Genomic DNA, 870,154 nt, shown 5'->3' with positions numbered 1-870,154 from the left:
GCGCGTACACTCTGCTGCCCAGCCGTGGTCTGGCGGCAGTAAAGACCGGATCCCTGCAATCATCGGTCGGACGTCCCTTCCTTCCTCCTGGCCCGTTCTGGGCACCTTGTCTCCCTTCTTCTTCTTCTTCTTCTTCTTCTGTACGGCTTACTCGTGTCTGCTTCGGCTTGCCCCTCGGCAAGAGGACTGATTCGCAAGGCAGTTGCATACTTGTGGTGGGGAAGTACGGGGAGGCGTAGTTCAGCATTTAATGCTCGGCTGTTTCTTGCCCAGTAAGCGGGAAAGAGTCAAATTCTGAAGCAAGCCAAGCGTTTTAGATTAATTGCATAAGCGCACTTTTCTTTACCTGAGTAGGGTATGGGTGGGTGTGCAGGTGGGCGTGTACCTCGCTTTTTGTAGCGTGCTGAGTAGTCCTTGAGTCGATAGTGAAGGGTGTTGTCATTATAAGAATCGCTTATCTTGTGAGCGGTGGGCTGATAGTAGATGAAGTGTGATTGTGGGCGCGGTATATATCCATGATCCATTATTTTTTCGTACTGATCATGTCTATTATTTTGCCCCGTGATGACAGCCGCTGTGGCTGGTATAAGTTGCTGACAGTCAGTCGCCCCAGTCGCCAAATTCACGGCACACAGGCGGCAGATGTGGTGATTGTGGGTGCTGGCTTTGTGGGTTTGGCAGCTGCTCGTGCCTATGCCTTGTTAAAGCCTCAGCATCGGGTCGTATTGCTGGAAGCATTGAAGGTTGGGCAAGGGGCTTCGGGCCGGAATTCAGGATTCCTGATTGATCTGCCCCATAAGCGTGACCTGGAGTTTGGTAGCCTGGAGCGCAAGAAAAAGATTTACAGACTTAATCTGGAGGCGATTGAGGACTTGCGATCGGCTGTACAGCAACATCAGATCCACTGTGATTGGGAAGAGGCTGGAAAGTATCAGGTTGCGGTCGGGCAGCGTGGCATTTCATTTCTGAACGATTACGCCAGCTTGCTGGATGATTTTGATTACCCTTACCAGCGTATTGAGGGGCAGTCGCTTGCCCGAGTGCTGGGCTCGACCTACTACAGCCAAGCTATCTATACAGAGCGTTCGGTGCTTGTACAGCCTGCGGCTTTAGTCAATGGGCTGGCCGAGCATTTGCCGGCAAATGTGGAGCTCTATGAAGAGCACCCTGTGCTGGAGTTCAAACAGCACAATGGTCAATATCATATCCATACCCAAGATGCGGTGTTCCAGAGTCCCAAGGTGATTCTGGCAACGAATATCTTTACCCAGGAGTTTGGTTACTTGCGCTCTCGCATGTTGCCGACCATGACGTATGCCAGCATGACCCGAGCCCTGAGCCTGCAGGAAATGCAATTGTTTCGGGAGCAGCATTCTTGGGGGGCCACGCCTGCCGATCATGGTGGGACAACTCTGCGTTTGACTCGTGACCGACGCTTGGTGATCCGCAATAGTTACCAGTTTGTCCCCAAGTACCATGACGACCTCCAGAGCCGACGTGCCATACGGGACAGCCATCTGCAAGGTCTGCAGGCGCGCTATCCATCACTGGAAAACTTGACGCTGGACTATACCTGGGGCGGAGCTTGCGCCTTGTCGCGTAATTACCAGCCTTTCTTTGGCCAATTGGATAGCAATCTTTATTTTTCGGGTGTCCACCAAAGCGTGGGGGCCACTCGGGGATCTATTACCGGCAAGTTATTGGCGCAATTGGCCTTGGGTGAGCACTCCGAGAGCCTGTCGGACATGCTGGAGATCAGCCAGAAACCCGCTATCAACCCCCCTGAACCTTTCTTGAGTATCGGCGTTAACGCACGCATGGTCTTGGCCAGGCGTGCGTCTGCCAGTGAGCTATAAGCTCTGCCACTAACAATAACGAGGAGCATATTGAATGACTATTTGGAGTTTAACCATCGATTTTGGCATTGCCAGCGGTTTGATCCTGCTGTGCAAACTGATCCGGGCCAATGTCACCCTGGTACAAAAGCTGTTTATGCCGGTCGCCCTGATTGCTGGCTTGTTGGGCCTGGCGCTGGGACCACAGGGGGCTGATATTTTGCCGTTCTCCGGTTCGTTCAACGCTTACGGCGGGATGTTGATCGCTGTTATTTTTGCTGGCGTTGGGCTCTCTACCCGTTTTCCTGCACCGTCATTGCTGGTGTCACGATCCGGACAGTTATGGGCGTTCAATCAGATGGCAACGGCATCGCAGTGGTTGCTGGGGTTGGTGGCAGGAGCTTTGCTGTTTACCTACTTCTGGCCGGATCTATCCCCTGCCTTCGGGCTGATCATGCCTGCTGGTTTCATGGGGGGCCATGGAACTGCTGTGGCGATGGGGAACTCGTTTGCCGAGTTGGGCTGGGCAGATGCCACAACCTTGGCTTTGACCTCGGCAACGGTAGGGGTGTTTGCCGCTATTTTGATTGGTCTGGCGATTATCCGCTATGGCGCCCGCAAAGGTCTGATCAGTGGTTTGACCCCATTTGAACAAATGGAGAAGCATCATCGCAAGGGCTTGATTGAGGCGGCAGACCGTGTGGCTATTGGCAAAGAGACAGTGTCGGCTTCCTCGATTGATGCCTTGTCCTTGCATATTGCACTGATATTGCTGATTACCGCCGGTGCATACTATTTGAGTTCTTACCTGTCTGGTTTGAATGACTTTATTTCCGTGCCGACTTTTGCCTGCGCGTTTTTACTTGGAACGGTCAGCCGATCCTTGCTGGATCGACTGGGCTTGCTTCAGCATTTTGACGTCAAGCTATTTAATCATGTCTCCAGTACGGCAACGGACTATCTGATCGTCTTTGGGATTGCGTCGATCAAGATTACTGTGCTGTTGAGCTATGCTGTTCCCCTGTTGGCACTGATGATCATCGGTTTGCTATTGTGCCTGTTCATGGTGTTTTATGTGGCACCTCGCATGCTCGACGAACGTTGGTTCGAGAAAGGTGTGTTTTCGTGGGGCTGGATGACGGGCACGGTGGCGATTGCCATTTTGCTCTTACGCATTGCCGACCCGGATCGTAAAACGTCGATTCTGGACGATTACGCCATTGCGTATGTGCCCGGCGCTGTATTCGACATTATTTTGATCTCGTTCATGCCTGGACTGATTTTGCAGGGTTTCATTTATGAAACAATGGCTGCCTTGGTCGCTTATATGATCGTAGTGGGCGTGATCGGTCGAATGCTCAAGGGGCGTGCCTTGCGCTTGAAGGCGGCCTGACACCCGCAGTTCATTTCACAGGTCTATGGAAAAAATAGGATTTGAATTAAGACAGATCCAGGCTTTGGTGGCAGTGGGAAAAACGCGAAGTTTTTCCGCTGCCGCACAACAATTGCAGCTTAGCCAAGCGGCGGTCTCGCAGAATATAGCCAAGCTTGAGGAGAGCTATGGCGTGTTGTTGGTGCAGCGTCAGAACCGCCCGGTCAGACTGACGCAGGCTGGTAAAAAACTGCTCGAACTGGGCCAGTCCTGGTTATTGCAAGCGGTTCATATGCAGAATTTTCTGCAGTTCAGCCATTCCTCTCAGGTCAAGCATCTGCGTATCGGTATCATCGATTCAATTACCTCGGTTCTGGCACCGTTCATTGTCGAGAACTTCTCTGATCGTGCTCAAACACTGCATGTGCAATCGGGGGTGATCAGCAGTCTGGATTCCAGTTTCAATGCGGGCGAGCTGGACTTGTTGGTAAGCACGCACGTGGCCTCGGGTACGCCCGCCTGTCGCGCGTCTTTGTTGGTGCAAGACCCGTATGTGCTGATTGCCCCCAGTATTCACGCCCGCCTCACCTTTAATGAGATGGTTCAGCAACTGAGCTATATCGGCTATGACAGGCGCTCCCAGATTGGTCGTCGAATAGAATCCATTTTTCAAAAGCACGACATCACGGTCAACAATACGCTCTATGTTGACTCTTTTGATACGCTCTCCAAGCTGGTCGCCTCCGGGGTTGGTTGGGGCTTGATTTCGGCCTTTAGTCTGCAAGGGATTACCGCCTTGTCTCCCCATCTGATTGTGCGCAATGTGTTTGACGGACGCTACTCCCGCAACATTTATCTGCTGAGTAATAGTGCCCTGGCTCAAGACTTTGTTGAACATACGCGGGTAATGTTTCAGGAGTTCCTGAAAGAGACCGTCCGAAGAGGTATTCAGCAGCATTTCCCGTTGATTACGTTTTGAGCCTTGCCGGTATCAGGTGGCGTGTCAACGTGGCCTGAGCAGGCGGTGGATAAGGAGGCGCTTTTTTTACCTGCTTTGGAGTTTGCACCGTAAAATACAACAAAATAGTTTAGAGCTAAAGGAGTTGTGGTGAGTGCAGAGACAACAGTAGATGCGATTGTGGTTGGGGCAGGGCACAATGGCCTGGCGGCGGCTGTGGAGTTAGCCAGCCGTGGTTGGAAGGTTCAAGTTGTGGAAGCCAAAAGTTCGGCTGGCGGTGCGGTCAGCACTCAAGAGCTGACCTTGCCGGGCTTCAAGCATGACGTATGTGCCATGAACCTGTCCTCTTTTGCCGGCTCTGCGTTTTTCCAGCGTCATAAGGATGCTTTGGGCCGCCATGGTCTGGCTTTCGTCCCCGCAGAGCATTGCTTTGCCAGTGTGTTCCGGGATCAAAGCTATTTGGGTGTCAGCACGAATCTGGAAACGACCTTGGCGCGCATTCGTGCGGTTTCTGAAAAAGACGCTCAGGCCTGGCAAGCCATGCTGGAGGACTTTCAGCGTAAAGCTCCTCATTTGTTTGCGGTGCTGGGTAGCCCTATGCCTTCCATGGGCCTGTTCAAAAGCGCGTGGAAGAGCTGGCGTGAGCTGGGCAAGGATGGCGTGGCCGAGCTGATGCAATTGCTGCTGGCGACGCCTCGTGACTTTCTGGACCGCCATTTCGAGAGCGACTCATTGAAAGCCATGATGGCAGCCTGGGGGCTGCATGTGGATTTCACACCAGACACTGCCGGTGGTGCCTTGTTCCCTTACCTTGAATCCATGGCTAATCAAGCTTTCGGTATGGTGATCGGGCAGGGCGGTGCCGATACGATTATTCGTGCCATGACGGGTTTGTTGCAGGAGTTGGGCGGGGAGCTGCTATTGAATGCCCCCGTGCAAACGATTGAGCAGGAAAACGGTCGAGCCAGTGGTGTCGTTCTGGCCGATGGTCGTCGCTTGAAAGCGCGCAAGGCCGTGATTGCGAATCTGAATCCTCAACTCGTCTTTGGTCGTCTGGTGCAGTCCGCTGCGGTTCCCAAAGATTATCAGAAGAAAGTCGATGCCTTCCGCCCCGGTTTGGGCACCATGATGATTCATTTGGCGCTGGATGGCTTGCCTGATTGGAAAGCCGGTGCCGAGCTGCAGCGTTTCTCCTACGTGCATCTGGCGCCCGATATGGCCATGATGAGCCGTGTCTACGCTGAAGCCGCCGCAGGCTTGTTGCCTGCCGAGCCTGTGCTGGTGGTTGGGCAGGGTACGGCCCTGGATCCTTCCCGCGCCCCGGCGGGGAAACATACTTTGTGGATTCAAGTGCGTGTGCTACCTGCTCAGGTCAAAGGCGATGCTGCTGCTCAGATTGCGGCCGGCGACTGGTCACAGCTGAAAGAGGCGTATGCAGAGCGGGTTCTGGATTTGCTCGAAAGCTATGCGCCCGGTTTGCGCAGCAAGATTCTGGGCCGCCACATCATGTCGCCCCAGGATCTGGAGCAGTTCAATGCGAACTTGATTGGTGGTGATAACCTCTCGGGTAGCCACCACCTGGATCAGAACTTTTTCTTTCGCCCAGTGGCCGGTTACTCCAAATACAAGACGCCGATCAAGGATCTGTACTTATGCGGTGCCTCGACCTGGCCGGGTGCAGGGACAGGGGCTGGATCAGGCTATATGCTGGCCAATCTGCTGGCGAAGTAAGCCCACACAACCTAGAGGCCATTCAGACGCTGCCGAGCATGCTCCAGGCGTAACTGTTTGGCCTCCATCTCCTGAAGCTGTCGCCGAATTCCATCAATATGTTCTTTGGCTGCGCGTCGGGCCAAGTCCGCTTGACCTTGCGTGACGGCATTACATAAACGGGCATGCTGTCTGTCCAGCCTGCGTTTGGAATCATGATCGGGGTACAGGTGCTGCACGGACACGCGTACCGTGGACAACATCAAGTCGTTGAACAGGCTGATCATGTGTACCAGCACCGGATTATGCGAGGCCTCACAGATAGCGGCATGAAAAGCGTGGTCGGCACGAGCAACCTGTTCAGGAGCCGCATCCTGCATTTGCAGATCTTCCAGTTCCTGAAAGCGCCGTCTTATCATGATGTGATCCGCTTCTGTCCCTCTGGAGGCAGCTAACTGGGCGGCCTCGCTTTCCAATAACTCACGCACTTCCAGCAAGTCATACAGTGTGCGCCCTTGCGCTTGCAGCAGATGCTCCAGCGGTTTGCTGACAGTGGAGTCAATCAGGTTGGCAACGAAGGACCCTTTGCCATGTCGGGTTTCAATCAAGCCGCGCACGCGCAGGATTTGTAGTCCTTCCCGCAGGGCAGAGCGGGACACTGCTAGCCGTTGCGTCAGTTGCCGCTCGGACGGCAGAACTTGTCCCGGTTTCAGGACGCCATCCATAATAAATGTTTCGATGCGTTGGGCGACCAGCTCGGCGGTGACTTCTAAACGCTTGGGTTCCTGCATGTTCATTCGTGGTCAGACCAGTTGTATGCGTGTGAAAATGATAACAAGCTGATTATCTATCTGTCTGATTTTTAAGTGTAAAGATAAACCCTAATACGCGCTTAGGGTAAAAACTGGTCGGACCAGTAGTCTGGTGGCTGGACAAGCCCGCCAGCATCAAAGACCATCCGTTTCAGGAGACTTTAAAAGACAGGAGGCGTCATGAGCTTGCGCTACGACGAAAAACTGGACGGAGTGCTGCCCCGCGTGGACAAAATGCAGCTGCTTAGCCGTTTGCGTGATGATATTCCCGACCTGGATGTGCTGCACACGGATGAGCAGTTGCACCCTTATGAGTGTGATGGGCTCAGTGTGTATCGCGCCAAACCCTTGCTGGTGGTGTTGCCTCGTAATGTGGAGCAGGTACAGGCCGTAATGCGTTTGGCCCATGAAGTCGGCGTGCCGGTGGTGGCCCGTGGTGCGGGTACCGGTTTGTCGGGCGGTGCCATGCCTTTGGAGCAGGGCATTTTGCTGGTGATGGCACGCTTGAACCAGATTCTGGATTTGGATCCCGTAGCCGGGATTGCCCGTGTTCAGCCAGGCGTGCGTAATATTGCGATCTCTCAGGCGGCCCAACCCTTTGGTTTGTATTACGCGCCGGATCCATCTTCGCAGATTGCCTGTTCGATTGGTGGCAACGTAGCGGAAAATGCGGGTGGTGTGCATTGCCTGAAATATGGCCTGACCGTACATAATATTTTGCGCCTGGAAGTCATTACCGTCACAGGCGAACGCTTGATTCTAGGCTCCGAAGCCCTGGATTCGCCCGGCTTTGATCTGATGGCTTTGTTCACCGGTTCCGAAGGCATGTTGGGCGTCGTTACGGAAATTACGGTCAAGTTGCTGGCGCGTCCGCCCTGTACGGTGGTGCTGCTGGCCAGTTTTGACGAAGTGGAAAAAGCGGCCGATGCCGTGGCGCAGATTATTGCCCAGGGCATTGTGCCGGCAGGGCTGGAGATGATGGATCAAATGTCCATCCGTGCGGCCGAGGACTTTATTCACGCAGGTTATCCCGTTGATGCACAAGCGATTTTGCTTTGCGAGATTGATGGCGCTTTGGAAGATGTGCAGGACGATGTGGCCCGTGTCGAGCAGGTGTTGTTCCAGGCCGGTGCGCAAGAGGTGCGAGTGGCTCGGGACGAACAGGAGCGGCAGCGTTTCTGGGCTGGTCGTAAAAATGCTTTTCCCGCCGTAGGCCGGATCTCACCCGACTATTACTGTATGGATGGCACCATTCCGCGTCGTCAGTTGGCCTATGTCCTGAAGAAAACCGCCGAGCTTTCCGAAGAGTACGGCCTGCGTGTCGCCAACGTATTTCATGCTGGCGATGGCAATATGCACCCCCTGATTTTGTTCGATGCCAATGAGCCCGGCGAACTGGAACGCGCGGAAGCCTTGGGTGGCAAGATTCTGGAATTGTGTGTGGAAGTCGGCGGCACAATTACTGGCGAGCACGGCGTAGGTCGAGAAAAAATCAATCAGATGTGTGTGCAGTTCAACGACGACGAGCTGCAGTTTTTCCATGCGATCAAAGCTGCTTTTGATCCCAAAACCATGCTGAATCCCGGCAAGAACATTCCTACCCTGCATCGCTGTGCCGAAATGGGTGGCATGCATATCCATCACGGGCAACTGCCTTTCCCAGAGTTGGAGCGATTCTGATGAGTACCGTAGAACACAAGAATCAGGATCGCAGCGCTGAATTGCTGGAGCAGGTTCAGCAAGCCCTGGCCACGAAAACCCCGTTGCGTCTGCAAGGCGGCAACACCAAAGCCTTTTTGGGCAAAGCCGTGCAGGGACAAGCGTTGAGTCTGGCAGGCCATGAAGGTGTGGTCGATTACGACCCGGCGGAGCTGGTGGTCACGGTGCGCGCCGGGACGTCCTTGCAAGCATTGGAAAAAGTCCTGAACGAGCAAGGCCAATGCCTACCTTTTGAGCCGCCTCTGTTTGATGGCCGAGCCACGGTTGGCGGAGCCACCGCCTGTGGTTTGTCGGGACCGCGCCGACCCTGGGTAGGTTCACTACGGGACTATGTGCTGGGCTGTCGTTTGATCAGTGGCATGGGCACACATATGCGTTTTGGTGGCCAGGTCATGAAGAACGTTGCCGGGTATGACGTGTCGCGTTTGATGGTTGGTGCGCAAGGCGCCTTGGGTGTGATTACGGAAGTGTCCTTCAAGGTCCTGCCGCGTCCACGTAGTCGCGCCAGTCTGGTGCTGGATGTCGCTCAGCAAGACATGGCGGGTTTATTGCGTGGCTGGCGTGACCAAAGTCGCCCCATTACGGGTGCAGCATGGCAGGACGGACGTTTGCATTTGCGTCTGGAAGGGGGGGACAGTTCGGTGCAGTTGGCCCAGGAGCAAATCGGCGGGGAGGCCTTGGACTTGTCCTATTGGGATGATTTGTGCGAACAGCGCCTGGAGTTTTTCAGGCAGCCCGGCACCTTGTGGCGAATTGCTTTGCCAGTGGATGCACCCGTACAAACATGGCCCGGCCAGATTCTGGTGGACTGGGGTGGGACACAACTGTGGCTGAAATCCGATGCCCCTGCCGAGCAGATTCATGAGCAGGCTCAAACCATGAAAGGGCATGCCCGTTGCTGGTCTGGATCAGGCGCCGGGCAGGATATCTTGCCCGAGTCCTTGTTGATATGGCATCAGCGCTTGAAGCAACAACTGGACCCTGTTGGGATTTTTAACCCTGGTCGTCTCTTTCCTTCGCTGGAGTCCACATGCAAACACAATTGACATCATGGGCTCAACAACTGCCGCAAGCCGAGCAAGCCCAGGCCATTTTGCGCTCCTGTGTGCATTGCGGGTTCTGTAATGCCACCTGTCCGACTTATCTGGATCAAGGCAATGAGTTGGACGGTCCCCGTGGCCGTATTTACCTGATCAAGATGTTCCTGGAAGGCAAGGTGACCTCGGAGCTGACTCAGCACCACCTGGATCGCTGCCTGAGTTGCCGTAACTGTGAAACCACCTGTCCTTCGGGGGTGAAGTATCACAACTTGCTCGATATTGGCCGGGCTGCGTTGGAGCCCAAAGTCAAGCGTCCTTTGAAGGATCGCGCCATGCGAGTCGCCTTGACGCAGATTCTGCCAGAACCTGGTCGCGTCGGTGCCTTGTTGGGGGTCGCGCGAACCATGCGTCCCTTGCTGCCATCTTCTTTACAGGAAAAAATCCCGCCCAAGCAAAATGCGGATTTAACGCGCCCTGCACAGCGACATAGCAAACGCGTCCTGATGCTGGAAGGCTGTGTGCAACCTGCCATGGCACCGTCTATTAACGCCGCGACGGCCAGAGTGCTGGACCGCTTGGGCATCAGCGTCACGCCTATCGCTCAGGCAGCTTGCTGTGGCGCATCGTCCTTTCACTTGGGCGCGCAAGAGCAGGGCTTGGAGCAGGCCCGTCGAAATATCGATGCCTGGTGGCCGCAGATCGAACAGGGGGCGGTGGCGATCGTGCAGACCGCCAGTGGCTGCGGGGCCTTTGTGAAAGAGTATGTGGATCTGTTCAGGAATGATCCTGCCTACGCCGAGCGCGCTCGCCGCGTCAGTGAGCTGGCCAAAGATCTGGTCGAAGTGCTGGAGGAGCAGCCTTTGGAGGAATGCCTGAACACGCAAACCCGCCCACGTCTGGCTTTTCATTGCCCTTGTACTTTGCAGCACGCGCAGAAACTGGGGGGGCGAGTCGAGGCGGTGCTGACTCGTCTGGGTTTTGATCTGGGTGCGGTGCCTGATAGCCATTTATGCTGCGGCTCAGCCGGTACGTATTCACTGACTCAACCTGAAATTGCCGGACGCCTGCGGGACCGCAAGATGGATGCGCTGGAGAGCAGCAAACCTGACCTGATTGTTACGGCCAATATGGCTTGCGGGAATCATTTGAATGGAGCGGGCCGCACGCCGGTCAAGCATTGGATTGAGCTGGTGGATCAATACTTGAGTGCATAGTTGCAGGAATCAGGGTTGTCCGAGTCGTTGAGTGTTTGTCTGCTGCGCTTTGATGAGCTTAAAAGAACGACCCAGAGCAGCCGCATCGTTTGCGTGTGAGTATCGAGGCAGGCAGGGGCAAAGTAGGGGGTTTTGCCATCCTGCCTGCTGTGCAATAAAGCCCCTTGATGATGTGCTTGCCGCTGTTGGGCCGGCAGTCTGTGTTGCGGGAAGGGGCGGTGCGGGCTTAGGCGGTCAGTTGTTTTTCGAGCTGGTCCAGTGTTTCATAGCAGGCCAGCACTGAGGCCACGCTGGAGTTGGGCTCGCGATTTTCCAGAATGGCCGCGATAAACTCCCGGTCTTGCAGTTCAATACCATCCATGGAGACATCCACCTGCGAGACGTCGATCACCTCGTCCTTGCCGGTGGTCAGATCGTCGTAGCGGGCCAGATAGGTTCCCTTGTCGCAGATGTAGCGAAAGAAGGTGCCAAAAGGCCCATCATTGTTGAACGATAGCGATAGCGTGCACAGTGCCCCGCTTTCTGTCAGCAACTGGATGGACATGTCCATGGCAATGCCAAGCTCAGGATGAATAGGGCCTTGGATGGCATTGGCCTTGATGACTTTGGAGCCAGTCTGGTATTGAAAAAGATCGACGGTGTGCGCGGCATGATGCCAGAGCAGATGGTCTGTCCAGGAACGCGGCTTGCCCAAAGCATTGGTGTTGCTGCGGCGGAAAAAATAGGTCTGTACATCCATTTGCTGAATGTTCAATTCACCCGCCTGTATCTTTTGATGAATCCACTGATGGCTGGGGTTGAAGCGGCGCGTGTGGCCAACCATGGCCACTAGGCCTTTTTCCTGTTGTACTTGCAGCACTTCCTGGGCGCCGGCCAGGGTGTCCGCCAAGGGAATTTCAACCTGTACGTGTTTGCCCGCTTTCAGGCAGGCCAGTGTTTGTTCGGCGTGCATTTGAGTCGGGGTACACAAGATGACGGCATCGACTTCCTTGCTGGCCAGCGCCTCGTTCAGATCGCCCGAGGCGTGGGGGACCCCGTACTTTTGCGCCACTTCCTGGGCCTTGGCCTGGGTGCTGGACACGATATAGGTGACCTGGGCTTCGGGGATACGGGCCAGGCCGTCCAGGTGCTTGATGCCGAAGGCGCCAGCGCCTACCAGTGCAATATTGACTTTCTTCATTTCTATTTCCTTTCGTTCAGAGCGTGGGGCCAGGCCCGCTCACGCTGTCTCTTTGTTTTCCAGGATCAGGTGTCCTACCGCGGTATTGGAGGCGGGCACATGGTAGAAGCGGTGGCGCACATCGACGTGTGGATTCATGGCGCCACGCGCGACCAGCCACATCACCAGCTCAATGCCTTCCGAGCCTGCCTCACGCACATAGTCGATATGGGGCACGCGAGCCAGGGCATCGGGGTCGGCAATCAGGCGATCCAGAAATTCGTTGTCCCATTGCGCGTTGATCAGTCCGGCGCGCGGGCCTTGCAACTGGTGGCTCATGCCGCCTGTGCCCCAGATCTGGACATTCAGATCTTCGTCATACGAGGCGACTGCGCGACCGATTGCCCGGCCCAAATCCAGACAACGCTGGCCGGAGGGGGCCGGATACTGAACCACATTGACGTGCAAGGGGATCACGGGGCAGGGCCATTGTTCGACCTGACCGAACATCAGCGACAGCGGAACGGTCAGGCCATGGTCCACTTCCATTTTGTTGCACAGCGTCAGGTCGAAATCGTCCTGAATGACCGAGTGGGCAATGTGGGCCGCCAGTTCGGGATGCCCTTGTACCGTGGGAACCGGGCGTTTGCCCCAGCCCTCGTCACTGGGTTCAAAAGAGGCGCCTGTGCCCAGGGCAAACGTGGGGATCAGGTCCAGGCTGAAGTTGTTGGCGTGGTCGTTGTAGACCAGGATGATGACATCCGGCTTGTTTTCCTGCTCCCATTGCTTGGAGAATTCGTAGCCGTCGAACACTTTTTTCCAGTAGGGCTCGGTGTGCTTGCCCAGGTCCAGCGCGGCACCGATAGCGGGAACGTGCGAGGTATAAACAGAGTGTTTGATCTTTGCCATGATAGGTTCCGGTTATTTTTCTTGTTCGTGTAAGTAGCGGTTGCCTTCGGGGGAGCGGCCACCCTTGAGCATCATTTCCCGATAGTCCTGTTCGCTCATCCCGGTCATGCTGCCCGCCATTTGTTGGAAGGACAGGCCATCGGTAGCGCCGATCTTGGCCAGAAAGTAGATGTTGCCGCCCAGTTGCATGCAGCGATTCAGGTCACGGCTAAGTACAGCCTGTTTTTGCTCTGCACTCATGGGCCATTCATCCAGATAGGCGGACTCGTCCGCTTTAAAGCGGGCCCGGTTTTCTGCTTTCATCAGTGACATGCAAAACTGGTTCAGGTGGTAGCCCTTACGCGATTGTTCCGAGTCAAAAATAATCGTGCCCGGTATATCCTGGTACGGTTTGTCCAGTGCCATCGTTATCTCCTCAAATTCATGTCAACTCTTCTGGCCAATACAGGCGCATCGGGTTGTCCACTAGTAGTAATTGTTGCTCTGCGGGACTGGGCGCAATTTGCGCCACGTAGTCAACCAGCAAACCGTCATCGGGCATATGGTCTTTCAGGTTGGGGTGGGGCCAGTCAGTGCCGAACAAAACGCGGTCGGGGAACTGCTGCATCAATCGGCGGGCAAATGGCACGACATCCTGATACGCATGCTGCTCGCCATGTAGGGCGGCAGGCCCGCTTTTGCTCAGACGTTCGGGACACGAGAGCTTGGACCAAATGTTCGGGTGTTCGGCCATCAAGCGTACGAACAGGTCGAACTCGGCACTCTCAGCCCCTTTGCTGACATCCGGACGGCCCATGTGGTCAACGACCACTGTGGTCGGTAGACCGGTGAAAAAATCCCATAGTTCTGGCAAATCCTGTGCCTCGAAGTACACCACCACATGCCAGCCCAAAGGCGCTATTTTATGGGCAACGCTCAGCAGTTCTTCTTTCGGCGTGAAATCGACCAGACGTTTGACAAAATTGAAACGCACACCGCGCACGCCAGCCTGGTGCATGGCGTCCAACTGCTGTTGCGTGACATCCGAGCCCAGGGTGACAACGCCACGGGCCTTGCCGTGTGAGGCTTGCAAGGCATCGAGCAGGGCGCGGTTGTCCTTGCCGTGACAGGTGGCTTGCACAATGACGTTGCGGGCAAAGCCCAGGTGGTCGCGCAAGGCAAACAACTGCTGTTTGCTGGCATCGCAGGGAGTGTATTTGCGCTCGGGGGCGAAGGGGAATTGCTCAGCGGGACCAAACACATGGCAGTGGGCATCAACCGCGCCAGCCGGCAACTGGAGCCGGGGTTTGGAGGGGGCGGCGTACCAGTCTAGCCAGCCGGGAGTCTTCTCGAAATGGCTCATCATCCTTCCTTCAGTCGATATAGCGGAGCCCGGCCTTCTCCAGGGGCTCGCGCATTTTGTACATATCCAGGCCCAGGACACCGCTGGCCAGCTTGGCGCGTTTTTCCCCCTCGAAGCTTTCTCGTTTTTGGGCAGCGGCCAGCGTGACGGCGGCCTGGGCGGCGGGTACGCACACCACGCCATCATCATCAGCCACGATGACATCGCCGGGCGTGACCCACATGCCGGCACACACGACTGGAATATTGACCGAACCCAAGGTGGCCTTGATGGTGCCCTTGGAGGAGATGGCTTTGCTCCAGACGGGAAAGTTCATTGCCTGCAAGGTGTTGATATCGCGCACTCCGGCGTCAATGATCAAGGCGCGCGCTCCACGGGCCTGGAAACTGGTGGCTAGCAGGTCGCCAAAATAGCCGTCGCTACACTCCGAGGTCACCGCAGCGACCACGATATCGCCGGGCTGTATCTGCTCGGCGACGACGTGCATCATCCAGTTGTCGCCCGGTTGCAGCAGCACCGTGACGGCGGTCCCCGAGACTTGCTGGCCGGGGTAAATCGGGCGCATATAAGGTTTGAGCAGACCGACACGGCCCATAGCTTCGTGGACAGTGGCCGAGCCCAGGGCTGCCAGTGCATCGGCGGCCTGGCGGTCGGCACGTTGAATGTTGCGGTACACGACACCCAGTTCGTACATGGTTGTTTCCTTGGTGAATGGTTGCAGGTGGCTTACAAGCCTTTTTTCTTCAGGGCAGCGTCCAGGCGCGGGAACACGCGGCGGGCGTTGCCTTCGTAGATCTGGTGGCGTTCTTGTTCGTTCAGCTTGAGCGTGGCTTCGATATAGCGTTTGGTGTCGTCGTAGTAGTGGCCGGTCGTGGGGTCAATGCCGCGCACCGCGCCAATCATTTCGCTGGCGAACAGGATGTTCTTGACAGGGATAACCTCGGTCAGCAGGTCGATGCCCGGCTGGTGGTACACGCAGGTGTCAAAGAAGATGTTGTTGAGCAGGTGCTCGTCCAGCAGGGGCTTTTTCAGCTCCTGTGCCAGACCACGGAAACGGCCCCAGTGATAGGGCACAGCGCCGCCACCATGAGGGATAAGGAACTTGAGCGTGGGAAAGTCCTTGAACAGATCGCTGGTCAGGCATTGCATGAAGGCCGTGGTGTCTGCGTTCAGATAATGGGCGCCGGTGGTGTGAAAGCAGGCATTGCAACTGGTCGAGACGTGGATCATGGCAGGGATGTCGTACTCCACCATTTTTTCGTAAATGGGGTACCAGGAGCGGTCGGACAGCGGCGGGGCCGTCCAGTGACCACCGGACGGGTCAGGGTTCAGGTTGATGCCGACGTTGCCATACTCTTCTACACACTTGACCAGTTCGGGAATGCAGGTTTTGGGGTCCACGCCCGGCGATTGCGGGAGCATGGCAGCCGGGATGAAATGGTCTGGAAACAGTTCGCTGACGCGATAGCACAGTTCGTTGCAAATGGCGGCCCAGGTGCTGGAGGTCTCGAAGTTGCCGATATGGTGGGCCATGAAACTGGCACGGGGACTGAAGATGGTCAGGTCCGAGCCGCGTTGTTTCATCAGCTTGAGCTGGTTGTTCTCGATGGTCTCGCGGATCTCGTCATCGCTGATCTTCAGATCACTGGCGCGGGGCGTTTGACTGGGGTCTTTCAGGCCGGCGATCTGCAAGTCGCGCCAGGCCCCCAGTGCGGCGGGGGCCGTGGTGTAGTGCCCGTGTACGTCGATGATCATGGAAGGGTCTCCTGCGTCTTGATGCTTAAGGGGTTAATGAGAGGGGGTAACCGTGCCGCCTTGCGGCTGCGCACGGCTGTATTGCTTGATGAGGAGGGCGGCCATGGCGATGACGCCTGGGATGGCCACAACGGTAAAGATCTGGCTGAAATCCAGGTCGCGCGCCGTCAGCTCGGCCACCAGGAAAGAACCGGCAATGCCGCCAAAACGGCCGATGCCCAGCATCCAGGCCACGCCCGTGGCGCGTCCCCGAGTGGGGTAGTAGGCGGCTGCCAGCGCAGGCATGGAGGACTGTGCGGTATTCATGAGCGTGCCGGCCAGAAAGACGACCACGACCAGGCCGCCCAGATGTCCGGCCATCTGGCCTATCCACCAGATGGATACAGCGGTCAATGCGTAGCCCAGAGCGATGATGCGGTTGGCGTTGAAGCGATCCATCAACCAGCCAGAGAGCACCGCACCTACACCACCCAAGGAGAATAGGGCGGCGACCAGGGTGCTGGTCTGGGAGCTAAGCCCGGCTTCTTTGAACAGCACGGGCATCCAGTTCATCAAGGCGTAGAAAATGACCAGCCCCATGAAGTAGGCCAGCCAGAGCATGAGTGATCCCAAGCGGTACTGACGCGATAACACGATAGCGATGCCACTGTTGGCGGCAGGCTGGGGGCTGGTCTCGCTCAGGGTAAAGCGTTGGACGCCGTCCACGGCCTTGCCGGCAATGGGGGCCAGTGCTCGGCGGATGCGGTCGGCGGAGTCATTTCGGGCGACCATGTGGCGCACGGACTCGGGCAGCTTCGGGATCAGCACGATCAGTAGCAGCAGGGGGGCAATGCCACCCAGTATCAATACACTGCGCCAGCCAAACTGGGGAATCATCCAGGAGGCCAGAAAGCCGCCCAGGGCGGCACCCAGAGGAAAGCCGCAGAACATGGCATTGGTCAGGGTGGCACGGCGGGCATCGGGGCAGTATTCGCTCATCAAGGTGACGGCGTTGGGCATGGCCGCTCCCAGGCCCAAACCGGTCACAAAGCGCAGAGCGGCCAATGTCCAGATGTCTGGGGAGAAACCGGAGGCCAGGCAGGCGAGGGCAAAAACCGCTACCGAGCTGACCAGCACCGTCTTTCTGCCCAGCCGATCAGCCAGTGGCCCGGACAGCAAGGCTCCCGTTGCCAGTCCGAACAGAGCAGCGCTGAGTACGGGGGCCAGAGCAGGCTTGCTGACACCCCATTCGGCGATCAACGAGGGGGCGATATAGCCGATGGCAGCCGTATCAAAACCATCGAGCAGCACAATCAGAAAGCACAAACTGAAGATGAGCCATTGAAAGCCAGAAAAGGGGGACTCGTTGAGCAAGGTTTGCACATCAAGGCTGGGTTGGTCTGTGTTGTTGGCTAGGGATGTCATGGTTTGTCTCGTCCAATATCATTGTTTTTCGGTGGGCACCGTATGCGCAGGCGCAGCCCACCCCCTGCCACCCCAGTGGCGCAAGCCCTGCGGTGTTCTTTTTTTGTTTGAAATGCGTTTAGTTCGAGTGCGGGACCAGAACGTCGCCGCGCATCAGTGCTCTTGCGGTACGCAGCAATGCTGCCTTGGTCACAATCTCGGGGTTTTCGGGGTCGCTATCGAGCGTGACGCTGAATTCGCCAGTGGGATGTTCGACCGATAGCGTGACTGGACCTTGAGCTTGCTCGAAGCGGGCGATCCCCTCGCAAACCGTGCCGGGCAGTTTGATGGCCGTACCCACTGTCACGGCAGCCAGCACGCCAATGGCCTCATGGCATACATGGGGGATGAAACTACGGGTGGTCACAGCGCCGCCGTGTTCAGGCGGGGCGATCAGTGTCATCTTCGGGTAATTCTTGGTCGAGACATCGCCCAGTCCCATGCGTTCGGATATCTGCAGGCGCAACGCTTCTACGCGTTGCTTCAGTTGCGTATTGGCGTTGAGCTCAGCCACGCTTTCCAGACCGCTTACGCCCACATCGGTCGCCTTGAAAATCACTAGCGGCATACCGTTGTCAATGCAGGTGACATCCAGGGTGAACGGGGGCAAGCCGTCCGCATGAACGGTGATGGTGTCTTTGGGTTTGCCCGTGGGCAGCAGGCCCGAGCAAACCGAGCCTGCCGTATCCAGAAAATTGATGGCAATCGGGGCGCTGGTGCCCGGTACACCGTTAATCGCGGCATCGCCGTCGTAGCTGATGACGCCTTCGGGGGTTTGCACCTGAATTTCGCTGACCATGCCGGTATTGAGCGTCAGGACTTTGACCGTGGTGGTGGGGCCTTGCGCCTGGATCAGACCTTTTTCCAAGGCAAAGGGGACGACCGCCGCCAGCATATTGCCGCAATTGGGCTTGGTGTCCACCAGATCGGAGTCGGGCTGCAGTTGGGCAAACAAAAAGCTCAAATCAGCTTGGCCGGTGCTGCAGATGTCCACGATCCCCACTTTGCTGGTCAAGGCGTGGGCGCCACCGATGCCATCGATCTGACGACGGTCGGGTGAGCCCATCAGCCTGAGCAAGAGTCGATCTCGTTCCTGGATATCGTCGGGCAGATCTTTGGCGTAGAAGAATGGACCTTTGGATGTACCCCCCCGCATCAGGATACAAGGAATGCTATATTGGCTGGCCATAGGTGGTGCTCCATAGGTCACTGAAAAAACAGGCAAACTGCGAGGCACATTGACTGTGTTCCCATTCGCTCTTGCTATGCGTACCTATTTTAGTAAGCCCGATAAAAGATAAAAGAACGAAACCCGACTAGTAGATATGTCAAAAAAACATAGCGAAGACAAGCGCCCTATGGAATACGTGATCGATCTCAAGCAATTGAGCTACTTCACGCATGTGGCCGAACTGGGCAGCTATACCCGAGCTGCAGAATTTACCAATGTGGCTCAGCCAGTCCTGAGCCGGCAGATTCGCAAGTTGGAAATTGATTTGCGGCAGAATTTGCTGATTCGTCACGGGCGCGGTGTCATGTTGACCGACGCCGGCAAGATCTTGCTCAAGCACAGCCGCTTGATTTTGCGCCAGTTGGAGCAGGCGCAGGAGGATCTGAGTCTGTCTGAGGGCAAGCTGACGGGGCACATGTATTTAGGTTTGCCGCCAACGGTGGCGCGCACCATTTCTTTGGATGTCGTGCAGGCGTTCAAGGAACAGTTACCCGATGCACACCTGACGATTATCGAGTCCCTGACGGTGAATCTGGAGGAGCAAATTCATCTGGATCGGGTCAATATGGGATTGCTGTATAACCCTTCTTCCTCGCCAACACTGGAGACGCAGCTTCTGGCCGAGGAACAGTTGCACCTGATCTGCGGTGTGGACAGCCCTTATGCGCAGGGACGCAGCCGTATAGCGCTTAAAGATCTGGCCGATATTCCGCTGATCATGCCCAGCCTGTCCAACAGTTTTCGGATGTTGGTGGAAAAAGAGATGCAAAAGCTCAATCTGAAGCCGCAGATTGAGTTTGAGATCAACAGTGTGGGGGTGATCATTCAATTGTTGGCCAAAGGCATGGGGGCTGCCATTTTGTCCCGCTCGGTGTTGGAGTTCATCCCGCAAAGTGGCTTACTGACGGCTATTCCAATCGAGCAGCCGGCCTTGGTTAATCGTTTGTACCTGGCCTATTCCTCCAAACGTTTGCCCACCAAACTCCAGGTTAAAGTGCGGCAGATCCTGATTGATATTTGCCAGCGACATTTCCCTGGTCGGGATGATTAAGCGCCTTGCTTTTGGGTCATGTTATGCCCATCCATGGCATGCAGGCGTCGAAAAATGAATGCGGAGCTCAGGGTAATGAGCCCGACAATGACAAACGTGAACTGGAAGGCTGTGGTGGCCGTTTGTACGGATGAGGCGCCAAACAGGGCTTGTCCGTAGCGCAGGAGCATGGCACCGATGGCGGTTCCCAAACCCATGGCCAGTTGCTGATTTACCGCCATCAGGCTATTGCCGCTGCTTTTTTGATAGGGACGCAATCTGGCCATGGTCAGGGTGTTGACGGCGCTGAACTGAATCGAGTTGGCGGCTCCCAAAAGCAGTAAGTGCAGACTGATCCACACGGTACTGGTTTGCGCATCAATAAAAGCCAGCGCCGTAATCAGCAGGCCGATCAGGATGGTATTGCTGAGCAAAATGGACCGATAGCCAAATCGGTTCAGCAATGGGTGCAAAAAGGGTTTGGCTGCCATGGCGGAAATGGCCATGGGCAACAGCAAGAAAGCGGATTGTACGGGGCTGTAGGCAAAGCTGATCTGAAACAGCATGGGCAGCAAAAAGGGCAATGCTGCCATGCCGATCCGGCTAAGCAGATTGCTGCTCAAACCAATCCGATAGGTACGTACAGACAGCAGATGGCCTGGATACAAGGCGTTTTGTTTGTGCGTGCTATGGCGCTTGTAGCCTAGCAAAAGAAAAAAACCGGCCAGTATTAACACCCCTGACAAAGCGGGGCTGGCGATGTGGCCCGCCAATTCAAAGCCCAGCGTCAGCAGGCAGGCGCTGCCAATGAACAGCAGCAAGCCGTGCAGATCCAGTTTTCCCGGCTTTTCGGTGTAGTTAGGCATCCACTTGCTGGCAAAAAACAGGGACAGCAGGGCAAAGGGCAGATTGATCAGGAAAATCCAGTGCCAACTGGCATATTGCACCAGATAGCCGCCTACCAGCGGCCCCAGTATGGGCCCCAGCAGAGCGGGCATGACGGCATAGTTCAGTACACGCAATAACTCGGCATTGCGAAATGATTTCATCAATACCAGTCGCGCCACTGGGGTCAGCAAGGCTCCGCCCATGCCCTGAATCACACGGGAGACCAGCAGCATGGACAACTGCGAGGACAGGGCACACAACAGCGATCCCAGGCCAAACAGAAACATGGCGGCCATGAAGATTCGTCGGGTGCCAAAACGGTCGCTCAGGTGTGCGCTGATGGGGATGCATACTGCCACAGTCAGGACGTAGCTGACGATGACCGACTGCATGTGCAGGGCTGAGGTGTTCAGGTCGCGGGCCATGCTGGGCAGCGCCGTGTTGAGTACGGTGACGTCCAGCATTTGCATGAAGATTGCCAACGCCAACAGCGCGGGCAACATGGTTTTTTGAAAAGGAGCAAGCGGTGCGGGGGCAGGGTGAGGCATGACAACAGGGCGCAGGGTCGGCCCGGGACCGATCCTGCGCCCGGGCCTGCAGGCCAGATTTATAAAGGATACTGGCGGGGGGTCGTCTGGACGGTAATCCAGCGCAGTTCGGTGAACTCATTGATGGCGGATTTGCTGCCAAAGCGGCCATAACCGCTGGCTTTCATGCCGCCAAACGGGGCTTGGGCCTCATCATGGACGGTGGGGCCATTGATGTGGCAAATACCGCTTTGGATCTGTTTGGCAATACTCAGGCCACGGTTCACATTCTGGGTGAATACCGCTGCCGCCAAGCCATATTCGCTATCGTTGGCCAAGCGGATTGCCTCGCTTTCCTCGTGATAGCGGGTCATGGTGACGACCGGGCCAAAGGATTCCGTGGCATAGAGCTGCATGTCGGGGGTGACGTCATTGACGATCAGCGGATGCATCAGGGCGCCCTCGATGTTCAGGGGGAGCGGCAAGGTGGCACCTTTGGCAACGGCGTCCTCTACCAGGGCTTTGATGCGCTGGGCAGACTGGGCACTTTCCAGATAGGCAAAGCGCGTGTCTGCCTGATCGGGTGAGCCAACTGGAATGGTCTTGATCTTGGCGACCAGTTTTTCCAGAAAGGACGAGGCAATCGACTCATGCACAATCAAACGCTCGGTTGACATGCAGATCTGGCCCTGGTTGAAGTAGGCGCCAAAGGCTACGCCGGCAACGGCCTGCTCCAGGTCGGCGTCTTCGCACACAATAACCGGTGCCTTGCCACCCAGTTCCAGCAGAACGGGTTTGAGGTATTTGGCGGCGGTGGCGGCGATGATCTTGCCGACCTTGGTGGAGCCGGTGAAGTTGATGCGTTTGACGGCCGGGTGGGCAATGAGCTGCTCGACGACAGCAGGCGCATCTTCGGGAGCGTGGGTAATGACGTTGATCACGCCGGCTCCGACGCCCGCGTCATTGAGCACTTGTCCCAGCAGAACATGGGTGGCCGGACACTGTTCGGAGGCTTTCAGGATGACGGTGTTGCCGCAGGCCAGGGGCATGGCCATGGCACGGGTGGCCAGAATCACGGGTGCATTCCAGGGAGCGATACTCACGACCACGCCGCAGGGAACGCGATAGGCCATGGACAGGCTGCCGGGCAGATCCGAGGGGATGATGGAGCCGTCAATCTGCGTGGTCATGGCAGCGGCTTCACGCAAGATGTTGGCCGACAAATGTACGTTGAAACCATACCAGGAGTCGGTCGAGCCTGTTTCCTGACGGACCGTGGCGATGAACTCGGCTGCGCGCTCGTCCATGAGGTCCGCCGCTTTGAGCAGGCGCAGGCGGCGCTCGGTGGGGCCCAGGGCTGACCAGTGCACAAAGGCTTGCTCGGCGGCCTGCAGCGCGGCTTGTACATCATCGGGCTGGGCGGCCGCCGCGACGGTCGCGGTTTGGCCGGTAACGGGATTCTGACGCGTAAATGTCTGTTGACCACTGGCCTCACGAAGTTGGCCATTGATCAGTAGTTGACTGGTGTTCATTATGTCTCCTGCAATGCTGCGGATAGATAGGCAAAGTTAAAACGGGTTGTTCAGGTCAATGCCGGATTTGCCCGGTGCCAGGATATTGTTCGGATCCAGGGCGCGCTTGATCGCGTGTTCGACCTGGCGTTTCACCGTTCCGTATGATTGGGCGACCCGCTCCTGAAAGCGTGTATTGACCCGATACACGGCATACCCTTCTTTCTCGAACTCATCGAGCAGTTCATTAAAGCAGGCATCGGCCCGTGCCGTCTCTTGTGGATTGTTGCGATCGTAAAGCACATCGATGACATGGTGCATGTCTCGCCAGCCCACAATGAACTCACCGACGTAATCGAGCCCGTGCTTGTTCAAAATGGTCTTGGCCAGTGTTTTTTGCTTGTCGCATTCGCTGCCACGGGCCTGGCTGACGGGGGCGAACCACATGGAGCCACCGCCTCCGCGCCAGTTGTACAAGCCAAACTCCTGCAAATTGGGCACGCCCGACATCAGTTCGGCGCGGTATTTGAAGGGTTGTGTATCGCCCGCCTCTTCCTGGGTCACCAACGTGCCTTTACCCATTTTCTTGACTGCTTCCTGGACAATTTTCCAGTTCACATCCACTTGCTCTTGTGTACCGTACAGGGCGGCGTAGACGTTCCAGGCTCCCAGGTTCTTGTCTTTCTGGATTTGCTTCAGAACGCTGTCCGGGGTGGCGCCCGGTTCACTCAGGTAGTCGCTGCGCCGCGTATTGCAGGTAGCGGCTTCCCACAGAATATTGGCAATAACCACCGAGTTGGGGATGACCTGGGCAATGCGCAAGGGGCGAATCATCTCCACGATATCGGCAATATCGGCCTCTTGCTCGAACTTGATTTCAAAGGGTTTATAGACGGGAGGTTTGGGCATGAGCCAAAACCCCATTTTGGTGCAGATGCCGTAATTGGCCTGGGTAAACATCCCGTCCAGAGTGGGACCGTATCCCCATTTGAAAACCTGCCAGGCCTTGTCGCCCGGAACACTGCCCATGCCGGTACGCAATACCTGACCGTCGGCCAGCACCAGCTCCATGCCGCATTGCATCATGAAGTGTTCGCCGTACGGGGTATAGCCCACGCCACGATCCATCGTATTGCCCAACGGGCCGGCAATGGCCGAGGGCGCAGAAAAGGACAGCATGAGAGGAATATTGTTGTCCTCCAGATAGTCGTAGAGCTGCTGATACGTCACCCCGGGTTCGACCAAAGCGGTGCACAGATCAGGGTCCACATGGAGGATCTTGTTCATTTTTTTCAGATCCAGCACCACCTGGCCCCGTTGTCCGGGCGCGGCCGAGCCATAACCGAAGTTGCGCCCAGTGGAAATGGTCCAGATAGGGATCTTGTATTCGTTGCAGATCTTGACGATCTGCTGTACCTGCTCCACGGTGGTGGCCGACAGCACCGCCGAGGGCGTATGCGCCTCTTCGGAGACCGACATCATGATTTTGGTGTAGGGCTGAATCTGTGCCGACTCCAGCAGGACATTTTCCTTGCCCAACAAGGTCTGGAACTGGGTCAGCGCCTGTTGAAACTGGGACTGATCTACCCCTTTGGGTAGCACCATTTGTTTGTTGTTTTGCACGACCCCCTCCTTAAATTTCGAGCATGAACGACACGTGATGGCCGTTTACGTAGTGTGTGTTTTGAATGGCAGATTGTATGGGTGCGGCCCCGGCCAAGGCAGCGCCCAGACCTTGGCTGTCCCGGGTGCTGAGCTGTGCGTGGTGGGCCTGCCAATGCAGACGGCCCTGAGCGCTGCGCAGCAGATCGATCACAATGGTGGCGCTGGCGTCATCGACCAGCCCCAGGATTTTTTTAGGTCCTGTCTGCTCTAGCAGGGTTTGCCATTGGCGCAGAAAGGACAAGTCGGTGCTGGTGTACAGCACCTGGGGGGCTGACGCGGGCTGGTACGCCTGTACGCCGCTGAGAAATGCCGACGCGCATTGGCCCGGCGTAAGAATGACATGCAGGGGGGGCGCTTGCTGTACACGGTTTGCCCAGGCAGTGGCGGACGAACACAGGCTGCCCAGGGCCGATCCTGTCAGTACCATGCCTTTGAGAACCTGACGACGTTGACTGTTCATGCCAGGCTCCTTATTTGCTGGTCGCGCTGGCGGACACCCGGGCCGGGGAGGTAGACAGATACTGACCTAGCTCCTTGAGGGTGGCATCGCTGATATGGGTCTGCGGAAAGGCAGGCATGGCTCTTAGGCCGCTGCGCACAATAATGGCAAAGAACTCGGGCGGAAGCTGCCGGCCTTTCAGTTCCGGGCCGATTCCTGCTTCGTGACAGTAAATACAGGTTTTTTCGTAGGTTTTCTGCCCCAGTGTCTTTGCTTGTTCGGCGGCAGCGCCTGTCGACAAACACAAGCTTCCCAGGCCCGCCAATGTCAGCAAGCGAGCCGTTCTGAGAGCGTGGCAAGTGAAGCCTTGTATTGCTGGCCTGTGGTAAGCCATATCCGTCTCCTGGTTACGATTGATTTTGATGTTTTTTGTTAGTAGGGAAGACCAACGTAGTTCTCGGCAAGCAGGCGGGCGCCGTGCTCGGAGTTCATCAGTTGGTTAAATTCTGCTGCCTGAAGTTTGTGATCCCAGTGATTCATGTCCGGGAAGGTGTGCATCATCCGCGTCATGTACCAGGAGAACCGCTCCGCGCCCCAGATGCGTTTCAGACAACGATCCGAGTAGCTCTCTATTTTGTCGCGACACTGGTTCTGGTAGAAGTCCAGCAGCGCCTCCGAGAGGTACAAGACATCACTGGCGGCCAGATTCAGGCCTTTGGCGCCGGTGGGAGGAACAATATGGGCCGCATCACCTGCCAGGAACAGGTTGTGATGGCGCATGGGTTCGGTCACGAAGCTGCGTAAAGGGGCAATGCTTTTTTCAATGCTGGGGCCGGTGACCAGGTTGGCAGAACGTTCAGGCCCCAGACGAGTGCGTAGTTCGTCCCAGAAACGCTCATCGGACCAGTCTTCTACCTTGTCGCTCAAGGGCACCTGAAGATAGTAGCGGCTGCGTGTTTTGGAGCGTTGGCTGCACAGTACAAAGCCGCGCTCATGCTTTACATAGATCAGTTCGTCCGAGACCGGTGGGGTGTCTGCCATCAGGCCCAACCAGCCAAAGGGATACACACACTCGTAGGTTTTCAGGATATCGGCCGGAATGGCGGGACGCGATACGCCATGAAAGCCATCACAACCGACGATGAAGTCACAGTCCAGACGGTGTGTCTGCCCTTCGTGCTTATAGGTGACATAAGGGTGGCTGCTTTCTACTTCATGCAAGGCCACCTCTTGGGCTTCATAGACGGTTGTTGCGCCGATCTTTTCACGTGCCTGCATCAAGTCGCGGGTGACTTCGGTCTGGCCATAGACCACGACATGGCGATTGACCAGTTTTTCAAAATCGACTCGAAACGAGGTGTCGCCAAACACCAGTTCACAGCCATTGTGTACTAGACCGTTCTTTTTCAGATTATCGGTGACACCGGCCTGCTCCAGGGCATCGACGGTGACGCTTTCCAGCACGCCGGCCCGAATGCGGCCCAGAACGTAGTCTCCCGTTTGACGTTCAAGAATGATGTTGTCGATACCGTTTCGGGACAGAATCTGTCCCAGCAGCAAACCGGACGGGCCCGCTCCGATAATAGCTACTTGAGTTCGCATTTTTTTCTCCACCAAGATGTTGCTGTGTTACTCGCTGTTTGGCGTATTGTCGTGAAAAAATCAGCAGGCAAATACATCGAATATGTACTAGCAGCTATGCGTTTTTATGCGAACAGTACTGTTTGAGTAGCCGAATCAATTTTAGGTGTTCTGTCTTCGAGTTGGGCGTGTGTCTATTCCTTTTGCACGGTGAGCGGATGAGCTTAAGACCCTGTCTGCCTGGGCCAGCACACGGTATGTTCGATACTTTGGCATGGTGCGGCGCAGCCGTGGTGAGAGCCGCAGGGCCCGGCCTTATATCGCTGGCTGGCCTGATGCTTGCCGATAAGCCATGACGTTTCGTTCCTGAAAATAGCGTGCGGACGGTACGCCTGAGGCTAGGTTTCTAACGCAGTTCACGCACTTTGCAACGAGTCTTTCCTAGCTCGTCCTTTCGGCAAGAGGTCGCAGCGGTGCCCTCAGCATCAAAATAAATCCCCATGTCTTCTTTCTTGTTGTCGGGCGGGCCGAAGCGATTGGCCGGGTTCCTGTTCTGTTCAAGCTGAGGCAGGCGGTTGCGCTCCAGTTGCTGCTCGCGAGCCGCCTGGCGTGCTTTTTCCTCATTGTTCAGTGCCTTTTGGAAGTTTCTGCTGAACTCCGAGTCCTGGGCTGGAGCTCTGGGCGTGCTTGGCGAAGGACTCGCTTGGCCTGGCATGGCGGAAGTCGAGCGCAGTTTTTTAAGATCTTCAGTGGTGACGGAAAAGTCGGTAGAAGCCGCGTGGCTGGCAACGGCAAGGAGACTGAGCAAGCCAATTGCAATGGGATTCAGGTATTTGCGCATCAGAATGTACTCGACGTGAATGAGGTTTGATTATCTATCGCTTGATAGACATTTCATGTTTTTTTGTTGGCATTCGATGCAAAGGGTTTGCCAGAGCACAAACGGCAACAGGGTGAACCAGGCGTCCGCAGCTCAGCCAGATAGCGCCAAGCTTTGCCAAGAGGGCGATAGAACAGAATAATGTCACGCACACACGCGGTCGGACGTTTAATGTGGTTTTCGGAAATAGGCTTGGGAAAACGCATTTGGCACCGTGGCGACGTAACATGTGCTGTGTATCCAGACAAGGCCTTAGGGAGGAGAGGAAATGAGCGGGCAGAAACAAGATCGCAGTGCGTTTTTTTCAGTACGAACAGTCGCTATATCGCTCGTACTCTGTATGGGAGGTGCAGCGGCTCATGCTGCGTCAGTCTCGTTTTCCCATAAGGACTGGGACCTGAGCTGCGATAACACGCTAACTTGCCGTGCTGCCGGTTACGCTGCTGATGGTGAAGAGTCCGGTTCAACGGTTTTATTGACTCGTAAAGCGGGCAGTGGAGAGCCGGTGGCCAATAGAGTCATGCTTGCCCACTATAGTGATGCCCAGTGGCAAAAAGGCTCAGCACCAGAACTTGTTATTGCGGGCCGTAAAGCAGGTCCACTGAGTTTTGCGAGTGACGAGGCATGGCAAATGAACGAGGCACAGTTAGCCCTGTTTTTGACAGCCTTGCAAAAAGATCAGGCAATCTCCTTTCGTGAGAATGGCAGCACCTATGCGTTCTCGGGAGCCGGTTCAAGTGCGGTCTTGTTGAAAATGGACGATGTTCAAGGGCGGGTAAATACCCCAGGCGCTATTTTGCGTAAAGGAAAAGGCAGTGAGTCTTCGGTAAAGGCGCCTATTGCTGCGCCAGTTATCAACCGTGCCCCGGTAGTGGATAAAAGCCTGCGCCCGATGACAGCGCAAGAGGACGCCTTGATCAGGCCTGTGCTTTTGAAGGTGCTAGCCGCTGACCAAGAGCCATCCTGCAGCGCAGACATACTGTCCGAGCCATGGGAAATTGCACGACTGAATCAGCAGTTCTCCCTGGTTGGCGCGCCTTGCTGGCTAGCGGCTTACAACGCTGGGGCAGCCTATTTTGTGATCGATAACACTATGCAGTCTGCTCCGGTATTAGTCAGTACCAGTGCCACTGACTACGATAATGGAACCATTTCGTCCAGCATGAAGGGCCGTGGGTTGGGCGATTGCTGGAGTTATGAAGCATCGGTCTGGGATGGAGCCGAGTTTGTTGCAAGTGAACGCGGCGACACGGGGCGCTGCGCACTGATTCGAGCGGGGGGCGCTTGGGTTATTCCGGAGTATCTCAGCCAAGTTGTTGGGCCGTGAGGCTGTACAAAAGCCATTGATGCGGCCTTTGGAGATTGATAAGCCCCGGTTTTGGAGTCTGGGGTTTATTTTTTTTTGTGCTCAGTCTGGCGATGGTGTGTTGGCAAGTTGAAAGATGCCAACGGCTTCTGGGCTGGACCGCGATGGTCGCCCGCCTGTTTTGTCATGCGCCTATTTTCGTGGGGCCTGTCGTGGGGCTTTTTGGGGGCCGTCTATGTGGAATAGTTGAAGCTAGGCGATCAAATGCTTCTGCGCTGAGAAAGCTAAACCATTGATTTGATGACTATTGATTATTTTATTTCAATGGTTTTAGATTAGCTGGTGCCGATGAAAGGAATCGAACCCTCGACCTTCTCATTACGAATGAGCTGCTCTACCGACTGAGCTACATCGGCTAACCTAAGACAGTAAGTATATCCTGTTTTTTTTGAGTTTGTAAATTCTGCGCGCGCATTTGCGGCGTAGCGTGCTATGTTGGGCGTTTTCAGCCTGTTAAGGGGACGGTGATGCTGGGGATCAAGATCAGTTTGGTGGTAGCGGCTTTCTTGCCTTGGTTGGCAGCGATTTGTGCTAAAGCCGGTGCGGCGGGTTTTACGAATCACGAACCTCGTCCGTGGCTGGCCAGTTTGTCGGGCTGGCGCTCTCGGGCCAATGCGGCGCAGGCCAATGCGTTTGAGGCACTGCCGTTCTTTTATGCGGCGGTGTTGTTGGCCTTGTGGTCGGGGGCGGATGCCTTGCGCGTGCAAAACCTGATGATGGTCTGGATCGCGCTGCGTGTGTTGTATCTGCTGATGTACATCATGGACAAGGCCAGCTTGCGTTCGCTGGTGTGGTTCCTGGCCGTGGCGGTCAATATCTGGATTTTGTTTTTGCCAGTGGTCGTGGTGTAAATCTGCTGCAAAGGTAAAGGGGCTGGTTCCGCCTGAGAAGGTAGAACCAGCCCCTTTTTTATACATCCAGACAACACGTTATCTCATCTGATAAACCGGCCAGAGCAGCGGATGTCTTGGGCTGGGTGCTTGGGGCTTAGTTACTGTGATTTTCCTGTTCTTCAGCTTCAACGCGGGCGCTGACCGCCGAGGGGAACAGATCCCAGCAGGCAATGAACATGGCGGCGATCAGCGGGCCGATCACAAAGCCGTTCAGGCCGAAAATCGACAAACCGCCCAGGGTGGAGATCAGAATCACGTAGTCCGGGATTTTGGTGTCTTTACCCACCAACAAGGGGCGCAGCAGGTTATCGACCAGGCCAATGACCAAAATACCGAAGGCCGTCAGGATAATGCCGGGGACGTAGTGACCCGCGACAAAGAAGTAGATGGCAACGGGAGCCCAGATCAGCGAGGCACCTACAGCGGGCAACAAGGACAGGACGGCCATCAGGACACCCCAGAACAAGGCGCCCTGAATGTCCAGGAACCAGAACATGATCCCGCCCAGCGCCCCTTGAGTGGCAGCTACAGCAATATTGCCTTTGACGGTGGCACGCACCACGGTGGTGAATTTGCGAAACAGATGGGTTTTCTGGTTCTCGCTCAAGGGAATCAGTTGGCGGTAGTGACGACCCAGCTCCACGCCATCGCGCAGCAGGAAAAACAGCATGTACAGCATGATGCCCAGGCTGACCAGGAACTGGAAGGTGTTCTGGCCTACGTTCAGGGCTTGTTTGGTCAGGAACTGGCCACCTTGTACGGCGAACTGGGAAAACTTCTCTTGCAGGGATGCGGTGTCATGCAGGCCGAAACGGGCGGCAAAGTCATGCACACTTGGAGGCAGGGCATTGAGGATCTTTTGCAAATAGGCACCAGGGTTCAATTGGCCGCTATTCATCAACTCGTACAGAGAGGCGATTTGTTGAACCAATGACATGGAGATCAGGATGACCGGAATAATGACGATCAACACAATAACCAGCAAACTGATCAGGGCAGACAGCGAACGCCGGCCTTTTGTTTTAGCCAGCAGCTTGCGTTGCAAAGGAATAAACAAAATAGCCAGAACGGCACCCCAGAATATGGCGCCGTAAAAGGGAAGAAGTATCCATACAAAGGCAGCGGAGACCGCGGCCAGTAAAAGCAAAAAAGTACGGAATTGTAAATTTGGCCGGGTGGACATGGAGTTTTTCCATTAGCGTGAATTTGAGCCGATTGTAAGGGGGAATCCTGACGACGGGAGTGAATCTTGGTATCTGTTTGCAGGGTTCTGGTCAGTCTTGGAACAAAGGCTCTTTCATATTCTTGTTATATGAGTCTTGCCACGCAGGAGGGCTGCAACAGCTGCTTTAGGTATGAATCGTCAGGTGGGAGCATGTCTGCCTGCGGGTAGCGGCGTCACCTTGGTGGAACCGGAGCTGTCTGGCTCACAGTTCCGTTTGGCGGGCCAGATTCAAGTAATAGCTGCTGCGCCAGACATGCTGGCTGCTGCGTTCGAACCAGCGGTGGGTATCGGTGATACGCAGGGTACGGGAGGCGTCGTCATGGCCTTGCGGAGCGGCCAGAAGCTGGCCGCGAATGGTGCTCAAGCGTTCAGTCAGGGCATGGGCCTTGACTTGTATCTGCTCGAGCCAATCGGCAGGGGCTTGCCCGTGCAGGCTTGCCTGGGCCAGGGTATTGAGTTCGGTGGCCAGGGTTTGGGCTTGCTGATAGCGACTATCGTGCAGATCGCCGTTGGGAGGGTTTTGCAAACGGCTGCGCAGGCGATGCATGTGGTCAATGGTGTGCAAGAGGGCACTGATGCGGGTGGCCACGGCAGGATCATCCGCTGCGCTGGGGATACGCAGTACAAATTCGTAGGCTTGATCCAGCACGGTTTCGATTTGTTGTAAGTCGGCGGTAGCGGTGTTGGGGCGGCTCATGTTCAGGGTGTGCTGATACAGGTTCAGTAGACGCTGCGCCAGCTCCTCCAAGGTGCGTTGGGTGGTTTCCAGAGCAAGAGCCGGTACTTGTAGCAAGCTGTCGTCCAGGTGGTGCTGGGGACGGGCCGAGCGATCTGGCACCAGTCTTTGCACCCAACGGGCAAATTGTTGCGTAAAGGGCAGGCACAAGGCGGCGCCGATGCTGATGAACAAGCTGTGAAATGCGGCCAATCCGACTGCGCCGGGCGGGATGTTGATATAGGAACCGGTGGCGTGCATGGCCTTGAGAAACACAGGAAGGATCAGCAGCCCCAATAGACCGGCAATGACGTTGAACAGGATGTAGGCGATGGCCGTGCGCTTGGCGTAGATAGTGCCACCGATGGCGACCAATATTCCGGTCAGGGTGGTGCCGATGGAGGCGCCTACGACAACGGCGGCGGCCTGGTCAAAGCTGACGGCCCCGGCATCCAGAGCGGTCAAGGTCATGGCAATAGCGGCTGTCGACGATTGCAGCACGGCAGTCAGGGCCAGGCCGGTCAACATGATCAGAAAATGAGCACCATAGCCCTGCGTAGGCAGATGAGCCAGGCTGAAACTGGCGGCCAGCCCTTGCATGCCGTCTTGCAACATGCTCAGTCCCAGAAACAGGATGCCAAAACCCGCCAGCGCACGGCCAAGTTCTTTGTAGCGACCGGGGGCCAGCAGTTTGAGCAGGGCACCCAAACCAAGGAGTGGCAGGGTGTAAAAGCCCAGATCCACTTTTAGTCCCAGGCCGGAGACGATCCAGCCGGTCGCGGTATTACCCAGACTGGCACCGATGACCACGCCAATGGCTTGTGTAAACGAGATCAGTCCTGCACTAACAAAGCCGATCAGGGTGACGGTGGTGGCGGTAGAGGATTGTGCCAGGGCGGTAATCAGCGCGCCTGAGGCAAAGGCCTTGATAGGTCTGCCGGTAAACGCCAGCAGAATCTGCTTGAGAGAGCCGCCTGCAAAAGCCACCAGCCCTTCGGACAGCAGCATCATGCCAATCAGGAACAGACCAAGCCCCCCTAAAAAGGGGAAAAGAGTATCAAGCATATAAAAGTGCGAACAGCGAAATAATCGGCAGGTTCTGGCGAGAAAAGCCGGAACACAATGTTGGATGGTGCATTATCGCCAGTTACGCTGTCTGTGGAGTGAAATTCTTGAGTGTTGCACACAGGATGCTGGTGCAAGCGTATGGTGCAAATGCAGCGATCATTCTCTTTTTGTGTAGAAAAGCGCTGGGATCCCTATTGTAAAAGAGAGGGCAATGTGGATTCTTGTAAAAGCGTGAAGCTGGCCGCAGGGGCCATGCTGCTGAGGGTTTGAAGGTTAGTCAGGCGCAGGCGGTTTAAATGTGGCATTCCGATACGGTATTTGCGAATCAGGGGATGGGCGCTGCGAACGCTACGTTTGATTCCCTAATGGAGCCTGTTCAGGCGCCGAGCAAGAAAAACAATAAGCTGGTGGCTGAAGATGTTGGCAGTTCCAGTGCCGATTGTTATGCCACTGCGTATTGGCATAACGAAATCGCTTGTGATCAGAATTTGCGAGTGGAGGTGACGGGGGCGACGGCGGTGATGAATGGCGAGCGTGTTGATTTGCTGGCCAAGGACCGGCTGGATGTGCAGAACTTTGTTCCATAGAGATCGGCATCACGCCCGCAGGAGCAACGTAGGCGATCCAAGATCGTGATCTGGCCGGCAAAGCCTCTTGCGTAATCAAGAGGCTTTTTCATGGCAGCAGACGTAGAAAAGCCCAGCGACTTGCGTCGCTGGGCTTTGGTATTTTTGGCTCCCCGACCAGGGCTCGAACCTGGGACCTGCGGATTAACAGTCCGTCGCTCTACCGACTGAGCTATCGGGGACCAGCAAAGAAAATAATTATAGGGTAAAGCTATCGAGCTTGTAAAGAGTTATTTTATAAGAAATGTATTTTCATATACGCAAAACTGGATGCAGATTTGGCAATAGGCGTAATTCCTGATTTTTCCCTTGAAAACATACCGTCTGGTCAATAAGGTCCATCGCTCTGTTTTGTAGCAAATGGTTGCAAGCCGGTTGTTTACTGGCTTTGCGCCTGCTTTGCCTGTTTTTTGCTGAATTCTCTGTAGGTGAAAAACTAGGGAAAATGCGTATGAAACCTAGAAAACACGCTGCATTCAATTTGTTGACATCAATATTGTTTATGTCTGAAATATAAATGCTTGCAGTATATGTGCTTCAACTATCAAGCCCCTTTCTTTCCCGTTTCAGGGTTGATCTGTTGAGCCGTTTTGCTTCAAGAAACAGGAGGGGTGCGGGAATTTGACGCTGGTAAATCAGCGTTTAGGCGGTAGGTCTCAGCACTGGATCAAGAGTCGGACAAGACAAGAAATCCGGCATTCAGACGTTTACAGAGAACAGAGAACATGAAAAAAACTATCTTGGCAGCCTTGTTGATGCCCGTATTGGCGGCTCCCGCCTACGCAGCATCGAACGTGACCTTGTACGGCGTGGTGGACACCGGCCTGGGCTACGAGCAGTGGAAAGGAAGTGATTTGAACGGTGGCGCCGTCAAACAAAGCCGTTTTGGTCTGTATGACCAGGGTTGGATGGGTAATCGTTGGGGCCTGAAGGGCAGTGAAGATCTGGGCGGCGGTCTGAAAGCCAACTTTGTGCTGGAAAGCGGCTTTGATTTGAGCACTGGCAATATGCGCCAAGGCCGTTTGTTTGGCCGTCAAGCGACGATCGGTTTGAGTGGGGATTCCTGGGGGCGTGTGGACCTGGGCCGTCAAACCACGGTTACTTCCTTGTACGTTGCCGGTGTGGCCAGCCCCTTTGGTGGTAACGGCTACCAGTACGGTGTTGGCGCCGCATTCAACGCCGCCAATACGGTTCGTTATGACAATATGGTCGCCTACCAAAGCCCCGAATTTTCCGGCTTTCAGTTTGGTGCGGGCTACTCCTTCAACACCAATGGCACCCAAAAGTGGGATCGCAGCGGTTTGACGGGCAATGCCATCAACAGCGATGACGCGAATGTCAAAGCCTTTAGCGTCGCCATGCGCTATAGCGATGGTCCGTTGAAAGCCGCCTTGAGTTTCGACCAGGCCCGTTATGGTTCGGCGCGTGAGCAAGGTGGCAACCTGGTTGCGGCTGAAAGCGGCAATGTCAGCGCCTGGAGTCTGGCCGCCAGCTACCAATTCAGTTTTGCTACGGTGCATGCTGCCTTTGGTCAAAGCCGCAACGGCTACATCGGTGGCTCGCTACAAACAGAACAGTTTGGCCCTGGTCTGCGCAAAGACCTGAAGGTCAATTCCTATGCCTTGGGTGTGACCGTTCCTACCGGGAAGGCCGGTTCGGTTCTGGCTTCCTGGACCATGGCTGACCCTCGTTCGACGCCACGCAGCACGGATGATGCCAAGACTCAACACGTGTTCAGTGCTGGCTACCTGCACAATCTGTCCAAGCGCACCAACCTGTACGCCATTGGTTCCTATGCTCGCAATATCGGTTACTACAACGATCTGAAGAGCACGGTTGCTACGGTCGGTATTACGCACCGTTTCTGATCTTTCTGACTGATTCTGCCAGTCCCGGGTCGACGTAGTGCGTTAGCAGCGGCGGCATCGTCCCGGGCAGGGGCTAGGTCAGGGGAAAAGAGCCACAGCGGGGCTGCATCAACATGCAGTCCCGCTGTCCTTTATAAGTGGGTGGATTTTGTTTGTCCAAATGTTAATAACGCCGCTTCTTCGTGATGGGATGGACGCGTTTTTCAGGGACAAAAAAAATCAGCCCAAAGCAAATGCGATGGGCTGATTTCGATGGTTTTCTTGGCTCCCCGACCAGGGCTCGAACCTGGGACCTGCGGATTAACAGTCCGTCGCTCTACCGACTGAGCTATCGGGGATCAGAGAAAAAGAATATAGCATGTATTTTTAGAAATGTGCAAGCCTTTGTGGGCGGGAGCGATAAAATTGTTTGCACATTGATGCTGTTTTCAGGATGGCTAGGCGAGGTCTTGGCCTTGATTGAACCCCGTTGTTCGATATCGCTTCAGGCACACCCTTCTGTTTTTGGTGCGCTGTAGGGGCTGCTTCGTCATTGTGGAGAATGCGAGCAGGGACAACATGGCCGCAGTGCAAGGCAAAGGGTAGAATCGACATCTTATTGTCCTTACTGACTCTTTTTTCGCCGGGGCCAATAGCTCTTGCGCTAACCATGTCGCCCTGCAAAGTGATGAATCCCCATGCAAGTTAGTCAAAGCCCCAGTGCGCAACGCAGCTCCTTTTTAATTGGGCTGGCGCTGTCGGGGGGCGGTTCTATTCTTTTCTCCGCCAAGGCGGTGGTTGCCAAGCTGACCTACCAATACGATGTCAACGCCCTGACCGTTATTGGTTTTCGCATGTTGTTGTCCTTGCCTTTCTTTTTGGCCATCGCTCTATGGCAGGTAAAAAAGGTACGTCAGGGCAAGCTGGCCGCACTGACTGGCCGCCAGAAACTGGAGCTGGTGGTGCTGGGCTTTCTGGGTTATTACCTGGCCAGTTTGCTGGATTTCATTGGCCTTGAATATATTTCGGCAGGATTGGAGCGGCTGATTCTGTTTTTGTCGCCTACCTTTGTGCTGCTGTTCTCCGCCGTTTTTCTGAAACGACGGATTTTGCCTAAGCAGTGGCTGGCTCTGGCGCTGGCTTATCTGGGGGTAGGGCTGGTCTTTATACAGGATTTGAGCCTGACAGGCGATGATGTGTTGCTGGGCGCGCTCTGTGTACTGGGCTCGGCCATTTCCTATGCCATTTACTTGATTGGCTCAGGCGAATTGCTCAAAGCGATTGGCTCTACACGGCTGGTGGCTTATGCCATGTCTTTCTCGGCGGTCTATACCCTGATCCACTTTTTTGCCGTGCTTGGCTGGCAGGGTTTGGTGCAGCCCGCTCCCGTTTATGGTCTGTCCATGATCCACGCCGTCTTTAATACGGTCTTGCCAACTTTTATGACGATGTGGGCGGTGGAACGTATTGGCGCGCCCATGAGTGCTCAAATGGGTTTGATTGGCCCGGTCTCGGTCTTGTTTCTGGCGAACTGGTTCCTGAATGAGCCCATTACGCTCATGCAATTGCTGGGTACGGCCTTTGTGCTTAGCGGCGCGATGGTCTTGAGCCGCCGCTAAGTCCCTGCACAGGCTGGCTTACTTGCCGTTGTTTGCCAGCCGTTTTTCGATTTCGTCGCGATGTACGTCGTAGGTGGTAAAGCCGGCCAGATTTGCGGGCATATTCAGTTTGTCACGGTGGATCAGCGTCTGGCGAATATCATCCAGGCCACTGCGCCAGTGTTCGCGCATGGTCATGCGGCCAAACTGGTAGTCCTTGTAGTGCTGTTCGTAGGGCTGGTTGCGATAAATCAGGTGCACCACGTTGTAGCGTTTGTTGCTGGCCAGCTCTTCGGCCAGACGGCAAGGCAGCAGTTCTTTGCGTTGCTCTTCGGGGATCAACGGCAACAGCTCTGACAGGATATGACGCATGTACTGCGAATGACGCATGTCCTCGGTCACCATACGCGTACGGCTGGAGTAGCGGATTTCGTTCAGGCGGTCGCTGACTTCGCCCATATTATTGGGCACCGGGCCACGCGCACTCCACAAATCCACTTGAAAAACCAGGGTGTCGCGGCGGGGGGACTGATCCAGCACGTAAGACAGCGGCGTATTGGAGACCAGGCCACCGTCCCAGTAATACTGCCCATCAATTTCCACAGGGGCGAAAGCTGGGGGCAGAGCGCCCGAGGCCATGAAGTGCTCGGCCCGCAGCGTGGTGCGATGGTTATCAAAGTACACAAAGTTACCCGTGCCCACATTGACCGCGCCGACCGAAATGCGCTGACGTTTGTCGTTGATGCGATCAAAGTCACACAAGCGCTCCAGCGTGTCTTTCAGTGCGCTGGTGTCGTAATAGCTGGCTCCCTCGGGAACGCCTGGTGTGGCTTGCATGGGAGGGGGAAAGCGGGGGCGAAAAAAGCCGCGCTGTCCCAAGACCAGGGCATTGCTGGCATTGAAGGCGCTGATGGCCTCGCGCATCACATCGTTAATGCCAAACAGGGCGCGCTCCAGGCAGGCCGGGCTAGACCAGCCATAGTAGGGCTCACAAATGGTGTTCCAGAACTCTCGTAAGCGCTCTACCTGCCGCTCGGGGGGATTGCCCGCAATAATCGCGGTGTTCAGGGCCCCAATAGAGATGCCGGACAAACAGTCGGGCTCGATTCCTGCTTCCAGCAAACCTTCATACACACCGGCTTGGTAGGCCCCCAAGGCGCCACCACCTTGCAACACCAGGGCGACGGTTTCGTAGGGTGGCAAGTAAGAGGGACGGGCAAAAGCGGGGACGTCTTGCGCTTGTGGCGTAGGAACAGTATTCATGGCATCACTCGGTTCAAGAGGTGGGCAGGAGAGCGGGACTTATGATCCCTTCTATTTATGCTGCACTGCAGCAAGGATACCATTGCCGCCGGTCTTCACCCTTTCAAGAATGCAAACTTGCGTCAATTTTCCGTGCCTGACGAGCCCGGTTCCGGGCTGTGCAGATGTTGCGCAAAGGCGCTTAAAACCTGGCTGCGGTAGCGTTCCTTGTGTAGCACCAGAGATAGACGACGCTTTAAGTCCAGAAAGGGCGTATCCAGAATACGTAGTCGCTGATTGGCAACAGCATCCTGGGTGGCCGCTTGTGGCAGGCAGGCCAGACCTAGCCCGGCGATGACGGCCTGTTTAATGGCTTCCACCTGGCCCAGCTCCATCAGCACATGCCCGCCAGGCAGCACATTCAGGGCTTGTTCGGTCAGCGCACGGGAGGCCGAGCCACGTTCGCGCATGATCCAGCTCATGCCCGCAAAGTCCTGTTTTTTCAAAGTGGTTTTGGTGGCCAGTGGGTGGTCGGGGGCGGCGCAGACCACCAGCGCATCGTCGCGCCAGATCCAGGCTTCCAATTGCGGATGGTTGACCGGACCCTCCACGCAAGCGATGTCGCAGCTGTGCTCGAGCAACTGGTTGATGATGTTGGCCGTGTTGTCCACCGACACATGCAGGGACACGCGCGGATGCTGGCGTACAAATGGCCCCACCAGATCCCCGATCAGGTAGTTACCGACCGTATTGCTGGCCCCAATGCGAATTTCGCCACGCAGCTCGCGCTCGTCCTGCTGGCTTTGCATCTCCCGCAGACGCTCCAGGATTTCGCGCGCGTGCGGCAGCAATTGCTTGCCACGACTGGTCAACTGCATGCGCCCTGGTGTGCGTTCAAACAAGGGGCAATCCAGCTGCTTTTCCAGTTCGGCCAAGGCCATGCTGGCGGCGGGTTGGGACAAGTGAATGTTGGCCGCGCAAGCGCGCACCGTGCCCAAAGTGGCAATGCCGACAAACACTTCCAGTTGTCTGATGCTGATCGCATTCATGATAAATAAAATTGATACTTACGATAAGTAATAATGAATTTTTTAATACTCGGGGTCAACCTAAAATTACTTTTACTTATTACATACCTGGAATGACGAGATGAGCAGTGTGACCGATTTACCCGCAGGAAGCACAGCCCTGAAAGCGCAGGGCAAATCGGGTTTCTCTCTGAAGCCGTCGCGTTGGTGGGGTTTTTTACTGGCGGTGGCTGTGGGGGTTACCGCCATGGGCCTGGGAAAATTGTGGCCTTTGATTGGCGGTCCTGTCTTTGCCATTGTGCTGGGAATGGTAGTGCGTAACAGCATGGGCGTGGCTCCGGTGTTTCAACCTGGTTTGCGTTTTTCGTCCAAAGTGCTGTTGCAGTGGTCGATTATTGGCCTGGGTTTTGGCCTGAGCCTGCCGCAAGTGATGCGTACCGGCATGGATTCACTGGCCGTCACCTTGGTGACGCTGACGGTGGCGTTTGTGACAGCATTACTGCTGGGCCGTGCCTTGGGAATTCCGTCCAAGCTGCGTACCTTGATCGGGGTGGGGACGGCGATTTGTGGCGGTTCGGCGATTGCGGCGGTGACACCGATTCTTAAACCCGAAGAGCATGAAACGGCTCTGGCGATCTCGACCATTTTTATCTTCAATATTGTGGCGGTGCTGATTTTCCCCTTGGCCGGTCACATGATGAATATGTCCGACGCCGGTTTTGGGGTATGGGCGGGCACGGCCATCAACGATACGTCCTCGGTGGTGGCGGCAGGGTATAGCTACAGCCGTCAGGCTGGTGACCACGCCACGATCGTGAAATTGACGCGTGCCACCCTGATTATTCCTATCTGCCTGATTCTGGCTGGCCTGGAAATGTGGCGTTCGCGTCAGGCGGGTCGGGATTTTGACCTGATGCGGGTGTTTCCTTGGTTCATTGTCTGGTTCATGGTGGCCTCGGCAATGCGCTCGCTCGGGTGGGTGCCGGTGGAGTGGTTGGAACCGCTGCGTTTCCTGGCTGAATTCCTGATGGTGCTGGCCCTGGCTGCGATTGGCTTGTGCTCGGATTTAAAGGTGATGGCACGAGCCGGCGCGCGACCTGCCTTGCTGGGCCTGGGAGTCTGGATTGCAGTTGCCGTCAGCAGCTTGTTGGTTCAGCGCTGGATAGGTGTCTGGTAAGGCGGGGCAGTAAAAAGCCCCTGGCAGTGGGGATAATCCTCCACTGCCAGGGGTTTTTTTATGTGCTGCTTGTGTGCTTAAACGAACCAGGAAGCCGGGCTGCGGTTCAGCGCCACGCCCACGATATAGGCAAAGATGGCAATCGCGATCAGTGCGGCCACACCTCGGCTAAAGGGGGTTTTACCGCGTTTGATGGCATAGCTGCCTACCACGATATAAACCACCAACAGCACAATTTTGGTTATCAGCCAGGGTTGGTTGGCCGCGGCGCCCAACATGCCGGCCAGTGCTAGACCACAGACCAGCAAGACGGTATCGATCACATGTGGGGCAATGCGCACAAAGCGATTCTGCAAACAGGATGAGCCGGAGACTGACCAGAAGGCCCGAATAATAAAAAACAAGATGCTCAGCCCGGCGGCTGTCATGTGCAAGTGTTTGAGGGCCATGTAAGTCATGCCTGGTATTTCCTTCTGAAGTTCGGGTTGCAGAAAAAGGCAGTATACGCAGGCTGGGACTTAAAAGTTTTTTTGCGCCCGGGCCTGTGTCTGCCTGGGCGCAAAGTACAGCCGTATTCAGAGTTGATTGACGGGCAGCTTCAGATAGACCTGACCATTGCTTTCTGGCTTGGGGAAGTGGCCTGCCCGGATATTGACTTGGATGGATGGCAGGATCAGGCGCGGCATGCCCAGGGTTTTATCGCGTGCTGTGCGGCGCTCGCAAAATTGCTCCACGCTGATGCCATCGTGTACATGGATGTTGCCCTCTTTTTGTTCTTGAACCGTGCATTGACATTGAGGTTCCCGCCCTTCAGGCGGATAGTCGTGACACATGAACAAGACCGTCTCTGCGGGCAAGGCCAGCAGGCCCTGGATGGATTCATACAGATGGCTGGCGCTGCCCCCCGGAAAGTCGCAACGGGCGGTGCCGACATCGGGCAAAAACAAGGTGTCGCCCACAAAGACGCCCAGCCCCTGAACGTGATAGGCCATATCGGCTGGCGTGTGGCCGGGTACGTGCAGGGCTTGCACCTGAATCGCACCAATCTGGAACTGTTCCTGATCCTTGAACAGCGTATCAAAGGGCGTGCCATTGGCCTGAATTTCGGCCTCTATATTAAAGATGCGGCTGAACGTGGACTGCACTTGCTTGATGTGCTCACCAATGGCGATTTTGCCGCCCACTTGTTCTTGCAACCAGACTGCAGCAGACAGATGGTCGGCATGGGCGTGAGTTTCCAGGATCCATTGCACGTCCAGCTGCTGCTGGCGCACAAAATCCACGACCTTTTGAGCCGAGACAGTGCTGCTGCGGCCAGAGGCGGCGTCATAGTCCAGCACCGAGTCGATGATGGCGCATTCGCGTTGGCCTGCGGCATAGACCACGTAGGTGAACGTGGAGGTGTCTGTGTGAAAGAAGCTGGCGACCTGGGCTTGTAGCATGTCAGACCTCTTGTTGCTTATAAAATATTAAAAGATATTATATAATAATATATATTGTGTTTTTGTAGAACGATATGGATCAAACAAAATTGGACGCCTTGCGGCAGGTAGCAGGCCAAGCCAGCAGCCTGCTGGCCAGCCTGGCCAATCCCGACCGCCTGATGATTCTTTGCACCCTGGTGCAGGGAGAATGCAATGTGGGAGAGTTGGCACAGCGCAGTGGCATTGCTCAGCCTACTTTATCGCAGCAATTAACAGTTTTGCGGCGCGAAGAGTTAATTGCCAGCCGCAAAGAGGGTAAATACGTTTATTACCGTTTGGAGAATCCAGCGGTGCTGGCGGTAATGCAGACTTTATATGGAATCTTTTGCGCCCCGGGAGGCACTGATGATCACAATTGATTGGGCTTCGTTTACACCGTGGAGCGCCTTGTTTGGGGGCGCTTTGGTGGGTTTGGCAGCCTCTATTCTGGTGCTGTTCAATGGTCGGGTGTTTGGCATATCCGGCTTGTTGTCCGGCACCTGGAGCGGGGAGGCGGGGGACAAGGGCTGGCGTTGGATGGCTCTGTTAGGTTTGGCGGCGGCACCCTGGCTGTATCGCTTGCTCGGGGAAAGTGTGCCTGCCGTACAGCCGCAGCCCTGGATGTGGGTGGTCGTGGCCGGTTTGCTGGTGGGTTTTGGAACTCGTCTGGGTTCAGGTTGCACCAGCGGGCACGGTGTGTGCGGCCTGTCGCGCCTGTCGCCTCGCTCTTTGGTCGCAACGCTTGCTTTCATGGCCAGCGGTTTTTTGACTGTGTTTGTGCTGCGTCATCTGGTGTAAGGAGCTTGCCATGCAATATTTCATCGCTTTAATTTCCGGCCTGATTTTTGGTTTGGGCTTATTGATTTCCGGCTTGGCCAATCCTGGCAAGGTGCTGGCGTTTCTGGATCTGGCCGGGGCCTGGGACCCGTCTTTGGCCTTGGTGATGGCTGCGGCGATTGCGGTGGCGATTGTGCCCTTCACTCTGGCGCGTCGTCGTCCTTGTGCGTTTGTGACGGGTCAGCCCATGAACCTGCCCAAGCAACGTCAAATAGACCGTCCTTTGGTATTGGGTTCCCTGATTTTTGGTGCTGGTTGGGGGATAGCGGGCTTTTGTCCGGGACCGGCCGTTGTGCTGGCGGCGTCGGGCGCGCCCTTGGCGGTGTTGTTTTTAGTCGCAATGTTGATCGGAATGTGGGTGGCAGGGCGGGTGCGTGGCTAAATGCCACGTCACACAGCCTTAACCCAAATGAGTGCTGGGGGCCGGAACCTGATCCGGCTCCATATTCACCAAACCCTGCAAAATGCCGCAATGCTCCAGGCCACCAGCTTGTTCGCAGCGGTGGCGAAGCTCAATCAATTGCTTTTGCAGGTGTTCCAGTTCCGCAATTCGTACGGCAACGTGCTCGATGTGCTCATCGAGCAATTCGTTTACCGGGGCGCAGTCTTGCGCCGGACCGTCCATGAACGCCAACAGACCGCGAATTTCTTCGTGCGTCATGTCCAGGCTGCGGCAGTTGCGGATAAAACGCAGCCGTTCCAGATGGATAGTGCGATATAGGCGGTAGTTGCCCTCGCTGCGCTCAGGTTCGGGCAGCAGCCCGACCTTCTCGTAATAGCGGATGGTTTCGGTGTTGCAGTGGCTTTTTTCAGCCAGCTCGCCAATTTTCATTGCTTTGCCTCCAATAGGCTTGACCTTGTAGTTACTTTAGGCTTTCTACTGGTCTCATGCAAGAAGCGAGGAACTGCTATGACATCAGCGAACAATACGTCCAAGCCCGAGGTGGGGCAGCGCACATCATCGGCCTGCCAGACCGGCCATGAGCATAGCCATGATCATGGCCATGCGATGAGCGATCACAACCATGAGCATGATCACCGTCACGACCATGCTGAACAGGCGCCACACGCTCACGAAGGGGCGTGCTGCTCGGCGCCTGTTTTGGGGCCATCGGTCGCGTTGGCGGCCAGTACTTCTACCCGTCTGGTGGTGCATATTGCCGACATGGACTGCCCGGCGGAAGAGAACATGATTCGCTCCGGCCTGAAAAAGCTGGATCAGGTCCAGAGTCTGGGTTTTGATTTGATGCAGCGGGTTTTGACCGTGGATCACGTGGAGGGCGCTCGCGACAAGGTGCTCAGTGCCCTGCGTGGCCTGGGTTTTGAGCCCCGCATGGCTGACGAGAAGCCTGTAAAGCAGGTCTCGCCTAAACAAGGTCTGATCCGCATTGCCGGGGCTGTGGTGCTGGCTTTGGCCGCCGAGATCAGTCATTGGCTGGCGGCACCCGAGTGGCTGGTCATTATTCTGGCTCTGGCGGCGATCTTGTCCGGCGGCGTTCAGGTCTACAAAAAAGGCTGGATTGCGCTGCGTAATGGTCAGCTCAATATCAATGCCTTGATGAGTATTGCCGTTACCGGCGCGGTGCTGTTGGCCCAATGGCCCGAAGCCGCCATGGTGATGTCCTTGTTCAGCCTGGCTGAATGGATTGAGGCCCGTTCCCTGGACCGCGCCCGTAACGCGGTGGACAGTCTGCTCAAGCTGGTGCCCGATGAGGTGCTTGTCAGTGCCGATGGCAAGGACTGGCAACGCGTACCGGCCAATCAGGTTCAGGCTGGCTGGCAGGTGCGTGTCGCCCCCGGCGAGCGTTTTGGCCTGGACGGTAAAGTCCTGCAAGGGCTAAGCACGGTTAATCAGGCCCCCATTACGGGTGAAAGCGCCCCCGTAGATAAAGCCCCTGGTGATGAAGTCTTTGCAGGCACCATCAATGGTATGGGCGAGCTGGTCTATCAAGTCCAGGCTGCGCATGATGACACCTTGCTGGCCCGCATTACGCGCTCGGTACAGGAAGCCCAAGCCAACAAGGCCCCGATTCAGCGTTTTGTCGACCAGTTCTCTCGCATCTACACCCCCTTGGTGGTGGTGGCGGCAGCCTTGATGGCCGTGGCCTTGCCCCTGATCTGGGACGTGAGCTGGTCTGAGTCCGTGTACCGTGCTCTGGTTCTGCTGGTGATTGCCTGCCCTTGCGCACTGGTGATTTCGACCCCGGTGGCGGTGGTCAGTGCCTTGGCCAGTGCCGCACGTGCCGGTATCTTGATTAAAGGCGGCGTGTATCTGGAACGGGCTCGTCAATTGCGCTACCTGGCGGTGGACAAGACTGGCACCCTGACTTTGGGCGAACCTTCCTTGAGCGAATACGGCAGTTTGCGTCCAAGCCTGTCGGATAGCGAAGTGCTGGATATGGCGCTTGCCTTGGCCGAGCGTTCGGATCACCCCGCTTCGCAAGCGATTGCACGTGGTCGCGTGGCATCGGGCCTGCTAAGCCTGGACCAGTTCGAGGCCTTGGCCGGCAATGGTGTGCAGGCACAAGGGGCGACAGGCCAATTGCGTCTGGGCAAGCGTAGCTGGGTGCTGGGCCAGAACCAGGCCCAGTCCAGTCAGGGCGAACAGCAAGCCGTAGAGAGCGGTGCCACCATGGTGTATCTGGGTGATGAGCAAGGGTTGCTGGCCTGGTTCGCCATGATGGATACCCTGCGTCCCACCACCACCCCAGCGATTCGTGATCTGCAGGCGCAGGGCGTGCAAGTGGAGGTGCTCTCGGGCGACCACGAACAAGCTGTGCGCCATGTAGCTCGGCAAGCCGGAATCAAGGATTTCCGAGGCGGGTTGCTGCCACAGGATAAGCTGGACCGTATCGAGGAAAAGCTGGGCAAGGGCCTGGTGGCGATGGTGGGCGATGGCATCAATGATGCGCCTGCCCTGGCCCGTGCGGATGTAGGTATCGCTATGGGGGCGCTGGGTTCAGACATTGCAATTGAAACTGCAGACGTGGCCTTGATGGACGATGATCTGGGCAAGATTGCCTTGCTGATGCGTCAGTCGCGCGCCTTGCATGCAGTGCTGTGGCAGAACATCAGCCTGGCCTTGGGCATCAAGGCGGTATTTTTGGTGATGGCCCTGACCGGACAGGCCACCATGTGGATGGCGGTGTTTGCCGACGTGGGTGCCAGCTTGCTGGTGGTGCTGAACAGCTTGCGTCTGCTTCGCGCCCGCCATCCTTGAGTTCCGTGTTTCGTGCAATTGAGCCCCACCTCTTTTAGGTGGGGTTTTTTTATGCTTCATTCTTATGTTGCGTCAAATAAGCCCATCACTAACGTGAAGTTGATTTGACACACAGTAGTATCATTAACGCTTCATTTGAGTTTGGGCCCCGCTTGTTTCTCATCTGTGTCGAGCAGGCTGGGCATGACAAGGACGCGCGATGATTGCACTGCTGGAAGCGGGTCGAGCCGGGCTCCTGGGGCGAAAACATTGGCTAAATAACCTGCTGGCCGGTTTGGTGGTGGGGGTGGTGGCCTTGCCGCTGGCCATGGCCTTTGCTATTGCATCTGGAGTCAAGCCCGAGCAGGGTTTGTATACCGCCATTATTGCCGGTTTGGCGGTTTCTTTATTTGGTGGCAGTCGGGTCCAGATTGCCGGGCCGACGGGCGCTTTCATTGTCATCTTGTCCGGGGTGGTGGCCCAGCATGGCGTGGCTGGGCTGCAAATTGCTACGCTGATGGCTGGGGTGATTTTGCTGCTGCTGGGCCTGTTGCGCCTGGGGGCGGTCATCCGCTTTATTCCCGATCCGGTCATTGTGGGTTTTACCGCAGGTATTGGGGTGATTATCTGGGTGGGCCAGTGGCGGGACTTTTTTGGCCTTCCCGTTGTCGAGGGGCAGCACTTTCACGAGAAGCTCTGGTTCTTGCTACAGAACCTGCCTTCACTGGATGGGGCAACCACGCTTTTAGGTGCCTTGTCCTTGGCTATTTTGATTCTGGTCCCCAAGGTTCCTAGTCTGGTGCGTTTACCCGGCCCTTTGGTGGCCTTGGTGCTCATCACGCTTATCCAGGCGATATTCCGTTTTGAGTCGGTGGCCACGATCGGTTCCAGCTTCGGGGCCTTGCCCAGTGGCTTGCCGTCGTTCCAATGGCCAGACATTACCTTGACCCGTGTGGTGGAGTTGATCGGGCCTGCCTTTGCCATTGCCATGCTGGGCGCGATCGAGTCTTTGCTGTCCGCAGTCGTGGCCGATTCCATGACTGGGACCCGCCACGACTCCAATCAGGAGCTGGTCGGGCAGGGGATTGCCAACGTGCTCTCGCCCTTGTTCGGCGGAATCGCGGCGACCGGGGCGATTGCCCGTACCGCTACCAATATTCGTAATGGTGGCGACAGCCCCATCGCCGGTATCGTGCATGCGGTTTTCCTGGTGCTGGTTTTGTTACTGTTAGCGCCGCTGGCCGCCTATATTCCGCTGACGGTGCTGGCTGCCATTCTGTTCATGGTGGCCTGGAACATGAGTCAGGCCAAGCTGGTGCTTCGTTTGCAGCGTCGCATGCCCCCGGCTGACTTATTCATTTTATGGGTGACGTTTGCGCTGACGGTATTTGCGGATCTGGTCGTGGCCGTCAACATCGGGGTGGTTCTGGCCATGTTGTATGTGCTCAAACGCACCTCAGATGGGGTGCAGGTGCGGGCGCTGGAAGGCCGTCGTTTGCAGCGGGCATTGGATTTGCCCCTTAACCAGGAGCTGCGCCAGGATATTTCGGTGCTCACCTTGGAAGGGCCCTACTTTTTTGCCAGCGTGGAGGCGGTGAATCGTTCCTTGCTGACGGTGCCCGAGCCGGTTCGGGCCGTGGTCCTGCGTCTGAATTACGTGCCGTTTGTGGATGCGACGGCCATGCAGGCTCTGGAAACCGCCCTGGCGGAGCTGGAGCAGCGCAATGTCATGGTGGCTCTTTGCGAAGCCAACGAGAAAGTGACTCGTAAGCTGGTACGCATGGGACTGTTCAAGCAGATTCACGCCAGTCGTGTGTTTGATAGTTTGCAGAACGCTTGGGAAAGTGTCAGCGAGACTCTGGACCACCGGGCCGGCAAGGAAAAAGACGTGGCTCTGTCCGAAACAGGCGTGATGACTTAAGCGAAGCGTTTTTGTTAGCCTGCTCGTGACAAGACCTTGTGTGGAATCATCCCCTCGTCAACAACGAGGGGATGATTGTTTGGAGCCGAGCTTGGCAAGAGCCAATCCTGTTTTTTCAGGTTCTACTTTTGTTCCCTATTCAGCACGGTACGAAAGCCCACATGCTGGGTAGACAGGGTGGTTTCCTGGGGCTGACGTGATGCTGGGCGGTAGCGTACGCAGAAATTGGCCGCACACAGAAATGAGCCGCCCTTGATGACGCCGGTTGCCGGGTTTCCTTTGGCATCCTTTGCCGCTGCGACAAGGGGTTTGGGTGTCAGGGGCCGATGTTGGGGCTGCCATGCACTGCGTGTCCATTCCCAGACATTACCGACTGAATCCCACAGGCCATAGTTGTTGGCCGGAAAACAGCCCACAGGGGCAGTGCCTTCGTAGCCATCACGCAGCAGATTTTTGGCGGGGAAGCTACCTTGCCAGGTGTTGGCCATCAAACGGCCACGCACTTCAGGCGTATTGCCCCAAGGGTAGCGTGCACTTTCCAGTCCGCCGCGCGCCGCAAATTCCCATTGCTCTTCGGTAGGCAGATCGCGTCCCAACCAGCGAGCGTAAGCCAGCGCATCTTCGTAAGCAATATGAACGACCGGATGATTGTCCCGGCCATCCAGATTGGTCTTTGGCCCGCCGGGATGACGCCAGTTGGCACCTGGTACCCATACCCACCAGTTGTAATTGCCGGTAGGGGCATGCTGATTGTGCCCGTCGTGGTGATCGTGGTCATGCGTCGCTGCCGGTGGCGTAAAGACGGCGGATCCGGGCTGACGATACTGCTCGGGAACCTGAGCATTCGATGGGAATTCCGGCACCCGTTCCGCCTGGGTGACATAGCCTGTCGCCGCCACAAATTGCGCGAACTGGGCATTGGTGACTTCGTGCTGATCTATCTGAAAGGCCTGGACTTGCACGGGGTGTACCGGCTTTTCTTCAGGGTAGCCCTCGTCGGAACCCATCAGAAAGCGCCCGCCAGCAATGGCGACCAAACCGGCCTGATTGGCGACGCCTTGCTTGGCTGGGCCGAAGCCTGCCGGTATGCCGCTATACGCCTGGCAATCGTGCGCTGGCATCGGGGGAGGGGGCAGGACGGAGCCTTGTGCCGCTGCGGGCAGCGGAGCTGTTGCCAGCAGTCCGCATACCGTCAGCAGTGCCTTGGCTCGGGGGAGCTTAAAGGACTTCATCCAGATCCTTGTAGTAGTTCAGGCTGTTGCTGTAGCCAGGGCGGGACGCCAGACCTTCAAAATCCTCCACACCGTTACGCTTGGCATAGTGCTCGTACTCGGCAATCAGCTCTTTCAGCTTTTCAGGATGTGTTTCGGACAGATCGTTCAGCTCGGCGCGATCTTCGGCCAGATTGAATAGCTCCCAGCGGTCTTTGCCCCACGGTGCATTGGCGTAGACGATTTTCCAGTCACCCAGGCGCATGGCGCGGCGGCCATTCAGCTCCCAGCCTTGGCGGAAGGTTTCATGCACTTGATCGCTGCGACCTGTCAGCACATCCACCATGGAGCTACCCTGCATGGGGATAACTTGGCGGCCACGGTATTCGCCCTTGGGTTGCTCGATCTGGGCCAAGGCCAGAATTGTGGGGGCGATGTCGGTGACGTGAGCTGGGGCGCGCACAAACTCGCCCTGACGTGTAGCACCGGGTACGCGCATGATGCTGGGCACCGAGATACCGCCTTCATACATAAAGGCTTTGTAAAGGTTGAATGGCGTGGAGCCAACTTGTGCCCAGCCTGGGCCGTATTCGACAAAGGAGCCGGGACGGCCTGTGTTCTCGTAGCTGTTGTCGCGATGCTTGTGCGCCCAGGCGCGGGTTTCACCTTCATCCAGCACGGTATTGCCGTCGGCACCGTTGTCGGACAGGAAGATCACGACGGTGTTGTCGTATTGGCCGGTTTGTTTCAGGTGGTCGATGACGCGGCCAATTTGCGCGTCCATGGATTCCACCATGGCGGCGTAGACGGCCATTCGTTTGCTTTCTACGCGCTGCTGCTCAGGACTCAGCGCTTTCCAGCGTGGCCAGGCTGGATTGCCCACATAGCCTTGCATGTCCTGGGGGACTAGCCCCAGTTTCTTCATGCGTTCCAGGCGTTCTTCACGCAGCACGTCATAGCCTGCATCGTAGCGGCCTTCATATTTACGTATGTATTCTTCGGGCGCATGCAAAGGCCAATGCGGCGCGGTAAAGGCCAGGTAAGCGAAGAAAGGCTGGTCCTGGCGCGTGTCTGCGTCCATGTAGGACAGCAGGCGCGAGGCAAAAAACTCGCTGGAGTAAAAGTCCTTGGGCAACTGCACTTGCTTGCCGTTCTCACGGTACAGGGCAACCGGCGCTTTGTTGGCGTCGAACGTGATGATGCCGCTTTGGTCAAAGTGGCTGGCGCCACCGTGCATCAAGGCATAGGACTGGTCAAAGCCGCGATTGGGTGGGGCGACCTCTTCGGTCACGCCTAAATGCCATTTGCCCGCCATATAGGTGCGGTAGCCATTGTCTTGCAGGACCAGTGGAAAGGGCAGGGCCCGGTCGCTCAGAAAGCCTTCGTAGCCCGGTAGGGCGCGCTGCTGAGGTGTCATCAGTTCGGCCATGCCACCAAAGCCGACCTGGTGGTTGTCCGCGCCGGACATCAGCATGGCGCGGGTCGGGGAACAGAAGGGGGAGGCGTAAAAGTCGGTCAGGGCTACGCCGTCTTTGACCAGGGCGTCCAGGTTGGGGGTGGAGATTTCCCCGCCAAACGCACCTATGTCTGAATAGCCCAGATCATCGGCCACGATCAGCAAAATATTGGGGCGTTGTGTCTTTGTGGCGGCGTGGCTGCTTAGCGTGCAGGCGGCCAAGGCCAGGCCCAGCACGCTGCGCAGCAAATAGGTAGTTTTAGTGCATCGCATTGTCTTGTGTCTCAATCTAGTTATGTTTGTCGTGACTCTCGTGGTCTGCAGGCCTCCGATGCAAGTCGGAGATGTGTGCTTACATAAAGCCGTGGACGCGAGTGTCATGGGGGTGGCTCTGAATTTTGTACTGGAAGCCACCGGGTAAAACGGATATGTAGACAGAGCCAGCAACAATGGCCTCACACTTTTGATCTGAGCCGCCGCTGCCAGTCTTTTAGAGGCTGACGTGTCTCCCCCAATTCGATTGAACACGAAGCGGCTTGGAGATTTCCAAGACTAAAAAGGTTTACTTGAATACCTAAAAAGTATGGTGGCTAATATAAATGTTGAAAATCAAGGAGCTAGGCTTGGGTGCCGCGCGCGCTGTGGTTTTCCCTGATAGAGCCACAAAACCTTCTGAATGGAGCGTGTGCATTTGCCGCTATCAAGTTTGGGGAACGCACCAAGCGGTCAGCCAGAAAAATACCCCCACGCTGCGCTTTCGGCTTGCGCTCCACCTTGCAGCCTGCATGCCGCCCGGATTCGTCTGGTGCACAGCAGTCTGCAATGGACTACTGTGTGTCCCGGCTCATCCCCAAGGAGGCGTTGTTTGCCGGGGGCGCCAAGTTTTGAGGCGGCCCGGGGGTAAAGAGCACCCCCACGCTACGCCTTTGGCTTGCGCTCCACCTTGCAGCCTGCATGCCGCTCGGATTCACCTGGCACACAGCAGTCCGCAATGGACTGCTGTGTGCCAGGTGAATCCCCAAAGGTTGGATCTGTCTCCAACTTTTGGGGTGTCGTTACCGAGTAAGGGGGGGAATGATGAAAATTAACGAACCAGCTTGAACTCGTCGTCGCCCATGAAGGCGTAGCGCAAGGCGTCGATCAGGGCCAGGAAGTAAGCCAGCGGGGCCCAGATGGCAAACAGTACCAGGAACAGCAGTCCCATGCCGATCTGGCCCAGGTAAAAGCGGTGTACGCCCAGCCAGCCCAGGAAAATCGCCAACACAATCGCAATCTTGCGGTGGCTGTTGGGTTTGGACATCTCATCTTTTTTGTTCTTGGAAATCCAGATGACCAGCGGGATGGTAATGAGCAAGGCAATCAAGGCCTTACCCCAGTGGACCGTCAGGTAATGCTGGACTTCACGCATCAAGTGGACGAAGTCATCAAACAGAAACCCCAGGTAGGAGGAGAGGTAGCGGATGATGGCCTCGCCAAAGGTCAAGCCCAACATGACGATCAGGAAAATGGCAATGCCTAGAATGATTTTTTGCAGCATGGTGTTTCCGTCAAAAAAACAGCAAGTTCAATAAGTACGCGCCTGACGCACGGCTTGTTCCCAACTGAGCATCAGGGTTTGAGCTTCGTCGCGCGACATGGCCGGCTCGAACACCCGATCGCATTGCCACAGCGCCGCGATTTCCGGCAGACCTGAATACAGACCGCTGCCCAGGCCCGCCAGATAGGCTGCGCCCAGGGCGGTCGTCTCAATAGTAACGGGACGCACGACAGGCAGGCCCAACAAGTCTGCCTGAAATTGCATCAGAAGATTATTGGCGCAGGCTCCGCCATCCACACGCAGCTCGTGCAAAGTTGGGCCGCCGTTGGCTTGTACATCTCGATTCATGGCTTGCAGCACGGCGGCGCTTTGGTAGGCAATGCTGTCCAGGGCCGCTCGGGCAATGTGGGCCATGGTAGAGGCACGTGTCAGACCGGTAATGGTGCCTCGGGCTTGGGCATCCCAATAGGGGGCGCCCAGGCCAGTGAAGGCCGGAACCAGCCGTACGCCCTGGGCATCGGGCACGCTGCGGGCCAGCTCTTCAACTTGGGCGCTGTGTTCCAGAGCGCCCAGCCCGTCGCGTAGCCATTGGACGACTGCACCGCCAATGAAAACACTGCCTTCCAGTGCGTAGGCAGGAGTGTCGCCGTGATGGGCTGCACTGGTCGCGATCAGCCCGTTATGGGATTGGGGAACGTGCGAGCCACAGTGCATTAACAGGAAGCAGCCCGTGCCGTACGTATTTTTGGCCATGCCGGGCTTGGTACAGGCCTGCCCGAACAGGGCGCTTTGTTGGTCGCCCGCCACACCGCAAATAGGGATGGGGCTGCCCAGAATCTCGGGGCTGCAACAGCCAAACTCAGAGGCAGAGCTTTGTACCTGGGGCAATACGCTGGCCGGGATGTTGAATAGGGTCAGCAGCTCCTCGTCCCATTGCTGGCTATGAATGTTGTAGAGCAGGGTGCGCGAGGCATTGGTGACATCAGTGGCGTGGATCTTGCCGCCGCTTAAATGCCAGATCAGCCAGCTATCAATTGTGCCGAAAGCCAGTTCACCGCGCTGTGCCTGCTCACGGGCGCCGGGAATGGAGTCCAGCAGCCAGCGCAGCTTGGAGGCTGAAAAATAGGCATCGATGGGCAGGCCGGTTTTGTTGGTAATGGTGGCTTCGTACCCCTGCTCGCGCAACTGGGCGCAGAAGTCCTCGGCGCGCCTGTCTTGCCAGACAATGGCCTTGTGCAGGGCCTGTCCGGTTTTCCGGTCCCACAGCACGGTGGTTTCACGCTGATTGGTAATGCCTATGGCGTGAATGTCCTGGGGGCGCAGACCGGCCTGCTCAATCGCTTGTCGGGCGGTCCGAAACTGTGTGTCCAGAATTTCCTGGGGATCGTGTTCCACCCAGTCTGTGCGTGGATAGTATTGCTGGGTTTCCTGCTGCGCCTTGGCCAGAATGCGGCCGTCTGCCGCGACAACAAGGCTGCGCGAGCTGGAAGTTCCCTGATCAAGAGCAAGTATGAATGTCATGCGAATGAGGCAGTAAAAGCGGAGCAGACCACAGTGTACTGGCTCTGTGTAGCCTGTGTCCGGTAGCTGAAGGCACCTTGATACGCGAGCAAACAAGTTTCACTGGACGGTAAGAGTTCAGGGGCTAAAATCAGGGTAAATCCCGAGCCAGCCAGTGATTTTTCGGGTGTCTGCTAATTTCAGGTCCAAAGCTCATCTTATGACTACATTAAGTTCCCCCTTATTAACCGATAGAGCCCAGATGATGGGCGCCTTGGCGCGCACCACTCAGGCGGATATGGTCGTGGTGGGGGGCGGGGCAACCGGCCTGGGTGTGGCCCTGGACGCGGCCCTGCGCGGCTTGAGTGTGGTGGTGTTGGAAGCCCAGGATTTTGCCAAGGGCACATCCTCGCGGGCCACCAAGCTGGTTCACGGTGGGGTGCGTTATCTGGCTCAGGGCAATGTAAGCTTGGTACGCGAGGCCTTGCGCGAACGCATGCATTTGCTCAGTAATGCGCCGCATCTGGCGCAGCGCCTGCCTTTTGTCATGCCCAGCTACAAATGCTGGGAAACCCCGTTCTATGGGGTTGGCTTGATGGCGTACGACGGTTTGGCAGGGCGGGAAGGGTTGGGCCATACCCAGTTTCTGAGCGCTTCTAAAATTCGGCAACTGTTGCCGGGCGCCCGTCAAAGTGGCTTGAAAGGCGGTGTCAAATATTGGGATGGTCAGTTTGACGATGCGCGTCTGGCTTTGGCCCTGGCCCGTACGGCAGCCTTGAATGGTGCCTTGCTGGTCAATTACTGCCCGGTTGTAGAAGTGATGCACCGCGACGGTAAGGTGTCCGGGGTGCGCTGCCAGGACGGAGAAAGTGGTCAAACCTATACGATCCAGAGTCACTGCGTGGTCAATGCCACGGGGGTGTGGGTGGATCAGGTTCGAGAACTGGATGCGCGGGAAGCCGGGCGTCAATTGCGGCCTATGGTCTCGCCCAGCCAGGGGGTGCACTTGGTGGTCGATCAGACATTTCTGCCCGGTGAACACGCTTTGCTGGTGCCGCGTACCAAGGATGGCCGAGTGCTGTTTGCCGTGCCTTGGCTGGGCAAGCTGATTCTGGGAACCACGGATACCCCCCGGGATGATGTTCCTTTGGAGCCGCGTCCTATGGCCCAGGAAGTGGATTTCATTCTGAAAGAATCTGCGAATTATCTGCAAAAAGCCCCGACTGCGCGGGACGTGCGCAGTATCTGGGTAGGCTTGCGGCCCTTGGTGCGTCCGGCTGCCGAGTCGGCTGCGGGGAAAACGCAATCGATCAGCCGGGAACACAGCATTACGGTGAGCACCAATGGTTTATTGACGGTAACGGGTGGCAAGTGGACAACGTACCGAGCTATGGCTGAGGATGTGCTGGAACGTTGCCAGCAGTCCGGTTTGCTGGGGCCTTTGCCTGCCTGCCGGACTCAGGAACAACGCTTGGTGGGGGCTTCTTATGTAGGCGATCGGCGCTCTTTGGGGCGTACCGCTGGCCTGGATGCTTATGGCAGTGAGGCTGATTGGGTGCAGACCTTGCCCGGAGCCGATCAAGAGCTGGCTCCAGGCCTGAGCGTCGCCATGGTGCGCTTTGCCTGCCGCTTTGAATATGCCCGTACCGTGGAAGATATGCTGGCCCGTCGTTCTCGGCTTTTGTTCCTGGATGCGCGCCTGGCGCAATCACTTGCCCCGGCGGTGGCGGCGATTATGCAAGAGGAAACGGGGCGTTCGCCCGAGCTGGATGCTTTTCTGGCGTTGGCCGAGCAATACGCCACCGTGCCGACGTGCTAGCCGCATCGCAATAAAAAAGGGGCCCACTCATCATGGGCCCTTTTGTTATTTGTGCTCAATGGAACAGGGTCTTGTCATACAGGCTCATGTTCCATTCAATCCCGATACTGCAGGCTTGTCGATGAATCAATCAAAGAATGTGCGAGCCGTTTCAAAGCGTTTGGCGAAATAGGGATTATCCAAAGAATCAATTCGTACGCGCCCACCACTGGAGGGCGCATTGATGAACTGTTGCTTGCCTATATAGATACCGACATGCGAGTTGGGCGTGCCCAGTGTATTAAAAAACACCAGATCGCCAGGGCGTAGCTGCGAGCGGCTGACGCGCCGCGCCGCGCCGGCCTGATCGCTGGTACGACGCGGAACAGGGGAGCTGGATTCCTGACTGAATACATAATGCACCAGCCCACTGCAATCAAAGCCGGTAGATGGTTTGTGCCCGCCGTAGCGATACGGGGTATCCAGCAGGCTCAAGGCGGATAGGACCACGGCGGAACGCCGTTGCTCATCAAGCTCAAAGGTATGGGTAGTTGGAGGGCGTGAAGAAGGGGTATGTGCGCAAGCCGCCAGAAGCAGAGTCAGGCACAGGGTAAGCAGACGTTGCGTAAAAGCAGCAGGAATCATGGGCTGTTACAAAACGGATGTGGGGTTGGCGGCACAAACGCTTATCGGAAGAATATCCGATATTTCGTCGATTTTCAGGCAGAGCCTAAGCGGGATCGACGAAATAGTCATGAATTAATGATTAATACATGCAACAAAACACATTTTTGATACAAGCGTTTTGATTTTTGTCATGTTACATCTAGTTTATATATACAACATTAAGTGAGCATCTGATAATATTCTGCTGTGTCTTGATACGTTTATTGCATATATCCGACGTTTTCCATGTTTTTAGAGTATTCATGGACAGTTTGTGTCGAGAGCGTTGATAATGTAAAAAATGTATCCATGCAATATATTGCAAGGCATGATACATATTTATGTAACTTTATATGTTTTAAATATGTTTCGTTACAGAACTAGCTGATTAACAGTTTTACAAGGATGGCTGACATGCCCGTATCGGAAAATTCGCTGCTGAATGATATTCAGGAAGTCAATTTGTCGTACTTGTTACTCGCACAACGTTTGCTGCGGGAGAATTTTTCGGCAGGTATGTTCCGTTTGGGCTTTGACTCCGATGTGGCAGAGACTTTGCTGCGTCTGTCACCTGCTCAATTGGTCAAACTGGCCAGCTCCAGTTCGTTGATTTGCGGTTTCCGTTTCAACGATTACGACCTGCTTACCACCTTGACGCAGGATGTGCTCGGAGGGGTATTGCAGCAGGCCCACTCCACCATTCTTCTGTCCCAACGCGCGACGGCAGAGCAAGCCGGTTAAACCCGCTGCGAACTTATTACATCAAGAACTATGGCTATAAAAAGCGTCGCCAAAGAAGCCCAGGAAATTGGGCTGGCTTCCGACATGATTGAGCTGGGGGCGCGCTTGCAGGTTTTGCAAGCAGAAACATCATTGAGCTATGACCGGCTGGCCCGTTTATACCGCGAAGTCAAAGGCTGCTCGCCGCCTAAAGGCATGCTCCCTTTTTCTGTCGACTGGTTCATGACCTGGCTGCCCAATATCCACTCCAGTCTTTTCTTCAGTATTTACCAGTTCATGGCTGTGCATACGCCTTGCGACAAAAGTCGTGCGCTGGTTGAGGCCTATCGTTTGTACCTGGAGCAATCCTCGGCCGGGCGCTCGGAGCTCGAGCCAGATGAAGAGCCTGTGCTCAGTTTTACCCGTGCGTGGATGCTGTTGCGCTTTTTTGATAGTGGCTTGCTGCAACTGTCCCAATGCGAACGCTGCAAAGGGGGCTTTGTGGCCCATGCGCACGACCCTGACGCGGGCTTTATTTGTGCCATTTGCCGTCCGCCCCCACGGGCAGGCAAGACGCGTGCCAGCAAGGCGCGCAGCGCCTCTACGTCTCCTGCTAGCAAAAGCCGAAAATCGGAGCCTGTCAGGCAGTCGCAATCCAGAGCCCCGGGGCATGTCAACGTCCAGGTAGACGTGCCCGTTTAACAAGAGCTTTTGTATCGTCAGTGTGCAGCAAAGCCGGATGGATGCTGGTTTTTGATGTGGATCTGATAAGAATCTGAACGTGTCAAGGCAACTGGAAGCGTCGATCTAGGCTGGAAAAAGGCCATTAACGCGTCGTTTTAGCCCGGTTGCTTGCCGCCATCATTAGCAGCGTGTATTTGAAGAAGGCGTATCCGTGCTTATCATCCTTGGATATATCATTGTTTTCGTTTCCGTTTTCGGGAGCTTTGTGGGGCTGGGTGGGCATCTGGGTGCGCTCTACCAGCCTTTTGAGTTATTGCTGATTGGTGGCGCGGCCCTTGGGGCCTACTTTGCGTCCAACAGCGGTAAGTCCATCAAGCTGCTGGCCAGAGCCTTGCCGACCGCCTTTCGCAGTAGCCCCTACAACAAGCAGTTATACATGCAACTGATGGGCATGCTGTCGGTGCTGCTGAACAAGGCGCGGCGCGATGGCATGATGTCTATCGAGGCCGATATCGAAAATCCTCAGCAAAGTCCTATCTTTTCCGATTACCCCAATGTGGTGAAGGATCCGGTTCTGATGAACTTTGTGTCCGATTACTTGCGTTTGATGATCAGCGGCAATATGAGCTCGTTTGAAATTGAAACGCTGATGGATCAGGACATTGAAACCCACGAGCATGAGCTGAATGTGCCAGCGCGCGCCTTGCGTGAAGTGTCCGATGCCTTGCCCGCTTTCGGGATTGTGGCGGCGGTGCTGGGGGTGGTGAAAGCTCTGGCTTCGGTTGACCAGCCGCCCGCCGTGCTGGCTGATCTGATTTCCAAGGCCATGGTGGGGACCTTTCTGGGTATTTTGATGGCCTACGGTTTTGTCGCGCCACTGGCCGCAACGATCGAGCGCCGTACGTCGGACTCGGTCAAGGTTCTGGAATGCATCAAGGTGACCTTGCTGGCCAACCTGAATGGCTACCCTCCCCAACTGGCGGTGGAGTTTGGCCGTAAAGTGCTGTTTTCCTCCGATCGCCCCTCGTTCCAGGAACTGGAGGAGCATGTGCGTCAGGCCCGCTCGGGTGCTGGTCGCAAAGCGTAAGCGGATGCGCTCATGAGCAATCATAAGGATCGCGTGGTCATCCGTCGCAAGAAGATGGCCCATGCCGAGCACCATGGTGGTAGCTGGAAAATTGCCTATGCCGATTTCATGACGGCAATGATGGCTTTTTTTCTGGTGATGTGGATTCTTTCTCTGGTTCCCAAGCAGGACTTGAAGGAAATCGCCGATTACTTTCGCATGCCCTTGATGGATGCCGTCTCTGGTGGCCATCAGTCAGACTATTCACGCAGTGTCATCCCGGGTGGTCAGCCCAGTCTGGTTCCCAATCCTCATCCTGGTGTCAGCAACAACCAGGCCGCCGACGACCGTCAGGACGTCGAGCGTCTGGAGGATTTGAAATCAGCGCTGGAGGAGTTAATTCGTATTGATCCCGTCCTGAAAGAGTTCCGTCCGCAGTTGTTGCTGGACATGACCCAGGACGGTTTGCGTATTCAGATTATTGACCGTCAAAGCCGCCCCATGTTCTCTACGGGCAGTGCCCAGGTGCAACTTTACATGCGGGCCATTTTGCGTTCGCTAAGTTCCCCCTTGAACGAGATGCCTAACCGGATTCTGATTTCCGGTCACACCGATTCGCTGCAGTACGCCAGCGGCGAGCGTTTGTACAGTAACTGGGAGTTGTCCGCCGACCGTGCCAATGCCGCTCGACAGGAGCTGGTGGCCGGCGGCCTGGCCGAGGCCAAAGTCAAGCAGGTGGTGGGTTTGGCCGATAGTGTAAGTCTGGTTAAAGATAACCCGGCTGCAGCCGTAAATCGACGTATCAGCCTGCTCGTGCTCAATAGCCGGGCGGAACGACGCATGGATGAGCAGGCCGCAAGCGGTTCGGAAGAGTTTGATTTGCGCGAAGCCATGCAGGAGACCGAGGGACCCATCAGTATTCATATTCCCGGTCTGCCTGAAATGCCTTCTGCCTTGCCAATGGTGCCTTAAGGCCTGTTAATAGGCCCGATGGCCTACGCGATTGGGCTGTGCTTTTTGTTTTGTTGTTCTAAGCCATAACCAGGAAGGAAGTGTTCATGAGCTCCGGCGTAGATCTGAGTCAGTTTTACGAAACCTTTTTCGATGAAGCCGATGAGTTGCTGGCGGACATGGAGCGCTTGCTGCTGGAGCTGGATCTGGACGAGCCTGATCGCGATCAGCTCAATGCCATCTTCCGGGCCGCGCACTCAATCAAGGGTGGTGCCGGCACGTTTGGTTGCTTCGGTCAGCTGGCTGAAACTACCCACTTACTCGAAAATCTGCTCGATCTGGTCCGTAATGGCGAAATGCAATTGCGCAAGGACATGATTGACCTCTTTCTGGAAACCAAGGACGTGCTAACCGGACAAGTCAATGCCTACCGCGAGGAACAGGAGCCTGACGAGGAAGCCTACACCCGCATCTGCGCGCAACTGAGGCAATTGGCCCTGGAACAAAAGGGCATTTTGGCAACCGATACGAAAGGCACCGAAGCGATTTTGCAGGCTGAGCCTGAACCGGAACCCGAACCGGCTGCCGATACAACCGGCCTGCCGCTGCGGGTGTCCATGGGACCGGTGTCGGATAAAGATGCCCAGGCTTTGCAACAGGAAATGGAGTTGATGGGCACCATCGTCCATCAGACACGCGAGGGTGACCGCCTGGATATCTGGGTGGAAACCACGGGCTCGGCTGACGATATTCTGGCTGTGTGCTGCTTTATTTTGAATGCCGATCAGGTGTCGGTAAAACCGGCCGCTGTGCCGGGACAAGCCGCTGCACCTGCTCAGGCTTCAGAGGCGACCGTGGCTTCTGTGAGCACCGAGGCTGCCGAGCCTCCCGTGACAGCACAAGCGACTGCTGCGCCAGTTCAGCCAGTTGCTGCGGCTGCCGAACCTGAGAAAACCCAGGCGGTTGTGCCTGCTGCCACGGCCAAAGCAGCAGAAAAACCGGCCAAGGCTGCCGCTCCCAAAGAGTCCGGTACTATCCGTGTCGGTGTGGAGAAAGTGGATCAAATCATCAACCTGGTGGGCGAGCTGGTCATTACCCAAGCCATGTTGGTGCAAACGGCCTCGACGCTGGATCCAGTCGTCCATGATCGTTTGCTCAACGGTATTGAGCAACTGGAACGCAATGCACGTGATTTGCAAGAGTCCGTGATGTCCATCCGCATGATGCCCATGGACTATGTGTTCAGCCGCTTCCCGCGTGTGGTGCGTGAAAGCGCCGCGCGCATGAACAAGAAAATTCGTCTGGTTACCAAAGGGCAGGCCACCGAGCTGGACAAGAGTCTGATCGAACGCATTATTGACCCGCTCACGCACCTGGTGCGCAACAGTATCGACCACGGCATTGAAATGCCTGAGGATCGTCTGGCTGTGGGCAAGGAAGAAGAGGGCGTGCTGACCTTGTCGGCCCAGCATCAGGGTGGCCACATCATTATCGAGGTGGTGGACGATGGCGCTGGTCTGAACCGCGAACGCATTCTGAAAAAAGCCATGTCCTCGGGCTTGCCAGTCACCGATACCATGCCGGACGACGAGGTCTGGCAACTGATTTTTGCACCGGGCTTTTCTACGGCCGAGAAAGTGACGGAAATTTCCGGGCGTGGCGTGGGTATGGACGTGGTGCGACGCAATATTCAAAGCATGGGTGGTCACGTGCAACTGTACTCACGTGCGGGTCAGGGCACCACCACCCGTATTGTCCTGCCCCTGACCCTGGCCATTTTGGATGGCATGTCGGTGCAGGTAGGCAATGAGGTCTTTATCTTGCCGTTGGCCCACGTGACCGAATCCATGCAGCCCACTGAAGAGCAGTTGCGCCGTGTATCCGATACCGATCACGTGATGTTTGTGCGCGGCGAGTATCTGCCCCTGATTTCCCTGCGGGATATTTTCTCGGTTGAAGAGGCCGAGAAAGATGTGACCCGCGCAATTGCCGTTATCTTGCAGGCCGAAGACATGCGCTTTGCCTTGCTGGTCGATCACCTGATTGGTCAGCATCAAGTCGTGGTCAAGAACCTGGAAGCCAACTACCGAAAAATTCCGGGTATTTCTGCTGCCACCATTTTGGGCGATGGCAGCGTAGCCCTGATTGTTGATGTTTTTGCCTTGCAACGTCTGGCGCGTGACCCCGCCTCGACGTGGGCCTGATTATTCGGAGATCTTTATGTCCAACGACTTTACTTCCCACTCCGAAGCTGCCGAGGCTGGCGGCAAGGAGTATCTGGTATTTACTCTGGGCGACCAGGAATACGGCATCGATATTCTGAAAGTTCAGGAGATCCGGGGCTACGACTCCCAGACCGTAACCCGCATTGCCAACGTACCCAACTTCATCAAGGGTGTCACCAATCTGCGCGGCGTGATTGTGCCGATCGCGGACTTGCGGGTGCGCTTTAACATGGAGCGGGTGGAGTACGACCACCAGACCGTGGTGGTGATTCTGAATCTGCGCGACCGTGTGGTCGGTGTGGTGGTCGATGGTGTGTCGGACGTGCTGGTTTTGCAGTCGTCCCAGATCAGCGCCGCCCCCAGCTTTGGCACGGCGTTCTCGACCGAATACCTGACCGGGATCGGTACGCTGGGTGAACGTATGCTGATTTTGGTGGATATTGAAAAATTGATGACCAGCGAAGAGATGGCGCTGGTCGATAGCGCAGTGGCCTGATCGCCCGAGTCTGCAAAGACTGGCAAAGCGGGGACCTGTTTACCGGGTCCTTTAAGGAATGTTCGGGTCGGGGGAGGCGTCACAAGCGCCTCTGATGTTCGGATCTACTCTAGACAAGGTGCTTGCAATGCTGGATGGATTACGTTTGGCCAATCTGAAGGTGCGGACCAGTCTGATTCTGGTACTGGTGTTTTTTTTAGTCATGCTGGTGGCAGGTGCTGCGTTGGGGATTTTGTCCCTGCGCGCCAATAACGGTGCGCTGCAAAGCATCGTGGTCAACCAGCGAGTAGGCTCGGCCATGTATCAGGCCATCGAGAACTACAAAGAGACCCAAACCCTGATTGGACGAGCGGCTATCAGCTATGTGGTCAGCAACGATCTGCAAAATCAGGACCTGATGGCCGAGTGGAGCGACGTTGCTCCCAAAACCTCGGCAATCAGCTCGGCGACCCAGGATGCCCTGGAGGCAACACGCAAGCAGTTCGAGCTGGCGCAGGAAGCATTTTTTGAGTATCAGGGCATTGCCACGCAACTGGAAGGCACCAACGACTATTATCAGCGCGTGGATGCCGCCTTCATGTCCTTGATGCAAGGTGGGGTGCTGCCCTTGATTGCCTATCTGGAGCAGGGCGATATCGCTGGTTTTCGTGGCTATGTGGCCACCACGACCAAGTTTTTGGAAGAAGATCTCTATAGCGCCTTGAATTCCTTGCAGCAAGCTCAGCAGCGCTCTATCGATGAGCAGTACCAGAAAGAAAACGAGCAGTACAACATGGTGGTCCGTCTGGTGGGGCTGGCGATGGTGTTTTGCCTGTTTATCTCCTTGGCGGTGTATGTGTTCCTGAACCGCATGGTGCTGCGTCCCTTGCGTCAGGCGGGTGCACATTTTGATCGCATTGCCAGCGGCGATTTGACCCAGCGTGTGGAAGTGAAGTCCACCAATGAAATCGGTGTGCTGTATGACGCCGTACGACGCATGCAAAACAGTTTGCAGTCCATGGTGCATACCGTGCGTCAGGGGGTGGAAGAAATTACGTTTGGCTCGCGTGAAATCTATGTGGGCAATACGGATTTGAGCAGCCGCACGGAAGAACAGGCGGCCTCCTTGCAGCAAACTGCGGCCAGCATGGAGCAGTTGGCCAGCACCGTACGTCAGAACTCGGACAATGCCCAGCAAGCGGATCAGGTCGCCAAGAGTGCGTCGGATGTGGCGCTGCGTGGCGGACAGGCGGTTTCGACTGTGGTGCAGACCATGGAAGACTTGTCGGCCAGTTCGGGACAAATTGCCCAGATTGTAAATGTCATTGATGGTATTGCCTTCCAGACCAATATTCTGGCCTTGAACGCGGCGGTAGAGGCGGCCCGGGCAGGGGAGCAGGGCAAGGGCTTTGCCGTGGTGGCCGGCGAAGTTCGCAGCCTGGCTCAGCGCAGCGCGCAAGCGGCCCGTGAGATCAAGGGTTTGATCGAGCAGTCGTTGGCCAAAGTTAAAGAAGGAACCCGTCAGGTCGATGAGGCGGGCAAAGTGGTTATGGAGGTGGTCAGTTCGGTACAGAGTGTGACCACTATCATGGCGGAAATTTCGTCAGCCTCGAACGAACAGTCAGAAGGAATTGAGCAGGTTAACCGGGCAGTTGCACAAATGGATGTGGTTGTGCAGCAAAATGCGGCCTTGGTCGAGCAGGCAACCGCAGCAGCGGGCTCCTTGCAGGATCAGGCAACCCGTCTGTCCGACGCGGTGTCGGCGTTCAAAGTGAGCGCACAAGACATTATCGATGATCCGTATGAGGCGCCCGAGCCGGAGCGATTGCGTTCCGGCGAGCGTCTGTCGACGGGGCCTTTTAGCGGGACCTTGGCCAGCCTGTAGTTATATGAGCACATCTGTGGAACCTTTTGTTTATACATTGCCCTCGATCCCGCAGGCCTCGAGGGCCGACTGTGAGCGAGCCGCGCGCTTGCTCAAGTCGTATGCGGGCATCATCTTAGGTACCCACAAAGAAGATATGGTGGCCCGCACACTGGGTATGCGCAGCCAGAACGCGGGTATGCGGGAGGTGCGACAGTACCTGGATATTCTGGAGCAGGACACCCATAGCCAGGAGTGGCAGGACTTCGTTAACGCGTTCACCATCAATCACACGGCATTTTTCCGTGAACAGCATCACTTCGATATTCTGGGCAAGTTTGTCAGTACACGCGGCAAACCTCTGGATATCTGGTGCAGCGCAGCGTCCACCGGCGAGGAAGCTTATTCCATTGCCATGACGGTGCGCGAACATTGCCCTTCGCCGGATGTGAATGTGTCTATCCTGGCCAGCGACATTGATTCGGCCGCCTTGGATAAGGCCCGTCAGGGCGTGTACACCCTGGAGCGTATCCAGCCCGTACCCGATTTGTGGCTGCCGCGTTATTTTCAGCGCGGTGTGGGGGCTCGCAAAGGCCTGGCGCGTGTCAAACCGGTGCTGCGCAATATGGTGGAGTTCGAGGAGTTCAATCTGGTGGGGTCGGCCTGGCCTTCGTCCAGTCGTTTTGATGTGATTTTCTGTCGAAACACCATGATTTATTTTGACCGGGACGATCAGACGCGCATTCTGGAGCGATTCGCCGCTGTGACCAAACCGGGTGGCCTGTTGTTTGTGGGGCATTCCGAGAACTTCTCCTACCTGACCAAAGCCTTTCGCCTGCTGGGTCAGACGGTGTATGTCCGGAACTAGGGTCCAAGGGGGGCTTGCACGCCCTGAGCTCTGTTGGCGCTTGAAATCGGGATTATGAGTAGCATGAAGAAAATTCGAGTTTTGTGTGTAGATGACTCCGCCTTGGTGCGCAGCCTGATGGTGGAAATTATCAATAGCCATGCGGATATGGAAGTGGTGGCCGTTGCCCCCGATCCGCTGGTGGCGCGAGAGCTGATCAAAGAGCACAATCCGGATGTCTTGACGCTGGATGTCGAGATGCCCCGCATGGACGGTCTGGACTTTCTGGAGCGTCTGATGCGCTTGCGTCCCATGCCCGTGGTGATGGTGTCCTCGCTGACCGAGCGCAATTCGGACGTGACCTTGCGCGCGTTGGAGCTGGGTGCAGTGGACTTTGTGACCAAACCCAAGCTGGGTCTGCGCGATGGTCTGCTGGATTATTCGGACCTGATTGCCGACAAGATCCGTGCCGCCTCCATTGCCCGTCCGCGCCGTGCTGTCCCGGCAGTGCCAGGCTCGGCCCCGGTGCGTCGCTTGACGCATAATTTTTCAACGACTGAAAAACTCATCATGATTGGCGCCTCCACCGGTGGCACCGAGGCGATTCGTCAGGTGCTGGAGCCCTTGCCCGCCAACTGCCCGGCCATCATGATCACTCAACATATGCCAGCCGGTTTCACGCGCTCGTTCGTGAACCGGCTGGATGGTCTGTGCTCCATGCAGGTGCACGAGGCGGAAGATGGCCAACGCGTGTTGCCCGGTCACGTGTATCTGGCTCCTGGTGGCGTGGCGCACATGAAGCTGGCCCGCTCGGGTGCCAACTATGTGGTCAAACTGGTGGACAGTGAACCCGTCAATCGCCACCGGCCCTCGGTCGATGTGCTGTTTCACTCTGCCGCCGAACTGGCCGGACGCAATGCCGTGGGGGTCATTCTGACTGGTATGGGCAAGGATGGCGCGCAAGGTTTGCTGGCCATGAAACAGGCCGGTGCCATGACGTTTGCCCAGGACGAGGCCACCAGCGTGGTCTTTGGCATGCCGCGTGAAGCCTTGCAAATTGGCGCGACCGACATAGCGTTGCCCTTGGGGCAGATTAGCGAACGAATTCTGGCCAGTGTGGGGGCTTTTGGGCACCGTGTATAAACGGTCCTGAACGCACTGGCATGCTACTCATTTGGAGAATGTAAATGGTACAAAAAAATATAAAAATTCTCGTCGTCGATGACTTTCCCACCATGCGCCGGATTATCAAGAACCTGCTCAAGGATCTGGGATACGAGAATGTAGACGAAGCAGAAGATGGTCAGATGGGCTTGGAAAAATTGCGTAATGGCAATTTTGAGTTTGTAGTCTCTGACTGGAACATGCCGAATCTGGACGGGCTGGAGATGCTCAAGCAGATTCGCGCCGATGCCAGCCTGTCTTCTTTGCCGGTGCTGATGGTGACGGCCGAGGCCAAAAAAGAGAACATTATTGCCGCCGCTCAGGCGGGCGCCAATGGCTACGTCGTCAAGCCCTTTACCGCCGCAACGCTGGAAGAGAAGCTGAACAAGATCTTCGAGAAAATGGCCGGTTAATACGGAGTACGTCATGGATCCACAGCAAACATCGAATCATCCCGACCCCCAGAGCGTACCGGTTGATCTGGTTTACCGCATCGCCAACCTGACCCGTCTGTTGCGGGAAAGCATGCGCGAACTGGGTCTGGATCAGGCCATTAAAGATGCCGCGCACGCGATTCCGGATGCCCGCGATCGTCTGCACTATGTGGCTCGCATGACTGAGCAGGCCGCCAACCGGGTGCTCAATGCAGCCGAGCAAGTGCGTCCTTTGCAAGAGTCCCTGCAGGCAGACGCCCAGGCGCTGGATGCCGAATGGGACCAATGGTTTGAACAGCCCCTGGACCAGGATCAGGCTCGCGAACTGGTCAAGCGCACTCGTGGCTTTTTGCGCGATGTGCCTGTCAAGGCCCAGCAGACGCAGGACAATCTGCTGGAAATCATCATGGCTCAGGATTTTCAGGATCTGACCGGTCAGGTGATCACGCGCATGCTCGGTGTGGTCGGTACGATTGAAACCGAACTGGTTCAGGTGCTGGTCGATAACGTTCCTACAGAAAAACGTGAAGAAACTCATAGCCTTATCAATGGTCCGGTGGTCTCGCCCGTAGCCTCGGAAGTGGTCACCAGCCAGGATCAAGTGGACGATTTGCTGGCCAATCTGGGCTTTTGATTTCTGGCCCTACCTGATCATTGGGTTTGCTTTCTTAAGGCGCTGCGCATTGCAGCGCCTTTTTGCTTGTGAGGAACAGCCTGCTTTTATCAGGCTTTCTCCGCGCTATCAGAGCCACAGCCCTCTTTTAGAATGACCCCGCAGCATGCCGTGCGAGCGCAAAACGTGTGCTGCGCGCGTGATTCATTCTTTCAACTCCTGCGTCTTGGCAGTCCATGGCAGAAGACAGCGATCTCGAAAAAACAGAACCGGCCTCACCCCGGCGCCTGGAAAAGGCGCGGGAGGAAGGGCAGGTAGCGCGTTCCAGAGAGCTGACTACCTTCCTGATGCTGCTGGCCGGGATAGGCGGAATCTGGATTGGGGCCGGCTATCTGTACGAGACCTTTGGCGGTATTGTGCGGCGCAGCGTCTGGTTTGATCCACGTGTCGCGCACGATCCCAGTGCCATGGTGATGCAGGCGGCCAGTCTGGCTGGTGAGGCGCTAAAGGGGTTGGCGCCCTTGTTTTTGCTGCTGGTGGTGGTCGCGGTGATGGCCTCGATGGCACTGGGAGGCATGAGTTTTAGCGGCAAGGCCCTGCAGCCCAAGTTCGAGCGCATGAATCCGGCCAAGGGTATCCAGCGCATGTTTTCCATGCAGACTGTCGTGGAGCTGATCAAAACCCTGGCCAAAGCTGGTCTGGTGGGTTCGGTGGCAATGTATGTCATCTGGACCGAGCGCGAACAGATGACGGCCTTGATGTATGTGCATCCCACGGCGGCCATTGCCACGGGGATGGAGCTGATCATCAAGTGTTGTGCCCTGATCGCTGCCAGTTTGCTGGTGATTGTATTGATTGATGCGCCCTGGCAGTTGTGGAGCTTTTACAAGAAGCTGCGCATGTCGCATCAGGATGTGAAAGAAGAGCATAAGGAAAGCGAAGGTGACCCGCACGTCAAAGGTCGCATTCGGCAGCAGCAACGGTCCATGGCCCGTTCGCGCATGATGTCTCAGGTACCGGGCGCTGATGTGGTGGTGACCAACCCCACGCATTACGCGGTGGCCTTGAAGTATCAGGACGGCAAGGGCGGTGCTCCCCGTGTAGTGGCCAAAGGCACGGGCTTGATTGCCGCCAAGATCCGAGGACTGGCGGCGGAGCATAACGTGGCCACGTTGCAGGCGCCTGCGCTGGCGCGGGCCCTGTACTTTAACGTTGAACTGGAGCGCGAGATTCCCGTGGATTTGTACTCGGCGGTGGCCGAAGTGCTGGCCTGGGTTTATCAGCTTCGTAACTGGAACAAGGGGCAGGGCGAGCGCCCGATCATGCCCACCCGATTGAACGTGCCGACAGGCATGGATGAAGGCCCACTGCGTTCGCGCAAACATGAAAAGCAATGAACAATTTTTTTGCCTTACTCAAACAAAATGGTGGCCAACACGCCCGGCTTTTAGCGGGTCCGGTGCTGATCCTCATGGTGATGGCCATGATGATTTTGCCCTTGCCCCCGTTTTTTCTGGACCTGTTGTTTACCTTTAACATCGCTCTGGCCGTCATGATCTTGCTGGTGGCCATGTTCACCAAAAAGCCATTGGACTTTGCCGCTTTCCCGGCCGTGCTGTTGTTTGCCACCTTGCTGCGCCTGGCCTTGAATGTGGCCTCCACGCGTGTGGTGCTGATGAACGGTCACAAGGGCCCGGATGCGGCTGGCCAGGTCATTGAGGCCTTTGGCCACTTTCTGGTCGGTGGCAGTTTTGCTGTTGGCCTGATCGTGTTCGTGATTTTGGTCATCATCAACTTTGTGGTGATTACCAAGGGCGCCGGGCGTATTGCGGAGGTGGGTGCACGCTTTACCCTGGATGCCTTGCCGGGCAAGCAGATGGCCATTGATGCGGACCTGAATGCCGGTTTGATCGGCGAGGACGATGCACGGCGCCGCCGCGCTGAGGTGTCGCAAGAGGCCGAGTTCTACGGTTCCATGGATGGTGCCAGTAAGTTCGTGCGCGGTGATGCCGTAGCGGGCCTGCTGATTATGGTCATCAACGTGATTGGTGGTCTGGTTATTGGTGTCGTGCAGCATGGTTTGAGCTTTTCGGAGGCCGGCCGCGTCTACACCTTGCTGACCATTGGTGATGGTCTGGTTGCCCAGATTCCTGCTTTGATCATCTCGACAGCCGCCGGTGTGGTGGTCTCGCGCGTGGCGACGGACGAAGACGTGGGCCAGCAGATGGTCAACCAGCTTTTCCGCAACCCTGTGGTGCTATATATCACGGCCGCAATTTTAGGCTTGATGGGTTTGATTCCCGGCATGCCCAATCTGGTGTTCTTGCTGCTGGCTGCGATTTTGGGAGCGGGCGCCTGGCTGATGCAAAAGCATCAGAACGAACAGGTGCAGCAAGCCACTGAACCCAACGACGAAGTCTTGGCAGCGGCTGACTCTGCTGCCAGCGAAGCTAGCTGGAATGATGTGTCCATGGTGGACCCCTTGGGCCTGGAAGTGGGCTATCGCCTGATCTCTTTGGTAGACCATGCGCAAAATGGCGAGCTGCTGCATCGTATCCGCAGCTTGCGTAAAAAGTTTGCGCAGGAAGTGGGCTTTTTACCGCCTGTGGTTCACATTCGGGACAATCTGGAACTCAAGCCTAACGACTATCGCATTTTGCTGGCTGGGGTGGAAATTGGCCGTGGTACCGCAACGCCAGGCCAGTGGCTGGCCATTGATCCCGGTGGCGTCACCATGAAGCTGCCCGGTACACCGACTACGGATCCGGCTTTCGGTTTGCCGGCAGTATGGGTGGATGTCAGTATGCGCGAGCAGGCACAGATCGCGGGCTATACCGTGGTCGATGCCAGCACGGTCATTGCCACGCACATCAACCATTTGCTGCATCGCCACGGGGCCGATTTGCTGGGTCGTCAGGAAGTGCAGCAACTGCTCGATCATGTGGGCCGCGAAGCGCCCAAGCTGGTCGAGGATTTTGTGCCGCAAACCCTGTCTCTTAGCCTGTTGCTCAAGGTCTTGCGCGGCCTGCTGGCTGAGGACGTCCCTATTCGTGATATGCGCAGCATTGTGGAAACCTTGGCCGAGCATGCGCCGCGTATTCTGGCTCCTGGCGCGGTTCAGCCTGGCCAGGAGGCCGGTGAGCTGCTGGCTGTCTTGCGCGTGGCGCTGGGCCGCGCCATTGTGCAGCAGTGGTTCCCTGGCGAAGGCGAGTTGCGTGTGATCGGTCTGGATGCTCGTCTGGAGCGGGTCATGACGCAGGCGCTGACCAGCAGCGGTGCGCTCGAACCCGGACTGGCCGAGTCGGTATTGACCGATGCCATGCGGGCGACACAGTTCCAGGAAGAGCATGGTGATCCGCCTGTGCTGGTTGTGCCCCCCATTTTGCGGGCCACCTTGTCCCGTTTCCTGCGACACCACATTCCCCAGCTGGGTGTCTTGTCTAACGCTGAAATTCCTGAAGAACGCATCCTTCGGGTCACCACCATTATTGGTCAGTCTGAATGAATATAAGTCGCTTTTTTGGTAGTACCAGCCGTGAAGCCATGCGTCAGGTACGCATTGCCTTGGGCCCCGATGCCCTGATTGTGTCCAACCGTCGTGTCAATGGCGGGGTGGAGATTCTGGCGACGGATTCCAGCTCCGTGCCCGGCGCCGCCACCGAGCGTGCGCCCATGCCAGGCAGCGTGCCTCATCAGGCCGCCGGCATTCGTCAGCAGGAAGTGGCTCCGCCCCCAGCGGCTGACAATGTCATGGGCGCGATTGGGGCATTGCGTGGCGCATTGGAAGGACGCATGGATGATTTGGTCTGGAGCCACCAGATGCGTCGCACGCCTGTGGCGGTGAATCTGTTTCAGAGTCTGTTGTCGCAAGGTTTCAGTACCGCCTTGTTGCGTGCCATGCTCAAGCGTTTGCCCGAGGAGCTGGGCGCGCGTGCGGCCTTGCAATGGGTACGTACAGAGTTGGAAACCCATTTGCCGGTGCTGCGTTCTGAGGACTCCTTGTGGCAGCCTGGCTTGGCCTTGGCCTTGGTGGGGCCCACGGGAGTGGGCAAGACCACCACGCTGGCCAAATTGGCGGCTCGAGCCGTGCGTCGTTTCGGTCCCGATAAAGTGGTTTTGCTAACTACCGATACGTATCGGATCGGTGCGCATGAGCAATTGAAAATTTATGGCGATTTGATGCGGGTCGCCGTGCATATTGTCCAGGATGTGGCGCAACTGCGTAGTGTGATGCTCGGCGTGCGCCCCGATCAGGTGATCCTGATCGACAATATGGGCATCAGCCAGCGTGACCGCTATGTGCGCGAGCAGGCCGCTTTGCTGGCCGGTGCCGGACGCCGGGTGCAGCGTTTGCTGGTGCTCAATGCGGCCAGCCAAGGCGATACCCTGGATGAGGTGGCACGTAGCTATACGCACGATGGTGGCACTGCACTCAGTGGCTGCATCATCTCCAAGGTGGACGAGGCCATCAAGCTGGGCGGCCCTCTGGATACTGCCATCCGCTTCAAATTGCCCATTCATTACGTGTCCAACGGCCAGAAAGTGCCCGAGGATCTACGCTTTATGAGCGCTGCCGAACTGGTCGACTCGGCCTTGCAGGTACGCGAGGGTCAGCGCCCCCTGTACGCGCCCAGTTCTGGCGATCTGGCGGCCTTGCTGGAAAGCGGCGGGCACTCCGCACAGGAACTGCAAGCCGAACAAGAGCGCCGGGCGCGGGTTTTGCCGCGCCTGTTGTCGGCAGCCTCTGCCGGTGGCCCTATTTCCCTGGAGCAGGCCCGTCGCGCTGCGGCGGATCTGGACGAACGCTTGGCCTGCGCCGAAGCCTATGATTTTTGGCGTGATTTGCATGCGCCCAATGCCTCCGTTCAGGATGGGGCGGCGGCGCAACGGGCACAAGGCTTGATGCGTGCCGCGTGTCAGGAAGTCAGCGAAGGCAATATGTCCCGTTTGCTTGTGATCCACGCAGACCATCAACCGGCGGGTGCTCAGGAACAATGCTCTTTTAGCTTTCTGTTCAGCCCCAAAGGGCAGGCCCTCAGTATTCCGTACTATCAGCGACAAACTCCGTCGCAGTGGTCGGATGTGCGTGGTGTGCGCAGTATGGAGCGGCCCAGCCCCACCCAGGCACTGAATCAGGCCATGCAGGTTCTGAACGCTCAGGCCCAGCCTGTGAATTTGCTGCATATTTTCGAAGGTGGTTCGCCCACGATGTGGCGTCAATGGGCCGATATGCAAGCCGATTGGCTGGCTCTGATTCCAGGCGCGACTTCCTTGTGGCACAAAGACGGCAAGACCACGCCTAATGCCTTGAGCAAACAGTTAGCTTTTCACGCCATTCCTGATTTGGCAGCGCGCCTGCATCTGGAAACGCTGGGACGTGCCAAGCTGGGTGAAATTGCCTTGTGGTATGCCGTGGAGCCGGTGCAATTGCGGCACCGCAATGCCGAGCCTGTTCATCTGGATTTGATCGTCTTGCGTACCGTCGCTCGTCACGATGGCAAAGTGTTGAAAACCCGCTTTGCCTTGATGCATCATTGCGTCGGTTCTGAGGTCATTGCCCCGGCTAGTCTGGCCTGCTACATGATGCTGCGTAGCGAGGTACAGGAAATGGCACGTTTGTTTAATGCGGTGCGTGGCTTGTTGCCTGCCAGCAATTCCGAGTTTGAAGAAGAGCTCCATTTGCTGGCTGCTGCTCAATTAACGCTGGCTTCCTGGGATTTGTTGCAGGCGCCGGATAATCGGGGAGTGCGGCAACTCAGTGCGCGTTTGCTGGGCAAGCCGAACCTGAAGTCCGGGCAGTCAGTCGATGCGCTGGTAAAGATGCTGGTGCTGAAAGAAGCGATGAGCTAAATCCAGCGAGATTGAAAAAGCCTGCCACACGGCAGGCTTTTTTATTTCAAGCGCTGCAAATTGCTGCTTAGTCCCTGGAAGAGGGCGTCTTTGATGTGTTCAGGGAAATGCGCTGGCAATCGTGCCGCGACATTTTGAATGGCTGGCTCCACAAGCTGGTGAAGGTCTTCGATCAAGGATTCAGTGGCTTGCTGTCCTATATAGGTTTTTCCTACGGCAAGCCAATGCCGGAGAAGCATTTCCTGCATCTTGTAGCGAGTGTTGCTGGTGCGTAGTGCCATCGCCATTTTGACGCGCTGAATAGGGCATTGATTTTGTTTTGTGCCTACCCAAGGCCAGGCCGAGAGCACATCGTAAAGTGGTGCCAGACGGAAGTAGCCGCCAGGTTCTATGGCCAGGCTGAAGTTCTTGGCATGGCCATCTGGGGCGGCCAGCAAGTAGAACACCAACAAGGTTTTGAAGAAAGCCTGTCGGTCAGCCAGAGCATTGGACGAGCCGGATAAGACCTGCATGATGGCATGGATGCCAGGGCCACCGTCGGACTCGTATTTGACATGGGAAGGCAAACCACTTGCCTGTAACAGGTCTTCATGGGGCAGGCGTATCAAGTGACCATGACGGCTCCAGGCACGGTCAAAGCGCTCCACGATGAGAACCTTTTGATCTTCAAACTGGCCAATTTGGGTTTGGGCGACATTCAAGCCCAGTTCTTTGAGCAGCTCCATGCAGAGCCATTCGTTTTCCACCGAGTGGCTCAGATCAAAGCGGACATTGCCCGCCAATCCTAAGGGTAGTTTGAAGATGTGTGAGCTGGGTGTCGATCCCTGCGGAATGTGCCATTGCCCGTGATGCCATAACAGCGCCGTTTTTTCCTGGGCACCTGCCAGTGAAAAACGAAAGTCTTCGGGGGCCAGATCCTGGCGGGCGGTAATTGTGCCGCGTAAATGCTCGGCAACGTCGCTTTCAGTGAGAGGGCGGGCTGTGAGGGTGTGAATATCTGGCGCTGGAGAGTTCTCAGGCAGAAGTTGCACGGCACCAGCAGCATCCCGACCTATTGCTTCGAGCAAGGCAAACGTTTCCAGCGAACGGGTCTTGAAGCGGGAGGCGATGCGTTGGCGAATCCCGGGATTGTCGGGCAGTAGATTGTCAAAGTAATTGTCTACGACCTCGCCACGAAGTGCTTCATTGTTGAATGTAAAGGGTAGGGATAGAGACAGCTGCCGGCCTTGAGGATGGGCGATCCAGTCTGGTGCGTAGCGAAGTTGTGATGGGCCGTGGGTAGGCTTATACCACTTTCCAACGAAGAGACCATTCATCCACAGGTCCAGAACAGGCATCACCACTCCATAGATTCAGGTTTGTCAGGTTCGTGAGCGTCAATAATGGAGATCTTGGCTTCCAGGACGGCCAGAACCGAAAACAGGTTTTTAAGCGATAAGCCCGACGCGTCATTTTCCATGCGCGAAATGGCTTGCTGCGTCGTGTTCAGCTTGTCTGCCAGCTCTATCTGACTCCAGCCTTTACGCTTGCGCAGCGAGCGGATGAGCTTGGGCATTTGCTCCGGGCTGTGCAGTGCAATGGCGTCTAGTCTTGTTGGCATCGCCTAGCTCCTTTGAATTCTAAATACAATAAATTTGATGTATTTTAAACATACATCGTTTTTGGTGTATTCAAAGAATACATCATATTTAATGTAATGGAGTTCAGGCATTCGGACATTCAGGCGTTCAGCCCTTGTACCTTAGCGTGGCTTGCAGCGTTCTCCGTATTCAGGCAGGACAAAAAAAGCGCCAACTAAATAGTTGGCGCTTTCAGTCTCTGGCATGACCCTGCTTGAGTCTGCTGGGGCTTAAGCCTTCAAGCTCAAGGAAGACTGCGTGTTCTGTGTTTTCCCGGATGCGTCGTAAAACGTGTTGCGGCCCGTAAAGGCTTCCAGCGCGTCCAGGTTCTGTTGGGTATCGATCAAAAAGGTGTCAACCAGAATGCGGTTATTGTCGCTGGCGTTGCGCACTTTCTCGCTGAGCTCGATCAGTTGTTCCAGCTCGTCTTCCAGTTCGTCTTCTTCCGCGGCGTAGCGCAGACCTTGAAGGTTGTTCTCCAGTTCGCGCTCTTGCAGGAGTTGAGCACGGCTCTGGTCCAGTTGTTCGATGCGTTCAAATAACTGGTACTTGCGCAGGGTAATCTGGGCCAGCTCTTCGGGCACGAAGCTGCGCAGCAGCAGGGTGTGTTCTTCTACCAATAGCTGCTCAAAATCCAACAGGCTCTGGTGTTGATCGGCAAGACAGGTTTGCAAAGACATGGCCGTTTCGGGAGGTTACTTGAGAAGATCGCGCACGGAGGCAATCAGGGAGTCGGCAATCCGACTGGTATCAATCTTGAGCTCGCCTGCTGCAATGGCCTCGCGCAAGGTCTGGACTTTTTGCATGTCTACATCGGCGCTGCTGTCTTGCAGCGAATTGAGCTGGCGGGCGGCGGCGCTGAAGTCCACTTCGTTGGTGCTGCCGCTGTTGTACGCTTGGTGCGCACGATTCGAGCCCGTACTGCGTTCTGCGGTAGTGGTTTCAGCAAGCGGTGTCTTGAGGGAGGAGGGGCTGATCTTCACGTGTTTCTCCGTGCGGCCTGTTCTTTGCGTTGATCTTGTAACGGCGCTCTGGAGGCAAACTTTAGCATGCTCATCGGATTTAGTTTAGAGAACGACCTGAACCGTGGACGCATCCAGTACCGTGGCTGAAATCACTTGCCCTGAACTGGCCTTGATCTGAATCTGGGTGCCCGGTGCGCCACTTTGCAAGGCCTGGCCCTCGCCGGTGGCGACAAAGCCCGCGCCACGTGCAACGGTTCGCACTGTCTGGCCGCGCATAATCGACTGCGGATCGCGCAGCGCCGAGGCGCGTATCGCACTGCCTAAAGGAATACGCTGGCTGGCGACATAACCGATGATCTGCTCGGGGTTGATGACCACGCCGTTGGCCAGGGCCAGCAAGTCTCCTTCGCGTTCAAGCAGGTCGTCCTGATGGATCGTCTCGCCCGGATTGATGCGGCGGTTGGGGACGTAATAGTGTCCTTGGATAGAAAGGGTGGCACCTATGGAGGTGCTCCAGCTTTGTGGGCTCAGGCAGCGCACACCGATGCTCATACGCGATCGCAGACGCTGGCCGCTGGGCAGAAAAAACTGGTTTTGAGTGCAGGCGGGCATGGCGTGCAGGCGCGATGCATCCAGTGTGATGGTGGCGATGCCAGGATACATCTGCGCTTGCTGGAGCAGGTAGTCCTGCGCCTGATCCTGCATAGCTTGCACACTGAGAGCCTGAACGTCCTCTTGAGCGCGCACGCTTGCTGTCGCACCCAAGGTAAACAGACACAGGCAGGTCAGGAGTCTATATAAGGTCATGACTGAATTTTACGGACTCGGCAGCCAGGTCAAGAGCTGAATTGGCCGATAAATTGCGTTTTGTTCCCGGGTTTGTGAAGCAGTACCTCTGGCTACCATGCTGTTATGACGGTGAAAAGGCGTGCGCGCGTTCACTGGATCTCAAACTTGAACACAGAATATTGGCTTGACTCCATGATTGATCGCATCGGTGAGCACCTGAAGTTTTACCAAACGGCACTGGCTTTGCGCCAGGAGCGCCAGGAGGTGTTGGCCTCCAATATTGCCAATGCCGACACGCCCAACTACAAGGCCAGAGATATGGACTTTACGGCCGCCATGAAGGCGGCTTTAGGGGGGCAAGGGCAGATGGCCTTGCCCAATACCAGCTTGGCCTTGACGTCCGCCCGCCATATTCCCGCCCAGGCAAGCCGTCCGCCCAGTACGGACGAGTTGCTCTATCGCGTTCCTGTACAACCTTCTTTAGACGGCAATACGGTCGAGATGGACGTGGAGCGCATGCAATTTGCCGATAACACCTTGCACTATCAAAGCACGATCAACCTGGCGTCCCAGCGATTGAAAGGCTTGATGGCGGCCTTGCAACAGTAATAGCGAGTCTTCATGTCCAGTTTCAGTATTTTCCAGATAGCCGGCTCTGCGCTGACGGCTCAGTCCCAACGCATGAACGTGTCGGCCAGTAATCTGGCGAACGCCGATAGTGTGGTTGGGCCCGATGGCCAGCCTTACAAAGCTCGCCAGGTGGTGTTTCAAATGACACCCCAGGGCAATAGTCCCGTGGGTGGTGTGCAGGTGGTGGGCGTGCAAGAGAGCACCGCACCTGGCCGTCTGCAATATGACCCTGGCAACCCGTACGCGGACGAGCAAGGTTACGTGACTCTGCCCAACGTGGATGTGGTGGCCGAGACCGTCAATATGCTGGCCGCCTCGCGCTCCTATCAGGCCAATGTGGAAGTGGTGAACACGTCCAAGAATCTGATGTTGCGTACCTTGACCATTGGTCAGTAAGCCGGTTTACGGAAAAAGAGAGCATGAGCACAGTCAATAACGATCGTACTTCCCTGGACCCCACCGCAGGAGCGATGGCCGGGGTGGATGCCCGTAACAAAAGCGCCATGGCCGAGACGGAAGACCGTTTTCTGACCATGCTGATTACGCAGTTGCGTAATCAGGACCCACTCAACCCTATGGATAACGCCCAGGTCACGACTCAGATGGCGCAGATGTCCACGGTGGCGGGGATTCAGCAACTGAACAACACCTTGCTGGCGGTGGCCGGGCAAATGGACGTCAGCCAGTCCATGCAGGCCGCTAATCTGATCGGCAAGCAAGTGCTGGTGCCGGGCGCGAAAGTGTCTCTGGGGACCAGCCAGGAAGGCGAAAAAGTGGCTATGCCCTACGGAATTGATCTGGTCAGCGGGACGACGTCGACCGTGGTGCAGATCCAGGACAGCAGCGGCAAAGTGGTACGTGAATATGATCTGGGCGCCAAAGAGGCGGGTGTGTACTCAATGGAGTGGGATGGCCTGGATAACGAGGGTTCACCGCTGGCCGACGGTTCGTACACCGTCAGTGTCTTGGCCAGCAATGACGGCACGGCCGTCACCGCCAGCCCATTGACGCATGGCAAGGTCGATAGCGTGGCTTACACCTCCAGCGGTTTGATGCTGGATCTTGGCCTGGCCGGTTCGTTCTCCCTGCTGGATATACGCAAAATCATGTAAGTGCCGCCAGCCCGTCAGTGGGCTGGGCCAACACGACATTAAAAGGAAAGTTCATGAGCTTCGGACAAGGATTGAGTGGCTTGAACGCCGCCTCCCAAAACCTGGATTCTATCGGTAATAACATTGCCAACTCGGGCACCGTGGGCTACAAGGCCTCGACGGTTCAGTTTGCGGATGTGTATGCCAACTCCCGTATCGGTCTGGGTGTGCAGGTATCGCGTGTCAGCCAACGTTTTTCGGTCGGCAACATCAGTAACTCGGGCAATATGTTCGATATGGCCATTGACGGGGCAAATGGCTTGTTCCGTCTGGAGCAAAGCAACGGCGCCGTGCTGTTCTCGCGTAATGGCCAGTTCTTTCCAGACAAGGCCGGCTATCTGGTCAATGCCCAAGGTCATTACCTGACCGGTTATGGTGCAGGCAGCACTCAGTTGCAACGTCTGCAAGTGCCGTCGGCCAACGTGCCTCCCAAGGCCACGACGGCTCTGGATTTCAAGCCCAACTTGCCTGCGGATGCTGCAGCGATTCCTACAGAAGATGCCAGTGGTAATCCCATTAACGCATTCGATCCCAAAGACGACACGACTTACAGCAACTCGTTTAGCTATTCCGTCTACGACTCGCTGGGTAACAGCCACGAAATTTCCCAATACTTTGTCAAGCGCCCCGCCAATGCGGCCGGTGAGAGTGTGTGGGACGTGTACTACATGAAAGGCAGCACACCGTTGTCGCCTGCCAGCGCGACCCTGACCTTTAACGGTTCAGGCGTGATGACCAGCCCCAATCCGGCTACCGTCAACGTCACCCTGGCCAATCCCGGTGGCAATGCCTCGCCCGCGGATGATCTGGTGTTTGATATGCGTTACACCGGCACCACCCAGTTCGGTGGCGAGTTTGCCAAGGGCAAGCCTTACCAGGACGGCTATGCCACGGGTGAGTACGCTGGCATGAACATCGACAAGGACGGCACCATGGTCGCGTCCTATACCAACGGTGTCACGCAGCGTCTGGGCTCGCTGGTGTTGGCTGACTTCAGCAACCTGCAAGGACTGAGCCCAGTGGGCGGTAATGCCTGGGCCGAGACCGGCGCATCGGGTCAGCCTATCTTGGGGCGTCCTGGCGAGAACGGTCTGGCGTCGATCAAAGGTCAGGCGGTGGAAGATTCCAACGTGGATATGGGACAGGAACTGGTCAATATGATTATTGCCCAGCGTACTTACCAGGCCAATGCCCAGACCATCAAGACACAGGATCAGGTTCTGCAAACCCTGGTCAACCTGCGTTAAGTCTTGTCATGGATCGCCTGATTTATACCGCCATGAATGGCGCCCAGCGCACGCTGGAACAACAAGACGTCATTACCAATAATCTGGCCAACGTGAACACGTCCGGTTTCCGCCAGCAACTGGCGTACTACCGTTCTGTTCCCGTCACCAGCGACGTGGGTTCGCAAACCCGCGTCGGCACGGCCACGGTGACGCCGGGCAGCCGCTTTCAGCCTGGTGCCATGGCCGAGACCGGCAATGCGCTGGATGTGGCCATTGCGGGCGAGGGCTGGTTTGCCGTTCGTGCGCTGGATGGCCAGGAAGCCTACACGCGGGCGGGCGATCTGGTGGTCAATGCCCAGAACCAGTTGGTGACACAAGGTGGCTTGCCCGTGCTAAGCGCTGATGGGCAGGCCATTGAAATTCCGGATCGCGGTTCGATCACCTTCTCCAGCGACGGTCAATTGACCGCCTTGGGTGCCGGTGACAACCCGCGCGATATCCAGGTGATGGGCCAGTTAAAGATGGTCAATCCCCCGTCAGCCGATTTGCTGCGTGGCCAGGATGGCTTGTTTCGCATGAACAATGGCGCGCCGGCCCCGGCTGATCCGTCGGTGCGCATGGTGTCGGGCTTCATCGAAAAAAGCAATGTGAACCCGGCGGAGGCGATGGTCGCGATGATTGCCAATGCGCGTCGTTTTGAGACCCAGATGAAGGTCATCCAGGACGCCAGCGCCCGCGAAGATCGTGCCAATTCTCTACTTTCATTTAATGGCTAAGCCGCGCCGATAGCGCAGGCATTGGCTTTAAGGATTACACACACATGATTCGCTCTCTGTGGATTGCCAAGACCGGTCTGGAAGCCCAGCAGACCAATATGGACGTTATCTCCAATAACTTGGCCAACGTAAATACCACCGGTTTCAAACGGACCCGTGCGGTGTTTGAAGACTTGATGTATCAAACCCTTCGTCAGCCCGGCGCTCAAGTAGGTGCGGCCAATCAGTTGCCTACGGGCTTGCAGATCGGTACCGGTGTGCGCACGGTGGCGACCGAGCGTATCCATAGCCAAGGTGACATGAAGCATACGGGTCACAATATGGATATTGCCATTCAGGGCAGCGGTTTTCTGCAAGTGGAAATGCCGGACGGCACCTTCGCCTACACGCGCGATGGCAGTTTGCAGCGCGACCAGAATGGTCAACTGGTTACCGCCGGCGGCTATCCTATTCAGCCTCCTATCAATATTCCCGATAACGCACTGGAACTGACGATTGCCCGTGATGGCACGGTATCGGTCACTCAGCCTGGTGCCGCAGGTGCCAGTGTGGAAGTGGGCCAGTTGCAACTGAGCACCTTCGTGAATCCGGCTGGCTTGCAAAGCATGGGCGAGAACCTGTACATCGAAACCGATGCCTCGGGTGCTGCCAACTTCCTGCAGCCCGGTATGGATGGCGCAGGTCTGGTCATGCACAAGTACAACGAAACCTCCAACGTCAACGTGGCCGAGGAACTGGTCAATATGATCAGTGCCCAGCGCGCCTACGAAATCAATAGCAAGGCCGTGTCCACCGCTGACCAGATGTTGGCTCGACTGACGCAGCTGTAAACCTGAAGAGATCGTGACAATGTTCCAAGCTCTGTTGAGCCGTCTTGCACTGGGTGCGCTTGTTGTCCTGTCCGGTTGCGCGCTGGTGCCCCCTGAAGATGTGGTCACTGGCCCCTTGACCGCGGCCCCGCCACCGGCCGTTCCGGCGGCCGTGGTGGCCAATGGCTCTATCTACCAACCCTCGGCGTATGGCAACTACCCGCTGTTTGAAGACAGACGGCCACGCAATGTGGGCGACATTGTCACCATCATGATTCAGGAGCGTACCAACGCTGCCAAGAATGTCTCGACCAACACGGATCGGACGGGGAGCGGTGGTCTTGACTTTACGGGTGTCCCGGCTTTCCTGCCCAATGAAATAGGCAGCAAACAGAACTTTGAGGTCAGCGGCTCGAACAAGGCGCAGGGCAAGGGTTCCAGTCGTGCCGATAATACCTTTACTGGCACCTTGACGACCACGGTAGTGGGCGTTTTGCCCAATGGCAACCTGCAGGTTGCGGGTGAAAAGCAGATCGCCATTAACCGTGGCAGCGAATACATTCGTTTTTCCGGCGTGGTGGACCCGCGCTCCATTTCCGGCAGCAGTACCGTGCCCTCCACTCAGGTGGCTGATGCCCGTATCGAGTTTCGTAGCAAAGGGGTCATGGATGAAGTCCAGACCATGGGCTGGCTACAGCGTTTTTTCCTGAATATTTCCCCGTTCTGAGCCTTTTGCTTGATATGGCGTTTTCCATGAGTCGTACTCGTTTTTTTTCTTATCGCCATGTGCTGCAAGCAGCCATGCTGGCGGCGGGCCTGTTGTTGGCACCGGCCAGCCAGGCCGAGCGTATCAAGGATCTGGCCTCTATTCAGGGCGTGCGTGATAATCCGCTGATCGGTTATGGCCTGGTCGTGGGGCTGGATGGCAGTGGCGACCAGGTGCGCCAGGCCCCCTTCACCCAGCAAAGCTTGACCAATATGCTGTCCCAGTTGGGAGTAACGATTCCCCAGGGCAGCAATATGCAGCTCAAGAACGTCGCAGCCGTCATGGTGACGGCCCGTTTACCTGCTTTTGCCCGCCCTGGGCAGTCTGTGGATGTGGTGGTGTCTTCCATGGGTAACGCCAAGAGTTTGCGTGGTGGCACTTTGTTGATGACGCCTCTCAAAGGCGCGAACGGACAGGTCTACGCCATTGCCCAAGGCAATTTGCTGGTCGGCGGAGCGGGGGCTGAAGCCGGTGGTTCCAGCGTGCAGGTCAATCAGCTCAATGGCGGCACGATTCCCGGTGGCGCAACGGTCGAGCAAAGCGTGCCCACGACCTACGCACGAGATGGCGTGATCAATCTGGAAATGAATTCGTCGGATTTTGGTACAGCCCAGAACGTGGTGGCGGCCTTGAACAAGCAGTTTGGCCCGTCCACGGCGACCGCCCTGGATGGCCGTCTGATTCAGGTGCGTGGTCCTTTGGATCCGCAAGCTCAAACTGCCTTTATTTCGCATGTGGAAAACCTGCAAGTGAACCTGCCACCGGCACGGGCGCGCGTGGTGATCAATGCTCGTACCGGCTCAGTGGTCATGAACCGTACCGTCACGATTGATGAAGCCGCCATTGCCTACGGCAATCTGTCTGTGGTCATTAGCCGACAACCGCAAGTTAGCCAGCCGGATACGCCATTTGGCGGCGGTCAGACCGTTGTGGCCGATAGCACCCAGATTGAAATGCGCAGTGACAGCGGCTCTTTGCAACGCGTCAAGACCAGCGCCAATTTGGCCGATGTCGTCCGCGCCTTGAATGCTTTGGGTGCTACCCCTCAAGACTTGTTGTCCATTTTGCAGAACCTGAAAAGCGCAGGCGCTTTGCGGGCCGATCTGGAGATCATCTAATGACGGTGCAGTATTTCCCGCGTCCTGGTACAGGAACGCAGGTTTCGATTTTTGACCCGCAACAACTGGCCCAGTTGCGTCAGCGGGCCGGACAAGACGGCCAGAATCAGGCGACCCAACTGCAAGTGGCCCGCCAGTTCGAGTCCCTGTTTATTCAGAATATTTTGAAGCAGGCGCGGGCCGCCAACCTCCCGGGCGGCATGTTTGACACGCAGTCCGTGCGTATGGCGCAAAGCCTGGGGGACGAGCAACTGGCCATGCAATTGGCTGACCCAGGCATTGGCTTGGCCAAAGCCTTGCAAGCGCAGATGAGCGGGCAGTTCAGTGAGCCCTTTGGTGCTGCGTCCTATGATCCAGAAGCCGCTCAGTCACGTCGTGCGGATCTTCGCTCGCGCATGCCCAATGACCGCTCCATTGACGCAGCTTCCATTGCCGAACTGATCGACAAGCTCAGCAATAACAGCACAGTGCAGCGCGTGTATTCCTCGATTCAGGGCGCACCCAACCATATTCGCCAGTTTGTAGACCGCATGAATACGGCCGCCAAAGTGGCCGCCGAAGACAGCGGTGTTCCGGCCAAGCTGATCCTGAGCCAGGCCGCCCTGGAGTCGGGGTGGGGCAAGCGTGAAATCATGCACCCCGATGGCACCACCAGCCACAATCTGTTTGGTATCAAGGCGACCCCTTCCTGGAAGGGCAAAACGGTCGAGGTCATGACCACGGAATATCAGAACGGCGTGGCGCGCAAAATGACGCAGACTTTCCGTGCCTATGACTCCTATGCCGAGTCTTTTGCCGATTATGCCCGCCTGATTGGTAATAACAAACGTTATGAAAGTGTAAAACAAGCCGCTTCGCCTCAAGAAGCCGCTCAGCGTATTCAGGATGCGGGCTACGCCACCGACCCTTCCTACGCCAAAAAACTGATCTCCATCATGGCCTACTTTGATGGTGGCAAGTCTTAATTATTGATACAGGTCTAAATATTGCACCAAGGTGGTCGTTAAAAAGCAGCATGTTCATTTTTCGCCTTGGACACTACGGGCCGGGCAGGACAGAAAGGATTTGATATGAATCTCGCCAACCTTGGTATTTCCGGCTTGTTTGCCGCTCAAAAGCGCATGCAGGTGACGGGCCACAATATTAATAATATCGATACCCCTGGTTATAACCGCCAATCGGTTCTGGTCGAGACGGCGGGGTCGGTGGGAAGCGGCAGTGGCTACTATGGCCGTGGCGTGCAGGTGGTCACTGTGCAGCGCTCCCATGACAATTTCCTGTATCAGCAGTTGATGCGCTCGCAAACGGCTGGCGCGGCTCTGGTCAGCTATGGAACCGAAATCTCCCAACTGGACAATCTGTTCTCGGACCGCACGGTTGGTATCAGCCCGGCTTTGCAAAACTTCTTCAATGGCCTGGAAGCCGTCGCCTCGCAGCCAGCAGATTCTTCTGCTCGTCAGGAGTTGCTGGGCCGTGCCGAAAGCCTGGCCACGCAGGTTCGTGACGCGACGGCCTACATGAACCGCGTTAACGAGAACATCAATACGCAGGTGGGCACCACGGTTACCCAGATCAACAGCTATCTGGAACGTATTGATAACGTCAATAAACAGATCGTGGCGGCCAAAGGCACCACGCCCGGTCACGAACCCAATGACTTGCTTGATCAGCGTGAACAACTGGTGGCCGAGCTGGGCCAACTGGTGGACGTGAGTACGGTTGAGCAGGACGGACGGTTGAGCGTGACCACGGCAGGCGGTCAGATGCTGCTGGGCGGTGATCGTGTTTACCCCTTGCACGCCGTGCGTTCGGCTGAAAATCCCGAGCGTATGGTGGTCGGCTTTACGTCTGCCCTGAACGTGGACGGCAAGATGGTGGTGTCCGAGTTCCGCGAAGGTGCCATTAAAGGTGGCACCTTGGGTGGCTTGCTGCAGTTCCGTCAGGAAAGCCTGGAACCTGCCATCAATGCCCTGGGGCGTTTGGCCGTGGGGCTGGCCCACACCGTAAATGACATTCACCGCCAAGGCGTGGATTTGAAAGGGGGGGCGGGCAAAGATGTGTTCAGCGTCAGTGGCCCCAAAGTCATTGCCAATGGGAATAACCCGGTCAGCAGCGGTGTGCCTGGTGTGTCTTTTTACAAAGACCTGGTTGATCCGGCTGATCCCAGCAAGGGTTACACCCAGCCCGTCGACAAGCTAACGGGTGATAACTACCGCATCGAGCGCGTGGAGGGTGGTTTTCAGTTGCGCAACTTGAGCAGCAACGATGTGACCGCCCTGAATGGTCCGGATACGAACGGCGGGATTACACGGGTAGATGGTCTGGAAATTGATGTGTCCAGCTTAAAGAACCAGTCTCAGGATGGGGATTCCTGGTTGGTGCAGCCCACCGTCAATGCAGGCAGCAGCCTGCAGGTAGAGATCAAGCGTCCGCAAGATATTGCGGCCGCTGATAAAGACACCGGTTCGGCCAACGGCGCGATCGCTCAACAACTGGCCGATCTGCGCAATACCAAGGTGCTGGCTGACGGGTCGTTGAGCCTGAACGATTCTTTTGGTCAGATCGTGAACCGTATTGCGGTGCAAACACAGCAAAACGGCACGGCGGCCAAGGCGCAATTAAAGTTGATCGAGCAAAACTACGCCGCTCAGCAATCCTTGTCCGGCGTGAACAAGGACGAGGAATACATCATGCTCCAACGTTTTCAGGAGCAATATCAGGCGGCTGCCCGCCTGATTGATACCAGTTCGAAGATGTTTGACACCCTTTTAGGCCTGCGTAGTTGAGTACGGCTCTTTGGTCTTGAAATTGGAAACTTGCTATGCGTATTAGTTCTTCTCTTTTCTTTCAGACGGGCCTGACCTCGATCAACAAGCAGCAGTCCGATCTGATGCGGGTTTTTCAGCAGATGGGCTCGCAAAAGCGGATGATCACCCCGTCGGATGATCCACTGGCTTCGGCGCAGACGATCAATCTGGCGCAATCCCAGGCCATGGACAAGCGTTACGGTGAAAACCGCGAGGTGGCCATGCGTTCGTTGGGGGAAGAGGAAAACCTGCTCAACGCCGTCAACCTGCAGTTGCAAGGTATTCAGACCCGTCTGGTGGAAGCGTCTACCGGCACCATGTCCGATGCTGATCGCAGCACCTTGGCCACGGTGATGGAAAGTGCTCTGGATACCTTGTTTGGCTTTGCCAACACCAAGGATGGTTCAGGACAGTACTTGTTCTCCGGCTCGAAAGGCACGACGCAAGCGTTCGAGCGCTCGGGTAGCACCTTTACCTATACCGGCGATACCAATGGTCGCGATATTCAGGTTGAGCAAACCCGTCAGATGGACTCAGCCGACCACGGTCGTACCATTTTCGAGCGCGCCAATCCAGGTTCCACGGCCTACTTCACGCAGGCCAATGCCAATACTGGTTCGGCTGTGGTCAGTGCGCCCAATGGCAACTCTTCCTTAACGGGGGCAGAGGCCAACTACACCATCCGCTTTACGTCGGAGACCGAGTACGACATTGAAGTAAATGGTGCGGTGGTCAGCCAGGGTGTACTGGATGAGAACGAGCGTCAGCGCATCAACCTGCCCGGTGGCGTCAGTGTTCAGATTGAAGGCAAGCCTGCTGTGGGCGACAGCTTTGAGGTCAGCTCGGTAGATAGCACCAGCTCGGCTGACATGAACATGTTCAACACCTTGCAGTCGGTGGTTGAGGCTTTGCGTAAACCTGTCAGCGGTGATCCGGTTGCTCAGGCCGAGTTCCGCAATACGATGAACTCAGCCATGCAGCGCCTGGGTGAGAACTTCGATAACGTACAAACCGTGATCTCCTCGGTCGGTACGCGTATGAACGAAATTGATGCTTTGAGCGCCAACGGCGCGGCCCGCGCCTTGAACTACACCAATGAGCTTTCACGCCTGGAAGATCTGAATGTTTTTCAGGCTTCCACGGATCTGGAGTTGCGCAAGGCGGCGTTGGAAATGTCAGCCATGGCGTTTCAGACGATTCAGAGCATGAGTTTGTTCAATATGAATCGCTAAGTCTGCGTTCTTTTTTGGGTGGTTTTTCCTTAACCGGCAGTCAAGCACCACATGCGGGAATCTTCTATGCTTTTTAAGAATTTGAGTCTAAAGGTCGGCATGACCTTTTGTATTGCTGCTTTGATGGCATTGACAGTAGCCATGGCAGGCTGGGCCCTGTATTACTTTCATGGTCTGTTGGCCTTGGGCTCGGGCGACAAGGTATTGCGTACCTTGCAAGAGCAGCAAAGCACGTTCAATATCGTTCTGACCATTGTACTGGTGCTGGCCGTGCTGTTGGGCCTGGCTGCTATCAGTTACTTCTTTCGCCGTGTGGTGCGTCCTTTGGGCGATTTTGCCAGCTACTTTGATGCGATTGCCAAAGGTGATCTGACCCAGCGTATCCGTGTGCTGACCGCCAATGAGATTGGCGATTTGTTCGAGTCGCTGGGCCGCATGCAGGAGTCCTTGGTCAAGACGACCACCACAGTGCGTCTGGGCCTGGAAGAGATCCACGCCGGTGCTCAGGAAATTGCCCAGGGCAATACCAATATCAGCAGCCGTACTGAAGAGCAGGCCGCCTCCTTGCAGCAGACCGCAGCCAGCATGGAACAGTTGGCTGGTACCGTCCGTCAGAATGCGGATAACGCTCAACAAGCCAACCAACTGGCTGCGACGGCCTCGGATGTCGCCCATCGTGGTGGCAGTGCTGTCAATGAAGTGGTTGCAACCATGCAAGGCATTTCGGCCAGCTCCAACAAGATTTCCGACATTGTGGGCGTGATCGACAGTATTGCCTTTCAGACCAATATTCTGGCTTTGAACGCTGCGGTGGAAGCCGCGCGAGCAGGTGAGCAGGGCAAGGGTTTTGCGGTGGTGGCGGCAGAGGTGCGGGCCTTGGCGCAGCGCAGTGCCCAGGCCGCGCGTGAAATTACCGCCTTGATCGAAGACTCGGTGCGTAAAGTAACGGAAGGTTCCTCGCAAGTGGAACGTGCTGGCGCCACCATGCAGGAAATTGTGGATTCCGTGCGTCGTGTGACCGACATTATGGGCGAGATCACCGCCGCCACGATTGAGCAATCTTCCGGGATTGATCAGGTGAACCGTGCCGTGTCGCAAATGGACGAAACGACACAGTACAACGCCCGTCTGGTGGAGCAGGCAGCCCTGGCATCGTCAGGCCTGAGCGAGCAGGTGACCAAGGTTAACCAGGCCATCGGTTTCTTTCGCTCTCCGGGTACGGAGGTCATTGATGTCAGCGCTCGTCGTGTTGCCAATCGCCGCAGTGCCAGTGTCTCCAGCTCTGACTCCGAACAGCGCCGCAGCCCCTCCTTGAAAGGCAGTACGCCAGCCGGCAAACCGGCCGGTACGGCAACTAAAGGCTTGTCCGCGCCGGTCAAGGCGGCAGCGCCCGCCAAAGCTTCGGCAACCGCTCAGGACGATAGCCAGCGCCTGCTGCGCCCCGATTTGAGCGGCAAACAAAACAGCGCATCTTCCGATGATGATTGGGAGGAGTTTTAATGTCTTTCTCCCGACTAAGCCTCTGGGTCGGGCGGGGACGTAAGGCGCTGATAGGTTTGTGTTTGTTCACCCTGGCAGCGTGCGCTACCCAGGGTTCCTCTTTCAAGGCTTCGGGCTTGAATGATCTGATTCTGGGCCAGAGTACGCGTGCCGATGCCGAGCTGTCCTTGCAAGGCCGCCCTCATCAGGTTTACCGACAGCTCGATGGCAGTGAAATGGCCGTTTGGTTCCAGGGCACAACCCTGGCAACGGATGCGGTTTATTTTCGACAGGAACTGTGGCTTCAGTTTGATGCTCAGGGGCGTTTCCAGCAAGTGGTCAAGCGCAGTCACATTCCTTCCGTGTACCGCGAGCAGGCGCGCAGCGCCGCCACCGGCTCGGTCACGATTGAACACCCTGGCACGGACATGATCACCATCTTGCCGGTCAGCCACTAGAGTTTTCTTTGGATTTAGCAAATGCTGGGTATTGAAAGCAGTCTTCCGTCCGCGTCCCGCGCTTCTAAACGTCGTTCCTCCAAATCGTTTCGCCCCAGCCTGAAGTCGGCTTCGGGGCTGAAAATCAGCACCATGCTGATGATTTGCATGGCTTTTTTCCTGATTCTGATTGTCGCGGTAGGGGGGTTGGCCGCCTATTTTCTGCAGCAAAGCGGTGATGCCTTGCGCACGATCAATCGCCAGGATCAGCGTGCCATGCAGATTCTGCAACTGAACAACAATATGATGGAAGCCCGCGTCAGCCTGATGAGTGCGGCGCGCTTTTATCAGGAAGCGGGCATTGATAATGACGCCAATATGCTGCAAAGCGCAGACAATCTGGTGATCATGGCCAATCAGAAGCTGGATGAAGTGCGTAAGGCCTTTGCCGATATTCGCGCCAATATGCCTACCGAGCCTGAGTTGCGCCGCTTGGCTATGGGGCTGGTTGCGTCCTACCAGGCCTATCTGGACGACGGGATTGAACCCATGGTCCAGGCCCTGGAAACCCGTGACTACAGTACGTTCTACTTTGTCAGTGAGGGTTTTGGTGTTTTGCGTGCTGCCACCTTCCAGTTTCGCATTGAGGAGCTGAGCAAGTTCTACAACGACCAGACGGATGTGCTGCTGGAGCAGACCGAGCTGCAAACCCGTGTGGCCAATATCGTCATTGCGGTGGCCTTGTTGCTGGGACTCGCCATTATTGTGGCAATGCGTCTGATACTGGGTCGTGCCGCTTTGAAGCCCTTGCGTGAAGCCGGCATGCACTTTGACTATATTGCCAATGGTGATCTGACCAAAAAAATTACCTACCGCTCGGCCAATGAGGTGGGGGTTTTGTATGACTCCATGCGTCGCATGCAACAAAGTTTGCAAAGCATTGTGCTGACCGTGCGCCAAGGTGTGGACGAAATTGCGTCGGGTTCTTCGCAGATTTTTGCAGGCAATACGGACCTGAGCTCCCGTACCGAGCAACAGGCTGCCGCCTTGCAGGAAACCGCAGCCAGTCTGGAAGAGTTGGCCAGCACAGTGCGTCAGAACGCGGACAATGCAGGTCAGGCAGACCAATTGGCTCATAACGCTGCCAAAGTGGCTCGCCAGGGAGGGGAGTCGGTTGGCGCGGTGGTCAACACCATGAATCAGATTTCTGCCCGTTCTGGTCAGGTGGCTGACATCGTGAATGTGATCGATGGCATTGCCTTCCAAACGAATATTCTGGCCCTGAACGCGGCCGTGGAAGCAGCTCGCGCTGGTGAGCAAGGCAAGGGTTTTGCGGTGGTGGCCGGTGAAGTACGCAGTCTGGCCCAGCGTAGTGCGCAAGCGGCCAAGGAAATCAAGGGTTTGATTGAAGCCTCGCAAAACGAAGTGCAGACGGGTACACAGCAAGTGGCCAGTGCGGGCGACATTATTCAAGAAGTGGTGCGTGCGGTGAACAGCGTGACTACCTTGATGAGCGAGATTTCTTCCGCTTCCCAAGAGCAAACTGCCGGTATCGAACAGATCAATACGGCAGTGGCTCAAATGGATGCTGTGGTGCAGCAAAATGCATCACTGGTGGAAGAGGCGGCGGCCGCGGCAGGCTCCTTGCAGTCGCAATCAGAGACCTTGGCCGAGGCCGTATCCCAGTTCAAGGTGCAGGAAGGCGACGTGATCGACATGAGCGAGCGCGACTACGATCGTTTGCGTTAAGCGTTTTGCGGGGAAAAAACAGGCCTATGCCTATAGTTGAAATCCCCTAGAAAAACAGGGCTTGTGAAGGCCATGCTGCATGGCACAATAATTCTTTGTCTATAGCCAGCAGAGACGCCCCATGTCCTTCGCGATTCCCGGTGAATCCGTGGCCAAGACGGCGGTGCGCCAAAAGGCGCCCGGCATCTTGGCCTGGTTGATTGCTTACCCGCCTTTTGATCAGATGCAGGCCCAGCATGGCGATTACCTGATCGAACATAGCGAGCTACGGTTCTTTTCAGCCGGACAGGTGCTGCTGGAAGAAGGCGCGCGGGTTGATCAGCTTTACATTGTTCGCCAAGGGCAAATTAGCTGCCAGGAGCATGGCGAGACGCACGACTATGTGGAAGGAGATCTTCTGCCCGTGCGTGAGCTGGTCTCGGGACAGGCCCTGGGTAGTGCTTACCAGGTGCAGGAAGACTGCTTTACCTTGTGCGTGTCCGGTGAAGCCGTTGCCCATCTGCTCAGTACGAGCGAACCATTTCGGGATTACTGTCTGCGAGGTACCAGCAGCTTGCTGGCTTCGGTCTGGCGCAGTGCCCAGCAAAGTGCCAGTGCGGATTTGGGTGCCAGCTATACCTTGGACATGAGTCTGCAGGCGATGACAGAACGCGGTTTGCTCAGTTGCTTGCCAGACTGTCCGGTAGAGCAGGCCGTTAAAGACATGCATGAGCGTCAGGTCAGCAGCATAGTGGTCGTTAATCCCGACCAGCATTTGCTGGGCATCTTTACCTTGCGAGATTTGCGTCGCTTGGTGGCGGGCGGCCAGTACGACCCGACTCAGGCCATGTCGCAAGTCATGACACCGGATCCGGTCTGGCTGGTGCCACAGTCTTCGGCCTTTGATGCGGCCTTGCTGATGGTGGAGCACCAAATCGGCCATATTTGCCTGGTTCAAGACCACAAGGTCGTGGGCATGGTGTCCGAGCGTGATGTGTTTTCTTTGCAACGCGTGGATCTGGTGCATTTGTCGCGTGCCTTGCGCTGTGCACAGGACGTGTCGGTGCTGGTGCGCTTGCAGTCGGATATTGGGCGGCTGGTCGATGCCATGCTGGCTCACGGTGCACGATCCGAGCAATTGACGGCTGTCATTACGCGCCTGAATGACCACACGGTTCAGCGCACTATTGAATTGACCTTGCCCGGCTCCGGCTTGGATGAGATCGAGTTTTGCTGGCTGGCTTTTGGTAGCCAGGCCCGTGGTGAGCAAACCCGTCACACGGATCAGGACAACGGGATTGTGTTTGTCGCCAACTCCCCTGAACAGGCTAAGGCCTATCGAGCCTTGCTCTTGCCTTTTGCGCGTCGGGTCAATGAAGCCCTGGACCGCTGCGGGATGGTCTGGTGTACCGGCAATATCATGGCCAGCAATCCTGAGCTGTGCCTGTCTGAGGCCGAGTGGTTGCATCGCTTTCAGATCATGATCGAACGGCCTGCCCCCGAGCAGTTGCTGGAGTCCACGATTTATTTTGATTGCCGTGCCATCTGGGGCCAAAGCAGCGTGTTGCAGCGCATGCAGCGTCGGGTTCTGGGTATGGTGAATGATAATCCTGTGTTCCAGCGCATGCTGGCCCAAAGTACCTGTCAGACCCGTATTCCCAGCGGTAAAAAACGTAGTCGCCTGGAAGCCTTGATGGGGCAGGGCGATGACAAGTTGGATATCAAGAAACAGGCCTTGGCACCGATGGTGGATGTGCTGCGTGTGCTGGCCCTGGCACATGGTTGCGAATTGCCCTCCTCCATGGACAGGCTGGCCGTGCTGACCCAGCGTGGTGTTTTTACGGCCGAGGAGTCAGAAGGCCTGCGTGAGGCCTACCGTTATCTGCAATTGTTGCGCTTGCAGCATCATCAGACCCAGTTGCAGGAGGGGCAGGAACCTGACAATCTGGTGCGCTTGAGTACTTTGGGCGCATTGGATGCGCGTGTCTTGCGTGAGGCCTTGTCCCAAGTGCGTCGTGCCCAACGTATTCTGGCTTTCCGGTATCGCTTATGAAATGGCTCTCCTGGCTACCTTGGCGCAAACCCTCGTTTGCTGCACGCAGCCTCTCCTTGTCCTGGAGCGCAATAGACGAGCAGGCGTTGGATAACGCCGCTTTTACCGTGCTGGATCTGGAGACCAGCGGTTTGGATCCCAAGCGTCACCATATTGTGCAGATCGGTGCGGTACGGTTGGAAAGCGGTTCCATTGCCTTGGGTAATGTCTGGTCCGGTCTGGTTCGGACTCATGGTGAGCGCAGCCCGGAAAGCCTGCTGATTCATGAGATCAGCCCACAGCGACAGGAGCAAGGCGAGCCACTGCCACAGCTCATGCGTGACTTTGCGCGTTATTCAGAGAACACGGTGTGGGTGGCCTGGGACGCCGACTTTGATCTGGCATTTCTGGATCGTGCCTGGCCGCAGGCAGGTCTGGAGCAAGCCCGGCCTTTGATTCTGGACCTGGCCGAGCTGGCTGCTTGTGTACTGCCTGAGTGGCGTGGCCGCCGCCTGGGTCTGGACGATTGTCTGAGATATTGTGGCCTGCCCGTCAGTGACCGCCATGATGCCTTGGGTGATGCCTTGGTCAGTGCGCAGTTGATGCAGCTCTTGATTGGGCGTGCCCGGCAAAAAGGCGTGGTGACCATCGGGCAGGCCCGGCGCCTGATGCAGTCACACAAGCAACGGCAGGCCCACGCGTTTTAAGGGCCGGCCAGCCCGAAGGCAACTCGCATCATGGCTTCGTAGCCGGAATTGAACAGTTGGGCCAGGAATGGGGTGGTTTGCGGGATCACGACCACGAGCAACGTCAGACCGACCGTCAGTGTAATTGGGAAACCAACGGCAAAAATGGTCAGTTGCTGGGCGGTACGGTTCAAGATTCCGAAGGCCAGGTTAATCGTCAGCAGCACAATAATCAGCGGCAGGGCCAGCAACATGCCTGAGACCCAGAGCTCACTGCTCCAATCCAGCAAGGCACCCCAGCCATTGATGTGCAGGTCAGCTCCGATAGGCAGCACATGGAAGGTGCGAACCAGAACACCGAGCAAGAGCAGGTGACCGTTCAGGGCCAGAAAGGTCAGCACGGCAATCACGTTCAGCAAACGTGACAGCACGGCGGTATTGGCGCCGGTAGCCGGGTCAAAAAAGGAGGCAAAAGACAAACCCATTTGCAGACCGATAAACTCGCCTGCCGTTTGCACCGCCGCAAACACGATACGCATGGTCAACCCTAGCGCAATCCCGATGAAGACTTGTTGAGCTGCAATCAGCAAAGCCTCGTAAGAGGCGGTGGGCAGGTCGGGCAGGGGCGGCAGGGAGGGCGCGATAATCAGGGTCAGGACAAAACCCAGACCCACTTTGGCCCGCTTGGGGATCGCAGATTCGCTGAAAAAGGGAACGGTGGCCAGGGTGGCCAGAATACGGATGAAGGGCCACAAAAAGGCATTAAGCCAGGCATAGAGCTGGGCAGAATTCAGGTCGAGCACGGCAGCAAACCTAGAGCCTGTTGAGTGAACAAGGCCTTGCGCTTGGCCAGTCACACGGTGGTGTACTCACAAAGTGCTCCTTGTCGCGGTGGCCGGTCTTAGTTGACCAGTCCAGGGATGCCTCGCAAGAGGCCCTGCATGTAGTCGACCATATTGTTGATCAGCCAAGGGCCCAGCAGCACAACGGTAATACCCATCGCCAGCAGCTTGGGGATGAAGGACAGTGTCATCTCGTTGATCTGGGTAGCCGCTTGAAAAATACTGATGCCCAAACCGACCACCAGCACCACAATCAACATGGGGCCGGCCATGGACAGGGCCAGTTTCAGGGCGGTATAGGTCATGGACATGACGGTCTCGGGAGTCATGGCAGTCCTTTATTGGTAGAAGCTGCGGGCCAGGGAGCCGAGCAGCAGATGCCAGCCATCGGCCAGCACAAACAGCATGAGCTTAAAGGGCAGCGAGATGGTCACCGGCGGGACCATCATCATCCCCAGGGACATCAGGACGCTGGCAATGACCAGGTCAATGATCAGAAAGGGAATGAAAATTGTAAAGCCGATCTGGAAGGCAGTTTTCAGCTCGCTGGTCACAAAAGCGGGCACCAGCACGCGCAGGGGCACGTCTTCCGGCGTCTGCAGCTCAGCCACGCCCGCCATATCGCCAAACAGCTTCAAGTCCGCCTCGCGGGTCTGATGCAGCATGAATGTTTTCAGGGGCTGTGCGCCTTGCTCCAGCGCGGTCTCAAAGCTGATCTTGTTTTCCGACAAAGGTTTGTAGGCGTCTTGATAGACCTGATCAAACACCGGCGACATGACAAAGAAGGTCAGAAACAGGGCCAGGCCCACCAGCACGGTGTTAGGTGGTGCTGTACCCGTACCCATCGCATTTCGCAGCAGCCCCAGCACAATGATGACGCGGGTAAAACCGGTCATCATCAGCAAGGCGGCTGGCAGAAAGGACATCATGGTCAGCATGGCCAGTGTCTGGATGCTGAGTGACCAGGTCTGCGAACCGTTCGGGCCGGCTGTGCTGGTAATGGCCGGAATAGCCTGTGCCCAGGTCTGGGACGGCAGGAACAGGCCAATCAAGGCCAGAAGCACGATCAGGCCAGTGCGCTGGGCGGGAGAAAGGTGTGCGGTCATGAGGCGGTCAGCGGGGCGCACGGTGCTGGTCCAGATGGGCCTGGAAGTTCGGTTCGGAGCCAGCAGGGTTCGCGGTGTGCAGCAGGCTGATCTGTTGAGGGGTGATGCCAATCAGAATTTCCTGGCCATCGATCTGCACCAAGGCCACACTGCTGCGTGGCCCCAGGCGTTGATTGTCCAGAATCTTGATACGTTGCTGGTTCTTGTTTTTCAGCAGCCCGCCACGACGGGCAACCCAGGCGGCTGCCAGAATCAGGCCTACAACCAGCAGCAGGCTAAGCATGATTCTGACGAGCTGGGCTTGTTCCATGCTCTAGCGGCGGCCGTTCAGGCGCTGGATACGGTCCGATGGGGTCACGATGTCGGTGACGCGAATACCGTATTTATCGTCCACCACGACCACTTCGCCTTGAGCAATCAGGTAGCCGTTCACGTAAATATCCAGCGGCTCACCGGCCAGGCCGTCCAGTTCCACCACCGAGCCCTGGCCCAGTTGCAGAATGTTCTTGATGGTCAGACGTGTGCGGCCCAGTTCCACCGACAACTGGACTGGAATGTCCATGATCATGTCGATATCGGTGGTGGCATTGGTCTGGGCGTGCTCTATGGGCGGGAACAGATTGCTGGCTGGGCTGGGCTCGTCGTGCACAGGAGCGGCGGCGCTTTGCTCGGCCAGGGCCGAGGCCCAGTCATCCTGCAGGGGCTGTTCCAATCCTTGGGCTTGGGTGCTGCTTTGGCTGCCAGCCTGTTGCTCAGCCATCGCGGCTGCCCAGTCGTCCTCGGGCGCAGACCGGTCGTTAGGGTTGTGAGGGTCGCTCATAGGGACTTACCTTTAGTCAAATCGCTGTCGTGGGTGGCCAAGATGTTTTCTACCCGCAAGGAGTAGCGGCCGCCGGAGGTGCCATACTGGCATTCCAGAATCGGTACACCATCCACGTGGGCTTCAATAAGGGTGGGGATTTCAATCGGCAACACATCATTGACCTTGAGCTGAGTCAGTTCGGCAATGGTCATGTCTATGTTGACGAAGTTGGCAATCAGTTCGACCTCGGCGCTGCGCACCTGGCGCGAGAGCTGGTGAGTCCAGCGCTGGTCAATGTCGTTGGTGCCTTTGTCTTGCAAGGGGCGCGTCAGAAGGTCGCGCACCGGCTCGATCATGGAGTAGGGCAGGCAGATGTTCAGATTGCCGCCTTGGGCACCAAATTCAATATTGAACGAGGTCACCACCACGATGTCGTTGCTGCTGCTGATGCTGGCAAACTTGGTGTGCATCTCTGAGCGCATGTACTCCGCTTCCAGCGGGTAGATGGACTCCCAGGCACCACAGTAGCTCTCCAGGGTCAGGGTCAGTAAACGCTGGATGATGCGCTGCTCGGTGGTGGTGAAGTCGCGGCCCTCGACACGGGTGTTGTAGCGGCCATGGCCACCAAACAGGCTGTCGATAATCAAAAAGACCAGGTTCGGGTCGAAGGTAAACAGCGACACGCCGCGCAAGGGCTTTAAGGACACCATGTTCAGATTGCTGGGCACGGGCAGGTTGCGCTCGAAGTCCGAGTACTTCTGAATACGAATGGAGCCGACGGTAATGTCCGCGTTGCGGCGCATGAAGCTGAGCATGGTCGAGCGCAAGCGACGGGCAAAACGCTCGTTGATCAGCTCCAGGGTCTGCATGCGGTGACGCACTACCCGGTCTGGCGAAGTCAGGTCATAGGCCCGTACGCCAGTCAGGTTTTCATTTAAGGGCTTGGTGTCAGCGCCTTCGCCGGTAACACCGGCCAGCAGTGCATCGACTTCGTCTTGGGATAGGAAGCTCTGATACGACATTTATTGGATGACAAAGGCGGTGAACAGGACATCATTGATGGTCGGTACAGCGGTATTGGGCGCGTAGGGCTCTTTCAGGCCGGCGCTAAGCTGTGCAACCAAGGCTTGACGCCCTTCGGAAGTCTGGATGTAGGTGGGGCGCTGTTCAGCCAGAATCTTGAGTACGCGGTCACGCACCATCGGCATGTACTCCACCAGCATGGCACGCGAGCCATCGTCCTGAACACGCAAGGTGATGCCTACGTACAGGATGCGCGAGCGACCATTCTCGTTCAGGGTGACGGTAAAGGGATCCAGGGGCGCAAAGATGGGCTTGACGTTGACTTTGACCTCCGGGGGGGCATCAGGCGCAGTTGCGGCTTCAACCGACTGGCCTTTTTCTGCCCAGGCCAACCAGGCAGGCGTGCTGCTTTGTTGCAGGGAGTAGTACAGCGTTGCGCCCACGCTAGCGGCGATAATAAACAGAACCAGCAGACCGGTTTTCATCAGGCGTGCAAGTTTGGTGGGTGCTTTTCGGGCCATGTGATGTGAGCGTTGAATTTTCTAGCGTATGACAAACAGACAAACGCATGTCTGGCCTGAGCCTGACTGCATGCCTGAGCTATTGTGCCGGAGGTCAGACAGGACAGGCCCGGCGAATAGACGCTGCTTTTCGAGCTTAATCATGCTTTTTGCCGGGCTGTCTGTGAGGCTGTGAGTCAGGCGAAGGTATCAACCAGCGCGTCAGGATTGAGCGAGCGGGTAGTGCTGCTGTTCACCAAGGAGCCGGTCTCGTCAGGCAAAGCCATCCCATCCAGGCTGAAGCGGGGTTGATCGCCCCGATTGCCTTTGGCCGCCAATTGCTCGTGAAAAGCTTGGTGCGAGGCGTGCTGGTCACCTACATCGGCCTGTCCCAGGCTCAGGCCACTGTCTGCAAACTGCTGTTGCAGTTGTTGCAAGGACTGTTCCAGGGTGTGGCGGACTTGGGCGTGGGGCGAGGTAATCATGGCGTGTGCCACGCCATCTTGCATCTGCAAGGTAATGCGCAAGGGGCCCAGTTCGGGTGGATCCAGGCGGATATCAGCACTTTGAACGCTCCCCTGAGCCTGTTGGGCCAAAGTGATCATTTGACGACCCATGGCGGCCCCCCATTCGGGGGAGTGAACCGGCGTGGCAACGGCCAGCGTCATGGGACTGGGCAAAGTCGCTGGGCTGTGGGTCTGGGTAGCGCCCGGTGTGGCGGTCAGTTGGGCCAGCAAGGACGCATCTAGCGCCGGCAGGTTCAGATTCACGCCAGCACGCGCATCTTCAGCAATTTGTCGACCAAAGGCCGCCAGGCTGGCCGATGCTTCATCCATCAACTGAGTCTGGGACCAGACCGCCGTGGTGGAGATGTCGGCGCTAAGCGGCTTGTGATTGAGCACTTGCGTGGCATGGATGGCAGGTTTGCGGGCAGCCATGGCAGCGACTGGATTGCTGATTTCCACGGTTTTGGGCGTAGTCAGTTCAGCCTTCAGGTCAACGTCGGTTCGCACCTCAGCCGCGCTCAAGGGGAGCGTCTGAGGCTGTCGGCGGATGTTGTCATTCAAGTCAGTCGCCAGAATCTGGCGTGTATCAGCCCCTTTCAGAGGCAGCTTGCTATCGGTTTGTGCCGCGTTGAGATCGGCCTTGCCATTTTTGATGGCCTGCACTTGAGACAGAATCGACAAGGCCATGGCGGGTAGGCCACTATTGGCCTGAGCCTCGGTGTCCAGGTTCAAATCGCTTTGATCGGCAAGCAGCAGGGCAGGGTCCTTGATCAGGGTGTCCAGCTCGCTGGTGTCGGCTTGTTCGGCTACCGCGTCTGCCAGTTTGGGATTGTCTGTAGGAACCTGGGTTTTGGCGCTGTCCTGTTTGGCAGGTGCCGGTGTTTTGCCAGCTCCTTTGTTTTGCACCTGTTGCTGTTGCGTGTGCAAGTGCCGGGCAAAACCTTCGTCTTTGGGCGCATGCGCAGCCGCAGGCCCGGCCGTGTGAGTGGCGGGGGCCGAGGGTGCGGCAGGGGCCGCAGGTAAAACCGAAAGAGAGGGCGAAGTCATGGCGGCGCTTGTTTAATAGGCGGTCTGGCTACGGGTAAAGAGACGAGCAGCGATTTCATCGCTGTTTCGTTGTTCCATTCTTTGTTGCTGGACTTGTTGAGTCTGGAGCCGGCGGTCGATCAAGGTTTCATAGGCCTTCAAGCGTTGCAGGTGGCCATACCAGAGCTGGCGTCCCTGCTCCATTTTCTCTTCCAGCGCTTGGATAACACTATTTTGCTGGGAAATGGCTTGGTCCAATGTCACGATAAAGCGGCGGAAATTGTGGTAATTCGCCATGGTTACCCCGGTTTGACCCACATTCAGCAAGCGCTGGGCGTAGTCCTGGCGATAGGTTTGCAACATGTCCAGCTGCGAATGGGCGGCATCGCGCTCCGTGCGCAGCTCTTGCAAATGGCGGGCCGCATCGTCCACATTGTTCTGACTGAGATCGACCAGCGTTTGTAAAGAGGCATTGGCTTTCATGGCTATTGCTCGCTATTTAAAACGGCGTTCAATTCATCAAAGGCGCGTGGCACGTCCACACGTTGTTGCATACCCTGGCACAGATAGGCTTGCAGCCAGGGGAAACGGTCAATGGCCTGATCAATGGCGGGATCATTGCCACGGGTATAGGCGCCAACGGCAATCAGGTCGCGGTTACGCTGATAGCTGGAGAGCAGGCTCTTGAAGCGATGCACCATCTTGATCTGCTCCGGATCCACAATGCTGGGCATGACCCGCGAGATGGAGGCTTCGATATCAATGGCTGGGTAATGGCCGGTTTCCGCCAGACTGCGCGACAGCACAATGTGGCCGTCCAGAATCGCGCGGGCCGAATCGGCAATGGGGTCTTGCTGGTCATCACCCTCGGTCAGCACGGTGTAGAAGGCGGTGATCGAGCCGCAACGACCTTGTGCATTGGGCTCGCCATTGCCGGCGCGCTCCACCAGGGCAGGCAGCTTGGCAAACACAGAGGGAGGGTAGCCCTTGGTGGCGGGAGGCTCGCCAATGGCCAGCGCGATTTCACGCTGGGCCATGGCATAACGGGTTAGCGAATCCATGATCAGCAAGACGTTTTTGCCTTCATCACGGAAAAACTCGGCCAGACGGGTGGCGTATACCGCCCCTTGCAAACGCAGCAAGGGTGAGACGTCAGCAGGTGCTGCGACCACGACCGAGCGCCGCAGACCCTCTTCACCCAGGTTGTGTTCAATAAACTCTTTAACTTCGCGGCCCCGCTCGCCGATCAGGCCCACGACAATGATGTCGGCCTGGGTGTAGCGGGCCATCATGCCCAGGAGCACACTCTTGCCGACGCCGGAGCCGGCAAACAGGCCCATGCGCTGACCACGGCCCACCGTCAGCAAACCATTGATGGCACGCACGCCCACGTCCAGCACGGTGTCGATGGGGCTGCGCTTGAGCGGATTGGGGGTGGTGTGGCTGAGCGAGACGCAGGCTTGTGCGTCGATCGGGCCCAGACCATCCAGCGGATTGCCACTGCCGTCGACGACTCGGCCTAACAAGCCGGGCCCAACCGGGACATGGCGGGAGCGCGCCTGAGCAGGCAGGCTGTCGGGCTGATCGGAGTCGGGTAGTGGCACGGGTGGCTGCAATTGCGCCTCAACCGGTACTACGCGGGCGCCGGGAGGCAGGCCGGAGATTTCACTTAAGGGCATCAAATAGAGGGATCTTCCCTCAAAGCCCACGACTTCGGCTTCGGCCCAGATGTTTTGCGCAGCCGACAGCTCCACTTTGCAGGCAGCCCCTACTGCCAGCTTCAAACCGGTGGCTTCCAATACCAGACCCGTGGCGCGGACCACGCGGCCACTGCGCAGGTTCGGCTCAATGGCCTGAACCCGCTGCTGTGCGGACAGCAACTGGGCGCGCCAGCGTTCGGGGGAGGAGGCCAATAGGGGCGTTGCCATTCAAGGCTCCGAGGCCACGGGCAAGCCCAGGCTGGCCAGGGCTCGTTTCCAGCGGGTGGCAAAGGTGGCGTCAATATCGCCATAGCTGGAGCGCACACGGCATTCGCCGCGTTGTAGCTGGGGATCTTCTTGCAGACGCCAGGCGCGGGGCTCGCCTTGCTCGATCAGAAATTCACGCACCAGGCTGATGTCGTCCGGGTGCAAGGTCAGCTCCAGGGCGCTGGTATCGCCCGGATCGCTGCGCAGCACCTCAGCCACCAGATCGCGAATGCGGCTGGGTTCGGTCTTGATAGTGCTTTGCAACACATGCTCGGCAATGCGCGTGGCCAGCTCAATCAGGGACTGGCCCATTTCCTGATCCATCAGTTCGATGGACTGGGCGCAGTTCTGATTCAGAGCAACAAATTCCTTGATGTACTGGTCGATCTGTTCCTGAGCCTTGGCCATGCCAGCCGCCAGTCCCGCTTCATAGCCCTGTGCGTGACCGCTTTCCTGGCCTGCTGCCAGACCAGCGGCATGCCCCTGGTTGAAGCCAGCCTGATAGCCTTGGGCATGACCTTCTTCCTGGGCCTGACTGCGCTGGTTTTCCAGATCGCGTTGCAGTTCTTCCTGCGTAGGCGGGACGAATTCCGATTCTTCCGGTTCCGGGGCGACAACAGGATCATCCAGCCCCTGCATTTGCCAGCGGCTCCAGCTTTCCTGAAGGTCCGAATAGGCCGAGGCTTTACGGTGGCTGGACATTTACAGGCTCCCGCGCAGGTGGTTTGTGCCTGGACACAGGACCGTACGGGTTTGGGCGGGTAAGCACTGCCCAAACGGGGCCGTCTTAGACATACTCGTCCCCACTTAGGCCACCCAGCGTAATCTGACCGGCTTCGGCCAGACGACGGGCCACCTGCACAATGGCTTTTTGCTCTTGCTCCACCTTGGACATGCGGATCGGGCCTTGGGCGTCGATGTCTTCGCGCAGCATTTCGGCGGCACGGTTGGACATATTGCGGAAGAACTTGTCGCGCAACTCCTCGGGCGCACCTTTCAGGGCAATGGTCAATGCAGAGGTTTCGATTTCCTTGAGCAACAACTGGATGGCAATGTCTTCCACATCGGCCAGGTTCTCGAATACGAACATCTCGTCCACGATGCGCTGGGTCAGATCCGCGTCCATGCTGCGCAAGCTGGTCAGCACGGACTCTTCCAGGTTGGCGTTCATGTAGTTCAGCATCTCCGCTGCTGTGCGCGGGCCACCCATCTTGCTGCGTTTGGCGCCCTGACCCGACAGCATGCCGTTCAGCACTTCGGTCAGCTCGTTCAGGGCAGTGGGCTGTACGCCACCAAACGTGGCAATACGCAGGACCACATCATCGCGCAAACGATCCGGAATGTAGCCCAGAATGTCGGCAGCGCGATCACGCTCCAGATGCACCAGAATCGTGGCAATAATTTGGGGGTGTTCGTCGGCAATCAGCTCGGCCACGCTGGACGCATCCAGCCAGTTCAGGGCATCAATACCACTGCTGCTGCCTTCGCCGTTCTCCAGCAAGTCCTCGATCAGACCTGCGGCTCGGTCCGAGCCCAGAGCCTTGTTCAGTACGGAGCGGATGTAGGCATTGGAGTCCAGCGCCACCGCCATGAACTGGTCGGCTTCCTGGCGAAAGCTCTCCAGAGCATCGTCCATATCGGCACGGGTCAGTTGCTTTAAGGACGCCATGGCGGTACTGAGCTGCTGTACCTCACGAGGCGAGAGGTGGCGAAACACCTCGGCGGCGGCATCTTCCCCCAAGGACATCATCAAAATCGCACTGCGTTCGATGGAATCGTCCGGTTTAGCCGTTTTCATTTTTTTCATCTTTGTTTAACCAGGAGCGCAACACCATAGCCACAGCGCGTGGATCATCGTGAGCCATCGTGCGGGCGGTGTTCAGATTCTCTTCGTAGCGGCTCATCTCAGCGGCACGTTGTTCGGCGGCCTGCTCGCGAGCGGATTCCTCTTTCTGGCGTTCGACGCGCGCGTCAGCGACCGCCTTGGCCTGGATCAGGCCCTGGATGATGGGGTTGATGACGATGCGCCACGCCATGAACAAAATGAATGCAAAGACTAGATATTTGACCAGTTCCATGGCGAGCTCGCGGTACTCCGGATTTTTCCAGAAGGGGGTATCAATATCGCCTTGCTCGTTGAACTGTCCGTTCACCACGCTCAGGCTATCGCCTCGTTCAGCCGAATAACCAACGGCTTGCTTGACCAGATCGCTGATCTTGTCCAGTTCTGCCTGATCCAGCGGCTGCTTGTCCTTGTCCGTATCGCGGTAGTTCACCACCACGGCCACCGACAGGCGGTTTAATTGGCCCAAGGGACCTTTGACGTGGCTGATGGTGCGATCCACTTCGTAGTTCACGGTGGAGTCGTTACGCGCATTGCCGGTGTTTTGCAGCAAGCGGGCTTGCTCGGCCAGGGATACCAGCGACGGGTCTGTACCGGCAGCCGTCGCGTTCGCGGCATTGACCGTTTGTGTTGCCGCATTGGCCGGGTCGGCCGCAGGAGCCTGGGGCTGATTGGGCGCGGCAGGCGGGTTCACCAGATTGGCGACGGCATTATTGGGGGCCTGATTGCTCAAAGCGCCGGGTACGCCCTGAGGCTGTTGCGGATTGCGCTGCAGGGACGAACTGGTCTGCTGGCTACGCACTGCGGCCTGGCCGGGCAGCTGGTTGGGCTTGTAGACCTCGGAGGTGTGTTCGCGGCGCGAGAAGTCCACTTCGGCGGTAACTTGCGCACGGACGTTGCCGGCACCGACCAGGGGGTTCAGCAAGGTCAGAATACGTTGGACGGCGCGGTATTCAATATCGTTTACAAAATTGCGTTGCTGATTATCAGCGCCCATCTCACCGGTGGGCGCTGTCAGCAAGCGGCCATTCTGGTCAATGATGGAAACCTTGTCGGCCTGCAGATTGGGTACGCTGGAAGAGATCAGCCAACTGATGGCGGAAACCTGGCCCTCGCTCAGGTCACGGCCTGGGTACAGCGACAGCACGACAGAGGCGGTGGGAGACTGACGATCGCGCACAAACAAGGTTTCACGTGGCATGGCCAGGTGAACACGCGCTTCCTTGACGGCATGCACGGCCTTGATGGAGTTGGCCAGTTCGCCTTCCAGGGCCCGCTGATACGTCACTTGTTCGGTGAACTGGCTGGCGCCAAAACGGCTTTGATCGAGCAGCTCGAAACCGGCATTGCCGCTGCGTGGCAGACCTTGTGAGGCCATTTGCATACGCACATCGTGCACACGATCCTGTGGCACCAAAATGGCGGTGCCGTTGCTGTTGAATTGGTAAGGCACGTTCATCTGGCCCAGGGCCGAGACAATCGCACCGCCATCGCGGTCGTCCAGGTTGGAGAACAGAACCTGGTAAGCAGGCCCACGGCTCCACAGCAAGAGGGCGACAATCAGAGCAATCAGTGCGGCACCCAGCCCGATCAGCACCACTTTGGGTAGGGTGCGTAGCGTGTCGTAGCCAGGGAGTTTGTTCAGCAACTGTGCGGTCTGACTCATGGATGACCTTGGTGAGGCAGAGGCAGGGTTCTGCATGGAATCAGGGGAGTTCAAATCAGGGCGTGCTCAGGCAGCATTAAGGAAAGGGCGGCGGGTACGAAAGAGTCAGGCGCTTATACCGGCATACTGGCAATTTCTTGGTAGGCAGCCACTAAGCGGTTGCGTAACTGAACGGTGGCCTGAAAACCGACGCTGGCTTTTTGCAGGTCTATCATCACGTCATTCAAAGAAACGCCGGGCTCGCCCATTTCAAAGGCCTGGGCCTGGGCGCTGGCTTCATTTTGTGCCTGGGACACCCGGTTCAAAGAGCGTGCCAGCTCGGCGGCAAAGCCACCGGGGGCGGCGCTGCTGGCCGAGGAGGACACAGAACTGGAAGCCCCGGCCGCTTGCGCGACTGCGCGCATCTGGGCCAAAAGGTTTTCAATGCTGGAAAGATTGGAAATCGACATATTCGCTTGCCAGAAAGTCAGGATAGGCCACGCGCACAGGTGTGGGCAGCTTGCCGTGCTTAATGTAACGGGTAGAAGGCCAGGCTAAGCAGGGTATCTAAGCCCAAAAACAGGGGCTTTTCAGCCCTTATAAACAAGGGCATCAAGGTTTGGATGCGTCGTGCAAGGCCTGCAAGGCTTGTGTAGCTTGGGGATGGCCCTGTTCCAGGGCGTAGAGCCAGGCCAGCAATTCGGCCACGGCTTGATAGAGCTGAGGGGGAATGTGGCGGTCCAGATCCACCTGCATCAGCAGACCGACCAGCTCGGGGGACTCGTGTACATACAGATTGTGCTCGCGCGCGGTCTCGATGATTTTCTCGGCCAGCGTGCCATAGCCTTTTGCCACCACCCGTGGTGCGCCGTCCTGAGGGTCGTAGCGCAAGGCCAGCGCCTGTGGGCGAGGGGTCGGGACATCATGGCTCATCGGGTACGTCCTGCGGCAGGTTCGGGTCGGCTTCAATTTGCAGTTGACTCAGGAACAGGCCCTGGTCTTGCAAGCGCTCGCGCAAGGGCAGGCTGTTTTCGTCCAGATAATCTGCACACTGATCGGCCTGGATATGAACCAGCAATTGCTGATTCAGGAGATTGAGCCGCAAGGTGATTGCCCCCAGGGTGGGCAGATTCAGTTGCAAGGTGCTGGACCAGTGCTCAGTTTCTTCCTCTGATTGGGCTTGGTGTCGTTGCACGGCCCAGTTCATGTCGGCATCCGGCCAGGCTTGACCCTGCCATTGCAGATTCTGGTGGGCCAGCGTGTCCAGTTGCTGCCGCACCAGCAGGCTATTGGCTGGGTCCTGAGTATTCGTCTGGGCTTGAGTCGTGTGGTTTGTGCCCGTGTTGGCTTCAGCCACGGGACGATTCAGGTTTTGTGGCTCTTGCTGCAGTTGTCCTACGTTGCGTTGTCCAAAGTGCAGATCACTTAGGTGGGACTCGTAAAACAGCCCGCTTTGTTGCAGGGCTTGCGGCAAGGCTTGGGTGAAATGCTGGGCCAGTGCGGCGGTGCTGCCGGTGGGCAGTGCGCTATGCGCTGTGGCGCCTGTGGCCGGTGTTCCGCTGCCGGGCATGCCTGTGGGTGACGCTGTTCCAGTGGCATTGGTGCCTGCTGTGCTTGCGCTGGCAGAGCTTGCGTTGGCGCCACCTGCTGCGGCGCTGCCGGGCAAGGGCAGTCGTTGTTGGGCCAGGGTCGCGATGGTACTGGCGGTGTTCTGGGTGGAGCCTGCACGTGCTCCTGCCTGGGAGTCAGCGCCGGGGCGCGCGGATTCATTCCCGTCTGTTTGCACGCCGGGGCGGCCGGGTAATAAGGCGTGTCGTCCCTGGATGGCTGGGGCACGGTCCGGGAAGCGCTCCAGCAAGGACAAAATCAATTGGGCCGTGCGCCCCAAAGTTGTGGGGGCCGAGCTGGTGGTGGCCGTGTTAGGGCCACGCGCATTGACGCTGGGATCTGTCGAGGTTTGACCCTGTTGAGTACGCAGATTCCGGCTGTCGCGGCCCTGTGTGTGGGCGCGGGCTTGATCGACACTTTGGCGTTGATCGCGAGCGGTTTGGTTCTCAACGCGCTCGGGGCGTTGGCTGCCCGGTGTTTGGCTGATCGCATCTGGGCGGGCGCCCGTGGCAATATTGCTTTGCTGTCCGGTGCTGATACCCAAAACGGCATCGAGCCGTTGAATAAGCAGCGTCCCCAAAGGGGAGGGGCCGCCTACGCTCATGGAAGGACGCTAGGCGTGTAATACGCTTGCAAAACGGTCTGCTGGCGCTTCATATTGCCCAGCAACGCACCCAGGCGGCCCAGTTCAGGGGTGGCCAGATGGCGGATCTGGGCATCGTCTTCCAGAATCTGGGTCAGCAACTGACGGCGTGCCTGTTTCTCAGTGATAGACAGGTCTTCCATGTTCTTGAGCTTTTCTACGGCGAGCTGATAGTGTTCGGACTGCTCAAACACATCCTCCCAGCGTGCCATTTGGGCAAGCTCCAGCATGTGACGGGTGATGCTGGCGATAATTTGATATTGATCGACGATCGGGTTAGAGGTCTCGCTCATGTTCGTACCAGGCGCTAAAGGCGCAAAGGAGGTTGGAGGTGCAGGTCAGAAATAGAGTCTGTCCTGTGAACCTCGGGGTCAAGCTGGTTGCTTGGCACGTTGGGTATCAACATTGCTGCGCCAGGCATCGGCAATATCGGTCAGTAAACGCTCGGCCAGCGCCAGCTTTTCCGCGTCATTGCGAAGATTGGCCAGCATCAGGTTATGCAAGATCAGATCGTAGGTGGCAACTAGATTGCGCGCCAGTTCTCCGCCCTTTTCAGTATCGACCGCCATTTTCAGGCCGCTATCGACAATATCAATAGCCTTCGATAAAGACTGCCCCCGCCCGGCAATATTGCCCTGTTCCATATGCAGGCGTGCTTGCAGCATGGCGGTGCGCGCACCGTTAAAGAGCAGGGTAATCAGATGCTCGGGGCTTGCGCTCAGGACCTCGGTTTCCAGACCTACTTGAGCGTAGGCGCGGACCGATTGTTGGCCAAAGCGACGGGAAGGGGCAGGATAGCTCATAGGGGTTTATTTGTTGCTGTTCATATTGCCCAGCATGGATAACTGCTGGCTCAGGTAGTTACTGGTGCCTTGCATGCGGTTGATCATGACGTCCAGTTGGACAAACTGTTTGCGATAGGCCTCGATCTTGTTTTCAATGCGCTGGTCGGCGGCATCAAACTGATCCTGCAGTCTTTTGCCGACCTTTTCGGCGCCTTCCTGGACATTGTCAATGCGGCCGCCTTTTTTGATGAACTCGTCCGCAGCGGCATGGACACGACCGGCAATACCTTGTTCGCCAAGGAACATGTTCTTGACGTCCGCCATATTGGTCTTCAGGACTTCAGTCAGCTTTTTCTCATCCAGCTGCAAATCGCCCGTTTTGGGGTCGACGGTAATACCTAGGCCAACCATGGAGCGGATCTGGCCTTCGCCAGGGACAAAGCCCAGCGTGGCATCACGCATGGCGTTTTGCGCTTCACGAGCCATGGAGTCGCCCGTCAAGGCAGCGCCTTTTTTCAGATCGACGTTATAGGCAGTCAGGGAACGAATGGCATTGTTGAATTTGTTGTACGCTGCCACATAGTCTTTCACCGCATTGAGGGCTGCACTGTCGTCTTTGGCAACCTCTACATTGATGGGATCCTCACCCGCCTTGTTCAGGGTGATTTCCAGCCCTTCAATGGTGTTTTTCAAGGTGTTGCTCTGGCTGGTGATGGCAATGCCGTTCACCGTCAGTTTGGCGTTGGTCGCCTTGGTCTGCTCAAAGCCGCTGGCAGCCGGGTCGCTGGCATCCACGTTGAGCACGGCGGCCAAGTCGTCGTTGCCCTCAACGTTAATGGTGCTGATCGAGGCCGCTTCACCGGTCGCCTCGGCTGACAGTTGCAGACGATATGGCTCGCTTGGGTTGCCCGTATTGATAATGGTGGCTTTCATCCCCAGTTCGGCATCGGCGTTGATGGCGTTCATCACACCTTGCAGGGACGTGTCCTTGCCCTTCATGTCCAGCGTGTGTTCTTTGCCATTGGCCAGGCGAACCGTAATTTTTCCACCCTCGCCAATTGCACTGTCGCGCGAACCATGAGCGGCCGCCGTCAGGGTCTGGCGAGTGGCCAGATTGTCGACTTTGATGACGTACTGGCCGGGTGCTGCGTTGGCCTTGCCGGTGATTTGGATGTTTTCGCTGTTGGCGGTCACTTTCACCGCGCCAAACGAGTCTTCCGAAAGAGCTTTGGTGGCCGACTGCAGCTCACCCAGACTGCTTTTGAGTTGGCCATAGGCCGAGATCTTGTTGGTATTGGCAATCTGGCGGTTCTGGATGACAGCAAGGCTCTTCTTTTCCGTGGTTCGCAAGTTTTCCAGCAGCTCGTCCAGCTTCAGGCCAGAGCCCACGCCAATTGAAGAAATAGCCATATCAAATACTCCTGTAGTGTCCTATTTTGTCGCGGATATGCCGCGCGCAAAGCCCATGTCAATGGGAAGTTTCGATGCCAGTTTGGTTTTTAAACCTTCACGCTGACCGCGTTGCCCTGCAGTTGAACGATCATTTTGGCAATCTGGATCACGGCGTCGGACGGTACGGTGCGCAGGACCTCGCCGGTCGTGTTGTCCACGATCGAGACCACCAGACGTTGCGCCTCGTCATCCATATTGAAGCGAATCCCGGTGGACCAGGCCTGCAGGGAATCGTTGATCTGGTCCAGCGTGTCGTCCAGTGAGTTGACCATGCCAGGCACGGGTTCCTGTTTATCGGGCCAGCGCTGCTGCAACTGGGTATCGGTACTGCTTTCCTTGATGGGGGTCACCGTGGTGGCCGCCGAAGGCATAGGGGTGCCAGGGTTTTGCTCTACAGGAGAAACCGGGGGCACCAAGGCCGTCGTTTGAGATGAAACAGAGTTAATCATGACATCACTCCAGAAGGGGCTTGGTGGCAGGCCGCGAAAGTAAGGCAGGGCTTGGCACCTTTAACGCTCCAATTACGGCACCTTGGCGCGTATCTTTAGGCGGTATTTCGGTTTTCAAGCGCATCCATCCCGTTTAAAGCCTGAATAAGATGGCGAAAGACAGTTTGATTTGGGGACTGTGTGGCAGGGGCGACAGGCAAAATAGTCCCATCTTTATTGTCCGGATTCGTGCCCGTCCATGCCTCGTTCAGAAGACGTCCTGGTTGAGCAGTACGCCCCACTGGTGCGCCGCCAGGCGCTTCAGCTTGTGTCGCGCCTGCCCCCCAGTGTGGAGCTGGATGATCTGATGCAAGCGGGCATGATGGGCCTGCTCGATGCCGTACGCCGCTACCAGGTGGTGGCCGAGGCTCAGTTTGAAACCTACGCCGTGACCCGTATCCGTGGGGCCATGCTGGACGAATTACGCAGTCAGGACTGGTTGCCACGCAGTGTGCGCACCAAAGCTCGTCAGATTGAAGTGGCCGTCAGCACCTTGCGTCAGGAGCTGTTGCGCGAGCCCACCGAGTCGGAAATTGCCCAAGCCCTGTCCATGAGCATGGACGATTATTACGAGCTGCTGGACGAGGCAGTGGGGGTTCAGGTGATTCACTACGAAGACCTGAAACGCCATGCTGACCCATCAGCCGATGCGCTGGAGTTTCTGGAGGACAATTCGCGGGAGCAGGCATATTTTGACAACCCGCTGAACCTGTTGACCTCCCAGGGGCTGCGACAAGCCTTGATTACCGCCATCGATCAACTGCCCGAGCGTGAAAAACTGCTTTTTGCGCTGCAATTCGAGCAAGACTTGAACCAGAAAGAAATCGCGCTGGTGCTGGGGGTGACCGAAGGTCGGGTGTCTCAACTTCGTAGCCAGGCCGTGGCCCGTATCCGTGCCAGTCTGGCAAAAGACAAGTGGGACGCTATTTCTGACAGTGCTGAGTTTCAGGTGCTTTTGTAAGCGTTTTCTGATTTTTTAGTGATAGTCGATCTGGCCTTTCCCGCCCTTGTCGTGCGGGAAAGGCCAGATTTGTTTTAGCGGTAGTCTTGCTGGAAGTTAGTTTTGACGGTGTTGAGCCGCTCCCGGTTGATGTTGGCCTTGATTTTGAACAGGCCCGCTGTTTCAACGGTTTTCTCGGCGTCCAGGAATTCCAGAACTGGCTTGTAGAAATCGCGGTTCCAGAAGTCATGGATGAAGATCCGTGCCGAGGTAGGATCTCCCTTCTCCAGTACGTAGTCAATGCTCTCTAGCGTGCTGGCCACGCGGAAGCGGCCATCGACCAGGATCAGATCAAAGGGCAGGTCCTGGGTGTGGATGGAGCGGCTGTAGTGGGGGAATTGATCTGCGGCACGTAGGTCAACGGGGTAGCCCCATTCTCGGGTGGGGCCGATATCAACGTGATTGACTTTGCAGGCCTGGCCGACTTCAGCGTGCAGTTGTTCCAGCCAGCGGCGGTCGCTTTCTACGCCATGCACATTCAGACCCATGCTGGCAGCCAGCTTGGTCGAGCCGCCACTACCAAATTCGTAGTAATGCTGGGCCTGATCCAGGCAAGACTCAAAAAACTCGATCTCGGCAGCCGTCATGGCCGGGATATCGGGAATCGTCATGCTGGGCAGATTGCGCAAGCGGGCTTGCCGCAGGTACTGCTCGGCTTTGGGGTGCTGATGCTGTGTCAGCAAGCGCTGGGCGTAATCGTGCGCCCCAAAGTAGGCGTGCAGGATAAAGGCCAGTTTTTCCAGGCGTTCGAGGGGAAGGTCTTGCGTGTTGCGCGGCAAGAACAGGGCAATGGCTGAATGGATGCGGCTGCCGCTGTGGCTTTCCTTGAGCTGCTCGTCGGTGTAGCCACTTTCACAGTCAAAGGCCATCAGCGTGTAGAACTCCAGGCCATGCGGTGCCAGCAGGTCCCGAGCCTGGGACAAGTCCAGTTGCTGGGCATCGCCTGGGGCAAAATGTACCTTGATGGAAACGGCCAGGGCTTGTTCCAGAGTGCGAGGCGCGTTGCTGAGCAAGGCGTGGTTGTCGTAGTTGTCGGCCAGCATCAGCCAATCAATGGGTGCATCCCGCTCCAGATCATCTAGTCGGATGGACGTCAGATCGAACTGAGCCAGCTCCTGGCTAGCGTTCATGACGGGAGGCAAGGTGCCGCTTTGCCGGTTGTCCAGACGGGCCTGGAAGCTGACAGCGCCGCCATGCCCCAGCACCGCTTGCTGGACGATTTGCAGTCGGTTGCGATTCAGCGGAAGAAGCAGGTCCTGCGTGGTCGCGGCCGGATCAAAGCAGATGACATGCAAAGCCCCGGTTTCATAGAGCTGCTCGAACTTGGCGTCCTGAAGCAAACGTGCACCGTGATCAATAAGCACCACCGGGCTCTTTAGTTCGAAATTGAAGTCCTGATCGTCATCGGCCTTTGGCAAGGGTACGGCAAGCGAGGCGCTTTCCTGGTCTTCAAAGCGAACTTGATGGTCCGCCTGGATGCCAAGCGCGGCAGGGGCGACACCGTCGCAGTGACGTTGCCAGATCGCACGCAATCCCTGACGTAAGGATTGAGCAAAAGAGTCGTGATCGCAGACTGGAGAATTCAGGAACACCTGGCGCATTTCGCTGCGCAAGGAGGCCAGCAGGGCGTGATCCTGAGCCAGCAGGCAGGCCAAGGACACGTAGTGATCCCAGGACTGGGCAACCAACTGCGGATACCCGGCGTTGCTGATGTGGCTGGTGGAGTGGCGGCTGGCAAAGGTGGGGCCGGGCAGGGTGATGACCGGCACACCCATCAACATGGATTCCAGCGTGGTCAGACCACCGGAGAAGGGCCAGGGGTCCAGAGTGATGTCTACTCGGTTATAGGTTCTGAGTAGCTCGCGATGATTGGACTGGCCTTCAAAGTCCAGGCGCTCGGGATCAATGCCTTGAGCTTGGAAACCGTCCTTGATGCGCTGTTTGAACTCTTCGCCTTCGTACAAAGAGCCTTTGAGCAGTAGGCGGGCATCGGGTACGGCTTTCAAAATAGCGGCCCAAGCCTCAATGGTGGGCGCATTGATCTTGTTGGCATTGTTAAAGCAGCCAAACGTGATGTGGCCATTTTCGCTCAAGGGGGCTGGGCCTACCTCGGGAACATAGAACGGAGGGGTATAGCTGATGTAGCCGTTGGGCATGCGTATCAGCTTTTCCGTGTAGTCCGAGTCTGTTCCCTTGGGGCTCTCGAAGCGGTCCGAGATCAGGTAGTCGATATAGTCCAGGCCCATGGAGTTGTTCAGGCCGCCTACCCATTTCACGATGAGCGGGGCGGGTTTCATGGACAGCATGCGCAGCCGGGTGCCTTTGTGATAGCCACTCATGTCGATCAGAATATCAATCCGGTCGCGACGGATTTGCTGATTGAGCTGATCATCGCTTAATGCAGCAATTTCGCGCCAGGCGTGACATTGTTCACGAAATTGCGCGGTGAGATCGTCGGGCTTGTCGGTGCTGCTGTAGGCGTACAGCTTGAATTCTTTCTTGGGCAGACGAGTTAGCGAGCCGCTGGTCATGCGAATGACGGGATGATTGCTAAAGCCATCGGATAGCAAGCCAATACGCAGTGTGCGGCCGGGCAGGCGACGTGTGTCTGCTGCTGCGCGCCGGGGGTAGGCAAACCGCTTTTGCCAGTCTTGTTGCAGTTGAGCAATAGCGGCCAGATCCAGATTCGGGTTGAAGTGCTCGTCGGTAATGACCTTGCCCAGAATCAAAGCGTTCTTGGGGTCCTGGCGATGGGCCTGGTGCAGCAGCTTGCGCGAACCCTCCAGATCACCGCGTTTTGCATGCAGCTCGGCCAGTTTGAACCAGGCTACCGCGCTGGGCTTTTGCTTGATTTCCTCTTCCAGCAAGGTTTGGGCGGCCGCATAGTCTCGGCAAGCCACGTAGACGTCCACCGCCAGATCGCGTGCAGTCAGATCTTTTGTCAGTTTGAGCCGGGGCAGGTAGCTACGTGCATCCTGGGGGCGTTTCTCGTTGATCAGCGCCTTGATGATGAGCGACAGGCTGGCCTGGTGCTCGGGGTGTTGGGCAAGCAGCGCTTCCAGAACGGGAATGGCGGCACAGAATTGGCTGCTATTGAATAACTGGAGGGCGTCTTGGTAGCGCGTATCAGGGGACGCAGAGCGGTCAGAGGAGGACATGGCGTAGTAGGAAGCTGAAGTCTCGTTCAAATCTGGCTAGCATACCGGCCACGCTTGAGGGTCAATGCGTGAAATAAACCGGTTTTTCAGGTCTTTGGCCCAAAAAAAACCGGATATTGCAGGCAATATCCGGTTTTGGGGCAACTGGCCGACAAAATGAATCTGTCGGCCCGGTGTGCAGCAGCTGATTAACGCAGCAGCGACAGAACCGTTTGTGGAACCTGGTTGGCCTGGGCCAGAACCGATGTACCAGCTTGTTGCAGGATCTGAGCACGAGTCATGTTGGAGACTTCGACAGCGTAGTCGGCGTCTTCAATGCGCGAACGCGAAGCGGACAGGTTGGTAACCGTGTTGTTCAGATTGGCGATGGTGGACTCGAAACGGTTTTGCACAGCACCCAGGTCGGAGCGCAGGTTGTCCACGTCCTGGATAGCGGCGTCGATCGATGCCAAAGGAGCGACCAGCGACAGGGTTTCTTTGTCGGTCACTTCAGCGCCACGAGTCACAGCGATGGTGTTGGTTGTCGCGTTGGCGGTCATGGTGCCAGCAGCGTATACCTTGCCTTCGTGCAGGATGTAGTTGGTGGAAGTTGCACCTGTGGTCTGAGTCAGAACAGTACCACCGCCAGCGGCGTTAACCACGGTGTCGGCGTTACCCATCACTGCGTCAACGGCTGCACCGGTGGTGGTGGCAGCAGCAGCAGCGCGCATTTCAAACTTGGTAGTATCGAATTTCTTGGCCAGCTTGGAAACGTCCAGATCTTTCAGGTTCAGCGTTTCGGAGTCGATCTTTTTCAGGTTAACCGAGATGGTTTCACCGTCGTTAGCACCAACCTGGATAGCCAGGGACTGGTCTTCGGCCAGCACTTTCACGCCGTTGAACTGAGTTTGCTCGGAAACGCGGTTGATTTCGGCCAGACGCTGGTTGATTTCAGCCTGGATCGAAGCCAAGTCGGTTTCGGAGTTGGTGCCGGTGGTCGCTTGCACGCTCAGGGTACGGATGCGCTGCAAGTTGTTGTTGATTTCGTTCAGCGAACCTTCGGTGGTCTGAGCGATAGAGATACCGTCGTTGGCGTTGCGGGCAGCTTGGGTCAGACCGTTCACGTTAGCGGTGAAGCGGTTGGCAATAGCCTGGCCGGCGGCGTCGTCTTTGGCGCTGTTGATGCGCAGGCCGGAGGACAGACGCTCGATGGCTTGACCCAGTGCGCCTTGCGATTTGCTCAGATTGCCTTGGGCAACGAGGGAAAGCGAGTTCGTATTGATAACAGACATGGTAACTCCCAATGTTGAGTAGAGCGGCGAAACGGTTTCGCCCTTTGCCCAGGAAAGCGTTGGCGTTCTGCTAGGCCCCAGGGGGCTGATCGCGCATTCGACACACTGCGTTCTTCCTGTACAGCACCATTAACGGAAGGGGTCAAAAACTCTTTAGGGGGCGGTTGAGAAAATTTTCTGCACTTTACCTTGACGCCTTGATAGCGGCGGCTTCAAGCATTGCCACCCGGTGTGCCGATGGGCTGTTTGCTTTCATGTTCTGGTCCTGGGGCCTGACTTTCCCCTGTCCGGTGCTTGGGGATGGGGCAGAGATCTCTGGGCGGTAGCAGGCAATCAAGAGGTCTTGTTTGAATTGCGCTATCTATATAAGTAAAGAAGCAAACGTAAAGAAGCAAACGCAAAAAAAGCAGGCGGGACCATCTATTGACGGCCCCGCCTGGCAAAAATTGAGCAAAAAACGGAATCAGGTGGATTCAAGCCGCGAACCCACCTTTGTGTTTACACAGCAATAGGCTTACCATCCGCACGTTGAATTACCACGGTCGAAGAACGTGGACGCACCGTATCCATGCTGGCCACTGTTGCGTCATGGGTGTCATAGGCAGGCCAGTTCACCGGGTGCTGAATGTTCAGGAACAGGCTGGTGTGGTCGGGTGTCATGGAAAAGCCCGTGATTTCGGCTTCGTTTGGCCCCACGAAGAAGCGACGCAGATCGGACTGATTGTTGGCATTGATGGCCGGGCCAGTGCCCGAGCTGTCTGCCAGCGCGCCAGGGATAACGGCCAGCATCTGGTCGTTGGTGGCGCGGGCGACATTGTTCTTGCGACCGCCGTCAATACCGTTGTCGGTCTGAATCCACAAGATGCCACGGCTGTCGAAACCCAGACCGTCGGGGCTGGCCAACTGGTTCAGATCGGTCAAGCCAGAGCGGTTGGTCTCTGCGTCCGCACCCGAGTCCGAGCCGAATACGAAGATGTCCCACTTGAACTTGTTTGAACCGGGTTCGTCGTGCCAGCGAATAACGTGACCGTTGACGTTGTTCAGTCGCGGGTTGGCGGCGTTGGTGCCGGTCGACGCGTTGCGGCTGGTGTTGTTGGTCAGCGTCAGGTAGATATCGCCATTGCTGGGGTGGGTGGCCGTCCATTCGGGGCGATCCATTGGGGTGGCTCCCACAAAGTCGGCTGCGCCACGGGTGTTGATCAGGATTTCTTCCAGGGTTTTGAACTTGTCAGACAAGGTGCCGCCATCTTTGCCTGGGGTGGTGCCTGTCAGTGCCAGCCATTCGCCCGAGCCGTCTTCGTTAAAACGGGCCACATACAGGGTGCCTTTGTCCAGATACTTCGCGCCCACGGCCAGACGGTCGGTGCGCTGGGCATCTTTCGGGTCCCAGTTGGCGTCAGATACGAAGCGGTAGACATATTCAAAGCGCGAGTCGTCGCCGCTATAGAACGCCAGGGGTTTGCCGGCCTCGGGTTTGCTGTAGGCGCAGCCCTCGTGCGCGAAACGCCCCATGGAGGTGCGCTTGGTGGCAATGCTGCTGGGGTCGTACGGGTCGATCTCGACCAGGTAACCAAAGCCGTTGACTTCATTGCGCCAGTCATCGGTGGCGCTTGCGCCGGTTTCGGTTACGTTAAAGCGGGCGAATTCACCCAGGACTTCCGAAGGATCCTGGGCAGCCGTTTCCCACTTGTAGCGGCCAGTGGGGCCTGCCGATACGCCGACGCGCTGCTGGTGTGCGGGGCGATTGCCGGTGTTGACAAAGCAGGCCGCCCAGTTCTCTTCGGCGGTGATGTACGTGCCCCACGGTGTGGTGCCGTTACCGCAGTTATTGTTGGTGCCGCGCACCTGCGTGCCGTTGGGCGAGAAGGGGGTTTTGACCCAGTCCGTGCCGCCAATAGGGCCAGCCAGTTTCATGGCAGTGGCAGAGGTAAAGCGACGGTTGTAGCGCGAGTTCTGAACGATGTCCCAACGGCCATTGCTACGGCGAATATGGATGATGGCCACACCGTGGGCGTTGATTTCCTTGCGCACTTCCTCGGCCGGGCGCTTGCCATTGATCAATGTCGGGCCATTGGGGTGCAGGGCTGTTGAGTCAATGTATTCGTGGTTGACGGCTAGCAAGCCCTCGGTAGAACTGCCCTCCAGCGGGAAAAAGTGCATGCCGTCATGGTGCATGCCCATGGAGTTGAGCAAGTCGTTGGAGCTGTTATTGCCGTTCTTGTCCCAGGGTAGGGCGTTGTCATTGATGGGCGTGCCCCAGGGAGCCAATACGTGGGCGATGTAGCCGGGGGGAACCACACAGCCGTCGGTCATGGAGGTAGGCAGGGATTCAAAACCCAGTTTGACGCTTGTTGGTGGTTCCGGATCAGGGCCGGGGCCGGGGTTCGGCTTCTCGCCGCCGCCGTTATCGGTGGAATTGCCACCTGTGCTGTTGCTGTCACAGCCTGCCAGGCCAAAGCTGGTCATGGTGGCCAGGGCAGCCGCCAAACCACCGCGCATCACGGCACGGCGCGACAGGCTTTTTTCCAGAATTTCACTGAAAGGGGTGTTCTGACTGACGTTACGTACTGTCTTGTCTGAGATATGTTTGCTCATAGTGATCAATAGCGCCAAGGCTGAGTTGTGGGGGGTAGCGCTCATGCTAGTGGCTCAAGGTGAAAGGACGATGACACTTTTCCTGCAGGAGGTATTTCTGCACAGGACAAGCAGGATTGGGTCACAATAAGGGGCCATAGCATGGTGCAATTGAACTAGGCATAGACTGTGACAATGTCTACCTCCCCCTCTCGTCCTGATTCCCCCGAACGCCGCCTGCGTCGCATGAAGCGCAGCGCTTTGGCCTTGCTGGCGCTGACTATCTGTCTGTTCCTGCTCAGTCACGCCATGATGCGGCAAGGCGAGGCGGCACCTATCGCCGCATTCTGGCCCTGGCTGCGTGCTTTTAGCGAAGCCGCCACAGTCGGTGCGTTGGCAGACTGGTTTGCCGTCGTGGCCTTGTTCCGCCACCCGTTGGGCCTGCCGTTTCCGCATACTGCGATTATTCCCAACAAGAAAAACAGCCTGGGTGAAAGCCTGGGCGTCTTTGTGCGCGACCATTTTCTGGACTCCGCCATGCTGCTGGAAAAACTGCGTAGTCTGGACCCGGCGGCGCGGTTGGGACAGTGGCTGTCGCAACCCGAACAAAGTGAGCGTGTCAGCCGTGCCTTGCAAACCGCTATGGGTGAGGCTCTGCGTTTGCTGGACGAGCGCAGTGTCAAACAAGCGCTGACCGATGGCGTGCGCGGCTATTTGATGCGGGTGGATATGGCTGGCTCCAGTTCCCAGATTCTGGGGCTGCTGACACGCAATGCCCGGCACCAGCGCCTGCTCGATGAGGTCTTGCAGCAATTGGGTGGCTATCTGTCCAATGAGGCGGTCAAGCAGCGCGTGGCCGATGTGTTGGTGCGCTACGCCCAGCGTGAATGGCCCAAGCTCCTGGCCATGGTCGGAGTGGTCACGTCGGTAGATGAGCTATCGGGCAAAATGGCGGACCGTCTGGCGCGTGCCCTGGTGGACGAAGTGCAAACCATTTTGAGCGAACCCGAGCACCCTTTGCGCAAGGATTACGAGCAATGGGTACACGACTATATTCAGCGTTTGGGTCAGGACCCGGAGTTGATGGAGCAGGTGGAGGCCATCAAGCAGCGCTTTTTGCACCATAAGGATGTGGGTGAGTACATTGATGGTGTCTGGACGGATGTCATGCGAGTTGTACGCAATGACCTGGCCAAAGAGGACTCTTCTGTGGCGGCCCATCTGCGTCAGGTCGCTCAGGATTTGGGTACGCGCTTGAATACGGATGCGACGCTGCGTGAAACCTTGAATGAACATATGCTATCCGCGGCAGCGGGCCTGGCCGAGCAATTGCGCGAGGGGGCCAAAGACCATATCGCGCGCACCGTGCGTCAATGGGATGACAGGCAACTGGTGCGCGAGCTGGAACTGACTGTAGGTACGGATCTGCAATACATACGCTTTAACGGCACGGTGGTGGGCGGCTTGGTTGGCGTCGGCCTGCACGCGATCCTGTTATTGGGTCTGGTTTAAAAAAGAGCCTGCCAGATCAGCCTTATGCGAACGCCTTGGCCGTGTTTGAAAAACATAACAGGGCATTGCTGATCAGGATGGGCTTAATCCACGGCCTTGTCGAATGTGGAAGATAAGGGGGGGCAGAGAGACGTTCGGCGCTTTGCCCCCAATATTTTTTATCAGGCCACTTTCAGCAAGGGCACAGGCTCCTGGGTGGCATTCGGATCAGGGACATACGTGGAGCGGCTAGCCACACCCGTATTCAGCAGTTGAATGGACAGTTTCAGCTCTTGTGCCTGGCGACTTAGCTCGTGGACGGTCTCTCCCAGGCTGCGGGCCAGATCGGCATTGTCGTTGGTGTCATTGTCCATGGTGGAGACGGCATCGTTAATCTGTGCCAAGCCGCTGGCTTGCTCATTAGAAGCCGTGGAGATCTCGCTGATCAGATGCGTGACATCCGAGACCGATTGCATGATCTCATCCATGGTGGTGCCGGCGCGTTTTGCATGATGAGCACCAGTTGCCATGCGGGCCAAGGAATCTTCCACCAGGGTTTTAATTTCCCCAGCGGCCTGTGCGCTTTTTTGCGCCAGGCTGCGTACTTCACCAGCCACCACCGCAAAACCCTTGCCGGCCTCACCGGCCCGAGCCGATTCCACGGCGGCATTCAGCGCCAGAATATTGGTCTGAAACGCCAGCCCTTCAATAATCGACACAATATCGCCAATACGTTCGGAGCTATTGTGGATGTCCTGCATGGTGCTGACCATATCCTGGACCACTTCACCTCCACGGCGCGCATTGGACAGGCTTTGGTCGGCCAACTGATTGGCCAGTCGGGCATTGTCTGCGGTTTGCTGCACATTCATGGTCAGTTGCTCCATGTTTGCAGCTGTGCGTTGCAAGGAGCCAGATTGGGCGGCGGTACGGTTGGATAACTGGCGGTTGCCGTCTGCAATTTGCGTGGAGACATCCAACGAGGCCTGAATGCCTTGATGCACGTCGGTGGCCAGGCTCAGCAGGCTTTTGCGCATCATATCCATGTAAAAGTACAGTTGCGCAATTTCCTGGCTGCGGGTGTGTTGCGGGTTCAGGTCGATCAGCAAATTGCCAGTCGCAATTTGCTGGGCGATATGGGTGGCACTGTGCAGGGGTTGCATCATGCGCTGGGTCACAATCCAGCCATAGGCCAGCGTGGCCAGACTGACCACCCCCAGGCAGGCTAGCCCGGTTGTCAGATAGGTGCCCGAGGCACCACTGCCCAGGAGCAGTCCAACGCTTAGGCTGACCAAGGCGCCTGTTAGAACCCCGAAGCGCAGCAAGCTGGCGCGCAGGCTGCGGTTCAAGGGCTGCAACAGGGTGCTCAGGGCAGAGCGCCAGCCCCTGGCTTGCAACTGGCCTTCATGCAGACGAAAGCCGCGCAGCCCTTGTTGCTGGATGGAGTGGTACAGATATTCTGCTTCTTTGATTTCTTTGGGCTGGGCGCGTACTCGTACCGAGGCATAGCCATTGACGCGGCCGTTTTCGATTAAAGGAATGACGCGGGCCTTCACCCAGTAAAAGCCGCCGTCTTTGCGGCGGTTCTTGATCAGTCCCGACCAGGATCGTCGTTGCTTGAGGGTCTGCCATAAATCCTGAAAAATCACGGCGGGCATATGGGGGTGGCGCACGATATTGTGGGGAGCCCCGATCAACTCATTGTGGCTGTAGCCGCTAACCTCGATAAAGACCGGATTGGCGTAAATGATGCGCCCCTTCAGGTCTGTTTTGGAGATTAAATAGGTTTTTTCGGGTACCTGTGTTTCATGAGACGTAATGGCTTGATTTTCACGCATGATCTGGCCCTGTTAAAGACGTAGGCGGAAAAGGACAGATCATTATGTTGCATATCGACTCAATTTTGTTACCTAGTATTTGTATTAGAGTCTAAATGTTTCATTGTGATGACATGCAGAACCCAGGGTTCCAGGGGTAGGGTTTTGTGTCTTAGTTAGTTGATTTTATTATTGATTATTTTTTTCAGGGATGTCGGGTTTAAAACTCGATCCCAGATTTATTGTTTTGTCTAGCTGTCAGTTGTGTCAGGCTCGGTGAGGGAACCGCCGAGCCTGATTTTATGGTTTAGCGGCGAATCGCTTCCAGGCGGGCGTTCGCTGTTTTGGCACTTTGAGCCTGAAAGGGTGGTGTGTTCTGGTAAGACAGCACCTGCATGGTGGGCGCCTTGCTCAGTTGGGTCAACGCGGGGGCATTTTGGGTGGTTTCGGCTGAACCGGTATTCAAGGCCTTGATCGCGTCAGCCAGTTCGGACGCTTCCGTGGCCAGATCGCTCATGGTGTTGCCCAGATCCTGCACCAAGGCTGCATTTTGCTGGGTGACTCCATCCATCTTGGCCATGGCTTCGTTGATCTGATCCAAACCGCTGGCTTGTTCGATCGAGGCGGTGGAAATCTCGCCAATAATGTCGGTGACGCGTTTAACCGAATCGACGACCTCACCCATGGTGTCGCCCGCGCGGGCGGCTTGCTCGGCACCCACGGCCATGCGGCCCACCGAAGCATCAATCAGGTTTTTGATCTCGCCTGCGGCTTGCGAGCTTTTCTGGGCCAGACTACGCACTTCACCGGCCACCACGGCAAAACCACGGCCTGCTTCACCAGCACGGGCTGATTCCACGGCCGCATTCAGCGCCAGGATATTGGTTTGGAAGGCAATGCCTTCAATCACGGTGACGATATCGCCAATACGACGCGAGCTGTCGTGAATGCCTTGCATGGTCTGCACTACTTCATTGACCACTTCGCCACCCCGTTGGGCAATCTGCATACTGGCATCGGCCAGTTGGCTGGCTTGATTGGCATTGTCGGCGTTCTGGCGTACGGTCACCGTCAGCTCTTCCATGCTGGCGGCGGTTTCTTGCAAGGACGCGGCCTGGTCCTCAGTGCGCGAGGCCAGATTGGTATTGTTCACTTCCAAAATGCGCGCAGCATGGATAGAGGCGTCAATGCCGGCGCGGGCGTCGCTGGCAATCCCCACCAGGCTCTTGCGCATCAAATCCAGACAGAAGTAAAGCTGACCAATTTCCGAATTGCTTTCGCTGGAGTTCAGGTCAATGTCCAGTTGCAGGTTGCCGGTCGCAATTTGTTGAGCAATCAGAGAGGCTTGGTCCAGGGGGCGGATCACGCGTTGGGCAATCAGCCAGCCGTAGCCCATCATCACGGCACTGGCCAGACACAAGCCGCCCGTCAGCCACAAGCCCGAACCTTGTGGAACTCCACCGGTCAGGGCGAAGTATAGGGCCGTGCCGGTGGTCGCCAGCGCCAAGGTGCCCATGCGGAACAGGCTGGCACGCAGGGAATTGCTGAAAGGGCGGCGTAGTTGGCTCAGGGCTTTGCGCCAGCCTGTGGGAACGGCACGGCCTTCATGCAAGCGCACGCCCTTGGCGCGTCCTTCATTGATGGCGGCATACAGGCTTTCTGCCTCGTCGATTTGTTCCTGGCTGGGTTTGACGCGCACGGATGCATAACCGGCCACTGTGCCATTTTCATAAATGGGCACCGCCATGGCGTACACCCAGTAAAAGCCACCGTCTTTGCGACGGTTTTTGACCACGCCCATCCAGGGGCGTTTGCTTTGCAAGGTATCCCAGAAATCCTGGAAGGCCTCGGGCGGCATGTCGGGGTGACGGACCAGATTATGAGCCTTGCCAACCAGCTCCTCACGCGTAAAGCCGCTGATTGCAATAAAGGCCGCGTTCGCGTAGGTAATTCGACCTTTCAGATCGGTCTTTGAAATGAGGTACTGATCGGCCCGGACGCGAACCTCGTCCTGGGTAATGGGGAAATTCTTACGCATTCATCATCCTGGAGGAGAACAAAGGGGGCGCGGGGGGCCGTCAAGCCCGCATGGACCATGCAAAAGGCATAGGCTTCGGTTTGTCTGGAAACAAGCTAAATTGTCAAAAGCCTTATATTTTTGCGAATGGCGGAGCAGAACAAAGCGTGAAACTGTTGTCTGATCAGGCCTCTGACTGAGCGCTTGCTTGTCATTTATGGCAAACACATACAGTTCAAACGCTTAACGGCAGCCAGGTTCATTTCTTTAGGCTTAGATGTTCATGAATGATAATTTGATCATCTGAAAATAATGTACTGACTGTATTTGCCGGTCGTGTGGCTGTCGTCAACCGGAGCAAGGCGGGCCTCGCTTATAATCCGCCAGACGCGCACTGGCGCGATTCAGAAGGAGAATATGTGAGCGATATGCAGGAACCTGTAGTCAGTGCGGAACTGGTGGCTGTTTTGGTGGCTGTCAGTGACGGTGAGCCTCGTGTTTTGACCACGGATGCCGGACAGGCCTTGCCCGCCGGACCGTTTCAGCACACGCACCGTTCTTTGCAAACGGGGCTGCGCGATTGGGTGGAAACCCAGACTCATCACCCGGTAGGGTATGTGGAGCAGCTATATACCTTTGCAGATAGGGATCGTTTTGATGCGCAGGGCATGCGTATTGTGTCGGTCAGCTATGTCGGGCTGACACGTGAAGTGGGTCAACCGGATGTGGCCCAGGTGATCTGGCAGGATTGTTACCGCTATTTCCCGTGGGAAGACTGGCGCGACGGCGCGCCCAGCATTATTCAGAGCACCATCGTGCCTGCGCTGCTGAACTGGTGCGAGCAGGATGAGTCCTTGCGCGCCTTGCGTCGTCAGCGAGTCAATTACAGCTTTGGCCTGGAAGGGGCAATCTGGAACGAGGACTTTGTCTTGCAGCGCTACGAGCTGCTGTATGAGGCGGGCTTGTTGCCCGAGTCCTGTCGCCGTCGCCAGCGTGAACAGCAAGAGCTGGGCAAGCATGATGAGCTGGGTCTGGGCATGCGCCACGATCACCGCCGTATTCTGGCCACTGGCTTGGCGCGTCTGCGTGCCAAAATCAAATACCGTCCCGTGGTGTTTGAGCTGATGCCACCAGAATTCACCTTGTTGCAATTGCAGCAGGCTGTGGAAGCTTTGGCTGGGCGGGGACTGCATAAGCAAAATTTCCGCCGTTTGATCGAGCAGCAAGCTTTGGTGGAAGAAACTGGCGCCATGAGCCTGGGAGGGTCAGGCCGACCCGCCAAGCTGTTTCGCTTCCGTGGCGACGTTTTGTTTGAGCGCGCCATCTCGGGCAGTAAATTGCCGCTGGCCAAACAAGCGCGCTAAAAATTGGGCCGATGGCTTGACAGTGCTTATGCTCAGGAATAGCATAAATGCACCGTGCCAGTAGGCCTTATTTTTAGTAATTTAAATACTCATAATGAGCATAACAAATGCCCCCGAGCCGGCAGCGCAAGCTGCACAGACACGAGCTCACCGTATCCCTGCCTTGCCCGACGTCATTCTTGAGCCTTTGGTGCGCGCCACCTTGCAAGAAGACTTGGGCCGCGCCGGTGATTTGACGACGGATTCCATCGTTCCTGCAGCAACACGCACACAAATGCGTTTGCTTGCCCGAGAGGAAGGCGTATTGGCGGGTCTGGATTTGGCGCGTTTGGCGTTTACCTTGTTGGACCCTACGCTGCGCTTTGAAGCCCAATTGCAAGATGGGGATGCCTTGACGCCAGGTGCACAGATTGCGGTCATCAGCGGCTCGGCCCGTTCCATGCTGACGGCAGAGCGTTGCGCCTTGAACTTTCTGGGGCATCTAAGTGGCGTGGCATCGGCAACGGCCTCCATCGCCCGCGCGATTGCGCCTTATGGCACCAAAGTCACCTGCACCCGCAAAACCATGCCAGGCCTGCGTGCCGTGCAGAAATACGCGGTGCGGGTCGGTGGTGGTAGTAACCATCGCTTTGGTCTGGATGACGCGGTACTAATTAAAGATAACCACATTGCTGTGGCCGGAGGCGTCAAAGCCGCCGTGGAAGCGGCCCGTGCGTACATTGGTCATCTGGTTTGCATCGAGGTGGAAGTTGACACCCTGGAGCAACTGGACGAGGTGCTGGAACTGGGGGTGGACAGCATTCTGCTGGACAATATGGACACCGCAACCTTGACCGAGGCCGTGGCCCGTGTGGCAGGCCGTGCCAAAACCGAAGCCTCTGGCCGTATCACCCCAGAAACAGCCGTAGAAATTGCCCGTTGTGGTGTAGACCGAATTGCAGTGGGCTGGATTACGCACAGTGCCCGTGTACTGGATATTGGTCTGGATGCTTGAGTAGAGAAACGTGTTGGCTGTCATGGCGGGTTTTCAGGTGGGTAAGCGGGCGGCGGTCGCCGCCTTGCTGGCAATCGTGGCGTTGGGCATGAGTCATCAGGCGGCGCAGGCCAAGGAGACGACTGCCGGGCAGGTGGAGAAGTATCCCGTCAGGCCTATTACCGTGATTGTCACCTTTCCGCCTGGGGGCGGGACCGATTTGCTGGCCCGCAAGTTGGGGCCCGAGCTGGAAAAAAAACTGGGTCAACCCGTCATTATCGACAACCGCCCCGGTGCCAGCGGCAATATTGGCGCACGAGCAGTAGCCTACGCCCGTGCCGATGGCTATACCTTGTTGATGGCCAATAGCTCTTTTGCCATCAATCCCGGTGTTTTTCGTAATCTGGGCTTCAAGCCCAAAGAAGACTTTGCGCCGATCGCCAATATCGGTTTTGTACCTTCCGTGATTGTCACCGGGCATGACTCGGATATTCAGACTCTGGAACAGGTGCTGGAGCAGAAGTCCGAACCGTCGTTGGCGTATGCCTCCTGCGGTAATGGCACTCCCCAGCATCTGGCCGGGGAAATGCTTTACGACTTGTGGAGCACGACCTTGCTGCACATCCCGTATCGTGGCTGCGGGCCGGCATTAAATGACGTGGTTGCCGGGCAAGTGCCTATCGGGATCGTGACCTTGTCCAGTGCGGCCACCTTGATCGAGTCTGGACACTTGCGTGCCTTGGCCGTCACTTCAGCCCAGCGCAGTCCGGTTTTACCCCATGTGCCTACCGTGGCTGAAATCAGTGAAACTGATTTCGAGCTGGACCAATGGCACGGTTTGTTGGCGCCGTCCCATACGCCTGAACACATCATCAAAACGTTGAATCGTGTCGTGCAACACATTGTGGCGGACCCAGCCATGCAATCGCAACTGCTGGGACTGGGCTATACGCCGCAAGAAGGCAATCAATCAGCGCAAGCCAGTGGCTTCAAGGCCATGATCTGGAATGATATCGACCGTTTTGGGGACTTGGCGTATAGGATTGGTTTGCAGGTGGATTAGAACGGGGAAGGACTTGTTTCAGTGCAATGCCTGATCGAGGACCGTGAGCCCTAGTTGTTGTTGTCCTGCTCCAGCACTCGAATACATCAGCGCCTCAGGCAATAGTCAGCTTCTCTATAGAGTCGTGTCGGCCTTTCAGATAGTTTCAGGCCCAGACAGCCGTTTGGGCGTGTCTGGGCCAATGTCTATAGAGAGGGGGGAGATAACTGAGCTTGTGTCTGTCTAACTAACGGTTATGCACTTACAGACAAACCTGCTTCTATTAGAAGAAGCTGTCCTCGCTGGGAGTTTCAGGAACAGGCTGGGTCGCAAACCAGTGTTTTTCCAGTAGCAACGTGTGGGTCAAACCGTCCTTGCTGCAGTTGGAGTCGATCTCTATCTGGCCGCGCTGGCTGCCGCCTGCATTGAAATTGTCAGCTTCGACCTCGGCGGCGGCCATATAAGCCTGCAGGTTCAGATCAGGCTGGCCACGATCCAGAACAAACTGACGAATGGCTTCAGTGCCTAACTCATTAAGGGTGTAGGTGTAGTTCATGGTGTGCTCCTGATTATTGATCTTGATGACTCGGGAACCTATTTCTGAATCCTAGCACGCTGAGGGTGGTTGCCGGATGGCAAAGCGTTACGGATTTTCGCGAAAAAAAGATAGGGCCCATAAAAAAAGCAGCTAGGCGGAAATCCGCACATCGCTGCTTTATAGAGAGTCTGTTTTTTTAAACCTGCTTAGAAGCTGCCAAAAATCGTCCCCAGTGTGATGACTGCAATCAGCGCAATCAAAGGCGTCACCATGGTCACCATGGCGATATTGCCATAGGACTGGCGGTGATTGAGCTTGCAGATGGACAGCAAGGTAATAATCGCGCCGCAATGGGGTAGCGTATCCAGACCACCGGCAGCCATCACCGCCACACGGTGCAGTAGCTCCGGGCTGATGCCGGCTTGTTGAGCCATCGCCAGATAATCTGAACCCAGCGTCTGCAAGGCAATGCTCAAACCACCCGAGGACGAACCTGTAATCCCGGCCAGCGTCGTCATGGCGACCGCTTCCGAAATCAGCGGATTGCCGGGGGCCACGTTCAACACAAAGTCTCGAATAATCGCAAAACCTGCCAGGCTGGCAATGACGGCACCGTAACCAACTTCAGAGGCTGTATTGAACAAGGGCAGCATAAAACCAAACACGCCTTTGTTGATGCTCTCGCGCAGGCTTTTCCAGTGACCCAGACGACTGATGATCAGCACCAGACTTGCCGTAATCAAGGCGATAATCAGCGCCCACAGACCCGTAATCTTGGCAGGGTCAACTTGAGGGAAACGCTCGGCCATGAATGTAAAGTTCGTGCCGGGAAAAATGCGATAGGTAAACAAGGCATTGATGCCAATCACCAGAATTAAAGGCAGGATAGCCAAGAAAATGGGCATGGGTTTCTGAGTATGTGTGCTGTCTTCGGCGCTAGCATCAAAATGATCCTGTCCGTGATCGCCATAGTCTTCACCTTGGGCAATGGCTTTGCGTGCTCGAGACTGTAGCCACCACAAACCACCCAAAGCCATGATCAAAGCACCAATAATCCCCAGGCCAGGGGCCGCAAACACGTTGGTGCCGTAGTAAGGAATAGGAATCGCGTTCTGAATGGCAGGCGTGCCAGGCAGAGCAGTCATGGTGAAGGTGAAGGAACCCAAGGCAATCGAAGCCGGGATCAAACGCTTGGGAATACCTGCCGCACGAAACAGATCCTTGGCAATCGGGTAGATGGCAAAGGCCACCACAAACAAGGACACCCCCCCATAAGTCAGTACGCCGCATACCAACACAATGGTGGCAATCGCATGGCGATGCCCCAGTTTGTGTGTAATCCATTGAGCAATTGCCTGAGCCGCTCCGGAGTCTGCCATCAACTGACCAAACAAGGCACCTAACAGGAAGATGGGCAAGAACTGAAGTACATAGCCGCTAAGCGCGCTCATGAAGGTGGAGGTGTAGATGGGCAACAAAAACCCGGAGTCCCCCGAGAGCAGCACAGCTAAGGCGGCCATCAAGGGAGCCAGCAACAGAACCGTCACCCCCCGATAAGCAAAAAACATCAGCAGCAAAAGCGAGACAACAATAGCAAGCGTACTGGCCATAAACAAAATTCCTGTGGAAAGTCCGGATCACGGACGAGTCATTAAATGAAGACGGATCTAGCGCCGAGCAGGCAGTGTAGCAACAGAGAATGACAAACAGGATTGATAGCGCGCAAGGGGGAGAGAAGGGGGGATGGCTTGAGTGCTTACTTTTTGTAGCATGTGCCCGGTTTGGGTAAGGGCATCTGGAAATGGCTAAGCCTAATAAATACAAGGGCTTAGCGTTTCCATAGGAGAAAATCATCAAAAAGATGAAAAAAGTTCGAGATAAGTGCTTGCCAAAAGAAGAAACCTTGCTATAATTTCTTCTTCGGCGCATTAGCTCAGCAGGTTAGAGCGACGGAATCATAATCCGCAGGTCCCCTGTTCGAATCAGGGATGCGCCACCAGAATACCCCTGTTAAATCAGGACATTAAAGCCACCCAGCCGGGTGGCTTTTTTGTTTTCTGCGGCTGGGTGTCAACCAAGTGTCAACGCAGGATTGGATAACGACGGTTGCTGATGCTGACCACTTCTTGTCTTCGCCGCTTGCATGCGTGTTTCGACTTCATGTGTGGGTACGCTGAAATTGTCTTGGCGACACATCATTGACCTGGCCAAGTGCCGGTTGTCACCATTGCCATCTTGAGACGGTGCCTGCCATGTCAAGGACGGGCACGGAAGCCGCAGCCCGGCTGGCCGGGACTGGGTGAGTACCCGGCGAAGCGAATCCTTGACACACCATTGATCACACACGCTGTCTAGCGGCGAGCGTGGGGTTTGGGGGCAAAGCCTATGATGGTGAGCGCCAACAATAATTAGTCGGATTGGGACAAAGTCAGTAAAAGTAGTAAGCCGACCTAGCTACCTCGTAGATAATTCGATAAACATTGGAATTTCTGATAGATCCGTTTGGCACCTAGCTAATAGCGGAAATGATGATTTTTGATGCATTGCCTCTGCAATGGCATCTCCTATGACCATTGGGAAGTAGCGATGATCTTTGATAAAACCTGGTTCTTTGCCCCAGGTTATCGCTCCGCGCAAGGAGTCTGCTATTTGAGGATTGACCGCGGCGATGCTGCTCATAAGGGTAGGTTCAATAATTTCCCCAGTAGCTACGGTCAGCCATGCGTGCAGATTTATTCCAGATCGATTTTGATCTCTCAGCTCGGGCAAGGAGATTCCTAATGTGCTCCATTTTTGAAAATCCTCCCAGCTTGGATTAAAAACGGTCTTATTAGATTTCCAGAGCTGACCGATCGTAAGCCACACAGGGACTTCAAGTATTTTCTCTGCATAGGGACGAATATAATGACACCACTTTAGGCATTGTCCTGCTGAACTGGAGAAATCAATAATATTAGCTGCCTCTCCAATCTTCCGAATAAAATCCCCATCAGCCCCCAGTACATCATGATTCTTCCAGTTTATTTCTGGAGTATCAAAGCCCAGCGTTCTTGTAAACAGAACAGATTGCTCAAGTAAAACTTTATAGTCACCGATTTCATTCATGCCCTGCGGTAGATAGGGAAAGGGCGCAACTGAACTAGGTAAGCCAAAAAATTTTAATATTTTCTTAAACATATCTTTCTCAAAAAAAACTTAACCAATTATGCCGTAAGCTATTGATTTGTGGCTGCGCCAGCCGCTGAATGAATGATAGGGTTGCAGCTTTTCACTATGCAACCACTCAGTCATGTGCAACGCGGATCAGCAGGTCATTAATGGATTAAGTGTTCTTGCTGTATCCAGATGTTCTGGAGCAAGATGCGCATACCGCATGGTTGTTTTTAAATCCTGGTTCCCCAGGATGCGCTGCAAAGTTAAAATGTTTCCGCCATTGATCATGAAGTGACTGGCAAAGGTGTGTCGCAGCACATGTGTGAGTTGCCCCAGCGGTAGTTCAATACCGGCCCGTTCGATGGCCTCCTTGAACGCTCCTGTGCAACTGGTGAAGATTGCTCCCATGTTCCGGTGCTCGGCATGATGAGCAAGAATCTTGTCCTGGATTTTTTGACTGATCGGTACTGCCCGCGCTTTTCCTGTCTTTGTTCGGGCAAATTGGATCAGTCGTTGTCGAATTTGCTGTGGTTGTAGTTGTTCTGCCTCACTCCAACGGACCCCCGTGGCAAGGCAAATTCGAGACACCAGATCCACATGTGGATTGGTTGATTTCTTCAGCTCGACTAGTAGCACCGCGATCTGCTCCTTGGTCAGATAGGGCAGCTCATTTTCCTACACCTTGAGCTGGCGTAGGTCTTTCAGTGGGTTATCCTCGTTTCCAGACGCCAAGCCGGATCAGCTCATTGAAGTCAGACGGCTTATAGCCAGTATGCATACAGCAGCCTGATCAGCCTTTTACCGTTCACACCGACCGAGTCAGTCCACCATCCACCTTGATGTTCTGGCCGGTAATATACCCAGCGCCATCCGATAACAAGAACGCAATCGTCGCCGCAATTTCCTCGGCTTTGCCATAGCGTCCCATGGGTACGCTTTCTCGTCGTTCTTCGGTCGCGGGCAGGCTATCAATCCAGCCGGGCAGCACGTTGTTCATGCGTACATTCTTGGCGGCATAGCTGTCTGCAAAAATCTTGGTGAAGCTGGCCAGCCCGGCGCGAAATACCGCCGACGTGGGGAACATCTCCGCAGGCTCAAACGCCCAGGCCGTGGAAATATTCACAATCGCCCCGCCACCTTGTGTGGCCATGATGGGCGCCACCAGTCGCGCTGGACGCACGGCATTCAGAAAGTAGACGTCCATGCCTTTGTGCCAGCCTTCGTCGCTGATCTCCAGAACCGGGCCACGCGGGCCGTGTCCGGCGGAGCTGACCAGGGCGTCGATACGTCCCCAGCGTTGCATGGTCAGGTCAACCAGCCGCTGCAAGTCCTCGTTGGATTGATTCGATCCGGTCAGACCGATGCCGCCCAACTCCTTGGCCAAAGCCTCGCCCTTGCCGGACGAGGACAGGATGGCGACGTGGTAGCCATCTTGGGCCAGTTTGCGGGCCGCTGCGGCACCCATACCCGAGCCTCCTGCGCTAATAAGTGCTACTTTTTCTACAGTCATGAGAGCCTCCGTGTGTTGAGATTGATACTATTATTTCAGCCTGCATTAGAAAAATCATGCGATAAATAAGCCTTCAAGGGTGTAGAAAAACTACTGTTTAAAAAATGATGAAATCTCGCCGTTCCTTGCCTCCGCTCAATGCCTTGCGTGCCTTTGAGGTATCTGGTCGTCGTTTGAGTTTCCGTGCCGCCGCGGATGAGCTGGGGGTGACGCAAGGGGCTGTTGCCCAGCAAGTCCGGGCCTTGGAAGAGCATTTGGGCCTTGCGCTGTTTCAACGTCATCCGCGTGGTTTGCAACTGACTTTGCCGGGTGCGGCCTATCTGGCCGAGGTGACTCGTGCTTTTGATACCTTGGCTGATGCAACCGGGCGTTTGCTGGTACGCCCTGATACGGTCACGATCAGCGTCACACCTACGGTGGCTGCCAAGTTACTGATTCCCCGCCTGGGGGATTTGCAGGCGGCCTTGCCTGATGTGGAGCTACGTACCGTGGCAACGGAGGCCTTGTCGGATTTTGAGCGTGATCAGGTTGACATTGCCGTGCGCCTGACTCGCCCGCCTTTTGCGGCGGACCTGGAGGCCCAGTTGTTGTTTCGTCAGGATGTCGTGGCCGTGGCCAGCCCCCGTTTGGTGGGGAATATGACGCTTCCTTTATCGCTTGAACAGTTGCGTGTGTTGCCCTTATTGCATGACGCTCAAGGGCATTGGGCTACCTTCTTGAAAGCCGGCGGCAAGTTGCCTGGCGCGGTATTCAACCAGACAACGCTGGCATTGGATGCTGCTATGGCAGGCCAAGGCGTGGCTTTGGCCTGCAAGGCTTTTGTGGCAACGGATCTGGCCGCTGGGCGCTTGGTGCAGGTGGCGCAGGCAGGGATTTTGGGACCGGACTTCTATCTGGTGCGCAGGCGCTCAGCCCCGGTCAGACAGTCGGCCCAGGCGGTATGGGATTGGTGCTTGCATAGATTGTTATTGCCTCAAAGGTTGGACGGGTTGCCAACTTGATCTGCCCAGAGAACCCGCATTAGGGCGGAGTTGATGGGGGTGGTCTTTGGGGTTGGTGTTTGCGGCTTGGAGCAACACATTGCCACAAACCGCTGCTCGCCATCCATGCTGCGGGTTGCTCAATGATCGCCATCATAAAATGGGCGTTTATTTGTCGCCCGCATCAGATCACGGGACGGCGCTGTGTATGCGTTTTAAAGAAGCGCCCAATTGCGCACAGAGCTCTTGCCTGTATTCATCCTCTTGAAACCGTGTCCGTGTCCCAGACAGTCCCAAGGCTCCCAGCAATTTCCCGTCGCCACTGAACACCGGCACTGCTAAAGCGGCCAGTTCCGCCACGCGCTCGCCCAGGGACTGGAAAACCTTGAACTCATAATCCTTGGGGCGGCCATCACTAAACTCCGTCAGCACATGCCCGCTGGCGCCTGTCATTGGCAAAGTGTCCCCCGTACACAAACGGTGGCCTACATCCCGCCATCCCATGGCGACCGCCACGCATAAGCGCTGCTCGCCGCTGCAATTGAAAAACGACGCTGTCTCGCCAGTTTGCTTGGCCAACAAATCCAGCTCCGGCTGCATGCTGCTGGCCAGCCAGTTGTCCATGCTCAGGTTGCGGGTGATGACGGCCAGCGCGTAGCCAAAGTAGTAAAGCTGCCGGCCATCTCGCCACACAAAACCTTGTTGCTCCAGGGTTCGTAGCAATCGCAGGGCGGTGGCCTTGTTCAAATCGCTGCGCTGAGCGATTTCCGTCAGGCTCAAACCTTCTTGTTGCCCCAGGGTCCGCAAGATCGATAGACCGCGTTCCAAAGCCGCGACCCCAGCCGGTGCAGACTGTTTTTGTACGGCTTGTTCAGGATTGCCCTTTCTTGACATCACCCAACTCCTCTGATAGATTTTTATGAAAATAATACACGAGTTTCATCTGATGAAACTACAGTAAAAAACTGCCCAGGGGACAAAACAATGGCCAGCACAACGCAGGCGGACCTACGCTATACATTTGAGCAGTATGCTGGCTGGATTCAACAGCCTTTGACCAAGCCTTCCACCGCCGAACAGTGGGTACAACGTTTAGCAATTAACGAAGCAGAAATTCAACATTTTCTGCAATTGCCCTTCACCAAGGCGCAGCCTTATCAAGCCCATCCCGCGCAGATCAAAGACGCGCAGGGCACGGTAGCGCGTGCGCAGTTCAGCTTGCCTGCCATTGCTCCTGAACCGGAGCAGGCTTTGCAGCGTGCCAAGGATCTGAATACGGATTTGCACTTGTTTACCGCTTTGGCGCAGACAGCGCCAAATGGGGAGGCGGGGTATCTGCACAATCTGCCCATTGCGGTCAAAGACATGACGGCGGTTGCAGGGTTTGCGGTTACGGCTGGTAGCGCCTCGGGGGATTTTGAGCCTGTGACGCAGGACGCCTTGAGCGTGGCCCGTTTGCGCGCCAAGGGGGCGGTGGTGATTGGCATGGCCAATCAGCACGAGATGGCTTTTGGGGCCAGCAGCAACAATCCTCGTTATGGTCGCGTGATCAATCCTGCTTCACCTGAGCACATTCCCGGCGGTTCCAGCGGTGGTTCTGCCGCGATTGTCGCTGCGGATGTGTGTCGCGTTACTTTGGGCACCGACACGGGCGGGTCTATCCGGTTGCCCGCTGCTTGCTGTGGCGTGGTGGGTTTCAAGCCCACTTACGATAGCGTGCCGCGTGACGGGTCTATTGATGTTGCCCCCAGCCTGGATCATCTGGGGCCAATTGCCAAGTACGTGCAGGACTGCGCTCTGGTGTATGCCGGGCTGTTGGATCTGCCGCAAGAGCCGGATTGGGCAGTAGAGAATCTGGATGGTATTCGCGTGGGTCGCTTGGGGGGCTATTTCGCGGAGCCTTTGGAGTCCCAAGTGCGGCAAGCACTGGATCAGGCTTGTCTGGGGCTGGAAAAGGACAAGGCCAGCGTGCAGGATATTCTCTTGCCCGAAGCCCATATGGCGGCCGCCTTGCAGTTCATGATCATCACTTCCGAGGCCACTGCGTCCTACACTGACCGTCTTTACGAAAAGCCCGAGCAGATCAGCGAAGAAATTCGTATCCGGCTGGAGATTGGGCATTTTCTGCCCGCCCCCTGGTACCTGCGTGCGCAAAAACTGCGTACTGAATTGAATACCCGCATCGAGGCCTTGTTTGATCAGGTCGACATTCTGATTTGCCCCACCATGCGTTGCCCGGCTCCCAAAGTCGGCGCGACGCAAGTGCAGATTGGTCATAAAACCTACCCGCTGCACACCGCCGTCACGCAACTGACTATGCCTTTTAGTTTGTCGGGTTCGCCTGCTATCTCCATTCCTTGGGGCGTGGCGCAGGACGGCGCACCTATCGGGCTGCAATTGATTGCCAAGCAGGGTGATGACTGGCGTTTGCTAGCTGTTGCCCAACGTCTGGAAGCCGCAGGGCATGCCTTGTTCGGCAAAAACTAAAACGATTCGCTGCAGAAACCACCTCTACCACCAGGAAAAAAACCATGTCTTCACATCGCATTTCTCCTTTGCGTTGCGCGGGGCTGTTTGCCCTTGCTCTGACTCTTGCGCCTGCTGCTTATGCAGCGGATAAATTCCGAATCTCTCTGGATACCAACCCCAACCACGTGCGCAATAAAGGCGTGGAAGTTTTTGTGGCCGAGCTGCAAAAAAGAGTTGGGGACCAGCTGGCGGTCGAGGTCTACCCCAGCGCCCAACTGTTTCGTGACCGTGATGTGCCTAAAGCCTTGCGCCAAGGCGCGATTGAAATGGGCTTGCCCGGCACCTGGCAACTGGAAGGCAGTGAACCCAGCGCTGCGGTTACCGCTTTGCCCATGTTCTACGGCGTGGACCCCGAGATCACCCACCGTCTGATGGATGGCAAGCTGGGAGCCTTGGTCAACCAGAAAATTGAAGACCGCTTGAAGGTGAAAGTCTTGGGTAACTGGGCGGATGCCGGTTCCATCCATTTCTACACCACAGGTAAAGAAGTCCGTTCCTACGACCAACTGCAAGGCATGAAAATTCAGTATTCGGGTGGCACGACCTTCTCGGCCCGTATCGAAGCGCTGGGCGGTGTGCCGGTGATGATTCCTTTCTCCGACTTGCCCATGGCCATGAGCCAAGGGGCTATCGACGCCATTGCCAGCAGCCGCGAGGGTGTGCGTACCGCCAAGCTGTGGGACTCGGGCCTGAAATACAGCTTTGACGATTACCAGATGATGGCGCAATACGTGCCCCTGGTCAGCGAGCGCTTCTGGAAAAAGCAAAGTCCTGAAATGCAGGCTGCGATTACCGAAGCCTGGCAAGTCGCGGTGAAAGAGCAGCGCGATATGCTCAAGCAAGTTGAGCTGGATGCGGCCAAGACCTTGCAGGAAAACGGGATACAGGCATTCAGCCCGGCTGAAGCCGCCCGTACCGAAGCCCGCAAAAAGCTGAGCCAGTCTCAGGACGCGTTGGTCAAAGCCATGAATATTGATGCCGAGGCCGAGCAGTTGGCCAAGCAAGAACTCCAAGCGGCTAACGTGGACTTCTAAATCAAAAAAGGCGTGAGCATGTCCAATACCTGTACCAATAAGGACACGTCAGCCTTGGGGGAGGCCGTGCCTCCCTGCGCGCTGCAGCGAGTCGAAGATGTGATCGTGGGTTTACTGGGACTACTGGCTGTACTGGTCTGTTTGTATAACGTTATCTTGCGCAACACCAGCAGCAGTCACGCCATTACGGCCAGTGATGAAATCCAGGTGTATCTGATTATCTGGGCGGTGTTCTTGTCCCTGGGCGTGATTACGGCGCAAGGGCGGCACATCAAGGCCGATATTGTTCTGAACTGCTTGCCGCCCAGCCTGAAGCACAAGGCATTTTTATTTACCTATGTGCTGGGTTTGCTGTTTTCCATGTTGATGAGCTACCTGGGCGTACAGATCACCCTGGAAGCCTACGAATTTGGTGAGGTGTCCTCGACTAGCTTGCGCTTTCCGCTGTGGATTTACACCGCAGCCTTGCCAGTAGGCATGAGCCTGATGAGCCTGCGCTATCTGCTTTTGTTGTTCCGCTGCCTGCGCACGCCGGCAGGCCAGGAGAGGCAATCATGATCGGGATTGTGTTTCTGGGTTTTCTGGCCTTGCTGGCTATCGGTGCGCCTATCTTCCTGGCGCTGGGTACGACGGGGGTGGTGCTGTTCTATCAGGATGATGCCTTGCTGTCTTTTTCCCAGCGGCTGATTGATGAACTGAACTCTGTACCTTTATTGGCCGTTCCGTACTTCGTCATTGCCGCTACTTTCATGGAGCGCGGGGGTATTGCACGGGCCTTGGTCGATGCGGCCCAAGCCTGGGTGGGGCAGATTCGTGGGGGCGTGGGTCTGGTCGGGATTACTGCATGTGCCTTGTTCGCCACCATGTGCGGGTCTTCGGTTGCCACGGCTATTGCCATGGGCACTATCCTGATTCCTGCCATGCTGCGTAGTGGCTACTCCGGTGGTTTTGCCTCTGGCGTGGTGGCATCGGCTGGAACTTTGGGCATTCTGATTCCACCGTCCCTGGCTTTTGTGATTTACGGTGTGCTGGCGGATGTGTCGATTCCCCGGCTTTTTCTGGCCGGCGTTATCCCGGCGATTTTGCAGATTGTGATAATTTCGGGCTACATCATCTGGTTCAGCCGCAAAAATAATTACGCCATTGATAGCAGCGCTATTTCACGAAGCGAGAAGCTGCACAAAACCTTGCTGGCTTTACCGGCCTTGCTAATCCCTTTGATTGTTCTGGGTGGCTTGTACGGCGGTTTCATGACGCTGTCCGAGTCCGCTGCGGTCTCGGCGGTAGTGGCTTATTTTCTGGCGCTGTTTGTCTACAAAGGCATTACCGTCAAAGAAACGTTTGCGGTCCTGGCTGTGGGGGTGCGTAACGCCGCGGTGATCATGATTATTGTGGCGGTGGCCTTGCCATTCGGTCATTGGATTACCGAAAGCGGTTTAGGTGCCAAGCTGGTGGGGCAACTGCACGACTGGGATATCAAGGGCTGGCAGTTCCTGCTGTTCCTGAACCTGGTTCTGCTGTTCCTGGGCATGTTCCTGGAAGTGCTGTCGGTATTGATGATCATGATGCCGCTGGTGCTGCCTTTGCTGGAGCCGCTGCAAATCGATCCTATCCACTTTGGTGTGCTAGTGGTGGTGAACATGGAGATTGCGCTGCTCAGCCCGCCATTGGGTCTGAACCTGTTCGTGGTGTCAGACATAGGCAAAGTGCCTTTGTCGCAAGAGATACGCGGCACGACACCATTTTTTCTGATCCTTTTGGTGTTGCTGATGATGGTCACGTACATTCCTATCCTGTCCACCTGGCTACCGGAATTGCTGATGCCCACGATGTAATTCAGCTCCCATCACAGGCCCTGCTCCAACTGCAGGGCCTGTGTGTTTTTGGCCTTCCTGATGCAAAGGGCTAAACTGGCCGCACTTCTGGTGCAGCAGCACCCAGCTTTTTACAGGAAAAAAATATGAGCACACCGCTTCCCTGTCCTCAGTGCACCTTGGAAAATACCTACCATGACACCGAGCAATGGGTATGTGCCGATTGTGGCTATGAATGGCAAGACGCAGACCCGGCCTTAGAGTCTGAAACTGATGGTGATGAGCTGATCGTTAAAGACAGCAACGGCAATGTGCTGGCCGCTGGCGACGATGTGATTCTGATCCGAGACCTGAAGGTGAAAGGTTCCAATACCTTGAAAAAGGGGGCCAAGGCCAAAGGCATCCGTCTGGTTCGGGGTGACCACGAAGTCGATTGCAAGATTGATGGCATTAGCTATTTGTTAAAGGCCATGTACTTGAAGAAAGCCTAAGCACTCAAACTTGGGTTTTTGGCAGGCGCAGCGTATAGACACGCTGCGCTTTTTTTATGCCTGCAGACAGGGGAAGGCATCCAGGCGACGGCAACCATTAGTCAGCGTATTAATGGCAGGTAGTAGCAAACAAGGCGCTGGGCGTGTATATAATAATGAGAATGATTATTAATTATATGTTTATCTGATTATCTTTCTATGTCCAAGCTGACGGCGGCGTTCCTGACCCATTACCCGGATTTGATCCGTTATTTGCGCAGGCGTACGCATTGTTCTGAACTGGCGCAAGACTGCGCACATGACACGTGGCTGCGTTTGTTGGAGAAGGGGAAGCAGGTTACGGCGGACAACCACAGAGCCTATGTGTTCAAAGTTGCCGCCAATATCGCGGCGGATTGGTATCGGCGTCAAACACGCGAGCAGGCTGCGTTCGATGGCTACGCCTTGAGTGTCGCCCATCACCATGCGCCGGATACGTACGAAGAAGTGCAGGCCAAGGAAACCTTGCAACGTCTGGAGCAGGCCCTGATGGCTCAGTCCCAGCGCAGCGTACGTATTTTTATGATGCATCGCTGTGAAGAGATGAGCTACGCGCAGATCGCCCAGAAGTTGTCGGTGTCCGAGAGCACCATTGAAAAACACATGATGCGTATTTTGCTGGTGGCGCACCAAGTCTTTAATTGCGCAGAATGAAGGCGCAGCCAGATTCGGCCTGGAGCCGTGTGGATGAAGATGCCGCTCGTTGGGTGGTGCGCAAAGAAGGTGCCAAGCTAGAGCCGGACACCCTGGCTCAGTTCGATGCCTGGTATGGGGCTGATCCTTTACATGCTCAAACCTATGATGCCTTGGCGGCCAGTTGGCGGCGACTGGATCAGGTGTCGGTGCTGCCCATTGCCCGTAATAAGCGAAAATCCCGTGTCAAAACGCTGGCCAGTGCCTGTGTCTTGATGGGGGCGTCTTTTTACGCCTGGCAGATGTTTGAGCAGCAAGGTTTGATCAACAGTGGGGTAGAGATCACCCAATTAAGTCTGCCTGATGGCTCGGTGGCGATTCTGGATGCGCAGACCCGTGTGCGTCTGAATTTTGAACATGGCCAACGACAAGTCAGCGTGGAGTCGGGGCGTGCCTTCTTTCAGGTGGTGCCTGCCACGGCTCAGACCGGTCCGTTCACTGTGCAAACCGGCCTGGCGCAGGCGACGGCCTTGGGGACGCGCTACGAGGTCAGCTTTAACGATCAGGTCAGTGCTGTGGCGGTATACGAACATACCGTGCAGGTGCAGTGCCAGTCTTGCGATACGTCGCAGCCGGTGATCTTGCAGCCGGGAGACAGGGCCACGGTGGCGCACGGGCAATTGCAGGCGCAATTGGCCCAGTCTACGGCTTCCACACACGCGGAAGCGGCCCCGGCCTGGACGAATGGTTTACTGAGTTTTGATGATGTCAGCCTGAGGGAAGCGGCCCGTCAGTTGGGACAGTACACGCATCGCGTGATCTGGATGGGTAGCGAGAAGGCGGAGGCAACGCGGGTGTCCGGTGTGGTGCAAGCGGCTCGGCCAGCCGCCGCCCTGAGCTTGCTGACTGTGGGGCAAGGCTTACAAATCAGGGAGTTGCCGGGGCTTATAGTTATTTACTAATGATAATTATTATCAATAAAAAAATACGATGGTCATCAGGGGTGAGGAAAGAGGGGTAGCACAGCGTCCTGAGGGTAGTTGTTTACATAGGATGCTCCATCATGAAGTGCGCTTTGCAGGACACGCCGCCTCTTTTTGCCATGCGCAGGCATGTTCGTTCCGGCGTGGCAACCGACTCTTTTTCTTCTTCCCAAGGCTCGCGCTTTAAGCAGGGGCAAGTGGCTATCTTGATGGCCAGTGTCTTGCTGCTGATGCAGCCCATGCAGGCGCACGCGGCCGGGCCGATCGTGCTGGATATGGCGTCTCAGCCTTTGGCCGATGCACTCTTGCAGATTGGCCGTCAAGCCCAGGTGGAGATCGCGTTTTCACCGGGGCAGGTTCGGGAAAAGCGCGCTGTAGCCTTGCAAGGTGAACTGACGGTTGAGCAGGCTTTGGATACCTTGCTGGCCCCTTGGGGATTGGCGGCCAGAGCACAGGGCGATCAGCGTTATACGATTGTGACGGCCCCTGTTGCCAAAGGCTTGTCCGTGCTCGATCCCGTCCGTGTCCACGGGCAGCGCGTCGGAGAGCGCCGTTATTCCCGCGAAGAACTGGATCAACGCGCAGCGGGTAACCGTGATCTGTCCAGTCTTCTGGCCGACAACCCGGCTGTTCGTCAGAACGAAGCCGCAAAAACCAGTGCAAATCGCGGCTCTTTGGCGCTGGAAGATATCAGCTTTTATGGGGCCAGCCCCTTCCAGAATCAGTTCCAAATTGATGGCATCAGCTCCACCAATCAGATTGATCCGGCCAGCCGTAATTTGAACCTGCAGGTGGGCAACGTGCCCGCCTATGCTCAGGCCTACAACCTGGATACCCATATGCTGGAGAGCGTAACGGTGCTCGATAGCAGCATTCCCGTGGAGTATGGTCGCTTTACCGGGGGCGTGGTCGATGCCAAGGTGCGAGATCCCAAGGGGGATAACAGCTTTCGTGCGGACTTCAGCTACAACTCCTCGGGGCTAACGTCGCAGACTGTGCCCGAAGAGCAAAAGAAAAAGTTTGGGGCCGGTGAACCGGGTTTCACTCCTGCCTGGACCAAGCGCTTTTCGTCCGCCATGCTGGATGTGGGCATCACGGATAGCACCGCTGCCTTGATCAATGTGTCCCGGCGTGAGTCCAGCATTGATCGCACCATGCGCGTCTTGCACGAGAAGGAGTTCACCGATGTGAATACGAACTCCAAGGACCGTGTCGATAATGTGTTCGCCAAAGTTCATACCCGTTGGAGTGCCAGCACGGATTCCGCCCTGATCTTCAAGTACGCGGATCGGCGCGAGGACCTGGTGGATTCCGGCATCCTGGCCAATCGGGTTCAGTGGCAGCATCAACAGAAAGCCTATGGTCTGGGTTTCGATCTGAACCATGACTTTGGGTGGGGGCTAGGCCGTGTGCAACTGGGTTATGACCAGATGAACAGCTACCGTAATTCCGACGGCACGGAGTACATGGTCAATATGGTGTTTTTGCCCAATGGCCGACCAGACTACACCTATATCAGCGGCGGGTTTGGGCAGGAATCCACCGAGCAGCGCAACCTGACCTTGAAGTCTCGACTGGAGTTCAAGCCGTTCCAGACCGGGGCCATTGAACATACGCCTTATGTGGGTTTTGAGCTGGCCCACACCAAAGGAGAGTTTGTCCGTCATCAGGATGCGTATGGGGGGCAAAAACGTCATTACAGCGGCGGGCAAGCTAGCAAGGTCCAGACCTTGAACTACTACCGTGCTGGAGAGGTGGGAGTCAGCTATACCAATGCATCCGTTTATGTGTCGGATCGCCTGGCCTGGCAGAATCTGGCCCTGACCACGGGCTTGCGCATGGATAAAGACAATTACTTTGGCAACACCAATCTGGCGCCACGTACCTTGCTGGAATGGGATGTGCTGGGAACAGGAGAAACTCGCCTGTCGGGTGGCTGGTCGCGTTATTACGGCATGGATATTCTTGGAACCGCCATGCGTGAGCGCAAGAGCCAACTACACACTTTGTTGGTGACGGGGGGCAAGCCGGTCGACCGGCCGTCGCACACGGCCTACAAGCTAGATGGGCTGAGAACACCGTATGACGACGAGTGGGCCTTGCGCTTGCAGCAGCAGTTATCGAGCAAGGTGGCCGCCGAGCTGGCCTATGTACGCCGTTATGGTCGTCAACAAGTCTCTCTCGAAGGGCTGGCCAAGACAGGCTACACCTACACGAACAACGGTAAGTCCAAAACGGATGCTTTTACCTTGAGCCTGATGAGCACGGCCCCTTGGACCTTGGGCGAGAGCCTGTGGACAGCGCGTGTGGATGTGACTTATCAGCACAGCAAGCGCAATAACAAGCTGGCTGATGGCTACGATGGCGAGGCCGAAGCACAGGAGGAGAACATCTATTACAACGGTGACCTGATACGCCGGGGTGATCGTCCAGTGGGGGATTACAACCTGCCTTGGCGAGTCAGTGCCGGTGTGACTGGTAGGTGGGCGCGTTATGGTTTGCAGATGAATAACCGGATCAACTGGAACAGTGCGCGCATGGATGTGCATTATGTGGGTCTGAGTCAGGACGACGGACTGGAAAAGTATGAATCCGGTCGGGTCGGTTCCTATTGGACCTGGGATATGCGCCTGGACTGGGAGCCGGCCATGCTTAAAGGTCTGGGCCTGGGGCTGGATGTGCTGAACGTGCTGGACAAGCAAGCGCCCGTAGTGGTCTCGACCCCGACTTCGGTGCTGAACCCGAACCTTTATCGCACAGGACGAGAGCTGTGGTTGCGCGCTTCCTATCGATATTAAAAGGGGGGCGAGCAGGCGCAAGTTTGCTGATGGTGGCACTGGCAACCGTGCTGCCAGGAGCCGCTTGCGCGGCGGGGGGAGTGGAGACAGGAGCGGAGCAGAAGCTTGGCTCAGGTTTAGCTTCTGCTCCTGTGCTCACTACGGGGCCTTCCGCGTCGGAGATAACAGAGCAATCCTGTGGAGCTAAGGACAGGCTGGAGGCCGAGTGTCTACGCATCCTCTATAAAAATGTCCCCGCTCAATGGCCTGCACCCACTATTGATCCGGGGCAGCCCTGGCAAGAGTGGGGGCCCGTGCCGGGGCCGGGCTCCAGCGCCCAGCCCCAGGCGGCAGAGGATGCCAGGAACACACAGATTGTCTCCTTGGGTGCCCGGTTATTTTTTGATAAGCAACTGTCCCGCAAAAAGCAGATTTCTTGTGCGTCCTGTCATCAGCCGGACAAGTCCTTTACCGATGGCAAAGCCTCCGCCGTCGGGGAGGACGGCTTGATGGGCAAGCGCCGTACTCCGCCCTTGTTTGCTGCGCCGTTTGCCAAAGCTTTGTTCTGGGATGGCCGTGCCAACACCTTGCAGGAGCAAGTTGTTGGCCCTATTGAAAATCCGCTGGAAATGAACCATGCCTTGAGTGACTTGATGCCGCGTTTGCAGGAGTCAGAGGACTATAGACAGGCATTTCAACAAGCCTTTGGCGCATCCTCATCCAATCCCATCGACGCCGCGCGATTGGCCCGAGCCTTGGCCGCTTATGTAGTCACCCTCCGTCCGGCAGCAACGCGCTTTGATGACTTTATCGCCGGAGATATGGCCGCTTTGAATGATCAGGAGCTGATCGGCCTGCATCTGTTTCGTACCAAGGCGCGTTGCATGAACTGTCATAACGGCCCCATGTTGACGGACAACGGTTTTCACAATATTGGCCTGTCTTTTTATGGACGTCGTTTGCAGGATCTGGGGCGGTTCGAGTGGAGCCGAGACCCCGCTGATCTGGGCTTGTTCCGCACTCCCAGTTTGCGTAATGTCGCCAAGGCCGGTCCCTGGATGCACAATGGTTTGTTCCCCAGTCTGGACGGTCTGCTGCGTATGTACGATGCGGCAATGGGCCCGGACCCTAAAGAAACCGGTCCATTGGTGCCGCGTAAGTCTGAACGGATCCGGGAGCTGAACTTGAGTGACGAGGAAATCCAGGCTTTACGTGCTTTTCTGGAGGTCTTGTAGTGATCAAAGCAGGCCAAACCTGACTGGCGGGCACAAAAAAAACGATCGTGTTTACCACGATCCAGATTGCTGATGAACCCCACGTTTTTTGATTTGGGGTTTATTTTTTATTTTCGTTGCGACGAGCAGGAGTGGGCCAAGACACGACTGTTCTTGAAGGCCGCTTAGGTCCAGAGTTGAGCATACAGGGCCTCAATCTCTTCTTGAGACGCAAGCCGGGGGTTATTGTTGGGTGATCCTGAAGCCAGGGCTTGTTGGGCCATGGTTGGGCGTAGAGAGTCAAAATGTGATTGCTCAATACCGAGGGCACGTAGGCTGGGAACCTGCAAGTTCTGGTTAAGTTGATGTAATGTGCTCAGCAGTTTTTGATTGGCCAGGGTGTCGTTATCCTCAGGTGCAGCGAACCCTAAGGCTCGGGCACATTGTGCATAGCGTTCAGGGGCTGCCGGGATGGAGAAGGCCGTGACCGTCGGTAGTAGGATGGCATTGGACAGACCATGCGGAACATGAAAGAAGGCGCCGATGGGGCGGCTCATACCATGCACCAGTGCCACTGAAGCGGCAGAAAAGGCAACACCTGCCAGGCTCGCTCCAAGCATCATGGCTTCACGGGCAGGACGGTTTTGACCGTCCTGGTAGACTCGCTCCAGGTTGGGACCGATCAGGTTCATTGCCGCCAAGGCCTGGCTGTCACTGTAGGCATTGGCCTTGCGACTGACATACGCTTCGATAGCGTGTGTCATGGCGTCAATGCCGGTGTCGGCAGTCGTGCGCGGCGGGACTGTCAGAGTCAACTCATAGTCGATCAGCGCCGCGTCCGGTACAAAGGCCGGGCCAGTGCACAGTAGCTTTTCGTCGTTTTGTTCGTCGGTAATGATGGTGAAACGGGTGAACTCAGAGCCGGTGCCGGCCGTAGTGGGGATGGCAATCAGAGCAAGCCCTTTGCGGGTGACGTGGGCTGGAACGGCGTAGTCTCGGATCGTACCGCCATGACGGCTCAGAACGGAAATGGCTTTGGCGCTATCAATCGGGCTGCCACCGCCCAAGGCAATCAAGACATCGTACGTGTCGCTGCTGGCTTGAACGACACCGGCCTGAATCGAGGCGGCGGTGGGTTCGGGGACAGTCTCGGAAAAGATATCGCAGTGTATGTTGTGCTGGGCCAGCAAAGTCTGGACCCGCTGTGGATGGCCTAACGAGACCATGGTGGGGTCGGTAATGAGAAGCGCTTTCTGGCAGTGCATCGAGCGCAGCAAATCGGGTAGTTGCTCTAGAACACCACCACCAATCAGTAAGCTGCCGGGTAAAGAGATCAAACTCATGACGGTCTCATTGTTGCGGGGTCTGGCGAGTTAAAAAACGATAGTGGCGAACCACTATCGTTTTCTGACTCATGAACGAGCAGGCTCTTACTTCATGCAGGCCTTGATTTTTTCCAGGTCCGGGCCGTCAATGGGGCGTCCCAGATTAAAGGGCATGGAGGTCTCGCGCCAGTCTTTGTAGTCTTGCAGGTATTCGATCTGGCTGGCATAGACTTTGGCGGCATCGGGGTTGCTGCAGGCCACGGAAATCATGACCTCGTTGGTTACCTGCTGAATGGTTTTCAGACTTTCGTCATCCATGCGGTGGATTTGAACACCCGCTTTTTGGAAAGTGCGCAAACCTTCGGTGGCTCGTTTCTCGGTAAAGGCAATGGACCACATCATGGTTGCGTCGGCGGCAATCTTCAGCTTTTCTTTGGTGGTGTCGCTCAAGGCATCCCAGGCCGCTTTATTGATCATGACGCCAAATACAGAGGCAGATTGATGCCAGCCAGGTGTGGACCAGTGCTTGGTGACTTGATGCAGGCCCGCCGAGACATCCACGTTGGGCGTCGAGAACTCGGCGCCGTCAATCACGCCGCGCTCCAGCGATTGATACAGCTCCTGGCCGGCCATCGATACCTGGGTGCCACCGATTTTCTCCAGCACCTGACCTTGTTCCAGACCGGATAAGCGCAGGCGCTTGCCTTTTAGCTCTTCCAGGTTACGAATGGGGGTGTTGGTGCGAAAGCCCGACTCATTATTGGTAATGGCATAGGGCAGATAGACCATGCCGTATTTACCGTAAATCTCGTTATAGAGCTCTGCACCGCCCCATTCTTTGATCCAGTTGGCATAGTCAATGGCATTGAACAAGCTCGAGTGCGTGGCCAGCGGGGAGAAGGCTGGGTTACGGCCTGCCCAATAGCCGGGCCAGTCGGCACCGGCCTGAATGGTGCCGGACTCTACCGCGCTAAAGACCTCACCGGTTGGGACAAGAGAGCCGCCTTCAAAAAATTCAATTTTCAGCTCGTCGCCGACCAGCTTATTGGCAAGCTCGACCCACTTTTTGTCCATCTCCACTAATTCGATGGAGGCGGGCCAGGTGCTGGTCATTGTCCATTTTTGAGGGGCTGCCTGGCTAAGGCCTGTCATGCTGAGCAGAGCGGCTGTGGTCAGTGCGGTGAGTATCTTTTTTGTTGGCTTCATGGTGTCTCCTAGTTGTATTAACTGCCGTACAGCACGTGTGGTAGCCATGTGACCAGATTGGGGAAAATGGCTATCAATATACACATGAGAATGACCAGGAAAATAAACGGAATAACCCCCGTAATAATTTCCGTAGTTTTGACTGAGGGAGGGGTAATGGCACGCAGATAAAACAGGGCGTATCCAAAAGGAGGGGTCAGGAATGAGGTTTGCAACACAACAGCAACCAAAACAACAAACCACAGCAGGCTGACTCCCATTTCCTGAACGATGGGCAACAGAATGGGGAAGGACAGCAGCACAATACCCGTCCAGTCCAGGAAACAGCCCAGGATAAAGACAATCAGCAGCATCACCACGATCAGCAGCCAGGGCTCCATATCCAGGCCGCGCATGATGTCCTGGACCGCACCCAGTCCGCCCGTAATGTTGAACACTCCGGTAAACGCCGTGGCACCGACCACAATGAACAGGATCATGGCTGAGGTGCGACCCGTTTCATACAGGGCATTAAAGAAGGTGCGCCACTGGAATTTGCCGCGGAAAATGACGATCAGCAAGGACAGCAAGACCCCGATGGCTGATGCCTCTGTGGCCGTTGCAATACCCGCTAGCATCGAGCCCAAAATACCCAGAATCAGGAAAATAGGCGGGACGGCTTCCAGGAGTAACATTTTGATCAGGGCCGGTTTTGAGATCTGTTCTTCCGGCTCGACGGACGGGGCCCGTTCGGGGTGTCGCCAGGCAATAAAGACGACCCAGGCGGCATAGAGCAAACCCAGTAGCACGCCTGGAATCAGGGCGCCTGCAAACAGCTCGCCAATGGACAGCGGTGAGTAGCTGGCCATCAGGATCAGCATGATGGACGGTGGGATCAAAATGCCCAGGCACCCCGAGGCGGCGATCACGCCGGTGGTCAGCTTGGGGCAATAGCCATATTTCAGCATGGGGCGTAATGCCATCATGCCGGTGACGGTGATAGAGGCGCCGATAATGCCGGTGGTCGCCGCCAGCAAAATGGAGAGAAAAACAACGGCAAGTGCCAGGCCACCGCGCACCCGCGACATTAAAAGTCGCAGGGCCTCGAACATCTTGTCCGTGACTTCCGAGTCAGACAGAAAGCGGGCCATCAAGATGAACAAGGGAATGGCGATCAGCGTGTAGTTGTCCAGAACATCGCCATAGATGCGGTTGACGACAATGCCCAAGACCATGGGTTTGCCGGCAATGAGCGTACCAATAACGGCTGTTCCACCCAGAACGAAAGCCAAGGGATGGCCCATGAATAGGCCCAGCAACAGCAGGCCACCCATCAGCAGTGCAATCAACTCAGGCGTCATGATGGCCGGGCTCCTTTTGGGTCAGCAGACGGATTACCTCGGCAATACCTTGAATCAGCAACAGGGCGGCAGCCACCACCATGGAAATCTTCAGTGGGTAAACGGGCAGTTGAACGGCGCCGTAGGTCGTTTCACCTTGGGCCAAAGAACGCATGGCAAACTCATAGCTGCGAGTCAGAAATACCCAGGCGAAGGGGAAGAAGAAAATGAGGTAGCCCGCAAGCTCAGTCCATTTGCGAGCGGCAGGGGAAAACTTTTGGATCAGCAGGTCAACGCGGACATGAGATTGATGCTTGAGGGCATAGGCGCCCAACATCAAAAAGTAAAAACCGTAGAGCTGTTTGGTGGCATCAAATGTCCATCGGGTAGGCTGATTGAGCACATATCGCATGAACACTTCATAAATAATAATGGTGGCAAAAATAATGGCGATAAATGAGAGGATTTTGCCGATGAATTCATTGAGTGAGTCAATAGCCTTTAAAACCATCGTTTTCCTTTGGCGCGAATTGTTATTGTTTCAGACTGACGGTTTAGTCTATGAGCAAGGCAAGCCCTGTCACAACGTGGGTTTACCCTTACGTAAACCTAACTCGTTATAATCGCTTGGCCAAGGACGGCGCAATTGGAGGAAAAGTGCAGGATCACACCTTGTTGATCAAATACCTGACAGGTATGGGGATCTTTCTGGCCTGCTTGCTGGCGGCATTTATTCTGGCTTTTATGAGACATCGTCGGCGCAAGTGGTCGCACAATGTCATCGCGCAAATCGTGCAGTTGGGCTTGTTGTACGGCGCCATTGCGGTTGCCCGCCAGTACGTAAACATGGCTATTGCCGATTACCACGTGACGTTGGTGACACCGCGCATGGTCGATTTTGTGGCTGTGCTGACGGCAGCGGCGGTGTTGATGCATACGCTATCGCTGTTGATCAACCGTCTGGAGAAAACGCAACTGAGCAAAGGGGGGGATCCGACCTCGGCACGCCTGATTGCACGGGTGTTGAAGTTCGGCGCATTTGTTCTCATGTTGCTGTTTTTTGGCGAGCACTTCGGATTAAGTATGTCCGGACTGTTGGCCTTTGGCGGTATCGGCGGCATTGCGATCGGTATGGCAGGCAAGGATATTTTGAGCAATGTCTTCTCCGGTGCCATGTTGTACTTTGATCGTCAGTTCAAGATTGGCGACTGGATACGTTCGCCTGATCGCAATATTGAAGGGACGGTGGTTGAGATTGGTTGGCGCCTGACCAAGATCATGACGTTTGATAAACGGCCGCTTTATGTGCCCAACTCCTTGTTTTCTTCCATCAGTGTGGAAAACCCGGGGCGCATGACGAATAGGCGGATCAATACCGAGGTGGGGTTACGGTATGAGGATGCCGGCAAGCTGCGCGGTATTGTGGATGATATTGGCCAGATGCTGGCTCAACACCCTGATATTGATCAGACACAGACGACGCTGGTCTATTTCAATGCCTTTGCAGACTCATCACTGAACATCATGGTGTATTGCTTTACCAAAACAACTCAGTGGGCCGAGTGGTTGGGCATTCAGCAGGATGTGTATTTGAAGATTATTGATATTGTGCAGCAGCACGGTGCCGATTTTGCCTTCCCCAGTCAGACTTTGTATGTGGCGAAGGGGGGCGAGCCAGAAGGGGCAGCCCGGACCGAGTAAACACACAGGTCCAGCAGTACGGCCAGTCCCGGTGGTGGCAGCACAGTGCGGGGGCGCACTGTGCTGTGTCCTGCTTGGTTTAGCGTACGCTTTGCGTCGCCAGACTCAGGGCCAGATCTTGTTTCATGCGTTTCTTGTAGAAAGGCAGGCAAATAAGCAGAGCCAGGAACCAGAAAGGTGTGGCAATCAGGCCGATCAGGGTTTCTTCTTCCTGGCTGAACAGGTACAGCGCAAAGGCAAAGAACACCAGAGTCAGATAGCACATGGGAATGGCAAAGGGCATTTTGTAGCTTGATGCAGCGTGTGCCTCAGGACGAACCCGGCGGTACTTCAGGTAGGTGATCAGGATCACGGCCCAGACAAAGATAAAGCAGATGCTGGCCACGGTGGTCACAATTGTGAACACACGCATCACATCGCCTTCTGCGTATAGCAGGAACAGGCTGGACAGCAAAAGGGCGCAAGAATAGATCAGACCATTGCGGGGAGTACCGTTACGCGACAGTTGGCTGAAGGCTTCGGGAGCCAGCTTGTTCTTGGACAGACCGTACAACATGCGACCCGTGGAGAACATGCCGCTATTGGCGGACGACAGGGCCGAGGTCAGCACCACAAAGTTGATGATGGCCGCTGCTGCACCTACGCCAATCAGCAAGAACATATTTACAAACGGACTCTTGTTGGGCGCGACAATATCCCAAGGGGTGACGGTCATGATGGCGGTCAGGGCCAACACGTAAAACACAATCACGCGAACCGGAATCTTGTTGATGGCTTTGGGCAGGTTCTTGGCAGGGTCAGCCGTTTCAGCCGAGGCGGTACCCACCAGTTCGATACCCACAAAAGCAAAGATGGCGATCTGGAAAGCGGCAAAGAAACCATTCAAACCATTGGGGAACATCCCGCCGCGATCCCATAAATGGGTCAGGCTGGCTTTTTCGCCGGTTGGGCCCACAAAGCCGGTAAACAGCAGGTACGCGCCCACACCAATCAGTGCCACGATGGCAATGATCTTGACCAGGGCAAACCAGAACTCGAGCTCGCCAAACAGTTTGGCCGACAGCAGGTTAAAGATCAGCAAAAAGGCAATGCAAGCCAGACCGGGCAGCCAGAGCGGAATATCCGGCCACCAGAATTGGGTATAGCCGGTAATGGCGACAATATCGGCAATGCCAATAACTACCCAGCAGAACCAGTAACTCCAGCCTAGAAAGTAGCCCATGGTGGGCCCGAGAATATCGGCGGAAAAATCCACAAAAGATTTGTATTCCAGGTTATGCAGGAGCAATTCTCCCATTGCCCGCATAACAAAAAATAAAAAGAAGCCGATGATCATGTAGGTAAACAAGACCGAGGGTCCGGCCAGACTAATGGTGCGGCCTGATCCCATAAATAGCCCGGTACCGATAGCGCCTCCAATGGCTATCAGTTGCAGATGCCGGTTTTTCAACGAGCGTTGCAGTCCAGATGAATGTTGCTGAGACACACTGTACTCCTAGTTTTTTTTCGTTCAAATGCGTAATTATGACTGTGCTGCGAGAAAACAATGGGCACAACCCGTCCTCAAGAACGGTTTTCTTGATGCCGATCTACATAAAGTAGGGAGCGCACAGCAGTCCTCCTTGTTCTGACGACATGAAATGCCAAAACAGACCTGCGTGCGAATAAAAATGGGAATAAAGGGGTGGTGTGCCAGGCGGTCAGACAAGGCGCCTGACTATCTGCTCATAAATAGGCTCCGGACAAATAGGTGGACAAAGACCATATGGCCTTTGTACCCCCTCTGTCCGTTTACCTGAGAGCTTATCCATCGGCGGGCGACGGTCCCCTTCGGTGGGCACTGATGTGCCTCTCTCCAGAACGTCAAGGGTTCAAGATTCTTTTGCCTGAGAGATTCCGGGGTCGTTGCTCCGTCGGCGCTTCATCAAGGTGAAGACTCTCACCTGAACCGTTATTGACGTCGCTATTGTATAGACAGGTAAAAAGCGATGACTACTATCGTTAACCTGTAGGCGATTGATGAGAATGGTTCTTGTTTATCGGCGAGGTTTGTGCTGGGCATTTTGCCGTGACGTCACCAAGGATGCGTCCTTTGCACAGAGCCGCATTGTCTTGAATCGGGCTGGTTGCCTTGCTCCAGACGATGCGGCTCTTTAGTTCTGCATGCCGATGTCAGTGTTGCTTACTCGTCGTTGGCATGTAAAAAGCGATACACCAAGGCGCCGATAACACCACCAATCAAGGGGGCCACCCAGAACAGCCACAACTGTTCCATGGCCCAGGTGCCTTGGAAAAAGGCCACGCCGGTGGAACGGGCAGGGTTCACGGAGGTGTTGGTGATGGGGATGCTGATCAGGTGAATCAAGGTCAGCGCCAGACCAATCGCCACACCGGCCAGGCCAGCGTGACCACGCTTGTGAGTCGCACCCATGATGATGAACAGGAAGAAGGCGGTCAGCACAATTTCTGCGATCAGGGCCGCGTTGCGGCTGTAATTGCCTGGCGAGTGCTCGCCAAAGCCGTTGGAGGCAAAGCCTGCCACGGGATCAAAGCCGGCTTTGCCGCTGGCGATCAGGTACAGAACGCCGCCGGCCAGCAGGCCGCCGATAACTTGGGCAAGGATGTAGGGAATAGCGTCACGAGCGGGGAAGCGTCCGCCAGCGACCAGCCCCAGCGTGACAGCCGGATTGATGTGGCAACCAGAGATATTGCCAATGGCATAGCACATGGTCAGCAAGGTCAGGCCAAAGGCCAAGGCTACTCCGGCAAAACCAATTCCCAGTTCAGGATAGGCAGCGGCAAAGATCGCACTTCCGCAGCCCCCAAAGACCAGCCAGAAAGTGCCCAGCGTTTCTGCGGTGCATCGTTTAATTAAAGACATGATATGGCCCTGTTAGTGATGTAACACGGCAGCATTCTAGCGATAAGCACGGTTCACCCACTGAAGGAAAGGAAAACAACTGTCAAAAGTTTTCCTTTGTTGAGGGTGGTGTTTTTTTATAGTAAATGTGAGAAATGTGCTTAAGGTGGCAGTTTGTGTCAGATGCAGGGTTTTGTTGGAATTGCGAAGAATTGCTGCTTTTTGGGATGGCGTTATAAGTAATTTGTGGACTAATTTTTATTTTCTTTGAATGAAATGTAAAAATCAGGGGTGCGAAATAAAGGTGAAACAGGGAAAGTTGTTTATATAAGTAGTTATTTGATGCTTTGTTTACGAGTTTAGATTTTCAGTAATTGAGGGGGCGGATTTTGGGACGTATTTATTCTGACGTCTTTATTGGTTTTATGTTTTCTTGATGTGTTTTGATTTTTAAGCAGTGACTAATGAGGATCAGTGGAAAATCTGAATTGAGTAGAAATAAAAAAAGGGCCAAGATGCTTGGCCCTTTCGGTTTAGGTCACGCTTACGGCATTTGCTCAATGAAAGCCGCTGTCACGGGTGATACCTGGTGGAAATCAAAAGCCTGATGGTAGATTTCTCCATTCTTGGCTTCTACAGTTAGCCATAGTTGATGCTCAACCTCACTATTGGGCGGGATAGCAATTTCTACCGATCGTGTCCAGCGTGTGCTGTTAAACGCCTGACGGGGTGTAGGCATAGGCTCGGGCTTGCTGACTTGCAGATAGGCGCGGCGTATATGCGGGTCGCAGGCTTGGCAAAAGCGAATCTGGAACGCTTTGCGATGTGCGCCGGTGGGCCCGCTGATAGGGGCTTGGTCATTCGTTTCAGCCAGTGCAAACGACCACGGACCAATCTGACTTTGCAGGGCATTGTTGCCAAAGACAGGCTGCGGGCCTTGCTGCGTCAGATAAATCACGAAGGCAGCAGGGATGGCCAGAAGGCTGCTGGCCAAGACCAGGCTACGTGTAGACATGCGTGATGCCGATTCAGTGTTACCTATTCCAGCCGCTTTAGGCGCTGCCTTCGCAACTGGCGCAGGTTTGGCCCGCACAGGTTTCTTTTCCTGCCAAGGCCACCAGGGCAGGTAAAAGGTCAGTCCCGCGCCGGCCATGGTTAGCCAGCCCAGCCAGGCAACCGTGCCGATGCTCCAGCCCCAGCCTTGCCAGCACAAGAGCCAAGCCACGGCCAGAAAAGGCCAGCCGATTAAACGAAAGATCCGCCTTTCCTGCTTGCGAGGCGCGCGATGCAGCAGAAATTCACCCTGGCGATCGCTGGCCAAGGCCAGGCAGATAAAGCCCGCCAGACTGCTGATAAATACGGCCAGATTTAGCCACAGGCTGGTATTGCTCATGGCAGCCCTCCTTCCGGCATCACCAGAAAGCAGAGCAAGGCGATCAAAGCGGTAGGCAGCACCATGCCCAACCAGGCGCGAGTGGCACTTTTGGTACTGAACACCCACATGACGGCGATGGTGTACCAGACAAAGCTCAACATATTGGCCGCCAGGACAGCCTGGGCTCTGGGCAAAGGCCAGAGCAAGGTCAGCAATACGGTGGCGGCGTCTGCCAAGGCGTAGCCACCCACCGTGGCGGCCACGATGCGCGACAACACTTGCAGGCGGTAACGAGGAGTCAGTCCACTCATCCGTTCACTCCCGCAGTATGCAAGTTGGCAGGGGTTGCGGTTTTTTTAGACAGGCTGGCAATGTGCCATTTACGTTTCATTTTTATGGCGATATAGATAAAGATGGCGGCCAGGCCAAGCATGCTCAGGTCAAAGCCTGCCAGCCCCCAGTCGCCATGGGTGACGGTAACGCCCAGATGGCGGTCGGTCGTCAGCAGGTTCAGGACGGGAATCAGGCCATAGGCGGCGGCTGTCAGGTAGAGCAGTTCCAGCCAGGCGCGCTTCAAGGGTCGCCAGCAGGCATACAGGAAGGACCAGCCCCAGACCAGAAACAGCGCATGAAATTCCCAGGCGGCGCGGTCGGCCATAGTGACCGGCAAGAGGCGGTTGGCCCAGAAGTAGGCGGCCAGACCTAGCGGCAAACCGGCCAGGGTTCCGGCATTCAGGATTTCCACCAGACGCAGGCCCGCCGCATCAAAGCGCTCGGATACGCTCAGCGCGGTGGCTTTGGACAGGCGCTTTTGATGATGGGTGCGGCGTTTTACGGTCCACAGCACCAGGCCCGTTCCAATAACGGCGCAGCCCAGCAAACCAGAAATAAAGTACAGCCAGCGCAACCACCATTCGGCAAATGCGCCTTCGTGCAAGGCCAGCAGCACGCGGTGTGTGTCCCCCGTGATATTGCTCGTGTTGTCCGGCTTCATGGCGCTGCCATCGATGGCGTTAAAGCGCAGGGTTTCGGCACGGGTCCAGTACACGCCCGTCACGCCGGTGCGGCGCAGTTCTACATAAGCTTGGCTATCTGCCGGATGCGTAATGTGTACCGAGGCAATGCTGTTCTTGCCCCAGGTTTGTTCAGCGCTGTGCATCATCGCGCTTAACGGAGCCTGCGGCATGCTGACGGGCAGGAAGTCATGTTTTTGCTGGCGAATATCCTGGAAGTAAGCCTGTCGTCCTTCCTCTGTTGCGCCGTACATGATCTCTCGTCCGGTCGGCATATAGAAGGACATGAAAAAGATCAGGCCCGTGTAGGTAATCATCAGGAAAAAGGGCAGGGACATCACGCTGACGATATTGTGTGCGTCCAGCCAGGAGCGTTGTCCCTTGCCGGGTCTGAAGGTGAAAAAGTCGGTAAAGATCTTTTTGTGTGTCACCACGCCCGTCATGACGGCCAACAGCATCAGCATGGTGCAGATACCGACCAGCCAGATAGCGACGGGGTACGGCATGTAGTGCAGCGCATAGTGCATGCGATACAGACCCGTGCCACCAGCGGTGGCGCGGGGTTCTGTTTCTGGTTGAATCTGGCCGGTGACCGGGTCCAGTTCCTCGCCCCCGCGACGGCCACGCTGACCAGGTTGGGACATTTCTTCCCAGGCAATGGACAGTCCGTGCGTGGCACGTGGGTTCAGGGCTTGATGCGGCAGGGTAATGATCCAGGCTTTGGAGTCTGCCGGGGCATGTGTTTGTAGCTGCGTCAGGGCCTGATCCAGCATCTGGCTGGATTGCTCGGGTAGAACTTGCATGGGCAAGGGACGCTCGGGCTCCATCCAGCGGGTGATTTCATCGTCTACATAGCCTGCCGTGCCCGTGACGAAGACGAAAAACAGGATCCAGCCCACTACCAGACCGACCCAGGTATGCAGCCATGCCATACATTGGCGAAATGACTCTTTCACGCTGACGCGCCTCCTACTTCAGCACCGTCTCCGGGTGCTGGATTGATAACTGGAAAACTGAGAAAAGCCGTGCTTGCCTGGCCGCTGCGGGTGACGGATGGAATCCGCTCTTCTTGGACGCTGCACTCGTCACGCAAGCCGCGTTTTTCAGGACGCGAAAAGCGGGTGACAGAGAAGGAAAGAGGGCATCAGGCTTAAAACAACGGCAAAATAATAGCAATCATTCTCATTACGGTGTGAGAATTTGCCAGGATTCAAGGTTTTATTCAGAAATCAATGCGACGCCATAGCTGTTTTGGCGTTTCTCATAGGGGGGAGGGTGCAGTTGAGGGGGGCCTGGTGGGACTTGGAAGGGAATAAACCTTGTCGGCTCCAGGCTGACGTACCTTAGGCTGAGGACTGACCGCCGGGGAGGGGCAGAAGGGAATAGGCTTTGCAGGCATAACCCCCCTACTACCCAATCTTATGGCTTATAGCGCTTTAATCGCACGTAAAGCGGCCACCCCCGCTTTTGCAGCTTGCGGATGAGGATGGGCACTGCATAGTTCGGCAATGGTCAGCAAATCGGCCCGAGGCCGTTTTTTGATTTCCTGCGCCAAGACTTCGCTTAAAAAGAAGTTGTCGGCGCTGGCCAGCCTTCTTAGCAAAGGAAAGTCTTGCAAGTCCAGGCTGGGAATGAGCGGGATAGCGATTTCTTCATGTTCATCGTTCCCGCACAAATGGGTGATGAAATTGCTCAAGCCCGTTTGATCAGGACACAAGGGTGTGTGTGATGGATGCAGCTCACTCAAGCAACAAGACCGTTCCAGCGCCTGTTGGGCTGCCGTCAGAAAGGCTGACAAAGACGGGAATACAATGCGGCTGTCGTCGTCGTGGGATAGGTAAAACACCTGCCCGGCCAGTGGGGATTCGCAGACCCAGACATGGTGACTGCTGGTATCGGGATCGTCCAGAATCAGACCGCCCAGGGCGTCCAGCGTGGGGTGGCCGCTGAACTGTTCGCTGAAGGCTTGGGCCTGAACGAAGGGGAGCAAGTTTACTTCCTGATCGAAGCGCTCGGCATACAGGCCTTGTTCGACTTGTTTGAAGTAGTCGTCACATTCTGCTGTCAGGCTCATGTTGTGCGGCTCGCTTGAAAATGGATCGAGTCTTTATACCTGAACTGCCCATGGATGCGGTAAGAATTTCCATTAAACAGGCCCCGGCTACCAAGGTATCGGGGCCCGCCGTACTTTTCTGTTTGCTCAGGTGTTTTTAGAGCACCACAAACAGCAGCCAGACGACGACTGGGGCAATAACCGTGACGGCAGCACCGTACAGTAAAAGCTGACGGAAGAAGGCATCACGCGACACTCCCTGAGCATTGGCCAGTACCAGTGCGCCGTTGGTGGAGAAGGGGCTGACGTCCACAATGGTGGAGGATACGGCCATGGCTGCAATAAAGCCCACCGGCCCCACGCCGCCATCGCCTTGCAAAAAGGGCACGGCCAGTGGAATCAGCGAACCCAGCACGGCGGTGGAAGAGGCGAAAGCCGACACGACCGCACCCACAAAAAGCAGCAGCAAGGCCGCCATCAAGGGAGAGGTCAGTTGGGCAACGCGATGGCCAACAAAATCAATCGTGCCCATGGATTCCATCACGCCCACATAGGTGCTGACACCCACAATCAGCATGATTTCAGGCCAGGACACTTGGCCCAGCGCGCGTTTTTGCAGATTGGGGGCCATCAAGGTCAGTACCAGACCGATGGTGATCGAGGTAAAGCCAATATCCTGTTTGAAAAACAAGGTCAGAACGGCCAGGATAAACAGGCCTGCCAGGGTCAAGACGCGATACCAGTGCGGGGCCTCGCTGGCACCATTGCCGGCTTCGACCAGGGCATCGGGACTTTTTCGGGCGGTCTTGCGCTCTTCGCCCAAGGCTTCGGCTTCGGCATCGCCGAATACTTGCGGGCCACCCGAGCCATGGGCCACGCGGGCAACATTTACGTCTGCTGAACTTAAGTCCACTTTCTGACGCATCAGCTTCAAACCACCCATCCACACGAACAGCAAAATAGACACGGCCAGGTTGATGCCCAGGCTGGCCATCATGGTGGCCATTTCATTCAAGGGCAAACCGGCGGCGCTGACCACACGGTTGGTGATGCCGCCATAAATACTGATCGGGGAGAAGCCGCCCCCTTGGGCGCCATGAATCACCAGCAAACCCATCAAGAGCGGGTTGATGCCGTACTGGCGAGCAAAGCCCAGCGCAATCGGGGCAATGATGGCAACGGCGGCTGGGCTGACGGCACCGACAGCGGTCAATGCGGCCGTGATCAGGAACATGATCCAGGGAATGGCGGCGATGCGGCCACGCACGGCTCGCACAGCCATGCTGACCAGCCAGTTGATCGTGCCATTGTTTTGAGCCAGCGCGAACAAATAGGTAATACCGGCCAGGGTCAGAAACAGGTCAGCCGGAAAGCCGCCCATGATTTCCTTGGCGCCCATGCCCGCCACTAGCGTACCCACCAGAAAAGCGCCTACAAAAGCAATCAGCCCCATATTGATGGGTAAGACAGTTGCCAGTACGAACATGCCTCCTAATACGGCAATGGATAGCCAATGCATATATCTCGTCTCCTTGTAAGTGAACCTTTTGCAGGTTTCTGGAAACGACCCTATCAGTGGCGGTATGGGGCTATCAATAAAGCCCATGGTTGAATGATTACGCTAAACGTAATGATTAGTCAGGGACGCGATGGTTGAGCTTTCATCTAGCACGCTCTTGTACTTGCACGGAGCAGGCGCGGTTTTCAGGAAGTGGGGCAACAGGAGTTGGGAATCGAGTGAGGGGCGTTGTGGCTAGGGTAGACAGAAGGGGGGATCAGATGGGTGTGAAGAGGCGCAGGCTGTGAAAGCGAGCTGTTTATGGCTGGTCCAGTTCAGCCAACAGTTCGCTGCTGTGAATTGTGCGCCCGAAGTGATGTTTCCACAGCTTGATACCCAGCTCGCTGGAGCGATCCAGGGACGAGCCGACCGTCAGATCCGTAATCAGAGTAGGGTGCAGCCCCGCATCAAACAAGGCAAAGCCTGCGGCCAGCACGCAGGTATCGGTTTGAATGCCGCAGACCAGAATGCGATCAGCCTGACATTGCTGCAAATACTCCATCGCCGCCGGGCTAGGGGCGTAGCCATGTTTGATGAAGATTTGCTTGGCATCGACCAGACAACGATCACTGCGCGGCGGACACCAACCCAACTGGCTGGAAAAGGGCGTTTGCGACTCGTCGTGCAGTTCAATCAAGGCTGCGCAAGGCAGGCGGGTGCTCAGGGCGTTAATGCCTTCAATTAGCCACGGAGGTGGCGAAAAGCAGCTTTGCACATCGACAACAAGCAGGATCTGTCGCATTGCGGGAGTCTCAATAAGAGCGCATCAGCGATGCCAGACGGAGGTGGCCTGGGCAGTCTGAAGGGCCGTCAATCAAGCCCTTATTGAAACACGGAGTCAGGCTGTTGGGCGGGTCCAGGTCAGGCGTGCGCCGACGATAATGCCGAGCACCGCCAGCAAGGAGGTGGCCGACAAGGTGGACAGGCCGCTTAAACCCTGGCCGATGGTGCAGCCCAGGGCCAGCACGCCGCCTACACCCATTAAGGCTCCGCCTGCCATGGAGCGCAGAATGTGGCGGGGCGACTCAAAACCTTCCAGTTTCCAGTGGCGACGCAGCAGGGCGCTTAGCAAGGAACCGACCACCACACCCACCACGATCAGGATGGTGAAGCGTGGGCTCATGCCGGTGGAGATCATGGCGTATTGAATGCTTTCACCAATCGGGGCGACAAAGCTTAGCGAGCTGACGGGCAAGGGTTCGAAGGGATCATCGCCCAGCCAGCCCGTGGTCAGCCAGCCGGCCACAATCAGCAGTCCTATCAATGCTCCGGCCAGCAGATCATTCAAGCGTAGGCCGTCCTGTCGGCGCCGCAAGGCAAAAGCGATCAGGGCGGCGACGATAAGGGCAATCACAATAGATCGGATGGGACCTTCAGACAGGGTGACCGCAGGCAGGGTGACGCTGGTGGCTTGGGCCACGCTGATGCGCAGCGGCGCCAGCAGGCCTGTCAAGGTGATGTAGGCGGTGATGCCTAAACAAAGCAGTACGACAAAAGAGCGCAGATTGCCTTGTCCTAACAGGACCAGAGCACGGGCGCCACAGCCATTGGCCAGGGTCATGCCTGCACCAAATAGCACACCCCCAAGTGGCACCAGCAGCCAGGAAAAAGTAGGATTCAGATACAGGGCCTTGTCCAGACTGATCAGGCCATAGCCTGCGGCCAGTTGTGCCCCGGCCAGGGCCACGGCCAGCGCCAGGGCAAAGCCCTGAAGCTTGTAGCCGCTGCGCCCGGACCAGCGCTCGGTCAAGCCACGATAAAAGCAAAAACCACTGAGCTGGCCGCTAATGCCAAAGAGCAGGCCAATGGCCAAGCTGACCCACAGTACAAATTCTGTATTCATCATGTGCGCTGCTTATTAGGACCGGGTTAGAACCACTTAGCCTTTGGTGCCCCAGATGTCGCGACTGATCGCGGCATACCAGGCCTCGCCATACTGGGCTTCCTGTTTACGGAAGGCCGGGCTGGCTTCTTTGGGGCTGACCCCGCCGGACGCTTCAGCCAGCTTGTCATCGGCAAAGGCGTACAAGTGCCCCACGGAAATGCCATAGTCGGGGGCGATCAGACTGTAGCAGGTATTGCTCAGCGTAGCCTGGGGCGCAGGCTTGCCGCTTAAGGTATTAATGATGGAAGCCGCTGCCAGCTTGGCCTGTGTATTGGCCGAGAAACCCGACTTGGGCATGGGCGAGGCAATGGTGGCATCGCCCACCACATAGATGTCCTTGACCTGCTCGGACTCGAAGGTATGCGGGTCAATGGGCACCCAGCCACTGGCGTTGGTGACCCCGGCCTGCTCGGCAATGGCTCCGGCTTTTTGAGGTGGGATGACGTTCAGCACATCGGCCTTGTGGATTTCGCCAAACTCGGTCTCTACGCTTAGTTTGACGGCATCCACGCGGGCGACTTTGCCGTCTTTGGAAAAGGGCACCCATTCGATCATGTCGCCATAGACTTGTTTCCAGCCGTCCTGGAACAGGCCTTGTTTGGAAAAGCCGTCTTTGGCATCCAGAATCAGAATCTTGGATTTGGGTTTGTGCTGTTTGAAGTAGTGAGCCACCATGCTGGCGCGCTCGTACGGGCCGGGCGGGCAGCGGAAGGGATTTTCGGGGGCCACCATAATGAAGGTGCCGCCATTGGGCATGGCATCGAGCTGGCTTTTCAGCAAACGGGTTTGATCGCCCGCTTTCCAGGCGTGCGGGGCCAGCAAGGAGGCGGCCTGGTCATAGCCTTCCAGCGTGTTCCAGCGAAAATCAATGCCGGGCGAGAGCAGCAGCTTGTCGTAAGACAGCTTCTGGCCCTTGGCCAGGGTCACGGTCTTGGCTTGGGAGTCGACGGCGGTGGCCAGGTCGTGAATGACCTCAATCCCGGCGGCGCGCAAATCATCAAAGCCGTGGCCTTGCTGTTCAAAACGGCGCAAGCCGGCCAGATACAGATTGGTGAAAGGGCAGGTGTAGAAAGTGGTGGCCGGTTCAATCAAGGTCACTTTCAGGGATGGATCACCGCGCTTCAAGTAGCGGGCAGCCGTTGCACCGCCAAAGCCGCCACCGACCACAATCACATGGGCCGAACTGCTGCGTGCGTACACAGGCAAAGTGCTCAGGGCCAGGCCAGCCACACTGGTTTTACCGACACGGCTCAGCCATTGGCGACGAGAGGAGTTCAAGGGGGTGCTCATGCTTAACGTCCTTGCGCAACGCTGCGTGGGGTAGAAGGGATTTCAGAGAAATGACGTGCCAGGGCCTCCAGGTCTGCGTCCTGGTAGCCTTTGACCAGACGACTCATGATGGTGGTGCCCGCTGGGGGTGTGTCCGAGGCAAAGGCGCGCAACTGTTCCAGCAAGGTGGCTTCGGGACGGCCTGCCAACGAAGGAATGAGGGTTGTGGAACGCCCATCTGGGCCGTGACAGTTCGCACAGGAGCTGGCCACCGTTTTGATGTCCAGTGTGGAACTGGCCCAGGCCGGCGCGGCGGCGCTGCTGGCCGCTAACAAGGCGGGGGCAATAAGGAGACGACCTACCAGAGAGAGGGACATGGGCATGCTTCTTGTCAATGTGCTTCGTTGTAGGAAAGGACGCCAGCGTAGCATTACCGTTAAGCCCCCCCTGTATGACTATATAGAGCGCTGTTATGAACTCAGCGCCCGGTAGGGGCGCTGAATGGGGCAGGTCAGGGCGTCTGGCAGCAAGTGGCCCGCAGTCAGCCGCTGATGCTCAGCGCAGTCTGGCCCGTAATGACGGCGCCTTGATCGTCCGTCCAGCTCATTTCCAGTGCCCCGGAGTGCCGCGCGACAAAGGTGAATTCAATGTACGGGTTTTGGGAGATCGCTGTTTCTGGAAACCAGTTGAACAAGGGCTCGCCGTTCAAGGTGGCCTTGAATTCGTGGATGATGTTGCGTGGCACAACCTGGCCGTCTTTACTTAAGCGCAGGCCACTTTCCATGCGGTGTTCGACCAGGGCGCGCACGCGCACCATTTCGCCCGCCTTGGGCGTGGCATTGCTGATCCAGATACGTGGTTTACTCATGAGTACCCCTTGTTTACATGCCGCAACCGCCAGCCGTCACGGTAATGTGATGCTGGGCGCTTAGGACACGGCCATCGTTCAAGCGAGCCAGGGCGCGGATGGTTTGGGTTTCAATCAGGCGCAGGCGAACGGCAACTTCCGTTGTTCCGGCCAGGGCCGTGAAGTTGAAACGGCAGGCCAGCGGGTGCGGGTTGCCCTGGGCCAGAATAATCAGCTCCTGGCAGTACACATCGTCGCTTGCTGGCAAGTCCAGCACCACTTTGACCGGCACAGCGGCGGGGTTGTCGCCCAGAGCGGGCATCTCCAGCTTCATGCCTTTTTCTTCTGGGCTGGCGCCTTTCAGGAACTCGTCCACAATGGCTTGCACCTGGGCCGCAGTGGCTGGTTTCAGCAATTGATCAAAGGCGACTTGCGCATGCAAATTGATGGGTAGCCAGGCGGCGCCCAGCCCGGCCGCACTGCCCAGCAAAAGCTGGCGGCGGCGGACAAAACGGGAAGGAAGTTTAGAGGAAGTCATTGAAACGGCTCTGGATCCACTGGAAGTCTTCTTGAACAAGGTCGGGGGTACGGACATCCATATCAATCTGCGTTTGCAGAACCTTGCCGCTTGCGTCCAGTTCGTATTCAAACTTGACCGAGATTTCCTCTTGCGGATCCCCGTTGACCATCATGTAGCACAGGTTGTCGGGTAGGACGGGTACCACTTCCTTGCCCGCGATACGTTCGGCCAGATTCTGGGAAACGATCTTGGCCACCGCGTGCGCCACGTGGGCGCTCTTGGGATAGTGGCCGAACTGGTCGGAAATAAAGCCCATGGAGTCCCCGACCACGTAAACATGGTCGTCGTCACGGGCGGTGAACAGGCGTGGGTCAATATTGGCCCAGCCTGTGGGTTTGCCGTCAGGCCCCGTGCCGACCAAACCTGCATTCCAGACCATATCGGCGGCCTGGTGCGGGGGCATCAGCACGGCGTCGTCAAAATCAAAGTCGCCGGCGGTGGTTTTGATGTGTTTCTTGAAGGGATCAACCTCTCGCACTCGGGCATTGGGCACGTGGGTGATGATGTCCGGATACAACTCCTGGAAGGCCGCGCGGTAGCCTTCGCCAATGGGGGCGATGGTGGGTTTGGGATCCAGAATAATGATCTTGCCCGGAATCTTGTTGGTCTTGATATGCCAGGCCATCAAACAGGCCCGTTCGTAGGGTGAGGGCGGGCAGCGATGGGGCGGCGGGGGCAGCGTCATCACAATGGTGCCACCCTTGAAGGCTTTGAGCTTGTTCTTTAAGGCAAACATCTCGGCATTCGGGATGTAGGCATTGGGGAAGTGTTGGCGTGTGTATTCTGCCGCGTAGGTGTCATTGCCGAACCAGGCATCGTAGGCATTGCGTATGCCGCCCGACAGGATCAGGTAATCGTATTCCAGCGCGCCCTGGGTGGTGCGCACGGTTTTCTTGTCGCGTTCGATGGCGGTGACTTCGGCGTGCACCAGGCTGTAACCGTACTTGATGGACGGCGCCAGCATGTCGTGGTTCAGAAAGTCGGTGTTGACGATGTCAATCAGCCACTTGTTACTCATGGGGCCGGACCAGAACGTGGGGTTGCGCTCGATCAGTACCACTTGCGCCTGCGGCACCAGTTTGGACAGGTATTTGGCAGCTGTCATGCCACCCCAACCGCCGCCACAAATGACAATGCGCGGGCCTTTGGTGTGGCGTGGCAGGATTTGGCTGGTGTTGGTGATGATGGCGGGGGCAGAGAGGCTGGTGGAGGGCAGAACCAGCGTTCCAAGTGCGGCGGCTGGGGTGGCCAGCAGGAAGTTTCTACGATTCATTGTATGTTCCTCGTGATCATGACATGACACACGTCAATCAGGATAAGTGGACCGCTTTGTGCGAGCCAGTATAGCCAAGAGTGCTGGGGATGCGTGGGGTTTTTTGCCGGGCGATGCCGCTGGAACGGGAGTCAAACACCGGTCAGGAGCGGCGCAGCGGCGGTGCTTATTCAGGGGAGGGGCGGGTCATCAAGGCAGGCTGCCCAAGGGCCGGCTACGCTGGTTTGTGGGTAAGGGTTAACGCTTAAAAACGCTCAGGAAACAACAGAAAAGCCGGATTTTTTGGATTTAAAAGTAACGGAGCTATCTTTGTGGACAAAATCAGAGGATAGTTCTGGGAGGGAAAATTATTTTCTCTGTTCGTTATTACATTTAGGACTTATTTTGAAGACAGAAATTGGTATTGTGAAGTGGTTCAACAGCGAAAAAGGCTTCGGATTCATCGTGCCGGAGAACGGCGGCAAGGATCTCTTCGCACACCACAGTGAAATTCAGGGAACCGGGTTCAAAACTCTGGAAGAGAACCAACGCGTTTCCTTCATCGAAGGTGCAGGCCAAAAAGGCCCATGCGCAACTAAAATCCAAATTCTTTGATGATGGGCTTGCCTGAACAGGCAAGCACCGCGTCAAACTGAAAAGGCCGGACCCTTTATGGGCTCCGGCCTTTTTTTGTCGCCGGGCCGTCCCAAGGCTCGGCGCCCCCGGCAAAAGCTCCCCCTCGGGGATGAGCCTGGACACACAGCAGTCCATTGCGGACTGCTGTGTGCCTAGCGAATCCGAGCGGCATACAAGCCGCGAGGTGGAGCGCAAGTCGAAGGCGCAGCGTGGGGGCTTTTTTTGTCGCTTGACTCGGTTTCAGCCGGTGTGTTCGAGGATGTCTGACTAGGCTAGAACGGGCGTTGTGCCCGTAGACTGCTCGGCAATCAGCAATCAGCAATCAGCAATCAGCAATCAGCAATCAGCAATCAGCGTTTCGTGCTTTACAAGTAATAGGCCAGATGCTGGGGAGCAACAGCGACGTTAGTTATAGAGCGGCCTTGGCGCACCGATTGGCACGGTCAGACGCGCTTCCAGCCCCCCGCCTTGACGATTCAGCAGTTCCAGCGTGCCGCCATGCTGGGTAGCGATGGCGTTCACGATGGATAAGCCCAGCCCATACCCCGCCTGCTGCTGCGAACCGCGCCAAAAACGGTTCATGGCCATATCCCGCTCGCTGTCGCTCAATCCGGGGCCATGATCCAGCACGCTGATACGCAAGTAACCCGGTTCTCCCGCTTCAATCCGCAGACTGATGGACTGCTGCGCTTTGGTGTAGCGCAAGGCATTGTCGATCAGGTTCTGTACGGCCACTGTCAGCAGGGATTTTTCAATTTTCACCGGGCCTGGTTTGCTGCGTATATCCAGCGTGATTTGGTCTATGGTGTCGCCGTAAATGGCTTTAAGCGCATGCAAGGCAGCATACACGGCCTCGTCCGCCTGGCTGCTTTCCTGGCTGGCGCCCTGACCGTCCAGTCGGGCCAGCTCCAGCAGTCGCTGCAAAATGTTCTGTAGCTGCTGCACGCCTTGATCGGCCTGACTCAAGGCCGTATCCAGCGTGTTGCGCTCTCCAGGGCGTTGGGCGGCCAGATGAGCAACTTGAATATGGGTTTTGATGCCTGTCAGCGGGGTGCGTAGCTCGTGGGCGGCGCTGTCGGTAAAGCGGCGCTCGCGCATGATGGCGGCTTGTTGTCGCTCCAGCAGTTCTTCAATGGTTCGCAGCAAGGGTTGCAGCTCAATCGGGGCTTTGACTTTGGGTAGCGGGCTGTCGTCACCTGGGCGGCGGCGCGACAGCAAATCCCGAATCCGCTCCAGTGGGGCCAAGCCGTGACCGATACCAATCCATAACAGCAACAGGCTGCCAAACAAAGCCACCACAAAGGGCAGACCGGCCGAGAGCATGATTTCCCGCACTAGCGATTCGCGTATCTCGATACTGTCGGCGGCGGCAATCTGGATATGGCCTTCACGCAACACAAAAGTGCGCCAGCGCTTGCCGCCATGCACGTGTGTACCAAAACCCAAAGCCACTTGCGACATGTCGGGGCTGCCTGCAGTACGGCTGACAGCCTGGATTTCCACTTCGCTGCGCACCACGCTGATCTCGCAGGCGACCCCGTCACGGGCAATGATGTCCAAAGGTTGCTGTGCCGATTGGGCCAGCTCCTGCAAATTCGGGAACTGGGCGACCAGTCCGGCCACCATGCGGGCCGATGCGGCCAGTCGGCTATCCAGCGCCTCTCGCAAAGAGTGACGCGCATCCATCAGCATCCAGGTTGCTACTGCGCTCCAGAGTACGGTCAGGGAAATGCCGATAATCAGCAGCAATCTAAGGCGTAAGCTCATGGCGTCCAATACCTAGCCGGCAGGCCCCAGTTTGTAGCCCAGGCCGCGCACGGTCTGGACAATATGGCTGCCCAGCTTGCGGCGCAAATGGTAGATATGCACATTGATGGCATTGCTTTCCAGATCCTGGTCATAGCCATAGATGCTGTCGCATAGCTGTTCGGCACTCAGGATGGTGTGGGGCTTATTGAGCAAGGCGCGCAGCAAGGACAGTTCGCGGCGCGCCAGGTTGACCGGCCTGCCATCCAGTGTGACGTGGCCGGTGGAGGCACAGAAACTGAGCCGTCCATATTCAATGCAATCGGTTTCATGGCCAGCGACTCGTCGTGTCAAGACATGCAGACGGGCCAGCAATTCGTCCAGGTCAAAAGGTTTGATGACGTAATCATCGCCCCCGCCCAGCAGTCCTTCGACCCGATGATGCAGGGCATCGCGGGCCGTCAGAATCAGAATGGGCAATTTGCGGCCTTGGTCGCGCCAGCGGCGCAGCAGCGTCAGCCCGTCCTGATCGGGCAAGCCCAGATCCAGAATACAGACATCAAAGTGCGAAGACAGCAAGGCGGTGTCGGCCAGGCTGGCTGTGTCCACGTGGTCCACGGTCAGTCCGTGCAGTCGCAGGCCCGCCACAATTCCGCTGGCGACAAGCGCATCATCTTCAACAAGTAAAACGTGCATTCTCTCCCCCTGTAGCGAATGCGGCTTGTGCAGGTAAAGCCTGATTTTTATTACATTTCGGCGTTCATGTTAGCAGTCTTGAAGGTAGGGGCGAGAGGAGAAATTCTCTTAATTTGGCCTTAATCCTGATCCTCTACTGTGAAGGAGATTGCATTGCATTTGTATCTCGGTACTTACTTTTTTAATAAAACCGGCTTGGGCAATGACGTTTCTTTAGGCTTAGCCGCATGACAGATATCGGGTATTAACTCACATGACTCCTATATTAGGAATATTACTGGCGACCAGTTTTGTCGCCTCTTTGGTGGCACTGGGCATTCTTGTCTGGGCCGTAGCAAACAAGCTGATTTTCGTTGGGAAGAACGAAGCCGAGACCATCTTCATGAAAGGTGAGCTTGGGCAGCCGGATGATAGTGCTTCCTTTGGGGGGGAGAACGAAGCACAGACCCATCGTTTTGACGTTTTACGCGCGGGTATTGACCGCAGTGGTCGGGGGCCGGTTCTGCTGCTGGTTACCGTCGGGATTACCTGGCTGCTGATCGGTTCGGTGTTTGGTGTGATGGCGTCGTTGAAACTGCATTGGCCCGACTGGTTGGCCGATGTGGCCCAAGTGACCTTTGGCCGTGCGCGGACCTTGCACCTGAACATCGTGGCCTATGGCTGGCTGTCGGTGACTGGGATTGGTGTGGCCCTGTGGCTGTTGCCGCGTATTTTTCATACGCCTTTGCGTCGCCCCAATATGGTGTATTTTGGCGCCGCGCTGTGGACCCTGGGCGTATTGGGTGGCACGATTGCCGTGGCCAATGGTTGGTCTGACGGGATCGAGTGGCTGGAATTTCCCTGGCAGATCGACATTTTGCTGGCGGTAGGAGGCTTTTTCCTGGCCTGGCCTGCGATTGAGACCGCAGCGAACCGCAAGTCGCGTCACATCTACGTGTCAGGCTGGTACTTCCTGGCCGGCATGGTCTGGTTTCCCTTTCTGTTTCTGGTGTCCAACATCCCTGGTCTGCATATCGGTGCCCAGCAGGCAACGGTGAACTGGTGGTTTGCTCACAACGTGTTGGGTCTGTGGTTGACGCCTATGGGTGTGGGCGCGGCTTACTACATCATCCCCAAAATCATCGGCAAACCCGTGTATTCCTACAACGTGTCCTTGCTGGGTTTCTGGAGTCTGGCGCTGTTCTATAGCCAGGTCGGTATTCACCACTTGATGGGCGGACCGGTGCCAACCTGGGCTGTTACCTTGTCCGTAGTACACAGCATCATGATGTTTGTGCCGGTGATTGCCGTGGCGATTAACCAGCACGTGACCGTTGCGCAGAACCTGTGGGCCTTCAAGCAATCCATGGCCCTGCGTTTCGTGTGGATTGGTGCGCTGATGTACACCTTGTCCTCCTTCCAGGGTTCGCTGGAAGCGATTCGCTCGGTGAATTCGGTCACGCACTTTACGCATTACACCGTCGGTCACGCCCACCTGGGTGCCTACGGCTTTGTGTCCATGGTGATGTTCGGCACGCTGTATTACATGATGCCGCACATTCTGGGACGTCGCTGGCCCTTTCCGGCCCTGATCAAAACCCATTTCTGGCTGGTGACCGCAGGCTTCACGATTTACGTGCTGGCCCTGAGCATTGCCGGTGTGGTGCAGGGCATGGGCTTGATGGACCCTGGTTCAAGCTTTGGCGAGATCACTCGCAAGATGGTTCCGTATCTGGAAGCCCGCTCCATTGGCGGCACCATGATGACCTTGGGCCACTTCATTTTTGCGGCTCACTTTGCCTTGCTCTTGTTGCGCAAAGACTCCGCTGTTAATGCGACTCCTACTCTTGCTCAGGCAGATGCGTCATGAATCGACTCTTACCTTTACTGATCGGGGCCATTGGCGTGTTGCTGTTGGCGACCTTGATGCTGGTGATTCTGCCAGCCTGGCAACTGCGTACCTCGGAACCACCCGAGCCGCTGAAACCTTATACCGCTCAGCAGTTGTTGGGACGTGAGGCGTACGTGGCCAACGGCTGTTTGTACTGCCACAGCCAGCAGCCACGCTCCACGGGTCAAACTTTGTTTGACACCTCACATGGCTGGGGCCGTGCGTCCACTCCGGGCGATTACTTCTACGACTCGCCTCACTTGCTGGGCACCATGCGTACTGGTCCGGACCTGTTCAACGTGGGGGCGCGCATGAAAAGCCGTGACTGGCATTTGACCCATTTGTATCAGCCCCGTGCGATTTTTGACTGGAGCCTGATGCCGTCCTACCCCTATATGTTCGAGCTGAAAGATCAACTGGCTGAAGGTGACGTGGTCGTGCGTTTACCGGAATCCTTGCAGCCTGCGGGCAAACACGTGGTTGCCCGTAAGGAGGCCCTGGATTTGGTGGCGTATCTGTTGGCGCTGGATCGCACCTATGCGACCACGGCTCAGGAACTGGATAAACGCGATCGAGGCTACGATCGTCGCCCCGCTGAAGTCTCGACGGACTCGGGCGCTAAATAGGACAAGTCATGACAATGAAAAAAGTTTCTAGTTCGCCTCAGGTCGAGAACATCGACCCCACTTTCGAGCCCTGGGAGCCGCCTCGCCCCATTCCGATTTTTCTGCTGGCTGTGCTGTTTGCCTTGGCTTTGGCAGGTGTGGGCCTGTACCTGCACGATCTGGCGCCGCATGCTGCGCCCGATGAACCGACCGCTCCCCTTGTTGTTGCCAATGCGGGCGGGGCTCCCGTGGTACCTGCTATTGCCGCTTTGAAGGATGCCCCTGTGCTGGTGCATTCCGGGCAGGGCAGTGTGTGGAGTTGTGCTTCCTGTCACGGCGAGGCGGGTGAAGGTGCGGGCATCACGCCACGTTTGGCCGGTATGCCAGAAGCGTATCTGCTCAAGCAACTGGAGGATTTTGCCAACGGGACACGCCTGAACGAGTCCATGCAGTATGTGGCTCGTGGCTTGAAGCCGGACGATATGAAAGAGCTGGCTAGCTATTACGCCACACTGCCTGCACCTCTCATTAATGTGCCTAGTTCGGATGCGAACCTGGCCCGTGGCGAAGTCCTGTTTCATCAAGGGGACTGGAAGCAGAACGTGCCAGCCTGCATTAGTTGCCACGGTAGTCAGGGTGAAGGTGTGGGCGCTTCTTTCCCTCCTTTGGCCGCGCAACAAGCCGAGTATTTGTTCAGCCAGTTGTCGGCCTGGAAGGGCGGGCATCGCCACAACTCGCCGCAAAACCTGATGGACGATATTGCCTCGCGTTTGTCCTACGAGGACTTGTATGCGGTTTCCTACTATGCCGCCTCGCTGCCCGCCGATGGCAAGCAGGCGAAATAAGATCAGAACAGAGAGCTTTTCATGAAAGACACTCAACACAATGGTCGCAGCAAATCCGCTATGTCGGGTGGACGCAGGCTGGCCTGGGGGGCCGGCATTGGTGTGCTGCTTTTTGCAATTGGCTATGGCTTGAATGCCAAGGGCTGGCTGTCGTTTTCGCTGGGATCGCCCGATGAGGGAACCTCTCAACTGGGCAAGGCTACCTATAGTCGTGCGGCGATGGAAGCGGATCGCAAGACCCAAAGCAAAGATAAGTTAGCGGTGACCGCCGGGCTGCCGGTGGGGGCAGATGGGTATTACCTGCCCCCTGCAGAGAGCAGCATTCCGGATACCCCTTATGGTGAAGCGGTTCGTCGCGGTCGCACTATTTTTATGGAAACCGCCACGACCGTGTCCGATCACGTGGGCAACACCCTGGCCTGTGTGAACTGTCACCTGGATGCGGGACGCCGTGAGCACTCGGCACCCATGTGGGGCGCGTATATTCGTTACCCGGCGTATCGCTCCAAGACCAAGGCCATCAGTACCCTGGAAGATCGCATCATGGGCTGCTTCACGTATTCGATGAATGCCCAGGCTTCGCCTTCGGGTGTTGCGCCGCCCGCTGGCAGTGATGTGTATCGTGACCTAATGACTTATATGTACTGGATGTCCGATGGGGCGCCGACGGGGCAGAAGCTGCCGGGTGCTGGTTTTCCCAAACTTAAAAAGACCGAGCTGGGCTATGACGTCGCGCGGGGTAAAGAGGTTTACACCAACAACTGTGTGTTGTGTCACGCGGTGGACGGTCAGGGACAGAAGGATGCCGAAAGTGGTGTGGTGTTCCCGCCCTTGTGGGGGGCGAACTCCTACAACTGGGGAGCGGGGATGGCACGGATTGATACGGCTGCCGGTTTTATCAAGGCCAATATGCCTTTGGGTAAACCGTTCTCCTTGTCCGATCAGGATGCGTGGGACGTAGCGGCGTATATCAATAGTCATGAGCGTCCCAAGGATGCCCGTCAGAAGGGGACGGTTGAGCAAGCGCGTGTGGAGTTCCACGATGGCGAGGAAAGTTACTACGGTAAGGAAGTGAACGGCGTGATTTTGGGTGGAGGCGTGGAGAAGTAAGCCTTTGGCCTGTTGGCTGTTTGTCTGACGGTGAGACCGCCTCAGTTTCTTTTGGGAACCGAGGCGGTTTTGTTTTGGCTTCTTCTTCTTCTTCTTCTTCTTCTTCTTCTTCTTCTTCTTCTTCTTCTTCTTCTTCTTCTTCTTCGGTTTCTTGGTTGCTGGGGACCAGGCTGTTTGTGTGTTGAGCTGGGGGTGCTGAGTATGGGAGAGCGTGGAGGCTGCTTGTTTAGATAGTGCTTCGTGAAAACGCCTGTCTGGGCCGGGGGGCCGTCCTCTGGGCTTGGCTCCTTGCCGGTGCGTAGCGCCGGCCAGTGCTCAGCCCCGACACCTCAGCAGGACCGAAACAGCGTTTCCCCAGAGACTAATCTTGCACTCACAATCCGTAATCGAAAACAAAAGCACCTACAAAGCCACCAAACGCTTCAAATCCAGCAAGGTGAAATGCCCATGATCCAGCCACCCGCCGGTATCAATGAAAAACACATTCCCCAATTGCCGCATCTTGTGCGTTGTCTGGTGTCCATGCACTAAGGCCCGGAGGCCATTGACCATGCCATCGTAGCCAGTCACATAGCGGTCCCTGGACCACATGCAGACATGGCGGTCATGGGCATCAAAACTCTCGGTATGGATGTGTTGCCAATCATCGTAGGGAAAGTCGGCATGGACCATCCCCACCAAACCCAATGGCGTTTCAATTTCCATTGCTAAAGGCAGGGCTTGCAGACGCTGCGCAATAATGGATTGTTCGTCCGGAGTGCAATCATCCAGCCAGAGCCCGCCATGCACACGGTGATCAACCTCTTGAATAGCTTGCCCAACCGCGCGCCGCCAGGTCAGTTGTTCGTGATTGCCACAAATTGCATGAAACCAGGGCAGGTCCAACCACCCCAGAACATGGTGCGACTCCGGGCCGCGATCCACCAGATCTCCCACCGAAAAAAGCCGATCCTTGGACGGATCAAAGTGAATCCGCTTTAAAGAGGCGTGCAGCTTGGTGAAGCAACCGTGAATATCGCCAACCGCAATATCGCGTCCCAGGGTGTTCTGACTAAAGCGTGCTACCTGCATGATGATGAGACCCAGACTAGGTGAAACGTGCTCATCACGGTACTCAGAGTGGCAGACCGAGTCAAGAAAGACGCGGCCTGCCGCTGCACTCAGTCAGAGCAAGTCGTGCTTGCCAGGCAAGACAGGCCCATGTCCAGCAACAGCCTTACCAATACAGATTCATGTTCAACATCACCTCGCGCTCCATGCCCCGGAATTGGCCGGTGTAGTACTTCTTGTTGAATACATTGTTGACGTTCAAGGCCACCCGATAGCGGGAGGTCTCATAGGCCACCGCCATATCTGCCAAGGTGAAAGAGGGGTTGTCGTTCAGACTGCCATCGGGCCGTACATCATTGGGCGACTTGCCCCGATACCGTACACCCGCCCCTACCATCAAACCCTGAATCTGCTGGGGCCGATAGTCCAACCACAGGCTGGCGGTCTGACGTGCGGTTTGTAATGTCTGCCGATCAATCTCCGCCGGACGCTCGCTTTTCGTGGTCCGTGGGTCCAGATAGGTATAGCCTGCCATCAGGTTTAGCTCAGACGTAATGGGCAGCTTGGCTTCCAGTTCAATCCCCGTGGATCGTACTTCGCCTGTCTGTACGCTAAAGCGCGGGAAGTTCGGATCGGGTGTGGTGACATTGGTCTGGCGCAGATCAAACACCGCAGCGGTAATCAGGGCATCGGTACCCGGTGGCTGGTATTTGACACCGGCTTCGTACTGCTTGCCCTCGCGGGGCTTGAACGCCGTGCCATTTGCGGCTCGCCCTGTGGTCGGATCAAAGGCGGTGGAATAGCTAATGTACGGAGCTACACCATTGTCGAACAGATACAGCAAACCCGCACTGCCGGTGGTGGCGCGGTCCGTCATGCGAGGCTGCATCGCACTGCTTTGTACGGTGCGAGCGGTGTCGTGGCGCAAGCTGACATTGGCGACCCACTTGTCCCATTTCAGCTGGTTCAGCATGTAAATGCCGGTTTGCTTCAGATCGCGCTCGGAGTAATCCAGTTCGGGCGGCGCAATGGATAGCCCGTATACCGGGTCGAGCATATCCAGATCCGGCACGTTCCAGCCAAAGCCCAAACCGTCGTTTTCTTTGTAGCGCAGATAGTCCACGCCCAATTCCAATGTGTGCTCCAGTGGCCCCCAGTTAAAGTCCTTGCCGACCCGGCTGTCTACGGTGAAGGTACGACCTTTGGTTTCCTGGGCCAGGCTGGCTCGGGAGATGCTGCGCTGGTCTGCCAGAACAGCCATGGCGTAGATATGGCGGTAATCAATGTCGATTTCCGAATAGCGCAGGTTCTGACGCCAGCGCCAGCCGCTTTCGGTGTCATGCTCCAGAGCGTAGCCTATGGACTTGGTGTCGCGGTTGAAGTAGTCAAACGCCGGATCCCCGGCGGTGCGTTTGAGCGGCAGGTCGGTCACTTCGGGATAATAAAACAGATTGGGCCACCAGGACTTGGGGGTACCGCGTTCGCGCGAGTAAGAGCCTAAAAGCGTCAGGCTAGTACGGTCGGACAGTTTCCACAGCAGGGAGGGGGACACCGAGACACGATCGTCGCGTGAGTCTATGGTGCGTCCATGGCTTTTGCGCCCGGACAGGTTCAGGCGATACAGCAAGGACTGGTCGTCATTCAAGGTTCCACCGATATCCGCCGTCAATTGACGGCGCTGGTAGCTGCCATAGCCCAGGCCCAGACTGTTGACGTGTTCGGCTGTGGGGCGCTTGGACACCACATTGACCACACCGCCGGGGCGTCCTTGTCCATACAGCACCGAGGCCGGGCCTTTCAGCACTTCGATGCTGTCCAGGCTGTCCATGTCATCGTTCCAGGAACCATAGGTGCCCGCCGAGAGCTGCTTCAAACCATCCTTGTAGTAGGCACTGCCGTCACTAAAGCCACGTATCACCGCGCCACTCATGCGTAGGTCCCCCGAGCCGGATACGTCAGTCTGAACGCCAGGGGTGTAAGCCAGGGCACGCTCAATACTTTGTGGGGCCAGAATCTTTAACTGCTTTTGCGTGACGATGGAGACCGAACGTGGGGTTTCGATCAAGGGCACGTCCAGCTTGCCACCACGGCTGCTCAGTGCGACGTAGCTGTCGGCAGTGTCTGTGGGGGCACGGCGTATCGTGACCGGCGTCAACTGAGTGACACCGGCTGACAAGGTGATCGTGTTGCCGTCTCGGGTGTAGTTGATGCCACTGCCGTCGAGCAACTGGCGCAAAGCTTGCTCAGGTGCCAGACGGCCCGATACGGCCGGGGCTTGACGGCCAGCAACCACATCCTGAGAGAAAAAGATCTGCAAAGCGGTCTGCTCGCCCAGTTTCAGTAGGGCATCGCCCAAAGGCTGGGCAGGGATTTGAAGAGAAACAGTGTGTTGGGCCTGCACAGCAAAAGGGGCTAGGCTAAAGGCCAGACTCACGCTTATGGTCAAGGCACTCAAGTTCGCCCGCAAAAGGGGCGAGTGGCGACGACGTGGGGTAAAGGGGCTCACGATCCTACGTTTTCCAATGAAAATATATCTCGCGCGATAGACGCGCTCAGCCTTTGGCCAAAGGGACTCAGGGGGCTGCCCTCCAGGGGATGGCCGCCTTCACCTACCTAGACGCACAAAGCACCCAAGTACCGGAATGAGAATCATGACTATTTTGTAACAGGCCCTGAGAGGCTTGTTTTAGCGTGCCACGATGCGCTGCACGCCTGAGGCGTCGCGGTGAATGTGGACTGGAGCAATAGCGGGTAGTGCTTTGAGCACTGTTTCGGGGTGATCGATATCGAAAATGCCGGAAACACGGTGCTGGCGCAGGGCAGGGGCGTCCAAAGTCAAAGGCTGGGGTAGGTAGCGAGCCATTTCTTGTACAAGCACTTCCAACGGTGTGTTCTTGAAAATGATCTTGCCGCGCTGCCAGGCTGTCAGGCTTTCCACGTCGGTAGTGAGTACGGGGCCTGGCTCTGCACCTTGGCGCAACAGCACTTGTTGCTGCGCACCCAAAAGGCGTTCTTGACGACGCCACCAAGGGCCGGACTGCACCTTGACCGAACCGGATTGAACACTGACTTGCAGGCTGTCTGCCAGCCGCCGCACATTGAAGCGGGTGCCGGTGACGGTTACGGTGCCCAAGTCGGTACGCACGATAAAGGGCAGCGTCTGGTCGTGCTGGACGGTAAAAAAAGCTTCGCCTTGGAGCAGTTCGATTTCCCGCTTGGATGCAGAGACACGGGCCTGGGCAATGGTGTCGGTATTCAAGTCCATGACGGAGCCATCAGGCAAGGTGATTTGTTGACGCTCACCTTTGGCGGTAAGCCATTGCATCGTTTCTTCTACCGGTCTGAACCAGCCTGATTGATGGATGGCACCAGCGGACAGGGCCAGCACGCCGAGTGCGCCCAAACCCAGTGTCAGGTAGCGGCGTTTGGGAGACGGGACAAGGCCAGGGGAATGGGGTAGCAAGCTGCGCAGGCGTTCATCCGGGACGGCTTGGGTGGCGCGCCACAGGTATTCCACCTCGCGGTAGCGACGCTTGTTGACTGGATCGGCATCCAGCCAAGCGTGAAATGCCTGGTGATCCTGTTCATTAGCTTGCCCCGATTGCAGTCGGGCGAACCAATGCGCGGCATCGCTGGGGTGATCCAGTTCGTCGGAGAAAGAGGGGCGGGTCATTGCGCGGGCTTTGTGTACGACATGGCGTCAGTCAGGTACGTAATGGTGCAGTCGTTCATGGATGTGACGCAAGGCACGAGTCATGTATTTTTCCACCATGCTGCGGGAAAGCGCCATGTCCTGGGCAATTTCAGTATGGGTCCAGCCCTCCAGGCGGTGTTTGATGTAGACCTCTCGGCATTTAGGGGGCAAGTCGGCCAGCGCGCTCACCAGAGCGTCGGCCAGTTGTTCAAATTGGGCGTGGCTGTCGGCTCCGGCCTGGCGGGGATGCTCGGTATCGCTCAGTTCGTCCAAGGGCAAAACAGTCAGGACGGTTTGGTGGCGATGGCGGCTGATCAGACGGTTGCTGGTGCCTCGTGCCAGATAGGCCCGTGGGTTGTCGATCAAGGCGGTGTTGTTTTCCAGCATGCCTACTACGGTGTCGTGCATGGCATCTTCCGCATCTTCCCGGCTCTCGGCCTTGCGCCGCCATAGGCCAAACAGCTCGCTATACGAGGCGAGCCAGGCTTTTCTGGGACGTGAAGGGTGAGACATGGAGCGACTTAGCAGAGCAGGCAGAAAAAAGAATAGTGAATAATAACAATAATTCTCATTCAGGTTTTCTTATTCAAGCTGTCTGTGTACTTTCCTCTGACTGGCAGGGTCTTGGGGGCAAGCTGCCCGTACAGAGCGGCTTGGTCTAAAATCGGTCGATCTTGATATCTTCTCCCTTTGAATTCCGAGGTTTTCATGTCTCAAACCAGCACCCCCGTTGATCCGGACGGCCTGCTTGAATATTCGGTGGTCTACACCGACCGTGCCTTGAACCATATGTCCAAGACCTTCCAGGAAGTGATGCGCGAAATCTCTCGCACGCTCAAGCAGGTCTATCAGGCGCATTCGGCTATTGTGGTGCCGGGCAGTGGCTCGTTTGGTATGGAAGCGGTAGCCCGTCAGTTTGCAACGGACCGCAAGTGCTTGGTGATACGCAATGGCTGGTTCAGCTACCGCTGGACTCAGATTTTTGACATGGGTTCCATCCCTGCCAGCACCACGGTTCTGAAGGCCCGCCCGATTGAGCAAGGCAAGCAGGCTGCTTATGCGCCTGCTCCTATCGAAGAAGTGGTCGCTGCGATTCAGGCTGAAAAACCGGACTTGGTCTTTGCCCCGCATGTGGAAACCGCTTCCGGCATTATGTTGCCCGATGACTATATGCGTCAGGTGGCGGATGCCGTGCATGCGGTGGGTGGTCTGTTTGTGCTGGACTGTATTGCATCGGGCACCGTGTGGGTGGATATGAAGGAGGTGGGCGTGGACGTGCTGATCAGTGCTCCACAAAAAGGGTGGACCGGTTCGGCATGTTGCGGCTTGGTGATGCTAAGTGAGCGTGCTCGCCAGCACATTGAAACCACGACCAGCACCAGCTTTGCCTGCGATCTGCGCAAGTGGCTGCAGATCATGGAAACGTATGAGAATGGGGCGCATGCTTACCACGCGACCCTGCCAACCGATTCCTTGAAGGTGCTGCAAGAAGCGATGGCCGAGACAGAAGCCTTGGGTTTTGACTGGATCCGTAATCGTCAATTGGAGCTGGGCCGCAAGGTGCGTGCCTTGCTGAGCGAACATGGTTTCCGCAGCGTGGCCGCACCGGGTTTTGAAGCGCCGGGCGTGGTGGTGTGTTACACCACGGACGACGGGATTCATTCGGCTGCGAAGTTTGCCAAGGCGGGCTTGCAAGCCGCCTCGGGCGTGCCTTTGCAATGTGATGAGCCTGCTGATTTCAAGACCTTCCGAATTGGTCTGTTTGGCCTGGACAAGCTGAACAATCTGGAACGCTCGGTGGAGCGTTTGGCCAAGGCGCTGGACGCGATTGAAGAACAGTAAGTTGCCCTGGCAATTGCATCAATAAAAGGGAGCCCTGAGTGGCTCCCTTTTTTATGGTGGATGACTCGTCCTGAATTCCGTTGACACTTTTTCCCTCTATCGACGGAGCGTCAATTAGGATAAGGAATCCGGCCTGGCCAACGCGATTACAGCCTGGCTTTTACACTGCGTGTGATCGCATAAGTTGAACAAGGCGAGCTGATGCGCTTGTAAGCGGGGGAGAGCGAAACAGGGCGAGAGGAATCTGGGGCTGTGATTGCGAGATTGCGTAGTCCGTCGTGCTCAGGGCTGTTTGGGAGCCTGATTGAGTTCCCCCATAGCAAAAGCCAGATTCACAGAGCCAAGCAAACCGGCTGTGTGGGCGGCAGTTTGGGCTTCTTGGGCTCCCAACAAGCCCGTGTGTGCTTCGGTCAGCAAGGTCATGCCGGTCAGACCTTCCTTATAGGACTCCAGCGCACCTTGGTAGGTGATCTGGGCCGCTTCGACCAGGCTGGTGGCGGCTTGGTGAGATTCCAGTGCCGCTCGCAGCGCATCGGCGGCGATGATCATTTGCTTGTAGGCGTCCTGCTCGGTTTTGGCGACGCGCTCGCGAGCAGTGTCAGCGCGTAGTTGGGCTTCACGCACCTGTTTGTTGCGTAGTCCGGCATCGTAGAGCGGAATACTGAGTGCCAGCACGGCGCCTCGGGAGGAGGATTGCGGGCTGACTTCGGGCAGGCTACCTACGCTTAATGAACCCATGCGTTTGGAGATAAAACCCATCAAGGCCAGCTTGGGCATGAAACTGGCTTCGGCGGAATCTATACCGGCCAGACTGGCCTGATGGGCCGCTTGCAGGGCCTGCACATCGGGCCGCTGGGCGATGGCTTTTTTCAGCGTGTCATTACCGGGGATGTCCAGTTCATCGGGCAGGGGACGGGCGGTACTGTCGGCCACGTTCAGCTCTGTGTCGGGGGACAGGCCAATCGCACCGAGCAAGGTTTGGTAAGACTGACGTGCCAGGGTGCTGGCGTTGACATGGTGCAGACGGGCTTGGGCTTTTAGTTGCCGTGCCTGAGCCACTTCAATCTGGGTACCCAGCCCATTGCGTTGTCGCTCCAGGGCGATGTCTTCAATCAGGGCGGCATTTTTCAGGCCCTGAGCCGAGATTTGTGCCCGCTGGCGGGCCGAGTTGTAGTTGAAGTAACTGATGGACACCTCGGCAATCACGGCTTGATGCACGCCACTGAAAGTAATGCGGCTGGCCATGGCCAGCTTGTCGGCGGCCTCTTGCAAGGCAGCGCGTTTGCCAAAGTCAAAGAGCAACCATTTCAAGGTCAGGGACGGGACGGCTCCGCTTAAATGCGTGTCGTAGTCCACATCGACCTCTCTGCCTAGAATATGTACGCTGCTGTCGCGGTCGCTGCGCATATAGCCGCCCACGACACTGGCAGAGATCAAGGGCAGGTAGGTGCTTTCTACCATGCCGGCGGCTTGGGCTGCTTGTTGAGCCTCACCCCAGGCAATGCGGGTGCTGGGGTTCAGGCGTTGGGCCAGGTCGATCAGTTCAGGCAGGCTGTATTCATGATTGGCCCGCACATGGGGAGCGGGCTGGCTTTGATCGGGGCCGCTGTACTCGGCCAATGTCAGGCGGGGTGGCTGCGGCGCATCCTGCTCGGGTAGGGACTGGGTCATGGACTTACGATCGGGCGCAGCGCAAGCGGCCAGCGTAAGGGCAGCCATGACTGCCAAGGTAAGACGCACTGCAGGAGCACAAGACATAGACATAAATTCAGGACGCGGCAGAATGAGTCAGCAGCGTAGCAGCATACTGCTGTCCGCCTTCCAGAACGAGCTGTACCGCCATGCAAACCAGTAAAAAACCCATGATGCGTGAGATGGCATCGACGCCATTATGTCCGATCACGCGCACGATGCTCAGCGAGGAGCGCAGGCAAATGAAGAAGATCAAGCCGATCAGCAGGGCCAGAATAAGGGGCGTTGCCACCAACACCCATTGGGCATAGTGTTCGCGCATGCCTGCCATTTTGGAGGAAGCACTAATGACCAGAGCCATGGTGCCGGGGCCCACGGTAGAGGGCAAGGTCAGTGGGACAAACGCGATATTGTCGTGGGCGGCCGTATTTTGATCCGCTGCTTTGGAGACGACCTCGCTGACGGACGGGGGGAACAGCATGCGAAAGCCGATATAGGCCACAATCAGCCCGCCTGCGATACGCATATCCACCATGGAGATGCCCAGGGCCGAGGTGATCCACAAACCTGCGTAATAGGTAATCAGCAAAGCAAGAATGACATACAACGTCGCTTGGCGCAGTTGCTGCTTCTTTTCTTGCGCGCTCAGGGTTTCGCCCAGAGACAGGTACATCACCATGGAGGTCAAGGGATTGGCCATGGGCAGCAAAAACGCCAGCCCCAGACCGATCAATTTGAACAACTGCATCAATTCGTTTGGCATGGACATTCCTAGAGGATGGGGGTCAGACGGGTAGAGCGTTCTTGTATAGCTTGCCGTCCTTGATGATCAGCAGCAGGTTCTGCTCGGGCTGCTCCAGAAAGCTCAGGCTTTGCTCGGGTTCACCATCGATCAGCAGCAAGTCGGCCAAAGCACCGGGGCGGATTACGCCCAATTCGCCGTCATAGGCTTGTCGCAAGCCCGACAGTTGTAGCAGTCGGCCATTGTCGCCGGTGGCCATTTTCAGCACTTTGAGCGGATCGTAAAAACGGGTCAGCTTGGACAGCATGCGGCCCTGGTGGGGCAGGTGGGCGGGGGTGAACAGAATGTCGGTGCCCCAGGCGGTCTGGATCTGGTACTTGTCTGCCAGCTCGTAGGCACGCACGGTGCCCACGGCCACTTGTTGCTGCTTGGCTTTGCTGCGCGGGTCGTGCTGAACGTTGGCATCCTCATCAGCCAAAAAGGGTTGCAGGCTCCACCACACGCCTTCGCCTGCCATCATGCGGGCGGTTTCCTCGTCCGCAAGCTGGCCGTGTTCGATGGATTTCACGCCTGCCTTGATGGCACGTTGGATGCCACGGGCGCAATACACGTGCACCATCACGTAAGTCCCCCAGTCGCTAGCGGCGCCCACGGCGGCGCGCAGTTCTGCATCGCTAAATTGCAGCCCTTCCAGCGGATCGTACAAGGAGGTAACACCGCCCCCGGCCATCAGCTTGATCTGGCTGGCGCCGAGCATGAGTTGCTCACGAGCGCGGCGCAGAACTTGATCGGCTCCATCGGCAATGCAGGTGACACCGGCTCGTTCCGTGTGGCTTAGCTCGCCCTCGGCGCGTGGGACTTCGTAGCGCATCCGGAAGTCCGCGTGGCCGCCCGTTTGCGCAATCATGGCACCACTGGGATAGATGCGCGGGCCATGCAGCAAGCCCATATCAATACCGCGCTTCAAAGAGAAGCTGGGGCCACCGGCATCACGAACCGTGGTAAAGCCGCGCAGCAAGGTGCGCTCGGCTTCTTTGCTGGCAATCAAATGCAGGTCGGCTGGATCAGCCATCATGGCCGTCATCTGGTCGACAGCGCACAACAAACTATGCCAGTGGGCATCGATCAGGCCGGGCATCAGGACTTTGTTCTGGCAGTCCATGACCGTGGCGTCGGCCGGAATCTCGGCAATGGGCATGACAGCGGTAATGCGACCCTGGTCAATCTGGACGGCCAGTCCTTTTTTCAGCTCAGTCGTTTCACCATCAAACAGGCGCAGATTGCTCAGAATCAGTTTGGGAGCCAGGGTGATGGGCTTTTGATCCAGTGCATTATGGGATTGAAAGGCCGGGCCTGCGGGAGCCGCGTTTGGTGCAAAACTGGCCGAGGCGCTTAAACGCGTGTGAATGAAGGGGATGGAAGGGTGCGCGCAAACGCAGGCTGGTACACCGTGGCGATAGGCCTGGCGTTGCTGGCGCAGGGCAGGGGACTGTCCCAGGTAAGAGTGAGTCTGCATGGCGTCCTGAAAAATCAAAAAAGCATGAAAGAAGGAGGGCGGACTTAAGACATATGCAATTCGACCAGGTCTAACAAGCGGACCCGTTCGCGAGCATTTTCATCGGATATTTGGTGTGTACGGGCTAAAGTGTAAACGGCCTTACCTCGTCCATAGCAACTCGGCATACATGATGGCTGTCATTGAGACCCTAGCAGAAAATGGTTGGTCACTATACGCGTAAAAATGCGAGGTACACAGGGATCTAATTGGGCAGGAATAAATGGAATGGGTTTGAAAGGGCTCAGGTACAATTCTTCGCAGCGATCAGGGCAGCCTATGCAGATCGTATTAAAAACAATCGGGAGATGCCACGCATGCGTGCGCTAATAGCCGCTCTGGCCGCCTTGCCCTTGCTGGGGGGATGTTCTCTTGCACCGTCGGTCTCTCTGGCGGGCTCGTACTTTCCTGCCTGGCTGGTGTGCGTGTTGGGCGCCTTGCTACTGACTTTACTGATTCGTTGGGGGCTGATTCGCGCAGGTGTGGATGATGCCCTGCCCATGCGTTTGCCTGTCTATGCCTGCTTGACGCTAGCCCTGACCTTTGCCGCACTTCTTCTTTTTTTCGAGTGACTGAGCCATGACCCAGGCACAGAAATCTTCTTCCCGTAAAGGCGCTGCCCGCCTGCTGAGTGTGCTGATTGTTGTCGCCGCCCTTGTCTTGGCCTGGTGGTATTGGCAGCGATCTGCCAACAACCCCTTGTCCGAAGATGCGGTGGTGGGTGCCGATGTCGTGCATATCTCCAGCTCCTTGCCAGGGCGAATTGAGCGCATGGTGGTGCGTGACGGCCAGTTCGTTCACCGCGATGAATTGCTCTTTACCGTGGACCCGGTGTTTTATCAGTTGCGTCTGGAGCAAGCTCAGGCTGAACTGGCGCTGGCCCAGGCGACGCTGGACATGAAACAGCGTGCCGTGCGTGCAGAAGGGCATAACGCTGTGATTGCGGATGATCAGATTACGCGTGCAAAAACCAATTTGGCGATGGCTGCTCAAAGTCAGCGCCGTTTGGCTAATCTGGCGGCCAAGGGCTATGTGTCCCAACAGCAATTGGATGAGGCGAATACCTTGTTGCGCGATGCGCAAGTCACCTTGAAACAGGCCACCGAGCAATCGGGTGCGGCTCAGGCGCTGGTCGGCAACACGCAAGCAGAAGAAGCGATGGTGCAGGCGCGTCAAGCAGGGCTGGCGATGGCCCAGCGGGATCTGGAGCATACCCAGGTGAAGGCACCCCACAATGGTCGTATCGTGGGTTTGCGTATCGGGTCGGGGGAGCATCTGCTGCCGGGCACGTCTGTCTTTACCTTGCTGGATACGGACTCCTGGTATGTGACGGGCATGTACCGGGAAACGGATCTGAAAGAGATCAAACCGGGCACGTGCGCCACCGTGTATGTGCTGTCTGATCCTTCGCGCAAGCTCTCGGGCAAGGTGGAGGAAATTGGTTGGGGCGTCAGCAGCCAGGAACAGATCAATCTACCGCGCAGTCTGCCGTATATTCAAAAATCCATGAACTGGGTGCGGGTAGCACAACGTTTTCCGGTGCGTATCCGCCTGGATGCCCCGCCCGAGGACTTGATGCGTATGGGGGCCTCGGCCACCACGATTATTCATCGCGATGGCAACTGCTAAGACCGGTTTGTCGGGGCTGGCTCGGCTGGTCTGGCAAGACTTGCAGCCCACCCCTGGCCGTCTGGCACAAAGCTGGCGAGTGGCCGTGCTGTGCGCCTTGATGGTGCTGCTGGCCATGAATTACGGCATTCCCGAATCTGCGGTCAGTTGTTTTGTCATCTTCTTTGTGATGAAGTCCGACGCTGGGGAAAGCTCGGTACTGGCGTTGGCCCTGGTGGTGCTGGTGTCTCTGGTGGTGCTGCTGCTGATACCACTGATCCAGGTCACGATTCAGTATCCGGCCTGGCGTTTGCTGGCCATGGTGCTGACGTCCTTTGTGCTGCTGTTTTTAGGGGTAGCCAGCAAGCTGGGCCCTTTGGGCGGCATTATCGCTTTGGTGATCGCCTTTGTGCTGACCTTGCTGGGCTATGTGCCTTTTGGCGAAATTGCGACCCGTGCGGTGCTGTATGCCTGGCTGATGACCTTCGCCCCCATGGGCTTGGTACTGATCTTCAATCTGTGCTTTGGTTTGTATCCGCACAAGGTGTTGCGCCGTGAGCTGGCAGCGCGTTTGCGTTTGGCGGCTCAGGGTTTGACGGGGCAGGCAGACACGCAGGATTTGTGGGACGAGCTGGCCTTGGGCGTTAGCGCACAACAAAAACGACTGGGCTGGATACGGCTGTTTCATTTGCGGCCCACACACGAGCAGGCGGACCTGGATCAGGCCATTTTGAACAGTTATCGCGCCTTGCTGGCCGTGGCCGTTGTGCGCGATCAGCATCTGGATAATGAGCAGGCCACCGCTTTTGCCCAGATTTGCGAGCGCAGCGCACAGGATATTGAACAAGGCCGCTTGCCGCAGAGGGATGATCTGCCCGAACTGCCGGCGTCCAGCTCCTTGGCGATACAAGACTTACGAGATGCTTTGCTGGCTTTGTCGGGGGCGGTGTCCATTGGCAAAGCGGACCCGGAGCATGGCTCTTTCATGGTGCCTGATGCCTTCACCAATCCCGTGTATCAGCACCATGCCTTGAAGGCGACAGCGGCCGCCGTGCTGTGTTATCTGATCTACAGCGCGGCAGACTGGCAGGGTATTCATACCGCCATGATTACCTGCTATGTGGCGGCCTTGGGTTCTACCGGGGAAACTGTGCACAAGCTGGCTTTGCGGATTGTGGGCTGTTTGCTGGGGGCGGCGCTGGGATTTATCATCATCCTGTTCGTGATGCCGCATTTGCTCGATATTGGCGGCCTGATGGTCGTCGTGTTCCTGGTTTCCTTGCTGGGAGCCTGGGTGTTTTATGGCCCAGAGCGTATTTCCTATGCCGGCATTCAAATTGCCTTTGCCTTTTATCTGGTGACTTTACAAGGCTTTGGCCCTAGCTTCGATCTGGATTCGGCTCGTGATCGTGTGATCGGTATTTTGCTGGGCAATGCGGTCATGTACGTGATGTTTACCCAAATCTGGCCTGTCAGTATTGCCGGTTCGGTGCGTCAGCGTTTGGCCAAGGCCTCTGATAGCTTGATGGGCTTGGCGGCGCTGTGGCAGGAGCGCCCGGCCCAGGCCGTGCAGCAGTCGGCCAGTGTGGCCCAGGAACTGTCGGCGGCAAAATATGGATTGGCCTTGATGCAGTTGGAGCCGGCGCGTTTGCGGCCTGACGAGCAGCAGGCCCAGGACATGCAATCCCAATGGCAGACGCTGCGCCAGCAGTTCATCACTCAGGCCTATATGCCTGTGTCCAGCCACCTAAGCGATTGATAACCCTCATTACCTAGAGGTGATTTTCCTGTCTTTGACGGCTCGTAGAATGGGCCTCACTTCCCATTCTCGGGATTAAAAGAAGCGCCGCAAAGGCCTCGGTTCGGTCGGAGACACCCCCGTATACCTTTTTCTTCCTCGTCCATGTCTGCATTTTGTTGCGGGCAGGGCAGGACTCGTCTTTGCTCGGTACTTCCTTTGATTCAGTTTGTGTGAAGCCTCTCGCCCTTCTTGGGGCTAGGACTGTCCATTACTGATTCCTGATGACGGCAACGCACCGTTTCAGACATCACAATACTGATAAAGGAGCATGAAGTATGGCTGAGCAAGAATCCGCATTGCGACCCGGGCAGCAGGCCCTGGTCCCGCCACTTGCGGGTGGTTGGTTGCAAAAACATTTTGCTTATACAGAGCGCGGCAGCTCCTTGCGTCAGGAAGTTCTGGCAGGGCTGACCACGTTTCTGGCAATGGTGTATTCCGTCTTTGTGGTGCCGTCCATGCTGGGCAAGGCGGGCTTTGATACCTCGTCGGTTTTTGTGGCCGTGTGTCTGACCAGTGCCTTTGGTTCTTTGCTGATGGGGCTGTGGGCGAATCTGCCGATTGCCGTGGGCTGTGCCTTGTCTTTGACAGCATTTTTGGCCTTTGATCTGGTGCTGGGCCAGCAACTCAGTCCGGCTGTCGCCTTAGGGGCCGTGTTCCTGATGGGGCTGATCTTTACCCTGATTTCCGCCACCGGGATTCGCACCTGGATCCTGCGCAATTTGCCCTTGGGTATCGCGCATGGCACGGGTATCGGGATCGGTCTGTTTCTGCTGATGATCGCGTCCAATGAAGTGGGCTTGGTCACGCGTAATACCGGTGCAGGTTTGCCGGTTGCCTTGGGGGATGTTACGTCCATGCCGGTATGGCTGAGCGTGTTGGGTCTGGCCGCGATCTTTGGCCTGGAGCGCCGTCGTGTGACAGGCGGCATCTTGCTGGTGATTCTGGGCCTGTCGGCGGTGGGTCTGATCTTCGATCCCAATGTGCGCTTTACCGGCTTGTTTGCCATGCCTAGTCTGCTGGGCGAGCACTCCTTGATCGGTGCGATGGATATAGGCGGGGCGTTAAATGCCGTGGTTCTGCCCAGCGTTCTGGCCTTGGTGATGACGGCGGTGTTTGATGCCACTGGCACGATCCGGGCGGTGGCAGGCAATGCCGGGCAGTTGGACAAGGACGGCCAAATCATCAACGGTAGCCGCGCCTTGACGACAGACTCGCTAAGTTCTTTGGTGTCGGCCAGCCTGGGAGCGTCGCCTGCTGCCGCTTATATTGAGTCCGCAGCGGGGACGGCAGCAGGTGGCCGTACCGGTCTGACGGCCGTGGTGGTGGGCCTGGGTTTTCTGATGCTGATCTTCCTGTCGCCTTTGGCCGGTCTGGTTCCTTCCTACGCAACGGCGCCAGCCTTGATGTACGTGGGCTTGTTGATGCTGGGGGGCGTGCGTCATCTCAATACCGACGATACGGTCGATACCATGGCCGGTTTGGTGTGTGCCGTGTTTATCGTGCTGACCGTCAATATTGTCACGGGCATCATGCTGGGTTTTTGTACCTTGGTGCTGGGCCGCCTGTTCTCCGGCGAGCTGCGCCGCTTGAATGTAGGCACGGTTCTGATTGCACTGGCGTTGGCCGTTTTCTACCTGGGTGGCTGGGCTTTATAAGGCCGGACTTGGGAAGGGCGGGGGTTCCCCTTTACACTAGCCTGTTTTCCAAACACCAAAGGGGTATCTGTGCTGGTCGCATTTGATTTTGATGGCACGATTACAGATCGGGACAGCTTGCAGGACTTTATACGCCGCATGCGGGGCTGGCCGGTCTGTATTCGTGCTTATCTAGCCTGCGTGCCCCGCGTGTTGGTGTGGGATCGCGGCCCGCAGCGTCGTCAGGCGATCAAGCATCGTTTTTTGCGTAGTGCCTTGGGTGGATTGAACCGGGAGCAGGTTCAGGCTTTGGCCGACACGTATGTGCGGGACTATGTGCCACAGATTGTCCGTCCTGAAATGATGGAACGAATCCGTGCTCACCGAGAACGGGGCGATACGGTGCTGCTGGTCAGTGCCTCGCCGTCTATTTATTTGCAAGCCTGGGCTAAGGCTCAGGGCATGGTGCAGGTGCTGGCAACAGAGCTGGCCTTTGATGAGCAAAAAGGCTGTGTGGGAATGGCCAGTGCTAATTGTTGGGGGCAGGAAAAAGTAAATCGTCTTCAGGCCTGGCTGGGGGATAAACCAGTCGCACTGGATATGGCGTATGGCGATAGCCTTGGCGATGCGCAGATGCTGGCGCATACGCGTCAGCCTTGGCTGCGAGGACGAGATGCAGCTTTGCCGGAACTGCAAGCCTAGTACTTGATTTTATGGTTTGCTCTGTTCCGCTTGAGTCGCAGACTCAGGGGGGCTACAGCCCACGACCAGGGATCAAAATAGCAAAATGCCCGACTAGAAGCGGATTCTGGTCGGGCATTGTTTTTCTGGATGATCAACAGGGGCTGTGGACTTGCCCTTGAGCCCTGCTGCGGGATTATTCCTTGCTGCGCTTGATCGCCATGCCAAGCAAGAGGCTAGCCCAACCTTGGGTCAGCAAATCAATACCTAGGATCAAGCCCAGAATCCAGACACTATTGCCAGGCCAGCCTGCCGCAATGATCAAACCGGCTGCCAGCGTAATCAGGCCGGAAAAGGCCATCCAGCCGCCGCCTGCCTGGGCCCGGTTCTGGAACCAGATCCAGAGTCGGAACGCGCCGGAGGCGATCAGGAATGCGCCAAAAACCAGGGTCAGGACGGTAGCACCCACCAGAGGATTGCTAATGGCAATCAGACCGGCGAACAAGTACAAAATGCCGCTCAGGCTCCAGAACAGAAAGCCGCGCCAGCCTTTGGCGCTCCAGGCATGAGCCAGATGCAGCACGCCGCCTATGCTCATCAGGATACCGACATACACCACGCTGGCAACGGTGGCGCCAACCACGTAGATCAAGGCGATCAGACCCAAAATAATCAGGGCAATGCCCAGACCAATGAACCATCCTGGTTTCAAGGGCAGTTGACGTAGCAACTCAGAGCGATTGTTGTCATGTGGACTTAGAGCCATCTAGGTACTCCTTGCAAGGTTAAACCGACGCTACGGTTTTAACTGTACTCCAGACCTGGGCAGGGGCCTAGTGATACGCAATGAGACGGCTCCAGAAACACGAAGGCCCTACCGTTGCGGTAGGGCCTATATGCCGCTCTGGCGGCGGTGAACTACCATGATGGCAGTTTTGAGAAGCTGTGTTTCAGACAGCTTACTGACACTATGTCAGTGATTTCACTGTACGTCAGCGAATCAAAACCCGCCAATTATGGAAAACCCGCAAGTCTGAAACAAAGCCCTTCAAACCGTTAAGGTAGCTCGTGTTCAGGACTGCAGGCAGGTGGCTTAGTGGCCGTGTGCACCCTTGTGGCCCTGGTTGGCTTTGGTGTTCAAGGCACGGACCGGGGCGTTGATTTCCAGCTCCTCCTTCTGGCCAGCGGCATTCTGGATTTGCAAGGTGAGATCCACCGAGCTGCCTTCTTGAACCTGCTTGTCCAGACCCAGCAGCATGATGTGGTAACCGCCAGGCTTGAGTTCGACAGCTTTGCCGGTGGGCAGGTCTATTTTCTCGACCTGACGCATACGCATAACGTCGTTTTCCATGGCCATTTCATGCACTTCCACTTGTTTGCTCAAGCTGCTGCTGGCACCCACCAACTGGGCGTTGTCAGTCGATTGCAGCACCATGAAGGCGCCAGTGGCTTGCTGGCCGGGAACCGTGGCGCGAACCCAGGGATCGGTCACGGTGACTTCGGCCTGGGCCAGGGTAGGCAGGCTCATCAAGGCGGCCAGGGAGAAAAGCGAGGAAGCAATAGTACGTTTCATGTTGGTAATCCTGTTGGGGTTCATTTGCTCAAAGCCAGTACCTGGCCGATATCAGCCACGGCTTCTTCAGCCGTTTGCGTATGACGCAGGGCGATCTGCAACTTGCCTTGTGTGTCATACACATAGGTCAAGGCACTGTGGTCCATGGTGTAGCTGGAGCCGGTAGGAACCTTTTGGTAAAAAACTTTGAAGTCGCTGGCGGTTTTGGCCAGCTCCTCTTCGGTGGGGCGCAAGGCCACAAAACTGGGGTCAAAAGCCTGCATGTAGGCACGCAGCAATTCGGGCGTGTCGCGCTCCGGGTCAATGGAGATAAACAAGACTTGCAGCTTGTCGCCATCCTCGCCCAACTGCTCCTTGATGTCGACGGCCCGGGTTAGTGCGGTCGGGCAGACGTCGGGACATTGGGTAAAACCAAAGAAGATCAGTACGATCTTGCCGCGATAGTCGGCCATGGTGCGACGTTGGCCTTCGGTATCGAGCAAGCTGAAATCCTTGGCAAAGTCGGCACTGCTCATGTCCACACCTTCCAGATTGCGAAAGGCAGGCTGCTTGGGGGCTTTGTCGCCGCAAGCGCTCAGGACCAAAGGAGTGGCCAGCATGGCAAGCAAGAGCTGGCGGCGTGAGAAGGAGGCGTTCATAGAAATATCCCGCTAATTGACAACATGGAGTGGCTGCGCCGGGCAGCCAGGGCTAGTCAGGAAACGGACGTAGCGGGAGGTCCACGCGCACTCAGGGGCGGGCCCGTTAGGGGAAGAACGGGAGCCGCCGCCTGTTGGGCAGTGTCCCAGGTATGTCGTGGTGTTTGTGCCAGATCCCAGGCGGGGCTGGGCGTATCATTCAGGGCTTTTTGTGCTTGGGCCTGAGCAAATAAACAGGCGGCATGCAGCGTGTGCTGCTCGTCGTGTTCCGGTCCGGAGAATTGGCCGCTCCATTGCGCCAGGAAAGGGTCGCCCTGCACGCATAAACTGAGGGCGGCTGCATTGGCGGGGTCGGCACTGGGCATATAGCCATTGGGAATCAGGCCACGCAAGAGCAGGGCGCATATCGCCAATACCAGTAAAAACTGGCGGCGAGTACCTGAGAAGGGGAGTGCGCAGTGCCTGACCATGATCAGAGCATTCTAGTACAGATGGAAATTTGTTTGCCCAAATTCTGTGGCACAGTAGACGCCTATCATCAAGGAGCTTGATATGCGACAGATTTATGGGGTGCTGAGCGCCTTGGTCATGGTCTTGGGACTGGCAGCGTGTTCAACACCGGACCGTTCAGCCGACAGCAGCTGGAGTCGGCCTTCCGGTGTTCAAGTCTACGGGGAAGTCGATGCAGGGGTAGGGATGCAGCGGCAGTCTCGCTAGGGAAACAGCCGCCATACCGCGTTCAGACCAGGGTTTGGCCGGCGCTGTCGGCGGCATCCTGTTTTTTGATTGTGTCCTCGGGGTCAGCCTCATCATTCAAGTAGGACAAGGCTTTGCTCAGGCTGTAGGCCGGTTCGAAGGAGTCGGGATTGGCCATGGGCCAGCCTACGCGGAAAATCGTTTGACGGTAGTGGCCGCGCAGCAGTTCGCCTTTTTTCAGATCCGGGAACAGAGCCGACATCACACGCACTTCGCCGTTGCTGATACGACGGGCGATATGGTGAGGGCGTAGCTGGTTCGGATGTTCCAGGCCTGCCGCACCCAGCAATTCAGCCAGCGCTTTGAGGGTATTGCCGTGAAAGCTGGCCACGCGCAAGGACTTGTCATCCACCACCAGGGCCTTTTGACGTTGCGGGTCTTGCGTTGCCACGCCGGTTGGACATTTGTCGGTATGACAGGCCTGGGCCTGAATGCAGCCCACGGCAAACATGAAGCCGCGTGCGCTATTGCACCAATCTGCGCCCAAGGCCATGATGCGGGCCATATCAAAGGCACTGATGATCTTGCCCGAGGCGCCCAGGCGGATTTGCTCGCGCAGGCCAATACCGACCAAGGTGTTGTGGACCAGACGCAGAGCCTCGCGCAAAGGAGTACCAACGTGGTCAATGAACTCCACGGGGGAGGCACCGGTACCCCCTTCAGCACCATCGACCACAATAAAGTCCGGTGTAATGCCTGTTTTCAGCATCGCTTTGGCAATGGCAAACCATTCCCAGGGGTGCCCGATACAGAGTTTGAAGCCCACGGGCTTGCCGCCGGACAAAGTACGCAGCTTGGCGACGAACTCCAGCAATTCGACGGGGGAGTGAAAGGCGCTATGGCTGGCTGGCGAGTTACAATCCACGCCCTCGGGTACACCGCGCGCCAGGGCAATCTCCGGTGAGACCTTGGTGCCGGGCAAGATGCCGCCGTGGCCGGGTTTGGCTCCCTGCGACAGCTTGATTTCAATCATCTTGACGTGATCCTGGGTGGCGCGCTCGGCAAAGCGTTCGGGCGAGAAGTTGCCTTGTTCATCCCGGCACCCAAAATAGCCCGAGCCAATATTCCAGATCAGGTCGCCACCGTGGCGCAGGTGATAGGTACTGATGCCGCCTTCGCCTGTGTCATGCGCAAAATTGCCCATCTTGGCGCCTTTGTTCAGGGCCAGGATGGCATTGGCCGACAGCGCCCCAAAACTCATGGCTGAAATATTCAGCACCGACAGAGAGTAAGGCTGGGTACAGTCCGGTCCGCCGACATCAATACGGAACTGCGCGTCCTTGATGTGTTTGGGCGTCATGGAGTGGTTCATCCACTCATATCCATTGTTATAGACCTCCTGGTGGGTACCAAAAGGCTGCTTGTCAATTTGCTGTTTGGCTCGCTGGTACACCAGGGAGCGGTCCGCACGTGAGAAGGGCAGTTGCTGCTCATCGCCCTCCAGAAAGTACTGGCGAATTTCTGGGCGAATGGCTTCAAAAATGAAGCGCAGATTGCCAATAACCGGATAGTTGCGACGAATGGCGTGACGAGTTTGCGTGATGTCCACCAAGCCCTGAATACACAGGGCCAGCCCTGGGATCGCCAGCCATAGCCAGCTTGCGCTTTTGAACAAGGAAAGCAGCAAGAACAAGGCGGTCAGGCCAATGATGATGTAGAAGGCGGTGTAGCGTGTCAGCCACTTTTGCATAATGACTCCTGCCAAGAAAACGGGGTGATAGGGCGGGATTTCGGGTACCCGCCTATCAGGATGCCAACATCATAGAACGGTCCCGTACGGTTTGACCATGTCTGCAGAGCGATAGTTTATGAAAACTGACAATGAACAATGAGGTGGCTGATAAATAGGGGTCAGGCGCGGGGTGTTTATCCCTTAAAGGCGGGTGTTAATTGAATAGGTAGGTAAGCTATCTATATAATCATGCTTTAGCGACTGTTCAGTTTCCATTTTCTTATGTTTGCCTTTTCTCCCTGGATGCAGCTGGATCGGCCTGCGCTCTTGCATGGCCTGAATATGGCCATGGCTGCCTGGCTGTCCTTTGCTATTGCTGTTTTGTTGTCCGTTGATAACCCCTTTTGGGCTGCCATGCCGGTGTGGGTCTTGTCCCAGGCCTATCGGGGCCTGGTGTATGAGCGGGCCTTGTGGCGAATTTTGGGAACCTTGATAGGAGCAGGGCTGGGCTTGGCGTTTTTGCATTTGCCCAACGCCTATTTGCAATTGTTGGGTATGGCGCTGGTGGTGGGCGTGGCGTCGGCTTTGACCCACGTGTTGCGGGGTGCCTTGTCCTACTTGCCCATGTTGGCAGGCATCACCATTGGTGTGGTGGTCTTGCCGTCTGTGCTGGCACCGGATACGTCGCTGGACTTGGCCTTGTCGCGGGTGGAGTGCACCTTGATCGGGGTGCTGGTGACAACCTTGTTGTGTTCACGGACGACACCGCGCAGTCAGCGCAAGACGTATTACCAGCGTGTGCGTGTTTTGGCAGCTGATGCCTTGCGTTTGGCGGCGCACGCCTTGGGACCGTCTTATGCACAGCCGGATCAGGCCTTGTTCAGCCGGATCCGCCAGGAGATGGTGGACCTGGACGGCCAAGCCCGTATTTTGGCGGCTGGTTCCTGGGATGCGTATCGCCGCTTGCCTTATGTGGATGCGTTTTTGTATGCGGTGATCGAGTTGCTGGCTGCCAGTGAAATGATTGTGCGTCAAAGAGAAAGAGGGCGGTGCCCCGCCGCTGATTATGCATCGTCCTTGCTGGAGCAGGCGCAACGCCTGCAGGACGGTCAGCCTTTGAAGGTGCTGGCAAAGACGGCAGCCAGACAGGAGGGGCAAATCAGCCTGGCCCGTTTGCGCCGTGCCATGGGGCAAATCCAACGGGCAGAAGAAGGTTTGTTTGCCACTCAGGCGCCCGCCCGACGTGGTCGCCACCGCTTTCTGACCACTCCCGCTATTTCTGTAGATTGGCCCTTGGCAACTCGCACGGGACTGATCAGTGGCTTGGCGGCTTTTAGTGCCGGGGCAATTGCCTTTGCCTTGTCCAGCCCGGCGCTGGAATTGATGGCCATGGGGGTGTGTACCTTCTCCATCATTCTGGGCTCCATGCCGCGCCCGCAGTTAATGAGTCGCACCATGTTTACCGGGATTACTGTGGGTGTGGTGGTGGCCAGTTTGTATCGTTATCTGCTTCAGGGGCATTTGGTGACGGACTGGCAGGTGATTGCCTCGGTACTGCCCTTTGTGGTGATCGGCGGCTTGTTGCGTGCAAATCGTCCAACATCGGCTTGGGCGCTGGATGCGAATATGTGTTTTCAGTTGGCCAGCCAGGCGGGAATGGCAGCGGTGACTGGACCCATCATCCTGAAAGAATCCCTGCCTTTGCTGGCGGGTTCGGCGGTGGTGTGCAGCGCTTTTTTCCTTTTGCCGCGTCGTACGCATCCTCGTGGCCAAGCGCTGGTGCGGCGAGTCGTGCGTGAGCTGTATCCCTTGATACGTCGTTCCCGCCCCCGTTTGTTTCGTGTATGGCGTGGGCGAGTGGCCCGGCAATGGGTGCAGTTATTGCACTGGATGGGGGAACAGACTCCGCCGGGCCTGTTGTCACTGATCAATTTGGGGCGTGGCGTGATTGAACTCAAACGCCTGGCCAAGCGCGGGTCGCAGCAGCAGGCGTGTGTATCGCTGGTAGGTGAGCTGCTGGAAGGGTTTGAGCACCAGCCGCAGGAATTGGCCCAACAATTGCAGCGCATCAGCCAATCTTGCAGCGATACTGTTTTAGCGCAGGCGATATTGGACGTCGCCCAGTCCCTGCAAGGGGCCACACCGGTTTTGGTTTATGCTTACCCGCCTAATGCTATGCCGCGCGCTGTGGAGACCTCCTGATGAATCACCAACTTTATGAAAGGTTCGGCTTGTCCATGATTGTGCTGGCGCGCCTTTACCGTCGTGAATTGGATCAGACCCTGGTGCGTTACGGTGTGTCCGAGGCCACTATTTTGCCTATCCGTTATCTGGCTCAGTTGGGTGAACCGATACGGCAAGGGCAACTGGCACGCATGATGCGGCTGGAGGGACCAACGCTGGTGCGTCTGATCGATCAGTTGGAGTCTGGCGGCCTGCTGGCGCGCCTGCCCGACGAGCAGGACAAGCGTGCACGCCTTTTGTGCCTGACCGATAAAGGGCGCGACTTTCACAAACGTTTGCTGGAATTGCTGCGCCAATCTCGTGCTCCCTTGTTTGAAGGGATCCCGGACGAGGATATAGAAGCGGCCTTGCGCTGCTTTGATCAACTGGCTAGCAATCTGGGGCTGGAAGCAACGGATATGTCCAGCCTGTTTGGGGACTGATCAAGTTTCTGGGCAGCGTAAGCGCATGTTCCCGATGGTGAGCAGAAAGCAGGAGCTGGTTTCCTGCTTTTTTACTTTATGGTTGAATGAACCGTCCTTGTTTCAGCAATAAGGAGGGTATGCCATGAACGATGTAGATCTTGCTCGCTTGGTTAAAACCATGACCGAGGCCCGGCTGACGCTGGCAACCGCAGAATCCTGCACAGCAGGTCTGATTGCGTCCACGCTGGCTGACCAAGCGGGGGCGGCAACCGTACTGGATTGTGCTTTTGTGACTTATTCGCCGCAGGCCAAGTATCGATGCCTGGGCGTCGATCAGCGGGTGCTGTCAGAAAACAATCTGTGCAGTGAGGCAGTGGCACGGGCTATGGCCAAAGGAGCGGCGGAATTGACTCCGGCCAATGTGATCATTGCCAATACGGGGGTGGCGGACGATATTGCAGAGCCGCAGATTCCGGCCGGGACGCAATGTTTTGCCTGGCTGTTCAAGCCGCAGGATAAATATGATCCTTTGGTCGCCTATACCGAAACCATTGTGTTTGATGGGACGCGGGATGAAATCCGTCAGCAAAGTGCGCATCACGCCTTGCTGCGCATCGAGCATTGGTTGCGGCTGGCCAAACAAGAACGCCAGGGTGTGACCCCTGGCGTTTGATACTGCTAGCTGGATGAGCTAAGCCTGCACAGGCTTAGTTCTCCAGGTACTTGCGCCAGACGCGTGGCAGGATACCGCCGTGGCGCCAGTACTCCATGTCCTCGACCGTATCCAGACGCACGATCACCGGCACGGACTGGGTGCTGCCATCCAGACGGTGGATGATCAGTTCGGCTTGGGAACGTACCCCCAGGTTTTCTTCCAGGCCTTTCACATCAAAGGTTTCGGTGCCATCCAGACCCAGGGTGTCGGCATTGGTGCCGTCCTGGAACTGCAGAGGCAGCACACCCATACCGACCAGGTTGGTGCGGTGAATGCGCTCGAAGCCTTCTGCGACCACGGCCTTGACACCCAGCAAAGCGGGGCCCTTGGCGGCGGAGTCGCGCGAGGAGCCGCAACCGTAGTTCTTGCCGGCAATCACCAGCAGGGGAACCTGACGCTCTTGATAGGCTTGGGCTGCTTCAAAAATACGCATCACTTCGCCTTCAGGCATCACCTTGGTGACACCGCCTTCCACGCCGGGAACAATCTTGTTGCGCAGACGGATGTTGGCGAAGGTCGCACGTTTGACCACTTCGTGGTTGGCACGACGCGTGGTGTAGTTGTTGAAGTCTTTTTGCTCCACCCCCTTGGACAGCAGGAAGTCAGCGGCAGGCGTACCCAGGCTGATCGAACCTGATGGCGAGATGTGGTCGGTGGTGATGGAGTCACCCAAAATCGCCAGCGGACGCATGCCGCGCAGGTTGGCCACGGGGGCGGGCTCGCGTTGCAGGCCGTCAAAGTAAGGCGGTTTGCGGATGTAGGTACTGTCGGCTTCCCATGGGTAGTGGCCGCCATTGCTTTCGCGGGCCAGGGCGTCCCAAGGTTCGCCGCCGTCGTACAGCTCGGCATAGCGTTCGATGAACAGGTCGCGGTCGTAAGCGCCGTGGATAGCTTCTTGCACTTCGGCCGATTTGGGCCAGATGTCGCTTAGGTAGACGTCTTTACCGTCCTGATCCTTGCCCAGCGAGTCGCGGGTCAGGTCCACATTCAGGTTGCCGGCCAGGGCGTAGGCCACGACCAGAGCGGGCGATGCCAGGTAAGCAGCACGCACGTTGGCGTGAATACGGCCTTCAAAGTTGCGGTTGCCCGACAGCACGGCGGTGGCAATCAGCTTTTCCGACTCAATTGCGTTGACGATATTGGCAGGCAGCGGGCCCGAACCACCGTTACACGTGGTGCAGCCAAAACCAGCAATGTTAAAGCCCAGCACATCCAGGTCATCTTGCAGTTGGGCGCGTTCCAGCACGTCGGCAGTGACCTGGCTACCGGGCACCAGCGAAGTCTTGACCCAAGGCTTGCTGCGCAGACCACGAGCCACGGCGTTACGGGCCAGCAAACCGGCGGCCATCATATTGGCGGGGTTGGCCGTATTGGTACAGGAGGTAATAGCGGCAATGACCACATCGCCATCATTCAGAACAAAGTCCTCGCCTTCCACGGGCACCGCACGTTGCGGGTCGTAAGGACGGCCAGCAATTTTCTGGTGATGGGCGGGGAAGGACTGGGCCGCAGTATCCAGATCCAGGTGATCTTCGGGATTGCTGGGGCCAGCCAGACTGGGTTTGATGCTGCTCAGATCCAGTTTCAGTACGGTGTCGTAAACAGGAGCGGGAGCAGCTGGATCGCGCCACAGCTTTTGAACCTTGCTGTATTGCTCAACCAGATCAATCTGTTCTTGTGGACGGCCCGTCATGTGCATGTAGTGCAGGGCAGCGTCGTCAATCGGGAAGAATACGGCGGTGGCGCCGTATTCAGGGGCCATATTGGCGATCATGCCGCGGTCGCCCAGGGACAGCTCGTCCACGCTGGGGCCAAAGAACTCCACAAACTTGCCCACCACGCCCAGTTCGCGCAGTTTCTGGGTAATGACCAACACCAGGTCGGTAGGTAGCACGCCGTCATTCATCTTGCCGGTCAGCTCGATACCCACTACGGCAGGCAGGGCGATGGCAACGGGCAGACCCACCATCACGGCTTCGGCTTCAATACCCCCAACACCCCAGCCCAGAATGCCCAGGCCGTTGACCATAGGGGTGTGGCTGTCGGTGCCCACACAGCTATCTGGGTAGACCAGATCCACGTCCTTGCCTTCCTCGGTCCAGACAACCTGGCCAATATGCTCGATGTGCAATTGGTGCATGATGCCTTTGCCGGGCGGCACGACTTTGACGCCATCAAAGTTGCTGGAACACCAGCGCAGGAAGGCAAAGCGCTCGCCATTACGTTGGTATTCGCGCGCCAGGTTGATGTCGGCCGCCTTGGGGTTGGCCCAACTGTCCACTTGCAGGGAGTGGTCAATAATGACGTCGATAGGCACCTGTGGCCGAACGCGGCTGGCGTCGCCACCGGCGGCCTCAACGCCTTCGCGTAAAGCTGCCATATCCAGCAACATCACCAAACCCAGAATGTCCTGACCAAATACGCGGGCAGGGTAGAAAGTGATGCCGTCGCCCACCTTGCGCTGGAGCAGGGAATCAATCTCCTGATCCACGTCGGCGTGACGCACGGCCTTTTGACGACAGAGGTTTTCCAGTAGAACGCGCAGCGAATACGGCAGTTTTTCAATACCGGGTATGTCGGCGATAGGAACGTAACGTACGGAACGTCCGTTCAGGGACAGCGTTTCTAGGGCAAGAGACTGAGACATGGCAAACGATTCATCCGTAATGAGAAGGTTGGAGGGGGCCGACCTGAGGGCCCTCTGACTACGTCATCGCTGTGTGAATCCGTGTGGATTCGCGCGATGTCAGCGGGCTTTCGACAAGAATAATCCCAACAAAATTATGCGTCTGGAGCCTTTGTAAAACAATTAAATTGTATTTTGTTTGTATATAATACAATAAAACGATCCAGGATCGCTTCGATTTTTAGGAATGTCGGCATGAAAAGCCAATCCAATTCTTTGCATGTCACTTTGGCGCATCGCCTGCTGGATTACGTGCGGGCCGGGCATTTGCAGGCCGGGCATCATTTGACGGAACAATCTCTGGCCGAGGCGCTGGGTGCTTCGCGCTCGCCCATACGCGGGGCGCTGGCCTATCTGGCGGAAAAAGGGATTGTGGGCGCACAGCCACCTCGGCGTGGCTTGTACCTGTTGAAAGGGGCGGACCAGCTCGGTGTGATCGAAGAGGAGCTGGGCACCAGCCAGGACGACCAGATCTATTTGCAACTGGCCCGCGACAAGCTCTCGGGCATCTGGGGTGATACCTTGTCGGAAAACGACGCCATGCGCCGTTACGGTCTGACGCGCGAACGTGTGCGCCGTATTCTGGCTCGTGCCGCTAATGAGGGCTGGATAGAGCAACGTGCCAGCAAAGGCTGGTCTTTCCTGCCCATGATTGACGGCCCCCAGGCCTGCGAAGAAAGCTATACCTTGCGTCAGATGCTGGAACCCGCCGCCATGTTGCTGCCCGGTTTTGCCATTGACTCCACCGTTTTGCGCCGTGTGCGGCTGCAACAGCAAGCCTTGGCCGACGGCGGCTGGCGTCACGCCGGGCATGCCGAGATGTATCAGGCCAATGCCACCTTCCATGAGGCTTTGGCCTCCTTGTCCGGCAATCGCTTTATCGCCCAGACGGTGACGCGTCAAAACCAGTTGCGGCGCTTGCTGGAATATCAGGAAACGCTGGATCGGGAACGTATTCGTCGTCAATGCCTGGAGCATCTGGCGATTCTGGATTTGCTGGAAAAGGGCGAGCGCGCTCAAGCCTCCGCCTTGCTGGCCCGCCATCTGGGCAATGCCAGCGAGGAAAAAGTGCAGCAACTGGAACGACAACAGCAGCGCACGACCCGATCAGACTCTTTTAGTGAACCGATTGTCTCTCACGCCGAACCCATGCAGGAGACGGCGCAATTTTCTTTAATGGCGCAAGCCAAGAACCAGGAATAACGTGATGAAGCAAAAATCCCTTCCCGCCGTGTTCATGCGTGGTGGCACCAGCAAAGCCTTGATGCTCAATATTTCAGACCTGCCTGCCGAGCGCGACGACTGGACGCCTCTGTTTTCCGCCGCCATGGGTACGCCGGACCCTTACGGTCGCCAACTGGACGGTATGGGCGGTGGTGTTTCTTCCCTGTCCAAGGTTTGTATTATCGGCCCGTCCAGCCATCCGGACGCCGATGTGGACTACACCTTTGCGCAAGTGGCGATCAAGGAAGAGAAGGTGGATTACCGCGGCAACTGCGGCAATATGAGCTCGGCAGTTGGCCCCTACGCTGTTGAGCAAGGGATGGTCAAGGTTCAGGACGGTGAAGCGTGTGTGCGCATCCTCAATACCAATACCAACAAGATCATCCACGCTCATTTCACGGTGGAAGAGGGTCAGCCCCGTTACGACGGCGATCTGTCCATTCCCGGCGTAGGCGGCACAGGTTCGCCTATCCGTCTGGACTTTGTAGAACCAGGAGGTGCTTCTACCGGTTCCTTGCTGCCTAGTGGTGAATTGACCGAATGGCTGGATGTCCCTGGCGTAGGCCGTATCGAGGTGTCGCTGGTGGACGCGGCCAATGCGGCGGTGTTTGTACGTGCTGCGGATGTGGGCCTGACCGGTCTTGAACTGCCTGATTGGCTGGAATCGCACCCTGAAGTGCTGGAGCGTTTGGACGCGATTCGTGTACAGGCTTCGGTACGCATGGGTATTGCTCCGGATGTGGACGCTGCGCGTCAGATTCGCATCGTGCCCTTTGTCTGCATCGTGTCGCCCGCCCAGGACAACCCCACCTTGTCCGGCGACGTGGTTCCCGCCCAAGAGATTGATCTGGTTGCCCGCGTGATTTCCAACGGCCAGCCGCACCGCGCCTTGCCACTGACCATCTCCTTGTGTACCGCTGTGGCGGCTCGTTTGACGGGCAGTCTGCCCTCGCAATGCCTGTCCGACTCGGTTGCCCCGCAAGGCCCGCTGCGTCTGGGCATGCCCTCTGGCGTACTGACAGTTGGTGCGGAAGTGGAAAAGAAAGACGGCCAGTGGTATGCCAAGGCTGGTTCCTTCTACCGTACGGCGCGCCGTCTGTTTGATGGCCGTGTCTGGGTTCCCGGCAAGGCCCTGAAGGACTAATCCACGATACGCAAGTCCTGCGAGGGCGAACGCCCGAAGCGGGACTTGTAGTCGGCACAGAAGCGGCCAAAATGGTTAAACCCACAGCGCAAGGCAATCTCGCTGACCTGGGTGCCCGGCACCGCGTGGCGGATGGCCTGTTGGGCCGCTTCCAAACGAATCTGCTTTAAGAACTGCATGGGGCTTAGCCCCCGTTCCGTACGGAACGCCAAGGTCAGGCTGCGTACACTGGCACAGGCAGCAGTGGCGATTTGCTCTAGCGTCAGGGCCTCGTCCAGGCTGGCCCGCATGAAATCTTCGGCTCTTTGTACCCGGCGCGAACTGGCCGGGCGCACGCTTTGCTGCAATTGCTGGCTGTAGTTACCCGGCTGGGTATGGAACAGATGCAGCAGAAGATTGTCCTCGGCCTGACGCGACCACTGATCCATTTCCGGCGGCAAATGCCCGCCATAGGCCAGCAAGCTGCCAATCTGGTGCTGCCAGGCACAGCCGTGTGGCGAGTCCAGAGACATGCCCGCCGCAAACTCAATGGGCCGATCCAAGCTCAAGCCCAAGGTCTGCCGGGCCACTTCTTCCAGCCTGTGGCGTGGGATCTTCACTAAAAACTGCTCACAGCCCTGTTCCCAATCCAGTTCAACCTGGAGGGAAGGGGAGATCACGCTGGCAATGTTAGGGTTGGCCTGGACGTACTCCCGACCAACCCGAATACAGGATCGTCCCTGTATGGGGACTTGAAACAGCAAAAAGTCTTCCAGAATGCCGGGCGATACCTGCACCGCCGCGCCATATTTCAGCAAGACAAAGGAAAAACTGTGGCTGCTGGCGTAGCGCAGGGACGCGTCGACTGGGCCGTCATTCCAGGTCAGACGGTGTTCGGTTAGAAAACCGGCGGTCTCGCTGCGTGTCTGGTCCGGGCAGCGCGATTCAAAGCGCGGCGCACTGTGTTGCAAGGGGGCCAGCCCTGACATAAACCACGCTTGCATGATGTGTGTCTCCAAATTTTTGCCGGTTAGGGATAAGGCTTGCCGAATCTGGATAGCCGCCTGTTCTGAGCCGGTCTAATGTATTTCAAACCTAAAACAGTAATCCTGTCCCGGCACCTTAGCAGATTGGGATACGACTGGGAATTGCTGTATTCACGTAGTCCCTTGGGGCCGTTCTCTGCGGCCTGCAGGACAAGCGCCGCACAAACCACAGGCGTCAGTGATACACAGCTTCCGTCGTAGTGGGGGTGATCCCAGGCAGACCTGAAGTCCAGTTTTTTGACAGACAGAGGACGGAGACAAACATGAAAAAACAAGTAGCGTTTTGTATGAGCACGCTGGCCTTGGCCCTGGCCTGTAGCCCGGCGTCCAGTCAGGAAGTATTCAAGGTGGGGCTATTGACCACCTTGTCCGGCCCTGGTGCGGCTATTGGCCAGGAAATCCGTGATGGTTTCGAGCTGGGCCTGAACCACTCGGGCGGCAAGTTCGGTGGTGTGGATGTGACCTTGGCGGTGCTGGACGATCAGCAAAAACCGATGGAAGGCCGTCAAGCAGTGGACCGTCTGGTCAAGCGCGACAAGGTCGATGTCATTACCGGCATTGCTTTTTCCAACGTGCTGCTGCCCGTGATGCCCACGATTATGGGCAGCGACACCGTCTATATTTCCGCCAACACGGGCCCGGCTGAGTATGCGGGTGAGCATTGCAACCCCAATTTCTTTAGCGTGTCCTGGCAGAACGAGGATATCCCTGCCGCCATGGGCAAGTACGTGACCGATCAGGCGCACAAGAAAGTCTATTTGATCGCCCCCAATTATCCCGGTGGACGTGAGTCCATTGAAGGCTTCAAGCGCCTGTTCAAGGGAGAGATTGCCGACGAAGTTTATGTGAAGGTTGGCCAGATGGATTACGCCGCCGAATTGGCCCAGATGCGGGCTTCGGGTGCGGATGCGGTGTTTTTCTTCCTGCCCGGCGGTATGGGCGTGTCTTTTATCAAGCAGTTGATCAACTCGGGTCTGTCTACGCAGATGGCCGTATATACCCCTGGTTTCTCGGCTGACCAGGACACGATTGGTGCTATTGGCGAGTCCATGAAGGGCATGGCCAACGCCGCCCAATGGTCGCCGGATTTGGATAACCCCGCCAACAAGCGTTTTGTGGCGGAGTTTGAAAAGACCTACGGTCGCCTGCCGTCCATGTATGCCTCCCAGGGCTATGACGCTGCTTTGTTGCTGGATGGCGCATTGAAGTCTGATCCCAAGGCCGCCACCGACCGCGAGGCCTTGCGCAAAGCCTTGCGCAGCGCACCGTTCGAGTCCGTGCGCGGGGCTTTTGCCTTTAACAACAACCAGTATCCGGTGCAGACCTACTACATGCGCGAAGTGGCCCCGAATGACAAAGGCCAGATGAGCAACAAGATTGTGTCCACCGTATTCGAGCAGTTCCAGGATCATTTTGCACCGCAGTGCAAGATGGAAAAGTCATAAAGAGGGTGCGTCAAGCATCCGGCAGCAAGGAGGTAATGATGAGCTATAGCAACGAACAGTTGTCCGCATTGGTGCGGGGAGACAGCGTACATAAATCGGTCTATACCGACCCTGAAATCTTCCGTCTGGAGATGGAACGCATTTATGGCCGTGCCTGGATCTACATCGGCCACGACAGCCAGGTGCCTAAGCCGGGCGACTACCACACTACTTTGTTGGGTGGTCAGGACGTCATCATGGTGCGCGGCAGCGACAAGAAGGTGTACGTGCTGTACAACCGTTGTCCACATAAGGGCGCGAAAGTGGTGGCCGATGGCTGTGGCAATGCCGGCAAGTTCTTCCGCTGCCCTTACCACGCCTGGACCTTCAAGCTGGACGGCCAGCATCTGGCCGCGCCCATGAAAAACGGCCTGGAAAACACCTGCTTTGATCCCAAGCACCCGGACTTCTCCATGCGCCGTGTGGCTCGTGTGGAAAGCTATCGTGGCTTTGTGTTCGCCTGTCAAAGCGCCCACGGCCCGGATCTGAAAGAGTTTTTAGGCCCCATCATCACCTCCATCGACAATCTGTGCGATCGCTCGCCTGTGGGTGAAGTGGAAGTGGCCGGTGGCAGCTTCAAGGTCTGGCAGCCTTCCAACTGGAAAGTGTTTTACGAAAACCTGCACGACACCATGCACGCGAATGTCACGCATGAGTCGTCCTACGTGGCTGCCCGCGAACAGGCCGAGGATTACGGTTCCATGCCGTTGGAACTGCATATCATGGACGGAAATGGTGAGCCTTACGGTTTCTGGGAAAAGCTGGATCTGTACGCGTTTGATAATGGCCACGGCTACATGGAAGGCATTTTCAATCCAGGGGCCATCGAAACCGACCCGGTCACCAAGGCGCACTACGAAACCCTGAAAGGAGCCTATGGTGAAGAAAAAGCCCTGAACATTCTGGGCGAGAACCGTCATAACAGCATTATTTACGGCAGTGGCTCGCCACACACTGTGTTCCAGCAGTTCCGTGTGATTCGTCCGGTAGCGGTGGACCGCACCCACGTGGAGATCCAGTTGTTCCGCCTGAAAGGCGCTCCGGACGATATCTACAAGCGTGGCCTGATGTATGCCAATCTGATCAACTCGCCCTCGTCCAATGTGATGCCGGACGATATCGAAGTCTATGGCCGTTGCCAGGAAGGCAATAAGACCCATGGCGGCGAATGGATCAGCATGCACCGCTACGACGGCACCGATAAGCCTATCGAAGGCGGCATGGTGGCCACCAACGGCACCAGTGAATTGCCCATGCGCAACCAGTTCCGCGCCTGGAAACACTTCATGACCACCACTATTTATGATGCGCCTGCGCAGTCGCAAGACAGTGGTAAAGCCACCGTGCGCTCGGCCTCTGGTGAGCCTATTGCCCCCGCAACACAGGCTTAAGCGGGCTGCTGTCCGAGCCAAGGAGAATTCTTATGTTGTTTGATATTGATTTTGACGTCAGCGTGGATCAGGTCACGCCTGTGAATCTGAGTCTGGAAGCCATTCGCGAAGTAGAGCAGTTCATCTATCACGAAGCTCGTCTATTGGATGAACGTCGCTGGCAAGCATGGCTGGATCTGTGGACCGAGGAAGGCATGTACTGGATTCCTCACAGCTACGATCAGGAAAGCCCGTACGAGCACATTTCCCTATGCTGGGAAAACAAGCTGCTGCGTGAACTGCGTATTCGTCGTCTGGAGAACCACCGCAATTGGTCCCAGCAGCCGATTACCCAGTCCTGCCGCGTGCTGGGCAATCTGATGATCGACGGCACCGATCCGGAAGGTTACCTGGTGGTGCGCTCCAGTTTTCACTCCATGGAGTGGCGCGGTAAAGATCCGGTCTACCGTGTGGGTAGTCTGATTCACAAGCTGCAAGCCCAGGAAGGCGGTGGCTGGAAACTGCGCATGAAGCAGGTGAACCTAGTGGATCGTGACGCGGTTCACGGCGCCATTCAGGTATACATCTAATGTCGGCAGCCCATCACACCGCCTTGCTGGCCCTGCATTATCAGAACGACGTCCTGCACGCTGATGGTCTGATCCGTGTGGGGGTAGAGGCCAACAGCCCCCAGCGTCAGGCTCTGATCGAGGCCGCAGGCCGTTTGCTGGCGCAGGCCCGCGCACAGGGCGTGCCTATTGTGCATGTGCGGGTGGGCTATCGGCCTGACTATGCCGATCTGCTGTGCAATGCACCGATTCTGCACAATGTGAAACGCATCGGTGCTATGCAGACCGGCAGTTGGGGAGCCCAGTTCTTTGACGGGCTGGCTCCCTTGCCCAACGAGTTTGAAGTCCATCACACGCGCATCAACGCTTTCTTTGGTTCCGCGCTGGAGCCGGTGGTGCGTCGTCTGGGGGTGGAGCGTCTGGTGATTGCCGGTGTGGCCACCCATTCCGTGGTGGAAAGCACGGTGCGCCATGCCGTAGACATGGGCTATGAGGTGGCGGTGGTGGCCAGCGCCTGTGGCGCTCCACCAGCTACGCATGAAGCCTCGCTGGCCAGCATGAGCCTGATTGCTCATATTGATCGGGACGAGGATTGGGCAGCCGTCTTTGGCGCACCACAAGCACAGTAGGAGAAGCACATGCAGCAGGACATGAAGGTGAATTTACAGGGTAAGGTCGCCATCGTGACCGGGTCCACGCAAGGGCTGGGGGCGGATATCGCCCTGGCCTTGTGCGACGCCGGTGCGTGGGTGCTGATTGTGGGGCGCAGTCAGGAGGAGGGTCAGCGTACCGAAGCGCGCTTGCAGGCCGTGGGCAAGGCCCAGTTCATGGCTGCCAATATTTGTGATGATGCGCAGCTGGATGCCTGCGTGCAGGCCGCATTGGCACAAACTGGACGCATCGACATTGTGGTGAACAATGCCTGTTCCTATGGGGACGAGGGACTGGCTTCCAGCCGGGAGCTGTGGCATCAGACGCTGGATGTGAATCTGATCTCCAGCGCGATTCTGGCCCAGAAAGCCACGCCACATATGGGGCAGGGTGGTGTCATCATCAATATGGGTAGTACGGGTGGCAAATTCGGCGTGGCCGGACGTGCGCTGTATCCGGCTTCCAAAGCGGCCATCCTGCAGTTCACCAAAAGCTTGGCCGTGGAATTGGCTCCATCGGGGATTCGTGTGCTGACGGTATCGCCCGCCTGGACCTGGTCGCCGTCGGTCGAACGCATGAGTGGTGGTTCGCGTGAACTGGCCAATCAGGTGGGGGCGCAGGTGCATCCTTTGGGCCGAGTCGGTTCCGGCGAAGAAGTGGCCCAAGTGGTCTTGTTTGCCGTGTCGGGCGCCGCCTCCTGGATGACAGGGATTGATCTGCCCGTTGATGGTGGCTTTTCCGTGCTCGGGCCCGAGCAGGGCAAGTCGCCCCGTCACTGGTTTGAACGCTGGCAGGCGCAGTCGTCTGGCTCATAAATAGAAAAGTGCGGTAAAAGAGGTCCAGGGCTTGTTGACACCTGTTTCTTGCTGCGTGTTCACAAGCCCTGACCCCGTTCAGGGCAATTTAAAAAAGGTGTGGGATGACAGACTCAACAAATAAAAAATCGTATTCCGTCATTGTGGTGGGCAGTGGCATCAATTCCCTGGTATGCGCGGCGTTGCTGGCGCAAAAGGGCAAGCAAGTCCTAGTACTGGAACGTAACGACCGTGCGGGTGGGTGTATCCGTACCGAGGAGTTGTTTCCCGGTTTTACCCATGAACTGCTGTCGTCGTGGTACCCCTTGTTCACCTCCGGTGCTGCCTATGCCCGCCTAAAGGATGATCTGGCCGCCCAGGGCGTGGAGTTTCTGGAAAACGGCTATACCACTGGCGTGGTGGGTAGCGATGGCAAGGGGATGGCCTTGCGCCATGATGTGGGCGATTCGATTCAGCGTATCAATGCTTTGCAAGCAGGCGATGGCGATGCCTTCGGCGCCATGTGCAGTCAGTTGTTCGAGCGCGATGCCGGCCTGACCTTTGGCTTGCTGGGTACCGAGCCTTACAGCCGTGGTTTGTTGGGTCTGCTGTTCTCGCAATGGCGCAAGCGCCGCATGGACGGCATGGTTCAGTACGGACGTGAGTCCCTGGAGTCCTTCCGCCGCTGGGCTGACCGTGAACTGAAAGATGACCGTGTGCGTGGCATGATGGCTCCCTGGGTCTTGCACTCGGGCCTGGGCCCTGACGACGCTTGCTCGGCCCTGATCGGCAAGCTGACTTTTGCCGCCGTGGTGGCCGGTGGTATGCCGGTGGTGAAAGGCGGTGGTCAGAATCTGGTGCGTGCGCTATGCGCCATTATTGAAAAGGCCGGTGGCCGTATTCAATTGAATACCGAAGTGGAAGAAATTGTGCTGGAAGGACAAAAAGCCCGTGGCGTACGTGCCGGTGACCAGGTCTACGAAGCCAGCCATGTGGTGTGCAACGTCACGCCGCCACAGCTTTATGGTCGCCTGTTACCGGGCGCACCCACTCAAGTACGTGAGCAAGCCAATGCCTACCGTTTTGGCCGTGGCGACATGCAAATTCATCTGGCGCTGGACAGCATGCCGAACTGGAGCGATCCAGAGCTGCTGAAAGTGCCTTTGCTGCACCTGTCCGACAGCCTGGAGGACGTCAGCATGAGCGTGGCCCAGGCCAATAATGGCTTGATCCCCGCCAAGTTCACCGTGGCGATTGGCCAACCATGCTCTTTGGACCCCAGCCGTGCGCCGGAAGGCAAATGGATACTGTGGATGCAGATGCAGGATATGCCGTCCAAGCTGCGTGGCGATGCGGCTGGCAAAATCGATGTGCCTGCCGACGGCAAATGGACTGAAGACGTCAGCAAGGCCGTGGCCGAGCGCATCATCGACCAACTGGAAGGCGTCATGCCCGGTTTGCGTCAACAAATCGTGGGCCAGAAAGTGCTCTCGCCGGCTGATCTGGAATCCATCAACTGCAACCTGGTGGGCGGTGACCCGTATTCGGGCATCTGCTCGCCCGACCAGTTCTTCTGGATGCGCCCCTTTGCGGCCAGTAATGGTGCACGCTCCCACGCAACCCCGTACAAAAACGTCTACCACATCGGTGCGTCTACTCACCCGGGCCCAGGCTTGGCAGGGGCGTCCGGATTCATGGTGGCGGAGCAGATTCGTTAGGGAAGCGCGTTTCGGGAAACGTGACAGGCCAGATAGACCGCAGTGAGGTCTGTCTGGCCTGTTTTCATGGGGCGGGCATGGCTGTCCAGGCCTCGTATCCTTCCCGAAAGGCTATCGCCGGATCAGCAAGGAAGCGGGCCTGCTGCAGCCCTGGGGCTTATTTTTTGAACGTCAGGCGCTTGATGTTGACCAGATGCCGCCAATGCACGGGCTCGGTAGAAATATTGCCTCCCCAGGAACCCGACCCTTGCATGAATGAGAGCGGGATATCCGAACTGATGCCCAACATGCCTTGGGTAGCGGGCATATTGACCAGAATGCGTCCGGCGGGCAGGGTGCTGGCAAACTGATGAATCTCGTCCTGATCTTTGCTGTGGATGACGGCCGAGTGTCCGGCTCCTTCCTGCCACAGCAATTGTGCCGCCAGACTGATTCCCTGGCCGGCCTCAGATTTGTACAGCGTCACAATCGGAGCCATTTTTTCCCGGCTCAAGAAGGCGTGCTGCTCGGGATCGGCGGCAATCAGAATCAGCTTGATCGGTGTGGGGCTGTCTACATCCATTTGCTTGGCTAAGGTCATGGCGTCAACACCAATCAGTGTGCGGTGTAGTCGTCCTGTGCTGTCGTCAAAAAGGGCATCAATATGCTGTTTTTCTGATATCAACAGCGCCCCTTTCTGTTTCAAAATCTCGACAAATTCCTCGTACACGCGCTCATCAATAATGATGTTGCTTTCAGAGCCGCACACAATGCCGTTGTCATAGGTTTTGCCTTGCAAAATATCGTCGGCTGCCTGTGACAGGTCTGCGCTGGCACTGACATAGACCGGGACATTGCCTGGGCCGACTCCGATGGCTGGAGTGCCGGAGCTATAGGCCGTTTTCACCAGGTCGCCGCCACCGGTTGCCAGAATCAAGGAGACCTGGTCCGACTGCATGATGAGCTGGGTCGTCTCACGCGAAGGCGTCTGCACGGCTTGAATCAGCGTTTCAGGCAGGTGGTGCTTTTTTAGAATCGCTTGAACCGTGGCCACCACCTGCGCTCCCAGTTGATCCGATTTGCGGGGATAGCTCAGAATCAGGGCGTTTCGGGTCTTGAGGCTGAGCAGGGTTTTGAACAGCGAATTTGGTACCGGATTGGTCAGCGGAACAATGGCGAAAATGACGCCTACCGGACTGGCGTATTCAATAAAGGTTTTGCTGCCATGCAGGCGGCCATAGGTTTTTTCACCGTAGAGTTCCCGGTAAACCCGGTCGGTGACCAAGCCAAGCTTGTGTATCTTGTCAGGCAGGTTACCGATGCGCGTGGCGTCCAGTTCGGTTTGGGCCCAGTACTCCAGTTTTTGTTCAAATGCCTGGGCAATGTCGGTAATCAACGCATCAATTTGCTCGTCGCTGGCTTGTTCGAGTGCGGGTTGCGCCTGAACGGCGTTCTGGACGGTGACCAGGGCGCTGTCTGCAAGGCTGTGTTCTGGTGAGGCTAGGGTGTCCATAGGGCTCTCCTTCGGTATCGTAATGAAAAACGCTACCAGTTGATGGTGGATTTTTTATAGAAAAACTGACCGTTGATGTCCGCTTTGTTGGCCTCTGAGGCAAGCCAGATCGGTGTTTGAGCACCATCGACGGCCGTGTTGGGCGCCTTGGAGGAGTCAATGTGGGGATCCAGACTGGTCTGGCACCAGCCAGGGCTGCAGGAGCAGATGCTGATGTCAGTGTCCCGAAAGTGTTTGGCATAAATCAGCGTGACCATATTCAATGCCGCTTTGGAAATACGGTAGCCAGGGGCCAGTACAGCGTCGAATCGGGATTGTGGGTCCGAGGCCTGGGTCATGGCTCCCAGGTCACTGGACATATTGATAACGCGTGCATCGGCCGATTTGGCCAGCAGCGGCATGAATTCCTGGATAAGAAAGTAGGGGCCGGTGGTATTGGTCGACAAGGTAGAGGAAAAGTCTTCAAACGAAACCTTGTCAGGGGTGAAAATGGAGTCGATCATAATGCCGGCGTTATTGATCAGCACGTCCAGCTTTTCCTCGTGTTGGGCCAATTGCGTGCGTGCACGGACAATGGATTGCGGATCTGTAATGTCCAGTTCAATGAAGCGGGCCTGTATGCCTTCCTGACTCAGTTTCTGGGCCGCTTCCTGGCCCTTTTGACTATTGCGGGCCGTGATGTAAACCTTATGGCCTTGATGGCCCAGGCCCTTGGCGGTTTCATAGCCAATCCCTCTGCTGGCTCCGGTGATCAGGCATGTTTTTTGCATGGTGTTTCCTTATTAGTGTGCCAATTCACGTAGCTGTCTTTTCAGTTTCTTGCCCGTTACGCCGATGAATTCGTTGGCAGACTGCAGTTCAATCGTGGACAGGGCCGGCCAGTTTTTTTGACGCATGAGCTGATTGACTTGTTCGGTGATTTCATCCTTTGACGCTGCGCAGGAATCAAGCAGTTCGATATAGGCGACCAACTCATTGTTATCGGTCATGATGACCGTGGCCTCGAAGACTTCATTGATTTCCGCCATAATCGCTTCTTCGATCTGGCAACTATAAATTTCCACGTTATTAAACGAGAGTGAATCGTTGGTTCTATCTACGTGATAGAAATTCCGCTTTTCATCGAAATAGACCAGATCGCCCGTCAGCCAATAGCCGTCAATCTTGTTCATTTCAGTCAGGGAGTGATTGTTCCAATATCCCTGCGTGACCGATTTGGATTTCACCGCCAGTCGGCCTACGCTGTTTTCTTGCAGGTACTGTCCTTGCTCATTGAAAACAGCCACGTCAACCCAGGGAAACGGTTTTCCAATGCAACGCTTGTAATTGTCGGACTGGGGAGAGTGGACGTTTCTGAAAATGGCAAAGGCAAATTCCGACGAACCCAGATTGTCGACAAAAAACGAGCCTGGAACCGTTTGCCCGTCCCGCTCGTGATGGCCCAGGGAGATCAGTTTTCTGATGTGTTTTTCATGGCTGGCATCGCCGGTTGCAATCCAGTAGCTGACGGATTGGAAGTCGGATTTGTCCAGTGTGTGGCGGCACAGGTCCACATAGACTTTCGGAAAAGCAATCACCACATTGGGACGGGTTTCCCGCACTGCCCGGATAATGGTTGCGGGATCTTTCTTGCTGAGGATAGTGACGTGTGCTCCACGGGTGAAAGAGAGCATCAGCAGTGAAATCGAGGCCCCATGAGAGTGGGGCAAGATGGACAGGATATGGTCCCCTTTCTGTTTCTTGACCTGCGACCTGACGCCATGAAACATGGACTCATGCGTGAAAATGACCGCCTTGGGAATGCCGGTGGTCCCCGATGTGTGTCCAATCATGATCACGTCTTGTGGTTCATGCGAATAGAAAGGTCGTGACGGGGTTTGTTGTCGTGTTTTTAGCGCGTCAATCGTGTGTACGGGCAAGCTGTAGTTCGCTTGTGCGAACACCTTTGTGATCTCCGCTTCTTTTTCGGGTGTGATGACAAGGTGGTTGGGGCGCACGCTGTGCAGGAACTTGAGCAAAATATCAGTGTTCAGCTCGCCATTGATCAGTGCCGGAATGGCCCCAATGCTGTTCAAGGCCAAGAAATGCAAGAAGTAGTCGATGCTGTCCTGAAAATACAGGCTGACCACTTCCTTGGGTTTGACACCTGTTTGTTCGTAGGATGAAGCAATCCGTCTGGCCGTTTCAATGATTTCCTGAATAGAGAAATCCTGCTTTCTGCACGCTTCATTGTCGATCAGGGACAGAATCTTTTTATCACTACCCTGATAGAACTTCTCATGGATTTTGTGGATGAAATTGCCTGCTCCAAGATGCTCGTCATTGAGCAGTTCATCCAGATGCAGCTCGTCGATCATACGTCACCCTCTTGTATGGAAAATGGTCTGTTTGTTAGCGGCTGATTTCGTAGTTCATGCTGATGGCCAACCGGTTCCAGACGTTGACCAAACCGATCAGATACGTCAGATCAACGATTTCCTTGTCATTGAAGTGAGCCTTGAGTTCATGCAGTTGCGTCTGCTTGTCTTCCAGATTCTGGATAAAGGTCACTTGCTCAGCCCAGCGCAGCGCGGCCTGCTCTTGCTCGGTGAACAGGGGGGCTTCTTTCCACGCATTTAAAAGCAGCAGTTTTCGTTCGGAAATGCCCAGGCTCAGCGCATGTTTGCTATGGACATCAATGCAAAATGCGCAGCCGTTCAGTTGCGAGATTCTGACCTTGACCAGCTCAATCAATTCTTTGTTCAGTGTGGTCTCGCTGTAGATCTGGGCGTCGTACTTGACGATGGTCTTGTAGATGTTGGGGGACAAATTAGATGGGTTAAGTCGAGTCTCAGACACGGGATCTCCTGTCAGTGGGAAAAAGGGGGGCGTTCTTGTGAGTACGCCGGTTTTAGCCTTGGGTTTTGCTATCGTTTTGGCCGGTTCGGTATTTTTCGAGTTGCCATAACAGAAAGGCGCTGGCCGAGCAGACCAGGACGTTGAAATTGATCATGAGCTTTGTGCTTAGAAAAAAACTCATGCTCAGAGCAAAAATCAAAAACAGCACACCGCTGATCAGAGCGGCCAGTGCGCTTTTGTAGTTAAGCAGTAAGGCAATGCCTAGCAGTAATTCCAAAAGAGTGACGAACCAGCTCAGTGCGGGAATGGCGCTTGAAAAAAGCCACGGCGTTAGCACCGCTACATCTTGATGGAATCGGTTCATTCCACCCCATGTGATATCGAAATTATTCAGTGCCCCCCAAAGCCCAAAGCGGTCTGCCACCGCAGATAAAAGTGTGAGGGCAAGTGACAGCCTGAGAAAAATCACGATGAATGTCATGTTGGTTTCTTTGCTGTGTTCGGTAGAGGGCACAATTATTCCTTTCTTTGTGTTTCAAAAAAACGATTTCAAGTCACCTGATTATTTATCGGCTAATTGTTTTCATTGTTATTTTTTTTGTTAATTATTCGTCACCTGATTGTTTGTTTTATTTGCTTTTTTGTTTTTTATAGCCGTCTTATAGTTAAAGCATGCTGCAAGAATAACTTAATTTTTAATCAAAAAAATGATTATGAATAATGCTTTTTGTTTTATGGGGTTTTTATTGTTTTTTAATTTCCTTTGATTATTCTTTTAGGTTTTTCTCTTTTTTGTGCCTGCTTGTAAGGGTTTTTTTAAGCCTGGGTTCGTGTGTTGACTGGCTTGCTGCCTGGGCGACTCGAAATTGACCGTGGCTGACTGGGTAGGGCATGCAGCGCAAGGCGCTCTGAGCCGGTTGGGGGAGCGGGATTTTTCGCCTGTCCCTTTTGTTTTGTGCCAAGAGAGTGATTCTTTCGGTATTCTGTGCATGTTTCTGCTGCCCTGACATTGTCATGAGGGGCCTGATTGTTTAGCCGGAGTTTTCTTGATGCACGCCTTTCGCCGTTCGCGCCTGTGTGCTTTTTTGTCCTTGTGGCTGCTGGTGCTTGCGCTGAGCATCGTGACGGTTTCCACTGCGGCTGAGACGGTGGCCTGGACGCCTGCCCAAGCCAGTGAATCTTTGAATGAATTGCGGGACACGCTGCAAACGGTGCAGGAGCGTTTGCAGAAAAATGACGGTTTAGGTGATTCGGATCTGGTGGCCCTGCGCAATCAGTTGTTGCTGGCGCAAGAGCAGGCGCAGGATATGAGCATGCGCCTGGAACCCGAGTTAGTGAGTGTCACGGCGCGTTTGAGTCAGTTGGGGCCGGTAGATGATCCGGCCGGTGAGTCCGAGGACATTGCCCGTCAGCGTGCACAGTTGCAGCAAGCGGTGACCGAGCTGGACGGCATGATCAAGCTGGCCCGTTTGATTGGAGTGGAAACCACGCAAGGTCTGGATCAGGTGTCCAAGCAGCGCCGGGTGATTTTTCAGGCGGAGCTGGGGCGACAGTCGCAATCGGTTTTGACGCCGCGCTTCTGGCGCAATGTCTCGCGTGATTTGCCCGGTGACCTGGCTCGGGTAGAGCGCATGCGCAAAGATCTGGCCCAACGGGTGACGGACTTGCCTGGTTATGTGCCGTGGTTGGCGGCAGCATTAGCCGTCGTACTGCTGGGCCTGTCGGTCTGGGCGGTGCGGGGATTAGAGCGCTTTACCATCAGCCACACCAAGCCTTCGCGTTTACGACGCTCTTTTTATGCCACCGCGTTGATCGTGCTCTATAGCCTGACCCCCGGTTTGCTGGCTTCGGTGGCGGCAGGGCTGTTTTATTGGAACGGCAATCTGACTGCGAATCTGGCCAGCTTTGTGTCCAAATCCGTGTTTGCCTTGTACCTGGGTGGTTTTGTGACGGGAATGGGGCGTGTGCTCTTGTCAGCACAACGTCCTAGTTGGCGTTTGCCTCCTATTCCCAGCAAGGTCGCCTTGAAGTTGGCCTGGCTGCCGCTGGCGCTGGGCATCATGGTGGCCTTGACCTGGATGTCGCAGCAATTGCTGGGACTGATCAACGCCACGCTAAGCACGACGTTATTGGTCAACAGCTTTAACACGTTGACCCTGAGCATTTTTATCGCCATCGCCGCCTGGAATTTAAGTCAGGGGCGGGACAAGACGCCGGCGCCTGACGCGGGTGACGACCCGCAAAAAACGGCCCCCGTACAGCACGGGACGACCTGGTTGCGGGCTATTCCCATCACCCTGGGGGTGGTGATTGTGCTGGGCATGATCGCCTTTTTGCTCGGTTATATCGCGCTGAGCAGCTTGATTGTGCAGGAGATGTTGTGGCTAAGTCTGGTGATTTGCACCTGTTATGTGCTGGTCGCGCTGATTGCCGATATCGGCCAAAGCCTGTTGCTGCAGTTCAAGGAAAAGCGGGCTGCTAATGAATGGACCAGTTCACAATTGCGCGGCAGCAGCCAGATTGTGATTGTATTGTCCGGGGCTCTGCGTCTGTGCTTGATTATCACGGCCATTACGCTGGTTTTGCTGCCCTTTGGGGAAGACCCCACGCAGTGGTTGCAGCGTCGCCTTGGTTTTTTGGTCACGGGTTTTTCTCTAGGACAGGTGCAGCTCAAACCTAGCTCTGTGTTGCTGGCGGTGCTGATTCTGGTGCTGGGTATTGTGTTCGTGAAAACCTTGCAACGCTGGGTTGCCAACCAGCTTTTGCCCGCAACGCGTATTGATCCCGGTATGCGCGTGTCTACCGCCAATCTGTTTAGCTACGTGGGCTATTTCATTGTGGTGGCCACGGCAATTTCGTCTTTGGGAGTCGGCCTGGAGCGCATGGCCTGGGTGATTTCCGCCTTGTCCGTGGGTATCGGTTTTGGTTTGCAGGCGGTGGTGCAGAACTTCGTGTCGGGTTTGATCCTGCTGGCCGAGCGTCCCATCAAAATCGGCGATTGGGTCAGCCTGAACGGGGTGGAGGGCAATGTTCGCAAGATCAATGCTCGTGCCACAGAAATCGAGATGTTTGACCGCTCCACCCTGATTGTGCCGAACTCCGAATTCATCACCAAAACCGTGCGCAATGTGACCTTGAGCAATCCTTTGGGGGTGGTGAAAGTCAAGATCAATATGCCTATCGACACGGACGCTAAACGGGTGCGTTCTATCATGCTGGATGTGATGCAGAACTATAGCGATGTATTGGCCGACCCCGCTCCGGATGTGACACTCGATGGCTTTGATGCCAATGGTTTGCAGTTCACCGCCACCTGCTATGTCTCGTCACCTCGTATTGGCAGCCGGGTACGTAGCGTCTTGATGTTCGATATTCTGGATGAGTTGCGAAAAGAAGGGTTGGCGCTGCACCATACGCAAACCATGACGGTCTTGCCAACGACGCCGGCGGCCAGCCAGACAGAAAACAATAATCCCTTGTTGAATGATTAAATCCAGATAACAACAACAGGCAGGGTCCAGGGAGACGGAAACCATGAAGCCGCTACGACTAGGTGTACAGGTCTTGCTCTTGTGCCTGAGCCTGATGGGGGCCTGGGCAAGCGCACAGGCACAAGCCTTGTCCGAGGTCGAGCAAGAGCGTCAAATGATGCGCGATCTGCAGCGGACTCAGGACGAAATCCGCCTGATGCAGTACCGTCTGGACGACAACAAGATCTCGATACAACCGGAGCGTGCTTACGAGCAAGATCAGAAACTGTTGCAGGCGCTGGAGCTGTCTGGCCGGACGGTGCAGTCCTTGGAGCGCCGCAGCCGCCTGTTGCGAGCCCGTTTGCAAGAGTTGGGCGAGGACGCGGGGGATGAGGCGGATCAAGTTACGCTTCATAACGAGCGAATGCAGTTACGACGGGCTGATGCGGCCTTGCGCGCTGATTTGCGCGTAGCGCGCCTGGTACAGCTGGAAGCGCAGCAGACCCGCCAACTATTGCGAGAGGCGACCGAGCGTTACGAGCACGCCAAGCGCTGGCAACGCGATTCCTCCCTGATGTTGCTGGAAAGCCTGCCCGAGTTGGGCCAGGCCTGGCCTGCAGACCGTCAGAAACTGTCCGACTTTGCTCAGCAATGGCGTGAAACGTGGAGCAACAGCAGTTGGCGGCAAAGCAGTGCTTCATTGTGGATGGCGGCCGCTGTTGTGTTGTTGATGCTGGTATTGTTTCGCGGCATGCCAGTTTGGGTAAGCCGTTATCTGCCAACTGGGCGTTTGCGTCGCTCCAGCCTGACCATCGCCAATTTTTTCTTATGGTTTATCGCTATCTGGGTGGTGGTGGATCAGTTGATTGAACGGGTGTTTCAGCGGCCAGATCTTGCTCAAACCCAGTTGGAGCTCCTGGCTTACTTGAAAGTGGGTGCATGGGTGGCGGCCGTGGCGCTAGCCTGTATCAAGGGTATAGTGCTGCAGCCTCGGGCTTCCTGGCGTTTGATCCCTGTGTCCACGCAGACTCAACGTCGACTGCGTTACTTTGCGCCCGCTTTCTTTCTGGTCGTCTACGCGGACGTCATAAGTGGTTTTTTCCGAGGATCGATAGGTGTCTCGGATGCATTTCAGTCGCTGGCTGACGGTGTGAGCAGCCTGCTGTATCTGATCCTGTACGGCTATGGTTTGTGGGTTTTGCGTGACGAGCTGTTCAACCGTACGGACGCTTCGGGGCAGGGGGCAGGCAGAACAGGTCGCAGTTGGGCGCGTTTGGCCTTTAAAGGCGGTGTCCTTGTGTACACCCTGGTGTTGGGCTTGTTCATCGCAGGCTGGCAAGGCCTGTCGGATGACTTGATGTCGCATTTCATGACCATGCCCTTGCTCCTGGGCTTGCTGGCCTACGTGGGGATGGTGTGGTTGCAGGACATGGCGGACTCTTTGCTGGCGTATTTGCGTCATCGCAGCCACGATCCGGATGCAGCGCCGATTCGCGTGCAAAGTCAGTTCATTATTGTGTTTTTTGCTATCGCCCGTATGACTGTTTTGGGTCTGGCCATCTGGATGGTCAGCGGGGATTGGCTGACTGAACCCAAACAGATGCTGGAGTCGGGCCTGGATGTCTCGCGTGAGGCCTTGCGCTTGGGGGCCGTGCAGTGGCGTTTGGACTTGTGGCTGATTGCCTTGGGCGTGATGCTGGTGGGGGCGGTACTGATCCACTTTCTGCGTACCTGGTTACGTCAGAGCTACATGCCCAACACCACTCTGGAACCCGGCCTGCAAAATGCCATCGTCGGCATGGTGGGCTATGTCGCTTACTTCGTTTTGTTGGTGATCTGCTTATCCATGCTGGGTGTGCCGATTGAGTCCGTTACCTGGATTTTTACGGCTTTGACGGTGGGGGTGGGTTTTGGCTTGCGGGGTATTGTGCAGAACATTGCTTCCGGTTTGATGCTGATGGTGGAGCGTCCCGTCAAAGTGGGAGATTGGGTGGAGGTAGAGGGCAGTGAAGGCAATGTGCGCCAGATCCGTTTGCGAGCGACCTACGTGGAGCGGTTTGATCGCACCATGGTGATGGTCCCCAACGCCCAGATGATGGGCCGGCAGGTACGTAACCTGACTTACACGCCGACCTCTTTGGGGGCGATTGAGTCCCGCCTGTTATTCCCGCTGGATGTAGATGCCGATGTGGTCATGCAGATTTTGCGCGACGCGGTGCTGGCCGAGCCGGAAATTCTGGATGAGCCTGCCCCTATCTTGACGTGTGACGGGATTTTTGGCGATGGGGTCGCGTTCAGTACGCGTTGTTTCATCAATAGCATGCGGGTGCATCGCCGGGTGCGCAGCAACCTGATGCTGGATATCTTGCGCCGTCTGCGGCAGCAGGGTATCAGCTTGCATCCGGCGCAACGCTGGGTGCAGGAAGCCATGGACAAGGACAAAGCCGAGGACGAAGACCTTTAGGGTTTTCCCAGTGATTGAAAGCTGAAATATTCATCCGTATAATTTGTTTAGCCACACTAAACAGAAAAGCGCGTGATGCGCAACAGGATGGATGAGACATGAGCAAGAAACAGTCCTCTCAGGGCGAGGCAGCCGTATCGCCCTGGCGTGCTGCCAGTGCTGCTGGTTTGGGCACAATGATCGAATACTACGATTTCCAGCTGTATGGTGTCTTGGCGGTAATGTTAAGCGTCCTGTTTTTCCACACTGGTAATGACAGCGCGGCCTTGCTGTCCACGCTGGCCGTATTTGGCGGCGCCTTTCTGGCCCGCCCTTTGGGCGGGATCTTCTTTGGCTGGTTCGGTGACAAGCATGGCCGCACCGCTGCCTTGATGTTCACCATTGTGGGGATCGGGGTGGCCAGTGCCTTGATGGGCATGTTGCCGACCTACGCGACCTTGGGGCTGGCTGCACCGGCCTTGTTGCTGCTGTGCCGTTTGTTGCAGGGTTTTTTTGCGGGTGGCGAAATTACCGGCGCGGCCACTTATGTGGCGGAATGCTCGCCCCCCGGCAAGCGCGGTTTTTTTGGGGCATTCAACCCGGCAGCGGCCACCTTGGGCTTGTCATTGGCAACGGGCGTTGCCGGTTTGGTGACGGCGCTGGTCGGCAAGCAGGCCATGCTGGATTGGGGCTGGCGCATTCCTTTTCTGCTGTCCATCCCCTTGATCATTCTGTGCGTCTGGGCTCGTTCGCGTATTGAGGATTCGCCGCGCTTTAAGGAAATGCTCAAGAGCCATCATCCCGAGCACTCGCCTTTGTCCTTGATTGTGCGTGATTACCGTCGTCCTCTGTTGCAGGTTATTGCGATTGGTTTTGCCCAGAATGCGGCAGGCTATGTGGGCGTGGTCTATTTAAGCACTCACTTGATTCACACTCTGAAGTACGACGGCACGGCGGTGTTCTGGCTGATTTCGCTGGTCACCTTGTGCTCGGCGTTCATCATGCCTTTTGCTGGCGGCCTGTCTGACCGTTTCGGCCGCAAGCCCTTGCTGACGATTGGTTTGCTGGGCTATCTGATACTGGTGCCGCTGACCATGTGGGTTGCTTCCTGGGGCAGCTTCCCGCTGGCCGTCATTGCGGTGGCCGTGTCCATTCTTCCGTTCATTGTGGTCCAGGCCGTGGGTTACCCCCTGTATGCCGAATTGTTTCCTACTCGAGTGCGCTACAGCGGCGTGTCCTTGGGCTTTAACATCGCCACTATTCTGGGCGGGGCGACGGCACCTTTTGTCGCATCCTGGTTGACGGGTCTGACCGGTTCCAGCATGGCACCTGCCTTTTACGTGATGGTGGTGGCGCTGATCGGCATTGTGGCCTTGAGCACGGTGCAGGAAACCTCTGGCCGTCAGCTGGCCGATTGATTTTCAAGGAAGTGAATGATGTCCGGATATTTTCTTTATCACTCCATAGGCATGTTCGAGGGCAAGGAAGCCGCCATGCGTGCCGAGCTGGATCAGTTCAGTCAGGTCTGGTCGGCACCGGATGATGCGCAGTGGGGCTACGCCTTGGGCCAAAAACAGGCTTTCATGGATGCCTGGGCCGCGTTGATTGGCGCTGACTCCAAGGATGTTGCGCTTAGTGAAAACGTCACTGGTGGCCTGTACAGCATTCTGGGCTCCTTGCCCGCGCACGTGCTGAAAGGACGTACTGTGCTGGTGGCGGCCGATTGCTTTCCCAGCCTGCATTTCCTGCTGCAAAAGCTGGCTCTGCGTTTGGGGTTTACCTTGCGTACCGTGCCTTTGAGCGCCGGTCTGTCCTATGTGACGGACGATGATTTCATCAAGGCCTGGGATGACAGTGTGGGGGTGGCCTTGGTGACGTGGGTCAGCTCAACCTCCTCGCATCGGGTGGATGTGGATCGTATGGCGCAGTGTGCTACGGAACATGGCAGCCTGATGGCGCTGGACTTGACGCAAGCGGCCGGTCTGGTGCCGTTTACCGTGCATGAAGGTGTGGCTTTTACCTTGTCTGCTTCCTTGAAGTGGGCCTGCGGTGTGTCGGGGGCCAGTCTGTTGCATGTGCGTGCGGATTTGATCGAGCAGTGCGAGCCTGAGTTTCGCGGCTGGTTCAGTCAGGAAAATCCCTTTAACTGGAATCTGGACCAGTTCAGTTATGCCCAGGGTGCGCGTCGTTTTGACCATGGCACCCCGGCTGTTTTGGGCAGCATTGCATCCTTGCCCGGTATGCGCTTTGTGCTGGCAAGCGGCGTGGAAAACCTGCTGGAGCAAAACCGGGCATTGACGGCTGTCTTGCTGGATCGTGCTGCCAAGGCTAATTGGCCGGTGCTGACGCCATTAGCTGAGAATGAGCGCGGCGGCAGCATTATGTTGCGTGCCAGTAGTGCCCAGCGTGCCCAGGCCCTGGTTGATCTGTTGCGCGAGCAGGAGCTGTATTGTGACCAGCGCGACGGTGTCTTGCGTCTGTCGCCTGGCAATGTCTGTACCGAGCAGGATGTGCTGCGCTTGTGCGACACCTTGCAGACAGCTTGGTAAGGGGGAAGGGGAATGGATAGTTTAAGGTGGGCTCATCAGGCCAGTCGCCGCATTGAACGTCCGGCTTCGCAGGTCATGGACTTTATGGCAGATCTGAATGCCTTGGGGCGTTGGTCCCTGGGCTGCTTTGACACACGAACCGTGGAGCCGGGGCTGGTCGTGGGGACGTCCCTGTTTGACGGTGGCCAAACCCACGTCAGCGTCGAGATTTTGATCGAACAAGGGCTGATTCGCTATTGGGTAGGCAACGCTACGCAACGTATGCCGCGTATCAGTGCCATGGTGCAACCGCTGGATGAGGATTCTTGCATTTTGATCATGCTGGCCACGCGTAGTGCAGATATGGATGAAAACCGTTGGCTACGCTTGCAGCGCTGTCATGAGACGGAGCTGGATCTGATTCAGGCCCAGTTGCACAGCGCCGTCTAATTCTGGCACTTAGTAGCTGGGTGGGGTGATCGCCACAATAAAACGCACATCCTTGTCGTAAGGGTTGCGGTAGGCATGAGGCAGGCTGGAGTTGAAATAACAGCTATCGCCCGTTTGCAAACAGTGTTGATCATCCCCGACATCGACCAGTAGCTGGCCTTCGGTGACCAGCACACACTCTTCGGCAGGGTGGCTCCAGCGCTGCCCGACCGAGCTTCCTCCCGGCGGCAGAAAGCCCGCCAGCATTTCGATACTGCCAAAGCCTGGCGACACCCGTTGGTACTGCACGCCCGAGGCCGATTGAATGCTCATGCGCTGATTCTGGCGCACCACCGCCACTTGCTCCACATTGTCATCCAGCAAGGAAAACAAGGGGGTATCCAGTGCTCGCGCGATTTGGCGCAAGGTGTCCAGGCTGGGTTGAGTCAGCCCGCGTTCCACCTGGCTGATCAGGCCGGGGGAGACTTGGGCAAGCTCGGCCAGCTTGCGCAGAGACAGCTTTTTATGAAGTCGGACTTGGCGAATACGCAAAGCGGCCATGTAGGATCGGGCAGTAGGTGGGAAAGCCCTTATTGTAAGACAAGCCTGCCGGGATGCGGGGGGGTGCGCCAGTCTGACAGTCGGGTTGCAGAAGATGGGGGCGGGACTGTTTTGTGGGGCTAGGTCTTTGTCAGCGGGTGTGCGTCATCCGCCCATTTTTCTTTGATATGCAGCATTTCGGGCAAGCATTTGTCCAGCAGGGCAACCAGTTGCGGATCAAAGTGCAGGCCTGCTTGCTCGCGTAAATAGTTAATGCAGCTCTCCACACTCCAGGCCTTTTTATAAGGCCGCTCACTGGCGAGCGCATCAAATACATCGGCCACCGCCACAATGCGGGCAGGCAGAGGGATGTCTTCACCCTTTAAGCCGTAGGGGTAGCCGCTGCCATCCCATTTCTCGTGGTGATACAGCGCGATGGTGCGTGCCAGTTTCAGCAGGCCGTGGGAGTGTTGGCCAATAATGCGTGCACCAATCAAGGTGTGCGTACGCATGATTTCCCATTCTTCAGCGGACAGCTTGCCTGGCTTTTGCAAGATGTAGTCCGGGATACCGATTTTGCCAATATCGTGCATGGGGGCTGCATGCAGCAACTCGTCGGCCGCTTCGCTGGAGTAGCCCAGCCAGTGAGCCAGAATGCGAGTGTAGTGGCTCATGCGGATAACGTGACGGCCAACCTCGTTGTCTTTGTATTCGGCAGCGGTGCCCAGGCATCGGATAATCTGCAGGCGACTGTCGCGCAGTTCCTGTATTTGCACCAAAGACAGGTGGTTGCGTATGCGCGCTTGCAGGATCGCCGGATTAAAGGGTTTGGAGATGTAGTCTACCGCCCCCATGCCCAGACCCATTTGCTCGTCGTTCGGTTGCGAGAGTGCTGTTACAAAAATGATAGGGATGTGGCGGGTGTTAAGGTCCGCTTTTAAGGCTCGACAGACTTCATAGCCCGAGAGCTGCGGCATCATGATGTCCAGCAGGATCAGGTCGGGCAGGTCCCGCTGGGCCAGCTCCAACGCCTTGAAGCCATCTTTGGCAAAGAGCAGACGGAAATCCTGTTGTAGGGTATGGCGCAGAATCTGAAGGTTGGCGGGTTCGTCATCGACCAGCAAAAGGGTAGGGCGTGGCGCGGTGAATTCATTCATGGCGTGGCGTATCTTCAGCCAAGCTGGCATCCAGGTCTTTGATTAACGCAGACAAGATGATGCTGGCCTGAACGAAGTCGAATACGTCGATAGTTTTATTGAGATTATTCAGGGTATCGGTTTGCCCTGTGCTTTCCAGATACTGGCAAATCACTTGTAAAGAAGGCTCATCAAGCTCATTGAGCAAGACGCTGTTATGCAGGGCATGAAGATGGTTCAAGACGAGATCGGTGGGGGGAACCACGACGTGCTGTGGCTCAGAAGAGGACGCTGGGGCGCCATCCTGGCTTAATTCGTGGGCGATGCGACTGAACATTTCCTGCAGTTGCGCAATGCGGCCACGCATCTGGCGCGTCTGGCCATGACGAACTTTTTCTTCCAGTTCGGCGCTGAGTGCACAAACCTGTGGCAGGCCCAGATTGCCCGAGGTGCCGCGAATGCCGTGCAAGCTGCTCAGCACCACTTCCCAGTTCGGTGAGGCTTGCTTGATTTCATCAAGCGGGTAACGGGTCTGCAGGTCTGATAGGAAACTGAGCAGGGCGCGGCGCAGACGTACGGGCGAGCCCCACAGGCTCACGCCCGTTTCCCAATCGATCAGGCTGCTGTGTTGTGGTTCGGCGTGATGCTCTTTGGGGACGGCGGGGGTTAAACCCATGACCCGTGCAATTTCCTGCAACAAAGCGGGCAGGTTCAGCGGTTTGGTGGCAAAACCGTTCATCCCGGCTTCTTCGGTGGCGCGGCGATCGCACTCCATGACGCTGGCGGTCAGCGCAATCAAAGGCAAGGGCAGGCGTGCCTCGCGGCGTTCCTGTTCGCGCCAGCGGCGGGCGGTTTCCAGGCCGTCCAGCTCGGGCATATGCACATCGAGCAAAGCCACATCAAAGTCTTCCTTGGAGAGCAGCTCCAACACCTTGTGGCCATTATCGGCTGCCACAACAGAATGTCCGTGCTGCTCCAGGGCCAGAGTCAACAGTTCCTGATTCAGGCTGACGTCATCGGCCACGAGGATGCGCAGCGCAGGCAGTTTGGGCAGGTGATCATCCTCCGGGCTCATGCTGGGCTCTTGACCGGGCTCCAGTGGAATGCGGACCTCGAATACACTGCCCACGCCCAAGGTACTTTGGACTTCCAGCGTGCCGCCCATCAGGTCGACCAACTGGCGGGCAATGGACACACCCAGGCCCGTACCACCAAAGCGGCGGCTGATGGACACATCGGCCTGCGTAAAGGGGGTAAAGACATCACGCAACTGATCGGGGGTCATGCCGATACCCGTATCGGTGACGCGGATGCAGACGGCATTGCGCCCAGGTTCAGGGGTCACATCGACGTGTACTGCGCCGCTTTGCGTGAACTTGATGGCATTGCCGATCAGGTTGTTCAGCACCTGCTGAATACGCAAGGGGTCTCCTTTATAAAAGAGACGCAGCTCGGGCGCATAATTCAGACGGAATTCCAGGTTCTTGGCATCCGCAGCCAAACGCAGCGAGGCCTCAATCTGCTTGCACAAGTCAAGCAGGGAAAAGTCGACCTGCTCCAGCTCTACCGAGCCACGCTCCAGCTTGGTCGTGTCCAGAATATCGTTGAGCAAGGCCAGCAAAGAGCGGGCGGACTGATTGATGATGTTCAGGTGCTTGTTCTGTTGTGCATTGAGCTGACCGTTCAGCATCAAGTCACTAAAACCAATAATCGCGTTCAATGGGGTGCGGATTTCATGGCTCATATTGGCCAGAAAGGCACTCTTGGCCTGAGCGGCCTGCTCGGCTTTTTCGGCGCTTTGACGCAAGGATTCGGTCAGCGCGTTATAGCGGCTCATATCCGTGACAAAGCCGACAAACAGCGGCTCACCGGGCTGGCGAACCTTGCCGACGGCCAAGCGCATCGGCATCAAGCTGCCATCTTTACGCAGTCCGGTCACATCCCGACCGACGCCAATGATTTTGGGGTCATTACTGCGCAAGTAATTGGACAGATAGCTGTCATGGCGCGAGCGGTCTGGCTCGGGCATCAGCATATTCACATTGCGACCGAGCACCTCCCCGGCTTTCCATCCAAACAGGCGTTCTGCCGAATGGTTGAAGTCCAGAATGGTCCCGTTGCTGTTGATGGTGATAATGCCGTCAATCGCCGTATCCACAATGGCCCGGTTGTGCGATTCACTTTCCTCCATCTTCAAAAACAGTTGGCGATAGCGCAGCAGACCATTGGCCGCGGTTACCAGCACGGTCACGGTAATGGTGAACGTGGAGAGCACCATGGACGCAAAGGTGCTGTTGAAGATGATCATGTCATCGGGGGGCGTGGTCTGGCCAATGAAACGGGCAGCTGCCATGCCGGTGTAGTGCATGCCGGAGATGGCCAAGCCCAGCACAATGCCGCTGATCACCACACGCTGCAGCAAGGTCAGACGGGTGCGATGCAGGCGAAAGCGTATCCACAAGGCCACGGTGGCCAGTACTACCGCCAGCACAATCGACAAGAAGAAGGTAACAGGTTCATAGCGCAACGCCGGCGCCATACGCATGGCAGCCATGCCGCTGTAGTGCATGGTGCCAATGCCTAGACCCACCAAGATGCCGCCCATGATCAGATGCGAACGCTGGACTCGGGCTTGCGAGAGGATTTGCAGCGCTACCCAGGATGCCCCTACGCTGGGCAGAACCGACAGCATGGTGATGGCCGGGTCGTAATGCACGCTGGTACAGAGTTCAAAGGCCAGCATGCCAATAAAGTGCATGGTCCAGATGCCGCCGCCCAAGGCAATGGCACCCGTGCAAATGGCGATCTGACGATGCAGCCTTAAATCTGCCATGCGGGCAATATGGGCCGTTTGCAAGGCCATGCCCGAAGAGAAGATGGCAACCAGCAGGGACAGGATGACCAGTCCACTGTTATAGCTGCCAACTAAAAAGGGAGCCATTTGGTCTGCACTGATGAAGAACTGGTCGAGTATCCGCATAGGTGCTCATGTTCGAAGTGGCCCACGGGGCCAAATTACGCAAAATAAGTTTGGCTCCCTCTGCAAATGAGAGGGAATGTAACGCTGAAACTCGGATAGGTTACCGAGTTTGTCTCTCACTGTGCAATTTTTTGTATGGATTGAACAAAAACATTCATAACTAGAGCAATGTTCCGGTCAATAGCAGTGCAGCGACGGAGAAATAAATGACCAAACCGAGCACGTCCACCAAAGTGGCCACCAACGGTGCCGAGGCACTGGCCGGGTCAAAACCGACGCGTTGCAAAATGAAGGGCAGCATAGAGCCGATGCAGGATCCGAAGGTGACAATCCCGACCAAGGCCATCCAGATCGTCAAACCGATCAGTAAGGAATGTTCGCCGTAGTCGTATAGCCCCAGGTGCTGCCAGACTTCAATACGAACAAAGCCAATCGCCCCCAGCATGGTGCCCAGTACCAGGCCCACCGGCAGTTCGCGTAGTAACACACGCCACCAGTCCTGTACCCGGACTTCGCCCAGGGCCAGACCGCGAATCAGCAGGGACGTGGCCTGCGAGCCGGAGTTACCGCCCGAGCTCATGATCAAGGGAATGAACATGGCCAGGACCACAGCTTTTTCCAGTTGTATCTCGTAATACTGCATGGCACTGGCAGTCAGCATTTCACCCAAAAACAGAATGGCCAGCCATCCTCCACGCTTGCGGATCATGGTGCTAAAGCCGGCCTGCAAATAAGGTTTGCCAATATGTTCGGCCCCCCCGAAGCGGTTCATGTCCTCCGCGGCTTCGTCCATGAGGGCGTCAATGACGTCGTCCACCGTCACAATGCCGATGATGGCCTGGGTCTCGTCCACGACCGGGATGGCCAGAAAGTCGTGACGGCGTATCAGTTGGGCAACGGCTTCTTTATCGGTCAGCGCCTGCACGGCGATAGGACTGTCGCCACTCCACAGTTCAGTCAAGGCGGCTTGCGGGTCGGCGCACACCAGTTTGCGCAAGGGCACGACAAATTGCAGTTGTTGTTTGTCGTTAACGACATAGATGGCGTAGACCGTCTCGCGAGTGCTTTCTACTTCGCGGATATGCTGCAGGGTCTGGGCGACGTTCCAGCTCATGGGTACTTGTAGAAACTCGGTGGTCATGATGCCGCCGGCGGTATCGGCCGGATAGTGCATCAGTCGCATGATGGAGGTGCGGGTAGCTTGGCTCAGGCGGCTCAGAATCTGCTCTTGGTCCTCGTGGTCCAGATCCTGTAGCAAGTCGGCCATACGGTCTTCGGCCAGTGTTTCCAGCACCGGCAGGCGCTCGGGGCTGCTTAGCTCCAACACAATGGCACTGGCCCAACGCAGCTCCGGTATCTCCAGCAAGGCTTGTAAGCGCTGGTTATCCAGCTCTTGGGCTGCTTGCAGGGCCGGGCGCCGTTCCAGCTCGTTCAGGGCCAGAGCAATGTCGGCAACAGGGGTCTGAGGGCCTAGTAAATCAGTTGAGGGGGGCAGGGACATGCAGTACTCCAGTGGACGCGCAAGTACAGAAAATGGTCTGGCGTGGGAAACGTCAGGCAAGTATTTTTTTGGGGGAAGGGCTGATGGAAGGGGTGAAGTATGTCTGTGAATCGATCCATGATTTACCCATAGAACCGCTCAGTGCTATACCAAGCAGACAATCAGCGTGGTGAAGAATATCGCCATCGTAGGGAGGTCTGCGCGGGAAGTCAAAATGATTGCGATGAGGTGCGGATAAATGATTTGTGCGGTTAAGGTGGCGTTTGCGCCCATGCATCGAACTTGAGATGGCTCAGAGGGTGCTATAGTGCCCGCTTTGCCGCGTTGGCGGCGACTCGACCCAGGCGGGCCCAGGCCCACTACACGATCAGGAACAACCATGAGCAATGCGATTAATTTTGACCAAGGCAACTACCGCTTCATTCCGACCGGCGTGACCCGCTTTTCGGGCGGGGTGGCCGCTCAGCCCGGTTACGAGATCTGCCGGGTCGTGTTTTCGGCTCCCGTGCCACTGAAAGAAGGCTTTGACCTGATTCAAGCCGTGCTGGAAGCGGAAGAGCGTCCTTTGACGGCCTTGTGCGCTTGCGAGCTGCGCTCCCCCGAGCCAGTCAGCGACAGCGACTTCAACAAATTCAATGAGCTGTACCTGGAAACGCTGAAAGAGTGGGGCCTGATCAAAGGCAAACACAATCCGGTCGCGCGCAGCAATGTGTCGCCTTTGGTCGGTGCGCCTGCCGAGCCTAGCTTTTACGCTTTCAGCTATACGGTGGAAACCGATATTGAAGAAGCCACCTTTGTGATTGCGGGCAGTTGCGAAGTGCCCGAAACCCCCGATGACGATATTGAAAGCATTGTGGCTTATCGGGATGTATCGCCTGACGGCCTACTTAAGAAAGCCCAATGGGTCCTGGATGAAATGGAGCGTCGTCTGGAAGTGCTGGGCCATGAGTGGGCCGATACCACGGCCACCCATGCTTACACCGTGCATAATGTGCACCCCTTTATGGCCAGTGAGTTGGCCAGGCGCGGGGCGATTAGCCATGGTCTGGGCTGGCATCTGGCTCGTCCTCCCGTGAAGGATCTGGAGTATGAAATGGATTGCCGTCGTATCTTGAACGAGCGTGTGCTGACCATTGATTAATTGATTCACCCTTAAAAAAACAGGCCCACGCTTGCGTGGGCCTGTTTTTTTTATGCTTGGCTATACGCCGCTTCAGACGCAGAGCGTTGATAGCGACGGCGTACGATCAAGCCCCATACCAACCCCAGGGTGGCCGATGCCAGGGAGCCGCAGAGTACGCCCAACTTGGCTGCATCCAGCAAAACAGGCTCGGCAAAGGCCAGGTTTGCGACAAAGATGGACATGGTAAAGCCGATACCAGCCAGCAAACCGATCAAGGCGACACCGGACCAACTCATGCCAGCCGGCAGGGTGCACAGGCCCAGGCGAACGGGTAGCCAGGTGCCTAGCAAGACCCCCAACGGTTTACCCACAATCAAGGCAATAGCCACGCCAAACAGGGCACTTTGCGCGCCGGCGGCATTCAGGTCCAGACCATTGAGGCTGACCCCGGCATTGGCCAGGGCAAACACAGGCATGATGATAAATGCCACCCATGGGTGCAGCAACGCGGGAATGCGCTGGACCGGAGGCAGGATTTCACGCTGGGCTAACTGCATTTTTTGCAGGGTATACATGATTTCATGGGTATCGTGCTGGCTTTCCAGCTTGGTGGCCAGCTCCAGATTCAGGTGTCGTGCCTTGCGTGGCAGGGGCAGGGCACGTACCGGGCTCATCATGCCCAGGACCACACCGGCCAAGGTCGGGTGAGCACCGGTTTTGAGCATGCCAAACCATAGAATGGCGCCGGGAACGACGTAGGCCCAAGCCGAACCGATGCCCATTTTTTGCAGACCCAGAACAGCCACAATGCCAACACCGGCAATTAGAAAGGCGCTGTAGTCCAGTCCGCCAGAGTAAAAGAAGGCGATGATTAGGATGGCAATCAGGTCATCAATAATGGCCAGTGCCAGCAAAAATATCCGCAAGCTGGGGGGCAGGGAACGGCCCAGCAACGCCAATACGCCAACGGCAAACGCAATATCGGTAGCCGTAGGAATGGCCCAGCCCATCAACACTTTTGGATCGGGGTTCATGGCCGCATAGATCAGCGCGGGCAGGGTAATGGCAGCCAGGGCGGCACAGATAGGCAGCATGGCCGAGCGCCAATCAGACAGGGCCCCGTCATGGATCTCGCGACGAATCTCCATCCCGACAACCAGGAAAAACAGGGTCATCAAAATGTCGTTGACCCAAAAATGCAGATCTTGCGAGAAACGCCATGGGCCCAGCTCCAAAGTCACTTGTGTGTGCCAGAGGGCTGAATAGCTATCGGAAAATGAGGAGTTGGCCCAGATCAAAGCCACGGTAGCGGCTAGCAATAAGACAACCCCGCCCAGGGCTTCGATATGCAAAAGCCGCTGTAATTGCGCTTGAAGCTGGCGGGTTACGACATGGGCACGCGGTAAGGGCGTACCGGAGGAGGGGTGGGACATGGTCGGCAAATCTCCACAAGGCGGCCCGACCTTGCGTATATGTTTAACCTGCCCTGCTGCACCATGCCAGCAAAACACCCTGCGCAATTATAGGGAGGGAGTTTCTTTAAGGCAAACGTCAGCTTGAGGCAGTGTCAGGAGTGATATGCAGGGGAATAGTGACTGGGCCATCGTTGGTCAGACTCAATTGCATATCGGCACCAAACACGCCGCACTGTGTATCAGGAAGGCGGGTGCGGGCCATGGACACCAGTTCATCAAACAGGGGTTGGCTAAGGGCAGGGGGCGCCGCACGGCTGAAACCGGGGCGATTACCCTTGCGCGTGTCTGCAGCCAAGGTAAATTGGCTGACCAGCAAAAGCTGGCCACCCGCTTGCAACAGGTTCAGATTCATCTTGCCCTGTTGATCGGAAAAAATGCGCAGGGCTAATAGCTTGTCCAGCAAACGTCTGGCTTGCTCGCTGGTATCACCGTGTTCAGCACAGACCAGCACGGCCATGCCAGCCCCAATCTTTGCAACGGGTTGGTTTTCAATATCGACTTGGGCCTGACGTACCCGTTGAATCAAGGCAATCATAGATAGTTCACGAAGATCAGTGGCCGACAGCTTTGGAGAACAGATTCACAATCAGTACGCCCACCACAATAAAGGCGATACCGATCATAGCGGCCAAATCCAGTTTCTGCTTGAAAAGCACCCAGCCGATCAGCGAAATCAGCACAATGCCTACACCACTCCAGATGGCATACGCCACGCCAACAGGCATGACGCGCAGGCTAAGCGACAAAAAATAAAACGCGCCTGCATAAAACAGCACAGTCAATACGCTGGGTACGACAAGGGTGAACTGCTCAGAGCGTTGCAACAAGCTGGTGGCAATGATCTCGAAGATAATCGCGACGAATAAATGCAGGTAGGCCAGGCTTACAGGAGTCATGGGAAATTAAGGTTGAAAACTGAACCAGCCAGGCAGCAGCAGGACGCTGGCCCATAAAGCGGCTGAAGCCCAGGAGGAGATATGAAAGCTGACGGGTGACATGGCGCAGGTGCCCGCAATTAATGGAACCGTCGAGCGCAAAGGGCCCACAAAACGACAGGCTACGATACTGAACCACCCCCAGCGAGCAAAAAACGCTTGTGCTTTTGCATACAGGTGCAAACGCTTGCGCGCCCATTCGAAATGGAACAGATTACCGCCGTAGCGCTGGCCCAGATAAAAGGAGATGGCATTGCCGATGCCTGCGCCCAGAGTGACGGCCAGCCAGACGGGCAGCAAATCCATTTCGCCAGCGCCAACCAGCGCACCGACAGATAAAAGGATAGCGGTACCTGGAATGATGAGTGCCAAAAAGGGCAGAGACTCAACCAGGCACAACGCAAATACGGCAGGCGCAACCCATTGAGGGTGCGCGCTGATCAGCGCTGTGGCTTGTTCGGCAAAATTGCTTAAAGTACTTAGCATATCAACCAGAAGGAAGGGACAGTCATGGCTTGTCCTTTAGTTCAGGGGGAAACTCAGAATCAGGCGGTCTTTGTGCTGCAAACCGTCCTCAAACAGCGCTTCGTCGTAATGGTGCAGGAAGTAATCGGGTTCAATCGCTACAATCCGAAAACCGGCGCGTTGATAGAAAAACAGCGGGTAGCCTATTGTGCCGGTGCCGACAAACAAGGTCTGTCCACCTTGTTGGCGCACATAATCAATCACGGCTGACAGCAGCGTGTGACCCAGTCCCTGACCTTGATGCGAGGGCAAAACAGCCATGTTCATCAGTTCCCAGTCCTGGGCATTGTTGCGCTGCAAAATCGCTGCGGCCACAATGTGTTGCTGATCCCGGATGCACCAGGCGTGCGGCGTGTCCCTGTAGCGTTCAATCAGGCTTGTGCTGGGGTCAGCCTCCAGGAGTAAAGCCATGGGTAGGCTGGAACCATGAATCTGTTGCACTTGTTCCGGCTTACTGGGCTGGCTCATGAAAAATCCCCGTCCACGTAAAACCACTGGCCTTGCTCAAGGACAAAACGGCTGATTTCATGCAGACGATTGGCCCGGCCATGCAAACGGTTGCGTGCCACAAACTCTACAATCGCCTCTGTGTCGGAAACACGCTCATGGCGTCGCACGTCCAGGCCCAGCCATTGCAAACCCTGTGGATTGGGTTCCAGTGAATGGGGGCGGGTGGAGCAATGCCAAGTGGCCAGAAGGTAGTCCAGATCGTCGCGTACAAACGCGCAGTAGCGTGAACGCATCAAGGTGACGGCATCGGGAGCTTGCAGGTATTGGGGGCCTTGATGCCACGGGCCGCAACAGGCTTCGTAGGGGTTGGAATTGCCACAGGGGCAGGAAGGTTTTGAAGAGGAATACTTTTTCAAGAGCGTAACTGCCAAGACCAAAGAATGGCACAAGCATACCTGAAAGCCGGTATTGGCTTATGGCCCCCCGCGACGAAAAGTAACTTTTTCAAGGCGGTGACTTCTCATGCCTGGGGTGTTCGAGCTAGTACGAGTACTGAAGCTGTGTAATTGGGATTTCTGACTGCCGAAAAGTTCCTGCTTGCCTTTGTGGTGGCGACGTTGCGATTGTCCAAGTCTTGCTGCTCGCCCAGGTGTGCACCATAAAAAACCCGCCCGCAAAAGCGGACGGGTCACAGGCATGCTCTTGGCTACGTCGAACTGGCTTATTTAGCCGCGTCGATACGCTGTTGCATGCGCTGGGCGCGCTCTTTGGAGCCGGGGTGCGAACTCATCACGCTGCTCTCGCCGCCGTCCAAGGCTGCCAATTTTTCAAAGGCAGAGACCAGGCCTTGCGTCTTGAGCTTGCGCTCGGTCAGCAGGTCAAAGGAGTAGTCATCAGCAGCGGACTCTTGCGATTGCGAGAACTGAGCATTCAGGAATGCTTCGGACAGCTCGCCCAATTGGCTGGAGTTCAACTGAGTCACCACACTGTTACCAGTCGCGGCGGCCGCATCACGAGCGGCGGACAGACCGTAGGCGGTTTGCATGGCTTTCTTGCTGTGGCCCAGCTCAACATGACCCATTTCGTGACCGATCACGCCGCGCAACTCGTCGTCGTTCATCTTGTCCATCAGGCCGGCGTAAACACGGATACAACCGTTAGCCATGGCCCAGGCGTTGACTTCCTGAGTCTGGTAAACCTTGAAGTTTGGTGTTTGGCCGTTCAACTGTTTCGTCAATGGTTTCACGACACGTTGCAGGCGTTTGTTGTACTTGCTGTTGGCGCTGGCCACTTTGTTTTCAGCGTCCATCTGCTTGCAGGATTGATCAGACAAAGCGACCACTTCCTGATCAGACAAGCTGAAAGCCTGAACAGCCTTGCTGCCAGCACCCACCAAGCCACCCACATCCATAGTCTGACAGCCTGCTGTCAGGCCAGCGACGGCCAACATGGCAGCCAACGCACCCATACGAAAAGTCATGGATTTCCCCTTCTACTTATAAAAAAAGAAGCGATTTTAATGATTCGACAGTGAAGGGTCTGTATATCAAACAATATTTAACAATTATTGCTGCCGCCCTTGCACGCAGATAAGAGGTGTAGGCGAGCACGATAAGCGAGGTTAAAGCGTTTTAATCCAAGATGATATTTATGCTGGAATGCTTGCCGTGGGCCGCCCAGAAGATAAGTCCCATTCGGAGGTAAACGCTAATGTAATGATTAGGTACCAGTGTTACTATTTACTTCACAAAACGCGAGGGAGACAAGGAAATGAGTAAGAAAATCATGGTGTTGCTGGGAACACTGGTACTGGCGGGGTGCGCGGCTCACACCCAGGGCGAACGTGGTCCGGGCGCCCAAATGACACAGAGCTGTGCACCGATAGATGAGTCAGGCGTTGCCGCTTTGTTTGAACGTTGGAACCAGTCTCTACAAACTGGCAAGCCTGACGTTGTTGCTAAGAACTATGCAGAGCGTTCGATTCTGTTGCCCACACTGTCTGGAGTAAACCGCGTTAGCACGGCAGAAAAAGTAGACTACTTTGAACATTTTCTGGCCGCCAAACCGCAAGGCAAGGTAACGGACAGACAAATCACCCTGGGCTGCAATATGGCCGTGGACTCGGGCCTGTACACGTTTCATATGGGCAGCAGCGGTAAAGACGTAGGCGCGCGTTATACCTATACGTATCAGTGGAACGGCCAGGACTGGCTCATCGTCAGCCACCACTCCTCACTTTCGCCTGTTGAGAAATAAGCGCTTTTCAAGCCTGGGTGACGTGCTCAAATAGCACCAAACCCAGGTTTTAAGCTTGCTGCTGGCTGGACGCTAAACGGCAGAGAACAAGCAAGTTCGGCATTATCATTATTTGTGTAGGCCGACGCTGGCAAGGGGAATGGGATGGTGCCCCCCCCGTGAGTCGAACACGGCACCAACGGATTATGAGTCCGCTGCTCTAACCAAGCATGAGCTAGAGGGGCAACAAGTCCGCAATTATTACATAAAGTCCGTGTTTATGCCTAGCGAAGCTGCGCGCAACGCAAGAGATGGGGGCGTCTGGGAAGCCAACCGTATTTGCTCGCGATTGGTAGCACCTTGTTGTTTATCCTTGGAGGACAATGGGTGCGTCTGAAATCCAGAGAATAATGATGAAAACACTGTTTTTAGCCCTGACCCTGACATCCATTCTTTCTGCCTGTGCTGTTCATACCCCCAGAGGTTCTGTCATTGTGGATCCAGATGGGCACGGCGGATATGGTCAGCGCCACTGTCCACCCGGCCAGGCGAAAAAAGGCAATTGCTAAGCAAGCACTTCAGTCGGCATTTTTATTTGCGTTGATAGCGCTTGCTACCTGTGCTGGTTTCGCAATAGCGGCCCCCACGCGGGCCCGTGCAATAGGTGCCACTGGCACATGTGCAAGCGCTGTTTGACAGCAGCGTTTGTGGAGCCGATGGCGAACTTCGTCCTGTTGTACCGATGTACGCGGGGCAAGATCGTTTACTGCCGCTGGCAGAACCATCACGGCATACAAAAACCTCCCCCTCGCAATGGGAGATACCGCCTTTTTTGCCTGAACAGGGGGTATTTCGTGCCTGTGTATCGAGAGGTAGCAGTGCCATGATCAGGCACAGGAACAAGCATTTCATTTTTGTCTCACGCGCCAGGGACGAGCTTGAACCCCCGATGGTTTTGCCATAGAAAGAGCGTTGAAAATACATTTCTTTTTGTGCTCTGCTGTAATAGCTATTTTATTTTGGATGATGTCATGCGAATCGTAATGCTTTTCCCCGCTTTATTATTAGCCGCTTGTCAAACGATGGCGCCCACTGAGGCAGTTGGCAGCCAAGCATGGTTGGAACAGGTGGATCGCCAATTGGCTGTTTCAGATGGCCAAGGCCATGGTCCTGATTATGGCTCGCAGGAGTGGTGCAACGTGGTCCATTTTCGTTTGTACGGGAAAGCTTCTGTAGAGCCCGTACCTTGCGACCAGGCCTGGATGGAGAAGGTCGATCAGGAAATGAAAAAGCGTTAGGCCGCGCCACGCCGGGTAGGCCGCGCAGTCAGTGGCTTATGACCGGCGATAGTATTTCCGGTGTTCCACCATGGTGCCGATAATTTCAATGGCATGCTGGTCGCTGCGAATGGACGGGTAGTCTTCGTTCAGCGGCACCAGTTCAAAGATTTCTTGCCCGCCTTCATCAATGCACAGGAGGCGGTATTTCTTGAAAGTGGCTTCTTCTTCACTATTTTTGGCGACGACATAATCCCCGGGGCGGGGCGTGAGCTCGCAATCAACAATAATTCGGTCGCCTTCCTTGAAGTCCGGCAACATGGAATCGCCCTTGATCTGCAGGGCAAAAGAGCGCTCGGACAGGCACAGATCTGTCAGCAGATACTCTACCTCTTCAAACGTGAAGTTCTGGCCCGGGTCTCGAAAGACACCTGCCTGCACATAGTTGAGCAGGGGAATGCGCCGCTCGCCCATCATGGCGTTTTGCACGTTGGAGTCAAAATCACGCTTGGCACCATAGCCATAGCCTTGTTGATCCAGGCTATGTGCTTCCAGACCCACTTCTTTTTCTATGGCGCGCGCCACTCGTTCGCCAATGCTGCGCCCGCCGTTGTAGGTGGATGACAGGTACTGGGCCAACTGGGCCCGTGTGCGCCCAATAGAGCGCGCAAAGTCAGCCGCGTTGCCGTGAGCGCGGTCTTCAATTAGGCGTTGCAGGTTTCTGCGGCGAATCGAGTAAATATCCATGTTCAACATTAAAACAAGAAAAAACTAAACATAGGTTTAGATATTTCTTTTCTTTGCGTTTAGAACTATCTATACTCAACACATGAACGCTAAACACATCATCGAAGAAATGGGCGGTCGCCGAGCCGTACTGCGTATCACAGGCTTGAGCAAAGGCCGCATATCTCAATGGGAGAAGGCCGGTGTCATTCCTCGCGTTTGGCAACTGGTGTTCCATCACATGAACCCGGTGGTGCCTGCCCCAGCACCCAAAGAAAGTTCTAGAAATATCTAAGCATTCAAGATGGGGTTGGCTTGTAAGCCGAACCTGACAGATCGGCTGTGTCATGGGGTGACACAGTTCTTGTGCCCTTGGGGCATTGCCTATTAATCGGATGTTCTTGGCCTGTTGGGGTCAGGGGTCCTGCTGCGCGCCACATGTTTGCAAACAGATCTCAGGCGTGTGGCATTTCATTCCGGGATGCCATGAAAAAACATATTGAAAGCCACTGGCCGCAGGCGATGGAGTCGCCGCCCAAGCAGCTTGTGTCAGAACCAATCGCTGTACAGCCTTTGCCGTTGCTCAGGCAGGTCGTGCCGAAGGGCCAAGCCCTTGTCCGACTGGCTTATCGCCCGGGCATGCCGTCTTGTCACCCAGCCCGACAGAAACTGGGAGTGCAGCCTGTGTGGGCTTGGGCACAGCAGAACGTAAAACAGGATGGAGCGTGCCGATGAGCAATATGCCGTGGTTTCGTGCCTACACCGAGATGGTGGATGACGAGAAGTTGCGTCTACTGGCTTTTGAGGACAGATGGCACTACGTCGCCTTGCTGTGTCTGAAGGGGCAGGGCGTGCTCGACAGTGGGGACACCCTGATGCTGCGCAAGGTGGCCGTCAAGCTGGGTCTGGACCTGCGCACCTTGGATGATGTCGTGCGTCGTTTAAGCGAAGTGGGCTTGATCGACCCAGAGACTTTGCAGCCCTTGGCGTGGGACAAGCGTCAGATGAAATCTGACAGCAGCGCAGAGCGCGTGGCGCGCTTTCGGGCCAGAAAAAAGCAGGAACAGGACGGTAAGGAGGGCAGTAGCGCGCCCGTAACGTTACCGAAACGGCCAAGTAACGCGCTAGATAAAGAGACAGATAAAGAAGGAGAGACAGATACAGAAAAAGATAAAGAAAAAACAAATGCGCGGCGCAAGGCTCCGGCGCTGGAGTTCTCTGCCTGGCCTGCTGAGCCCAGTGCAGAAGTGGTCGCGGATTATCTGCGTCATCGTCGCGAGATCAAAGCTCCCTTGACGCAAACTGCCTTGAATCGCCTGGGCGCCGAGGCCCACCGGGCGTTGGAGATGGGTTACAGCGTCGATGACTTTCTGGCCGAGTGCATGTTGCGTGGCTGGCGTGGGGGCAAGGCCAGTTGGCTGGAAGGGCGTAATGAGTCCCGTGCAGGGCAAGCATCGGGTTTTGACCCCCTGGCCTATGTGAACCGTCATCGGCAACGCGAGGAGATAGACGATGTCATCGATGTCTGATTTTTCTAACCCCTGGCTGCTGCGTCACACCAAGCTGGAAGGCATCAGCCTGATGGACCATTTGTACAACCGGCTCAATGGCATTTATCCCAACAAATTCCGCTCCAACTTCCGCGACAAGCAAGCCATTGAAGACTGGAAGCAAGCCTGGGCCGAGGCCTTTGATGAAGAGGGCGTCTCGCCCACGGATGTGGCACTGGGCATCAAGAATTGTCGCCGCATGTTCGATTGGCCACCCAGCTTGCCGGAGTTCTTGCGGGCCTGCCGTCCTCAACTGGAACCAGAGACTGCCTTTTTTCAGGCCGTGCGTGGCATGCAGGCACGGGTGCGAGGAGAAATGGGCGAGTGGTCGCACCCGGCGATCTATTACGCGGCAATCAGTATCGGGCAGTTTGATTTGCTGAATCAGGCTTACACGCAGCTGGAGCAGCGTTGGCACAAAGTTCTGGGCGATCAACTGGCCAAAGGGCAATGGCCAGAAATCCCGTCGCCCCGATTGGCTTTGTCTTCACCACAAGACAGAGAGCAAGGCCGTCGGGAAGGGCAGCGACGCGTACGCGATCTGGCCCAGGTCATTTCAGGCGACAACAACAAGGACCCGCGAGTCTGGGCGAACAGGATCCTGGCGCACCCCCAAGAGCGTTCTCTGGCGGTGCTGAAAATGGCTAAAGCCGCCTTGGGCAAGGAGTGAGTTATGGATCTGACAACACCGCTTCATCAAAAAGTGCGTAGGCCTATCACCGGAACACCGGCCCATCGCTACAAGGAGCTACGGGTTTTGCAGCAGCGCGGCCAGATCAGGCAATTGGTACAGCAACCATCCTGGAGTCTGGTGCCACGGTTTTTCAGCCACCTGATGCCTGCCAGCAGGATTTGCTACATCGCGGACTTTGCCTACACGGATAACAGGAGCGGCCGTCGCATTGTGGAGGTAGGCCGCCATACACACAGTCTGTTTCAAGGTATCAAACGTGTCTTGCTGACCTGGATGCACGGCATCACCGTCCAGCGTGCCTGAAGGAGGAGTACACATGACAATCAAAGCAGAAAACAAACAGGGCCTAAGCGGCGATGATCTGCTCTGGAACTGGGCCCGCTGGTGCTGGTCTGGGCAGACCGTGGGCAATATGGAGCGCTACGTTCCCTGGCAAGAGGACTTTCGGCCCATACACCAGGACCATGCTCTGGCGGTGGATGCTTTGTACCAGCGCCTGCCGCACTATCAAGCCATGGTCATACAGGCCGAGTACCCACGCAAGAATGCCCAGTATGGCCATCTGACCGCCAGCGAACGTCAGGCCACAGCCCGTTTGTGGATCAAAAAGGTGACTGGTGCGGTCCTTCGGGATGAAGACTACCGCCGCCATTTGATGGATTTCAGAATCACAGTCGAGAAGGAGATTTTGCGGTGAAGTATGCAGCCGAAGTCATAGACCTGTTAGCGGCCTATCCGGGACGAGAGTTCCGCATGATTCAGATTGTGCGGCATGTCAGCAAAGGCATGGATCTGTCCACTGCACAACGCAACGCCATGCGCGAAGGCGTTAAGCGCGTGCTGGTGCAACTGCAGGATTCAGGCCAGGTGGACAAGATCAAAGAGGGTGAAACCTCCGCCTTTTACGCCTGGCGTTGCAGTCTGCAACATGGTCCGCTATGAATCTGCAAGCGCAATTGCAATAATGGGCGTGCAAAGTTGCGTCCAATGCAAACGAAACAACCCCGAGCAAGAAATTGCGGCGGGGTTTTTTTATGCCTGGTCACAGCAACCTATAGTCGTCGATTCGCCATCGGGAAGATGGCCAGGACCGTTCAGGAGAACTACACAAGATGAACTTTGAACAGATCAGTAACGCCATTATTGATCGAATGGCGGCATTGACCGGGATTGCTCAGGAGTGCATCGAGTACCCCAATGCTCACGCGGCCTTTATCCCGCCGGATACGGGTGTCTGGTGCCGTTTGCTGATCAAGAATACCGACTCGGAAATGTCGGGCATGGGTGCGAAACCCTACACCCGCAAATCCGGCGAGATTCTGATCGAGTGCTTTGATCGTTTGGGTCAGGGGCGTCAGGAACTGGATCGCCTGAGCGATGCCCTGGATGAACACTTTTCCTTTTGGTCTGAGGGGGCGTTGGAATGCCTGGGCCTAAGCCAGGTCGATGTAGCGGCGGATGACCCGCAAAAACGGCCACAACGAGAAGAGTTCTACCAGATCAACCTGACCGTCCCGTTCCGGGCTGGTTAATTTTTTACCTGTTTTTTGTGCCGACCTCGCGTCGGTTTTTTTTTGCCTGCATACAGGAGAGATGCATTATGAGTTCTGGCGCTAAAGTTACTAGCTACCTGGTTAAAGAAACCGTTCCCGGTGTGACTCCCGGTTCGGGCTGGCAGACGCTGCGCGTCACCGGCAACACACTGACTCCTACCCTGAACAAAGAGGAGTCCGAAGAAATCACCGATTCGCGCATTGGTCAGGGTTCGATCGTGACCAGTATTGATATTGGTGGTGACATCACGGGCGAACTGTCCTACGGCACTTTTGACGAGCTGCTGGCGGCCGCCTTCTACGGCGAGTGGAAAGAAAACAAGCTGAGCGTGGGCGAGACCCGCAGCACCTTCAGCGTGGCCAAAGCCTATCGTGACGTGGATGTCTACGCTCTGTTCAAGGGTGCACATGTCAGCACCTTTGCTCTGGAAGTGCCCGAGGAAGGCAAAGCCACCGTGACCTTCACGATGTCTTGCCTGGATTACGAAGACAAGGAAACTCCCTTTGCCACCGATCCGGCTGAACCCAGCCAAACCCCTTTCATGTCCTCGATCAGCGTGGGCGATGTGAAGGCCAATGGTGTGTCTCTGGCTGGCCAGGCTTGCGTGTCGGGCCTGACCCTGAACATTGACAACCAACTGCAGACCCAACGCTGCTTTGGTGCCGAGCGTTTGGGCCCCGGCGCCCTGATCGAGACCGCAGCCGCCATCACCGGCACGGTGACTCTGGCTTGGTCTCAGAAGGCGTGGGAGCTGTGGAAGAATCAGTTCAAACGCACCCCGATCGCCATTTCCTTCCCGATCACCGACACCCTGGGCAACAAATACGAGATCGATCTGCCCGCCATTGAAGTTGATGGTGATCTGCCTAACGGTGCCAAGGGCGACATTCTGAAAGTGGAGCTGAACTTCACCGTGGCCAAGCAAACCCCCGTGCTGACTCGTAGCCCAGTTGCTGCGCCTGCACCTTAAGGAGCGATGGCATGGCTTTGAAGATTAATCGCCTGGAATCGGTTCTGAGTCAGGAGCGGTGGGAGGATTACACCGATGACGTGTCCTTCAAACTGACCCGACTGGATACCGAGGCCTATCAAATTGCTCTGGAGCGAGTGCGACGTTTGATTGCCCGTGAAGATGCGGGCCAATCCCTGAGTTCCATTCAGGTGTCCGAGAGTGATGTCCGTGAGCATGACATTCAATGTCAATTGCTGGGTCGTTACATTATTCGGGATTGGAAAGGTCAGATTCAGGACGAGACCGGTCGTCAGGTTCCTTATTCGCCAGAGAATGCGGCGGCTTTGCTGTCTGGCGATAGCGATCTTTTTACCTGGGTTCTGTTGCACGCGGCTCAGTTGGCTAAAGAGGCTCAAGAGGAGGTCAAGGAAACAGTGGAAAAGTCCTCGCCCGGTTCCAGTGGGAAAAAGAGTGGGCCGGGCCAAGCCAAAAGCGCAAGCTGATCTATGCGGAGCTGGGGACAGCCGTGCCGTCAGAGGCTCCCTCTGATCCGATTACTGACCACATCATCATGACTTATCACGCGGCCAGCCGTTGTCGATCTGTCGTGATGGGGATGAGTGGTGTCTTTCCCTTGCCATTGAGTACGGCCGATATTTCGGCCGTGGTCGGTGCTTACGGGACACCCTTGTCTCGTGCCGAGCTGGATGCTGCGGTATTGGCGATTGATGGCATGGAGCGTCAGAAGTCCTAAGTTTGGCTTGTTATCTGGGCAGTCGAGCGGCTTGTGTAAGGCTGCTCGACTGCCCGATGTTCTGTTCAGGCGATGAGGAGAACAAGAACGAGTGATTGCTTCACATAGCTAGTGTTGATGGCCCCGCCTGGGTTGGCGGGGCCTTTTTGTAGGCGAGAGATGCAGCGCAGACAAGCCTATTTTCTATAGTCATGGAACCCAAAAATATGAAACAGCAGATCGCGGATCTGGAAAAGGCAATGAAGGCGCTTGATAAAGCGGGCCTGCGTCTTTCAGTGACGACTGTCAAAGCTGGCAACGCACTTGCTGATGCAGGGAACCAGTTTGCCCTGGCTGGGAAAAAGGCCAAAGCCAGTGCGCAAGCTATTGATCAGTTTATTCAGGCTTTGGATAAGGCCCTGCCCAAACGCCCTGTGGCGTCTCAGCCACCCATTGTGGTGGTGAATACAGTTGCCCCCCCTGTAGCAGCTCTTAGCCGACCTGTGAATGCACCCTCTACGGCTCCTGCTCCTGCTCCAGCCAGCACAGCGCCCAAGAAGGCTTCTTCTGGCAGCTCCAGCAAGAGTGATGAGGACAAAGGATGGAATGCAGGTCGTAAGGCGGCGATTGCCAAATACATCGAGGCAGCCTCTGATATGGCGACTCCGATGGAAAGCATTATGACCAATGCCTTTAGCAATCTGGAAAAAGGCCTGTTTGACTTCGTCAAGACAGGCAAATTCAACTGGAATGCCTTACTGGTTGGTGTAGCGGATGAGGCGCTGCGCATGTTGATCAAGGCCGGTATTGGAGCCGTGCTGGAGACGATCAGCGGGCCGAAGAAAAAAGAAGATGATGCTGCCGCCAAAGCCACCAAAGCAGTTAGGGATAAAGCGGAGCAGATACCTGCTGCAGCAGCGCAGGACTGTGTGCCTTGTTGCTGCACCGGTGGAAGCCCTCTTGCTCCGATGCCGGATCCAGGTACGAATTTGTATGGCTTGCGTTTACCTGGCCTGACCCGGTTTGCGAATCCGAATGAAGACATAAATGCCCCCATGTTCGGCACCCGTTTGCCGGGCTATGGCAGCTATCCAGCCATGTCAGGAACCCCGACTCCCGGGTTTGGTACGTATTCCAATATGTTTGGTTCGCGCCTGCCCGGGTTTGGGGCAGACCCTTTCTCTTTGGATGGGCATGTGCCTGGTTTTGGGGGGATGGGTGGCCCCGGTCCGACCTACGGCGGAAGTGGCTCATTCTTTGGACCACAGCCGGGGGCTTCACTTGGAGGTGGTGGGTCTTCGGATGCTGCGGGTACCTCTTTCTTTACCGATGAGCTGCGCAAGTTTTCGGAGACGGCAATTGATGTGTCCGCGCTGACGCAGCAAGTGTTTGAGACCGCTTTTGAGAATATTGAACAAACCCTGTTCAATTTTGTGAAAACAGGTGAGCTGGATCTACGTGGCCTGTTTGTCGGGATTAGCGATGAGGTCTTGAAGATGTTGATCAAGATCGGTGTACGAATGGCGGTCAATGCGATGTTGGGTGAAACCATAGGTGCAACAACTACCGCGACCAGCACCGCTCAAGCCGCCACTATTGCGGGGGCTTGGAGTGCGCCAGCCAGTTTGGTTTCTTTGGCTACTCAAGGTGCTAATGCTGTCCCGGCATCTTTAGGAATAGCAAATACGTTTGCTTTGACGAATCTTATGGGTGTTGCTCATAAAGGTATCGATCGTGTGCCGTATGAGGGAACCTGGTTGCTGGATAAAGGTGAGCGTGTGTTGAGCGCCCGTCAGAACTCGGATCTGACGGATTACCTGCAGGACGCCGGTAGTGACTCAGGACAGGCCGGGGCCCAAGGATTCCAGATCAATGTGGCAGTCAATATGTCGCAAGGCGATGGCCAGACGCAGGTGGATGGCGACGATATGCAGGGCCGGCAGTTGGGGACGCTGATTGCTGCTCAAGTGCAGCAGACTTTGTCGCGTGAAATGCGACAAGGCGGCTTGTTATGGAATCAACGCAATGGATATTCACGATGATGGAAACATTTATTTGGCTGCCTGAGCAAAAGGCAATTTCTGAAGAGGTTCAGTACCGTGTGCTCTCCGCTCGTTTTGGCGACGGGTATGAGCAAAGCGCAGGTGCTGGTCTGAACCCGCGACGGTCTGGCTGGTCTTTGATGTTTGTTGGTACCGAGGAGAAGATGAAGCCTATTCAGGAGTTCCTGGACCGCCATGGTGAGGGGCGCGCTTTTCTTTGGACTCCACCAGGTTGGAGTGAGGCTATGGTGGCGCAGTGTCGCGGTTATACCAAAAATCATAGAGGTGGCCCTGTTTGGCAACTGTCACTCAGTTTTGAACAAGGATTTCGACCATGAGCATAACGGCAGATATTCAAAAACTGGAACCAGGTGCCATTGTTGAAGTGTTTGAGCTGGATGCGGAGGAAATCGGTGCTGGTACCTTACGTTTTCATGGCTATCCGCAAGAAACTCCGGTTTGGTGGCAGGGAGAGCGCTACGAGCCCTGGGCCATTCAAGCCAGCGGTTTTCAACGTACGGGAGAGGGGCGTCAGCCAACGCCCAGTATTCAGGTAGGCAATATTGGTGTGGATGAGAATGGTAAGAAAATCCCGGGTGTGATTTCTGCTATGTGTCGCTTGTATGGTGACTTGGTCGGTACACGATTTATCCGCCACCGTACCCTGGTCAAGTATCTGGATGCGGCCAACTTCCCTGAAGGTAACCCGACCGCAGACCCGACTCAGGCGTTCCCGCTGGAGGTCTGGTTGATTGAGCAGCGTGTTGCCAGCAATGCTCAGTTTGTGGAGTTTGAGCTATCCAGTCCTTTGGACTTTCAGGGGCAGCAATTGCCAGGGCGCCAAATCATGACGTATTGCTCCTGGACGCGTGTGGGCGGCTACCGTGGCCCGTATTGTGGCTATACCGGTTCGGCCATGTTCGACAAGAATGATCAACCCGTACAGGATCCGGCCCTGGATCGTTGCCCCGGTTTTGTACGCAGTTGCCAGTTGCGCTGGGCCAGTGTCCAGAATTGTCGGCCAGAGCAAGCCGAGATCTCTTTTGGTGGTGAACCCGCTGCTGACCGAGTGCGATAAGGATGAGCTTGGCCCGTCGTACTTGTCCTCTGTTAAGCAATAGTTGGCTGCTAGAGGGTGGGTACTGCGGGCTGACCTTCAAATGATAGACGAGCCAGGTTGTGGTGTTCGGGGTTTTTTGATTTTAGTAAAGCGTTGGACGACCGCCATGGGCGGTTTTTTTTATGGGTGTCGTATGAATAAAAAAACCATAGAAGCGATTAATGCGCACGCCTTGGCCGAGTATCCACGCGAAGCAGTGGGCTTTGTGGTGGCCAAGGGGCGCAAGGAAATGTATGTGCCAGGAGTGAATGTGGCCGCTGAGCCTGAAGACTACTTCGCCACCCGTCCGCAAGACTGGGTACAGGCCCAGGAGCAGGGTGAGTTGATTGCCTTTGTGCATTCGCATCCGAACATGCCCGCGGTGCCCAGTCAGGCTGATCGGGTGGCATGCGAGGCAATGGCCGAGCACGTCAAACCTCTGGAGTGGCTGATTGTGTCGGTGATGCCTGGCGATGATGGTCCCCAGATTGAGGGCATGGAGTCTTTTTGTCCCGAGGGTTATCAGGCTCCCTTGATCGGCCGTCAGTTCTATCACGGTGTGCTCGATTGCTACACCTTGGTACAGGATTTTTATCGCCGGGAAAGGGCAATCGCTCTGCCAGACTTTGAGCGTGAGGATGGCTGGTGGGAGGGTGGGGACGAGTTGTATTTGGATAACTTTGCAAAAGCGGGTTTTGTTGAGATCGAAGACGGCCCTAAAACTGGCGATGTGATCTTGATGCAGCTGCGTAGTGAGCGGGTCAACCATGCAGGGATTTATCTCGGGGCTGAGCCCTTGGCAGAAGCTTCTTATCTGCATCCGGTACCCGATGCCATGTTGCACCATGCCTACGGCTACTTGTCAGAGCGCGTGCCTTACGGCGGTTATTGGGCGCAGATTACCCGCAAGATTATTCGACATAAGGAGTTGTTGTGATGATGGCAGCATCAATGGATCAAGAACTGCGAACCATACGGCTGTATGGCAAGCTTGGCAGCCGTTTTGGACGGGTGCATCGTTTGGCCGTCAATTCCCTGGCCGAGGCCGTAAGGGCCTTGTGTGTGCTGTTGCCAGGATTTGAGCAGGAGTTGATGGGGGCGTGTGATCGAGGGATCGCTTATACCTGCTATTTGGGTCAAGATAACCTTGATGAGAAGCGATTTCACGCTCCTGCCGGAGATCAGGAAATTCGTATTGCGCCTGTTATTAAAGGAGCTAAGCGTGGCGGCCTCTTCCAAGTGGTGCTTGGCGCTGCATTGATTGGCCTAGCTTTTGTTGATTTTGGTTTTGCTGCAAGTACGGTTCTAGGCATGAAGTTGGCAGGGGCTGGTTTGTTGCTAGCAGGGATATTTCAAATGATTTCTCCTATGCAGCAAGGCCTGGGTACAGAAGACCGTCCAGAGAATAAGCCTTCCTACAACTTTAATGGACCAGTCAATACAACGGCGCAAGGTAACGCTATTCCACTTGGTTATGGACGAAAGATTGTCGGTAGCGCGGTCGTGTCTGCCGGGATTTACTCAGAGGATCAGATGTGATGCGATTTCCTGATTACAACATTGCGGCGCCCGAGGGCGCCGTTCCTGTCTCTGGTGGCTACAGTGTTAAAGGCCACAAGGGGGGCAAAGGTGGCGGTGGGTCCACGAGAACACCGGTTGAAGATGCCGATAACCTGCATAGTATCGCTTATGCCTCTGTTGTCGATTTGATCAGTGCGGGCCCAATTCATGGTTTTGTACATGAAGATAGTCCGTTGCGTTCCGTCTATCTGGATAACACGCCGATTCAAAATGAGGATGGCAGCTTGAATTTCCAGGATGTTCAAATGGAGTTTCGAGCTGGGACGCAAGACCAAAGCTATATACCTGGTTTTCCAGCCGCTGAGTCTGCTACGGCTGTGAATGTGGAGTTGCGTTCTGATCAGCCGTTTACACGCGCCATCCAGAATATTCATATTTCTGGTTTACGAGTGGGATTGTCGGTGCGTGGTCTCAAACAGCAATCCAAGAAAACAGGCGATATCACAGGGTATCGAGTTGAATATGTGATTGAGCTGTCTACAGACAATTCGGCTTTTGTTGAAGTGTTGCGGGCATCCTTTGATGGCAAGACTACTCAACAGTACTCGCGCAGCCATCGTATTGATTTACCCCGTGCAACGACAGGCTGGTCAGTCCGTGTGCGTAGGCTGACCTCTAATGCCAGTAACTCGACCATTAGCGATACGACTTATATAGACTCGATTACCGAGGTGACTGATGCCAAGCTTCGTCGCCCCATGTCAGCATGCATAGGTCTACGAGTTAATGCCAAGCAGTTTCAAAGTATTCCGTCTCGTGCATTTGATCTGTATCTGCGTGTTGTCCGTGTTCCTAGCAACTACGATGCCTGGACTCATACCTATAGTGGTAGCTGGGATGGTACGTTCAAAATGTCCTGGACGGACAATCCTGCCTGGGTTTTTTATGACCTGGCGACTAATGCATGCGACGGATTAGGGCGCTTGTTGCCAGCCTCCTGGTTGGATAAATGGGCCTTGTATCAGATTGCTCAGTATTGTGATGAGCAAGTTCCCGATGGTAAAGGAGGTACTGAACCACGCTTCTCTTGCAACGTGTATTTGCAGGATAAGGCTGAGGCTTGGAGAGTGTTGCAGGATCTGGCTTCTGTTTTTCGAGGCATTGCCTATTATGCTCAGGGAACTGTGTTGGCCGTGGCTGACATGCCGCGCGATTCCGTATACACCTACTCCAATGCCAATGTTGTGGATGGCATCTTTAATTATGCAGGGTCCAGTCTCGCAACCCGTTATACCGTTGCCCTTGTGTCCTGGAATGATGAAACGGACATGGGCAGAGCCAAGGTTGAAGTGCTTGAAGACCCTGACGGCATTGCACGTTACGGTGTTCGACAACTGGAGCTGACTGCTTTTGGGTGTACCTCCCAGGGGCAGGCACAGCGCATGGGGCGAAGTGCCTTGTTTACCTCTCGGATGGAAACTGAAACGGTTACTTTCGGCGTTGGTTTGTCGGGGACACTCGCACAGCCTGGGCAAATTATTGAGATTGCGGATGCTCATTTGGCTGGGCGTCGTATTGGTGGTTTGGTACGGTCTGCCACAAAATCGGAAGTCGTGCTGGATGCCACAGTGAAGGTTGCTGCTGGAGATCGTCTGACTGTTGTGTTGCCAGATGGTGTGTCGCAGTCACGTCCCATTGTGATTTCCTCGCAAGAGGCTACTGAAACCCAAACTGTCCAAGTTGACCCGCCCTTTAGTCTGGAGCCAGAACCAGAAGCGGCATGGGCTATTAGTGCAGCCGATCTGTCGACCCAGAAGTATCGGGTTATCAGTGTTGCCGAAGACGGTGATCTTAAGTACACCATCCATGCTGTCCAGTATGTGGATGGAAAACATGCCGCGATCGACTATGAAACTCGTGTGGAAACTGCACCGGTTAGCGTTGTTCCGCCGCCTGTTCAGAGCATTCCGGGCAATGTTTCAATCACTTCGTATCATGTTATTGATCAGGGTCAGGCCCGACATAATGCGGTGATTTCCTGGGACGCTGTTCCTAATGCTGTTGCCTATGAAGTGCAGTGGCGTCGGGATAATTCCGAGTGGGTTGTTGTACCGCGTACAGGTTCCACCAGTGTTGAAATCCCTGGTATCTATGCAGGTGCGTATCGTGCGCGTGTACGTGCAATTAACGTCCTGGATGTGTCCAGCCTGTGGGGCAATTCAGATCTGATAGAGCTGTCTGGCAAGCTGTCGGCGCCTTTGCCTGTAACAGATCTGAGGACTGGCTCCATTCCTTGGGGTATACAAGTTAAATGGAGTTTTCCTGCCGATCCGAACATCATTGAGCGCACCGAGATCAGGTATAGCTCGACACAAAGCTTTGTAGATTCGCTGAGCGCCGGTGGTTTTGCGTATCCGACAGACTCATTCGAGCAAACAGGTTTGGCGGTGACGGCGCAGCATTTCTTTTGGGCACGCCTGATCGACAAAAACGGTACTCAAGGACCGTGGTTCCCGGCAGAGTCAGAGCCTGGTATCCGGGGTGTGCCTTCTGTATTAGCCAGTGACTATAACGAGTTGATCACCCCGTCCATAGTTGAGGGCGGCCTGGGCGAGCTGCTGATGGGCGACATCCGCGATATCCCCAAAATCCGCGATTCCGTGGGAGATCTGACTCTTGAGCTCGGTGAACTGAATCAACGGGTTGATGAGGTCAATGGCCAAGTACAAGAGCTGCTTCTTGCTGATAAATGGGATTCGAAAAAAGCCTATGCAGCAGGTTCAGTTGTCTTTGCCAATGACAAGATGTACCGCGCTAAAAAGGCTGTACCGGCAGGCAAGAAGATAACGGATGCGGCGTATTGGGTGTTGATCGGAGACTTCGCCTCGATCACTGATGGTCTTGCTGCTCTGGCGGTCCAGTCGCAGGAGACGATCAGCCGGGTGGAGAGTGCAGAAGGCCGGATCCAGGTTAATGCTCAGCAGATCAATACGGTTGCAGGCCAGGTGGACGATCCGGCAACGGGCCTTGGTGCATTGGGTTCCTCCGTGCAATCCATGCGTACCCAGGTCGAGCAGTTGGAGGGCGGCCTGCGCTCCTTGTCTGACTCCACCACGGCGCTATCTAGCAAGGTCGATGGTCTGGATGCAGCGCAGCGTGGTTTGGCAACGGCCGTTAATTCTTTGGGTACACGTGTGACGGCGGCCGAGGGCAAGCTTGATGCACAAGCAAGCAGCATCACGCAGTTGACGACCAGCGTGAACAGCGCCGATGCCAAAGCCGTTGCGGCGCAAGATGCGGCAGCGGCTGCCGCCACTGCCGCTGGAGCGAAAGGGGAGGTGATCTTTGCAACAGCAGCTCCTCCGGCTGCCAAGCGCCTGGCGCAAAATCTGTGGATCGACACTAAAAACAATGCCAATACCCCCAAGCGCTGGAATGGCAGTGCCTGGGTGGCTGTAACGGATAAAGCAGCAACGGACGCGGCAGCCGTTGCAGTGGCTGCAAAAGCTGCAGCAGATGCGGCGCAAGCCACCGCGAATCAGAAAGCGGATGCCAGTGCGGTACAAGCCTTAAGCAATCGTGTCACGGCGACAGAGCAGGGTGTCAGTGCGCAGGCGCAGAGCATTACAAAGCTGGAGACTGGGCTTGATTCGTTGACAGCCCCCGCCGGCAACTTGCTGCTGGCGTCGAACGTTGAGCAAGTTCGCGCCACACCTATATATCTATTTGGACGTTACAACCTGACTGAGGACTTTGTTCCTGCCCAGGGCTATACCTTGGTGGTCTGCTATACACATAAGCCCGCAGAGGGTGATACGGAGTCGAGTATTGGTGTGTGGGCGGGGGGCAGTTCAAATCGGGTTGCTGAGCTGGAGCGCAATGTTGAACAGTCTGTTCAGGTTGTCAGGTTCACCAAGGCTGCTGCCAATGCATTGCCGCGCGAATTGCGGTTCTACTATGGGCCATCCCCGGGCAATCATGCCGGTCAGGCAACTATCCATTGGGCAGCTTTGTATCTTGGTGATGTTGTACCCGCCATGCAATGGCAGCCTAACCTAGCTGAGTTGCTAGAGGAAACTTCCGCCAATTCCTCGGCTATTCAAGGGCTGACTAGTACGGTCACACAGCAAGGCAGCTCCATCTCTTCTCAAGGGCGTGATCTGACGGCTTTGCAAAATGCCGTCAATGATCCCAAGACAGGTTTGGCAGCGACAGCGGGGGCCTTGAAAGAGACCAACTCTCGGGTGACTAGCGTAGAGGGTCAGCAAGAAGCCTTGGCTACCAGTCAGCTGGTGCTGAATGCAGAAATCAAACGCCAACAGGCGGGTGAGGATGCTGACCTGGAACGAGTGCTCAATCAGTTTGATACTCAGAAAGAGCAAACCCAGATTCGTGCGTCTCTGGCTGAGTTCAAGAATGTACAGGCTGACGATAATCGTGCGCTGGCTGAGTCTATTGCGACCTTGGAAACAGGTATTGGCAGTAATTCTGCGGCGGTTGAACAGGTTGCTCGTTCTTTGACGGAGCTGGATGGCAAGATTGCTTCCAGCTGGGGAGTGAAGCTGCAGGCTAATCAAAGTGGCGTGAAGTATGTCTCCGGTGTTGGTTTGGATTTGACCAATGAGTCCGGGGTGATGCAGTCCACGTTTGCGGTGCTCGCTGACCGGTTTGCGGTGATGCATGCGGCTACAGGTAATCCAACCACAGTTTTCTCGGTTCAGGGCGGAGCGAGCATTTTAAATTCCGCTTTGATTGGAAATGCAAGTATTACAGATGCAAAGATAGCTAATGGCGCTATTACAAGGGCAAAGATCGCAAATGCATCAGTGGGAAGTGCGCAGATAGCGGATGGGTCGATTACCAATGCAAAAATTGGTAATGCGCAAATCACTAATGCAAAAATTGGGTCTGCAGCAGTGGACACCTTAAAGATTTCCGGTAATTCGGTCACTACTGCTGTTTTTATAGACGGAGGTGCTCGGGATATAGGTATCTATACCGCTGTCCCGGCTCAGGTATTGCTACTATTTTTGGATACGAGAGTAGGAAGGTATGTCGGTCATTATCCATCGTCGGATACGATCTACCCGCTCTCGGTTGGAATTAATTGGACTAACGTATTGAGCTCTAGGCTGGTGTCGAGTTATGAGGGAGTCACAAACTCTTCAGGGTCAGGGGAAGGGAATCAGTTGAGTGATCCTATTTATAGTCAGAGGGGAGAGGTAAATATGGCCATTGCTTCTCTACCTGCTGGAAATTCAACAATAAATCATCCAGGAGGATTATTAGCATGTTTGATTTTGATGCGATAGAAGGACATTGTTCTATTACTTTTTATAAGGAAAATGGAAGGATAACAGGTAGCTTGTCAGGCCCTCCTGGAGTAATAAATGCCAATAAAGAATTAAGCTCTGAGTCTTGGATTGAGGGCAAGTATTCAGCAGAAACATATTATGTTTTTGAGGGTGCTGTAAGAGAAAGAGAAGACATGGAGGTTATTTTTGAGGGCGGTGTACTAAAGAATTTGCCAATTCCATGCGAAATTTCTATTAATAATAAGATTTATAGGATTGATGATGGTGTGGCGGAGTTGGTTTTCGATCAGCCAGGGATTTATAGTTTGAAAATTTCTGCATGGCCATTTTTGGATAAGGAATTTGAAATTGAAAATTAAACATACGGAGTCATATGCTAAATTGCGTAGAAATGAGTATATGAGAATTTCAGATCAGTTGGATGTGTTGTACAAATTAGCAAAAAGTATGAAGTTAAGTGGTTTTGAAATGCCAGTTGAGGTTAGTGAATGGATTGAAAATTGTGATTATGTAAAAAACAGATTTAAAAAAAATTAATTTTTTATGAGTGTTTAATTGAAATTAAGGGTGGAAATTAATATTTAATATTTGATATGAATTGGAGGTTTTATGAAAATAGTCTCTAATTTTTTTGAAAGGCTTCGATGAATCTGAATCACTCTACTGTAGAGATTTTTGAGTGTGAAATAGGCAATCGGCAAACTCCAGAGTTCAGGACAGGTATGGTTTGCAGCCTGATTGATGTTTTGGCGGCTGGTGTACATCAGTCACTTATTACTGAGACAACAGAGACTGCCATTCAAACTCCGAAAGAACAGCATCATGTCTTAAAGGAGGGCGGTAATGAGTTGGTATGACGTTGGAACGGTCAAAGTAATGCTGAACAGTGCGACTGTTACAGGAACTGGCACACAGTGGTTGTCAGGTGCTCGACAGGGTGAGGCATTCGTCGCTCCGGATGGTCGGCTATACGAGGTAGCGAATATCGCTTCGGATACTTCGCTGACCCTGGTCAAGCCTTATTTGGGTGCCACTGGTACGGCCCAGAAATATGCGCTTGCTCCGATGCAGGGGTATGTCAAAGAGCTGGCTGATCGGGCTGCAAGCTTGTTGCCTGTCCTGGCTGATCTGGGAACCGCAGCCAAAGCAACTCTGACAGACTCTAACCAGGACTCGACTGCAGGGCGAGTCGCACGCATTGGTGACTGGGGGTTTGGCGTTGGCAGCTCACTCGCGGCTGATCCCAATATTCTTAACAATACGGTTAACGGTTTTTATCGATCTGGCTCTGGCAGCACGGAGGCCCCTGACAACAATACCGGTGCTGGCTACATTAAATTTGGCTGGAGCAGAGCTTACTATAGCTTGCTATACGCCTCTCCAATAAGTGACAAGCTTTGGATACGAAACGTCCAGAATCGGGTGGCCAAGCCATGGCAGGAGCTCCTGACACACCGAAATACGATGGTGGATAGCAATGGTTTCATAAAAAAAGCGTCGCCTGTCATCCAGCTTGGTAATACAGGTATTCAGAAGAACTTGCATTCCGAGGTTGCCACGGTAGAGTTTGAGCGTCTTGGAACAGGGCACTACATCTTGCGTCAGGTACCACTATTGAGTCGTGACGGTTGGTACATCGAAACCCCTAAAGATAGAAACGGCAATGTGTATTTCACTCTGGACTACGAAGAGTGCGAACAGGACCAAATGCTGACGATTCGTACCTAGGAGCCTGATTACAGTACAGGACCAGCGATCAATGGCAAAGCCATTGATATTCTTCCCGACCGTTTTGTAAGTTTGCGCTTTGCTGAGGCGCCATCTCTGGTTTTACAGGATTTTGATCCGGCCGCTTAAATAGCGGCTTTTTTTTATGGAGGACGAATGATGAGCAACCAGCATCCTAGCGTGTCGTTTTTAGTATGCACCCAAATAGCGGCTGAGAGGCATCATGATCAACAAGGAGTGCGAAATGGCTTGGTATGACCTTGGCACAGTAAAAGTTACGGCAAATAGCAGCGTTGTGACAGGTACCGGAACCAAGTGGCTTGTCGGCGCCCGGCAGGGTGAGGCCTTTGTCGCGCCTGATGGCCGATTGTATGAGGTGTTGAACATTGCCTCTGATACCTCCCTGACGCTGACGAAACCCTATCGTGGTGCGACGGCTACGGGCCAGCCTTATGCTTTGGCCCCCATGCAAGGGTATGTCAAGGAGCTGGCAGATCGCGCAGCAGAATTACTGCCTGCACTTTCGGACATAGGGACAGCCGCTAAGGGGACTTTGACGACATCGACGATAGACCCTATTGCAGGGCGCGTGATGCGAAATGCTGATTGGGGATTTGGGGGAGCGAATGGCGTAGCTGCAGATCAGAATATCTTGAATAACACGGTCAATGGTATTTATCGATCGGGTTCTTCGGATGAAGGCAAGCCGGACGGCCACACTGCCGGGTCTTACTTCAAGATGGGTTGGGGCTCAACGTATTATGGCTTGCTGTATAACTCACCAATCACTGATAAATGGCACGTCCGCACAGTCAATAATGGAGCGGCAAATAGCTGGAAAGAGTTGATGACGGCGGGAGCATACGGCCTTGGGTCTACGGGTGCTGGTGACGCGGCAAGTGGTGACGCCTTTCCAGGTGGAAGTCTAGATACAGCGAGCGTCGGGTCTGGCCTGTACTATGTTCCACCGGCAGAAGCTCAGGCAAGTGGTCTGCCAGACCGCGTGCTAAAGCAAGGTGTTGTTATGCACCGTCAGTCAGGTTCTGGTGGTGGGCAGATTTTCGTGTCGTTCAACGGAGATATGGTTGTCCGAGGTCGCCGCTCCAACGGCTATAACGGCTGGCGAGAAGTGCTGACTGCTGGGTTGTATGGATTCGGCGGTGCCCAAGCCGTTCCTGAGTCTTGGGATGCGCAAAGAACTGGCTGGTACTACAAATCCGGCGCTAAGCCGGCCTGGGGTGGTGGGGCGTTTTTCCTAGATCTGGCCTACAACACAACCTACGTTAATTCCGGCTTGCGGATTTCGACTGATCCATACACCGATAATTTCTATATGAACGGTGCGGTGTCTGGACAGAAAACGTATCGGGACGCCTGCAAACTTGTTCATGACAAAAACATTGTAGGTGATGTGACTGTTGGGTCTGTCATAAGTCAGGGGTCTAACGTTTCTGGTCAATGGGTTAGATTCGCTGATGGCACTCAGATTTGCTACGGCAATCAAAATTTTCCCGGCAATGGATGGAATGCCAAGCCTTGGCATTATCCCTTGGCATTCATATCCAGACCTGCCGTTACTGTCAGTGGTGGAGGCGACAATGGCGGATTTGCGGCAGCGCCAATTTTGGAGATCCAAAATACAGGAGTGATCTTCAGAAAAGTGACCGGTTCAGTTGAGAACGATAACTGGGCCGACTTTTTTGTAATCGCTATTGGAAGATGGAAAGCATGACTTTTAAGGCTATGACAGTAGTGCCTAGTTCTAATAATTCCCGCACATGCGGGTTTTTTTTAGTGCTGATTGTTTGTAGCCAGGTGGCAAGCATACGATACATAGGAGGATAGCAATGGCTTGGTATACCGCCGGAACCGTCAAGGTCGCCGCAAACAATGCCACAGTGATCGGAACTGGGACAAAGTGGCTCTCTGGAGCGCGTCGGGGTGAGGCATTTGTGGCACCTGATGGGCAACTTTATGAAGTAAAGAACATTGCGTCAGACACGTCGTTGACGCTGACGCAGGTTTATCGAGGTGCGTCTGCTAGTGGTCAAGCCTATGCTCTGGCCCCCATGCAGGGCTACGTCAAAGAGTTGGCAGATCGGGTCGCTTCGCTGCTTTTGCTTTCCCAAACTGAATGGGAGTGGGATTCGGTTTTAAAAAAGACGGATCTGCAAGCCGCACCTAACGATCCGACAACCTGGAAAATCCTGACCAATGGTCGAGCATTTGGCTTGGGCAGTTTTGGGGCTGCAAACTCTTATGACCAGTGGCCCTCCGAGTCGCTTGACGATATGAATGTCCCGGCAGGGATGTATTACGTGAGCACTGCAATCACAAACAGGCCGACAACGGCACCTGGTGTTGTATGGCATCGCCAGACGGGTACGGTGGGTGCCCAGATTTATATGTCCTCAGATGGTGGTTTGGTTCACCGAGGACGCCGATCCGGAGCATATCGAGCCTGGTTGACCACTTTGAATGTAGGCGAGTTTGGATTGGGCGGTGCTACTACTACGCCATCCAATGGCAGGGACAGTTCCAATCCATTCGGCTGGTACTACCAAACGCGGGCAGTAACCTGGGGCGGTGGTTCGTTCTTCCTTGATATGCCCTATGGCAGCAATATGAATGCGGGGCTGCGCCTTTCTACTGATCCTTATAGCGATAATTTTTATTTGAATGGTGGGGTCTCGGGCAAGAGGCAGTACCGCCCAGCCTGCAAGCTGGTTCATGACAAGAATATTGTGGGTGACGTCGCAAAGGGCTCCGTTGTGCAGTCGGGGTCAAACTCGAATGGCAATTGGATACGGCTTGCTAACGGCACTCAAATTTGTCGAGGGCAAGTCACTTTTAGCGGTAATAGCTGGAAGCCCACCAGTCCGGTGATCGCTTACCCCATGGCATTTAATGCACCCCCTACGACGGTGATCCAGCCCTTGTCTGATGGCTCTGGATACTATGCCGTTCCTCAAATGGGGATGGGGTCTGGGTCGGGGAGTTTCTTTATTCGCGACACCCGCGGCATTGTGGATACCGGCACGAGTGCCGCCGTTGATTATGTAGCAATTGGAGTATGGAAATAATGAACATCATCATCAAACTATGCCCACAGGTCCCTGTGGGTACGGCCCAAAAGCTTAATCTTGAGCGTTTGGGCACCATCCTGAAAATTAATGAGCAAGAGCTTGACTTGTCTTTTCTGTCTCCTGGCGACGTCCTGCCAGCCGGCGCAATCGAGCATCCCTTGTTGAAGCAGGCCACGGTTACGCGTCATGCTGACAGCATCGAGATTGATGGTCTGCTTTTTCATATCGCAGCGGATCAAACAGCTCCGGCAGCGTGTTTTCCTGAACCGGTCGTGATTAGTGAGGATGGTCTGGTTGTATTACCCGAACAGTGCCCACCGCCAGTACCTGCTCCAGAACTGCCGCCTGAAACTGATTTTGAGACACATCCTGAGTCTGACATGAAGGAGGAAATCGATGCAGATCAACATTGATAGCCGCAAGGTCGTGACTGCAGCGGCTCAGCTGCAGATCTATAAGGAAAATAAGATGACAGCTTTATCGGCAGCTTGCCGGGCAGCTATCAAGGAGGGATTTGAGTCCACGGTCCTGGGGGAGTTGCACCGATATCCTAGCAATGAAACTGATCAACTGAACCTGGCGAGTAGCCTGGCTGATTCTTTGCTGCCTGGCCTTGCTGCTGATTGGTCCACACCGTTTTGGTGCGCGAACCAGGCCGACGATTGGGCTATGCGTATGCATACGGCGGAGCAGATTCAGCAGTTGGGGCGAGAGGCCAAGGCACGTATTGTGAGCCTGATGCAGCGCAATGCGCTGCTGGCCGAGCAAGTTCAGCAAGCAAGCAGTAAAGCCGAAGTGGATCAGTTTGAGTGGTCTGTGTAGTCCGCATCGCAGTTTCGTGAATGTTGTTGCCTCGGCCCGCTTGAGCGGGTTTTTTTATGTCTGCTGCATCCATAAAAAGGATGCAGCAGACAGGGCAAGTTTGATTAAGGAGAAGGGCCTGTGCTGAATAACGACGCCGCTCACCTACCCATAAGCACCGGTTCGGCCCTGCTTATTTATGGTTGGACCATGCAGGATTTTGTGCTGACTTTATGGGCGGCTTATGTGGTGATTTTGATCGTGACCAAGCTGCCCGAGTTCATTCGGGCGGCTGCGCGGATTGTGGGTGGGGTGCGGCAGGCCTGGCGCCAGCTCAAGGAGTGGAAGCATGGATCTGAAGACTAAGTGGGGGGCGGGGGTGATCTCGGCGGCGATTGCTTTGGTTGCCGCTTGGGAAGGGCGCTCTTTGATCGCCTATGTGGACCCGGTGGGCATCCCGACCATTTGCGACGGCTACACGCAAGGGGTCAAGCTGGGGGATGTGGCCAGCCCGGCACATTGTGACGCTTTGACCGAGCAGGAGGTGCGTCGTGCTTTGGCTGTGGTGGATCGCTCTGTGAGCTATCCCTTGCCCGACGAAGTCCGTGTGGCACTGAGCAGCTTTGTCTACAACGTGGGGGCCGGGGCGTTTGCCAATTCCACTTTGCTGCGCAAGCTACGGGTTCAGGATATAGCCGGAGCATGTCGGGAGCTAGACCGTTGGGTTTATGCCGGTGGCCGCAAACTGCGGGGGCTGGAGCGGCGGCGTCAGGCAGAGAGGCTGCTATGTCTATCAAGTCTGCTTTAGCAGGGACTGCTGTTCTGGCAGCCCTTTTTTTATGGGTGGCGCTGTATGGCCAGGGGCAGTATCGCAAGGGCTATGAGCTGGCTCGCGCAGAGACCAGGGCGGCGCAGTTGCAGGCCGAAGTCCGTGCGCGCCTGATGGAACAACGATTACAAAAGGAGGTGGAGGATGTTCGAGTTACGTATCAAACACAGTTGGATGCGGCCCAGCGTGCTGCTGTGGCTGCTCGCGCCGATCTTGACGGCTTGCGCGGCAAGCTCGCCGCCGCCAATGATCGTGTCGCCGCTCAGGCTGCCCGAGCCGGACAAACGCTGGATGCAAACGCCCGAATTGCCAGCGAGCTGCGCCACGTGGTCGGCCTGTGCGCAGAACGATATACAGAAATGGCAAGCGTTGCTGACGGATACAGGAGCGCTTTAGGTGGTTTGCAGGGGTATGTATTTAATGTGCGGTAATGCTGGCTGTGTTTGATAGTTATCGGTTTGAGCGAAAGTATTGCCAAGCGATTGCTCCAGCACCTATTCCGATCAGGGATCCGATAAATGCTGCCTTAAGTCGACTTAACAATGCGTCCTCGTTAAGCATGTCGAGTGTGGGCACTCTTTGCATAGGGTCATATCTAAACCAAGGCCACCAGTAGTAAATCAATATAGCCAAAAAAATGAGGGCAATGACGCCAAAAACGCGTCCGTCCCAGAGGAGCGTATCTCTCAGTCCATTGACGATCAGTGTGGTAAAGAAGAGCCAGAGAAAGGCATAAAAGCCTACATTTAGCATGAGTGCCCAAGGGCTAAGCATTATATTTTGTCCTATGTCAAAATAAATGAATATAGCGCTTTTCGTTCAAAGGTGCAGCCGTTTGCGGGAGGGGGCTTAAAGAGTGTTCGATTGCGTTTGGCTTAAGCTTTCAACTGTTCACGTTTGTAGAAAAGGTTAAGTTCTCGCGTTGACTGCAGCCTAATTTTAGGCAAGGTGCTCGCTTCAAAAATGCTCAAATACTTGTGGCGATTAGGCGGTGTGACGATGGCGATGTGGCGGATCATTTGCCATTTCACGCTGTCTTTACTGCCCTCCAGAGCACCACGACGATCTCGCTCGAACAGGGTGCGCCGAAAGTAGCGCAGCAGGCTGGTCGCAGTGGAAACCTCTAGCACGATAAAGCCTGTCGCGCGCTCCAGGCGTGGGGCCAGGTGACGAGTGTAGTTACCTGCCATCACCCATTGTTCTTGCGCAATAGCCGCCTGATGCAGCGCAACAAAATCTGCTTCGGGGCGGGGTATCCAATTGGTATGGGGTAGGTGGTAAAGCTGATCCAGGCGCACGGCCGGGATGGCCAGTTTGCGTTCGATAGCGTCAGCCAAGGTGGATTTGCCACTATTGGACGGACCAAGAATGCAGATACGGGGGCCGAGGCTTTCAAGAGGGGGCATGGTGCAGTGCAGGTGTGAGGCAGGTCAGTGGCGGTGAGCTAAGTTAAGGTGAAGTGAGTCTATCATCACAGCCCTATCTCGTCGCGCTTGGTAAGCAGGCAAGCCCAACACCGCTATTGTGATCAGGACGCTGATGATAGCTCCTGTTATGGTTGGGTTTCAAACGGTGAACAATACGATTTATTGGGCCCACTTAGGTCAAAATGTGCTTGGCCGTTGCACTGACTTTGTTCTCAAGCGTGCTGTCGTTTCCTTCCCATGCTCAGTACACGGGTCCGTCGGAGAGTAGTCAGACGACGCAAGCGGAAGCCTTGAAACATCCTGTGGATGATCAGGACGTGCGGGAGCAAGGCCATCTGCTACCTCAAACGGCCCACCACAAGTTTCTGTTGTCTGGTGGTCGCGGGCAGATCGTGGCGGATTTTCTGAAAACCGTGGACGGATAACCGCTGCTTGATACCCCGTTTTTTTGCTGCCTGATTATCCTCATAGGCGCTAATCCAATGTGACGCTACACTGGCCGGGTCGCGGCGCAGGTCGCTTTTTTTCTTCGTGTCCAGAATGGCTAAGATCCTCCCTATCTTGATGTTGGTCGTCTCCAATGTGTTCATGACTATTGCCTGGTATGGGCACCTGAAGTATCCCAATAGCCCATTGCTGAAAGTTGTACTGATCAGTTGGGGTATTGCCTTGGTGGAATATTGCCTGGCAGTGCCGGCTAATCGTTTGGGGCATACCGTTTACAGTGCGGCCCAGTTAAAGACCATGCAGGAAGTGATTACCTTGCTGGTGTTTGTGGTGTTCTCGGTGCTATATCTAAAAGAGAGTTTTACGCTTAATCACCTGGTCGGTTTCACGCTGATTGGTGCCGGGGCATTTTTTATATTTTATGGGCCGCTGAAATAAGGAATACCTTATTGCCGGTACAAAAAAGGCCCCCTCGCTACGCCTTTGGCTTGCTGCCCCCCGGGGGGATTTTTGTCTTGGGGCGGCCCGGCGACAAAAAAAAGCCTCGCATATTGCAAGGCTTGAAGCCGGATAAATAGGGAGGTGGAAAATGTTATCCGGTATTCCCATATTACGGATGAGTAAGCTTGTTGACTAGGTTCAATGCATAGCAGTGCGTAACTGTTTGTGGCTCCCTGGCTGCGATTTCTTATCCTGTTGTGGCAATTTGAAATAGGGTTTTTTTCTAAGCCTAATAAAAAAACAGCCTGAAATAAATGACCCCCAAGATGGCTTAAACCAGCCTTGGGGGTATTGAATTCGGCCATTCGTGAAGACAGCACTCAGATAGGGTAGCTGCCTGACTTATTTGCCGATTTGTTCAGATTCCACCACCATGTCCAGCACGTCGGCCTTGGAAGAGGCATCAGCAGGGACGTTCTTCAGTTCGTAGCGGTTGATACGCAGCACGTTACGAACACCTGGTGTGTGGGTGTAGCCCTCGATGTCACCGTAGTAGTACATCCATTCGCCCAGGTGGGTTTTGACACCAGAGTCGTTGTACTGGATTTCACGTACTTTCAGGCACTGGTAGTTGGGCATGAGAGGATGCGAGCAGGCTTCGCGCTGCGCCGCTACTTCCAGAAACACCCGGGTAGGCTCACTGCCATAACGGGTCGTGGCAGTAGGCTCCCCTTTCAGGCGCCATTGGGTGCCGTCCTTGAAGCTCAGAGTCAGGACAGGGGCTGGGTTGTTCGGCGCAGAGTCGGCCTTGCTCATGCTCCATGTCGTTGCCGTAGGCAGCAGCTTGCCCACGGCTTGCTCATTGCGCATCAGTTCGGGGTCCGCGCACATTTTCATGGTGCTGACCGGCGAAGTAAAGCTAATGCTGGAGCCCTTCAAGGTGTAGCCGCTGCCCAGAACATTACACAGATTGTCGACCGACATCATCTTGTCGGTGAAATTCAGGGTGACTTGTTCACCGCCTGCGCCAGCAATAGCGGGGGCTGGCTGGCCGTCTTTGCCTGCAGTGGCAAATAGACGCCAGTGATAAGCTTGCAAAGCGGTTTCTTTGTCCATATGGCGCTCGGAGTTAGCGGGGCTGGATGAGTTGTTTGGAGCCGCACAGGCGGCCAGACCCATTAGTGCGATTGACGCAATCGTTAACTTGAAGGTGCTTTTCATGGGTGGTTTCCTTGTTGAGTCCTTGGCTTGCCTTGTGTGGCGCCCTTGAGGAAAACAAACGCGCTCCGGTGACGTCGTTGCACGGAACAGTTGCCAGTTGGAGTTAGTTTGTTGTTAAAGCCTGTACTTGATTATCCAGGCTTTTGCGCAAAGAGTCTGGCAAGGATAGTAAACGTGCCAGCTCATCAAGATAGGCTCGTTCCATATAACTTTGCTCGTCAATGGCAAGTACGCTGGTCAAATAAATCTCGGCCGCCATCTCGGGTGTTTGAGCCAGTTGGGCAACGGCTTGCGGGTCAACAGGCTTGAGCAGCTCCTGGGACAACCAGTGGCGTGCCTGTTCGGGGGCGGCCATTTTATCGATTTCTGCATCGATCAGTTCGCGCTCGGCATCGCCGATGTGACCGTCTGCCTTGGAAGCAGAGACCAAAGCGGCCAGGATGACCATGGCGTGTGTATCGGCTTGACTGCTGGCGGCCAAAGGCAGTGGGGCGGGAGGAACGGCTTGCACTGGAGAAGGGGCAGCTTGTTGGCCCGCATTTTGTTCTTGCCAGTTCTGGTACACCTTGACGGCCAGGGCGCCCAGGGCAGCGGCTCCACCATAGGCGGCCATAGAGCCCCCCATTTTGCGGAATTTCTTGTTGCCTAGTAGTACGCCCAGAACACCGCCTACAACGGCCCCACCGCCAAAACCACCCGCCTGTTCACTGATCTTTTTACCCAGGCCGGAGGTATTTAACTGGCCTTGGCCTTGTTTCAGGGCGCTTTGGCCGCTTTGCAGAATTTGTTGCAACATTTGCTGAAGTGACATGGATTCGCTCTATCAGGTAAGGGGTAAACAGTAGCTTCGTTATAAACTACTTTATTGGGCGCGCCCGCGTACAATTGTAAGCAGACCTGCCGGGGAAAGTCGCCTAAGAAGGCGGGTATGGCATGGGCAATTGGGTGTCTTGTGTCCCGATCAATCCATATAGGCGCGCTTGCGCTGATATCAAGGGGGGAAGGGCTTAACTGGCTCTGTATATTATGAAATTGACTCGAACTGCTTTCGCTTTGTCCGTAGTGTTGGCCACCTTGGCCGCTCCGGCCCAATCACAAGTCAAAATCGGCGTGATCGCCTCGGCAACCGGGCCGACAGCGGTGGTTGGTTTGCCGCAGCGCAATACAGTGCCCCTCTTGCCAACTAAAGTTGGAGATTTGACCGTTGAGTACATCTCCATGGATGACGCCAGTGATCCGAACCAGACCGTCACCTTGTTCAAGAAAATGATTTCCGAGGACAAGATCGATGCCCTGATCGGGCCTACTGGCTCGCCCAACGCAATGGGCCTGATTCAGTTTGCGGCTGATTCGGGCACGCCGGTGTTGGCACCGGTGGGGGCGGCATCGGTTGTGTTGCCGATGACTGAGCAAAAGAAATGGGTGTTCAAAACCACCCAGAACGACGACATTATTGCTCAGGCCCTGGTCAAGCATATGGTTGACAATGGCGTCAAGACTGCGGGTTTTATCGGGTTCAACGATGCCTATGGCGAGAGCTGGTTGAACGTGTTCAAAAACTTGGCGGACGCAAACAATATCAAGATTGTGGCTACGGAACGGTATGTACGTTCGGACACCTCGGTAACGGGTCAGGCCTTGAAGGTTTACGCCGCTAAACCGGATGTGGTTCTGGTGGCCGGCACGGGCGCGGCTGCCGTGTTGCCGCAAGTGACTTTGGTCAAGCAAGGCTACAAAGGGCAGATTTATCAAACGCACGGTGCCGCTTTGCCTGCGTTCCTGAGCCTGGGCGGCGAGCAGGTGGAGGGCACGATTCTGGCCGCCAGCCTGATGCTGGTGTTGCCTGAAATTGAAGACAGCAATCCTGCCAAGCCCATTGCTCAAGATTATATCCAGCGCTACTCCGAGCGTTATGGTCAGGCCCCTGCTACCTTTGGTGCCAACGTCTATGACGCCGGCCTATTGCTGGAAAAGGCGATTCCTGAAGCAGCCAGCAAGGCCAAACCGGGTACGCCTGAGTTTCGTTCTGCCTTGCGTGATGCACTGGAGCAAACTCGTGACTTGGTGGCAACCCAAGGTGTCTACACCATGTCGCCTGAGGACCATAGCGGCTTTGACGAGCGTGGTCGTGAACTGATCACTGTGCGTAACGGCCAATGGCGCTTGCTCAAACCGTAAACAGGTTCGAAGGCAGGTATGAAAAACGCGGCTTCACGCCGCGTTTTTTGTGTTTCCTGATAGATGGAAGGAAAGTCAGGCTGCTGTTCAAGCAGCCTGGCTGGGTAGGCTGAGCAAAATGTGAGGCTCTTCAACTTCAAGCTCAGTTTTCAGGTACTTGGCACCAAAACGGCTGAGCGCCACGGTCAGTTTGGCGGGAATGCCATCCAGAAGAATGTAGTAGTCTTCTTGGCCCTGCTCAATTTGCTGGACAACATCGGGTTGAGAGCGTTGCCAGCCCGCTCCTCCAAGATGGGTAATTCGTTCGTAAGGGTCCCGACGCATATCTTTCGTGACGTATGCAACCTCGATCATTTGCCACCTCATGAAGTTCTTGTTGGGACCTTCATCATTGGGCATAAGCAGGCTGGTAGCCATTAGGGATTTTACGAACCTTGAGGTTTATACCTTCAAAGCCTTGATCAGATAGGGGTCCAGGTCCGGCTGGCGCAGCAACCAGTTCTTGTAATCCTGTGGCACATCGGCAATAGCCATGCCCTTGTGTTTGCCAAAATGCAAAACGGTGGGAATGCGGGCGTGCTCGGAGAGCTGCCACAACTGTTCCCAGGTGTTGATGTTTTGCTTGAGCCCCAACAAATACTGCAGCAGCGACAGGCAATTGCGTACGTCGGCCAGTGCGCTGTGTGCGTTGCGCAGGCGTTCGCGAGCATTGGCGCGATCAATGTGATAAATCAGAGCAGATTGGCTGTAGCTATCCAGGCCTGGAATCAAGTGGCGCGATAAGGCCAAGGTACAGATACGCTTGATATTGGGGGAACCGGCTACCCCCCAGTCATAGTCCACATTGTGGCCGATGATGTATTGGGTGTCGGCAGGCAGCTTGAATTCGGTGTGCGGGGGGCAGTCCTGCAGCTCCTCGTCATAGATGTGATGCGTGGCCAAGGCGCCTAGCGTATTGGCTTGATCAGGCCGGTAGCGTTGCTCAAATTCTTCATTGACCAGCAAAAATACCGGGTCGCTCAAACGCAACCAAGCGGCCTCGATGACTTGAGGCTGGGCAGTGCCGGTGGTTTCAGTATCAAACAGCAGGGCAGACATACAGGAATCGCTAACAGACAAAGCCGTCATGGTAGTGCATGTGTCTGGCTTTGCCTATACGGGCTTGAGGCGAAACCCTTCAGGAGTTCCCCAGCGATTGGTGCGTAGTAGCCAGTGAGTCTGGCAGTTCAGACAGCGATACTGTGTTTCGTGGGCTCCGTCAGGAGATGGGGGGTGTTGCCCAAGTAAGCGCAAATCGGCATGCGCTTGGCTAGTACTGACACCCTGTGGCAAGGCCAAACATGCCTGGCACAAGGGCGAGCCGTAAACTGACGCCATATCACCGCTCCCTGATGTGTTGTTTCGTATTGATACATCAGTATCGGTTTGCTTACGGATAGCGTCAAGTACCTGTCTTGGGCTCGGGCAAATGGTAGGAATAACTTTGATCCCTACCCGCGCGTTTTGCTTCGTACAAGGCAGTGTCTGCTTGGCGTAGCAACGCGTGTAGATCCAGGGTTGAAGAGTCCAAAGTGGCGATGCCCAAACTGGCAGTCATAGTCAGTTGTTGGTCGTTGTCCAGGCAAAAGGGCAGCAAGGAAATGCTTTTACGGACTCGCTCAGCAACAGCATGCGCTTGTAGTGCGCTGCAGTCCGGCAACAAAATACCAAATTCTTCTCCGCCTAGCCGGCCACATACATCGGTCTCGCGCAAAGCCAGTGAAATACGTTGGGTAACAGCGCTCAAGGCCAGATCGCCGACATGGTGGCCGTGGGTGTCGTTAACGGGCTTGAAGTGGTCGATGTCCAGAACGATGACGCTGATAGGAACCTGTTTCAAACGGCATTGGGTCAGTATTGTCTGGCTTTGCTGATAAAAAGCCTGTTTGTTGAGCAAGCCCGTCAGGTCATCGTGGTGGGCAAGTTGCTGCAGTTTTTCAACCGCCAGATTGCGTGCTGACATCAGGCTGGCGCTGGTGATCGAGGCCAGTGCAATGGAAGCAATCCCAATGCGCAGTGACAGCAGGTCTAGCGAGGTGTGGAACTGATTGGGCAAGAAGTACACCGGCGGGCTCAGAGCAAACAGCGTCCAGAGCACATAGAACAACGTCAGTAAGGTGGTCGAAAAGAGCGAGTAGCTAAGGGCGCACCACAATAAAGGCAGGACGGGAAAGGCCAGGGAGCCGGGGCCGTCAATCAGCAGGCTTAACAAGCTGGCCAATAACAAGGACAGAGCGGGCGCTAACTGGGCCAGGCTCATCAGGTGCGGTTCGTTCCAGTATTCCAGAAAGCGGCGCCAAGGGCGCGCGGGGGCGGTCAGGATGACGGGCAAGATAGCGCTATAGGAAATCAAGCTAGTCAGCATCCAGGACAGAATGGCCAAAGGCAAATCCTGATCGGTATGCAGATACAGGGCAAAACCGCCTAGCAAGGCAGATAAAACGCAGGCCAGGCCGTAGTAGGAGGCCAGGGTCAACATCGCCTGGGGGCGACGCAGGGAAAGATCCAACTGGCGATTGCGGGTGATCAGCCAATACGCCAGGCTGACGCCGCTGACATCGGCTACGGTCAAAAGCAGCGCAATGGGTAGGGGATTGGTGGCAAGCAGCTCGGCACAGAAATAGGCCAGCGTAATGAGTAGCCAGTTAAATTTTTGACTGGCCCAGTCTGGGCGGCGGATAAACAGACCCAGAAGCACAGCTTCGGTAGGCCAGAAGATGGTTAGTGCATCGGAATGGTGCAGCTTGGTACCCAGCAGGGTCAGAAGTAGGACCAGGCTGAACAGGAAAAACCGGGAGAGATAGGAGTAGCGCCGGGGTGGGCGCAAGCAGAAAGCCTGCTTTGGTTTCATATCCGTTGCCATAGGAGCGCACGCTCAACGTGGACGCTTTACAGCGTCGGATAAGTTTTAAGCCGCCACTATTTTAGGACGAAAGCAGGAATGGCCATTACAGATTGTAATTATGTGTTATCAAATGAGGCTAATACGGGGCTGTATCTGACTGCCCCGTATTAATTAGGGAGCATATTCTTAATTCAGAGCGGGCATGGGATGGCGAGGGGCCACGTGATGCACATCCTGCAGGCGGAAGCGAAACCGTACGTTGGCATCCTGACTATGGGCGTCGGCAGTGTAGGTGGTGCAGCCGTGTACAGGTGAACTGAAGATCACGGTACCAGCCATACGAGGGCCGTTTTTAGGCTGCAGATACACCGTATCGCCAATGCGAATATCGGTTTTATTCAAAGCAATATGGTCAGGGCGCGAGATCAAACCAGTTGGATAGATGTTTTTCATATTTTTTTCCTTATCGTGTGGTGTCATTACATCGTTTTTTTATTGAGATTTGATGACACCATGATGGACCAGCCTCCACACGGAGGTCAGGCCATTGCTATTTCAATGTAGAGCATCGCTGACTGGACAATAACAATGTCAAGCAAACGTACTCTGTGACAGCATGGACAGCGCCTTATTCGTTTGCCAAGCATATGGACGGAGCAAGTAGTCCGCTACGATGCAAAAAATAAGTCTGGATGTGGCTGCCGTCGCCGTAGTAAATGAATACCCGCATGTTTGGGGACATGCCAGAAGGTCAAAGGGACCTGTTTACGTGGGTATATTCAAGAAAATATTGATCGCACGTTCTTGATGTAATGGATATATGGGCGCGATCAGCTAACTATTAAGTCATAGGTTTGCGATGTTGTCAAGTGTCAGGGGGACGTCATTGCCGCAGGTCGATGTTTCTAATCCACTTCTTTGCACGCTATCGTCAAAGCAGGGGCGGGCTGTTGAACAGGCTGTTTTAGAATACGTTCTTTATCTTGCCTTTTGTTGTTGCCTCCCATGATTACCATCACCGGCTTGTTCACCCATCCCATCAAATCCTGTGCAGCCCAGGCGCATCCGCAGGGCGTTGAGGTTAGCGTTGCGGGCCTGGCTCACGATCGCGAGTGGGTCGTTGTTGACCAGCAGGGCGTATTCATGACGCAGCGTCGCTGGCCGCGTATGTCCTTGATTCGTCCATTGGTACAGGATGGGCAGATTACGGTCCAAGCGCCCGGTATGGAGACGTTGAGCTGGTCTCTGGATGCTCCGGTAGGGGATAACGTCGCCGTCTCCGTGCGTATCTGGAGTTCAGATACGTTGGGCCGGGATGAAGGCGATCAAGTCGCGCAATGGTTTAGCGACTTTTTGCAAACCCCTTGTCGGGTATTGCGTAACCATAGTCGTGCCCGTCGGTATGTCCTGACTGAACGGGTACGCCCTTGGGAAGAAAAGTCTCAGGGCTGGCGCCAGATCGGTGATCAGCTAAACGGTTTTGGTTTTGCCGACGCCTTGCCTTTTTTGTTCACCAATGAGGCGTCCCTGGAAGAGCTCAATCGCCTGGTTCTGCAGTCTGGGGAGCAAGCGGTGCCCATGGATCGTTTCCGTGCCAACGTCGTTTTCACGGGTTTGCCCGCCTACGAGGAAGACTACGTCCTGGGTGTGAGCAGCGAGGGTCTGAGCTTTGCGTTTGTCCGTCAGTGCACCCGTTGCCCTATGCCCAACGTGAACCAGCGAACGGCCGAGGTTGGCACACAACCCGGTTTGGCCTTGGCGCAAAGTCGCCAGTTTCCGCAAGGCACCTTGTTTGGCATGCAAGCCATGCTGGTTGAATCCCGGTCTCAGAGGCTGACGATTGGCCAGACCTTGGACGTGGAATACAGCTTTTAAGCATTAACCGGCGCCGGATCAGGCGTAGTCCAGGGGCAGACGTGTCGTGAACTTGATCTGCTCCATGGCAAAACTGGAGCTGACATCGGTCAGCTCTATTTCCGAGATCAGTCGCTGGTAAACCCGGTCAAAGCTTTTGATATCCGGCACGACGACACGTAGTAAATAGTCGGTATCGCCGCTCATGCGATAGAACTCCACAATCTGTGGGATTGCCTCGACCACCGCCGAAAACTGGCTGTACCACTGCTTGTTGTGCTGATTGGTCTTGATAGCCACAAATACCGTGACTCCTACATTCAGCTTTTCTGAACTGAGCAGCGCCACCCGCTTTTCGATATAGCCCTCTTGTTCCAGACGTTGTATGCGTCGCCAGCAGGGAGTGCTGGACAAACCCACCCGATCGGCAATTTCCTGGATCGCCAAGGTGGCATCGTTTTGGAGGATCTCCAGGATGTGCTTGTCGAATTTATCCAGCATAGAAATAATTTCCTAATAATATCGGTAGTTGTAGATTTTTATTCTCTGAATTCTGCCTGTGGTAGCGTGAAAACGCAATAATTGCCCCTGGGCTCTTGCGTAGACTGTTTCCATTCGTCTTTAGCGATCACGATCAGGAAAACAGCATGCAGGACTGCGATTATCAAAATACGCGTTTGACGCATTTAGGCCGGGACACCCGCGTGTCGGCTGGCTTTGTGAATGTGCCCGTTTGTCGTGGCTCGACTATTTTGGCCGACAATCTGGAACAATGGGCCCAGCGCAAGGAACCTGACAATCCCTATGTTTCTTATGGCCGCTTCACCAACCCTACCTTGCAAACCTTGACGCAAGCCGTGGCCGAGCTGGAAGGCGGTTTTCAGGCCAGCCTGTTCCCGTCTGGCTTGGCGGCGTGTACCCATGCTTTGTTGGGCATGCTGGAAGTCGGGGATCATTTGCTGATACCGGATTCGGTCTATGGACCGGTACGCGCGTTTGCGCAGCAGGTACTGGCTAGCCGCATGGGCATTCAGGTTCAGTTTTACGAGCCGTCTTTGGGGGAGGAGATAGCCAGCCTGATTCGTCCCCATACCAAGGTGGTGTACGTAGAGTCGCCCGGTTCGGCCACCTTCGAGATTCAGGATATCCCGGCCATTGCACGTTGTGCGCATGCGGTGGGGGCGTATGTGCTTTTGGACAATACCTGGGCTACCCCCTTGTTTTTTAAGCCGTTTGAACATGGCGTGGATGTGTCTATCCAGGCTGCCACCAAATATCTGACGGGGCATTCCGATGCCTTGCTGGGAGTTGCCACGGCCAATGAACGCGCTTGGCCGTTGCTGCGTCGGGCGGCGCATGATTTTGGTCAGACAGCCGGGCCTGATGATGCCTTTTTGGCGCTGCGTGGCATGCGCACCTTAGGTGTACGCTTGCGTCAGCATCAGGCCAGTGCCTTGCAGATTGCCCGTTTTCTGGAACAACATCCGCAGGTACAACAGGTTTTGCATCCGGCGCTGGAGTCTCATCCCGGCCATGCGATCTGGAAACGGGATTTTACCGGTTCTACGGGTTTGTTCGGTGTGGTGCTGGAACCGTTGAGTCAAGCGCAGTTATCTTTATTTTTCAAGGCCTTGCGCCTGTTTGGTATCGGTCTATCCTGGGGCGGGTTCGAGAGCCTGGCTTTGCCTATGGATATGCCCAAGCGCAACGGGCGCGCCTTGTTCGGGCAGGGACAGTTGTTGCGTTTGCATGTAGGGCTGGAAGAGCCCCAGCACTTGCAGCAAGATCTGGCACAGGCTTTGGATGCGGCCTATGCCCTTAACACGTCCAGAAACACAGAGGGGCTGTGCTTAGTTGCCCAGCAGGCTTAACTGCTGGTTTTCCTGTCGGGCGATCAGGCGGCGCGTCTGTTCTTCATTAATGTCCAGACTGGGATCGTCCAAAGAAGGTTGAGCGGGGCTGGAGATGCGTTCTGCAATTCGGTTCCATCGCAGCCCCAGTTTGCTGGGCTTGGCCGGGCGGCGACGGCTGCGCGGGGCGGTTTCCTGTTGGTCGGGCGAGTACTGGGTCAGGTCAAACTGGCCTGTAACGATACCCACTTGCTTGAGCAGAACCATGGCTTGCAAGGGACTTTTGAAACTGCGCGGATCTTTGCTGCGGGCGGTAACCAGTACCGCCTGACCGGCACGCGTGGCCACTTGTACAAAAAAATGATTGCCTTGTCCTTTGATGGACACACCTAAAATGCCCCCGGCTTGCGTGGCGGCACGCAGCTGCTGCAGGGTAAAGGTGACGATTGCGCCTTGACAGGGCAAAGAGGACATAAATTAGCGCTCAATAAAGAAAGCCCGCCGTTGCGGGCTGGTCGGGCAAACAGCTACGTCCCCGCAAGAGGGGACTCAAGGGCGACATTATGCCAAAAAATAGGCGGTTCGTGGTTTGGACGGCACAAGACGGAAGGACGTCTTGTGCAGGCTGAGCCTTAGGCCGCGGCCTGTGCGCACAGACGCGGCAGGATGTGGTTAGCCAGCAAAGGGGCCAGCGTCAGCGAACGGATTTCTTGCGGGCTGACCCAGCGGGCTTCTTCCAGCTCGGCAGCGGCCTGAATGTCGCGGTCTACTGTCAACGTAAACACGTGGGCATGAACCATATGGCCAGGCTCATTGGCGGCGGGGCTTTCAAAGTAGGCTTCGTACCGGGCCTGGGCGGTTTCTTCCGCTTTCAAGCCCAGTTCTTCATCCAGTTCACGTTGCAAGGCTTGCAAGGGCGTCTCGCCTGCTTCCAGCTTGCCACCGGCTTGCATGTAATAGGCGCTGCCACGTTTACGGACCAGCAAAATTTGTCCGGCAGAGTTGGTGATGTAGGCGGCAGCCAGCAAGATGACAGGATGAGACATGGGTTCTTCAAGCTAAAAGGGGTCAAGCCAGGATCGGTTCAAGCAGGCTATTTTTGCACAGGCTCGGAAGGGGTGTCATCCAGGGTTTTGGCTCGCAGCAAATAACGAGTGGCGAAAATGCCCGGAATTAACAAGCCCAGTCGATACCAGCCCAAGTGACTGGTCAGCCAGGCCGAGGCGGCCAGCGACAGCCACAACATGATCAGCGCCCGACGTTTGGCTTTGCGGGTCAAGCCTTGGCCGTTTTCCCAGTTGCGCAAATAAGGGCCCAGATGGCGCTGGTCCAGCAGCCATTGATGAAAGCGGGGGGAGCTACGGGAGAAGCACCATGCAGCCAGCAGCACAAAAGGCGTGGTAGGCAGCAAGGGTAAAACAGCGCCGGCAATGGCCAGCGCTACACATACCCACCCGGCAACCATCAGGGCGTAACGCATCATGCTTAGCGGGGAACGCGTCCCAGCATGTAGAACTCGTCATTGCAGCGCATGGACATGAAGTTGGCCATGCGGTTGCTCAGACCAAAAAAGGCGCTGATGCCGGCAATGTCCCAGGCGTCTTCGTCGCTGAAGCCGTGCTCGTGCAGGGCCTGGAAGTCCGTGTCTTCAATCTCCTGGGCGTTTTGCGAGACTTTCATGGCGAATGCCAGCATGGCTTTTTGACGCGCCGGAATATCGGCCTTGCGCCAGTTTACGGCAACCTGGTCTGCCACCAACGGGTTCTTGGCGCGGATACGCAAAATCGCACCGTGGGCAATGACGCAGTAATGACACTGATTGGCGGCAGAGGTAGCCACCACAATCATTTCCCGATCGGCATGGCTCAAACCACTGGGCTTTTCCATCAACGCGTCGTGATAGGCAAAAAAGGCGCGAAACTCGTCAGGGCGGTGTGCCAGAGCCAGAAATACATTCGGAATAAAACCGGATTTTTCCTGCACGGCTTCAATACGACTGCGAATATCCTCGGGCATGTCGGCCAGGGTAGGGACGGGATAACGGCTGATAGCGGGTTGTGCTTGTGTCTCGGGCATGGCTTGTCTCCAGGTGAAAATGGATGTTCTAGTTCATCGAGTAATTAAATCCAGCTACGCAAAGGTGTCCAGGGTCGGTCAAGACGATATAATGACATATTGATCCTGCCGCGGGCATGGCTCTGCTATAGAGTCTTACGGGCGGAACTGTACTTGCACACCACTACTGACGCGATAATGACAACCATCCTTGAATCTCTTCCAGTCGGCCAGAAGGTCGGCATTGCCTTTTCCGGTGGCCTGGACACCAGCGCTGCACTTTTGTGGATGCGCAATAAGGGCGCGATCCCTTACGCATACACCGCGAACCTGGGTCAGCCTGACGAACCCGATTACGATGCGATTCCCCGCAAGGCCAAGGAATACGGTGCCACGCTGGCCCGTCTGGTGGACTGCCGTCAGCAACTGGTGGCTGAAGGGATTGCCGCCTTGCAGTGCAACGCCTTTCATATCACCACCGGCGGTGTTACCTACTTCAACACCACGCCTATTGGCCGTGCTGTGACCGGCACCATGCTGGTTGCTGCCATGAAAGAAGACGACGTCCATATCTGGGGCGACGGCAGCACCTACAAGGGCAACGACATCGAGCGTTTCTACCGCTACGGTTTGTTGACCAACCCTGAGCTGAAGATTTACAAGCCTTGGCTGGACCAGACGTTTATTGATGAGCTGGGTGGCCGTGCCGAGATGTCCGAGTACATGCAGGAAAACGGCTTCGACTACAAGATGTCGGCCGAGAAAGCCTACTCCACCGACTCCAATATGCTGGGTGCCACGCACGAAGCCAAGGATCTGGAATACCTGAACGCCGGTATCAATATCGTCAAACCCATTATGGGCGTGGCTTTCTGGCGTGACGACGTGGCTGTGGCCGCTGAAGAGGTGCGTGTGCGCTTCGAGGAAGGCCAGCCTGTTGCCTTGAACGGCGTGGAATTCGCCGACCCGGTGGAACTGATGCTGGAAGCCAACCGCATCGGCGGCCGTCATGGTCTGGGCATGAGCGACCAAATTGAAAACCGCATTATTGAAGCCAAGAGCCGTGGCATTTACGAAGCTCCCGGCATGGCCTTGCTGCACATCGCTTACGAGCGCCTGGTGACCGGCATCCACAACGAAGACACCATCGAGCAGTACCGCATCAACGGTTTGCGTTTGGGCCGCTTGCTGTACCAAGGCCGCTGGTTTGACCCACAAGCCATTATGCTGCGTGAAACTGCCCAGCGCTGGGTGGCTCGTGCTGTTACGGGCGAAGTGACTCTGGAACTGCGTCGCGGTAATGACTACTCCATCCTGGATACGGTTTCGCCTAACCTGACCTACAAGGCCGAGCGCCTGAGCATGGAAAAAGTGGACAGCATGTTCTCGCCACGCGACCGTATTGGTCAACTGACCATGCGCAATCTGGATATCGTGGACACACGTGATAAGTTGTTCACCTACACCCAGGTTGGCCTGCTGGCTCCTGCTGCCGGTTCGGCTGTGCCTCAGCTCAAAGACAGCAAGAAGTAAGACATGGCGGCAGATCGGGGGGGCTCTGAGTAGAACCCCTGATTTGAAGCAGCAGTGTCAAAACACCCCAATGCCCGATTCAACAGGCATTGGGGTGTTTTTTATGGAGTTGGCCCAGCGTTCCTGAGCCGTTCTGTTTAATGGCTGCAGTTGTCGCTATTTGCTTGAGTACGCAGAGCGGTATGAGCCTATCGTCAATTTGGTTTGATGAGACCAGCAAGACGCAAGCTGCGCTTAGTGTGCGTCGGGCATCGAATCAGTCGATCAGTTTTCCGCTTGGCTCATGAAAGGCGAATGGGCCATCGAACTGACCCACTGTGGCGGTATGGGTGACGATCTGGCCGTGATTACTCAGTGCATGAACGGCATAGCCCGGTGGTTCCAGCGTCCAGGCCGAAGTGGCATCCTCAGCCAGGTCCAGGCAAACCTGGTGGGCAACAGAGGGGGCGGTGCTGGCAATGGTTCCACCAAAGCGGATCTGTATATTGCGATGCAAATGTCCGCTGATTACACGTTCCACATTGCTATGCTGACGCACAATCGCCTCCAGTTGTTCTGCCCCGTTCAGTAGGCCAATCTTGTCCATATGGCCGATCAGGGTGTTGAAAGGAGGGTGATGCAAGGCAATGACGGTGGGGCGCTTGGGCTGTGCGCTCAGTTCGGCTGCCAGCCAGTCCAGTTGCTCCTGATCCAGACTTCCCGCACTGGCACCCGCGACGGCACTGTCCAGGGCCAACAGTCTTAACTCACCCATATCCACGCCGTAGCAAACGGGGCCGGTCTTGCCCAAGTAAGTATGCTCGGGAAAGCTTGCGCGTAATTGCTGTCGATCGTCATGGTTTCCGGGCAGCAGGTACACAGGAATCGTTCCTAGAGGGGCAAGCAAGCGGCGCAAGTGGGCATATTCCTGCGGTCTGCCAAAATCAGTCAGATCGCCCGTCAGCACGATCGCATCTGGCTTTTGGGGCAGGGTCAGAGCGTGCTCTATGGCCTGTTTCAGATAGGGTGCGGTATTCAGGCGCCCATAGGCCAGCCTGCCTTCTTCCCGGATATGCGGGTCTGTCATTTGAATCAGTAGTGTTTTCAGCATCTTTTTCCGAGCTCCCCTAGGTGGGCGCTTTCTGTGTCAACGGTTCGGTGGGGAAGGTAAGTGGCGTGTTCAGGATCAGGGTTGATTAGGGACATCCTGGGAGTGTGTCACGGTGCCTGGCATCAGTTTTATGGGATTGATCCGAATGCCCACGATACTGCCGACCATCGCTGTGTGATCCCGATCAACTTCGGCAATCATGTCTGCCTGGCCTTCGACGCCTAGTGTCAGTTGCACCCTTCCTCCCATAAAACTGCGTTGACGCACCTGTGCCTGTGCCCAGCCTATTGGTCTGTTCATGGAAACGTCAATATCTTCTGGCCGGACCAGCAACTGATCGGTGCCGAGCAAGGTCTCGGGGCAGGGCAGGCATAGATCGGCTAGCTGAATATCCTTGTTCAGCAGGTTTTGCGCTGTACGTTGCAGTACATTCACACGCCCCAAAAAGGTCGCCACAAAAGGGTGGGCCGGGTTGCGGTACAGGCTTTCACCGTCACCGGTTTGAACAATACGGCCCTCGTGCATGACGGCCAGCCGATCGGCAATCGCAAAGGCTTCCTGCTGATCGTGGGTGACATGAATGGCCGTGATGCGTAAACGCCGCAGTAGTTCGGCCAGTTCATCGCGTAAGGAGATTTTCAACTTGGCATCCAGGGCGGCCAAGGGTTCGTCCAATAGCAGGACGCGGGGCTGATTGGCAATGGCTCGCGCAATGGCGACCCGCTGTCGTTGGCCCCCGGACAGCGCAGAGGGCAGACGTTTTTCCAGGCCATTCAGACGCATGAGATCGACCAGCTCGCCGACTCGTTCTTGGCGCAGGGTTGGTGCCATGCCCTTGATTTTAGGGCCATAAGCGATATTGGCTTCTACCGTCATAGAGGGGAACAAAGCGTAGTGTTGAAACACCATGCCTACCTCGCGCTTTTCAATAGGCAGATGGGTGACATCTTGCCCATCGAACAGAATGCGGCTGCCGGCGTCTGGCATTTCCAGACCGGCGATCAATCGTAGCAAGGTGGTTTTTCCACAGCCCGAAGGCCCGAGCAAGGCCATGACTTCACCGGGGTCGATGTCCAGTGTGCTGGGATGCAAACCCCGCGTGCCATCCGCATAGGTTTTGGCGCATTGTTCGATACGTACCGGGACGTGTTTATTTTCCATCGTGTTTCTCCAGCAAGCGCGCCAGTGTTTGCAGCCCCCAGAGCACGGGCAAAATGACGAGCATGAAAATCAGTGTATAGGCCGAGCCCACTTCGATACGCATCGACGCGTAGCTGTCAGCCAGCCCCACGGGCAGGGTGCGGGTCAGTGGCGTATGCAGCATCCAGGTCAGGTTGAACTCGCCCAGGGACAAGGTGAACACCATCAGGCTGCCCGCCACAATCGCGGGCAGGATGGCGGGCAGCAAGATGCCGAAAAAGATCTGGCTAAAGCTGGCACCCAGGGATCGGGCGGCTTCTTCCAGATCAATCAGGCTGCGTTTTTGCAGGGCCGCACTGGTGGTGCGCACCATAAAGGGCAGAGTGAACACAATGTGGCCCACCAAAATGAACCAGAAGCTTTGCCGAAAACCTTGCAAGGAGCCGTAGGCCAGCAGCAGGGCTAACGCCGAGGCCAGCCCGGGAACGGCGACTGGCAAGGTCAGCAGTTCCTCAAAGGCTCGGGCCAGGCGCGAGCGGCTGCGAGCCAATGCGTAGGCACAGGGCACACCAAGCACAATGACAGCCAGTACGCAGAGTAAAGCCAGTTGCAGTGATAGCCAGACCGTACCGCCATAGTTCACCCAGACCTGTTCCAGCCATTTCAGGGTCAGGCCGCTTTTCAGGCCCAGTCGATAGTTGTTGACCAGGCCCGCCATCACCGAAATCAGGATGGGACCCAGCAGAAACAAAACAGTGAGGCCAGTGACCGCCAAAAGCAAAGGAGCAGGGCGATGCATGCTGCCAGAAGAGATCGTCTTCATGGAACCCTCACGCGATGACGGAGGGGTCGCGCACGAGACGCCGAGCCATCCACAAGGTAAACCATGTCAGCAGCCCCAATGAAATGGATAGGCTGGCGGCCAGGGTGAAATTCGCATAATTGGTAAATTCGTTATAGATGGTGATGGGCAGTACTTCGTAGCGGCTGGACAGGGTGAAGGCCGTGCCGAAGGCGCCCATGGAGGTGGCAAACACAATGGCGCCACAGGACAAGGAGGTAGGTGCGAGTTCCGGTATCCAGACGTCTCTGGCGACGGCCCAACGCGAGGCACCGCAAGAGCGTGCTGCTTCTTCCAGATTGCGGTCGATGGATTCTGCCGCCGCAGTGTAGGTGGCAATGGCGCGGGGCAGTGAAAAGTACAGGTAGGCCAGAAACAGACCTAACAGGCCATAGGCAAAGGTCACGCGTCCCAATCCCAGACCCTGTGTAATTTGGGCCAGCAGCCCCTGCCGGCCACCCAGCAAAATAATGAAAAAACCGACAATCACCCCAGGGAAAGACAGGGGCAGGGTCATCAAGGAGAGCAGCAGACGCTTGGCAGGGACGCGATAGCGAGCCATCACAATTCCTACCATGGCGCCCAATATCAGGGTCGCCAGCGTCACGATGGCAGACAGGAGCAGCGTTTGCAGCAGGGCCTGCAAGTAACGTCCTGATGTCAGAACGACCCAATAGGTGTGCATGCCTTCTTGTGCGGGTAGTGCCAGGAGCTGTGCTGCAGGCAAGAGCCAGAAGGCGGCAAAGAAAGCGACAGCGGGGGCCGAGCACAGGGGTAACAGGTATTTGCGTTGCATACGCTCACTCCACATCTCAGAGGGCCGCTTAGCGGACCTCGGCCAGGTAACGTTCGGCAAAGGGTTTCTGGCCTTGTGCCATGCGGTCATAGTCAATTGCCTTGGCACGGGCGTATTCGCTGTCAGGCAAAAAGCGCGACTGTGCCTGTTCGCTGATGGCGCTGCTGCGAACCGGACGCAGGAAGGCATTGGCCCAGATGGATTGACCTTGCTCGGAAAGCACAAAATCCAGCACTTTACGTCCCTCTTCGGTGTGCGGTGCCTTGTTGACCAGCGACATCACGTAAGGAACCACAATCGTGCCTTCTTGCGGAATCACGAAGGCCACATCTTCTCCGTCCTTGTATTGGGCGCGATAGGCGCTGAAGTCATAGTCCAGCAAGATAGGGATCTCGCCGGAAATCAGGCGCGCATAGGCGGTTTGCTTAGGGACAATGGGGTTGTTTTGCTGCAGGGCCTTGAACCAGTTGATGGCCGGATCAAAGTTATCCATCGTGCCGCCCAGGGCTTCATTGATGGCCACGGCGCCCACATAACCCACGAAGGCGGACGACGGATCCAGGTAACCGACCAGACCTTTGTATTCCGGTTTGAGCAAGTCGTTCCAGGAGGCAGGGACCGGTACATCGCCCAAGGCTGATTTGTTGACCATGATGCCCATGGTGCCGGAGTGAATGGCAAACCAGTGGCCTTGCGGATCCTTTAAGCCTTCCGGAATCTGCTCCCAGCCCTTGGGTTTGTAGGCCTGCGTCACGCCTTCTTTCTGGGCCTGAATGGCAAAGGTAATACCCAGATAGGTCACATCGGCCACCGGGTTGGCCGATTCGGCAACCAGTTGGGCCAGCGACTGACCGGAGTTCTTGTTGTCTGGAGGCACGGTAATGCCGGTGTGCTGTTTGATGGCCTCGATTTGGCTGGCCCAATCAGCCCATTCGGGTGGGCAGTTGTAGCAAATCGCCGTCTGTGCGGCGGCCGCATTGCCCAATGTCAGCATGGCCAATGGCAATGCGACGCGGCAGGCCAGTGTGCTCAGGATGTGTTTCATGGTTGGTCACTCCAGTTAGTAGGTGGGTCTAGATAAAGCCGGCATGGCTTGCAAGCAGGGGTGTTGCGGGAACGTTTCCCGGAAAGGAAGGCACAGCATTGTCAGGGCGCCTGTAGTTGGAACGGAGAGGGGGCGCAGGACTCACCCGGATCAAAGGTGTAGGGCAGCAATATCGACTCTTGAGCCGGGACAGCTTGCTGCCGGGCGATAGAACCCAGCAGCAGGCCAATGCACTGGCGGCCAATTTCCTCATTGGGTTGAGCAATGGTGGCCGGGCGAGGGAACAGTTCAGCCCCCAGGCCAATGCCGTCAAAGCCGATGATGCTGATGTCCTGGGGTACGCGTAAACCGATCTGCTGGGCGGTTCGCAGACAACGAATGGCAATCAGGTCATTGGAGCCAATGACCGCCGTAGGCCGATCAGCCTGACGCAGCAGTCGGGCGACGCTGGCCAAGTGAATGCCGCCTTCTGTGGAGGCAGGGGCTGTCGGGTCCTCAGGAGGGTGATCCATAAAAGGTACTTCCAGTAGCGGCATGGGGGCCAAGCCCGCGCTTTCCATTCCTTTGAGGTAACCGCAACTGCGTTGTTGGGCCCGGTCCGAGACATGCAAATGTCCGCTCACCATGGCAATGCGGCGATGCCCTTGGGTGGCAAGGTGACCAATCAGCTCAATCATGGCTTGCTCACCATTGACGCTGACGCAAGGGTGTTCGGGATGCTGGTTGTAGGCCAGTACATAGGGGCAGGGTGTGGTGCTCAAGCGTTCCAATGCCGGGGACGTGGCCGGATTGGAGACCACCAGCACAATGCCTTCGACATTGCTGGCCAACAGCAGAGCTACGGCCTGGGATTCACGTTCGACGTGGTATTCCGTAAAGAAGGGCAAGATGGCGTAGCCGGCATGGGCGGCGGTATCGGCTATCCCTTTCAGGCACTCGGCAAAGACGGGGTTCAGCAAAGTAGGCAAGACCACACCAATCACACGGCTGCGTTGGCTACGCAGGCTGCGGGCCGAGGCATTGGGTTGATAACCCAGGGCCTGGATGGCAGCTTGCACACGCAGCAGGGTTTTTTTACCCACTTTCTCAGGTTCGTTGAGCGCACGCGATACCGTGGCAACCGATACCTGCGCTGCCTTGGCAACATCCAGGATTCCAACATTGGCCATGACATTCAGCCGTCAAAATGAAAACGATTACATTTGAGCAAAGGCATATGTCAGGCAAATGACGAATCGGTTTTTTTCCTGCCGGGTGCCAAGAACCTTATCGGGTTTCGTGGCCGGAAGCATCGTTCCTCACCAAAATTGATGCCACTTATACGAGCGGGATCTGAAACAGATCCTGGTCTTGATGCGGCGGATTCTACAGTGGGCTCTCCTGAACAACAGGCCTGCGCGGTCAGGCTTTCACGTCATGAAACCCATTCTTGTTTTGCAGCACGAGGCTACACAAGGGCCAGGTGTATTACTGGATCATCTGGAGAAAAACGGCCTTTGCTATCAACTACTGATGTCACCGCTGGAGGGGAGAGCACCGGTCTTGGCACGTGATTACAGCGGGATTGTCGTCTTGGGCAGCGACCATAGTGTTAACGAGGATCTGCCCTGGATAGTGTGTGAACAGGCGCTTTTGCAGGATGCAGTCCAGCGCCATGTTCCTGTGCTGGGCCATTGCTTTGGGGCGCAGCTTCTGGCCCGTTCTCTGGGCGCCAAGGTGCAGCGCAGCCCGTATCCGAATATAGGCTGGGGCCAGGTCTGGAGCAGCCCTTATGCCCAGCGTGTGATGGGCCTGCCCAGACGTGCTGTGCTGTTTAACTGGCATTACGACACTTTTCAGATTCCTTCGGGTGCCAGCCGGACGTTGTATGGCCCTCATTGTCTGAACAAGGGCTTTGGCTTGGGTCCGCATTGGGCTTTTCAAGGTCATCTGGAAGTGACTGCCGATAGCATTCGGCAGTGGTGCGACCACGGTCGCCACGAGCTGGCGCAGGTATACGGTCCTGCCGCTCAGGATGCTGACCATATCTTGCTTGGGCTGGATCAGCATGTGAGCACCTTGCATCTTCTTGCCAGACAGACTTACCAGCGCTGGACAGATCAGTTGCTGGAGCGCTCCGGGTTTGCCCGCACCCAAATCCATATGCCGTCTTTATACGCAGGCCAGTAAACACTGCTCTGAATTTATGCCGCCAATTCTAGACTTTCTCTGTCTGCTGCAAGCCAGCTTTGAGAGGGAGTGTGGAATGAGTGCGTCTTTTTTTACGGTTCTGGCAGGAGGGATTTCTATGGGACTGTTTATTTATTTGTTCTATGCCTTGATAAAGGCCGAAAAATTTTAACTTCAGGCCGACAAGTGTTCATTGTTTGGAACAGGTGTGCATATGAGTGATTTTCTATTTCTAGCGGTGCTGTTCGCGTTCTTTGCGATGGCGACCGGATTTATTCTTGGTCTTGAGAAACTGTAAGAGGTGCTGTCATGCTGGACGATCTGATGCAGTTTCTAGTTATTTTGGCCGTCTCAACGGTCTTGTTAGTGGTGGTGGGTAAATGGATTGCACATTTTTTCAGCAGCCCGAATCACAGTTTGATGGAGCGCGGTACGTATCGGCTGTTGGGTGTGAATCCTGAAGAGAAAATGTCCTGGAAGCGATATGGCCTGGCGCTTTTATTGAGCAACGCCGCCATGTTGCTTCTGGGATATGTTCTTTTGCGGGTGCAGGGCTGGATTCCCGGAGACAGCCTGCAGCGTGCCGCACAAACGCCAGACTTGGCCTTTAACACGGCCGTGTCCTTTACGACCAATACCAATTGGCAGGCGTATTCGGGCGAATCCAGTCTGTCCAATTTTTCCCAAATGGCGGCCATCACCTTTTTGATGATGATCAGTGCCACCACGGGTCTGGCGGCGGCAGGTGGTTTCATCCGTGGCTTAAGTCGTAAAAGCTCGGCTGATATTGGTAATTACTGGGTGGACTTTACCCGTTCTTTGTATCGCCTGCTCTTGCCGTGCAGCTTCTTGCTGGCCTTGTTTTATATCTGGCAAGGTATGCCGCAAACACTGAGTTCTGAGGTCGTGGTCAACACGCTGGAAGGACTCAAGCAGCAGATTGTTTTGGGACCCGTGGCCAGTCTTGAAAGCATCAAGCATGTGGGAACCAATGGGGGCGGCTTCTTTGGCATGAACGCGGCGCACCCTTTTGAGAACCCCACGCCGCTGACCAATACCGTGCATATGCTTAGCATGTTGCTGGTGCCTTCGGCCCTGACCTATGCCTTTGGCTCCATGCTGGCTCGTCGTCGGCAGGGCTGGGCCTTTTTTGCAGCCTTTCTGGTGATGTTCATCGGCTTTTTGTCCCTGATCTACAGCGCCGAGCAAGCAGGCAATCCTTTGTTGACGCCTTTGGGAGTCGATCAGACCCAAAGCAGTACGCTGGGCGGGGGCAATCTGGAGGGTAAAGAACTGCGTTTCGGTGTGGCGCAAAGCAGTCTGTTTGCGACGGTGACCACCGCAGCTACTACTGGCTCGGTCGATGCCATGCATGCGTCGCTGACCCCTTTGGGTGGCTTGGTGCCGATTGCTCAAATGATGCTGAACAATGTGTTTGGCGGGATCGGGGTGGGCTTTATCAGCCTGGTCAGCTACGCCATTCTGACCGTGTTTCTGGTGGGCATGATGATAGGACGCAGCCCGGAGTTTTTGGGCAAGAAGATCGAGGCCCGGGAGATGAAGTACGTGATGCTGGCCATGCTGGCGCACGCCTTCAGCATTCTGGGGTTTACGGCCTTGGCCAGCGTACTGCCGTCCACCATGGACAGCCTCTCGAACATGGGGCCGCATGGTTTCAGCGAGGTTCTGTACGCCTACACCTCGGGTACAGCCAATAACGGTTCGGCCTTTGCCGGTTTCAATGCGAACACGCCTTTCTTCAACACCACGATCGGGCTGGCCATGCTGGTCGGGCGTTATCTGACTTTATTGCCGTTGTTGGCTCTGGCCGGTGTGCTGGCGGCCAAAAAAGCCGTTCCTGCTGGTCCAGGAACCTTGTCGACGGCCACCCCTTTGTTTACTGGACTGTTGATTTTCGTGGTCCTGGTGGTGGGCGGTCTGACTTTTCTGCCTGCTCTGGCGCTGGGCCCGATTGTGGAGCACCTGTTGATGCTCGATGGCATTACTTTTTGAGGATTGACTGTCATGTCTACCCATCAATTTATGGTTTCAACCCCAGTGGCACCGACGGTGAAAAGCCTGCTGCGTCCCGTGTTGCTGTCGGCTGTGTTCTTTATGCTTCTGACCGGCATTGCCTATCCCTTGGCAACGACCGTCATCGGGACGGCTTTGTTCCCGGAGCAGGCAAATGGCAGCTTGATTGAGCGTGATGGCCAAGTCGTGGGTTCACGCCAGATTGGCCAATATTTCAGTCAGCCAGAGTATTTTCATGGCCGCCCCAGTGTGACCCTGGGTGTGGACCCTTCAGATCCATCCAATAGTATCTCGCAGCCCTATAACGCCGCCGCTAGCGGGGGCAGCAATCAAGGGGCATTAAGCAAGAATTTGCTCAATGCCGTGGCAGAGCGAAGCAAGGCTTATCGTCTGATGAATGGTTTGGCAGAGGATGCTCCCGTACCTGTCGATGCCGTGACAGCGTCGGCATCGGGTCTGGATCCGCATATCTCGGTGGCTAATGCCCGTTTGCAGGCTGCGCGTATTGCCAGGGTGCGCGGCATGTCGCTGGAACAGGTGCTGGCCTTGATTGATCGCTATACCCATGCTCGTCAATTGGGTGTACTGGGTGAACCACGTGTGCAGGTCCTGGAGCTAAATCTTGCGCTGGATATGGCCAAGAGCGTCCAGCCCGTCGTGCGTTAGGAGCAGGTGTCAATATGTCTATTACTGATTTAAAAGCCTCGCAAGAGGCGGAGCACGCAACGGTGTTTCAGGCTGTGCCCTGGGGCACCGTGTGCAAGGAAGCCTTCAAGAAACTGTCCCCTCGGGTGCAGTTCAAGAACCCGGTAATGTGTGTGGTGTATCTGGGTAGCATCCTGACCAGCCTGCTGGGTGTGCAGGCTTTGATGGGGCAGGGCGAGGCCCCCGCTGGTTTTATCTGGTCCATTGCTGCCTGGTTGTGGTTTACGGTTTTGTTTGCCAATGCGGCCGAAGCGGTGGCAGAAGGGCGTGGCAAGGCGCAGGCTGATGCGCTGCGATCTACGCGCAAGCGGGTCATGGCCAAAGTGTTGAAAGAGCCCAAGCGAGATAGTCGTTCCTGGCCTGTCCCCAGCGATGAGCTGGTGCCCGGTGCCTATGTGCTGGTGGAAGCTGGGCAGATTATTCCGGCCGATGGTGAAGTGCTGCAGGGGGCAGCCTCGGTAGACGAGTCCGCTATTACTGGGGAGTCAGCGCCGGTTATCCGGGAGTCGGGGGGCGACTTTTGCTCGGTCACGGGCGGGACGCGTGTTCTGTCGGACTGGATTGTGATGCAGGTCACCGCCAAACCCGGCGAAGCCTTTCTGGATCGCATGATTGCAATGGTGGAAGGGGCCAAACGTGGCAAGACGCCAAACGAGATTGCCTTGAATATCTTGCTGGTCGCCTTGACGCTGATCTTTCTCTTGGTGTGCGTCACCTTGTTGCCTTTCTCCAGTTTTGCCACCGCGCTGACCGGCCAAGGTTCGCCCGTCACGATTACGGCCCTGATCGCCTTGCTGGTGTGCCTGATTCCGACCACGATTGGCGCCTTGTTGTCGGCAGTGGGCGTGGCCGGAATGAGCCGCATGATGAAGGCCAATGTACTGGCCAGCTCGGGCCGTGCGATCGAGGCGGCCGGGGATGTGGATGTCTTGTTGCTGGACAAGACAGGCACCATCACGCTGGGCAATCGAGAAGCTTCGGCATTTCTGCCCGCGCCGCAGGTATCGGAGCACGCCTTGGCGGATGCGGCTCAATTGGCCTCGCTGGCCGACGAGACTCCCGAAGGGCGCTCTATTGTGGTGCTGGCCAAGCAGCTTTTCAATTTACGTGGCCGTCAATTGCAGGGCGCGCAGACCATTGCCTTCAGTGCCCATACCCGCATGAGCGGGATTGATATTGAGGGTCGCCAGATCCGTAAAGGGGCGGCCAATACCATGCGCGCGCACATTGAGTCCCAGGGCGGGGTGTTCCCTCGTGAACTGGATACCTTGGTCAATGAGGTGGCACGGCGCGGCAGCACACCGCTGGTCGTTGCCGAGGGCAATAAGGCGCTGGGTGTGGTGGAGCTCAAGGACATTGTCAAAGGCGGTATCAAGGAGCGTTTTGCCGAGCTGCGCGCCATGGGCATCAAGACCGTCATGATTACGGGGGATAACAAGCTGACCGCCGCAGCAATCGCGGCTGAGGCCGGGGTGGATGATTATCTGGCCGAAGCCACGCCCGAGGACAAGCTGCAATTGATTCGACGCTATCAGGATGAAGGTCGCCTGGTGGCCATGACTGGCGACGGGACGAATGATGCGCCTGCTCTGGCGCAGGCAGATGTGGCCGTGGCCATGAATAGCGGTACCCAGGCGGCCAAAGAGGCCGGCAATATGGTAGATCTGGACAGCAACCCCACCAAGCTCTTGCGTGTGGTGGAAGTAGGCAAGCAGATGATCATGACGCGTGGTGCCCTGACCACCTTCAGTATTGCCAATGACCTGGCCAAGTACTTTGCGATTATTCCTGCGGCTTTTGTGGTCACCTATCCGGCTCTGGGCGCCTTGAATGTGATGCAACTGCACAGCCCAGCCACAGCGATTCTGTCTGCGGTCATTTTCAATGCTCTGATCATCATCGCCTTGATTCCTTTGGCCTTGCGCGGCGTGAAATATCGGGCGGAGCCCGCAAGCAGACTGCTGCGGCGTAACTTGCTGATCTACGGTTTGGGCGGGCTGATTGCGCCTTTTATAGGTATCAAACTGATTGATATGCTGCTGACCCCGTTTTTCGGATAAGAGCGTAAGATCAATAGCTATTTTCTGGATGGAGTGCACAGATTCATGTCACCTGAGGATAGGCCGGACCCGGATACGCTGTTGCAGGTCATTGGCGAGGATCCGCATCAGCCTCGCCGTGGGCAGCTCAAGATTTTCTTTGGCGCTTGTGCGGGCGTAGGGAAAACCTACGCCATGCTCAAGGAGGCGCATCAACGCCAGTCCGAAGGGGTGTCCGTGGCCATCGGGATTGTAGAGACGCATGGTCGCCAGGAAACCCAGGCCTTGATCGACGGTTTGCCCGTACTGGCACGCAAGGCGTATCAGCGTCAGGGGCGGGTAGTGACGGAGTTTGATCTGGATGCCGCCTTGGCGTCGGGCTATCAGTTGCTGCTGGTCGATGAGCTGGCGCACTCCAATCTTGAGGGTAGCCGTCATGCCAAACGCTGGCAGGATGTGGAGGAACTGCTCGATGCCGGTATTGATGTATATACCGCGCTGAATGTGCAGCATCTGGACAGTCTCAATGAGGTGGTGGGCGGCATTGTCGGGGTACGGGTTCGGGAGACGGTGCCGGACCGTATTTTTGATCGAGCGGCGGATGTCCTGCTGGTGGATTTGCCTCCAGACGATTTGTTGTCTCGTCTGAATGCGGGCAAGGTATATCTGGCCGACTCGGTCGCCCACGCGCGCCAGAATTTTTTTCGTCGCGGCAATCTGATCGCTTTGCGTGAGTTGGCGTTGCGTCGTGTGGCGGATCGGGTCAATGCCGATGTGCATGTCTACCGAATCTCCCATGCGATACGAACAGTCTGGCCCACCCGTGAGCTGTTAATGGTTTGCGTCAGCGCCGATAGTGCTCAGGAAGCCCTGATTCGGGAGGGGGCGCGCTTGGCGCAGCAATTGCAAACCCCCTGGATTGTGCTGCATGTGGATACGCCGCAGGAAAGCGGGCAGATCAAGGCGCAGGAGGCGTTGGTGCGTTTGGCCGCCAGTGCTCAGCATGCAGGGGCCGAGTTTGCCAATATTGCCGGGCAGGATGTGGCGCATACGATTCTGGCCTATGCCCGTCAGCGCAATGTCACCAAGCTGATTCTGGGGAACTCTTCAGCGCGCTCTGCCTGGCCCTGGCGCACCAGCCTGTCCGAGCGCCTGGCCCGCAGTAATCCTGAAATTGGTTTGCTGCTCCTGCGCATGGATACGGTTCAGCGACCAATCCGGCCTTTGGAGCTGGAGCGGCCCATGGCGCAGGGCAAGGCCTTGTCCATCGCCTCCATTATTTGCGTGGCGACCACCTTGTTGGCCGAGCAGCTTTTGTCCTTTTTTGATCTCTCCAATGTCATCATGCTGTTCCTGATTACAGTGGTCTTTATCGCTTTGCATTTGGGACGGCTGGCGGGGGCATGGGCGTCATTGCTGTCAGTGGCGTTTTTTGATTTTTTCTTTGTCGCGCCGCGCTACTCCTTCTCGGTCACCGATACCCAATACGTGTTTACCTTTGGCGTCATGTTGGTCGTGACGCTGATTATTGGCCAGTTGGCTGCCAAACTGCAGGCCGAGGCCCGGGCTGCGCGTGATGGTGAACGTCGTGCGGCGGCGTTAACGCGTGTTAGTCGGGATTTGGCGGGGGCCTTGGCCCTGGAGCAGGTCCTGGCGGTCTGCCGCGATACGCTGGAGCCTTTGTTTGAGATGCAACTGGTGCTGGTGGTGCCGGATCAACAGAACCAACTGGTGGCAACCCGCCACACCGGCTTTGTCGAGCTGTCGGTAGCGCAATGGGTGTTTGATCATATGGAAGCTGCCGGTAATGGTACGGAGACCCTGAACGGCGCCAGTGCCTTGTACCTGCCTTTGAAAGGCCCGATGGCCCCACGGGGTGTCCTGGTGGTGCAGTCTGGGGCTGCTGCCTCTTTAAGCACTCCTGACGGACGGCGCTTGCTGGATGCTTGTTGCTTTACGTTGGCTCAGGCTCTGGAGCGGATTCATTACGTGGAAATTGCCCAGGATACCGTGCTGCGCATGGAGGGGGAGAAAATGCGTAATACCTTATTGTCTGCCGTTTCACACGACTTACGTACGCCCTTGACCGTGATCCGGGGCTTGGCTGAAACCTTGGAGCAGCCCAAGGGCTTGAGTGAGGCGGAGCGCACGGATATTGCCCATTCCATCCGTATTGAGTCTGACGAACTGCGTCGCCAGGTATCTAACTTGCTGGATTTGGCCCGTATGCAAAGTGAAGGAGTGAAACTGCATAAAGAGTGGCATGCCTTGGGCGAGATTGTGGGGATCGCCGTTGCCCGCTGTGCAGCCGCCTTGCAGCCCCGCAAAATTGTGACCGAGTTCGCCACGGATCTGCCCTTGGTCGAGGTGGACGGTGTGTTGCTGGAGCGAGTGGTGACGAATCTGTTGGATAATGCGGCCAAATATACCCCCGCTACCAGCACAATCTCGCTACGCGGCCTGTGTTCTGGCCAATCCATGTATTTATTGATCAGTGACGATGGACCCGGCCTGCCGCCAGGCGATCCCGAGCGTTTGTTTGAGACGTTTACGCGGGGGTACAAGGAGTCTTCTGTGGCAGGGGTAGGCTTGGGTTTGGGGCTATGCCGAACAATTATTGCCGCGCATGGTGGTACGATCAGCGCCAAGCCGCGTCAGCCTCATGGGGTGATCTTCGAAATCCGCCTGCCTTGGAAAGCGGCTCCTCAGATGGATGGTGACGAACTACTGACATGAACAAAACCCAGATATTGATTGTGGAGGACGAATCCAATATTCGTCGTTTTGTACGGATCGCCTTGGAACAGGAAGGTATGTTCGTGGTTGAGGCCAGCACCTTGGCGCAAGCGCGCATGGATGCGGCAACCCGTCGCCCGGATTTGATGATTGTGGATTTGGGTTTGCCCGATGGCGACGGCAAGGACTTGATTCACGATCTGCGCACCTGGGTCTACTCGCCCATTCTGGTCTTGTCCGCGCGCGACAGGGAGGAGGAGAAAGTGGCTGCGCTGAATGCGGGGGCGGACGATTATCTGGTCAAGCCTTTTGGGGTGCCGGAGTTGCTGGCCAGGATTCGGGCCTTGCTGCGGCGTTCTCAATTAGTCCCGAACGCACAGACAGCCTCATCGTTGGTTCGCTTCGGTGGTGTCCGTGTGGATCTGGCCTCCCACGAGGTGTTCCGCGACGGGGAGGCGGTACATTTAACGCCGATTGAGTTTCGCTTGTTGACGGCTTTGATTCGAGGTCATGGCAAGGTGTTGACGCACCAGCATTTGTTGCATGAAACATGGGGTGCGGCTTACTGTGATCGGCCCCATTATTTGCGGGTGTACATGATGCAGTTGCGTCAAAAGCTGGAAGAGGATGCGGCACAGCCCAAGTATCTGTTGACGGAATTGCAGGTTGGTTACCGATTGGCGGGTTTGGAGGTTGAAGAATAGGGGCGGGCGCGCTGCGCTGAGCATCAGGGGCACAGCGCAGCACAGGGTCATGGTCTGGCTGTAGTCGCTTGTAGTTGGTATCGTCGCAGCACTCAACAGAGCCGTCGTCTCGCGTCGTTTACATGAAGCAGGCTAGGTCCTGCCCGATTGAAATGATCTTCAAGCGCTTTTTTCAATGATGGCCTGGATGCAGGTGTGCGACGTTGTTGCGTAAAAAAGGGATGCCGTAGCATCCCCTTTTGTCATCAATGAGCAATCTGCTCCGAGTGGCAGCGTTTAGGCTTCCAAACGACCCAGAATCAGGAACTCCATCAATGCTTTTTGTACATGTAAGCGGTTTTCGGCTTCGTCCCAGACCACGCTTTGTGGGCCGTCGATGACTTCGCCTGTGACTTCCTCACCACGGTGGGCGGGCAGGCAGTGCATGAAGATGGCGTCAGCAGCAGCCACATCCATCATTTCCTGGTCCACACACCAGTCGGCAAATGCTTTGCGACGCTCTTCGTTCTCGGCTTCGTAACCCATGCTGGTCCACACATCGGTGGTGACCAAGTGTGCGCCCTTGCAGGCTTCCAGCGGGTCGTCAAATTCGCGCAGGATGCTGGAGTCCGGGTTGCCAGTACGATCTGACTCCAGGTGGTAACCATTAGGAGCGGATACATGCAGGGTAAAGCCCAGGATTTCCGCCGCTTGCAGCCAGGTGTAAGCCATATTGTTGGCATCCCCAATCCAGGCCACGGTCTTGCCCTTGATATCGCCACGATGTTCGATAAAGGTGAAGATGTCGGCCAGAATCTGGCAAGGGTGAAATTCGTTGGTCAGGCCATTGATGACCGGCACACGCGAGTGGGAGGCAAAGCGCTCCAGACGGGTTTGTTCGAAGGTGCGGATCATGACGATATCGACCATGCGCGAAACTACGCGGGCGGTATCTTCAATAGGTTCGGAGCGACCCAGTTGCGAGTCGGTGGTGGTCAGGTGAATGACCGAACCGCCCAACTGATACATACCGGCTTCAAAGGAAACACGGGTACGGGTGCTGGCTTTTTCAAAAACCATCGCCAGGGTGCGGTCGTGCAATGTGTGGTGCGGCTGATAGCGTTTGAACTTGTCTTTGATCAGGCGTGCGCGTTCCAGCACATATAAAATTTCGTCGTGAGAAAAGTCGCGAAATTGCAGAAAGTGCCGAAGCGGTCCTGCGTGCACGATGGCATCCATAAAAAAATCCTGCGGATAAAGAAAGCCATCTTAACCTGTCCAGCTATTTAGAGCAAAGCCGGCCTGTGCACGACAAGGGGAAATAGCTTGGTTTTAAGATAAAAAGAAAGGGTAAGGTAATGATTAGCAATAAATTGTCAAGTGGCTAATTTATTGAATCCCGGGCTTTGCTTGGCCGCGATCGGATACAATGCGGAGCGAGAAAGGAAAAGGTGCAGCCTACCTGAACTGCACGATGAGTGATCAATTGTTATGACAGAGCCAGTGAAGCAACTTGTAATCCATGGTGTGACCCGGCAGGATCAGCGCTTTCGTCCCAGTGACTGGGCAGAACGCTTGGCCGGTGTAATGTCTCAGTTCCGTCCGGCTGGGGCGATGGGAGGGCATCTGACGTATTCGCCCTATGTGGTGCCGCGATTGATTGACGGCGTGCGCTGTGTGGTGGTCGATGCGCGTTTGCGGGAGCTGGAGCCTTTGGCCTGGAAATTTGTCTGTGGCTTTGCGGAAGATAATAATTTAAAAACCAGCGGCATTGATCCCACCAATATGGGCCCTGTCGATTCCTGATTAAGGCAGCACATCCAACTAGTCGCCACCGTTAAAACGGTAGGCGATTTATTTTTTATACCGCAAGCAGAGTCAGTACTTTGCCGGTTTTTTGATACTGCAATATATTGTCCAGTGCCAGCGAGAGCATGGCTTGACGCGTCTCGTGTGTCGCACTGGCTGTGTGCGGTGCTAGAACGACCTGCTTGAGGTCACGCAAAGCTTGGGGGACCTGGGGTTCGTTTTCGAACACATCCAGCCCGGCAGCGCCTAGTCGTCCTTCTTGCAGGGCGGCAATCAGTGCGCTTTCATCAACCACACTGCCGCGGGCGATATTGACCAGAATCCCTTTGGGTCCCAAAGCATTCAGCACGTCTATATTGATCAGCCCGCGTGTCTCGTCGCCACCGACGGCTGCAATCACCATGAAGTCGGCCCAATGGGCCAACTCGATCAGGGAAGGTTCATAGTGCCAGGGGACGTCGCGGCGTGGACGGCGGTTGTGATAGCGCAGCTCCATATCAAAGCCGCTGGCACGGCGGGCAATGGTCTGGCCGATGCGACCCAGGCCCACAATCCCCAGTTTCTTGCCGCTGACCCGAGTGCCCAGCCCAAAACCATTGGGGCTGTCCCACAGGCCGGCACGTACGTAGCGGTCGGACTCCGTCACCCGGCGGGCGGCATCCAGCATCAAGGCCCAGGCCATATCCGCCACGCAGTCGTTCAGAACATCGGGGGTGGTGCTGACCTGGATGCCACGCTGTTGGGCGGCGTGCACGTCGATGCAGTCGTAGCCTACTCCCACACTGCAAATCGCTTTTAAAGCGGGCAGGCGGTCTATCAAGGAGGCGGGGGTGGGGGTGACGGCGCTGGTCAGGAGTACCTGTACGCGTTCGATCTGTTCGGCACAGAGCTGGTTCAGGTCCGGGAGGACAATGCGCTCGAAATAACGATCAATGTCGTCAAAAGAAGGGTGCTGGGCCAAAGATGCCAGTTGCAGCACGATGGGACGTGTCATGGGGACTCGCTGATGAACAAGCAAATCCATAACTTAGCATGATTGGCCTGCATGTTCAGGCAATGGTTTTGTGGCTAATAAAAAAGGGGTGCTAAGCACCCCCTTTCTAACTGGTTTTTAGGCCAGAGCCGATTAAACCATTAAAAATCTTCAGCAATCAGGCCAGGGCCTTGATAGCAGCAGACAGGCGGCTCTTGTGGCGGGCAGCCTTGTTCTTGTGAATGATGTTCTTGTCGGCAACGCGATCAATGATGCTGGTCGCTTTGCGGAAAACTTCGTTAGCAGCAGTTTTGTCGCCGGCGTCAATGGCCTGACGAACGCGCTTGATAGCGGTACGCAGCATGGAACGGATGCTGGCGTTGTGTTTGTTGCGAGCCACTGCTTGGCGGGCGCGCTTGCGTGCTTGTGCGGTATTAGCCATTTTTAGTAAAGCCTAAGTTTTAAAGTTTAATCGGCAAAGACAATTATTCTAAGACACTAAGCCCGCTTTGTAAAGTAAGAGGGCCGAATGCCTACGATAAACAACATGCCGAAATAAGAAATGCCGCTGGCAAGCAACACGCCGCCCAGATACAGCACACGCAGCAAGGGCGTGGCTCCCAGGCTGATCCAGTCGATATAGCGGTCAGCCAGCACAAGGACGGCAGCAAGGGCAGCCAGGGCGGGAATAATCTTCAGGAAAAAACGTAACCAGTCATGATTGGGCTGGTAAATCCCGCGTTTGCGCAGCATGACCAGCAAGGTCAGCGCATTGACGGTGGCGCCCAGGCCAATCGACAAGGCCAGTCCAGCATGGGCAAAGGTAGGCACCAGTACCAGGTTAAAGAGCTGGGTAATGATCAGAACAGCAATGGCAATGCGCACCGGTGTGCGAATATCCTGGCGGGCATAAAAACCGGGGGCCAGAATCTTGATGGCCAGCAGGCCGACCAGACCCACTGAGTACGCACCCACGGCCAGCTTGGTCTGGGCAACGTCAGCGGCGGCAAACGCACCGTAATGAAACAGAGTGGCGACCAGGCCGTCGGACAGCATGGCCATGCCCAGCGCGGCTGGCAGGCCCAGCAGCAGAACCAGACGCAGGCCCCAGTCCAGCAAACCGCTGTAGTTCTGGTCATCTTTACTGGCATGGGCAGCCGATAGCTTGGGCAGCAAGACCGTGCCCAGCGCTACACCGAGCAGGGCGGTGGGAAACTCCATCAGGCGATCGGCAAATGATAGCCAGGTTACGCTGCCTGACTGCAGCCAGGTGGCAATATTGGTATTGATGAGCAGGGAAATCTGCGCCACGGACACCCCCAAAATGGCGGGCAGCATTTGTTTAAGAATGCGTTGCACGATGGGGTCGCGGCGCGCTTGACCCAGTCGTAGCGAGAATCGTGGCAACAGGCCCAGACGAGCCAGTGCGGCCCATTGCACCAGTAATTGGGCCAGACCACCTATCATCACCCCAACAGCCAGCGCATAAATCGGCGTGTCCATGTACTGCACCAGAAACAGGCTGGCGCCAATCATGGACAGATTCAGCAGGATAGGGGTGAAGGCCGGCACCGCAAAGCGGCTCCAGGTATTGAGTACGGCAGACGCAAACGCCACCAGCGACATGCAGATGATGTAAGGGAACATCATCCGCGTCATGGTGATGGCGGCGCCAAATTCGGTTTGTCGTTCGGGGGCGGTCAAGCCGCTGGCCATGGCGCTGACCACCCAAGGGGCGGCCAGGATGCCGATGACCGTGACCAGCATGACGGCAAAGGTCAGCAGCAGGGCGACACGGTCCAGCAATTGCTGCACCTTGTCTTGTCCATGCTCTTTGCGCACCTGTCCCAGGATGGGTACAAAGGCTTGCGAAAACGCCCCTTCAGCAAACAGACGTCGCAGCAGGTTGGGAATGCGAAATGCGACCCAGAAAGCGTCGGTAAGCGGACCCGCCCCAAAGGCGCGGGCAATCAAAATATCGCGTGCCAGTCCGGTGATACGAGACAGCAGCGTCAGGCCACTAATCGTGGCCGCCGAGCGAAACAAACCCATTGGAGCCGATACAGAAAGTTATTTTGGTGCCATACGAATGGCGCCATCCAGACGGATGGTTTCACCATTGAGCATTTCGTTATTGATAATGCTCTGCACCAGTTGGGAGAAATCTTCAGGGCGGCCCAGACGCGAGGGGAAGGGAATGCTGGCTGCCAGCGAGTCCTGAACTTCCTGAGGCATGGCAAACATCATGGGGGTGCCGAAGATGCCGGGAGCAATCGTCATGACACGAATGCCGGTTTGGGCCAGGTCGCGGGCCAGGGGCAGGGTCAAGCCGACCACGCCCGCCTTGGAGGCGCCGTAAGCCGCTTGGCCGATTTGGCCGTCATAGGCGGCGACCGAAGCCGTATTGATCAGCACACCACGTTCGCCCGATGCTTCAGGCGTGTTGTTGCTCATGGCAGCGGCGGCCAGACGACACATATTGAAGGTGCCGACCAGGTTGATCATGACGGTTTTTTGAAATAGGTCCAGCGTGTGTGGGCCGTTGCGTCCCACGGTGCGCGAGGCAGGCGCCACACCGGCACAGTTGATCAATCCGAACAGAGGGCGGGCGCTGTCCTGGCACGCCAGATCCACGACGGCCTGGGCATCGTGCTCGGAAGTCACATCGCAGCGCTGATAGTGTTGGCCCAGCTCTTTGGCCAAAGCCTGGCCGGCCTCGTCCTGAATGTCGGCAATCACCACGCGGGCGCCGTTTTGAACCAGCATACGTACGGTGCCTGCGCCCAGACCCGATGCGCCGCCGGTGACAATAAAAGTCTTGTTATTGATTTGCATGAGCTTGTCTCCCTTGAATAATAAACAACCGGCCCTTTTGGGGCCGGCTGAATTTTGATTTGCTTAGCTTGCCAGGGCGTCCACAATGCGCTGGCGGATTTCATCGACGCTGCCCACGCCGGAAATCTTGCGATAGGCCGGAGCTTGCGGGTCGCCGGTGGCTGACCATTGCGAGTAGTAATCGACCAGAGGGCGGGTCTGCTCGCGATAGACAGACAAGCGGTGGCGGACGGTTTCCTCGCGGTCATCGTCGCGCTGGAGCAAGGGTTCGCCTGTTACGTCGTCCACACCGGGGGTTTGGGGTGGGTTGAACGTGACGTGGTAGCTACGACCGCTGGCTGCGTGGATACGGCGGCCGCTCATGCGTTCGATAATGCTTTCTTCCGGTACGTCGATTTCGATCACGAAGTCCAGTTTGACCTGAGCATCCTTCAAGGCGTCGGCCTGGGGAATCGTGCGCGGGAAACCGTCGAACAGGTAGCCGGGCTCACAGTCTGCTTCTTTCAGACGGTCGCGAACCAGACCGATGATGATGTCATCGGAGACCAGGCCACCGGCGTCCATGATTTTTTTGGCTTCTACACCCAACGGGGACTGGGCTTTGACAGCGGCACGCAACATATCGCCCGTGGAAATTTGTGGAATACCAAATTTCTCGGTGATGAAAGCAGCCTGAGTGCCTTTGCCGGCACCAGGGGGCCCGAGCAGTATAAGTCGCATGAATTCCTCCAGGAAATGCGTCGATCCGATTCTCGCTTCAGTATGATGCGTTGCAGCATAATGAGCGCATTTTTTATTCGGATGGAGCAGAAAAAAGATCTTTTATAACCGATTTGCGAAGTGAGCGCGTACTCTTTCCAGGTCTTGTTCGGTGTCTACCCCCGCTGCAGGAATCTCCTGGAGGCGGTGAACCATAATCTGGAAGCCGTTTTCCATGGCTCGCAACTGCTCCAGAGACTCAAAGTGTTCCAGCGGCCCACGCGGTAGCTGGGCGTACTGCTGCAGGAAGCGATTTCGGTACGCATAAAGGCCAATATGGTGCAATGCGGGAAGTCCGTCGGCCAGTACCCGCTCTCCCTGGGCCAGTGCGTCGCGGGCCCAGGGCATGGGCGCACGCGAAAAGTACAGGGCGCGGCCTTGCAGGTCGCAGACCACTTTCACAGCATTGGGATTGAACAAGGTCTCGACGCTCTTGATGGGCGCGGCCAGCGTGGCGATATCGGCCTGCTCGCTGCGAGCCAGCAGTTCGGCGGCGGCATGGATGTGTTCGGGCTGAATCAGGGGTTCGTCGCCCTGCACATTGACCACGATCTCGTCCTCGGACAGCTCCAGCAGACGGGCGGCCTGTGCCAGACGGTCGGTGCCGGTCGGATGTTCGGCATCGGTCAGCAAGGCCCTGAAACCGTGCGACTGCACGGCTTCGAGCACGCGGGTCGAGTCCGTCGCCACCCAAACCTGACGCGCTCCACTGAGTGCCGCTTGCTGGGCGCAGCGCACGATCATGGGTTGGCCAGCGATGTCGGCCAGCGGCTTGTTGGGTAGACGAGTGGAACCCAGGCGTGCGGGGATGATGACGGAAAAAGTCATATCAGTTGCTGGCGGGGTCCTGCGCGTTCAGTTGGCGCGCTTCGTTGACCAGCATGGTGGGGATGCCGTCCACAATAGGGAAGGCCAGTTTGTCGGCCTTGCAGACCAGTTCTTCTTGTTCGCGGTCGTGGCGCAGAGGGCCCTTGCACAGGGGGCAGACCAGTACGTCGAGTAGGCGAGTTTCCATTATTGAACTCCGGGTAAAGAGGGGGAGGTTAAGCGCCGCTTGCGCAACAGGCCATCCAGTTCAGCAATCCAGTCCGGACGTGAAAACATGGGCTGGACATCCACAACCCACAGACGTGGGTCGTTAAGGTGCTGGCATTTTACGGCGTCTTTACGGGTAATGAGTACCAACCCATCATGCAGGGCCTGAAAGTCCTGGGCTTGCAAGGCAGCATGGTCGGGCAGGGGGAAAGTCTGGTTCAGATGCAGACCACAAGTGCGCAGCATCGAAAAAAAACGGTCGGGCTGGCCAATGGCGGCCAGAGCTTGCAGTTCTTGTTGACCGTATTCCTGCTGCCAGTCTGACCAGTTCAGGCGGCGGCCCGAGCTCAAGTGCTCCACCTGATGCGGGCGCAGGTTCATGGTCAGGGTGCGGCCAGGCTCGGCGGGTTGAGGGGTGGGCGGAGCCATTTGATCGGCCACCACTTGACTGATCAGCCAGTCCACGCTGCGCAGGCGTTCGGGGCCTTCACGCAATGGGCCGGCTGGCAGCAGCAAGCCGTTGCCCACGCCACGGGCATCTTGAACTACCACTTCCATATCGCGTTGCAGGGCCAGGTGTTGAAGGCCGTCATCTGAAATAATCAGGTCGATTGCTGGAAAGTTAGTGAGCAAAGCCTGGGCAGCCAGCGCACGGCGGGGGTGGACGGCAATGGGGGCCTGGGTTTGGGCGGCAATGAGTGCGGGTTCGTCGCCAAACTGTTCAGCAGCTAACTGACCTTGACCTACGCGAGGGCTGGGGCCGATTTTTACGCCATACCCACGGCTGATAATGCCGGGAGTCCATCCCAACGCGCGCAATTGCTCGGTCAGCGCCAGGACGATGGGGGTCTTGCCTGCGCCACCCACAATAATATTTCCCACCACAATGACCGGCACCGGGCTGCGGTAGGACGCGCTGGGATCTTGCTCGTAGCGTCGTTGTTTGCGCTGTACGAAAAGCGCAGCCAGCGTTGAAAGAGGGCGCATCAAGAGACTGAACCAGCCTTTTTTCTGCCACTGTTGGTGAAGCCAATCAGTCAGGCGGACACGCACACTCATGGGGCCTGGGTCGCAAAGTGAACGCGGTGGATGCCTACCTGACGGGCGGCCTCCATAGCCTGAACGACGGCAAAGTGAGGGGCCTGGGCATCGGCCAGAATCAGCAGGCTGCTGTTCTCGTCGGTTTTCTCAGTCGACAAGGCTTGACTAAGGGGGGAGGCGCTACTGGCGTCCAGCCACATGCCGTTCAAGGCATAGCGCCCATCCTGGCTGATGGCCAATAACAGTTCAGCCGCTTGGGCAGCTTGGGCCTGAGCCTGAGGCAAGGACACATCCAGCTGGCGATAGCGCACGAAGGTGCTACTGGCAGCCAGAAAAATCAGCACGACCAGCAAGACATCAATCAAGGGCACTAGGTTCAGTTCCAGCGTGTCTGGGTCTTGGGCTCGGCGAAAGCGCATCAGGCAGCCCTCTGAGCCAGCAGACGATCCAGGGCACCGGCTTCTGTTTCCAGGCAGTGCAGCAGATAGTCGGCACGGCTGCGAAAGTAACGGTGAAAGATCATGGCCGGGACGGCAATCAGAATCCCCAGGGCGGTGTTGTAAAGGGCAACGGAAATGCCACGAGCAATCAGGCTGGGGTCACCCCCAGCGGGGTCGTAGGCGGCAAAAATGTCGATCATGCCAATGACTGTACCGAACAGGCCCAGCAAGGGGGCGATCACGGCAATGGTGCCCAGTGCCGGAATATATTTGTTCAATTGGTAGCTGATGTCTTTGCCTTCTGCTTCCACAGCAGCCTCACGCAAGGCGGGGGACAGGTGGCGGTTCTTCAGTACAGTGGCTAACACTCGACCCAAGGGGGAGTTGTCGTACAGGCGAGGCAGCGAGTCATCCTGAACACGGTTCTGGTTTGTCAGTTCGCTGATCTGGCGTGCCAGTCCAGCCGGTAAGATCCGTTTACTGCGCAGGGCCAGAAGGCGCTCCAGGATCAAACCCAGGGCAAGAATGGAGCAGGCCAGCAGAAACCAGACAGGCCAGCCAGCGGCATGGATCAAAGTAAGCACGAGTCGATTATCCGGTCAGGAAATAAATCAGCACTTATTGTAGAGCCCCTGTCTGCATTGCGGGAATGTTCCGGCGCTGGCGCGGTACACTTTAACGTCTTTTCCACGCAAAATGACGCCAAACCCCTGATGTATTTGAAGTAATAAGTGTAGTGCTAAAACTATCCACAAAAACTGTGGATAATTCTGTGCATAAAACATCCCATAGTGGCTCGGGTGGTGGTTTAGAGGTTCTCTGGCTAATTTTCGACCATTTTTGTGTTTTATTAAATATCGTGTAATTTCAATTGCTTAATGAATTTATGTGATGTGAACTATCAGGTGTTGGGCGGAAACCATTGTCTTGGCGTCTATTTGACAAAAGCATGACAGTTGTGGATACGGAGCGGTGGAAAACTAGCTCGTGGCGAGTCAAAAACAAAGAATATGATGCATTATCAAGAATCTAGAGCACCCGCAGTATGGACCGTGGCGCAGTTGAACCGCCGTGTCAGCCAATTGCTGGACGAGCACATGCCGGTAGTTTGGGTCAGCGGCGAAGTATCCAACTTTACCCAGGCCGCTTCCGGGCATTGGTACTTTTCCATCAAGGACGACAAGGCGGCGGTGCGTGCCGTGATGTTCCGGGGGCGCGCCCAAACCGTGGGCTTTGTGCCGCGTGCAGGCGAGCGCTTCGAGTTTCGCTGCTCGGTGACCTTGTACGAGGCGCGTGGGGATTTTCAAGTTCAGGTTGAGGGCATGCGCCGCGCGGGCCTGGGGGATTTGCATGAAGCATTTTTGCGACTGAAAAGTCAGTTGCAAAGCGAAGGACTGTTCGAGCCGGAACGCAAACGCCCCATTGCCACCTTGCCGCGTAGCATAGGCATCATCACCTCCTTGGCTGCTGCGGCCTTGCGAGATGTGCTGACGGCGATGGAGCGTCGCGCTCCGCATGTGCGCATTATTGTTTACCCCGCCCCGGTCCAGGGTGCTGAAGCGCCACCGCGATTGCGACAAGCGCTGGAAACCGCGATTGAGCGAGCCGAGGTTGATACGCTCTTGCTGGTACGCGGGGGCGGCAGCCTGGAAGATCTCTGGGCGTTTAACGATGAGGGGCTGGCGCGCCTGATCGCTTCCAGTCCTATTCCTATTATTAGTGGGGTGGGGCATGAGACGGATTTCACCATTGCCGATTTCGTGGCCGACTTGCGTGCACCTACACCCACGGCAGCAGCCGAACTGGCTTGCCTGGGACGTGATCAATTGCTGGAGCAGGTCTTTGCACGTATAGGGGCTTTGAGTCACGGCGTGCAGCGCCATGTGGACCGGGCCTCTTTGCGTCTGGATCGAGCGGTGGCCAAACTGGTTTCCCCACATCAACGCCTGGCCCAGCAGCAGCAAGGCCTGGATCATCTGACCCAAAGACTGCAACGCGTGGCCCGCAGCGTGCCCGATGCTGCCGCTTTGCGCTTGGCCGCATTGCAGGCACGTTTGGAGCGCAACATTCCGCAGCTGACGTCAAGACAGCAAAATCTGAATATGCTTTTCCAGCGGCTGGAAAAAGGTCTGGACCATGCGCTGGTTTTGCGCCGTCAACGCCTGGCTGCGGCTCAGCAAACACTGCAAGCCCTGTCCCCGCGCCTTATCATCAATCGTGGATATGCCATAGTCAGGGATAGCGAGGGGAAAGTTGTAAAAAATGCGTTAGACTTAAAGATTGGTGAACGACTCGATGTCGAGTTGAGTCGCGGTCATGTGACGGTGGATGTGGTGCGCACGCACGATCTGCTTTAGGCTGCGTCGTCCTTGTTGGATACCAAACCCGGTTTTTTTTTAGAAGGAATTGAAATGGCATTCACTCTTCCAGCTCTTCCATACGAACTCAACGCCCTTGAGCCACACATCTCCAAAGAGACTTTGGAGTTTCACTACGGTAAGCACCATCAGGCTTACGTCACCAACCTGAACAACCTGGTTGCTGGCACCGAATTTGAAAATGCTTCCCTGGAAGATGTGGTCAAGAAATCCTCCGGTGGCGTGTTCAATAACGCTGCTCAGGTTTGGAACCACACTTTCTACTGGAACAGCCTGTCCCCTAACGGTGGCGGCGCTCCTACCGGCAAACTGGCCGATGCCATCAATGCCAAATGGGGCAGCTTTGATGCCTTCAAAGAAGCCTTCACCAAGTCTGCTGTTGGCAACTTTGGTTCGGGCTGGACCTGGTTGGTCAAAAAGGCCGACGGTTCCCTGGATATCGTCAACACCAGCAACGCTGGCACGACCCTGACTTCCGATGACGTTGCCCTGATCACCTGTGATGTGTGGGAACACGCCTACTACATCGACTACCGCAATGCCCGTCCCAAGTACCTGGAAATTTTCTGGAACCTGGTGAACTGGGATTTTGCCGCCAAAAACCTGGGTTAATCGCTCAGGTCGTGGGTAGCGCTCATTGGAGTGCTGCCCGGCAAGAAAAAACCGCCATGCGCATGCTGGCGGTTTTTTTTATGGCTTCAATGAAAACAAGGCATAGGGCAGAGGCCGCCATACCTTGTTGTCGAAAGCGTTACATCTGGGATTGCTGGTAATTTTCCAGACCCACTTTCTCGATCAGACCTAATTGTTTGTCCAACCAGTAGGTATGGTCTTCTTCCGTATCGCGCAACTGGGCCAGAATAATGTCGCGGGTGACAAAGTCGCTGGCGGATTCGGCCAGTTCAATGCCCTTTTGCAAAGCAGCGCGAACCTCATATTCCAGCTCCAGGTCCTTGCGCAACATGCCGACTACGTCTTTGCCGGGCTCAAACGCATTGGGGCGCATGTCGGGAATACCGTCGAGCATCAGGATGCGACGGATCAGGGCGTCAGCGTGCTGGGTTTCTTCTTCCATTTCGTGGTTCATGCGCTCGTAAAGCTGCGTGAAACCCAGATGCTCATAAAAGCGGGAATGAATAAAGTACTGGTCACGCGCTGCGAGTTCGCCGCGCAGCAATTGATTCAGATAGTCGAGGACTTCGGGATTACCTTGCATGATGATGAGCCTGTAGAGAATGCCAACGGTGAAAGTATGCCATGGGGCTACGCGTCATGGGGTTTACACTGGGACGATGAGAGGGGGGCGAGGTTGAGGTTCGAGAGAGCTGCCGGATAGTTGGACGGCAAACGGTGGATTTCGTCTATCCGTATTTTCTTTCGAGCTGGCTGTTGGGGGTCTGAGAAATTGACCGCGCAGCGGACGGCCTCCGTAACGATAAAAATCCTGCCAGCTCTCAAGCGCTACTATCAAAACAGTAGATTTCGAGCGCTCTCTATAGCGCTCTCGCGTGATTTTATTCAAGTTATCAGGGTGATTTTCATGAGTCAGGACGCCTTTATTTGTGACGCAATTCGTACGCCTTTCGGACGTTATGGCGGTTCGCTGTCCGCTGTGAGGGCGGATGACTTGGGTGCAGTGCCTATCGCCGCGTTGATCAAGCGCAATCCGCAAGTCGATTGGTCCAAGTTGGACGATGTAATGTACGGTTGCGCCAACCAGGCGGGTGAGGACAACCGTAACGTGGCACGCATGTCCGCGCTGCTGGCCGGTCTGCCCGTGGACGTACCTGGTGTGACTTTGAACCGGTTGTGCGGCTCCGGCTTGGACGCGATTGGTTCGGCTGCTCGCGCGATTCGCGCTGGCGATGCCTCCTTCATCCTGGCTGGTGGTGTAGAAAGCATGAGCCGCGCTCCCTTCGTGATGGGCAAGGCTGAATCGGCGTTCTCCCGTAGCGCCAACATTTATGACACCACGATTGGCTGGCGTTTCATCAACAAAGCCATGAAAGAGCAGTACGGTGTGGATTCCATGCCTGAAACGGCTGAAAACGTCGCCCAGCAGTTCAATGTGTCCCGTGCAGACCAGGACGTCTTTGCCCTGAACAGCCAACTGCGTGCGGCTGCGGCCCAGGAGGCGGGCATTCTGGCTGAAGAAATCACTCCCGTGATCATTGCCCAGCGCAAGGGCGATCCCATTGTGGTGGACAAGGACGAGCATCCACGTGCCACGACTCTGGAGTCCCTGACTCGTCTGAAGCCTGTCGTGCGTGCCGATGGCACCGTGACGGCCGGTAATGCCTCGGGTGTGAACGACGGCGCTTGCGCGCTGCTGGTCGCCGACAAGGCAACGGTCCAGGCTCAGGGCCTGACTCCACGCGCTCGTGTGGTGGCCATGGCCTTTGCGGGTGTCGAGCCTCGTATCATGGGTATTGGGCCAGCACCGGCCAGCCAGAAAGTCCTGGCCTTGGCCGGCCTGACACTGGATCAAATGGATGTGATCGAGCTGAACGAAGCCTTTGCCGCTCAAGGCTTGGCGGTAACTCGTATGTTGGGTCTGGCTGATAACGATCCGCGTGTGAACCCGAACGGGGGCGCAATTGCTCTGGGTCATCCTTTGGGTGCCAGTGGTGCGCGTCTGGCAATTGCAGCCATCAACCAATTGCACCGCACAGGCGGTCGCTACGCACTGTGCACCATGTGTATTGGCGTCGGACAGGGCGTGGCTTTGATTCTTGAGCGCGTCTAACTACGGTTTCAGGGCAGGCAGGCCGGTGATTTTCTCACCGGCCTTTTTATCTGCTTGCTTGAACCAGCCTTGTTCCATTTCCAAGGCGTAGCGCACAGGTCGCACCGGGCAGTGGGATTGAAGATCAAAGGGTTGCATGGCCTCGATATTGGTAATCGTGCCTTCATCAGTAATAAAGGCAATATCCAGCGGCAAGGGCGTATTCTTCATCCAGAAGCAAGGCATTCCGGTTTGCTCGAATACAAATAACATGCCGTGATTGGGGGCCAGGCTTTCTCGATGCATCAAACCTTGAGCACGAGTCTCGTCGCGATCGGCCACTTCAGCCTGAATTTGTTTGGAACCCAGGCTCAGGGTCAGGGTGGGAAGAGTCTCTTTGGCCTGGGCCGGGGCGCTTATACAAAACGCGGCCAGAAGACAGGCAAAAAAAACAGGGCGCGCAGGCCCCGTAGTCGTCGTGCGATACTGCATGTGTGTTGCGAACCTGCTTTTGTTAGAATCGAGAGCGCAAGAGATCTTAAGGCGAAGTAATATTAAGTGCCTGCTTGCCTTTAGGGCCTTGGGCAACTTCATACAGAACTTTCTGGCCTTCTTTCAAAGTCTTGAACCCGTTCATCTGAATGGATGAAAAATGAGCGAAGAGATCTTCGCCGCCGTTATCGGGTGTAATAAACCCAAAGCCTTTGGCATCATTGAACCACTTAACGGTCCCGGATAGTTTTTGATTGTCTCCAGTGCCTGCGGTGGTGGTAGTTTCCGACATGCTTGCTGCCTCTCAACTTAGTGTATGGTTGATACTTTTTTCGGCCCCTCCCTGGGCCTGTGATCGCGGCACCCCACTTTTTATTGTGAAGTTGACACGATCAGTCGGATGATGCTGAATTTTGTTCCCCCCAGTCAACCTATGGAAAGCACCTAGTTCTGTATTATGGCCATTGAGATCGATAAGCAAGGCGCCACAACGGTAGAGCGCCAATCCGCGCGGCTTGCCCCACCACCCATGTATCAGGTCATCTTGCTCAATGATGACTACACGCCCATGGAATTTGTGGTGAATATACTGGAGCGGGTATTTGCCAAGACCCCGGAGCAGGCCGAACAGCTTATGCTTAAAGTACATTACGAGGGTCGGGCTGTCTGTGGTGTGTATCCGCGCGATATCGCGGCCACCAAGGTGGAAATTGTGCGACAACTGGCGCAGTCGCGACAGCATCCTTTGCAGTGTGTGATGGAGCCGGTGCCTGATGCTTGACCATTTAGTGGTTTACCGTATTGTTCAGATCAGGCAAATTAGTCATAGAATAGCTTTAACCCCTAGTTTTACTCTTGCCGTGTAGGAGGAAGCATGATCTCCGAAGAACTTGAAGTCAGTCTACACATGGCCTTTGTCGAGGCTCGTGCCGCGCGCCATGAATTCATCACGGTAGAGCATCTGCTGTTGTCCCTGCTCGATAACGCCTCCACGCTGGAAGTGTTGAAAGCATGTGCTGCCGATATTGATGCACTGCGCCAGAATCTGCGTAAATTCATTAGCGAAAATACGCCCACTTTCCCTGGTGAAGGCGAGGTTGACACCCAACCCACGCTGGGATTTCAGCGAGTGATACAACGTGCCATCATGCACGTATCGTCCAGCAACTCCGGTAAAAACGTGGTTTCCGGCGCGAATGTGCTGGTGGCGATGTACGGGGAAAAAGACTCTCATGCGGTGTATTACCTGCAGCAACAAGGTGTCTCGCGCCTGGATGTCGTCAATTTTCTCTCGCACGGCATCACTAAGGCCAATCCGGAGCCCGCCGCTCCCGAGCCTCCCAAGGCGGCTGCGGCGGCGGAAGCGGATACCCGCTCGGACGCCCAGAAATCGCCACTGGATCTGTACGCCACGGACCTGAACACTGAAGCCAGCCTGGGTCGTATTGACCCCTTGATTGGCCGTGAAAAGGAAGTGGAGCGCGTCATCCAAGTTCTGTGCCGTCGCCGCAAGAACAATCCCTTGCTGGTGGGTGAGGCTGGCGTGGGTAAAACCGCGATTGCTGAAGGCCTGGCCCTACGCATTCAGCGTGGTGATGTGCCGGACATTCTTAGCGAAGCGCGTGTTTATGCGCTGGACATGGGGGCCTTGCTGGCCGGTACCAAGTATCGGGGCGACTTCGAGCAACGCTTGAAAGCGGTGCTCAAGCAGCTCAAGGAAACAGCGCAGTCCATTTTGTTTATCGACGAGATCCACACCCTGATCGGAGCCGGTTCGGCTTCGGGCGGTACGCTGGATGCGTCCAATCTGCTCAAACCTGCGCTGTCCTCCGGCCAGCTCAAGTGTCTTGGAGCAACCACGTACTCGGAATACCGGGGGATTTTCGAGAAAGACCACGCCTTGTCGCGTCGTTTCCAGAAAATTGATGTGGCCGAGCCCACGGTGGAACAGACCATCCAGATTTTGCGTGGTTTGAAGTCCAGTTTTGAAGAGCACCACGGGGTGCGTTATTCGGCGGCTGCCCTGACGGCGGCGGCGGAGTTGTCTGCCCGTTATATCAACGACCGCTTCCTGCCTGACAAGGCCATCGACGTCATCGACGAGGCCGGTGCGGCGCAGCGTCTGCTGCCACGCTCCAAGCAGAAAAAGGTTATCGGCAAGGCGGACATCCAGGCGACGGTATCGCGTATTGCCCGCATTCCTCCCCAGACCGTTTCCAGCGACGATCGCAATAAGTTGGCAACCTTGGCACGCGATCTGAAATCGGTGGTGTTTGGTCAGGATGTGGCGATTGACGCCCTGGCAGCAGCCATCAAGATGGCGCGCTCCGGCTTGGGTCTACCCGACAAACCCATCGGTTCCTTCTTATTCTCCGGCCCGACCGGCGTGGGTAAAACCGAAGTGGCGCGTCAGTTGGCCTTCGTGCTGGGGGTAGAGCTACTGCGCTTTGATATGTCCGAGTACATGGAGCGTCACACCGTGTCGCGCCTGATCGGTGCGCCTCCCGGCTATGTGGGCTTTGACCAGGGCGGTTTGCTGACCGAAGCGGTTACCAAACAGCCGCACTGCGTACTGTTGTTGGACGAGATCGAGAAAGCGCACCCGGATGTCTACAACATCCTGCTGCAGGTGATGGATCATGGCACGTTGACGGATAACAATGGCCGCAAGGCAGATTTCCGTAACGTCATCCTGATCATGACCACCAACGCGGGTGCCGAAGCGCTGAACAAAACCAGCATTGGCTTTACCCAGCCGCAGCGCTCGGGTGATGAAATGCAGGACATCAAGCGTCACTTCTCGCCAGAGTTCCGCAACCGTCTGGATGCGATTATTGGCTTCAAGCCTTTGTCGCGCGACATTATCCTGCGCGTGGTGGACAAGTTCCTGATGCAGCTGGAAAACCAGTTGCACGAGAAGCGCGTCGAAGTGTCCTTCTCGGACGCCTTGCGCGAGCATCTGGCGGCCAAGGGTTTCGATCCCGCCATGGGTGCCCGCCCCATGCACAGACTTATCCAGGACACCATTCGCCGTGCTCTGGCTGACGAGCTGCTGTTTGGCCGCCTGGTCGATGGTGGTCAGGTCGAGGTTGATCTGGACGAGAATGGCGAGGTGGTACTGGAATATCCTTCTTCGGGACCCGACGAACCCGGCAGCAAGACCTCCTCGCGTCCCGAGCCGGAATTAGTCGACTAAGCCGTGAGGGCATCGCGCCCCTTAATCGTCTGTACGCACTGTGACACCGTACACGAGCGAGTCCCCGTTCCAGGAGCGGGGCTCGCGCGTTGTGTACGTTGCGATACCGAACTTTACCGCCACAGCCGCTTTTCGCCACGTGAATGGCAAGCGCTGGTTCTGGCGGTTTTCATCCTTTTCCTGATTGCCAATCTGTTTCCCGTTGTCTATCTAAGCATGGCGGGTAAAACAGTATCGCCCACGTTTCCCAAAGCCTTGTTGCTGATCTGGCAGCAGGGGTACTGGGGCCTGTCCGTGATGGCGGGTTTGGTCGGTTTCTGGCTGCCGCTGTTCCAACTGATCTTCCAGTTCTGGGCCTTGGGTTTGATTGCCCGTGAAAAGCCCTTGCCGGGCGATTTTGGCATCGGTCTGCGTGTTCTGAGTCATCTGGAGCATTGGTCCATGACGGCCGTACTGTTTCTGGGCTTGATTGTGGCGATTGTGAAGTTTGCCGGAATCGGGCATTTGACTGTGGCACCAGGGTTGTACGCATTTTTTGCGCTGACGTTCCTGTTGACGGGCCTGAGCCGTATTACCGCAGCTCGTCTTTGGCGCTGGGCAGAGGATCGTGAGCTGGTTCCAGTTGCGACGCGCCAGGTCTTGAACGCGCATCCGGACTGGAGCGCCTGCACCCATTGCGGCTTTGTTCAAGCCAGCCAGAATACACGCTGTCATCGCTGTGCAGCCCCTGTCCACAAACGCAAACCCAATAGCCGCAGGCGGGTTGCCGCCCTGGTGCTGACGGCCTGTGTCTTTTATATTCCCGCCAATGTCTTGCCGGTGATGGAGCTGCGCAGCATTATGGGTACGAGTGCCCATACGATTTTGGGTGGGGTGATTCAGCTTTGGCAACTGGGCTCCTGGGACCTGGCCTTGATCGTGTTTATCGCCAGTATTGTCGTCCCCATTACCAAGCTCCTGGCTTTGGTGGTTCTGCTGGTGGGGCGTCGTTGGCGGGGCAATGGTGTACAGCGTCAACGTAACCGTATTTACGATATGGTCGAGCTGATTGGGCAATGGTCCATGCTGGACGTATTCGTGGTGGTCCTGATGGCAGCGCTGGCCAACTTCCCTGGACTGTCACAAATTATTCCTGGGGCAGGGGCCTTGAGCTTTGGCATGGTCGTGGTCTTGACCATGCTGGCCGCGCTTAGCTACGACCCGCGTCAGGGCTGGGATCAGGACACCGACGAAGAACAAACAATAGAACCGCAAACCAAGCTGTCTTCGCCTGCATCACAGGCGACTTCCTGAAGGAAACAAGGTGCACGATCCCACAACTAATCAGCCTGACGGTCAGACCGAGCCCGCGCAGCCAAGACTGATTTCCGCGCAGCGATCCCGATTCTCCTGGATCTGGATTTTGCCTATCGCCGCTGCTTTGGTGGGGGCGTCGTTGGTACTGCGAAACTGGATGTTGACCGGGCCGCGTATCACGATCAGCTTCGACTCGGCCGAAGGCTTGGCGGTAGACCAGACCAAGCTACGTTACCGCGAAGTGGATGTGGGCACGATTTCCGACATTCAGGTGGCCCCGGACCGTAAGGGAGTCTTGGTGACCGCACAGTTAGAGCGCGATGGCTCTGAATTCATCACACAAAAAGACACGCGCTTTTGGGTGGTGCGTCCACGTTTGGGCTTAAGTGGTGTGTCGGGATTGGGGACCTTGCTCTCGGGTGTGTATATCGGTGTAGACGCGCCTTTTGAAGTGGACAAAAAGGCGCAGAAAATGGACTTTGTGGGTCTGGAAAGCCCACCCGAAGTGATTAGTGGCCGTGCGGGCAAACGCTATGTGCTGACCGCATCGGAACTGGGTTCGCTGGATCTGGGCTCCCCCCTGTACTACAAAGGTATTCAGGTTGGGCAGGTCAGCAGCTACGAGCTGAACGAAGAAGGTGATGGGGTGCGTGTACAGGTGTTTGTGGATGCACCCAATGATAAATTCGTGACCCAGGGTTCGCGCTTTTGGAACGTCAGTGGTGTAAATATGTCTCTGGATTCCACGGGTTTCAATGTGCGTACGCACTCCTTGGTTTCTGCTTTGGCAGGCGGTTTGGCTTTTGATCAGATGGAAGGCGAGCCCACGGAAGTAGCAGCAGCAGATACCCAATACGAGCTCTTCCCTACACAAGATCGTGCCATGGCCGAGCCGGACGGCCCGGCGGTGGAGCTGCGCTTTCATTTCCATCAGTCTGTACGCGGTTTGAGGCCGGGTTCCAAGGTTGAATTCCGGGGCCTGGAACTGGGCCAGGTCTACGACGTGGATCTGGAATTCGACTTTGAGCGCAAACGCTTTTTCGCTTTAGTAAAAGCGCGTATTTATCCGCAACGCTTCGGTCATCTGTACGAGCGGATTGTAGAAGCCCGACCAGACGAAAAAGACGCGATAAGTGCCTTGTTTAAACCGATGGTTGAACGTGGGTTGCGGGGCCAGTTGCGTCCTGCCAGCCTGATTACCGGTCAGCAGTACATTGCCCTGGAGTTTTTCGATAAGGCCGATGAGGTCGAGTTCGATGAGACGGCCAAACCCTTGGTGGTGCCCGTGATCGCCGGTGATTTTGATCGCTTGCAAGAGCAGGTCAGCGACATTGTCACGAAGATTTCAGCGATTCCGTTCGATCAGATTGGCAAGAATCTGCAAAGCGGGCTGACGGAGCTGAGCCAGGTGCTCAAGCAACTGGACAAGACGACGGTGCCGCAATTGAATGGGGCTCTCAAATCCATGGATGCAGCAGTTCAGAAACTGGGTGCCATGCTGGACGCGGACTCTTCCTTCAATACCTCGGTGGATCAAACCTTGAACGAGCTGAAACGCTCCTTGCGATCCCTGCGTGATTTAAGTGATACCTTGCAAAGCCAGCCCTCGGCAATATTGCGAGGTCGTTCTCCTGACGTACTGCCGGAGCCTGCGCCATGATGTCCCGTTTCCTGATTTCCGTGGCGTTTGCCGGTTTGCTGACGGCTTGCGCCTCGACCACGCCTACTTACTACACCTTGCAAACCGCCCATGCCGCTCCGGCGGCTGCAGCCCCATCCACACAAGCATGGAAGGGCTTTCAGTTGCGGCGTATGGATATGCCCGCCCAGTTGGATCGCCGAGCCTTTGTGCTGACGCAGGCGGCCGGTGGACAGGTTAATTTGCTGAACGATAACCAGTGGGCATCGCCTTTGCCCGATGAAATGTCCCTGGCCTTGGTGTCCGGTTTGCAGGATCGCCTGAGTGTTCCTCAGTTGGCCAGTACCGCTGCGAAAACACCCCACTGGCAGATTGATGTGTTGGTGCAGCGCTTTGAGTCTGTCTATGGCGAACGCGCCACCCTGGAATTGAGCTGGACCTTGACGCCAATTGGTTTTGAGGGGAAAACCCAACAGTGCCGCTGGCTGGACTCCGAGCCGGCGTCTACTGTTCCAGAACTGGTGCAGGCACATCGTCAATTGCAGCAGCGCTGGGCCGATGCGCTGGCCGCTCAAATGCAAGGCAAATCTGTTCCGGCGATGTTGGGTAAGGCCATGATCTGTGTGAGTTAAATGCTAGGGTTAACTTTTTCTTGCACGGGTTAACCTGAATACGAAATTGGGTTAACCGTCAGTATTATTTCGGCATATCGCAGTCAAAAAAGCGTAACCGGGATAAGAAGCATGGCGAGCACAACCTTAGGGATCAAAGTCGATATAGAGCTGCGCGAACGTTTGCGGCGTGCGGCTGATCAGTTGCAGTGCACCCCACATTGGCTGCACAAGCAGGCTTTGCTGTCCTATATCGAAGGGATAGAGCGTGGTGTGTTGCCCAGCGAGTTGGCTCTGCGTAGTGGGGGCGATGCTGAGGCGCTTGAGGACGGTGTGTTGATGCCGTCGATCCCGTTTTACGGCTTTGCCCAAGATGTGCAACCGCAAAGCGTGTTGCGTGCTGCCATTACGGCCGCCTATCGCCGTCCCGAAACTGATTGCCTGCCTTTGCTGCTGAGCGCCGCACGTGCGTCCCAAAGTGCGCGTGCCCAGGAACTGGCCGCTCGTCTGGTCAAAGCCCTGCGCGCCAAGCGCCGTGGCGGTGGGGTCGAGGGTTTGATTCAGGAGTTTTCCCTGTCCAGCCAGGAAGGTGTGGCCTTGATGTGTCTGGCCGAAGCCTTGCTGCGCATCCCCGATCGCGCCACGCGTGATGCCTTGATTCGCGACAAGATCAGTCACGGTGATTGGCGTGCGCATATGGGCGAGTCTCCCTCGCTGTTTGTGAACGCCGCAACCTGGGGGTTGATGCTGACAGGTCGTTTGGTCAGCGTAAACAGCGAGAAGAATTTATCCTCTGCCTTAACCCGCATGATTGGTAAGGGTGGCGAACCCCTGATTCGTAAAGGCGTGGACGTCGCCATGCGCATGATGGGCGAGCAGTTCGTCACCGGGCAGACCATTGCTTCGGCACTGGCTAATAGCCGCAAATTTGAAGAGCAGGGCTTCCGTTACTCCTACGACATGTTGGGTGAGGCCGCCACGACAGCGGAAGATGCCCAGCGCTACTACCAGGCTTATGAGCAGGCCATCCACGCGATTGGTCGTGCCAGCCAGGGCCGTGGGATTTACGAAGGCCCCGGCATTTCCATCAAACTGTCTGCACTGCACCCGCGCTACAGCCGTGCCCAGCGCGATCGCGTCATGCGTGAACTCTTTCCACGCTTGTTGTCCCTGGCGCAACTGGCTCACCACTACGATGTTGGCCTGAATATTGATGCAGAAGAAGCGGACCGTCTGGAAGTGTCCTTGGACTTGCTGGACAAGCTGTGTTTTGACCCGTCTTTGGCAGGTTGGAACGGCATTGGTTTTGTGGTGCAGGCGTATCAAAAACGTGCACCCTTTGTCATCGATTACTTGATTGACCTGGCCCGCCGTAGCGGACACCGCTTGATGCTCCGCTTGGTGAAAGGCGCGTACTGGGATTCGGAAATCAAATGTGCCCAGGTTGATGGCCTGGAAGACTACCCCGTCTATACCCGCAAGGTGCATACAGACGTGTCTTACCTGGCTTGCGCTCGCAAACTCCTGCAGGCCCCCGAAGCCGTGTATCCGCAGTTTGCGACACACAATGCCCAAACTCTGGCCGCCATTTACGTGATGGCCGGTCAGAACTACTACACCGGCCAGTATGAATTCCAGTGCCTGCACGGCATGGGTGAGGACTTGTACGACGAAGTGGTCGGCCCGACCAAGGACGGCAAGTTGAATCGTCCTTGCCGTATCTACGCACCTGTGGGTTCGCATGAAACCTTGCTGGCTTACCTGGTGCGTCGCTTGCTGGAAAACGGTGCCAATACCTCCTTCGTGAATCAGATTGGTGATGCCGATGTGAACATGGAGCAACTGATTGCCGATCCCGTCGCCCAGGCCTTGAGCCTGCAACCCTTGGGTCGCCCACATGACAAGATTCCTCTACCGCGACAGTTGTATTGGGATGCCGAGCAGCGCTTGAACTCGGCCGGTCTGGATTTAAGCAATGAGCATCGCCTGGGTTCCCTGGCTGCAACTTTGATGCAAACCGTCGCCTTGCCACGTCAGGCTCAGCCCATCCTGGGGCAGGGCAATCCGGTCTGGGATGAGTCCAAGGCAACGATGGTGCGCAATCCAGCCAATCATCAGGATGTGGTGGGGCAGGTCATGTTTGCTACGGCGCAGGATGTGGAGCAGGCCTTGGAAGCCGCTAGCCACTATGCGCCTATCTGGCAGGCCACGCCGGTACAAGAGCGTGCCGCCGCCTTGCAGCAAGCCGCCCAACTGCTGGAAGATCATATGCAAGATCTGATGGGCCTGCTGGTGCGTGAAGCCGGCAAGTCCTATGCGAATGCGATTGCTGAAGTGCGAGAAGCCGTGGACTTCCTGCGCTACTACGCGGGACAAGTCTTGCGCGACTTTGATAATGACGAATATCGTCCTGTTGGCGTGGTGCTGTGCATCAGCCCCTGGAACTTTCCCCTGGCTATTTTTCTGGGTCAAGTCTCGGCGGCTTTGGCGGCAGGCAACGTCGTGCTGGCCAAGCCCGCTGAGCAAACCTGCCTGATTGCGGCGGTGGCGGTCGAGTTGTTGCACAAAGCCGGGATTGCTCCCGGTGCCTTGCAGCTTCTGCCTGGTGATGGCCCTTCCGTAGGAGCCCCTTTGGCTGCCAGTGAGCAGGTCAATGCCGTCATGTTTACCGGCTCGACCGCCGTGGCCCAGGGCTTGAACCGTCAATTGGCCACACGCCTGACGGCAGACGGTCAGGCCGTGCCGCTGATTGCTGAAACCGGTGGCTTGAACGCCATGGTGGTTGACAGCTCGGCCTTGCCTGAACAGGTGGTGTTTGATGTCTTGAACTCGGCCTTTGACTCGGCTGGTCAGCGTTGTTCCGCTTTGCGTTTGCTGTGCATTCAGGAGGACGTGGCCGAACGCGTGCTGAGCATGCTCAACGGTGCCATGCAGGAGCTGAGTGTGGGCAATCCCGATCTGCTCAGTACCGATGTAGGCCCGGTGATTGATGAAGAAGCCCGCTCCGGTATTGAAGAGCACATCAGCGCCATGCGCGAGGCGGGTTTCCGCATTACCCAAAGCGAGCAAAACCGTATCCAGACAGGGACGTTTGTCTTGCCGACCATTATTGAGATCGAACAGGTCAAGGATCTGGAACATGAAATTTTTGGCCCCGTATTGCATGTGATGCGCTTCAAGCGCAGCGAACTGGACAGCCTGATCAATCAGATCAACGAACGTGGTTACGGCCTGACCTTTGGCGTTCACACTCGTTTGGACGAAACCGTGGATCGTGTCGTTTCGCGCATTCACGCCGGTAACGTTTATGTGAACCGCAATATGGTAGGCGCGGTGGTAGGCGTACAGCCTTTTGGTGGTGAAGGCTTGTCGGGTACGGGGCCCAAAGCGGGCGGCCCCTTGTACCTGCGCCGACTGCTTAGCCGTTGTCCGCAGAATCTGCCCTTGCAAGCTTGGCAGGAACAGGGCGTGGTCTTGCCCGGCCCGACAGGTGAATCCAATATGTATCGGCTGTACCCACGGGGGCGCGTTCTGTGCATGCCCGTTAGCGTACCTGGCTGGCGCGCCCAGCGTGAGGCCTGCGCACAAAGCGGCAACCAGGCCATCTTGCTGGACCGTTTGGGTCTGGGCAATTGGCACGATGCCCCTGCCGAGCAAATCACCATGTCCGATTTGGGTGAGGCAGATTATGATGCTGTTTTATTTGAAGGCGACAGCGATGAACTCCGGCACGTGCTGGGCCAGGTGGCTGAACGCCCTGGTCCCATTGTTGGGGTTCAGGGGCTGTTGACACAGGAATTGGAGGAGGGCGCAGCGTACGTGATCGAGCGTTTGCTGCGTGAAGTCTCAGTTAGTACCAATACAGCGGCAGCTGGAGGCAATGCCAGTTTGATGATGGTTGGTTGATCTTGGCGGGCACTCATTTCTATGCACACGTTTGGTCGCACATTTCACCTGGAGCGGCGGCCCGGCGTCTATTCTCACGGCACGGGCCGGCTTGTAGCGCGGCTATATTAAAAACGAAGGAGAACAATATGCAGTCCATCACGACCTTTAAATTGGCCTTGGTTTCGACAGCGGTTTTCGGTGCATTGGCGGCTAGCCCCGCCTTGGCCGCTGACAAGGTTATCAAGCTGGGTTTTGCGGCTCCCCTGACCGGCCCGCAAGCTCACTACGGTGAAGATATGCGCAACGGTCTGGTGCTGGCGCTGGAAGAGGCCAACGCCCAAAAGATTGAGATTGACGGTGCAACCGCCCGCTTTGAGCTGGTCGCCAAGGATGATCAGGCTGACCCGCGTACCGCCGTTCAGGTGGCTCAGCAAATTGTGGACGATGAGGTGGATGGTGTATTGGGCCATTTCAACTCGGGCACCACCATTCCCGCCTCGCGTGTCTACAATGACGCGGGTATCCCCCAGATCGCCATGGCAACCTCGCCTGAGTACACCCAGCAAGGGTACGACAATACCTTTCGCATGATGACCAGTGACACCCAGCAAGGTGCGGCGGTGGGCCAGTTCATCGTCAAGGATCTGGCTGCCAAGAAAGTGGCTTTGATCGATGACCGGACCGCCTACGGTCAAGGTCTGACAGATCAGGTGGCCCGTGCGGTAGAAAAAGCCGGTGGCCAGATCGTCGCCCGTGAATACACCACGGACAAAGCCAACGACTTCACCTCCATTCTGACCAACATCAAATCCAAACAGCCCGATGCCATCTTCTTTGGCGGTCTGGATGCGCAGTCCGGCCCCATGAAGCGCCAGATGCAGACTCTGGACATTCAGGCACCGCTGGTTTCGGGCGAAATGACCCGCAGCGACACCTTCCTGCGCTTGGCTGGCAATGCGGCTGACGGCACCTACGCGTCCCTGGCCGGTGTGCCGCTGTCCACCATGGCCGCTGGTGAGAAGTTCGCCAAGGACTACCAGGCCCGCTTCAAGGCTGATCCTGGTGTTTACGCGCCTTACGCGTATGACGGTGCCTGGAACATGATCACCGCCATGAAAGAAGCGGGTTCCTCCAAAGCAGAAGACTATCTGCCCAAGCTGGCCGCCTTGAAACGCAACGGCGCTACCAGCAACAACATTGCCTATGACCAGAACGGCGACTTGAAAGAAATTGCCGTCACCATCTATGAAGTGAAAGATGGTAAGTGGACGATGGTAAAAACCATGGTCAGTCAGGCTAACTAAGCGCGTTTGATCCTGCAGTTTGAGCCCTATGGGGCTCATCTTTACCGTGGCCTGTGTTCGGCAGGCCCACGCTCCCTGTTCTATCGCCATGCGCCAGGGCAGGGAGCAATGACCACGAGTCCCAATCTATGGAAATCCTGATACAACAACTAATAAATGGCCTGACCGTGGGCAGTGTCTACGCCCTGGTGGCGCTGGGCTACACCATGGTGTATGGAATTATTGGCCTGATTAATTTTGCGCACGGTGATGTCGTCATGGTTGGGGCGATGCTGGCTACGACAGTGGTGTTGTCGCTGGTCGGCGCGGACCCGGCAGGGCTGTCCGCCTGGCTGATGGTGGGACTGGCTCTTCTGGCTGCGATTCCGGTCTGCATGGGCATAGGCTGGACGGCAGAGCGTTATGCCTATCGTCCCTTGCGTCGTGCTCCCCGTCTGGCGGCATTGATCACGGCTATCGGTGTGTCCTTTATTGTGCAGAATCTGGCCATGATGATCTGGGGGCGCAATTATTTGAGCTTCCCGCACATTATTGAGCCGATGGTGTTCCAACTGGGCGAAGCGCGCATCAGCTTGCTGCAAATTCTGATTATTGTTGGTGCCGCTGCGATCATGTCCGGCCTGATGGTGCTGGTGCACCGTACCCGTCTGGGCACGGCCATGCGTGCCACCGCCCAGAACCGGGAAGTGGCCGGTTTGATGGGGGTGAACATCAATACGGTGATCTCCGCAGCTTTTGTGATTGGCTCGGCCTTGGCGGCTGTCGCAGGCGTCATGATCGTGACCTACTACGGTGTTGCCCAATACACCATGGGCTTCATGCTGGGCCTGAAAGCCTTTACCGCCGCTGTTTTGGGTGGCATTGGCAATTTGGGCGGCGCCATGCTGGGGGGCTTGCTGCTGGGCCTGATCGAAGCTCTGGGCGCAGGCTATATCGGCGACCTGACCAATGGGGTCTTTGGCAGTAACTATCAGGATGTGTTCTCTTTTATCGTGCTGATCCTGGTGCTGATTTTCCGTCCCTCGGGCTTATTGGGTGAACGTGTGGGAGATCGCGCATGAGCTTGAATCAAACCCTAAGTGGCGCTGGCTCCAAACAGCGTCCCGCAACACCCGCTAAAGTCTGGGTCGGTGCGCTTCTTATCGGTGTGGTGCTGGCCATTCTGCCGTTTGTTTTGGGGATGGCCGGTCAAAGCTGGGTCCGCACGCTGAACTTTGCCCTGCTGTACGTGATGCTGGCCCTGGGCCTGAATATTGTGGTGGGCTTTGCGGGTTTGCTGGATTTGGGCTATATCGCCTTCTATGCCGTTGGGGCCTATGTCTGGGCCATGTTGGCCTCACCACATTTTGGTCTGCACTTGCCGTTCTGGATGGTGCTGCCAGCCGGGATCGCCTTGGCGGCCGTATTCGGTGTGCTGCTGGGCTTTCCGGTGCTGCGCTTGCGAGGCGACTATCTGGCCATTGTGACGCTGGGATTCGGAGAAATTATCCGTATCTTCATGAACAACCTGGATGCGCCCGTCAATATCACCAACGGCCCGCAAGGGATCAACCGGGTCGATACCTTCAAGATTGGCGACTTCATTTTCGGCAAGGCGGAAACCCTGTTTGGCATACGGATTACCGGGCCAGAGAAATACTATTACCTGCTCCTGCTGATCACGCTACTGATTGTGTTTATCTGCGTACGCTTGCAGCACTCTCGTATTGGCCGTGCCTGGGAAGCCATTCGTGAAGACGAAATCGCGGCCAAGGCCATGGGGATCAATACCCGTAACGTCAAACTGCTGGCGTTTGCGATGGGAGCAACGTTTGGTGGCGTGGCAGGGGGCTTGTTTGCCTCCATGCAAGGCTTCGTCAGCCCAGAGAGTTTCAGCCTGACAGAATCTATTTCCGTGCTGTGTATGGTGGTGCTGGGCGGCATGGGCCATATCCCCGGTGTGATCGTGGGAGCCTTGCTGCTCTCCGTATTCCCGGAGCTGTTGCGCTCGGTTGTGGTTCCGCTGCAGCAAAGCGTGTTTGGTGATGTGATTCTGGATCCGGACGGCATTCGTATGCTGCTGTTTGGCTTTGCCCTGGTACTGGTCATGATCTATCGCCCTGAAGGCCTGTGGCCCTCTGCGGTGCGTCGTCGTGAGCGCAAAATGAAGCAGGTGCAAGCATGAGTCTGACCATGAACCAACACGTAAAAGACGGTGAGGTGCTGCTGCAGGCAGAAGGCTTGTCCAAACGCTTCGGTGGTTTGCAGGCCTTGTCCGACGTCAGTTTCAGCATTCGCAAGGGCGATATCTATGGTCTGATCGGTCCGAACGGAGCGGGTAAAACCACGCTGTTCAATGTGATGACGGGCTTGTACATCCCCGAGTCGGGCCGCTGTGCCTTTGCCGGTCGCAACCTGACCGACTGCAAACCCCATCAAATCGCTGAGTCCGGTTTTGCGCGTACCTTCCAGAACATCCGCTTGTTCGGCAGCCTGTCTGCCCTGGAAAACGTCATGATCGGCCGCCACGTCCGCACCCGTGCTGGCGTGCTGGGGGCAGTGATGCGTAATCGTGCTACCCGTCAGGAAGAAGAACAGATCGAGGCCCGTGCCTACGAGTTGCTGGATTACGTCGGCATTGCCCAGCACGCCAACGAGATTGCCCGTTCCTTGTCCTACGGTGACCAGCGTCGCCTGGAAATCGCCCGTGCATTGGCAACTGATCCTATGCTGCTTGCACTGGATGAACCCGCTGCCGGCATGAACCCGTCCGAGACTGTCGTCCTGCGCCAATTGATTGAAAAAATCCGTGGTGACGGCATTACCGTCCTGCTGATCGAACACGATATGAAGCTGGTGATGGGCCTGTGCGACCGGGTTTTAGTGTTGGAATACGGCAAAGTACTGGCCGAAGGCAAACCCGCCCAAGTCCAACACAACCCGCGTGTGATTGAAGCCTATCTGGGCGCAGGTGCCGCCAAAGACATGGGTATTACCGTTGAAGAGGAAAAGTCATGAGCACAGAACCGTTAATGCTGGATATTCGGGGTCTGGATGTGGCTTATGGTGGCATTCGGGCGGTACGCGGCCTGGACCTGCGAGTGGGCAAGGGTGAACTGGTTTGCTTGATTGGTGCCAACGGCGCCGGTAAAAGCACCACGCTGCGAGCGATCACAGGCCTGGTGCCTGCGGCTGCAGGACAGATCGAACATCAAGGTGAAAGCATCATCGGCCTGCCATCGCACCAACTGGTGCGCCGTGGGGTGGTCATGGTGCCAGAAGGGCGGGGGATTTTTCCGCAACTGACGATCGAAGAAAACCTGGCCATGGGGGCGTATACCCGTAAGGACCACCACGAAGTCCGCCAGGATATCGAGCGTATCTATACCTTGTTCCCGCGTCTGGCCGAGCGTAAGAAACAATCGGCAGGGACTTTGTCCGGTGGGGAGCAGCAGATGGTGGCCATGGGACGAGCCATGATATCCCGGCCTTCATTGTTGCTGCTGGATGAGCCTTCAATGGGTCTGGCTCCCATCATGGTTGAGCGGATTTTTGAACTGATCCAGACGATTGCTAAGGAAGGCGTGACGATTTTGCTGATTGAGCAGAATGCGCGCTTGGCTTTAGAGTTGGGGGATAGGGGATATGTGATGGAATCAGGCCAGATTATCCTGGAAGGCCCGGCTGCGCAGTTGCTGCATGATCCGAAAGTGAGGGCGGCTTATTTGGGGGAAGAGGATTTTGCGGCGTAGGTAAGATTTAGGTTTAGGGAAAAAGCCAATCAGCTTTAAGTTGATTGGCTTTTTAATTACTCATATGAAATTGGGTCGGGTTTGAAGTTAACTTTATGAATTGCGGCTTTCGACCCGAAGCTGCCGTTCGCGAGCCAGGAGCCAACGTCTACTGTGCGGTGGTCGCAGAGGTTGATGGCCTCAGGCAAAGTGAGGGTCATCAGGTGTACGAGGTACTGCGACTTTAACTTCTCCGAGTCGTAATTAGTGCTTCATCGCTGACCGCTTTGGCCCAGACTGGTCTCATACTGCCGAACCAAAGAAAGTTAGTGTCCATGCAACTCATTACTAAATAGCCAATATTAATGAATGCTGATGACAGAAGACTATTTCAGATTAGATTGATCATGGTCGCTCTGCATCTTTAAGCCAGTCATTTACTCCGCTAACTCCCAAAGCCAGCAACGTATCTTGTACTGCAACCACACGTTGCAGCATGGCCCCAGCGTCTGATTCTTCCTGCTCTTCAGCCTGTGCAAAGAGGCGGGTCAGAAGCTGTGTGAGGTTGTTCTCATGGTCGTACAGATAGAGGTTCGCTCGCCTAACATAGTCCAGATAAGCCTCAGTAGATTCCAGCGCAGACATCGGATCCCGAGCGGATGTAGCATTTAACCACGCATCGAATCCATATACGTCTCTTTGTGTGGATTCAGTCTCGGCCCCAAGTAAGGTAAAGCAACGCCTGATTAGTTCAGTCGGCATTGAAATCAGCGGTGCATTTTCTCTAAAAAGGCCTCTGCATTTGCGCGCTACAGCGGCAGCATCAGGGCTTGCCGCGCTTAAGCCTTCTTGAATACCTTTCAGGCATTGATCGCGATGTTGCTGCATATTGCCTGGATGTGTCCAAACGCTCGCGGCACCGCGCCAAGCCTGGCTGGCGTTTCGCGATATCAATTCAGAGAGGAAGGCGGAGAAGTCAATATGGTTCGACAAAGCAGCCAAAGCTGAAATGCGTCCCCAGGTTTCCAAATCTTTATCTTGTCCATCACGGTAGAGGCGTGACAGCCGTGGGGCAACAATGTCAAATTTCTTGTGGTAAGTATGATACAAGCATGACTCGGCCATAGCCCAAAGTCCGGTGGTGCCTTTTTGCATAGCAAGATCAAACAGTTCCCAGCCTAGGTCTGTTTGCAGACTTTGCAAATATGGTAAGCGCCTCAGAAGCAGGGCGCGGATGGCAGGGTGCTCGTCGGCGGCAAATTGGCGCAACGTTGGCGTCAGAAGTTCAGGCCAAGTCAAATTGTTTTCATGCAATTGCGTGGCCATGATCATTAAGGCCTCCACCACGTGACCACGTGTCATATTGATGCCGATAGTAAGCAAATCGACGGAATCTCCAGAAATGGAACTTTCTTCCCGAAGCGTTAAAAAGCCGATCGTCAAGAACACCAGTCCTTCAGCAGACAGAGTGCTTTGAACCACGTGTGCACAGGCTTGCAGCGCATTCGATGCGGTCCGGTTGTGGTGCCAGTGGGCGGGGTGTCTTTCCAATTCATCCAAAATGTGCTGCGCCAATCCAACGGCATCTGGCTCCTCAATGGGTGTCCAATCGTTGGGATTTTGCAAGTTGCCGTGGCGATAAGCTAAATAGGTGGCCACACCGCCCATGATGTCATCGCGAAATCGATTGGAGAGTTGCGCCCAATATGTCCGTAACAATCGCAAAAAATGTGTCGGATGACGTGAGGCGGCCTCATGCAACTGCCTGCCAACTTCTTGTTCTCCGCCCACTAGAAAATCATCAAATGAATTTCGGTCGTACCCATTGTAGTGAGCTAATAGTCGCAGCACTGCGTCATCGCTTGCAGCAAGAAAAACTTCAAAAGAAAAGGGCGCACTCACCATGCCACCACGCATACCAATCTCAGGTTGGCGCTCCATAGGCCAGAACGATTTTTCACATTCATTTAGCACCTCTTGGGCGGCAGATGAGCGCAGATGGGATGGGATAGTGAGAATTAGCTGCGCTTGCTTTTTCAGAATCCATGGCCGGTATGTCGGATCGGCAGCGTCTTCCTGATGAAGAATCAAAATAATTGCCTGAATCGCAGCTTGCGCCGTACCTTCAAGCTGCACAAATGAGCTTCGCATTAGCGTACCCAACTCATGGGACAGATTTGATTGCAGCAAAGGTTTGTCGCGTAATATGCGTTCAATCATATCGAGGTTGCTTGTCGATGCCGCCGTGCATGCGAGGATGGCGAAATAACGTAACGCACCTTCGGCGCTGGAACATAAACGTTCACAGTTTTTTCGCCACCAACTAGAACAGGTGATTGCATGGTGCATGACTGCAGATTCAACCGCATCCAGTAGGACGCGTTCGCTACCCACATGCTGATAGTCGACTTGGCTGTGTGTGTCGTTGTAAGAGGTGTCGCGTAGGAACCCACTACAGTAGCTTACGGGTGTCTCTCCATAACGCAATTGTTTGATTTGACTCCATTGTTCAATAGATGCAATGGCCATATCTAGTAGAGCCGTGGACTTTTGCATTCGATCTGCAAGAAACTTATTGTGCCTATCGCCAAATTCATGCTGCTTGCAACGTAGTTTCGAGCCAAAGTGGTATCCCTGTATATCCTCGTCGTTGATTTCGCCCGTAACGTACTGCCACAATACCGAATCATCCAGATTGCCGGCTTTCATGCAGTGTGCGAGAGCACGGCCAAGAAAGCTGTGTTCCTTGCGAGGTAACTTGAGCAAAATCAGCAGCAAGGGTTCAAGCAGCGCTGAATGATTTACATGAATTTGGGTGATGCTACGTGCTATTGAATGGACAAACTGGGCTTTGTCCACATCGTCCATAGCCAGCACCTCCAGCCAGAACGCGACTACCCCTGCCGTATCATCGTTTTGCCACTGTATTACCCGGTGTGCATGCGTCGTCAGTCCGTCTACATCTCGCGAGTCTTTCAGCATCGGAACCAGATGCTTGAACCAAAAATAGTGCCATTCTGGTCGGATTGTTTGGGTGTAGATCACTTGAAACACCTCACGATGCGTGGCCCTCAGGTCGCGTATTAATGGCCAGTCGTCATCTTGGGGAACTTGCTTCGCAAAAGACTCCGCCACTAGGCGGCGAATGTGGAATGCGTGCGAGCTCGTCAAAACGGTGCGTAATTGTTTTCGGAAGTCGCGTCGATCCCTAGTGGCTAATTGTGTGATAAAGCTGCGAATGCTGGGGCGCACAAAAGGCACGGGCGGCAGGTTTTGGATGAACGCATTCAAATTCACTCCTTGCCGCTCTGTCCCGCTGATCACTAACACATCCAGTAGGGTTTGGTGCCCAAACGTCAATTGTCCGTCCTGCATTTCAATTAGTACGTTGTGGCTGAGTAACGCCCTTAGGGTGTCTTGAGATGCGGAAAATCGCGGCCTGGGCACAGCCAAGCTGCGCAGCCTGAGCATTTCCGAGGCCATGGCCTCGATGGCTTGCATCGCAGCATCTCCCAATGCGCTATTGGATTGAACGATCGTTGTTAGATAACGCTGTGCTAATGCTTGACTTGTCACTACATTGAAGCTGCCGCCTTGTTGCGCCAGTTCTACATATAAAGCCAGTTCCCGCGGATTGCGGATTAACTCGCGTGTGGCTGCATCCGTGATGGACGCGTCAATGCCAAGTTTGGCAAGCAACGGGATAATTTCTGTGTCCCAATCCAATGGCTGGCAAGTGAATTCGCTATCCCACGTTCTTTGTACAATACGTCGATCGTAATGGCGGTCAAAGTCACGGCAAGCTGTGATGACAGTGACATTGGGGATCAAAAGAAGCTGATCAATTTGAGCCAGAAAATACGTCAACACTTGATGTTCTCGGGCAATGGAAAGAACATCTAAGGAATCAATGACCACCACAACATGGGCATCCTCTGCCATGCGCGCAACCTTGCTAACCCATTGCTCGGATAGCCCCTGAGCTTGGCGGTCTTGTGCAGTGGCAAAGTCTGCGAACTCGCGTGATTGAATAAACAGCGGCAGTAAGTCTGAGCGGATTTGGGCGAGCTGTTCCAACTCATCCTGCAAGGCAAGCATTACGCAGGTTTTGCCTGAACCTGGCAATCCGGTCAGCAAGATAGAACGATGCTTGGCTGCAATCGCGGCGAGGATATCGTTGATCAACGGGCTTGGAATACATTCGTTACCGATGTCTCTGCGCCATGTGCGTCCAATAGCGGAGGTGCTCTGGAATGAAGTGCGAATTTCCATCACATCTACGGATGGGGTCAGCATTGATCCAGCTTGATTCAGTAGATCTGTGAGATCGGCTTTGGTTAGCCGGTGTTGTATAGCGAAGTTGTGGTCATTGTCGTTGACTCGCATCCCAAGGCAATCTAGACGGGTCCACAGGGCGTTATAGGCCGCTGAAGGATTGCTTACCAGTCGGCGTAAACGTTCTTGTAACAGTGTCCGCATGCGGTCCAGATCGGGGCTAACCTCAAAGCGTATTCGACTCAGAAATGTATAAGTCGACATCTTTGGGGTCTGCAGAGCGAGTAGTTTTTCTAGCTGTGTATCTGTCTCTTGATGTGCAATGCCAAGATTAGCTTGGTAGACAGACTCATCGGCATAGCTGGCGCTGAATTCGCGCAATGCTGCCAAGTTGCCAAAATTGTTGCGTGAATAAAAACGCACCACCGATATGTCATCGCTGGCCAGCAGGCTCTTCGCTTTATGCAATTCGTCGCTCAAATCGACTATTGACCAAGCCTTGAATGCAGTTTGATTCTTTTTGCATTGGCAGCAAATTTTGCTGCCGTCTGTTTTTCCAATCACTACATCGTCTACCACCGATGTTACTGAATCAACCTCAAGCCATTGATACTCTGGTTCTGATAAAACGGCTAAAGCCCATTCAAGGGCAATAAGAGTTTGGTAACCATCTCCGCGGTTGGATTGGATCCCTGCCTTGCTCATTTTTCTCTCTTGAATATTACAGGTGCCTTGAAGCTAGTCAGTATGAGTTACGTCTGCTTCTGTGGAGGTTTTAATCTGGCCAGTTGTTGCCCGCTCAGACGCTGGTCTGTGGATGATTTAGATCAGCCTGTAGCACTTAGTGGTTGAGAGCATGTCGAATGGATCCTTCTGGCCGAAAGTAGACCGCATAGTAGCTGACACATAGCAATGTGTCTTTATGTCTGATAAATAGCCAACGTAGTTGTTCATTAAGTACTTTTCTATTTAGTAGGTAATCACGTATAAAAAATGTCTCAAAGGTCTTTTAAGCTTAGAGAGGAGATGCACTCAAAGCTCAGTGGTATTAAATGATGTTTTATTTCTTGCGTATAGAAAGTCGTGCCAGCCTACGAATTGGTAGATATATGCTGAGCAAATAGTAGTTACGAGTTTTGAGTGGGCCCTGGGTTGTTGTAAATTTTTACCATAACAACTCTGGATGTTGCCGACAGGCTGTTATGTGGATAGAGGGGGCTTGTTCTATTCAGAAAAACAGTGGGTCGTGATGTTATTTCTATCCGAATGACTTTGTTATAAAGACCCGCCAAGGAGAAGAGAAAATAAATTTAGGAATTACTGGACGACGAGCCTTGATCTGTGGAGCCTCGAGTGGCTTAGGGTTAGCCTGTGCTCAGGCACTAGCCGCTGAAGGCGTGTAAGTCACCCTAGCATCCCGCAGTGAGCACAAGTTACAAGAAGCCGCCAAGCAGATTGAAGCCTCTACCGGTGCTACAGCTAAATGGATTGCCGCAGACCTTTCTCAGGTGGCCGACGGAAAAGCCGTAGCTGCCGCGTGCTCGGATATCGACATCCTGGTGACCAACGCGGGCGGGCCTCCGTCTATGCCTTTTGCTCAGTTGGAGGCCACTCACTGGCAAGCCGCGCTGGAGCAAAACTTCCTGGCAGCGGTGGAGCTAATTCAGGCTGTGTTGCCAGGCATGGTAAGCCGCCGCTTTGGCCGCATCGTCAATATCACCTCAGTGTCCGTCCGTTCACCTGTGACCAACCTGGAGTTGTCCACTGCCGCCCGTATGGCCTTGACCGGTTTTGTTGCCAGCGTGTCTCGCGAAGTAGCTCAGCATAACGTCGCGATCAATAATTTGTTGCCCGGCACGATCATGACGGATCGCCTGCAGGAGTTGGGGCCTGTGGCAGAGAAAATGATTGCGTCTGTACCAGCAGGGCGAGCTGGAACGCCCGGCGAGTTCGGAGCTGCATGTGCCTTCTTGTGCAGCGAGGCCGCGGGTTTTATCGTAGGTCAAAATTTGGCTATTGATGGCGGTTTGGTACGAACCACGATTTGAGTTATTGGGTTTCAACCATGAGGGGGCACATCATGAGCGGTAAGACTGCATCGGCTACATCTACCAGCACAGCAGGGAACACAATAAAAAAACAAATTGGCATTGTGCTGTTTGATCAGTTTGAAACTCTCGATGTATTCGGGCCGGTTGAAATGTGGGGTGGGATGCCGGATTACGAGATGGTCATGGTGTCTCAGCAGGGTGGGCTGGTTCGTTCGTCTCAAGGGATAGAAACCCAGACTTCCTATAGTTTCGAGACGGTTCCACAATTCGATATTCTGATGGTTCCCGGCGGTATGGGAACGCGTAGCGAAATCAACAACCCTGCCATGCTGGCCTTCATTCAGAAGCAGGACAAGGCAACGCAGTGGACGGTGTCGGTGTGTACGGGGGCGGCTTTATTGGCCAAGGCGGGTGTTCTGAAGCAGCGCCGAGCCACATCTAACAAGCTGGCGTTTGATTTTGCGGTGGCTCAGGATGGGGATGTGCTTTGGCAGAAGCAGGCCCGCTGGGTGTTTGATGGCAAGTACGTCACATCCTCGGGTGTGTCAGCGGGGACGGATATGGCGTTGGCTCTGGTCGAGAAGCTCTATAACCGTGAGCAAGCCGAAAGCATTGCGCATTGGACCGAGTATGTCTGGAACAGTGATCCGACAATTGATCCGTTTGCGCGCTAAGGTCGGTGTTTTCTGGGCGTAGTTGTTGGGCGAAAGGTTTAGGAGTCGTGGGTCTTAGCGTGGGTAGCTGAGAGAGTGTCGGAAATTTTGTGTTCGGGCCTATGATTGCCAAAGAACAAACTGCAATTAAGCAGCAACGCCAAACAAGGCACCGACGCCAGCCGTTAGTCCCATCGCCAATGCCCCCCAGAAGGTCACGCGGGCGGTCGAGACAAATAGAGGAGCGCCGCCTGCCTTGGCAGCGATCAAGCCTAACAGTGCCAGAAAAAGCAGTGAGCTGCCTGCGACATACCACATGAGTGTAGCCGTTGGCAGCAGCAGAACCACAAGCAAAGGAAGCAGGGCGCCGGCTGCAAACGTCGTAGCGGAGGCCAGTGCAGCCTGTACCGGTTTGGCCGCCAAGGTCTCGGATATGCCAAGCTCGTCTCGTGCATGGGCCCCGAGTGCGTCGTGAGCCATGAGCTGGGTCGCTACATTTGAAGCCAGGTTTTCATCCAAGCCCCGATTGACATAAATAGCAGTGAGCTCTGCATGTTCTTGTTCGGGGTCCTTAGCCAACTCTGCCTTCTCGCGGGCCAGATCCGCATTCTCTGTATCGGCTTGGGAGCTGACCGACACATACTCACCCGCCGCCATAGACATGGCCCCAGCGACCAGGCTGGCAACGCCGGCCACAAGAATGCTCTTTGCGCTTGCTCCTGTGGCGGCCACACCCAAGACCAAGCTTGCTGTAGAGACAATCCCGTCATTCGCACCAAGAACCGCAGCACGAAGCCATCCTGTCCGGTGCGTCTTGTGTCTTTCTGTATGTCTCATGGGTAGCCCCAGGTTGATGTGTGATTACGTACTGAACCGGTGGTGTGACGAATGACTCGCTTACGTTAAGCACGCGCTTTCAGTCTCGGCATGTAATTAGAAAGTATCAGGATCAATAGTAATTCGATGTTGACGCTAACAGTCTCTTCAGTACCTTGTTTTCAGCAGGAAACGGCGGTGAATCCATATACAAAATCCGTCCTTTGTCCCTGACTGACGTTAGCCAGACTGGCAATGTTAAATTCGCCGTTTGTCTGTTTGAGTAAAGCTTGGGTTCAGATAAACCTGGAACGGACGACCTAGCAATATGGGTGCCGCAACGTGATCATTTTAAGTGGCTGCGGGAAGGCATGGTTCTGTCTCGCAACGGCATGGACGACGATCTCGGCAGCCGTCGCAGGCCTTGATCGGCATACTTACCAGCAGCCGTTTTGGTAAGCTGGTGATTGGCATCGTTAGCGAGCAAGACCTCGTTGGCGTGACTGCTTGCTTTCCTATCCTCCATTCAAAGAAGGTGCTCCATGAAGATTTTGATGATTCTTACTTCGCACGATCAACTGGGCAACACTGGCCAAAAAACGGGTTTCTGGCTGGAGGAGTTCGCCGCGCCTTACTACGTCTTTAAGGACGCGGGCGCGCAGATCACGGTCGCCTCGCCGCAGGGTGGACAAGTGCCACTGGACCCAAAGAGCGATGATCCAGCGGCGCAAACCGATGACACCCGCCGTTTCAAGGATGATCCGGCGGCTCAGTCCGTATTGGCCGAGACGCAAAAGCTCATGGACATCGTGGCCACCGATTTTGATGCCGTGTTCTATCCGGGCGGCCATGGGCCTTTGTGGGATTTGGCCGAAGATCCCACATCGATCGCACTGATCGAAACCATGCTGGCCGCAGGCAAGCCGGTTGCTGCCGTCTGCCACGCCCCAGGCGTGTTGCGCCATGTGAAATCGGCTGACGGCACACCGCTGGTTCGAGGCAAGTCGGTTACAGGTTTTGCCAACAGCGAGGAAGAGGCTGTCGGTCTGACCGACGTCGTGCCATTTCTGGTGGAAGATATGTTGAAAGGAAATGGTGGCAATTACAGCAAAGGCAGCGACTGGCAACCTCATGTGGTCAGCGATGGCCTGCTGATCTCCGGTCAGAATCCGGCGTCATCCAGACCCGCCGCCGAGGCCTTGCTGAAGATGTTGGGGTGAACCCGCCTAGCCAACGATGCTGTGAGCAGCATCGTTGGTGCAGTGATTCTTTTTGCTTGGTTAGCCGATAGCCGTCTTTAGTGAGCGACTGTGATCGATCCGAAGCAGCCAGTCACGTCGCAACGGGTCAGATGACATGTATTGGAGTGAAATGGTTAGAACCTTATCCTTAGCCCATCATCGGCTTTCGCTGCTTCGCGCATCTCTCCGACCACAACATAGACTGATAACGTTGACCACTGCCTGGTGCTTTGGTGCACTGTGCTTTCCCTGTATGGCTTCGCTTCCTGGCATGTAAAACGAGGCTTTTTCAGTTGCACATGAGCGAAACAGCAGCTGTGATCAAGAATGGGCATTGCCGCTCAATGGTCATCGAAACGCTCAATCAATTCCGTGAGGGTCAATCTGGCAGTTAATCGAACTGTTAAATTACGCCATTGTTTTTTCATCCTCATCCTCCGATTCAGCCTGGAAGACCTCAATCAGCTTCTGATTGTAATCATCCAGATAGGTCTGCAAGCCTTCACGATCGATGAGGCGAACACCAGCCGTGTAAGCAAGCTCTTTGGCCGATTTCGTGTAATAGGAATTGGTCACGACCATGGCTTCGTCGCAACCGTAGAATGCCTTGGCCGAGATCGCTTGTTGAACGGCGGCATTCCCAACGGAGCCAGTGTAATTTTTTGCTTGGATCACCATATTCTTGCCGAACCGACTCACAAACAAATCGGCACCCTGGTCAGCGGTCTTCTTCGTTTCTTTCACGTCGAAACCGATGGTTTGGAAAACTTCCATCAAAAAGGCCTCGAACTGGAACCCGTCCATTGCGTCCACCAGATACATCGTGATGAACCGGTTCGGATTGAAGTGTTCAAGCTGATTTCCCAGCCGCTCGACGAGAACGTCGAAGTAGACCTGCTCACAATGGTTCAGCCCTGATAGGAAGGCGGACAAGGAAATCAGAGGAATATTCACCGTTGCGTTCGCTTGAGCGTTGAATTGAATATCCGGGTAGGAAATATCATTTTCCCAGAGGTAGTAATAAAACAGAGCAAGATCGGATCTGAACGTCGTTCCAGCCTCGTCGATCCATGATCGAAGAGTCTCGGTCAGGTCGGCTTTTATGTGACGGCTGAGCTCTCTGGAGAAGCCAAGGTAAGTTGAGTTGAACGAAGTCGTCAGAAGCAGCTTGTCCAGCAGTGAGGGCAAGCCTTCAAGCTCATCAAACCCCTTACGAATCAGCACCTCTCTGAAGAGCTCACGTTCAGTGTAGATACCTTCGGGCCTAGGCCCCGGCATCCCGACGTCGTTGGACGTTGACGCAGTTTCCCGGGTGGTATGGATGAAATTTGTGAAATAAGGCTGCTTAAGCTGCGCGTATTTTCTCAGTACATTGTTAAGCAAATCGTTCAACTGTGCTTGCTCTTTCTTCTTACCCAGAAAATCTTTGATAAGTCCTTTGGACTGATACTGAAAGTCAGGGTAGAGAGAGGGGTCAAGCGGGGTCAACTGCTGAGTTGACAGCGCAGCAGACGGTGATGTGTCGGAGCTGTTGCACCAAGGGCAGGCCGTCTCAAAAGTTGTTCTGTTGCATCCGTGGCATTGGTAAATCATGCATATCCTTCCCGCGCTGAAGAGAGATCTGAGGTGCAAGACTTTATCTATCAGTTTCGATCAGTGGCCACTGGATACGAATCTGACGCCCTGAAAAGCCTCTGCATTTGATCGAAGACGGTAGCCTATTGTTACCTTTCCGTCTACGGGGTCTTCCACCCTCAGGTGCTGTGTAGTGCCCATAGCCATCTTGAGATGGCTGCTCCTAGCCGTGAGCCGACATCTTCAGCGATTTACACCCGTCAAACCTGTTTTTACTCATCACCTTTAGCGCAGAAAGAGCTATTTATGAGCCTTATGTTTCGCTAAACATTTGAGGTAAGCCTACCGCCAACGCTCCTTGCGCCAAGCCTCTTGCTCTCCAGCATCAAGAAAAGTCCAAGCTACGAAGCGGCTTTGCTTATGGCCCTGTATCATTTCTACGGTTTTGACTTTAACCGCCTTGGCCTTCTTTAAGGCATTCAACACACCGGGTACATTCGATGCTTTGGACACCAAGGTGCTGAACCAAAGCACTTGCCCACCTACGGTCACGCTTTCTTCTATCATGCGGCGGATGAAAAGCGCCTCGCCGCCTTCGCACCAGAGCTCCGTATTCTGCCCACCAAAGTTCAGCACAGGAGCATTGTGCTTGGGCGCAGCCTTGCCCAAGCCACGCCATTTACGTTGACTGCTGCTTACCGCTTCTTCCTGCGAGGAATGGAAGGGTGGATTGCACAGCGTCAGGTCAAAGTAATCGTTTGTGCCCAGCAAGCCCTTGAAAATATGTCTGGGCGATTTTTGTTGGCGTAGCTTGATTGCAGCCGATAAACCAGGATTCCCATGAATAATGCTTCGTGCTGATGTCAGTGCATCAGCCGAGATGTCCGAGCCTAGAAACTGCCAGCCATATTCGGCATGGCCGATCAACGGGTAGATGGCATTTGCACCTACGCCAATATCCAGGACACGTACTGCCTCACCATTAGGAATGGCCCCCTTATTGCTGTTGGCCAGTAAATCGGCCAGATAGTGTATGTAGTCGGCTCGACCCGGAATGGGAGGGCACAGGTAATTGGCAGGAATATCCCAATGCGCTATGCCGTAAAAGCTCTTTAGCAGGGCACGATTCAGGGCTTTGACGGCATTCGGGTCAGCGAAATTGATGCTTTGATCACCGTACGGATTCAAGAAAACGAAAGCGGCCAGTTCGGGCGTTTCTTTGATCAGAGCGTCAAAGTCGTAGCGGCCCTGATGGCGATTGCGCGGGTGGAGCTGGGCCGCTGTTTTGTTGGAAGTGGGTAATTCAGCCTTGGAATTACCTGTTTTTGAAGAGCGCATTGAAGTCCGAAATTGGCCTGGGTAAGTCTGAGTCGTGGCACTAGTACGTTGTTAAAGCAAAGTGCCAGGACTAAGGAAGGAGCGATGCTTGCTGTACTACGTCGCTCTGCATCGCATCCTTCCCTAGTTTTAATGCTTAGTTCTTGCCTGTGCTGCCGAACCCACCCGTACCACGCTCGGTCTCGGTAGAGAACTCATTCACAAATTGCAGTGCTACTTGCACCACGGGTTGGAACATCAGTTGGGCGATACGCTCGCCGGGCTGGATCACATAATCCTGGTCGCTGTCGTTGGCCAGAATCACGCCGATTTCGCCGTGGTAGTCGGCATCAATTACGCCAATGCCTTGGGCAACACGCACGCCATGCTTCAAGGACAGGCCCGAGCGCGAGGCGACGATGGCCACCAGGCCAGGGTCCATCATATTGATGGCCAGGCCGGTTTTAACCAGCGTACGGCCGCCTGCGGGCAGGGTGACGGCCTCGCTCAGGCAGGCGCGCAGGTCCATGGCGGCCGAGCCGTCCGTGGCGTAGCTGGGGGCTTCAATAGTCGTGCCCAACAAGTCATTGACGATGCGAGCTTCAATACGGCGGTGCATAGACGGTATCCTGAAAAAAGAGAGGCAGCGCATCAACTTTAGCGCTGCCCGTCATCATAAAAGAGAAAAGGGCTTAAAGCCGCTGGGCGATATCTTGAACCAGTTGGCGCGCCGCCAGCAGTTTATCCTGGGCAGGCCAGTGCATATGGCCTTGCTCGTCAAACAGCACCAGTTCGGTGTCGTCGGCATTCATGGCGCGCTGTGCCAGGTTGGCAACCAGCAAAGGCACATTCTTACGCTGGCGCTTGGCCTGGGCGTGCTCGATCAGGTTGTCGGTCTCGGCGGCAAAGCCGACACAGAAAGGACCGTTCTTCAGTGCGGCAACTTCGGCCAGAATGTCGGGGTTGGGGCTGAATTGCAGGTCCGGCGTGGCTTGTTCGGAGGTCTTTTTGATCTTGATGTCGCTGGCATTGCTGACGTACCAGTCTGCTACTGCGGCAACGCTGATGAAGATATCGGCATCATCCACTTGGGACATGACAGTGGCGTGCATTTGCCGGGCCGTTTCCACATTGATGCGGCGTACCTGGTAGGGCGTTTCCAGTGCAACAGGGCCGGACACCAGCGTGACTTGTGCACCGGCTTCCTGAGCCGCACGCGCAATGGCGTAGCCCATCTTGCCGGAGGAGCGGTTGCTGATGACACGGATCGGGTCGATAGGTTCGCTGGTCGGGCCAGCGGTGATCAGGACTCGTTTACCGGTTAGCAGTTTGGGTTGGAAGAAGGCGGTCAGTTCAGCCAGCAGTTGGGCCGGTTCCAGCATGCGACCGTCGCCGGTTTCACCACAGGCCTGGTCGCCGCTGCCGGGGCCTAGAATATGCGCGCCGTCGCGGCGTAATTGCTCGACGTTGCGTTGGGTCGCTGGATGTAGCCACATTTCCCGATTCATGGCCGGGGCGATCAGCAGGGGGCAGTGTCCACGGGCCACGCATAAGGTGCTGAGCAAGTCGTCGGCCAGACCGTTGGCCAGCTTGGCCATGAAGTTGGTGCTGGCGGGGGCGATCAAAATGGCGTCGGCATCCCGGCTAAGCTGGATGTGCGCCATATTGTTGGGAACACGCGCATCCCACAAGTCGGTGTAGACGGTACGGCCCGACAGGGCCTGAAAGGTGACCGGGCTGATAAAGCGCGTGGCCGATTCGGTCATGACCACGTCAATCCGGGCACCCAGGTCCTGGCTGCGACGCAAAAGCTCGGCAGTTTTATAGGCAGCGATGCCGCCGGTGATGCCAAACACCAGTTTTTTATTGCTAAGCATAGGACATGATCCTTACAGACTCAGGAGCGCTGTCGTTTGTTGCGGCGCATGCGCATGAACTCGTCCAGCACTAACAAGGCAGCGCCGCAACTGATGGCGACGTCAGCAATATTGAAAGCCGGAAAGTAGGATTGATTCCAGTAGAACAGCAAAAAATCCACCACGTGGCCGTGCATCAGGCGATCGACCACGTTGCCAATGGCACCGCCCAGAATCAGGCTAAGTGACAGGCAAAACAAGGGCTGTTTGGCCGAGCGGCGCAGCATGGTCACGATAAAGACGGTCGCGACAGCGGCAATGCCGACAAAGAACCAGCGTTGCCAACCCTGGCCACCGGCCAGGAAGCTGAAAGCGGCGCCGGGATTGTAGACCAGGGTGAAATCAAAAAAGGGCAGGATATTCCAACGTTCCTGATAGAACAGGTTGGTGTCGAAATACTGTTTGGTCCATTGGTCCAGACCGACAATAAAGGCGGCCAGACCAATCCAGGCCCAGAACTGCCGCGAGGGCAGTCGGGCCTGGCCGGGAGAAGGGGCCATGTCCTTATCAGGCATGGTGACGCACTTCGCCTTGGCCAAACAGATTCTCCTCGCAACGACCACACAGGGTGGGGTGCGCGGCGCTCTGGCCCACGTCTGGGCGGTGGTGCCAGCAACGCTCGCACTTGGCCTGTTCGGTAGGCGTAACGTCGATGCGCAAATCGCCTTCGCCAGCGTGTACGTCGGCACGGGAGACAATCAGCATGAAGCGCAGATCTTCGCCCAGAGATTGCAGGAATTCCAGATCCTGACCGTTAGCGTAGATGTCGATTTCGGCAGCCAGGGAGGAACCGATGGCGCCGGTGCTACGTACATCCTCAATGCGGCGCATCACGTCGGCACGGATGGCGCGCAGGCGTTGCCACTTGCTGCTCAGTGCCGACTGTTCGCCTTGCTCGGGCAGGACATGGAACAGTTCGGTGAAGATGGTGCCGCTAGGAACCGTACCACCGTGCATGTCGCGCCAGGCTTCTTCTGCCGTGAAGGACAGGATAGGGGCCATCAGCTTGAGCAGGGTTTGTGTCAGATGGTACAGCGCCGTTTGAGCCGAGCGACGTGGCTGGCCAGCTTTGGCGGTGGTGTACAGACGGTCTTTCAGAATATCCAGGTAGAACGCGCCCAGGTCTTCGGAGCAGAAGGTCTGCAAGCGAGCCACGATGGGGTGGAACTCGTAGCGCTTGTAGTTCTCCAGCAACTCGGCCTGCATGTCGGCGGTCATTTGCAGGGCGTAGCGGTCGATTTCGGTCAGTTGATCAACAGGCACAGCATGTTGGGTGACATCGAAGTCGGCCAGGTTGCCCAGCAGGAACTTCAAGGTATTGCGGATACGGCGGTAGCCTTCCACAACACGCTTCAGAATTTCGTCGGAGATGGACAGCTCGCCCGAGTAATCAGTAGAGGCGGCCCACAGGCGCATGATCTCGGCACCCATCTTGTCGGCAATTTCTTGCGGCTTGATGATGTTGCCCAGCGATTTGCTCATCTTGCGGCCATTGCCGTCCACCACGAAACCGTGGGTCAGCAGGGCTTTGTAGGGTGCACGGCCATACAGCATGCAGCCAGTCAGCAGAGACGAGTGGAACCAGCCACGGTGCTGGTCCGAGCCTTCCAGGTACAGGTCGGCAGGCCATTGCAGTTTGTCAGCGTGCGAGCCGTGGGTAGTGTGATCCTTGCCGCCCAGCACGGTGGCGTGCGTGGTGCCCGAGTCAAACCATACGTCCAGTGTGTCGCGGTTTTTCTCGTACAGGTCGGCCTCGTCACCCAGCAGGTCGCGTGGGTCCAGGTTTTGCCAGGCCTCGATACCACTCTTTTCGATGCGCTCGGCCACTTGCTCCATCAACTCGGGCGTGCGGGGGTGCAGTTCGCCGGTTTCCTTGTGAACAAAGAAAGCCATGGGCACACCCCATTGACGCTGACGCGACAAGGTCCAGTCAGGGCGGTTGGCGATCATGGCGTGCAGGCGGGCACGACCCCAGGAGGGGTAGAACTCGGTGTTATCAATGGCTTCCAGCGCCATTTCACGCAAGGTACGACCGCTGTTGTTTTCCTTGTCCATGCCGGCAAACCATTGGCTGGTGGCACGGTAGATGATGGGCGTCTTGTGACGCCAGCAGTGCATGTAGCTGTGCGGGTGCTGTTCGGTTTTCAGCAAAGTACCGGCGTTCTGCAAGGCTTCCACGATTTGCGGGTTGGCCTTCCAGATCATCTGGCCGCCAAACAGGGGCAGATTCTCGGCGTAATGCCCATTGCCCATCACGGGCGTGAGCATATCGTCGTCCTTCATGCCATGGGCTTTGCAGGAGATAAAGTCTTCAATACCGTAGGCAGGGGCGGAGTGCACCACACCGGTACCGCTGTCCAGGGTGACGTAGTCGCCCAGATACACAGGGGAGCGGCGTTGGTAGCCTGCGTCCACGTGGGCCAGAGGGTGATTGAATTCGATCAGGTTCAGGGCTTCGCCAGTGGCGGTGGCTACAACCTGGCCGCTCAGGCCCCATTGTTCCAGGCAGGACTTCATCAGATCTTCGGCCACGATCAGCATGGAGCCGGTAGCACGTGGGCTGTCCAGTTTGATCAGAGCGTAGCTGATTTCAGGGTGTACGTTCAGCGCCTGGTTGGCAGGAATGGTCCAGGGGGTGGTGGTCCAGATGACGATGGCGCCATCGTCCACGCTGTCCACGCCAAAGGCGGCAGCCAGCTTGTCTTTTTGCGCGAAGGGGAAGGCTACGTGCACGGACGGGTCGGTGCGATCCGCGTATTCAACCTCGGCTTCTGCCAGGGCGGAACCACAGTCAAAACACCAGTTCACGGGTTTCAGGCCACGGAACACAAACCCTTTTTGCATGATCTTGGACAGCACGCGCAGCTCGTCGGCTTCGTTGCTGAAGTTCATGGTCAGGTAAGGCAGGTCCCAGTCGGCCAGCACGCCCAGACGCTTGAAGTCCTTGCGTTGGCTGTCGATCTGTTCCAGAGCGTAGGCGCGCGCCTTGGCCTGAACTTCAGCCACAGGCAGGTTCTTGCCGTATTTCTTTTCGATCTGGACTTCAATAGGCATGCCGTGGCAGTCCCAGCCGGGCACGTACTGCGCGTCAAAGCCGGCCATATTGCGGCTTTTGACAATGATGTCTTTCAGAACCTTGTTGACCGCGTGACCAATGTGAATGTCGCCGTTCGCATAGGGAGGGCCGTCGTGCAAAATAAATTTGGGACGACCGGCACTGGCTTGTCGAATTGCTGCATAGACTTTGTTTTCTTCCCACTGGCTAATCCAGCCCGGCTCACGTTTGGCGAGGTCACCACGCATGGGAAAGGGAGTGTCGGGCAAATTGAGAGAGTTTTTATAGTCCATTTGAAGCAAAGTAGTCGCGAGCGCGTTGTGCATCGTTGTCGATGGCGGCGATCATTGTGATGAGGTCCGGGAATTTTTCTTCGTCCCTGACAAATTCCAGAAATTCTATACGGGCAAGTTTACCGTAAGCATCCAGGCGTTGGTCCAGTAAATGCACCTCTAACAGCAGCCGTCCCTGGTCGATGACGGTTGGGCGTACCCCCAAGGAGGCAATGCCGGGCAGAGCCTGTCCGGTCAGTCCGTGAACCCGGACCACGTACACGCCGGAGCGGGCGGCACAGTGTTCGGGAACGCGCACGTTCAAGGTCGGGTAGCCAATGTCCCGGCCCAGTTTCTGGCCATGAATGACATGGCCGCTAATATGAAAGGGTTTGCCCAGCAGAGCACGGGCGCGGTCCAGCTGGCCCACGGCCAGGGCAGTGCGCACTTCCGAGCTGGAGATGCGGCGGCCATCGGCATCGGCCACATCGTGCAGGGTTTCGACGCTGAAGCCATGGCGCTTGCCCGCTTGGCGCAACATTTCAATGTCGCCTGCACGTTTGTGGCCGTAGCGGAAATCCTCGCCCACCAGCAACCAGCCGGTGTTCAGGCCCTGGACCAGAATCTCGTCAATGAAGGTGGCGGCCGACATATCGGCCATGGCCTGATTGAAGCGGGCCAGATAAATTTGTTCAATGCCGCATTGGTGCAGGGCTTCGACCTTGTCGCGCAGGCCGCTGATTTGCGTGGGGATCAGTTCGGGCCGTTGGCCACGCTGCGCAAAAAAGGCACGCGGGTGGGGCGTAAAGGTCATCACACAGGAGCTCAGATCCTGCTGGCGCGCCACTTCATTGACGCGGTGCAAGATGGCCTGATGGCCCAGATGGACCCCGTCAAAATTGCCAATGGTGACAGCGCTGCGGGCCGTGCTGTTGCGCCGTGGCAGAGAGCGATAGAGTTTTAGATCAGATTTCACAAGCGAGAGTTTACAATTTTGGATTCGTTATTTCTCGGGAAACAGGATTTTGACCGATTCCACCCTACCTTGTCGCCTTGTTGTGCTTATTTCAGGCCGGGGCTCCAACTTGCAGGCCATTGGCGAACTGATCAAGACAGCGGGCTTAAATGGCCGTATTGAGGCGGTCATCTCTAACAAGGGCGATGCGCCCGGACTGGAATGGGCGCAGCGTCAAGGGCTGCCTACCGAGACGGTTTCGCATCGCGAATTTGCAACACGTGAAGCCTTTGATCAGGCTTTGGCACGCGTGATTGACCGCTACCAGCCAGATTATGTTCTACTTGCGGGATTCATGCGCATCCTGAGCACCGATTTTGTTCAGCACTATGCAGGCAAGCTCATCAATATACACCCATCCTTGCTTCCTAGCTTTCCCGGTTTGAATACCCATCAACAGGCACTTGACGCGGGCGTGCAGTTTCATGGCTGCTCGGTGCACTTTGTGACCCCTGTGCTCGATGATGGTCCCATCCTTGCCCAAAGTATCGTGCCCGTCCTGCACGACGATGATGCACAAACCCTGGCAGAGCGCGTTTTGGCAACCGAACACCACGTCTATACCCAGGCCGTCCGCTGGCTGATCGAGGGGCGAGTGCGTTTACAGGCTGATGGCCGTGTCGAGGTTGCCGGACTTGCGCATCGCGGCTTTTATTTTCCCGCCTGATTGAGCGGGCTATTTGGAATTTTTGAATATTCATGTCTGATCACCAACAATCCCGCGGCCGCTCGGACCGCAAGCGCCCGTCCTCGTCTACCCAACGTAACGAGTCCGGAGCGCGTGGTCGCCCTTATGCAGCACGCCGCGACAAGCCCTCGGGTCCACCCGAGCCGGGAGCGATGGCACAGCGCCGTCTGGAGCAGGTCTCCAGCGCCCTGGGTGAAGTTTTGCAGTGGAAGCACCCCGCCGACCTGGCCTTGACACGCTGGGCGCGTACCCGCCCCAAAATGGGCTCGCGTGACCGTGCCGAGATTCGCGAAGCTGTGTTCGATGTGCTGCGCCACTTGCGTCAGTACCGTAACTGGGCGGAAAGCGGCGTAGGCCCATCCACCCGTCGTCTGGCCATTCTGGGCCTGTCTACCGCAATCGGTCAGGAATCCCTGTCTTTGGGGTTGACGGAAGAAGAGCGCCAGTGGCTGGGCCATATCCGTGCCCTGAACGTGGACGGTCTGCCGGTTGGCGTACGCCTGAGTCTGCCCGAGTGGCTGGAAGAGCGTCTGAAAGAGATCCCGGATTCCTACAAGCTGATGGCCGCCATGAACGAGCAGGCCTTGCTGGATCTGCGCGTCAACCCCATGAAAGCCGAGCGCGATACGGTATTGCGCCAGTTGCAAAATGGCCCCATGGCCCGCTTCAAACCGGTTGCCATGCCGTTTTCACCCTGGGGTATCCGTATTGAAGGCCGCCCATCTGTCGCAGTATGGCCACAGTATGAGAAAGGCGAGCTGGAAATTCAGGAAGAGGGCAGCCAATTGCTGACCGCCTTGCTGGAGCCTCGTCGTGGCGAGATGGTTATTGACTACTGCGCTGGTGCCGGTGGCAAGTCCTTGCTGCTGGGCGCCTTGATGCGCTCTACAGGCCGTTTGTACGCCTTTGACGTATCGGCAAGCCGTTTGAACAAGGCCAAGCCGCGCTTTGCACGTGCCGGCCTGTCCAATGTGGTGCCTGTTGTCATACAGGAATCGGGCGACCAGCGTGTTCGCCGCCTGCATGGCAAGGCGCAGCGCGTATTGGTGGACGCGCCTTGCAGCGGATTGGGAACTTTACGTCGAAATCCTGATCTTAAGTGGCGTCAACATCCACAAGCTCTGGAGCAGTACACTCAGATGCAGGCCGACATTCTGGAGCAGGCTGCGGCGTGTGTCGCACCAGGAGGCCGTTTGGTTTATGCAACATGTAGCTTTTTACCCGAAGAAAACGAGCAACAAGTGCAGGCATTCTTGGACAAACACCCCGAGTTCCGACTGCTGGATGCCCGGGAAATCTTGAAGGACAAATGTCCAGCCCTTGCGCTAGAGGGGCCTTATTTGAATCTGCGCACGGACCGTCACCAGACAGACTGTTTCTTTGGTGCGGCACTTGAACGAATCACGGAAAGTGCTTGATTTAAAGCAAGTTCGTCCTTAAATAATGTTATTGTTAACTGGTTAGGTGGGCTACACTTTTCCGGTTTCCCTTAACAAAGATCAGGTCTAAAAGGGTCTATGCAATCGTTTCTTTCTTTTCTTGCTGACGGATGGCTGCAACTGTCTTGGTGGCAGCTTACTCTTGTCATTCTGGCGGTGACTCATGTCACTATTGTGTCAGTTACCGTATTTCTTCACCGTAGTCAGGCGCACCGCGGGCTAGACCTGCACCCGGCGCTGATGCATTTCTTCCGTTTCTGGCTCTGGATGACCACCGGTATGGTCACCAAAGAATGGGTTGCGATTCACCGCAAGCACCACGCCAAATGTGAACGCGAAGGCGATCCCCATTCCCCCGTGGTCTTTGGTCTGGGCCAGGTGTTCTTCCGTGGTGCAGAACTGTACCGCCAGGAAGCCACCAACCCCGAAACCTTGAAGCGTTTCGGTCACGGTACTCCCGATGACTGGCTCGAGCGCAACCTGTACACCAAGTACAGCATGTTGGGTATTACCATCATGCTGGGTATTGATCTGTTCCTGTTCGGTCTGCTGGGCCTGACGGTCTGGGCTATCCAGATGGCCTGGATTCCTTTCTGGGCCGCCGGTGTGGTCAACGGTCTGGGTCATGCGATCGGTTACCGCAACTTTGCCAGCCCTGATACCAGCACCAACGTATTCCCTTGGGGCATCATCATTGGTGGTGAGGAGCTGCACAACAACCACCACGCTTACGGTACGTCCGCCAAATTCTCCAGCAAATGGTACGAATTTGACTTGGGCTGGTGCTATATCTCGGTGTTCAAGGCATTGGGTCTGGCCAAGGTCAAGAAGGTTGCTCCCAAGCTGCGTCTGGAACCTAGTGTGCCTTCTAATGCCCCAATCGACGGCATCAGTTTGGCAACCTTGCAAGGCGTCATTACGCACCGCTACGAAATTCTGGCCCGCTATGCGGACATCATCAAAACCACGGCCTCGGAAGAAATTGCTCGTTTGAAGCCTCAGGTGAACAAAGACAACCCAAATTGCTCTTGGTCCCTGTTGGAGAGCTGCAACGACTGGATTGGTCGTGGCGACGACGTTCTGGCTCCCGAGCAGCGTGCTGAACTGGAAACCGTGGCGGCTGGCGATTCCCGTCTGTCCATCCTGGTACGCATGCAGCGTGAACTGGCCGGTATCTGGGAAAGTTCCAGCGCCTCCAGCGAGCAGTTGCTGTCTGACCTGCGCACCTGGTGCCAGCGCGCTCAGCAAAGTGGTATTGAAAGTCTTGAGCAGTTCGCCTTGCGTCTGCGCCGCTACGCGGCATGATGGATCGCTTAAACCCGGAACAGCGAGCCGCCGTTACTCTCCCCTCTGGCCATGCCCTGGTGCTGGCCGGAGCGGGTAGCGGAAAAACCAGTGTCCTGACCTCCCGAATGGCCTGGTTAATCCAGACTGGGCAGGTCAGCCCTCACGGACTGGCCGCTGTTACCTTCACCAACAAAGCCGCGCGCGAAATGCTGACGCGGCTTACTTCTTTATTGCCTATCGATACTCGCGGAATGTGGGTCGGGACCTTTCACGGCCTGTGTAATCGCTTGCTGCGCATGCATTACCGCGATGCCGGTCTGGTACAGACGTTCCAGATTCTGGATACGGCAGATCAGTTGGCCTCCATCAAGCGCATGGTCAAGGCCAACAATGTGGATGATGAGAAATTTCCGCCCAAGGAAATTCAGAAGTTCATCAACGCCTGTAAAGAAGACGGCCAACGTCCTGGCGACCTGGAAGCTCATGACCCTCACCGCCGCCGCCTGATCGAGCTTTACCAGCTTTATCAAGAGCAGTGCGAACGTGAAGGTGTGGTGGACTTTGGCGAGCTACTGCTGCGCGCTTACGAGCTGCTGTCTCGCAATGCACCAATCCGCGAGCATTATCAGCGCCGCTTCAAACACATTCTGGTGGACGAGTTCCAGGACACCAACGTGCTGCAGTATCGCTGGTTGCGTCTGTTGGCCGGTGATCAGGCCTGCATGTTTGCCGTGGGCGACGATGACCAGTCGATCTATGCTTTCCGTGGCGCGAACGTGGGCAATATGGCCGACTTCGAGCGCGACTATGCCCGTGGCAATGTGATCCGCCTGGAGCAGAACTATCGTTCCTGCGGTCATATTCTGGATTCCGCCAACGCGCTGATCGAGAACAATAGTGGTCGCCTGGGCAAGAATCTGTGGACCGATAGCGGCGAAGGCGAGCTGGTACGCATCAGCGAACTGGCTTCGGATGCCCTGGAAGCACAGTGGATTGTGGATGAAGTCCGCGCCCTGATTGCTGAAGGCAAGCCACGTCGTGAAATTGCCATTCTGTATCGCAGCAACGCCCAGTCCCGAGTGATTGAGCACAGGCTGTTTTCCCAAGGTTTGCCCTACAAAGTGTATGGCGGCCACCGTTTCTTCGAGCGTCAGGAAATCAAGCACGTGCTGGCTTACTTGCGCTTGATGGACAACGCGGATGATGACACCGCTTTTCTGCGCGTCGTGAATTTCCCGACTCGCGGAATTGGTGCCCGTTCGGTAGAGCAACTGGCCGATTTGGCGCGCGAGCGCGGTACCAGTTTGCTGCGTGCCATCCCTTATCTGCAAGGGCGTGCGGCTGCCAGTTTGATGCGTTTCTCGAACCTGATTCAGGATATGGCCAGCCAGGCGCAGATCTTGTCTTTGCCCGAGCTGATTGAACACGTTGTTCACGACAGTACCTTGCTGGCCCATTATCAGGCCGACCGCGAAGGTGCCGAACGCCTGGAAAACTTGCAGGAATTGGTCAACGCGGCTACGGTTTTTGTGGGTGAGGAAGGCTTTGCTGAGCTGCCCGCAGGTCGAGTGCCTGAAGCCGTGGCGGGCGAGTCCGAGCAGGCCATGCAAAATCCAGATCAGCCGGCTGCCTCTGTGCTCGCCCCCATGTCGCCGTTGGGCTCCTTCCTGACCCATGCTTCTTTGGAAGCAGGGGACAATCAGGCCCAGGCAGGCCAGGATGCCATTCAACTGATGACGATCCATGCCGCCAAAGGTCTGGAGTTCGATGCGGTTTTCATTACTGGCCTGGAAGAGGGGTTGTTCCCGCATGAGAACAGCTTGTTCGATCCGGGCGGTATCGAGGAAGAGCGTCGCTTGATGTACGTGGCGATTACGCGGGCGCGTCAGCGTCTATACATCACCTTGGCGCAAAGCCGCATGTTGCACGGCCAGACGCGTTACGCCATGCGTTCGCGCTTTCTGGAAGAGTTGCCGGAGCAACATATCAAGTGGTTGTCGGCCCGCTACACTAGCCCGCCCATGCAATCCGAGGCTAGCTCGGGGGCATTTCGTCGCGGTCAAAGCTGGGAGTCCAAAGACAAGAGCTATTCGGCCCAGCCTTACGGCGGTCGTAGCCACACCAGTGTGCTGGAAGTGAATGGGCAGACGTTCCGTGTGGGGCAGGGAGTGCATCACAACCGTTTTGGTGACGGCACCATCGTTAATCTGACGGGGCAGGGTGACGACGCCCAGGCTTTGATTCAGTTCCGTGAAGTTGGTAGCAAGACTCTGGCCTTGGCCATCGCCAAGCTGGATCCTGTTAGCTGAAGACGAAACAAAGACTGAGTCAATCAATTGCAGTTCGAAGGCCCCCGGGACCCCCCGGGGGCTTTTTTATGGTCTGCCCAATGCCGTGGGAAGTTTTAGACGGCTGCAGTTTTTCTTACGCGTCTTCTTTCACACTGTTTATTTTTTGTAGTCCGTCTTGCCTGTCGCTGCCACCTTTCAAGAAAAAACGACGCCTGATTTCACCGTTCAGGCAAAAGGCGATCTTGCATGGAAACCGCATGTTTAATCAGGCGTTCTCGTTTTCAGGATTTGTCGCTAAACCTCTATATGAGCGTTATATATAAGGGTTATGGATTCTAGTTATAAAGATGGTGCCGCCATAAAATCGAAGCCTAAATTAATTACAAATACCAAATACACATGGAGGCGATCATGGAACCTAGCAATCTTTCACGCCGGCGCATGCTGTTGTCCACGGGCGGGATGATGGCCTTGGTCGGAACGGCAAGCCTGACTCCCTTGTCAGCCGCACTGGCGCAGGAAAAGGCAAAAACGCAGGCTAAAGCCTTGCCCGCCTATGCATCTTGGAAACATGCCGACAGCTTGATCGTGCACAGTGCCAATACCATTGAAACCAAGCGCAGCGCATTTGGTTCGGGGCTGATCACACCGTTGGACCGCTTGTTCGTACGCAATAACGTGACTCCCCCGTCTGAACAAATCGTGGCCGATCCGGACGCATGGGTACTGTCGATCAAGGGTGTCAAAAATCCTAAAGACATGACCGTAGCCGAGCTGAAACGATTGGGCTTGGTGGCTGTGCCTATGGTGCTGCAGTGCTCGGGCAATGGCCGTGCCTTTTTCCCCGAGAAACCCAGCGGTACACAGTGGACGGTTGGCGCAGCAGGCTGTGTGGTCTTTACCGGCGTGCCGATCAAGGCTGTGCTGGAGGCTGTCGGTGGGATGGACGAGGGTGCCAAGTACATGACAGGGCAAGGTGGCGAGGAAATTCCTCAGGGACTGGACCCGAACACCATCATGGTGGAGCGTTCGCTTCCTTTGGATGCCATTGATGACGCGATTCTGGCCTGGGAAATTAATGGTCAGCCTATCCCATTGGCTCACGGTGGTCCCTTGCGCTTGGTTGTGCCTGGTTACACCGGCGTCAACAACGTCAAGTACATCAAGCAGTTGGCGTTTACCAAGGAACAGTCTGCCGCCAACATTCAGCAAAACAGCTATCGTCTGGCGCCGGTTGGTGAAAAATCCAACCCGAATCAGGAGTCGGTATGGGAAATGCCCGTCAAGTCCTGGGTGACCAGCCCTAGTGGTGAGCCTGGTGAAGAACTCAAGGCGGGCAAGGTACAGATTCAGGGCTTGGCTTTTGGGGGCATGTCGGCCGCCAAAGAGGTTGAGGTGTCCGTCGATGGTGGCAAGAACTGGGTGAAAGCAAGCTTTGTAGGCCCTGATCTGGGCAAATATGCGTGGCGCCAGTTCGTGGTGGGCGTGGATTTGAAACCTGGCAAGTATGAAATTACTAGTCGGGCGACCAGCGAAGCAGGCACGGTCCAGCCTGAAGAACGCGTACCTAATAACCGTGGCTATTTGAACAATAGCTGGCGTGACCACATGCTGGCTGTCACTGTCGTTTAAGTTTTGAATGTTGTATCCGCCCCGTCCGTTCGGGGCGGCTATGGAAGCGAATCATGAAGAAATATCTCGTTGCTGCAGTATCTGTCGTTGTTTTTAGTACCCAGGCTTATGCTCAGGAGCCAGGCAAGGAACTGTTTTTAACGGGCGCCAAGCCCATTGCCTGTGCGGTCTGTCATACCTTGGCTGACGCTGGTTCAGCCGGGGCAATCGGTCCGGATCTGGATGAGCTCAAGCCAGGCAAGGAGCAGATCCTGAAAGTCATGAAAGAAGGCATGGGTGCCATGCCGTCCTTTGCCCAGACCCTGAGTGACCAAGAGCGTGATGCTATCGCCACCTACGTCAGCTCTGTAGCGGGTCAATAAGTTATACCTGTAGTAGCCAGACGCTAGCCGCCTTACCCTTTCTTCTCCTGATCTGGAGGTAGAAATTCGGTAGGCGGCTTTTTGTTGGCGTTGTGATGCAGGATGCGGGCAGGGCGGCCCTTCTCATCCAGCCAGATCTGCCCAATGCCGGAGCCATTCCAGACGCGCTCCCCGTGTTTGCGCTGATCTGGCAGACGTGGGCTGATGCTTAAGTCACGGCGTTGCGTAAACCAGTTCAGGGGGGATCGTGGAGAATAGAGCCAGCGATTCAGCCGATCCAGCCAGTTCAGCAAACTTTCCGGAAATTCGTTCTTGATGCCGCTGCTGGTGACTTGCCAGATATGTGGAATATGTTTGCTATGACGCACTTGTACATCGTAGACAAAGGAGTAGTGCACATCGCCGGACAAAATGACATAGTTACCGGGAGTGCGTGAATGTCTGAAGATGTTCAGCATGGTGTTGGCGGCACCTCGGTGTGCCATCCAGTTTTCTGCGTCCACCGTCAGGGCAAAGCCCGCGTAGGTACAGATGCTTTGAATGACTTCGATCAGCTTGACGCCGAACATGGGCGTGGCAGACACAATGACTGCGGCACGCTCGTCCAGCAACTCGTGTTGCAGCTCGGTCAGGGACTCCCAGTCCATCAGTCCAGAAGGTCGGCTGGGTAGGCGGCGGTTATGCCAGCGGCGCGTGCGTGTATCCAGCACAATCAACGTAGGCTGGGTGCGCAGGACATAGTCCCACTGCCGAAACTCCAGCAGCTCCTTGATGATTGCATCCTGTGTCTGATGTTCAAGGCGTTGATGTTTATCGGGCGAGCGGGTCCAGGCGGTGACCGTGTCCAGTACAGACGCAAAGACCTCGGGGCGGTTACCCCAGGCCTGACATAATAAATAGGCGATCAGGGCATTGCCCACGATCTGCCGTGAAAAAGGATGGCCGTAGGCGACGCTTTCCCATTTGGCCGACAGATTCCAGTCATCAGTGATGTCATGGTCGTCAAAAATCATCAAGGTTTGCACGTGCGCCAACAAACGGGCTGCCTGGGGCAGATCCTGACGAAACCCCTGCAGAGCAGTGGCTTCACGCTCCCAACGTTGCTGATGTTTGGGTTCCAGGCAAGGGGGCGCTGGCTCGGCAATGATCTGCCAGGGGGTGGGGGACCAGACCAGCAAGTACATGGCAAAGACTTCAGCCAGTGTCACCAAGTGGTTGTGTGCGTTCGCGGTGGTGAAAATTGGTTTTTCTACCCCACCAAAAAAACGCTCACGCAGATCGTCGTTGGATTTGAACGCTGGCAGCAAATCCGCGCGCCGGTAATAGCTGGCGGGATGCTGGTAAAGGGCTTCGCTATCCGAGACGACAGCGCCTTCCAGATACTCTCCATACAAGCCTAAGCGCGCTATCAGAGAATGAATGGCCGCCAGCATGGGGCCTGCCACATCGTCGGCGTAGACTTGATCGCCGGACAGCATGAGCAAGGCGGGTCGGGCTTTGGCCTCGGTGATGTGTTCACTCAGGACCCTGTCGGCCTGCGCCAGGCCATCGCGTGAGGCGTGATGAGGTTTGCGGCAGGAGCCAAACATCAGATTATCAGCGCGGCTGACCAATACAAAGTTGGGTTTGGTCTGATCTTGATGCAATAGATGTGGCGCCCAATCCGCAATCCCTTGTCCCGCTCCATGGCCGGCCGAGAGGATCAGATCGTAGTGCACCAGCGTGTCCAGGGGTAGCTCGGCAGTGAGTTCTATATCCAGGAAATGAATAAAGGCGTGTGTGCCAAGCGGCACGATGCGGCACTGATCCGCATCTAGGGAGATACGTTGAGCGGGGTGACCTTCTGGCTCCAGGATCAGATCCAGTGACAGGCTTGAACTGCCGACCAGCCACAGGACTAAACGCTGGGAATCCAGGCGACGCAAAATAGGGCCAGCTAGTACTGGAGGCAAGTTCGATGAAAGTTGGGAGAGACTCAAACGGGTAACAGCCAGAATCAGAAAAGACAATGGACAGTGTAGAGTGTAGAAAGTTGCAGTGCCAGCTCTGTCTATCGGTACGCCTGCATTGCCGCTGCATGTGGAGATAAAGTGCTTAATGCGTGAAATACCAACAAGAAGGGTCGCCTGTCAAAAAGCGAGCCCTTCGTGTCCGGCTGATAAGCACTTGTCCGTGAGAGCATGCCGCTTAGCTGTTTTCCATTTCCGGCTTGGCTTGCAGAAACGCAGTCACTTGTGCGTCCAGATCGTCCTCATGCACCACACGTACCGGAAAGCCGAGTTTTTCGCTCAAGGGGGCGACAAAGGCATTCAGGGAAAAGGCCATCAAGGCATTGTCCACGACCACCAGGCTGGCGGCACAGGAAACGCTTAAACGGCTGCGGTTGTCCTTGATCCATTGCGAGAACGCCTCCTTGTCCGCACCTTCCTCTGCACCGGGCAGCTCGCGGGTCAGCAAGACAAAGCGTTGTCCTTGATTCAGCAAGGCTTCCAGTTCTGCTTTCCAGTTGGATGGAGAGCTGTTCGAGATCCAGATACGGGGGAATTCCTGTGTAGCAAGGTGCATGTGCGGGTCCTGAGTAAGCCGATTAATGATTCAAAGTGAATGCGCTGCTTTGTACCATTAATCCGCCTGCTCGGGCAGTTCTTTCGCCGTGTGTGCTTTATTCGCCGGAATAGGTGAAAGACTCCCTTGTGGGTCTGCTGTGCGCTTAGTGGGGCTGTGCCAACTTCGGGAAGAAGTGATCAGGACGCTGAGTTGTCGATTCAATTTTCGAGAGGAGCTTGGCTGATATGAGCTTGTTGCTGTTTAGCGGTCGGAATCGCCTTAGCTAAACGCAGGCAGTGAATGACGTACTGCAGCAAAACGCAGGACGTGGGGTGTCATAGCCAGGTTGCGAGTACCTGTGCCATAGCCCTGTCTCAGCCCCAAGGTGTCAGCAATCTCGTAAAGCCTCAATGCGTGTTTTACAGACCATCAAGAGCTAAAAAAGGCGCCAATCCTGGTGGATACGGCGCCTTCTTTTTCAGGAGTTCATGAGCAGAACGGAATTGATGGGCCTAAACCTGCCGCCCAATTTCTTCCATCGCTTCCTGAATTTCCAGCCATTCTTCTTCCAGCGTTTGATGTGTTTTGGTGAGTTCACCATGCTCAGTCATCAAGGCGGGCCGTTGGTCTTTGTAGCTGTCCGAATAAAAGTCGGGGTCCTGCATCAAGGTATCCAGCTCCTGCAAACGTAGCTGAGCTTTCTCCATGGCCGACTCCACTTTCTTCAAGCGGCTTTCCAGGGGCTTGCGTTGCTGGGCCTGACGTTGGCGCAGCTCGGCTTCCTGACGGCGTTGCGTCTTGCGGTCTGTGCCTTCATTGCCCGTATCAGCACGCGCTTCCTGGCGAGCTTCCGAGCGTGATTGTGCGCTGCGGGCCAGTAGCCAGTCGCGGTAGTCTTCCAGGTCGCCGTCAAACTCCTGAACCTGACCATCGGCCACGATCCAGAACGAATCAACGGTAGAACGCAGCAAGTGGCGATCGTGAGATACCAGCAGTACGCTGCCACCGTAGTCAGCCAAAGCAGCCGCCAGGGCTTCGCGGGTATCCACGTCCAAGTGGTTGGTTGGTTCGTCCAGCAAGAGCAGATTGGGCTTTTGCCAGACAATCAGGGATAGGGCCAGACGCGCCTTTTCACCCCCGGAGAAGGGGGCAGTCAGGCTGGTGACCATATCACCGCTAAAACCGAAAGAGCCCAGGTAATTGCGCAGTTCCTGCTCGCGCACATCCGGAGCCAGACGCGCCAGATGTTGCAGGGGTGTGGAGTCCGGGTCAATGGAATCCAACTGGTGCTGGGCAAAGTAGCCAATTACCAGGCCCTTGGATTCCAGGCGTTCGCCCTTGATAGGTTCCAGCTTGCCAGCCAGGGTTTTGACCAGCGTGGATTTACCTGCGCCGTTCATCCCCAAAATCCCCACACGGGCACCACCGCGCACCATCAGACGGACCTGGCTCAAAATCGCTTTGTCCTGACCGGGGTAACCCAGATCGGCCTGATCCAATGTCAGCAAGGGATCGGGGGTGTACTCGGGCGAGGGCAGGCGAATGGAAACGCTTGAGTCGTCGCGCAAGAGCGTTACGGTCTGCATGCGGGCCAAAGCCTTGACGCGGCTTTGTGCCTGCTTGGCCTTGGTGGCCTGGGCCTTGAAGCGGTCAATAAAACTTTGCAGACGCGCGGCTTCACGGGTTTGGCGCTCGTAGGCGATCTGGCTTTGTTGGACGCGCTCGGCACGTTGCACCAGAAAGTCGTTGTAGCCGCCTTTGTAGCGAACCAACTTTCCTTGGTCTACGTGCAGAATCGAACGGGCCACCGCATCGAGAAACTCGGTGTCGTGCGAAATCAGCAGGACCGTGCCGGGGTAGGAACCCAACCAGCGCTCCAGCCAGAGCATGGCGTCCAAGTCCAGGTGGTTGGTGGGTTCGTCCAGCAAGAGCAGGTCAGAAGGGGCCATCAGGGCGCGGGCCAGGGACAGGCGCATTTGCCAGCCACCGGAGAACTCGCGCACGGGCAGCATCCACTGATCGGGGCGGAAACCCAGGCCGGCCAACAGTTGCTCGGCACGCGAAGGGGCGGACCAGGCATCGGCTTCGATCAGGGCGTTTTCCAGCTCGGCAATCGCCTGGCCATCGCTATCGGGCGTGTTGGCGCGTTTTTCCTGCAAGGCACGCAGACGCTCGTCGCCGTCGATAACAAATTCGCGGGCAGGGCGGTCACGGTCTGGAATGGTTTGGCGTACACTGGCCACTTCCCAGACTTCGGGGATGCTCAGGTCACCCCCGTCCAGATCCAGCTCGCCTTGCAGCAGAGCAAACAGCGAGGACTTGCCCGCACCGTTCTTGCCCACAATGCCCAGGCGCTCACCCGGATTGACGATAAAATCCGCATTGTCCAGCAGGACTTTGACGCCGCGACGCAGCGTAATTCCAGTTGCGCGTATCACAGAGCCAGTTGCTCCCGGCTTAACAAGAGCACCTGGTCTTCAGCGGTTTCCGTACTTAGCCAGATAGGCTCCAGCTCCGGGAAAGCGGCGATGAAATTGTCGTACTCATTGCCAATTTCTAATACCAGTACGCCTTCAGGCGACAGGAAATTGGGGGCTGCTTCCAGAATGCGACGTACCAGGTCCATGCCGTCGTCACCGCCAGCCAAAGCCAGTTGTGGCTCGTGCTGGTATTCCTGGGGCAGGTTCTGCATGGACTGCTCATTTACATACGGTGGGTTGCAAATGATCAGGTCGTAGGCGGTTTGTGGCAATTGATCCAGCAGATCGCTCTTGTATAGGCTCATGCGATCGTTCAGCTCAAAAGCATCGATATTCGACTGCGCCACTGCTAGCGCGGCATCGGACAGATCCACCGCATCGACTTGCGCTTGCGGGAAAGCCAGCGCTGTCAAAATAGCCAGGCAGCCTGAGCCGGTACACAAATCCAAGGCATTGTAGATGGCGTCTGGGTCGGCAATCCAGGGCTGGAGCTGCTCTGCCAGCAATTCCGCGATCGGAGAGCGCGGCACGATGGTGTCGGTGGTGACGCGGAAGCGATGGCCTTGCAGCCAGGCTTCGCCGGTCAGGTAGGCGGCGGGCACGCGCTCGTTGCAGCGGCGGGCAACCAGAGCCAGATAGGCGGCGCGCTCGGACTCCAGCATGATGGCGTCCAGATACGGGTCCAGCGTGTCCAGTGGCAGATGCAGGGTGTGCAGCAGCAGGTAGGCGGCCTCGTCCCAGGCATTGTCACTGCCGTGGCCAAAGGCCAACTGACAGCGGTTGAACTGGCTGACAGACCAGCGCAACACGTCGCGCACGGTGCGCAGTTCCTGCTGGGCTTGAAGCAGGGAGGAATGATCGATGCAAGGGCTTAACAAAGCAGGGATTCCAATGTACGGCGATAAATGTTTTTAAGAGGCTCAAGGTCAGCAACCGCAACGTGCTCGTTGATTTGATGAATGCTGGCATTGAGCGGGCCAAATTCGACCACTTGAGGGCAGATTTTAGCGATAAAGCGGCCATCGGAGGTGCCGCCTGTCGTGGACAGATCGGTTTGTACGCCGGTTTCGGTTTCGATGGCCTTGGCAAGGGCCTGGCTCAGCGGGCCAGCCTCGGTCAGGAAGGGCTCGCCACTTACTGTCCATTCCAGTTGGAAGTCCACACCATGACGGCGCAAAATGGACTCCACTTCGGCTTGTAGGCCGGCAGGGGTTTGCTCGGTGGAAAAACGGAAGTTGAAATGCACATCCAACTGACCGGGGATCACATTACCCGCGCCAGTACCGGCATGGATATTCGAGATCTGAAAGCTGGTAGGTGGGAAGTCGATATTGCCGGCGTCCCACATGCGGTCTGTCAGCTCGTGCAGCGCAGGCGCGAATATATGCAGTGGGTTGATCGCTAACTGCGGGTAGGCCACGTGGCCCTGGCGACCCTTTACGATCAGATGACCGGACATGGAGCCACGACGGCCATTTTTAATGGTGTCACCCAGTTGGCGTGAACAAGTGGGTTCGCCCACGATGCAATAGTCCAGTTGTTCGCCACGTTCTTTCAGGACCCGGCAAACATGCACGGTGCCGTCGGTTGCCGGGCCTTCTTCATCCGAAGTCAGTAGCAGGGCAATCGAACCTTTGTGCTCAGGATGGGCCTGGGTAAATTCTTCAACCGCGTGGATGAAGGCCGCAATCGAGGCCTTCATATCCGCAGCGCCACGGCCATAGAGCTGTCCATCGCGCACGGTAGGTTCAAACGGGGGCGAGTCCCAGGCGGCTTCTGGCCCGGCAGGGACCACATCCGTGTGACCCGCAAAAACAAACAAGGGCGCTTCAGTGCCACGGCGGGCCCACAGGTTGGACACCGGCCCGCTGGGCAGATGTTCCAGGCTAAAGCCCGCTTGCTCCAGCCTGGCGCCCAGCCATTGCTGGCAGTGGGCGTCCTCGGGGGTCACCGAGGGGCGGGCAATCAGGGCTTTAAGGGTATCTAGTACGGAAAAGTCAGTGCTCATGTTCAGGCGCGAAGTAAATCATTAATACTGGTCTTGGCGCGGGTACGGGCATCCACACGCTTGACGATGATGGCGCAGGCCAGGCTGTACAGCCCATCGGCCGAAGGCAGGGAACCAGGGACCACCACCGAACCTGCAGGGACGCGGCCTTGATAAATATTGCCCGTTTCGCGCTCGTAAATTTTGGTGCTCTGCGATAGGAACACGCCCATGGCCAGCACCGAGTTCTCTTCCACGATGACCCCTTCCACTACTTCGGAGCGGGCACCGATAAAGCAGTTGTCCTCAATGATAGTGGGGTTGGCCTGCAGAGGTTCTAATACCCCGCCAATACCGACGCCGCCCGATAGATGAACATGCTTGCCGATCTGGGCGCAGGAACCCACGGTGGCCCAGGTATCGACCATGGTGCCTTCACCGACATAAGCGCCAATGTTCACAAACGAGGGCATCAGCACGACATCTGGAGCGACGTAGGCACCTTGGCGCACCACCGCACCGGGGACGGCGCGAAAACCGGCCTGGGCAAAAGCGGCCTGATCATGCTGTTCGAACTTCAGTGGCACTTTGTCGTAGAAGGGAGCGGGCTCGCTGGCCATCACACGGTTCTCGTTGATCCTGAAGGACAGGAGGATCGCTTTCTTGACCCAGTCGTTGACCTGCCACTGTCCGTCGATTTTTTCCGCCACGCGCAGGGAGCCGTAATCCAGCTTTTCAATCACGGTGTGGATGGCCGTGCGCAGTTCAATGCTGTGTTCTTGGGGGCTGAGGGAAGCTCGTTGTTCCCACGCTGACTCGATCAGACTTTGGAGGTCGCTCATAGGCTAGGCTCTGTGAATGCAGGCCGTCATGGGCAGTACCGGAATAAAGGCGCATGATGCGCGGTTAACTACCGCAGCGGCCGTGCTTGAATGGAGGCAACAGAATAACCGAGTCTGCCCCATCCATGCACGGTTTTATGGCTTTCTTTGTCGCTTTTGAGAGCAGATGAGTGTGGGATGAAGGTGGGTGAAGGGGGACGGTTGTGGTTTCTGGACCAGGATTGAGCCGTGAAACCGTACGAGCAGCATGGCTGGACGTGCATGTTTTCGCTGTTTCTTTTTCTTTTAAGGCGGTTTTTCTGAATTCTTGTTTTTTGATAAAAATTTCTTTTTTTTATATGACTATTTTTTTATTGTTTATTGCGTTTATTTTATTAAGTCGTCTACGTAATTAATTATTTCAAAATAATAAAAAATAAGCGCCAATTACTGTGGTGATCGTATGCAGTGTTCTTGATCAGGCTTGGCTTGGCGTTTGTGTCGGATTGTTTTTCAGCTTGAAAATTTCTGCCCTTTCTCTGTGAGCGCTAAGCAAAACGCGGTTGACCGTTTTCCCCCTACGCATGTTTCCGTGTTGGCGTGAAGAAAAAGGGGTCGTCATTATGCTCAATGATTCAGTAGTGTTTTTTACATTTTTTAAAATTCATTCGATTTTTATCTGCCTAGAATGATTGTGCTGTTTTTGTTTTAGCCGGATTTTGCTCTTGTTTCTTCATTTTAATGGAGGGGTTATGAGATCGATTCTTTTATGGCTTTTAGGTGTCCCTATTCCTATCATCATTTTGCTGGCCTTGTTTTGGCACTAAGGTATTTGCGATCACAATCTTGAGTAAGGAGTCATCATGGCTACAACACAATTGGGTTCGGAGACAGCTTTGGGTACGCACGCCGGCGCAGAGTCATCGCATTCCGCGGTGTCTTGGGGAGCTATCATCGGGGGCGCGGTGATCGCCGCAGCCTTGACGGCTACCTTGCTGGTAGGCGGGACGGGGCTGGGTTTCATGGCGATCTCTCCCTGGGGCAATGACGGGGCCTCGGGCACCACCATGGCTATCGGCACGATTGTTTGGTTGTTTGTCACACAGATCGTCGCTTATGGCATTGCGGGTTATGTCACTGGCCGTTTGCGTACTAACTGGGCCGGTGTGCATGGCGACGAAGTTCATTTCCGCGATACGGCGCATGGCTTTCTTGTGTGGGCTGTCAGTGTGGTTGTCAGCGTTTTCTTGCTGGGCTCGGGCGTTGCCTCCGTGGTGTCAGGTACGGCACAGGCAGGGGCGAATCTGGCTGGGGCCGGAGTGGGTGCCGCGTCGGCGGTTGTGGGCCAGGCAGGGAAAGATCATGCTCAAGGTCCAGGTCTGAGCTATTTCACCGACGCCTTGTTGCGTCCGGCTGACCCTGCCAACGCATCGGCACACACGGGCAACCCTGAGCGTGAAGTCAGCCGCATTCTGGCGCGCAGCCTGAAAGAAGGTGAGGTGTCCCAGCAGGATCAGGATTACTTGCTGCGCCTGGTGGCCAATCGCACCGGTCTGACGCTTGAACAGGCCAAGGAACGTCTGGACTCAGTTCAAATGCAAGCCAAGGAAACAGCCGAGAAGTTGGAGCAGCAAGCACGCGAAGCAGCAGATACCGCGCGCAAGGCTGCTGCTGCTTTCGCGCTGTGGGCATTTGCATCCTTGTTGGTCGGTGCCTTTGTGGCCAGTCTGGCGGCCACGATTGGTGGACGGGCGCGTATCACGCGTTAAGCCTTTTGTACGACGATGAACCGCTTATCCCTTGAAGCGAGCGGTGCAAGGCCCCCGAATTTCAGAGCTTCGGGGGCCTTTTTGTATCCGCTTCGATCAAGCTGCTGCCTGGCCCGACGCGTCAGGGAACACGAATAAAGTTGCTGGGAGCTTGCCCTAAACGGCGACGGAACATGGTGGAAAAGGCACTGGCACTGTCATAGCCCAGGTCCAGCGCAATCTGGGTGACTGATTGGCCGGCAGACAGCTTGGTCAAGGCTGTCAACAGGCAGGCTTGTTGCCGCCATTCGCTAAAGCTCATGCCGGTTTGCTGCCGGAACAGACGTGTGAAGCTGCGCAGGCTTTTGTTCAATTGCTTGGCCCATTGTTCTGGCGTGCTTTGGATATTAGGCTGGCCCAGGAATGCTTTGCACAGAGCGGCCAAGGAGCAATCTTGGGGGATGGGCGCAAAGAGCGGCATGGTGTGTGCCAGGCCAACTTCATGCAAGAGAAGTTGAGCCAAGGCACCGTCGCGGCCATTTTCCTCGTACAAGGCGGGCAAGGCCAGGGAGGCCAGCAGCAAGTGATGCAGCAAGGGCGTAATCACCAGCACTTCGCAATGTGTGCTGCGGCGGGGGGCGGCCTCGGGTTCTATATATAGACTGCGCGTACTGGCGCTTTGCATGCGCACGCGATGGCGCTTGCCGGCCGGAATCCAGACGCCACTGTAGGGTGGAATGACCCAGGCGCCATCGTCCGTTTCTACTTCCATCAAGCCTGTCATGGCATAGAGCATTTGCGCCCGCCGGTGTACATGAAAGTCCAGCAGAGTGCCCGGGGCGTAGTCCGTGCCAATCGCCAGCAAGGGGCGGGGGGTGGCATCCACGCTATCCAGTCGTACATTGTGCATCAGCAAGCCTCTGGCCGAAACGAAAGTATTAATGACCGGTTTTAGCATGTCAGCCAAGGCGGAGCGACCTATTCTTGGGTTTTGGTATCTCTTTTGATGGGCGACTATGTATTTGCTATTGCTGTTTTTTGGTTTGCTGGCCGGGGTGACCACCGTGCTGTTTGGTTTCGGTGGTGGCTTTGTGGTGGTTCCCGTGCTGTATTCGGTGTTGATTGCTCTGTATGGCGCAGACAGCCAGATGGGGCAGGCGGCCATGCATATTGCGGTGGCCACGTCCACCTGCGTCATGATCTTTGGGGCTGGCCTGTCCAGTTGGCGCCATCACAAGGCTGGCACCGTGCCTTGGGGGCAGGTGCGTCCTTTGCTCTGGTTTATCGCCCTGGGGGCGATTCCCGGTGCGGTAGCGGCCATGGCCTTGAGTGGGGCCTGGGTGCGTTGGGTTTTTGTTGTGTATCTGGGCCTGACGATTCTTGATAGCCTGTTTCGAGCGGGTTTTACGCAGACAGCAAGCAAGGCCATGCGCCCTTTAAGCAAGGCCAGCAGCGCCGGGGCCGGCGTTCTTATTGGTGCGATCGCCGCCTTTTTGGGCGTGGGCGGGAGCGTGATTACGGTACCTTTGATGCGCCGACGCGGTGCCAGCATGACGGCCGCCACAGCAGCGGCAAATCCCTTGTCCTTGCCTATGGCGGTGGTGGGCAGCCTGAGCTACGCGATGCTGGCCTGGAATGCAGACTCATTGGGGCCTTGGCATGCGGGTTACATCGACCTGCGTGCCTGTCTGGTATTGGTGCTGGGTTCCTGGCTGGGGATTCGTTTTACCTCACGCTGGATTGGCAAGATCCCCGACCGCATTCACGCCAAAGCCTATATCGCCTTGTTGGCAGGGGTGTTCCTGGTGATGCTGTTGGTCTAGGTCTGACCAGGGCGCTGCGGTATCAGCATCTACCTGATGCAGCAGGTTTCGCTTTGCCTGTTTTGAAAAACTTGTGTTTTTTTGTTCAGTACGGCGAAATGCAGCGCTTGGGGTGCTGCATTTTTACCTATACTTGGCAGCACAGAATAAACAGGAGTGGGGCAACATGACAATCGAAATTGCAGTGGTTTTGGGCCTGGCTTTAGTTGCGATTGTCTTGTTTGCCACAGAAAAACTCCGAATCGACGCGATTGCTTTATTGGTGCTTGGCACCTTGGCTATTCTGGGCTTGGTGACTCCTGAACAGGCCGTAGGCGGCTTCAGTAATCCGGCCACAGTCACCGTCGCTGCGATGTTTGTGTTGGCCGCCGGCCTGCAAAATAGCGGTGCGCTGTCAGGGATTGGGGATTTGCTGGGCAAGGCCCGCTCCCCACTTCAGTTTCTGGTGCTTTTGTTTCTGGTCCTGGCGGTGATTGCCCCCTTTGTCAATAACACGGCAGTGGTGGCGGTATTCATTCCTATCGTGATGGCCGCTAGCGCACGGATAAGTATGTCAGCCTCCAAAGCGCTGATTCCCTTGTCGTATGTCTCGCAAATGGCCGGGGTCTGTACCTTGGTTGGAACGTCTACCAACCTGTTGGTCAATGCCATTGCCCGCGACATGGGGCATCCAGGCTTCACGATGTTTGAATTTACTAAGCTGGGTGTCATTTGCATGGCAGTCGGTTGTATTTATTTACTGACAGTAGGGCGCTGGCTATTGCCTGCGGCGCGCGGTGGCGAGCTGGTCGAGCAATATGAGTTGGGCAAGTACATAACCGAACTGCGCGTCATGCCGGACTCCTCCTTGATCGGTCAGTCTGTTGGCGACGCAAAGTTGGGTGAGCAGTATGGCGTCTTTGTGCTGGAGCTGTTGCGCGGTGATATCAAAGTGTGGGGGCCGCGAGAGCAGAAGATTGAGCAGGACGATGTGCTGTTGGCGCGTGGAGATTGGACCAAGCTGGATGAGTTGCGCAAAGAAGCGGGTCTGGAAGTAGATCCGCAGTTCAAGTTGGAGCAACGATCTTTTGAACAGGTTGATCAGGTTTTGACGGAGGTCATGATTGCGCCGCGTTCGCGTATCAGCGGGCGTACCTTGGGCAGCTTGAGGGCGGGCTGGCACAGGAATGCCACTGTGTTGGGGATTCATCGCCGTGGCCAGGTCTTGCGTGAGCAGTTGCGTGCTGTACGTTTACAGGTGGGCGATATTTTGTTGATGTTGACCCCGGCCTCCGAGGCGGCTGACTTGCGGGCTGACAGCAATATTATTGTGCTCTCCGAGCGTGAGGCTGAAAAAGAAATGGGCTGGCGCGCACCTTTTTCCCTGGTCACCATGGCCTTGGTGATTGTGGTGCCTGCCTTGGGCTGGGTGCCCATCAGTGTCACCTCATTGCTCGGTGCCGTAGCCATGACGCTGGCCGGTTGCCTGAAGGCAGATGATGTTTACGACGCCATCGATTGGCGCATCATTATCTTGATGGCTGGTTTGTTGCCCTTGGGATTGGCTATGAGTGAGACGGGGGCCGCCCAGTTTCTGGTGGAAAACACGGTCGGCTTGGTCGAGTCTTTTGGACCGTTGACGGTGCTGGCAGTGGTTTATCTGATGGCCTTGGTCTTGACCGAGTTTATGAGCAATGCCGCCGCTGCGGTGTTACTGGCGCCCATAGGGATGTCCACGGCCAAAATGATGGGGGTTGATCCCACGCCTTTTTTGATCGCGGTGACCTTTGCTGCTTCCACTAGTTTCGCAACCCCCGTGGGCTACCAAACCAATACGATGGTCTATGGCGCGGGTGGTTATCGGTTTGCGGATTTTCTGAAAGTCGGTTTGCCCTTGAACTTGATTTTCTGGGTCTTGGGCGTGATGTTGATTCCCGTTTTCTGGCCGTTCAATCCCGTTTGACACCGCTGTATCCACGATAAAAATAAAGGAGACCTCAGCCATGCGTTCAGCCCTCGCTTCTGCTAAGCCCGCATTGGACCCATCCATGCGGCAAGCCGTGCAAGACAGTTTTTCCCGCCAGCAGGCAATGAGCTTGATTCGCGCCACCATGCCGTTGGTCGAGGCAGGCCTGGTCGAGATCCATCTGCCGCATTGGGAGGGGGTTCAGCAACAGCACGAATTTGTACATGGTGGTGTTGTGGGCATGATTGCTGATTCGGCCGGAGGATATGCCGCCATGACCTGTACGCCTTTGGGCGCCAGCGTGCTCAGCGTGGAATACAAGCTGAATTTTCTGGCGCCGGCCAAAGGGGAGTCTTTATTGGCCCGAGGGTCTGTGGTTCGTCAGGGCCGCAGTTTGATCGTGACGCAGGCCGAGGTATTTGCCATGGAAGAGGGCAAGCACACCTTATGTGCGTTGATGCAGCAAACGATTATGGTGATGCAGGGGCGGGCGGAGAAGTCCTGATACCAGACTGGGCTGCATCAGGGACCGGACCGCTCTTTAGGATTTTTCCAGCGATAGCTAAGTAGTAATACCCACAGCGCCGCCATGCCCAGCCCATAGAGCATGGCTCCGTAGGAAACAGAAACATCAATACCGCACACGTGAGAGAAACGGTCGGCGGTATCACAGATATTTTTGATCGCCAGTGAAAACAAGACGGTGTTGACGGCCATGGCCAGGCAGGCGGACACTGCTTTGTCTGCCCAGATCAAGCTGGCAACCGCCAGGATCGACAAAGGCATCAAGGAGTTGAGCACACTGGTATGCCAGGCGGAATACGCCTGGGAGGAGTTGAGCAAACTTTCGTTGATGTGCGCAAAGGGAAAGAGCCACAAAACAATCAAAGCAGCGCACAGGAAAAAGATCCATTTCCTGATGGTGATGTTGGACACGATGAAAAGTAAAAGTTTGCTTTATGAGGATTTTGAGTGTAACTGAACTGTTTTATGCTTAAAGACACGTTGTGTAAGTTCTTTGGCACAATTTGCGACAATTCTGTTACTTGATCATGACATAAACGAAGGAATCTTCGAATTTAATCACGTATTCGTGACAAGACGACGAAGTTTGTTATAAGCGTCCACTCCAGGTAAACAGCGAACGCGCTTGTATGATGATGTTCCACAGGAACACAGCAGGAGTAATCATGATGAAAAGCTCTGTATGGTGCGTGAGCGCCGTTTTAGGTGTGATGGCTTTGCCCGCCTGGGCGGATAACCCAGCTTGCCAGTATCGGGCTGCTGAGATCCAGAACCAGATCGACTATGCGCGCCAGCACGGGAATGTGCACCGCGAGCGTGGTCTGCAGCGCGCATTGGCCAATGTGCAAATGCATTGTCGAGATGCTGACTTGCTGCGCGATGTGCAGGATGATATCCGCGAGCAAGAAGAGGACATTCAGGATCGTATTGACGAAATCGCCGAAAAGCGTGCTGAAGGGCGGCAAGACAAGGTGCAGGAGCTGGAGAAAAAGCTGGAGCGCGATCGCGCCAAGCTGGAGCAGTTGCAAGAGGAATTGAAAGAGCTGCAGGCCTTGAGCGCAAAGTAAGAAGCGCGCTCCAGCTTTTGAATCCGCTTCTGCTAGGCTCGTCAAATGGACTGAAAAAGGCAGGAGTCAGAAGGAAATACGTGCTCCCGGTGGGGGCACGTTCCTTTTATATAGAAAGGACTGCTTATAATCACAGGTGCAGTCGGCGCAATGATGTAGGCCGACCAAGCATAAAACAAGAGTGGTATGAGCAGAAAAAGCACAGGTCGTCGCGGTACAAAAACCAGTAGTAGAAAGAAGGTAGGGCAGAGTAGCCCGTCCCGATTTTTGAAATCAGTCATTGCAGCGGCCCTCACTAGTTTTGGGCTTGCGACTGCCTGGCTTCATCCACAGGGGCTGAACTGGCAAAGTCTTGAGCCGTTTCTGGTGTCTTTGGGTTGGCCCACGGTCGTTCAGCAAGACAGTGCGCCCGTCCCTGCTGCCATTGATGGGTATGTCCAGACCTCTTTTGCGCAATGCCCCCAGTTCTTTCCCGGTTCACGGCCTGTTGTGCCCATGGCTTATGCGCAACGGGAGTTATGCTTTAGCGCTTTTGCGATTTTGCATAGCGGCCAAACCAAAACCCCGGTGTTTGTTGTGCAGCGTTTGAATCGGCAACAGATTCAGTCGGCCAAGGGCGTCAAGCGTACGGATCGTTTTTATGCTGAAGGCCGTTTGCCTCAGGCGGAACGCGCCGAACTGAATGATTACCGGGGCTCGGGATTTTCACGTGGACATATGGCGCCGGCAGGGGACATGGCCTCTGAACAGAGTATGGCCCAAAGCTTTTCTTTGGCTAATATGGTGCCGCAAAACCAGACTCATAATGCCGGTCCCTGGAACAAGATTGAAGCGGATACTCGTAAATACGTCGCCCGTGCTGCCGGTAATGTCTATGTCTTTACCGGGCCAGTGTATGCGCGCCGTGCGGCAAGCATCGGCTCTAGTCAGGTTGCCGTTCCCAGTCATTTATTCAAGTTGGTGTACGACGCAAGCACTCGACGCTCCTGGGTACATTGGCAGGCGAATCAGGCGTCCACTCGCGTTAGCCCACCCATCAGCTACGAAGAGTTTGTCCGTCGGACTGGGCTGCATTTGTTGCCCGATTCCAGCCTGAAAACCTTGGGATAGAGGCGGGACCCGGGATCAGGGATGTCGCCCGGCCGACGGCTTGAGGACAGCGTGCACTTGATCTTCAGAAAAATACACGCTGTCCCCGACTTCAAATAGCGTGTAGCCGGTGTTTTGCTCCGTGACCATCCCTCGGAAATAGGCCTTGGGTGTAGAGGGAACTTCGGTGATGCGAACGTTGATGTAGCGTTCACTGATGTAGGAGACAAGTTGGACGCGCATGCCCTGTTTTAGGTCCAGCGCGCCAGGGAATCGATCCAGATCGTCATGGCTGACCACAACCCGAAACGCGGTGGGCCGGTGAATAACATAGGCCTGCTTGAGTTGATGATGTAGAGCCAGGATTTGTTGTGCCTCTGGGCTAAGGGGCCCGTCTGGACGTTGCGTCTCGTGCTCAAGCTCCGGGCTGGGTGATAAGTGCAAAATTTGGGCCAATAGCAGAAATTGTTCTTGAGTCATAAATTGCAAATTAACAGGAAAGGGAATCGACGAGCTTTTAGGCCTCGGGGTACAGTGTTCGTATTGTCCGCGATTGGCTGTCGTTTCGATTTGCGGTAAGAAAAGATTTTTTGTAGGGAAGACGAAATGATGCTTCGACGACTGATCCAAGGTGCTGCGGTCATTGGTTTGACTGCCTTGATGGCGGCGTGTTCTTCGGCCAAACCAGGCGGTGGCCCCGTCTCCAAACTCTTCAATGAATGTACCTGGGATCGTGAGTCCTGCATGCATGAAGGACGCTACGAAGCTGGTGAAAGCGAATATGCCGAGCGTGAGGCTCGGGACTTGAATCGTCAGTCGGCCGCCCGTTTGCGTCGTAGCGGTCTGTAAGGTTTTTTCACGGCAGTGCTGCGGGTTTGCTGCCAAGCGAGGTGCTGACCGTGATTCGTGAAGCGTTGGAAAGTCGGCAAATCGCCATTTATTGTGTGGCGATGTTGCTGGCCGGTTTGATGGCCTGTGTCTGGGTGATGCCGACCAGTTTGGTCGACTGGATCAATCCGGCACTGGCTTTCATGTTGTATGTCACCTTTTTGCAGGTGCCTGTTTCTCAACTGGGTAAGGCGCTGACGCAACTGCGCTTTTTGGCCGTGCTGCTCGTGGCCAATTTTTGCCTGATTCCTCTCTTTGTCTTTGCGCTGCTGCCCTTGCTGCCAGACCATACTATGCTGCGTCTGGGTGTGTTGCTGGTGCTGCTGGCCCCTTGCATTGACTACGTTGTCACGTTTGCTCAATTAGGCCGTGCAGATGCGCGAAGCTTGCTAGCGGCCACGCCGGTGCTGCTTGTGGTGCAAATGCTGCTTTTACCCTTGTTCCTGAAGTTGGCATTGGGAGAACAGTTTGGCCTGTACATCAAGGCCGGGCCTTTTCTGGACGCCTTCTTTTTTCTGATTTTGACTCCACTGCTATTGGCGGGGGCGACTCAGTATCTTGCTGGGAAAAGTCGCGTCTGGGCGCAGATCCAGACGGGTTTAGGCCTGGCGCCTGTCCCGGCTACCGCCCTGGTGCTGTTTATTGTGGTAGCTGCCGTTTTGAGGCAATTGGAGCCGGCGCTGGATGTGTTGTGGCGCGTCTTGCCAGTGTATGTTCTGTTTGCCGTCCTGGCTCCTGTCATTGGCTGGGTGCTGGCGCAACAAGTACGTCTGGAAGTCCCTTTGCGACGAGCAGTGGCCTTTAGTAGCGCGACTCGTAACTCCCTGGTTGTTCTGCCTTTGGCCCTGGCTATTCCAGGTGCCTTGCCCTTGTTGCCCGCTATCATTTTGACCCAGACCTTGGTGGAGTTGCTGGCGCAACTGGTCTATGTGCGCGTATTGGCTCGCGGAGGCTAAAACGAACAGGCTTGAGTGGTTTCTTGTGTAAGCCGTTTGTTGGCTGGCAAATATCATTTGCAGCACGCTTGTCCTGAATTCGATGGGATTTTCCACGTATTGATGGAGAACGTTTGTCCTGTTTTCGGCTAGGTTTCGCTCTCAAAATGGGTAAGGGCTGATCTGACCTGTTCAAGCCCGTGCAAAATCTTTGCTTTTTAGGATGATTACTCACTGGAAAACCGCCGTAAAAATGCGCGGTTTTTTCTTATAGAGCTTATAAAAAAACATACATGGCGATTGGGCTACCAGGCTCTATGATCTGCTCCGCCTCGGCTCTGAGTGCAACATCATGTTGCGGGCATGTTCTGTGTCCGCTTTCTATTACTTAGGAAATCTTCAAAATGCTAGTTGCCGCTTTTCTGGCGTTTGCAGGCCTGTGCCTGTTCGTGAATGGTGTTCGTCTCTACTATTCTGAAGGTCACCACGCGGGCAGGCTGGTGGATGCTAAAGATGCTGCCATTGTTAATTTGTTCACCGCCGTGCTGGGATTCATCTGCATGTCTCACATCCTGAATCCGGCCAACAGCGTGGTGTACTCCCCCTTGTCCGCCATTTACCTGGGCCTGTTTGCCCTGACCTATTTCTGGGTCGGGGTGAACGCCTTTACTGGCAGTGACGGCCGTGCGCTGGGTTGGTACTCCCTGGCGGTGGCCTGCATTGCCGTTCCTGCCGCGATCACCAACCTGAGTCTTGCCGAGCGGATTTTTGATTATTGGCAAGTGCTAAGCTGGCTGTCTTGGGCCGTCCTCTGGTTCCTGTTCTTCTTGCTGCTGGTCCTGAATAAACCCATTGCCCGCTTGACAGGCATGGTGTCCGCCGTACAGGGAGTGTTGACGGCGCTGCTGCCTGCCTTGCTGTATTTCTGGGGCGTGATTTAAAGCGGCTTAGTATTCGCTTGATAAAAATCCCCATAAGAACAGGCCCGGCATCCCGACCGGGCCCTCAGGGCGGCATTGAAGGCTCTTTGCCTAATTGAGCAGATCCTGCTGGTGAATGCCTTAAATGGTGCTCTTCTGCTTCAGTAGCACAGCCCCATCTCCCACCAATGACAATTGATCCCCCGGGTTTCGTAACGGGCAATTCGTCATGGACAAGCATCCACAGCCTATGCAGCCATCCAGCTCATCACGAAGTTGGGTCAGGCTGCGGATCCGATCATTGAGCATGTCGCGCCAGCGGGTCGAGAGCAGCGCCCAGTCCTTGGCCTGTAGTGGCTTGCCGGATGGCAGCTCATCCAAGGCCTCCTTGATTGTTGCCAGCGGAATACCGGCTCTTTGGGCAATTTTGATTACCGCGATCTTCCGCAAAACCTCGCGGTGATACCGTCGCTGATTGCCATCGCTGCGCCAGCCTTGAATCAAGCCTTTGGCCTCATAGTGATGCACGGTGGCAATGGTTACTCCGCTGCGGCGTGCAACTTCGCCTACCGATAGCGGGATAGTAATGTCGATTTTCATGGTGACTGATTCTCTTGACCTCATCTATGCATGAGGTTTTATAAAAGACGACTCTTGCCCCTGCAAGCTCCTTGAGCAGCGGGGCGTCTTATTGTGAACGAGTCGAGATCTTATGAAGAATCAGCAAGCCCCTGCGGGCGAGGTGCCAGCGGCACAAGACCAGTTGGCCGCGAATGGGGGGCAGGGGGCGCCCAGCCAGTCAGCCTGGGGGGATTTATTGTCTGGCGCCAATGCCATGCGTGCACTGGTGCTGGCGGGCGGCGTGGTGCTGCATGCCGTCAATGTTTATATTGCGACCACCATTTTGCCTACGGTTGTGCAGGATATCGGCGGACTGGATCTCTATGCCTGGAACACGACCTTGTTTGTGGTGGCATCCATCCTGGGTTCGGCCTTGTCCCCCAAGTTGCTGGCCATGACAGGCCCTAAAGGAAGCTACGGCTTGGCCGCCGTGACCTTTGCGGTGGGGGCGGTGATTTGTGCGGGGGCACCCAGCATGTCCATTTTGCTGTTCGGTCGCTTTGTTCAGGGCATAGGTGGGGGTTTGCTCTTTGCATTGGCCTACGCCATGATTCGCGTGGTTTTTGCCGAGCAGTTATGGCCCCGTGCGATGGCTTTGGTGTCGGGCATGTGGGGTGTGGCCACCCTTGCTGGCCCGGCGATCGGCGGCCTGTTTGCGCAGTGGGGCATGTGGCGGGCTGCTTTTGGATCCGTTGCCCTGATCGCAGTTCTTTTTGCTGTAGTGGCTTCTGGTGTCTTGCCTAAACGGGAGCCTCAATCCGGCACTGAGGCAAAGGCATCTATCCCGTTGATTCAGCTGATTTTATTGACGCTGGCTGTGCTGGCTATTTCTGCGGGTAGCACCTCGGTAGAGCTGGTGCACAATGTCCTGGGCCTGGCGCTGGCGTTTGTGTTGGGTGCCGCCTTGATTGCCGTCGAAAAACGTTCGCCAAGCCGCTTGTTGCCGTCGGGGACCTTTCAGTTTCGTTCCGAGATTGCCGGTTTGTATGCCTTGATGTCCTTGTTGGTGTTGACTGTCACTAGCGGAGAGGTTTTCGCACCGCTTTTTCTGCAAGTTTTGCATCAGCAGTCTCCTTTGGTGGCGGGCTACCTGGCCGCCTTGATGGGAGCGGGTTGGACGGTAGGTGCTGTCATCAGCTCGGGGCTGAGCGGACGGGCGATTGAGCGGGCGATTCTGGTCGGGCCGGTTTGCGGCTTGCTGGGCATGCTAGGGCTCACCTTTCTGGTACCGGAGACCAGCACGGGCCTGTTTCTGGACCTGGTTCCGATTTGTTTGGCACTGGCGCTGATCGGCTTGGGAGTAGGACTGGCCTGGCCCCACCTGCTGATACGGGTGTTAAAAGCCGCTTCTGTTCAGGAGCAAGAACTGGCCGGGGCATCCATCACCACCATTCAGCTCTTCGCAACGGCCAGCGGAGCGGCTTTGGCGGGGATGGTTGCCAATGCAGGTGGACTTATTGATCCGGGTGGAGTGGCGGGGACGCGTCAGGCTGCTTATTATCTATTTGGCGTATTTGCCGTCGCGCCATTGTTTGGGATCATAGTCGCACGGAACTGCAAGGCTAAAAAACAGTCTGATTAAAAGGAAGTGCAAGTCTGCTTTCGTGTCCGTACTACGTTTCCCGGAGAACGCTTGATCTGAGGACGTGGTGCCATGTTGCACTGGGGTAAATACTAGAAGGCTGGTGATTTTCCACCATTGGTATAGTATTTAGTGCAATTAATGCGTGGCCTTGCACACTTTTGATTGTTATGTGAAGGAGGTTCGGACGTGAATGGTATCCCTTCTCCCAATCCAGCCCCCAGGCCCGATCCGGAACCTAAGCCCATGCGTTGGCCTAGTGACTTTCCCGGCAAGCATGATAGGCAGTAATAGTCCTCAAACCCAAATAAAAAGGCCGTTCACCAAGAGCGGCTTTTTTGTGTCTGGGGCTTGTGTTTGAGCAAGCGCAGCGACCCTCATTGCAGACTTGTGTGGGCTCTGAGAAATGACTGGGTCGATTGCACATTTTGCTACTTTTGAGTTGGCCAGGCGTGCGGCTTTGATGCCAACAATGAGCGTGTCATCTTATGCGGATTCAAGGCGAGCGGTCTCAAACGTAGGGGAGAGAAGGTAAAGCGCGCGTTGCATCGCCCAGGTCTGCGTTTCCTGTTTGGTCGAAAAGACCCGGCTTTCCCGATAAGGGGGCTGATTGCGCAGCAGGGGGCAGTTTTATCCGGGTTCGATACCCAGAAGTGTGTTTGTTGATGCTGGCTATAAGCTGTTTTCGTGGGGCTTTTATGGGACCTACGATGTTGAATACTTGAAAACAGGCTATCAAAAGCCATTAGAGAAGAAGCTAAGCTGTTGATTTTACTTAAAATTGATTTTTTTTGAATCAACGGTTTTCATGCTTTGGTGCGAACGGAGAGACTCGAACTCTCACACCTCTCGGCGCCAGAACCTAAATCTGGTGCGTCTACCAATTCCGCCACGTTCGCAACACGAAAGAAGTAGATTCTAGCGTGGATTTTCACCCTAGGCAAGTAGTCCGCCCTATGGGGAAGCAAATTGATTAGGGGCCATCTTGATGTGGCCCTCAAACGTTTTTGTACCGCTTTGTTTTATCGACGTTTTGGGCTTTTTGCGATCAATCCACGTGCTTGCCAGTCGGCCTGTTGCTCGGCGCTGATGCCCAACTGATTCAGGATTTCTTCGGTGTCCTGGCCCAGATGGGGAGCAAGGCGGTAAATACCGCCGGGAGTGTCACTAAGCTTGGGAACAATGCCCGGCACTTTAAGCGGTGTGCCATCTGGCAAGCGGCTGTCCAACAGCATTTCGCGGGCTTGGTAGTGGGGGTCGGTCGCAATATCGGCGATGTCATACACGCGGCCTGCCGGAACGCCGGCCTGGTCAAGAATCTCCAGTACCTTGTCCAGCTCCAGGGCGCTGGCCCAGTGACCGATAGCGGCATCAATCACGCCTGCATGCCGTGCGCGACCATCGTTGTGAGCATAGTCGGGATTTTCTGCCATATCGGCGCGGCCAATGGCGTTCATCAAACGCTTGAAAATGCTGTCACCATTACCGGCAATCAGGGCATATTTGCCGTCTTTGCAGACATAGGCATTGCTGGGGGTGATACCGGGCAGGCTGCTGCCGGCAGGTTCTCGTATTGCGTCAAAAGCCGAGTATTCCGGCAGCAGGCTCTCCATCATGTTGAAAACGGATTCATACAGGGCCACGTCAATATATTGACCTACACCCTGGTTTTGCTCGCGTTGGCGCAGGGCCATCATGATGCCGATGACACCGTGCAAGGCCGCCAGAGAGTCCCCAATGGAGACGCCAACCCGTACCGGTGGGCGTCCGGCTTCACCGCTAAGGTGACGCAAACCACCCATGGCTTCGCCAATCACGCCAAAACCAGGTTTGTCCTTGTAAGGGCCTGTCTGGCCGTAGCCCGACACGCGCAGCATGATCAAGCCTGGGTTGATGGCTTTCAGGGCTTCCCAACCCAACCCCCATTCTTCCAGGGCACCGGGACGGAAATTTTCGATCAGGATGTCACACTCTTTTACCAATGCCCGGATCACGTCCTGGCACTGCGCTTGGCGCAGGTCCAAGGCCAGCGATTTTTTGTTACGTGATTGCACCTCCCACCAGACCGAGTTACCGTCATGTAGCAAACGCCATTTACGCAAGGGGTCGCCGCCTTTAGGGGATTCAACCTTGATCACGTCCGCGCCAAATTCGCCTAGGATCTTGGCAGCAAAGGGGCCGGCGATCAATTGGCCCAGTTCCAGGACCCGGATGCCGCCCAAAGGGGTAGTCATGTGCATATCAGTCTTGCGTAGGGAAGGTAAAGTAAGGGATCATAGTCCGGCACGGCTGTATTGTCTTGACAGGAAATTATGATTCAAAATACGTTTGTTTGGATTTACCGTGCCAGTTTCCGGTAAAATGCCGGATTACTCTTATCAATTACTCAATTTAATATAGGTCTTCAATGCAGCCCGAGGTTGAAATTCTGTCCGGCTTGGAGCGCCGAGTCGATGTGGTCGTTTCGGTGGCCGACGTAGAAAAACAAGTCCAGGCCCAGCTCAAGCGTGTGGCTCGCACGGCCAAGGTACAGGGCTTCCGTCCCGGTAAAGCGCCTTTGTCCGTTGTCGAGCGCAGCCACGGCCCTGGTATTCGTTACGACGCCATCAACGAAGAAATCGGCAAAGCCCTGGACAAAGTGATCCAGGACTCCAAATTGCGCGTAGCCGGCACTCCTAATCTGGAAGCCAAAGAAGGCGAGCCTGCTGAAGGCACGATGGCCTTTACCGCGACCTTCGAAGTTTATCCGGAAGTGGCCTTGCCCGATCTGTCCAAGCTGGAAATCAAGCGTGCCAATACGCCTGTGACCGACGAAGACATCCAGCGCACCGTAGACGTGTTGCGCAAGCAACGCGCCAACTACGAGTCCAGCGCTGATCGCGAAGCCCAGGAAGATGATCGCATCACTCTGGACTTTGTGGGCACCATTGACGGCGTTCCTTTCGAAGGTGGTAGCGCTGAAGGTTTCCAATACCTGCAAGGTCGTGGCCGCATGCTGCCCGAGTTTGAAACTGCCGTTGCCGGCATGAAAGCAGGCGAAACCAAAACATTCCCCCTGGAATTTCCGGCCGATTACACCGGCAAGGAAGTGGCTGGCAAAACCGCTGAATTCAAGATCACCGTGACAGACGTGGCCCAGCCCGTTCTGCCCGAGCTGGATGCTGAATTTGCCAAGTCCCTGGGTCAGGCCGAAGGTGATGTAGCCGCTTTGCTGGCAGACATCCGTGCCAACATCGAGCGCGAAATCAAGGCTCGTGTGCATGCTCGCAATAAATCCGCCGTGATGGATGCTTTGTTGTCCGCCAGCGAATTTGAGGTGCCCAAGGCTCTGGTAGACAACGATGTCCAAGGCCGTATCGCTTCGGCTCGTGCTGAACTGAAAGACCGTGGCGTGCCCGACGCAGACAAGATGCCTATCCCTGCCGAGGCTTTCCAGGAAGAATCCACACGCCGTGTGCGTTTGGGTCTGCTGGTCTCCGAGCTGGTCAAGGCTGCTGAACTGCAAGCCAAGCCCGAGCAGGTTCGTACCCGCATCGAAGAGTTTGCCCAGAACTATGAACAGCCCGCCCAAGTGGTGGCCTACTACTTGTCCGATCGCCAGCGTCGCGCCGAGATTGAGGCAGTGGTACTCGAAGACAACGTCGTCGAGCACGTACTGTCCCAGGCCAAGGTGTCCGACGAGGAGGTGGCGTTCGACCAAATCATGGGAACCAACTAATGTCGTCAACCTTTGTCGACTTCTACGCTTCAATGCATGGGGGGCAGTCCGTTGCCCCTACGGGTCTGGGCTACGTGCCCATCGTGATTGAGCAGTCTGGTCGTGGAGAGCGGTCTTACGACATCTACTCCCGCCTGCTGCGCGAGCGCATCATCTTTCTGGTGGGCCCGGTTCATGACAACTCGGCCAACCTGATTGTGGCCCAGCTGCTGTTTTTGGAGTCGGAAAATCCCGAGAAAGATATTTCGCTCTACATCAATTCGCCCGGTGGTTCGGTCTACGCAGGCCTGGCCATCTACGACACGATGCAGTTCGTCAAGCCGGAAGTCTCGACATTGTGTACCGGCATGGCTGCCAGCATGGGTGCTTTCTTGTTGTCTTCGGGCGTCAAGGGCAAGCGCCTTGCTTTGCCTAACTCGCGCATCATGATTCATCAGCCTTCGGGCGGTGCGCGTGGTCAGGCTTCCGATATCCAGATTCAGGCCAAGGAAATCCTGAGTCTGCGTGAACGCTTGAACAAGATTCTGGCCGAGAACTGCGGCCAGCCTGTCGAGCGTATCGAGCTCGATACCGAGCGTGATAACTTCATGGCAGCTGAAGACGCTGTGGCCTATGGCCTGATCGACAAGGTGATGAATACGCGTGACGAGTAATCATCCGTCCCAACAGGGATCGATCTGAAGCAGTACTATGGCTGTTCGGGGGCGGGACTTGTTCCCGTCCTTTTACCATCCTGAAGTGAAATTTAAATTTATGTCCGAAAAGAAATCGGCCGACGAGAAAGTTCTGCATTGCTCGTTTTGCAATAAAAGCCAGCATGAGGTCAAGAAACTGATCGCTGGACCTTCGTCGGTGTTCATCTGCGACGAATGTATTGATCTGTGTACCGATATCATTCGTGACGAAGCTGCGGGCGCCACTCCTGATGGTGAACGTAAAGAATTGCCCACCCCCCAGGAAATCAAAGAGTTTCTGGACGGTTATGTCATTGGCCAGGAGACGCCCAAGCGCACCTTGGCCGTAGCGGTATATAACCACTACAAACGGATTCGTGGCGGCAAGGCAGGCCGTGACGATGTGGAACTGTCCAAAAGTAATATTTTGCTGATCGGGCCTACCGGATCGGGCAAAACGCTGTTGGCTCAAACGCTGGCCCGCATGCTGGATGTGCCTTTTGTGATGGCCGATGCGACCACCCTGACCGAAGCCGGTTACGTGGGTGAGGATGTCGAGAACATCGTTCAGAAGCTGCTGCAAAACTGCGATTACGATGTGGAAAAAGCGCAGCGTGCCATTATTTATATCGATGAAATCGACAAGATTTCCCGCAAGTCGGATAACCCGTCGATCACCCGCGACGTATCGGGTGAGGGCGTGCAACAGGCACTGCTCAAGCTGATCGAGGGTACCGTGGCTTCGGTGCCTCCACAAGGTGGTCGCAAACACCCGAACCAGGACTTTGTACAGGTCGACACCACCAATATCCTGTTTATCGTAGGCGGCGCCTTTGATGGCCTGGAAAAGGTGATTCGTGACCGTACAGAAAAATCCGGCATCGGTTTTTCCGCTTCGGTGAAAGCCAAATCCGAGCGTGGCGTAGGTGAGCTGTTTGCAGAGGCCGAGCCCGAGGATCTGATTAAATTCGGTCTGATTCCTGAGCTGGTAGGACGATTGCCTGTGGTCGCCACACTGGAAGAGTTGCACGAAGATGCCTTGATCCGCATTTTGACCGAGCCACGCAATGCCTTGGTCAAGCAGTTCCAGAAACTGCTGAGCATGGAAGGTGTGGAGCTGGAAGTTCAACCTGCCGCGCTACGTGCTGTGGCCCAGCGTGCCATCAAACGTCGTACAGGCGCCCGCGGCTTGCGCAGCATTGTCGAGCAAGCGCTGCTAGACACGATGTACGAGTTGCCGTCGCGCAAGGATGTCAGCAAAGTGGTGCTGACCGAGGACGCCGTTGCCGGAAAGAGTAAACCCGAATTGATTTTGGGTCGCACTTTGTCCGATAGTGAAGCCAGTGACACTGAGTCGCCCTTGAAGAACGCAGTAGCTTAGAGATATCTCCTTGTTTGTGCTCTGTCTGGCTCTGACCGGAAGGGCACAGGCAAGACCGGGCGACAGGCGAAGGTAAAGAGAAAAGAGTGGGTGTTCATGATGGCCACCAGACATAAAAATTTGTCTCTCTTTAACTCTGTGAAGTTCTGTTCTAATGTTCGTACGGCCTACTTGAAATATCAAAATTCGCCACAATCTGAGCTACAACAGGTTAAACCGTGAAAGGGAAGCCCAGGCTTCCCTTTTGCGTCTAAGGACATTTATAGGAAATGACTATGTCTGCGAGCCAGATTCTTTCTACGGAACCTATTGAGCTGCCGCTGCTTCCCTTGCGCGATGTAGTGGTGTTCCCTCACATGGTGATTCCGCTTTTTGTTGGTCGGCCTCGCTCGATAAAAGCCCTTGAGCTGGCGATGGAGTCCGGCAATAACATTATGTTGGTGGCGCAAAAGTCCGCAGGCAAGGACGATCCCGCTCCTGAGGATCTCTACGAAATTGCGTGTGCGGCCAGTATTTTGCAAATGCTCAAGTTGCCTGATGGCACCGTAAAAGTGCTGGTGGAGGGCTTGCAACGCGCTCGTATCACCCAGGTTCAGGATGCTGACACCCACTTTATGGCCTCGGTGGTTGAAGTGCCTGGCGATGCTGGTGATGCGGCTGAAACCGAAGCCTTGCGCCGCGCTGTGCTGGGTCAGTTCGAACAGTACGTCAAACTGAATAAAAAGATCCCTCAGGAAATTCTGACTTCCCTGACTGGGATCGATGACGCTGGCCGGCTGGCCGATACCATTGCTGCTCACTTGCCGTTAAAGCTGGAGCAAAAGCAGGGCATGCTGGAAACGCCCAAGGCCATGGAGCGTCTGGAAGGCTTGCTGTCGCAATTGGAAGGTGAAATCGACATTTTGCAGGTCGAAAAACGCATTCGCGGCCGTGTGAAAAAGCAGATGGAAAAGAGCCAGCGCGACTACTACCTGAACGAGCAGGTCAAGGCGATTCAGAAAGAGTTGGGCGAAGGCGAGGACGGTGCCGATGTCGAGGAACTGGAAAAGCGCATCGAGCAGGCTCAGCTAAGCAAAGAGGCGCTCAAGAAAGCTGAAGCTGAAATGAAGAAGCTCAAGCTGATGTCGCCCATGTCAGCTGAAGCCACGGTGGTGCGCAACTACATTGAAACGCTGGTTGGTCTGCCTTGGCGCAAAAAGAGCCGTATCAATAATTCCTTGAGCAATGCTCAGGAAGTATTGGATGCGGACCATTTTGGTCTGGAGAAAGTCAAAGAGCGGATTGTTGAGTACCTGGCAGTTCAGCAACGTGTGGACAAATTGAAGGCTCCGATCCTGTGTTTGGTTGGCCCTCCAGGCGTCGGTAAAACTTCGCTGGGTCAGTCCATTGCCAAGGCAACGAACCGCAAGTTCATTCGCATGGCTTTGGGTGGCGTACGTGACGAGGCCGAGATCCGTGGTCACCGTCGTACCTATATTGGCTCTATGCCCGGCAAGGTTGTTCAGAACATGAGCAAGGTGGGTGTACGTAATCCGCTGTTCTTGCTGGACGAGATCGATAAGATGGGCGCGGATTTCCGTGGCGATCCTTCCTCGGCATTGCTGGAAGTTCTGGACCCTGAACAAAACCACACCTTCCAGGATCACTACCTGGAAGTGGACTACGACTTGTCCGACGTGATGTTCGTGGCAACCAGTAACACCCTGAATATTCCACCGGCCTTGCTGGATCGTATGGAAGTGATTCGTCTGTCTGGCTACACCGAAGACGAAAAAGTACGCATTGCTTTTGATTACCTCCTGCCCAAGCTGATGAAGAACAACGGTGTGCGTGCTGGTGAGCTGGAAGTCACCGAAGATGCTGTACGCGACATCGTGCGTTACTACACGCGTGAGGCGGGTGTACGCTCGCTGGAGCGTGAAATCAGCAAGATCTGCCGCAAGGTGGTTCGCAAGCTGCTGGTGGCCAATCCACAGGCTGGCACGCGTGCTGCCCGTAACAAGGCCCTGACACAGGAAACTCTGGTGGTCAATTCGGAGAACCTGAACGAGTACCTGGGTGTGCGTCGCTACTCCTTCGGCCTGGCCGAGAAGGAGAACAAGATTGGACAGGTGACCGGCCTGGCATGGACCGAGGTGGGTGGCGATCTGCTGACCATTGAAGTGGCCGATATGCCCGGTAAAGGCAATGTGTTACGCACCGGTTCGATTGGCGATGTGATGAAAGAGTCCGTTGAGGCGGCCCGCACAGTGGTGCGTTCGCGTGCCCAGAAATGGGGCATCCCCAACACGGTATTCGAGAAGCGCGACCTGCATGTGCACTTTCCTGAAGGCGCTACGCCCAAGGATGGTCCATCGGCTGGTATCGCCATCACCACGGCTATTGTGTCCAGTCTGACGGGTATTCCGGTTCGCTCTGATGTGGCCATGACGGGTGAAATCACCTTGCGCGGCGAAGTTTTGCCTATTGGCGGCTTGAAAGAGAAGCTGTTGGCAGCGCAGCGCGGTGGCATCAAAACGGTGATGATCCCGGAGGAAAACGTCAAAGACTTGGCCGACATTCCAGATAACGTGAAGAACACGCTGGAGATCATTCCAGTGCGTTGGATTGATCGTGTATTGGAAGTGGCCCTGCAAGACGCCGTCACGCCTCTGAGCGACGAAGAGGTGGCTCGCCTGGCTGCTGAGGCTTTGGCCGCCACTCGTGCCGCAGGCACGGGCTCGGAGTCCTTCAAGCACTAAGCATCAGCAGTAGTAAGCAAGCAGTGAAACAGGCTACCTTGAACCCAAGGTAGCCTGTTTGCATTTTGGTCAGACTGATCGTGGCTTTGAGGTTAGCCATGTTGACAGCAGTGGGAGCCAGATCTTTGGGCAATGATATGAGGAAGGTGAGGGTCGCAAGCTTGCGCGAGAGGTTTACGGCTGCTCAACTCTTGCTGTAGGCATGTTGGCATGTAGGCATGCAGGTATGTGGGGGGCCAGGAATGGCTGCCCCCACGATTGCAGCCATGACTGCAACTGCAGACATACCGTGATGGCCATAGGCAAAGCGCTTGTCGCCGTTAATCTGCTCAAACTTGTATAGCGGCATGCACTCTGACCAGTAAAAAAACCCCATGCACCAAACGGTATATGGGGTTTTTCTCTTATCAGGTGCACCAAGCTCATAAAACAGGCCTGATAGCCTAGAGAGACAAGGTTTAATGCAGCGGGCTGGTACGAATCAGGCCTACAGCAATACCTTCCAGGGACAGAGAGTCCGGGTCGGTAACGATGATGGGTTCAAAGTCCGCGTTCTCAGGTAAAAGGATGACCTGATTGCTGGAGCGCGACAGGCGCTTGACGGTGACATCATCACCAATGCGGACCACCACGATCTGCCCATTACGCGCTTCGCTAGCTTTTTTGACGGCCAGCAGATCGCCGTCAAAAATTCCGGCGTCTTTCATGCTCAGGCCGCGCACACGTAGCAGGTAATCAGGCGTTTGGGTGAACAGGGTAGGGGCAACACCAATTTCGCGCTCGATATGCTCAGTAGCCAGAATAGGGCTACCGGCAGCAACGCGGCCAATAATGGGCAGTAAGAGGGCGTCAGTCAGATTGGCCAATGGGCTGCTATTGGGCGCTGCATGGTCGCGTGTATCCGTGCCAAGCAGGCGTATGCCGCGCGAGGCACCGGCGGTTAGCTCGATCGCGCCTTTGCGGGCCAGAGCTTTCAAATGATCTTCGGCCGCATTGGCGGATTTGAAACCCAGCACTTGAGCAATTTCTGCGCGAGTGGGGGGGAAACCCGTCCGTTCGATTTCAGAACGGATAATGTCCAGCACTTGTTGCTGGCGTGCAGTGAGCTTGGCGGTCATAGTATTGTCTGCTGAATATATATACAGTAAAGATTGTGCGTTACAGTTGCCGTTTTTGCAAGCTTTGGGGACCTTAAAGGCTTAATTTTCGACCCTTCGAGGTCTGTTCAGGCAGATGGAAGCCAGTCTTTGCGATCCTGCGTGTACAGCACGTGAGGGACAAGCTGGTGGCCCACAGGTACGCCAGGATGAGCAAAGGTGCCGGCTTGTTTTGTCATGCCCAGGCGTTGCATGACGGTTTGCGAAGGCCGGTTCAACTGAGCGGTGTACGCCACAATTTGCTCCAGGTCCAGTTCGTTAAAGGCAAAATCCATGCAGGCTCGGGCGGCTTCGGTGGCGTAGCCTTTGCCCCAGTATTCAGGCAGAAGACGCCAGAGCAGTTCTACGCAAGGCTGAAAGTAGAGCTCAGCAGTTGGGCGGTTCAAGCCGACCATACCGATGAAGGCCCCTTTTTCCTTCAGCTCCACAGCCCAGGGCCCCCAGCCATGTTCTTCGATCAGGCTTTGGCTGCGGTGGGCGATAGCATCGCTTTGTTCGCGGTCCAGGGTGGCCGGATAAAAGCGCAGCGCGTGGGGGTCGCTATTTAATCGGTAAAAGGGCTCGAGGTCGGTCGGTTTCCAGGGGCGCAGGATCAGGCGTTCGGTGTGCAGGGAAATAGCGTCTGTCATGGGGTACTCCAAGGTCCGGAACGACAACGCCCTTCCGAAGAAGGGCGTTGGAGGCGGTAAGGACGGCCAGCTTATTTCAGGACTTGAGCGATGGCTTTGGCCACGACATCAATGTTCTGGCTGTTGAGCGCAGCAACGCAGATACGGCCACTGCTGACGGCGTAAATGCCGTGTTCCTGGCGCAGGCGTTCTACTTGCTCGGCCGTCAGGCCGGAGTAGGAGAACATACCGCGCTGTTGCAGTACGAAGTCAAAGTTCTGGGTGGCACCATGTTCTTTCAGCTTGGCAACCAGTTGTGCACGCATGTCACGGATGCGATCACGCATGCCAGCCAGTTCGGTAGCCCAAGTCTGGAACAGCTCGGGTGAGCTCAGGACAGTGGCTACAACCTTGCCGCCGTGTGTTGGCGGGTTGGAATAGTTGGTGCGAATCACGCGCTTGACCTGGCTCAGCACGCGGGACGTTTCGTCCTTGCTGGACGTGACCAGTGTCAGGGCGCCGACGCGTTCGCCGTATAGCGAGAAGGATTTGGAGAAAGAAGAGCTGATGAACATGGACAGGCCCAGCTTGGCAAACAGGCGTACCACGCTGGCGTCTTCCTCCAGACCGGCACCAAAGCCTTGATAGGCGATGTCCAGGAAAGGAACCAGTTGACGCTCTTTGATCAGTTCGGCGATCTGGGCCCATTGTTCCATGCTGGGGTCCACGCCGGTGGGGTTGTGGCAGCACGCGTGCAAGACCACGATGGACTGGGCAGGCATGGCACGCAACGAAGCGATCATGCCCTCAAAGTTCAGGCCATGAGTGGTGGCATCGTAGTACGCGTAGGTGTTGACCTTGAAGCCGGCGCGCTCGAACAGAGCACGGTGGTTTTCCCAGCTTGGATCGCTGATGTAAACCTCGGACTGTGGCAGCAGTTGGTGCAGAAAGTCAGCACCGATTTTCAGTGCGCCGGTACCGCCCAGGGATTGCACCGTCAAGGCACGGCCCTCGGCAATAACGGGGGAGTCGGCGCCTAGCAACAGGGTTTGAGCACCCAGGTTGTAGGTATTGATACCTTCGATAGGCAGGTAGCTGCGTGCAGCGGCCTTGCTCATCAAGGCGTCTTCAGCTTGTTGAACAGCCTGCAAAATCGGGATACGCCCTTGATCGTCGTAATAAACACCGACTCCCAAATTAACTTTGCCGTTGCGTTCGTCGGCATTGTATTGTTCATTCAAACCCAAAATAGGGTCGCGTGGAGCCAGTTCGACGGTTTCGAAGAGCGATGTCATGATGATATGGGGGCGTTAGCGCAGAAAGGTAGAAAAACAAAGCATTAATGTGATAATACGGGCTTACCCTAAAGTGTGTCTAGCATGAAATTTGAGCCTGCCTTTCAAGAGTTTCCAGGGAGTTCCTTCAAGCTTTTCCAACCTTATTTGCCTGCTGGTGACCAGCCAGCGGCAATTGAGCAGTTGGTCGAGGGGATTGATGACGGCTTGATGTACCAGACCCTGTTGGGGGTAACGGGATCGGGCAAGACCTATACCATGGCGAACATTATTGCTCGGACAGGGCGTCCGGCCATTGTTCTGGCACCCAATAAAACCCTGGCCGCGCAACTGTACGCAGAGATGCGCGAGTTCTTCCCACGCAATGCCGTGGAATACTTCGTCTCTTATTACGATTACTACCAGCCCGAGGCCTATGTGCCATCGCGCGATCTGTTTATTGAAAAAGACTCGTCCATCAATGAACACATCGAGCAGATGCGTTTGTCGGCCACCAAAAGCCTGTTGGAGCGACCGGACACCATTATTGTGGGCACGGTCTCTTGCATCTACGGTATTGGTAATCCTGGCGACTACCATGCGATGGTGCTGACGCTACGCAAGGGCGACCGAATCGCTCGGCAGGAGCTGCTGGCCCGGCTGGTTGCCATGCAGTACGAGCGCAACGACCTGGACTTCCAGCGTGGTGTGTTTCGGGCCCGTGGCGAAGTGGTCGATATTTTCCCGGCGGAAAATGCCGAGCTGGCCTTGCGGGTCAGTCTGTTTGATGACGAACTGGAAGAGCTGGAACTGTTTGATCCGCTAACTGGCAAAGTGGTGCAGAAGCTGAACCGTTTTACTGTGTTCCCCAGTTCGCACTATGTGACCCCCCGTGAAACGGTGTTGCGGGCAATTGAAACCATCAAGCTGGAACTGCGTGAGCGTCTGGAATTTCTGACGCGGGAAGGGCATTTGGTCGAGGCCCAACGCCTGGAGCAGCGCACCCGTTTTGATCTGGAAATGCTGCAGGAGCTGGGTTTTTGCAAAGGCATCGAGAACTACTCCCGCCACTTGTCAGGGGCGGCGCCCGGCGATCCGCCACCAACGCTGATTGATTACCTGCCGCGTAACTCCCTGATGTTTATTGATGAAAGCCACGTCACGATCGGGCAGTTGGGAGCGATGTACCGTGGTGACCGCTCGCGTAAAGAAACGCTGGTGCAATTCGGTTTCCGCCTGCCGTCGGCCATGGATAACCGGCCCTTGAAGCTGGAAGAGTTCGAGCGTCGCATGCCGCAAACCGTGTTCGTGTCGGCCACACCGGCTGCTTACGAGCAAGAACATGCCGACAACGTGGTCGAGCAAGTGGTGCGGCCTACCGGCCTGGTGGATCCCGAAATTGAAGTTCGTCCTGCCACCACCCAAGTCGATGATTTGCTGGGTGAAATCAAGTTGCGTACGGCGCAGCAAGATCGTGTGCTGGTGACAACGCTTACCAAGCGTATGTCCGAAGACTTGACGGATTACTTGTCCGAGAATGGCATCCGGGTGCGTTACTTGCATTCGGACATTGATACCGTGGAACGGGCCGAGATTATCCGTGATTTGCGCTTGGGCGTATTCGATGTGCTGGTCGGGATCAACTTGTTGCGCGAGGGCCTGGACTTGCCTGAAGTGTCTTTGGTGGCCATTCTCGATGCGGACAAGGAAGGCTTCCTGCGCTCCGAGCGCAGCCTGATTCAAACCATAGGTCGGGCAGCGCGTAATCTGAACGGTAAGGCCATTTTGTATGCCGACAGAATGACAGACTCCATGCGTCGCGCTATCGAGGAAACCGAGCGTCGTCGTGCCAAGCAGATCGCCTTTAACGAAGAGCATGGCATTACGCCGCGCGGCGTGAACAAGGCGGTACGCGAATTGATTGACGGCGTTGTGGCTTCGGATCCTACCGCCAGCTTGCGCGAGGACGTGCCAGAAGCCTTGATTCGCGACGAGAAGGCGGCAGCACGTGAGATCAAGCGTCTGGAAAAAGAGATGATGGATCACGCCCGTAACCTGGAGTTTGAACAAGCTGCGGCTGCGCGCGACAAGTTGCAAAGGCTCAAGGCCAAGTTGCTGATGGCGTGACGGCCCTTGGCCTAATGGCATCAGGCAAGGGCTTGCCCCTTGCAGTGTGCCTTGGGCAGGAGCGCAAACCTTCGCTTGGACCAGATGGGGCGTGTGTGTCGGTATCAGGCTTAACCCCTTCCTGGGAACGTGGAGCTTTTTCATCTTTGCTTGTTGCTGTTGTGTATTCGCAACTAGGCTTGGACGAAAAGACAGTAAAAGCACGGTTCCGCTACCGGCTTTCATCGCTCAGGTGTATTGCTTGATTTATCTCATCTCGTGAAGGCGCAGTATCCGCTAAGCAAAGGGTGCCGCGCCTTTGGTTTATTCCAAACTTCAAGCACCGGCGTACTGTTCTTATTTGCAGCCCCCAAACGACCCGGGTTTGCTGTTTCCAAGGCCGTATCGGGGATCTGTTTTAGGCCCTTGCTCCGTCTTGCCTTATTTGGGGTTTTCCCGCAGACTTTGACGCATTATGAGTAAGGTTCTGTTTGTCTGTACAGGGAATATTTGCCGCTCCCCCAGCGCCGAAGGTGTCTTGCGCCAACTGGTTGACCAAGCCAGTTTGTCGGAGGCTATTTTGGTGGACTCAGCCGCCACGCATGGCTTTCATGTTGGCGAGCATCCTGACACACGCGCACAGATAGCCGCTCGTAAACGCGGTTATGACATCTCTACCTATCAGGCCCGACAGGTCCAGCGCGAGGACTTTCGCAACTTCGACCTTATCTTGAGCATGGACTGGGAAAATCACGCTGCCTTGCAGCAAATGTGTCCTCCCATGTACCGTCACAAGCTCATGTTGCTGATGCGCTTTGCCACTGATTACGAAGCGGCTACCGTGCCTGATCCTTATTATGGTGGCCAGGATGGCTTCAATAAGGTCATGGACTATATTGAGGATGCCTGCCAGGGCGTATTCGAGTTGGTTCGCAAGCGCGTACCCAATTACCGTGCTGCCTGAGCGACTAAAATAACACTGCAGTATAAGTGTAAAAACACACGCTCAAGCACGGTAGTTTCCCCTGTATTTGCTATACTGGACCAAATTGGTCGGATTTGCCCTTGGCAATCCGGCCGCTTTCGCCTTTGGCAAGGAAACTATCATGCGTTTGACGACAAAAGGGCGTTTCGCCGTAACCGCGATGATCGATCTTGCGCTGCGCCAGCAAAGTGGACCGGTGACGCTCGCAGGCATCAGCCAGCGACAGGGTATCTCGCTCTCCTATCTTGAACAGTTATTTGGCAAGTTGCGCCGCCATGAACTGGTCGATAGTGTGCGGGGTCCGGGTGGTGGCTATACGCTTGCGCGTCTGGCCCGCCACATCACCGTTGCTGACATTGTGTTTGCGGTCGATGAGCCCGTTGATGCTACCCAGTGTGGTGGCAAGGGTAATTGCAAGCAGGGCACAAATGGGCAGAAAGGCGAGTGCATGACTCACGAGCTTTGGGCGACGCTTAGTCGTAAAATGGTCGATTATCTGGACTCTGTCTCGCTACAGGACTTGGTTGATCAGCAGCGCCTGCGTCAGCTCAAGTTGGCCGCTCAGGAAGCCGGTCAGCCAGAAGAATGTACTTTGTAGTGGGCAGTCGCCGCTACTGACTCCGGAGTTTTGTATGAGTCGCGCTCAGCGTATTTATATGGATTATGCCGCCACCACACCGGTAGACCCGCGTGTGGCCGACAGCATGATTCCCTGGTTGACGGAACGATTTGGCAATCCCGCCTCCAGCAGCCATCCTTATGGATGGGATGCGGAAGAGGCCGTGGATCAGGCGCGTCGTCAGGTTGCCTCCCTGGTCGGGGCAGAGCCGCGAGAAATCGTCTGGACTTCCGGTGCTACCGAAGCCATCAATCTGGCCTTGAAGGGTGCCGCACAGTTTTATCAGTCCAAGGGCCGCCATATTATTACCGTCCGTACGGAGCACAAGGCCGTGATTGACACCTGTCTGGCCTTGCAGGACGAAGGGTTTGAAGTCACTTTTCTGGATGTCCTGCCCAGTGGTCTGATTGATCCGCAGGCGTTTGAACAAGCCATTCGTCCCGATACCATCCTGGCCTCGGTCATGCTGGTGAATAACGAAATTGGTGTGATTCAGGATGTGCAGGCTTTGGGTGCAATTTGCCGTGAGCACAAGGTGCTGTTCCATGTGGACGCCGCCCAGGCTACCGGCAAGGTGGCGATCAATCTGCAGGAATGGCCGGTGGATTTGATGTCCATGTCGGCCCACAAGACCTACGGTCCCAAAGGGATAGGTGCCTTGTATATACGCCGTAAACCGGCGGTGCGTCTGAAAGCGCAGATTCATGGTGGTGGTCACGAGCGCGGCTTTCGTTCCGGCACCTTGGCCACACATCAGATCGTGGGCATGGGACGTGCGTTTGAGTTGGCCGCCCAGGAAATGGATACAGACAATCAGCGCATCACCGCGCTGCGTGATCGGCTGTGGGCTGGTTTGCAGCAGATCCCAGATTTGTACCTGAACGGCACCTTCGATGAGCGTGTGCCACATAACCTGAACATCAGTGTGGATCACATCGAGGGTGAAGCCCTGATGATGGCCCTGACTGATTTGGCCGTGTCCAGTGGCTCGGCCTGTACGTCGGCCAGTTTGGAACCGTCTTATGTATTGACGGCCCTGGGTCGTAGCGATCAGTTGGCACACAGTTCCTTGCGTTTGAGTCTGGGCCGTTTCACGACCGAGCAGGACATTGATGACACGATTGCCGCCATCGGTCGTGTGGTTGAACAATTGCGGGCCATCTCTCCTTTATGGAGCGAGTCCGCTTCGGAGCCGTTCACGCAATGAGATATAGTGACGCTGTCATGGAGCATTTTCTGCGCCCGCGTCATGTGGGTGTCATGAACAGCAGTGATGCTGACGTAGGCACGGGGGAGGCAGGAAGCTACCAAACCGGGGCCTTGATTCGTATCCAGCTCAAGGTATCGGAGCAGGGTCAGATTCAGGAGAGCTGTTTCAAGGCTTATGGCTGTGGCTGTACCATCGCAGCTGCTTCATTTGCGGCGCAATGGCTGCAAGATCGCAGTCTGGAGCAAGCGGCCCAGTTCTCGTCCACGGATGTGCAGCAAGCATTGGAATTGCCACCGGTCAAAGTGCATTGTGCTTTGTTGGTCCAGGAGGCGGTCCAGGCTGCCGTTGCCTCGGTACAGAACAAAGGCGCGTTTTAGTTGTCCAAGCCTGAAGGCTGAATCCCCTTCAGGTTTATAGAAAGGAAAAGATTATGTCTATTTCTCTTACTCAGCCCGCCGCAGAACATATCCAGCGTCATTTGAAAAAACGCGGGGGCGGTTTGGGGCTACGTTTGGGTGTACGTCTGACCGGTTGCTCGGGTCTGGCCTACAAGCTGGATTTTGTTGATGAGCCGGTTCAAGGCGATCAACTGTTTGAAGAGCACGGCGTTAAACTGTTTGTTGATCCCAAGAGCCTGCCCTTTATTGATGGCACGCGTCTGGATTATGGCCGCGATGGCCTCAATGAAGGTTTTAAATTCATCAATCCAAACGAGAAAGCCTCCTGCGGGTGTGGCGAATCGTTTACCGTGTAGGAACTCATGTCATTACGTTTCGGTTTGGCGGCCAATCAGTTGCACCATGATTCGGCAGATGCGGCTTTGTTTCAGTGGTTGCGGCGCTCAGCCAGCGGTATTCGCGAGTTGGAAGTTGAGCTTTATACGGTGGGTCGTACCTGTAATGCCATCGAGCGTTCGGGCCTGCTGGAAGGCTATGGCGGCCTGGTTCGCTATCCTTACGGTCGTGATGGCGGCTTGATGAAGCTGGTTGCCCGGGTCACACAAAGCCCGGATGGCACTCCGCCTTTTGATGGCGCCATTTATCTGATTGACCCGGTAGACCCATCTTCCATTTTCCCGGAAGCATTGGCGCTCAAGCGTCAGTGCATTACGCATGGTCGTCCTTTTATTTCGACCCTGATGGGGGCGATTGAATGGATTGAAGTGGAGCGAGTCAGTCGTGGCCTGTGGCCCGACTCCAGCTGCAAACGTATTTTTGACTTCCCCAACCAAACTCTGGCCTTGATCGCGCACGATGCACTCAAGGACAAGATGGTTGAGTTCGCTGACAAGCATTTCGACCTGCTGTCCCGTTTTGGCCAACGCGTGGGAACAGGGACGACCAGTCGCTTGTTGAACGAGCTGGCTTGGTCCAAAGGCTGGCCCAAGGAAACCCCCTGGATTCAGTCTTATCTAAGCGGTCCTTTGGGCGGCGATGCGCAAATTGCCGAGCTGGTACTGGAAAACCGTTGCCAGCGTGTGATCTTCTTCGAGGACCCGCACGTCGCACGTCAGCACGAGGCAGACATTCAGTTGCTGGAACGCGCGGTGCGTGTGGTGGCAGATAAGGCTTCGTGTTTCTCCTCGCCCGAAGTGGCCCATAAATGGGCACAGGCGGTGATGCGCTTGCCGGTGGATTGATTGTGCAGGGATGGACGTACAGGCCTTGCAAGGTTTATAAAAAAACCTTGTGGTGGCAGTAAAAAAGGACGCTTAAAAGCGTCCTTTTTTGTTTCACATGAGGTTCGTTGGGCCAGTTTTCCTGACTGTACGAACATCCCTGGCAGGGCCTTGATCAATGACACGGGAAAGGTCTGCTTGATCCGTGGGCGGGGCTTCTCTAGACTACGATCGTGATTTTCAAGCACCGCAAGACAATGTCGCCCAGTCAATAGGGCAGTGTGGAGATACCGGAGGCAGGCTTGAATCGTCGCATGATCTTGAATGCTATGGGCGCGGGTATGCTTGCCCGGCTTGGAGGTGCTGTTTCCTCACTAGGTGCTGCATTTATTACGGCGTCGGCACACACGCAGCAGCTCGATAACTTCCCTTCGGGGCCCGTGCGCATTGTTGTTCCGGTGAATCCGGGTGGCAACGCCGATCGCATTGCGCGAATGCTGGCGCAAAGCCTTGCCGAATTGTGGCAACAAACAGTGATTGTGGACAATGTGCCCGGCGCGCACACCAGTCTAGGCGTGAACCGAGTGGTTCGTGCGGCACCGACCGGCCACACGTTATTGTCCAGTGGTGACCAGCTCGCGATCAATGCTGCCCTTGGCCGCAAACTACCTTATAGCCCGACCGATGTTCGTGGCGTAACTCGTACCATTGTTAATTCGCAGGTGTTGGTGGTTCGCCCAGGCTTGGGTGTCAGCCATTTTGATGAGTACGTGACGCTGCTTAAACAGCGACCTGGCGAAGTATCCGCCGCGCTGCCGATTGGCTATGGCAGTATCTATCATCTGGCTGTCGAGATGCTTAATCAGCGTTTGGGTACGCAAACCAATAACATCCCCTACGCGGGAGGGGCACCGGCTGTTTTGGACATATTAGGCGGGCATGTAGATGCGGCGCTTATTGATATCTCTGGGACAACCCAGAACATTCAGAAGCGTGAGCTCATCCCTTTGGCGGTGACGTCGCTGGAGCGTTCGAAGGTTTTGCCGGATGTTCCCACTTTTCATGAGTTGGGTGCATCTGATTTCGTGATCGAAAGTTGGCAGGGCATCTTTGTGCCACGTGCCACGCCCGATGAGGTCGTCGCTGTGCTGAATCGCGATATTACGGCTGTACTTGGTTCCCGCGAGTTTGCTGCTCCTCTGGAGGAACTGGGCTTTGTGATCGCCCCTGGATCGGCTGAGTCGCTGGATCAGATTGTGGCGCGTGATATTGCTTTGTTTCGTGACGTAGCGGCCGTTGCTGGTATCAAATCTGAGTGATGTCTGCCCTTACGGGCTTGGGGCTGGCTAATGCGGCGATGGGAGTAGGGGTCTGTTCCCGAACAGGCAGAATAGCTGCGTATGTGCGTATGTGCGTATGGGGGGCGACGATGCATAAAGAAAAACGCGCGGTCAAGGCCGCGCGTTTTTCTGCCTTGAGGCTGTGATTAGTCCTCGCGACGCAGGTGCGGGAACAGGATCACGTCACGGATAGCAGGACTATCGGTCAGCAACATGACCAGACGGTCGATCCCGATACCGCAGCCGCCTGTAGGAGGCATGCCGTATTCCAGAGCGCGGATGTAGTCCGCGTCGTAGAACATGGCTTCTTCGTCGCCAGCATCCTTGGCCTGAACCTGAGCCTGGAAGCGAGCGGCCTGGTCTTCAGGGTCGTTCAACTCCGAGAAGCCATTGGCAATCTCGCGGCCCGTGATGAACAGCTCAAAGCGCTCGGTAATGCCTTCCTGGGTGTCCGAGGCACGTGCCAGCGGCGACACTTCTACGGGGTAGTCCACGATGAAAGTGGGGTGCCACAGCTTGGATTCGGCTGTTTCTTCAAATAGAGCCAGTTGCAAGGCACCCAGGCCGGCATCACGCAGCGGGGGTGAGTTCACGTCCACTTTCAGGCGAGCCAGCTCAGTACGCAGGAACTGGATGTCTTCCAGTTGTTCGATCTGGTAGGAAGGCGCGTACTTCATGATGGCGCCGGTAATGGTCAGGCGATCAAAAGGCAGGCTCAGATCCAGCTCGCGTTCCTGATATTGCAGGGTGGCGGTACCACGGGCGCTGATCGCGGCTTCGCGTATCAGGTTTTCGGTGAAGTCCATCAGCCACTGGTAATCCGTGTAGGCCGCGTAGAACTCCATCATGGTGAATTCGGGGTTGTGACGAGGGCTGACGCCTTCGTTACGGAAGTTGCGGTTGATCTCGAACACGCGCTCGAAACCGCCCACGATCAAACGCTTCAGGTACAGCTCGGGAGCAATACGCAGGTACATTTCCATGTCCAGCGCATTGTGGTGGGTCACAAAGGGTTTGGCCGATGCGCCACCCGGAATGGGGTGCAGCATCGGGGTTTCCACTTCCAGGAAATCGGCCTGGGCCATGTGCTGACGCAGGCTGCTCATGACCTTGCTGCGGGCCAGGAAGGTTTGACGGGTGTCTTCACCCATGATCAGGTCGACGTAGCGCTGACGGTACTTCAATTCCTGGTCGGCCAGACCGTGGAATTTGTCGGGCAGGGGACGTAGGGACTTGGCCAGCAGGCGCACGCTGGAGGCGTGCACGGATAGTTCGCCCTTATTGGTTTTGAAGACGGTGCCTTCCACGGCCAGGATGTCACCGATATCCCAGCCCTTGAATTGCGCATAGTTCTCTTCACCCAGTGCGGCTTTGTCCAGATAGATCTGGATACGGCCGGAGGCATCTTGCAGCGTGGCAAAGCTGGCTTTGCCCATGACACGCTTGAGCATCATGCGGCCAGCCACTTTCACGACTTTATGGCTTGCAGCCAGCGCCTCTTTGTCCTGCTCGCCGTATTGCTTGTGCAGCTCGGCAGCGTGGGCATCAGGGCGAAAATCGTTGGGGTAGGCGATGCCATTTTCGCGCAGGCGGTCCAGCTTGGAACGACGCTCGGCGATCAGGCGGTTTTCGTCTACGACGGGTGCGGAAGTGTCTAGCGATTCAGTCATTGTGTCAGTACTTATTCGTAGTGGCGGATGTCGTCCAGGACGTGCTGGCCAAACTCCGGGCTGTTCAGGTGGCGCAAAATTCGCTCTGCGGTATCGTCCGGGCTGCTTAGCTGGCCTTGCTGATGCAGGTCGATAAAGCGGCTCAGGTTCGGGAACTGATCGCGGGACTGGCTACGGATATGGCCTTGCATATCGGTATCGACCACGCCCGGAGCCAGAGAGCAAACGGCCAGCTCGGGATTTTCCAGTTTCAGGGTTTGCGTATAGAAATCCAGTGCTGCCTTGCTGGAGCCATACACGGCCCAGCCCGAAACGGGCTTGCGGCCAGCACCCGAGGAGATATTGAGCACCTGGCGCTGGGCATCCTTGGGGGCGCCTTGCAAAAAGGCGGCGGTCAGGCTCATGACACTGGCGACATTCAATTGCAGCGCCTGTGTAATGGCCTGGGCATCGAGCAGGTGGCTGGCCTGCCCAACGGGATCAACCGTGCCTGCATTATTAATGAGGACGTAGCGTTGAGCCTGTGTCTGGCTGATCAAGGCTTGTAGGGCCTTGGCAGCCTCTTGTGCGCCTTCCGCGCTGGCCAGATCCACTTGCAGATGCTGATGAGCCCCTTGGGGCGCATCCAGTTGCAGTTCGCTGCGGGCCAGAGTGATCAACTGATGGCCAGCAGCCAACGCTTGACGCGCCAGGGACAAGCCCAGACCGCGAGAGGCACCGCTTAGAACAGTCAGCGTGGAAGTGTGCATATTAAACCCCTTGTTTCAGGCTGGCTTGAATAAAGGCATCCAGGTCGCCATCCAGAATCTTCTGGGTATTGGAGCTTTCGTAGTTGGTACGCAAGTCCTTGATGCGGCTTTGGTCCAGCACGTAGGAACGGATCTGGTGGCCCCAACCCACATCGCTCTTGGAGTCTTCCAGCTTTTGCTGCTCGGCCATGCGGTTGCGCATTTCCAGCTCGTACAGACGCGATTTCAGCATCTGCATGGCTTCAGCACGGTTACGGTGCTGCGAGCGGTCGTTCTGACACTGCACCACAATGCCGCTGGGTTCGTGCGTAATACGAACGGCCGAGTCGGTTTTGTTAATGTGCTGACCCCCCGCACCACTGGCACGGTAGGTGTCGATACGCAAGTCGGCCGGATTGATTTCCACTTCAAAGGAATCATCGATTTCCGGGTAGACGAATACGCTGGTGAACGAGGTGTGACGGCCGTTGGACGAGTCGAAAGGGCTTTTGCGAACCAGACGATGCACGCCGGTTTCAGTGCGCAAAAAGCCGTAGGCGTAATCGCCTTCAATCTTGATGGTGGCCGATTTGATACCGGCAACGTCACCGTCAGACTGTTCCAGGATTTCAGCCTTGAAGCCTTTGTGTTCGGCATAGCGCACATACATGCGCAGCAGCATGGAGGCCCAGTCCTGGGCTTCGGTACCACCCGCACCGGCCTGAATATCCATAAAGCAATTGAGCGGATCGGCAGGGTTGGAGAACATGCGGCGAAATTCCAGCTCTTCAATACGGCTGGCCATGGCGGCACAATCTTCCTCGATGGCGGCGATGGTGGCATCGTCATCGTCCATCGCGGCAAGCTCAAACAGATCCTGTGAATCTTTCAGGCCCGTGTGCAAGGCGTCCAGCACATGCACCACGTTTTCCAGGCTTTTCTTTTCGCGGCCCAGATCCTGGGCGTGTTGAGGGTCGTTCCAGACGTTGGGGTCCTCGAGTTCGGCATTGACTACGTGCAAACGATGCGCTTTGTCATCGTAGTCAAAGATACCTCCGTAAGGCATTTTCCCGCTCCGAATAATCGGCAAGGCGGGCTTCCAGTTGATTAAGTCGTTCCGATTCCATGATTCAGCGGCTTTCCTATATTTGAGGTGCCATCCGCGCCAGCCAGCAGGGCGGCGCGCGGCAAACTTCCGATTTTACCCTTATCGGAGGTCTATGGCACGTATTGGCCGCTCAGGAACTGGACATTGTGCAAGCAGCGGTGCGATAGGTGGACGCAGATTGATAGGAAGGTCGGTGTGAGAGGGTGGGCACAGTGGGGGCAGAGGGTTCAGCAAGATCGCTATCCAGGCTGAAATGGGCCACCACCTGGGCCAGAAACGTCGTTTGTTCCAACTGCTCCTGGGCCGTGTGGGCACTGTGTTCAAGCAGTTGGCGGTTGGACTGACCTTGCTGGTCCAGACGCGTCATGACCTGGTTTACGTATTCGATATGTGTCGCCTGATCCTGAGAGGCCTGGGCAATATCGGCCACAATACTGCGCATTTCATTGACTTTGTCTTGTGTGCTGGCCATGACCTGCGCCATGCCGCGCGCGGCCACCGAGCTTTGTTCGGTTTGTTCGACCGAGCTGGAAATTAAGGTGGAAACCTGTTGCAAGGCATCGGTGGAGCGCAAAGCCAAATTACGCACTTCAGCGGCAACCACCGCAAAGCCATGACCGTGCACACCCGCTCGGGCGGCTTCCACGGCAGCATTCAGGGCCAGAATATTGGTCTGGAAGGCAATGCTGCGGATCAGCTTGGTGATCTCGCTCATTTTGTGTGAGCTGTCGGCAATGGCGTTGATGGTATCGAGCAAGTTTTGGGCGGCCTGGTTGCCCTGTGCGACCTGACTGGACGTGTCTTGAGCCAGTTGGTCGGCCGTTCGGGCCTGTTTGGCGTTCTGTCTGACGGTATCGGCCAGTTGATTCATGGTTTTGACCGTCTGGTTCAGCTCAGTGGACTGCTCTAGAATTTGTTCGCCCAGGTTATGGCTTGCCGACACAATTGCTGTTGAGCCATCGCGGATCAGGCCAGTTTGTTCACGGATCTGATGTACGACGGTTTGCACGCCCTGCCCAATTCCGTTCAGGGCGCTTAACAAGGTGCCGAACTCGTCGTGACGACGGACGTTGAGCTGGGCGTTGAGTTTACCCTTGGCCAGTTCCTTGGCCAGATTTGCGCCTTGATCCAGGGGGTGTTTGATGGAGCGATAGAGCAAGCGCAGGGCCGCTGAGCTGGCGATGAAAAACAGAGCCAGAGCGGCCAGTGCAAGGCTGAAAGCACGATCGCTGCTGCGGCCAGCCAGATCCAGAGAACGGTCCAGGCGTTCGCTGAATTGATGCTCGAATTCATCCAGTGTGTGTGTGATTTGGGCGGAGGCTTGAATGTATTGCTGGCTGAACACCAGCACTTTGGCCATCAAGGCATTGGGCAAAGCAATGCGGATCGTGCCGTTGTCATCTTCAAACTGGCCACTGGCCGTTTGAATGGCCTCGGACTGAACCTGACTAAGGGCCAGGGTCTGTTCATAGGCAGAGCGCAGCAAATCCTGCTCAGCCGGCTCCAGCTCCAGATCCCTGAAACGGTCCAGCATTGCTAAGGTGACCCCTTCCTGATCGGCTTGGGCACCGGTAAACACCGCCAGCAGACGGCGGAAGTTATCCTGAAATTCAATTTGCTCGCTGGAGACAAAGGCGATGGCTTGACGGCTGAGCAATTCGCTGATGCGTTTGAAGTCTTTGCTAAGCGCCGTGGTGTCGTGGCGCTGGGCTTCCAGGTGCTTGCGTTGTTCGATGCTGTTGCTCAGGTGCTGCAGGGCAATCAGCATCAGGACTAAAAACAGGCTCAGGGTTGCAAAGTAGGCGATAAAGCCGGTTTTGAGCGTCAGTAGTTTTTTCAAGGCGACTCCCACAAAGAGTGGGGTGCACCTAAGCGCTGATGGCTCTTGTCGCACCCCTGTCAGGCGCACCTATCTTTGCATCTGATTGTGACAGGGGTGTGGCGCTATGTCTTAACGACGGTGGGGGGGGCGGCGAGGGGCAGAGGTCGGGGCGCCAACACGCTTGGGCAAGTGGCGGAAAATGATGCGACCTTTGCTCAGGTCGTAGGGCGACATTTCCAGGGTGACGCTGTCGCCAGCCAGAATACGGATGTGGTGCTTGCGCATTTTGCCGCCCGTGTAGGCGATAACGGCGTGACCGTTGTCCAGGGTGACACGAAAGCGTGAGTCAGGCAGGATTTCGGTGACGGAACCTTGCATTTCAAGTAGCTCTTCTTTGGCCATAAATCGGGACTCCTTTAAAAATAATGATTCCCGTCAGGCCCTGCTGGGCGGGACGGGGACGGGCGTAGCAACCAGGCAGACCGACAAACCGTACAAACGGTGTCTGGTGTCCAGCCTTGCGCTAGGCCCATGAAAATTGAGGTGAATCTGTGTCTGTCAGAACGGTTGGGTTCCAGACAGGGTCGGGTTGATCAAATTGAAAACACGCCCGCCGTTCGTGGGAAGAACCGGCCAGGGCAGACAGGGTCTGCCTACCTGAAAAACGGGCAAAAACACGAATACTTGCCAGAAACGTAGACCTGCATAACGACGCGCGGGACAGTCCCTTGCGGTTAAGAGTGCTGGTTGTGGTGCCAAGTAATGCACTTGGGGCGCTTGATCGGGTCAAGCTTTATTCCCAAAAGTGGGGGTGTTTCAAGGTCGATTTACCCTGGGTAGCTGCATCTGATGTTGTCAAAGCCAGACGAGCGTGGATGGGATGGGCCAATAAAACTCAATCAGCGCCATGACGTGACAATTGTATGATTATAAATAATATTTATGGATTGGTCAAAGATTGACCAGCCTGCATGGTCACAAGCAGGCGGGTAAAGGCGTAGAGGGCAGGGCATGCTTGCCTATATACTAGCCCCATCGTAGCGGCGCCGTGTTGACCTGAGCAGGGATCACACGCGCCGTTGCCGTTTTTTAGGACATGTTGTGAGCACTCAGAAACTGACCCCTGGCACGACGGCTTTACTGGTTTTACCTACGATTTTGTGGGCCAGTAACGCCATCGTCGGACGCTTGATTCATGATCAGGTGCCGCCTATTACCCTGAATTTTTTTCGTTGGTTGGTGGCGTTCACCATCTTGCTTTTTGTGGGACGGCAAGTGCTGCGACGCGGCAGCAATTTGTGGGCCAACTGGAAACGCTACTCCATTTTGGGTTTGCTGGGCATAGGGATCTATAACGCTTTGCAATATCTGGCACTGCAAAGTTCCTCCCCCATTAACGTGACGCTGGTCAATGCCAGCTTGCCGTTCTGGATGCTGGTGATCGGCCGCCTGTTTTTCAAATCTACGGTCAATGGGCGGCAACTGGTCGGTGGTTTGATGTCTTTGCTGGGTGTGGTTCTGGTATTGACTCGCGCGGATTGGCAAGAGCTGATGGCCTTCCGTTTTGTGCCGGGCGATGTCTATATGGTGATCGCCACCATTGCCTGGGCGATCTATAGCTGGATGCTCAGTACGCGTCGCCATGAGGGTGTCATCGCACAGACATGGGCCACCGTCGTGATGGCGCAGGTGTTTTTTGGCTTGATCTGGTCCGGTGCATTTGCCGCCATGGAGTGGACATTCACGGACTGGCATATCGATTGGTCTTGGGGCTTGCTGCTGGCTATTTTGTATGTGGGCACCGGTCCTGCCTTGATTGCCTTGCGCTGCTGGGGGGTGGCTGTCCAACGAGTCGGTGCCGCAACCGCCGGTTTTTTCGTGAACCTGATGCCGGTATTTGCGGCCTTGATGTCCGTTTTTATTCTGGGCGATACCCCCAAGCTTTACCACGGCGCGGCGTTTCTTCTGATTGTGGGCGGAATTTATGTATCGTCACGTAAAAGCTAAGGCCTGAGAGCACCTGGTATTGGGGGGCTCCAGCGAAAAAAGGACGCCCGGTAGAGCGTCCTTTTTTACTTTGTAGGCTCGGGTTCAAGTTCTTGAACGTGCCAGCAGAGGGTTATTTGCCATTACCCATGCGGCGGAAAATCGTCGCGACCAAAGGACCGGAAATATTGTGCCAGACACTGAAAATGGCGCTGGGCACGGCGGCCAGAGGCGAGAAGTGGGCACTGGCTAGAGCTACGCCTAGACCGGAATTTTGCATGCCTACTTCAATTGCCAGGGTTTTGCGTTGTGGCAACGGCATGCCGCTCAGGCGGGCCAGTACATAGCCCAGTATGTAGCCTAGGGTGTTATGCACGACAACGACCGAAAATACCAGCAGGCCGCTGGTCGCAATCTTGGCCTGGTTGCCGGCTACAACCGCAGCTACGATAGCCACAATTGCCACGACAGAGACCAGGGGCAGAGCAGCCACGCCCGCTTTGATTTTTTCGCCCAGCAGGGACTGCACAATAACACCCAGGGTAATGGGCAGAATCACGACCTGAACAATGGACCAGAACATGGCCGAGGCGCTGACCTCCAGCCATTGGCTGGCCAGCATGTAAATCAGGGCGGGGGTGACGATAGGCGCCAGCAAAGTGGAGACCGAGGTAATGGCAACCGACAGGGCCAGGTCACCACGTGCCAGGAAGGTCATTACGTTGGATGAGGTCCCGCCAGGGCAGCAGCCAACCAGAATGACGCCAATCGCTAATTCGGGCGGCAAGGAAAACGCATAGGCCAGGGACCAGGCCAAGACGGGCATGATGAGGAATTGACCCAGAACACCCACAGCCACTCGGCCCGGGCGTACGAACACCTCAGCGAAGTCCTGGCGCGATAAAGTCAGCCCCATACCGAACATGATGATGCCCAGAAGTGGAACAATATAAGCGCCTAACCAGCGGTAGTGGTCGGGAAAGTAAAAGGCCAAAATGGCAAACAGTAGAACCCAGATGGCAAAGGTATTGCCAACAAAACGGCTCAGGCGGGCGATAGCCTGCATGATGAAATATCCTTCAAGGAGCACGGCAGGCCGGTAGGCCGGCGTGGTGCGGATTAGTCTGTTATGGGGAGCAGCATGGGGCGGGCCAGGTGTAGACCGTCCATCGCAGACCTGCTTAAGGACTGGCGATACGACTTTCCGGTAGGGTGGGATAAAGCGCTGGCAGCACGGGGCTGTACGGGCAGATCTGGGTAAGGTCAGTTGTACAGGGGGTGGTGGGCGAAACGGGCAACATGGCAGGCCATGTTTTTTATCCTGGAAGGCCGGGCTCGAGCGTATTGTAGACCCTGGTCACCAGGGTATTTTGATTAGCTTGCTTGCAAATGTGTGTATTGGGAGAAGGTGGGTGAATAGAGCGGGATCACGTCTGGCGGCTTACGCCTGTTTGGCCTTGTCCATGTCTTTGGTAGGTAGTTATATCGCCTTGACTCGGCCCTTGGTGACGGCACTGCCGGTGTTCTTGTTGGCTTGGTTGCGCTTTGGGATTGGTGGGTTAGCGATGCTGCGCTGGCTACGTAAACCCGCGAATGAACCGACGTTGGATTTGCGCACCCGTGGCTTGATCTTTCTGGAGTCTTTCCTGGGCAATTTTCTGTTCACCCTGTGCATGGTGACGGGTATCAGCATGACCAGCGCGGTGTCGGCAGGCGTGATCTTGTCAGCTATCCCCGGCATGGTGGCCTTGTTTAGTTGGTATTTTCTGAAAGAAAGCATAGGCCCGCGTACGTGGGCATCGCTGGCCCTGGGTATGGGCGGTATTGCCTTGCTCGCTTTGGTGCAGGCTGATGACCACGGTGTGGATCAACTGGATACGGGGAAAATGTGGTTGGGCAATGCACTGATCTTTTGTGCCGTCTTGTGCGAATCAGCCTATGCCGTCATTGGCAAGCGTTTGACCGCTGTGCTTAGCCCCAAGCGTATCAGCGCCATTATCAATCTGTGCAGTCTGGCCCTGATTACGCCGCTAGGCTTATACGCCGCCTGGGATTTTGATTTCACAGCACCGGCAGGCTGGATCTGGCCTTTGCTGGTGTTTTATTCCCTGGCCGCCAGTGTCTGGACGGTTTGGCTGTGGATGACGGGTGTGCGTTCCGTGCCTGCTTCGCAAGCCGCCGTATTTATGGTTTTGATGCCTTTAGGCACGGCGGCAGTGGGTGTGCTGGTGCTGGGCGAGAGCTTTACCACCGTGCATGTATACGCTTTCATCCTGGCTTTGGCGGGCTTGGTGCTCGCGACTTTGCCGGCTCGGGTGAAATCGTAAAAAAACCGCTGCATAAGCAGCGGTTCAGGAAGAGAAATATTGGTGGAAGCGATAAGGCCTAGTCTTGTCCCTGAGCAAATTCAATAATGAATTGCACGCTGACGTTTCCATTCCATTCGTTCTGATCCAGACGATAAGCCGCCTCGATATGCTCGGGCAGCAAGGTATCGCGATTGAACCAAATGGCATCGAAGTATTCGCCGTTACGCTCCAGGCTCAGTTTCAAATGCTTGTTTTTCAGCAGGCGCTGCTGGCGCACAAAGAACCGGTCACGGAATACTGGCGCTGGAAAACCTGCACCCCAGACTTGTTTTTGCAATATGCCCGCCACCGTAATATTGATGTGTTCAGGTTCCAGCGAACCGTCGGTTTCGATGATAGGGTCAAATTGAAAGCGGCCTGTCAGTTCCTGCACCGCTTCTTCAAAAGCCTGCACGAATACATCGTAATTGTCCTCTTCAATGGTCAGGCCGGCTGCCATGGCGTGACCACCAAACTTCAGAATCAGACCGGGATAGCGTTTGGAGACCAAGTCCAGCGCATCGCGCAGATGCACGTCGGGAATAGAACGGCCCGAACCTTTGATCTCGCCTTCGTCACCTTGGGCAAAGGCCAGGGTAGGGCGCCAATACTTTTCTTTCAGACGTGAGGCGACCAGTCCGACGATGCCTTGGTGCCATTCCGGGTGAAACACGCACACCGTGGCACTGGTGTCCGGTTCAGCCAGCTCGGCCGCGCGTAGCGCCTCTTCGCGCATGGACTGCTCAATCGAGCGGCGATCCTGGTTCATTTCTTCCAGTTCGCGGGCCAGATTGGCGGCTTCATCCTCGTCGTCCGTGATCAGGCAGCGTATGCCCAAGGCCATATCGGCCAGTCGACCAGCGGCGTTGATGCGTGGGCCCAAGGCAAAACCCAGATCAAAGGCACTGGCCTGACGCGGATCGCGGCCTGCAACCTGGAACAGGGCGCGCAGTCCGGCTTGCATCTGGCCCTTGCGCATGCGCTCCAGCCCTTGAGTGACGATCAGGCGGTTGTTGGCATCCAGGCTGACCACGTCGGCCACAGTACCCAGGGCGACCAGATCAGCCAGCTCGTTCAGGCGTGGGCCGGCGTTGGCTTCATACACTCCGCGCTGGCGCAGCTCGGCACGCAAAGCCAGCATCAGGTAAAAAATAACGCCCACACCGGCCAGGTTCTTGGAGGGGAATTCACAGCCGGGCTGATTGGGGTTCACAATCGCCAGAGCATCGGGCAATTCATCACCAGGCAAGTGATGGTCTGTGACCAGAACTTTCATACCCGCCATATGGGCGGCTTGCACGCCATCAATACTGGCAATGCCGTTATCCACCGTAATCAGCAGATCTGGCTTGCCCGAGGGGTGTTGCTCAGCCAGTTCCACCACGGCGGGTGATAAGCCATAGCCGGTTTCAAAGCGGTTTGGCACCAGAAAGTCCACGACAGCGCCCATGCTGCGAAGTGCACGCAGGCCCACGGCACAGGCGGTAGCGCCGTCACAGTCGTAGTCGGCAATGATCAGCATGCGATCCCGACGGGCAATGGCATCGGCCAGCAAGACGGCGGCTTCACGCGCCTGGGTCAGCATATTGGGCGGAATCATGTTGCGCCAGGCCGGATCGATCTGGGCGGCATCGGTCACACCTCGAGAGGCCAGCAAGCGGGCCATTAAATCGTGAATCCCGGCCTGCTTCAGGGCTTGGCTGGCGGCTTCTTGGGCGGGACGGTTTTTCAGGATAGGGGTGACCACCACTGACTCCAGTTAGAGGTTTGTTTGAACAGGGACAGAGGCCAGAGACGGCGCGAGGCAGGACCGACGTGAGCGTAGCGGTCCAGTCCGGTCAGCACCAGCTCAGGCATGGGCCCTGCCGTGAGGGGGGCGAGCACGGTACGATCCAGCTCGGCCAGTTGTTGCAGCCAAAGCCCCCAGTCTTGTCGTATCAGGCTGTCTTGCAAATCATCAATAATGCGCAGCCCGGCAGGCTCGGGGCCTAGCTGTTGAGAGGTGGCTCCGCCAAACAGCCACAAGCTGTTCACATTGGGCAGGCCCGCCTGTTCGCGTTCCTGATTGTCCGGGAGCGCAAAGGTCAGCATCTGGAACTCATTGATCAGGCGACGCCAGGGGCGGGTTTGCACATCCTGTGTCCACCAATTATTCAAATTGCTTTGGCTGACCAATTCTGTAGAGGCCGCATGCACCGTAAAATCAGCCGGTGGAGTGACGCGCCATAACTCGGGGCTAACGTACTCGAACTGAAAGCCGGTGTCCTCAAGATAGGGGCCAATAGCCGCCAGCAGGGCCCGACTATAGGACTCGGACAAGGTCAGCTGTGGCGCCGGTATCAGCATGGCGCCCTCGCGAGAAGGGGCGATGTGAACCAGCTCTGCCAGCCAGACCGCTTGGTCCGGTGCCACTGAGTGGATTTGTTTCAACTGGCGTAGCCGCAAAGGGGCCAGACCTGCGCTAAGATGCTGGGCTTGGTGCGCCGTAAAGTGATGGGCGTGCAAAAGCCAGGATTGTGCTGGCGTGCACAGGTCCTCGGACGGATCACGTACCGACAGCGTCCCCTTGCCCTGAGTGAGTAACTGAACCAGTGAAGGGGCCGTCTGGGGCAAGTGTTTGATGAGTTCGCGCGCGATGGCCGGTTCCGGCAGCGCACCGTTGATTACGATCTGCATGATAGCGATTGTAGTGTTTTCTTTGAGGCGATAGCAGCTCGCATGGGATACGAATTTTGGATTGGGGCGCGGTATGCCGGCCTGGCTAAGGGTCGCAAACGGCGTGGGGGACGAAAAGACCGTTTCGTCTCCTTTATTGCGGGCAGCTCAATGGCGGGGATTGCCTTAGGTGTTGCCGCGCTGATTGTGGTGCTGTCTGTCATGAACGGTTTTCAGACTCAGGTGCGCGATCGCATGCTGTCGGTCTTGCCGCATATTGAATTGATTGTGCGCAATGCAGACCATCAACAAGTGTTGAATGAATGGAAAACGCTGGCCCAAAACGCCCAGACCAATCCGGCGGTGGTGGGCTCGGCCCCTTATGTGGCCGGGCAGGGCATGCTGGTGCGCAGCAATCAATTGATGGGTGTGCAGGTCCGTGGCATTGAGCCTGACCAGGAAAGCAAGGTGTCCGAGCTGGCCCAGCAAATGGTGGTGGGCAGACTTGAAAGTCTGCAGCCAGGCACGTTCGGCATTGTGTTGGGAGAGCAGTTGGCCAATCAGTTGCGTGTCAACACGGGCGATACGGTCATGCTGATGGCTCCGCAAGGATCGATCTCACCGGCCGGTTTTTCGCCCCGCATGCGCCAGTTCACGGTAAGCGGCGTGTTTTCTTCCGGCTATTACGAATACGATGCCAGCCTGGCTTTTGTAAACGTGGAAGACGCTTCCAAGATTTTCCGCGACAGCGGCAATAGCGGCGTGCGTCTGCGTATCAAAGACATGCAGCAGGCGCCGATGGTGGCTCAGGAGTTGGCCAGCAAAATGCCGCGTAACGTGCTGGTGTCCGACTGGACAGCCAATAATCGCACGTGGTTTGCCGCCGTTCAAACTGAAAAACGCATGATGTTTCTGATCCTGGCGCTGATTGTGGCCGTGGCCGCGTTCAACCTGCTGTCCTCGCTGGTGATGGCGGTAAAAGACAAACAGTCGGATATTGCGATTTTGCGCACGATTGGTGCTACCCCCAGTGAGATTGCCCGTATTTTCCTGGTGCAAGGGGCCTTGATTGGCGTGGTGGGCACCTTGCTGGGCGTCGGTTTGGGCACCTTGATTGCCTACAATATTGACGTCATCGTGCCCTTTATTGAAAACCTGATGGGCCGTAAATTCCTGCCTCAGCAGATCTACTTCATCAGCGAGCTGCCGTCCAATCCGCAGGTCTACGACATTGTGCTGATTGCCATCGTTTCTTTGGTTCTGTCCTTTCTGGCCACGCTGTACCCAAGCTGGCGTGCGTCCAAGCTTCAACCTGCACAGGTACTGCGCCATGACTGATCTTATCGCTCCAACCGTCTTGCGCGCCCGTGATGTCAGCGTCCAGTACGAGGAAGGCGGCAATACCATCCACGTGCTTTCCGGGGTAAATCTGGAAGTGTGCCGTGGCGAGATGGTGGCCATTATTGGTGCTTCCGGCTCGGGTAAAAGTACCTTGCTGCATGCGTTGGGTCTGCTGGACAAACCCAATACAGGCAGCATCGAGGTCAACGGCACCCAGACGGAAAGCTTGAATGAAAGCGAGCGCAGTCACTTGCGCAACAAAGTGTTGGGCTTTGTGTACCAGTTCCACCACCTGTTGCCTGAGTTTGATGCGCTCGATAATGTGGCCATGCCTTTGATCGTGCGCCGCATGAAGCGCGCAGACGCACGCGAACAGGCCCAGCAATTTTTGGAACAAGTGGGTTTGTCGCAGCGTGTGCATCACTATCCGGGCCAATTGTCTGGGGGCGAACGCCAGCGGGTTGCCTTGGCGCGTGCTTTGGTGACACGACCTGCCTGCGTGCTGGCCGATGAGCCTACCGGTAATCTGGATCGTTACACCGCTGAGGGCATGTTTGAGCTGTTAAGCCGGGTTAATGAAGAGTTCGGCACGGCGTTTGTCATCGTGACCCATGACCAGGCCTTGGCTTCTTTGGCCCATCGTCAATTGGTCATGGACAAGGGTTACCTGACTCAGGAAATCAAGGCCGATCGTCGGTCTTGATCGCTAGCAAGGACGTGGCCCGTCGCGCCGCGTCCCGTTCCTTGTCGGCTCGGCCTGGTTTTGGGGGAGAGTCTCGCTATGCTTATCGATACGCACTGCCATCTGGATGCTCCCGAGTTTGCTCAAGACCGAGAGCAGGTCATTGAGCGTGCCCGTGCGGCGGGCGTCTGTTCGATTGTGGTGCCTTCCGTAGGGGTATTCGATTTTCAGGCCGCCCGCGAGACAGCCATGGCGGCGCCCGGTGGTGTGTATGCCTTGGGTATTCATCCCCTGTTTACACCTAAAGCGGGGGCAGCGGATCTGGAAGCCCTGGAGCAGGAAATCCAGCGGCGTCTGGATGATCCGCGTTTTGTTGCTCTGGGTGAAATCGGTCTGGATTACTTTGTGCCAGAGCTGAAAACCGATCAGGCCAGCCGTCATCAGGAATGGTTGTATGAAGCCCAATTGGCCATGGCGCAACGCTATGGCCTGCCTGTACTTCTGCATGTACGCCGCTCCCAGGATAGGGTATTGAAATATCTGCGGCAGTTTCCGGGAGTAGGCGGAATCGCTCATGCGTTTAACGGGAGCGAGCAGCAGGCGCAGATGTTTGTACGTCAGGGCTGTGCCTTGGGTTTTGGCGGGGCCATGACCTTTGGCCGGGCCAAGCAGATTCGCCGTCTGGCGCAGGACATGAGCCTGGCTGATATGGTGCTGGAGACCGATGCGCCGGATCTGGCGCCGTCCTGGCTGGTGGAGCCGGGAACGCCGCTGGCTTCGGTTCGTAATGAGCCGGCTGAAGTGAAGGGCATCGCGGCAAGTCTGGCGCAACTGAGAGGGATGGACGTGGCCGACGTTATTGCCCAGACCGGGGCGACAGCACGACAAGTCTTGCCACGGCTGGATGCGTTTTTAGCTAGCCAAGGGCTTTAGGTTGGATTCAGTTTTTTGAGCTTGTCGGGGCTGTTTTTCTGCAGTCCGAGGTGTTTGAGGCTGACTTTGTGCTTGCTTGCCCAATCGCTTCATCTCAAGCCATCTAGCTCTCTCGCTTCTTACCTTTTCCTCAGCCTCATCATTCCCCCCGGTTCTATCGCTGCCTCTATTTAGGGCAGGCCGCTGCCATTAACTCTGCCCACTAAGGTTGCGGTGAAACTCCCTGCTCTTCTTCTTGCTACTTTTGCCTGTGTCTTTGCACATAGTCCATCTTTTAGCTAAGAGGGTCTTCTTGTCTATGGGTATAAGCCGATGTGAGCAAAGTGTCCTTTTCCCAGCGGTCTGAAGCAGTCTTGAACTCTACGCTATAGATTTGCATGGAGTTCGCGATGACAGGGCAGTGCCCATGATAGGGCGTGCGTGTTTAGCCGCTTTTGTGCTTGCAGCAACATTCACCCATTTCCTGAAGCCTTCTTATCTTGCTTTTCCTGTTTGGCTGTGGCTGGGTGCCGCTGTTTTGAGCCTTTTGCTGGCCCAGCGTTTTTCTTTTTTCTACGTGTTGGTCTTCGCCTGTGTGGGGGCAGGCTATAGCGTTTGGCATATACAAGATCGACTTGCTCAATTTGTCCCGGCAGCGGATATCAATAAAGTCAGCCGGGTAGAGCTGGAAATTCAGTCCTTGATACAGGCCGGATCGAACTACCGACAGTTTCAGGCCAAGGTCTTGCGCTCTCAGCCCCCCGGTCTGCCCGAGCAGATTCTGGTTCGCTGGACTGCGGCTCAAGGTCATCGGTCCTTATACCGCGAACCGTCTGTGCAGCACTTTCCGGAGTTGATGCCCGGTCAACGCTGGCGTATGTCTTTATTAGTACGCCCGCCTCAAGGGGCGCGCAATCCCCATGGATTTGATGCGGAACGTCATGCCATGATTCAGGGCTGGCGGGCGGTGGGCAGTGTGCGAGGTCAGCCCGAACGCTTGGCCTTTGATCCGGCGCAGTCCTGGTCCACCTGGACGCAGCGCCTGCGTCACCATTTGCGCGGCACGTTGGGGCCCTATGTGCAAGAAAGGCGCTGGGGCGGGGTGATGCTGGCCTTGTCTTTGGGTGATCAGGCCAGTATTGCCCCGTCGGATTGGCTGATCTTCAATCGCACTGGGCTGACGCATTTGGTGTCCATCAGCGGCACGCACGTAACGTTCCTGGCCGTGTTGCTGGCTGCGGTCGTGTCCTGGTGCTGGCGACGGCTTCGTTGGGAGCGCTGGGTATTGGCCCAACAGATACCCGCTCCAGTTGCCGCCACTTACATAGGTATTGCTGCAGCGGGCGCGTATTGCGTGATAGCGGGCTGGGGTGTCCCCGCGCAGCGTACGTTTTTGATGTTGCTGGTGCTGGGCGTCTGCCGTATTCGGGGATTGCATTTGGGAGCCAGCCGTACCTTGCTGATTGCCGCCCTGTGTGTGGTTTTGCACGATCCGTGGTCGGGGTTGACCACGGGTTTTTATCTTTCTTTCGCCGCTGTTTCCGTCCTGTTTGCTTTTGGCTATTTGATGGGGCAAGTGCCGCAGCCGGGATCGTGGTGGCAGCGCTGGGGGCGGCGAATCTGGGTTGCGACGCAACTGCAAGTGCTGATCACTTTAGCTTTATTGCCAGCACTGGCGCCCTTGTTTCATGAGATTTCGTTAGCCTCCTTGCCTGCGAACGCCTACGCCATCACCTTGATTGGTTCGATTGTGACGCCTTTGGTGCTGCTCTTGTTGCTTCTGGCGGCGCTGCAGGCCCCGCCGACCTGGTGCGAATCTGTCGCCTATTTTGCTCATGCGGTGTTGGACTTCACCATGCAGCCTACGGTCTGGTTGGCCGAGCACAGTCTTGCCAGCGTGCCCGTGCCTGCCCAGCATTGGGCGTGGACGGCTCTGGCTTTGCTGGGGGTCTTGTTGATGCTCTTGCCTAAAGGTTTCGTGTCCCGTTTGAGCGGCTTGTCTTTGTTGTTGCCCGCACTGACCTTACGCCCCTCCTTGTTACAGGAAGGGGATTGGGACCTGTTCGCCTTGGATGTCGGCCAAGGCAGTGCCGTGGTGCTGCGTACTCGAAATCAGGTGTTGTTATTTGATGTTGGAAACCGCTATGGCCCCGATTCTGATGAGGGCAATCGCAGCATTGCGCCTTGGTTGAAGGCCAAGGGAATAGGGCGGGTAGACACGCTGGTACTGTCTCATGCGGATATGGACCATGTGGGTGGAGCGCGCAGCGTATTAGCGGCGGTGCCGGTTGGTCGCTCCTATAGCAGCTTTGACCTGGACGCTCATTTGAGTCGGGAGGAGCGTTTACTGAGTGTGCCTGCTGGCTCCTCTATGCGCCCGCAGCAGGCCTTGCGTTGCGAGCAGGGTGTGAGCTGGGAGGTGGACGGTGTACGTTTCCGGTTCTGGTGGCCGCCTGCTGACGAGGCCAGTTTCAAGGCTGCTTATGGGCGCGAGGAAGACAAAAACGCCATTAGCTGTGTGCTGGAGGTCCAAGGCCCCAGACACAGTGCCTTGCTGTTGGGCGATGCGGGCGTGGCACAGGAACAGGCCATTGTGGGGGCGGGTTTGGGACCTATTGATGTCGTGGTGGTCGGGCATCACGGGTCCCGCACGTCCTCGGGGGCGCATTTCGTCAAACAGATGCAGGCCGGGTTGGCGATTGCTCAAGTGGGTTGGTGGAACCGCTTTAACCATCCGTATCCGTTGGTACAAGCGCGTTGGGAACGGTCCGGCGCTTTATTCTTGCGTACTGATCAATGGGGTGCCCTGACGGTGGAGTCGCGCCCCTCGGCGCTCTATTATTTTGGCGAGCGTGATCGCTATGCTCGCTACTGGCAATCTCCTGCGCCACCCTGACAGCAGGATAGAAACGGCACAGTAAAGCCTTCGGGCTGGGCTACAATGGTTCTTTATCCGTCAAATTCTGGTCTGAGCGTTCATGACAACTGATCTTCAGGAGCCGCGCCTTAATTGGCTTATGTGTGCCAGTGCCTCGGGTACGCACCGTATGGCGTACTGGGAGTGGGGCGATCCAAGTAACGACCACGTCTTGATGTGCGTGCATGGTTTGACGCGCACGGGCCGGGATTTTGATCAATTGGCCCAGCGACTGTCCAAACGCTACCGCGTAGTAGCCCCCGATATTGTCGGGCGTGGTCGCTCGGATTGGCTGATTGACCCGACCGCTTACGCTATCCCCCAATACGTCGCCGACATGTTGGTGCTGATTGCCCGTTTGCAACCGACGCGACTGGATTGGGTAGGCACGTCCATGGGCGGTTTGATTGCCCTGGGCTTACACGGAGCGCAAACGATGTCGGCCTTGTTGCGTCCGGCTCGCCCCGGTCCCGGTCTGGGTACCGAGCCACTGACATTGCCCTTGGGTCGAGTCGTTCTGAACGATGTAGGCCCGGTGCTGGATATGACAGGCTTGCAACGCATCAGTGAGTACGTCGGTCAGTCCGTGCTGTTTGATACGTTCGAGCAGGCGGTGGAGTATGTACGCTCTGTTTCGGCTTCCTTTGGCGAGCATTCGGCCCAAGAGTGGGCGGAAATGTCCCGCCATGTGTTTGTGGAGCATGAAGGCAAATGGCGTCGCCATTACGACTTGCGCCTGTCGCTTGCCTTTGCTCACCAGGCGGACGTGGATTTGGACGCGGCACAGGCTTTATTGTGGGGCGCTTATGAGAGTTTGCCTGACAAGGTGCTGATTGTACGCGGCCAACAGTCCGATCTTTTGAAACCGGAAGTGGTACAGGACATGTTGCAGCGCAATCCCAATTCGCAACTGGTGACCATTCCCAATGTGGGGCATGCGCCCATGCTGCGCAATGCCGAGCAAATCGACCCCATCGACTATTTTCTTGCTGGATAGCCCCTTATGAGTGTTCAGGCCCGCTTGCCCGTTGATTTGCATTGCCATTCCATTTATTCAGATGGTGTGCTCAGCCCGGCGGAGCTAGCCGCGCGTGCGCATGCTAACGGTGTGAAACTGTGGGCCCTGACGGATCATGACGAAATCGGTGGCTTGAAACTGGCCCGGCACTATGCCGAGGAGCTGGGCATGTGTTTTGTGGATGGGGTGGAAATCTCCGTCACTTGGGCAAATAAGACCATTCATATTGTGGGTTTGGGGGTGGACCCCGATCATTCTGCCTTACAGCAGGCGCTGCATGATGTGCGTGCTGGCCGTGGACAGCGCGCGCGTCAAATGGGTGAGCGCCTGGCAAATCTGGGCTTCCCCGATGCCTATGAAGGGGCCGTCCCATTTGCGGCCAACCCTGAATTGATCAGCCGTACGCACTTTGCCCGTTTCCTGGTGCAGAAAGGATATTGCGCTGATATGAATGAAGCCTTTCGCCGCTATCTGGCAGATGGCAAGCCCGCCGCAGTAGAAACGGTCTGGGCCAGGCTGGAAGAGGCGGTGGGCTGGATACGCGAGTCTGGCGGCAAGGCCATTATTGCTCACCCCGCACGGTATGAATTGGACGATACCCGCAGTCATGCCTTATATGCCCAGTTTCTAGAACTGGGCGGCGTGGGTATTGAGGTGCTGACGGGCAGCCACACACCGCAGGAATACAGCGTGTATACCCAGGTAGCACGTCGCTATGGTTTTGAAGTGTCCTGTGGGTCGGATTTTCATGGTCCCAACGAAGGGCGTGTGGATTTAGGCGGTCTACCACCTTTGCCCTCGGGGTTGAAACCCGTTTGGCAGGAGTGGCTCTAGCAGGAGCCTTGAAAGCGATGAATAAAGCCTTTGTGAAAGAGTCCGATCAGGACGATGACGACGATCTGGACTCCCCGGCCAGTGCGTTGCCCAGTGGCACCAAGAATTACATGACAGTCTTGGGCTACCGCCGCTTGCGTGGCGAACTGACGCATTTAATGAACAAAGAACGTCCCGAAGTGGTGCAGATTGTCTCGTGGGCTGCCTCCAACGGTGACCGTTCCGAAAACGGCGATTACCTGTACGGCAAAAAGCGCCTGCGGGAAATTGACCGCCGTATCCGTTTCTTGACCAAGCGTCTGGAAATTGCCGAGGTGGTCGATCCCGGCTTGCAGCCCAATCCTGATCAGGTGTTTTTTGGCGCAACGGTTGTTTATAGCGACAGCCAGGGTGAAGAGTTCACCATCACCATTGTGGGGGTGGATGAGGCTGAACCCTTGCAAGGCCGGATCAGTTGGATTTCTCCGGTGGCCCGCGCTCTGATCAAGGCGCGTGAAGGCGACACCGTGGTGCTGCGTACCCCGGCTGGCAAGGAAGAGCTGGATATTCTGGAAGTGTCCTATCCCGAGCCTGCGCCAGCCCCTGATCTGGATGGAGACAGCCCGATTTGAACGCCGTACCGGGTCCGTATTGGAGATTACGGGGCGCCAATCGCTCCAGCCCCTCAAGACGTCTTGTCGAGCTTGTCGGGTGCGCTGTGTCTTCAGCCCGGGTCGCGTCACCTTTGTTTGAACTGAATCTTCCCTTTTTCTGCACGCCATTTGCCGATGTGACCTCTTGTGTCGCTTCCGGTTAAAATGGCGTGTTTTCTATTTCTCCCACCTTTTTTGCCCCTCCCGTATCGTGAGCCAAATCCTGTACTTCCCCGGTTCGTCCGTGCTCTCCGCATTTCGTCGTGAGCGTTTGCTAGAGCGTGTCGAGCAGCGCCAACTGCCTGTTGCCGACATTCTTGCCTTGCACGAATACTATGTCTGGACTGAAGAGTCCGGTCTGGATGCCAGTGCGCGCCAGCACCTGAGCGATCTGCTGGACGATGGTCTGCCTGCGCTGGACCCTGAGCCGCCTAAAGGCGCCCTGGTTCTGCGAGTCGTTCCTCGTTTGGGGACCGTCTCGCCCTGGGCCAGTAAAGCGACTGACATCGCCCATAACTGTGGCTTGCAAGCGGTACGCCGTATCGAGCGTGGCGTGCGCTACATCATTACTCCCAAGCGTGGCTTGTTAGGCGCTAAAGAGCTGGATCAGGCGCAACTGGAGCAACTGGCTGCCTTGCTGCACGATCGCATGACCGAGACGGTAGTGGGCCTGGATTTTGACGGTCAGGACCTGTTCACGCAGTTGGAAGGCAAACCTATTCAGACCGTAGATGTGCTGGGCGGTGGCGTGGCAACCTTGAAGCAGGCCAACGAGGAAATGGGCCTGGCGCTGTCCGAGGACGAAATTGAATACCTGATGGATGCTTTCACACGTCTGGGTCGTAACCCGCACGATGTGGAGCTGATGATGTTCGCACAAGCCAATAGCGAACACTGCCGTCACAAGATTTTTAACGCGCAGTGGGTAATTGACGGTCAAAACCAGGGCAAGACCTTGTTTGGCATGATCCGCGAAACTCACGCCGCTCAGCCTGAAAACACCGTGGTGGCCTATGCGGATAACGCTGCCATCATGACGGGTGGCCCTGCCACCTTGTTCCACGCCGGTATCAACGATCAGGCCAACGAGCCCGTGTATCAGCGCCATGACGCGCTGGTACATACCTTGATGAAGGTGGAAACCCACAATCACCCCACCGCAATTGCTCCATTCCCTGGTGCGTCTACAGGTGCCGGTGGCGAAATTCGGGACGAAGGCGCAACCGGTCGTGGTTCCAAGCCCAAAGCGGGTTTGACTGGCTTTACCGTGTCCAATCTGTGTTTCCCTGAGCAAATGGAACCTTGGGAAAAAGACTCCCATGGCATTCCTGACCGTATCGCCAGCCCGCTGGACATCATGATTGAAGGCCCGATTGGTGGTGCTGCCTTCAATAACGAATTTGGTCGTCCTAACCTCTTGGGCTACTTCCGTACCTTTGAACAAACGGCAGGCGATCAGCGCTGGGGCTACCACAAACCCATCATGATTGCCGGTGGTCTGGGCTCGATTGACGATCGCCTGACTCACAAAGACCCGCTACCCGTGGGCGCCTTGCTGATTCAGCTTGGTGGCCCCGGTATGCGTATTGGTATGGGTGGCGGTGCTGCTTCCAGTATGGGTGTGGGGGCGAACCGTGCCGAACTGGATTTTGACTCCGTGCAGCGTGGCAACCCGGAAATGGAACGCCGCGCCCAGGAAGTGATCGACCGCTGCTGGCAGCAAGGCCAGAACAACCCCATTATTGCGATCCACGACGTGGGGGCGGGTGGTCTGTCCAACGCATTCCCTGAACTGGTGAACGATGCCGAGCGTGGCGCCATTTTTGAATTGACTCGCGTTCCGTTGGAAGAGTCGGGTCTGTCGCCTGCTGAAATCTGGTCCAACGAATCCCAGGAGCGTTACGTCCTGGCCATTCTGCCCCAGGACTTGTCGCGCTTCGAGCGTATCGCTCAGCGTGAGCGTTGCCCCTTTGCTGTAGTGGGCGTGGCAACCGAAGAGCGTCAATTGCGCGTGACTTTCGGCGAGGGCCTGCCGGGTGTGGACGAAGTGCACACCCCCAAAAGCATCGAGGAGCGTCCTGTTGACGTGCCTATGGATGTGATTCTGGGTAAAGCCCCGCGCATGGAGCGTGACGTCAAGCGTCTGGACGGCGTGGCCGAACAGTTGGACCTGACCGTTATTCCCTTGACTGAAGCCATGCACCGGGTGCTGCGCCACCCCACCGTGGCCAACAAGACTTTCCTGATCAGCATTGGCGACCGCAGTGTGGGTGGCCTGTGCAGCCGCGATCAGATGGTTGGCCCTTGGCAAGTGCCTGTGGCCGATTGTGCTGTGACGCTGGCCGATTTTGAAGGCGTGCGTGGCGAAGCCATGTCCATGGGCGAGCGTAGCCCTAGCGCTATGATCGACGCTGCTGCCTCGGGCCGTATGGCTGTGGCTGAAGCCCTGACTAACTTGGTCGCCAGCGATGTGCGTGACCTGAAAGACGTCAAATTGTCCGCCAACTGGATGGCCGCTTGCGGTGTAGATGGCCAGGACGCTGCCTTGTTCGACACCGTTCAGGCTGTCAGCCAGTGGTGCCAGAGCCTGGGTCTGTCCATTCCGGTGGGCAAGGACTCCTTGTCCATGCGTACCAGTTGGGAACAAGACGGTGAATCCCGTCAGGTGATCTCGCCCGTTTCCCTGGTTGTGACCGCTTTTGCCCAAGTGGCCGATGTGCGTCGCACACTGACCCCTCAACTGCAGACCAATGTGGGCGACACCGCGCTGGTCTTGATCGACTTGGGGCAGGGCAAGCAGCGCATGGGCGCCTCCGTATTGGCTCATGCCTTCAATCAGGTTGGCCAGTCCGTACCGGATATGCAGGATGCCCAAGCCATGCTGGCGTTTGTAAAGGTGATTCGCCAATTGGCCGATCAGGATCTGATTCTGGCCTACCACGACCGTTCCGACGGGGGTTTGGCCGCGACTGTGGCCGAAATGGCCTTTGCCGGTCACACAGGCGTGTCCGTGAATCTGGATATGCTGACCATCGATCCGCATGCTGCCGATTGGGGTGACTACAAGATTCGCGCCGAACAGGTTTCCGTACAGCGTGATGAAATCACCTTGCGTGCCTTGTTCAATGAAGAAGCGGGTGCGGTTATTCAGGTGCCGTTGGCCCAGCGTGATCAGGTCATGCAAACCCTGCGTGAAGCGGGCTTGTCGGCCCACTCCCACGTGATTGGTGGCTTGAACAAGACCGATCAGGTCGAGTTCTACCGTGATGGCGCTTGCATTTACCAGGCCCCTCGTGTGGAACTGGCGCAACAGTGGAGTGAAGTTAGCCGCCGCATCATGGAGCGCCGCGATAACCCCGCTTGCGCACAGGCTGAATTTGATCGCTGGGAAGACGTGCAAGACCCCGGTATTACGCCGCGCGTCCTGTTCAACCCGCAGGAAGATATTGCTGCTCCTTTCATCGCTACCGGCAAGCGCCCCCGCGTGGCAATCTTGCGCGAACAGGGGTGCAATAGCCAAGTCGAAATGGCCTGGGCATTTGACACCGCCGGTTTCGATGCTGTGGACGTACACATGACCGACTTGCTGTCGGGTCGCGCATCGCTGGAAGGCATGCAGGGCATGGTGGCCGTGGGTGGTTTCAGCTACGGCGACGTTCTGGGCGCGGGTGAAGGCTGGGCCAAGACCATTCGTTTCAACAATCAATTGTCCGACCAGTTTGCAGCCTTCTTCGGTCGCAGCGACACCTTCGGTCTGGGTATTTGTAATGGTTGCCAGATGATGGCTGCCCTGGCTCCCATGATTCCAGGTGCGGAGTTCTGGCCACGCTTTACCCGTAACCAGTCGGAAAAGTATGAGGCTCGGTTCTCCAGTGTGGAAATCGCTGCTTCGCCATCCTTGTTCTTCAAGGGCATGGAAGGTACGCGCCTGCCCGTGGCTGTTGCTCACGGTGAAGGCTTTGCCAACTTCCAGCGTCAAGGCGATGTCTCCAAGGTCGCCGCTGCGGTTCACTTTGTGGATCACCGTGGTCAACACACCGAGCAATACCCACTGAACCCCAACGGCAGCCCTTACGGTTTGACGGGTGTCACCACGGCAGATGGCCGCTTTACCATCATGATGCCTCACCCGGAACGCGTGACGCGTAACGTCATGATGTCCTGGACGCCAGAGCAGTGGGGCGCCGCCGATCAGGGGGCTGATCAGATGGCAAATGGTGGATTTACTCCCTGGATGCGGATGTTTCGCAACGCTCGGGTCTGGATTGCGTAATTGCTTACGCGTATAATCGATTTTTGGACGGAGTTATAAAAGCATGCGTCTCATCAAGAAAGCACTGACCTTCGACGATGTGTTGTTGGTTCCCGCTTACTCCGAGGTTCTGCCTCGTGATACATCCTTGCTCACCCGCTTTACGCGGGACATCACCCTGAATATTCCGCTGGTTTCGGCTGCCATGGATACGGTAACCGAAGCGCGCTTGGCTATTGCCATGGCACAGGAAGGCGGTATCGGGATCATCCATAAGAACCTGACGGCTGATGCCCAGGCACGTGAAGTTGCACGTGTGAAGCGTCACGAGTTCGGTATCGTGATTGACCCGGTTACTGTCACGCCCACCATGAAGGTGCGCGATGCCATCAACCTGCAACGTCAACACGGAATTTCCGGTCTGCCTGTGGTGGAAGCCGGCAAGTTGGTAGGTATTGTTACCAACCGCGATCTGCGCTTTGAAGACCGCCTGGATCTGCCTTTGCGTGATGTCATGACGCCTCAAGAGCGTTTGATCACCATGCACGAAGGCGCCACGCTGGACGAGGCGCAGGCCCTGATGCACCGCCACCGCCTGGAGCGCGTGCTGATCGTTAACGATCAGTTCCAGCTGCGTGGTCTGGCAACGGTTAAGGATATTGTCAAAAACACCGAGCACCCTCTGGCCAGCAAAGACAGCCACGGTCAGTTGCGCGTTGGCGCTGCGGTCGGTGTGGGTGACGGTACCGAAGAACGTGTCGAAAAACTGGCCGCAGCCGGTGTGGACGTGGTGGTGGTGGACACTGCCCACGGTCACTCCCGTGGTGTTATCGAACGCGTTCGCTGGGTCAAGAAGAATTTCCCTCGCATTCAGGTTATTGGCGGCAACATTGCTACCGCTGATGCCGCTCGCGCTCTGGTCGAGGCCGGTGCAGATTGCGTCAAGGTCGGTATCGGTCCTGGCTCTATTTGTACGACTCGTATCGTGGCCGGTGTGGGAGTCCCTCAAATTACAGCAATTGCTGACGTTGCCAAGGCACTGGAAGGTACTGGCGTACCTTTGATCGCTGACGGCGGTATCCGCTTCTCCGGCGATGTGTCCAAGGCTTTGGCCGCGGGTGCATCCGCTTGCATGATGGGCGGTATGTTTGCCGGTACCGAAGAGTCTCCCGGCGAAGTGGTGCTGTTCCAGGGCCGTTCGTACAAGTCCTATCGCGGTATGGGTAGCTTGGGCGCCATGGTCGATGGTTCGGCTGACCGCTACTTCCAGGATCCTTCGAACAACGCTGACAAGCTGGTTCCAGAAGGTATTGAAGGCCGTGTACCTTACAAGGGCAGTGTTATTGCCATTATTTACCAACTGATTGGCGGCATCCGTGCTTCCATGGGCTACTGCGGTTGCAAATCCATTGAGGAATTGCACACCAAGGCCGAGTTCGTGGAAATTACGGCTGCGGGCGTACGTGAGTCTCACGTGCATGATGTACAGATCACCAAGGAAGCGCCGAACTACCGCGCGGACTGATCTTAGCCAGTCTCTTGCATGCCAGAAACCGCCAGCCTTTGGGTTGGCGGTTTTTTTTATGTCAAATTTGGCTGATCGGATGATAGAGGGTGGTCTTGTTTTTGATCAGGGCGTGAAGGTGGCTAGCTAACTGTTTGGAGATGCTGGCACAACAGTCAAATTCTATTACCATGGCTTATCGTGTGGAGCACCGTGCGGGTAATGTATCTAGCGGCCTGCACAATTAACGCGATTTTCATGACTGGCTTCGCTCCTTGTTTTCCTGTTTTTACTCATCATTCAGATATGTAAAGGAGAGTATGTATGGAACTTAAGCCTGGCCCTAAACCTGTTGCCAAATCAACGGGTAAGCTCGATCAGCGTCGTCGTGACAACAAACAAACCCCTGGAAATACGTCAGCCCTTAAACCTAGTAAGCCTAAGAAATAGCTTCTTTCGCTTTGATTGCTTTTCCATATCGCAGACGCTGCGTGGGAGAAGGATTGAATCGATTCAATAGCCGATTCTGGTCATGATGTGTTTTAACCTGAGTCCAGTGCAAGGACTCAGGTTTTTTAGTTTATTGAAGAAGCCGTTCTGAGGAAATGGCGCTTATGGCAGAGTTTGAAAAGTTGGGCCGTAAGCTTGTTATTCAGAGGCTTGGCTCCAGGTCGATACCATTGAGTGCATGAGGGCCGCCGCTGTCCGGCGACATGAGAAAGTGCTCCACGCAAATTCTATTGTCCTGGCGGCCAGGTTTTCCCACAGGCTGACTAGTCTGCAATCTCTAACAGCAAGCGGCTCAGCAGATCCGGGTGGGTAATCGCCGCGCTATGTCCGCTTTCCAATTCACGGAACTCCCAATCCTTCTGCTGGCGGGCCCACTCGCGAGACGTGTCTACGCCGCGAAAAGTCGGTTGCGTGCAGGAAATATAGGAGCAGGGCCGGGAATTGCCGATAACCGGGTTTTGCAATAGCAAAGCCGATTTGTAAACGCTAAGCGGCTGCGGCGTCAGGCGGTTTCCAACGAAGTGCAAATCCTCTGTAGCATGCAAGCCCAACGCGCTAAGGGGAGGAGGGGGGACGGCGGGGATTGTGCTTTGGCCGGCCGAGGCGATCATGTTTTCCACCATTTTTTCAGGTAGGGTATCAAACGTGCTCGTACCATTAGGCAGGATAAAGGCATCCAGATAAATCAGATGGCGTATGCAACGGGGCATGACATCGGCCACACCACTAATCACCAGTCCACCAAAACTGTGGCCCACCAAAATGACATTGGACAGTTCCTCCCAACGTATCAAATTAGCGACATCGTCCACAAAGGTATTCAGGGTGATGTTTGGGTTGAGCAAGTGGCTGCGTTCGCCCAGGCCGGTCAGCGTAGGGGTATAGACTTTATGGCCTTTGGCCTGCAGCCGTGAGGCCAGCCGGGACCAACACCAACCACCATGCCAGGCGCCGTGAACCAGCACAAACGTCAGGCTGTCGGATACCTCGTCGGTATCTTCCTGGCATTCGTAGGCAAAGCTGTGCGAGCGATCGCTGGCGGGACCGGGAGCAGGGATATAGCTGCCGCCGCTTTGCTGTGGACCGGCCTGTGCAGGTCGGGATTCATGGTGTTCATTGAGCTCGCTCGGATGAGGGGTACGACTCGAAGACATGCTGAAACTCCCAAAATGGCTGCATGTACTGTAGCTGCCTTGCCGCATGAATACCAGTGATGCAGGACAATTTCAGCCTGGAGTATTTCTGCGGCTCCCTAAGCGGCGCTACACAGCGTAAAATAGATCCTTTACCGCTTTATTATTGGCTCGATACTTTCATGCACCAGCGAATTCTGATTCTTGATTACGGCTCCCAGGTCACCCAGCTTATTGCGCGTCGTGTACGCGAAGCCGGTGCTTACTGTGAAATTCACCCCGGTGATGTCAGCGATGAATTCATCCGTTCCCAAGAAGGCCTGAAAGGGATCATTCTGTCGGGCAGCCACGCTTCTGTCTACGCCGAAGACGCCCTTCAAGTGCCCGCTGCTGCTTTTAATGCCGGCGTACCCGTTCTGGGCATTTGCTATGGCATGCAAGCCATGGCCCGCCAACTGGGTGGCGTTACGGAAGGCTCGGACAAGCGTGAATTCGGTTACGCCGAAGTCCGCGCTCACGGCCACACCAAGCTGCTGGACGGTATCCAGGATTTCACCACGGCAGAAGGCCACGGCATGCTTAAAGTCTGGATGAGCCACGGTGACAAGGTCACTGCGCTGCCTCCTGGCTTCAAACTGATGGCTTCCACGCCCACCTGCCCCATCGCCGGTATGGCCGATGAAGATCGCGGCTTTTATGCTGTCCAGTTCCACCCCGAAGTCACCCATACCGTCCAAGGTGCTGCCTTGTTCCAACGCTTTGTGCGCGACATCTGCGGTTGCGTGGGCGACTGGAACATGCCGGACTACGTGCAAGAGGCTATTGCCAATATTCGTGAACAAGTTGGCGACGAAGAAGTTATCTTGGCCCTGTCCGGTGGTGTGGATTCCTCCGTTGCTGCCGCTTTGATCCACCAGGCTATCGGCGACAAGCTGACCTGCGTATTCGTGGATCACGGCCTGCTGCGTCTGAACGAAGCCCAGCAAGTCATGAGCACCTTCGCCGACAATATGGGTTTGAAAATCATCCATATCGACGCTTCCGACCGCTTCCTGGGCAAACTGGCCGGTGTTACTGATCCAGAAGCCAAGCGCAAGATCATTGGCCGCGAATTTGTGGAAATCTTCCAGGAAGAAGCCGCGAAACTTAGCAACGCCCGCTGGTTGGCCCAAGGCACAATCTACCCGGACGTCATCGAATCTGCCGCTGCCAAATCCGGTAAAGCCACTGGCATCAAATCCCACCACAACGTGGGCGGCCTGCCAGACACGCTGAACCTGAAGTTGCTGGAGCCCCTGCGCGAACTGTTCAAAGACGAAGTGCGCAAACTGGGCGTAGCCCTGGGCCTGCCACCCGCAATGGTCTACCGTCACCCCTTCCCCGGTCCAGGCTTGGGCGTCCGTATCCTGGGTGAAATCAAGCGCGAATATGCAGACCTGCTGCGCCAAGCTGATGCCATCTTCATCGAAGAGTTGCGCAACACCGTCGACCAAGAAACCGGCAAGAACTGGTACGACCTGACTTCTCAGGCCTTCACTGTTTTCCTGCCCGTGAAAAGCGTAGGCGTGATGGGCGACGCCCGTACCTACGAATACGTTGTTGCCATGCGCGCAGTACAGACAACCGACTTCATGACGGCTGACTGGGCTGAACTGCCATACTCGCTGCTCAAGCGTACCTCTGGCCGTATCATCAACGAAGTACGCGGCATTAATCGTGTGACCTACGACGTAAGCAGCAAGCCGCCAGCAACGATTGAGTGGGAATGATCACACGTTAGGCATTAGCTGGTACTAACTGGCATTAAATGACACTTAAGCCCATGTTTTCATGGGCTTTTTTGTTTTTATGTCTGGCAGTATTTGGCAACTGATGGCAGCGGGAAGCACCGCTTGAGCGTGGTATCCAAGGTGGTATTATCGAGACATGATGCCATGAGTGATAGCCGATACCATGCTGCTTGATCCTGTGTGTTCATGGTATCGAAATTATTTAACTATCTGTTTTTATTGATTTTATGGCCTGATTTTCGGGTAATCTTTCAGCATGGTATCAGAATCGAAGAAGGGTAAGACTCTTGCTGACCGATACCAAGCTACGCAACCTCAAACCGAGGGATAAACTCTACAAGGTGAATGACCGGGATGGCCTCTATGTGGCTGTCACCCCTGCCGGTTCCATCTCATTCCGGTACAACTACTCGATCAATGGCAGGCAAGAGACGATCACCTTTGGCCGCTACGGCGTTGGGGGTATCACTCTCGCAGAAGCCCGTGAGCGACTTGGTGAAGCCAAGAGGATGGTCGCTGATGGAAAGTCGCCAGCGAAGGAGAAGGCCCGCGACAAGGCGCGTGTTAAAGGGGCTGAAACCTTTGGTGCCTGGGCGGAAAAGTGGCTACGTGGCTACCAGATGGCCGACTCTACCCGTGATATGCGCCGCTCGGTTTATACGAGAGAGCTAGAAACGAAATTCGGCAATCAGAAGCTGACCGAAATCACTCACGAGGACTTGCGAGCACTAACCGACGCCATCGTAGAGCGAGGTGCGCCTGCTACGGCGGTTCATGCGCGCGAGATTGTACTCCAGGTATACCGCTGGGCGACTGAGCGAGGCCAGAAGGTTGAGAACCCGGCAGACCTGGTTAGGCCAGCAAGTATTGCCAGATTTGAGCCGCGGGATAGAACTCTGACGCCCGAAGAAATCAAGATCATGTACCAGTACATGGGGCGTATTGGCACATCTCCATCGATCCGGGCAGCGGTCAAGCTGCTGTTGTTGACGATGGTGCGAAAAAGCGAGCTGACCAATGCCACCTGGAGTGAGATCAACTTCAGCGAAGCGCTCTGGACGATCCCCAAAGAACGGATGAAGCGGCGAAATCCTCACTTGGTGTTTCTATCTAGGCAGGCCATGGACATTCTCATCGCTTTGAAGACGTTCTCCGGTGGATCGGATTATGTTCTGCCGTCGCGTTACGATTCTGACGTGCCCATGAGCAGTGCCACGCTAAACCGGGTGATGACGATGACTTACAAGCTGGCTCAGAAAGAGGGGCTGCCGCTTGCCAAATTCGGCCCGCACGACCTGAGACGAACAGCCAGTACCTTGCTCCATGAAGCCGGTTACAACACCGACTGGATAGAGAAATGCCTGGCACATGAGCAAAAAGGTGTAAGGGCTATATATAACAAAGCCGAGTATCGTGATCAGCGTACAGCTATGTTGCAGGACTGGGCTGATATGATTGATGAATGGACTACTGGAGATGCTTGCGAATCTATTTAGCTAAACGCATAGATACTCGTGCATATGCTTAAAATATATTGAAGAAATGAATTGGCAATTTTCAGTATTGGGTTTTGACATCATTGAGGACAAAAAAAGAAATGGCTGGCGATATGGAATGCTTTGACGACCTTCCAAAGCGTGCCTCCAATCATGTCACGGAGGAGAAGGCAGAGACGGCATTTCAGAAATGTCTAACGGAGAGTGGTCGCTTCATCCTTCAGCGTGCTGACCGCAAGGACTATGGTACAGACTGTGAGATCGAAATTGTCGAGAATGGGAGAGCCACCAACATTAGGATTCACGTTCAGCTTAAGGGCACCGAGCGTGCACTGAATGCGGATGGCTCTCTCAGTGTTGATATTAGTCGCACGAACCTGAATTACCTGCTGATGCATCCGCATAGCTTCTATGCTGCCTATCATGTCCCAACGGCGACGCTGTGCATCTGCCTTGCTGAGACCGTTCTCCGTAAATACGAGCATGCTGGGAAGAACTGGACCCAGCAGCAAACACTTACAGTTAGCTTTACGGAAACTCTGACGACAGAGCGGTTGGGGCGACTTGCCGAATTGTCCCGTTCTGCAACTCGAGCGGCACGTAATCGTCGCGTCGAACAGTCACGGGCAGCACCAGGAGATTTGATTGGTCTCCTTCGCCGGGCTGTACCGGAGGTTCATGTCCCTGATGATCCAGACTCAGCTCGACAACTCTTGGAACACCTATATGATCAGGATGCTGATGAGGAAATTAGTGCCGTATTTGACCGATTTATGGCCGTGCTTGGACCTGAAGACGATGCTATGGGTTGCGCTTATATGTCAGAAATTAACTTGGGCATGTCTGAGAGAAGCCAGTTCCCTAGTCGGATCGAAGCAGCAGTGATTCATTTTAAGAGGCAGCTTAGTACTGGGCGCTACGAGCAGGGTAGCCTGCATTACACAATCGGTAATGCCTACTCGGCGCTCGGCCGGGAGGATGACGCCACAGAGGCTTATAAGGCAGCGTTGCTCGAACCTGCATTCGCAAATTCGTCAAGTCTGGCATCCCAAGGCCATAAGAATCTCGGGACGAGCTTTGAACGGCTCGGTGATGAGGCGCGAGCCGTTAAGCACTATCGTGAAGCCTTGCGAATGAATCCTCTCCTTCCTGAAGCCCATTATGCCTTAGCCCAATTCTACGTGCGTGAAGGTGAGTGGAAGAGCGCTCTTGAGCATCTGGATCAGGCCGTCTTTACAGATCCTATATACGCTAAAGCAGCTGGAGTTGCGGGGTGGCGGGCTAACGTGCTTTTCAACATGGGTGAGGGAAGTGCTGCGTTCCGTGAAATCAACAATGTTCTTACGCAAGCCGACCGCGAGCCATGGGTTTGGCCGTTTTTTGCACGGCTAGTAGCTAGTTTTGGTCGGGCTACGGCTGGAAATGCGCGTCAGGCGCAAGGGTTCTGGCATCGCTATGTAGACGCTCATCCTGATACATCCGGAGGCCGTCGCGAGATGTTATTGGCGACCTTATATTTGCGGGCAGAAGGCCAAGAGATAGGCCAAACCTACACGGAGTTTCTGGATAAATTTGTTAGGCATATTAAGCACATTGATAATACGGAAGAAGCCGCGTTTTTGTGGGATCGCCTTGGACACTGGGCTCAGGATGAGGGCAACTGGCTAGAAGCGGAGCGCTGTTTTCGGATGGCCTACGATCTCGCAGGAGGGCACTACGGATATTGTCTAGGGACCGCTCTTAACTTTCTAGGAAGATTTGAAGATAGTTTGCCGATCCTACTTGAGCAGGCAGAGTATATCCAACCCGATGCAATGAGCTGGTTTCAGCTTGGTGTGGCGTACGGTGACCTTGGCCAATCAGAGCAAGCTATTAAATCCTATGAAAAAGCGTTAAATCTTGATCCAGAATACGACTTGGCGATGTTCAATCTGGGTGGTGTCTACTGGAATAGAGGGAGCATAGTCGATGCTTTGGAAATTTGGAGCGCGGCGATTGAGCGTTTTCCAGACCATGAGCTTGCTGCCAAACTTCAACGCGATTTTCCGCAGTTCTTTCCTCGGGATGCCGACTAGCCGTATGCAAACCTGAATTTGATGTGGTTGGTTTACCTGTTTAGCATTAGGAGATCGGTGTCATAAATCGGTTATGGAGATGGGGCCGGTTTCAAGCCCTGCATTTTAGCCGCTAAAATTTCCCCTGAGTTTTAGCCGACTTCATAACAGGAACTCCTTTCGAACTGATGCCAGCGCTTTAGACACGGCTTGGCGAGTCATGGGCTGCTGCTTGGCGTTCAGTATTCGTTTTCCAATTTCAGTCTGGCTGAACCCTGACCGCTTGAGTACCAGCATTTTTTTCTTGGTGTCCGATAGTTTAGAGTCCACCATCCTGCGAGCAAGGTTGCGTAATTCTGCTTTGTCTGCTGACTGCAAAGTTAGACGTAACATTAATTGGAAGAAGTAGCTGTCAATCAACTCATCGCCTGACATGGCGTGAGGCTTGGACCTATTCGCACACTGATGGGTCAGTCGTGTGAGTTCGATATTAAATTGCGTTAGAGAGCGTTTTGCCTGCCTATAAGTAGGGTTCCACTCACCATTCGCCAACTTGGGTCTATGCTCTTCGCAGTACTGGTGACTGAGCTCAAGTTTCTTACGATCCTCTAACTCAACGTCATTGATACGCTGACCCGCCACCGTTGTCATGAATGCTGCGAACTCTGTTTGGTTTCCGCATAGTTCACAAAAATCGTGTTTACGTTGTTCGTTTAAGTTGACGCCGTTCGTAGAGGATGATCTTTTGGGGCGCTTGCAAGCACAATCCCAAACCAGCCCAGTCAAGGATTCGAGAGTCGCTATAAAGTACTCGTCCGTTGTAGTCTTCTGTTCTACGGTCTTAATGAATTGGCGCAGTAACTGGCGCTGCATTCGCACCATGGCCTTAAGTCCTACCATTCGAATGATCGCGCTGAATCCTAGTCCAGTACCGGCTCCAGGAACATAACCAGCGTAGCTTTCTGGAAGGGTATCCATGTAGGTTGCTAGGGCAGGATCGATGACTTCCTCTATCAAGCGCACGATCGGGTAGCGTCTCGAGGACGCAGAGTAAGGATGCCAGCGTTCTTCAAACCGCTGGATAGCTTCTATGACGACCGGGGCGCAATCTTCCCAGATGACGATGCTCGATTCATTTTTCATGTCAACCATTTTAGCCAATTTATAGGCTTAATCAAGTGGCATTGCTGGGCACCATAGAGCTTTCATAAGTAAGTGGAGGCACAACTATGCAAGCAATGGCAAACAAGACGCTGATCAATCGAAAAGTGCTCTTAGAGATGATTCCGCTCTCCTCACGGACAATTTACAACTTGGAGAAGCGAGGTGAGTTCCCTCGCCGAATTGCACTTACCAGCAGAAACGTCGCGTGGGACTTGTCGGAAGTAGAGCAATGGATTGAAGAGCGCAAGTCATCTGGAATTCAGGCTGCTCGACCTGGCAACACTGTGGGGGCCTAACAGCATGGCTATCGAAATTCCATGGCTCGATTTAAGAAGTGCTGTTGAGAACGAGCCGAAGCCCCTTGATTTTGTATTTCCTGGTTTCAAATCGGGAGCAGTTGGAGCATTGGTAAGTCCTGGTGGAACAGGGAAAACCATGCTTGCTCTACAAGTTGCCGTAACGGTTGCTACCGGTGCTGATCTATTGAATTTAGCTGATATGGACAGTGCGTGGCGGCTGGTCACCGGTCCAGTGGTATTTTTAACCGGAGAAGACCCAGCAGACGTGTTATCTGGGCGTTTTCACGCTATAGGTCGACACCTTAACACCAGCCAACGTGAGGCCATGTATAACAACTTAGCGGTTGCTCCTCTGGTTGGTTTCAGTGCCGATATGATGAGTAGAGAGTGGCGGAATTGGATTGAGAACGTCACTCGAGGTGCTCGCCTCGTAGTAATTGACACGTTACGCCGATTTCATAAGTTGGACGAAAATGATGGAGGCCATATGAAAGGGGTGTTGGACTACATGGAACAACTTTGCAGCGTAAATAGAACTAGCGTTTTATTCCTGCACCATACAAACAAAGCCGGTGCGTTTAGCGGTGGTGACGCTCAGCAGGCTAGTCGAGGCAGTTCTGTGCTTACGGATAACGTCCGCTTTCAAGCGAATTTAATTGGCATGGGGGCGGCAGAAGCAGAAACATGGGGAGTAGACGAAGAATGTCGCCGTCATTTTGTGCGATGGTCCTTCCCTAAGCTTAATCACTCTGCTCCTATCTCTGACCAGTGGTATAGGCGTCACGAGGGCGGAGTGCTGAAACCTGCCGTTTTGGAGAAGCAGCGTGTAGCCAATGGAGTTCTGCCATTCAAGAAATCTAAGGGAAGATCGCGCGATGAGCTTTGATCTTACCCATGTTCGACATGATCCAGCTCACTGCCTAGCTCCTGGCTTGTTCCGTAGCCTGAAGCGTGGAGAGCGGAAACGGCTTAAGCTGGACGTAACCTATACCCATGGCGACGATTCTATCCGTTTCTGGGGACCTGAGCCTCTGGGGGTTGATGATCTTCGTATCCTACAAGGGCTTGTGGCTATGGCCGCAATTTCTGGTGATGGGGGGCGCGGGATTGTGCTGCGAAACGAAACCGAATCAGAGGTTGGGCAGCAATTGCGCCTCTTGCTAGACCTCAAGTGGGACGCGGTTGAGAAGGACGCGATGGTTGCTAAGGGCAGCTTCCGACAACTGGCTCGGGAACTTGGATATGCCGACGATGGAGGCAGCCAGTTCAAAACTATCCGCGATAGCATCGAGCGACTATGGGCAGTATCGGTCATTGTGGAACGTAACGGGCAGCGTCAGGGGTTCCGTATCCTGTCCGATTACGTCAGCGACGACCGGGAAGGTAAGCTGTTTGTCAGCCTGAACCCTCGATTAGCAGAGGCTGTAATGGGAGAGCGTCCACATACTCGCCTCGACATGACGGAGGTTCGGGCGCTACAGACCGATCCTGCTCGATTAATGCATCAGCGATTATCGGGCTGGATTGATGCCGGTAAATCTGGACGCGTAGAACTGGCTACCCTTTGCAACTACGTCTGGCCGGACGAAACGAAGAACTCCAACACCTTGAAAAAGCGCTGTCAGACGGCCCGGAAAGCGTTAACTGAACTTATTTCTGTGGGCTGGACTGTACATGAATACGCTAAGGGGAAATGGGAGATTAGGCGGCCAGGGACTAACTATGCCACCCCCCGGCGTGACAGCACCCACCCCCGGCATAATAGCACCCGTCCCCCGGCATAACAGTATCCCATCCCCGGCATAACGGTATCCGCTCCAATCGCGAAAACCCTTGCAGGACAAGGCTTTCCGGTCTGTTTTGGAAATCGATCCAAGATATTCCAAAGAATATCCACCATGCGCGGCATAGCCCGCGCCTTAATGGCGCGTTCATGCCTTGCCAATTCTATCGGCCTCCGGCCGATGTTTTAACGCCAAGAGGGTGGCTGATTCTGCTTCCTCGCCAAGGACTATCACCTTTTCTTGGCGTTCAATCCGTCCGAAGGACGACCAAAGCCGCCTCATAAGCCCCAGGAACGTCGTTCTGAGGCCTGCTAGGGGGTTGCCGTATGGCGATGCCTGAGCGCCTCTCTGGGCGGCTCAGAAGGCCTTATTCCATACATCAAGATGAATAGCCACTCAAGGCGGTAGTCGGCTGAAGATGTATGCGGTTTGTAGGTTGTAGTAGCACTATACAACATACTACAACACTACATTTCCTATCCGCACTGACGTTGTGCCGAAAAGCTGTCCGAAGTTGGGCGCTAGCGGCTCGACACGCACAGTGTGCTGATAGCGATCCTTCCTGACCGTATGACCCAACCGATACCAATCTGAAAACCGTCAAAGAAAAGGCCCGCGAGAGTGTCTAGTGGGTTTGAAAACCCATGAGATACAGCGATTTACATTCGATGTGTTGCTAGCACTCGTAAGTTTCATTGACACTTGAGGGGCACTATCCCTCCTGAATTGGTAAAGCTGTGTATTCCTGTGTTTGTTTGCTGTGTAATCCACCGCGTTAGCGTAGTAATTGCCTGATATTGCGCTTTTATTTTGTGCTTCTGTTCTAGCAAAAAGGTGAACAAGCGATTTTATATGGTTTGCACAAAAAAACAGATTTTCGCAGCAACACTTTCCTTGGCGTAAACAACGATGAATGGCGGGCAGGATAGGTGAAGTTAGCTAATCGGCGGAGCCAATTAACTATCTTCACTTTCCCTTATTCGTGCCGGGGCGCTCAACGGGGAATCCTGCTCTGCGAGGCTACCGGCTACCGCCGTAGGAGTTATTGGCATAAATATCCCCATGTCAACTTTTATGTCCAATTATTGAGCTTATACGTTATGCATTGAAAGGCACGATAAAGCATTCATTGGTAATGGAGATCAACGTATGCAAAAAGTTAAAAGAAAAAATTTAGCCGCTAAAATTGCTCTGGCTGTCGCTATGACGACTTGCACCTTGCAGCCCGTTTACGCCGGTATTCCAGTAGTTGATGGCACCAACCTATCGCAGAACATCATGTCTGCGATGGAAGCCGTAGCGCAGACACTCAAGCAGATTCAGGAATACCAAACCCAACTCCAGCAGTACGAAAACCAACTGCAAAACACGATGGCACCGGCGGCCCATATTTGGGACCAGGCGCAACGCACCATCAACGATCTGAACCAGGCTACCAACACACTCGCCTATTACCAAAATCAGCTTGGCAGCCTCGATGCCTACTTGGGCAAGTTCCAGGACGTGGCCTATTACCGCAGCTCGCCTTGTTTCTCGTCGGCGGGGTGCAGCGATGCCGAACGGGCCGCGATGGCTGAGAACCGTCGCCTGGCATCCGAATCGCAGAAGAAGGCCAACGATGCGCTGTTTAAGGGGCTGGAGCAGCAGCAAGACAACTTGCAGGCTGACGCCCGACAGCTCCAGCGGCTGCAATCTGCCGCCCAGGGCGCGGACGGCCAACTGGCGGCCATCGGGTACGCCAACCAGCTCGCCAGTAACCAGGCCAACCAGCTCCTGCAAATCCGTAGCCTGTTGATTGCTCAGCAAAACGCCGTTGGCACGCAAATGCAGGCGGATGCTGACCGCGAAGCTCAGTATCAAGCATCCCGTGAAAGGTTGTTCGATATGGGCGAGCCAACTGACCGCTCAGAAAACAGGGGGTTTTAATCATGAAGAATATCACCCGAGTTTTTATCGTTAGCGCGTTGGCCTCTTTCGTTCTGGTGGGATGCGGTGAAGATGATGGGCCAAAGCCTGCAACGATCAACTGTGATAACCCGAACCTGACGAAAGAGCAGAGGGAAGAAGGGAACTGTCTTTGGGATATGGGCAAACCCACTGATCGCTCCAAGAACAAGGGGTTCTAATCATGAGCAAGATATTCATTCGACTTGTGATGCTCCTGGCAGTTTTACTGACTTCGCAAACTGCGTCAGCGGCCATTGAGCCTAATGGTGTCTTGGATGAAGTGGCCGTGCGTTTCATGACGGCCAGTGCTACTTGGGGCACGGTAATTACAAACTATGCCGCCTGGCTGTTCTGGACGTTGGGCACTATATCCCTTGTTTGGACTGGCGGGACCTTAATCCTTAAACAAGCGGATATAAGGGAGTTCTTTGCCGAGTTCGTGCGCTTCATCCTGACGTTTGGTTTCTTTCTCTGGTTGCTCAGAAACGGCCCAGACTTTGCGACGTCAATCATCGACTCGTTGAGAACGATCGGTGCTCAAGCCGGTGGCCTTCCGAGAGACCTAACCCCGTCAGAGCCTATTAGTATTGCGTTCGACATTATTGTGAAAGCTGGTAAGTCCTACAGCATCACAAGCCCGATAGATAACTTGTCTATCTTCTTAATCACTCTGGCAATTTTGGCCTGTATGGCGGTAGTGGCAGCCAATGTGTTGTTGGCCTTGGTGACGGCTTGGATATTGATCTATGCCGGTGTCTTCGTGCTGGGGTTTGGTGGTTCGCGTTGGACTTCAGATATAGCAATCAACTACTTCAAAAGCGTATTGGGCGTTGCTTTGAAGTTGATGCCAATGATGTTGCTCATTGGCATTGCCATGTCGATCATGGACGGTTTCTATGCCGATCTATCCAATGATGCCCCTATGCGTGAACTGCTGGTGATCTTTGTCGTTTCACTGGTTCTCGTGATGCTCATTCACTCGGTTCCCAATGTGGTCGCCGGCCTGGTTCCTGGAGGTGGCGCGGCGGCAGGTGCTGGCAGTATCAGTGCCGGAGCGATGGCCGGAGCGGCTGTTGCCACTGGTGGTATGGCTGACGGTGCAGCAATGGCTACCGCCGGCGGTGCGTCTGCTATTCAGGCTGCATTTGCAAAAGCAGGTGAGAACGTAGCGAACAATACTGACGTTATGTCGAGCCTGGGCGGAGCATTTAGCGGTGGCGGCGGTTCTGATGAAGCAGGCTCCTTTTCCCAAGCTTCCGGCCAATCTTCTAGCGGTGGCGAATCCTCTGGCGGCGGCTTTAAAGGCAGCGCCGTAAAAGCGGGTCGTATTGCAGCGGATACCGGTGCGAATTTGATGAAGGGAATGAGTGATATGGCCGGGGATCGAATTGGCCGCACCGCTGGAGGTCGTTTAGCCAGCTCGATCCGAAACAGTACGAAAGATGACGGGGATGACGGCGACAAGGAGGGCGACTGACGACGCTCCCCCTGCATTTGACAACGATAGCTTAGGCGGTGGCGGCAATGGCTGGATGAATCAAACCGGCGGCTTTGATGGCCTATCCAGTGAGGACCAGGAAGAAGCCCGCCAAGCACACGCAGAATGGCAAGAGCGCGACCCGGAAAAGCACACCTTCGACGTTGAGGACTACGTTTCGTATGCCCAGGAACGCCAGCAGGAGCGCAACGAAGAGGTTGCCAGTTTTGTTAAAAAAGGTCGCATGGCCTAACTAGATAAGGATTACTGATTATGGAGTTTAGCTTTCCACCTCAAAACCTTGCGGAGGTATTTGGTTTCTTCGCAGTGATGTTCATTGTGATGCTGGCCTTCTATTTTTTGGGGCAGTGGCTGCACAACACCGGACACGGCCCGAAGATGAAAGCCATTGCCGACAAAATGGAGGTATTCCAAAACAGGTTGGCTGGGCGTGCTTACAAGGACATGACGAGATCGGTCGATCAAATCGACAAAATGAGACGCTGGCCGTTTGGCCGACGCAAGTAGTTAGAAAGCACACGGGCCAGTGATGGTGCACCGGCCCGCATTTCCACATACCACCTGACAGAGAGGTGACACATGACAACCACACATAATATCGAAGTTCAGCAAGCAATTCATCAGGCTGCGACCAAGCTGGCCGCCCTGGAGTTCATCGACCAGGAAACCGCCCGACAGGTTTTGCCAGTCGCGGAGGCGGTCGCCAATATGTTCACGATCCTGTACTACCAGGCTGAAACTGGCCGAGCGACGCCGGAGGACTTCCAGGAGGCGTTGGACACTATCCGCCAGGTAACAAGGAGGTAAGGCAAAAGGTGATGAACGATAAGGCAAAACGAATAACGAGGAAGAGCAGTACGCCTATCAAGGTGTACTGCTTACCCGAGGAAAAGGAGCATATCGAGGTGCAAGCAAAGCGAGCAGGCATGAGCGCTGCGCGTTATCTGCGTGAGGTTGGCCAGGGCTACAAGATCAAGGGTGTGGTCGATTGTGAGCAGGTACGGGAGTTGGCTCGAATCAACGGCGACCTTGGCCGCTTGGGTGGTCTGCTGAAGCTATGGCCTACCGATGACGTGCGAACTGCCCAGTTCGGCCAGTCTACAATCCTTGCTGTTCTAAGCAAGATTGAGGCGACGCAGGAGGAAATGGGTAACATCATGACCAAGGTTGTTATGCCAAGGTCTGATCTATAAAAAGATCAAAACCGAACATTGGGTGAAAGCTTGAGTTGGCATCTCATTGATTATTTCCGTCGATGTTGCCGCCGGCGGGCTAGCTCTGCTTTTGCCCAGGCAGATGACTCTTCCATATCCTGGCGAAGCTCTAATATCTCCTGGTCCGTCAGTTTCCGAATGACTTTGCTGGTGATGTCAGCTTCGACTGGCAAGGCTTGTTTTGAGCCACTCTCTGATTCTGTGGACTTCTTCTTGCCCATGCGCCTCACCTCCGTTCGAACGCGATATTCTCTCTATAATGTCTATGAAGTGTTGGCTTTTCGGACATTTTCGAGGGAACCTCTTTTGGATCGCAAAAGCTACCAAGCGGTGTTAGCATCCTGCGAAGCTTTAAATGCTCTGATTTTTTCAGTGAATCAACGCATACGCCAGTGACATCGATCGATGTTCAGAGTTCTGGCTAGGCAGTGTGTAACTAGGAGCATGACTGAGGCGTTGATTGCAACCCGCTCAGAGATTGGAGTAGGGCGCGAAAGGCGCTGCACGTGTGCGGTTATTTTGTTGTCGAAGGCGGTATCGCCTGAACCGGATAGTCTCTGTGGATCCGATAGTAGTTCAAGTGAGGATATGAATAAATACAGCTCAGCACAACTGTCGGCTTTGACTCGGCTTTTCTCTGCTGCCGTTTTCCGTGAAATGGCGAAGAAAGGTCGATCCGGCTTGTTCTGTCGGCTGCTTGAGCAGACCGGTCTGCTTATGTGTGCAAGTCCGCGCTCGACTGTTGGTGACATCTTCGACTCTGCGTTTGAGATTTTGAAGGTCGAGGGGCACCGTGACGAATACATCTATCGAGCGGCAATCAGTCAGAAAGTGTTAATGGGAACCCACTCGCTCCGCACGGCCTCAATGCTCAATGAGTTTCGAACCGGGAGTAGTAAGGCCGATGTTGTCATTTTGAATGGCACGGCGACCGTCTATGAAATCAAGTCGGAGCGGGATTCGCTAGCGCGACTTGCTAACCAAGTGGAAAATTATAAGCGCGTTTTCGCCAAAGTGAATGTAATCGCGAGCGAAGGACATATCGAAGGCGTACTGGAAAAGGTCCCAGAGGATGTGGGGGTTATGTGCCTTTCAAAGCGTTACCAGATTACCACAGTGCGTGAAGCAGCCGATTGCCCTGAGCGAATCTGTCCGGTCACTGTTTTTGAATCGTTGCGTATGGCAGAAAGTATTGAAATTTTGACGGCGATGGGGGTCACGGTGCCAGAGCTTCCTAATACGCAGAGACACGCTGCGGTGCGTGAGCTTTTCGCCACCCTCGACCCGGCTGCATTGCATGTAGAGCTTGTACGAACACTCAAGCGGACTCGCGATCTTTCACCTCTGGGTGACTATATCGATAGTTTGCCCAAGTCTTTACAGGCGGCTGCCCTGTCAGTATCAGTTCGACAGTCTGATCGTTCAAGGCTATTAGAAGCTATTGAGACTCCGCTATGCGCGGCCATGACATGGAGGTGATTGACGTATGTACTATCCCTATTTTCGCGGGAAGCAATTCGAACTACTAACTATCCGCGATATGGCGGGGCTGCTTGCCGAAAATAACTTTATTCCTGTGATTGAGCCCGTAAGAGAGTCGTTAGGCGGGCTCAAGAGGACCTTGAGTGCGGTACATGCCGCTGGCGGACATGCAATTGTTATCGTGAACCCTTATCACGGTGATCACCAGGAAGATGGTGCTGGCATTACAGCTCTTCTCCAAGAAGAATTTCGTGACGCTGACAATATACGCGCTGGAATCTTGCTGCGTAATGAGATGACAGTCGACGAAGTAATGGATTGCTATAGCCAACACGCCGATCATGATCCAGTGCTAGTCCATGCGGGGTTCAACGTCCCCAAGTCGCTGGCAGTCGCATTGGAGGATGACATGTCCAGCCTTACTAACGTTTTTGTCGAAGATCATGCCAAGCTGCTTTACCGTCGGCATTTCGATCAAAGCACACGCATTCTCATCCGCGACGGCTTTAAGAGGCAACGCAATGCGGATTACCCGGAGCTGGAAGAGTTTTCAGATCTTCATGTTACATACGGAGATCTCGGGATGGCGGGTTTTGGCGATTTTCTTATGGTTGGTGATGCCTACAGTGAGGGCGGAGGTCCAGCCTATGCCGTCGCTATACATCTGACCTTTATCGATCCAGATAAGGACGATGTCATGTACGTCTATCACTTCGTATCGGATACGAAGGATACGCCGAGCGATCCTGCTGGTAAGTTTGGCCAGGCGTTGGATAAGCTCATCGCGAAACTTGATAGCGGCACCTCTAATATTCTCGAAACTGCAGCTATCAACGAATTCAGGGATCTCCATGCTAAAGGCCATTTTCCAGGGCTAGGCTATGTCAAAAAGCTCTCGATGAAGCATCACATTGAAACGCTTGCCGATTATCTTGGGTGACTTTGATGCCAAAACGTTTCTGTTGCCCGGAATGCTTTGACGATCGTAGCTTACGAGATCAGCTTTTCCCGTCACTCGACCCAAGCCATGGCACCTGTGATTTTTGTGGTACAGCTAATACACAGCTCGTTGAGCCCAGCAAGCTCATGGACTATTTCGAGCTTCTGGTTAATGTGTACGAGCCGAGTGAGGGCGGGAAGTCCCTGGTCGAGTGGATGAAAGAAGACTGGCAGCTTTTCAGTCATCAGAGGATGGATATTGCTCATGCTAAGGAATTGCTTGGCGAGATTCTCAATGACGGTGAAATAGTTCGGCGTAGTTTCGCTCCGTCTGCAAGCTATATCAGTGAAGGCCTAGCTCAGTGGGACAAACTACGCGATGAGATGATGTACGGGAATCGCTGGTTTCTAGATGTTGCCATTGATCAGGATCGCCTCAAACAGCTGCTCGACATGCTGATAGCAAGGCCATTACCCAGTCAGTGGTATCGAGCACGAATTCGAACAGATGATGAGGGCTTTTCGATCGAGAAAATGGGCGCACCGCCGAGGCGACGCTCATCCAATGGTAGGGCCAACCCTGCTGGAATCCCCTATCTTTATCTGGGTTCTCTGCCTGATACGGCTGTGGCTGAGATCAGACCTCATACCGGGGAGGTTGCTTGCGTCGCTGGTTTTACTGTACCTGAGGAGATAAAGGCAGTGGACTTGCGCAACCCACGTAAGCTCGTATCGCCTTTTATCTTGCCTGACGCTAGCGATATTGGACAGTTGCGTGCTGACTTACCTTTCTTGGAGCGCTTGGGGGAGGAGTTAACGAGACCTGTTCAACCAGCGGGAGCGGCTATCGACTATATACCGAGTCAGTACCTATGCGAGTTCATTAAAAAGAAGGGGTTTGATGGCGTTGTCTATCGTAGTTCAGTCAGCGATGGTATCAATCTCGCACTGTTCAATCCCGAGTTAGCAGAAGGTGGGGATGTGACTCTCTACAATGTGACAAAGGTTTCGGTTGCAGTCGGCGCTGCCCAGATGAGTGTCAATTAACCACTGTGAATTGGTGGCTGGCGTCTATGAAACGCCGTTTCAAGAAGTAAAAACAGGGAACGTTTTAACATGGCGATAATTAGTTCTGCTGCCGAATTATGGAGTAGTCTTTGCTCGAAAGCGGGCTTAGAGGTAAGGCTGAAGAGTGGGCGCAAGGGCAGAGATTCTGATATCGAAGACTCACTTCGAACCGCTTTGGGCGTGCCTAAATCCGCCAAGTCTTTGGGCGCCTGGTTGGCGATAGATGCTGCTTCGTCTAACCCTCAAATAAGTACAGAGTTACTGTTAGCCAAGGTTTTGAAAAGCCAAGAAGGCTTTGCTCGTATGATGCAGGACATCTTGGATGTCCTAATTAAAGCTGATGCTAAGCAAGCGTCTAGTCAGCTGAGCGTAGAATTTAAGTTTGAAAAAGTACCTAGCTCTCTTCGTATGACACTGGAGCAGTTTAGGGACATTGAGCTACTGACGAGGCGCGTTCTGCAGAAGAGACCAAAGCTGCCCGATCATGATTTGATGTGGCGTATCGATGAAGTTTTTTGCTCGTTACTAGGTGGCCGCCTTCGCTGTGATAATCGGCCTTGTGGCTTCCCTCCCATCCCTGTGATAGCCCCAACTGGTTGTGAGGAGCTTGATAGGCAGTTAGACCGCGTGGCTCAGCTTGTGTCCGGTTTTAGAAACCTCTGCTGTAGCCTTGGTGAAACCCGCAGCGAGGTTTTTGATGCAGCTCGTGCCATAAATGAAAACGGAGAGCTCTTTAGGCAGGCGGTTGCTGCTACCGATTATTGGGATGAGAGCGTCTTAGATGGAGTTAAGAGTGTTTCGGATCAAGTTAACTCCGGGCAGCTATCCTCAAAGGATGCGACGGATCGTATATCTGGAGTGCTAACCGAAGTTGAGTGGGGGGAGAACTGGGTGGAGCAGACCGTGGAGGAGCTGCTCGACGTTCTGAAACTCCCTGTTTGGCGATATAGGCATGAGCTTTACTCGGTGTGGGTCGGTACTAGAATGCTCGCAGTAGTGGAGCAAGTAGTTCCAGACATGCACTATCATCCTGTTGAGGGAGTGTTGTCATTTGAGTTTGGCGGTAGCCGTTTAGCTTCATTCAACTGGGATAACAAGCAGTTTGACGTTTGGGCAGAGCTAAGATCCGCATTGGTGGGTAGTAGCTCGAAACGTAAAAGAGGAATACAGCCTGATTTCCGTGTGCTTCAGGTCGATATCTCTCAATCAGTAAATAAGCAGACGGCTTATGTGCTTGAGTGTAAGCACTATTTGAGAGGTAACACCTCTAACTTCACCTCAGCTGCAGCTGACTATGCTCGAAGTTGTCCAAATTCGGTGGTTCACGTTGTAAACCATGGTGAGATAAACGAGCCAAAACTCATGCAGTCCCTAGCTCCCGAGCTGCGGGCGCAAAGCCAGTTCATCGGAAGAGCCACACCACTGCAAGAAACTGAAACGCAGGTGATAAGTAAAGCTATTCGAAGTGCTCTTTTTCCTACTTTTGCGTTACCTGTTCCAAAGGAAACTACTTGCTTGGTGAATAGTCGGAATCCTTTGGCGGGTAGGATCCAGCTTGTGTGGAATCACAGCTTAGAAGATATAGACCTTATGCTGCGTGCGATCGACTCTAATGGCCAAGTGGTAGATGCCGTAGACTACCGGAACAAAGGAGCGTTGGAAGTGCGTCCGTTCGCTCGGCTTGATAAAGATGCGATGAGTGGCCCTGATCAGGAGTGCATTGAAATAAGCGATTGGTACTATAGTCGGTATGTGCTGATCGCAAACAATTATTCCAGAACAGGTTGCATGAATGATGTGTCGCTATATTGCGACATATATATCGGTGATGAGCCGATGTCTAGGAGATACCCTGTTGGGTTAGGTGCTGACGCTCATGAATGGAAGATAGCTGAAATAGCTATACTCAACGGCGTTCCAAAAATTATTTGATTGTTTTGATGCAAGCCTTAAGATGGTATTTTTTATGGTATCTGTGCCATATTTTTTATTAACTTGTTGTTATTAATTGATTTATTTTTGTTGTTTATAATAGAGTGGGAATGATCCCACGTCTGGCATAGCCAGGCACCACATGGCATGAAAGTGCTGCTAAGCCCGCGTAATTGCGGGCTTTTTTGTTTTTGGAATGGTGCTGCTCGGCAGAGTGAGTCAGTTTCAAACATAAGTGTTGCTGTTTCTCTGTTTTCAAGCAGCTCCCCGTCTTGCCTGTCTTTTCTTTTGGCTGCTTATCAATTTCATTGCTACGCGAAGGCGCCCAGGCGGTGGGCAGCTCGGTGTGAGCACTTGTCTGCATTTCTGACTCGGCGTGTTCTTACCCTTCAGGAACTGTTGTGCGTCACTTTCGCCAAAGAAAGGCCTCCTTTGGGTTTCTGTCACCCAATGCCAATGGCGGGCTGTTTGGCGTCGGAAATGGTAATAGGGTAGTGCGACATCGAGGTCTGCGATCCATGCCAAGAGCTTTGCGTAGCGAGGTGGGCCGGGTATAGGCTCCTATGGTCGCGGGGTGAGCTGCGTTCAGACAGAGTGAAACTATTTAACTGCCTGTGAACAGCCTGCACCATGAGCAAATAGGTAAAAATCGAAGTCCAGCTTTGCGTTAAGGATTCAGAATAAAATACATAAATGCATCCTCTAAAACTTGTTCTTGCTGCTGCTTTGAGCTTTACGACGATCTTTGCCCATGCGGCTGGCTTTCATCGTATTGAAATTCCGGCCGAATCGGATAGTCCTGCACTAAAAGGTGCTGTCTGGTATCCATGTTCGCAGCCCTTGGAGGAGGTAAAGATTGGGCCTTACGTCATGTCCGTTGCCAAGGATTGCCCAGTCGTCGGTCGCCATCTTCCGCTCGTGGTGATCTCGCACGGTTGGGGTGGCACGTTCCTTGGTCATCGGGGCATCGCCGAGACCTTGGCGAATGCTGGTTTTGTCGTTGCCGCCATTAATCATGGTGACAACGCACTGAATCCAAGGCGTTACGGAGACCTGTCTGTGTTGATCGAAAGGCCAACTGATATCAGGCGTTTGATTGACTTCATGCTTGACTCATGGCCCGATGCGTCCAAGCTTGATGCCCAGCGTGTCGGTTTTTTTGGGTTTTCACGTGGCGGCTACACCGGGTTGGTTAGCATCGGTGCCAATCCACTTGGTGAGTTGTTATGCAAACACAAAGACAACCCGGCCTGCGAGCAGGCGAAACAAGGGGAATTGCTGACACTTACCCATGATCCGCGCATCAAGGCTGCCGTGGTCGCTGATCCGCTCAGCGATTTTTTCACGGTTGAGAGTTTCAAAAATGTGAAGGTGCCCGTGCAACTCTGGCGCTCTGAGCAGGGTGGTGATGGCGTAACGCCCGAAAGCGTTGCTGCCATCGCTCACGCATTGTCAGAGAGAGTCGAGTTTCATACCGTGGCTGCTGCCGAACATTTTGCTTTCTTAGCGCCGTGCCCTCCCGAAATGGCGAAGCGGGCCCCCGAAATTTGTTTAGATCCCCCTGGGTTTGACCGTCAGGTCTTCCATACGGAACTCAACAGCACAGTGCTTGCTTTCTTTCGCAAGAATCTCGCTAACGATGAAAAGCCAGTTCCCTGATTGTGTTGGCGCATACGATCGTTGAAAACGGCAATGATGGTTTCATGTTAATGGGTGTGCAGGACACGGAATGCCTCATCCTAGCAAGCTGACAGATCGCTATTGTTCTTTGGCAACGTCAGGCCCTCAATCTTGCCAAACGAAACCTAATATCCTGGACGCTGACAATCGGATTATCCCGCCGAGGGCTTGTAACGAGGCCACCCCGCTCATTGGCTGACCATCTTGTGCCTTAGCGTTGACTGCCTGAGTTTAGGCGTTAGGACTGCTTGGCACGCCGTCCGGCCCAGCCCCCCGAGCCAGATCCATAAACGCCTGCAGATAATCAATCACTGCTTCCGTTTCCCTCATTCCCAGGAAAATTTGCTTGGCGATGCCGTGCTTGCCCAGCTTTACCGGCACCACATCCAGTTTCTCTGCATACTCCTGCACCAACCATCGGGGTAGGGCTGCGACCCCCCGTCCACTGGCTACCATCTGCATCATGATGTCTGTTGTCTCAATCGCTTTGTGGCGTCGGGGGGCGATGCCGGCGGGCAGCAGAAACTGGTTGTAGATGTCTAGCCTGTCTATGTCCACCGGATAGGAGATCAGCACCTCCCGGTCCAGGTCCTTGGGCTTGGCATAGTCCACGTTCGCCAGGGCATGGTCTTTATTGACCACCAGTACCTGCTCGTAGTCGAACACGGGCTCAAATTTCAAACCGGGTTTATAGAGCGGGTCTGGGGTGACCAGCAGATCAATTTCATAGCCAAACAGCGCGCCAATTCCCCCGAACTGGAATTTCTGCTTCACATCCACATCCACGTCTGGCCAGGCGCTGAGATACGGCGAGACGATCTTCAGCAGCCATTGATAGCAGGGGTGGCACTCCATGCCGATACGCAGTGATCCTCGCTCGCCTTGGGCGAACTGGCCCAGGCGTTCTTCGGCCAGATCCAACTGGGGCAGGACGCGGTTGGCAACGGCCAGCAGATACTGCCCAGCTTGCGTCAATTGCAGGTTACGGCCTTCGCGGCGCCAGATTTCGGTGCCCAGTTGCTGCTCCAGTTTTCGCATGGTGTGGCTAAGGGCGGATTGGGTAACGTGCAGCACGCCGGCGGCGGCGGTCAGGGAGCCTTGCTTGTCAACTTGCTGGACGACGGCCAGATGGATGCGCTCTAACATGATACGTGAATGATATTCATGGATTGGTGAGATAAGACCATTTTACTTCATTGATTGGGCTTCCTACAATGCAAGTCATTCTTTAATCCACTGGCCTATTGAGAGCATCACATGACGACGATTCATAATCTTGGCTTTCCGCGCATTGGCGCCAAACGGGAACTGAAGTTCGCCTTGGAGTCCTACTGGAAGGGCGAGTCTTCGCGTGACGAACTCAAGGCTCTGGGTGCCCAACTGCGCCAGCGTCATTGGGAGAATCAGGCCGGTCTGGATCTGGTGCCCGTGGGCGATTTCTCTTTTTACGATCAGGTGCTCGATGCCAGCTTCTTGCTGGGCAACTTGCCTGAGCGTGTTCAGGGCTTTCAGGGTGACGAGCTGGATAACTACTTCCGCGTAGCACGGGGTCGATCGGCCAAAGGTCTGGAAGATCACGGCGCCTGCTGCGGTGGTGTGGCTGCTGGTGAAATGACCAAATGGTTCGACACCAACTATCACTACATCGTCCCTGAATTTACGGCTGATACCCAGTTCAAGCTGGATGCCTCGCATCTGCTGGAGCAACTGGCGCAAGCCAAGGCGCAAGGCGTGAACGCCAAGCCTGTGATCATTGGCCCCGTGACCTATCTGGCACTGGGCAAGGCTAAGGATGAATCCAACAAGCTGGCCCTGCTGGATCGCTTGTTGCCTGTGTATGTCCAATTACTGGATACGCTGGCCAAAGCAGGCGTGGAGTGGGTGCAGATTGATGAGCCTATTCTGGTTACCGAGCTGGATGCCGATTGGCAGCAAGCGTTCAAGACCGCTTATCAGCAGTTGAAGTCTGCTGACGTGAAGTTGCTGGTAGCGACGTACTTTGGTCAGCTGCTGGAAAATGCTGCTTTGGCCGCCAGCTTGCCTGTTGCCGGTCTGCATGTGGATGCCATCAACGATCGTGATGGCGTGGAGGCATTGCTTAAGCTTTTGGGTGACGAGAAAGTCTTGTCTCTGGGCGTGATCAATGGTCGCAATATCTGGAAAACAGATTTGACCGCCGTACTGGACTGGGTTGAGCCTATCGCCAAGCAATTGGGCGATCGTCTGTGGATTGCTCCTTCCTGCTCGCTGTTGCATGTGCCAGTTGATCTGGACAGCGAACAACAGTTGGATGCCGATGTGAAGTCCTGGTTGGCCTTTGCTTTGCAAAAGCTGGACGAATTGCGCGTATTGGGCAAAGCCTTGAGCCAAGGCCGTGAGGCTGTCAAGGAGGAGCTGGCCGAGAACCTGGCCGCGTTGACGGCCCGTCGCAACTCGCCTCGAGTGAACAATCCTGCAGTGAAGGCGGCGGTGGCTCGCATTTCGGCCGAGCTGGGCAAGCGCAAGAGTGCTTACGCACAGCGTGCTTCCAAGCAAGCTGAGTTCTTGAAGTTGCCTGCATTCCCCACCACCACGATTGGTTCTTTCCCGCAAACAGTAGAAATCCGTCGTGCTCGTAGTGAGTTCAAGGCGGGTCGTCTGGACGAGAACAGCTACCAGGCCGCCATGCGTGCCGAGATTGAGCGCAGCGTGCGTGAGCAGGAAAAACTGGGTCTGGACGTGTTGGTACATGGCGAAGCCGAGCGCAACGACATGGTCGAATACTTTGGTGAGCAACTGGACGGTTACGCATTCACTCAGTTTGCTTGGGTGCAGTCCTACGGCTCGCGCTGCGTGAAACCACCCATCCTGTTTGGTGACATCAGCCGCCCTCAGGCTATGACGGTGGAATGGATTACCTACGCCCAGTCGCTGACTCAAAAACCCATGAAGGGCATGTTGACCGGCCCCGTGACGATTTTGAATTGGTCCTTTGTGCGTGATGATCAGCCTCGTTCGGCTTCTTGCCTGCAACTGGCGCTGGCCATTCGCGAAGAAGTGCTGGATCTGGAAAAGGCCGGTGTGCATGTGATCCAGATCGACGAAGCTGCCTTGCGTGAAGGCTTGCCACTGCGTAAATCGCAATGGCAAAGCTACTTGGACTGGGCGGTGGAGAGCTTTCGCATCGCCGCCAACGGCGTGGGTGACGAGACGCAAATCCATACACACATGTGCTACTCGGAATTCAACGACATCATTTCCTCCATCGCGGATATGGATGCGGACGTGATCACCATTGAAACCAGCCGTTCGGACATGGAGTTGCTGGAAGCCTTCGAGAATTTCCAGTACCCCAACGAGATTGGCCCCGGCGTGTACGACATTCACTCGCCCAATATTCCGACCGAGCAGCACATTGTGAATTTGATGAAGAAAGCCGCCGAGCGCGTGCCGGCAGAGCGTCTGTGGGTGAACCCCGACTGCGGCCTGAAGACGCGTCAATGGGCTGAGGTGATTCCGGCTTTGACCAATATGGTGGCGGCAGCCAAAGTCTTGCGGGCAAGTGCCTGATTGAGTCGGGAACCGTTTTGGCGGTGAGTCCCGGCCAAAGCCGGGACTTTTTTTGGAGGCGATTCAACACTGTTTTCTGGTTTTACCAGGAAGAAGAGGGCAAACAGTGTGGCCCCAGCAGTCGGCCAGACAATCAGCGCAAGGCATACATAAATAAGATGAATTTATTTTTATACATCAACGTATTAACTAAAAATAAATTCGAGATTGAAATCAGAAATCAGGGCATACATAAAAAATGAATAAAGAATTCGCGTTTAGCATCAAGAGCATTCGTTTTGATGAAAACTACCGTCCATCCAATAACACACGCATCACCACCAACTTTGCCAACCTGGCCCGTGGTGAAAGCCGTCAGCAAAATTTGCGCAATACCCTGGCGATGATTAACAATCGCTTCAACAATCTGGCGCATTGGGACAATCCTAATAGCGATCGTTATTCGGTCGAACTGGATATTGTCTCTGTTGATATTGATGTTGAAGGTAATGGTTCCACTTTCCCTACCATTGAAATCCTGAAAACCAATATCGTCGATCACAAAGAAAACAAGCGTATCGACGGGATTGTCGGCAATAACTTCTCTTCGTATGTGCGTGACTACGACTTCAGCGTGGTTCTGCAGGAGCACAACAAGAACAAAAATGGCTTCAGCGCCCCGGAAGGCTTTGGTGATTTGCACGGCAAACTGTTTAAGTCTTTCGTGAATTCTGCGCTGTACCAAGAAAACTTCAACAAGTCCCCCGTGATTTGCCTGAGCGTGTCCAGCAGCAAAGTCTACCACCGCACAGGGAACCAACATCCGGTATTGGGCATTGAGTATCAGCAAAATGAGTTTTCGCCTACGGATGAGTACTTCGCAAAAATGGGCCTGCAGGTTCGCTATTTCATGCCCCCAAATAGCGTTGCGCCCTTTGCCTTTTACTTCCGTGGTGATTTGCTCAGTGACTACACGAATCTGGAATTGATCAGTACCATCAGCACGATGGAAACATTTCAGAAAATCTATCGCCCCGAGATTTACAATGCCAACTCGGCCGCAGGAATGCGCTATCAGCCCAGCCTGAAAAATTCCGATCACTCGATCACGCAAATTGTCTACGATCGCGAAGAACGTAGCCGTCTGGCGGTTGAACAGGGCCGGTTTACCGAAGAAAGTTTTATCAAGCCATACAAAGTGATTCTTGATCAATGGGCAGCCAGTTACGCGCTTTGATTCATCAAAAACAACAAGGTTATTTAATTATGAAAAAATTGCTACCCACCTCCACCGCTGGCAGTTTGCCCAAACCCTCCTGGCTTGCTGAACCCGAGAAGCTGTGGTCGCCCTGGAGACTGGACGGTGAGGACCTGGTCGAAGGCAAGAAAGATGCATTGCGCTTGTCTTTACAAGAACAATTGCACGCCGGTATCGACCTGATTAGCGACGGCGAACAAACCCGCCAGCACTTCGTCACCACCTTCATCGAACATCTGGAAGGTGTGGACTTCGAAAAGCGCGAGACTGTGCGTATTCGTGACCGTTACGATGCCAGCGTGCCAACCGTTGTGGGTGCCGTGACTCGTCCCAAATCCGTGTTTGTGGATGATGCCAAATTCTTGCGTCAGCAAACCTCGCAGCCGATCAAATGGGCGCTGCCTGGCCCCATGACCATGATCGATACGCTGTACGACAACCACTACAAGAGCCGTGAAAAACTGGCTTGGGAATTTGCCAAGATCCTGAACCAGGAAGCCAAAGAGCTGGAGGCCGCAGGCGTGGATATCATCCAGTTTGACGAGCCCGCTTTCAACGTGTTTTTTGACGAAGTGAACGACTGGGGTATTGCGACTCTGGAACGAGCCATTGAAGGTCTGAAGTGCGAAACCGCTGTGCACATCTGTTACGGCTATGGCATCAAGGCCAACACGGACTGGAAAAAGACGCTGGGTTCGGAATGGCGTCAGTACGAAGAGTCCTTCCCGAAGCTGCAGCAATCCAAGATCGACATCATTTCCCTGGAATGCCAGAACTCCCACGTTCCTATGGATTTGATCGAACTGATCCGTGGCAAGAAAGTGATGGTTGGCGCCATTGACGTAGCCACCAACGTGATCGAAACCGCTGACGAAGTGGCCAATACACTGCGCAAGGCGCTGAAGTTTGTAGACGCGGACAAGCTGTACCCCTGCACCAACTGCGGTATGGCACCTTTGCCACGTGCCGTGGCTCGCGGCAAGTTGCACGCCCTGAGCGCCGGTGCTGAAATCGTTCGTAAGGAACTGTCGGCCTGATAGGCTTGATGCCTGCACGCTAGCTCGTTCAGACTGCCCCCAGCAAACAGTATTGATGGCTTTGCCATCGCTGTGACTGGGGGCAGTTTTATTGGGGCGACTGATTGTGTTGATCCTTCCATGTGCGCCGGCCTTGGCAGCATAATGCAGCGTGTTTCGGAGGTCTGCTGGGGGCCTTGGGTTTGTTTCTTCAGTGCTCCTGGTGTTAAGGCGGGTCGGGCATAAAAGGAGGACAGACGGGGGAAAGGGCAGAGCAATGCGTAACTCCACTGCCCAAACGCCAAACCCTAGGCCCTAGGCCCTAGGGACTGGGTTTCAAATAACAGATGCTCCCGAGCAGCCTGCAATGTCAGTAGGCGAGTCTATTTACACCCCTGATTAAAGAAATTCTTGTCCATGGCAAAGAAATGAACTAGGATTCACTCATGTAATGAATTTTGGTTCACTTCTTTATGGCCTACCGTCAAACCCCCGCCGTTCAAGCCCGTCTGCAAGACAATCGCAGCCGTATCCTGGAAGCCGCTCGCGCTTTGGTCAGTGAAGGAGGCTGGCAGGAAGCGCAGGTGGCCAGTGTGGCGGCCGCTGCCGGTATTGCCACGGGGACGGTCTATCGTTACTTCCCCTCCAAAGCCGAGCTGTTCGCGCAAGTCCTGTCGCTGGTGTCCCAGCGCGAGGTCGATGTGCTCACGGACATTGCGCAGGCCGATGGTTCTTCCATGTTGCGCCTGCATGCCGCTGTCTCCACTTTTGTGAAGCGCGCCATGCGTAATCCTCGTTTGGCCTATGCCTTGATTGCCGAGCCTTGCGACAAGGAAATCGACGCGGCTCGTCTGGTGTACCGCGCCGCGATCAGCCAGGTCATCCACTCCATTGTTTCCACAGGTCAGGACGCGCAGGAAATGCGCCAGGATGTGCAGCCCGATATTGCGGCGACCGTCATCGTGGGCGGTTTCATGGAAGGGTTGATTGGCCCGCTTTCTCCTTTAAGCCGTCAGCAGCACGATGGCACGGACAGTTACCAGCGCCAAGTGGCCGCGCTGGCTGACCAGATTGCCCAGATGGCGTGTGCCAGTGTGGCAGTCCTTTCTGCCACGTCTTAGAAAAACAGTTTGGAGACAACCATGAACCAGCCGCTCTCCCTCAGCATGTTGAATGCGCCCGAGGATCGTTACAGCACACATCAGGTTTTGAATCAGGCCTTGCCCGCCAGTGGTTTCAATGCTTTTACGGGCGATCAGGTTTTACGTGATGCCATTAGCCGTGAAGCCCCTTGGGCCGCATCGCGCTGTCAGGCTTTGGGGGCGGTGGCCGGCGATGAAAATGTGCAGGAATTGGCTCGCTTGGCGAACCGCCATATTCCTGAGCTTAAAACGCATGATCGCTTCGGCAACCGGATTGATTGGTTGGAATTTCACCCTAGCTGGCATGAGTTGATGGGCCTGGCCTGGCAGCACGAGGTGCCCAATTTAAGCTGGCGTACCCAAGAGGCAAACGGCCACTTCGCCCGCGCCGTCTTGTCCTATCTGTGGAATCAGGTGGAGCACGGTACGGGCTGCCCGACTGGCATGGCTTATGCGGCTTATGCCGGTTTCGAGGCCGAGCCTGCTTTGGCGATCTGGGCGGACAAGCTCAAAGGGACACGCTATGAATACAGTCGCCGCGAAGTGGGGGACAAGCCCTCGGTGGTGATTGGTTATGCGATGACAGAAAAGCAGGGCGGCTCAGATCTGCGCGAGACGCAGACGACCGCGCGCTTCTCCCATAGTGTGGATTATCACGGTGCCACGGCGCATTGGTATGAGCTGACGGGGCATAAATGGTTTTGTTCGGTGCCGCAGTCCGATGGTTTTTTTACGCTGGCCAAGGTCAATGGGGATGTCACGTGTTTCTTCTTGCCCCGTACCTTGCCGGACGGCAGCTATAACCGTTTTTTTGTGCAGCGTCTGAAGGACAAGGCGGGTAATCGCTCCAACGCATCCAGTGAGGTGGAATATGCGGGCACGCTGGCAATTCGGGTAGGGGAAGAGGGGCGCGGTATTCGGGAAATTCTGTCGCACTCGCATTTGACACGTCTGGATTTTGCGATTGGCTCGGCGGGGTTAATGCGGCAGGCGCTGACCTTGGCCCTGCGTCACACCACATCACGCAAGGCTTTTGGGACCTCTATTGCCGACCGACCCATGATGAGCAATGTGCTGGCGGATATGGCGGTAGAAGTGGAAGCGGCAACCTTGATGTCCTTGCGAGTCGCCAAGGCCACTGACCTGATGCAAGGCAGTGAACACGAAAGGCTGCTGGCGCGGGTGGCGACGCCTGCGGCTAAATACTTCAATTGCTCGCGCGCGCCCTCTATTGCGAACGAGGCATTGCAGTGTCACGGCGGCAATGGCTTTATTGAAGAAAACCCCATGGCTCGTGTGTATCGAGAGTCCCCCTTGAACAGCGTTTGGGAAGGGACGGCCAATATGATGTGCATGGATGTGCGGCGCGCCATGATCAGAGATCCGCTCACGGTGGAGGCGGTTTTCAATGAAATCAGACCCTTGGTCGGGCAAGACAAGCGCTTCGATGCCCTGGTACAGCACACTGAACGTCTGGTGAGAGCCGCGATTGAGGATGAGTTCCTGGCCCGCCCTATGACCGAAGCCGTCGCCCGTGTTTTGCAGGCCGCTGAGCTGTTGCGCTATAGCCCGCAGGAAGTGGTGGATGTGTTTTTAAGTACGCGTAGTTCCGGGGAGCTTGGAACTTGGGGGGCGCATTACGGCACTTTGGGAATGACAACGTCCTTGTCAGTCACGCAGAAAATCATGCGCAGAGCGATGGTGGCAGATTGATTGGTGCGGCTTACTAAGTATGGAGTGAGTAAAGGGCTATCAGGACTAAGTCTTGGATAGCCCTTGTTGCTTGATCTTGGCGGCTTTGCAGGCAAGGCAGCTTCCGTTTTACGCTGCCGTGCAGACCCTTAGTCGGTGCCCATCGGGGTCCAGAGCGACAAATGTGCGCCCAAAAACGGCTGTCTTGGGTGCCTGCTCTATGGGGATACCCGCTGTTACCCAGGTTTGATGCCGTTGATCAACAGCCGCATCATCGTCTACTAAAAAAGAGAGCTCGGAGCGATGGCCGGTTCCGGATGATACAAAGCTGGCTGCCTGGGTAGACCACAAACCCAGCGTCAAGCCCTTGTTCAGCTCAAAGGCGACATAGGTGGGGAAGGATTCAGCAGGCGCTTTTTGTAGCAGTTTTTCGTAGAAAAGGCGGCTGGCGGCGGGGTCTTGGACGTAGAGTAGCAAAAGATTTGGGTGATTCATGATCGCTCCAACATGGTTATTAAGCAGATCATTATGGGTGACCATACTGCCAAAAAATGGCAGTATCTAGCATGGCCCGAGCGGAACGACTTCTTTCCCTTTTACAAGTGCTACGCCGACATAAGCGTCCGGTAAGTGGTGCGCGGCTGGCTCGAGAGCTGGGCATCAGCATTCGGACGCTGTATAGAGATATTGCTTCCTTGCAGGCACAAGGTGCTGATATAGAAGGGGAACCTGGCGTGGGCTATGTGCTACGCCCCAGTTTCATGCTGCCACCCTTGATGTTTTCTCAAGCGGAGCTGGAGGCCTTGATACTGGGCTTTCGCTGGGTAGAAAAGTTCGCGGATGAACCGCTGACCAAAGCGGCTGGCGATGCGATGGCCAAGATCTCGGCGGTGTTGCCGGATAACTTGAGAGACAGCCTGGAGAGCACCGCTTTACGGGTTGGACCCAGAGTGATTCAGGATGCTGAGCTTGTTGATCTTGGCATTGCGCGTACAGCGATTCGTTTGCAGCGCAAGCTGAGCATCACATATATAGATGGGGCAGGGCAAGAGTCGGAGAGAGTGATCTGGCCTTTTTCCTTGGGCTACTTTCAGCACTTTCGGATTCTGGTGGGCTGGTGTGAGTTGAAAGGGGATTTCCGGCACTTCCGCACGGACAGGATACGAGGATTGATCAGTCTGGAAGAGTCTTATCCTCGGCATCGGGCTGATTTGTTCAAGCAGTGGCGCGCAATACAAACAGAGCTAAGCTATGTGCCTGACACCTGACACCTGACACCTGACACCTGACACCTGACACCTGACACCTGACACCTGACACCTGATTCCTGATTCCTGCTACGTCGCTTTGTGAGAACCAGTTTCTCCGTCCTGCGCTTCAAGCCCTCCTTACAAGAGGGTTTTTTTCTGGTTTATTATTGTTATGTTATAACATCTCATAATTGGCGAGAGTCCTTTGCAAGGAACCGCCCATTGATGGCTCAAGGACGAAGAGAAATGACGATGAACCCCGATAACACGCCGGTCGATCCCTCGGCCCGCATTCCCGTAACGGTTTTGTCCGGTTTTCTGGGAGCGGGCAAGACGACTTTGCTGAACCACATCCTGAACAATCGCGAAGGTCGTCGCGTGGCCGTCATCGTGAACGATATGAGCGAGGTCAATATTGATGCCGCTCTGGTTCGTGATGGCGGTGCCGAGCTCTCGCGCACGGATGAAAAGCTGGTGGAGATGAGTAACGGCTGTATTTGCTGCACCTTGCGTGAGGACTTGTTGCTGGAGGTGGACCGTCTGGCCAAGGAAGGGCGTTTTGATCAACTGGTCATTGAGTCCACCGGTATTTCAGAGCCGCTGCCCGTCGCTGAAACCTTCACCTTTGAAGGCGAGGATGGCCGTTGTCTGGGTGAAGTCGCCCGCTTGGACACCATGGTTACGGTGGTGGATGCCTTTAATTTTCTGCGTGACTACAGCTCGCAAGACAGCATTCAGTCCCGTGGCGAATCCCTGGGTGAAGAAGACGCGCGTACCGTTGTGGACTTGCTGATTGAGCAGATCGAGTTCTGTGATGTGCTGGTTCTGAACAAGATTGATTTGATCAGTGAACCAGAGCGTGAACGCCTGATGGCGATTCTGAACAGTCTGAATCCTCGCGCTCGTATTGAGACGGCCGAGTTTGGCAAGGTGCCCTTGGATCGCGTACTTAACACCGGTTTGTTCGATTTTGAAGAGGCATCCAAAGCCCCCGGTTGGTTGCAGGAATTGCGTGGCACTCACACCCCGGAAACGGAGGAGTACGGCATAGGCAATTTTGTGTACCGCGCCCGCCGCCCGTTCCATCCGCAGCGTTTTCTGGAGCTCGTTGAAAGCGAATGGCCCGGCGTGGTGCGTTCCAAAGGCTTTTTCTGGTTGGCGAACTTCCCGACCTTGGCCGGTTCCTGGTCACAGGCGGGTGCGGTGGCTCGCTATCACGTGGCGGGTTACTGGTGGGCTTCCATGCCGCCCGAACGTTGGCCGGAAGACCCCGAAGCGGTAGCCCTGATCAAGGAAAAATGGGATGAGCGCGTCGGGGACGCGCGTCAGGAGCTGGTTCTGATTGGCATGGATATGGACGAGGCCGCATTGCGTGCCCGTTTCGATGCCTGCCTGTTAAGTGATGAAGAAATGGCCAGCGGTCCCAGCACCTGGACAACATGGACGAATCCGTTCTCAGACTGGCCTTGATGGAATGAGGTCTTGCCTAGTCCCTGTCGGCTTGGGCAAGACCTTTTGATTGGATGTTGAGTATGACTGTTGTCCTTCCCGACCCGGCTTTGAACGATTCCACTTATGGCCTGACTCCGCTGTCCTGGGTGGGCATGGAGGGAATCGATTTACCTATTACCGTGGTCGAACCGGGCTATACGCGCCAACTTCATGCGCGTGTCGATGCCCAGGTTGATTTGCCGCTGGCACATGTGAAAGGGATACACATGTCCAGGCTGTATCGCTTGCTCAATGACGTGCCACCAGAACAGGCCTTGTCGCTGTTGGGGCTGCGGCGTCTTTTGCAAAGCATGGTGGATAGCCAGGAGGATTGCGGCACGCGCAGTGCGCGACTGGGTTTCAGCTTTGATTTATTGCTGCGACGGCCTGCCCTGGTGACGCAGGACTTGGCAGGATGGAAGTCCTATCCCGTTGTGCTGGAAGCCCGTCTCGTGGACGGCAGTTTTGTGTGCAAAATGCAGGTTCAGATTGGCTATTCGTCGACCTGTCCTTGTTCCGCTGCGCTGGCTCGGCAATTGATTGAACAGGGCTTTATGCAGGCCTTTGGACGGCAGCCTGACTTGCGTGCTGAGGAGGTAGCGGCCTGGCTGCACAAGCACGCCAGCCTGGCTACTGCGCACAGCCAGCGCAGTCAGGCTCTGGTTCAGGTTCAGGTATCGGAAGATAGCGAGGATTTCGGATTTTTAGCCTTGATTGATCGTGTCGAGAAGGCACTGGCAACACCTTTGCAAACGGCCGTCAAACGGGCCGATGAGCAAGCCTTTGCAGCCTTGAATGGCCAGAATCTGATGTTTGTAGAGGACGCGGCGCGTCGTATAGAAGCGGCCTTGGTAGACTATCAGAACGCTGGCATTCAGGTCCGCCATCTGGAGAGTTTGCACCCCCATGATGCGGTGGCGTTTAAAACGCCTTTGATGACAGAGACGCCTTTTGCGCGATTGAACGGGGGCGTGGCGTCATGAGTGTTTTAGTATTTATCAATCCTTGCCAAACACAACTGCACCCTCACGCGTCCTTGCCGCTGGAGAGGACAAACCAGATCACGATTAATCCGTCTGAGCGAGTGGTTCGCTTCCGTGTATCGGAGCGGCGATGAAAACCTTTCTTGCCTCTGCCCTGATCTTGCTGGTTCGCGGCTATCAGCTTTTTATCAGCCCATTGCTGGGGCCACGTTGCCGCTTTTATCCGACTTGTTCGCAATATGCGATCCAAGCCTTGCAGACGCACGGCCCACTCAAAGGAAGCTGGCTGGCCGCACGGCGTATTGTCCGTTGTCACCCCTGGCATCCGGGCGGGCATGACCCTGTTCCGGCTCGTGGCGATCAGGGTAGCCAAACGCCCAAGCATTCAGGAGATGGCCGTGGATAAGGGGGCAGTACCAGAAGAGTCCATACTCCAGGCGCAGCAATCCATTGTGGACAGTTTCCAGTGCCTGGGTAACTGGGTGGCGCGCTACGAATATCTGATTGATCTGGGACGCTCCTTGCCGGACTTCCCAGAAAAATGGCGTACGCAGGCGAACCGCTTGCATGGCTGTCAGGCACAGGTTTGGATGATCTCTGAATTGCGTGATCACAAGCTGCTTTTTCAAGCTTGTAGTGATTCCGCCATCGTCACCGGCTTGTTGGCGTTATTGATGAAGGTGTATTCGGGGCGTTTGCCTGAAGAAATCCTGTCCCATCCCCCTGACTTTTTACAGGCAATTGAACTGGAGCAGCACTTGTCACCGAATCGTGCCAATGGCCTGTTTCACATGATGGAGCGGATTCGTTTGGAGGCGCAAGCCGCTTTGGATGCAGAAACCGCAAAGGCAAAACAATGACACCAGCAATCCCGAAGGCCCCTCTCTCCCGGACCGCAGAAACGACCAAGCGGCATAATCTGCGCCATGCTGATTTGCTGCTCTGTGGCGGTACGGTAATGACCCCTAACGGGGCCGAGCCTATCGATATCGCCTGTGTGCAAGGTCGGATTATGGCTCTGGGCGATTTGCAGCCCGGCTGGAGTGCGGACTGCGTGCTGGACCTTACGGGGCTGCACGTATTGCCAGGGGTAATCGACAGCCAGGTGCATTTCCGAGAGCCGGGGCTGGAGCACAAAGAGAATCTGGAAGCGGGTACACGGGGCGCGGTCCTGGGCGGGGTGACGGCGGTTTTCGAGATGCCCAACACCCATCCCTTGACCTTGGGAGCCACTGACTTGCAAGCCAAGCTGGATGCTGCTCAAGGCCGTAGCTGGTGTGATCACGCCTTTTATATCGGTGGCTCTGCCTTGAATGCCGAGTCTTTGCAGGAATTGGAGCAGCTTCCAGGCTGCGCAGGCATCAAGGTCTTTATGGGCAGCTCTTTTGGAGACCTGTTGGCGGATGAGGACGACGTCTTGCGTCGCATCTTGCGTCATGGCCGTAGACGGCTGGCGGTGCATGCGGAGGATGAGGCCAGGCTGCGTGAGCGCAAACAGATCGCTCTGGATAGCGGCGACGTGCGCCAACATCCGGTTTGGCGTGATGTGGAAAGTGCCTTGAAGGCCACGCAACGCATTGTTCGTCTGGCGGCAGAGGTGAATCGCCGCTTGCATGTGCTCCATGTGTCCACCGCAGAGGAAATGCAGTTTCTGGCCGCCCACAAACACCGCGTGACCGTAGAGGTGACCCCGCATCATCTCAGTTTGCAAGCCCCTGAATGCTATGAGCGTCTGGGCAGTTTGGCGCAAATGAATCCGCCGGTGCGCGAGCAAGCTCATCAAGACGCGCTGTGGCAGGCGATCCGCTCGGGTGTGGTGGATGTCATTGGTAGCGATCACGCGCCGCATACCTTACTGGAGAAATCCCAAGCCTATCCCGCTTCACCCAGCGGCATGACCGGCGTGCAGACCTTGCTACCTGTGATGTTGAACCATGTCCATGCAGGTCGCTTGAGTCTGCACAGGCTGGTGGATTTGAGCAGTGCCGGGCCTGCCCGGATTTTTGGTCTGGAAGGCAAGGGACGCATCGCTGTGGGCTTTGATGCGGATTTCAGCATTGTGGATTTGAAGGCACGCCGCCGTATCCGCAATGACTGGATTGCCAGTGTCAGCGGCTGGTCTCCCTACGACGGTATGCCCGTTGTAGGCTGGCCAATTCACACCATTGTGCGCGGCCATTGTGTGGTTCGTGATGAAGCCTTGGAAGGGCAGGCGCAAGGCAGGCCGCTGCGTTTTCTGGACGTCCCTTAGCCGCCCATTCAATCAGGAGTGCGCCATGACGGATTCAAAAGAGCTTAAAGAGCGTGGCTTGAAGGTGACCACAGCCCGTATCCAGATTCTTGAGATATTCCAGGCCCCCGGCATTCGTCATTTGACGGCAGACGATGTGTATCGCCAATTGATACGACAAGGCAGCGAGATCGGCCTGGCGACAGTCTACCGTGTGTTGACCCAGTTGCAACAGGCAGGCTTGCTAAAGCAGGTTTATTTTGAATCTGGCCGGGCGCTGTATGAGCTGGATGACGGCGAACACCATGATCACCTGATCTGCACGGACTGCGGACGTGTGCAGGAGTTTCATGACCAAGCTATTGAGCAGCGACAAAAAACGATTGCTCAAGAACGGGGCTTTCAGGTTCTGGAACATAGCCATGTGCTGTATGGCCGTTGCCTGAAACCGGATTGCGAATATCGCCCGGAACCCATGATGACAAGGAAGAAACGTGAAGACTAAAGGACAAGAAACCAGGTCTGCTGAAAATACGGCAGTACAAATAAGACGCCGAATTTCGGTAGAGCAAGTGGAAGAGGGCCACGAACTGGCTCCCAAGTTTGATGAGCATGGCCTGATTGCTTGCATCACGACAGACGCTAGCAATGGCGAGGTTTTGATGCTGGGTTACATGAATCGGGAAGCCCTGGAAAAAACTATACAGACAGGCGAGGCCCATTACTGGAGCCGCTCGCGTCAAATGCTCTGGCATAAAGGTGCCAGCAGTGGACTGGTGCAGACGGTAGAGGAAATGCGTATCGACGACGACCAGGATGCGGTGTGGCTACGTGTGCGGGTAGCCGGTTCCGGAGCCAGTTGCCACGTGGGCTATTACTCCTGTTTCTACCGGCAGGTGCCGGTGGGTGCCGAGCATAGCAAAGGTCAGGATCTGGTCTTTGTGGAGTCCGCCAAGACCTTTGATCCCAAAGAAGTGTATGGGGATGTGCCCAATCCCACTGTGCTGTAGTGTTTGTTTCATTCAATGGAGCCGCTTGACTGTTCGCACTCGTAAAACTGCAGGGCAGTCAGACTGAACATCGCATAGCGATCAGTTGTAATGGGAGAGAGCTTACTTCAGAGGCCATAAAGCATGGAAATGATGCACCGGACCTTGCCCCAGGCCGATCTGCAATTGGTCGGCAGCGGCCAAAGCGCCATTCAGATATTCCTTGGCCAAACCCACCGTAGTTGGCACGCTGCGGCCCGGGAGCAGGGCGGCAATGGCAGAAGATAGTGAGCAGCCCGTGCCATGCGTGTTCCGTGTCAGGATGCGGGGCGACTGAAAAGCATGGCTCTGCCCCTGACCTTGCAACAGATCCACACTGTCCGGGCCGTCCAGGTGGCCGCCCTTGAGCAGCACCCATTCAGGGCCCAGCAAGCACAAATCCTTTAAAGTGCTGTGCATTTCTTGCAGCGAGGCGGGTTCCGGTTTTTGCAGCAAATCGCCTGCTTCGGGCAAGTTGGGGGTGAGCAGGGTACACATGGGCAGCAGCTTGTCGCGCACCACGGAGACGGCTTCGGGGCTGAGCAAACGGTCCCCGCTTTTGGCAACCATGACCGGGTCCAGCACAATCGGGCAGTCCAGGCCGTGATGGTGTAGGCGGTCTGCAATCGCTTCCGCAATCCCTACGTTGGCGATCATGCCGATCTTGATGGCATCCACGCGCACATCCTCAAACACCGCGTCCAACTGGTCCGCCACAAAGTCCGGCTCCAGCGCCACAAAACGCCGCACGCCCTGGGTGTTCTGCGCGACCACGGCTGTAATTACGCTCATGCCGTAGGCACCCAAGGCGTACATGGCTTTCAGATCAGCCTGAATACCAGCGCCGCTGGTCGGGTCTGTGCCCGCAATACTCAATACATTCGGAATCATGCTCGGCCTACTTGATCTTGAGTGGCAGCCAATGCCAGTGCCTGGCGGGCAACTCGGACGACGTCAAAACTGTGTGCTACATCCAGGCTGTTCAGTTCCGCATTGCTGAACCAGCGTGCGTCCAGGGCATCATCGCCTGCCTGTGGCTCACCTTGCTGCCAGCGAAACAGCACGGCAATCAAGATGAAGTGTGAATAGGCCAAGGGTGTGGTGCTGGGCTCGCGGTCAAACACATCCAGCGCATCAAAGACCTGCAAGGCCTGGCCTTGTATGCCGGTTTCTTCGGCCAGCTCCCGATGGGCCGCCGCCATGATGGTTTCGCCCGCGCGGATTTTGCCGCCCGGAAAGGCCCAGCGTCCGGCATCGGGCCGATTGGCGCGGGAGAGTGGTCAGACGACAAGATAGCAACTCCTAGTCAAGGATAGCCATCCGGCAGCAAGCGGCGAGCAGGTACATACCCGTCCCTTCGCCGGCATGACCCGGATCAGGTTCAACGGGTCACTGCGGTGCAATCTGCTCGGGCAGTTTCTCAGCCTGCTCGCCAGGCTCCCCTCGGTGAAAAGACCGTTCTTGTTAAAACGGTCTTGGCGAGTATACCTGTCTTTCGCCTACAACTCCCCCGTCAAAAACTGCGCTCGCCCACGCCCGAAGGACCAGTCTGCATCGCTGTTCTCGACCAGGGCGATGATCAGATCATCGGGTGATACGCCACAGTTTTGTTCCAGTCGCTCTGCCAGCAAACGGTAGAACTGGACTTTCTGACTCTCGCTGCGGGGGCGGGACACGATATGCAGCAGCACTACTTTGTCGCTGCGAGGGTAACCCAGGCCGGTGTCGTCCAGCACCAGCTCGCCGGGACGGTGCTGGGTGACGCATTGGTAGCGGTCGCTGGCAGGAACATCAAAGGCGTGCACCATGGCTTGGTGCGTGGTGTCCAGTAGCTGGCGTAGTTCGTCGTCGCTGCGGCCTTGGATCAGATCAAATTTCAGTAGTGGCATGGTGGTTCATTCTTGATAGGAAGTGCGGTCTGCAAGGCCGCCGGGAGTGATAGCCATATCGTCGTACATCAGGCGTTCGGCTTCGATGAGCAAGGTTGATAGTTGCTGGTAAGCGGCGGCCCATTCATCGATAAGCTCGTTGCTGGCCATTCTCTCGCTCAGCTCTTCGCGTAGGGCTTGCAGCAGGAAAGTGTCCCCATGTGGGGCACGCTCGGACTGGATTTGGAGAGCAACGCGATTGTTGGTGATCTGGCTGGCCAAGGGACTCAGCGGTGGGGAGTCGCGCAGTATCAATTCATAAAAATAGGTGGTCAAGGCTTCACCGTCGCTTGCCAGCAGCGGCACAGCCGCCTTGATGATGTCGCGTTGGGCGTCTGTCAACATACAAGTCAAAAGCCAGGCAAGATGTGGCCATTTGTGCAGTCAACGAGATAGGCAGCAGGGTGAGTCACGGTATCAGTCTCCAAGTTTGAGGTCGGGATAGCGGCGCTATCCATAGGGAAGATAGAAGACTGAATGAATCAAGTAAAATGATGAATAGTGAATTTATGAATCATTAATAATGATTAAAGGGCGATCCCTATAAGCGTGGTCTGGACGAGCTTTAGGCGTACTTGCAGACGGCCTGCAGGTAGGAGCCAGTGCCAGAGGGCTGAGATGATGAGGGTTGCCCGTCTGCCGCGTGAGGGCATGAGGAAAACTATCTGTTCATCGATCACTAAAAAAGATTTTATTTATCAATATTCATCATTTTACTTGATTGATGGCTGCGCCTATCGTCAAGGCTCTTAAACGCCGGTCCTTGGCAGAGCCAAGGCTCTGAGGACACCGTGACCCAGGCCCAGACCAGCAGGAGGCAAGGTGATGACCGAAGCTGGCCGCTTGTGCGTGTTGGGTAGGCGGCCCACGACGTATCACGTTGGGTATTGCACGGTAAAGGACTTGTCCTCGATGACCTTTTCAAGGAGCTAATCATGCAACTGCGAGACAACGGACTCAGGTTCTCGCCCATCACGATTGTGTTGCACTGGCTTATTGCGGCCTTGCTGTTTTCCATTCTGGGTTTGGAGGTGGCCATCGCCCAAAGCCCCGGTGAGGCGCGGCTGGTGCTGTTGCAAAATCTGCTGGGGACGCTGCTGTTCCTGATCTCCATCTACCGTTTCTGGGCGCGGGTGACGTCTTTTCATCCCTTGCCGGTGGGCTCGCCCAATCCGGTAGAGGTGATAGTGGCCCGTTCCGTGGCGATAGCCCTGGCCTTGGCGATGGTGCTGCTGCCCGTTGCTGTCTGGCTGTCCCGAGCGGCAGCGGGGGTGGCGGTGGAACTGCCCGGTGGTCTGGCCTTGCCGACCTTGATCAGCCCGAATGAGCAGCTCAAAGCCGTGGTCGATGTGTTGTTCAATATTGGCGCCACTGCCTTTTTGCTGGGGTTGGCCTTGCACCTTTTCGGGGCATTCAAAAACCATGTTGTGCTCAAAAATCTGGCCCTGCGGCGCATGCTGGGCAAACAGGTGGAGTTGTAAATCATGAGCGAAGCAAACCGAGTCTTTGCGGGCAATGTCATCACGCAGATGTGTGGTGTGCCATACCCGATCTTTTTGGCGGGCATGGCTGCAATTTCCGGGCCGCACTTGGTGGCGGCGGTAGCGAATGCGGGTGGGATGGGGGTGCTGGGCGGCTTGCGTCTGGCTCCCTTGACGTTGCGTAACTGGCTGCGGGAAACCAAAGCGCTGACGGACCGGCCTTTTGGGGTGAATATCGTGCCGCAGTTTGGTGGCCCGGAAGTGTTCGAGGCCCAGTTCCAGGTGATCTTGCAGGAGCGGCCCCGCATCTTGTCGCTGTTCTATGCCGAGGACTATTGCGCCGACCTGATTCCCCGCGCCAAAGACGCCGGCATGATCGTGATGGTGCAAACCGGCACGGTGGCACTGGCTCGCCAAGCGATGGCGCAGGGGGCCGACATTATCGTCGCCCAAGGCAGTGAGGGCGGTGGTCACCTGAATCGCGGCACGATTGGCCTGATGTCTTTACTACCTGCAATTCTGGACGGTGCGCAGGGCCGTCCCGTACTGGCAGCAGGCGGAATTGTTACCCGCCAGGATGTCAGGGCGGCCATGACTCTGGGGGCTTCTGGTGTACTGGTGGGCACGGCCTTTCTGGCCAGCGAGGAGTCCAATGCACACCCGCTCTACAAGCAAAAGATTCTGCAAGCCAGTACGGACGATACGCAATATCGCACCGGCTATTCCTTTGGCTGGCCCTATGGCACCCCGCATCGTGTGATTCCCAACCGCGACAAGTGGAATGTGCTGCGTTGGGTCGGGGGCGGGGCGCGGGCGATTGACAAGGACAGAATGGCCAGGAAACTGTCTTTGTATGCTGGTCAGGGCGTGGGCAAGATTCACAGCATTGTGCCAGCGGCAGAGCGGGTTGCGGAGCTGGTTTTGGGGCTGCCTTGATGGCTTACTGTGGCAAGGTCTGTGCGACGCTGTTGGACAGATCCACAGGTTGCTCAGTGAGATCAGACAGTTCGGCATGGCCTTGATCTGGCTTGGGCAATTGGGCGAACTGCGCTTGAGCCAGGGCCACAAAGCTGCGCAGGGCCGAGCCAGGATTGGTATCGGCACGACGGATAAACACGGTTTTCACCCGCGCAAGCTCAGGCGGCAGCTCGTGGCATTGCACGGGCAAGCGCAAGCTGCTGTTCTGGGCGATGGCTTTGGGCAGCAAGGTAATGCCCATGCCCGAGGCCACGCAGGACAGAATACCGTCCAGCGTCCCCATTTCCATGATCTGGTTGGGCACCAGCCCGGCCTGGTAAAACCAGTGTTCCAGCGTAGAGCGGTAAAAGCAGCCGGTTCTAAAGACCAGAACCGTTTGTTGGGGGATTGTTTCGATCAGGGCAGACAAGGATTCCACCGTCTTGCTGCTGACCAGCACCAGCTCTTCCTCAAACACCTCTTCTTGAATCAGGGCCGGGTTTTGATGAAAACCACCGACAAAAGCACCATCTAGCTGGTGGGTCTCGATGGCTTTAATCAGCTCTGCCGTGGTGCCGGTTTGTAAGGACAACTGAACCTGGGGGTAGCGCTCGCGGTATTGGATCAGAACCTGGGGCAGGCGGATGGCAGCCGTGGTTTCCATGGAACCCAGGCGCAGCAGACCGCTGGGCGTGCCCGTGTCTTGCAGGGCCGCACGGCTTTCATCGGTCAGTTGCAAGATACGGCGGGCGTAGTCCAGAAAAGTATGGCCAGCCGCAGTTAGCACCACGCCGCTTTTCTGGCGTATGAACAATTGCTGTTCCAGCTCTGCCTCCAGCTCTTTGACGCGCATGGTGACATTGGATTGCACGGTGTGCACTTTCTGGGCAGCGGCCGTAAAGCTGCCATGCTCGGCAACCGCACAAAAAATCCGTAATTGGCGCATTTCCATACCGGCTGTCCTATGTCTAAAAGTGATGTTTTTGTTTTCGTTCAATCACTTTATGACATTTCCGATGCGTCGTACAGCGTAGAAGGGGCTAGGTTGAAAGTTGGTGACGGTAATTGGCCGGGGTATGCCCAAAGCTGCGCCGAAACAGGCTGATAAAGGCGCTGGGGCTGGAATAACCCAGATCATAGGCAATGGTGGCTACTGGAACACCGGCCGCCAGCATTTCCAGGGAGCGCATCAGGCGGGCACGTTGCCGCCAGGCGGTGAAGTTAAAGCCGGTTTCTGTCACGAAACGGCGGCTTAAGGTACGCAGACTGACCGCTGCCCAGCTCGCCCAGTGCTCCATGCCTTGATTGTTGCTGGGGTCGGCAATCAGGGCGCGGGCAATGCGTTGCAAGCGCGGGTCCTGGGGCAGGGGAAGCCCAAAAGGCTCGACGGGCAGGGTACGGATTTCATCCAGGATAACGGAGGCAATATGCGCTTGTTCTTGGGGCAAGGGGGCAGCGGGAATCAACTCCCAGGAGCAGGCGCGCAGCACGGCTTCACGCAACAGGCCCGAGGTACGCAAGGTGCAGGCGTGGGCGGGCAGGTCGGCGCAGGCCGCTTCGTCTATATAAACGCTCCAGCCATGATAAGGGCCGTGCGATTGGCCCGAGTGCAGGACATGCGGCGGCAACCAGACGGCATGGATAGCGGGCACCACCCAAACGGCGTCTTCCACCCCGACGGAAAGCAAGCCGCGCAGAGAACCGAACAACTGCCCGCGAGCGTGCTGATGGGGGCGCGAGGATAGCTCCGAGTCGTGATTACCGGTGACGGCGAACAGCACAGGATGCTCGGGGAAGTTCAGAAAATCATGCAGACCTATTTTTCGTTCAGGCATGGCGTAATTTTGTTATTCATTGACCGATACAGTGTACATCTGCCAAAACCTTTGTGCTTACACTGAAAGCCTTGATGAACAAAGGAGCGATACATGCAAGCACATGACATTCTTCTCGATCACGCCAGCGAAGTTCAGATTGCTGGCACCACTATTCGCAAAGGCACGGTTGGCGCCTTTCTGGCCAATGCAGCGACGTTGCGCCAGCCTGGTGTCAGCGATGCACAACGTCAGCGTGCCTTGAACGATATTGTGGCGGCCTTGCCAGCCTTGAAAGCCTTGGGCTTGTTTGATGCCTTGGAGATTCGGGACCCTCAATTGCGTGATTTTGTGGAGTCCAGGCTGTGATGAGAGGTGAAGGCGCAACGGTTCGTCCGTATTGGCTGCGCGATACCGCCTGCTTGTATTTATCCGGCGGCTTGGTGCGTGCCTTTGGAGGCATCCCCTATTTAGGCGTGCGCCGCTTTGATAGTGGCTGTCTTTATTGATGGCAAGGAGCCGCTTATGCAAGTCGATGACACGCAGTTTCCATTGGTGTTTTTAAGAGAACACAGCCCGCAGCAAACACCGCAACAGGCGCAGGATCAATTAGAGGCCTTGTTGAATCGGGGCCAACGCTTTGTCTTGTTGACTGACAGGTTGGGCGGTGGGGACCATGCCCATGAGGAAAGCCACGAGGATCGCAAGCAACGCGCCTTGTTCTTCAAGCAGAACAAGCAGCGCTTGAAGGATTTGTGCGCTGGCATGGTAGTGATCAGCAAGGGGCGGGCCATACCCGCCGCCGCACGCTTGGCGCAGCAAACCTTGGGCCGGGTGTTGGGCCTGCAATTCAGCTTTGTCGTTGATGAAGGCGAAGCCAGGCTTGAGGCCAGTCGTTTACTGGCCCGTTAAATTGCGGGCGGCATGGCTGCCAGAAAGAGGAAGTCAGATCAAAAGAGGGACCACAGGCCGTGTGATGCGGCCTGTTTTTGTGTGCGATTTAGTTGGCTTGCAAATCCAGCGTGCTATCCAGGTGTATGCGTTCAAAGTCTGAAATCAGCACCTGAATACGAATATCCCAGCTGGCCAGATGCGGCAGCTCGACATTACTCACCTCCCATTGATCCTGCCGCGTGAGTTCCGCCGGAAAGGTAATGGACTCCACTCCGGCTTGCGGGTTGCTGAAAATCACCTCCACCTCTTGAGCCTTCAGGGGACTGAAATCCGGCTCGTATAAAGAGACGGTCAGAATGGCCGGGTGCTGGGTGGTGGCCGGGATGTACAACAGATCCGCCCTTGCTGCTTCAGTATGGATATGACTGGAAATGGTGGGGGAGACGAGCTGGGCCAAGGCGCGCGGAGGTGGGGTAAAGCGCCACAAGGCGGCCACGGCCAAGATCAGCACCACCAGCACATACTCCAGACGAACCACACGCCGCAGAGCTTGCCGAGCATTGCTACGCTGCTGCAAGACGGCTTGGGTCAGGCGATAGCGGTTGTAGGCTCCCAGAGCCAGCAAGAGCAGAACCAGAATCAGCTTGGCACTGAGCACTTGCCCATATCGGCTTTCCCATAGCGAGGCGAGCTGATCGAATTGCACGTAGATCAGTGCGGCTCCGCTCAGAATCAGAACCAGCAGGACGGCGGGAATCCAGCGCGAGAACAGCGTCAGCAAGCGGGATTCCTGAGCCTGTTCAAGCGCGTAGGCCAAAGGCAGGAAAGAACCCATCCACAATGTCAGCGCCACAACATGCAGCCAGACACTGGGCCGGGACAAGCAGGCGGGATCTGCTGTGCTGGCATGACCGCTGGAAGCCAGAGAAGCCCCCAAAAGAGTCAGCGCTAAGGCGGCCAGCCATTTCTGGCTAGTGGGACTCCTTGCCTGCCAGGAAAGGGCGGCACAGGCCAGGGCGACCCAGCCCAGCAGCACGGCCACGCCCATCGAGGTCGATACAGCCGTTTTCCAGGCCGTCGTGCCGAACAAGGCGGACAGCGGCAAGTCCAGCGCATCGACACCGACCAAACCCAGGTTTAGCAATAAGGCTATGGCACCTAAAGCCAGCATGCGCGGTGCGAGACGACTTTGCTGGGCTGAGGTCTGGTTTGATGTTGAGGTCAGCGCCCGATAGACCACCCAGCCTATCCCTGTAAACAGACCCAGATAGCCCAAGAGTCGAGCCAGCCAGATCAGGCCGTTTCTGACGGGATTGCTGCGGGTGCTGTCCATCAGGTTTGCGCTGGGCGTTCCAATGGCAAATGTCAGTGTTCCGCCGACGGGATGGCCGTCGGCAGAGATGACTCGCCAGCTCAGTCCATAAGTACCCTCGGTCTCCATGGGCGGCAAGGCCAGTTCCAGCCGCTGGTCTTGCATCAAAACGTCCCCCAGTTCTTCGGAGGAACCGTCGGGACGAATCAAGGCCATCAGTAAGGGGGAGACGGACTCATTGAAACTTAGGCTGGCGGTTCTGGGCGACTGGGCCAGTATTGTGCCGCTATCGGGCTTGCTGGCCACCAAGGACGCATGAGCATGCAGAGCTGGCACCCAGGCCAGCAAAAGCAAGGCGATTAGCAGCACAAGCAATGGGTGGCAGCATGCCTGCCTATGCAGGGACTGGGTTTGCATAAGATCTCCTTTAGGCTGATGTCCAAGGGCAGCCGCCGCCTGGGTGTCTACGGTTTGGGCAACAGTTGCAGCGCGGGAGCAGGGGCGTCGGAATGGTCAGCCGCTTTCTGGGTGTCCGGTGCCGCTTGATCAATCCAGCGCTCCACGCCTTGCTCGCATTCCTGCACAACCGGGAAGTAGAGCGTGCTATTGGGTTTGAGCTCATCGCCTAAGTAGCTGATGAACACGAACTCGTCATAGTGTTCGTCCTGCAAAGGGCCGCCAGCCCAGACCACTTCCTGAACACCGGAGCTGACCTTGGCACCCCAACGCGTATAGGCCTGCTTGTAGTCACCTTTTACGGTTTCCAGCGTCCAGCCTGCTTTGGGTTGTGGTTTGACGCCGACCACGCCTTCAGGAATACGGACACGGATTTTGGTGGTGGCAGAGCCTTTGCAGCCATGCGGCACGGACAGAACAGCCTTGTAGCTGCTGCCCACCGGGGCTTGCTTGGTTTGCAGGGAAACGTGTGCAACAGCGCAAGAGGCGAACAGCACAGCAGCCATGCCCAGAATGGCACGGGAAGACATAGAAGAAATCGACATTGAAAACCTCGGCTAGATAAGAAAAAAGAGACCGTCAAAGGACGGGGACCTATCAAGCGAGGAGTAAGGGCGGGGCGCGTGAACCTAAAGGCGGGCCTTGTGCAGGTAGCGGGGGCCGGGTTTGATTGCTCTCGGCCAACAAAACCGGCTGATATGTAATCAGGCTGATCAGGACAGGCGCATCCAAGGTCGGCAACAAGGCGGGGGACGCCGCGATACCAAAGGGACAATCCTGCTGGTTTTGATGTGTATCGGAATCCGCCTGGCCATCTTGGCCGATCAGATCAATCCAGAGCGTATTGGCTGAATTGCCTGCTGTACAGAAGGTAATGGCAAAACCATTGTCTTGTGCAGAGCGGGTAGGCATATAGCCTGCTGGGACGATGGCGCGACAGACGTAGGCTAGCAGAGCCAGGCAAAACAGAAATTGCCAGACTCGGATTTCGCGAAAAACGAAATGGGGACCCAGGGCGCGCATGCGGAAAAGTATATTACAAAAGAGGTGGCCGACAGATGAGGTGTTTGTCAGTTATCTGGCGCCAAACTTTAAGTGTTTCACTCTTTACGCTGTTTAATAGCGGCGACGGCTAGTTGGGTCGCCACCGTCAAAGGCCCTGGCAGTTGGTCCAATGCAAACCAGTCCATGCCGCTGTGCTTTTCTGGCTCCTGCACCACCGCTTGGCCGGTGAAAGATGTCACCCAATAGACAGGCGCAACCCAGTGCTCTCCTTTGTTGGCATCAATCTGGTTCACATTGACCAGCAGCTCCAGGCTATCCAAACGCAACCCCACTTCTTCCATAATTTCGCGTTTGACGGCTTGCTCCAGGGTTTCCAGCCAGTCCACTTTGCCGCCCGGGATGCCCCAGTGCTCGGCTTCCGGCTCACGTACGCGCTTGAGCAGCAAGATTTTGTCGTTTTGCATAATGACTGCACCGCAGCCCACTCGTATGGTTTCGTCCATGTCTACGTCTCTAGTTTGTTAAAAGGGCGTCAAGTGGCCCCGAGCGTCAATCACACGTAAAAAAAGCCGCGAACACAGGGGGCGGCTTGGCTTAGCTAAGACAAAGCAGCGTTTAGGGAAAACCGGCACATTGTTCTAGAAACGCAGGCCGTGAGGCCAAGCGGTGGTAGTAGTCTTCGGCCGCCTGCAGTTTCGGGCGATCAAACGGCGTATTCAGCCAGCGGTGAATGGACAGGCCCAGAATAATATCGGCCAGGCTGAACGCCGGTCCGGCTGCATAGGCTTGGGTTTGAGCCAACTGTTTATTCAGAATGGACATCATCTGTGCCCAGGCCGATAACGATGCCTGGACCTGCCCCGCATCCTGGTGTTGGGGTGACTGCCGTACCAGGCTCATAAACGCATAGGACCAGGATGGGTTCAGCTCACACGCCTGCCAGTCTATCCATTGATCTACCTTGGCCCGTTGCCAGGCATCTTGTGGATACAAGGCGGTGGGCGCTTGGCGATTGGCCAGATAACGCACAATGGTATGGGACTCCCACAGCACGCGATCCCCATCCAGCAGGACGGGGATCTTTGCGTTAGGGTTCAGCGCAAGGAATTCGTCCGTGTTGACGTCCTTGAAACCGAGGCCCCAATCCTGCCGCTCAAACTCCAGACTTAGCTCCGCGCAGGTCCACATGACTTTACGCACATTGATGGAGGATTCTCTGCCAAGAATGGTCAGCATGAAGGGGCTCTGAGGCGCAGATTATTTGTTGGCAGGCAGCAGTTCGTCACGGCGTTCAATGATGCGTGAGATCAGGCCATATTCTATGGCTTCCTCGGCACTCATCCATTTGTCGCGCTCGATATCGTCGCGCACACGCTCGATAGGTTGGCCGGTTTCACGGGAAATCACTTGAGCGATACGTTCGCGCGCTTTCATGATTTCCTGGGCTTGAATGGCCATATCGCTGGCCTGACCACCGGCGCCACCGCTGGGCTGGTGAATCAGAAAACGGGTTTGTGGCAGGCATACGCGGCGCTCGCGAGCCGCGCCCAGGAACAGGTGGGTGGCAGCACTGCCAACCCAACCGGTACCGACCATGGTGACGGGCGAGGAAATAAAACGCACCACATCGTGGATGGCGTCGCCCGATTCCAGGTGACCACCGGGCGAGGACACGATCATGGTGATGGGGGCGGTGGATTCGGCATCCAGCGCCAGCAGCTTGCGCACGGTTTCCGAGGCGAGCTTATCCGTGATGGTGCCAAAGACCAGCACAGTACGGGCGCGGAAGGCTTTTTCTTCCAGAAAGGCGCTATCTTGAGGGCTGGTATCAGAGCGAGTTTCTTTTTCTTGGCCAAGCATGGGTGAAGACTCCAAGGGATACGTGTTCTGTCTGCTAAGGAAAATCGATTGCTCGACTATATCCCGACTGATGATCAACCGGGCTTTCACTTGGCAATTTTTGTGGTTTTTTTTGTCCGGGCTGGGGGAGCCCAAGCGCGTTCCGAGCAGGCAGACAAATCAACAGCAGGGTGGTTTGCCCTGCATGTTCGTCATAGTCTCATGCTTGTTTGGTATTTGATCGGGAGAACAAGACCCTATCGTCCTGCTTCTTGGATCAGCATCCGAGAAAGGCGCTGATCTACAAGCTGTGGCTGGGCCTGGAGACCTGCCACAGAACCCCGATAGCTCATTGGAAACGCTTCTCTCAACAGTGACACGACGCCCCCTGTCACTAAAAAAGATACCTGTCGCTTCAGGCGCTTGATGCTAAAACGGGACTGCACCAGATCAGTTGCCAAGGTCGAAGAAGTCCCTGCTTAAAAACGCTTTTCCAGCTTCAGCGCGACTTCGGTTTGCTTGTATTTGAAGGCCCAGTCGATATTGCTGTTGTTGAAGGTGTGCTTCAGATACAGATTGGGCGTAATGCCTTGGAACGCAAAGCGTGGCATGCCCACGTTCAGGATATAAATCTGTTGCCGGTCCTTGCGCAGCCCACCCAAGAACAAGTCCTCGGCATCGTGACGGGTCTGCCGGTACAGTGCCGTGGCGTTGATGTTCAAGCCTGCATCAAAGGCCCTGTAAATTCCCAGATTTGCCATATAGCTGCGGCTTTGTGCGGTTTGCTGAGACTGCAGATTACGGGTGTAATTCAGGCCCCCGTAGACCACGGTTTTTGCATCGATCAGATACGAGCCGTACAAGCCTATCTGGTTCTCTTTGACGCCTTCAAAGTACTGCCGTAAATCGCCTTTGTAGGACAGGCTCTTGTGCTGGGCATTCACGCCCACTTGCAGCCTGTCGCTAAGATTGTGCTTCCAGTCCACGCGCCCACCCCAGGACTGATAGCTGGTGCGACGGTTGGTGTAATTGTTCTCGAACAAGGGCGTAATCGACAGGTCGTTTTTAGCGTCCTGATAGTTGTAGCCCGCGTAAATAATGCTGGTGTTGTCGCTGTAATAAATGTCCTTGGGCTCGGCTTGCTTGTGCTTGTCGTACAGATTGCCGTAGCTCAGGCCGCGCAGCAGCAGATTGTGGTTGCCGCTGAGCTGGAAACGCCGGTTCAAGGTCAGGTCGTAGACCATGGCCGTGGATTTGACCGGGTCCGGCATCTTGCGTACCGACGGAAAGCACCCAAAGAAATAGCAGGTGAGGAAGGTGTCTTGCTGGCCGTTTTCTTTGTTGATATTGCTGTTGTAGCCCAGGCCAATCGAGGCAGAGCCGTGCCAGGCATTGCGGTCTTGCAAGGCACCCTGGAAGCCTTCGATCACGGGCCGTACTTCATCAGGAATACCGGCAGAGGAAATCTGGCTGAACAGTTCCTTGGCTTCGCTGGATTGATAGTCCTCGAACAGTACGCGGGCCAGTTCGAGCTTGGCGCGCATCATATTGGGATCGCTTTCTTGAGCTTGGCGCAGCTTGCTGATCGCCAGGCTGTGATTGTCCTTGCTACGGGCCACCATCCCTTGAGCCATCAGCACCAAAGCAGGGTTGTGGCCGGGCAGCTCCTGATACTTTTCTACAAACTGATCCACCTTGGCCCACTGCTGCAGATTGATGGCGACATAAATGGCCGGTTCCAGATCGGTCAGCGTGGCATCGACGCTATAGGTTGTGCCGTTGATGGTGATCAGGGCTGATGGGTCCACATCGGGCGGGGTTTCTTCCACTAAATGGGAGCGTTCGCGTTCGTTCAGATTGCGGTCGATTTGATTCAGAAGTCGGCGCGTATCGTCGTCGTTGGCTTGCACCGCGCTGGATGCCATGGCCAGCAGCAGGCACAAAAGGGGAAGGGCTCGCCCATGCATGAATGAAAACCTTGCAAGAAAAAGGGGAGATGGACGCAGGGTCCGGAGAGAAAGGGGATCGAGCTTGTCGATCCCCCTTTTCTTATGGCAACACTAGGGTGTTGTCAGAGGCGGATTACTGTTTGGCACCGCCGAAGGCCATGTCATTGGCACCGTTGGCTGGGTTGTAGTAAATACCTGCCAGGGCGTCAGCGGCTGCGCCGTAGAATTGGCCCTCAATTTTGGCTGTACTACCGCTAAAGTTTTTAGCGAAAGAGCCATCGGAAGCAATGGTTGTGCCATTAAACAAAACAGTACCAACCAGACCAGCCAGGGTACCTGTACCACCACCGTAGTTGGCGGTCAGGGTGCCTTTGGAGATACCTGCTTGAGTGCCAGGGTTGTACTGGTTGACGCCTACAACATCGTACTTGGCATTGACCAGGTTAGGCATGGCTGTAGTTGGGTTTTCGCCAGTGTAGAACACCGTGCGGTCAGCATGGCTCAGGTTCAGATCCGTGCTGCTTGCTGGAGGTGTGCCGGCTATGCGGGGAGCCCACTCACCAAAATACACTTCCTGGCCGGAAACCTTGGCAACTACTTCGCCACCGAAGTGGGGGTAGCCCGGCAGAGGATTGTTCAGTTGGCGATAGGCGTAAATTTGAGTGCCTGTTCCTACACCGCTGGTGATGGTATGGCGCCATGTTTCAGCAATGTTTGTTCCCAAGGGCATTTGAATATATCCGTTGCCATCAGCACCACCCAGCACTTGATTGGTTTGCCAAAGAGGACCGCTTTTGAAGCTCACCACACCCGATTGTTTGGTGGCGTCATATGGGTCAGTACCTGGCATGGAGATACCAGCTTCGCCTTGAGCCATCATTGTGGACTCTTTATTAGCCACTACAAATGCTTTCGAGGAACCACCAGCGACGGGGGCAGCGAAGCTGCTGGCGGAGGCCAGCAGGAAAGCCGAAACAATAGCCAGTTTTTGTACATTCAGACTTGCTTTCATTACGAACTCCATTAAGTGAAGAAAAAGGGCGTTTTTACGAAAACGACCAAAAAAACCGATTAACTTAAAAACGTGCTGTCATACCGACACGCACTGTCCGTCCAGGGGCCGGCATAGAGGTGCGGGCCATAGGGTCCAGGTAGTACTGATTAGTTAGATTGCTGATTGCCACGTCCACATTCAGGTTTTTCTGTACCTGATAGCTGGCGTAGGCATCGAACACCAAAATGGGGTTCCAGTAGTTCGTTCTGTTAAATGCCCAGCCAAGGCCACCAAAATGGCCTTCATCTTTGTTTTTCGCAGCGCTGTGATACACCGCACGTGCTCCGAGCAGTAGTTTCTTTTCCAGCAGGCGTGCACCGACATCCAGATTCAGGGAGTACTGCGGTTGCAGACTGGTTCTGGCAAAGGTGCGAGGGAAGCCTCCATCAACGCAGGCAGGAATGTTGTCGCTTCCTGCGGCTCCAGGGATGGGCATAAACGTCTGGGCGTAGTCGGCGTCGCAGAGCTGTTGCTTCAAGCGGTATGTGCCGCCAAAGTTCGCAAAGTATTTACCGCTATCCACGCGAGCTTGCAGTTCAATACCGGACATTTTCTTCTCGGCAAACTGCACGGTATTGAAGTCCCAGTCCCGGTCTATATAGTCTTTGATCCGGTTGTTGAAGTAATTGATCTTGACGTCTGCATATTCCAGGCTTGGGAAGTAGCTGCTCAGATTGTGGACATAGCCGATTTCCCAGTTGTAGGCATGTTCAGGACGAGTAGCTGCCCCGGTCGAGCGCTTGCTGCCGCCAGCCAATGCCATGGAGGATTCAAACAGGCTTGGAAAGCGTACAAATTCGTTGTAACGGGCATAAAGACGAATATCGTCTGTAATGAAGGCTGTCAGCCCGATGTGAGGAACCCAAGCATGGTCTTTTTGTTTTTTAGGTTCTTCCCATTTGTTGGGTATTTCAGATTCGTCTTGGTAAACAGGTTTGCGATTGCTTATCGAGGCAATGTATTTGTCTACTGTGCCTTTTTGTCCCTGCGCATCGGTGACTTGCTCTGTTGAGTCAATTTCGCCATTGGTAAAGGGGTTATTGGCAGTAAAACCTTTGTGACTTTCGCCAGAGGGAACAAAAACCGTTTCTTCGGTATAGCGATAGCCGTTAATTTTTCCTTTATGAAATGAATCGCCTAGTATTTCTTCAAATGATTTTTTGCTTGTATGCCCGAAAACGGCCTCCAGCATGCTCGGATCTAAATCGGAAATGAACTGCCAGTCTTCTTCATATTGCTTGTACAGGGGGAGTTCTCTTTCAATGATTTGGCCTTCGTAATCAGCAACTTCTTGGTTGCTCATTAAGCGCTGAACCTGGTAGTTATAGCCTTTCAGAGCAGGCTGAATTGCCCAGTTTTTATGCTGCTGACTACGCATTTCGGCCAGCTTGTCGTCGTACGACCAGTAGTCGCTATAGCGTGCACCAGCATTCACCTGCAGCCAGTCCACAGGCCGCCAGTCGAAGTTAAAACCAAAATTCCATTGCTGACGTGTCCCCGAGCGAGGCCCCATGTGGTTCACGCCCCAGGTCAATTCATTCAGGTGCTCGAGCTTCTCCGACGCGTCATGCTGCTTGAGCTTTTCTCGTGTGAAATCAGCCGATAAGCTCAGATCCAGAGTTGGGTGCAAAGTCATGGCGTTGCTAAGGTTCAGCCCGCTACGCCTATGGTCGGTAATTTGCAAGGCTCTGGGGATGATGTTGAAACGTCCGTCTGTATTGGGCAGCTTTTCTGGGGCGGTAGGCGGTACCCAAGCGCATTCAGAGCCGTTTGTGCCCAGGACATGGCAATTTGTGTAGTTGTCCCAGTCACCATCGCGTCCGTAATTAAGACCTTGGCCCTGAATCCCATAAATGACGTCGCCATTCTGATGACGCTCACTATCGCTTTGGGTAATCCAGGCTCCGGCCTTCAAGTTGATGAAACGACTGCCTTCGGGATTCCAGGAGTAGTTCAGGTTCCAGGTGTCTTGTTTGACCTTGCTATACGGGTTTTCGGTTTGGAGGATATTTTTTTCGCCATAGCCATCCAGGGCGTGGATGGCCCAGACCACGTTCCATGGCACGTTTTCGCCAAAGGTATGGTTGCTGCGCATGTAGCTCATATCAATGGCTTGATCATGAGGTAGGCGCAACGTGCCTTTCAGCAGCGTGGTTTCCAGTTCGCTGGATGTGTTCAGAACTTCTTCACCAGGACGGTAGTACTTGGCGATGTAGCTCACTCTGGGGAAGGAGTACGACGGGTTGTAGTCGCTATTTGCGTCCTCTTGCCAAGTGTCGTTCTCGTACTTCTCGCTACCCTTTTTACCGCTGTAATAGTTGCCGCGACTGCGGTAGCTGTAGGCGGCCAACAGGTCAAAATGTTCTTGTTGCGTGGCGATGGCCAGACGATAGGAGTGATCTTCAAAGTTGAAGTTCTTGCCGCTATTCCCGACTTTCGGCATACGGTCTGCAGAAATGTACTCAGGTAGAACAACGCTGTTGAGGCCTCCTCTATCAAAGACCGCCCCCGGAATATCGCGATAGTCCTTTCCGAAAATCCCAAAAGCCCGCTCATTCGGTTTGGTTGAATTCGTCGCTGTCTCCGCCTTCAACTCAATCCCGAAGGTCTCGCCCGGTTTGACAATATCTTCCACCTGCAGCGTGCGGATCTGCACCGATCCGCCAATCCCGCTGGCGCCCGACGTCGCCGACACGCCTTTTTCCACCAGAATGCTGCTGATCATATTGGGATCAACATAGTTGCGGTTGGCCACCCCGGCCGGTCCTAGCCAGACTGATGTTGCCTGTTCCGTGCCGTCAATCGTCAGTGGAATGCGGCCTTCACCCTGGATACCGCGAATGTTCGGGTCCAGCGCGCCGCTATTGCGCGAGTCGCCCGCATACACACCGTTCAGGCCCTTGAACAAATCCCCCACGGAGCTGCCCTTGTACAGCTCGATCTCTTCCTTGCCGGCGTACACATTGGAGACGTCTTTCTCGAATACATCGGTTTTACCCGCCTCATCGCGGGTTTCACGCACGACGGTAATGGTGTCCAGGCGAGTGGCTCGGTCCGTGTCTTCCTGGCTCTCATCCTGACGGGAAGAGGGTGGGGCGCTGCCCACGCTTTGAGCCTGTGTCTGCCCGGCCCAGGAGGCCAGAATCAAGGCATACACCAGCGGCTTGAGCGCGTGTTTTTTGTGTAGGGGGGAAAGGGTAGCGGACATAGAACGAACCAGGGCTCCGTGTGAAAAATAACAATCTGTCGTGGGGAAAGGCTCCCGTTTGCTGGCCAGGTTCACCCCTTGTCTCAAAAGGTGGGGAATGGCACGGGGATATTATTCCTATTAATGAGAATAATTATCACTTAGATTGATATGCGGGACGGAGCAATTCCTATGCAGAACCGGAAATCCGCTGCAATGGCAGGAGCTTGTCAAAGCAGAAGGGGAACTTTTCAGGGAGAGGGCCGCAGGGGGCGGCCCGAAAAGAAGGGTGGGCCTCTATGAATAAAGAGGCCGAAAACAGCGGAAATACAAGGGTTTAGGCGCGCTTGTTGCCAAAAATGGATTTGGGTGAGCGGCCAAAGTAGCGTGTAAAGGCGACGGAAAAATTATTGGGGTATTTGTAGCCCACTTGCCAGGCAGCCTGGGCCACTTGTTGGCCGGACTCCAGCAAGGTATAGGCTTTGCGCATACGCAGTTCCAGCAGCAGGCCGATAGGCGTGTTGTCGTACAGATAGCGAAAACCTTCTTTAAGTTTGTGCTCGTTAATGCCTACCGTCGTAGCCAGATACTCCACCGTGATTGGCTGGTCCAGTTGCGAGCTGAGCAAATCGCGTGCTCGCTCAACCCGCTGAATATCATCCACCGACAGCGGGGCGCTGTTGGGGGCGTCGGGCGGAGCCAGGCGGTTGAACTGCTCGGCCAGCAAGCTTAGTGCATGGATTTGCAGGTTCAGCCTGTGGTGATGAATGGGCTGCTCCGGGGTGCACGGCTGCATATAGCGTGCCAGTGCCGCAGCATGGGCCATGGTGGCCTGGCTGCTGGCATGAAAAGACAGACGATGCAGTCCCACGCAATCCATCAATTGGGTGGCGCGTTCCGGGCCCACGTATTTGTTCAAGGCCGCCTCGCTGATGACCAGCCGTAATTGCGATACGGACTGGTCCTCTTGATAGTGGCGTTCCCCCCGCAGAGATCGGAAAGCTGTCACCGTGGTATGGCCTGCCTTGAACAGCAGGTCTGAACTCTCCCGTCCCTGATAGGCCGACTGTCCTTGCAGACCCACGGTCACCACAATGACACGGCCCGCATGAGGGCCGTTGCTTTCTTCAACCAGCGATCGGCTGGGGTGATAGTGCAAACGGCCTAACAAAAACCCGTGTTCCAGCTCCACGCATTCGGAATAGCAGTGGCCCAGTTCTTCGGGAAGTTGCAGCCGGACTCGGCCATCGCTCAGAGCGCGGCATGATCTGGGTTCATCCGTGGTTAAGCGATAGCCACATTTGCGCGTACTCATCATTTCTCCTGCTAAAAGCGCCTCGCATATGAATTGCTCCGTTCAGCATAGATCTTAATGCAAATAATTCTCATTAAATATATATCATTTCTAGCTGTCATGGCAGAGGGAAGGGCCATTGTGGAATTTACGGAGGGAAAAACAGTGCTGGATCGATCGCAAGGAGACGTTGTTTTGCCGGAGCAATTGTTGCAGTCGCATGCGCTGCAAGCCTGTTGGGACGCGCAATTGGCGGGCTTAAGTGCCGATGCCTTGAACCTGGCTTTGGGGTATGGGGTGTTTGCGCATCTGGATCAGTTTATCGCTGCCCAGGAGTTGGCGCTTGTGCTCAAGTGGGACGCTGACAACACCGCTTATCTGCTGGAGTTGTTGTGGAGTCTGGAACTGCTGGAGTGTCAGTGGACCTGTCCGCGACGCTATCGCAGCCTGCCCCAAACGGCGCGTTATCTGAATCCGGGTTCGGCGCAATATTGTGGCGATGCCTTGCTGTTTCGGCATGGCGTTTTGCGCCAGGTGGGCAATCAGTTGGAAGAGCTGCTGCGTAATGGCAAATCTCCTCCGGCGGATCCGGCCCTGATTCAGCAAGGTTGGGCAGCGGCGGCGCGCTCGCAAATTGCCCAGGAGCAAACGGCGGTAACGGCTGAGGTGGCCTGTGAGATTTTTGGGGCCGTGCCGCAGTTCTGGCGGGCGCAACGTTTGCTGGATTTGGGCGGTGGGCCGGGCCTGGTGGCTATTGCCTTGGCACAAGAGCAGCAGGACTTGAATGCCGTGGTGTTCGAGTACGAAGCAGCGGCGGCCGTCGCTCAGCAAAAAATTCTTGATGCCGGCCTGGAAACGCGTGTCAGCACCTTGGCCGGTGATCTGCTGGTGGACGATTTCGGGGCGGATTACGACCTGATTTGGTGCTCCTCCGTGCTGCATTTTGTGCCGGACATTCCCGCTTTGCTGGCTCGTCTGTATCGCGCCTTGCGCCCCGGTGGGGTGCTGGTGTGCTGTCACGCCGAAGTGCATAAGGAAGTCAGCAAGGCCAAACGGATTTTGCATTACTACCTGCATATGCGTATGCAAGGCCGCCAGGTGCTGCCGGAAGGGCAGTTGGCCCAGTTGCTGGAACAAGCCGGATTTGATGAGGTTCAGCAGTTTGATGAGGTGCGCTTTCCGGTTGCGCCCGTCACTGCATTGATTGCGCGCAAGGCGTGCAAAGGGTGATGAGAATGAAGACGTGGAAAGCGTGGGGGGCACAGTTGCTGTTTGGCTGGATGAATCTGGTGCTGGCTGTCCCCAGTATTTATTTGATGCTGGGCCTGCCCCTGGTGATGCGCCAGCATGGCTGGTCCGGCACTGAGATAGGCTTGTTTCAGTTGGCGGCCTTGCCCGCTGTTTTCAAGCTGGTGCTGGCCATGCCGGTGCAGCGCGTTCGCCTGGGGGGCGGGCATTTTGTGCATTGGCTGTGGTTGATGGCGGTCTTGTTGCTGGCTTTGTATGTAGGCATAGGCCGCGAGAATCTGATTGATCAGCGAACCCTGCTGTTTGCCCTGACGTTTGCCATCAGCATTGTGGCGACCTGGATGGACATCCCTTTGAATGCCTTGGCCGTGCAATACCTGCCGCGCGAGGAACAGTTGCGTGCGGGCAGTATTCGTTCTGCCGCCTTGTTTCTGGGCGCGATTGTTGGGGCAGGGGTGATGGTGCTGGTGCAGGCCCGCTGGGGTTGGCAGGCACCGTTCGCCTTGATGGGCCTGGGGCTGGTTGTGGGTTGTTTGCCCTTTGTGTTTCTGCGCTCTAAAGCAGGCTTGCACGTGGCAGAGGCCGAGCAGGCGCCGCCTGGTTTTGTCGCTGATTGGGTCAGTTTTTTTGGGCAGGAAGGGGCCAAGCAATGGACCAGCTTGCTGCTGACCAGCTTTCCCTTTATTGGTGCCGTCTGGTTTTACTTGAAACCCTTGATGCTGGACCAGGGCATGCCCCTGGAAGAGGTAGCCTGGACGGTCGGGATTGCTGGTGGCATTACCGGTGCCGTGTTCAGCCTGATTGGTGGTCGTTTGGCCTCATTCCTGGGTGCCGCACGTGCCATTCCAATTTATCTGCTGGCGGCTTTGCTGTCTCTGGTTTTGCTGATGGTCTCGGTCTGGGCCAAGCTGGGCCCGGTGTGGCTGATCAGCAGTGCCCTATTGATTGCTGCCAGCATGGGGGCGGTGTCGGCCTTGCTGTTTGGCCTGACTATGTTTTTCACCCGTAGACAGCGCAATGCTTCCGACTACGGTTTGCAGTCGACCATCTTCACCTTGGCGCGCATGGCTGTCCCGATTGCGGCGGGCATTGTGCTGGACCGCTTCGGGCAAGTCGTCATGCTGGGTGCCTTGACCTTAGGCGTTCTGTTCGCCTTTGTACTGGCTTGGCGCGTCCGCCACAGCGTTGGTGCCAGCACTGAAGTGTTGCTGCGCAGCCAGTAAATCCTCTGCTGAAAACGCCGGCGTACATAGGCTGCGTTGGCGTTCATCGTTTTTGCTCCGTTTTGCATAGAAATTAGAGCCCGAAGGCTATTGTGTCATTTTCGGTCATATTTGAGAATAAGTCTTGTTCGTATTCATATGTATTTAACCAGGAGTCATGATGACCTTGCCCCCTTTAGTTGAACCCGGTGAGCCCTTAAGCCGCGAAGAGGTGAACCGTTATAGCCGTCACCTTTTGATTCCCAATGTGGGCATGGAAGGCCAGCGCCGCATCAAAAATGCCAAAGTGCTGGTCATCGGGGCGGGGGGCCTGGGTTCGCCCACCTTGCTGTACTTGGCCGCGGCCGGGGTGGGCACACTGGGCATCATCGACTTTGACCGGGTGGATGAATCCAACCTGCAGCGCCAGATCATTCACACCGTAGACAGCATTGGCGAGCTGAAAGTGGAAAGCGCCAAGCGTGCGATTCACCAGCTCAACCCCCACATCAAGGTAGAAACCTATACCGACCGCTTGGAACCGGATATGGCGGTCGAGCTGTTCTCGCGCTACGACTTGATTCTGGACGGCACCGATAACTTCGCGACCCGCTATCTGGTCAATGATGCGTGCATGCTGGCCGACAAACCCTATGTCTGGGGTTCGATTTTCCGCTTTGAAGGCCAGGTCTCGGTGTTCTGGGAAAACGCGCCCGGTGGCATAGGCTTGAACTATCGTGATCTGTACCCCGAACCGCCACCCCCCGAGCTGGCTCCCTCTTGCGCGCAGGGCGGGGTGTTTGGTGTCTTGTGCGCCTCGATTGCCTCCATCATGTCCACCGAAGCCATCAAGTTGATTACCGGCATTGGTGATCCTTTGATCGGTCGTCTGATCGCTTATGACGCATTGGATATGTGCTACCGCGAACTGCCTATCCGTCGCCTGCCCAATCGTACGCCGGTCACTGAGTTGGGTGACTACCAAACCTTCTGCGGCCTGAACCCACCTGCTGATGCTATGGCCATTCCCGTGCCTGTCATGACGGTGTTGGAGCTGAAAGAACGGCTGGACCAAGTGCAAGCCCCCGTCCTGGTGGACGTACGCGATCCCAATGAATGGGAAATCGTGAACATTCCTGGCGCCATTCTGATGCCCAAGTCTCCCACCGTCGCTGCCGAGATTCTGGCTGCCTTTGGTCCGAATGCGGATCTGGTGATCTCGTGCCGCTCCGGTGCGCGCTCCAAGGCCGTGTGCGAAGAGTTGATCAAGTTGAATGCCCCCAAGGTGCGCAATCTGGAAGGTGGCGTGCTGGCTTGGGTAGAGCAGGTCGCTCCCGAATTGGCGTCTTACTAAGTTCGGGAAGGAGCACATCATGGCCTTGCAGATTCGTCGTTCTGCCTTGGAACAAGTTCTGAATCATGCCAAGCAGGATCACCCCATCGAGGCATGCGGACTGATTGCCGCCCAGGAAGGCTCGCTGGTGGCTGAACGTGTGCTGCCCATGCAAAACCGGGCGGCCTCGGAGGTGTTTTATCAGTTCGATTCGCGCGAGCAATTTCAGGTCTACCGCCGTCTGGATGAGGACGATCAGGAGTGCTGCGTGATCTACCACTCTCATACCGCCAGCCAGGCGTTTCCCAGCAAGGACGACATTGATTTTGCGGGCCATCCCGAACTGCATTACCTGATCGTGTCCACCTGGGATCAGGCCACGGTGCCGGTTCGATCCTTCCGGATTATCGATGGCGGTGTGACCGAAGAAACCATTGTGATTGTCTAGGGAACAGCGTCGCTCCTAAGGGGGCGTGCGTCCCGGCTGTTGGAAACCACTATTTCAAAGGAGTTTTAAGCATGTCCATTTCAGTCTCTATTCCGACCTTACTGCGTCCATTGACGAATGGCGAGAAGAAAGTCCAGGCCCAGGGCACTTCGGTAGGCGAAGTGATCGAGCATCTTGAAGGTCAGTTTCCCGGCATCAAGGCACGTCTGATGAGCGGCGAAGACCTGCACCGTTTTGTGAACATTTACGTAAACGAAGAGGACATCCGTTTCAGCAATGGCCTGAAAACCGCCACCTGCGCTGGCGACAGCCTGACCGTACTGCCTGCCGTGGCAGGGGGCTAAGACCGCCTGGTCTGGATTTTCATGGTGCAAGTGCTGGTTTCTGTAATCAGCACTTGGCGTGTGCATCACTCTGGTTTGGAACTATGTCTGAATTACTACATGGCTGCGGATTACGTTGGCAGATGGGCTCACCGCCCCCGTACTGGCAGGGCTTGCCCGCTGCCTTGAGCCGTCAGGCCCGATTGCTGGGTTTGTCCGAGCAAACCGCAGGCCAGCAAGACGAAGCAGCATTCAGCCTGCATTCGCCTGATTTTGGAACGATTAGCACGCGTCTGGAAACCGAGGCGGGCGGCATGACGCAAGCCGCGATCAGCGAGCTGAGCATGCAGGCTGCCAGCGGTATCTTGTCCGTGCATGGACGCTCCAGTGGTCCGTCGGGTACCTTGGGCCTGGATTATCTGGCTGTACTCAGTTCAGCCATGAGCTTGCAGGCGACCTTGGCAGCCGCCTTGGGCCAGTTGCGTGGCGGACGTTTCTCCACGGTGTCGGTCTCGCCCTTGGCTTGTGGCTTGCTCAGTATCGGTCAGTATCTGGCCGGGGCAACGGCGGCCCAGGATCCCGAGCAGTTATTGGCAGGCAGCTACGATCCCGGCTTGCGGCCGCCCTTTGTCTCGCAAGACGGTGTGATCTTCGAGTTGGAAACGCTGGACCCCCGACCCTGGCGCGCCTTTTGGGAAGCGGTGGGCGTACCGGCTGATTTGGCTGGTCAGGCCTGGAAAGCCTTTTTGCTGCGTTATGCCAAGGCGGTGTGCCCTATGCCAGAGACGTGTTTACGCCGTTTGCGAGCGTTGAACTTTGCCCGCTTGCAGGAATTGGCCGTGCAAACAGGAATGGCCATTTTGCCGGTGCGTACACCGCCTCAACGCCAGAGCGATAGTGATTATGCGGCCTTGGCTGGTCTGTGGCAGCATCAGATTCATGCCGCGTCTGACTCCTTCTTGCGCGCCTTGCCGTCCAACGTCGATTTGCCCTTGCGCGGTTTGCGGGTAGTGGAGTCTTGCCGCCGGATTCAAGGGCCGATTGCCGGTCATTTGCTGGCGCTCCTGGGGGCGGAAGTGATCCGTCTGGAACCGCCCGGTGGCGATCCCTTGCGTGCCATGCCGCCTTGCGTGGATGGTTGTTCGGTGCGTTTTGATGCGCTCAATCAACTCAAGACGGTGCAGGAAGTGGACATCAAGTCGGCTCAAGGCCGCCAGGCCATTTACGAGCTGGTGAGTCAGTCCGATGTGTTCCTGCATAACTGGGCGCCGGGCAAGGCGGCCGAACTGCAACTGGATGCTCAGGACTTGCATGCGGTGCGCCCGGATCTGGTCTACGCCTATGCGGGCGGTTGGGGGCAGGAGCAAGTGGACGCACCGGGCACGGACTTCACGGTGCAAGCCTGGTCGGGCATTGCTCACACCATTTCTCAAACCTCGGATGCACGGGGTGGGTCTTTGTTTACGGTGCTGGATGTGCTGGGCGGCGTGATGGCCGCGCTGGGTATCAGTGCCGCCTTGCTGCGCCGGGGCCTGAGCGGGTCGGGCTTGCGGGTAGACAGTTCCTTGCTGGCCACGGCCGATCATCTGGCCCAGGCCGCCTCTCCTATTAGTAAAACCGGCGTGTCGGCGGTGTTCCAGACGGGCGATGGCTTTATGGTCATCGACTGCCAGGATCAAACGCATTTGCACGCGCTGGCCGGGTGGCTGAATGTGTCGCCCGATGCCGTCTGGACGGTCTTGCCGGATCGTCTTCTGTCCCAGTCTGCCCTGAGCCTGGAGGCGCAACTGGATGTGCTGGGCATACCGGCCCGCCACGTCCCAGGCAATCTGGCGCAACTGCGTGCTGATCCACGCCTGGCGTCCCATTTCCATGACAAGGGCTATTCGTCTGTTAATTCTCCCTGGAGGTTTGTATGAATCACGCTGGCATCATCGATCTGGTCCCCGCGTCATTGCGCCAACGCTGGATAGAGGACGGTACCTACCCGAACAAGCCGGTCTTTACGCTGTTCGCGGAAAAAGCCCAGGCCCATCCGGACAAGCTGGCGGTGCTCTCGCCACAAGGCAATATCAGCTATAGCGCCTTGATGGACGCGGCCTTGCGTCTGGCAGCTAATCTGCGTCGTGCGGGCATTATGGCGGGCGATGTGGTGGCCTATCAGCTTAGCAACCATTGGGTGTGCTGCGCCATTGACCTGGCCGCCGCCGCGTTGGGGGCGATTGTGGCGCCTTTCCCACCCGGACGGGGCAAGCTGGATATTCAATCGCTGGTGCGTCGTTGCGATGCACGGGCGGTGATTGTGCCGCATGAATATGCAGGCATTGATTTGTGCGACGTGATCGAGTCCTTGCGGCCGACGTTACTGTCCTTGCGTGTTCTGATCGTGCAAGGCCCATCGCGTCCGGGCTGGATGACCTTGGATTCCCTGTTCGAGGGCGAGCCTTTGGCCTTGTCCGAATTACCCGAGGTGTCCCCCAATTCGCCGGTACGTTTGCTGGTGTCCTCCGGTACCGAATCCGAGCCCAAGCTGGTGGCGTATTCGCACAATGCCCTGGTGGGCGGGCGCGGCCGATTCCTGCAACGCATTTCCCCCAACGATGTGGAGTTCCGGGGCATGTATCTGGTGCCGCTGGGCTCGTCGTTTGGCTCTACGGCCACCTTTGGCGTGCTGTGCTGGTTAGGTGGTTCTTTGGTGGTCTTGCCCAAGTTTGATGTACCTAGTGCGATTGCCGCCATCAATGCCTTCAAGCCTAGCTTCATTCTGGGCGTGCCCACCATGTTCCAGCGTATTGCGGCAGCGCCCGAGCTGGAAAAAGCCGATAAAGCCAGTTTGCGCGGCTTGATTGTGGGCGGCTCCGTCATTGACGAAGCGACCGTGCGCCGTTGCGTGGAAGCGTTTGAGTGCGGCTTTATCAGCCTGTACGGCTCGGCTGATGGGGTGAACTGCCACAACACGCTGGACGATCCCATCGACGTGGTCTTGAGCAGTGTGGGGGCCCCCAATCCGCAAGTGTGCGAGATCCGTCTGATTGATGACGAGGGCGCCGAAGTGCCGCACGGTGAAGTAGGCGAAATCACTGCACGCGGTCCCTTGAGCCCCATGCAATATGTGAATGCCCCGGAGTTGGATGCGCAGTATCGGGACGAGCAGGGTTGGGTGAAAACGGGTGATCTGGGCTATATCAATACGCAAGGGCAGTTGGTGTTGGCCGGTCGCAAGAAAGACATCATCATTCGTGGTGGCGCCAATATCAGTCCGGTGCAAATTGAAGGGCTGGTCATGGCTCACCCGGATGTGGTTACCGTGGCGTGCGTGCCGGTCCCCGATGCGGACCTGGGCCAGCGTATTTGCTTGTGCGTGACGGTGCGGGAAGGCGTGCCGCGTTTCTCCTTGAAAGAGATCACCGACTTCTTGCGTGAACAGGGCCTGGAAGTGAACAAGCTGCCCGAGTATCTGCGTTTTTACCGCAGCTTGCCGCTGACGCCTGCGGGCAAGATTGACAAGCGCGCCTTGGCTGCTGACGCTGCCGCTTTAGGTTCCGGGGCCAAGACTGCAGCAGGGATGGCCGCATGAGTCACTTTGCTATTTCCAGTGCGGCCTTGAGCCGCAAGCTGCGGCAGTTTGTGGATACCGAGATCATTCCTAACGAGGGCATTCTGGCTCAGGGGGACAATCTGGCCCGCGAGCTGACCCTGGACCTGACGCGTCGCGCCCAACAGGCCGGTTTGTTTGGCAGTTTCTACCCCATGCATCGTGGTGGTCGAATCGCCAGTTTGGTCGAATACTTGCCCGTGGCTGAACAAGAAGGGCGTTCTGAATATGGCCCCGGTATTTTCGGGGCGGATGCCACGCTGGACGCGTATATGTTGAGTCATCATGGCTCGGCCAGCGTCAAACAGCGCTTTTTGACACCCTTGCTCAAGGGCGATGCGGTGTCCAGCTATGCCATGTCCGAGCCGGACAGCATTGGTTCGATTCCCGCCACCATGCAATGTCAGGCTCGCCTGAAAGACGGGCAATGGCATGTGAATGGCCGCAAGTGGTTTATTTGCCGGGCGCAACTGGCCAGCTTTGCGACCGTGGTGGCGCGTAGCGCGGATGGCCCAGTGAATGAGTCCTTGTCCATGGTGATCGTGCCCACAGACGCAGCGGGCTTTAAAGTCGTACGCCCCTTGCCCTTGCTGGGACGTTATCAGGGGCAAAACGAGCTGTTGTTCGACAATGTGACTGTGCCTGAGGACTATGTTCTGGGCAGCGCCGGGCAGGGCATTGCCTTGATGCAAAAGCGTCTGGCCTTGGGCCGCATTTTGCGATCCGTGCAATGGTTGGGCTTGGCCCAACGCAGCTTTGACATCATGTGCGAGCGCATTCATTCAGAGCGTGGACAACAGGCCCGTCTGGCGGACAAGCAACTGGTTCGGGCGCGGGTCTATCAGGTGTACCGCGCCATTACTTCGGCCCGCTGCTTGCTGCGCGAAGCAGCCATCAAGTTCGATGCGGGTTTACCCAATTCGGTGGAGGTGAATGTGGCCAAGCTGGCGGCGTCGGATGCGGTCAGCGAGGCGGCAGACTCCGCCATCCAGATCATGGGGGCCGAAGGGTTGGCCGATTGGAGTCCCTTGTCCGGCATCTACCGGGCAGCGCGCACCACGCATATTCTGGATGGGGCGGACGATGCCTTGATCAGCACGGTTGGCAAGCACTTGCTGCAAGCGCACTCCGCCATTCAAGAGACAGTAGAGATGAACAAGGCAGTCGCATGATGTTATCGACACGGGCAGGTCGTTCACCCTGGGTGCTGGCCAGTTTGATGACGCTGGCGATGGGCATGCCCATGATGGTGTTTTACGCTATCGGCGTCCTGGGTCCGCAAATCATTCAGGATCTGGACATCTCGCGTGAACAATTGGGCTGGTTGACCACCAGCACCTTTGGTCTGGCTGCCTTGCTCTCGCCGTGGGCGGGGGCCTTGGTGCAGCGCATGGGTAATCGGCAAGGTTTGTTTTTGCTGTTCCTGCTGGTGGCCATGTCCTTTAGTTTGATCGCGGTATTGCCGGGTTTCTGGGGCGTGCTGACAGCCTTGCTTTTGTGCGGCCTGGCGCAGTCCTTGGCGAACCCGGTGACCAATCAGGCCATTGCCCAGTTGGTTCCGGCAGAGCGCAAGGCCGGGCTGGTCGGTATCAAGCAATCCGGCGTGCAGGCTTCGGCCTTGCTGGCCGGTTTGGTCCTGCCCACCCTGGCCTACAAGCTGGGGTGGCGGGGGGCGTTTGTGGTGTGGGTGCCTGCCATGTTGTGCCTGTCCTACTTTGCCTTGCAGCTTTTGCCTGCCAGAGCCAATACCGTTGCCGGCAGCATGTCCTGGCGCTTGCCTTGGCCCAGCCCACAGCTTTGGCTGTTGATGGCCATCCAGTTGTGCGCGGGTCTGGTGCTGTCGTCCTTCATCACTTTTCTGGGCGTTTTTGCCCAGCAGTTGGGTGTGTCGCCGTACTGGATCGGGATGCTGGTCAGTGGCTTTGGGGTGATGGGGATTGTGTCCCGCGTTCTTTTGACGCCTATCGCCGCCCGCTTCGGCGATGAAACCTTGCTGCTTGGCATCCTGTTTGTGATCCCGGTTGTGGCCTTGTTGCTGATGATGATGGCCGCCGCGGATAGGCTGTGGCCCTTGGGGGTAGGGGTTTTGGTGATTGGCTTGACCCTGGTTGCGACCAATGCAATTGCCATGAGTATGTTGTTGCGTGATGCCCGCTTTGGTGCTCCCGCCCGCACGGCAGGGCTTTTGTCCGTCGGGTTTTTTGGTGGCTTCGCCTTTGGCCCGCCCTTGTTTGGCGTGCTGCTGCGCTCGCCTGAAGGCTTTGCCGCCGCCTGGCCGTTTTTGATGGGTATTTTGGTGTGCGCCAGCTTATTGTGCCTGATTCTGTACCAGGTGCGTCGCATCGCGAAAGGAGAGTGATGCAATGTCTGTCGATGTCTTGGGATCAGTCAGCATACAGGCTATCTTTGCCAATATGGATCAGGTTGCCGAGCAATGTGGGGAGCAGTTTCCCTTGTTCAGACAGTCCTCGTCCGAGCAATGGACCCTGTCGCGGCGTGGATCCTGGTTGGGGGGCTTTTGGGCTGGATTATGGTGGCGACGTGCCCTGATCAGCGGTCGGGAGCAGGACAAGCGCCAGGCGCTGCGCTGGAGCCAGAAGCTGCAAGTCTGGCTGCAAGAGCCCAGTATCAATCGCAGCTTTGTGTTCTGGTATGGCGCTGGCTTAGGCAGTATCTGGCATGGGAATAGGCAGGCGGAAGCGAATGTAGATCTGGCTGCCCAAGCCTTGCTGAACAGTTTCGATGCCTCCAGTGGCTTCTGGCCCCTGGGTTCTGGGATGGGGGGCGGAGAATCAGGTAATCATATGTTGAATGTGGATGCGTTGGCGCCGACGCTGTTGGTGTTGAATGCACAGGGTGGGCCAGTGGCGCGTCAATTTGGGCAATGGCATGTGGATGCTTGTCTGCGTTACTTGCAAAAGCGTAGTGGAGCCTGGCGCGATACCGTCTTGCTACGCGGGAACGATGTGCTGGCCGAGCAGGGCGCTCAAACCTGGCAACGAGGGCAAGCCTGGGCCATGTTGGGCATGGCAAGCGCCACGCGTCTGTACGACAGAGCGTCCTATGCTCACGCGGCTTTGAAGGCTTGTCGCTATTGGCACGAGCGTTGGGGGAAATATGCACATGGCTTTTTGAGGCAGAAGTCCCCACTGAGTCCGGTGGACCGCTCGGCCTGGGCGATTGCTTCTTTGGCTATGTATGAGCTGTGGCAGATTTTGCCGGAGCAACAATGGCTGCACGAGCAATCGCGCCTGTATCTGGATGCCTTGCTGACCCCTGAGTTAAGTGAGACAGGGCGTTTTGTGGGGCATCTTTATAAGGTTGCGCCGGGGCAGTCGGAGTTAGTGGAGTCGGCTTGCGCCAGCTTCTTTTTGCTGGAGGCTTTGTTGGCGCATTTGGCTTGATGGACTGATAGCTCGGTTACTTGCCCCTTTGCGTGATCGAGGGGGCCGCGCGATCGATGGTGTGCGTTTCCTGGCCTAAGGCCGGTCCATAAAACGAGGATGCCAAGCACGATTGCCGTACGTAGTAGCAATATCCTGTCGTGCAGAAAAAGCAGGCCAACACACAGAAAGGGTGTTGGCCTGCTTGGCATTGGGCGATGCAGCGAATCAGGAAATCTGTAAGGACCCTGTTGCACCCATCAGCAGGTCGATCACATCCGGTGCGGTAATAATTTCAAAGCGTGGGTCCATCTGCTCGGCGCTTAGACCGTTATGCACCATGCAGGACTTGCACACAGCGATACGTCCACCTTGCTCCAGGTACTTCTTCAATAGATCTGCTGCCGGTTCAAAAGGCTCGCCAATACGGATCGGGTCAGCGGCGCCGGGTACACCCAGGGCGACCCCTTCCGCCATCAGAATCAGGCAGGCGCTATGTCCTTTCTGAACGGCATTGACCGCCATGGTCAGAGCCACGGTCACTTTGTCGGGATTGCCCTGTGCATGAAACAGCGTGGATACGAAAGCAGCGGGTTTAGGCATCACAGTTCTCCTTGTTTCCGGTTCAAGACTTGAATTCATTAAAAGCGGCAACCGCATTGGCGGCGTACATCACGGACGGGCCACCGCCCATATAAATGGCAACGCCCAAGGCGTCATGGACTTCCTCCAGGCTGGCGTTCATGTGCGCCAGTGCCTTGCTGTGAAAGCCAATGCACCCTTCGCAGCGCGTGGCCACGCCAATTGCCAAGGCTATCAGCTCCTTGGTTTTGGCATCAATAGCGCCACCGCTCATGGCTGCCTTGCCTATTTCCCCAAAGCCCTTCATGACATCGGGTTGTGTCTGGCGCAGTTGCGCCAGATTGCTGGAAATACCGTGGGTTAATTGTTTGTAGCTGGTTTCACTCATGCGTAAGGTCCTTTGTACTTAACAAAAGCAAAGAAATGCTGAAATTATTGACTGCATTAATTCAGTATATGCTAAATTAAGATTTATCTAAATTAATACGTAAAAAAGTTGGATAAACCATGATGCAACGCAAATCCGACATCGAGCTTTTGCAAGAAAGTGCTGATCAGGCGGCCGCCTTGTTGCAGGCGGTAGGTAATCCCAAGCGTCTGGTCATTTTGTGTCTGTTGATTCAGCAAGGCGAGATGAGTGTGGGAGCCTTGAACGAGATGGTGACGCTTAGCCCTTCGGCCTTGTCGCAGCATCTGGCACGCATGCGCCAGGAAGGTTTGGTCAGCTACCGGCGCGAGGCGCAAACCTTGTATTACCGGATTGAGGACCCGAACGTCGCCAAGTTGATTGGCACCTTGAAGGATATTTTTTGTCCCTGAACCGGCGGGTGTTAGGGGGCTGGGCAGCATCAGTATCCTGCGTGTAGGTACCTTCACCCGCTCCGTTTTTTCCTTACTTTTTTGTTGAGAGGATGAGCCATGAAAAGCAACGTCGGTAGTGTAGATCGTATTATCCGTATCCTTGTCGGTGTGGTGCTGATTGCGCTGGCAGTCACGAATGTCATCGGCTGGTGGGGCTGGCTGGGCCTGATTCCCCTGATCACGGGCCTGGTCGGTTTTTGCCCCTTGTACCCCATGCTGGGTCTGAGCACCTGCCCGCTGAAAAAGCGTCAGTAGGTCAGCCCCTATTGCCTGATAGCGGGGTATCCCCGCCTGCTCCTTGGGAAGGTTTATCCTGCTCAAGGAGCTTTTTTATTGCCTGAAAAACTGCTTTGGAGTTTGTACGATAACGCAGGCAGTGCGCCAGTCCTGTTGGAGTGGGGAGCGAAAGATGAATAAAGAAGATATTTCCAAAGCAAAGAACCCGGACTTGCGGGCGTCCCTGGCCGCCTTGGAGCGTGCCGCGCAGTCGGCACGTTTTGTGGCCATGCAAACCAATACCTCGGTGGTGTTGGTGGAGAACGGCAAGATGATCAAGCTCTCGGCAGAGCAATTGCGGCAGGAAGTCTGCAAGAGCTGATGATACTTGGTTGCTATCGCGGTTCTAGTCTGCTGGCGCCGTACTTTTGTCTCTGCTGAGCGGTTTGTTTTTTGAAGTGCTCAAGAGGGTGATGGGTCTTGTAGATGGGCCTAGGGGTAGTCGGATGAATATCCACATCGAGCATTCAATCAAGCAGGAAGCAGGTTGGCGGACTGAGTAGTTACTGCAGTCTGCCAAGCATTCTTGCCGTAGAGATCGGCTTCAGACCATGCCAGTATCATGCTCCCTATCAGGAGACTGGCTCAAGGTCGCCAAAAACTCTGAAGGCGGATAGGCAAAGGTCTTTTTAAAGGCCACTGAGTACGCGCTCAGGCTTTCATAGCCGCTTTCCAACGCCGCCTGCGTGATGGACTTGCCTTGCAGCAGAAACTGGATCGAGGCCATCAGCCGCATCTGTTGCCGCCATTTCCCCAGATTCATCCCCGTGCTTTTCAGAAAACGCCGATGCAGGGTTTTCGGCGTCAAGGCATATTGCTGCGCCACCTCATCCATCGTTTTTTGTTGGGCGGGCCAGCGCACCAGGTCTTCGCAAATCCGCCGCATCAAATCATCTTCCGGCCAGGGCAAATGAAAAGGCAGGGGATGGAGCACGCGCAGCTCTTCGATCAGTAGTTGCCCCAGCAGTGCGTCTCGTAAAGGTGGGTTCTCTTGCGGAACTACCTGCACCAGCGCGGCAATCAGTTCACGCACCAGTGGTGTGACATGGATCACGCAATCATGGTCCGGCAGTTGTGCGGCCAGAATTTCATCAATAAACAAACCATGCACATTCACTGCTGTGGTGGCGTTGAGCTGATGCGGCACACCGGGGCGCAACCAGACGGCCGTAGTAGGCGGCACCAGCCACTGGCCGGTATCGGCCTGCACCAGTAGCACTCCTTCAGTGGCATACAAAAGATGCCCACGGTGGTGGCGATGGCGGGGCACTTCATGCCCGGCCGGGTAATGCTCGATCACCCCGCTGACCAGCAAGGGCGAGGTATCGGAGTGCGACAAGTCCAGCGCCTGCCCACCGCGTTCAGGGGATGCGTAGCCCATATTCAGAAATGTCCAAAAAGATAAAACAAATGACTATTTTTTGATAGAAGGCCAAGTGACTTGCAGTCTAAAGTGCTTTTATCGTCTTCATCAAGCACTTTGGGATTGAAGCTGCTGTGACTTATTTGCACTTGCTATCGCTAGGCCTACTAGCCCTGACATCCGGTCGGGGTCCGTACGCCTGTGTGTGCGAATGGTCCTATCCTGGTTTCCCCAGACCCCGACTGTAGCCAGCTCCTTGGAGCAGGGAAGCCAGGTATGTCATTCCCTATATTCGAGGTTCTCATGCTGACTGATCCTTCCCACAAATACCGTCCCTTTCCCGTCGTCAACTTGCCCGATCGCCAGTGGCCACAACGTACCCTGAACAAGGCGCCCGTATGGTTGTCTACCGATTTGCGTGACGGCAACCAGGCCCTGTTCGAGCCTATGAATCGCGACCGCAAATTGCGCCTGTTTCAGGAGTTGGTCCGCATTGGTTTCAAGGAAATCGAAGTGGGTTTTCCGTCTGCTTCGCAAACGGATTTTGATATCGTTCGTCAACTGATTGACGAGGGCATGATCCCGAATGACGTCACGCCTATGGTGATCACCCAACTGCGTGAAGATCTGATTGAAACCACGGTACGTAGCGTGGCGGGGGCGCGTCGTGTGATTGTGCATTTCTACAATGCCATCGCACCAGCGTTTCGTGACATTGTCTTTGGTATGGAAGTGCCGCAAATCATAAACATGGTGCGGCAGCATGTGGAGCTGTTCAAGCGCCTGACCGCCCAGCACCCGGAAACGGAGTGGGTGTTGCAGTATTCGCCTGAAACCTTTTGCATGGCAGAATTGGACGTGTCGCTGGCTGTCTGCAACGCGGCCATTGATGCCTGGGACGCGGGGCCAACGCGACCCATGATCATCAATCTGCCCACCACGGTGGAAGTGACGACTGCGAACGTTTTTGCCGATCAGATTGAATGGATGGATCGCCATCTGGATAGACGTGAACATATCGTCTTGTCGGTGCATCCGCATAACGACCGTGGCACAGGCGTTGCTTGCGCCGAACAAGCCATGCTGGCTGGCGCACAGCGTGTTGAGGGCTGCCTGTTTGGCAATGGCGAGCGCAGTGGCAATCTGGATGTGGTGACCTTGGCATTGAATCTGTATACCCAAGGCATTTCGCCAAACCTGGATTTCTCCGATATTTCGGCAGTAGCCCGTATTGCGGAAGAGGCGACTTCCTTGCCCATCCACCCGCGTCATCCCTATGTGGGTGATCTGGTCTTCACCGCTTTTTCCGGTTCTCATCAGGACGCGATTGCCAAGGGCTTTGCGGTGCAGAAAGAAGATGCCCCGTGGCGCGTGCCTTATCTGCCGGTCGATCCCAAGGATTTGGGCCGCACCTACGACAGCATCGTGCGTGTTAACAGCCAGTCCGGCAAAGGTGGCATCGCTTTTCTACTGGAACGCGACTACGGCATTGTGATGCCGCGTCGCATGCAGGTGGAGTTCAGCGCCATTGTTCAGCAGATTGCCGATTCCAGCGAAACGGAGTTGAACAGTCAGCAGATCTGGGAACTGTTTGAAACCACCTACCTGCAAGCCAATCAGCGCCAAGGGAGCACCAGCTACCGTACCCATGGTCTGTTCGATGAGGCGCAAGGGCAGCAGGGTATAGAGCTGCAATGCGTGAATGCTAATGGCGAGACTGAAACCTATACCGGAACAGGCAATGGCCCGATTGCGGCGACGGTGGCAGCCTTGAATTTGCCTTTGCGTATCGACAGCTACGAGGAACGCAGCCTGGGCTCTGGCGCAGACGCCTGCGCCATGGCAATTGTGGAAGCGGTCATGCCGGGTGTGCCTGGATCGAAATTTGGCGTGGGCAAACACGCGAATATCATCACGGCCAGTGTGATGGCGGTCATGAATGCGGCGGCGCGATTTGAGGAGGTCAAGGCGTAAGCAGTCAACGGTGTGCGGTGGTCCGTGCTACTTGATTAATCGACCAATCAGTGCGGGCCACATTCAAGGCCAGGCGCTTAGGCAGGCTGCTCAGCCTTCTGAGTTATAGCTTTGTCAGCTTGTTGAATCATCACCTGATGAATGCTTGTTGCTGGTTCTAGTTAAGGTGTTAACGATATCGGAGTGGCCTGAGAAGTGAATCAATCCAGTCTCAACGGGGCAGCCAGGCCTTACATCCCTTCCGCCAAGCCCTTGATCGCCTCGATATACCAAGCCTGATCATTCATCCTGTGCGTCAGAATAATTGGTGAGGTCGCCTGCGGTTCTTCTATCAAGCGATAGTGCAGATCGTTGCGCAGGCGTGCCGAGGTCGGGATCAGGCACAATCCGGAATCAGCCGCCACCAGGCCCAAGGCGGCTTGAATTTCCCCGGCCTCATAGACTTGCGCCGGGCGCACGCTGTGATCATGCAGCAGGTGCAGAACGTGGTCTGCAAAGCTGGGTCGGGGCTCTTTCGGGTAAACAATCAGCTTTTGGCCTTGCACTTTTTTCAGGCTCAAAGGCGTGTCCGAATCGGCCAGATTCGAGCTGGGTGGAATGGCCAGGGCCAGTTGCTCTTCCCGTAATACGGTTCTTTGCACCGACGCATCATTTAACCGTATTCGCCCAAAGCCCACATCAATCCGTCCCGACTTCAAGGCCTCCAATTGCTGCATGGAGGTCAGCTCCACCGTTTGCAAGTCCACTTCCGGATATTGGTGGCGTAGCTTGCGCATCAAGGCGGGCAAACCGCCATACAGGGTCGACGCTACAAAGCCTATCGACAGGGTTTGCCGTTGATGCAGCCCGATCTGCCGTGTCGTATGCACCAACTGATCCACCCGGCTCAGTATCTGCAAGGCCTGTTCATAAAATACCCGTCCGGCTTCGGTCAGCCGCAAGGGCCGGTTATTGCGCAGCAGCAGTGTGACGCCCAGCTCTTCTTCCAGCAATTGGATTTGTCGGCTCAGTGGGGGCTGGGCCATATGCAGGCGCTCGGACGCCCGGGTGAAGTTGCGGGTTTCGGCAACAGCCACAAAATATTTGAGTTGACGTAGATCCATAAGGGAAAACCATACCTAGGCTGAATTGATGGAGTTTAGTTTCTTGATTTTTAATATTTATATCAGAAACTATACCCATAAGGTATAGAACTAGACCTATTTAGTCTTGGAAATAACTGGCCTGCTTCGTGTTCAATCAAGTCATGGAACACACGCGATCTTCTCAACTATTAGCAACTCCGGCCCTGATCGAACGGGTGGAGACTTTGCTGCTGGATCTGCCTACGATCCGTCCTCATCAATTGGCGATGACGACCATGCAAGGCCAGACTTTGATGCTGGTGCGCTTGTACTGCTCGGACGGTACGGTGGGTGTCGGCGAGGGCACGACCATTGGTGGTCTGGCCTACGGCGCCGAGTCGCCCGAAGGCATGAAGCTGGCTATCGACACCTATTTCACTCCCTTGCTGCTGGGCGCCAATGCCAATGCCGTGCCTGCCATCATGGCCCGCTTGAATACGGCGATTCAGGATAACCGTTTTGCCAAAAGTGCAGTGGAAACGGCCCTGTTTGATGCCTTGGGCAAGCGCACGGGTCTGCCGGTTTCGCACCTGCTGGGTGGCCGCATGCGCGAGAGCCTGCCCGTGGCATGGACGCTGGCTTCCGGTAATACCGCCAAGGATATTGATGAAGCCGAGCGCATGTTGGCGCAGGCTCGTCACCGTATTTTTAAACTCAAGATTGGTCGCCGCCCGGTAAAGGACGATGTGGCTCATGTGGCGGCCATCAAGAAGGCGTTGGGCGACCGTGCCGACGTGCGTGTGGACGTGAACATGGCCTGGAGCCCCTTGCAGGCTCAGCATGGTTTGGCGGGCTTGGTTGATGCAGGTTGTTCCCTGGTAGAGCAGCCGGTGCGGCGAGCTGATGCGCTGGCCGATCTGAAAGGTCGCTTCCCGATTGCCTTGATGGCCGATGAATCCCTGACCGGCCCGGCCTCGGCCTTTGCACTGGCCCGTGACTGTGCCGCTGATGTGTTCGCCATCAAGATTGAACAGTCCGGTGGTTTGCGTGCGGGCTTGCAAGTCGCCGCGATTGCCGAAGCGGCTGGTATTGAAGTGTATGGCGGCACCATGCTGGAAGGCGCGATCGGTACGATTGCGGCAGCTCATGTGTTTGCCACAGTGAACCAGTTGCAGTGGGGCACTGAGTTGTTCGGGCCTTTGCTCTTGACCGAGGAAATTCTGGCAGAGCCACTGAATTACAGCAATTTTGAATTACAGATACCTCAAGGGCCGGGTTTGGGTATCGTACTGGACGAGGATCGTGTCCAGTATTTCCGTCGCGACAAGACACACATCAGTGTTGGCTCGGCTGCCTAGGCGCAATAAGAAGCCAGTCGTAACGGCTTTGCTTGGAACACTTTTTTCAGGATATTAGGAGACACAGAATGAGCGTAAAAATTTTTGATACCCCCGATGTACAAGACTTCCTGCGTTTGGCCTCTGGCCTGGATCAGCCCGGTGGCAATCCACGCGTCAAGCAGATCATGCACCGCATCATCAGCGATCTGTTCAAGACCATTGAAGATTTGGAAATCACCAACGACGAGTACTGGGCAGCCGTGGCTTACCTGAACCGTTTGGGCACGGCCAGTGAAGCCGGTTTGCTGTCTCCCGGTCTGGGCTTTGATCGTTTCCTGGACATGCGCATGGACGCCATGGACAAGGAACTGGGTCTGGACAACGGTACCCCTCGCACTATTGAAGGTCCTTTGTACGTATCGGGCGCGCCTGTGGCCCAAGGTTTTGTTCGCCTGGACGATGGTTCCGATACCGCCGGCGAAACCCTGATCATGCACGGCGTCGTGGCTGGTGCGGACGGCAAGCCTATCGCGGGTGCCCAGGTTGAAGTTTGGCACGCCAACACTAAAGGCTTTTACTCGCACTTTGACCCCACTGGCGAGCAACAGCCCTTCAATATGCGTCGCACCATCATTACCGACGAAAATGGTCGCTACAAGTTCCAGAGCATTGTGCCCAAGGGCTACGGCTGTCCTCCGGATGGTCCTACCCAAGGCTTGCTGAACGAGCTGGGCCGTCACGGTAACCGTCCTGCGCACATTCATTTCTTTGTGACCGCTCCTGGCCACCGCAAGCTGACCACGCAGATCAACATCGACGGCGATCCGCTGGTGTACGACGACTTCGCCTACGCCACTCGCGACGGTCTGGTACCACCACTGACCGAGCACACGGATCCTGCCCGCATTGCTGCTGAAAACCTGGATGGTCCGTTTGCAGAGATCGTGTTTGATATTTCCTTGACCCCCTTGGTCGATGGCAAGGACAACCAGATCGTGAATCGTCCACGTCTGGCTGCCTAAGTCTTGCTGTAGCCCAGCGCCTGTGTTTGCCTCGTCAAACCAGGCCCTGGGCTGACTTGTTTTTGCTGTGCCTGACGTAAGGGCTAAGCCCATCCGTAGCGTCAGTGCTTCATACGGAGAACGGAGTGATCGATAAACAGGTAAGCAGTGTTGCACAGGCTTTGCAGGATGTGCAGGACGGCGCCACGATTCTGGTCGGTGGTTTTGGAACGGCTGGCATACCCACGGAGTTGATCGACGGCCTGATCGAGCAAGGCGCTCGTGACCTGACCATCGTCAACAATAACGCGGGTAATGGCGATGTGGGGCTGGCGGCTTTGCTTAAAACAGGCCGGGTACGCAAGATTATTTGCAGCTTCCCCCGTCAGGCTGATTCCTGGGTATTTGATGACTTGTATCGCAGCGGCAAGATCGAGCTGGAGTTGGTGCCACAAGGCAATCTGGCCGAACGATTGCGCGCCGCCGGTGCGGGTATCGGTGGCTTTTTCTGCCCCACAGGCTATGGCACAGAACTGGCCAAGGGCAAGGAAACACGTTTGATCAATGGTCGCTGGCATGTCTATGAAGAGCCCATTCATGGCGATGTCGCCCTGATCAAGGCCGAGCGGGGGGACCGTTGGGGGAATTTGACCTACCGCATGGCGGCGCGCAACTTTGGTCCCGTCATGGCGACTGCGGCTCGCACCACCATTGCCAGTGTGTTTGAGCTGGCAGAACTGGGAGAGCTGGACCCTGAAACCATTGTGACGCCCGGCATTCACGTGCGCCGCGTCGTGGTGGTGCCGCGCAGCCGTACAGAGGCAGGTGGGTTCAAGGCATGAACGAACAGAGCATGAAGGGGGACAGCATGACGCTTACTTATCAGCGCCGCAGTAAAGACGAATTGGCGCAGCGCGTCGCCCAGGACATCCATGACGGCGCTTATGTGAATTTGGGTATTGGCATGCCAACCCTGGTGGCCAACCATTTGCCCGCTGGTGTGGAAGTGGTGCTGCACAGCGAGAACGGTATTCTGGGCATGGGCCCGGCTCCGGCAGCCGGGCAGGAAGATTACGATTTGATCAATGCGGGCAAGCAGGCGGTCACGCTGCTGCCCGGTGGTGCGTTTTTCCATCATGCGGACAGCTTTGGCATGATGCGTGGCGGGCATCTGGATATTTGTGTGCTGGGCGCTTTTCAGGTGTCGGCAACCGGGGATCTGGCCAACTGGAGCACGGGCGAGCCTGGCGCGATTCCGGCTGTGGGTGGCGCTATGGATTTGGCGATTGGCGCGAAACAGACCTGGGTCATGATGGATGTACTGACCAAGCAAGGTGTCAGCAAACTGGTTGAACAATGCAGCTACCCCTTGACTGGCTTGGCTTGCGTCAAACGTGTGTATACCGATTTGGCGACCTTGGCTTGCACGCCAGAGGGTTTGCAACTGATTGATCTGGTGCCCGGTTTGACCCTTGAAGCACTGGAAGAAATGATTGGTTTGCCCATTGCCGTGGCAATGCAAGGAGAGGGCCAATGACGGTCAGCCCCAGCGCCTTGAATACCGAGCGGGGCATGTTTCGCGTCAGCGTGCAAGGTGATCCGCTGGCCCCGGCCCTGATTCTGAGCAACTCCTTGGGTACCACCCAAGAAATGTGGGACCCGCAGGTGGCCGGTTTCGCCCAGTCCTACCGTCTGATTCGTTATGACACTCGCGGTCATGGCGGCAGCCCTGTTACTCCCGGCCCATACCGCTTCAAGGATTTGGGGCGTGATGTGCTGGCGATTCTGGACGCGTTGGATATTGAACGCGCTGCGTTTTGCGGCTTGTCCATGGGCGGTCACACTGGCTTGTGGTTGGGGGTGAATGCACCGGAGCGTTTGAATGCGCTGATCGTGTGCAATAGCGCGGCCAAAATTGGTACCGCTCAAGCCTGGCAGGAACGTGCCCAAGCGTTGCGTCAAAGTGGTGCCGCCCAGATGCGGGCCCTGGCGGACTCGGCACCTTCGCGTTGGTTTGGGGAGGCCTTCATTCAGCAATCGCCGGAGTTGGTCAAAGCTATGCAGGATGGTCTGGCCAAGCTGAACCCACTGGGTTATGCCGCCTGCTGCGATGCCTTGGCCGAGTCGGATCTGCGAGATCAGATCAGCCGTATTGCGGCACCGACTTTACTGGTCGCCGGCGAGTGGGATCCCGTCACGACGGTGGCCGATGCCCAGGCCATGCAAGCCAGTATTCCTGGCTCCAAAGTGGCTGTTGTACCGGCCTCGCACCTGTCCAATCTGGAAGCGCCCGAAGCCTTCGAGCGCGCCGTACTGAATTTTTTAGCCCAGGCCTAAGTGCCCGAGCGCTTGTTTTTAGAAAGGAACACCATGCTTTATCTGGTTCACATGATTGTTGATATCCCTGACTCCCTGCCTGCCGAAGAGGCTGCCCGTATCAAGGCCGAAGAAAAAGCCTACTCGCAGGATCTGCAGCGTTCGGGCAAGTGGCCGCATATTTGGCGCGTGGTGGGGCAGTACGCCAACTACAGCGTGTTCGATGTCGAGAGCAATGAAGAGCTGCACAATTTGCTTAGCGCTTTGCCTTTGTTCCCTTATATGCAGATTTCCGTGACTCCCTTGGCAACGCACCCGTCGGCTATTTAAGTTTTACAGAAGTAAAAAGGGCCCCCACGCCGCGCCTTCGGCTTGCGCTCCACCTCGCGGCCTGCATGCCGCTCGGATTCGTCAGGCACACAGCAGTCCGCAATGGACTACTGTGTGTCCCGGCTCATCCTTGAGGGGGCCGCTTTTCCCTTGGGGCGGCCCGGCGGTAAAAAAACTCAGGCTGTGATCCCAGCGCAGTCTGAGCACCGAGTACAGTTGAGAGTTCAAACAACAAGACTGGGGAGACAAATCGATGGGATTGAAAAGTGGATCGGCGTCGGTCTGGGTGGCTGGATTTTTGTCGGTGTTGATTGCCTATGCCGGGCCTTTGCTGATCTTTATTCAGGCTGCACAAGTAGGCCGAATTGCCGATGCAGAGCTGATCTCCTGGATCTGGGCGATTTCCATAGGCGCTGGTTTGAGCGGTTTGCTCCTGAGCGCGTATCTGAAGCTGCCCATTATTACGGCCTGGTCCGCGCCGGGCACGGCCTTGCTGCTGACCCTGTTTCCAGGCATCACCATGCCTGAAGTGGTGGGGGCGTATCTGAGCGCCGCCTTGATTATCGTCGTCATTGGTTTGACAGGCGGTTTTGAAAAAATTCTTTCCTTCATCCCCAAAGGCATTGCTGCGGGCATGATGGCTGGCATTTTGCTTCAGTTCGGTATGGCTGCGTTCAAGTCCAGCAGTGACATGCCCGCCACCGTCCTGCTCATGTTGGCGGTGTACTTGTTGGGTAAGCGTTTCTTGCCGCGCTACGCGATTGTGCTGGTGGCCTTGTCCGGATTTGTGATGGCCATGCTCACCGGCCAAGTGCATATGGAAGCGTTCAAGCTGGAGCTGGCCCGCCCGGTTTGGGTTAGTCCGGAATTCAATATCGCGACCTTATTGAGCCTGACTTTACCCTTGGTGCTGGTCAGTTTGACGGGGCAGTATTTGCCCGGCATGGCGGTCTTGCAGTTGGCGGGCTACCCCACGCCATCGCGTCCTGTGTTGGCAGGCACCGGCTTGGCCTCGATGCTGGTGGCCTGTTTTGGTGGCATCACCATTGTGCTGTCGTCCATTACCGCTGCCTTGTGTACGGGCAAGGATGCCCATCCTGATCCGGATAAGCGTTATGTGGCCGGTATGGCCAATGGCGTGTTTTATCTGTTGGGTGGCACCTTTGCCGGCTCGATTGTGTATTTATTCACCGCTTTGCCCGCCTCCTTGATTGCAGCCTTGGCGGGCCTGGCCTTGATTGGGGCCATTGTGGCCAATGTGCGGGTGATGGTCAGCGAAAGCGGCTATATCGAGCCGTCTGTCATCACATTTCTAACTACCGCATCCGGTATGAGCCTGTTTGGACTGGGCGCCGCATTTTGGGGCGTGGTGTTTGGCCTGGTGGCGTATCGCTTGCTTGGGTCCAGACATAAGTAAAAAAGGAAGAGACATGAATCAGTTGGCACTATCCCTTGATCACATATTGGAGCCTGTGCTGGCCGTGTTGCCACAGCGCCGTTGGGATCTGGATCGCTTGCGCGTTCTCTTGCAATTGAATGTGCCGCCAACGGTGACCGTAGTTGGTAAATACAATCATGGCAAAAGTCGTCTGCTCAATGAGTTGATGGGCAGTGATGTTTTCAATGTGGCGGACCGCCGTGAAACTGTCGCATTGGCCGAGCATGTCCATGAAGGCGTGCGCTGGCTGGATGCGCCGGGTCTGTATGCAGACGTGGCCTTGCAGGATGATGCCCTGGCACGTGAAGCTATGGGTTTGCAGGCGGATATTCGCCTGTTCGTCCACGCTGCCAAAGAAGGTGAGCTGGATGCCTTGGAAAGCAATTTGCTGCAAGAGCTGGCTGCGGATCATCAGCGCTCGCAGCGTCAGAACCTGATGGTCATCAGCCAGATTGACCAGTTGGCCGATGACGAGCAGCAAGAGAAAGTGTTGGGCGCCATTCAGCAGCAGTGTGCCGGTGTGACGTTGCATCCGGTGTCCAGCACCCGCTATCGCCAGGGGCGTGAAGGTGGCAAGCCGCGCATGCTGGAGAAAAGCGGAATTCCGGCTTTGCAGGCTTCTTTGGAAGCCGCCTTGACGCGTGTGCCGCAAGCCCGCGAGTTCGAGCGCGAAGCCTTGCTGACCGAGCTGACACAAGAATTGAATGCCTTGCAGCAAACGCAAGAGCAAAGCCTGCACAGCCTGCAGCAGACGCAACAGCAGCAGCACATTGATTTTGTTGAAGGTCTGCGCAAAATTCTGGAAGGCATCGCAAAGGATCTGGAGCCAGTGGTCAATGCGCCCGGTGTGGATCATTCCCTGGTGCCGGATACCTTCGAGTTTGGTTTCAAGATGACGGCAGGCAAGCAAGAGCGTGCCCGTTTGCAGATTGCCTATTCGCGTGCGTGTATTGCGATCAATGGTCACCTGGTGGAGTACGGTGCCGTAGGCTTGCCAGCGGCGCAACGTACCTCGGTGCGCAGCATGGATACCGTCATGATTGCGGTGATGGGCGTGTCGGTGAAGTACCGTGCTGACCTGCGCCGCATCTTCTGCGAACAGGCTGGGCGCGACAAGCTGGTTCAGGACTTCACCCATTATTTTGACGTCTCGGATGGCCGTGTGGCCTTGGAACAGCAGATCGAAACGACTGAAAACCAGCTTGAGCAAACGCGTCAGGCTTTGGAAAGTCTGTCCACATTGGAGCATGCCTAATGTCGGTGGAAAGCACGTTTATCAAGGCGGTTGCGCAGCTCAATCCTGCCAGTCAGGATAGGCAGCCTGCTATTGCCAGGATGGAGCAGTGGCTGGCGGATTTGGGCCAGAAGACCGTGGCGCAATCCTTGTCCGGCACGGCTTTGGTCGAGCAGGGCACCTTGGCGCAAAGTGCTCAACAATTAAATCAGCAACTGCAGGCACAAAGAGAAGCCTGGGCGGCTTCCTGGTCGGCATTGGCACCAGCGCAGGAGTTGGCGGATCGTTTCCGCGATCGCATCATGTTGCTGGTGTTTGGTTCTTTTAATGCCGGTAAAAGCTCCTTGTGTAATTTCCTGGCGGACCGCTTTCGTCGTCAGGGTCATAGCGTGGATTTTTTTCGTCTGGCCGATGGGCAGATGCAGCCCATGCCTGAAGGTTTTCAGGAAGGAGCAACGGAAACCACCGTTGCCTTGCAAGGGGTATGTCTGGGCGAGAAGCTGGTTTTGCTGGATACCCCCGGCTTGCACTCGGCCAATGCGCATAACGCTGCTTTGACACAGCAGTTTCTGGAAAGTACCGACGCGCTTTTGTGGCTGAGCAGCTCCAGCGCACCGGGGCAGGTTCAGGAACTGGGCGATTTGCTGGTGGAACTGCGCCGCAACAAACCCTTGCTGCCGGTAATTACCCGCAGCGATCGCATCGAGGAAGATGAGATCGACGACGAGATCGTCAAAGTGCTTTGCAACAAGACAGCCGATAACCGCCAGTTGCAGGAAGAGGACGTGATGACACGGGCGGCGCAGGCTCTAAACCATTGGGGATTGAGCCGTGATTTGCTCAAACCCGCTTTGTCCTTGTCCGTGCATATGGCGCGTAGTCAGCAGGACGAAGATCAGGGCTTGGAACAGGCGGGTTTCGAGCGCTTGTATCTGGCCGTGCAGAACCTGCTAACGCCTGCCCTGGCCTACAAGCAGCGCAAACCTGCCGAACTGCAATTGCACCATATTGAAGAGGCGATTCTAAGTCCTTTGATGCAAACGCTGGAGCAGGGCGCTGCTCAATTGCGTCAGCGTATTGAAGAACAAACGGTAGTTTTGCAAGGCGCTGTACAGGTCCTGACCGAAGGCACCTGGCGGCGAGTGGTGCCCCAATTGCCCGAGGTGCTGGAAGAGCATGCCGGTAAGCAAGATGTGGCGGCTGTACGTACCGAGCTTGGCCAGAACATAGGCAAGGCATTTGCAGATCTAAGCCAGACGGTTCTGGTCAACTTTCAACTGACCCAGCCGGATTTGCCGACACTGAGTCTGCCTGCTCACATTGGCTATGAAGTGTTCCAGGAGCAGGGGGAAGGGCAAGCGCCGCTGATCGACTACAACCGCCTGTACATGAGCTTGAGTGATGGGGTGATGACTGGTGCACAGGAGCTGGCGGAACAGGTAGTGGAGCAGGCTGAGCAAAGCCTGGAACAGCTCAAGCAGGAGCTGATTGGCTTGGAAAATGCTGTGGCTGATCAGGCCCAGGCTTTGGAGGCGATCAAGCGTCAATTGCACGCGGCGTGAGGTAGCATTAAATCGGTTTTGCATTGCCATGCAAAACACAGAAAACCGGCTGGATAGCGGTTAAACCTCAAGCTGATTTCATGGATTGTGGCTTATTTGTTGAAATGCTAATGAGAATTGTTAGCGTTTCGATATTTGTGTTTTAAATCGAAGGTGAAGTCGCTATGATGGTTTGTATAGCATCCACGCCTTAGCCAAGAGCCGTTTTACGGCTTTTGGTGTCTGTACTAGGCAAACCTGGATTGCGTAATTTTCTGGGGGCGCACGGCGATGAAACCGAAAACAAGCCACTACTTTTTACCTAATAAAGGGACTTCGCCTCACTGGCACCAACACCTGCGTCTATGGATTGGACTGATCATCTCCATGGGCGGCATCTGGGCGCTCTGTCATCAGTTCTGGCTATATGCACAAGATCACCCGGTGGTCTTGCAGGCCCTGCTAGGCGGTTCCATCGCAGCGTTGGCCACGGCACTGGGCACGGTGCCTGTCATGTTTTCTCAAACCATGTCGCAGCGCACCCAGGATACGCTGTATGGCTTTGGGGCAGGGGTGATGCTGGCCGCTTGTGCCTTCTCCTTGGTTTTGCCGGGTCTGGAAGCGGCAGAGAAGCAGCAGGTGTTTGGCGGTGGTGCCTGGGGGGCGGGCTTAGCAGTGGGCTTTTCCATCTTGCTGGGGGCCGCGGCCTTGATGCTGCTCGATCGCATCCTGCCGCACGAGCATTTCATTAAAGGGCGCGAGGGGCCCGGTAATGCCTCATCGACCAAGCTGCGCCGTACCTGGCTGTTTGTGATCGCGATTATGCTGCACAACTTCCCAGAAGGTTTGGCCATTGGTGTGGGCTATGTGGGCAATGAAGGGGTGCGCGCCAATGCGCTGGCCACGGGTATTGCCATTCAGGACGTGCCTGAAGGCTTGGTAGTGGCGCTGGCCTTGCTGGCCGCCGGTTACAGCCGTACTTTCTCTGTTGTGTTGGGCATGGCCAGTGGTTTGGTTGAGCCGGTCGGTGCGGTGCTAGGGGCAGTGGCAGTCAGCAGTTCGCTGGTGCTTCTGCCTTTTGGTCTGGGCTTTGCGGCGGGTGCCATGCTGTTTGTGATCAGCCACGAGATCATTCCCGAATCGCACCGGCAAGGACATGAAACCTTTGCGACGGGTGGTTTGATGATCGGCTTTGTCTTGATGATGCTGCTGGATACTGCTTTAGGATAAGCAGGTTCGCAAAAAAAATAGCCTGAACAAGCTCGTCTTGTTTCAGGCTATTTTTTTGGCTTTGGCTTTGGCTTTGGCTTTGGCTTTGGCTTTGGCTTTGGCTTTGGCTTTGGCTTTGGCTGTAGATCCGCGCATGAATGCCTGGCAAGATTGTTCCCGACAAGGTTTTTGCTTTATTTCTGCTGAACCCTGCATGGTCACGGCGCAGCAAGCAGCCCAAACATCAGTTAATAAAGACCTATACTAAGGCGCCTGTTAGGGGCAGCCCCGAACTTATTTTTTTATCCCGCCTCGGCACAGCATCTTGTATCTGTCCAGGCGCTTCTTTAGCAGTGATTTCCAGCATGCTACGCATAGAAAATCTCAGTAAAAACTATGGCGACTACCCCGTTTTCAAGGGGCTGACTCATACCTTTCAGCTTGGCTGCGTGGCGCTTTGTGAAGAAGACAGCACCGGCAAATCCACCTTGCTGAACATTATTGCTGGCTTGCTCGAACCAGATGCAGGCGAAGTGTGGATAGACGGGTATTCGCTGATGAAAGCGCCCCAACAAGCCCGCGCCCGTATGGCCTATGTCCCCGATAACTGCCTGCTGTTTCCGTCTCAAACAGGCCGCCAGTTGCTGGAGCAAGTGGCCGCTGAAAAGAAAACCCGTGTTGATGACATTGCGCTGGATCTGGCCTACCGGCTAGGCCTGGAGCCACACTTGGACAAGCGTTTTGAGCAGATGTCCACAGGAACGCGCCGCAAGGTGTTTCTGGCGGCAGCGGCTTTGGGTGCGCCGGCTGTGATCATTGCCGATGGCCCCAGCAATGGCCTGGACACACAGGCTCGTGCCGCTTTGGCAGAGCAATTCCAGATTTGGTCACAAGACCGTGTTGTGCTGTTTGCCAGTCACGATGCGGAATTGGTAGAGGCCTGTGGAGCACACAGCATCAATATTGCCGAGCTGGTGTAGTCCTTGGGCAGTGCCCGTCATCTATCAGTCAATCAGCTTCAAGAAAGAGGCAGAGGACGCTTTGGAAGACGAGCGTCCTCTGCCTCTTTTTCTGTGGGTAGTTTCCTAATCAGTTCATAAATTCGGCAATCCTACGGATTCTTTCAGTTGTCCAGATCCCTACTATGGTTAAGCCAAACAAACCAAAACAAAGGAGACGACATGGCAACAGGATATATTTGGAACACTCTTTACGGCTGGGTAGATACCGGTACGGGCAGCCTTGCCTCGGCTAATCTGGGTGCCCGTTTACAGCCGATCAGCCACCACCTGGCTCACCCGGATACGAAGCGCCGCTTTCACGAGCTGGTTTGCGCATCCGGTCAAATTGATCATCTGAGCAGCATCCAGGCCAAGCCTGCACGCGACAAGGATATTTTGCGTGTTCATACGGCCGAGCATCTGGAAAACATGAAGCGTGTCAGTGCCTTGCCAACTGGGGGGGATACAGGTGATGGCGTTACCGCTATGGGGAATGGCGGACTTGAAATCGCCATGCTTTCCGCCGGCGGCGCGATTGAGATGGTCAAAAAAGTGGTCAGCCGTGAAGTGAGCAATGGCTATGCCTTGGTGAATCCACCCGGCCACCATGCGCCTCGTGCCGGTGCGATGGGTTTTTGCATTTTCAATAACACCTCGGTGGCCGCAGCGTATGCTCGCGAGGAACTGGGCCTGGATCGTGTCGCGATTCTGGATTGGGATGTCCACCACGGCAATGGAACCCAGGATATTTGGTGGAATGACCCGTCGGTGCTGACTATCTCCTTGCACCAGCACTTGTGTTTTCCGGCCAATAGCGGCTTCACGACTGAGCGTGGTGAGGGTGAAGGCCTGGGCTACAACTTGAATATCCCTCTGCCTCCTGGCGGCGGGAATGCCGCCTACCTCTATGCTATGGAAAAAGTGGTGTTACCTGCGCTGCGCGCCTATAAACCGCAGCTGATTATTGTGGGTTCGGGCTTTGATGCCAGCATGATGGACCCGCTGGCACGCATGATGGTGACGGCTTCCGGTTTCCGGCAAATGGCGCGTCAGGTGATCGACTGCGCCGAGGAAGTCTGCGAAGGTCGTATCGCCTTTGTGCAGGAGGGTGGCTATAGCCCGCACTATCTGCCATTTTGCGGTCAGGCCGTGATTGAGGAACTGACAGGCGTGCGTACGCTGGCTGATCCTTATGCGGAGTTCCTGGGCGGGATGGGTGGCGACACGCTATTGGACGCGGAACGCGCCTGCATCGATGAGGCCGCAGCCCTGTTGAGCGGACTGCGTTAATTCCTGATGTGCCAGTGTTAAGCGGCGTCCCGGATCGTGTCTCTTAATGGCACAGTCCGGGCACTGCCGCCAGGATCGCACCCTGTGCATCCGGCACATACCAATGATTCAGAGCCGCTGTGACAGCGGCTTCTGTTCGTCGGGTGATACCCAGTTTGCGCAGCAAGGACGTGACATGCGAATGCACGGTGCGTTCGCTTAAAAATAGGCTGGCGGCAATTTCCCGGTCGGTGTAGCCCGTTACCAACCAGCCCAGCACCTGCATTTCCTTGGCACTGAGTGCAGCGGGCAAGGGGGCGGGCAGCAGTCGCACCAGAACATCGCCCTTGGGAAAGCGCTGCGCTTGCAGTCGATAGCTTCGTTTGCCTTCCAGCCAGAACGCTTGCAAGGTCGAGGTTTTCCGGCCCATGAAGGACAAGGCTTTAGCCAGTGCGGGGCTGAACTGGGAAGCGTCAGAGAGCATGTCCTCACGCATGATCAGCCCGCCTGCCTGTGGCACCAGATGTAAGACGATGCCGTTTTGCGAGACCATGTTCTGCATGGCCTCTTCCAGCAAGATTTTCGCGCCCAGCGCCAGTGTGCGGACATGGCGATTGAAGCATCCTGCTTGTTGGGAAGAGAAGTGAATCATTCCCAAATACGAGTCCCCGTGCTGTAGTTCTACCGTCATCCCATCTTGAAACCCGCCACGCAGCAGGGCATCGGTATAGATGGCAGTACTGCGAAAGGGTGGATCCATGGTGTCCGAGCACTCGGAAATAGAAGGCGGCAGCAAATCGTGCGGAGAGGCCTGTGCTGTAAAGCCCGGTGCGTAGATTTGTGGAAAGCCGGTTCCCAAGGCCGACGCGCAGTTCAGGTTATAGCCTTCGCAATGCAACTCCAGATGGGTACGGCTTTGCGGTGCACAACCCAGAAGTTGCACCGCATCGAAGTGAAACAGGGAACGCAGGGATTGAATACGATCGCCGAGACTGAACATGGCAGGGCCTGAGGATAAGTATGGTAAGGGTGCTAATAATCAACATAGCGTTTGGTGATTGAGAGCGCAATTGGGCCAAACCCAGGCGTGGGAGCGGGACTTTGTATGAATGCATCCCCAAAGCAAAAACCCTCCAGAAATGGAGGGTTGCTTGAAAAAGGCGGCAAGCCAAACTGCTTGATACCGCCCATCTCCGGGCGGGGAGATAGCTTAGGGCTGGTGGTAAAACGACCGGCGGCAGAACCGTCTTATTTAACGGCTTCCAGATATCGTCTTAGCACTTCGGGCCAGTTGATCACATTGAAGAAGGCGGCAATGTATTCAGGCCGGCGATTCTGGTATTTCAGGTAGTAGGCATGCTCCCACACGTCTAGGCCCAAAATGGGCGTGTTGCCGTGCATCAGTGGGCTGTCCTGATTGCCGGTGCTCTCTACCACCAGTTTCTTTTCCGGGGTGACACTGAGCCAGGCCCAGCCACTGCCAAAGCGTGAGATTGCCGCCTTGGTAAAGGCATCCTTGAATTGTTCGAATCCACCGAGATCCTGGTCTATGGCCTGGGCCAGGTCCTTGGGAATAGTGGTATCGGCATCCGGTGTCATCACCGTCCAGAACAAACTGTGGTTGGCATGGCCGCCGCCGTTGTTGCGCACCACATTGCGTACGGATTCGGGCAGGGTGTCCAGTCCAGCAAGCAGCTCATCAATAGGCGGGTACGGTAAGTTGGCTGCTTCCAATGCCGCATTCAGATTGTTGATATAGGTCTGATGATGCTTGCTGTAGTGAATTTCCATGGTCTGGGTGTCGATATGGGGTTCCAGAGCATGGTAGGCATAAGGCAGGGCAGGTAAGGTGTAAGACAAAACGCACTCCTCGATAAACCCCCGGCCAGCGGTGCCTGGGGGACAGATTGAAACTTAATGAGAAAAAGAGCGTTCCTGCGGGCTGACGGCTCCTAAGAAAAGGGCAGAGCAGGTGGGGACATGATGGGGGTAGCGACGCGCATAGCGCGCCAGCTCGGCATAGGTGCGTCGGCTGTGTTGCCAGGCGGCCATGCGCCAATCATCGGCCAGGTGCGTGTTGGCCGCCGCCCAGCACAAGGTTTCGTGCGCGGTACACAAGAGCAGGCCTTGTTCGTCACTTTGATCTAGCTGTTCGCAAGCATCGGCCAGATTCAAATGGGCAATGACCCAGGCGGCAATGGTGGCGTCGGCCCCTTCACAAGCGCCAAACAGCAGCGGTTTTACATAGGCGCGGGCCTGTTGGTAGTGCGCGATGGCATCGGTGTAATTGCGAGATTGAAAGGCCTGGTTTCCCTGCGTAATCAAACTACGCCAAGAGGCGAGCTCGTCGCGTTGGGTAAGAGCGTGTTGGGGCTGTTGGGTAACGGTCTGCATGCTTTGCTCCTGATAAAAGGTAGCGCATCAATAATGAAATTAATGATAATGATTTGCATTTATATTATCAAGGAAATCCAAAAAGCAAATCGTAAGCAGATCAAACGTCAGTTGGAAAGGAGCGGGGCGGGGGCGCTGAAGCCAGTGGTGCTGCGGCTTTTCGGGCTTGGTTGACGTGTTTAGGTGTATACCCTGTAGCGCCCGGATGCTTGTTCCAAATCAAGTTCACGTCGGCTACAGGACAAGAAAAAAGGCTGAAAGCCCGGGGGCGTTCAGCCTTGATATCAGTTTGTCTGAATCGTCTTAACGACGTTTTACTGACAACTCATATTCCATATCCTGCTCGTAGCTGCCCAAGGACATGGCTTTGACTTCGTAGTCGCCCGCTTCCAGCTGGACTTCCAGACGGGCATTCATATCGCCGCCGCTATCATCGTCTTCGGCAACGGTTTGGCCGTCTTTGCGCAGTACCAGGTAGGTGTCAAAGATAGGCGAAGTCATATCAATGATGTAGCTGCCAGGCTGGCGCACGGTCAACTGGTAGCTGTCGCTGGTGATGCCTTGCAGCATCAGTGCCTGGCGGGGTTCGCCTACACGGATGGTGCCGCCGCCAGCATTGGCAGGGACGTCATCAGCCACGGCGGACAGGGCAAACAAACCGGCTTGATTGGCGCCAGAAATCTTCACCTGGTGTTCGCCTGCAGCCAGTACGCCACGGACGCGTTGTTGGCCGGCTTCATCGCCGTATTGGTTGGCGCTGGTGGAATCCACTTCCATGGTGGCTTGGAAGCCTTGGGCGTCCATGAGCACCGTCACCAGTTTGGGTTCGGGCAATGTGAAGCTGTAGGTTTGGGTCTCACCGGTAAACAAGCCGCTTCTGCCTTCGCCGTCCAGCACCAGGCTATCGCCATTTTTCAGCTCGACCTCGCCAGTCATTTCCTCTGGCTTGATCTGCAGCGAGAAGCCACCCTGGAAGTTTTGCGAACCCATGGCCGAGCTGGCCTGCACAATGTATTCACCGGCTTTCAGGTAAACCTGCAGGCGTGCATCGGTGCCGCCACCGTTGTCATCGTCCGAAGCCAGTTCCATGCCACGACGGTCCATCAGTTTCAGATAGGCATCCAGGCTGTTTTGCTCGGCCTTCATGGCCAAGCTGTACAAGCCGTCTTTGTCAATATTCAAGCGGTAGCGTTTTTGACCTCCCAATGCCCAGTCATGAATAGTCTGGTCTGGGGTCAAAGGCTCGCCTGTGTAGGCTTTCAAGGTGTCGGCCATAATTTGGAAAGGGCCGAAGGAGCTGGTGTTAAAGCCGCTGATCACCACCTGGTAGGTGTCGTTGAAATCAGCCTTGAAGCCCAGTGTGGTGGCTTGACCCTTGGTTTCGCTCTCTGGGCAGTCCTCACAGCGCTGGGTACGTGTCACCAGCTCGCCGTTTCGCAGCACAGTGATTTGTGGGCGTAAGGGACCGGTGACGCTGATCTTGATAAGTTGGCCCGCTTCGGCTTTCACATCAAACAGGCTACTGCGCACGCCATCGCTCAGGTTCAAAAAGCTTTTGCTGGTTAGTTCGCCAGAGACAGATTGGCCCAATACCAGGGTTTGGGCAGCATCGACGGTGCTGGGGGTACTGACCGGGCCGCTTGTCGGTACGGGTACGTTTTTGGCGTAGTAAATAGCGCCACCGGCGCCGATGGCCACGCCCAACAGGGCTGCAAATAAGGTAGTTGGCTTCATGATCTCTGAAGAGTAGCTAAAAGAGTAAGGCACCGATAAGCCGGCGATGGTTAGCGGGCGATTGTACTGGAGCTAGGACAATGAGCGCACACTGTCGTAATCATATGTTACGAACTGGACCGGAGTTTCGGGTTGACTGCTGAGGCGTGAATCAATAACTGGATTCGCTTGTTGGCCCGGCCCCCCCTTGGGAGCAAGGGCCGTCTTAGCGTACTTTGTTACGTTTTAAAACGCAGCGTGGAGCTCAAGGCTGCACATAAGGCTGCTTGATAAAGGCGGGGGCTTCACGAAAGGACTGTCCTCCCCCCGGTGGTGGGGGCTGGGTCAGGGCAACTTGCACCCATTGGCCGTGCCGGCGCTCCAGCAGTCGATAGCGCTGCTCGGGACCGACCGGGCGGCTGGCCAGATACAAGGTGCCGTTCAGTCTGTATAGCGCAGGCTGAGAGGCAGACTGTTTGTCCACTTCCCGTTCCTGCCCTTGATCAAGCAGCACAATCGCGCCGCCGGGGTTTTTCTGAACCGCGACAATGACTTGTTCTTTCTCGTCCAGGCTCAGTGCGGGTGTTCCCACATAGTTCAAGCCCAGGTTTTGGGGGGCCGTCCAGCCTTGCTTGCCGCTTTGTGTCAGGCGCAGCAACTGCTGGCTTTGACGGTTGCGCAGATACAACTCAATATGCCCTTGTGCATTCAGGATAGAAGCCAAGCCGCCACTACTGGCAGGAGCAGGAATCGCTTGCCAGTCCTGCCATGTCAAGTCGCTTTGCTGATAGGTCTGGAATAACTGGCCCTGCAAATTGCTGGCAAATATATGGGGGCGCCCTTGTCTATCCAGGCTGAGAGTGGCGGGGTAGGCGGCATGTTCCAGCGCAGGCAGTGCTGTCCAGGCCCCCCAACCGTAGTCGGGCTGGCGCGCGGCGCTCCAATAAAAAAGGCCGTCGGTTCCCATGGCGACCGCCTGACTGTCCCGGCGGCTGACGATAGGGGTATGCAACATGCGAGGGCCGGGTATTTTTTGCCAGGCCAGCCAATCGTTCTCATCGGGGGAGCGGCTGAACCAGACCTGTCCGGTAGCATCACGCGCAAACAGACCAGGGCTCCCGTCTGCGTAGTGAAAGGCGCTTAAGGCTTCGGCTGTGCGTCCGCCCAAGGTCATCCAGCGTTGTTCTTGCACATCCCATTGGTTGATGGCGTCGTTTTGTTCGCCCGAGGCGAAAAAGCTGAGCTTGCCTTCCTTGTCACTTAACAGGCTGGCCGGATAGTCGGCACGGCTAGTGTAGTAACTGCGCTGTACCCATTCGGCGGCGGGGCCGGCGGGTTCCTGACACACAGCGGGGCCTTTGCAGGCGTGTTGGTCGTGCCAGGCGTAGCGTCGGAAAATCTCGGTTTTACTGTGGATTTCATTCAAGGTCAGATTGCGAGCCTGTTCTTGAATGGGATAGTCCACATAGCCAATTTGTGCGTAATTTCCGGGGGCCGCCAGCATGGCCTCCCGAACCAGACGGGCGCTGGCGATATGGTCCGGGTGTCCGTGTCCGGTACAACGCCAGCACAGCTGGGTGTAAGGCACCGGGTTGGTGTCATCCAGATAGCGAACACTGGTGGGCTGATACAGCCGTATCAAGGCGGCCAGTGTCTGGACCAACTGCTCGCGGTTCAGTGTCTGTTGCGGGCTATCCAGTGTTTGCACGGTTTGGCCAGGTACCGATTCTGCGCGGCTCAACGGGGTCAGACTCCCCCAGCCTGGGCCCAGCCAGGGATCTTGCAGACGTAAATGGCTTAACTGAATACCCGGTCTGGACCGCAAGGTAAATTGCGTGATCGAGGCACTGCCGACCATCAAGCGGGTTTGCTGCCATTCGTTGACCAGCCCGGCCATAAAGGCATAGGCGGCGCGTACACCTTGTTCGCGGCGGTACATATACTCCAGCCCACCTTTGCGTTCACTGGCGGTCAGGTACAGAACCTGCATGCAGGCACCGGCCTGGATACTGCTGGACAGGTCTGGGTTCATGAATAGCAGGTCGTCATCCATATGGCCAACAACGACCAGGTCCCGACTGCCATGACAGGCATCCGCGGCTTGGGTAGAGAGCGGCCAGAGCAAAGCACACAGTCCGCCAAGCAGAATGCGTTTCAAGAAGGGGCCAGCCAGACAGGCAAGAAACATGGGATGAGTGCGCGGAATAAACAAGGATCAGAACGATCCGTCCCGCGTTGCTTGCAGAGGATGCAAACAACGTGCCTGCTTAGTATAAGCAGGCACTGTCAGGCAGAAAATAAAGATACATGGCGCCAGGGACTTTGTTTTTTAAAGTGTGGCGCCGATGCTGCGCTCAGTTCAGTCTGGGGCGAATCAACATGGGAGCAAACTGATGCAGGTAATTGAGCATGGCCAAAATCCAGCACAGACCAGAGACATGCAGCAAAGGCAGGCTCCAACTGCTGGGGATCAGGGCCAACAAACGCAAGACGCAGGCAGCAATCAGAAAACCGTAACCCAGCACGACTTTGGGCGTGGCACGCAAGGGGCGACCCAAATGACCTAGAGCGGTACGGGTCAGCATGCCGATAATCATGATGCTGAAACCGGCCAAGCCCACAATATGTACCGGCCAGGCAGCGCGTAGAATCCAGCCTGCTTCATAGGCAGCAGCACTTAACAAGCCGATAGCCAGACCGGCATAGCCCAGGTACAAAATCCACAACAGGGGGGTGTGACGGCTGGCCCACGGTTTCCAGCGTACCCACTGAAAGCAGGCAATCAAGCCCAACGCAGCCAGAACCATAGCCAGAGCCAAGCGCCAGGGGCTCAGTGACAAAGCAATGGCGATGGCGCTCAACCCCATTTGCCAATGACCGCTACGAGTTTGAGCAGGTAGGCTCAAACCCGGCAAGGCACGCATGGCAAAGAAGGGAATGATGCGGCGAGCAATCAGCAAGGTGATCAAACCCATGGTCCAGAAACCGCTGTAGAAGTAGGGCATGGGATCTTGCCCTTGCAGCAGGCTGTACATGAACAGGGCATGGCTCAGGCCCAAGGCCAGCATGGCAAGGGGGATGCCGTAATTGCGTTTGTTGCGAGCGATCAGAATCACACGGGCCAGTTCAGCGGCGGCAACAGCAAAGAACAAGGCGTCCAGCAGCAAGGCGGCGATCAAGCCGTTGGGAAGCAACAGGCTCAAACGTGCCAGAATCCAGATCAAACACAAGGCCCCCAAAGAGGAGCCGCGCAGGGTGGGCTGTCCTGTCCAGGTGGCACTGGCTGTCAACAAAAATCCCACGGCAATGGTGCCGATAAAGGCCCAGAGCATTTCATGAGCATGCCAGTACAGGGAGGGGATGGCTGCATTGGCCAGCCAGCCGGGCGCATAGAGCCAGAGCGCAATGCTGGCCGCGCCCCAAAGCGTGGCTAAAAGATAGAGGGGTCGAAACCCCAGTTCCAGGAATGCGCGCCATTGTGGGCGAGTAGAGACGGGGGAGGCAGTTAAAGGAGTCATGGCAGATCAGTTAAAAGATGTATTTTAAATATATCTTAAAGGCCGAATAAAACATAGTCTCTTCAAGTGATGTTTGGCCTTATTCCTTGTCGCTCATATCCAGCGTGCTATCGATCATTTTGCGCAGCAGATAGACGATGGCCACGCGTTCTGCAGGGTTCAGATTGCCCATAGTCAGTTCGCTGATGGTATGGGCGCGCGGGATGACGCGACCGAGCAGTTCCTGCCCTTGTTGGGTCAGCTCCACAATCACCTTGCGTCTGTCATCTTTGTCCGGTGCCAGTTCGATCAGATTGCGCGACTTCAGGCGCTGAATAATGCCCCGTATGGTGGCCTGGTCTACCGCCGTGGCTTCGACCAGCTCGGTTTGCGAGCTGGGGCCGTGATCGCGCAGGGCGCATAAAGTCACGAACTGAATAGCGGTTAGCTGGGTGTCGCCCACGTAATGCTGAAAGATGGCCGTGTGCCGTTGGCCAGCCTTGCGCAGCAGGTGGCCGATTTGTTCGGTGACATCGTAGGACAAGGTTTGAGGCTCAGAAACGGGGGAGGTAGGCTGCATAGTCTTTCTGTCTTGTTGTGGAGTGGGCAGGCCAGTTGCGTAACAACTGGGCAAAGTATACCTGTCCAAGGAGCCGTTCACGCCTGATTCAGATCAGTTGCTATGCATATAAAGTATTTGCTATTGCAGGGTGTGCACCGCAATAAACAAGTCTACACACTGTTAAATTCATAAATTAAATAAATTTTATGCTTCGATGGTCAAGGCTTGCCTTTGTTTTAAATTTTTATTTTAAGCTGTTGATTTTAATCTGGTAATTGGTTTTAAAGCTAAGGTTATAAGCAGTTTTTCGATAGCTGATGGTAGGTATAAACCCTAGTTCAATCACCTGTTTTCATGCTTAAACTTAGTGTGTACACTACTAAAAAACATGTAGTGAGCACTTTTAATTTGTGCCGTGATTTGGAGCTAACGATGGAAAAAACAGTCAAGATTGCGATTGTAGGGGCCGGTCTTGGCGGAGCCGCTGCGGCGACTCTGTTGCAGCAAGCTGGCTTTGAGGTAGAAGTATTTGAACAGGCGCCAGAATTCTCGCGTTTGGGTGCCGGTATCCACGTGGGCCCCAACGTGATGAAGATTTTCCGCCGTATGGGTTTGGAAAAAGCGCTGGATGATATGGGCTCGCACCCGGACTTCTGGTTCAGCCGTGATGGTGAAACGGGCGACTACCTGTCCCGTATTCCGTTGGGCGAGTTTGCCAAGAAAGAATACGGTGCGTCGTACATCACCGTGCATCGTGGTGATATGCATGCTTTGCAAATTGACAGCATCAAGCCCGGCACCGTGCACTTTGGCAAGCGTTTGCAAAACCTGGTGGATCGGGGTGACGACGTGCTGCTGGAGTTTGCCGATGGCACCAGCGTGACAGCTGACATTGTGATTGGGGCTGATGGTATTCACTCCAAGATCCGCGAAACCCTGCTGGGTGTCGAAGATCCGATTTACAGCGGCTGGGTGGCCCACCGTGCCCTGATCCGTGGTGAGAATCTGGCCCGTTTTGCCGATGAGTTCGAGGACTGTGTGAAATGGTGGACCGATGACCGTCACATGATGGTGTACTACACCACTGGCAAGCGCGATGAGTACTATTTTGTGACTGGCGTGCCACATCCGGCCTGGGATTTTCAGGGGGCGTACGTAGACAGCTCGCAAGAAGAGATGCTGGCCGCATTTGAAGGCTATCATTCCACGGTTCAGAACCTGATCAAATCGACCGAAAGCATTACCAAGTGGCCATTGCGCAACCGCAATCCGCTGCCTTTGTGGAGCCGTGGTCGTCTGGTCATGTTGGGTGATGCATGTCATCCCATGAAGCCACATATGGCCCAAGGTGCTTGCATGGCGATTGAAGATGCCGCCATGTTGACTCGCTGCTTGCAAGAGACCGGTTTGTCGGATTTCCGCACAGCCTTCGATCTGTACGAGCTCAACCGCAAAGAGCGCGCGACGCGTGTTCAGTCCGTGTCCAACGCCAATACCTTCTTGCGCACGCAAGAAGATCCGGCCTGGGTTTACGGCTACGACCTGTACGGTCAGGACCTGAAGTCCAGCTAAGCCGTGCGCTGCGCTGAACTCGGGAGCGATCCGGGTGCAGCGCATCAATCTGATCGGGTCCCGCTGTGCATGGCCTCTCTATAGGGATAGAGCTGGGCATGTGCAGTCGGGAGTCACTGTTGATACATCATTTCTCATCCGTAAACAGTCTGCAGCCCAATGGGGGGAGTGCGGACGTGTTCAGGGTCCTGCTGTGTTCTGTCAGGCGCTGTTTTTAGGCAGTTTTCTGGTTCACCAGGCATACCAATAATTATCTGGAGATATACAAGGTGCATTCATCCATCCAAAGTCCCACGGCGGTGCCTGCAGGCCGGGACGGAAACGGGGATCTCTACAAAAAGATCGTCTGGCGTCTGATCCCATTCCTGTGCTTTTGTTATTTGGCAGCGTATCTGGACCGCATCAACGTCGGTTTTGCCAAGCTGCAAATGCTCGATCATTTGCAATGGAGTGAGACAGCGTACGGCCTGGGGGCCGGGCTGTTCTTTCTGGGTTACATCCTGTTCGAGGTGCCCAGCAATTTGATTTTGGAACGTGTCGGTGCCAAGCTGTGGATTGCCCGCATCATGATTACTTGGGGCATCTTGTCTGGCCTGACCATGTTTGTCACCACACCTACGCAGTTCTACATTCTGCGTTTTGTGCTGGGTGCGGCAGAAGCGGGTTTCTTGCCAGGTGTGCTGTACTACCTGACCCTGTGGTTCCCTACCTACCGACGCGGCAAGATCATTGCCTTGTTCATGATCGGTTTGCCCCTGTCCAGCGTGATTGGTGGTCCTTTGTCCGGTTGGATTATCGGTCACTTTGATCACATGAACGGCTGGCGAGGTTGGCAGTGGTTGTTTCTTTTGGAAGCGATTCCCAGCGTGCTGCTTGGTATTCTGACTTTCTGGGCCTTGCCGAACAACTATCAGTCTGCACAGTGGCTTAGCAAGGAAGAGAAGTCTCGGCTGGCTGCTGATCTGGCTGCCGACGATGCCGAAGGCAAGGGCGTCAAGCACAGCTTTAAAGATGGTTTCTTCAACCTGAAAGTGTGGATGCTGGGCGGGATTGACTTCTCCATTCTGCTAGGCACGTACTCCATCAGTTTCTGGATGCCGTCCTTTATTCGTGCCGCCGGTGTGCAAGATCCCTTCCAGATTGGTTTGATGACGGCGATTCCCTCGCTGGCCGGTGTAGCAGGCATGTTGATGATTGGTGCCAGCTCGGACCGTTGCCGTGAACGTCGCTGGCACTTGATCGTGCCGCTGACCATTGGTGCGATTGCCTTGGTTGCCAGTACTTTTGTGGCGCATCACGCCTGGTTGACTGTTCTGGCCTTTACGGTGGCCTCGGCTGTGATTATGGGTGCTGTGCCTGTGTTTTTCAGCTTGCCGGCTACCTTCTTGAAAGGCACTGCAGCAGCAACGGGTTTTGCGCTGGCATGTTCCTTGGCCAATATTGCCGGTCTGGTCAGTAACTCCTTGATTGGTTGGGTTACCGACCTGACCGGTTCGGGCAGCGCCGCTTTGTGGCTGTTTGCCGGTAGTTTGATGGTGAGCTGCTTGTTGGCGTACGCCTTGCCTGCCAAACAGGTGAACCGCTAAGTTGCTGTTTGTTCCTGCAGACTGAAACACAAAAACCATACCCGGCTCTTGGCCGGGTATGGTTTTTTATGGTTGCGGCGTCTTGAGAACGCCGCTTTGCCGAACCGCAGTGGCGGGTTTGTGGCCGAACACCAATCAGGTTCAGGCAGAAACCTTGCTGCCTTGCTGCAACCAGGCTTGCAAATCAGCGGTTTCGTATAGAACCTGTGCGCTCAGAACGCGCAAGCCGTGCGGGCCGCTATCCAAAATACGGTGCTCGCCTTTGGCTTGTTGCAGTTCCAGCTCGCTGTCAGGCAGCGTCATCAGGTGGCGGGCCACGGCAATCAGCTGTTCGGGCGGGCAGCAGGGGCTGGATTCAAAATGTCCGACTTCTTTACCGTTTTGGCGCAGGATCAGGCGTAATGGATTCATGATGTTGTTGCCGTATCGGAGACGGGCCAGTAAAAGTTGTTGGGCGTGGCGCGTGCACCAAAAATGGCTTGGCCAACGCGCACAATGGTGGAGCCTTCGGAAATGGCGACTTCATAGTCACCCGACATACCCATGGATAGTTCACGAATGTTTTCAGCGTGGGCAATGTCGTTACGCAGTTGATCACGCAAATTGCGCAGCAGGGCAAAGCAGGGCCGTACCCGCTCCGGATCGGCGTCCATCAAAGCCAAGGTCATCAGACCTTTGACTTTCAAGGCAGAAAATTGTGGCAATTCGCGCACGAAAGCGTGTACTTCTTCGGGTGGCAAACCGAACTTGCTGTCTTCGCTGGAGGTGTTTACTTGCACGAAGACGTCCAGGCTGCGGCCTTCAATTTGTAGACGGCGGTCCAGCGCTTCAGCGGTCTTGAGCTTGTCCAACGCATGAAATTCAGAGGCAAAGCGCGCAACGGACTTGGCTTTATTGCTTTGCAGGTGTCCAATAACAGCCCATTCCAAATCTGGCAGTTCTTCGCGTAGCGCTTCGTACTTGCCTTCGGCTTCCTGCACCTTGTTCTCGCCCAATAAGCGACAACCGGCCTGGTAGGCCAGGCGGATGCGGTCAATCCCGAAGGTTTTGCTGACAGTGAGTAAACGGACATCGCCAGCAGCACGCCCATAGCGTACGCAGGCAGCATCAATTCTTTGTTGTACCAGGGCAATGCGTTCCCGAAATGCCTCTACACTGGTGGAGGTGGGATAATGCTCGGTGTGAAGTAGATCAGGGGCGGATTCGGACATGGCGCACCAGTAAGGAAGAAAAAAAAGATAAACTCGACCCTGCGGGTCGCGCATAAACTATTATGTCATAGGTCAAAATGAATATCCAGGGAAGCAACGCGAAGGAACTTTTCGATGATATCCGACAGCAAGTGGCACTGGGGCGAATTGCTCCGGGCCAGATTTTGCCGCCGGTACGCGAGCTGGCTCAAACACTGGGATTGAACCGGAATACGGTAGCCCTGGCATACAAGCGCCTGGTCTCGGCCGGGGTGGCCGATGCACAAGGACGTCGTGGCACACGGATCCGTGAGGCGATCCGGGAGCTGGCACGCGAAGGGCATGGCGCCAGCTCGGCCTTGCAGGATTTGGCCAGCGGCAATCCGGCGCTGGGCTATTTGCCTGCGCCCACCCAATTGACGGCTGGGGTACGCGGTCAAACCCAGGCTCTATACGGTGCGGACCCTCTGGTGCCTGAGTTGCGTGCCGTGTGCCAGCAGGTGTTTCATAAAGACACACCGTCAGACACCGATTATCACGTCAGCTACGGTGCGGTCGATGCAATCGAGCGTTTGCTGCAAGCCTTTTTGCTGGCGGGCGATAAAGTCGGGATTGAAGATCCTGGCTATCTGAACAGCATCAACTCGGTGCATACGCTGGGCTACAAGCCAGTGGGTATTGAGGTCGATAGCGAGGGGATTGTGCCGGCCTCGCTGCAAGCCGCTTTGGAGGATGGCCTGCGCGCTTTGATCTTGACACCACGTGCGCACAACCCCACGGGATGCTCACTGAGCCGTGCTCGTGCCAAGCAGATCGAGCAAATTCTGAAGCAGTATCCCGAATTGCTGTTGATGATTGACGACCACTTCTGGATGCTGGCCAGCAGCCCTTACCGAAACGTGATTCCTGCCGATCATTTGCGCTGGGCCTTGATTCGTTCAGTGTCCAAGGGTCTGGGGCCGGATTTGCGCGTGGCTCTGGTGGCGTCGGATCTGCAAACCAGCGAACGCTTGTCGCAACGTTTGGCTTCGGGGGCGCAATGGGTCAGCCATCTTTTACAGCAAATGGTGGTTCATGGGCTGACGGATGCCGAGATCAAGGCGCAGACTCGTGTTGCGCAAGCTGCCTATGTGCAGGCTCGCGCCGACTTGATGCACGCCTTGAAAAAGCAGAGCATTCCTTTTTGGGATAGCGAGGAAGGCTTCAATCTGTGGATTCCGCTGGATCGGGAAGCCGAGCCGGTATTGGCAGGATTGGCTGCACGTGGCTGGCTGGTGCGATCCGGACAAGTCTTTGGTGTGAGCAGTCCTGCTCAAGGCTTGCGTGTCAGTTTTGCGAATCTGAATGCTAAAGACGCCCAGCGCTTTGCGACAGATTTAGCCCAAGTCCTGCAAGAACGCTATTAGTCACTATCTTGCTGCTTCTAACGGAGTAGCAAGATAGTGAACTCTCTTACGCGCCCATCCAGATCGTTAAAAGGGGCGCTATTTTTATGGGCGCACGATATTTATTTGGCCGGGCGATTGCTGATCCACTGTACTGCCAGCACACTGCCCATCACCAAAATAATGCCCAGCAGGCTGGAGCCTGTCATGGCCTGACCTAAAATCAGCCATCCCAGAATCACGGCGGTCAGCGGACTGAGCAGGCCCAGCGAGGACACGGCCACAGAGGGCAAGACGGCAATCCCGCGGAACCACAGGGTATAGGCCAGCAGCGCACCGACCAGACACAGGTAGAGGTAGCCGCCGATTTGTACGCCGCTCAAGGAGCTGTCCAGTGGTGGGTCCAGCCATAAAGCCAGAGGGGCAAGCATCAAACCGCCCAACATCAATTGCCAGGCCGTGAAAGCCAGAATCGGCATGCCACTACGCCAGCGATGCGACAAGTAGGTGCCCATGGCCATGCACAAGGCCCCGACAATGGCCGCGACCATGCCCCAGGTATCCCATTGGCTCTCTGGCGAAAGTAGCAAAATACCCATGCCGATGATGCCGATCACACAAGCGACCAAGGCCAGGGTGACAGGGCGTTTACCTTCTAGCGCCCAGGCCAGGGCAATCACCACCAAGGGTTGAGCTGCTCCTACGACGGCGGCCAAACCACCCGGCAAGCGGTAAGCCGCAACGAATAACAGCGCCTGAAATGCGCCAATATTCAAGGCCGCCAGAATCAGGGTACGCCCCCAATCACCTCGGGCAGGCATGCGTCGGCTCCACAAGAGCAGCATCACGCCAGCGGGAAAGCAGCGCAAAAAGGCCGCGATGAAAGGGCGATCGGGCGGTAGGATTTCGGTGGTCACAATGTAGGTAGAACCCCAGATGGCGGGGCCTAATGCGGTCAAGGCCGTCACCAGCCAGAGAGAAAGACGGTTCATAATAAAAGTATCTTGATGTCGAGATAAATGCCAGTGTAGGGATGATTTATCTTAATATCAAGATAAATATCGAAATCGAGAAATCATGAGCGAAGAACACGACGCGGTAGACCTGATCATCAATCAGTGGCGCGAACAACGGCCAGATTTGCAGAATCTGGACGCCATGGCCTTGCTGGGCCGCATGACGCGCTGCTTCCAACTGGTCCAAAAACAGATGAGCGACAACTTCAGACGTCACGGCCTGCAGTTGGGCGAGTTTGATGTGCTGGCCAGCCTGCGCCGCTCCGGCCCGCCGTACACCTTGGCACCCACCGCTTTGTTTTCCACCTTGATGGTCAGCTCCGGCACTATGACGCATCGTTTGCAGGGCCTGGAAAAGCAGGGCTTGATCGAACGCATTGCCGACCCGGAAGATGCCCGCCGTATTCTGGTGCGTTTGAGCCCAGCGGGTCTGGCCTGTGTGGATGCGGTTGTGGTGGACCATTTGACCAATGAAGAAAATTTGCTGGAAGGTCTGGATGCCACGCAGCGGCAAAGTCTGGATACCTTGTTGCGCGACTGGATGCGCTTGTTGGAGTCGCGCCAGGCTTGAAGGAATGCTAAAGTAGCTGGATATATACACAGCCTGCTTATGACCCCGCCCGAGCTTCCTCCTTTTTACTATCTGCATAATTTCCATCAGGTTTTGCAGTGGGTACAACACACCAGTTCCGACCTGCTGGAGCCTGAACACGTCCAGTGCGGCCATCGTTTTGTGCATGCTTCCCAGCCTGCACAAGCCCTGTTGGTGCGCTTGCTGATGCGTAAAGGCCCGGTGTTTCGTATCGACAAGTTGCGTTATGCCGAGATCGAAAACCTGGATGCGGCAGTGCAAGAGCTGGCGGCTTGCGAGCTAATAGAAACCGATCCTGAGCTGGATCTGGAAACCTTGTTTGCCGTCCATACGGTGCCCGAGCTGCGTCGCTTGTTCAGTGATCTGCCAGCCGCCGGGCGCAAATCGGACTATCTGGAATGGATTGGGCAGGCTCACGGTGAACAGGCTCGGCCTTTTACGCAGTGGTGTGCCGATCCAGTCCTGCAAGCTCCCACACTGCGCCTATCACCGCAAGTCATGCATTGGGCACAGCGTTTGCAGTTGCTGTTCTTTGGCAATCATTATCAGGACTGGTCCGAGTTTGTGCTGAGCGATCTGGGCCTGTATCGCTACGAAACCGTGGTTCTGGATCAGGCCAGCCGGGCGTTTCGCCACAATGAGGACGTGCGCTTGTATGAAACCTTGTCCGAGCTGCGAGACGCACAGGATGAGGCCGACCCCGATCTTTGGATACAGCGCTTTGCCGCCGTTCAAGCAGTTGAGACTGACAGCGACTGGCTGCAACGACGTAAGGCAAAAACCCTGTTCCAGCTAGGCCAGCAAGCCGAACGTCAACATTGGTGGGCCTTAGCCGAACAAGCGTATTTGCAGACAAGCTGGCCGGGAGCCCGTTACCGCCAATTGCGGGTATTGGAGCGTCAGGGGAATCATCAAGGTGCCTGGCCCTTGTTTTGTCAGGCGTGGAACCAGCCCGAAAATGAAAGCGAAACCCAGAAGTTGCTGCGTATGTTGCCTCGCATGCGTCGCAAACTGGCGGTAGACGCTCCGCCCAGCTCGCCTTCCAATAAACCCGCAAGCCGCACACAACGCAGTGATCTGGTTTTGTTCGATGACGGCAATCGGGTCGAATCGCAGGTGCTGGCTCATTGGGACAGCCCCTTGGCACCTGTGTTTTACGTAGAAAATGCCTTGTTCCCGGCCTTATTGGGCTTGTTGAGCTGGGATGCTATTTTTGCTCCCTTGCCCGGTGCGTTTTTCCACCCCTATCAAGCTTGTCCAGCCGATTGGGGTAACCCGGACTTTGTATCGCGCAGGCAAAACTTGTTTGAGCAGTCTTTGAGTGTGCTGGACGGCGCAGACTATAAAACCGTGATCTGGCAACGCTGGCAGGAAAAGCGTGGCATACAGTGCCCCTTGCTGATCTGGCCCGCCTTGGATGAAACCTTGATCGAGCAGGCCTTGCATTGCATCCCCGCCCAGCACTTACAACTGGTGTTCAAGCGTATCTTGCAGGATTGGCGGGATAACCGCTCCGGCCTGCCGGATTTGGTGCGCTTCATGCCTGCCCAGCAAAGCTATGAATTGATTGAGGTAAAAGGTCCCGGAGACCGCTTGCAGGACAACCAGCGGCGTTGGCTTAGTTATTTCGAGCAGCACGCCATCCCTGCGCGTGTCTGCTATGTGACTCGGCCTGAATCACTATGAAAGCCTGGACGGTCGGCGTACGCGCCTTATGTGAATTTACCGCCCGCAGCGGGGATCTGGACCTGCGCTTTACACCTGCGGCCACGGCGCAAGAAGGTATTCTGGGCCACCAGCAGTTAAAGTTGCGTCGCCCCGAGCACTATGAAGCCGAAGTGCCGCTGTCCTATGAGATGGAAGGGCTAGTGGTGCGTGGTCGAGCCGATGGGTTTGATCCCGTCAGCAATTGTCTGGAAGAGCTGAAAACCTATCGAGGTGCTTTTGATGCCATTCCCGAGCACCATAGACGCCTGCACCAGGCGCAAGCCAAAGTCTATGCGGCCATGCTTTGCCAGGCGCGCGATTTGCCGGGAGTGACTGTCAGCGTGGTGTATTACCACGTGGACAAGCACAAAGAAACCAGTGTCTCTGAATACCTGGGGCGCGCGGATCTGTGGGCCTTTTTTGAGCAGCAATGCCGCTTGTATCTTGAGTGGGGGCGGCAGGAGCAAAAGCATCGGCTGGCGCGTGATCAAGCTTGTACTGCTTTGCAATTTCCCTTTGATCAGTTTCGTGCGGGTCAGCGGCAACTGGCCGTAGCCGCGTTCCGGGCTCAGCGCGATGCACAGTGCCTGTTAGCCCAAGCGCCAACTGGTATCGGCAAAACCTTGGCAGTCGTATTTCCCGGCCTGAAAGCCATGCCGGAGGCGGGACTGGATAAGCTCTTTTATCTGACGGCTAAAAATTCGGGTCGGCAAATGGCCTTGGACGCCTTGCAGCGTTTAAACCCAGAAGGTGAGGGCGCGTGGCGGGTGCTGGAAATGGTGGCCCGCGACAAGCAGTGCCCCAATCCGGATAAAGCCTGCCATGGCCAATCCTGCCCCCTGGCTGAAGGCTTTTACGACCGGCTTCCTGCGGCCCGTCAGCAAGCTCTGGAGCAACCCATGCTAACTAGCCAGCGCTTGCAAGAAGTGGCTAGCAAACACCAGGTCTGCCCCTATTACTTGAGCCAGGAAATGCTGCGTTGGGCGGACGCCATTGTGGGCGACTACAACTATTTTTTCGACACACATGCGGTGCTGTATAGCCAGACTCTGGTTCAACAATGGCGCAGCGCTGTTCTGGTGGACGAAGCACACAACTTGGTAGAACGCGCCCGTTCCATGTATTCCGCGTCCTTCTCGCAAGTGCAGTTGCGCATGGCGCGTAAAGCCGCGCCTTCGGCCTTGAAGCGTCATTTCACGCCGTTGACTCGCTTGATGGAGGATTTGATACCCGAGGAAGGGGGCGATCAATGGGGGCTGGAAAAAATCCCGGAGGATCTGCTTGAACAGTGCGACTATCTGGCAGCCCGCTTAGGGGCCTATGTGGCTGAGAATCCCATGCCGCAAGACAGCCCCTTGCTGCAGTTTTATTTTGAGCTGCTGTACTTTGTGGACCTGGCCGGACAGTTCGGCTCGCATTCCTTATTCGATATTTTGGCGCAGCGCGATGGTGTGCTCCTGAACCTGCGCAATATTGTGCCTGCTCCGTTTCTGGCTGAACGCTATGGCGACGCGCACGGTGTGGTGCTGTTCTCCGGCACCATGAACCCCTCACAGTTTTATCGTGATGTCTTGGGTTTGCCGCCAAGTACAGCTGAGTTGAACGTGGCATCGCCGTATCGGGCCGAGCAACTACGGGTACGCCAATATGCCGGTCTGTCTACGCGCTATGCTGACCGGGCCCAGAGCCTGGGCGGGGTCTGCGACATTGTCGGGCAGGCCTACCAGGAGCAGCCGGGCAACTATCTTTTGTTCTTGAGCAGTTTTGACTATCTGGAGCAAGTTAGCCAGGCCTTGCAGGAGCGCTGGCCGGATATGCCGCTTTGGCATCAGCAGCCGGGCATGAGCGATCTGCAAAGAACGCAGTTTCTGGACCGCTTTACGCTGGACGGAACGGGAGTAGGTTTGGCAGTGCTGGGAGGGGCGTTTTCAGAAGGGGTAGATTTACCCGGTAAACGCTTGATCGGTGCTTTTATTGCCACCCTGGGTTTGCCGCAATTCAACCCGGCCAATGAGTCTGTGCGGCAAGTCATGGCCCGGCTCTTTGGGGAGCGGCGGGCCTATGACTATACCTATCTGTATCCGGGACTACGCAAGATTACACAGGCCGCGGGTCGTGTGATTCGCGATGAACAGGATCAAGGTTTTGTGTATCTGCTGGACGAGCGCTATGGGCAGCGGCGGGTGCAGCAGTTGCTGCCGGACTGGTGGCAAATTGAGCAGGTGCGGACTGACGCTCGTTCTGCGCAATGACCTCGGTAATGATCTGCGCGGTGGCCGCTGACAGCGTCCAGCCCAGGTGACCGTGGCCAGTGTTGTAGTACACGCCCGGGCGGCTGCCTGCTTTTACGCGCGGCATCATGTCCGGCATCATGGGACGCAAACCAGCCCACGGTACAACACGATCGGTCGCGGCATCGTGGAAGTTGCGGCGGGTCCAGTTGGTCAGCGGGGCGATACGGTCGGCGCGAATGTCCTTGTTGGCACCGTTGTATTCCGCCGTACCGGCCACGCGCAGACGATCTTTGCCCAGGCGGCTGGTCACAATCTTGGCTTCTTCGTCCAGCAAGCTGACCCAAGGGGCGGCATGTTGGGCTTCGGGCGTATCCAGATACACCGAAATCGAATAGCCTTTGACGGGGTAGATATTGATGTAGTCGCCCAGCATATGGGCCAAGTGACGGCTGCCTACGCCAGCGCACACCACCAAGGAATCGACAGACAGCGTATGGGTGTGGGCTTCAGCGCCTTCACCGGTACGCAGCTGGATACGGTGTGGTGGGCCACAATCAATACCCAGAACTTCTGTATCTTGCAGGAACTTCACGCCGCGTTTGGCGCAGGCATCGGCCAGACCGCGTGTGTATTTGTGAATATCACCCGTGGCGTCCGAAGGCGTAAAGAACCCGCCGTAATAGGTGCCTTGCAAGGCAGGTTCAATCTGGTGGATTTCCTCGTTGGTAACGGTTCGGCGCTCCAGACCGCCTTTTTGCAGCAGTTGGCTGACTTTCTTGCCAGACTCAAAACCGCCGGGGGTGTGGTAAATGTGCAGAATACCGCGCTGTTCCAGGTCGAAATCAATGTTTTCGTCCTTAGCCCATTGGTACAGATTCTCGCGGGCGGTAATGGCCAGCTTGACGGTGTCCACGGTGTTGCGCTCGTAACCGGAAATCGCGCCTACAAACTGCGCCATCCAGCTGTATTTGTGCCAGCTTGGCTTGGGGTTGAACAGCAGCGGGGCGTCTTTGCGCATCATCCACTTCAAGCCCTTGAGTATGGTGCTGCGGCTGTTCCAGACCTCGGCATTGCACGCGGACAACTGCCCGCCGTTGGCAAACGAGGTTTCCATGGCGGGGTAGCGCAGGCGGTCGATAACGGTAACTTGATAGCCTTTCAGGCTGAGGGCGTAGGCGGTGGTGATTCCGGAAATACCGGCGCCAATGACGGCAATATGCGACATAACAGGCTCCTGACAGGTGAATTACCACCGAGTAGTGGCAATACCCCATCTGTCCTGTGACCTGAGAGTTTATCCAACCGATGTTTCAGGCTGGGCTCCTTCGGTGGGCGTCATGCGCCGCTCTCCAGAGTGTCGGGCTGGTACGATCCTTTTGCCTGAGAGATTCCGGGGTGGTTGCTCCGTCGGCGCCTGACTGAACAGGTCTCTTTCATACCGCCTGTAGTGACGCAACTACAGTAGCCGTGCTTACAAAAGTTTGCAATCAGGGTAAACCGGGAGCTGCATGCAGCGCTTGGGGGATTTCTATGGATAGATGCAATTGTTGGCTAAGCCCGGAAAATTGTTGAGACTGCCGGTCCTTGATACCGAGTTATTACTTACTTTTTCGCTTAATGTGGGCCCGACATGTCGTTGATTCCCGACCGGTGCTTGTTTCTTTATGGACTTAGTCCAGGCGGTAATGCGCACCCAGACTGCGTGGTCGATCCAGGGCGGCCCGGGTAAGCAGCCAGGCGGTGTCCAGTTGCAGGCTGAGGGTCCGTTGATCCAGGCTGGGGGGCAGAAGGCTAATTTGTCCGTGCCAATGGTCCAGGGTGTGCAAGGCCTGGATAAGACCCTGGTGATTGCGTAGCAAGCCGACATGCTCTTGCATTAAGTTGCGCAAGGCGGGCAGAGAAGGGGGATTGTTGGTGGATGAGCTGTGGTTTTTATGGCTGCCGTTGCTATAGCTATCGTTTCCGTCATATTGGCAAGCTTTGTCGTTGTTGGCGATGATTGCGTTTTCCACTGTATCAGCTGCCGTGGCTGTCATAAGGGAAGGTCGTGGATTCGAGCTTGAACTAGAGTTCAAACTTAAACCCCAATTGGGGCCGACACTAGCCTGTGAACTGGAACTGGAACTGGAACTGGAACTGGAACTTGGATTTGAGTTTGTGTATGAACATGAACTTGAAATCGAACTTGTAGTTGCAGCATCTGTCTCCGGGACTAAAGCTGAACGCTGGGTCCTCTTGCTTCTAGCAATCGCCTCGGCCGCCGCTCGCCCCATGACGACGCACTCCAGCAAGGAGTTGCTGGCCAAGCGATTTGCTCCATGTAAACCTGTGCAGGCTACTTCCCCCACGGCATATAGACCAGGCACCGTCGTGCGGCCTGACATGTCTGTTTGAATTCCCCCGCAACTGTAGTGCGCGGCAGGCGCAACCGGCACCCAGTCCCGACGTAAGTCCAGACCCCGGCATAAACCTTCTTCCAGGGCTTTGGGGAAATGCTGCTGTAAGGTATCCGCACCAAGATGGCGTACATCCAGCCAGACATGGCTACTGCCTTCTTGCCGCATATGTGCGGCAATAGCGCGCGACACAATATCGCGTGGGGCTAGTTCCCCTCTGGCGTCGTAAGCTGGCATGAAGCGGCGGCCTTGCTTGTCCAGTAAATGACCACCCTCACCACGCAAGGCCTCAGTCAGCAGAAAGGTTGGACCCTCTGCATGCAGGCAGGTCGGATGAAACTGCACAAATTCCAGATCCCGTATGGCAGCGCCTACGCGCCAGGCTAAGGCAACCCCTTCGCCCAAGGCGCTATCGGGATTGGTGCTGTGCGCATACAGGCTGCCCAGCCCGCCTGTTGCCAGCACGACATGGTCCGCCAAAATGGTTTCGTAGCGGTGGGTGTGTTTGTCGTAGATATCCACGCCAGCCACTGCGCCTTGTTCGTTGCGGCGCAGAGTCAATGCCAGACAGTCTGTACGCTGCTGAACATGAGGGGCTTTAGCCAATTGAGGAGCCAAAGCCTGCATGATGGCGTAGCCGCTGGCATCGGCCGCATGCACGATGCGCCGCCGACTGTGCCCACCCTCACGGGTCAGATGCAATTGGCCATCTTCGGTTCTGTCCAGAGGCACCTGCCTTTCCAGTAGCCAATGCACTGCATCTGGCGCGGCTTGCAAAATCCCGCGTACTGCCTCCTTATCCGAGTGCCGAGCGCCGGCTTCCAGTGTGTCTTCAATGTGTTGTTCCAGGCTGTCCTGGGCACTGAGCACAGCCGCCAGACCGCCCAAGGCCATCGGGCTGGCCCCGCAAGGAACGGGGGCGCTGCTGAGTAAAGTGACATGCATCGAGGAAGGCAAGGACAGGGCCAGACTGGTGCCTGCCAGCCCCGCACCGATGATCAGCACCTGCGTCTGTGTTGAGCCTGACTGCATTAAGCGGCTCCTACATGTTGGAATTGCTGGCTGTGCTCGGCCAAGTCCGCACTGACGCGTAAATTGCTTTGCTGAGCAGCCGCAAAATCCATCATGCGTTGCAAGGAGCGTCGTGCGCCCTTACGTAAATCCGGGGCCACTTGAATACCAGGGCCTGGTTGACTGAGACGTTGACGCAAAGCCTCCAGACTGTTCAACGCCATCCAGGGGCAATAGGCACAGCTTTTGCAGGTGGCACTCTCGCCCGCAGTTGGTGCTGCCAGAAAGGTTTTGCCCGGCGCCTGCTGGCGCATGGCATGCAAGATTCCTTGATCGGTGGCGACGATAAAGGTGTCGGCAGAATGATTGATGGCAGCGCGCAGTAGCTGCGTTGTCGAGCCAACCACATCCGCCAACGCAACCACTGAAGCGGGTGATTCGGGATGAACCAGAACCTGGGCATCGGGGTGCTCACTCATCAAAGCCTTCAAACCATCGGCCTTGAACTCGTCATGGACTAGACAGGAACCTTGCCAGAGCAGCATGTCTGCGCCGGTTTGCTTCTGAATATAGGAGCCTAAGTGACGATCCGGTGCCCATAGAATCTTTTTTCCTTGTGCGTGTAAATGCCGCACGATGTCCAGTGCGATGGAGGACGTCACAACCCAATCGGCCTGTGCTTTGACGGCTGCGCTGGTATTGGCATACACCACCACCTCCCGGTCCGGGTGCGCGGCACAGAATTGCTTGAAGTCCTCGGGGGCGCAACCCAGATCCAGCGAACACGTCGCCTCGTCATGTACAGCCAACACACGTTTTTCAGGGCTCAAAATCTTGGCCGATTCGGCCATGAAGCCCACGCCGGCCACCAACACTGTGCTGGCCGTATGCTCCTGCCCAAAACGCGCCATCTCCAACGAGTCACCCACGCAGCCGCCGGTTTCCAAGGCCAGATCCTGAATATCGGGGTCCGTGTAATAGTGGGCGACCAGCACGGCGTCTTGCTCCTTCAACTGCTTGGCCAAGGCTTGCTTCAGCGCGGCTTTATCGCTTTGCACGCTGAGTTTGGGAGGGACGTCGTGCCAGGTGATTTGACGACTCAAAGCATCCTGAGAGTCCGGCTGGCAGACATCAATGGGATAGCGCTGTATCATGTTTGTCCTTGATGCTCATTTTGAGCATAAATGGATGAAAAAAATGGGAAATGGGAATTTCTGAACGGGAAGTCGTATGTCTCTCTTTTTATGCTTTTTTTGAGCATAAATAAAAAATCAGCATTGTGCAAGCGCAAGAACGGAACAGAGGAATAAAAAAGAGGGGTGCCCTGCTTTGGGTTTATGTGCCCAAAGCAGGGGGAGATCCTGTTAAGGCGCGGGATTCGGTGTGTGGTGATGAATCGCGTTGATCTTGGCGATCAGCTCATCGTTCAGTTGAACATCCGCACTGGCGATGTTCTCGCGCAGTTGTTCCAGTGTGGTCGCACCGATCAGATTGCTGCTGGTAAAGGCTTGCTGATTCACCCAGGCCAGGGCCAATTGAGTGGGCGTCAAACCGTATTCGCGAGCCAGCTCGTTGTAGGCCAGCGCGGCTTCACGGGCACGCGGTGCATCGTAGCGGGTAAAGCGGTTGTACAAGGTCAAACGTCCTTTTTCGGGGCGAGCGCCGTTGTCATATTTACCCGTCAACACACCCATCGCCAATGGCGAATACGCCAGCAGACCTAGACCTTCATAACGGCAGAATTCGGACAGACCTTCTTCAAACACGCGGTTCAGCAAGTTGTAGGGGTTCTGGATGGTGGCAATCAAAGGCAGGGAGCGCGAGCGAGACAACTCCAGAAAGCGTGAGACACCCCAAGGCGTTTCATTGGACACACCGATGTGACGCACCTTGCCTTGACGCACAAACTCGTCCAGTACCGAGAGGGTCTCTTCGATAGGGATGGTGTCTTCTTCTTTCCACGGGTAGCTACGCTGTCCAAACGTCACCGTACTGCGATCTGGCCAGTGCAATTGATACAGGTCCAGATAGTCTGTTTGCAGCCGACGCAGGCTGTCATGCAGGGCTTGCTCCAGATTCTTGCGATCCAGGCTGGTGCCGCCATTGCGGATATGACCAGGGCGCTTGGGGTCACGTTGGGGACCGGCAATTTTGCTGGCCAGAACAATGTCCTTGCGGCGGCCGGTTTTAGCCAGCCAGGTGCCGATATATTGCTCGGTCAAACCTTGCGTGGCCGCCATGGGGGGAACAGGGTACATCTCGGCGGTATCCACCAGATTCACACCCAGTTCCAGGGCAAGATCCAGTTGAGCGTGCGCATCGGCCTCGCTGTTCTGTTCCCCGTACGTCATGGTGCCCAAACCAATCAGGCTGACGTCCAGGTCTGTATTGCCCAGCTTGCGGTATTTCATTTACTTCGACTCCCGAAAGCGCAGGGCCGGGCGGCCCTACAAACCGTGCATGGTAGCGTATTTAGCCAGCCTGCCGGTGTGCAGATTGAACTGATTCTTTATAAAAAAACCATCGCAAGTTATTTACGATGGTTTTGTGTTGAGGTACTGCTGTAGTACTGAGCGATTTCAGGCCGCCTCATCATGCTCCGGCAAAGCAGGTGGAGCAGGCAAAGGACGACTAGGCAGCAAAGGTAGGCCGTGCTTGCTGCGCAAACGCTGGCAATCCACATTGGGGCTGCCATCCAGCTCCCAGATTTGGTAGTCACGACAGGGGGTGGGGCGATCCGGATAAATAGCGCAATGAATCCCGGGCTGGCCCAACGTTCCGCGCAAGGCGATACAACGACCTTCACCTTGCTCGGTTCCCTTCATGCAGGCGCGTAATGGACCAACCTGGGTGGTCAACTCGACCGGCACCGTACCGCCCGTTTCACCGCTTAGTTCACCGCTGTAAAAAGAGACCCGAAAATGTGAACAGCACACGCCGCAGCTTAAACAGGGGTTTTCATCAAAAATCTCGTCATTGGGAGGCGTATAAAGCACCGTCTCCAGTGTGGTTTCCTGAACGCCAGGTAAATCCAGCAGTTGAGTCGGGGTAGGCGGGAGAGAAGAGCAAGTCATGTGCGTAGGTGTCCCGTAGCGGCCGCAGATCCGTTTCAGACGAGATCGATGATCTGCAGGCGTAAAGCAATTATTTTATTTTTGCCCGAAGAACTTGGATAGAAAAATCGTGTGGTGATGGGCTAGCTTGATGCTGGCTGGAGACAGATTGTGTGTATCCATATGTTTCATTGCTCTGCCTAGCCAGGCGGGGCGTGAATTTCTGAAAATCTGCTTGTTTTTTTGTTTAATACTTATAAAACAAAGGATTGCGCGATTTCTTTGGCCTGAGGAGCTAATTTTGCAGAGAGTCCATAAAAAAAAGATCATCTTTTTTATAGAAAAACACGAAATAGTGTTGACAGCCCCATAGGGAAGATCTATTATTTCATTTCTTCACCGCAGGCGGTTAGCTCAGTTGGTTAGAGCGCTACGTTGACATCGTAGAGGTCGCTGGTTCGAATCCAGTACTGCCTACCAGAATACATACACACAGCTCCAAGCTGTGCCAAGAAAAGCCCCAAAGATCAATGCTTTGGGGCTTTTTTGTTGCCCAGCGTTCCAAGCTGCACCAAGCCAGTCCCAGATCGTTTGGGGGTATGGATGGGGGTATGGTGTAACAGGAATGGGGGTATGGAAATTACGAGGCTTTTTCAAGCTGTTCGTCCAGATAATCCGACCACCATTGCATCAGTTTTTTGCGCTCGTCCAGGTACATGGCATGGTTGTATGCGCGGCGCACTTTGTTTCTGTCGCGGTGAGCCAATTGCCGTTCAATGGCGTCAGGGCGAAAGCCACTGTGCTCATTCATGATGGTGGAAGCCAGTCCGCGGAAACCATGCCCTGTTTGCAGCTTCTCATAGCCCATGATTTTTAATGCACGGTTCATGGTGTCGCTGCTCATCACAGCACCGCGGCGATTATGGACATTGGGGAACAGGTACTGAAAGTGTCCCGAGTGCTGGCGTAGGCTTTCCAAGATCGCAAGAGCTTGGGTTGAAAGCGGCACGATATGGTCGGGCGCGCTCTGCTTTTGTGCTAGGCGTCCTTTCATGCGCTCGCCCGGTATCAGCCACAAGGCATTCCTCCAATCGATCTCGCTCCATTGCGCCCAGCGCAGCTCGTTGGTCCGCGGAAAAGTGCGCATCATCAGCTTGATGGCCAGCCGCGTCTCTGGTCTGCCGTGATAGCGCTCAACGCTGGCGAGTAGGGCGGGGAGATCCGTTTCTGCTACGTGCGGGAAATGCTCTACCGGTGGGCGCTCCTGCAAAAACTGCCGTAGCCCCTGTGTGATGTCGATTTGAATCAAGCCGGTACCACAGCCGTATCGGAAGACCATGCCAACTGCTTCGAGTACCCGAGCAGCCATCTCCAGCGCGCCGCGCTGCTCCACTTGTTGCACCAGTTCCAGTACGGCTTTTCCTGTCACGCTGGAAAGGGAGCGCTGGCCGATATGAGGATGCACGTTCGCGCTGAGCGCATTCGAGATCCGCGTAAAGTAGCCTTCGCTCCATACTGGCCGACGGGTTTCCAGCCATTCATCTGCGACCGCCTTAAACGTGATACCCATTGTCGCCGACGGGGGCGCTTCGCCAGGGTCAAGGCCTTCTGATAACCGGGCTTTGGCTTTTTCACGCTGTTCCCGAGCGGAAGCAAGGCTTATCTCCGGATAAGGGCCGAAGGTCAGGATGTTTTCCTTCCCCGTCATGGGGCGCCGGTACTTCAGTCTCCAGCGCTTTGAGCCGGAGGGGAGCAGCTCAAGGTACAAACCACCGCCGTCAAAAAGGCGGTTCTTACCGCCCGTGCTGAATTTTGCTGCTTTGCACTTGGAGTCCGTTAGCGGTGGAATCTTCTTTGCCATGTCTTTAGGTTTCCTCTTATTTATAGGAGTCGGGGTTGTTGAGCCAGGCAAGGATGTCTTCGCCTTTCCAGGCAGTGCAGGCTCTGCTCACTAACTTGGCCGCTGGCGCCTGTCCAGCAAGTACTCGTTTCCGCCAAGTCTCCCGGCTAAATGGGATGCGGTCGGCGAACTCGTCCCACCGATACAGGCCTTCGGGGTGGAGGGTGGGGGCGCTTTTGTAAGCGGGTGCCATTAAGTTGTTGGGTTGTGGCATGGTTGTGTTCTCCATAAAAAAAACCGGCGAAAGCCGACTGAGATTCGTACAGGTCGAAATGGCTTGTTGTTGTGTTTCAGCTGCAGCTTTTAAGCCAGGGAATCTGCTTTACCCTATAATCAAAACCGCCACGGGAATGCTCCGTGGGAGAGCGGCGATTAATTTCACGATCTTGGTCAGATGCGCAATGCATGGACCCATGCCTCAGACAGGAAACTGATGAGACATAGCCTTGATGGCTGGCGCCTTTTCTTAATTGATTAGGAGCCGTTATGGCTAAGACATCACTTCAAAAAGCTCGTGAACGAGCATTCAAACTTCAAAATGGTTGCTGCTTTTATTGCGGGCAGCGCATGAACCAATCCCCCATTACAAAATGCACAGCAGAGCATCTGCAGGCTCGCTGTGACGGCGGCCGGATAGCTGGGAACATCGTTGCGGCATGTCTGTACTGCAACAACGAAAGACACAGAGTCGAGCGGCCAATGGCCCCTAAAGCGTGGCGGGCGCATGTTGGTAAACAAGTGCAGAAGAGAAGCTGGCCGACCCTGACCTAGGAGGAGCGCGCCTGGTTGCGTGGGTAGGTGTTTAGGGCTGTCCTTTCATGAAGGTGATCCAGTGGGTATCAGCGCGTTTGCCGCTAGGATGGCCGAACAGGGGGTTGTGTGGAGTCAGCTCAAGGATCTGGCGCGTGGGAATCTGGATTTCGTTCCACTTAAAGATCAGCACGCCTTCAGGCTTGAGTACGCGGAAGCATTCAGCAAAGCCACGGCGCAGATCGTCTTGCCAGTCATCACTGAGGATTCCGTACTTGGCACGTAGCCAGGATTCCCGGCCAGCGTGACGCAGGTGAGGGGGATCGAAGCAGACAAGGCGAAAGCTCTCGTCAGGAAACGGCATTGCCCGGAAGTCCATATTCAGATCGGGCGTGATGTTGAAGGCCCGGCCGTCGCAAAGCGTGTGGTTCTCGCTGCGGATGTCCCCGAATAGGGTGCGTTGATCCTGTCGGTTGAACCACATCATGCGGCCACCACAGCAGGGATCTAGAACAAGCTGTGTCATGTAAATAGCTCCTATATATGGACGCAAAAAAAACTCACTAAGCGTTACACTTGGTGAGCTAAGTTCAATTATTAAAAGGGGTTTGGGCGTGACTGAGTTTAATGCTTGGGTTTTTCAGGGGAACCCTAATTTTTATGACTTAGAGAAGTACATACAGTCCTCTAGACGGATTTACTGGAATACTCCCAATCGCAATAGAGCAAAGATAGCTATTGGAGATCCTGTCATTATTTGGCGTTCAACAATTGATCGAGGGGCTATCGCGGTCGGTTATGTGAATGAGCTTCCTACAAAAGCTGCTGAGGTTTTACATCCAGAGGCTCTAGGGAGGGAGTTTTGGGTTGAACAGGAGGTTGTTAACGAAGAAGAGTGGAAAACAGGGATTCAATTAGTAGATATTCGCCTGGGATCTTCCCAGGGTATGGTTACCCAGGAGCACTTTAAGCAGCATCCTTTGTTGCAGAGATCACAAATCATAAAGAATCCTAGGGGAACTGTATTTCAGATGTCCCAGACTGAGTTTCAGGTTTTTGAAGAGCTCTGGAAAAGCTCGTCAATGCTAAGTGCGTCGAGTTTAGTGGGCGAGTCGTGTGCTAAATATAAAAACTCTATCCGAAAGCGTTCCTTTTGGTGGGTCAGCCATGGGTCATCGTTCAGTCGCGAATTAGACGGCGGGTACATTTGGTGCCCGGTGGTGCGTGATGAAGATGTGCAGAGACCTACTTGGATAAACGTAAGTAAGGTCCGTAAGGGGGATCTCGTGGTGTCTTACGCCAAGGGGTTGGTCCGAGCTGTTGGAGTGGCGATTACTGATTGTTTTGAAGCGCCTGTACCCGAAGGACATGGGTCTTGGAATGGCACGGGATGGCAGGTAGATATTGATTGGGTATTTTTGGATGATCAATTAAGACCCATGGAACACATGGCTCAACTTGGCGATCTACTTCCTGCGCGAAATTCACCATTACGCCCGTCTGGCGAAGCTAATCAATTTTATCTATGTGAGGTGTCTAAGCAATTTTTCGACGTGCTCACCGGACTGGCTGGCCAGTTGGACGTTAGGTTTGAATCAAAATTAGATGATGCCGAAATTGACGTATCGTCAGCATCAGAAACTGAGGCTAGTTATTTACGGAAGGCACGTATAGGTCAAGGGAAATTCCGTGAAGGCGTCATGTCTGTGAGAAATTTTTGCTGCGTGACTGGTACCGTGGATCCGCGCTTACTCATTGCCAGCCACATAAAGCCGTGGCGTGAGTCAGCCAAAGACGAGCGTCTAGATAAACACAATGGGTTCATGTTGGCTCCACATGTCGATAGATTGTTTGATAAAGGTCTAATTTCTTTTTCTGATGATGGAGATATCCTTGTCTCTAACAAGGGTATCGAGGATGTTCTTAAGTCTTGGGGCATTAGCCCAGATCATCGATGCCCTCCTTTTCATAGAAAAAACTTACCGTACTTGGCTCAACACAGGGCGCTGTTTGGCTTTGTGGGTCTTGATTCTTGATCATCGAGGTTTTTGGAATGTTGTTGATTCATTCGCATAGTCCATAAATAGACGAGCAACTGGAGGCGTCGGCAAAAACACGCGTGAGGTCGAACTGGCGACCGCCATGGCTGGTCATTGACCACTCGACCATGCGGTCGATACCGAAATTCTCGTAAGTGATGATGTCGCCTGGTTTGTAGGTTGGATCGTCTACGGCACTGAAGAAAGTGCTGCAACCGCGCTTACTAGCAAGACTTACCAGGCGCTCCCACTCACGCACTCGATCCACCTCTTCTGGCCAGCGCTGGGCAATCTGGCGCAGCTCATCTTTATTGCAGTTGACGCAGGGCATGCAGCCAACTCGGCCAGCGCCCTGCAAATACAGCGGATTGGGCTTGATGCCCATTAAGTGGTGGGCATCAAACACATCAGCCACTTTCCAGCGCAGGATCGGCCTGTAATTGAATAGCCCGCCTCCTACCTCATCACACTCCGGCAGGTACCGACGCGCCAGGCTTTCCTCGGCGCGTACCCCTTGCCACGACAAAACCAGACCTCCTTCATCCATCAGTGGAAGCATCACCTGCTCAATCAAAGGCTTTACCTTAAGTTCCGTGGCGCAGAACCGAGTCTTGGTGCTGGGGAAGCGGCCTTTCCAAATGCAGAGGTCCAGAAATGGGATACCTGTGGGATGTAGCACTGCCAGGGCCTGTTCAATAATCGAATCCGGGACACCTTTCTCACGCCACTTCGTATCCACATAAAGACGCTTTCTGGCGATCTGCTCAGAAAAATCAGCCTTCACCCAGCGGATCGGCACGCCAGTGGCCAGGGCCAAATAGTGCACATAGTCATAAGTTTGCTGATGCTCATGCCCGGTGTCAGCAAAGACGGCCTGCAGGTTGGGTACTTCCCGAACGATGGCCAGCAGCAGTAGGGCGGTGCTGTCCTTACCGCCTGATACTGAGACGACGTTGTGGGTCATGGGTCGATCCTAGAAAAGAAAAAACCCGCTGAGCGAATTAAGCGGGGTTATGGGGTGTTGCTGTAGTCGTGATGCTTTATAGGGGAGGCATCCTATGTTTTTGCCACAGAGGTTCAGCTATGATCCTTGCGGATATAGGCAATAGAAACCTTTTGGAGGTCATGGGTGAGCGAAAAAAAATGTAGCTGTGAAGGACAAATGATCGCTGCCCTGATTGCAGGGGCGGTCTTAATGCTCACGGTGGGGTTTGTGCTTGGGTGGGCGTGGGATAAGCGGCAGGGCGTACTAAGTGACGTGAGCATTCTCGAGGTAATGACCGCTTTCGGCACAGTGGGAGCGGCAGTGGGGGCTGCCTGGTCTGTTTTTTACACTGTTAATGAGAAGAGAAAGTCTCAGCGACATAAAGATAAAGTTTTAAAGATACAGTTAGATTCCAATTTTTTTGATTGGGATTTATTGGTAGAGACTGTTCATTGCTCTATAGAAGACTTACTTACTGACGGCTATGATAATCACCCTGAAAGCTTGAGATATAAAATTGCTGTTCTTGAAAGGGCTGTTGTCAGGATTCGTGAGTTGGAAGTTGTTTCGGTATCAGACGCCAGGCTCAGTACAGCGTCAGAGAAACTGTATTTAAATATCGTTAACTTGATCGAAGAGCAAACACGATTAAAAAACTTTTGCGACAGAGATGGCTTATTTGCGTCGCACCCCGTTTACAATAAATGCATTAGTGGAAGAAGAATAGCTGTTATTTTGCAGGCTTTAGATGCTATTAATTCACTTTTGCAATTGGTGAGAACTTCAAGGGCGGCCTCGTTGCAAAGAAAGGATAGGTTCGATGAACGTATCTTGGGTTTGCTTAGGAGCATCGAAAAGGATGGTGAACTGCCCTTAATTAGAGGACTTACTCTCTGAAGCGGTCTCCGCCCAACACTTCGACCAGGTCGCTGATCATCTTGGCTAGCTCGGAGGTCATCAAGGTCATGTCGGCATCAAAGATTTCGTCATCGTTGACGGCGGTCAAGTCCTGTTTTTCCGTCAGGATGTCCAGCGGGGCCACGCGTTTGATGTCCAGCGCATCGGTCAGCACAAAGCTGATGCGGTCCGCCCAGGTCATGGCCAAACGAGTGCATTGCTTGCCGGCTTCAACGTGCTTGCGCACTTCGTCAATGTCGGCGCTTTGCTTTACGTAGCGCACGGCCGCACCGCTGTCGCCTGTAGAGCGCAGTTCGGCATCTTGGTCAATGCTGAAATTGGTGGGGGCGTCATCATCAACCAACCAGGCTGTCATAGCGCCAGCAGGTGACTGCTCGGTATACAGAGGCAGGACAGGGAAGGGGTCTACGCTTTTAGCGAATAGGCCCAGGACTTCATCACTCTTAGCCACGGCAGCCGCATCGATGACAAACCAATGGTTTCGTGTGTCGATCCACACTAAAGTGTCGCGCTGCACAGCATGAGAGCGCGGCATCAAATCAATGATGATCTGCTCTTTGATTTCCTTCATCTGCTTGCGGCCTGGCTTGTAGCCTTGCTGCTCTTCGATTTCGCGGGCCTTCTCGCGGGCTGCCTGGTTGACCACAGCGCTGGGCAGTAGCTTCTTCTCAGCCCGCATGCAGATCAGATACTGCCCGTTCACCTCATGCACCAGCTCACCACCTTCGCGCGGCGGTACCCAGCCCAAGCTGAGAGGCTCTTGGCTGCCGCCAGCGGCGAACTGACGCTTGGCCAACATATCGGCCAGTTCTTGAGCGGACAGGGCAAATGCCGTATCCAGGCGATAGATACGAAGGTTTTTAAACCACATGGGTGTATTCCTTTCAGGATGGGCTATGCTCACGCGGATAAATCTTTGCGTGGAGTGGGCAGAAAAAATGAAGAAAGATGACGCTGATCAGTTGATCAGGTGCGTGAAAGAGTGCTGGTGGCGTGTTTTGTTGTTGCTTACGGCCCCGATAGCACTAGTGTCGTGGGCAATACACGGTTGGCCAGTAACAATAAGCGTCGAGGATGGGGTCGCAGCTTGGGTTCAAGCTATTGGCTCAATACTAGCTATCGCAGGTGCAGCTTTGATTGCTAGATCCGAATTTAAGAGGTCTTTAGCGGTAGAGCGTCGCCAAATTCGCCGACAGAGAGCCGCACAACGAGAGAGACAGTTAGCAGTTACTCAAATGGAGATATCTAAAATCATTTCTGTATATCAGTTGTGTAAAGAAGTTTTGGACATCACAGAGGACGCTTTAAACAAGGATGATTTCAAACTATCAGCGGAAGATTTTATTAATAGAGTTAATGCTGCAGAAAGACTGGTTTCGGAGATTATGGTGAAGATAGATAAGGTTCCTGTGTATATGCATCCATACTCTTACCTGGCTTCCGAGGTAATAATGCTTCGTGAAGTTCAAACTCAAGTTGTATCTGCTCTTAGTCAGGCGGCTAGTAAGAGACGGAGCGATGGAAGGAGTTTGTTGACTTATGATGGTGTTCTGGATATACGGGAATTCATTAATCCGAAGTTAAGGAGTCAGAGAGAGTCATTAGTGAAAGCACTAAATAATGCAGTTGAAGAGATTAAGAAATTGAATTAAATGATTTTCTCTAATTACGGTTACTCAGAACCTGCACAAGATTTTCAGTTGTGAGCCTGTCCTGGCCGGCTAGATCCATTCAAATACAGTACGCATTGCGTGAGAGCAGGGGAGCAAATGGAATATCATCATCCATATCCGCAAGATTGCCGGACGAGAGCGGCGACGCTTGTCGCTGCTGTTGCCCGCGCCCAGTGGCATCAGCGTAGTTGTTACGCTGTTGGCCTTGCGGTTGCCGTTGCTCTGGTTGTGGCGAGTTGCCGTGGCTCTCGCCGCCACCATCACGACCCCCAAGCATTTGCATTTGCTCAGCAATGACTTCGGTCGTGAAACGCTCTTGACCGTCCTGGCCTGTCCATTTACGGGTGCGCAGGCGACCTTCTACGTAGACGGGGCGGCCTTTGCGCAGGAACTCGCCCGCAATTTCAGCCAGGCGGTTGTAGAACACCACACGCACCCATTCCGTTTCTTCGCGGCGGTCGCCCGTGTTCTTGTCCTTCCATGTGTTGGAACACGCGATGGTGATATTGCAAACTGCCATGCCATCAGGTGAGTATCTAACCTCCGGATCTCTGCCTAGGTTGCCAATCCCGATCCATTTATTTACTGACGCCATCTCGTCTTACTCCGTTCTGAATTGCGATATGCCCAGCGTGCTGGCGGCAAATTCCGAAAGCTGATGCAATGTCCTTGTAAGGAATTCCCTGCTTTGCCATTGCTACTATTTCAGCTTCAACATAGGCTGATATTTTTGTTTGCGGCAGAGCGAACCCTTTGGCTTGCCGCCCCTTTGAGACCGCGTCTTGCATATTCTCTTTCCTTGTTCCTAGGAATAGGTGATCTGGGTTGATGCAGCGGCGGTTGTCGCACGAATGACAAACATCCATTCCTTTAGGAATGTCCATACGGTTTGCTAAACGGTAGGCGTGTCGGTGGGCATGATCGGCCTTGCGTCTGATTGTTGCTCGGGCGTAACCGTTGGCCTGCATACAGCCCTGGTACTCAAGGCATCCGGTAGCAGTCTTCACGCAGCGTCCCAACAAGTGTTTAAGACGTAGTGAGTCAGTCGACTTAGCTAGAGTGGTTAGTCCGGCCATTTATGCGGCCTCCAGCAGGGCGTCCCGCAGTTCCTGCTGATACTTGGTGACAGTTCGCTCGAACTCCATCAGATCGGATTCAAGCGATTCAATCTGGTTGTCGTCTCGGTCGATGCGGATGATCTTCATGCGGCCCAGGTCGTGAACCCACAGCACCAGATCCACCCACTTTCGGCCAAGCAGCCACATTGCGCCATTGCACTGGTCTACATAGGCTGCAATATCGCCGTTCACAAAGGCAGTGAACAGGGTGTCGCTGCTGACCATCGTCTTGATTTCAATGATCCCATCATCGCCTACCAAGCCGTCCACGCTAACGCCAAAAAGGCGGTCTGGTGTCGTGATGAAACCCGCCTCATCAACGATGTGGCCGGTCTTGCGCTCATAAACGGCGCGGGCGTAGGGCTCTTGCTCGGTGCCCAGGCGCATGGCACCGTTCACAAAGACTTGCATGGGCTCACCGCCTTCGCGCTCTCGGGCTACGTCCATGGCGTAGTCCAAGCACTTCTTAGAAGGTGCTCCGCTTTTCAGGCGATCGCGGCAGTCTTTGAAACGGCTGCCAGTGATTACTCCCTTACGGGCCTGGAGCCATTCTGGGGTGCCCTGTTCGGCGGTGTGAATGATTAAGCCTTCCATTATTGAGCCTCCGTAAGCATCTTTTTCTTATCCGATACGGCCTTTTTGAATGCGTTGTAGTCGGTAAGGTTGTTGGTTGCGTATATGACGTTGCCGCCTTCCTGCCAGATGGTTTCCAACCGCTCCAGCGTTTCGGCCTGGGCCACTTGGCTGATCCATTCATCTTTTAGAGCAGGGTCAGCCGGCGCCCGGCCATCAGTGTCGTCGTCTTGCTCGGACAAGCCGGTAATAGCCTTCAAGGTATATCGCTCCAAGTAGGTCTTGGTGCTGGCGCGTGACTGAATAGCGTTGCGGCCTGGGCCGGTATCTGGTGGCCCGCCCATGCTGACACTTTCTTGATGACCCCCAACATGCCGCAGGTAGCAGGTGACCTCCATCCAGTCTTTGCCATCTTTGGTCAGCTTCCAACTGGACGAAAGCCCGTGCTTGGATAGGGCGGGGGTGACTGCATTCACGACGTCATGCAGTTCGGCGTACTTCTGATTCTTAAGCGGGCCATCGGAACGGGCCTTGCCCTTGATGATCGTGACTGACTCGGCCTTGAATGCAGCGAACGCCTCGTCATAAGCTTTCTTGGCCTGGGTGGCGTTGTAGCGATCCTGCAGGTCCATCATTTGCCCGATTTGCTCAGGGCTCATTCCAGACTGCAGGGCGGCGATTGCCATGGCCATTGGCGACCCGGCTGGGGCGGGGGCTGCGATAGCAGCCTGTGGGGCTTCAATGATTTCTGTGCTCATGATGTCCTCAATTAATACTGGATTCGGATAGCCGGGATCAGGCCCTTGGCGATCAGAATGACGGCTTGCTTGGCGCACTCGTCTGGCATACCGTTTTCGATGAATGCAGCTAGGGCGGCGTTGTTGATGCTGGCCTTGTGCGCGATATCGGCCTCGCGTTTCTGCTGCGCTGCCTCTGCTGCTGCCTTTTCGTCAGCTTGGCGCTTTATTTCTGCCTGGCGGGCGGCTTCGGCCGCATCCTTGGCGCGTTGCTCTGCGGCCAGCTTTTCAGCTTCGGCACGGGCCTCGGCCTGCTTCTGGCGTTCGATGGCTTCGGCCCGTTCCCGCTCAGCCTGTTCTGAGGCGGCTTTTGCATCGGCTTCACGCTTGGCGGCGGCATCGCGTTCAGCCTGGGCCTTGGTTTCGGCGTCGGCTCGGGCTTTCTCAGCCGCTTGCCGGGCAATCTCGGCTTCGCGGTCCTTTCGCTCCTGCTCGGCATGCTTGCGGCGTAGCTCGGCCAGTTCTGCTTGCTCGGCTTCGTACTTCTGGCGTTCAGCCAGGGCTGTGTTCAGAATTTCCAGCGCTTTGGCTTTGACCCGGTGAGCTTCTGCTTCAAACTCTTCCCAGGACTCGCCAATCACCGCAGATTCAACTATTGCGATGCGCTGGCGGAGGGTTTCAACATCAAGGCTTCCGATTTCTCGGGCTTGTTCGGCCATGCCGTCCAGGTCGGCTCGGTGGAGTGCTACCCGGCTGGCCTCTGCTTCTTCCCAGTCCGTCAGAGGCTTGCGAACTTCGTCTCGCAGGTCGTCCATTTGCTTGTTCCAGACACGGCGCTGGGCGTCGATCTGTTTTGGCACTTCTTTGTATTTCGCCGACAGTGCGGCGCCCATCTTTTCAACAGCCGTCTTTGTACGCGTGACCTTGTAGGCGTCAGCGGCGCAGGCTTCGCGGTCCTTGCGGATCTTCATGTCGTACACCGTGCCGCTGACCTTCTCGCGCACCTGCTCGATATAGTGATCCAAGCCGCCAGGTGTGGTGAAGGTTGCCAGCGCAGTATCTTCTGACGGCAGTTCAATCAGTTCAGTGGATTCGGTCATGTCATGCTCCAATCGCTCGGGCCGCCAGAGTAGGGCCGAAAAAAAGCAGTCCGCAGACTGCTATGGCAATGATTAGGGTTAGGGTCCAGCCCCAGGGCGGGGTGCTGCTATTTGGTGCATAGCATCCCTGGCCATCGAATGGGTTACGGCGGCGAGTGCGGGGGAAGCCGGGGTTTTGGCTATGAGGCATCGGTTTCTCCTTGGCTTCGCGCTCGCAGCATGGAGTCGGCTAAACGGTATGCCTCAACAGCCACTCCATCGCGCCAGTCGTCATACTCCCGAGCCGTTCCGTCAGACTGATAAGCTGACCAGATGTCACCAGTGACAGAGATAGCGAATGCGTCGCGTAGGCTCATTCCTTCCGCCAGTCGCTTGGCAACAGCTTCATTCCCAGGCTTACTGGCGATGAATGGGTCGCAAGGAAATGCTGGCCCGCCGTCATTGATGGGTGTTGTCATGTTGGTTCTCCCGATAGGGCGGCGTCAATTACATGCAGAGCGCCGTCGTACTCGTACAGGCCGTGTGTTCCAAGTTCGTCTTCCGTTGGGATCTTGGCGTTGATGCCGTGGCAATCAAGCAGCCCTTGCCGATCTGCGGCAATAACGGGGCGCACTTTTTGTAGCGCTTCGCGCAGCCGCTCAATCTCAGTCGCCTGTGCGTCAAGCTTTGCCTGTGTATTGTTCAATGCTTGCGCTGCTGCTACCAGCTCAATAGCCTCATTGGCTGTGATGTGAATGTGCTCGCCGCGTGTTGTCCTATCGTCCATGCGATGGAATGCCCGGTCTCGAATTTCTTGGAGCCTGGGCGACGATAGCGGGGCAATAGAACCGTGTTTGGCGAGTAGTTGCTGTGTATCGACTGTCATGGCTGCCTCCAGATACTGAGAACGCCCTCAATCCCGAGTGCGATAAAGAATGCGGCGCAGCAAAAGAACACTGCGAAGATGAAAAACTCGATCAACACGGCAGCGCCTCCAGTTCTTGATTGGTCATGCAGTTATGCGTGGTGTCTGCCCAATCGCTGATGATTCGTTCGCGTTCGGTGCGCAGAGCAGGGCGCAGGCTTTCATCATCCAGCGCAGCAAGCAGCTTTGCGGAATAGTCGAAACCTGCCGAACTGGACGCCAGAAGCGCATTCTCCATTTCCTCAATCAGCCCTATGCGGCTTACGTTTTGAGGAATCGATTGCAGGGTCCAGGCGATGTTCACGTACAGTGTTTTGCCGTACAGGCAGTCGCGGATTTGCTCCGCGATATAGGCGCGGCGGCGCTCCGCCAGCTCGTAAGCGCGTACCTCGCGCTCTGCGATAGCGTTCATGGTTAGCTCCGTGGGGATTGCGCCGCGTCCGGCGCCATTGAAAGAGGAGAGGGTTAGCCTGCGTCTGCCGCCGTCACGATTTGCGCGCGCAACTCGGTATTGGCGGGTTCCGGGGTTCTATGCCCTCTAGTCGCAGCACTCCCGCCGCCCATGGCGTGGGCGGTTTTGATATTGAAATAGTTGAGGGAGTGGGAATGCTGCGGCTGGAGGGTGCCCGCTCTCACCATGCGGGCCATGGGCCTGTGCGCCTACAGGCTGGCGTTGCTGACTATTGGATAACACGAATATTCATTCAGCATCCCGTCGCACGGGGTAATGGTGGCCGGGTGCTACCCGTATGCCAGCGGCGGGGAGGCCAGCGGCACATCATCCCCGTTGCTCCTGGCTGGCCGGATTACTCGATCCGGTGCCTGCTGGTTTACTGCTCACCATCATCAAGGCGGGCCGGGCTTGATACCGGCTCGGTAAAGGCTGCGCTCTGCGACCTCCCAGCGCTACCCGGCTCCACACATAAGGTCCGGACGGTGTAGTGTGCTCCGCTTGCCAGCGCGTGTCCTATCCACGCCGCCGCCTTGATGATGCCCCTCATAAGAAGGGCTGCCTGGACCTCGCTACTGCTCATATGCGAGTCATGCAGGCGTTGAAAACTGAATACTCTCTGGCTTGGGAGGGTGATACAGAAACTTGACGCTGTGGCCATGCCCGGCACTTTGAGTGATTTCGCGGGGTGCATAAGCCGTTTTATCCTTTGGCTCTGCGATGCCAGCATTGACAAGTTCGCAATGCACCAAATCCAAGGCCTTGTCACGTTCCCAGCACTCGATAACCAGCTTGTCGTTAAGTGCTGCTTTGCGGCTTGTAGAGGCTTCCTGCTTTCGTGCTGCGTGGTAGTTTTCGCTGGCTTTATCGGCTCGTCTCTGTGCTGCATGCAGCTTTTTGACGGCCTCCAGCAGCTTGTCGTATTTCATTTGTTGGGGCGCTCCTGATTGTCATGCTTGCCCGGAAAGTCGCTGGGCCAGCGCATGGGTTTGTCCTGCTGCTCCATGTCTATTTCCTAGGCGGTTTCTGTGAGTTCGTGGGCTGCCTCTTCTGGAGTGCAGCCGTCTACAAACAGGTCCCAAGCCAACCCATCATCGTCCTGACGCCCCGCAATCCTTCACAGCTTTGCGAGCCACTTGTCGTACTCGCGCTCAAGGGGAAGGGTTGCGCTTTCTTCGCGAGCAAGATTAGCCATGTTCATGTCTATCTCCTATTTATCCGTCAGCATCCTGAGTCAAGATGCTGGTGGATAACCGCTGCGCTCCTGGCTACTCCCAGCTGAGCTGGCTCCAGGTAGCGCAACGTCCTAAATCCCCACGTCACGGGTTGTCCGTCTCACTCTTTATCAGGGGGTGTGGGGGTGCGCCCTGGGCCTAGCCGTGCGTGTTCGCACCATTGGCCTGTTTATCGCTTTGCTGGTTTTTAAAGAGCCTCCGCCTTAGCGGGCGCAGCCTTTGCTGCTGGCGCTCTATGGACCGTTACTTACCGTGGCTTTGCCTAAAGGTGTTCTGCGGTTTGGTGAAGCGTTGGGATGAATACTAGCATTGCTAGTAATTTAAAGTCAATAGCAACGCTATTTGATTTGTGGTTAAAAACCCGCCGAAGCGGGAAGGGGTGCTGCTATTAACGTAGGTTAGATAGTGCGCTGGTCAAGTCTTCCGCCAGCTCAATGGCGAGTTCCAGCAAGTTGGGCTGTAGTCCGGCAGTCAATATAGGGATAAGCTCAGCTAATTGGGCAGAGCGTTTTTGGGCCATCTCGGAATCCTCCAACGATAGACCGAGAGGCCGCGTTGGTGGGGTGTCAATGAAACTCGTCATATCGCAATGCTCTTCTCTTACAAGTGGGCGTTTTAGATACGCGCTCTGATTCGTGGGAGCTACGTGGAGCGCATCAATATGGCGGGGCGGGGGGATAGTTATACTGTATATCTATACAGTATTTTAGGTCAAGGAAATGTAGCCAATCAGGACCTGGGTCTGGATGGGTCGGCTGGCCCGCGTAAGTCCCACGCCAGCCTAATCTGATACGCTCACGTCTTTATCCGTTACTTGGGAGAGGGGCGTGTACAAACAAACATCGGGCGCAATGGGAATGATGGCCCTGCTTTTCGCATTATTTACCGTTATCGCTGCTACTGTTGCTATCTACACTTACGGAGAAATAACCATCGTAGAGCCAGGCCTATATGGGCTGTCCCCGTCTGTTAAGACAGTGACTAACTGGCCTCTGATTATTTCTTGCGTTTCTGCTGGGTTTTATTCAATAGCGTTTGCCGCTTTGTTTATGTACGTAGAAACGACCAGGAACGCAGTTGCCAAGATAGCCAATCATCTTGGAATCAAGGAAGAAGAGTCTAGCAACGCCCAACCAACAAGCCAGGCCGATGAGCAAGAACAACCAAGTGCCAGCACGTCCCCAACGAAGAGGCAGGTTAGGCGGGGAAATCGATCTGTATAGCACGGCGCCCGTAGCAGAAAACAAAAAAGCCCCGGAAGGGGCTTTGGTGTTTGGAAAATTAGAGCGATAAGACCGGGAGTCTTTCAGCTACTGCTTAACTATTCCCATGCTGTGGCTTAGTATGAATTCATCGCTCCCTGGAGCGCCTGTTACCGCAAAGTGATATTTCTCCAGATCACTTGCGTCTGTAGCGTGGAAAACACTAAAGCCCTGGGCTATTAACATATCAATATGAGGGTCCGCTACGTCAGCAACCTCTTCAGGGACGTTAACAACAGCGAGCTTCAACGTATCTTCGCCCCATGCCTTTTTTGCAAATTGGGCCGCTACGGTTTTAGTGCATGCCTCACTAATCTTATTATGCGCCCCTTGCGTGCTAACTCTATAGTCTAAGGTCTGAGTGATTCTATACACGCCGTTCTTAAAAACGAAGTCGGCTTTTAAATCAGGATGTTCTGGGATGGGTACGTTTGAAACTACAAGATGGTCTCTTAAGTCTTCTACAGACTCCCCTAGTATTTGTCGGTTTTTGAATTGTTGCCGTAGCTCACTAATTAATCGTGGCTGTCTTTTTTTGCGTGTATTGCGAACAAATCCTTTTGGAGTTACGTATAAGTCACTAAGCTCTTGTATTTCTTGCTTTAGTTCTTTGTCTGTTGGAGCAAAAAACATTCCGGTATTGGGTGAGGCGCAGTAACCAAAACGACTTAGGCTCTGAATGCAAGATTCTATATCGCTGGATTGATCAGCGATTTCTTGAACATGATGATGCCATTCAGTAATTTTTGCAGCGGTCCAACTTAAGTCTACCGTCTGCAATTTTTTTTGATTTGCTAGAAATAATATGGAGCACCCGCCCTCTGGAGGGAAAAGGGCGATTCCTACATTAATGCTTTCACCCCGCATAAAATCGGGGGCTAGCCGTAGCACCACATATTTAAATACGCTAGGGGTCATTTCCAAGCTCCAGACTCAATAAAATCATCCACATGTAGCACATGTTGTTCCCATTGGCTCGCCCACCATTGACTAAGGGCGGGTGAATCACAAGCAACCTTCCACTCTACAGGTAAGTTATTAAATAGGCTGTCCAACCAATTCCCACTCAGGGTTGCGAGAGTGCGGGTCACATCTTTTGCGCTTTTTTCGTCTGGCTGGATGCCAAGATGAGGCCAGTTAGTCCATGCGATACGAGTGTTCTCGCTTGCAGCTACCGTATCAGGTTTGCCAGGAGGGTGACAAGTGGGCCATGCTCGAGAAAAGTCTACCGCTCGCAGCGTGATTGACCCGTCGTGGCGGGTTTGATAGAGCCAGTTTGCCCAGTGTCTGTCTTTGTTTCCTAGGGCTAAATCGACAGCGAGCACAGCCGAGAATGCGTTGATATTATGGCATTTTCTCAGCAGGTTTTGTAGCGAAAACCAATCTGATATTGCATTTACTCCAGCCTCTAAGCGCGAGCCGAAAACTGGCGCACCGTTTAGATGAACGACGCAAGGCTCGGTAGCGGGGATGCCAACCGCTCTGCATACGGCCGCCCCTACAAATTCAGCAATACAAGTGTATGGATCTTGCTTTAGAAGATACTCCTCTCCGTGAAGAGTGATACCAATTCCTACATTGTCGTCCCCACCAATTGCAGGGCGCATTTTCATGATTACCGGGCCCATGATGTCAGTCTGGATCATTGCTCTCCTTCCTTCTTCATCCAGGTATTTAGCGATGGTTAGCTGTCGCTTTATATGTGAATAAAATCTTTCTTTTAGTTACTTCGTGGTTAAAAAATAAGGAGCCAAACGGCTCCTTGTCTCTTCCTGTTGTCCCTTCTTACGTACAGCCTCCCTGGGCTGGGTCACGTTTCCTGTCATTCACTTACTCTCGTCTTTCTTTACGTCCAGGCCGAGCTGGGCGGCAGCATTCAGAACTGACTTTTCCAACTGGGATCTGGCGCTATTGTCCAGGGCTTGGATTTTTCGCTCATCAAGCAAATCGAATGGCCAAGCAGCCCCGTCTTCGCTGTCGCCGGTCCACATCTCTGCTGCCTTAATCGTCTGAGCGATCGAAGGGCTGAAGTCTTCGATATTTACGCCCAGGCCAGACGCAAACCCCTTGGCCGCTTTCATATTCAAGGGCCTTCTGCCGTTCAAGTACTGCCACACAGCCCCCTGGTTGCCTATATCAAAGCGAGCCCCGAACTCTGCTTGTGAGAGAGACGTGCGTTCGTTGTATAGGCGTTTCAGACGCGCAGCGTCGTCTTGCGGGGTTTGGGACAGGGGTTTGCGTGTTTGCATTGGCGAAATATAGCAACGCTATTAATACGTGCAACTAGCATAGCTATTGATTCATTTTAATAGCGATGCTAGTATTTGTTCATGAACCCTATTGCTCACTACCTAAATGCGACTGGCCTGACTCAGGCTGAGTTCGCCCGGAGGATTGGCGTAAGCCAGTCTCAGGTCTATCAATTCCTGAACGATATCCGCCCAGTATCTGAAAAGGTTTGCGTGCGTATAGAGGAAAAGACGAATGGCAAGCTAAGCCGGAAACATCTGCGGCCTCATGACTGGGCTGATATTTGGCCAGAGCTTAGGAAACCTCCTCTTAGCCAGTTCGATAAGGAGCGCGCCAATGTGTGATCCAGAAAAGCGGGAGCCGATACCCATCGGCCCCACAGATATTTAGTGAAGGGTAGAGGCTCCGGCCTCGCCTAAGCCGTGAAATTCATTCCATAGCAATCGATCCAGCACGCCCTCTACGTGAGCCTCTGTTGGGTACTCAAACATTTGCCTGGCCAACTCCGTGGCACGGTCCAGCAGTTCCAGGCGTTCAAAGTCGATTTCTTCATCCATGCCGGTAGTGTCCGGCCCATTCAGATTCTTATCCATACGTAGTTCCCGAGGATTGCAAAGGTCTCAGGGGCTACTTTACGAAAGCAGGACGGATCAATCATGCGAAACGAGTCGCACAAATCCAAGCTGAAGACCTTGCTGCACTACGTCGATCAATGGCGCGCACGCGTGGGGAGCCGGGAGGCGGTGGCGCTGGCCGTTGTAGAAACCCATCAACGGCTCGGTCTGGAGGCCAGCAGCAAGATCCGTTTCGAGACAGCCGGTGACACATTCACGCTGGCGAAAAACGCGGCCGATCGGATCTTCCGCTGGCTCGATGATCAGACGAAAGACAGCAACTACATGCCGGCGAACTTCGAGCAGTCCATTCTCCTGGCCATGCCCGAAGAGCTGCGCTACGCCTATGTGAACGAAATGCTTCGTCCGCTGGGTTTTTCTGCACGCAAGTTCATTTTCTGCTTCGGGCAAGAGTTCGATGTGGTGGACCGCGTAAAGGCGATCAATAAGGAAGGCTCGGAAGCCATGGCGGCGGTGCTGAATCTTTCCCAGGACAGCAGCTTGGATGCGATGGAGGCCGCACACAAGGAGCTGTCTGAGTCCATCGGTACCCAACGCGCAGCGCGTTCAGCGCTGGAAGAACAGATCGCCCAGCGTAAGCATGTGGGGGCCTGACATGCAAATCGTGAACAGTGACGAATCCCTGCAGCGCTTCATGGGCGACTTGCGTAGCCAGTACCAAGTCCATCGATACCTGCGAATTTCGATTAAGACCGGCAAGGCCCGCACTCTGCCGCAGAACGACATTACCCATGTCTGGTATGGGCAGATAGCGCGTGAGCTGCCTGAGGATGATGCGCTGGGTTGGCGCTGCTACTGCAAGCTGCACCACGGCGTGCCGATCCTGCGGGCCGAAGATGCCGAGTTCCAATGCATGTATGACTCGATCATCAAAGGCCGGACCTATGAAGAAAAGCTGCTGATGATGAAGTATCTGCCGGTCACGTCATTGATGAGCCGCAAGCAGTTGAGTACGTACGCCGAGGCTGTGCAGGCTGATTTCCGGGCCCGTGGAGTGATGCTGGAGTTTCCGGAGGCGTCGGCATGAGGACCGCCTGGAACAGCACCTTGCGCGTCGGTGGACCGCTGCGTACGTACAAGCCGATGAGGTCCAGTCCCTGGAAGAAGCGGGCGCCTAAGAAGCGTCCAGGTCGGCACGACGCCAAGCTGCGCAATGCAGTGCGTGGTCACCCCTGTTACTTGCAGATCCCTGGACTGTGTCGCAGCTATCCCGACGACCCGACTGTGGTCCCGTGCCATCCCAACTGGCTGGAGTACGACAAGGCAGGCGCGCTGAAGGCCCCTGATTTTTATACCGTCCCTGGCTGCCACGCCTGCCACGCAGAGCTGGATCAAGGACGGCGATTCACTCGCGATGAGAAGAAAGCTATTTGGGAACGCGCGTTCGCTGCTTGGCGACCAGTGCGGGATAAGGAGTTTGTATGAGCGTCAAGGTGATGACGGCCGTATTTGAACGGTACCCGGTCGGTGGCGGTGAGATGATTCTCGCCCTGGCGCTGGCCGACCACGCTGATGACGATGGGGCCAAGGTGTTTCCGTCCATTGAGCATCTGATGATCAAGACGCGGCAATCGCGCCGCACTGTCCAGTATCAGCTACGCAGGATGGAAGAGTCTGGCTGGCTAATTCTGGTCAATAGCGGTCATGGAGGTCGGGGCCAGTCTCGCGAGTATCGAATCAACCTTGATTGGATTAAAGGTGGCGAACTGCCGGGCCAAGAAAACGGTGCAGAAATTGCACCCATTTCTGATGAAAAAAACGGTGCAGATTTTGCGCCCATTAATTCACCTGAAAAGGGCGCAATTCAAGACATAAAGGGCGCATCTGACGACACAAAGGGTGCAAACGACGACATGAAAGGGTGCAACGGGTTGCACCCGCATATAACCACCATAGAACCATCAAGTAACCGTCATAAACCATCAAAGGCTGGCGCCTTGGTTTTGCCCGACTGGCTGGATTCTGATGCGTGGTCGATGTGGGATGAATTCCGAAAAGAAAAATCCGGTAAGGCTTGGACTGAGGCAGCCAAGCGGCTTTCTCTGCGAACGCTTGGCAAGCTACATGCCGCAGGGCAGGACCCAACCGCCGCTATCGAGCAAAGCATTGAGCGTGGTTGGACTGGGCTTTTTGGCATCAAGGAAAGCAACACCGGACAAGGGATCTCAGTGCAGTCCGGAGGATTGAACCGCCAGGAGGCACTGGAGGCCCGTAACCGAGAAATTGCCCGTCTAGCCGCTTTGGAGTCCTGAGATGCACGACACTGAAAAACAGCAGTTCTTTGGCCTTATGGCCGACGTTTACGCCTTCTATCACCGGGACACATCCCGCTTTGCGCTGAACGTCTGGTGGGAAGCCATGAAACCCTTTGATTACTCAGCCGTGAACGAAGCCATAAACCGGCATTGCGTGAACCCGGACAACGGCCAGTATGTGCCGAAGCCTTCGGACATTGTGAAGCTGTTGCGCGGCTCGACTCAGGATAGCGCCTTGGTGGCCTGGGCCAAAGTGGATAAAGCCGTGCGCACAGTCGGCACATACCGCAGCGTGACATTTGACGATCCGATCATTCTGCTGGTCTTGCAGGATATGGGCGGCTGGATCGCACTGGGGACGAAGAAAGAGGACGAGTGGCCGTTTGTGGCGCGTGAGTTCGAGAACCGCTACCGAGGCTACGCCACACGTCCTAGCCTGGAGTATCCCCGTTGGCTACCTGGCATTGCCGAGGCGCAGAACAGTCAGTCTGGCCAGCCGGTAGAGCCACCAGTGCTGATCGGTGATGCTGTGCTGGCCAAGCTGGTTCTGCAGAACGGTTCGGACACGCAGCGGATTGGATTCCAACAGCTCAGCGACAGTGAAATGCAGGAGGCCCTGGCGCCCAGCTCACCGCGGAGGCTGCAGGCATGAAGTGGACTGAGCGTCAAATAGCCCGCGAGATCTCAACAAGATTTTTTGATCGAAAGCACTTAGTCATGGTACCCAACTGCAATTGGACGGGTCACGAAGCGGACATCCTCGCCATAACAAACAGCCTGCGGCTCATAGACATCGAAATCAAGATAAGTCGTGCGGACTTGAAGGCAGACGTGAAAAAGAACAAGTGGTGGGAACACCCGTCATTCGCATGGGGAGAACCACGCCCGGCCCCCGTAGCGCGTGAGCATCCGCCGAAAGTGTGGAAGCACTATTACGCGCTGCCTGCAGAAATATGGACTAAAGAGCTTGAGCAGCACTTGCCCAACAGATCGAGCGGGGTCTTGTTGCTCAAGGAAGGTAGGGGAGACTTATACATAACGTGTTTCCGGCAGGCCAAACCGGCAAAGGATGCCTACCGGCTGCAACCAGTCGAGGCCATCAATATTGCGCGTCTTGCCAGCCTGCGAATGTGGGAGGCGTACCGCAGGCTTGATGAAAGGGAGGCCGCATGAAGCGCAAGTACGGAAACCGCAAGACGGTCGTAGACAACATCAAGTTTGACAGCGGGCTAGAGGCTGCACGTTATCAGCAACTGAAACTGCTTGAGCGGGCAGGGCAGATCACCGACCTGGAACTGCAACCACGTTTCGAGCTGATCCCCAAGCAGCGCCGTGATGATGGAAAGCCGGAGCGCGCCTGTGAGTACGTGGCCGACTTCCGATATACGGACGTCCGCACCGGTCAGCAGGTAATCGAGGACGCCAAGGGCATGCGCACGCGGGACTACATCGTGAAGCGCAAGTTGATGCTTCAGGTCCACAGAATTTCGGTGAGGGAGGTATAGCCATGCCATACCCAAGCTGGATGTACCAAGACCCGTCGAGGCATGTTGATTTCGTGCGCCGGAAGAGGAAAGAGCACCAGGAGCGGCAGCCCGAGGCAAAGCGGGAACGAGCGCGGGAAGGGCTGAAAGCATTATTCGGGGAGGGCAGCCATGCAAAAACTGAGCGGCGATGACTTGCTCTGGAACTGGGCCCGCTGGTGCTGGTCGGGCGAGACGGTCGGGAACATGGAGCGGTACGTGCCCTGGGAGGACGACTACCGCCCGATCAACCAAGACCACGCCCAGGCTGTGAATGTTCTGTACCTGCGTCTGCCGCTTTATCAGGCCATGGTGGTGCAGGCGGAGTACACCCGCAAGAACTCGCACTATGGCAGCCTGTCGGCATCTGAACGCCTGGTCGTAGCTCGCCGGTGGATTCGCCATATTACCGGAGCCATCTTGCGGGACGAGGATTACAAACGGCACCTGGAAGGATTCAGGGCCAAGGTAGAAAAGGAGGTATTGCTGTGAAGTATGCGTCGGAGGTGATTGATCTGCTGGCGGCATATCCGGGCCGAGAGTTCAGGATGGCTCAGATTGTGAGGCATGTCACCAGGGCAATGTCTGTGTCGGATGTGGAGCGGCATGCTGTCCGGAAAGGTGTAGAGCGCGTGCTGCGCAGCCTTTGCTCTTCTGGCCAGGTGGAACAAACGAAGGAAGGGCAAACGTCCGCTTACTACTCTTGGTGTCGCAGTCTGCGACATGGAGTTAATGCAAACTGCGACGTTAGTTGCGACAATAGGCCTGTATAGTTGCGCCCATAGGTTTTGAGCGCTAGTGAACAGAGTCATTTCAGGTATTGAGTAAGCAGCCCGCCCATCGCGAGATCGGCGGGTTTCTCTACTCTTAATAATGTGACCAAGCGATAATGAAGGCCAGATAATTAAGCCGGTTCATACTTGGCAAAGCTACTTGAAACATTAACTTTGTAGTTGTTTTCTGGACTAAATCCTGACAGTTCCGGGAAGTGGTTTATGAGTAACTGAACCATATCACCGTGCAATGAGCCAAGTGCAGTATCCCACTTTTTGGAGCTGGATCCCGCTTCGGTTTGCTGAAGGATGAGATACAGGTTTTCGCTACCGTCGCGTTTAAAAAACTTAAAGTAGCCCAAAGGACCCCATTGCTCACTCTTGTGATGAAGTTGCGCTTGGCGCTTTATTAACCATGAGTCAATGCCATCAGCGGCAGAGATCTTTGAGATTATTGACTGTTTGGTTTTTTCAAAATTATTGGTGGTGATACGAATCGACATGGGCAGCCCCGAAAAACAATAGAAACTTATACATGGGGCTATCTTTGTTTGTTTCAATATGAAACTTTGGTCTAATTGTGTTTTTGTTTTGTTTGGTTTCATTTGAGGGCGATTAAGTGGGTGCCAGTTGATTTATGGAGAAGATAATGACCGCACAAGACAAGGCGGCTGCCAAGTCTAAGGGCGGTCGTCCATATCCGCCAGATGATATCCAAGAAGATGTATACCTAACCATCCGCCCGGCCTACGAGCTGGAGGAGTGGGTTAACCAGACAATCCTATCTAGTGATGGAGCGCTCTATAACCCTGATCATGCCCACCTATTGGATGCGAGCATTCGCTTTCTTTGGGCATCGGAGTCATTCAATAAACAGGGTCGACGAGTTCTAGGGCAAGCAGAGGAAGTGGCATTCCGATCTGGGGGCTGGCAGAAGGCAAGGCAAGAACAACAGATGCGTGAATGGTTTGACTACGTACCCGAGTTCGTTATCACCCTAGCAGCAGATTATTGCTCCCAATGTACAGATGCAGAGTTTTGCGCACTGGTTGAGCATGAGCTTTACCACATAGGCCACTCACAGGATGAGTTCGGCTCACCCAAGTTCATCAAAGAGGGGTTGCCTAAGCTGGCTATCCGTGGTCACGATGTCGAGGAGTTTATTGGCGTTGTGCGTAGGTACGGAGCAAGCGCAGATGTGGCTCGTATGGTGGATACAGCAAAGCAAGCCCCAGAGGTTGAGGGCATCAATATTTCGAGGGCATGCGGCACCTGTCTTTTACGGGCCGCATAACTAGACCCTCCCTAGACAGGATTAAATTATGGCAACGCTCAGTGAGGCGGCTAAGCGCTTTATTGTGCAAGCGCTTGCCTGTTATGACACGCCCACACAAGTGGCTGAGGCGGTCAAGGAAGAGTTTGGCATTGATGTGCCACGCAATCAGGTTGGTCAATACGACCCAACAAAGGTGTCTGGAAAGGACTTAGCCAAGAAGTGGTGTGACCTGTTTTGGGATACCCGCAAGAAGTTTCGTGATGAGGTTTCTGAGATACCTATAGCCGATCAAGCCTTTAGGCTTCGGCAGCTTCACCGCATGTTGAATGACGCCATGAAGCGAAAGAACGTGGTGCTGGCCTCGCAGTTACTTGAACAAGCCGCAAAGGAAACTGGCGGCATGTTCACCAACAAGCGGGAGCTGAGTGGTCCAGGCGGAAAGCCGATGGAACATAGAACGGTGGTGGTCGATGAAAAATCAGTCGCTGCCGCTGTCTCAGCACTTGAAGATGAGTACTGATGTTGATCCTGATGTCCTGCGCCAAGTAGCAAAGATCCGCTGTCAGGACGCGGGGCTTTTCTTTGCCCGGTACTTCTTCAAGCAGCGCACTGGTGGAAAGATGATCGTGGCCCCGCACCACAAGGTGATCCAGCAAACGCTTGATCGCGTGGTGGCAGGTGAGATTACCCGCCTGATCATTAATGTTCCACCCGGCTATACAAAGACCGAGCTGGCGACGATCAACATGATTGGGCGTGGCCTGGCGCTAAACAATCGTGCCCGGTTCATGCACCTGTCTTACTCGCACAATTTGGCGCTACTGAATTCAAGTACGGCGCGGGGCATTGTGAAGTCGCAGGCTTATCAAAGCATGTGGCCCATGGTGCTGCGCGACGATGCAGACAGCAAGGCCATGTGGTGGACCGAGCATGGTGGTGGCGTATATGCGTCGTCCGCTGCCGGTCAGGTCACTGGCTTTCGGGCCGGACACATGGAGCCAGGCTGGCAGGGGGCGTTGATCATTGACGACCCGGTCAAGCCGGATGATGCATACAGCGATACGGTACGTGGCGGCATTAACGACCGATTCAACGAAACGATCAAATCACGACTGGCAATTGAAACCACGCCGATGATTGTGATCATGCAGCGGATTCACTACCAGGACCTGAGCGGCTATTTGCTGCGTGGCGGGTCCGGGGAGAAGTGGCACCATTTGAATCTGCCGGTGATCATCGACAACAGTTTGCCGTACCCGGAAGAGAATACACACGGCATCCCGATTGATCACGGCCTGCCTGATGGCTGGCTCTGGCCTTTCAAGCACAACGAATCGCACCGGGCCGCGCTGTTTTCTCACCGGCGAACGGCAGAGGCACAGTACATGCAGCGCCCACGGCGGTTCAACGCGGAGGGAGCGCTATGGACTGAGGCGCTGATTACGGCCGCTCATGCTTTGCAGATCAGGCATGAGCTCGTACGCACCGTGGTGGCGGTTGACCCGGCCACGACTGCGAGCGACGAAAGCGACGAGACCGGCATTGTGGTGGCCAGCTCCTACGGAGCAGGCGACAACCGTCAGTATTCGGTAGATGGCGACTATAGCGGCAAGTACAGTCCGAATAGCTGGGCGCTAAAGGCCATCGGTGCATACGAGCAGCACAATGCCGATGCCATCGTCATCGAGACGAACCAGGGCGGCGATATGGCTGAGTCAACGCTCCGTAACGCTGGATTTAAGGGCCGCATCGTGCGTGTCCACGCCAGCAAGGGCAAGTTCGCTCGAGCTGAGCCAATCTCAGCACTCTACGAGCAGGGCCGGGTGGCGCATAAAGGCGCCCTGTACCTGCTCGAAAACCAACTTATGGAATATGTCCCAACTACGGCCAAGAAATCGCCCGACCGGCTTGATGCCGCAGTTTGGGCATTGACAGAGCTCGCGCCAAATATCGGCTTGAAGTCGGCCGGAGTTGTCACAACCGCTTTTGGATAATCACATGCAAGACCCAAGTATCAAGCACCCGGAGTACATCAGCTTTGCTCCTTCATGGGAGTTGATGCGTGATGCGGTAGCGGGTGAGGACGATGTTAAGGAAAAAGGCGAGAAATACTTGCCTATGAAAACCGGCACAACAGCCATTGAAGATCTGATCGCTAAGGCCCGCGTGTACGATTTGTATAAGACGCGAGCTGAGTTTCCTGAGGTGACCGCGCCAACAATTCGGGGGGCGGTCGGCATTATGTTGGCCAAGCCTGCGAAAGTTGAGCTGCCGGAATCCATGGAACATCTACGAGAGCGGGCCACGCTTGATGGCCTGACACTGGACGCCCTACACCGGCGCATGGGCATGGAAATCATGACCACCGGCCGGTATGGGCTGTTGCCTGGTCTTACCGAGGACGGGAAGCCCTACTTGTCTGGTTATGTGGCTGAATCCATCATTAACTGGGACTCGACGGATGGTGTGCCGGACTATGTGGTTCTGGATGAGTCTGGGCCCGTCCGTGATCGTGAAACCGGTGAGTGGAAACAGGTGACACGACTGCGTGAGTGCATGGCTTATGGCGGCGTGTACCGAGCCCGAGTTTGGGAGAAGGTTAATGGTGGCTGGCAAGCTGGTGAAGAGATTTCCGCCTCTACGCCACGAGGGGCTGTTCTGGATACTTTGCCTTTCGTTTTCGCTGGGTCACTGGACTTAACGCCTGAGCCAGACGATGTACCGCTTTATGGCTTGGCAAAGCTGGCTGTGCGCATCTACCGCCTGGATGCTGATTTCTCCTTCTCGTTGCACATGACCAGCGAGCCGACGCCAGTGGCCATAGGGTTTGACGATCCTGTAAGTGCAATTCAGCAAGGACTTGCGCCCAAGACGCTGGGTTCTTCAGTGCTGTGGATTCTGCCGCAAGGTGGCGACGCCAAGTATTTGGAATTTAGCGGCCCAGGACTGGAGAAGCAGGCCAATGCTATCCAAGAGGCTCTGGCGCGAGCGGCTCAGTTTGGTGCCCAGGTACTCCAGTCAGGCCAGTCGGCTGAAAGCGGAGAGGCCCTAAAACTACGCGCTGCCAGCCAGACTGCCACGCTTACAAGTATTGCTCAGACCTCTTCTGCTGGGCTGGAGCGGGCACTGCGCAATATCGCTAAGTGGATTGGAGAAGATCCTGAAAAGGTTGTCGTTACGCCGAACCTAGAGTTCTTTGATCGTTCGATCACAGCGCAAGACATCCAGGCGCTGGTTGCTGCATGGCAGAGCGGTGCTATGTCGCACCGGGCGCTGTTCGACAAGCTGCAGCAGGGCGGCGTGATTCACGAAGATAAATCTTACGAAGAAGAGGAGAGAGATATTGGCGACGATGACGCTGATAGCGATCCTCTGGCGGGCGTAGGCTCGCTATTTCCCAGCGCCGAGGGCGCTACCAACTAAGGAGGCCATGACGTGGCTTTGAAATCTTTCTATACCGAAGCAGGCGAGGTGCCAGAAAACCTCAAAGACCTATACATAGAAGCGGCCGATGGCCGCTTTGTTTTGGACGTCGAGGATATCGACGCGCACCCGAAGGTTTCCGGCGTGATTCGCGCCAACAAGGAAAACGCTGCCAAGGCCAAAGAGCGCTTGACCAAGATCGAGGAGTTGGAAGGCCGCATTGGTGCGTTGCCCGAGGACTTCGACGCCGACGAATGGGAACGCCTTAAATCTGGTGCTAAGCCTGACGAGCAGATTACGGCTTTGAAAGAGCAGCATGCCCGGGCGGTTGAGGGTCTGAAAGCTAAGCACAAGACGGACCTGGACGCCATGACGGCGCAGGTGGCCGAGCGTGACGGCTATATCGACGGGCAGACTCGGCGTGATGCGCTGAATGCGGCCCTTGATGAAGCAGGTTTTGATCCTGTCCATAAGCCGATGTTGTCCAAGTTTCTTGCCGATCAGATCAAAGTACGTCGCGAAGACGATGGTCAGCGTGTCGCTTTTGCAGATACCGATCTGGGTGAAGTCTCCCCGGTGGAGTTCGTGAAAGATTTTGCTGCCAAACAAGGCAAGGCGTATCTGGCCAAGGCGTCCGGTCCCGGCGCACCTGGAAGCCACGGTGCAGGGCAGCGCAGTCAGGCTGCCGGGAATTTTGGTGGTTCCAAAGAGGAACGCCAGCAAGCAATCGCTGCCAAGTATCCAGAGCTTGGCCGATAGATAGCTGCCCCGATGGGTGCAGCACCGCGCGAGGCGCGACAACACAAACTTAGCCGCCTCGCGCGGCATCCATCTTTACAGCTATAGGAGCTACAGATGTCTCTCTCTCAAATGGAAGTATTCAATAAGTACTTCATGCCAGCGACGATTGAAACGCTGGCCCAAATGGTCGATAAATTCAATGCCGCCTCCAACGGTGCTGTTGTTCTGACTACTGAAGGTTTTGAAGGCGATTTCGTGATGACTTCGTTCTTCAAAAATCTGTCCAATGCGCGTCGCCGCGTTGATCGCTATGGCACCAACAATGCCGTGACGCCGATTGATCTTTCGCAAGATAAGTTCGTGGCAGTGAAGATTGCTGGTGGTTTTGGCCCTGTGCGCTATGAGCCGTCTCAGATGACGTGGCTGAATAAGCCTACGGCTGAAGGTGTCGAGGTTGCCTCTCGCGCCTTTGCGGAGTTGCTGCTGCAAGACCAGCTCAATACCGTTATTGCCGCGCTGGTGGCCGCCATTGGCAATCAGGGGGCGGCCGCTACCGTGGATGTCTCTGCATCCAAGAAAGTTGATTATTTGACGGTGAACGAGTCGCACGCCTTGTTTGGGGATCACTCCAGCCAGATCGTTGCTCAGGTGATGGATGGCATTCAGTACCACAACTTCATCGCTCTGAATCTGGCTAATGCTCAAACGCTGTTCCAGGCAGGCAACGTGCGCGTGGTCGATATCTTGGGGCGTCCATCGGTTGTGACTGATGCGCCAGCTCTGTTTACTGCAGCCGCAGCGGAAGACCCCGCGAAGCGTCGTGTTTTGTCTTTGACTACCGGCGCGGCCTTGGTGCGCGATCCTCGCAACCTGGTCTCCAACGTGGAAACGAGCAACGGCAAGGAACGTATTGAAACCACGCTGCAGATTGACTACGACTTCACTGTTGGCCTGAAAGGCTATGCCTGGGATATGGCCAATGGCGGAAAATCGCCTACTGATTCCGAGATCGCTACCGGTTCAAACTGGGATCTGGTTGTGTCCAGCATCAAGCACAGCGCAGGTGTGATGGCTGAAGGCCAGGGTTAATCAGTTGAAGGGCAGCTTCGGCTGCTCTTCTTCATTGGAGGTTTGGATGAAAGTCATCTATCAAAAGCACCCGGTTACTCCAGAGCAGAAAGTGGAGCTGCGGTCTCAGGGCTACAAGATCATTGATGTGGCTTTTGCTCCGGCTGGTTACGAGCACCCGTTTACCCGGCGTGAGCAGACTGAGGAGCAAGCTAAAGCTGAGCTAGAAGCGAAGTCAACAGAGCGCGTTGAGGCTGAAAAGCTGGCGTCTGATGCAGCTAATGCTAATACAACGCTTGGGGATGGGCTGGACGAGCTAAACGCAGAACAGCTGCATGCTTTGGCTAAGGAACGCGGGGTTTCCGTTCATCACAAGGCGGGTGCTGACAAAGTACGCGAGGCGTTGCGTAAAACGGCGTAAGGAGCCGGTATGAAATATTACGGCTCTCTGGATGGGGCATTGGAGTATCACTCGATGTCGGCCGGTGGTGCCGCGTGGTCTGCTGATGGTGTGGCTGATGCCCAGCGTACAGCCGCGCTTGTGCGAGCTAGCCGGTCGCTGGATGGGCAGTATGGGGAACGTTACCCGGGCAAGCCCACGCAAGGCCGCGCACAGTCCCTGGCATGGCCAAGATCAGGCGCTGTCGACCATTGTGCAAATGAGGCGTTGCCCGACCATTCCGTACCGCTCGAGATCGAGCATGCCGCCTATGCACTCGCGCTGGTGGAGCTTTTGACGCCAGGCGCGTCTAGTCCAAGTTTTACTCCGGGTGCTGTGAACAAGCGTGAGCGCGTGGATGTGATCGAGCGAGAGCGTTTCGGGCCGTCTGACGGAGTAGCTCTGACGCTTGATATGCAGCGGGCGCAATTGGCAGAAGTTGAGGATTTGCTGCGCTGCTTACTGATTAATCGTGGCGCAACGCAGTGCATTTTGAGGGTGTGATATGCCAAGACAGGAAAAGGTGCCGAAGGTGCTGTTCAACAGCGCATGCCCTCTGCAGGACTATTACGCAGATGGTGAAGGGAACGAGTATTCAGTGGCTCGGCTGTTGGATGACGCGAAAGATTTGCCAGTTTTTGATTGTCCGTTAGCTGCTTTAGATCTATCGGGTCAGATTTGGCAGGGCAGCAGTATGCACGCCTTGGCTTGGCATGTGAAGAAGGTTTTCGACGCTGACCTTGATGCTCCTATCTTATTGGATTGGAGTGGCCGGGTGGCTGATGGTCGGCATCGGATTATTAAGGCCTTGGCGGAAGGACGGCGGACGATAAAAGCCAAACGTATGTCCTGGAAGCCTGAGCCCTGCCGGAAAGATGGGGGGTGAGATGGCCGACTTCTATTCAGACATGGCCAAGATGGCCGCTGACTTACTGGCCCCGACGAGCCAAGGTGGACTAGGGCAGGGGGGAATTAAGCTGACCCGTAAGATCCCAGGCACTCCGGACCCGAGTAAGCCATGGGAGCCAGTTGAGCCAACGACGCAGACGGAGCCCCTCCGAGGGGCCGTGCGCGGTGTGAGTAAGCAGCTTATCGGCACTGAGATGGACGGGACGGTAATTCTGGCATCTGATCGGCAGGCAATATGTACCGTTCCGACGATGCAGTACACATCGGGCGATGTTCTTTCTGTGGATGGCGTGCCTGTTCACATTATTGCGGTTGAAAAGATTCCGGCCGCCGGGGTTACGAGCGCGGTGAAATTCATTATTCGGGGCTGATATGGCCACACGTAGACCCAGCCGGTCGCAGGCACGCCTATTTGCCCAATTGATTGACCAGCTTGAGCCGGAGATTCATCGGGCCTTCATGGCCAGCGTCACCGACCTGCAAGCCAACGTCGATTGGCGGGCTTTGCTTGATGCGTTGACCAGAACGGACATCGAGGGTGCAATTGCTGCGCTCAATATCAATGAAGCGGCCTGGGCTGAATACTCGTCCAAGATGACGCAGGCGTACGCGCTGGCTGGTGCATCAACGGCAGCGCAGATCCAGGCGCAGGGACTGGGGGGCATTGGCACAAGATTCCGTATGACGAACCCCGGTGCTCAAGAGTGGATTCGGCAGAACGTCGCAAATCGTGTTGTCGGATTCTCCGAAGAGCAGACCCAAGTGGCCCGCATGGTCATTGAGGCAGGGTTCGGCATAGGTCAAGGTCCACGCAATATCGCAGTAGATCTGGCGGGCAGGGTGCAAGGCGGCTCACGGGCGGGTGGCGTGCTGGGGCTGGATGCTCCCCGTGCAGCACGCTTACGTGCAGTCAAGCAGGGCATGCGCACCGCCGACGGCGTGCGGGATTTGGTGATTGTCCGTCAGGATGGCAGGCTGGCACTCCGGTACAAGGTCAATGCAGCCACTGAGCAACGGATTATCCGGGCCTACAAGGCAGGAACGGCGGTGCCAGAGGCTGATCGTTTGATTAGTGAGCGTCAGTTCAGTAATGCGCTGTTGAAATCCAGAGCCGATACAGTGGCATCTACTGAGACAGCCAATGCTGTTATGTCGGCGCGGGATGAGCAGTGGCAGCAGTTGGTTGAATCCCAGGGGGTGGATGCGAATGCCGTCAAAAAGACTTGGCGTCATCGGCGCGGCAGTAAGGATGGCAGGCCTGAGCATATCGCTATGAGCGGTGTCTCAGTCATGGGACTGAATACACCGTTCGTAATGCCAGATGGTACGAGCATGCAGTACCCCCATGATCCAGTGGGTGGGGCCAAGCACAATATCAATTGTGGTTGTGATTGTACCTACCAACTCACATTCAAGGGGCTTGAGTAATGGCTACGTCATTTTCGGCACAGGTTGGCGCTTGGGCGGCTAAGTCCGAGGCGCGGCTTCAGGCCACCAGAAATCGGGCCATTGTCTTGCTGGGCGAGGAAATGTCCAGGACGAAGGAAGAGGGCGGTAGAGTTCCGTTTGAGAAAGGAAATCTAGCGAGATCGCTGACTGCCTCTGACCAAGCAATGCCAAAGACCGCAGAAGGCCCATTTTCCGGAAGCAATGTTGGCGCTGTAGCCGTGCTACTGCCGCTAACCCAGGCTATATGGCTTGGATATCAAGCGGTTTACGCCCGGCGCATGAATTATGGGTTTGTGGGAGCTGATTCTTTGGGTCGAGTCTATAACCAGGCTGGAAATCATTTCGTTGAGGGCGCTATCGCACAATGGCCTCAGTTGGTCGCTCAGGCCGCCAAGGAAGTGCAGAGCGAGGCCACAGGATGAGCGCAAGAACCGAAACGGCAATTTGGCTGGCCATAAAGGGCCGGGTTGAGTCGTTGCCCCTGTCCTATACCAAGGCTTGGCCAGGCCAGACCTTTGAGGTGCCGCATGCAGGCGGGCTGCCGCAGCCTTACTTGCGTGTAGGGCGAGTCACCGTGGCGCCAGTTCGGCAAATGATCGCGCCAGGCAAGCCGCATCGGCGCACGGGGGCCTTGATCATCACTCTGGTTTATCCACTTGGCCAGGACGTTTCAGCCTACGACCAGATCGCGGGAACGGTTGCAGATCATTTTCGTGACGGCACGCAAATGACCTACGGCGGGGTGTGTGTGTCAGTGACTGACTATCCACACGCCCAAGAGGGTTATGAAGAAAACGGGTTCTGGACTGTTCCGGTCCGCGTCCCATGGCAGTGTTTTGCATAGGAGATAACGATGTGCACAGATTGTGAGGCCCGGCGAAAGCTGGCGCGTGACGCGCTTTTTAAAGCGAAGTTAGGTGACGCCGCCAGTCATGCCCTCAAGGGTTTTGCTGAAGCAGCGGGTTGGAAAGAAAAAACAGGGGGAGTGGAGCGCCGAAGGGCCGTGGAGAGCGTGCCTAAAAAGCGTAGCATTCCAAAGAAGAATTCTGGTGCTTAGGGCGGTTCGTAAGATCTTGTGACCAATGGCTGATATGATGCGGACAGTCTTATTTGCCGATGAGTGTCATATGAACGAGTCAGAAAAGCTAGTTATCACCATCAGTAACAAACGTCCTGTTGAGTTAATCGACTTGGCGCAATCTATGTTGGCATTGGCTAATGAATATCGTCAGGTTTTGACCGATTCCGGCGAGCACAGTGATCCTGAGGATGTAAAGCTATATGTAAAGGAAGTGCGGACGGGCAGCATCATCCAAGAGCTTGTTCCGTTAGCGGCGGCATCACTCCCATTCATAGTGAACTACAACGCGGTGGCGGATTTTGCAAAACATCTCCGTGCGTTGACATCGTGGTTTAGCGCCAACCGATCGGTTCGTGGTTGGCAAGGGCCAATGCTTGAGCGGAAGAGCCTGCAGAATTTGAGTGCGTTAATTGAGCCGATTGCTAAAGACCCAGGCTCAGCGATGACTATCGATGCCTTAACGGTGAATGGAGACCTTCATGTTTCTTTGGTTGTGGGGGCGCAAGAGGCAGCTGCGATTCAGAACAATGTTACGCATGCGCTCAACGAGCAGAAGCACTCCGTGGCTGGAGAGCACCGGAACGTGGTGATGTACTGGTCACAGGCTAGGAATGACAAGAGAGCTAAATCTGGCGACAAGGCCGTAATTGAGAGTATTTCTAAGTCTGCGGTGAAGGTTGTGTTTTCCAGTGACGACCTGAAAAAGCGTATGCTATTTGATGTGGCGCACCCATTCGAGAAAGCCTTCATTGTAGATGTATGGGCTGAGACGATTGATGACAAACCAGTAATGTATGTGGTTCATGAGTTTCGCGGGCTCTTGGACCGGGATGAAGAGTAGATTTAGAAGCTTATGAATTTGAACGAATTTGGCGCACAGGACCTTATGGCTGTTTCGACTTTCATTGTCGTTCTTTTTTCCGCTATCGTGGCTTATCGCGCATTCTTATCCCAGAAACGTATTTCTGTAGCAAAAAATACCCTCGATTTTATGAATGGTGTGATGGCTCTGGATCGCACTGTTTTCCATATTGAGAGGACTATTTATGTAGCGCAAAACTTTAACTCAGATGACTTGAGGGAAATGGCACGGCCAGGCTTTAATGACGAGGATGGTTTTTTAAAAAGCATTAGGTTAGTGCTTAATTGCCTTGAGGGAATGGCGAACGGGATTAGACATGGGGTCTATGATGATAGTCTTCTGTATAGCTCGTATGGATCATTTGTAATGCTGACGTACTCGAATTTTCACCCTTATATTGAGGCCGTTAAGTGTAGAAATGAGAGCTACTATTCCAGTCTTGCGTTGATAAATACGAGATGGATGGCCAAGATGAGCAAGTAATTTTCTTTGTTGGGTGAATCGGCCAGTTTTGATTTTCTTCCGGCTTTGTGTTCAATCTCTCGATTTAGCCGCCAGTAGACGGCTTTTTATATCCGCACAAAATCTAACCCCAACCCGGCCAAGCGCCGGGTTTTCTTTTTGCCGCCCCGCTAATCAGCGGGGCTTTTTTATTGGAGAAACCCATGAGCGGTGGACTTTACCCGGTATCCGGGTCAAAGCTGTATATCGGCGGACGTGTAACCGCCAAGGGAACTGTTACTGCGGCTGACTTTGCAGACGCAACCTGGACGGAGGTCGGCGGCTGGGCCAATGCGGGCGCAATCGGCGATACGCAAGAGGTCGGTGAACAGGCATTGATCAATGAGAAGCGTGTGCGCAAGTTCAAGACCACTTTGAATGGCGGCACGATGGAAAACTCTTTCGTCCCTATGGCCTTGGACCCTGGCCAGATTAAGTTCAAAGCGGCCATTGCAGACTGCGTTCCGTACCAATTCAAAATTGAATGGGGCGCGGATTGCATGCCGTCCTCTGATGTGACGATCAGCGTTGCAGCTCCGGCTGTAGTCACATGGCCAAGCCATGGCTTAGAGGCTGGTCAGCCTGTTGTATTCAGCAATGAGGGCGGGGCTCTGCCCGCTGGCCTGGAGGCCGGGAAGATCTACTACGTCATTGCAGCTGGTCTTGCGGCTAACGCTTTCTCTGTTGCCACCACTCCCGATGCAGCAACCGGCATTGAAACGACTGCAGCCGGCACTGGAACGCACACTGCGTCCGCACCACCTGCAGGTATGACCGATATGTTTTATGGCTTTGCTCTGCCTGGTGCCCGCCAAGGCGGCGACGCGACTGCCGCGCACTTGCGCGCATGGTCGATAGCCGTCGATAGCAACATCATCGAAATCTAAGAACCCGCCATAGCGGTTAGGGGCGGGCGGAACAGGTCTCGCCGCTTGCCCCGTCTTGAGACCTGGGACCATAAGGATTGGAAATGGAAATCAAAGATCTGGTTTTGTCTGACGAAGCTCTGAAGGTGATTGATACTGGCGTTTGGGTGGATGATCTGGACGACGCACCCGGTGTTGAGTTGTTGGTGTGCGGCATCGGCTCCAAAGATGCTCAGAAGACTTTGAGCCAAAAGCAAGCGGCATTGCGTCTGAAGAATCGCGGCAAGCCCTTGAATGAGGAGCAGTTGGCCATGGCCATGCGCGAAACCCTGGCAGAAGTGGTTCTCAAGGGCTGGCGTGGCCTGAAAGATGGCGGTAAAGACCTGGCATATAGCCCGGAGCAGGCCGTGAACTTCATTACTTCCCGTAATGGCGAGCGATTCGCGGGCCTGGTTCTTCAGGCGGCTCAGCGCGTAGATGCAGACGCAAGCCTGTTTGTGGAGGAAGCCACAAAAAACTGATTGCCCGCCTGCGCTGGAGCCTTGATAACCCGAACGCGAAGAAAACCATTGAGGACTATGAGCGATTCGGGCAAGACATCCCGGAAGGCCTGATACCGCCCGATCTTCATGATGTTGAGTGGAGTTACTGGCAGGCTTTCTGGGAGCTTTCTACAGACAGGCAGGTGGGTATGGCGTCAGGCCCTGTGCCTTGGACCGCGATTCATGCATATGCGCAATCCGAGCGCATCACCGATGTGTCGTCCTTCGCGGGGATCATTCGGGCCATGGATGATGCTTATCTCTCGCACCAGGGAGGGGAAAGTAAGACGTTCACACGCGACATGCTAAAGCGGTGATTGATTCGCTGCTATGATTCTCCGTATTCATTTGTTACGGAGATGAGAATGGCATTAACTATTGAATGGTTTTCGGACTCAGAGACGGCAAGAGCTGAAGCTAAGAGTCTACTTGAGGATGATCCAGATAAGTTGTTCAAGGATTTAGGTAGTAGTCAGTTGAAAGATTCAGATTCCGTTGGAGCTGTGCTTAAGTTAAATGATGAGCCAATTGGATTTTTCGTAGTAAATACAGGACAAGTTTTTTTTGAAATATATAAACTATTTATAAAAGAGGACAGCCGCGGGAAAGGGTATGGTGCTGAAGCGGTTGATTATCTTATCAATTTGGGGAGGGATGAGGGTTTTCAGGAGATGGGCATTGAGGTGGCAGGTAGTGCTTCTTCTTTTTGGGAAAGGTATCTGAGTAACAGAGAGCTATGTTGGTTTCCTTTTCCTGGGAAGTTCCAAATACACCTTGATCATGATGAAAATGATCTGGATGCTTGCCCACATGTGGATTTGAAATAATATTCTCTTCAAGACTCAATATAAATAGCCACTTTTGAGTGGCTGTTTTTTAAATGATTTGAGGCCACTTTAACGTAGGTGGGAGTTTTTTTAGGTTGATTTTGGTGTGCTAGGGTACTGGCCGGTGATGTTCGGCTTTCTGGAGGGGCCGATGTTTTTAGCTTCTTTACTATGAAAGGAAAAGCGAAGGGCATGGACCATTTTGGTGTGGTCGGAAAGTAGCTCTGCTTACTGAGATTATGTTTATTAAACCCGCTTCGGCGGGTTTTTTTATGGGTGAGGCCTTATGGAAGTCGCCGCTTTAGGTTTGCGCATTGACGGCGCAGATGGGATTGAACGTGCTCGCGATGCTCTAGGCGGTTTCACCAAGGCGAGTGAAGGCGCTGAGCGTTCTACAGAGAAGCTTGGCACGGGTGGCCGGAAGGCAGCAGAAGGAATCAGTGAGGCTGATAAAGCCGCTGCCAGGGCTAGCAAAAGCTTGGCGACCATGTACACAGATGCTACGCGCACTGCAAAGGGCTTGGTTGGTTTGTTTGCGCTTCGCCAGCTTCAGCAGTTCGCCGATGGTTGGTCTGATTTGCAGAGCCAGGTGGGCGCGGCAACAGGCGATATGGAGGGCGCGGCGTCCTCTATGCAGCGACTGACGGATATGGCGAACGCGTCATATTCACCGCTTCAGCAGACCGTTGGTGTCTACGCGAGAAACGTAGCGACATTCCGTGATCTGGGCCGTAGCGCGTCCGAAGCCGCTGATTTCACTGAGGCAGTGAACCATGCTCTGGTGACAACTGCCACGCGTGGGCAGGATGCAGATGTGGTGATTGGTTCGCTTTCGAGGTCTCTGGCAACAGGCAGGCTCGATGCCCAGGCATTCGAGACGATAGTCTCGCGTAGCCCACGAATCCTGAAGGCAATGGCCGACCAGATGGGAGTTACCACCAGCGAACTGCGTAAGCTTGCAGTGGAAGGGAGGGTTACAAGCGATGTTATTGCGACAGGTATGGTTTCATCGCTAAGCCGTCTGAGCGAAGAGGCCGCGTTGATGCCAGCCACTCTGACTGATGCGTTTGTGCGGGTACAGAACAACCTAACTGAGTTTGTTGGCAAAATCGATAAAGCATCAGGCGCCTCAGGAGCGCTAGCAGAGGCTGTGCTTGGCTTTGCTGATGGAATACGCAAAGCTGGTGATTACGTGTTGGCATTTGGGGCTTGGGCGGGTCCTGCTTTTGATGTCTTGGGAACGGCCTTGGTAGCAGTGGGGAAGTATGCCGACGTTGCTGTTGTGGCTCTGTCTGGGTTCTATGCGCCTGCGCTTATCGGTGGAATCGTAGCCCTCGCTCAATCGTTGAAGGTGGGGTTAGTTAGTGGCATTAACGCGGTCACAGCGGCTATTGCAACCAACCCTATCGGCGCGGTTGTGGCCGTGCTGGCCGCCGCTGGGTACGCCATGTATTCAGCGTTCTCTGAGGCGAAGAGCGGGGCTGATGCTCTAGCTCGTACTGTAGAAGATCTGAAATCACCGCTCAGCTCGGTGGTAGAAAGCTTTAATAAACTCAGCAAGGATCAGCAGGCAAGCAAACTTGTTGAATACACAAAAGCGTTTGAAGAGGGAACAAGAAAGGCAGACTCAGCATTTTCTGATCTTATTGCGAGCGTTAGCGGCATCAATCTTCTTCGATTTGGCGTCCCTGTTGCAGAGTTGGATTTGGTTATTGATCGCTTGTATGCTGCGCGTGCAAGCGGTGAGTCACTATCCCCAATTTTGAATGACTTTGCCACTCGGTTTGGCATCCCTCGTAGCGCCCTTGACGAGTGGGCAACTTTTGCGGGAAATTTTGATGAGCTAAAACAAAATGCGCAAGGCGCGAAGAGTGTCCTAGACGCCGCAAATCGGTCACTGAGCATTCTTTCAACCACCTCGAATAGCTTTGCTTCTGGTATCGAGAAATGGGACGAGTACCTTAAAAAACTGACTGACGCCCGCGACGTTATCGGCATGAGCGCACGTCAACTAGGCGTGTTTGAAGCAGCTCAGGCTGGCGCTAATTCCGTTCAGCAAGAAATGGCCGGGATTGTTACGTCTCAGACAGATGCTTTCAAAAAGCTGCAAACCGCGATTGAAGGTAAGGACACGAAAGCCGCCGAGGCCGCCAAAAACAATATTCGGGCATTAGATGTAGAGCGGCAGAAGGTGGAGCTGCTGGCCATCAAAACCAATGCGCTGATTGCCGCAACCAATGCGTTCGCGCGCGGGGAAGTGTCGGGCGATGTGGCAAGTGGTATTTTGCAAAACATGCTCGCTGGCTTTGCTCAAGCTGAAGCTGCAATTAAGGTGAGCAAGGAGGCCGAGGCGCAGATCACCAACATCTACGCTAACGCTGTGCCGCGTACGACAGGCGGTGGCGGAGCCTCCAAAGGGGATGAGCTCAAGAATGTAATCAAGCAGCTCACGCTCCAAAAGGGCGCTTTAGGCATGACGGCTGAGCAGGCTGCCCGGTACGAGATTGAGATGGCCAAGGGCTCGGAGACAGACCGTAAACGAGCCTTGACGCTGTACGACCAGATCCAAGCCTGGAATGAAACTGAGAAGGCTATGCAGGCGGCGATTGATTCCAGTCGTCAGTACCTGGCTTTTCAGCAGGAAATGGATGTATTCCAGCAGAAGTTGAATCTGGAGTCGGCTGGTGTTGGGATGGGCGATCGCCAGCGTGAGATGGCCCAGGCCGATCTCGCTATCCGTCAGGAGTATGCCCAGAAACGTCTTGATCTGGAGATGGCCCAGCAGGTCAAAGAAACCGCGCTTACTCAGGAGCAGTACCAGTATCGTCTAGATTTATTCCGGCAGTTCGAGGAACAGAAGCTGGCCGGCTTGCAGCAGTCGGCAGAAGCGCGAGCCATAGCCGAGGCTGATTGGACGAATGGTATGTCCAGGGCATGGGACAACTTTGCCACCAAAGCCCAGGATATTGCAGGCCAGACCGAAGAGATCTTTACCGGGATGCTGAGCAGCTTTTCTGTCGGATTTGGCAATGCCTTCGAGAAAATGGTTTTCGATTCCGAGAACCTTGGCGACGCTATGCGCAACGTGGCCCAAGGCATGGCGAGGGCGGTTGTCAATGCCTTGGCTCAAATGGCGGCCCAATGGCTGGCTTACCAAGCCGTGCAATTGATTGTTGGCAAAACCACCCAGGCGTCTGGTGCTGCGGCGATTGCGGCTAATGCGCAAGCTACGGCGCTGCAAGCGGGCTTGGCGGCTTTTGCAAGTACCGCCGCTATTCCTGTGGTCGGCCCTGCTGCTGCGCCTGCTGCGATGGCTACCGCATTAACGATTGCCACTCCTTTGGCGACTGCAGTGGGCTTAACAGCAATGGCTGGTATGGCGCACGATGGTATTGATTCTGTCCCACAGGCCGGGACATGGCTGCTGGAGAAGGGCGAGCGGGTTACCACAGCCAAGACTAGCGCCCGGCTTGACTCGGTTCTGGAGCGTATTGATGCACGTCAGCGCGGCGCTCGATCGTCTGGGCAGCCAGAAGATTCGCGCCCCTCCCGCGGGATGGTGATTAACGTCATTGAGAATCCAGACCGCGCTGGGCAAACGGAGGTTCGTCAAAATGAGTATGGGGACGAGGAAGCCGATGTGTTTGTGGCGGATATCTTCGGTGGCGGAAAGCGCGCTCAGAGTATGGAGCGAGCTTATGGATTACGGCGGGTAGGGACATGATTCATACAGATATTAACTATCCAGAGGGTCTGCCCTGGCCCGTCCGTGATGGCTACGGAATAAAACACACTCAGCCTTTCCAACGAACGCAGATGGAAGGTGGTCGGGCTCGCCAACGCAGGAGATTCAGCTCGGTCCCTACAACCGTCAATGTGAACTGGATCTTTAATGGCGATAACGAGGCCGCACTGTTTGAGGCTTGGTTTCGGGACGCTATTAAAGATGGGGCTGAGTGGTTTAACTCGCCGCTTAAAACCCCGGTTGGTGAACAGCACTATGTGTGCCGCTTCGTCTCCATGTATACCGGCCCCGATCCGGAGGGGATGTGCTCCTGGCGTGTGGGCGCCACCTTGGAGATATGGGAGCGACCACTTATGCCGCCAGGCTGGGGCGAATTTCCCGAGCTCGTTCTTGGGTCGAGCATCATCGATATTGCACTTAATCGGGAGTGGCCAGAAGCATGAGTGCCTTAGAGATTGTGTATGCCAGCGCTCCGACCGATGCGATGTTGCTTTATACGCTGGAAGTGTCCGCGCCTAGTGTGACCCCGGTGCGGATTGTTCAGGGGTATGAAGATCGGATGCTGGGAGTAGATGGTCAACTGGTGTTGTTTGAGGCGGCAGCAGTGGAATTGTCGCTGCCTTCGCGTAACGCCTCTGGGCAGCAGACTTTGCGGTTTGGTATTGCCGGGGCCAATGACCGCATTCGGCCTATTGTCGATGCGATGCTTGAATCCGGGCAGATGGTGACACTGACAAGCCGGACGTACTTTGCCAGCGACATTACGGCGCCGGCGGAGAGGCCGTATGTCATGGCTGTGCTAAGCGGGCAGTTTGAAAACGGCACGTTTGTGGCTGAGGCCAGTTACTACGACCTGCTCAATACCGCTTGGCCGCGAGAGCGCTACACGGCTGAGACGGCACCGGGGATTCAGTGGCTATGACAATTGATGACTTTCTGCGTACGCGGTACAAGCCGTTTGGCCGCACCGCTCCGGAGCTGGACTGCTGGGGGCTGGTCAGGCTGACCAGAGCCTCGCTGTTTGGCGGAGCCATGCTGCCCAGCTATTCGGAAACTGACCCTGACGATAAAGCAGGTCTGACTAAGGCGGCCAGCGAAGTGCGTGAGCAGGGTGGGTTCGTAGAAGTGCAGCCAAGGCCCGGCGCCATCGCCACCGGTTGGCGCGCACGGCTGTGCGTCCATGTCGGGATTGTCGTAGAGGCAGACGGCAGACTCTGGGTGCTGGAAACAGACACCGGAACGGGCCCCACGCTCACCAAAATCAACGCTTTTGAGGCCCGCTACACGCGGGTTATTTTTTATGACGATCAGAGTATTTCTTAGCGGGACGTGTGAACAGCCCTGCGAGACGCACGAATGGACCGGCACTTTAGCCGGTTTTTTTGCGTCCAAAGGTTTGGTGTACACGCTGGCTGAGCAGCCCAGGTCGCACGTAACGGTCAATGGCCAGCCGCTGCCGATGATCGAGTGGGCCGATCGTTACCTGGCTGCTGGTGATGATGTTGAGATGCGCCTGATTCAGCATGGAGGCGTATTCTCGGGCCTGGGCAAGCTGCTGGGTAGCATCTTCAACTTCGCGTTCGGCTGGTTGATGCCAAAGAGCAGCAGTCAGAACTACGGCTCCCCGGAACAGGGCCAGCGTCTTGAGACTACGTCCGCTAAAGCAAACCAGGCAAAGCTGGGCGATGTCGTGCCCGAGCTGGCTGGCCGGTTCCGTCGCTACCCTGATTACCTGACGCCGCCGCGCCGACGTTTCGTGAACTGGCGCGAGCAGTGGTTGGAGTTCCATGCGTGTATCGGCCCTGGCCAATACCAGATCAATGACGCGGACGTGAAAGTAGGGGACACGCCGTTCTCTGCTTTGGGCGCTGACGGCTCCTATGCCATCTACGGTCCTGGCGCTGATCTTTCTGGCACGTCCACACATGAGCATTGGCACACAGTCCCTGCAGTCGGCGGTACGTCTTCTGGCACGGCAGGTCTGGAAATGTCCACGGAGATGGCAAACCGGGAGAGCACGCAGCCAGCAAGCTATTCGTTTGATGGCAGCTATATCTGGCGCTCTTCTGAGAGCGAGTACCCTCCAGGCTGGGGGGCTGGAACATTGGTCAATATTCGTTTCCCGCAGCAATTTGACGTTTCACGTCCAGCATTGCCATTCCCAAATGCTCAGCGCAATCGGTTCACCGGCGCTTTCAAGCATCTTATGCCGATTGGTGGGCTAGGTTCTGTTTCGCTGAGCATGGAGTTCTCTGGTCAGCTATACAGCGTTGTGGTCGGCTCGATGGATTTGGATGAAAACGGAGATGGCTGGATCGAATTGGTATTTCCACGTGAAGACCCGGAAGACCCGGTGAACTGGGTCAATTTCGTTCCGCTTGGCCAGCAGACGATCATTTTCCAATTGTCTCCTGTGCCACGCTACGCCATTCAACAATACTCTTCTGACAATATCGTTGTTTGGCGTTTGTTGCCCAACGGCCAGAACGATCCTAATTGGAAGGGCTTTCCGCAAGTGACCTCCTCCGAGGCGACCGTGACGTTCAACGGCGGCACAGTGTATGGCGAGTGGAGTAGCGAGTTTGTAGCCACGCCTGGTAAAGAAACGACGACCGCTATCGAGATCGACTTTTTCTTTCCGAATGGACTGGGGTACATACGCGATAACGGTGATGTCACTACTCAAGGACTGGGCATCGAAATTCAGTACCGGAACGCTGACGGCGGTCCTCGCACGACGATCAGTAAGTGGTATGAGAACTGGACGCTGGATCAGATCGGAGTTACCGAGTCGATCAGTGTTCCGCAAATGCGGCCGTCTGTGCGCGTTCGGCGGGTGGGAGCAAGCGGCACGTCCACACAGGTCAAAGACACAATCCAGTGGTACGGCCTGAAAAGCCGTCTGCGGACGCGAACAAGCTACCCGCGCTGGACTACGATGGCAGCTTGGCTGCGTGTCGGCGGACGCCTGGGTGCGCAGTCGGAAAATCAGATTAACGTGGTTGCGACGCGAATCCTGCCAGTTCTGCAAAGTGACGGCACTTGCTCTGCTCCGCAGCCAACGCGGGACATCTCTGCATTTGCTCGCTATATCACCGGCTCAATTGGTTACTCGGATCTGAATCTGGATACCGACGAGCTGAGGCGCTTGGATGCGATTTGGAAGGCCCGAGGTGAAACGCTCGACCATGTATATGACCTTACGACAGCTCAAGATGCCCTGAAACTTGCTTTTCGGGCCGGTTTTTCTGAGTTGACTGTGTCACATGGCCTGATCCGCCCAGTTCGCGATGATGCGCGCACCCAGTTCGAGCAAAGCTACTCACCGCTGAACATGACAAAGCCATTGCGTGAAAGCGTGAACCCTCGCAAACCCATGGACCCGGACGGGGTGGAGGTCGAGTACATCGACGCGGAGACCTGGACGTCAATGACGGTGAAGTGCCTGCTTCCAGGGGATCAGGGGTTCAAGCTGGAGAAACTGAAACTCGATGGCGTGACGGACCGAGTCCGGGCCTGGCGAATCGGTATGCGCCGACGCCGGGAGCAGGCCTATCGAAACCGTGAGTACAGCTTTGGCACAGAAATGGACGCATTCAACAGCGAGTACCTGTCTTATGTACCGTTGTTTGATGACGAGCCAGGCAATGCACAGATGGGCCTGCTGACTGATATCGGCCCAGTCTCTGGTGGTGCATTGCTGCGCATCAGTGAGCCTTTGCGCTGGGTTGCCGGTGCGCCGCATTCCGTGGGGTATCGAACACCAGAGGGCAAGTTTGTTGGTCCGTTTGTGGCGTCTCCAGGGCCTGATGACTTCTCGATCATTGCCGACATTCCGCAGCCCTGGCCAGAAGTCAGCCTGAAACAGGAGCTTCCACACATCTATTTTGGCCTGACGTCTGATTGGATAAAGCCAGCTCTGATCACGAACATCCAGGCCCGTGGCACCGACGCTACGGACGTGACCGCAACAAATTACGACGTGCGTGTGTACGCCGATGACAACAACAATCCGCCGGAGTAACCCCGGCACCAGCATCAATCAACCCGCTTCGGCGGGTTTTTTTATGGGCGTTTGAAATGACGACATACAAAACCGGCAACCCACTCGGCAGTGTGGCTCCCCAGGACTTATTTGATAACTCCCGAAACTTAGATTTGGCTTTAAATGGTTCGGCTCCGGAGTGGACTGATCGATTCGGGCTCCCTCACAAATCGTATGCGCTGATTGAGGCCTCGATAGATGCAGTGAAAGTTAATGCGGACACCCAGATTGCGGCGGTCTCTGCTAACGCGGCACATCAGATTGCGGTCACGACCGAGAGTGCTAATGCGCTAATCGCGAGCCTCGGTTATATGCCACCTGTCCCGTATGAAGCAGGGCTTCAAATGACGGTCGCAAATCAAACGGTGTCTTACCAAGGAGCCGTATATGCTCCAGTTGCGTCTGACCTTCCCTTTGAGACAACAGGTACATTTGAGTCCGACAAGTTTCGGCTAGTGCAGGGGGTTAGTGGTGCAGACTTGAGTGCCGACTATGGGAGTGCGATGGTAGGACATCACGGCTCGACGGTGTCACAAGAGCTGGATGCTCGAGTAATTTACGGCAAAACCCTTGCTGATTTACAAGCTATTCCGGCTGCTAGGCTGGTCGATGGACAGCGGGCATCACTGGCAGATGGGACAGAGTATCGTTGGTACTCTGCTTCCAGCTCTTGGCGCTCAGTGAGTCGCCAAGTTCTTAATAATGAGGGCGATACTACCGCTCTAAGCATGGTTGACTGGGCAAACTTTTCAAACGCTTCTCGCCGTTTGTTTGTCACCCATCACTACAATGATGCAGAAATGGTGGTTTGGGATAATGTAGGGGATAAAAACTTATTCCTTTTGCTGAGAAATGCAAGAAATCCGAGCCGTAGGCCTGATAAGCCAGCAGACTTTGTTGGAAGCGCTGATTTCCTGAGATGCCAAAATACCTATTTTTATAATGGAGGCTACCAGGCATTTAATGCTTTTCAGATCAAGTACACCGGAGATCTCGAGTGGGGAAATCAGGGCGATAAAAATGCAGCAGTGAAATTAATAAATAGCCGTTCAACACACAATTTTCAATATTCTTTCCGACTTGAGACGAAAACGGCGAATCTTAGGCTTTTGGAAATAACTGAAAGCGCAGACAACTCTGTGTTTCAGTTTAAGTGCCCCAGCAGTAAGTTGGCTAGGCTCGATGCTTCCGAGACAATGACGGAAGGGATGTATATCTCTGCTCTCGCTGGACCATTAGATCTTGAGGCGGCTGCAGGAAAAAACCTAAGACTAAGAGCATCGGAATACAATGTTCGGACGGCGACGGGCTGGGCATTTTTAGGGAAATTTGTTGATACTGGGTCCGCACCATCCGGCCCCGATTCGCCTGGTGAACGCGGCGATTTTTATGTGAATAGCGCTGGGACACTTGCCTATTTTTGTTATGCCCCGAGTAAGTGGTCTAGGGTTTCACTTACCCCAAATTGGTAGTTTTTTGTTGTTCCAGATATTGAGGTGCATTGCCTGCTTATGCAGGCTTTTCTAGGATCCATTGTTTACCAGCTCTTTTATTTTATTTAGAGCAAATATTTGCGAGGTTTCATCAAAATGGAATGGTGATGGCCCCCATCTGTGGATATCGGGGCAAGATAACCTATTTTCATATTCAATAAATTGACTTGGTTTTAAGCTGCGTTCTTGTATTTCATATATTTTTGATAGTGTTTCGTTCAGCTTGTTAACCATATTTATTTCAAATTTTACTCCGGTAGTAGTTTGGTGTTGACAAAAAACTTTATTTATTATTATTTTGTCTTTAAGTTTTTTTTCGTCTAACACTTCCAGTAGTCGTATCCATCCCTCTGTCCACCATTCCATGAATAATGGCGTCCCGGACATAACTGTTTTTGCTGTTGATGGCAGCTTCGGTTTAGTCGCCATTAATATGGGCGATGCAGTAAATCGACCACCATTTGGTAGAGTGGCTAAATTAAATCGCTCATCGATGCTGTCCACGATAACGACATCAGCTACTGCAGATTTTATTCTGCCCAGTGATTTTTTTGTAATATCCCATTCAATAAGTCGTTTTTGAAATGGTGATTCCACATGCTCGCTATAGGTGTCTCTGAATGGGATGGGGGCAAAAATAGAAGCTAATGAGCTCCGAGCGACGTAGAGGGGTATTTGGAAGTCTTGTGCTGCCGGGAGATTGAAAATATCTCTTGATACACAGCTACCAATGATAAGTACGTTCATTTTATTGGTTGGGCGATTAGCTTGTTAGGTGTAGTGAATATTTTTTTTAATCGTAATTTAACCTAGCATTCTAACCTTTAGTAGCCCAAGGCAACCAGGGTTCAGAGTGAGTATGCCGCCTAAGCGGCTTTTTTTACGTCTGCTGCAAACGCAGCGCTTCACGGGAGACAGCCATGCCGACCGTAAACAAGGGGAAGAAACCAATGCAGCACAACGATGGAGCACATCTGCCGATTACAACCGGCTCAGCATTACTGATCTACAAGTGGACGCTGCAAGAGTTTGTGTTGCTGCTTTGGGCAGCTTATGTGCTGATTCTTATTGTGATCAAACTGCCAGACTTCTTGCGGTCGGCAGCTCGTTTGGTTGGCGGTCTGCAGCGTGCATGGGCCAATCTAAAGGAGTGGAAACGTGGATCTAAAAACTAAAGTCGGCACAGGGGTAATTGCGGCCGCGATCGGCCTGGTCGCCGCCTGGGAGGGGCGCTCACTGGTGGCGTATGTGGACCCAGTTGGCATCCCGACTATCTGCGACGGTTATACGCACAGCGTGAAGCTGGGCGATGTGGCTACGCCCGCGCAATGCGATGTGCTGACTGAGCAGGAAGTGCGCAAGGCGCTGGCGGTCGTTGACGGCTCGACGCCTGGCCAACTGCCCGATGGCGTACGTATTGCGCTGACCAGCTTCGTCTATAACGTCGGACCTGGCGCGTACGGGGGCTCTACGCTGCTGCGCCGGCTGCGGGCTGGAGACCTGATCGGGGCCTGCAACCAGTTGCCGCGCTGGGTGTATGCCAGCGGTAAGAAGCTGCGCGGACTGGAGCGGCGTCGAGAAGCGGAGAGACAGATATGTCTATCAAGTCTGCGTTAACTGGGGCTGCTGTACTGGCAGCCCTTTTCATTGGGCTACAGCTCTACGGCGCAGCTCAGTACCGAAAGGGGTACGGCCAGGCGCAAGCCGAAAACGCAGTTGCCGTTGCTTATGCCCAGAGCAGGGTGCGGCAAGTCGAGCAACAGAAACAAAAGGAGGTTGAGGATGTTCGTGCCGAATATCAAAAGCAGCTTGATGCGGCGGCTGGCGCTGCTGTTTCTGCCCGTGCTGATTCTGACGGGCTGCGCGGCAAGCTCACAGCCGCCAATGAGCGTGCAGCCGCCCAAGCTGCCAGAGCCGGACGTGCGCTGGATGAGAACGCCCGAATTGCCGCCGAACTGCGCAACGTGGTCGGAATGTGCGCAACACGATATACAGAGCTGGCAGGAGTCGCTGACGGCTACCGGGGCGATCTGATGGCGCTGCAGGGGTATGCCCGGTCAGTTATCGGCACCCCGTGAGCGCGTCGAAATGGAGGCGGGGGCTTTGGCGCGGCTGTGTCAGAGGTAAGACTAATGCTGACAGGCATCCGATGTGTCAGTACTCACGTGGCTGCCGCCGATCTAAAGCGGAAATCGGTTGCGTACGAGTGAGCTCGAAAAGCTGATCCTCAGGTCGCTCACACGTCTAGCTGTTGCGCGTCAACCTAGACAAATGGCGTAGCCCCGCCATTTGCCCCAACTCCGAGTGTCCAGAGATACTGGTCGAAAATTCGGTCAGCGAACCAAAGTTCTTTGAAAACTGCCTTTGCCTCGGTATGCGCATCAGGTGGGATGCATGTCCACGTGAGCTGGCAAGGTAGGTCGGCAAGCGCTTCCTGCAGAGCATCCTTGTGCGTGTCCAGTTGATCTTCCCAGACTGCAGCATACTGCGTGTAGTCGATACCCAATTTGCCTCGAACACCTCTAAGACGGGCAAGTGTATCAACAGCTCTCTTGTCCAGTATTCGTACTTTGTGGTCGCCAGCAAACCATAAGAACTTCGTGGCCGCCGACAGAAGATTAGCATTAATACCGCTCTTTACCGGCGCCACCTCGCCTAATTCTCTCGCGAGAGTGCATACCTTGTTCGCGGTGTCCTCTGCGCCTTGAATGACGCACATTACGCGCGCTGCCGCGGTCTCCCATCGTTGGCTACTTGATTGCGGATTGTTCTTTTCGATCTTGAACCCGCGGGCTACCCTGTACTTCGCCGCGAGATCTCCCAGGACGCTGGCATCAATTGACCGGGAGCCGTTTTTTCTTAACTCGTTCATGATCTTGCGGTCTGTCATGAACCATAGGTTTGCATAGGACAGCGCCGAGTGCCTCATTAACCAAGGCGCGCTTGCATTTGATTTTTTTGTCGTCAACCTCATTGCCGTCCCTTTTCGCAGAATCTAGTGACAAATTCGGAGTGCTCGTCACTGGAGCATGGGCCATTGTAGCCAGAGGAGTAGGCGAGATGCCTTGCTCGGTTGCTGGCAGCCGACACCGCCATCAGAATGTTTGCCGAGTTGCTTGGAGGGCTTGATGAGGCTGCGGGAGTCTACGCAGTAGAGGCTGACCGACGCCGAGTAGCGGGTTTGGCGTGCGAAGCTGCATACGTAGACGTTCAGGGGCGGTAGTCACTGCGGCGAATTAGGATGCTACTTTTAAAGGCATTTTTAAGCTTAATTTATGTACCACCGGCTCTGTTGCCACGTTATGTGGAAACATAGGTATTTAAATAGCAGCTAGGCGATTGGTGACCAGGCAGATCCTAGTGCTCAGTATCAAATCTGCTTCAGATTTCATAATTTTTTTTAGCAATGGTTCTTAAGGTTGGTATTAATGATAATATGAGACTCTATTGATATTGTAATGGGATTGTTTTTCTTAACTGTTTATAGGGGTTTTTATGTCGACATCGTCATTGTAGATGATTATGTTTTCTGGTCTACCTAACTGATTGAAGAGCATGGTTTCAACAAATTGATAACGTTGCATCCATAGGAGGTTTGTTTCTTCTTCATTCATTTTTGTTATTGATTTCACATTAGAGATAAATTTATCCGCCCAATCTGGATCGTCAGAGTTAATTGCAATATTCGCTTCAAAGTGTATTTTATTATGTTCCTCTTCGGATATTTTTTTCAATTCATCTCTAAGATCTTTGAGAACATCGGATACATATGACATGCGTAAAAAGCCCGTCACTATCTCGCGCCAAGAGCGCGGTCTACGTTTTGTCGCTATGGGGACGAACGCAGACAGACGGTAAAGTAGTCTAGCGGTGAAAATACCTGCATGAATTGCGTCTACTGGTGCAAATGTCCCAATAACACTTAGAGCTCCTGAACGCAGTAGACCGTTGGCTACCGAGGCATGAGATCCGTCCAACGGATGAGTGCTGCATGCGGACAGGATAACAATTGGAGGTACGCGAGCGCGATTGGCAAGCTGCCAAACGTCTACTCTTTCTTGGCCAATATGTAGCCACGCATGGCTTTCTTCTCCACCGTGATTTCCGTGACAATCAAATATTACTATTGCCCCTTCGAAACTGTTTAGTGCAACAATTAGTTCGGCCTCTGACGCCACATCTACGAGTTTTAAGGTGATATTTTCAAGGCCGGAAGACTGCTTAAAATGATCTATGGAACTTGATAGAATATCGTATATATGGTCATTCGGGTCTAGTGATCGAATTACTAAAACCTTAGTCATAGCACTAAATGGTATTAGTAGTCGTTGCCCTGATAAGAGTGTTTGTGTAGTGACATTGCCCGGTGTCGATGGGACGCGTGAGATTTCATGGCGGAACATTACTGGAATGAGATTTATAGATAGCCATTCAATCGGGAAGTCGCAAACGGTCAATAGTTTCTCACGTTCACCAAATATTTCATTGACTAACTTGGCGCCAATCTCTTTATAAATTGTTCGACTATAGTGCGCGATCTTACGATTCAACTCTAGTGAGCGTTCTCGGTGATTAGAATTTACGAGACCGTAGATTACACTTAGCTGGTCATGATGCAGCATCACTGAATTAGGTAGCCGAAGGGCTGGCACAAACTGATTCGCGGCAGCTAGCGCTATGATTGTAGTGAAAAAATGTAATTCTGACTGACGGATTTTCAGTAAAGTTCCTAATATCTCATCCTCATAAGGATTGAAAATAGCATTTTCATTTATTTGTAGTGATGAATTTCCATAACCTTTGTTACGTATTAAAGATTTTTTAAGAAAGTCACGTCTATCACGGTCTAGTTCACGATATATCTTTTGCCAGAATTGGCTGTTTGCCCGATATAAATAAGTATATATTGATGGGCAAAATAGAATTGCGTCATTTTTGCGCATAGGTGGTAGAGTACCAAGGCTGTGGCGAAGCCCATCAATAACTCTGGAGAGCTGCAGCATGCCCTCTACATGTTTGTTGCTATCAGCCGCAGGCGCAATTCCCTTTCCTTTCCGAATGCGGTAGCCATAGAGCTCAAGGGTCTTGAGAAGGGGAATTGTACAGTTGTGTAGGGCCGGGACAAACGCAAGTGATCCTTCATCCCTCGGCGTTGGAGGCTGTTTGGACACTGAAGCATAGAATTCAGCGTACATCGAATTTATTGAAGATGCGCGGGAGAGGAGATCTAGTAACCAATGATTGGCTGCATCGCTCGTCAGATCTGAAAGCGATAGAACGCCTGGCTGAGATCCGACGGTGATATGGAGCGGACGTACCGTGAAGAGATTAAGCTGGTTCTCTACGAGCTCAACGGATTTGGTCGAGCTCCAGATGACGGTCAAAGGATAGTTATGATCAATGTGCATGTCATCAAAGAGATCTACCCGGATCATATGGAGGTCTAGGTTAGACCCAACCATCTTGGATAATATAAGGTCAGAGCCCGTTAAGAAAATATCCATGATGTCGTGTGGAAAATCGATAAGTACTCTAAATATATCTTGGTAGTCTTGAAATAGTGCTTTGGAGAAGCCTTGGAAGAATGGTGTTGGGTCTTCGGCAATGTCTGGGGGCATCGCTATAATGTGTCTAATTGTGCTTGTGATCATAGCTGCATAAATTTCAGTAATAGGAAATCTTAAAAATATAAAAAATATTAAGTTGGGAGAGCTTGATGTAATATTTTTTAGTGGAGTGAGTTTTGTGAAACTTGCATTCTAACGCTTAATTTTATTTTTCCTAGTGTAGGAATATTGAAAATTGTCCAAGTGTGGTTGTGGTTATAGATGTAGTTAGTTAAATTGGATTTCCGATGAATATCTGGCTTTCAAAGAGCTTGTGTCTATATAAAGACTTATACAAGCTTGGGGAACACCAGAGCGATAGTGGAGGGTGCCTCTTGACTAAATTTTTGTATAAAAAAACAGTAATTTAATACTTAACCACTTGACAGGTGTAACAGGCCGTGGACGCAAAAAAGCCCGCTCTAAGGCGGGCTGTCGGTGACGTGTCGGGGCTTAATCGGTAGGGGAGTCATCCGCTCCCTGTAGAAGCACTTTCACTTTTGGGGGCATGGATGGGGGTATGCAGCCCATCCTTGAAAGATGAATCCCAAGCATATCAACACCTTAGAAAAACACCCCCGTTCCAGTACTGCCTACCAGAATACATACACACAGCTCCAAGCTGTGCCAAGAAAAGCCCCAAAGATCAATGCTTTGGGGCTTTTTTGTTGCCCAGCGTTCCAAGCTGCGCCAAGCCCCGCCAAGGTATTTTGGGGGCATGAATCGGGGCATGGCTATTTGGGATGCTTTCTCCTGCTGTTCATCCAGATAGTCCGTCCCCCATTGTTTCAGCGATCTTTGTACTTCACCTTACGTCACGACATACTGGGAGATCGCAAAAAAATGCGCTGCGCTGCCAGCTAGCACGAATAGATGCCAGATACCGTGCCAATGACGAAAACGTTCGTCAAACACAAAGAAAACAATTCCAGCGGTATAAATTGCGCCACCTGCTGCCAACCAGGAAAAGCCCTGCGAGCCCAAATTGGAAGCCAACGGCCCTAACGCCAATAATACAATCCATCCCATAACGGCATAAATCACCAGCGACAATACGCGCGCGGGCGAACGGGGGCGGATATCTTGAACAATGCCAATGACTGCCAAGCCCCAGACCACACCAAACAGACTCCATCCCCAAGGCCCTCGCAGCGTTACTAGGCAAAAGGGCGTATAGCTGCCAGCAATCAGCAAGTAGATGGAAAAATGATCCATCTTCCGGAATACGTTTTTGGCTCGTCCCTTGAAGCAGTGGTACAGGGTGGAGATCAGGTAAAGCAGGATAAGCGTGGCGCCATAGATGGCCGTGCTGGTGATGCGCCAGGGATCGCCAGTCAAACTGGCCATGACAAGCAACCAGGATACGCCGCCCACAGCCAGGACAGCACCGATCAGGTGTGTCCAGGCGTTGAATCGTTCACCGTGATACATGATTTTCTCTTCTCTCCAAATAGGTGGTAGGCAGATTGTAAGACTGTCGCCGTAAGGGGAAAGCGTAGTGGATAAATCAGGGTTTCGCATTGGTGTGTGTCAAGTCCGGGCCTAGGTACATGGCCTAGCGTACCGAGACGGTCAGGTAAACCCCAATTTCTGCTGAACCCGCCCGGCTCTAGGATGGGAGCAGCGCGACGTGCGTTCTTATTTCAGGGAGGGGGCATCATGAAATTTGTGCTTTATAAAGACAAAGGCGGTGAATGGCGGTGGCGATTCAAGGCGGCAAATGGAAATATTATTTGTGTCAGTTCGGAAGGCTATACCAGCAAGCAGAGCGCACAAAACAGCATTGAGTCTGTGAAGAAAGGGATACCCGATGCTCCAGTGGTCGAGGAGTAGGTAAAAAGCCTGTTTCCCGCCTTGGTCATCCAGGCGGGTCTGGCCGGTCTGGCGCGGACAAGAGTTTATGTCTATGAAGCCAAGTGCAGATGCTCACGGCTGGGCGGCATAAGCCATGCTGCGTGGCGATGAGCAGGCCGGCCTGTCCTCCTTTTTTAACTGACTATTCCTCCTGTGCCGACTCCTGGCCGCGCACGATACCGCAGCGTTTATGAGCTTGCATGACGATTGCAACGTTGCTGTTGAGTACGCCTTCTATTTCCCCCAGCCGACGTGTCACCACATCCCAGAGCTGCAGGCTATCTCGGCACAAAATGTGCCAGAAAAGCTGTGAGGGGCCACTGGTACCGAACAGGCAACGGGTATTGGGATCTTGCGCCAAGTGCGCCGCCAAGGTATTGACGGCTTGAGGGCGTACTTGCACGGATACCACCGCTTCAACTGGGAATCCCACCAAAGCGGGCTCCACTTCAACCCTGAACGACAGCGCTTTGCGCTCCACCAAATGCTGCAACAGTCGCTGGGCAGTAGGTTCGCTCACGCCCGCCTGCTCCGCCAGTTCGGCCAGGCTGGCCCGTCCATCTCTTTTTAACCAGTTGGCGATTCGCTGTTCAGCCTCGTTGAGCGCAAGGGGGGTGTGTGTGGAGCTTGTATCGGTAATGCCGGCTGGGTCGGCCTGTATGCGCCATTGACCTGCGCGGCGAAAAGACCGTAGGACCAGGCGTGCATCGACGTGCTCGACTCCTGGCATGCAGGGCAGAATGCGGGTCACCAGTTCGGGCATGTCTGCTTCATCGGCCAGAGTCAGTTCAGCCATCAGGTCTGCTGAGCCGGCCAAGGTGACAACCAATTGGCAGTTCTCCATTTGGGCCAGTGTGTCAGCCACGTGAGGGACCTGACCGGCGTGGCAACGTATCCAGGCATGCAGTACGACCCCCTTGCCTGTTGCCAGCGGGTCGGTTTCTGCAATCACGCGTAATGCACCCGTTTCCAACAGACGTTTGATTCGCCTGCCCACGGTACGTTCGGCAATGTCTGCGGCTGCGCCCAGCTCCCGCCAGGAGGCCCGTGGATCTGCCTGCAAGGCAATCAAGCAGGCCAGATCGGTGTCATCGAGCGTGGGCAGCAAGGGTTTACCCTTGCTTGACGTGACCATATTCATCTAATTAACCTTCTTCAATTGCTAAAAAACAAAATTTTTAATATTTTTTTGTCCAAAAATAAATAAATTGAGGAATTCATGAGCTCTCCCTCTCATCGTCCGAGCGCCCCGCCTGGCCTCGACCCTGCCCCGGTCTCGCGCGTTCGTACCATTGTGGCTGGCAGTGTAGGCAACGCAGTTGAATGGTTTGATTGGACCATTTACGCTTCCTTCGCTATCTTTTTCTCCAGCCAGTTCTTTCCCGACGGCAATGAGACCACGGCGTTGCTGGCCAGCTTCGGCATTTTTGCAGTGGGCTTTTTCATGCGTCCCATCGGTGGCTGGTTGCTTGGCATTTTCTCCGATCGCTACGGACGCAAGGCCGCTTTAGGGCTGACTATCCTGATGATGGCCGGAGGGTCGCTTATTATCGCAGTAACCCCGACCTATGCTGCAATAGGTTTGGCGGCGCCTCTTTTGTTGACGCTGGCCCGCTTGCTGCAGGGCTTGTCCCTGGGAGGGGAGTATGCCTCGGCTACCACGTTCTTGACCGAGATGGCGCCCCCTCATCGGCGCGGTTTTTATTCCAGTTTCGTGTTCTTCAGTGCGGCAGTCGGTATTTTGGCGGCCTCGGCTGTGGGCTGGGTGCTCACGACCTGGTTGAGCCGGGCGGAGATGGCCGAGTGGGGCTGGCGTATTCCGTTTCTGCTGGGAGCATTGGGCGGTGTGGCTGGCCTTTGGATTCGGCGCTCGATTCCCGAGACTGAGGCTTTTTCTGAAAGCAAAAAAGCGGGTGTAGAAAAGCAGCCTTTGCGTACCTTGTTGCGTGAGTATCCTGTGGAAGTGCTGCGCATTATCGGTTTTTCCATTCTGACAACCTTCGCGTTCTATATCTTTGTCGCTTACGTGCCGACCTACGCCATCCGCCATGTGCAGGCCGATCCCAAGGTGGCCTTTGCCGCCAATACGGTGGCGTTGATTGTGTTCATGGTGGTGCAGCCCTTGTTTGGCGCTTTGTCCGATCGTATCGGACGCAAACCGCAGTTGATCGTGTTTGCCGCCGGGTATTTGTTCTTCTTTTATCCGCTCATGAGCACATTGGGGCCGTCTTTCGGTTCCATCCTGACGGTAGAGCTGTTTGGCTTGGTGCTGTACGCCATGTATACCTCGATTGGCCCTGCCATTATGTCTGAGCAGTTTCCAACCAGCGTACGTGCGGTTGGTATCGGGGCGCCCTATAACCTGATGGTGGCGTTGCTGGGGGGGACCACTCCTTATTTGCTGACCTGGTTGCAAAGCAATGGCTTGGAACGCTGGTTCTTTTACTATGTGCTGGCTGGTGCGGTCATTACCTTGATCACGTTCATCCGTATGCCCGAGACAGTTGGAAAAAAACTGCGCTGATCGCGCCCGTTTCGCCCGGCGTCAGGCCGGGCATGTACAGCCCGCTTGGCGGGCTGTGTGATTTTCAGGAAGCTCCATGTTGAAACAAGATGTCGTCCTTCATTTTCGAGATGCTCTTCAGATCGGTCTCGAGATTCGACAGGGCCGATTAAGTGCCCGGCAAGTTGCCACTTATTTTCTGGACCGTATCGAGCGTGCTGCCGGACTTAATGCCTTTAGTGTGATCACGGCCGAGCGGGCCTTGGCTCAAGCAGACGCGGCTGACCGTCTACTGGCTGCTGGCATCGTGCTGGGGCCTTTTCATGGCGTGCCCGTTGCGGTCAAAGACAGTGTTCAATGGGAAGGAACCGAGGCGACCCTGGGCTCTCAAAGCCGTGTCGGCAAGATCAGCACGGAGACGGCGACTGTACTGCGTTCGCTGATGGCGCAAGGCATGGTGGTGCTGGGCAAAACCAAAATGACCGAGTTCGCCTTCGGCTTGTCCGGACAAAACCTGACTCAGGGTACGGCACGCAATCCGTGGGATGCTGCGGTAGCCCGCGCTCCGGGTGGCTCGTCCAGCGGGAGTGGGGTGGCGGTAGCGGCCGGTTTGGTGCCCATCGCCCTGGGCGGGGATACCGGTGGCTCAGTGCGTGCGCCAGCCACACTGAACGGCCTTGTCGGTTATAAGCCCTCGAGCGGAATGATCAGTGGCGCAGGCAGCTTGCCCTTGTCTGAGACCCTGGATGTGCTGGGGCCGATTGCCCGCAGTGTGGCCGATGCCCGCCAACTGGCGGCGGTATTGGCGGGGCCGGACATTGCCGACCCATCGACTTTGGTTTTGCCCGCCGCTTGTGTGGCTGCCCTGCGAGCACCTGCGGCACCGATACACAGCCCCATCGCTGTGCTCGATGCCCAGGCCTGGCCCGCAACCTTGGACAGCGCGACACAATTGAATTGGCAGGGCACGCTGGATCGTCTGCAAGCGGCGGGCCTGGAAGTGCAGACGTGGACGCCACCCCCTGCTTTATCTTTTGCTCGGATGGCAGAGGATAATTCAACGGTGCTCGCGTATGAAGCCTATCGTTATTACGGCGAGCTCGCTGCTGATTCTCGGCAAGCCTTGTGGTCGGTGGTGCGGGACCGTATTTTGGCAGGTGGGATGATTGATAGCGCATCTTATGAAGCCGCTTTGCAAAGACGCAGGACTGATATGCAGGTTTTTGCACAGGCGATGCAAGGTTCGGCTGCCTTGTTGATGCCCGCCTGCGATCAGGTGGCCCAAGCGTTGGACCCCGAGGATGTACGGCATGCCGGATTGGGTAAGTTACTGCGTCCTGGCAATTTCCTGGGAGCGGCGGCCATTTCTCTGCCTACCGGGTTGGATGAGCAGGGCTTGCCCACAGGCATTCAATTAATGACCCCGCGAGGGCATGATGCAGCCTTGCTCGATTGTGCGCACCTTGTTGAACAGGCGCTTGGCCGACTTTCTCGTCATCCGGACCTGGCGCACTGGGGGCTATAAATCCTGCCTGCCGCAGTCAGGCGGCTTGACAGCGCATGAGGTGACAGCGCGAGCCCCAAAAGTAGGGGCTTGTGCTGTCATTAACCTCGAAGGTTTAGCCGCGTTTGAACAAACGCTCGTGCATCCAGCCGTCGTTCGTCAGAATCAGGGCGGCTTTGCCCGAGATTTCCTCGGCTTTTGCCCGCTCCGCAAAGTTTCTGTAATTGGCGCCGATCGCCTCGGATCGGGCCCAGTCTTCTGCATCTTCCAGTTTGAAGCGGTAATTTACCTGCGAGACTTTGACACCCATCATGTCGCTGGGCTCAGTAAAGTTGTCTACAGCCACAACGGTAAATTTGCCTGTGCAAAAGGCATCGTGCCCGCCCATTGTGTTGGCCCCGTTAGGAACCAGGAATTTTTGGCCGACTTCAGTAAGTTGATACTCGGAGCCCGGTTCCATCTTGTCACCGAACATCGCTTTGACTTCCGTATCGCGCTTGCTCAGTAAGCCGGCTTCCACCAAGGCGTCTGCCCGTTTTTTACTGCTGCCTATCGTGTCGCGATTGGATAGCGTAAATGGCGAACCCTTTGCCGGAATGGCAGCACATAGCCCTTTTTGAGTATCCAAATACGTTTGAATCGCCGTGCTGAAATTGCTTTTATTGGCATCTTTGGCACTGCCGCAGGCGGCCAGCAAAACAATAACACTGCTCATGGCGGCGATTTTAATGACGGTATGCAAAACGAACTTCCCCTGTAGGTTAAACAATCGGTCGCTTAGTATAGCTGCGCCGTTTGTGCTCTTTTGGGCAACGCTGTTTTAGCAATGTGTCTAAATGTCTCTTGTTAAGAGATTCAGTGTTTAGTGTGTAAGGGATGTGATGGATGGCATAAGGCACGCCCATGCCGCGCGACGTATGCGAATGTGGTTGGCGTTGGCTTGCTTGCCGTGGCCCGGCTCAGACCAGGCGAGCCGGGCAAGGTTGTGCAAAAAAGCCTGGGCTTAATCCAGCATGGCTTCTGCTTCAATCTCGATCAACCATTCCGACCGGGCCAGACCATGAATCAGAATCCAGGATGAAGGAGGGGGATTGACCGGGAAGCGTTTGAGCAATGCGGCTGCAATAGCATCTTGCTCTTGGGGCGAGCTGGCATCTTCCCGAATGAAAATTCGCAACATAATGACTTGGTCGATTGTGCCGCCTGCTTCGGCCAGAACCCGTTCTATATTGTCCAGTGCCGCTTCGGTTTGTTCGCGCATACCACCGCTGACGGTTTGCTCTTGGGCGTCGACACCCACTTGTCCGGACAACATGACACGGCGTTGGCCGGTAACAACCAGACCTTGGCTGAAACCGTATTGCAAAGAATTGAATACAGTGGGGGGATTAAGGGCGCTTTTAGTCATCTTCATAAACACATAAAAAGTCAGTTGAGGTGGTGTGTTCACGCACCGGGGTCGTATCTTGGGGCTTTATGTCGGAAGACAAGGGTTGAGCTGGAAATGGAGCGATTTCACTGGTTTGGACACGTCTTACATCGGCTTGCCGTAATTGGCTGATTCAGCCACTAGAATGACGTGTCTACCTACCTAAAAGAGGCGCATATGGAAAACGACAAATCCATGATTCACGGCAAATGCCTGTGCGGTGCCGTTTCAATTCGTGTTCAGCAAGACAAGCCTTCGGTCAGTGCGTGCCATTGTGGTATCTGTCGCCATTGGTCCGGTGGTCCGTTCCTGTCGCTGGAGTCCCATGGAACCCCCGTGGTCGAAGGTGAGGAGCACGTGCGTTCCTATGCCTCCTCAGAGTGGGCGGAGCGCAGTTTTTGTGATGTGTGCGGTACCCATTTGTTTTACAAGCTCAAAGCAGGGGGCTTTCATGCCATCTCTGCTGGTCTGTTCAAGGATAGTGGGAGCTGGCCGTTTGAGCTGCAGGTCTTTATTGATGACAAACCTGGTAACTACGCATTTGCTAATAAAACGCGGGAGATGACGGGCGAAGACGTGATCAAGTTGTTTTCTTGATAATCGGGCTGGCTGGTGCAAGTCTGGTGTTTTATCTGGCCAAACCTGCATTGCCATGGCTATTAAAGAATGCTTCCAGGAACACGATCCTGGTCCACGCATAAGGAGTGCTCCATGATGAAAAGAATGCTTATTTTATCGCTGCCTGCACTATTGCTCGCTTGCGCCTCTTCTCAAGCTGATCTGGCAACTCAGGAAAATGTGGATCTGAACAAATACATGGGTACCTGGTTCGAGCAGGCGCGTTTGCCCAATAGTTTTCAGCGTGAGTGCATCGGTGATGTGCAAGCTAATTACGTGATGGCAGCCGATAAGACGATTACGGTCACCAATCGTTGTCAGGCTAAGGACGGTGAAGTGAAGGAAGCTATCGGGCAGGGGCGTTTGTCCCGTAGTGTGGAGCCGGCTGATCCGGCGATATTGGAAGTGCGCTTTGCGCCGAAATGGCTATCCTGGTTCCCCATGGTGTGGGGCGACTATTGGATCATGAAGCTGGAAGGGGACTATCAATATTCTTTAGTCGGGACACCGGACAGGAAATATCTCTGGGTGTTATCCAGGGAAAAACAGGCTGATCCACAGGTCGTGAACGAATTGCTGGATTACGCAGCCGCGCAAGGCTTCGCAGTGCAAAAGGTAGTACCGACCAACAAGTAGCGCGCATTCGGTAATGGCTCGATCAACACCTGCATAAATCAGAGCATCTCCTTAGGGTTTTTAGTAATAAGCATGGGGAAATTAGATCGTTTTGAATAGCTTGTGGCTGTGGTCGAATGGCACGACGGTATGTATCGGACGTGCCATTTTTTTATCGGAATGTGTTTATCATGAAGTCGTTTTTAAGCATTGCCGCAACCCTTACCCTGGCGTTGGTGGCTGGCGTGGCCCAGGCTGATCGTCTGGATGACATCAAGAAAACGGGTGTCTTGAAAGTAGCGTCTTTTGACAGTAACCCACCGTTTGGTTTTGTAGATCAGAAGTCCCGTCAGATCACCGGTCTGGATGTGGATTTTGCCCAGGCTCTGGCCGATAAACTGGGTGTGAAGCTGGAGGTCTTACCGACCAACCCGGCCAATCGTGTGCCGCTGCTGACGTCCAATAAAGTGGACCTGGTTCTGGCCAACTTCACCATCACGGAAGAGCGCGCCAAGCAAGTTGATTTCAGCATTCCGTACTTTGCATCAGGCCAGCAGTTCCTGGCCAAGAAAGGCGTCTTGTCCTCTCCCGAGCAGTTGAACTCGCTGCGTATTGGCGTGGATAAAGGTACGGTCAATGAGATCGTCCTGCGTGAAAAATACCCCCAGGCCAAGCTGGTTGCCTATGACGATACGCCCTTCGCCTTTACCGCTTTGCGTAATGGCAATGTGCAAGCCATTACTCAGGATGGCCCCAAGCTGATCGGTCTTCTGGCCAATGTGCCGGACAAGGAAAACTATGAAATCCCGGCCTTCAGCATTTCCGAGGACTTGATCGGCATTGGTATCCCCAAAGGCGAGACAGCACTGAAATCCTTTGTGGATGAAACTTTGCTGGAGCTGGAAACCCAGGGCAAGGCACAAGCCATTTATGACGTCTGGTTTGGCCCGCAATCCAAGACCCCGCTAGATCGCTTGTACCGCATCGGTCAGCAACAGTAAGTCATCACGTGCTTGCAGGCCAGCCTTGACTGTTCAGGCTGGCCTTTTCCTGTTTGTGTTTTTAACAGCGGGATCGCTTGATCCTGCTTTTTGGTGTTTGCTATGCCGTCTTCTGATTTCTGGCTGGCACCCCACTATGTGGGCTGGTTGCTTCAAGGGTTCTGGGTCACGATCCAGCTCTCTTTAGTTGTCTCTTTCGCTGCAACTGTTTTGGGCTTTCTGGTGTGTATTGCCAGACTGTCGCCCTTTGCCTGCTTGGCCTGGCCGGTGCGCGCTTATCTGAGTCTGTTCCGTAATACGCCCTTGTTAGTGCAATTGTTCTTCTGGTATTTCGGAGCCTCGGCCTTGATGCCGCCGGAGCTGGTGCAATGGTTGAACACTCAGCATATCTTGCAACTGGTCTTGTTCGATGTGCAGTGGCCCAGTTTCGAGATGCTGGCCGCTTTTGTGGGTTTGACGATCTACACCACGGCTTTTGTGGCTGAAGAGTTCCGCTCCGGCGTGCGGGCAGTGCGCAAAGGCCAATGGGCCGCTGCCGCTTCTTTGGGTATGTCGTCCATGCAGGTCTGGCGCTATGTGGTGATGCCGCAGGCTTTGCGCAATACCTTTCCCTCGCTGATCGGGCAGTACATGAATGTCATCAAGAACACCTCGCTGACCATGGCCATTGGCTTGGCCGAGCTCTCTTATGCCTCCCGTCAGGTGGAAACGGAAACCTTCAAGACCTTCCAGTCCTTTGGGATTGCCACGCTGCTGTATGTTTTGTTGGTCATGCTGGTGGAGGTGGGAGGGCAGTGCTTGCAACGCCATCGCCTGCAAGTGCGAGGTGGGCTGTCATGAACGTCGATGTAATTCATGACAACCTGCTGTATTTCCTGGTGGGGGCGTATCCGCATGGCCCTTTAGGTGGGGCGGCGCTGACGCTCTTGTTAAGCGTGCTCTCGGCAAGTCTGTCGGCTATTTTGGGGCTGGTCTTTGGGGTGGCCCTGGTGTTGACGCGCGGTGTGGCGCATACCACCTTGCTGCTGTTTCTGGGCTTTTTCCGTGCCATCCCTGTGATCATGCTGATTTTCTGGGTGTACTTTCTGCTGCCCATTCTGTTCAAGGTGGATGTGCCGGGCCTGTTTACCGTGGTCTGCGCCTTGTCTTTGATTGGTGGCGCCTATCTGGCGCATTCGGTATCAGCGGGCATCAGCAGCTTGCCAGCAGGGCAATGGCAAGCGGGCAAGGCCCTGGGTCTGAAAACCGCTCAAATCATGAAGTCCATCATTCTGCCGCAAGCCTTGCCGGTGATGCTGCCTTCTTTTATTAATCAGTGGGTTGCCTTGATCAAGGACACCTCGCTGGCTTATGTCATTGGCGTGGCGGAATTGTCTTTTGTTGCCACTCAGGTCAGCAATCGGGTCATGGTTCACCCCACTGAAATCTTCTTGTTTGTCGGGCTGATGTACTACGTGATTTGCGCAACGCTGGAGTTGCTTGCGAATCGGGTGGCCCGACGTTATGACAAACATCTGCGACTGGATGGCAAATGATCCGTATCGATAGTGTTTCCAAGTGGTATGGCACGTTTCAGGTGCTCAAGGACTGTACGGCCCAGGTGGACCGTCAGGAAGTGGTGGTGGTGTGCGGGCCTTCGGGCTCGGGCAAGTCCACCTTGTTGAAAACCGTCAATGGTCTGGAACCGTTCCAGCAAGGCACGATTCTGGTGGACGGCGTTTCCGTCGGCGATCCTGCGACGAATCTGCCGGAACTGCGCAGCCGGGTTGGGATGGTGTTTCAGAACTTCGAGCTGTTTCCGCATTTGAATGTCTTGGCCAATCTGACCTTGGCACAACGTAAAGTGCTGGGCAGGGGTCGTGATGAAGCGTCCGAACGGGCCTTGCTGTACCTGGATCGGGTGGGCCTGAAGGCGATGGCGGATCGCTATCCGGCCAGTTTGTCGGGTGGGCAGCAACAACGTGTCGCCATTGCACGGGCCTTGTGTATGGACCCGTTCTGCATGTTGTTTGACGAGCCTACCTCGGCTTTGGACCCGGAAATGGTCAACGAGGTGCTGGATGTGATGGTCAGCTTGGCGCAAGAGGGTATGACCATGATGTGCGTCACCCATGAAATGGGCTTTGCCCGCAAAGTGGCGGACCGGATGGTTTTCATGGATCAGGGCCAGATTCTGGAGGACGTACCCACGGATGTATTCTTTGGTGATCTGGAGGGCCGGCCACAGCGAGTGCAAACCTTTTTGTCCAAGGAGCTGCGTCTGTAGCTTGTACCTTTGCACGGCAGCTAGTTTGATGATTGCCAAGCCAAGCCAAGCCAAGCCAAGCCAAGCCAAGCCAAGCCAAGCCAAGCGCAGCAGAGGCTGGGGCCCGTCTTCATAAAAAAAGCCCGCCTGTTGAAAATGGGCGGGCTTTTTTATGGGCGAGCAAACCAGGCTTGATGAAACAGGGCTAATGACATGCTTGCCCGGCCTGGAGAGTGTCGCGATGTGCTCAGGATGACTGAGCGGCTGTGTCGAACGATTGCAGCACAGACTCTGATGCCAGTACGGCACGGCGTGCCTGTTCGTGCTGATCATGCAGGGCCAGGTAATGTGCTTCGGCCTCATCGCCTCGCGCTACATCCCCTTTGTATGACTGCGCTACGTAGTTTGCGTACCAAATGGACTCGGCTACGGTCATACCCACAAACACTTCATTGTCGTCCTGATCTTGAGACAGGGCACGGATACCAGATAAATACGCCCGTTCACGGGGCTGAAATTCCAACATAAGACTCCTTGATAAGCCTCCATTGTAGTGGGTAGAAGAAATCAGGCCAGTGTTGTGCCGCTGATGTGGGTTCTATTGAGACCGACAAGCCAGGCAATGACTCGGATCAAGGAACCTTGTCGAGTTAATGGACTCTTAACGTTTGTATGAAAAATACGAAAGGAAAATAATGACGATGTTACGTATATCGCTGACCGTGGGCCTGCTGTGGGTGTCTGCATCGGCTCTCGCTGCCAACGGACAAGAAAATGCCCGTTTAGGGCGGGTCCATGTGCAGGCAGACAGCATTGAAATGCTGGGGGCGAATTCGCTGAAAGCCTCGGGCAATGTGGTGGTGATCGGCAAAGATAGCGTGATTCACAGCCACGAGGCGCTCATTAGCCAAGACGGTTCGGTCATTCAGGTGCAGGCCGTGCAGTCTGGGCAGAGCCACACGTCGGAGTTTGACCCGCTCAGCCTTCAGGATGCCCGTGCGGCGGGGGGAGAAATGAGGCTGCAAAGAGAAGGGTATGTCGCAGTAAAAACAAAAGGTTTAAGTACGACCTGGTGGAATCGTGCCACCCAGACATGCGTCATGGTCAAGACAAGTCAGGGTCGCTATAGCGAGGTCAAGGTGCTTGCCGCTTCTGTGTGCATGGGCTCTTGACGCGCCGTGTTTGGCGATGGCGCTGCCAGCTTGTTGGGATAAATCGTGGAACGTCAAAGACAAGTATTTTTCCATTGTGCTGCCACCGTGTCAGGACTAGGGCTGTCTTTGTTAGCCTTGCTCCTGGCTTTGGTGTTTTTAGTGGATGGGTTTGCTAACCCGCAGCGTCAATTCGCGCTGATCAATTATGTATTTGCCGCCTTGGGTCTGTGTTTTTCCTGCTTGATTTTCGCCATGAGCCGCACTTATGACCGTGTTTGTTGCGGCTTACCGATGGCAAATCAAGGTATTGGTAAACGACTGGGCTGGTATCTAACGGCGCTTTACGCCGTTTTGATCGGTTTGCTTGCCTTGGGTGCCGCAGGCATAGGAGCAAGGCTGCTACAAGGGCAGCATATATTTGGTTAAGGTGAGCGCCTGGCAGGGCAAGGCGCTGGTGCTGTTTACGCTGGCATCGCCACCTTTTTCAGCCGATATGCCAAAGCAGGCCTAGTCAGCCCCAGCCTGCGCGCCGCTTCTGAAATATTCCCGTTCGTCTTTTTCAGGGTTAGCTGGATGATTTGCTCTTCCAGATCATCCAGATTGAAGGGCGTTTCCAACAGATCCTCCAGATATTGCGTCTGGTGCGCGCTGAAACAGGGCTCTTTGGCCATAAAGCCTTGCGTGTTCAAACTGCTCAGATACTGTAAGGCACTTTTCTGTTGCGGAAACAGGTGGTGGGTTTCGATTTCATGATTGTGTTCGGTCAGGATGACACCGCGCTCGATCATGTTCTCGAACTCGCGGATATTGCCTGGCCAGTCGTACTGCATCAACAATTCCCGGCTGCGGTCGCTCACCCCCAGCACGTGCTTTTTGTACAGACTGGAGTACTTGTTCAGAAAATACTCGGTCAGTAACGGAATGTCTTCCTTGCGCTCACGCAGCGGCGGGATGTGGATGGGAAAGACATTCAGGCGATAGTACAGGTCGGCACGGAAAGTGCCTTTTTGTACGGCCTCGGCCAGATCTTCGTTGGTGGCGGCCACGACGCGTACATCGATATGGCGGATGTTTTCATCACCGACGCGCTCCAGCTCCTGTTCCTGCAAGACACGGAGCAGGGCGGCCTGGGACCGGGGCGATAGCTCCACGATTTCATCCAGAAAGATGGTGCCGCTCTGGGCACGCTCAAAGCGACCGGGGCGGGATTTATGCGCGCCGGTATAAGCACCTTTCTCGACACCAAATAGTTCTGACTCAATCAGCTCCGGGGGAATGGACGCACAGTTCACTGCAATAAAGGGCTGATCTGCCCGATCGCTGGCGGCGTGCAGGCCGCGCGCGAAGGCTTCTTTCCCGACGCCGGTTTCCCCCAGCAGCAGCACGGAGACTTTGCTTTGTGCCGCCTTTTCCAGCAGATGACAGGCGGCCTGGTAGGCGGCGGACTGGCCAATGGAGTTGGGCAAGGTGAAGTTGGCGCTGGAGTGTTTGAACTCCTGTTCGCGCAACTTCACCAGCTCACATCGCAAGGCAAACAGTTCGTCCTGAACCGGGTCAGGCAGCATGAAGCGGTCGATCTCGGGATCATCCGCTTCCCATTCTTCGGCAGGCTTACCCACGATCTTGCAGTGACTGTGGCCCATGGCGCCGCATTGGGTTTCTTTGTAGATGATGCTCTTGCCCATATAGAAGCTGGTGTAGCCACTGGCATACCCAAGCAAGCTCCAACAGACCGGCTCGCTGGATTGGCCGTGCTCTTTCTGGTGATTGCTGACTTCGTAGGAATCAAACCAGTCAAATTCGCCGTAGTACTGGCCGGCATCGCGATCAAAAGTCAGAGAAGTAGGCACCACTTTGACCATGCCGCGAATGGTGTGCATTTGTGGGCCGGCCAGAAAGGTCTCTTTCAATGAGAGGTCCGGGCGCACTTTTTGGGACACTTCAGCATCTTTCATGCCGGCGTGGTAGCCAAAGCGCATCAGAAAGTATTTGGCGCGCTCGCTGCCCAAAGAGGCAATCAGCTCCTTGCGTAGCTGGCCAAAACCGCTGGCATGCAGCAAAAGCATGCGCTGCTCGCCAAACCATATTTTTCCTTCACGGGCATCAAAGCGAATGGCGTCGATCAGGTCCTGACTTAATGGCAGTGTGAGTTCCGTAGCCCCCATGGCTGTCTCCATCTGTTGTTTCTTATTGTGGTTTTGGGTGTTTTAAAAATCAGTATGCCGCCTGTCTTTCTGGTGACTCAAGGAAAACAGAATAGTGTCCAGAGGACGGATAAAACGGTTTTTTCTAGGGCTTTACCCTAACTCAGCATTTGATGAAAACGGCGCTAAGCACTTGATCAAATGATCAATTTTCTGTTGAGCCAGCCGCTCAGCAGCACAGGGTATCTGACTGCCACCCCCTCTATCTCTTTAATCCTAAAGGGTTAAATCCTTCAAACATAAAGTTGGCACGCAGTTTGCTATGAACAGGCTGTGGACACTCATGCAACAGCTTGATCAGGAGGAGAACCGATGTCAGACACGAGCTTGCCCACTTTGACAAAGTACGTACGCGTGCGCAGTCCGGCCAATGCCCGCTTTGTGGAATTTGATTTTGCTATTGGTCAGCCGGACCTGTTTGTGGAACTGGTCATGCCACCGGCGGCATTTGAGCAGTTTTGCCTGCAGAACAATGTCCAGCCCATGAGCGAGGAGCAAATGCGGGTCAATGACGAGAACGAAGAAAAATGGCGTTTTGGTTATGACACTTTGGTCGGTAACAGCCGTCAGGCTGAAGCCCAGTAGGTTTTATTCAGGAGAACAAGAGGATGACATTAGAAATTAAAACGGCCAGTTTGCAGCCCGTGCGGCAAACCTTCGCCAACGTGGCTCGCCGCTTTGGTGAAAAGCCGGCTACCCGCTACCAGGAAGCGACATACGATGCCCAGGCGACGGCCAACTTTCATTACCGGCCCCTGTGGATGCCGGACAAGACCCTGAATGACCCCACGCATACCGCCATCCAGATGAAGGATTGGTATGTGTTCCGTGACCCCCGTCAGTTCTACTACGGTGCTTACGTGCAAAACCGTGCCCGCATGCAGGAAGCGGCTGAAACCAATTACGGCTTTTTTGAAAAGCGTGATCTGGCCCAGTACCTGAGCGAGGAGGTCAAAGCCAAGGTCACCCGTTTGCTGCTGCCTTTGCGCCACATCGAGCAAACCGCCAATCTGAACTTCATGTCCGGCTCGGCCTATGGGTATGGCACCACTATTACCCAAGCCTGTCTCTATGCCGGGATGGACGCGCTGGGTATGGCGCAATACGTCTCCCGTATTGGCCTGCTGATTGATGGCAATAGTGCCGATTCCCTGAGCCAGGCCAAAGAGGCCTGGATGCAGGATGCGGCCTGGCAAGGTCTGCGTGCCTTGTGCGAAAAAACGCTGGTTCAGAAAGACTGGTTTGAACTGCTGCTGGTGCAGTCCTTGCTGATCAACACCGTGGTGCATCAAGTGGTGTATCAGGGGCTGGTGGCGGATCTGGCCAAGGAAGGCGGCCGCGATCTGGATATGCTGCTGGAGTTCATGCTGGATTGCCATAAAGACCTGTCCAACTGGAGCGATAGCGTCTTCAAGATTGCCGTTGCTGAAAGCGAGCAAAACAAGCAGCAATTACAAAACTGGCTGGATCAGTGGCTGCCGCAAGTGCAAGCCGCCTTCATGCCCTACATCCAGGCTGCCTTTGCCGACCAGGCGGATCAAGTCTGGGCACAAGTGCAGGAAACCATTGCCAAACGCGTCACAAAAGCAGGCCTGAGCCTGGGGGGAGAGGCCTGATGAAATCCAAGGTTTATATCGGTTTGCAAGACAACGACATGTCGCGCTACATCGTCGAGGCCATCGAGCAAGACAACCCGGACGCCACGGTGATTTATCAGCCAGCCATGATTCGCATTGAGTGCGTGGGCCAACTGACCGTCAAGCGCGAGACCGTGGAAGAAAAGTACGGGCAGCAGTGGGACATGCAGGAACTGCATCTGAATCTGATCACCTTGGGTGGCAATGTGGATGAAGATGAAGACCGCTTGTTGTTGCACTGGAACAGCTAAATCAGAAAAGGGGGCAATATGGCCACGAAAAAACTAAATATCAAAGACAAATATCGTTATCTGACGCGTGATCTGGACTGGGAATTCAGCTATCAGGATCGCAAGGACGCCTTCCCCTACGAGGAGTTCGAGGGCATCAAGATTACCGACTGGTCCAAATGGGAAGATCCGTTCCGTCTGACAATGGACGCGTACTGGAAGTACCAGGCTGAAAAAGAAAAGAAGCTGTACGCCATTTTTGATGCCTTCGCGCAGAACAATGGCCAGATGAATATTTCCGATCCGCGTTATCTGAACGCGATCAAGGTGTTCCTGACGGCGGTGACCCCGCTGGAATACCAGGCTTACCAGGGCTACTCCCATGTGGGACGTCAATTCAGCGGTATTGGCGCACGTATTGCGTGCCAGATGCAGTCGATTGACGAGCTGCGTCACGTCCAGACGCAGGTTCACGCCATGAGCCACTACAACAAGTTTTTCAATGGCTTCCAGGACTGGAGCCATATGCACGACCGCGTCTGGTACCTGTCCGTGCCCAAGTCTTTTTTTGAAGATGCCCGTGCTGCAGGCCCCTTTGAATTTCTGTTGGCAATCAGCTTCTCCTTCGAGTATGTGCTGACCAACTTGCTGTTTGTGCCCTTTATGTCGGGTGCGGCCTACAACGGCGACATGGCCACCGTGACTTTCGGCTTCAGCTCGCAGTCTGACGAAGCACGCCACATGACGCTGGGTCTGGAAGTGATCAAGTTCCTGCTGGAGCAGCACGAGGACAACGTGCCGATTGTGCAGGAATGGATCGACAAATGGTTCTGGCGCGGCACCCGCCTGCTGTCCGTGGTGGCCATGATGATGGACTATATGCTTCCCAACAAGGTCATGTCCTGGAAAGAGGCTTGGGAGGTCTATTTCGAGCAGGCCGGTGGCGCATTGTTCAAGGATCTGGCCCGCTATGGCATTCGCATGCCCAAGTACAGCGATGTGATTGAGAAAGAGAAAGAGCACATCTCGCACCAAGCCTGGTGGATTTTCTACAACTTCGGCCATGCTGCCGGTTTCCACACCTGGATCCCCAGCGACGAGGAACTGGATTGGCTGAGCGCCAAGTACCCCGATACGTTCGACAAGTACTACCGCCCACGTTGGGAAATGGCCAAAAAGATGGAAGCCGAAGGCAAGCGTTTCTATTCCAGTGGCCTGCCACAACTGTGCCAGGTATGCCAGGTGCCCATGACCTTTACCGACATGGACAAGCCCGACGAAATTACCTATCGCCAAAGTCAGTACAAGGGCGAGCGTTACCACACGTGCTCGGATGGCTGCCGCGACATTTTCGAGCACGAGCCTGAAAAGTACATCCAGGCCTGGCTGCCGGTGAACCAGATCCTGCAAGGCGGCTGCGGTGGTCCTGAGCTGGAGAAGATCCTGAGCGACTACTACCAGCTGAACGTGGGTGTCGACAATATGGACTTCAAGGGTTCGGTGGATCAAGCGCGCTGGAATGAATGGAAAGGAGTGACGGCCTAGTCACACGAGACAAAGGACCGCGCCCCTGGCGGGCGCGGCCACGACCTAAAAAAATTGGAGATCAAGATGGCAGTTACTGCAATTACCCCGGACTACCAAGGCTACGCGCGCGATCAGAAATCGCATTACGGCGAAAGCATGTTGTTGTACATCGGTTGGGATGAGCACTTGTTGTTCTGCTCAGCCAAGGCTTTTCTGGTTCAGCCCGACATGACGGTGTCGCAACTGATTCAGCAATTGATGCCGGCCGGCTTTGCCCAGCACCCTGACTTCGAACAGATCGAGTGGAGCAAGGTGCAATGGAATCTGAATGGCGAGGCGGTTGAACTGAACCCGAACGACACCTTGGGTGCCCAGGGCTTTGATCACAAATCCTTGTTGCGTTTCAAAACCCCTGGCCTGAATGGCTACAAGGGTACGGGCGTATAAGAGGCGGAGGCAGCAATGACGTATCAGGTAACCGTAGAACCCACAGGTGATGTGGTCGAGGTGGAAGACGGACAAACCTTGTTGGACGCGGCGTTGCGACAAGGGGTTTGGTTGCCTTTTGCCTGTGGACATGGAACCTGTGGCACCTGCAAGGTGCAGGTGCTGGAAGGTTATGCAGACGCAGGCGATGCGTCCAGCTTTGCCCTGATGGATTCGGAGCGGGACGAAGGCAAGCTGCTGGCTTGCTGCTGCCTGCCCGAATCCGATATGGTCATCGAGGCCGATGTGGACGTGGACCCGGATTTTCAGGGGCTGCCCGTCGAGGATTATCAGGGCAAGGTCGTCCTGATTGAAGACTTGTCGCCCACGATCAAGCACATCCGCCTCGAACTGGATCGTCCGATGGCGTTCCAGGCCGGGCAGTACATCAACCTGCAGGTGCCGTCCATCGACAGTACCCGTGCTTTCTCCATTGCGAATCCGCCGTCCATGGCCGGCATTATCGATTTGCACGTACGCAAGGTGGAAGGGGGCGCAGGCACGACCTGGCTGCACGAGGAACTGGAAGTGGGGCAGTCTCTGGATGTGTCCGGCCCTTATGGTCAGTTCTTTGTGCGCAAGTCCGACCCGCAAGGCGCGATTTTCATTGCCGGTGGCTCGGGCCTGTCCAGCCCCGAATCCATGATTATGGATTTGCTGGAAGAGGGCGATACCCGTCCTATTTATCTATTCCAGGGGGCGCGCAATAAAGCCGAGCTGTATCACGCCGATCATTTCTATCAGCTAGCTGAAAAGCATGACAATTTTCACTACATTCCGGCCTTGAATGCGCCCTTGCCGGAAGATGCCTGGGAAGGCTTTGTGGGCTTTGTACATGAGGCAGTGGGGCAGTTTTTTGAGCAACGCTGTTCAGGCAATAAAGCCTATTTGTGTGGACCGCCGCCCATGATCGAAGCGGCGATCTCCACCTTGATGCAAAGCCGTCTTTTTGAGCGTGACATTCACATGGAGCAGTTTCTGACAGCGGCAGATGGGGCAAGCGGCAAGGTGCGCTCGGCCTTGTTCAAGCGTATTTAAGGGCTAGGAATTTCCATCAGTCGGGCTCTTTGGCAATGAAAGGGCTCGACGGGTGCGCCATGAGCGCATTTTCAATATTTTGTTGAAATATGGCCAGCAGCCCCTCTTCGAGCCCTAGTGTGTGCATGACATTGCCTCCATGTACCAAACCCCGCTGCACGCCTTCGGCTATGGCGAAATCCTCTCCATCGAATACGACATCATTCGTATAGCTGAAACGTTTTTCTAGCGCCTTCATGCCCGCTTCTCCGTGAAACTGCTCGGGCCGATACAACATTTCATGTGTCCAGATGGTTCGATTCGGTGCCTCTGGATAGAACAGATTAATGGACACGTAATCTGGATGCATAATAAAAAAAGCGTGCGGGAAAATAGAGTAGTAAACCGATGCGAAATCAAGAATACGCCGCTGGTCCGCCTGCACATTCACTATTTCCTGAAAGTTGGTTCGCGCCGCCGCCAAGCGAATATGTGGCCCATATTCATGGTGGGCGATAACGCCCTTGCGAAAGGCATGTGACAGCGTATCGCGGTGAAGATAAGGGACGTGATAGCCTTCAAGATAGGTCTTGATCAACAGTTTCCAATTCGCTTCTTTGATAATTTGGGACTTGCGGTAAGGCACAAGCTCCTTCAGGCCGAAATGATCGAGGTCCTCGCCGACAAAGCCAAGAAAGTGGTCCAGATTTATCGTTGCGCCTGGCGTGGGGTGAATCCAGATGAGACCGGCCCGCTCCGCGACGGGCAGTTCGATCAATGAAAACGCGTGCTTATCGAGATCCGGAAAATTATAGGGTTTTGTCACTCCTTTAAGCTTGCCGTCCAAGTCATAGGACCATCCATGAAAAGGGCAGACGAAAGCCTTCAGACACGGTTCCGTGCCAGCAACGAGGCGCGCGCCACGATGACGGCAGATATTAAGGAACCCGCGCAGATGGCCTTCTTGAGTTCGCACGATGACATACGGGAATGAATCCCAATCACTCAGTAAATAACTACCTGGTTCCTGAATGCGTGAAGCGTGCCCAACCAGCATCGGATAATGCCGAAATACACTGCTCGTTTCTTTTTCCAGAATATCGGGGTCTGTATAAATATTCACCGGAAGTTGCACGACACGATCAAGCATGGGCTGATCCCGGCCTGTCCGATGAAGTGCGAGAAGCGTATCCAGTAGTTGTAACTGTGCATCGTGCCGCATTATCTTTCCCTTTATACCGGGCTATCGCTGTTCGCCGTGCCCTGATATGAAGCCAAGCTTTTGGGGGGAGTCAGTTCAAGGAGTTTACGTGGCCGGAACCACTGTTCCCTGGGCCAGAGCGCATAGTTTTTGGGACTCGCCATCAATGGCGTAAACCTCGCATTGACAAATTGCCATGCGCTTTCCTGCACTACGTGCTTGCGCTTTGGCGACCAAACGAGTGCCAATCGCTGGCCGGATGTAATTGATTTTAAATTCTACGGTTAATGCGTTTCCGCCCAGTGCAAGCCCCCCAGCAAAAGTGATGGCATTGTCCGCCAGGTAACTGATCGCACCACCATGAACAAATCCATGTTGCTGTTTGTGATGATCCTGAACAGCGAGTGCCAGTTCGGCGCTGTCCTTAGAGCATGTCACCAGCTCAGCGCCGATGAATTGGCTGAAGGCTTGTGATTGAAATATTTTTAAAGCAAATGCTTTTATATCGTCCATCGATAAGTACCTTTGCCGAAAATACTGAGTTAGGTTTTGCGCGTTGTTTTTGAGGGCAATTTTTATTTATTACTTTAGCAAGATGATAAACCGGAATGCTAAGTCGAAAACCCTACTTTTTTTGTAATTGAAACTGTATTACGGTTTTATGCTTATTTTTTAAAATGCCTTTATCTCTAATTTTGAAAGGCGCCATATATTATTTAAGCTAAATAATATATGGCACTGATATGGCATCTATTGGACCTCGTCGCGCTATTCAGGCAGGACCATTGCTCAAAGCACTGTGCCCTGGAATTAGCCAGGGTGGTTTTTCTGCATACATTTCTTCGATAAACGCATGCATCTGGGCGATATACCAGGAGTTGTCGTTTTTTCTGTGGCTGAAAATAATGGGCGAGGTTACTTTCTCATCGTCAATCAGCCGGTACACAAGATCGCTGCGTATCTGGGCGGCGGAAGGAATCAGGCATAAGCCGACACCGCCTGCAACCAGTCCCATGGCCGTTTGCAGTTCCTTAACCTCGTGTACTTCGGAGGGGAAAACGGCGTTGTCGTGCAGAATGTTCAGTACATGATCGGCAAAGCTGGGGCGTGGGGATTTGGGATACACAATAAAGGCGTGATCAGCGATGACTTGCAAGGACACTGGCCCCCGGTCCTTGGCCAAGTCAATCTTGGGCGGGATCGCCAGCACCAGGCGTTCTTCACGCAGAACGGTGCGACAGACCGCGCTGTCATGGATGCGCACACGCCCAAAAGCGATATCAATCCGTCCGGCGCGCAAGGCAGCAATTTGCTGGCTGGAGGTCAGCTCCAGAAAGTGAAAGCGGATATCCGGATAGGCGTGGCGAAACTTCTGAATCAGGATAGGCAGGCCACCATACAAAGTGGAAGCGACAAAGCCAATCGACAATTGCGGACGCTGATTTAGACCGACTTCGGTGGTTGCCGCCTTCATCACTTCTACACGATTGAGCAATTGCAGTGATTGTTCGTAAAAGATGCGGCCTGCCTCGGTCAGTTGCAGGGGGCGGCTCTCACGTGATAACAGCAGCACATTGAGCTCTTGTTCCAGCAACTGGATCTGCCTGCTGAGTGCAGGTTGGGCGATGTGTAACTGTTCGGCAGCACGCGTGAAATTGCGCGCTTGGGCGACCGCAACAAAATAGCGGATTTGTTTCAAGTCCATGCCTGTGGTCCAGGTCCAGAAAACCCGGACCAATATATCACCTATCTCGACCATCCAAGCCTCAAGCATATACCTGACAAGCTTTAGGGTTAACGATAGGTTTTGTTTTGTAGGTGATGCAAGTGTCTGATTTTATTTACAAAAAAACAAACTATAGCATTTTGCTATGAAGCGGGACCAATATGGTATTGGAAGCTTGAGCATCCAAAGACTGTAATGAAAACCATGCAGAACAGCCCCAGGTTTTTAGATAAAACGGGCTGGGCAAGACCAGCCCGATGGTCTTGCTGGCGGGCTTGAATCAGGCTCAAGGCCAAGCCAGTAACACGCTGCCACGAGTCAGTCCGGCCTCAATCCGGAGCGATTTTTCTTTTCTATCACACGTACTTGCTATGCCGTCATGGGCATGGGCAGGGACGGCTGCCACTCTCATAAAGGCCACACTATGTCAGTCCTTATGGATAAAACCAACGATATCAGGTACTTGCTTGATACTGCCCTGGAAGAAAACAAAGAAACAGGCGTGTATCGCTGCCGTCGTGACATCTTCACGAATCCGGATTTGTTCGAACTGGAGATGAAGCATATTTTTGAAGGCAATTGGGTCTACCTGGCCCATGAAAGCCAACTGCCCAAGGTGAATGATTACTTCACGACCTATATTGGCCGCCAGCCTGTCGTTCTGACACGCGCTAAAGACGGTGGCTTGAATGCCTTTATCAATGCCTGTGCTCACCGGGGCGCCATGCTGTGCCGCCGCAAACATGGCAATAAAGGCAGCTTCACCTGTCCTTTTCATGGCTGGACCTTCAATAACGCGGGCAAGTTGCTCAAGGTCAAGGACGAGAAAAACACCCAGTATCCCGAGCAGTTCAATACCGACGGCTCGCATGACTTGAAGCATGTCGCACGCTTTGAGAACTATCGCGGTTTTTTGTTTGGCAGCCTGAATCCGGATGTGGTGTCTCTGGACGAGTATCTGGGTGAAACCAAGGTCATCATCGACCAGATCGTGGACCAAGCCCCTGAAGGCCTGGAAGTGCTGCGCGGTAATTCTTCCTATATCTACGACGGCAACTGGAAGTTGCAGATGGAAAACGGGGCGGACGGCTATCACGTCAGTAGCGTGCACTGGAATTACGCCGCCACCATGGGGCGCCGCAAGGAGGGTGGGACGCAAGCGGTGGATGCGAATGGCTGGAGCAAAAGCCTGGGCGGTGTGTATGGCTTTGATTACGGCCATATCCTGCTGTGGACCAAGACCATGAATCCAACCGTGCGCCCGGTCTATGAGCACCGCGAAGAACTGAAACAGCGTCTGGGCGCGGAACGTGCCGAGTTCATCGTCAACCAGACCCGCAATCTGTGTCTGTACCCGAACGTGTATCTGATGGACCAGTTCTCTACCCAGATTCGGGTAACGCGTCCTATCAGCGTGGACAAGACAGAAGTCACGATTTATTGCTTTGGCCCTAAGGGTGAAAGTGCGGAGCAGCGTGCCATCCGTATCCGCCAATACGAAGACTTTTTTAATGTCTCCGGCATGGGGACGGCAGACGATCTGGAGGAATTCCGCGCCTGTCAGGAAGGCTATGCCGCAATGGCCGCTCCCTGGAATGACTTGAGCCGAGGTGCACCCTTGTGGGTGCAAGGCCCGGACGAGAACGCTACCGCCATGGGCATGAAGCCCTTGATCAGTGGCGGGCGAAGCGAAGATGAAGGCTTGTTTGTCTGCCAGCATGAGTACTGGGCCAAGACCATGAGCCAGGCACTGAACGCAGAAAGCGGGGAGGCCTAAGCCATGAACGCGACTTATCACTCTATTTGCGCTTTTCTGTATCGCGAAGCCCGTTTTCTGGATGACCGCCAGTGGGATGAATGGCTGGAGTGCTATAGCCCTAACGTCCAATACTGGATGCCTTGCTGGGACGATGATGATCAACTGACCGAAGATCCGCACAGCGAGATTTCCTTGATTTTTTATCCCAACCGCAATGGCCTGGAGGATCGGGTATTCCGCATCAAGACCGAGCGCTCCGGTGCCTCCACGCCCGAGCCGCGTACCGCTCATATGCTCAGCAATATCGAGATTTTGGCCGAGCGTGAGGGGCAGGTGGATGTCCGCTACAACTTTTTGACACTGAACCATCGCTACCGGGTGACGGATCAATTCTTCGGCACGATTTATCTGACTTTGTCACGTCAGGAGCAGGGCTGGTTGATTGAGCAAAAGAAGGTGGTGCTCAAAAACGACTACATCCGTCAAGTGATTGATGTGTATCACATTTAAAGCGGGGGTCCAGTCGTGAACAGCTATCGTATTGCGCTTAATTTTGAGGACGGCGTCACCCGTTTCGTGGACTGTGGTGAACACGAAAAAGTGCTGGATGCCGCGTATCGCCACCAGATCAATCTGCCTATGGATTGCTCGGACGGGGTGTGCGGCACCTGTAAATGTCAGGCCGAAAGTGGTCAGTATGAGCAGGGCGATGACTATATCGAGGATGCCCTGACGCAAGAGGAAGCGGACAAAGGTTTGGTTCTGACTTGCCAGATGATTCCCAAGTCGGATTGCGTGATTGCCGTGCCGATTTCATCGGGTGTGTGCAAGACCGCCGTGGCCAAGTGGCAGGGGCAGGTATCGGAATGCCGTCAGTATGAGGATGCGGCTTACGAACTGAAGATTGATGCGGCTGATGACGCCTTGCCTTTCCTGCCTGGGCAGTACGCGAATATCACGGTGCCCGGCGGGCAGACGCATCGCTCTTACTCCTTCAGTTCGGCACCGGGCCAGTCGCGCTTGAGCTTCTTGATCAAGCAGGTTCCGGGCGGCCTGATGAGCTCCTGGCTGGCGGCGAAGCCGCTAGGCCAGCAGGTGGAAATGACCGGGCCTTTGGGCAGTTTTTATCTGCGTCAGGTAACGCGCCCCTTGTTGTTCCTGGCCGGTGGCACAGGCTTGGCTCCGTTCTTGTCCATGTTGGAAGTCCTGGTCCGGCAAGGCTGTACGCAGCCTGTGCATCTGGTCTATGGCGTCACGCGTGATCAGGATCTGGTGATGCTGGCGGAGCTGGATTCCTATACCCAGCGCTTGCCCGGATTCAGCTACCTCACCTGCGTGGTGGACCCAGAATCCCGCCACGAACGCAAAGGCTACGTGACTCAGCATCTGGATCTGGCGCATTGGTATGAAGGACAGGTGGATGTGTACCTGTGCGGGCCGCCACCCATGGTGGATGCAGTCAGCCAGTTTATTGATACCCAAGCTCATGCTCCCGCGAATTTCTACTACGAAAAATTCATCACCAGCCAATAAATGCATTCAAGCAGCGCCCCTTTTCGGGGTGTGCCGTGCTGGATGATTCTTATAAGGAAAGATCATGACTGCGCCTGTGCGTTTTCATCAAAAAGTGGCCATTGTGACGGGCGCAGCCCAAGGCATTGGCCGTCGCGTTGCCGAGCGCTTGCAGGCCGAAGGGGCTTGGGTGTTGACGGTAGACCGTTCGGAACTGGTGCGGGAACTGGCCGACGAGGCGGTCTTGACGCTGGAAGTGGATTTGGAAACTGTTGAAGGTGCGCAGGCCGCGGCCCAAGCGGCACTGGATAAGTGGGGGCGTATTGATATTTTGATCAATAACGTCGGCGGTACGATCTGGACGCGTCCTTACGAACACTACACGCCGCCGCAGATCGAAGCCGAGATTCGTCGTTCTCTGTTTCCAACCCTGTGGTCCTGTCATGCCGTGTTGCCCAGCATGCAGAAGCAGGGCAGCGGGGCCATTGTGAATGTGTCCTCGATTGCGACCCGCAGCATCAACCGCGTGCCTTATGCGGCGGCCAAAGGCGGCGTCAATGCCTTGACCGCCTCCTTGGCGTTTGAGAATGCCCAGCGCGGCATTCGGGTCAATGCCGTCTCACCCGGCGGAACCGAGGCACCGCCACGGCGCATTCCCCGCAATACCCAGACCCAAGAAGATCCCCAGGAAGCGATCTGGTATCAGCAGATTGTGGATCAAACCGTGGCCAGCAGTTTGATGAAGCGTTACGGCAACCTGGATGAACAGGCCGCCAGCATTTTGTTTTTGGCCTCGGACGAGGCGTCGTATATCACCGGCACTGTCTTGCCAGTAGGAGGCGGCGATCAGGGCTGATCAAGCGATGCAGGCGGCTGGTACAGCGAATGACATCAACACAAAAAACTCCATATGGGGGAGACAAATCATGAAAACAGTAGACGTTAATGCAGTGATTGAGCAGGCGCGCTTTGGGCGCTTTCACTGGATGGTGATGAGCCTGTGTGCCTTGTTGTTGATATTCGATGGTTACGACTTGTTTATTTACGGCGTGGTCTTGCCGGTGCTGATGGACGAGTGGAATTTGACGCCGGTGCAAGCCGGAGCCTTGGGTAGTTACGCCTTGTTTGGCATGATGTTTGGCGCCTTCGTGTTCGGGCCGTTGGCAGACAGGATTGGCCGTAAAAAAGGCGTGACGATCTGCTTTGCCTTGTTCAGCTTGGCCACATTTCTAAATGGCTTTGCCAGCTCACCAACCGAGTTTGGGGTATATCGCTTTCTGGCCGGCTTGGGCTGTGGGGGCTTGATGCCCAATGCCGTAGCCTTGATGAATGAATATTCGCCTAAACGTTCGCGTAGTACCTTGGTGGCGATCATGTTCAGTGGCTATTCATTGGGTGGCCTGTTGTCGGCGGCGATTGGCATCTATATGTTGCCGCGCTTTGGCTGGCAGTCCATGTTTTTCTGCGCGGCTATTCCGCTGTTGCTGCTCCCTTTTATTGTCTGGAAATTGCCGGAGTCGCTGACGTTTTTGATACGCCAAGGGCAAGAGGAAAAAGCACGTCGTATTGTGCAGGCCTTGGACCCTGAAATGGGCGTGTCTCAAGATACCAGTTTGACCTTAAATGAACAGAAACAGACGGGTGTGCCCATGCTGGATCTGGTCAAAGAAGGGCGCTTGCTGGGCACCTTGATGATCTGGGTGGCGTTTTTCTGCTGTCTGTTGATGGTCTATGCCCTGGGCTCTTGGCTACCTAAATTGATGGCCAATGCGGGCTATAGCCTGGGTTCCAGCTTGTCTTTCCTGGTGGCCTTGAACTTGGGCGGCATGTTCGGTGCGATTCTGGGTGGTTGGCTGGGGGATCGTTTCAGCTTGCCTAAAGTGGTCGCCTGGTTCTTCCTGGTGTCGGCGGTGTCCATTACCTTGCTGGGTTTCAAGAGCCCGACTCTGGTGCTGTATGTGTTGATCGTGATTGCTGGTGCCACCACCATTGGTACGCAGATCCTGCTGTACGCCAATACGGCACAGTTTTACCCCCTGTCCATGCGTTCCTCGGGCTTGGGCTGGGCGTCAGGCGTGGGGCGCATCGGTGCCATTGCCGGGCCTTTCCTGGGCGGCACGCTGATGGCGGCCAAATTGCCCTTGCAGATGAACTTCATGGCCTTTGCTGTGCCGGGTGTCGTGGCGATGTTGGCGTTCCTGGTGTTTATGGTGTCGTTACGTCAGGCAGGCAAAATGTCGCTGACTGCGGTGGCGTAATAATAGAGGTAAAGCCTGAATCAGGATCCTGTTAAAGCCACCTGAAGGGCTGGAAGTCAAAAAATGAGTCAATAGCATAATGAGTTGATAGGCTTATTACCTGTGCTTTGTTATGCTCTGACTTTTACTTTCGGGGAGGTCTATATGTTCAAGTGGCTAGCCGTGGTGATGCTATCTGTCTTTATGGTTGGATGCGCTGCGCGTGTTGATTACAACCGGAAGTCGATAGATTTAGCCATTGGGATGAATAAATCGGAAGTGCGAGCCGTAATGGGCGAGCCACGTCGCACAGATGTAAATGAGGATCGCGAGCGCTGGATTTTCTGGAACCCGGCGATTATCGGCTTTACGCCTATTGATAATGAAACTCTTGCGCAAGACCGTTTAGTGGTGACTTTCGTAGAGGGGAAAGTGACTCGTTGGGGTAATCAGACCTATATAGATGATGCCGCTGAGATTAGTCGGAAGACGATGGAAAACTCCATGACTCTGATTAAAGAGACACAAAAAACAGCACAATAAACTGTTTGCTGGATTCTTTATAAACCCGCCTTGGCGGGTTTTTTGCTTTATGGGTAGTTGTATTTTGGGGACACCCATATAGCCGAAGAGGTAGTGCTGGTTAAAACAGTGCTTTTGTCGACGGGTATACTCTTTGGTTTCGTCAAAGTAGGGCTGACATCCTGTCGAGAAGCCCCTAGAGGTATTTAGGTTTGCCATGAGTTCTAATGTGTTCTGGTTGTTTTTACCCGCCTGTTTTGCCCTGAATATGGCCTTTGGTCCCAATAATCTGCTGTCCATGACGGTAGGGGCCAAGCAAGGGATACCGACTGCCCTGGTGGCAGCTATGGGGCGTCTGGTCGCTTTTGCCATCATGATTGTGGTGGCAGCCTTGGGGATGGGAACCTTGTTGATGGTCTCGGAAACGGCCTTTACCGTGGTCAAGTTCGCGGGGGCGGCATACTTGATTTGGCTGGGCATTAAGGTGCTGCGTGCCAGTGGTAAATCGTCCGCTGAACAAACAAAACTGGACAAGAGTGATGTCTGGGGTTTGGTACGCCAGGAGTTCTTCGTGGCGATGGGTAACCCTAAAGCCATTCTGATCTTCACCGCTTTTTTCCCGCAGTTTGTGGATATGAATAATTATTGGTCCAGCTTCCTGACACAGGGCGTGATTTTCCTGCTGCTGGAAGTGATCGCGATTGCCGCCTATGCTTATGTGGGCACGCGTCTGTCAGGTGTGATGCAAAATGCGCGTGGCCTGCGTTGGGTGAACCGTATTAGCGGCAGCATGATGATAGGTTTTGGTGTGATCCTGGCCATGGCCCGACGTTCCTGATGCGGCAGGCCCGTCCAGACCTGTGAAAAAGAGCTCTCCTTGCGAGAGCTTTTTTTATGCCTATCACCGGTCTGGCAAGGCCAAGTCTCATGTTTTTATGGGTGTTTTTAAATTCAATACAAAGAACTTGAAAAATCCCCTGTTGCTGTGTGAAGAGCCTGTTTTGCTTGTGTTTCTATTTGTACAGGGTAAACACTGAATATGCTGTTTAATGCTTGAAGTTTGTAATTTTTTTGTTAGGATAAAAATTCGTTCTAGGCTTTTTTATTACCTAAATGGCAGGAGGCTTGGAGATGAATGATATGCCCATGAACTGGCCCAGTGATTTCCCGAGTAAACACGATTCAATATAAACCTTCCAAGAACAGCGGAGACCATTAACCAGCCAGGCCGCCCTATGGGCGGCTTTTTCATTGGTGCACAAGAGTTCTGGTTTTTATAGTGATGTATTTTAAGGTTTGCCCTGTCGTTTATTGATAATATTCCAATGCTGAATTGCCTATGACAGGGAATCCCCACTGGGCTACCTTAAATTATGGTTTATTGCGCTTGGTGGCTTGAAATAATACGGAGCAGAAAAAGAATGAATGGTGTCAAGACCTTGTTTGTTTTATGTTTTCCCCTGCTTCTTGGCGCTTGCTCCAGTATCGCCGTTACTTATTATAGCGACCCCGAAGGAGCCACTGTCGTTTGCAATGGCAGCGTCTATGGTGAGACCCCACTGACTATTCGCTATGCGCTTAGCGATGACGATAAGCGCCTAGGGGTTCTTTATACAGACTCTTGTTATGCGCAGTGGCTCAGTGGATACCGGGTCTCGTATAGCAATCGGGTGCACCTTCCCCGGATTCCGGTTTTTGGCTATCAAATGGCCAAACGTCCCCTGGGAGACGGTTATGCACAGGACGCGGATTATGGTTTGCGGGTGCAGACCTTGCGGCAACTGCGGGCGCAACAAGAAGAAAACCGTAGATTGATGCAAGACCAACTTCGGGAGCAGCGTAAAACCAATTGCCTGCTGGAGGGGAAATCAAAATGCTAGTGCTCCCTTGGGCAGGTATTAACTTGTAATATGGCCTCTGACTAAACGTGATCAAGGGGTTTTCAGACTTGTTCTGATGGGCCGTACCTACTGCTGGCCTTTCCATGGGCTGTGGGTGTCACGATGGCAACTGGCTGTGAAATTGTGTAGCTGACGGCTGTGCATGGCGGATTCATAGCCTTGCTGCGCGTACACAAGTCCGTCAGGGCCTATGCTATTTTTCTCTCTTTCCCTTTTCTGATTGATTCAGCCTTGCCACGTTCATCTGCTATCTCTTCTCGTCGTATCACTATCCGCGATGTCGCCAAAGCGGCAGGGGTGTCGTTGACCACTGTCTCGCATGCCTTGAATGACAGAGGTGTGGTGGACCCACTGACACGTGCCAAGGTCAAGCAGATCGCGGCTGATATGGGCTACCGGCCCAATGTGCGGGCGCAGCGTTTGCGCTCGGGGGCGGCCAACAGCATAGCGCTGGTATCGTCCATGCCGTTTGCTGTGTCGGGCGGTGTGTCGCGTTTGGGTTTCATGATGGAAGTGGCGGGGATTGCGGCCGAAGCGGCCATGAGGCGCGGTCTGGCTCTGGTGTTCGTGCCCCCCTTGGAAAATGCCCAGGCCTTTTTGGAGGGGCTGGATATTGATGGGGCGATTTTGTTGGAGCCCATGACGGATGATCCCAATGTGCGCTTATTGCAGGAGCGTGGCGTGGCTTTGGTGTCGATTGGGCGTCAGGGTGGCACTGCGGACAGCATTCCCTTTATTGATCTACAGTCCACCGCAACCGCGCATCTGCTGTTGAACCATTTGTGGGAACAGGGGCGGCGACGTATTGCTTTGGTGCAAAGCAGCGCCGCGCGAGACTCTTATGCCAGTCATAAAAAGGCCTACGAGAACTTCGCCGCCGCGCACGCCATGCCGGTGCGCTATATGCAGGTAGAGGAAAGCTTGGGTGAAGCGGGTGGGTTTGATGCCTGCACTCGGCTTTTGGCACAGTATCCCGATACGGATGCCTTATGTGTGCCTGTGGATGCTTTCGCAGTGGGCGCTTTGGCCGCGGTCCAGCAAGCCGGTTTGCGCGTCCCGCAAGATGTGATGATTGCGACCCGTTACGACGGTTTGCGTGCTCGTACCGCAGAACCCGCTCTGACCGCTGTGGATCTGCATCTGGAACAAGTGGCGACCTTGGCGGTAGAGCTGCTGTTTGAGCATTTGTCGGGCGATAAGAGCCGCCTGTCGGCGTTGGGCCCAAAGCCGGAGCTAAGGGCCCGTGCCTCTACACAGTTGGATGTTTAAGTCAGCATAACGGCAAGACCGGAGACGGTCGCAAATATCAGAACCCCAATACGCAGACGGCGTTGATCCAGCCTGTGATGAACCAGGCTGCTTAATCCCATGCCTAATAACAATGCGGGCAGGCATAAAACGGCGTAGCTCAGGTGGGACCACTTCAGTGCGCCGGAGATGCCCAGCACGAGCAGCGAGATCACTTCCCCCACCAGAAAGCACAAGGCGACGGTTGAGCGCAGAGTCGCGACGGGGGCATGCTGGTACACCAGAGCCAAGGGTGGGCCACCAATACCGGTTGCGGTTTCAGTGATGCCGGTGACCAGGCCTGTGGCAATAAACGCTTTTTTACCGGGCGTGAAGCTGGGTGCCAGCACTGAAGCCAGCACCGCGAGCAAGGTGCTGATGCCGACAAATTGGTTTAACCAGTAAGTCGATAGCACCAGCAAAATCCCCAAACCGGCAAATGTCCCCGCAAAACGTCCGACGGTGATCCAGCCCGCACCGGTGCGATCAATCCCCTCGCGTTCACGCCAGGCAACATAGGCATTCAGTGGCAGCATCAGGAACAACAGGGCGCCGGGTATGGCTTCGGGATGAACCAAAGCCAACACCGGAACCACAATCAGGGCAAAACCCATGCCGCTGGCTCCCTGGATAAAGGCACCTGCCAACACGGCGGCAAAAGCAATCAGCAAACCAGCCGTCATGCCAAGGCCTTTTCTTGTGCTGCGCGACGAGCCAGGTGCTCGGTAGACGGCGCATGCAGTTTGCGGATGTCTGATTGCGCGACCGCATGACGAGCCAACTCACGCACTTCTTCCAGCAAGGGCAGGGGATCCCAATCTACGGGCTGGCCTTGCCAGAGGCGCAGCTTGCCTTGGACCACCACAGCCCGGATCTGATCGCGGGCGGCAATCCGAACCAGCTCCCAAGGCAGATCCCAGGAAGGCGTCATTTCAGGCACCTGCAGGTCAAGCACCAGGAAGTCAGCTTGCGCACCCACTCGAATCTGCCCAGTTTGAGTACCCAGGCCCACGACCTCGGCACCGCCACGGGTTGCCATGTCCAGCCAGGTCCAACCCGCGCCGCAAGAGGAGTCGCCCACCATCATGCCGAAGGCAAAGCGTTGTGCGGCCTCGCCATAATCCATCATGCGGAAGGCATCGCTGCGAGTGCCGTCCGTCCCCATGCCCAGACGGATGCCTTGAACACGCATGGCTTCGGCAGGAGCGACGGCATTGCCTTTCCAGGCGCTGGCAACTGGGTTGTAGGAAACGGCGGCATTCAAGTCGGCCAGCAGACGGACTTCGCTGGGGGTGACCAAGGTGGCATGGGCCAGCAAGGAGGCCGAGCCCAGGGCACCGATATGAGCCAGATGCTCGATCGGGCGGCGGCCATGAGCATTCAGGGAACGTTCCACCGCGACCAGATGCTCGTTGGCATGGGTCTGGAATACCCGACCGGCTTCTTCGCTCATGGAGTAGATACGATGCAACATGGCATCACTGGCGGCTTCGGGAATAGAGATGGCCAGTGAAGGGCTGATCAAAGCATGGTGCTCCCATTGCTGGAGGTGGGCCTGGGCGCGAGCCACAATAGGCTCGGCGTCCAAAAGTACCGCGCTGTGTTTGTCGTTGCAGATCAGGCCCAGAACGCAGCGTAGGCCTACGTCAGTGGTGGCTTGCACAATCGCGTCCAGATCCTCGGATGAACGAGTGCCCGCATCACAAACCGTGGTGAATCCACCCCGCAAGGCTTCCAGGGCAGACAGCTTGCTGGACGCATACAGATGGCGGGCATTCAAAGTGCTTTCCAGCGGCACCCAGACGCGGCGGAAAATCTCCGAAGGCTCGCCATATACCAGCGACTTCCCATAAGACTGAGTGACGTGATGGTGTGCATCCACAAAGCCGGGCATCAGCAAATGGCCGGGTAAGCTCAGGCGCGGCAGCCCGGGGTGACGGGAGGCAATTTCTTCCACCGTGCCAATATCGCTGAAGCGACCTTCTTCAATCAGCACAGCGTGTCCGCTGACGGGGCCTTGCGGTAACAAGAGATGTTCAGGCTCCAGAATGCGGGCCTGAGCCAGCTCATGGGATTGGAATAAAGAAGCGTGATTCATGGCACAGCTCATCAAGAATGTTGAAGGGGGGCGGTTTTGTGGGAACGCTGGCCGACGTGAATGAACAGATAGTTCAGGACAGCCGCCGTCAGAGCGCCCATGGCAACGCCGTTGGACAAGAGCAAACGCAGTTGCGAAGGAAGTTGGTCGTAGATGCCGGGGACAACGATGGGCAGCAAGCCCACGGCCAAGGCCGTGGCAACCACATACATGGCGGCATGACCGCGCAGGTCTACTTTGCGCAGCATATCTATGCCCATGGTGCCCACGATGGCAAAGACCACCAGGCCGGTTGCGCCAATGACAGAGGCTGGGATGACGCTGATCAGCGCGGACAGGGGTGAGAACACACCAAACAGAATCAGGAACAGCCCACCTACCGCCGTGACATAGCGGGAACGCACTTGGGTGGCGCGGATGATGCCGATGTTCTCGCCGCTGGTAATGATCAGCGAGGTCCCGAAAATGCCACCCAGCAAAGACGCCAGTCCGTCGCCACGGATCGTATTGGGGACTTGCGCCTGTTGCTCGGCTTCCCCTTCTTTGCCTAGGACTTCATTCAAGGCAATGGTCTGGCCAGTGGCTTCAACCATGGAAATCAAGGTGAACAGCAGCAGCGGCAAAGCGGCAATCAGATCAAACTTGGGAGGGCCAAAGGGGAAGGGGGACGGCAGGGCCAACAGTGAGCCACTGCCCACACCGCTCAAGCTGATGTCGCCCATCAAGGCAGCGGACAAGGCGCCCACCATCAAGCCCAGCAAGATAGCCAACTGGCGGCACATTCCCTTGAGCAAACGGGCAAATAGCACCGTAGACGCAATAGTGATCAGGGCCAGCAGCAAATTGTCGGTATTGCCGAAATTGGCCGTACCGGGCGTGCCGGCAATCAGCTTGCCGGAGATCTGCGCCAGGTTGATGGCAACCAGCAAGAGCATGATGCCGATCACCAGCGATGGGAAATAACGCAAAAAGCGTTTGAAGATAGGGACGATCAGGAAGTACAGCAGGGCGGACAGAATCACCGCGCCCGAGGCGGTGGGCAGATCGGTTTGTTGTGCGATCAAAATGAACAAGATGATGGGCGCGCCACCGGGCAGCATCACAAAAGGCAGCTTGGCGCCTATGCCGGCCGGACCGAAGGATTGGATCAAGGTGCCTATGCCACAGACCAGAAAAGTGGCGCTAAGCAGTTCAGTGGTCAGTGCCGTATCAAAGCCTAGGGCCTTGCTCATCAAGAAGACAGCCGCGATGGGTGAGGCGGCCATGACCAATACGTGTTGCAGTCCGAAGGCAATCATGCGCTGGGGGGAGTACAGCTCATCCACTTGCGCAGTGGGGGTGTCTTTCATCCGTGTCTCCTGTGCTGCGTTGCTAGTCTCTCAAGAGCCTGCCGCAGCCTTTTGGTTTTTGTTGCGTGATAAGTAAAACGATTTGGTTTTGAATTCTACGTTCAACCAAAACGTTTTGGTAGTGTATTTTGGCCTTTCCGAAAAGTCGATGTTGAAATCAAATAAGGATTATTTCGCTACGCTGAAATAGCCTGTTGAAGGCAGAGGCAGATGTGGAGATCAGGCAGCTCGCAGTGAGCTAGAGGCTGCGTTTGTTAGCGTGGTTCAAGGACAGCACTTCTATGTGTCCTAGCAAGCCGGATGAGGGTCGCTTAGCAGGGAACCAAGCGATCTGATGTAGAGGCAGGAAGCGGCATGAGGAGAGCCGAAGTCATCAGAGACTTGGCCATAGTGGGTATGGAAAAAGGTAGGGGGAGGGGCCGTGAAGCGTAGACGACACGAAAGAGCGTCTGAACAGTAGGGATGGCTCACCCTTCAAGCAGTCAGGCACGACCGCCCAAAGGATGTTTTTACGTAATAGGCGTCAATCCACGATGTAGAGCTTGGCGCCCGTCTGGGTGGAGGAACGGTGCTGTTCGGCATTATCGGCCACATGGTAGGACTGGCCCGGCTCCAGGGTGAAGCGACGTCCGTCTTCTAGTTCTGTCTCCAGCGTGCCTTCCAGGCACAACAACATATGGCCTTTTACACACCAGTGATCGGCCAGATAACCGGGGCTGTATTCCACCATGCGTACGCGAATGGGGCCAAATTGCTGGGTGCGCCACAAGGCCATGCCTGTTTCGCCTTTGTGTTCAGTGGGAGTAATGTCGGACCAGTTAACGGTGCAAAAGGGTAAATTCTGAATATCCATGCTCGTGGCTCGCTTGAAGGGATGATGGTCATAGTAGGCCTGTTTGCGGGGCCTGGTTTGTCTCCTTAGTATTTTGTCTTGATACAGGCAATTTCAATTTAGAAATTTGCTGACGGCACAAACGCGTAAAGATCAGGAATACTCGCGCTCAACAGGGGCTCTTCATGGCTCTTGTATTAATAAAAGAGGAAGCGTATGAGTCTGTCTCAATCATTATTATCTGCACACCATCGTCGACGCTGGAGCGTGTTGGCCGCTGCCTTCTTGCTATCGGCGTGCAGTAGTTTGCCTGAGCAGTCGGCACAGCGTGAGGCGGTATTGGCCTCAGTACCGCAAATAGCCTCAACCTTGGGTACGCAGTGGGGAGAGGGGCGCGAGTCACGAGCCTACGCTGTTCCAGCCCAACGCGTCGAGCCGCAGCGCGATGAGCTGCAATTGGCTTATTCCGATGAGCGCAGTATTCGCCAGGCGTTGGGACAGAACCTGGATGCCCAGCGCAGCATCTTGCTCGATCAAGGCAAGGTGGAGCTGTCTATCCATGATGGACGCGACAGGCCTTTGACTATTTACAGCCGCATTGGGCAGAAGAACTATCAATTGGCAGGCAAATCAGGCGAGCGTTACGTCCTGGTCTATACCAATCGCAGCGCGACGCCTTATGAAATCATTGCCACGGTAGATGGTCTGGATGTCTTGTCGGGAAAGGCGGGTAGCCGCAGCCATAATGGCTATCTCTTGCAGGCAGGGGCCGTGTTGCGCATCGAAGGCTTTCGTAAAAGTGCTGATGAAGTGGCGGCGTTTCGTTTCTCTCCCAAGGATCGGGCTTATGCCGCAAACAGCCTGGCGGGTGATACACGCAATATCGGTGTGATCGGTACGGTGCTTTACGAAGTGCGCCCGGTGACTCCGGCTCAACCTGCCGTGCAGTCGCCCAATCCTTTTCCTGCCGATAAGAGCGGTGGACACTACGCGCCCCCACCACGGTACTAAGGCTTGATCGTTTCTTTCTTTTGATTGGTATGAGCGCTCTTTTCATCGCGGTTCAGTTCGAACAGCACTGAGAGAGGCTGCGGGGTGGTCAAACATCCGTTTTAGCGGATCTGTCATTAAGGCTGGGCTAAAATCGCTTTTTCAGTTGTGTTCTTGGAGAGGGTATCGACATGAGTGGCTCCTTTACTTTTGTGATGGTGTTGGCGTTTCTGGCTGTGGTCGTGGTGATGGCAGGGGTCAAAGTTGTGCCCCAGGGCCAGCAATGGACGGTTGAGCGTTTTGGTCGCTACACCCGCACTCTGACGCCAGGCCTGTCTTTGCTGGTGCCTTTTATGGACCGCGTGGGCCGCAAACTCAAAATGATGGAGTCTGTGCTGGATGTGCCTTCACAAAGTGTGATTTCCCGCGACAACGTGGCTGTGACAGCGGACGGTGTGGTGTTTTATCGTATCGACAATGCGGCCCAGGCAGCCTATGAAATTGATCACCTGGAACTGGCTATTGTGAATCTGACGACCACGAACCTGCGTTCGGTTCTGGGTTCGATGGAACTGGACCATATGTTGTCCAACCGCGAAGTCATTAACGATCGTTTGCTGGCGGCAGTGGATGCGGCCACCACACCTTGGGGAGTGAAAGTCACCCGTGTGGAAATCCGCGATTTGAATATGGCGCCCGAGTTGCAAGAAGCCATGAATCTGCAGATGACGGCAGAGCGCCATCGTCGTGCAGCCGTGACCAAGGCCAGCGGCCAGAAAGAAGCGGAAGTGCTGCAAGCCGAAGGTGAAAAGCAAGCGGCCGTATTGCGTGCTGAAGGTGAAAAACAAGCCGCTATTTTGCGTGCCGAAGCACGTGAGCGTGAAGCCGAGGCCGAAGCCCGTGCAACCCGCGAAGTGTCTGACGCCATCAAGAGTGGTGACGTTCAGGCCTTGCAATACTTTGTCGGCCTGAAGTACGTGGAAGCCTTGCGTGATGTGGGTACGGGTCCTAACAGTAAGCTGGTGCTGATGCCTTTGGAGGCTAGCGGCATTACGGGTGCGGTGGCGGGCGTGACCGAGCTGCTCAAGACCACCGGCAGCAAGCTGGGACAAAGCTAAGTGAATAGCTGGGGGAGCTGATCTTGTCGTTCATTTTTGATTCCTTCTGGTATTGGCTGGTGTCTGGCGTCGTGCTGATCGCTGCCGAGGTCGTGATCTCCGGTGTCTATTTGCTTTGGCTGGGTCTGGGAGCCTTGACGGTGGGCTTGTTTGCGGCTGCCTGGCCGGATGCCCCCAACTGGTTGCAGTGGTTGATTCTGGCTGTTGCCATGCTGGGATGGGTCGTGGTCGGTGTGCGTTGGCAGCGGCGCAGCCGGGCCAATCAGCCTGACATTGTCAATACCGGCTTGAGTGCTTACGTTGGCGCCCATGCGCAGGTCAGCGAAAGTTTTGTGAGTGGCCGTGGGCGTATTCGGCTTAACGATAGTTATTACAGTGCCACTGCGACCCAGAATCTGGAACAGGGCGCTGCAGTTGTGGTGTTGGCAGTGGACGGCGCTGAAATGCGTGTTCAGGCTGTTGAGCAAGATAAATAGTAGGGTGTAAGAACAATGATGAACAATCGCTACGGCAAGCTGGCTTCCTTGGTGTATCACCTGGACAAGCCGGTAGGACGATCTTTCGGGGATGTGGAGTACTACCTGGAGCGTTTGCATGGCACAAGCGGGCCAATTCTGGAGCCCGCAGTAGGCACAGGCCGCATTTTGATTCCCTTGCTGCAAGCAGGGCTGGATGTCAGCGGCTTCGATCTGTCCCAGGAAATGCTGGATTACTGCCAGCGTGAACTGGAACTGCGGTCTTTGAGCTCGCCGCTTCAACTGGCAGGGTTTACGGATTTCACGGCAGATCGTCTTTTGGAGGCGATCGTGGTGCCGGCCGGCTCTTTTCAACTACTGGATTCGTTTGAGCAAGGCATGGCCGCGCTACGCCGTTTTCATGCGTGCTTGAAGCCAGGTGGACGGCTGTTGCTGGATCTGGACCCGGTGGCGGCGATTGTGAATGTGCAGCCCGGAATGCGGACCTGGTCGGCACCGCCGCATGGGCTGATTACCCTCAATGCCACTGCTCTGGATAAAGATTACTGTGCCCAGGTAAGCCGTGAAATGCATCGCTACGAATTATGGGAGCATGGTGTCTTGCTGGAAACCCAACTGGAACAGTTCTCGCTACGTTGGTGGGGCGTTCAGGAACTGCGCATGGCGCTGGAGCAGTTGGGCTTTGGTGAGATTGTTATCTCCGGCGGGTATCAATATGGCAAGACGCCTCAGGATACGGACGGGATTATTTCCTTTGAAGCGCGCAAGCTGTAAGGCTGGGGCTGAGCTTGGTGCCAGTAATCGTATTAGTGTGGTGACTAAGGTGGGCACTGTGTCTGCTAGGGACAAAGGTATAGGCCCATACGTGAATGCTGGTGCTGCACCAGCAATGACAGGGCCGCAAGCTGGATTCGGGTGTCGGGTTATTTCAGCCCTGTCCGCTTTCATACTGGCTCTACTGCCTGTATTCAGTCCCGCCGCACAAGGGCTGAGCCTGACGCAAGATGAGCAAGGCTGGGTTTATGTGAATGAAAAGGGCGCAGCAGTGTTACGGCCCTTCATTTACGACAATGGCCCTGATTATTTTGAAGAAGGTCTGGCCCGTTTCGTCGCCAAGGGGAAGATGGGTTTTCACGATCAATCCCTGAAAGTCTGGATACCGGCGCGTTACGATTTCGCCTTTCCTTTTGTGCATGGTAAAGCCAAGGTTGGCATGAACTGCAAGCTCATCCCTGAAGGCGAGCACCGCTCGGTTTGCTGTCAGCATTGGGAAACCATTGCCAATCCTTTGACTGCATTACAAGATCAGCCTGAGAACTAGCCTGTACACAGTACACTGCAGGACAGAACTTATCCGGAGAGCACGATGAAGAAATGGGGAATCTTGGGACTGGTTGGCGTTTTGTCTGCTTGCGCGAATCAAGCCTCGACACAGCCACCCGTGGGTATGGCCAACCCGGCTTCGGCTTATTGCGTGGAGAAGGGTGGGCGATTGGAGATCGTCAATACACCAACGGGGCAAGTGGGCATGTGCACCTTGCCGGATGGTACGGTGATTGAGGAGTGGGAGCTGATGCGTCGTGACCACCCTTCAGCAAAGTCCTGAAGCCAGAGAGTAAAAGCCAGCGAAAAGCTGGCTTTTTTGTCAGCGTTCGATGCGGACTTCAAAGTACGCTTCAGACTCGCCCAGATCGCGAAAGCCGTCACTCATGGCGCGCGTGGCAGCGGCAATCCATTTCTTGGCCAGGGCAATGTCCTCGCCGGATAACTCCGTCTCTGCCGTTTCTTCGGCCAATTGCCAGGCTCGATAGGCCTGGACCACAGCCTCCGGGCCTTGCATGACTTTTTCTAAGCTGCGGCGAAAACGCTCCTCAGCCTCGCGGCGGCCGCGTTCGGTGATATCGGAAGGAGCGTCGTGCAAAGTAATGGTATAGGACATGATGCTTCTTTTTGCTGTATGGATGAACAGTAATTTAGCATGCCTTTTTATCTTGAGCCAGATTTTTGTGATATCTGCAGCATGAATTGTTAGTTCACTTCTTTGACGTTTTTGTGCTGCTGGAACCAGGTCGCACGGTTGCTGGGCTCTGGCCGACTGCCCAGCGTTGATGTTCTACCAGGGACTACCCGTTCTAGCCCGTGGGTATACTGTTCCAAACAGATTTCCGCTCTCTTTTTTTCATTGCCGAGGTTCAGGGTGCAGCTTGTCGTGATTGGCAGTATTACCGTTGATATTGTGGTCTCTGGCATGCCAGCCGAGCTGGCGCGTGGTGACAAGCAGGAAGTGGGTTCGATCGACTTGTATCCAGGCGGCGGTGCACTAAATGCGACAGCCAGTTTTATGGAGCAAGGCGAGTCGGTTCGACTCTTGGGGGCGCTGGGTCGAGATGGCCTAGGCGGCTGTTTGCGAACCCATATTGAGCAACTAGGTATTGATGTCAGCAGTATGCAGCGCTGCCCTGATCAACCTACAGGTAAAGCCATTGTTCTGGTAGGGCCTTCCGGAAGTGCTTCGGTGCTGGCCCGACGAGGTGCCAATGCCTGCTTGCGTGTTCAGGCTCAAGATCTGCAAGCAGACTTGATCTACGTGGCCCCTGTTGCCTTGCAGCCTATGGAAAGTTTGGCGCAGGCCTTAGCTGAAAGAAGCGAGACGTCAGCTTGTTTAGTGGTCAATCCCAGTGTGGCTTGTTTGCAGCATCAAGGACTTGGATTTCAGCAAGTTTGCGCGCGGGCCGATGTGCTCGGTTTAAATGCAGTAGAGGCCCAAATGTTGGCAGGTGTTAAGGATACCGATATTGAACTGGAGTTATCCATTCATCAAGCGTGCGAGCTGGCCGCGCGTTTGCAACATCATCCCCAACAAGCTGTGCTGATTACCTTGGGTGTGCAGGGGGCGGTATTGGCTTTTAATGGAGAACATTATGTGCAGCCTGCCAGTAAAGTCATGGTGCGTTCAACAGTTGGGGCCGGAGATGCGTTTCTGTCCAACTTTGCCTTGGCCTGGAAACGGGGCCTGGAACCGCTAGAGGCCCTGGATTTGGCCAACCAGGCAGCGGCAGCAAGGTTGGGACAGTGGGCGGCCAATACGTTTCCGCCTATGTTCGGGCAAAGCGCAGATGACGTTCTGGCTTGGTGAGTATTGAATAAAAGAACACAGTAAAAACAATCGCAAAGGAAGGGGAGATGGCTGTCACTGTCATTATTGTCGGTTTATATCTACTGGTGATGGTTTTACTGGGCATCACACTCTGTCATACCCGTCCCAAGACATGGAAACGTGATACGGCTTTATTAATGGTTACGCCCTTGGCAGTCCCCGTGGTTTACGCAATTTTTACCGTCTTCAGTGGATAGGGCGCAGACGCGAAGTGTCTGTGCAGAGGCTGTTGTTCCATGTTGCGAGCTTGTTTGCTGCAGAAATACGCTCGTGTGGCTCGAGCCTGGTCTTTGTGTCTGTGCTGTGCGGGATCTTGACAATCGTTGACTTCATGTTCTGAGGAGGGGCAGTTACCATGGTTTCAGGCTTGTTTTAGTTGAAATTTCAGGATGTGCGCCATGATTACTGCCTCGAATCTGATCGATTATGTACCAGTGGTATTAATGCTGGCTGGTTGCGGGATCCTGGGCTTTATTTTGCTGTCTTTCTGTCTGCATCGCTCATAAATTGCGCCGGGCATTGTCTTACTTTGTCATAAAACCCGGCTCCTTACGCGTGATTTCAACTTCTTCTTTTACTTAACGTGTTGCTTTTGCTGCACGCCTGCCATTGCTCACTTTTCCTATCTAACAAGTGTAGTAAGCTATTTCCACGATCTGTTTCGCGTCCAGCGCCTGAAAGCTTTTTCTAGCTTGCGTTAACAGCAGACGCTGCTTGGTCAATCATCGTGTCAAATGACAAACCAGGCCTTAGCAAACATCAGGTCAAGGAGAAGGAAATCATGTTTTTCCGCTTAGTTTCTGCTTGTGCAGGCTCTTTGATGTTATCGGCATGCGCCAGCTCCAGCCAAACGAGCACTGCGCCAGCGACCCAGGCGAACTTGGCCTCGCTTTTTTGTCAGAGCATGGGCGGACAAACCATTGTTCACGAAAGTGAGCGTGGCGCTTATGGAACCTGTTTGATGAAAGATGGCTCGGAGTCTGAGGAATGGGCCTTTTACCGTAGCTGGTATCCCCGCATGGACTGAATTCTTTGCCAAATGTGGTTTTTTTGTGGTGTTACCGCACCGCGATCGTGGGCGAAGGTGATAAACTTAGCCAATCAAATGTGTTATTTGGGAAGTAGAATCTTATGAACTCAACGCGAACTACCCGTCGGCAAGTCTAGCCGTGGCCGCGTAGCGTTTCGTTTGCTTTCCAAGAACGTTCAATTCAAAAGCGCGGCTTTTTCAAGGCCGCGTTTTTTATTTCAGGAAGTGTTATGGTCCGAATCACACTGCCCGATGGCTCCCAGCGAGAGTTTCAGGGCCCGGTTTCCGTCAGCGAAGTGGCGAACTCGATTGGTACTGGCCTGGGCCGTGCCGCCCTGGCAGGCCGTGTCGGCACGCCAGGTACCGAGTCGCGTCTGGTGGACACCTCGTATGTGATCGACCAGGACAGCCATTTGGCCATCATCACTGCCAAAGATGCGGATGGTCTGGATTTGATTCGTCATTCCACCGCCCACTTGCTGGCTTATGCCGTCAAGAGTCTGTTTCCGGATGCCCAGGTCACGATTGGCCCGGTGATTGACAACGGCTTTTACTACGACTTTTCCTACAAGCGCGCCTTTACGCCCGAGGATCTGGAAGCCATTGAGAAGAAAATGGCAGAATTGGCCAAGAAAGACGAAGTGGTCACTCGCGAAGAATGGCTGCGTGATGATGCTGTTGAGTTTTTCAAGAGTATTGGCGAGGACTACAAGGCAGAGATTATTGCCTCTATCCCGTCCAACGAGCCCATCAGCCTGTACCGCGAGGGCGACTTTATCGACTTGTGCCGTGGCCCTCATGTGCCATCTACTGGCAAGCTGAAAGTGTTCAAGCTCATGAAAGTGGCCGGCGCTTACTGGCGTGGCGACAGCAATAACGAAATGCTGCAACGCATTTACGGCACTGCCTGGGCGACCAAGGAAGATCAGCAAGCTTACCTGACCATGCTTGAAGAGGCCGAGCGCCGCGACCATCGTAAACTGGGCCGCGAGCTGGATCTGTTCCACTTCCAGGAAGAAGCTCCCGGTCTGATTTTCTGGCACCCCAAGGGGTGGGTGATCTGGCAACAGGTTGAGCAATATATTCGCCGCGTCTATCAGGACAATGGCTATCAGGAAGTGAAGGCGCCGCAAATTCTGGATTTGTCGCTGTGGAAGAAAACGGGCCACTGGGACAACTATGCTGAAAACATGTTCACGACCGAGTCGGAAAATCGTGTGTATGGCTTAAAACCCATGAACTGCCCCGGTCATGTGCAAATCTTCAACTCCGGTTTGCATTCCTACCGTGAACTGCCGATCCGTTACGGCGAGTTCGGTCAATGCCATCGCAACGAACCTTCGGGTGCCTTGCACGGCATGATGCGTGTGCGCGGTTTTACACAAGATGACGGTCACATTTTCTGTACCGAAGATCAGCTGCAAGACGAGTGCGCGGCCTTTACGGCTCAGTTGCAAGCCGTGTATGCGGACTTCGGTTTTACCGAGATTTTGTATAAAGTGGCCACTCGTCCTGAAAAGCGCATCGGTGACGATGCGGTCTGGGACAAGGCTGAACAAGCCCTGATCGAAAGCTTGCGCCGTACTGGTTGCGAGTTCGAGATCTCTGAAGGCGAGGGCGCTTTCTATGGTCCGAAGATTGAATACACACTGAAAGATGCCATTGGCCGTCACTGGCAGTGCGGCACTATCCAGGTGGACTTCTCCATGCCAGCGCGTTTGGGCGCCGAGTATGTGGATGCCCAGGATCAGCGTCGCGTGCCAGTGATGTTGCACCGTGCTATTTTGGGTTCTTTCGAACGTTTTATCGGCATGCTGATTGAAAACCATGCTGGTGCCTTGCCGGCCTGGTTGGCTCCAGAGCATGTGGTGGTATGCTGCATTTCTGAAGGTTCAGCTGATTACGCCCAGTCCGTAGCGCAAAACCTGAAGAAAATGGGGTTCCGTGCCTCCTCTGATTTGCGTGGTGAAAAAATCACTCGTAAAATTCGTGAGCACAGTATGCAAAAAGTGCCCTATATTCTTGTCGTGGGTGAAAAAGAGCGTGAAAATGGCGCAGTGGCCGTACGCGCACGTGGTGGCGTGGACTTGGGCGTCATGCCAATAGCCGATTTTTCAGCACGATTGAAGCAAGAGATCGATAGCCGTCAGTAAAACAGAAACGCTATCGTTTTTATCGACATTTTTAGGAGTTTTCGACATCGCAACCGAGAAAAAACATCGCATCAATGGTGAAATTCGTATTCCAGAGGTGCGACTCATTGGAGTCGAGGGTGAGCAGCTAGGTATCGTCAAGGTGCCTGACGCCTTGGCAATGGCAGAACAACATGATGTGGACTTGGTGGAAATTGCCCCTACGGCTGCACCACCGGTTTGTCGTCTGATGGATTACGGCAAATTCCGTTATCAGGAACAGAAGCGCCAACAAGAAGCCAAGGCCAAGCAGAAAGTCATTCAGATCAAGGAAGTCAAGTTCCGTCCCGGCACGGACGAAGGAGACTACCAGGTCAAGCTGCGCAATGTGAAGCGTTTCATCGATGATGGCGATAAAGTCAAGGTGACTTTGCGTTTCCGTGGTCGTGAGATGGCGCACCAGGAATTGGGGATGCGTGTGCTGGAGCGGGTTCGCGACGAAGTCAGCGAAATCTGTCAGGTTGAAGCAATGCCCAAGTTGGAAGGCCGTCAAATGGTCATGGTCTTGGCGCCTCGCAAGAAAGCGTCCTGATACTTTTGCACGATGCTGCCTGGATCCGCCCAGGAGCATTATGCGTCGCTCGACTCACTCCCAAGTGGTGAGTCGAGCGCAATCGCCTTTGCAGCTCGGCTGCAAAGGCGTTTTTCTCTAGGTGTGATATGCACGTTTTATTCATCATTGATCCTTTGCCCAGCCTGTCGGCTTACAAGGATTCCTCCGTTGCCATGATGCGTGCATTTTTGGCGCGTGGTCATCGCGTCAGCGTCACATTGCAGTCTGATTTGTATATTTCCCAAAGCCGGGTTCGTACACGTAGTCAGGCTGTAAGCATTGCTGCCGATGCCGATTTGCGTGCGACTTCGTGGTGGACACACCCCGAACCTGCGACCGAGCAGGAGTTGAATGCCTTTGATGCGGTCATCATGCGTAAAGACCCGCCTTTCGATATGGAATATTCCTATTCCACGCATTTGCTCAGCTTTGCGCAGGAGCAGGGGGCCAAGGTCTTCAATTCGGGCGCAGCCATTCGTAATCACCCTGAAAAACTCGCGATTACCGAATTTCCAGAATTTACCCCACCCACTTTGGTCACCCGTGACATGGCCCGCCTGCGTGCCTTTCACCAGGAGCATAAGGATGTGATCGTCAAACCACTGGATGGTATGGGCGGCATGGGTATTTTCCGTCTGCAAGATCCAGAGCCCAATTTGGGCGCCATCCTGGAAACGCTGACGGCGAATGGTACGCAAACCATTATGGCGCAGCGCTATATCCCGGAAATCGCCAAGGGTGACAAACGCATCCTGATTATCGATGGTGAACCGGTGCCTTATGCCTTGGCACGTATCCCCTTGGCAGGTGAGACGCGCGGCAACCTGGCTGCAGGTGGTCGAGGGGTTGCCCAAGCTTTGTCCGAACACGACTGGCACATTGCTCGTACCCTGGGCCCTGTTCTGGCCGCTCGTGGTTTGCTGCTGATCGGTCTGGATGTGATTGGTGACTACGTCACGGAGATCAACGTGACCAGCCCAACCTGTTTTGTTGAAATCACGGACCAGACAGGCTTTGACGTTGCGCAGCGTTTTGCCCAGGCCGTCGAACAAGCGACGGGACGCGCGTGATTCGCCTTGCCTTGATCATGCATGAGCCTTTGGCCAGTGCGTTTGCCAGTTGTGCCGAGCACGTCTTGGGTGAAAAGCCCGATCTGTTTGTCTTTGACATACAGGCCGACGAATGCACCGATACAGCGGTAGATCGCTTGCTGGAGCGGTTGCACACACAAGCGCCGGACGCATTGGCCACGCTGATCCTGTGTGATCTGTACGGTGCCACACCCTTTAATGTGGCCCGGCGGGTTCAGCAAGCTTTGCAAGATCAAGGACAGGGCGCTTATTTATTGACTGGCACCAATATGTGTATGGTGTTGAAAGCCTTGACCGAGCGACGTGACAATCCTGAGCAGTTCGCCCAGGATGTCATGGCAGGCGCATTGCGTGGCATTGTTCACGCAGACTGCCATTGCTAATTTGAATGTTCATTTTCATTTTTCAGTTGCCCTTATGCCTAGCGTATCCATCACGATTAGTAATAAATTAGGTCTTCATGCTCGGGCAGCAGCCAAGCTTACTCAGTTGGCTGGCCGGTATCGTAGTGAGATTTTTATCGCGCGCGGATCTCAACGCGTGAATGCAAAAAGTATTATGGGTGTCATGATGCTGGCCGCCGGAATGGGGGTCACCGTGGTTATCGACGCTCAGGGCGAGGATGCCGACCAGGCCCTCAATGATATTCAAGCGTTGTTTGATGCCAAGTTTGGTGAAAACGAATAGGGAAGCAATCCATTCATGAATAGTGCAGCAGCTCGTACCCCGGCACCTGATTTGCCTTCGATGTTTACCGCTCAAGGTCAAGCAGTCGGTAAGGGGTACGCCATTGCCAAAGCCGTGGTGATGAGCGCAGCAGCACTGGAAGTTCCTCATTATCGGATTGCAGCCGAAGACGTTGATTCTGAAAGCCAGCGCCTGTTAAGCGCCATGGCCAGTACTCGCGATGAGCTTCGCACCATGGTTGATCAGTTGCCTGTGGATGCCCCGCGCGAGCTGGCTCCCATATTGACTGTGCACAGCCTGCTGCTGGACGATCCCATGTTGACGCAGCAAACCTGCGCCATCATCGCCGAGCGGCACTACAACGCAGAGTGGGCCTTGACTTCGCAAGGTCAGATGTTGGTTGAGCAGTTCTCCCAAATGGAAGACGAATACCTGCGCGAACGTGGTGCTGATGTGCGCCAGGTTATCGAGCGGGTATTACGAGTTCTGGCAGGCAAGCCAGCCTTGTTGCCGGGTTTTTCTGCGGCTCAGGAAGAACCGCTGATTGTGGTCGCTCGAGATATTTCCCCAGCGGATATGCTCCGCTTGCGTGGTGGTCATTTTGCTGGCTTTTTGACCGACTTGGGTGGGCCAACCTCGCATACAGCGATTGTGGCCCGCAGTTTGAGTGTTCCTGCCGTAGTGGGCCTGGGAAGTTTCCGCAGTCTGATTCGCGATGGCGATTATTTGATTGTGGATGGTTTCTCCGGCGCGGTGATAGTGAATCCGTCTGAACCGGTGCTGGCTGAATACCGGGAACGTCAGCAGGCCTATCGTCGTGAACGGGCCGAGCTGGAGGCATTGCTGGATGCGCCTGCGATGACCTTGGATGGCATCCATGTTCGTCTGGAGGCCAATATTGAGCTTCCTGAAGAAGCCGAGCTTGCCTTGAAGGCGGGCGCCGATGGTATTGGCCTGTTTCGCAGCGAGTTTTTGTTTATGGGGCGCGCGGATCTGCCTTCCGAGCAAGAGCAATACGAGGCGTATTCTCGTGTTGTCAAGGCAATGAAAGGCAAGGTCGTCACTATTCGCACACTGGATATTGGTGCTGACAAGACTTTGGATGGTGACGCAACGGTAGCAACCAACCCCGCGCTGGGCTTACGCGCAATTCGCTATTGTCTGGACAAGCCTGAAATGTTTGCCACGCAGCTGCGTGCCTTGCTGCGAGCCAGTCAGTACGGGCAAATCCGTATTCTTATCCCCATGATTTCCTCCATGAACGAGGTCCATGCAAGCCGCCAGGCTATCGAGTCGGCGGCGCGGGAGCTGGAGAAATCCGGCACGCCTTTTGCTCGAAATTATTTATTGGGCGCCATGGTAGAGGTGCCAGCCATCGCTATTGCTATTGAGCCCTTTGTGCAGGAACTGGATTTTCTGTCCATCGGAACGAATGACCTGATTCAATACGTTCTGGCGGTAGACCGGGGAGATGCAGAAGTGGCCAGCCTGTACGACCCCATGCATCCCGCTGTCTTGCGATTGATTGCGCATACCATCAATGCGGCTGACCGAGCAGGTAAACCTGTGGCGATTTGCGGGGAAATGGCAGGGGATGCCTCGGTCACTCGCATGTTGCTGGGGCTGGGCCTAAAAGAATTCTCCATGCATCCGCAGCAATTGCTGGATGTGAAAAAGGAAGTGCGTCTTTCGCATTCCAATGCCTTGCGCGTCAAGGTTGCCAGTGCCTTGAACCGGGCCGAGCGCATCGATTTAGCGACATTAGCCGCCTAAGTGGTTGAAAATAGATCAATTTAATTTGGCAAATATGTAACAAACCCCGGCTGTAACCCGATGAGGGATTCTGTTTGTAACAGGGTCTCGTATCCGGGTTTCAGGCTAGGTACTTGTTGTTAAAGGGTTTGTCACAAACCTTGAGCGATATCGTCAGAATATTTGAAATCAGGATTTACACTAATAGATTGGTCTGTATGCCTGGCACCGATAGAATGGCTCTTAGGGGAGTTGTAACAAACCCAAGGCCGAGCCGGAAGTCGCACCAGGCATCGGCCCATTCTATCTAGCGACCTTGGAATAGTAGAAAGGAAATCTTATGAAACTGACTCGTGCTCATTTTGCTGTCATGGCCGCTGCTGCTTCGATGACTCTTTTGGCTGCGTGTTCCAAAGAGGACGATAAAGCCGCTTCGAGCGCGCCACCGGCTCCTGTCGCTGCGCCACAATCGACGGCGCCTGCCACTGCACCTGCTCCCGAAGCTGACAAATCCATGGAGCAAAAAACGGAAGAGTTGAAGCAGGACGCCGCTAAAGTTGCTGAAGACGTCAAAAAAGAAGCAGAGGAACAGAAAGAAAACGCCAAGGAAAATGCTAACTCCTTGAAGGAAGATGCCAAGGCTGCCGGCGATAAAATCGCTGAAAAAGCAGACGAAGCCAAGGACGCTATGGCTGAAGCTGCCAGCCGTACTGGTGATGCGATTAAAGAAGGCGCAGCCAAAGCTGATAAAGCCATTCAGGACAAACTGGGTAATGGTGTTGACTCTTCACCATCTTCCGTTCCTTCAGAACAAGCCAAACCTTAAGGCTTGAATAATTGGGCAGCTTGTCTGGCCAGATGAAAAAAGCGGGTGCCTTTGGCACCCGCTTTTTCTATACTGCTGATAGTGTCAATATTTTCAGGAGAGGACCATGATTAATCGTAGCGAGTGGCTGGAAGATCTACAAAAAAATGTTTCGGAGCTGATCGCCAAAAGTCCGGCTGCCGATATTGAGCGCAATGTAAAAGCCTTTATGGGACAGGCCTTCAACCGTATGGACTTGGTCACCCGTGAAGAGTTCGATACTTACCAGTTGATGCTGGAGCGTGCGCTGGCTCGTGTGGCTGCTTTGGAAACACGTTTGCAAGCCTTGGAAGGGCGCCAAACTCCTGTTCCTCAGGAAGGTGATGCTCCTGCTCAAGAGGGCAGCCAAGGCTGATAACTTCATTTGAATACTGTTACCAGGCCTGGGGGTAGGGGCAAACATTCGGCCAGCCCCTTGCTTATTGCTGTTTTTCTTGTGTTGACCGGGGTGTGCGCCGCACTGCATGTGTGGAAAGTACCCCCGGCTTTGCCTTTTATGCAGCGGGAATTGGGCATGGACCTGGTGCAGTCGGGTTTTTTGCTGGCGAGCGTGCAAATGGCCGGCATGTTGCTGGGACTAGGTATAGGACTGATTTCCGAGAAAATCGGCTTGCGCCGCTGCATTCTGACGGGGCTGGGCATTTTGAGCCTGGCTTCGCTGATTGGTTCTCTGTTTGAGCATAGTTCGCTGGTTTTATTGGGCCGCATGATAGAGGGTTGTGGCTTCTTGATGGTAGTGCTGCCCATTCCTGCCTTGATCAAACGTATTACCGATGCCGCACGTTTGAGCCGGGTCATGGGGTTGTGGGGCTGTTATATGCCTGCCGGAGCAGTCTTGATGCTGTGGGCTGGCGCTGCCTGGTTGGCAGTAGGCTCCTGGCGTACGCTTTGGGTAGTTCTGGGCGTATTGACGGCCATCTTCATGGTTTTGACCTTTCTTCTGGTGCCGCCGGATTCTCAAACTCAAACCAAGCGTGCGACGCAGGATGTATCCGCTTATCACTGGTCGAGCCTGTTGCGCACGACCTTAAGCTCGGGCCGGGTTTGGTTGCTGGCCTTGGCCTTTGGCGTTTACGCGGCACAATGGGCGGCGGTCGTGGGTTTTATGCCCACTATTTATAATCAGGCAGAGATAGCGGTTGGCACGGCTGGTTTGCTGACGGCCTTGATTGCGGCCGGGAATGTCGTGGGTAATCTGGGAGCAGGGCGTTGTCTGCATGCAGGTATCCCGCCTCATCGACTGCTGCAAGCCGGCTATCTGGGCATGATTGCGTGTGCAGTTCTTGCCTTCGGACTGACACACAGTTTGGTGGTTCAATTTGTCGCCATTCTGCTGTTTTCGATTGTGGGCGGTTTAATTCCTGCTACCTTGTTTTTTCTGTCGGTTACGGCAGCGCCGTCGCCAGAGACCACCTCAACCTCCGTGGGCTGGGTGCAGCAATGTTCTTCACTGGGGCAGTTTGTAGGGCCGCCTGTTGTGGCTTCGGTTGTGCATGCGTTGGGCGGATGGCAGTGGGCTTGGGTGGCGACGGTTAGTTTTGCCGTTTTGGGCTTGATCATTGCCTGGCGCTTGTCACGATTGGTTCTGCCCAATGGCCGTTAAGTTTTGCTCTGATCACAGTCGGATCATTAGAAACAGATAATGAAGGAGCCAGCTCAGCAATGCTGGCTCTGTTTTTTTGAAGGGAAAGCAGCTGCATGCTAGTCAGTAATGTCCAGATTACAAGAGATGAATTGATTGATCTTTCGGCCGCCTCCCATGAGTCTTTAAGCTTTGAAAACTGCACCTTTGATGGCGAGGATCTATCGGGTCTGGAACTGGAGGGCTTGCAGTTTTCCGCTTGCAGTTTTCTGGATACCCGTTTTACACGGGCGCATCTGCAAGACACAGTCTGGCAACGCTGCAAGCTGGGGCAAGTGGATTTCAGTCTGGCTGATTTAAGCTCGGCACGCTTTCGGGTGTGTGATCTGCACTTGAGCAAGTGGGTGCGTGCCCAGATTGCTTCCTTGCAGATCGAGGACTCCAAACTAAGCGGGGCCATCTTCAACGAAACCCGTGGTCTGGATTTGAGTCTGCGTGAATGCAAGCTGGTCGGTGCCACCTTGCGTGCGATTAACTTCCGTAAACAAAATCTGGTGCAACTGGATTTCTCCGATGCCGACTTGGGCGGCTGCGATTTTCAGGATGCGGTATTTGAAGGCGGCAGCTTGAGGGGCGCCAGCTTGCGAGGTGCAAACTTTAAAGGGGCGGACTTGCGTAGCGTAGAGTTGGGTAGCATTACGTGGTACGACTTGAGTAACGCTTTCCAAGGCGCCTGCTTGTCCGTCGAACAGGCTGTGCAGTTAGTCAGCTCCATGGGGGTGCAGGTTCAGTAAGAGCGGCATGCCGTACAAGTACGCAGTGATGTTTTAAGGCAGGTATCTGGAGCTTCTCTTTCCTGGCAGGCAGACTGACTATTTGCCTTGGAAAGGGAGAAGGGCATATGTCCTTGGCCGTGCTGAATAGTTGTGCCTTGTCGGGCCTGGATTTCATCGATGTACGCGTTGAGGCGCATGTGGCGCCGGGTTTGCCCGCTTTCCATATTGTGGGTTTGCCCGATGCCGGTATTCGCGAAAGTCGCGAGCGCATACGAGCGGCCTTGCACGCCAGTGGTTTTGACTTTCCCGCCGCCCGGTTGACGATCAATCTGGCTCCTGCGGATCTGCCCAAAGATTCGGGACGCTTTGATTTGCCCGTGGCTTTGGCGATTTTATTAGCCAGCGGCCAGCTTAGTCGTCCGGATGATAAAGAGCGCGAGCAGGCAATTACCGGTTTGGATCGTTATGTGATGGCTGGGGAGCTGTCGTTAACCGGCGCTGTGGTCCCTGTTCAAAGCGCCTTGACGATAGCTTTGGGCATGGCGCGTCGGCATTCGGGACTTTGTCTGTTGCTGCCCGCGCAAAGTGCTGGAATTGCTGCATATGTGCCGGATTTACAGGTGCGTGGTGTGGCCAGTTTGGCTGAGGCTGCGGCCTATCTACGTGGCGATACCGAGCTGGAACAGACGGTAGCTCAGCCTTGGCCGGAACAGAATACGGATCAACAGTTTTGTTTATCGGACGTGCTGGGACAGTCTTTGGCTTGTCGTGCGTTGGAGGTGGCCGCGGCGGGTGGGCATAGCCTTCTGCTAAACGGCTCACCGGGAGTGGGTAAGACGATGTTGGCCCAACGATTGCCCGGCCTATTGCCGGATTTGGATCGATACGCACAACTGGAAGTGGCCGCCTTGTATTCCTTTGTGCAAGAACAGGATTTTTTTAGCAGGCGTCCCCCATTTCGCGCCCCCCATCACAGCGTTTCCACTCCCGCCTTGATTGGCGGTGGTAGCCGGCCCAGGCCAGGAGAGGTGTCCTTGGCTCATCACGGCGTGCTGTTTCTTGATGAGCTGCCTGAGTTCAGTCGACGTTCTCTGGAGGCCTTGCGCGAGCCCTTGGAGCAAGGTTGTGTGCGTATCTCTCGTGCGCAGAAGCAGGCTGTCTTTCCGGCTCAATTTCAATTTGTGGCTGCTATGAACCCGTGTCCTTGTGGATGGGCGGCGAGTCAACATCGGGCTTGTCGCTGCTCTTTGGCTCAGCGAGAACTCTACAGGCAACGTTTGTCTGGACCCATGCTGGACAGAATTGACCTGTTGGTGACGATGAGTGAGTCTGATCCGGAACGTGATCAGGCCGCACAGTCATCCAGTCACGTACGAAAGCGGGTGCAAGAAGCCCTGGATAGGCAACTTGCTCGCCAGGGAAGCAGTAACGCCCATTTATCGGTTGCCAATCTCAGAGAGTATGCGGTTTTGTCTGAGGATGCGGTGCACTTATTGCTTAGCGCACGTAAACGTTGGCATTGGTCGGAAAGAGTGCAGGGGAGAGTGCTGCGTGTGGCGCGAACGATTGCAGATTTGGCAGGGATGGATCAAATTGTCCGTCACCATATTGCAGAGGCTTTGCAATTTCGTCCTGATTTGCCGTAACTCACACAGGCCCACAAGGGCGGATCAGCCGCTTGAAAGAGGAGGTAACGTTTAAGGCATATGGTCTTTGCACTTCGCTCAGGCTCAGGTCCAAAGCGCCTAGGGTTTTAGATTTGCAAGTTATGGATAAAGCCGTGCGCTGCGCCAGAGGACAAGGAAGAGGCTGTCGCGGAATTTTTCGCTACCAGCAAGATATTAGTATGAGTGTTTTCCTCACCTGGTTTATCGCTGGCGTTTTTTCGGGCTTTTTCTTAATTCGATTCAAGGGTGTGAGATTTTAAATAAAATACGTGGGCACCATCGATACCCTCTTTGAGGGTGAGTATCTTTTCAAATAGAGCGTTGCTGATTTCCAGCTTGGTTTGGAGGTAAATCAGACCGCTGACAAAGTAAGCATCGCAGCCTAGAGCGACGACGGCACCATCTGCATTGTCGTCGCTTGTTGTTCTAGGCAGGGCTGCGCGGGTACGGGGGCTTGGGAGTGTTCAGCGCGTCAATCCATGTCACTACTTCTTTGTGATCAGTAAGTGGGTTTATGGTGCCACTCCGTATGCAAGACAGCAGGGCTTGCTGCTGCGGCAAAAGTCTTTTTTTATTTTTTATCTGAAAAATCGCTTTTATAGAAAAACTTTACTTCTTGTGTGTATTCCTATTTCTATTTGTTTTGTTTTTATTTTATATTTTTGTTTTTTTTATTAATTAAATTTATTTTATGGGTTTTTCCAAAAAAAAATGATCGAATATATGAGTAATCAGGAGTCGGTGTGATTGTGTTTTGGAATCTACTCGATGGTCTTATTTGAGTTTTTTTCTGCCTTTTTCATACGCTGAATACCCTGCTTTTAATCTCTATCTGATGATGTTTTGTATTTAATTGATTTGTTGCCTGTGCGCTATTTTTTCGTGTTTAAAGATGGTTTGGGGTGATGGGTGTTCCGAAAATAAGTGACAGGCACAGTCTATGAACGAGGTCTTCCCACACGATCGCCCGGATGCTGTGTGGTACCGCGCCCTAAGAAGATACACTGCTCCTTGCTTTCCTTGATGGTCAGATAGCAAGGGCTCTACTATAAAAAATCCCCCTGATATCTGGACAATTTCCCAAGAATCACTCTATAATCAAGGGCTTTTCCCCTGTTTGGATCTGTTTCTGGCAGCGGGCAAAGAAAAAAATAAGTGCCTGTTGTGGGTCATACAAGTGTCAGCCAGCTTCCTAGGCGACCACCCGCAGACACAAATTAGTCGAGTAATTTCATGCCTAAAATGAAAACCAAAAAAAGCGCTTCCAAGCGCTTTGTGGTTCGTGGTAGCGGTTCCATCAAGCGGGGCCAAGCGTTCAAGCGTCACATTCTGACCAAGAAGACGACCAAGAACAAACGTCAGTTGCGCGGTGCCGTCGAGGTTCATAAAGCCGACGTCGCTTCCGTAAAAGCAATGATGCCTTTCGCTTAATTAGGGGGAATCACACATGTCACGAGTAAAACGCGGTGTTAACGCACGCGCACGCCACAAAAAAGTAATTGCCCAGGCCAAAGGTTTTCGCGGCCGTCGCGGTAATGTATTCCGTATAGCCAAACAGGCTGTCATGAAGGCAGGTCAGTACGCCTACCGTGACCGCCGTAACAAGAAACGCGTATTCCGCTCGCTGTGGATTACTCGTATCAATGCAGCTTGCCGCGAACTGGACATGAGCTACAGCCAGTTTATCGCCGGCCTGAACAAAGCCTCTATCGCTTTGGACCGTAAGGTTCTGGCTGACTTGGCTGTTAAAGACAAGGCAGGTTTTGCTGCTGTTGTTGCACAGGCTAAGAACGCTCTGGCTGCTTAAGCGGTATCTGACTGTATAGTTCACAAACGGGGCCTTTGGGGCTCCGTTTGTTTTTGGAAAGTAACACGCCATGACTTCCTCTCACGACGATCTGATTGCCCAGGCTCGGGCCTTATTTGAGCAGTCTCAGGACGCCGCCTCGCTGGAAAACGCCAAAGCTCGGTTTTTGGGCAAACAAGGTGCCATCACTGCCTTGATGAAAGGCCTTGCCCAGATGGAGCCGGAGCAGAAAAAAGCAGCAGGTGCCAGCATCAACGTGCTCAAGCGCGAAATTGAAGGTTTGCTGAACGATCGTCGTGCTGCCTTGGCGGCAGAACAATTGAACCAGCGACTGGCTCAAGAACAAATTGATGTGACTTTGCCTGGCCGGGGCCGTGGTACCGGTGGTATCCATCCGGTGATCCAGACCTGGCAGCGTGTCGAAGCCATTTTCCGCTCTATCGGTTTTGATGTGGCTGACGGCCCCGAGATCGAGAATGACTGGACAAACTTTACCGCTCTGAACAATCCAGAGAATCACCCGGCCCGCTCGATGCAGGACACGTTCTATATCGATATGAACGACGAGCAAGGTTTGCCTTATTTGCTGCGTACACACACCAGCCCCATGCAAGTGCGCTATGCCCGCATGAATCAGGCGCCAATTAAAGTGATTGCTCCCGGCCGCACCTATCGAGTCGATAGTGATGCCACCCACTCGCCCATGTTCCATCAGGTGGAAGGGCTGTGGATTGCCGAGGATATTTCCTTTGCCGACCTGAAAGGCGTTTACACGAATTTTCTGCGTGCTTTCTTTGAAAGCGATGATCTGGTCGTGCGTTTTCGACCTTCTTTCTTCCCCTTTACCGAGCCATCTGCCGAGATTGACATGATGTTCTCCTCCGGCCCCAACAAGGGCCGTTGGCTGGAAATCTCCGGTTCCGGGCAGGTTCACCCGCAAGTGGTGCGCAATTTCGGTTTGGACCCAGAGCGTTACATCGGTTTCGCCTTTGGTTCCGGACTGGAGCGCCTGACTATGTTGCGCTATGGTGTTAACGATTTGCGCCAGTTCTTTGAAGGCGATCTGCGCTTTCTGAAGCAGTTCAATCGTTGATTCCTACTTCGCGCCGCTGGGCCTCTTAGGCCCGGTCGGTTCCGGTATACGCCGTTTTACGTCTCCATCTTTGCATCATGTTATTTTCCGAATCGTGGCTGCGCCGCTTTGTGAATCCCAAACTGGGAACTGAAGAACTGGGTCATCAACTGACGATGGCTGGCTTGGAGGTTGAAGAAATTCAAGCCGCCGCGCCAGCGTTCGAGAATGTTGTCGTCGGCTTTATTGCCGAGATTGCCCCTCATCCTGACGCTGACCGCCTGCGCGTCTGCCAGGTCGATGACGGCTCGGGCAAGCTGCTGCAGATTGTGTGCGGTGCGCCCAATGCGGCTCAAGGCATCAAGATTCCAGTGGCCCGTGTGGGTGCGGAACTGCCCGGTGGCATGAAAATTGGCCCGGTCAAAATGCGTGGCGTGGAATCCGCCGGCATGTTGTGCTCGGGTCGCGAGCTGGGTCTGTCGCAAGATCACGATGGTTTGCTGGTACTGGATGCAGACGCACCCGTGGGCCAGAGCCTGCGCGAACTGCTGGATCTGGACGACCAGATTATCGAATTGAAATTGACGCCTAACCGTGCAGACTGTCTGTCCGTGCTGGGCGTGGCGCGTGAAGTGGCCGCTCTGACGGGCGAACCACTGGCACTGCCCGACTTCACACCTGTTCCTGTCACGATTGAAGATCGCGTTTCCGTTACCGTGAAAGACGCCGATCTGTGTGGCCGTTTTGCCGGCCGTGTGATTCGTGGCGTCAATGCGCGCGCCCAAACCCCGGACTGGATGAAAACCCGTCTGGAGCGTAGTGGCCAGCGTTCGATCTCCGCGTTGGTGGACATCTCCAATTACGTCATGCTGGAACTGGGCCGTCCTACGCACGTGTTCGATTTGCAGCATGTACAAGCCGGTCTGGAAGTGCGTTGGGCACGTAAAGGTGAACAGTTGGAGCTGTTGAGCGGTTTGAACGTCGAGCTGGATACCGATGTTGGCGTGATCGCGGTTAACGATGTCCCGCAAAGCATGGCCGGTATCATGGGGGGCGAGCAAAGTGCTGTCACGCTGGATACCACTGACGTGTATCTGGAAGGCGCTTTCTGGTGGCCAGAAGCCATCATGGGCCGTGCTCGTCGCTACAAGTTTTCTTCCGATGCCAGCCACCGCTTCGAGCGTGGTGTGGACTTCGACTCCATTACTCAGCATCTGGAGCGCACCACAGCGCTGATCCTGGAAATCTGTGGTGGCCAGGCCGGTCCTATGGATGATCAGGTTGTAGCCTTGCCCGAGCGCAAGCCCGTTGCCATGCGTCTGGATCGCTGCCGCCGTGTTCTGGGTATTCCTCTGGAACAAAAGCAGGTTGAGAGCATCTTCACCTTGCTGGGCCTGGAGTTCTCGGTGGCTGACGGTGTCTTTACGGTCAACCCTCCCAGCTTCCGTTTCGACTTGACGATCGAAGAGGACCTGATCGAGGAAGTCGCCCGTATTTACGGTTTTGAAAATATTCCTGATCTGCCTCCAGTTGCTGCCGCGCAAATGCGTGTGCCGGCTGAGTCCTTGCGTGGCCCGCACGCCTTGCGCGCTGTGCTGGCTGCTCAGGACTACCAGGAAGTCATCAACTTCTCTTTTGTGCAAGAGTCCTGGGAAAAAGACATTAACGGGCAGGCTGATCCTATCCGTTTGCTGAACCCCATTGCCAGCCAATTGGCGGTGATGCGTACCAGCCTGATTCCTGGGCTGCTGGCCAATATCGAACGCAATGCCAACCGTCGTCAGTCGCGTGTACGTGTGTTCGAGTTCGGCCGCGTTTTCATGCGCGATGCTTCCCAGGAAAATGGTCCTTTGACCGTGGCCGGTATCCATCAGCCCAATCGCATTGCGGCCGCTGCCTGGGGCCCTGTCGTGACCGAGCAGTGGGGCCAGCCTGATCGTCCGGTTGACTTCTTTGACGTTAAGCGCGATCTGGAAACCTTGCTGGGTCAACGCGCCGCTCAAGTCCGTTTCGAGCCTGAAGCTCACCCCGCCTTGCATCCAGGCCGTAGCGCCAGTGTGAAGCTGGATGGTAAAACCATAGGCTGGATTGGTGAAATCCATCCCCAATGGTTAAATGAATTTGGCCTGAGCCAGGCTCCCGTGGTCTTTGAGGTGGATGTCGATGCCATCTCTCACGACGAAGTGGTGCATGCCAAGGAAGTATCCAAGCAGCCCGTGGTGCAACGAGATCTGGCGGTTTGGCTGGATAAAGACGTATCCTATCAAGCTGTGCTGGATACGTTGAACCAGGTGCGCAGCACGGCAGCGGCCGCCGCCATCGTCAAGGACATTCAATTGTTTGACGTCTGGCGCGACAAGAACGATGCATCGGAAAAGAGTCTGGCGATTCGCTTCTGGTTGCAAGACAGCGCAAGCACGCTGGATGATGAACGTGTCGAGCAATGCCTGGAGGTATTGTTGACGGCACTGGTATCCGTGCATGGCGCTCGGGCAAGGGCATAAGGAGACACAATGAACGTAGAGCGTACTTTGACCAAGGCGGATTTGGCCGAACTCTTGTTTGAGCGCGTTGGCTTGAATAAACGTGAAGCCAAAGATATTGTGGATACTTTCTTTGCCGAGATTCGCGACTCTTTGGCCGACGGTGTGGAGGTCAAGCTGTCCGGTTTTGGTAATTTCCAGGTGCGGGACAAACCCCCGCGTCCTGGCCGTAACCCCAAGACTGGCGAAGTGATCCCTATCTCGGCCCGCCGAGTGGTGACTTTCCATGCCAGTCAGAAGCTCAAAAGTGTAGTCGAAGGGGCGCCCGTGGCACCCGAGGATGACCAGGACTGAGCCCTGGTACGTTTGCGTACAGTTTTGCCTGACTGAACGTGTAAAATCATTCCTATTGTCGATCAGCATCAGTGGCCATGAGCACAAACGAAAAGACGGCGACCTTGCCACCTATCCCTGCCAAGCGTTATTTCACAATCGGTGAAGTCAGTGAGCTTTGCTTGGTCAAGCCCCATGTCCTGCGTTATTGGGAGCAGGAATTTACGCAGTTAAAGCCCGTCAAGCGACGCGGTAACCGACGCTATTACCAGCACCACGAGGTGCTGCTGATACGCCGGATTCGCGGCTTGTTGTACGACGAAGGCTTTACGATCAGCGGGGCGCGCAATCGCTTGGGCGATGGCCCAGATATGCCTTTTGATCAGGAAGCGGCTGTGCGACTGACTGGTCAGGAGATGCAGGCTTTGCGCACTAATCTTGGCCAGATCCAGACAATGTTGGATCAAGCCTTGGCAATGACGGATCCGGGCTCGGCCCAGTAATTCGGAATTGCTCAGCAGGAAAGAAGGTCGGCCTTGGAGCCGGCCTTTTTCATGGAAGGAACACGCAGTGAACTTACGTAGTCAGGCTTTAAAGGCTTTGTTAGTGCAAGATCCCGTTGGCAAGTTGGCAGCGGTAAGGGCAATTGCTCATGGTTTGCCCGTAGGGGCAGACGAACATCTGGACGAGCCGGCAGGTGTGCCAGGACGGCCCCAGGGTTTGTGTTTTGTCAGCCCTCAACAGGTTCCCAAGCGTTCCGTGCGGACTGTTCAGGGTCGCGCTGCCTTATTGCATTCTCTGGCTCATATTGAGTTCAATGCCATCAATCTGGCTCTGGACGTGTTGTGGCGTTATCCAGGTTTGCCGGACTCGTTTTATGCGGGCTGGTTGCAGGTGGCGGTGGAGGAGGCGTTGCATTTTGAGCTGCTAAGCAATCATCTTCAAACACTCGGTGTCTGCTATGGGGACTTGCCCGTCCATGACGGGTTGTGGGAGATGGCTGAGCGAACGCGCTTTGATCTGTTGGCGCGTCTGGCCTTAGTGCCGCGCACCCTGGAAGCGCGGGGGCTGGATGCTTGCCCCCTGGTGCATCGTAAGTTACTGGATGCCGGAGATGAAAAAGCGGCTGCGATTATCGCCCTCATTTTGCGTGATGAGGTTGGGCATGTCGCGTTGGGCAATTACTGGTATCGCAAAGTCTGCCAAGAGCAAGGTTTACCTGACTTTGATACCTATGGTCAGTTGGCACAGCGCTATCGCGCGCCACGTTTGCGCGGTCCCTTTAATCGCCAAGCCCGCCTGGAGGCGGGCTTCACGGTCGAGGAAATCGACGAGCTGGAACGGCTGGATGCTGCTTTTAAGAGCGGGTTGCCGATGAGTTAGCTTCCGTATTGGCCTGGGGCAGATTATCCAGCTGTCCAAAGCTGACGATGCGGCCAATATACAGAACGGGGCCTTCTGGTGCACCGCTATTGGAGCCGCCTTTTGCCTCCAGCGTCATTTCAAAAATCTGCTCGTCTTCTACGGTGCCAATCAAAGCAGCGGGTACCGTGATGGGGCGATTGGGATCAATCAAGCCCAAAGAACGGATTTGCGTGCCACGCGGCGTGTGTGTCCACAGTTGTACCGACTGCGTGGCGTTGACTTCGGTGTTGACCTTGGGCACTAGCAAGACATTGCCTTGTGGATCCACCGTAGCAATCCAGGCCGGGGTCGAGGATTGGCCGGGGGCCTGCAAAATGGCAGCTTGACGCGGCTTCATCTCAATAACGTTGATGGGGGGCTCGGAGTTCAGGTTCATGAGCAAGGCAATGACCAGGCCCAGAATCACGATAGCCGCCAAGCCACCTAGCAAAATTGGCATGGGCATGGCAAAGCCAAGGGACTTGCGTTCGCCTTCAACGGGTTCGGGTCTGCGTTTCTGCTCTATCGCCACAGATTCAGGTTCGCTTTTCGCAGACTTTTTCTTCTCTGCCACTGGGGGCGCACCTGTCGGCGCTGGATCGGGTGCGGCAGTAGCGGCTTTTGTGGCTGGGTCAGAGTCGGCGCGTAGCAAGGTGGGGAAGGGCGGCGTGTGATCGTCTGCCTTGCTGCTCGGGTTAGTGTTGTTGTCTGACCAGCGAGGTTCAGTGCGAGTGGCAGTTTGCGTTTGAGCCGCGCTGGTCTTTATGCCGGGTTCCTGACGTTCCGACTTGATGGCTGGAGTGCTTGCACTGGCGTTGTTGGCGCTGTCAGGCTTGGATGACTCGTCAGCGCCAGTGGCTGTGTTGCCAGCCTGGTGACGTGCAGCAGGTGGTGGCAAGCCCAAGGTGTGGTGGATATGGGCCAGGCTAGTGGGCGCGGGCAATGTTGGGGGCAGGCAGTCCACCAGTTCCAGCCAGGCATGTTCCCAAGCCAATGCCAGACGCGCGGCCTGATCATTTTGCTGCATCAGGCTATGGGCTTGAACCAGCTCATGTTGGCTGAGCAGACCCAGGGTGTACTCGCCAATCATCACGGCGTGACGTGGGTCGTTGATATTGCCTTCATTGATCAGGGGAGTGAGCTGCTGCAAGCCATGTTGGACCACCGCGCGTAATTGGGCGGGAGAGCGGTTCAGTTGAGGGCCCAGTTGTTCGTAACTGTTGCCGTGCAGGTAAGCATGGATCATGGCACGTTGACTGGTGCCATCGAGCTTGCCCAAGGCAGGGATAAAACGTTGTCCAGCTTGTGGCTTGATGGCGGGCAGGGCGTAATGGTTGTCGCCGCTTTGCGTGCGTTGACGCAGTCGAGCCAGCAGCCTGAAGCGCAGAATGCTGTAAATCCAGGCGCGTCCTTCGCCCAGGTCTGGGTCATAGCCGGCGGCATTCTTCCACAACAAGACAAAGCTATCGCGCAGAACTTCTTCGGCATCAATACGGCGGCCCAATACGGCCTGGCCTAAGGCCAGCATCAAGGGCGCTTCCTGGCTGTACAGCACATCCAGCGCCTGGCTGTCTTGTGCGGCTAGCTGATCCAGGGAAGAAGAATACGAAAAAGAAGAAGACGGCATGGATGGGTTTTGCACGGTAAAGGGATTCAAGAGCCATATGTCCGCTATCAGACGCTGTTTTTGTTTTGTTTGCGCCTGTTTCAGACAAGCAGGTATTGTATGCCTTTCGCTGAGGGCTTGAAGGTAACAAAGTGCTGGATTGCCAGCATTTTCTTTGCAGTGGCAGGACGTGAATTTCCCCATCTGCAGCACTGGAGGCTTGATGGTTGACGTCTTTGCTGCCGCTACTGTGGTGTGCAGACCAATAATCAGCCCAACAAGCACGCCGACGGCAGGGTCTTGGCAGGGGTGGCGAGTGTAAAAGGCTATACTGCTTGGCTAGGTGCTGCCTGGTTGTTGTTGGTGATTAGTCAGGTAGCGGGCCTCTTTTCTGTATTCGTATCAAGGGCATAGCAGGAGCCTGCCTGCCAGTGGAAAGTATCGTTTGCTTGTCCCGCCTTGATTTCAGCGTTGTGCTGTAACTTATTTTTAAGCTGTCTGCGGTTCTTCGGCCTTGTGCTGGTGGACTCGGGCCTGTTGCGTGTGCCTCCTCGTCCTGAAGTGCTTGATGGTGTCTCCGGTGGTCTGAGCACCCTGAAATCCTTATTTCCTTACGTTTGGCGATTCAAGACTCGTGTGGTCTTGGCCTTGTCCTGTTTGCTGCTGGCGAAAGTCGCTACAGTGATGATGCCGATTTACCTAAAGCGGGTGATCGATGCCTTGAGTCTACCTGCGACCGCGCTGATGCTGCCGGTAGCCGCGTTGTTGGGATATGGTGCTGTGCGTCTGGCCTCCAGCGCTTTGGGTGAAATACGGGATGCCTTGTTTGCGCGAGTCACGCAAGGTTCGGTGCGCCTGATTGCGAACCACGTTTTTCGCCATTTGCTCGATCTGTCCTTGCGCTTTCATACCGAACGTCAAACGGGTGGTTTGAGCCGGGACATTGAACGGGGCACCAAAGGCGTCAGCTTTTTGCTGAATTTCCTGGTCTTCAATATTTTGCCGACCTTACTGGAAATTGCTCTGGTCTGTGGGATCTTGCTTTGGCGTTACGACTGGGTCTTTGCGGCGGTGACCCTGGGGACGATTGCTGCCTATATTGTGTTTACCTTGCTGGTGACAGAGCGGCGCATGCGTTATCGGCGCGCCATGAATGACTTGGATAGTCGTGCCAATTCGCGCGCAATTGACGCCTTGCTCAATTATGAGACAGTCAAATACTTCGGTAACGAGGACTACGAGATCAATCGCTACGACCAGAATATGGGCCAGTGGGTTCATGCTGCCGTGCGCAATCAAGTATCGCTGAATCTGCTCAATATCGGTCAGGCCTCGATTATCAGTGTTGGGGTGACAGCTTTGCTGTTCATGTCGGCACAAGGGGTGCTGGCCGGAACCATGACGGTTGGTGACGTTGTGCTGGTGTCCGCCTTCCTGACTCAGCTTTATGCGCCTTTGAACTTTCTGGGCTTTGTTTACCGCGAGATCAAGAATTCCCTGGCCGATATGGAGCGCCTGTTCTCCTTGCTGCGTCGCAAGCAGGAAGTGAAAGATGCGCCGAATGCTCAGGTCTTGTCCTGTGAGCAGGCGGGTGTGCGTTTTGAGAACGTCAGCTTCGCCTATGACAGCCGCCGCAAGGTCATCCAGAACCTGAGTTTCGAGATTCCCGCAGGCAAGACCGTTGCGGTAGTTGGGTCTTCGGGCGCCGGTAAGTCCACTTTGTCGCGCTTGCTGTTCCGTTTCTACGATGTGACGGAAGGCCGAATCCTGTTTAATGGTCGTGAGCTGCATGAGTGGACGCAGGACAGCTTGCGCCGTCATATCGGTATCGTTCCCCAGGACACGGTCCTGTTCAACGATACGATTTTGCACAATATTGCTTATGGCCGTCCTGACGCCAGCACAGAGCAAATCGTGGCCGCGGCCCGCGCCGCCAGTATCCACGACTTCATCGAAAGCCTGCCCGATGGTTATGACACGGTTGTGGGCGAACGTGGCTTGAAGTTGTCCGGGGGCGAAAAACAGCGGGTGGCCATTGCTCGCACCTTGCTGAAGAATCCGCCGGTGCTGATTCTGGATGAGGCCACCAGTGCGCTGGATACCCGCACGGAACGGGCGATTCAGGCGGAGTTGAACGAGATTGCACGCGAGCGCACGACCTTGATCATTGCCCACCGTCTGTCCACGATTACAGACGCGGATTTGATTCTGGTTCTGGAGCGTGGGCAGATCGTGGAGCAGGGCACACACAGCGAACTTTTAGCCCTGGATGGCACCTATGCCCGTATGTGGAATATCCAGCAAAGTCTGCAGGGATAATTTGACCATATAGTACCAAAGCAGTACTATATAGTTCTACGACCTGTTCAGAGAGAAGGAATGCTGCGAATCAGTAAAATCATTGATTACGGCACTTTAGTGCTGACACACATGGCTGGCGATCCAGACCGTGTGTTCAGTGCGTCTGACTTGGCCGCCATCCTGGGTTTGGGCCAACCAACTGTCAGCAAGGTGCTTAAACTGCTGGGCCAGCACGAGCTGGTGATCAGTAGCCGAGGCGCACGCGGAGGGTATGTATTGGGCCGCCCCGCCAAACAGATAAGTGTAGCGCAGATTATTGATGCACTGGAAGATCAACCCTTTGGCTTGACTGAATGTGTTGCCACTCCTGGAGCCTGTTCCGTGGAGTCAGATTGCCATATACGCAGTAATTGGCAGCGTATCAACGATATTGTCCGTCGCACCTTGGAAGAGGTCAGTGTTGCAGACATGATACGTGTGCCCGTTAATGAATTTCCCCTGACACACAAGCCGGGTCCCGAATTGAAAAACAGAAACAAGGCGAGCACCTCCAACGTGGAGTTAACCGAATGAGTACCGTCAACGAACATCTGGACACCTTCCTCGATCGTGATTACGAGGCAGGCTTTGTCACCGACATCGAGTCTGAAACCATACCGAAAGGTCTGAACGAAGACGTCATCCGTTTCCTGTCCGCGAAAAAACGCGAGCCGGAGTTCATGCTGGAATGGCGCCTGGCTGCCTACCGCCAGTGGCTGACCATGAAATACCCCAAGTGGTCGATTGTGGAATATCCACCGATCGATTTTCAGGACATCAGCTATTACTCCGCGCCCAAGAGCAAGGCCGACGGCCCCAAGAGCCTGGACGAGGTGGATCCTGAGTTGTTGCGCACCTATGAAAAACTGGGTGTGCCTTTGCACGAACGCGCTCGTCTGGCCGGTGTGGCCGTGGACGCCGTGTTTGATTCCGTCTCGGTTGCCACCACTTTCCGTAAAGAGCTGGAAGAAGTCGGTGTGATCTTCTGTTCCTTTTCCGAGGCCGTGCGTGAGTACCCGGAGTTGGTACAGAAATACCTGGGTACGGTAGTCCCTCCTAGCGATAACTTCTACGCCGCTCTGAACTCGGCGGTGTTTTCCGATGGTTCCTTTGTGTACATCCCCAAAGGCGTACGTTGCCCCATGGAGCTGTCCACCTACTTCCGTATCAATGCGCGCGATACCGGTCAGTTCGAGCGCACCCTGATCATCGCGGAAGAGGGGGCTTCGGTCAGCTATCTGGAAGGCTGTACGGCGCCGATGCGTGATGAAAACCAATTGCACGCAGCGGTCGTGGAGCTGGTCGCCTTGGACGACGCCAAGATCAAGTACTCCACCGTACAAAACTGGTACCCCGGTGATAAGGACGGCGTAGGCGGTATTTATAACTTCGTCACCAAGCGTGGCGAATGCCGTGGCGCACGCTCGCACATCTCCTGGACGCAGGTTGAAACCGGCTCGGCCATTACCTGGAAATACCCCAGCGTGGTCTTGCGTGGTGATGACTCTCAAGGCGAGTTTTATTCGGTCGCCCTGAGCAACCATCGCCAACAAGCCGATACTGGCACCAAGATGATTCATATGGGTCGCAATACCCGTAGCACGATTATCTCCAAGGGGATTTCGGCGGGCCAAGGTATCAATACCTATCGCGGCCTGGTTCGTATTACTCCCAAGGCAGAAAACGCCCGCAATTACACCCAGTGTGATTCGCTGCTGATTGGCAAGCGCTGTGCAGCACATACCTTCCCAACCATGGAAGTGCAGAACCCCAGCGCCAGTGTGGAACACGAAGCAACGGCTTCGCGCATTGGCGAGGACCAGCTCTTTTATGCCATGCAGCGCGGCCTGACTGCCGAAGACGCCGTCTCCATGATCGTGAACGGCTTTTGTAAAGAAGTGATTAAAGAATTGCCCATGGAGTTTGCGGTCGAAGCACAGAATTTGCTCGGCGTCAGCTTGGAAGGCAGTGTAGGTTAAGGAGAATAGTGAAATGCTGACGATTAAAGATTTGCGCGCTTCGGTTGAAGATAAACCTATCCTTAAAGGTCTGAATCTTCAGATCAATCCCGGCGAAGTCCACGCCATCATGGGCCCGAACGGCTCGGGCAAGAGCACCTTGTCCCAGGTGCTGGCTGGCCGTGAAGACTACACCGTTGAAGGCGGTTCGGTAGATTGGCTGGGTCAAGACCTGCTGGAAATGAAGATCGAAGACCGTGCCCGTTCCGGCCTGTTCCTGGCATTCCAGTACCCCATTGAAATTCCCGGTGTCTCCAACGCCTATTTCCTGCGTGCTTCCGTGAACGCCGTGCGCCGTCATCAGGGCTTGCCTGAGCTGGACGCCATGGACTTCCTCAAGCGCGTTAAAGAGGAAATGAAGATTGTTGGGATGCGTGAAGAGTTTCTGTACCGCTCCGTGAACGAGGGTTTCTCCGGCGGTGAAAAGAAACGCAACGAAGTTTTGCAAATGAGCCTGCTCGAACCCAAGCTGGCCATTCTGGACGAAACCGACTCCGGTCTGGATATTGACGCTTTGCGCGTGGTCGCTGATGGCGTGAACCGTCTGCGTTCCCCCGAGCGCTCCTTGCTGGTAATCACTCACTACCAACGTCTGCTGGACTACATCGTGCCTGACTTTGTGCACGTGTTGGCGGGCGGTCAGATTATCCGTTCCGGTGGCCGTGAACTGGCTTTGGAGCTGGAAGAACGTGGCTACGGTTGGGTGCTGGAACAAGCCGCCGCCGAACAAAAAGCCAAGGGAGCTGCGGTATGAGTCTGCCAGATTGGGTCAACAGCTTTGCCGCTCAGGCTGCACAAGCACCTGGGGCCGGTCTGCCATGGCTAAGCGCTATGCGTCAGCGCGCTCTGGATCGGTTTGCACAAGAAGGCTGGCCAACCACGCGTATTGAAGCCTGGCATCACACCTCTTTGGCTTTGCTGGAACAACAACGCTTTGCGCCTCAGAAATCGGCTTCGGCTGCTGAGAGGGTGGCCGCAGTGCGCCAGAACGAAGACGGGTATTTCCTGGTCTTTGTGGATGGTCATTACGACGCGTCCTTGTCGCACCTGAGTCAATTGCCTGCAGGCGTGCGCTTGTCGTCGCTCAGCGCCTGTCTGCAACAAGAGGCGGACTGGCTGGAGCAAGCTTACGGGGATGAATCTCGGGGGGCTTCCACTGCTGCCTTGAACCTGGCCTTGGCCCAGGACGGTGCTGCACTGCATGTCGCTGCTGGTCAACATCTGGAGCAGCCTGTCCATTTGGTGTTTGTACGCACGCAAGGGGGCAGCGCCAGTTTCACGCGTAACCTGATTTCCTTGGAATCCGGTGCCAGTGCAACCGTCGTGGAGCACTATCTGGGTGAGGACGGGACTGACGCTTCCCTGAGCAGCGTGGTGACTCGTCTGAACGTGTCCCCCGATGCCAACCTGACGCACATGAAGTTGCAGCAGGAGGCCCCGCAGGACTTCCATCTGGCCGCTATTGATGTTCAGCAAGGCCGTGGTTCGGTATTTAACTCGCATTCCCTGTCGTTTGGTGCTCGTATTGCCCGTAACGATATTGCTACCGTGTTCAATGGTGAGCGCTGCGAAACCTTGTTCAATGGTTTGTACTATGTAGACGGTCGCCGTCATGTAGATCACAACACCATCATTGACCATGCCCAGCCTAACTGCCAAAGCCGTGAGTTCTACCGCGGTATTCTGGCCGACACCGCTCGCGGCGTATTTAGTGGTCGCATTCTGGTTGGCAAGGGCGCTGACGGTACGGATTCGGTGCAACGCTCGGACAGTTTGCTCTTGTCCAAGATGGCACGTGCGGACTCCCGCCCCGAGCTGGAAATCTATGCGGATGACGTCAAGTGCGCACATGGTGCCACGGTGGGTCAACTGGATGCGGATAGCCTGTTTTACCTGCGTTCGCGCGGTATGACGATGGAAGATGCTCGCAATATGCTGATCTACGCGTTTGCGGCCCAGTCTTTGGAGCGTATCGCTTCCGAGAGTCTGCGTAGCCGTGCCACGGTTGGTATCAATGCTTTGTTGCCCGGCGGTCTTGCCCTTGGAGAGCTTGCATGAATGCGCCTATGCCCGTAACTGCTGCTGGTTTGCTGAATCACCGCGAGGATTTCCCTATCCTGGCCCGCCCCATCCGGGGCCAACGCCTGTCCTATCTGGATAACGGGGCGACGACGCAAAAGCCGCGCTCGGTCATTGAAGCCGAGGCGCGATTCTATGAGCAGTCCAATGCCAACATCCACCGTGGTGTGCATTGGCTATCTCAGCATGCTACTGAGCTGTACGATCAGGCCAGAAGCACAGTGCGGGCATTTCTGAATGCCGCGCGCGACGAAGAAATTGTGTTTACGCGTGGCACCACAGAATCCATCAATCTGGTGGCGTATAGCTGGGGCATGGACAACCTGAAAGCAGGCGATGAAATCTTGCTGACGGGCTTGGAGCATCACTCCAATATCGTGCCTTGGCAATTGGTTGCACAACGTACCGGTGCCATCATTCGCGTGGTGCCTGTGCTGGACAATGGCGAGCTGGATCAGGAAGCGTTCAAGCAATTGCTCAATGAAAAAACCCGCTTGTTGGCCGTGGGGCATGTGTCCAATGCCTTGGGTACGATCAATCCCATCGCTGACATGACCCGTCAGGCGCATGCCGTCGGTGCCAAGGTACTGGTGGATGGCGCTCAATCCGTTCCCCACGGTGTGGTGGACGTGCAGGCTCTGGATGCTGACTTCTACACGTTCTCGGCACACAAACTGTACGGCCCCACGGGTATGGGCGCTTTGTACGTACGCTACGAGATTCTGGACAGCATGTCACCTTGGATGGGTGGCGGAGACATGATCACCACCGTCAGTTTCGAGCAAAGCAATTACGCGCCGGTTCCACAGCGCTTTGAGGCAGGTACGCCCAATATCGCGGGCGCCATCACTATGGCAGCTGCCATGGATTATTTGATGGGTATAGGTATGCAGCGTATTGCCGACCACGAGGCGCTATTGCTGGAGTATGCGACCGACGCTTTGTTGGCCATGCCGGGTATCCGTATTGTCGGTACGGCCGCACACAAGGCAGGCATTGTGTCCTTCTTGGTCGATGGCATTCACCCACACGATCTGGGCACCATCCTAGACATGGACGGTGTTGCCGTGCGTGCTGGTCACCATTGTGCCATGCCCTTGATGACACGTTTTGGCATTCCGGGCACAGCTCGTGCCTCCTTTGCCTTGTATAACGATTACGCAGACATTGATGCTTTGCTGGCTAGCCTGCGCAAAGCTCAGAAACTATTTGGAGTTGGCTAAATGAGCCAGGATTTCAACGGGCTGCGCGAGCTCTACCAAGAGGTCATTTTTGACCATAATCGCAGCCCGCGTAACTTTGAAGTAATAGAAAACGCCAGCCATTTTGCCAATGGCCACAATCCTTTGTGCGGGGATCAACTGGCTGTTTACGCGGTCGTGGAAGACGGCATTGTGCAGAAAGTCAGCTTTGTGGGGCATGGCTGCGCTATTTCCAAAGCCTCGGCATCCTTGATGACCGAAGCGGTGAAGGGCCTGAGTCTGGCCGAGTTTGAGACTCTCTTTCAAGATATGCACGCCATGCTGACAGAGGCCCATCCCGATCGAGATCTGGGCAAGTTGGAAGTGTTGTCGGGTGTGCGTGAATTCCCCGCACGGGTTAAATGTGCCACTTTGGCCTGGCATACCCTGCATAACGCCATCAATCAGGCCAAAGAAACCGCGCAAACCGAATAAAGGCGCAAGCAAGTCATGAGCTACTTTGAACGACATGATGTGCTGGTCAGCCGGGACTGTCCGGCTGTCAGTATCCCTTACGGTGCTCCCGTTACGATCGAGGCGGGTTGTACAGCAACGATTACCCAGAAGCTGGGTGGCAGCTATACCGTGATGGTAGAGGGCAACCTTTACCGGATTGAAGGTGTCGATGCCGATGCGCTGGGCTTCGAGTCTCAGGATAAACCCGAGGTTTTTGTACCCGAGCTGCCTCTGAGCGAAAAAACCATTGAAGACGCTGCCTGGATTGTGCTTGCCAGCGTGTACGATCCGGAAATCCCGGTCGATATCGTTAATCTGGGTCTGGTGTACGCCTGTCATGTAAACCAGACTGGGCCGGAAACGTTCTCCATCACTATGGACATGACGCTGACGGCTCCGGGTTGCGGTATGGGCACCATGATTGCGGACGAAGCCCGCTATAAGCTGGAGACCATCCAGGGCGTAGAGAAAGCGGTGGTGGAGCTGGTTTGGGATCCGCCTTGGAGCCGGGAACGTATGAGTGAATCAGCCCGCTTGCAATTAGGGATGCTGTAGTAGAAAAGCCTGCGGTTAGCAGGCTTTTTCGATGTGGGTGTTGGGCATCCCTAGCCTGGCTCCTTTGGAGACCGCGTGATAGACGGCCTCGTTGCGGTTGTGTACGTTCATCCGCATATACAGGGTTTCAGCATGCGCTTTGGCTGTAGCCGATGAAATATTCAACTGCCGGGCCACGCCCTTGATGGTCATGCCGCGTGCCAATAGCACCAGCACTTCATACTGGCGCGGCGTCAGGCCTAGCAGCCGTGCTTCGTCAAGATGGTTTGTTTCAGGATCGGCGGGTGGCCAGCGTATGGGCTCGTAGGATGTAATCAGCTTGTCGGGATGGGCTTGGAACGGCGATGGACTCGATGGCGGGGTTACAGGCGTGGCCATTGCCGTCGTTTGATGCTGGGGCGCAGGCGATGGAAAACAGGAGCCGCCGGCCAACACCAGATTGATCGAAGCCGCCATTAATTCCGGTGTGGCGGTCTTGAGCAAATGTCCCATAACGCCGGCAGGCATGTCTTGAAGCGCAGGCAAGGCGTAGTGGGACTCGGCTATCAGGAGTACGGCGCTGGGTTGCAGGCTGCGGTGCGCATCAGCCAGCAGCTTCAAACAGGCCTTGGCCGATGGCACCGACAATAGCAGCAGCTCACAACATCGTGTCTGCAGACCGGTTTCCATTGATTCGTAGTCCATGCTGAGCAGTTCCGCGCTGGGCAGGGTGTCTGCCAGCAGCCGTATGATACCCAACCTGAATAAGGTGTGTGGCTCCACGATGATAATTGTTGTCATTTTATGTCTCCCTCGCTGCGTCATAGGCTCTATGTCATTACGTTGAATAAGCCTTTTGTTGGTTGGATTGCATGTGTCATTGTCTTTGGTAGTTATGGGTATTTTCTTTTCTTGTTTCCTGTTGGCAGCCTAATTATCAGGTGGCTAGCCGTATTCAGAACTGACGAATTATGTGAAATTGTTAATCATTGTTGGTTTCCGTTAAATTTTGATGTTTTAAACGTCATGCTGTGCCGAAAAGCTCGGATTAGGTATCTAGAAAGCCTTATAAACTCGGGTTACTCCTATGCTCCATAATCCCTAAACCGCTTACATATCAATAGCTTGGGTGTTGTCAGCGGCGCCTACTATATAACATATTGCCGCTGACATTTGGCTTACATTAGCCGGTTAGTGCTGGTTGACATACGCATTGTTGAAGTTGCCCGTCTGGGTGACGGTGCTGTTGTGGCTCAGGCCGCTTTGCACCACTTGAGCGCGGTTGCCCCAACCGTTCTGCATTACCGACGAGTCCAGGTTGAAACCGACCTGGGTAACCACGGCCTTGTTATAGCCGCCGCCCTGGCTGATGTAGGAATCGTTGCCGATGCCTGCTTGGGAGTTGTAGGCGTCATTACCCAAACCACTTTGGATGATGTTGCTATCGTTGCTGTAGCCGGTCTGTTCAGTAACGGCTTTGTTATGCGAGCCGATCTGAACAATACTGGCGTGCAGGCGATCCGAATTGCCCCACCACGTGCCGGTTTGGCTGATAGTGGCATCATTTTTGTGGCCACCGCCCTGGACGATGGAGGCGTTCGAGTTGGAGACATTCCACTGATCGATCACGCCTTTGTCGTACTTGCCGCTGTCGGTGATGCTGGCGGTCGAGCTCATGCTTTTGTATTGATTGATGTACGCATCTCCCTTGTACCCCGACTGGGTAATGAAGGCGTTGACATGGCTGCTGTTGTCTTGCTCGATGACCGAGTCGTTGCGCGCGCCGCTGTCGTTGATGACAGCCAGTGCGTCACGGGTTCGGTATTGATTGACATAGGCATCGCCCATTTGTCCCGTTTGGTTTACCCAGGCCTGGTCACCGGTGCTGCGGACTTGTTCCACAACCGCCTTGTTGTCCGAGCGTAATTGCTTGATGCCGATTTGCGAACCGTTGGCCTGCCATTGGCTGGCAAAGGCGTCGTTGCGGTTGCGTGACTGGGTGATGGTGATCGTGGAGTTGCCGCCGCTGCGGCTTTGTTCCACCACGGCCTTGTTGTCGTTGCCGTTGATGACCTTCACGGTGGTGCGAACCGTACCGTTATCCCATTGGTTGATGTAATCGTCGTTGCGGTCTCCATTCACGTCGATGGTCGCGTTGGCGTTGGCGTTGTGGTTTTGAAGAACGACGCCTTTGTTGAAATTGCCGGTCTGCGTCACGGTGGCGTTGTCAGCCAGCGCCAGTGTGGGCAGGGCCAGCGCGGTGCCCAGGGCAATAGCTAATGTGGACAGTTTGCCGTTCATATACTTCTCCTCAGTGCATGTTGAAGACCGTTGTTAGGAAAGAGAGCGGTGGCCGGTCTTCTCGGAACCACCGCGCTGTCTGCTCGTGTTCAACTGCCGGTAACTGGAGCGGTCTGCACCTCATCGCTTGTGGCCTCATTGGCTTGCGCGGCCTCAGGATTGGTCACAGCGGTCTGGGTGCGCAGGCTGCGATAGGTTTCGTTTTGCTTCATGTAGTTCTGCACGATGGGGTTGTTACGGTCGGCCTCGTTTCGCAGTCGCCATTGGCCTTCCCTCATGCCTTGCACGATCAGATGCACCACTGCCGATTCAATGGCCTCTTTGACCGAGAGCTGGGCCGGTTCGTTGTTGGTTACGCCGGCCTCGATTTCCAGCAGGTCTTTGAAGTTCACGAACTTGTAGACGCTGGGCCGGACTTCGTAGGAAAAGATGGTCTTGGTGGTGGACACGCTTTGCAAAATGTTGCCGGTGCGCACGTCGATGGCTCGCAGGTTGACCGTGACTTGGTCAACCCGATACTGGGTAGACAGACCTACGCCCAGAAAGCGCGCGCCCGCGCCGCCTGTGCGCACATTGCTTTCATAGGAGATGATGCCTCCGTCCATCATGATTTCGGCCGGGGCTAGCGGCGGGATGTTGATGGCGGTGCGCTGGCCGTTTTCCTGCGATCCGTCTAGGGCGCGCACGATGCGCCGCTCGGTCAGCAGTTCCTGCAGGCTTTCGCGCTCGACCGGAGTGAACCAGCGCGAGTCACGCAAGGCTTTGACCAGCAGGGCGGCGGCTCCCTGGGTGACTGAGGTGGAAAAGGAGCTGTCCGGATTGGGCTTGTATTGGCCGGTCTGGTCACGAAACCCATAGACGGCCACGGTCAGGCGCTGGGCGGGCGCGGGCAGCTCCAGCAGATCGTGCGTGGCTGGCGAGGCGGGCGTCAGGTAGGCAGAGCCTTTGACTTCGGCCGGGGTGGAGGGGACGGCGCAGGCAGCCAGGGCCGAGGTCAGGGCCAGCACGCTTAACAGGCGCGTTGGGCGCGCGTTCAGGACGGTCACTGTGCTCATCATGGTTGCATCACTCGGAAAGTAGTGGAAGCGCCGGTGATCCGGTCCGTGGTGGTGATCGTCAGTGCTCCGCCGCCGATATCGACGACGCTGACAGTAAAGCTGCCGGTCTCGAAGGTGCCGGGTACGAATTTGCCGTTGCTGTCCACAAACTGCGAGGACGCGGCCGAGGCCAGGCGACTGAGTACCGAGCGCTCCAACTGATCGTTGAAGTCCTGAAAGGGTGTGCGCTGCTCAAAGGACGAGCCCAGGTCTTCGGCTTCGGGGTCCGTGTGCTTGTTGGTGACCTGGGCCGAGTTCAGTAGCCATTGCCCATTGAGCGGGCTGCCGCCGAAATTCGGATTGACGGGGGTATATATCAGTTCGGTTGCATGGACGGGAGCAAAGAGCGCACCGGTCAGCAGAACAGAGGCAAGGGGCAGGAAAGTCTTCACGTTATGTCTCTCTTATTAAAGTTCGTCCGGAGCAAGGTCCGGGTTGTTGGTGAGTACGCGTTCGATTTCGCTTTTATTGACGTTTTCCAGAACAAGATCCACGGCCCGCTCACTGGCCTTCTTTGTGCCGGAACGCGCGGGCGTGAGAAAAGCGTGATACATGCGCTGGCGACGGTATTCGACCCAGATCTCGCTACCCCAGCGGGCCGACGGGCGCTCCACCACCGTCAGGGTGAAGGGGCTGGCCCCGGTCAGCTCGCGCCAGCGATTGCTGAAGTAGCGGTAAAAGTCTTGTCCTTGCACCGTTACGGTGCGGTTGATGACGATGCCCGCGAGCGGATCGTCAAACAGGTTCTTGCGAACCACTTCAGCCTGCCGGATGGCTTCCATGAAGTTGGCCGGTTTGGGCTTGCTGGTATCTCTGCCTGGTTGTGCGGCGGCGCTGCTCATGACACACAGCATTGCCAGCAGCACGGCCCCTTGTTGGTATGGTTTTGTCATTGCAGCACCTGTTGTTCCTTCGCCTTACGGCTTGATACATCGGCGTTACTGACTATGGTAGAGACGGCCATCTGCAATTACATGAGCCGCATTTCCTAGGCTGTTTGCCCTTGTGCAGGGTTGTTTTTGCGTCGGTACTATTGATTCGGCGTAGGCTGTTTGGGGTAGGCGCGCGGACGAAAGATCAGCGGTGTCAGTGGTTTTCCGTCATAGGTGCCGGTTGCCTGCTGCATGGGCAGCGGATTGGCTGCTTCAACATGCTGTACCGCGCCGTCCTGGGCGTTGTAGAGCACGACGATGCGGCTGTGGCGCACGGTATCGATCTGTTCGTGATCAAAATGCGGCAGGGGGGGCTGCTTGGCGCGATGCAAGCGGCTGCGTTGGCGGTACAGAGCCTGGCGCAGGTGGCGCTGCTGGCGCTGCTGGCGTCGCCAGCGTGACCAGGCCAACAGCAGCAGGCCGTTGGTCAGCAGAACCGCCCCGTAGAACAGAAAGGTGGTCAGGGTCGGGAAGATCGGGTCTATCTGTTCGTAGCCAGCTTTGTCCATGGTGTGACCGATCAATAGGAGCAAGCCTTTGGCGATCAGGTAACTGAAGACGAACCAGCCGGCGATGGTCAGTAGACGGTCTATCCAGCGAGTGATGGGATGGCGTTGGGTCGTGATGATCATGACAGCTCCTTGATACCCCGGTCGGGGCTGCTCCAGCGGGCGCGTTTGCGACGCAGGCGCAGCATGACCATGGGGAAACTCCACAGCGTGGTTAAGAAATTGATCAACCAGTAGACAAATGGGTACCAGATGATCCAGAACATCGACAGGGGCAGATCGGGCTCGTAGCGACGGTCGATCCAGATGCTGACGGCGAACTGCAGCAGGCACATGCCGGCCAGCACCATACCGGTGAACGAGGGTGGGAACAGGCCGTCGATCTGGGTGGCCGCAGGCAAGTGGAGCACTTGTCCAAGCAACCAAACCAGCATCGCCACGCCCAGGGCGAAACTCCATAAGGTCGAGCACAGGTATTCCAGAGTCAGGGGCCACATGTCGCGGTTTTCCCAGCGCAGTACTTGCGGGGTGTATTTCAGGAAGGTTTCCGCCCCGCCCTGAGCCCAGCGCAAACGTTGCTTGAACAGGCCTTTCAGTGTTTCGGGCATCAGCACCCAGCACAGGGCGCGCGGCTCATAGAACACCTGCCAGCCGGCCAACTGCAACTTCCAGGTCACATCGATGTCCTCGGTGATCATGTCCAGACTCCAGTAGTCCACTTCGTCCAAGGCCTGACGACGAAAGCCTGCGATCACGCCGGAAATCGTGAAGATTTTTCCGTAGACGCGCTGCGTGCGCTTGATCAGCCCGATGATCGAGGAGAACTCGCCAACCTGGATGCGGCCGATCAGGGTGGAGCGCGTGCGGATGCGCGGATTGCCGGTAGTGGCCCCGACTTCCGGGTTATGCAGCATGGGGGCGACCAGGTAATTGACGCCTTCCGGGTCCAGGTAAGCATCGCCGTCTATACACACGAAGTAATCGCCGCTGGCGCTCATGGCTCCCATGCGCAGGGCCAGTGCCTTGCCCTGGTTCTGGGCCAGGTGGATGACGCGCAGCTTGTCGTGCTCCTCGCTCAGTTCATTGAGCACTTGGGCGGTGCGATCGCTGGAGCCGTCGTTGATGGCGATGACTTCGATGTTGGGATAGACCTGATTCAGCGCGGACAGGATGGTAGAGCGGGCGTTGGCCTGTTCGTTAAAGCAAGGGATCAGGATGCTGACCAGCGGCATGCCTTCCAGTTCGGGTGGGGCGTGTGGTTTATAGGTCCAGCGGCGTTCATGCTGGAACCAGAAGATCAAGCCACCGCCTATCCATATGCCCGACATGAACAGCGGGTACATGAAGATGAAGTAGAGTAGTAGGTGGCTGGTCAGGGCGACGGTGATTCCCAGAGGAATTCCGACGATCAGGCACAGGGCCAATAGGGCGATCAGTCGTTCAATCATTTTTTGTTGGATACCATTCAATCGTGATTTCCGGACGAATCACGTTCATCTTGGGCTGATTGTTGACAAAGTCGTCTGGGTAATAGCCGACATGTCGCGCCCCTCTTGCCGTCAGTGCATTGAGCCAGCCGGCCACCAGATGGGAGTCCAGCGGACGGGATGGCTGCCCTTGGCCGGGCCAATCGACGGATTGCACTTCGAACACGGTGCGGCGCAGGCCTTCTGGGTGGCTGGCCACCTTATCGACCAGCTCGTTCAGCCAGGTCACGGCATGCTGATCGTGGATGTCTTCCATGCGGGGCATGGCCATCACGGCAGTCCAGTCGTAGGCTTGCAGAAAATCGTTCAGGTTCTGGGCAAACCACTGTTCGCTCTGGGCCTGCAGAACCGGTAGGGCGTACATATTGCGGGCCGTACTGATCTGCGGGCCGCGCTGCTTGCGTACCCGATCAGCCAGTTCCTGGGTCAAGTCGATCAGGGCTTGTGATTTAAAGCGCGTCCAGCGCTCAAACTGCTCGGGATTGGCTCGTATCGTCCCGATGTCCCTGCCAAAGCCGGCTTTTTCGTAGGCGTCCAGGGCGGCGGGCGAGGCATCCTCAAAGTCGGTCAGCGTGGCATCGTCATGGAATACGACACCAAAGAAGATGGCGCTGCGTCCCAGATCTTCGTACAGATCGCCCATGATCTGGCGGGTGCGCGGGTCAAAGGGGGACAGGCGGCGGTAGCCTTGTGTGGGCAGGGAAGGCGGGCTGCCGTCGGTATGCCATTGCAGTACGTGTTGCGCCGGCTCGGACGTATCGATGGCCAGCACGGGCATCCATGCAAACACATTGACGTGGGCACGCGAACTTAATTGCCAGGCTGTGCGGTTGAACAGGTCGGCGCGCATGGGCAGGTGGCGGTTGGGAAAGTAGACCGAGCGCACCAGGCCATCGCCTGTGGGGTCGGCGAAGGCTTGCAGATAGACACTACGTGGTTTCAGGTCTGCGATGCGTTGCACCAGGGCGCTCAAGTTGCGTTCCATCTGCGCCGGATCGGGGTCGTACACATAATCCAGATCCACATGCACCACGCGTTCGGCCTGACGGTCTTCACGGGCAGTGATAAAGCCTGCAAAGGTGCTGATGTCCGGGTCGTTATCCACCAGATAGCGTGGCATGTTCATCAGGTCGTGGACGTTGGCCACGCCGTCGGTCAGCGTCAGGGCCATCTGATAGCCTTCTTGCTCCAGAATTTGCAGGCCCAGGCCGCTGATCCGGCCATAGGGCCAGACCCAGACGCGCGGCGGCTTACCGGCGTGCTGTTTGACGCGGGCACTGATGGCGCGTACATCCTCGCGAAAGCGGGCGGTGTACTCGGCATCGGTCTCGTAGCGTTTCTGATCGGTCAGGTAGCGATGCGCGGCAGCCACCGGCTGGATATTGCCTTGTGGGTTGGCGATGGCACCGTAATGCATGTTTTGGGTGTGCGCGCCGATTTCCACCAAACCGGAGTTGGCCATTTCGTCGATTTGCGCCCAGTGCAAAAAGCGCGAACGTTCGGTGGGAAGACCGCCGAAGTCCACTTTTTCGTTGTCGGGGGTGTCCAACCATTTGCCGACCGGGGCCAGCAGCGCAGGCCATTGATAGGCTTTGAGCAGCGGGAACACGCGGGTATAGAAACTTTGATACCCGTCGTCAAATGACAGCAGCACTGCCTTTTCAGGCAGAGGCTCCACACCTTGGCGGGCGCGCATAATTTGCTCTACGCTGACCGGCACATAGTTGTTTTCCTGTAGCCAGGAAAACTGCTGGCGCAGGTGCTCGGTACTGACGCTCAGGTACGCCTGGTTAGGATCGTGGTCCTCCACGTCGTGGTAGGCGATGATGAGCAGCTCGTCATTGCGCCAGGGCTGCTCTTGTTGTTCGAGGCGACGCTGCTCGGGCGGCACATACAGGGCCGGCGGGCTGGCGCTACAGGCCGATAAAAGGGCGCTGAAGGCCACTATCAGAAGGGTCAGGATTCGTGTGCTCATTGTCGTGGCCGCTTAGAATTTGATCTTGAGTTCAACCATGCCGCTGTACTGCTGTTCGCGCTGGCCGTCATAGGGGCGGGACAGGGCCTGCAGGCGCAGGCCGACTTCCAGATTGCGGTCGTGCTGGTAGTTCAGTTCGTAGGCGACCGAACCTACGGCACCACTGCCATAGCCGCTTTGGTGATGTAGGCCCACACCCAGTGTCAGGGCCTGGGTCAGGCGCTCGTCGTAGTGTTGGTAAATCAGGTGCTCCAGACGTAGGGCAGGCACAGCCATGTATTCGCGCCGTGGGCTGTAGTAGGGTCTGTCTTGGTCTTTGTTGCCGGAAGCCCATAGCTCCAGCTGGGCGTCGGCCTTGATGCGCGGGCTGGTGTAGATGCGTTGGTTACCTGTGATCTGCAGGCTCTGACGTACGTTGTTGTCAGAGAATTTTGTCCCGGTGTAGGCGGCTTGCACCCATTGCTCGGGGCCATTTTGCCAGCGCAACCGCACTTGTCCCTGGTTGGCCGTGATGCCTGCGGCCAGGGCGCGATTCGGAATATCCAGGGTGCGATAGTCCAAGGTGCCGCCGATGCTCCAGTGATCGTTCAGCTCGTGATCGACCTGTAGGCTGGCCCCCATTTTGTTGCCCTGGCCCCAGTTCTGGTTGTTGATCATCAGCTGCGATTGCCAGTCGCGGCCGCGGTATTCCAGACCAGCTCCCTGCCAGATTACGTTGTGGCCAAGCTCGTCGCTGGTATCCAGATGCCCGGCCAGGGCGGTGACGCGCCAGTTGTAGTCGATGGGGGCGCTGTACCATTGCGCCTCAGTGCGTATGCCGTCATTGCCCGAGACATCGCCACCGTTGCTGGTTTCAAAACCGCTGCGCAAAATCAGTTCGTTCTTGCGGTAGGTTTGCCAGTCTTTTTCCAGTTCCGTGACCCGCATATTAGTGGGGTAGTGCGCTTTGGCATACGCTAATAGTTCTTCGGCCTGGCGGTATTCGTGCAGGTCCAGGGCGGTCTGGGCCTGGCTGATGATGACGTCTTCTTGACGCGGCGCATAGGTTTCAGCGATCTTCAGATTGCGTTCCGCCGCCCTTGGCATACCCGATATGCGCTGGACATCGGCCAGCGGCACGCGCAGATTGATGTTGCTTGGTGCCTGTGCGCTGGCCTTGGCCAGATTTTCGCGCGCGTCCTTGAGCAAACCCGTATAGGTATAGAGCGAGTTTTTCAAAATCAAGGTGTCGGTATAGCCTGGATTGGGCTGGGGGATTGGATTGCCGCGTAGCCAGCGAGTGGCGGGCATGTCTTTTTCCATGCGCTCGGCCAATGCCAGTGCCTGATCTTCGTGGCCAGACTCCAGCAAGGAAAAGGCCAATCCGGTTTGATAGCGTGTGCGTGTTTTTGCGTCCAGCGAGGGTTCGGCCAACGCCCGCTCGTAGCTGGATACGGCTTGTTCGGGGTGACGGGCGCGCAGTTGCAGGGCTCCTAGCGAGGCGTAGGCATAGCCTGGATACTGGGCCGCCCGTTCGGGAGCAATGTCTACTGTAGAGGGCGCGTCTTCGCGTGTGTCCACCGCAATCAGACGGTCACCACGGATGCGGCGGGCGAAAGCGGGGTTACCCAGAAAGCTGGCGCTGTCAGCCAGTTTGTCTTGCAACGCGATGGCTCGGTTGGCGACCAGAAAACGTTCGGGCAGTGTGCGTGTGGGCTGGGGCGACAGCCGGGTCAATTCAGCGGCATAGTCGGCTTGACGGTCAGCCAGGTCTGCGTTCGAGAAGATGTCGGGATGTTGCGTTTGCCATTCCATCGCCTGGCGGTGCAGACCGGCGGCATGCAGGGACTGGTCATAATCCCGGATGACGTCGGTTTTGTCTGGCTGGGCAGCCAGAGCATCCTGGCTGACGCGTAGGGCTTCGTAGTTCTGGCCGGCAGCGCGGTAGATGTAGCTGCGCGTCAGCAGGTAATTGGTGTTTTGGCGTGTGGCCGGCTGCAGTTGCTGGGCGCAGCTCAAGGCCTGGGCAGTCAGTCCGGCATCGGCCAGGCTCATGCACAGGCCCATGGTGAAGGCGGCTTGCTGTGGAAAGCGCCGCATTCCTTCCCGATACAGGTTTTGGGCCGGTGTCCATTGGCGCGTATCTTTGTGGGCGCGTGCTGTCAGCAGCAATACATCGGCCGGCAAGGGCAGGTTGGTCGGCCAGCTTTCGTACAGGCGGATGACCTCTTGCGGCTGGCCTGCCCAGGCATGAATGCGCATCAGATCAAGCTGGACACGTGTCTCTTGCGGATGCTGTTGCCGGTACTGCTGCAAGCCGGCAATGGCGGACTGGTATTGGCCTTGGCGTGCCTGTTTGATCCAATCCTCGTAGGAGGCGGCATGCAGGCTGGTGCTACATGCTGTCAGTACCAGCAGGGTAAAGGAATCCAGCCAGAACCGGCGCAGAAACGAGGTTCTGGCTGGAAAGAGGCCGACGTTTTGCAGAGCTTGTCTTTTTATTGATCGCCTGGACACTTCTCTTCCCCTTGTTATTTGTATATGCTTCTTGCCACTGTTCGTTACTGAGCGAACAGAAGGGTCTTAAGGGATATCCTAGGAGTCTGGGCCTCTGGCGGTAATTGGCCTTTTGATGTAAACCGTCTGGATTTTTGTAGTAAGCCACTCGGCCTAAGCTAAATGCTTCTTAAGAAAAAGCGTGCACAACAAACAAACAGGGTGATGGCTTTATTCTTTCGGGGCGTAGCGCAGCCTGGTAGCGCACTTGCGTGGGGTGCAAGGCGTCGAAGGTTCACATCCTTCCGTTCCGACCAGATTTTGAAAGGCCTACAGCAAAAATGCTGTAGGCCTTTTTTCATTGCTTCGGGGATTTTGTGGAGATTCATTTTTCACCGATGACCCGGCCTTTTTCTCCGTGGCGTGACCACTGGCGCCTTTTCGGTGCTGTGAACAAGCTTCTTGATTTTGGCCTGAAGCTTGGGCAGGTCAGCGGCACAATGCTGAAACCGGCATTCGCGGGACGTTGATATAAATCCACCCATTGCTCTGCTGCCCCAGGGCCTGGCTGCGCGTTATCCTGAGGCGTTCATGCGCGCCATCGGGTCGCTCTTGTGCGGAAAGATCCATGCGGGATCTTGTCCACGCTGGCCCGAAAAAACCGAACGGGCGACAGGATTCAAAACGACCAGCTTGCCCCTCGGTTCTTCATGCCCGATGCTTCAATACGAAAGGGCAAGGCTTACTGCTGCAACCACAGCAGAGCGTTCTGCGTCCTTGTAGTTTGCTTTCCCCTCCGTCACGGTAGCTGTGCAAAGGCAGGTGTTAGCAGGATTGGGAGTTCCATGCCCTCTAGTTGCAGTAGTCCTGCCACCCCGAGCGTGTGGGTGGGGGTATTGAAATGCTGCGGCTGGAGAGTCCGGCATTGGGTGTAGTTCGCTTGCTTATTTTGTAACAGTGCTATCTATATCCATGAAGAGCGATCATAGTGTCGTCAGGGAGATTTTTCCCTTGAATAATTAGGACATACATTGAAAACAGAAATTGGTATCGTGAAGTGGTTCAATAACGAAAAAGGCTTCGGCTTCATCGCCCCGGAAAGTGGCGGCAAAGACCTCTTCGCACACCACAGTGAAATTCAGGGTACTGGGTTTAAATCTCTTGAAGAGAACCAACGAGTTTCTTTCGTTGCAGGCGCTGGCCAAAAAGGCCCTTGCGCTACCCAGATCCAGATCATTTGATCCCCTGCTTGCCTGATTAGGCAAGTATTGAGTTGATCGGTTAAGGCCGAACCCTTTGAAACATTGGGTTCGGCTTTTTCGCGTTATGTTGCTCGATATCATCATGCGGGCACAGGGCTTGTATGCTCTCAGGCTGAGCTATGGTTGCCAGACGCTTGTTCTGGGCGGATAGCAGGGCTATGTAGGTCCTAGGCCAGCCCGATCTTGTCTTTGTTCGTTACTTGGGAGAAGGGGAGTGAAAAAGATGCTGGCTGCAGCGGCAATCGCTGCGCTTTGGGAAGTCCACGACCTCCATGAGTAACGTTGATGATGCGCGGACTCAACGAGCGTAATGTTCCGCTTTGATAAGGACGACAAGCTGATTGTTGACACCAGCACTGAAAGCGACATAGACATGGCCACAGGGATCGCTGTAGACGTTGAACCGGTTAAGAATCGCCCTGTAAACAGGAGTCCGGCATCGTCAGCCTGATACCAAAGAATAAGAGATGGGGTAGTAGCGCCCAATAAAAAAACCCCTCTCGGGGCTTTCTGGTGATGGGCTCGTTACGTGAGCTGACGTATCAGAACGGAAGGCCGGGGAACCGGTCTTTTAATTGTCGGATAAGGGTTTGACGCGTTGTGACCAAGCGAGAGGCAAGTGCTTGAGATTCTTTTATCGCCGAACGATTAGGTTCGCGTAAAGGGGATGTATGAAGCGGGCTGCGACTAGCCTGGTTAAGTTTTTCGTAGATAGTGATACCTTCTGTATGACTCCAAATTTCGCTCCAGCCTGGACATAGAAGCCTTCCAAGGCAATGGTATAGCGTTGAATTTGAAGGGGTAGTGAGATAGCGAGATTGCTATCGTTGAATGAGATCAATCTTATTGTACCAGTATGGGCGTTTTGACAATTGAATCATAGGATTGCTTTGTAACGCTTCCTCGAATTGAAGGGGGCTATGTTCGGGCCTAGCATAATCGCCCAGCACAAAAGCCTCGGTGTGAACGGCACTCCAAAAGTTGGACACCCATCCAATCTTTGGGGGCTTTTCTATGCCGAAGTATGATGTGATGGCCCCGCGCAGCATCGATGATCACTCTCTGGCCGGACCTGTTGGCATAAAGTTTTGGCGAACGTGCATGGTGTAGGTCTTTCAAGCCTAAGGCGTTGGATCACCAGCGATCGAACTTATGGTGATTAGGGCTTGCGCGCCTAGGATGCAAGCGCAATCAGCGGCTCTGCCTCCTAGGATGCGTGATGGACTGCGAAGAGTCTAACGAAGCCGTTTGAGCCGATTTGGCTAATGCCTGCTATGCTAGACCAGCTGACAGGTTATCCGTGGTAATTCGACCTTTCAGGAGTGCCTATGTACGTTAAGGCATTACCGGGCATACCCCTGCCTAGTTCCTTCTGCCAAGAATAAACCGAGCGAACGTGAAACAAGATCAAATTTAACCAAACTGGAGAGATTTCCATGGGCACCAAAATTGTTACTGAAGCCGACCGTAAGCGTACTCCTCCTCCCGCTGCGCCCAAGGGTGTCACCCTAAGCACAAAAAGCCGGGGCCAACGTGTTAGCCAGGAGCGTGGCGCGCACACCCGCAGCAAGAAAAATCCGGGCAAGCGCGCGCATTCGGGTTAATTAGAGGACAAGAAAGGAAGAGTCAGGAGGCGCTCAGTTTTTACTGTGCGCCTTTTAGTTAGTTGCTTTTTACTCTCAGTCCGGTGGCTTCAACCTTAGTCACACCGTCAACTTTTTTAGCTGCCGCGACGGTTTTCTTATAGGCGTCTTCACTGGAGACCGTTCCGGCAATCATTGTGACGCCTCCTTTTGTCTCGACAGTAATGTTCTGACCCTGCAGTCCTTTGTCTTGTGCTAGAACAGCTTTAACTCGTTTAGAAATTTCTTCATCGTTGGCTTGTTCTCCAGCATTCGTCTTGTAATTGGCCACTTCCTGAGCGTTTGCTTCCCCTGGCGTTTTCTTCTCTAGCGTTGCATTTTCTGGTGTTGCAGATAGATTTGGATGGGATGCCTTGTCATCTGCTATGGCGCCTGCGCTTAATCCAAAGCTCAGTGCTGAGGTAATCAGTAGTTTACGGATGGTCGTTGAATCAGTCATTTTTTCACCTAGCGTAAGTGGAATGATTTTCAAAGAGTTCGTTGCTACATAGCCATCACTCTCATCGTCTTTGAGGGCGGGAACGTCCGACGCATCGTGCACATCGTGCCGTGATCTCACTTTCCCATCTAGTGCTCCTTTTATGAAGGTTGATACAGGTAGCAGCTCAGCTCTTGCGAGCTAGCCATCGACAAATTGAGCCTCATTGCGTTTGGCTTTTACTGACTTTAACGCTAACTATAGGCGCAAAACGGACAAAAAATTACGTGAGTAACTGAGTGTGGGGGCGCCATCTCTTAGCGCGTCGGGAATCAGGGCTACTTTAGGAGCGTTTTTGTTTATTGATCACCAGACGGAGATAAACAAGCTATTTATTGGTTTATGACCTATCCTGTACTACTGGCCTGACATTTGTTGGGGTAGCCATTGACCAATGGAGGTCACAATGGACAAGAAAGGGAAAGCGCCTAAAAAGGCAAGTACACGCAAGTCTGAGCTTGCTCCACCGCAAGTGGGTTGGCCAACTCAGACTTCCAACGAGGGGATCAAGCGCGCCAGTGCTGCTCATGATCATAAACCCACAGGAAGAGGCGCGGCGCGGGGTAGATAAGCCCTGGAGACTCGAATGACTCTCTTTTAGCCTGTCACAGAAAGGGCCTGCAATGTCATCATTGCAGGCTTTGTTGTTTAGTGTGTGCACGTATATCTTGCACGCTAGCTTTAAAAATCCTGTAACAGGCCCGGCCATAACTTAAAGCCCAGGCAAGCGCCCCAACGATCGCGTTCATACAACCACAATGTTTTGCAGTTGCTGCATTGGTATAAGGATTTTTTCGCTTCCCCATGGCCTGGTGATGAGGGGCAAGCGACCGTCATGAATTCGTGCTTGAGGCCGAGTGACGAGGATAAGGGTAAAAGCTGGCACAAAGTGCACAGATTACGCGAGCCTTGATAGGGCACTTTTTTCTCCTGAAGGGAGTGACTCCAGGCGTTGGCCCTAGTAGTGGGACGTTTTGTTGTTGTTAGCGTCGCCAGGGGCAAATCTATTGAGGAAAGCGGGCCGTCGCTGAGAGGTTTGACAGTCCTATTTGCAGACTCGTTGGGGCAAGTCTGCAAAAGCGACGTATTTGCCTTGCGGCGGGTTCCGCGCGGTAAAGCACTCAGAGCGAGTTAAAAATGGATGGGTTGTTTTGCGCTGGTGGTGGGGTGCGAGGTTTTTTGTCGCCGATAGGCTCATCATTTGCAGGTAGCGTTTGATCGTCTTCGTGGATCCGTTCGATTTCGACGGGACGTTTGTCGCGTGGGTCTGGGATAGGGGGATCGGCTTGGTCAGTGGCCGAGAGAAGGGGGAAGCGAAGCAAGTTAACTTTTCTTCCTATGGACCGGAGATTGTGTGTCATAGGCACTCCTGCCATGACTGGCGGGATGTCTCTCAGAGAGTCTGAGCAACAGCGCCAGTAGCGCCTTCAAGCAGTTATCGAGAAGGTCTACGTTCATACTAGGCTGATCGTTGAAATGCTCATCATGTTAATTTGTAAATCATTGTATTTTAAGGATAAGTATAGTCTTTACGCTTTGGTTTAATCCAGTTTGAGGCGTTGGGAAGGTCTATGCAGAATGTTCATTCGACGGTCGCTTAGAGGGGGGGGTGAGCACGCAAATGTCACCTTGCTTATGCATGGATTGAAAAAAGCCCACGCGATGGTGGGCTGCTTTTTCGCAGTGGAGGATTCGGGGAAAACAAGCCAAGGTCAGTAGGCGCCTAGGGAAAGTCGCTGCGCTTAAACTCGCCTTGATCGCGGGTCTCCACGCGTTTGCCGTCTTGATATTTCTCCAGGCGATAGGGGGCGCCGAACAGGTAGTCCCATTGCGTGCCATGACGCTTGCCGTGACGGTATTGGCTTATTTCCGATAAGGCGCCGCTATCGTGAAACCTGACCTGTACACCGTGGTAGTTCCCTTCATTGTCAAAAGGGATGATGGCAACCAGATAGCCCTGCTGCGAGTAGCCGTGCCATATCCCTACCTGATAGCTGTTACGGTACTGACCTTGGTAACGGGTCGACAAGGGGTAGGTTTCTATCCATTCGCCTTCCCGTCGGTCGTTTTGATAGTGTCCTTTTTCTGTAAGTTGGCCGTTCTCATAGCGGATGAACTCGCCATGGAGCATCCCATTTTTATAGTTTGATTGCTTCAACAATTGTCCATTGGCGTCGAACTCAGTTTGTTGGCCGTGCAGTTCACCTTGCTGGTTGTAGTGGCTAATGATCTGACCCCATGAGTTTTTGCTGACCCATTTTCCTGTCCTCTGGTCATTGGTGTAGTGACCGCTAGACATGGGCTCGCCAGCTTGATCGTAGCTGTGGTAGGGGCCATGACGTTTGCCGTGCCGATAGGAGGTGTGCTCAAGAGAGTCATACGCTTGCTGTACAAATAAGCCGTGTCGTTGCTTATCCAGGTGTTCAGAGCGTTCGATCAAGGTTCCCTGAGGGTTGTAGGCTTCGTGCAGCTGCCAACGCTTGTCCACTGAGGTGAGCTGCACAATATGCAGTTCGCCGGTTTCGTGGAACCACTTTTCTTGTTTTGCCAAACCGTATTCGGTCTTGATTTGTTTGCTTTCGTTTTTGGCGGCGTGGCTGGGCAAGGCGAGAAGCATTAGTGCCGTCAGTGTGAGGGAGCCTAGAGTGGGGGCCAGTCTGGTGGTCAAGCTCATTGGATGGCCTCTTCAAGTGCCTTGAAATCGGGAAGTGGTTCGAATTGATGTTGCCAGGTTTTTGTAATGGGTGTGCCCGTTGCCTCTAGTTTTTCGACACGGTTTACGAGGCCCATAATCTGGATATGGCCGGACTCATCCACGTAATCAAACAGTTTGTCCCCCAGAGGACTGCCGACCACAGGCTGGGATCGGGGGGCGGTAATAGCCAACACCCTGTCCTGTTGATCGAGAAAGCGGTATTGGCGTAAAAAGCGCTTTATAGGAAGTGTGCGGGCGTGTTCCTCCCAGCCCTCTCCCAATAGTGCGGCTGCGGACACTTGCACACTGAGTTCAGGTAGGTTGATCGGTAGTGGCTGCCAGACGGGCGTCCCTTGGCAGGTGAGCGCGATGTGTGCCTTAAGGCCGTAAAAGTAGAGGCGTGCCTGATCGGAGGTTTGCAGTTGATAGACATACTGCTGCGGCATTCGCTGCGTAGCGCCATAGTTTGTGTTGTCAGCGGTGGGAGGGGGCGCAAAATGTAAGGGCGTGCCTTTTTCTGTCAGGCCACTGGTTTCTTGCAGCGTACAAAGCTCCGCTTGCTCGGGAGTCAGCGTGACGTAGAGGTCTGGGGCATCGGTGCTGAAGGGGGCCAAGTTCTCTAGCGTGGCAGTTTTGAACTCATCGTTTTGTTGAAAAGAGTCGAACAGCAGCTGTGTGGTGATGGGCGCAGCGGCGTTCTCGGGACGCGCCTGATTCAAATCGTAAAAACGTACCGTCTTGCTTTCAATAGGCTCGGGTGCGTAGTTTCTGTAGGTCAACGCAACGGCATCGGGCAAGGTATCGAGAAACTTGACTTTGAGCTCTTGGGGCAGGTGTCCTTGCAACACAATGGCCAGTAAGCGTTTTTCGCCCAGGCTTAGCCAGTCAGCCGCAGTCTGGTCATGTGGGTAGCGTAATTCCCCTTTATCGATCTGTGTGACATCAGGGAAAAAATAGCCGGTCTCGCCTGGTATCAGTTGGATCAGGAACTCATACGGATTATCTGTGGGTTGCACGATGACTTTGGCCCCTTCAACCTCCACCTGTGAACCTTCCGGTTTGATCGGCACGGTGACCTGAATATGCTCCGTGGCGTGGTAGTTAAGCGTAGCTTCGATGTATTGCAGTTTTTCCAGAGCCTGGGCAGTCTTATCCCAACCTAGGGGCAGGATCTCAAGACTGGTTTCGGCATCATCATGGTCCAGGCCAGGGTGCTGGAAGGCGCCGGCAGCCTTGAAAGTGATAGCCAAGGCCTGATTGTTTTCATCGTAGGCGGCAAGGTTGCTGGCGCTTATTTCACCGACCATGTAAGGGGATAGGCCTAGATGCGCGTAGTGCAGCAAGAAGCGCTGGTCGTACGTGTCCAGCACGCCTTGTGTATTGAGCATGGCTTGTGTGGAGGACGACAGGGAGGGGACGGGTGGGTCTGTTTTTTCCTGCGTGATCAGCTCGTACCCCTCTGCATTTTCTAGAAACTGCAGATCATGATTAAAGCGCCAGCTCTCGGGGTAAATCGCGGACACAATCCTAAATGTTCCCTTGTCGCGCAGTTCGGGGGGCAAGGGGACCTGCATGACGACCGCCTGGCGCACCAGCCAACCTGTCTGGCGCTCAATGACGGCATAGCCAAAAATACGGGTGTGCGGGTCCGCAGTCTCGTCCTGATTTGTATCGGCAATCGCGAGCGTAACGAACTCTGAGTCAAAATCCTTGACGGTCATGCGTATGTCAGGAAGGCCGTTTTGACCTTTAATGATTTGCGAGGCCCCTTTTTTCACCGCTAATTCATGCATGAGCCCTGGGCGAGATAACTGATCATTGAGCAAGTGGTCCAACGTGGCCTTAAGCTCAGCTTTCAATTTCTGGCTGGAGGTATTGAGCGTGACATCGACCAACTGGTTGTTTTCTTTATCGACGGTTACGGTGTAGCCTTCTTTCAAGGCAGTACGCAGCTCTTTTTCGCCGTAGTCGCCCTGTTCAAAACTGCTCATACCGCCATGTTTGAAGTTAAGGCGCATGTACTCCGGGCTAACATTCAGCTTGTAGGTGGAGGATTGGTCTTCCACACCGTAATGCATCAGCATCTTGATGGACATGCTCTCGGAAAGCTGGCGTGTGCCACGCTGAACATCCACTGTCATGTCGGTATACACCTGATAGCGCCGTTCGTCGCCGTCAACCGGGTGAAAAGTAAGCTTGGAACCAGGCCCGTCAGGAGAGCATCCGGCAAACATCAAGACGGTTAACGTCGCGGTAATGGCAAAACGCAAAACAATTTCCTTGCACAGTCAGTTTGTTAACGCGCACTACCATAGTGTTTTGTAGGGGCCAGTTCAAGAAAGAGGCCGGTTTAATTCAAATTGAAATGGCTGGACAGAAGGAGTTACATCTTGGGTGATCGGCCAAGCGATAAACAGTTGTGTGAGGCCTTGTCGGAATTGTTTGTAGACAGGCCGGTTAATTACCAGGCGATTGCGAACGTGGCTAAGCACTTTTCGTCCCACTATGTAGAAAGGGCCTTGTTCGAGTGGGTGGCGCCGGTTTGTTATTCCAATGCGCTTGCCCCCATCCCTTCAATCTGGACCGGGTTTGAACCAGACCAACTCTGGCGCGATATTGTGGCGCATCGTCAGGCTCGTGCCGGTGCCGGTCTGTTCAGACGGGTGCGCTGGCATGCTCAACAGCGTTTCCTGCGCTATTACTTTGCCAAGGAGTGGCGTGAGCTGTCTCAGTACTTGTCATCGGGTAACCCCCCCATTTTTAACGATCGTTAAAAATGGGGGTTACTGCTTCTCTTAAGCCTTAGTCTCTTGTGGCCAAGCATTGCCTCACTGCCAGTTACTGCTGTTTGCGTTGATGCAGAGGCCGATGAGTTGCTGGAATTGGGTGTGTACACGGTGTTTTCGTCGGCAACATCATCTGCCGTGATGCGACAAGCCTGGCAAGAGGCGTCCGCGTATCGGCGTGAGTTGCTGGCGCTTGACATTGAGGATGCCATGCTGGCTTGTCAAATTTATGCGCTCTGGTCTCGAAGTGTGGTCAGGAATCTGTCCATGGCCGATATTCTGATTATGCGTTGCTTGTCTTTACTGCCAGTAGCATAGGCCCACTGAACAGGTGTTTTGTGGCTTTTGTAGGCGGCGCTTGTGCTGAAATTTCTCTTACCAGAACCCATTATGAAATTTAAATTTCATAATGGGTTCTATGCTTTCATCGTCAGGATGCAGAAATTTATTCAAGCAAGGGTTTATCCCTTGTTTCTCTTTGAAAGCCCTATTTAAAGCCGTTCTTGGCCAAGGCTAGCCCGCCCGATTCTCCCTTTTTTGCTATCCACAAGGGTAAATACGGAGCCAAATCATCGCATCCATAATTGAAATTTAAATTTTATTAAGTATTATATGAAAAACAAATTTCAATTTTAGGTTGTGTCATGGTCATCAAAGATTCGATCCTGGATATTCTCGATGTCCTGCCCAGTGCGGAGCGGCGTTTGGCCGATGTGGTCCTGTCTCATATGGGGCAGCTGGCGACTTACTCCGCTCAAGAACTGGCCGAGAAAGCAGGTGTATCGGCGGCCACCGCGGTGCGCTTTTTCCGGCGTTTGGGTTTTAACGGTTTTAACGAGTTTCGGGTCACGGCCCGCGAGCAAATGGGTGACGGCGCTCCCTTCAAGCGTTTGCACTCCATGTCTAGCAGCGGTATTCAGGCCGATATGACGCCGTTTATCAATGCAGACGTACAGAACATTTCCACCACCTTCCAGAACATCACTGAACAGCATCTGGATAAGTTCACCCAAGCCGCTCTGAAAGCACGACGCATCTGGGTGTTTGGTTTCCGCAATGGCCAGATCCTGGCGTGCTACGCCCACTCTTTACTGCAGCAGTTGCGCCCGGATGTGCATCTGGCGGTGGGCACGGTGGCTCATCTGACCGAGCAACTGGCTGATGTGGAAGCAGGGGATCTGGCCCTCGTGATGGACTTTCGTCGCCGCTCGGTGCTTTTGCCTTCCTTGGTGGAGCATCTGCGGGGCGAGTCGGTACAGATGGCTTTTTTGACGGATGGCCTGGAAAGCTCCTTGCTGCGTTCGCAAGACATCGCATTCACGGTGGCAACACGCGGGGAGTACTTGTTTGACTCGCATACCGGCACGCTCAGCCTGATCAATTATCTGGTCAGCCGGGTGGCCCTGCAGGCCGAGACGCAGGTTGCGCGCAAGTTGCAGAAGATTGAATCCATCCATCGCAGTTTTCAGGACTTGAAGTCCAATAATTAAACCCATAAAAGTGGAGCAGACATGAACAAACATGCCGTTCGGGAGCAAGGCGCGGTGCAACTGTATCTGAACCCTCGTTGCGTTCAGGACAGCCAGGAATATGACGCCTCCTTGCAATCGATTTTGTCGGTAGCCGCCTTCGAGCAGGCTCAGGCCAGCATTGTGCAGTGGCCCGGTTACGCACCTACCCCTTTGCGTCATTTGCCTGGTCTGGCCGCGCAGATGAAGGTGGGCGGGGTGTACTACAAGGATGAGGCCGGTCGTTTTGGTTTGGGCAGCTTCAAGGCTTTGGGTGGCGCTTATGCGGTCAACCGTTTGCTGTTGCGCCAGTTGCAAGCCCATACCGGCAATACCAGCCTGACGCTGGATGATCTGAAAAATCCTGCCTACAAGGACTTTATTGCTGGCTTGACCGTAACTTGCGCGACCGATGGCAATCATGGCCGTTCGGTGGCCTGGGGGGCGAAGAATGCCGGTTGCCAGTGCGTGATCTATATCCATGAACATGTCAGTACGGGTCGTGAGCAGGCCATTGCCTCTTACGGGGCCAAGGTGGTGCGCGTGCCCGGTAATTACGATGACTCGGTGCGTCAGGCCGCTGAAGATGCCAAAGAGCATGGTTATTTTGTGGTGTCCGATACGTCCTACCCTGGCTATATGGATGTGCCCAAGGATGTGATGCAGGGCTACACCGTTATGGTGCAGGAAGCCCTGGACCAGATCGGTTCGGGCAAACCTGTCAGCCACGTCTTTATTCAAGGTGGTGTGGGTGGTTTGGCGGCAGCGGTGTGCGCGCATATGTGGGAGCGCCTGGGTGCCCAGCGTCCTCGTCTGATTGTGGTTGAGCCCAACAAGGCCGATTGCCTGTTCCAAAGTGCTGTGCAAGGTAAACCCGTCACGGTCACTGGCGATTTGAATACGGTGATGGCCGGTCTGGCTTGCGGCGAAATCTCCTTGCTGGCCTGGGAAATTCTGGACCCTGGCACCTATGCCTATATGACGCTGGAAGACGATGCCGCCTTGCAAACCATGCGCCGTCTGGCCCGTGCCGATAAAGGGGATGCGCCGATTGTAGCGGGTGAGTCTGCTGTAGCCGGTGTGGCTGCTTGCATGGCTGCGTGCGAGCAAGCGGACTGGCGTCAGGCTTTGGGCATTGATGAAGACAGTCAAATCCTATTTTTTGCCAGCGAAGGCGATACCGATGCAGAGCTGTATCAGCGCATTGTCGGTATGAGCGCCAAAGAAGTGCTGGCTCAGGAGCCGGTATGAACAGCCCAGCCAGCACATGTTTAGCCATTAATGGCGAACGCCTGCTGCAGCGTATTGCGCAGTTGGCGCAGATTGGTGCAATCGACGGGGGCGGCGTCTGCCGTCTGGCTTTGACGGACGAGGACAAGGCAGGCCGTGATCAGGTAGTCAGCTGGATGCGTGATCTGGGCATGAGTGTGGAGATCGATCAGATCGGCAACATTATCGGGACACGCGCTGGCCGTCTGGATGTGGCGCCGGTTATGACGGGCTCGCACATTGATACCGTGCGTACCGGTGGACGCTACGACGGCAATCTGGGTGTGCTGGCTGGATTGGAAGTGGTGGCCAGCTTGAATGATGCCGACGTGCAGCTGGATCGTCCCTTGCAAGTGGTGGCCTTTACCAATGAGGAGGGCGCGCGCTTTGCTCCGGACATGATGGGCAGCCTGGTGTTTCAAGGTGGCTTGTCCTTGCAAGAGGCGCTGGACACCGTGGGCATTGATGGCAGCACCGTGCGCGAGAACCTGGAACGTATTGGCTACGCCGGTTCCGTGCCTTGCGGCCAACCTGATGTGCATGCCTATATGGAACTGCATATTGAGCAAGGTCCGGTTCTGGAGCATGAAAGCATTGATATCGGTGCGGTGACTGGTGTGCAAGGGATTTGCTGGCTGGAGTTCGAGGTGCAAGGTGTCTCCAACCATGCGGGCACCACGCCCATGCACCTGCGTCACGATGCCGGTGTGGTGGCTCAGCAGATTGGCAGTTTTGTGCGTCAGCTGACTGAGCGCTACGGCCCGCCGCAATTGGGCACGGTAGGGCGCTGCGAGCTGTTTCCGAATCTGGTCAATGTGATCCCCAGTAAAGCCGTGTTTACTGTGGATTTGCGTAATGTGGACAAGGCCAGCCTGGATCAGGCCGAGCAGGAGGTGCTGGATTTCGCCCGGCAGGCGGCCGAGCGTGAGGGTGTGCAGATCAAGCATCGCCATCTGGCCCGCTTTGATCCTGTGCAGTTTGATGAACGCTTGATCAGCAAGGTTGAGCAACACGCCAAGGATCTGGGCTGCTCGGTCAAGCGCATGCCCAGCGGTGCCGGACACGATGCGCAGATGCTGGCGCGTTCCTGCCCCACAGGCATGATTTTTGTACCGAGTGTGCGTGGCCTGAGCCACAACCCGGCAGAGTTTACCCACGACAAAGACCTGATAGCGGGATGTTCGATTTTGCTATCGACCTTGGTGGAGTTGGCCCGTGAATAAGCAGTAACCCCCCCGATGACGGGACCGCCGCCACAAGAGCAAAGGCGGACCGCTTTTAACTACCTGGAGAGACAAAACATGAGCAACCTGCTTAAGGACCGCTTGCGTCCTGCCAAAACCTTAACTGCCGTCTGGGCTGCCCTTGCCATCACCGCTATTGCCCCCGTGGCGGTCAGTGCGCAAACCACGCTGACCGCCGTCATGGAGGCGCCCTTGCGCTCCCTGGACCCGGTCATTACCACCTCCTACATTGTGCGCAACTACGGCTATATGGTGTACGACACCTTGCTGGCAGAAGATGCGCAGGGGCAGGTCAAGCCCCAGATGCTGGAAGGCTGGAAAGTGTCCGAGGACGGCCAGACCTACACCATGACCTTGCGTGAAAACCTGCGCTGGCATGATGGCTCGCCCGTCACGGCTGAAGATGCGGTCGAGTCCATCAAGCGCTGGATTCAGTTGGACAAGATGGGCCAGATCATGACGGAGTTTCTGACCAAGATGGAAGTCGTGGATGATCGCTCTTTTGTGATGCAGTTCTCCTTCCCGACCGATATTGCCCTGCGCGCCATGGGCAAGCCCAGCTCCTTGCCGTTGTTCGTCATGCCCAAGGAGGTGGCACGCACGCCAGTTAGCCAGGCGATTACTTCTACCGTGGGTTCGGGCCCATTCCGATTTGTGGAGAAGGAATACCGCCCAGGTGTGCAGGCCGTGTTCGAGAAAAACCCGGACTACGTACCCCGTAATGAGCCTGCCAGCGGCCTGGCCGGTGGCAAGCAGGTCAAGGTAGACCGTGTGCGTTGGGTCGCCATGCCGGATGCCATGACCGGGGTGAACGCGCTGCGCAGTGGCGAGATTGATGTGATCGACCAGGTTCAGCTGGACCTTTTGCCCCTGCTGCAAAACGAGTCGGACATTGTGCTGAATGCTTCCACGGTTCGGGGCGCGCAGACCGAGATGCGCTTTAACTTCCTGCAGCCGCCATTCAATAACAAGCAAGTACGTCAGGCCGCCATGATGGCGCTGAACCAGAAGCCCTTGATGCAGGCGCAGGTCGGCAACCCGGAATACTTTGAAACGTGTGGGGCGGTGTTTGGCTGCCACAGCGTATTCCCGTCACAAGCCGGTTCTGAGGCCTACTTCAAGGGGGATGCCGCCGGTGCGAAAAAACTGCTGGAGCAGGCCGGTTACAAGGGCGAGCCCGTGGTCTTGCTGCATCCCACCGACTTCCTGACTTCGCCCGTGGTGCCGGTGATTGCCCAGCAACTGCGCAATGCCGGGTTCACCGTCAACGTGGAAGCCATGGACTGGCAAACCGTGCAGACCCGCCGCACCTCCAAGCGTCCCGTGCAAGAGGGCGGCTGGAGCATCATCACCACTTATTCGGGGCTGGTGGACGTGAGCAATCCGCTGAGCTTCATGGCGGTGGCCTCCAATGGCGACAAGGCCTGGTTTGGCTGGCCGGATGTTCCTGCCATTGAAAAGACACGCATGGAATTTGCCCGCTCCAGTGGCGAGTCCGAGCTGGGTCGTTTGGCCACGGATCTGCAAAAACACATCATGGATGAAGGTGTGATCGTCCCCCTTGGCGAGTTCAAGATGGTTAGCGCCATGCGCAAGAACCTGAATGGCTTTCTGCAAACCCCGGTTCCGGTCTTCTGGAATGTGGAGAAGCGATGATTGGGCTTATTTTCAAGCGCGTACTGGCCACCATCCCGGTATTGCTGATTGTGGCGCTGGTGATCTTTGTGGTCTTGCGCATGACACATGGCGATGCCGCGGTGCTGGTGGCGGGGGATAACGCGACGGATGCACAGATTGCAGAAATCCGTCATCAGATGGGGCTGGACCAGCCAGTGCCGGTGCAGTTCGTGCAGTGGCTGGGCAGCATGGTGCAAGGGGACTTTGGCACGTCCCTGATCTCCAGCCGCCCGGTCAAGGATCTGGTGCTGGATCGTCTGGGTCCTACGGTTTCACTGACCTTGTTGACTCTGGCCTACACCCTGGCCATTTCCATTCCGCTGGGGGTGTGCTCGGCCTGGTATAGAGGCAAGTCTCTGGATCGCTTTGTGATGGCAGGGTCGGTGGCGGGCTTTTCCGTGCCGGTATTCATCGTGGCTTACTTGTTGATCCTGCTGTTCTCGCTGGAGCTGCGCTGGTTGCCGGTACAGGGCTACAAGCCCTTGAGTGAAGGCCTGTGGGAACACCTGCGACATTTGATTCTGCCTGCGGTGTCCCTGGGCACGGTGTATATCGCCCTGATTACCCGCATTGTGCGCACCAGTGTGATCGATACCTTGAACGAGGACTACATCCGCACCGCCCGTGCCAAGGGCCTGAACGAGCGTCGTGTCCTGACACGTCACGCCCTGGGCAATGCGGCGGTTCCCATCCTGACGATTATCGGCATCAGCATCACCATGTTGATCGGCGGGGTGGTGGTGACGGAATCGGTCTTCAACATTCCGGGGCTGGGACGTTTGGTGCTGGATGCGGTGCTGTCCCGCGACTTTACGGTGATTCAGAGCCTGATCGTGCTGTTTTCGCTGGTGTATGTAGGGGTGAATCTGTTGATTGATATCTCCTACATGCTGGTCGATCCCCGTATCGATTATTGAGCCCTCGCTTTTTACAGGTAGAACAATATGCAAAAGCTCAACAAATTGAAGAAAGTGGTCGCCAGCCATTCGGCCCGTGCCGCCTTGCTGTTCCTGATCCTGATGGCCGCCATGGCGATTTTTGCTCCCTTTCTGGGCACGCAAGATCCCACTCAACTGGACCCCAGCGTTCGTCTGCAACCGCCTTCCGAGCAATTCTGGCTGGGGACGGATGCACTGGGCCGGGACCTGTATTCCCGTGTGGTGTACGGGGCGCAAGTGTCTTTCATGGTGGGGTTCGGTGTCCTGGCCATCAGCGTGTTCTTTGGCGTGATTCTAGGTTCGCTGGCGGGTTATTTCCGCCGTCTGGACGCCGTCATCATGCGAGTGATGGATGGTGTGATGGCCATCCCTGGCATCTTGCTGGCCATTGCGCTGGTGTCGGTGTCCGGTGCCAGCCTGACCACAGTGCTGATCGCCATTGCCATCCCGGAGATTCCTCGCATGACGCGGCTGGTACGGGGCGTGATTCTTAGCGTGCGTTCCGAGCCGTATGTGGAAGCGGCCATGACGGTAGGGACTTCGGCTTACGTGATCTTGTCGCGCCATATGTTCCCCAACACCTTCGCACCCTTGATTGTGCAGGGCACTTATGTGTTTGCCTCGGCGGTGCTGCTGGAAGCGATCTTGAGTTTTCTGGGGGCGGGCATCCCTCCCGAGATGGCCTCCTGGGGCAACATCATCGCTGAAGGTCGCCTTTATTTTCAGCTGATTCCCGGCATCGTGCTGTACCCCGGCATTGTGCTGTCCATCACCATTCTCAGTATCAACGTCCTGGGCGACGCCTTGCGCGATGCTCTGGATCCCAAGCTGGTCACACGGCTGTAAGTGACGAGGGCAGGAGACATAACAATGAATACCTCTACGACCAAACCCCAATGTGTTTTGTCAGTGAAGGACTTGTGCATTGAAACCAAAGCGGCTCAACCCCGCCAGTTAGTGAACAAGCTTAGCTTCGATGTGTATGCAGGCGAGACCTTGTGCATTGTGGGCGAATCCGGCTCGGGCAAATCCTTGACTTCCTTTGCCATCATGGGCTTGCTGCCGCCCGATACCTTGCGTGTCAGCCAGGGCAGCATCGAGCTGATGGGCGAGAACCTGCTGACCATGAACAAGGAGCATTTGCTGTCCTTACGCGCTTCGGCCATGTCCATGGTGTTTCAGGAGCCCATGACAGCCTTGAACCCGGTGCAACGGGTGGGCGAGCAGATTGACGAAGTGATCCGTATTCACGAAAAGAACAGCTCCCGGCAGGAGCGTCGCCAACGTGTGATCAAAATGCTGGAGCGCGTGCGTTTACCGGAGCCGGAAAAGCTCTTCATGGCCTATCCGCATGAGCTATCCGGCGGTCAGCGCCAGCGCATCATGATTGCCATGGCCTTGATCTTGCAGCCGCGCTTGTTGATTGCGGATGAACCCACCACGGCACTGGACGTGACCACGCAAAAGCAGATTCTGAGTCTGATCAAGGAACTGCAAAGCGAATGCGGTACCTCGGTGATTTTTGTGACGCATGACTTTGGTGTGGTGGCGGATATTGCCGACCGGATTCTGGTCATGAAGCGTGGCGATAGCGTGGAGATGGGCACGTGTCAGCAGATTCTGTCCAACCCTAAAGAAGCCTATACCCGCTCTCTGATTGCTTCCGTTCCCAATGTGCATCCGCCAGCAAAAGAGGAAGTGCAAAACGAGATCGTGCTCAGCGCCCGTGGTCTGGGCAAGGTTTACGGCTCGGATTGCTGGTTCTCCAAGGGGCGCAAGATGCACGCGCTCAGCGACATCAATCTGGATATACGCCGTGATGAAGTGCTGGGTGTCGTGGGCGAGTCCGGCTCGGGCAAGTCCACCTTGGCCCGCTGCATTATTGGCCTGGTCGAGGCCAGCTCGGGGCAGATCACCCTGAACGGTGAAACCTTGCCCGCCGCCTGCAAGGACCGCAGCCTGGCGCAGCGGCGCAAAGTGCAGATCGTGTTTCAGGACCCGTATCGCTCGCTGAATCCCCGCGTGACGATCGGCCAGTCTTTGACAGAGGGCATGCACAACATTGGTGTCGATCCTAAAGTCGCTATCGAACGCGTGACCGAGGTCTTGTCCATTGTAGGCCTGGACGCGGATGTGCTGGAGCGCTATCCGCATCAGTTTTCGGGCGGCCAACGGCAGCGACTTTGTCTGGCCCGCGCCATTGTGATGGAGCCGGATGTGCTGATTGCGGATGAGTCCGTGTCGGCGCTGGATGTGCTGGTGCAAGAGCAGGTGCTCAAGTTGCTGGTGGACATCAAGCGCAAAACCGGCGTTGCCATCCTGTTCATTACCCATGACTTGCGTGTTGCCGCGCAGATTTCTGACCGCATTGTGGTGATGCAAAAGGGCCGGATTGTGGAGTCCGGGGACCCAGGGCGTGTCATTAGCCAGCCTAGCCAGGCTTACACCCGTGAACTGGTGGAATCCGCACCCGGCGTGCATTGGGATTTTCAGAATTTTTGTGCTTATGCCTGATTAACACGGCTGTTGGGGCTGTGTTGATTGTGCAGAGCTAAATCCTGCTGCTGGAGTGCGGCAGGGCGTATCGAATCCCGCTTAGGGCGGATCTTAATTGTTGATGGAGTTCAAATCTCATGTCCAGGTTTGTCAACGTAGCAGCGGCTCAGTTGGGCCCTATCGCACGCAGCGAAACGAAAAAACAGGTGGTTGACCGCTTGCTGGCCCATTTGCATCAGGCCAAGAAAATGGATGTTGATGTGGTGGTGTTTCCCGAGCTGGCACTGACCACGTTTTTCCCGCGCTGGTTCAGCGAGGATATTTCCGATTTTGATTGTTTTTATGAAACCCAGATGCCGGGGCCGGACACCCAGCCCTTGTTTGATGCCGCTGCCAAATTGCAGATTGGTTTCTACCTGGGCTATGCCGAACTGGTCATTGAAAACGGCGTAAAGCGTCGCTTCAACGTATCCATTCTGGTCGATAAAACCGGCACGATCGTAGGCAAATATCGCAAGGTGCATTTGCCCGGTCACGGCCAGGACGAGCCTTGGCGTGCATTCCAACATCTGGAGAAATACTACTTCGAGCCTGGTCACGAGTTCGGTGTGTGGTCGGCCTTCGGGGGCGTGATGGGCATGGCCTTGTGCAACGACCGGCGCTGGTCAGAAACCTACCGCGTCATGGGTTTGAAGGGCGTGGAAATGGTCATGCTGGGCTACAACACCCCGGTACACAACCCGCCCGCACCGGAGCACGACGATTTGTCCATGTTCCATAACCATTTGGTGATGCAGGCCGGGGCCTATCAGAACGGCACCTGGGTGGTGGGGGTGGCCAAGGCGGGGAGTGAAGAGGGCATCGAGATGATTGGCGGCAGTGCCATCATTGCGCCGTCTGGGGAGATTGTCGCGGCTTGCTCGACCAAGGGTGACGAGCTGGCGATTGCCCGTTGCGATCTGGATCTGTGCCATTCCTACAAGAGTACGACCTTCAACTTTGAGCGTCATCGTCGGCCAGAAGCGTATGGCCTGATCAGCTCGCAACGTGGAGCGGTGGTGCCATGGGCGTGAACGAACATACAAAAATGGACCTGGTCTGGGATGCGGTCAGCCTGACGCAAGCCTTTGTGCGTATCCCCAGCTTGTCCGGGCAAGAGCAGGCCATGGCGGACTTTGTGCAGCAAGTCATGCGGGAGTTGGGTTTTGACCAGATTAGTGTGGACGACAAAGGGTCGGTGCTGGGCTTTGTCGGCCCGGCCCAGGCTCCGCTGGCCCTGCTGTTTGATGCTCATATGGATGTGGTGCCTATCGCCGGAACCTGGACGGTTGAGCCTTTTGGGGCGCAGATCAAAGATGGCCGCATGTATGGGCGCGGCACCAGTGATATGAAAGCAGGTTTGGCCGCCGCCCTGTGTGGCGCGGCAGCAGCGGCTCGTCGTGGTGCCTTGAAACAGCGTATTGCCGTGTCTGCCAGCGTGATGGAGGAGGTGATTGAAGGCTATGCCTTGTCCCACGCTCTGGAGCAATGCACGCCGGCTGCTGTGGTGATTTGTGAGCCATCGCGTTTGCGCATCATGGTGGGCCAGAAAGGGCGACAGGAGATTCTGTTGCGCTTGCAAGGCCGTCCAGCCCATGCGGCCTTGCCTCATCTGGGGGTGAATCCCATTCAGGCGGCAGCCAAGGCTATTTCTGCTTTGCAGACGCTGGATTTGCCCAAGGATGCGCAAGTGGGCCAAGCCTTGCTGGTGCCTACTGACATTATTTCCGACCCGCATCCTTCCATTTCCCTGATCCCTTCGTCCGTTACGGTACGTTTTGATCGCCGCACGCTGGTGGGTGAAAGCAGCGAATCGGTGTTGAAACAAATGGAGCAATGCTTGCAGGGTGCCGGTGTGGAGGGTTTTTCGCTGGAACTGGTGGACAGTCAGGTACAAACCTATACAGGTCAGCAGGCCAGCCCGGAGCGGGACTTGCCCGCCTGGCGGCTGGATGAGTCCGCACCGTTGGCCCAAGCCATGGTGCAAGCGGTTCAGCAAGCCGGGCGTGTGGTGGAAATGGATACCTGGTGGTTTTGCACCAATGGTTCCGAGTCTGCCGGACGACGTGGCATTCCTACTATCGGCTTGGGACCGGGCGAGGAAGCACAGGCACATACGGCTGATGAGTCGGTAGCGATCGACGATGTTCTGGGGGCCAAGGACATTTACGAACAGCTGTGTATCCAACTGGCAGGACAAGCGTAAGAGCAATCGGAGACAAGTGATGCGTATTGCAGTAGCGGGTTTTCAGCACGAGACCAATACCTTTGGCCCGGCCATGGCCACGATGGCGGACTTTGAGCATGGGGGCGGCTGGCCAGGGATGTGCCGAGCCGAGGCCATCGAGCCTGCCTTGCGTGGGGCCAATATTCCGGCAGCCGGGTTTATGGCCGCCGCCGCACGAGCCGGGGTCGAGTGCGTCCCGCTACTGTGGGCCGCCGCCAGTCCCTCCGCGCCCGTCGAGGCAATGACTTACGAGGCAATCGTGGCGGAGATTCTGTACCGCCTGGAGCAAGTTCTGCCCGTGGATGCGGTGTATCTGGATTTACATGGCGCCATGGTGGCCGAGCATCGCGATGATGGGGAAGGGCATTTGCTGGTTCTGGTGCGCGAGATGGTGGGACCGGATGTGCCGGTGGTCGCCAGTCTGGATTTGCACGCCAATGTCAGCGACACCATGCTGGCGCAGGCCGACATGCTGGTGGCTTACAAAACTTACCCGCATGTGGATATGGGACAAACGGGCGAGCGTACTTTCCAGGCGCTGATGCGATGTCTGCAAAGCGCTCATCGCCCGAAGCTGGCCTGGCATCGATTGCCTTTTCTGATCCCGGCGGTCTGGCAAAGCACCGAGATGGAACCGGCGGCCAGCCTGTACCGTCACTTGTCATCGCTGGAAGAAATAGAAGGCGAGGGGAGCGTGTCGTTCGCCATGGGCTTTCCTGCTGCGGACGTGCCGGAATGCGGAGCGGTCTTGTGGGCCTACGCCCAGACACAGGAAGAAGCCGATAGCCGTTTGGCAGACTTTCTGGATGAGGTGCTTGATAAAGCCCAAGGCTTTCAAGGCAAGCTTTATGAACCGGACGAAGCCGTGCAATGGGCGCTGAGTCACCCCGGTAAAGGCCCGGTGATCATTGCCGATGCTCACGACAATCCCGGTGGCGGCGCCAGCTCCGATACCTGTGGCCTCTTGCGCGCCTTGTTGAAAGCCAAGGTATCGGATGCTGCTTTAGGCTTGATCGTGGACCCGGAAAGCGCTGCTCTGGTGCACCAGGCAGGGGCCGGTAAAACCATTGAGCTGTCTCTGGGCGGTAAATCCGGTGTCCCCGGTGATATGCCCTTGCATGCACGCTTTTATATCGAGTCCGTATCCGATGGCCAGTTCCGCGCCACCGGCCCGTACTACGCAGGCTGCGCCATGAACCTGGGGCCCAGCGCCTGTTTGCGTATAGAGGGCGTGCGCATCGTTCTGGCCTCCTACAAGTCGCAAATGGCGGATCAAAGCATGTTCCGTTTTGTGGGTATCGAGCCGGAGCAGATGAAGGTACTGGTTCTGAAAAGCGCCGTGCACTTCAGAGCGGACTTTGGCAGCATTAGCGACCGCATCATTGTCGGAGCAGCACCGGGAGGAGTTTCCATGCGCACGACAGACTTGCCATGGGAGCGTTTACCGGCAGAGCGCCTGCTGTATCCCGGTGGCCCCAGCCTGTCCCAATGGCGAATCATGCAATCAGAAGGGCGGGCCTATTCACAATAGCTTTGCATTTTTTACCCAAGTAGGTATACTCCTGCCTTCACGGTTTTGATGCAGATTAGCTCGGTAAAACAAGCTTTGAAAATCAGACCGCCTGTTCAGATAAGTGTGGATTTCGATCGGTGCCGGGATTGACTATCAATAATCTCAAATCGAAAGAAAAAATCTAAAAAACACTTGCAAGAAAGGTAGAACAGGGTTATAGTTTAATTCTTTCGGGGCGTAGCGCAGCCTGGTAGCGCACTTGCATGGGGTGCAAGGGGTCGAAGGTTCAAATCCTTCCGTTCCGACCAGATTTTAAAAGGCCTACAGCATTTTTGCTGTAGGCCTTTTTTCATTGCTGCGGGGAATTCTGTTTCCACGAGCTTCTCCCTCTTCTCGTCTGTGTGCTTGCGAGCGTGCTCTGCCGGCAGTTCTAGTTCTGTTTCTGGTATGAGCAGAGTACTCACTAAAATAAAAAGTGAGTGCACATTTAAAAGTTATTTTCTTGGCACATCGGCCTCGCTTATTTTGCGATTCTTTTCTGCTCTGATACAAGAATGAACGGAATAGTGCTCTTCGTTGATTCCCAAAATTTTCCTCAACAGATTCTGCAGAAGTTATTTTTGAGCTTTGTCTCTCTTTAATCTGCTAGCATGCGATTTTGATTATTGTTCTGGAGAGCAGTAGTGGACAGCGTGGATGTAGAGTTAATCAAGCGATTGAGACCGTTAGCTCGAAAAAAAGCAGAAGAGTTTTCTGATGCGCTATCCGAGGGATTGGCGCAGGATCGTAATATCCATCAATTGAGCCTGGATTTACAGGATGAGGTCCAAGCCTATCTTTTGTCGCTTCCAGAAGAAGATAGAGAAACCTTTGAGGCGCTTTACATTGAAGAGTTAAATGCGCAGACAGCCATGGCTAACCAAAGTGCAACTGAAAAACTTGCCCAGGCAGAGGCTATTGAAGCCGAAGGTGCTAAATCGCAGCAAGTGATGTCTGGCATTATTGTCCTGATCGCGATATTAGTTCTTGTGTTTTTCTTGGCAAGATAGGGCGCATGCTGCACGTGCGGCATCTGGTGAAGGATTAAGTGGGAACACCGTCCAAGTCGTGAGGCGGGTATTCAATGAATTACAAGAAACTGAGGAGCCGTGAGATGCGTGTTGTAAAGGTCGGGGAAATTGCGTTGCTTGCATTATTGGCTGCGTGTAAAACGAATATCAGCACCGAAATCAAACTTAGTGAGCTTGAGGGTGGTGCAGGCAAGATGCTGCCCGGTGAACTGACGGTCGAGGTTAGTGCTTGCAATCATTATGAAGATTCTCGCAAGCCCTCTAATTCCCTGCTGGAAGCTCAGCAAGCTATTCCTGGCATATTCAAAGATGCAAAGTATATGGAATGCTATCAGCAGCGAATGAATTCTTATGCCCGATTTGAGTTGCCTGTTGCCTTGGATACCGCTGGTAGCGATAAGCTGTTTTCTGAGGAACATATCAATTTCCGTTCCCATGAGAATATGTTGCTCGGCTTGGTTATCCCTACTCAAATTAAAGAGCGTATTAAGTCCGCCACGAAAGGGAAGGTCGCCGCAAGTGCTTTGGTGATGAGTTTTTCGATTAAGGTCACAAATGACCTTAATCAGGATCAGCCTTTGGTAGCTTACTCCGTGTTTGCTGATGGGAAAGCGTTTGTTGCTGATAGGCTGTCGCTTCATAAAGGCAAACACATGACACTCCAGTTGTCTGACGTGTCAGTTCAAGCTGCGGTGCAAGGTAGTTATGCAATTGTGCTCGGTAGGGTTGCGCAATAGAAACGTAGACAAGGTGTCGCTGTAAGAAAAGCCCGCATTGCGGGCTTTTTGTTTAATCAAGTCCTGAGTAGCGTGATTACCACCCCCAGCAAGTTCCCGCTGCAGGCTTGCCGCAATTGCGGTAGTTCACTGCAAACCACAGTTTTCCTGCACCACGTGGGCTACCGTCAGATTTGACGTCGTTGCGTGGCAGTTCTTCCAGGGTGTCGCGCGCTGTTTTAGTGTCGGAGTCACTGGCAGCGTTGGCTTCCAGGACGATGCGGCCTAGCGCTGCTGCATCACGGTTTTCGAAGACCAGATCCGTGTCTTTCAGCGCTGTCATTTTCAGGGAGGCATCACGCACGGCAGCCGCGTAGCTGTCGTCTGAACCACCGGGCTTCAAGGCCTTGTTCAACGTGCTGACGGCCAGAATCTGCACCGGTGTGGCGGGTGGAGCCATCAGGTATTCGTCCAGCTTGGCCAATTGGCCCTCTGAAGCCTGGCGACGTAGCCAGTCGCCCCACAGAAATTCGGCGTATTCAGGCAAGTCGCCGTTGCTATAGGCAATGTCGCGGGTGAAGTACACCAGGGAGCGATAGCGATCTTCCTGCATGCCACCGGCTTCTTTTTCGTTGGCCAGGCCAAGGCGAGTGGGCAGTTGTTCGACGGTAATGGTTTGGTTTTTACCATCACGCAGCCAGACCAGTTTTTCTTTGCTCATGCGCTCCCAGAAGGCAGATGCCTCGCGGATATCGCTGTAGTTGGCGCTGACTTTGACCCAGACGGGCAGTTTGGGGCCGCCGTCAGGAATCTCGCGCAAGGAGGAGAAAGTATGGTGGCCATCGGTCAGGTACAGATTGCCGTCCCAGCCTACGACCACGGTTTTAAGGTTTTCTGTTTGCGAGCCCAACGGGTCTTTACACAGATACGTGGTGGGCTGGTCCAGGCGGGCCGCTTGCGCCTCAGCGATCGTCAGGAATTTCTGGGCGCGCTCGGTACCGCCCATATCCTCGCAGTAGTCATCAAATTTCTTGCCGATGGTGCGATTCAGGTAGTCCAGGTGCTGTGCGGGATTGTTGGCCCAGGTAGGGCGGTCCAGATCGCCTTGCCAGCGTCCCAGCTTGTAGTAGACCTGATCGTAGCCAATGGCCGCCTGGGTGGGATGCAGTTCTTCTATGCGGACCTTGATGATATCGCCTGCTTTGCTGTCCAGATAGGCCGTGTTGCGGGGTGGTTCCGGCTCTTCAGTGACAGGTGGCGCGACGACGGGGGCTTCGGGGGACGGATTGCCACCTGTGCTGGAGCCACTGTCGCAGGCTGCCAAGACCAAGGGCAGCAGAGCGATGCCCAGGGCGCGCAAGAGCTGTTGCCGGGCGGGGACAAGAGAATGCAAATAAGCGAGGTTCATGGTCCGTTGGGGATTTTGTTGGAAGATCCTAGATCATGGGGGATGGGTATTGCCGGAACATTGCATTCAGAAACATTTATCGCTTGTGCTGGAGAGGGGGCTGCTTGTCACGATCGGGGGCGAAATTGTGACCAGCTCGCCTAGTTTCCTCTAAGGCGAACTGAATCCCGTACACTGTCCGCGCTTAAATGAAATCGACAAAGCACTTCCAGACTTGTGGAAGTTGATTTTAAAAGGTTCTTGATGGCGCTCTACAGAAAAGCCTGGCTGTTTACGTTGTTCAATATCTTGCTCCTGGTCGCCTTGTATTTTGGGCTACCTGTGTTCGACCGTGTGTTGGGGACATTGGGGTTTTGGGTGTTTGGCTTTTACATTCTGGGCCAGGGCCTGGTGGCCATGACGGTTTTTACTTGCCCAAAGTGTGGCCTGTCGCCGTTCATGGGTAGCCAGAGCCTGTTCACCAGCTATTCGCCGTTTCCGCGCAAGAAGTGTGGTCAGTGTGGGCATGACCACACTCAGACTGAGTAGGGCAAGCTGCGATCCGGCGATCCGGCGATCCGGCGATCCGGTGCAGTCATCCCTTGTTGACTCAGCCCTTGCGCAGCGGGTTCTCCTTCCTGAATTAGTCCGGGTGGTGGTTGTGATCGACCACCATATTGTCTCCAAAGGTGGAGAATTTGGCGGTCACCTCGGCGGGTAGTTTGGCTTCTGCTTCGCTGGTGTTCTTGACCAGACGTTCTGCCGCTTCAGCGCTCATACCTGCCATCGTTAGAGTCTCGACATCGTTCAAGCCATCGCCACCGCACATATGGACATTCCATTGCCCATGGCGACTCTTTAAGAGCGCACGGCCACCGCGCGCCAGTTGCGTCCAACCGGCCAGGGCATAGTCACCCTCGATCACGATAGGCTCCACCACAAGAGGCGCTTCGGGACTGTCCCAAATCGCCTTCATGGCCTGGGAGATGCGATCGGTCTCTGACGGCGCAGCGCGAGCCACGCCCGTGAGCATCGCGAACAAGATGAATAAAGCCATGGAGAAGAAAAGGCCGTGGAGTGTCACCTTAAAGGTCTGGCGATATTGTGAAGCGGTTTTCATAAAAACTCCTTGTTTCTCAAGCTAATAAAGGACAGGGTGGGGCTTTCACCCCGAGCAGTGTGCTCATCTGACTTGTTGGCAGCCAAGGGGCAGTGATCCGGTATGTAAAGCTCAACGGCTGCGGTCTGACGTGCATGACAAACCCCTTGAGAAGATAAAAAAACGGGATCAATACTGGATCTGCACACCGGCAAAGACCGATCGCCCTGTACCCGGCTCGAACAAGGGCGAGGAGGCGGTGGCGTAGTCCGTAATGCTGGCGCTGGCGATGTATCGGCGATCCGTCAGGTTGCGGCCATCGATATAGAAGGAGTAGGGGCCGCGCTCCCAGCCAGCTCGCAAGCCCAGCAGGGCATAGGAACTGGTTTTGGTGGTGTTTGCGTTATCGACGTAGTAAGCCTGCGGCACCCATTCCACATTGGGACCAATGTGAAAGCCTGAAGGGTGTTTGTAGATAATCTCTGCGCGCAGATAGTGCTTGGGCACACCGGGTATTTGATTGTTGTTCCAGTCCTGATCGTTGTCGAACTTGAAGTTGCTGTAGGTGTAGGCGCCTTTGACCTCCAGGCTGTCACTTTGCAGACCTTGTACAAACAGGCCTCGGGCGGCTGTCCATTGCACACCTAGTTCTACGCCCTGGTGAGTGGTGCGATCTGCGTTGACGGTCTTGTCGCAAATGTTCCAGGGCGCGCTGATGCATTGCAGCTCATTTTTGACGCGCGCATGGTACAGGGAGACGTCCCAGGCCACGTCCCCGCTTTCTCCTCGGGTGCCAATTTCGAAGGTGGTGGCGCGTTGGGCTTGCAGGCGATCCAGATCATTGCTGGTCGAGAAGGTCATATCGTCAAACGTAGGCGGCTCGGCGCTGCGGGAAATATTGCCGTAGATTTGCCACTGCGGACCCGCCTGCCACAACAGGCCCAGCTTGGGATTGAAGAAGTGGTAGCTTTTGTCCCCGGATCGCGTGGTAGGCAGGCCGGCGTTATACCGATCCTGGCGCTTGCGTTGAGCGTGCAGGTATTGCAGGCCGGTGATCAGGGACAAGTCCGAGCCCAGACTCCAGGCGTTTTCGGCATAGATGCTCAGGTTGTTGGACCTGTCTTTGCTAGCAGACAGTTTTTCCAGTCGTTTACCTCCCACGTTTACCGAGTTTTGGGCATCAATCTTGCCGGCCGACCAGGTCAGACCCAGCGTGAAGCGATTGTCTCTGCCCGCAAGCGGGCTGGTGTTGACCAACCGGCCGTAGGCGCCGTAGCTGCTCGTGTCCCTATCAATAAATTGATAAATAGGGTGTCGCAACGAACTTTGTTCAAACCAGCCACCTAGTTCGTACTGCGTCTCGCCCATGACCAGCACTGTGCGGTTGGCAATGCGACCGCCGTCCAGGTTGAGCTGCCAGTCGTTTTGCTTATTTTCTTTGGCGGCTTGTCGTGGATTATTCAGAGCCTGATCGCGGCTGACCGAGCCGGGAATATCCTGGTGAATCTGGTAGCCGCTCAGGTAAAAACGGGTTTCTGCCCGGTCTGACAAACGCCAGCCCAGGTTTGCATTCGCACGTAGGGAATGGCCAGCACTTTGTTCTCTATAACCATCCTGGGTTTGCCAGGAGCCGGAAACTACACCATCCAGTTTTTCGCCCGCAAAGCCGCTGCTCAGTTGTACGCGTCGCCAGCCAAAACTACCGGCATCCAGACGTCCTTGAAAGGCGTCGGCATCATGGCCGGTAGGGGTGACGAAGTTGATGGCCCCGCCCAAGGTGGCGGCTCCGTACTGCAAGGCATTGGCTCCTTTATAGACTTCGGTATAGCGGTAGGTTGTAGGGTCGATACGATGGAAGTTGCTGCTGCCGTCCGGGTCGTTCAAGGGGATGCCGTCCTGATACAGGCTGATGCCCCGTAGATGGTAATAACGCGACAGCCCTGAACCCCGTATGGATAGGCGCGCATCATCACCCCATTTGGGCTGCGCAAACACCCCCGGTGTGTAGTCCAGCATGTCTTTGACGGTAGCGGCTTTGGTATCACGCCAGGCGCTTTCGGGCACCAGAGCGACGCCGCCCGCAGTTTGTTCAATATTTTTTTGAGCAGTTTGCAGGTCTGGAACGGTCAGGCTTTTACCGCGCTCTGGAGTGACGACGACGGGGGCCAGTGTTGGCGTTTGTGCATGAGCAAGACTTGCCCAGGAACTGGAGAACAGCAAGGTCAGAGCCAGGACGCTGATTCGTGTGCGCGGTGATCCTGGTGCTAATTGGACAGAGGGCAGAAAGGGGGAGGCCTGCACAGCGCATGCCTGTGCAGAAATACAAAAAATAGACATAAAAAAACCTTGAATGACTTCGCTGAAAAGCGACTGCACAGACGGCAGTCGGCCACGAGAGTTCAAACAAGGTTGGCAGGCGGAGCGCGTGACCCGAGTGGTGGCCCCAGCGCGGGTAAGGGGGGTAAGGTCTGATTGCGGTGCACCAGCAGCAAAGGCGGGTGATCCATCGATACATCCAGGCTTGCCATGTCGGCACTGGGCAAGGCCACTTGGGATAGAACCAGGGCGTAAGGGCACTTCTGGATATCCGCGTGTTCATTGGATAGTGGCGGATCGGCCTGTCCTGTCAGGCTCATCCAGATCGTGCTGGGCGTGCCACCGGGGGCACACAGCGTGACGGAAAAGAAGCCGTTTTGCTCGTCAGCCTTGTCCGGCATGTATCCTGCCGGCACCAGCGAACGGCACAAAAATGACAGGATCGCCAGGCAAAAAAGAATTTGCCAGGCTATGCCATTCTTTGCGGGAGGGCGGTGCCGTTGGACAGACATGGCGCAATTGTATTCCAACTGCTTCTCAATTAGATTTGATTTACGTAATCTGCGGACTCTTTAGTAAGTGGCGGATTACGATTTTGCCAAAGCGATGGCGCTGTTGCCGAGATAAACGTTGCCCAATCGTTTGTTTTGAAGGCGAAATAATCCGGAAGTAGGGCTCAAGCAAGACTGTCCAAGACAGACCAAGGTGTCCGCCTAGTAAAAACCCGCTTGGATGTTTTTCCGGGAAAGGCCTACTATTAGCCCTCAATTATCGGATATGAGAATTTTATGGTGTATGACTACGTCATTGTGGGTGCCGGGATGGCCGGTGTGTCTTTGGCCTACCGTTTACCGGAAAGCGCCCACGTGCTTGTTCTGGAAAGAGAGTCCCATGCTGCGTATCACTCGACGGGGCGCTCGGCCGCTATGTTTGTTGAAACCTACGGTACTGAAACGATTCGTGCCCTGACCGTCGCGGGTAACGATTTTTTCAGTCATCCGCCAGACGGTTTTAGCGATCAGCCAATTTTGCTGCCGCGTGGCGTGCTGTATGTGGGCACAGCCGAGCAACAGGATTTGCTGGACAGTCAATATGAGGATTGGCATGAGCAAGGGCTGGATGTCAGCCGCATGACGGCCGAGCAGGCACTGACGTTGGTGCCATGCCTGGATCCGGCGCAATTGGCGGGCGCCTTGTATGACGGGCAGGGCCAAGATATGGATGTGCATGCCTTGCATCAGGGGTTCCTGAAAGGGGCACAAGCAAAAGGCGTAACGCTGCGTCTGGATACAGAAGTCCTGTCCGCGCAATGGGATGGCGAGTGTTGGGACGTTCAGCTCAGCTCTGAGCCCGGTACTGTGCGCACACGTGTTCTGGTCAATGCAGCCGGTGCCTGGGCCGATACCCTGGCCGAGCGTTGTGGCCTCAAAGCCTTGGGGATTCAGCCCAAGCGCCGTTCAGCGTTTTTGTTCTCGCCACCCGAAGGGATGGATCACCGGGATTGGCCGGCAGTGATTGATATTGGCGAAGAGTTCTACTTCAAGCCCGATGCAGGCATGTTGTTGGGGTCGCCGGCCAATGCAGATGATGTGGACGCGCATGATGTCGTGGCCGAAGAGCTGGATGTGGCCACCGGCATTTACCGCATTGAAGAGCGCACCCAGCTTCGTATCCGTCGTCCTAGCCACACGTGGGCAGGACTGCGTAGTTTTGCTCCTGATGGGGAGCTGGTCATTGGTCACGATACACAATGTCCCGGCTTTTTCTGGCTGGCGGGGCAAGGCGGCTATGGGATTCAAACCGCAGCAGGTGCGTCCTTGCTGGCGGCCAGTTTGTTGCAAAAGCAGGATTTGCCCGAGTCCTTGAAGGCTTTGGAGATTGATCCGGCTGTGGTGTCACCGGCTCGTTTCAGAGCATAAAAACAGCAGCACTTTGATCTCCTGGAGGAGAAAGCATGTCGAATATAAGAAATATCCTGGGCATTGCGATGGCCTTTGTCGGTGTGGTGGTGGGGGCCGGCTTTGCATCAGGACAGGAGGTGTTGCAGTTTTTCAGCAGCTTCGGGTATTGGGGATTGCTTGGAGGGGTGGTCAGTGGTCTGTGCTTCACGATACTGGGTATGGCGGTGGGGGAGCTGAGCCAGGTTTCAGTATCGCATTCGTTTAAAGAAGGGTTGTATTTGATTTGTGGGCCGCGTCTGGGCGTGGTGGTCGACATCATGATTACCTTCTTCATGTATGCCATTGCGGTGGTGATGTTTGCCGGTGGCGGCTCGCTGATGGAGCAACAGTGGGGCGTACCGGCGCAGTACGGCAGTGTCGCCGTCATGCTGATTACCGTGCTGATCGTGTTCTTGCGCGTGGATAGGGTGATGGCCTTTATTGGCAGCGTCACGCCCATTCTGGTTCTGATGATGGTTTTCCTGTGCATTTATAGCTGGAATACCCGGGACTTGCCATTGGAGGAGTTGGATGTCATCGCGCATACCAAACCTCAGGGTGCAGGACATTGGCTAGTCGGCGCGTTGCTGTACGTGTCCTACAACATGGTGGTGGGGGCGCCGTTTCTGATGATCGCAGGGGCGCAGGCTACATCGCGCCGCAATGCGCTGTTGGGTGGACTGGTCGGTGGTTTGCTGCTGGGTTTTTTGATCGTGCTCATCAGTGCCGGTGTGTTTGGCCGTATTGATACCATTGGCTCGGCCGCCTTGCCTATGCTGATGCTGGCGACCGAGCAATCCAGACTGCTGGGTACCATTATGTCCGTGGTGGTTTTCGCCATGATTCTAACGACGTCGGTCGGTGTGCTGTATTCCTTCTCAGCCCGAATTTTTACCCCTAACACGCGTAAATTCAATATTGGTACGGCCATTGCCGGAGTGCTGGGACTGGTGGGGGCCAAGATTGGTTTTATCAATCTGGTCGGCACGGTCTACCCGTTTTTTGGTTATCTGGGCTTTGTGTTGATGGCCTGGATTCTGATTGCCTGGTTTCGTTTGCGCCGCTTACAATCCAGGCATGCGACGTAATGAATTGCTCAGCAAGGAACAGGTAGGATCTCGCCTGCGTCAAGCCCGACATAATCAAAAACAGACACTCAAGCAGGTGTCTGAAAAAACGGGTTTGGCGCTTTCTACCATTTCCAAAGCAGAACTAGGGCAGGTCTCCTTAAGCTATGAAAAATTTGTGGTTCTGGCCCGCGCCCTGAATATTGAGGTGGGTTCCTTGTTTGCCATACCGGATGAGGAAAACACGCAACGCTTGCCCACCACTGAAGTGGGCATTTCCAGCCATAAGTCCACCGCCACCCCGGGCTATGCGACGCGTAATTATGAATACGGCCTGTTGTTTGGCGAACTGAGCGGCAAACACATGAATCCGATTCTGGCCGTCATTGACTCACGCGATGCCAGCGAATTTGACGACTATATCCGGCATGCCGGGCAAGAGTTTGTGATCGTCCTATCCGGCGCTATTGCTATTCAGTTTGAAACTGGCGAGACCTTGTTTCTGAACACACACGAGTCTGCGTATTTTGACAGCGGCATCGGACATATTTACTTGTCGACCAGCGAAGACGACGCGAAGGTTGTCGCCGTCTGTACCAGCGGTTTGCCGCCGGGACTGGTTTAGGATGGGGCCGATACCGATACGTCGTTAAAAACCGGCAGCACGGTGCTGTCTGGCTTGGCTGACACAGGAGGGGTGCCATTGGACTTCAACGGCGCCACACAACGCGCGGTGGCGTTTTGAAAGTAGACGGTGCCTGCGGGGCGGCCTTTCAGACGAGCCAGTTCGGGTTTGGCTTGGATGGTCGCGTCGGACAAGGGAAAGACGATGCCCCGTGTGGGGATGGTGTCGCGTGAACTTGTCCCCGTACTGCTGCCGCCTTTGAAAATCCGTACATGGGCAGGGTCGCGATTGGGGTCGGAGATAACCCATTCGTGCAGACCGTTGGCCATGTCCTGTATGCCCAAGGGGTTGGGCGGAAATGCACCCGTCTTGTGTTTGTTCGCGCCACTATCTGGTTCCGGCAGATTTCGACCTGCTTGCCATTGGCCGTTGTCGGTAGCCCAAGGAATCGCTTGCCCGCGGCCGCGGGCCGCGTACTCCCATTCGGCCTCGGTGGGCAAACGCATGTCCAGGCCACTGTTTTTTCCCAACCAGGTGCAAAAGGCTTCGGCTTCGTCATAAGGCATATTGGCGGCCTGTTCATCATCGCCTTTCACGGGCTGCCAACGGGCAGGGCGCTGGGTTTGCTTCAGGAAGCGGTCATACAGGGCGTTAGTCGCCTCTTTTTTCATGATGGAAAACGCGCTGACCTCTACCGGGTATGGATCCAGAGCACCCTGATCGGCTTGTGCTACCCATTGCACGGACTGCTCGCCGTCGGGAGCACGCATGGGCACCTGGAAATTGCCGGCCATAAATGAGCCGCCTTCTACCGGGATCAGTTCAGGACCGGGCTCAGGGCGCGTAGGCAAAGACCTCAGTACCAGTAAAAGTAAGATGCTGGCAATGATGAGGGTGACGCTGAGCCGCACAGGGGTATGACGCAATCTTGTTTCCTTGCTCTTGACGACTCGCGACGCGAGAGCTTTGTCGATTAATTTTGCTTATATGGCCCCGTATTATTCCATGTCTGCTTATAAGACGGGTCTGTCTGTGCGCAGAGTTTAATGTTTTATTGGAATAGAAGGGGAGTATTGTGCTTATTCAGCGTTGTTGGGGGATTTTTCAGGAATAATCGACAAGGGAATATGGATGGCCTGGCCTTCCTGAACCACAACGCTCCAGCGGCTTGGATCAAACAAGGCGGGGCTGACTTCAAATACCGCGACATCCGAGATGCTCACCAGAGGATTGATTTTGTCCGGGCCCACCGTATCCAGATCGTGTGCGTAGCGATAGTCCTGTGTCGCTCGCTGATTGGGTGCTAGTTTTTGGCCCGACGCATCTGCCAGAAACAGGCGTGGTCGATGGATCTGCGGGTTCAGGGGGCGTGGGCTGGTGTTGGTATAGCGGTAGCGCAAAACAATAAACAGATTATTCTGACGCGCCGGTGTAGCCAGATTCCCGGCGTCCAACTGAGTCTGGCTGTGCCATTGCTCCAGGTAGATATGCAGGCGTGCACCTTGATACTCGGGTGTGAGCAAGCTTGCCCCCTTGTTCAAAATAGGGGCCGCAGGCGGGATAGGGGGGATGCTGGGAAGGATGCCAGGCTGCGTTTGGGTAGACAGAACCCTGTCGTTTTGACTGTAGGCGGTGGCAGAGCACAGGGCTAGAAGGGCGCACAGCCAAAAACGGGGCGAAGTAACAAGCATGGGTGTGAACAAGAGGGGCAATCAGTGTGGGTAAGGATGACAGGCTGGATTAAAGGGCAGGCAAAAAATAAACGGCTCATGAGCCGTTTTTCTTAACCACTTTTTTCAGATCGTCCAGCTCTTTGCGCAGGGCGACCACTTCGTCACTGAGTAAACCGATGACAGCCATTTGACTTTGGTACATCTCTACCAAGGGGTGGTAACTGATACCACGACTGGTCAGTTCTCGACACAGCGCGCTAAGACCGGTTCCAGCGCGCTTGGTTAAGGTAGCCATCTTCCTGTGATCCATAAGCCTGCATCCTGATCAGTAGTTGTTCGATGTTTACATCTGTTAACCATACCAAAAAACGATGACAATAGTCGTTTTTATTAAAACTTCTTGTATATCTGTGGTTTAGCGACTGAATTAGCCCACTTGGAAGTTGCCTTCCGGATAGCGTATGCGGCTGCGTTTGCGCGTGGCCAAGGAGTAAATCAGGGTCAGAGGGCCGAGTCGACCCGCAAACATCAGCACCATGATCAGGATCTGGCTGGGCATGGAAAGTTTGTGAGTGATGCCGTGGCTCATGCCGGTGGTGCTTAAGGCCGAGGCTGCTTCAAACAGAAGGCTGGTAATGGGCATGTCCTCAAACAAGGTCAGTAACAAGACACTGATGAAGTACAGAGCGCCGGTAATCAGAAACAGAGCCAGCGCTTTCTGGACGGTGTCAGGCGCGACGCTGCGGCCCATCAAGACCACTTCTTCACGTTGGCGGATATATGAGCGTACGGCGGCCATTAATACAATCAGCGTTCCGATTTTGATACCACTGGCGGTGCTGAGCGAGCCACCGCCAATGAGCATCAGCACGATCAGCATCAACTGGGTGCTGTCGCGCAGGCTGGCAATATCCATGGTGGTAAAGCCGGCGGTGCGTGTGGCGGCATTTTGCATCCAGGCGGCCAGTGCCTGATCACCCACCCCAAGCATGCCCAGGGTTTTGGGGTTACTAAACTCCAGTGCCCAGAGGCTAAAAAAACCAATCAGGTTCAGAATCAGTGTGCCCAGCAAGATCACTTTGGTATAGGGCAGCAGGGTTTGCCAGCGTTTCTTTTGCCCAACATCGGCCAGCACGGTAAAGCCAATCCCGCCCAGGATAATCAGGCCCGACATGGTCATGACTGAAATAACATCCCCCGAAATCGGGATCAGGGAGTTATGGAACAAGGAAAAACCGGCGTTATTGAAGGCAGTGACGGCATGGAACAGGGCGCGGTACAAGGCCGTGGTCCACGGTAAATCAATGGTCCACCGCAGAAACAAAATGGCAGCGGCGATCAATTCAATCAAGACGGCAATTTTGAATACTTGCAAAGCCGTGCTGCGAATACGAGACACACTGGTTTGATTAAAGGCTTCCAATGCCAGCGCTTGCTGGCTGACACTGATGCGCTTGTGCATGGTGATGGCGGCAATGACGGCAAAGGTCACAAAGCCCATGCCGCCAACTTGCACCAGTAGTGCCAAAACAATCTGCCCAAAGTGCGTTAAGTCTGTGGCAGGATCAATGACCGCCAAACCCGTGACGGTGACCGCCGAGGTCGCCATGAACAAGGCCTGGAAAACGCCCAGACGGTGTTCGGCCGCTTGTGGCAGGCTAAGCAAAATAGCGCCCAGGATAATCAGGGCCATAAAGCCCAGAGCCAGTACCAGCGGCGGGCTGGCGCTGAGAGTGCGGGTCTGAGGATTGACCTCAAGACGGCGAGTCAGACTATTGGGTAGCCAGTTGCGCATACATCAAACCAGTTTGGGGGCGGCAGTACGAAGAGCTTGCAACTGTCCAAGCAAGATCAGCAGGTCTTTGGCATGCAGGGCAAAATCAGCATTGGGCTGGGTCGTGGTTTGACCACGGCGTTTGACCAGCAAAACCTGCACATCGTCCATTTGCTCGCGCAGCACATCTTTGATGGTCTGCCCATTCATATTCTCGCTGGCTGTTACTTCCACAATGTAATCGCCATTACCCAGGGTGATGTAGTCGTTGACCATCGGGTAGCTGAGCATTTGGGCAACCCGTATGCCCATTTCTTCTTCGGGGTGAATAATGCGGTTAACCCCGATTTTGGCCAGAATCAAATGCTGGGCATGAGAAGTCGCTTTGGCCCAGATCGTGGGAACACCAAAACTTTTCAGATGAACCACACAAACCAGGCAGGCTTCAATATCGGCCCCAATTGCAACCAGAACTACGTCATAATTGTCCAGCCCCAGCTCTTCCAGGGCCTGGCGGTCAGTGACATCGGCAATGACGGCACGGCTTAACTGGTCCGCATATTTGTTGACCAATTTGGGGTTTGTGTCCACTCCCAGCACGGAGTGTCCTGTTTTCATGAGTTCCAAGGCGCAGGCCGAACCGAAGCGGCCTAATCCTATGACGGCGAACTGTGCCATAGCTTAGTTGATCCGTTTGATGCTTGAAACAATTTCAAGCCAAATTAAGCGTTGATGGTATAAAGGCATATCTGGTAAAAACCCTTATCGGGTATTCCCTTGGGCGCGTGTCGTTGAAGCCCCAGCGGAAACATCAATAGTGGACAGTGTAAAACAATGGTTAGTTTGTTTGATCCAATAAAATTGGGTGATATTGAACTCCTGAACCGCATCATCATGGCGCCCATGACACGCGCGCGCGCCTCGGAGGGCCGTATGCCCAATGATTTGATGCGTATGTACTATTGTCAGCGAGCTAGTGCGGGGCTGATTGTAGCCGAAGCGACCTCGGTATCGCCGCAGGGCGTGGGCTATGCCCACACGCCGGGCATCTGGAGTCGTGCTCAGGTCGATGCATGGCGCACGATTACAGAGGCGGTACATGCCAAGGGTGGTCGAATTGTTCTGCAATTATGGCATGTGGGGCGTGTCTCTGATCCAGAGTTTCTAAATGGTCAAATACCGGTTGCGCCCAGCGCGATTGCCTGCGAGGGTATGGTCAGCCACTTAAGTCCTGAGCGTCCTTTTGTGGTGCCTCGCGCTTTGCGTAGCGAAGAAATCGCCGACATCGTGGATGATTTTTCCGTTGCTGCACAGAACGCGCTCAGTGCCGGTTTCGATGGGGTTGAGATACATGGTGCCAATGGCTATCTGATCGATCAGTTCCTGCACGACGGCTCTAACACCCGTACGGACGCTTACGGTGGTTCTATTGAAAACCGGGCGCGCTTTCTGTTGGAAGTTGTGGATGCCTGTGTGGCCATTTGGGGGGCCGGTCGAGTCGGTGTGCATTTATCCCCGCGCGGTGGTTTGCACGGCATGAAGGATTCTGATCCAGCCCGTTTGTTCTCTTATGTGGCGTGTGAGCTGGATCGACGTGATATTGCCTTCTTGTTTCTGCGTGAAAGCCCGGCTTCGGACAGCTTATTGCCCATGATCAAATGTCAGTTTGGCGGCGCGATTATCGCTAACGAACATTTTGATTTCCCCACTGCACAGACCACTTTATCCAAAGGCATGGCAGATGCCGTGTCGTTCGGTAAGGCTTTTTTGTCTAACCCGGACTTGCCCTTGCGTTTGCAGTTGCGCGCTCCCTTGAATGGCTGGGACCCGGGCTCTTTTTATACCCAGGGGCCCAAAGGTTATACGGATTATCCGTTCTTGAAATTCAGCCCTGAATGGGATCAGCCTGTCGATGAGGATTTGCAGACACATTAAGTCTGTCTGCGAGGACATCGCCGGAAATAAAAAAGCCCGTATCAAACGGGCTTTTTTTAGTGCGCTTCTTTTCAATCCGATAGCCGTTTGGGAACCAGCTACCGTCTTTGAATGGCTGAGTGCTTTACGTGAAGAAAGCTCGTGGCGGCCCATTCATGCCAAGCCGTATTGCCCTTGGCGTTTAGCTGCCGCGTACTACCCGAAATGTGGCTGCTGCTTTAACCAGCAAGCGCTGCTTTTCATCGTACCCGCCACCTTCGCAGTAAGCGGTATCGCCTTCCAGATACAGGCATTGGGCCTTGAACCAGACATCGCCCCGCGCAGGCAATAGAAACTGCGAGTTCATGTCTATGGTAGCCATGCCCGAGCCAGGGCGTTGAGCCCGTGCTGCGGCGCTAAGGGTGAAGTCCAGAATCGCCATCAACGTCCCCCCGTGCACATCAGCACGGGAGTTGGCATTACAGGCTTGCCAGGGCAGGAAGGTGATCACCTCCTGCTCGGTGCTGCTGACCGTTTGCAGGCCCAGGTGCTGCATGAGAGGGATGTGAGTGCCGAAAAAATCCTGTTTGGGCTGCGCCCGTTCGGCCTGCCAATGCTTCATGGGTTCAGTTTTTGCTTCACTTGAGCGGAAACCTGGGACATATCAGCACGGCCTGCCAGCTTGGCTTTGACCAAACCCATGACCTTGCCCATCAGTGCGGGACCTTGGGCGCCTTCGGACTGGGCCTGGGTAATGGCGTCGGCAATGACAGCATCAACTTCAGCACTGTCGGCTTGCTGAGGCAGGTATTCTTGCAGAATCAGCAATTCGGATTTTTCTTTCTCGGCGCTTTCGGTACGACCTGCAGACTCAAAAGCCTGAATGGATTCGCGGCGCTGTTTCACCTGCTTTTCAATGATGCTGGTTACTTCGGTATCGCCCAGCTCGGTACGTTCGTCCACTTCGCGTTGTTTGATCGCGGCTTGCAGAAAACGCAAGGTCTCCAGACGTCCGCTATCGCGAGCGCGCATCGCCGTTTTGATATCTTCAGCTAAACGGGTTTTGAGTGTTTGACTCATGGTGGTTCCTGGTTGAACGGGCAAAGCCATAGTTTAACGCAGGGTGAGGTGGGGAAAAATCCGATTATTGAAAATCTCGACTACGTGCAAGCAGATGACCAATCAGATGATTCATGGATACCAAACGGCGGGCAATCAAATGGCAAACGCTGCCATCGCGCTGCCAGATACCATAGACCCCCAGCAGACGAGATCGAAGCAAGGCCTGGGATTGCTCCTGGGCCAGTTCTTCGCGCACGATGACATTGACACTGCCGGTTTCATCTTCCAGCGTCACAAACACGGTGCCTTTCGCGGTGCCGGGGCGTTGACGAGTGGTGACCAACCCACAAGCCCGTGCCAGACGCCGATCCGGGCAGGTTTGATTAAGCTGTTCTGCCGTTGAGAATCGCAAGGGGGCCAACTGTGTGCGTAGCAGGGACAAAGGGTGGTGGTTCAGGCTCAAGCCCACGGCTTGATAGTCGCTTAATACCTCCAGTCCCGCAGTGGCACGCGGCAGATCCGGGGTTTGATCCGGCGTTTCAGCATGGCTCAGCAATCCTGCCTGGCTGGGACGTCGGGCATCCCAAACGCTGTGGCGGCGTTGACTATAGGCACTGCGCAAGGCATGGGCCTGGGCCAACGCTTGTTGATCGTGGGCTGACAGAGCCAGCTCCTGGCGCAAGCAGGCCAGATTCAGCAGACGTTCCGGGTGGCTTTGCCGGTAACTGACGATGGCATGCGCCCCTTGTTCGCTCAAACCCTTGACCATGTGCAAGCCCAGACGTACCTGGCGTGGGCTGCCAGGCTTGGAGCAGACATGGCTGTCGTACAGGCTGTATTGCACATCAATGGGCAAGACCTGTACGCCGTGACGACGCGCGTCCTGGACTAACTGGCTGGGGCCGTAAAAGCCCATGGGTTGGGAGTTCAGCAAGGCAGCCAGAAAGTGATCCGGGTAACGTGCTTTCAGATAGGCGCTGAACCAGGCCAGTTTGGCGAAGCTGGCCGAGTGGCTTTCCGGAAAGCCGTATTCCCCAAAACCGCTGATCTGGTCGAACAGGCGCTGGGAAAATTCGGGATCATAGCCTTTGGCGGCCATGCCATCGAGCAGCTCCTGCTCAAAAGGCCCCAGGCCACCACGACGACGCCAGGCGGCCATGGCTCGTCGCAAAGCATCGGCCTTATCTGCCGAGAAACCTGCCGCCTCCATGGCCAGCTCCATAGCCTGTTCCTGAAAAATAGGTATGCCCAAGGTACGTGCCAGCACATGGCGAATTTCGGGGGCGGGGTAGTCGACTTTGCGGTGGTCGCGGCGACGCTCCAGATAAGGATGCACCATGCCACCCTGAATGGGGCCGGGGCGCACAATGGCCACTTGCACGACCAAGTCGTAAAAACACGTGGGCCGCAGACGCGGCAACATGCTCATCTGGGCGCGGGACTCGATCTGGAACACGCCGATGGTGTCGGCCCTTCGTATCATGCGAAAGGTTTTGGCGCTTTGCAAAGGAATGTCCTGCAAGTGGAACGGTTTGCCTTTTTGTCGGCTGATACTGTCCAGGCAACGGCGCAAGGCGCTCAACATGCCCAAAGCCAGAATGTCGACTTTCAGCAGGCCCAGCACATCCAGATCGTCCTTGTCCCATTGCACAACGCTGCGCCCCGGCATGGCTGCGTTTTGAATCGGCACCAGCCTGTGCAAGGGCGTTTGTGAAATCACAAACCCGCCTGGATGCTGGGACAGATGACGCGGAAAGCCCATGAGCTGGCGGGTCAAGGACAGCCATTGATGTGCTTGTTCGGGTGGGCATTGAGGAAAGCGCGCAAAGACCTCATCTTGAATGCGGGTGTCGTTAAGCCAGGCGCGGTCACATTGAATCAAGGCCTCGACCAGGGGTTGAGGAATGCTCAGTGCCTTGCCGGTATCGCGCAAGGCACTACGGCGTCTATAGGTGGTGATGACTGCGGTTAAGGCGGCCCGTTGTCGGCCATATTTGCGGTAAATGTACTGAATGACTTCTTCGCGGCGCTGGTGCTCGAAGTCCACATCAATATCGGGCGGTTCCGCTCGCGCCCGGCTAATGAAGCGAGCAAATAAGGTGTGGCTGCTGGCAGGGTCGACTTCGGTAATGCCCAGGCAATAGCATACGGCCGAGTTGGCGGCCGAGCCTCGGCCCTGGCACAAGATTCCCTGGCTGCGCGCATAGCTGACGATGTCGTGTAAGGTCAGAAAGTAGGACTCGTAGCCCAGGTCTGCAATCAGGCTCAGCTCTTGCTCCAGACGCATGCGCAAATGGTCGCTGATCCCTTTGGGATAGCGTCTTTGGACACCACGCTCGGTTTCCTGTCGCAGATATTCAATGCCACTGAGGCCAGGAGGCACAATCTCGACCGGGTACTCGTACTTGATTTCGCTTAAACAGAACTGACACAGCGCCTGGATGTGATCGGTGGTCTCACGCAGTTCGGCGGGGTAGAGATTGGCCAGTTGGAAGCGACTGCGTAAATGATGCTCGGCATTACCGGCCAAGGACCAACCGCATTCCTGCACGGGCGTTTTCAGGCGTATGGCAGCCAAGGTATCGTGCAATGGTTGGCGAGAGCGCACATGCATATGAACGCCTCCCAAAGCGGCACAAGGTACGCCAGACTCCTGCGCTGCCAGCCTGACGGCACGTAAGTGCTGCATGTCCTGATCGCGTCTATGCAGACTGATGCCTAAAAACAGGCGGCCTGCAAACAGCTCCAACAGCCGCTGTGTGTGAAGGTGGATGTGCTCGCTATCCAAGCCATAAGCGGGTTTGTAAATGACCAGACAGTCCGGCAAAACGTGTTGTTGTGAGCCTTGACGGGCTTGCTGCAAAAAAGACCAGTCAATCGAGGCTTGCTGTTTTAAGTCCAGAGACTGGTGCACGTGTGAGATGAATTGGCAGAGATTGCCATAGCCCTCTTTGTTGCGCGGCAAAATCAGCAGCTCATGGGCCTGAGTAGCGTCGCCAGTCATGCTTGTGGAATGGGTGTTTGGTGGGTTCGCCGGTTCCCACACGCCTGTAAAGCAGAATCGGCTTCCCACCAGCAGGCGAATTTCCGGATGCAGCTTGGCCTGCGCATAGGCGCGTACCACACCGGCCATGGAGGCGTAATCGCATAAGGCCAGCGCCTTGTAACCTAGCTCGGCGGCTCGGCTGACCAGCTCTTCGGGGTGGGACGCACCATTCAGAAAGCTGTAGTTGGACAGGCAGTCCAGCTCTGAGTACAGCAGGTCTATATGGGATTTCATCCAAAGACTCCGTGCAGGTACCAGGCATGTTCCTGGCTCAAGTCCCGATAAACCCAATACAAGCGTCCTTGCGGACACAAGGCGATAAAGTAGTCCCGTTGCTGATGTCCGGAGCCGCTCCACCAGCCTGTCTGTACCCGTTCCGGGCCTTGAACCAGGCGTAGGCGCTGATTATCCAGAAGCGGGGATTGCTGATCGTGTTGTAAAGGCTGAGCCGGGTCCAGCATCCAGCAAGGACGTTGCAAAGTTGGATGACTGGTCTTGGGGGGCTGACTGCTGGACAAGGACAGCCATTGATTCGCTTGTTCAGGCAAATAGCTGGCTTGGGCGGCAGGCATCAAAATCTGTTCAGCCCCTAACCTGGCTTGTAAACGCTCCAGAAGTTGCTGGTCTTGCTCTTGCCAATGGCGTGCATCGGGAAACAAGCCGCTGGCATGAGTTTGGCGAGGATGCAGTTGTTGAGCCTGCAGCACCAGGCTTTGTACAGCCGCCTGCAATTGCAGTGGCTGGAACTGTTCTTGCCATACTGGCAGAAAGTCCTGGCTGCGCCAGCAGGAGCGGGCCATCTGTAATTCCAGGCGGGTGGCGGTGGGGTAGTCCTTGTATCGTTCCGTATGCAGTACCAGTTCCAGACGTCCGCAGGCCAGTTGATATTGATTCAGCCAGGCCTCCAGTTGGATCAACAGGCGGTTTAACGCCCGCAAGATGGTGGGTTTGTGATTGGACGGGGCATCCATCTCCTGTTTGCGTGTAAATTGCGGGGCCGTATGCACCCATTCCAAGGCCCAGCTTTGTGTGCCGTAGGCTTGGTCCAATTGCAAAAGTAGGGCGCGCAACCCACGCTGGGACAGTCCATCACGGGGCAGTTGATGTAACTGGCCCAGGGTATGGCAGCCCAGACTATGCAGCCACTGCAACTGGTCAGCGGGTGGGGCCAGCAAGTGGATAGGAAGCGGGTTCAAGCAGGCTGGTAAACGGCGGACGCAACGGCGCTGCTTGTGGTTGGACAAAGCCAGCAAGCAGGCGGCGCGGGCAGTCGGCGCCAGGGCCAGACAGGGCTGGGGGACAAGAGGGGACAAATCAGCCCGAACCTGTTGATACAGACGGCGTAAGCCACCAAACAGCCGGATGCTGGCACGGATATTCAGTACCCATAAATGGGTTTGAACCTGTGCCAGTTGAGGGCTGTAGCGCAGCAAAACCGCTTGGATACCGTCCTGCTGCTCGGGATTGGCCTCAGGCGTAAGCAGGCTCTGGGGCAGTCGCAGGCATAGGTACATGAGACGGAATAGCCGTTGGCGGCATCAAGATGTGGTGGGGCGCTAAGGCAATGCTGTCCTTGCAAGGTGGGCCCCGACGTTTGCGAATATGGACATCCAACCAAGGCTGTCCGTGTTGGTCTTGTCGGGTCTGAAGATCCAGACGTAAAAGGGCTGGGCTGTTGGCCTGACTGTGCGCCGGACGCAAACAAAAAAACAGGCTGTCGCTTTGGTTGGCTAAGAGTTGCAACTGGCGCAAGGAGGCGAAAGGCACGTGAGCAGGCAACCAACTTAATACGGCAGCGCAATGGCCGTGACGTAAGGCCTGGGCGCTGGCCCACAAGGTGTCGTTCAGGTGTTGGCTGCGTATCCAGATCAAGCGGGCGGCTAACGCGTTTTCTGATGTAGCGCTTTGTCCCGTCGTGGCAGAGGTGCCGCGCCATCGTTGTTGCATGGGCTGATAGGGCGGCGCAACTAAAATACGCAATCGTTCTGCAGGCAGGGTGTTCAAGGCTGGCAGTAATAAGGATAAGGCACTGCTGTCCTGTGGTGCTTGCAGCTCGATCAGGCTGCCGATAGGCCAGCCTCCTCCTGGTAATTCAGCATCCAGAGCGTCAAAGCCGCTGGACAGGCAAGAACCTGCGGCATGCGCATAATGCTTGCCCGTCCACAGGGAGGGATGGAGGTCTAAAAGGGAACGAAGTGCGCTTGCCATAGGTGTGCTCCTGATTGCTGTATAAATATACAGTAAATTTGTTTGTCAGCAAACCAGGAGTCGGTTTCAAGGCAGAACTTTTATATACTGTGACCTTCTGTTTGACTCTCTCGCATGAACGCTTCCCTTCTCTCCCGCCCAGGCCGTTGCGCACAGTGCCAGCGGCCATTGGCTCGCTGCTTGTGTCCCTTGATTCCCTCGCTAGAAGCGGCGTGCCCGGTTCTGATTTTGCAGCATCCGTCCGAAGCGCGGCATGCGCTTAATACCGCACGTCTGGCGTATTTGGGATTGAAAGGGACAGAGTTATGGGTGGGGGAGCAGTTTGAAGAGCTGGGGGCGCGTCTGGCACAGGCGCATCGCCCTGTCTTGCTGTTTCCGGGGCCGCAAGCCAAGGTAGCGGGTTCAACAGGCCCAGAAGAAAAACCGGATTTGATCGTGGTGCCCGATGGCACCTGGCGCAAGGCGCGCTTGATTTTGCATCGTAATCCGGTCTTGCAAACCCTGCCGTATTGGATGCTGCCTGACGGGGAGGCGTCACGCTACAGGCTGCGTAAAGCGCCCGACCTTCAGGCCGTGTCTACCTTGGAAGCGATTGTCCGGTTGATGCAGGTTATGGAGCCAGAGCGAGATTTCAGGCCTTTGTTACGGCCTTTCGAGCAGTTGATCGAAGAGCAGATCCAGGCCATGGGCCTGGATACCTATCAGCGTAACTATCCTACTTCCAGATGAAGTTCAGCTCACGGGACTGACCGTCCACAATGCTGGCCTGGCGCTCCTGGGTTTGACCCTGGTACGTGGCAAACACCTTGTAATTGCCGGGCGCAAGGCGAATCAGGCAGTAGGGGCCATCGATCAGACTGTTCAGCACAGTTTGGTCGCCGCTGTTGCGGATGACCAGTTGCACGTCGGAAATATAGCCGACGCGCTCGCCCTGATGCGCCGAGAAGTTGACGGATAAGGGGAAGGTGCCGCGCACCATGCGGAATAACTGGGCTTCATCGCTGCCTATTCCGCCGCTAATGTATTCGGTTGATCCGTAGTACTGGCTGGGCGGCAGTTCCTGGGAATGCGCGATGGGACTGCTCAATAAGGCCAGCGACATGGCAATGCCGATCAAAGAAAGACGAGGACTCATGAGATTTCCTTGCTTGAAGTGGGAAGACTAAGCGGGCCATTAGTGGCTCTGTTGCTGTTATGAGAGGGGGCAGGCTGGCTGTCAGGATGAAAGCTGGGCCATAAAAAAGGCCAGTCATGCTGACGGATGGGTTCAGCGAGCGAATTGAAACTGCGTTCACGTAGCATCCCGTGCCCATGCTGATGAATAGTAATGACGGTGGTGCAGCGGGTGCCGTAATCGGGGCTGACAATAAACGGGCTGCTTAACAAGCGTTCGTGCTCAAGGCTCAGACCGGTTTGGGGCAAGTCACTGTCGGCGGCCACTTCTTGATTGCGCAAGCCCTGGAACAAACCTTCTACCGCTTGCGGCGAGCCATCAAAATGCTGCGCCTGCAGAGTTTCTTTCAGGAACAGGCTTTTGGGCCAAGGCGTATTGAGCCAGGCATTGCTCAGAATATGCACGCCCGGTTCCAGCCGATGCGGACGGCCGCTGGGGTGGCGATTGCTGTAATAGCCCAGACGTAACGGTTGTTGTGTGTCAGGCCACTCCAGAACAAAGAGATTGAAGCCTGCGTAGTCAGCCCCTTCCCGGGCTAACTGTTCCAGATACTCGGCGGGACTGCGCTCATCGACCAGGAACTGAGGAATCAGCTCGCCGCGCGAACGGTGCTTGCGGTTTTTGCTGCCCGGCGCTTCGCGGTAATTGGTTAGCAGGGCCAGACGTCCACGGCTTTGCGTCAGGCCCAGCCAAGTACCTCCGGCTTGCAGGTCTCGACCCGCCAGAATCTGGGGCTCGTTTTGCCAGGGCTGAGCCGGCTGGCTGGGGCGAGCATGATATTCGTCGCGATTGGTGGCAATAATCAGCGGCCAATCCGCATTCACTCCGACGGCGATATAAGCGATGCACATGTGCCGATTGTAGGATGGCTATGCAGGCTTTGGTAGCCAAAGTACCGCCAAGTTTCGCTTTTCTTCTCGGTATTTGAAAGGCCCGTCAAGAGGGTGCGTAGTCTTGTGCCAGGCGCACGACGGTGACACCGGGGCGTAGCTGGCGTAGTGACGGCATGACCAGCGTGCAATGATCGTAAGGCGTCAGCAAGGGCTGGCCATCTGTTTGCCCAATCTGGGTGCCAGCTTTGGCCAAGGTTTCCAGGCCTTGCCAGTTTTGGCTGAAACTGACGTTCATGGAAGGGGCGACAACGGCATGGGTAACTTGCAAAATGCGCTGCTGATCGGGCGAGGCTCGACGCCAGTCCGCAGGCAAATCCTCTTCTTGCACAATCTCGGAGGCGATCAGAAAGCGGGCAATCAGGTCCAATGCGATAGCAGGTGTATCTGGATCACCATGAAAGCCACATTCCAATAATAAGGAGCGGGTCTCATCGGCATTCGGGTCAGAAAAACGGCCGTAATCGCGCATGCGTACGCCGTCCTTGTGGCCCGTATCCACAATGACATGCTCGGGGGCGCTCAGGGTTTGCGCCAGCTCGATATTGCGCGCCAAGGTGCCGGTCAATAACAAGGGGGCACTGGGTTCATGCATGGAGTGCAGATCCAGCAACCAGTCGGCTTGTTCCAGCCAAGGCAAGATGGCCCGTGCGCGTCGTTGTTCGTGTGTCTGTGTTTGCGACAGCTTTTGATCGCTCCAAACGCGGTTCATGTCTTCGTCCACGTAGCGGCTGGCGTCGTGCTGCGCAGGGTCAAAGCGATCAAAGGCGTCCAGATTGCAAAAGGCCAGAATCAGTTTGCCGCGACGTGGCTGCATGCCGCTGGCTAGCACGGCTTTCAAGGCCCAGGCGCCGCACAGTTCGTTGCCATGGATCAGGGCGCTGATCATGACGGTACGGCCTGCCTTGCCAGAATCCAGACACCACAGGCCAGGAACACCGGTATTGCCCTGACGCTCTTTTTGAATGTCAGGCAAAGAAAGAGAAAATTGCATGGTGAAGACTCCAGCGCCCCGGCTGTCAGCCAGGGCGCATGTGTTTTATTCGGCCTGCAGTTTGGCCAACTCGACCAGACGGGCGTATTTGTCGACCTCTTTGGCCTGAAACTCGGCCGCGTTCATGCCGGGGGCGTAGAGCGTGGCTCCATTTGACTGCATCTTCTCTTGCAAGGTGGGCGATTGCAGACTGCTGTCCAGGGCTTGACGCAAGGTGCTGGTGACGGACTCGGGCAAATCCTTGGGGCCATACAAGCCAAACCAGACGTTGATATCGACCTTTTCAAAGCCGGGGGTATCGGCCAGCGGCGGGATTTCCGGGGCGGCTGGAGAAGCTTTGGTTTCGGTAATGCCCAAAGGCACAATGGCACCGGCGCGAGCTTGTTGCAAACCTGATGACAGTACAAGGTAAGCCGTATCCAATTGCCCGCTCATCAAATCCGATACCAGAGGAGGTACGCCGCGATAGGGCACGTGCATGGCGGTGGTACCGGTCGAAGCGTTCACCATTTCACCGGCCAGGTGCAAGGTCGTACCGACGCCCGAGGAGCCAAAACTGAAGGCTTCCGGTTCGGCAGCGCGCAGCTTTTGGGCATAATCTGCGGCAGAACGAATGCCGGATTTTGTGGAGGCGGCCAGCAACAAGGGTTGGGACGCAATCATGCCAATAGGCGTGAAATCTTGTTGTCCGTTGTAACGTACGGCTTTGTTGATCATGCCCGCAATGATCATCTCGTTGGTGGAACCGAGCAACAAGGTATAGCCGTCGGCAGCGGCCCGTTGTACGCGCTGGGCACCAATGGTGCCGCCGGCACCGCCCGCATTTTCCACGACGACACTTTGACCCAGGCGGCTGCTGAGTTCTTCAGCCAGCAGGCGCGCGGTCAAGTCCACACTGCCGCCAGCGGGGTAGCCCACGACCAGAGTCAGGGGGCGCGCAGGATAAGTGTCGGCATGGCTGACCGAGGCTTGCAGCAGGCTGCAGGCGCCCAGAATGCCAAGAACCAAGCTGCGCTTGGAAAAGGAAAAAGACATGATGTGCTCCCCGTTCGATGGATAGGTTTCCGAGCAGCGGCCAGGGCGGCGCTGCGGGCCTGTATATCCTTAGTTATGAACGGCTATTGTGTTCGTTGCTGTCATTTGTGATGTGCTATTAAGGCACATGACCGTGCTTTTTCGATTGGCTGAAAGATCAACGACCCTGCTGGGTAAAAGCCCAGACAGACTCGGCCAGCGCCGAGAGCGGAGCCCGGGAGCGGTACAGGCGTACCTCAAAGGCAATTTCATCGCCTTTGCCGCCCAATTGCACCAAGGTGCCGCGACGACATTCATTGGCAATCATGGACAAGGGCAACCAGGCGACCCCCATGCCTTTGAGCACCGAACCCATTGCGGTATCCAGCGAGTCGCAACGTACCGTGCTGACCAAGGGGTAGGCAAAATGATGCAGCTTGTCACCCAGAATACGGGCCATGGCCAAGCCGCCCGAATACGAGATCAACGGGATGCTGCGCCCGCTTTCGGCATTGAGGTCATACAAAGGCATGCCGTTTTTGCGTCGCTGACAGGTGGGTACGAGCTTGTCAGTGGCAATGGTCATGTAGGTCACTTGCTCGGCCAGTAGCTCAATCGATAAGGCCGGGTGTTCATAACAACACAGGAAGTCTGTTTTGCCTTGGGCGAGCAGCTTGGCCATATCGGCCATCATGCCGGTGCTGATGTCGATGGGCACATGGGCCGACAAAGGCGCATGGCTACCTTTTTGCAGGCGGCTGACCCAGTCGGTGACCAGGGTACGCGCCAGGCTGCGGCCAGTGGCAATTCGTAAACTGCCTTGCCCGGCCTGATCCGACGCCTGCAATTGCCGACGGACACGGTTTAATTGTTCCAACACTTGGTTGGCGGTGTTGTAGAACACCTGTCCTTCTGGTGTCAGCGTAACGGGCAAGCTGCTGCGCTCGACCAAAGGCGTTCCTACCCATGCTTCCAAGGCCCGAATGCGGCGCCCAAATGCCGGATGCGTGACGTGGCGCTGTTCTGCTGCTCGAACAAAACTGCCCGCACGAGCCAGGGTCACGAAGTCTTCAAGCAGTTTGAGTTGGGACACGAAGAGCCGTCTTAAAGCATGGCCAGGCCGTTGGACTTTTCAACCAGATTGCGGATCCGTACGGCGTCACCAATACGCGAGTAACGACCCGTGGAATTCAGCAGCACAATAGCCACTTCACGATCTTCGATCTTGGTCAGCATGACCAGGCATTCCCCCGCTTCGTTGATGAAGCCGGTTTTGGAAACTTGAATATCCCAGTTGGCGTTCTTCACCAAACGATTGGTGTTGTTGAATACCAGCTGGCGGCCGCGCACAGGCTGGACGGAATACTGATCGTTCGTGGTGTACTGCTGGATACGGTCATGTTGACTGGTGGCGGTCAGTAATTTGACCAGGTCACGCGGGCTGGCCACGTTGTCGCTGGACAAGCCGGTAGGTTCCACAAAACGTGTGTTGCGCATACCCAAAGCGCGTGCCTTGTCATTCATGGCGCGCACAAAAGCAGGCAGACCGCCAGGGTAGCTGCGGCCCAAGGCATGGGCAGCCCGGTTTTCCGAGGACATCAATGCCAAGTGCATCATGTCGGCCCGGTTCAGTTTGGAGCCAACGCGAAGACGCGAGCTGGAGTGTTTGACGCGGTCCACATCTTCGTCGATGATCTCCAGCATTTCATCCATAGGCAGACCGGATTCAGCCACGACCAGGGCCGTCATCAGCTTGGTAATGGACGCAATGGGCCGAACAGCGTCGCTGTTTTTTTGATACAGCACGGTGGACGACTCCAGATCCTGTACAAAGGCAATCTCCGAACGCAGGGCGGCGTGCTGGATGAGAGCGTCGTGTTTGAGGGCATTGAGCGCGCGGCGGCTATCGTTTTCGCTGTAGCTGATGGGTTGCAGGTTTTTTTCAAAAACCAGATGCGGTACGTTGTAGCTGATGGCCGTGCTGGCGTCATTCAATGCGGATGGTTCGGCCAGCGCCAGCGTCTGCGCGACAGACAACATCGAAAATGGCGCTAACAATAAAGCGCATAATGCAGGTCGAATGAGTTTTTTTGTTCTGGTTTGAGGCATTTTTCAGTTCCCGGTCGGCGAGAAACAGAAGGGCGGATAGAATTTGTGCGTTTATGCTACCAGAAAAAATCTTCTTTATATTAGTATCTTACGACCCAAAGTTAAAAAAAATTTAAGATGTTTGCGCCGTATCATTAAGAAACTTATTTAATCTGTATAAAAAAACAGTCCATGTCTTTATTGAAATCCCCAAACGCCCAAAAACCTGTTTTTATAAACAGGTTTTATAAGTTTTGTCTTATTTTTTTAATCGTAGGAAGTACTCCCGCAATGGGGCACAAGGCGTCGCTAGCCTGGGATGGGGAGCAACTTAGCGAGGCCATCACAACCAGCTCTCCCCGTACTCAGCAACACTTTATGCCTCCAGAGTCCATACGTTCGCAGGCCCGTGCGCTTGGCAAGGTGGAGCTCAGCTACGACCATAACGGCCGGGCCATTCTGAAAAGTCGCCTGTGTTTGCAAGGTGGAGCCTGTGTGGACATGAACGGTTCGGTTCTTAGCACCAGAGCCTTTGCTGGTCAGGATGCGCGTCATGGCTTTGTGTTGGAGCATGAAGTCTGGAGTTGGGCGGGCAGCACCGAGGCGGTTCGAGTGCGGGCATCGATTCGGGTGAATTACCAGCGTTAGCTTTACGCGCCCGCGCCGCTTCCTAATAAACGATTTAATTTCATTTGGGTTTGATCTATCTCAAGGTGCTAGCCTAAAGAAACCCGCTGTACTGCCGATATGTAGTTCTGATGCCCATCGGGCCATAACCAGGACTTGTGCATGAACCCCTCTACTCTGATCGGCATCGTAGCCAGCGTGCTGCTGTTTGCCGTGATCTTGTTTTTTACGGCAGAAAACCCCGCCTTGTTTGTGGACCTGCCCAGCTTAGCTGTTGTGCTGGTAGGTACGTTGGCGGCGACGTTTATCAGCTACCCGTTAAGCGAAGTTGTCCGTATTTTTGGCCTGATCGGGACGGTGCTGCGTAACGAACGCCTGTACACCCAACAGGATATGGATGAGCTGATCAATATTTCCCGTTTGTGGATGATGGGTGATATTCGTGCCGTTGAAGAGGCGCTGGAAAAAGTAGCCAACCCGTTTTTGAAAACCGGTGTTCAACTGGTCATTGACCGAGCTCCCCAAGAAGATATTGAAGATCTTTTGCAATGGCGCATCAGCCGTTTGCGTGCCCGTGAGCATGCAGAAGCGCAACTCTTCCGTTTGATGGCCAGCTTCGCGCCTGCTTTCGGCATGGTCGGTACGCTGATTGGTCTGGTTAATTTGATGTTCTTGCTGGGCGATGGCGACATTACCTCTATTGGTCAGCAAATGGCGCTGGCCTTGATGACCACGTTTTACGGTGTGCTGCTCTCCAATCTGGTGTTCAAGCCTGTGGCCGTGAAGCTGGAGCGCCGTACCGAGCAGCGCGTGGTTTTGATGAATATGATCATGCAAGGGGTATCCATGATGAGCCAGCGCCGTGGCCCGGCTTTGATGCGCGAAACACTCAATTCCTTCATGGCCCAGTATCAGGACGAGATCAATGACCGGGGTGGCCGCGACGATGACGCGGACCCGGCTCCGGAGCGAGGTTGATCCCATGGGAAACATGGAGCAGGACCTGACCCTGGGTGAACTGGCTGACCGTCAGAAAGCCTTGCAAAAAGAGCTGGAACAAGCCCGGGGAGCCAAGATCGAACAGCAACTGGCCAGCAATCTGGGCAGCCGCCGTCGCAGCCGCCCCTGGAATGATCCGGGGCTGGCCGTACCCGAGGAGGAAGAGGCCTGGCTGACCACCTATCTGGATATGATGACCTTGTTGCTGGTCTTGATGATTGTGATGCTGTCCTTTGCAGGCAAGCGGGTACAAACGGCGGCGCAGGGGCAAGGGCAGGGAGGTGCGACGGTCGTTGCACAAGCGGGCAAAGACGGAGCCGGTTTGTTGCCCGCAGGCGCGGGCCTGTTTCCCGAGTCCGGCCTGGGTGAGGGGCTAGGCAAAGGCAATCACGGTCTGGATCTGGATGGCTTGGGTGACAACATTGATGTGGTCATGAACGATCAGTCTGTGAGCTTCCGTATCAACAGCGAGATTCTGTTCAACTCGGGCGGTGCGGATCTGGGCTTGGAGGGCTTGACGGTGCTACGTCAATTGGCTGAAGTATTGCAAAAATCCACCCACCCGATTGTGATTGAAGGCCATACGGATTCGGTGCCCATTCGTAGCTATCGCTACCCTTCCAACTGGGAGCTGTCCGGTGCACGTGCGGGCAGTGTAGTGCGTTACATGGAAGCCAATGGCATTGGCAGCCAGCGCTTGAGCGCGGTCGGTTATGCCGATACACGCCCCTTGGGGGACAATGCGACACAGCAAGGACGTGCAACGAATCGACGGGTTGAAATCATTGTGCAAACTCCTCAAACACAGCCTGAAAGTCCCGTCCAATAAGCCTTTACAACAAAACCCCGATTTGCGACTGACAAACCGGGGTTTTTGTTTTGAACTTGAATCCAGTGTGTTCGGATTTAGTCCAGAACGCGTGTGGAGGAGGCCAAGGTGCCCAAATCGAACTTGGGCAGATGGCGACGCAGAGGCATGATTAACACGCTGATCAGCACCGGCACAATGGCGGCCAGCAAGAAGGATTCCAGCAAGTAATCCATCGGGCCATTGGGGCGTGGGAACACGGCCAGACCGGCCACCAGGCCGCCCAGGGTGCTGAGGGTGGCGGTAAAGCCATCGTAGCGGCGGCTATACAAACCAAAGAACACGGGGAAAGCGGCTGCCGAACATAGCAAGTCTGCCAGCAGGAACAGGTACAGCACACTGAAACCTTGCGAGGACGCGTACAGCACAGGGATGGAGCAAACCCAGATCAGGGACCGCGCCAGACTCATCATTTGAGCGGTATTGCGATGGGGCATGATCCGGCCCAGATCCACCGCAATCAGGCTGGAAACAGCACTGATGGCGGTATCGGCACTGCTCATGACCAAGGACAGGCCCAAAGGAATCAGCAGTACCAGAAACCAGACCGGTACGTGCGGCAAAATAACGTTGAACAAGGCGACGGAGCTGTCACCGGTGGAGCCCAGGCCCACAAAGGCCAGACCAAATAAACCCATCAAAAAGATGAAAGGGGCGACAAACAGGCCACCGAGCAAAAAACCGCGACGCATGGACTGCGTGTCTTTGGCGGCATAGATGCGCTGCCAGTTGCCCTGGTGAAACAGGCCGGTCAGCAAGATGGCCACAAAGAAGGTCAGCCCGGCCTTGATACCGACCGGGTCGCCAAGCTCGATCAGGCGCGGCGCCTCCAGCTTCACGCTGTCAAACAATTGCACCGGACCCCCTACGGCTTGCCAACCAAACATGATGATCAGAAACAGCATGGGCAGGATTACAAGCATCTGTACCTTGTCGGTAAAGATGGACGCGCGCAGTCCGCCATAAGACGTGTAGATCAGCGTGGCCAGCAGCACAATACCGGCGGTGACCCACAGGGGGATAGGGGCGATCAAGGTAATCATCTTGGACATGGCGGTGATTTCAGCCGTCATGGAGATGAACATGTAAAACAACATGATGAGCAGGGTCAGCGCATACATAGGGCGACCGTAGCGGGCAATGACAAACTCGCTCAGGCTGTGGCCGCGTGGCAGCAGTTCGCGCATACGTTTGCCCAGCGGAATCATGGCCAGGCGGGGCGACATGGAACCGAGGGCATAGCCGATGACGGCGCTCAATCCTCCCCAGGTGGCGGCCTGCGCGGGTGAGAACAGGATCCACGCGCCCAGCGAAGAAGCCAATAAAGTCAGAATGGTAGCGACGGAACTTTGACTATTGCGAGCCACTACAAAGTCTTCAAGAGAATTTTTATAGTGGCGGGCGTATAGCACCCCGGCCAGAGCAAAAGCCGCAGAAAAAACGATCAGCCACAGGAGGGTGGCGGTTTGGTCCAGCATGAGATCTCCCCAAAAACCTGTTTGAACAGGCACAAACCGGCCAAGCTGGCGGGATGCCAGGGCAGGGCGCAGAAAAATGGAGGGATTGAAATGGGGCGTGTGAGCTGATGAATGCACCGCACAGACAAGAGCGGGCAGGCTGCCAGGCCGCGTTTCCTTTCCCTTCGCCGGCATGATCCGGATCAGGTTCTAAGGGTTACCGCTTGAATGCGGAGTCTCAGCCCGTTAAGGACTCCCCCAGGAACAGGTTCAAAGAGTAGGAGAGCTTCTTTCAAATGTCAATGATACGGTCTAGGCCAATTTATGCTATGGTCTGGCTGCGGCACGGGGTGTCCTTCTTGGAAAGGGCTGAGATAAAACCCGTCGAACCTGATCCAGCTCATACTGGCGAAGGGATGTCCGAATCCATAGACCTGCGTCTGAACCGGGCCGACATCCTCGCCGAATTCTTGCAAGGAGTCTCATGTCTGTGGAACACGTCTCGGAACTCTCCCAACAACTTGTTCTGGTCACCGGCGGCGCACGCGGCCTGGGGGCTTGCCTGGTACGTGCGTTTGCGCGTCAGGGCGCGAAAGTTGTCATCAATTACCTGAAAAGTGAAGCAGCCGCTCAGGCGCTGGCGGATGAGTTCCCGCAGCAATGTCTGGCCGTGCAAGCGGACGTGACGGAGGCGGCGGCGGTGCAAGCTTTGTTTGCCAAGGCCCAGGCGCATTTTGGCCAGCCTATCACTACGGTCGTCAATAACGCGTTGCCTGAATTTTCTTTCAACGGCGATGCTCGTCCCCATGCCGATACGCTGACGTGGTCGCAACTGAACCAGCAACTGGAAGGCATTGTGGGCGGTGCCTTGAACACCACACAGGCGGCATTGCCTGGTATGAAGCAAGCGGGCTTTGGTCGCATCATCAATATCGGTACGAACCTGTTCCAGAACCCTGTTGTGCCCTATCACGATTACACGGCCGCCAAGGCGGCGTTGTTGTCCATGACGCGTACCTTGTCGCACGATCTGGGGCCCGATCAGATTACTGTGAACATGATTTCTGGCGGTTTGCTGCGTACAACCGATGCGTCCGCGGCTACGCCCGAGGCCGTGTTTGACTTGATTGCGGCCAGTACACCGTTGCGCCGTGTGACCACGCCTGAGGAGTTCGCCGATGCCGCTTTGTTCTTTGCCGGTCCGTGGGCTCGGGCAGTCACTGGGCAGAATTTGGTGGTGGACGGTGGATTGGTGAAAAACGGATGAGGCAGCTGCACTTTAATTTATTCATTATGGGCTGCGGGCATCACAAAGCAGCCTGGCGTCATCCCGATTCGCAGGCCGAACGCCTCGGCGATGTCCGGTTTTACGAAGAACTGACCCAGATCGCCGAGCGTGGCAAGCTGGACGCCATATTCTTTGCCGATGGCCAATCCAGCGATAACGTGTCTGACGGTCCGCGCTGGTTTTTGGAACCCTTGACCATGATGGCCGCCCTGGCGCGAGCCACCGAGCGTATTGGCCTGATCAGCACCGTTTCCAGCACTTTCTACACGCCTTTTGTGGCAGCGCGCATGTTGTGCTCCCTGGATCATGTGTCCAAGGGACGGATGGGCTGGAACGTGGTGACATCCATGTTTGATTCGGAAGCACGTAATCACGGCTACGAAGCCATGCCCGACCATGCCTGGCGCTATGCACGGGCTGAAGAGTTTGTTGAGACTTCGCTGAAACTGTTCGACTCCTGGAGCGACAGTGCCTTGGTGATGGACAGGCAGGGCGATTATGCCAAGGTAGATCAGGTGCGTCAGATCCTGCATAAGGGCGATCACTTCCTGGTCGATGGGCCCTTGACCTTGCCGCGCTCACCACAAGGACAGCCTGTTCTGTTTCAGGCCGGTGCCTCTGAGCAAGGCCGGGATTTGGCCGCGCGCAAAGCTGAAGCGATTTATGCCGTGGCGTATGACTTGCCCTCGGCCCAATCCTATTACCGCGACATCAAACGACGCGTGCGGGAAACGGGGCGGGGCGTGGATGTGCCCGTGATGCCAGGCCTGGTGACCTATGTGGGCTCTACCATGGAAGAGGCGCGTCGCAAACAGCAGGAACTGGATGAGCTCTTGCCCGCCGAGACGTCCTTGCGCCAGTTGGGTATGTTCGTCGGTCAGGATTGCATGGGCTGGGAACTGGATGCGCCGGTACCGCCACTGCCTCCTTTGGAGAGCTTCAAGGGCCCCAAAGGGCGTTATGCCACCATGCTGCGCATTGTTGAAATAGAAAAACCAACGGTTCGTCAATTGCTGGGTCGTATTGCTGCCGGTGGTGGTCATTGCACCATGGTCGGAACGCCAGAATCCATTGCTGATCAGATTGAGCAATGGTGGCGCAATGAAGGCGCGGATGGTTTTAACCTGATGCCACCTTCCTTGCCCAATGGTATTCGAGACTTTGTTGAGCAGGTGATACCTGTTCTGCAAAAACGCGGCCTGTTCCGCCATGAGTATGAGCACAGCACTTTGCGTGGACACCTGGGGCTGGAACGTCCTGCAGCCTGACCTTGGGATGAGAAAAAAGCGGGCATTTCCATCGCTGGATTTGTCCGCTTTTTCCCTAGGGGGAAGGGGCTACGAAGTTCCTGAAGTTTGCTATCCTTAATGCTTTAATTGTCGCCTGCTTAACGAGCAGCGAGCTGTATAGGGATCGCACTATGAAAACCGCCGTTGTCACCGGGGCCTCCTCAGGGTTTGGGGCCGCTCTTGCTCGTAAATTGGTATCTGAAGGGCACACCGTGCTGGGTCTGGCGCGCCGTCAGGACAAGCTGGATGCCCTGGCCACCGAGCTGGGCGAGCGGTTTGTACCGGTCAGCGTGGATTTGACCGATCGTGCGCGTGCTGAGGCAGTGTTGGCGGATCTGACGGCTCGTTATCCCCATATCGACGTGCTGATCAATAACGCCGGTTTGGCGCTAGGCGTGGACAAGGCGCAAGACGCCAAGATGGATCAGTGGGATACCATGGTGGCTACCAATATCAGCGCGTTGCTGCATATTACGCACGCTTTGCTGCCAGGTATGGTCAAGCAGAACAAGGGCCATATCATCAATCTGGGCTCGACGGCGGGCGAATACGCTTACGCCGGCGGCAATGTGTACGGCGCTACCAAGGCATTTGTGCATCATCTGGGCCTGAATCTGCGTGCCGACCTGTCGGGTACGGCAGTGCGTGTCTCTACTGTGGCTCCTGGCCTGTGTTCCGGCACGGACTTCTCCGCCGTGCGTTTGGGCGATAAAGACAAAGCCGCTGCGCTTTACCAGAACGTGGATGCGCTGACGCCAGAGGATATCGCCAACACCATTACCTGGATCATGAATGCGCCTGCCCATATGAACGTCAACTACATCGAGTTGATGCCTGTGGCGCAAAGTTTTGCCGGCTTAAGTGTGCATCGCCAGGCTTGAGCTTGGCGACTGGGCTTGGGTCTGGCTTGATTAGACTTGGGCTCCGGTCTTACACTGCACACGTCTTCAGGGCGGGGTGAAATTCCCCACCGGCGGTAAGGGATTCGTTCCCCAGCCCGCGAGCGATCTCCCCCTGGGAAAGATCAGCAGATCAGGTGCAAAGCCTGGGCCGACGGTCAGAGTCCGGATGAAAGAAGATGAAGCCTCGCTGCCTTGTGATCAAGGGTGATCAAGGCAGCGAGGTGTTTTATTGCTGCCCGGAGGACGCATTGTTTAATCAAGGATGCGTTCAAATGAAAAATCTGAAAATCTCCCCTGCATTAGCCACTGGTCTTTTGCATGAATGTTGCGAAGGAGTGTGCTGATGTATACCGGAATTGTTAAAGCGGTTCGTCCTCTTACCGCGGTCAAGGCCGAGCTGGGCCGTACCGAGTTTGAAATCGATTTCACCGACGAGCTGCTGGTGGATCTGCAACTGGGTGCCAGTGTCAGCGTGGAAGGCACCTGCCTGAGCGTAACCAGTATCAGCGGCCCTAAAGTCACTTTTGATGCGATCCCTGTCACGCTGGAGCGCACGAATCTGGGCACGCTTAAAACAGGTGATCTGGTCAATATCGAGCGCTCGGCCAAGCTGAACGAGGAAATAGGCGGCCATGTGATGGCTGGCCATATCGCAACGACCGCAGAGGTGCTTGAATTGAGCATTACCGAGGCGGGTAACCGTCTGCGTTTCCGTGTACCAGAAGAGTGGGCGAAGTACGTGTTCCCACGCGGTTTTCTGGGCGTTAATGGCTGCAGCTTGACCGTGGCGGATGTGGAGGATGGCATTGTGACCATCAACCTGATCCCCGAAACCTTGCGCCAGACAACGTTCTCCCGCTACAAGGTGGGCGATCGCCTTAATATCGAGGTGGACCAACAGACGGTGGTATTAGTCGATGTGCTGGAGCGTACGGTGGCCGGTACCTTGTCGCGTGTGATGCCTGGTTTGAAAAACTGAACAAGGCTCGAGACCATATCAGTAAAAAGAAGGGCTGCTGGCCGATTAAGGCTGACAGCCCTTTTTTAATGCCTCGCGCTCCTTGTATGGAGCGGTCGTGCCTAGGGTATTGAGCACAAAATCAGCGCGCTTTTGGACTGTTGTCTTGGGAAGAATGCTCACTTGGTAGCCCAACAAAGGGTAGATACGCGTCAAGCGTTCGTACTCATGCAAAGCCGCGTTGATATCATGCCGGCGTTCCGGGTCCTGCTTATAAATCTGTGGCCAGGGCGGCGTTAAAAACACCCGAGGATGGTAGGGGTAAGCGCGACTGACCGCCTCCAGCAAGGGATGGCCTCTTAATTCTTGTAACGCGGCTGCCGCATCAATCAGGCCACGATCAAAAAACACCCACGAACCATCTTGAGCTGCGGTCACGTAGTCTGTTTGGGCAATCTTGAGCGCCTCTTGCAGAAAGGCCTCCAGATCCAGCCAGGGTAGAGCAGAGCCTTGGATGGCCAACTGTTCCTGAACAATACGTCGCCCAGGCTCTTGAATCACGGTATGCCCACGTTTTTGGAGCTCGGCTAACAAAGTGGACTTACCACCGCCGGAGCAACCTGAAATAAGGACGAAAGAATGCATAAAGAAATGCAGATCAATAAAAGAAAATAAGAACTTGGAAAAGCTGGGGCGAACCCCGAAACTACGAAGAAGGGAAGAAGGGAAGAAGGGAAGAAGGCTTAGTTTAAGGCAGGGATGAGAAATGATGAACCCCGATCCCCTTGTGGGTGTACACAAACATCTAACCCGCCTATCTTCAAGGCATCCAACAAAGAAGATAAAATGCAATTAACGGAAAAGAATTCCAAACATTGAAAAAAAAGTATCCAACAAAAAGAGGGGCGATTTTGGGAGAAAACCGCATGGTAATACAGCCGGATAAAACCCACAGCCGCACAGTCTGATGACTTCTGTTCGGGTTTCCGTCTTTTTTGGGCTTGCCGTGTTCGGAAATCCGAACGGAAGGGAGCGTATTGTCAGTGTCTCTACAATCAGTGCACAAAAAATGACTTGTTTTTCAATAGGCTAGTGCAATCCGCTGTTGTTGGCACAGTTGTTGCTTTTAACTCCGGTACAACAACCCAAATTTTTGGGGCCCTACATAAAAACGGAGAGATGACATGACTGATTGCACCGCAACGGCTCACACGCGCCTGGAAAAAGACTTGCTAGGAACTCGGCCCGTACCTGACTCGGTGTATTTTGGCGTTCACACCCTGCGAGCCGTTGAAAACTTCGATATTACGGCGACACCTATTTCAAACTATCCCGATTTGATTCGTGCCCTGGCACAGATCAAAGCATCCGCCGCGCAGGCCAACCACGCGCTGGGAGCATTGGATGCCGTCAAGAAAGAAGCGATTGTGCAGGCATGCCGAGAAATTGAGTCCGGCCAGCATCACGACCATTTTGTGGTGGATGTGATCCAAGGTGGTGCGGGAACCTCTACCAATATGAATGCGAACGAGGTGATCGCTAACCGTGCGCTGGAGATTTTGGGTCATGAGCGAGGGCAATACGCTTTTCTTCACCCCAATGAGGATGTCAATCTGGGGCAGTCGACCAATGATGTATACCCCACCGCCTTGAAGCTGGCTGCCTATCAGGGTGCTGCCCGTTTATTGACCGCCTTGGAGTACTTGCAGCAAGCGTTCGAGAGCAAAGCTCACGCTTTCAAAGAGCTATTGAAAATGGGGCGAACACAACTGCAAGAAGCGGTCCCTATGACCCTGGGGCAAGAGTTTGCAGTTTACGCCGGCATGATTGCCAAAGATCGCCATTGCCTGACCGAGGCCATGCAAGAGCTGTGTGAAATCAATCTGGGTGCGACCGCGATTGGCACGGGTATCAATACCCATCCTCGCTATGCCAAACTGGTCACGCGTCAATTGTCCTCAAACACGGGGATCAGCCTGCGCAGCGCCCCCAATCTGATCTTGGCCACCCAGGACTGCAGCGCTTTTGTGCAATTGTCCAGCGCGTTGAAACGGATTGCCGTCACACTGTCCAAGACCTGCAACGACCTGCGTCTACTATCGAGCGGCCCACGCGCTGGCATTGGCGAGATCAATTTGCCACCACGCCAAGCGGGCTCCTCCATCATGCCCGGCAAAGTCAATCCCGTCATTCCGGAAGCGGTCAGCCAGATTGCTTTTGAAGTCTTTGGCAATGATGTGACTGTCTCCTTTGCGGCCGAAGCAGGACAGCTTCAGCTCAACGCGTTTGAACCCATTATTGCGCACAGCCTCTACAAGAGCCTGCGTCACCTGCAACGCGGATGCATGATTCTGGCCGACTACTGCGTGGAAGCGATCACCGCCAATCCTCAGCGCCTGGCAGACAGTGTTAGCCAATCTATCGGATTGGTTACGGCGCTTAATCCGTTGATTGGCTACGCCGCAGCCACCGACATTGCCAAGCAGGCGCATGAAACCGGCAAAGGGGTGGCCGAGCTGATTCTGGAGCAGGGCTTGTTAAGTGCGAACGAGCTGGCTCAGGCCTTGCGGCCTGAACTGCTGATCGCGCCACGCACCGTGAACGAATTTGAGCAAACTCTTTAATTAAAAAAAACTGACAGGCCCGCGCACGGACCGACAAGGGAGATAAGCATATGAAGCTGAATAAGCAAACCACATGGATTCTGATTGCCATGGCATTGGGTGTGGTGGTGGGGTATATCTGCCACAAAATGGCCGATACCCCTGAACAGGCTCATGCTATTGCCAGCTACTTTGGCATGGTGACGGATATGTTTTTGCGCTTGATCAAAATGATCATTGCGCCGCTGATTTTCGCCACGCTGGTTGCCGGTATGGCCAGCATGGATGATGCAGCGACTGTTGGCCGTATCGGTGGCCGTGCCGTGGGCTGGTTCCTGTTGGCGTCGCTGGTATCGCTGACGGTAGGGCTGATTTTTGCCAATATTTTTCAGCCTGGCGCTAATGTCGGCATTCCCTTGCCGGCTGAATCCGCGCACTTGGGAGTGGATACCTCGGCACTGAACCTGAAAACGTTTTTGACTCACGTTGTGCCACGTAACTTTTTTGAGTCCATGTCCAAGAACGAGATTTTGCAAATCCTGGTGTTCTCGGTATTTTTTGGACTGGCCTTGGGGAAAGTGCGTGGCAATCCCCAGGCAAACACCCTCGCACAAACTATCGAGGGCGCTGTGCCGGTGATGCTGACGGTAACCAACTACGTCATGTACTTTGCGCCACTGGGGGTGTTTGCAGCCGTGGCCAATATCATCACGACGGAAGGGCTGGGTATTTTGGCGGTCTATGGCAAGTTTCTGGGCAGTTTTTATGCCACCTTGGTGGTGTTGTGGTTGATTTTGCTTGCTGCCGGATTTCTGGTGCTCAAGGGTCGGGTATTCACGCTGTTCAAAGAAATCCGTCAACCCATGTTGCTGGGTTTTTCCACCGCCTCCAGTGAAGCGGCCTATCCGCGTCTGATGGAAAAGCTGGAAGTGTTTGGTGTACGCAAGCGCGTTATCGGCTTTGTCCTGCCGCTGGGCTATTCCTTTAACCTGGATGGCTCCATGATCTACACCGCTTTTGCCGCTTTGTTTATCTCACAGGCGTATGACGTGCCGCTGACCTTGCAACAGCAGATTATTATGCTGCTGGTGTTGATGATCTCCAGCAAAGGTATCGCCGGTGTGCCACGCTCCGCGCTAGTCGTGGTGGCCGCGGTTTTACCGATGTTTGGTCTGCCTGAGGCTGGTGTACTATTGATCATGGGCATTGATCACTTTCTGGACATGGGCCGCACCGCGACAAATGTATTGGGTAACGGCATTGCCACAGCCGTTGTCGCTAAATGGGAAGGTGCCATCGATGCGCCCGACGAGGCGGACAGCAGGGCGGCAGGCTCATCGCAGCCCCGGCCCGAGGAGGCAGCCCCGGCAAGCTCAGCGCCTGTCATTGCCTGACACCCCTCCTGTCTGGGTAGCGGCTGTTTACTACAATCCCGTGTCAGTGGCCGCTACGTTTTTATGCATTTGCTCCGATTTTTTCGTCTTCAGAAAGTCTTGCTGTTGCTGACATTGATTGTGTCACTGGCTGCCATAGCGGGCATGGTGGCTTACCGTGTTGGCGAAGCGCTTGGACTGGCCAGTTTGCAGGACTCAGCGCGACAGCGTCTGAACTTGTATGCGTTGACATTGCGTCACGAAGTCGAGAAGTACGAATATTTACCCAAGATGCTGGAGCTGGATCAAGCGGTGGTGGGGCTGTTGGAGCGTGGCACCCAGTCCTCGCTTGGGGTCAACCGTCATCTGGAGCGCTTGAACGAGCGCGCCAAGACCCGCGTGATTTACATCCTTGGACGCCAGGGGCACGTTCTGGCGACCAGCAACTGGCAACAGGCCGACAGTTATCTGGGGGAAGACCTCTCTTATCGCCATTATTTTTCCGAGGCACGCCAAGGGCGGCCCGGTTTCTTCTTTGGCGTTGGAACCACTCGGGGTGAGGCAGGCTATTACATCTCCGCACCCATCTCGCTGGCAGGGCATGTCATGGGGGTGGCCGTCATCAAGGTGGACCTGGATCGTTTACAGGATTCCTGGACCCATGCACAAGCGCCGGTGATCGTTTCCGATCACTATGGTGTGGCGATCTTGTCCTCCGTACCCGCCTGGAAATTTACGGCAAATCAGCCCCTGACTGAAGATGTGCAGCAGTACCTGCGCGAGACTCGCCAGTACAACGGTTTACCGATTGCGCCACTGGATCTGCTGACCCAAAAAGTGCTGAGCCGAGATGCGCAATTAGTGTCTTGGTCTGGGACCGGGACAGAGTCGGAGACAGAGGATCAGGTTCGCGGACTTTTTCTGGCTCAGACACTTCCGTTTGGTGCTAACGGCTGGACTTTGACGCTGTTTTTGCCCACCGATCTGGTCTATTCCATGGCTCGCCTGTACGCAGGCCTGGCCGCCTTGGGGATCCTGTCCTTTTTTGTGATGTTGATCAGTTGGTATTTGCGCCGGCAGCAACAGCGTGATCGGGCTCTTGCTCGCTTGCAACTGGAGCGGGCCCATGCTCAGCTTGAACGCAAAGTGGAGGAGCGTACCCGCACGTTGGAAGAGACTCAGGCCGGCTTGATTCACGCAGGCAAACTGGCCGTCATTGGACAATTGTCTACTGGCCTGGCCCACGAGCTCAATCAACCCTTAACTGCGCTGCGTACCTTATCAGGGAACACCATCCGCTTCATGGAGCGCGGCGACCTGGATACGGTGCGCGCCAATTTGAAGCGCATCAATGATTTGGTGGACAGCATGGGCGCATTGACCTCACAACTCAAGCAATTTGCTCGCAAATCGCCCGGTCATTCGGGGCTGGCAGATTTGAACGCCATCATCGATCATGCCTTGCTGATCCTGGAACCCTCTATTAACCAACACCGCGCAACGATACATGTGCAATTGGCTGACGATGCGGGCAGGGTGCTGTGCAATCCCAACCGCCTTGAACAAGTCATTGTTAATTTACTGAGCAATGCGATTGATGCCGCGTCTACGCAAAACGCTCATCCCGTCGTTCAGATCAGCAGCCAGCGGCAAGGCCAGCAGGTGGCGATCCGGGTTCATGATAATGGCCCGGGATTAAGCGAGGAGGTGCGTTTGCATTTATTCGAGCCGTTTTTCACCACCAAAGACAGTGGTACCGGACTGGGCCTGGGTTTGGCCATTTCGATGAGTATCATCCAACATTGTGGGGGTCGCTTGACGGCAGATAACTTGCCAAGCGGTGGCGCCGTATTCACTATTGTGCTTCCCTTTCCTGGAGCAGAAAAATGTACGACGCACTGACGGTTCTTATCGTTGAAGACGATGCCAATGTACGTCTGGGTTGTAGCCAAACCTTGCAGCTTGAAGGCATTCGGGTGGAGCAGGCCGAGAGCGCAGAACAGGCCTTGCGCCTGCTGCACAATGGCTGGCCAGGCATTGTCGTGTCCGATGTACGTTTGCCGGGCGCCGATGGCATGAGCTTGTTGCAGCAATTGCAACATGTAGACAGCGATTTGCCTGTGGTGCTGATTACCGGCCATGGCGATGTATCAATGGCCGTTCAGGCCATGAAAATGGGGGCCTATGATTTCATCGAAAAGCCCTTTTCGCCCGAACATTTTGTACAAGTCGTATCGCGCGCCTTGGATAGGCGCCAAATGAGCTTTGAAATCAAAGCATTGCAGTGTCAATTGCAAGACAAGCAATCCATTGAAGCCCGTGTGCTGGGCAACTCTTCAGTCATGTCCAAGGTGCGTGAACTGATCTGCAATCTGGGCAATAGTGCTGCCGATGTACTCATTTTTGGCGAAACCGGCACCGGAAAAGAGCTGGTGGCGCGCTGTCTTCACGAGGTGGGACACACCAGTGAGGGCAATTTTGTGGCCGTCAACTGCGGCGCACTGTCCGACAGTCTGTTTGACAGTCAAATGTTTGGTCATGAAGCAGGCGCTTTTACGGGCGCCGGCAAGCGGGTAATCGGCAAAATCGAACATGCACATCAGGGTACGCTGTTTCTGGATGAAATAGAGAGCATGCCGATGGCCATGCAGGTCAAACTATTGCGCGTCTTACAGGAACGAACGCTGGAGCGACTGGGTTCGAATCAATCCATCGCCATCAATTGCCGGGTGATTGCGGCCACGAAAGTAGATTTGCTGGCGCAGGCTGATCAAGGCCAGTTCCGTCACGACTTGTATTACCGCCTGAATATGGCCACCTTGCCCTTGCCCCCCTTGCGTGAACGGCGCGAGGATATTGGCCTGTTGTTTGAACATTTTGCTTTGTTGGCGGCGGCCCGACATGGCCGCCCGGCTCTGGAGCCGGACTCCGAGCGCCTGCAGGCCATGCTGGCCTGGCATTGGCCAGGCAATGTGCGCGAGCTCCGCAATTTTGCGGACCGTTGCGTGCTGGGAGTCAACAGCGCCTTGCCCGGTCAGCAAGCTGCGCCAGGAATGGTGCCGACCTCCCTGGTCCAAACGGTGGAAGCGGTCGAGCGTGCCTTGATCGTCGAGGCCCTGAGACGACATCAACATAATTTGACCCGTGCCGGACAGGAGTTGGGCATCGCCAAAAGCACGCTGCACGATAAGATCCGCAAGTATGGTTTGTCAGCGTCCTAATGTCTTTCTCTTCGAGTTCCTGTTTGTGCCGATGGGGCCTGTCATTGTCAGGATAAGCAGCTCTTTGTCTGATTGATCTATGATCAGAGCTTTCGTCCTACTTTTTTATGGCGTTCTATCATGGAGCTGCGTCAGCTGCGGTATTTCTTGCGTGTAGTGGAGTTGGGCAGCATGGGTAAGGCCGCCCAGGACCTGGGTATTGTCACTTCGGCGCTCAGCCAGCAAATCAGCCGCCTGGAAGGGGAGTTATCGGTACGCCTGTTACAGCGCACATCGACAGGTGTGGTCCCTACCGCCGCCGGCTTGGCTTTTCGTCAAGAAGCTCAATTGGCGTTGAGACACACCGATAATGCCGTCCTGGCGGCGCAGGCCGCTCGGCTGTCTGGGCAGGTCACGGTAGGTCTGGCTCCGACCACCGGTTCGGTTCTGGCGGTCCCTTTTCTCAGTGCCATGAAGCAGCGCTATCCCGATGTGCGGGTACATCTGATTGAAAGCTTATCGGGCAATCTGTCTCAAATGCTCAACCGACGCCAGATTGACTTAGGGGTGGTGTTCCATACGGCAGGGCATCACTCCTGGAGTGCGCAAGCTATTTTGGATGAACGCCTGTTTCTTATCATCCACCCCAATCAACGCCACTTGTTGCCTGAGGGGCACTCGTTAACGCTGGGTGATATTGCCAATCTGCCACTTGTCATGCCCAGTGCCTCCCACGGCTTACGTGCTTTGCTGAATGCCGAATTTTTCCGCGAAGGCACTGAGGCCAATGTTGTGGTGGAGATTGACGGCCTGGCCTTGTTAATGGATGTGGTGTGCTCTGGCTACGCCGCAACGGTTCAACCTGGCGCGGCGGTAGTTCGTAATCACAATCAACGTTTAGTGAGCTTGCCTTTAGCGCATGAAACCCTCAAACGCCGCAACCTGATCGCCAGCTTATCCGACGAAGAATTAGCACCAGCGGGGCTGGCGGCCCGGATCGTGCTGGCCGATGTCATGCGCTCGCTGGTGCAGCAATCACGCTGGCCAGGAGCCACGCTACTGTGAAACAGATACGTTTCCTCAGAAAGCGGTAGCCCTTGGCCCCCTTTGTTGCTCACCCGTTTTAGCTGTGCCCACACCCATTTACGCTGGAGCGTGTTGTCGCGTTGCTTACTAGACGAGGTCGTCCTGTGTACTTGGCCTTCACTTTTAGTGAACACCTATAGCCTTGGTCATACTGGCGTCGACAAGACCACATCCCTAAAGTAGACCCCGTTCCATATCGTGGCGAAACGCTTAAGCCACGAATAGCACACAGGAAACGGACAACAATGGTTGATGTACTTGTTATTGGAGGCGGCAACGCCGCATTGTGCGCAGCCCTCTCAGCCCGAGAGGCAGGGGCACGTGTTCTTTTGCTGGAAGCTTCTCCCCGTGAGTGGCGAGGAGGCAATTCGCAACACACCCGTAATTTGCGTTGTATGCATGATGCGCCGCAAGATGTCCTGGTCGATGCTTATCCAGAGGAGGAGTTCTGGCAAGACTTGCTCAAAGTGACAGCCGGAAAAACGAATGAGCATCTGGCCCGCTTAGTCATTCGCACGACGAGCACCTGTCGCAACTGGATGCGCAAGCACGGTGTCAACTTTCAGCCTCCGCTCTCAGGCGCCTTGCATGTGGCGCGCACCAATGCTTTTTTCATGGGTGGCGGTAAAGCCCTGATAAATGCCTATTACCGCAGTGCTCAAGCCCTGGGGGTGGACATTCGCTATAACGCGCCTGTTGATCGGCTGGAAATAAAGGACGGTCAATTTTTAGCAGCGTGGTGCGGCGAACAACGTATCCAGGCACGAGTCTGCGTATTAGCGGCGGGCGGCTTTGAATCCAACCGTCAATGGTTACGGGAGGCCTGGGGACAAAACGAGCTTGGAGAGTGGCCTTCGGATAACTTCCTGATTCGTGGCACACGTTTTAACCAAGGCGTGTTATTGCGCCATATGATCGACGATCACAAAGCAGACCATATCGGCGACCCAACCCAGGCACATATGGTGGCAATTGACGCACGAGCCCCGTTGTATGACGGGGGTATCTGCACCCGCATTGACTGTGTATCCCTAGGGGTCGTGGTTAACCGTCAAGCCAAGCGATTCTATGACGAGGGTGAAGATTTCTGGCCCAAACGTTACGCGATTTGGGGACGTTTGGTCGCCCAACAAGCGGGCCAAATTGCGTATTCGATCATAGACAGTAAGGCGATTGGTCGATTCATGCCCCCGGTTTTTCCTGGCCAAAAGGCTGAAACATTGCCCGAGCTGGCCCGCAAACTGGGTCTGGACGAGGTGGCGTTCCAGAAAACCCTGAATGATTACAACAAAGCCTGCCAGGTCGGGAAGTTTGATCACACATCGCTGGACGACTGTCACACCCAAGGTATTGCGCCTGCCAAAACGCACTGGGCCTTGCCGATTGATACCCCCCCGTTTTATGGCTATGCCTTGCGCCCAGGCGTGACATTTACCTACCTGAGCCTGCTCACCGACGAAACAGCTGCCGTACGTTTTGACAACAAACCTAGCCGCAATCTGTTTGTTGCCGGCGAGATGATGGCGGGCAATGTGCTGGGGCAAGGCTATACAGCAGGAGTGGGAATGTCGATTGGTACAACCTTTGGCTGCATTGCAGGCACACAGGCTGCACAGGCGGCCAGACAATGAAAACGCTGTTGCGCCCTGATCCCGAGACTCCCATGAAATCACTTCAAGCATTAATAAATGATGCATGCAACACCGAGTTGCACGCACACTCGCCCAGTCCCATGGTGCACCACACAAGGAATGAACAGGAGGTCGATCGCATCATGACGATCTGTAATGCCTGTCGTTACTGTGAGGGCTTTTGCGCGGTCTTTCCCGCGATGACACGCCGTTTGATGTTCGAGCCAGCGGACGTGCATTACCTGGCAAATTTATGCCATAACTGCGGGGCGTGCCTGCATGCTTGCCAATACGCAGCGCCTCACGAATTTGCGGTCAATGTTCCGCAAGCGATGGCCAAGGTTCGTGCCCAAACCTATACCCAGTATGCCTGGCCAAAGAGGCTGGGCAAGCTCTACGAGCGCAACGGCTTGGTGATGTCGATTGCGTTGACCTTGGGATTGGCCTTGTTCCTGATTTTGGCGTTGGCGCTCAACGGTACGCTCTGGGACGCAGCATTGGCTGGAGATTTTTACAATCTATTCCCGCATAACCTGTTGGTAGGCATGTTTGCGCCCGTGTTCCTGTTTGCGGTCTTTGCCTTAGGCAAAGGGGTGCATGGTTTTTGGGTAGAAATCACTCCGGCCACCAGTGGCGCACCTGTCAGCAGGACGGCTGCCGCCGAGGCGACCCATTCGGTGCTCAAGCTCAAGTACCTGGATGGGGGGCATGGGAAGGGATGCCATAACGAGGATGACGCCTACACCTTGTCGCGCCGCCGATTTCATCACCTGACCTTTTATGGCTTCATGCTGTGCTTTGCTGCAACCAGCCTGGGCACGATCTACCACTATCTATTCGATATGGTAGCTCCGTACGATTTCCCCAGTCTGCCCAAACTGCTGGGATCGGTGGGAGGGGTGAGCCTATGTATCGGCACGGCCGGCTTGGGCTATCTGAACATGCGTCGCGACCCGGCACAGGGCGATCAGCAACAAAAGCCGATGGATCTGGGTTTTATTGCCTTGCTGTTTTTGATTAGCGCCAGCGGACTGGCCCTATGGCTGGCCCGTAGCACACCCGCGATGGGTTTGTTGTTGTGCTTGCATCTCGGAGCAGTGATGGCGCTTTTTGCCACCTTGCCTTATGGCAAGTTTGCACACGGTATTTTCCGCAGCGCATCGCTATTGCGCCATGCCATAGAGAAGCGGCAGCCAAACCCCATTCGTGCCGGTGGCGACTGACCCTGTCGGGTTTGAAGCCTCCCTTTTTTCATCGCAACCATACTTATAACGACCCAAGAGGAGCATCATGCGTTTTCGTCCCTTTTCCTGTTTTGCCAGTGCCGCCTTATCAATCGGTTTGCTTGCCTCATCGGTGCAAGCACAGACATTTCCACCCCAAAAGTCGATTTCTTTAGTTGTCGGCTTCGCAGCCGGTGGCGCAGCCGATGCCGCCGCCCGCATGATTGCCAAAAAACTTGGGGACAACATCGGTCAGACTGTTGTTGTACAGAACAAAGCAGGCGCTGGCGGTATTTTGGCGCATCAGCAAGTGGCTAATGCTGATAATGATGGCTCGGTGTTGCTCTTGGGCTCCGTGGGGCCAATGACTATTTCTCCACACCTGATGAAAGTGCCTTACGACCCGTTCAAAGACCTGGCTCCTTTGTCGGGAGGTGTACATTTTCCCAACGTACTGGTTGTGCATAAAGGTATAGGTGCAAAAACCTTGAGCGAGTTTATTGAGCTTGCCAAGAGTGAGCCTGGTCTTATCGACTTTGCTTCTTCCGGATCAGGTTCTGCCTCACACTTGGCCGGAGAACTCCTTAACCAGCGCGCTGGAGTTGAAATGGTGCACGTCCCTTATCGTGGCGGCGGTCAAGCTTTGCAAGATCTTATCGGGGAACGGGTGGCTTCATACTTTGCGGCTCCACCGACAGCAGCCCCGCACATTAAGGTCGGTACCTTGATTCCATTAGCGACAACCGGTTTGGAGCGCTCTGCTGATATGCCAACGATTCCAACGGTGGCAGAGGCCGGCTACCCTGGTTTTATTGCACTAAACTGGTATGCATTCTTAGGGCCGGGAACGATGCCAGAGGACATTCAGGAGCGTTGGAATCAGGAGCTAGTCAAGGTATTGAACGATCCTGAAATACGTCAGTCCTTGCTGGACTATGGCTTAACTCCTCAGCCAACAAGCCGTGCCGAATTAACCCAGTTCATGGAACAGGAGTCAGCTCAGTGGCGAAAGACCATTCAAGAGCGTGGACTAAAAGGGGAGTAACAGTCCCTGTATCCATGAAGCTGAATGTGCGAATGCGGCTACGTTTGCGGCCGCACTCTTGAAAGCACAAACCATCCAGTTCATGAAATAGGTTCTTGGGGTAGAGGGCATCGCCTTGAAGACTGGCCTTTGCCATTGGGGCCACTCAAACTTGGGCCACTAAGGAAAGAGGCCGATTATCCCAAGGAATAATCGGCACCCTTATCCTTTAACAACGGTTTGATGCAGGTGTGGTTTTTTTAAGCCGACAACTTCTCCACTCGGGCTGGCAGACCCTGTCGCACAGCAGCGCCAGAGACCCAGTCAATCCACACGTTGTCCTGCCCATCGCCACGGGTTGGATCGGCAAACCCCAATTCGTTCAGATTCACGCCTGCTGCCAGATCGTTCAGGTGAGGCATAGCCTCGCCATCGATCTGGTGCGAACGGGCCCCCAGCTCGGTATGACCAAAACCGTGCTCGATAGCGATGGCACCGCGCATGATACCGCCACGCACCAAAGCAACACCTTCAACCGCGCCGCCGGGTGTGCTGACACGAATACGGTCGCCGTTACGAATACCCATGTTTTTCGCATCATCCAGATTCAAGGAAATCGGGTTATGCGGGTGTACCTGGCGCAAACGTGACATGCCGATGGACATGGAGCTCATCAAATTGGATTTGTAGGAGCTCATCAGCAGCGGCCACTCTTGCTCAGAAAAGTGTTCGCGCATCGGGCTGCCGTCGGCTAGACGGGTTGGGTACCATGTAGGGCAGCCGCTCAAACGTTCACCCGTCATGGTGTGACGCATCTTGGCCAAGTCCTCATTCCAGATCTGCAAGGCGTTGTCGTAACGTTTTTTCAGTTGATTCCCTTTCCAGGCGTTTTCAACTCGGTCGAAGCGACCTCCGCGAGTCAGCAACATGGCCACTTTGCGCTGCTCTTCGGGATGCAGGCGCGCTTGCAGATCCGGGAAGAGGCGATCCACGCCTGTCATGCGCATATCGTCGTCGGATGCGTCGCCAACCGGGCGGCCAGCACCAAAAGCGATATTGGCCATGCCGCGCAGATAGAAATCCTCGGCGCGCAACAAGTCATGGGCATTGCCCGCCTTGTCTTTCAGAACGCCTTTACCAAAACCAGGTAACTCCAGACGCAAAGCCACGGCAAACAGGAAACTTTCCAGGTTGATGGGCTGGCCATCGGCCGTGCGATCCACACGTGGCTGCACCACTGGCCAACGTAGGGTGGAGGATTTGGCAATCACGTCGGCCCAAGGTGCCGACACCCCCCAGCTTTCGTACGTCACCGTGTCTGGCACGATGTAATCTGCATACGCGTTGGTCTCGTTGATGAACGGGTTTATCGAAATTGATAAAGGCAAAGCAGCAGGGTCTTTCAGTTTGTGCAGCAAGGTATTTTTAAAACCTGCAATGGCGTAGACCGGATTACTCATGTGATTAATCCAGACCTTGGCTGAATAGGGGTAGCCATTCAGACCTGAAGCAATCATTTCACTGCTCAAAGCCCCCACGGCGGGGTACCAGGGAGCAGGAGCCGGGTACAAGGCTTCACCATTCGCCTGACGACGCTTGAATTCGCTGGATTTTTCGTAAGCGAAGCGATGACGCGACAAGGACACGCCTTTAGCCGTCACTTTGCCAGGAAATTGTGCGAAGTTGTAGCGCGGGCCGGGGCCAAAAGGACCAAATGGGCCGGCATCCAGCACCAAACCACCTTTCAGATTCAGGTTGCCGACCAAGGTGTTCAACATGGCAATAGCGTAAGCCGTGTAGAAACCAGAACCGTTCATGGTGCCACCGTGAGCGTCAGCCACGGCTTGGCGACCGTAGCTGGTAAATTCGCGGGCCAGCTCGATCAGGGTTGCTTCTTCCATGCCGCAGCCTTTGGCGTACTCGGCAATGGATTTTTCCTGACTGCGCTCGCGCAGCATGTTCAACGCAGTACAGACGCGTACATCCTGGCCTTCCAGCTCAACACTACGGTCGACAAATAGCGTGGCGCGATCCAGATCGGTATGGGCGCGTAGCTCACCTTGTTCGTCCTGAACGATAAAGGGCGATTCAGTGCCTTCGGCCACTTCCCAACCCAGATCCGTGCCACGCAAATAACGTCCAAAGCCAGGATGCTTGGGATCTGCAATCAATAAATGGCTGGCGTTAGTCCAGGAAGCCGTATTTTCGTCCTGCTCGGCAGGTGCGTGGGGCAAGGACAAGTGTTCTGCATCAAACCGCTCTTGTTCCAGAATCCAGCGCAACATGCCCATGACCAAAGACAAGTCGGTGCCGGGCAGAACAGGCTGCCAGCGGTTGCCACTGCCCGAGGCCAGACTGGACGAGGTGGGCAGAATCGGGGAAACAACCACGTACTTGAAGGTATTTTCAGGACGCGAACGGGCTTCGGCCAATTCACGGCCCTGACGCTGGAACGGGTTACCGGATTGAGCCGGTGCAGCGCCAATAAACAGGCCAAATCGGGCATTTTTCCAGTCAGGCTTGCCGTGAGGCAGCCCTTTAATGTCGTTCATGGCAGCCCCCGTTCCCACACGGAAACTTTGACCGCAATATGAACCGTGGTTACTGACGTTGACCGTGCCAAAGGCTTGCTCGGCAAAGCGTTTGAGCAGTGGTGTACGGCCTTCGTTCGCGGCATCGGTGAACAATAACTGGTTGGCCAGTGGGCCAAACTCGGGATTCTGTGGGTCAATCAAGGTTTCATGATCCCAAATGGCACGCAAACCGTCGACATGTCCTTCTTTGAACAGATCGCCACCTTCACAGACTTCTTCAATCAATTGCTCAAAGCTGATGCGCTCCCATTGGCCTGAACCACGGGGGCCGACACGCTTCAAAGGCGATAAAACACGGTAAGGACTGCTGTGCTGCTCCAGCATGGAAGCGCCACGGGCACAGGCACTGGCACGGCCTTCCAGGCCGTTTTCTCCGCCCAGCATGGCGTAAACCTCGCGTACGGGCTGCTCCATAGGAGCGGACTGCGTGGTTGCCAAAGGATGGTAAGGGTTGCCAGCGATACGCAGAATCTTGTTGTTCTCCGTATCAATACGTACGCGCACACCACACTGTGTCCAGCACCCCAAACAGCTGGAAGGGCTCACAATCTGGCCGGGTTGCGTATCAAGCAGGCCGGTAATTGGGTCAATACGGAACTCGGCCTGCAAGGAGTTGCCACGGGTGGCGTGGGCAGTTGGCGCTCCGGCTGTACCTTGGCCCAGACCTTGCACCGCCTTGACCACGGTGTCGCTATAACCTGCCGCAAACGCAGCCAGACCACCCACAGCGGCACCGCCGCGGGTCAATACCTGCCGACGCGACAGGTTAGGGGTTTCTTTTTTCTTGCTCATGACGATAAGTACCTGAAAGCTAGTGAGTCTGTGGGGCCTAGGCCGTCAACGTTGAACGGCGGGCCGGGAACAGAGAGAGCAGGGTGGTGCTGGCGGCGAGCAAGGCAATACACAAGCCCAGCACACCCAGCATTCCCAGCAGGCCATCGCTGCCTAAGGGCATGGTGTAGAGGTACAAACCAGCGCCGTATTTGGGCACACCTTGTACCGCCATGAAAATAATCCAGCGAAATACCCAGGCAGAGCCAAGCATGAAAGCAGCGCAGACCAAGCTGTACAGATTGCCTTGCAAGGTGCTGATCGGACGGCTGAGCATATACAGAAGCAGCAGACCGAAGGCAGAAGACCCCAGGAAACCCAAACGCCATACGGGGTAACTCTGGAATAGCTCCCAGGCAGTACCGAAAGAATGGCTGTAGCCCAACAGACCCGAACCCACCCAGAACAGAGCGACCACGATCAAGGTCAGAACCACGCCCAGAGACCAGCGGCGTACGTATTCCAGCGGTAAATTGGCTACGCCACCGGGTAAGAGACGAGCAACCAGCAAGATGGCTCCCAGACTGGCCAGAGCGGCCGTCAAGGCGAAGTTGATGGGCAGAAAGGCGGTGTTCCACAAGGGGCGCGAGCGCAGCACCATCACTTCAAAACCGCTGTAAACCAGAATCGACAAGGCCGACACCAGCAAAGCCAAGCTCAACCAGCGCCACAGAGCACGTTTGTTCAACCACCAAGCCAGCACATTGGCCACGGACAGACCGACGAACAGGGGCAGCAGGACGGCGCCCAGAGACATCCAGGACCAGGGAGTGAAGTAGGCGTAGAAATGCCAGAAACGACCCGGTTGGTGCAGGTCAGCCAGCAAGGACACAGGAGCGGCAATGCTGCTGCACAGCAGCACAATCATCAGCGCGGGTTCCAGACGGCGTAAGGCGCTGTCGCTGGACCAGGCGCAACGCCATACCCATACGGTGCTGGTGGCGGCCATACCGACCAGAAAAAAGTATTGAACTGCCCAAGGGAGCCAGGCAACCTCGTAGGCGGGGGTCAGAATTTCAATAATAGACATAGCGGCCTCTTAGAACTGATGGGTCAAGCGCACACTGGCCTGACCATCCACACCGTCGACGAACTCATCTGGCAAGCCGATATAAAACACATGCGGGCTGGTATTCATGCCGGGTTTGAGAACGCGGATTTCCTCTTTGTGCTCCTTGAGCAATTGGGAAATCGTGCTGGTTTCATCGTTCATATCACCAATGACACGGGCACCTCCGACGCAGCTTTCCACACAGGCGGGCAACAGTCCCACTTCCAAGCGGTGCTCACAGAAGGTGCACTTGTCGGCGGTTTGCGTTTCATGGTTAATGAAACGGGCGTCGTAAGGACAGGCTTGAACACAGTAGGCACAGCCGACACATCGCTCGTTGTCAACCAACACCACACCGTCCTCGCGCTGGAATGTGGCCTGTACAGGACAGACTGGTACACAGGGCGGGTTGTCGCAGTGGTTGCAGAGACGGGGCAGGCTCAGCATCGCCGCCTGTTGCTGTTCATCAAGCACCTCGTATTGCAGAACCGTGGTGCGGAACTGGCCGATAGGCGGCGCGTTTTCGATAGAACAGCTAACCGTACAGGCCTGGCAACCGATACATTTTCTTAGATCAACCACCATGCCGTAGCGGGCCCCATCTTTCCCACCGCTACGTCGTGGAGGCTGGCTGTTCATCGCTGCTTGAACAGGTTGAATAGGAATAATCGTGGCCCCGGCACTCAGGCCTAGCAATTCCTTAAGAAAACGTCGCTTGCCCTTTTTGGGCTCGGCGCTTGGAGTCATGTGTTTTCCTTTACATGCTTGGGTTGAACCCATTTACATTATTTGTAGTTATAAGCATATGAAGAATCCAAGCCTCCAGTCTTGATGAAGGTCAAAAAGAACATTTAAAGGTTGAAATGTTGACGCGCGGCTGTACTTTCCAGGCACAAAAAAGCGCCCCTCCGTTTTGGGGAGGGGCGATAGGTATCTTGATAGAGATGAAAACGCTTAGAACGTCCCGCTCAATCCCAGGAAGAAAGTGCGGCCTGGCTGATTAAAGGTATGTGCCCCGGCGCCATAAATATAGTTCGGTGTCCCTAGGTTCACACCGATGGCATTACCGCGACGGAACAGACGTTTGTCAAAGAGGTTATCGACCCCTGCGTTGACGCGGAAATGCTTGTTGATCTTGTACTGCGTGCTCAGACCAAACAAGGCGTAAGGCGAGACCTTGTCGGTTGCAGAACCCGTCAAAGGCTGACCGTAGTAATCGTATTTCGGTGGCTTTTGCTCGCCGTAGAAGGTTGCCTTGGCGCGCAGCGACCAGTCGGCATTCACGTCCCAGTCCAGCGTGGTGTTAATGGTGTACTTGGGAATAGTGGACAAGGCTTCGCCGGTGGTCTTGTTCTTGGACTCGATCATGTAGGTGAAGTTGGTAGACCACATCCAGTTTTCAGCCAGGGGCAGGGTCAAGTTACCTTCCAGGCCGGAGACGACAGCTTTGGGGATGTTTTCCCATTGCAGAATCAATTGCTGATTGTTCAAGGCCGTGAAGCTATCCACGGCAAAACGACCCGCTTCCACTTTGTTGCGGTAATCGTTGTGGAAATAGGTCAGGCTGGCACCCAGGCCATTGTCACCCACGTACTCCACGCCCAGCTCTTTATTGATGCTGGTTTCAGCCTTCAAGTCCGAATTACCTTGCAGGAAACAACCCGTACTGCTGCCCGTGGTATTGCCCCAGCAGCCGTTACCCAGGCTGTACAAGGTGTAGCCATCATTGCTTTGATACAGGTTAGGAGCCTTGTAGGCGCGGGCAATACCGGCTTTCAGCAACCAGTTGTCCGTCACCGCATGAGTCAGGTTCAGCGAAGGACTCCAGTTGCTGCCATGCTTGTCGTGATAGTCAAAGCGCAGACCGGGTGTCACCGTGGTCTTGTCAGTGGCGTAGATGTTGTTTTCTGCAAAAACGGAGTAAATATTGGCTCGTGACTTGGGTTTGTATTTGTTGGGAACGCCAGGGATACGGGTCGGGTTACGTTGTGCCAAGTCCGAGGACTTGTCGTTCAGCTCCTGACCCACCCACTCCATACCGAAAGTGGCGTATTGCTCAACGCTGCCGGTTTTGAATTGATGGCTGGCCTCGGCGTGGGCCGTCAGTGTAGTCAGATCAACCGTTCCAAAGCCACCGTCTTTAACCCGAGATGGGTCATTGAAGGCGCCTTCAGTACCACCGGCCAAGCCTTCCAGCAAACGATAGTTGCGTGTTTTTTCGTATTGAAAATAGGCCAGGGAATTTGTCTTGTCGTTCCAGTCGCCACGATGCGTCAGCGAATAGCTTTGGCGATACATCTTGTTGGTCTCATCGCCCAACTGACGTTTGACTTCATCATTGGTATTCGTATTTTGGGTATCGCCTGTGTAGATATTGCCTTGTCGACTATAAGACGCTTCCAGATCCACGGTTTGACGGCTATCAGGGCGCCAGGACAGCAAACCATTGATGTCCTTGTTGCGCACGCCCTCACGGCCAGCAGGCAGGCTGTTCGCGTTAGTGCCACCACGCTCGGTCTGATGTCCTTTATTGATCTCCGGATCATCCGAGTCCGTCTTGTTCAGGTTCCCGTACAGCCGGAAAGACAAGGATTCGCTGATCGGGCCGCTCAAGCCAAAGCTCATGCGACGCGTGGCACCTTCATCGCTATGTTCAGGCAGGTTGCCGTACAGGGAGTAAGTGCCCTGGAAGGTGTCTGTCGTCGGCTTGGTGATGATATTGACCACGCCACCCGCCGCACCGTTACCGTAACGGGCGGCTGCCGGGCCGCGCAATACTTCCACACGTTCGATCTGTTCAGCAGGCACCCAGTTCGTGTCGCCACGCGAATCGCGCTCACCACGCCAGCCAAAACGCACGGCAGAGCGGGAGCTGACGGGTTTGCCGTCAATCAGGATCATGGTGTTTTCCGGCCCCATGCCGCGAATATCGATCTGTCGATTATTACCGCGCTGGCCACTGGCCGAGTTACCAGTCAGATTTACGCCCGGCATGGTACGCAAAACGTCAGAAATATCGTTGGCGGGAGGGGACTTCTGGATGTCTTCGGCGGTGATGATGGAAGAACCCAAGGTCTGCTTGAGTTCCTGCTCGGCCTTGACCACAATGCGCTCCAGCTCCTCGACCTCTTGCGCTTGCGTCTGATAGGGGAAGGCCAACAATAAAGCCACTGCCAGACTGCTTAAAGACATAAAAGATACGCCGCTAGGCACCTGGCGCTTAGCGGCGAAAGACGAGGACACCGACATAATGAACACCCAGTAATAATGAGATTGATTCGTGATTATAAGCAGGGTGGGCAATGTTACGGATTGTTGATCTCGTAAAAGCAACACATCAGACCGGACAAATACAGCCAGGGCTACGCCCCGTCACCGTCACAGCAGCGGCCTGTCAAGGCTGACAGCTTGCGTAGCAACGGGGCTGATTGTATTTAGGCACAAACGCTGCAGCCAGGGCCCATACAAGTGTGGATGACTGAATTTCGGGTGCTGGATCGGGTACCGGGCCCGGTTACATTATTGCCTGCCAGGGCTTGCTGGGGCGTCAGGCCACGCGTGGGGCTGGCCTTGCTGAACAAGCGTCGTGGTGCGCTCAATTGCAGCAAGAGGCTGCCTTTTTCGCAAGCAGGGCAGGTTTGAGGATCATTACGGGTGGCAATACTGCGCAAATGGCTGCTGCGCTGCAGGCAGTGATTGCAAAGATAGTCGTACAAAGGCATGGCGAATCCGAGTAAAGCAAGCCCTGACTTCGATAAGAAGCCAGGGCCAGAGACCGATCAGGTCAAGTTACAGCGTGTGCCTGGACGGCCAAAACGGGCCGCGTCATTCAAGGCACCTTTAGGCAGGATATCGGTATCAAAAATACCGGTAGGCAATGCCAGGGAAGCGGAACTGTTGGGCAGATCCACCACGCCGCCGTAACGGCCTTCAACCGGAGCCGCTGTCAGCAGCATGTACGCCTGCGCGCGCGACAGGTCGGTGGTGCGGCTGATGTAGTCAATGGCTGCCAGACAAGCCTGACGGTACGCAACCGTGGAATCAAGATAGTAGTTGACGCCTTCTTCCACGCTGATGCCGGTAAAGTGCATCCACTGATCGTACTTGGGATCGTGGCGGCCAGGGACGTAAATAGGCGCAGTCAGGTTGTATTGGGCCATGCCGCCTTTGATCAGATCAAAGCCAAGATGGGCCGCGCCGTCCATCTCAATGGCGCCACAGAAGGAGATCTCGCCATCGCCCTGGGAGAAGTGCAGGTCGCCCATGGACAGGCCAGCGCCCTTCACATAGACGGGGAAGTAAATCCGCGAGCCAATGGTCAGATTCTTGATGTCCAGATTGCCGCCGTGCTCACGCGGAGGCACGGTACGAGCTGCTTCGGCTGCCATGCGGTCAAACTCGGCGCCTTTCACGCCGCGCAATACGGCGGTTTTGGCATCGGGTGGATTGGCATGGCCCTTGGGCACCAGCAGGGCTTCACGGCGATTCCACTCTCGCAGCAGCTCGTGCGAGGGCAGGGTGCCGATCAGGCCGGGGTGCATCATGGCCGCAATGCGCACGCCAGGAATGTGACGGGAGGTGGCGTAAACGCCATGCAGGTCCCAGATGGCCTTGTCGGCTTCGGGGAAATGCTCGGCCAAAAAGCCGCCGCCATTTTCCTTGGCGAAAATGCCCGAGAAACCCACGGGGGTAATGCAACGAATATCCAGCAGGTCCACCACCAGGATATCGCCAGGTTCGGCACCTTCAACGTGGATAGGGCCGGTCAATGGGTGGGCACGGGTCAGATCCACATCACGTACGTCGTTGGCGCTGTCCGTGTTTTGAATCTGAGCATCCAGAAAGTCCATACATTCCAGAATCATCTCCTCCCCAGGTTTGACGCTGGTCAGGTCTGGAATATCGGGGTGCCATCGGTTGTGCCCGATTTCAGCTTGTTCGGCCAAGGGTGCGCCGGGTTTGATTTTTATATGCTGCATGTGTTCTCCGAATAATGTGTGCGGGTTCGCACAACGGCGCTTTTAATGCGCTTGGCGACACAATTAACATGACTGAACAGAGCGGGTCAAAGTGCAGGAAGATGACTGTTTTATATGCTTTTTTTTGCCGATAAATAAATCTTAAGCAGACCAATGGTTTAGGCATTAAGTGATTAAAGGACAACACTACGAGGCGTTTGTCCAGAGGATAAATCCTGATATTGAACAAGTTTTTTATGTCGCGGCATGCCGTAAAAACAGCGGGCATCGCTATATGGCGATCCATATACAAGGCATAAGAGTTTCTCGATGGCATAAGCAGACCCAAGGCTGGCGGTGCACATAAGCATTGCTATCGATCGGCTCCCTATAACCCTTATCACGTTGGATATATAAGTCGGCAAGTCGAACTGACAACAATAAAAAACAAATAGAACGCAGGAGACACACTCATGACTCGCCGTACCCCCATCCTGTGGATTCGCAATCCACTGGCCTGTTCAGATACGCAAGCTGCCGGCGGCGTACTGGTGCAAGACAGTCGCATTATCGAAAAAGTGGCCGCCGGTCAGCAACCCAAACAGGCTTACGATCAAAGCTGGGATGCTTCCCGGCACGTTTTGTTGCCCGGTTTGGTCAATACCCATCATCACTTTTACCAAACCCTGACACGGGCCTATACCCCAGCGCTGAACAAGCCCTTGTTCCCCTGGCTGACCACGCTGTATGACGTATGGGCCGGTCTGGATGACGAGCAAATGCAGGTGGCCAGCGAACTGGCCATGGTGGAACTGCTGCAGTCCGGTTGTACGACGGTGGCCGATCACCACTATGTGTTTTCGGGCGCCTTGCAACATGCCATTGATTGTCAGGCAGAAACCGCCCAGCGCCTAGGCGTACGCGCCGCCTTGACTCGCGGTTCCATGAGCGTGGGCCGTGATCAGGGGGGCTTGCCCCCACAAAACGTCGTTCAGGACGAGCAAACCATTCTGGACGACAGCCTGCGCCTGATTCGCCACTATCACCAGCGCGCAGATGGCGCGATGATTACGCTGGCTCTGGCCCCGTGTTCACCGTTTTCTGTCAGTCGTGAGTTGATGAGCGAAAGCGCCAAGCTGGCAGAACGCGAAGACGTACGCCTGCACACGCACCTGGCTGAAACTGAGGACGAAACCGCCTACTGCGAGCGCCTCTTTGGCATGCGTCCCCTGGACTATCTGGATCAGCAAGGCTGGCTAAGCAATCGCACCTGGCTGGCGCACGGCATTCACTTCAACGACGAAGAAATCCAGCGCCTGGGCCGGGCTGGCACGGGGATTGCCCATTGCCCCTCGTCCAATATGGTGCTGGGCAGCGGCCTGTGCCGCACCATCGAGCTGGAAGCGGCCGGTGCCCCCGTCGGTCTGGCCGTGGACGGCTCGGCTTCCAACGACCACTCCAATCTAGCTCAAGAGATGCGACAGGCACTCTTGCTGGGCCGCCTGCGCTATGAGCCGGGCCAGATCACTCATCAAGCGGTTATTCGTTGGGCTACTCAAGGCTCGGCCCGTTGCTTGGGGCGCGAGGACATTGGTGGCCTGAACGTCGGACAGCAGGCCGACCTGGCTTTGTTCACCCTGGATGAATTGCGCTTTTCCGGCGCAGAAAACCCCTTGGCTGCCTTGCTGCTCTGCGGCGCAGACCGGGCCGACCGTGTGATGGTCGCCGGACAGTGGCGCGTGATTGACGGCCAAGTCTGCGGCATTGATGTGCAAGACCTGATGCAACGCCATCAAGCCGCTGCTCGTCGTTTGCGCGACAAGGTACTGGATACCGCAGCGATAGCTTGAGTTTTGTAGTGACAGGGCCGACAGAGCTCTGCCTATTTCTTATTCGGAGACATTCATGACAACAGCTAAAAGGGCAGCGGATACAGCTCGCCCCGAAGACGAGAATCTGGGCCTGGGCGCGAATCTGGCCTATGGCTTTCAACACGTATTGACCATGTACGGCGGCATTATCGCCGTGCCGCTGATTATTGGTGAAGCAGCGGGTTTACCTGCCAATGAAACCGGCTTGCTGATTACCGCCTGCTTGTTCATGGGTGGTCTGGCCACCTTGCTGCAAACACTGGGCGTGCCATTTTTTGGCTGCCGTCTGCCGCTGGTTCAAGGGGTGTCGTTTTCCGGCGTCGCCACCATGATTGCTATTTTGGGCACGGGAGGCGGCTTGCCGGCCGTATTTGGCGCGGTCATTGTGGCGTCCTTGATAGGGCTGCTGATTACGCCGGTCTTTTCACGGGTGATCCGGTTCTTCCCGCCCTTGGTGACCGGCTGCGTGATTACAACGATTGGCCTGACCCTGATGCCGGTGGCCGCATTCTGGGCCATGGGTGGCAACCCGTCAGCTCCGGACTTTGGCAGCGTCGGCAATATCTCCCTGGCCGCCATGACCTTGCTGATCGTGCTCCTGCTCAGCAAGCTGGGCAGCGCCACGATCTCCCGCCTGTCCATTTTGCTGGCCATCATCATCGGTACTGTTATTGCGCTTGCCATGGGCCATGCGGATTTCTCTGCCGTCAGCCAAGGCGAGGTCTTTGCCTTGCCCAGTCTGTTTCACTTTGGCATGCCCACTTTTCAGACTGCCGCGATTATCTCCATGTTCATTGTGATCATCGTGACGCTGGTGGAAACATCGGCAGACATTCTTGCCGTAGGTGACATTATCGAGACCAAAGTTGATGCGCGTCGTCTGGGCGATGGTCTGCGTGCCGATATGCTCTCCAGCCTGATCGCACCGATTTTCGGCTCCTTCACACAAAGCGCCTTTGCCCAGAACGTCGGCTTGGTGGCGGTAACGGGCGTGAAAAGCCGCTACGTCGTGGCTTTTGGTGGTTTGATTCTGATCGCGTTGGGTCTACTGCCCATCATGGGCCGCCTGGTTGCCGCTGTTCCCCCAGCCGTACTGGGTGGCGCGGGCATGGTCCTGTTTGGCACCGTCGCGGCCAGCGGTATTCGTACGCTGGCCAAGGTCAATTATGAAAACAATATGAACCTGATCATCGTGGCCACGGCTATCGGTGCCGGCATGATTCCTATTGTGGCTCCCAAGTTCTACGAGCACTTCCCGGTCTGGTTTGCGACGATTTTCCACTCTGGCATCAGTTCGGCTGCCCTGGTTGCGATTGTGCTGAATCTTTTGTTCAACCACTTCACCTTGGGCAATTCCGATCAACCTTCTGTTTTTGCTGCTGGTGGGGGCCGCTACCTGCGGGTCTCGGACGTGGCCAACCTTAATGAAGGTGATTACGTTGAAAACGGCAAGATCATAGACAAGAATGGCAAGGAAGTTCCCATTATTGCCGATGAACACCCTGCACCCGAACAGCCCCCGGTACTGCATACAAAACCGGGTTTAAGCAGCACCTGAGCAATGGGATCCGTTGCTAAAAGAACATAAGATCGTACCTTTAGCCACCTTGTCTCTCTAGGGAGCAAGGTGGTTTTTTTTATCCAAGCCCTTGAAATATAAGCGACTAGCCTCATCTTTCTTTAGGTAGGCGATCGAGCCCACGCCTTCCATTGCAGTAGGGCTCAGCAAAGGAAAAATGGAGATCAAGCATGGCAAACAATTTGACACGTTTTAATCCGTTTGGGGATCTGACCGGTACAGAGACATGGCGGGATTTTGAGGATATTTTCCGGCGCGTGCCAGTCGTGGGCTCTTTGGCTGGCAATACGCCACCCAGCATTCGTCTGGATGTGAACGAAAACGAACAAGCCTATCAAGTCAGTGCAGAAGTGCCTGGCATCAAAAAAGAAGATGTGCATGTCAGTGTTGAAGGCAATGTCGTCACTATCCGTGTTGAAAGCCGGCGTGAACAGGAAGAAAAGGACGGTGATACGCTCTTGCGCAGCGAACGCTACTACGGAGTGCAAACCCGTCGCTTTAGCCTGGCGCAGGACATTGACGAATCCCAGGCCAGTGCCAAATGCGAAAACGGCATTTTGGAACTGATTCTGCCCAAGAAAAAGGGCGGAGCAGGGGCCAAAAAGCTGGAAGTTCGCTAAATCAGCTTGTTAAATTGAAAACCGCGCCCTAAGTGGCGCGGTTTTTTTTTTGGCTTTCTAACTGAAATCACCAAGAGGTTAGGGCTTTTTGTTCTCCATCATATAAGTCAAGGAGCTGGCCACTAACGCACGCGTGCCGATGCGCAACGCCTTTTCATCAATCATGAATTCAGGCGAATGATTCGGTGCGCCCATTTTGTCGGAATGCGGCGAAGCGTTCAGACGCCAGAAAACCACGGGCACATTCTTGCCAAACGCACCGAAGTCCTCGGAGCCCATGCCAGGAGCCACTTCCTTGGCTCCTATCCCGTCAGTGGCCAGATCCAGAGCGGGAATCACGGTTTGGGTGGCTTTAGGATCGCTGACCAGGACTTCATAGCCTGTGTCGATACGCACAGTGGCCTTCAAATCGTGGTTCGCAGCAATATTTTGTGCGTAGCGCTGAATCAGCTCATGCGCAGTTGCCTGGTTGTGCTTGGACAGGGAACGCACGGTGCCACTGATGTCGGCGCTTTCCGGCAGCACATTGGGGCGGTTACCGCTGTGCAGCGAGCCTACCGTTACGACAGTGGTGCCGTCCTGGGGATTGGTGCGCTGGGCAATGATGTTATTCAAAGCCACAACAGTTTCAGCGGCCGCAACAACGGGCGAGGCAGCATTCCAGGGCGAGGAGCCATGGCCGCCTTTACCTGCCAAAGAGATGGAGAACACATCACCACTGGCCATCAGGCTGCCTTGGCGGTAGCCGATACTGCCTGCGGGGTAGGAGGGGCCGATATGCTGGCCCATCACCACATCCACTTTAGGCTGGTCCAGCACGCCTTCGGCCATCATGGCGTTAGCCCCACTTAACGGTTTGCCCGGGCCTTGTTCTTCCGCCGGTTGGAATAGCAGCACAATCGTGCCGGGCAGTTCGTCGCGCATATCCGAAAACACCTTGGCCGCCCCTAGCAGCATGGCAACGTGGGTGTCGTGGCCGCAAGCGTGCGAGACCGACACTTCCTTGCCTTGCCAGGTGCTTTTGGCGACGGACTTGAAGGGTAGATCATTACGTTCCTGTACGGGCAGGGCGTCCATATCGGCTCGCAGGGCCACGACCGGACCCGGTTTTCCACCTTTCAATACCGCCTTGACGCCAGTTTGTGCAATGCCAGTCTGGATCTGATAACCGGGCATCGTTTCCAAGGCCGCCTTGATATAGGCCGCCGTGTTGTGCTCTTGATAAGACAGCTCAGGATTTTGGTGAATATGACGACGCCACTCAATAACCTGCTGTTCCAAGGCATCGGCCTTGCTCATGGCAGTATCCATCATGGGATTACTGGCGTGCGCCGCCGTACCAGCCATTAAACACGTCGCTGCCAACAGGCTTAGGCAGAATGGATTCTTCATATAGTCTCCTGTCTTTTTGTAGTCGTAATAGCAACTGATCATAGCACTGGTATAGGCAGTAATCGGGCTGATTAATTGACACCTATAGTAGTTAGGAGCCCTTAGTGCATTCGTCCACTATTGCCTAATCGAAATAGCGTTTTTGACGGCTGAAATGACCAGGAGTCAGGCCCGTCTGTTCCTTGAAAAACGCAATAAACGCGCTGTCGCTGGCAAAGCCCAGATCCGAGGCCAACTGAGTGACACGGCCACCCGTGGAAAGCTGCTCAATCGCTTTAAGTAGACGCCATTGTTGTCGCCATTGCTGATAATTCAAGCCGGTATCGCGTTTGAAAAGGCGGCTGATGGTTTTCTCGCTGGCACCCAAATAGCGAGCTACTTCGTTCAGCGCGGGGGGCAAGGTATTCAAGCGGATTTGCTGTAAGCGGCTGTCTTTCGGCAAGGGCAGAAACAAGGCCTGATTGGGTGCCCGTTGCAATTCATCCAGCAAGACCAGCATCACATGGCGGCCCGGTGGCTGATCCCAGTTCTCATCCAGATCGGCTTGGGCGATACGGTCCAGTGCGGCAATCAGCAAATCGTTTGCCGCCAACAGTTGGACCTGCGAAGGCAAATCAGGGTAATGAGTCGGATCCAGGTACACCGACCGGTAATCCACCTGCTCACTCATTTGCGCCTGATGGGGCAAAAGGGCAGGAATCCAGATCAAGCGCTTGGGCGGCAGCAAACACAATTGCTGATCCAGGGTGACAGTAATGCAGCCGCTGTGCGTGTACAGAATCTGGCCCCAGGGATGCTGATGCAGGCCGGAATCATGTTGTGCCAAACGGGCTGCAATCCCCAGCGCATGGCGGCCTCTCAGGTCGGGGAATGGGTCATTCGCGTGTAGGCAAGGCATGATTGTCTGATTTTATGGGTTTTTGATCAGAATAGATGTAATAGAAAAAATTGACCAGCGCTACGCTCATTCTTTTCAAATTGATGTGTGAATGGGCATGACTCGTTTTCTTCTATTAATGATCGTCTTGATCATGTTTCCGCAGGTGGTCGAGACCGCCTATAGCCCCGCTTTACCCCTTATCGCTCATACCTACGCGGTATCGGCCAGTGAAGCGGGCCAAACCTTGTCCGTCTACTTTATTGCCTTTGCGCTCGGTGTGCTGTTCTGGGGCTGGCTGTGCGACCGGGCTGGGCGCAGACCGGCTGTTTTGGCGGGTTTGACGGTGTATGGCCTGGGTTGTCTGCTCGCCCTGTTCAGCCCGAACTTCATAGTGCTCTTGCTGGCTCGCATGATGAGCGCATTTGGTGCGGCGGTCGGCTCCATTGGCGTGCAAACCATACTGCGTGATCGTTATCAAGCCGAAGAACTGGCCAAGATTTTCGGCACCATCGGAGCTGCTCTGGCGCTGAGTCCTTTGCTGGGTTTAGCCCTGGGTGTGGCTTTGTCCTCGGGTGCTCAAGTGATGCCGGTTTTTATCGGCTTATTGGTTCTGGCCTTACTTCTGTTGGCTGCTTGTCTGTTGTACCTGCCTGAAACCCGCCCCGTTCAAAACCCGCACAGCAGCTTGTTGCACGTTCTGATTCGCCTGCTGCAAGATCCCGCAATCTGGCAGTCCGCCTTGCTGGTAGCTTTGTTCAACACCACGATTTTTGCGTTTTATCAGTGGGCTCCTTTCTTGCTGCAAGGCTTGGGTTCGGACAAGCAACTCATGATGATTGCCGGTGTCTTGCTGGCTGGGGGCACGTTCATGGGGGCATTTTTAAACCGCCGCTGGCTGGCTGCGGGGCAGTCGTCCCGTAGGCTGATTTGGCGGGGCATTGCGCTGTTGGCGGTATCGGCTACTGGTCTGGAATTTGCAGGCAAACACCTGATTTTTCTGCTCCCTGCCATGCTGCTTGCGCTGGCCTATGCGGTGGCGATTCCTAACCTTTTGTCCGGCGCCTTGCAGCACTATCGCTCGGTAGCGGGTATGGCAGGTGCGGTCTTTGGCCTGATGTACAGCTTGCTGCTGGGTCTGGGCTTGGCCTTGTCAGCCTGGTGGGGGGATCTGGCTGATGTGACCCTTATTTGTGCCGTTCTGGCCGCTATTTGCCTGGCTTTACCCCTGAATAGGACTTGAGAAAAACCCTGACATGCCCTTCGTAAGGCACCTCACTATAGGGTATATGCTAATACATATGTATTGACATAGATTAAGTCGAATCACCATAATCCTTCATGTTTAAAGCAACTGAAGAGTGTGTCTGACAAACACTCAGCTTGAACATTTATCCAAAAGGAGAGGATGACATGGTGGAACAGGGGGTTATCGGAAATCCGCTCGACAAGGCCAAGCCACGCGGCGCAGTGGCCTTGCTCATGCTGTTAATGGCTGTGCTGGGTGAGATGTGCCTGGCAGCCGACTTTTATGGCTTTGCAGCCGTTATCAAAATTGTGTCGGCAGACCTGTCACTCAGCCCCGCACAAGCTGGCTTGGTGCAGGGCGCTTTCGGTGTTTCGTTCGCGCTGGGCATGTTGTTCTGGGCACCACGTGGTCGTTCCATGAGCTCGGCCCGTTTGTACCTGATTGGCTTGGGTGGCAGCGGCTTGCTCATGCTGCTGCAGACCCAGGCGCAGGATTTCACGCAGCTCTTTCTGCTGCGTCTGGTGGTGGGCTTTTTTGACTCCGCCGTCTGGGTCGGGTCCATGAAAATCGTCATGCAATGGTTTGCGCCACGCCGCCAGGGTCTGGTACTGGGCATTATTCTGGCCGCCTATTCGCTGGCCATTACCCTGGATTTTGCCTTGGGTCTGCCTTACGCCATGGCGCATGGCTGGCGTGCTTTCTTTCTGGTCCTGGGCGGGCTGACATTAAGCGCCTGCTTGATCACACAATTGGTGGTACGCGCCGGCCCTTATCAGGATCCTCACGACAAGATCAAAACCGACGCCGGTGTATTGCGCTCCATTGCCGCACGCCCCTGGATCTGGGTGGGCATTCTGGCCATTTTTGGTGCCTTGTTCTCGGTTGCCGCAACGGCGACCTGGCTGATTCCTGCCTTGATTGATGTGCAGAAAATGGCCCCCGAACAAGCCCCCTTGTTCGGCACCATCATGGGTTTGTCCCAGGTCTTTTTCCTGATTTTGGGCGGTTACGTCAGCGACCGCTTCACCCGTGTTGGCGTGATGCGTGTGGGCATGTGGCTCACCATTCTGGCGGCCAGCGCCTGTGTTCTGGTTGCCTGGCAAGCATTGCCCTACAGCGGCTTGCTGATCGTGGCCATTCTTTGTGGCGTAGGGGTCTTTCATGGTGGCGCTATTTTCAGCTACGTGGGTGAACGTTATGGCGTGAACCTGGGCCCTAGTGCCGCTGGCTATGCCGAGATGGGCGGTGTGTTTGCCACCTTTGTCGCGCCGTCCTTGCTGGGCCTGCTGCTGAGTCTGACCGGCTCCTACGTCTGGGCCTTTGGCAGTTTCCTGGCGGTAGAAGTGCTGGTTTTTATCGGTTTCCTCCTATTGAACCGCTTGCCGTCAGCACAGCCGGACTAAAGAAATGAACAAACTTATTTTTGATCCGGCAGACCTGGCGCAATACCGGCTCCAGGCCTCGGTGGCTGATTTTGACGCTGAAATGGCCGCCTACCAGCACGCCAGTGAACGGGCCCGCGCTGCCTTGAGCACTTGTTTCAGCACACACGCCTATGGCGATGACCCGGCAGAAAAGCTGGATGTCTATGCAGCCTGCCACGCCGGTGCCCCGGTTTATTTGTTCATTCATGGTGGCTACTGGCGCATGTTGTCCAAGGACGACTCGGGCATGATGGCGCAAAGCCTGCATGCAGCCGGTGCCACAGTGATTTGCCTGGACTACGGCCTGGCTCCCGCTTACCGCCTGCCGCAGATCGTGGCGCAATGCGAACGCGCTTTGCAGTGGGTTCACGCGCATGCCAGGCAATTCAATGGCGACCCACAGCGTATTCATATTAGTGGCAGCTCGGCAGGAGGGCACTTAAGCGGCATGTTGCTGGCGGCCGATGCCCAACGCGAACAGCGCCTGATCCACAGCGCCAGCATCCTCAGCGGCGTGATGGATTTGCATCCCATCTTGCAGACCGCCGTGAATGACTGGCTGCAGTTGGACGACGAACAAGCCCAACGCTATAGCCCGGCTTTGCACCCACCAGCGCAAGGAACCCCCGTGCTCGTGGCCTGGGGCGCACTGGAACCGGCCGTCATGCACGAACAAAGCCGTCACTACGCCCGGCAATGCGAGCTGGCGGGCTGCCTGGTGCAGAGCATGTCCGTGCCAAACCGTAATCATTTCAACGTCTTGATGGATCTGGAGCAGAGCGACAGCGCATTGACGCTGGCCGTGTTGCAGACCATGAATCGTCATACCCAGGAGGAGAGACTATGACACAAGCAACTTCCCACTCCACCCTAACCGCGTGCTTTGAGCCCCGCCGTCTGGGCCACGTCAACCTGTGGGTTGATGAGCTGCAACGCGGTGAAGATTTTTACAGCCAGGTCTGTGGCCTGAAAGTGGAATTTACCGAACCTGATCTGGTGGCCACCTTTTTGGGCACCGGCCACACTCCCCATGACCTGGGCATGATGGAAACGACCAAAGGCGTGAATCGCTATGGCCGTGACGGTCTGCTGCAACTGCCCGGCACGATCGGCCTGAATCCCGGCCTGAATCACCTGGCCTGGGAATTGGAGAACGAGGCTGAACTGGTGGCTGGCTGGAGGCGTGCAAAAGAACAGGGGTGCGACATTGACATGACGGTGGACCACCAGGTCGCTCATAGCGTCTATATGTTTGACCCCGATGGCAACTACAACGAGTTCTACTGCGACACCATTAAAGACTGGCGCAGCGTGCTAGGTGGCCCCATGGAATTGCTGACCAGCCGCTGGGATCCCGAAGGGCAGGAGCCGTTTTCCGAAGGCCGCTACGATGCTGACCCGGTTCTGGAAACAGTGCCTGACGCCCCGGTACAACCCCGTCGTGTCACCCACGCCGTGCTGCGTACCGCTCAGTTGGACGCCATGCGCCACTTCTATACCGACGTCGCTGGTCTGGACGTGGTCTATGAAAACGATCGAGTCGTCTATTTACGTGCCGGCCTGGCCAATTATGATTACAGCCTGATTCTGGTACGTGACAAACAAGCTTCCTTCTCTCATGGTAGTTTCGAGCTGGCCAGCGTTCAGGATCTGGAACAAACGCTGGAGCGCCTGAAAGCCCAGAACATCATCCCCGTTTACGATGTGAACCTGCCCTGGAAGCGCGCTTTCTTCTTGCGTGATCCGGACGGTCTGCTCAGCGAGTGGTATGTGACGCAGGCAGGCGAGCGCGCTCTGGATCGCCATCACTCTTTGCCTTTGTGGGCGCAAGTTTAAGGAAACCAGCATGTCCGATAAAAAACGAAGTGCCTTGGTCGCAGGCGGTGGCCTGGGTGGCTTGGCAACCGCTGCCGCTTTGGCTCAGCGTGGCTGGGATGTCACCGTGCTGGAGCGCCAGTCTGAATTGCGCGCCAATGGCTCCGGTATTTATATCTGGGAAAATGGCCTGCGCGTTTTGAAGGCCTTAGGGGCCTACGAGCAAGCCATTGAAGGTGCTTTTTACGGTAGCCATTTTGAACAGCGTGACCTGAATAACGAAGTCATCGATTGCGGCCCCACACCGGCCGACCGTCGGCTGATTACCGTCATGCGCTCGCAACTGCTGAAATCCTTGGAGCAAGCAGGCAAGCGCGCCGGCGTGAAGGTTCGCACGAATGTAGAAGTCATCGCCGCTAACGCACGCGGGGAAGTTCAATTGGCCTCGGGCGAGCGCTTGCGTGCTGATCTGGTGGTAGGCGCCGATGGCATCTGGTCACGTATCCGCCAGGCTCTGGGGCTGGAGCTGGTACACGAGCAAACTCGCGAAGGGGCCTTACGCACCATGATCGAGCGCAGGCCGGACGACACCCAAGAGCAAGATGCTCAAAAATACATCGAGAACTGGAACGGCCTGCATCGTTTGTTGATTACGCCAGTCAGTGAAACCCAAACCTATCTGGCCCTGACTTGTCCACACGACGATGTGCGCGCCAGCAATACCCAGATCGACAAGGAATACTGGTCCGCTTTGTTCCCGCATTGGGCACACCTGATTGCGCGTGCCGATGGCCCAGTCAGTTGGGGTCGTTACAGTGTGACACGCTGCAAAACCTGGTCCAGCGGTCGTACGGCGATTTTAGGTGACGCCGCTCATGCTCAACCTCCGAATCTGGGGCAGGGCGGGGGCATGGCCATGCAAAATGGTCTGGCTCTGGCCACCTTCCTGGAAAAGGTCCAGGATGTGCGCGATATACCCAACGCCTTGGAGGCCTGGGAGAACAATGAGCGCGAGATTGTTGAGCACTGCCAGAAGTGGTCCTGTTTATATGGCGAGATCAGTGCCTTGCCCGATGCCGTGCGTACGCAAGTTGTGCGTTCTGCCATGGCCAATCCCTGGAGCTACGCGCAGATTTTCCGCGCTGCCAGTCATACGCCGACGGGCACTGTCCAAGCAGAGCGCTGCTAGTATACTGACGGTCCGCTTGTCGCTCCGGTTTCATGGGGCGTCAAGCGCAGGACTGACTCCTCCAAGGCACCATGAGCAAAACTTCCGTTTCCATCCCTGATAGCTGTGTAGAAACCAATCTGGCCTTCCAGATGGCAAGCATTATCTACAAGTTGGACCAAACGCTAAGATCGACCACCTTGCGTGAGCACAATATGACTTATGTGCATTTTCGGGTCTTGCAATATCTGTGGGATGAAGACGGGCGCAGCATCGGTGAAATTGCCAAGGCCATTGTCGTGCATCAACCGGTCTTGAGCCGGGTGATTGATCAAATGCAAGAGCGTGAATTGGTGCAGCGTCGCGCAGACGAAAACGACAGTCGCTATATGCGTGTGTACCTGAGCGAAACGGGCCGCGAACGCTATGCGCAAGTCTGGCCCGCCGCCAAGGCAATGATTGATAACGCCCTGTCCGTGCTCAGTCCTGATGAGCGCGAAGACTTTGGCCGCATGCTGCGCCATGTCGCCGCGCATCTGGCGACCTGAGGCAAGGGTTAACGCTGGGCCTGGCCCGGTAGATTGGCCCGAATCAAACGACCCGCAATGGAATCGGTATGGGGCAGATCCGGCAAGGCATCACCCGGGCCAAACCAGCGCGCGTCATTGATCTCGTCAGCCTGGATACGCAAATCACCGCCCGCATATTCGGCGGTATAAGCCACCATCAAAGAATGTGGAAAAGGCCAGGACTGACTGCCGAAATACTGGATACGGTCCACGCGCAGTCCCACCTCCTCCATCACCTCGCGGTGAATGGCTTCTTCCAGATTCTCACCAGCTTCCACGAAACCGGCCAAGGCGGTGTAACGCGCCGTGGCATACGTAGAGTGGCAGGCCAACAAGATACGGTCCTTGTCGCGGATCAGCACCATCATGGCCGGGGAGATTCGGGGGTAGGCCGAGAAGCCACAGGAAGTGCAGCGAAAACACAGCTCATGCTTGACGCGTTCCATGGCGGAGCCGCACACCCCACAGTAACGATGACTACGTGCCCATTCTGAGACTTGAAAAGCCCGGTTCACCAGACTGGCTTGATCGCCCAACTGCGAGAGCACGCCGCGCAAGGGACGAAAGATAAAGCCATCTGGAGCCGGGGTCTGGACGGCGACGTGGCAGGCAAAATCCTGACAATCCTCGCCCGGAAAAAGAGCATGCCATTGCGCCGGAGCTAAATCCAGAGCGGGTTTGGCGGGAATTAAGGCTTGCCCTTCCTGGCTGCTGACCAATATTTCATTTCCACGAAAAATGAAATTCATGTGTTTCCTGTCCTTTAATAAGCCGCCTAAGTGCAGCGCAACGCTGGCTATTGTACGGGAAGGCCAAAGGTGAAAAAAGGCGAAAAAAATACAGCAGGCCAAGCAAGGCATCAAGGTCAGGGACAGAGAAAACGGCTGTTTTAAAACCAGAAACACAGTTGTCAAAGAGATGACGTTTGTCATGACTTTATTTGCCATACCCCAGGACAAAACGTGCAAGCCAACTAATTAGCAGGCAGATAATTAAGCATGTATTTATTTAAACTTAATGACTTGTTTTTAAATTTTTAAAAGTGAATTCATTATTTATAAAAATCATTTCTTATTTTTGTTTTATTTTTTTATTTTAAAAATCGCTGTTTTATTTTTATATATTAAGGCGACTTATAAAGTGTTGATGTTTTTTACTCATTCAACCAGACCACTTTTAAAAAAATGCTACCGGGAGTTTGGCGCTCATCCGGAAAGGCCCACAAAAAAACCGCCAGATCTGAACCAGACGGTTTTCTGAAAAAAACCGCATAAACCTTGGGGGTTAATGCGGTTTAAGCAGACAGCACCTGCAAAAAAAAAACTGTGGGAAGGGAAAAAAAAGAGGCTGACTTGGTTTTACTCGATGTTTTGGGTTTGTTCGCGCAGTTGCTCAATACACAGCTTCAGGTCGATAGAGGCACGTGTCACATCCATGCTGCCAGCCTTGGAGCCCAAGGTATTGGCCTCACGGTTCATCTCCTGGAACAAGAAGTCCAAACGCTTACCGGTGCTGCCTTGGCGGGTACTTTTCTTGTTGGACGCCACACTGGTATCGCCGTTCAGAATCAGCTCCAGCTCGGTCAAATGCGAACGCAGGCGGGCGATTTCCTCGGCCACATCAATACGCAGAGAGAAGACAGCCGCTTCCTGGGCAACGCGGGCAGACAGCTCTTGGCCCGAAATCAGGGCAAAGCCGTCTGGGCTGGCTTGCAGCAAGGCGTCATGCAGGCGAGTAGCAATCTTGTTCTTTTGCTCTGTCAGGATTGCGGGCAGGTGCTGTTCGACCTCGTCCACAATGGCGCTTATGTCTTGATGAATAGCCAGCATGGCTTGTGCCAGACGCTGGCCTTCACGTTCTCGGGTGGCCTGAAAATCCAGCAAGGCAGCCTCAAACGCCTCACTGACCATGGGTAGCCAGACTTGCGGGTCCATGCCCGAATTATTGCCGCTTTGATTGCTCAACAAGGTATGCAACTCGGGCGCAGGCAGGTCCGGAATGGCAACACGTGCTACTTGCAGCATCTGCGCCGTGCGCTCGACTGCTTCCATGTCCAGGTTTCGTTGCTGATCCGTGCCACTACGGGCAAAGTTGACCCGCAATTCCAGCTTGCCGCGCTGCACGCCCTTTGCAGCCAGCTCGCGCAGCAGATTCTCCGCAAAGCGCAGCTCTTCGGGCAGACGCAGATTCAGGTCCAGAAAGCGGTTATTAACGCTGCGCATCTCGATATTGAGGGTGCCTGCTTCGGACTCGGCCTTGGCACTGCCAAACGCGGTCATGCTACGGATCATGGGTGGGTCGCTTTAAGAATGGAATAAAGCCGCCAATTGTACTCTCAGGTCCCGGCTTTGGCCGCTCCTCTCGCTGCTACAAAGCTCTATACTTTAGGCATTCAAGGCCTGTGAGGGCCAATTTTTTTTTATCACGAAGGGCAGTCATGCTACGAATCCTGCATACAGCCGATTGGCAAATAGGTCGCCAGTACTCGCGTTTTGAGCTGGAGGACGCAGCCGCCCTGGCCGAGGCGCGTTTCAAGGCCATCGAGAAGCTGGCCGCACTGGCGACGGAACATCGGGCTGATCTGCTGGTAGTCGCAGGCGACGTCTTTGACTCGCAAACCCTGAGCGATCGCAATCTACGCCGCAGCTTCAATGCCATGGCGGGATTCACCGGCCCCTGGCTACTCCTGCCCGGTAACCATGACGCTGCCTTGAGCGAAAGCGTCTGGACGCGCGCGCGCCGCTTGAACTGCATTCCCAACTACGTGCATGTGCTTGATAAACCAGAGACGTTTCTGCTGGAGAGCCTGAAACTTGCGGTCTTGCCAGCACCGTTGACACAACGCCAGACTTACCAGGACTTGAGCGAGTGGTTCGATCAGGCTGAAAGCCCAGCAGGCTACTGGCGTCTGGGTTTGGCGCACGGCAGCGTCAGCGGGGTGCTGGAACACCTGGACAGCCACAATCTCATTGATCAAAACCGCGTACAACGAGCCAATCTGGACTATCTGGCGCTGGGCGATTGGCATGGCACCGTTAAAGTCAACGATCGCTGTTACTACAGCGGCACCCCCGAGCCAGACCGCTTTCGGGATAATGACGCCGGCCAAGCCTTGCTGGTCGATATCAGCGAACCCGGCGCAACACCTGCGGTTCAAGCCTTGCCGGTTGCCCAGCACCCTTGGCGTAGCATTCAGCAGCATTTGAATGACGACACGGACCTGGATCTGCTAGAGCGGGAACTCAGTGCGTTGACCGATCAAAGCGTGGTGGAGCTGGAACTATCTGGCCAACTAAGCCTAGGCGGTTTTGAGCGTCTGGAGAGCATTCTGGGGCAGGCCCAAGCCCGTTGTCGCGCCTGGGATTGTCAGCGCGATGCCTTGCGTCTGGCCCCATCTGAGGAAGATCTGAATACCTTACAAGCCGATGGCTATCTGCAGGCGGCATTGAAACAATTGCAGGAGCTGCGTCACGGCAATCAACAGCAAGCCGCCGAAGATGCCTTGTTGATTCTGGCCGGTTTGCTGCGCGATAAGGAAGGCGGTCATGCACATTAAGTCCCTGCGCGTCGAGCAATTCAAGCGCTTTCGTCAGCCCGTCTCACTGGACAAGCTGGAGCCGGGCCTGAATATCATCAGCGCCCCGAATGAGGCCGGTAAAAGCACCTTGGCTGAAGCCCTGCGCACGGTGTTTTTCGAGCGCTATGGCACGGGCAGCCTGACAAAAATCCTGCCTTGGGGCGACTCCTCGGCCGCGCCAGAAATCGAGTTGAATTTCAGCCTGAACGGCCAGGACATGCGCCTGAGCAAGCGTTTTCTGAAGCGCAAGCGCTGCGATCTGTACATAGGCAATCAGCATTTGGACAATGATGAAGCCGAGCAGTACCTGGCCCAGCAAATGGGCTTTGAGTACGCCGCCAAAGGCAGCAGCCAGGCCCGTAACTGGGGTGTGCCGGGCCTGTTGTGGATCGAGCAAGGGCAGGGGCAGGATCTGCGCAGCTCGGTCGAACACGCCAGCGGCACCTTACAGCAGGCTTTAGGTAGTGAAATCGCCGATCTGACCAGTGCCGACGGGGATTATCTGATCGAACAGGCCCAGCAACAGTTGGACCAATATGTGACCCAGGCTCAAGGACAGCCGCGTGGCGTCTGGTTGGCAGCGCAGAAAGAGGCCAAGGAGCTGGAAGAGCAGTTACAAAGCCAGCAGTCCGCCTTGCAACAGTATCAACAGTGGGTGAACGAACTGGCGCAGGCCCGCAAGCAAATTGCCCATGCCGAGACAAACCGCCCATGGGAACAACTGCGCGAACAAGCCAAACACGTGCAAGTTCAGCTGCGTCAAGCCCGCCAATTACAGGAGCGTGCCAAGGAAATACAACAGGCACTGACCATGCTGGCAGAGCGCGAAAAGCTCTATCAGCAAGCCAGGGAGCGCGATCAGGAATCGGCCAGCCAACGCAGCCAGCGCGCCGAACAGGTGAAATCCTTAGGTGCCAAGCTGGAGCAAGAGCAGGGCACGCTCAACACCCTCAGCCAGCGTCTGGAGCAGGCTCGCAGCCATGCAGACGCCAGCCGGCAGGAGCAGGAGCGCGCCCATACCTGGCAACAATGGTTTCAAGCGCAGGCCAATTTTGAAGACACCCAGCAGCAATTGCAGCAGGTGCAAGGACAACTGGAGGAGTTGGGCAAGCTGGAAACCCAGCTGGCTCAATGCGGTGCCGCCTTGGTGCAGTTGAAAATAAGCGATGAGGCATTGGACCAAGTGCGCCAGCAGCATCAGCTTATCCAGCGCTTACAACACCAGCTTGAGACGATTTCCACCGAAGTGCAGATCGAACTGCAAGACGGAGCCAACCTGCTATTGGATGGCGAGTCCATTCAAGGCCAACACCGCGCTCACCTGAGCACCAGCACCCTGATTGAGCTGCCCGGAATGGGCCAGCTACGCATCATTCCGGGTGGTCGCGATCTGGGTAAAGTGCAGCAACAATTGGCGCAAACCCGGCAAGAATACACACAGGCGCTTAGCCAACTGGGCGCGCAAAGCCTGGAAGAATTAGAGCGTCGCCGCGAGCAATATCGGGAACAAGAGCAGCAAGACCGATTGTTACGCAGCGCCATGAAAGCGCTTGCCCCGCAGGGTAAGGCGCATTTGCAGGGCCTGGTTCAGGCGGCTCAGCAGCGCGTAGCCCCGCAGCGCCCACAAGGCGAGGCGATTGAGGCCTCGGAACGGGACCGTATCGCCCAAGCAACGGTCCTGGCCGAGCAACAGTACCGTGCGCTGGAAAGCGATTGGCACGACGCCCGTGAAGCCGTCGCCCGCACCCAGGCCCACCTGGAGCAGGCACGCGCCGAAGCCAACAGCCTGGAGCAGCAATGGGCTGACCCGCAACGCCAGCAAGCCCAGCAGGAGCGCGAACAGCAATGGGGACAGTTGCGCCTGCAACGCGAACAACAATTGACCGATCAAAAGACGCTGGCCACCGAACTGGCCGCCTTGCCTGTCTCGGTTCTGGAGCAGGACCTGCAACGTCTGGAGCGCAGCGCCCTGCAGCAGGAGCAAAGCTATAACGAGGCCTGTCTGGCCGCCCAACTGGTGCAAACCAAGCTGGAAACTCACGGAGCACAAGGTCTGGAAGAGCAAATCGACCAGACTTTACTGCGTCTGCACGACTGCCAGCGTCGGTGCGCCACTTACGAGCGCCGTGTTGCAGCCTTGCGCCTGCTGCTGTCTGTGCTGCGCGAACAGCGCAACGCCTTGACCCAGCAATTACACGAACCTTTGCAAAAGCACATCAACCACTATCTACGCCTGCTTTTGGGCAAGGCTCAGGTGGAGCTGGACGAGCATCTGGCCCCACGCTGGTTGCAACGCGACAGTGGGCAAGGGCTGGCGGACGATATCGACGGTTTGAGCTTTGGCGCACGCGAGCAAATTGGTCTGATTGCGCGCCTGGCCTATGCGGATCTATTGCAGCAAGCCGGACGTCCTACCTTGCTGATTCTGGATGACGTGCTGGTCCACAGCGACAACGATCGGCTGGGTGCCATGAAGCGCATTATTCACGATGCCGCCCAACGCCATCAGATCCTGCTTTTCACCTGTCAGGCCGATAAGTGGATGGACATGGGTGTGGCGCTACGGCCTGTCCCGCAAGGCGTACAATAAGCGTTTTGAATGTTATCCGGAGCCTAGCCTTGTCTGAAAACGCTACGATTGCACGCCCCTCGGGTCGATCTGCTGCACAATGCCGTCCTATCGAACTGGTGACCGGTTTTACCCGTCACGCCGAAGGCTCGGTACTGATCCGTCTGGGTGAAACCCATGTTTTGTGCAATGCCAGCGTGCTCGACAAAGTCCCCCCCTTTCTGAAAGGCAAGGAGCAGGGCTGGGTAACGGCAGAATACGGCATGCTGCCTCGCTCCACACACACCCGCTCGGACCGTGAAGCCGCCCGTGGCAAGCAAAATGGCCGCACCCAGGAAATCCAGCGTCTGATCGGCCGCAGCCTGCGTGCCGTCTTCGATCTGAAAGCCCTGGGCGAGCGCACCATTCACATTGACTGCGACGTTTTGCAAGCCGACGGCGGCACCCGCTGCGCCAGCATTACCGGCGCCTGGGTGGCTGCCAGTCTGGCCGTACGCGGTCTGCAAGAGCAGGGCAAGCTGCAAGCCTCGCCCATTCAGGATCAGTTGGCGGCCGTCTCGGTCGGTGTCTTCGAATCCAATCCCGTACTGGATCTGGACTATCTGGAAGACTCCGCCTGCGGCGTGGACATGAATATCGTCATGACAGGCAGCGGCAATCTGGTGGAAGTGCAGGGCACTGCCGAAGGCCAGACCTTTGCACGACCCACCTTGAACCGCTTGCTGGATCTGGCCGAGCAGGGCATTGCCGAACTGATGCAAGCCCAGAAACAAGCTTTGCAGGGCTGATTGTTATGAATTGGGTTTGTTCTGCCACCTACGCCACACGGCTAGGCGGCGGGACAAACCTGCTATTGGGACGCCGTGCCGTTCCGCGCAGCATCCACTGCCTGGCACGGCGCCTTGCCATTTTTACTGAACAGGGCGCTTTGCCGCCTGCAGCGACTTATGAACACTGAATCCAAGCGTGTTGTCCTGGCCTCCAACAATGCCGGCAAGCTCAAGGAGTTTTCCGCCATCCTGGCCCAGGCCGGTCTCAGCATGGTCCCGCAAGGCCAATTGGACATTCCTGAGGCCGAGGAACCCTTTGCTACTTTTATCGAGAATGCGCTGGCCAAGGCTCGCCATGCCAGCCAGTTAAGCGGCTTACCCGCCTTGGCCGACGACTCCGGCCTGTGTGTGCGCGCCCTGGACCAAGCTCCCGGCGTGTACTCCGCTCGTTTTGCCGCCCGCGAACTGGGTGGTGAAAAGTCCGATGCTGCCAATAACGCTTTGCTGGTCCAACGTCTGCAAGGACAACGCGACCGCCGCGCCTGTTATGTGGCCGTTCTGGTGTATGTGCGCCATGCCCAGGACCCACGGCCTATCGTGATTGAAGGCGTCTGGGAAGGGGAGATTCAGGATCAGCCCGTTGGCGAGAATGGCTTTGGCTACGATCCGCATTTTTACCTGCCTGAATTCAAGCAAACCGCGGCGCAGCTCTCGCCGGAAGTGAAGAACCAATACAGCCACCGGGCGCAAGCCATGCAAGCACTGCTGGCCCGTCTGGCCGCCGAGTAAAAACATGACTGTTTTTTCTCCCGAAGTGCGCATTCGGCCTGGCTCCGGCCCTGCCACTTTGCTTCCCAGTCTGCCTCCCTTGTCTGTGTACGTTCACGTGCCCTGGTGCGTGCGCAAATGCCCATACTGTGACTTCAACTCACACGAAGCACCGGCTGAGCTACCCGAAAACGAGTATCTGGACGCCTTGCAAGCCGATCTGGAGCAAACCTTGCCACTGGTCTGGGGCAGACAGGTGATTTCCGTGTTTATCGGTGGCGGCACGCCCAGCCTGCTGTCGGCCCAGGCGCTGGACCGCATGTTGGCCTTGCTGCGTTCCCATCTGAACCTGCTGCCCGACGCAGAAATCACCCTGGAAGCCAATCCCGGTGCCTCGGAAGCCTCGCGCTTCATGGACTTTGCGCAAAGCGGTGTAAACCGGATTTCCTTGGGTATTCAGAGCTTTAACGATCAAGCCCTGAAGGCACTGGGCCGTATTCATGACAGCCAGCAAGCACGGCAGGCCATTGAAGCCGCCATGAAGGCTGTGGAGCGCGTCAATCTGGACATCATGTACGCCTTGCCGGGCCAGACCCCAACGCAATCCGAGCAGGACATTGTGCAAGCCATGTCGTATGAGACCGAGCACTTGTCGCTTTACCATTTGACGCTGGAACCCAATACCGTCTTTGCCAAATACCCGCCCGCCTTGCCCGATGACGACGATAGCGCCGCCATGCAGGACAGGTTGATCGAGTTAACTGCCAGCCGTGGATGGAACCAGTACGAGATTTCAGCCTACAGCAAGCGGGGTGGCCATAGCCGCCACAATCTGAATTACTGGGAATTTGGCGACTATATCGGCATCGGCCCAGGGGCCCACGGCAAGCTGTCCTTTCACGACCGTATTATCCGTACGGCGACCACCCGCAGCCCGACGCAGTGGATGCAGAACGCCATCAAGCGCGACGGCAGCCACTATGCGCATAACGCCCGCGTCATGCCCAAAGAACTGCCTTTCGAGTTCATGCTGAACGTGCTGCGTCTGAAAGAGGGTGTACCTGCCCAGTACTTCCAGGAGCGTACAGGCATACCACTTGCGCAGATCCTTCCCGTCATCAAGCGCAATATCGAGAAAGGTTTGCTGGCTGCCGACCCGGTTCGCGTTCGTACCACCGATTTAGGCTGGCGATTCTTAAATGATTTACAGGAATCATTCCTGCCAGATGAAGGCTCCTGACATTTAATTGTTTATTTAAGACATTTTTTATTGTGCATCCGCACAATTGCTCTACAATTAATTTCTGGTAAGTCCTATGCCATAACGAATTTATCGATGCCGGTCTGTTTGCATCAATTCAGCCCCGATTTTGATAAGCGTGTTGAAGACCTGCCTTAGTGGGTTACACAATGATCCGCGCCACTCCTCCTCACTTTTTGTTAACGTCATTGACGCTGGAGTAATCATGTCCTCCCCCGAAGATGTTCTGAAGATCATTGCCGAACGCGAAATCACGTTTGTCGATTTCCGCTTTACCGATACTCTGGGCCGCGAGCACCACTTGACCACCCCCGCACACGCGGTGGACGAGGATCGCTTTGAGTCTGGTGTCGCTTTTGACGGCTCTTCCTTGCCTGGCTGGAAAGGAATTGAAGCCTCGGACATGTTGCTCATCCCGGACGCCAAAACCGCCCGTATGGACCCGTTCCGTGAAGAGCCCACCTTGATTCTGACCTGCGATGTGGTCGAGCCTTCCGATTTGAAAGGCTACGACCGCGACCCTCGTTCGCTGGCCAAACGTGCTGAAGCCTACTTGCGCTCCAGTGGTTTGGGCGATACCGCGTACTTTGGCCCCGAGCCGGAATTCTTCGTGTTCGACGGTATTACCTGGAACGACGACATGTCGGGCAGCTTCGTGAAGATTCGTTCCGAAGAAGCCCCCTGGTCGCGCGGTCTGGAACTCAATGGCAACAACCTGGGGCATCGTCCTGGTGTCAAAGGCGGTTACGTTCCTGTTTCACCCACGGATTCGTTTGCCGACTTGCGCTCCGAAATGTGTTTGTTGCTGGAACAGCAGGGCGTTCCTGTTGAAATCCATCACCACGAAGTGGCGGCCCCCGGTCAACTGGAAATCGGCACTCGCTTCTCGACTCTGGTCGAGCGTGCTGACTGGAACCAGATCCTGAAATACACCGTCCACAACGTGGCGCATGTTTATGGCAAAACAGCCACTTTCATGCCCAAGCCTGTCGTTGGTGATAACGGCTCTGGCATGCACGTACACCAGTCCATCTGGAAAGACGGCCAGAACTTGTTTGCCGGTAACGAATACGCCGGTCTGTCCGAGTTCGCCTTGTTCTACATTGGCGGTATCATCAAGCACGCCCGTGCCCTGAACGCCATCACCAACCCTTCAACCAACTCCTACAAGCGTCTGGTTCCGCACTTTGAAGCCCCGGTCAAGCTGGCGTACTCCGCCCGTAACCGTTCGGCCTCGATCCGCATTCCTTACGTCAGCAACCCCAAGGCACGTCGTGTTGAAGCCCGCTTCCCCGATCCAATGGCCAACCCTTACCTGGCTTTCTCGGCCTTGATGATGGCCGGCCTGGACGGTGTGCAAAACAAGATTCACCCCGGCGATGCCGCCGACAAGAACTTGTACGATCTGCCACCCGAAGAGGATGCAAAAATCCCAACCGTTTGTGTGTCGCTGGAACAGGCTATCGAGTCCCTGGACAAAGATCGCGAATTCCTGACCCGTGGCGGTGTGTTCAGCAATGAAATGCTGGACGCCTACATTGAGCTGAAACAAGCCGAAATCACTCGTTTGCGCATGGTGCCGCATCCGGTTGAGTTCGACATGTACTACGGCCTGTAAGATGAAAGGCACTGGCTTTGGCCAGTACAAACAAAAAGAGCGGCTTTCGGGCCGCTCTTTTTATAGGCTTACCAACCGTCGTCGTGCCTATACGTAGCAATCCAGGAGCCAGACCTTCACGGTATGTTATTTCTCTGTAGCCGCAAGGACATTGCCGGCTTGCACCTGCAATTCATGCTTAGACAATCAACCAGACACAGTCTATAAATCACGATCGGTATGGAAGTAGAGATGGATTTGATTTTCCAATGGAAACGGCTGGACGATCTGTCCACGCGAGAAATGTACGCGATCATCCAGGCGCGCGAAGCCGTGTTTGTGGTCGAGCAACAGTGCGCCTACCAGGACGTGGACGGCCTGGATTTGCATTCCTGGCATTTGTCCGTGCTCAAAGCTAATGAGCTGGTTGCCTATGCCCGTGTCGTCGCGCCCGGTTTGAAATATGCCGAGCCTTCGATTGGCCGCGTCCTGACCTTGGCCCAGTTTCGCAGCCTGAAAATTGGCTATGCACTGGTGGCCGAAGCCATCCGCTTTACCGAAGCCCATTATCCTGGCGCAGGCATACGCATTGGCGCACAGGCGCATTTGCAAAAGTTCTACGGTTCTTTAGGGTTTGAACCTGTGGGCGAGGTCTACGACGAAGACGGCATTCCTCATATTGATATGCTCAAACCGAGTGTCCTTGCTCGATAGCCTCATTAAGTAGCGTGGCGATAGAAACGCAACGTTGCACGACGGTAACAACTGCCTCTGCCCGGTTTTGCTCCGTATAAAGCTCAGATCCTGGCTCTTGGCACGCCAGACATGACAAAGGCCGGAGAGAATCCTCAACCAGCCCCAAAAATTTGACTTGCAAGGACAAGTATCAAAGCATTCGATACCCGGCAACAAGCGATAAATAAGAAGCGTCAGCCTCCAAATCTAGTTCGTGTCTAATCCAGGCAAAGTACCGCTCTCGCCTTGCTCCTTTAGATACTCAATCAAGGCCCGCGCCGAGTTCGACAGGTGCCGTCGATGCGTATAAGCCAGCACCAAACGCAAAGGAGCAGGCGACAAGGGTAGGGGGACTGGAACCAAACGTCCTTGAGCAATGTCGGTTTCACATCCTTGGCGTGCCAAGATCGCAAAACCCAAACCTTTGACGGCACCAGCCCCAGCCAGCAAACCGCTATTGACGCGAAAACGGCTGGAAACATTCAGAACGTGAAAACGACCATCAGGCAAAACAAACTGCCAGGCCTGACCATCCAAGGCTGTATCGGTCGTAATGCAGGGTAAATGCTCCAATTCTTCCAGGCTGCTCGGCATGCCGTATTGCTCGATCAACGCAGGCGCAGCCACAACCTGGCAATCGAAAGAACATAGCGGCTGCACCACGAGACTGCTGTCTGGCAGAGCACCCCGGCACATCAACAAAGCCAGATCAAAATCCTGCATCAGCACGCCAGGGCCTTCCAAATTGGTCTGACAATGTAGCTCCAGATCAGGGTGCTGGGACGCGAAATCGGCCAGAGCACCGGCGAATAAAACCGGCCCCACCTCCGATGGAATACAAATTCTTAAGCGGCCTGACAAACGGGTACGTTGATCCAGCAAATCCTGCTCAGCCTGCCTCAAGGCTCCCCACCAAGGCTGGAGCGTGTCAAACAGGCCTTGGCCAACGCTGGTGAGACGCAGTTGCCGGGAACTGCGCTCCAGCAAACGCTGCCCAATCTGCCGCTCCAGTTGCGCTACATAGCGGCTGACATTCGAGGTTGGTAAATCCAAGGCCTGTGCTGCAGCGGTAAAACTACCGCTCTCAGCAACTTGTACAAAAACCCGCAAGGCATTTAGATTCAGTTGGGAACTCATGGATTATCCCGGTTTTGATAAATAAACATTTAAATTATAGAGACTGCATATCAAAACCGAGAGAAGTTAGGCTAAAGCCTTTCTTGTTGGTATCTATCACCATGTCTGATTCTGACGTATGTCACCCCCGGCTTTGTGCCCATGCTGTGTCGTTCATCCAGTTTGTTCATGCCCTGGAGTTTATGGCCTTAACGCCTTTGTTTGTCTGGATGGCAGTGGATTTTGATGTCCCTGCGACCTACGCCGGTTATGTCGCCTCCATCTACATGGGGGCTGCCGCCTTGTCTGGCATATTGGCGGCACGCTGGATGCATCGAGTGGCTTTAAAGCCCTTGTTGCTACTGGCCCTGGTTCTGTTGGCCGTGCTCACAGCCTGGGGCGCGAACAGTTCTGCATTTGGACTATTTCTGATACTGCGCCTGGGCGCCGGTTTGCTCGGCGGTTTTCTGATGAGTGCAGCCATGGCTTTGCTGCTGACTGACCTGAATGCCGAGCAACGGACCGACGCGATTGCGATTGTCGTCAGCGCATTTGCCCTGGTCAGCATTGTCGGAATGCCCGCCACCTTGCTCATCGCTGTGGAGCTGGGTTGGCGTATCGCCTTGCTGGTTCTGGCCGGACTTTGCTTGCTGGCTGCCGCGCTGGCCTATCGCTACCTGCCTTCACGCACTCCCACATCCGCCCAGCAAGTACCTCAACTGTGTTTGGGAAAAGAGGCGTGGCGCTGGTTATGCTTGCCGGCTGTTGCACAAGCAGGGTCACTGCTGCTCATCCCGGTTCTGATCCCTGTTTTAACCTTGTGCTACGGCTCTGAGCTCAAACACATGCCAGCGACGTTCATTCTGGGTGGCGTCGCGGCTTGGCTGGCCTCACGTCTGTCCGCCATAGCTATCAAGAAATGGGGGCAGGTCCGAACATCTGAGCTGGGCACACTGCTTCTGATCCTATCCTTGATCATGCTGGCCTTGAAATGGGGCACAGCCCAAGGATTCATGATTTTGTTCATGGCAGGCAGCTACATCCGTCTTGTGTGTGCCAGCGCTTGCAGTGCGAGCTATCCCAATCACGTGCAGCGAGGTCGTTTCATGGCGCTACAAACTACAACGAACCATCTTGGCAGCTTTATTGCCTTGGCCCTTCCATCCACGATCCTGAGTGGTCAGGACCTGTCTCTATCAGCGCTCTATACCTTGCTGTGTCTGATGGCACTTGTTGCTGTAGCCCTGCCTATTTTCCTGCGCAGCACTGTCGCCAGACTGAACCCCCATCACGATCAGACATAGGCGGTGGATCACTAACACACCTAACGCTCTACATCTGCTTACTGATCCCCAAAGGCACCTGGTTTAGGGTGGCAGATTAACGCTTGCATAAGCGTCTAAGGGAGGTCAATTAACCGAACGGCATCACGTCAAAGGAGAGTCGCATATGGCTACGCACACCGCCAAACGCGCCAAGCTTTACCGCATGGTGACGGCAGAACATATCTGCCCCTTCGGGCTGAAAGCACGCGCACTGCTCAAACGTAAAGGCTACGAAGTGGAAGATCACTGGCTTGAAAGTCGGGAAGAGATCGATGCTTTCAAGGCCCAACATCACGTCCGCACCACACCGCAAACTTTTATCGATGCAAAGCAGATAGGGGGCTACGACGAACTGGTCGAGCACTTCGGCGGGACAGTCAAAGACAAGGATGCTGTCAGCTACACACCTGTAATCGCCTTATTGATGATGGCTGCCTTGATGGCTCTGGCCGTTTCCTGGGCGACCTTTGAGCAAATCGTGCGCCTTCAGACACTAGAGTGGTTTATTGCCATTGCTATGTGTTTGTTGGCCGTGCAAAAACTCAAAGATGTGGATGGCTTTGCCACCATGTTTCTTAACTACGACTTGCTCGCCCAGCGATGGGTGCGCTACGCCTACCTGTATCCCTTTGGCGAAGCCTTGGCAGGCGTGTTGATGTTGGCTGGTGCCATGATGTGGCTGTCGGTGCCCATTGCATTAGTGATTGGCAGCATTGGGGCCTGGTCTGTGTTCAAGGCCGTTTATATCGACAAACGTGAACTGAAATGCGCCTGCGTAGGTGGCGACAGCAAGGTTCCTCTGGGCTTTGTATCCCTGACTGAAAACCTGATGATGGTTGCGATGGCGGTATGGATGATGATCAAGCCATTCTTGCTGGGCACGTAAACAACCGGCGCCTCATCGCCCCGCAGCAGAAAACGGCGTCTAGCGGGCTACGACGGTACTGTGGTTTTTACAGCTCCGCAGGTTCCCCACGCAAAAAGGCCTGGGCCCGCTGCGCCATGATGGCTTCACGGCGAACAAAATCCGCCACAAAGTCATTCACGGGGTGGTGGTGCAAGCTGTAAGGGGAGTCCCATTGGACAATTTTGCCAGCCTGCATCACGCCAATACGATCAGCAATCGCAAACGCTTCAGCCTGATTATGGGTCACTAAAATCGCAGTCATACCTGCGCCTTTCAGAATGTCGCGCACCTCGAACGCAAGACGCTCTCGGGTATCTACATCCAGATTAGAAAAAGGTTCATCGAGCAATAGCAGGGAAGGCTTGGGGGCCAAGGCCCGTGCCAAAGCCACGCGCTGCTGCTGCCCCCCCGACAACTCATGCGGATAGCGCTGCGCCAAGCGGGCCAGATCCACCAGTTCCAGCATCTCCAGCACTCGGGCCTGACGCTGAGCTTTATCCCATTTACGCAGGCCAAAGGCCACGTTCTTTTCTACCGTCAAGTGAGGAAAAAGGGCGTAATCCTGGAACATCATGCCCACATGGCGATCTTCTGGTGGCACTTGATGAGAAACAGCTGACAAGACATGGCCATTTAACAGAATATGTCCGGCACGCAAAGGCTCGAAACCGGCAATGGCTCGCAAGACCGTGGTTTTGCCGCAGCCCGATGCACCTAGCAGACAGCCAATCTCCCCTTGGGGCAGGTGCAGGCTGAGCTGATCAACAACCGGTCGAAAGCCTTCAGACGTTTCATAAGACAGGGTAATTGCCTGCAAATCCAGAAAATCATTCATGATGCGCGTGGGCCAGAGGCCATCAATTGAGTACGTGCCAATAAAATAACGGGGATCAAACCAGCCAAAACAATGGCCAAGGCGGCAACGGCGCCTTCCTCGTAAGTCCCACGAGCCGCTTCCGCATACAGCCAGGTTGCCAATGTCTCGAAATTCATCGGGCGCAGCAACAAGGTAGCGGGTAGCTCCTTCATGGCATCAACAAAAATAAGCAGGGCAGCGGCGCCCATCGCGGGGCGCAGCAAGGGCAAATGTACGCGTTTTAACGTACCTGCCGGAGACTCCCCCAATAAACGGGAAGCCTGTTCCAGGGAAGCTGGAATACGAGCCAGTCCGGCTTCAATACCGCCAATCGAAATTGCCAGAAAGCGCAAGGTATAGGCCAAGACCAAAGCCAGGGTCGAGCCCATCAACAACAAACCTGTGGCAGAGACGCCAAACCAGGACATGATTTGATTGTAGAAAGAGTCAAACAGGACCAAGGGAGTCAACAGTCCAATTGCCAGTACAGTCCCTGGAATGGCGTAACCTAGGCTGCTGACACCGGCCAGAAAACGGGCCAGACGTGGTTTGCGTCCCGAACGTACCGCACGAGCTGCCCAGGCGACGACCAGACCACAGGTCAAAGTCGCCACGGTTGCCAGCGCGGCGATATACAAGGTGTTCCAGGCACTGCTCAGTAATTGCGCCGACACGCCACCTGCCAAAGTCACATGTTTGATCGTCTCATTTAACAAATACAGGGACGGCGCAATAAAACCCACCAGCACAGGCGCCAACCCCAAAGCAATAGCGATACACGCTGCCGAGCCTTTCAGCCTGGTGGGTCGGATAGGTTCAGAGCGCTGATTACTGGAGTAAGCCTGGCGACGGCGACCATAGCGCTCGATGCTGATCAGCGCCGCAACCAGACAGAGCATGGAAACAGCAATTTGTGCCGCACCTGCCAAATCAGAACGTGTCACCCACGTGGTGTAGATAGACACCGTCAAGGTCTGTACGCCCAGGAACTCGGAAGCACCGATATCATTCAGCGTTTCCAGCAAGGCCAGACTGACGCCCACTGCGATGGCCGGTCGAGCCATGGGCAAAACAACACGGAAAAACACACTGCGGCCCGACTCCCCCATAATGCGTGCCGCCTCCAGCAAACTGGCCGATTGGGTGGCAAACATAGCCCGTGTACTTAGATAGACGTAGGGATAAAGTACCGAACCCAACAGGAAAATCGCACCACCCAAAGAGCGCAAATCCGGCAAACGAAACTCACGCGGGCTGCTATAGCCCAAAACATAACGAATGGCCGATTGAATCGGACCGATCGGATGTAACAAATCCAGGTAAGCAAAGGCCACGATATAGGTTGGCACCGCCAGAGGCAGCAATAATGCCCATTGCAAAATCCGCCGTCCGGGAAACTCGTAGGCGGTAATCAGCCAGGCGGATCCCACTCCCAAACAGCTCACTACTACCCCCACGCCCAACAGCAGCAGCAAGGTATTACTCATTGCATGGGGGAGAACAAACTGGAACAGGTGTGACCAGTGCTCGGTCGAGCCGCCTAAGGCGTGGGTCAGCAAAGTAATCACGGGCGCTGCCACAATCAGGGCAATCACAGCGGCAGCCAGGGACCAAAGGGGCAGACGACGAAAAAAAGGCATTATGAAAGGCTAGGTATTACAGGCGCTTAAATGCGCGACGACCGCCGCTCTGATTTCTCAAAGCTGGCGGTCGTAGAAAAAGAGTAGGGCGATTTTAATTGTCGAAGCCAACTTTATCCACCAACTCGCTGGCTTGCTTGCGGTGTTTGGCAATTTCAGTCAGAGGCAAAGGATCAATCGTCATGGGGCCGAAGCTGGCAACAACAGGATCCAGCTCAACGCCAGCGCGTACCGGGTATTCGTAATTGGCCTTGGCGTACAGGCTTTGGGCTTTTTCGGAAACCAGATACTCCAGCAGTTTGACGGCATTGTCTTTATTAGGAGAATGCTTGGCCACGGCGGCACCGGAGATGTTCACGTGTGTGCCACCGCCTTTGGTATCGGCAAAAGTTGGGCGGACCACATTGATCGCTTCACCCCATTTGTAGGAGTCGCTACCGGGTTCAGCATTTTTCATGCGGCCCACGTAGTAAGCATTGGCGATACCGATATCACAAATGCCGCCCAGAATATCGCGGGCTACATCGCGGTCACCACCGGCTGCCTTGCGGCCTAGATTGTCTTTCACACCGCGCAGCCACTGCTCGGTTGCTGGTGCACCGTTATGGGCAATCATGGCAGCGACCAAAGCCGTGTTGTAAGGGTGCTGACCGGAACGGATACACACTTTGCCTTTCCATTTAGGATCGGCGAAATCCTCGTAATGAATGCTTTTTACATCCACATCCTTGGCCACATACGCCACACGATCGCGCAGAGACAGGGAATACCACTGCTTATCTGCACCACGCAAATTGGCAGGAATTGCACTGTCCAAGGTGGCGGACTCAACAGGCTGGGTAATACCAGCCTCGACCAGATCGAGCAGATTACCAATATCTACCGTCATCAAAATATCAGCAGGGGACTTGTCGCCTTCGGTTTTCACGCGCTCGATCAAACCGTCTTTGACAAACACGGTATTGACCTTCACGCCCGTGTCCTTGCTGAAGGTTTCCAGCAGGGGAGTGATCAAGCCGGGTTCACGTGTGGTGTAGAGGTTGACTTCGCCAGAGGCAAAAGCGGCCATCGACATGGTGCCCATCGCGGACAGAAGCAAGGCTTGGGTCAGGGCACGACTACGAAGAGTAAAGCGCATGATCAACACTCCAAAAACAGACGGAAATAACGTTAAAACCGATACGAGGCCGGAAAATGTGAATGATTATCAAACGTATGCAGAAACTAGGCAAGAGCTATTTGACATACAAGCCCACTCACCAGCTAAAAATCGCCGTGTCATCCACGCCAAAGCAGAAAAAGCAGATCCCAGAACTTAATGGTAAGTCCTGATTGCGATCAAATCGTATCGGTGAATGAGCATGGATTTACCGAGGGAACTCGGTACAATGGGCAAATATTTGCTTACTGATCCGGGCGATATTGCCCCTTTAGACGATACCTACCATGGCAGCTTTCAATACCGAACAAGTGCTCAGCGTCCACCACTGGAATGACACCCTGTTCTCATTTACCACCACCCGCGACGCCGCCCTGCGTTTTCATAATGGGCACTTTGTAATGATCGGTCTGGAAGTTGATGGCAAGCCGCTGATGCGCGCTTACAGTATTGCCAGCGCCAACTACGAAGAAAACCTGGAGTTTCTCAGCATCAAGGTACAGGATGGCCCCTTGACCTCGCGCCTGCAGCACTTGAAGGAAGGCGATACCATTCTGGTCAGCCGCAAACCCGTTGGCACTCTGGTTATTGACGACCTGCGCGCAGGTCGCAATCTGTTCTTGTTTGGTACCGGCACCGGTCTGGCTCCCTTCATGAGCATCATCAAGGACCCCGACACCTACGAGCGTTTTGAAAAAGTCGTACTGGTTCACGGCGTACGTTTCGTCAGCGAATTGGCCTACTCCGATTTCATCCAGAACGAATTGCCACAGAACGAATACTTTGGCGAAGTGGTACGCGAAAAACTGCTGTATTACCCCACCGTTACCCGCGAAGCGTTTCGCAATACCGGCCGAATTACCGATCTGATCGAAACGGGCAAGCTGTGTGAAGACCTGGGCATTCCTCAACTGGATCCCGCTCAGGATCGCGCCATGCTGTGCGGTAGCCCAGCTATGTTGGCCGACATTAGCGCCATGCTCGATAAACGCGGTTTTGAAGTGTCGCCCGGTGTTGGTCAGCCCGGTGACTACGTAATTGAACGCGCCTTCGTGGAAAAATAATCCCGCCAAGATCTGTTAATTTTAGCTATAGGCGCTTAAACTCTGATAGTACAACACTCATCAGAGGTTTCTTATGACTAAGCAAGTTGTCTTCACCGATGCCGCTCCGGCAGCTGTAGGCCCATACTCTCAGGCCATTATCGCTTCGGGCGGCAAGACAGTATTCCTGTCTGGCCAAATCGGTCTGGAGCCTGCCACTGGCGAACTGGTATCTGAAAATTTTGAAGGTCAGGTACGCCAGGCATTTGCCAACCTGGAAGCTGTGGTCAAAGAAGCTGGCGCTAATCTGGGTGACATCGTTAAACTGACTTTGTTTTTGACCGATCTGTCCCGCTTTGCCAGCGCGAACGCCATCATGGCCGAACTGATTCCCCAGCCTTTCCCTGCACGCTCCACCATCGGTGTGGCCAGCCTGCCCAAAGGCGCTCAGTTCGAGGTCGAGGCTATCCTCAATTTCTAAAGACGTATTGCCATGACCGCAGGTCGGCCTGCGCCTCAGGCCAAACGGGCTGCGCCACGCAAAGCGCTCAGCCTGGATCAGAAGTTTGAAAAGCTCGGCCTACGAGAGCCTGCCGACTTCGTGGTCCATCTTCCTTTGCGCTACGAGGACGAGACTCAGGTTGAGCCTATCGCCCATCTTTACCCTGGCAAGATGGCGCAAATTGAAGGACGTATCCTGAGTACAGACGTCCAGGCTCGTCCCCGTGCGCAGTTGCATGCACGTATTGCCGATGAAAGTGGCGAGCTGGCCTTGCGCTGGCTGCACTTTTACCCCAGCCAGCTCAAGCAGTTGCAAGGGGATTTGCCGCTGCGAGTGCGCGGCGAAGTGCGCCAGGGCTTTCATGGCCTGGAAATGGTGCATCCCAAAGTCACCAAAGCCGGTCAGCCCCTGGCCCGCGCCTTGACCCCTGTGTATCCCACGACTGATGGCTTGAGCCAAGTGCAGTTGCGCAAAGCCATTGCCGATGCGCTCAATAACGCAGACCTGCGCGACACGCTACCTGAAGCAGTGCGTAACGAATATGGTCTGATGCCCTTTAACGAGGCCATCCGGCTTTTGCATTACCCACCACCAGAGCTCAGCTACGACGATTTGTTCGAGCATGGCCATCCAGCCTGGAGCCGCATCAAATTTGATGAGTTGCTGGCTCAGCAACTATCCCTGGCGCAGGCCCGCGCTGCCCGTCAGGCTCAGCGCGCCAAGCCCATGCGTGCAGGCAATAGTGATCTGGCCAAAGCCTTGCTGGCTTCTTTGCCCTTCCAGCTAACGGCGGCTCAACAACGCTGTGTCAAGGAAATCAGTGCGGATATGAAACGCGCTTACCCGATGCACCGCTTGTTGCAGGGTGACGTGGGTAGCGGCAAAACCATTGTGTCAGCCATTGCCGCCGTGCAAGCGATTGCCAGCGGTTTTCAAGTGGCCCTGATGGCGCCCACTGAAATCTTGGCCGAGCAGCACTACTTGAAAATGCGCGCCTGGCTGGAGCCTTTGGGTGTAGAGCTGGCCTGGCTAAGTGGCAGTTTGGGCGTCAAGGCCAAACGTCTGGCTTATGACGCCATCAGCTCCGGACAAGCCAGACTGGCTATCGGCACTCAGGCTCTGATTCAGGACAATGTCCAGTTCCAGCAATTGGGCTTGGTGATTCTGGATGAGCAGCACCGCTTTGGTGTTGGCCAGCGCCTGGAACTGAACCGCAAAGGGGACGCGCAGGACAAGAAAGGGCAAGCCTACTTGCCGCATCAACTGAATATGAGTGCCACGCCCATCCCGCGTACCTTGGCCATGGCCTTCTTTGCCGATCTGGATGTCTCCGCCATTGACGAGCTGCCGCCGGGCCGCAGCCCCATTATTACGAAACTGGCCGCCGATAATCGCCGCGATGAAATCATGGCGCGCGTTCGGGCCGAAGTCGCCCAAGGCAGACAAGCCTATTGGGTCTGCCCCCTGGTTGAAGAAAGCGAAGCGCTGCAATTGCAAACCGCTGTAGACACCCATGCGGCTCTGGAGCAAGCCTTAGCCCCTTTGCGGGTAGGCCTGATTCATGGCCGCCTGTCCTCCACGGAAAAGGCGGAGGTCATGGAAGCTTTTCGCAGCGGCAACCTGGACGTGCTGGTTGCGACCACCGTGATTGAAGTCGGTGTAGACGTGCCCAATGCTTCTTTAATGATCATTGAACATGCCGAGCGCTTTGGTCTGGCGCAACTGCACCAGTTGCGCGGCCGGGTAGGGCGGGGGCAGATTCAGTCTGTTTGCGTGTTGCTGTACCAAGCGCCACTTTCGGCTATTGCCCGCCTGCGTTTACGCGCCATGTATGAAACGACCGATGGTTTTGAAATTGCCCGACGCGACTTGGAACAACGCGGCCCGGGCGAGTTCATGGGCATGCGCCAATCCGGACAGGCAGGCTTGCGGTTTGCCAGTCTGGAGTCCGATGAAGACTTGATCGAGCAGGCCCAAACCTTGGCCAGCACCTTTCGCCGTGATTATCCAGACCACGCACACCACCATTTACAGCGTTGGATGAAGGGCCGAGAAGAATTACTCCGTAGTTGACCACTAGCCTGCATGCAAGCCTGACCATTTACGGCGTGCTTACGCGAGGCATGATGGATATGGCGCCGCAGGCGCCCCCGTATTGGGGCGGAGAGGCTCTGGCTGTCAGGCCGGAGTTCTTCACCCAAGGTCTTAATGCTGTTTTGCACAAGGAATTGTCATGACATTGACCGAGCTGAAGTACATCGTTGCCGTAGCACGCGAGCGTCATTTCGGACGTGCTGCCGAAGCCTGCTTTGTGAGCCAACCAACCCTGTCGGTGGCCATCAAGAAGTTGGAAGACGAATTAGGCGTGGTCATCTTCGAGCGTGGCGGGCCCGAAGTGGCTATTACCCCGATTGGGCTTCGCATTGTCACCCAGGCACAGAAAGTGCTGGAAGAGGGGGCCAATCTGCGGGAGATTGCCCGCCAAGGCCACGACCCCTTGGCGGGCCCTTTGCGCGTGGGCATTATTTACACCGTGGCACCGTACCTGCTGCCCAAGCTCGTTCCCAAGCAGATCGAGCTGACCCCACAAATGCCACTTTTATTGCAAGAAAACTTTACCGTACGCCTGTTGGAACTGCTGCGCCAAGGGGAAATTGATTGCGCCATTGTGGCCCTGCCTTTGCCCGAAACCGGCCTGGTTATCCGCGAGCTGTACGACGAGCCTTTTGTGGTGGCCATGCCCCATGAACATGCCTGGGCCAAGCGCAAGGAAATCGATCCTGAACAACTGAAAGATCAGACCATGTTGCTGCTCGGTGCCGGCCATTGCTTTCGGGATCAGGTGCTGGATGTGTGTCCGGAACTGTCGCGCTTTTCAGCATCCAGTGAAGGTATACAGCGCACCTTTGAAGGCTCTTCACTGGAAACCATTCGACATATGGTTGCTACCGGCATCGGTCTGACGGTCCTGCCTGCAAGCTCCTTAAGTGCCCCAGGCCAAGCCAACGAGTTGCTCGCTTACGTTCCCTTCAAAAAACCCATTCCAGATCGACGCATTGCCTTGGTTTGGCGCAAAAGTTTTCCACGTATTTCAGCCATTGATGCGTTGACCCGTGGGATCATGGAAAGTGGCTTAGGTGGGGTCAACTACTTAAAAGTCGAATACAACAGCAATTTCCCGTATCCTGAACTAGCGTAAGTCGCATCATTACTGCGTGTTATTCTGCTTCAGTACCTATTTAGCCCTCTGTTTAACAGGAGTCCACTATGGCAAAAGCCGTGAAAGCAGTGAGTAAAACCGCCAAGGCCAGCAAGGCCGAAGCAGCCCCAAACACTGATACCAAGGTTGCAGTTGCAGCTGAAACAAAGGCTGAATCAAAACCGGTAGCCACCAAGGCCCCCGCCAAGAAAGTGACCGCTAAAAAGCCCGTCGCCAAAAAGCCTGCCACGACTGCCAAAGCGCCCGCGACAGCAACTAAACCTGCGGCGAAGCCGGCCTCTGCCCGCAAGCCTGTCGCTGCCAAACCCACCGCTCCTGCTGGAGCCGCCAGCAGCGCCCTGAAGATCGATATCGGTATTTCGACAGCAGACCGTGCTGCGGTAGTCAACGAGCTGTCCAAGGTACTGGCCGACTCCTACACCGTGTACCTGATGACGCATAACTTCCACTGGAACGTTACCGGCCCCATGTTCAAAACACTGCATGAGCTGTTCATGACGCAGTACACCGAACTGTGGCAAGCCCTGGATGATATCGCCGAGCGTATCCGTGCCCTGGGTCACTACGCCCCAGGTACTTACGCCGAATTCCAGAAACTGTCGTCCATCTCGCAGCCTACGTCCGTTCCAAACGCCACCACCATGATCGAACTGCTGGTCAAAGGTAACGAAGCCTTGGCTCGTACTGCTCGCGCCGCATTTAATCGTGCTGACTCTGCCGACGACCAACCTACGGCTGACTTGTTGACCCAGCGCCTGGACGTACACGAGAAAAATGCATGGATGCTGCGTAGCCTGCTGCAGTAATTACCTGCTTATCGCCCTCAAATAGCGATAAAAAAAGGCCACCATACGGTGGCCTTTCCTATTCCCCTTATAGAAAACCCTGAATTCGCCCGCAAGGCAGGCATAAAGCCCTGTTATCGGTGTATGCTTTCCTGCATATTCACGGAGGTGTTTTCTATGAAAATTCGTTTCACTCCTGTTGCAGCGGCCATGAGCCTGGCAACGGGTCTGCTCTTGTCCGGTGCTGCTCACGCTGACAATATCCGTATCGCGCTGGCTGGTCCTTTCACCGGCTCGGTGACTCAATACGGTGACATGGTCAAACAAGGCGTCGATACGGCCATCGAACAGATCAACGCGGCTGGTGGCGTGTTGGGCAAACAGCTCGAACTAGTCACTGTTGACGATGCCTGCGAACCCAAGCAAGGTCCCGTCGCAGCCAACCGCATCGTGAATGACAAGATCCACTATGTTGTCGGTCACGTGTGTTCGGGCGCGACCATCGCGGCCACTGACATCTACAACAACGAAGGCGTGTTAATGGTGACCCCTTCGGCAACAGCACCCGCTGTTACCGACGGCAAAGGTTACGACATGATCCTGCGCACCATTGGTCGTGACGACCAGCAGGGCCCGGCAGCGGCCAAGTTTATTCTGGAACAGATCAAACCGACTAAGGTCGCCGTCCTGCACGACAAACAGTCCTATGGTCAAGGTATTGCCGCTTCGGTTCGCTCCGAACTGCAAAAAGCGGGCACCGAAGTTGCTCTGTTTGAAGGCATTAACGCAGGCGACAGCGATTATTCTGCCGTCATCACCAAGCTGAAATCCACCGGCGTGGACTTCGTCTACTTTGGTGGCTACCACCCGGAAATGGGCCTACTGCTGCGCCAAGCCGCTGAGCAAGGCGTGAAAGTTCACTTCATGGGCCCAGAAGGCGTGGGTAATCCCGACATTAATGCGATTGCTGGCAAAGCTGTTGAAGGCATGCTGCTGACCTTGCCTGCGGACTTCTCGCAAGATCCGGATAACCAGGCTATCGTCCAAGCCTTCAAAGACAAGAAGCGTGACCCTAGCGGCGCGTTCCAACTGTCCGCCTATGCCGCCACTCTCGCGATTGCCGAAGGCATCAAGGGCGCTGGCGCTGATGATCCCATCAAAGTTGCCGACTACCTGCACGCCAATAGTGTGAAAACACCCATCGGCCAAATCAGCTGGAACAAGCAGGGCGACCTGAACGACTTCAAATTTGACGTCTTTAGCTGGCACGCTGACGGTACTAAAACCGTCTACGGCAAGTAATCCCTGATTCTTGCTCGTAAAAAAACCGGCCTGCGGGCCGGTTTTTTATTGTGCCTTGCCTTGGAGCTTGCTCAGGCCTCAATACGCAAGCCCGTATCGCGGTCAAACCAATGTAGAGGGTGGGGTGGCATATAGCCAATCTGAATGGCCTCGCCAATTTGAATCGGGTATTTGCGGGTCTGCTCAATCGGGCAGCGCACGATAATGCGATAGTCGCCACAACCCAAGTGCAACAACTGCTCAGAACCCAAGACTTCCACCATTTCCACTTGCGTTGTCACACCGGGCACATGCAGCTTGATGTGCTCGGGGCGTATACCCAAGAACACCTTACGACCACGTACTGCAGCGGGCACCATCTCCGGGCCAAACTGTACGGGCTGACCGTTATCCTGCATGATTGCGCCTTGCTCGTTCACCTGCACGGGCAACAAGTTCATGGGGGGTGAACCGATAAACGTGGCTACAAAAACGGAAGCAGGTTTCTCGAATACCTCGGCTGGAGTGCCAATTTGCTCGGGCATGCCCTGATTCATCACAATCATGCGCTCGGCCAAGGTCATGGCCTCGATCTGATCATGAGTCACATACAAGCTGGTGGTTTTCAGACGACGATGCAGCTTCTGAATTTCCAGTCGCATCTGTACCCGCAGCTTGGCGTCCAGATTAGACAGGGGCTCGTCAAACAAGAACACCTTAGGTTCACGCACAATCGCACGGCCCATGGCAACACGCTGACGCTGGCCACCCGACAGTTGCCCAGGGCGGCGTTCCAACAAGGCGCCCAACTCCAGAATCGCCGCAGCGGCATTGACCCTTTGCTTGATTTCGTCCTTGGAAAACTTACGGATCTTCAAGCCGTAGGCCATATTGTCAAAGACCGACATATGCGGGTAGAGCGCGTAGTTCTGGAACACCATGGCGATGTCGCGTTCTGCCGGTTCCATATCATTGACGACTTTACCGTCGATCAGTACTTGGCCCCCCGTGACAGACTCCAGGCCCGCCACCATACGCATCAAGGTTGATTTACCGCATCCAGAGGGGCCCACAATCACCACAAACTCGCCATCTTTCACGTCCACATCAATACCGTGAATTACGACCGTCCCGTTCGGGTAGGTTTTCTTGACGCCTTCAAATCGTAAGCTAGCCATTCAATAAAGCCTGTAGAGAATTACTTTTCAGAGTCGATGAGACCTTTGACGAACCACTTTTGCATCAGCATCACCACCAAAGCAGGTGGGATCATGGCCAAAAGAGCCGTTGCCATCACCACGTTCCACTCGGTCACGCTGTCACCACCGGAGATCATGCGTCGAATCCCGACCACGATCGGGTACATATCCTCTTTGGTGGTAATAATCAGCGGCCACAAATACTGGTTCCAGCCGTAAATAAACTGAATCACAAATAAAGCGGCAATGCTGGTCTTGGACAAAGGCAGCAGAACATCTTTAAAAAACCGCATGGGGCCAGCACCGTCAATGCGAGCGGCCTCGATCAGTTCATCAGGCACCGTCAGAAAGAACTGACGAAATAGAAAGGTAGCGGTTGCAGAGGCGATCAGGGGCAGGATCAGGCCCCCGTAGCTGTCAAGTAAATGCAAGTCCGCCACGACCTCATACGTAGGCATGATGCGCACTTCCACCGGCAGCATCAGGGTGATGAAAATCATCCAGAAACACAGCATGCGAAAAGGGAAGCGGAAATACACCACGGCAAAGGCCGAGAGCATGGAAATAATGATTTTGCCCACCGCAATGCCCAAGGCCATGACCATGCTGACCAGCAACATGCGTCCGACTGGAGGGGAGTTGGTAGCCGTACCCTGCAAGGCGGTAATGTAGTTCTCCACCATGTGCGAGCCAGGCCAGAGCGACATAGGCGCACGCGCGACTTCCGCACTGGTCTGGGTGGAAGCCACAAAGGTGATATACAAGGGCAGGGCAATCACGATCACACCCAGAATCAGGGTCAGATGCGTGAAAAAATCAAGAATAGGGCGTCGTTCAACCATGACTGTGTTCCTTGCTGCGCATCAGCTGTACGTCACTTTGCGATCAATATAGCGGAACTGAATCACTGTCAGCGCCACAACCACGGCCATCAGCACCACAGACTGAGCCGCCGAGGAGCCAATATCCAAACCACGGAAACCCGTGTTGTAAACCCGGTAAACCAGAATCGAGGTCGCCTCGCCTGGGCCGCCCTGGCTGACCACATCAATAATGGCGAAGGTGTCAAAGAAGGCATAAATAATGTTCACGACCAGCAGGAAGAAGGTCGTAGGGGCCAGCAAAGGAAACACAATGCCCCAGAAGCGGCGCATGGGACCAGCCCCATCCATCGCCGCGGCTTCGATTAGCGAACGCGGGATGGCTTGCAAGCCGGCCAGAAAAAACAGGAAGTTGTAGGAGATCTGCTTCCAGACCGACGCAATCACCACCAGCAACATGGCGTCATTGCCATTTAAACGCGGATTCCACTCAATACCATGCTCCAGCAGGAACACGGCCACGATCCCCACTGATGGAGAAAACAGGAACAACCACAATACCCCGGCCACCGCGGTTGCCACCGCATAAGGCCAGATCAGCAGGCTGCGATACAGCAGTGCTCCTCGTATTACCCGATTTGCCATCACGGCCAAAATCAGTGCCACCACCAAGCCCAGCACCGACACGGCAAGCGAAAATACGGCCGTTGTCTTGAACGAGGCCCTATATTCCGCACTACTGAACAGCTCGGCAAAATTGTCCAGGCCCACAAACTGCGAAGACAGACCAAAAGGATCTTCCAAATGAAAAGCCTGCCACAGCGCTTGACCGGCAGGCAGAAAAAAGAAGATCAGGGTAATGGCTAGCTGCGGGGCCAGCAGCAAATAGGGCAGTGTCTTATGACGAAAGACGACTCGTTTTTCCATAGGTTTGCGCGCAGTGGGAAGGGAGCGCCACCATCAGGGTGGACAGACTACAAGTGAAACGAAAAGCGTATGAGCGGCTTGGACTGCATCACGACACGATGCTGGCTTGGCGCCAGAACAGCAAGTCATCAGCAACTGCGCTCATACGCTCGATTGTAAACCACCCGCGCAAGGCGGGTCGGGCTTACTTCACGCTCTTTTCAAAGCGCTCCAGCAGTTCATTACCACGGCTTTGCATGGCTTTCAAACCCTCTTCAGGCGTGACCTTACCCGCAAAAATCTGCTCCATGACACCGTCTTCGATATCACGAATCTGGGGCAGATAACCCAGGCGGATACCACGCGAGTTCTCGGTGGTGCTGGCATCGAGCTGTTTGACGGCAACGTCTGCACCCACGTTCTTGGCATAGAAATCGGAGTCCTTGGTCATTTCAAAGCCGGCTTTGGTCACAGGCACATAGCCGGTGTCCTGGTGCCAGGCCGCAGCTTGTTCCGGGCTGGAGATGAAGTGGAAGAATTCGGTCACGCCTTTGTAGACATCATCCGATTTTTTGGCAAAGACCCACAGGGAGGCACCACCAATGATGGAGTTCTGGGGCGCGCCCTGGACATCGCTGTAGTAGGGCAGGCTGCTGGTGCCAAACTCAAATTCGCCGGTTTTGATAATGTTGGCGCGGTTACCACTGGAACCGGTAAACATGCCGCATTTGCCACTGGTAAACAGGGCATTAGCGGTATCGCCGCGACCACCGTAGGAGAACGTGCCGTCCTTGGACATGTCCGCCAGAAAGCTAATGTGCTTGAGAAACAGCGGGTTATCCAGTTGCAGACGGGCACCGGGGCCACCAAAGCCGTTATTCTCGCTGGCAAAGGGAATGTTGTGCCAAGCGGCAAAGTTCTCCAGCAATATCCACGAGGGCCAGGAGGAGGTGTAGCCGCACTCTTGGCCAGATTCACGCAGTTTCTTGGCTGCTGCGTGCAATTCTTGCCAGGTCTTGGGTGGTTTCTCAGCATCCAGGCCGGCTTTCTTGAAGGCATCCTTGTTGTAGTACAGCACCGGCGTGGAGCTGTTAAAGGGCATGGAAATCAGCTTGCCTTCATTAGACGAGTAGTAACCGGCAACGGCACCCAGGAACTCCGCTGGGTTAATAGGCTTGCCTACTTTTTCCGACATTTCCTGCACCGGCTCAATGGCGCCCTTGGCCGCCATCATGGTGGCAGTACCCACCTCGAATACCTGCAAAATATCGGGGGCATTACCAGCACGGAAAGCGGCGACGCCAGCGTTCATGGACTCGCCATAGTTGCCTTTATACGAAGCTTTAACCTGGTAGTCCGACTGAGATGCGTTAAAGTCTTTGACTAATGCATTAACCCGTTCGCCCAAGGCCCCTTCCATTGAGTGCCAGAACTGAATTTCCGTGGCCGCTTGCGCAGTGCCGATAGAAGCAATCAGACCGGCTAGAGACAGAGCAAATAGTTTTGTTCGCATCAGGCTTTCTCCTGTATAAAAGGTGCCGCTAATGGTGTAGCAGGTTTAAAACTCAAGCTTATTACTTGTTTATGACGCTCTCATGAATGTAGCCATGGGAACGTTATATAAGCAATGACTAATTACCCTCGACTGCTGAAAAACGCGTCAAAGGACAGATTTCTAATGGGAGCGATGATGAATCCACACGATACCTCTTTTAAGCTGGCGTTTATTGGCGCGGGCAATATGGCCAGTGCCTTGGCCGCTGGTTTAATCGGGAAACGCTGCGGCGGCTCGGACGTTCTGGCCATTGATATTTACCCCCCAGCACTGGAGTCGTGGGCTCAGCAGGGTGTACAGACCACCCATGAACCCGGCCCGGCCTTGTCCAAGCAACGTATCTGGGTGTTTGCCGTCAAGCCCCAGGTCATGAAGGAAACCGTGCTGGCCTGCAAACCCTATCTGCAAGAGGACACTCTGGTTATCAGCGTCGCCGCTGGCATCCCGGCAACCGCTCTGGCCGACTGGCTGGGCGAACCCGGTAAGCCATACCAGCGCGTGATCCGCTGCATGCCCAACACCCCAGCCTTTATTGGTTGTGGCATTACCGGCCTGATGGCTCTGGAACAAGTCGATGAAAGCGATAAAGCCATTGCACAACAACTGTTGAAATCCGTCGGGGAAGTCGTCTGGGTTGAAAACGATGCCGCCATTGATGCTGTCACCGCAGTATCGGGCAGTGGTCCAGCTTACGTGTTTTTGTTCATCGAAGCCTTGATTAAAGCCGGGATTGAACAAGGTTTGTCCCCTGAACAGGCTCGTCAGTTGTCCCTGGCCACCTTGCACGGCGCAACCCAACTGGCCACTCTGTCGCCGGAGGAGCCTTCAGTCTTGCGCGAACGGGTTACTTCCAAAGGGGGGACAACGGCAGCGGCCTTGACGGTCTTTAATGAGGGCGGTTTTACGCCACTGGTGCAAAAAGCCGTCAATGCCGCCAAAGTGCGGGCCGGTGAATTGGCTGCAGAGTTTTCCTGACACTCGGATAACTCCCTAGCACGTTGCCAGGAATTGATATAGCGCAATAAAAAAGCAGTCAAAGAGTAGAGGGGCTCCGAAAGGATCTCCTCTTTTCTTTTTTATAGAGAAGGCGTTTAGTAAGCAGGCGGATTTTAGCCTACCCATTAACAGTGCCTCCTTATTGCAAAAATAAATAAGTAGGGCGCTAGGGCTTATACGAAGTGACAAGTTTTAGGCGGCTCCCCCAAAATGGGTTCCCCTGGTGCAGAACAATGTGAATGCAAGCACCAGAACAAGCACTTTCTAAAAGTAATGCCGGTAGACCCCGGCCTCGGGAGACAGTTGCTATGACCTTTACTCGACGCTTCACCCCCGCTCTGACCGCTTTGGCCACCGTAATGGCCATGGGCACAAGCTACGCGGCGGACACCATCAAAATTGGTATTCCTCAGCCCATGACCGGCCCGTCCACCCAATACGGTGACCAGATCCAGGCCGGTGCCTTGACCGCGATTGACGCGATTAATGCCGCTGGGGGTGTCAAAGGCAAACAGCTGGAAGCCGTTCTGATTGATGACGCATGCGAACCCAAGCAGGCTGTGCCGGCGGCCAACCGCGTGCTCAACTCTGGCGCAAAATTCGCTGTTGCTCACGCCTGCTCGGGTACAACGGTGCCTGCGGTCAATATTTACGAACAAGAAGGCATTGTCGCGATTACTCCCGGAGCCACCTCGCCCTTGGTGACCGACACCATCAAGCCTCATTATTTTTTCCGCACCATTGGGCGTGACGACCAACAAGGCCCCTTTGCAGCCGACTATATTGCTGACGTTCTCAAGCCCAAGAGCATTGCCGTCCTGCACGACAAGCAGACTTACGGCTCAGGTGTTGCCACTCAAGTGCGTGACGCGCTCAAGAAAAAGAACATGAATATTGTCATGTACGAGGGTATTAACGTTGGCGACAGCGATTACTCGGCCGTAATCACCAAACTGAAGGGTGTGAACCCCGATCTGATTTATTTCGGCGGTTACCACGCCGAGCTGGGCCTGCTGTTGCGTCAAGCTCGCGAACAAGGCATGACCAACACCTTCATGGGCCCGGAAGGCGTTGCCAACCGCGATCTGGTCGCCATTGCCGGCCCGGCCGTGGAAGGTTTGCTGGTGACCTTGCCAACCGACTTCACCAAGATGCCGGCCAACAAGGATGTGATGGAGAACTTCAGCAAATACAAGCGCAATCCTAACGGGGCCTTTACCTTCCCCGCTTACGCGGCCGTGCAAATTATTGCCGACACCATCAACGCGGTTGGTGAAGATTCCGCCAAGGGAGCCGACTACATGCACGCAAATGCGTTCGATACTGCCATTGGCAAGGTAGAATACGACGCCAAGGGTGATTTGAAGCATTTCGAATTTGCCGTTTTCAAGTGGGATAAAGAAGGTAACTTTGATCTGGTTGAGAAATAAGACTGGATGATGTGCCCCCGCTCTCTACGAAGAACGGGGGCATTGCTTTTAGATGCCCACAAAGCCTCAAAACAAAACGACGGACTCAACGGAAAAAAACAAGCATGTCTGATTTACTCCCTCAGATCGTGCAGCAGCTGTTCAATGGTTTATCCTTGGGCGCTATTTATGCACTGATCGCCATCGGCTACACAATGGTCTATGGCATTATCGGAATGATTAACTTTGCCCACGGCGAGATCTACATGATCGGCGCTTATGTCGGGCTGGTTACCCTGACTGCGATTGGCGTAGGCTCGGGTCTGCCCATCTGGCTGATCATTCTTATCATGTTGCTGGTTGCCATGCTGGTAACTGCCGTTTACGGCTACGCAATTGAAAAAGTTGCCTATGCGCCATTGCGTGGCAGCCCTCGGCTGGTCCCGCTGATTTCAGCCATTGGTATGTCCATTTTCTTGCAGAACTGGGTTGCCCTGGGTCAAGGCGCACGTGATATGGCTGTACCCGCCTTGCTGACGGGTTCTTTCCAGTTCAGTCTGGGCTCGGACGGCTTTACGGTTACCGCGCCTTACTCGCGCGTCATGATTATTGTCGTCACCGTAGTGCTGATGATCATGCTGAGCCTCTACATCAAATACTCGCGTCTGGGTCGTGCCTCGCGTGCTTGTTCACAAGACTTGCGCATGGCCAATCTGCTGGGGATCGACACCAATAAAATCATCTCCTTCACCTTTATCATCGGTGCCATGCTGGCTGCCGTGGGCGGCGTGCTGATTGCCACCGCCATTGGCAAACTAAACCCCTTTATCGGCTTTATTGCCGGCATCAAAGCCTTTACAGCCGCCGTGCTGGGCGGGATTGGCAGCATCCCCGGCGCCATGCTGGGCGGAGTCTTGCTAGGTTTGGCAGAAACCTTTGCCGCTGCCTTTATTTCGTCGCAGTACAAGGACATCGTGGCCTTTTTACTGTTGGTCTTTATCCTGCTGTTCCGCCCAACGGGCCTGCTGGGTAAACCCGAGGTGGAGAAAGTCTAATGATGAACCGCTTTAGCAATGCATTTATCGCCGCTGTCCTGGCAGGCATTATTGTGGCTCCCGTCTTTGGCCTGCAAATTATACGCACCGGGATGACCACCCACCTGGAAAGCGATTGGCAGATCATCCTTATCGGCATGGCACTGGTCTTTGTCGTCCAGTTGATCCGCCCTAACGTCAATCGCACCAAGGTGCGTGAAAGCCGCTGGACCTTGCCCAAACTGAGCATGCAGCACAAGAAGATCCTGCTGTACATCGTGATCGCTTGTGCCGTGGTCTGGCCCTTTTTTGGTGGTCGTGCCCAAGTGGACATTGCCACCCTGGTGCTGATCTACATCATGCTGGGCCTGGGGCTGAACATTGTGGTCGGCTTTGCCGGCCTGCTGGACCTGGGCTTTGTGGGTTTTTATGCCGTAGGTGCCTATACCTACGCCTTGCTCTATCACTACGCAGGCTGGGGCTTCTGGGAAGCGCTGCCGCTGGCGGGTGGTATGGCGGCCCTGTTTGGCTTCCTGCTGGGTTTCCCCGTACTGCGCTTGCGCGGCGACTACCTGGCCATTGTTACCCTGGGCTTTGGTGAAATCATTCGCCTCTTGCTCATCAATATGTATAACCTGACCGGTGGCCCAGACGGCATCTCCGGTATTCCCAAGCCAACCGTATTCGGTTTCCCCATGGCGCGCCGTGCGCCAGAAGGGCAGACCACGTTCCACGATCTGATGGGCTGGACCTTCAGCAATCAGGACGTCGTGGTGTATCTGTATTTGATGGCCCTGGCTCTGGCCCTGATTACCTTGTTAGTCTCCAGCCGTGTGGTGCGCATGCCTATTGGCCGTGCCTGGGAAGCCTTGCGCGAGGACGAGATTGCTTGTCGATCGCTGGGTCTGAACCCCACCACCATCAAACTGTCCGCCTTTACCATGGGCGCCATGTTTGCCGGTTTTGGCGGTGCTTTCTTTGCTGCCCGTCAGGGGCTGGTCAACCCAGAGTCCTTCACTTTTATTGAATCAGCCTTAATCCTGGCCATCGTCGTGCTGGGTGGTATGGGTTCACAAATTGGCGTCATTCTGGCTGCCATTGTGCTGACAGTGGTTCCTGAATTGGCCCGAGAGTTCGCGGAGTATCGGATGTTGATTTTTGGTTTGGTCATGGTTGCCATGATGGTTTGGCGTCCACAGGGCTTGTTACCTGTACAACGCCCTCATGTGGAGTTGCGTACATGAGCCCATTACTCCAAGTATCAAACCTGTCGATGCGTTTTGGTGGCTTGCTGGCAGTCGATTCCGTCAGCTTCGATGTAAAGAAAGACGAAGTCTTTGCCATTATTGGCCCTAACGGCGCTGGGAAAACCACCGTATTTAACTGTGTCGGTGGTTTTTACAAACCCACCTCCGGCTCGGTCACCCTGGAAGACCAGCCCATCCATGGCTTGTCCAGCCATAAAGTGGCACAAAAAGGCTTGGTGCGTACCTTCCAGAACGTACGCCTGTTCAAGAAACTGACCGTACTGGAAAACCTGCTGGTTGCCCAGCACAGTCAGCTCAAGGCCGGCTTTCTGTCTGGCCTGTTAAACCTGTCACGCTACAAGCTGGCAGAAAAACAGGCCAAAGAACGAGCCGTGACATGGCTGGACTTTATGGGTCTGACCGATCTGGCCAACCGTGAAGCGGGCAACCTGGCCTACGGCCACCAGCGCCGCCTGGAAATTGCACGTTGCATGATTACCAAGCCTCGCTTGCTGATGTTGGACGAGCCTGCAGCGGGCCTGAACCCCCAAGAGAAACGCGATCTACAGGCCTTGATCGACCAGCTACGCCGGGAGTTTGGCGTGGCCGTCTTGCTGATCGAGCACGATATGAGCCTGGTTATGGGCGTATCAGACCGGATCCTGGTCATGGAGTATGGCAAACCCATTGCCACCGGCCTACCTGAAGAAGTGCGCAATGATCCGCGCGTCATCAAAGCCTATCTGGGGGAAGAATAAGTGCTGAAGCTGGATTCCGTATCTACCCATTACGGCGCTATTCAGGCGCTGGATCAAGTTAGCGTGGACGTGAATCAGGGCGAAATCGTCACCCTGATTGGCGCGAACGGCGCTGGCAAAACCACCTTGCTCATGACCGTATGTGGCTCGCCCCGAGCCAGCTCGGGCAGCATCAGCTTCATGGGCGAGGACATTACCCAAGCCGATACGCACCGCATCATGCGCAAAGGCATCGCTATCTCTCCCGAAGGCCGCCGCGTCTTTCCAGACTTGACCGTATCGGAAAATCTGAAGATGGGCGGCTTCTTTCTGAGCCGCAGCGAGATCGAAGAAGGGGAGGAGCACGTCTACAAACTGTTTCCCCGCCTGAAAGAGCGCGCAGCCCAACGTGCCGGAACCATGTCAGGTGGTGAGCAGCAAATGCTGGCCATCGGGCGTGCGCTCATGAGCAAGCCTTCCTTGCTGCTACTGGACGAACCTACGCTAGGCCTGGCCCCACTGATCATCGCCCAGATTTTCGACATCATCCGCATGATTCGGGAAGAAGGTGTGACGGTGTTCCTGGTGGAACAAAACGCCAATAAGGCTCTGCAAGTTGCAGACCGTGGTTATGTGCTGGAAACCGGGAAAGTGGTGATGCAGGATACCGGGGCCAATCTGTTGGCCAATCCGGATATTCGGAAGGCGTATTTGGGGGCTTGACGTATTTGCACCCCAGAAAAAAGCTGAACACCAAAAAAACCAGAGATGGCGTATCTGCCAATCTCTGGTTTTTTTTATTTACCCCTGCTCAGTCTCAAATAAGTATCCGTTTCAACAAAAAGTGGCGCAAGACAAAAAGAGGCTGGGCCACCGTTCACTTCTACTCGTTTTCCAAACAGAGTGTGAGCTGCTGCCCGTTAGGGCCAAAGGCGCAATCAGGAAGAGGGGTACGTAAATTGAAATGCAGCGGCAGCACCAAGTAAAGCACGACCAACAATAACGCAACGACTGTTTTAACCTTGCTTGGTCGGGATGCTATCGGGTAAAGTCCGGCCTGTCGATATTTCACGATGCCGATCGCCGCGAGGCCCGCCCCTACCAGCATGGATACATAGAGCTCGCCAAGCCCAGGTGACAACATCTGCTCATGTCGTTCATACGCCTGCCAATATTGAATCCGCCACAGCGCACTGATACCCACTTGCAGTAACCCCGCTAATACCCAGGTAATATGCCATCCCGAGAGCCGGAACAACGCTAGAGCGCATAGGCCTGATACGCCAAAAACCCAGTAGCTAAGATTGAATAGGGCGCCAAACATACCGCCCAATAGCGTTCCGCTGACATCCGTGGGTTTTAATACATGAAAATTAATGAAGGCAAACAAGGCCAAGACGGCCAATGCGGCAAGCCAGCTTGCCGCATAATAGCCGAGGTTTCTGGGAGCAGGCCCATCGTGTCTTTGCCGATAAAAACTGAACAGTCTGTTTTTACTCACTATCAACCTGTCCCAGAGCATGATGCTGTGTGGCTCGCCAGATAAGTGTGTGATTCGTCTCGTGCTATCTGAAGGATCAATCACTCACTATTCGCTTTGCACACAAGCTTAATCCTTCAATAGACCTTCACCACGCAAGGCCGCTTTCACCCCTTCGTTCTGCTCCATACGAGCAAAGAACGCGTTCAGGTTCTTCATGCCCGACAGGTCCAGCTTCATCAGGCCAGCCCAGCGCAGCACCACGTACAGGTAAGCATCGGCCACAGACAAGGAGCCCGACAGAGTTTCTTTGCCTTCCAGGTGCTTGTCAATCACGCCCAGTTGTTTGGTCAGCAAAGCAGCGGTCTTGGCTTTGATTTCGGCCTGGGTCGCTTCCTGATCAGCGTAGCGATGCACACCGAACACCACACCCACGTTACGGTGGATTTCAGCGTTCAGGAAAGCCAGCCAGCGGCGCGCTTCAAAGCGCTGTTCGATCGTGCTGCCAATCAAATTGGCTTGCGGGTTCTTTTCGTTCAAGTATTCCAGAATAGCGATACTTTGCGTCAAGACCAGATCACCGTCCACCAGAACCGGCACAGCGCCGCTCGGGTTCAGTTTCAGGAAGGCTTCTTGTTGCAGTTCGTCGCGGCTAACGCGCTGGGATTCAAATGGCTTGCCTAGCCACTCCAATGCAATGCGGATTACCAAAGGACAAGCACCGGTCATGTAATACAGTTTCATACGTTCCCCTTCCAAAATTGCGATAAACAAAATGGCGCGAGCTTGTCGCGCCACTCCAAAACAATCAAGGCTGCAAATGTCGCGCTAGAAAGCGTTCCATGCGCTCGTAAAACTCGAACTTGTTCTCGTCGTTGTGAAAGCCGTGGCCTTCGTTGTCCTTGACCATATACTCCACGTCTACACCACGTGCTTTTAAAGCCTCGACCATTTGATCGCTTTCCGCCTTGTTCACCCGAGGATCATGTGCGCCCTGAGCAATAAATAGCGGAGTACGGATTTTGTCGGCGTGCAGAACCGGAGAGTTGGCTTCCAGCAGCTCTTTATCCTTCTCCGGATCGCCCACCATGGCGTGCATTTTCACCAGCAGCGGTTTCCAGTACGGCGGGATGGTGTTCATGAAAGTCAGCAAGTTGGACACGCCTACATAGTCCACTGCAGCCGCATACAAGTCCGGGGTTTTGACGATACCGGCCAAGGTCGCATAACCACCGTAGCTGGCACCGTAAATGGCAATACGCTTGGGATCAGCAATCTTTTGATCAATCAGCCACTGCACGCCATCGGTAATATCGTCCTGCATGCTCAGGCCCCATTGCTTGAAGCCCGCTTCCCAGAACTTGCGGCCATAACCGGTCGAACTACGGAAGTTGATTTGCAAGACGGCGTAGCCACGGTTGGCCAGGAACTGCACCTCGGGGTTAAAGCCCCAATAGTCGCGCGCCCAAGGGCCACCGTGCGGGTTGATTACCACTGGCAAATTACGGCTGGGTACACCCAGCGGCAGACTCAGGTAGCCGTGGATTTTCATGCCATCGCGTGCCGTAAATTCGATGGGATGCATGGTCGCCATATCGCTTTCAGGCAGCGCACTATTGATGACAGCCAGCTTATGTAGGCTGTTGCTATCCACGTCATAAAGGTAGCGTGAGCCTGGATTGCGGTCGCTGTAGCTGGCCACAATCATTTTCTTTTCATCGCGGGTGATGGACTGAATGCTGATCTCGTAGCCGGGCAGTTGGCGCGCAATTGCCGCGTGGATTTTCTCGCTGTGCTCGTCAAAGAAATGCTGACCCGGTTTGTCGGTGTAGTAATCCACCGAAGTCAGCACCTGGCGAAGACGGGAATAACCGGCCCCCATCAAATCGTAATCAGGCAATTCGTAAATTTTCTCTTCCTCGTGCGGCTTGGCAGGATCAATCAAGACTAAGGCTGAAGTGTCACGGCCACGATTGCTCAGCGCGTAAAAACGCTGGTTATCCGCGTGAAAGAAGAGGGGGCTGACTTCGGTACGGAAGTCCGTTTGCAAAATGCTGCGGAAGGGCTCGGATTCGCTGTCACGGTAACGCAGTTCGGAATCTACGCCCGAGATCGAGATCGCCAAACGCACACGACCTTGATGGTCCGTGCTCCAGCCCAGTACATCGCCTGGGTTCTCAGCGGCCAGGGTGCTTTCGCCGGTCAGGACATTCACCTTGTAGACATCAAACACTTCCGGGTTGCGGCCATTGTGTGACACCAGGATATGCTCCGGGTCGTCGGGCAAGTCATCCTGTACACCGGCGCGCACACCTTCCAGCGGTGTCAGATCAGTGACTTTGCCCGTGATCACGTTCACGGCCAGTACGTGATAGTTCTCGTCGCCATTGACGTCCTTGGCGTAAATAACGGTCTCGTCGCCTTTCCAGAAGTATTCGGCAATATCGCGCTGATGTTCAGCGGTGACTCGACGAGGCTCACCGACCGGTTCACTGCCTTTCAACTCTTGCACAAAGATATTTTGACGGGCGGGATTGCCATCAATTTTGATGGGCTCCATAAAGCCGATCATGCGCCCCTGGTCCGAAATCCGGAAACCGCTACGCTTGGGATTCTGAAAGAAGTCCCGTATGTCGTACAGTGGGGGAGTGGTGCTAGCGACGTTATCCGGTATCAGGGCGTGGGCGCCCAACGAAAGCAAGAGGGACAAGAGCATAAGCAATAACCTATAAAACAGGGTTATGAGGATCAGACCAAGGACAAGCCTGCGTCAATCCCATTACTATATCGGATGATGGTACCCGGCAAAGCTAAGAGCCCTCTGAAAATAGGGCCAGAATAGCGGGGACAACCCAGGACAAGGACAGGCATGACTTCTTTGACTCGTATCGTTTTTCTGGATAGAGAGACACTGTCAGACAGCGTACAGCTGCCACAGGTTCCCTTTAAGCATGAACTGCAAGTGTACGGACGTACGGCTCCCGATCAAGTGGCCGAACGTATTGCTGATGCCGACATTGTCATCAGCAATAAAGTGGCGCTGCGGCGCGAGCATTTGCAGGCCGCGCCCAACTTGAAAATGATCGCGCTGGCCGCTACCGGTAGCGACAATATCGACCTGGATGCCGCCCGCGAACACCAGATTGTCGTCAGCAATATCCGCGACTATGCCGTACGTAGTGTTCCGGAGCACGTTTTTGCGCTGGTCTTTGCCTTGCGTCGCAATATCTGCGCTTACCGCCAGTCTGTCAAAGAAGGCCGCTGGCAAGAAGCCCAACAGTTCTGTTATTTCGACTATCCCATACGCGATCTGGCCGGCTCCACCTTGGGGCTGATCGGTTCGGGCTCCTTGGGGCAAGCCGTTGCCACCATGGGCCGCGCCTTGGGCATGAAAGTCATCTTTGCCCAGCGCCGTGGTCAGACCATCGTCAGTAATGCTGATGACCGCCTGCCTTTCGAGCAAGTTCTGGAGCAGGCGGACATCCTCTCCTTGCATTGCCCGCTGACAGCAGAAACGCAGAACATGCTGGGCATGGCCGAATTCGAGCGTATGGCCCCGCGCCGCCCCTTGCTGATCAATACCGCCCGTGGCGGGCTGATTGACAATCAGGCGCTGGAGCACGCCTTGCGGCAAGGCTGGCTGGGTGGCGCCGGCATTGATGTTTGCACGCCCGAACCGCCACCCGCGGACCATATCCTGATGCGCTTGTTAGACTTGCCCAATTACATTTTGACGCCGCACATAGGCTGGGCCAGTCAGGAAGCCATGCAAGCCCTGGCAAACCAGCTGATCGAAAACATTGCGGCTTTCCATCGTGGCCAAGCGCGCCATACGCTGTAGATAATGACTGATTTAAGCTCCTATCAAGCCAATTTTTCCCTGGCCGGCCGCTGCGCTCTGGTGACCGGCTCTTCTGCTGGTCTGGGCCTGGAAATCGCCCGTGCCTACGCCGCCCATGGCGCCCATGTGATTCTGCATGGTCGTAACGCCAGCAAACTCCTGCCGCTTGCCGAGGAACTGAAAGCCGCTGGCGCCCATGTCGATACCTGGGAGCACGATCTGGCCGATCTGGACTCCTTGCCGGGTTCCTACCAAGCCCTATGCCAGCACGTCGGCACGCCCGATATTCTGGTGAACAATGTAGGCGTACGACTGCGCAGCCGCTTGCAGGACGCCAATTGGGACGATATTGAGCATTTGCTGAATGTGGACCTGCTGGCGACGCTGAAATTGTCCAAATACGCGGCCCAGGCCATGCTGCACGCCCAAACCCAGCAAGGTCGTATTGTGACCTTGACCTCCATTGCAGGCCCGCTGGCCCGTCCGGGTGACGCTATTTACCCCGTCGCCAAGCAGGGACTGGCCGGGATGGTGCGTGCGCTGGCAGTAGAATTTGGCGGGCAGGGCATTACCAGCAACGGCATTGCCCCTGGCACGTTTGCCACAGAAAGCAACGCGGCGCTGGCCCAGGATCCGGTCAAAGGCCCTCTGGTGGTTGGCCGCAATCCCTTGGGACGCTGGGCCAATCCGGATGAAATCCGCGCTGCTGCTGTGTTTCTGGCCTCCCCGGCTGCTTCCTATGTCAATGGCCATATCGTGGTTGTAGACGGCGGATTCTCCATTACTTTCTGATTTTTCCTGATCATGCCGCTACCTCGTCCCATCCGCATCGCGATCAATGGCTATGGCCGCATAGGCCGTTGCTTGCTGCGCGCCATTTACGAATCCCCACAACGTCAGGCGTTTGATGTGGTGGTTATCAACGAGCCCGCCACGATAGCCACCATGGCTTACCTGACGCGCTTTGATTCGACTCATGGCGTATTCCCGGCCCAGGTAGAGCACAACGAACACGAACTGATTGTGGGTGGCAAAGCCATACGGGTTCTGCATGAAACCGACCCCAAAGCCATAGACTGGGCGGCGCTGAATCTGGACATGCTGATCGAGTGCAGTGGCGCCTTTGGCAGCCGCGCCGAGCTGCAACAGTTCCTGGACGCCGGTTGCCCTCGTGTGCTGGTATCAAACCCTGGCAATAGCGCCCAGGATGTGGATTTCACCACCGTGCTGGGCATTAACCATGAGCAGTTGCAAGGCGACGAGCGGATTGTCTCCAATGCGTCCTGCACCACCAATGCCATCATCCCAGTTCTGGCTGAACTGGATAAAACCTTTGGTATACGCCACGCCTTTTTAAGCACGCTGCACTCGGTGATGAACGATCAGCCCATGATCGACGGCTACCACAGCAGCGATCTGGCCCGTACCCGTTCCGCCTTGCAATCCATGATTCCCGTCTCTACCGGATTGGCGAGCGGCGTAGAACGTCTTTTGCCGCAGCTAAAAGGCAAGGTTCAGGCCAAGTCCATACGTGTGCCCATCTTGAACGTGTCGGCCATTGATCTGATGGTCAATCTGGAGCGTGACACCAGCCGGGACGAAATTAACCAGCTATTTCAGAAAGCGGCACAGCAATGGCCTGGTATTCTTGACTACTCCGATCAGGCCCATGCCTCGATCGACTTCAATCACAATCCACACTCTGCCGTGGTGGACGGATCACAAACCCGAACCAATGGGTACGGGCTGGTCAATATGCTGGTCTGGTTTGATAACGAATGGGGGTTTTCCAACCGCATGCTCGATATTGCCTGTGTGTGGGCTGCGCGCTTTTTGCGCCAGCCGTGAACACCCCATTTCCAAACTGAACTGTCTTCCGAATTCTTACAGGAGCCATGATGAGTACGACACGTATTGAACAGGATTCCATGGGAACCATTGAGGTTCCCGCCGACCACTATTGGGGCGCACAGACACAGCGCTCGATTCTGAACTTCCCGATTGGTCGCGACCGCTTCCAGTGGGGCCGCAGCATGATCGAGTCGCTGGGCATCCTGAAAAAATCCACGGCCCTGGCCAACCAGGAACTGGGCGAATTGCCCGACGAGCTAGCCCAGTTGATTGTCAAAGCGGCTGATGAAGTGATTGCAGGCCAGTGGGACACCGAATTCCCGCTGGTAGTGTTCCAGACCGGCTCTGGCACGCAAAGCAATATGAACGTGAACGAGGTGATCTCCAACCGCGCCATTGAGCTGGCCGGTGGCGAGAAGGGCAGCAAAAAGCCCGTCCACCCGAATGACCACGTAAATCGCGGCCAGTCGTCTAACGACACGTTCCCCACCGCCATGTACATCGCTGTAGGTCTGGAATGCCAGCGCCGCCTGCGCAAAGACGTGGGCCAGTTGCGCGACACCCTGGCTGCCAAAGCCAAGCAATTCAGCAATATTGTGAAAACTGGCCGTACCCACTTGCAAGATGCCACGCCCATCACGCTGGGCCAGGAAATTGGTGCCTGGGTTGCGCAGATTGATTTCGGCCTGCAAACCGTGGACAAGGCACTGGACGGCATTTACCAACTGGCGATTGGCGGCACTGCCGTGGGTACAGGTCTGAATGCCCATCCACAGTTTGGCGAGCGCACAGCGGCCCATATTGCCAAGATCACAGGTCTGCCATTCCAGGCTGCCGAAAACAAGTTTTTCGCACTGTCGGCCCACGATGCGCTGGTGAACCTGTCCGCCTCCCTGCGTACCCTGGCCGGTGCCTTGATGAAAATGGCTAACGACGTGCGCTGGCTGGCCAGCGGCCCTCGCTGCGGGATTGGCGAACTGCAAATCCCCGAGAACGAGCCCGGTTCCTCCATCATGCCCGGCAAGGTCAACCCGACTCAGTGCGAAGCTCTGACCATGGTGGCCGTGCAGGTCTACGGTAACGACGCTGCTGTCGGTTTTGCCGGCAGCCAAGGCAACTTCCAGCTGAACGTCTACAAACCGGTGATGGTGCATAACGTCCTGGAGAGCATTGCCTTGATCAGCGATGCGTGCCTAGCCTTTGATGAGCATTGCGCCCAGGGTCTGGAACCTGTCATGGAGAAAATCCAGCACAATCTGGATCAGAACCTGATGCTGGTTACCGCCTTGAACCGCCACATCGGTTACGACAAGGCCGCCTACATTGCCAAGACCGCCCATAAAGAGGGCCTGACCTTACGTGAATCCGCCCTGAAATCGGGCTACCTGACTAACGAACAGTACGATCAGTGGATTGTGCCGTTGGATATGACTCACCCGGGCTAAACCTCAGCCTCGGTTATGCTTGACCGTGTTCGCTCCATCAAGGGAGCGAACACCTAAGAAGACGGCCCTGTGTCTCTATGAAAGAGTAGGGGAGTGTTTCACCCCACCTAGCTGCCTTTCACTGCCCTATGCGTATAAAGAAAATTCTCGGCTTGTCCTCGGCGTTTGCTGCCACCGTGCTGGGCATGGCTGCCGCCATTGCGCCGACGCCGGCCCGGGCACAATCTGAACCTGTTCCTGTTATCAGCGGGCCGGCTGTCTCGGTTGAAATCCTGGCCAGCGGACTGGAACACCCTTGGGCCATGGCTTTTTTGCCCAATAATGCCGGAATTCTCCTTACCGAACGCCCAGGTCGCCTGCGCATTTGGACCAAAGAAAACGGCTTGTCTGAACCCATTACCGGTGTGCCCAAAGTCCACGCGCACTCTCAGGGCGGTTTACTGGATGTGGCTCTGGCCCCGGATTTTTTCCGCAGCCGCCGGATTTATCTGGCTTATGCAGAGCGGCGCGACAAGCAACACTCGGCCACCACCGTAGGCTATGGCGTGCTGTCTTCGGACCTGAAACGTATCGATGCCTTCCGTCCGATTTTCCGCCAGGAACCCGCCTTGTCCACCGGGCAGCACTATGGCGTGCGCATGGCCTTTGATCCGGGTGGACGAGACCTGTACATTGCCTTGGGCGAGAACAACCAGCCCGCAACCTCCCAGCAACTGGATCATCTGCAAGGCAAAGTCGTGCGTATCCGTCCGGATGGCATGGTCCCACGCGACAACCCCTTTCGCAGCCTGCGCGGTGCCAGGGCGGAGATCTGGAGCTACGGCCACCGTAACCCGCAGGGCATGGCCTGGAACCCCTGGACAAATGAACTCTGGGTCGCTGAACATGGTCCGCAAGGCGGCGATGAGCTGAACCGCATTCAATCGGGCGCCAATTATGGCTGGCCTTTGCGTACCAAGGGTCAAGGCTATGATGGCAAACCCATTCCCAACGCCAGTACCACACTGATTGAGGGCCTGATCGAACCCTTCCACTACTGGTCAGTGTCGCCTGCTATCAGCGGTATGGCTTTCTATAACGACGAGCGCGTCCCGGACTGGCAGCACAGCCTGTTTGTTGGGGCCCTGAAAGAGCAAGCCTTGATTCGTCTGCAATTTGACGAAGAGGACGGCCATATCGTCGGAGAAGAGCGCTTGTTGCAAGACCTGAAGCAGCGTATCCGGGATGTACGCGTCGGGCCGGATGGCGATGTCTATGTGCTGACCGACGAAAACAACGGCCAGCTCCTGCGCATACAAGCCAAGCCCTAATCCCTTAAGCCGGTTTGCGACTGCGTGTCGCCATAAAGCTGGGCAAGTATTTCTCGATCTCAAAGCGCGGGGCGGGGTGCATTTCTTCGATGTAATCGACCAGATGCAAACCTGCCTGCAACTGCCCACCAATCTGCTGCGCCAGGGAATGCCCAAAAATCAAGGGCTCCATGCGAGCCTGCTTGGCTTGTAGTGCGTCGGCATCCAGGCTGCTTAAGTCCGAATAAGGGACCGTGAACTTGGGACGGATCAAGCCCTGCTGGGCATAACTGGGATCCCGGTCGGCAATAAACACAGCCGGATTGAAGAAGCTGGACAGCAAATGTCCGCCTGGACGCAAAACGCGGGCGCATTCTTTCCACACCACGCTGATATCAGGCACATACTGGTTAGACACCGGGTGTAAGATCAGATCAAAACTCTCGGACGCAAAGCGCGATAAGTCGCACATATCGCCTTGTTCGATCTGCAAGGACAAGCCGTCACGCTCGGCCACCATACGGTCTTTGTCCAGTTGCCCGGCAGACAGATCAAACACCGTTACCTTAGCCCCGGCTGCGGCCAAAATAGGGGCTTGCTGCCCACCGGCACTGGCCAGGCATAAAACGGATTTACCTTGAATATCACCCAGCCAATCCGCAGGAACAGGCGAGGGCAGCAAATGCACTTGCCATTGCCCACGACGGGCCTGTTCAACCTGCTCGCTGCTGACAGGCAAGGACCAGGGGCTTTCGGTTTGCGCCTGCTTGTCCCAGGCACGGGCAGTGTGATCGAGTAAGTCGGAGTCTGGCATAAGGGGTGCGTTTGTAGTTGTGATGGCGGTATTGAAACACAGTCATAAAAAAGGCCGTCTCAAGGACGGCCTGCCGAGACTGAACAATCAGCTCAATTACTTAATCAAGGTGACGGGCACATTCACCAGGCTCAGCACCTTGGTTGTAACCGAACCCAGCACCAGGCCGGGTAGGGCGCTCAGACCGCGAGTCCCCATCACAACGTGATCGATTTGGTTATTTTCTACATATTCTTTGATAGTTTGAGCGGCGTTACCGGCAATAATGCTCTCTTTGACTTTCAAGGGCGAGCCAGCCAACACGGAGCGCGCAGGCAAAAGCGCATTGCTGCCTTCATCCTGGTAGTACGCCTGCAACACGTCTTCCGAGAAAAAGCGTTTAACGTTGCCCGACACGATCGGTGTAGGAACAGCCAGTACGTGCAAAGTGGCTTCTGGTTTGCCCGTTAGGATCTCAACCGCTGCTTTCAAAGCGCGCGTGGAAGCATCTGAGCCATCGACAGGAACGAGAACATTAAGCATGAAGACCTCTTGTAGTGTATGAACTGTTTAAGTATGAAGCACTAACTTCTACTAGGACATTACAGAATAAGCGCAGCGACTCGCTTGATCAGCATCAAGACCCACCGCAATTTATGAAAGCTTGTTCTATCATAACCGTATGATCACGATGTGCATGCCACATAGCCCCACTTATGTGCGGAAAAATACAAGTGCGACGCACCTTTCTCGCCCACCGTTCTGGCCCACCAGCCTTTTAATTAGGAGATACCCCTCATGCGTGTAAAGCAGCTACTGGTCTGTACAGCCTTGTTCAGTGCCGGTTTCAGTGCTCAGGCAGCCCAAGCCAGTTTTGAATCGGTCCAGGATGTGTTGACCAGAAACGCTTGCCTGTCCTGCCACACGGTGGACAGGAAAGTGGTCGGTCCTGCCTATAAAGACATTGCTGCCATGCGCAAGAGCGATCCGGCCAATGCTGAGGTGATTGCCCAGCATATTCGTCAAGGTAGCAAGGGGGTTTATGGTCCTTTACCCATGCCTGCAAATCCGGCCATTTCCGATGCGGACATCCAGGTAGTCGTGGACTGGATCATGGCGGGCGCACCAAAAGAATAAGCAGGGTGTTGACACACAGGGAAACGGTCATCCAAGGATGGCCGTTTTTATTGGCTGCGCAGGATTGCGATTTTCCACGCCATCTTACGATCATCATTTAGATAAGAAAAGACAAACGCAGCATCTGCGGTCAACGGCTAGACCACAAAATTCCAAGGCGATAAAAAAGCCTGGGTACATCAATAGCCAGGCTTTTTTCTACATGATCAGACTGACTTAAAGACTGTCGTCCCGATTCATCTTTTTGGCGTATTGCGCAGGCTGAAAGCTCCAGGCCATGATGGCCACCAATGCCGCCATTGCCGCATGCAACAGCCAGCCTGCCTGAAAGCCATTACTCATTTCACGCAACTGCACGCTGATCATGGGAAAGAGGGCCGCAATCGGAAAGCCACCGCCTTGCATCAAGGCACTCAACGTCCCGGCACGAGCCGCATCCGGAAAGTGGTCCAGAGCCACCAACAGCAGCAAAGAAAAACAACCGCCCAGACCGATGCCGATAATAATCGCCCATAAATATGGGGCCATATCGGGCACAAAAGTAAAGGCCAGAAAGCCAACACATTGGCAAGCCAGGGCCAGCCATACCCACATACGGCGGTCTTTGTTCTTGGCCGCCAAGGTGGGCAAACCAAACGCCGCAATCGCTTGCGCCACCGACAAAACCGCCACCAGGCTACCGCTGGATTGCGCTGACCAGCCTCGATCTTGGTAGAACGTCGCTAGCCAAGTCACCAAGGAGGCATAACCCCCGTTGATCAGGCCAAAACACACCATTAAGGTCCAGGTGCGGGGACGAGTCAGCAAAGACAAGGAGGGCGGCGACAAATTCGCGCCCGGCTCCTGGCGTGGCACCACTTTCCACGCAATCCACAAGGCCACACTAATGGGCAAGGCCCAGAATGCCAGGGCGATACGCCAACTATCCGTCAAGGCACTCAGCAAAGGCGTAATCTGCGCGCCCAAAGCACCACCCCCCATCAGGGTGGCCGAGTAAATTCCGGTTACCTGAGCAATATGATGCGGAAACTGCTCTTTGATCAAACCGGGCATCCCAGCCTGCAACAAAGACACCCCAAAACCGCAGATCAGGGCTGTGGCAATCAGGCTGGCTCCATTGGGCACAAACCAGCGCAACACGCAGCCCAGACACAGCAAAAGCAAAGAAGTCATCAGCACGTGACGCAGCGCCAGGACACGCCGCAAAGAGGGCATGCAAAAGGCCCCCAGCCCCATCACCATCATAGGCAGCAAGGTCAACCAGGCCAAGCTGCTCAAAGGCATGTCCAAGCCTTCGGCCACCTGCCTGGCCAAAGTACCGCTGGATGTCAGAAAAGGGCGCAGGTTCAGCCCGACCAAAATGACGAAAGCCAGCCACAAGCCTGGGCTGGCCAATGCGCCCGACCGTGCGGGCGCAGTCTGAGTAAAAGACATAAAATCGTTATTGTTGTTGATGAGAAGAAAAAAATAGAGGGACGAACAGACCAGGCTTAGGGATTCGCCCCGGCCTGCTCCAGAATTTCGGCCATCTCGGTTTGGCTACGTTGGCGCGCCAAACTTAACGGTCGCACACCCTGACGATCCGGCAAGTTCACATCCGCCCCGGCCTTGATCAGCAAGCGCAGCACTTCCTGATGATCTGGCCCCCCATCGGACAACACGATGGCCTCATGCAGGGCAGTCCAACCCAGATAATTCACGTGATTAGGGTCTACGCCCGCTGCCAGCAGCAAACGTACGATATCGACATAGCCATGTTCAGCGGCTGGGATCAAAGCGGTGCCACCATAACGGTTCACGCTACGCAGATCAGCCCCATTTTTCAGAGTCATGCGTAGAATTTCCAAACGGCCTTGTGCACCGGCAACCAGATAAGGGCTGTCGTGAATGGAGTCAGTCTGGTTCACATCCGCGCCCGCGCGTATCAACTGCTCAGCAATATCCACATGGTTCAACCAGGTCGCACGTAGCAAAGGGCTTTGCCCTTGATCGTCGCTGACACTAACACTGGCGCGTGCTCGTTTTTCTGACAGAATTTCGCGCACCTTGGCACTATCGCCTTGTTCGACTGCTTCCAGCAAAACGGTTTGCGAGTACACGTTGCCACTTCCTAAGGCCAGGCCCATCACCAGTCCTGCCAACAAGCCTTGAATTGTTGCGCTCATGTACGTTCCCCCTTCATGGCTTTGGCCAAAGGGGCCAAACGTCTATAAATAGCATAGTTAGGTTTTGATCAATAGCGCGTCACGGCCATAGCACTTATATTTTTAGGGATAAGCCTGACCGGCCGCTGCGACATCCAGCTCCGGTTGCGACATCAATCGGTCCAGTTCACTGCGTAAATAGTTCAAAAACACACGAGTTTTTTGTGGCATCAGGCGGGATGGCAATAGCGCCAGAATGGGGAAAGGCGCAAACTCCCAATCAGGCAAAACACGCTCCAGTTGCGCACAATCCGGATCCAGACGGCGCTCCAGCAAGGATGCGGCGGTAATTCCCAAATCATGCACAGCCAGCTTGCGCATCATGATGGCGTTATTCACAGTGATAGCCCCCTCCACAACAGCGTCATAACGCTCTTGATTCGGGCCGCGCAGGGACCAGATACGATCCGCACGAGCAGGGCGGGCGCAGATACACGTGTGTCCTTCCAACTCTGAAGGGTGTTTGGGCCGCCCTTTGCGATCCAGATAATTGCGGGTTGCATACAGCCCCAATCGAATCTGTCCCAACATGGTGGCGACCGCGCTGGAGTCGGGCTGAGCACCCACGCGAATGACGCAATCGTAATTGTCCGACTGCAAATCAATAGGCCGAATCGTCAAATCAAACTCCAGCTCGATATCGGGGTACTGCTGATTGAAGCCTCGGATAATGGACGGCATCAGCACAATGCTGAAGCTAGCCGGCATGGAAACGCGCAAGCGGCCTTTTGGGGTTTGGGCCACATCCAGCAACTGCTCGTGGGCCAGCCGGGCCTGTTCAACTACGGCCAGGCAACGCTCGAAATACACTTGCCCGGCATCGGTCACATCCACATTGCGGGTGCTGCGTTTTAGCAAAGCCACCCCCACTTCTTTTTCCAGTTCACGGATACGGCGTGACACCGTGGAGACGGGCATTCCCAAGGCCTGGGCAGCGCGACTAAAGTGGCGAGCGCGGGCCACTTCCACGAAGATCGCGATGTCGTTGAGCAAAGGGCCGGCGATAATGGTACTCATTTGGATTGTTCCATGAATGGAAATACATTTGCAATATTAAGGGTTTTTACTAGGTTTAGAAAGGCTCATACTCCATCTAACGATTCGCTAAACACCACAGCGAACAACCGAAAAACACACCATAGATATTTGGAGTAAATAATGAAAAACATCACACGCGCAACTATCGCCAGCCTGATTCTGGGTGCTACCGCTTTGAGCGGCACCGCCATGGCAGCCACCAACAACGTCGCCACCGGTGAAAACCTGAACTACCCAACGATTCAATCGACCGACGCTCCTTTGAGCCGTCAGCAAGTGGTTCAGGAACTGGCTACCGCTCAAGAGCAAGGCTACGTTAGCGCGGGTTCCATGAGCGATTACCCACGTATTGATACCCGCTCCGAACTGAGCCGTGATCAAGTTGCAGCTCAAGCCAACGACTGGAACAACAACAACGGCTCCTTCGTTGCTTACTAAGTTGAATAATCGCTAGTTAGTCGTCGCTTCCCCCTTAAAACGCCTCTTCGGAGGCGTTTTTTTTACCGCCGGGCCGCCCTAAAGCGCGGTGCCCCCGATAAAAACGCTCCCTTGGGGATGAGCCGGGACACACAGTAGCCCATTGCGGACTGCTGTGCGCCAGACGAATCCGAGCGGCATGCAGGCCGCGAGGTGGAGCGCAAGCCGAAGGCGTAGCGAGGAGGCATTTTTTACCGCCGGGCCGCCCCAAGGTAAAAACGCCCCCTCGGGGATGAGCCGGGACACACAGTAGTCCATTGCGGACTGCTGTGCGCCAGACGAATCCGAGCGGCATGCAGGCCGCGAGGTGGAGCGCAAGCCGAAGGCGTAGCGTGGGGGCATTTTTTACCGCCGGGCCGCCCCAAGGTAAAAACGCCCCCTCGGGGGGCAGCAAGCCGAAGGCGTAGCGTGGGGGCATTTACTATCACGTCTTGACCTTCCCATCGGGTCAAGCCCTAAAGTGGCTCCATTGACGATTCATTGAAGGGTGATTTCGATGACAACAAGCGCTTCAAACAAGGGCTCACGCCTGACTTTAGACGTAGAAGGCATGACTTGCGCCTCCTGCGTGAGTCGGGTTGAAAAGATTATTGGCAAAGTGCCAGGAGTGCAATCGGCCCAGGTCAACCTGGCCACCAACAAAGCCACCGTGGACTACGACGGGGCTGCCCCCATCCAAGCGATTATGCAGGCAGTGGAAAAGGGTGGTTACAAAGTTTCCCAACAAGACATCGTTTTGGATGTCCAGGACATGACCTGCGCTTCTTGCGTAGGTCGGGTGGAAAAAGCCCTGCTGAAAGTGCCCGGTGTACAAAAAGCCTCGGTCAATCTGGCTACCGCCAAAGCCCACGTCCAGGTCGTGCAAGGCGTAAAAGCTGCCGACCTGATTCAGGCCGTAAGCAAAGCCGGTTATCCCGCTAGCCTGGCTCAGGCTGCCGCCACAAACGACCAGTTCGAACGCGCCGAGCAAAGCTACGAAACCCTGCGCAAGCGTTTCTGGCTCGCTCTGGTTCTAGCCTTACCTGTTTTCATTCTGGAAATGGGCGGCCATATGGTGCCTGCCTTTCATCATTGGGTGGCCAGCACCATCGGCACACAAAACAGTTGGTTGATCCAGTTTGTTCTCACCACGCTGGTCTTGCTATTTCCTGGGCGCGAGTTCTATACCAAAGGAATTCCTGTTCTGCTGCGTGGCGGCCCGGACATGAACTCGCTGGTCGCTGTCGGCACCCTGTCTGCTTATACCTTCTCGGTAGTAGCCACCTTTGCCCCCCAGTGGCTACCTGCCGAATCCGTTTACGTTTACTTCGAAGCCGCCGCTGTCATCGTGGCCCTGATTTTGCTCGGGCGCGTCATGGAGGCCCGCGCCAAAGGCCGTACTTCTGAAGCCATTCAGCGCTTGCTCAGCCTGCAACCACCTACCGCCCGTGTACGTCGTGACGGACAGGAAGTCGAACTGCCTTTAGCCGATCTGCATACCGGCGATATCGTCCTGGTTCGCCCCGGCGAGCGTATTCCGGTTGACGGTGATGTGGTGGCCGGTCAAAGCTATGTGGACGAATCCATGGTGACAGGCGAATCGATTGCCGTCTCCAAATCCCTGGGCGATAAGGTCATCGGTGGTACGGTAAACCAAAAAGGTTCGCTGGAATTTGAAGCTACCGCCGTAGGGCAGGACACCGTACTGGCCAATATTGTCTCTATGGTTGAGCAGGCCCAAGGCTCCAAGCTGCCGATTCAGGCCGTGGTCGACAAAATCACGCTGTGGTTTGTGCCTGCCGTCATGACACTGGCCGTCTTGACCGCCATTGTGTGGCTGATTTTTGGCCCATCGCCCGCACTGAGCTTTGCGCTGGTCAATGCCGTGGCCGTGCTGATTATTGCGTGCCCTTGCGCCATGGGTCTGGCCACACCAACCTCCATCATGGTGGGAACAGGTCGTGCTGCACAGGCAGGTGTGCTATTTCGTAAAGGGGACTCTCTGCAAGCACTGCGCGATGTGAAAGTCGTGGCCGTGGATAAAACCGGCACCTTGACCAAAGGCGCGCCCGAGCTGACCGATTTTGTGTGCGCCTCGGGTGAAAACCAGGATCAGACTTTGGCTGCCATTGCCGCTTTGGAGAATTACTCCGAACACCCGATTGCTCAAGCCATCGTCAGCGCCGCCAAGGACAAGCATGTCACGCTACCCAAAGCCGAGCAGTTCGAATCCCTGACCGGCTTGGGCGTCACGGCTCAAATCGGAGCCGATCAATGGCATGTCGGTGCAGACCGCTTGATGACTCAATTAGGTGCAGACCTGTCTGCCTTTACGGAGCAAGCCCAGACGCTGGCCCAGGAAGGCAAGACGCCCATGTATGCCGCTCGCAACAAGCAGGTTATTGCCTTGCTGGCTGTGGCTGATCCGATCAAGGAAACCACCCCGCGCGCCATTGAGCAGTTGCATGCCCGTGGCATCAAAGTAGTCATGATTACCGGGGATAACCGCCACACGGCCCATGCCATTGCCCGCCGCTTGAATATTGATGAAGTGGTGGCGGAAGTCATGCCTGAAGGCAAAGTCCAGGCTGTCCAGGCCTTGCGCGAAACCCATCAACATTTGGCCTATGTCGGTGACGGGATTAACGACGCACCCGCGCTGGCCGTGGCCGACGTGGGGATTGCCATTGGCACCGGCACGGATATTGCCATTGAAGCGGCTGATGTGGTTTTGATGTCGGGGGACATGCAAGGCGTAGTCACCGCGATTGCCTTGTCCCACGCCACCATGCGCAATATCCGTCAAAACCTGTTCTGGGCCTTTGCCTACAACGTGGCGCTGATTCCCGTTGCCGCCGGTGTGCTGTATCCCTTTAACGGCACCTTGCTCTCGCCCATGTTTGCCGCAGGCGCCATGGCCTTGTCCAGCGTCTTTGTCGTTAGCAATGCCTTGCGTTTGCGTCGTGTGAAGCTGGATTAAGATCTTCTCAAAACACGTAGTACCGCAGGTCTTTAAAACCCGTTGTTTTAACAACGGGTTTTTTCTTCTCTCTCAGAGCAGAAAAATGCCGCCACGGATGGGCGGCATGTTTATCGGGCAAAACAATATCGCCACACTCACGCTCCGACCTGTACTGATAATCAGGCTTTCAGCGTATAGCGCAAAATCTCGACGATCTGCTCGGGTGTGGTCGTCCAGGCCTGCGCACTGGCATCCACTTCTTTCAATGGGTGGATGATGTCCTCGGCATGCAAGGTCACGTAAGGTTTGCCCAAGGCGGCACAGAAGCCAGCATCAAAAGCAGCATTCCACTGCTTGTACTTATCCCCAAAACGCACCACGACCAGATCCGCCTGCTCAATCAGGGTTCTGGTACGGATGGCATTGATTTTGGAAGACTTGTGATCACGCCAAAAACCTTCGCTGGCCGGCCCTAGGTGATCGCCTGCGGCATCGCTGGCATCATGATCGGTGACCGGGCTGGTAAAGGTGATATCCAGTCCAACGGCCTTTGCGCCTTGGGCAATCTGCTCGCGCCAATCCGTGTGAATTTCGCCGGACAGATAAACGGTGTAAGTCATTACGCACTCCATAAAGAAAAGCCGGACGCCTCTTCAACAGGCGCCCGGCGCATTCAAACCCGTCCAACAGTAGCATATTGAGCGCTGCCTAACAGCAGACAAACGCGATAGCCCTTATTTGCAAACACATTCAAGGTGTCAAACAGGCGGCTCGTACCTCTGGATACGGCTCCTTGATTAGCGAATCGGAATGGCGACAGGGCGCAAGGGAGCGGCGTCACCACCACGGATCTTGAGCGGGCCACCGATAAAGGCGAACTCATAGACCTTGTCCTTGGATAACTCATCCAACGCAATCAGCTCGATAATCGGTACACCTTGCTGTGCCAGCAGGTACGTATGCAAAGGCACGTAGTCGTCGGGCACTTCGGAAGGGAAGGTCTCAAAGCTCAAGTTGTCTGCCCCCACAATCATGGCGCCGCCTTCTTCCACCAGATAGCGAGCGGCATCCAACCCCATGCCGGGAGGCGCATTCATATAGGCTTGGGGGTCGTTAAAGAGCTTCATGCGCCCAGTACGGATCAGGACAATATCACCTTCTTTCAGCACCGTTTTTTGGCGGGCCAGGGCATCCTTCAAGTCCTGACGCGTGATGCGGTATTGGTCAGGCAGCATGTCTACGCCTTTGGCGGCGGCCACATCAATCAAGACACCACGGGCAATCAAGGGCGGGAATTTTTCGATACCCGTGCGGTTCCAGCCACGGTCACCCAGATGCTCATCAGCCTTGAAGCCATTCCAGATCTTTCCATGAATTCCGAAATGATTCAGGGCATCGATATGTGTCCCCGTATGGCTGTACATGGAAAAGGCCGTGCCCGTATAGCTACGCACCGCGTTCATGTCCTTGCCAACACCCATCGGGTCATCCACTTCAGTCCCACGAGGGGTGTGCGTCATCCAGAACTGATAGTGCGGGTCACCCGCATCCTGCCAGCTAGGCATGCCCAGGTAGTAATCAGTCGCCAAGTCATAGACTTTGCTGCCATCCAGGCGAGACAAAATGGCCGCCCGGGAAGCAGGGGTGATCAGATTCAGGCGGCCAATTTCATCATCCGGTCCCCACGGGCTGATGCCTACTTCCTGAGCACTAAGAGACGGGGTGTTGCTCGCTTGGTGGGGGGAATGGGCCAGGGAGACGCTCATGCTGCTTGCGCCAACCAACAATAAACCGAGAAGACGGTGAGAGAAACGAATCGACATGGGATGTCCTTAGAGGGAACGTAAGTTAGAAAGAGGGGAGGGCCGCGTTTACAGCAAGGCGAGCAAACGGCTTTTGAGCATGTCGGCAGGCTGGGTCTGCAAGCGAGCAAGCTCCTGGCCTGTCTCGCGCGATGACACCAGGACGGTGGGGATGGACTGGATACCCATCCTGGCGGCTTGAGTGCGATCGGTTTGAACCCGCTGATGAGCAATATCGCTATCCATGGCGCTCAGAAAGGCTTCACCACCAAAACCTTGAGCCACGGCAATCGCCAGCAGGGTGTCCATATCGCCGATATTGCGGCTCTCTACCAGATGCGCGCGCTGCACGGCATCAAAGTAGTCCCAATGACCTTGCTCACCAGCCAGCAGATAGGCCGCCTGACAAGCCAAGGCGGACGGCATACCGTGGGGATACTCGAAGCTCTGTGCCTGCATGCCCTCGATATTGATGGACTGGGTATCGTCGTGTTGAGCGCAGGCGGCCCAATGCCCCAGGATTTCACGTTTGGCGCGCTCCATGGAGCCGAAGGCCCGCAGCATTTGCTCACGACTGTCTTGCAGAACAAAGGTATGGTGGCGGACCTGGATGCCCAGGTCAGCAGCCACTTGCCGCAGACGTGGCGACATGACATAACACCATCCACAGACGGCATCATGGAAGAAATCAATAATTAAGGGGGAGACCAGCGGCTGAGTCGTGTCAGGGTGTGTTTGATCGTGCATTGTGATGTCCTTGTAAGATGGACATCACAATAGCGTTCCCCGGAGCGGAGAATAAGCACGTGGCGGTGCAGACAGTTTTTACTCCGGGTTCAGAAAGGCCTGTTTACCGGGCTTTGGACATGACATCGGGCAGTTGAGCGGCCAGATAATCCACGAAGGCTTTGACCTTGGGTTGCAAGTGTCGGTTGGTCGGATACACGGCATAAATATGCCGTGGCTCATTCACGAACTTGGGCAAAACGCGTTGCAACTGCCCGCTGGCAATGGCCGGATCTGCCAGGAAGGAAGGCAGGGCACCAATACCCAAACCTGCAATCAGAAAGTCGCGCAGCATTAGGCTGTTATTTACCTGACTATGCTCACCTGAAAACAGCAAGGCCGTACTGCCAGGAGCCGGCGTGTTAGGGGCACTGTCAATATCACTATCAAAAACAATGCCTTGGGTATGCGCCAGGCTGTAGCTGATCATTTTGTGATGACGTAAATCCTGCAGAGTCTGGGGTTGACCATGGAGCTTCAGATAAGCGGGGGCCGCGCAAAGCTTTTGCTCGATGGTGGCCAGACGACGGGCAATCAGGGTGGAATCATCCAGGCTGGTACGCAAACGCACCGACACATCAAAACCATGCGCAACCGCGTCCACAATCCGGTCTTCCATGACCAGCTCCAGCTTCAGGTCCGGATACTTGTGCAGAAAATCCGTAATCAAGGGCGACAGAACGCTAAGCGCAAAGGACAGGGGCGCATTGACGCGCAAGGTACCCGCCACGCGCTGAGATTGCTGTTTGACCGAGCGCTCCAAGGCGTCCAGCTCATCCAGTAACCGACAGCATTCGGCATAGTAACTGCGGCCGGTTTCCGTCAGACTCATGCTGCGTGTGGTGCGCTGGATCAAGACCGTGTCCAGATGCGCCTCCAGGCTCCGCAATTGCTTGCTCAAGCCGGCTGCCGATATCCCCAAGTCCTCGGCGGCCTTGGCCAACCCGCCCAACTCCACAATGCGCCGGAAAGTGCGCATGACATTAAACGTGTCCATAAGGGATAGGTGCTCCAACAATCATCTATAGCAGGGCTTGGGTGGGACGTGCTCCTTGGAACTGGCGCACCGCCACGTCAGGAGTCGTATCCTACCGCATTGCTGCTGGCGTTTAACATCTGATTTTCCGGCCGCCGATCAGACCAAAGCCCTTATTTCCAACCCAAACTATGAGATTGCTCCAGCGCCTGGTGGCGTTGATCATCATCGGTATGCAGATAGATATTGGTCGTGGCAATGGACTCATGGCCCAGAGTGTCACGGATGATGCGTAAATCCACGTCTTGATCAGCCAGATGAGAGCCAGCCGAATGGCGCAGCCAGTGTGCCGAAGCCTGCTCCAGAATGCGGGCCTGAGATTCCTGGTCTGGATGCAAATTCCGCAAACGGTCAGCACTGCCTTGAAAAACCTGTTTGACCAGTACATGCACCATGGCCCGCGTCAGGTGCTTGTCACTGGCGCCAGCCGACATTAATAAAGGATAGGGCTCCAAGGCCTGCGGGGCACCCTGCAGAGCATGCGCCTGCCGATAGCGCATCAATTCGCCAAACAGTTCTTGCGTCAAAGGCACACGACGCCATTTATCACCTTTGCCGTGGATATGCAGCCACCACTGGGCTGTCGCTCCCGCATCGGCACGTTCTTGAACATCGGCCATACGTGCCTGAACCAGTTCGGAAATACGCAAGGCACCACCATAAAGGATAGAGAAAAGCCAGCGTACACGCGCCTTGTAGCGCAACTCGCTCTGCGTCTGTTCAGGCAAAGCCTGAATGTAATCCTGCACCCAACGCCATTGCAGCCGGCTCAAATATCGCTGCTGGGGGGCAGTGGTTTTTTTTTGTCGACGACCTTGATGCGACAAGGCCAAAGGATTGCCCGCCAAATACCCCGCCTGCACCAACCAGCTAAATAAAGAGTTCAGGATCAGTACAGCCTGATTCCGGCTGCTTTCAGACAAGGGCCCGGCAAAGGGCCGCCACGCCGCATGGTGACGGGCGGGGCGGGCGCGTCCTTGAACCACCCAACGATGAGCTGGTTGAGGGTCTGCCAAAAACAAACGATAGGCCAGGATGTCTTCCAGACTAAGCGAGGACAGATCCTTGCGACGCTCCAAGACTGCCCACAACAAAAGCCGCTCCGCCTCCTTGCGGTAGTTCGCATAGGTGCGAGGGCTATCTATATAGCGCGCCAACCAGGCTCGCAACGCCTCTATATCTGTTTGCGCCTCAATCTGCGCCCGCCCACCGATAGAACGGTTTGCGCCTTGCCGCCCATCAAAACGGGCCAGTAATTGAGCAATATCGTCCGATCCCAGTTCTGTTGAGGGTGACGTGTTGGCTATTTCCATGGATCAGCAGAAAAACAGAGGCGTTAAGAGAGCAGGGAAGGGTTTTCAAACCTGCCCCTGTGCAATCCGGCCTTCTTAAGGCCATAGATTTGACATTATAGAGATAATGTCAAATTACAGAATTCAATTTGTTGATAATTTTATATATTACGTTGTATTATTAATTAAATTATCAACAAAGGTGGAAAAATGGAGCAAAACCAGCCCAATGAGGGCCAAATCTTGGCTGATGTGGCCCAATTACGCGATCGCTTCAGCCATACGCAGACTTTGTACAAAGAAGTGGCTGCGCTCCTGTTTTTTCGCTATGGCGTCACGCCTACGGCCAACAAGCTGTACCAATTGGTGCGTAAAGGCAGCATGAGTGCTCCAGCCCAGGCTCTCCAGACGTTCTGGGAAGATTTGCGGGACAAAAGCCGGGTTCGGCTGGATATGGCTGATATGCCAGAAGAATTGCAAAGCCTGACGGGAGACCTGCTGGGCCGCATCTGGCAAGAAGCCATGGGGCACTCGAAACAGCAACTGCAGCATTACCAAACCCAGGCTGATGAACGCGTCGCACAGGCTCAAGCCCTAACCCAGGAAGCACAACAGGCACTGGAAGTAGAGCAGGGCGCCTTGAAAACGGCTCAAGCCAACATAGAACGCTTGAAAGAAGCACTACAGACAGCCGGTCAGGAGCAAGCGGCTCTGAAACAAGACTTGCTGCACGCCAAACAACGCCAAAACGAGCTGGAAACCGAAAAGCAGTTGGTTCAGCAAGAGCTGCGCCGCCAAAGCGAACAGTTCACCCAGGATTTGGAGCGGCTGCAAAAAGCCATTGAGCTGACCGAGGAGCGCGCCCAGGCCAACGAGCGCCGTGCCTTGTTGGAAATCGACAAGGAGCGCTCCATTCAAACGCGACTGCGTCAACAAATAGAAGAGGCCGAGCACGCGAACAAAACCCAGCGTCAGGCTCACGAACAAGAGCTGAACCAGCAGCAGGATCAAATGCAGAAGCTGCGCCAAGAACTGGGGCAAGAGCAGGGCGAGCGTCGTGCCATGCAAGCAGCTCTGGATATCAGCCATAGCTTGGCCAAAGAGATGCAGGGACAACTACAAATGCTACGCACACGTACAGCCTTGCTGGAGCGAGAAAATGAAGAAGCGCGCAAGAAAGCCCAACTGCTCAGCCAGCAACTGGAGCAAGCTCAGGCCCAGCCAGTGCGGCCCGTACGCTTAAAGCGGCGCTTGATCAAGAGCAATCCTGAACAATGAAGAGCCCATTCAGCAGCCTATGCCAGCATGCACTAGGATAGGCGTGGCGCGCTTTCAATCACCGAAAAAGGTGTCGGCCGATTTAGCGGGATTTCAATCAAAAATCAGGCAAAGCCCAGCCTTGAATGAACGAGCAGCCGAACCGAAGGCAAGGACAATTCATCGCCTCCCTCGTGCTTTGAATCCCTTCGTCCTCCTGCTTCGAATGCCATCATGAATGGAGCACTGCGTGTAACGGTCTGTTTTAGCGCAAACGACCAATAGCAGCCTCGTGCTAAGCTTTTACCCATGCTGCGCGCACCCATTTCATCTCGCAAAACCATAGGCTGGCTTTTAGTAGTCAGCCTTATTGTTTTGTTTGCCAGCATCGGCCTGGGTACCAACTTTGCCGCGCACGCCACGACTCAGAACGCGGCTCACAGCACCGTTCAAGGGCACCTCGCCTCGCCGGGGCAATCTCACCATAGCGCTCCCAACCATTGCAGCACCCCGCAAAAAAGTGGCTGCTGCGCGTGTCTTGCGACACTGATTCCACCGCCTGAAGCGATTGTCTTGCAGCCCGCTTTCCCTCCCGTTCCTTTGCACCAAGACTACCTCTCCCGGTTCATTGGCCCCGCCCAGCCACCTCCGCGCTCGTCCTGATCATCTCGTTCTAATTACCGCCCCAAGCCTAACAAGCCTGTGCTCACTAGGCGTGGGCAGCGCATGTATATTGATGATTAATAGGGATAAACCCATGAAACGACGCGATTTTTTCAAACTCACCTTAGGTGCCAGCCTCTTGAGCAGCCTGCCTATACGAAGCTGGGCACAGGGCATGATGGAGCACCACGGATCCATGCCCGCAGATATGCCCGGTCACGGCATGATGGCTCGGCAAGGCTTGATGCCGGTCGAAAAGATGCTGGCAGGTCAGGCACTGCAAGCTCTACCAGTGCTGAAAAACAGTAGTCAGAAAAAAGGGCTGTTTCAGGCGAAAATTACTGCGGCCGCCCACCAACGTGTGCTCGCCGATGGCAAAACCACCGAGCTTTGGCTATACAACGGCCAGGCTCCCGGCCCACTCATCGAGCTGTACGAAGGCGATCAAGTCGAAATCGAGTTTGAAAACCAGCTGGATCAAGCCACTACGATTCACTGGCACGGCTTGCCCGTACCCTCGGATCAGGACGGGAACCCACAGGACGCGGTCTTACCAGGACAAAGCCGCTACTACCGCTTTACTTTGCCCAAAGGTTGCGCCGGCACCTACTGGTATCACCCGCATCCGCATGGAAAAAGTGGTGAGCAAGTCGCGCATGGACTGGGCGGGACAATTATTGTTCGCTCTTCCAAAGACCCATTGAAGGACTATGCGGAACAACATTGGGCGATCAGCGATTTGCGGTTGGACATCAATGGCCATATACCGGCCAACACCGGCCCGGATTGGATGAATGGCAGGGAAGGGCAGTTCGTGCTGTTGAATGCTCAACGCCAGCCGCGCATCCAGACCAGCACAGCAGAACGTATTCGCATCTGGAACTCCTGCTCTGCCCGTTATTTAAGACTGCACATCCCCGGCGCCCAGCTGATTCAAGTTGGTACAGATGGTGGGTTGCTGGAACAGCCTTTGGCCGCCGCAGAGTCTATTTTGCTGGCACCGGCTGAACGGGTGGAGTTCTTTATCCAAGCGGGAAAAAACCTGGAAAGCAGCTTGCAAGCCCTGTATTACGACAGGCAAAAAATGATGATCAAGGAAAAACCCGAGACCTTGACGCTGGCAGGGCTGACAATCCGCCATCAGGAAATCGACCTGCCCGAGCAGCTACGGACAATTCCGGCGATTCCTGCTGCCGCCAGTACCGCAAAAGTGGTGTTCAGCGAAGTCATGCCCATGAACCACGACATGCCATCCGGGCACGGCTCTGGCATGGCGGCCTCGCCCGGAATGAACCATCAGGGCATGGGGGGCATGGACCAGGAAACCATGATGCCCGGCATGGCAGCCATGCGCTCCATGTTCCGCATCAACAATCAGGTCTACGACATGAACCGTATCGACCTGCGTTGCCCGACAGGGCAGTGGCAGTACTGGGATGTCATCAACGACTCCCATATGGATCATCCTTTCCATCTGCACGGAACGCAGTTTCAGGTTCTGGCACGTCAAACCGGCAACAGGTCCGTCCCGGAGCCATTCCGTGCCTGGCGAGATACCGTCAATCTGCGCCCCAACGAGACAGTCCGACTGGCATTCCAACAGGAATTGCCAGGCCTGCGCATGTTTCATTGCCACATTCTGGAGCATGAGGACCTGGGCATGATGGCGCAGCTAATGGTGGAATAAGGAGGCGGATTAAGGCTCGTCCGGCTTTCAAGCTGAAGTCTTGAAAACGTCCGCTCCGCAAGGCTGTGTGCCAGCGGGGCGGACAAAGCCGTCCTGCTTGAAAAAAACCCGGCGTCGCCTGCATTACAATACCGCTTTTGAATTTCTCATTTTCAGCGGAGCACGCGCCATGAGCCTGTTGGGCACCCCTTTATCGTCGTCGTCGGACAAAATCATGCTCTTGGGCTCGGGAGAGCTGGGCAAAGAAGTGCTGATTGCGCTGCAACGCCTAGGGGTAGAAACCATCGCGGTAGACCGCTACGACAACGCACCTGGCCAGCAAGTTGCCCATCATTCGCGCACTATTACCATGAGTGACGCCGAGCAACTGCGCGCCCTGATCGAACAAGAAAAGCCCACCCTGGTTGTGCCCGAGATTGAAGCTATTGCTACCGGCGTGCTGGAAGAGCTGGAAGCCCAAGGCAAGGTGCGCGTCATACCAACCGCCCGTGCTGCTCGGCTGACCATGGACCGCGAAGGCATTCGCCGTCTGGCTGCTGAAACACTGGGCGTTCCCACCAGCCCCTACCAATTTTGCGAATCGCTGGCAGAACTGCAAGCCGCTATCGACGATAAGATCGGCTACCCCTGCGTAGTCAAACCCTTGATGAGCAGCTCGGGCAAAGGTCAAAGCAAGATCAGCGGGCCTGATGACGTCGCCAAAGCCTGGGACTACGCCATGGCCGGTGGCCGCGTTAGCCAATGCCGCGTCATTGTGGAAGGCTTTATTGATTTCGACTACGAAATCACTTTGCTGACCGTCCGTGCCGTCGGTGCAGACGGCCAGATCGAAACCCAGTTCTGCGACCCCATTGGTCACAAGCAAGTAGATGGCGACTACGTAGAGAGCTGGCAGCCTCAGCCCATGAGCCCCAAAGCCCTGCAAAGCGCACGCGATATCGCCCAGGCGGTCACCCAGAACCTGGGTGGCCAAGGCTTGTTTGGCGTAGAGCTGTTTGTGAAGGGCGATGAGGTATGGTTCAGCGAAGTCAGCCCCCGCCCACACGACACGGGCATGGTCACCATGGCTACTCAATGGCAGTCCGAATTTGAGCTGCATGCACGCGCGATTCTGGGCCTGCCAGTTAATACGGCCTTGCGCATGCCCGGCGCCAGCGCCGTGATTTACGGTGGCGTAGATGCGAAAGACGTAGACTTTCTGAATGTGGCCCAAGCCCTGCGCATCCCGCAAACCGATATCCGTCTTTTCGGCAAACCCGAGAGCTTTGAAAAACGCCGCATGGGTGTTGCCCTGGCAGCAGACACTGACCTGGAAACGGCCCGCGCCAACGCTCGCCAAGCCGCTGCCACCGTCAAAGTCCAAGCCCGCTAAAACAAGGCGTTTTCCACCATGCCCATCATCATCTTCCTGCTGTTCATAGGGATTATTGCGGCGCTGGTCTATGGTGGAATGCAGCTCTTTAACCTGGTCAGCGCCAGTGCTGGTGCCATCGCCGCTATCTTGAGCCTGTTGATAGCGGCGGCCATTCTGGTGGCTCCCTTTATGGTATGGCGACGCCGTTATCTGGCCATCCACGGTAAAAAACAACAAGGCCAGCGCATTGTAGAACTGGCTTTACCCGATGGCTCGATACGCCTGGATGCCTTGCAAAAGCGTGGTCAGATTCAAACCCGGCAGGGGGCACGTGCCTTTATTTTTGCGGATATTGAAGCAGTAGAGCCACAGGGCAGGGGGCTGACACTTATATTGCGTAATCCCACCCAACGCTGGGAGATTCAAACCAGCCACTTTGCTAAAGCCAAACGCTGGCACAAGATCCTGAACCTGGCTGCAAAACAGGATTTATAGGGCCAGCATCAGTCCTGCAGCACATAAAAAGCACCCGCAGGTGCTTTTTTGTTTGTTTTTTGTTTGGTTATTTTGGCAAGATAGCCAAGCGAATACATCAATAGCGGGCTGCCGTCCTTAGACTTGCTCACTAACTTGATCCGACAAGGCCGGCTCATTGAGGCTGATCATGTGCTCATCCAAAGACTCCAGCGTTTCCACAACGGTACGCAGCACCTGAATACGCGCCGCTTTTTTGTCCTTGCTAGGCACAATATGCCAAGGCGCCATGTGAGTATCAGTCTGGGCAAACATCTCCTGAGCCGCACGTTGATACGCCGTCCATTTCTCGCGATTACGCCAATCCTCTTCCGTAATCTTGTAAGCCTTAAAGGGTGTTTCCTCGCGGGCCTTGAAGCGCTTTAGCTGCTCATCCTTATCAATATCCAGCCAAAACTTGATCACCGCCGTGCCGTTGGCCAACAATTGCGCCTCAAACTCATTGATTTCCTCGTAGGAACGATGCCAGGCAGCACGGGAGATCAGCTTCTCCACTCGTTCTACCAGCACACGACCATACCAGGAGCGATCAAAAATGGAGATTTCTCCCAGACGCGGCAACTTGCGCCAGAAACGCCATAGATACGGACGTGCCCGTTCCACCGCGTTAGGAGCGGAAATAGGGAAGATATCGTACATCCGCACATCCAAGGCTTCAGTCAAACGGCGAATAGTGCCGCCTTTACCGGCCGCATCGCGTCCTTCAAAGACCAGTACCAAAGAATGTTTGCGGAATGCTTTGCTACGTACCGCGCAGGACAAACGGCCTTGCCAATGCAAAAGCTCGGCATCGTAATCCAACACAGGTTCCACGGGAGGAGGGGACTGCAAGCTGGCAGTCGGCACATTCAAACGAAACGGGAACGCATACGGCTCTTTAACTTGTCGCGGGACAATGGGTTTATCCAAAGCCTGCAACACGACTTTTGCCAAGGACACATCACGCAAGTTCTGATCTGCGCTGGGGATCACCACCCAGGGAGCGTAATTTCTGTGGGTCAGATTAATGGTTTGTGTGGCCGCATTGCGCAATTGCTTGAATTTCTTGTGAACCTTCAAGTCTGCCTTGCTAACACGCCAAGCTGTATTTGGGTCAGCCATCAAGGTCGTACAGCGGGTCAACTGAGCTTGAGCGGAGAGGTGGAACCATAGTTTCAACACCTGCACGCCTTGATAGGCCAGTTGCGCTTCAAAACGATTGATCAAATGGGTGTATAGGGCGATCTTGGTCGGATCCGGTTTTTTGCGGCCCAGCTCTGTCATCAAAGGGGCATACCAGGAACCAAACACCAAACCCGTCTGACCACGAACCGGCAGCCGATTCCAATAACGCCACATTAAAGGCCGCATGGCTTCCTCTTCATTGAGCGCACCAAAAGCCAAGGTGTGCACGTAGCGAGGATCCAACCAACTGTTCAAGGTATTGATCGCAGAGCCTTTTCCCACACCATCCATCCCGGCTACCACGATCAGCAAGGTTTGATCTGCTTTTTGCAGACGCTCGTACTGCTTTAGCAGCAGCGCTTCGCGCAGCGCGTCAATCTGCGTCTTGGCTACGTCATCACTCAAGCTGGGATCGCGTTCGGCAAACTGTAGTACATGGCCCATCGTGCTTCGCTCCGTTTCACATAGCTCGTCACTATAACCATGCAAGGGGAGACTTAACTACCTTGGGGGGAAATAATCTGCAGAAAAACAGTAGCCAGGACGAGCGTAGTAGCGATTCTTTAGAGGTAGATACAAAGCACTGCTATTTAGTGACTTTACATAATATACATTATGCGATGTTTCCCAGCCGTCCTCTAGGGAGGAAAACGAGCCTGTTCAGCAGTTTTTTGCATTATGTGAAGTTAGGCACCTCACAGTAATCTAAACCGAAACCCCGTCGAAACGTTGAATTGCACGACTGATCGGACGGTAGCACAGCACTTTATCCTGTGTCAAACATCCCCTTTATTCAACGATCCAACTTCAAGACTGGATTGACCGGTGGCACGGGTAAAACAAACCGATCCGGGTCCGTCAACACCACCGCTGCCAGCGAGGCGATCGGCACATTTCCTTTGCCAATGATCTGGTAGCGCAAGATGTTGACCTTGCCACCACCTTCTACTTGCCGCATCCGATGCCACCCAGCTTTGATAACCTCTCGCTGAATCTGCATCCCCATGGCATCCGCTTGCTCTTCAGGCCCTGTTTCAGCCGCGTAGAGCTTGAAAATCTTGGGTGAAATCAGTGCCATGCCTTCCTCCACAAAATGCACGGGTGCCCCAGATTCGTTGTACTTAATCTCACGGCTGGCCAAGCCTTGCTGCAGCCACTGGATGAACGCCGTCGCGGCTTCACTGGGTTCCTTCACAGGAGCTTCGTGCGGTAGTTCAGGCAGGCTCGGTGTCAACACGACCGGCGTGGTGTTGGCCTGGCTGAACATGCGTTGCGATTTTGCCTGCGTCTTTGGAGCAGGCTCTGGCTCAAGAATCGGCGCTTTAGGCGTGGGTAAGGCTGGTAATGCTTCAGGTGTGTGCTCAACAGAGGCTGGCACAACACTTTTAGCCTTTGCTGCAGCGATGGCTGTTGCTTCATGTTGATGGGGCTTTTTGACTGGACCTGCGCTGCTAACCACCGCTGTCGGTGCTGAGCTCACAGACCTTGTCTTTTGCGACGTTTGTGGTGGGTTGCGATGAATAATGTTGGATGCTGTATCAGCTTCATCCAGAAAGTCATCGTCAACATCAAAGCCATCTACGGCGAGTTCGGCTGGCAAAATCACCGTCTCGTCGTCGTATGCCTGAATTGAAGCAGTTTGGTGAGTATTGCTGGAGGTTGGCCCAGGTTTGGGCTGGTTGCAGCTTTGCGTTGCGCCATTTTTCGGTGTTTGCCGCTTGGCTGCGCCAGTTGACGCATTTTTGGGCTTTCTAAACTCCATTGCTGGAACAAGATTACGCTTGGGTGCAGCCGTTTGTGGTCGAGCTGAGGCAGTTTTGGCCGTTGTGGCCACCTTTTGCGTCAATACTCCTTCATCAATGTTTTCTGGAGCAGCTTTGGCTTGAATGACTGTTGTATCAGGGCTGTGCTCAGGATCAACCGCAACTGGATCAGCTTCTGTTTCAAACTCATCATCGCCACGTTTGGCCCGGACATGGATCTCTCCAGACATCGCCGGTGGGTATAAGTTTGGATCATCATAGAGCTTTGACAGTGGAAAGCGCAGCACACTTAGTCTGTGTCGATATTGATGGGCTTCTGTACCCTCTTCTGTTGCCGGCGTTTGTCCATTTATTTCGACGTGCCAAATCGCTTGGCCAGAATGAGGACTGACTTGCAAGATTCCATATTCCTGCCATGTGTCAAACAGCCTATCGTTCTTGGCCTCGCCAGGTACAGATTCGTCAGGCTCATGCTTTTTAATCCAGGCCCGCGTGGCATCGGCCAAACGCTTAGCCACAAACCAGACAGAGCCGTCATACACCCATCCGGCAGCTCCAGTACGATTGAGCGGCAATTCCGTTCCAGACTGCAACATGCTTTTGAGCGCTTGCATGAGTAAATCCACCAGCGGCACTGCATTGGCTGTCGCAAACCGAGCCTTACTGCCCTTCATCAAAGCGTTGCTGGTGGAGGCCTGGTCAGCGCGTTTAATAATGTCAGCCAATAATCCATCCTTGTGGCCAGACAAATAATGAGTCAGCGCATCAAAGGCGTGAGGCGTTTGGGACAAAAAAGTTAAGGCAGATTTTGGGGCAATCTGATGAAGTAGGGTCAGTGCCAAGCGATTATGGGCCTGGTAGTCCCGGCTGGCTTTTGGCTCAAACTCGACCCGATACTCCAGATCCAGGCGCCCCTGCCCCACCTCGAACAAGGAGCCCGCAAGCGGTTTCCATCGTAATGGCTCGTCCATCGCCCCGTCTCGCCATAGAATCCGTAGATCCGTCATCGGTTTGGCAATGTCATGAAGCAGTGCCGCGTAGAAGACCACATAGGTCCACTGATCGCGCTCTGAGTCAATCTGCTCAACAGGTGCATTCGTCGGTAGAAAATGCGCGTTTCGCCAGGTCATAGCTGCCAAGACCATCTCTAGCGTATGCGCCAACAAACCACCAGCATGGGCATGGTGGTGGGCTTCTGAGGCGGGCATAAGCTGGACGTACTCCGCATATCGTCGGATAGCAGGAATGAAATCGCGTCTAAAAACAGGATCAGCGACACGCGACTGTAGGAACATTTGATGTACTGCTTTTTGAGCTTTCAGCAGGCGGATCAGGTCATCGGACTCCAAAACGCGCAACCACCCCTCTTCCCGCCCTGCTACTCGTTGGGCAACTGGAACTGGTGGGGGTGGCGGAACCGGGGCGGGCTTAGCCGTGCTAGAGGCGCGTCGCGGAATATACGTGGAGAACTTAGAGATCCAAGGTGGGGTGCGGCGGTGAGTCATACGCTAACGTTCAAGCAAATGGGCTCGCAACGCCTCCAGCGTCGGGCGAGGATGGCGCAAAGTGAGCAAAATATGCAATGACTCAGTGGGGTGTTGCGGATCGCCCTGCTGCAGAAAATGGAACCAGCTCATCTGCAGTGGATTCCATTGGATTGAATCAGGATCTGGCAACATGTTCTTGCCCCAGTGAGCCCGATAGTGGACAAATGGCTGCTGCAAAATATCTTGAACAATGCGTTCTTTGCGCTCAGCCAGATCTACGGCCTGGCTACTTTCTTGCGCCAGGCTCTGACAATGATTCTTCAAAATTTCTCTCACACACAGATGAGGATCGTCTTCATCCTCGGCATAAATTTCTAAACCGTCATAGCGCGATAGCCAGGCTGAAAAATGCGGGACCCAATCAGCCAGACCCAACTCAGTCAGGTGCTCGACAATGCGGTAAATCGCATGGCTACGATCATGCGCATCACGCCCAAAATGGGGAAACCCAGGATCGGGGTATGGATGCTCGTCTAGGTGCGTGTGGGCGAGGATAGTCATAGCGGCCACTCTACAAAGCGATTTGCCATCACTCAACGCGATACCGGTTGCGACGTAACCTAGGGTTCTCGCTTGCACGCACCGTTAAGTTCTGATAAGTCACACCGTCCGCTATGCTGCCCGAGGCCATTTGCGGCGCTTCACCCAGCCCCTGGGTGAGGCGCTGCGTAACCCGTAAGCCCCCTTTTCCCCTACCTGTAAGGCCTTTCCCGTCGGCCACCGGATTTTTAGGTGGACGGCGGCCCTTTGGATAAGGCCCTTGCCCCGTAACAACCCTTTCCCAGTAGCGGATTGACGCCCCGGCAGTCCGTCAACACATTCTTGTTCTATTTGTATTGTGCAATACAGAGAATTCTAACTCGGATGCCCTTTCTTTACTTGTTCAAAAACGCATCAAGCAGGCCGCGCGGATAACGCACATAACTGTTTTCGTCAAGCTGAAACCCCGTGTTACGTGACCTCGGGTTAACGAGCGACACCTCGGGGGGCCTTTGCAACACTGAAAGCCATTCTCAATCGGATGGAGTACTTCATGAGCTGGACAGCTAGACTCGCTGTTGCCGCGCCACTGGCTGTTTTGGCGTTGCAGGCCCAAGCCCAGGTCGGGGATACCTACGACAACGGCACACAGGTGCGAATTGGACAATACAGCACACAAGCCAGCACACCAGGGCATAGCGTTTCTGATCCCCTGTCTGTGTTTGTGGCGCTGACCTACCCACGTCAAGACGTAGCCACCATTGATGGTGCGATTGAGTACACCCTCAAACGGACAGGTTGGCAGCTTGATCGCTCCAAGCTATCGCTAGAAGCCGCGCAGTTTCTTCGCTTACCCCTTCCAGAATCCCAGCGGTCGCTGGGAACGTATCGTGTGCGTGACGTCTTGAATGCACTCGTAGGCGAGACCTGGCGCTGGGATGAGGACCCCATCCGTCGCAGACTGTGGATCAGTCTAGCGGCACAGCCGACTCTGTCGGGCGTCGAGCTGACGCAAAATTGGCTCCAGGCCCAAACCTACCCCGTCACAGTTGACCCTAAAAAGCCGTGGTTGCCCCTGACCGAGCGCATCAGCGGGGTGCAGCCATGAACCAGCAAGATCAACAGTGGCAACAGCAACAAGATGATCAGCGTCGCCGGGAGCACGCCGAGCAGCTAGAACGTGAACGGATTGAAAGAATCAATCTAGAAGAAGCCATGGAGGCAGAAAGGCTTGAGCGCGACCCCCAGGAAAGAGCGGAACGTGAACAACGTGAGCGTGAGCACCAGTTAGAGCTTGAGCGCCAAGAAAAACTGGATCAACACGATCTCGACCACCGACGCGAACTCGAGGCTGCAAAGCAGGATAAAAACGGCTTTGTGCGAACACTCTGGCTCATTCTGTTCTCGCCCAAAGGCCAGACTGCGGGCGTTGAAAAACAGAACGTGGAACCCGTGATTTCGTCCGTAGTAGATCCTGTGAACGAGACGCAAAGCAATGAAACAGTCACCGATTTCTTTGCTGAACAAGACAATCAACCGCAACTTTCCAGCGTTTCGCCATCCCCGTTGGCATCTGCTGCGCATACCGATACTCCAACGTCCAAGAAAAAGACAGGCTATCCGTGGAAGCTAATCCTGGCGTTGATGCTTTTTGCTGTCCTGTTCTTGAGCTGGAAATACCTGTTTAACCAACCTGTGGTTGAGCAAACAGCCGCCCTGTCGGCAGAGGAGCCCTCACTGGCTGAAATCGAAGGCCAGGTCTCCCCTATAGAGGATGAGGAAAAGGGTGCCCCCTCCCCTGCTCCCGCCACCAGTGATCTAGGCAATGTAGAGAAAGCAGATGACATGCCGATAGACACGGCAGAGTCAACGGAACTTCGAGAGCTTTCCATTGATCTCGGGGAGTCGTTCCCATCGAACCTTGAAACAGCGCAAGCCTCGTACGCCGTTCAAGAAACACCAACGTTCGAGGTGCAAATCTCGTCCCTGCAACGTGATGTCAACGAAATCAGGCAGTTACTCAATGAGCTCTTGCATCAAAACGAGCAGTTGATAGCTCTGTCCACACCTGCGCCTGAACCAGAGGTGGTGCCAGTTGTTGAACCTGCCCCCGTTAAAAAGCCGGTCACACGTCGAGCCAAGGCCGCTCCGAAGCCAAGCGTTCGTCTGGTCTCAGTCGATATGTGGGATGGCAAACCTTCCGTTGTCGTCGCCAGTACACGCGCAGGCGACAACCAAACCTTAGTGATGCGGCCAGGTGACACCGTCAACGGCGTCACGCTGCAAAGCGCAAGCGCATCCGAGCGCAGCGCCTCTTTTCTTGTAAACGGAAAAACCACCAAGTTAACCGTGGAGGGCCAGTGATGCCGCGCCGTATGAAAATCAAAGCAGCAGTCGTCAGCCTGCCCCTGCTTTTCCCTGTGGTGGCCCATTCGCAAACCCAGGCCACCGCTCAGCAACGTACCGAAGAAGTCACCAATGCGACGCAGGCACAAGGGCGCAATCCGATCGCACTGGATGCCGTAGATCGCCTACGCGCCAATATTTGGGGCTTAACTGACGAAGAAATGTTGCGCGCCAAAACCTTGCTGGAAGGCCCCCGCAAAGCATTCTCAGTTGAAAACCTCTCGCCTATTGAAGCGCTCGGCATTCACGCGACCTCGGAAGCCGAGCGCCGTAAATATGCCGAAATGTTCGCCCGTGCCTTTCATGCCGACGTCGAGCGGTCGCTGGCATGGAACCGGGCGTTTACCGAAGCGATGGCCCGCCTCTATCCGAACGAACCGGTTGTCAATTTCAGCCAGATACCACCTGTTCCCGCAACGGTGGGTGCAGCTGACACCTTGAATGTGCCACGCACAGCCATTATTGAAACCCCCGCGCCAGGCTACACACCGCTAACACAGGGTGTTCCAGCTCAGGGGACTAACAAGTAATGGGGACCTCCATGCACCGCCGTCAGTTTCTTGGCGCCCTCACTGCACTGACTGCCAGTGGCGTCATGACACGCTCCTGGGCACTGACTGCGCCTGCGCAGTCAGTGCTGGCACAGCCAGAAGGCTTGGACCCGCAATGGTGGCCATATTGGTCGGATACGGCTGTGCGCATTGAACCTAGAATCACGCCCCAGGCGCAAATAGCCATTCCCGATGGGTATGTTCGACAGATGCCGCGCATTCGCACCCATCCAGATGCGCCCATCGTGACAGCCTCCCTGTTGCCTCCCCGTGCGTATGACTGGGCAGGACAGCGTTGGAACATTGACCCTTGGCTGCTCTACGGCGTGGCACTGCAAGAGTCGCAAATGAAGTTTGGCCAGCAGACACTGCCCTACCCCTGGACACTTTGCGTCAGAGGAGTAGGCAAGCGATATGGCTCCTATGAGGCCACCCTGCAAGCGCTACGCAAGTATGTAGATGTCAAAGGCATCCGCAATGTGGATTGTGGTGCGATGCAAGTGAACTGGGGCTATCACAACGACAAGCTCCAGAGCCTAGAGCGTGCTCTGGACCCCTATCCCAACCTCGACGTAGGCGCACAAATCTTGCGCAATCACTTCGACCGCCACGCTTCCTGGCGTCTGGCTGTGGCGCTCTACCACACGGGGTCCAGAAATACTCAAGAACGCGTCACTCGCGGTAATCGATACAGCCGTGGGGTATTCAATAAATTAGCAAAACTTGGGTTGGACACAACGGAGTTGGCTGCCTCGACTGGTTGGAGGCGATATGCGCCGTAATCTCGTTCTTGCCCTATGTACAGCGACTGTGCTGATTTCCAGCCAGTCCAACGCACAGACCTTGCCGATCACCACAGACGATTTGGTTCCTGCTGTTTCATATTACTCGGCCTTGATTTCAGGGGTGGATCAACCCGGTGTGGGTGCTGGTGCTCAGTTCCCACTGACGTCGACCTTGCTACAACCTGGGGTGCTCAAGCCATCGGCTGTTCCAGTATTCAACCCAAAATGGATGACCCAAACATTAGCCATTGTCGGTGACGACAAAGGCTCAAAAGAGTGGCTCAAGCTCCATTTGGAGCGTCTGCTTTCTTTGCAGGCCACCGTCATTGTGGTGTCCGCAGCCAGTGAAAAACGCTTTAAAGACATCCAGCGGCAAGCCAACGCCTTGCCCATCGTCCCTGACTCAGGCCACTGGTTACAGAATCGCCTTGCCGCAGCCCGTGTAACGGTCTACCCCGTGCTGATTGGCCTGGACGGTCAAGCGCGCCAGATCATCTTCTCAGAAGGGTTTGAACGAGGTGACGCGCATGAAAAATAACGCCGTCTTGGAAGCGTTACTGCGTCCGCCTGTCGAGATCTGGAGTGCGGCGACCGCCTGGTCCGTCACGGCCACGGCTGCCCTGGCACCTTGGGCACTGATGATGCCCCCTTCTTTGGGCTACGTTGCAGCCGCAGGGTCCGGGTACTTCGGCGGAGTCCGCTTTAAACAAGCAATGCGGATCAAGCGTTACCACCATCACCTGAAGTACTACAAGGTCACAAGAATTGCTCCTGCCAAAATCCCCGTGGCATCGGGAGAGTTTTACTTGGGCGAAGGGTTCGAGTGGTCGCAAGCGCACACGCAACGTAAACGTGAGGCCTTGCAACCGCAAGCCAAACGTTTTGTACGCCCATCGGCAAAAGAGCTGGCCCTCCGAAACCTGGGCGCAAAAGCCATCGAGCAGGCACAAGGTAAAGGCCCTGTTAAACCGATTGTTAGAGCCATTGCGAGAATTGCAGGTATTGATCATTGGCTCAACCCATTGCAGCCTCACCCAGACTTAGGTGGCTCACCCATCGTGCATGGCGTAGGCAGCATGGACGAAGCGCCCGTCAAGATTCGTCAATCTTCTCGCAATGGTCATATGTTGGTCATGGGCACAACCCGCGTGGGTAAAACCCGGATGTTAGAGATGATGGCCACCCAGGACATACATGCCGGACACGTCACCATCGTGATCGATCCCAAGGGGGATGCCGATCTGATGCTGCGTATGTATGCCGAATGCGCACGCGCAGGCCGCTTGGATCAGTTCTACATGTTCCATCTTGGTTATCCCGAGATCTCGGCCAGGTACAACGGCATTGGCAACTTCTCGCGTATCACCGAAGTGGCCACCCGTGCCACCAACGCCTTGCCCAGCAGCGGAAACTCCGCCGCTTTTAAAGAATTCTCCTGGCGTTTCACCAATATTGTGGCTCAGGCCCAGGTCGCACTGGGTCGCGTCCCGACCTATGAAGCCTTGCTCAAAGATGTGACCGGCATTGATGGTCTGTTCATGGACTATGCCCGCATGGTGTTTGCCCAGCAAGCCCGCCAAGGCCGCCTGATCGACTGGGAGGTAAGGCTGGCCAACCTTGAGCTTGCGCTGCAAGACCGGAAAACCGCCCCGCCAGTGCCACGGGCATTGGCGGATCGACAGCCCGAATTTGTAGCAATGTTTTTGCTCATCAAAGAGGCCAAGATCAACGATACAGTCCTCGCAGGCCTGGCAGCCGCCTTTAGCTATGAGCGTAGTTTCTACGAAAAGATCATCGCGTCCTTGGGACCATTCCTGGAGAAGTTGACCACCGGCGCAGTAGGCAAACTGATCTCTCCCGACTACTACGACCAAACCGATAAGCGACCAATTTTTGATTGGATGAGCGTCATCCGTCAGGGCGGCGTGGTCTATGTTGGCCTGGATGCACTGTCTGACTCGGTCGTGTCCTCGGCCGTGGGTAACTCCATGCTGGCCGACTTGGTCAGTGTCGGCGGAAAACTCTACAAGACCGGACTGGATCCCCATGCCCCAGACGGCAAAATCGTATTACCGACCATTTGTGCCCACTTTGACGAGGTCAATGAGATTGCAGGTCCTGAATTTGTGCCGATGGTAAACAAGCTGGGCGGCTCAGGGTTTCGTATCACGGCATACACACAGTCCGCTTTTGATATTGAGGCCAAAGTCGGGGACAAGGCCAAGGCGGGTCAGATCATGGATAACTTCAATCACCTGGTGATGCTGCGCGTGCGCAGTGTCACGACGGCTAAGCTGCTGACCGACCAGGTTCCCGAAGTTGAAGTCGTTCATCTAACTCCAATGTCAGGTGTCACAGACACCGCCGCCCAAGGCACCGGCGTGGACTTTATCAGTCGAAACGACGATATCTGGACCAAAACCAAGGTCCCCATGATTGAACCAGCCGATGTGCTGGAACTGCCGCAAGGCCAAGCCTTTGCCCTGCTTGAAGGCAACCGACGCTTCAAAATCCGTATCCCGTTGGCTGATGCACGCAATGACGAGTTCGTACCCGAGTCATTGCAAAAAATCGCCGCGCAAATGAAGGCCCGCTACCGAACTTCCGAGCAATGGGCCAGTGAAACCGACTGGTTCACTGAAAATTGGCTCAATAGCCAACCTATCGCAGAGGGCACCAGCATGATCGCCACTGATCTAGCAGTGCAAGATCCTGACCCCGATGACGACGATCAAAGCAGCAGCGCGATAAGCACAGACACCATGGGCCTGATCACAAGGGGGCACGGATGAGTAGCAGCTCGACCAATCGCCCTGTAAAGCCCACCACTCGCGGCCCTATTTTGATGACCTTTGAGATGGTCATGGGTTTGCTGATGGTCTCTATCTCAGCGTGTGTGCTGGGCTTGCTTATTGAGCTGGTTGGCATTCATACGATCTGGAAAGACCAAGGCACAGGCCATGCTCGCTCCATCGTTGAACAAGATCTGAGCTACATCGAGGCAGCGCCAAAGAGCCTGATTATTCCCAATACCGTGGCCTTCTCAAACAGGATGCTCAGCTATATCTCCTGGCCTTACGAGAAATTCGGAATTTTGCAGTGGTATGCCGATAGTCACGACCCTGTCTTGACTCGTCAACGCGCACTGCGCAGAGCACAAGAGTCAGCGGCAAATGGCAACAGCCTCTCATCCAGGCTCAAAACGATAGGCGCTGATGCCAGCCAATTTATCAGCACGGTGCTCGTGCTTTCCATGTACGTCGCCATGGACGTGGCGCTTCGACTATCGATTGCTCTTTACGCACTACCGGCCTTCGTTCTTGCGTGCCTGGTCGGTGCCGTCGATGGCTTGGTGCGGCGTGACCTGCGCCGCTGGAGCGGCGGGCGCGAGTCTTCCTTCGTGTACCACCACGCCAAGCGATACACCACCTGGGCGCTAACTGGCGGATTCGGACTGTATTTGACTTGGCCCTTCGGGGGTTTCAACCCCGCTTACATGGTTCTGATTTTCACCGCGCTGGTGGCAGCAACGCTCAGCACCACCGTTGCTGCACTCAAGAAATATATGTGAGGACAAGGGATGACGCATAACCATTTCAATGAAATTGCATGGCGCGGTGTGTGTGAACAGTGTGCGCAGCACGCTGCTCGGCGTTCAGGCCTGTCAGAAACGATCTTCAACAGAGAATTGGCCGCCGCTCTGGGTCCGCAGTTGCAGCAGATCAGTGAGCCGCACCGTGAACATGCGACCAAGATCGCCCGTGAGTACGGCCACCTGACAGAAAAGGAGCTGAAAGAAGACGATCAGTGGAACGCCGATCACGGCTATTGCGACCATGGCATCGAGTTGGGCTGCTGCCCACGCGGTTGCGAATGAGAGCAGCCATGACACACACCCAAATTACGCCTGAATCAGAGAACGGGAGAAAACATTCATGAATACAAAAACACCTGAAACCGTGCTGTTGGGAACGGGGCGCATGGCGCGTCGGGCCTGGGCCATTGCACTGCTATTGGTAGCGATTAGTGCGCGCGCCGGAGATACGGAAAGCGAACGCGAGAATTTGGCACGAATAGAGAACGAGCTGGCCGTTGTGCAACAAATGGTGGCCGCAGCCTCTCGTGATGCACCGCCGTCCCAGCGCGTCAATTTTCGCTACGAATGGCTGATCAATGACCTGGACGTGATGCGTCGGGGCATTCAACAACACCTCAATGCCCCCATGCAGCCGCGCCCTGTCGAGCCACTGCGCGGCGACTACCGCCAATAACGCGACATAAGGAGATCACCTTATGGGCATGAACCAGGCACAGCTGGGTTCGAGCATGAGAGAAGCCTTTGCAGCAGGCTCGGGTGTTGACCCAAACGCCATGAAGGTCGTGCTGACGATCATCACGGTTGCGATTGTGGTTCTGTTCTTTGCCTGGCTAGTGATGACCGCCCTGGATAACTACCGGGAGGGCCAACTCAAGCAGGAAGAGGTGGTCTGGGCCTGCGTCAAATTAGTTGTGCTGTTGTCCTTAATCCTGTGGGTGTTGGTTTGACGCTCACAGGACTTCTTAACACATCAAACCATACGGAGTTTAGCTATGACCACACTGAACGCTCTGTTGGCGGCACCCCGAGCGGGGTGGCAAAAAGCCAAGCGTCACTTTACGCAAGCCGCTTTGATCCCTGCTGTAGCGTTACTTTCGTCACCTGCCATGGCAGCTTTGCCCACGATGCCTACACCGGGATCTGGCATTGACGGGGCTCAAGTTGCTGACGGCGATTGGCTTGGAGCGATGGGTGCTTACTGGAAACAGGGCATCACGATTCTGGCCATGATCTTTGTTGGCTACTTTTTCCTCAAAGTCGTTATGGGTGCGATCACAAAGTGGAACCAATACACCCGTGGTCAAGCTGATATCAGTGACCTGAAAGAGTACGTGATTACTGGTGGCGTGTTGGCCATTGCACTCGTTGCCATGGCAACGTATGCCATCGCCACGCTCGGGTAAAGGGGAAATGTCGCTATGGCTCGCAAACCCTCTGCCCCACATCTTGAACAGCTGGATGAGCAAGTTACCCAGGGCATCGCAACGCCGATAACCGATCGCGTGAATGTTCAGCCAGCCATTCTGAACGGTATGACGGTCGATGAAGCACAAATCATCGGTCTGATCTCCGTGGTGGTGTGTCTGCTGGTGGGCTTGGTACTGCTTGCCATAACCGGCTTTTGGCAAACACTGCTGGCCATCATGCTATTTGGGCCATTAGTCATTTTGTGGTTTGCCTCTAAATACCTGGCTGGCCTCAAACGCAACCGTCCTGACGGCTATTACAACCAGGCTATGCACCACTGGATGGCCTCTCGTGGGTGGGTGAAAGCCAAATTCATCCGCCACAACGGGTATTGGAGCTTGGGCCGGACCTTGCCTTTTAGCTTGTCCACTTCGTTCAACCCTAAACCGTCCCGTCAGAAAGCTGTCTCTACGGGCGAAACGGCCATCCCCTCTTCTTGTGCTGCTCATGGTGTGACACCGATAGCGGATAAAGCGAGCAACAACGTATGAGTTCAAAATATTTAAACGCCCTGGCCACGGTTCAGGCGACAAACAAAAGACTTGGCGCACTTGTTTTAGTTGTCGCCGCCCTAGGCGCTGTGGGTATGTACTTTGCTGCCCGCACACCACATCGAATTGACGTCAATCTGCACCCCAACATTCAAGGTGGGGACGTGGTCACCGTAACCGACGGCCAGTCGCCTGTCCCTGACGTCAATGTGTATGGCTTTGCCTACTACATCTGGCAGCAGGTCAACCGCTGGCAGGCTGATGGATACAAAGACTACGGCAAGCAGATTTACTACTACCAGGCGTATATCACCCCGTCTTGTCGAGCTCAGTTAGAGAACGACATGAACACACGGGACAGAGCCGGTGAGCTGCGTTCGCGTACACGAATCATGACCGAAATCCCTGGGTTTGGATTCTCACCAAGACGGGTGATCTCACACGGTACCAATAGCTGGACCGTACTGCTCGACATGCAATTGCAAGAGACATTTCGTGGCCAGCAAATCAAAGACATCTACATCCGGTATCCGATGCGTGTCGTGAAATATGACGTCGACCCCGAGAAGAACCCTTGGAAACTGGCCATTGACTGCTATGGCAACAACCGCCCTGCCCGCCTGAACCCTGACGAAGTCGCCGCCGTTCAAAAGAACAATCAGAGTCCTGACCTACCCTCTGAATCAGAGATCATCCCCGCGACGTTGCCAGGCACCGTCAGCGACCCGGCCACGAATGTCACCGATCCGGCTCCGACACCTATCCAAGTGCGCCCCGCCCAACCTCAAAGCGAGTGAGATTGTTATCCATGAAAGCCATTCTTAGCATTCGCAAAACAGCTCTGGCCTGCGCTCTTTTGGGACTGGCCCAGTACGCACAGGCGCAAGTGCGAGACTTGGGGCCAAACTTGGAGAGCGTGCCAGCTGATCTCATTGCCCCCGATCCTGGCAGCACAAACCCACCTGCCAATGTGGCCCCCACTACAACCGCAATTGGGAATAATCCGCCCGACCTGGGAGAGATCCCCGATCTCGGCAGCCCATCATCGAACACTGAGTATCAGTACTCTGGCAGCAATGCGATGAGTCGCCAGCCTATGCCGCTCAGTGCCGTGGATGCTGCAATTCAGCAGGCAGTAGAAAACCAAGACGAAACAGGCAAAACCATCCGCAAGCCACCGCAGAACAAGCCCCATGGTGTCGAGCGGGCCGTGTTTGATCGTGCGCCTGTGCGCGCCCCGCTTCCCGTGGGTATTGAACGCATGATCACTTTGCCGGCGCCTGCCGCCCTGCATGTGCCCTCGGATATGTCCAAGATTGCCCGAATCGAAGTCATTGATCGCACGATGTACATCACGGCGCTGCAGCAGTTCACACCCGTGCGAATCATTGCCGAACTCATTGATTCCGGGCAGCAAATTCCCTTCGATCTGCTTGCCGACAGCACGACAGCCAGTGCCCGTAGCGAACTTCAGGTTTTTGTCGTGGCCTCCTCATCGCCTGGTGCAGGAAAAAGCGACGGTGATGGCCCCGCCTCCCAAGCGGCTGCGCAAGCGACCAGCATGGCCAATGCACACACATTGAGCCAGCAAATGGCGGAATCAGCTCCCACGGACATGGTCCAGCTCACTCGCTACGCCGCACGCCAACTGTATGCCCCGAAGCGGCTGGCCACGCCATTCTCGGGTGTACAGCAGGTTGAAGTCACTGCGGAGCCAATTGCTGACCTAATTCGCGGCGTCAATGTTGTATCCACCCCCGTCGGTCAGTGGCGTTCTGGCCAGCTCTACGTGACAGCCGTCCTCATCAAGAACCGCTCACACCAGCCCTTGGAAATTCCACTGGAACAAGTGCGCGGGCAATGGATTGCAGCAACCGCGCAGCATGGACGAATTGGTTCAGCCGGTTCCGAGACGGACACCACCGCCATTTATTTGGTGTGCCAGCGCCGATTTGAAGCCTGCCGCTAATAAAGGAACAACAGTATGAGCAGCACGTCTAGCAACAAACTGATCCCCATCCTCGGTGGTGTCGCCGTCCTGATCGTCAGCGTGGTGATATACAAGCAGTTTTCAGGTTCAGGATCCTCTCAAGACCCGGTACTTACCTCCATTCCGACACCTGAAAGTGCCACACTGCCCACAGCGCAAGGAGCGGACAACGACAACGCCGCTGAAACCTTGCGCACCGTCACCGCCAGCAATGAACAATTGCGGCGTGATGTGGCACGCGTGATTGAAATGAACAATCAACTCATCGCTGAAAATAAGCGCATGGGCGGTGCTAATGCTACGGTCTCGCGTCGCATCGAACAAGAGCAGCGCGACACGCTCAATCTTGACGGCCCCCGTACGGACTCGATCGACCCAAGCGGCGACGAATCTGAGGCAAAGAGCGCGGTTAACCTCACCTTACAGCGCGGCTCCGAAGCAGTCGACACGTTTTCACGCGCCTTTCAAATGGGCATGTCGCCAGCCCGTTCTGAAACGGAAGCGGCCAATCGAGCGGCCCAGGCTAGAACGACTCCGCTGCGGCCTCAACAATCAACGCCCATGGGAACACAAGCGGCCACGGCAACGGTTGCCTCATCCGGTCCGTACCGTGTGTTGCCTCCCATGGGATACAGCGCGGTAACGGAGTCTGAACGTGGCCGCAATGGCAATGACGGTCCCGCCATAACGCGCTACATCCGTACCAGTGGTAACCAAGCCTACACGAATAGTTCAATTGGCTCTCTGACCTCATCAAGTGCGGCACAGACCCGGTCGGCACCGCAAGCCGCCAAACCTGAACCGATTCCGTACTTCACCGTGCCCGAGAATGCAACGCTGGTCGGCGCGGTTTCGATGACTAGCCTCATCGGTCGAGTGCCCATCGATGGTCGCGTCACGGACCCCATGCAATTCAAAGCAATTGTTGGGCGCGACAACCTGGCGGCCAATGGCTTTGAGTTACCGGCCGACATTGAAGGGATGATCGTGACGGGTGTGGCAATTGGCGATATGGCGCTGTCGTGCTCAGAAGGGAAAGTGCGCTCCGTCACCTTTGTCTTTAATGACGGCACGGTTCGCACCATCTCTGAACGCTCAAAAGGCGGGGGGAATGCCAACGTCAATGGCGGCGGCAGCACCCAGGACCTGGGCTACATCTCTGACGTACACGGCAACCCCTGCATTCCCGGCAAGTTCGTCACCAATGCCCCGGCCTATCTGGCCGACCTGGCTATGCTCAAGGGCCTGGATGTTGCCGCACAGGCCTACTCCGATGCCCAGCGCACCGTCTCCAACAATTTGGGCACAGGCAATACCACCTCTCAAATCACCGGCTCACGCAGTGGCTACGCCATGGGGCAAGCGGCCTCTGGCGCAACCAATGAGATCGTCGCCTGGATGACCTCCCGTTTGAAAAATAGCTTCGATGCCGTTGTTACCCCGGCGGGCAAGCAAATAGTCATTCACCTGGATAAAGAACTGCAAATTGACAAGATGCCCAACGCCCGAAAGCTGGTGTACCGCCAGCAAGGGACTCAGCAGCTTTCTCGTGGAGCACATTATGGTTTGGAATAAAACTGCCCAACGCTTGGCGCTGGCTCTGTTCACCACTGTGATGGCAAGCGGTTGTACCGTGATGATGGATCGCGAGTCCCCGCTCAACGAAGTCACCAAAGACTCGCCAACCGTCCTGGACGTCTACCGGGGCACCGACTATCGAAACGAAGCGACTCGTCAGTCGCGCATCACCCCCCAGGAACGGATGCGAGAACGCACCCAAGCCAGACCGGTCAATGCGGGCGATGAGTTGACCCAGCGCTATTGGTCCGCCGTCGAACCGATGAACCAGCGATTCGCCCGTCTGCCCAATCCTGACCTGGTGATGGTGGTGTTTCCCCACTTGGCCAAGGGCCAATATCCCGTGCCAGGTTATGTGACCGTCTTCCCGATGTACGACCAAACACAGTACGCGCTGCCCGGTGAAGTCACCCAGGACTTACTGCAATGGAGACGTGACTACTTTTCTGCGAAACCACGCCCTAAGAAGAAGGGAGCCGCAGATGATCGCTAATGTGGCCAGTCTATTCGGACTCAAGCGTCAAAGCGCAACACAGCCAAGTGGTAAGCGTTCACCACCGAGCACGATCAAGGCCCCCTCTCCAGGGCAGACCGTGGCGGATCGTCGACGCATGGCTCTGCGACCGCCATCCTTTACCGACATGCTGCCCTATATCAGCTATGCCCCCGATGAGCGCATTTTTGTGCTGCGCGATGGTAATACGCTCGGTGCATTATTTGAACTCTCACCCATTGCAACAGAGGCTATGCCCATTGAGATTCTGGAAGAACACGCCCAGAAGATTCAGGAGGCATTGCAAGCCATGCCGTCCGTCAATGGAGCGCCGTGGGTCGTTCAGTTTTTTGTGAATGATGACCGTAACCTGGATCATCTTAATGACACTTTTCGCGACTATATCCTGGAGCAACACAAGGACGATGGCCTGGGCCAGGAGATCCTGAACTCGCCGTTTACCCAGGCGGTATTGGATGAAGTGCGCTCGCACCTGTCGAACGTCTCGCAACCCAATGGCCTATTCACCGATACGCTTGTCACCGGTCAAGTCTGGCGCGGGCAAATCCGCCGGGTTCGTTGTTGCCTGTATCGTCGATTTGGCGGTGCAGCCGATGATCCACAAACGCCGGTGCAACAAATCGAGTCGGTGGCTAACACCATCATGGCCACGTTTTCCGAGGCCGGTGTGGCCGTTCGCCGCTGTACCGGCAAAGACCTCTATGAGTGGTTACTGCCGTTTTTTAATCGTGATTTGCCTTGGGCACCCGGCACGCAAATGATGCGTGAATTACCCTACCCCGGCGACACCCCGTTGACCAATGACGAGGATACGCCCATTTTTGGATGGGACTTGTCTGAGCTATTGAGCATCAATGAGCCCCGTTCGGACCTGGAACAGGGATTGTTTGAGTTCGATGGCGTACCCGTTAAGGCGTTGACCCTGCAAAATATGCGCAAGCAGCCTGAGATTGGCCATTTCACGGCGGAGCTGGCCAACGGTAAAGAGCGATTTGCACGGTTTGACCGTCTACCTCCTGGCTCGATGCTATCGGTCTCGATCACCATTGCACCGCAACACGTCGTAGAGTCACAAATTGAGCGGATCCGGGATGCCTCACGCGCTAAGACGGCGCAGGCCATTGAAACCTACCGGGAGTGCTCCAACGTTTTGAATGAGATAGTTCGGGGCAACCACCTATTTCCAATGATGGTGACCCTGTACGCGACCGCCACCAGTACGGATGAACTCGATAGCAACATCAACACAATTAATGCGCTGTTGATCCCATCGGGCCTGAAGTTCATCAGTAATCAGCATGACCTGGTCCCGCTGGACACCTTCATGCGGGCGCTGCCTTTTAACTATGACCCCGCCTTCGATAACCAGGTACTTCGTCGATCCCGCCTGACCTTCGCCTCCCATATTGCGCGTCTGTTGCCACTTTATGGCCGTGCCCGTGGCACACCTCACCCTGGCATGTGGTTCTGGAATCGCGGCGGGGAACCCTTATTTGTGGATCCGCTCAACAAACGAGACCGTAAAAAGAACGCACATATGTTGGTGCTGGGACCGACCGGGGCCGGTAAATCTGCCACCTTGAACTACATCGCCATGATGACGATGGCCATTCATCGGCCACGACTGGTGATTGTCGATGCAGGGAACTCCTTCGGCCTTTTGGTTGATTTTTTTAAAGACAGAGGGTTATCGACCTACAAAGTAGAACTTAACAGTAGTGCAAAAGTGTCATTGCCACCGTTCGTCCATGCGTATCAGCTACTTGATGATAGTGAGGTCATGGAGAGTTTTGTGGCTGCAGAGCAGCAGGCACGAAGCAACGCAGGCCTGCCCGATGACGAGCTACTCAATGCCCTGCTTGGCCAAGATGATGAACCGTCGACTGACGACGTGTCTTTTCATGAAACGTTCCAGGCCAGGGAAGAGGACGAAGAGCAGGACGACGAACTGGATAAAAGGGACTTACTTGGCGAGATGCTAATTGCTGCGATCCTGATGATCACAGGCGGTGAAGCGGACGAAGTCGCACGGATGAGTCGAGCCGATCGCTACCTGGTGTCACGGGCCATCATCATGGCGGCAATTAGCAGCAAAGAACGTGGAGCCAAGCACCCATTAACACAAGACGTGGCCCTGCAGCTCATGCACATGAATCAGGACCAGACCATGTCACCGGCGCGGCGTGCCCGCGCCGAAGAAATGGGGCAATCCATGATGACCTTTACACAGGCGCTGCGGGGCAAGTTATTTAATCGTGAGGGCCAAGACTGGCCGGACGTAGATGTAACCCTTGTAGAGATGGGTACGCTCACCCAAGACGGCTATGAAGATGCCTTGGCAGTTGCGTACACCAGTCTCATCGACTCAGTACAGTCCCGCGCCGAGTTAAACCAACACTCTGGTCGCCCGATGGTATTCCTAACGGATGAGGGTCACTTAATAACGACCAATGATCTACTTGGTCCCAAGATCGCCAAGGGCACCAAGATGTGGCGCAAATTCAATACCTGGTTCTGGCTTGCCACACAGAACGTGAAAGACTTTCCCAATTCTATGGCGCGTGTGCTCTCGATGTGTGAGTACTGGATGTTGTTGACCATGGACAAAGCGGAGATCGAGGAAGTGGAGCGGTTTCGCTCTTTCACCAACGAGCAACGAGCCATGATGGAGTCAGCTCAAAAAGAGCCACCGAAATACACGGAAGGGGTATTGATCTCAGCGACCGGACAGGTGCTCTTTCGAAACGTCCCCCCTGCTCTTCCCATTGCGCTGGCCATGACTGAGGGTCATGAGAAAGCACACCGCCGTCGCCTGATGGAAAAACATGGGGTCAACGAAATGGGGGCTGCTCAAATGGTGGCACAAGAGCTGGCGCGGAGCCGCTCATGACTAAGACACGCTCATTTTTCATCGCCGCCTCTCGTCTTAGCACTCGCATGGTGTTGCTGTCTGCGCTTTGCGCCGTTGTCACACCCTCGTTCGCGCAACAGCCTAGCCAGGATCTGTATGCCGGCGTCATGACTGTGGAGGTGTTTGCGAACACTGCCATGCCGGTTACCCCGACTACGTCTCCTTACTATGCTCTGTCTATCTATCGCTTGGACGCGATGAGCAATCTCGAAGCTCAGATGAATGAAGGAATGCCACAAGACGAAGCAGAAGCGCGTCTATGGGTGGCAAACAATGAGGCGCGGTTACGGCAAATGATCCAGCCTATGGTGGCCAGTGCCGTTAACGGCCTGGCACGCGCACAGCGTTATCAGATTGACCGCTTACCGGCGGTCGTCATCAACCAACGTTATGTGGTCTTTGGCTATGTCGACGTTGACCAGGCGCTTATGGCCTGGCGTGACAGCCAGAATTAAGGGGCGCTCATGTCAATCACTACTTTGCGCTTTAGGCACATGCTGGCGATTAGTTTGCTGGTGCTGGCCACAGTGCTACGGCCCGCTCCAGCGACCGCTGCAACGACCACAGCGGGCGTCGTCACCAACACGGTCGCAGCACTGCCCAGTTGCACGTCCTATCAGGTCAAAGGTATATGCGTCTGGCTGGTCTGCATTCCGCTCATTGGCTGCTTCATCCGAACTTCGGTTCGGGTTGCCCATTACGTGCCCGATGTCGTGATCAGCACTTATAACGATCCGCTGGCGCATCCATGGGCCGAGGTGGGTAAGCCGCTGGCCACAACGCTCTCCTCAGTGGGATCAGCCGTAGTCGGCGCCCCAATCGATGCCTCAGCAGGAACACAGCGTGAAGGCACCGAGGTGACGACCTATAAGAGTGCGGATGCCATCGGCAACCCGGCAGGCTTGATTGCCAGCATTGCCAGCGGCTACATCCCCAGTTTTGGCAGCTCATTCCAGTTTCCGGGCTATAGCGAATTGTTGGCCTTCACTCGCACAGAGCTGCCTCGTATCGCGCAGTCCTGGAGGCAAGTGCCTCAGCAACTGGGCAACGAGTTTATCGAAGCAGCCCGTGCCATGGCCAATGCACCAGCAGACATCATTTCCTCCGTCTCTGCATTTCCGGCAAAACTGGGTGAGTTGAGCTCATCGATTGGCAATTTAGGCAATGTCTTTGGTGGAAGCGTCAGCACCCAAGCCATTGGCCTGCACGGCGTCGATATGGTGGGTGCCGATCTTGGGCCAATCAGGGACATGGTGCAGATCGCTCAGCGCCTGGGTGCCTCCGGTGGGTTATCTGAGATGTTCTGCCCCGGCTCCGCATCCGCATTCAATTTGCACTTCCAGTCTGACATGGATGCCATGAGCTGGCGCGGATTCTGGCCACTGGAGATGCTCTACCCCCAATCATGGGTACCTGGTACAGGAGAAGTAAGCACCTCGCCACTTTCCACCACCTGGGGCCCTATCTACCCACGCAATGGCGAGCTGGTGCAGTCACACCCAGTCAAGGCCTCTGCAGTGTTGGCTACACGTGTAGGCAGCATTATCTCGCAATCGGCGCAGCCTCACATTTACAAGCGTCTGCAACCAGGCAGTGGCTACAAGTACTTCCCTACCTCCAAGCCTACTACCTGGCAAATGATCTACCCGAGCGCTCAGCGCTCCTGCATGACCTTTGGGGCCGATGACTCACTGAGCCTGGCCAGCTTTGGTGATTACAAGACCGATGGTGCCGATGGCTATATGTGGAATATGTGGAACCACTATGACTGCTGCCGCATCCGTGGTGAGTTTTTATACAGCATCCCTTAAGCGAAGGACGAGAATATCTATGCAACAACCACAACGCCCGTTCACACTGCGCTTGAAACCAGCCGCCATGATGCTGGCGCTTGCGTTGACCTCCATGAGCGTAATGCCCGACGCCTACGCGCAACCCGTACGCGGCTCTTCGCTGTATTACCGAATGGGAGGCGGCTCGCCTGGCGGCTCTGCCAATTATCGCGGCCAGGTCGCACACAACTTAGGCTTTGGAGGAAATGCTCGACTGAACTATTCATGTGGCAAGTTTGATATAGGCCTATCTTGGGCCAACATCATGAACAACCTCAACAACCTGGGCCAGACGGTGACTGGGGCGATTCAATCTGGTATCGCTGCCCTCCCCTTATACGTCTTGCAACGCGCGCAGCCAGGCCTGTATCAGATTTTCCAAAACTATTCGCAAAAAGTGGATCTCCTGCTTGGGGCCAGCTTGAAGTCGTGCGAAGAAATGGAGGCCATGGTCAAAGCGGGGCAGAACCCCTATGAAGATTGGATCAAGATGGCCAAAGGTGAAGGCTGGAAAATCAAGGCCTCTGCGCAAGGTGATATTTACCAGGCCAAAATCGACATTGAGAAGAATGAAGAGGCCAACAAAGCCGGTGTGCCATGGGTTTTTGGCCAGAATGCCGGGGGTGTAGGAGGCCGACCCATTGAGCCGGTGCGAGATCTCTCTGTGGCGGGCTATAACGCGACCCTCAACAAACCAATCACCGCATCGGAAACCACGGACTACAGTAATTCACCTGCCGAGAAAAACTCTCGCCTGGTTCGTGCGTTTAAATCGCCGGCAGAACTTGCCCAATGGACAACCGAAGTCCTTGGGGACCAGAAGGTCTATACCTGCGGGCAACATCACTGCCCCGCCCCAACCACGGTCGTGACCTCCAGCGGCCTGGGCCCCAAATATGAAGCTGAAGTCGATTTCGTCCAGCCTAAGCTAGAAGCAATGGCCAACCCATCGAACTCGGCCACGTATGCCGATCTCGCAGAAATTTCAGCTCCTGGCTTTGCCGTGTCTCCCCAGTTGCTTGACTCATTACGGGCGATGCCGCCTGACACCCGCAGCATCGCTGTAAACCGTATTGCTCAGGAAATGGCGATGCACCGGGTGATCAATAAAGCATTGGTGGCCCGTAGCGTGTTGATGACAGGTCTGACCTTACCGGAGGTGACGGCCGCAGGAGATGCCATCCAAAACACCCAGGCTTCGGTCGATCGCTTAAGTGGCTACATTGACGACTTGATGTATGAGGCTCGGATCCGCAAGGATCTGACGTCCCAGACGGCATTGTCGATCATCAACACCCAGTCCGCCATTGACACACAGTCACTGAACGTACCGGGTGGCAACCCTGTTGATCCTGCCCCAGCAGCGGGCGGACGGGTGCCTGGACTATGACACAAGTCTCTCTCACCAAAAAACGCAGCTGGCTGTGGCGAGCACTGATATGGCTCGCCATCGGTTTGGCCGGATTTCTCCTGCTCATTGGGCTGCTCGGCGCACTAGCGCAGTCGTTTATCGGACAGGAACATAAACTTCTGAGCCTTCTTGAGGGGACATCGTCAGTACGAGATATTGGAGCAATCGCGCAATGTCTGGCAGCACTACTCATTATTTGGCGCTGGCCAGCCGTCGTGCGCTGGCTTCAAGCCAGGCATATTGTTCAAGGATTCGAATATGACGCCGTGCTGGCCAGCCGCCGTAAGGTGGCTGCATTTGCCACGCTGTACTTAATCTTGATTCCGATTGGCCTTGACCGTATCTGGCGCTGGGCGGCAGCGCTCATTATGGCCTAGCTGGGGAATACGCCATGCAACTAGACAGTTACCTCGAACTCTTTACCACTTTCTACGGATGGGCTTTTGCCAATATCTTTGGCGAGATCGTGACCGGCACCGGCTTGGTCGTCATCCCTTTTCTGGTGGTAATCCTCAATGCCTGGCGCGAAGCTGGCCAGCGGGGAATGCAAGACATCGGCGTTATGGGTGTCATCAAAAGCGTACAGACGCAGCTCATCGTCATGCTGTTTGTGATGTCTGTTTGCTTTTTCACATCGCCCATCACAAGCCTAACGTATGCGCGCTTGTCGTACATGCCTCCTCCTTCGATTGACAACCCTAACCCTGTAGAGGCAACGCCTGGAGCCAGTGGCAGCACCTACGATACGGCGTTACGCGATGCTATTGATGGAAGCATGAGCCAGGCCAGCGGGCTGAGTAACGTACCCCTATGGTGGTATTCCATCATGTCCATCAGCTCTGGGATCAATAATGCCTTCCGCAATGGCATGAATAATTCGGGGTCTGATATGCGCGTTCTGGAAGACATGGCCAAGAATGCCACAATCGAAGACCCTGCCCTGCTGGGTGATGTGCAGCGCTTTTATAGCGAGTGCTTTATCCCCGCACGTAGTCAGTATTTGCGCAGCGATCGCAGCAGAATGAGTGCAACAGGCGCGTCAATCCTGGCAGAGTCCAATACCGACTATGGACCTACTGATGTGGATTGGATGGGCAGCCAGTTTTTCAGAACTGAGCCTGGGTATTACGCCTCCATGCGCAGCCGCGCTCCGGTCACTGGTTTTGCGATCGATTACTCCCGCGATACTGAATACTACGATCCATCAAGCGACGTGGATCCACAAGTCACCGGCGCCGTGAACCCAGAGTTTGGACGCCCAACCTGCAAGCAATGGTGGGAGGATCAGCTACGAGAAAAATTGATTGATGGAAGCCCTGGCGTACGAGCCTTTGCATCACGAGCGGCAGACATCCTCACGTTCACATCGTGGGATAAACAAAAAGATGAAGTGGCTCGTCTCGCATCAACCGCAGCCAATCCAGTCTTTGTCGATTTCGACCAAATGATGGGGACTCCCTATGACTCTGCCACGGTCGCGGGTCGAACAATAACGGGCGCAGGAAGCACGCTCGGTGTTGGTGGGGCTGCTTTCATGGCCAGCATGGCATGGATGCCCTTGGTGACGTCCTTACCTATGATCCAGGCCTTAGTCCTCATGGGGATCTACGCTTTTCTTCCCTTGGCCACCCTTGTCAGCGGCTTCAGTCTTCGCGTGTTGTTCTTAGGTGCCATGGCCATTCTCACGATCAAAATGTGGGCATCGATGTGGTACATCGCCACCTGGATCGACGGCCACCTCATCAACGCCATGTACCCCGGCGCCCTAGGGAATGCTTTTGTGCAAGAGGCTATGCAAGTAGCGAAAGGAGCTATTCCAGCAGGCTACAAACGAATGATTCTGAACACGATTTTACTGTCGTTGTATGTGGGTCTACCGATAATTTGGTCGTCAATGATGGCGTGGGCCGGGCTAAAAGTGGCGGGAGGTATCGATAAAATGGTAAGCGAGGGAGGAAACGGAGCAGCTAACTCGGGACGACTTCCATTAATAGGGAAAATTTTTGGTGGGAAGAAATAAACTCTGATTGTTTAATAAGACCAAGCAGACACACACAACGTACTTATAGTTCTGGGAAGCCGTTACGATCCCTAGAGCTCCACTTTATTTTTATCAGTCTCAACTTTGATTAGGCTAAATTATCGGTAATTTAAAAAATAAAAATCTAAAACGGATTTTTTATTTAAAAAGCACACTAGACTGCAGTCAGAACTTAAATATTCTTACTCTGGTTTGATCTAACAGGCAGTGGCTGATCAAGTCTCGCGATTTCCGAACGTCTGCTTTCGGCCAAGAGCGGAAATTCAGAAGGTGCAATTGAAAGTCTGTTTTGCAGCGATTGCAGTCGTCCAGCAATCACTTCCAGAACGACGGCTCTGGGGCCGCGAGCTTTCATCAAAGGCGTCGTCAAGCCTTGCACCTATACAGTTAAGAATGGCGCTTGCGTAAGATTGATGAGTTGTGCTCGCTATGGGTACGATGCACGAAAACCTAACGGAGCAGGGTAATGGTCACAGAAGCGAATTTAGTTGCGGCAACGCGCATACGCCTGCCGACGAAATATGCCTTTCAGAATCGGAACGGCGTCATCGACGCTTCATGCGTCGGGCGTGCGAGCGCTGTTTGTGCGGCCACTATCGTTGCCCATCGGTCCCGAGGCCCAAATTTCAAACGTTTAAGGGCGACTACTGAAGACGGCGCTGTCTACGCCATCGATTTGATGGTGAATAGCTTTGACTTCACTGATCTGGCTCCTGCAGGGGTGCTGCGCGGCACTGATGGTGAGGTTGTAGACGGTATACTTGAAGTTGCTAATGCGCGCTTCCGAGAAGTCGAAAACAGTCTGGCCGAAGGTAATCGACTGAAGGCTGAAGCACATGCCTCATGGCGAGTCGGGATCAACTACGTTTCCGAGCTTGTTGCGGTTGAGGGGTACGCTGCAAGGCCTGGCTTGCGCGCACCTCAGATCGGCGCGCTCCACGCGATAGCTGCGCACTGGAGCTTGAGCAAAGACCCGGCCATCATTGTGATGCCCACGGGGACCGGTAAGACGGAGGTCATGCTGGCCGTCACTGTTGAGTCGCGCGGTGATCGTATCTTGGTCATAGTGCCAACAGATGCGTTGCGTCAACAAACGGCAGATAAGTTCAGGGAGTACGGGCTCCTGAGGAAGTTGGGCATCGTCACGGACGTACTCAATCCAGTCGTGGGAGTTCTGAGAGGAAAGCCGACTGCGGCCCAGTTCGACGTGCTTCTCACCTGCAATATCGTGGTGACGACCATGGCTTCTATTAGTCGAGGCGATGAGAACGAACAGAGGGCGTTTGCGGCGCTCTTCAGTGAAGTGTTCTTCGATGAGGCGCACCATGCGCAGGCGACAACTTGGAACAGATTTTCTAGCTACTGCGCGCACGCTCGGATGCTGTTGTTCACTGCAACTCCGTTCCGCGAAGACGGCAAGGCGTTGAATGGGAAAATAATCTACAACTATCCGCTTCAGCTCGCCCAAGAGAACGAATTCTTCAAGCCGATCCGATTCCTGCAGGTCTTTGAGCCGGACAGTTCTTTGGCCGATCTGCGGATCGCCGAGAAAGCCGTTGAGAAACTGAGGACCGACTTGGCAAACGGCTTGGATCACATGCTGCTGGCGAGAGCCAATACTATTGGTCAGGCGCAGGATCTGTTCGACAACATCTACAGTGCAGCGTTTCCGGACCTCAACCCTGTGCTTGTCCATAGTTATACGAAGGGTCGCGAACAGGTGCTACGGAATATTCGTGGTGGCCAGCACAGGATCGTCATCTGCGTGGACATGTTCGGTGAAGGATTTGACCTGCCGCAGCTCAAGGTCGCCGCGCTGCACTCTGTCCACAAAAGCCTGGGCATCACGCTTCAGTTCATTGGTCGCTTCGCCCGTGCCGCCGACAACGTTGGAGACGCGAGTTTCGTGGCAAATACTGCAGAAGACGGTGTGCCAGAAGCTTTGGAGAGCCTTTATCAAGAAGATGCCGATTGGAACAGTCTACTCTCGGACCTGAGCTACGACGCAATCGATCCGCAGGCGAAGCTTTCAGAGCTGGTGGAAAACCTTCAGCCCTTGGAGGAAGTGGCTACGGAGATGGAAATATCCACGCTCACGATGAATCCGAAGCTGAGCACGGAAGTGTTTCGCGTGACGGACTTCGATCACACTGGCTATGCCAATGCCTTTCGGCCGAGCCAAGTAATTCACCAGCCGATCTTCAGTCAGCAAGACAAGATGCTGGTCTTCATTGTCAATCAGGAAGACAAGGTCGACTGGACGGACTCCCGTGACATCGTCATTGACACCTGGGACCTGTTCATTGCCTTTTGTGACGAGGACAGAGGCTTACTCTTCATCAACAGCTCCCGCAAGTCTTTCGCGTTGAAGCTGGCACAGAGTCTCTCGACTGACCCGCAACCGGTTCGCGATGAGGACGTGTTCAGGGCTTTCGGCAATCTGCGCCGAATGACGCTGCATAGCGTGGGCTTGAAGGGCCTGAGCCGGAACGTCAGATACCAGATGTTTGCTGGCCTCGATGTACGTGACGCCATCGATCCCGTGCTGCAGCAGGACAAGATGAAGTCGAACGTCATGGGCGTTGGCTACGAAGATGGTAAGAGGGTGAGCATTGGTTGCTCACGGAAGGGAAAAATCTGGTCTCTCCAGACGGACTCTCTGGCCGGTTGGAGGGATTGGTGCCGAGACCTGGGGGTGAAGCTATCGAATGCGAACATCGAACCTAACGACTTCCTCAAGCACACGCTGGTTCCAGAGCTGCGCAAAGGCGGCGTGCTCCCCGACCAGCACGCAATGATGATCGATTGGCCCGACCAGCTCTTCGAGTCTGCGAGTTTCAAGATCACCGTCGTGCACGGGGAGAGCAGATATAGTTTTCATGAATGCCAGCTAGATATTGTCGAATGGGCTCCAGCGGGTAACGAATTCACGTTCAAGCTGAAGGCTGGCAGTGAAGTCGAGAACGTGTTCAAGATGACACTAATCCCTGAAGGACAAGCTCAAGGACTGTTCTATTCGATTGCGCGGGTCGAAGGGCCCGAAGTCAGCATCGAGGCTTTCAACAAGTCAGAGCTCGCAGTCGACTTCTTCACGGCCAACCCTCCTCTCGTGCGACTAGCGGATGGGTCGCAACTATCCGGCGAAATTTTGCTGAAGCCGCGTGAGGAACTGGCGGAGGTTTATGACCCAGAGCTGATAAATCCGTTAGCGTGGGGCGACACGCTCCAGAATCAGGAAAGTCGGTGGAAAGGTGGAGCGCTGCGTCCTCGCTCCATTCAGCAGAAATTCATCGAGCATCTTGAGCAAGGGACATCGGCGTTTATCGTTGATGACGACGATGCCGGGGAAAGTGCGGATATCGTGGCCATTGAAGATGGGGAGCAAACCGTCACCGTGACTTTGTGGCACTGCAAATACTCTTCGGGAGTCGCTCCTGGAAACCGCGTGAAAGACCTCTACGAGGTATGCGGCCAAGCGCAAAAATCAACAAAGTGGACGTGGAATTTCCCCAACTTGGTCGCTCATCTCACAGAGCGTGAAACCAAGCATCGTGCTGGTCGTCCGACGCGCTTTGTTCGCGGAAGTCTGGACAAGCTCGTCGTCCTGAGAAAGGCCTCGCGACGTAAATACGTCGTCTTTCGTGTCGGCATCGTTCAACCAGGACTTTCCAAAGCGGGCATCGAGAATGAACACCTTGCCATACTTGGTGCCACTAGCCTCTTCCTGCGCACTGTTACCAATCACCCCCTGATGGTGATTTCGAGCTGACTGACCGCAGTTCTAATTACAGCAGTCTCTCAGAGTTGAATGGGTGACCGGCCGCTAGCAGCCTTCACCGGACATTGTGAATCAGCCTGTGAAGTTCCGCTTTGGGTCGGTAGCCGACGTTGGTGAAAGTCTGCTACCGACCCAAAGCGGACGTCAACCATTTGAATACCAAACCCTCAATGTAGGGCTAACCCGCCTGCGCGAGAGTCATGACTTGGCAAACATTTTGCCGAGTTTTGCATATTCTGAGCAGATATGATGAAAGAGCCTAATGTCTGCCTCCGTAAGCTGACACTCATCGAGTATTTCTTCATACTGGGAACGATTAGAACGTGCAATGAGATTTAGCAAAGTGTGGTCGGCGTACTTTTCCTTATTATGTAGGCATTTAGCTATCTCAGAATGCGGGAAACTCCCCCCATACTCAACTTCCCCTGAAGTCCCAAGGTCCTGCTTATCGAACAGCGCTTTCACAGCTGTAACCGGGCGCCTCTCGTCAATCAATGCAGTAAGGGATTTACGCACCCTTTGTCTTAGGTACGGCGCGCCTAGGGTACTGACCGTTGTGATGTGACGAGTTGTAAACAAGCCATATAACGGAGCATATATCTGGTCAAAACGATCTCTCTGTCGATCATAGTTACGGTCATGGCTCGCGCGGCGATAGCCGACGCTCAATCCTAGGCGATAAGCGCCCCCAATAATGGCTAACGCGGCTATGACAGCAGAAAGGGCTGTCCAAAAATCATTCATTATCTAAAGAGAAGAGGTAATCGAGTTGTAGTATATGTACGGGTGAAGCTACGAAATTTAATCCTCGCGTCCAGTAGCTTACATCGAAGTCGTTTCAACAGCTGCTTTGAGAGTGCATTCTCTAACGACTCTTCGTGGCCAATTCTAGCCAAAGGTTGACGACCAGACCCGACCCAAAGCAGATATCCACTAACGTTCTAGCTAACCGGCTCGAGGAGGCAGAACGCCTTGGCCCGTACTAGGAAAGTGTACCGCTGACCCCAGGCTGGACTAAGATGGCCGCCGCGGCGGGTCCGGTTGAGCGAGGGATTAGCCCTCCGCCGCGTGGCTAAACGGGCGTAAAGGCGGGGAGGCGAACCTTCGCCTCCTCTGCTGCCTGGACAAGCTTGTTATTGAACTCTTCAAAGTCTTTTGCTATCCGAATTTGATAGTACTGGGAGACAAGAGAGTGAAAAGCCTGCTCCCCAATATGCGGCCGGACTATCTCCATGGAGCGGATGGAGTATGAAGTGGTCCTCTTAACCGCCTCGTGCCTAGACACTGAAAGAAACGTTGAGAGCGCGAATGTGAAGGCGGCGGCTAAGGCCGTCCAATGCAACCAGCCCTTTGAGGCGCCCAGTACGCGTTTGGTAATCCCCGACATGCGTTCGTTGTACCAATATGCCCCGATAAGAGCTGTCAGCGTGATGAGCAGACAGATAATTAAGAATGAACGGAAGGAGTAGTCTTCGTTGAATCCGGCGGCGGCAGACGCATAGATGTCGTCGCGGTAGCGTGATGAGATGCTGGAAATGTACTGCGCCGTATGAGTTGCAAGCCAGTTCAGACCTGGCGCCAACAACTTCTCCCAGACTCCGCTGCCAATGGCTCCGAGGAGTATGGTTGCGGCGATGCCGCTGATTATTTTCAGGAGCTTTGTGATCGGCATTTTAGGAGGTGCGCACCATGCGTGTGATTGGAAACCTAACTGGATTTAGACGACAGACAAAAATTCTGTCGTTCTCATAAAAATTAATCTATTCGGGTTTATGGGGGTGAGCAATCGCAAGCAGGGCTTTTAGAAGAACCTAAAATTTAGAAATAGTGGCTTGCTATGAGTCGTCAGGGGGCAATAATGGAATGACTGCTCATGGCCGAAAACAGTCGTTGAGAAACGACTCAGTCACTCACGATCTCCCCAGTAAAACTCCCAGCTAGGATCCATTCGGTCCAACGGATCGGGGACTTCTGGTGCGGCCATGTTGCTCCTATTTTCCCTGCTACTTGCATTAATCAACAACAGCAAGAAATCAACGGTGAGCATTACTACTATCCATGCCAATCGCGCGAAAAAAATACTTCCATGTCGTGCTAGCTTCAGAACATATTTCATCTGCCCCCACCCTCCCCAGACCCGATATTACTTAGCGATTCCCAAGAAAACAGCAAGGCACCGTTCAATTTCTACCAGTGTATCAGCACTAACAGATCCAAAGGTTTGGCCAATCTTATCCCGTTTAACGGTTAATGCCTTATCGATCATGATTTGTGATGGTTTTTGTAGACCATTTTCTAGATCTGGCTGAATGCTAATACGCAATAAGGGCGCATTCACAATTGTGCTGGTCACTGGAAGCACAGTTACCGAGGAATGAGCAGCAAATAAATCCGCTTGAATAACTAATGCAGGCCGAGGCTTACCAAAATCCCCTTGCATTGCAACAGTAACTAGATCCCCACGCCTCATTCTGTCCAACCATCCAGGTCAGCCAGAGCCTCATCCATAAAATGTTCTGTATCCACGTCAGCATTATCTGCCTTGGCTACCCGCAGCGCCTGACGACGGCATTCCGCCGCAAAATCAGGCCGACGTGTATCAGGCACCCAAAGCTGCACTGGGCGTAATCCTGCTTGCCGGAGCGAGTCCCGGTGCTTCTGAACTCTTGCATTTACATTTGCCATCTTGACCTCCATAACTATGCACTTATAGTACGGCCATCCCCCGTTACATGCAACATCCAGCTTGGCAATTGTTGGGCAACGCCAAGACAAGGCCCATTGAGTTCGTGATCGATAGTCTAGGGTCCCTGCGCTCAAGCCGAAACAGCCGCCAATTCCATCACCCCATCAACGGTGCTTGCTTCGTGCCTGGTGGTTCCGTTCTTGCATCACCTGCATTACTTCCTCATGGGTGTATAACCTGGCATTGGGATCACTGACTTCACCCAGAGCTTCTTCAACCTCGCGGGCCATCCGCTCGTATTCTTCCGGCCATAGCACCTGCTCCATACGCATTGACGCCTGCCCCAGCAGGTGCAGCAGGCCGAATAGCCGCATGTCGTTAGTTGCGACGATATGCTCCCGAATCCGTTCCTGTATTGCTACGCTGGCTTGGTGTGCCGCAGGCGTGGCCGTCCCTTCGTAGTCGGTCGGAAATTCCGTTTCCTCAGCGATCCGTGCCCAAATGCTGGCCAGGGCTTCAATGTTGGATGTACTCATTTCAATCCATATAGGCTTTAGAAGACTTGAGTTTTAGGAGCATGAAATCTCATGCAATGACTAGTTTAACTGTCTCCAACCCCAATATTTACCAATGTTTTAATGTGCCAATTAATGTATTGTGCAATACAAATTCATACTTCAGGACCGCCATGAACACGAGAACGGTACCGACCCATCAAACATACGCCGAGCTGCAACAGGCTTACGATCACTTCAATAGCGCCCTGTTCGACGGAAAGTTGCCTAACTGTCTGATTACCTTGCAACGCGAGAAACGCTCAATGGGCTATTTCTCAAGCCAGCGATTTGTGGATGCTCAAGGCACCTATACAGACGAAATAGCGATGAACCCGGCTTACTTTGCCGTCGTGCCTTTGATCGAAACTATGCAGACTTTGGTGCATGAAATGTGTCATCTCTGGCAATTCCATTTCGGCAAGCCTGGCCGTGGCAGGTATCACAATGAAGAGTGGGCCTCCAAGATGGAAGCAATTGGACTGATGCCCTCTTCGACCGGCCAACCTGGTGGCGCACGCACCGGCCAACTCATGGCTGATTATGCGATTGAGGATGGGAAATTTGTAAAAGCGTGCGCTGATCTGCTTACTCAATCATTCTGCCTGACCTGGTACGATCGCTTCTCCCACGCGGATGCACCACGAAGTGCCGGAGAGCGACTAGACAGCTCAGTGGGTGGCGGAGCACCGCCAATCATCGCACTACCAGCACTCACCCAAGCCTTGGCACCTAGACTTCCTTCAACAATCAGCACGACCCAAGGTGAAGTAGCGGTACCAGTAAAGCCCACAGGCAATTCAAACCGATGGAAGTATGTCTGCCCATGCGGCACAAGCGTCTGGGGCAAACCAAAGCTGAAGATTATTTGCGGCTCTTGTGAAGGGGTATTCACGTCAACGGATGCCGCTCGATTGAACAGCAGCGACGATATGTCCTAGAGTTGAATTCAATGTCTGTCAAGTCGAAACCCTAGGTTATGTGCCCCAGGGTTTGAACAGACACACTCAACACGGGGACATACAGTGGCCCCATGGACCCATTTGACACCCTTCCCCAAGCCGCTGCTAGCCATGGACAGGCTCATGCATCTACGCGTGAGACCAAACTAATTTGGGCTGACACAGAAGGCCAGCTCGCCAATACGGGTTGGTTTATTATCGCCATCCTGTTCTGCTGGACAGTCATTCCTGTCCTATGGGCGATATATCGATACCTGAAGGTTGCCAACCATCGATATGAGCTGACAAACCAACGCTTACTGGAATACAGCGGAATTATCGTCAAGCATGTCGAAACCCTAGAGTTATATCGGGTCAAGGACATTGCCGTTTCAGGAACCCTCTTTCAAGCCCTATTTGGCCGTGGCCGTGTCATTTTGCAAACCACTGACGCCTCTACGCCAACCGTGCGCATCAGCGCGATCACCAGCCCTCAACATGTCTCACAACTTATTCGTGACGCGGTCGAACACTGCCGTGTAGCCCGTGACGTGCGCGCCTTCGATTACTGAAAACCAGGAACCTGCCAAACAATGATTACCCCAACCTCTCCTTCCTCTCTGCTGAGACGCCTAACAGCTAGCGCAAGCCTTAGTCTGGGACTGGCCACAGCATCGTGGGCTCAGGGAGTACCGCCTGACGTGAAAGCCGCCATCGAGCAGCACACTCAAGGGTCTGTACCGATCGATAGCATCTCCACCACACCTATCCCCGGCATGTACCAAGTCGTCAGTGGCAACGAGATTTTTTATAGCGATTCGACCGGACGGTACGCATTTGTTGGGGGTGCCCTCATGGACATGAAAGACCGCCGCGATGTGACCGCACCAGCCTTGGAGAAGCTCAACACGATTCCATGGGAATCACTACCGCTAAGCCAAGCTATCGTGGAAGTTCATGGCAACGGACAACGCAAGATGGCTGTTTTTGAGGACCCGCTCTGCCCCATCTGCCGCGTGTTCACAAAATTCGTCGATCAACTGGAAAACGTGACGGTCTACCGTTTTATCTTTCCTGTTATTGACCCTCAATCGGCCCCCATCGCCCGAAAAGCCTGGTGCTCGCCAGATCGAAACACCGCCTGGAACATGGCCATGAATGGACGAAACATAGACGGTCGTGAAGACTGCGACATTACTGGGCTTGTGGAAATTCTAAAGTTTGGAGAAGCAAACAATATCGCTAACACACCTACAGTTATATTGGGCAACGGAAAGCGGCTAGTTGGAGCAACACCTCCAGAGCAATTTATTGCAGAATTAGATGCTTCTTCAAAATCACGCTAAGGGAATAGGAAATGAAAATAAGTACCGCGTCAGTCCTAGCAATTGCAATCACGTTGGCCAGTACAAATTCAACACTGGCTCAAACTAGCATGAACCTTAAAGATGAAACAATAGCGCATCTGCAATGGCGGCCCATGGCTATAGCTTCATTTAATTACGGCAGAATAAATGTTCCTGATGTATCACGTGCAGATATGAATCTGGCCAGAACCGTCTGGAATAAAGAAATCAACTCTGCCCCCCTAGACGATGACGGAACAAAATTGCCTTCTTTCATCTTAGTTAGCTCAGTTACGAATCAAGGTGTGCAGTACACATTTTCAATCTTTAGTTCAGCAGGGACACCAGGATGCGTAGAGCCTGGTAATGGCAGTGGGATTGAAGACATGTACGAAACGTGTCCAATGCGAGTGACAGAATTTCAAGGTTCTCAATCGCACACTCAAGAATTTCAAAACTATTGCCATCTCTACCCCTTTCCGCCCGACCGCCCTGGAGATATCAATCAAACAGAATTTGCATTTGACAAAAAAAACATGACGGCACATTTCCGAGTAATCCAGCACGGAAAACATGTACCGGCATGCGATCGAAAGTTAGCATTACGGTAGAAAACCATGACAAGGAAATTTAACCGCTTTAAAAATCTATTATGGTTTTTTCTTGGTTTTACCTTCTCAACCGTAACTATTGCCGCATCCCTTGTCACTGCTGAGCAAGTTGCCCAAGCGATAAAAAATTCTCCACATGCCAGTCCGTGGCTAAAAGCTAATGCAGATGCCGTTGGACGCTTGGCTATGTTCGAATCAGGTGGCGGACAACTAGATGTTTACAATGGCTCATGCTGCTCAGGAATTTTGCAAATGAATAAAACTAATATTCAAAAATATGCCAAGGTATCTCCCGAGGAGTTCAGGACATGGGGGTTACAGGAGCAAGTAGACGCCTGGTCAAAACTGACCACTAAAGCCATGCAAGCACAAGCACCGAAGACACTTGCGGGGCTGGGAACGTTCGATGGCCGAGAAGTCGATGGTGATATGGTTCTAGCGTGCGTGCAACTCGGAATCGGAAACTGCCAGAAAATGATCAACTCAGGCAGTTGTAACGGTTTTGCGGATATCAATGGGACGACCATCTGCAAAATGGCGGACCGAATACGTAATGGCCCGCCTACGGGCAATAACGGCGATCCAGTTGATGACCTCATTCGACCCAACCCTGATCAAGGTGGCACCTACAGACCACCCGTCGATCCGTGCATCCGTGAAGGTGAAGGCTGCCTGCCTTTAACCGAAAGCCTGGAGCAAGGATTTACCTCTGGATCTGGCGTCAGCATGGCCAATTTAAGAGCGATTATTTTTGCGATATCAACTGCTTTTGTTATCCTTATCTTGATGTCGTTTATTACGGCGCTTTTTCGCAACTACTCAACGGGCGCAATCGAAAAGGTCGAGCTTGTAAGTGGCGTACAGAAAACCATCATGATCGGAATGTCATTCATTGTTGTGATGTCGTTGTTCTAACTCAAGAAAAAAAGTTAGCCAGGTCGCTGGTGCCTGGACAACATCCACATTAGAAAGGCCACCTCTCAGTTTCGCCGGTTGAGAGATAATAAAGAGGAACGCATGAGAAAAGAATTTAACTCCATCACCGAAATACAAAATGAAATTTCTCGACTACAACGTGATGCCGATAAACTGAAACAGAAAACAAGATCTAAAGTAATCAGCGATATGCTTAGCTTGATGAAGGAGCACGACCTGACACCTGAAGATATTGCCCAGGCGTTTCACAAAAACCCGTTAAAGACGAAAGCAGTATCGAAAATCAGGTATCAGCACCCAGATGGTTATACATGGACTGGTAGAGGACGCACCCCGATATGGATCAAGCAGATTGAATCGGAAGGCCGTTCCCGTGAAGACTTTGCAGTTAAAAATGGCTGAGTTTACTCCAAAAATAGATCACCCCCCTCTTTGACAGATATGCAAATATTGAAAAAACGTATCGTCATAGCACCTCTCAAGAAAGAGGTTACTGCACTCGCTTTCATAAGTGATAGATCAATGCAGCTATGATCAGCCGTCATTTCAGGGTGCATGCATCAAGAAATTATATAAATACGCATGTTCGTAGAAAAACACTAAAAGCATAAGGCCCAGCAGGAATTTTCCTGCTGGGCCTTATCCCTTATAGCGATGAAATGGATTAATAAATCATCAGTGGAAAAAGTAAAGCAAATCAAAGTAATCGATATTTTGACTGCCTATTCTTAAAAGCCGGCTCTGTGCCTTCGAGTATCTGCACCACCCTTGCGTTTATAGCGGGATGCTCAATTGCCCCAGCTTCGTAATCAAAACGGCTCTCTTGCTTATCACACGACGCATAGATAATCTGTTCTGCATCACACACTACCGCAAGGTTGGGATTATGCGTCACCATAATTACTTGACGATGCTCCTTAGCCTTCTTGATGCATTTGACTAAAATCTTGAAAATAGTTTGATTATCCAGATTTTCTTCTGGTTGATCGATTACAATTGGGATATTCCCCTTATCAACAAGGAGATAAAATACTAAAAGCAAAAGACCACGCTCCCCAGGCGAAAGTTGGCCGATTTCCTGTCCAGAATAAGTGAGTGAATAACGAGGCAAAAGATAATCAAGGCCAAAAATATAATCAAGCATGTCGATAGGATCGACTCCCTTCCTCAATTGATCAGCTAGCCGTGTCTCCCGAGCCAATTGGCCGTCGCGTTGGTCTACATGTAATGACAGATCCATCCGCTCGGCGAAAGCAACAGCATCCTCCGAGGTGGCGAAACTTGTCTCCTGCAAAATTTCATTTAGGCGTAAACGTCCCTCCTCGACTCCTGAGAAGGTGCCTCTAACTTGACGATTAAGCAAACTGAAAAAATGATCCTCGAAGCCTATCTCCTCAACACGAACATGAAACTCTAGTGGCAGACTCATATCCATTTGCTCTGCTGACTGGACGAATGCTTGTACTGGTCCATACAGGCGTTGATATTCATTCACCATCGCCTGAATTTGCTCATAAATCTCCTGAGACAGTAATCCTCGTTTATACCTAAGCTCATCCAAATGGACGGGTAAGGTTACTAATGACTCAAGTTTAGTCGTCAGCCATGCAATCGTCCCATGTTTATCCTGAGAGCCCAAAATATCCAATTTTGCTTGCTCCCATTTAATAAGCTCCTCTTTATACTGTACGTATAGTCGTTGCCGCTCACCTAACTTTTCCTTTGCAACAGCGACCGATTCCGTAACTTTATTCCTTCGGGCACTGATGCTTTCAGGGGAATCGCCTTGCAGCTTTCCATCAATATCGCTGATCTCATGCTGGAGGCTTTCTGTAGCTGCTTGAACCACTCCATTGTCAATCGTTAGTTGAATCAACGTATCAATAGACACGCCACCAAGCTCATCCAACAAGGGTTTCAACTCTTCAAGAAATACTTCGTGTTGCTTCTTATAATTTGCCAGCGCTTGCATGACCCGCGCAGCTACAGCCTGGCGCTTAACCGTACTCGATTTACGCTCACGAAGCACTGCTTCTTCATTGGCGATCGACTGAAGTTGTTTCTCTAAAAACTCAACGTGTGCAACTGCTTGTTTTGACTCCTCCAGTGCGTCAGTCGAAGTATTTGGATCCTCCATCGGTGGAGGTTTAGAGGCCTCGAGAGCAGCAAGCTCCGATTTCTTTGTAGATAACTGCTCCTCCAAGCCCATCTTAAACTCAGGTGTTAGCAGACGCTCGACCTCAATAATCTTTTTATTAACCTCAGAAACACTTTCGCGCAACACCTTACGCGCCCGACTTATCTCGCTAACCTTGAAGTTCAGCAAGTCATCCATTGAGCTCTTATTCAACCTATCCTCTTCGGGGACATGCGAATAAATAATCTTGCGTAGCTCTGCATCAAAAGTATTCGACCCTTTCTCACCTAGCTCATTACAAAGCTGTTCCAAATAACTCTGTGGAAGATACTTAACACGCTCGACGCTACTGGACTCCGGATCTTTATCCAGATCTATCGAATTTTCCGAACCATCATTCCAAACTAATGTTCCAGTAAAATTCTGAGCTAAACGAGTCCGGGCACTTCGGAAACGGGACGAGTTTAAAAATGAGAAAGCCGTATGATTCTGTACATTTCCGGCCAAGGAAATAATGTCTGACAAGGCACTTTTCCCGCTACCTTTATTTCCAATAATAGCGACCAGGTCAGGATTTAGTGGAATATCCACATTGAACCAAGGTTCTGCTAATACAGAATCTGATTTTTTAGCAACTTTAACTGAGCTAATAAACTTGGTCTTGTTTTGTTCGACAAACCTGCGTTTTGGGGGGATATCGCCAACGTAGACTCGATCTTCAAACTCCTCAATTGCCTGAAGCAACCCTCGAAATGTGGAATCTGCCTTAATCCAAGTAAAACAGTTTCCAATACGATCTTTGACTTGTGCAGAGCTCAATGCGTGAGCATCTGAACAATCAAGTAGTTTGGCATTGACATTGGCGGCCTGAAGAGCACTACGGGCGCGAGCATAGCGCTCTGGGTTCTCCGAAGAAGTAAATACTAAATCTGCTTCGTTAATAGTACTCTTCTTATCAGCAATAGTGCTATCGTTCCATCGCAAGGCATCCCATTCACTCTTACCTATAGCAATTAGATATTTTCCTGCTAGCAACGGATTCAGCAGTGCTTCTTTAAGCCCTTCGTAGGCAACATTTAGATTATTGAACCCAACCCTAAGCGGTGAAGGCGCATTCGCGCGAGCAGACTCAGGCATCGATGCGATAACTGCTTCACCCAAAGCGATCAGATTCTCTCTTGTAATAATCCCTCCCCAGTGTTCTGAAACCCCAGGGACAAGACTGTATCTGCGAGAGATCGCTGGCATAAACTGTTCGCGGATCAATGCTGGTTCTATTGCATCAAAAATTACATGTAAATTAATCCGACTCCAAGGGGAGGATGAATAACTCTTATCAGCTCCCATTTCCAATATACCGCCGAATTTATCCATGCGTAGCTCAATGACAGGCAGCACTAAATCAATGTTGGCCAAACGGCCATTCCTCCGCTCGCGCAGAACACGCTCGTAGCCATCAACAAATAAATAGTCATTGATTCCTAAAACCTTAAACTCTGGGGGTAACGCCTCCAAGTCCGCAAGAAATGATTGCCAAGCAGCCTCTTTTTCGCCAGGATAATTGTGGGTGATAGACTCAGGCGTATGAACGTGGAGATCCCACTTTTTCCAGGTCGAGCCCCGCTTAATTGTTGACACTTACATCCTCTCCTTTTACACAATTCTGCAAGTAGTTTTATCTATACAACACCGAACAACACTATCGTCGATAATTCTTCTTATTACTTCTAAAGTCGTTTCCAAGCCCGTTGAGAACCACTCTTTAGTTTAATCTTGAGCGATCAGTATCATACTCAAACGCTGACCGTGTACAAACTGTCAATCAGAGTTTCAAACCAATTGAAAACTGGGAAATTTTTACTCAAAACCACCCGCCGATTGTCGCGTTTCCTTACATAAGACGCAAGCATCCCACTTAACCTATGCAAACATCTTTCTCCACTGTGTTCGCTGTGGTTTGAAAACTATTATCAATCAGCCCTTCATAAAAATAAGGGCTGATTGTAGGTTTAACTAAGTTAAGCGTTAGCCAACAACTGCTTGGCCAACTGAACTTCAATGCTGTCACCGGCATCATTCAGAACATCCAAACCACAATCAGGCATATCCCCTGACGTTGACTGCGTAACAGCGATCTTCTTGGCCATCAGCCTTAAACACTCCACCTGGCTGGAACCTGAGTAGCCCAAGAACACGACCTTGACTGGATGCTTCTGGCCAATCCGCCATGACCGCCTGGCCGCCTGGCCGCCTGCATTAACGTGTAGACGTTAAAGCCAGACTGCATGAACACAATCGTAGGAAACTCCAGCAGATCCAGGCCAGTCTTGACCAGCTCTGGATTGGTGACAAGGACGTCAATACCCCGCTCCACCTGGTCAGCAACCCAGTCTTCGCGTCGAGCCGCATCGACTGAAGCACGCAACACAGCAACTTTGAAGCCGTTCATCTCAAGGTGGCTTTTGAGCCGAGCGGTGGTGTCACGTGTTCCCGAGTAAATCGAGTACACCAACACCTTTCTGTCTTGGGCCTTCTCCTGTTTGCAGAGGTCCAAGAGCTGTTGCTCTTTGGGGGTAAGTTCAGACTCCTGAAAAACAGGCCCTTGCGAAAACAAGACTGCCTTACTTCGAGGGTGCCGGACGGTTTCTGGGCGAAAGCAGCACTCTGGCCAGGCCAGTAGCGTGTTCATCACGACCCCAAGCAAGCTATTGTCCTTTTGGGCCAACGCCTTCTTGAGCTCGTACACCAGGTGCTTTGCCATGCGCTGATAGGCCTCATCCTGCGCCTGGCTCATTGGTACGTTGATGAAGTGTTCGTCATAGTCAGGCAAGACGTTCTGGCCAATGTCGCGCAACTTCAAGAAAACGGTGATCGGCACTACATACCGCATAATGCCAACCGGACCAAAGCCAGGAGCTTTACTGGTCCGTACCGTCATCTGCTTACCTTTAGCGGTACGGTGCGATGGACCAGTGCTTTCCTTGTACACGTCTTTGAGCACGCCATGCTCACGCATAAACGCCATAGCTGCGCTTCCCATTGACCCATTACGAGCAGGTTTGAAGCCGTCTTGAATCATCTGTGTCGGATTTATTCTCCACAAAAGATGAAATAAGTCATCGGCATAGCCCCCCATCAGTGTCCCAGTGAGCAGCAGTGTTTTTTGGCATTGGCTGGCCAGCACGCCCATGGCCTGGCCTTGGGCTGAGCCCTCATTTTTGTATTCATGGCCTTCATCTACAACCAAAAGACCGAAATATCCACGAGGCAAGTAGCGTTTGATGAACTCAGTGGCTTGATAGCCCCCCTCCCCTATACTGAACTCAAAGGACGCGAGGGATCGCTCCATACGCATGGCCTGCCGATCGGAGAAAACAAGCTCACCAGACTCGTCCATGAGATTGAGAAACTCATAGACGTTATCGTCGAGCATTCCCCCAAGCAGATCCTCTCCAAAGATCGAGAGCAATTTGCGAGCGGTTTTATCTCCGATCGTCGGCATTTGCTTCAAGGCACCCAACACCAGATCGTGCATGGAGTCGATACGCTTACCTGCACGAATCAACGTCCAAAGCGTGCTATCGCAGTGGCTGCATTTGCAGCGTCTGTCAGCAAGCATGAGTGCGGCCGCCTCAGCGGAGAGCGGCATCATTTCACCATCCGCATTCTCACGTTCGATGGGTTCCATGCAATCAGGGCAGCAAGCAAACCTAAACCGTTGACCATCTTGCAATACCTGGCGAGTCAAAAATGCCGGTTTCCAGTGAAACCCCATCCGCATACGCACACGCCCAAGCACAAAGAACTCTGGCTTACTGGTTTTTAAACCCAGGGCATTTCGTAGCGCCAGCAGTTTGCGTAGCGTATCTGGCCCATTCAGAATCCAAACCTTCGCACCAGGGACGGTTGCCAGGATCTCACGTCGCCACTTATAGACCAGATGAGGCGGTGAAACGATCAGGGTACGTGGATGCGTACTCTGCATTAAAGCCGCAACACATATGGCCATCATGGTTTTTCCCGTGCCCATATCCGCATTGAGCACCGCTGCCGGTTCATTGTGATCGAACAACAGCTTCACAACGGCGTGTACAGCATGGGCCTGGGCTTCAAATGGCTTACGGTTAAGATTGTCCAGAACGTGTTGCCGCGCACGCCAAACGGGAGTTTGAGTGTCCAGGTCCGGATCGTAAATAGGCGGGTTCTGGCGACGGACTTGCTCCAACAAGCCCTCACCAAACTGATCAATAAAATTGGCCAGAGGCATATGCAGATCATCGGCCTCTTGCTCTGGGGTATCTAGCTGGGTATGTATAGCGCCCATACTGGCTCTCCACAAAAGAAATACGGGGAGCCAGCGGGGCTGCTCCCCGCATGGGTTAGAAGAAAATGTAGAAAAGGCTGGATCCGGAAATCAGCCAATCAGTTTAAAAAAACTACAACTGCAAACGTAGGCGCCCTACCCTGACCCCATCAGAGATGAAATCAAGAAAATGCTCACTTAGGCTCACCCGAACTGCCTTGACAGGGCCAAGTGTGGGATACAGATCGCTGCCCATTATCTGCACAGCTTGCTGATCACGGCACCACGCCAGCACTTCTGCACGCCAATGCTCTAAAAGAGCCACCGGCGACAAGCTTTTGATCAGTTGCCAGGCACGATCATCGAGATCATGCTCCAGAGCCTCGTTAAGGCTGGCCAGGTCGCTCTCTGCTGAGTAGTGAAGAGCCCAACCGATTCGATTGGCACGGTCTGGCTCCTGTAGATTCTTGTCAAATACCCACAGTTGCCCCAGAGGACCAAACAGGTTTTGTTTAGGCAACCTGCCGGTGTGTTTCCCTAAGCGATCCACCCCGCCGACCTCCACTAAATGGCGTTGGCCATCATCATCGCGCAAGTGAAAGCGTTGTATACCGCCTTCCTTATTGCCCAACTGCATCGCAGCCATGAATTGCATCAGCGATCCATCGCGTCCATACAGTGAAACGAACAAAAAGCGACCGTCCGACTCTCGGATGCAGGCATCTGCCCAGACTTCAGGAAACTCCTCTACTTGGTACATCACCGAGCTCCATAGTTATGCGACTGGCCCCTTCCTCGCAAAAAGGAGGAAGAGGCCAGGCCGCGTCGTTTAGAGAGATGGTCAAGCCGAGCGCACGGCAAATGAGCCGTCAGCTTGATGGGTGATGTCTCGATTCCCCACGTTGTTCCAGGAGTCGCGTTGGACCTCAGTGAACATATTTGCTGGCACAGTGATTTTGAGCCGGTGCAACACCGCTTTAAAATGCTCCAGGCTCAAACCAAATGGGTTGGACTCATAAAGATTGCTATACAGATACTGATCATCGAACCCGGCCACATCCGGATCCACAAAATCCACCTGCTTTTCGATGACCAAAAAATAATTCCCCAAAGCCCTATCCCAACCTAACAGCACGGTAACGGGATGATCTTTATAGGTGGTTTCAAAGTAATGACGACTCATGACAAACTCCAGAAAATGAGTCGCAACGCCCCATAAGGGCCGCAGCGACCCCATGGGTACAGGTTAAAAACGCCCAAATGCGGGCTAAACAAACAAGAAATGACTCAAGTTACAGGTCGCCGTGCTCAGCGAACGAATAGCTAGTGGTATCGGCTGAAGGCCCGACGATCAAATGATCCAGAACCCTTACATCGATCAGCTTCAATGCTTTTTTCAGCCGCTCAGTGACTTGGCGGTCTACCTGGCTAGGCTCTAACTTTCCGCTTGGATGGTTGTGAGCCAAAATGACTGCGCCAGCATTGCTCCTGAGCACCTCTTTAACGACCTCACGAGGATAGACAGCCGTTTGATTCAGGGTGCCTCGGAACAATTCCCGATACTGGATCAGGCGAAGCTGGTTGTCTAAAAAGAAGACAGCGAAAACCTCGTGTTCTAGGCCAGCCAAACGAGCGACGGCATAGCGTTCCGCAATGCTCGGCGTTGAAATAGGAGTTCCCGAAGGCACTAAAGACACAATCGCCTCACGTGCGGCCTCCAATATCTGCCCTGGAGTCGCCAACACGTAGTGCCCATGCGCATCAGCAACATGCAGTTGCGCGGGTTCAGGCGCTGCCTGAGCGTATACAGGCGGTGCAATGGGTAAAATCGACGAATCAAAAGAAGACATGGGTATCTCCAAAAAGTGGAGACAGCCGGCCCCTTGAGGACGGATGTCCCCAAGGGATAAGACGGGCTGCTGACATGCCATGCATGACTGCAGCAGATAAGAAAAACTACCCAGGCAGTAAAAGACCACCTTGATGCGTTTACAGGGTTGAACGCATCTATAGAAACCCCTTTAGGTTTGATGAGAAGGTTTCCCCAAATGGTCTGGACCAGGCCCCTTGAGGAACCCTTCTAATGAAGGGTGAATAGCGCCACCTATTGGCACCGAGGGATAAAGCATCAGCTGATCTTTACTATCTGACCAAGCCGATGATCGGCAGTAAATTCAATGGCATTGATCGTAGGTACAAACTTATCCAGCATCGTGATGGTCTCTGAAACATTCCCCTTCTCATCCACCTCCAGGTTCTGGATGCGTTCTTTCTTCTTAAAGGTATCCCCCTTAATCAGAAAAATTCGCCCGTCTTTGGATTCAATGCAGCCAGTCTCCTGTCCGGCTGCCAGCGCAAGCGCCAGGTGCCATTGAGTCATCGTACGAAGCGGCCTTCTGTGACTGGTCCGCACCTGAGAGAAATGAACATCAAAGCCTTGCCACAACAGGCTCGCTTTCCATGTATTGAGCTCGTCTTTCAACTGGGCGGCATCGATTCGCACCGCATGAAAGTCAAGCTCCGCATCAGCTGCTGGCACCTGGTAGGGCTCATCATCCCAGACCTCTGGCAACACTTGATCTACGAACTCTCCGGCCTGAGCCTGCGCAAGCCAATCAAGAACGCTTTTACGTGGATGTGTGCTTCGGATTTTGGTCCCGAAGATCACACATTGTTTGAATTGCTGCTCGGGGGCCATAAAGAACCGTAAATTTTCGAAATTACGGGCCAAAAATGTCCGGATCTCAGTATCTAAGGCGTAGTACGGAATGATGTAGATAAGCACCCCACCCTCAACCAGGAATGATGCCGTTTTCTTTAAGAACGTGCGCTCCAGACGCTCGGCTTTGTCAGAATCAGCGTTGGCCAGGTTCGCCGCATCACTGATCCCAAACCCGTAAGGAGGATTCAGAAACAGTAGGCCAATACTGCGAGCCTTAACCACGACGTCATGAAAGTCCGCGTGAATAACTCTACCCAAGAGGGTTTTCGCGTGCCAGGCTCGTTCTTTATCGAACTCAACACCGAGAGCCTCAATGCTTACTGAGTCCTCACCGGCACGCTCCTGTAGGCCAAGACGGATATCAGCCAGCGCCGCCCCTTCCCCGCAACATGGGTCAAGCAAGCGCATTGGTCTTGATGCTGGCATGAGAAAGTGTTGAATCCGCTGCAAAGTCTCATCATCGGTCGGGTAGTACCCGGCTTTGACGAAGTTACGTGCCAAGCGAGTGAACAAAAGAGCCATGTCACGCCTCCTGAGCATCAACGAGTGAGATTTCACGACCGAACACCAGACCTGCAGTTTCGGGCGATGGCTCACCATTTTGAGAAATCCACCAACTGGGTGGTTGAAGTGGGTAAACAAGCAGCCCAAGGTATGGACCTTGTGAGGCAAAGCACACAACTTTGCATTGGCCAATGCTGTTGAACCTGACCATCACAGTGTCGCCAATGGCTGGAATAGGTTCCGGCCCGGTCCAGATCAGTCGATCATCGGTACGGTTTCTATCAGTGGTGTACAGCGGTAAGGTGAAATAGCGGACAACGATCATTGGATCTCCGAAAAAAGACGACGAGAGACCCAGACGGATCGTCCCGCCGGGAAAGTTGAAAGAGAAAAATACAAACCCACCAGGATGGGTTTGCATGGATTAGAAGATCAGTACTCCGATGGCAATGTCAGCATGGTGCTGGATCGATCCCATTCTGTAATGATCCAGATCTTGAGCTGGTCATTGACGCGATACGACGACATCAGTCGCCCTCCACACGCTAGGGACCGTTGATTAAATCGCCAATCTTCGTGGCACAGATCCCCCCAATCACCAACAGCATGACGGGCCAAGTATTCGCAAGCGTTGAGTGTGCCTGCTTGATCCAGCCGGGTAACGCCTTGCGTCGCCACAATCACGCCAAGAGGAAAGCGCGGCAACACGCCGGCAAGTTGTGAAAGGTCGAAAGATTCTCTGCCCAAAGGTTGAGTCTGCTCAGTCATAGTTGGCCTTATAGAGAATACGCAGGCCAAACCCATGCGGGCCTATGCCCGCATGGGTAGATAAAGATGAAAGGTGAAGTCAGAGCAGCATTCGCCGTTCTGTTGTGCTTTCAGAATTGAAAAGAAAAGCGAATGTCACCAGGCCTATGAAAGACCTGGCATACATTCGCTAACTTGGAGGAGCACACTCCTCATAGGGACACACCGAGGTGTGCGGAAATGACCGCGTGCTAACGCTAGTGCATGAACAGCTTCATGCCGCTTAAGATCAAACCGGCAAACCCAGCCAACATCAAGCCAAGACGGATGGTCATATCCCGCTTAGTCACCTCGATGTCTTTTCTGGTCACCTCAATGTCGTGCTTCAGCTCAGTGCGAAGCGCGGCAATGTCGTGTTCAACCTTGGCTGTCCACTTCTCCAGCACCTGATCAAGTGTGAGTGCCATAGCACCCTCCATTGCGATGGCCACCTTTTCGGCAACCTCTTGCTTCATACCGGCATCAACCAGGCCCTGCCGCAGCAGGAACAAGTCAGATGAGCTCATTGACATATAGTACCCCTTAAAAAATCAAGGGGGCTATCACCCTCAGAGGGTCAAAGCCCCCAAGGGTTCGTTAAAAAATCAAGCGGCTACTTCTGTAGCCCCAAATCGCAGCCAATGAAGTGCTTGCAGACGCTGCTTAAGATCACCTGGCAAGCGCTGGGCCAAATCTTGTCGAACAGAGCAACCTTGAACCAAGCGTACGAACGAGCACACCTGCGCGGGTGCCAACTCATGCCGAACCGCCAAAAACTGTTCAAAGCCCTCTTCATTCGCCTGGGAAAGCCAGTCATTAAAGATGGAATGCAGACTCTTACGCTGAGCCGTCGTGATAGGAAAAAAAATCAGTTGAGCCATGATCGTCTTCCAAAAAATGGGGACGACCAGACCCCAAGGGACACGGTGTCCCCCATGGGGTAAGGTAAAAAATACTAACGGTTCAAAGCCAGAGAAGTCTTGCTTTCATCGTCAGTGCGCCAAGAGCAAAGCTCAGTACGGCTAATTGGAGAGTAGAGAACTTCCGACTTTTCTGAGCCAAAGAAAATCTACATTGTTCGACCATCAGATCGATCATCAGACGGGTATTAACAATTTTTAAATCGAGGATTTCTAACCTTAGGTTTCGATATACATGATGATAAACATCAGGCCTGGGCGATCGCGGAACGGCGGCCTCAGTGGTGGCGACTTGAACAGGGCTAGGAAGCTCTATGTCGGACATCCTCGAGACTGGTTGCGGCATAGGATTCATACTTACGGTCTCACATAAAAATATGCAGGCCAGCCCCATGTGGGCCTAGACCCGCACGGGTTACAAAAGTATTGGTAAAAATAATATCCAAGCGGCCATAACCGCTTTGGCACGTTTGCAGGATTGAACGTACCTCGAAACCTTTTTTGGTTTAGATCAAAAGGTTTCCCTAGTAGTCCGCATCTACGGCTCACCAGGGAACCCTTCTGGGCTCCATACGGGCTTTAATGACGTTTAAAAATGCTACCTCCTCGCCACCTCCTCTCGATCAAAGGTGCGCGTCACCGACATGGAGGTCCAGGTGACGAATGAAACGGCGCGCAAGGTACGTGGCTGATTTTGCTATCACCAGCTCCGGCTTAGCGCAAAAGCTGCGGGCGCATAAGGACGCCGCCTCCCAGATTCAACGATGCACCAATGCACAGTGCGGTCTGACTCATGGTCTCGATAGCATCAAGAGCATGAGACAAACCGCCACCTTTGGGCGGTTTAAAAATGAAGGTTTACTGGGCAAACCAGAGTTGTTGTTTTGCATCGAAACGGTAGCCATGTCGTTGGCCAAGTTCAGCTGCTTGCCGTCGTAGCAGCGCACGTTCTACAGTCGCATCAAGTTTGATGGGGTCTCGGTTGGCAATGGCTCGGAGCATTTCTGCGTCAAGCAACCCATCGTGTTCTCCCTGCGTAGACTCTTGTGGTCCAGAACCCAAAGACCCTGACTGGGGCTTCCCACCTTTATTAAAGTGGCTAAAGTCTTTTGCGGTAGATGGCGGGGGGACTGACTTTTTAGATGCTGCAATCCGTACAGGTCGTTGCTCGTCAATCGGGTCCGGTTCAGGTTGCTCCTGGGCAGTCGATAATTCGGCCTGGCTCTCAACTTGCAAATCGTGCAAACGCGCACGAATTTCCGTCACACCTTTACCAAACGCGATGTATTGCGCCAGATAGATTTCACTAATCCACACAGTTGCCTGGTACTCGCCTTCCTCAAACTGATCAAGGAGTGGGTCTTTGACCTTGAACTCACCAAAGGCAGTTGAGAGGTCTGCAACGCAGAACGCACCATTTCGACTTTGTCGAATCCGCTTTACACGCAGTTGCGCTCCATCTATACGGATCATCGTGATCTCCTTCATAAAGACAGGGAGACCACGTCCAACCGGAAGAGATCTCCCGGTGGGGTGTGAAATGAAAGTACCCGTGCAGCTTACGCCGGACGGGTACAGGGGGGCTTAAATGGTGGCTATCCAACTTGCGATCAGATAGTACTTTAGAGCACGTGAGGTTCCTGTTTGAACGTGCAATTCAACGGACGTACTCGTGTGAGATGTACCCCAACTCTATACAGAGCGTTCACGTTTCAGGGGTTGACGTGTCGTGCCCGAAGGCGACCAGGTTATTCAAGTGACACCTGAAAACACTCGCAAAACAGAATCAGTTTAGTCGCTAATTTTCGCAGCATCAAGAAAAAGAAAACCCTCGCGCAGCCCCGAATGGGGACAGAAACGAGGGTTTTGATGAAGCGTTAAGCGGTTAAGCAACGCTCTGATGGGCATAGCTTGCAGCGTATTGAAGCGCACTACTTGCTCCATACCCTGCTTGATATGCAGCGGCACCTTGGTTCACGGGCACTGGAGTGCTGTTGAACTTCGGAGCTACTTTATCTTGAGCGTTTTCCTGTGGTGCTTTATTTTCAAACCGTTCCTGCTCTGGCACAGCCGGAGAGAACTCGTCATCGGTCGAGAAGCCCTGCAAAGGAGTGTCGTCCTGAAAAGGAACGTCATCCATGCTGCGCTCTTCTTGCGATGCACGCCGGAAAATATTAACGCCATCAACAGTGACGCTGTTAATCAATAACAGACGTCCTTTGATAAGTGCGGCAGGCTCTTGCTCGCCAGTTGCACGACCTTTTTCATCTCGCAGGTTGCGCATGTAGGAATGGGCGTAAATATCACCTACTCGGAACGAGACAAAAACCTTGCGTTTAGCCTCGACATCCCCCATGAGCTTTTCCACCATTTCGATGGCTTCGCTCCCCGAGACCCGGAGGTCAAAGTAGGTGTAGTCAGGCTCATCTGCATTTCCACGCATGGCAGAAATCGAGCAAGAGAGAAAAGGCTTTGCTTTGCGGCCAGAACCCTTGGTTTCAACCCAACGAATACGGTTCAGATAACCGACACCGTTAACGTGAAGATTGAAGTGGTTGGAAGTTTGAGTGGAAGCGGTAGTCATGATGGTGAACTCCAGAAAAATGGACTGGAGGAACACGCACCCACCCAAAAGCCGAATGGCCTGGACAGGGAAAGCGGGTTCCCTGTCCGGGTAGCAAAGAAGAAGATGTACTCTGGTACGGCCCGAGAGGATCAGTACGTGCGTCTTTCAAGAGTTGAGACGCCGCTGTGGGGTGCCATATGGCGATTCACGTGAGTAAATTATCAATGCGTAGCGATAAAGTCAATAGCACGAACTATATACATTAACTCACGCCTGCTCTGGCAAAGACTGCCTGGTTAGGTCTCTACACCCGCAGAGCGTCCGCTGCCGACGAAAACCTGAAATTCAGTAGACGCCACTCACTCCCTAATTTACAGCGGAAGCCGACGGGAATCCGGCAAATCGCTCTCGGCGAACTGCCAAACACAGATTTTCATTCGCCGCCTAGCTTCAATGCGTACAACATTCTCCAGCCTGTTTCAGGTTGAGTGTTGCGTTCAATCCCGCACACCGTATTACAGAAGCTCCCGCAATCTGGAAGCATGCGCGCAATGACAGCCGATGTAGGTGTCTGGGCTATCACTTTCATTGCCATGAGCGAGTGTGGGTAATGCTATTTCGCATAACTTCCGTGGATGGCACCGGTAATGGAAAGCTTCTCAGTCGTCCCATCAGGACGATTCACCCAGAAGCATTTCGTGCCGAACCCAGCGGTTCGAACACTAAAGCCGGTAATGCCGCAGCCGATTCTTTCAGTGGCATTTGGATAGTGCTCCAGCGCCGCCTGTAGAATCACTGCGTCATGGACGTTGACTAGATTTCCAACGTCATATCGGTGGAGCATCGCCTTTAAATATTTGACGGCATCCCCCTTTCCTGTTGAGCTGCAATGGACATAGAGCAATGGTCTTTCCGGGCATGTGTAACCTCCAGTTCAGTAATGGTCTTACATGTCTATGTCGCCAAATAGCTTGAGACGTTCGCTAACCTCGCGAATGATAAGGGCTGGGACATCCATAATCTAGAGTTGACCCACACGCTTGGCGACTGGTTGCTACCAACCATAAGCGGATTTCTAAACTACTAACGCCAAATTTAGAAGTCACTGCTGAAATGGTGTTGGATCCATAATGTATTCATGTATGCCACCATGAACTCCTTGAGAGACAAGACAATGCGGCTTCTCGTGTGGAATTATTCCAAACTCAAGTTGTCCTACGTCCATGTCAGGGATAAATGGAGAGAAAAAAAGCACTCTATTATGGAACAGAGAAATTTCCCCATTTATCATGGCTGGCGTTAGCGCACCTCTCATCTGAGCAAACTTCTCAGAAGCGCTGAACGCAATTGAGTAGGAATTGAGAAAATCATATTCTCGGTATGGTATCGCCGTATCTAACTCACTCTCAAGCGCCAAGCCCCTTCGGAGAAATATATTGTCGTCACTTAGATTGTCACTATCTGAATGATAGCTCTTCCAACCCTCAAAATGACGATAGATCATTTGATCATTAACGGTCAAAATAGCAGCGATAGACTTAACAGTGATGAGCGGCTCTACATCTAATGGTAGATCTTGACTCTGTACAAACTGATCTCGGTCCATTGAGTTTCCGGCCAATGTGGATAAATAGTCATATACCGACCTTTTTAAACAACGAGCCCTTCCATTTTGGCGTAAACGCTTGCCATCAAACCAATCCTCAGCAACAGTTTGGCAAAAATCATCGAACTCCTTGTCGCTAATTTTTCCTTTTAATTCATTAGCAAATTCTTCACGGAAGCAATCTTTTTCTTCAATGAAATAATCAAAGAAATCGGCATTAATTTCGTTACCATCGACCAATTTTATTCCTTGATTGTTCGGGCTGCGCTCAATTGCTGTTCCCTCCGCGTGAGCAGCAACAAGGAAACGCTCCATGAACGCCGCCGATGTATTGTACTGCGGCAGCAAAAATGTCTCGATAGCAGAGTTAGATTTCATCGTAATTTCCGAAAATTAAGCTAAAAACTGATCTCGGTATTCAGATCGGTTTGGATACCAGTCTAAGCCTATTGTTATGGCCAAATTTAAATATAGAGCCAGCAACACTCCAAAACATATCCAGTGCACATAATTAGTTACAATAAGACTAGCCCCTAAATAGACAGCCGTATTTTCAGAATATATACAATCAACTTTTATTTTTTTTTAATAAATTACAAACATACAGCGACTCCATTACAAAAACCGAAATATTTCTTATAATATTCTCAATCTCATCGTCAATAATTAAAAAACCATCAGAATTAATTTGATTTTCATACCTTAAAAAAGAATTAGAAATCTCAGAAATGGATAGTACGCAATCACTATTCTCCCTTAATTGTTTTAAAAAATCCTCAGATCTTCTATAAAATGATTTTTTTGCTGTTTTATCATAAAAACCATTTGCATGGGTTATCTGATTTCTAATTAAGTTTAAAATACCCCACAGAGCACTCAAAGACTTAATATTGGGTATCACCTTACTTCTTTTATGCAGCTCTTTTTCAAAACAATCATAGACATCGGACATCGAAATAATCTCCCTTAGACAAACATCAATTACCTCGGATCCTTTTATAAATTTGTTTGTTGGTTTTATCAAATCTATATATATTTTTTTCAAACTATCTTCCAACAAAAAGAAATAGTTTAAAAAAGCCGATAGATTCAACCCTCTCAGTATCATCTCTCTATTGGACAAAGAATATTTTTTGGCATTTTCCGTAAAAAAATCAGTTGCAAAAACTCTCTCTTCCGTTTCTTGAACAGTCTCACCAGGATCAACTCCCATAGAGAAACATAACAAAGGATAGATTTGCCTTTTTTTCACAGCCCCAAGAGAAATGCTCTTAATTAACTCATCTATATTTTTATCAAAATCCTCTTCATTAATATTTTCGAAATTTTCAGAATCAAAACTCCCCTGTGACATTATTGCAGTAACAGTAATCAGAGAATATTGAACCAAAAATAGTTCATAATATGAAAAAACTCCTTTCTTTGGCTTCAAAACATCAACAAAACCACTTTGTAATAATATCATTTAACACCATCCCAAATATTTTATTTTCAGCCGAACTTGCAAAACTCAGCCTTCAAATATCAATCGCACAACAACCC

General features: G+C 55.2%; 807 protein-coding genes, 9 tRNA genes, 4 pseudogenes and 7 riboswitches. Of the genes and pseudogenes, 473 read left to right on the top strand and 347 right to left on the bottom strand.

Features of this window, described 5'->3' with window-relative positions; all coding sequences use genetic code 11:
- Window positions 1–515 precede the first annotated feature (515 nt).
- The 4 genes from LNA76_RS08460 (at window position 516) to LNA76_RS08445 (ending at window position 5,896) form a co-directional block, all read left to right on the top strand.
- Window positions 516–1,856 (top strand): NAD(P)/FAD-dependent oxidoreductase, encoded by a 1,341-nt coding sequence (locus LNA76_RS08460; protein ID WP_230018751.1) that lies wholly within the window; start codon window positions 516–518, stop codon window positions 1,854–1,856.
- A 34-nt stretch (window positions 1,857–1,890) separates the two neighbouring features.
- Window positions 1,891–3,228 (top strand): sodium/glutamate symporter, encoded by a 1,338-nt coding sequence (locus LNA76_RS08455; protein WP_094196049.1) that lies wholly within the window; start codon window positions 1,891–1,893, stop codon window positions 3,226–3,228.
- A gap of 25 nt (window positions 3,229–3,253) precedes the next feature.
- Window positions 3,254–4,186, top strand: coding sequence for a LysR family transcriptional regulator (locus LNA76_RS08450; protein ID WP_094196050.1), 933 nt, complete (start codon window positions 3,254–3,256; stop codon window positions 4,184–4,186).
- A gap of 129 nt (window positions 4,187–4,315) precedes the next feature.
- Window positions 4,316–5,896 (top strand): phytoene desaturase family protein, encoded by a 1,581-nt coding sequence (locus tag LNA76_RS08445; RefSeq protein ID WP_230018749.1) that lies wholly within the window; start codon window positions 4,316–4,318, stop codon window positions 5,894–5,896.
- A gap of 11 nt (window positions 5,897–5,907) precedes the next feature.
- On the opposite strand, the gene glcC is transcribed toward LNA76_RS08445, so the two are convergent.
- Window positions 5,908–6,672, bottom strand: coding sequence for a transcriptional regulator GlcC (gene glcC, locus LNA76_RS08440; protein ID WP_094196052.1), 765 nt, complete (start codon window positions 6,670–6,672; stop codon window positions 5,908–5,910).
- 195 nt (window positions 6,673–6,867) lie between these two features.
- On the opposite strand from glcC, the gene glcD reads away from it, so the two are divergent.
- Genes glcD through glcF form a run of 3 tightly spaced genes read left to right on the top strand, consistent with a single transcriptional unit; the run spans window position 6,868 to window position 10,660 of the window.
- A complete protein-coding gene (gene glcD, locus LNA76_RS08435; RefSeq protein WP_230018747.1) occupies window positions 6,868–8,367 on the top strand; it encodes a glycolate oxidase subunit GlcD in 1,500 nt (499 codons plus the stop codon).
- Window positions 8,367–9,452 (top strand): glycolate oxidase subunit GlcE, encoded by a 1,086-nt coding sequence (gene glcE, locus LNA76_RS08430; protein WP_230018746.1) that lies wholly within the window; start codon window positions 8,367–8,369, stop codon window positions 9,450–9,452. Before glcD ends, glcE begins: the two co-directional genes overlap by 1 nt.
- Window positions 9,437–10,660: a glycolate oxidase subunit GlcF gene (glcF, locus tag LNA76_RS08425; RefSeq protein WP_230018744.1), complete on the top strand. Its 1,224-nt coding sequence runs from the start codon at window positions 9,437–9,439 to the stop codon at window positions 10,658–10,660. The genes glcE and glcF overlap by 16 nt, the downstream gene beginning before the upstream one ends.
- A gap of 226 nt (window positions 10,661–10,886) precedes the next feature.
- Here the strand turns inward: glcF and LNA76_RS08420 are convergent, their stop codons facing one another.
- The 8 genes from LNA76_RS08420 to LNA76_RS08385 all read right to left on the bottom strand — a co-directional run bounded on the left by LNA76_RS08420 (window position 10,887) and on the right by LNA76_RS08385 (window position 18,457).
- Complete coding sequence (locus tag LNA76_RS08420) at window positions 10,887–11,840, bottom strand: Gfo/Idh/MocA family oxidoreductase (protein ID WP_094196056.1); 954 nt, start codon at window positions 11,838–11,840, stop codon at window positions 10,887–10,889.
- Between the two features lie 39 nt (window positions 11,841–11,879).
- A complete protein-coding gene (locus LNA76_RS08415; protein WP_094196057.1) occupies window positions 11,880–12,728 on the bottom strand; it encodes a class III extradiol dioxygenase subunit beta in 849 nt (282 codons plus the stop codon).
- A gap of 12 nt (window positions 12,729–12,740) precedes the next feature.
- A complete protein-coding gene (ligA, locus tag LNA76_RS08410; RefSeq protein ID WP_094196058.1) occupies window positions 12,741–13,133 on the bottom strand; it encodes a protocatechuate 4,5-dioxygenase subunit alpha in 393 nt (130 codons plus the stop codon).
- 16 nt (window positions 13,134–13,149) lie between these two features.
- Window positions 13,150–14,070, bottom strand: a complete 921-nt coding sequence (locus tag LNA76_RS08405; protein WP_094196059.1) for an amidohydrolase family protein — start codon at window positions 14,068–14,070, stop codon at window positions 13,150–13,152.
- A gap of 10 nt (window positions 14,071–14,080) precedes the next feature.
- Window positions 14,081–14,764, bottom strand: a complete 684-nt coding sequence (gene ligK / locus LNA76_RS08400) for a 4-carboxy-4-hydroxy-2-oxoadipate aldolase/oxaloacetate decarboxylase (RefSeq protein ID WP_094196060.1) — start codon at window positions 14,762–14,764, stop codon at window positions 14,081–14,083.
- A gap of 32 nt (window positions 14,765–14,796) precedes the next feature.
- Complete coding sequence (locus LNA76_RS08395) at window positions 14,797–15,825, bottom strand: amidohydrolase family protein (RefSeq protein ID WP_094196061.1); 1,029 nt, start codon at window positions 15,823–15,825, stop codon at window positions 14,797–14,799.
- A gap of 33 nt (window positions 15,826–15,858) precedes the next feature.
- Window positions 15,859–17,229 carry an MFS transporter gene (locus tag LNA76_RS08390; protein ID WP_230018742.1) on the bottom strand — a complete coding sequence of 457 codons (1,371 nt, stop codon included), beginning with the start codon at window positions 17,227–17,229 and terminating at the stop codon, window positions 15,859–15,861.
- A gap of 118 nt (window positions 17,230–17,347) precedes the next feature.
- Window positions 17,348–18,457, bottom strand: coding sequence for a 4-oxalomesaconate tautomerase (locus LNA76_RS08385; RefSeq protein WP_230018740.1), 1,110 nt, complete (start codon window positions 18,455–18,457; stop codon window positions 17,348–17,350).
- Window positions 18,458–18,593: 136 nt separating this feature from the next.
- Here LNA76_RS08385 and LNA76_RS08380 point away from each other — a divergent pair, with 136 nt between their 5' ends.
- Window positions 18,594–19,550, top strand: coding sequence for a LysR family transcriptional regulator (locus tag LNA76_RS08380; protein WP_022983202.1), 957 nt, complete (start codon window positions 18,594–18,596; stop codon window positions 19,548–19,550).
- On the opposite strand, the gene LNA76_RS08375 is transcribed toward LNA76_RS08380, so the two are convergent.
- The 7 genes from LNA76_RS08375 to LNA76_RS08345 all read right to left on the bottom strand — a co-directional run bounded on the left by LNA76_RS08375 (window position 19,547) and on the right by LNA76_RS08345 (window position 26,981).
- On the bottom strand, window positions 19,547–20,965 hold the full coding sequence (locus tag LNA76_RS08375) for an MFS transporter (protein WP_230018738.1): 1,419 nt from the start codon (window positions 20,963–20,965) through the stop codon (window positions 19,547–19,549). The two genes, LNA76_RS08380 and LNA76_RS08375, sit on opposite strands and share 4 nt — an antisense overlap.
- Before the next feature lie 59 nt (window positions 20,966–21,024).
- Window positions 21,025–22,476: an aldehyde dehydrogenase gene (locus LNA76_RS08370; RefSeq protein WP_230018737.1), complete on the bottom strand. Its 1,452-nt coding sequence runs from the start codon at window positions 22,474–22,476 to the stop codon at window positions 21,025–21,027.
- A 36-nt stretch (window positions 22,477–22,512) separates the two neighbouring features.
- The gene (locus LNA76_RS08365; RefSeq protein ID WP_230018735.1) at window positions 22,513–24,078 is read right to left on the bottom strand and encodes an FAD-binding oxidoreductase; all 1,566 of its coding nucleotides are present in this window, start codon (window positions 24,076–24,078) and stop codon (window positions 22,513–22,515) included.
- A gap of 10 nt (window positions 24,079–24,088) precedes the next feature.
- Window positions 24,089–24,580: a hypothetical protein gene (locus tag LNA76_RS08360; RefSeq protein WP_230018734.1), complete on the bottom strand. Its 492-nt coding sequence runs from the start codon at window positions 24,578–24,580 to the stop codon at window positions 24,089–24,091.
- 10 nt (window positions 24,581–24,590) lie between these two features.
- Window positions 24,591–24,953 carry a c-type cytochrome gene (locus LNA76_RS08355; RefSeq protein ID WP_230018733.1) on the bottom strand — a complete coding sequence of 121 codons (363 nt, stop codon included), beginning with the start codon at window positions 24,951–24,953 and terminating at the stop codon, window positions 24,591–24,593.
- A 38-nt stretch (window positions 24,954–24,991) separates the two neighbouring features.
- Window positions 24,992–26,161 carry a 4-hydroxybenzoate 3-monooxygenase gene (gene pobA, locus LNA76_RS08350; protein ID WP_094196067.1) on the bottom strand — a complete coding sequence of 390 codons (1,170 nt, stop codon included), beginning with the start codon at window positions 26,159–26,161 and terminating at the stop codon, window positions 24,992–24,994.
- 385 nt (window positions 26,162–26,546) lie between these two features.
- Window positions 26,547–26,981, bottom strand: coding sequence for a hypothetical protein (locus tag LNA76_RS08345; RefSeq protein WP_094196068.1), 435 nt, complete (start codon window positions 26,979–26,981; stop codon window positions 26,547–26,549).
- Between the two features lie 307 nt (window positions 26,982–27,288).
- Here LNA76_RS08345 and LNA76_RS08340 point away from each other — a divergent pair, with 307 nt between their 5' ends.
- The gene (locus LNA76_RS08340; protein WP_230018732.1) at window positions 27,289–28,347 is read left to right on the top strand and encodes a DUF1176 domain-containing protein; all 1,059 of its coding nucleotides are present in this window, start codon (window positions 27,289–27,291) and stop codon (window positions 28,345–28,347) included.
- A gap of 319 nt (window positions 28,348–28,666) precedes the next feature.
- Here LNA76_RS08340 and LNA76_RS08335 read toward each other — a convergent pair.
- Window positions 28,667–28,742, bottom strand: a tRNA-Thr gene (locus LNA76_RS08335).
- Between the two features lie 111 nt (window positions 28,743–28,853).
- Here LNA76_RS08335 and LNA76_RS08330 point away from each other — a divergent pair.
- The gene (locus tag LNA76_RS08330; RefSeq protein WP_094196070.1) at window positions 28,854–29,237 is read left to right on the top strand and encodes an MAPEG family protein; all 384 of its coding nucleotides are present in this window, start codon (window positions 28,854–28,856) and stop codon (window positions 29,235–29,237) included.
- Between the two features lie 136 nt (window positions 29,238–29,373).
- Here LNA76_RS08330 and LNA76_RS08325 read toward each other — a convergent pair whose 3' ends face one another.
- Window positions 29,374–30,462: an AI-2E family transporter gene (locus tag LNA76_RS08325; RefSeq protein ID WP_108727120.1), complete on the bottom strand. Its 1,089-nt coding sequence runs from the start codon at window positions 30,460–30,462 to the stop codon at window positions 29,374–29,376.
- A gap of 244 nt (window positions 30,463–30,706) precedes the next feature.
- A complete protein-coding gene (locus LNA76_RS08320; protein WP_199827862.1) occupies window positions 30,707–32,284 on the bottom strand; it encodes a Na/Pi cotransporter family protein in 1,578 nt (525 codons plus the stop codon).
- 299 nt (window positions 32,285–32,583) lie between these two features.
- On the opposite strand from LNA76_RS08320, the gene LNA76_RS08315 reads away from it, so the two are divergent.
- Window positions 32,584–32,874, top strand: a complete 291-nt coding sequence (locus LNA76_RS08315) for an IrmA family protein (protein ID WP_230018731.1) — start codon at window positions 32,584–32,586, stop codon at window positions 32,872–32,874.
- A 145-nt stretch (window positions 32,875–33,019) separates the two neighbouring features.
- On the opposite strand, the gene LNA76_RS08310 is transcribed toward LNA76_RS08315, so the two are convergent.
- Window positions 33,020–33,095, bottom strand: a tRNA-Asn gene (locus LNA76_RS08310).
- Between the two features lie 543 nt (window positions 33,096–33,638).
- Here LNA76_RS08310 and LNA76_RS08305 point away from each other — a divergent pair.
- Window positions 33,639–34,781, top strand: coding sequence for a porin (locus LNA76_RS08305; RefSeq protein WP_094196073.1), 1,143 nt, complete (start codon window positions 33,639–33,641; stop codon window positions 34,779–34,781).
- A 262-nt stretch (window positions 34,782–35,043) separates the two neighbouring features.
- Here LNA76_RS08305 and LNA76_RS08300 read toward each other — a convergent pair.
- Window positions 35,044–35,119, bottom strand: a tRNA-Asn gene (locus tag LNA76_RS08300).
- A 339-nt stretch (window positions 35,120–35,458) separates the two neighbouring features.
- Here LNA76_RS08300 and LNA76_RS08295 point away from each other — a divergent pair.
- A complete protein-coding gene (locus LNA76_RS08295; RefSeq protein ID WP_094196074.1) occupies window positions 35,459–36,379 on the top strand; it encodes a DMT family transporter in 921 nt (306 codons plus the stop codon).
- An 18-nt stretch (window positions 36,380–36,397) separates the two neighbouring features.
- Here LNA76_RS08295 and LNA76_RS08290 read toward each other — a convergent pair whose 3' ends face one another.
- Window positions 36,398–37,621, bottom strand: coding sequence for a patatin-like phospholipase family protein (locus LNA76_RS08290; RefSeq protein WP_094196075.1), 1,224 nt, complete (start codon window positions 37,619–37,621; stop codon window positions 36,398–36,400).
- A gap of 122 nt (window positions 37,622–37,743) precedes the next feature.
- Window positions 37,744–38,649, bottom strand: coding sequence for a LysR family transcriptional regulator (locus LNA76_RS08285; protein WP_108727124.1), 906 nt, complete (start codon window positions 38,647–38,649; stop codon window positions 37,744–37,746).
- A 100-nt stretch (window positions 38,650–38,749) separates the two neighbouring features.
- On the opposite strand from LNA76_RS08285, the gene LNA76_RS08280 reads away from it, so the two are divergent.
- Window positions 38,750–39,805: a YeiH family protein gene (locus tag LNA76_RS08280; protein ID WP_094196077.1), complete on the top strand. Its 1,056-nt coding sequence runs from the start codon at window positions 38,750–38,752 to the stop codon at window positions 39,803–39,805.
- Between the two features lie 77 nt (window positions 39,806–39,882).
- Here the strand turns inward: LNA76_RS08280 and LNA76_RS08275 are convergent, their stop codons facing one another.
- Both LNA76_RS08275 and LNA76_RS08270 read right to left on the bottom strand, forming a co-directional pair.
- On the bottom strand, window positions 39,883–40,263 hold the full coding sequence (locus LNA76_RS08275) for a SirB2 family protein (RefSeq protein WP_094196078.1): 381 nt from the start codon (window positions 40,261–40,263) through the stop codon (window positions 39,883–39,885).
- Window positions 40,264–40,380: 117 nt separating this feature from the next.
- Entirely contained in the window at window positions 40,381–41,247 is an 867-nt protein-coding gene (locus tag LNA76_RS08270) for an MBL fold metallo-hydrolase (RefSeq protein WP_230018730.1), read from the bottom strand.
- A gap of 74 nt (window positions 41,248–41,321) precedes the next feature.
- Between LNA76_RS08270 and LNA76_RS08265 the strand changes: the two genes are divergently transcribed.
- From LNA76_RS08265 to LNA76_RS08255, 3 genes are read left to right on the top strand one after another with little or no spacing between them, the layout of a single operon-like run.
- Entirely contained in the window at window positions 41,322–41,648 is a 327-nt protein-coding gene (locus LNA76_RS08265) for an ArsR/SmtB family transcription factor (protein WP_094196080.1), read from the top strand.
- The gene (locus LNA76_RS08260) at window positions 41,635–42,066 is read left to right on the top strand and encodes a YeeE/YedE family protein (RefSeq protein WP_199827863.1); all 432 of its coding nucleotides are present in this window, start codon (window positions 41,635–41,637) and stop codon (window positions 42,064–42,066) included. Before LNA76_RS08265 ends, LNA76_RS08260 begins: the two co-directional genes overlap by 14 nt.
- A 10-nt stretch (window positions 42,067–42,076) precedes the next feature.
- On the top strand, window positions 42,077–42,487 hold the full coding sequence (locus tag LNA76_RS08255; RefSeq protein ID WP_094196081.1) for a DUF6691 family protein: 411 nt from the start codon (window positions 42,077–42,079) through the stop codon (window positions 42,485–42,487).
- Between the two features lie 18 nt (window positions 42,488–42,505).
- Here the strand turns inward: LNA76_RS08255 and cadR are convergent, their stop codons facing one another.
- Window positions 42,506–42,937, bottom strand: coding sequence for a Cd(II)/Pb(II)-responsive transcriptional regulator (gene cadR / locus LNA76_RS08250; protein WP_230018728.1), 432 nt, complete (start codon window positions 42,935–42,937; stop codon window positions 42,506–42,508).
- Window positions 42,938–43,015: 78 nt separating this feature from the next.
- Here cadR and LNA76_RS08245 point away from each other — a divergent pair, with 78 nt between their 5' ends.
- Window positions 43,016–45,325: a heavy metal translocating P-type ATPase gene (locus tag LNA76_RS08245; protein ID WP_230018725.1), complete on the top strand. Its 2,310-nt coding sequence runs from the start codon at window positions 43,016–43,018 to the stop codon at window positions 45,323–45,325.
- Window positions 45,326–45,524: 199 nt separating this feature from the next.
- Window positions 45,525–47,225, top strand: a complete 1,701-nt coding sequence (locus LNA76_RS08240) for a SulP family inorganic anion transporter (RefSeq protein ID WP_094196083.1) — start codon at window positions 45,525–45,527, stop codon at window positions 47,223–47,225.
- Between the two features lie 122 nt (window positions 47,226–47,347).
- On the opposite strand, the gene LNA76_RS08235 is transcribed toward LNA76_RS08240, so the two are convergent.
- The 4 genes from LNA76_RS08235 to glpK all read right to left on the bottom strand — a co-directional run bounded on the left by LNA76_RS08235 (window position 47,348) and on the right by glpK (window position 52,950).
- A complete protein-coding gene (locus LNA76_RS08235) occupies window positions 47,348–48,457 on the bottom strand; it encodes a formylglycine-generating enzyme family protein (protein WP_230018723.1) in 1,110 nt (369 codons plus the stop codon).
- Complete coding sequence (locus LNA76_RS08230) at window positions 48,444–50,165, bottom strand: arylsulfatase (RefSeq protein ID WP_230018722.1); 1,722 nt, start codon at window positions 50,163–50,165, stop codon at window positions 48,444–48,446. The genes LNA76_RS08235 and LNA76_RS08230 overlap by 14 nt, the downstream gene beginning before the upstream one ends.
- Before the next feature lie 811 nt (window positions 50,166–50,976).
- Window positions 50,977–51,429 (bottom strand): TM2 domain-containing protein, encoded by a 453-nt coding sequence (locus tag LNA76_RS08225; RefSeq protein ID WP_108727128.1) that lies wholly within the window; start codon window positions 51,427–51,429, stop codon window positions 50,977–50,979.
- A 27-nt stretch (window positions 51,430–51,456) separates the two neighbouring features.
- Window positions 51,457–52,950 carry a glycerol kinase GlpK gene (glpK, locus tag LNA76_RS08220; RefSeq protein WP_230018720.1) on the bottom strand — a complete coding sequence of 498 codons (1,494 nt, stop codon included), beginning with the start codon at window positions 52,948–52,950 and terminating at the stop codon, window positions 51,457–51,459.
- 199 nt (window positions 52,951–53,149) lie between these two features.
- Between glpK and LNA76_RS08215 the strand changes: the two genes are divergently transcribed.
- A complete protein-coding gene (locus tag LNA76_RS08215) occupies window positions 53,150–54,748 on the top strand; it encodes a glycerol-3-phosphate dehydrogenase/oxidase (RefSeq protein WP_108727130.1) in 1,599 nt (532 codons plus the stop codon).
- Window positions 54,749–54,874: 126 nt separating this feature from the next.
- On the opposite strand, the gene LNA76_RS08210 is transcribed toward LNA76_RS08215, so the two are convergent.
- Window positions 54,875–55,372, bottom strand: coding sequence for a C40 family peptidase (locus tag LNA76_RS08210; protein ID WP_108727131.1), 498 nt, complete (start codon window positions 55,370–55,372; stop codon window positions 54,875–54,877).
- Window positions 55,373–55,807: 435 nt separating this feature from the next.
- Between LNA76_RS08210 and flhD the strand changes: the two genes are divergently transcribed.
- The 14 genes from flhD to flhF all read left to right on the top strand — a co-directional run bounded on the left by flhD (window position 55,808) and on the right by flhF (window position 72,286).
- Window positions 55,808–56,134, top strand: coding sequence for a flagellar transcriptional regulator FlhD (gene flhD / locus LNA76_RS08205; protein ID WP_094196089.1), 327 nt, complete (start codon window positions 55,808–55,810; stop codon window positions 56,132–56,134).
- Window positions 56,135–56,164: 30 nt separating this feature from the next.
- Entirely contained in the window at window positions 56,165–56,815 is a 651-nt protein-coding gene (gene flhC, locus LNA76_RS08200) for a flagellar transcriptional regulator FlhC (protein WP_094196090.1), read from the top strand.
- 193 nt (window positions 56,816–57,008) lie between these two features.
- On the top strand, window positions 57,009–57,884 hold the full coding sequence (gene motA, locus LNA76_RS08195; protein ID WP_121738525.1) for a flagellar motor stator protein MotA: 876 nt from the start codon (window positions 57,009–57,011) through the stop codon (window positions 57,882–57,884).
- Window positions 57,885–57,896: 12 nt separating this feature from the next.
- Window positions 57,897–58,835 carry a flagellar motor protein MotB gene (motB, locus tag LNA76_RS08190; RefSeq protein ID WP_108727133.1) on the top strand — a complete coding sequence of 313 codons (939 nt, stop codon included), beginning with the start codon at window positions 57,897–57,899 and terminating at the stop codon, window positions 58,833–58,835.
- An 86-nt stretch (window positions 58,836–58,921) separates the two neighbouring features.
- Window positions 58,922–61,018, top strand: a complete 2,097-nt coding sequence (gene cheA / locus LNA76_RS08185) for a chemotaxis protein CheA (RefSeq protein WP_230018718.1) — start codon at window positions 58,922–58,924, stop codon at window positions 61,016–61,018.
- A gap of 16 nt (window positions 61,019–61,034) precedes the next feature.
- Window positions 61,035–61,535, top strand: a complete 501-nt coding sequence (locus tag LNA76_RS08180; protein ID WP_094196094.1) for a chemotaxis protein CheW — start codon at window positions 61,035–61,037, stop codon at window positions 61,533–61,535.
- 127 nt (window positions 61,536–61,662) lie between these two features.
- Complete coding sequence (locus tag LNA76_RS08175) at window positions 61,663–63,399, top strand: methyl-accepting chemotaxis protein (protein ID WP_230018716.1); 1,737 nt, start codon at window positions 61,663–61,665, stop codon at window positions 63,397–63,399.
- A 4-nt stretch (window positions 63,400–63,403) separates the two neighbouring features.
- Window positions 63,404–64,246 (top strand): CheR family methyltransferase, encoded by an 843-nt coding sequence (locus tag LNA76_RS08170; protein WP_230018714.1) that lies wholly within the window; start codon window positions 63,404–63,406, stop codon window positions 64,244–64,246.
- 63 nt (window positions 64,247–64,309) lie between these two features.
- The gene (locus LNA76_RS08165; RefSeq protein ID WP_094196097.1) at window positions 64,310–65,368 is read left to right on the top strand and encodes a protein-glutamate methylesterase/protein-glutamine glutaminase; all 1,059 of its coding nucleotides are present in this window, start codon (window positions 64,310–64,312) and stop codon (window positions 65,366–65,368) included.
- A gap of 44 nt (window positions 65,369–65,412) precedes the next feature.
- Window positions 65,413–65,802: a chemotaxis response regulator CheY gene (gene cheY, locus LNA76_RS08160; RefSeq protein ID WP_094196098.1), complete on the top strand. Its 390-nt coding sequence runs from the start codon at window positions 65,413–65,415 to the stop codon at window positions 65,800–65,802.
- A gap of 13 nt (window positions 65,803–65,815) precedes the next feature.
- Complete coding sequence (gene cheZ, locus LNA76_RS08155) at window positions 65,816–66,457, top strand: protein phosphatase CheZ (RefSeq protein ID WP_108727136.1); 642 nt, start codon at window positions 65,816–65,818, stop codon at window positions 66,455–66,457.
- A 215-nt stretch (window positions 66,458–66,672) separates the two neighbouring features.
- The gene (flhB, locus tag LNA76_RS08150) at window positions 66,673–67,833 is read left to right on the top strand and encodes a flagellar biosynthesis protein FlhB (protein WP_230018712.1); all 1,161 of its coding nucleotides are present in this window, start codon (window positions 66,673–66,675) and stop codon (window positions 67,831–67,833) included.
- On the top strand, window positions 67,830–69,941 hold the full coding sequence (gene flhA / locus LNA76_RS08145) for a flagellar biosynthesis protein FlhA (protein ID WP_094196101.1): 2,112 nt from the start codon (window positions 67,830–67,832) through the stop codon (window positions 69,939–69,941). Before flhB ends, flhA begins: the two co-directional genes overlap by 4 nt.
- Window positions 69,938–72,286, top strand: coding sequence for a flagellar biosynthesis protein FlhF (gene flhF, locus LNA76_RS08140; RefSeq protein WP_094196102.1), 2,349 nt, complete (start codon window positions 69,938–69,940; stop codon window positions 72,284–72,286). Before flhA ends, flhF begins: the two co-directional genes overlap by 4 nt.
- Window positions 72,287–72,327: 41 nt before the next feature.
- On the opposite strand, the gene LNA76_RS08135 is transcribed toward flhF, so the two are convergent.
- From LNA76_RS08135 to flgA, 5 genes are all read right to left on the bottom strand, one after another.
- Window positions 72,328–73,602, bottom strand: a complete 1,275-nt coding sequence (locus LNA76_RS08135) for a type II toxin-antitoxin system HipA family toxin (RefSeq protein ID WP_230018710.1) — start codon at window positions 73,600–73,602, stop codon at window positions 72,328–72,330.
- Between the two features lie 20 nt (window positions 73,603–73,622).
- Window positions 73,623–73,886, bottom strand: a complete 264-nt coding sequence (locus LNA76_RS08130; protein ID WP_052363008.1) for a helix-turn-helix domain-containing protein — start codon at window positions 73,884–73,886, stop codon at window positions 73,623–73,625.
- 249 nt (window positions 73,887–74,135) lie between these two features.
- On the bottom strand, window positions 74,136–74,585 hold the full coding sequence (gene flgN, locus LNA76_RS08125) for a flagellar export chaperone FlgN (RefSeq protein WP_121738530.1): 450 nt from the start codon (window positions 74,583–74,585) through the stop codon (window positions 74,136–74,138).
- A 15-nt stretch (window positions 74,586–74,600) separates the two neighbouring features.
- On the bottom strand, window positions 74,601–74,888 hold the full coding sequence (gene flgM, locus LNA76_RS08120) for a flagellar biosynthesis anti-sigma factor FlgM (RefSeq protein ID WP_230018709.1): 288 nt from the start codon (window positions 74,886–74,888) through the stop codon (window positions 74,601–74,603).
- A gap of 84 nt (window positions 74,889–74,972) precedes the next feature.
- On the bottom strand, window positions 74,973–75,677 hold the full coding sequence (gene flgA, locus LNA76_RS08115) for a flagellar basal body P-ring formation chaperone FlgA (RefSeq protein ID WP_094196105.1): 705 nt from the start codon (window positions 75,675–75,677) through the stop codon (window positions 74,973–74,975).
- A gap of 174 nt (window positions 75,678–75,851) precedes the next feature.
- On the opposite strand from flgA, the gene flgB reads away from it, so the two are divergent.
- The 16 genes from flgB (at window position 75,852) to LNA76_RS08035 (ending at window position 92,560) form a co-directional block, all read left to right on the top strand.
- On the top strand, window positions 75,852–76,268 hold the full coding sequence (gene flgB / locus LNA76_RS08110) for a flagellar basal body rod protein FlgB (RefSeq protein WP_094196106.1): 417 nt from the start codon (window positions 75,852–75,854) through the stop codon (window positions 76,266–76,268).
- Window positions 76,269–76,280: 12 nt separating this feature from the next.
- Window positions 76,281–76,685, top strand: coding sequence for a flagellar basal body rod protein FlgC (gene flgC, locus LNA76_RS08105; protein ID WP_094196107.1), 405 nt, complete (start codon window positions 76,281–76,283; stop codon window positions 76,683–76,685).
- A 23-nt stretch (window positions 76,686–76,708) separates the two neighbouring features.
- Window positions 76,709–77,401: a flagellar hook capping FlgD N-terminal domain-containing protein gene (locus LNA76_RS08100; protein WP_094196108.1), complete on the top strand. Its 693-nt coding sequence runs from the start codon at window positions 76,709–76,711 to the stop codon at window positions 77,399–77,401.
- Window positions 77,402–77,454: 53 nt separating this feature from the next.
- On the top strand, window positions 77,455–78,687 hold the full coding sequence (gene flgE / locus LNA76_RS08095; protein ID WP_094196109.1) for a flagellar hook protein FlgE: 1,233 nt from the start codon (window positions 77,455–77,457) through the stop codon (window positions 78,685–78,687).
- Between the two features lie 8 nt (window positions 78,688–78,695).
- Window positions 78,696–79,445 carry a flagellar basal-body rod protein FlgF gene (flgF, locus tag LNA76_RS08090; protein WP_108727141.1) on the top strand — a complete coding sequence of 250 codons (750 nt, stop codon included), beginning with the start codon at window positions 78,696–78,698 and terminating at the stop codon, window positions 79,443–79,445.
- A gap of 44 nt (window positions 79,446–79,489) precedes the next feature.
- The gene (flgG, locus tag LNA76_RS08085) at window positions 79,490–80,275 is read left to right on the top strand and encodes a flagellar basal-body rod protein FlgG (protein ID WP_094196111.1); all 786 of its coding nucleotides are present in this window, start codon (window positions 79,490–79,492) and stop codon (window positions 80,273–80,275) included.
- A 19-nt stretch (window positions 80,276–80,294) separates the two neighbouring features.
- Entirely contained in the window at window positions 80,295–80,981 is a 687-nt protein-coding gene (locus LNA76_RS08080) for a flagellar basal body L-ring protein FlgH (protein ID WP_108727142.1), read from the top strand.
- A 26-nt stretch (window positions 80,982–81,007) separates the two neighbouring features.
- Window positions 81,008–82,138: a flagellar basal body P-ring protein FlgI gene (locus tag LNA76_RS08075; RefSeq protein WP_108727143.1), complete on the top strand. Its 1,131-nt coding sequence runs from the start codon at window positions 81,008–81,010 to the stop codon at window positions 82,136–82,138.
- Entirely contained in the window at window positions 82,138–83,103 is a 966-nt protein-coding gene (flgJ, locus tag LNA76_RS08070; protein ID WP_108727144.1) for a flagellar assembly peptidoglycan hydrolase FlgJ, read from the top strand. The genes LNA76_RS08075 and flgJ overlap by 1 nt, the downstream gene beginning before the upstream one ends.
- Window positions 83,104–83,208: 105 nt before the next feature.
- Window positions 83,209–84,924 (top strand): flagellar hook-associated protein FlgK, encoded by a 1,716-nt coding sequence (gene flgK, locus LNA76_RS08065; protein ID WP_230018707.1) that lies wholly within the window; start codon window positions 83,209–83,211, stop codon window positions 84,922–84,924.
- 35 nt (window positions 84,925–84,959) lie between these two features.
- Entirely contained in the window at window positions 84,960–86,177 is a 1,218-nt protein-coding gene (gene flgL / locus LNA76_RS08060) for a flagellar hook-associated protein FlgL (protein ID WP_094196116.1), read from the top strand.
- A gap of 66 nt (window positions 86,178–86,243) precedes the next feature.
- Window positions 86,244–87,677 carry a methyl-accepting chemotaxis protein gene (locus LNA76_RS08055; protein WP_269467005.1) on the top strand — a complete coding sequence of 478 codons (1,434 nt, stop codon included), beginning with the start codon at window positions 86,244–86,246 and terminating at the stop codon, window positions 87,675–87,677.
- The gene (locus LNA76_RS08050) at window positions 87,677–88,114 is read left to right on the top strand and encodes a hypothetical protein (protein WP_094196118.1); all 438 of its coding nucleotides are present in this window, start codon (window positions 87,677–87,679) and stop codon (window positions 88,112–88,114) included. Before LNA76_RS08055 ends, LNA76_RS08050 begins: the two co-directional genes overlap by 1 nt.
- A gap of 21 nt (window positions 88,115–88,135) precedes the next feature.
- Window positions 88,136–89,842 carry a methyl-accepting chemotaxis protein gene (locus LNA76_RS08045; protein WP_230018705.1) on the top strand — a complete coding sequence of 569 codons (1,707 nt, stop codon included), beginning with the start codon at window positions 88,136–88,138 and terminating at the stop codon, window positions 89,840–89,842.
- Window positions 89,843–89,963: 121 nt separating this feature from the next.
- Complete coding sequence (locus tag LNA76_RS08040) at window positions 89,964–91,874, top strand: DUF294 nucleotidyltransferase-like domain-containing protein (RefSeq protein ID WP_094196120.1); 1,911 nt, start codon at window positions 89,964–89,966, stop codon at window positions 91,872–91,874.
- Entirely contained in the window at window positions 91,871–92,560 is a 690-nt protein-coding gene (locus LNA76_RS08035) for a 3'-5' exonuclease (RefSeq protein WP_108727146.1), read from the top strand. The genes LNA76_RS08040 and LNA76_RS08035 overlap by 4 nt, the downstream gene beginning before the upstream one ends.
- On the opposite strand, the gene fliR is transcribed toward LNA76_RS08035, so the two are convergent.
- The 20 genes from fliR to LNA76_RS07935 form a co-directional block, all read right to left on the bottom strand.
- Entirely contained in the window at window positions 92,557–93,342 is a 786-nt protein-coding gene (fliR, locus tag LNA76_RS08030) for a flagellar biosynthetic protein FliR (RefSeq protein WP_094196122.1), read from the bottom strand. The genes LNA76_RS08035 and fliR overlap by 4 nt on opposite strands.
- Window positions 93,343–93,440: 98 nt before the next feature.
- Window positions 93,441–93,710: a flagellar biosynthesis protein FliQ gene (gene fliQ / locus LNA76_RS08025; protein WP_003804652.1), complete on the bottom strand. Its 270-nt coding sequence runs from the start codon at window positions 93,708–93,710 to the stop codon at window positions 93,441–93,443.
- A gap of 9 nt (window positions 93,711–93,719) precedes the next feature.
- Complete coding sequence (gene fliP, locus LNA76_RS08020; protein ID WP_107685427.1) at window positions 93,720–94,487, bottom strand: flagellar type III secretion system pore protein FliP; 768 nt, start codon at window positions 94,485–94,487, stop codon at window positions 93,720–93,722.
- A 7-nt stretch (window positions 94,488–94,494) separates the two neighbouring features.
- A complete protein-coding gene (gene fliO, locus LNA76_RS08015) occupies window positions 94,495–94,770 on the bottom strand; it encodes a flagellar biosynthetic protein FliO (RefSeq protein ID WP_094196124.1) in 276 nt (91 codons plus the stop codon).
- 30 nt (window positions 94,771–94,800) lie between these two features.
- Complete coding sequence (fliN, locus tag LNA76_RS08010) at window positions 94,801–95,307, bottom strand: flagellar motor switch protein FliN (RefSeq protein WP_094196125.1); 507 nt, start codon at window positions 95,305–95,307, stop codon at window positions 94,801–94,803.
- Window positions 95,304–96,311 carry a flagellar motor switch protein FliM gene (fliM, locus tag LNA76_RS08005; RefSeq protein ID WP_094196126.1) on the bottom strand — a complete coding sequence of 336 codons (1,008 nt, stop codon included), beginning with the start codon at window positions 96,309–96,311 and terminating at the stop codon, window positions 95,304–95,306. The genes fliN and fliM overlap by 4 nt, the downstream gene beginning before the upstream one ends.
- A complete protein-coding gene (locus LNA76_RS08000) occupies window positions 96,312–96,833 on the bottom strand; it encodes a flagellar basal body-associated FliL family protein (protein ID WP_230018703.1) in 522 nt (173 codons plus the stop codon).
- 176 nt (window positions 96,834–97,009) lie between these two features.
- Window positions 97,010–98,365 (bottom strand): flagellar hook-length control protein FliK, encoded by a 1,356-nt coding sequence (locus LNA76_RS07995; RefSeq protein ID WP_230018701.1) that lies wholly within the window; start codon window positions 98,363–98,365, stop codon window positions 97,010–97,012.
- Window positions 98,366–98,377: 12 nt separating this feature from the next.
- A complete protein-coding gene (gene fliJ, locus LNA76_RS07990) occupies window positions 98,378–98,827 on the bottom strand; it encodes a flagellar export protein FliJ (RefSeq protein WP_108727147.1) in 450 nt (149 codons plus the stop codon).
- 2 nt (window positions 98,828–98,829) lie between these two features.
- Window positions 98,830–100,272 carry a flagellar protein export ATPase FliI gene (gene fliI, locus LNA76_RS07985; protein ID WP_094196129.1) on the bottom strand — a complete coding sequence of 481 codons (1,443 nt, stop codon included), beginning with the start codon at window positions 100,270–100,272 and terminating at the stop codon, window positions 98,830–98,832.
- Entirely contained in the window at window positions 100,273–101,013 is a 741-nt protein-coding gene (gene fliH, locus LNA76_RS07980; protein WP_094196130.1) for a flagellar assembly protein FliH, read from the bottom strand.
- Between the two features lie 85 nt (window positions 101,014–101,098).
- Window positions 101,099–102,109, bottom strand: coding sequence for a flagellar motor switch protein FliG (fliG, locus tag LNA76_RS07975; protein ID WP_094196131.1), 1,011 nt, complete (start codon window positions 102,107–102,109; stop codon window positions 101,099–101,101).
- A complete protein-coding gene (fliF, locus tag LNA76_RS07970; protein ID WP_125277758.1) occupies window positions 102,096–103,820 on the bottom strand; it encodes a flagellar basal-body MS-ring/collar protein FliF in 1,725 nt (574 codons plus the stop codon). The genes fliG and fliF overlap by 14 nt, the downstream gene beginning before the upstream one ends.
- Window positions 103,821–103,933: 113 nt before the next feature.
- The gene (gene fliE, locus LNA76_RS07965; RefSeq protein WP_094196133.1) at window positions 103,934–104,269 is read right to left on the bottom strand and encodes a flagellar hook-basal body complex protein FliE; all 336 of its coding nucleotides are present in this window, start codon (window positions 104,267–104,269) and stop codon (window positions 103,934–103,936) included.
- A gap of 142 nt (window positions 104,270–104,411) precedes the next feature.
- The gene (locus LNA76_RS07960) at window positions 104,412–104,732 is read right to left on the bottom strand and encodes an EscU/YscU/HrcU family type III secretion system export apparatus switch protein (RefSeq protein ID WP_108727150.1); all 321 of its coding nucleotides are present in this window, start codon (window positions 104,730–104,732) and stop codon (window positions 104,412–104,414) included.
- On the bottom strand, window positions 104,722–106,011 hold the full coding sequence (locus tag LNA76_RS07955; protein ID WP_230018700.1) for a flagellar hook-length control protein FliK: 1,290 nt from the start codon (window positions 106,009–106,011) through the stop codon (window positions 104,722–104,724). Before LNA76_RS07955 ends, LNA76_RS07960 begins: the two co-directional genes overlap by 11 nt.
- Complete coding sequence (locus tag LNA76_RS07950) at window positions 106,008–106,343, bottom strand: flagellar protein FliT (RefSeq protein WP_108727152.1); 336 nt, start codon at window positions 106,341–106,343, stop codon at window positions 106,008–106,010. The genes LNA76_RS07955 and LNA76_RS07950 overlap by 4 nt, the downstream gene beginning before the upstream one ends.
- 78 nt (window positions 106,344–106,421) lie before the next feature.
- Window positions 106,422–106,853, bottom strand: coding sequence for a flagellar export chaperone FliS (gene fliS / locus LNA76_RS07945; protein WP_094196137.1), 432 nt, complete (start codon window positions 106,851–106,853; stop codon window positions 106,422–106,424).
- A gap of 6 nt (window positions 106,854–106,859) precedes the next feature.
- Window positions 106,860–108,245: a flagellar filament capping protein FliD gene (gene fliD / locus LNA76_RS07940; RefSeq protein ID WP_230018698.1), complete on the bottom strand. Its 1,386-nt coding sequence runs from the start codon at window positions 108,243–108,245 to the stop codon at window positions 106,860–106,862.
- Between the two features lie 89 nt (window positions 108,246–108,334).
- Window positions 108,335–108,736 (bottom strand): flagellar protein FlaG, encoded by a 402-nt coding sequence (locus tag LNA76_RS07935; RefSeq protein WP_230018696.1) that lies wholly within the window; start codon window positions 108,734–108,736, stop codon window positions 108,335–108,337.
- Window positions 108,737–108,974: 238 nt separating this feature from the next.
- Between LNA76_RS07935 and LNA76_RS07930 the strand changes: the two genes are divergently transcribed.
- Window positions 108,975–109,736: an RNA polymerase sigma factor FliA gene (locus LNA76_RS07930; RefSeq protein WP_108727154.1), complete on the top strand. Its 762-nt coding sequence runs from the start codon at window positions 108,975–108,977 to the stop codon at window positions 109,734–109,736.
- A gap of 74 nt (window positions 109,737–109,810) precedes the next feature.
- On the opposite strand, the gene LNA76_RS07925 is transcribed toward LNA76_RS07930, so the two are convergent.
- From LNA76_RS07925 to LNA76_RS07915, 3 genes are all read right to left on the bottom strand, one after another.
- On the bottom strand, window positions 109,811–112,963 hold the full coding sequence (locus LNA76_RS07925; RefSeq protein WP_230018694.1) for an O-linked N-acetylglucosamine transferase, SPINDLY family protein: 3,153 nt from the start codon (window positions 112,961–112,963) through the stop codon (window positions 109,811–109,813).
- Window positions 112,964–113,121: 158 nt separating this feature from the next.
- A complete protein-coding gene (locus tag LNA76_RS07920) occupies window positions 113,122–114,204 on the bottom strand; it encodes a FliC/FljB family flagellin (protein ID WP_230018692.1) in 1,083 nt (360 codons plus the stop codon).
- A gap of 498 nt (window positions 114,205–114,702) precedes the next feature.
- Window positions 114,703–116,844: a PhoX family protein gene (locus tag LNA76_RS07915; protein WP_230018690.1), complete on the bottom strand. Its 2,142-nt coding sequence runs from the start codon at window positions 116,842–116,844 to the stop codon at window positions 114,703–114,705.
- A gap of 129 nt (window positions 116,845–116,973) precedes the next feature.
- On the opposite strand from LNA76_RS07915, the gene LNA76_RS07910 reads away from it, so the two are divergent.
- Window positions 116,974–118,290, top strand: a complete 1,317-nt coding sequence (locus tag LNA76_RS07910) for a DUF445 domain-containing protein (RefSeq protein WP_108727157.1) — start codon at window positions 116,974–116,976, stop codon at window positions 118,288–118,290.
- A 161-nt stretch (window positions 118,291–118,451) separates the two neighbouring features.
- Here the strand turns inward: LNA76_RS07910 and LNA76_RS07905 are convergent, their stop codons facing one another.
- Window positions 118,452–120,107, bottom strand: coding sequence for a methyl-accepting chemotaxis protein (locus LNA76_RS07905; RefSeq protein ID WP_108727158.1), 1,656 nt, complete (start codon window positions 120,105–120,107; stop codon window positions 118,452–118,454).
- Window positions 120,108–120,393: 286 nt separating this feature from the next.
- The gene (locus LNA76_RS07900; protein ID WP_230018689.1) at window positions 120,394–122,124 is read right to left on the bottom strand and encodes a methyl-accepting chemotaxis protein; all 1,731 of its coding nucleotides are present in this window, start codon (window positions 122,122–122,124) and stop codon (window positions 120,394–120,396) included.
- Between the two features lie 407 nt (window positions 122,125–122,531).
- Between LNA76_RS07900 and LNA76_RS07895 the strand changes: the two genes are divergently transcribed.
- The 3 genes from LNA76_RS07895 (at window position 122,532) to LNA76_RS07885 (ending at window position 125,503) form a co-directional block, all read left to right on the top strand.
- Window positions 122,532–123,467, top strand: coding sequence for an NUDIX hydrolase (locus tag LNA76_RS07895; protein ID WP_162496925.1), 936 nt, complete (start codon window positions 122,532–122,534; stop codon window positions 123,465–123,467).
- Between the two features lie 94 nt (window positions 123,468–123,561).
- Window positions 123,562–124,461, top strand: coding sequence for a carboxylating nicotinate-nucleotide diphosphorylase (gene nadC, locus LNA76_RS07890; protein WP_108727161.1), 900 nt, complete (start codon window positions 123,562–123,564; stop codon window positions 124,459–124,461).
- A 22-nt stretch (window positions 124,462–124,483) separates the two neighbouring features.
- A complete protein-coding gene (locus LNA76_RS07885) occupies window positions 124,484–125,503 on the top strand; it encodes a tripartite tricarboxylate transporter substrate binding protein (protein ID WP_230018821.1) in 1,020 nt (339 codons plus the stop codon).
- Window positions 125,504–125,765: 262 nt separating this feature from the next.
- Here LNA76_RS07885 and LNA76_RS07880 read toward each other — a convergent pair whose 3' ends face one another.
- Together LNA76_RS07880 and LNA76_RS07875 are read right to left on the bottom strand one after the other, a co-directional pair.
- Window positions 125,766–126,038 (bottom strand): hypothetical protein, encoded by a 273-nt coding sequence (locus LNA76_RS07880; RefSeq protein WP_094196159.1) that lies wholly within the window; start codon window positions 126,036–126,038, stop codon window positions 125,766–125,768.
- A gap of 188 nt (window positions 126,039–126,226) precedes the next feature.
- Window positions 126,227–127,630, bottom strand: a complete 1,404-nt coding sequence (locus tag LNA76_RS07875) for a GntP family permease (RefSeq protein ID WP_108727163.1) — start codon at window positions 127,628–127,630, stop codon at window positions 126,227–126,229.
- A 312-nt stretch (window positions 127,631–127,942) separates the two neighbouring features.
- On the opposite strand from LNA76_RS07875, the gene LNA76_RS07870 reads away from it, so the two are divergent.
- Window positions 127,943–128,019, top strand: a tRNA-Met gene (locus tag LNA76_RS07870).
- A 455-nt stretch (window positions 128,020–128,474) separates the two neighbouring features.
- Here the strand turns inward: LNA76_RS07870 and LNA76_RS07865 are convergent.
- From LNA76_RS07865 to LNA76_RS07855, 3 genes are all read right to left on the bottom strand, one after another.
- Window positions 128,475–129,197, bottom strand: a complete 723-nt coding sequence (locus LNA76_RS07865) for a hypothetical protein (protein WP_230018687.1) — start codon at window positions 129,195–129,197, stop codon at window positions 128,475–128,477.
- A 126-nt stretch (window positions 129,198–129,323) separates the two neighbouring features.
- Window positions 129,324–129,809: a tyrosine-type recombinase/integrase gene (locus LNA76_RS07860; RefSeq protein ID WP_230018686.1), complete on the bottom strand. Its 486-nt coding sequence runs from the start codon at window positions 129,807–129,809 to the stop codon at window positions 129,324–129,326.
- 169 nt (window positions 129,810–129,978) lie between these two features.
- Complete coding sequence (locus LNA76_RS07855; RefSeq protein ID WP_230018685.1) at window positions 129,979–130,683, bottom strand: SDR family oxidoreductase; 705 nt, start codon at window positions 130,681–130,683, stop codon at window positions 129,979–129,981.
- A gap of 104 nt (window positions 130,684–130,787) precedes the next feature.
- On the opposite strand from LNA76_RS07855, the gene LNA76_RS07850 reads away from it, so the two are divergent.
- Window positions 130,788–131,684 carry a LysR substrate-binding domain-containing protein gene (locus tag LNA76_RS07850; RefSeq protein ID WP_230018684.1) on the top strand — a complete coding sequence of 299 codons (897 nt, stop codon included), beginning with the start codon at window positions 130,788–130,790 and terminating at the stop codon, window positions 131,682–131,684.
- A gap of 168 nt (window positions 131,685–131,852) precedes the next feature.
- On the opposite strand, the gene LNA76_RS07845 is transcribed toward LNA76_RS07850, so the two are convergent.
- Window positions 131,853–132,557, bottom strand: coding sequence for an IclR family transcriptional regulator (locus LNA76_RS07845; RefSeq protein WP_230018683.1), 705 nt, complete (start codon window positions 132,555–132,557; stop codon window positions 131,853–131,855).
- Window positions 132,558–132,647: 90 nt separating this feature from the next.
- Here LNA76_RS07845 and LNA76_RS07840 point away from each other — a divergent pair, with 90 nt between their 5' ends.
- From LNA76_RS07840 to LNA76_RS07800, 9 genes are all read left to right on the top strand, one after another.
- The gene (locus LNA76_RS07840) at window positions 132,648–134,150 is read left to right on the top strand and encodes an amidase (protein ID WP_230018682.1); all 1,503 of its coding nucleotides are present in this window, start codon (window positions 132,648–132,650) and stop codon (window positions 134,148–134,150) included.
- Between the two features lie 44 nt (window positions 134,151–134,194).
- A complete protein-coding gene (dctP, locus tag LNA76_RS07835) occupies window positions 134,195–135,226 on the top strand; it encodes a TRAP transporter substrate-binding protein DctP (RefSeq protein WP_230018681.1) in 1,032 nt (343 codons plus the stop codon).
- A gap of 18 nt (window positions 135,227–135,244) precedes the next feature.
- Window positions 135,245–135,784, top strand: coding sequence for a TRAP transporter small permease (locus tag LNA76_RS07830; RefSeq protein ID WP_230018680.1), 540 nt, complete (start codon window positions 135,245–135,247; stop codon window positions 135,782–135,784).
- The gene (locus tag LNA76_RS07825) at window positions 135,781–137,061 is read left to right on the top strand and encodes a TRAP transporter large permease (RefSeq protein WP_230018679.1); all 1,281 of its coding nucleotides are present in this window, start codon (window positions 135,781–135,783) and stop codon (window positions 137,059–137,061) included. The genes LNA76_RS07830 and LNA76_RS07825 overlap by 4 nt, the downstream gene beginning before the upstream one ends.
- Before the next feature lie 125 nt (window positions 137,062–137,186).
- Window positions 137,187–137,531 (top strand): zinc ribbon domain-containing protein YjdM, encoded by a 345-nt coding sequence (locus LNA76_RS07820; RefSeq protein WP_094196163.1) that lies wholly within the window; start codon window positions 137,187–137,189, stop codon window positions 137,529–137,531.
- A 198-nt stretch (window positions 137,532–137,729) separates the two neighbouring features.
- Window positions 137,730–138,224, top strand: coding sequence for an RNA polymerase sigma factor (locus tag LNA76_RS07815; RefSeq protein ID WP_108727219.1), 495 nt, complete (start codon window positions 137,730–137,732; stop codon window positions 138,222–138,224).
- A complete protein-coding gene (locus LNA76_RS07810; protein ID WP_230018677.1) occupies window positions 138,221–139,165 on the top strand; it encodes a FecR family protein in 945 nt (314 codons plus the stop codon). The genes LNA76_RS07815 and LNA76_RS07810 overlap by 4 nt, the downstream gene beginning before the upstream one ends.
- Before the next feature lie 101 nt (window positions 139,166–139,266).
- On the top strand, window positions 139,267–141,984 hold the full coding sequence (locus LNA76_RS07805; protein ID WP_230018676.1) for a TonB-dependent receptor: 2,718 nt from the start codon (window positions 139,267–139,269) through the stop codon (window positions 141,982–141,984).
- Window positions 141,985–142,013: 29 nt separating this feature from the next.
- Window positions 142,014–143,198, top strand: a complete 1,185-nt coding sequence (locus LNA76_RS07800; RefSeq protein WP_108727222.1) for a cytochrome-c peroxidase — start codon at window positions 142,014–142,016, stop codon at window positions 143,196–143,198.
- A 164-nt stretch (window positions 143,199–143,362) separates the two neighbouring features.
- Here LNA76_RS07800 and LNA76_RS07795 read toward each other — a convergent pair whose 3' ends face one another.
- The 4 genes from LNA76_RS07795 to LNA76_RS07780 form a co-directional block, all read right to left on the bottom strand.
- Entirely contained in the window at window positions 143,363–144,520 is a 1,158-nt protein-coding gene (locus LNA76_RS07795; protein WP_230018675.1) for an iron-containing alcohol dehydrogenase, read from the bottom strand.
- 87 nt (window positions 144,521–144,607) lie between these two features.
- Window positions 144,608–145,708 carry a TRAP transporter substrate-binding protein DctP gene (dctP, locus tag LNA76_RS07790; protein WP_094196168.1) on the bottom strand — a complete coding sequence of 367 codons (1,101 nt, stop codon included), beginning with the start codon at window positions 145,706–145,708 and terminating at the stop codon, window positions 144,608–144,610.
- Window positions 145,709–145,725: 17 nt separating this feature from the next.
- Window positions 145,726–147,048, bottom strand: coding sequence for a TRAP transporter large permease (locus tag LNA76_RS07785; protein ID WP_094196169.1), 1,323 nt, complete (start codon window positions 147,046–147,048; stop codon window positions 145,726–145,728).
- Window positions 147,038–147,538, bottom strand: a complete 501-nt coding sequence (locus LNA76_RS07780; protein WP_230018674.1) for a TRAP transporter small permease subunit — start codon at window positions 147,536–147,538, stop codon at window positions 147,038–147,040. Before LNA76_RS07780 ends, LNA76_RS07785 begins: the two co-directional genes overlap by 11 nt.
- A gap of 146 nt (window positions 147,539–147,684) precedes the next feature.
- On the opposite strand from LNA76_RS07780, the gene LNA76_RS07775 reads away from it, so the two are divergent.
- Entirely contained in the window at window positions 147,685–148,728 is a 1,044-nt protein-coding gene (locus tag LNA76_RS07775) for a mechanosensitive ion channel family protein (RefSeq protein WP_269467007.1), read from the top strand.
- Window positions 148,729–148,807: 79 nt separating this feature from the next.
- Here LNA76_RS07775 and LNA76_RS07770 read toward each other — a convergent pair whose 3' ends face one another.
- The 14 genes from LNA76_RS07770 to LNA76_RS07705 form a co-directional block, all read right to left on the bottom strand.
- Window positions 148,808–150,214, bottom strand: a complete 1,407-nt coding sequence (locus tag LNA76_RS07770; protein ID WP_094196171.1) for an amino acid permease — start codon at window positions 150,212–150,214, stop codon at window positions 148,808–148,810.
- A gap of 378 nt (window positions 150,215–150,592) precedes the next feature.
- A riboswitch (glycine riboswitch) is annotated at window positions 150,593–150,682 on the bottom strand.
- Window positions 150,683–150,910: 228 nt separating this feature from the next.
- Window positions 150,911–151,609 (bottom strand): aquaporin Z, encoded by a 699-nt coding sequence (gene aqpZ / locus LNA76_RS07765; RefSeq protein WP_094196172.1) that lies wholly within the window; start codon window positions 151,607–151,609, stop codon window positions 150,911–150,913.
- Between the two features lie 523 nt (window positions 151,610–152,132).
- Window positions 152,133–152,981, bottom strand: a complete 849-nt coding sequence (locus LNA76_RS07760) for a DUF3325 domain-containing protein (protein WP_230018673.1) — start codon at window positions 152,979–152,981, stop codon at window positions 152,133–152,135.
- Window positions 152,978–153,274 carry a DUF3649 domain-containing protein gene (locus LNA76_RS07755; RefSeq protein WP_108727225.1) on the bottom strand — a complete coding sequence of 99 codons (297 nt, stop codon included), beginning with the start codon at window positions 153,272–153,274 and terminating at the stop codon, window positions 152,978–152,980. The genes LNA76_RS07760 and LNA76_RS07755 overlap by 4 nt, the downstream gene beginning before the upstream one ends.
- The gene (locus LNA76_RS07750) at window positions 153,271–154,932 is read right to left on the bottom strand and encodes a PepSY-associated TM helix domain-containing protein (protein WP_230018671.1); all 1,662 of its coding nucleotides are present in this window, start codon (window positions 154,930–154,932) and stop codon (window positions 153,271–153,273) included. The genes LNA76_RS07755 and LNA76_RS07750 overlap by 4 nt, the downstream gene beginning before the upstream one ends.
- Before the next feature lie 470 nt (window positions 154,933–155,402).
- Window positions 155,403–156,050 carry a hypothetical protein gene (locus LNA76_RS07745; protein ID WP_125277617.1) on the bottom strand — a complete coding sequence of 216 codons (648 nt, stop codon included), beginning with the start codon at window positions 156,048–156,050 and terminating at the stop codon, window positions 155,403–155,405.
- Between the two features lie 136 nt (window positions 156,051–156,186).
- Window positions 156,187–157,548, bottom strand: a complete 1,362-nt coding sequence (locus LNA76_RS07740; protein ID WP_230018670.1) for an SLC13 family permease — start codon at window positions 157,546–157,548, stop codon at window positions 156,187–156,189.
- Window positions 157,549–157,846: 298 nt separating this feature from the next.
- Window positions 157,847–158,329, bottom strand: a complete 483-nt coding sequence (locus LNA76_RS07735) for an isochorismatase family protein (protein ID WP_094196178.1) — start codon at window positions 158,327–158,329, stop codon at window positions 157,847–157,849.
- 96 nt (window positions 158,330–158,425) lie between these two features.
- Entirely contained in the window at window positions 158,426–159,433 is a 1,008-nt protein-coding gene (locus tag LNA76_RS07730) for a YeeE/YedE family protein (protein WP_230018669.1), read from the bottom strand.
- Window positions 159,434–159,466: 33 nt separating this feature from the next.
- Window positions 159,467–160,762 (bottom strand): NAD(P)/FAD-dependent oxidoreductase, encoded by a 1,296-nt coding sequence (locus tag LNA76_RS07725; RefSeq protein ID WP_230018668.1) that lies wholly within the window; start codon window positions 160,760–160,762, stop codon window positions 159,467–159,469.
- Between the two features lie 2 nt (window positions 160,763–160,764).
- Window positions 160,765–161,118 (bottom strand): c-type cytochrome, encoded by a 354-nt coding sequence (locus LNA76_RS07720; protein ID WP_094198305.1) that lies wholly within the window; start codon window positions 161,116–161,118, stop codon window positions 160,765–160,767.
- A 164-nt stretch (window positions 161,119–161,282) separates the two neighbouring features.
- A complete protein-coding gene (soxZ, locus tag LNA76_RS07715; RefSeq protein WP_094196179.1) occupies window positions 161,283–161,609 on the bottom strand; it encodes a thiosulfate oxidation carrier complex protein SoxZ in 327 nt (108 codons plus the stop codon).
- Between the two features lie 13 nt (window positions 161,610–161,622).
- The gene (locus LNA76_RS07710) at window positions 161,623–162,126 is read right to left on the bottom strand and encodes a thiosulfate oxidation carrier protein SoxY (protein WP_094196180.1); all 504 of its coding nucleotides are present in this window, start codon (window positions 162,124–162,126) and stop codon (window positions 161,623–161,625) included.
- Complete coding sequence (locus LNA76_RS07705; RefSeq protein WP_108727230.1) at window positions 162,113–163,441, bottom strand: FAD-dependent oxidoreductase; 1,329 nt, start codon at window positions 163,439–163,441, stop codon at window positions 162,113–162,115. Before LNA76_RS07705 ends, LNA76_RS07710 begins: the two co-directional genes overlap by 14 nt.
- A gap of 384 nt (window positions 163,442–163,825) precedes the next feature.
- Between LNA76_RS07705 and LNA76_RS07700 the strand changes: the two genes are divergently transcribed.
- Complete coding sequence (locus tag LNA76_RS07700) at window positions 163,826–164,035, top strand: cold-shock protein (RefSeq protein WP_009461028.1); 210 nt, start codon at window positions 163,826–163,828, stop codon at window positions 164,033–164,035.
- Window positions 164,036–164,461: 426 nt separating this feature from the next.
- Here the strand turns inward: LNA76_RS07700 and LNA76_RS07695 are convergent, their stop codons facing one another.
- The gene (locus LNA76_RS07695) at window positions 164,462–165,823 is read right to left on the bottom strand and encodes an ATP-binding protein (RefSeq protein ID WP_230018667.1); all 1,362 of its coding nucleotides are present in this window, start codon (window positions 165,821–165,823) and stop codon (window positions 164,462–164,464) included.
- Between the two features lie 12 nt (window positions 165,824–165,835).
- Complete coding sequence (locus LNA76_RS07690) at window positions 165,836–166,498, bottom strand: response regulator (protein ID WP_094196199.1); 663 nt, start codon at window positions 166,496–166,498, stop codon at window positions 165,836–165,838.
- Between the two features lie 253 nt (window positions 166,499–166,751).
- Here LNA76_RS07690 and LNA76_RS07685 point away from each other — a divergent pair, with 253 nt between their 5' ends.
- The 4 genes from LNA76_RS07685 to LNA76_RS07670 are packed head-to-tail and all read left to right on the top strand — an operon-like array spanning window position 166,752 to window position 170,928.
- Window positions 166,752–168,347, top strand: coding sequence for a cbb3-type cytochrome c oxidase subunit I (locus LNA76_RS07685; RefSeq protein ID WP_094196200.1), 1,596 nt, complete (start codon window positions 166,752–166,754; stop codon window positions 168,345–168,347).
- Window positions 168,344–168,994 (top strand): cbb3-type cytochrome c oxidase subunit II, encoded by a 651-nt coding sequence (locus tag LNA76_RS07680; protein ID WP_094196201.1) that lies wholly within the window; start codon window positions 168,344–168,346, stop codon window positions 168,992–168,994. Before LNA76_RS07685 ends, LNA76_RS07680 begins: the two co-directional genes overlap by 4 nt.
- Window positions 168,995–169,002: 8 nt before the next feature.
- Complete coding sequence (locus LNA76_RS07675) at window positions 169,003–169,818, top strand: c-type cytochrome (protein WP_125277608.1); 816 nt, start codon at window positions 169,003–169,005, stop codon at window positions 169,816–169,818.
- A gap of 21 nt (window positions 169,819–169,839) precedes the next feature.
- Window positions 169,840–170,928, top strand: coding sequence for a c-type cytochrome (locus LNA76_RS07670; protein WP_230018666.1), 1,089 nt, complete (start codon window positions 169,840–169,842; stop codon window positions 170,926–170,928).
- Between the two features lie 402 nt (window positions 170,929–171,330).
- Here the strand turns inward: LNA76_RS07670 and LNA76_RS07665 are convergent, their stop codons facing one another.
- The 4 genes from LNA76_RS07665 to LNA76_RS07650 all read right to left on the bottom strand — a co-directional run bounded on the left by LNA76_RS07665 (window position 171,331) and on the right by LNA76_RS07650 (window position 176,185).
- Window positions 171,331–171,999, bottom strand: a complete 669-nt coding sequence (locus LNA76_RS07665; protein ID WP_094196204.1) for a metallophosphoesterase — start codon at window positions 171,997–171,999, stop codon at window positions 171,331–171,333.
- Window positions 172,000–172,144: 145 nt separating this feature from the next.
- Window positions 172,145–174,484, bottom strand: a complete 2,340-nt coding sequence (locus tag LNA76_RS07660) for a TonB-dependent siderophore receptor (RefSeq protein WP_442778979.1) — start codon at window positions 174,482–174,484, stop codon at window positions 172,145–172,147.
- A gap of 180 nt (window positions 174,485–174,664) precedes the next feature.
- The gene (locus LNA76_RS07655) at window positions 174,665–175,651 is read right to left on the bottom strand and encodes a FecR family protein (RefSeq protein WP_230018665.1); all 987 of its coding nucleotides are present in this window, start codon (window positions 175,649–175,651) and stop codon (window positions 174,665–174,667) included.
- Between the two features lie 27 nt (window positions 175,652–175,678).
- Entirely contained in the window at window positions 175,679–176,185 is a 507-nt protein-coding gene (locus tag LNA76_RS07650) for an RNA polymerase sigma factor (protein ID WP_230018663.1), read from the bottom strand.
- Window positions 176,186–176,380: 195 nt separating this feature from the next.
- On the opposite strand from LNA76_RS07650, the gene LNA76_RS07645 reads away from it, so the two are divergent.
- Entirely contained in the window at window positions 176,381–177,514 is a 1,134-nt protein-coding gene (locus LNA76_RS07645) for an aminotransferase class V-fold PLP-dependent enzyme (RefSeq protein ID WP_108727236.1), read from the top strand.
- 282 nt (window positions 177,515–177,796) lie between these two features.
- Here the strand turns inward: LNA76_RS07645 and LNA76_RS07640 are convergent, their stop codons facing one another.
- The 3 genes from LNA76_RS07640 to LNA76_RS07630 are packed head-to-tail and all read right to left on the bottom strand — an operon-like array spanning window position 177,797 to window position 181,464.
- Window positions 177,797–179,272, bottom strand: coding sequence for a TolC family protein (locus LNA76_RS07640; RefSeq protein ID WP_230018662.1), 1,476 nt, complete (start codon window positions 179,270–179,272; stop codon window positions 177,797–177,799).
- A gap of 10 nt (window positions 179,273–179,282) precedes the next feature.
- Window positions 179,283–179,969, bottom strand: a complete 687-nt coding sequence (locus tag LNA76_RS07635; RefSeq protein WP_230018661.1) for a MarC family NAAT transporter — start codon at window positions 179,967–179,969, stop codon at window positions 179,283–179,285.
- Window positions 179,970–179,991: 22 nt separating this feature from the next.
- Window positions 179,992–181,464, bottom strand: a complete 1,473-nt coding sequence (locus LNA76_RS07630) for a metal-dependent hydrolase family protein (protein ID WP_108727239.1) — start codon at window positions 181,462–181,464, stop codon at window positions 179,992–179,994.
- 356 nt (window positions 181,465–181,820) lie between these two features.
- On the opposite strand from LNA76_RS07630, the gene LNA76_RS07625 reads away from it, so the two are divergent.
- The 5 genes from LNA76_RS07625 to LNA76_RS07605 all read left to right on the top strand — a co-directional run bounded on the left by LNA76_RS07625 (window position 181,821) and on the right by LNA76_RS07605 (window position 187,248).
- Window positions 181,821–182,075, top strand: coding sequence for a YtcA family lipoprotein (locus LNA76_RS07625; protein WP_230018660.1), 255 nt, complete (start codon window positions 181,821–181,823; stop codon window positions 182,073–182,075).
- 7 nt (window positions 182,076–182,082) lie between these two features.
- Window positions 182,083–183,132 carry a multidrug transporter subunit MdtN gene (mdtN, locus tag LNA76_RS07620; RefSeq protein WP_094196213.1) on the top strand — a complete coding sequence of 350 codons (1,050 nt, stop codon included), beginning with the start codon at window positions 182,083–182,085 and terminating at the stop codon, window positions 183,130–183,132.
- Window positions 183,119–184,870, top strand: coding sequence for an FUSC family protein (locus LNA76_RS07615; RefSeq protein WP_230018659.1), 1,752 nt, complete (start codon window positions 183,119–183,121; stop codon window positions 184,868–184,870). Before mdtN ends, LNA76_RS07615 begins: the two co-directional genes overlap by 14 nt.
- A gap of 317 nt (window positions 184,871–185,187) precedes the next feature.
- Complete coding sequence (locus tag LNA76_RS07610; protein ID WP_094196215.1) at window positions 185,188–186,567, top strand: NCS2 family permease; 1,380 nt, start codon at window positions 185,188–185,190, stop codon at window positions 186,565–186,567.
- A gap of 69 nt (window positions 186,568–186,636) precedes the next feature.
- The gene (locus LNA76_RS07605) at window positions 186,637–187,248 is read left to right on the top strand and encodes an HAD-IB family hydrolase (protein WP_230018657.1); all 612 of its coding nucleotides are present in this window, start codon (window positions 186,637–186,639) and stop codon (window positions 187,246–187,248) included.
- A gap of 175 nt (window positions 187,249–187,423) precedes the next feature.
- Here the strand turns inward: LNA76_RS07605 and LNA76_RS07600 are convergent, their stop codons facing one another.
- The 4 genes from LNA76_RS07600 to LNA76_RS07585 form a co-directional block, all read right to left on the bottom strand.
- Entirely contained in the window at window positions 187,424–187,993 is a 570-nt protein-coding gene (locus tag LNA76_RS07600; protein WP_094196217.1) for an HdeD family acid-resistance protein, read from the bottom strand.
- A gap of 327 nt (window positions 187,994–188,320) precedes the next feature.
- Complete coding sequence (locus tag LNA76_RS07595) at window positions 188,321–188,800, bottom strand: copper chaperone PCu(A)C (RefSeq protein WP_230018656.1); 480 nt, start codon at window positions 188,798–188,800, stop codon at window positions 188,321–188,323.
- Between the two features lie 20 nt (window positions 188,801–188,820).
- Entirely contained in the window at window positions 188,821–189,438 is a 618-nt protein-coding gene (locus tag LNA76_RS07590; protein WP_094196219.1) for an SCO family protein, read from the bottom strand.
- 56 nt (window positions 189,439–189,494) lie between these two features.
- Window positions 189,495–189,908 carry a hypothetical protein gene (locus tag LNA76_RS07585; RefSeq protein WP_159086108.1) on the bottom strand — a complete coding sequence of 138 codons (414 nt, stop codon included), beginning with the start codon at window positions 189,906–189,908 and terminating at the stop codon, window positions 189,495–189,497.
- A gap of 82 nt (window positions 189,909–189,990) precedes the next feature.
- Between LNA76_RS07585 and LNA76_RS07580 the strand changes: the two genes are divergently transcribed.
- Complete coding sequence (locus LNA76_RS07580) at window positions 189,991–190,155, top strand: hypothetical protein (protein ID WP_159063903.1); 165 nt, start codon at window positions 189,991–189,993, stop codon at window positions 190,153–190,155.
- 22 nt (window positions 190,156–190,177) lie between these two features.
- Here the strand turns inward: LNA76_RS07580 and LNA76_RS07575 are convergent, their stop codons facing one another.
- Complete coding sequence (locus tag LNA76_RS07575) at window positions 190,178–191,884, bottom strand: FMN-binding glutamate synthase family protein (RefSeq protein WP_230018655.1); 1,707 nt, start codon at window positions 191,882–191,884, stop codon at window positions 190,178–190,180.
- Between the two features lie 264 nt (window positions 191,885–192,148).
- On the opposite strand from LNA76_RS07575, the gene LNA76_RS07570 reads away from it, so the two are divergent.
- From LNA76_RS07570 to LNA76_RS07560, 3 genes are all read left to right on the top strand, one after another.
- Window positions 192,149–194,068: an FUSC family protein gene (locus tag LNA76_RS07570; RefSeq protein ID WP_230018654.1), complete on the top strand. Its 1,920-nt coding sequence runs from the start codon at window positions 192,149–192,151 to the stop codon at window positions 194,066–194,068.
- Entirely contained in the window at window positions 194,068–194,532 is a 465-nt protein-coding gene (locus tag LNA76_RS07565) for a MarR family winged helix-turn-helix transcriptional regulator (protein ID WP_094196223.1), read from the top strand. The genes LNA76_RS07570 and LNA76_RS07565 overlap by 1 nt, the downstream gene beginning before the upstream one ends.
- 124 nt (window positions 194,533–194,656) lie before the next feature.
- Window positions 194,657–195,187 carry a CinA family protein gene (locus LNA76_RS07560; RefSeq protein ID WP_230018653.1) on the top strand — a complete coding sequence of 177 codons (531 nt, stop codon included), beginning with the start codon at window positions 194,657–194,659 and terminating at the stop codon, window positions 195,185–195,187.
- Between the two features lie 34 nt (window positions 195,188–195,221).
- Here LNA76_RS07560 and acnA read toward each other — a convergent pair whose 3' ends face one another.
- Complete coding sequence (gene acnA, locus LNA76_RS07555; protein WP_094196225.1) at window positions 195,222–197,876, bottom strand: aconitate hydratase AcnA; 2,655 nt, start codon at window positions 197,874–197,876, stop codon at window positions 195,222–195,224.
- A 234-nt stretch (window positions 197,877–198,110) separates the two neighbouring features.
- Between acnA and LNA76_RS07550 the strand changes: the two genes are divergently transcribed.
- Together LNA76_RS07550 and LNA76_RS07545 are read left to right on the top strand one after the other, a co-directional pair.
- A complete protein-coding gene (locus LNA76_RS07550) occupies window positions 198,111–199,118 on the top strand; it encodes a GntR family transcriptional regulator (protein WP_094196226.1) in 1,008 nt (335 codons plus the stop codon).
- Between the two features lie 4 nt (window positions 199,119–199,122).
- On the top strand, window positions 199,123–200,283 hold the full coding sequence (locus LNA76_RS07545) for a 2-methylaconitate cis-trans isomerase PrpF family protein (protein ID WP_230018651.1): 1,161 nt from the start codon (window positions 199,123–199,125) through the stop codon (window positions 200,281–200,283).
- Here LNA76_RS07545 and LNA76_RS07540 read toward each other — a convergent pair.
- The gene (locus LNA76_RS07540) at window positions 200,280–201,266 is read right to left on the bottom strand and encodes a helix-turn-helix domain-containing protein (protein ID WP_094196228.1); all 987 of its coding nucleotides are present in this window, start codon (window positions 201,264–201,266) and stop codon (window positions 200,280–200,282) included. The two genes, LNA76_RS07545 and LNA76_RS07540, sit on opposite strands and share 4 nt — an antisense overlap.
- Window positions 201,267–201,571: 305 nt before the next feature.
- On the opposite strand from LNA76_RS07540, the gene LNA76_RS07535 reads away from it, so the two are divergent.
- The 6 genes from LNA76_RS07535 (at window position 201,572) to LNA76_RS07510 (ending at window position 207,894) form a co-directional block, all read left to right on the top strand.
- Complete coding sequence (locus tag LNA76_RS07535; protein WP_094196229.1) at window positions 201,572–202,753, top strand: ABC transporter substrate-binding protein; 1,182 nt, start codon at window positions 201,572–201,574, stop codon at window positions 202,751–202,753.
- 38 nt (window positions 202,754–202,791) lie between these two features.
- Window positions 202,792–204,183: an aromatic ring-hydroxylating dioxygenase subunit alpha gene (locus LNA76_RS07530; protein ID WP_230018650.1), complete on the top strand. Its 1,392-nt coding sequence runs from the start codon at window positions 202,792–202,794 to the stop codon at window positions 204,181–204,183.
- A gap of 32 nt (window positions 204,184–204,215) precedes the next feature.
- A complete protein-coding gene (locus LNA76_RS07525; protein WP_094196231.1) occupies window positions 204,216–204,752 on the top strand; it encodes an aromatic-ring-hydroxylating dioxygenase subunit beta in 537 nt (178 codons plus the stop codon).
- Entirely contained in the window at window positions 204,752–205,360 is a 609-nt protein-coding gene (locus tag LNA76_RS07520; RefSeq protein ID WP_042488957.1) for a cysteine hydrolase family protein, read from the top strand. Before LNA76_RS07525 ends, LNA76_RS07520 begins: the two co-directional genes overlap by 1 nt.
- A 9-nt stretch (window positions 205,361–205,369) precedes the next feature.
- Window positions 205,370–206,197, top strand: coding sequence for an SDR family oxidoreductase (locus LNA76_RS07515; RefSeq protein WP_230018649.1), 828 nt, complete (start codon window positions 205,370–205,372; stop codon window positions 206,195–206,197).
- Window positions 206,198–206,301: 104 nt separating this feature from the next.
- Window positions 206,302–207,894 carry a phytoene desaturase family protein gene (locus tag LNA76_RS07510; protein ID WP_094196234.1) on the top strand — a complete coding sequence of 531 codons (1,593 nt, stop codon included), beginning with the start codon at window positions 206,302–206,304 and terminating at the stop codon, window positions 207,892–207,894.
- Window positions 207,895–208,051: 157 nt separating this feature from the next.
- Here the strand turns inward: LNA76_RS07510 and LNA76_RS07505 are convergent, their stop codons facing one another.
- Genes LNA76_RS07505 through LNA76_RS07485 form a run of 5 tightly spaced genes read right to left on the bottom strand, consistent with a single transcriptional unit; the run spans window position 208,052 to window position 212,738 of the window.
- Window positions 208,052–209,386: an aldehyde dehydrogenase family protein gene (locus LNA76_RS07505; protein WP_094196235.1), complete on the bottom strand. Its 1,335-nt coding sequence runs from the start codon at window positions 209,384–209,386 to the stop codon at window positions 208,052–208,054.
- 32 nt (window positions 209,387–209,418) lie between these two features.
- Entirely contained in the window at window positions 209,419–210,156 is a 738-nt protein-coding gene (locus LNA76_RS07500; RefSeq protein WP_094196236.1) for an SDR family oxidoreductase, read from the bottom strand.
- A 12-nt stretch (window positions 210,157–210,168) separates the two neighbouring features.
- Window positions 210,169–211,743: a class I adenylate-forming enzyme family protein gene (locus tag LNA76_RS07495; protein ID WP_230018648.1), complete on the bottom strand. Its 1,575-nt coding sequence runs from the start codon at window positions 211,741–211,743 to the stop codon at window positions 210,169–210,171.
- Between the two features lie 34 nt (window positions 211,744–211,777).
- A complete protein-coding gene (locus LNA76_RS07490; RefSeq protein ID WP_108727249.1) occupies window positions 211,778–212,224 on the bottom strand; it encodes a carboxymuconolactone decarboxylase family protein in 447 nt (148 codons plus the stop codon).
- 52 nt (window positions 212,225–212,276) lie between these two features.
- Complete coding sequence (locus tag LNA76_RS07485; protein ID WP_121738659.1) at window positions 212,277–212,738, bottom strand: DoxX family protein; 462 nt, start codon at window positions 212,736–212,738, stop codon at window positions 212,277–212,279.
- 535 nt (window positions 212,739–213,273) lie between these two features.
- Here LNA76_RS07485 and LNA76_RS07480 point away from each other — a divergent pair.
- The 5 genes from LNA76_RS07480 to LNA76_RS07460 all read left to right on the top strand — a co-directional run bounded on the left by LNA76_RS07480 (window position 213,274) and on the right by LNA76_RS07460 (window position 221,115).
- A complete protein-coding gene (locus LNA76_RS07480; RefSeq protein WP_230018647.1) occupies window positions 213,274–215,715 on the top strand; it encodes a DUF3772 domain-containing protein in 2,442 nt (813 codons plus the stop codon).
- Between the two features lie 43 nt (window positions 215,716–215,758).
- Window positions 215,759–218,158, top strand: coding sequence for a mechanosensitive ion channel family protein (locus LNA76_RS07475; protein ID WP_230018645.1), 2,400 nt, complete (start codon window positions 215,759–215,761; stop codon window positions 218,156–218,158).
- A gap of 98 nt (window positions 218,159–218,256) precedes the next feature.
- The gene (locus LNA76_RS07470) at window positions 218,257–219,555 is read left to right on the top strand and encodes an MFS transporter (RefSeq protein ID WP_230018644.1); all 1,299 of its coding nucleotides are present in this window, start codon (window positions 218,257–218,259) and stop codon (window positions 219,553–219,555) included.
- Window positions 219,556–219,570: 15 nt separating this feature from the next.
- Window positions 219,571–220,686 carry an aminotransferase class V-fold PLP-dependent enzyme gene (locus tag LNA76_RS07465; protein WP_230018643.1) on the top strand — a complete coding sequence of 372 codons (1,116 nt, stop codon included), beginning with the start codon at window positions 219,571–219,573 and terminating at the stop codon, window positions 220,684–220,686.
- A gap of 12 nt (window positions 220,687–220,698) precedes the next feature.
- Window positions 220,699–221,115, top strand: coding sequence for a hypothetical protein (locus tag LNA76_RS07460; protein ID WP_230018642.1), 417 nt, complete (start codon window positions 220,699–220,701; stop codon window positions 221,113–221,115).
- Between the two features lie 9 nt (window positions 221,116–221,124).
- Here LNA76_RS07460 and LNA76_RS07455 read toward each other — a convergent pair whose 3' ends face one another.
- The 4 genes from LNA76_RS07455 to mgtE all read right to left on the bottom strand — a co-directional run bounded on the left by LNA76_RS07455 (window position 221,125) and on the right by mgtE (window position 227,251).
- Window positions 221,125–221,655, bottom strand: a complete 531-nt coding sequence (locus tag LNA76_RS07455; protein WP_094196245.1) for a helix-turn-helix domain-containing protein — start codon at window positions 221,653–221,655, stop codon at window positions 221,125–221,127.
- A gap of 119 nt (window positions 221,656–221,774) precedes the next feature.
- A complete protein-coding gene (locus LNA76_RS07450) occupies window positions 221,775–222,791 on the bottom strand; it encodes an HD-GYP domain-containing protein (RefSeq protein ID WP_121738662.1) in 1,017 nt (338 codons plus the stop codon).
- A complete protein-coding gene (locus tag LNA76_RS07445; protein WP_230018641.1) occupies window positions 222,784–225,750 on the bottom strand; it encodes an MHYT domain-containing protein in 2,967 nt (988 codons plus the stop codon). The genes LNA76_RS07450 and LNA76_RS07445 overlap by 8 nt, the downstream gene beginning before the upstream one ends.
- A 160-nt stretch (window positions 225,751–225,910) precedes the next feature.
- The gene (gene mgtE, locus LNA76_RS07440; protein ID WP_094196248.1) at window positions 225,911–227,251 is read right to left on the bottom strand and encodes a magnesium transporter; all 1,341 of its coding nucleotides are present in this window, start codon (window positions 227,249–227,251) and stop codon (window positions 225,911–225,913) included.
- A gap of 379 nt (window positions 227,252–227,630) precedes the next feature.
- Between mgtE and cnbZ the strand changes: the two genes are divergently transcribed.
- A complete protein-coding gene (cnbZ, locus tag LNA76_RS07435) occupies window positions 227,631–228,392 on the top strand; it encodes a 2-amino-5-chloromuconate deaminase CnbZ (RefSeq protein ID WP_094196249.1) in 762 nt (253 codons plus the stop codon).
- Between the two features lie 50 nt (window positions 228,393–228,442).
- Here the strand turns inward: cnbZ and nhaA are convergent, their stop codons facing one another.
- From nhaA to LNA76_RS07400, 7 genes are all read right to left on the bottom strand, one after another.
- Window positions 228,443–229,807, bottom strand: a complete 1,365-nt coding sequence (nhaA, locus tag LNA76_RS07430; protein ID WP_230018639.1) for a Na+/H+ antiporter NhaA — start codon at window positions 229,805–229,807, stop codon at window positions 228,443–228,445.
- 118 nt (window positions 229,808–229,925) lie between these two features.
- On the bottom strand, window positions 229,926–230,384 hold the full coding sequence (gene dtd, locus LNA76_RS07425; protein ID WP_230018638.1) for a D-aminoacyl-tRNA deacylase: 459 nt from the start codon (window positions 230,382–230,384) through the stop codon (window positions 229,926–229,928).
- A gap of 16 nt (window positions 230,385–230,400) precedes the next feature.
- Complete coding sequence (locus LNA76_RS07420) at window positions 230,401–230,745, bottom strand: DMT family transporter (protein ID WP_094196252.1); 345 nt, start codon at window positions 230,743–230,745, stop codon at window positions 230,401–230,403.
- Window positions 230,746–230,751: 6 nt separating this feature from the next.
- A complete protein-coding gene (locus LNA76_RS07415) occupies window positions 230,752–231,270 on the bottom strand; it encodes a DedA family protein (protein WP_108727256.1) in 519 nt (172 codons plus the stop codon).
- A gap of 36 nt (window positions 231,271–231,306) precedes the next feature.
- On the bottom strand, window positions 231,307–231,777 hold the full coding sequence (locus LNA76_RS07410) for a GNAT family N-acetyltransferase (RefSeq protein ID WP_108727257.1): 471 nt from the start codon (window positions 231,775–231,777) through the stop codon (window positions 231,307–231,309).
- Complete coding sequence (locus LNA76_RS07405; protein WP_108727258.1) at window positions 231,774–232,175, bottom strand: YchJ family protein; 402 nt, start codon at window positions 232,173–232,175, stop codon at window positions 231,774–231,776. The genes LNA76_RS07410 and LNA76_RS07405 overlap by 4 nt, the downstream gene beginning before the upstream one ends.
- A gap of 305 nt (window positions 232,176–232,480) precedes the next feature.
- Window positions 232,481–233,239, bottom strand: coding sequence for a M48 family metallopeptidase (locus LNA76_RS07400; protein ID WP_108727259.1), 759 nt, complete (start codon window positions 233,237–233,239; stop codon window positions 232,481–232,483).
- Between the two features lie 290 nt (window positions 233,240–233,529).
- Here LNA76_RS07400 and LNA76_RS07395 point away from each other — a divergent pair, with 290 nt between their 5' ends.
- The gene (locus tag LNA76_RS07395; protein ID WP_230018637.1) at window positions 233,530–234,015 is read left to right on the top strand and encodes a DUF4440 domain-containing protein; all 486 of its coding nucleotides are present in this window, start codon (window positions 233,530–233,532) and stop codon (window positions 234,013–234,015) included.
- 145 nt (window positions 234,016–234,160) lie between these two features.
- On the opposite strand, the gene LNA76_RS07390 is transcribed toward LNA76_RS07395, so the two are convergent.
- A tRNA-Ile gene (locus tag LNA76_RS07390) sits at window positions 234,161–234,239 on the bottom strand.
- A 786-nt stretch (window positions 234,240–235,025) separates the two neighbouring features.
- Between LNA76_RS07390 and LNA76_RS07385 the strand changes: the two genes are divergently transcribed.
- Window positions 235,026–235,292 carry a hypothetical protein gene (locus tag LNA76_RS07385; RefSeq protein WP_108727262.1) on the top strand — a complete coding sequence of 89 codons (267 nt, stop codon included), beginning with the start codon at window positions 235,026–235,028 and terminating at the stop codon, window positions 235,290–235,292.
- Between the two features lie 36 nt (window positions 235,293–235,328).
- Here the strand turns inward: LNA76_RS07385 and LNA76_RS07380 are convergent, their stop codons facing one another.
- Window positions 235,329–236,018 (bottom strand): LexA family protein, encoded by a 690-nt coding sequence (locus LNA76_RS07380; RefSeq protein ID WP_199827875.1) that lies wholly within the window; start codon window positions 236,016–236,018, stop codon window positions 235,329–235,331.
- A gap of 82 nt (window positions 236,019–236,100) precedes the next feature.
- On the opposite strand from LNA76_RS07380, the gene LNA76_RS07375 reads away from it, so the two are divergent.
- From LNA76_RS07375 to LNA76_RS07250, 26 genes are all read left to right on the top strand, one after another.
- A complete protein-coding gene (locus LNA76_RS07375) occupies window positions 236,101–236,292 on the top strand; it encodes a hypothetical protein (protein ID WP_094196318.1) in 192 nt (63 codons plus the stop codon).
- A gap of 436 nt (window positions 236,293–236,728) precedes the next feature.
- Window positions 236,729–237,526: a hypothetical protein gene (locus LNA76_RS07370; protein ID WP_094196319.1), complete on the top strand. Its 798-nt coding sequence runs from the start codon at window positions 236,729–236,731 to the stop codon at window positions 237,524–237,526.
- A complete protein-coding gene (locus LNA76_RS07365; RefSeq protein ID WP_108727265.1) occupies window positions 237,510–238,217 on the top strand; it encodes a replication protein P in 708 nt (235 codons plus the stop codon). The genes LNA76_RS07370 and LNA76_RS07365 overlap by 17 nt, the downstream gene beginning before the upstream one ends.
- 3 nt (window positions 238,218–238,220) lie before the next feature.
- Window positions 238,221–238,544 carry a DUF1064 domain-containing protein gene (locus LNA76_RS07360; protein ID WP_230018636.1) on the top strand — a complete coding sequence of 108 codons (324 nt, stop codon included), beginning with the start codon at window positions 238,221–238,223 and terminating at the stop codon, window positions 238,542–238,544.
- 13 nt (window positions 238,545–238,557) lie between these two features.
- The gene (locus LNA76_RS07355) at window positions 238,558–238,938 is read left to right on the top strand and encodes a hypothetical protein (protein ID WP_086061031.1); all 381 of its coding nucleotides are present in this window, start codon (window positions 238,558–238,560) and stop codon (window positions 238,936–238,938) included.
- On the top strand, window positions 238,935–239,183 hold the full coding sequence (locus LNA76_RS07350; protein WP_094196322.1) for a hypothetical protein: 249 nt from the start codon (window positions 238,935–238,937) through the stop codon (window positions 239,181–239,183). Before LNA76_RS07355 ends, LNA76_RS07350 begins: the two co-directional genes overlap by 4 nt.
- Before the next feature lie 170 nt (window positions 239,184–239,353).
- On the top strand, window positions 239,354–239,773 hold the full coding sequence (locus tag LNA76_RS07345) for a phage tail terminator-like protein (RefSeq protein WP_230018634.1): 420 nt from the start codon (window positions 239,354–239,356) through the stop codon (window positions 239,771–239,773).
- 68 nt (window positions 239,774–239,841) lie between these two features.
- On the top strand, window positions 239,842–240,765 hold the full coding sequence (locus LNA76_RS07340) for a phage tail tube protein (protein WP_123048962.1): 924 nt from the start codon (window positions 239,842–239,844) through the stop codon (window positions 240,763–240,765).
- An 11-nt stretch (window positions 240,766–240,776) separates the two neighbouring features.
- On the top strand, window positions 240,777–241,250 hold the full coding sequence (locus LNA76_RS07335; RefSeq protein WP_094196325.1) for a hypothetical protein: 474 nt from the start codon (window positions 240,777–240,779) through the stop codon (window positions 241,248–241,250).
- Window positions 241,251–241,318: 68 nt separating this feature from the next.
- A complete protein-coding gene (locus LNA76_RS07330) occupies window positions 241,319–241,501 on the top strand; it encodes a hypothetical protein (RefSeq protein WP_159063908.1) in 183 nt (60 codons plus the stop codon).
- 206 nt (window positions 241,502–241,707) lie between these two features.
- Entirely contained in the window at window positions 241,708–243,522 is a 1,815-nt protein-coding gene (locus LNA76_RS07325; protein WP_230018633.1) for a phage tail tape measure C-terminal domain-containing protein, read from the top strand.
- Entirely contained in the window at window positions 243,519–243,860 is a 342-nt protein-coding gene (locus LNA76_RS07320; protein ID WP_230018632.1) for a phage tail protein, read from the top strand. The genes LNA76_RS07325 and LNA76_RS07320 overlap by 4 nt, the downstream gene beginning before the upstream one ends.
- The gene (locus tag LNA76_RS07315) at window positions 243,857–244,600 is read left to right on the top strand and encodes a phage minor tail protein L (RefSeq protein WP_094196328.1); all 744 of its coding nucleotides are present in this window, start codon (window positions 243,857–243,859) and stop codon (window positions 244,598–244,600) included. The genes LNA76_RS07320 and LNA76_RS07315 overlap by 4 nt, the downstream gene beginning before the upstream one ends.
- A gap of 175 nt (window positions 244,601–244,775) precedes the next feature.
- Window positions 244,776–245,558: a C40 family peptidase gene (locus LNA76_RS07310; RefSeq protein ID WP_230018631.1), complete on the top strand. Its 783-nt coding sequence runs from the start codon at window positions 244,776–244,778 to the stop codon at window positions 245,556–245,558.
- 14 nt (window positions 245,559–245,572) lie between these two features.
- Window positions 245,573–246,160, top strand: coding sequence for a tail assembly protein (locus tag LNA76_RS07305; protein WP_230018816.1), 588 nt, complete (start codon window positions 245,573–245,575; stop codon window positions 246,158–246,160).
- Window positions 246,160–251,454 (top strand): phage tail protein, encoded by a 5,295-nt coding sequence (locus LNA76_RS07300; RefSeq protein ID WP_230018630.1) that lies wholly within the window; start codon window positions 246,160–246,162, stop codon window positions 251,452–251,454. Before LNA76_RS07305 ends, LNA76_RS07300 begins: the two co-directional genes overlap by 1 nt.
- Complete coding sequence (locus tag LNA76_RS07295; protein ID WP_230018629.1) at window positions 251,433–251,816, top strand: hypothetical protein; 384 nt, start codon at window positions 251,433–251,435, stop codon at window positions 251,814–251,816. The genes LNA76_RS07300 and LNA76_RS07295 overlap by 22 nt, the downstream gene beginning before the upstream one ends.
- A 285-nt stretch (window positions 251,817–252,101) precedes the next feature.
- Entirely contained in the window at window positions 252,102–252,314 is a 213-nt protein-coding gene (locus LNA76_RS07290; RefSeq protein ID WP_230018628.1) for a hypothetical protein, read from the top strand.
- A complete protein-coding gene (locus LNA76_RS07285; RefSeq protein ID WP_230018627.1) occupies window positions 252,301–253,185 on the top strand; it encodes a phage tail fiber protein in 885 nt (294 codons plus the stop codon). The genes LNA76_RS07290 and LNA76_RS07285 overlap by 14 nt, the downstream gene beginning before the upstream one ends.
- A gap of 223 nt (window positions 253,186–253,408) precedes the next feature.
- Window positions 253,409–254,917 (top strand): hypothetical protein, encoded by a 1,509-nt coding sequence (locus tag LNA76_RS07280; RefSeq protein WP_230018626.1) that lies wholly within the window; start codon window positions 253,409–253,411, stop codon window positions 254,915–254,917.
- A gap of 115 nt (window positions 254,918–255,032) precedes the next feature.
- Entirely contained in the window at window positions 255,033–256,268 is a 1,236-nt protein-coding gene (locus LNA76_RS07275) for a phage tail protein (RefSeq protein ID WP_230018625.1), read from the top strand.
- Entirely contained in the window at window positions 256,268–256,684 is a 417-nt protein-coding gene (locus LNA76_RS07270) for a hypothetical protein (protein WP_230018624.1), read from the top strand. Before LNA76_RS07275 ends, LNA76_RS07270 begins: the two co-directional genes overlap by 1 nt.
- Before the next feature lie 55 nt (window positions 256,685–256,739).
- On the top strand, window positions 256,740–257,093 hold the full coding sequence (locus tag LNA76_RS07265; protein ID WP_230018623.1) for a DUF4376 domain-containing protein: 354 nt from the start codon (window positions 256,740–256,742) through the stop codon (window positions 257,091–257,093).
- 120 nt (window positions 257,094–257,213) lie between these two features.
- Window positions 257,214–257,438: a twin-arginine translocase TatA/TatE family subunit gene (locus LNA76_RS07260; RefSeq protein WP_123048969.1), complete on the top strand. Its 225-nt coding sequence runs from the start codon at window positions 257,214–257,216 to the stop codon at window positions 257,436–257,438.
- Window positions 257,422–257,880 (top strand): lysozyme, encoded by a 459-nt coding sequence (locus LNA76_RS07255; RefSeq protein ID WP_230018622.1) that lies wholly within the window; start codon window positions 257,422–257,424, stop codon window positions 257,878–257,880. Before LNA76_RS07260 ends, LNA76_RS07255 begins: the two co-directional genes overlap by 17 nt.
- Window positions 257,859–258,332 carry a DUF2514 family protein gene (locus LNA76_RS07250; RefSeq protein ID WP_230018620.1) on the top strand — a complete coding sequence of 158 codons (474 nt, stop codon included), beginning with the start codon at window positions 257,859–257,861 and terminating at the stop codon, window positions 258,330–258,332. The genes LNA76_RS07255 and LNA76_RS07250 overlap by 22 nt, the downstream gene beginning before the upstream one ends.
- 444 nt (window positions 258,333–258,776) lie before the next feature.
- Here LNA76_RS07250 and LNA76_RS07245 read toward each other — a convergent pair whose 3' ends face one another.
- Window positions 258,777–259,307, bottom strand: a complete 531-nt coding sequence (locus LNA76_RS07245) for an AAA family ATPase (RefSeq protein ID WP_230018618.1) — start codon at window positions 259,305–259,307, stop codon at window positions 258,777–258,779.
- A 209-nt stretch (window positions 259,308–259,516) separates the two neighbouring features.
- Here LNA76_RS07245 and LNA76_RS07240 point away from each other — a divergent pair, with 209 nt between their 5' ends.
- Window positions 259,517–259,753 (top strand): hypothetical protein, encoded by a 237-nt coding sequence (locus LNA76_RS07240; RefSeq protein WP_230018616.1) that lies wholly within the window; start codon window positions 259,517–259,519, stop codon window positions 259,751–259,753.
- A gap of 115 nt (window positions 259,754–259,868) precedes the next feature.
- Window positions 259,869–260,213, top strand: a complete 345-nt coding sequence (locus tag LNA76_RS07235) for a DMT family protein (protein ID WP_094196341.1) — start codon at window positions 259,869–259,871, stop codon at window positions 260,211–260,213.
- A gap of 405 nt (window positions 260,214–260,618) precedes the next feature.
- Here LNA76_RS07235 and LNA76_RS07230 read toward each other — a convergent pair whose 3' ends face one another.
- Entirely contained in the window at window positions 260,619–261,437 is an 819-nt protein-coding gene (locus LNA76_RS07230; protein WP_094196342.1) for an META and DUF4377 domain-containing protein, read from the bottom strand.
- Window positions 261,438–261,540: 103 nt separating this feature from the next.
- A complete protein-coding gene (locus tag LNA76_RS07225) occupies window positions 261,541–262,248 on the bottom strand; it encodes a tellurite resistance TerB family protein (protein ID WP_108727287.1) in 708 nt (235 codons plus the stop codon).
- 215 nt (window positions 262,249–262,463) lie between these two features.
- On the opposite strand from LNA76_RS07225, the gene LNA76_RS07220 reads away from it, so the two are divergent.
- Window positions 262,464–263,615, top strand: coding sequence for an ABC transporter substrate-binding protein (locus tag LNA76_RS07220; RefSeq protein ID WP_230018615.1), 1,152 nt, complete (start codon window positions 262,464–262,466; stop codon window positions 263,613–263,615).
- Window positions 263,616–263,702: 87 nt separating this feature from the next.
- On the opposite strand, the gene LNA76_RS07215 is transcribed toward LNA76_RS07220, so the two are convergent.
- From LNA76_RS07215 to LNA76_RS07200, 4 genes are all read right to left on the bottom strand, one after another.
- Entirely contained in the window at window positions 263,703–263,969 is a 267-nt protein-coding gene (locus tag LNA76_RS07215; protein ID WP_230018614.1) for a DUF3892 domain-containing protein, read from the bottom strand.
- Window positions 263,970–264,056: 87 nt separating this feature from the next.
- On the bottom strand, window positions 264,057–264,713 hold the full coding sequence (locus LNA76_RS07210; protein ID WP_094198314.1) for a 3'-5' exonuclease: 657 nt from the start codon (window positions 264,711–264,713) through the stop codon (window positions 264,057–264,059).
- A 343-nt stretch (window positions 264,714–265,056) separates the two neighbouring features.
- Window positions 265,057–266,505 (bottom strand): GGDEF domain-containing protein, encoded by a 1,449-nt coding sequence (locus LNA76_RS07205; protein WP_125277508.1) that lies wholly within the window; start codon window positions 266,503–266,505, stop codon window positions 265,057–265,059.
- Window positions 266,506–266,685: 180 nt separating this feature from the next.
- Window positions 266,686–266,952, bottom strand: a complete 267-nt coding sequence (locus tag LNA76_RS07200) for a hypothetical protein (protein ID WP_094196347.1) — start codon at window positions 266,950–266,952, stop codon at window positions 266,686–266,688.
- A 552-nt stretch (window positions 266,953–267,504) separates the two neighbouring features.
- On the opposite strand from LNA76_RS07200, the gene LNA76_RS07195 reads away from it, so the two are divergent.
- Window positions 267,505–268,374, top strand: coding sequence for an MOSC domain-containing protein (locus tag LNA76_RS07195; RefSeq protein ID WP_094196348.1), 870 nt, complete (start codon window positions 267,505–267,507; stop codon window positions 268,372–268,374).
- A gap of 18 nt (window positions 268,375–268,392) precedes the next feature.
- On the opposite strand, the gene LNA76_RS07190 is transcribed toward LNA76_RS07195, so the two are convergent.
- Window positions 268,393–268,854, bottom strand: coding sequence for an Lrp/AsnC family transcriptional regulator (locus tag LNA76_RS07190; protein ID WP_009455584.1), 462 nt, complete (start codon window positions 268,852–268,854; stop codon window positions 268,393–268,395).
- A 146-nt stretch (window positions 268,855–269,000) separates the two neighbouring features.
- Here LNA76_RS07190 and metC point away from each other — a divergent pair, with 146 nt between their 5' ends.
- Window positions 269,001–270,224: a cystathionine beta-lyase gene (gene metC / locus LNA76_RS07185; protein WP_230018613.1), complete on the top strand. Its 1,224-nt coding sequence runs from the start codon at window positions 269,001–269,003 to the stop codon at window positions 270,222–270,224.
- Here the strand turns inward: metC and LNA76_RS07180 are convergent.
- The 4 genes from LNA76_RS07180 to LNA76_RS07165 form a co-directional block, all read right to left on the bottom strand.
- Window positions 270,204–270,677 carry a hypothetical protein gene (locus LNA76_RS07180; protein WP_094196350.1) on the bottom strand — a complete coding sequence of 158 codons (474 nt, stop codon included), beginning with the start codon at window positions 270,675–270,677 and terminating at the stop codon, window positions 270,204–270,206. The genes metC and LNA76_RS07180 overlap by 21 nt on opposite strands.
- Before the next feature lie 158 nt (window positions 270,678–270,835).
- Window positions 270,836–271,249, bottom strand: coding sequence for an NUDIX hydrolase (locus LNA76_RS07175; protein WP_108727292.1), 414 nt, complete (start codon window positions 271,247–271,249; stop codon window positions 270,836–270,838).
- Window positions 271,250–271,296: 47 nt separating this feature from the next.
- Complete coding sequence (locus LNA76_RS07170) at window positions 271,297–271,686, bottom strand: YbaN family protein (RefSeq protein WP_094196352.1); 390 nt, start codon at window positions 271,684–271,686, stop codon at window positions 271,297–271,299.
- Between the two features lie 2 nt (window positions 271,687–271,688).
- Window positions 271,689–272,279: a peroxidase-related enzyme gene (locus tag LNA76_RS07165; protein WP_230018612.1), complete on the bottom strand. Its 591-nt coding sequence runs from the start codon at window positions 272,277–272,279 to the stop codon at window positions 271,689–271,691.
- Between the two features lie 177 nt (window positions 272,280–272,456).
- Here LNA76_RS07165 and argG point away from each other — a divergent pair, with 177 nt between their 5' ends.
- On the top strand, window positions 272,457–273,791 hold the full coding sequence (argG, locus tag LNA76_RS07160) for an argininosuccinate synthase (RefSeq protein WP_108727294.1): 1,335 nt from the start codon (window positions 272,457–272,459) through the stop codon (window positions 273,789–273,791).
- Between the two features lie 256 nt (window positions 273,792–274,047).
- Here argG and LNA76_RS07155 read toward each other — a convergent pair whose 3' ends face one another.
- The 6 genes from LNA76_RS07155 to LNA76_RS07130 all read right to left on the bottom strand — a co-directional run bounded on the left by LNA76_RS07155 (window position 274,048) and on the right by LNA76_RS07130 (window position 279,872).
- A complete protein-coding gene (locus tag LNA76_RS07155) occupies window positions 274,048–274,881 on the bottom strand; it encodes a phosphodiesterase (RefSeq protein ID WP_121738677.1) in 834 nt (277 codons plus the stop codon).
- Between the two features lie 75 nt (window positions 274,882–274,956).
- Window positions 274,957–276,042: an ABC transporter ATP-binding protein gene (locus LNA76_RS07150; protein WP_094196356.1), complete on the bottom strand. Its 1,086-nt coding sequence runs from the start codon at window positions 276,040–276,042 to the stop codon at window positions 274,957–274,959.
- Complete coding sequence (locus LNA76_RS07145; RefSeq protein ID WP_203226742.1) at window positions 276,032–276,844, bottom strand: ABC transporter permease; 813 nt, start codon at window positions 276,842–276,844, stop codon at window positions 276,032–276,034. Before LNA76_RS07145 ends, LNA76_RS07150 begins: the two co-directional genes overlap by 11 nt.
- 7 nt (window positions 276,845–276,851) lie before the next feature.
- Window positions 276,852–277,658 carry an ABC transporter permease gene (locus tag LNA76_RS07140; RefSeq protein ID WP_094196358.1) on the bottom strand — a complete coding sequence of 269 codons (807 nt, stop codon included), beginning with the start codon at window positions 277,656–277,658 and terminating at the stop codon, window positions 276,852–276,854.
- A gap of 28 nt (window positions 277,659–277,686) precedes the next feature.
- Entirely contained in the window at window positions 277,687–278,652 is a 966-nt protein-coding gene (locus LNA76_RS07135; RefSeq protein WP_230018814.1) for an ABC transporter substrate-binding protein, read from the bottom strand.
- Between the two features lie 152 nt (window positions 278,653–278,804).
- Window positions 278,805–279,872 carry a LacI family DNA-binding transcriptional regulator gene (locus LNA76_RS07130; RefSeq protein ID WP_125277505.1) on the bottom strand — a complete coding sequence of 356 codons (1,068 nt, stop codon included), beginning with the start codon at window positions 279,870–279,872 and terminating at the stop codon, window positions 278,805–278,807.
- A gap of 247 nt (window positions 279,873–280,119) precedes the next feature.
- Between LNA76_RS07130 and LNA76_RS07125 the strand changes: the two genes are divergently transcribed.
- The 7 genes from LNA76_RS07125 to LNA76_RS07100 all read left to right on the top strand — a co-directional run bounded on the left by LNA76_RS07125 (window position 280,120) and on the right by LNA76_RS07100 (window position 289,090).
- The gene (locus LNA76_RS07125) at window positions 280,120–280,872 is read left to right on the top strand and encodes a type 1 glutamine amidotransferase (RefSeq protein ID WP_094196361.1); all 753 of its coding nucleotides are present in this window, start codon (window positions 280,120–280,122) and stop codon (window positions 280,870–280,872) included.
- A 16-nt stretch (window positions 280,873–280,888) separates the two neighbouring features.
- A complete protein-coding gene (gene kdpF, locus LNA76_RS18045; protein WP_094196362.1) occupies window positions 280,889–281,044 on the top strand; it encodes a K(+)-transporting ATPase subunit F in 156 nt (51 codons plus the stop codon).
- A 137-nt stretch (window positions 281,045–281,181) separates the two neighbouring features.
- Complete coding sequence (gene kdpA / locus LNA76_RS07120) at window positions 281,182–282,885, top strand: potassium-transporting ATPase subunit KdpA (RefSeq protein ID WP_205649029.1); 1,704 nt, start codon at window positions 281,182–281,184, stop codon at window positions 282,883–282,885.
- A 12-nt stretch (window positions 282,886–282,897) separates the two neighbouring features.
- Window positions 282,898–283,572 (top strand): potassium-transporting ATPase subunit KdpC, encoded by a 675-nt coding sequence (gene kdpC, locus LNA76_RS07115; RefSeq protein WP_094196363.1) that lies wholly within the window; start codon window positions 282,898–282,900, stop codon window positions 283,570–283,572.
- A 14-nt stretch (window positions 283,573–283,586) separates the two neighbouring features.
- Window positions 283,587–285,671: a potassium-transporting ATPase subunit KdpB gene (gene kdpB, locus LNA76_RS07110; protein WP_230018611.1), complete on the top strand. Its 2,085-nt coding sequence runs from the start codon at window positions 283,587–283,589 to the stop codon at window positions 285,669–285,671.
- A 45-nt stretch (window positions 285,672–285,716) separates the two neighbouring features.
- Complete coding sequence (locus tag LNA76_RS07105) at window positions 285,717–288,386, top strand: sensor histidine kinase (RefSeq protein ID WP_230018610.1); 2,670 nt, start codon at window positions 285,717–285,719, stop codon at window positions 288,384–288,386.
- A complete protein-coding gene (locus LNA76_RS07100; RefSeq protein WP_230018609.1) occupies window positions 288,383–289,090 on the top strand; it encodes a response regulator in 708 nt (235 codons plus the stop codon). Before LNA76_RS07105 ends, LNA76_RS07100 begins: the two co-directional genes overlap by 4 nt.
- A 276-nt stretch (window positions 289,091–289,366) precedes the next feature.
- Here the strand turns inward: LNA76_RS07100 and argF are convergent, their stop codons facing one another.
- A complete protein-coding gene (gene argF / locus LNA76_RS07095; RefSeq protein ID WP_094196366.1) occupies window positions 289,367–290,308 on the bottom strand; it encodes an ornithine carbamoyltransferase in 942 nt (313 codons plus the stop codon).
- 252 nt (window positions 290,309–290,560) lie between these two features.
- Between argF and LNA76_RS07090 the strand changes: the two genes are divergently transcribed.
- The gene (locus LNA76_RS07090; RefSeq protein WP_094196367.1) at window positions 290,561–290,875 is read left to right on the top strand and encodes a DUF3579 domain-containing protein; all 315 of its coding nucleotides are present in this window, start codon (window positions 290,561–290,563) and stop codon (window positions 290,873–290,875) included.
- A 55-nt stretch (window positions 290,876–290,930) separates the two neighbouring features.
- On the opposite strand, the gene LNA76_RS07085 is transcribed toward LNA76_RS07090, so the two are convergent.
- From LNA76_RS07085 to LNA76_RS07040, 10 genes are all read right to left on the bottom strand, one after another.
- Entirely contained in the window at window positions 290,931–291,872 is a 942-nt protein-coding gene (locus tag LNA76_RS07085; RefSeq protein ID WP_230018608.1) for a 2-hydroxyacid dehydrogenase, read from the bottom strand.
- A gap of 157 nt (window positions 291,873–292,029) precedes the next feature.
- A complete protein-coding gene (rpsT, locus tag LNA76_RS07080) occupies window positions 292,030–292,293 on the bottom strand; it encodes a 30S ribosomal protein S20 (protein WP_094196369.1) in 264 nt (87 codons plus the stop codon).
- 56 nt (window positions 292,294–292,349) lie between these two features.
- Window positions 292,350–293,903, bottom strand: a complete 1,554-nt coding sequence (gene murJ, locus LNA76_RS07075) for a murein biosynthesis integral membrane protein MurJ (protein ID WP_094196370.1) — start codon at window positions 293,901–293,903, stop codon at window positions 292,350–292,352.
- Window positions 293,904–293,921: 18 nt separating this feature from the next.
- Window positions 293,922–294,686: a 3-hydroxyacyl-CoA dehydrogenase gene (locus LNA76_RS07070; protein ID WP_108727303.1), complete on the bottom strand. Its 765-nt coding sequence runs from the start codon at window positions 294,684–294,686 to the stop codon at window positions 293,922–293,924.
- 63 nt (window positions 294,687–294,749) lie between these two features.
- Window positions 294,750–295,406 carry an adenylate kinase gene (gene adk, locus LNA76_RS07065; protein WP_094196372.1) on the bottom strand — a complete coding sequence of 219 codons (657 nt, stop codon included), beginning with the start codon at window positions 295,404–295,406 and terminating at the stop codon, window positions 294,750–294,752.
- 102 nt (window positions 295,407–295,508) lie between these two features.
- Complete coding sequence (gene kdsB, locus LNA76_RS07060; RefSeq protein ID WP_094196373.1) at window positions 295,509–296,273, bottom strand: 3-deoxy-manno-octulosonate cytidylyltransferase; 765 nt, start codon at window positions 296,271–296,273, stop codon at window positions 295,509–295,511.
- 1 nt (window position 296,274) lies between these two features.
- Window positions 296,275–296,460: a Trm112 family protein gene (locus tag LNA76_RS07055; protein WP_094196374.1), complete on the bottom strand. Its 186-nt coding sequence runs from the start codon at window positions 296,458–296,460 to the stop codon at window positions 296,275–296,277.
- Window positions 296,460–297,539 carry a tetraacyldisaccharide 4'-kinase gene (gene lpxK / locus LNA76_RS07050; RefSeq protein ID WP_230018607.1) on the bottom strand — a complete coding sequence of 360 codons (1,080 nt, stop codon included), beginning with the start codon at window positions 297,537–297,539 and terminating at the stop codon, window positions 296,460–296,462. Before lpxK ends, LNA76_RS07055 begins: the two co-directional genes overlap by 1 nt.
- The gene (locus LNA76_RS07045) at window positions 297,536–297,940 is read right to left on the bottom strand and encodes an ExbD/TolR family protein (protein WP_094196376.1); all 405 of its coding nucleotides are present in this window, start codon (window positions 297,938–297,940) and stop codon (window positions 297,536–297,538) included. The genes lpxK and LNA76_RS07045 overlap by 4 nt, the downstream gene beginning before the upstream one ends.
- Window positions 297,940–298,545, bottom strand: a complete 606-nt coding sequence (locus LNA76_RS07040) for a MotA/TolQ/ExbB proton channel family protein (protein WP_230018606.1) — start codon at window positions 298,543–298,545, stop codon at window positions 297,940–297,942. Before LNA76_RS07040 ends, LNA76_RS07045 begins: the two co-directional genes overlap by 1 nt.
- Before the next feature lie 426 nt (window positions 298,546–298,971).
- Between LNA76_RS07040 and xseA the strand changes: the two genes are divergently transcribed.
- Window positions 298,972–300,318 (top strand): exodeoxyribonuclease VII large subunit, encoded by a 1,347-nt coding sequence (xseA, locus tag LNA76_RS07035; protein WP_230018605.1) that lies wholly within the window; start codon window positions 298,972–298,974, stop codon window positions 300,316–300,318.
- A gap of 54 nt (window positions 300,319–300,372) precedes the next feature.
- Entirely contained in the window at window positions 300,373–300,951 is a 579-nt protein-coding gene (gene sodB, locus LNA76_RS07030) for a superoxide dismutase [Fe] (protein ID WP_094196379.1), read from the top strand.
- A 139-nt stretch (window positions 300,952–301,090) separates the two neighbouring features.
- Here sodB and bfr read toward each other — a convergent pair whose 3' ends face one another.
- Window positions 301,091–301,555 carry a bacterioferritin gene (gene bfr / locus LNA76_RS07025; protein WP_230018604.1) on the bottom strand — a complete coding sequence of 155 codons (465 nt, stop codon included), beginning with the start codon at window positions 301,553–301,555 and terminating at the stop codon, window positions 301,091–301,093.
- 324 nt (window positions 301,556–301,879) lie between these two features.
- Between bfr and pcaF the strand changes: the two genes are divergently transcribed.
- A complete protein-coding gene (gene pcaF / locus LNA76_RS07020) occupies window positions 301,880–303,085 on the top strand; it encodes a 3-oxoadipyl-CoA thiolase (RefSeq protein ID WP_094196380.1) in 1,206 nt (401 codons plus the stop codon).
- On the opposite strand, the gene LNA76_RS07015 is transcribed toward pcaF, so the two are convergent.
- Together LNA76_RS07015 and LNA76_RS07010 are read right to left on the bottom strand one after the other, a co-directional pair.
- Window positions 303,086–303,556 (bottom strand): DUF192 domain-containing protein, encoded by a 471-nt coding sequence (locus LNA76_RS07015; RefSeq protein WP_094196381.1) that lies wholly within the window; start codon window positions 303,554–303,556, stop codon window positions 303,086–303,088.
- 46 nt (window positions 303,557–303,602) lie between these two features.
- Window positions 303,603–303,848, bottom strand: a complete 246-nt coding sequence (locus LNA76_RS07010; RefSeq protein ID WP_003801483.1) for a cold-shock protein — start codon at window positions 303,846–303,848, stop codon at window positions 303,603–303,605.
- A 165-nt stretch (window positions 303,849–304,013) separates the two neighbouring features.
- Here LNA76_RS07010 and clpS point away from each other — a divergent pair, with 165 nt between their 5' ends.
- The 11 genes from clpS to LNA76_RS06955 all read left to right on the top strand — a co-directional run bounded on the left by clpS (window position 304,014) and on the right by LNA76_RS06955 (window position 319,221).
- Entirely contained in the window at window positions 304,014–304,337 is a 324-nt protein-coding gene (clpS, locus tag LNA76_RS07005; protein ID WP_026482895.1) for an ATP-dependent Clp protease adapter ClpS, read from the top strand.
- Window positions 304,338–304,430: 93 nt separating this feature from the next.
- Window positions 304,431–306,752 carry an ATP-dependent Clp protease ATP-binding subunit ClpA gene (clpA, locus tag LNA76_RS07000; protein WP_094196382.1) on the top strand — a complete coding sequence of 774 codons (2,322 nt, stop codon included), beginning with the start codon at window positions 304,431–304,433 and terminating at the stop codon, window positions 306,750–306,752.
- Between the two features lie 3 nt (window positions 306,753–306,755).
- Window positions 306,756–308,045, top strand: coding sequence for a paraquat-inducible protein A (locus tag LNA76_RS06995; protein WP_230018602.1), 1,290 nt, complete (start codon window positions 306,756–306,758; stop codon window positions 308,043–308,045).
- 10 nt (window positions 308,046–308,055) lie between these two features.
- Window positions 308,056–309,708 carry a PqiB family protein gene (locus tag LNA76_RS06990; protein WP_230018600.1) on the top strand — a complete coding sequence of 551 codons (1,653 nt, stop codon included), beginning with the start codon at window positions 308,056–308,058 and terminating at the stop codon, window positions 309,706–309,708.
- Entirely contained in the window at window positions 309,705–310,319 is a 615-nt protein-coding gene (locus LNA76_RS06985) for a PqiC family protein (RefSeq protein ID WP_230018597.1), read from the top strand. The genes LNA76_RS06990 and LNA76_RS06985 overlap by 4 nt, the downstream gene beginning before the upstream one ends.
- A gap of 111 nt (window positions 310,320–310,430) precedes the next feature.
- Window positions 310,431–314,204 (top strand): trifunctional transcriptional regulator/proline dehydrogenase/L-glutamate gamma-semialdehyde dehydrogenase, encoded by a 3,774-nt coding sequence (gene putA, locus LNA76_RS06980; RefSeq protein WP_230018595.1) that lies wholly within the window; start codon window positions 310,431–310,433, stop codon window positions 314,202–314,204.
- Between the two features lie 128 nt (window positions 314,205–314,332).
- On the top strand, window positions 314,333–315,490 hold the full coding sequence (locus LNA76_RS06975; RefSeq protein WP_094196386.1) for a branched-chain amino acid ABC transporter substrate-binding protein: 1,158 nt from the start codon (window positions 314,333–314,335) through the stop codon (window positions 315,488–315,490).
- A 128-nt stretch (window positions 315,491–315,618) separates the two neighbouring features.
- Window positions 315,619–316,551, top strand: a complete 933-nt coding sequence (locus tag LNA76_RS06970) for a branched-chain amino acid ABC transporter permease (RefSeq protein ID WP_094196387.1) — start codon at window positions 315,619–315,621, stop codon at window positions 316,549–316,551.
- A complete protein-coding gene (locus LNA76_RS06965) occupies window positions 316,548–317,654 on the top strand; it encodes an ABC transporter permease subunit (protein ID WP_376912741.1) in 1,107 nt (368 codons plus the stop codon). Before LNA76_RS06970 ends, LNA76_RS06965 begins: the two co-directional genes overlap by 4 nt.
- Window positions 317,651–318,487 carry an ABC transporter ATP-binding protein gene (locus LNA76_RS06960; protein WP_162496890.1) on the top strand — a complete coding sequence of 279 codons (837 nt, stop codon included), beginning with the start codon at window positions 317,651–317,653 and terminating at the stop codon, window positions 318,485–318,487. The genes LNA76_RS06965 and LNA76_RS06960 overlap by 4 nt, the downstream gene beginning before the upstream one ends.
- Window positions 318,484–319,221, top strand: a complete 738-nt coding sequence (locus LNA76_RS06955) for an ABC transporter ATP-binding protein (protein ID WP_108727311.1) — start codon at window positions 318,484–318,486, stop codon at window positions 319,219–319,221. Before LNA76_RS06960 ends, LNA76_RS06955 begins: the two co-directional genes overlap by 4 nt.
- 384 nt (window positions 319,222–319,605) lie before the next feature.
- Here LNA76_RS06955 and LNA76_RS06950 read toward each other — a convergent pair whose 3' ends face one another.
- Window positions 319,606–324,180, bottom strand: a complete 4,575-nt coding sequence (locus tag LNA76_RS06950; protein WP_230018593.1) for an AAA family ATPase — start codon at window positions 324,178–324,180, stop codon at window positions 319,606–319,608.
- Between the two features lie 599 nt (window positions 324,181–324,779).
- Between LNA76_RS06950 and LNA76_RS06945 the strand changes: the two are divergent.
- Together LNA76_RS06945 and LNA76_RS06940 are read left to right on the top strand one after the other, a co-directional pair.
- Window positions 324,780–325,523 (top strand): annotated as a pseudogene (locus tag LNA76_RS06945) (SDR family oxidoreductase).
- Window positions 325,524–325,555: 32 nt separating this feature from the next.
- Complete coding sequence (locus LNA76_RS06940) at window positions 325,556–326,200, top strand: DJ-1/PfpI family protein (protein WP_230018591.1); 645 nt, start codon at window positions 325,556–325,558, stop codon at window positions 326,198–326,200.
- 126 nt (window positions 326,201–326,326) lie between these two features.
- Here the strand turns inward: LNA76_RS06940 and LNA76_RS06935 are convergent, their stop codons facing one another.
- On the bottom strand, window positions 326,327–327,016 hold the full coding sequence (locus LNA76_RS06935) for a VIT1/CCC1 transporter family protein (RefSeq protein WP_108727312.1): 690 nt from the start codon (window positions 327,014–327,016) through the stop codon (window positions 326,327–326,329).
- A 521-nt stretch (window positions 327,017–327,537) separates the two neighbouring features.
- Between LNA76_RS06935 and LNA76_RS06930 the strand changes: the two genes are divergently transcribed.
- On the top strand, window positions 327,538–328,215 hold the full coding sequence (locus LNA76_RS06930) for a type 1 glutamine amidotransferase domain-containing protein (RefSeq protein WP_230018589.1): 678 nt from the start codon (window positions 327,538–327,540) through the stop codon (window positions 328,213–328,215).
- A 429-nt stretch (window positions 328,216–328,644) separates the two neighbouring features.
- Here the strand turns inward: LNA76_RS06930 and LNA76_RS06925 are convergent, their stop codons facing one another.
- From LNA76_RS06925 to LNA76_RS06895, 7 genes are all read right to left on the bottom strand, one after another.
- On the bottom strand, window positions 328,645–329,829 hold the full coding sequence (locus LNA76_RS06925; RefSeq protein WP_230018586.1) for a restriction endonuclease: 1,185 nt from the start codon (window positions 329,827–329,829) through the stop codon (window positions 328,645–328,647).
- A 324-nt stretch (window positions 329,830–330,153) separates the two neighbouring features.
- Window positions 330,154–331,149: a 23S rRNA (adenine(1618)-N(6))-methyltransferase RlmF gene (gene rlmF / locus LNA76_RS06920; protein WP_230018584.1), complete on the bottom strand. Its 996-nt coding sequence runs from the start codon at window positions 331,147–331,149 to the stop codon at window positions 330,154–330,156.
- Between the two features lie 136 nt (window positions 331,150–331,285).
- Window positions 331,286–331,747: a dUTP diphosphatase gene (dut, locus tag LNA76_RS06915; RefSeq protein WP_042487854.1), complete on the bottom strand. Its 462-nt coding sequence runs from the start codon at window positions 331,745–331,747 to the stop codon at window positions 331,286–331,288.
- Window positions 331,748–331,820: 73 nt separating this feature from the next.
- Complete coding sequence (gene coaBC / locus LNA76_RS06910; protein ID WP_230018582.1) at window positions 331,821–333,005, bottom strand: bifunctional phosphopantothenoylcysteine decarboxylase/phosphopantothenate--cysteine ligase CoaBC; 1,185 nt, start codon at window positions 333,003–333,005, stop codon at window positions 331,821–331,823.
- Between the two features lie 20 nt (window positions 333,006–333,025).
- Window positions 333,026–333,559 carry a signal peptidase II gene (gene lspA / locus LNA76_RS06905; RefSeq protein WP_094196395.1) on the bottom strand — a complete coding sequence of 178 codons (534 nt, stop codon included), beginning with the start codon at window positions 333,557–333,559 and terminating at the stop codon, window positions 333,026–333,028.
- Window positions 333,552–336,392 carry an isoleucine--tRNA ligase gene (ileS, locus tag LNA76_RS06900; protein WP_230018580.1) on the bottom strand — a complete coding sequence of 947 codons (2,841 nt, stop codon included), beginning with the start codon at window positions 336,390–336,392 and terminating at the stop codon, window positions 333,552–333,554. Before ileS ends, lspA begins: the two co-directional genes overlap by 8 nt.
- On the bottom strand, window positions 336,382–337,347 hold the full coding sequence (locus LNA76_RS06895; protein ID WP_094196397.1) for a bifunctional riboflavin kinase/FAD synthetase: 966 nt from the start codon (window positions 337,345–337,347) through the stop codon (window positions 336,382–336,384). Before LNA76_RS06895 ends, ileS begins: the two co-directional genes overlap by 11 nt.
- 49 nt (window positions 337,348–337,396) lie before the next feature.
- On the opposite strand from LNA76_RS06895, the gene purN reads away from it, so the two are divergent.
- From purN to sorU, 6 genes are all read left to right on the top strand, one after another.
- The gene (purN, locus tag LNA76_RS06890; RefSeq protein ID WP_121738711.1) at window positions 337,397–338,053 is read left to right on the top strand and encodes a phosphoribosylglycinamide formyltransferase; all 657 of its coding nucleotides are present in this window, start codon (window positions 337,397–337,399) and stop codon (window positions 338,051–338,053) included.
- 173 nt (window positions 338,054–338,226) lie between these two features.
- Window positions 338,227–339,492, top strand: a complete 1,266-nt coding sequence (locus tag LNA76_RS06885) for an RsmB/NOP family class I SAM-dependent RNA methyltransferase (RefSeq protein WP_230018809.1) — start codon at window positions 338,227–338,229, stop codon at window positions 339,490–339,492.
- A gap of 99 nt (window positions 339,493–339,591) precedes the next feature.
- Window positions 339,592–340,818: a DesA family fatty acid desaturase gene (locus LNA76_RS06880; protein WP_094196400.1), complete on the top strand. Its 1,227-nt coding sequence runs from the start codon at window positions 339,592–339,594 to the stop codon at window positions 340,816–340,818.
- Window positions 340,815–343,109 carry a UvrD-helicase domain-containing protein gene (locus LNA76_RS06875; RefSeq protein WP_094196401.1) on the top strand — a complete coding sequence of 765 codons (2,295 nt, stop codon included), beginning with the start codon at window positions 340,815–340,817 and terminating at the stop codon, window positions 343,107–343,109. The genes LNA76_RS06880 and LNA76_RS06875 overlap by 4 nt, the downstream gene beginning before the upstream one ends.
- A gap of 393 nt (window positions 343,110–343,502) precedes the next feature.
- Window positions 343,503–344,723: a SorT family sulfite dehydrogenase catalytic subunit gene (sorT, locus tag LNA76_RS06870; RefSeq protein WP_230018579.1), complete on the top strand. Its 1,221-nt coding sequence runs from the start codon at window positions 343,503–343,505 to the stop codon at window positions 344,721–344,723.
- Between the two features lie 53 nt (window positions 344,724–344,776).
- Window positions 344,777–345,085: a SorU family sulfite dehydrogenase c-type cytochrome subunit gene (gene sorU, locus LNA76_RS06865; protein WP_094196403.1), complete on the top strand. Its 309-nt coding sequence runs from the start codon at window positions 344,777–344,779 to the stop codon at window positions 345,083–345,085.
- A gap of 32 nt (window positions 345,086–345,117) precedes the next feature.
- Here sorU and LNA76_RS06860 read toward each other — a convergent pair whose 3' ends face one another.
- The 6 genes from LNA76_RS06860 to dapD form a co-directional block, all read right to left on the bottom strand.
- A complete protein-coding gene (locus tag LNA76_RS06860) occupies window positions 345,118–347,037 on the bottom strand; it encodes an alkaline phosphatase D family protein (RefSeq protein ID WP_230018578.1) in 1,920 nt (639 codons plus the stop codon).
- A 235-nt stretch (window positions 347,038–347,272) separates the two neighbouring features.
- Window positions 347,273–347,650, bottom strand: coding sequence for a hypothetical protein (locus tag LNA76_RS06855; RefSeq protein ID WP_230018577.1), 378 nt, complete (start codon window positions 347,648–347,650; stop codon window positions 347,273–347,275).
- A 494-nt stretch (window positions 347,651–348,144) separates the two neighbouring features.
- Window positions 348,145–350,070 (bottom strand): ABC-F family ATP-binding cassette domain-containing protein, encoded by a 1,926-nt coding sequence (locus tag LNA76_RS06850; RefSeq protein ID WP_094196405.1) that lies wholly within the window; start codon window positions 350,068–350,070, stop codon window positions 348,145–348,147.
- Window positions 350,067–350,990, bottom strand: coding sequence for a 50S ribosomal protein L3 N(5)-glutamine methyltransferase (gene prmB / locus LNA76_RS06845; RefSeq protein WP_230018576.1), 924 nt, complete (start codon window positions 350,988–350,990; stop codon window positions 350,067–350,069). Before prmB ends, LNA76_RS06850 begins: the two co-directional genes overlap by 4 nt.
- Entirely contained in the window at window positions 350,984–352,120 is a 1,137-nt protein-coding gene (gene dapE / locus LNA76_RS06840) for a succinyl-diaminopimelate desuccinylase (RefSeq protein ID WP_108727322.1), read from the bottom strand. Before dapE ends, prmB begins: the two co-directional genes overlap by 7 nt.
- Before the next feature lie 2 nt (window positions 352,121–352,122).
- Window positions 352,123–352,941, bottom strand: coding sequence for a 2,3,4,5-tetrahydropyridine-2,6-dicarboxylate N-succinyltransferase (gene dapD, locus LNA76_RS06835; protein ID WP_230018575.1), 819 nt, complete (start codon window positions 352,939–352,941; stop codon window positions 352,123–352,125).
- An 842-nt stretch (window positions 352,942–353,783) separates the two neighbouring features.
- Here dapD and LNA76_RS06830 point away from each other — a divergent pair.
- Window positions 353,784–354,689, top strand: a complete 906-nt coding sequence (locus LNA76_RS06830) for a hypothetical protein (RefSeq protein WP_230018574.1) — start codon at window positions 353,784–353,786, stop codon at window positions 354,687–354,689.
- A 121-nt stretch (window positions 354,690–354,810) separates the two neighbouring features.
- Here LNA76_RS06830 and LNA76_RS06825 read toward each other — a convergent pair whose 3' ends face one another.
- Window positions 354,811–355,578, bottom strand: a complete 768-nt coding sequence (locus LNA76_RS06825; protein WP_121740096.1) for an AraC family transcriptional regulator — start codon at window positions 355,576–355,578, stop codon at window positions 354,811–354,813.
- Window positions 355,579–355,684: 106 nt separating this feature from the next.
- On the opposite strand from LNA76_RS06825, the gene LNA76_RS06820 reads away from it, so the two are divergent.
- The 3 genes from LNA76_RS06820 to LNA76_RS06810 all read left to right on the top strand — a co-directional run bounded on the left by LNA76_RS06820 (window position 355,685) and on the right by LNA76_RS06810 (window position 358,941).
- Window positions 355,685–356,491, top strand: a complete 807-nt coding sequence (locus tag LNA76_RS06820) for a sulfite exporter TauE/SafE family protein (RefSeq protein WP_230018572.1) — start codon at window positions 355,685–355,687, stop codon at window positions 356,489–356,491.
- 73 nt (window positions 356,492–356,564) lie between these two features.
- Window positions 356,565–358,433, top strand: a complete 1,869-nt coding sequence (locus tag LNA76_RS06815) for an SLC13 family permease (protein ID WP_326833648.1) — start codon at window positions 356,565–356,567, stop codon at window positions 358,431–358,433.
- 40 nt (window positions 358,434–358,473) lie between these two features.
- Window positions 358,474–358,941: a PaaI family thioesterase gene (locus LNA76_RS06810; protein WP_230018570.1), complete on the top strand. Its 468-nt coding sequence runs from the start codon at window positions 358,474–358,476 to the stop codon at window positions 358,939–358,941.
- Between the two features lie 17 nt (window positions 358,942–358,958).
- Here LNA76_RS06810 and LNA76_RS06805 read toward each other — a convergent pair whose 3' ends face one another.
- Entirely contained in the window at window positions 358,959–359,279 is a 321-nt protein-coding gene (locus LNA76_RS06805; protein WP_230018568.1) for a DUF202 domain-containing protein, read from the bottom strand.
- Window positions 359,280–359,626: 347 nt separating this feature from the next.
- On the opposite strand from LNA76_RS06805, the gene LNA76_RS06800 reads away from it, so the two are divergent.
- Complete coding sequence (locus LNA76_RS06800) at window positions 359,627–360,028, top strand: DUF1090 domain-containing protein (protein WP_230018566.1); 402 nt, start codon at window positions 359,627–359,629, stop codon at window positions 360,026–360,028.
- A 186-nt stretch (window positions 360,029–360,214) separates the two neighbouring features.
- Window positions 360,215–361,138, top strand: a complete 924-nt coding sequence (locus LNA76_RS06795; RefSeq protein ID WP_108727324.1) for a DNA/RNA non-specific endonuclease — start codon at window positions 360,215–360,217, stop codon at window positions 361,136–361,138.
- A 15-nt stretch (window positions 361,139–361,153) separates the two neighbouring features.
- Here LNA76_RS06795 and LNA76_RS06790 read toward each other — a convergent pair whose 3' ends face one another.
- Window positions 361,154–361,597 (bottom strand): hypothetical protein, encoded by a 444-nt coding sequence (locus tag LNA76_RS06790; protein WP_094196414.1) that lies wholly within the window; start codon window positions 361,595–361,597, stop codon window positions 361,154–361,156.
- A gap of 126 nt (window positions 361,598–361,723) precedes the next feature.
- On the opposite strand from LNA76_RS06790, the gene LNA76_RS06785 reads away from it, so the two are divergent.
- The 3 genes from LNA76_RS06785 to LNA76_RS06775 all read left to right on the top strand — a co-directional run bounded on the left by LNA76_RS06785 (window position 361,724) and on the right by LNA76_RS06775 (window position 363,881).
- Window positions 361,724–361,966, top strand: a complete 243-nt coding sequence (locus LNA76_RS06785) for a hypothetical protein (RefSeq protein WP_094196415.1) — start codon at window positions 361,724–361,726, stop codon at window positions 361,964–361,966.
- A gap of 44 nt (window positions 361,967–362,010) precedes the next feature.
- The gene (locus LNA76_RS06780; protein ID WP_094198323.1) at window positions 362,011–362,961 is read left to right on the top strand and encodes an arsenic resistance protein; all 951 of its coding nucleotides are present in this window, start codon (window positions 362,011–362,013) and stop codon (window positions 362,959–362,961) included.
- A gap of 383 nt (window positions 362,962–363,344) precedes the next feature.
- A complete protein-coding gene (locus tag LNA76_RS06775) occupies window positions 363,345–363,881 on the top strand; it encodes an AmiS/UreI family transporter (RefSeq protein WP_094196416.1) in 537 nt (178 codons plus the stop codon).
- A gap of 120 nt (window positions 363,882–364,001) precedes the next feature.
- Here the strand turns inward: LNA76_RS06775 and soxR are convergent, their stop codons facing one another.
- On the bottom strand, window positions 364,002–364,460 hold the full coding sequence (soxR, locus tag LNA76_RS06770) for a redox-sensitive transcriptional activator SoxR (RefSeq protein ID WP_230018564.1): 459 nt from the start codon (window positions 364,458–364,460) through the stop codon (window positions 364,002–364,004).
- A gap of 112 nt (window positions 364,461–364,572) precedes the next feature.
- Between soxR and LNA76_RS06765 the strand changes: the two genes are divergently transcribed.
- Window positions 364,573–366,063: an MFS transporter gene (locus LNA76_RS06765; RefSeq protein ID WP_406846441.1), complete on the top strand. Its 1,491-nt coding sequence runs from the start codon at window positions 364,573–364,575 to the stop codon at window positions 366,061–366,063.
- 814 nt (window positions 366,064–366,877) lie between these two features.
- Here LNA76_RS06765 and LNA76_RS06760 read toward each other — a convergent pair.
- Window positions 366,878–366,962, bottom strand: a tRNA-Leu gene (locus LNA76_RS06760).
- 123 nt (window positions 366,963–367,085) lie between these two features.
- Window positions 367,086–368,297 (bottom strand): CaiB/BaiF CoA transferase family protein, encoded by a 1,212-nt coding sequence (locus tag LNA76_RS06755; RefSeq protein WP_230018562.1) that lies wholly within the window; start codon window positions 368,295–368,297, stop codon window positions 367,086–367,088.
- Window positions 368,298–368,470: 173 nt separating this feature from the next.
- Here LNA76_RS06755 and tig point away from each other — a divergent pair, with 173 nt between their 5' ends.
- From tig to lon, 4 genes are all read left to right on the top strand, one after another.
- Entirely contained in the window at window positions 368,471–369,781 is a 1,311-nt protein-coding gene (gene tig / locus LNA76_RS06750; RefSeq protein ID WP_094196420.1) for a trigger factor, read from the top strand.
- Window positions 369,781–370,434, top strand: coding sequence for an ATP-dependent Clp endopeptidase proteolytic subunit ClpP (gene clpP / locus LNA76_RS06745; protein WP_021446711.1), 654 nt, complete (start codon window positions 369,781–369,783; stop codon window positions 370,432–370,434). Before tig ends, clpP begins: the two co-directional genes overlap by 1 nt.
- 100 nt (window positions 370,435–370,534) lie before the next feature.
- Window positions 370,535–371,836, top strand: a complete 1,302-nt coding sequence (clpX, locus tag LNA76_RS06740; protein WP_094198325.1) for an ATP-dependent Clp protease ATP-binding subunit ClpX — start codon at window positions 370,535–370,537, stop codon at window positions 371,834–371,836.
- Window positions 371,837–372,111: 275 nt separating this feature from the next.
- The gene (gene lon, locus LNA76_RS06735) at window positions 372,112–374,577 is read left to right on the top strand and encodes an endopeptidase La (protein ID WP_094196421.1); all 2,466 of its coding nucleotides are present in this window, start codon (window positions 372,112–372,114) and stop codon (window positions 374,575–374,577) included.
- Between the two features lie 458 nt (window positions 374,578–375,035).
- Here the strand turns inward: lon and lexA are convergent, their stop codons facing one another.
- From lexA to LNA76_RS06720, 3 genes are all read right to left on the bottom strand, one after another.
- Entirely contained in the window at window positions 375,036–375,695 is a 660-nt protein-coding gene (gene lexA, locus LNA76_RS06730; RefSeq protein ID WP_108727327.1) for a transcriptional repressor LexA, read from the bottom strand.
- A 107-nt stretch (window positions 375,696–375,802) separates the two neighbouring features.
- A complete protein-coding gene (locus LNA76_RS06725; RefSeq protein WP_230018560.1) occupies window positions 375,803–376,363 on the bottom strand; it encodes a GNAT family N-acetyltransferase in 561 nt (186 codons plus the stop codon).
- Window positions 376,364–376,434: 71 nt separating this feature from the next.
- Entirely contained in the window at window positions 376,435–377,637 is a 1,203-nt protein-coding gene (locus LNA76_RS06720) for an amino acid aminotransferase (RefSeq protein WP_094196424.1), read from the bottom strand.
- Between the two features lie 84 nt (window positions 377,638–377,721).
- Between LNA76_RS06720 and uvrB the strand changes: the two genes are divergently transcribed.
- The 8 genes from uvrB to LNA76_RS06680 all read left to right on the top strand — a co-directional run bounded on the left by uvrB (window position 377,722) and on the right by LNA76_RS06680 (window position 385,473).
- Complete coding sequence (uvrB, locus tag LNA76_RS06715; protein ID WP_094196425.1) at window positions 377,722–379,743, top strand: excinuclease ABC subunit UvrB; 2,022 nt, start codon at window positions 377,722–377,724, stop codon at window positions 379,741–379,743.
- A gap of 451 nt (window positions 379,744–380,194) precedes the next feature.
- Window positions 380,195–380,686 carry a low molecular weight protein-tyrosine-phosphatase gene (locus LNA76_RS06710; protein ID WP_162988252.1) on the top strand — a complete coding sequence of 164 codons (492 nt, stop codon included), beginning with the start codon at window positions 380,195–380,197 and terminating at the stop codon, window positions 380,684–380,686.
- A gap of 142 nt (window positions 380,687–380,828) precedes the next feature.
- Window positions 380,829–381,305, top strand: coding sequence for a Fe-S cluster assembly transcriptional regulator IscR (gene iscR, locus LNA76_RS06705; RefSeq protein ID WP_021446710.1), 477 nt, complete (start codon window positions 380,829–380,831; stop codon window positions 381,303–381,305).
- A 34-nt stretch (window positions 381,306–381,339) separates the two neighbouring features.
- Entirely contained in the window at window positions 381,340–382,533 is a 1,194-nt protein-coding gene (locus LNA76_RS06700) for an IscS subfamily cysteine desulfurase (RefSeq protein WP_230018558.1), read from the top strand.
- The gene (locus LNA76_RS06695; RefSeq protein WP_094196428.1) at window positions 382,530–382,913 is read left to right on the top strand and encodes an iron-sulfur cluster assembly scaffold protein; all 384 of its coding nucleotides are present in this window, start codon (window positions 382,530–382,532) and stop codon (window positions 382,911–382,913) included. The genes LNA76_RS06700 and LNA76_RS06695 overlap by 4 nt, the downstream gene beginning before the upstream one ends.
- A 53-nt stretch (window positions 382,914–382,966) precedes the next feature.
- The gene (locus LNA76_RS06690) at window positions 382,967–383,290 is read left to right on the top strand and encodes a HesB/IscA family protein (protein WP_094196429.1); all 324 of its coding nucleotides are present in this window, start codon (window positions 382,967–382,969) and stop codon (window positions 383,288–383,290) included.
- A gap of 6 nt (window positions 383,291–383,296) precedes the next feature.
- Complete coding sequence (locus LNA76_RS06685) at window positions 383,297–384,175, top strand: methylglyoxal synthase (RefSeq protein ID WP_042479804.1); 879 nt, start codon at window positions 383,297–383,299, stop codon at window positions 384,173–384,175.
- Window positions 384,176–384,456: 281 nt separating this feature from the next.
- Window positions 384,457–385,473: a Bug family tripartite tricarboxylate transporter substrate binding protein gene (locus LNA76_RS06680; RefSeq protein ID WP_230018556.1), complete on the top strand. Its 1,017-nt coding sequence runs from the start codon at window positions 384,457–384,459 to the stop codon at window positions 385,471–385,473.
- A 167-nt stretch (window positions 385,474–385,640) separates the two neighbouring features.
- Here LNA76_RS06680 and lysS read toward each other — a convergent pair whose 3' ends face one another.
- From lysS to infA, 5 genes are all read right to left on the bottom strand, one after another.
- Window positions 385,641–387,164 (bottom strand): lysine--tRNA ligase, encoded by a 1,524-nt coding sequence (lysS, locus tag LNA76_RS06675; RefSeq protein WP_094196431.1) that lies wholly within the window; start codon window positions 387,162–387,164, stop codon window positions 385,641–385,643.
- 11 nt (window positions 387,165–387,175) lie between these two features.
- Window positions 387,176–387,913, bottom strand: coding sequence for an SDR family NAD(P)-dependent oxidoreductase (locus tag LNA76_RS06670; RefSeq protein ID WP_094196432.1), 738 nt, complete (start codon window positions 387,911–387,913; stop codon window positions 387,176–387,178).
- A 1-nt stretch (window position 387,914) separates the two neighbouring features.
- Window positions 387,915–389,019, bottom strand: a protein-coding gene (gene prfB / locus LNA76_RS06665; RefSeq protein WP_108727332.1) for a peptide chain release factor 2 whose coding sequence is annotated in 2 segments (ribosomal slippage) — window positions 387,915–388,937 and window positions 388,939–389,019 — 1,104 coding nt in all. Because the reading frame shifts where the segments join, the coding sequence is not laid out codon by codon here.
- Window positions 389,020–389,130: 111 nt separating this feature from the next.
- Window positions 389,131–390,840 carry a methyl-accepting chemotaxis protein gene (locus LNA76_RS06660; protein ID WP_230018554.1) on the bottom strand — a complete coding sequence of 570 codons (1,710 nt, stop codon included), beginning with the start codon at window positions 390,838–390,840 and terminating at the stop codon, window positions 389,131–389,133.
- 111 nt (window positions 390,841–390,951) lie between these two features.
- The gene (gene infA, locus LNA76_RS06655; RefSeq protein ID WP_094196433.1) at window positions 390,952–391,224 is read right to left on the bottom strand and encodes a translation initiation factor IF-1; all 273 of its coding nucleotides are present in this window, start codon (window positions 391,222–391,224) and stop codon (window positions 390,952–390,954) included.
- A 699-nt stretch (window positions 391,225–391,923) separates the two neighbouring features.
- Here infA and LNA76_RS06650 point away from each other — a divergent pair.
- Window positions 391,924–392,829, top strand: coding sequence for a DMT family transporter (locus LNA76_RS06650; protein ID WP_108727333.1), 906 nt, complete (start codon window positions 391,924–391,926; stop codon window positions 392,827–392,829).
- A 112-nt stretch (window positions 392,830–392,941) separates the two neighbouring features.
- Here LNA76_RS06650 and LNA76_RS06645 read toward each other — a convergent pair whose 3' ends face one another.
- On the bottom strand, window positions 392,942–393,874 hold the full coding sequence (locus LNA76_RS06645) for a bile acid:sodium symporter family protein (protein WP_125278095.1): 933 nt from the start codon (window positions 393,872–393,874) through the stop codon (window positions 392,942–392,944).
- A gap of 346 nt (window positions 393,875–394,220) precedes the next feature.
- Here LNA76_RS06645 and LNA76_RS06640 point away from each other — a divergent pair, with 346 nt between their 5' ends.
- Window positions 394,221–395,135 (top strand): DMT family transporter, encoded by a 915-nt coding sequence (locus LNA76_RS06640; RefSeq protein WP_108728697.1) that lies wholly within the window; start codon window positions 394,221–394,223, stop codon window positions 395,133–395,135.
- Window positions 395,136–395,193: 58 nt separating this feature from the next.
- Here LNA76_RS06640 and recJ read toward each other — a convergent pair whose 3' ends face one another.
- Window positions 395,194–396,903, bottom strand: a complete 1,710-nt coding sequence (gene recJ / locus LNA76_RS06635) for a single-stranded-DNA-specific exonuclease RecJ (protein ID WP_094196437.1) — start codon at window positions 396,901–396,903, stop codon at window positions 395,194–395,196.
- A complete protein-coding gene (locus LNA76_RS06630; RefSeq protein WP_094196438.1) occupies window positions 396,885–397,832 on the bottom strand; it encodes a hypothetical protein in 948 nt (315 codons plus the stop codon). Before LNA76_RS06630 ends, recJ begins: the two co-directional genes overlap by 19 nt.
- 42 nt (window positions 397,833–397,874) lie before the next feature.
- Between LNA76_RS06630 and LNA76_RS06625 the strand changes: the two genes are divergently transcribed.
- The 9 genes from LNA76_RS06625 (at window position 397,875) to guaB (ending at window position 411,924) form a co-directional block, all read left to right on the top strand.
- On the top strand, window positions 397,875–399,149 hold the full coding sequence (locus tag LNA76_RS06625; RefSeq protein ID WP_094196439.1) for a lipoprotein-releasing ABC transporter permease subunit: 1,275 nt from the start codon (window positions 397,875–397,877) through the stop codon (window positions 399,147–399,149).
- Window positions 399,142–399,855, top strand: coding sequence for an ABC transporter ATP-binding protein (locus LNA76_RS06620; RefSeq protein WP_108727337.1), 714 nt, complete (start codon window positions 399,142–399,144; stop codon window positions 399,853–399,855). Before LNA76_RS06625 ends, LNA76_RS06620 begins: the two co-directional genes overlap by 8 nt.
- Window positions 399,856–399,933: 78 nt before the next feature.
- Window positions 399,934–400,767, top strand: a complete 834-nt coding sequence (locus LNA76_RS06615) for a TatD family hydrolase (RefSeq protein WP_230018552.1) — start codon at window positions 399,934–399,936, stop codon at window positions 400,765–400,767.
- A 436-nt stretch (window positions 400,768–401,203) separates the two neighbouring features.
- Window positions 401,204–403,642, top strand: a complete 2,439-nt coding sequence (locus LNA76_RS06610; protein ID WP_230018550.1) for a DNA internalization-related competence protein ComEC/Rec2 — start codon at window positions 401,204–401,206, stop codon at window positions 403,640–403,642.
- Between the two features lie 121 nt (window positions 403,643–403,763).
- The gene (locus tag LNA76_RS06605) at window positions 403,764–404,660 is read left to right on the top strand and encodes an alpha/beta fold hydrolase (RefSeq protein ID WP_108727340.1); all 897 of its coding nucleotides are present in this window, start codon (window positions 403,764–403,766) and stop codon (window positions 404,658–404,660) included.
- Between the two features lie 6 nt (window positions 404,661–404,666).
- Window positions 404,667–405,515, top strand: a complete 849-nt coding sequence (locus tag LNA76_RS06600; protein WP_094196444.1) for a PHP domain-containing protein — start codon at window positions 404,667–404,669, stop codon at window positions 405,513–405,515.
- Window positions 405,516–405,532: 17 nt separating this feature from the next.
- Entirely contained in the window at window positions 405,533–406,126 is a 594-nt protein-coding gene (gene greB, locus LNA76_RS06595) for a transcription elongation factor GreB (RefSeq protein WP_094196445.1), read from the top strand.
- A 232-nt stretch (window positions 406,127–406,358) separates the two neighbouring features.
- Window positions 406,359–410,420, top strand: coding sequence for a phosphoribosylformylglycinamidine synthase (gene purL, locus LNA76_RS06590; protein ID WP_230018548.1), 4,062 nt, complete (start codon window positions 406,359–406,361; stop codon window positions 410,418–410,420).
- A gap of 43 nt (window positions 410,421–410,463) precedes the next feature.
- On the top strand, window positions 410,464–411,924 hold the full coding sequence (guaB, locus tag LNA76_RS06585; protein WP_094196447.1) for an IMP dehydrogenase: 1,461 nt from the start codon (window positions 410,464–410,466) through the stop codon (window positions 411,922–411,924).
- A gap of 752 nt (window positions 411,925–412,676) precedes the next feature.
- Here guaB and LNA76_RS06580 read toward each other — a convergent pair.
- A complete protein-coding gene (locus LNA76_RS06580; protein ID WP_094196448.1) occupies window positions 412,677–413,567 on the bottom strand; it encodes an alpha/beta fold hydrolase in 891 nt (296 codons plus the stop codon).
- Window positions 413,568–413,728: 161 nt separating this feature from the next.
- On the opposite strand from LNA76_RS06580, the gene guaA reads away from it, so the two are divergent.
- The 3 genes from guaA (at window position 413,729) to LNA76_RS06565 (ending at window position 418,907) form a co-directional block, all read left to right on the top strand.
- Complete coding sequence (guaA, locus tag LNA76_RS06575; RefSeq protein ID WP_094198327.1) at window positions 413,729–415,315, top strand: glutamine-hydrolyzing GMP synthase; 1,587 nt, start codon at window positions 413,729–413,731, stop codon at window positions 415,313–415,315.
- A gap of 308 nt (window positions 415,316–415,623) precedes the next feature.
- On the top strand, window positions 415,624–416,832 hold the full coding sequence (locus tag LNA76_RS06570; RefSeq protein ID WP_230018546.1) for a tyrosine-type recombinase/integrase: 1,209 nt from the start codon (window positions 415,624–415,626) through the stop codon (window positions 416,830–416,832).
- Between the two features lie 101 nt (window positions 416,833–416,933).
- Window positions 416,934–418,907 (top strand): tetratricopeptide repeat protein, encoded by a 1,974-nt coding sequence (locus LNA76_RS06565; protein ID WP_230018544.1) that lies wholly within the window; start codon window positions 416,934–416,936, stop codon window positions 418,905–418,907.
- Between the two features lie 141 nt (window positions 418,908–419,048).
- Here LNA76_RS06565 and LNA76_RS06560 read toward each other — a convergent pair whose 3' ends face one another.
- The gene (locus LNA76_RS06560) at window positions 419,049–420,029 is read right to left on the bottom strand and encodes a LuxR family transcriptional regulator (RefSeq protein ID WP_230018542.1); all 981 of its coding nucleotides are present in this window, start codon (window positions 420,027–420,029) and stop codon (window positions 419,049–419,051) included.
- An 86-nt stretch (window positions 420,030–420,115) separates the two neighbouring features.
- On the opposite strand from LNA76_RS06560, the gene LNA76_RS06555 reads away from it, so the two are divergent.
- The 10 genes from LNA76_RS06555 (at window position 420,116) to traJ (ending at window position 426,771) form a co-directional block, all read left to right on the top strand.
- On the top strand, window positions 420,116–420,346 hold the full coding sequence (locus LNA76_RS06555; protein WP_419177620.1) for a helix-turn-helix transcriptional regulator: 231 nt from the start codon (window positions 420,116–420,118) through the stop codon (window positions 420,344–420,346).
- 4 nt (window positions 420,347–420,350) lie between these two features.
- A complete protein-coding gene (locus LNA76_RS06550) occupies window positions 420,351–421,235 on the top strand; it encodes a helicase RepA family protein (protein WP_230018540.1) in 885 nt (294 codons plus the stop codon).
- Window positions 421,225–422,133, top strand: coding sequence for a replication protein C, IncQ-type (repC, locus tag LNA76_RS06545; RefSeq protein ID WP_230018539.1), 909 nt, complete (start codon window positions 421,225–421,227; stop codon window positions 422,131–422,133). The genes LNA76_RS06550 and repC overlap by 11 nt, the downstream gene beginning before the upstream one ends.
- A gap of 1,149 nt (window positions 422,134–423,282) precedes the next feature.
- Window positions 423,283–424,059 carry a P-type conjugative transfer protein TrbJ gene (trbJ, locus tag LNA76_RS06540; protein WP_144726640.1) on the top strand — a complete coding sequence of 259 codons (777 nt, stop codon included), beginning with the start codon at window positions 423,283–423,285 and terminating at the stop codon, window positions 424,057–424,059.
- A gap of 2 nt (window positions 424,060–424,061) precedes the next feature.
- Window positions 424,062–424,259, top strand: coding sequence for a hypothetical protein (locus LNA76_RS06535; protein WP_230018537.1), 198 nt, complete (start codon window positions 424,062–424,064; stop codon window positions 424,257–424,259).
- 2 nt (window positions 424,260–424,261) lie between these two features.
- Window positions 424,262–425,557: a P-type conjugative transfer protein TrbL gene (gene trbL, locus LNA76_RS06530; protein WP_230018535.1), complete on the top strand. Its 1,296-nt coding sequence runs from the start codon at window positions 424,262–424,264 to the stop codon at window positions 425,555–425,557.
- A 55-nt stretch (window positions 425,558–425,612) separates the two neighbouring features.
- Entirely contained in the window at window positions 425,613–425,810 is a 198-nt protein-coding gene (locus LNA76_RS06525; RefSeq protein ID WP_001076797.1) for a hypothetical protein, read from the top strand.
- A 20-nt stretch (window positions 425,811–425,830) separates the two neighbouring features.
- Complete coding sequence (locus tag LNA76_RS06520; RefSeq protein WP_026949392.1) at window positions 425,831–426,085, top strand: hypothetical protein; 255 nt, start codon at window positions 425,831–425,833, stop codon at window positions 426,083–426,085.
- A 72-nt stretch (window positions 426,086–426,157) separates the two neighbouring features.
- Window positions 426,158–426,385: a type I toxin-antitoxin system ptaRNA1 family toxin gene (locus tag LNA76_RS06515; protein ID WP_230018533.1), complete on the top strand. Its 228-nt coding sequence runs from the start codon at window positions 426,158–426,160 to the stop codon at window positions 426,383–426,385.
- Window positions 426,386–426,396: 11 nt separating this feature from the next.
- Window positions 426,397–426,771: a conjugal transfer transcriptional regulator TraJ gene (gene traJ, locus LNA76_RS06510; protein WP_230018531.1), complete on the top strand. Its 375-nt coding sequence runs from the start codon at window positions 426,397–426,399 to the stop codon at window positions 426,769–426,771.
- 50 nt (window positions 426,772–426,821) lie between these two features.
- Here the strand turns inward: traJ and LNA76_RS06505 are convergent, their stop codons facing one another.
- On the bottom strand, window positions 426,822–427,013 hold the full coding sequence (locus tag LNA76_RS06505) for a hypothetical protein (protein WP_230018529.1): 192 nt from the start codon (window positions 427,011–427,013) through the stop codon (window positions 426,822–426,824).
- Between the two features lie 367 nt (window positions 427,014–427,380).
- Here LNA76_RS06505 and LNA76_RS06500 point away from each other — a divergent pair, with 367 nt between their 5' ends.
- From LNA76_RS06500 to LNA76_RS06485, 4 genes are all read left to right on the top strand, one after another.
- Window positions 427,381–428,271 (top strand): sce7726 family protein, encoded by an 891-nt coding sequence (locus LNA76_RS06500; RefSeq protein ID WP_230018527.1) that lies wholly within the window; start codon window positions 427,381–427,383, stop codon window positions 428,269–428,271.
- Window positions 428,272–428,278: 7 nt separating this feature from the next.
- Window positions 428,279–429,214: a sce7725 family protein gene (locus LNA76_RS06495; RefSeq protein ID WP_230018525.1), complete on the top strand. Its 936-nt coding sequence runs from the start codon at window positions 428,279–428,281 to the stop codon at window positions 429,212–429,214.
- Window positions 429,215–429,219: 5 nt separating this feature from the next.
- On the top strand, window positions 429,220–430,260 hold the full coding sequence (locus LNA76_RS06490; protein ID WP_230018523.1) for an RES family NAD+ phosphorylase: 1,041 nt from the start codon (window positions 429,220–429,222) through the stop codon (window positions 430,258–430,260).
- 69 nt (window positions 430,261–430,329) lie between these two features.
- Window positions 430,330–432,213 (top strand): hypothetical protein, encoded by a 1,884-nt coding sequence (locus LNA76_RS06485; protein WP_230018521.1) that lies wholly within the window; start codon window positions 430,330–430,332, stop codon window positions 432,211–432,213.
- A 94-nt stretch (window positions 432,214–432,307) separates the two neighbouring features.
- Here the strand turns inward: LNA76_RS06485 and LNA76_RS06480 are convergent, their stop codons facing one another.
- Window positions 432,308–432,577, bottom strand: a complete 270-nt coding sequence (locus tag LNA76_RS06480; RefSeq protein ID WP_199827883.1) for a hypothetical protein — start codon at window positions 432,575–432,577, stop codon at window positions 432,308–432,310.
- 329 nt (window positions 432,578–432,906) lie between these two features.
- Between LNA76_RS06480 and LNA76_RS06475 the strand changes: the two genes are divergently transcribed.
- Window positions 432,907–433,872, top strand: coding sequence for an alpha/beta hydrolase family protein (locus LNA76_RS06475; protein WP_230018519.1), 966 nt, complete (start codon window positions 432,907–432,909; stop codon window positions 433,870–433,872).
- 252 nt (window positions 433,873–434,124) lie between these two features.
- Here LNA76_RS06475 and LNA76_RS06470 read toward each other — a convergent pair whose 3' ends face one another.
- Window positions 434,125–435,039 (bottom strand): LysR family transcriptional regulator, encoded by a 915-nt coding sequence (locus tag LNA76_RS06470; RefSeq protein ID WP_108727343.1) that lies wholly within the window; start codon window positions 435,037–435,039, stop codon window positions 434,125–434,127.
- 111 nt (window positions 435,040–435,150) lie between these two features.
- Between LNA76_RS06470 and metE the strand changes: the two genes are divergently transcribed.
- The 5 genes from metE to LNA76_RS06445 all read left to right on the top strand — a co-directional run bounded on the left by metE (window position 435,151) and on the right by LNA76_RS06445 (window position 442,550).
- Window positions 435,151–437,442 carry a 5-methyltetrahydropteroyltriglutamate--homocysteine S-methyltransferase gene (gene metE, locus LNA76_RS06465; protein ID WP_230018518.1) on the top strand — a complete coding sequence of 764 codons (2,292 nt, stop codon included), beginning with the start codon at window positions 435,151–435,153 and terminating at the stop codon, window positions 437,440–437,442.
- Between the two features lie 238 nt (window positions 437,443–437,680).
- Window positions 437,681–438,658 carry a DUF1852 domain-containing protein gene (locus LNA76_RS06460; RefSeq protein WP_230018516.1) on the top strand — a complete coding sequence of 326 codons (978 nt, stop codon included), beginning with the start codon at window positions 437,681–437,683 and terminating at the stop codon, window positions 438,656–438,658.
- A 29-nt stretch (window positions 438,659–438,687) separates the two neighbouring features.
- Entirely contained in the window at window positions 438,688–439,716 is a 1,029-nt protein-coding gene (locus LNA76_RS06455; RefSeq protein WP_108728699.1) for a methionine synthase, read from the top strand.
- Between the two features lie 452 nt (window positions 439,717–440,168).
- The gene (locus LNA76_RS06450) at window positions 440,169–440,816 is read left to right on the top strand and encodes a TetR/AcrR family transcriptional regulator (protein WP_094196455.1); all 648 of its coding nucleotides are present in this window, start codon (window positions 440,169–440,171) and stop codon (window positions 440,814–440,816) included.
- 21 nt (window positions 440,817–440,837) lie between these two features.
- Window positions 440,838–442,550 (top strand): acyl-CoA dehydrogenase family protein, encoded by a 1,713-nt coding sequence (locus LNA76_RS06445; RefSeq protein WP_230018514.1) that lies wholly within the window; start codon window positions 440,838–440,840, stop codon window positions 442,548–442,550.
- Between the two features lie 108 nt (window positions 442,551–442,658).
- Here LNA76_RS06445 and LNA76_RS06440 read toward each other — a convergent pair whose 3' ends face one another.
- Window positions 442,659–443,024 (bottom strand): VOC family protein, encoded by a 366-nt coding sequence (locus LNA76_RS06440; protein ID WP_121738746.1) that lies wholly within the window; start codon window positions 443,022–443,024, stop codon window positions 442,659–442,661.
- Between the two features lie 71 nt (window positions 443,025–443,095).
- On the opposite strand from LNA76_RS06440, the gene LNA76_RS06435 reads away from it, so the two are divergent.
- From LNA76_RS06435 to hisI, 8 genes are all read left to right on the top strand, one after another.
- Window positions 443,096–443,797 carry a helix-turn-helix transcriptional regulator gene (locus LNA76_RS06435; RefSeq protein ID WP_230018512.1) on the top strand — a complete coding sequence of 234 codons (702 nt, stop codon included), beginning with the start codon at window positions 443,096–443,098 and terminating at the stop codon, window positions 443,795–443,797.
- Window positions 443,798–444,031: 234 nt separating this feature from the next.
- Window positions 444,032–445,249 carry a zinc metallochaperone GTPase ZigA gene (gene zigA, locus LNA76_RS06430; RefSeq protein WP_230018510.1) on the top strand — a complete coding sequence of 406 codons (1,218 nt, stop codon included), beginning with the start codon at window positions 444,032–444,034 and terminating at the stop codon, window positions 445,247–445,249.
- A gap of 62 nt (window positions 445,250–445,311) precedes the next feature.
- Window positions 445,312–446,253, top strand: coding sequence for a GTP cyclohydrolase FolE2 (gene folE2 / locus LNA76_RS06425; protein ID WP_230018508.1), 942 nt, complete (start codon window positions 445,312–445,314; stop codon window positions 446,251–446,253).
- Window positions 446,254–446,383: 130 nt separating this feature from the next.
- The gene (gene yidD, locus LNA76_RS06420; RefSeq protein WP_108727350.1) at window positions 446,384–446,659 is read left to right on the top strand and encodes a membrane protein insertion efficiency factor YidD; all 276 of its coding nucleotides are present in this window, start codon (window positions 446,384–446,386) and stop codon (window positions 446,657–446,659) included.
- On the top strand, window positions 446,646–447,113 hold the full coding sequence (locus LNA76_RS06415; RefSeq protein WP_230018506.1) for a SufE family protein: 468 nt from the start codon (window positions 446,646–446,648) through the stop codon (window positions 447,111–447,113). The genes yidD and LNA76_RS06415 overlap by 14 nt, the downstream gene beginning before the upstream one ends.
- Window positions 447,110–448,504 (top strand): dihydroorotase, encoded by a 1,395-nt coding sequence (locus LNA76_RS06410; RefSeq protein WP_230018504.1) that lies wholly within the window; start codon window positions 447,110–447,112, stop codon window positions 448,502–448,504. Before LNA76_RS06415 ends, LNA76_RS06410 begins: the two co-directional genes overlap by 4 nt.
- Window positions 448,505–448,529: 25 nt before the next feature.
- Window positions 448,530–448,988: a ferric iron uptake transcriptional regulator gene (gene fur, locus LNA76_RS06405; protein WP_230018503.1), complete on the top strand. Its 459-nt coding sequence runs from the start codon at window positions 448,530–448,532 to the stop codon at window positions 448,986–448,988.
- Entirely contained in the window at window positions 448,978–449,493 is a 516-nt protein-coding gene (gene hisI, locus LNA76_RS06400) for a phosphoribosyl-AMP cyclohydrolase (protein ID WP_230018501.1), read from the top strand. Before fur ends, hisI begins: the two co-directional genes overlap by 11 nt.
- Before the next feature lie 102 nt (window positions 449,494–449,595).
- Here hisI and thiD read toward each other — a convergent pair whose 3' ends face one another.
- From thiD to LNA76_RS06380, 4 genes and pseudogenes are all read right to left on the bottom strand, one after another.
- Window positions 449,596–450,402, bottom strand: coding sequence for a bifunctional hydroxymethylpyrimidine kinase/phosphomethylpyrimidine kinase (thiD, locus tag LNA76_RS06395; protein WP_230018499.1), 807 nt, complete (start codon window positions 450,400–450,402; stop codon window positions 449,596–449,598).
- Window positions 450,399–450,770 (bottom strand): annotated as a pseudogene (locus tag LNA76_RS06390) (NUDIX hydrolase); the annotation flags it as partial. The gene thiD and the pseudogene LNA76_RS06390, both read right to left, overlap by 4 nt.
- A 76-nt stretch (window positions 450,771–450,846) precedes the next feature.
- A riboswitch (TPP riboswitch) is annotated at window positions 450,847–450,965 on the bottom strand.
- 45 nt (window positions 450,966–451,010) lie between these two features.
- Window positions 451,011–451,400, bottom strand: coding sequence for a tautomerase family protein (locus LNA76_RS06385; protein WP_094196468.1), 390 nt, complete (start codon window positions 451,398–451,400; stop codon window positions 451,011–451,013).
- Window positions 451,401–451,406: 6 nt separating this feature from the next.
- Window positions 451,407–451,784: a hypothetical protein gene (locus LNA76_RS06380; RefSeq protein WP_230018497.1), complete on the bottom strand. Its 378-nt coding sequence runs from the start codon at window positions 451,782–451,784 to the stop codon at window positions 451,407–451,409.
- Window positions 451,785–452,374: 590 nt separating this feature from the next.
- Between LNA76_RS06380 and LNA76_RS06375 the strand changes: the two genes are divergently transcribed.
- Together LNA76_RS06375 and LNA76_RS06370 are read left to right on the top strand one after the other, a co-directional pair.
- Entirely contained in the window at window positions 452,375–452,920 is a 546-nt protein-coding gene (locus LNA76_RS06375) for a cytochrome b (protein WP_230018495.1), read from the top strand.
- A 3-nt stretch (window positions 452,921–452,923) separates the two neighbouring features.
- The gene (locus tag LNA76_RS06370; RefSeq protein ID WP_094196471.1) at window positions 452,924–453,856 is read left to right on the top strand and encodes an NAD(P)H-dependent flavin oxidoreductase; all 933 of its coding nucleotides are present in this window, start codon (window positions 452,924–452,926) and stop codon (window positions 453,854–453,856) included.
- Between the two features lie 4 nt (window positions 453,857–453,860).
- On the opposite strand, the gene LNA76_RS06365 is transcribed toward LNA76_RS06370, so the two are convergent.
- Window positions 453,861–454,829, bottom strand: a complete 969-nt coding sequence (locus tag LNA76_RS06365) for a LysR family transcriptional regulator (protein ID WP_230018493.1) — start codon at window positions 454,827–454,829, stop codon at window positions 453,861–453,863.
- 88 nt (window positions 454,830–454,917) lie between these two features.
- Window positions 454,918–455,712 (bottom strand): AraC family transcriptional regulator, encoded by a 795-nt coding sequence (locus tag LNA76_RS06360; RefSeq protein ID WP_230018491.1) that lies wholly within the window; start codon window positions 455,710–455,712, stop codon window positions 454,918–454,920.
- A 93-nt stretch (window positions 455,713–455,805) separates the two neighbouring features.
- Here LNA76_RS06360 and LNA76_RS06355 point away from each other — a divergent pair, with 93 nt between their 5' ends.
- From LNA76_RS06355 to LNA76_RS06345, 3 genes are read left to right on the top strand one after another with little or no spacing between them, the layout of a single operon-like run.
- On the top strand, window positions 455,806–456,060 hold the full coding sequence (locus tag LNA76_RS06355) for a hypothetical protein (RefSeq protein WP_230018489.1): 255 nt from the start codon (window positions 455,806–455,808) through the stop codon (window positions 456,058–456,060).
- Entirely contained in the window at window positions 456,057–456,200 is a 144-nt protein-coding gene (locus LNA76_RS06350; protein ID WP_230018487.1) for a hypothetical protein, read from the top strand. Before LNA76_RS06355 ends, LNA76_RS06350 begins: the two co-directional genes overlap by 4 nt.
- Before the next feature lie 16 nt (window positions 456,201–456,216).
- Window positions 456,217–456,603 carry a hypothetical protein gene (locus tag LNA76_RS06345; protein WP_230018485.1) on the top strand — a complete coding sequence of 129 codons (387 nt, stop codon included), beginning with the start codon at window positions 456,217–456,219 and terminating at the stop codon, window positions 456,601–456,603.
- An 88-nt stretch (window positions 456,604–456,691) separates the two neighbouring features.
- Here the strand turns inward: LNA76_RS06345 and LNA76_RS06340 are convergent, their stop codons facing one another.
- The 10 genes from LNA76_RS06340 to LNA76_RS06295 form a co-directional block, all read right to left on the bottom strand.
- Entirely contained in the window at window positions 456,692–458,314 is a 1,623-nt protein-coding gene (locus tag LNA76_RS06340) for a copper resistance CopC/CopD family protein (protein ID WP_230018483.1), read from the bottom strand.
- A gap of 47 nt (window positions 458,315–458,361) precedes the next feature.
- Entirely contained in the window at window positions 458,362–458,898 is a 537-nt protein-coding gene (locus tag LNA76_RS06335) for a YcnI family copper-binding membrane protein (protein ID WP_108727363.1), read from the bottom strand.
- A 52-nt stretch (window positions 458,899–458,950) separates the two neighbouring features.
- Window positions 458,951–459,376: a DUF2946 family protein gene (locus LNA76_RS06330; RefSeq protein WP_326833645.1), complete on the bottom strand. Its 426-nt coding sequence runs from the start codon at window positions 459,374–459,376 to the stop codon at window positions 458,951–458,953.
- 77 nt (window positions 459,377–459,453) lie between these two features.
- Window positions 459,454–459,861 (bottom strand): NUDIX hydrolase, encoded by a 408-nt coding sequence (locus LNA76_RS06325; RefSeq protein ID WP_230018479.1) that lies wholly within the window; start codon window positions 459,859–459,861, stop codon window positions 459,454–459,456.
- Window positions 459,862–459,973: 112 nt separating this feature from the next.
- Window positions 459,974–460,594: a glutathione S-transferase family protein gene (locus tag LNA76_RS06320; protein WP_230018477.1), complete on the bottom strand. Its 621-nt coding sequence runs from the start codon at window positions 460,592–460,594 to the stop codon at window positions 459,974–459,976.
- A 21-nt stretch (window positions 460,595–460,615) separates the two neighbouring features.
- The gene (locus LNA76_RS06315; RefSeq protein ID WP_230018476.1) at window positions 460,616–461,218 is read right to left on the bottom strand and encodes an ATP-dependent Clp protease proteolytic subunit; all 603 of its coding nucleotides are present in this window, start codon (window positions 461,216–461,218) and stop codon (window positions 460,616–460,618) included.
- A 458-nt stretch (window positions 461,219–461,676) separates the two neighbouring features.
- Window positions 461,677–463,164 carry a surface lipoprotein assembly modifier gene (locus tag LNA76_RS06310; RefSeq protein WP_230018475.1) on the bottom strand — a complete coding sequence of 496 codons (1,488 nt, stop codon included), beginning with the start codon at window positions 463,162–463,164 and terminating at the stop codon, window positions 461,677–461,679.
- A 115-nt stretch (window positions 463,165–463,279) separates the two neighbouring features.
- A complete protein-coding gene (locus LNA76_RS06305; RefSeq protein WP_094196484.1) occupies window positions 463,280–464,158 on the bottom strand; it encodes a Slam-dependent surface lipoprotein in 879 nt (292 codons plus the stop codon).
- A 64-nt stretch (window positions 464,159–464,222) separates the two neighbouring features.
- The gene (locus LNA76_RS06300; RefSeq protein ID WP_108727368.1) at window positions 464,223–467,408 is read right to left on the bottom strand and encodes a TonB-dependent receptor domain-containing protein; all 3,186 of its coding nucleotides are present in this window, start codon (window positions 467,406–467,408) and stop codon (window positions 464,223–464,225) included.
- A 316-nt stretch (window positions 467,409–467,724) separates the two neighbouring features.
- Window positions 467,725–468,702 (bottom strand): helix-turn-helix domain-containing protein, encoded by a 978-nt coding sequence (locus LNA76_RS06295; protein WP_125277847.1) that lies wholly within the window; start codon window positions 468,700–468,702, stop codon window positions 467,725–467,727.
- 174 nt (window positions 468,703–468,876) lie between these two features.
- Between LNA76_RS06295 and LNA76_RS06290 the strand changes: the two genes are divergently transcribed.
- From LNA76_RS06290 to LNA76_RS06245, 10 genes are all read left to right on the top strand, one after another.
- Window positions 468,877–469,911 (top strand): class I SAM-dependent methyltransferase, encoded by a 1,035-nt coding sequence (locus LNA76_RS06290; protein ID WP_108727370.1) that lies wholly within the window; start codon window positions 468,877–468,879, stop codon window positions 469,909–469,911.
- 5 nt (window positions 469,912–469,916) lie between these two features.
- The gene (locus tag LNA76_RS06285) at window positions 469,917–471,152 is read left to right on the top strand and encodes an MFS transporter (protein ID WP_230018474.1); all 1,236 of its coding nucleotides are present in this window, start codon (window positions 469,917–469,919) and stop codon (window positions 471,150–471,152) included.
- Between the two features lie 160 nt (window positions 471,153–471,312).
- Window positions 471,313–472,485: a molybdopterin-synthase adenylyltransferase MoeB gene (moeB, locus tag LNA76_RS06280; protein ID WP_413544473.1), complete on the top strand. Its 1,173-nt coding sequence runs from the start codon at window positions 471,313–471,315 to the stop codon at window positions 472,483–472,485.
- 19 nt (window positions 472,486–472,504) lie between these two features.
- Window positions 472,505–472,912, top strand: coding sequence for a Mov34/MPN/PAD-1 family protein (locus LNA76_RS06275; RefSeq protein ID WP_003801262.1), 408 nt, complete (start codon window positions 472,505–472,507; stop codon window positions 472,910–472,912).
- A 71-nt stretch (window positions 472,913–472,983) separates the two neighbouring features.
- A complete protein-coding gene (locus LNA76_RS06270; protein ID WP_094196490.1) occupies window positions 472,984–473,256 on the top strand; it encodes a MoaD/ThiS family protein in 273 nt (90 codons plus the stop codon).
- A gap of 83 nt (window positions 473,257–473,339) precedes the next feature.
- A complete protein-coding gene (locus LNA76_RS06265) occupies window positions 473,340–475,154 on the top strand; it encodes a CoA transferase (protein ID WP_230018472.1) in 1,815 nt (604 codons plus the stop codon).
- A complete protein-coding gene (locus LNA76_RS06260) occupies window positions 475,151–476,812 on the top strand; it encodes an AMP-binding protein (RefSeq protein WP_230018470.1) in 1,662 nt (553 codons plus the stop codon). Before LNA76_RS06265 ends, LNA76_RS06260 begins: the two co-directional genes overlap by 4 nt.
- Window positions 476,809–478,002 (top strand): acyl-CoA dehydrogenase family protein, encoded by a 1,194-nt coding sequence (locus tag LNA76_RS06255; RefSeq protein WP_094196493.1) that lies wholly within the window; start codon window positions 476,809–476,811, stop codon window positions 478,000–478,002. The genes LNA76_RS06260 and LNA76_RS06255 overlap by 4 nt, the downstream gene beginning before the upstream one ends.
- Window positions 477,999–479,189, top strand: a complete 1,191-nt coding sequence (locus LNA76_RS06250) for an MFS transporter (RefSeq protein WP_230018467.1) — start codon at window positions 477,999–478,001, stop codon at window positions 479,187–479,189. Before LNA76_RS06255 ends, LNA76_RS06250 begins: the two co-directional genes overlap by 4 nt.
- 4 nt (window positions 479,190–479,193) lie before the next feature.
- On the top strand, window positions 479,194–480,234 hold the full coding sequence (locus LNA76_RS06245) for a hypothetical protein (RefSeq protein WP_230018464.1): 1,041 nt from the start codon (window positions 479,194–479,196) through the stop codon (window positions 480,232–480,234).
- A gap of 207 nt (window positions 480,235–480,441) precedes the next feature.
- Here LNA76_RS06245 and LNA76_RS06240 read toward each other — a convergent pair whose 3' ends face one another.
- Window positions 480,442–480,816 (bottom strand): DsrE family protein, encoded by a 375-nt coding sequence (locus LNA76_RS06240; RefSeq protein ID WP_094196495.1) that lies wholly within the window; start codon window positions 480,814–480,816, stop codon window positions 480,442–480,444.
- A gap of 22 nt (window positions 480,817–480,838) precedes the next feature.
- Window positions 480,839–481,183, bottom strand: a complete 345-nt coding sequence (locus tag LNA76_RS06235; protein WP_108727377.1) for a carboxymuconolactone decarboxylase family protein — start codon at window positions 481,181–481,183, stop codon at window positions 480,839–480,841.
- Window positions 481,184–481,302: 119 nt separating this feature from the next.
- Here LNA76_RS06235 and LNA76_RS06230 point away from each other — a divergent pair, with 119 nt between their 5' ends.
- The 3 genes from LNA76_RS06230 to LNA76_RS06220 all read left to right on the top strand — a co-directional run bounded on the left by LNA76_RS06230 (window position 481,303) and on the right by LNA76_RS06220 (window position 482,254).
- Entirely contained in the window at window positions 481,303–481,614 is a 312-nt protein-coding gene (locus LNA76_RS06230; protein WP_094196497.1) for an ArsR/SmtB family transcription factor, read from the top strand.
- Window positions 481,615–481,713: 99 nt separating this feature from the next.
- Window positions 481,714–481,911, top strand: a complete 198-nt coding sequence (locus LNA76_RS06225) for a YgaP family membrane protein (RefSeq protein WP_094196498.1) — start codon at window positions 481,714–481,716, stop codon at window positions 481,909–481,911.
- A gap of 154 nt (window positions 481,912–482,065) precedes the next feature.
- Window positions 482,066–482,254 (top strand): hypothetical protein, encoded by a 189-nt coding sequence (locus LNA76_RS06220; RefSeq protein WP_009454580.1) that lies wholly within the window; start codon window positions 482,066–482,068, stop codon window positions 482,252–482,254.
- A 222-nt stretch (window positions 482,255–482,476) separates the two neighbouring features.
- Here LNA76_RS06220 and LNA76_RS06215 read toward each other — a convergent pair whose 3' ends face one another.
- Window positions 482,477–483,313, bottom strand: coding sequence for an AraC family transcriptional regulator (locus tag LNA76_RS06215; protein WP_230018462.1), 837 nt, complete (start codon window positions 483,311–483,313; stop codon window positions 482,477–482,479).
- 285 nt (window positions 483,314–483,598) lie between these two features.
- On the opposite strand from LNA76_RS06215, the gene LNA76_RS06210 reads away from it, so the two are divergent.
- Window positions 483,599–485,269, top strand: coding sequence for a 2-isopropylmalate synthase (locus LNA76_RS06210; RefSeq protein WP_230018806.1), 1,671 nt, complete (start codon window positions 483,599–483,601; stop codon window positions 485,267–485,269).
- 230 nt (window positions 485,270–485,499) lie between these two features.
- On the opposite strand, the gene LNA76_RS06205 is transcribed toward LNA76_RS06210, so the two are convergent.
- Window positions 485,500–486,372 carry a LysR family transcriptional regulator gene (locus LNA76_RS06205; RefSeq protein ID WP_230018460.1) on the bottom strand — a complete coding sequence of 291 codons (873 nt, stop codon included), beginning with the start codon at window positions 486,370–486,372 and terminating at the stop codon, window positions 485,500–485,502.
- A gap of 143 nt (window positions 486,373–486,515) precedes the next feature.
- Here LNA76_RS06205 and LNA76_RS06200 point away from each other — a divergent pair, with 143 nt between their 5' ends.
- The 12 genes from LNA76_RS06200 (at window position 486,516) to LNA76_RS06145 (ending at window position 499,033) form a co-directional block, all read left to right on the top strand.
- The gene (locus tag LNA76_RS06200) at window positions 486,516–487,691 is read left to right on the top strand and encodes a muconate/chloromuconate family cycloisomerase (protein WP_199827887.1); all 1,176 of its coding nucleotides are present in this window, start codon (window positions 486,516–486,518) and stop codon (window positions 487,689–487,691) included.
- Between the two features lie 68 nt (window positions 487,692–487,759).
- Window positions 487,760–488,695 (top strand): catechol 1,2-dioxygenase, encoded by a 936-nt coding sequence (gene catA, locus LNA76_RS06195; RefSeq protein WP_094196504.1) that lies wholly within the window; start codon window positions 487,760–487,762, stop codon window positions 488,693–488,695.
- A 125-nt stretch (window positions 488,696–488,820) separates the two neighbouring features.
- Window positions 488,821–489,516, top strand: coding sequence for a 3-oxoacid CoA-transferase subunit A (locus tag LNA76_RS06190; RefSeq protein WP_108727380.1), 696 nt, complete (start codon window positions 488,821–488,823; stop codon window positions 489,514–489,516).
- 26 nt (window positions 489,517–489,542) lie between these two features.
- Window positions 489,543–490,211: a 3-oxoacid CoA-transferase subunit B gene (locus tag LNA76_RS06185; RefSeq protein WP_230018458.1), complete on the top strand. Its 669-nt coding sequence runs from the start codon at window positions 489,543–489,545 to the stop codon at window positions 490,209–490,211.
- Window positions 490,208–491,011, top strand: a complete 804-nt coding sequence (gene pcaD, locus LNA76_RS06180; RefSeq protein WP_108727382.1) for a 3-oxoadipate enol-lactonase — start codon at window positions 490,208–490,210, stop codon at window positions 491,009–491,011. The genes LNA76_RS06185 and pcaD overlap by 4 nt, the downstream gene beginning before the upstream one ends.
- Before the next feature lie 33 nt (window positions 491,012–491,044).
- On the top strand, window positions 491,045–491,320 hold the full coding sequence (catC, locus tag LNA76_RS06175; protein WP_009454559.1) for a muconolactone Delta-isomerase: 276 nt from the start codon (window positions 491,045–491,047) through the stop codon (window positions 491,318–491,320).
- 253 nt (window positions 491,321–491,573) lie between these two features.
- Window positions 491,574–492,737: a benzoate/H(+) symporter BenE family transporter gene (locus LNA76_RS06170; RefSeq protein WP_230018456.1), complete on the top strand. Its 1,164-nt coding sequence runs from the start codon at window positions 491,574–491,576 to the stop codon at window positions 492,735–492,737.
- Between the two features lie 13 nt (window positions 492,738–492,750).
- Window positions 492,751–494,013 carry a GTPase gene (locus tag LNA76_RS06165; protein ID WP_230018454.1) on the top strand — a complete coding sequence of 421 codons (1,263 nt, stop codon included), beginning with the start codon at window positions 492,751–492,753 and terminating at the stop codon, window positions 494,011–494,013.
- The gene (locus LNA76_RS06160) at window positions 494,013–495,554 is read left to right on the top strand and encodes a GTPase (protein WP_230018451.1); all 1,542 of its coding nucleotides are present in this window, start codon (window positions 494,013–494,015) and stop codon (window positions 495,552–495,554) included. Before LNA76_RS06165 ends, LNA76_RS06160 begins: the two co-directional genes overlap by 1 nt.
- Window positions 495,555–495,920: 366 nt before the next feature.
- Window positions 495,921–496,763: a ZIP family metal transporter gene (locus LNA76_RS06155; RefSeq protein WP_230018805.1), complete on the top strand. Its 843-nt coding sequence runs from the start codon at window positions 495,921–495,923 to the stop codon at window positions 496,761–496,763.
- A 344-nt stretch (window positions 496,764–497,107) separates the two neighbouring features.
- A complete protein-coding gene (locus LNA76_RS06150) occupies window positions 497,108–497,722 on the top strand; it encodes an ATP-binding cassette domain-containing protein (RefSeq protein WP_094196511.1) in 615 nt (204 codons plus the stop codon).
- Window positions 497,723–497,923: 201 nt separating this feature from the next.
- The gene (locus LNA76_RS06145; protein WP_230018449.1) at window positions 497,924–499,033 is read left to right on the top strand and encodes a class II histone deacetylase; all 1,110 of its coding nucleotides are present in this window, start codon (window positions 497,924–497,926) and stop codon (window positions 499,031–499,033) included.
- A 43-nt stretch (window positions 499,034–499,076) separates the two neighbouring features.
- On the opposite strand, the gene LNA76_RS06140 is transcribed toward LNA76_RS06145, so the two are convergent.
- The 7 genes from LNA76_RS06140 to LNA76_RS06110 all read right to left on the bottom strand — a co-directional run bounded on the left by LNA76_RS06140 (window position 499,077) and on the right by LNA76_RS06110 (window position 507,196).
- Window positions 499,077–500,012 (bottom strand): helix-turn-helix transcriptional regulator, encoded by a 936-nt coding sequence (locus LNA76_RS06140; RefSeq protein ID WP_230018447.1) that lies wholly within the window; start codon window positions 500,010–500,012, stop codon window positions 499,077–499,079.
- Between the two features lie 248 nt (window positions 500,013–500,260).
- Window positions 500,261–500,872 (bottom strand): superoxide dismutase, encoded by a 612-nt coding sequence (locus LNA76_RS06135; RefSeq protein ID WP_230018446.1) that lies wholly within the window; start codon window positions 500,870–500,872, stop codon window positions 500,261–500,263.
- A gap of 54 nt (window positions 500,873–500,926) precedes the next feature.
- Entirely contained in the window at window positions 500,927–501,406 is a 480-nt protein-coding gene (locus LNA76_RS06130; RefSeq protein ID WP_094196515.1) for a hypothetical protein, read from the bottom strand.
- A 303-nt stretch (window positions 501,407–501,709) separates the two neighbouring features.
- Complete coding sequence (locus LNA76_RS06125; protein ID WP_108727389.1) at window positions 501,710–503,140, bottom strand: hypothetical protein; 1,431 nt, start codon at window positions 503,138–503,140, stop codon at window positions 501,710–501,712.
- 244 nt (window positions 503,141–503,384) lie between these two features.
- A complete protein-coding gene (locus tag LNA76_RS06120; protein WP_230018444.1) occupies window positions 503,385–505,307 on the bottom strand; it encodes a PIG-L family deacetylase in 1,923 nt (640 codons plus the stop codon).
- A gap of 166 nt (window positions 505,308–505,473) precedes the next feature.
- Window positions 505,474–506,637, bottom strand: a complete 1,164-nt coding sequence (locus LNA76_RS06115) for an NnrS family protein (protein WP_094196519.1) — start codon at window positions 506,635–506,637, stop codon at window positions 505,474–505,476.
- Window positions 506,638–506,716: 79 nt separating this feature from the next.
- Window positions 506,717–507,196, bottom strand: coding sequence for a MarR family winged helix-turn-helix transcriptional regulator (locus tag LNA76_RS06110; protein ID WP_230018441.1), 480 nt, complete (start codon window positions 507,194–507,196; stop codon window positions 506,717–506,719).
- 414 nt (window positions 507,197–507,610) lie between these two features.
- Here LNA76_RS06110 and LNA76_RS06105 point away from each other — a divergent pair, with 414 nt between their 5' ends.
- Window positions 507,611–508,750 carry an FAD-dependent monooxygenase gene (locus tag LNA76_RS06105; RefSeq protein ID WP_009454531.1) on the top strand — a complete coding sequence of 380 codons (1,140 nt, stop codon included), beginning with the start codon at window positions 507,611–507,613 and terminating at the stop codon, window positions 508,748–508,750.
- A gap of 269 nt (window positions 508,751–509,019) precedes the next feature.
- A complete protein-coding gene (locus tag LNA76_RS06100) occupies window positions 509,020–510,336 on the top strand; it encodes an MFS transporter (RefSeq protein ID WP_094196521.1) in 1,317 nt (438 codons plus the stop codon).
- A 141-nt stretch (window positions 510,337–510,477) separates the two neighbouring features.
- On the opposite strand, the gene LNA76_RS06095 is transcribed toward LNA76_RS06100, so the two are convergent.
- Window positions 510,478–510,747, bottom strand: coding sequence for a hypothetical protein (locus LNA76_RS06095; protein WP_094196522.1), 270 nt, complete (start codon window positions 510,745–510,747; stop codon window positions 510,478–510,480).
- On the bottom strand, window positions 510,744–511,547 hold the full coding sequence (locus tag LNA76_RS06090; RefSeq protein WP_094198331.1) for a YggS family pyridoxal phosphate-dependent enzyme: 804 nt from the start codon (window positions 511,545–511,547) through the stop codon (window positions 510,744–510,746). The genes LNA76_RS06095 and LNA76_RS06090 overlap by 4 nt, the downstream gene beginning before the upstream one ends.
- Window positions 511,548–511,624: 77 nt before the next feature.
- Between LNA76_RS06090 and LNA76_RS06085 the strand changes: the two genes are divergently transcribed.
- The gene (locus LNA76_RS06085) at window positions 511,625–512,932 is read left to right on the top strand and encodes an aminotransferase class I/II-fold pyridoxal phosphate-dependent enzyme (protein WP_121738803.1); all 1,308 of its coding nucleotides are present in this window, start codon (window positions 511,625–511,627) and stop codon (window positions 512,930–512,932) included.
- A 101-nt stretch (window positions 512,933–513,033) separates the two neighbouring features.
- Here LNA76_RS06085 and LNA76_RS06080 read toward each other — a convergent pair whose 3' ends face one another.
- Window positions 513,034–513,903 (bottom strand): DMT family transporter, encoded by an 870-nt coding sequence (locus tag LNA76_RS06080; RefSeq protein ID WP_094196524.1) that lies wholly within the window; start codon window positions 513,901–513,903, stop codon window positions 513,034–513,036.
- An 85-nt stretch (window positions 513,904–513,988) separates the two neighbouring features.
- On the opposite strand from LNA76_RS06080, the gene LNA76_RS06075 reads away from it, so the two are divergent.
- The 3 genes and pseudogenes from LNA76_RS06075 to LNA76_RS17985 all read left to right on the top strand — a co-directional run.
- Window positions 513,989–514,498, top strand: coding sequence for a MarR family winged helix-turn-helix transcriptional regulator (locus LNA76_RS06075; RefSeq protein WP_230018439.1), 510 nt, complete (start codon window positions 513,989–513,991; stop codon window positions 514,496–514,498).
- 39 nt (window positions 514,499–514,537) lie between these two features.
- On the top strand, window positions 514,538–516,205 hold the full coding sequence (locus LNA76_RS06070) for a VRR-NUC domain-containing protein (RefSeq protein ID WP_230018437.1): 1,668 nt from the start codon (window positions 514,538–514,540) through the stop codon (window positions 516,203–516,205).
- Window positions 516,202–518,379: pseudogene (locus LNA76_RS17985) on the top strand (helicase C-terminal domain-containing protein); the annotation flags it as partial. The gene LNA76_RS06070 and the pseudogene LNA76_RS17985, both read left to right, overlap by 4 nt.
- On the opposite strand, the gene LNA76_RS06060 reads toward LNA76_RS17985, so the two are convergent.
- The 5 genes from LNA76_RS06060 to LNA76_RS06040 all read right to left on the bottom strand — a co-directional run bounded on the left by LNA76_RS06060 (window position 518,324) and on the right by LNA76_RS06040 (window position 524,863).
- Window positions 518,324–519,685, bottom strand: a complete 1,362-nt coding sequence (locus tag LNA76_RS06060; RefSeq protein WP_230018435.1) for a D-amino acid dehydrogenase — start codon at window positions 519,683–519,685, stop codon at window positions 518,324–518,326. The pseudogene LNA76_RS17985 and the gene LNA76_RS06060 overlap by 56 nt on opposite strands.
- A 48-nt stretch (window positions 519,686–519,733) precedes the next feature.
- Window positions 519,734–519,814, bottom strand: a riboswitch (glycine riboswitch).
- Window positions 519,815–519,818: 4 nt separating this feature from the next.
- Window positions 519,819–519,906: riboswitch (glycine riboswitch) on the bottom strand.
- 224 nt (window positions 519,907–520,130) lie between these two features.
- Complete coding sequence (gene nadB / locus LNA76_RS06055; RefSeq protein WP_230018433.1) at window positions 520,131–521,888, bottom strand: L-aspartate oxidase; 1,758 nt, start codon at window positions 521,886–521,888, stop codon at window positions 520,131–520,133.
- Complete coding sequence (nadA, locus tag LNA76_RS06050; protein ID WP_230018431.1) at window positions 521,888–523,021, bottom strand: quinolinate synthase NadA; 1,134 nt, start codon at window positions 523,019–523,021, stop codon at window positions 521,888–521,890. The genes nadB and nadA overlap by 1 nt, the downstream gene beginning before the upstream one ends.
- Window positions 523,022–523,231: 210 nt before the next feature.
- A complete protein-coding gene (locus LNA76_RS06045) occupies window positions 523,232–524,278 on the bottom strand; it encodes an NADP(H)-dependent aldo-keto reductase (protein WP_108727397.1) in 1,047 nt (348 codons plus the stop codon).
- A 168-nt stretch (window positions 524,279–524,446) separates the two neighbouring features.
- Window positions 524,447–524,863, bottom strand: coding sequence for a YkgJ family cysteine cluster protein (locus LNA76_RS06040; RefSeq protein ID WP_094196532.1), 417 nt, complete (start codon window positions 524,861–524,863; stop codon window positions 524,447–524,449).
- A 460-nt stretch (window positions 524,864–525,323) separates the two neighbouring features.
- Here LNA76_RS06040 and LNA76_RS06035 point away from each other — a divergent pair.
- Window positions 525,324–525,400: transfer RNA gene (locus LNA76_RS06035), tRNA-Val, on the top strand.
- Window positions 525,401–525,560: 160 nt separating this feature from the next.
- Here the strand turns inward: LNA76_RS06035 and LNA76_RS06030 are convergent.
- Complete coding sequence (locus LNA76_RS06030) at window positions 525,561–526,781, bottom strand: tyrosine-type recombinase/integrase (protein WP_230018429.1); 1,221 nt, start codon at window positions 526,779–526,781, stop codon at window positions 525,561–525,563.
- Window positions 526,782–527,622: 841 nt separating this feature from the next.
- Complete coding sequence (locus LNA76_RS06025; protein WP_230018427.1) at window positions 527,623–528,096, bottom strand: class I SAM-dependent methyltransferase; 474 nt, start codon at window positions 528,094–528,096, stop codon at window positions 527,623–527,625.
- Between the two features lie 88 nt (window positions 528,097–528,184).
- Here LNA76_RS06025 and LNA76_RS06020 point away from each other — a divergent pair, with 88 nt between their 5' ends.
- Window positions 528,185–529,606, top strand: a complete 1,422-nt coding sequence (locus LNA76_RS06020; RefSeq protein ID WP_230018425.1) for an HNH endonuclease — start codon at window positions 528,185–528,187, stop codon at window positions 529,604–529,606.
- 28 nt (window positions 529,607–529,634) lie between these two features.
- Here the strand turns inward: LNA76_RS06020 and LNA76_RS06015 are convergent, their stop codons facing one another.
- A complete protein-coding gene (locus tag LNA76_RS06015; protein WP_230018423.1) occupies window positions 529,635–530,573 on the bottom strand; it encodes a phosphoadenosine phosphosulfate reductase domain-containing protein in 939 nt (312 codons plus the stop codon).
- A 165-nt stretch (window positions 530,574–530,738) separates the two neighbouring features.
- On the opposite strand from LNA76_RS06015, the gene LNA76_RS06010 reads away from it, so the two are divergent.
- Entirely contained in the window at window positions 530,739–531,491 is a 753-nt protein-coding gene (locus tag LNA76_RS06010) for a hypothetical protein (RefSeq protein WP_230018421.1), read from the top strand.
- Here the strand turns inward: LNA76_RS06010 and LNA76_RS06005 are convergent.
- Complete coding sequence (locus tag LNA76_RS06005) at window positions 531,481–532,383, bottom strand: recombination-associated protein RdgC (protein WP_230018419.1); 903 nt, start codon at window positions 532,381–532,383, stop codon at window positions 531,481–531,483. The genes LNA76_RS06010 and LNA76_RS06005 overlap by 11 nt on opposite strands.
- On the opposite strand from LNA76_RS06005, the gene LNA76_RS06000 reads away from it, so the two are divergent.
- Complete coding sequence (locus tag LNA76_RS06000) at window positions 532,382–533,164, top strand: hypothetical protein (RefSeq protein ID WP_230018417.1); 783 nt, start codon at window positions 532,382–532,384, stop codon at window positions 533,162–533,164. The genes LNA76_RS06005 and LNA76_RS06000 overlap by 2 nt on opposite strands.
- A gap of 79 nt (window positions 533,165–533,243) precedes the next feature.
- Here LNA76_RS06000 and ssb read toward each other — a convergent pair whose 3' ends face one another.
- The 11 genes from ssb to LNA76_RS05945 form a co-directional block, all read right to left on the bottom strand.
- Entirely contained in the window at window positions 533,244–533,780 is a 537-nt protein-coding gene (gene ssb / locus LNA76_RS05995; protein ID WP_230018415.1) for a single-stranded DNA-binding protein, read from the bottom strand.
- Window positions 533,764–534,153, bottom strand: coding sequence for an HNH endonuclease signature motif containing protein (locus LNA76_RS05990; RefSeq protein WP_268253671.1), 390 nt, complete (start codon window positions 534,151–534,153; stop codon window positions 533,764–533,766). The genes ssb and LNA76_RS05990 overlap by 17 nt, the downstream gene beginning before the upstream one ends.
- 108 nt (window positions 534,154–534,261) lie before the next feature.
- Complete coding sequence (locus LNA76_RS05985) at window positions 534,262–534,897, bottom strand: lambda exonuclease family protein (RefSeq protein WP_230018411.1); 636 nt, start codon at window positions 534,895–534,897, stop codon at window positions 534,262–534,264.
- Complete coding sequence (locus LNA76_RS05980; protein ID WP_230018409.1) at window positions 534,897–535,634, bottom strand: ERF family protein; 738 nt, start codon at window positions 535,632–535,634, stop codon at window positions 534,897–534,899. Before LNA76_RS05980 ends, LNA76_RS05985 begins: the two co-directional genes overlap by 1 nt.
- 11 nt (window positions 535,635–535,645) lie before the next feature.
- Window positions 535,646–536,713 (bottom strand): hypothetical protein, encoded by a 1,068-nt coding sequence (locus LNA76_RS05975; RefSeq protein ID WP_230018407.1) that lies wholly within the window; start codon window positions 536,711–536,713, stop codon window positions 535,646–535,648.
- Window positions 536,714–537,167: 454 nt separating this feature from the next.
- Window positions 537,168–537,578, bottom strand: a complete 411-nt coding sequence (locus LNA76_RS05970) for a hypothetical protein (protein WP_230018404.1) — start codon at window positions 537,576–537,578, stop codon at window positions 537,168–537,170.
- Between the two features lie 91 nt (window positions 537,579–537,669).
- A complete protein-coding gene (locus LNA76_RS05965; RefSeq protein WP_230018402.1) occupies window positions 537,670–538,029 on the bottom strand; it encodes a hypothetical protein in 360 nt (119 codons plus the stop codon).
- A gap of 629 nt (window positions 538,030–538,658) precedes the next feature.
- The gene (locus LNA76_RS05960; RefSeq protein WP_230018400.1) at window positions 538,659–538,997 is read right to left on the bottom strand and encodes a hypothetical protein; all 339 of its coding nucleotides are present in this window, start codon (window positions 538,995–538,997) and stop codon (window positions 538,659–538,661) included.
- 1,616 nt (window positions 538,998–540,613) lie between these two features.
- Window positions 540,614–541,483, bottom strand: coding sequence for a DUF3037 domain-containing protein (locus LNA76_RS05955; protein ID WP_230018398.1), 870 nt, complete (start codon window positions 541,481–541,483; stop codon window positions 540,614–540,616).
- Window positions 541,480–542,211 carry a hypothetical protein gene (locus tag LNA76_RS05950; protein WP_230018396.1) on the bottom strand — a complete coding sequence of 244 codons (732 nt, stop codon included), beginning with the start codon at window positions 542,209–542,211 and terminating at the stop codon, window positions 541,480–541,482. The genes LNA76_RS05955 and LNA76_RS05950 overlap by 4 nt, the downstream gene beginning before the upstream one ends.
- A 180-nt stretch (window positions 542,212–542,391) precedes the next feature.
- Window positions 542,392–542,646: a hypothetical protein gene (locus LNA76_RS05945; RefSeq protein WP_230018394.1), complete on the bottom strand. Its 255-nt coding sequence runs from the start codon at window positions 542,644–542,646 to the stop codon at window positions 542,392–542,394.
- A 249-nt stretch (window positions 542,647–542,895) separates the two neighbouring features.
- Between LNA76_RS05945 and LNA76_RS05940 the strand changes: the two genes are divergently transcribed.
- Window positions 542,896–543,159, top strand: a complete 264-nt coding sequence (locus LNA76_RS05940; protein WP_230018392.1) for a transcriptional regulator — start codon at window positions 542,896–542,898, stop codon at window positions 543,157–543,159.
- Window positions 543,160–543,201: 42 nt separating this feature from the next.
- Here the strand turns inward: LNA76_RS05940 and LNA76_RS05935 are convergent, their stop codons facing one another.
- Entirely contained in the window at window positions 543,202–543,408 is a 207-nt protein-coding gene (locus LNA76_RS05935) for a hypothetical protein (RefSeq protein ID WP_189392978.1), read from the bottom strand.
- Between the two features lie 63 nt (window positions 543,409–543,471).
- On the opposite strand from LNA76_RS05935, the gene LNA76_RS05930 reads away from it, so the two are divergent.
- The 8 genes from LNA76_RS05930 (at window position 543,472) to LNA76_RS05895 (ending at window position 547,720) form a co-directional block, all read left to right on the top strand.
- Complete coding sequence (locus LNA76_RS05930) at window positions 543,472–544,044, top strand: hypothetical protein (RefSeq protein ID WP_230018390.1); 573 nt, start codon at window positions 543,472–543,474, stop codon at window positions 544,042–544,044.
- A 1-nt stretch (window position 544,045) separates the two neighbouring features.
- Complete coding sequence (locus tag LNA76_RS05925) at window positions 544,046–544,477, top strand: hypothetical protein (RefSeq protein WP_230018389.1); 432 nt, start codon at window positions 544,046–544,048, stop codon at window positions 544,475–544,477.
- Window positions 544,474–544,875, top strand: a complete 402-nt coding sequence (locus tag LNA76_RS05920) for a nuclease domain-containing protein (protein WP_230018388.1) — start codon at window positions 544,474–544,476, stop codon at window positions 544,873–544,875. The genes LNA76_RS05925 and LNA76_RS05920 overlap by 4 nt, the downstream gene beginning before the upstream one ends.
- Window positions 544,872–545,702 carry a helix-turn-helix domain-containing protein gene (locus tag LNA76_RS05915; RefSeq protein ID WP_230018387.1) on the top strand — a complete coding sequence of 277 codons (831 nt, stop codon included), beginning with the start codon at window positions 544,872–544,874 and terminating at the stop codon, window positions 545,700–545,702. The genes LNA76_RS05920 and LNA76_RS05915 overlap by 4 nt, the downstream gene beginning before the upstream one ends.
- 1 nt (window position 545,703) lies before the next feature.
- A complete protein-coding gene (locus LNA76_RS05910; RefSeq protein ID WP_230018386.1) occupies window positions 545,704–546,357 on the top strand; it encodes a DUF6475 domain-containing protein in 654 nt (217 codons plus the stop codon).
- Window positions 546,354–546,878, top strand: a complete 525-nt coding sequence (locus LNA76_RS05905; RefSeq protein WP_230018384.1) for a hypothetical protein — start codon at window positions 546,354–546,356, stop codon at window positions 546,876–546,878. Before LNA76_RS05910 ends, LNA76_RS05905 begins: the two co-directional genes overlap by 4 nt.
- Window positions 546,875–547,210, top strand: a complete 336-nt coding sequence (locus tag LNA76_RS05900) for a DUF1064 domain-containing protein (RefSeq protein ID WP_230018382.1) — start codon at window positions 546,875–546,877, stop codon at window positions 547,208–547,210. The genes LNA76_RS05905 and LNA76_RS05900 overlap by 4 nt, the downstream gene beginning before the upstream one ends.
- Before the next feature lie 150 nt (window positions 547,211–547,360).
- Window positions 547,361–547,720 carry a hypothetical protein gene (locus tag LNA76_RS05895; RefSeq protein WP_230018380.1) on the top strand — a complete coding sequence of 120 codons (360 nt, stop codon included), beginning with the start codon at window positions 547,361–547,363 and terminating at the stop codon, window positions 547,718–547,720.
- A gap of 412 nt (window positions 547,721–548,132) precedes the next feature.
- Here LNA76_RS05895 and LNA76_RS05890 read toward each other — a convergent pair whose 3' ends face one another.
- Window positions 548,133–548,504, bottom strand: a complete 372-nt coding sequence (locus LNA76_RS05890) for a hypothetical protein (protein WP_230018378.1) — start codon at window positions 548,502–548,504, stop codon at window positions 548,133–548,135.
- Between the two features lie 146 nt (window positions 548,505–548,650).
- On the opposite strand from LNA76_RS05890, the gene LNA76_RS05885 reads away from it, so the two are divergent.
- The 24 genes from LNA76_RS05885 to LNA76_RS05775 all read left to right on the top strand — a co-directional run bounded on the left by LNA76_RS05885 (window position 548,651) and on the right by LNA76_RS05775 (window position 571,247).
- On the top strand, window positions 548,651–549,295 hold the full coding sequence (locus tag LNA76_RS05885; RefSeq protein ID WP_230018376.1) for a putative metallopeptidase: 645 nt from the start codon (window positions 548,651–548,653) through the stop codon (window positions 549,293–549,295).
- Between the two features lie 28 nt (window positions 549,296–549,323).
- The gene (locus LNA76_RS05880) at window positions 549,324–549,797 is read left to right on the top strand and encodes a DUF2280 domain-containing protein (RefSeq protein ID WP_230018374.1); all 474 of its coding nucleotides are present in this window, start codon (window positions 549,324–549,326) and stop codon (window positions 549,795–549,797) included.
- Window positions 549,748–551,271 (top strand): phage terminase large subunit family protein, encoded by a 1,524-nt coding sequence (locus LNA76_RS05875; RefSeq protein WP_230018372.1) that lies wholly within the window; start codon window positions 549,748–549,750, stop codon window positions 551,269–551,271. Before LNA76_RS05880 ends, LNA76_RS05875 begins: the two co-directional genes overlap by 50 nt.
- A gap of 4 nt (window positions 551,272–551,275) precedes the next feature.
- Window positions 551,276–552,700, top strand: a complete 1,425-nt coding sequence (locus LNA76_RS05870; RefSeq protein WP_230018370.1) for a DUF4055 domain-containing protein — start codon at window positions 551,276–551,278, stop codon at window positions 552,698–552,700.
- A gap of 12 nt (window positions 552,701–552,712) precedes the next feature.
- The gene (locus LNA76_RS05865) at window positions 552,713–553,459 is read left to right on the top strand and encodes a hypothetical protein (protein WP_230018368.1); all 747 of its coding nucleotides are present in this window, start codon (window positions 552,713–552,715) and stop codon (window positions 553,457–553,459) included.
- A gap of 96 nt (window positions 553,460–553,555) precedes the next feature.
- A complete protein-coding gene (locus LNA76_RS05860) occupies window positions 553,556–554,530 on the top strand; it encodes a major capsid protein (protein ID WP_230018366.1) in 975 nt (324 codons plus the stop codon).
- Window positions 554,531–554,576: 46 nt separating this feature from the next.
- Entirely contained in the window at window positions 554,577–554,930 is a 354-nt protein-coding gene (locus LNA76_RS05855) for a hypothetical protein (protein ID WP_230018364.1), read from the top strand.
- Between the two features lie 9 nt (window positions 554,931–554,939).
- Complete coding sequence (locus LNA76_RS05850) at window positions 554,940–555,452, top strand: DnaT-like ssDNA-binding protein (protein ID WP_230018362.1); 513 nt, start codon at window positions 554,940–554,942, stop codon at window positions 555,450–555,452.
- Between the two features lies 1 nt (window position 555,453).
- The gene (locus LNA76_RS05845; protein WP_230018360.1) at window positions 555,454–555,834 is read left to right on the top strand and encodes a hypothetical protein; all 381 of its coding nucleotides are present in this window, start codon (window positions 555,454–555,456) and stop codon (window positions 555,832–555,834) included.
- Between the two features lie 190 nt (window positions 555,835–556,024).
- Window positions 556,025–556,228, top strand: coding sequence for a hypothetical protein (locus tag LNA76_RS05840; RefSeq protein WP_230018358.1), 204 nt, complete (start codon window positions 556,025–556,027; stop codon window positions 556,226–556,228).
- 1 nt (window position 556,229) lies between these two features.
- Complete coding sequence (locus LNA76_RS05835; protein ID WP_230018356.1) at window positions 556,230–557,285, top strand: hypothetical protein; 1,056 nt, start codon at window positions 556,230–556,232, stop codon at window positions 557,283–557,285.
- Between the two features lie 439 nt (window positions 557,286–557,724).
- Window positions 557,725–558,150, top strand: a complete 426-nt coding sequence (locus LNA76_RS05830) for a DUF4128 domain-containing protein (protein WP_230018354.1) — start codon at window positions 557,725–557,727, stop codon at window positions 558,148–558,150.
- Window positions 558,151–558,433: 283 nt separating this feature from the next.
- The gene (locus tag LNA76_RS05825; RefSeq protein ID WP_230018352.1) at window positions 558,434–559,228 is read left to right on the top strand and encodes a hypothetical protein; all 795 of its coding nucleotides are present in this window, start codon (window positions 558,434–558,436) and stop codon (window positions 559,226–559,228) included.
- A gap of 12 nt (window positions 559,229–559,240) precedes the next feature.
- Window positions 559,241–559,732 (top strand): DUF4760 domain-containing protein, encoded by a 492-nt coding sequence (locus LNA76_RS05820; RefSeq protein WP_230018351.1) that lies wholly within the window; start codon window positions 559,241–559,243, stop codon window positions 559,730–559,732.
- A 182-nt stretch (window positions 559,733–559,914) separates the two neighbouring features.
- Window positions 559,915–560,637 (top strand): hypothetical protein, encoded by a 723-nt coding sequence (locus LNA76_RS05815; protein ID WP_230018349.1) that lies wholly within the window; start codon window positions 559,915–559,917, stop codon window positions 560,635–560,637.
- Window positions 560,638–560,720: 83 nt separating this feature from the next.
- On the top strand, window positions 560,721–561,137 hold the full coding sequence (locus LNA76_RS05810; RefSeq protein ID WP_230018347.1) for a hypothetical protein: 417 nt from the start codon (window positions 560,721–560,723) through the stop codon (window positions 561,135–561,137).
- Window positions 561,056–561,475: a phage tail assembly chaperone gene (locus LNA76_RS18040; RefSeq protein ID WP_442778981.1), complete on the top strand. Its 420-nt coding sequence runs from the start codon at window positions 561,056–561,058 to the stop codon at window positions 561,473–561,475. Before LNA76_RS05810 ends, LNA76_RS18040 begins: the two co-directional genes overlap by 82 nt.
- Window positions 561,476–561,523: 48 nt before the next feature.
- Complete coding sequence (locus LNA76_RS05805) at window positions 561,524–561,985, top strand: GNAT family N-acetyltransferase (RefSeq protein WP_230018345.1); 462 nt, start codon at window positions 561,524–561,526, stop codon at window positions 561,983–561,985.
- Between the two features lie 286 nt (window positions 561,986–562,271).
- Window positions 562,272–565,709: a tape measure protein gene (locus LNA76_RS05800; protein WP_230018343.1), complete on the top strand. Its 3,438-nt coding sequence runs from the start codon at window positions 562,272–562,274 to the stop codon at window positions 565,707–565,709.
- Complete coding sequence (locus tag LNA76_RS05795; protein ID WP_230018341.1) at window positions 565,706–566,173, top strand: hypothetical protein; 468 nt, start codon at window positions 565,706–565,708, stop codon at window positions 566,171–566,173. The genes LNA76_RS05800 and LNA76_RS05795 overlap by 4 nt, the downstream gene beginning before the upstream one ends.
- The gene (locus tag LNA76_RS05790; protein WP_230018339.1) at window positions 566,170–566,652 is read left to right on the top strand and encodes a DUF1833 family protein; all 483 of its coding nucleotides are present in this window, start codon (window positions 566,170–566,172) and stop codon (window positions 566,650–566,652) included. Before LNA76_RS05795 ends, LNA76_RS05790 begins: the two co-directional genes overlap by 4 nt.
- Complete coding sequence (locus LNA76_RS05785) at window positions 566,649–567,053, top strand: hypothetical protein (RefSeq protein WP_230018337.1); 405 nt, start codon at window positions 566,649–566,651, stop codon at window positions 567,051–567,053. Before LNA76_RS05790 ends, LNA76_RS05785 begins: the two co-directional genes overlap by 4 nt.
- Window positions 567,031–569,754: a host specificity factor TipJ family phage tail protein gene (locus LNA76_RS05780; RefSeq protein WP_230018335.1), complete on the top strand. Its 2,724-nt coding sequence runs from the start codon at window positions 567,031–567,033 to the stop codon at window positions 569,752–569,754. The genes LNA76_RS05785 and LNA76_RS05780 overlap by 23 nt, the downstream gene beginning before the upstream one ends.
- 56 nt (window positions 569,755–569,810) lie before the next feature.
- A complete protein-coding gene (locus LNA76_RS05775) occupies window positions 569,811–571,247 on the top strand; it encodes a hypothetical protein (protein WP_230018333.1) in 1,437 nt (478 codons plus the stop codon).
- A gap of 51 nt (window positions 571,248–571,298) precedes the next feature.
- Here LNA76_RS05775 and LNA76_RS05770 read toward each other — a convergent pair whose 3' ends face one another.
- The gene (locus tag LNA76_RS05770) at window positions 571,299–572,015 is read right to left on the bottom strand and encodes a DUF6270 domain-containing protein (RefSeq protein WP_230018331.1); all 717 of its coding nucleotides are present in this window, start codon (window positions 572,013–572,015) and stop codon (window positions 571,299–571,301) included.
- Window positions 572,016–572,188: 173 nt separating this feature from the next.
- Between LNA76_RS05770 and LNA76_RS05765 the strand changes: the two genes are divergently transcribed.
- Genes LNA76_RS05765 through LNA76_RS05755 form a run of 3 tightly spaced genes read left to right on the top strand, consistent with a single transcriptional unit; the run spans window position 572,189 to window position 573,346 of the window.
- Window positions 572,189–572,443, top strand: coding sequence for a hypothetical protein (locus LNA76_RS05765; RefSeq protein WP_230018329.1), 255 nt, complete (start codon window positions 572,189–572,191; stop codon window positions 572,441–572,443).
- The gene (locus tag LNA76_RS05760; RefSeq protein WP_230018327.1) at window positions 572,427–572,885 is read left to right on the top strand and encodes a lysozyme; all 459 of its coding nucleotides are present in this window, start codon (window positions 572,427–572,429) and stop codon (window positions 572,883–572,885) included. Before LNA76_RS05765 ends, LNA76_RS05760 begins: the two co-directional genes overlap by 17 nt.
- Window positions 572,864–573,346, top strand: a complete 483-nt coding sequence (locus LNA76_RS05755; RefSeq protein ID WP_230018325.1) for a DUF2514 family protein — start codon at window positions 572,864–572,866, stop codon at window positions 573,344–573,346. Before LNA76_RS05760 ends, LNA76_RS05755 begins: the two co-directional genes overlap by 22 nt.
- 185 nt (window positions 573,347–573,531) lie before the next feature.
- Here LNA76_RS05755 and LNA76_RS05750 read toward each other — a convergent pair whose 3' ends face one another.
- Window positions 573,532–574,158 carry a hypothetical protein gene (locus LNA76_RS05750; RefSeq protein ID WP_230018323.1) on the bottom strand — a complete coding sequence of 209 codons (627 nt, stop codon included), beginning with the start codon at window positions 574,156–574,158 and terminating at the stop codon, window positions 573,532–573,534.
- Window positions 574,159–574,341: 183 nt separating this feature from the next.
- Here LNA76_RS05750 and LNA76_RS18035 point away from each other — a divergent pair, with 183 nt between their 5' ends.
- Window positions 574,342–574,491: a DUF2514 family protein gene (locus LNA76_RS18035; protein ID WP_442778978.1), complete on the top strand. Its 150-nt coding sequence runs from the start codon at window positions 574,342–574,344 to the stop codon at window positions 574,489–574,491.
- Between the two features lie 250 nt (window positions 574,492–574,741).
- On the opposite strand, the gene LNA76_RS05745 is transcribed toward LNA76_RS18035, so the two are convergent.
- Entirely contained in the window at window positions 574,742–576,919 is a 2,178-nt protein-coding gene (locus LNA76_RS05745) for a CHAT domain-containing protein (RefSeq protein WP_230018321.1), read from the bottom strand.
- A 765-nt stretch (window positions 576,920–577,684) separates the two neighbouring features.
- A complete protein-coding gene (gene trhA, locus LNA76_RS05740) occupies window positions 577,685–578,305 on the bottom strand; it encodes a PAQR family membrane homeostasis protein TrhA (RefSeq protein ID WP_230018319.1) in 621 nt (206 codons plus the stop codon).
- A 228-nt stretch (window positions 578,306–578,533) separates the two neighbouring features.
- On the opposite strand from trhA, the gene LNA76_RS05735 reads away from it, so the two are divergent.
- Complete coding sequence (locus tag LNA76_RS05735; RefSeq protein WP_003800466.1) at window positions 578,534–578,707, top strand: YegP family protein; 174 nt, start codon at window positions 578,534–578,536, stop codon at window positions 578,705–578,707.
- Window positions 578,708–578,870: 163 nt separating this feature from the next.
- Here LNA76_RS05735 and LNA76_RS05730 read toward each other — a convergent pair whose 3' ends face one another.
- The gene (locus LNA76_RS05730) at window positions 578,871–579,869 is read right to left on the bottom strand and encodes an Lrp/AsnC family transcriptional regulator (protein WP_230018318.1); all 999 of its coding nucleotides are present in this window, start codon (window positions 579,867–579,869) and stop codon (window positions 578,871–578,873) included.
- Between the two features lie 78 nt (window positions 579,870–579,947).
- Here LNA76_RS05730 and LNA76_RS05725 point away from each other — a divergent pair, with 78 nt between their 5' ends.
- Both LNA76_RS05725 and LNA76_RS05720 read left to right on the top strand, forming a co-directional pair.
- Window positions 579,948–581,252, top strand: coding sequence for an MFS transporter (locus LNA76_RS05725; protein WP_094196535.1), 1,305 nt, complete (start codon window positions 579,948–579,950; stop codon window positions 581,250–581,252).
- A gap of 76 nt (window positions 581,253–581,328) precedes the next feature.
- A complete protein-coding gene (locus tag LNA76_RS05720; RefSeq protein ID WP_230018317.1) occupies window positions 581,329–582,756 on the top strand; it encodes an amidase in 1,428 nt (475 codons plus the stop codon).
- Window positions 582,757–582,850: 94 nt separating this feature from the next.
- Here the strand turns inward: LNA76_RS05720 and LNA76_RS05715 are convergent, their stop codons facing one another.
- Window positions 582,851–583,477 carry a hypothetical protein gene (locus tag LNA76_RS05715; protein ID WP_230018316.1) on the bottom strand — a complete coding sequence of 209 codons (627 nt, stop codon included), beginning with the start codon at window positions 583,475–583,477 and terminating at the stop codon, window positions 582,851–582,853.
- A 261-nt stretch (window positions 583,478–583,738) separates the two neighbouring features.
- Window positions 583,739–584,143 (bottom strand): RidA family protein, encoded by a 405-nt coding sequence (locus LNA76_RS05710; RefSeq protein WP_094196538.1) that lies wholly within the window; start codon window positions 584,141–584,143, stop codon window positions 583,739–583,741.
- 171 nt (window positions 584,144–584,314) lie between these two features.
- Between LNA76_RS05710 and LNA76_RS05705 the strand changes: the two genes are divergently transcribed.
- The 6 genes from LNA76_RS05705 (at window position 584,315) to LNA76_RS05680 (ending at window position 588,664) form a co-directional block, all read left to right on the top strand.
- Window positions 584,315–584,761, top strand: coding sequence for a GFA family protein (locus tag LNA76_RS05705; RefSeq protein WP_230018315.1), 447 nt, complete (start codon window positions 584,315–584,317; stop codon window positions 584,759–584,761).
- Window positions 584,762–584,875: 114 nt separating this feature from the next.
- Window positions 584,876–585,418: a lipocalin family protein gene (locus LNA76_RS05700; protein WP_230018314.1), complete on the top strand. Its 543-nt coding sequence runs from the start codon at window positions 584,876–584,878 to the stop codon at window positions 585,416–585,418.
- Between the two features lie 170 nt (window positions 585,419–585,588).
- A complete protein-coding gene (locus LNA76_RS05695; protein WP_094196540.1) occupies window positions 585,589–586,398 on the top strand; it encodes an ABC transporter substrate-binding protein in 810 nt (269 codons plus the stop codon).
- Between the two features lie 102 nt (window positions 586,399–586,500).
- A complete protein-coding gene (locus tag LNA76_RS05690) occupies window positions 586,501–587,238 on the top strand; it encodes an amino acid ABC transporter permease (protein ID WP_230018313.1) in 738 nt (245 codons plus the stop codon).
- The gene (locus tag LNA76_RS05685; RefSeq protein ID WP_230018312.1) at window positions 587,235–587,933 is read left to right on the top strand and encodes an amino acid ABC transporter permease; all 699 of its coding nucleotides are present in this window, start codon (window positions 587,235–587,237) and stop codon (window positions 587,931–587,933) included. The genes LNA76_RS05690 and LNA76_RS05685 overlap by 4 nt, the downstream gene beginning before the upstream one ends.
- The gene (locus LNA76_RS05680) at window positions 587,930–588,664 is read left to right on the top strand and encodes an amino acid ABC transporter ATP-binding protein (RefSeq protein ID WP_230018310.1); all 735 of its coding nucleotides are present in this window, start codon (window positions 587,930–587,932) and stop codon (window positions 588,662–588,664) included. Before LNA76_RS05685 ends, LNA76_RS05680 begins: the two co-directional genes overlap by 4 nt.
- Before the next feature lie 226 nt (window positions 588,665–588,890).
- Here the strand turns inward: LNA76_RS05680 and LNA76_RS05675 are convergent, their stop codons facing one another.
- Window positions 588,891–589,169, bottom strand: coding sequence for a hypothetical protein (locus LNA76_RS05675; protein ID WP_094196545.1), 279 nt, complete (start codon window positions 589,167–589,169; stop codon window positions 588,891–588,893).
- A 175-nt stretch (window positions 589,170–589,344) separates the two neighbouring features.
- Between LNA76_RS05675 and LNA76_RS05670 the strand changes: the two genes are divergently transcribed.
- Both LNA76_RS05670 and LNA76_RS05665 read left to right on the top strand, forming a co-directional pair.
- Entirely contained in the window at window positions 589,345–589,815 is a 471-nt protein-coding gene (locus tag LNA76_RS05670) for a hypothetical protein (protein WP_230018308.1), read from the top strand.
- Between the two features lie 45 nt (window positions 589,816–589,860).
- Window positions 589,861–590,223, top strand: coding sequence for a hypothetical protein (locus LNA76_RS05665; RefSeq protein WP_230018306.1), 363 nt, complete (start codon window positions 589,861–589,863; stop codon window positions 590,221–590,223).
- A gap of 35 nt (window positions 590,224–590,258) precedes the next feature.
- On the opposite strand, the gene LNA76_RS05660 is transcribed toward LNA76_RS05665, so the two are convergent.
- Window positions 590,259–591,962 carry a sigma-54-dependent Fis family transcriptional regulator gene (locus LNA76_RS05660; protein WP_094196548.1) on the bottom strand — a complete coding sequence of 568 codons (1,704 nt, stop codon included), beginning with the start codon at window positions 591,960–591,962 and terminating at the stop codon, window positions 590,259–590,261.
- A 351-nt stretch (window positions 591,963–592,313) separates the two neighbouring features.
- Between LNA76_RS05660 and LNA76_RS05655 the strand changes: the two genes are divergently transcribed.
- From LNA76_RS05655 to LNA76_RS05630, 6 genes are all read left to right on the top strand, one after another.
- A complete protein-coding gene (locus LNA76_RS05655) occupies window positions 592,314–592,586 on the top strand; it encodes a phenol hydroxylase subunit (protein WP_094196549.1) in 273 nt (90 codons plus the stop codon).
- A 23-nt stretch (window positions 592,587–592,609) separates the two neighbouring features.
- Window positions 592,610–593,617, top strand: a complete 1,008-nt coding sequence (locus LNA76_RS05650; protein ID WP_094196550.1) for an aromatic/alkene monooxygenase hydroxylase subunit beta — start codon at window positions 592,610–592,612, stop codon at window positions 593,615–593,617.
- On the top strand, window positions 593,617–593,889 hold the full coding sequence (locus LNA76_RS05645) for an MmoB/DmpM family protein (protein ID WP_094196551.1): 273 nt from the start codon (window positions 593,617–593,619) through the stop codon (window positions 593,887–593,889). The genes LNA76_RS05650 and LNA76_RS05645 overlap by 1 nt, the downstream gene beginning before the upstream one ends.
- A gap of 18 nt (window positions 593,890–593,907) precedes the next feature.
- Complete coding sequence (locus LNA76_RS05640; protein WP_094196552.1) at window positions 593,908–595,413, top strand: aromatic/alkene/methane monooxygenase hydroxylase/oxygenase subunit alpha; 1,506 nt, start codon at window positions 593,908–593,910, stop codon at window positions 595,411–595,413.
- Between the two features lie 66 nt (window positions 595,414–595,479).
- On the top strand, window positions 595,480–595,842 hold the full coding sequence (locus LNA76_RS05635; protein ID WP_094196553.1) for a phenol hydroxylase subunit P4: 363 nt from the start codon (window positions 595,480–595,482) through the stop codon (window positions 595,840–595,842).
- A gap of 15 nt (window positions 595,843–595,857) precedes the next feature.
- Complete coding sequence (locus LNA76_RS05630; protein WP_094196554.1) at window positions 595,858–596,919, top strand: NADH:ubiquinone reductase (Na(+)-transporting) subunit F; 1,062 nt, start codon at window positions 595,858–595,860, stop codon at window positions 596,917–596,919.
- A 16-nt stretch (window positions 596,920–596,935) separates the two neighbouring features.
- Here the strand turns inward: LNA76_RS05630 and LNA76_RS05625 are convergent, their stop codons facing one another.
- The 3 genes from LNA76_RS05625 to LNA76_RS05615 form a co-directional block, all read right to left on the bottom strand.
- On the bottom strand, window positions 596,936–598,048 hold the full coding sequence (locus tag LNA76_RS05625) for an aromatic ring-hydroxylating oxygenase subunit alpha (protein ID WP_230018304.1): 1,113 nt from the start codon (window positions 598,046–598,048) through the stop codon (window positions 596,936–596,938).
- A 156-nt stretch (window positions 598,049–598,204) separates the two neighbouring features.
- On the bottom strand, window positions 598,205–598,612 hold the full coding sequence (locus LNA76_RS05620; protein WP_094196556.1) for a PaaI family thioesterase: 408 nt from the start codon (window positions 598,610–598,612) through the stop codon (window positions 598,205–598,207).
- A 259-nt stretch (window positions 598,613–598,871) separates the two neighbouring features.
- Window positions 598,872–599,804, bottom strand: coding sequence for a LysR family transcriptional regulator (locus LNA76_RS05615; RefSeq protein ID WP_094198333.1), 933 nt, complete (start codon window positions 599,802–599,804; stop codon window positions 598,872–598,874).
- A 445-nt stretch (window positions 599,805–600,249) separates the two neighbouring features.
- On the opposite strand from LNA76_RS05615, the gene LNA76_RS05610 reads away from it, so the two are divergent.
- From LNA76_RS05610 to LNA76_RS05570, 9 genes are all read left to right on the top strand, one after another.
- Window positions 600,250–601,602, top strand: a complete 1,353-nt coding sequence (locus tag LNA76_RS05610) for a Rieske 2Fe-2S domain-containing protein (RefSeq protein ID WP_094196557.1) — start codon at window positions 600,250–600,252, stop codon at window positions 601,600–601,602.
- 3 nt (window positions 601,603–601,605) lie between these two features.
- Window positions 601,606–602,094, top strand: coding sequence for a benzoate 1,2-dioxygenase small subunit (benB, locus tag LNA76_RS05605; RefSeq protein ID WP_108727413.1), 489 nt, complete (start codon window positions 601,606–601,608; stop codon window positions 602,092–602,094).
- 15 nt (window positions 602,095–602,109) lie between these two features.
- Complete coding sequence (gene benC / locus LNA76_RS05600; protein WP_230018302.1) at window positions 602,110–603,117, top strand: benzoate 1,2-dioxygenase electron transfer component BenC; 1,008 nt, start codon at window positions 602,110–602,112, stop codon at window positions 603,115–603,117.
- Between the two features lie 64 nt (window positions 603,118–603,181).
- Window positions 603,182–603,952, top strand: a complete 771-nt coding sequence (locus tag LNA76_RS05595; protein WP_230018300.1) for a 1,6-dihydroxycyclohexa-2,4-diene-1-carboxylate dehydrogenase — start codon at window positions 603,182–603,184, stop codon at window positions 603,950–603,952.
- A 70-nt stretch (window positions 603,953–604,022) separates the two neighbouring features.
- Complete coding sequence (locus tag LNA76_RS05590) at window positions 604,023–605,354, top strand: MFS transporter (protein WP_094196561.1); 1,332 nt, start codon at window positions 604,023–604,025, stop codon at window positions 605,352–605,354.
- A gap of 144 nt (window positions 605,355–605,498) precedes the next feature.
- Complete coding sequence (locus LNA76_RS05585) at window positions 605,499–605,876, top strand: cell envelope protein SmpA (protein WP_108728705.1); 378 nt, start codon at window positions 605,499–605,501, stop codon at window positions 605,874–605,876.
- A 196-nt stretch (window positions 605,877–606,072) separates the two neighbouring features.
- On the top strand, window positions 606,073–606,693 hold the full coding sequence (locus LNA76_RS05580; RefSeq protein ID WP_230018298.1) for a LysE family translocator: 621 nt from the start codon (window positions 606,073–606,075) through the stop codon (window positions 606,691–606,693).
- Window positions 606,694–607,276: 583 nt separating this feature from the next.
- Window positions 607,277–607,735 carry a PEGA domain-containing protein gene (locus tag LNA76_RS05575; RefSeq protein ID WP_094196563.1) on the top strand — a complete coding sequence of 153 codons (459 nt, stop codon included), beginning with the start codon at window positions 607,277–607,279 and terminating at the stop codon, window positions 607,733–607,735.
- 252 nt (window positions 607,736–607,987) lie between these two features.
- On the top strand, window positions 607,988–609,025 hold the full coding sequence (locus LNA76_RS05570; protein ID WP_094198335.1) for a LacI family DNA-binding transcriptional regulator: 1,038 nt from the start codon (window positions 607,988–607,990) through the stop codon (window positions 609,023–609,025).
- Here LNA76_RS05570 and LNA76_RS05565 read toward each other — a convergent pair.
- The 4 genes from LNA76_RS05565 to LNA76_RS05550 all read right to left on the bottom strand — a co-directional run bounded on the left by LNA76_RS05565 (window position 609,022) and on the right by LNA76_RS05550 (window position 613,343).
- Complete coding sequence (locus tag LNA76_RS05565) at window positions 609,022–609,726, bottom strand: sulfite exporter TauE/SafE family protein (protein WP_094196564.1); 705 nt, start codon at window positions 609,724–609,726, stop codon at window positions 609,022–609,024. The genes LNA76_RS05570 and LNA76_RS05565 overlap by 4 nt on opposite strands.
- A complete protein-coding gene (locus LNA76_RS05560) occupies window positions 609,723–611,141 on the bottom strand; it encodes an amidohydrolase family protein (protein ID WP_094196565.1) in 1,419 nt (472 codons plus the stop codon). Before LNA76_RS05560 ends, LNA76_RS05565 begins: the two co-directional genes overlap by 4 nt.
- 11 nt (window positions 611,142–611,152) lie before the next feature.
- A complete protein-coding gene (locus LNA76_RS05555; protein ID WP_230018296.1) occupies window positions 611,153–612,490 on the bottom strand; it encodes a uracil-xanthine permease family protein in 1,338 nt (445 codons plus the stop codon).
- A 523-nt stretch (window positions 612,491–613,013) separates the two neighbouring features.
- Window positions 613,014–613,343, bottom strand: a complete 330-nt coding sequence (locus tag LNA76_RS05550; RefSeq protein WP_230018294.1) for a DHCW motif cupin fold protein — start codon at window positions 613,341–613,343, stop codon at window positions 613,014–613,016.
- Window positions 613,344–613,538: 195 nt separating this feature from the next.
- On the opposite strand from LNA76_RS05550, the gene LNA76_RS05545 reads away from it, so the two are divergent.
- The 6 genes from LNA76_RS05545 to LNA76_RS05520 all read left to right on the top strand — a co-directional run bounded on the left by LNA76_RS05545 (window position 613,539) and on the right by LNA76_RS05520 (window position 617,512).
- Window positions 613,539–614,333, top strand: coding sequence for a hypothetical protein (locus tag LNA76_RS05545; RefSeq protein ID WP_108727416.1), 795 nt, complete (start codon window positions 613,539–613,541; stop codon window positions 614,331–614,333).
- A gap of 170 nt (window positions 614,334–614,503) precedes the next feature.
- Window positions 614,504–615,430, top strand: a complete 927-nt coding sequence (locus tag LNA76_RS05540; protein WP_094196568.1) for an SPFH domain-containing protein — start codon at window positions 614,504–614,506, stop codon at window positions 615,428–615,430.
- Window positions 615,431–615,453: 23 nt separating this feature from the next.
- Complete coding sequence (locus tag LNA76_RS05535; RefSeq protein ID WP_094196569.1) at window positions 615,454–615,906, top strand: NfeD family protein; 453 nt, start codon at window positions 615,454–615,456, stop codon at window positions 615,904–615,906.
- A 15-nt stretch (window positions 615,907–615,921) separates the two neighbouring features.
- A complete protein-coding gene (locus LNA76_RS05530) occupies window positions 615,922–616,680 on the top strand; it encodes a class I SAM-dependent methyltransferase (RefSeq protein ID WP_230018292.1) in 759 nt (252 codons plus the stop codon).
- A 115-nt stretch (window positions 616,681–616,795) separates the two neighbouring features.
- On the top strand, window positions 616,796–617,227 hold the full coding sequence (locus LNA76_RS05525; protein WP_230018290.1) for a WG repeat-containing protein: 432 nt from the start codon (window positions 616,796–616,798) through the stop codon (window positions 617,225–617,227).
- 45 nt (window positions 617,228–617,272) lie between these two features.
- Window positions 617,273–617,512, top strand: a complete 240-nt coding sequence (locus LNA76_RS05520) for a putative hemolysin (RefSeq protein WP_094196571.1) — start codon at window positions 617,273–617,275, stop codon at window positions 617,510–617,512.
- Window positions 617,513–617,551: 39 nt separating this feature from the next.
- Here the strand turns inward: LNA76_RS05520 and LNA76_RS05515 are convergent, their stop codons facing one another.
- The gene (locus tag LNA76_RS05515; protein ID WP_003800394.1) at window positions 617,552–617,845 is read right to left on the bottom strand and encodes a hypothetical protein; all 294 of its coding nucleotides are present in this window, start codon (window positions 617,843–617,845) and stop codon (window positions 617,552–617,554) included.
- 270 nt (window positions 617,846–618,115) lie between these two features.
- On the opposite strand from LNA76_RS05515, the gene LNA76_RS05510 reads away from it, so the two are divergent.
- The 20 genes from LNA76_RS05510 to LNA76_RS05415 all read left to right on the top strand — a co-directional run bounded on the left by LNA76_RS05510 (window position 618,116) and on the right by LNA76_RS05415 (window position 638,336).
- Complete coding sequence (locus tag LNA76_RS05510) at window positions 618,116–619,042, top strand: carbohydrate kinase family protein (RefSeq protein WP_230018288.1); 927 nt, start codon at window positions 618,116–618,118, stop codon at window positions 619,040–619,042.
- A gap of 802 nt (window positions 619,043–619,844) precedes the next feature.
- Window positions 619,845–620,090, top strand: a complete 246-nt coding sequence (locus tag LNA76_RS17960) for a putative hemolysin (protein WP_094196573.1) — start codon at window positions 619,845–619,847, stop codon at window positions 620,088–620,090.
- A gap of 233 nt (window positions 620,091–620,323) precedes the next feature.
- Window positions 620,324–622,246: a threonine--tRNA ligase gene (gene thrS / locus LNA76_RS05500; protein ID WP_094196574.1), complete on the top strand. Its 1,923-nt coding sequence runs from the start codon at window positions 620,324–620,326 to the stop codon at window positions 622,244–622,246.
- 46 nt (window positions 622,247–622,292) lie between these two features.
- Entirely contained in the window at window positions 622,293–622,817 is a 525-nt protein-coding gene (gene infC, locus LNA76_RS05495) for a translation initiation factor IF-3 (protein WP_094196575.1), read from the top strand.
- Between the two features lie 128 nt (window positions 622,818–622,945).
- A complete protein-coding gene (gshB, locus tag LNA76_RS05490) occupies window positions 622,946–623,908 on the top strand; it encodes a glutathione synthase (RefSeq protein ID WP_230018286.1) in 963 nt (320 codons plus the stop codon).
- The gene (locus LNA76_RS05485) at window positions 623,905–624,312 is read left to right on the top strand and encodes a PTS sugar transporter subunit IIA (RefSeq protein ID WP_094196577.1); all 408 of its coding nucleotides are present in this window, start codon (window positions 623,905–623,907) and stop codon (window positions 624,310–624,312) included. The genes gshB and LNA76_RS05485 overlap by 4 nt, the downstream gene beginning before the upstream one ends.
- Before the next feature lie 34 nt (window positions 624,313–624,346).
- The gene (locus tag LNA76_RS05480) at window positions 624,347–624,616 is read left to right on the top strand and encodes an HPr family phosphocarrier protein (RefSeq protein ID WP_094196578.1); all 270 of its coding nucleotides are present in this window, start codon (window positions 624,347–624,349) and stop codon (window positions 624,614–624,616) included.
- A 60-nt stretch (window positions 624,617–624,676) separates the two neighbouring features.
- Complete coding sequence (gene ptsP / locus LNA76_RS05475; protein ID WP_199827919.1) at window positions 624,677–626,389, top strand: phosphoenolpyruvate--protein phosphotransferase; 1,713 nt, start codon at window positions 624,677–624,679, stop codon at window positions 626,387–626,389.
- A gap of 319 nt (window positions 626,390–626,708) precedes the next feature.
- Complete coding sequence (locus tag LNA76_RS05470) at window positions 626,709–627,194, top strand: hypothetical protein (protein WP_108727421.1); 486 nt, start codon at window positions 626,709–626,711, stop codon at window positions 627,192–627,194.
- A 106-nt stretch (window positions 627,195–627,300) separates the two neighbouring features.
- Window positions 627,301–627,588 (top strand): accessory factor UbiK family protein, encoded by a 288-nt coding sequence (locus LNA76_RS05465; RefSeq protein ID WP_094196581.1) that lies wholly within the window; start codon window positions 627,301–627,303, stop codon window positions 627,586–627,588.
- A gap of 81 nt (window positions 627,589–627,669) precedes the next feature.
- The gene (locus LNA76_RS05460) at window positions 627,670–628,836 is read left to right on the top strand and encodes an MFS transporter (protein ID WP_268253679.1); all 1,167 of its coding nucleotides are present in this window, start codon (window positions 627,670–627,672) and stop codon (window positions 628,834–628,836) included.
- 131 nt (window positions 628,837–628,967) lie between these two features.
- Window positions 628,968–629,609 (top strand): pentapeptide repeat-containing protein, encoded by a 642-nt coding sequence (locus LNA76_RS05455; protein WP_230018281.1) that lies wholly within the window; start codon window positions 628,968–628,970, stop codon window positions 629,607–629,609.
- 107 nt (window positions 629,610–629,716) lie between these two features.
- Window positions 629,717–631,237 carry a YifB family Mg chelatase-like AAA ATPase gene (locus LNA76_RS05450; RefSeq protein WP_230018279.1) on the top strand — a complete coding sequence of 507 codons (1,521 nt, stop codon included), beginning with the start codon at window positions 629,717–629,719 and terminating at the stop codon, window positions 631,235–631,237.
- 1,254 nt (window positions 631,238–632,491) lie between these two features.
- The gene (gene rpmI, locus LNA76_RS05445) at window positions 632,492–632,689 is read left to right on the top strand and encodes a 50S ribosomal protein L35 (protein ID WP_003800367.1); all 198 of its coding nucleotides are present in this window, start codon (window positions 632,492–632,494) and stop codon (window positions 632,687–632,689) included.
- Window positions 632,690–632,705: 16 nt separating this feature from the next.
- Window positions 632,706–633,065 (top strand): 50S ribosomal protein L20, encoded by a 360-nt coding sequence (gene rplT, locus LNA76_RS05440; RefSeq protein ID WP_009454390.1) that lies wholly within the window; start codon window positions 632,706–632,708, stop codon window positions 633,063–633,065.
- Between the two features lie 70 nt (window positions 633,066–633,135).
- On the top strand, window positions 633,136–634,158 hold the full coding sequence (gene pheS / locus LNA76_RS05435) for a phenylalanine--tRNA ligase subunit alpha (RefSeq protein ID WP_094196585.1): 1,023 nt from the start codon (window positions 633,136–633,138) through the stop codon (window positions 634,156–634,158).
- A gap of 77 nt (window positions 634,159–634,235) precedes the next feature.
- Entirely contained in the window at window positions 634,236–636,641 is a 2,406-nt protein-coding gene (pheT, locus tag LNA76_RS05430; protein WP_108727424.1) for a phenylalanine--tRNA ligase subunit beta, read from the top strand.
- A gap of 9 nt (window positions 636,642–636,650) precedes the next feature.
- The gene (locus LNA76_RS05425) at window positions 636,651–636,974 is read left to right on the top strand and encodes an integration host factor subunit alpha (protein ID WP_009454385.1); all 324 of its coding nucleotides are present in this window, start codon (window positions 636,651–636,653) and stop codon (window positions 636,972–636,974) included.
- A gap of 77 nt (window positions 636,975–637,051) precedes the next feature.
- Window positions 637,052–637,456, top strand: a complete 405-nt coding sequence (locus tag LNA76_RS05420) for a MerR family transcriptional regulator (protein ID WP_108727425.1) — start codon at window positions 637,052–637,054, stop codon at window positions 637,454–637,456.
- Between the two features lie 67 nt (window positions 637,457–637,523).
- On the top strand, window positions 637,524–638,336 hold the full coding sequence (locus LNA76_RS05415) for a ferritin-like domain-containing protein (RefSeq protein ID WP_230018278.1): 813 nt from the start codon (window positions 637,524–637,526) through the stop codon (window positions 638,334–638,336).
- Here LNA76_RS05415 and LNA76_RS05410 read toward each other — a convergent pair.
- Window positions 638,311–640,014, bottom strand: coding sequence for an anti-sigma factor domain-containing protein (locus tag LNA76_RS05410; protein WP_230018276.1), 1,704 nt, complete (start codon window positions 640,012–640,014; stop codon window positions 638,311–638,313). The two genes, LNA76_RS05415 and LNA76_RS05410, sit on opposite strands and share 26 nt — an antisense overlap.
- A 486-nt stretch (window positions 640,015–640,500) precedes the next feature.
- Between LNA76_RS05410 and LNA76_RS05405 the strand changes: the two genes are divergently transcribed.
- The 8 genes from LNA76_RS05405 to sufT are packed head-to-tail and all read left to right on the top strand — an operon-like array spanning window position 640,501 to window position 648,652.
- Window positions 640,501–642,282, top strand: a complete 1,782-nt coding sequence (locus tag LNA76_RS05405; protein ID WP_094198338.1) for an ABCB family ABC transporter ATP-binding protein/permease — start codon at window positions 640,501–640,503, stop codon at window positions 642,280–642,282.
- A gap of 60 nt (window positions 642,283–642,342) precedes the next feature.
- Entirely contained in the window at window positions 642,343–642,837 is a 495-nt protein-coding gene (locus LNA76_RS05400; protein ID WP_094196590.1) for an SUF system Fe-S cluster assembly regulator, read from the top strand.
- On the top strand, window positions 642,834–644,282 hold the full coding sequence (gene sufB / locus LNA76_RS05395) for a Fe-S cluster assembly protein SufB (RefSeq protein ID WP_094196591.1): 1,449 nt from the start codon (window positions 642,834–642,836) through the stop codon (window positions 644,280–644,282). Before LNA76_RS05400 ends, sufB begins: the two co-directional genes overlap by 4 nt.
- A gap of 13 nt (window positions 644,283–644,295) precedes the next feature.
- The gene (sufC, locus tag LNA76_RS05390) at window positions 644,296–645,075 is read left to right on the top strand and encodes a Fe-S cluster assembly ATPase SufC (RefSeq protein WP_094196592.1); all 780 of its coding nucleotides are present in this window, start codon (window positions 644,296–644,298) and stop codon (window positions 645,073–645,075) included.
- Window positions 645,072–646,379: a Fe-S cluster assembly protein SufD gene (gene sufD / locus LNA76_RS05385; RefSeq protein ID WP_108727427.1), complete on the top strand. Its 1,308-nt coding sequence runs from the start codon at window positions 645,072–645,074 to the stop codon at window positions 646,377–646,379. The genes sufC and sufD overlap by 4 nt, the downstream gene beginning before the upstream one ends.
- The gene (locus LNA76_RS05380; protein ID WP_094196594.1) at window positions 646,376–647,623 is read left to right on the top strand and encodes a cysteine desulfurase; all 1,248 of its coding nucleotides are present in this window, start codon (window positions 646,376–646,378) and stop codon (window positions 647,621–647,623) included. The genes sufD and LNA76_RS05380 overlap by 4 nt, the downstream gene beginning before the upstream one ends.
- On the top strand, window positions 647,624–648,076 hold the full coding sequence (sufU, locus tag LNA76_RS05375) for a Fe-S cluster assembly sulfur transfer protein SufU (protein WP_230018274.1): 453 nt from the start codon (window positions 647,624–647,626) through the stop codon (window positions 648,074–648,076).
- Between the two features lie 15 nt (window positions 648,077–648,091).
- Window positions 648,092–648,652: a putative Fe-S cluster assembly protein SufT gene (sufT, locus tag LNA76_RS05370; RefSeq protein WP_094196595.1), complete on the top strand. Its 561-nt coding sequence runs from the start codon at window positions 648,092–648,094 to the stop codon at window positions 648,650–648,652.
- A gap of 15 nt (window positions 648,653–648,667) precedes the next feature.
- Here sufT and LNA76_RS05365 read toward each other — a convergent pair whose 3' ends face one another.
- The 9 genes from LNA76_RS05365 to pgaA all read right to left on the bottom strand — a co-directional run bounded on the left by LNA76_RS05365 (window position 648,668) and on the right by pgaA (window position 659,428).
- Window positions 648,668–649,432 carry a response regulator transcription factor gene (locus LNA76_RS05365; RefSeq protein WP_230018272.1) on the bottom strand — a complete coding sequence of 255 codons (765 nt, stop codon included), beginning with the start codon at window positions 649,430–649,432 and terminating at the stop codon, window positions 648,668–648,670.
- A gap of 390 nt (window positions 649,433–649,822) precedes the next feature.
- Window positions 649,823–650,932 (bottom strand): curlin-associated protein, encoded by a 1,110-nt coding sequence (locus tag LNA76_RS05360; protein ID WP_094196597.1) that lies wholly within the window; start codon window positions 650,930–650,932, stop codon window positions 649,823–649,825.
- 89 nt (window positions 650,933–651,021) lie between these two features.
- Window positions 651,022–651,990: a CsgG/HfaB family protein gene (locus tag LNA76_RS05355; RefSeq protein ID WP_376912926.1), complete on the bottom strand. Its 969-nt coding sequence runs from the start codon at window positions 651,988–651,990 to the stop codon at window positions 651,022–651,024.
- Window positions 651,987–652,421: a curli assembly protein CsgF gene (locus LNA76_RS05350; RefSeq protein WP_094196599.1), complete on the bottom strand. Its 435-nt coding sequence runs from the start codon at window positions 652,419–652,421 to the stop codon at window positions 651,987–651,989. The genes LNA76_RS05355 and LNA76_RS05350 overlap by 4 nt, the downstream gene beginning before the upstream one ends.
- 15 nt (window positions 652,422–652,436) lie before the next feature.
- On the bottom strand, window positions 652,437–652,922 hold the full coding sequence (locus LNA76_RS05345) for a curli production assembly/transport protein CsgE (RefSeq protein ID WP_009454353.1): 486 nt from the start codon (window positions 652,920–652,922) through the stop codon (window positions 652,437–652,439).
- A 137-nt stretch (window positions 652,923–653,059) separates the two neighbouring features.
- Complete coding sequence (pgaD, locus tag LNA76_RS05340) at window positions 653,060–653,593, bottom strand: poly-beta-1,6-N-acetyl-D-glucosamine biosynthesis protein PgaD (RefSeq protein ID WP_230018270.1); 534 nt, start codon at window positions 653,591–653,593, stop codon at window positions 653,060–653,062.
- Window positions 653,590–654,918 carry a poly-beta-1,6-N-acetyl-D-glucosamine synthase gene (gene pgaC / locus LNA76_RS05335; protein ID WP_094196601.1) on the bottom strand — a complete coding sequence of 443 codons (1,329 nt, stop codon included), beginning with the start codon at window positions 654,916–654,918 and terminating at the stop codon, window positions 653,590–653,592. Before pgaC ends, pgaD begins: the two co-directional genes overlap by 4 nt.
- Window positions 654,911–656,932: a poly-beta-1,6-N-acetyl-D-glucosamine N-deacetylase PgaB gene (pgaB, locus tag LNA76_RS05330; RefSeq protein ID WP_230018268.1), complete on the bottom strand. Its 2,022-nt coding sequence runs from the start codon at window positions 656,930–656,932 to the stop codon at window positions 654,911–654,913. The genes pgaC and pgaB overlap by 8 nt, the downstream gene beginning before the upstream one ends.
- A 12-nt stretch (window positions 656,933–656,944) precedes the next feature.
- Window positions 656,945–659,428 carry a poly-beta-1,6 N-acetyl-D-glucosamine export porin PgaA gene (pgaA, locus tag LNA76_RS05325; protein ID WP_230018266.1) on the bottom strand — a complete coding sequence of 828 codons (2,484 nt, stop codon included), beginning with the start codon at window positions 659,426–659,428 and terminating at the stop codon, window positions 656,945–656,947.
- 219 nt (window positions 659,429–659,647) lie between these two features.
- Between pgaA and LNA76_RS05320 the strand changes: the two genes are divergently transcribed.
- The 3 genes from LNA76_RS05320 (at window position 659,648) to LNA76_RS05310 (ending at window position 662,273) form a co-directional block, all read left to right on the top strand.
- Window positions 659,648–659,724, top strand: a tRNA-Pro gene (locus LNA76_RS05320).
- Window positions 659,725–660,438: 714 nt separating this feature from the next.
- On the top strand, window positions 660,439–660,648 hold the full coding sequence (locus LNA76_RS05315; protein WP_094196604.1) for a cold-shock protein: 210 nt from the start codon (window positions 660,439–660,441) through the stop codon (window positions 660,646–660,648).
- Window positions 660,649–662,105: 1,457 nt separating this feature from the next.
- Complete coding sequence (locus tag LNA76_RS05310; RefSeq protein ID WP_164461337.1) at window positions 662,106–662,273, top strand: hypothetical protein; 168 nt, start codon at window positions 662,106–662,108, stop codon at window positions 662,271–662,273.
- 58 nt (window positions 662,274–662,331) lie between these two features.
- On the opposite strand, the gene LNA76_RS05305 is transcribed toward LNA76_RS05310, so the two are convergent.
- The 3 genes from LNA76_RS05305 to LNA76_RS05295 all read right to left on the bottom strand — a co-directional run bounded on the left by LNA76_RS05305 (window position 662,332) and on the right by LNA76_RS05295 (window position 667,755).
- A complete protein-coding gene (locus LNA76_RS05305) occupies window positions 662,332–662,751 on the bottom strand; it encodes a BON domain-containing protein (protein ID WP_230018264.1) in 420 nt (139 codons plus the stop codon).
- A gap of 1,762 nt (window positions 662,752–664,513) precedes the next feature.
- Entirely contained in the window at window positions 664,514–665,464 is a 951-nt protein-coding gene (locus LNA76_RS05300) for a toxin-antitoxin system YwqK family antitoxin (RefSeq protein ID WP_230018262.1), read from the bottom strand.
- Window positions 665,461–667,755, bottom strand: a complete 2,295-nt coding sequence (locus tag LNA76_RS05295; RefSeq protein ID WP_230018260.1) for a hypothetical protein — start codon at window positions 667,753–667,755, stop codon at window positions 665,461–665,463. The genes LNA76_RS05300 and LNA76_RS05295 overlap by 4 nt, the downstream gene beginning before the upstream one ends.
- A 120-nt stretch (window positions 667,756–667,875) precedes the next feature.
- Between LNA76_RS05295 and LNA76_RS05290 the strand changes: the two genes are divergently transcribed.
- From LNA76_RS05290 to LNA76_RS05225, 14 genes are all read left to right on the top strand, one after another.
- On the top strand, window positions 667,876–668,259 hold the full coding sequence (locus LNA76_RS05290) for a DUF7079 family protein (protein ID WP_125276882.1): 384 nt from the start codon (window positions 667,876–667,878) through the stop codon (window positions 668,257–668,259).
- A 656-nt stretch (window positions 668,260–668,915) separates the two neighbouring features.
- Window positions 668,916–669,761, top strand: coding sequence for a MurR/RpiR family transcriptional regulator (locus LNA76_RS05285; RefSeq protein WP_051316192.1), 846 nt, complete (start codon window positions 668,916–668,918; stop codon window positions 669,759–669,761).
- 21 nt (window positions 669,762–669,782) lie between these two features.
- Window positions 669,783–671,030, top strand: coding sequence for a diaminopropionate ammonia-lyase (locus LNA76_RS05280; RefSeq protein ID WP_094196610.1), 1,248 nt, complete (start codon window positions 669,783–669,785; stop codon window positions 671,028–671,030).
- Window positions 671,027–672,271 carry a Zn-dependent hydrolase gene (locus LNA76_RS05275; RefSeq protein WP_086069504.1) on the top strand — a complete coding sequence of 415 codons (1,245 nt, stop codon included), beginning with the start codon at window positions 671,027–671,029 and terminating at the stop codon, window positions 672,269–672,271. Before LNA76_RS05280 ends, LNA76_RS05275 begins: the two co-directional genes overlap by 4 nt.
- Before the next feature lie 78 nt (window positions 672,272–672,349).
- Complete coding sequence (locus LNA76_RS05270; protein ID WP_230018257.1) at window positions 672,350–673,948, top strand: ABC transporter substrate-binding protein; 1,599 nt, start codon at window positions 672,350–672,352, stop codon at window positions 673,946–673,948.
- Window positions 673,945–674,886 carry an ABC transporter permease gene (locus LNA76_RS05265; protein ID WP_009454334.1) on the top strand — a complete coding sequence of 314 codons (942 nt, stop codon included), beginning with the start codon at window positions 673,945–673,947 and terminating at the stop codon, window positions 674,884–674,886. The genes LNA76_RS05270 and LNA76_RS05265 overlap by 4 nt, the downstream gene beginning before the upstream one ends.
- A 27-nt stretch (window positions 674,887–674,913) precedes the next feature.
- On the top strand, window positions 674,914–675,753 hold the full coding sequence (locus LNA76_RS05260; RefSeq protein ID WP_094196612.1) for an ABC transporter permease: 840 nt from the start codon (window positions 674,914–674,916) through the stop codon (window positions 675,751–675,753).
- A 24-nt stretch (window positions 675,754–675,777) separates the two neighbouring features.
- Window positions 675,778–677,421: a dipeptide ABC transporter ATP-binding protein gene (locus LNA76_RS05255; protein WP_230018256.1), complete on the top strand. Its 1,644-nt coding sequence runs from the start codon at window positions 675,778–675,780 to the stop codon at window positions 677,419–677,421.
- Window positions 677,422–677,540: 119 nt separating this feature from the next.
- A complete protein-coding gene (locus tag LNA76_RS05250) occupies window positions 677,541–678,476 on the top strand; it encodes an N-carbamoyl-D-amino-acid hydrolase (protein WP_094196614.1) in 936 nt (311 codons plus the stop codon).
- A complete protein-coding gene (locus tag LNA76_RS05245) occupies window positions 678,467–679,648 on the top strand; it encodes a YgeY family selenium metabolism-linked hydrolase (protein ID WP_094196615.1) in 1,182 nt (393 codons plus the stop codon). Before LNA76_RS05250 ends, LNA76_RS05245 begins: the two co-directional genes overlap by 10 nt.
- Before the next feature lie 19 nt (window positions 679,649–679,667).
- On the top strand, window positions 679,668–681,200 hold the full coding sequence (locus tag LNA76_RS05240) for a M81 family metallopeptidase (RefSeq protein WP_108727440.1): 1,533 nt from the start codon (window positions 679,668–679,670) through the stop codon (window positions 681,198–681,200).
- A 213-nt stretch (window positions 681,201–681,413) separates the two neighbouring features.
- A tRNA-Pro gene (locus tag LNA76_RS05235) sits at window positions 681,414–681,490 on the top strand.
- A gap of 375 nt (window positions 681,491–681,865) precedes the next feature.
- Entirely contained in the window at window positions 681,866–682,231 is a 366-nt protein-coding gene (locus LNA76_RS05230) for a hypothetical protein (protein WP_086060527.1), read from the top strand.
- Window positions 682,232–682,305: 74 nt separating this feature from the next.
- Entirely contained in the window at window positions 682,306–682,989 is a 684-nt protein-coding gene (locus LNA76_RS05225) for a DUF7424 family protein (RefSeq protein ID WP_230018255.1), read from the top strand.
- A gap of 76 nt (window positions 682,990–683,065) precedes the next feature.
- Here LNA76_RS05225 and LNA76_RS05220 read toward each other — a convergent pair whose 3' ends face one another.
- Window positions 683,066–684,376, bottom strand: coding sequence for a ParB/Srx family N-terminal domain-containing protein (locus LNA76_RS05220; RefSeq protein WP_230018254.1), 1,311 nt, complete (start codon window positions 684,374–684,376; stop codon window positions 683,066–683,068).
- 243 nt (window positions 684,377–684,619) lie between these two features.
- Here LNA76_RS05220 and LNA76_RS05215 point away from each other — a divergent pair, with 243 nt between their 5' ends.
- Window positions 684,620–684,904 (top strand): hypothetical protein, encoded by a 285-nt coding sequence (locus tag LNA76_RS05215; protein WP_159086117.1) that lies wholly within the window; start codon window positions 684,620–684,622, stop codon window positions 684,902–684,904.
- Window positions 684,905–684,998: 94 nt separating this feature from the next.
- On the opposite strand, the gene LNA76_RS05210 is transcribed toward LNA76_RS05215, so the two are convergent.
- The 3 genes from LNA76_RS05210 to LNA76_RS05200 all read right to left on the bottom strand — a co-directional run bounded on the left by LNA76_RS05210 (window position 684,999) and on the right by LNA76_RS05200 (window position 688,282).
- Window positions 684,999–685,475, bottom strand: coding sequence for a copper uptake system-associated protein (locus LNA76_RS05210; protein ID WP_108727444.1), 477 nt, complete (start codon window positions 685,473–685,475; stop codon window positions 684,999–685,001).
- Window positions 685,476–685,643: 168 nt separating this feature from the next.
- The gene (locus LNA76_RS05205; RefSeq protein ID WP_230018253.1) at window positions 685,644–687,791 is read right to left on the bottom strand and encodes a TonB-dependent receptor family protein; all 2,148 of its coding nucleotides are present in this window, start codon (window positions 687,789–687,791) and stop codon (window positions 685,644–685,646) included.
- A gap of 62 nt (window positions 687,792–687,853) precedes the next feature.
- Window positions 687,854–688,282: a DUF2946 family protein gene (locus tag LNA76_RS05200; protein WP_326833644.1), complete on the bottom strand. Its 429-nt coding sequence runs from the start codon at window positions 688,280–688,282 to the stop codon at window positions 687,854–687,856.
- A gap of 276 nt (window positions 688,283–688,558) precedes the next feature.
- Here LNA76_RS05200 and LNA76_RS05195 point away from each other — a divergent pair, with 276 nt between their 5' ends.
- From LNA76_RS05195 to LNA76_RS05185, 3 genes are read left to right on the top strand one after another with little or no spacing between them, the layout of a single operon-like run.
- Window positions 688,559–689,689: an NAD(P)/FAD-dependent oxidoreductase gene (locus LNA76_RS05195; protein WP_230018251.1), complete on the top strand. Its 1,131-nt coding sequence runs from the start codon at window positions 688,559–688,561 to the stop codon at window positions 689,687–689,689.
- 35 nt (window positions 689,690–689,724) lie between these two features.
- Window positions 689,725–690,798, top strand: coding sequence for a YkvI family membrane protein (locus tag LNA76_RS05190; RefSeq protein ID WP_094196626.1), 1,074 nt, complete (start codon window positions 689,725–689,727; stop codon window positions 690,796–690,798).
- On the top strand, window positions 690,788–691,402 hold the full coding sequence (locus tag LNA76_RS05185) for a helix-turn-helix domain-containing protein (protein WP_094196627.1): 615 nt from the start codon (window positions 690,788–690,790) through the stop codon (window positions 691,400–691,402). Before LNA76_RS05190 ends, LNA76_RS05185 begins: the two co-directional genes overlap by 11 nt.
- On the opposite strand, the gene LNA76_RS05180 is transcribed toward LNA76_RS05185, so the two are convergent.
- The 5 genes from LNA76_RS05180 to LNA76_RS05160 all read right to left on the bottom strand — a co-directional run bounded on the left by LNA76_RS05180 (window position 691,399) and on the right by LNA76_RS05160 (window position 695,527).
- A complete protein-coding gene (locus LNA76_RS05180; RefSeq protein ID WP_230018248.1) occupies window positions 691,399–692,328 on the bottom strand; it encodes a formylglycine-generating enzyme family protein in 930 nt (309 codons plus the stop codon). The two genes, LNA76_RS05185 and LNA76_RS05180, sit on opposite strands and share 4 nt — an antisense overlap.
- Window positions 692,329–692,481: 153 nt before the next feature.
- Complete coding sequence (locus LNA76_RS05175) at window positions 692,482–692,925, bottom strand: hypothetical protein (protein ID WP_230018246.1); 444 nt, start codon at window positions 692,923–692,925, stop codon at window positions 692,482–692,484.
- A gap of 244 nt (window positions 692,926–693,169) precedes the next feature.
- Window positions 693,170–693,370 (bottom strand): hypothetical protein, encoded by a 201-nt coding sequence (locus tag LNA76_RS05170; protein ID WP_223254031.1) that lies wholly within the window; start codon window positions 693,368–693,370, stop codon window positions 693,170–693,172.
- Window positions 693,371–693,502: 132 nt separating this feature from the next.
- Complete coding sequence (locus LNA76_RS05165) at window positions 693,503–694,870, bottom strand: TrkH family potassium uptake protein (protein WP_230018244.1); 1,368 nt, start codon at window positions 694,868–694,870, stop codon at window positions 693,503–693,505.
- A 3-nt stretch (window positions 694,871–694,873) separates the two neighbouring features.
- Window positions 694,874–695,527 (bottom strand): potassium channel family protein, encoded by a 654-nt coding sequence (locus tag LNA76_RS05160; protein ID WP_094196631.1) that lies wholly within the window; start codon window positions 695,525–695,527, stop codon window positions 694,874–694,876.
- A gap of 156 nt (window positions 695,528–695,683) precedes the next feature.
- Here LNA76_RS05160 and LNA76_RS05155 point away from each other — a divergent pair, with 156 nt between their 5' ends.
- Window positions 695,684–696,784, top strand: a complete 1,101-nt coding sequence (locus tag LNA76_RS05155; RefSeq protein WP_230018242.1) for an alkene reductase — start codon at window positions 695,684–695,686, stop codon at window positions 696,782–696,784.
- Between the two features lie 181 nt (window positions 696,785–696,965).
- Here LNA76_RS05155 and LNA76_RS05150 read toward each other — a convergent pair whose 3' ends face one another.
- The 5 genes from LNA76_RS05150 to imuA form a co-directional block, all read right to left on the bottom strand.
- On the bottom strand, window positions 696,966–697,385 hold the full coding sequence (locus LNA76_RS05150; RefSeq protein WP_230018240.1) for a PaaI family thioesterase: 420 nt from the start codon (window positions 697,383–697,385) through the stop codon (window positions 696,966–696,968).
- A complete protein-coding gene (locus LNA76_RS05145) occupies window positions 697,382–697,843 on the bottom strand; it encodes a GatB/YqeY domain-containing protein (protein WP_094196634.1) in 462 nt (153 codons plus the stop codon). Before LNA76_RS05145 ends, LNA76_RS05150 begins: the two co-directional genes overlap by 4 nt.
- Window positions 697,844–697,907: 64 nt before the next feature.
- Window positions 697,908–701,105, bottom strand: a complete 3,198-nt coding sequence (locus LNA76_RS05140) for an error-prone DNA polymerase (protein WP_230018238.1) — start codon at window positions 701,103–701,105, stop codon at window positions 697,908–697,910.
- Window positions 701,102–702,385: a Y-family DNA polymerase gene (locus tag LNA76_RS05135; RefSeq protein WP_108727455.1), complete on the bottom strand. Its 1,284-nt coding sequence runs from the start codon at window positions 702,383–702,385 to the stop codon at window positions 701,102–701,104. Before LNA76_RS05135 ends, LNA76_RS05140 begins: the two co-directional genes overlap by 4 nt.
- Window positions 702,342–703,079, bottom strand: a complete 738-nt coding sequence (imuA, locus tag LNA76_RS05130; protein ID WP_094196637.1) for a translesion DNA synthesis-associated protein ImuA — start codon at window positions 703,077–703,079, stop codon at window positions 702,342–702,344. The genes LNA76_RS05135 and imuA overlap by 44 nt, the downstream gene beginning before the upstream one ends.
- A 114-nt stretch (window positions 703,080–703,193) precedes the next feature.
- On the opposite strand from imuA, the gene LNA76_RS05125 reads away from it, so the two are divergent.
- Window positions 703,194–703,808, top strand: a complete 615-nt coding sequence (locus LNA76_RS05125; RefSeq protein WP_230018236.1) for a tRNA-uridine aminocarboxypropyltransferase — start codon at window positions 703,194–703,196, stop codon at window positions 703,806–703,808.
- Here LNA76_RS05125 and LNA76_RS05120 read toward each other — a convergent pair.
- The 6 genes from LNA76_RS05120 to pbpG all read right to left on the bottom strand — a co-directional run bounded on the left by LNA76_RS05120 (window position 703,795) and on the right by pbpG (window position 709,260).
- On the bottom strand, window positions 703,795–704,214 hold the full coding sequence (locus LNA76_RS05120) for a carboxypeptidase-like regulatory domain-containing protein (RefSeq protein WP_108727457.1): 420 nt from the start codon (window positions 704,212–704,214) through the stop codon (window positions 703,795–703,797). The genes LNA76_RS05125 and LNA76_RS05120 overlap by 14 nt on opposite strands.
- Window positions 704,211–705,104, bottom strand: a complete 894-nt coding sequence (locus tag LNA76_RS05115; RefSeq protein ID WP_230018235.1) for an NRDE family protein — start codon at window positions 705,102–705,104, stop codon at window positions 704,211–704,213. The genes LNA76_RS05120 and LNA76_RS05115 overlap by 4 nt, the downstream gene beginning before the upstream one ends.
- An 85-nt stretch (window positions 705,105–705,189) precedes the next feature.
- A complete protein-coding gene (locus LNA76_RS05110) occupies window positions 705,190–706,137 on the bottom strand; it encodes a succinylglutamate desuccinylase/aspartoacylase domain-containing protein (RefSeq protein WP_230018234.1) in 948 nt (315 codons plus the stop codon).
- A gap of 45 nt (window positions 706,138–706,182) precedes the next feature.
- The gene (locus LNA76_RS05105; RefSeq protein WP_094196642.1) at window positions 706,183–707,172 is read right to left on the bottom strand and encodes a Bug family tripartite tricarboxylate transporter substrate binding protein; all 990 of its coding nucleotides are present in this window, start codon (window positions 707,170–707,172) and stop codon (window positions 706,183–706,185) included.
- 157 nt (window positions 707,173–707,329) lie between these two features.
- Window positions 707,330–708,244: a LysR family transcriptional regulator gene (locus LNA76_RS05100; protein WP_230018232.1), complete on the bottom strand. Its 915-nt coding sequence runs from the start codon at window positions 708,242–708,244 to the stop codon at window positions 707,330–707,332.
- A gap of 11 nt (window positions 708,245–708,255) precedes the next feature.
- Window positions 708,256–709,260: a D-alanyl-D-alanine endopeptidase gene (gene pbpG / locus LNA76_RS05095; RefSeq protein WP_230018230.1), complete on the bottom strand. Its 1,005-nt coding sequence runs from the start codon at window positions 709,258–709,260 to the stop codon at window positions 708,256–708,258.
- A 270-nt stretch (window positions 709,261–709,530) separates the two neighbouring features.
- Between pbpG and LNA76_RS05090 the strand changes: the two genes are divergently transcribed.
- From LNA76_RS05090 to LNA76_RS05080, 3 genes are all read left to right on the top strand, one after another.
- Window positions 709,531–709,887, top strand: a complete 357-nt coding sequence (locus LNA76_RS05090) for a flagellar protein FlhE (protein ID WP_230018228.1) — start codon at window positions 709,531–709,533, stop codon at window positions 709,885–709,887.
- 141 nt (window positions 709,888–710,028) lie between these two features.
- A complete protein-coding gene (locus LNA76_RS05085; RefSeq protein ID WP_009454185.1) occupies window positions 710,029–710,844 on the top strand; it encodes a motility protein A in 816 nt (271 codons plus the stop codon).
- A gap of 4 nt (window positions 710,845–710,848) precedes the next feature.
- Window positions 710,849–711,694 carry an OmpA/MotB family protein gene (locus tag LNA76_RS05080; RefSeq protein WP_230018226.1) on the top strand — a complete coding sequence of 282 codons (846 nt, stop codon included), beginning with the start codon at window positions 710,849–710,851 and terminating at the stop codon, window positions 711,692–711,694.
- A gap of 77 nt (window positions 711,695–711,771) precedes the next feature.
- On the opposite strand, the gene LNA76_RS05075 is transcribed toward LNA76_RS05080, so the two are convergent.
- Window positions 711,772–713,211, bottom strand: coding sequence for a sodium:solute symporter family protein (locus LNA76_RS05075; RefSeq protein ID WP_094198340.1), 1,440 nt, complete (start codon window positions 713,209–713,211; stop codon window positions 711,772–711,774).
- A gap of 141 nt (window positions 713,212–713,352) precedes the next feature.
- Window positions 713,353–713,460, bottom strand: a riboswitch (TPP riboswitch).
- A 66-nt stretch (window positions 713,461–713,526) separates the two neighbouring features.
- Window positions 713,527–713,624, top strand: a riboswitch (TPP riboswitch).
- Window positions 713,625–713,674: 50 nt separating this feature from the next.
- Between LNA76_RS05075 and LNA76_RS05070 the strand changes: the two genes are divergently transcribed.
- The 4 genes from LNA76_RS05070 to LNA76_RS05055 all read left to right on the top strand — a co-directional run bounded on the left by LNA76_RS05070 (window position 713,675) and on the right by LNA76_RS05055 (window position 717,648).
- Window positions 713,675–714,457, top strand: coding sequence for a 3-oxoacyl-ACP reductase (locus LNA76_RS05070; protein WP_094196646.1), 783 nt, complete (start codon window positions 713,675–713,677; stop codon window positions 714,455–714,457).
- Window positions 714,454–715,746 carry an LLM class flavin-dependent oxidoreductase gene (locus LNA76_RS05065; protein ID WP_230018224.1) on the top strand — a complete coding sequence of 431 codons (1,293 nt, stop codon included), beginning with the start codon at window positions 714,454–714,456 and terminating at the stop codon, window positions 715,744–715,746. The genes LNA76_RS05070 and LNA76_RS05065 overlap by 4 nt, the downstream gene beginning before the upstream one ends.
- A gap of 152 nt (window positions 715,747–715,898) precedes the next feature.
- Window positions 715,899–716,648, top strand: coding sequence for an SDR family NAD(P)-dependent oxidoreductase (locus tag LNA76_RS05060; protein WP_094196648.1), 750 nt, complete (start codon window positions 715,899–715,901; stop codon window positions 716,646–716,648).
- Window positions 716,649–716,706: 58 nt separating this feature from the next.
- Window positions 716,707–716,851: riboswitch (FMN riboswitch) on the top strand.
- Window positions 716,852–717,012: 161 nt separating this feature from the next.
- On the top strand, window positions 717,013–717,648 hold the full coding sequence (locus tag LNA76_RS05055; protein ID WP_094196649.1) for a riboflavin synthase subunit alpha: 636 nt from the start codon (window positions 717,013–717,015) through the stop codon (window positions 717,646–717,648).
- Between the two features lie 45 nt (window positions 717,649–717,693).
- Here the strand turns inward: LNA76_RS05055 and LNA76_RS05050 are convergent, their stop codons facing one another.
- The gene (locus LNA76_RS05050; RefSeq protein WP_230018222.1) at window positions 717,694–718,272 is read right to left on the bottom strand and encodes an AAA family ATPase; all 579 of its coding nucleotides are present in this window, start codon (window positions 718,270–718,272) and stop codon (window positions 717,694–717,696) included.
- A gap of 539 nt (window positions 718,273–718,811) precedes the next feature.
- On the opposite strand from LNA76_RS05050, the gene LNA76_RS05045 reads away from it, so the two are divergent.
- The 8 genes from LNA76_RS05045 to LNA76_RS05010 all read left to right on the top strand — a co-directional run bounded on the left by LNA76_RS05045 (window position 718,812) and on the right by LNA76_RS05010 (window position 729,788).
- On the top strand, window positions 718,812–720,251 hold the full coding sequence (locus tag LNA76_RS05045) for an aspartate ammonia-lyase (RefSeq protein WP_230018220.1): 1,440 nt from the start codon (window positions 718,812–718,814) through the stop codon (window positions 720,249–720,251).
- A 50-nt stretch (window positions 720,252–720,301) separates the two neighbouring features.
- On the top strand, window positions 720,302–721,624 hold the full coding sequence (locus LNA76_RS05040; RefSeq protein WP_094196652.1) for a dicarboxylate/amino acid:cation symporter: 1,323 nt from the start codon (window positions 720,302–720,304) through the stop codon (window positions 721,622–721,624).
- Window positions 721,625–721,723: 99 nt separating this feature from the next.
- Window positions 721,724–723,505: an ATP-binding protein gene (locus tag LNA76_RS05035; RefSeq protein WP_230018219.1), complete on the top strand. Its 1,782-nt coding sequence runs from the start codon at window positions 721,724–721,726 to the stop codon at window positions 723,503–723,505.
- Window positions 723,490–724,824: a sigma-54-dependent transcriptional regulator gene (locus LNA76_RS05030; protein WP_094196654.1), complete on the top strand. Its 1,335-nt coding sequence runs from the start codon at window positions 723,490–723,492 to the stop codon at window positions 724,822–724,824. The genes LNA76_RS05035 and LNA76_RS05030 overlap by 16 nt, the downstream gene beginning before the upstream one ends.
- 120 nt (window positions 724,825–724,944) lie before the next feature.
- Window positions 724,945–725,868, top strand: coding sequence for a LysR family transcriptional regulator (locus LNA76_RS05025; RefSeq protein WP_094196655.1), 924 nt, complete (start codon window positions 724,945–724,947; stop codon window positions 725,866–725,868).
- 266 nt (window positions 725,869–726,134) lie between these two features.
- On the top strand, window positions 726,135–727,520 hold the full coding sequence (gene tcuA, locus LNA76_RS05020; protein WP_230018218.1) for an FAD-dependent tricarballylate dehydrogenase TcuA: 1,386 nt from the start codon (window positions 726,135–726,137) through the stop codon (window positions 727,518–727,520).
- A gap of 32 nt (window positions 727,521–727,552) precedes the next feature.
- A complete protein-coding gene (gene tcuB, locus LNA76_RS05015; RefSeq protein WP_230018217.1) occupies window positions 727,553–728,743 on the top strand; it encodes a tricarballylate utilization 4Fe-4S protein TcuB in 1,191 nt (396 codons plus the stop codon).
- Window positions 728,744–728,810: 67 nt separating this feature from the next.
- A complete protein-coding gene (locus LNA76_RS05010; RefSeq protein ID WP_094196657.1) occupies window positions 728,811–729,788 on the top strand; it encodes a Bug family tripartite tricarboxylate transporter substrate binding protein in 978 nt (325 codons plus the stop codon).
- A gap of 239 nt (window positions 729,789–730,027) precedes the next feature.
- On the opposite strand, the gene LNA76_RS05005 is transcribed toward LNA76_RS05010, so the two are convergent.
- The 6 genes from LNA76_RS05005 to fmdA all read right to left on the bottom strand — a co-directional run bounded on the left by LNA76_RS05005 (window position 730,028) and on the right by fmdA (window position 739,222).
- Window positions 730,028–733,153 carry a tetrathionate reductase subunit A gene (locus LNA76_RS05005; RefSeq protein WP_230018216.1) on the bottom strand — a complete coding sequence of 1,042 codons (3,126 nt, stop codon included), beginning with the start codon at window positions 733,151–733,153 and terminating at the stop codon, window positions 730,028–730,030.
- Between the two features lie 37 nt (window positions 733,154–733,190).
- On the bottom strand, window positions 733,191–734,222 hold the full coding sequence (gene nrfD / locus LNA76_RS05000; RefSeq protein ID WP_094196659.1) for an NrfD/PsrC family molybdoenzyme membrane anchor subunit: 1,032 nt from the start codon (window positions 734,220–734,222) through the stop codon (window positions 733,191–733,193).
- A 9-nt stretch (window positions 734,223–734,231) separates the two neighbouring features.
- Window positions 734,232–734,990 carry a sulfate reduction electron transfer complex DsrMKJOP subunit DsrO gene (dsrO, locus tag LNA76_RS04995; RefSeq protein WP_108727470.1) on the bottom strand — a complete coding sequence of 253 codons (759 nt, stop codon included), beginning with the start codon at window positions 734,988–734,990 and terminating at the stop codon, window positions 734,232–734,234.
- 207 nt (window positions 734,991–735,197) lie between these two features.
- Window positions 735,198–737,435 (bottom strand): TonB-dependent siderophore receptor, encoded by a 2,238-nt coding sequence (locus tag LNA76_RS04990; protein ID WP_321277783.1) that lies wholly within the window; start codon window positions 737,433–737,435, stop codon window positions 735,198–735,200.
- A gap of 242 nt (window positions 737,436–737,677) precedes the next feature.
- A complete protein-coding gene (locus LNA76_RS04985) occupies window positions 737,678–737,965 on the bottom strand; it encodes an FmdB family zinc ribbon protein (RefSeq protein WP_009453884.1) in 288 nt (95 codons plus the stop codon).
- A gap of 57 nt (window positions 737,966–738,022) precedes the next feature.
- On the bottom strand, window positions 738,023–739,222 hold the full coding sequence (fmdA, locus tag LNA76_RS04980; RefSeq protein WP_094196662.1) for a formamidase: 1,200 nt from the start codon (window positions 739,220–739,222) through the stop codon (window positions 738,023–738,025).
- A gap of 452 nt (window positions 739,223–739,674) precedes the next feature.
- On the opposite strand from fmdA, the gene LNA76_RS04975 reads away from it, so the two are divergent.
- From LNA76_RS04975 to LNA76_RS04965, 3 genes are all read left to right on the top strand, one after another.
- The gene (locus LNA76_RS04975; protein ID WP_230018214.1) at window positions 739,675–741,051 is read left to right on the top strand and encodes an 8-oxoguanine deaminase; all 1,377 of its coding nucleotides are present in this window, start codon (window positions 739,675–739,677) and stop codon (window positions 741,049–741,051) included.
- Between the two features lie 55 nt (window positions 741,052–741,106).
- Entirely contained in the window at window positions 741,107–742,630 is a 1,524-nt protein-coding gene (locus LNA76_RS04970; RefSeq protein WP_230018213.1) for a nucleobase:cation symporter-2 family protein, read from the top strand.
- Between the two features lie 191 nt (window positions 742,631–742,821).
- The gene (locus LNA76_RS04965) at window positions 742,822–743,271 is read left to right on the top strand and encodes an Hsp20/alpha crystallin family protein (protein ID WP_108727472.1); all 450 of its coding nucleotides are present in this window, start codon (window positions 742,822–742,824) and stop codon (window positions 743,269–743,271) included.
- Window positions 743,272–743,349: 78 nt separating this feature from the next.
- Here LNA76_RS04965 and LNA76_RS04960 read toward each other — a convergent pair whose 3' ends face one another.
- Window positions 743,350–744,663: a M20 metallopeptidase family protein gene (locus tag LNA76_RS04960; RefSeq protein ID WP_230018211.1), complete on the bottom strand. Its 1,314-nt coding sequence runs from the start codon at window positions 744,661–744,663 to the stop codon at window positions 743,350–743,352.
- Between the two features lie 124 nt (window positions 744,664–744,787).
- Complete coding sequence (locus LNA76_RS04955) at window positions 744,788–745,561, bottom strand: AraC family transcriptional regulator (RefSeq protein WP_230018209.1); 774 nt, start codon at window positions 745,559–745,561, stop codon at window positions 744,788–744,790.
- A gap of 97 nt (window positions 745,562–745,658) precedes the next feature.
- Here LNA76_RS04955 and LNA76_RS04950 point away from each other — a divergent pair, with 97 nt between their 5' ends.
- The 6 genes from LNA76_RS04950 to LNA76_RS04925 all read left to right on the top strand — a co-directional run bounded on the left by LNA76_RS04950 (window position 745,659) and on the right by LNA76_RS04925 (window position 751,744).
- The gene (locus LNA76_RS04950) at window positions 745,659–746,783 is read left to right on the top strand and encodes an MFS transporter (protein WP_230018208.1); all 1,125 of its coding nucleotides are present in this window, start codon (window positions 745,659–745,661) and stop codon (window positions 746,781–746,783) included.
- A gap of 170 nt (window positions 746,784–746,953) precedes the next feature.
- A complete protein-coding gene (locus LNA76_RS04945) occupies window positions 746,954–748,192 on the top strand; it encodes an MFS transporter (protein WP_230018207.1) in 1,239 nt (412 codons plus the stop codon).
- 4 nt (window positions 748,193–748,196) lie between these two features.
- Window positions 748,197–749,060 carry an alpha/beta hydrolase gene (locus LNA76_RS04940; RefSeq protein ID WP_230018206.1) on the top strand — a complete coding sequence of 288 codons (864 nt, stop codon included), beginning with the start codon at window positions 748,197–748,199 and terminating at the stop codon, window positions 749,058–749,060.
- The gene (locus tag LNA76_RS04935; RefSeq protein WP_094196671.1) at window positions 749,057–750,049 is read left to right on the top strand and encodes a VOC family protein; all 993 of its coding nucleotides are present in this window, start codon (window positions 749,057–749,059) and stop codon (window positions 750,047–750,049) included. The genes LNA76_RS04940 and LNA76_RS04935 overlap by 4 nt, the downstream gene beginning before the upstream one ends.
- A gap of 10 nt (window positions 750,050–750,059) precedes the next feature.
- Window positions 750,060–751,217 (top strand): FAD-dependent monooxygenase, encoded by a 1,158-nt coding sequence (locus LNA76_RS04930; protein ID WP_230018205.1) that lies wholly within the window; start codon window positions 750,060–750,062, stop codon window positions 751,215–751,217.
- 71 nt (window positions 751,218–751,288) lie between these two features.
- Window positions 751,289–751,744, top strand: coding sequence for a MarR family winged helix-turn-helix transcriptional regulator (locus LNA76_RS04925; protein ID WP_094196673.1), 456 nt, complete (start codon window positions 751,289–751,291; stop codon window positions 751,742–751,744).
- Window positions 751,745–751,752: 8 nt separating this feature from the next.
- Here the strand turns inward: LNA76_RS04925 and nudC are convergent, their stop codons facing one another.
- Together nudC and LNA76_RS04915 are read right to left on the bottom strand one after the other, a co-directional pair.
- The gene (gene nudC / locus LNA76_RS04920) at window positions 751,753–752,514 is read right to left on the bottom strand and encodes an NAD(+) diphosphatase (RefSeq protein ID WP_094196674.1); all 762 of its coding nucleotides are present in this window, start codon (window positions 752,512–752,514) and stop codon (window positions 751,753–751,755) included.
- A 609-nt stretch (window positions 752,515–753,123) separates the two neighbouring features.
- Window positions 753,124–754,056 carry a YicC/YloC family endoribonuclease gene (locus tag LNA76_RS04915; RefSeq protein WP_230018204.1) on the bottom strand — a complete coding sequence of 311 codons (933 nt, stop codon included), beginning with the start codon at window positions 754,054–754,056 and terminating at the stop codon, window positions 753,124–753,126.
- A 146-nt stretch (window positions 754,057–754,202) separates the two neighbouring features.
- Between LNA76_RS04915 and LNA76_RS04910 the strand changes: the two genes are divergently transcribed.
- The 7 genes from LNA76_RS04910 (at window position 754,203) to LNA76_RS04880 (ending at window position 763,021) form a co-directional block, all read left to right on the top strand.
- A complete protein-coding gene (locus LNA76_RS04910; RefSeq protein ID WP_230018202.1) occupies window positions 754,203–755,321 on the top strand; it encodes a metallophosphoesterase family protein in 1,119 nt (372 codons plus the stop codon).
- Window positions 755,311–757,932 (top strand): AAA family ATPase, encoded by a 2,622-nt coding sequence (locus LNA76_RS04905; RefSeq protein WP_230018200.1) that lies wholly within the window; start codon window positions 755,311–755,313, stop codon window positions 757,930–757,932. Before LNA76_RS04910 ends, LNA76_RS04905 begins: the two co-directional genes overlap by 11 nt.
- 29 nt (window positions 757,933–757,961) lie before the next feature.
- Window positions 757,962–758,699, top strand: a complete 738-nt coding sequence (gene rph, locus LNA76_RS04900) for a ribonuclease PH (protein WP_108727480.1) — start codon at window positions 757,962–757,964, stop codon at window positions 758,697–758,699.
- A 159-nt stretch (window positions 758,700–758,858) separates the two neighbouring features.
- Complete coding sequence (gene rdgB, locus LNA76_RS04895; protein ID WP_230018197.1) at window positions 758,859–759,470, top strand: RdgB/HAM1 family non-canonical purine NTP pyrophosphatase; 612 nt, start codon at window positions 758,859–758,861, stop codon at window positions 759,468–759,470.
- Window positions 759,471–759,474: 4 nt separating this feature from the next.
- On the top strand, window positions 759,475–760,689 hold the full coding sequence (gene hemW / locus LNA76_RS04890) for a radical SAM family heme chaperone HemW (RefSeq protein ID WP_230018195.1): 1,215 nt from the start codon (window positions 759,475–759,477) through the stop codon (window positions 760,687–760,689).
- Between the two features lie 226 nt (window positions 760,690–760,915).
- A complete protein-coding gene (gene glnA / locus LNA76_RS04885; RefSeq protein ID WP_094196681.1) occupies window positions 760,916–762,328 on the top strand; it encodes a type I glutamate--ammonia ligase in 1,413 nt (470 codons plus the stop codon).
- A gap of 231 nt (window positions 762,329–762,559) precedes the next feature.
- On the top strand, window positions 762,560–763,021 hold the full coding sequence (locus LNA76_RS04880) for a GNAT family N-acetyltransferase (RefSeq protein WP_094196682.1): 462 nt from the start codon (window positions 762,560–762,562) through the stop codon (window positions 763,019–763,021).
- A 228-nt stretch (window positions 763,022–763,249) separates the two neighbouring features.
- Here the strand turns inward: LNA76_RS04880 and LNA76_RS04875 are convergent, their stop codons facing one another.
- On the bottom strand, window positions 763,250–764,179 hold the full coding sequence (locus tag LNA76_RS04875; protein WP_108727482.1) for a LysR family transcriptional regulator: 930 nt from the start codon (window positions 764,177–764,179) through the stop codon (window positions 763,250–763,252).
- Between the two features lie 101 nt (window positions 764,180–764,280).
- Here LNA76_RS04875 and LNA76_RS04870 point away from each other — a divergent pair, with 101 nt between their 5' ends.
- The gene (locus tag LNA76_RS04870) at window positions 764,281–765,462 is read left to right on the top strand and encodes an MFS transporter (RefSeq protein WP_230018193.1); all 1,182 of its coding nucleotides are present in this window, start codon (window positions 764,281–764,283) and stop codon (window positions 765,460–765,462) included.
- Between the two features lie 145 nt (window positions 765,463–765,607).
- Window positions 765,608–766,369 (top strand): glutaredoxin, encoded by a 762-nt coding sequence (locus tag LNA76_RS04865; RefSeq protein WP_230018191.1) that lies wholly within the window; start codon window positions 765,608–765,610, stop codon window positions 766,367–766,369.
- Between the two features lie 67 nt (window positions 766,370–766,436).
- Here LNA76_RS04865 and LNA76_RS04860 read toward each other — a convergent pair whose 3' ends face one another.
- The 3 genes from LNA76_RS04860 to LNA76_RS04850 form a co-directional block, all read right to left on the bottom strand.
- Window positions 766,437–767,225, bottom strand: coding sequence for an ABC transporter ATP-binding protein (locus LNA76_RS04860; protein WP_094196685.1), 789 nt, complete (start codon window positions 767,223–767,225; stop codon window positions 766,437–766,439).
- Window positions 767,222–768,886: an ABC transporter permease gene (locus tag LNA76_RS04855; RefSeq protein ID WP_094196686.1), complete on the bottom strand. Its 1,665-nt coding sequence runs from the start codon at window positions 768,884–768,886 to the stop codon at window positions 767,222–767,224. Before LNA76_RS04855 ends, LNA76_RS04860 begins: the two co-directional genes overlap by 4 nt.
- Window positions 768,887–768,980: 94 nt before the next feature.
- Window positions 768,981–770,024: a Fe(3+) ABC transporter substrate-binding protein gene (locus LNA76_RS04850; RefSeq protein ID WP_108727485.1), complete on the bottom strand. Its 1,044-nt coding sequence runs from the start codon at window positions 770,022–770,024 to the stop codon at window positions 768,981–768,983.
- On the opposite strand from LNA76_RS04850, the gene LNA76_RS04845 reads away from it, so the two are divergent.
- The 7 genes from LNA76_RS04845 to LNA76_RS04815 all read left to right on the top strand — a co-directional run bounded on the left by LNA76_RS04845 (window position 770,023) and on the right by LNA76_RS04815 (window position 776,897).
- A complete protein-coding gene (locus tag LNA76_RS04845; protein WP_230018188.1) occupies window positions 770,023–770,205 on the top strand; it encodes a hypothetical protein in 183 nt (60 codons plus the stop codon). The two genes, LNA76_RS04850 and LNA76_RS04845, sit on opposite strands and share 2 nt — an antisense overlap.
- Window positions 770,206–770,332: 127 nt before the next feature.
- Window positions 770,333–771,109 (top strand): ferredoxin--NADP reductase, encoded by a 777-nt coding sequence (locus LNA76_RS04840; protein ID WP_094196688.1) that lies wholly within the window; start codon window positions 770,333–770,335, stop codon window positions 771,107–771,109.
- Between the two features lie 73 nt (window positions 771,110–771,182).
- On the top strand, window positions 771,183–771,569 hold the full coding sequence (locus LNA76_RS04835) for a Rid family detoxifying hydrolase (protein WP_042480596.1): 387 nt from the start codon (window positions 771,183–771,185) through the stop codon (window positions 771,567–771,569).
- Window positions 771,570–771,581: 12 nt separating this feature from the next.
- Window positions 771,582–773,663 carry an ATP-dependent DNA helicase RecG gene (gene recG, locus LNA76_RS04830; protein ID WP_230018185.1) on the top strand — a complete coding sequence of 694 codons (2,082 nt, stop codon included), beginning with the start codon at window positions 771,582–771,584 and terminating at the stop codon, window positions 773,661–773,663.
- A gap of 160 nt (window positions 773,664–773,823) precedes the next feature.
- Complete coding sequence (locus LNA76_RS04825; RefSeq protein ID WP_094196690.1) at window positions 773,824–774,789, top strand: LysR substrate-binding domain-containing protein; 966 nt, start codon at window positions 773,824–773,826, stop codon at window positions 774,787–774,789.
- 359 nt (window positions 774,790–775,148) lie between these two features.
- Window positions 775,149–775,616 carry a Dps family protein gene (locus LNA76_RS04820; RefSeq protein WP_094198343.1) on the top strand — a complete coding sequence of 156 codons (468 nt, stop codon included), beginning with the start codon at window positions 775,149–775,151 and terminating at the stop codon, window positions 775,614–775,616.
- Between the two features lie 156 nt (window positions 775,617–775,772).
- Window positions 775,773–776,897: a branched-chain amino acid ABC transporter substrate-binding protein gene (locus tag LNA76_RS04815; protein ID WP_094196691.1), complete on the top strand. Its 1,125-nt coding sequence runs from the start codon at window positions 775,773–775,775 to the stop codon at window positions 776,895–776,897.
- 71 nt (window positions 776,898–776,968) lie between these two features.
- Here LNA76_RS04815 and LNA76_RS04810 read toward each other — a convergent pair whose 3' ends face one another.
- From LNA76_RS04810 to ugpB, 4 genes are all read right to left on the bottom strand, one after another.
- The gene (locus tag LNA76_RS04810; protein WP_094196692.1) at window positions 776,969–778,054 is read right to left on the bottom strand and encodes a sn-glycerol-3-phosphate import ATP-binding protein UgpC; all 1,086 of its coding nucleotides are present in this window, start codon (window positions 778,052–778,054) and stop codon (window positions 776,969–776,971) included.
- Window positions 778,055–778,074: 20 nt separating this feature from the next.
- Window positions 778,075–778,917: a sn-glycerol-3-phosphate ABC transporter permease UgpE gene (ugpE, locus tag LNA76_RS04805; RefSeq protein ID WP_094196693.1), complete on the bottom strand. Its 843-nt coding sequence runs from the start codon at window positions 778,915–778,917 to the stop codon at window positions 778,075–778,077.
- Between the two features lie 21 nt (window positions 778,918–778,938).
- Entirely contained in the window at window positions 778,939–779,823 is an 885-nt protein-coding gene (gene ugpA / locus LNA76_RS04800) for a sn-glycerol-3-phosphate ABC transporter permease UgpA (RefSeq protein ID WP_108727487.1), read from the bottom strand.
- A gap of 184 nt (window positions 779,824–780,007) precedes the next feature.
- Window positions 780,008–781,315, bottom strand: a complete 1,308-nt coding sequence (ugpB, locus tag LNA76_RS04795) for a sn-glycerol-3-phosphate ABC transporter substrate-binding protein UgpB (RefSeq protein ID WP_094196695.1) — start codon at window positions 781,313–781,315, stop codon at window positions 780,008–780,010.
- A 177-nt stretch (window positions 781,316–781,492) separates the two neighbouring features.
- On the opposite strand from ugpB, the gene proC reads away from it, so the two are divergent.
- From proC to LNA76_RS04765, 6 genes are all read left to right on the top strand, one after another.
- Window positions 781,493–782,332, top strand: coding sequence for a pyrroline-5-carboxylate reductase (gene proC, locus LNA76_RS04790; RefSeq protein WP_230018182.1), 840 nt, complete (start codon window positions 781,493–781,495; stop codon window positions 782,330–782,332).
- Window positions 782,333–782,661: 329 nt separating this feature from the next.
- Window positions 782,662–783,783 carry a high-affinity branched-chain amino acid ABC transporter substrate-binding protein gene (locus tag LNA76_RS04785; RefSeq protein WP_094196697.1) on the top strand — a complete coding sequence of 374 codons (1,122 nt, stop codon included), beginning with the start codon at window positions 782,662–782,664 and terminating at the stop codon, window positions 783,781–783,783.
- A gap of 104 nt (window positions 783,784–783,887) precedes the next feature.
- The gene (gene livH / locus LNA76_RS04780) at window positions 783,888–784,817 is read left to right on the top strand and encodes a high-affinity branched-chain amino acid ABC transporter permease LivH (RefSeq protein WP_094196698.1); all 930 of its coding nucleotides are present in this window, start codon (window positions 783,888–783,890) and stop codon (window positions 784,815–784,817) included.
- On the top strand, window positions 784,817–786,040 hold the full coding sequence (livM, locus tag LNA76_RS04775; protein ID WP_094196699.1) for a high-affinity branched-chain amino acid ABC transporter permease LivM: 1,224 nt from the start codon (window positions 784,817–784,819) through the stop codon (window positions 786,038–786,040). The genes livH and livM overlap by 1 nt, the downstream gene beginning before the upstream one ends.
- Window positions 786,037–786,801, top strand: coding sequence for a high-affinity branched-chain amino acid ABC transporter ATP-binding protein LivG (gene livG, locus LNA76_RS04770; RefSeq protein WP_094196700.1), 765 nt, complete (start codon window positions 786,037–786,039; stop codon window positions 786,799–786,801). Before livM ends, livG begins: the two co-directional genes overlap by 4 nt.
- Window positions 786,802–787,503 (top strand): ABC transporter ATP-binding protein, encoded by a 702-nt coding sequence (locus LNA76_RS04765; protein ID WP_094196701.1) that lies wholly within the window; start codon window positions 786,802–786,804, stop codon window positions 787,501–787,503.
- A gap of 160 nt (window positions 787,504–787,663) precedes the next feature.
- Here LNA76_RS04765 and LNA76_RS04760 read toward each other — a convergent pair whose 3' ends face one another.
- The 3 genes from LNA76_RS04760 to LNA76_RS04750 all read right to left on the bottom strand — a co-directional run bounded on the left by LNA76_RS04760 (window position 787,664) and on the right by LNA76_RS04750 (window position 790,976).
- Window positions 787,664–788,365: a hypothetical protein gene (locus LNA76_RS04760; RefSeq protein WP_230018180.1), complete on the bottom strand. Its 702-nt coding sequence runs from the start codon at window positions 788,363–788,365 to the stop codon at window positions 787,664–787,666.
- Between the two features lie 24 nt (window positions 788,366–788,389).
- Window positions 788,390–789,004: a glutathione S-transferase family protein gene (locus tag LNA76_RS04755; protein ID WP_094198345.1), complete on the bottom strand. Its 615-nt coding sequence runs from the start codon at window positions 789,002–789,004 to the stop codon at window positions 788,390–788,392.
- 64 nt (window positions 789,005–789,068) lie between these two features.
- Complete coding sequence (locus LNA76_RS04750) at window positions 789,069–790,976, bottom strand: S9 family peptidase (RefSeq protein WP_230018178.1); 1,908 nt, start codon at window positions 790,974–790,976, stop codon at window positions 789,069–789,071.
- 153 nt (window positions 790,977–791,129) lie between these two features.
- On the opposite strand from LNA76_RS04750, the gene LNA76_RS04745 reads away from it, so the two are divergent.
- The 5 genes from LNA76_RS04745 (at window position 791,130) to LNA76_RS04725 (ending at window position 796,707) form a co-directional block, all read left to right on the top strand.
- Window positions 791,130–792,101: a D-2-hydroxyacid dehydrogenase gene (locus tag LNA76_RS04745; RefSeq protein WP_230018176.1), complete on the top strand. Its 972-nt coding sequence runs from the start codon at window positions 791,130–791,132 to the stop codon at window positions 792,099–792,101.
- 3 nt (window positions 792,102–792,104) lie between these two features.
- A complete protein-coding gene (locus LNA76_RS04740; protein WP_230018174.1) occupies window positions 792,105–792,893 on the top strand; it encodes an SDR family oxidoreductase in 789 nt (262 codons plus the stop codon).
- Between the two features lie 12 nt (window positions 792,894–792,905).
- Window positions 792,906–793,949, top strand: a complete 1,044-nt coding sequence (locus tag LNA76_RS04735) for a type I glyceraldehyde-3-phosphate dehydrogenase (protein WP_230018172.1) — start codon at window positions 792,906–792,908, stop codon at window positions 793,947–793,949.
- Window positions 793,950–793,999: 50 nt separating this feature from the next.
- Window positions 794,000–795,397 (top strand): class II fumarate hydratase, encoded by a 1,398-nt coding sequence (gene fumC / locus LNA76_RS04730; protein WP_230018170.1) that lies wholly within the window; start codon window positions 794,000–794,002, stop codon window positions 795,395–795,397.
- Window positions 795,398–795,525: 128 nt separating this feature from the next.
- Entirely contained in the window at window positions 795,526–796,707 is a 1,182-nt protein-coding gene (locus LNA76_RS04725) for a PQQ-dependent sugar dehydrogenase (RefSeq protein ID WP_199827893.1), read from the top strand.
- A gap of 4 nt (window positions 796,708–796,711) precedes the next feature.
- Here the strand turns inward: LNA76_RS04725 and LNA76_RS04720 are convergent, their stop codons facing one another.
- Window positions 796,712–797,500, bottom strand: coding sequence for a class I SAM-dependent methyltransferase (locus LNA76_RS04720; protein ID WP_230018168.1), 789 nt, complete (start codon window positions 797,498–797,500; stop codon window positions 796,712–796,714).
- 96 nt (window positions 797,501–797,596) lie between these two features.
- Window positions 797,597–798,022: a universal stress protein gene (locus LNA76_RS04715; protein ID WP_230018165.1), complete on the bottom strand. Its 426-nt coding sequence runs from the start codon at window positions 798,020–798,022 to the stop codon at window positions 797,597–797,599.
- A 255-nt stretch (window positions 798,023–798,277) separates the two neighbouring features.
- Here LNA76_RS04715 and LNA76_RS04710 point away from each other — a divergent pair, with 255 nt between their 5' ends.
- Window positions 798,278–798,616 (top strand): c-type cytochrome, encoded by a 339-nt coding sequence (locus LNA76_RS04710; protein WP_108727495.1) that lies wholly within the window; start codon window positions 798,278–798,280, stop codon window positions 798,614–798,616.
- 216 nt (window positions 798,617–798,832) lie between these two features.
- On the opposite strand, the gene LNA76_RS04705 is transcribed toward LNA76_RS04710, so the two are convergent.
- The 3 genes from LNA76_RS04705 to LNA76_RS04695 form a co-directional block, all read right to left on the bottom strand.
- Window positions 798,833–800,050 (bottom strand): cyanate transporter, encoded by a 1,218-nt coding sequence (locus tag LNA76_RS04705; RefSeq protein WP_125276830.1) that lies wholly within the window; start codon window positions 800,048–800,050, stop codon window positions 798,833–798,835.
- Between the two features lie 56 nt (window positions 800,051–800,106).
- Window positions 800,107–800,781: an ankyrin repeat domain-containing protein gene (locus LNA76_RS04700; protein WP_094196708.1), complete on the bottom strand. Its 675-nt coding sequence runs from the start codon at window positions 800,779–800,781 to the stop codon at window positions 800,107–800,109.
- Window positions 800,782–800,883: 102 nt separating this feature from the next.
- Window positions 800,884–801,837 (bottom strand): LysR family transcriptional regulator, encoded by a 954-nt coding sequence (locus LNA76_RS04695; RefSeq protein ID WP_094196709.1) that lies wholly within the window; start codon window positions 801,835–801,837, stop codon window positions 800,884–800,886.
- A 141-nt stretch (window positions 801,838–801,978) separates the two neighbouring features.
- On the opposite strand from LNA76_RS04695, the gene LNA76_RS04690 reads away from it, so the two are divergent.
- On the top strand, window positions 801,979–802,296 hold the full coding sequence (locus tag LNA76_RS04690; protein ID WP_094196710.1) for a DUF4148 domain-containing protein: 318 nt from the start codon (window positions 801,979–801,981) through the stop codon (window positions 802,294–802,296).
- A gap of 535 nt (window positions 802,297–802,831) precedes the next feature.
- Complete coding sequence (locus LNA76_RS04685) at window positions 802,832–805,294, top strand: heavy metal translocating P-type ATPase (RefSeq protein WP_230018161.1); 2,463 nt, start codon at window positions 802,832–802,834, stop codon at window positions 805,292–805,294.
- 161 nt (window positions 805,295–805,455) lie between these two features.
- Here LNA76_RS04685 and LNA76_RS04680 read toward each other — a convergent pair whose 3' ends face one another.
- The 5 genes from LNA76_RS04680 to LNA76_RS04660 form a co-directional block, all read right to left on the bottom strand.
- On the bottom strand, window positions 805,456–805,896 hold the full coding sequence (locus LNA76_RS04680) for a YtoQ family protein (RefSeq protein ID WP_230018159.1): 441 nt from the start codon (window positions 805,894–805,896) through the stop codon (window positions 805,456–805,458).
- Window positions 805,897–806,073: 177 nt separating this feature from the next.
- Complete coding sequence (locus LNA76_RS04675; RefSeq protein WP_420866720.1) at window positions 806,074–807,042, bottom strand: cyclase family protein; 969 nt, start codon at window positions 807,040–807,042, stop codon at window positions 806,074–806,076.
- 105 nt (window positions 807,043–807,147) lie between these two features.
- Window positions 807,148–807,825: a DsbA family oxidoreductase gene (locus tag LNA76_RS04670; protein WP_230018157.1), complete on the bottom strand. Its 678-nt coding sequence runs from the start codon at window positions 807,823–807,825 to the stop codon at window positions 807,148–807,150.
- Window positions 807,826–807,928: 103 nt separating this feature from the next.
- Window positions 807,929–808,861: a LysR family transcriptional regulator gene (locus LNA76_RS04665; protein ID WP_230018155.1), complete on the bottom strand. Its 933-nt coding sequence runs from the start codon at window positions 808,859–808,861 to the stop codon at window positions 807,929–807,931.
- Between the two features lie 152 nt (window positions 808,862–809,013).
- Window positions 809,014–810,213, bottom strand: coding sequence for a tyrosine-type recombinase/integrase (locus tag LNA76_RS04660; protein ID WP_230018153.1), 1,200 nt, complete (start codon window positions 810,211–810,213; stop codon window positions 809,014–809,016).
- Between the two features lie 189 nt (window positions 810,214–810,402).
- On the opposite strand from LNA76_RS04660, the gene LNA76_RS04655 reads away from it, so the two are divergent.
- Window positions 810,403–811,470, top strand: a complete 1,068-nt coding sequence (locus tag LNA76_RS04655) for a DNA-binding protein (RefSeq protein ID WP_230018151.1) — start codon at window positions 810,403–810,405, stop codon at window positions 811,468–811,470.
- A gap of 333 nt (window positions 811,471–811,803) precedes the next feature.
- Here LNA76_RS04655 and LNA76_RS17955 read toward each other — a convergent pair whose 3' ends face one another.
- Window positions 811,804–811,935, bottom strand: a complete 132-nt coding sequence (locus LNA76_RS17955; protein WP_268253668.1) for a hypothetical protein — start codon at window positions 811,933–811,935, stop codon at window positions 811,804–811,806.
- 271 nt (window positions 811,936–812,206) lie between these two features.
- On the opposite strand from LNA76_RS17955, the gene LNA76_RS04650 reads away from it, so the two are divergent.
- The 3 genes from LNA76_RS04650 to LNA76_RS04640 all read left to right on the top strand — a co-directional run bounded on the left by LNA76_RS04650 (window position 812,207) and on the right by LNA76_RS04640 (window position 815,648).
- On the top strand, window positions 812,207–813,799 hold the full coding sequence (locus LNA76_RS04650; protein ID WP_230018148.1) for a multicopper oxidase family protein: 1,593 nt from the start codon (window positions 812,207–812,209) through the stop codon (window positions 813,797–813,799).
- A gap of 169 nt (window positions 813,800–813,968) precedes the next feature.
- Window positions 813,969–815,171, top strand: a complete 1,203-nt coding sequence (gene purT / locus LNA76_RS04645; RefSeq protein ID WP_230018146.1) for a formate-dependent phosphoribosylglycinamide formyltransferase — start codon at window positions 813,969–813,971, stop codon at window positions 815,169–815,171.
- Between the two features lie 18 nt (window positions 815,172–815,189).
- A complete protein-coding gene (locus LNA76_RS04640; protein ID WP_230018144.1) occupies window positions 815,190–815,648 on the top strand; it encodes a hypothetical protein in 459 nt (152 codons plus the stop codon).
- Between the two features lie 117 nt (window positions 815,649–815,765).
- On the opposite strand, the gene pap is transcribed toward LNA76_RS04640, so the two are convergent.
- The 3 genes from pap to LNA76_RS04625 form a co-directional block, all read right to left on the bottom strand.
- On the bottom strand, window positions 815,766–817,295 hold the full coding sequence (pap, locus tag LNA76_RS04635) for a polyphosphate:AMP phosphotransferase (protein ID WP_094196717.1): 1,530 nt from the start codon (window positions 817,293–817,295) through the stop codon (window positions 815,766–815,768).
- A 349-nt stretch (window positions 817,296–817,644) separates the two neighbouring features.
- Window positions 817,645–819,972, bottom strand: a complete 2,328-nt coding sequence (gene mobH, locus LNA76_RS04630; RefSeq protein ID WP_230018143.1) for a MobH family relaxase — start codon at window positions 819,970–819,972, stop codon at window positions 817,645–817,647.
- Window positions 819,973–820,122: 150 nt separating this feature from the next.
- Entirely contained in the window at window positions 820,123–820,662 is a 540-nt protein-coding gene (locus tag LNA76_RS04625; RefSeq protein WP_123049342.1) for a hypothetical protein, read from the bottom strand.
- Window positions 820,663–821,194: 532 nt separating this feature from the next.
- Here LNA76_RS04625 and pilL2 point away from each other — a divergent pair.
- The 23 genes from pilL2 (at window position 821,195) to LNA76_RS04510 (ending at window position 845,985) form a co-directional block, all read left to right on the top strand.
- Window positions 821,195–821,749 carry a PFGI-1 class ICE element type IV pilus protein PilL2 gene (pilL2, locus tag LNA76_RS04620; protein WP_086060454.1) on the top strand — a complete coding sequence of 185 codons (555 nt, stop codon included), beginning with the start codon at window positions 821,195–821,197 and terminating at the stop codon, window positions 821,747–821,749.
- Window positions 821,746–823,005 (top strand): hypothetical protein, encoded by a 1,260-nt coding sequence (locus LNA76_RS04615; RefSeq protein ID WP_230018142.1) that lies wholly within the window; start codon window positions 821,746–821,748, stop codon window positions 823,003–823,005. Before pilL2 ends, LNA76_RS04615 begins: the two co-directional genes overlap by 4 nt.
- Complete coding sequence (locus LNA76_RS04610) at window positions 823,005–823,577, top strand: hypothetical protein (protein ID WP_230018141.1); 573 nt, start codon at window positions 823,005–823,007, stop codon at window positions 823,575–823,577. The genes LNA76_RS04615 and LNA76_RS04610 overlap by 1 nt, the downstream gene beginning before the upstream one ends.
- 11 nt (window positions 823,578–823,588) lie before the next feature.
- Window positions 823,589–824,380: a transglycosylase SLT domain-containing protein gene (locus LNA76_RS04605; RefSeq protein ID WP_230018140.1), complete on the top strand. Its 792-nt coding sequence runs from the start codon at window positions 823,589–823,591 to the stop codon at window positions 824,378–824,380.
- Complete coding sequence (locus LNA76_RS04600; RefSeq protein ID WP_230018139.1) at window positions 824,370–824,921, top strand: PFL_4695 family integrating conjugative element protein; 552 nt, start codon at window positions 824,370–824,372, stop codon at window positions 824,919–824,921. The genes LNA76_RS04605 and LNA76_RS04600 overlap by 11 nt, the downstream gene beginning before the upstream one ends.
- Window positions 824,911–827,175, top strand: a complete 2,265-nt coding sequence (gene traD / locus LNA76_RS04595) for a type IV conjugative transfer system coupling protein TraD (RefSeq protein WP_230018138.1) — start codon at window positions 824,911–824,913, stop codon at window positions 827,173–827,175. The genes LNA76_RS04600 and traD overlap by 11 nt, the downstream gene beginning before the upstream one ends.
- Window positions 827,172–827,954 carry a TIGR03747 family integrating conjugative element membrane protein gene (locus tag LNA76_RS04590; protein ID WP_230018135.1) on the top strand — a complete coding sequence of 261 codons (783 nt, stop codon included), beginning with the start codon at window positions 827,172–827,174 and terminating at the stop codon, window positions 827,952–827,954. Before traD ends, LNA76_RS04590 begins: the two co-directional genes overlap by 4 nt.
- Window positions 827,955–827,963: 9 nt before the next feature.
- Window positions 827,964–828,260 (top strand): hypothetical protein, encoded by a 297-nt coding sequence (locus LNA76_RS04585; protein ID WP_123049349.1) that lies wholly within the window; start codon window positions 827,964–827,966, stop codon window positions 828,258–828,260.
- A gap of 58 nt (window positions 828,261–828,318) precedes the next feature.
- Window positions 828,319–828,654, top strand: coding sequence for an integrative conjugative element protein, RAQPRD family (locus LNA76_RS04580; protein ID WP_230018133.1), 336 nt, complete (start codon window positions 828,319–828,321; stop codon window positions 828,652–828,654).
- 28 nt (window positions 828,655–828,682) lie between these two features.
- Window positions 828,683–828,928: a TIGR03758 family integrating conjugative element protein gene (locus tag LNA76_RS04575; RefSeq protein ID WP_230018131.1), complete on the top strand. Its 246-nt coding sequence runs from the start codon at window positions 828,683–828,685 to the stop codon at window positions 828,926–828,928.
- Window positions 828,929–828,973: 45 nt separating this feature from the next.
- Complete coding sequence (locus tag LNA76_RS04570) at window positions 828,974–829,384, top strand: DUF2976 domain-containing protein (protein WP_088452916.1); 411 nt, start codon at window positions 828,974–828,976, stop codon at window positions 829,382–829,384.
- Between the two features lie 15 nt (window positions 829,385–829,399).
- Window positions 829,400–829,939, top strand: a complete 540-nt coding sequence (locus tag LNA76_RS04565) for a TIGR03750 family conjugal transfer protein (RefSeq protein WP_221079562.1) — start codon at window positions 829,400–829,402, stop codon at window positions 829,937–829,939.
- Entirely contained in the window at window positions 829,936–830,736 is an 801-nt protein-coding gene (locus tag LNA76_RS04560) for a PFL_4703 family integrating conjugative element protein (RefSeq protein ID WP_094196725.1), read from the top strand. Before LNA76_RS04565 ends, LNA76_RS04560 begins: the two co-directional genes overlap by 4 nt.
- A gap of 11 nt (window positions 830,737–830,747) precedes the next feature.
- The gene (locus tag LNA76_RS04555; protein WP_230018128.1) at window positions 830,748–831,908 is read left to right on the top strand and encodes a TIGR03749 family integrating conjugative element protein; all 1,161 of its coding nucleotides are present in this window, start codon (window positions 830,748–830,750) and stop codon (window positions 831,906–831,908) included.
- Window positions 831,909–831,923: 15 nt separating this feature from the next.
- Window positions 831,924–833,504 carry a TIGR03752 family integrating conjugative element protein gene (locus LNA76_RS04550; RefSeq protein ID WP_230018126.1) on the top strand — a complete coding sequence of 527 codons (1,581 nt, stop codon included), beginning with the start codon at window positions 831,924–831,926 and terminating at the stop codon, window positions 833,502–833,504.
- Window positions 833,491–834,000, top strand: a complete 510-nt coding sequence (locus tag LNA76_RS04545) for a TIGR03751 family conjugal transfer lipoprotein (protein ID WP_230018124.1) — start codon at window positions 833,491–833,493, stop codon at window positions 833,998–834,000. Before LNA76_RS04550 ends, LNA76_RS04545 begins: the two co-directional genes overlap by 14 nt.
- Window positions 833,990–836,911, top strand: a complete 2,922-nt coding sequence (locus LNA76_RS04540; RefSeq protein WP_230018122.1) for a conjugative transfer ATPase — start codon at window positions 833,990–833,992, stop codon at window positions 836,909–836,911. Before LNA76_RS04545 ends, LNA76_RS04540 begins: the two co-directional genes overlap by 11 nt.
- Window positions 836,908–837,387 carry a TIGR03757 family integrating conjugative element protein gene (locus LNA76_RS04535; RefSeq protein WP_230018119.1) on the top strand — a complete coding sequence of 160 codons (480 nt, stop codon included), beginning with the start codon at window positions 836,908–836,910 and terminating at the stop codon, window positions 837,385–837,387. Before LNA76_RS04540 ends, LNA76_RS04535 begins: the two co-directional genes overlap by 4 nt.
- Before the next feature lie 9 nt (window positions 837,388–837,396).
- Entirely contained in the window at window positions 837,397–838,743 is a 1,347-nt protein-coding gene (locus tag LNA76_RS04530; protein WP_230018117.1) for a TraU family protein, read from the top strand.
- A gap of 19 nt (window positions 838,744–838,762) precedes the next feature.
- Complete coding sequence (locus tag LNA76_RS04525; protein ID WP_230018115.1) at window positions 838,763–840,154, top strand: integrating conjugative element protein; 1,392 nt, start codon at window positions 838,763–838,765, stop codon at window positions 840,152–840,154.
- A complete protein-coding gene (locus tag LNA76_RS04520) occupies window positions 840,151–840,552 on the top strand; it encodes a hypothetical protein (RefSeq protein WP_230018112.1) in 402 nt (133 codons plus the stop codon). Before LNA76_RS04525 ends, LNA76_RS04520 begins: the two co-directional genes overlap by 4 nt.
- Before the next feature lie 14 nt (window positions 840,553–840,566).
- Window positions 840,567–842,195, top strand: coding sequence for a conjugal transfer protein TraG N-terminal domain-containing protein (locus LNA76_RS04515; RefSeq protein WP_230018110.1), 1,629 nt, complete (start codon window positions 840,567–840,569; stop codon window positions 842,193–842,195).
- Between the two features lie 487 nt (window positions 842,196–842,682).
- Window positions 842,683–845,985 (top strand): DEAD/DEAH box helicase, encoded by a 3,303-nt coding sequence (locus LNA76_RS04510; protein WP_230018108.1) that lies wholly within the window; start codon window positions 842,683–842,685, stop codon window positions 845,983–845,985.
- A gap of 1,081 nt (window positions 845,986–847,066) precedes the next feature.
- Here the strand turns inward: LNA76_RS04510 and LNA76_RS04505 are convergent.
- The 4 genes from LNA76_RS04505 to LNA76_RS04490 form a co-directional block, all read right to left on the bottom strand.
- Window positions 847,067–847,666: a hypothetical protein gene (locus LNA76_RS04505; protein WP_230018106.1), complete on the bottom strand. Its 600-nt coding sequence runs from the start codon at window positions 847,664–847,666 to the stop codon at window positions 847,067–847,069.
- A gap of 471 nt (window positions 847,667–848,137) precedes the next feature.
- Complete coding sequence (locus tag LNA76_RS04500) at window positions 848,138–848,464, bottom strand: type II toxin-antitoxin system PemK/MazF family toxin (RefSeq protein WP_125276803.1); 327 nt, start codon at window positions 848,462–848,464, stop codon at window positions 848,138–848,140.
- Window positions 848,461–848,613, bottom strand: a complete 153-nt coding sequence (locus tag LNA76_RS04495) for an antitoxin MazE-like protein (protein ID WP_230018104.1) — start codon at window positions 848,611–848,613, stop codon at window positions 848,461–848,463. The genes LNA76_RS04500 and LNA76_RS04495 overlap by 4 nt, the downstream gene beginning before the upstream one ends.
- Before the next feature lie 231 nt (window positions 848,614–848,844).
- Window positions 848,845–849,216 (bottom strand): hypothetical protein, encoded by a 372-nt coding sequence (locus tag LNA76_RS04490; protein ID WP_230018102.1) that lies wholly within the window; start codon window positions 849,214–849,216, stop codon window positions 848,845–848,847.
- Window positions 849,217–849,368: 152 nt separating this feature from the next.
- On the opposite strand from LNA76_RS04490, the gene LNA76_RS04485 reads away from it, so the two are divergent.
- The 6 genes from LNA76_RS04485 to LNA76_RS04460 all read left to right on the top strand — a co-directional run bounded on the left by LNA76_RS04485 (window position 849,369) and on the right by LNA76_RS04460 (window position 853,470).
- Window positions 849,369–850,175, top strand: a complete 807-nt coding sequence (locus LNA76_RS04485) for a SprT-like domain-containing protein (RefSeq protein ID WP_230018798.1) — start codon at window positions 849,369–849,371, stop codon at window positions 850,173–850,175.
- A gap of 92 nt (window positions 850,176–850,267) precedes the next feature.
- Window positions 850,268–850,747 carry a PH domain-containing protein gene (locus tag LNA76_RS04480; protein WP_230018100.1) on the top strand — a complete coding sequence of 160 codons (480 nt, stop codon included), beginning with the start codon at window positions 850,268–850,270 and terminating at the stop codon, window positions 850,745–850,747.
- Window positions 850,748–850,768: 21 nt separating this feature from the next.
- Complete coding sequence (locus tag LNA76_RS04475; protein ID WP_230018098.1) at window positions 850,769–851,521, top strand: DsbC family protein; 753 nt, start codon at window positions 850,769–850,771, stop codon at window positions 851,519–851,521.
- An 11-nt stretch (window positions 851,522–851,532) separates the two neighbouring features.
- Complete coding sequence (locus tag LNA76_RS04470) at window positions 851,533–852,132, top strand: hypothetical protein (RefSeq protein ID WP_230018096.1); 600 nt, start codon at window positions 851,533–851,535, stop codon at window positions 852,130–852,132.
- 6 nt (window positions 852,133–852,138) lie between these two features.
- On the top strand, window positions 852,139–853,047 hold the full coding sequence (locus tag LNA76_RS04465; protein WP_230018094.1) for a hypothetical protein: 909 nt from the start codon (window positions 852,139–852,141) through the stop codon (window positions 853,045–853,047).
- A gap of 102 nt (window positions 853,048–853,149) precedes the next feature.
- Window positions 853,150–853,470 carry an H-NS histone family protein gene (locus LNA76_RS04460; RefSeq protein WP_230018093.1) on the top strand — a complete coding sequence of 107 codons (321 nt, stop codon included), beginning with the start codon at window positions 853,150–853,152 and terminating at the stop codon, window positions 853,468–853,470.
- 295 nt (window positions 853,471–853,765) lie between these two features.
- Here the strand turns inward: LNA76_RS04460 and LNA76_RS04455 are convergent, their stop codons facing one another.
- From LNA76_RS04455 to LNA76_RS04390, 15 genes and pseudogenes are all read right to left on the bottom strand, one after another.
- A complete protein-coding gene (locus LNA76_RS04455; protein ID WP_230018091.1) occupies window positions 853,766–856,843 on the bottom strand; it encodes a TrlF family AAA-like ATPase in 3,078 nt (1,025 codons plus the stop codon).
- Window positions 856,844–857,223: 380 nt separating this feature from the next.
- Window positions 857,224–859,529: pseudogene (locus LNA76_RS04450) on the bottom strand (SNF2-related protein).
- A gap of 112 nt (window positions 859,530–859,641) precedes the next feature.
- Window positions 859,642–860,268 carry a hypothetical protein gene (locus LNA76_RS04445; protein WP_230018090.1) on the bottom strand — a complete coding sequence of 209 codons (627 nt, stop codon included), beginning with the start codon at window positions 860,266–860,268 and terminating at the stop codon, window positions 859,642–859,644.
- Window positions 860,269–860,349: 81 nt separating this feature from the next.
- On the bottom strand, window positions 860,350–860,691 hold the full coding sequence (locus LNA76_RS04440) for a hypothetical protein (RefSeq protein ID WP_230018089.1): 342 nt from the start codon (window positions 860,689–860,691) through the stop codon (window positions 860,350–860,352).
- A gap of 109 nt (window positions 860,692–860,800) precedes the next feature.
- The gene (gene radC, locus LNA76_RS04435; RefSeq protein WP_230018088.1) at window positions 860,801–861,358 is read right to left on the bottom strand and encodes a RadC family protein; all 558 of its coding nucleotides are present in this window, start codon (window positions 861,356–861,358) and stop codon (window positions 860,801–860,803) included.
- Between the two features lie 278 nt (window positions 861,359–861,636).
- Window positions 861,637–862,752: a DUF6094 domain-containing protein gene (locus LNA76_RS04430; protein WP_230018087.1), complete on the bottom strand. Its 1,116-nt coding sequence runs from the start codon at window positions 862,750–862,752 to the stop codon at window positions 861,637–861,639.
- A 1-nt stretch (window position 862,753) separates the two neighbouring features.
- The gene (locus LNA76_RS04425; RefSeq protein ID WP_230018086.1) at window positions 862,754–863,155 is read right to left on the bottom strand and encodes a hypothetical protein; all 402 of its coding nucleotides are present in this window, start codon (window positions 863,153–863,155) and stop codon (window positions 862,754–862,756) included.
- Between the two features lie 11 nt (window positions 863,156–863,166).
- Complete coding sequence (locus LNA76_RS04420; protein WP_230018085.1) at window positions 863,167–863,502, bottom strand: hypothetical protein; 336 nt, start codon at window positions 863,500–863,502, stop codon at window positions 863,167–863,169.
- A 236-nt stretch (window positions 863,503–863,738) separates the two neighbouring features.
- A complete protein-coding gene (locus LNA76_RS04415; RefSeq protein ID WP_125276909.1) occupies window positions 863,739–864,047 on the bottom strand; it encodes a hypothetical protein in 309 nt (102 codons plus the stop codon).
- A 78-nt stretch (window positions 864,048–864,125) separates the two neighbouring features.
- Window positions 864,126–864,401 carry a hypothetical protein gene (locus LNA76_RS04410; RefSeq protein ID WP_123049390.1) on the bottom strand — a complete coding sequence of 92 codons (276 nt, stop codon included), beginning with the start codon at window positions 864,399–864,401 and terminating at the stop codon, window positions 864,126–864,128.
- An 897-nt stretch (window positions 864,402–865,298) separates the two neighbouring features.
- Window positions 865,299–865,913 (bottom strand): DUF3275 family protein, encoded by a 615-nt coding sequence (locus tag LNA76_RS04405; RefSeq protein ID WP_230018083.1) that lies wholly within the window; start codon window positions 865,911–865,913, stop codon window positions 865,299–865,301.
- Window positions 865,914–866,325: 412 nt separating this feature from the next.
- Window positions 866,326–867,024 carry a DUF3577 domain-containing protein gene (locus LNA76_RS04400; RefSeq protein WP_230018081.1) on the bottom strand — a complete coding sequence of 233 codons (699 nt, stop codon included), beginning with the start codon at window positions 867,022–867,024 and terminating at the stop codon, window positions 866,326–866,328.
- Between the two features lie 595 nt (window positions 867,025–867,619).
- Entirely contained in the window at window positions 867,620–867,850 is a 231-nt protein-coding gene (locus tag LNA76_RS18030; protein ID WP_442778980.1) for a DCL family protein, read from the bottom strand.
- Window positions 867,851–868,108: 258 nt separating this feature from the next.
- Window positions 868,109–868,990, bottom strand: a complete 882-nt coding sequence (locus LNA76_RS04395) for a hypothetical protein (protein ID WP_230018079.1) — start codon at window positions 868,988–868,990, stop codon at window positions 868,109–868,111.
- Window positions 868,991–869,180: 190 nt separating this feature from the next.
- Entirely contained in the window at window positions 869,181–870,077 is an 897-nt protein-coding gene (locus LNA76_RS04390; RefSeq protein WP_230018078.1) for a hypothetical protein, read from the bottom strand.
- Between the last annotated feature and the right edge of the window lie 77 nt (window positions 870,078–870,154).

This window comes from Alcaligenes sp. MMA, from assembly GCF_020907215.1.
GTDB classification, from domain to species: domain Bacteria; phylum Pseudomonadota; class Gammaproteobacteria; order Burkholderiales; family Burkholderiaceae_B; genus Alcaligenes; species Alcaligenes aquatilis.
The sequence above is the reverse complement of the archived record's forward strand: the minus strand, read 5'-3'. Positions and strand labels throughout refer to the sequence as shown.

Excerpts from the sequence above, each read along its gene's own strand:
- LNA76_RS08460 (WP_230018751.1), top strand. The coding sequence starts at position 516 with ATGATCCATTATTTTTTCGTACTGATCATGTCTATTATTTTGCCCCGT.
- LNA76_RS08455 (WP_094196049.1), top strand. The coding sequence starts at position 1,891 with ATGACTATTTGGAGTTTAACCATCGATTTTGGCATTGCCAGCGGTTTG.
- LNA76_RS08450 (WP_094196050.1), top strand. The coding sequence starts at position 3,254 with ATGGAAAAAATAGGATTTGAATTAAGACAGATCCAGGCTTTGGTGGCA.
- glcC (WP_094196052.1), bottom strand. The coding sequence starts at position 6,672 with ATGAACATGCAGGAACCCAAGCGTTTAGAAGTCACCGCCGAGCTGGTC.
- glcD (WP_230018747.1), top strand. The coding sequence starts at position 6,868 with ATGAGCTTGCGCTACGACGAAAAACTGGACGGAGTGCTGCCCCGCGTG.
- glcE (WP_230018746.1), top strand. The coding sequence starts at position 8,367 with ATGAGTACCGTAGAACACAAGAATCAGGATCGCAGCGCTGAATTGCTG.
- glcF (WP_230018744.1), top strand. The coding sequence starts at position 9,437 with ATGCAAACACAATTGACATCATGGGCTCAACAACTGCCGCAAGCCGAG.
- LNA76_RS08420 (WP_094196056.1), bottom strand. The coding sequence starts at position 11,840 with ATGAAGAAAGTCAATATTGCACTGGTAGGCGCTGGCGCCTTCGGCATC.
- LNA76_RS08415 (WP_094196057.1), bottom strand. The coding sequence starts at position 12,728 with ATGGCAAAGATCAAACACTCTGTTTATACCTCGCACGTTCCCGCTATC.
- ligA (WP_094196058.1), bottom strand. The coding sequence starts at position 13,133 with ATGGCACTGGACAAACCGTACCAGGATATACCGGGCACGATTATTTTT.
- LNA76_RS08405 (WP_094196059.1), bottom strand. The coding sequence starts at position 14,070 with ATGAGCCATTTCGAGAAGACTCCCGGCTGGCTAGACTGGTACGCCGCC.
- ligK (WP_094196060.1), bottom strand. The coding sequence starts at position 14,764 with ATGTACGAACTGGGTGTCGTGTACCGCAACATTCAACGTGCCGACCGC.
- LNA76_RS08395 (WP_094196061.1), bottom strand. The coding sequence starts at position 15,825 with ATGATCATCGACGTACACGGGCACTACACCACGGCCCCCGCCGCACTG.
- LNA76_RS08390 (WP_230018742.1), bottom strand. The coding sequence starts at position 17,229 with ATGACATCCCTAGCCAACAACACAGACCAACCCAGCCTTGATGTGCAA.
- LNA76_RS08385 (WP_230018740.1), bottom strand. The coding sequence starts at position 18,457 with ATGGCCAGCCAATATAGCATTCCTTGTATCCTGATGCGGGGGGGTACA.
- LNA76_RS08380 (WP_022983202.1), top strand. The coding sequence starts at position 18,594 with ATGTCAAAAAAACATAGCGAAGACAAGCGCCCTATGGAATACGTGATC.
- LNA76_RS08375 (WP_230018738.1), bottom strand. The coding sequence starts at position 20,965 with ATGCCTCACCCTGCCCCCGCACCGCTTGCTCCTTTTCAAAAAACCATG.
- LNA76_RS08370 (WP_230018737.1), bottom strand. The coding sequence starts at position 22,476 with ATGAACACCAGTCAACTACTGATCAATGGCCAACTTCGTGAGGCCAGT.
- LNA76_RS08360 (WP_230018734.1), bottom strand. The coding sequence starts at position 24,580 with ATGAACAGTCAACGTCGTCAGGTTCTCAAAGGCATGGTACTGACAGGA.
- LNA76_RS08355 (WP_230018733.1), bottom strand. The coding sequence starts at position 24,953 with ATGGCTTACCACAGGCCAGCAATACAAGGCTTCACTTGCCACGCTCTC.
- pobA (WP_094196067.1), bottom strand. The coding sequence starts at position 26,161 with ATGCGAACTCAAGTAGCTATTATCGGAGCGGGCCCGTCCGGTTTGCTG.
- LNA76_RS08345 (WP_094196068.1), bottom strand. The coding sequence starts at position 26,981 with ATGCGCAAATACCTGAATCCCATTGCAATTGGCTTGCTCAGTCTCCTT.
- LNA76_RS08340 (WP_230018732.1), top strand. The coding sequence starts at position 27,289 with ATGAGCGGGCAGAAACAAGATCGCAGTGCGTTTTTTTCAGTACGAACA.
- LNA76_RS08330 (WP_094196070.1), top strand. The coding sequence starts at position 28,854 with ATGCTGGGGATCAAGATCAGTTTGGTGGTAGCGGCTTTCTTGCCTTGG.
- LNA76_RS08325 (WP_108727120.1), bottom strand. The coding sequence starts at position 30,462 with ATGTCCACCCGGCCAAATTTACAATTCCGTACTTTTTTGCTTTTACTG.
- LNA76_RS08320 (WP_199827862.1), bottom strand. The coding sequence starts at position 32,284 with ATGCTTGATACTCTTTTCCCCTTTTTAGGGGGGCTTGGTCTGTTCCTG.
- LNA76_RS08315 (WP_230018731.1), top strand. The coding sequence starts at position 32,584 with ATGTGGCATTCCGATACGGTATTTGCGAATCAGGGGATGGGCGCTGCG.
- LNA76_RS08305 (WP_094196073.1), top strand. The coding sequence starts at position 33,639 with ATGAAAAAAACTATCTTGGCAGCCTTGTTGATGCCCGTATTGGCGGCT.
- LNA76_RS08295 (WP_094196074.1), top strand. The coding sequence starts at position 35,459 with ATGCAAGTTAGTCAAAGCCCCAGTGCGCAACGCAGCTCCTTTTTAATT.
- LNA76_RS08290 (WP_094196075.1), bottom strand. The coding sequence starts at position 37,621 with ATGAATACTGTTCCTACGCCACAAGCGCAAGACGTCCCCGCTTTTGCC.
- LNA76_RS08285 (WP_108727124.1), bottom strand. The coding sequence starts at position 38,649 with ATGAATGCGATCAGCATCAGACAACTGGAAGTGTTTGTCGGCATTGCC.
- LNA76_RS08280 (WP_094196077.1), top strand. The coding sequence starts at position 38,750 with ATGAGCAGTGTGACCGATTTACCCGCAGGAAGCACAGCCCTGAAAGCG.
- LNA76_RS08275 (WP_094196078.1), bottom strand. The coding sequence starts at position 40,263 with ATGACTTACATGGCCCTCAAACACTTGCACATGACAGCCGCCGGGCTG.
- LNA76_RS08270 (WP_230018730.1), bottom strand. The coding sequence starts at position 41,247 with ATGCTACAAGCCCAGGTCGCCAGCTTCTTTCACACAGACACCTCCACG.
- LNA76_RS08265 (WP_094196080.1), top strand. The coding sequence starts at position 41,322 with ATGGATCAAACAAAATTGGACGCCTTGCGGCAGGTAGCAGGCCAAGCC.
- LNA76_RS08260 (WP_199827863.1), top strand. The coding sequence starts at position 41,635 with ATGATCACAATTGATTGGGCTTCGTTTACACCGTGGAGCGCCTTGTTT.
- LNA76_RS08255 (WP_094196081.1), top strand. The coding sequence starts at position 42,077 with ATGCAATATTTCATCGCTTTAATTTCCGGCCTGATTTTTGGTTTGGGC.
- cadR (WP_230018728.1), bottom strand. The coding sequence starts at position 42,937 with ATGAAAATTGGCGAGCTGGCTGAAAAAAGCCACTGCAACACCGAAACC.
- LNA76_RS08245 (WP_230018725.1), top strand. The coding sequence starts at position 43,016 with ATGACATCAGCGAACAATACGTCCAAGCCCGAGGTGGGGCAGCGCACA.
- LNA76_RS08240 (WP_094196083.1), top strand. The coding sequence starts at position 45,525 with ATGATTGCACTGCTGGAAGCGGGTCGAGCCGGGCTCCTGGGGCGAAAA.
- LNA76_RS08235 (WP_230018723.1), bottom strand. The coding sequence starts at position 48,457 with ATGAAGTCCTTTAAGCTCCCCCGAGCCAAGGCACTGCTGACGGTATGC.
- LNA76_RS08230 (WP_230018722.1), bottom strand. The coding sequence starts at position 50,165 with ATGCGATGCACTAAAACTACCTATTTGCTGCGCAGCGTGCTGGGCCTG.
- LNA76_RS08225 (WP_108727128.1), bottom strand. The coding sequence starts at position 51,429 with ATGCTGCAAAAAATCATTCTAGGCATTGCCATTTTCCTGATCGTCATG.
- glpK (WP_230018720.1), bottom strand. The coding sequence starts at position 52,950 with ATGACATTCATACTTGCTCTTGATCAGGGAACTTCCAGCTCGCGCAGC.
- LNA76_RS08215 (WP_108727130.1), top strand. The coding sequence starts at position 53,150 with ATGACTACATTAAGTTCCCCCTTATTAACCGATAGAGCCCAGATGATG.
- LNA76_RS08210 (WP_108727131.1), bottom strand. The coding sequence starts at position 55,372 with ATGATTCCTGCTGCTTTTACGCAACGTCTGCTTACCCTGTGCCTGACT.
- flhD (WP_094196089.1), top strand. The coding sequence starts at position 55,808 with ATGCCCGTATCGGAAAATTCGCTGCTGAATGATATTCAGGAAGTCAAT.
- flhC (WP_094196090.1), top strand. The coding sequence starts at position 56,165 with ATGGCTATAAAAAGCGTCGCCAAAGAAGCCCAGGAAATTGGGCTGGCT.
- motB (WP_108727133.1), top strand. The coding sequence starts at position 57,897 with ATGAGCAATCATAAGGATCGCGTGGTCATCCGTCGCAAGAAGATGGCC.
- cheA (WP_230018718.1), top strand. The coding sequence starts at position 58,922 with ATGAGCTCCGGCGTAGATCTGAGTCAGTTTTACGAAACCTTTTTCGAT.
- LNA76_RS08180 (WP_094196094.1), top strand. The coding sequence starts at position 61,035 with ATGTCCAACGACTTTACTTCCCACTCCGAAGCTGCCGAGGCTGGCGGC.
- LNA76_RS08175 (WP_230018716.1), top strand. The coding sequence starts at position 61,663 with ATGCTGGATGGATTACGTTTGGCCAATCTGAAGGTGCGGACCAGTCTG.
- LNA76_RS08170 (WP_230018714.1), top strand. The coding sequence starts at position 63,404 with ATGAGCACATCTGTGGAACCTTTTGTTTATACATTGCCCTCGATCCCG.
- LNA76_RS08165 (WP_094196097.1), top strand. The coding sequence starts at position 64,310 with ATGAAGAAAATTCGAGTTTTGTGTGTAGATGACTCCGCCTTGGTGCGC.
- cheY (WP_094196098.1), top strand. The coding sequence starts at position 65,413 with ATGGTACAAAAAAATATAAAAATTCTCGTCGTCGATGACTTTCCCACC.
- cheZ (WP_108727136.1), top strand. The coding sequence starts at position 65,816 with ATGGATCCACAGCAAACATCGAATCATCCCGACCCCCAGAGCGTACCG.
- flhB (WP_230018712.1), top strand. The coding sequence starts at position 66,673 with ATGGCAGAAGACAGCGATCTCGAAAAAACAGAACCGGCCTCACCCCGG.
- flhA (WP_094196101.1), top strand. The coding sequence starts at position 67,830 with ATGAACAATTTTTTTGCCTTACTCAAACAAAATGGTGGCCAACACGCC.
- flhF (WP_094196102.1), top strand. The coding sequence starts at position 69,938 with ATGAATATAAGTCGCTTTTTTGGTAGTACCAGCCGTGAAGCCATGCGT.
- LNA76_RS08135 (WP_230018710.1), bottom strand. The coding sequence starts at position 73,602 with ATGAATGGTCTCTTCGTTGGAAAGTGGTATAAGCCTACCCACGGCCCA.
- LNA76_RS08130 (WP_052363008.1), bottom strand. The coding sequence starts at position 73,886 with ATGCCAACAAGACTAGACGCCATTGCACTGCACAGCCCGGAGCAAATG.
- flgN (WP_121738530.1), bottom strand. The coding sequence starts at position 74,585 with ATGTCTTTGCAAACCTGTCTTGCCGATCAACACCAGAGCCTGTTGGAT.
- flgA (WP_094196105.1), bottom strand. The coding sequence starts at position 75,677 with ATGACCTTATATAGACTCCTGACCTGCCTGTGTCTGTTTACCTTGGGT.
- flgB (WP_094196106.1), top strand. The coding sequence starts at position 75,852 with ATGATTGATCGCATCGGTGAGCACCTGAAGTTTTACCAAACGGCACTG.
- flgC (WP_094196107.1), top strand. The coding sequence starts at position 76,281 with ATGTCCAGTTTCAGTATTTTCCAGATAGCCGGCTCTGCGCTGACGGCT.
- LNA76_RS08100 (WP_094196108.1), top strand. The coding sequence starts at position 76,709 with ATGAGCACAGTCAATAACGATCGTACTTCCCTGGACCCCACCGCAGGA.
- flgE (WP_094196109.1), top strand. The coding sequence starts at position 77,455 with ATGAGCTTCGGACAAGGATTGAGTGGCTTGAACGCCGCCTCCCAAAAC.
- flgF (WP_108727141.1), top strand. The coding sequence starts at position 78,696 with ATGGATCGCCTGATTTATACCGCCATGAATGGCGCCCAGCGCACGCTG.
- flgG (WP_094196111.1), top strand. The coding sequence starts at position 79,490 with ATGATTCGCTCTCTGTGGATTGCCAAGACCGGTCTGGAAGCCCAGCAG.
- LNA76_RS08080 (WP_108727142.1), top strand. The coding sequence starts at position 80,295 with ATGTTCCAAGCTCTGTTGAGCCGTCTTGCACTGGGTGCGCTTGTTGTC.
- LNA76_RS08075 (WP_108727143.1), top strand. The coding sequence starts at position 81,008 with ATGAGTCGTACTCGTTTTTTTTCTTATCGCCATGTGCTGCAAGCAGCC.
- flgJ (WP_108727144.1), top strand. The coding sequence starts at position 82,138 with ATGACGGTGCAGTATTTCCCGCGTCCTGGTACAGGAACGCAGGTTTCG.
- flgK (WP_230018707.1), top strand. The coding sequence starts at position 83,209 with ATGAATCTCGCCAACCTTGGTATTTCCGGCTTGTTTGCCGCTCAAAAG.
- flgL (WP_094196116.1), top strand. The coding sequence starts at position 84,960 with ATGCGTATTAGTTCTTCTCTTTTCTTTCAGACGGGCCTGACCTCGATC.
- LNA76_RS08055 (WP_269467005.1), top strand. The coding sequence starts at position 86,244 with ATGCTTTTTAAGAATTTGAGTCTAAAGGTCGGCATGACCTTTTGTATT.
- LNA76_RS08050 (WP_094196118.1), top strand. The coding sequence starts at position 87,677 with ATGTCTTTCTCCCGACTAAGCCTCTGGGTCGGGCGGGGACGTAAGGCG.
- LNA76_RS08045 (WP_230018705.1), top strand. The coding sequence starts at position 88,136 with ATGCTGGGTATTGAAAGCAGTCTTCCGTCCGCGTCCCGCGCTTCTAAA.
- LNA76_RS08040 (WP_094196120.1), top strand. The coding sequence starts at position 89,964 with ATGTCCTTCGCGATTCCCGGTGAATCCGTGGCCAAGACGGCGGTGCGC.
- LNA76_RS08035 (WP_108727146.1), top strand. The coding sequence starts at position 91,871 with ATGAAATGGCTCTCCTGGCTACCTTGGCGCAAACCCTCGTTTGCTGCA.
- fliQ (WP_003804652.1), bottom strand. The coding sequence starts at position 93,710 with ATGACTCCCGAGACCGTCATGTCCATGACCTATACCGCCCTGAAACTG.
- fliP (WP_107685427.1), bottom strand. The coding sequence starts at position 94,487 with ATGACCGCACACCTTTCTCCCGCCCAGCGCACTGGCCTGATCGTGCTT.
- fliO (WP_094196124.1), bottom strand. The coding sequence starts at position 94,770 with ATGCTTAGCCTGCTGCTGGTTGTAGGCCTGATTCTGGCAGCCGCCTGG.
- fliN (WP_094196125.1), bottom strand. The coding sequence starts at position 95,307 with ATGAGCGACCCTCACAACCCTAACGACCGGTCTGCGCCCGAGGACGAC.
- fliM (WP_094196126.1), bottom strand. The coding sequence starts at position 96,311 with ATGTCGTATCAGAGCTTCCTATCCCAAGACGAAGTCGATGCACTGCTG.
- LNA76_RS08000 (WP_230018703.1), bottom strand. The coding sequence starts at position 96,833 with ATGGCCCGAAAAGCACCCACCAAACTTGCACGCCTGATGAAAACCGGT.
- LNA76_RS07995 (WP_230018701.1), bottom strand. The coding sequence starts at position 98,365 with ATGACTTCGCCCTCTCTTTCGGTTTTACCTGCGGCCCCTGCCGCACCC.
- fliJ (WP_108727147.1), bottom strand. The coding sequence starts at position 98,827 with ATGAAAGCCAATGCCTCTTTACAAACGCTGGTCGATCTCAGTCAGAAC.
- fliI (WP_094196129.1), bottom strand. The coding sequence starts at position 100,272 with ATGGCAACGCCCCTATTGGCCTCCTCCCCCGAACGCTGGCGCGCCCAG.
- fliH (WP_094196130.1), bottom strand. The coding sequence starts at position 101,013 with ATGTCCAGCCACCGTAAAGCCTCGGCCTATTCGGACCTTCAGGAAAGC.
- fliG (WP_094196131.1), bottom strand. The coding sequence starts at position 102,109 with ATGAAAACGGCTAAACCGGACGATTCCATCGAACGCAGTGCGATTTTG.
- fliF (WP_125277758.1), bottom strand. The coding sequence starts at position 103,820 with ATGAGTCAGACCGCACAGTTGCTGAACAAACTCCCTGGCTACGACACG.
- fliE (WP_094196133.1), bottom strand. The coding sequence starts at position 104,269 with ATGTCGATTTCCAATCTTTCCAGCATTGAAAACCTTTTGGCCCAGATG.
- LNA76_RS07960 (WP_108727150.1), bottom strand. The coding sequence starts at position 104,732 with ATGAGCCATGATGTCCCGACCCCTCGCCCACAGGCGCTGGCCTTGCGC.
- LNA76_RS07955 (WP_230018700.1), bottom strand. The coding sequence starts at position 106,011 with ATGAGCGTAGGCGGCCCCTCCCCTTTGGGGACGCTGCTTATTCAACGG.
- LNA76_RS07950 (WP_108727152.1), bottom strand. The coding sequence starts at position 106,343 with ATGAGCGAGACCTCTAACCCGATCGTCGATCAATATCAAATTATCGCC.
- fliS (WP_094196137.1), bottom strand. The coding sequence starts at position 106,853 with ATGAGCTATCCTGCCCCTTCCCGTCGCTTTGGCCAACAATCGGTCCGC.
- fliD (WP_230018698.1), bottom strand. The coding sequence starts at position 108,245 with ATGGCTATTTCTTCAATTGGCGTGGGCTCTGGCCTGAAGCTGGACGAG.
- LNA76_RS07935 (WP_230018696.1), bottom strand. The coding sequence starts at position 108,736 with ATGATTAACTCTGTTTCATCTCAAACGACGGCCTTGGTGCCCCCGGTT.
- LNA76_RS07930 (WP_108727154.1), top strand. The coding sequence starts at position 108,975 with ATGCCTCGTTCAGAAGACGTCCTGGTTGAGCAGTACGCCCCACTGGTG.
- LNA76_RS07920 (WP_230018692.1), bottom strand. The coding sequence starts at position 114,204 with ATGTCTGTTATCAATACGAACTCGCTTTCCCTCGTTGCCCAAGGCAAT.
- LNA76_RS07915 (WP_230018690.1), bottom strand. The coding sequence starts at position 116,844 with ATGAGCGCTACCCCCCACAACTCAGCCTTGGCGCTATTGATCACTATG.
- LNA76_RS07910 (WP_108727157.1), top strand. The coding sequence starts at position 116,974 with ATGTCTACCTCCCCCTCTCGTCCTGATTCCCCCGAACGCCGCCTGCGT.
- LNA76_RS07905 (WP_108727158.1), bottom strand. The coding sequence starts at position 120,107 with ATGCGTGAAAATCAAGCCATTACGTCTCATGAAACACAGGTACCCGAA.
- LNA76_RS07900 (WP_230018689.1), bottom strand. The coding sequence starts at position 122,124 with ATGCGTAAGAATTTCCCCATTACCCAGGACGAGGTTCGCGTCCGGGCC.
- LNA76_RS07895 (WP_162496925.1), top strand. The coding sequence starts at position 122,532 with ATGCAGGAACCTGTAGTCAGTGCGGAACTGGTGGCTGTTTTGGTGGCT.
- nadC (WP_108727161.1), top strand. The coding sequence starts at position 123,562 with ATGAGCATAACAAATGCCCCCGAGCCGGCAGCGCAAGCTGCACAGACA.
- LNA76_RS07885 (WP_230018821.1), top strand. The coding sequence starts at position 124,484 with ATGGCGGGTTTTCAGGTGGGTAAGCGGGCGGCGGTCGCCGCCTTGCTG.
- LNA76_RS07880 (WP_094196159.1), bottom strand. The coding sequence starts at position 126,038 with ATGAACTACACCTACACCCTTAATGAGTTAGGCACTGAAGCCATTCGT.
- LNA76_RS07875 (WP_108727163.1), bottom strand. The coding sequence starts at position 127,630 with ATGGCCAGTACGCTTGCTATTGTTGTCTCGCTTTTGCTGCTGATGTTT.
- LNA76_RS07865 (WP_230018687.1), bottom strand. The coding sequence starts at position 129,197 with ATGTTTAAGAAAATATTAAAATTTTTTGGCTTACCTAGTTCAGTTGCG.
- LNA76_RS07855 (WP_230018685.1), bottom strand. The coding sequence starts at position 130,683 with ATGACTGTAGAAAAAGTAGCACTTATTAGCGCAGGAGGCTCGGGTATG.
- LNA76_RS07850 (WP_230018684.1), top strand. The coding sequence starts at position 130,788 with ATGATGAAATCTCGCCGTTCCTTGCCTCCGCTCAATGCCTTGCGTGCC.
- LNA76_RS07845 (WP_230018683.1), bottom strand. The coding sequence starts at position 132,557 with ATGTCAAGAAAGGGCAATCCTGAACAAGCCGTACAAAAACAGTCTGCA.
- LNA76_RS07840 (WP_230018682.1), top strand. The coding sequence starts at position 132,648 with ATGGCCAGCACAACGCAGGCGGACCTACGCTATACATTTGAGCAGTAT.
- dctP (WP_230018681.1), top strand. The coding sequence starts at position 134,195 with ATGTCTTCACATCGCATTTCTCCTTTGCGTTGCGCGGGGCTGTTTGCC.
- LNA76_RS07830 (WP_230018680.1), top strand. The coding sequence starts at position 135,245 with ATGTCCAATACCTGTACCAATAAGGACACGTCAGCCTTGGGGGAGGCC.
- LNA76_RS07825 (WP_230018679.1), top strand. The coding sequence starts at position 135,781 with ATGATCGGGATTGTGTTTCTGGGTTTTCTGGCCTTGCTGGCTATCGGT.
- LNA76_RS07820 (WP_094196163.1), top strand. The coding sequence starts at position 137,187 with ATGAGCACACCGCTTCCCTGTCCTCAGTGCACCTTGGAAAATACCTAC.
- LNA76_RS07815 (WP_108727219.1), top strand. The coding sequence starts at position 137,730 with ATGTCCAAGCTGACGGCGGCGTTCCTGACCCATTACCCGGATTTGATC.
- LNA76_RS07810 (WP_230018677.1), top strand. The coding sequence starts at position 138,221 with ATGAAGGCGCAGCCAGATTCGGCCTGGAGCCGTGTGGATGAAGATGCC.
- LNA76_RS07805 (WP_230018676.1), top strand. The coding sequence starts at position 139,267 with ATGAAGTGCGCTTTGCAGGACACGCCGCCTCTTTTTGCCATGCGCAGG.
- LNA76_RS07800 (WP_108727222.1), top strand. The coding sequence starts at position 142,014 with ATGGTGGCACTGGCAACCGTGCTGCCAGGAGCCGCTTGCGCGGCGGGG.
- LNA76_RS07795 (WP_230018675.1), bottom strand. The coding sequence starts at position 144,520 with ATGAGTTTGATCTCTTTACCCGGCAGCTTACTGATTGGTGGTGGTGTT.
- dctP (WP_094196168.1), bottom strand. The coding sequence starts at position 145,708 with ATGAAGCCAACAAAAAAGATACTCACCGCACTGACCACAGCCGCTCTG.
- LNA76_RS07785 (WP_094196169.1), bottom strand. The coding sequence starts at position 147,048 with ATGACGCCTGAGTTGATTGCACTGCTGATGGGTGGCCTGCTGTTGCTG.
- LNA76_RS07780 (WP_230018674.1), bottom strand. The coding sequence starts at position 147,538 with ATGGTTTTAAAGGCTATTGACTCACTCAATGAATTCATCGGCAAAATC.
- aqpZ (WP_094196172.1), bottom strand. The coding sequence starts at position 151,609 with ATGTCTTTAATTAAACGATGCACCGCAGAAACGCTGGGCACTTTCTGG.
- LNA76_RS07760 (WP_230018673.1), bottom strand. The coding sequence starts at position 152,981 with ATGAGCAATACCAGCCTGTGGCTAAATCTGGCCGTATTTATCAGCAGT.
- LNA76_RS07755 (WP_108727225.1), bottom strand. The coding sequence starts at position 153,274 with ATGAGTGGACTGACTCCTCGTTACCGCCTGCAAGTGTTGTCGCGCATC.
- LNA76_RS07745 (WP_125277617.1), bottom strand. The coding sequence starts at position 156,050 with ATGAGCCTGACAGCAGAATGTGACGACTACTTCAAACAAGTCGAACAA.
- LNA76_RS07740 (WP_230018670.1), bottom strand. The coding sequence starts at position 157,548 with ATGCATTGGCTATCCATTGCCGTATTAGGAGGCATGTTCGTACTGGCA.
- LNA76_RS07735 (WP_094196178.1), bottom strand. The coding sequence starts at position 158,329 with ATGCGACAGATCCTGCTTGTTGTCGATGTGCAAAGCTGCTTTTCGCCA.
- LNA76_RS07730 (WP_230018669.1), bottom strand. The coding sequence starts at position 159,433 with ATGATGAATACAGAATTTGTACTGTGGGTCAGCTTGGCCATTGGCCTG.
- LNA76_RS07725 (WP_230018668.1), bottom strand. The coding sequence starts at position 160,762 with ATGAGCACCCCCTTGAACTCCTCTCGTCGCCAATGGCTGAGCCGTGTC.
- LNA76_RS07720 (WP_094198305.1), bottom strand. The coding sequence starts at position 161,118 with ATGTCCCTCTCTCTGGTAGGTCGTCTCCTTATTGCCCCCGCCTTGTTA.
- soxZ (WP_094196179.1), bottom strand. The coding sequence starts at position 161,609 with ATGAGTAAACCACGTATCTGGATCAGCAATGCCACGCCCAAGGCGGGC.
- LNA76_RS07710 (WP_094196180.1), bottom strand. The coding sequence starts at position 162,126 with ATGACTTCCTCTAAACTTCCTTCCCGTTTTGTCCGCCGCCGCCAGCTT.
- LNA76_RS07705 (WP_108727230.1), bottom strand. The coding sequence starts at position 163,441 with ATGAATCGTAGAAACTTCCTGCTGGCCACCCCAGCCGCCGCACTTGGA.
- LNA76_RS07695 (WP_230018667.1), bottom strand. The coding sequence starts at position 165,823 with ATGAGCTTACGCCTTAGATTGCTGCTGATTATCGGCATTTCCCTGACC.
- LNA76_RS07690 (WP_094196199.1), bottom strand. The coding sequence starts at position 166,498 with ATGCACGTTTTACTTGTTGAAGATGATGCGCTTGTCGCCAGCGGAATT.
- LNA76_RS07685 (WP_094196200.1), top strand. The coding sequence starts at position 166,752 with ATGACTCCTATATTAGGAATATTACTGGCGACCAGTTTTGTCGCCTCT.
- LNA76_RS07680 (WP_094196201.1), top strand. The coding sequence starts at position 168,344 with ATGAATCGACTCTTACCTTTACTGATCGGGGCCATTGGCGTGTTGCTG.
- LNA76_RS07675 (WP_125277608.1), top strand. The coding sequence starts at position 169,003 with ATGACAATGAAAAAAGTTTCTAGTTCGCCTCAGGTCGAGAACATCGAC.
- LNA76_RS07670 (WP_230018666.1), top strand. The coding sequence starts at position 169,840 with ATGAAAGACACTCAACACAATGGTCGCAGCAAATCCGCTATGTCGGGT.
- LNA76_RS07665 (WP_094196204.1), bottom strand. The coding sequence starts at position 171,999 with ATGCAGGTAGCACGCTTTAGTCAGAACACCCTGGGACGCGATATTGCG.
- LNA76_RS07655 (WP_230018665.1), bottom strand. The coding sequence starts at position 175,651 with ATGACCCGCCCCTCTTTCTCCGACGAACTGGATCACCCCAGCGATGCC.
- LNA76_RS07650 (WP_230018663.1), bottom strand. The coding sequence starts at position 176,185 with ATGTCTCACCCTTCACGTCCCAGAAAAGCCTGGCTCGCCTCGTATAGC.
- LNA76_RS07645 (WP_108727236.1), top strand. The coding sequence starts at position 176,381 with ATGTCTCAAACCAGCACCCCCGTTGATCCGGACGGCCTGCTTGAATAT.
- LNA76_RS07640 (WP_230018662.1), bottom strand. The coding sequence starts at position 179,272 with ATGTCTTGTGCTCCTGCAGTGCGTCTTACCTTGGCAGTCATGGCTGCC.
- LNA76_RS07635 (WP_230018661.1), bottom strand. The coding sequence starts at position 179,969 with ATGCCAAACGAATTGATGCAGTTGTTCAAATTGATCGGTCTGGGGCTG.
- LNA76_RS07630 (WP_108727239.1), bottom strand. The coding sequence starts at position 181,464 with ATGCAGACTCACTCTTACCTGGGACAGTCCCCTGCCCTGCGCCAGCAA.
- LNA76_RS07625 (WP_230018660.1), top strand. The coding sequence starts at position 181,821 with ATGCGTGCGCTAATAGCCGCTCTGGCCGCCTTGCCCTTGCTGGGGGGA.
- mdtN (WP_094196213.1), top strand. The coding sequence starts at position 182,083 with ATGACCCAGGCACAGAAATCTTCTTCCCGTAAAGGCGCTGCCCGCCTG.
- LNA76_RS07615 (WP_230018659.1), top strand. The coding sequence starts at position 183,119 with ATGGCAACTGCTAAGACCGGTTTGTCGGGGCTGGCTCGGCTGGTCTGG.
- LNA76_RS07610 (WP_094196215.1), top strand. The coding sequence starts at position 185,188 with ATGGCTGAGCAAGAATCCGCATTGCGACCCGGGCAGCAGGCCCTGGTC.
- LNA76_RS07600 (WP_094196217.1), bottom strand. The coding sequence starts at position 187,993 with ATGGCTCTAAGTCCACATGACAACAATCGCTCTGAGTTGCTACGTCAA.
- LNA76_RS07595 (WP_230018656.1), bottom strand. The coding sequence starts at position 188,800 with ATGAAACGTACTATTGCTTCCTCGCTTTTCTCCCTGGCCGCCTTGATG.
- LNA76_RS07590 (WP_094196219.1), bottom strand. The coding sequence starts at position 189,438 with ATGAACGCCTCCTTCTCACGCCGCCAGCTCTTGCTTGCCATGCTGGCC.
- LNA76_RS07585 (WP_159086108.1), bottom strand. The coding sequence starts at position 189,908 with ATGGTCAGGCACTGCGCACTCCCCTTCTCAGGTACTCGCCGCCAGTTT.
- LNA76_RS07580 (WP_159063903.1), top strand. The coding sequence starts at position 189,991 with ATGCGACAGATTTATGGGGTGCTGAGCGCCTTGGTCATGGTCTTGGGA.
- LNA76_RS07575 (WP_230018655.1), bottom strand. The coding sequence starts at position 191,884 with ATGCAAAAGTGGCTGACACGCTACACCGCCTTCTACATCATCATTGGC.
- LNA76_RS07570 (WP_230018654.1), top strand. The coding sequence starts at position 192,149 with ATGTTTGCCTTTTCTCCCTGGATGCAGCTGGATCGGCCTGCGCTCTTG.
- LNA76_RS07565 (WP_094196223.1), top strand. The coding sequence starts at position 194,068 with ATGAATCACCAACTTTATGAAAGGTTCGGCTTGTCCATGATTGTGCTG.
- LNA76_RS07560 (WP_230018653.1), top strand. The coding sequence starts at position 194,657 with ATGAACGATGTAGATCTTGCTCGCTTGGTTAAAACCATGACCGAGGCC.
- acnA (WP_094196225.1), bottom strand. The coding sequence starts at position 197,876 with ATGTCTCAGTCTCTTGCCCTAGAAACGCTGTCCCTGAACGGACGTTCC.
- LNA76_RS07550 (WP_094196226.1), top strand. The coding sequence starts at position 198,111 with ATGAAAAGCCAATCCAATTCTTTGCATGTCACTTTGGCGCATCGCCTG.
- LNA76_RS07545 (WP_230018651.1), top strand. The coding sequence starts at position 199,123 with ATGAAGCAAAAATCCCTTCCCGCCGTGTTCATGCGTGGTGGCACCAGC.
- LNA76_RS07540 (WP_094196228.1), bottom strand. The coding sequence starts at position 201,266 with ATGCAAGCGTGGTTTATGTCAGGGCTGGCCCCCTTGCAACACAGTGCG.
- LNA76_RS07535 (WP_094196229.1), top strand. The coding sequence starts at position 201,572 with ATGAAAAAACAAGTAGCGTTTTGTATGAGCACGCTGGCCTTGGCCCTG.
- LNA76_RS07530 (WP_230018650.1), top strand. The coding sequence starts at position 202,792 with ATGAGCTATAGCAACGAACAGTTGTCCGCATTGGTGCGGGGAGACAGC.
- LNA76_RS07525 (WP_094196231.1), top strand. The coding sequence starts at position 204,216 with ATGTTGTTTGATATTGATTTTGACGTCAGCGTGGATCAGGTCACGCCT.
- LNA76_RS07520 (WP_042488957.1), top strand. The coding sequence starts at position 204,752 with ATGTCGGCAGCCCATCACACCGCCTTGCTGGCCCTGCATTATCAGAAC.
- LNA76_RS07515 (WP_230018649.1), top strand. The coding sequence starts at position 205,370 with ATGCAGCAGGACATGAAGGTGAATTTACAGGGTAAGGTCGCCATCGTG.
- LNA76_RS07510 (WP_094196234.1), top strand. The coding sequence starts at position 206,302 with ATGACAGACTCAACAAATAAAAAATCGTATTCCGTCATTGTGGTGGGC.
- LNA76_RS07505 (WP_094196235.1), bottom strand. The coding sequence starts at position 209,386 with ATGGACACCCTAGCCTCACCAGAACACAGCCTTGCAGACAGCGCCCTG.
- LNA76_RS07500 (WP_094196236.1), bottom strand. The coding sequence starts at position 210,156 with ATGCAAAAAACATGCCTGATCACCGGAGCCAGCAGAGGGATTGGCTAT.
- LNA76_RS07495 (WP_230018648.1), bottom strand. The coding sequence starts at position 211,743 with ATGATCGACGAGCTGCATCTGGATGAACTGCTCAATGACGAGCATCTT.
- LNA76_RS07480 (WP_230018647.1), top strand. The coding sequence starts at position 213,274 with ATGCACGCCTTTCGCCGTTCGCGCCTGTGTGCTTTTTTGTCCTTGTGG.
- LNA76_RS07475 (WP_230018645.1), top strand. The coding sequence starts at position 215,759 with ATGAAGCCGCTACGACTAGGTGTACAGGTCTTGCTCTTGTGCCTGAGC.
- LNA76_RS07470 (WP_230018644.1), top strand. The coding sequence starts at position 218,257 with ATGAGCAAGAAACAGTCCTCTCAGGGCGAGGCAGCCGTATCGCCCTGG.
- LNA76_RS07465 (WP_230018643.1), top strand. The coding sequence starts at position 219,571 with ATGATGTCCGGATATTTTCTTTATCACTCCATAGGCATGTTCGAGGGC.
- LNA76_RS07460 (WP_230018642.1), top strand. The coding sequence starts at position 220,699 with ATGGATAGTTTAAGGTGGGCTCATCAGGCCAGTCGCCGCATTGAACGT.
- LNA76_RS07455 (WP_094196245.1), bottom strand. The coding sequence starts at position 221,655 with ATGGCCGCTTTGCGTATTCGCCAAGTCCGACTTCATAAAAAGCTGTCT.
- LNA76_RS07450 (WP_121738662.1), bottom strand. The coding sequence starts at position 222,791 with ATGAATGAATTCACCGCGCCACGCCCTACCCTTTTGCTGGTCGATGAC.
- LNA76_RS07445 (WP_230018641.1), bottom strand. The coding sequence starts at position 225,750 with ATGCGGATACTCGACCAGTTCTTCATCAGTGCAGACCAAATGGCTCCC.
- mgtE (WP_094196248.1), bottom strand. The coding sequence starts at position 227,251 with ATGTCCCTGCCCCCCTCAACTGATTTACTAGGCCCTCAGACCCCTGTT.
- cnbZ (WP_094196249.1), top strand. The coding sequence starts at position 227,631 with ATGAGCAATGCGATTAATTTTGACCAAGGCAACTACCGCTTCATTCCG.
- nhaA (WP_230018639.1), bottom strand. The coding sequence starts at position 229,807 with ATGTCCCACCCCTCCTCCGGTACGCCCTTACCGCGTGCCCATGTCGTA.
- dtd (WP_230018638.1), bottom strand. The coding sequence starts at position 230,384 with ATGATTGCCTTGATTCAACGGGTACGTCAGGCCCAAGTCGATATTGAA.
- LNA76_RS07420 (WP_094196252.1), bottom strand. The coding sequence starts at position 230,745 with ATGACTCCTGTAAGCCTGGCCTACCTGCATTTATTCGTCGCGATTATC.
- LNA76_RS07415 (WP_108727256.1), bottom strand. The coding sequence starts at position 231,270 with ATGCTAAGTACTTTAAGCAATTTTGCCGAACAAGCCACAGCGCTGATC.
- LNA76_RS07410 (WP_108727257.1), bottom strand. The coding sequence starts at position 231,777 with ATGAGCCAGCCCAGTAAGCCGGAACAAGTGCAACAGATTCATGGTTCC.
- LNA76_RS07400 (WP_108727259.1), bottom strand. The coding sequence starts at position 233,239 with ATGACTTTTCGTATGGGTGCGTTGGCTGCCATGTTGGCCGTCGCTGGC.
- LNA76_RS07395 (WP_230018637.1), top strand. The coding sequence starts at position 233,530 with ATGAGTAAGAAAATCATGGTGTTGCTGGGAACACTGGTACTGGCGGGG.
- LNA76_RS07385 (WP_108727262.1), top strand. The coding sequence starts at position 235,026 with ATGCGAATCGTAATGCTTTTCCCCGCTTTATTATTAGCCGCTTGTCAA.
- LNA76_RS07380 (WP_199827875.1), bottom strand. The coding sequence starts at position 236,018 with ATGGATATTTACTCGATTCGCCGCAGAAACCTGCAACGCCTAATTGAA.
- LNA76_RS07375 (WP_094196318.1), top strand. The coding sequence starts at position 236,101 with ATGAACGCTAAACACATCATCGAAGAAATGGGCGGTCGCCGAGCCGTA.
- LNA76_RS07370 (WP_094196319.1), top strand. The coding sequence starts at position 236,729 with ATGAGCAATATGCCGTGGTTTCGTGCCTACACCGAGATGGTGGATGAC.
- LNA76_RS07365 (WP_108727265.1), top strand. The coding sequence starts at position 237,510 with ATGTCATCGATGTCTGATTTTTCTAACCCCTGGCTGCTGCGTCACACC.
- LNA76_RS07360 (WP_230018636.1), top strand. The coding sequence starts at position 238,221 with ATGGATCTGACAACACCGCTTCATCAAAAAGTGCGTAGGCCTATCACC.
- LNA76_RS07355 (WP_086061031.1), top strand. The coding sequence starts at position 238,558 with ATGACAATCAAAGCAGAAAACAAACAGGGCCTAAGCGGCGATGATCTG.
- LNA76_RS07345 (WP_230018634.1), top strand. The coding sequence starts at position 239,354 with ATGAACTTTGAACAGATCAGTAACGCCATTATTGATCGAATGGCGGCA.
- LNA76_RS07340 (WP_123048962.1), top strand. The coding sequence starts at position 239,842 with ATGAGTTCTGGCGCTAAAGTTACTAGCTACCTGGTTAAAGAAACCGTT.
- LNA76_RS07335 (WP_094196325.1), top strand. The coding sequence starts at position 240,777 with ATGGCTTTGAAGATTAATCGCCTGGAATCGGTTCTGAGTCAGGAGCGG.
- LNA76_RS07330 (WP_159063908.1), top strand. The coding sequence starts at position 241,319 with ATGACTTATCACGCGGCCAGCCGTTGTCGATCTGTCGTGATGGGGATG.
- LNA76_RS07325 (WP_230018633.1), top strand. The coding sequence starts at position 241,708 with ATGAAACAGCAGATCGCGGATCTGGAAAAGGCAATGAAGGCGCTTGAT.
- LNA76_RS07320 (WP_230018632.1), top strand. The coding sequence starts at position 243,519 with ATGATGGAAACATTTATTTGGCTGCCTGAGCAAAAGGCAATTTCTGAA.
- LNA76_RS07315 (WP_094196328.1), top strand. The coding sequence starts at position 243,857 with ATGAGCATAACGGCAGATATTCAAAAACTGGAACCAGGTGCCATTGTT.
- LNA76_RS07310 (WP_230018631.1), top strand. The coding sequence starts at position 244,776 with ATGAATAAAAAAACCATAGAAGCGATTAATGCGCACGCCTTGGCCGAG.
- LNA76_RS07305 (WP_230018816.1), top strand. The coding sequence starts at position 245,573 with ATGGATCAAGAACTGCGAACCATACGGCTGTATGGCAAGCTTGGCAGC.
- LNA76_RS07300 (WP_230018630.1), top strand. The coding sequence starts at position 246,160 with ATGCGATTTCCTGATTACAACATTGCGGCGCCCGAGGGCGCCGTTCCT.
- LNA76_RS07295 (WP_230018629.1), top strand. The coding sequence starts at position 251,433 with ATGTTTGATTTTGATGCGATAGAAGGACATTGTTCTATTACTTTTTAT.
- LNA76_RS07290 (WP_230018628.1), top strand. The coding sequence starts at position 252,102 with ATGAATCTGAATCACTCTACTGTAGAGATTTTTGAGTGTGAAATAGGC.
- LNA76_RS07285 (WP_230018627.1), top strand. The coding sequence starts at position 252,301 with ATGAGTTGGTATGACGTTGGAACGGTCAAAGTAATGCTGAACAGTGCG.
- LNA76_RS07280 (WP_230018626.1), top strand. The coding sequence starts at position 253,409 with ATGATCAACAAGGAGTGCGAAATGGCTTGGTATGACCTTGGCACAGTA.
- LNA76_RS07275 (WP_230018625.1), top strand. The coding sequence starts at position 255,033 with ATGGCTTGGTATACCGCCGGAACCGTCAAGGTCGCCGCAAACAATGCC.
- LNA76_RS07270 (WP_230018624.1), top strand. The coding sequence starts at position 256,268 with ATGAACATCATCATCAAACTATGCCCACAGGTCCCTGTGGGTACGGCC.
- LNA76_RS07265 (WP_230018623.1), top strand. The coding sequence starts at position 256,740 with ATGACAGCTTTATCGGCAGCTTGCCGGGCAGCTATCAAGGAGGGATTT.
- LNA76_RS07255 (WP_230018622.1), top strand. The coding sequence starts at position 257,422 with ATGGATCTGAAGACTAAGTGGGGGGCGGGGGTGATCTCGGCGGCGATT.
- LNA76_RS07250 (WP_230018620.1), top strand. The coding sequence starts at position 257,859 with ATGTCTATCAAGTCTGCTTTAGCAGGGACTGCTGTTCTGGCAGCCCTT.
- LNA76_RS07245 (WP_230018618.1), bottom strand. The coding sequence starts at position 259,307 with ATGCCCCCTCTTGAAAGCCTCGGCCCCCGTATCTGCATTCTTGGTCCG.
- LNA76_RS07235 (WP_094196341.1), top strand. The coding sequence starts at position 259,869 with ATGGCTAAGATCCTCCCTATCTTGATGTTGGTCGTCTCCAATGTGTTC.
- LNA76_RS07230 (WP_094196342.1), bottom strand. The coding sequence starts at position 261,437 with ATGAAAAGCACCTTCAAGTTAACGATTGCGTCAATCGCACTAATGGGT.
- LNA76_RS07225 (WP_108727287.1), bottom strand. The coding sequence starts at position 262,248 with ATGTCACTTCAGCAAATGTTGCAACAAATTCTGCAAAGCGGCCAAAGC.
- LNA76_RS07220 (WP_230018615.1), top strand. The coding sequence starts at position 262,464 with ATGAAATTGACTCGAACTGCTTTCGCTTTGTCCGTAGTGTTGGCCACC.
- LNA76_RS07215 (WP_230018614.1), bottom strand. The coding sequence starts at position 263,969 with ATGATCGAGGTTGCATACGTCACGAAAGATATGCGTCGGGACCCTTAC.
- LNA76_RS07210 (WP_094198314.1), bottom strand. The coding sequence starts at position 264,713 with ATGTCTGCCCTGCTGTTTGATACTGAAACCACCGGCACTGCCCAGCCT.
- LNA76_RS07205 (WP_125277508.1), bottom strand. The coding sequence starts at position 266,505 with ATGAAACCAAAGCAGGCTTTCTGCTTGCGCCCACCCCGGCGCTACTCC.
- LNA76_RS07200 (WP_094196347.1), bottom strand. The coding sequence starts at position 266,952 with ATGAAAAACATCTATCCAACTGGTTTGATCTCGCGCCCTGACCATATT.
- LNA76_RS07195 (WP_094196348.1), top strand. The coding sequence starts at position 267,505 with ATGATTACCATCACCGGCTTGTTCACCCATCCCATCAAATCCTGTGCA.
- LNA76_RS07190 (WP_009455584.1), bottom strand. The coding sequence starts at position 268,854 with ATGCTGGATAAATTCGACAAGCACATCCTGGAGATCCTCCAAAACGAT.
- metC (WP_230018613.1), top strand. The coding sequence starts at position 269,001 with ATGCAGGACTGCGATTATCAAAATACGCGTTTGACGCATTTAGGCCGG.
- LNA76_RS07180 (WP_094196350.1), bottom strand. The coding sequence starts at position 270,677 with ATGTCCTCTTTGCCCTGTCAAGGCGCAATCGTCACCTTTACCCTGCAG.
- LNA76_RS07175 (WP_108727292.1), bottom strand. The coding sequence starts at position 271,249 with ATGTCTCATCCTGTCATCTTGCTGGCTGCCGCCTACATCACCAACTCT.
- LNA76_RS07170 (WP_094196352.1), bottom strand. The coding sequence starts at position 271,686 with ATGATGCGTTACGCCCTGATGGTTGCCGGGTGGGTATGTGTAGCGCTG.
- LNA76_RS07165 (WP_230018612.1), bottom strand. The coding sequence starts at position 272,279 with ATGCCCGAGACACAAGCACAACCCGCTATCAGCCGTTATCCCGTCCCT.
- argG (WP_108727294.1), top strand. The coding sequence starts at position 272,457 with ATGACAACCATCCTTGAATCTCTTCCAGTCGGCCAGAAGGTCGGCATT.
- LNA76_RS07155 (WP_121738677.1), bottom strand. The coding sequence starts at position 274,881 with ATGCTGAAAACACTACTGATTCAAATGACAGACCCGCATATCCGGGAA.
- LNA76_RS07150 (WP_094196356.1), bottom strand. The coding sequence starts at position 276,042 with ATGGAAAATAAACACGTCCCGGTACGTATCGAACAATGCGCCAAAACC.
- LNA76_RS07145 (WP_203226742.1), bottom strand. The coding sequence starts at position 276,844 with ATGAAGACGATCTCTTCTGGCAGCATGCATCGCCCTGCTCCTTTGCTT.
- LNA76_RS07140 (WP_094196358.1), bottom strand. The coding sequence starts at position 277,658 with ATGCAACGCAAATACCTGTTACCCCTGTGCTCGGCCCCCGCTGTCGCT.
- LNA76_RS07135 (WP_230018814.1), bottom strand. The coding sequence starts at position 278,652 with ATGCTGACATTGGGCAATGCGGCCGCCGCACAGACGGCGATTTGCTAC.
- LNA76_RS07130 (WP_125277505.1), bottom strand. The coding sequence starts at position 279,872 with ATGGCCAATGTTGGAATCCTGGATGTTGCCAAGGCAGCGCAGGTATCG.
- LNA76_RS07125 (WP_094196361.1), top strand. The coding sequence starts at position 280,120 with ATGAAACCCATTCTTGTTTTGCAGCACGAGGCTACACAAGGGCCAGGT.
- kdpF (WP_094196362.1), top strand. The coding sequence starts at position 280,889 with ATGCCGCCAATTCTAGACTTTCTCTGTCTGCTGCAAGCCAGCTTTGAG.
- kdpA (WP_205649029.1), top strand. The coding sequence starts at position 281,182 with ATGCTGGACGATCTGATGCAGTTTCTAGTTATTTTGGCCGTCTCAACG.
- kdpC (WP_094196363.1), top strand. The coding sequence starts at position 282,898 with ATGTCTACCCATCAATTTATGGTTTCAACCCCAGTGGCACCGACGGTG.
- kdpB (WP_230018611.1), top strand. The coding sequence starts at position 283,587 with ATGTCTATTACTGATTTAAAAGCCTCGCAAGAGGCGGAGCACGCAACG.
- LNA76_RS07105 (WP_230018610.1), top strand. The coding sequence starts at position 285,717 with ATGTCACCTGAGGATAGGCCGGACCCGGATACGCTGTTGCAGGTCATT.
- LNA76_RS07100 (WP_230018609.1), top strand. The coding sequence starts at position 288,383 with ATGAACAAAACCCAGATATTGATTGTGGAGGACGAATCCAATATTCGT.
- argF (WP_094196366.1), bottom strand. The coding sequence starts at position 290,308 with ATGGATGCCATCGTGCACGCAGGACCGCTTCGGCACTTTCTGCAATTT.
- LNA76_RS07090 (WP_094196367.1), top strand. The coding sequence starts at position 290,561 with ATGACAGAGCCAGTGAAGCAACTTGTAATCCATGGTGTGACCCGGCAG.
- LNA76_RS07085 (WP_230018608.1), bottom strand. The coding sequence starts at position 291,872 with ATGACACGTCCCATCGTGCTGCAACTGGCATCTTTGGCCCAGCACCCT.
- rpsT (WP_094196369.1), bottom strand. The coding sequence starts at position 292,293 with ATGGCTAATACCGCACAAGCACGCAAGCGCGCCCGCCAAGCAGTGGCT.
- murJ (WP_094196370.1), bottom strand. The coding sequence starts at position 293,903 with ATGGGTTTGTTTCGCTCGGCGGCCACGATTAGTGGCCTGACGCTGCTG.
- LNA76_RS07070 (WP_108727303.1), bottom strand. The coding sequence starts at position 294,686 with ATGCAAATCAATAACAAGACTTTTATTGTCACCGGCGGCGCATCGGGT.
- adk (WP_094196372.1), bottom strand. The coding sequence starts at position 295,406 with ATGCGACTTATACTGCTCGGGCCCCCTGGTGCCGGCAAAGGCACTCAG.
- kdsB (WP_094196373.1), bottom strand. The coding sequence starts at position 296,273 with ATGACTTTTTCCGTCATCATCCCCGCACGCCTGGGTTCCACTCGTCTA.
- LNA76_RS07055 (WP_094196374.1), bottom strand. The coding sequence starts at position 296,460 with ATGGAAACTCGCCTACTCGACGTACTGGTCTGCCCCCTGTGCAAGGGC.
- lpxK (WP_230018607.1), bottom strand. The coding sequence starts at position 297,539 with ATGAGTGTGCGTGTCCGCCTGACTGATTGGCTTCACCAACAGTGGCAG.
- LNA76_RS07045 (WP_094196376.1), bottom strand. The coding sequence starts at position 297,940 with ATGCGCTTTCGCCGAGCCCAAGACCCAGACACGCTGGAACTGAACCTA.
- xseA (WP_230018605.1), top strand. The coding sequence starts at position 298,972 with ATGATGCATTATCAAGAATCTAGAGCACCCGCAGTATGGACCGTGGCG.
- sodB (WP_094196379.1), top strand. The coding sequence starts at position 300,373 with ATGGCATTCACTCTTCCAGCTCTTCCATACGAACTCAACGCCCTTGAG.
- bfr (WP_230018604.1), bottom strand. The coding sequence starts at position 301,555 with ATGCAAGGTAATCCCGAAGTCCTCGACTATCTGAATCAATTGCTGCGC.
- pcaF (WP_094196380.1), top strand. The coding sequence starts at position 301,880 with ATGAGTCAGGACGCCTTTATTTGTGACGCAATTCGTACGCCTTTCGGA.
- LNA76_RS07015 (WP_094196381.1), bottom strand. The coding sequence starts at position 303,556 with ATGCAGTATCGCACGACGACTACGGGGCCTGCGCGCCCTGTTTTTTTT.
- LNA76_RS07010 (WP_003801483.1), bottom strand. The coding sequence starts at position 303,848 with ATGTCGGAAACTACCACCACCGCAGGCACTGGAGACAATCAAAAACTA.
- clpS (WP_026482895.1), top strand. The coding sequence starts at position 304,014 with ATGGCCATTGAGATCGATAAGCAAGGCGCCACAACGGTAGAGCGCCAA.
- clpA (WP_094196382.1), top strand. The coding sequence starts at position 304,431 with ATGATCTCCGAAGAACTTGAAGTCAGTCTACACATGGCCTTTGTCGAG.
- LNA76_RS06985 (WP_230018597.1), top strand. The coding sequence starts at position 309,705 with ATGATGTCCCGTTTCCTGATTTCCGTGGCGTTTGCCGGTTTGCTGACG.
- putA (WP_230018595.1), top strand. The coding sequence starts at position 310,431 with ATGGCGAGCACAACCTTAGGGATCAAAGTCGATATAGAGCTGCGCGAA.
- LNA76_RS06975 (WP_094196386.1), top strand. The coding sequence starts at position 314,333 with ATGCAGTCCATCACGACCTTTAAATTGGCCTTGGTTTCGACAGCGGTT.
- LNA76_RS06970 (WP_094196387.1), top strand. The coding sequence starts at position 315,619 with ATGGAAATCCTGATACAACAACTAATAAATGGCCTGACCGTGGGCAGT.
- LNA76_RS06965 (WP_376912741.1), top strand. The coding sequence starts at position 316,548 with ATGAGCTTGAATCAAACCCTAAGTGGCGCTGGCTCCAAACAGCGTCCC.
- LNA76_RS06960 (WP_162496890.1), top strand. The coding sequence starts at position 317,651 with ATGAGTCTGACCATGAACCAACACGTAAAAGACGGTGAGGTGCTGCTG.
- LNA76_RS06955 (WP_108727311.1), top strand. The coding sequence starts at position 318,484 with ATGAGCACAGAACCGTTAATGCTGGATATTCGGGGTCTGGATGTGGCT.
- LNA76_RS06950 (WP_230018593.1), bottom strand. The coding sequence starts at position 324,180 with ATGAGCAAGGCAGGGATCCAATCCAACCGCGGAGATGGTTACCAAACT.
- LNA76_RS06940 (WP_230018591.1), top strand. The coding sequence starts at position 325,556 with ATGAGCGGTAAGACTGCATCGGCTACATCTACCAGCACAGCAGGGAAC.
- LNA76_RS06935 (WP_108727312.1), bottom strand. The coding sequence starts at position 327,016 with ATGAGACATACAGAAAGACACAAGACGCACCGGACAGGATGGCTTCGT.
- LNA76_RS06930 (WP_230018589.1), top strand. The coding sequence starts at position 327,538 with ATGAAGATTTTGATGATTCTTACTTCGCACGATCAACTGGGCAACACT.
- LNA76_RS06925 (WP_230018586.1), bottom strand. The coding sequence starts at position 329,829 with ATGATTTACCAATGCCACGGATGCAACAGAACAACTTTTGAGACGGCC.
- rlmF (WP_230018584.1), bottom strand. The coding sequence starts at position 331,149 with ATGCGCTCTTCAAAAACAGGTAATTCCAAGGCTGAATTACCCACTTCC.
- dut (WP_042487854.1), bottom strand. The coding sequence starts at position 331,747 with ATGCACCGCCGTATTGAAGCTCGCATCGTCAATGACTTGTTGGGCACG.
- coaBC (WP_230018582.1), bottom strand. The coding sequence starts at position 333,005 with ATGCTTAGCAATAAAAAACTGGTGTTTGGCATCACCGGCGGCATCGCT.
- lspA (WP_094196395.1), bottom strand. The coding sequence starts at position 333,559 with ATGCCTGATAAGGACATGGCCCCTTCTCCCGGCCAGGCCCGACTGCCC.
- ileS (WP_230018580.1), bottom strand. The coding sequence starts at position 336,392 with ATGGACTATAAAAACTCTCTCAATTTGCCCGACACTCCCTTTCCCATG.
- LNA76_RS06885 (WP_230018809.1), top strand. The coding sequence starts at position 338,227 with ATGGCACAGCGCCGTCTGGAGCAGGTCTCCAGCGCCCTGGGTGAAGTT.
- LNA76_RS06880 (WP_094196400.1), top strand. The coding sequence starts at position 339,592 with ATGCAATCGTTTCTTTCTTTTCTTGCTGACGGATGGCTGCAACTGTCT.
- LNA76_RS06875 (WP_094196401.1), top strand. The coding sequence starts at position 340,815 with ATGATGGATCGCTTAAACCCGGAACAGCGAGCCGCCGTTACTCTCCCC.
- sorT (WP_230018579.1), top strand. The coding sequence starts at position 343,503 with ATGGAACCTAGCAATCTTTCACGCCGGCGCATGCTGTTGTCCACGGGC.
- sorU (WP_094196403.1), top strand. The coding sequence starts at position 344,777 with ATGAAGAAATATCTCGTTGCTGCAGTATCTGTCGTTGTTTTTAGTACC.
- LNA76_RS06855 (WP_230018577.1), bottom strand. The coding sequence starts at position 347,650 with ATGCACCTTGCTACACAGGAATTCCCCCGTATCTGGATCTCGAACAGC.
- dapE (WP_108727322.1), bottom strand. The coding sequence starts at position 352,120 with ATGAGCACTGACTTTTCCGTACTAGATACCCTTAAAGCCCTGATTGCC.
- dapD (WP_230018575.1), bottom strand. The coding sequence starts at position 352,941 with ATGAGCGACCTCCAAAGTCTGATCGAGTCAGCGTGGGAACAACGAGCT.
- LNA76_RS06830 (WP_230018574.1), top strand. The coding sequence starts at position 353,784 with ATGGCTACAACACAATTGGGTTCGGAGACAGCTTTGGGTACGCACGCC.
- LNA76_RS06825 (WP_121740096.1), bottom strand. The coding sequence starts at position 355,578 with ATGCACAATGTACGACTGGATAGCGTGGATGCCACCCCCCGCCCCTTG.
- LNA76_RS06820 (WP_230018572.1), top strand. The coding sequence starts at position 355,685 with ATGTATTTGCTATTGCTGTTTTTTGGTTTGCTGGCCGGGGTGACCACC.
- LNA76_RS06810 (WP_230018570.1), top strand. The coding sequence starts at position 358,474 with ATGCGTTCAGCCCTCGCTTCTGCTAAGCCCGCATTGGACCCATCCATG.
- LNA76_RS06800 (WP_230018566.1), top strand. The coding sequence starts at position 359,627 with ATGATGAAAAGCTCTGTATGGTGCGTGAGCGCCGTTTTAGGTGTGATG.
- LNA76_RS06795 (WP_108727324.1), top strand. The coding sequence starts at position 360,215 with ATGAGCAGAAAAAGCACAGGTCGTCGCGGTACAAAAACCAGTAGTAGA.
- LNA76_RS06790 (WP_094196414.1), bottom strand. The coding sequence starts at position 361,597 with ATGACTCAAGAACAATTTCTGCTATTGGCCCAAATTTTGCACTTATCA.
- LNA76_RS06785 (WP_094196415.1), top strand. The coding sequence starts at position 361,724 with ATGATGCTTCGACGACTGATCCAAGGTGCTGCGGTCATTGGTTTGACT.
- LNA76_RS06775 (WP_094196416.1), top strand. The coding sequence starts at position 363,345 with ATGCTAGTTGCCGCTTTTCTGGCGTTTGCAGGCCTGTGCCTGTTCGTG.
- soxR (WP_230018564.1), bottom strand. The coding sequence starts at position 364,460 with ATGAAAATCGACATTACTATCCCGCTATCGGTAGGCGAAGTTGCACGC.
- LNA76_RS06765 (WP_406846441.1), top strand. The coding sequence starts at position 364,573 with ATGAAGAATCAGCAAGCCCCTGCGGGCGAGGTGCCAGCGGCACAAGAC.
- LNA76_RS06755 (WP_230018562.1), bottom strand. The coding sequence starts at position 368,297 with ATGACTACCCCTTTGGGCGGCATCCGGGTCCTGGAACTGGGCCAATTG.
- tig (WP_094196420.1), top strand. The coding sequence starts at position 368,471 with ATGCAGCCCGAGGTTGAAATTCTGTCCGGCTTGGAGCGCCGAGTCGAT.
- clpP (WP_021446711.1), top strand. The coding sequence starts at position 369,781 with ATGTCGTCAACCTTTGTCGACTTCTACGCTTCAATGCATGGGGGGCAG.
- clpX (WP_094198325.1), top strand. The coding sequence starts at position 370,535 with ATGTCCGAAAAGAAATCGGCCGACGAGAAAGTTCTGCATTGCTCGTTT.
- lon (WP_094196421.1), top strand. The coding sequence starts at position 372,112 with ATGTCTGCGAGCCAGATTCTTTCTACGGAACCTATTGAGCTGCCGCTG.
- lexA (WP_108727327.1), bottom strand. The coding sequence starts at position 375,695 with ATGACCGCCAAGCTCACTGCACGCCAGCAACAAGTGCTGGACATTATC.
- LNA76_RS06725 (WP_230018560.1), bottom strand. The coding sequence starts at position 376,363 with ATGACAGACGCTATTTCCCTGCACACCGAACGCCTGATCCTGCGCCCC.
- LNA76_RS06720 (WP_094196424.1), bottom strand. The coding sequence starts at position 377,637 with ATGACATCGCTCTTCGAAACCGTCGAACTGGCTCCACGCGACCCTATT.
- uvrB (WP_094196425.1), top strand. The coding sequence starts at position 377,722 with ATGAAATTTGAGCCTGCCTTTCAAGAGTTTCCAGGGAGTTCCTTCAAG.
- iscR (WP_021446710.1), top strand. The coding sequence starts at position 380,829 with ATGCGTTTGACGACAAAAGGGCGTTTCGCCGTAACCGCGATGATCGAT.
- LNA76_RS06700 (WP_230018558.1), top strand. The coding sequence starts at position 381,340 with ATGAGTCGCGCTCAGCGTATTTATATGGATTATGCCGCCACCACACCG.
- LNA76_RS06695 (WP_094196428.1), top strand. The coding sequence starts at position 382,530 with ATGAGATATAGTGACGCTGTCATGGAGCATTTTCTGCGCCCGCGTCAT.
- LNA76_RS06690 (WP_094196429.1), top strand. The coding sequence starts at position 382,967 with ATGTCTATTTCTCTTACTCAGCCCGCCGCAGAACATATCCAGCGTCAT.
- LNA76_RS06685 (WP_042479804.1), top strand. The coding sequence starts at position 383,297 with ATGTCATTACGTTTCGGTTTGGCGGCCAATCAGTTGCACCATGATTCG.
- lysS (WP_094196431.1), bottom strand. The coding sequence starts at position 387,164 with ATGACTGAATCGCTAGACACTTCCGCACCCGTCGTAGACGAAAACCGC.
- LNA76_RS06670 (WP_094196432.1), bottom strand. The coding sequence starts at position 387,913 with ATGCACACTTCCACGCTGACTGTTCTAAGCGGTGCCTCTCGCGGTCTG.
- infA (WP_094196433.1), bottom strand. The coding sequence starts at position 391,224 with ATGGCCAAAGAAGAGCTACTTGAAATGCAAGGTTCCGTCACCGAAATC.
- LNA76_RS06645 (WP_125278095.1), bottom strand. The coding sequence starts at position 393,874 with ATGCAGGCTATCGCCCGCCTGAGCCGTTTTGTTGGCAATACCTTTGCC.
- LNA76_RS06630 (WP_094196438.1), bottom strand. The coding sequence starts at position 397,832 with ATGCAGATCGTAATCAACGGTGCGCTGCCGGAACCGGCCATCGCGCGC.
- LNA76_RS06625 (WP_094196439.1), top strand. The coding sequence starts at position 397,875 with ATGGGATACGAATTTTGGATTGGGGCGCGGTATGCCGGCCTGGCTAAG.
- LNA76_RS06620 (WP_108727337.1), top strand. The coding sequence starts at position 399,142 with ATGACTGATCTTATCGCTCCAACCGTCTTGCGCGCCCGTGATGTCAGC.
- LNA76_RS06615 (WP_230018552.1), top strand. The coding sequence starts at position 399,934 with ATGCTTATCGATACGCACTGCCATCTGGATGCTCCCGAGTTTGCTCAA.
- LNA76_RS06605 (WP_108727340.1), top strand. The coding sequence starts at position 403,764 with ATGTGTGCCAGTGCCTCGGGTACGCACCGTATGGCGTACTGGGAGTGG.
- LNA76_RS06600 (WP_094196444.1), top strand. The coding sequence starts at position 404,667 with ATGAGTGTTCAGGCCCGCTTGCCCGTTGATTTGCATTGCCATTCCATT.
- greB (WP_094196445.1), top strand. The coding sequence starts at position 405,533 with ATGAATAAAGCCTTTGTGAAAGAGTCCGATCAGGACGATGACGACGAT.
- guaB (WP_094196447.1), top strand. The coding sequence starts at position 410,464 with ATGCGTCTCATCAAGAAAGCACTGACCTTCGACGATGTGTTGTTGGTT.
- LNA76_RS06580 (WP_094196448.1), bottom strand. The coding sequence starts at position 413,567 with ATGTCTTCGAGTCGTACCCCTCATCCGAGCGAGCTCAATGAACACCAT.
- guaA (WP_094198327.1), top strand. The coding sequence starts at position 413,729 with ATGCACCAGCGAATTCTGATTCTTGATTACGGCTCCCAGGTCACCCAG.
- LNA76_RS06565 (WP_230018544.1), top strand. The coding sequence starts at position 416,934 with ATGGCTGGCGATATGGAATGCTTTGACGACCTTCCAAAGCGTGCCTCC.
- LNA76_RS06560 (WP_230018542.1), bottom strand. The coding sequence starts at position 420,029 with ATGAAAAATGAATCGAGCATCGTCATCTGGGAAGATTGCGCCCCGGTC.
- LNA76_RS06555 (WP_419177620.1), top strand. The coding sequence starts at position 420,116 with ATGCAAGCAATGGCAAACAAGACGCTGATCAATCGAAAAGTGCTCTTA.
- LNA76_RS06550 (WP_230018540.1), top strand. The coding sequence starts at position 420,351 with ATGGCTATCGAAATTCCATGGCTCGATTTAAGAAGTGCTGTTGAGAAC.
- repC (WP_230018539.1), top strand. The coding sequence starts at position 421,225 with ATGAGCTTTGATCTTACCCATGTTCGACATGATCCAGCTCACTGCCTA.
- trbJ (WP_144726640.1), top strand. The coding sequence starts at position 423,283 with ATGCAAAAAGTTAAAAGAAAAAATTTAGCCGCTAAAATTGCTCTGGCT.
- LNA76_RS06535 (WP_230018537.1), top strand. The coding sequence starts at position 424,062 with ATGAAGAATATCACCCGAGTTTTTATCGTTAGCGCGTTGGCCTCTTTC.
- trbL (WP_230018535.1), top strand. The coding sequence starts at position 424,262 with ATGAGCAAGATATTCATTCGACTTGTGATGCTCCTGGCAGTTTTACTG.
- LNA76_RS06525 (WP_001076797.1), top strand. The coding sequence starts at position 425,613 with ATGAATCAAACCGGCGGCTTTGATGGCCTATCCAGTGAGGACCAGGAA.
- LNA76_RS06520 (WP_026949392.1), top strand. The coding sequence starts at position 425,831 with ATGGAGTTTAGCTTTCCACCTCAAAACCTTGCGGAGGTATTTGGTTTC.
- LNA76_RS06515 (WP_230018533.1), top strand. The coding sequence starts at position 426,158 with ATGACAACCACACATAATATCGAAGTTCAGCAAGCAATTCATCAGGCT.
- traJ (WP_230018531.1), top strand. The coding sequence starts at position 426,397 with ATGAACGATAAGGCAAAACGAATAACGAGGAAGAGCAGTACGCCTATC.
- LNA76_RS06505 (WP_230018529.1), bottom strand. The coding sequence starts at position 427,013 with ATGGGCAAGAAGAAGTCCACAGAATCAGAGAGTGGCTCAAAACAAGCC.
- LNA76_RS06500 (WP_230018527.1), top strand. The coding sequence starts at position 427,381 with ATGAATAAATACAGCTCAGCACAACTGTCGGCTTTGACTCGGCTTTTC.
- LNA76_RS06495 (WP_230018525.1), top strand. The coding sequence starts at position 428,279 with ATGTACTATCCCTATTTTCGCGGGAAGCAATTCGAACTACTAACTATC.
- LNA76_RS06490 (WP_230018523.1), top strand. The coding sequence starts at position 429,220 with ATGCCAAAACGTTTCTGTTGCCCGGAATGCTTTGACGATCGTAGCTTA.
- LNA76_RS06485 (WP_230018521.1), top strand. The coding sequence starts at position 430,330 with ATGGCGATAATTAGTTCTGCTGCCGAATTATGGAGTAGTCTTTGCTCG.
- LNA76_RS06480 (WP_199827883.1), bottom strand. The coding sequence starts at position 432,577 with ATGCAGACAAGTGCTCACACCGAGCTGCCCACCGCCTGGGCGCCTTCG.
- LNA76_RS06475 (WP_230018519.1), top strand. The coding sequence starts at position 432,907 with ATGCATCCTCTAAAACTTGTTCTTGCTGCTGCTTTGAGCTTTACGACG.
- LNA76_RS06470 (WP_108727343.1), bottom strand. The coding sequence starts at position 435,039 with ATGTTAGAGCGCATCCATCTGGCCGTCGTCCAGCAAGTTGACAAGCAA.
- metE (WP_230018518.1), top strand. The coding sequence starts at position 435,151 with ATGACGACGATTCATAATCTTGGCTTTCCGCGCATTGGCGCCAAACGG.
- LNA76_RS06460 (WP_230018516.1), top strand. The coding sequence starts at position 437,681 with ATGAATAAAGAATTCGCGTTTAGCATCAAGAGCATTCGTTTTGATGAA.
- LNA76_RS06455 (WP_108728699.1), top strand. The coding sequence starts at position 438,688 with ATGAAAAAATTGCTACCCACCTCCACCGCTGGCAGTTTGCCCAAACCC.
- LNA76_RS06450 (WP_094196455.1), top strand. The coding sequence starts at position 440,169 with ATGGCCTACCGTCAAACCCCCGCCGTTCAAGCCCGTCTGCAAGACAAT.
- LNA76_RS06445 (WP_230018514.1), top strand. The coding sequence starts at position 440,838 with ATGAACCAGCCGCTCTCCCTCAGCATGTTGAATGCGCCCGAGGATCGT.
- LNA76_RS06440 (WP_121738746.1), bottom strand. The coding sequence starts at position 443,024 with ATGAATCACCCAAATCTTTTGCTACTCTACGTCCAAGACCCCGCCGCC.
- LNA76_RS06435 (WP_230018512.1), top strand. The coding sequence starts at position 443,096 with ATGGCCCGAGCGGAACGACTTCTTTCCCTTTTACAAGTGCTACGCCGA.
- zigA (WP_230018510.1), top strand. The coding sequence starts at position 444,032 with ATGAACCCCGATAACACGCCGGTCGATCCCTCGGCCCGCATTCCCGTA.
- folE2 (WP_230018508.1), top strand. The coding sequence starts at position 445,312 with ATGACTGTTGTCCTTCCCGACCCGGCTTTGAACGATTCCACTTATGGC.
- yidD (WP_108727350.1), top strand. The coding sequence starts at position 446,384 with ATGAAAACCTTTCTTGCCTCTGCCCTGATCTTGCTGGTTCGCGGCTAT.
- LNA76_RS06415 (WP_230018506.1), top strand. The coding sequence starts at position 446,646 with ATGGCCGTGGATAAGGGGGCAGTACCAGAAGAGTCCATACTCCAGGCG.
- LNA76_RS06410 (WP_230018504.1), top strand. The coding sequence starts at position 447,110 with ATGACACCAGCAATCCCGAAGGCCCCTCTCTCCCGGACCGCAGAAACG.
- fur (WP_230018503.1), top strand. The coding sequence starts at position 448,530 with ATGACGGATTCAAAAGAGCTTAAAGAGCGTGGCTTGAAGGTGACCACA.
- thiD (WP_230018499.1), bottom strand. The coding sequence starts at position 450,402 with ATGATTCCGAATGTATTGAGTATTGCGGGCACAGACCCGACCAGCGGC.
- LNA76_RS06385 (WP_094196468.1), bottom strand. The coding sequence starts at position 451,400 with ATGCCACTACTGAAATTTGATCTGATCCAAGGCCGCAGCGACGACGAA.
- LNA76_RS06380 (WP_230018497.1), bottom strand. The coding sequence starts at position 451,784 with ATGTTGACAGACGCCCAACGCGACATCATCAAGGCGGCTGTGCCGCTG.
- LNA76_RS06375 (WP_230018495.1), top strand. The coding sequence starts at position 452,375 with ATGCAACTGCGAGACAACGGACTCAGGTTCTCGCCCATCACGATTGTG.
- LNA76_RS06370 (WP_094196471.1), top strand. The coding sequence starts at position 452,924 with ATGAGCGAAGCAAACCGAGTCTTTGCGGGCAATGTCATCACGCAGATG.
- LNA76_RS06365 (WP_230018493.1), bottom strand. The coding sequence starts at position 454,829 with ATGGAAATGCGCCAATTACGGATTTTTTGTGCGGTTGCCGAGCATGGC.
- LNA76_RS06360 (WP_230018491.1), bottom strand. The coding sequence starts at position 455,712 with ATGCCTGAACGAAAAATAGGTCTGCATGATTTTCTGAACTTCCCCGAG.
- LNA76_RS06355 (WP_230018489.1), top strand. The coding sequence starts at position 455,806 with ATGCAAGCACATGACATTCTTCTCGATCACGCCAGCGAAGTTCAGATT.
- LNA76_RS06345 (WP_230018485.1), top strand. The coding sequence starts at position 456,217 with ATGCAAGTCGATGACACGCAGTTTCCATTGGTGTTTTTAAGAGAACAC.
- LNA76_RS06340 (WP_230018483.1), bottom strand. The coding sequence starts at position 458,314 with ATGCAAACCCAGTCCCTGCATAGGCAGGCATGCTGCCACCCATTGCTT.
- LNA76_RS06335 (WP_108727363.1), bottom strand. The coding sequence starts at position 458,898 with ATGTCGATTTCTTCTATGTCTTCCCGTGCCATTCTGGGCATGGCTGCT.
- LNA76_RS06330 (WP_326833645.1), bottom strand. The coding sequence starts at position 459,376 with ATGCGCGCCCTGGGTCCCCATTTCGTTTTTCGCGAAATCCGAGTCTGG.
- LNA76_RS06325 (WP_230018479.1), bottom strand. The coding sequence starts at position 459,861 with ATGGACGAAACCATACGAGTGGGCTGCGGTGCAGTCATTATGCAAAAC.
- LNA76_RS06320 (WP_230018477.1), bottom strand. The coding sequence starts at position 460,594 with ATGCTGACCATTCTTGGCAGAGAATCCTCCATCAATGTGCGTAAAGTC.
- LNA76_RS06315 (WP_230018476.1), bottom strand. The coding sequence starts at position 461,218 with ATGCTTGGCCAAGAAAAAGAAACTCGCTCTGATACCAGCCCTCAAGAT.
- LNA76_RS06310 (WP_230018475.1), bottom strand. The coding sequence starts at position 463,164 with ATGCATGGGCGAGCCCTTCCCCTTTTGTGCCTGCTGCTGGCCATGGCA.
- LNA76_RS06305 (WP_094196484.1), bottom strand. The coding sequence starts at position 464,158 with ATGAAAGCAAGTCTGAATGTACAAAAACTGGCTATTGTTTCGGCTTTC.
- LNA76_RS06300 (WP_108727368.1), bottom strand. The coding sequence starts at position 467,408 with ATGTCCGCTACCCTTTCCCCCCTACACAAAAAACACGCGCTCAAGCCG.
- LNA76_RS06295 (WP_125277847.1), bottom strand. The coding sequence starts at position 468,702 with ATGAGTACGCGCAAATGTGGCTATCGCTTAACCACGGATGAACCCAGA.
- LNA76_RS06285 (WP_230018474.1), top strand. The coding sequence starts at position 469,917 with ATGAAGACGTGGAAAGCGTGGGGGGCACAGTTGCTGTTTGGCTGGATG.
- moeB (WP_413544473.1), top strand. The coding sequence starts at position 471,313 with ATGACCTTGCCCCCTTTAGTTGAACCCGGTGAGCCCTTAAGCCGCGAA.
- LNA76_RS06275 (WP_003801262.1), top strand. The coding sequence starts at position 472,505 with ATGGCCTTGCAGATTCGTCGTTCTGCCTTGGAACAAGTTCTGAATCAT.
- LNA76_RS06270 (WP_094196490.1), top strand. The coding sequence starts at position 472,984 with ATGTCCATTTCAGTCTCTATTCCGACCTTACTGCGTCCATTGACGAAT.
- LNA76_RS06265 (WP_230018472.1), top strand. The coding sequence starts at position 473,340 with ATGTCTGAATTACTACATGGCTGCGGATTACGTTGGCAGATGGGCTCA.
- LNA76_RS06260 (WP_230018470.1), top strand. The coding sequence starts at position 475,151 with ATGAATCACGCTGGCATCATCGATCTGGTCCCCGCGTCATTGCGCCAA.
- LNA76_RS06255 (WP_094196493.1), top strand. The coding sequence starts at position 476,809 with ATGAGTCACTTTGCTATTTCCAGTGCGGCCTTGAGCCGCAAGCTGCGG.
- LNA76_RS06250 (WP_230018467.1), top strand. The coding sequence starts at position 477,999 with ATGATGTTATCGACACGGGCAGGTCGTTCACCCTGGGTGCTGGCCAGT.
- LNA76_RS06245 (WP_230018464.1), top strand. The coding sequence starts at position 479,194 with ATGTCTGTCGATGTCTTGGGATCAGTCAGCATACAGGCTATCTTTGCC.
- LNA76_RS06240 (WP_094196495.1), bottom strand. The coding sequence starts at position 480,816 with ATGCCTAAACCCGCTGCTTTCGTATCCACGCTGTTTCATGCACAGGGC.
- LNA76_RS06235 (WP_108727377.1), bottom strand. The coding sequence starts at position 481,183 with ATGAGTGAAACCAGCTACAAACAATTAACCCACGGTATTTCCAGCAAT.
- LNA76_RS06230 (WP_094196497.1), top strand. The coding sequence starts at position 481,303 with ATGATGCAACGCAAATCCGACATCGAGCTTTTGCAAGAAAGTGCTGAT.
- LNA76_RS06225 (WP_094196498.1), top strand. The coding sequence starts at position 481,714 with ATGAAAAGCAACGTCGGTAGTGTAGATCGTATTATCCGTATCCTTGTC.
- LNA76_RS06220 (WP_009454580.1), top strand. The coding sequence starts at position 482,066 with ATGAATAAAGAAGATATTTCCAAAGCAAAGAACCCGGACTTGCGGGCG.
- LNA76_RS06215 (WP_230018462.1), bottom strand. The coding sequence starts at position 483,313 with ATGGGCTACGCATCCCCTGAACGCGGTGGGCAGGCGCTGGACTTGTCG.
- LNA76_RS06210 (WP_230018806.1), top strand. The coding sequence starts at position 483,599 with ATGCTGACTGATCCTTCCCACAAATACCGTCCCTTTCCCGTCGTCAAC.
- LNA76_RS06205 (WP_230018460.1), bottom strand. The coding sequence starts at position 486,372 with ATGGATCTACGTCAACTCAAATATTTTGTGGCTGTTGCCGAAACCCGC.
- LNA76_RS06200 (WP_199827887.1), top strand. The coding sequence starts at position 486,516 with ATGGAACACACGCGATCTTCTCAACTATTAGCAACTCCGGCCCTGATC.
- catA (WP_094196504.1), top strand. The coding sequence starts at position 487,760 with ATGAGCGTAAAAATTTTTGATACCCCCGATGTACAAGACTTCCTGCGT.
- LNA76_RS06185 (WP_230018458.1), top strand. The coding sequence starts at position 489,543 with ATGACGCTTACTTATCAGCGCCGCAGTAAAGACGAATTGGCGCAGCGC.
- pcaD (WP_108727382.1), top strand. The coding sequence starts at position 490,208 with ATGACGGTCAGCCCCAGCGCCTTGAATACCGAGCGGGGCATGTTTCGC.
- catC (WP_009454559.1), top strand. The coding sequence starts at position 491,045 with ATGCTTTATCTGGTTCACATGATTGTTGATATCCCTGACTCCCTGCCT.
- LNA76_RS06170 (WP_230018456.1), top strand. The coding sequence starts at position 491,574 with ATGGGATTGAAAAGTGGATCGGCGTCGGTCTGGGTGGCTGGATTTTTG.
- LNA76_RS06165 (WP_230018454.1), top strand. The coding sequence starts at position 492,751 with ATGAATCAGTTGGCACTATCCCTTGATCACATATTGGAGCCTGTGCTG.
- LNA76_RS06160 (WP_230018451.1), top strand. The coding sequence starts at position 494,013 with ATGTCGGTGGAAAGCACGTTTATCAAGGCGGTTGCGCAGCTCAATCCT.
- LNA76_RS06155 (WP_230018805.1), top strand. The coding sequence starts at position 495,921 with ATGGGCGGCATCTGGGCGCTCTGTCATCAGTTCTGGCTATATGCACAA.
- LNA76_RS06150 (WP_094196511.1), top strand. The coding sequence starts at position 497,108 with ATGCTACGCATAGAAAATCTCAGTAAAAACTATGGCGACTACCCCGTT.
- LNA76_RS06145 (WP_230018449.1), top strand. The coding sequence starts at position 497,924 with ATGGCAACAGGATATATTTGGAACACTCTTTACGGCTGGGTAGATACC.
- LNA76_RS06140 (WP_230018447.1), bottom strand. The coding sequence starts at position 500,012 with ATGTTCAGTCTCGGCGATCGTATTCAATCCCTGCGTTCCCTGTTTCAC.
- LNA76_RS06130 (WP_094196515.1), bottom strand. The coding sequence starts at position 501,406 with ATGCAGACCGTTACCCAACAGCCCCAACACGCTCTTACCCAACGCGAC.
- LNA76_RS06125 (WP_108727389.1), bottom strand. The coding sequence starts at position 503,140 with ATGAAGCCAACTACCTTATTTGCAGCCCTGTTGGGCGTGGCCATCGGC.
- LNA76_RS06120 (WP_230018444.1), bottom strand. The coding sequence starts at position 505,307 with ATGTTTCTTGCCTGTCTGGCTGGCCCCTTCTTGAAACGCATTCTGCTT.
- LNA76_RS06115 (WP_094196519.1), bottom strand. The coding sequence starts at position 506,637 with ATGACTCCTTTAACTGCCTCCCCCGTCTCTACTCGCCCACAATGGCGC.
- LNA76_RS06110 (WP_230018441.1), bottom strand. The coding sequence starts at position 507,196 with ATGCAGCCTACCTCCCCCGTTTCTGAGCCTCAAACCTTGTCCTACGAT.
- LNA76_RS06105 (WP_009454531.1), top strand. The coding sequence starts at position 507,611 with ATGGAAAAAACAGTCAAGATTGCGATTGTAGGGGCCGGTCTTGGCGGA.
- LNA76_RS06095 (WP_094196522.1), bottom strand. The coding sequence starts at position 510,747 with ATGAATCCATTACGCCTGATCCTGCGCCAAAACGGTAAAGAAGTCGGA.
- LNA76_RS06090 (WP_094198331.1), bottom strand. The coding sequence starts at position 511,547 with ATGTCCGAATCCGCCCCTGATCTACTTCACACCGAGCATTATCCCACC.
- LNA76_RS06085 (WP_121738803.1), top strand. The coding sequence starts at position 511,625 with ATGAATATCCAGGGAAGCAACGCGAAGGAACTTTTCGATGATATCCGA.
- LNA76_RS06080 (WP_094196524.1), bottom strand. The coding sequence starts at position 513,903 with ATGAACCGTCTTTCTCTCTGGCTGGTGACGGCCTTGACCGCATTAGGC.
- LNA76_RS06075 (WP_230018439.1), top strand. The coding sequence starts at position 513,989 with ATGAGCGAAGAACACGACGCGGTAGACCTGATCATCAATCAGTGGCGC.
- LNA76_RS06070 (WP_230018437.1), top strand. The coding sequence starts at position 514,538 with ATGACCCCGCCCGAGCTTCCTCCTTTTTACTATCTGCATAATTTCCAT.
- LNA76_RS06060 (WP_230018435.1), bottom strand. The coding sequence starts at position 519,685 with ATGTCGCATATTGCCGTCATTGGCGCCGGTATTTCCGGAATCACCACC.
- nadB (WP_230018433.1), bottom strand. The coding sequence starts at position 521,888 with ATGCAGTCAGGCTCAACACAGACGCAGGTGCTGATCATCGGTGCGGGG.
- nadA (WP_230018431.1), bottom strand. The coding sequence starts at position 523,021 with ATGATACAGCGCTATCCCATTGATGTCTGCCAGCCGGACTCTCAGGAT.
- LNA76_RS06045 (WP_108727397.1), bottom strand. The coding sequence starts at position 524,278 with ATGAAATACCGCAAGCTGGGCAATACAGACCTGGACGTCAGCCTGATT.
- LNA76_RS06030 (WP_230018429.1), bottom strand. The coding sequence starts at position 526,781 with ATGGCAAAGAAGATTCCACCGCTAACGGACTCCAAGTGCAAAGCAGCA.
- LNA76_RS06025 (WP_230018427.1), bottom strand. The coding sequence starts at position 528,096 with ATGACACAGCTTGTTCTAGATCCCTGCTGTGGTGGCCGCATGATGTGG.
- LNA76_RS06015 (WP_230018423.1), bottom strand. The coding sequence starts at position 530,573 with ATGACCCACAACGTCGTCTCAGTATCAGGCGGTAAGGACAGCACCGCC.
- LNA76_RS06000 (WP_230018417.1), top strand. The coding sequence starts at position 532,382 with ATGGGTGTATTCCTTTCAGGATGGGCTATGCTCACGCGGATAAATCTT.
- LNA76_RS06005 (WP_230018419.1), bottom strand. The coding sequence starts at position 532,383 with ATGTGGTTTAAAAACCTTCGTATCTATCGCCTGGATACGGCATTTGCC.
- ssb (WP_230018415.1), bottom strand. The coding sequence starts at position 533,780 with ATGGCGTCAGTAAATAAATGGATCGGGATTGGCAACCTAGGCAGAGAT.
- LNA76_RS05990 (WP_268253671.1), bottom strand. The coding sequence starts at position 534,153 with ATGCAGGCCAACGGTTACGCCCGAGCAACAATCAGACGCAAGGCCGAT.
- LNA76_RS05985 (WP_230018411.1), bottom strand. The coding sequence starts at position 534,897 with ATGGAAGGCTTAATCATTCACACCGCCGAACAGGGCACCCCAGAATGG.
- LNA76_RS05980 (WP_230018409.1), bottom strand. The coding sequence starts at position 535,634 with ATGAGCACAGAAATCATTGAAGCCCCACAGGCTGCTATCGCAGCCCCC.
- LNA76_RS05975 (WP_230018407.1), bottom strand. The coding sequence starts at position 536,713 with ATGACCGAATCCACTGAACTGATTGAACTGCCGTCAGAAGATACTGCG.
- LNA76_RS05970 (WP_230018404.1), bottom strand. The coding sequence starts at position 537,578 with ATGACAGTCGATACACAGCAACTACTCGCCAAACACGGTTCTATTGCC.
- LNA76_RS05965 (WP_230018402.1), bottom strand. The coding sequence starts at position 538,029 with ATGAACGCTATCGCAGAGCGCGAGGTACGCGCTTACGAGCTGGCGGAG.
- LNA76_RS05960 (WP_230018400.1), bottom strand. The coding sequence starts at position 538,997 with ATGAAATACGACAAGCTGCTGGAGGCCGTCAAAAAGCTGCATGCAGCA.
- LNA76_RS05955 (WP_230018398.1), bottom strand. The coding sequence starts at position 541,483 with ATGACCCCTAGCGTATTTAAATATGTGGTGCTACGGCTAGCCCCCGAT.
- LNA76_RS05950 (WP_230018396.1), bottom strand. The coding sequence starts at position 542,211 with ATGATCCAGACTGACATCATGGGCCCGGTAATCATGAAAATGCGCCCT.
- LNA76_RS05945 (WP_230018394.1), bottom strand. The coding sequence starts at position 542,646 with ATGAAAGCGGCCAAGGGGTTTGCGTCTGGCCTGGGCGTAAATATCGAA.
- LNA76_RS05940 (WP_230018392.1), top strand. The coding sequence starts at position 542,896 with ATGAACCCTATTGCTCACTACCTAAATGCGACTGGCCTGACTCAGGCT.
- LNA76_RS05935 (WP_189392978.1), bottom strand. The coding sequence starts at position 543,408 with ATGGATAAGAATCTGAATGGGCCGGACACTACCGGCATGGATGAAGAA.
- LNA76_RS05930 (WP_230018390.1), top strand. The coding sequence starts at position 543,472 with ATGCGAAACGAGTCGCACAAATCCAAGCTGAAGACCTTGCTGCACTAC.
- LNA76_RS05925 (WP_230018389.1), top strand. The coding sequence starts at position 544,046 with ATGCAAATCGTGAACAGTGACGAATCCCTGCAGCGCTTCATGGGCGAC.
- LNA76_RS05920 (WP_230018388.1), top strand. The coding sequence starts at position 544,474 with ATGAGGACCGCCTGGAACAGCACCTTGCGCGTCGGTGGACCGCTGCGT.
- LNA76_RS05915 (WP_230018387.1), top strand. The coding sequence starts at position 544,872 with ATGAGCGTCAAGGTGATGACGGCCGTATTTGAACGGTACCCGGTCGGT.
- LNA76_RS05910 (WP_230018386.1), top strand. The coding sequence starts at position 545,704 with ATGCACGACACTGAAAAACAGCAGTTCTTTGGCCTTATGGCCGACGTT.
- LNA76_RS05905 (WP_230018384.1), top strand. The coding sequence starts at position 546,354 with ATGAAGTGGACTGAGCGTCAAATAGCCCGCGAGATCTCAACAAGATTT.
- LNA76_RS05900 (WP_230018382.1), top strand. The coding sequence starts at position 546,875 with ATGAAGCGCAAGTACGGAAACCGCAAGACGGTCGTAGACAACATCAAG.
- LNA76_RS05895 (WP_230018380.1), top strand. The coding sequence starts at position 547,361 with ATGCAAAAACTGAGCGGCGATGACTTGCTCTGGAACTGGGCCCGCTGG.
- LNA76_RS05890 (WP_230018378.1), bottom strand. The coding sequence starts at position 548,504 with ATGTCGATTCGTATCACCACCAATAATTTTGAAAAAACCAAACAGTCA.
- LNA76_RS05885 (WP_230018376.1), top strand. The coding sequence starts at position 548,651 with ATGACCGCACAAGACAAGGCGGCTGCCAAGTCTAAGGGCGGTCGTCCA.
- LNA76_RS05880 (WP_230018374.1), top strand. The coding sequence starts at position 549,324 with ATGGCAACGCTCAGTGAGGCGGCTAAGCGCTTTATTGTGCAAGCGCTT.
- LNA76_RS05875 (WP_230018372.1), top strand. The coding sequence starts at position 549,748 with ATGAAAAATCAGTCGCTGCCGCTGTCTCAGCACTTGAAGATGAGTACT.
- LNA76_RS05870 (WP_230018370.1), top strand. The coding sequence starts at position 551,276 with ATGCAAGACCCAAGTATCAAGCACCCGGAGTACATCAGCTTTGCTCCT.
- LNA76_RS05860 (WP_230018366.1), top strand. The coding sequence starts at position 553,556 with ATGTCTCTCTCTCAAATGGAAGTATTCAATAAGTACTTCATGCCAGCG.
- LNA76_RS05855 (WP_230018364.1), top strand. The coding sequence starts at position 554,577 with ATGAAAGTCATCTATCAAAAGCACCCGGTTACTCCAGAGCAGAAAGTG.
- LNA76_RS05850 (WP_230018362.1), top strand. The coding sequence starts at position 554,940 with ATGAAATATTACGGCTCTCTGGATGGGGCATTGGAGTATCACTCGATG.
- LNA76_RS05845 (WP_230018360.1), top strand. The coding sequence starts at position 555,454 with ATGCCAAGACAGGAAAAGGTGCCGAAGGTGCTGTTCAACAGCGCATGC.
- LNA76_RS05835 (WP_230018356.1), top strand. The coding sequence starts at position 556,230 with ATGGCCACACGTAGACCCAGCCGGTCGCAGGCACGCCTATTTGCCCAA.
- LNA76_RS05830 (WP_230018354.1), top strand. The coding sequence starts at position 557,725 with ATGAGCGCAAGAACCGAAACGGCAATTTGGCTGGCCATAAAGGGCCGG.
- LNA76_RS05825 (WP_230018352.1), top strand. The coding sequence starts at position 558,434 with ATGAACGAGTCAGAAAAGCTAGTTATCACCATCAGTAACAAACGTCCT.
- LNA76_RS05820 (WP_230018351.1), top strand. The coding sequence starts at position 559,241 with ATGAATTTGAACGAATTTGGCGCACAGGACCTTATGGCTGTTTCGACT.
- LNA76_RS05815 (WP_230018349.1), top strand. The coding sequence starts at position 559,915 with ATGAGCGGTGGACTTTACCCGGTATCCGGGTCAAAGCTGTATATCGGC.
- LNA76_RS05810 (WP_230018347.1), top strand. The coding sequence starts at position 560,721 with ATGGAAATCAAAGATCTGGTTTTGTCTGACGAAGCTCTGAAGGTGATT.
- LNA76_RS05805 (WP_230018345.1), top strand. The coding sequence starts at position 561,524 with ATGGCATTAACTATTGAATGGTTTTCGGACTCAGAGACGGCAAGAGCT.
- LNA76_RS05800 (WP_230018343.1), top strand. The coding sequence starts at position 562,272 with ATGGAAGTCGCCGCTTTAGGTTTGCGCATTGACGGCGCAGATGGGATT.
- LNA76_RS05795 (WP_230018341.1), top strand. The coding sequence starts at position 565,706 with ATGATTCATACAGATATTAACTATCCAGAGGGTCTGCCCTGGCCCGTC.
- LNA76_RS05790 (WP_230018339.1), top strand. The coding sequence starts at position 566,170 with ATGAGTGCCTTAGAGATTGTGTATGCCAGCGCTCCGACCGATGCGATG.
- LNA76_RS05785 (WP_230018337.1), top strand. The coding sequence starts at position 566,649 with ATGACAATTGATGACTTTCTGCGTACGCGGTACAAGCCGTTTGGCCGC.
- LNA76_RS05780 (WP_230018335.1), top strand. The coding sequence starts at position 567,031 with ATGACGATCAGAGTATTTCTTAGCGGGACGTGTGAACAGCCCTGCGAG.
- LNA76_RS05775 (WP_230018333.1), top strand. The coding sequence starts at position 569,811 with ATGACGACATACAAAACCGGCAACCCACTCGGCAGTGTGGCTCCCCAG.
- LNA76_RS05770 (WP_230018331.1), bottom strand. The coding sequence starts at position 572,015 with ATGAACGTACTTATCATTGGTAGCTGTGTATCAAGAGATATTTTCAAT.
- LNA76_RS05765 (WP_230018329.1), top strand. The coding sequence starts at position 572,189 with ATGCCGACCGTAAACAAGGGGAAGAAACCAATGCAGCACAACGATGGA.
- LNA76_RS05755 (WP_230018325.1), top strand. The coding sequence starts at position 572,864 with ATGTCTATCAAGTCTGCGTTAACTGGGGCTGCTGTACTGGCAGCCCTT.
- LNA76_RS05750 (WP_230018323.1), bottom strand. The coding sequence starts at position 574,158 with ATGACAGACCGCAAGATCATGAACGAGTTAAGAAAAAACGGCTCCCGG.
- LNA76_RS05745 (WP_230018321.1), bottom strand. The coding sequence starts at position 576,919 with ATGATCACAAGCACAATTAGACACATTATAGCGATGCCCCCAGACATT.
- trhA (WP_230018319.1), bottom strand. The coding sequence starts at position 578,305 with ATGTATCACGGTGAACGATTCAACGCCTGGACACACCTGATCGGTGCT.
- LNA76_RS05735 (WP_003800466.1), top strand. The coding sequence starts at position 578,534 with ATGAAATTTGTGCTTTATAAAGACAAAGGCGGTGAATGGCGGTGGCGA.
- LNA76_RS05730 (WP_230018318.1), bottom strand. The coding sequence starts at position 579,869 with ATGAATATGGTCACGTCAAGCAAGGGTAAACCCTTGCTGCCCACGCTC.
- LNA76_RS05725 (WP_094196535.1), top strand. The coding sequence starts at position 579,948 with ATGAGCTCTCCCTCTCATCGTCCGAGCGCCCCGCCTGGCCTCGACCCT.
- LNA76_RS05720 (WP_230018317.1), top strand. The coding sequence starts at position 581,329 with ATGTTGAAACAAGATGTCGTCCTTCATTTTCGAGATGCTCTTCAGATC.
- LNA76_RS05710 (WP_094196538.1), bottom strand. The coding sequence starts at position 584,143 with ATGACTAAAAGCGCCCTTAATCCCCCCACTGTATTCAATTCTTTGCAA.
- LNA76_RS05700 (WP_230018314.1), top strand. The coding sequence starts at position 584,876 with ATGATGAAAAGAATGCTTATTTTATCGCTGCCTGCACTATTGCTCGCT.
- LNA76_RS05695 (WP_094196540.1), top strand. The coding sequence starts at position 585,589 with ATGAAGTCGTTTTTAAGCATTGCCGCAACCCTTACCCTGGCGTTGGTG.
- LNA76_RS05690 (WP_230018313.1), top strand. The coding sequence starts at position 586,501 with ATGCCGTCTTCTGATTTCTGGCTGGCACCCCACTATGTGGGCTGGTTG.
- LNA76_RS05685 (WP_230018312.1), top strand. The coding sequence starts at position 587,235 with ATGAACGTCGATGTAATTCATGACAACCTGCTGTATTTCCTGGTGGGG.
- LNA76_RS05680 (WP_230018310.1), top strand. The coding sequence starts at position 587,930 with ATGATCCGTATCGATAGTGTTTCCAAGTGGTATGGCACGTTTCAGGTG.
- LNA76_RS05675 (WP_094196545.1), bottom strand. The coding sequence starts at position 589,169 with ATGTTGGAATTTCAGCCCCGTGAACGGGCGTATTTATCTGGTATCCGT.
- LNA76_RS05670 (WP_230018308.1), top strand. The coding sequence starts at position 589,345 with ATGTTACGTATATCGCTGACCGTGGGCCTGCTGTGGGTGTCTGCATCG.
- LNA76_RS05660 (WP_094196548.1), bottom strand. The coding sequence starts at position 591,962 with ATGGGGGCTACGGAACTCACACTGCCATTAAGTCAGGACCTGATCGAC.
- LNA76_RS05655 (WP_094196549.1), top strand. The coding sequence starts at position 592,314 with ATGTCAGACACGAGCTTGCCCACTTTGACAAAGTACGTACGCGTGCGC.
- LNA76_RS05650 (WP_094196550.1), top strand. The coding sequence starts at position 592,610 with ATGACATTAGAAATTAAAACGGCCAGTTTGCAGCCCGTGCGGCAAACC.
- LNA76_RS05645 (WP_094196551.1), top strand. The coding sequence starts at position 593,617 with ATGAAATCCAAGGTTTATATCGGTTTGCAAGACAACGACATGTCGCGC.
- LNA76_RS05640 (WP_094196552.1), top strand. The coding sequence starts at position 593,908 with ATGGCCACGAAAAAACTAAATATCAAAGACAAATATCGTTATCTGACG.
- LNA76_RS05635 (WP_094196553.1), top strand. The coding sequence starts at position 595,480 with ATGGCAGTTACTGCAATTACCCCGGACTACCAAGGCTACGCGCGCGAT.
- LNA76_RS05630 (WP_094196554.1), top strand. The coding sequence starts at position 595,858 with ATGACGTATCAGGTAACCGTAGAACCCACAGGTGATGTGGTCGAGGTG.
- LNA76_RS05625 (WP_230018304.1), bottom strand. The coding sequence starts at position 598,048 with ATGCTTGATCGTGTCGTGCAACTTCCGGTGAATATTTATACAGACCCC.
- LNA76_RS05620 (WP_094196556.1), bottom strand. The coding sequence starts at position 598,612 with ATGGACGATATAAAAGCATTTGCTTTAAAAATATTTCAATCACAAGCC.
- LNA76_RS05615 (WP_094198333.1), bottom strand. The coding sequence starts at position 599,804 with ATGGACTTGAAACAAATCCGCTATTTTGTTGCGGTCGCCCAAGCGCGC.
- LNA76_RS05610 (WP_094196557.1), top strand. The coding sequence starts at position 600,250 with ATGTCAGTCCTTATGGATAAAACCAACGATATCAGGTACTTGCTTGAT.
- benB (WP_108727413.1), top strand. The coding sequence starts at position 601,606 with ATGAACGCGACTTATCACTCTATTTGCGCTTTTCTGTATCGCGAAGCC.
- LNA76_RS05595 (WP_230018300.1), top strand. The coding sequence starts at position 603,182 with ATGACTGCGCCTGTGCGTTTTCATCAAAAAGTGGCCATTGTGACGGGC.
- LNA76_RS05590 (WP_094196561.1), top strand. The coding sequence starts at position 604,023 with ATGAAAACAGTAGACGTTAATGCAGTGATTGAGCAGGCGCGCTTTGGG.
- LNA76_RS05585 (WP_108728705.1), top strand. The coding sequence starts at position 605,499 with ATGTTCAAGTGGCTAGCCGTGGTGATGCTATCTGTCTTTATGGTTGGA.
- LNA76_RS05580 (WP_230018298.1), top strand. The coding sequence starts at position 606,073 with ATGAGTTCTAATGTGTTCTGGTTGTTTTTACCCGCCTGTTTTGCCCTG.
- LNA76_RS05575 (WP_094196563.1), top strand. The coding sequence starts at position 607,277 with ATGAATGGTGTCAAGACCTTGTTTGTTTTATGTTTTCCCCTGCTTCTT.
- LNA76_RS05565 (WP_094196564.1), bottom strand. The coding sequence starts at position 609,726 with ATGACGGCTGGTTTGCTGATTGCTTTTGCCGCCGTGTTGGCAGGTGCC.
- LNA76_RS05560 (WP_094196565.1), bottom strand. The coding sequence starts at position 611,141 with ATGAATCACGCTTCTTTATTCCAATCCCATGAGCTGGCTCAGGCCCGC.
- LNA76_RS05555 (WP_230018296.1), bottom strand. The coding sequence starts at position 612,490 with ATGAAAGACACCCCCACTGCGCAAGTGGATGAGCTGTACTCCCCCCAG.
- LNA76_RS05550 (WP_230018294.1), bottom strand. The coding sequence starts at position 613,343 with ATGGATATTCAGAATTTACCCTTTTGCACCGTTAACTGGTCCGACATT.
- LNA76_RS05545 (WP_108727416.1), top strand. The coding sequence starts at position 613,539 with ATGAGTCTGTCTCAATCATTATTATCTGCACACCATCGTCGACGCTGG.
- LNA76_RS05540 (WP_094196568.1), top strand. The coding sequence starts at position 614,504 with ATGAGTGGCTCCTTTACTTTTGTGATGGTGTTGGCGTTTCTGGCTGTG.
- LNA76_RS05530 (WP_230018292.1), top strand. The coding sequence starts at position 615,922 with ATGATGAACAATCGCTACGGCAAGCTGGCTTCCTTGGTGTATCACCTG.
- LNA76_RS05525 (WP_230018290.1), top strand. The coding sequence starts at position 616,796 with ATGACAGGGCCGCAAGCTGGATTCGGGTGTCGGGTTATTTCAGCCCTG.
- LNA76_RS05520 (WP_094196571.1), top strand. The coding sequence starts at position 617,273 with ATGAAGAAATGGGGAATCTTGGGACTGGTTGGCGTTTTGTCTGCTTGC.
- LNA76_RS05515 (WP_003800394.1), bottom strand. The coding sequence starts at position 617,845 with ATGTCCTATACCATTACTTTGCACGACGCTCCTTCCGATATCACCGAA.
- LNA76_RS17960 (WP_094196573.1), top strand. The coding sequence starts at position 619,845 with ATGTTTTTCCGCTTAGTTTCTGCTTGTGCAGGCTCTTTGATGTTATCG.
- thrS (WP_094196574.1), top strand. The coding sequence starts at position 620,324 with ATGGTCCGAATCACACTGCCCGATGGCTCCCAGCGAGAGTTTCAGGGC.
- gshB (WP_230018286.1), top strand. The coding sequence starts at position 622,946 with ATGCACGTTTTATTCATCATTGATCCTTTGCCCAGCCTGTCGGCTTAC.
- LNA76_RS05480 (WP_094196578.1), top strand. The coding sequence starts at position 624,347 with ATGCCTAGCGTATCCATCACGATTAGTAATAAATTAGGTCTTCATGCT.
- ptsP (WP_199827919.1), top strand. The coding sequence starts at position 624,677 with ATGTTTACCGCTCAAGGTCAAGCAGTCGGTAAGGGGTACGCCATTGCC.
- LNA76_RS05470 (WP_108727421.1), top strand. The coding sequence starts at position 626,709 with ATGAAACTGACTCGTGCTCATTTTGCTGTCATGGCCGCTGCTGCTTCG.
- LNA76_RS05465 (WP_094196581.1), top strand. The coding sequence starts at position 627,301 with ATGATTAATCGTAGCGAGTGGCTGGAAGATCTACAAAAAAATGTTTCG.
- LNA76_RS05450 (WP_230018279.1), top strand. The coding sequence starts at position 629,717 with ATGTCCTTGGCCGTGCTGAATAGTTGTGCCTTGTCGGGCCTGGATTTC.
- rpmI (WP_003800367.1), top strand. The coding sequence starts at position 632,492 with ATGCCTAAAATGAAAACCAAAAAAAGCGCTTCCAAGCGCTTTGTGGTT.
- rplT (WP_009454390.1), top strand. The coding sequence starts at position 632,706 with ATGTCACGAGTAAAACGCGGTGTTAACGCACGCGCACGCCACAAAAAA.
- pheS (WP_094196585.1), top strand. The coding sequence starts at position 633,136 with ATGACTTCCTCTCACGACGATCTGATTGCCCAGGCTCGGGCCTTATTT.
- pheT (WP_108727424.1), top strand. The coding sequence starts at position 634,236 with ATGTTATTTTCCGAATCGTGGCTGCGCCGCTTTGTGAATCCCAAACTG.
- LNA76_RS05425 (WP_009454385.1), top strand. The coding sequence starts at position 636,651 with ATGAACGTAGAGCGTACTTTGACCAAGGCGGATTTGGCCGAACTCTTG.
- LNA76_RS05420 (WP_108727425.1), top strand. The coding sequence starts at position 637,052 with ATGAGCACAAACGAAAAGACGGCGACCTTGCCACCTATCCCTGCCAAG.
- LNA76_RS05400 (WP_094196590.1), top strand. The coding sequence starts at position 642,343 with ATGCTGCGAATCAGTAAAATCATTGATTACGGCACTTTAGTGCTGACA.
- sufB (WP_094196591.1), top strand. The coding sequence starts at position 642,834 with ATGAGTACCGTCAACGAACATCTGGACACCTTCCTCGATCGTGATTAC.
- sufC (WP_094196592.1), top strand. The coding sequence starts at position 644,296 with ATGCTGACGATTAAAGATTTGCGCGCTTCGGTTGAAGATAAACCTATC.
- sufD (WP_108727427.1), top strand. The coding sequence starts at position 645,072 with ATGAGTCTGCCAGATTGGGTCAACAGCTTTGCCGCTCAGGCTGCACAA.
- LNA76_RS05380 (WP_094196594.1), top strand. The coding sequence starts at position 646,376 with ATGAATGCGCCTATGCCCGTAACTGCTGCTGGTTTGCTGAATCACCGC.
- sufU (WP_230018274.1), top strand. The coding sequence starts at position 647,624 with ATGAGCCAGGATTTCAACGGGCTGCGCGAGCTCTACCAAGAGGTCATT.
- sufT (WP_094196595.1), top strand. The coding sequence starts at position 648,092 with ATGAGCTACTTTGAACGACATGATGTGCTGGTCAGCCGGGACTGTCCG.
- LNA76_RS05365 (WP_230018272.1), bottom strand. The coding sequence starts at position 649,432 with ATGACAACAATTATCATCGTGGAGCCACACACCTTATTCAGGTTGGGT.
- LNA76_RS05360 (WP_094196597.1), bottom strand. The coding sequence starts at position 650,932 with ATGAACGGCAAACTGTCCACATTAGCTATTGCCCTGGGCACCGCGCTG.
- LNA76_RS05355 (WP_376912926.1), bottom strand. The coding sequence starts at position 651,990 with ATGATGAGCACAGTGACCGTCCTGAACGCGCGCCCAACGCGCCTGTTA.
- LNA76_RS05345 (WP_009454353.1), bottom strand. The coding sequence starts at position 652,922 with ATGACAAAACCATACCAACAAGGGGCCGTGCTGCTGGCAATGCTGTGT.
- pgaD (WP_230018270.1), bottom strand. The coding sequence starts at position 653,593 with ATGATCATCACGACCCAACGCCATCCCATCACTCGCTGGATAGACCGT.
- pgaC (WP_094196601.1), bottom strand. The coding sequence starts at position 654,918 with ATGATTGAACGACTGATCGCCCTATTGGCCCTGTGCCTGATCGTCGGA.
- pgaB (WP_230018268.1), bottom strand. The coding sequence starts at position 656,932 with ATGAGCACACGAATCCTGACCCTTCTGATAGTGGCCTTCAGCGCCCTT.
- LNA76_RS05310 (WP_164461337.1), top strand. The coding sequence starts at position 662,106 with ATGGGCACCAAAATTGTTACTGAAGCCGACCGTAAGCGTACTCCTCCT.
- LNA76_RS05305 (WP_230018264.1), bottom strand. The coding sequence starts at position 662,751 with ATGACTGATTCAACGACCATCCGTAAACTACTGATTACCTCAGCACTG.
- LNA76_RS05300 (WP_230018262.1), bottom strand. The coding sequence starts at position 665,464 with ATGAGCTTGACCACCAGACTGGCCCCCACTCTAGGCTCCCTCACACTG.
- LNA76_RS05285 (WP_051316192.1), top strand. The coding sequence starts at position 668,916 with ATGGTCATCAAAGATTCGATCCTGGATATTCTCGATGTCCTGCCCAGT.
- LNA76_RS05280 (WP_094196610.1), top strand. The coding sequence starts at position 669,783 with ATGAACAAACATGCCGTTCGGGAGCAAGGCGCGGTGCAACTGTATCTG.
- LNA76_RS05275 (WP_086069504.1), top strand. The coding sequence starts at position 671,027 with ATGAACAGCCCAGCCAGCACATGTTTAGCCATTAATGGCGAACGCCTG.
- LNA76_RS05270 (WP_230018257.1), top strand. The coding sequence starts at position 672,350 with ATGAGCAACCTGCTTAAGGACCGCTTGCGTCCTGCCAAAACCTTAACT.
- LNA76_RS05265 (WP_009454334.1), top strand. The coding sequence starts at position 673,945 with ATGATTGGGCTTATTTTCAAGCGCGTACTGGCCACCATCCCGGTATTG.
- LNA76_RS05260 (WP_094196612.1), top strand. The coding sequence starts at position 674,914 with ATGCAAAAGCTCAACAAATTGAAGAAAGTGGTCGCCAGCCATTCGGCC.
- LNA76_RS05255 (WP_230018256.1), top strand. The coding sequence starts at position 675,778 with ATGAATACCTCTACGACCAAACCCCAATGTGTTTTGTCAGTGAAGGAC.
- LNA76_RS05250 (WP_094196614.1), top strand. The coding sequence starts at position 677,541 with ATGTCCAGGTTTGTCAACGTAGCAGCGGCTCAGTTGGGCCCTATCGCA.
- LNA76_RS05245 (WP_094196615.1), top strand. The coding sequence starts at position 678,467 with ATGGGCGTGAACGAACATACAAAAATGGACCTGGTCTGGGATGCGGTC.
- LNA76_RS05240 (WP_108727440.1), top strand. The coding sequence starts at position 679,668 with ATGCGTATTGCAGTAGCGGGTTTTCAGCACGAGACCAATACCTTTGGC.
- LNA76_RS05225 (WP_230018255.1), top strand. The coding sequence starts at position 682,306 with ATGAATTACAAGAAACTGAGGAGCCGTGAGATGCGTGTTGTAAAGGTC.
- LNA76_RS05220 (WP_230018254.1), bottom strand. The coding sequence starts at position 684,376 with ATGAACCTCGCTTATTTGCATTCTCTTGTCCCCGCCCGGCAACAGCTC.
- LNA76_RS05215 (WP_159086117.1), top strand. The coding sequence starts at position 684,620 with ATGGCGCTCTACAGAAAAGCCTGGCTGTTTACGTTGTTCAATATCTTG.
- LNA76_RS05210 (WP_108727444.1), bottom strand. The coding sequence starts at position 685,475 with ATGAAAACCGCTTCACAATATCGCCAGACCTTTAAGGTGACACTCCAC.
- LNA76_RS05205 (WP_230018253.1), bottom strand. The coding sequence starts at position 687,791 with ATGTCTATTTTTTGTATTTCTGCACAGGCATGCGCTGTGCAGGCCTCC.
- LNA76_RS05200 (WP_326833644.1), bottom strand. The coding sequence starts at position 688,282 with ATGTCTGTCCAACGGCACCGCCCTCCCGCAAAGAATGGCATAGCCTGG.
- LNA76_RS05195 (WP_230018251.1), top strand. The coding sequence starts at position 688,559 with ATGGTGTATGACTACGTCATTGTGGGTGCCGGGATGGCCGGTGTGTCT.
- LNA76_RS05190 (WP_094196626.1), top strand. The coding sequence starts at position 689,725 with ATGTCGAATATAAGAAATATCCTGGGCATTGCGATGGCCTTTGTCGGT.
- LNA76_RS05185 (WP_094196627.1), top strand. The coding sequence starts at position 690,788 with ATGCGACGTAATGAATTGCTCAGCAAGGAACAGGTAGGATCTCGCCTG.
- LNA76_RS05170 (WP_223254031.1), bottom strand. The coding sequence starts at position 693,370 with ATGGCTACCTTAACCAAGCGCGCTGGAACCGGTCTTAGCGCGCTGTGT.
- LNA76_RS05165 (WP_230018244.1), bottom strand. The coding sequence starts at position 694,870 with ATGCGCAACTGGCTACCCAATAGTCTGACTCGCCGTCTTGAGGTCAAT.
- LNA76_RS05160 (WP_094196631.1), bottom strand. The coding sequence starts at position 695,527 with ATGGCACAGTTCGCCGTCATAGGATTAGGCCGCTTCGGTTCGGCCTGC.
- LNA76_RS05155 (WP_230018242.1), top strand. The coding sequence starts at position 695,684 with ATGGTTAGTTTGTTTGATCCAATAAAATTGGGTGATATTGAACTCCTG.
- LNA76_RS05150 (WP_230018240.1), bottom strand. The coding sequence starts at position 697,385 with ATGAAGCATTGGCAGGCCGAACGGGCGCAGCCCAAACAGGATTTTTTC.
- LNA76_RS05145 (WP_094196634.1), bottom strand. The coding sequence starts at position 697,843 with ATGAGTCAAACACTCAAAACCCGTTTAGCTGAAGATATCAAAACGGCG.
- LNA76_RS05140 (WP_230018238.1), bottom strand. The coding sequence starts at position 701,105 with ATGAAATCCCATATAGACCTGCTGTACTCAGAGCTGGACTGCCTGTCC.
- LNA76_RS05135 (WP_108727455.1), bottom strand. The coding sequence starts at position 702,385 with ATGTACCTATGCCTGCGACTGCCCCAGAGCCTGCTTACGCCTGAGGCC.
- imuA (WP_094196637.1), bottom strand. The coding sequence starts at position 703,079 with ATGGCAAGCGCACTTCGTTCCCTTTTAGACCTCCATCCCTCCCTGTGG.
- LNA76_RS05125 (WP_230018236.1), top strand. The coding sequence starts at position 703,194 with ATGAACGCTTCCCTTCTCTCCCGCCCAGGCCGTTGCGCACAGTGCCAG.
- LNA76_RS05120 (WP_108727457.1), bottom strand. The coding sequence starts at position 704,214 with ATGAGTCCTCGTCTTTCTTTGATCGGCATTGCCATGTCGCTGGCCTTA.
- LNA76_RS05115 (WP_230018235.1), bottom strand. The coding sequence starts at position 705,104 with ATGTGCATCGCTTATATCGCCGTCGGAGTGAATGCGGATTGGCCGCTG.
- LNA76_RS05110 (WP_230018234.1), bottom strand. The coding sequence starts at position 706,137 with ATGCAATTTTCTCTTTCTTTGCCTGACATTCAAAAAGAGCGTCAGGGC.
- LNA76_RS05105 (WP_094196642.1), bottom strand. The coding sequence starts at position 707,172 with ATGTCTTTTTCCTTTTCCAAGCGCAGCTTGGTTCTTGGCATTCTGGGC.
- pbpG (WP_230018230.1), bottom strand. The coding sequence starts at position 709,260 with ATGCCTCAAACCAGAACAAAAAAACTCATTCGACCTGCATTATGCGCT.
- LNA76_RS05090 (WP_230018228.1), top strand. The coding sequence starts at position 709,531 with ATGGGGCACAAGGCGTCGCTAGCCTGGGATGGGGAGCAACTTAGCGAG.
- LNA76_RS05085 (WP_009454185.1), top strand. The coding sequence starts at position 710,029 with ATGAACCCCTCTACTCTGATCGGCATCGTAGCCAGCGTGCTGCTGTTT.
- LNA76_RS05080 (WP_230018226.1), top strand. The coding sequence starts at position 710,849 with ATGGGAAACATGGAGCAGGACCTGACCCTGGGTGAACTGGCTGACCGT.
- LNA76_RS05075 (WP_094198340.1), bottom strand. The coding sequence starts at position 713,211 with ATGCTGGACCAAACCGCCACCCTCCTGTGGCTGATCGTTTTTTCTGCG.
- LNA76_RS05070 (WP_094196646.1), top strand. The coding sequence starts at position 713,675 with ATGTCTGTGGAACACGTCTCGGAACTCTCCCAACAACTTGTTCTGGTC.
- LNA76_RS05065 (WP_230018224.1), top strand. The coding sequence starts at position 714,454 with ATGAGGCAGCTGCACTTTAATTTATTCATTATGGGCTGCGGGCATCAC.
- LNA76_RS05060 (WP_094196648.1), top strand. The coding sequence starts at position 715,899 with ATGAAAACCGCCGTTGTCACCGGGGCCTCCTCAGGGTTTGGGGCCGCT.
- LNA76_RS05055 (WP_094196649.1), top strand. The coding sequence starts at position 717,013 with ATGTATACCGGAATTGTTAAAGCGGTTCGTCCTCTTACCGCGGTCAAG.
- LNA76_RS05050 (WP_230018222.1), bottom strand. The coding sequence starts at position 718,272 with ATGCATTCTTTCGTCCTTATTTCAGGTTGCTCCGGCGGTGGTAAGTCC.
- LNA76_RS05045 (WP_230018220.1), top strand. The coding sequence starts at position 718,812 with ATGACTGATTGCACCGCAACGGCTCACACGCGCCTGGAAAAAGACTTG.
- LNA76_RS05040 (WP_094196652.1), top strand. The coding sequence starts at position 720,302 with ATGAAGCTGAATAAGCAAACCACATGGATTCTGATTGCCATGGCATTG.
- LNA76_RS05030 (WP_094196654.1), top strand. The coding sequence starts at position 723,490 with ATGTACGACGCACTGACGGTTCTTATCGTTGAAGACGATGCCAATGTA.
- LNA76_RS05025 (WP_094196655.1), top strand. The coding sequence starts at position 724,945 with ATGGAGCTGCGTCAGCTGCGGTATTTCTTGCGTGTAGTGGAGTTGGGC.
- tcuA (WP_230018218.1), top strand. The coding sequence starts at position 726,135 with ATGGTTGATGTACTTGTTATTGGAGGCGGCAACGCCGCATTGTGCGCA.
- tcuB (WP_230018217.1), top strand. The coding sequence starts at position 727,553 with ATGAAATCACTTCAAGCATTAATAAATGATGCATGCAACACCGAGTTG.
- LNA76_RS05010 (WP_094196657.1), top strand. The coding sequence starts at position 728,811 with ATGCGTTTTCGTCCCTTTTCCTGTTTTGCCAGTGCCGCCTTATCAATC.
- LNA76_RS05005 (WP_230018216.1), bottom strand. The coding sequence starts at position 733,153 with ATGAGCAAGAAAAAAGAAACCCCTAACCTGTCGCGTCGGCAGGTATTG.
- nrfD (WP_094196659.1), bottom strand. The coding sequence starts at position 734,222 with ATGTCTATTATTGAAATTCTGACCCCCGCCTACGAGGTTGCCTGGCTC.
- dsrO (WP_108727470.1), bottom strand. The coding sequence starts at position 734,990 with ATGACTCCAAGCGCCGAGCCCAAAAAGGGCAAGCGACGTTTTCTTAAG.
- LNA76_RS04990 (WP_321277783.1), bottom strand. The coding sequence starts at position 737,435 with ATGTCTTTAAGCAGTCTGGCAGTGGCTTTATTGTTGGCCTTCCCCTAT.
- LNA76_RS04985 (WP_009453884.1), bottom strand. The coding sequence starts at position 737,965 with ATGCCTTTGTACGACTATCTTTGCAATCACTGCCTGCAGCGCAGCAGC.
- fmdA (WP_094196662.1), bottom strand. The coding sequence starts at position 739,222 with ATGCAGCATATAAAAATCAAACCCGGCGCACCCTTGGCCGAACAAGCT.
- LNA76_RS04975 (WP_230018214.1), top strand. The coding sequence starts at position 739,675 with ATGACTCGCCGTACCCCCATCCTGTGGATTCGCAATCCACTGGCCTGT.
- LNA76_RS04970 (WP_230018213.1), top strand. The coding sequence starts at position 741,107 with ATGACAACAGCTAAAAGGGCAGCGGATACAGCTCGCCCCGAAGACGAG.
- LNA76_RS04965 (WP_108727472.1), top strand. The coding sequence starts at position 742,822 with ATGGCAAACAATTTGACACGTTTTAATCCGTTTGGGGATCTGACCGGT.
- LNA76_RS04960 (WP_230018211.1), bottom strand. The coding sequence starts at position 744,663 with ATGAAGAATCCATTCTGCCTAAGCCTGTTGGCAGCGACGTGTTTAATG.
- LNA76_RS04955 (WP_230018209.1), bottom strand. The coding sequence starts at position 745,561 with ATGCCTTGCCTACACGCGAATGACCCATTCCCCGACCTGAGAGGCCGC.
- LNA76_RS04950 (WP_230018208.1), top strand. The coding sequence starts at position 745,659 with ATGACTCGTTTTCTTCTATTAATGATCGTCTTGATCATGTTTCCGCAG.
- LNA76_RS04945 (WP_230018207.1), top strand. The coding sequence starts at position 746,954 with ATGGTGGAACAGGGGGTTATCGGAAATCCGCTCGACAAGGCCAAGCCA.
- LNA76_RS04940 (WP_230018206.1), top strand. The coding sequence starts at position 748,197 with ATGAACAAACTTATTTTTGATCCGGCAGACCTGGCGCAATACCGGCTC.
- LNA76_RS04935 (WP_094196671.1), top strand. The coding sequence starts at position 749,057 with ATGACACAAGCAACTTCCCACTCCACCCTAACCGCGTGCTTTGAGCCC.
- LNA76_RS04930 (WP_230018205.1), top strand. The coding sequence starts at position 750,060 with ATGTCCGATAAAAAACGAAGTGCCTTGGTCGCAGGCGGTGGCCTGGGT.
- LNA76_RS04925 (WP_094196673.1), top strand. The coding sequence starts at position 751,289 with ATGAGCAAAACTTCCGTTTCCATCCCTGATAGCTGTGTAGAAACCAAT.
- nudC (WP_094196674.1), bottom strand. The coding sequence starts at position 752,514 with ATGAATTTCATTTTTCGTGGAAATGAAATATTGGTCAGCAGCCAGGAA.
- LNA76_RS04915 (WP_230018204.1), bottom strand. The coding sequence starts at position 754,056 with ATGATCCGTAGCATGACCGCGTTTGGCAGTGCCAAGGCCGAGTCCGAA.
- LNA76_RS04910 (WP_230018202.1), top strand. The coding sequence starts at position 754,203 with ATGCTACGAATCCTGCATACAGCCGATTGGCAAATAGGTCGCCAGTAC.
- LNA76_RS04905 (WP_230018200.1), top strand. The coding sequence starts at position 755,311 with ATGCACATTAAGTCCCTGCGCGTCGAGCAATTCAAGCGCTTTCGTCAG.
- rdgB (WP_230018197.1), top strand. The coding sequence starts at position 758,859 with ATGAACACTGAATCCAAGCGTGTTGTCCTGGCCTCCAACAATGCCGGC.
- hemW (WP_230018195.1), top strand. The coding sequence starts at position 759,475 with ATGACTGTTTTTTCTCCCGAAGTGCGCATTCGGCCTGGCTCCGGCCCT.
- glnA (WP_094196681.1), top strand. The coding sequence starts at position 760,916 with ATGTCCTCCCCCGAAGATGTTCTGAAGATCATTGCCGAACGCGAAATC.
- LNA76_RS04880 (WP_094196682.1), top strand. The coding sequence starts at position 762,560 with ATGGATTTGATTTTCCAATGGAAACGGCTGGACGATCTGTCCACGCGA.
- LNA76_RS04875 (WP_108727482.1), bottom strand. The coding sequence starts at position 764,179 with ATGAGTTCCCAACTGAATCTAAATGCCTTGCGGGTTTTTGTACAAGTT.
- LNA76_RS04870 (WP_230018193.1), top strand. The coding sequence starts at position 764,281 with ATGTCTGATTCTGACGTATGTCACCCCCGGCTTTGTGCCCATGCTGTG.
- LNA76_RS04865 (WP_230018191.1), top strand. The coding sequence starts at position 765,608 with ATGGCTACGCACACCGCCAAACGCGCCAAGCTTTACCGCATGGTGACG.
- LNA76_RS04860 (WP_094196685.1), bottom strand. The coding sequence starts at position 767,225 with ATGAATGATTTTCTGGATTTGCAGGCAATTACCCTGTCTTATGAAACG.
- LNA76_RS04855 (WP_094196686.1), bottom strand. The coding sequence starts at position 768,886 with ATGCCTTTTTTTCGTCGTCTGCCCCTTTGGTCCCTGGCTGCCGCTGTG.
- LNA76_RS04845 (WP_230018188.1), top strand. The coding sequence starts at position 770,023 with ATGATCAACACTCCAAAAACAGACGGAAATAACGTTAAAACCGATACG.
- LNA76_RS04850 (WP_108727485.1), bottom strand. The coding sequence starts at position 770,024 with ATGCGCTTTACTCTTCGTAGTCGTGCCCTGACCCAAGCCTTGCTTCTG.
- LNA76_RS04840 (WP_094196688.1), top strand. The coding sequence starts at position 770,333 with ATGGCAGCTTTCAATACCGAACAAGTGCTCAGCGTCCACCACTGGAAT.
- LNA76_RS04835 (WP_042480596.1), top strand. The coding sequence starts at position 771,183 with ATGACTAAGCAAGTTGTCTTCACCGATGCCGCTCCGGCAGCTGTAGGC.
- recG (WP_230018185.1), top strand. The coding sequence starts at position 771,582 with ATGACCGCAGGTCGGCCTGCGCCTCAGGCCAAACGGGCTGCGCCACGC.
- LNA76_RS04825 (WP_094196690.1), top strand. The coding sequence starts at position 773,824 with ATGACATTGACCGAGCTGAAGTACATCGTTGCCGTAGCACGCGAGCGT.
- LNA76_RS04815 (WP_094196691.1), top strand. The coding sequence starts at position 775,773 with ATGAAAATTCGTTTCACTCCTGTTGCAGCGGCCATGAGCCTGGCAACG.
- LNA76_RS04810 (WP_094196692.1), bottom strand. The coding sequence starts at position 778,054 with ATGGCTAGCTTACGATTTGAAGGCGTCAAGAAAACCTACCCGAACGGG.
- ugpE (WP_094196693.1), bottom strand. The coding sequence starts at position 778,917 with ATGGTTGAACGACGCCCTATTCTTGATTTTTTCACGCATCTGACCCTG.
- ugpA (WP_108727487.1), bottom strand. The coding sequence starts at position 779,823 with ATGGAAAAACGAGTCGTCTTTCGTCATAAGACACTGCCCTATTTGCTG.
- ugpB (WP_094196695.1), bottom strand. The coding sequence starts at position 781,315 with ATGCGAACAAAACTATTTGCTCTGTCTCTAGCCGGTCTGATTGCTTCT.
- proC (WP_230018182.1), top strand. The coding sequence starts at position 781,493 with ATGAATCCACACGATACCTCTTTTAAGCTGGCGTTTATTGGCGCGGGC.
- LNA76_RS04785 (WP_094196697.1), top strand. The coding sequence starts at position 782,662 with ATGACCTTTACTCGACGCTTCACCCCCGCTCTGACCGCTTTGGCCACC.
- livH (WP_094196698.1), top strand. The coding sequence starts at position 783,888 with ATGTCTGATTTACTCCCTCAGATCGTGCAGCAGCTGTTCAATGGTTTA.
- livM (WP_094196699.1), top strand. The coding sequence starts at position 784,817 with ATGATGAACCGCTTTAGCAATGCATTTATCGCCGCTGTCCTGGCAGGC.
- livG (WP_094196700.1), top strand. The coding sequence starts at position 786,037 with ATGAGCCCATTACTCCAAGTATCAAACCTGTCGATGCGTTTTGGTGGC.
- LNA76_RS04755 (WP_094198345.1), bottom strand. The coding sequence starts at position 789,004 with ATGAAACTGTATTACATGACCGGTGCTTGTCCTTTGGTAATCCGCATT.
- LNA76_RS04750 (WP_230018178.1), bottom strand. The coding sequence starts at position 790,976 with ATGCTCTTGTCCCTCTTGCTTTCGTTGGGCGCCCACGCCCTGATACCG.
- LNA76_RS04745 (WP_230018176.1), top strand. The coding sequence starts at position 791,130 with ATGACTTCTTTGACTCGTATCGTTTTTCTGGATAGAGAGACACTGTCA.
- LNA76_RS04740 (WP_230018174.1), top strand. The coding sequence starts at position 792,105 with ATGACTGATTTAAGCTCCTATCAAGCCAATTTTTCCCTGGCCGGCCGC.
- LNA76_RS04735 (WP_230018172.1), top strand. The coding sequence starts at position 792,906 with ATGCCGCTACCTCGTCCCATCCGCATCGCGATCAATGGCTATGGCCGC.
- fumC (WP_230018170.1), top strand. The coding sequence starts at position 794,000 with ATGAGTACGACACGTATTGAACAGGATTCCATGGGAACCATTGAGGTT.
- LNA76_RS04725 (WP_199827893.1), top strand. The coding sequence starts at position 795,526 with ATGCGTATAAAGAAAATTCTCGGCTTGTCCTCGGCGTTTGCTGCCACC.
- LNA76_RS04720 (WP_230018168.1), bottom strand. The coding sequence starts at position 797,500 with ATGCCAGACTCCGACTTACTCGATCACACTGCCCGTGCCTGGGACAAG.
- LNA76_RS04715 (WP_230018165.1), bottom strand. The coding sequence starts at position 798,022 with ATGCTTAATGTTCTCGTTCCTGTCGATGGCTCAGATGCTTCCACGCGC.
- LNA76_RS04710 (WP_108727495.1), top strand. The coding sequence starts at position 798,278 with ATGCGTGTAAAGCAGCTACTGGTCTGTACAGCCTTGTTCAGTGCCGGT.
- LNA76_RS04705 (WP_125276830.1), bottom strand. The coding sequence starts at position 800,050 with ATGTCTTTTACTCAGACTGCGCCCGCACGGTCGGGCGCATTGGCCAGC.
- LNA76_RS04700 (WP_094196708.1), bottom strand. The coding sequence starts at position 800,781 with ATGAGCGCAACAATTCAAGGCTTGTTGGCAGGACTGGTGATGGGCCTG.
- LNA76_RS04695 (WP_094196709.1), bottom strand. The coding sequence starts at position 801,837 with ATGAGTACCATTATCGCCGGCCCTTTGCTCAACGACATCGCGATCTTC.
- LNA76_RS04690 (WP_094196710.1), top strand. The coding sequence starts at position 801,979 with ATGAAAAACATCACACGCGCAACTATCGCCAGCCTGATTCTGGGTGCT.
- LNA76_RS04685 (WP_230018161.1), top strand. The coding sequence starts at position 802,832 with ATGACAACAAGCGCTTCAAACAAGGGCTCACGCCTGACTTTAGACGTA.
- LNA76_RS04680 (WP_230018159.1), bottom strand. The coding sequence starts at position 805,896 with ATGACTTACACCGTTTATCTGTCCGGCGAAATTCACACGGATTGGCGC.
- LNA76_RS04675 (WP_420866720.1), bottom strand. The coding sequence starts at position 807,042 with ATGAGCGTCTCCCTGGCCCATTCCCCCCACCAAGCGAGCAACACCCCG.
- LNA76_RS04670 (WP_230018157.1), bottom strand. The coding sequence starts at position 807,825 with ATGCACGATCAAACACACCCTGACACGACTCAGCCGCTGGTCTCCCCC.
- LNA76_RS04665 (WP_230018155.1), bottom strand. The coding sequence starts at position 808,861 with ATGGACACGTTTAATGTCATGCGCACTTTCCGGCGCATTGTGGAGTTG.
- LNA76_RS04660 (WP_230018153.1), bottom strand. The coding sequence starts at position 810,213 with ATGGAAATAGCCAACACGTCACCCTCAACAGAACTGGGATCGGACGAT.
- LNA76_RS04655 (WP_230018151.1), top strand. The coding sequence starts at position 810,403 with ATGGAGCAAAACCAGCCCAATGAGGGCCAAATCTTGGCTGATGTGGCC.
- LNA76_RS17955 (WP_268253668.1), bottom strand. The coding sequence starts at position 811,935 with ATGGTGAGATTGCCCCGGCGAGGCGAGGTGCCCTTGAACGGTGCTGTG.
- LNA76_RS04650 (WP_230018148.1), top strand. The coding sequence starts at position 812,207 with ATGAAACGACGCGATTTTTTCAAACTCACCTTAGGTGCCAGCCTCTTG.
- purT (WP_230018146.1), top strand. The coding sequence starts at position 813,969 with ATGAGCCTGTTGGGCACCCCTTTATCGTCGTCGTCGGACAAAATCATG.
- LNA76_RS04640 (WP_230018144.1), top strand. The coding sequence starts at position 815,190 with ATGCCCATCATCATCTTCCTGCTGTTCATAGGGATTATTGCGGCGCTG.
- pap (WP_094196717.1), bottom strand. The coding sequence starts at position 817,295 with ATGGGCCATGTACTACAGTTTGCCGAACGCGATCCCAGCTTGAGTGAT.
- LNA76_RS04625 (WP_123049342.1), bottom strand. The coding sequence starts at position 820,662 with ATGACTATCCTCGCCCACACGCACCTAGACGAGCATCCATACCCCGAT.
- pilL2 (WP_086060454.1), top strand. The coding sequence starts at position 821,195 with ATGAGCTGGACAGCTAGACTCGCTGTTGCCGCGCCACTGGCTGTTTTG.
- LNA76_RS04615 (WP_230018142.1), top strand. The coding sequence starts at position 821,746 with ATGAACCAGCAAGATCAACAGTGGCAACAGCAACAAGATGATCAGCGT.
- LNA76_RS04610 (WP_230018141.1), top strand. The coding sequence starts at position 823,005 with ATGCCGCGCCGTATGAAAATCAAAGCAGCAGTCGTCAGCCTGCCCCTG.
- LNA76_RS04605 (WP_230018140.1), top strand. The coding sequence starts at position 823,589 with ATGCACCGCCGTCAGTTTCTTGGCGCCCTCACTGCACTGACTGCCAGT.
- LNA76_RS04600 (WP_230018139.1), top strand. The coding sequence starts at position 824,370 with ATGCGCCGTAATCTCGTTCTTGCCCTATGTACAGCGACTGTGCTGATT.
- traD (WP_230018138.1), top strand. The coding sequence starts at position 824,911 with ATGAAAAATAACGCCGTCTTGGAAGCGTTACTGCGTCCGCCTGTCGAG.
- LNA76_RS04590 (WP_230018135.1), top strand. The coding sequence starts at position 827,172 with ATGAGTAGCAGCTCGACCAATCGCCCTGTAAAGCCCACCACTCGCGGC.
- LNA76_RS04585 (WP_123049349.1), top strand. The coding sequence starts at position 827,964 with ATGACGCATAACCATTTCAATGAAATTGCATGGCGCGGTGTGTGTGAA.
- LNA76_RS04580 (WP_230018133.1), top strand. The coding sequence starts at position 828,319 with ATGAATACAAAAACACCTGAAACCGTGCTGTTGGGAACGGGGCGCATG.
- LNA76_RS04575 (WP_230018131.1), top strand. The coding sequence starts at position 828,683 with ATGAACCAGGCACAGCTGGGTTCGAGCATGAGAGAAGCCTTTGCAGCA.
- LNA76_RS04570 (WP_088452916.1), top strand. The coding sequence starts at position 828,974 with ATGACCACACTGAACGCTCTGTTGGCGGCACCCCGAGCGGGGTGGCAA.
- LNA76_RS04565 (WP_221079562.1), top strand. The coding sequence starts at position 829,400 with ATGGCTCGCAAACCCTCTGCCCCACATCTTGAACAGCTGGATGAGCAA.
- LNA76_RS04560 (WP_094196725.1), top strand. The coding sequence starts at position 829,936 with ATGAGTTCAAAATATTTAAACGCCCTGGCCACGGTTCAGGCGACAAAC.
- LNA76_RS04555 (WP_230018128.1), top strand. The coding sequence starts at position 830,748 with ATGAAAGCCATTCTTAGCATTCGCAAAACAGCTCTGGCCTGCGCTCTT.
- LNA76_RS04550 (WP_230018126.1), top strand. The coding sequence starts at position 831,924 with ATGAGCAGCACGTCTAGCAACAAACTGATCCCCATCCTCGGTGGTGTC.
- LNA76_RS04545 (WP_230018124.1), top strand. The coding sequence starts at position 833,491 with ATGGTTTGGAATAAAACTGCCCAACGCTTGGCGCTGGCTCTGTTCACC.
- LNA76_RS04540 (WP_230018122.1), top strand. The coding sequence starts at position 833,990 with ATGATCGCTAATGTGGCCAGTCTATTCGGACTCAAGCGTCAAAGCGCA.
- LNA76_RS04535 (WP_230018119.1), top strand. The coding sequence starts at position 836,908 with ATGACTAAGACACGCTCATTTTTCATCGCCGCCTCTCGTCTTAGCACT.
- LNA76_RS04530 (WP_230018117.1), top strand. The coding sequence starts at position 837,397 with ATGTCAATCACTACTTTGCGCTTTAGGCACATGCTGGCGATTAGTTTG.
- LNA76_RS04525 (WP_230018115.1), top strand. The coding sequence starts at position 838,763 with ATGCAACAACCACAACGCCCGTTCACACTGCGCTTGAAACCAGCCGCC.
- LNA76_RS04520 (WP_230018112.1), top strand. The coding sequence starts at position 840,151 with ATGACACAAGTCTCTCTCACCAAAAAACGCAGCTGGCTGTGGCGAGCA.
- LNA76_RS04515 (WP_230018110.1), top strand. The coding sequence starts at position 840,567 with ATGCAACTAGACAGTTACCTCGAACTCTTTACCACTTTCTACGGATGG.
- LNA76_RS04510 (WP_230018108.1), top strand. The coding sequence starts at position 842,683 with ATGGTCACAGAAGCGAATTTAGTTGCGGCAACGCGCATACGCCTGCCG.
- LNA76_RS04505 (WP_230018106.1), bottom strand. The coding sequence starts at position 847,666 with ATGCCGATCACAAAGCTCCTGAAAATAATCAGCGGCATCGCCGCAACC.
- LNA76_RS04500 (WP_125276803.1), bottom strand. The coding sequence starts at position 848,464 with ATGAGGCGTGGGGATCTAGTTACTGTTGCAATGCAAGGGGATTTTGGT.
- LNA76_RS04490 (WP_230018102.1), bottom strand. The coding sequence starts at position 849,216 with ATGAGTACATCCAACATTGAAGCCCTGGCCAGCATTTGGGCACGGATC.
- LNA76_RS04485 (WP_230018798.1), top strand. The coding sequence starts at position 849,369 with ATGAACACGAGAACGGTACCGACCCATCAAACATACGCCGAGCTGCAA.
- LNA76_RS04480 (WP_230018100.1), top strand. The coding sequence starts at position 850,268 with ATGGACCCATTTGACACCCTTCCCCAAGCCGCTGCTAGCCATGGACAG.
- LNA76_RS04475 (WP_230018098.1), top strand. The coding sequence starts at position 850,769 with ATGATTACCCCAACCTCTCCTTCCTCTCTGCTGAGACGCCTAACAGCT.
- LNA76_RS04470 (WP_230018096.1), top strand. The coding sequence starts at position 851,533 with ATGAAAATAAGTACCGCGTCAGTCCTAGCAATTGCAATCACGTTGGCC.
- LNA76_RS04465 (WP_230018094.1), top strand. The coding sequence starts at position 852,139 with ATGACAAGGAAATTTAACCGCTTTAAAAATCTATTATGGTTTTTTCTT.
- LNA76_RS04460 (WP_230018093.1), top strand. The coding sequence starts at position 853,150 with ATGAGAAAAGAATTTAACTCCATCACCGAAATACAAAATGAAATTTCT.
- LNA76_RS04445 (WP_230018090.1), bottom strand. The coding sequence starts at position 860,268 with ATGTACCAAGTAGAGGAGTTTCCTGAAGTCTGGGCAGATGCCTGCATC.
- LNA76_RS04440 (WP_230018089.1), bottom strand. The coding sequence starts at position 860,691 with ATGAGTCGTCATTACTTTGAAACCACCTATAAAGATCATCCCGTTACC.
- radC (WP_230018088.1), bottom strand. The coding sequence starts at position 861,358 with ATGTCTTCTTTTGATTCGTCGATTTTACCCATTGCACCGCCTGTATAC.
- LNA76_RS04430 (WP_230018087.1), bottom strand. The coding sequence starts at position 862,752 with ATGGCTCTTTTGTTCACTCGCTTGGCACGTAACTTCGTCAAAGCCGGG.
- LNA76_RS04425 (WP_230018086.1), bottom strand. The coding sequence starts at position 863,155 with ATGCAAACCCATCCTGGTGGGTTTGTATTTTTCTCTTTCAACTTTCCC.
- LNA76_RS04420 (WP_230018085.1), bottom strand. The coding sequence starts at position 863,502 with ATGACTGAGCAGACTCAACCTTTGGGCAGAGAATCTTTCGACCTTTCA.
- LNA76_RS04415 (WP_125276909.1), bottom strand. The coding sequence starts at position 864,047 with ATGAGCTCATCTGACTTGTTCCTGCTGCGGCAGGGCCTGGTTGATGCC.
- LNA76_RS04410 (WP_123049390.1), bottom strand. The coding sequence starts at position 864,401 with ATGGCTCAACTGATTTTTTTTCCTATCACGACGGCTCAGCGTAAGAGT.
- LNA76_RS04405 (WP_230018083.1), bottom strand. The coding sequence starts at position 865,913 with ATGATCCGTATAGATGGAGCGCAACTGCGTGTAAAGCGGATTCGACAA.
- LNA76_RS04400 (WP_230018081.1), bottom strand. The coding sequence starts at position 867,024 with ATGACTACCGCTTCCACTCAAACTTCCAACCACTTCAATCTTCACGTT.
- LNA76_RS18030 (WP_442778980.1), bottom strand. The coding sequence starts at position 867,850 with ATGCTCCACCGATATGACGTTGGAAATCTAGTCAACGTCCATGACGCA.
- LNA76_RS04395 (WP_230018079.1), bottom strand. The coding sequence starts at position 868,990 with ATGAAATCTAACTCTGCTATCGAGACATTTTTGCTGCCGCAGTACAAT.
- LNA76_RS04390 (WP_230018078.1), bottom strand. The coding sequence starts at position 870,077 with ATGATATTATTACAAAGTGGTTTTGTTGATGTTTTGAAGCCAAAGAAA.